This is a genomic window from Nocardioides sp. Root1257, from assembly GCF_001425175.1.
Classification (GTDB): domain Bacteria; phylum Actinomycetota; class Actinomycetes; order Propionibacteriales; family Nocardioidaceae; genus Nocardioides.
This window is the reverse complement of the sequence record NZ_LMDV01000001.1, coordinates 56337-964837: the sequence shown is the minus strand read 5'-3', so window position 1 is coordinate 964837 and position 908501 is coordinate 56337. Positions and strand designations below refer to the sequence as shown.

Genomic DNA, 908501 nt, shown 5'->3' with positions numbered 1-908501 from the left:
TGACCGCAGAGCACGGGCGCCCGATCGCACGCCCCGTCGACGGACTGACCCACCTCTTCCCCGATGCGGCGACGATCGCCGCACTGGACCCGGAGGACCTGCCGATGCCGCGCGCCCGGGGCCGCGCCCTGATCGCGCTGTGCTCGGCCCTGGCGTCCGGGGAGATCGCGCTCGACCGCGGCCCCGACCGCGACGACGTACGACGAGCGCTGCTGGCCCTGCCCGGCATCGGACCGTGGACGGCCGACTACATCGCGCTGCGCGCGCTCGGTCATCCCGACGTCTTCCTCCCGACCGACGTCGGCATCCGCGACGCGCTGGTCCGCCTCGGCCGCGACCCGGCCGACGCGGCGGCGCTCGCCGAGGCGTGGAGCCCGTGGCGCTCCTACGCCCAACTCTACCTCTGGCACACTCTCACTCCGAAGGAGCACTGAACATGTGGACCGTCATGCCATCCCCGATCGGCCCGTTGCGCATCGTCGAGCAGAACGCCGCCATCACGGCGATCGAGTTCTCACCCTTCCGCGACACAACGGGCCGCGTCCGCGGCGCGGAAGCACCGGACAACCCGGTGCTGGCTGAGGCCGTCCGGCAGCTGACGGCGTACTTCGACCGCGACCTCAAGGAGTTCGACCTGCCGCTCGGCCCGGTCGGCACCGACTTCCAGCAGCGGGTCTGGGAGCAGCTGCTCGGCGTGGGCTGGGGCGAGACCGCGTCGTACGGCGAGATCGCGCACCGCCTCGGCATGACCAACGCGGCCTCCCGCGCGGTCGGCCTCGCCAACGGCCGCAACCCGATCCCGATCGTGATCCCGTGCCACCGCATCATCGGCGCGAACGGCACCCTCACCGGGTACGCCGGCGGGCTCGAGCGCAAGCAGCTCCTGCTCAACCTCGAGGTCGACGGGCTGTTCTGAGGGCTCGCCTACTCGGCCGCAGCCCGCCGCAGCGACTCCGACAGCCGCTCGGCGGCGGCGAGCACGGCGGGAGCGTGCATCCGGCCCGGCTGACGCGAGAGCCGCTCGAGCGGGCCGGAGACGGACACCGCGGCGATGATCTTGCCGCCGGGGGAGCGCACCGGCGCGGAGACCGACGCGACGCCCTGCTCGCGCTCGCCGACCGACTGTGCCCAGCCGCGCCGGCGGATGCCGGAGAGCGCGGCGGCGGAGAACGCGGAGTTCTGCAGGCCGCGGTGCATCCGCTCCGGGTCCTCCCACGCGAGCAGCACCTGGGCGGCGGAGCCGGCGCGCATCGTCAGCTGGGACCCGACCGGGATGGTGTCGCGCAGGCCGCTGGGCCGTTCGGCGGCCGCGACGCACACGCGGTGGTCGCCCTGGCGGCGCCAGAGCTGGGCGGACTCGCCGGTGATGTCGCGCAGTCGCGCGAGCACCGGTCCGGCGGTCGCGAGCAGCCGGTCCTCGCCGGCGGCCGCGGAGAGCTCGGCGAGCCGTGGGCCCAGCACGAAGCGGCCCTGCATGTCGCGGGCGACCAGACGGTGGTGCTCGAGAGCGACGGCCAGGCGGTGCGCCGTCGGCCGGGCCAGACCGGTGCCCGAGACCAGACCCGCGAGGGTGGCCGGCCCGGACTCGAGGGCGGTGAGCACGAGGGCGGCCTTGTCGAGCACGCCCACTCCGCTGGTGTTGTCCATATGGCAATACTGGCGTCTCAGATCATGGGATGCAAGCGGTACGCTCTGTGACGTATCCACCACTGATCAACACCGAGCCGAAACCGAGGGAGTCAGTCATGGGCAAGACCCTGGCCGAGAAGGTCTGGGACGAGCACGTCGTCCGGTCCGTCGACGGAGAGCCGGACCTGCTCTTCATCGACCTGCACCTCATCCACGAGGTGACCTCCCCCCAGGCGTTCGACGGTCTCCGCCTCGCCGGCCGGCAGGTACGCCGTCCCGACCTGACCCTCGCGACCGAGGACCACAACGTCCCGACGCTCGACTGGGACAAGCCGATCGCCGACCCGGTCTCGCGCACGCAGGTCGAGACGATGCGGCGCAACGCAGAGGAGTTCGGCGTCCGCCTGCACCCGCTCGGTGACATCGAGCAGGGCATCGTCCACGTCGTCGGCCCCCAGCTGGGGCTGACCCAGCCGGGCATGACGATCGTGTGCGGCGACAGCCACACCAGCACGCACGGCGCGTTCGGCGCGATCGCGTTCGGCATCGGCACCTCCGAGGTCGAGCACGTGCTCGCCACTCAGACCCTGCCCCAGGCCAAGCCCAAGACCATGTCGGTCACCATCAACGGCAGCCTGCCCGAGGGCGTCACCGGCAAGGACATGGTCCTGGCGCTGATCACCCACGCCGGCACCGGCGGCGGCCAGGGCTACATCGTCGAGTACCGCGGCCAGGCCATCGAGGAGCTCTCGATGGAGGGCCGGATGACGGTCTGCAACATGTCGATCGAGTGGGGCGCCAAGGCCGGCATGATCGCCCCCGACCAGGTCACCTTCGACTACATCGAGGGCCGTCCCGAGGCGCCGAAGGGCGCCGACTGGGACGCCGCCGTCGAGCACTGGAAGACGCTGCGCACCGACGACGACGCGGTCTTCGACAAGGAGATCGTGCTCGAGGCGAGCACGATGACGCCGTTCGTCACGTGGGGGACCAACCCCGGCCAGGGCGTCCCGCTCGGTGCCAACGTTCCCGGTCCCGAGGACTTCGAGGACTCCCAGGACCAGATCGCCGCGGAGAACGCACTGCGCTACATGGGCCTCGAGGCCGGTACGCCGATGCGCGACATCAAGGTCGACACGGTCTTCGTGGGCTCGTGCACCAACGGCCGCATCGAGGACCTGCGCCTCGCGGCGCAGATCATCGAGGGCCACCGGGTCGCCGCGGACACGCGGATGCTCGTGGTCCCCGGCTCCGCGCGGGTACGCCTGCAGGCCGAGGCCGAGGGCCTCGACGTCGTGTTCAAGCAGGCGGGCGCCGAGTGGCGCGGCGCCGGCTGCTCGATGTGCCTGGGCATGAACCCCGACACCCTCTCCGCCGGGGAGCGCAGCGCGTCGACGTCCAACCGCAACTTCGAGGGCCGCCAGGGCAAGGGCGGTCGCACGCACCTGGTGTCCGTGCCGGTCGCCGCCGCCACTGCCATCCGCGGCACCCTCTCGTCGCCGGCCGACCTGCAGACCGTTGGGAGCAACTGACATGGAGAAGTTCACGACCCACACCGGCGTCGGTGTCCCGCTGCGGCGCAGCAACGTCGACACCGACCAGATCATCCCGGCGGAGTACCTCAAGCGCGTCACCCGCACCGGCTTCGAGGACGGGCTGTTCGCCGCATGGCGCAACGACGCGACGTTCGTGCTCAACAACGAGGCGTACGCCGGCGGCTCGGTCCTGGTGGCCGGTCCCGACTTCGGCACCGGGTCGTCGCGGGAGCACGCGGTCTGGGCGCTCCAGAACTACGGCTTCAAGGCCGTGATCTCGCCGCGCTTCGGCGACATCTTCCGGGGCAACTCCGGCAAGGCCGGCCTGGTGGCCGCCCAGGTCGACGAGAAGGTCGTGCAGCGCATCTGGGACCTGCTCGACGAGCAGCCCGGCGCGACGGTGACCGTCGACCTCGAGTCGCGCACGGTGCGCGCCGGTGAGGGCATCGATGCCATCGAGGACTCGTTCGACATCGATGACTACACGCGTTGGCGGCTGCTCGAGGGCCTCGACGACATCGGCATCACTCTGAGCCACGACGCCGACATCTCCGCGTTCGAGGCGACCCGGCCGAGCTGGAAGCCGGTGACGCAGCACGCGAGCTGACGACGTTCGCTGGTCGGTCGGCCCGTTGATGCCGAGAATCCCCAACCCTGGTTGAGGATTCTCGGCATCACGCATTTGGCGTCGGCGGGGTCCGAAGTGCCCATTTGTCGGAATGCCCCGTCGCTGAGCGGATCTGGGCGCCGAATACGCATTTCGAGAACGACGAAAAACACGCCGCAAAACGCCGCGTGGTGATTGTGGCTGCCGCCACGTTTACCTAGCGTGCATTGAAGAAAGTCGAGCATGGGCTCGACCACAGCGTTCATTGGAAGGGAAGACAGTGAACAAGTCAGAGTTCATCGAGGCACTCTCGTCTCGTTTCGACGGCAACAAGAAGGCGGCATCGCACGCCCTCGAGTCCGTGCTGGACACGATCACGCGGGAGGTGGCGAAGGGCGAGAAGGTCGCCATCACCGGCTTCGGGTCCTTCGAGAAGCGCGTGCGTGAGGCCCGCTGGGTGCGCAACCCGCAGACCGGTGCACGGATCAAGGCGAAGAAGACCGCGGTGCCGAAGTTCACCGCGGGCGCCGACCTCAAGAACGTCGTGTCCGGGGCCAAGAAGCTGCCCAAGCTGACCGTGACCGCTTCGGCTGCCACGGCCAACAAGGCCGCCGCTCCCGCGAAGAAGGCGGCCGCCGCTGCCAAGAAGGCGGCGGCTCCGGCGAAGAGGGCGGCTCCGGCCAAGAAGGCGGCTCCGGCGAAGAAGGCGGCTCCGGCGAAGAAGGCGGCTCCCGCGAAGAAGGCGCCCGCCAAGAAGGCCCCGGCGAAGAAGGCTCCGGCCAAGAAGGCGGCTCCGGCGAAGAAGGCGGCTCCCGCCAAGAAGACCGCGCCGGTCAAGAAGGCCGCAGCGAAGAAGGCACCGGCCAAGAAGGCGGCTCCGGCCAAGAAGGCCCCCGCGAAGAAGGCTCCGGCGAAGAAGGCCGCCAAGAAGGCCTGATCCGCACAGCTCTACCGCAACGGGCCGTCGTCCTCAGGGATGGCGGCCCGTTGCTGCGTCAGGAGGCGTCGTCCACGACGAGCAGGGCCAGGGTCGTGCTCGCCCCGACCCCGAGCTCGACGGCGTCGGCCAGGTCGGCCGGGTCGTCCACGTCACGACGTACGGATGACGGGGCGTCGGCCAGCTCGCGTGCCCCGGCATCGAGGTGGGCGGCGCGCGAGCCCGGCCCGAAGTGCGGGTCGAACCGGTCGTGGTCGGCGACGTAGACGGTGGTCCCGATCCCGGCGGCGTCCGGGACGAAGCTCGGCCCGTCCGCGGTCAGGGACCCGAGCACGGCATCGAGGTCGTCGGGCCGGAGGGCGGGCAGGTCGGCGCAGAGGGCGACCGGCACCAGGTCCGGCCACCGGCGCCTGGCCTCGGCCGCGGCCTGGCGCAGTGTCGCGTTGAGATCGCCCGAGACACCGTCCGGGATGGCTGCGCACCCCAAGGCGGAGAGCACGTACGAGAACTGAGCGTCGTCCGTGACCACCAGCACCTGATGGACCGATTCCGCCCGCAGGCAGGCGAGCACGGTGTCCTGGGCGAACGCCTCCGCCAGCCGGCGGCGCGCCGTCCCGTCGCCGAGCCCGGCCAGGCGCGACTTGCCGACGGCCGGGGGCTTGACCGGCACCAGGACGGCGTAGCGCGAGGGAGCGGGGTGATCGGGCATCGGGCCGATCCTGTCAGGCCGGGGGAGCGTTCGAGCGACCGGTCCGCGACGCAGACGGCGCGTCCCGTGACTGGTGTCACGAGCGAGTAGCCTGCGCACGTGGTTGTTCGGAAGCAGACCCAGAAGCGCGGCTGGGCGTGGTGGATCGCGGAGCCGATCGTCCGCACGGCGTTGGTGGCGACGACCACCCACGAGTGGATCGACGGCGAGCGGATCCCGGAGTCGGGCGGCTTCATCCTCGTGCTCAACCACGTCTCGCACGTCGACCCGCTGACGGCGGCCCACATCGTCTACGACCACGGCCGGCTGCCCCGCTACCTCGCGAAGTCGGGCCTGTTCAAGAACCGGGCGCTCGGCTACTTCCTGCGCGCCGCCGGCCAGATCCCGGTCGAGCGGATGAGCAGGAACGCCGCCGGCGCTTTCGACGCCGCCGTGGCGGCGGTCCGCCAGGGCGAGTGCGTGGTGGTCTACCCGGAGGGGACCATCACCCGGGACCCCGACGGCTGGCCGATGACCGGCAAGTCCGGCGCCGCGCGGATCGCGCTGGAGACCGGGTGCCCCGTCATCCCGGTCGGCCAGTGGGGTGCGCAGGCGATCCTCGCGCCGTACGCAAAGAAGCCCGACCTCTTCCCCCGCAAGCTCATCACCATGAAGGTGGGCACCCCCGTCGACCTGTCCGACCTCGTCGACCTGGAGCGGACCCCGGCGGTGATCCAGCAGGCCACGGACCGGATCATGGCGGCCATCACGGCGCTCGTCGAGGAGGTCCGCGGCGAGCAGGCACCGGCGGAGCGCTTCGACATGAAGAAGCAGGGCGTGCGACAGATCGGCAACCCCCACAAGGCGCAGGAGGACAACACGTGAGTGAGCGAAGCGAGCGAACAATCCAACGCAGCGTCCTCAGTGCCTCATGCGCGCACGGAGCGAAGCGAGTACGTGCATGAGTGAGCGAAGCGAGCGAACAATCCAACGCAGCGTCCTCAGTGCCTCATGCGCGCACGGAGCGAAGCGAGTACGTGCATGAGTGAAAAGGTCGCGGTCTTCGGTGCCGGTTCCTGGGGGACCGCGTTCTCGATCGTGCTGGCCGACGCCGGCAACGACGTCACCCTCTGGGCCCGTCGCGAGGAGGTCGCCGCCGCTGTCAATGAGCAGCGCGAGAACGCCGACTACCTCCCCGGCGTCGAGCTGCCGCCGGCGATCCAGGCGACCCACGACGTCGAGAAGGCGCTGCACGGCGCCGACGTCGTCGTGCTCGCGACCCCGTCGCAGTCGCTGCGGGAGAACCTCACCCAGTGGGCGCCGTACGTCGAGCCCGGGGCGACCTTCGTCTCGCTGATGAAGGGCGTCGAGCTGGGCACCCTGGAGCGGATGAGCCAGGTGATCGCCGAGATCACCGAGGCGGGCCCCGAGCGCATCGCCGTCATCAGCGGGCCCAACCTGGCGAAGGAGATCGCCCGTCGTGAGCCGGCCGCTTCGGTGGTGGCCTGCGAGGACGAGGACGTCGCCAAGATGCTGCAGGCACGCTGCCACTCGCCGGCGTTCCGCCCCTACACCAGCGTCGATGTGCTCGGCTGCGAGCTCGGCGGTGCCTACAAGAACGTGGTCGCGCTGTCGGTCGGCATGGCCGTCGGCCTCGGCTTCGGCGACAACACGACCGCCTCGCTGATCACCCGCGGCCTCGCGGAGACCGCGCGGCTCGCGATGGCGCTCGGCGCCAACCCCCTGACGCTGATGGGCCTCGCCGGGCTCGGCGACCTGGTCGCCACCTGCTCGTCGCCGCTGTCCCGCAACCGGACGTTCGGCGAGAAGCTGGGGCAGGGGATGACGACCGAGGAGATCTACGCCTCGACCCGTCAGGTCGCCGAGGGCGCGAAGTCGTGCTCGTCCCTCCTCGCCCTGGCCGAGCGCACCGGCGTGGACGCCCCGATCGCGCACCACGTCGACGCGCTCGTCGACGGCCGGATGACGGCGGCGGAGATGATGGACGCGTTCATCGCCCGCGACACGAAGGCTGAGACTGACTGATCGACGAAGTCGATCACGTCAGTCTGATGGTGGTCGAGCAAGCGACGCGACTGAGGAACGAAGTCGCGGGGAGCGTGCCGAGACCCGGTGAGGTGTGAGCCAGCCTCGTCCGGCTACCTGACCAGGTTGTCCAGCGCCCGCTCGAGGTCGGCCCAGAGGTCCTCGACGTCCTCGATGCCGACGGACAGCCGCACCAGGCCGTCCGGGATGGTGGCGGGCTCGGCCTTCCAGCGACGCCGGCGCTCCAAGGTCGACTCCACGCCGCCCAGCGAGGTCGCGTGCACCCACAGCCTGGTCTGGTGGGTGAACAGGTCGGCGGCCATCGCGCCGGAGGCGAGCACGACCGAGACGATGCCACCGAACCCGGGGTAGCGGACCTCGCTGACCGCGGGGTGGCCGAGCAGCCGGCGGACCAGCTCGGCGGCGTTCTGCTGGGCCCGCTCGACGCGCAGGTGCAGCGTGCGGATGCCGCGCGCGGCCAGCCACGCCTCGAGGGTGCCGGGTACGGCGCCGAGGAGGTCGCGCCGCCCCTTGAGGACGGCGTAGAGCTCGTCGTTGGCAGTGACTGCCGCACCCAGCAGGGCATCGCTGTGGCCGGCGAGGTACTTCGTCGCGGAGTGCACGACGATGTCGGCGCCCATCGTCAGCGGCCGCTGGTTGATCGGCGTCGCGAAGGTGTTGTCGACCACGACGTACGCACCCGCCTCGTGCGCGGCGGCACTGATCGCCGCGATGTCGGCGACCTCGAGGGCGGGGTTGGTGGGCGACTCGAACCACACGAGCGCTGCGTCCTCGACCGCTCCGACGACGGCCTCGGTGTCGGTGATGTCGACCAGCTTGGTGCGCAGCCGTCCGCGGCTCTCCAGGTCGGCCAACTCGAGCAGGGTGCCGGTGTAGGAGTGCGCCGGGGCGATCACCAGCGCGTCGTGGCCGACGAGGTCGAGCACCGTGGTGGTGGCCGCCATCCCGGTCGAGAAGGCCAGTGCCCGGCCGCCCTCCAGGGCGCCGAGCGTGTCCTCGAACGCCGTCCACGTCGGGTTGCCGTAGCGGCCGTACTCGAGGTCGCCGCCCGCGACGTACGTCGAGGCCATCACGATCGGCTGGTTCAACGGCTGGTCCGGCTCGTGGGGGGGCCGGCCGGTCGTGACGGCGATGGTGGCGGGCCGCAGGTCCTCGGTCATGCCAGCAACCTAGACGGATAAGGTCGTGCCGATGAACTCCCCGTCTGAGCGGCCATCCCGCAAGCCCCGCGTCGCCGTCGTGTTCGGAGGACGATCCAGCGAGCACGCCATCTCCTGCGTCACCGCCGGCAGCGTCCTCGCGGCGATCGACCCCGAGCAGTACGACGTGGTCCCGATCGGCATCGCCACCGACGGTCGCTGGGTGCTGGAGTCCGGTGACCCCGAGCGGCTGCGGATCGAGGGGCCGGACCGGCTCCCGGCCGTCGACGGCGATCGTGCCACCATCGCGCTGGCGCCCGAGGCGAGCTCGACCGGCCTGGTCGTGACCGAGCCGTCGCAGCCGCCACGCACCCTCGGCGACGTCGACGTGGTCTTTCCCCTGCTGCACGGGCCGTGGGGCGAGGACGGGACCATCCAGGGGATGCTCGAGATGGCCGGCGTCCGCTACGTCGGCGCCGGGGTGCTGGCCTCCGCGGTCAGCATGGACAAGGCCTACATGAAGGTCGTGCTCACCGCTGCCGGACTGCCGGTCCTCCCGTCGGTCACCGTGACGGCACGCGAGTGGGAGCAGGACCCGGACGGCTGCCGTGAGCGGGCCGCCACGCTCGGCTACCCGCAGTTCGTGAAGCCGGCCCGCGGCGGCTCGAGCTTCGGCATCTCCAAGGTGCACGACGCGGGCGAGCTCGACGACGCGATCGCCGAGGCCATCCGGTTCGACCCGAAGGTGCTCGTCGAGGTGGCCGCGGTCGATGCCCGCGAGATCGAGTGCGGGGTCCTCCAGGCGCTCGACGGCACCCCGGAGACCAGCGCTCCGGCCGAGCTGCGCGTCGGCGGCGACCACGAGTTCTACGACTTCGCGGCCAAGTACCTGCCCGGTGAGCACACCGAGATCGACATCCCGGCCGACCTGCCGGACGACATCGCCGCGGAGATCCGGGCGCTGGCCGTGCGCGCCTTCGACGCCGTGGGCTGCGAGGGCCTCGCCCGGGTCGACTTCTTCGTGCTCGCCGACGGGCGGGTCGTGGTCAACGAGATCAACACGATGCCGGGCTTCACGCCGACCTCGATGTACCCGCAGATGTGGGCGGCGTCGGGGGTCGACTACCCGGCGCTCGTGGACCGCCTGATCCGGCTGGCGCTGGCCCGCGACACCGGCCTGCGCTAGACGGCGCTAGACGCAGGCACCTAGACGCAGGGCACCTAGACGCAGGGCACCTTCTTGGTGGTGTGTGCCTTGACCAGGGGCGCCAGCTCGGCGAGCGCGCTCGCCCCCTGCTCGGGCAGGTAGTCCCGCGGGACCTCGAGACGCACCCGGGGGCGGTAGCCGTCGGCGGTGAACGTCGCGTCCCGGTCGCCGTCGACCTCGTCCGTGGGCACCAGCCAGCCGACGCCGTCGGCCACGACGCACTTCGGCACGTCGTCGAGATCGGTCGCACCGACCCCGCAGGTCAGCACGATCGCGGGATCGCCCCAGGCCGCGCCGTACGCCGCGTCGCCGTCGACCTCGACCGACTTCTCACCGGCGAGGGTGTCGGGCAGGGCCGAGACGAGCGCCCGGCAGGCGGCGTCGTCGGTCGACGACAGGTCGGGCGTCGGGATGTCCGGCGGCCCGCTGCTGCACCCCGTCGCAAGGAGCAGCAGGGCAGCGCACGCGACGACGCCCCGGGTCCGCCGGGACCCGGGGCGTCGCGAACGCGCGGTGGCCTGCACTCAGATGTGCACGACCGGGCAGGTCAGCGTGCGGGTGATGCCGTCGAGGTTCTGGACCTTGGAGACGACCAGCTTGCCGAGCTCGTCGACGTTGCGGGCCTCGGCGCGCACGATCACGTCGTACGGGCCGGTGACGTCCTCCGCGAGGGTCACGCCCTTGACCTGCGCAATGGCTGATGCCACCTCAGCAGCCTTACCGACATCGGTCTGGATCAGGATGTACGCCTGGACGACCATCGAGCTCTCCCTGGGGTTGCTGGCGAACGTGCTGGGCCAACCTACCGCGCGGTATGCGCGTGTCGGTAGGTGGCGTCGATCGTCCCACCCGGCATCTGGTGGGATGGGTGCCATGGCCGCCCCCGACCCGTTCCCGCCCGACGCCACCCTCGCCGACGCGGGGGAGTTCGGCCTGATCTCGGCGCTCGTCGCCCTGTTCCCGCAGGGCGAGCAGGTGCTGGTCGGTCCCGGCGACGACGCCGCCGTCCTGCGGGTGCGCACCGGCCACGTCGTCGTGTCGACGGACCTGATGGTCGAGGGTCGCCACTTCCGCCGGGAGTGGGCCGACGCCGTCGACGTCGGCCACCGGGCCGCCGCGCAGAACCTGTCCGACATCAACGCGATGGGCGGACGCGCCACCTCGCTCACGGTCGGTCTCGCGGCCCCGGCCGACCTGCCCGTGCAGTGGGCGCTCGACTTCGCACGCGGGTTCGCCGAGGAGTGCGCCAAGGTCGGCGCCAGCGTCGTCGGGGGAGACCTCACCCGGGCCGACCAGGTGGTGATCGCCGTGACCGTGCTCGGCGCCTGCACCGAGTCGCCGGTGCTGCGCTCGGGGGCGCGCCCGGGCGACGTGCTGGCGCTCTGCGGGCGCCAGGGCTGGGCGGCGGGTGGGCTCGCGGTGCTGGGGCGCGGCTTCCGCTCCCCGCGGGTGCTGGTCGAGGCCTACCGACGCCCGGAGCCGCCGTACGACGCGGGTCCGGCGGCCGCCGCGGCCGGTGCCACGGCACTGATCGACGTCTCCGACGGGCTGCTCGCGGAGGCCGGCCACCTCGCCGACGACTCCGGCGTCGCGATCGACGTCCACGCCTCGGCCTTCGACGTCCCCGAGCCGCTGCAGGCTGTGGGGGCCGCCCTCGGTGCCGACCCGATCCAGTTCATCCTCGGTGGGGGCGACGACCACGCCCTGCTGGCGACCTTCCCCTCGGTCGGGGCGGTGCCGGACGGCTGGGCCGTCATCGGCGCCGTCACGGAGGGCTCCGGCGTCACCGTCGACGGCGCGGCGTACGACGGACCCACCGGGTGGACGCACTTTTGAGCGGCGTCGACCAGCAACAGCGCTCCGGGCATGCGAAAGGCCCCGACCGCTGAACGGTCGGGGCCTCTCGGAAGAGCTAGGTCAGCGCGAGACCTTGCCGGCCTTGAGGCAGCCGGTGCACACGTTGAGACGCTTCGGCGTGCCGTTGACGGTCGCCCGCACGCGCTGGATGTTGGGGTCGAAGCGGCGCTTCGTGATCTTGCGCGACCACGGCCGGTTGTTGCCGAAGCCCGGCTTCTTGGCGCAGATGTCACAGACGGCAGCCACGAGGTACTCCTGAACGAATCGATGGTCTTGAGAAAGGGGGCCCGTGAACGGGCAACCGAACAAATGTATCCGACGGGCCGCCGAGGCGGAAATCGTGCGCCTGCCACTAGCCTGTGGCACTCATCTCCCCGAGGGCGACTCCCCCGAGAACGACCGAGCCCGTCCGCACCATTCTCCACGATCGAGGTCGCGATGATGGAAGTACCGATCGAGGGCCGCATCACCCTCGCCGTGGTGCTGCGCTTCGTCGACGTGGCCACCGACGCGCTGGCCCAGGCCCGCGAGGAGATCGACGCGCTCAACGTCTACCCGGTGCCCGACGGCGACACCGGCACCAACATGTACCTCACCGTCTCGGGCGCGCGCGACGCCGTGCGCGCCCTGGTCGCGCAGGATCCCGACGTCGGCCTCGGGCCCGCGCTCGACGCCTTCGGCCGCGGCGCGCTCCTCGGTGCGCGCGGCAACTCAGGGGTCATCCTCAGCGAGATGCTGCGCGCGATCGCCCGCCGGATCGTGCAGGCCGAGGCCGAGGAGCGCAGCGCGTCCGTGATGGCGGCCGCCCTGGTCGGGGCGGCGGACGCGAGCTACGCCGCGGTCGGTACGCCGGTCGAGGGCACGATCCTCACGGTCAGCCGGGCCGCCGGGGAAGCCGCCGCGAAGGTCGCCGCCGAGCCGGGGGCGCGCTCGCGCGACGTCTTCGTGGCCGCAGCCGCGGCCGCGCGCGAGGCCCTCGCTCGTACGCCGGAGCTGTTGCCCGTGCTGCGCGACGCCGGCGTCGTGGACGCCGGCGGCCGCGGGCTGAGCGTGATCCTCGATGCCGCCGAGACCGTCCTGACCGGCCGCCGGCCGGTGCCGGTGACCGCGCCGATCGGCGCGCGCCAGATCCCGGTGCCGATCCAGCCCACCGCAGGAGACCTGACCCCGGACGGCCCGGCGTACGAGGTGATGTACCTGCTCGACGCCGAGGACGCCGGGATCGGCGCGCTGCGGGAGACGCTCGCCGGGCTCGGCGACTCGCTCGTGGTCGTCGGCGGCGACGGGCTCTGGAACGTGCACGTCCACGTCGACGACGTCGGCGCCGCCATCGAGGCCGGCATCGAGGCCGGGCGACCGCACCGGGTCCGGGTCACGCACTTCGCCGAGCAGGTCGAGGCGGCCGGTGTCGGACGGGTCTCGGCCCGCTCCGGCCGTCGGGTGATCGCGGTCGCCGCGGGCCCCGGGCTCGCCGCCCTGTTCGAGGAGGCGGGCGCGGTGGTCGTCAGCGCCGGTCCCGGGCTGCGTCCGTCGACCGGCGAGCTGCTCGAGGCGATCACCGGCTGCGGTGCCGCGGAGGTCGTGGTGCTGCCCAACGACGCCGACTCCGTCCGCGTCGCCCAGATCGCCGCGCGGACCGCCGAGGCCGACCACCGCGACGCGATCCGGGTCGCCGTCATCCCCACGCACGCCCAGGTCACGGGCCTGGCGGCGATCGCGGTCCACGAGCCCGGCCGCGCGTTCGACCAGGACGTGCTCGAGATGACCGCGACCGCGCGGCACGCGCGTCAGGGGGCCGTCACGATCGCCGCGAAGCAGGCCATGACGATGGCCGGCCCGTGCGAGCCCGGCGACGTGCTGGGCGTCGTGGCCGGCGACTTCGCCGTCGTGGGGGACGACCTGTTGACCGTCGCGAGCGACGTGCTCGACCGGCTGCTCGGCGGCGGCGGCGAGCTGGTGACGATCGTCGGCGGCGCCGACGACCCCGACGGCTCGCTCGCGACCCGGTGCGCGGCGTACGTCGAGGAGCACCACCCCGCTGTCGACGTCGTGGTGTACGACGGAGGTCAGCCGCGGTACCCGCTGCTGATGTCCGCCGAGTGAGCGCCGTGGAGGTCGACGCATGATCACCCTCGACTCTCCGGTCGCCACCGTCCTCGGCGACCAGAAGAAGAAGCGCGACGCCATCGTCGAACGGCTCGGGCTGCGCACCGTGGACGACCTGCTGCACCACTTCCCGCGCCGCTACATCAAGACCGGCGAGCTCACGAAGGTCGACGAGCTCCACGAGGGCGAGCTGCTGACCGTCAGCGGTGAGCTCGGACGGCCGCGCATCAACACCTACAAGGACCGACGTACCGGGCGCCCGGCGTACCGCGTCGACACGGTCGTCCGCACCGACGGGCCGGTGCTCCGGATGTCGTTCTTCGCCAAGTCGCAGCACGTCGCGGACTGGAACGTCGGTCGCCTGCGGGAGGGCCGTCGCGGCATCTTCCTCGGCAAGGTCGGCCGGTTCCGGGACGAGTGGCAGCTCACCAACCCGCAGATGGTGCTCTTCGGCGACGGCGGCGAGGACCTCGCGGAGCTGTCGCTGGAGAGCATCCGCGCCTTCTACCCGATCTACCCGCTCACCAAGAGCGTCGACTCGTGGGACATCCAGAAGGCCGTCGCGTTCGCCCTCACGATCGTCGACGAGGTGCCCGACCTGCTCCCGGACGACGTGCGGGAGCGCTACGAGATCCTCGGCGCGCGCGACGCCCTCGACCGCATCCACGCCCCGGACACGTACGCCGACATCACCCGGGCCCAGCGCCGGTTCCGCTTCGAGGAGGCGCTCGTCACCCAGCTCGTGCTCGCGCGGCGCCGGCGCGCGGTCCTCGAGCTGGGCGCCCGGGCCCGCACGGGTGACCAGGGCGGTCTGCTCGCGGTCTTCGACGAGCGGCTGCCCTTCGAGCTGACCGCCGGCCAGCGCGACATCGGCGCGGAGATCGAGGCCGACCTGGCCGAGGCGCACCCGATGAACCGCCTGCTCCAGGGCGAGGTCGGGTCCGGCAAGACGCTCGTCGCGCTCCGCGCCATGCTGCGGGTGGTCGACTCCGGCGGCCAGGCCGCCCTGCTGGCCCCGACCGAGGTGCTCGCGCAGCAGCACCACCGCTCGATCACCGCGATGCTGGGCGACCTCGCCGCCGGCGGGATGCTCGGCGGCGCCGCCGACGCGACCAACGTCGAGCTGCTGACTGGGTCGATGACCAAGGCCCAGCGCACCGCTCCGATGTCGCGGATCGCGACGGGGGAGGCCGGGATCGTGATCGGCACGCACGCGCTGCTCGAGGACAACGTGATCTTCGACGACCTCGGCCTGGTCGTCGTCGACGAGCAGCACCGCTTCGGCGTCGAGCAGCGCGCCGCGCTCACCGACAAGGCCGGCACCCCGCCGCACGTGCTCGTGATGACCGCGACCCCGATCCCGCGGACCGTCGCGATGACCGTCTTCGGCGACCTCGAGGTCTCCACCCTCACCGAGCTGCCGGCCGGCCGGGCGCCGATCCAGACCAACGTCGTACCCCTCGCCGAGCACCCGACCTGGTTCGGCCGGGTGTGGGAGCGCGTGCGCGAGGAGGTCGAGAGGGGTCACCAGGCGTACGTCGTGTGCCCCCGCATCACCGGCGACGAGCAGGAGCAGGGCGAGACGGACCAGCTGGAGCTCGACGAGGACGGCAACACCGTCACCCCGGAGAAGCCGGCCGGCGGGCTGGCAGCCGTCGAGGAGGTCGCCGCGCAGCTCGTCGAGGGACCGCTGGCCGGGCTGCGGGTGGAGAAGCTGCACGGCAGGATGCCGCCCGAGGACAAGGACCGCGTGATGCGGGCCTTCGCCGCCGGTGACGTCGACGTGCTGGTGGCGACGACCGTCATCGAGGTCGGCGTCGACGTCGCCAACGCGACGGCGATGGTGCTGGTCGACGCCGAGCGGTTCGGCGTCTCGCAGCTGCACCAGCTGCGCGGGCGGGTCGGTCGCGGCGGTCACCCGGGTCTGTGCCTGCTGGTCTCGCGGGCCGAGCTGGGCAGCCCGGCGCGCGACCGCCTGGACGCCGTGGCCGCCACCACGGACGGCTTCGAGCTGAGCCGGGTCGACCTGGAGCAGCGTCGGGAGGGGGACGTTCTCGGCAAATCGCAGTCGGGATACCGCTCCGGGCTGCAGACTCTGCGCGTGCTTCGCGACGAGAAGACGATCGTGCAGGCCCGTGAGGCCTCGGTCACGCTCCTGGACTCCGACCCCGACCTCGCGCAGGCGCCTGCGCTCGCCACGGCGGTCACCCGCCTCGAGGAGTCGGTGCAGTCCGACTTCATGGAGAAGTCGTGACCGCGGCATGACGAGGATCATCGGGGGACAGGCCGGCGGCCGTCGGCTCGAGACGCCCCGGGGCTCGGCGACCCGACCGACCAGCGACCGGGTGCGGGAGGCGCTCTTCTCCGCGGTCGAGTCGTGGTGCGGCTCGCTGCACGGGCTCCGCTTCCTGGACCTGTACGCCGGGTCGGGGGCGGTCGGCCTCGAGGGCTGGTCGCGCGGCGCGGGCGTCGTCACGCTCGTCGAGCAGGACCGGCGGACGGCGACGCTGATCGGCGACAACGCGCGCACCATCGGCTTCGCCAAGGCCGGCGTCATCGCGGGCTCGGTCGCCGCCACGCTGCGCAAGCCGCCCAGCGCGCCCTACGACGTGGTGTTCAGCGACCCGCCGTACCCCCTCTCGGAGGAGGACGTCGCCGCCGACCTCGACGCGCTGGTGGAGCACGGCTGGCTCGTCCCCGGCGCCCTCGTCGTCGTGGAGCGGTCCGGGCGCAGCCCCGAGCCGACCTGGCCGGAGGGGTTCACGGACACCCGCGCCAAGCGCTACGGCGAGACCACCCTCTGGTACGCCGAGTTCTCCGCGGGGACCCGGTAGTTTCGACACGCCGGTCGCGGCTTCGTTCCTCAGCCGCGCGGCTCGCTCAACCACCAACATCGGAACCGCTGGCGCGGTTCCGATAGCCTCCACGCCATGACACGCGCCGTGTGCCCCGGTTCGTTCGACCCGGTGACCAACGGTCACGTCGACATCTTCCGGCGTGCCGCCGTCCTCTTCGACGAGCTGGTCGTCGCGACCGGCACGAACCCGTCGAAGTCCAGGCTCTTCGAGCCCGACGCGCGCCTGGAGATGCTGCGCGAGGTCTGCGCCGACCTGCCCAACGTCACCGTGATGGGGTTCACGGGGCTGATCGTCGACTTCTGCCGCGACATCGGGGCCCAGGCGATCGTCAAGGGGCTGCGCGGCGGCAACGACTACGAGTACGAGCTGCCGATGGCGCAGATGAACTCCCACCTGACCGGGGTGGAGACGGTCTTCGTGCCGACCAATGCCGCGCTCGGCTACGTCTCCTCCAGCCTGGTCAAGGAGGTCGCCTCCCTCGGCGGGGACGTCTCGGCGCTGGTGCCGGCCTCCGTGCACGACCGGCTGGTGGCCCGCATCGCCGCGAAGCACGCGTGAGCGAACCGGGAGCGAACCGCGAGCGAATTGGTCGCGCCCGTGACCGACCGGTACGCTTCTCGCTGATCTGTTGGTGCCTGAACCGGAAGTAGAAACCTGAGCAGCCTGGACCCGAGAGCGCCGCTCGTGCTCGACACCCGCGAGCTCGGCCGCCGCCCGGGGTCCCAGCGACAGGTGGAACGGACGGTCCCGGCACCCGCAGATCTGGGCATCGAAGTCCTTCGCGTCCCCGAAGGCACGCCGGTCGAGCTCGACCTGCGGCTGGAGGCGGTCATGGAGGGTGTGCTGGTCACGGGCACCGCCAAGGCGGAGCTCGAGGGTGAGTGCGCACGGTGCCTGGAGCCGATCTCCGAACCCACGGAGGTCACGTTCCAGGAGCTGTTCGTCTACGACGACCGGGACTACTCCTCCGAGGAGGACGACGGCGTCAGCAAGCTCGAGGGAGACCTGGTCGACCTGGAGCCCCTGCTGCGGGACGCGGTGGTGCTCGCACTACCGTTCCAGCCGCTGTGCATGGAGGACTGTCCTGGGTTGTGCGTCGAGTGTGGCGCCCGGCTGGCGGACGACCCCGACCACGCACACGAGGCAGCGATCGACCCGCGCTGGGCGGGACTCACCGCCCTGAGGCAAGATGAGCAAGACCAAGACTGACCGGCACCGCCGGTCCTGGTAGAGGAGATAACTGTGGCTGTCCCGAAGCGGAAGATGTCGCGCAGCAACACGCGCCACCGTCGCTCGGCCTGGAAGGCCGTTGCGCCCAACCTGGTGACGTGCGCGAACCCCGCCTGCGGTGCCAAGCACCTCCCGCACCGTGCGTGCGGCGAGTGCGGCCAGTACGGCGCGCGCGCCGAGCGTCGTCAGGTCCTCTGACCGGCCTCGGTCCGCTGACCAACTACGCCGCGCTGCGAGCAGCACTCGGGGATCCGGAGCTGGACCCCGAGCTGCTCGAGCGCGCGCTCACGCACCGCTCGTACGCGTACGAGAACGGTGGGCTGCCGACCAACGAGCGGCTGGAGTTCCTCGGTGACTCCGTGCTCGGCGTGGTCGTCACCGAGACGCTCTACCGGACCCACCCCGACCTCTCCGAGGGCCGGCTGGCGAAGCTGCGCGCGGCCGTCGTCAACGCCCGCGCGCTGGCCGAGGTCGGACGCACCATCGGCGTCGGCGAGCACGTCATGCTCGGCCGCGGCGAGGAGGCCACCGGTGGCCGCGAGAAGGCGTCGATCCTCTCCGACACTGTCGAGGCCGTGATCGGCGCCGTGCACCTCAGCGGCGGTGGCTTCGAGACCTCCGCGGTCGTCGTGCACCGCCTGTTCGACCCGCTGATCGAGGCGGCGTCCGCGATGGGCGCCGGCCTGGACTGGAAGACCTCGCTCCAGGAGCTCTCCGCCGAGCACGGGCTCGGCGTCCCCGAGTACGTGATCGCGGACGAGGGCCCCGACCACATGAAGACCTTCACCGCGCAGGTCCGCGTCGGCGCCAACCTCTACGGCAACGGCCTGGGCCGCTCGAAGAAGGAGGCCGAGCAGGCCGCCGCCGAGACGGCGTACGGCGAGATCGTCGCCTCCCTGACTCCGCAGGGCTGACCTCCTCCGGTGCCCGAGCTGCCCGAGGTCGAGGTCGTCCGCGCCGGCCTGGAGCGCCACGTCGTCGGCGCCACGATCACCCGTGTCGAGGTGCTGCACCCGCGCCCGGTGCGCCGGGACCCGCGCGGACCGGCCGGCTTCGCCGCCGCGCTCGCCGGCCGCCGGATCGAGGCCGCCCGGCGCCGCGGCAAGTACCTCTGGCTGCCCCTCGACAACGGCGACGCCGTCCTCGGGCACCTGGGCATGAGCGGCCAGATCCTGGTCCAGCCGCCCGACGCGCCCGACGAGCGGCACCTGCGGGTCCGGTTCGAGCTGGCCGGCTCCGACGAGGGTCGCCAGATGCGCTTCGTCGACCAGCGCATGTTCGGGGGCCTCTCGATCTCCACCGGCGGCGCCGAGCTGCCACCGGAGATCGCCCACATCGCGCGCGACCCGCTCGACCCGGAGTTCGACGACGACCTGTTCGTCCGCAAGGTCCGCACGCGGACCTCCGGCGTGAAGCGCCAGCTCCTCGACCAGAACCTGATCTCGGGCGTCGGCAACATCTACGCCGACGAGGCCCTGTGGCGCGCCCGGATCCACGGCGAGCGGCCGGGGGACCGGCTCACGGCCGGCCAGGTGCGCGAGCTGCTCGGGCACGCCCGCGACGTGATGGTCTCGGCGCTCGGCCAGGGCGGCACGTCGTTCGACGCGCTCTACGTCAACGTCAACGGCGAGTCCGGCTACTTCGACCGCTCGCTGCACGCCTACGGGCGCGAGGGGGAGCCCTGCGAGCGCTGCGGCACGCCGATGCGCCGGGTCGCGTTCATGAACCGGTCGTCGTACTTCTGCCCCGTCTGCCAGCCCGCGCCACGGAGACGGCGTGCGCCGGCCACCCAAGGTTTGCCCGTCCCAGATTGACCCCGAGAGACCGGAGTGGGACTCTTGAAGACGGCCCGCCACCGCGCGCCAACCCCCTCTTAGCCCCCGGAAGGCTCATTCATGGCCAAGGCGCTGATCGGATACATGAACAGCGACCTGCGAAGCCCCGCCCTCGCCGCCGAGAACGCTCGGCTGCGGGCCCGCGTGGGTGAGCTCGAGGCGCTCGCCGGGCGCCTGTCCGAGGAGAACGACCGGCTGGCCCAGGCCCACGCCGCCGCCCTCCTCGAGATCGAGACCTCGCACCTCCAGGAGATGCAGCCCGCCTGAGCGGCTGCAACAAAATCGGTCGCGGCTCCCCGGCCACGACGCGTAGCGTCGCGCCCTTGTGAGCACCCTCCTCAACGCCGGCGTCGAGATCGTCGCACCCCGCCGGTTCGGGGTCGGCTTCCGCTGGCTGATCGCCTCGTCGTGGGTGTCCAACCTCGGTGACGGCATCGCCCTCGCGGCCGGCCCGCTCCTGGTCGCCTCGCTGAGCCACGACCCGATCCTGGTGGCGCTGGCCGCACTGCTCCAGTGGCTGCCGCCGCTCGTCTTCGGGCTGTACGCCGGAGCGCTCGCCGACCGCCTCGACCGCCGGCTGATCATCGTCACGGTCGACCTCGCGCGCGCCGTCGTGCTCGTGCTGCTCACCCTCGCGGTCGCCACCGACGTGGTGTCGATCTGGCTGGTGCTGGTCGCCATGTTCCTGCTCGGCACCGCGGAGGTCTTCGCCGACAACACGGCTGCGACCCTGATGCCGATGCTGGTGCAGCGCGACGACCTCGCGATCGCCAACGCGCGGCTGACCACCGGGTTCATCACCGTCAACCAGCTCGCCGGCCCGCCGATCGGGGCGGCGCTCTTCGCGCTCGGCCACGCGGTGCCGTTCGCCGCCCAGGCGGTCGTCGTCGCGCTCGGCGCGGTGCTGATCTCGCGGGTCGCCCTGCCGGCCCACCGGCGGGAGCCGGCCCCGGACACCCACATCCGCCACGACATCGCGGAGGCGTTCCGCTGGGTGCGCCACCACGCCGCCGTACGCACCCTGGTGCTGACGATCTTCGTCTTCAACATCACCTTCGGCGCGGCCTGGTCGATCCTGGTCCTCTACGCCACCCAGCGGCTCGGTCTGGGCCCGATCGGCTTCGGGCTGCTGACCACCATCTCCGCGGTCGGCGGCCTCGTCGGCACCCTGTCCTACGGCTGGATCACCCGCCGCGTCAGCCTCGGCAACCTGATGCGGGTCGGGCTGGTCTTCGAGACGTTCACGATGCTGTCCCTGGCCCTCACGACGACCGCGTGGGTCGCGATGTGCATCTTCTTCGTCTTCGGCGCGCACGCGTTCATCTGGGGCACGACCTCGCTGACGATCCGGCAGCGGGCGGTGCCGACCGAGCTCCAGGGACGGGTCGGGTCGGTCAACCTGGTCGGCGTGTACGGCGGCCTCGTCATCGGGTCCGGCATCGGGGGAGTCATCGCCCAGCACTGGGGCGTCACGGCGCCCTTCTGGTTCGCCTTCGTCGGCTCGGCGGTCTTCGTGGTGCTGATCTGGGGCCAGCTCGCCCACATCGCGCACGCCGACGAGGCGGCGGCGCCCGCCACCTAGGCCCAGCGTCGGGTGATCTCGACCGCCTCGTCGAAGCGTGCCGCCTCGTCCTCGGTCTGGTGCGGGTTGGCCCGGCGGAAGGCGGTCGCCTCCGCCAGCTCCGCGGCGTACGGCGTGGCGGCCCGGGCCGCGAACTCCTCGGTGAACGGCAGCAGCACCTCGCGCAGCGCGTCGTCGGCGAGCCCGACCTGGACCAGCACGAGGACCGTGACCGCGACGTCGAGCCCGGCCCGCCCGACCCGGGCGTTGGTCCAGTCGATGAGGACCGGCCCGGACGCGGTGAGGATGACGTTGAGCGGGTGCAGGTCCAGGTGCACGAGGCACTCGCCCGGGCCGGCCCCGGGCCACGCCAGGTCGTGCAGGTCGCGGTGCAGCCCGGCCAGCAGCCCGGCGCCGTGGCTCGCGTCGACCGCTCCGATCAGCAGCGCCTCGCCGAGGGTCGGGCCGTCGACCCGGTCCATGACGAGCTCGGGGCCTGCCGCGGAGTGGACCCGGGGGAGCGGGTAGCCGAGGTCGACGAGCTGCCGCATCAGCCCGGCCTCCCGCTCGCTGCTGCGCCCGTCGCGGCTGCGGCGCAGCACGCGGTCGGGGCCGAGGGCGAAGACGTCGGCGTCGCGGCCGGTTCCGAGGAGCTCCACGAGACAGACCCTAGGGCGGGCTACTCGCCGACGCCCTCGCGGGCGAACCGGGGGAGCAGGAAGACGGCGGCGAAGGCCAGCGCGTAGCAGCCGATGGTCACCCAGAGGATCGACCGGGTCGCCTCGAACCAGCCGTCCTCGGGGATCCACTCGAGGAGGAGCGTGCCCAGCAGGGCGACGCCGAGCGCCCCCGCGAACTGCTGCACCGCGTTGAGCACGCCCGAGCCGGTGCCGACCTCCCGGTCGTCGAGGTCGGACAGGATGATGTCGAAGAGCGGGGCGAAGATCAGGCCCGAGCCGAACCCGGCCAGCAGCGTCATCGGCGCCAGGTCCCAGCCGCTGAGCGACGCGTCCGCGCCGCCGATCGTCCAGGCGAGCCAGGCCATGCCGGCCGCCGAGATGAGCAGTCCGGCATGCAGGACCCGGCGCCCGAACTTCGGCCCGAGGGCCGCTCCCGAGGCGGCGGCGCCGATCGCCATGCCGAGCGCCCAGGGCGTCATCGTCACGCCCGTCCGCAGCGGCTCGAAGCCGAGCCCGAGCTGAAGGAAGAGGTTGACGACCAGCATCGTGCCGGACATCGCGACGAAGAAGACGCCGATGAAGGTGACGCCGGCGACGTACCCGCGGTGGGTGAAGAGGGACGGCTCGATCACGGGGTGCGCGCTGCGGCGCTCGCTGAGCACGAACAGCCCGAACACGACGGCCGAGGCCGCCATCATCGCGAAGCACCACCACGGCCAGTCGTGCTCGCGGCCCTGCACCAGCGGGTAGATCAGCAGCGCCGACGCAGCGGTGAGCAGCACCGCGCCGAGCGGGTCGAGGCGGGCCTCCGGGTTGCGCGGCACGTCGGGCAGGTAGCGCCAGGCGAGGACGGCGCCGACCAGGCCGATCGGCACGTTGATCAGGAAGATCATCCGCCAGCCGGTGCCGAAGAGGTCGGCGTCGAGCAGCACGCCGGCGAGGATCGGGCCGAGGACGGCGGAGAGGCCCATGATCGGGCCGAACGGGATGAACGCCTTCTGCAGGTCCTCGGGGGCGAAGGACTGCTTCACCATCGCGAGGCCCTGGGGGATCATCACCGCACCGAAGAGGCCCTGCAGCACCCGGAAGGCGATCAGCAGGCCGGCCGTCGGGGCCAGGCCGCACAGCAGCGAGGCGACCGTGAAGCCGACCATGCCGATCACGAACATCCGCTTGCGGCCGACCAGGTCGCCGGCCCGGGCGGAGACGACCAGGCCGATCGCGAACGACATCGTGTACGCCGCGAGCACCCACTGCAGGGTGCTGGCGCTGCCGCCGAGGTCCTCGCGGATGGACGGCCCGGCGAGGTTGGCGATCGTCGCGTCGAGCAGGTCCATGACGTCGGCGATGATCACCACCGCCATCACCATCCAGCGGAAGCGGTAGCCGCGCTCGTCGTACAGGTCCGGGGTGCGAACGGTGTTCGTAGTCACGAACAGTGTTCTAAACCCGAACACTGTTCGTGTCAAGTACAGTGTTCGTCATGACGGACGGGAAGCGCGAGAAGTCCTGGCGGGCCGGGCCCGTGCGGATCCGGGTGACGCTGCCCGGTGAGCCCGGGCCGAGCTCGCCCAAGGAGCGGCTCACGGTCGAGCGGATCGTCGACGCCGCCATGGACCTGATGGCCGAGCAGGGGTACGACGCCGTGTCGATGCGCTCGCTCGCCAAGGCGCTCGACACCGGCCCCGCCTCGCTCTACGCGCACGTCGCCAGCAAGGAGGAGGTCGACCAGCTCGTCCTCGACCGGATCAGCGCCGAGCTGGTCGTCCCCGCGCCCGACCCCGGCCGCTGGGACGAGCAGCTCCGGCAGGTCATGCGCGACATGCTCGCGCTCTACCGGCGACACCCCGGATCCGCTCGCGCCGCCATCGGGATGATCCCGTCCGGGACGGGGGCGCTGCGCACGATGGAGGGCCTGCTCGCGATCTGCGACGCGGGCGGGATCTCGCCCCAGGCATCGGCCTGGTTCTGCGACCTCGCGGCGGCGTACGTCAGCGCGATCGCCGTGGAGGAGGCGATCTGGGTCCAGCGCGCCAACAGCACCCCGCCCGGCGAGGAGCCCGACCACCCCGCCATCGACGAGCAGCTGCGCGCGATGATGGAGGCGCTGCCGGCCGCGGAGTTCCCGCTGGTCACCAGCATGGCCGCGGTGATGACGGCGGGCGACGGCGACGACCGGTTCGAGTTCGGGATCGCCGTGCTGGTCGCCGGGCTGCGCGCCGTGTCGGACACCTACCGGTGATGCCACGGATCGGGGATGCCTCCGGGTAGGGTGAGCCTCGCTGAGCTTCCCCCCTAGGCCGGCTGTGCACGAGCGACGTCATAGCCTTCGTCCTCAGTCCTGAGTTGACGTCCTACTGCTGGGAGCATGCGTTGTACCTGAAGAGCCTGACCCTCAAGGGGTTCAAGTCCTTCGCCTCGGCGACCACGCTCCAGCTCGAGCCGGGCATCACCTGCATCGTCGGGCCCAACGGCTCCGGCAAGTCGAACGTCGTCGACGCCCTCGCCTGGGTGATGGGCGAGCAGGGCGCCAAGTCGCTGCGCGGCGGCAAGATGGAGGACGTCATCTTCGCCGGCACGTCGGGGCGCCCGCCGCTCGGCCGCGCCGAGGTCGTGCTGACCATCGACAACTCCGACGGCGCCCTGCCGATCGAGTACACCGAGGTCACGATCAGCCGGACGATGTTCCGCAGCGGCGGGTCCGAGTACGCCATCAACGGCAACCCGTGCCGACTGCTGGACGTCCAGGAGCTGCTCTCCGACTCCGGCATCGGCCGCGAGATGCACGTGATCGTCGGCCAGGGCCAGCTCGACACGATCCTGCACGCGACCCCCGAGGACCGCCGCGGCTTCATCGAGGAGGCCGCGGGCGTCCTCAAGCACCGCAAGCGCAAGGAGAAGGCGCTCCGCAAGCTCGACTCCACCGAGGGCAACCTGACCCGGCTCAACGACCTGCTGGTCGAGATCCGGCGCCAGCTCAAGCCGCTCGGTCGGCAGGCCGAGGTCGCCCGCCGCGCCGCGACGGTCCAGGCCGACGTGCGCGACGCCCGCGCCCGCCTGCTCGCCGACGACCTGATGACCGCGCGCGCCTCGCTCCAGCAGGAGATGGCCGACGAGTCGATCCTGGTCGCGCGCCGCGAGCAGGTCGAGGCCGAGGTCGCCCGCAGCCGCGAGCAGGAGGCGGCGCTCGAGGCAGCGCTGCGCGAGGACCTGCCGGCGCTGGCCCGGGCGCAGGAGACGTGGTTCGCGCTGTCCGGGCTGCGCGAGCGCCTCCGGGGCACCCAGTCGCTGGCGGCCGAGCGGGTCCGCAACGCCGCGGGCACCGCGGACGTCGAGGAGGCGCGCTCCGGGCGCGACCCCGAGCAGCTCGAGGCGGAGGCGGCCCAGGTCCGCGAGCAGGAGCAGCGGATCACCGCGGAGGTCGACGCCCACCGGGTGGCGCTCGAGGAGGCGGTGACCGCACGGCGTACAGCTGAGGACGCGGCCGCCGAGGAGGACCGCAAGATCGCGGCGCTCCAGCGCGCCGCCGCCGACCGTCGCGAGGGCCTCGCCCGGTTGCACGGTCAGGTCAACACGCTCCGCTCCCGCGCGACCGCCGCCGACGAGGAGGTCGGCCGCCTCAGCCTCGCCCGCGAGGAGGCCGTCGCCCGCGCCGACCGCGCCCAGCGCGACTTCACCTCGCTCGAGACCCGGGTCGCCGGCCTCGACGCCGGTGAGGAGGGCCTCGACGCCGAGCACGAGGCAGCGACCAACGCCCTCGACGACATCGAGGACCGACTGGCGAAGGCCCGCGACGAGGCGCTCCAGGCCGACCGCGACCGCACCGGCCTGGCCGCCCGCAAGGACGCCCTCGAGCTCGGCCTCAACCGCAAGGACGGCGCCGGCGCGCTGCTCGCGGCCAGCGAGGACATCTCCGGGCTGCTCGGCTCGGTGGCCGCCCTGGTCTCCGTGCGCAGCGGCTACGAGACCGCTGTCGCCCAGGCCCTCGGCTCGGCCGCGGACGCTGTGGCCGTCGCCGACGCCGACGCCGCCGTGCGCGCGATCGGGCACCTCCGGGGCGCCGACCTCGGCCGCGCCGGGATGCTCCTCGGTGGCGGCCCCGCCCAGCCCCGCGACGACTGGCCGACGCTGCCGGCGAGCGCGACGTACGCCGCCGACGTCGTGGACTGCCCCGACACCGTCCGTGCCGCCCTCACCCGGCTGCTCGTCAAGGTCGCCGTCGTCGACGACCTCGACGCCGCCCGCGCGCTCGTCGACGCGCAGCCCGACCTCACCGCGGTGACCCGCGAGGGTGACCTGATCGGCGCCCACTTCGCCTCCGGCGGCTCCAGCAGCCAGCCGAGCCTGATCGAGATCCAGGCGGCGGTCGACGAGGCTGCCGAGCAGCTCGCCGAGGCCGTCGCCGCCTCGGAGCGGCTCGGCTTCGACATGTCCCGCCTGGAGAGCGAGCGCCTCGACGCCCGCAAGCGGGTCGACGTCGCCCTGGCCAAGCTGCACGAGTCCGACGCGACCCTGGCCGCGGTCGCCGAGGAGCTGGGCCAGTACGGCTCCCAGGCGCGCGCCGCCCGCGGCGAGGCCGAGCGGCTCACCCAGGCGATCGAGAAGGCCGAGGAGGCCCGGGTCCAGGCCGTCGCCGGTCTGACCGACCTGGAGACCCGTCTCGCTGCCGCCGAGGACGCGCCCGAGGCCGAGCCCGACACGACGGCGCGCGAGCAGCTCACCGAGGCGGCCCGCGCCGCCCGGCAGGGCGAGATGGACGCTCGCCTCGCGCTGCGCACCTCGGAGGAGCGGTCCCGCGCCCTCCACGGCCGCGCCGACTCGCTCCTCCGCGCGGCGGAGAAGGAGCGCGACGCCCGCGCCCGGGCCGCCGAGCGCCGTGAGCGGATGATCCGCGAGGGCCGGGCCGCCGAGGCGGTCGGGCTCGCGGTCGCCTACGTGCTCAGCCGGCTGGAGGTCTCCGTCCACCGGGCCGCCGAGGCGCGGTCGGCGGTGGAGCAGTCCCGCAGCGGGCGCGAGCAGCAGCTGCGCGACGTCCGCGCGGCCCTGCGCGACCTCGGCAAGGAGCACGACGAGCTGGTCAACTCGGTGCACCGCGACGAGATGGCCCGCACCCAGCAGCGGATGCGCATCGACCAGCTCGAGGAGCGCGCGCTGGAGGAGCTCGGCCTCGACGGCGACGGCCTGGTCGCCGACTACGGCCCCGACCAGCTCGTGCCGTTCAGCGGCGAGGTTCCCGACGGCGAGGAGACGCCGGAGCCCACGCCGTACGTCCGCGACGAGCAGGCCAAGCGGCTGCGCACCGCAGAGCGCTCGCTGCGCGAGCTCGGCCGGGTCAACCCGCTGGCGCTCGAGGAGTTCTCGGCGATGGAGGAGCGGCACAAGTTCCTCACCGAGCAGCTCGAGGACCTCAAGCGCACCCGCAAGGACCTCCTCGACATCGTCCACGAGGTCGACCAGCGGGTCGAGCAGGTCTTCACCGAGGCGTACGCCGACGTGAGCACCGCCTTCGACGCGACCTTCTCGCGGCTGTTCCCGGGCGGCGAGGGCCGCCTGGTGCTGACGACGCCCGACGACATGCTCAACACCGGCATCGAGGTCGAGGCCCGGCCGGCCGGCAAGAAGGTCAAGCGGCTCTCGCTGCTCTCCGGTGGCGAGCGCTCGCTCGTGGCCGTGTGCTTCCTGGTCGCGCTGTTCAAGGCCCGACCGTCGCCGTTCTACATCCTCGACGAGGTCGAGGCCGCGCTCGACGACACCAACCTCGGCCGCCTGCTGGAGATCTACGAGGAGCTGCGCGAGAACTCGCAGCTGCTCGTCATCACCCACCAGAAGCGGACCATGGAGGTCGGCGACGCGCTCTACGGCGTGACCATGCGCGGCGACGGCGTCTCCGCGGTGATCAGCCAGCGGCTGCGCGAGGCCGAGTCGGCGTAGTGGGGGACAGGCCGACCCGCGCCGACTACGTCGCGTGGCGCACCGTCACGACCCGGTGGCGCGACGACGACGCCTACGGCCACCTCAACAACGCGACCTACTACGAGCTCTTCGACACCGCCGTGAACGCGCACCTCTACGAGGCGACCGGTGTTAACGTCCGCACGCTGCCCCAGATCGGCGTGGTCGCTGAGACGTCGTGCCGCTACTTCCGCGAGATCGGCTTCCCGGCGCCGATCGAGACCGGCCTCGTCGTGGACAAGGTCGGTACGTCGAGCATCATCTACCGGATCGGTCTCTTCCAGGGGCCCGGTGACGAGGCGGCCGCGGAGGGTCGCTTCGTGCACGTGTACGTCGACAACACCGACCCGGCGCGACCGTCCACGCCGATGCCCGACGTGATCCGCGCGGCGGTGGAGCCGCTCCTGCTCACGCGAGGGTGAGCAGCGCGGCACCCTTCTCGAGAGGGACACGCTCGAGCGTGATCCGGTCGCCGAGCTCGCGCCGCCAGCGCTTCACGACGTCGCGCTCCTCCGGGCGCTGGAAGTCGTCGAGCACCACGTGGGCACCGGGTGTCAGGCGCTCGGCGAACAGCGGCACCGCGGGGTAGCGCGCGTGCGGGGAGGCCGCGCTCGGCGGACCGTCGACGAAGAGCAGGTCGACCCCGGCGAGGTCCTGCCACGCGTCGCGTGCGTACCACTCGACCGAGAGACCGCCCACGGCGAGCCGCTGGAGCGGAGCGGTGCGCACCTCGGCGAGGTCGTCCACGCCGTGACGCCTCAGGAGCTCGCGGGTCTGCTCGGCGTACTCCTCCAGGTGCTCGAGCGCGATGACCTTGCCCTCGATCCCGAAGCGCCGCATCGCCAGGGCCAGGCACAGCGTCGAGAGGCCGCTGCCGCACTCCACGACGAGGCGGGGGCGGTGCCGGTCGACCAGATCGACCAGGAGGAGCAGCAGGTCGGGGGAGGCCGGCCACCCGCGGGAGGCCGGGAGCGCGTGCTCGATGTCGATCATCGCGTAGAGGTTGTGCAGCGCCTCGACCTGGCGGAAGGTGCGCTTGAGCTCGGGGACGACGGCGCCGGTGACGGCGGTGGTCACCTGGGCCAGGACCTCGTCGTCGAACGTGGCGGAGACCGGGGCGTCCTTCGCCGGCAGCGCCGAGCGGACCCCGTCGGCCGCGGTCGTGATGCGGGCCGGGATCGACTGCACGTAGACGAGGCCGGCGACGACCATCAGGCCCAGGGCGGCGAAGAGCACGGCGCTCCCGGCTCCGAGGTCGGAGAGGAGGGCGACGATCAGGACCAGGGCCAGCCAGCCGAGGCCACCGCCGAGTGCGAGCCAGCGCATGCGCATGTTGAGTTCTTCCGATCGTCGACGTGGAGGCGCCGTGGGAACCAGGTGCGGATCAACCGGGATCGTAGAACACCCGCGCGCGGCGATGCCGGACCGGCCCGACCCGTGTGGCACGGTGGGAGAACGGGTAGTCGTGTGGCTGTCTGGTTCTCTCGGGAGGTTCGCGCGTGCTCGCAATCGTGGTCGTGATGGTGCTGATCCTGGTCGTCGCCGGTCTGGTGGCGGCGTACGCCGCCTATCCGCACCGCGGCGAGCGGATGCCCGCGGCGCCCTGGCTCGGCGACGCGATGGCCAAGGCCGCCGACGCGGCTCCGGTCATCGAGGAGCAGGAGCAGAAGATCTTCGGCTTCGACGCCGAGTACGAGGACTCCGAGCGCCGCCGCTGACCGACCGGCCGTCCTCCTCTGGTTGGATTGAGCCATGAACGCGACGCTGCTCCTCATCGTCGTGATCGCCCTGGTGGCGGTCGCGCTCATCGCGGTCGTCGTCGGCCTCACCGTCTCGAGCCGGCGCAAGTCGGTGCCGCCCGCGGCGCCCGCGCCGGACGTCGTCGTCCCGCCGCCGACCGACGCCGACGTGGCGGAACCGGCGATCGAGGTGCCGGCCGAGGTCGCTCCGACGCTGGAGAAGCCCGAGGGCACGGCCTCCCGGCTGGTCCGGCTGCGGCAGCGGCTCGCGGGCTCGCAGAGCGGCCTCGGGCGCGGCCTGCTCGCCCTGCTCTCGCGCGACCGCCTGGACGAGGACACCTGGGAGTCGATCGAGGACACCCTGATCACCGCCGACGTCGGCGTCGCCCCGACCCAGGAGCTGGTCGAGAGGCTGCGCACCCGGCTGCGCGTCGAGGGCAGCTCCGAGGACCCGCGCACCGTGCTCCGCGAGGAGCTGCTCGCGCTCGTGGACGCCGGGATGGACCGGCGGCTCCAGGTGAGCGGCACGGACGGCCTGCCCGGCGTCGTGCTGGTCGTCGGGGTCAACGGCTCCGGCAAGACCACCACGGTCGGCAAGCTCTCGCGGATCCTGGTGGCCGAGGAGCGCTCCGTCGTACTGGGCGCAGCGGACACGTTCCGCGCCGCTGCCGTCGAGCAGCTGGCCACCTGGGGCGAGCGGGTCGGCGTCGACGTCGTCCGCGGTCCGGAGGGCACCGACCCCGCCAGCGTCGCCTTCGAGGCGGTCAAGGAGGGCGTGGAAACCGGCGCCGACACGGTCATCGTCGACACCGCCGGACGACTCCAGAACAAGGCCGGCCTGATGGACGAGCTCGGCAAGGTGAAGCGGGTGATCGAGAAGCAGGCACCGGTGACCGAGGTGCTGCTCGTGCTCGACGCGACGACCGGTCAGAACGGCCTCATCCAGGCCCGGGTCTTCAGCGAGGTCGCCGACGTGACGGGCATCGTGCTCACCAAGCTCGACGGCTCGGCCAAGGGCGGCATCGTCGTCCAGGTGCAGCGCGAGCTGGGCGTCCCGGTCAAGCTGGTCGGCCTCGGCGAGGGTGCCGACGACCTCGCGCCGTTCGAGCCCAGCGCGTTCGTCGACGCGCTGCTCGGCTGACACGGACCGTTCGGTCGTCCGTAACACCGAAGTAACAAACCGGCCGATCTCGTTTCCTGATCGCAACACGCGGCAACGCGGGTCGAAACCTCTGCCTCCGAAGGTGTTCGGCAATGGGGCGGGTGCCCCGAGCCGACAGTGCGGTCGTCGACGTACCCGCCCTCCCGAGATGTGATCCCTGGAGGTTCTGTGGACGGCTATTACGCCTTCATGCTGGTGGCGACAGCCCTCGTCCTGATGATGACCGTTCCTGCGCTGGCGCTCTTCTACGGCGGCATGACGCGGTCCAAGTCCGTGCTCAACATGATGATGATGTCGTACGTCGCCTTCGCGGTGACCGCCATCGTCTTCGTGCTCTGGGGCTGGTCGATGGGCTGGGGCGGTGACGGTGCCGGCAACGGCAACGGCAAGCTGATCGCCAACCCGTTCGACATGTTCGGGCTGGACGGTGTCTCGCACATCAACTACATCTACGTGGTCTTCCAGCTGACGTTCGCCGCCATCACCGTCGCGCTCATCTCGGGAGCCATCGCGGACCGCGTGAAGCTGGTGTCGTGGATCGTCTTCGTCCCCGTCTGGCTGACCGCCTGCTACTTCCCGATCGCGCACAACGTGTGGGGCGGCGGCTGGCTGGCCGGTCAGCTCGCCAAGGGCTCGACGTTCGCGCAGGACTACGCGGGTGGCACGGTCGTCCACATCAACGCCGGTGTGGCGGGCCTGGTGCTCGCGCTGGTGATCGGCAAGCGCGTCGGCTTCATGAAGGAGCCGATGAAGCCCCACAACCTGACGCTGACCATGATCGGCGCCGGCCTCCTGTGGTTCGGCTGGTACGGCTTCAACGTCGGCTCGATCGTCTTCACCCCCGACTCGCTCGCCGACCCGGACGCCTTCTCCGCCCAGTTCCAGGGCGAGACCGGTGTGACGTTCCTGAACACCACGATCGCGACCTGTGCGGCGATGCTCGCCTGGCTGCTGGTCGAGCGGATCCTCCACGGCAAGGCCACGTCACTCGGTGCGGCCTCCGGCATCGTCGCGGGCCTGGTCGCGATCACGCCCGCTTGTGGCGCGGTCAACCTGGTCGGCGCGATCGTCGTCGGCGTGGTCGCCGGTGGTGCCTGCGCCGCCGCGGTCGGCCTGAAGTTCAAGATCGGCATGGACGACTCGCTCGACGTCGTCGGCGTCCACCTGGTCGGCGGTCTCGTCGGCACCCTGCTGATCGGCCTCGTGTCGACCTCCACCGCCCCCGGCGGCGTCGACGGCCTCTTCTACGGCGGCGGGTTCTCCTCGCTCGGCGACCAGTTCCTGGCGGCCCTGTTCACGATCGTGTGGACCGGCGTCCTGACGACGATCATCGCGTTCGCCATCAAGTTCACGCTCGGCTGGCGGGTCTCGGAGGAGGCCGAGGTCGAGGGCATCGACGGCGACCAGCACGGTGAGTCGGCGTACGACCTGCACAGCGGTCTCGGCGGCGGCGGCACCACCGCCTCGTCGGTCCTCGCGAAGAGCACTGTCACCGAAGGGGTGAACGCATGAAGCTCGTGACCGCGGTGATCAAGCCGCACAAGTGGGAGGACGTGCGGGAGGCGCTCGAGACCTTCGGCGTCACCGGCATGACCGTCAGCGAGGTCAGCGGCTACGGCCGGCAGAAGGGCCACACCGAGGTCTACCGCGGTGCCGAGTACGACATCGCGCTGGTCCCGAAGATCCGCATCGAGATCGTCGTCGACGACGGCGACGCCGAGGACGTGGTCGGCATCGTGGTGAAGACCGCGCAGACCGGACGCATCGGCGACGGCAAGGTCTGGGTCAGCCCGGTCGACACGGTGGTGCGGGTCCGCACCGGCGACCGTGACTCGGCCGCCATCTGATCCCTGAGGTGTGTCCGGCCCGGCTCCTCGTCGAGGAGCCGGGCCGGTCCCGTCCTGCGGCACCACCGGTCCGGCATGATCGGACCACGCCCCGACCCCAGCCCGCCCTCCAGGAGGTCCCGTGAAGCTCATCACCGCCGTCATCAAGCCCCACAAGTGGGAGGACACGCGGGCCGCCATCGAGGCGACCGGCGTGACCGGGATGACCGTCAGCGAGGTCAGCGGCTACGGCCGGCAGAAGGGCCACACCGAGGTCTACCGCGGGGCTGAGTACGACATCGCGCTGGTGCCGAAGATCCGGATCGAGATCATCACCGGCGACGAGGACGCGGCCGCCGTGGTCGAGGCGATCTCCTCCTCCGCGCGCACGGGCAAGATCGGTGACGGCAAGGTCTGGGTGACCACGGTCGACTCGGTGCTGCGGGTGCGCACCGGGGACCAGGACGAGGCAGCACTCTGACGACCTCGGACCGGGCCCGGCGCGCCGCCGAGGCCGACGCGCTCTGCGCCGACGCCTACCTCGGGAGCGGCGGCCCGGAGGTCGGGGCCGCGCTCGTGGCCGTCGGTGGGTACGGGCGCAGCGAGCTCGCGCCGTACTCCGACCTCGACGTGGTCCTCGTCTCGGACGAGGGGGTCGACGTCCGTGCCGTGGCCGAGAAGGTCTGGTACCCGCTCTGGGACTCGGGGTCCCGTCTCGACCACTCGGTGCGCACGATGTCGGAGATGGTCGGCGCGGCCGACGCCGACCTCAAGGTCGCGCTCGGCCTGCTCGACGTGCGCCACCTCGCGGGTGACCCGAACCTCACGCTGCGGCTGCGGACGACGATGCTCGCCAACTGGCGGCGTACGGCGAAGGAGCGTCTGCCGGCGCTGCGCGAGATGGTCCGCGCGCGGCACGAGTCGGTGGGCGAGGTCGCCCACCTCTCGGTGCCCGACATCAAGGAGGCGGAGGGCGGCCTGCGCGACGCCACCGTGCTCAAGGCGCTGGTCGCCACCTGGATGGTCGACGTCCCGCACGCCGAGCTGGAGCGGGCGCGGCTCGCGATGCTCGACGTCCGCGACGCGCTGCACGACACGGCGGGACGACCGACCGACCGGATCAACCCCGAGCAGTGGAGCGACCTCGCCCACGCCCTCGAGCTCGCCGACGCCCGGGACGCGCAGATCCACGTGCGCGAGCTCGGCCGCCGCATCGCGCACCTCTCGCACCTCACCTGGCGCCGGGTCGACGCCGCCCTCGCCCGACCGGCGCCCAACGAGCGCGCGCGGCGACCCGACCTGACACCGCTGGCTCCGGGGGTGGCCCTGGCCAACGGCGAGGTGGTGCTCGACCGCTCGGCCCGACCGGCCGAGGACCCGGTCCTGCTGCTGCGCGCCGCGACGGCGGCCGCGGAGAACGACGTCGTCCTCGCCCCCGCGACCGCGGCGCGGCTGGCCCGCGAGGGCGCCCCGATGCCGACGCCCTGGCCCGCCGAGGCCCGCCAGCTGCTCGTCCGCCTGCTCGCGTCGGGCCGGGGGCTGCTGGCGGTCTGGGAGACGCTCGAGGAGACCGGTGCGCTCGGCCGGGCACTGCCCGAGTGGGACCGGATCCGGCTGCTGCCGCACGCGTCCGCGATCCACCGGTTCACCGTCGACCGGCACGTGGTCGAGACCTGCATCGAGGCCTCGCACCTGATCCGCCACGTCGCTCGTCCCGACGTGCTCATGGTCGCCGCGCTCCTGCACGACATCGGCAAGGGCAGCCTGACCGAGCACAGCATCGCGGGGGAACCGATCGCCCGCGAGATCGCGACCCGGATGGGCTTCGGGCCGGACGCGGTGGACCTGATCGCGCGGCTGGTCCGCTGGCACCTGGTGCTCGCGGAGACGGCCACCACTCGCGACCCCGACGACCCGGCGACCGTGGAGCTGATCACCCGGCGGGTCGAGACCGCCGAGGCGCTCGACCTGCTGCTCGCGCTCTCGGAGGCGGACGCGAAGGCCGCCTCGCCGAAGGCCTGGTCGGCCTGGCGCTCCGGCCTCGTCAACGACCTCGCCCGGCGGGCGCGGGCCGCGCTCGACTCGGGGGTCGCGCTCCCGCCGATCGTCACCGACGACGTCGAGATCCCGAAGGAGGTACGCCGGGGCTCGGCCGCGATCACCGTCGAGCACGACGACGACGGCACCCGCGTCACCGTCATCGCGCCCGACCGCGTCGGGCTGCTGGCCGACTTCGCCGCGATGTTCGCCCTCCAGCGCATCCCGGTCCGGGCCGCCCGCGCCTGGGCGCAGGAGCAGTACGGCGTCTCCGTGTGGGAGGTCGGCGTGCCCGACCTCGACGCTGCGGTGCTGCGGACCCGCTACGAGGCGGTCGTGGCCGGCCGCGTGGAGGCGGCCGAGCGGCTGCGCCGCGCGGCGTCGAACGACTCGCTCGAGCCGACCGTCGCCGTACGACCGGAGGCCTCGGACCACGCCACCGTCCTCGAGGTGCGCACCGGCGACCGGCCGGGCGTCGTCTACCTCGCCTGCGCCGCGCTGGCCGACCTCGACATCGCGGTGCGCTCGGCCCACGTCGACACGCTCGGCCCGCAGGCGGTGGACGTGTTCTACCTCCAGGAGGCGCACGCCGGCGTGCTCAGCGACCAGCGGGCCGCCGAGGCGGCGCACGCGGTGCGGGCCGCGCTCACCACGTCGTAGCGCTGCCCAGGCCAGGTCGGCTGAGAGCTACTTCGGCCGGGGGATCTTCACCGTGCCGCGGTGCAGGTCGACCTTCCACCGCGGGTGCTCGTCGTCGTCGTCGGGCGTGGGGAGGATCTCGGCCTGGTTCTTCTTGTCGTCGACCTCCTCGCGCGCCCGGGCGGCACCCGGGTCGAACATGCCGAGACCCGCGCCGACGCCGCCGCCGATGGCGCCCGCGTTCGGGTCGGGGTGCGACACCATGTGCGTGCCCATCCACACGATGAGGGCGAGGAGCAGCACGCTGCCGATGCAGGCCGCGACGATGAGCATGCCGCCAGCGTACGGCGTACCAGGGCCTGCCGGTTAGGCTTACGACTCAGTCTCTGACCGTCCGAGCACCCAGGACCAGCACTTGTTCGCCACACTCTCCGACCGGCTCGCCGACACCTTCAAGAACCTGCGCGGGAAAGGTCGCCTCTCCGAGGCCGACATCGACGCCACGGCGCGCGAGATCCGCATCGCGCTGCTGGAGGCGGACGTCGCCCTCCCGGTGGTCAAGGAGTTCGTCGGCGCGGTCAAGGAGCGCGCCCGCGGCGAGGAGGTCAGCGGTGCGCTGAACCCCGCCCAGCAGGTCGTCAAGATCGTCAACGACGAGCTCGTCAACATCCTCGGCGGCGAGACCCGTCGGCTGCGCTACGCCAAGACCGGGCCGACGGTCATCATGCTCGCCGGCCTCCAGGGTGCCGGCAAGACGACGCTGGCGGCCAAGCTCGCGCTGTGGCTCAAGGAGCAGGGTCGCTCGCCGATGCTCGTGGCCGCGGACCTCCAGCGACCCAACGCGGTCAACCAGCTCCAGGTCAACGGCGAGCGGGTCGGCGTCACCGTCTTCGCCCCGGAGCCCGGCAACGGCGTGGGCAACCCGGTGCAGGTGGCGCGCGACGCCGTCGCCGAGGCGAAGCGCACGCTGCACGACACGGTCATCGTCGACACGGCCGGCCGTCTGGGCGTCGACGCCGAGCTGATGAAGCAGGCCGCCGACATCCGCGACGCCGTCCAGCCCGACGAGGTGCTCTTCGTCGTCGACGCGATGATCGGCCAGGACGCCGTCTCGACCGCCCAGGCGTTCCTCGACGGGGTCGGGTACGACGGCGTCGTCCTGACGAAGCTCGACGGTGACGCCCGCGGTGGTGCGGCCCTGTCGATCGCCTCGATCACCGGGAAGCCGGTCATGTTCGCCTCCAACGGCGAGAAGATGACCGACTTCGACCTCTTCCACCCCGACCGCATGGCCTCGCGCATCCTCGACATGGGTGACGTGATGACCCTGATCGAGCAGGCCGAGAAGGCCTTCGACAGCGAGCAGGCCGCCAAGGCTGCGGCCAAGCTGACGGGCCAGGGCGGCGAGTTCACCCTCGACGACTTCCTCGAGCAGATGCAGCAGGTCCGCAAGCTCGGCTCGATGTCCAAGATCATGGGGATGCTGCCCGGGATGGGGCAGTTCCGCGACCAGCTCGAGAACTTCGACGAGCGCGAGATCGACCGCATCCAAGCCGTCATCCAGTCGATGACCCCGGCCGAGCGCGCCAACCCGAAGATGATCGACGGCTCGCGCCGCGCCCGGATCGCCAAGGGCTCCGGCCGGCAGGTCTCCGACGTCAACCAGCTCGTGGACCGCTTCTTCGAGGCCCGCAAGATGATGATGTCGATGGCCAAGGGCGGCGGCATGCCCGGGATGCCGGGCATGCCCGGCATGGGCGGGCCCAAGCGCTCCAAGACCAAGCCGCAGCAGAAGAAGGGCAAGGGCGCGAAGCGCTCCGGCAACCCGGCCAAGGCCGCCCAGGAGGCCGCCGCCGCGAAGGAGAAGGCGGCCAACCCGGGCAACCCGTTCGGCACGCCCGCCTCCGACGAGCCGGTCGACTACGAGAAGGCCGCCGCCGCGCTCAACCTGCCCAAGGACTTCTCCAAGTACCTCAAGTAGACCGTCGCGAGAGTTTCATCGGCCGGCCGATGAAACTCCTCCTTGGACGACGAAGCTTCATCGTCCAGGCGTGAGAAACGTCGGCCGGCCGATGAAGCTCTTCCGGAGGCCGGATGCAGACCCTCGTCGTCGACGGCGCCAACGTCGTCGGCAGTCGCCCGGACGGCTGGTGGAAGGACCGCGCCGGCGCGGCGCGTCGGCTGCACGAGGCGCTGCTGGTCGCGGACACGGTGTACGACGAGATCGTGCTGGTCCTCGAGGGTCAGGCGAAGGGCGGCGTGCGGGCCGGCCGTGACGGGCACGTCCGCACCGTGCACGCGAAGGGCGCCGGCGACGACACGATCGTCGAGCAGGCCCGGGTCGCGGCCGAGCGGGGTGGGCGCGTGGTCGTGGTGACCGCCGACCGGTTCCTCCAGGCGCGGGTCGGGGGAGTCGGCGCCCAGGCGCTCAGCCCGTCCTGGCTGCTCGACCAGCTCTAGCCGGTGCTCAGGACGCCGCGACCCGTGCGATGGCCAGCGACACGGCGCCGATCACCTCGGCCCGGTCGCCGAGCTCGCCGGCGACCACCCGGACGGCGGCGGCGGTGTCGGGCTGGGCGTAGCGGTCCACGGCGGCGCGCACGCCCAGCGCCAGCGAGGGAGACGTGCCGAGCGAGCCGCCGAGCAGGATCGCCTCGGGGTTGAGGCTGTTGCACAGGTCGGCGAGCGCGCGGCCTACCGAGAGCCCGGCATCGCTCAGCACCCGGCGTACGCCGGCGTCGTCGTGCGCGTCGAGGTCGAGGATGCTCTCGACCGACAGCTCCTCGTCGTACGCCGGCTGCAGCAGCGCCACCAGCCGGGGCGCCGAGACCACGGTCTCGAGGCACCCGCGGTTGCCGCAGCGGCAGACCTGGCCGTCCTCGCCGACCTGGACGTGGCCGATCTCGCCGGCGATCCCGGTCGCGCCGCGGTGCAGCCGGCCGCCGAGCACGATCCCGGCGCCGAGACCGCTGGCGACCTTCACGTAGAGGACGTCGGTCATCCCGCGCGCAGCGCCGTGGCCCAGCTCGGCCAGGGCGCCGAGGTTGGCGTCGTTGTCGGCGAACACCGGGACGTCGAGCCGGCGGTGCAGCTCCTCGCCGGGGGAGAGGTGCCGCCAGCCGGGCATGATCCCGGTGCGGATGCGGGCCGAGCGCCGGTCCAGCGGGGCCGGGACGCACATGCCGACGCCGTGCAGGTCGGTACGGCCCACACCGGCGGCGGCGAGGCCGTCCCGGACCATCCGCGCGGCCCGGTCGAGCGCGTCGATGCCGTGCTCGTCGACGTCGAGCAGGTCGGTCTCCTCGGCGAGCACCGCGCCGCCACGGTCCGCGACGGCGACCCGCACGTGCCCGTGCCCGATGTCCACGCCGGCGACCACGCCGTGCGGCGTGCTGAGGGCGACGAGGAGCGGCGGACGGCCGCTGCCGCCCTTGTGCGGTCGGCCGCGGTCGGTCGTCTCGACGACCTCGCCGCCCGCGATCAGGTCGCTGACCAGGCTGGAGATCGTGGTCCGCGAGAGCCCGGTGCCGCGGGCCAGGTCGGCACGGCTCATCGGGCCGTCGCCGGCCAGCAGGCTGGTGATCGCGCGCCGGTTGGTCTCGCGCAGCCGCTCCAACGCTCCCGTGGTGACCATCCCGGGAGCCTAGGCCCATTCATCCGGAAGATGGACAAACAAGGCGTTGCCTCTCGATCTTTACGCATTGACCCGGACGTATCCGGTTCCTAGCGTGACGAGCGTCACCCCACCCTTGATCTCGGCAAGGAGAAGGCATGTTCAACGACCCCTCTTCACGGCGGCGGGCCTCGGTGCTCGCCGCACTCGCCGGCGGCGCTCTCGCCGTCGCGCTCCTGCAACCCACGTCGCCGGCGGTAGGCGACGACACCCTGCCCTACCAGGACCCGACCCTCCCGACCGCGCAGCGCGTCGACGACCTGCTCGGCCGGATGACCCTGGCGGAGAAGATCGGCCAGATGACCCAGGCCGAGCGCATCGACGTCGACGCCGACCCGTCGCTCATCACCACGAACGCGCTCGGCAGCGTGCTCTCGGGCGGAGGCTCGGTGCCCGCGTCGAACACGCCCGAGGCCTGGGCCGACATGGTCGACCGCTACCAGCAGGCGGCGCTCGCCACCCGGCTCGGGATCCCGCTCATCTACGGCGTCGACTCCGTGCACGGCCACGGCAACCTGCTCGGCGCGACCGTCTTCCCGCACAACATCGGCCTGGGCGCGACCCGCGACCCGAAGCTGGTCGAGAAGATCGGCCAGATCACCGCCGAGGAGACCCGCGCCTCCGGTCCGCAGTGGGCCTTCGCGCCGTGCATCTGCGTGGCCCGCGACGACCGCTGGGGCCGCACCTACGAGAGCTTCGGCGAGACGGCGCGGCTCGTGAAGTCGATGGAGACCGCGATCGACGGCCTGCAGGGCAAGCCCGGCCAGCTCGACCACGCGGACCGGGTGCTCGCGACCGCCAAGCACTTCGCCGGCGACGGCCTCACGTCGTACGACGAGGCCGCGGCCGGCACCGGCGCGTACCCGATCGACCAGGGCATCGACCGCGTCACCCGCAAGGAGTTCGACCAGCTCGCGCTCTCGCCGTACGTGCCGGCGATCAAGGAGCACCACGTCGGCTCGGTCATGCCGTCCTTCTCGAGCACGGACTTCAACGGCGGCTCCACCGCCGACGCCGTGAAGATGCACGGCAACAAGCAGCTGATCACCGGCTGGCTCAAGATCCAGCAGAGGTTCAAGGGCTTCGTCATCACCGACTGGCGCGGCATCCGGCAGCTGCCGGGCGACTACCGCGCGCAGGTGAAGGCCGCGGTGCTGGCCGGCATCGACATGTACATGGAGCCGATCCAGGCGCCCAACAACCCCACCGGCTGGGACGAGTTCATCCCGACCCTGACCGACCTCGTGAACGCCGGTGAGGTCCCGATGGCGCGCATCGACGACGCCGTCTCGCGGATCCTGAAGGCCAAGTTCGACCTCGGCCTCTTCGAGCACCCGCTCACCGACCGCACCCACATCGGTGACATCGGCAGCACGGCGCACCGCGCCGTCGCTCGCCGCGCCGTCGCCGAGAGTCAGGTGCTGCTGCGCAACAAGCAGCGGACCCTCCCGCTCAAGGCCAAGGACACCGTCTACGTCGCCGGCAGCAACGCCGACAACATCGGCAACCAGGCCGGCGGCTGGACGCTCACCTGGCAGGGCGGCTCGACCAACGTGATCCCCGGGCAGACGATCCTGGACGGCATCGAGAAGGCCGCCAAGGGCGACGTCGTCTACAGCGTCGACGCGAGCAAGCGGGTCCCGCGCAAGGCGGTCGGGGTCGTGGTGGTCGGCGAGACGCCGTACGCCGAGGGCTTCGGCGACGTCGGCGGCCCGCAGTGGGCCTACGACCCGGGCGACGCCGGCCAGCCGCGCCAGAAGCAGACGATGGAGCTGAGCACGGCTGACAAGCAGGCGATCCGCACGGTCTGCGCGCGGACGGTGTCCTGCACGGTGCTGGTCGTCTCCGGCCGGCCGATCATCATCCCGCCGGCGCTGCTCACCCAGACCGACGCGCTCGTGGCGTCGTGGCTGCCGGGCAGCGAGGGCGGCGGTGTCGCCGACGTTCTCTACGGCCGCAGCCCGTTCATCGGCAAGCTGCCGGTCACCTGGCCGCGCACGGTCGCCCAGGAGCCGATCAACGTCGGCGACACGAAGTACGACCCGCTCTACCGCTACGGGTTCGGCCTCAGCACCCGGTAGTACCGTCCGGGGGCATGGCTGCTCCCGTGCTGAAGTTCTCCGGTCCGGTGCTCCCCGACGGCGAACGGCGTGAGCTGTTCGTCGTCGGGGACACCGTCACCTACGAGCCGGTCGCCGGCGCCGAGCGCGCCGTCGACGGCTGGATCGTGCCGGGGCTCGTGGACGCCCACTGCCACCTGGGGCTCGGCGAGCACGGCGCCATCAGCGACGAGGAGACCGAGCAGCAGGCGATCGAGGACCGCGACGGCGGCACCCTGCTGATCCGCGACTGCGGCTCGCCCGTCGACACCCGCTGGGTGCAGGAGCGCGACGACCTGCCCCGGCTGATCCGGGCCGGGCGCCACATCGCGCGCACCAAGCGCTACCTGCGCGGCTACGCGCACGAGGTCGAGCCCGCCGACCTCACGGCGTACGTCGCCCAGGAGGCCCGCAACGGCGACGGCTGGGTCAAGCTCGTGGGGGACTGGATCTCACGTGACGACGGAGACCTGACGCCGTCCTTCCCGGCCGCCGACTTCGCCGCCGCGATCGCCGCCGCCCACGAGCACGGCGCCCAGGTCACCGCGCACTGCTTCGGCAGCGACGTCCTCACCGGGCTGCTCGAGGCGGGCATCGACTGCATCGAGCACGGCACCGGGCTGGCCGAGGAGCACCTCGCGGTGATGGCCGAGCGTCAGGTCGCGCTGGTGCCGACCGTGATGCAGACCGAGAAGTTCCCCGAGTACGCGTGGTCGGGTCGCGAGCGGTTCCCGGCGTACTCGCGCACCATGACCGACCTTTTCGTGCACCGCCGCGACACGCTGATGGCGGCGTACGACGCCGGTGTGCCGCTCTACGCGGGCTCGGACAACGGCGGGGTGAGCCGCCACGGCAACCTGGCCGGCGAGGTGATCGGGCTGGCGGCGATGGGCCTGCCGCGGGACTACGCGCTCGGCGCCGCCTCCTGGCGCGCGCGGGAGTGGCTGGGATGGAACGCCGATCTCGCCGAGGGCGCACCGGCCGACTTCGTGGTCTACGACGCCGACCCGCTGGCCGACCTATCGGTCCTGCTGCGTCCCGCCTGCGTCGTGCTCCGCGGCGTCGTCGTCTGAGGTCGGCTTCACCAGGCGGTACTTGGCCCGGGGGAGCACCTCGAACCACCGCGGCGTCGGGCCGTCGTCCTTGACCTGGAAGCGCAGCCCCGCCATCAGCGCGTCGATCCAGCGCTCGTCCTGCCGGTGCGTCGTGGTCGCGGTCTCCTCGGTCTGGTGGCGCACCCGCAGGGCGAGCTGCCGGGCGCTGAGCGTCCGGCTGCCGGCGTACATCAGCACCTCGAGCAGCTCGACCTGCTCGGGCGGCAGGTCGACGAGCCGGTCGTCGACGACGACGATGCCGCGCGCCGGGTTGATCCGCAGCCCGCGGAACTCGATCCAGCCGCCGACGAAGCGCATGCCGATCTCGAGCATGCCCTCGCGGCCGTCCTTGCCGGAGTCCTCTTCGTCGTCGGCCTCGTCGCCGCCGAGGTCCTCGAGGGGCTGGCCGGCGGCGACCTGGCGCAGGAACTCCGAGCGTGCGGCGTCCTCGTCGGCCGCCTGCCACCCGGCCAGTGCGGGGGTGGGGCCGTCCACGATCTCGGTCGTGGGCCGCCGGGCGACCGCGGAGAGGCGGGCGCGCAGCTCGACCGGTCGGATCGGCTTGGGGACGTAGTCGTCAGCGCCGGCGTCGAAGCCGGCGAGGATGTCGGACTCCTGGGAGCGGCTGCTGATGATAACGATGTAGGTCGAGCTGAACTCGCGGATCCGGCGGGTGGCCTCGAGGCCGTCCATCTCCGGCATCGTCACGTCGATGGTGGCCAGCGCCGGCCGGTGCTCGCGCGCCAGGGCGATGCCGTCGGCGCCGTTGTCGGCCGTGACGACCGAGAACCCCGCCTGGGTCAGCACCACCTCGAGCAGCGCGGTCGTGTCCTCGTCGTCCTCGACGACGAGCGCGACCGGGCCGACGGAGCCCCCGAGTGCTGCAGACACTCGACGGAGTATCACAGCCCGAGGACGTTCTGTCAGGCGAGCGACACGCCCACCGGGTACTTCACGACCGCCCGGTTGCGGCGCACCAGCTCGGTCCCGACGACCTCGCCCGTACCCCGGTCGGTGGTGGTGCGCCAGATCTCGTTGCTCCGACGGACGAGCCCGTCGTCGCCCCGCTCGAACCGCTCGTCGCGGGCCTCGATCGAGTAGGTCACCGGCAGTGCGCGGTCGGCGCGGAGCTCGCCGCGCAGGTGCCGCTCGCCGACCCACGTGCGCAGCTGGAACGTCGTCGCGGTGTCGTTGCGGACCACGAGGTCGACGTAGTTGTAGGCGATCGAGCAGCCCACGCCCCAGGGCAGCACCCGGCCGTTGTCGGGGAACGGGTCGAAGCTGTGCTCCGACCGCTCGAGCACGGTCAGCGGCGAGTGCAGCACCATCCAGTGCAGCAGGTTCGCGAGCTGGCAGATGCCGCCGCCGACGCCGGGTGCGGGGGCGCCGTCCGAGAGCCGCATCCCCTCGATGTATCCCTTGCGGCGCGTGCAGTTGCCGACGACCTTGTTGAACGAGAACGTCTCGCCGGGCCGGAGCACCAGCCGGTCCACGCGGGCCGACGCGAGCCGGAGGTTCACGACCTTGTTGTGCTGGAGCGCCATGTCGGCACCCGTCAGCTCGCGCAGCAGCAGGGAGCCGTGCCGCTGGAGGCGCACCGGCAGGTCGTCGGGGGAGCGGTACGACGCCCACACGGTCCCGTGGAGGGGGCCGCTCAGCAGCCAGCTCGCGCGGCGCCGGGTCCGGTGCGCCAGGACGGCCGCGGGTCGCAGCCACGGCAGGCGTTGCGAGGGGGTCATGCCGGTGGGACGCCCCAGGGCGGCCCGCGGTTGTGGCGCCCGGTGGTCAGCCCTTCGGGCGCGCCGGTCGGCTCGCCCACATGATCCCGGTGACGATCAGCGTCGCGAGGCCGAAGAGCCCGAGGAGGGACGGCACCGCGATCGTGGCGATGATCCCGCCGACGAACCCGGCGACGCTCGGTGCCGGCCCGATCTGGACCCCGCCGCCTGCGGTGCACGTCACCTCGAGCGATCCGGAGCCGGGATCGAAGCGGTAGGCCGCCGTCCACTCTCCCTCGCCGAAGTCCTTGGTCATCTGGCTGGTGACCGGGCGCAGGTCGATCTCCTGGCCGGTGGCGTCGTCCACGACCACGCAGCCGGGGTCGAAGACGGCGGAGTCGCGCCACAGCAGCCGGTCGCCGTCGGTGCCCACGCCGACCTGGTGTGCGGCTCCGTCCGCAGGCAGGGACGCGTCGGTCTGGAAGAACGCGGACAGCGTCCAGACGAAGAGCCCGATGCCGGCCAGGAGGGCGGCGACGACGAGCCCGCCGCCGAGCACGAACCACCACGCGCTGGGCCGGTACTTCTGCGGGATCGGCGGCTGGCCGGGCGGGTAGCCCGACGGCACCGGGGAGGACGGCGGCGGCTGGCTCATGGGCCGACTCTGCCCGATTCCGCGGTCGATTTCCCGGTCGGGCACGCCGTCTGGCAAACTTGCTAGCTGAGTCCTGCGCGCCCGGACCCTCTCACCCGAGCGTCGCAGTGCCCATCGAAGGAACCGGTCGGTGCTTTCCCCACCTGGTCCCGGAGCCTTCATCACCACACATACTCCTGAGGAGACACCACAAACGTGGCCGTCAAGATCCGTTTGAAGCGCCTGGGCAAGGTCCGGGTCCCGCAGTACCGCATCGTCGTCGTCGACTCGCGCAAGAAGCGCGACGGCAAGGTCATCGAGGAGATCGGCAAGTACCACCCCAAGGAGGACCCGTCGTACATCGACGTCGTCTCCGACCGGGTGCAGTACTGGCTGGGTGTCGGCGCGCAGCCGTCCGACGCCGTCGCCAAGATCCTCACCATCACCGGTGACTGGCAGACCTTCAAGGGCATGTCCGGCACCGAGGGCACCCTCAAGGTGGCCGAGGCCAAGCCGAGCAAGCTGGACCTCTTCAACGAGGCTCTCAAGGATGCCGCCAGCGCGCCCAAGGGCGACGCGGTGACCAAGAAGGCCGCGAAGAAGAAGGCCGAGGAGAAGCCGGCCGAGGAGGCGCCTGCCGCCGAGGAGACCCCCGCCGAGGAGGCTCCCGCCGCGGAGACCCCGGCCGAGGAGACCCCCGCCGCCGAGGCTCCTGCCGCTGAGGCCGAGGTCGCCGAGGCCGACGCCGAGAAGACCGAGTCCTGACCGCCATGCTCGCCGAGGCGCTCGAGCACCTGGTGCGTGGTGTCGTCGAACACCCCGACGACGTGGTCGTGCGCGACAAGCAGCTGCGTCGCGGCTCGATCCTGGAGGTGCGCGTGCACCCCGACGACCTGGGCAAGGTCATCGGGCGTGGCGGGCGCACCGCGTCGGCCTTCCGCACCGTCATCTCCGCCCTGGCGGGACGGGGCGGGGCCCGGATCGACTTCGTCGACGTGGACCGTCGTCGCTAGGTCGAACGAACCGCTTGAATGGGTGTCGCCCTCCGGGGCGGCACCCATTCGGCATTTGGGCAGCAGAGCGAGAGGAAACCGTGGAGAACATCGACGTCCTGGTCGGTCGCATCGGCAAGGCGCACGGGCTGCGCGGCGACGTGACGATCAACGTCCGCACCGACGAGCCGGAGCGCCGGTTCGCGCCGGGCAGCGTGCTGGTCGTGGAGGCGCCGTCCGGGTCGGCCACGACCCTGAGGACGCTGACCGTGGCGAGCACCCGCTGGCACTCCGGGGTCCTGCTCGCCCGCTTCGAGGAGGTCCCCGACCGCACCGCCGCCGAGGCCGCCCGCGGGATCCTGCTGTACGCCACGGTCGCGGCCGACGCCTCGCCCGACGACCCTGACGAGTACTACGACCACCAGCTGGTGGGGCTCGCCGTGCACGACGTCGACGGCACGCTGCTGGGCGAGGTCACCGGGCTCGTCCACGGCGCCCAGGACCTGCTGGCGATCAGGGCGACCGACGGTCGCAGCACCCTGGTGCCGTTCGTGAAGGCACTGGTGCCCGAGGTCGACGTCGCCGGTGGCCGGGTGGTCGTCGCGGACCGGCCCGGCCTGGTCGCACCGCTTCCCGAGGACGACTGAGCCGTGCGCATCGACGTCCTCACGATCTTCCCCGACTACCTCGCCCCGCTCGGGCTCTCGCTCGCGGGCAAGGCGCGCGACAAGGGCCTGATCGACGTCCGCGTGCACGACCTGCGCGCCTGGACGACCGACCGGCACCGCACGGTCGACGACACGCCGTACGGCGGCGGCGCCGGCATGGTGATGAAGCCGGAGCCGTGGGGTGCCGCGTTCGACGAGCTGCTCGCGGACGGCGACGCGACGGTCGTCTTCACGACGCCGTCCGGCCGGCCGTTCACCCAGGCCGTCGCGCGGGAGCTGGCGACCAAGGAGCGGCTCGTCTTCGCGTGCGGTCGCTACGAGGGCATCGACCAGCGGGTGCTCGACGAGGTCGCGACCCGGGCCGAGGTCCGCGAGATCTCGCTCGGCGACTACGTGCTCAACGGGGGAGAGGTCGCGGCGCTGGCGATCACCGAGGCCGTCGTCCGGCTGGTGCCCGGCTTCATGGGCAACGCCGAGTCGCTGGTCGAGGAGTCCCACGAGGACGGGCTGCTGGAGTACCCCGTCTTCACCAAACCCGCGACCTGGCGCGACCGCGAGGTGCCGCCCGTCCTGCTGTCCGGGGACCACGGCGCGATCGCCGCGTGGCGGCGCGACCAGGCGGTCCGGCGTACGGCGGAGCGGCGGCCCGACCTCGCCCACGCCTCCGTGCTGCTCGAGGACGTCGAGATCCGTCCCGCCGAGCCCGCAGACGCGGGGGAGCTCTACGTGCTCCAGCTCGCCTGCTGGGTGGCCGAGCAGCACGACAACCCCGGCGTCCGGATCCCCGCGCTGCACGAGACCTACGACGACCTGCGCTCCTGGCTCGCCCGCGACACCGTGCTCGTCGCACGGTCGGCCGGCCGGCTCGTCGGCGCCGTACGCGCGTCCCTCGACGACGAGGAGTGGGAGATCGGCCGCCTGATGGTCGCTCCGGATCTCGCCGGCCGTGGTCTCGGCCGCACCCTCCTGGAGCGGATCGAGGCGCTCGCGCCGGGCGGGGCCACGTCGTACACGCTGTTCACGGGGGCTGGCAGCCTCCGCAACCAGCGGATCTACAAGAAGGCGGGCTACCGGCTGCGGCCCGGCGAGCCGATCCCGGGTGCGGTGCGGATGACCAAGCGGATTGGTCCGCGCTGACGCCCCTGTGGCAGACTTCCTCCTTGGTCCTACCGGTCAAACAGGGATCGCCCCGAGGAGCTCTCCGAGGGGGATCCGCTCCGACTCCTGTCACAGGGGGAGCTCGGCGCCGCCGACCAGCACGGCTGGACCTACAACTGCACCAGATCAACTCCGATCCCCGTACCGCGGCTGACCTGTGACATCTGCGAGGAGAGACACCACCATGACGAACGTCATCGCCGAACTCGGCAACTCGATCAAGCGCTCCGACCTCCCCGAATTCCGGGCCGGTGACACCGTCAAGGTGCACGTGAAGGTCGTCGAGGGCAACCGCTCCCGCATCCAGGTCTTCCAGGGTGTCGTGATCCGCATCCACGGCTCGGGCATCGGCCGCACCTTCACCGTCCGCAAGGTCTCCTTCGGCGTCGGCGTCGAGCGCACCTTCCCGCTGAACTCCCCGATCTTCGAGCAGATCGAGGTCGTGACCCGCGGCGACGTGCGCCGCGCGAAGCTCTACTACCTGCGCAACCTGCGCGGCAAGAAGGCGAAGATCAAGGAGCGCCGCGAGGCCTGAGCTCCACCGATCCTTCTCGACGACCGCGATCCCGACACCGGGGTCGCGGTCGTCGTGTGTTGGCGGCCTGCGTCTACTCTGGGGCGTGGCTTCCGACGACGACGCTGATCACGACGATGGCGAGGGCATGAGCACCACCGAAGAACCCACCGCAGACGCCTCGGCCCCCGAGCCGGCGAAGCCGGGCAAGCCGGCCAAGAAGCAGAAGAAGCACCTGCCGGTCTGGCAGGAGACGATCCTGCTCCTCGGCATCGCCCTCGTGCTCGCCATCGTGATCAAGGCGCTGTTCGTCCAGGCGTTCTACATCCCGTCGGAGTCGATGGAGCCGGGCCTGGTCAAGAACGACCGGATCCTGGTCGAGAAGCCGTCGTACTGGTTCGACGGTCCCGAGCGCGGCGACATCGTGGTGTTCAAGGACCCGGGCGGCTGGCTCAGCGGCGAGGAGGCGGCCGGGCCGACCGGCACCGTCGCCAAGACCCTCTCGAAGGTCGGCCTCTACCCGTCCGGCGGCCACCTGGTGAAGCGGGTGATCGGCGTCGAGGGCGACGTCATCAAGTGCTGCGACGACCAGGGGCGCATCTCGGTCAACGGCCAGCCGTTGAACGAGAAGGAGTACGCCCGGCTCGGCGGTGCGACCTGCTACGGCCCGATGGTCACCAACTGCAACGGCAACTGGACCGCAGGCCCGGTCCCGAAGGGCTCGATCTTCGTGATGGGCGACAACCGCAACAACTCCGCGGACTCGTCGTTCCACATGTGCCAGCCCAAGGCCACCGACTGCACCAAGAACCCGTACGTCGACGTGGACGACGTCGTCGGCAAGGTCTTCGTGCTGCTCTGGCCCAGTGACCGGTTCAAGATCATCCACCGTCCCGACACCTTCGCGGACGTCCCCGACGCCGGCTGAGGTCCACGCTGTGAGCGCCCTGCCACGCGGCTCCACGGTCCGGAGGGACGCCGGACTGTACGGCTACGAGCGCGCCCTGCGACGCCACGGCATCGAGCCGATCGCGGGCGTCGACGAGGCCGGGCGCGGTGCGTGCGCCGGGCCGCTCGTCGCCGGCGCGGCGATCCTGCCGCCGGGCAGGGCGGGGATCATCCCCGGGCTGGCCGACTCCAAGCTGCTCACCGAGAAGGCGCGCGAGCGCTGCTACGACCAGGTGGTCAAGCGGGCGCTCGCGTGGTCGGTGGTGTCGATCTCGCACGAGGAGTGCGACCGGCTCGGCATGCACGTGGCCAACGTCGAGGCGCTGCGACGGGCCGTGGCGCTGCTCGACCTGCCGCCGGCGTACGTGCTGACCGACGGGTTCCCCGTCGACGGCCTCGGCGTGCCCGGGCTGGCCGTGTGGAAGGGCGACCGGGTCGCGGCCTGCATCTCCGCGGCGTCGGTGCTTGCGAAGGTCACCCGCGACCGGATCATGACGGACCTGGACGCCGACTGGCCGGCGTACGACTTCAAGACCCACAAGGGCTACATCACCGACGTCCACACCGCCGCCCTCCTCGAGCACGGCCCGTCGCCGGTGCACCGGATGCGGTTCGTGAACGTCCGGCGTGCCGCCGGCCTGGAGCCTGTGGGCGAGGTTGCCGCGGAGATAGAGTCGGCGTCGTGAGCGCCGAGGACCTCGAGAAGTACGAGACCGAGATGGAGCTGACGCTCTATCGCGAGTACCGCGACGTGGTCGGCATCTTCAAGTACGTCGTCGAGACGGATCGCCGCTTCTACCTGTGCAACCAGGTGGACGTGAAGGCGCGCACCGAGGCCGGCGACGTCTTCTTCGAGGTGTCGATGAGCGACGCGTGGGTGTGGGACATGTACCGCCCGGCCCGCTTCGCCAAGAACGTCAAGGTGCTGACCTTCAAGGACGTCAATGTCGAGGAGCTCAGCCCGACGGAGATCGACCTCCCCAAGAGCTGAGCCACTTTCTCTCCACAGCCGCGTCCCCGACCGGCTTCTCCACAAGCGCGCCCGACCCGCGCCCCTGACGTCCCTGCCGCCAGCCACGCTGGCGCCAGGAGGTCTCGGACATGACTGGAACGGCAACGGCGGCGGCGCGGATCGCTTTGGGCAGGTACGGCGAGGACCTGGCGGCGCGCCACCTCGTCGAGCGGGGGATGGCGGTGCTCGACCGCAACTGGCGCTGCGCGGCGGGTGAGATCGACCTGGTGCTCCGCGACGGCGACGTGCTCGTCGTGTGCGAGGTCAAGACGCGCAGCTCGGTCGACCACGGCACACCCCACGAGGCGATCAGCGACGCCAAGCTCGACCGGCTGCGACGTCTCGGCACCTGCTGGCAGGAGGAGCACGGGGTGACTGTGCCCGACGTCCGCGTCGACCTGGTGGCGATCCTGCGGCCGCGGCGAGGTCCGTCGATCGTCGAGCACGTCCGGGGGGTGGGCTGATGCCGTTCGCCACCGCCCACACCGTGTCCCTGCACGGCGCCGTCGGTCACCTCATCGACGTGCAGACCGACGTCTCACCAGGACAGGCCGGGGTGACGATGGTCGGACGCGCCGACACCACCATCACGGAGGCCCGCGACCGCTGTCGGATGGCGATCATCAACAGCCACCTCGACTGGCCGGCCACGAAGCGGATCACGATCCTGCTCTCGCCCGCCGACCTGCTGAAGCGGGGCACGCACTTCGACCTCGCCGTGGCGGTCTCGGTGCTCGCGGCCGCCGGCGCGGTCCCCGGCGCGTCGATGGTGGACACGGCGTTCATCGGCGAGCTCACGCTCGACGGGAACCTCCGCCCCACCGCCGGCGCCCTGCCGATGGTGCTCGCCGCGGCCGAGCGCGGCATCCGCGCCGTCTTCGTCCCCGAGCCGCAGGCCGCCGAGGCGTCCATGGTGCCCGACATGAGCGTCCTCGGCGTCCGGTCGCTCGCCCAGGTGGTCGCGATCCTGCGGGACGAGGAGGTGCCGGAGGCGGACCCGGTGGCGCCGCTGTCCGGCGCGCGGCTGCTCTCCTGGCGGGGTCAGGAGCGCTTGGAGGAGCTCGACCTCGCGGACCTGGTCGGCATCGACGATGCGCGCTACGCGGTCGAGGTCGCGGCCGCCGGAGGCCACCACCTGCTCCTGTCCGGCCCCAAGGGCTCGGGCAAGACGAGCCTGGCCGAGCGGATCCCGGGGATCCTGCCGGATCTGACCCCCGACGAGTCGCTCGAGCTCAGCGCGATCAACTCGCTCGCCGGCACCCTCGATCCCGCCGCGGGGATGCTGGTGCGGCCGCCGTTCTCGGCTCCCCACCACGACGCGAGCAAGGCGAGCATCATCGGCGGTGGCGCCGGCGCGGTCCGTCCGGGCGAGGTGAGTCGCGCCCACTGCGGCGTGCTCTTCCTCGACGAGTTCCCGTTGTTCCGCTCCGACGTGATCGAGGCCCTGCGCCAGCCGCTCGAGAGTGGCGACGTGACGGTCGCCCGGCGCGACGAGTCGGTGACGCTACCTGCTCGGGGGATGGTCGTGCTCGCCTCGAACCCGTGCCCGTGCGGCGACTTCAGCGGCGACGTCCGGCTCAACCGGTGCACGTGCCGGGAGGTGCAGCGTCGCGACTACCGCAACAAGGTCACCGGCCCGGTCGCCGATCGCGTCGACATCGTGCGACACCTCCCGCCCCTGCGCCGACGCGACGCGCTCACGGACCTCGTCACGGCCGAATCCTCCACGCAGGTGCGGGAGCGGGTGGTCGCGGCGCGCGCCCGTCAGGCGGACCGGTATGCCGCGGAGAGCTGGCGGCTCAACGGGCACGCGCCCGGGCCGGTGCTGCGTGACCGATGGCCACTCAGCAAGGCGGGTCAGCAGGCGGTCGACGACCAGCTCTACGCCGGCCGCCTCAGCCGACGTGGCGCCACCCGGGTGCACCGCCTCGCGTGGACGGTGGCCGACCTCCGCCGCGTCGACCGACCCGGCCTCGACGAGGTGGCCGCCGCGCTCTGCCTGCGGACCGGGGACCCGATGCTCCTGTCGATGCTGGCGCGCGTGTCGTGACCGCCTCCGACGCCGAGCGCCTGGCCCGGGTCGCGCTCGGACGCCTCACGGAGCCGGGGCGGGCGACGCTGCTGGGCGCCGTGGCCGACCGGGGTGCCGTCGCCGTCCTGGACCATCTCCGGGCGGATCCGCTGGTCGCGCCCCAGGTGGCCGACGTCGACCCCGAACGCGAGCTCGAGGACGCGGCGCGGTCCGGACTCCGCTTCGTGGTCCCCGGCGACGACGAGTGGCCGGACCCGCTCGAGGACCTCGTGGGGGCGGCGCCGGTGCAGGGGCGCGGTGGCATCCCGCTCGGGTTGTGGGTCCGCGGACCGTTCCGGCTCGACGGTCTGTCGGGGTCCCTGGCCGTGGTCGGCTCCCGGTCCGCCACGACGTACGGCGACGACGTCGCGCGCGGCCTCGCCTCCCAGGTCGCCGAATCCGGTCGGCCGGTCGTGTCCGGAGCGGCATTCGGCATCGACCAGGCGGCGCACCTCGGCGCGATCGCCGTCGACCGCCCGACCATCGCGGTGCTCGCGTGCGGCGCCGACCGGGTCTACCCGCAGGCCCACCAGCAGCTGATCGACCACATCGCCCGCACCGGCGCCGTGGTGTCCGAGACGGTCCCCGGCGGAGCGCCGATGCGGGTGCGGTTCCTGGCCCGCAACCGCCTCATCGCGGCGCTGTCGGAAGGCACGGTGGTCGTCGAGGCGGCGCTGCGCAGCGGCGCGCTCAACACCGCCAACTGGGCGGGGCGTCTCAACAGGCACCTGATGGGCGTGCCCGGTCCTGTCGGCAGCGCGGCCTCGGCCGGCGTGCACCAGCTGATCCGCACCGGCGCCGCCACCCTGGTCACGTCGGGGGAAGAGGTGCTCGAGATGCTCGGCGCCGCCGGCGAGCACGTGCTGGACGTCCCCCGTGGCAAGGACCGTCCGCGCGACGGGCTGACCGAGCGGCAGCGGCTCGTCCTCGACGCCGTGCCCCTCGCACGCGGCGCCACCTCGGCGTCGATCTCCCGGGTCATCGGGCTCGGGGTGGACGCCACGCACGCCGCGCTGCTGGAGCTGGAGGTCCGCGGCATGGTCGAGGTCGACGAGGACGGCTGGCGGCTCGCCGCGCTGGCTCACGACTGAGCAGGTGGTGCGTTCCTAGAGTGGAGACGTGACGGAGCAGGTCGACGCGGTCGAGGCCGACGACGCACTGCCGGAGGCCATGGCGGGCGTGCTGGCGGCGTACGAGCGCCACCTCGCGGTCGAGCGCGACCTCACGCCGCACACGGTGCGTGCCTACCTCGCCGACGTCGCCGGCCTGCTCGACCACGCCTCCCGGCTCGGCGACACCGACGTCACCCAGCTCGACCTACGCACGCTGCGCAGCTGGCTGGCCAAGCAGCAGACGATGGGACGCTCCCGGACCACGATCGCCCGTCGGGCGACCGCGGCGCGGGTCTTCACCGCCTGGCTCACCCGCACCGGCCGGATCCCGACCGACGTCGGCGCCAGCCTCGGCTCCCCGAAGGCCCACAAGTCGCTGCCGCCGGTGCTGCGTGCCGACGAGGCCGCCGACCTGATCCGCGCGGCGACCGAGCACGCCGACGACGGCAGCCCCACGGGACTGCGCGACATCGCGATGCTCGAGCTGCTCTACGCCACCGGGATCCGGGTCGGCGAGCTGGTCGGTCTCGACGTCGACGACGTCGACCGGGAGCGCAACGTGATCCGGGTCTTCGGCAAGGGCCGCAAGGAGCGGTCGGTGCCGTTCGGGCGCCCGGCGGCCCGGGCGGTCGACTTCTGGGTGCGGCACGGCCGACCACAGCTCGCCATCCAGGGCTCAGGACCGGCGCTCTTCCTCGGCGCCCGCGGCAGGCGGATCGACCAGCGCGCGGTGCGGACGATGGTCCACCGCCGGATCGCGGACGTCCCCGGGGCCCCGGACATCGGCCCGCACGGTCTGCGGCACACGGCCGCCACCCACCTGCTCGAGGGCGGCGCCGACCTGCGCTCGGTGCAGGAGCTCCTCGGCCACGCGTCCCTGGCCACGACCCAGCTCTACACCCACGTCACCACGGACCGCCTGCGACGGGCCTACCAACAGGCACACCCCAGAGCCTGAGCGGAGGCTGCCAGCCGACGTACGGCGACCGGGCCGCCGCGGTGGTGACCGGGAGATCTCGCCACAACGGCAGCAGGCGCACCGGCCCGGCGCCGACCAGCCGGAGCGGGTCGAGGTAGGTCTCGCCCTCCAGCCAGCCCCAGTGGAGGCAGGCGCGGGGGAGGCAGTGCGAGCCAACCGGGTCGAGCCTCCCGATCGTCTGGCCGGCACGCACCTCCGCGCCGATCGTGACGCCGGCGTCGACCGGCTCGTACGTCGTCCGCGTGGCGCCGTGGTCGACCACCACCACGCCGCGCCCCGCGAGGACGCCGACCCAGGCCACCCGCCCCGGCAGCGCCGAGCGGACCAGCTGCCCGGGGGTGCCGAGCAGGTCCACGCCGCGGTGCCCGGCGCCCCACGGGTCCTCCGGCGGATCGAAGCCTCGGACCACCTCGGGCTCCGGGACCAGCGGCCAGACTCCGACCGGGTCCGGGTCGGCGGAGGCGGCCGGCAGGGGCAGCAGCAGGGCGAGCAGGAGGAGGGCGACGAGCACGGGTCGTGGTGTCATGGACCGAGCGTGCCGAGTGGGTGGGACGGTGCGCACCGCGCGGCGGATGACCTGGGGAAACAGGCGTCCGGGGCGGGCCTGTGGACGGCTCCTGGCAATTTCCCCCGGGGGCGCCCGACGGGTACTGTTCTCGGAGCAACCCGTGAGGGTTGACTTCGCACGTCCGCAGACCGCGACGGGCCCTGGCACTCCGAGGACCCGATCACCCGCGGGCGCGTCCCACGGTCCACCCGAGCGATCGGGAGGTCGGGTCGCGTGCAGGCGTCAGGGCCACCGGCACCCGTCGGCGGCACGAACTGCAAACAACGACAGAGCACGCCCCGGTCGGCCCTGGTTCAAGGACCGACGCCAACGGGCGCGGGCTCGCACAACAGGAGATTCACATGGCAGTCGTCACCATGCGCCAGCTTCTCGAGAGCGGCGTCCACTTCGGGCACCAGACCCGTCGCTGGAACCCCAAGATGAAGCGCTTCATCATGACCGAGCGCAACGGCATCTACATCATCGACCTGCAGCAGTCGCTGGCCTACATCGACCGCTCCTACGCCTTCATCAAGGACGTCGTCGCCAAGGGCGGCACCGTGATGTTCGTCGGCACGAAGAAGCAGGCCCAGGAGGCGATCGCCGAGCAGGCGACCCGCGTCGGCATGCCCTACGTCAACCAGCGTTGGCTCGGTGGCATGCTCACCAACTTCCAGACGGTGCACCAGCGGATCAACCGCCTCAAGGAGCTCGACGAGATCGACTTCGACGACGTGGCCGGCAGCAGCCGCACGAAGAAGGAGCTGCTCCAGATGCGCCGCGAGCGGGACAAGCTGAACAAGTCCCTCGGCGGTATCCGCGAGATGAGCCGTACGCCGTCCGCCGTCTGGATCGTCGACACCAACAAGGAGCACCTCGCCGTCGAGGAGGCGCGCAAGCTGCGCATCCCGATCATCGGCATCCTGGACTCCAACTGCGACCCCGACCTCGTCGACTACCCGATCCCGGGCAACGACGACGCGATCCGCGCCGTCGGCCTGCTGACCCGCGTGGTCGCCGACGCCGTCGCCGAGGGCCTCATCGCCCGCTCCGGCGCGAAGGCGTCCGAGGGCACCGAGGCCGTGGGTGCCGAGGAGCCGCTCGCCGAGTGGGAGCGGGAGCTCCTGGGTGGCGAGGCCGAGGCTGCCGCCGTCGAGGCGACCGGTGGCGACGCCGCCACGGAGGAGACCCCGGCCGCCGAGGCGACCGGTGCCGCGTCCGAGGCCGCTGAGGCGACCGAGGCCGTCGAGGCTGTCGAGGCCACCGAGGCCACCGAGGCCGTCGAGGAGGCGCCCGCCGAGGCCGCCGCCGAGACGACCGACGCCCAGGCCTGAGCACCACCCACCACACTTCGGATACTTCGAGGAAGAAGGATCATGGCTAACTTCTCCGCTGCCGACGTCAAGAAGCTCCGCGAGCTCACCGGCGCCGGCATGATGGACTGCAAGAAGGCGCTCGACGAGTCGGACGGCGACTTCGACCAGGCCGTCGAGATCCTGCGCGTCAAGGGCGCCGCCAAGGCGGCCAACCGCGCCGCCGAGCGCGAGGCCTCCGCCGGTCTCGTCGCGCACGCCCCCGGCGTGCTCGTCGAGCTCAAGTGCGAGACCGACTTCGTGGCCAAGGGCGAGGACTTCGTCGCCGCCGCCCAGCGGATCGCGGACGCCGCGTCGGAGGCCAAGCCGGCCGACGTCGAGGCGCTCCGGGCGGTCTCGCTCGGTGACCAGACCGTCGGCGACGTCGTCGACGGCCTCGCGGTCTCGATCGGCGAGAAGATCGAGCTCGGTCAGTACGTCTACTTCGACGGTGCGGTCGTGGCCTACATGCACAAGCGTGCGGCCGACCTCCCGCCGGCGGTCGGCGTGCTCGTCGCCTACGACGGTGACGCCGACGCTGCCCGTGCCGCCGCGATGCAGATCGCCGCGATGCGTCCGCAGTACCTCACCCGCGACGAGGTCCCCGCGGACGTCGTCGCGCACGAGCGCGACATCGCCGAGAAGACCTCCCGCGAGGAGGGCAAGCCCGAGCAGGCGATCGCCAAGATCACCGAGGGTCGTCTCAACGGCTTCTTCAAGGACGTCGTCCTGCTCGAGCAGCCGTCGGTCACCGAGAACAAGAAGACCGTCAAGGCCGTCATGGACGAGGCCGGCACCACCCTCAAGCGGTTCGTCCGCTTCGAGGTCGGCGCGTAAGCGGATAGGTTCACAGCAGACCAAGTCGAGGAGGCCGGTTCGATGACAGCAGCACTGCTCATCGGACCGGCCTTCTCGCACGCCCAGCACAGTCGTACCGATCTCCGAAGGAGCCGCCCGTGACCGGTTACAAGCGAGTCCTGCTCAAGCTGTCCGGCGAGGTCTTCGGCGGCGGCAAGGTGGGCGTGGACCCCGACGTCGTCCAGAAGGTCGCCCAGGAGATCGCGGCCGTGGCCGAGGCGGGCGTCCAGATCGCGGTCGTGACCGGCGGCGGCAACTTCTTCCGCGGCGCCGAGCTCCAGCAGCGCGGCATGGACCGGGTCCGTGCCGACTACATGGGCATGCTCGGCATCGTGATGAACTGCCTGGCGCTCCAGGACTTCCTGGAGAAGATGGGCGTCGAGACCCGCGTGCAGACCGCCATCACGATGGGCCAGGTCGCCGAGCCCTACATCCCGCGCCGGGCGATCCGGCACATGGAGAAGGGCCGCGTCGTCATCTTCGGTGCCGGCATGGGCATGCCCTTCTTCTCCACCGACACCGTCGCCGTCCAGCGCGCCCTGGAGAGCAAGTGCGACGTCGTGCTCGTCGCCAAGAGCGGCGTCGACGGCGTCTACACCGCCGACCCGCACGTCGACCCGACGGCCACCAAGTTCGACGAGCTGACGTACGCCGAGGCGATGGCCCGCGGCCTGCGGATCATGGACCAGACGGCGTTCGCCCTCTGCGGCGAGAACAAGCTGCCGATGGTCGTGTTCGGGATGGAGCCGGAGGGCAACATCCTGCGCGTGGTCCAGGGTGAGAAGATCGGCACGCTCGTCAGCGCAGGCTGACGGGTGACGCCTGGCAGCACAGGGACAACGAAGGAGCAGCGGTGACGATCAACGGCATCCTCAACGAGGCCGACGGCAAGATGGACAAGTCGGTCGACGCGACCCGCGAGGAGTTCTCGGCGATCCGGGCCGGTCGGGCGCAGCCGAGCATGTTCAGCAAGATCGTCGTCGACTACTACGGCTCGCCGACCCCGCTCCAGCAGCTCGCGTCGTTCACCGCCCCGGAGGCGCGGATCATCCTGATCCAGCCCTACGACGTGGGTGCGATGGGCAACATCGAGCGGGCCATCCGCGACTCCGACCTCGGCGTGAACCCGTCCAACGACGGCAAGGTGCTGCGCTGCAACTTCCCGGAGCTGACCGAGGAGCGCCGCAAGGAGTACATCAAGGTCGCGCGGGCCAAGGCCGAGGACGGCCGGGTCGCGGTGCGCAACCTGCGGCGTACGGCCAAGCAGGGCCTGGAGAAGCTCGAGAAGGACGGCGAGGTCGGCAAGGACGACGTCACCGGCGCCGAGAAGCGGCTCGACAGCATCACCAAGAAGCACACCGACGTGATCGACGAGATGCTCAAGAACAAGGAGGCCGAGCTGCTCGAGGTCTGAGCGGATCGACACCCACATGAGCGACGCCCCCACCCCGGCGAAGACCGACCACGGCCGGGCAGGTCGAGACCTGCCCGCCGCGATCACGTCTGCCCTCGTCCTGGTCGGCGCGATCCTGCTGTCGCTGCTCTTCTGGAAGACGGCGTTCATGGTGATCGTCGCGATCGCCGTCGTGGTCGCGGTCTGGGAGCTGCACCGGGGGTTCGGCGCGAAGGGCATCGACCTGCCCGAGCAGCCGCTGATGCTCGGCGGCGTCGTGATGGTCGTCGTCGCGTACTTCTGGGGCGCACCCGCCCTGGTCACGGCGACCGCGGTCGCCGCCCTCATGACGATGCTCTGGCTGCTGCGACGCGGCGTCGACGGCTACGTCCAGAACGCCACGGCGTCGGTGTTCAGCCTGATCTACGTGCCGTTCCTCGGCTCGTTCGTGGCGCTGCTGCTCGCCGAGGGCGGGGGAGTGAACGCGCACGGGATCCACGACCCGGGCGTGCAGGGCATCATCACGTTCATCGCCATCACCGTCGCCTCCGACACCGGCGGGTACGTCGCCGGAGTGCTGTTCGGCAAGCACCCGATGGCGCCGGTGATCTCGCCGAAGAAGTCCTGGGAGGGCTTCGCCGGCTCGGTCGTCTTCTGCCTCGTGGCCGGGTGGGCGCTGGTCGTCTACCTGCTCGACGGCGACTGGTGGGTCGGGATCGCCCTCGGCCTGATCGCCGTCGTGATGGCGACGCTCGGCGACCTGTGCGAGTCGGTCATCAAGCGTGACCTCGGCATCAAGGACATGAGCCAGGTGATCCCCGGCCACGGTGGTCTCATGGACCGGCTCGACTCCCTGCTCGCCACGGTCGCCCCCATCTGGCTGCTGCTCCACTACGCCGTCTTCACCTGATCCGTACGGCATGGCGCCGTCCCCCGCACCAGGAACGGCGCTTAGCATCGAACCGATGAGCGCGGAGCAGGATGTCGAGCCCACCGGGTCGGGTGAACCCGTCAGCGAGCCGACCCCGGAGCGGCAGCCGAACTGGTGGCACCGCGACCACCCGACGTTCGCGTCGCTCACCGGGTTCTTCACCGGCCTGGCCTTCGTCGTGCTCGTGCCGGGCCTGTTCATCGGGCTGCTGCACGTGCTGGTCGACGACGACACGGCGGAGGACCTGTTCCCGTTCGTGATCGTCACGCTGGCCGTGCCGATCGGACTGGTCATCGCGCCGCGCACCCGGCGGTTCGGCCTCTACATGCTGATCGGGGTGGTGGCGACCGCGCTGGTCGTCGGCGGCGTGGCGGCCCTGGTCCTCTGGTACATGATCGCCCGGGACGCCTGAGCAAGCCCGGGCGACGGGGCGACGAATCGCCCCGGACCCTCGACGGGTGGGAGAATCGACGCGATGTCCGAGCGCACCCCCCTTCCCCTGGTCTTCGACGAGCCGCGCGGTCGCAAGAAGCCGCCGCCGCACCTGGCCGACCTGACCCCCGACGAGCGGAAGGCGCGCCTCGAGGAGCTCGGGCTGCCGGGCTTCCGCGCCAAGCAGCTCTCGACGCACTACTTCGGCCGTCTGGTCGACGACCCGGCCGAGATGACCGACCTCCCCGCCGCCCAGCGCGACGAGCTGGTCGCGGGACTGCTCCCCGACCTGATGACGCCGCTGCGCACCATGGAGGCGGACCGGGGCACGACGCGCAAGACGCTGTGGAAGCTCTTCGACGGTGCCCTCGTCGAGTCGGTGCTGATGCGCTACCCGGACCGCGCCACCATGTGCGTGTCCAGCCAGGCCGGCTGCGGCATGGCCTGCCCCTTCTGCGCCACGGGCCAGGGCGGGCTGCAGCGCAACATGTCGACCGCCGAGATCGTGGAGCAGGTGGTCGCCGGTGCCCGCGCGCTCGCTCGCGGCGAGGTGCCCGGTGGCCCCGGCCGGGTGTCCAACGTGGTCTTCATGGGCATGGGCGAGCCGCTCGCCAACTACAAGGCCGTGATGGGCACCGTGCGCCGGCTCACCGACCCCACCCCCGACGGTCTGGGCATGAGTGCCCGGGGCATCACGGTGTCGACCGTCGGCCTGGTGCCGCGGATGCTCCAGCTCGCCGACGAGGGCATCCCCGTCACGCTGGCGCTCAGCCTGCACGCCCCCGACGACGAGCTGCGCAACGAGCTGGTCCCGATCAACACCCGCTTCTCGGTCGACGAGACCGTGGACGCCGCCTGGAACTACGCGAAGGTCACCAAGCGCCGCGTCTCGATCGAGTACGCGATGATGCGCGGCATCAACGACCAGGCCTGGCGAGCCGACCTGCTCGGCGACGTGCTCCAGGCACGCGGCGACTGGGGCTGGGTGCACGTCAACCTGATCCCGCTCAACCCCACGCCCGGCTCGAAGTGGACCGCGTCCGACCCGGCCGACGAGCGCGAGTTCGTGCGCCGCCTCGAGGCGAAGGGCATCCCGACCACGGTTCGCGACACCCGCGGCCGCGAGATCGACGGCGCCTGCGGACAGCTGGCCGCGACCGAGTCCTGAGACCCGGCCGCGCCAGGCGGTCTGTTACTTCTTCTTCTTCTTCGGGCGCAGGAACTTCGGCGCGGGGATCAGCAGCTCGGTGTTGCGGGCGGTCCGCACGCCGCCGCGCTTGTTCTCGCGCTCCTGGGGGTCGTTGGCGGCCAGCTCACGGGCCACCGCAGCCAGCTCGAGGGGGCTGTCGAGGTTGGCGTACGACGTCGGGGCGGCGTGGTCGAGCATCGTCGTGAAGAGCGACAGCGTCCCGTCGCGGTTGTTGGTGACCTCGATGAGACGGGCCTGCTGGGGCCAGTCGATGTGCGAGGCCGTGTTGATCTCCCAGAAGCCTCCGACGACGCGGGGCCGAGCGCCCTTCTTCTTCGCCTTCTTCTTCAGCGGGTGCGGGAGGATGTTGTTGCTGTGCGTGTGCCCGTTCACCCAGGCGATGACGTTGCGATGGCGCAACAGCTCCTTGACGACCTCGCCGCCCAGCACTCGGCGACCGGGGTCGATGGACCCCGTCAGCGTGCTGTCCATCGTCCACGACGTGTGATGGCTCGCGACGATCACGAGCCGCTTGCGCGACCTCGCGAGGACGCCGCGCAGCCAGGCCAGCTGGGTCGGGCTCAGGGAGCCCTCGTCGTCGCCGTTCTGGTTGACGGTGTCCAGCACGACGAAGCGCAGGTACTTGCCCTGGTCGAAGGTGTAGTAGCCGGTGCCCTTCGCGCGGTTCTCCTCGGTGAAGCCGTGTCCGACCGGGCCGACCGCTCCCGCCACGAGGTTGAAGTGCTCCTCGACGATCTCAGCGGTCCCGAGCTGCCGGCGGTCCGGGTCGGCGGTGACGGTGCGCGGGAGCTGGCCGGGCTTGAACAGCTTCGACGTACCGGTCGCCTTGGACTGGCTGGTCGAGTCCGGGGCCTCGTTGCCCTGCACGAGGTGGTCGTGGTTGCCCAGGGCGGAGTACCACGGGACGTTGAGGCCGGTGGCCTGGAACTCCTGGCCGGCGGCGTCGAGGAGACCCGGGACCACCTTGAACCCGTAGGTCTTGCGGTAGTTGTCGTCCGTCTTCCCGGTCGCGGTGCCGTCCGGGTGGTAGTAGTCGCTCACGTAGTAGTTCGGGTCGCTGGAGTCCATGACCCCCTCGTACTTCGTGAGGTCGCCGGAGGCCTGCCGCACGGTCCCGCCGTCGAGCAGGTCGATGTTCCACCGGACCTCGTTGCGCTGGGCGTTGTCCGCGTTGTCGCCGGTCTGCAGCACCAGGTCGAGCTTGCGCTTGGTCACCGGTCCCCGGCCGACCTTGTTGATCTGCTGCACCATCGCCTCGGCGACGTGCAGACCGAGCATCTCGTTGGGGCGGTACGCCGAGCTGCTGAAGGCCTCGGCGTTCTCGAGCCGGTTCGGTGACTCGGTGTCGCAGATGTGGATGTCGCTCATCTGGCCGAAGGCGACCAGTGCCCGTCGCCGCTTCGCCCGACCGCTCTTCGGCTCGGCGCCCAACCCGGTGCGCACGATCGTCTTCTCGCCTGCGCGGGCGACGACCGGCCGGTAGCCGCCGGCGCCGGCGCCGCCTTTGGCGAGGGTGAGCTTGCGGGTCGTGGCGCCGAGCACGGTCGTGCGCGCTCGCGCGGCCCGGACCGCAGGGCTCCCTGCGACGGCAGCGTCGGCGAGACCGAGGCCCCCGGAGGCGATGACCGCGCCGGCGGCAGCGGAGGTTCGGATGAGGTCACGGCGTGAGATCTGCACCGCGTCAATCTAGGCTTCGCTGGCCGTTCACGTCCCCGAAACAAGCAGGTTTACCGCGTCTGGGAGAGAGTCGACGAGATGGACGTGTCCCTCCATCGGGCGGCCGCGGGCGAGGGTGCGCAGGAGTGGCCAGGCCGGCAGCTCGTCGGTCCAGTACGCCGCCCCGACCAGCACCATGGGGGCCACGGCCTCCTCGGTCGCGTAGTAGTTCTCGCAGGCGTCCTGGAAGATCTCCTGGACGGTGCCGCCGAGGCCGGGGAGGAAGACGATCCCGGCGTCGCAGACCTGCAGCAGGGTCGCCTCGCGGGTCGAGTTGCGGAAGTACTTCGCGATCGCGGTCGCGAACACGTTCGGCGGCTCGTGGCCGTAGTGCCAGGTCGGGATGCCCAGCGACTCCTCGTCCGCACCGAACCGGTCGATCACGTCGAAGGCGCTCCGGACCCACGCGTCGATCGACGGGTCGTACGACGGCGCGCCGGCCAGCTCGGCGAGCGCCGCGTCGAGGTCGTCGGGACGGTCGGCGAACCGCGCGCCGAGGTTCGCGGCCTCCATCGCGCCGGGGCCGCCGCCGGTGGCGACGACGTGGTCGGTGCCGAGCGCGGCGCCGAGCCGTGCGGCGTCGGCGTACGCCGCCTCGCCCCGCTCGAGCCGGTGCCCGCCCATCACGCCGACCAGGTGCCGCCCGGAGGTCCAGGACTCGAGCGCGAGGTCGATCGCGTGGTCGTGGAGCGCGCGGGCCAACGTCGCGGCGCGGGTGCGCGGCCGGCGTGACCAGGCGTACGCCGACCCGTCGAGCGAGTCGGCGTACGGGCCGTGCCCGTAGAGCTCCACGGGGGTGTACAGCGTGGAGCGGGCCGTGTCGACCGGGACGTCCGGCTCGTCGGCCATCCACAGCTCCAGCTGGGTGACGGCCTCGACGGGCTCACCTCGGACGACTCCCGGTCTCTGCACGGCCCGACACTAGTGTCCTGAGTCAAAAGTTCGTGTGCGCTTCGCGCACACATGGCACGCACCTCACTTCGTTGCCGTCGCTCGCTGGACGGACGGGTATGGCGTCGCTCCGACGCCTTGCGATGCACACACCCTGAGCACGCCCAGTGCGCATGAACTTCCGACTCAGGACACTAGAACGCGTACGCCAGCAGCTCCGCGAACAGCTCGTCGCCGTCGACCTCGAGGCCCCGGGAGCGGAACCACGTGCACACGTTCGTGCAGTCGCGCAGGAGGAAGTCGAGACCGGCGGCGTTGCCGGCGAGGTCGACGACCTGCGGCAGGTCGATGATCACCAGACGCTCGCCCGCGGCCAGGATGTTGTAGGCCGAGAGGTCGCCGTGGACCAGGCCGTTGCCGACCAGCGTCACGAGAGCCTCGCGGAGCTGGTCGAAGTACGACGCCAGCAGCGCCGGCTCGGGCCGGGTCTGGGCGAGCCGCGGTGCGCTCTCGCCCTCGTCGTCGGTGATCCACTCCATCAGCAGCTCGACGCCGTCGATCTGCACGGGGTAGGGCACCGGCAGCCCGAGCGCCCAGCAGCGCTTGAGCGCGTCCCACTCGGAGATCGCCCACTCGCTGCTGGCGACGATCTTGCCCCAGGTGCTCTTGCGCTTGAGGGCGCGCTCGTCGCGGGAGCGCTTGACGCTGCGGCCCTCGGTGTAGGACGCGGCGCGGTGGAAGGTGCGGTGCTCGTTGCTGCGGTAGCGCTTGGCGACCATGACGACGGACTCGCCCGGGGCGTCGCTGCCGGGGACGGCGCGCTCCACCAGGAACGCGTCGGCCTCCTTGCCGGTCTTGAGGATGCCGAGCTCGGTGTCGACGGCGGCCTGCGAGGTCACCACCCAGTCGGGGCGGGGCTGCGGGCCGCGGCACAGGGGCTCGACGTCGAGCCAGGTGGACCAGCGCTGGCCGTCGCCGAGGTCGTCGTACGTCTCGAAGTCGAAGACGAAGGTGGGGTCGAGGTCAGAGATCTCGGAAGGGGTGTCGTGCGTCATCGGTGTGGGTGCTCCAGGAGAGAGAGGAAGAGTGGTCTGCGGACAGGCCAGCGACAGTCATGGACATGTCACGCTCCTCTCGGTCGGGCACCGGTCGCTCCGGACGCTCGGGCCCACTGTGGGGCATGCCCGCGAACGCGGGCAACCGATTAAATGCAGGACGCCCCGCCCGGGGGTGCGCCGGGCGGGGCGTCGTTCTGGGTGGGGCCGCGCTAGCAGACGGAGTCCGACGGCTTCGGGTTGGTGAGCCCGAGCAGCGGTCGGAACGCGAGCCCGACGTAGGTGCCGACGATCGCCATCACGCCCCACAGCCAGCCGTGCAGGCTGAAGGACGCGATGCCGCCGAAGTAGGCGCCGATGTTGCAGCCGAAGGCGATCCGCGCGCCGTACCCCATCAGCAGGCCGCCGATGACCGCGCCGACCGCGAGCCGCAGCGGGACCCGGCGGTGCAGCACGAAGGCGCCGGCCGCCGCGGACGCGATCAGCGCGCCGATGATGATGCCGAAGTCCATCACCGAGGTCTTCTCGGCGAGGATGCCGGCGTCGTACTTCGACAGGTTGGCCGGGTCCTGCCAGAAGCCCCACGACAGCACGTCCACGCCGACGAGGTCGAGGAGCTTCGAGCCCCACAGGGCGAACGCGAACGTCACGCCCCACGCGCCGCCGGAGACCCACAGGGTCGCGGCGTTCAGGGCGGCGAGGAGCAGCGCGCCGACCCACAGCGGCCAGGAGCCGCGCACGATCCGGGCCGCGCCCTCGGCGATCGGGGTCGGCTCGACGTCCGGGACGGACCGGTTGCGCGCGAGCAGGTACGTCGCGCCCACGACCAGCGCCATCAGGGCGAGGGACGCCGCCCACGCGCCGGCGTACCCGCCGAACCACTGGGTCAGCGAGACCGGCTCGTGGCTCGGGAGGTCCATCCACCAGGGGAACTGGTAGGCGCCGAGGGTGGCGCCGCCGATGAAGCCGCCGAGCGTCAGCAGGATCGCGGTGTGACCGCTGCCGATCGCGAACAGGGTGCCTGACGCGCAGGAGCCGCCGAGCTGCATGCCGACGCCGAACATGAACGAGCCGACGAAGAGACCGAAGCCGATCGGCGCGAGGGTCGGCAGCGCCGGCACGTCCTTGAAGCCGATGCCGTTGGCGAGGATCGGCGCGAAGAGCGTGCACGCGACCGCGAGCATCAGCATGTGCGCGCGGAGGGCCTTGCCCTGCCGGACCGCGACGAGCTGCCGCCACGCGGAGGTGAAGCCGAAGCGGCTGTGGAACAGGACGAACCCGAGGCCGAGGCCGAGGGCGAACAGGATCGCCGGCACCTGGCCGGAGCTGCTGTAGACGACGCCGCCGAGGACCAGGGCGGCGACCAGCCCGATGACGACGACGCGGGCTTGCGGGGGTGGTTCGGTGGTCGCGACGGGCGCGACCCGGGTGGAGCGGTGGGTGGATCGATCAGTGGTGGACATGGTGTTGCGCCTTCCGAGAGAGGTGCTGCCGAGAGTGCTGTCGAGAGTCAGCTCGCGCCGAGCGAGCCGACGGGGGTGACCGTGCCGCCGGGGAACCAGGAGACGACCGTCTCGTGGCCGGCGTGCCCGCTGCTCGCAGGCATGTAGGCCGCGCGGGAGGCGGCGTACAGGCCCAGCGGACGAGGAGCGTCGCCGCGGACGGAGCGCCAGGCGAGGTACGCCGGGCCCGTGGGGAGCTGCCCGGGGAAGTACGTCCCGAGCGTCTGGCTGAACTCCTGCGCACCCTGGTCGCGGATGTCGAAGTCGAGCGCGAGCATCGCGCCGGCCGTCGAGTCCACGACGCCGGGGCTGAGCAGCCACGGCGCGAGCCAGGTGCCGTCCGAGCGGATCGGCTGCTGGCGCAGCGGACGTGACGAGACCGCGGTGAGGTCGTGGGCCGCTGTCTCCCACCCGCCGAGGACGACCAGCGCGTTGCGGTCGCCCGGGGCGTCGTCCGGGCGGACGACCGGGACCCCGGACTCGCCGGCCAGCCCCCGCACCAGGTCGTACGCCGCGATGCTGCGCGCCGACTCGTCGTGCTCCACGGCGATCTCCTCGACGCCGCGGTCGACGAGGGTGCTCACCACGCCGCGCAAGGAGTCCGCGTCCCGGGCGGTCAGGCCGGCCGCGGGGCAGCCGGTCGGCGCCGGACCCGCGGCGAGCACGGCCGCCGTGGCCACGGCGACGCACTCGGGACCGTCGGCACCGACCCAGTCCGCCGTGTCGACGGGGTCCGTCCCCGTCTCGACGATGAACGGCAGCCGGTGCGTGGGCCCGTGGGTGACCAGCACCGTGCCGCTGCCCTCCGGGAGGTCCACGACCGCCCAGAGGCCGTCGGTGCCCGGCCGTGGCCGGGCCCGGACGAGGTCGTCCTCGCCGGTCCCGACGAGCACCGGTGGTCCGGTGCGGCCGTGCTGGTGCGTGCTGTCGACCCGGACCAGGTTGGGCCCGGGTCGGGCAGGGGCGACCGTGACCGTGAAGGTCACGTCGTCGTGGCGCAGCCGCTGCACGCTGGGGACGCCGGGTGTGCGGCTGCCGCCGAGCACCTGCTGACCGTCGGTGCGGGCCGACCAGTCCCGGACCAGCTGGTTGCCGGTCCGGTGCTGGTCGGCCGCGCCGAGCCCTGCTGCGTAAGCAGAGACCCCCACGAGGAGGCCGCCGACAACGACGGCGGCCCCCACGCGCAGAGCGTTCGTGCGTGCCTTACTTGATGTCGTCATCGGCCGTGACGAAGAGCATCGAGTGCGGCTTCGCCGGACCCCAGTCGCCGTGCGGCCAGGTCTCGCGGTCGAAGTCGATGCAGGTGTCGCCGGTCGTCTCGTCCTTGAACGACGTGTCGGTCGTGAGCTTCTGGTCGCTCCCGACGTCGACGAGGCAGACCCGGTGGTCACCGTTGAGACCGGTACGCGCCACGAAGTAGTTGGAGTACGCGATCCGCTTCACGTCCTTGGTCTCGTGGAAGTACCCGTCGTCGCCGACCGCCAGGTTGTCCAGCGCGCCCCAGTGCGGGCCGCCGGGCGCCGGCAGGATGTCGGTCACCGCCGGGCAGTCGCTCTCCGCGCCCCCGTTGACGGTCTCCTCGATCGTGTCGATGTTGCAGGTGGTGTCGGTGCCTGCGGCGAGCAGGTCCTGGATGTCCAGCTTGAGGATGTACGACGGGGACCCCAGGTCGGTGCCGCTGGGCTGGCGCCCGGCGACCGCGTGGTAGAGGTACTTGTCGTCCAGGCTGGTCTGCAGCCACCCGCCGTTGGAGCCGCCGCCGTACGGGTTGCGGCTCGGGTCGGCCTGCTTGTTGGACGTGGTGAGGTCGAAGACCTCACGCCACTGGGGCTTGGCGGCCGTGATGTCGGGGGCGTAGTAGATCGCGCCGCCCTGCATCGTCTCGGCGAACGCGCCCTTGTGGCTAGGCAGGTTGGTGACCGTGGTCTCCATCGCCGCCCGCGGCTCCTCCTGGTGCGCCACCTTGCCGACGCGCGGGCCGTCCGGCAGGAAGGACACCGCCTTCAGCTTCGGGTGGTCCTGGTCGGAGATGTCCCAGGTGCGCACCGTCGGCCGGCGCAGGTACGACGAGGGCGCCTGCACCGGGTTGAGGATGATGTTGCGCGGCTCGTTGTAGTCGCTGGTCACCAGGGTGTCGAGGTCCTCGCGTGCCTGGATGCCGTGCGGGTTGGCGCAGGTGGCGGCGGCCAGCTGCGGGATGTTGTCGCAGCGCTGCTCGGTCTCCGCGGTCTCCGGGGTCGCCGGGGCCTCGTAGACGGTCTTGCCGTTCTCGTCGAGCCGGACGAGCTCACCGGGGGAGCCGGCGAAGCCGTTGCCGATCCGGGTGGTGCCGTCGGAGTAGGTGCACGGTCCGGGCACGTCGGGACCGCCCATGTAGGTGCCGTACGCCGAGCCGTCCTTGGTCACCCAGTAGGCGTCGGGCACCGACCCGCAGAGCGTGTCCGTGGGGAGGTTGACGTGCTTGAGCTCCAGGGCGGGCAGCTTGCTGGTGTCCAGGACGTAGGTGACGTCCGTGAACAGCCCGCCGGCGAAGATGTTGTTGCCCTTGTGCCAGATGTACTGCATGTGGTGCGGCTCGTTCTCGACGAGCGGGCCGACCGTCACGGTGTTGACGACCTTGCCGTACGACGCGGAGCCCTTGGTGGCGTCCACGACGGCGAAGAAGTCGGGACCGATCTGGTCGCCCTTGCCGAGCAGGTCCGGCGTGACGACGTCGGGCAGGTTGGTCAGCTGCTTGCCGGTCCGGTCGAGCACGTTGTTGTCGCCGGCCCAGACCACGAGGTACTCGTGCCGCTTGCCGTCGTCGGGCACCCCGCCGCCGGCGCTGCCGCCGCCGAGGCCGAGGTTCGGGATGGCTTCGCCGAGGCCCAGGTCCTGGAGGGCCGTCGTCGGCACCAGGTCGGAGCGCAGGTGGTTGGTGAGCCAGTACGTCTCGCCGTCGCCGCCCAGCACCTTCGAGGTCTGGCCGACGATGTCGCTGTTGAAGAGGCCCTGCACGAGGGCGTTCAGCGCCTGGATGGCCGGGGTGGCGATGTCGACCGGCTGGCCGGGATCGTCAGCCTGGACGGGTGCGGTCTGGAGGGAGCTGAGACCGAGCGCGACCAGCGCGGCGCCCAGGGCGGACCGGCGGAGCCGGCGGCCACGGGTGGGCGCGGTGGATGGAGTGGACACAGATGTGAACCTTCCCGAGAAGCGGGTTTCCCATGAACCCGCATGTTGTCTAAGACAATCGACTAACTAGAGAAAAGTTACGTCCGCATCACCACCTCTCGCATCGTGGACGCTCAGGCGGCGACGGTCGTCGCGATCGCCAGCTCCTCGAGCCGGTCCCAGGAGTCGTCGACGTGTACGACGCTGCGGCCGCGCCGGTGCAGCAGGCTCGCGGCGATGCCCGCGCGGTAGCCCGAGCGGCAGTGCACCCAGAGCTCGCCGGCCGGGAGCTCGTCGCCGCGGCGGTCGACCTCGTGGACCGGCAGGTGCACGGCACCCGGCAGGTGGCCGGCGTCGTACTCGTCGCGCTCGCGCACGTCGACGACGACCAGCGGTCCGGTGTGCTCGCGGAAGCCGGTCCAGTCGGTACGCCGGAAGGTCGACCGCAGGGTCGACGCGGCCTCGAGGTCGTGGATGCCGGGGCCGTCGATGCCGATCGACGCCAGGTCGTGCAGCGCCGAGCCGACGTCCGCGGGGGAGTCGTAGAGGAGCACGAAGTCCTCCTCCCACGGGACGAGCCAGCCGACGTACGTCGCGAACTGGTGGGAGTACTCCACGCTCACGGAGCCGGGCAGGTGACCCCGGGCGAAGGACGCGCGCTTGCGGAGGTCGATGACCCACTGACCGGCGAGGATCGCGTCGGTCACCTCGTCGCGGGTGACCGGACGCCCGGGCCGTGGGCGGGCGCGACCGGCGCCGCTGCGGTTGAGCGGGGCCATGTGGTCGTAGTGGGCCGGGGCCGGCCCGAACCCGGCGACCAGCTCCTCGACGAACCGGTCGCGGTCGAGGAGCAGGGCCGGGTTGAGCCGCAGCTCAGCGCCGAGCGTCCCGTCGGTCTCCGTCGGCGCGCCACCGGCGCAGAAGCTGCCGAAGCCGTGGGTGGGGAGGAGGCGGGTCGCAGGGTCCAGGCGCGCCAGCGTGCGCGCGCTCGACCACTGCGCCCGGGCCAGCTCGTGGCTCAGTCGGGGGTCGACGAGGTCGGTGCGACCGACGGTGCCGTGCAGGAGGCTGCCGCCGCTGAAGACTGCTGCTGGGGAGGCGGGCGGGGTCGGGGAGACGTCCCGGACGACGAAGGACTGGTGGTGGCGGGTGTGGCCGGGCGTCGCGACGACGGTCACCTCCAGCCGGCCGACGGGGACGACGTCGCCGTCGCGGACGCCGAGCCGCTCGAACTGCACCGGCTCGTCAGCGGAGAGCAGGTAGTCCGCGCCGTGGCGGCGGGCGAGGGCCAGGGCGCCGGACACGTAGTCGTTGTGGACGTGGGTGTCGGCGACCGCGGCGATCTCGACGCCGGCCTGCTCGGCGGCGGCCTCGATCGGAGCGATGTCGCGCGGTGGGTCGACGACCAGGGCGTGCCGGCCGTCGTGGACGAGGTGGGTGTGGTTGCCCAGCTCCGGGACCTCCAACGTGCGGACCTGCATGCGCGCCTCCGTCTTAAGTACAGTGAATCAATAGAGTTATAACACAAACGACGGTGCGAGTGCCGGAAGCGCGGTCGGGTACCTTGCCCGGGTGCTCCGCTCCCGTCGTTCCCTGGCCGCTGTCGTCGTCGGTGTCGCCCTGGCGCTGACCCTCGGGGCGGCGGGTCGCACGGTGGGCGCCGACGCACGTCCCCCGGGCGCCGCGGGCATCGGCGACTCCTACTTCCCGCTCGACGGCAACGGCGGCATCGACGTGCTGTCGTACGACGTCCACGACCGCTACGGCTTCCGTCACGGCCGCCTCTCCGGTTGGACCGAGATCCGGCTGCGCGGCACCGCCGCGATCTCGAGGTTCGACCTGGACTTCCTGCTCCCCGTGAGCTCGGTGCGCGTCGACGGACGGCCGGTGCGCTACTCGCAGACCCGGCACGAGCTGGTCGTCCGGCACGGCCTGGACGAGGGCGAGACCGTCGTCGTGCAGGTCCGCTACGACGGCCGGCCGGGCCAGTACTCCTACGCGGGGGAGAGCAACTGGCTGGCCGGCCCGGACGAGGTCGTGGCGATGAACCAGCCGCACATGGCGCCCTGGTGGTTCCCCGCCAACGACCACCCGCTCGACAAGGCCCGGATCACGGTCGGCATCACCGTGCCGAAGCGCTACTCCGTCATCTCCAACGGCCGTCAGGTCCACCGCCGCACCCACGGCGGCCTGGTGACGAGCACCTGGCGTGCGGACGAGCCGATGGTGCCGTACCTGGCGTTCTTCGCCGCCGGGCAGTTCCGCGTCGCCCGCGGCGTCGACCACGGCCTGCCGTGGCTGGTCGCCGTGTCGAAGGCGCTGCCGACCGTCGCCCAGCCCGGTGCGATGCGGCTGATGCGGCAGACTCCCGCGATCACCCACTGGCTCTCGTCGCAGCTGGGCACCTACCCGTTCTCGGTGGTCGGCGGCCTCGCCACCAGCCTCGAGCCGGGCTTCGCGCTCGAGAACCAGACCCGCCCGACGTACTCACCGGCGAGCCTCGACCAGTCGACCGTGGTCCACGAGCTGTCCCACCAGTGGTTCGGCGACTCCGTGGCGGTCCACCACTGGAGCGACATCTGGCTCAACGAGGGCGCGGCGACCTTCATGGAGTGGCGCTGGTCCGAGGTCCACGCGATGTCGACGGCCGACCAGCGGATGCGCCGGATGTATGCCATGACGGACGCCGACGACGCGTTCTGGCAGGGCGAGGTCGCCGACCCGTGCCCGACCGGGACCAGGTGCGTCGACCGGATCTTCGCGACCTTCGTCTACGAGCGCGGCGGCATGACGTTCCAGGCGCTGCGCAACCGGATCGGCGAGGACGCCTTCTGGCAGCTGCTCCGGCGCTGGGTCGCCGACCACCGCGGCGGCAACGGCTCGACCGCGGAGTTCCAGGCGCTCGCCGAGGAGGTCAGCGGCCAGGACCTCGACGGGTTCTTCGACGCCTGGCTGCACTCCGAGAGCAAGCCGGCCGACACGGCCGAGAACGGCCTGGGCTGAACGAGCCGGGCTAGCTCCGCAGTCGCACCGACAGGCAGGTCACGCAGCCCTCGAGCTTCTCGAACTCGGAGATGTCGACCGCGACCACGCGCAGGCCACGCTCCTCGAAGAGCGCGCGGGTCAGTGGCGCACTGGTCGACATCAGCACGCTCGTGTTGTCGAGGACGACCACGTGCGAGCCGCCCTCCTCGGGCACCGGGAGGAAGGTGTCCCACGTGGCCGGGTCGTCGACGAGGGGTGCGAAGCCCACGACCGTGCCGTCGGGCAGCGCCGTGACCGCCGACTTGAGGTGCAGCACCTTCGCCACCGGTACGCCGAGCACCCGCGCGCCGAGCGGGGCCAGGTGGGTCGCGAGCTGGTCCGCGCCCTCGGCGTTGGTGCGTCCGCCGAGCCCCACCCAGACGGTGCGTCCGTGCTTGAGCACGTCGCCACCGTCGAGCGTCCCCGGTGACTCGATGTGCGCGATCCGGTAGCCGAGTGACCGCAGGGCCGTCTCGGTGGCGGCGGTCTCGGGCTTGCGCTCGTCGGCACCCGGGCGGCTGATGACGGCGAGGTCGTCGAGCACCACGACGGTGTCCTCGACGAAGACGGCGTCCGGGCAGTCGTCGGCTGCCGGCACCTCGATCGTCTCCCAGCCCTCGGCCCGCAGCGCTGCGACGTACTCCTCCCACTGGCGCAGGGCCAGGTCGAGGTCGACGGGGGTCCGCTCGAGGTGCGTGAGGAGGCCGTCGACCAGACGGGGGCCGGGCCGGCGGACGAGTGCGCGGGTGGTCATGCGGACCATTCCAGCAGACCTAGCCGAGCAGGGGTGCGACCGCGCGCGCCACCAGGCTCGGCATCCGGGTGAGCGACTCCTCGGCGTCGGCGAGGGTCATCGCGCGCAGGCCGGCGTTGATCCCCAGCCAGCGCAGGGGCTCGCGCTCCCAGCCGGGGGAGCGGTGGCCGACCCACGGGAGCCGGGTGAGCTCGGTGTCGCGACCCAGGACGAGGTCGCGCAGGGTGCGTCCGGCCAGGTTGGTCGTGCTCACCCCGTCGCCGACGTACCCACCGGCCCAGCCGAGCCCGGTCTCCTGGTCCAGGCCCACGGAGGCGCACCAGTCGCGCGGGATGCCGAGGGCGCCGCCCCACGCGTGGGTGACGCGGGTGCCGGCGAGCACCGGGAAGAGGTCGACCAGCGTCGCGTAGAGCCGCGCGAAGACCTTCTCGTCGCGGTCGTACTCCGGCTTGATCCGCGAGCCGAGGTGGTACGGCGCGCCCCGGCCGCCGAAGACCAGTCGGTCGTCGGCGGTGCGCTGCCCGTAGATGATGAGGTGCCGGTGGTCGGTGAACGTCTCGCGCCGGGCCAGGCCGATCTCGGCCCAGACCTCGGGCGGCAGCGGCTCGGTCGCGATGATCAGCGAGTAGACCGGCACCAGCGTGCGCCGCTCACCGGCCAGCGACGCGGTGTAGCCCTCGGTCGCGCGCAGCACCGTGCGGGCGCGGACCACTCCCTGCTCGGTGCGCGCCAGCCGGGGCTCGATCGCAGTGACCCGGGTCTGCTCGTGGATCGTCACGCCGCGGCGCTCGACCGCGGTCGCGAGACCGCGCACCAGGCGCGCGGGGTGCACGACCGCGCAGTCGGGCGTGTACGTCGCGCCGCGGGTGTGGCTGCCTCGCAGGATCGCGGTGGCCTCGCTGCGCCCGAGCAGGCGGACGTCGTCCTCGCCGCGGTCCCAGGTGCGCGCCTCGCGCACCTCGGCCTTCGCGCGCGACCACTGCGCGCGGCTGCGGGCGAGCGCGATCGTGCCGCCCTGGGCGACGTCGGCCTCGATGCTCTCGGCAGCTGCGGCGCGCACGACCTCGTCGACGGTCTCGCGCATGGCGCGGTGCTGGGCGAGGGCGGCCGTGCGGCCGGCGTACCCGGCGAGGGTGGGCAGGGAGGCGGGGAAGAGCGCCGAGCACCAGCCGCCGTTGCGTCCCGACGCGCCGAAGCCGGCGGTCTCGGCCTCGAGCACGACGATGCGCAGCCCGGGGTCGGCCTCCGCGAGGTAGTGGGCGGTCCAGAGCCCGGTGAAGCCCGCTCCGACGATGGCGACGTCGGCCTCGACGTCACCGTCGAGCGGCGACCTCGGCGTCCAGTCCGTCTCGACGGTGTCGTGCCAGAGCGAGAGCCGCTCGTAGTGCGGGTCCCTGGCCCCGATGGGGCTCAGCGCACACCCCACGAGTAGGTCTGCTTGCGCAGGCTGAGGTACATGAACGTCTCGGTCGCGACCACGCCCTCGACGGTGCGGATCCGCTCCGAGATCAGCTCGAGCAGGTGCTCGTCGGTCTCGCAGACGACCTCCACCAGCAGGTCGAAGGAGCCCGCGGTGACCACGACGTAGTCCACCTCGTCGAGCTCGGCGAGACGGTCGGCGACCGGCTCCAGTGGTCCGGACACGCGGACCCCGACCATCGCCTGGCGCGCGAAGCCGAGCTCGAGCGGGTCGGTCACCGCGACCACCTGCATGACGCCGGACTCGATCAGCCGCTGCACGCGCTGGCGGACCGCGGCCTCCGAGAGACCGACGACCTTGCCGATGGCGGCGTACGAGCGCCGGCCGTCCTGCTGGAGCTGCTCGATGATCGCCTTCGAGACGTCGTCCAACGGCTGCGTCGTCCGGCCAGGGTTCCTGCTCATGGGGGGATGGTTCCGCAGCGGACGGCTCCGGTCAAAGGTCTCGACGGGTGTCGCACGGAAATGCTCGTCGCCGGGCCTGACAAGCGATTTCGTTGCGAGGATGTTTCGTATCGACGGGATCGCTTGTCGGCAGGCCCTCAGCGTGGCACGATCCGAGGCGTCGAGCAGGTTTCGAAGGGAGTCCGCATGGTGCAGGGACCCACCGGAGGTGGGCGGGGCGGACTGTCTCGTCGCGGGTTGCTCAAGGCCGGCGGTGGTGTCGCGTTCGCGGGCGTCAGCCTCGCGGCGCTCAACCTGCCGTTCTTCGGGGTCGACCCTCGCAAGGTCAACCCGGCCGACTGCCGGGCGACCGACGTGTCGGCGTCCCAGAAGAAGCTGATCATCTCGAACTGGCCGGCGTACATCGACCCGATCAAGAAGCCGACCTCGACCCTGCGGGTCTTCGAGGACCAGACCGGCATCTCCGTCGACTACACCGACGACGTCAACGACAACAACGAGTTCTACGCCAAGGTGAAGAACCAGCTCGGGTCCTGCCAGACGATCAACCGCGACATGATCGTGCTGACCGACTGGATGGCCGCGCGGATGATCTCGCTCGGCTGGATCCAGCCTCTCGACAAGGGCAGCGTCCCGAACCTGCACGCCAACCTGATCAAGCCCCTCCAGGGCCGGCAGTGGGATCCCGACCTGACCTTCCACGCGCCGTGGCAGAGCGGCCTGACCGGGATCGCCTACAACGCGGCGAAGACCGGCGAGGTGAAGAGCTTCGAGGAGCTGCTCACCCGCCCCGAGCTCAACGGCAAGATCAGCCTGCTGAGCGAGATGCGCGACACCATGGGGTTCATGCTCAAGGTGGTCGGCGCCAACCCCAGCGACTTCACCGACGACGACTGGGCCAACGCCATCGACCGGCTGCGCGAGGTGGTCGCCTCGGGGCAGGTCCGGGCCTTCACCGGCAACGAGTACATCCAGGACCTGGCGGCCGGCAACATCGTCGCGTGCGAGGCATGGTCCGGCGACGTGATCCAGGCCCAGTTCGACAACCCGGACATCAAGTTCATCGCGCCGGAGGAGGGGCTGTCGCTCTGGAGCGACAACATGCTCGTGCCGAACCTGGCCGAGCACCAGGCCAACGCCGAGAAGTGGATCGACTACTACTACGACCCGGAGAACGCGGCCAAGCTCGCCGCCTGGGTCAACTACATCTGCCCCGTGAACGGGGCCAAGGAAGCGATGGAGAAGGTCGACCCGAGCCTCGTCGACAACGTCCTGATCTTCCCCGACGACGAGACGCTTGCCGTCACCTTCGACTTCATGCCGCTGAGCGAGAAGCAGATCACCGCCTACCAAGGAGAGTTCGACGATGTCACAGGTGGTTGAGCAGGAGCCGACGGCGACGGACTCCGAGGGGTACGACGGGCTGCGGCTGCGGCAGGTGACCAAGTCGTTCGGGTCGTTCCACGCCGTCTCGAGCCTCGACCTCGACGTACCCCGAGGATCGTTCATCGCGCTGCTGGGCCCGTCCGGCTGCGGCAAGACGACGACGCTGCGGATGGTGGCCGGCCTCGAGACGCCGACCTCGGGGTCGATCACCCTGGCCGGGCAGGACATCACCTACGCGAAGCCGTACCAGCGGCCGGTCAACACGGTCTTCCAGAGCTACGCGCTCTTCCCGCACCTCGACATCTTCGAGAACGTCGCCTTCGGGCTCCGGCGCCGCAAGCGCAAGGACGTCGACACCGCGGTGCGCGAGATGCTCGACCTGGTCGAGCTCGACTCGCAGGCCCGCAAGAAGCCGGCCCAGCTCTCCGGCGGTCAGCAGCAGCGGGTAGCGCTCGCGCGGGCGCTGATCAACAAGCCCGAGGTGCTGCTGCTCGACGAGCCCCTCGGCGCCCTGGACCTCAAGCTGCGGCGCTCGATGCAGCTGGAGATCAAGCGGATCCAGACCGAGGTCGGGCTCACCTTCGTGCACGTCACGCACGACCAGGAGGAGGCCATGACGATGGCCGACACGGTCGCCGTCATGAACGCCGGGGTCATCGAGCAGATGGGCGCTCCGGCGGACCTCTACGAGAACCCGCAGTCGACCTTCGTCGCCAACTTCCTGGGCCAGTCGAACCTGATCGAGGGCACCATCCAGAGCCGCGCCGCCGACGTCGTCACCGTCGACATGCACGGCATCGGGGTCTCGATCCCGACGGAGCGGTGTCACGCCGACGGCGACAAGGGCTGGGTCGGGATCCGGCCCGAGAAGGTCCTGATCGGCGAGCCCGGCGAGGCGCTCGACGCTCCCGGCAACACCATCCCCGGCGGTGTCGTCACCGACGTCAGCTTCGTCGGGGTGAGCACGCAGTACCTCGTCCGGATGCCGTGGGGCCAGGAGCTGGGCGTGTTCGAGCAGAACACGGGACGGCGGCGGATGTTCGCCACCGGCGAGCAGGTCGAGCTGTCCTGGCGACCTGAGTACGCGTTCCTCCTCGACTTCAGCCAGGACGCCTCGGCCGGCGCGCAGAAGGCCGACGCCGAATGAGCGAGACGGTCCGCAAGCGCGGCTCCACCGGGTACTTCCTGCTGATCCCCGGCGTGCTGTGGCTCGCCCTCTTCTTCGTCGTACCGCTCTACTCCCTGGTCGCGACCAGCCTGTTCGACCCCAGCGGGTCGGACCTCAACGGCTACGAGATGACCTACCACTGGGCCAACTACTGGGACGCGCTGCAGTCCTACTGGCAGCCGCTGGTCCGGTCCCTCGCGTACGGCGCCCTCGCGACGCTCTTCTGCCTGCTGCTGGGCTACGTGCTCGCCTACGCGATCGCCTTCAAGGCCGGGCGCTGGAAGAACCTGATGCTGGTCCTGGTGATCGCGCCGTTCTTCACCAGCTTCCTGGTGCGGACGCTGTCGTGGAAGCTGCTGCTCGCCGACGACGGGTTCATCGTCAACACCCTCCAGTTCGTGCACATCCTCGGCAGTGACGGCCGGCTGCTCGCGACGCCGGTCGCGGTGATCGCCGGCCTGACCTACAACTTCCTGCCCTTCATGGTGCTGCCGCTCTACGCCAGCATCGACAAGATCGACGGACGCCTGATCGAGGCGTCCAGCGACCTGTACGCGAACCCGTTCGTCGGGTTCTTCAAGGTCACCTGGCCCCTGTCGCTCCCGGGCGTTGTGTCCGGGACGCTGCTGACCTTCATCCCGGCGGTGGGCGACTACATCAACGCCCAGCTCCTCGGCAGCCCCAACCAGCGGATGATCGGCAGCGTGATCCAGAGCCTCTTCACCGACGCCAACGACTACCCGGCGGCGGCTGCGCTCTCGGTCATCCTGATGGTGCTGATCGTGGGCATGGTCCTGTTCTACGTACGCCGCGCAGGGACGGAGGACCTGCTGTGAGCGCGACCGCCAGCTACAAGCAGGGCAGTGCCGCCGGCCGGTGGTTCCGCGAGCACCTCGTGCTGATCCTCGGCATCGCCGTCCTGATCTACACCTTCGTGCCGATCTTCGTGGTCGTGCTGATGAGCTTCAACGACCCGAGCAGCCGGCTGATCTACCGCTTCGACGGGTTCACGCTGCACAACTGGCTGAACCCGTGCGAGCCCGAGGGCATGTGCGGCTCGCTCTGGACCAGCATCCGGATCGGCTTCCTGGCCACCCTGGGGTCCACCATCCTCGGCACCCTGATGGCCTTCGCCCTCGTGCGGCACCAGTTCGCCGGTCGCTCGGCGATGAACCTGCTGATCTTCCTGCCGATGGCCTCGCCCGAGATCGTCATGGGCTCCTCGCTGCTGGCGCTCTTCGTCGCCGCCGGCGTCGGCGGCCAGCTCGGCTTCTGGACGATCCTGATCGCGCACATCATGTTCTGCCTGTCGTTCGTGGTCGTCACCGTCCGGGCCCGACTAGCGGGTCTCGACGACAACCTCGAACAGGCGGCGATGGACCTCTATGCCACGCCGCGGCAGACCTTCTGGCGCATCACCTTCCCGCTGGTCTTCCCGGGCATCCTGGGCGCGGCGCTGCTGAGCTTCTCGCTGTCGTTCGACGACTTCATCGTCACGAACCTCAACGCGGGCAACACCACGACGTTCCCCATGTACGTCTGGGGTGTCTCCCAGCGCGGCGTGCCGATGCAGGTCAACGTCGTCGGCACGGTGATGTTCCTGATCTCCGTCGTGATCGTGGTCGGCGGCGAGGTCACCAGCCGCCGCCGCGCGGCCAAGCTCACCTGACGCCGAGAATCTCCCGCACAACGTCATACGGGCGGAGCCGATGGTGGCTCCGCCCGTATGACGTTGCTGAGGACCCGCCGCGCGTCAGAGCAGCGTCGCGGCCTTGTCGAGGACGGTGCGGAGGATCTGCTCCATCTCGTCGAAGTGGGGCTGGTCGCAGATCAGCGGCGGGGAGAGCTGGATGACCGGGTCGCCGCGGTCGTCGGCGCGGCAGTAGAGGCCCTCGTCGTAGAGCGCCTTGGAGAGGAAGCCGCGGAGCAGCTTCTCCGACTCCTCCTCGTTGAAAGTCTCCCGGGTGTCCTTGTCCTTGACGAGCTCGATGCCGTAGAAGTAGCCGTCGCCGCGGACGTCGCCGACGATCGGCAGGTCCAGGAGCCGCTCGAGGGTGGAGCGGAAGGCGCCCTCGTTGTCGCGGACGTGCTCGAGGATGTGCTCGTTCTCGAAGACGTCGAAGTTCGCCATCGCGACCGCGGTCGAGACCGGGTGGCCGCCGAAGGTGAAGCCGTGGGCGAAGGACTCGGCTCCGTGGAGGAACGGCTCCATCAGACGGTCGGAGGCGATCATCGCGCCAAGCGGGGCGTAGCCGGAGGTGATGCCCTTGGCGGAGGTGATGATGTCGGGCTGGTAGCCGTAGCGCTCCGCGCCGAACATGTAGCCGAGCCGGCCGTAGGCGCAGATGACCTCGTCGGAGACCAGCAGCACGTCGTACTCGTCGCAGATCTCGCGGACCCGCTGGAAGTAGCCGGGCGGGGGCGGGAAGCAGCCGCCGGCGTTCTGCACGGGCTCGAGGAAGACGGCGGCCACGGTCTCGGGCCCCTCGTTCTCGATCTGGACGGCGATCTGGTCGGCCGCCCAGCGGCCGAAGGCCTCGGGGTCGCTGCCGTCGAGCAGGCCGCCGGTGGTCTCGGCGGCGCGGTAGATGTTGGTGTTCGGGACCCGGAAGGTCGAGGGGACCAGCGGCTCGAACTGTGCCTTGAGTGGCGGCAGGCCGGTGATCGACAGGGCGCCCTGGGTGGTGCCGTGGTAGGCGATGGTGCGGCTCAGCACCTTGTGCTTCATCGGCTTGCCGGTGAGCTTGAAGAAGTTCTTCGCGAGCTTCCACGCCGACTCGACGGCCTCGCCGCCGCCGGTGGTGAAGAAGACCCGGTTCAGGTCGCCCGGCGCGTAGTTCGCGATCCGCTCGGCGAGCAGGATCGCGTTGGGGTGGGCGTAGGACCACAGCGGGTGGAACGCCAGCTCCTTGGCCTGTGCGGCCGCCGCGTCGGCGAGCTCGGTGCGCCCGTGGCCGAGCTGGGAGACGAAGAGCCCGCCCAGGCCGTCGAGGTAGCGCTTGCCCTGCGCGTCGTAGATGTAGGCGCCCTCACCGCGCACGATGATCGGCACGTCCGAGGTGTCGTAGGTCGAGTGGCGCGTGAAGTGCATCCACAGGTGGTCCTTGGCGGCGCGCTGAAGGTGGTCGTAGTCGTGCTGCATGTCCCCATGGTGCGTGGTGCGCCTGGCGAGAAGCAAGCGGATCCGTCGCGGCGGCGTGTGATTTCTCCGGAATCCGTTGTTGAATGGGCAACATGACTCGGTACGGCCCGCAGCTCGGACCCGATATCACCTGGCTGGAGGGTCGCTGATGGCGACGCTGTTCACCAACGGCGCCCTCTTCGACGGGCACCGGTACGTCGGTGCCGGCGAGGTGCTGGTCGCGGAAGGTCGCATCCTGTCGATCGACGGTGGTTTCGAGGATCGCTCCGCTGGCACCTCGACCACCGGGGTCGACGAGGTCGTCGACCTCCAGGGCGGCCTGCTCGCGCCGGGCTTCGTGGACGCGCACGTGCACGCGGTGCAGGGCGGTCTCGAGCGCACCCGCTGCGACCTGACCGAGGGCGAGAACCGCGACGACTACCTCCGGATCATCAGGGCGTACGCCGACGCGCACCCGGACCGGCCGTGGATCCTCGGCGGCGGCTGGGCGATGTCGGCCTTCCCGGGCGGCACGCCCACGGCCGCCGACCTGGACGCGGTCGTGCCCGACCGGCCGGTCTTCCTGCCCAACCGCGACCACCACGGTGCGTGGGCCAACAGCCGAGCGCTCGAGCTCGGCGGGATCGACCGGCACACGCCCGACCCCGCTGACGGTCGCTTCGAGCGCGACGCCGAGGGTCGACCCACGGGGACGCTGCACGAGGGCGCGATGCACGCCGTCGCGCGGCTGACGCCGCAGACCACGGACGACGAGTACTACGCCGCGCTCCTCGAGGGTCAGCGCTACCTCCACTCGTACGGCGTCACCGGGTGGCAGGACGCCATCGTCGGGGCGTACGCCGGCATGGACGACCCGGGCCCGACGTACCTGCGCGCCGCGCAGGAGGGCGACCTGTCGGCGCACGTCGTCGGTGCGCTCTGGTGGGACCGCACGCGCGGCGCCGAGCAGATCCCGGACCTGGTGGCGCGCCGCGAGGAGTACACCCACGGGCAGTTCCGGGCGACGAGCGTGAAGGTGATGCAGGACGGCGTCGCCGAGAACTTCACGGCCGCGCTCGGCCAGCCCTACCTCGACCGCTGCGGCCACGCGACGACCAACGCCGGCCACTCCTTCGTCGACCCCGAGGCGCTGCGGGAGTACGTGCGACTGCTCGATGCGACCGGCTTCCAGGTGCACGTCCACGCGATCGGCGACCGCGGCGCGCGCGAGGCGCTGGACGCCTTCGCCGGCACCGACCCCGAGCGGCGCCACCACGTCGCGCACCTGCAGCTCGTGCACCCCGACGACCTGGGCCGCTTCGCCGACCTGGGGGTCGCGGCCAACCTGCAGATGCTCTGGGCCTGCCTCGACGAGCAGATGGTCGAGCTGACGCTGCCGTTCCTGGGGGAGGAGCGGGTGGGCTGGCAGTACCCGTTCGGCGACCTCGAGCGCGCGGGCGCGCGGCTGGTCGCCGGCAGCGACTGGCCGGTGAGCAGCCCGAACCCGCTCGAGGCGATGCACGTCGCCGTCAACCGGACGGCGTACGGCGAGCCGGGGCGGGCCGGGCACGAGCGGTTCCTGCCCGAGCAGGCGATCGCGCTGGAGAGCGCGTTCGCGGCGTACACCTCGGGCTCGGCGTGGATCAACCACGTCGACAACGCCGGCGTGCTGCGGCCGGGCGCGACCGCGGACCTGGTGGTGCTGGACCGCGACCCGTTCGCGGGCTCGGCCGACGACATCGGCGGCACCCGGGTGGTGTCGACCTGGATCGACGGGACGGCCGTCCACCACGCCTGAGAGGGCCCGAAACGACGAAATCCGTGTTGCGGGGCGGCTCGCCCCTACAGATTCCGTTGTCCTGCCTCTAGGCTCGCCACCATGGCCGATCAGTCTTTCAAGAACGTCGTCAACGGGGAGCTCGTCGAGAGCGTGTCGGGGGAGACCTACGACGTCATCGACCCGACCACGGGGGAGGTGTACGCGCAGGCGCCGAAGTCCGGGGACGAGGACATCGACCGTGCGTACGCCGCGGCCGACGCCGCCTTCGAGGGCTGGGGGTACGCGACGCCGCAGGACCGCTCCAACGCGCTGCTGAAGATCGCCCAGGCGATCGAGGACCGCGTCGACGAGATCAACGCGGTCGAGTGCAAGGACACCGGCAAGCCGATCCAGCTCACCATGGACGAGGAGATGCCGTACGCCTCGGACCACTTCAAGTTCTTCGCCGGGGCCGCACGCATGCTCGAGGGCAAGGCGGCCGGCGAGTACATGGCCGACCACACGTCGTGGGTCCGGCGCGAGCCGATCGGCGTCGTCGGTCAGGTGACGCCGTGGAACTACCCGCTGCTGATGATGATCTGGAAGATCGCGCCGGCCCTCGCAGCCGGCAACACCGTCGTCCTGAAGCCCAGCGACACCACCCCGGCCAGCTCGACGCTGCTGGCCGAGCTCTGCCAGGAGTTCCTGCCGCCGGGCGTGCTCAACGTCGTGTGCGGCGACCGCGACACCGGCCGCGCGCTGGTCTCCCACAAGACCCCTCAGATGGTGGCGATCACCGGCTCGGTGCGCGCGGGCATGCAGGTCGCCGAGGCAGCCTCCCACGACCTCAAGCGCGTCCACCTCGAGCTCGGCGGCAAGGCGCCGTGCATCGTCTTCGACGACGCCGACATCGCGAAGGCGGCCGAGGGCATCGCCGGCGCCGGCCTCTTCAACGGCGGCCAGGACTGCACCGCGGCCACCCGCGTGCTCGTCCAGGCGGGCGTGCACGACGAGTTCGTCGCGGCGCTGGCCGAGGCCGCGAAGGGGATGCCGACCGGCATGCCCGACGACGAGGCGACCTACTACGGGCCCCTCAACAACGCCAACCAGCTCGCCCACGTCACCGGCATGGTCGACCGCCTCCCCGACCACGCGTCCATCCAGACCGGCGGCGCGCGCAAGGGGGACAAGGGCTACTTCTACGAGCCCACCGTCCTGTCCGGGCTGCAGCAGAAGGACGAGCAGATCCAGACCGAGATCTTCGGCCCGGTGATGACCGTGCAGAAGTTCAGCGACGAGGCCGAGGCGCTGACCTGGGCCAACGACGTCCAGTACGCGCTCGCCTCGAGCGTCTGGACCCGCGACCACGCCCGCGCGCTGCGGATGTCGCGCCGCCTCGACTTCGGCGCGGTCTGGATCAACACGCACATCCCGTTCGTGTCCGAGATGCCGCACGGCGGCTTCAAGCACTCCGGCTACGGCAAGGACCTCTCCGGCTACGGCTTCGAGGACTACACCCGCATCAAGCACGTCATGAGCTACATCGGCTGAGCGCCGCGATAGCGGCGCGCTGCCTGCGTTGTCGGCGCTCGACGGCCCGCTTCGCTCGAAGGCCGCCTTCGCACCTCCGCCTTGGCACCACACCACTCTCGCGACGCTCAACTCGATGAGGAGAAGCTAGACATGAGGATCCTGTTGGTCGGCGCCGGGGGCGTCGGGTCGGCGTTCGCCGCCATCGCGGCGCGCCGCGACTTCTTCGAGACGATCGTGGTCGCCGACTACGACGCGGCCAAGGCCGACAAGGCCGCCGCGGCCGACGCGCGGTACGTCGGCGCGCAGATCGACGCCTCGTCGGCCGAGTCGGTCGCGGCGCTGTGCCGCGAGCACGGCATCACCCACGTGATGAACGCCGTGGACCCGGTCTTCAACATGTCGATCTTCAACGGTGCGGCCGAGGCCGGCGCCGACTACCTCGACATGGCGATGTCGCTCTCGAAGCCGCACCCGGAGGCGCCGTACGAGCAGACGGGCGTGAAGCTCGGCGACGAGCAGTTCGCCGTCGCCGACGACTGGGAGGCCGCGGGACGGCTGGCGCTGGTCGGCATCGGCGTCGAGCCCGGCCTCTCCGACGTCTTCGCGCGGTACGCCGCCGACCACCTCTTCAGCGAGATCGACGAGCTCGGCACCCGCGACGGCGCCAACCTCGTCGTGACCGACGACGACGGCAACGAGATCTTCGCGCCGTCGTTCTCGATGTGGACCACGATCGAGGAGTGCCTGAACCCGCCGGTCATCTGGGAGCACGGGCGCGGCTGGTTCACGACGCCGCCGTTCTCGGAGCCGGAGGTCTTCGACTTCCCCGAGGGCATCGGCCCGGTCGAGTGCGTCAACGTGGAGCACGAGGAGGTGCTCCTGATGCCGCGCTGGGTCGACTGCAAGCGGGCGACCTTCAAGTACGGCCTGGGCGACGAGTTCATCAACATCCTCAAGGTGCTGCACACCCTCGGCCTCGACAGCACCGAGAAGGTGCGCGTCAAGGGCGTCGAGGTCAGCCCGCGCGACGTCGTCGCAGCCGTGCTGCCGGACCCTGCCACCGTCGGGCCGCGGATGAAGGGCAAGACCTGCGCCGGACTGTGGGTCACGGGCACGGGCAAGGACGGCGAGCCGCGGTCGACCTACCTCTACCACGTGGTCGACAACGAGTGGACGATGCAGGAGTACGGCCACCAGTGCGTGGTCTGGCAGACCGCCATCAACCCCGTCGTCGCCCTCGAGCTGCTCGCGCGTGGCACCTGGAGCGGTGCGGGCGTGCTCGGACCCGAGGCCTTCGACGCGGTGCCGTTCCTGGACCTGCTCACCGAGTACGGCAGCCCCTGGGGGATGAAGGAGCTCTGAGCCCGGTGTAACGCATCCGGGGCGTTCGACGCTGTCAGTGGTGAGAGGTCCCCCGATCACCCAGGAGAGCAGGCATGAAGCGCACGTCTCGATCCGCGACGCTCGTCGGCGCCGTGGTGGCCGCACTGGTCACGACCGCACTCGGAACGGTCGGCGCCCCGTCGGTCGCCAGCACCTCGGCGCCCGCTGCCACGTCGATCTCCATCAGGACCCTCCAGCCGTCCGTGGCACCGGGTGATTCCGGTGTCGTCGCCGGGAACCTGCACGTGGACGGCGCTTCCCCCGCCGGCCGACCGGTCGCCCTGGAAGCGCAGGCGACCGGTGAGCAGGGCTTCACGCCGATCGGGACGGCGACAGCGGGGGAGCAGGGAGGCGTGCGCCTGACCGTGGCGCCGGAGGTGACGACCCGTTACCGCTGGCACTACGCAGGCGCTGACGACGCCCGACCGCGCATCAGCGGCGTCGCCGTGGTCAAGGTCCGCGCACCGAACGGCCCGGGCCGCCGCCTCCCCACCAACCTCTCCGTGCGCGCGGTGCGCCCCGTGGTGACGCCGGGCGGCAAGGACGTCGTCCGCGGGACCCTCCGCGCGGGCACCACTCGCCTGCGCGGGAAGTACGTCGTGCTGCTGTCGCGCACGACCGCGCAGCAGGGCTGGCAGTACCGCAACGGGGAGCGCACCGACCGGCAGGGCCTGGTGACGTTCACCGTGCGCCCGAAGGTCCGCACGACGTACCGTCTCGCCTTCGCCGGCACGGCCAACTTCAAGCCGGTCAAGAGCGGCGTCGTGACCGTCGGGGTCCGACAGGTCGTGAGCATCGCCGCCGACCCGCAGCGGATCGACCCCGGCTCCAGCAGCACGGTCACCGGGACCGTCACCTACGCCGCCAGCCCGGTCGCCGGCGTGACCGTCGACCTGCTCAGCCGGACCGTTCGGCCGAAGGCGGCCTGGGCCGTCGCGCAGACGACGACGACCGCCGCCGACGGCACGGTGAGCTTCACGGTGACTCCTCTCACCGCCACCCGCTACCGCCTGCGTGCGCACGCCGCAGCGGACCTGCCCGGCGGGTCCAGCCGCGTGGTCGAGATCGGCGTGCGGGCGCCGAGCTCGCTGTCGATCCGCGGCCGCGACGTCCCCCAGGGCCTGGCCGTCACGGGCCAGCTCCGCGCGCAGCGACACTCCGTCAAGGGCGCACTGGTGACGCTCCAGACGTACGATTCCGGCACGGCCACCTGGACGGTCGTCGACCAGCAGCGCACGGCACGCAACGGTTCGGTCCGTTTTGTGCGGCCGAGTGCGCCTGGCACCGACTACCGTCTGGCGTACGCCGCAGGACGATTCGCCGCGAGCACCAGCGCGACGCTCACGGACTGATGAATCGGAGACCGATCTCGAGGAGCTGCGCTGGACGCCACGAACGACCGACCGCTACCGCGCGGACTCGGGACGTCGCCGTCCCGGGTCCGCGCGGTCGCGGCTGTCGAGACGGGGGACGTGGACGAGCTGGAGCTCGCTCTGGCCGCGGCACGTTCGGGGGACGAGTCCGCCTTCGCGACGGTCTGGCGCGAGCTGCATCCGCGCCTGCTCCGCTACCTCCGGGGGCGGGGCGAGGAGAACCCGGAGGACCTGGCGGCCGAGACCTGGATGCACGTCGTCCACGGGCTCTCGACGTTCGAGGGCGGGGTGGCGGAGTTCCGCGCCTGGCTGTTCACGATCGCGCGGCACCGAGCGGTCGATCGGGGCCGGGCGCGCTCGCGTACGCCGGCGCTGGTCTCGGTCCCCGACCCGGTCGAGGTCGTGCGCCACGTGCCGACGACGGCGAGCGCCGAGGACGAGGCCGCCGGCAACGACGCGACGTCGCGTGCGCTCCAGCTGGTCGCCACCCTGCCGCCCGCCCAGGCCGAGATGGTGCTGCTGCGGGTCGTGGCCGGGCTGGAGGTCGCCGACGTGGCGCGCCTGCTCGACAAGCGGCCGGGCACGGTCCGCGTCGGCGTGCACCGCGCGCTCCGGTCGTTGGCCGAGTCCCTCGGGCCGGCTCTCGGACGCACAGCGGAGGGCGGTGAGTGATGGCACCCGACGAGATGGACGAGCACGAGCTCGAGCGCGCGCTGAGTGCCCCGGGCACGGCCGCCGAGCTGGCCGACCAGGAGAAGTACGTCGCGATGTTCCGCGCCGCCCAGCCCGCCGCGGCACCCACGGTCGTCGTGCCGATGGCCCGGCGGACCGCGCGCCGGGTCGGCACGACCGCGATCCTCGCCGCGGCGGTCGCCGTGGCGACCGGTGGCGTGGCCGCGGCCTACTCCAGCAACCTCCCGGCCCCCGTCCAGCGCGCGGTGCACTCGGTGCTGGCCCCGTTGGGCGTGCCGCAGGCCGACCCTCCGAAGGAGGCACCGCCGGCGGAGCCCGAGGCCGAGCCGACGCCGGTCGTGCCGTCGCCGACACCCGTCGCGCCGCCGCACCCGCGGCCCACGCACAGCCGCCCGGCGCGGCCGTCCAGCACGCCCTCGCCGACCCCCACCGTCGACCCGTCGGCGAGCCCGACGGACGAGCCGACCTCCTCGGAGTCGCCGTCCGCCGACCCGTCGACCTCGGAGTCGGCGTCCCCGTCGGCCACACCGACGACGTCCCCGACCGCGGAGCCCACCCCGACAGCGCCGCCCGCGCCGGTGCCCGCCTCCGTCGCGATCTCGTCGGCCGGAGCCGGCCAGCAGGTGGCGCCCGGCGGCACCGCCATCGTCACCGGCACGGTGGCGGCAGCCGACGGCGCTCCGGTCCCCGGGGCGCGGGTGGTGCTCCGGACCCGGTCCAGCGTGCAGGGGTGGACCCAGGTCGCCGTCGCCCGCAGCGGCGCCGACGGCTCGGTCTCGCTCTCGACCGGCGCGATCCAGCGCAGCAGCCAGGTCCGGCTGACCTCGCAGGGCGTGCGCAGTGCGAACGTGACCCTCGTGGTGCAGCCGTCGCTCACGGCCTACACCGAGACCACCGGCGACACGGCGACGGTGACGGCGTCCGCCGCCGGCGGCCAGAGCGGCGACCAGGTCGTGCTGCTGACGCGTCGCAACGGGCAGCTGGTCCAGGAGGCCACGGGCCGCCTCGACGGCAGCGGTCGGGCCACGCTCTCGGTGGCGGCCCCGCTGGCGGACCGGAACTACGTCGTACGCCTGGTCGGCACGCAGGACCACGCCGAGGCGACCGCCCAGGTGCGGGTCAAGGCGGCCGCGGGCCCCGTGTGACGGCCCGGAGGGCGGGCTAGAAGAGGTGCGGGAGCCGCAGCTGCGGCCAGGTGACTCCGGCGAACGCCGCACGCACCGCCTCGGCCCGGGTCTGGGTCGGCGGGCGTACGACGAGCAGGCTCGTCCCGGCCCCGTCGATGCGCACGGGGATCTGCCGCACCCGGTCGCGTGGCGTCCCGACCGGCACCGTGAGCTGCAGCGCCGCGGTCCGTGAGCCGGCGGGCACCGTGGTCGAAGCCGGGCCGAGCGGGCTTCGGGCGTCCACGACGAGGTCCCGGTCGCTGGTCCGGTCGAGCCGGACGGGCAGCGTCACCGTCTGCGCGAGCAGCGGCGAGGCAGTCGTCCTGGCGGCGCCGACGCTGACGACGGGCGGCGGGTCGTCGTCGACCACGGGCACGGACACCGCCGGTCCGGCCTCGAGGCCGCGGAGCCCGTCGACGGTGATCGCGAGCCGCTTGCCGTGGTCGTCGCGGTCGTCCTGGCGGGCGTCGACGACCGTCCGGGCCGAGCGCTCGCCGACGGCGAACGGCAGCGTCCGGCCCTGCACCCGCACCGCGGTCGGCCGCGACGTCGGCCGGCTCAGGCGGACGGCGAGCGCCAGCCGGCCGCCCTCGGCGACGCGGGGTCGGGCGGTGGTGATCTCGACCTGCGGCACCGGCGGGGTGGGTGCGCCGGTGGCGTCCAGGGCGGCGAAGCAGAAGCCGCGCGCCCGCAGCCCGGCGATCTCGGTGGGCAGCGCGCGCAGCGTGGCCGGAGAGTTGGTCACGCCGTCGTGCTGGAGGACGAGGTTGGTGCGGTGCGGCCGCACCGCGGAGCCGATGCCCGCCCGGATCTGCCGCGGCGAGAGCCCGGTCCAGTCGCGGGAGTCGATGGTCCAGAGCACGGAGGTGTAGCCCATCGCCGTCAGCAGCCGGTCGACCCGCGGGTTCGTCGCGCCGTACGGCGGTCGCGCGAGGTCGGTCGGGTGCAGCCCGGCCTCGTCCATCGCCCGACGCGTCGCACGCAGCGCGTGCCGGACCTCGGGGGTGGTCTGGGTGGTCAGGTCCGTGTGTGCCCAGGTGTGGTTGCCGATCGCGAAGCCGTTGTGCTCCACCAGGCGGGCGACCTCGGGGTACGCCGCGACCCGGCTGCCGACCATGAAGAACGTGGCCGGCACATCGAGGCGCCGGAGCAGGTGCACGAGTCGCGGCGTCACCGTGGGGGACGGGCCGTCGTCGAACGTCAGCGCCACCAGCCCGCGCGAGCAGGGGACGACCCGGTCGCGGTGCCCGGGCGCGGCGGCCACGCCGGCCACCGGTGTCAGGGCAGCCACCAGCAGCGCCACCGCGAGCACCCGACGCATCGACCCCACCTCCGAGACTGTGACGCTCGGTCGATGCATCAGGTTGTCATGTGCGGCGCAGCACCCGGAACGGCAGGTCGTCGAACGCCTGCACCTCGGTGTATGCCGTGGTGTCGATGCGCTGCCCGGAGCGGAGCAGCGGGTCGGCCGCCACCACCACGCGGTCGTGGCCGTTGACCACGATCGTGTCGTCGGCGCGCACGTCCTCGCGCATCAGGCCCTCGAACGTCTCGAGCAGCGTGTCCGCGCCGGCGACGCCCACCATCCGGCCCTCGACGAGCACCGGCATCGTCGCGGTCAGGACGTACTCGTCGGTGCACACGTAGTCGACGTACGGACCGGCGACGTGCCGCAGGCCCGTCGCGAGCGGGACCTGCCACCACTCGTGGCGCGTGTAGTCGAAGACGTGGTGGCCGATCGGGACGCCGCGCTCGGCGAGCAGCCGCTGGTCCTCGCCCTGCCACCACGCGAGGTAGTGCTCGCGGTCGGAGAGCCAGTCGGGGGACGCGACGAAGCCGGCGCCGACCACCGGGTGTGCCGCGAGCGTCTCGGCGGCCAGCGGCTGGATCAGCTCGCTGACCGTCGCGGCGGTCATCACGCCCTGCTCCTCGTACGCCGTGGTGACCCGCTCGGCGATGCCCTCCAGGCAGGCGAAGAGCGCGCCGAAGTACGCCGCGACCGCGGCGGCCGACCTGGCCAGGGAGGACGCTGACGGGACCGGGACGGTCGTGGACGTGCTGCTCAAGAGGCGCTCCTCGGCATCCGGTTGCGGTCGTGGACGTCGGCCTGGGTGCGGACCACCCGCTCCAGTGTGGACTGCAGGTGCGTCCGTGCGCACTGACGCGCGGCCTCCAGGTCGCCGGCGGCGATGGTGGCGATCAGGCGGTCGTGGTGGTGGGCCGTCTGCTCGCGGACGTCCGGGTCCGCGAAGGGGATGCGCGCCAGGCTGCCGAAGTCGGCCTCGAGCCGCACCACGTCGCGCGTGACCCGCGCCGACTGGGTCAGGGCGGCAACCGAGAGCCAGAGCTCGGCGTCGGCGTGCCGCCAGGCCCCGACCGGGTCGCCCTCGGTGGGCAGCAGGCTGCGGAGCGCGGTGACCTCGTCGCCGTCGGCCCGCTCGGCGGCCAGCTCGGCGCAGCCGGCGAGGACGAGCACGTACTGCGTCGCGCGGTCCTGGAGCTCGGCGCGCGACATCGATCCGAGCCGCTCCGCGAGCGCCTCCTCGTCGGCGTCGGCGCCCGCCGCGATGAAGGTCCCGCCGCCGCGACCGCGGGAGGTGGTGACCAGGCCCTCCGCGCGCAGCCCGGTCAGGGCCTCGCGCACGGTCACCACCGCGACGCCCAGCATCGCGGCGAGCTCGGGCTCGCTGGGCAGCCGCTCACCCTCAGCGAGCACCCCGGAGCGGATCGCCTCGGTCAGCCGTTGCTCGACCTGACCCGCCCGGCCGACGTCGCCGAGGGGCGCGAAGATCGCGCCGCGCGCGCGGCTGCCGTGCCGACGGATCTCCGTCATCGCGCGCTCCTTCGCAACACAGTTGTTACCGATCGGGGTCTACCCATTTAATGACTGGTTCCATATCTTATGGGCGTCACCTGCCCGAGCAACAGCATGACCAGAGGAGCCCGATGACGGCGACGGCCATCTCGCTGCGCGGCCTGAGCAAGCACTACGACCAGGTGCGGGCCGTGGACGAGCTCGACCTCGACATCGCCGACGGTGAGTTCTTCTCGATGCTCGGCCCGTCCGGGTCGGGCAAGACGACCGTGCTCCGGCTGATCGCGGGCTTCGAGGAGCCGACCGCCGGCACGATCGTGCTGGGGGAGGACGACGTGACCAGGCGTCCGCCGTTCGCGCGCGACGTCAACACCGTCTTCCAGGACTACGCGATCTTCCCGCACATGAGCGTGCTCGAGAACGTCGAGTACGGCCTGCGCGTGAAGAAGGTCGGCCGGGCCGAGCGGCGTACCCGGGCCGAGGAGGCGCTCGCGACCGTGCGGCTCGAGTCGTACGCCGCGCGTCGCCCGCACCAGCTCTCCGGCGGCCAGCGCCAGCGGGTCGCCCTCGCGCGGGCCCTGGTCAACCGACCCAAGGTGCTGCTCCTCGACGAGCCGCTCGGAGCCCTCGACCTCAAGCTGCGCCGCGAGATGCAGATCGAGCTCAAGGAGATCCAGCGCGAGGTCGGGATCACGTTCGTGTTCGTCACCCACGACCAGGAGGAGGCGCTCACGATGAGCGACCGGGTCGCGGTCTTCAACGAGGGGCGCATCGAGCAGCTCGCGACGCCGGTCGAGCTCTACGAGCGCCCGGCCAGCGCCTTCGTCGCGGGCTTCGTCGGCACGTCCAACCTCTTCCGCGGCGAGGCGGCCCGCGAGCTCGTCGGCGCCGAGGGCGCCTTCGTGATCCGGCCCGAGAAGGTGCGCCTCGACGCCGAGGCCCCCGCCGACACCAGCGGCCTCTGCGTCGCTCCCGGTGTCGTCCGCGAGGTCGTCTACCTCGGCTCGACGACCAGCACCGTGGTCGCGCTGGACGCGGGCCCGACCGTGACGGTGTCGCACCCCAACACCGACACCTCGATCGACGCCGCGCTGGAGCGGCGTGACCAACGCGTCGTGCTCACGTGGCGTCGCGACCACCTGGTGTCCCTTGAGGAGGAGACAGCATGAGGAAGATCCGGATGACGAGGCTGGCCGCGGTGGCCTGTGCGAGCGTGCTCGCGCTGGCGGCGACGGCCTGTGGCACCAGCTCGGGTGGCGACAGTGAGGGCAAGGCAGCGAGCAAGGACCAGGGCGGCTTCACCGCGCCCGACGTCCCGATGGCCGACGCGATCGGCGACCCCGAGGGACAGGTCAACATCCTGGCCTGGCCCGGGTACGCCGAGGACGGCAGCACCGACAAGACGATCGACTGGGTGACGCCGTTCGAGAAGGAGTCCGGCTGCCAGGCCAACGTGAAGTACTTCGGCACCTCCGACGAGGCCGTGCAGCTGATGAAGACCGGCGAGTACGACGTGGTCTCGGCCTCCGGCGACGCGACCCTGCGGCTGATCGCCTCGGGCGACGTCGCCCCGGTCAACACCGACCTGCTGAAGAACTACGCGGACATCGCGCCCTTCCTCAAGGACCAGAAGTTCAACTCCGTCGACGGCCAGATGTACGGCGTACCGCACGGCTGGGGCGCGAACCTGCTGATGTGGGACAAGGCCGCCGTCAGCCCGGCACCGACCAGCTGGGGCGCGGTCTTCGAGGGTTCGTCCGACTACGCCGGCAAGGTCACGGCGTACGACTCGCCGATCTACATCGCGGACGCGGCGCTCTACCTCATGAAGACGCAGCCCGACCTGGGCATCGAGGACCCCTACGCCCTCGACGACGACCAGCTCGCCGCCGCGGTCGACCTGCTGAAGAACCAGCGCAAGAACGTCTCGGAGTACTGGTCGGACTACCTCAAGGAGGTCGCGGCCTTCAAGAGCGGCGACTCGGTCATCGGCACCACCTGGCAGGTGATCGCCTCGACCATCGGCGACTCCGTGGAGGCGATCCTCCCCGAGGAGGGCTCCACCGGCTGGTCCGACACCTGGATGATCAGCTCGAAGGCCAAGAACCCGAACTGCGGCTACCTCTGGATGGACTACATCACCAGCCCGAAGGCGCAGGCCGCGGTGGCGGAGTACTTCGGTGAGGCGCCCGCCAACACGAAGGCGTGCGACCTCACCACCGACACGTCCTTCTGCGACACGTACCACGCAACCGACGCCGACTTCGCCGCGCAGATCCACTACTGGACCACGCCGATCGAGCAGTGCCTGGACGGTCGCACGGACGTGAAGTGCACCGACTACGGCGACTGGACGACCGCCTGGACCGAGATCAAGGGCTGACGGTTGTCCCTTCTCGACCGACGCCCGGGCCTCCGGGTGGGCCTCCTCCTCACGCCATCGATGCTGTGGCTGGGGGTGGCCTACCTGGGGGCGCTGGCGGCGCTCCTCATCACCTCCCTGTGGATGCAGAACGACTTCACCGGGAACATCGAGCGGGTCTGGACGACCGAGAACTTCCAGACGCTCTTCACGGTCGACGTCTACCGGACCATCACGCTGCGCACGATCGGCATCGCGGCCCTGGTGACGCTGATCGACGCGGTGATCGCGTTCCCGATCGCGCTCTACATGGCGAAGGTCGCGTCACCGCGCGCCCAGCGGCTGCTGGTGATCGCGGTCCTGATGCCGCTGTGGGCGTCGTACCTCGTCAAGGCGTACGCCTGGCGCGGCATGTTCTCCTCCAACGGCCCGATCGCATGGGTGGTCGAGCCGTTCGGCCTGCACTCGCCGGGCTACGGGCTCTTCGCCACGACGGTGACGCTCGCCTACCTGTGGCTGCCCTACATGATCCTGCCGGTGTTCGCCGGGCTCGAGCGGGTCCCGGACTCGCTCTTCGAGGCGTCCGCCGACCTCGGCGCGGGCTCGTGGATGACGCTGCGCCGTGTGGTGCTGCCGATGGCGTTCCCGGCGTTCGTGGCCGGGTCGATCTTCACGTTCTCCCTGACCATGGGCGACTACATCGCGGTCAAGATCGTGGGCGGGACGACGCAGATGCTCGGCAACGTCGTCTACGACAACCAGGGCGCCGCCAACAACCTGCCGTTCGCGGCCGCGGTGGCGACCATCCCGATCGTGGTGATGCTCGGCTACCTGGCCGCGGCCCGCCGTACCGGCGCACTGGAGCAGCTCTGATGTTGTCGCACGGACTCCGCCGCTCGCTCACCGCCGTCACGGCAGTGGTGCTGGTGATCGTCTACATCCCGCTGGCACTGGTGCTGCTCAACTCGTTCAACACCGACAACACCTTCGGCTGGCCGCCGCCGGGGCTGACGCTGCACTGGTGGCACGTCGCCTGGGAGAGCCAGGGGGCGCGGGACGCGCTGTGGACCAGCGTCCGGGTGGCGCTCGCCGCGACCGCGCTCGCGCTCGTGCTCGGCACGCTCGCCGCGATGGGGCTGCGGCGGACCCGCTTCTTCGGGCGCAACGTCGTGTCCCTGCTGATCATCCTGCCGATCGCGCTGCCCGGCGTCGTCACGGGACTGGCGTTCCAGAACGGCTTCCGCACGATCCTCGGCATCGACCTGAGCCTCTGGACCATCGTGATCGCGCACGCGACCTTCTGCATCGTCACGGTCTTCAACAACGTGCAGGCCCGGTTCCAGCGGCTCGGGGGCAACTTCGAGCAGGCGTCGATGGACCTCGGTGCCGGCCGGTGGACGACCTTCCGGCTGGTGACCTTCCCGATGCTGCGCTCGGCGCTGCTCGCGGGCGCGCTGCTGTCCTTCGGCCTGTCCTTCGACGAGATCGTGGTGACCACCTTCACCGCGAGCCCGCAGGACCAGACGCTGCCGATCTGGATCTTCCAGAACCTGTTCCGCCCCAACCAGGCGCCGATCGTCAACGTCGTCGCGGCGGTGCTGGTGATCTTCTCGGCGATCCCGATCTACCTCGCCCAGCGGCTGTCGGGGGCGTCGACGGAGGGACTCACCGGCGCCCGATGACTTCGCCCGGCCTGGTCGGTCGTACCTGGCATGGACGCCAAGAACCTCGCTGAGCTCTACGACCTCCCGCAGCTGGAGTGGGCGCCGATCGTGGCGCGTCTCGACGCCGGCTTCACCCAGGCGCCAGGCACCGGTGGACCGGACCGGCACACCTGCTGGCTGACCACCCTGAACGCCGACGGCAGCCCGCACGTCACGGGCATCGGCGCGCTCTGGGCCGAGGGCTCCTTCTGGTTCGAGACCGGGCGTACGACGCGCAAGGGCCGCAACGTCGCCCGTGACCCGCGGTGCGCGATCAGCGTCGCGACCCATGAGTTCGACCTCGTCGTCGAGGGCGACGCCGAGCTGGTCACCGACCCCGACGTCGTCGCCGCCCGCGCCGCCGAGTGGGCGGTCGACTGGCCATGCCGCGTCGACGAGTCGGGCATCGCCCTCACCGCCGAGTTCAGCGCCCCGTCGGCAGGTCGACCGCCGTGGCACGTCTACCGGGTCGTGGCCCGCTCGATGACGGCGCTGGCCACCACCGGCGACGGTGGGGCGACGCGCTGGAGGGCGTCGTAGCGGGTCTGCGGGTTTTGGCGGTCAGCCGGTGAAACCCGCAGACACGCCGTACTCCCTGGACCGTCCGACGACCTGTCAGCCAAGACCTGTACGACGCGCCGTCCTTGGCCGGTGTGGCGCGCGGGTTTCGGCTGACCGGCATGCGGGTTTTGGCGGTCAGCCGGTGAAACCCGCAGACGCGCCGTACTCCCCGGACCGTCCGACGACCTGTCAGCCAAGACCTGTACGACGCGCCGTCCCTGGCCGGTGTGGCGTGCGGGTTTCGGCTGACCGGCATGCGGGTTTTGGCGGTCAGCCGGTGAAACCCGCAGACCCGCCGCCGCGCCCCCGCCACACCCCTGTAAACCAGGCGACGACTGTCGGCGCAGCGACATAGCCTCGACCTCGATGTCCACCACTCTCGGCCCCGACCGGACGGTCACGTCGCCGCGCCTCGACCCGCCCGAGCCGGCACGGTCCGTCGACTGGCGACGCCTGCGTACGCCGGTGGCCGTGTGCGCCCTCGTCGCGTGCGCCGTGGCCGCCCTCGGCACCTCGCTGGGCTCGCTCGTCGCGGGTCGGCTGGCCGAGGACGCGACCGGCCGGCTCGTCGGCGTCCTCGCCCTCTGCGTCGTCGGCGCCGCGGTGCTCGACACCCTTGCGCGCACGCTGTGGGCGGGCACCGTCGACCGGGCCGAGGGCCAGCTGCGCGCCGACCTGCTCGACGCCGCGATGCACCAGCCGCTCCCGGCGCTGACCGAGCAGGCCGTGGGTGAGGTGCTCGACCGGATCGACGACGACACCCACGAGGTCGGCACGCTCCTGCGCCAGAGCGGCTGGATGGCGATCCGCACGGCGTTCGCCTCCGGCCCCCTCTGGATCGTCGCGGGCATCACCTGGTGGCCGGCGTTCGTCCTCTTCCCGGTGACCGGGCTCGCCGCGCTGGCCGTCGTCCGCCCCCTGCTGCCCGAGATCTCCACCCGCAAGGTCGTGGAGGAGGCCGCGTGGACCGACCACGCCGCCGCCCTCGAGGAGGGTGTCGCGGGCCGCGACGACCTGCGCGCGAGCCTGGGGCAGGCCCACGTCCTGCGCCGGTGCACCGAGCTCGCGGCCCGCGTCCACGCGCTCTTCGACGCGGTCCTCCAGGTCGAGGCCCGGGTCACCCGCCGAGCAGGTTCCATGCTGCACGCGGTGCTCGCCGGCACCGCGTTGATCGGGGTCACGCTCGTCGTCGACGACCACCTCGACACGTCCTCGCTGGTCACGCTCTTCCTCGTCACGACGATGTTCGTCGGGCAGGTCGACCAGCTGGCCCGGCACCTCCCGGACCTCCAGGAGGGCTTCGGCGCGGTGCTGCGGCTGCGCGGCGTGCTCGGGGCCGAGCGCGAGCCCTCCGGCGGTCGGCCGGTCCCGGACGGCCCGCTCGACCTGCGGTTCTCCGACCTCCACTTCGCCTACGTCGAGGGCCGGTTCGCCCTCCAGGACGTCGACCTGCAGGTGCCGGCCGGCACCACCTGCGCGCTGGTCGGCCGCACCGGCTCGGGCAAGTCGACGCTCGCGTCGCTGCTCTCGCGGGCCGTCGAGCCGGAGCGCGGGTCGGTGCTGCTCGGCGGGGTCGACGTGCTCGACCTCGAGCTCGGCTCGCTGCGGTCCGCGGTGGGCGTGGTCACCCAGCGCACTGAGATCCTCGCAGGCACCCTGGCCGAGAACATCGCACTCTTCGAGGACGTCCCGCGCGCCCGCGTGGAGGCGGCCGTGGCCGAGCTCGGGCTCGGCGCCTGGGTCGCCGGCCTCTCCGCCGGTCTCGACACCCTCCTCGGGCCGGGCGGCACCACGCTGTCCGCGGGGGAGGAGCAGCTGGTCGCGTTCGCCCGGCTGCTGGTGCGCGACGTCGCGGTGGTCGTGCTCGACGAGGCCACCGCCCGCATGGACCCGGTGACCGAGGCCAACGTCGTGCGCGCCGCCGACCGGCTGCTCTCGGGCCGCACCGGCCTGCTGGTCGCCCACCGGCTCTCCACCACCGAGCGCGCCGAGCAGGTTGCCGTCCTCGACCACGGGCGGGTCGTGCAGCGCGGCCCGCGGGCCCGCCTGGCCGCCGAGGACGGACCGTTCCGTGCGCTGCTGACGGCCTCCGCCGAGGACGACCGCGGCATCGCCGAGGAGGTCGGCTCGACCCAGGTCGGCACGGCGCGACGGGCGGGTACGCCGCCGCCAGCCCCGGCCCTCGAACCCGTCCCCGGCCTCGGCCGGGCCACGACGTCGGCGCTCCTCGTCGAGCCCCAGTGGGGCGCGCTGAGCATCGTCATCTTCCTGGCCTCCGCGCTGTGCGGCGCGTTCGGCGCGGTCACCGGCTTCCTGTGGGGCCACGTCGTCGTCGCGCTGCAGCGCGGGGAGACCCCGACGATGCTCACCGCGGCCGTCGTGCTGTCGCTGCTCGCCTCGCCGCTCCTGCTGGCGGAGGCGATCCGGCTCTACCCGCGCTGGTGGATCGCGGTGATGCTGCGGGTGCGCACGGCCGTGCTCGTCGGCCAGACCGAGCAGCACCGGCTGCGGCGTACCCCGCCCGGCGAGGTCGTCGCCCGCACCATGGACGCCGACCGGCTCGCACGGTACGCCGACCGCTGGGTCGACTTCATGAACGGACTCGTGATCGCGGCGCTCACCGCGGTCCTCGCCCAGAGCTTCCTGGCCGGCGGCGTGCTGCTGGCCGTCATGGTCGCCTCGTCGCTGGCCTCGACCCTGGGTCGCCGCGTCGCCGGACGGTCCGCGGCCGCGTCGGCCGCGGCCCGCGCCCGGTTCGGCCGCTCGCTGGTGTCGGCGCTCGACTCGATCCGCACCGTCAAGCTGGCCGCGTCGACGCCGAGCGTGCACGCCCACCTGCGTGCCGTCGACAGCGGCCGCGTCGACGCCGCCGTGCGCGAGCACCGGGTGCAGGCCCTGCTCGACGGCGTGCCGATCGTGATGGTGCAGTGCGGCGTGGTCGCCGCCTGGGGGATCCTCGCCGCCGGCGGTTGGGGTCTCGCCACGGCGCTGCTGGTCGCGGGCGCGGTCAACGGCTTCGACTGGTTCGGCCGGGTGGCCGGTGCCGTCATCACCGAGGCACCCGGGACCCGGGCCTGGATGCAGACCACCAGCCGGCTGGCGGGCGGCGGCGACCTGATGCACCTGCCGGCCGGGGTCGACCTGGTCAGCGGTGCGGCGCCCGCCCCGGCGCCGGGCCCGCGCGACTCGTTGCGCACCCTCGAGCTGCGCGGCGTCTCCGCCGTCCACGACGACGGGACGATCGGCGTGAGCGACGTCGACCTGACCGTGGGCTCCCGTGAGCTGGTGCTGCTCCTCGGTCAGGTGGGCTCCGGCAAGTCCAGCCTGCTCTCGGCCCTGGCCGGCCTGGTGGCCTCGACCGGCGAGATCCGGTGGAACGACGAGCCGGCGTCCGACACCGAGACGTTCCTGCGGCCCGGCCGGGTCGCCCACGTCGCCCAGGTGCCGCGGGTGCTGTCGGGCACGTTCACCGACAACGTGCGGCTCGACCACGCCGACCGGGTGGTGCTGCCGGCGCTCGAGAGCGCCCGGCTGCTGCCCGACGTCGAGAGCGCGGGCGGACCCGACGCGCTGGTCGGCCACCGGGGCGTCCGGCTGTCCGGCGGCCAGGTGCAGCGGCTCGCGCTGGCCCGGGGGCTCGCGTGCGACGCCGAGCTCCTGCTGGCCGACGACGTCTCGTCCGCCCTCGACGCCGCCACCGAGATCGAGCTCTGGTCGGCCCTGCGCGACCGCGGCGCCACCGTCATCGGCGCCACCAGCAAGCGCGCCGCCCTCGCACAGGCCGACCGGGTGGTCGTCCTCGTCGAGGGCCGCGTCGCGGCCACCGGCCCGTGGTCCGAGCTGGCGCCGGCCTGGGGGCACCTGGCCGGCTAGGGCGGTGCCCTAGGCGCGCTCCATCTTGATCCACCCGGTCCAGCCGCGCTCGGCCATCAGCTCCTGGAGCCGCTCGACCATCGGGTGCGCGCTGGTCGCGAAGGCGTCGAGCAGGGCGACGAACGCGTCGTCACCGAGCGCACCGTCCTGGCGGTCCAGGTCGCCGCGCCGCGCCGACTCCTCGTTCATCTCCACCATCAGGTCGGCCACCGCGCCGAGGCGCTCGTCGTCCAGGCCGGCCTCGTTCAGCTCGTCGATCAGCAGGTAGAGGCGCAGCGTGCGCGGGTCGTCGAGCTGGGCGTTCTTCTCGGCCATGAACTCCGGGATCTGCTCCGGCCAGCGCGCGGCCATCAGGATCCACGCGTCCCGCTCGCCCTCGACCATCGCCGTCGACACCCCCGCCCCGCGGAGCCGGTCGAGGTAGGTCACGACCTCGGCCGGCACCGCGAGCGTGTCGCCGGCTGCCAGCTGGGCGATCCGGCGGCGGTGCTCCTGGAGCTCGCGCACCTTCGCGCGGAGCTCGGCGTCGATCTGGTCGACCGCCGCGCCGAACTCCGACGGTGAGGCGTCGAGCAGCTCCTGCACCCGGGCCAGCGGCACGCCGGCCTCGGCCAGGGTCCGGATCCGGATCAGGCGGACGACGTCGGCAGCGCCGTACGTCCGGTAGCCGGAGTGGTCACGCGCCGGCTCCGGCAGCAGGCCGACCTGGTGGTAGTGGCGTACGGCGCGCACCGTGACCCCGGCGTACGCCGCCAGCTGGCTGATCGTGAGCATGCGATCAGACTGCCCGAGGGCAACCGAAGAGCCGCACCGCCCACGCGCAGCAGACCACGCTGATCAGTACGCACCACCCGATCGCCCACCATGCGTCGGAGCCAGGAGCCGTGCCGTCGAGGCAGGCGCGCAGCGTCTCGATGATCGGGGTGAAGGGCTGGTGCTGCGCGACCCAGGCGAGCCCGGCCGGCATCGAGTCGGTCGGCACGAACGCGCTGGAGAGGAAGGGCAGCAGGATCAGCGGCATCGGCGCGTTGCTGGCCGCCTCGACGCTGCCGCTGACGAGCCCCAGCGCGACGCACAGCCAGGTCACCGCGAAGCCCATCAGCAGCAGGATGCCGACGGCGCCGGCCCAGCCGACGACCGACGTGTCGCTGCGGTAGCCCAGCACCAGGGCGACGGCGAGCACGACGACGAGGGCGAAGACGGTCTGCGCCATCGCGGCGAGCACGTGCGCGTTCAGCGGTGCGGACCGGGCGATCGGCAAGGTCTTGAACCGGTCGATGATCCCCTCGGTCGCGTCCTTGGCGACCAGGATCGCCGTGCTCTGGGCGACCGCCACCACGGTCATCACCAGGATGGCCGGCGTCAGGTAGTGCAGGTAGTCGGCCCGCGGGTCGGCGCTCGTGGCGCCGCCGGGCAGACCGGCACCCAGGGTGCCGCCGAACACGTAGGTGAAGAGCAGCAGGAACACCACCGGCATCGCGATGATCGTGATCGTCAGCGACGGATAGCGCACCAGGTGCCTGAGGTTGCGACGGAAGAGGGTCGCCGAGTCGTGCACGGCGTAGGTCATGGTGGACATCAGAAGGACTCCTTCGCGTCGGTGGGCTGCTCCGTCAGGGCGAGGAACACGTCGTCGAGGGTCGAGTGGCCGGCCTGCGCCTTGAGCTCGGCGGGCGTGCCCTCGGCGACCAGGCGGCCGTCGACCAGCACCCCGACGGTGTCGGCGAGCTGGTCGGCCTCCTCGAGGTACTGCGTGGTCAGGAAGATCGTCACGCCGTCGGCGAGCAGCTCGCGCACGATCTGCCACAGGTCGCGGCGGCTGCGCGGGTCGAGCCCCGTGGTCGGCTCGTCGAGGAAGATCAGCCGCGGTCGGCTGACCAGCGTCATCGCGAGGTCGAGGCGGCGCTTCATGCCCCCGGAGTACGTCGCGGCGCGCCGGTCGGCGGCGTCCGTCAGGTCGAACCCGGCCAACAGCTCGTCGACGCGAGCGGCGGCCTCGGACCGGGGGAGGTGGGCGAGGTCGGCCATCAGCCGGAGGTTCTCGCGACCGGTCAGCAGCTCGTCGATCGCCGAGAACTGGCCGGTCACGCCGATGCTGCGGCGTACGCCGTCGGGCTCTCGCGCGACGTCGTGACCGGCGACCAGGGCCGTGCCCGCGTCGGGCGCCAGCAGGGTCGACAGGATGCGGACCAGGGTGGTCTTGCCGGCGCCGTTCGGCCCGAGCAGGGCGTAGACGGTGCCGGTCGGGACGGTGAGGTCGAGGTCTCGGAGGACCGGCTGGTCGCCGTACGACCGGGCGATCCCGGTGACCTCGATGGCGGTGGTGGAGAGGTTCATGCGAGCAGCGTGCAGGGTTGACGCCGCGTCAAGGTCAAGCCCTCGATCTGACTAGATGTCACCGCTCGCGTCGTAGACCCAAGAGGTGTCCGCGGTGGCCAGTCCCTCGACCCACGAGGCGGGCGCGTTGTTCATGATCGCGCCGTAGTCCCAGTAGTCCTTCCAGAGGCAGACCCGTCCGTCGCGCACCCGGTGCACGGTCGCGAAGTCGAGCGTGAACACCTCGCCGCTCGTGAACGTCCAGGTCTCCGAGTGCTCGTACATCACGTCGTCGCCCTCGGCGACGAGCAGGCCGTCGTGGTTCTCGTACGCCGCCAGCCCGCCCCAGCCGACCCGCAGGCGCTTGGCGATGTCCTCGGGCCCGCGGGCCGCGAGCGTCGGGCCGACCGGGACGTCGAGGTAGATGCAGTCGTCGGTGACCCAGTCGGCGATGCCGGCGTAGTCGCGCTCGGACAGCGTGCGCCACAGGCCGAGCACGGCCTCCTTCGGTGTCCTGGTCACGAGGCGGCCTCGGACGCCCTCTCGACGGCCGAGGTCCCGACCGGAGTCCCGGCCCGGTCCGCCCGCAGGAACTGCCCGGTCCGCTCCCGGCCCAGCCGGGGAGTGGGCACACCGTCGGCGACGACCCGGCGGCCGCTGACGAAGACCGCCGGCACGGCCGCGTCGTTGCGGTTGACCATCCGGGACAGGTTGCCGAACTGCTCGACGGGGCTCTCGTGATAGCTCTCGAGCGCGTCGTCGAGACGCCTCGGGTCGACCACGACCAGGTCGGCACGGTCGCCGACGCGCAGCGTGCCGGCGTCGATCCGGTACCAGGAGGCGAGCTCGCCGGTCAGCCGGTGGACGGCCTGCTCGGTCGTCATGAACGGCCGCCCCGCCTGCTCGGCGTCGTGGACGTGCTTGAGGAGGCGCAGCCCGAAGTTGTAGAAGGACATGTTGCGCAGGTGCGCGCCGGCGTCGGAGAAGCCGACCTGGATGCCGGGGTCGGCCGCGAGCTTCTTGAGCACGGCGGGCCGGTGGTTGCTGATCGTCGTGCGCCAGCGGATGTCGGTGCCGTGCTCGAGCACCAGGTCGAGGAACGCGTCCACCGGGTGCTTGCCGCCGCGCTCGACGCCGACCTGCCCGAAGGACTTCCCGACGACCGAGGCGTCCGGGCAGGCGACGATCTCGGCATCGAAGAAGTCGCGGTGCCAGACACGTGGTCCGTACTTGCTCTCGTAGTCCTTGCGGAAGCGTTCGCGGTACGCCGGGTCGCGCATCAGCTCGTCGCGCGCCAGCTTCTCCTGCAGGTGCAGCGCCATCGCGCCGGAGCCGAACTCCTCGAAGATCACCAGGTCGATGCCGTCGGCGTACACCTCGAACGGCACGGGCAGGTGCTGCCAGCGGAAGTCGGCGCCGAGGCGGTTGACCATCCACGCGACCGGCCGCATCAGGTGGATCACGAACGGGATCGCCTTGATGTCGGCGGCCGAGAGCAGGCTGGTCCGCAGCGCGGGCCGCCCGAGGAGGCCGATCGAGCCGAGGGCCTGGGTCAGGATCGTGTGCGGGTGGCTGGCGTCCGGCCCGGCCTGCAGGGCGCGCCGGCGACGACGCAGGATCGAGCGCAGCCCGCGCATCTCTTTGGTCTTGGCGTACGTCGAGGGCAGCGTGCGCGAGCGGCACAGGTCGCCGTCGATCTTGTCGAAGAGCAGCTGCTGCGCCGACATGCCGACGAAGCCGGCGTCGAGCGCCTCGTCCAGCATCGACTCCATCCGGGCCTGCTCACGCCGGGTCGGACGCACCTCCTTGCGGGTGGCGCGGTCGAGCCCCATCGTCGCGGTGCGCATGTCGGAGTGCCCGATGAACGCCGCGAGGTTGGGCCCGAGAGGCAGCGACTCGAGCGCGTCGACGTACTCCTCCGCGCTCTTCCAGGTCTTGTGCTGGTCGACCGCGCGAATGACGTGCTTGCGCGGGATCGCCTCGACGCGACCGAAGAGGTCGCCCGCGTCGACGCCGCCGACGTGCACGGTCGAGAGCGAGCACGAGCCGAGCAGCAGGGTGGTCACGCCGTGCCGCACGGACTCGGGCAGCCCGGGACCGTCGAGCACCTCGATGTCGTAGTGCGTGTGGATGTCGACGAAGCCGGGCAGCACCCACTGCCCGCGCGCGTCCACCACCTCCGGGCAGCCGGTCTCGTCGAGCTCGTCGGCGGTGACGGCGACGACGCGCCCGTCCCGCACCCCGAGGTTGCGGATCGCGGACGCGGCGCCCGTGCCGTCGAACCAGCGGCCGCCCTTGATGATCGCGTCGAAGGTCATGTGACGCATGCAACAGGTTCTAGTTGACGCGCGTCAAGAGCTAGTCGAGGTAGTGCGCCGCCATGTCGTCGAGCAGGCCGATGCCGGTGGGCTCCCAGCCGAGCAGCTCGCGGGTGGCGGCGCTGGAGGCCGGCATGTCTGCGGAGAGGAACCCGGCCAGGAAGCCGAAGTGCTCGGGGGCGTCGTCGGCGGTGATCGACCGCACGGGCAGGTCGAGATGGCGCCCGATCAGCTCGGCGACATCCTTCAGCGGCACGCCCTCCTCGCCGACCGCGTGCAGCACCGAGCCGGCGGGCGCCTGCTCGATCGCGAGCCGGAAGAGTCGCGCGGCGTCCTGGCGGTGCACCGCCGGCCAGCGCTGCGCGCCGTCCCCGACGTACGCCGAGACGCCCGCCGTCCGGGCCGTCGCGACGACCGCCCGCATGAAGCCGTTGTCGCCGGCGTCGTGGACCGTCGGTGTGAGCCGAACGACGGAGGAGCGGACGCCGCGGTCGGCCAGGGACAGGGTGAGGGCCGAGTTGGCGCCCCGGGCTGCCACGTGGCCGACGTTCGCCGGCTGGTCGGCCTCGGTCGCGAGCCTGCCGGGCGCGAGCAGGCCGGTGCCGGAGGCGATCGACAGCGCCTTGCCGGATCCGGCGAGCGCGTCGCCCATCGCCTCGATCGCGGCGTGGTCGGACGCGGCGGCGCCCGCGAAGTCACCGGTGAAGGCGATGTCGTGGCGGAACGCGAGGTGGACGACGGCGTCGGCGTCGGCCGCGGACGCCCGCAGCACGTCGAGGTCGGCCAGGGAGCCGCGGACGACCTCGGCGCCGAGGCTGGCCACGGTCGCGGCCGCCTCGTCCGAGCGGGCCAGGCCGACGACCTGGTGACCGGCGGTGAGCAGCTCGGGGACGACGGCGGAGCCGACGAAGCCGGACGCTCCGGTGACGAAGACACGCATGGGAGTACCTCCAGAAGAGTGATGTCAGGATCTGTCATCAACGTAGCACGATGATGACAGGAACTGTCATCGCGTAGGATCCGCCGCATGGGTCGCTGGGAGCCGAACGCGCGCGGACGCCTCGAGGAGGCGGCGCTCGAGCTCTACCTCGAGCGCGGCTACGCGCAGACGACGGTCGCCGCGATCGCGGAGCGGGCCGGGCTGACCGAGCGCACCTTCTTCCGCCACTTCGCCGACAAGCGCGAGGTGCTCTTCGGCGGCGGCATGGTCATCGAGGACCTCCTCGTGCGCGCCGTCGCGGACGCGCCCGCCGACGCGACGCCGTACGACGTGGTCGCGACCGCGCTGCAGGAGGCGGCCGTCGTCCTCGAAGGACGGCGCGAGGTCGCGCCCCGCCGTCAGGCCGTCATCGACGCGCATCCCGAGCTGCAGGAGCGCGAGCTCGGCAAGCTGTCGTCCTGGGCGGCGTCGCTCACGCGCGCGCTCGTCGAGCGCGACGTCGAGCCGCGGCTGGCCGGCCTGGTCGCCCAGACCGGCCTCGCGGTCTTCCGGGTCGCGTTCGAGACGTGGGTCGCCGACGTCGACGCCGCGCCCCTCACCGAGGTGCTGAGCCGGTCCTTCGAGGAGCTCCGGGGAGCCGCGTCGCCTACGCCGTAGCGGAGAACGCCTCGGCGACCACGTCGAACGCCTCCTGGAGGAGCTCGTCGCTGATCGAGAGCGGCGGGAGGAAGCGGAAGACGTTGCCCCAGGTGCCGCAGGTCAGCACGACGACGCCCTGCTGGTGGCAGTGTGCCGCGACCGCCGCGGTGCGGGCCGCGTCGGGCTCGGTGGTGCCGGGCCTGCAGAGCTCGATCGCCATCATCGCGCCGCGGCCGCGGATGTCGGCGATGACGTCGTGCACCGCGGCCAGCTCGCCGAGGCGGGTCGCCATGATCGTGCCGATCTCCCGAGCGCGCTCGTCCAGCGCGCCCTCGCGCATCTCCTCGATCGCACCGAGGGCGGCCGCGCAGGCGACCGGGTTGCCGCCGTACGTGCCGCCGAGGCCGCCGACGTGGACGCTGTCCATCAGGTCGGCCCGGCCGGTGACGCCGGCGAGCGGCAGGCCGCCGGCGATGCCCTTGGCCGTCGTCACCAGGTCGGGGACGACACCCTCGTCGTCACTGGCGAACCAGTCGCCGGTGCGGCAGAAGCCGGTCTGGATCTCGTCGGCGATGAAGACGACGCCGTTGTCCCTGGCCCATGCGGCCAGCGCCGGCAGGAAGCCCGGCGCCGGCACGACGAAGCCGCCCTCGCCCTGGATCGGCTCGATGACGACGCACGCCAGGTTGGCGGCGCCGACCTGCTTCTCGATCACGTCGATCGCGCGGGCGGCGGCCTGCTCGCCGGTCAGCCCGTCGCGCAGGGGGTAGGACATCGGCGCGCGGTAGACCTCGCCGGCGAACGGACCGAAGCCGTTCTTGTACGGCATGTTCTTCGCGGTCATCGCCATCGTCAGGTTGGTGCGGCCGTGGTAGGCGTGGTCGAAGACCGCGACCGCGTCCTTGCCGGTCGCGACGCGCGCGATCTTCACCGCGTTCTCGACGGCCTCCGCGCCGGAGTTGAAGAGCGCCGACTTCTTGGCGTGGTCGCCCGGCGTGAGCTCGGCCAGGGCTGCGCACACGTCGACGTAGCCGTCGTACGGCGTGACCATGAAGCAGGTGTGCGTGAACGCCGCGACCTGCTCCTGGACGTTGCGCACGACCGCCGGCGCGGCGTTGCCGACCGAGACGACCGCGATGCCGGAGCCGAGGTCGATGAGGTGGTTGCCGTCGACGTCGACGAGGACGCCGCCGCCCGCCTCCACGATGAACACGGGAAGGGTCGTGCCGACGCCGTCGGCGACGTGGGCCTTCTTGCGATCCAGGCGCTCCTGCGAGCCGGGCCCGGGGATGGCGGTGACCAGACGGCGTTCCTGCGCGATGCTCATGACACGAGAGTAGTGCGCCAGGATGGGGTCGTGAGAGGCCAGCGCAGAGACATCGTGATCCTCGGCAGCACCGGCTCGATCGGCACCCAGGCGCTCGAGATCGTGCGGGCCAACCCGGACCGCTTCCGGGTGGTCGGCCTGACGGCCGGCGGTGGCAATCCCGGGCTGTTCGAGCAGCAGGTGGCGGAGTTCGCACCGGCGTACTCCGGGCTGGGCGAGGACGCCTCCGTCGAGGCGGCCGGGCGCGCCTGCGACGTGGTGCTCAACGGCATCACCGGCGCGGTCGGGCTGCGTCCGACGCTCGCCGCGCTCGACGCCGGCAACACCCTCGCGCTGGCCAACAAGGAGTCGCTCATCATGGGCGGCCCGCTCGTGCTCGACCGTGCCGAACCGGGCCAGATCGTGCCGGTCGACTCCGAGCACAGCGCGCTCGCCCAGTGCCTGCGCGGCGGCACCGCCGCGGAGGTACGCCGGCTGGTGCTCACCGCCAGCGGCGGGCCCTTCCGGGGCCGCACCCGCGACCAGCTCGCGGAGGTGACCGTCGCCGAGGCGCTGAACCACCCGACCTGGGACATGGGTCCCGTCGTCACCATCAACTCCGCGACCCTGGTCAACAAGGGGCTCGAGGTGATCGAGGCGCACCTGCTCTTCGGCATCCCGTTCGACCGGATCGAGGTCGTGGTCCACCCGACGAGCGTCGTGCACTCGATGGTCGAGTTCGTCGACGGCTCGACCCTCGTGCAGGCCAGTCCGCCGACCATGCTGATCCCTATCGCCCTCGGCCTCGCGTGGCCGGACCGGGTGCCCGACACCGCGCCGCCGGTGGACTGGACCCGGCCGGAGACCTGGGAGTTCTTCCCGCTCGACGACGAGGCCTTCCCGGCGGTCGCGCTGGCGCGCGCAGCGGGGGAGCGCGGCGGCACCGCGCCGGCCGTCTACAACGCGGCCAACGAGGTCTGCGTCGAGGCGTTCCGCGACGAGCGGCTCGCGTTCACCGAGATCGTGCCCACGGTTCAGGCTGTTCTCAGCACGCACGACGTACCCTCTGAGGGGGAGTCGATGACCGTCGAGGACGTCCTCGCCGCCGACGCCTGGGCGCGCAGCGCCGCCAAGGAGAGGATCGAAGGAACCCGATGACCGGCTTGTTCTACCTGTTGGGCGTGGTGATCTTCGTGGTCGCCATCCTGGCCTCGATCGGTCTCCACGAGCTCGGCCACATGATCCCCGCCAAGAAGTTCGGCGGGAAGGTGACGCAGTACTTCATCGGGTTCGGTCCGACCGTGTGGAGCAAGCGGGTCGGCGAGACGGAGTACGGCGTCAAGGCGATCCCGCTCGGCGGCTACGTCAAGATCGTCGGGATGCTCCCGCCGGGCGCCGAGGACCTCGCCGACGAGGTGACCGTCGATGCCCAGGGCAACCAGGTCGTCCGGGTCCGCAAGTCCAACACCGGGATGTTCACCCAGCTGATCTCGGACGCGCGCGCCGCCGAGTGGGAGACGATCACCCCCGAGGACTCCGACCGGCTCTTCTACAAGATGACCTGGTGGAAGAAGGTCATCGTGATGGCCGGCGGCCCCACGGTGAACATCCTCATCGCGTTCTTCATCTTCGCCGGCGTCTTCGCGACGTACGGCAACCCCGGCGAGGCCAAGCCCTACAGCGCCGAGGTCAGCGAGGTCGTCGACTGCGTGCTGCCGGCCAGCGAGGTCAACCGCAGCTGCAAGCCCACCGACCCGGTCGCGCCGGCGAAGGCGGCGGGCATCGAGAAGGGCGACACGATCGTCTCCTTCAACGGCGTGCCGTTCACGACGTGGGAGGCGATGCAGGACGTCATCCGGGCCAACGACGACGGCACCGCCACCATCGTGGTCGAGCGCGACGGCAAGGAGCTGACGCTCACCACGAACACGACCGTCACCGCCCGGCCGACGTCGGTCACCGACGACAAGCTCACCCAGGTCGGCTTCCTGGGCGTCAGCCCGACGTTCACCGGCTTCGTCACCGGCGGGCCGATCTACACGCTCGAGAAGATGGGTGGGATGACCAAGGACACGGTCGTCGCCCTCGGCACCCTGCCGCAGAAGGTCTGGGGCGTCGCCGAGGCGATCGCCGGCGTCCACCCGCGCGATCCCAACGGACCCGTCAGCATCGTCGGCGGCGGCCGGATCGCCGGCGAGACCGTCTCCCACGAGGAGTTCCCCGTGAAGGAGAAGGCGGTCTTCCTGCTGATGCTGGTCGCCGGCTTCAACTTCTTCATCGGCATGTTCAACTTCATCCCGCTGCTGCCCCTGGACGGCGGGCACATCGCCGGCGCCCTCTGGGAGGCGCTGCGCCGGGCCTGGGCCCGCCTGCGCGGCCGTCCCGACCCCGGGTACGTCGACGTCGCGAAGCTGCTCCCGATCGCGTACGTCGTGGCCAGCGTGCTGCTCGTCATGGGCAGCGTGCTGATCGTCGGCGACCTCGTCGTCCCCGTGAAGCTCCCCTCGTAGTCACGACCTAGGATCAACGACATGACCGCGATCAGCCTGGGCATGCCCGAAGCACCCCCGCCGGTGCTCGCGCCGCGCCGTACGACCCGCCAGATCAAGGTCGGCAAGGTCGGCGTCGGCAGCGAGTCGCCGGTCTCCGTGCAGTCGATGACGACGACGCTGACGTCCGACGTCAACACCACGCTGCAGCAGATCGCCGAGCTGACCGCGACCGGGTGCGACATCGTCCGGGTCGCGTGCCCCAGCCAGGACGACGCGGACGCACTCCCCGAGATCGCGAAGCACTCGCAGATCCCGGTGATCGCCGACATCCACTTCCAGCCGAAGTACGTCTTCGCCGCGATCGACGCCGGCTGCGCCGCCGTACGCGTGAACCCCGGCAACATCCGCAAGTTCGACGACCAGGTCAAGGAGATCGCACGCGCCGCGAAGGACCGCGGCACGTCGATCCGGATCGGTGTCAACGCGGGCAGCCTCGACAAGCGGATCCTCGACAAGTACGGCAAGGCCACGCCGGAGGCGCTGGTCGAGTCGGCGGTGTGGGAGGCGGGCCTCTTCGAGGAGCACGACTTCCACGACTTCAAGATCTCCGTCAAGCACAACGACCCGGTCGTGATGGTGCGCGCCTACGAGCTGCTGGCCGAGGCCGGCGACTGGCCGCTGCACCTCGGCGTGACCGAGGCGGGCCCGGCGTTCCAGGGCACGATCAAGTCGGCCACGGCGTTCGGGGCGCTGCTCTCGCAGGGCATCGGCGACACCATTCGCGTCTCGCTCTCAGCCCCGCCGGTCGAGGAGGTCAAGGTCGGCATCCAGATCCTGCAGTCGCTGAACCTGCGCCCCCGCAAGCTCGAGATCGTCTCCTGCCCGTCCTGCGGCCGCGCGCAGGTCGACGTCTACACGCTGGCCGAGCAGGTGACCGCCGGCCTCGAGGGCATGGAGGTCCCGCTGCGGGTCGCCGTCATGGGCTGCGTCGTCAACGGTCCGGGGGAGGCCCGCGAGGCCGACCTCGGCGTGGCGTCCGGCAACGGCAAGGGCCAGATCTTCGTCAAGGGCGAGGTCATCAAGACCGTCCCCGAGTCGCAGATCGTCGAGACCCTGATCGAGGAGGCCATGCGGATCGCCGAGGGCATGGAGTCCGTCGACGGCGCCGGCGCGCAGGTCACCGTTTCCTGATCACGGCGGCGCCGTACGTCGTACGCTCCGGCCATGTCTCGGCTTCTCGTCCTCAGCGACGGCTCCGGTGATCCACCCGACTCGTGCTTCCAGCCCGACGACGCCGGCAACCTCCCGACCTGCACCGACGTGGGCGGGACGTGGCACCCGGTGTACGACGACGGGATGTCCTCGGGCGACGGGGTCCCGGGAGCGTTCGTGTTCTTCTTCGTCCTGGTGGTCATGCTCGGAGTCGCCGGCACGATCTGGCGGGTGACGACCGCCCAGCGGATGGCGCGCGACGCGGGCATGAGCGAGAGCGACGCGACCGCGATGGCGCTGCTCAGCGACGACGGGCTCGAGGCGACGTACCTCGCCTCCAACCTGCGGACGCCGGCCGCGGAGCCCGACGCGGCCCTGGCGCCCCCGGTGCCGGCGACCGGCACCGCGGCCGCCCGGCTCCAGGAGCTGCGCCACCTGCGTGAGCAGGAGCTGATCACGGCCGAGGAGTACGAGGCGCGGCGCACGGCGATCATCGACTCCGTGTGAGCCCCGTGTTCTAGGCTCCACACGTGCTCACGACCCGCCACGGAGTCCGCCCCCTCGGGGCCGCGGACCTGGACGCCTTCCTGGCGCTCGCGCGCCGGGACCCGGTCGTGAACGTCTTCGCCGACTACCGCGCGACGACCACCAACCTGGAGCCGCGCTGGCTCGGCGGTGAGATGTGGGGCCGCTTCGAGTCCGGCGAGCTCGCCGCCGCCTGCCACGTCGGCGCCAACCTGGTGCCGATCGGGGCGAGCGTCGACGATGCCGCCGCCTTCGCCGAGCGCGCGCTCGCCCGCGGTCGGACCGTGTCGACCATCGTGGGTCCGCAGGACGCCGTACGCACCTTCTGGAACGGCGTCTCCAGCGCCTGGGGCCAGCCCCGCGAGGCGCGGTGGGACCAGCCGCACCTGGAGCTCGCGGCCGGCCCGCTGGTCGCGCCCGACCCGCTCGTGCGGCGCACGACGCGCGAGGACATGCACGAGCTCTACCCGGCCTGCGTGGCGATGTACACGGAGGAGGTCGGGGTCTCGCCGGAGTACGGCGGCGGCGCGGACCTCTACCGCGCTCGCGTCACCCAGCTGGTCAACCGCGGCTGGTCGTTCGCCCGCTTCGACGACACGGGCCGGCTCGTCTTCAAGGCGGAGGTGGCCTGCGCGACGCCGTACGCCGCCCAGATCCAGGGGGTCTTCGTCCCCGCCGACCGACGCGGTCTCGGCCTCGCCACCGCCGGCATGGCGGCCGTGGTGCAGCTGGTGCGTCGCGAGATCGCCCCGGTCGTGTCGCTCTACGTCAACGACTGGAACACCTCGGCCCGCGCCGTCTACGAGCGAGTGGGCTTCTACGAGACGGCGCGCTTTGCGACTGTGATGTTCTAGGGACATGGCCCTTCCCCGCAGCGTCAAGCTCCTCGCCCTCGGCTTCGCTGCCAGCGGCACCGTGCACCTGGTCAAGCCGGAGTTCTACGAGCCGATCATGCCGGGCTGGGTCCCGGCGCACCGCGAGGTCATCCTCGGCAGCGGTGTCGCCGAGCTCGTCCTCGCCGCCGGCCTCGCGACCCCCGCGACCCGTCGCGCCGCCGGCTGGGGGAGCGTCGCGCTGCTCCTCGGCGTCTGGCCGGCCAACATCAAGATGGCTGTCGACGCCACGCATTCCAGGAACACCGGCCTCAAGGTCGGCTCGTGGGTGCGCGTCCCCCTGCAGCTCCCGATGATCCGCGCCGCCCTCCGCGCCGCCCGCGGCTGAGGGTTCTCCACAGGCTGCGGCCACCCCGTTTCGCTCCGGCCCGGGTCGGGGAATGATCGGCGTCGTGAGCCGTACTCGGGCGGTCCTCACCGCCGTCGTCCTCCTGTCGGCACTCGCTCTCGGCGGGTGCACCGACGACGACCCCGAGCCCAAGTTCGGGCCGACCGAGTCGACGTCGCCTGCCTCGCCGACGTCGCCGAGCACCACGGCTGCTGCCGCGCTCAGCCCCGAGGACACCGTCCGTGCCTGGGTTGATGCTCAGAACGAGGCACTGGTCTCGGGCGACACCACCGTGATGGAAGCACTTGCGACCTCGAGCTGCCAGGGGTGCTCCGACTTCAGCAACCCGATCCGCGATGTGTTCGCGGAGGGCGGCAGCTATCGGGGAGGCAAATGGAAGGTGGACGCCGCCAAGGCGCGGAAGTCGAGCGGATCCGAAGTCACCGTCGACGTCGCGATGACGATGGAGGCCGGTCAGACGGTGCCTCGTCGCGGTGCGGATCCCATCCCATTCAGTGCGGATAGACGGATCATGCTCTTCAGGTTGGCATCCGTAGAGCCCGGTCTGAGGGTGTCGTTCGTTGGATTCGTCGAATGATCCGCTCAGCCGTCCTTGCTGGACTTGTGGTCGGATTCCTGACTGCGGCTGCCCCGCCATCGTCGGCGGGCTCCGCGTGCCAGATGGTCCACAAGGCCGAATCCGTTCGCGGTCAGATTCAGCTGGTTTGGGTAAAGACGTGCACGCCCGAGCAATCCCACGGCGGCGCAGAAGACGTCGCCGACATCACTCGAGACTCCGACTGGGACGGGGTGTGTGTGCGCACGGCCCTAACTCTGGATCAGGAACCGTCTGACTTCTGCGATCTGCCCGCTGATCCGTCGGCCGCTGCCGCACCGGAGCCGACCCCCGGCCTCGTCGCACGGGCGTTCCGCCGCCTACCCCTCCCAGCAGCCAAGCTCGTGATCCAGCCACCGAACGGGCGGACCCTGGTCAACTTCGACACGAACTTCTACACCGAGCAGGGCGAGCTCACCCGCACGGTGACGCTGCTGGGCCGGCAGGTGGAGCTGCGGATCTGGCCCTCGTCGTTCGGGTGGCGCTTCGGCGACGGGGAGACGCAGCAGAGCACGTCACCGGGGGCGGCGTACCCCGACCTGGACATCACCCACAGCTACGCCCGGACGGGTCGGGTGAGCCCGAGCGTGGACACGACGTACGCCGCGCAGTTCCGCGTCGACGGCGGGCCGTGGCGCGACGTGGCGGGGACGGTGACGATCCCGGGGAGTCCGCAGGCACTGCGCGTCGTCGAGGCGCGGCCGGTGCTCGTCGGCGGATAGCGGGGAAGATCTGGTGCACGGGGTGCGTCAGATCTTCCCGGGTGATCCGGGGACGGGGCAGGAGGGGCTGCAGGGGTGCGCGGTGCCGGTCCAGCCGGCCCTGGTCAGGATGGCGGCGAGACGGGCCGCGGTGTCGCAGGGGCGGTCGAACACCTGGCCCCAGCCGAGGCGGACGCCGCGTCGATCGGCGGCGACCAGGTCGAGGTCGCGGTCCAGGTCGCGGTCGCGCTGGGTGGCGTTGTCGTGGAAGAGCCGCCCGTCGAGCTCGAGGACGAGGGGGAGCGGGGTGTAGTCCGCGTCTCGGCGTACGCCGCCCAACGTCGAGCCGTCCGGCGCCTGCCGGGCCGGGGCGGGGAGCCCGTGAGGACGCTCGACCAACGTGAGGAAGCCGTGCTCCAGGGTCGAGCAGGTGCCGTCAGCGAGATCGGCGATCAACCCTGACAGCCATGCGCGGTCCGTGACGCGGGCTCGGCGTTCCAGCGCATCGGCAACGCGGGCGGCCGTGGTGCGCCGCGACTGGCAGACGTCGGAGAGCAGCGCGATCCGGGCCAGGCGATCCGGCCTGGCCAGCGCTACGTCGAGCGCCGCCTCCTCGGTGCGCATCCGCGGCGGGGACGCGGACCAGAGGACCTGTTCGTCGAGGTCGACGACGCGCCGCACGCGATGGCCCACCACGTCGGCCGACCGACGGGCGTGGTCGATCGCGACGTGGATCGGTCCGGCGTCGTCGTACCCCCGCCACCCCGGGCCCATCACGGCGCGCAGCGCCGACGGGCCTGCCAGGGCCGCTGGTCCGTGGCGCAGGCAGGCTGCCCAGGCTCGCTGGCGCCACGTCGGCGGGCCCGTGTGCTCGACGTACACACCGGCGTGCAGCCGCATCAGCTCGCGTCCCCGCACCATGCGCGCCACATCGTGAGGCGTCACCCCGGCGGCGACCAGCTGCGACCGCGACACCACACCGCACTGCAGGCGCATCAGCTCGGCCAGATCCATCCGTCGAGGCTGCCCGGCGTCAGAGGGAATCGGCACCCGGCGTGCGGCGGCCTGTGGAGAAGCGGTTACTGGTTCGCAGCAGCCCCGACCCCACAAGTAACCTCTCCGCATGATCATGCGGATGTCGAGCCTCTTCGTACGGACCCTGCGCGAGGACCCGGCGGACGCCGAGGTGCCGTCGCACAAGCTCCTGGTCCGCGCGGGCTACATCCGTCGCGCAGCGCCCGGCATCTACACGTGGCTGCCGCTCGGGCTGAAGGTGCTGCGCAAGGTCGAGGCCATCATCCGCGAGGAGATGGACGCCATCGGCGCGCAGGAGCTCAGCTTCCCCGCGCTGCTGCCCAAGGAGCCCTACGAGGCGACCAACCGGTGGACCGAGTACGGCGACGGGATCTTCCGCCTCAAGGACCGCAAGGGCAACGACTACCTCCTCGGCCCGACGCACGAGGAGATGTTCACCCTCGTGGTGAAGGACCTCTACGGCTCCTACAAGGACCTGCCGCTCTCGATCTACCAGATCCAGACGAAGTACCGCGACGAGGCGCGCCCCCGCGCCGGCCTGCTGCGCGGTCGCGAGTTCGTGATGAAGGACTCCTACTCCTTCGACGTCGACGACGCCGGCCTGGACGCCAGCTACCAGAAGCACCGCGACGCCTACATCCGGATCTTCGACCGGCTCGGCTTCGAGTACGTCATCGTCAAGGCGACGTCCGGCGCGATGGGCGGCTCGAAGTCCGAGGAGTTCCTCGCCAAGGCCGCCGTCGGCGAGGACACCTACGTGCGCTGCACGAAGTGCGACTACGCCGCCAACGTGGAGGCCGTCCAGGTCGCACCCCCCACGCCGCTCGCGTACGACGACGCGCCCGCCGCCCACGCGGAGCAGACGCCCCAGACGCCCACCATCGACACCCTCGTCGACCACCTCAACGAGAAGTTCCCCCGCGACGACCGGCCCTGGACGGCGGGGGACACCCTCAAGAACGTGCTCGTCATGTTCAAGCACCCCGACGGCACCCGCGAGCCGGTGGCGATCGGCCTCCCCGGTGACCGCGAGGTCGACCAGAAGCGCCTCGAGGGCCAGATGGAGCCCACCGAGGTCGAGCCCTTCGACGAGGCGGAGTTCCGCAAGCACCCGAGCCTGGTCAAGGGCTACATCGGCCCCGGCGTGCTGGGGGAGAAGAACGCGTCCGGCATCCGCTACCTCGTCGATCCCCGCATCGTCGAGGGCACCCGCTGGGTGACCGGCGCCGACGTCGACGGCAGCCACGTCATCGACCTGGTCGCGGGCCGCGACTTCACCCCCGACGGCACCATCGAGGCCGCGCAGGTCCTCGACGGCGACCCCTGCCCCAACTGCGACGGCGGGGTCCTCGAGTCCGCGCGCGGGATCGAGATGGGCCACATCTTCCAGCTCGGCCGCAAGTACGCCGACGCGCTCGACCTCAAGGTCCTCGACGAGAACGGCAAGCTCGTCACGGTCACCATGGGCTCGTACGGCATCGGCCCCTCGCGTGCGGTCGCCGCGATCGCCGAGGGGACGCTCGACGAGGTGGGGCTCTCGTGGCCCCGCGAGGTCGCACCGGCCGACGTCCACCTGGTCGCCGCCGGCAAGGACGAGCACGTGCTCGCCGCGGCCGAGCGGATCGCCCACGAGCTCGGCAGCCAGGGCATCGACGTCCTCTACGACGACCGCCTCGGCAAGATCAGCCCCGGCGTGAAGTTCAAGGACGCCGAGCTGATCGGCGTCCCGACGATCGTGGTGGTGGGCAAGGGCCTCGCGGCCGACGGGACGATCGAGGTCAAGGACCGCGCGTCCGGTGCCAGCGAGCAGGTCCACGCCGACCACCTCGTCGACCACGTGGTGAGGCTCGTCCGGCGGTGACGGCCCCGATGAGCGCCGGCATCGACGCGGTCATCTTCGACTGGGGCGGCACGCTCACCCGCTGGCACGACATCGACTTCCACGCGGAGTCGCTCGCGCTGGCGCAGGCGGTGGTGAACGCCGAGCACGACATCGAGGTCTCGCGCGCCCGGCTGCACCAGGCAGGTGACACGGTCTGGGGGCGCTCCCGCGACCACCAGCAGAGCGCGACCGTGGCCGACCTCTTCACCGAGGCCGGGCTCGAGCACGACCCCGACCTGCTGACGGCGTACTACGAGTTCTGGGAGCCGCACACCCTCACCGACCCGGAGGTGGGTCCGCTCTTCGACGCCCTGCGCACCCGCGGCGTCAAGGTCGGTGTGCTCTCCAACACGATCTGGCCGCGCGCCTGGCACGAGGGCTTCTTCCGCCGCGACGGCGTGCTCGACCGCATCGACGGCGACGTCTACACGAGCGAGATCGCGTGGACCAAGCCGTCACCCCACGCGTTCCGCGCTGCGATGGACGCGGTCGGTGCGTCGGACCCGAGCCGGTGCGTGTACGTCGGCGACCGCCTCTTCGACGACGTCTGGGGCGCCCAGAACGCCGGGCTCCGCGCCATCCACGTCCCGCACAGCGTCATCCCGTCCGCCCAGGTCGGGCACAGCGAGGGCACCCCGGACGCCGTCGTGCACGCGCTGTCCGAGATCCCGGCCCTGGTCGACGCCTGGTCCTGAGGCGGCGGAATTCTGCACTTTTGTGCAATGCAGAAACGTGAGGTTGGCGCTCTCTCGCCCCCGGGCCGCGCCGTGTTGCATGCTTTTGCAAGAGGGAGAGCCGCCAGTCCCCCCACATCCCGGCGGATCTCACTCTCGGCCGCAAGTCCAGGCCTCAGCGGTCCGCGTACTCACCCGCTCCGGGGAACATCTCGGGAGTTCCCCGGAGGGTGAGTACGCGGACCGCTGTTTCATTGAGGGCCCGCACCGCCCAGCGGCGCATCTCGTCGGTCGTCGTCGCGACCAGCCAGGCGTACGTCGTCGCGCACGACTCCTCGGTCTCCCGGGCGACCCGCGCGATCCGCGGCGACCGGTCCAGTCCAGTCGGCACGTCGTACGCCGCCTCCGCGGCGACCGGGTCGGCGCCCCGGTCGGTGATCGCGGTGGTCAGCTGGTCGCGGCGCAGCCGGTGCTCGGCGTACGCCGCGCTGATCGCCGCGAGCAAGGTCTCGTCCTGGGATGCGCGCCCGCCGAGCGTCGCCAGGACGTAGACGGCGGCGTGCTCCGCCGCGAGGGTCGTCTGGAGCGCGTCCAGGTCGTCGGCCCGGGCGTTCACAGGACCGCCAGCTGCTGCGAGACCGCTGCCGACATCGAGGCGAGCAGGCGGGCCAGCGGGCCGCTTTCCGCGCGGAGGGCGGCGTCGACCAGGAACCGCTGGAGCTGGCGCTCCGAGCGGAGCAGCCGCGCCGGGGGCGCCGTCGCGGCGACCGGGGGCGGGGCGTCGAGCGCACCGAGGTGGGCGGTGTGCAGCGCGACCAGGTCCGGGACTCGCGCGGAGATCTCGGCCGTCGCCGTGATCCTCGCCACCACCTCGTCGACCAGCGTCGAGTCCGGGTCGTCGGCACTGCCCGCTGCGGGCGAGCGGGCCTCGCCGCAGCCCGAGACCAGGGTCGCGCCGACCACGCCGGCCGCCAGCAGGACGCGACGGGAGAGCTGGGGATCCGCTGGCACGGCGTCGACCTTAGTCGCACCCTGTCGGGGTGCGGTCGATGTGGTCGGGAGCCGCTATCGTGGACGATCGACAACAGCACAAGGAGGTCGCCCCACCGTGAGCAGTGCCAACCAGGACGCCACCAGGGCCCAGATCGAGGCAGAGCTCGGCGACCCCTTGCGCGCCCTGGACCTCGACATCGAGGCCGTCGACATCACGCCGGCCGGCAAGCGCCGGATCCTGCGGATCGCCGTCGACAAGGACGGCGGGGTGACCCTCGACGAGGTCGCCGACGCGACCCGTGAGGTCAACCGGGTCCTCGACGAGTCCGACGTGATGGGCGAGCAGCCCTACACGCTCGAGGTCACCTCGCGCGGCGTGGACCGCCCGCTCACCCTGGAACGGCACTGGCGCCGCAACGCGGACCGCCTGGTGAAGGTCACCTTCACCGACGGCGAGTCGGTGACCGGCCGGATCCTCGAGGCCTCCGCGGAGTCGGCGGCCATCGACGTGAGCGGGCAGCGACGCGACGTGGCGTACGCCGACGTGAAGAAGGCACTGGTCCAGGTGGAGTTCAACCGGCGCACGCCGGACAACGACGGAGAAGAGGAGGGGGCCTGATGGACATCGACATGAGCATCCTGCGCATGCTGGAGCGGGAGAAGGAGATCTCGTTCGACGTGCTGGTGGAAGCGATCGAGCAGGCGCTTCTCACGGCGTACCACAAGACCCCGGGCGCGCAGGAGAACGCGCGCGTCGAGCTCGACCGGAAGAGCGGTCACGTCACCGTGATGGCCTCCGAGGTCGACGACGAGGGCACCGTGGTCGGCGAGTACGAGGACACGCCCGAGGGCTTCGGCCGGATCGCGGCGACGACGGCGAAGCAGATCATGCTGCAGCGCCTGCGCGACGCCGAGGACGACATCCGGTTCGGTGAGTTCGCCGGCAAGGAGGGCGACATCATCTCGGGGATCATCCAGCAGGGTCGCAACCCCGACGACGTGATGGTCGACCTCGGCAAGATCGAGGCGCTGCTGCCGGTCGGCGAGCGGGTGCCGGGGGAGCGCTACGAGCACGGCATGCGCATCAAGTGCCTGGTGGTCTCGGTCCGCAAGGGCATGCGGGGCCCGCAGGTCACCCTGTCCCGCTCGCACCCGAACCTGGTCAAGAAGCTCTTCGCCCTCGAGGTGCCCGAGATCGCCGACGGCACCGTCGAGATCGCGGCGATCGCCCGCGAGGCCGGTCACCGCACCAAGCTCGCGGTGAAGTCCGCGGCGTCGGGCGTCAACGCCAAGGGCGCCTGCATCGGCCCGATGGGCCAGCGGGTGCGGTCGGTGATGTCCGAGCTGCACGGCGAGAAGATCGACATCGTCGACTGGTCGGAGGACCCGGCCGAGATGGTCGCCCACGCCCTGTCGCCGGCCCGGGTCACCTCGGTCGAGGTGCTCGACGCGGAGGCGCGGTCGGCGCGCGTCGTCGTGCCCGACTTCCAGCTGTCGCTGGCCATCGGCAAGGAGGGCCAGAACGCCCGCCTCGCGGCCCGGCTCACCGGCTGGCGGATCGACATCCGCAGCGACGAGGCCCCGGCCGAGGACCCGACCGTCGACTGAGGGGCCTCAGGCGAGGAACGTCTCGATCGCCTTCCAGTACGCCGGGTCTTCGGACACGTCCGAGTGACCGGCGTCGGGGAAGTCGACGACGTGGGTGTCCGGTCGCAGCGCGCGGAGCAGCGCGTCGGTGCGCGCCGGCCGGACCAGCGTGTCCCGCCCGGCCCGCACCACCAGCACGTCGGCGGTGATCTCGGGGGCGATCGCGGCGGAGTCCCACCGGTCCTTGACGAGGTGCCGGACCGGGAGCCGCGGGAAGAGGTCGCCGGCGGTCGCCGCCAGGCTGTCGAACGGGGTGACCAGCACCAGGCGCTCGATCGGCCGGTGCGCGGCGACCTGCACCGCGACGCCGCTGCCGAGGCTGCGGCCGACGACGTCGACCGGAGCCTCGGGGTGCCGGTGCGCGGCGTGGTCGACGAGCGCGAACGCGTCGGCGACCAGCGCGCGCTGGCTCGGCTTCCCGCTGCTGGCGCCGTACCCGCGATACGCGACGAGATAGCTGGTGTGGTCGGGGAACCTCCGTTCGAGCTCGGGGCGCAGCCAGCCCAGGGCCTCGCCGTTGCCGCCGAAGTAGACGAGCGCGTGCTCCCGCCCGGGGTTGAGCACCCAGCCGCGCAGCTGCGCGCCGCGCACGGTCACGTCGTACGACGTGTCCTCGACCGGGATCCGGGTCTCGCCGCGCGGGTAGACCAGCCGACGGCTGATCGGTGCGAGGACGGTGGCGAGCACCGCCGCAACCTACTCCCGAATCCAGTCCACCGTCAGTGCCGGCACGAGGTGGTCGTCGTCGCCGTTGGACCAGTCGGGGAAGTCGAAGACGGCGACCATGACCTGCATCGGGTACGTCGGCGGGTCGGGGCACCGTCGGACGACCGCGCCGTCCACCGTGAAGACCGCCTCGGCGGCGTCCCAGTCGACGGCGTACGTGTGGAAGTCGGTCACGTCGATCGGGAGGCGGGGCGCCGCGAAGTCCTGGCGCAGCGCCGGGTCCCGGAACGCCTTGATGCCGACGCCGACCTCGGCCGACGGCCCGGCCCCGAGGTCCTTCCCGAACACCTCGACGACGCAGAGCTCGCCGCAGTGGAGCTGGTCCGGGTCGTCCTCGAAGCCGCTCAGCCACAGCGCCGCCATCGACCGTGGGGAGAGGGTCATCGCGCACCGGACCTCGACGCGCCCCGAGCGGGGGAGCCACCCCTCGAAGCGGGGCTGCTCCTCCCGTACCGTCTGACCCTCGCGGAACCGCTGCTGGCCGCGGGTGCTGCCCACCGGGCCGGAGACGCTGCCGGACTGGATCCCCGAGACGCGCAGCGGCGGCTGGTGGTCGTCCGGGCACCACAGACCCTGGGCCGGGGGAATGGTGAGCGTCAGCAGGCCGTTGTCCACGGTGTACGACGCGGCGCTCGCCGCGGTCGAGCTCCACACCGGCAGGTACGACGTCAGCCAGGTCGTCCTGTCGAGGTCGGCGCCGTCGAAGTCCTCCGCGAAGACGCTCACGCGATGACGGTAGGACGCGACGCCCCGGTTCGAAATAGGTGGGGCCAGCGCGGTAGGGTTGTCGTCAGTGGCGAGTGAACACATCTCTTCTGCATGCCCGGGCCCCGTCCGGACGTGCGTCGGGTGCCGGGCACGAGCCGCGAAGAGCGAGTTGTTGCGGGTGACCGCCGGCTCGGATGCAGACGGTCACGCGGCCGCCGTACCCGATCCGACAGCCACCGCACCCGGCCGGGGAGCGCACCTGCACCCCACCGCCGAGTGCTTCGAGCTCGCGGTACGCCGGAAGGCTTTCGGCCGTGCCCTTCGGGTCACGACGGGGCTCTCCAGCGCACCGGTGGGTGACTACCTCTCGCACGTACACCAACCCCGATCGACCGACAGAGACTGGAGCAGCAGCTCATGAGCACTCGATGAGTAACTCACGATGAGTTTGCACACCCCACTAACGGTCTGAACCACCCCCCAGCAGAGAACTGGACCCGGGTCTCAGGCCAGAAGGAGAAGCGTGGCTAAGACCCGAGTTCACGAACTCGCCAAGGAGTTCGGCGTCGAGAGCAAGTTCGTTCTCGAGAAGTTCAAGGAGATGGGGGAGTTCGTCAAGTCGGCGAGCTCCACCGTCGAGCTCCCCGCGGAGATGCGTTTCCGCAAGGAGTACGGCGACAAGCTGAAGGCCGAGGCCCCCGCGGCCGCCGCCCCGGCGCCCGCCAAGCCGGCCCCCAAGGCACCTGCCAAGAAGGCCGCTGCGGCCCCCGCCCCCGTCGAGGTTGTCGAGCCCGAGGCTCCGGCAGCCCCCGTCGCCGAGCCGGTGGCCGAGGCCGCCGCGGCCGCCGCGCCCGAGGCGCCGACCGCCCCGCGCCCCGGTCCGAAGAAGGCCGCCGCTCCGGAGCCGGCTCCCGAGCCGCCCGCGGCGACCGAGCCCCCGGCCGAGCCGGAGGCGCCCGCTGCCTCGGCGTCCCCGAAGGCTCCGGCCCCCCGTCCGGTGGGCAAGCCCGGCGGCACCCGCCCCGGCAACAACCCGTTCGCGTCCAGCCAGGGGATGGGCCGTCGGCCTGCCCCGGCCCGCGAGGGTGCTCCGGGCGGCGCTCCTGCCGCTCCCGGTGCCCCGGGTGGCGAGAACCGTCCGCCGCGTCCTCCGGGCGCTCGTGACGGTGGCGCGCCCGGTCGTCCGGGCATGCCGCGCCCCAACCCGGCGATGATGCCCAAGTCCCCGGCCGCCTTCGGCGGTGGCCCCGGCGGCCGTGGCCCCGGTGGTCCCGGTGGCGGTCGTGGTCCCGGTGGTCCCGGCGCCCGTGGTGGCGCTCCGGGTCGCGGTGGCGCGCCCGGTCGCGGCGCTCCGGCCGGTGCCGGCGCCGGTGCTCCGGGTCGTCCCGGTGGCTTCGGTCCCAGCGGCGGCGGTCGTCCCGGCGGTGGCCGTCCCGGTCAGCGTGGCCAGACCCAGGGTGCCTTCGGTCGCCCCGGTGGCCCGTCGCGTCGTGGTCGCAAGTCGAAGCGGGCCCGTCGTCAGGAGTTCGAGGCCATGCAGGCCCCGACGATCGGCGGCGTGCGCGTCCGCAAGGGCGACGGCGAGACCGTCAAGCTGCCGCGTGGCGCGTCCCTGACCGACTTCGCCGAGCGCATCGGCGTCGACGTGTCCTCGCTCGTGCAGATGCTGTTCTCGCTCGGCGAGATGGTGACGGCGACCGAGTCGGTCAACGACGAGACGTTCGAGCTGCTCGGTGAGGAGCTCAACTACGTCGTCCAGGTCGTCTCCCCGGAGGACGAGGACCGCGAGCTGCTCGAGTCCTTCGACCTCGAGTTCGGTGAGGACGAGGGCGACGAGGGCGACCTGGCCATCCGGCCGCCGGTCGTGACCGTCATGGGTCACGTCGACCACGGCAAGACCAAGCTCCTCGACGCGCTGCGCAACGCGAACGTCGTCGACAAGGAGGCCGGTGGCATCACCCAGCACATCGGTGCCTACCAGGTCACGGCCGAGGTGGACGGCGACGAGCGTCGCATCACCTTCATCGACACCCCGGGTCACGAGGCGTTCACCGCCATGCGTGCCCGTGGTGCGCAGGCCACCGACATCGCGATCCTCGTGGTCGCGGCCGACGACGGCGTCATGCCGCAGACGGTGGAGGCGCTCAACCACGCCAAGGCCGCCGGCGTCCCGATCGTGGTCGCGGTCAACAAGATCGACAAGCCGGAGGCGGACCCGACCAAGGTCCGTGGCCAGCTGACCGAGTACGGCCTGGTCCCCGAGGAGTACGGCGGCGACAGCATGTTCGTCGACGTCTCCGCGAAGTCCGAGCTCAACCTCGACAAGCTGCTCGAGGCCGTCATCCTGACCGCCGACGCGTCGCTCGACCTGCGGGCCAACCCGAACCAGGACGCCCAGGGTCTCGTCGTCGAGGCGCACCTGGACCGCGGTCGCGGTCCGGTCGCCACGGTGCTGGTCCAGCGCGGCACGCTGCGCGTGGGTGACTCGATCGTCGCGGGTGCCGGCTACGGCCGCGTTCGCGCGATGCTCGACGAGCACGGTGACAACATCACCGAGGCCGATCCGTCGCGTCCCGCGATGGTCCTCGGTCTCACCGCGGTCCCGGGTGCCGGTCAGACGTTCATCGTGGTCGAGGACGACCGGATGGCGCGTCAGATCGCCGAGAAGCGCGAGTCGCGCGAGCGGGCGGCCATGCAGGCCAAGCGCCGCGTGCGTCGGACGCTCGAGGACTTCATGGCCTCCATGGAGAAGGGTGCGAGCCAGGAGCTCAACCTCATCCTCAAGGGCGATGTGTCCGGTTCCGTCGAGGCTCTCGAGGACGCCCTGTCGCAGATCGACGTCGGCGACGAGGTCAGCATCCGCGTCATCGACCGCGGTGTCGGTGCGATCACCGAGACCAACGTCGACCTGGCCGCGGCCTCCGACGCCATCATCATCGGCTTCAACGTCCGGCCCCAGGGCAAGGCGACCGAGATGGCGGAGAAGGAAGGCGTGGAGATCCGGTACTACTCGGTCATCTACCAGGCCATCGAGGAGATCGAGGCGGCCCTCAAGGGCATGCTCAAGCCGGAGTTCGAGGAGTCGACCCTCGGCCAGGCGGAGATCCGTGCGATCTTCCGCTCGTCGAAGATCGGCAACATCGCGGGTTGCATGGTCACCAGCGGTGTCATCCGTCGCAACGCCAAGGTGCGGGTCCTCCGGGACAGCGCCGTGGTCGCCGACAACCTCGACCTGGCGTCGCTCAAGCGCGAGAAGGACGACGCGTCCGAGGTCCGCGAGGGCTTCGAGTGTGGTCTGGTGCTGCGCAACTTCCAGGACATCCGCGAGGGCGACATCATCGAAGCCTTCGAGATGAAGGAAATCCCCCGCAGCTGAGCAACGTCCAGACGGCGCAGTCCCCGACCGGGGACTGCGCCGTTCGGCGTCTAGGAGTAAGAAAGAGTCATGAGCAACCCACGCGTCCGCAAGATCGCCGACCGCATCCAGGTCATCGTCGCGGAGATGCTGGAACGACGGATCAAGGACCCGCGACTGGGGTTCGTCACCGTCACCGACGTCCGGGTCACCGGCGACTCGCAGCAGGCGACGATCTTCTACACCGTCCTCGACGCCACCGGTGACGACGAGGCCGCGCTGGCCGGCACCGCCGCCGCGCTCGAGTCGGCCAAGGGCCTGATCCGGTCCGAGGTCGCCAAGCAGCTCGGCACCCGTACGGCGCCGACGCTGACCTTCATCGCCGACGCGCTGCCCGAGACGGCGCGACACCTCGACGAGGTGCTCGCCCGGGCCAAGGCGGCCGACGACGAGGTCGCGGCCCGCCGGGTGGCGACGTACGCCGGCGACGAGGACCCGTACAAGAAGCCGCGCGAGGTCGCCGAGGGCGACGACCTCGATGACGACTGAGTCCGGCCTGGTCGTCGTCGACAAGTCCGGGGGCATGACGTCGCACGACGTCGTCTCCCGGGTCCGTCGGCTGGCGGGCACCCGCAAGGTCGGGCACGCGGGCACGCTCGACCCGATGGCGACCGGCGTGCTGGTCCTCGGGATCAACCGCGCCACCCGGCTGCTCGGGCACCTGATGCTGACGGAGAAGGGCTACGACGCCACGATCCGGCTCGGCGTCGCGACGACCACGGACGACGCCGAGGGCGAGGTCACTGCGACGGTCTTCGCGGCCGGGCTGGAGGAGGCGGTCGTCCGGGCGGCGGCAGCCGAGTTCGTGGGCGAGCTGCTCCAGGTGCCGACGGCGGTCTCGGCGATCAAGGTCGACGGCAAGCGCGCCTACCAGCGCGTCCGCGACGGCGAGGAGGTCGCGCTGAAGGCCCGGCCCGTCACCGTGCACGAGCTGACCGTGCGCGAGGTCCGCACGGAGGGCGAGACCGTGGACGTCGACGTCTCGGTGCGCTGCTCGAGCGGCACCTACATCCGCGCCATCGCGCGAGACCTCGGCGCCCGCCTCGGGGTCGGCGGCCACCTGACGGCGCTGCGGCGCACGGCGGTCGGTCCCTACGACCTCGCGAGCGCCCGCACGCTCGACCAGCTGGGGGAGGCCCCTCCCGGACTGCAGGGCGCCCTGATGCCGATCGCCGACGCCGCCCGAGCGGCCTTCGCCAGTCACGAGCTGGACGGCGAGCAGGCCGACGACGTACGGGTGGGAAGGGCGCTCGACGTCGACCTCGACGGGCTCACCGCGGTGTTCGCACCGGACGGCGAGTTCCTCGCACTCTACGAACCGAAGGATGGACGGGCCCGGGCAGTGGCCGTCTTCGTCTGACCCTCTCGATAGTGTGTGCGCCGTGCAGATCTGGCGCTCCCTCGACGAGGTCCCGGGTGACCTCGGTCCGACCACCGTCGTGATCGGCAACTTCGACGGCGTCCACCTCGGGCACCGTCACGTGCTCGCCCGCGCCCGCGAGCTCGCGGACGAGCGGTCGCTGCCGGTCGTGGCGGTCACCTTCGACCCGCACCCGATGGCGGTGCTGCGTCCCGAGCACGCGCCCACGACGCTGACCTCGCTGGAGGTGCGGGCCGAGCTGCTCGGCTCGGTCGGCGCCGACTACGTGCTGGCGGTGCCCTTCGACCGCGCCGTGGCGAGCTGGTCGCCCGAGGAGTTCATCGAGCGGGTGCTCGTCGACAGCCTGCACGCCGCCGCCGTCGTGGTCGGCGCGAACTTCCGCTTCGGCAGCCGCGCTGCCGGTGACGTGGCGACGCTGCGCGAGGCGGGGTCCCGCCTCGGCTTCACCGCCGAGGGCATCCCGCTCGACGGCGGACCGCAGGTGTGGTCCTCGACGTACGTCCGGATGAGCCTGGCTGCCGGAGACGTGGCCGGGGCCGCCGAGGCGCTCGGTCGGCCGTACGCCGTGCGCGGCGTCGTCGTGCAGGGCGACCAGCGCGGTCGCGGGCTCGGGTTCCCGACCGCCAACGTGCCGACCGACGCGATGACCGCGGCGCCGCCGGACGGCGTCTACGCGGGCTGGCTGCGCCGCCGCGACACGGGGGAGACCTACCCGGCGGCGATCAGCGTCGGCACCAACCCGACCTTCGACGGCGTGCGCGACCGACGCGTCGAGAGCTACGTGCTCGACCGCACCGACCTCGAGCTGTACGGCGTGGAGGTCGAGGTCAGCTTCGTCGAGCGGCTGCGCGGCATGGTGGCGTTCGACTCCGTCGAGGCGCTCGTCGAGCAGATGACGGCCGACGTCGACCGAGCCCGCGAGCTGCTGGGCTGATGGATCCCGAGCCCGCCGAGCCCCTGGCGGCTGCCGAGGCGTGGTTCCAGCGGCACGGCCTGCCCTACTTCGTGCCGACCGAGCGGGCCGCCGTACGCGCCGCGCTGCGGCCGGGCCGGACCCTGCCGCTGCTCGTCGGCGTCGGCATCCTCGCCATCGCCGCCGGCGTGGGTCTCGCGTGGTTCTCCGACGAGATCACCGCCGGACCGGGCGTGCTGCTGGCGATCGTGCTGCTCGCCGCGCTCTGGTACGCCCTGACCGCGCTGCGCGCCCGTCCGATCGTCGGCTGGGCGCTCAGTCGGACCTCGGGCAGCGTCCGGCTGCTGCTCCCCATGACCACGCGGGCGCTGCCGCTGCTGCTGCTCGCGATCACGTTCCTCTTCATCAACACCGAGATGTGGCAGGTCGGCGGCAACCTCACCGTCGGCTCGCTCTGGCTCGTGGTGCTGCTCTTCGCGACGCTGGCGGTGGGATTCCTCTTCGTCCGGCTGCCCGAGGAGGTGGACCGCGCCGACGACGACGTCGACGACGCGTTCCTGCTCCGCACCTGCGCGAAGACGCCGCTCGCCGAGGCGTGCCGGGAGCTGGTCGACGATCCGGACGCCGACCCCGCGTCGTACGCCGAGGTCACCGGCTACGAGCGCTGGAACCTGATCCTGGTGCTGATGATCGTCCAGGTCGTGCAGGTGCTGCTGCTGTCACTGTCGGTGTTCGCGTTCCTGATGCTCTTCGGGACGTTGATCATGACCGGCAACGTGATGGAGGCCTGGCAGACCGACCCGAAGTTCAACACCTCACGAGCGCTGGTCCAGGTGTCGACCTTCCTCGCGTCGTCTCCGGGCTCTACCTGACGGTGTCGACCGTGACCGACGAGACCTACCGCGAGCAGTTCTTCGGCAGCGTCGTGCGCGAGCTCGAGCGTGCCGTCGGCGTCCGGGCCGTCTACCTGGCCCTGCGCAGCCGCTAGCCGCTTCGCGTCCTACTCGGCGTCGAGGTCCTTCTCGACCAGCGCGACGATCGCGTCCAGAGCGGCCTGGTCGTCGCTGCTGACCTCGACCAGGTCGCCGGGTCCGGCGCCGAGGGTCATGATCAGCAGCGAGGAGCTGGCGTCCACCGGCTCGTCGCCGGGGATGCCGAGCAGCACCTCGACGTCGAGCTCCTCGACCGCCTCGGCGATGAGCTGGGCGGGGCGGGCGTGCAGGCCGACGGAGGATCCGACGGCGACGGTCTTGCTGGGCATGCTGTTCTCCTTGTTCGAGGTCGATGAGGTACGACGATCAGACGGTGGCGAGCTCGCGCTCGGCGGCCGGCTCCGGGTCCGTGGAGCCGATCGACTTCAGGATGATCACAGCGATCGCGCCGACGACGACGCCGGCGATGAGAGCAATGAAGTAGCCGAGGATGTTGTCGACGGCGAACAGCACGAAGATCCCGCCGTGCGGTGCGCGGACGGCGACGTGCATGGCCATCGACAGGCCGCCGGTGACGGCCGAGCCGAGCATGATCGCGGGGATCACCCGGAGCGGGTCGGCCGCGGCGAACGGGATCGCGCCCTCGGTGATGAAGCTCAGTCCGAGTGCCCAGCCCGCCTTGCCGTTCTCACGTTCCGGCGCGTTGAACAGCCCGGGTCGGAGCACGGTGGCCAGGGCCAGGGCGATCGGCGGCACCATGCCCGCGAGCATCACGGCCGCCATGATCTGCAGCTCAGGTGCATCGCTGGCCAGGGCGGCGCCGCCGACGCCTGCGGCCGCGAAGCTGTAGGCGACCTTGTTGAGCGGACCGCCCATGTCGAAGGCCATCATCAGCCCGAGGATGACGCCCAGGATGATGGCGCTGCCACCGCTGAGCGAGTTGAGCCCGTCCTCCAGCTGACCCATGAGCCAGGCGATGGGTCGCCCGAAGACCACGATCATCAGGATGCCGGCGATGACGCTGGTGAACAGCGGGATGACCAGCACCGGCATCAGGCCGCGGGCCCAGGTGGGCACCTTCCAGCCGCCGATCCAGTGGGCGATCAGACCCGCGAGCACGCCGCCGACGATGGCACCGAGGAAGCCGGTCGCCGGAGTGCCGAACTGCATCACGTCGGCGGCGAGGCCACCCATGACGAAACCGGGCGCGATCCCGGGGCGGTCGGCGATGGCGTACGCGATGTAGCCGGCGAGTGCGGGGATGAAGAACAGGAACGCCGTCTTGCCGAGCACGAAGAAGATCGCGCCGATGTAGGCCATCAGTCCCGAGTCGAAGAGTGCGTGGTCGAGATTCAGGGCTGCAGGGTCGGGGAGGTCGAAGATCGAGTTGTTCTTCACGATGTCGGCTGCGGGCCCGACGATCTCGTAGCCGCCCAGGAGGAACGAGAGCGCGATCAGCAGGCCGCCGGCGGCGACGAACGGGATCATGTAGGAGACGCCGGTCATCAGCACCCGGCGGGTGCGACCGCCCCAGCTCTCGCCGGCGCTCGACGTCGAGGTGTCGCCGCCGTCGGTGCCGGAGCCCTCGACCCGTGAGGCGTTCGGGTCGTCGGCCGCCTGGAGCGCCTCGGTGATCATCTGATCGGCCTGGTCGAAGGGGCGCTTCACGCCCGACGAGACGAGCGGCTTGCCGGCGAAGCGACCCCGGTCGCGGACGCCGACGTCGACCGCGAAGATGACCGCCTCGGCCGACGCGATGGTCTCGGAGGTGAGCGGCTTGGCGCCGGCGGAGCCCTGGGTCTCGACCTGGAGGTCGACCCCGGCGCGCTCGGCGGCGGCCTCGAGCGCCTCGGCCGCCATGTAGGTGTGTGCGATGCCGGTCGGGCACGCGGTGACCGCGACCAGGCGGCGTCGGCCGGCAGGGGCGGCGGCGGGTGCGGCGGGAGCAGCCGCCGCGGGTGCCTCGCCGACGACCCCGTTGACGAGGTCGGCGACCTCCTGGGGCGTGCTGGCCGCGCGGAGGGCGTCGGTGAACGACGCCTTGACGAGCGAGCGGGCCAGCTTGGTGAGGAGCTGCAGGTGCGTGTTGCCGCCACCCTCGGGTGCGAGGATCAGGAAGGCCAGGTCGGCCGGACCGTCCTTGGCGCCGAAGTCGACCTTCGGAGCGAGCCGGGCGAAGACGAGCGTCGGCTCGTCGACCCCGGTCGTGCGGCAGTGGGGGATCGCGATGCCGCCCGGCAGGCCGGTGGGGTTCTTGGCCTCGCGCTCGAAGGCGTCGGTGACCACTTGGTCGACGTCGGTCGCGCGTCCCGCTTGGTCGGCGATACGGGCCAGGGCCCGTATCGCGTCGTGCTTGTCGGTGCCGAGGTCGGCGTCGAGACGCACGAGATCGGCGTTGATGAGGTCGGACATGATCACTCTCCCGAGATGATGTCGAGGCTGCGTACCGAGACCAGCTCGGGTCGTACCTGGTGGGGTTGCGGGATGGTCGTTCCCGGCAGTCCGGCGGCGGCGCTGCCGTACGCGACTGCGAGCGCGAGCCGCTGTGCGGGCTCGCGGTGCTGGAGCTCTCCGAGCAGGTAGCCGAAGAGGCTGGAGTCGCCGGCCCCGACCGTGCTGACCACGGTGGTCGGCGGCGGCGTGGCGCACCAGGCGCCCTCGGCGGTCACGAGGACGGCGCCGTGCGGTCCGAGGGTCGCGAGCACGGTCTCGACCCCGGAGTCCACCAGGGACCGGGCGGCGTCCGCAGCGGCGACCGGGTCGGACTCCAGGAGGTCGGCCGAGCCGCCGGTGAAGGACGCGAGCTCCTCGCCGTTGGGCTTCATCAGGTGCGGCGCCGCACCGGGGAGGCTGTCGACCAGGGCGCGCAGCGGCGCGTCGCTCGTGTCGACGGCGATCTTGGCGTCGGTGTCGCGCAGCGCGGAGACCAGCTCGGCGTACCACTCGGGCGGCGTGCCGGGCGGGAGCGAGCCCGCGAGCACCACCCAGTCGGCCGTGGCGGCCCGGCGGCACAGCGCGTCGCCGAGCTCGTCGCGTACGGCGTGGGTCAGGTGCGGCCCGGGGCTGTTGAGCTTGGTGGTGGTGCCGTCGGGCTCGGTGATGGTGATGTTCACGCGCAGAGTGCCGTCGTGGTGGACCGGCCGGCAGTCGATGCCCGCGGCCAGGAGCTCGTGGACGAACGGGTCGTCCTTGGCGGCCGGGATCACCGCGAGCGTGGGCACGCCGGCGGCCACCGAGGCCCGCGAGATGTTGACGCCCTTGCCCCCGGCCTGCGAGATCACCGAGTCGGCACGGATCACCGCGCCGCGCTCGAGCGGTCCGCCGAGGTGCACCGTGCGGTCGTGGCTGGGGTTCGCCGTGAAGGTGACGATCACGCGATCACGACCTGCGGCCCGGCGGCCTCGAACGTCTCGCGGTCGCCGGACGCCATCCCGTCGTCGGTGACGAGCACGTCGACCTGCTCGAGCGTCGCGAACCGGATGGCCGCCTCCGCCCCGACCTTGCTGGAGTCGGTGAGGCAGACGACGAGCCGGGCGGCACCGACCATGGCGCGCTTGGCCGCCGCCTCGTCGTGGTCGGGCGTCGAGAGCCCGTGGTCGGCGGTGATGCCGTTGGTGCCGAGGAACGCGACGTCGACCCGCAGCCGCTCGAGCGCGGTGATCGTGTCGGCGCCGACGGCGGCCTGGGTCGTGCTGCGCACCCGCCCCGGCAGCAGGTGGAGGTCGATGTTCGGCTGCCCGGCCAGTCGCGCGGCGATCGGGACGGCGTGGGTCACGATCGTGAGCCGGTGGTCGCGGGGGAGGAGCTGGGCGAAGCGGCCGGTCGTCGAGCCGGCGTCCAGCAGCACGGTGCCGCCGGCGGGCGGGAGCTGCTCGAGGGCGGCCTTCGCGACCCGCTCCTTCTCGGCGGTGTTGGCCTGGTCGCGCTCGCCGAGCCCGGACTCGATCACGGCCAGCGAGCTCGCGGGCACCGCCCCGCCGTGCACGCGCCGCACCAGGCCGATCCGCTCGAGGACCGACAGGTCGCGACGCACGGTCTCCGTGGTGACGTCGAAGCGCTCCGAGATCTCGTTCACCGACAGTCGTCCGCGCTCGGTGACGAGCTGGGCCATAGCCTGCTGGCGCTCTTCGGCGTACATTGCGGTCAGCCCCCTTCGATCTTTGTATCTGTTGTTTTACGCCCGAATGTGTTGACTGTCAAGCATGCCGAGCGTTTACTTGTGAGCATGGTCACCAGCTCCCCCTCCCTGCTCCGCGGCACGCCGGTCGTCCCCGGGATCGCCCACGGACCGGCCGTCGTGGTCCGCACCGAGATCTCCGCGGACGCCATCGCAGCCTTCGACGGATCGGCGTTCGCCGACGTGGATGCCGCCCTGTCGGCGTACGACGCCGCGGCCGGCGCCGTCGCCGAGGGCTTCGTACGCCGCGCCTCCGGCGTGACCGGCGACGCGGCCAAGGTGCTGACCGCCAGCGCCGGGCTGGCCCGCGACTCGGGGCTGCGCGGCGCGGTCCGCAAGCACCTGCGGGGCGGGGACGACCTCCTCGCCTCGGTGCACGCCGGGGTCGAGCAGTTCGTCACCGTGTTCACCGGCATGGGCGGCCTGATGGCCGAGCGGGTGACCGACCTGCGCGACATCGAGCGCCGGATCACCGCCCACCTCGTGGGTGAGCCGGAGCCGGGCGTCGGGGTGCCGACGACGCCGTGCGTGCTGGTCGCCGAGGACCTCGCGCCGTCCGACACAGCCGGCCTGGACCCGGCACTCGTGCTCGCGCTCGTGACCGAGCGCGGCGGGCCGACCAGCCACACCGCGATCATCGCCCGCCAGCTCGGCATCCCCTGCGTGGTCGGCGTCGCGGGCGCGATGACGATCGCCGAGGGCACCCAGCTGCTCGTCGACGGCGCGTCGGGCGCGGTCGAGATCGACCCCCAGGACGCGGAGGCGCGGGTCGCCGCGGACGTCGAGAGCCGGGCCGCGCTGGCCGCGTGGGACGGCCCGGGCCGCACCGCCGACGGCGTGCCCGTGAAGATCCTCGCCAACGTCGCCGACGGCGCCTCGGCCCGCACGGCCGCGGACGCGCCGGTCCAGGGCGTCGGGCTCTTCCGCACCGAGCTGAGCTTCCTGAACCGCAAGGAGGAGCCCTCCGTCGACGAGCAGGCGGCCATCTACCGCGAGGTGCTCGACGCCTTCGGCGGGGAGCGGTACGTCGTGGTGCGGACGCTCGACGCCGGGTCGGACAAGCCGGTCGCCTACGCCACCCTGGACGGCGAGGAGAACCCCGCCCTCGGCGTCCGCGGACTGCGGCTCTCCTTCGACAACCCCGGGCTCATGGACCGTCAGCTCGACGCGGTCGCGCTGGCCGCGAAGGACGCCGGCACGGAGGCGTGGGTGATGGCGCCGATGGTGGCGACGGTCGCCGAGGCCGCCGACTTCGCTGCGAAGGTGCATGAGCGGGGGCTGAAGGCCGGCGTCATGGTCGAGGTCCCGAGCGCGGCGCTGCTCGCACACCGGATGCTCGAGGTGGTCGACTTCCTCTCGATCGGCACCAACGACCTGACGCAGTACACGATGGCCGCCGACCGGATGGCGACCGACCTCGCGCACCTGACCGACCCGTGGCAGCCGGCCGTCCTGCAGCTGATCGCGATCACGGCGGAGGCCGGCCGCCAGGCCGGCAAGCCGGTCGGCGTCTGCGGTGAGGCCGCGGCCGATCCGCTGCTTGCCTGCGTGCTCGTGGGCATGGGCATCACCTCGCTGTCGATGGCCGCGGCCGCGGTGCGACCCGTCGGAGCGCGGCTGGCGACGGCCACCCTGGACGCGTGCGAGGAGGCCGCCGAGGCCGCTCTCTCCGCCGCCGACCCGAACGCCGCCCGCGAGGCGGTCCGAGCGCTGCTGCTCTGATCAGACCCGCAGCCAGGCGAGGACGGCCCGCACCCGGCGGTGGTCATCCTCGTCGATGGGCAGGTCGAGCTTCGTGAAGATGCTGTTGATGTGCTTCGCGACGGCCTTCTCGGTGACGTGCAGCTGGGCGGCGATGGCCGCGTTGGAGCGACCCCCGGCCATCAGGCCGAGCACCTCCTGCTCGCGCGGCGTGAGGCGCTCCAGCGGCTCCTCGCGCTGCCGCGCCATCACGGTGGCGACGACCTCGGGGTCCAGCACCGTGCCGCCCGCGGCGACGCGTCGTACGCCGTCCACGAACTCGGCGACGTCGGAGACCCGGTCCTTGAGCAGGTAGCCGACGGCCCCGACGCCGCTGGCCAGCAGCTCACGGGCGTAGAGCTGCTCGACGTACTGCGAGAGCACCATCACCGGGAAGCCCGGCCGCGCCGCGCGGACGGCGATGGCGGCACGCAGGCCCTCGTCGGTCTGCGTCGGTGGCAGGCGTACGTCGAGGACGGCCGCCTCCGCCTCCGGGTCGAGCAGCGCCTGCTCGAGCGCGGGTGCGTTGTCGACCGCGTGGAGGATCGTGAAGCCGTTGCCCTCGAGGAGCTGGATCAGGCCGGCCCGGAGGAGGGCGTGGTCTTCGGCGAGGACAAGTCGCACGGGACCTCCAGGGTGATGATCGTCGGGCCGCCGGCCGGGCTCGAGACGCTGAGCGTGCCGTCGAAGGCGGCCAGTCGCCGCATGACCCCCAGCATGCCGGTTCCGGCGCCCGGATCGGCACCGCCACGTCCGTCGTCGCCCACGACGGCCTGCAGCAGACCGTCGTGCCAGCGCAGCGTGATCCAGCCGTTGCGCGCGCCGGAGTGCTTGCCGAGGTTGGCGAGGCACTCGGCGACGCCGAAGTAGACGGCCGACTCCACCGGGGCCGGTGGCCGTCCGGGCAGCCGCGCGTCGACCGTCACGGGGATCGCCATGTCGAGCGCGAGGGCCGCGACAGCGCCGGCCAGCCCGCGGTCGGCGAGCACCGGCGGGTGGATGCCGCGCACCACCGAGCGCAGGTCGCCGATCGCCGCCGACGTGGTCGCCCGGGCGTCGCGCACCAGCTGGCGCGCCTGCTCCGGGTCCTCGGTGTCGAACGCGGCCTCCGCCATGCCCAGGCTCATCGACAGCGCGACCAGCCGGGCCTGCGCCCCGTCGTGGAGGTCGCGCTCCAGGCGCCGCAGCTCGGCCGCCGAGTGGTCGACGAGGTCGGCGCGCGTCTCGGTCAGCTCCTGCACCCGCTGCTCGAGCTTCTCGGTGCGGCTGTAGCACAGGAGCATCCGGTCGAACCTCGCCCGTGCCTGCATCAGCGGTGGGGTCACGAACCACCAGATGAACCCGGTGACGACCCCCAGCAGCAGGATGATCACGACCAGCGAGACCGTGATGCCGACGAACGGGGCGACCAGCAGCCACAGCAGGTCGCGCCACGTCATCGGGTCGGCCAGCACCGTGCGCGCCTGGGCGAAGAAGCCCTCCGGCGGCAGTGGTCGGTACGGCGAGGGGAGGGTGACCTCGAGGGTGTCCGCGGCCATCGTCCGGTGCAGGTTCGCGATCCACCGGGTCGTCGGCACGACCCCGGCGAGGATGACCAGCCCGACCCAGACGACGACGAGCGCGCCGCCCACGACCCACAGCACGAAGAGCACGATCATCACGATCGAGAGGAAGAGCTGGGCGACGGCGTAGCCCGTCAGTCGGAGGCGCAACACGCGACCATCCTCCCCGGCAGGCCCGACCTCGCACAGGGGTGCAGGCACCACCATCGACCGGGTCCCAGCGCCCCTGACGTGCGCCGTCCGCGATCCGAGGCTGGAGGCATCCCTTCCCACCACGGAATCCCAGGAGAGACGGCCATGGGCAACCCACTCACAGCAGTACCGATGAAGGCGGCGCGCTGGAGCGCCCTCCACCCCTGGCGAGCGATCCTCGGCTGGATCGCGTTCGTCGCGTTCGCGGTCGGGCTCGCGGTCGCCATCCCCACCCACGAGGCCACCGACGCCGACTACCGCATCGGTGAGTCCGGCCGGGCGGACGCGATGGTGGCGCAGGCGCACCTCGAGCAGCCCGACACCGAGAACATCCTGATCACGGCCACCTCGGGCGCCCTCGACGCGTCCCAGGCGGAGCAGGCGGCGGCCGCCGTGGTCGCCGGAGCGAAGACCGCCGACGGCGTCGCCGACGTGGCGAAGCCGCAGTGGAACGAGGACCGCACAGCGCTCCTCGTCCCCGTCGAGCTCGCCTCGGGCGTCGACGACGCGGACGCCGTGCAGGCGGTGACCGATGGTGTCCAGGACGACTTCCCCGACCTCCAGGTGCGCCAGGCCGGCGACGTCAGCGTCGACGCGGCCATCAACGACCGGGTGGCCGAGGACCTCAGCTCGGCCGAGACGATCAGCCTGCCGGTCACCCTGGTCCTGATGGCGCTCGCCTTCGGCGCGCTCATCGCGGCCGGCATCCCCGTGCTGCTCGCCGGGACCAGCGTCGCCGCGACGATCGGCCTGCTGGCGCCGCTGTCGCACCTGGTCCCGTCGGAGCCGACGGTCTCCAGCATGATCGTGCTGATCGGCATGGCGGTCGGCGTCGACTACTCGCTCTTCTACCTCAAGCGCGAGCGCGAGGAGCGCGCCAAGGGCCACGCCACCCTGGACGCCGTCGAGATCGCGGCCCGGACGTCGGGCCACTCCATCCTGGTGTCCGGCGGTGCGGTGATCGCCTCGATGGCCGGCCTGTTCGTCGTCGGCAACGCGACCTTCAACTCGCTGGCCGTCGGCTCGATCCTGGTCGTCGCGGTCGCCGTCCTCGGCTCCATCACCGTGCTCCCGGCGCTGCTGGTCAAGCTCGGCCGCTGGGTCGACCGTCCGCGGGTGCCGCTCCTGTGGCGCCTCAACCGCCGGATCGGTCGCGGCGGGATCAGCAGCCGGCTGCTGGCCCCGGTGGTCCGCCACCCCGTGATCGCCCTCGGCCTGTCCGGTGTCGTGATCCTCGGCCTCGCCATCCCTGCGCTGGGCATGAAGACGCACTCGGGCACGCTCGACACGCTGCCCGCCTCGATCCCGCAGGTGCAGACGGTCAAGGACATCAGCAAGAGCTTCCCGGCCGACGAGGGTGCGTCGGCGCGCGTCGTCGTCCGCTCCGGCGGCGCCTCGACGCAGGAGGTCGAGGCCGCCCTCGACGAGCTGACGAAGCAGGCGGTCGCGACCGGTGACTTCGTGTCCTCGGGTCGCGGGGTCGAGACCTCGAAGGACGGCTCGACGTCCGTCATCGTCCTCGGCATGCCGTTCGACGAGACCGACCCGCGGGTGGACGACGCACTGCACGAGCTGCGCCAGGACCTGGTGCCGGCCACCCTCGACGGGCTCGGCGAGCACGCGGTCGGCGGCGGAGCGGCGGAGAGCCTCGACTTCGCCGAGCAGCAGGACGGCCGGCTGGTGCTGGTCATCGGGTTCGTGCTGCTGCTGACGATGACGATCATGGCCGTCACCTTCCGCAGCGCGCCCCTCGCGCTGATCTCGACCGGCCTCAACCTGGCGTCGATCGGTGCTGCGTTCGGCGTGATGACGCTGGTCTTCCAGCACGGCTGGGGGAGCGGGATGCTCGACTTCACCAGTCCCGGGTTCGTCATCGACTGGCTCCCGCTCTTCGTGCTGGTCGTGCTGGTCGGGCTCTCGATGGACTACCACGTCTTCGTGCTGAGCCGGATCCGCGAGCACATGGAGACCGGTCTGCCGACCCGGCTCGCGGTCGAGCGGGGCATCGCCGACACGGCGGGCGTCGTCACCAGTGCGGCGGCCGTGATGGTCTCGGTCTTCGCGATCTTCGCCACCCTGAGCATGCTCGAGATGAAGATGATGGGTGTCGGCCTCTCGGCGGCCATCCTGCTCGATGCCACGCTGATCCGCCTGGTCATGCTGCCGGCGATCCTGGTGCTGCTCGGCGACAAGGTCTGGTGGCCGTGGAAGCCGCGTCGCCCGCAGGCACGCGTCGTCCAGGAGCCGGAGCCGGCGTACGCCGCGACCCGGTGACGGCAGGGTGCGGCGAGTCTTAATACGAGTAAGTCACTCGTGTTAATGTCCGAGGATGGAAGCCTCGTCTCGGGCGACGACTCGCCGCACCCTGCTCCGCACCGCCGCCGTCGTGGGCGGTGCCCCCGCCACGCATGCGCTCGCGCCTCTCGGCCGGGCGCTTGCCGGCGCTCCGGCCATCCTCAAGCCGCTGCCGGCCGACCAGTTCGTCGACTTCGGCACCAATGCCGAGATGCGGTGGAGCTCGGTCGACCCGCGCCGCTACCTGACGCCCCAGGCGCGGCTCTTCGTCCGCAACCACACGGCGACGCCGACGATCGACGCTGCGACGTACGTCCTGAAGGTGCACGGCGACGGGCTCCGTACGCCACGCACCGCCGCCGACCCGCTCACCGTGACCCTGCGTGACCTGAAGCGGCTCCCGCGCACGACGCTGGTCAGCACCCACGAGTGCACCGGCAACGGGCGCAGCTTCTTCTCGACCCAGCAGGGCACCCCGGCCACCGGGACGGCCTGGACGCTCGGGGCCGTCGGCACCGTCCGGTGGGAGGGGGTGCGACTGCGCGACCTCCTGCACCACCTCGGTCTCGACCGCGACGCCGTCTCCGTGCAGGGGACGGGCCTCGACCCCAGCTACGTGACGGGCGGCGTCGACTACGGCCCGGTCCGGCGACCGTTCCCGGTCACCAAGGCGCTCGACGACGCCCTGCTCGCCTGGGGGATGAACGGCGAGCCGCTGCTCCCCGACCACGGCTACCCGCTGCGACTGGTGTTGCCCGGGTGGGTCGGCATCGGCAGCATCAAGTGGCTCGGCTCGCTCGAGGTGTCGACCACCGAGCTGAGCTCACCGTGGAACACCAAGTGGTACCGGATCGGGGACGAGGTCCTCAGCACCAACCCGGTCCGCTCCGCCTGGGAGCTGCCCTGGGGCGCCGAGCTCGACCGGAGGCGGCGGCTCGACCTGACCGGTCGCTCCTGGAGCGGCGCCGCGCCGGTACGCCGGGTCGAGGTGAGCGCCGACGGCGGCGCGACCTGGCAGCGGGCGAAGGTGCGACCGGCCCGCGAGCACGGCTGGAGCCAGTGGTCCTGGACCTGGTCGCGGCCCGAGTCCGGGGCCTACGAGCTCCTCGCACGGGCGACCGACGCGGCCGGACGCACCCAGCCGCTGGTGACGGCGTTCAACGACAACGGCTACTTCTTCGACGCCGTCGTGCGGCACCCGGTGACGGTCGTCTGACTCCGCCCAGACGCCGACATGGGTCGGCCCGGTGCCCCCAGCACCGGGCCGACGTCTGTCCCGCCGAGATCAGGAGGCGGGGGTCTCCTGCGCGGCGGTGCAGCTCTCGAGACGCTCGTTGGCCTTGGCCAGCCGCATCTGCTGGGCCTTCTTCGCCTCGCCGGCCTTCGACTTCTTCGCCTGGGCGTCGTGCAGGGCTGCGATGGCGGCAGACCGCTCGGAGCGGTTGTCGGCGTGCTTGACGTCCTGCCGGGCGTCGGCCACGTGCTCCTTCTGCTTCGCGAAGACGGCGGTCACGCGCGCCAGTGCGTCCTCGGCCTTCTGGACCTGCCGCTCCTGCTTCGCGCACGGGGCGGGGTCGGGCCGGTCGGCCTGGGCGGCGATCGGTGCGACACCGACGGTGAGGGCAGCGCTCGAGAGGAGGGCGACGGTCGTCGTCCGGATGCGGTGCATGTCTTCTCCTTGGTCTCGGGGCTCGTGGCCCCGTGGACAGGTCATGGAGAACATGTCGCCGGACCGGGCAGGCGTTACAGCGGCGTGCCCGTGCTCTCGGGCTTCGCCGGGTGGGTCGGCTTGGTGGGGTGGGGCTTCTTCGTCGGGTGGGGCTTCTTCGTCGGGTGGGCCGGCTTCGTGGGATGCGCGGGCTTGGTCGGGTGGGCCGGCTTCGTGGGGTTCGCCGCCTGGGTGGGGTGGGCCGGCTTCGTCGGGTGGGCGGGCTTGGTCGGATCGGCCGACTGCCCGGGCTGCGCCGGACCGGTCGACGCGCCGGGGGAACTGGTCGGTCGACCGCTCTGCTCGTGGGTCGACGGGCCCGGCCCGCCGGGCGTCGCGGCGCTCGTCGGGGTCGCGGGGGTCGTAGGGGCCGTCGGCGCCTCGGTGGGCCCGGGCGCCGGGGTGCTCGGGTGCGGCCGCACCGGAGGCTCCGGCTGCGGTGACGTCGGCCAGATCGGGTCGACCCAGCCGGCGGCGTACGAGACACCGAACCCGCCGAGGACGACGCCGGCCGCCAGCACCGCTGCCGGTACGACGACGCGCAGACGGCTCCGCGCGTGGGCCGGTCGAGGCGCCGTGCGCGAGAGGGCGGCCAGCCGGGTCACCAGCTCGTCGTCGACCAGCGGCTCGTCGACCGACGCGCGCAGGGCGCGTCGGACGTCGGAGCGGGAGGATCGGCGCGTCACGGGATGAACATGTCACAAGAGGCGTCGATCGTTACGCTCCGGGAGCCGTCGAACGGGAAGGGGGCGGGTGGCTGTGTCTCGTGCACGCAACGGACCGATCGTCTCTCGCGCCCTCGAGGGCGACGAGGGGGCGTGGCGGGAGCTCTACGCCCGGCACGGCCGCCGGCTGCGCGTCTGGCTCGCGTCCCTGCCCTCGGGCGATCCGGCGGCGTCGCCGGAGGACGTCGCCGCCGAGGCGTGGCTGACCGCCGCGAGCAAGATCGGTGAGTTCTCGGGCTCCGACGACGACTTCGCGGGCTGGTTGTTCACGATCGCCCGGCTCCACCTCAACAACCGCAGGCGTGCCGCGCAGCGCCGACGTACCGACGCGCACGAGCCCGGTTCGTCGGACGTCGAGTGGGGGATCACGGACTCCCCGGAGGGCGAGGTGGTCGGACAGGCCGAGACCAGGCGGCTGCTGGCGCTGCTCAGCCCGCGTGAGGCGGAGGTGCTGGCCTGTCTGGAGGTCGTCGGTCTCGACGTGGCGTCGACGGCCCGGGCGCTCGACATGAGCCCGACCGCGGTGCGGGTCGCGCGACACCGCGCCCTGGGCCGGCTGCGGACCCTGCTGGGAGCTCCGGAGAGCCCCTGAGCGCCGGTCCAGACCGGGTTTCGCGCCCCCGGTCCCGGGACACCCTGTGTGCGGGGCGCCCGACCGGGCGCGACACAGAGGGAGAGCACACGTCATGGGCTACGGACTCGGCATCTTCTTGCTGGCGGTGGGGCTGATCCTGGCCCTGGCCGTCACCGATCAGCTCGCCAACGTCGACCTCACGATGGTCGGCTGGATCCTGAGCGCCGCGGGCGCGCTCGTCATCGTCCTCACGGCCGCCACCACTGCCTCGCGGCGCCGCTCGACGGCCGTCACGCAGTACTCCGACGGCAGCCGCGTCGTGCAGGAGCGCAACGACCCGCCGCCGGCCGTCTGAGGCGACCGGGTCCCCGGTCTAGAGGTCCTGGACGACCCGAGGCTGCGCGTCGGGTCGTAGCCAGGTCAGCAGCCAGCGCATCTGGCGTGGGTTGCCCACCTGGGTGCAGCCCGCCGTGGGTGCCCACCGGTGTCCCGGCTTCGAGGTGTGGAAGAAGATCCCGCTTCCGCGTCCTGGGACCGGTCGTGGGCCGACCCCGGGGTGCAGCCGCACCCGGTTGTAGTCCACGACCCAGCCCGACCGCATCGAGGGCCGGTCGCCGGACGTGACCCCGGGGACCTCCAGCCAGGTGTTGTAGTTGGGCCCGGCGCTCGCCGAGACGATCGACGTCGCCCGGCGCTGTCGCCACGGCATCTCGCCGGGGTTGCTGGTCGTCGTCGTGAAGGTGACCTTGATCCGGAACACGCCGACGGGGGAGCGACCGTCGCCCTCACGGCGCTTGCCCCACCCGTGGACGCCGATCGTGGAGCGGAACTCCCGCACCTTCGTCCAGGTCCCGTCGTCGGCGCGCTCCCAGGCCTGGGTGAGCGTGCACCACACCCGGCGGCAGTACTGGTGGCTCGAGACGGTGCGCACCACCTGGGTCGTCCCGGCCGGCAGCTGTTGCGCCCACGGGGGCTCTGCGACCCGGGCGACCCGGGCTGACGGGGCGCTGGCCTGGGCGGGGAGCACGGCACACGTCGTGCCGACCAGGGCGAGCGCGACCAGGAGTCTTCCGAGGCGTTGCAGCACGCTCCGATGGTCGCACGCCCGATTGGGCTCCCGCGCCGCCTGCGCGGTAAGGTTCTGCGGTTGCCTGACAGGCAGCACCGCCGTCCAACGGCCGCGGAATGAGAGTGCCCCGGTGAACAGGCCCGGGCGCGCCGCGCAACGACTGGGCCCGCGAGGGCCGGAGAAGGAGCCCGCATGTCGATCGGTACCGACGCGGAGACCAAGAAGAAGATCGCCGCCGAGTACGCCACGTCCGAGGGTGACACCGGTTCGCCCGAGGTCCAGATCGCTCTGCTGAGCCACCGCATCAGCCACCTCACGGAGCACCTCAAGACCCACAAGCACGACCACCACAGCCGTCGTGGTCTGCTGCTGCTCGTCGGCCGTCGCCGTCGTCTGCTCAACTACCTGCAGAAGACCGAGATCGCCCGCTACCGCTCCATTGTCGAGCGCCTCGGCCTCCGCCGCTGAGCGACGCCCAGCGCGCGCCCTGGCTGCGTGGTCGTCGCTCGACGGCCGCTTCGCTCCCAGGCCGCCTTCGCTCCTCCGCCTTGCCAGGACACGCGCTGGACACCGCTCTCGAGGAGGGCAGTGTCCGGCGCGTTTCCGCATAACGGACCAACGTCGATAGTCTCGACGTCGTACGACAACTGAATCCGAGTACTACCCCCAGGAGCCGACCGCCTCGGCTGTCCCGGTCCTCGGTAGTGGCTTCCGCTGTAGCAGCGTGGGCCTCGATCGAAGACCGGCAGCAACGGCGGCTCCGTGAACAGAACAGGGAACGACCCTTGACTGAATCCACGTCCAACGAGCCCGTGATCTCTGCCGTCGAGACGGTTCTCGACAACGGCAAGTTCGGGCAGCGCACGGTGAAGTTCGAGACCGGGCTGCTGGCCCGGCAGGCCGCCGGTGCGGTGACCGCCTACCTCGACGACGACACCATGCTGCTGTCGGCCACCACGGCCGGCAAGCACCCCAAGGACCACTTCGACTTCTTCCCCCTGACGATCGACGTCGAGGAGCGGATGTACGCCGCGGGCAAGATCCCCGGCTCGTTCTTCCGCTCCGAGGGCCGGCCGGGCGAGGACGCGATCCTCACCTGCCGCCTGATCGACCGCCCGCTGCGCCCGACCTTCAAGAAGGGTCTGCGCAACGAGGTCCAGGTCGTCATCACCGTGATGGCGCTCGACCCGAACGTGCCCTACGACGTCCTCGCGATCAACGCCGCGTCGATCTCGACCCAGCTCTCCGGCCTGCCGTTCTCCGGCCCGGTCGGTGGCGTCCGCGTCGCCCTGATCGAGGGCCAGTGGGTCGCGTTCCCGACCCACAGCCAGCTCGAGGACGCCGTCTTCGACATGGTGGTGGCTGGCCGGGTCACCGAGACCGGTGACGTCGCGATCATGATGGTCGAGGCCGAGGCCACCGAGCAGACCTACACCCTGGTCCAGGGTGGCGTGCAGGCTCCGACCGAGGCGGTCGTCGCCGGCGGTCTGGACGCCGCGAAGCCGTTCATCAAGCAGCTGTGCGAGGCCCAGCAGGAGCTGGCCAACGTCGCCGCGAAGCCCGTCCAGGACTTCCCGATCTTCCTCGACTACGAGGACGACGTGTTCGCCGCCGTCGAGGCCGCCGCGAAGGCAGACCTCACCGCCGCGATGACGATCGGCGACAAGCAGGAGCGCGAGGCCAAGACCGACGAGCTCAAGGCGGCGCTGCTCGAGCAGCTCTCCGGCCAGTTCGAGGGTCGCGAGAAGGAGATCGGTGCGGCGTTCCGCTCGGTCAACAAGCAGGTCGTGCGCGAGCGCGTGCTGCGCGACAAGGTGCGCATCGACGGCCGCGGCCTCGCCGACATCCGTCCGCTGCACGCCGAGGTCGGCGTGATCCCGCGGGTGCACGGCTCCGCGCTGTTCGAGCGTGGCGAGACCCAGATCCTGGGCGTCACCACCCTCGACATGCTCAAGATGGAGCAGCAGCTCGACACGCTGTCGCCGGAGAAGCACCGGCGCTACATGCACAAGTACATCTTCCCGCCGTTCTCCACCGGCGAGACCGGCCGCGTCGGCTCCCCGAAGCGCCGCGAGGTCGGCCACGGTGCGCTCGCGCGCCGTGCGCTGCTCCCCGTGCTGCCGGACCGCGAGGAGTTCCCCTACGCGATCCGTCAGCTCTCCGAGGCCATGGGCTCCAACGGCTCCACCTCGATGGGCTCGGTCTGCGCCTCGACCCTCGCGCTGCTCCAGGCGGGTGTGCCGCTCAAGGCGTCCGTCGCGGGCATCGCGATGGGCCTCATCTCCGGCGAGGTCGACGGCGAGACGCAGTACGTCGCGCTGACCGACATCCTCGGTGCCGAGGACGCCTTCGGCGACATGGACTTCAAGGTCGCCGGCACCCGGGAGTTCGTCACCGCGCTCCAGCTCGACACCAAGCTCGACGGCATCCCGGCCGAGGTCCTCGCTGCGGCGCTGAACCAGGCCAAGGACGCCCGGATGACGATCCTCGACGTGATGGCCGAGGCCATCGACGCGCCCGAGGAGATGTCGGTCCACGCCCCGCGGATCATCACCATCAAGGTGCCCGTGGACAAGATCGGCGAGGTCATCGGCCCGAAGGGCAAGGTGATCAACCAGATCCAGGACGACACCGGTGCGTCGATCTCGATCGAGGACGACGGCACGATCTACATCGGTGCCACCAACGGCGAGGCCGCTGACGCCGCCCGGTCCGCGATCAACGCGATCGCGAACCCGACGATGCCGGAGGTCGGCGAGCGCTACCTGGGCACGGTCGTCAAGACGACCAACTTCGGTGCGTTCGTCTCGCTGATGCCGGGCAAGGACGGGCTGCTGCACATCAGCAAGCTGCGCGACCTCGCGGGCGGCAAGCGCGTCGACGCGGTCGAGGACGTCGTCTCCGTGGGCCAGAAGATCCAGGTCCAGATCGCCGAGATCGACGACCGCGGCAAGCTGTCGCTGGTCCCGTACGTCGAGAAGGACGAGGCTGGCGCCGACGACGCTGACAGCGCCGACGAAGGTGCGGAAGCCGCCGAGTGACCAACGCTTCATCGTCGACCCGCTCGAAGTCCGCTTCGGGCGGGTCGACGCCTTCTCAGACCAGGGCCCAGACCACCGCCACCCTCGTCACCGAGCGTGACGCCGCCGGCCAGGTGACCTCGCGGGTGCGTCGTACGACGCTGCGCAGCGGGCTGCGGATCATCACCGAGAAGCAGGCCGGCGTGCGTTCGGCCGCGATCGGTGTGTGGGTGGGGGTCGGCTCGCGCGACGAGTCGCCGGCGTTGCACGGCTGCTCGCACTTCCTCGAGCACCTGCTCTTCAAGGGCACCCCGGAGCGGTCCGCGCTGGACATCTCCGTGGCGCTGGACGCCGTGGGCGGGGAGTTCAACGCCTTCACCGCGAAGGAGTACACCTGCTTCCACGCGCGCGTCCTCGACGAGGACCTGCCTCTGGCCGTGGACGTGCTCGGCGACATGATCACGAGCTCGACGCTGGCGGCTGAGGACGTCGAGGCCGAGCGCGACGTCATCCTCGACGAGATCGCGATGCACGACGACGACCCCGACGACGTCGTCCACAACCTCTTCGCGACCCAGGCCTGGGGCGACACCCCGCTGGGCCGCTCGATCGCCGGCACCGAGGCGTCGATCGAGGCCCTGACGCGCGCCCAGGTCGAGCGCTTCTACCGGCGCCACTACCGGCCCGCGAACATCGTCGTCGCCGCCGCCGGCAACGTCGACCACAACGTCCTGGTCCGCCAGGTCCGCAAGGCGTTCGGCCGCAACGGCTGGCTGGACGTCGAGGAGGCCCCGGTGCCTCCGCGTCACGGAGGCCGCAAGCGGGTCCGGCCCGGCCAGATCGAGGCCACCCGCCCCTTCGAGCAGGTCAACCTGGTGCTCGGCATGGAGGGTCTGGCGCGTGACGACGACCGTCGGTTCGCGCTGGGGGTCCTCAACACGGCGCTGGGCGGCGGTACGTCGAGCCGGCTCTTCCAGGAGGTGCGCGAGCACCGCGGCCTGGCCTACTCGGTCTTCTCGTTCTCGTCCCACCACGCCGACTCCGGACTCGTGGGGGTCTCCGTGGGCTGCCTGCCCAACCGACTCGACGAGGTGCTCGCCGTGGTGCGGGACGAGCTGGCGAAGGTGGTGCACGACGGCATCACCGAGGAGGAGCTGGCCCGCGGCAAGGGTCAGCTGCGTGGCGGCCTGGTGCTCGGGCTCGAGGACTCCGCGTCGCGGATGTCCCGCATCGGCAAGGCCGAGCTGGTCCACGACGAGCTGCTCGGCATCGACGAGGTGATGCGGCGCATCGACGAGGTCACCGTCGAGCAGGTCCGCGACGTCGCCCGCGAGGTGTTCGGCCGTCCCGAGATCCTCGCGGTGGTCGGTCCCGCCTAGGGCTCCATGTCCTCGGCCTCGTCCTCGATCTCCTCGAGGAGGTCCTGCGCCCGGGCGGCCTGCGCCGCCAGCCGGAGGCTGGCGCCGGACGCCGCCGTGGTCGGGGCCTTCTCCGGCACGGGCGCTGGTGGCGCGGCGGACGGGTCGACGATCGGCGCCGACTGCGCACCCGCCACCATCTGACGCACCCTGGCGCCGACGTTGAGCGCGGCCGTCCGCAGGTCCTTGAGGGAGTCGGCGGTCATCTTCCCGAAGTAGGTGTGCTGCTTCAGCTTCGCCGGGTCGTCCTTCGAGGCGCCGCTCTTCTCCTTGACGTGGTGGGTCGAGAGCGTGCGCAGCGCCTCGACGTCGGCGTCCTTCGCGAGCGTCGCGGCATCGGTCTGGGTGATCATGCCGCCCTCGGCGAGGTGGGGGAGCGCGTCGACCATGCGGTCGGCGTACTTGCCCATCTTGAACGCGGCGTACCAGTGGTCGGCCTCGTGCCCGCCGTGCCCCTTGCCGTAGTGCTCGAAGTCCTTGAGCACGTCGCCCAGGTTGTCGGTGAACGCCTGGTACCACTCCTGGACGGGGATGATCGCCTCGACGTCGTGCCCGCGCTCGGCGCTGAGCTTCTTCTTGACCTGCATGCCCATCACGGCGTGCACCGTCGCGCCGCCGGTGCCGTAGACCTCGTTGGCGTAGAGCTGGGCCATCGAGAGCTCACCGGAGAGTCGCGAGACCAGCAGCTTGAGCCGCTCGGGGTCGGCGCCCTGCTTGCCCTGGGTGATCGACGTGCGCATCTCGGCGATCTGCGTGCGGAGCTCCTTGACCTGCAGGAGCTTGTCCTCGTAGAGCTTGTTGGCCGCACGCATCCGCAGCGCGCCCTGGAGGTAGGCCTTGTTGTCCTCGTCGTCCCACGAGGAGCCCTCGAGCTGCTTCTCCGTCAGCATCAGGTCCTCCTCGAGGTGGACCATCATGCCGACCAGCCGCTCCTCGAAGCCCTTGGCGCGCTTGCGGGCCGCGTCCAGGCGGGCCTTCTGCTCGGCCTGCTGCTTGGCATCGCTGATCCCCGAGATCGTCTGCACGACGTAGTCGTCCCAGTCGCCGTCGTCGGGCATGTAGCGGGCGACGTGGACCAAGGCCCAGATGTCCTGCTCGCGGTCGCGGGCGGCCGCGTCCTCGGCCTCGGGCTTCTCGGGGTTCTCCGACTTGACGGTGAAGGACTTCTGGTCCGCGGCGTCGGTCTTGCCGTGGATGAAGTCCATCGCGTAGACGTTGAGGTCGAAGACCGTGCCGGGGTCGAAGGTCAGGTCCATGAACTCGCGGAACGCCTCGTTGTAGGCCCGCACCCCGAGCTCGGAGTTGGCGCCGCCGGTCGACACGTCGACGTCGGAGGTGACGGTGTCGGCACCGACGGAGCCCTTGAAGTCGATCTGCTTGACGCCCGGGATCATCCGCTGCTGGGTGAGGCTGGACGCGAGCGCGGCGTTGCCCTCGAGCTGCCGGGCGCGCTCGTCGAGCTGCTTGCGGACCGCCTTCTGGGCCAGGGGCATGACGGCCTTGTGGACCTCGCCGCGGTACGACGTCAGCGCGGTCATCAGCATCAGGGAGAACTCGTGGGTGAAGCGCGGCACGACGTCGCCCGGCCACTTGTCGAAGACCAGGCACGACTTCGCCCGGAACCAGTCGGCCTCGAAGGCGCCGACCAGGATGTCGCGCAGCGGCCCCTTCGGCGAGGTCTGCTGCGCGAGGAAGCGGATGTTGACGTTGTTGCACTTCAACAGCTCGTCGAGGGTCTTCGGGTTCATGTTCATCTGGCCCGAGAGCTGTGGCTGCCGCTCGGCGTTCGCGGCGACGGGCTCGTCGCGCCCGAGCACCGGCATCGGCATCGGCGCCGCGGGCCCGACCGCCGGCTCCATCGCCGGGGCGACGTCCGCCGCCGCCGGCTCGGGGGTGGCGGTGTCCTTCTCGACCGAGGTGCTGGTCATGAGCGGTAGAGCTCCGCCATCGCGAGGCCGTAGCCCGACACCAGCTCGTCCATCGACGCCCCGGCGCAGGCCCGGGCGATGAGCGGGCTGAAGCGGGTCACGGCGTGGAAGATCATCGACAGCGGCCAGAGGACAACCTCGGTGACCAGCGGCTGGACCGAGACGGGTTGGAGATAGCGGAACACGACAGCCGAGACCGACTCGCCGAGCTCGAACCCCGTCAGCGGGAGGCTCGAGTTGACCATGTGCAGGAAGCGGGCCGTGGTCTCGACGGCGTCGGGCGCGACGTCGTACTCGAGGGCGACGATGTACTGCAGGACGGCCGGCAGGTCGTGCTCCGGGAGGAAGCACAGGTTGATGACCGCGACCTCGCCGCCGTCGGCGACCAGGGGGATCACCAGCTGCGCCGGGGCGAGGCCCTCGGCGGCGACGAGACGGTTGTCGATGTCGCCCGAGGCGAGCTCCTCACCCAGCAGGCCGAGGAGCTCGTACGCCGGGTCCTCCGCCGGATCGAGCGGTGCGGCGTCCACCGGCTACATCGACTCCATCTTGGACAGCTTCTTCTCGATCAGCTCCTGGCCCATCGGGGAGACGGCCTCCTCGCGGCTGACGTTGATCGAGCTCAGCAGCATGTAGGCGTCGAAGAGCTCCTTGTCGGACTCGCTCGCCCAGGTCATGTCGAGGCCGTTCTGGTCCTCGGCGGCGGTCTTGGTGTTGCCACCGACCGCCTTCTCCAGGAGCTGCCAGGTTCGCTGGTTGCCGTTGTCGTCGGCCCACAGCATCCGGTCGCGCATCTCCGAGGCGACGACGGCCGTGCTGGACGCCAGGCGGGCGACCTCGTTGGCCCGCTCGATCGCGGCGTTCCGGGCGTGGTGCTCGTCCGCGCCCTTCTCGCCGTCGGGGTGCTTCTTGTCCGACCGCTTGTTGGACTGGGTGGTCTTCGAGGCGGCCGACTTCTTCGCCTCACCGACGGTCTTGGTGGTGCCCTCGCCGACGATCACGTCGGCGTCGTCGCCGTTCGCGATCTTCTCGGCGATCCGGGTGCGGTTCTTGGCGTCCGAGATCTTCGCCGCGATCTTCCCGGCGGCGTACACGCCACCTGCGATGGCGGCGGCGATGCCGATGCCCCAACCGATCGGGTTGCTCACGATCAGCAGGGCGCCTGCGGCGATGCCGAGCACGCCGAGCGCGGTCTTCACGATGCCGACGCCGAGCTTGAACTTCTCGGCGCTCAGCACGGCCGGCTTCCAGGAGCTCTTGCCGCGCTCGCTGTACATCTCCTTCGAGCGGCCCCAGGCCAGGCGGCACAGCTTCTGGACGGCCTTGCCGCTGCGCCACAGGCCCTGCGCGGTCTGGAGCGAGCCGACGGCGACACCGAGGCCGCCGGCGGCAACGCCGAGCGTGGCGTTGCCGGCACCCGCCGCCATCGACTTCGCGACGTTGGCGCTGCCCGCGCTCGCCAGGTAGCCCATCTCGACGCCGCCCTTGGCCATGCTCGCGGCGCCCGTGAGGGCCTGCATGCCCTGGTTCTTGCCCTTGCGGCCGGCGAGGTTCCACATGCCGGCGTCGCCGTAGTCGGCGGCCTCCGCCGCCATGTCGTCGGCGTTGTTGAGCCCCATCATCGCGTCGGCCGTCGTCAGCAGGCCCGCCGCGCCACCGGTGAGGCCGCCGAGCATCGGGGCGGCGGCGGAGCCGAACTGCCCGGCCGCGCCCGCACCACCGACGACACCGCCGACGATGCCGCCCTTGGCGCCCTCCGCCGCGGTCGAGGGCAGGGCGCCGCCCTTGCCCTTGAACCCCGGTGGCGGCGACGGCGCGGCCGCGGGCTTGGCGGCGGCAGCGGGTGCCGGGGCCGGGGCCTGGGCGGGCTTCTTCTTGCCGAAGATGGAGTCGAAGATGCCGCGCCGCACCGTGTGGGTGGTGGCCACGCTGCGCACGATCGCCGCGTGCGCCCTCGGCGAGACGCCGGGAGCGACCGTGCGCGCGGCGCCGCCGTCCGGCTGCAGGGTGTGCGCGAGCTCGTGGGCGAGGACCTTGTCGCCCTGGGCGGTGTTGGGCGCGTAGGCGCCCTGGCCGAAGAAGATGTCCTTGCCGGTCGTGAACGCCGTCGCCGAGACCGCGCTGTTGAGCTTCGCGGACTGGGAGTCGTCGTGGATGCGCACGGACGAGAAGCTGGTGTTGAACGCGGTCTCCATGCGCCGGCGTACGTCGGCGTCGAGCGCGCGTCCGGAGCCGCGCCGGGACTCGATCGCGTCGGAGGTGCCGGAGTCGAGGGCGCCGCCCTCGTAGCCCACGACGGGGGCGCCGCTCGGCGGCGCTGCGCTGCGGCGTACCTCGCCCCGGGAGATGGTGCTGTGGTCGCAGCCCGGGCCGTGGGTGTGGGTCTCACCCTCGAGCCGGCGCAGGCGGGACAGGGCGCTGTCGGCCCTCGCATCCGCGTCGGACTCGGCGCGATCCTCGGCGTGCCCGACCATGAGCGGCACGGGTGCGACCGCGGCGCCGACGGGCTCGACGGGCGCGGGCTGCGGGGCGGGCTGCTCCACATCCGGGGTCGCGTGGCTGGGACCGGTCACGATCGGATTGTCCACCCCCCGGGCGCCCGCCGTCTGCCGAACGGCACCGCCGGATCGGATTGGCCCACTGGTCAAGACCGGGCGGGGAGACCGGCGGGTGGCCGGCGGCCGAGCTTCAGGTGCTCGCGGTGCACGGCGTCGATGACGTGGCGCATGCCGAGCGGGGCGCCTTCGGCGACGGAGGCGTAGACGGCGGTGAGGACCATGTTGCGGATGTCGCCACCGGCGAGCTCGACCGCGCCGGCGAGCCGCTCGACGTCGACGGGGTCGTCGGGGTCGGTCGTGAGGCTCTCGAGGTGGTGGGTCCACAACCGCTGGCGAGTCGGTTCGTCGGGTTCGGGGAACGCGACCATGAAGTGCAGCCGGCGGGCGAACGCCGGGTCGATGTTGCCGCGCAGGTTGCTCGCCAGCACGGTGATGCCGTCGAACTGCTCCATCCGCTGGAGCAGGTAGGCGATCTCCTGGTTGGCGTAGCGGTCCTTGGCGTCCTTCACCTCGGAGCGGGAGCCGAAGAGCGCATCTGCCTCGTCGAAGAACAGCACCGCGTTGGTGGCCTCGGCCTCGACGAAGACCCGCTCGAGGTTCTTCTCGGTCTCGCCGATGTACTTGTCCACGATCGAGGACAGGTCGACCTGGTAGAGGTCCATCCCCAGGGAGTCGGCCACCACGTGCGCGGCCAGCGTCTTGCCGGTCCCCGGTGGACCGGAGAAGAGGGCGCAGATGCCGATGCCCTTGCCCCCCTTGCCGTGCAGCGGGCCCATCGCCGTGACCTCGTCGCGGTAGCGCGCCCAGTCGAGCAGCCGCTGGACCTCGCTGAGAGCGGCCGCCGGCAGCACCAGGTCGTCGAGCGTGACCGAGGAGCCGGCGTTCGCCCGCACGCTGCGACCGCGACTCAGCTCGCGAGCCGAGTGGCGCACCCGCTCGGCGGACACGCCGTTCTCGCCGTGGAGCGTGGCGGTCGTGGTCGCGTGCCGGCCGACGATCGCGATCTGCTCGGGCGACAGCGGCATGCCGCTGACCTCGCGGCTGGCCGCCGCATCGCCCAGCACCGGCGCCCAGAGTTCCTGGCGCTCCGCGACCGAGAGGCGCGGCGCGTGCACGGTCAGGGGCAGGTCCGCCGGCCACAACGGGTCCCACGGCTCGGCGCTGACGGCGACGATCGGCACCGCCGAGCGGGCGTAGACGTCGGCGCGGGCACGCTCCGCACCCACGAGCACGACGACGCTGCCCGCCAGGCCGCCCTCCAGCAGGATCTCCAGCACCGCCTGGTCGACCGGCGTGGCCGGGTCGAGGCGAGCCAGGTCGGCGACCACGTGCGCGACCCCCAGCCGGCGACACGCGGCGGTGGCCATGGCGGCACCGGCACCGGCGCCGGGTGCGTGCACCCACACCAGCCGCTGCCCGGAGCCGAGCGCGGTCGCCACCAGCTCGGTGCCCTCGACATCGACCGGTACGGCGTCGAGCAGGAGCGTCAGCAGTCGTTGGGGCGGCAGCTCGTCGCCGGAGAGGTGGGCCACGACCCGGTCGGCCACCACCACCCGTCGGCTGAGCAGGACGTCGGTGCCCGAGGTGTCGACCAGGCCGTAGTGGACCAGTGGCGACCGCGGCCCGAGGTGGGCGCGGGCGGCGCGGACGTCGGCGGGCAGTCCGGCGACCTCGAGGGCGATGGCCACGCTCGGCCGGGCCGGGCCGGCGTCACCGGACAGCAGGCCCAGCAGCAGGTGGCCGCTGACGCTCTGGTCGGCCAGGGAGGCGACCTCGAGGATCGCGGCGTCGGTGGGGGAGAGCCCGAACTGGTGGGCGATGGTGCCCAGTGCGGCCTCGAGGTCGACGTCGGGGGTCTCCGGGGCGACCGCGGCCAGTGCGGCCTCCGCGGTGGCGGCCGACGTCCAGCCCGCGTCGGCGCGCCGCGCCACGGCGTTCGCCAACCGGACCGCGAGCGTCTCCACGTCCGTCAGGATTCCACGCCTCCCGGGTCAGCGCAGCAGAAGTACGACGCCGGCGCAGGCACACGCCCAGAGCACGCTCGTGAACGTGCCGATGATGAAGCGCTCCGCGGCACCGGTGGGCGCGCCGCCCGTCTCGGCCGCCCGCAGCTCGGGGTAGCGGCCGAGGCCCTTGAGGGCGAGCACGAGCGCGAGCCCCTCGGGCCAGCCCGCGACCAGGGTCGCGAAGATCGTCACCCGTTCGAGCGCCCCGATCCAGGTGCCACCGCGCAGGACCTGGCCGGCCCGCCTGAGCGAGTCGGCGGGGGGCTCCTGTCGATCGACCAGGTCGAAGACGAGCGCGGTCAGCGGCCCGCCGCCCGCGACGGCGAGTGCCCCGGCCAGTGCGGCCAGGGCCGTCGTCGCCCCGCTGCTCTCGACCACGACCTGCTCGGGGACGGCCGCGACCAGGAGCGCCGCGATGAGCACGGCGAGCGTCGCCGGCGCCCAGATGCGGCGTCCGGGCGCCGTCCACGCCGGCAGGCTGGTGGCCACGCCGAAGCCCAGCAGCACGAGCGTCAGGGCGCCCCAGTTCTCAGGAGTCATGGCTCTCGGGGGTCATCGGACCCTCCCTTCCCGATCAGGTGGTGCGTGAGCCCGGTGACGAGCTCGTGGGCGCGGCGGCCCTCGACGATGCCGGCGGCCTGGGCGCGCTGGCTCACGGCGGACTGGCTGATGCCCAGCCGGTCCCCGACCTCGGCGTACGACCGGCCCTCCGCGACCAGGTCGGCGACCTCCCAGCCGCGGGTGCTCCGGCGCGCCAGCACGGCCGCCCACAACCAGATCGTGGTCTCGAGCGCCCGGGCCGCCGGGTCGTCGCCGACGACCCGCGTGTGCCAGGGGCTGGTCTTGGCGGCGGTCACCGCGCTGCGCGCGTGGAGGTACGCCGGGCCGCGTCCTGCGCGGGCATGGTCGGGGAGCGGCTCCTCGACCACGCCGACCCCTACCCCGATGTTCCAGGCGTCGGCGCGCAGCAGCCGCTCGATCGTGTCGGCGACGGCGGTGCCGTCGTCGAGGACGCCCTGGAACTCGTCGCCGACGGTGCGCTCGAAGCCGACCCGGGTCGGCACGCCGGTGAGCCCGGCGAGCATCTCGGGGATCCGGTCCGGGCCGGTCCTGCTCCCGCGCTGGTCGACGGTCAGGACCACGACGGGGGTGGTCATGACTCCGAGGCTAGTTCAGGGAAAAACCTTATGCAAGACAGATGAAGGCTATTTCCTTATCGACGGCCGATGATGCCGACGACCGGCGGCGCCTTCTGGTCCACGACGGAGACCCGGAACCCGCCCTCCTGGAGCGCGGACGACGCCTTGCGCACGATGTTGGGCACCAGCTCGGGCCGGTTGGCGTCGAAGAAGAGGTAGACCGCGCCACCGGGCAGCACCCGCTCGTGCAGCAGTGCGACCTCGTCGGCGCACGAGCGGATCCAGAACAGGTTGACGTTGAACGCGAAGACCTTGTGCAGCCGCTTCACCGGCACCCGGAGGGTCGCGAGGTCGATCTGGCGCACGGTCAGGCGACCCGTCTCGACGAAGCGCGCCCCGCGGCGCTTGGTGCGGTCGACGCCGGACTCCGAGCGGTCGATCGCGAACACCTTGCCGGTCTCGAGCTTCTCGCAGATCGCCTCGGCGCCGAAACCGGGGCCGCAGCCGATCTCCAGGACGTGGTCGGCGGGCTGGACATCCATCAGGTCCACCGCCCACCGGATCCGTGGGGGGATCGTCTGTACCGACATGCCCCCCAGCCTGCCAGACGGTCGCCGCCGAGTCAGGCACCGCCGAGCCGGAAGAGAGGTCCCGGTAGGTTGGCGCCCGTGATCAAGGTGGGCGTGCTCGGCGCACGAGGACGGGTCGGCAGCGAGGTGTGCCGCGGGGTCGAGGAGGCCGACGGGCTGGAGCTCGTGGCGGCGATCGACGCCGGCGACGACATCGGCGGGCTGGTGACCGCGGGTGCCGAGGCGGTCGTCGACTTCACGCACCCCGACGCGGTGATGGACAACCTCGAGTTCTGCATCGACCACGGCATCCACGCGGTCGTCGGCACGACCGGCTTCGACGACGCCCGACTCGACACGCTGCGCGGCTGGCTGGCCGACGCCCCGGCGACCGGCGTGCTGATCGCCCCCAACTTCTCGATCGGCGCGATCCTGATGATGCGCTTCGCGGTGGCGGCAGCGCCCTACTACGAGTCGGTCGAGGTCATCGAGCTGCACCACCCGACCAAGGCTGACGCGCCCTCCGGCACGGCCCGTCGTACGGCGGAGCTGATCGCCGCCGCGCGCCGGGAGGCCGGCCTCGGCCCGGTCCCGGACGCCACGAGCACCGGCCTCGACGGCGCCCGCGGCGCCGACGTCGACGGGATCCGGGTCCACGGGCTGCGGATCCGCGGCCTGGTCGCCCACCAGGAGGTGCTGCTCGGCGGCCCGGGGGAGACCCTGACCATCCGGCACGACTCGCTCGACCGCGCGTCGTTCGTGCCGGGCGTGCTCACCGGGCTGCGCGCGATCGCCGACCACCCGGGCCTCACGGTCGGGCTCGAGCACTTCCTGGACATCGACTGAGGTTCAGGTTCCTGCATTGCAGGAACCTGCGCGTACCCCCGCGTTCCCACCTTCGTTGAGAGCGGCAAGGCTGCGGTCCACGTAGCCCTCCTCAACGACGAGAAGGACCTCTCATGCGCACGATCTCGGGACTGGCCGCCACCGCGGCCCTGGCCATCGTGGCCGTCGGCACGCACGCGGCAGGAGCCTCGGCCGCCCCTGCCTCACTGGAGACGGAGGCCGGGACCTACAAGGTCGTCGGCGTCATCACCGACGCCGACGGCACCACGCACACGCGCATGGTGCGCAGCTACGACGGGCTGCCGGTCATCGGCGGCGACCGCGTCGTGCACCGTGGCCCCGCCGGCGCCGTCCGGGGCGTGAGCCAGACCCTCGAGACCCCGCTGAACGTGGCGACCACCCCGCTGGTCGCCGCCTCGTCCGCGGCCTCGACGGCGCTCGCCAAGGCGCCCGCGACCCGTGACATCACCGGCGCCAAGGCGGACTCCTCCCGCCTGGTCGTGGACGCCACGTCCGGCACCGGCCGCCTCGCGTGGGAGGTCATCTCCGGCGGCACCCAGGACGACGGCACGCCGAGCCGGCTGGCGACGTACGTCGACGCCCGCACCGGCAAGGTGCTGTGGCGCGAGCAGCAGATCGAGACCATCGACGGCTCCGGCCAGACGCTGTGGTCGGGCACCGTGCCGCTCAGCGTCACCAAGTCGGGCACGACCTACCAGCTCAAGAACGACGGCGTGCGGGGCAACACCTACACGACCGACATGAACGGCAAGTCCGACTCCTATGGCTGCCAGCTGTTCGGGATCGGCTGCTCGGCCGGCACGCTGATCACCTCGACCAGCACCGTGTTCGGCAACGGCCTCAACAGCAACCGGGCGAGCGCCGGCGCCGACGCGCAGTACGGCAGCAACGAGACCTGGGACTTCTACAAGACCACCTTCAACCGCGACGGCATCTTCGGCACCGGCGCGGGCTCCTACAACCGGGTCCACTACGGCAAGAACTACGTCAACGCCTTCTGGGACGGCACCAAGATGACGTACGGCGACGGTGACGGCACCAACTATGGTCCGCTGGTCTCCCTCGACGTGGCCGGCCACGAGATGAGCCACGGCGTCACCGAGAACTCCGCCAACCTCACCTACTCCGGTGAGTCCGGAGGCCTCAACGAGGCCACCTCGGACATCTTCGGCACGATGGTCGAGTTCTTCGCGAACAACGCCAAGGACCCGGGTGACTACCTGATCGGCGAGCAGTTCGACCTGAAGAAGCACCTGGGCCTGCGGCGGATGGACAACCCGGCCTCCGACGGCTCCTCGCTCAACTGCTGGTCCTCGACCGCGGGCAACGCGGACGTCCACTACTCCTCGGGCATCGGCAACCACTTCTTCTACCTGCTGGCCGAGGGGTCGGGCGCGAAGACCATCAACGGGGTCTCGTACAACAGCCCGACCTGCAACGGCTCCACCGTCAGCGGCATCGGTCGCGACGACGCGGCCAAGATCTGGTACCGCGCACTGACGGTCTACATGACCTCCAGCACCGACTACCACGGTGCCCGGACGGCAAGCCTGAACGCTGCTCGCGACCTGTTCACCCAGGGCAGTGTTCAGTACAACGCGGTCGCCACGGCCTGGAGTGCTGTCGGCGTGAGCTGACCCTCTGGGAGACCGCGAGCGGGCCCGTGCCGACCTGGTCGGTGCGGGCCTTGCTGTGTCCAGGGCTCGACCCTGGATTTCGACGCGCCCGTCGCGACCTCGTTCCTCGGTCGCGGGGCTTGCTCAATCTCCCCGTCGGACGCCGTGACCGACTGCGTCGGTCACGGCTCGACGGTGACCTTGATGGCTTCGCCCTTCTTGACGATGTCGAAGGCGGAGAGCACGTCGTCGAGCGGGACGTGGCGCGTGATCAGGTCCTTGACCGGGACCTGGCCGGACGAGATGTACTCCAGCGCCCGCTTGTTGTGCTCGGGGGCCGAGCCGTTGGCGCCGTGGATGTGCAGCTGGCGGTAGTGCACCAGGTTGGAGTCGCACTTGATGAACGGGTCGTTCTTCGGCAGTCCGCCGAAGAACGAGATGCGGCCGTTGCGCGCCGCCATCGAGATGGCCTGCTCCTGGGTGACGTTCGCGGCGGTGGCGGTGATCACGACGTCCGCGCCGCGGCCTCCGGTCAGCTCCATGACCCGCTCGACGACGTCGACCTCGGCGCCGTTGATGACCTCGTCCGGCTTCACGGCGTCGGCCGACATCGCGAGCCGCTCGGCGTTGACGTCGACGAGGTAGATGGCACCGGCCTGGTGCACGCCGCGTGCGATCCGGATGTGCATGCAGCCGATCGGGCCCGCGCCGAAGACGACGACCGTGTCGCCGGCCTCGATGCCGAGCAGCTCCTGGGCGTTGATCGCGCAGGCGAACGGCTCGGCGGCCGACGCCTCGTCGTACCCGACGTTGTCGGGGATCTGGTTGAGGCCGTCGACCTTGAGGACCTGGCGGGGCACGATCATGTACTCGGCGAAGCCGCCGTCGTACTGGTAGCCGACCGAGGTCTGGTTCTGGCAGACCGCCATCCAGCCCTTGCGGCACTCGTGGCACTCGCCGCAGGGGACCGCGGCGATCACCTGGGCCCGGTCGCCGACCTGCCAGTCACTGCCGTACGTCGCGTTGACGTCGGCGCCGACCTCGACGACCTCGCCGGCGATCTCGTGGCCGATGGTGCGCGGGGGAGTGAGGTTCTGGTGGCCGTTGTGGAAGATCTTCACGTCCGTGCCGCAGGTCGAGCAGTTGCGCACGCGCAGCTTGACCTCGTCGGGCCCGCAGACGGGCTCGGGCACGTCCTCGAGGCGGACGTCCTCGGGGGCGTAGAAGCGCAGGGCCTTCATCGGTCTCTCCTCCAGGGGCTCGGTTCGACGCTCGACTGTAGCGCATTTATGTGGGGATAGGCCCGGTCATGTTGGTTTGAACCCTTGACTCGGGCAATTCCGGCGGCATATAAACACATTCAAAGATTCTGGTGACCGGCATCACAGCGCGCCGGTCCGTCGAGAGAAGGTGCGATGACCACCACGGCAGCTCCGGAGACTCCGACCCGTCAGCGGGTGAGTGCGCGGGTTCACGTCCAACGTGTCGGGACGTTCCTGTCGAACATGATCATGCCCAACATCGGCGCGATCATCGCGTGGGGCCTGATCACGGCGTTCTTCATCCCCGACGGGTGGATCCCGAACGAGAAGATCGCGACGATGGTCGGCCCGACCATCTACTACCTCCTGCCGATCCTGATCGCCTACACCGGCGGCAAGCTCGTCTACGAGACCCGCGGCGGCGTCGTGGGCGCCATGTCCGTGATGGGCGTGATCATGGCGACGAGCGACCCGATCTTCCTCGGGGACAACGGCACCGGCTCGCCGATGTTCCTGGGCGCGATGATCATGGGCCCGCTCACTGCCTGGGGCATGAAGCGCCTCGACGCACTGTGGAGCCACCGGATCAAGCCAGGCTTCGAGATGCTCGTCAACAACTTCTCGGCCGGCATCTTCGCCGGCCTGATGGCAATCGCGAGCATGTTCCTACTCGCGCCCGTGCTCCGCCAGGTCATCGAGTGGCTCGGCGACGCGGTCAACTTCCTGGTCGACCACGACTTGCTGCCCTTCACCTCGGTCTTCATCGAGCCGGCGAAGGTGCTCTTCCTCAACAACGCGATCAATCACGGCGTGCTCACCCCGCTCGGCATCCAGGAGGCCGCGGACAAGGGTCAGTCGGTGCTGTTCCTGCTCGAGGCGAACCCCGGCCCCGGTCTCGGCCTGCTGATGGCGTACACCGTCTTCGGACGCGGCATCGCCAAGGCGTCCGCGCCGGGTGCTGCGGTCATCCAGTTCTTCGGCGGCATCCACGAGGTCTACTTCCCGTACGTGCTGATGAAGCCGAAGATGATCCTCGCGACCATCGCGGGCGGCATGACGGGCGTCTTCCTGCTGACCCTCTTCGATGTCGGCCTGCGCGCCCCGGCCGCACCCGGCTCGATCATCGCGGTCTACGCCCAGACCCCGGGCGGCGACTTCGCCGGGATCACCATCGGTGTCTTCGGCGCCGCGCTTGTCTCATTCCTGGTCGGCTCGCTGCTCCTCAAGACCGACCGGTCCACGGACGAGGGCGACCTCGTCGGTGCCACCGGCGCGATGGAGGGCATGAAGGGCAAGAGCTCGGTCGCCTCCGCGATCCTCACCGGCAACGCTGTCGGCGCGGGCCGGGTCCGCTCGATCGTCTTCGCCTGCGACGCCGGCATGGGCTCCTCCGCGATGGGCGCCTCGGTGCTGCGCAAGAAGGTCCACGACGCCGGCTTCACCGACGTCACGGTCGTCAACCAGGCGATCGCCAACCTGCGCGACGACCACGACATCGTGGTGACCCACGAGGACCTCACCGATCGGGCCCGGCAGCAGACTCCGTCGGCGGTCCACGTCTCGGTCGAGAACTTCATGGCCAGCCCGAGGTACGACGAGGTCGTCGAGCTGGTCCGGGCCCGCAACGCGATCGCCGGGACGGCGCCTGCGGCGGCGACCGAGCCTGTCGCCGAGTCGGGTGACGGCGCCGGTCTGCTGGCCGAGGAGGCGATCGTCCTCGACGGTGGCGCGGCCACCCGCGACGAGGCGATCACCCGGGCCGGCGAGCTGCTGGTCGCGGCCGGGGCCGTCGACGCGTCGTACGTCGCGGCCATGCACGAGCGGGAGCGGTCGGTGTCCACGGCGATGGGCAACCTCCTCGCCATCCCGCACGGCACCAACGAGGCCAAGGGCGACGTACGGCGCACCGCGCTCTCCTTCGTGCGCTACCCGGACGGCATCGACTGGAACGGTCGCGAGGTCAAGTACGTCGTGGCGGTCGCCGCCCTCGGCAACGAGCACCTCAAGCTGATGGCTCGCCTGGCGCAGGTCTTCACCGACCCCGACCAGGTGCGCCGCCTCGACACGGCCAACTCGCCGGTCGACGTGCTCGAGGTGCTCGGGGAGGTCCAGCCCGTCTGACCTGGAGCACCTAGAGCAGACGGACCAGCGCCGCGGCCAGCGCGGCGCCGGACACCACGACGAGGAAGGGCGCCCGCAGCAGGAGCAGGACCACGGCGACCCCGAGGCCGAGGGCACGAGCATCGATCCCGAGCTCGTGCCCTCGGCTGAAGACCTGCACGGCGATCAGGGCCGAGAGCAGGGCGACCGGGATGTAGTCGGCGACCCGCTCGACCAGCGGCCGCTCCAGCACCCGAGGCGGCACGGACAGACCGGCCAGCTTGAGCAGGTAGCAGCCGACGCCCGTGATCGCCATGGCCACCCAGATCACGGCTGCTGCTCCTGCGGCTGGTCCTTCGTGAGGATCCCGGCGAGCAGGGCGACGGCGGCCGCCGCCAGGACGGGTACGCCGGCGGGCACGATCGGCACCGCCCCGAGCGCGACCGCGGCGGCGACCACGGCGACCACCTGGTTGCGTCGGCTGTGCAGCCGTGGCCAGAGCAGGGCGAGGAACGCGGCGCCCACCGCCGCGTCGAGGCCGTAGGTGCGCGGGTCCCCGATCGCGTTGCCGGCGACCGCGCCCGCGCAGGTGGCGACGTTCCAGAGCACGAAGACCGAGACGCCGGTCGTCAGGAAGCCGAGCCGTGCGGCCGGGGTCGTCTCGCGGGTCACCGACATCGCGGTCGACTCGTCGATGAGCACGTGCGCCGCGAGTGCCCGGCGCCACCCGCGCCACTGCAGCATGGGAGCGAGGCGCAGGCCGTAGAGGGTGTTGCGGGTGCCGAGCAGCATGGCGCTGAGGGCCCCGGAGATCGGCGCGCCCCCGGTGGCGATCACGCCGACCAGGGCGAACTGGCTGGCGCCGGTGAAGACCAGCAGCGACAGGGCGCAGGTCTGCGCCACCGAGAGCCCGGCGGCTACGGAGACCGCGCCGAAGCCCACGCCGTACGCGCCGGTGGCGACGCCCACGCCGAGGCTGTCGCGGATGATCGAGGAGCGCTCGCGCGGGTCGAGCGTGGCTTCGGTCACCCCGGAGAGGCTAGTGCGTCAGTGTCGCCGCACCCGGACCGGGCGCGAGTGGTGGAAGTCGTGCACGAGGACGTACGAGAGCAGCAGGCCGGCGACGGCACCCCAGGCGGCACCAGCCACCGCGGCGACCGGCATCGGGCTGAAGTGCCCGATCCACGCGCCTGAGAGGACGCCGGCGACGAGGGTGGTGAGGACGACGAGCACCCTGTGGAACTGGGGCAACGGACCGAACATGGGCAGTCCCCGATCTGGTGTGGGACTCCCATCCTGACCCTCGCGGCCGAGAAATCAAGAGGTTCAACCTGTGAGTGCGGTGTGCAGACGGACCTGCTTGACCCGGGTGCTGCCGGAGCCGTCCAGGTCGAGCTCGCGGTGGGCGCCGTCGGCCGCCCATCCGGCGTCGGTGAGGAAGGTTCGGAGGGCGTCGTCGCCGGCCGTCGACCAGAGCACGGCACGCTGGAACCGGTCGGCGACCAGGGTGTCGGCCGCGGCCTGGAGGAGCCGTGAACCGTGGCCCTTGCCGCGCTCGGCGGGGTCGATGGTGACCTCGGAGAGCTCGGCGTCGACGATCGGGTCGCAGTCGGGGTCGCCGGCGGGCGAGGTGATGGCGAAGCCGACGACGCGGTTGCGCTCCAGGGCCACGAGCACCCGGTTGCGGGCGTCACCCGGTCGCGACAGCGACGCGTGCCACGCGCCGGCGGCGGCCTCGACGTCGGTGGGGAGCGCCTCGGCCGGCAGGACGCCGGCGTACGTCTCGCGCCAGCAGCGCAGCTGCAGCTCGGCGATCGCCGGGGCGTCGTCGGACCAGGCGATGCGGACCGACACGTCACTCATGCCCGTCATCCTGTCAGCACGGGGGCTGTTACACGTCGCCGCTCGACATGCACAGATCTGTAACAAATGCTGGTAGCGTCCGGACATGTCCTTCGACGACCTCCTCGCCGACGACGGCCGCGTCGAGCCCCGCGACGAGATGCCGGACGCCTACCGCCGCACGCTGATCCGCCAGATCGCCCAGCACGCGCACTCCGAGATCATCGGGATGCAGCCGGAGGGCAACTGGATCAGCCGGGCGCCCAGCCTGCGCCGCAAGGCGATCCTGATGGCGAAGGTGCAGGACGAGGCGGGCCACGGCCTCTACCTGTACGCCGCTGCCGAGACCCTGGGCGTCGAGCGGGCCGACCTGCTCGACCAGCTGCACACCGGCCGGCAGAAGTACTCCTCGATCTTCAACTACCCGACGCTCAGCTGGGCCGACGTCGGGGCGATCGGCTGGCTGGTCGACGGCGCGGCGATCGTCAACCAGGTGCCGCTGTGCCGGTGCTCCTACGGCCCGTACGCGCGAGCCATGGTGCGGGTCTGCAAGGAGGAGTCGTTCCACCAGCGGCAGGGCTTCGAGATCCTGCACACGCTGGCGCACGGCACGCCCGAGCAGCACGCGATGGCGCAGGACGCCGTCGACCGCTACTGGTGGCCGTCGCTGATGATGTTCGGCCCGCCCGACGACAGCTCACCCAACTCCGCGCAGTCGATGGCGTGGGGGATCAAGCGGTTCTCCAACGACGACCTGCGCCGGCGCTTCGTCGACATGACGGTGCCGCAGGCCGAGATCCTCGGGCTGACGCTGCCCGACCCCGACATCCGGTGGAGCGAGGAGCGTGGGCACTACGACTTCGGCCCGATCGACTTCACCGAGCTCGGCGAGGTGATCGCCGGCAACGGCCCGTGCAACCGCGACCGGATGGCACACCGCGTCGGCGCCCACGAGGCGGGAGCCTGGGTGCGCGACGCTGCCACGGCGTACGAGGCGAAGCGGGCGGCGCGGGCGGAGGGCGCGGCGTGAGTACCGCGTGGCCGCTGTGGGAGGTGTTCGTCCGCTCGCGGCGCGGGCTCTCGCACACGCACGTCGGGTCGCTGCACGCTCCCGACGCCGAGCTGGCGCTGCGCAACGCGCGCGACGTCTACACCCGCCGCCAGGAGGGCGTCTCGCTGTGGGTGGTGCCGTCGTCCGAGATCGTCGCCTCGGACCCGGGGGAGCGCGACGCGTTCTTCGACCCGGCCGACGACAAGGTCTACCGGCACCCGACGTTCTACGACGTCCCCGAAGGAGTGGAGCACCTGTGACCTCCTTCGACTACGTGCTGGCGCTGGCCGACGACGCGCTCGTCTCGGCGCAGCGGATGGGCTGGTGGATCAGCCGCGCGCCCGAGCTCGAGGAGGACCTCGCGCTCGCCAACATCGGCCTCGACCAGCTCGGGCAGGCGCGGTCGCTGCTCTCGTACGCCGGCGTCGTCGAGGGCGCGGGTCGCTCCGAGGACGACCTGGCCTACCTGCGCGACGACCGCGACTTCCGCAACGTCTGGCTCGTGGAGCGCCCGCAGACCGACTTCGGCGTGGCGATGGCCCGCCTGCTCATCCTCTCGGCCTACCAGGGCGAGCTGTACGCCGCGCTGGCCCGCGGCACCGACCCGACGCTGGCCGCGATCGCGGCGAAGGCCGTGAAGGAGGTCGCCTACCACCGCGACCACGCGCGCCTCTGGACGCTGCGGCTGGGGGACGGCACCGACGAGTCGCACGCCCGCATGCAGGCCGCGCTCGAGGGGGAGTGGCCGCACGTCGAGGAGCTCTTCGCACCGGTCGAGGGCGCGGTGGTCGACCCGTCGACGCTGCGGGCCGCGACGCTCGCCCGGATCGAGAGCGTCGTGCACGAGGCGACGCTCTCCGTGCCCGACGTCGCGCCCGCCATCGGCGGCGGTCGACGCGGTCTGCACACCGAGCACCTCGGCCACCTGCTCGCCGACATGCAGCACCTGCACCGCTCGCACCCGGGGGCGACGTGGTGACGGCGGAGCGCTCGGCCGCGTGGAAGATCGCCGCCGATCTGCCCGACCCCGAGCTGCCGGTGGTGACCATCGCCGACCTCGGGATCCTGCGCGACGTGACCGAGGACGACCAGGGACGCGTGCACGTGCAGATCACCCCGACCTACTCCGGATGCCCCGCGATGGAGACCATCAGCACCGACCTCGTCGACGCGTTGACCTCCGCCGGCTACCAGCACGTCACCGTCGAGTTCGTGCTCGCCCCGGCGTGGACGACGGACTGGATGAGCGACGATGCGAAGGCCAAGCTCGCGGCGTACGGCGTCGCCCCGCCGGGCCCCGTCGACGGGCCGGTCGGACTGCAGCTGTCGGTGCGCTGCCCGCAGTGCGGGTCCCCGGACACCCGCGAGTCGAGCCGTTTCGGGTCGACCGCGTGCAAGTCGCTGTGGGTGTGCCGCGCCTGCCGGGAGCCGTTCGACCACTTCAAGGCGCACTAGTGGCGGCCACCTTCCACGCGCTGCGGGTCGCGGCGATCGACGAGCTGACCGACGACGCCGTCGCGCTCACCTTCGAGGTGCCGCCCGACCTCGCGGACGAGTTCGTCTACACCCCCGGCCAGCACCTCAACATCCGCGGCGGCGACGACGTACGCCGCTCGTACTCGATCTGCACCGCGCCGTCCTCCGGCCGGCTCCGGATCGGCGTGAAGCGCCTGCCCGGCGGGGCCTTCAGCGAGGGCGTGCTGTCGACGCTGTCCGTCGGTGACACGCTCGACGTGATGACGCCGGCAGGCCGGTTCACCACGGCCCTCGACCCCGCCGCGTCGCGGCACTGCGTGGTCGTGGCCGCCGGGTCGGGGATCACGCCGGTGCTCTCGATCGTGACCGCGGTCCTGGAGACCGAGCCGTCATCGTCGGTCACGCTCGTCTACGCCAACCGGACGCACCGCACGGTGATGTTCCTCGACGAGGTGCACGACCTCAAGGACCGGTTCCCGGACCGGCTCCAGATCGTGCACGTGCTGTCCCGCGAGGCCTCCGACGTCGAACTGCTGTCCGGTCGTCTCGACGGTGAGCGGCTGCGCGCGATCGCCACGGCGCTGCTGCCCGACGCTGCCTCCGCCCAGTGGTTCCTGTGCGGGCCGCAGCAGATGCTTGTCGACCTCCGCGCGGCCGTCGCCGACCTCGGGGTGCCGGACGCGCAGGTCCACAGCGAGCTCTTCCACGCCGACCCGGTCCCGCGCGCGCCGCTCGCCGACCTCGCCGGCTCCGTCGACGGCGCCGCACACGTCACCGTCCGCCTCGGGGGTCGCTCGTCGTCGTTCGACCTGCGGCCCGACGGCGACCCAGTGCTGGACGCGGCGGTCGCCGTGCGCTCCGACCTGCCGTTCGCCTGCAAGGGCGGGGTCTGTGGCACCTGTCGGGCGCGGCTGGTCACCGGCACCGTCGCGATGGACGCCAACTACGCCCTCGAGCCCGACGAGATCGAGCGCGGCTACGTGCTGACCTGCCAGGCGCACCCGACGTCGGAAGAGGTCGTGCTCGACTACGACGGCTGAGGACGGGTGAAGAACATCTGCCAGTTCATCGTCCAGGTCGCGCCGCCGTCGTACGAGAACGACTGCTGCCACGTGGGGCGGTCGGGCTGGTCGCGCAGCCACTCGAATCGGACGTCGACCGGCCGGCCGGCGATCGTGTCAGACGCCTCGAAGACACCGCGCCCACCCTCGAAGCGTCCGGTCACCGGTGTGTCGAGGACTCCCGGAGCGCGCGTCGAGCTCCACCAGATCCGCCACGTCCCGTCGGCGGGGTCGAACAGCCTCAGGGTGAAGCCGATGAACGGCGGGCCCCCGTCGGCTGGTGCCGCGACGGTCATCTCGTCGGTGTGGCCCAAGCCTGAGAGGACGGGCCCGACCTCGCTCGCTGCGTCGAACTCGACCCACTCGTCGCAGGTGGGGTCGGTGACGTCGACGAGCTTGCGGTTGCGCACCGACCAGCGGCCGAAGACGAAGTCGAAGTCGTGCTGCGAGGGGCTCATGGGCGCGACCCTAGAGGCGGCCGCCGACAGTGAGGTCAGGCCTGCTCGCGCCGTTCGTGCAGGCGCTGCTGGGCGGCCTCGAGGTACGTGAGGCACGGCGCCTCCGCCCCCGGGTGCTTCTCGGTGAGGTGGAAGATCCACCGGTCCATCGCCGCCATGTAGCCGTTGTCGCTGCCCGGCCGGTGCGTCGACCACGCGCGGTCGCCCTTGCTGGTGCAGGTCGTGCAGGCGATCTTGTAGAGGAACTGCTTGTCGCCGTCGAGATCGATCTTCACCGTGGCCAGCGGACCAGCCTCCACGGCCGCCTTCCGCTCGCGGGCTGACCTGCTCGCCACCATGTCGTGCCCCTGTCGTCGTCGGCGGTTGAGCCTACGCCCGGAGGTGAGCGGCCGATGACACACCAGGCACCGTCTGGCGGCCCGAGGTCGTGCGTGGTGTGTCGTCCGACGGCAGGAGCTCGGAGCCGTTCGGTGTCAGACTGAGGCCCGTGACCGACATCGTGGAGGCACCGGCTCCGGTGGCGCGACGGCCCGGAACCACGCGCCGTCGCACGGTCGTGGGAGTGGGTGTCCTGCTCCTGATCTGTGGATCCCTCGCCGCCGTGTGGTGGTGGACGCACCCGAGCCTGTTCGATGCCCCGGGGAACAAGGTCGGCTTCGACCGCGCGACGGTGGGGACGCCCGTGAGCGTCGGCATCACGTACCCCGGCGTACCCGAAGGCGTGGAGGACGTGACCGTCACGGACGTCGAGGCCAACCTGGCCCAGGACACATCGGGGTCGACGATCGCGTTCTCCGTCTGCGCGGCCGGCAGTCGGGACGTGATCGGTCTGGTCGAAGGAACCCCCGAGGACCTGTGCCTCGACGCACGCCCGGCGGCCGATGTGAGGCTCACCTCCGGCGACTACCTCCTGATGACCGTCACGCCCGCCCAGCCTGGCGTCGTGGACGTGACGAGCTTCGACATCAGCTATCGGTACGGCTCGCACCGGCTCTGGCAGCACGGCACCGACACCACCGGCACCCGCGTCACCGTCACCACCCCCTAGCCGCCCGGACCGCCTCGTCGCCCTGCCTCGGCTTCCGGGGTTTCGAGACAGGCGCTAGCGCGCCTTCCTCAACCACCGGCGGCGTCGACCCGGGCGCGCCTTCCTCAACCACCGGCGGCGTCGACCCGAGCGCGCCTTCCTCAACCACCGATCGACCCTCAACCAGCGGCGTCCTAGGGTCGGACCCATGAAGACTCGGAACCTCGGCAGCAGCGGGCTCAAGATCTCGGAGATCGCGTACGGCAACTGGTTGACCCACGGGTCCCAGGTGGAGGAGGACGCGGCGACGGCGTGCGTACGGCGCGCGCTGGACGAGGGGATCACGACGTTCGACACCGCCGACGCCTATGCGAACACCAAGGCCGAGACCGTCCTGGGCGAGGCGCTCAAGGGTGAGCGGCGCGAGGGTCTGGAGATCTTCACCAAGGTCTACTGGCCGACCGGGCCGGGGGCGCACAACGACCACGGGCTGTCCCGCAAGCACATCCACGAGTCGATCAACGGGAGCCTGACGCGGCTGCAGACCGACTACGTCGACCTCTACCAGGCGCACCGCTACGACCACGAGACGCCGCTCGAGGAGACGATGGAGGCGTTCGCCGACGTCGTACGGCAGGGCAAGGCCCTCTACATCGGAGTGAGCGAGTGGCGTGCGGAGGAGATCCGGGCGGCGCACGCGCTGGCCCGTGAGCTGCACATCCCGCTCGTCTCCAACCAGCCGCAGTACTCCCTGCTCTGGCGCGTCATCGAGTCCGAGGTGGTGCCGACGAGCGAGGAGCTCGGGATCGGCCAGATCGTCTGGTCGCCGATCGCCCAGGGCGTGCTGACGGGCAAGTACCTCCCCGGCCAGGCCGCACCGGAGGGGAGCCGCGCCACCGACGACAAGGGCGGCGCGAACATGATCAAGCGCTGGCTCCAGGACGACGTCCTCGAGCGTGTCCAGCAGCTGAGGCCGATCGCGGACGAGGCCGGCCTGTCGCTGGCCCAGCTCGCCGTCGCCTGGGTGCTGCAGAACGACAACGTCTCCGCGGCGATCATCGGCGCCAGTCGCCCCGAGCAGGTCAGCGACAACGTCAAGGCGTCCGGGGTGACCCTGGACGACGCGACGCTGAAGGCGATCGACGAGATCGTCGACCCGATCGTCGAGCGGGACCCGGCGAAGACGCAGTCCCCGCCGAGCCGCAGCTTCTAGGACGAGCTAGCGGTCGTAGTCCTCGGGCAGGTGCTGCCCGATGCGCACCCGCGCCTTGGGCAGCCGCATGAACTTCATCTGCATCGAGCGGGTGATGGCGTAGTAGGTCAGGCCCTTGGCGGACTGCCCGGGGAAGCGCAGGTCGTAGGCCCGGCGTAGCCGGAAGCGCAGCAGGAAGAGGTCGAGCGCAACCATCACGACGGTGCCCAGCAGCAGCGTGTTACCGATCCGGGCGAGCGAGGTGTTGCCCGAGTAGCCGAGGATCATCGTCACGAGCAGGAGCGGGATCACCAGCTCGACGAGGGAGAAGCGCGCGTCCACGAAGTCGCGGACGAAGCGGCGCTCGGGGCCCTTGTCACGGGCCGGGTAGTAGCGCTCGTCGCCGTCGCGCATCGCCTGCCGGATCGACTTGCTGGACTCCGACCGGGTCGAGCGCTGCGCGGCCGCCAGCTCCTTGCGCGTGCGGGGGGCCTTGGCGCGCGCCTTCGCGGCTGCCTCGGCCTCCTTGCGGGTCGGCGTGGGGCGGCCCTTGCCGCCGACCTTGGTGGGCTGGGTCTCGGGGGCGGACTCGGTCTTGCTGCGACGGAACAACGCGGGGCCTTCACTGGGAGGGACGATTGACCGCCAGACTACCGGCGTCGTCGTGCTGTCCTGCTTTTGCGCCCCTCACCTGTGGCCTAGGGTTGTGGCCCAGACCAGATCGTTTCGAGAGGGACTCGTCCGCATGGGACTTTGGCAGCGCTTCACCCTGATCTTCCGCTCGAAGGCCAACAAGGCCCTCGACCGTGCGGAGGACCCGCGCGAGACCCTCGACTACAGCTACCAGCGGCAGGTCGACCTGCTCGCGAAGGTACGCCGTGGCGTGGCTGACGTGGCGACCAGCCGCAAGCGCGTCGAGCTCCAGATCAACCAGCTCGAGCAGCAGTCCGCCAAGCTGCAGGACCAGGCCCAGAAGGCCATCACGATGGACCGCGAGGACCTCGCCCGTGAGGCGCTGACCCGCAAGTCCGGCCTGACCGCGCAGATCGCCGACCTCAAGACGCAGCTCCAGCAGCTGCAGGGGGAGGAGGAGAAGCTGGTCCTCGCCCAGCAGCGCCTGCAGGCCAAGGTGGAGGCGTTCCGGACCCGCAAGGAGACGATCAAGGCGACGTACACCGCCGCCGAGGCGCAGACCCGCATCAACGAGGCGATGTCGGGGATCGGCGACGAGCTCGGCGACGTGGGCGCGGCCATCCAGCGCGCGGAGGACAAGACCGCGCAGATGCAGGCCCGCGCCGGCGCCATCGACGAGCTGATCGCCTCCGGCGCGCTCGACGACGTGACCGCGACCAGCGGTGGCGACGACATCGCCCGCGAGCTCGACGCGATGAGCTCGCAGGCCGACGTCGAGGCCGAGCTCGCCGCGCTCAAGGGCGGCAGCACGCCGGCGATCGAGCCGACCGAGGGCGCCGAGGCCCTGGAGCCCGCTCCCGACAAGCAGGCGGAGAAGCAGGCCGAGGGCGACACCGCCTGACGCCTTGAGTGACCCCGGAGAATAGGGGCATGGCACGCACACGATTCGTCGGCGACGCCGGGCTCACCGCCCGGATGACGCTGGTGATGTTCCTGCTCGGTGGGCTCTTCGTCGGCCTCGTCGTCATCCTGATGTCGGTCTTCTGGAGCTACGGCGGTGTCGGGATCGGGATCCTCATCGGTCTCGGTGGCCTCGGGCTGGTGTGGTTCCAGTGGTACAAGTCCGACACCGTCGCCATGAAGGCGATGGGCGCGCGCGAGGTCAGCCCCCAGCAGGCGCCGGAGCTCCACGACATGATCGAGCGGCTCTGCGCCCTCGCCGACATGCCCAAGCCCCGGGTCGGCATCGCCGACACCCACCTGCCCAACGCCTTCGCGACCGGCCGGTCTCCCGACCGCTCGGTCGTGGTCGTCACGACCGGCATCCTCCAGATGCTGAGCGCCGAGGAGCTCGAGGGCGTCCTGGCGCACGAGCTCTCCCACGTCGCGCACCGCGACGTCCTGGTGATGACCTTCGCCTCGTCGGCGGGCATCCTCGCCGGCATGCTCACCCGGGGGGCGCAGTACGGCGCGTTCTTCGGCGGCGGGCGCCGCGACAACAACAACGGTGGACTGCCGGTCTGGCTGGTCGTGCTGATCGTCAGCCTGGTGACGTACGCCGTCAGCTTCCTGCTCCTCAAGCTGCTCTCGCGCTACCGCGAGCTGTCGGCGGACCGGTCCGGCGCCTACCTGACGATGAAGCCGGAGGCGCTCGCCTCGGCACTCCAGAAGATCACCGGCGAGATCAACACCATCCCGGACCGCGACCTGCGGGCCTCGCAGCCGATGAACGCGTTCTTCATCGCGCCGGCCGTCAAGGGCGTCTCCCTGCGCACCCTGACCTCGACGCACCCGACGCTCGAGCAGCGGCTCGAGCAGCTCGCGAGCATCCGCGCCGAGCTGAACCGCTCCGCGTGACCGGGCCGTCGTAGTGGGCTTCTGGGACGTCATCGCCGGCCGCAGCAAGCCGAAGGCACCGCAGCTCGACTCGCTCTTCCTGGTCCCGAGCGCGGCGATCACGCTGGAGACGACGCTGGGTCTGCGCCCCACGGGCGCCGGGTCGGTCTGCTACCGCGCGGCGAGCGGCAACGCGTTCGCGCAGGTGCAGGCCGACGTGGTCGAGCTCCTGAACGCCGACCCGGACGAGCCCGACGTCGGGCTCAGCCAGGACGAGTTCGGCTTCACCTGGCTGGTGGTCCACGACGACCCCGACGACGCCGAGGGGATCGGCGACCTCTGCACCGACCTGCACGCCGTCAACACCTCGCTCGAGGACCACGGGTTCGGTCCCGGCCTGCTGTGCTCGCTGATCCCGTTCGTCGGTGCCGACGGTCGCCGGGTCGGCCTGGTCTACCTCTACAAGCAGGGCACGTTCTACGCCTTCGCCCCCGTGCCCGGCGCGGAGAAGCAGCGCGACAACCTGCTCGAGATCCAGCTGAGGGACACCCTCGCCGGGGAGCTCCCGATGGAGCAGGACCTCGGCCGCTGGCTGGCCGTCTGGGGCGCCCCCGGGCTCTAGGCAGCCTGTCGGCAGGTCGACCACAGCCCACGCACAGGTCGACCCGAGGAGCGCCACAGCCCGGCTCGGCATCGTCTCCGTCGCGGGACCGCCGGTCCTGCGACGATTCGACGTCGAGAGGAAGACCGTGCGACTGCCTACCCGTCGCCGCTCGCGGATCCTGCTGGTCGGTGCCCTCGCGGTGCTGGTCGCGGTCGCGAGCACCGGTGCCTGGCTGCTCACCCGTGACAGCTCGCAGGCCGCCACCAGCACGACCGCCACCGTGTCCACCCAGACCGTGCGGGAGACCGTCTCCGCCGACGGCACCCTGGCGGCCAGCAGGACCAGCGACGAGTCGTTCGCGGTCTCCGGGACGGTGACCCGGGTCGCCGTCGCCGAGGGCGACAAGGTGCACAAGGGCGACGTGCTCGCCACCGTCGGGAAGGCGGCGCTGGTCGCGACGCGCACGGCGGCGGCGTCCTCGCTCGACGCCGCACAGACCCAGCTCGACGAGGACGAGGACGCGGGCGCCAGCGACGTCCAGGTCGCGGCCGACGAGGCCGCGGTGGTCTCGGCTCGCGCCACCCTCGCCGACGCCCGCCAGGCCGTCACCGACGCCACTCTGCGGGCCACCATCGGCGGCACCGTGACGTCCGTCGACCTCAGCAAGGGCGACACGGTGGGCTCGGGCTCCGGCTCGACCGGCGGCGCCGACACGGCCGCCGACAGCAGCAGCACCGACACGTCCACCGGGACGATCTCGATCGTCGCCACCGGCTCGTACGTCGTGGACGCGACCGTCGCGGCCGCGGACGTCGACCAGCTCAAGAAGGGGCTCCAGGTCGAGATCGCGGTCACCGGGGTCACCGACACCGTCTACGGCACCGTCTCCGAGGTCGGCCTGGTCGCCGAGACCAACGACAGCGGGGCGGCCGTCTTCCCGGTCACGATCGCCGTCACCGGCAAGCAGAAGGACCTGTACGCCGGCGTCTCCGCCACCGCGACGATCATCGTCAAGCAGCGCGACGACGTCCTCACCGTCGCCAGCCGAGCCCTGACGACCAAGGACGGCGCGACGTACGCCACCAAGGTCGACGGCGGCAAGGAGACCGAGGTCGAGGTGAAGACCGGCGAGACCTACGGCATGACCACCGAGATCCTCTCCGGTCTCGCCGAGGGCGACACGATCGTCGTGCCCGGCTTCACCCGCCCCACCGGCGGCGGCGGCGACACCGGCGAGGGCGGCCAGCAGGGCTTCCCGGGCGGCGAGATGCCCGACTTCAGCCAGATGGGCGGCAACGGCCAGCCGCAGATGACGGGTCCCGGCCAGTGAGCGAGCCGATCATCCAGCTCGACGGCATCCGCAAGACCTACCGCTCCGGCACCCTCGAGTTCGAGGCGCTCTGCGGCATCGACACCGCCATCAGCGAGGGTGAGTACGTCGCCGTCGTCGGCCCCTCGGGCTCCGGCAAGTCGACGCTGATGAACATCCTCGGCTGCCTCGACAACCCCACCGCCGGCAGCTACCTGCTCGCCGGCGAGGACGTGTCGACGATGACCGAGGCGCAGCTCGCCGAGGTCCGCAACCGGCGCATCGGCTTCGTCTTCCAGCAGTTCAACCTGCTGGCCAGCCTGCCCGCCTGGCGCAACGTCGAGCTGCCGCTCGTGTACGCCGGGGTGCCCCGTCACGTGCGACGCGAGCGTGCCGTCGCGGCCCTGACCCGGGTCGGCCTCGCCGATCGGACCGAGAACCGTCCGGGCGAGCTGTCCGGCGGACAGCAGCAGCGCGTCGCGGTCGCTCGGGCCCTGGTCACCGAGCCGGCGATGATCCTGGCCGACGAGCCGACCGGCAACCTCGACTCCCGCTCGACCGCGGACGTGCTCGACCTGCTGGACGAGCTGCACGACGCCGGTCGCACGATCGTGCTGATCACGCACGAGAAGGACGTCGCCGAGCGCGCCGGTCGCAACCTCGTGATCAGCGACGGCCAGATCACCTCGGACAACCCGACCGCGCGGGCGGGGGTGTCGGCATGAACTGGGCCGAGACCCTGCGCGCCGGCGCCGAGGCCGTCCGCGCGCACCGGATGCGATCCCTGCTCACGATGCTCGGCATCGTCATCGGCATCGCCTCGGTCATCCTCACCGTCGGCTTCGGCCAGGGCGCCCAGGACAAGGTGCGCGACCAGATCGACGCCCTCGGCAGCAACCTGCTGATCGTGTCGCCGGGCAGCAGCACCGACTCGGGTGGCATGCGCGGCGGCTTCGGCTCCGCGACCACGCTCACCCTCGACGACGCCACCGCGATCGCCGACCGCACCGCCGCCCCCGACGTCAGCCGGGTCGCCCCGACGACCTCGACCTCCACGGCCGTGACGGCCGGGGAGACCAACTGGACGACGTCGGTGGTCGGCACGACGACCGACTGGCTCGACGTACGGGCCCGCACGCTCACCTCGGGCCGGTTCTTCACCGACGACGAGCTGGCCTCGGGCGCGAAGGTGGTCGTGCTCGGGCCTGACACCGCGAGCGAGCTCTTCTCGTTCGGCAGCCCGGTCGGGCAGACGGTCTCGATCGGCGGCCAGCAGCTCACGGTCATCGGGGTCCTCGACTCCAGCGGATCCTCCGACTCGGGCAGCACCGAGGACGACCAGGCGGTCGTGCCGATCAGCACGGCCAAGGCGCTCAGCGGCTCGACCTCGGGTGCCGTGTCGACGATCTACGTCGAGGCCGCCTCGTCCGGCACGCTGAGCGCGGCGTACCAGGAGGTCCAGAGCCTGCTGGCCACCCGGCACGGCGTCACGACCGCTGAGGCCGACTTCAGCATCTCCACCCAGGAGTCGCTGGTGGAGACGGCCAACTCGACCAACAAGACGCTCACGGTGCTGCTCACCGGCATCGCCGCGATCTCCCTGCTGGTCGGCGGGGTCGGCGTCATGAACATCATGCTGGTCTCGGTCACGGAGCGGATCCGCGAGATCGGGCTGCGCAAGGCTCTCGGGGCGACCCCGAGCGTGATCGGGCGGCAGTTCCTGGTCGAGGCCTCGATGCTCGGTCTCGCGGGCGGGGTGGTCGGGATCCTCGTCGGCGTCGTCGGCTCCTGGGTGCTGCCACCCCTCATCGACCAGCCGGTGACGCTCTCCCTGCTGGCCACCGTCGCGGCGCTGCTGACCGCGCTCGCCCTGGGCGTCGGGTTCGGGGTCTACCCCGCCAGCCGCGCCGCCCGCCTGACCCCGATCGACGCCCTGCGCAGCGAATGAGCCGCGCTCCCCGCCACGAAAGGCACCCCGTGAACCTCACCCGCGTCACCCTCGCCACCGCCTCGTCTGTGCTGCTCGTCGCCACCCTCGCCGCGTGCGGCGGCGGCAGCGACGACGCCGCCACCGACACCTCCGGCGCCGCCGCGCAGGCTGGGGGAGCACCGAACGCCGCCCAGGGCGGCGCCGCGCCCGGTGCCTCCGGCACCGTCGCCGCGGTCAGCGGCAGCACCGCCCAGGTGCAGAACGACCAGAACGGCCAGGTCGCCGTCAGCTGGACGAAGTCCACGACCTTCACCCAGCAGGTCGACGCCACGCTCGCCGATGTCACCGTCGGCAGCTGCGTCATGGTGACCACCGCCGACGACGACGAGACCGCCGCCACCGTGCGGATCACCGCGGCGGCCGACGGCGACAGCTGCGGCTTCGGCGGCGGACAGCGGCCTGACGGCGCCCCGTCCGGGATGCCCACCGACATGCCCACGGACATGCCGTCCGACATGCCCTCGGGTGGTCCCGGCGGCGCGCGCGGCGGTGGGTTCGGCACCGTCGGCGAGGTCACCGCGGTGTCCTCGACCGGCTTCACCGTCAGCGCGACCCAGCCGGGCAGCGAGGACACGTCCGACGTCTCCGTCACGGTCGGCGACGACACGACGTACACGACACAGGCGAAGGCGAAGGCCACCGCGGTCGCCGTCGGCCGCTGCGTCACCGCCCGCGGCGACAGCGACGACACCGGCGCCGTCGTGGCCACGACGATCAGCGTCTCCGACCCCGTCGACGGCCAGTGCAGCACCGGCTTCGGCGGCGGCGGGATGCGCGGCCCGGAGGGCGGTGCCGCGTGAGGATCCCACGCCGCCTGATCGCCGGCGTCGCCGTGCTCGCGGTGGCGGGCGTCGGGTACGCCGGGTACGCCGCGGCCGCCGACGACCCGTCGTACCGCACCGCACGCGCGACCATCGGCGACCTTGAGGAGACCGTCGACCTGACCGGCACGGTCGAGCCGGCCGGTCGTGCCGACCTGGCGTTCGCCACGTCCGGCACGGTGGCCCGGGTGACCGTGGAGCCGGGCGAGAAGGTGACGGCCGGCCAGGTGCTCGGCCGCCTCGACGACGGGAGCCTGCGGGAGGCCGTGCAGCGGGCCCGCTCGACGCTGGCCTCGGCCCGTGCCCAGCTCGAGTCGGACATCGCGGCCCAGACCGAGGCGGTCTCGGACGCGAGCACCGGGGACACCCAGTCGCCCCAGTCCGGCGGCCAGGTGCCGCAGTCCGGCGGTCAGTCGCCGCAGGGCCAGTCGCCGCAGGGCGAGTCTCCGCAGGGCCAGTCACCCTCGGCGAGCCCGTCGACCGACCCCGATGACGACAGCGGCGTCGACCTGGACGCCCTCGCTGCGCAGCAGCAGGCGGTGCTGACCGCGCAGACGGCGGTGTCGACGTCGCTGGCGGCGGCGCAGGACGCGCTCGCGGCTCAGCAGGCGGCCTGCACCGCGACCCCCGAGGCAGCGGTCAGCCAGGAGTGCAGCGACGCGCTCACCGCCGTCCAGGCGGCGCAGCAGCAGGTCGCCACCGACCAGCAGGCGCTCCAGGACGCCCTCGAGGCGCTCGCCGACACGCTGACCGCGGCGCTGGGTGACGAGACCAGCGCCGCCGCGAACGCCGCCGTCGCGACGACGGCCGACGAGCCCGCCATCGTGCTCGTGGCGGCCACGACCGGGAGCAGCAGCGGGATGAGCGGCGGGACCGTCACCGCGGCGACGCTCGCGAAGGACCAGGCCTCGATCGACCAGGCCCGGGCCGACCTGCTCACCGCGCAGCAGGAGCTCGCGATGGCGACCGTGACCGCGCCGTTCGCAGGCAGGGTCGTCGCGGTCGACGCCGGTGCCGGGGACTCGGTCGCCGCCGGGACCGCGGTCTTCGTCCTGGTCTCCCAGGGCACCACCACCGTGCAGGTGTCCGTGTCCAGCACGCAGGTGCAGGAGCTCGAGGTCGGGCAGGTCGCCCGGGCGACCCCGGCCGGTGCCGACACCGCACTGCGGGGCGCCGTCACCCAGGTCAGCTCGGTGCCCGCCAGCGACTCGACGTACGCCGTGACGATCACGCTGCGCCGCAAGCACCTCGACATCGCCACGGGCCTGACCGCCTCCGTCGCCGTCGTGACCGGTACGGCGTCCGACGTGGTGACCGTCCCGGCCTCCGCGGTCTCCGACGGTCGGGTGACCCTGCTCGAGGACGGCGTCGCAACGCCGACCCCGGTCACGACGGGGGTCACGGGTGCGACGCGGGTCGAGATCACCGACGGTCTGGCGAAGGGCGACGAGGTCGTCCTCGCCGACCTCGACGCGGCGCTGCCGACCGGCGACACCGAGACGAACAACCGGGTGCAGCTCGGTGGTCCCGGCGGGTTCGGGGGCACGGGCGGCCCGCCGACCGGATTCCAGCGCCCGGGGCAGTGAGTCGCTGGCAGGTCGAGGGGGCGGCGTACTAACCTGCGGGCCGACGACCGGATGAGCCATTGGGGGGCCATGACCGTGACGAGCTCGGTGCAGGACCAGCTGCAGGACGGGATGCGCGTCGCCGAGATCGGGAAGTACCAGGTCCTGGTGCAGCCCCCGCGGGCCGACCTGCTCGCGATCGTCGAGATCGCGGCCCAGGTCGCCCAGACCCCGATGGCGACGATCAACCTGATCACCGACTCCGAGCAGCACCAGGTCGCCACGCACGGGTTCGACGCCTCGGTGTGCAGCCGCGAGGACTCGATGTGCAACGTCGTGCTCCACTCGGGCCGGCCGGTCGTGGTGCCGGACGCCAGCCTCGACCCGCGGTTCCGGGACAACCCGTTCGTCACCGGGGTGATCGGCAACGTCCGGTTCTACGCCACCCACCAGCTGCGGACGCCCGAGGACGTCGTGATCGGCACGCTGTGCGTCTTCGACGAGGTGCCGCGGTCCCTCACCGACGAGCAGGAGCACGCACTGGTCGGCCTCGCCGACCGGGTCGTCGACCTGCTCGAGCTGGAGCTGCGCACCCGCGAGCTCGAGCGGTCCAACGAGCAGCTCGCGGCGTTCGCGGGCCAGGTCAGCCACGACCTGCGCAACCCCCTCACGGCGGTGACGCTGTCGCTGAAGATGATGGACGAGGAGGTCGACGAGGACGCCGACCTCGCGTTCCTCGTCCAGCGCGCCATCGGCGGCGCGGACCGGATGCAGTCACTGATCAACGACCTGCTCGCCTTCGCCCGGGTCGGTGGCGAGCTCCAGCGCGTCCCGGTCGACCTGGCGGCGGTCTTCGCCGACGTGCGCGAGGACCTGCGGACCGCGCTCGAGGGCGCGACCGTCGTCGTCGGCGACCTGCCGACGGTCACCGGCGACCCCGTGCAGCTGCGCGCCGTCCTGCAGAACCTCGTCGCGAACGCGGCCAAGTTCGTGCGTCCGGGTCAGCCCGCCCACATCGAGGTCGACGGCACCCGTCTCGGCGATCGCTGGCGGATCGAGGTGTGCGACCGCGGCCCCGGCATCCCCGCGGACCAGCAGGAGCGGGTCTTCCAGCCACTCGCCCGGGTCGACGAGGACATCGAGGGCTCGGGCATCGGTCTCACCACCTGCCGGCGGATCGTCGAGGCGCACGGGGGCCGGATCGGCCTCACGGACTCGCCGTACGCCGGCACCTGCGCCTGGTTCGAGCTGCCCGACTGAGTTGAAATCGAGAGTTCTGACGCTTGAGTCGGTACTTTCTCCGGTTGAGTCGAGAGTTCTGACCCGAGCGGCGTTCAGAAGTCCCGACTCGGTCGTCACAAGTCTCGATTCAACGAGCCGGGGCGATCAGTCCTTGTGGGTCTTGCCCGGCAGGGCCAGCATCCGTTCGAGCGCGACCAGCGCGTGCTTCTCGGTCTCCGGGTCGACCTCGATCCGGTTCACGACCTGGCCCGCGACCAGCGACTCCATCGCCCACACGAAATGCGGGAGGTCGATGCGGTTCATCGTCGAGCAGTAGCAGACGGTCTTGTCGAGGAACGTGATCCGCTTGTCGGGGTGGGCCGCGGCGAGCCGCTTGACCAGGTTGAGCTCGGTGCCGATCGCCCAGCTGGAGCCGGCCGGCGCCGCCTCGATCGTGCTGATGATGAACTCCGTGGAGCCGACCAGGTCGGCCTTGAGCACGACCTCGTGCTTGCACTCCGGGTGCACCAGGATCTGGATGTCCGGGATGGTCGCGCGCAGCTCGTCGACGACCTCCTCCGAGAAGCGGCCGTGCACGGAGCAGTGGCCCTTCCAGAGGATCATCGTGGCGTCGCGCAGCTCCTCCTCGGTGAGGCCGCCGTTGGGCCGGTGCGGGTCCCAGACGACGCAGTCGTCGAGGGTGAGGCCCATCTTGAGCACGGCGGTGTTGCGGCCGAGGTGCTGGTCGGGCAGGAAGAGCACCTTCGCGTCCGGCTTCTGCTCGAACGCCCACTCCAGGGCGACCTCGGCGTTGCTCGAGGTGCAGACGACACCGCCGTTGCGGCCGCAGAACGCCTTGATGTCGGCGCTGGAGTTCATGTAGGTCACCGGGACGACGGAATCGGCGACACCCGCGGCGGTCATCGCCTCCCAGGCCATCTCGACCTGGGTGAGGCGCGCCATGTCGGCCATCGAGCAGCCGGCGGCGAGGTCGGGGAGGATCACCTGCTGCTGCGAGCCGGTGAGGATGTCGGCCGACTCGGCCATGAAGTGGACGCCGCAGAAGACGATGAACTCGGCGTCCGGCCGGGCCGCCGCGTCCCGCGCGAGCTTGAACGAGTCGCCGGTGACGTCGGCGAACTGGATGACCTCGTCGCGCTGGTAGTGGTGGCCCAGCACGAAGACCTTGTCGCCCAGCGCCGCCTTGGCGGCCAGGGCCCGCGCGACCAGGTCGGGGTCGGACGCGGCCGGCAGGTCACCGGGGCACTCGACGCCACGCTCGCTGTTGAGGTCGACGCCACGGCCGAGGGGGAGCAGCGGGAGGTCCACGGTGGTCATGTCCTGATCCTATTCTCGCGGGCTCTGCTCGTCGGACCGGGCGGTCACAGCAGCGCACCGTTGTGAACGTACGGCGAGGGCGGCTTCATCCCGCGCAGCCCGAGATATCCCTCCTGGTGCAGCTCGAGACGCGCGGCGAACCCGACGTCGAGCACCCACTGGTTGGCGCCGGTGATGTGGGCGATGGTGACCTGCTCCGGACCGTCGGCCAGGGCGGCCCACAGCAGCCGGGTCGCCGTGCGCCGGTTGGTCGCGGCGAGCAGCGCCAGCTGACCGCGCTCGTTGAGGTAGGCGTAGCCCGACCCGGTGGTCGTGTCCGACACCAGCAGCCGCCACGACCTCAGCATCAGCTCGTGGTCCGGGCCGTGGGCGGCACCGCGGGTGCCGCGGTCGAGGCTGTCCATCAGGTCGACGTCGGAGGCCCCGCCCTCGCGGACCTTCTCGACCACCGGCAGCGTCGAGCGGTCCACGGTGCCGGTCAGGTACATCTGCGGGTGCAGCTCGAACCCGGCCTGGTGGTAGACCCGGACCGCCTTCGGGTCCGAGGACGACGAGAGCATCCCGCGGGTGCACGCCCGGCCGTGGTCCATCGCGGCGGCGAGCAGCGGCTTGCCGATGCCCTGTCCCTGGCGGCCCGGCAGCACGGCGTACGTCGCGAGGCACCACATCGTCTCGCGGCGGTACGACGTCGCCATGCCGACCATCCCGGTCTCGTCCTCGGCGACCCAGCAGCCGCCGGGATCCGTCGTGACTAGGTGCAGCGTCCGCTCCATCCAGACCGCGCGGTGCGGGTCCGAGCGGCGCTCGGGCGCCGGGCCGGAGAGCCGCTGCATCCGGGTGTCGAGCTCGAAGAAGCCGTCGTCGCTCACCCGCTCGGCAGCCGGTACGTCGTCGGGGGTCATCGGTCGGATCCTCATGCCTGCCACACCGCAGACCCTAGGGAGTCCGACAGGATGGCCGCATGCGAGTTCTGGTGGCGCCCGACAAGTTCGCCGGCACGCTCACCGCGGTCGAGGCCGCTGAGGCGATCGCGACGGGCTGGCGCCGGCGGGCGCCCGGCGACGAGCTCGACCTCGCGCCGATGGCGGACGGTGGCCCGGGCTTCGTCGACGTGCTGCACGAGGCGCTCGGCGGCGAGCTGCTGGCGGTGACCGTGCGGGGTCCGCACGGCGAGCCGACCCCGGCGACACTGCTGGTCCACGACGGCACGGCGTACGTCGAGACGGCGCAGGCGTGCGGCCTGCACTTGGCCCGGGCAGAAGGGGCCGAGGCGGCCACGACGTACGGCGTCGGCGAGCTCGTCGCCGCGGCCGTCGACGCCGGCGCGACCCGGGTGGTGCTCGGCCTGGGCGGCAGCGGCACCAACGACGGGGGAGCGGGGATGCTCGCCGCCCTCGGCGCCACCGCGGACCGGCCCCTGGACGCGGGCGTCGCCGGGCTGGCTGGCATCACGTCGGTCGAGCTTCCGGCACTCGACGTCGAGCTGGTCGCCGCCACCGACGTCGACAACCCGCTGACCGGCCTGTTCGGCGCGACCAAGGTGTTCGGGCCGCAGAAGGGCATCCCCGAGGAGCGGCTGCCGGTCGTCGACGGCTGGCTGCAGGAGCTCGCGGCGGCGACCGACCGCAAGGTGGCGCTCGCGGATGGCGCCGGCGCCGCTGGCGGGCTGGGCTTCGCGGTGCTCCTCCTGGGCGGTACCCGGGAGCCCGGGATCGGGCTGGTCGCCGGCGCGCTGCGGCTCGCCGAGCGGGCGCGCGCCGCCGACCTGGTCGTGACCGGCGAGGGTGCCTTCGACTACTCCAGCCGGGGCGGCAAGGTGCCGTACGGCGTCGCCGAGATCGCCGGCGAGGCGCTGCGCCCGTGCGTGGTCCTCGCGGGGCAGGTCCACGTCGGCTCGCGCGAGATGCGCGCGCTCGGCGTCGAGTCGGCGTACTCGCTCGTCGAGGCGGCGGGCGAGGAGCGGGCCTTCGGCGACCCGGCCGGCGCGCTGGCCGACCTGGCCGAGCGCATCGCCCGCACGTGGTCGCGCTGATGTCCGGGGAATAACCGCACGTGTGCGACCATTGGAGCCAGTACCAGACTTCCTCCGACCTTGGGAGAACGCACATGACCGAGCAGGTCGAGACCACCACCGAGCGCCGCACCGACCAGATCAACCTGAGCGATGTCGCAGCCGGCAAGGTGAAGAGCCTCCTCGAGCAGGAGGGCCGCGACGACCTGTCGCTGCGCATCTCGGTGCAGCCCGGCGGCTGCTCCGGCCTCCGCTACCAGCTCTTCTTCGACGAGCGCAGCCTCGACGGCGACGTCGTCACCGACTTCGACGGCGTGTCCGTGGTCGTCGACCGGATGAGCGTCCCCTACCTCAACGGCGCGATGATCGACTTCGTCGACTCGATCGAGAAGCAGGGCTTCACGATCGACAACCCGAACGCGACCGGCTCGTGCGCGTGCGGGGACAGCTTCCACTGATCTGACGCGAAAGCCCCCGTCCGGCGCTGCCGGACGGGGGCTTTCGTACGTCGTGGGGTCAGGCGTCGCCGTAGATCGCGGCGGCCAGGCGGGCGGCGGCCGCGGGGATCTCGATCTCCGCGCGCTTGGTCTGCTCCTGCGAGAGCCGGCTCGCGGCGGCGGTGAGCGGGCCGGTCAGGGCCGCCTGGGCGGCGAGGCAGTCGGCGTTCATCTCGGCGGGCGAGGCGAGGTCGTCATAGGCCAGTCGGGGTGCGGTCATGCTTCGACGCTAGGCGCTACCGATTAGTACTCCTACGAGTACCGATCGGTAGTGTTCCGTGTCATGTCGCTGCTGATCGCCGGCTCCATCGCCACGGACCACCTGATGAGCTTCCAGGGCAAGTTCGCCGACTCCCTGGTCGTCGAGCAGCTGGACAAGATCTCGCTCTCGTTCCTCGTCGACGACCTCGAGATCCGCCGCGGCGGCGTCGCGGCCAACATGTGCTTCGGCCTGGGCCAGCTCGGCCTGAGCCCGGTGCTCGTCGGAGCAGCCGGGGAGGACTTCGCCGACTACCGCTCCTGGCTGGAGCGGCACGGCGTCAACTGCTCGCACGTGCGGATCTCGGACACCCGGCACACGGCCCGGTTCGTCTGCACCACCGACCCGACCGGCGCCCAGATCGCGTCGTTCTACCCGGGCGCGATGAGCGAGGCGCGGTTGATCGAGCTCGGGCCGGTCGTCGAGCGCGTCGGCACCCCCGACTACGTCCTGATCGGCGCCGACGACCCCGACGGCATGCTCCGGCACACCGACGAGTGCCGCCAGCGCGGCTACCCGTTCATCGCCGACCCGAGCCAGCAGCTCGCCTTCAGCGACGGCGAGCTGATCCGCAAGCTCATCGACGGTGCCGCGATCCTCTTCTCCAACGAGTACGAGTCGCACATGATCGAGCAGAAGACCGGCTGGACCGCCGACGAGGTGCTCGACCGCGTCGGCGTGCAGGTCACCACGCTCGGCAAGGACGGCGTCCGGGTCCAGGGCCGCGGCCTGCCGACCCTCGTGCTCTCCGCCGCCGCCAACGTCACCGCCGTCGAGCCGACGGGCGTCGGCGACGCCTTCCGCTCCGGCTTCCTCGCCGCGCTGGCGTGGGGCCTCGGCCACGAGCGCGCGGCCCAGGTGGGCTGCGTCCTCGCGGCGTACGTCGTGGAGACGGTCGGCACCCAGGAGTACGCGTTCACGTCTGCGCAGTTCCTGGCGCGCGTCGAGGAGTCGTACGGCGCCGACGCCGCCGCCGAGGTGCAGCCGCACCTCAAGAACCTCGGCTGACCCGGACCTTCACGCAGCACCAGCCCGGCTCCGGCTCCAGGCGCGCGGTCGCCCCCGGGCAGCCGACGCCGTCGGCGACGCCCTGGACGAAGGCCTGGTTGAGCCCGCACACGAGCGCGGTGTGCGTCTGCGCGAGCGTGTCGAACGGGCAGTTGGCCAGCAGCACGGTGTCGTCCTCGACCCGTGGCTCGAAGCCCTGGCCGGCGAGCACGCCGGTGAACGCCGGAAGGTCGTCCGAGGTGGCCGTGCCGCCGATCTCACGACCGCTCTCCGCCGCCGCGGCGTGGATCGCGTCGTCGAGCGCCCGGCCGTCGCGCGTCAGCTCGACGCCGCGCGCCAGGATGTGGCCGACCAGGTCGTACCTGCGCTCGGGGAGCGACACCGTGACCTGGGCGTCGGCGCGCCGGTAGAGCTTGCTCGGGCGCCCCGCTCCCGGTCCCGAGCGGCCACCGAGGCGGCGGAACTCCGTGGCGAGCAGGCCGGCCTCGACGAGGCGCTCGAGGTGGAACTTCGCGGTGTGCACGGGGAGGTCCAGCGCGCTCGCGGACTCCTCGCGCCCGACCGGGGCCGAGCGGCCCACGACGTACTCGTAGAGGGCCCGGCGGGTCGGGTCGGCGAGGGCGCCGACGCTGGCCGCCTGGGAGCCGAGGTCCGATCCGGGGTCCATTGACGGAAGGCTGCCACAGTTTCTAAAGTAGAACAATGACTACGTTAGAAGTCCGGCGGTCGGCCATCGACCTGCACGCCGCCGAGTGCGCCGCCGCGGACCTCCTCACCGCGCTCGGGATCGACCTCGCGGACGAGTCGACGGCCCGCACACCCGGCCGGATGGCCCGGGCGCTCGCCGAGCTCCTGACGCCGGCGCCGTTCGAGATGACGACGTTCCCCAACGACGAGGGGTACGACGAGCTGGTGCTCGTCCAGGACATCCCGGTCCAGTCGCTGTGCGAGCACCACATGCTGCCGTTCGTGGGCGTCGCGCACGTCGGCTACCTGCCGGGGGAGCGCATCCTCGGGCTCTCCAAGCTCGCCCGGACCGTCCAGCACCACGCCCGCGGCGCGCAGACCCAGGAGCGGCTCACCCAGCAGGTCGCCGAGCACCTGCGCGACGCGCTGGGTGCGCGCGGCGTCGGTGTCGTGATCGAGGCCGAGCACACGTGCATGGCGCTGCGGGGCGTGCGGGTACCAGGATCTCGAACGGTGACCTCCGCGCTCCTCGGCCGGCTCCGCGACGACGCCGCCTCGCGCGCCGAGTTCCTCTCCCTGACCCGTTCTGGAAGGTGATCCCCATGTCGTTCGTCATCGTCGGTGCAGGACTCGCGGGTGCGTCCGCGGTCGAGGAGCTCCGCGACCAGGGGTACGACGGCGACGTCGTCCTCGTCGGGGCCGAGGCGCACCTGCCCTACCACCGGCCGCCGCTGTCGAAGGAGGTGCTGCTCGGCGCCAAGGAGGCCGACGACACCGACGTCCACGACGCGGCGTGGTACGCCGAGCGCGACGTGGACGTCCGCACCGGCACGTCCGCGCGCCGGATCGACCGGGAGCGCCGGGTGGTCGAGACCGACGCGGGCGAGATCGGCTACGACCGACTGCTGCTCGCCACCGGGTCCGAGCCCCGGCGGCTCGAGGTGGCCGACACGCCGACGTCGTACCTGCGCACGCGTGACGACGCGCGCGCCCTGCGGGCCGCGCTGCTGGAGGGGCCGCGGGTGCTGGTGGTGGGCGCCGGCTGGATCGGGCTCGAGGGCGCGGCCGCGGCCCGGGCCGCCGGGTGCGAGGTCACCGTCGTCGAGCCGCAGGCGCAGCCGCTCCTCAGCGTGATGGGGGAGCAGGTCGGGGCCGCGTTCGCCGGCCTGCACCGCGAGCACGGTGTCGACCTCCGGCTCGGCACACCCTTCGACGGGACGCTGCCGGTGCCGGCCGACCTCGTGCTCGTCGCCGTCGGCGCGGAGCCGCGGCTCGACCTGGCCCGGGACGCGGGGCTCGAGGTCGACGGCGGGGTGCTCGTCGACGCGTCCCTGCGGACCTCGGACCCGCTGATCGTCGCCGCCGGCGACATCGCCGCGCACGACCACCCGGTGCTCGGGCGGCTGCGCGTGGAGCACTGGGACAACGCGATCGAGCAGGGCAAGGCCGCCGCCCGGACGATGCTGGGCGGCTCGGACCCCTACGTCCGGGCGCCGTACTTCTTCACCGACCAGTACGACCTCGGCATGGAGTACGTCGGTCACGTCCCGCGCGAGCATCTCGACAGCGTCGTCGTGCGCGGCGACCTCGCGGCCCGGCAGGCGGTGGTCTTCTGGCACGACGGCGGCCGGGTGCTCGGGGCCATGCACCTCAACGAGTGGGACGCGATCGACGAGATGCGGTCGCTGGTCGGCCAGACGGTGGACCCGGATCAGCTGAGCCGGCGTACGACGTAGCGGCCGGGCTCCTCCTCGCCGACGAACTCCTGCCCGCGCATCCGGCACCACGCCGGGATGTCGGTGCGGGCGGCGACGTCGTCGGCGAGCACGGCGACCAGGCCGCCGACCGGCACCTCGACGTACCTCTTGCCGAGCTCGATGACCGGCAGCGGGCAGAGCAGGCCGCGGCAGTCCAGGTCGAGGTCGATGCTCATGGGGGTGTTCACAGGCCCACCCGGGCCCGGATCTCGCGGACCACCCCGGGCAGCTCGGTCAGGAGGCCGTCGACGTCGGCCTCGGACGTGTCGCGGGTCAGGGAGACCCGCACGTTGCCGTGGGTGAGCACGCCCATCGCCTCGAGCACCCGGCTGGGGGTGAGCGTCGACGCGGTGCAGGCCGAGCCGCTCGCGACGCCGTACCCGCGGCGGTCCAGCTCGGTCACGAGCGCCTCGCCGTCGACGTAGAGGCACGAGAAGGTCACCAGGTGGGGCAGCCGCTCGACCGGGTCCCCGACGACCTCGACGTCGGGGATCTCGGCGGCGGCCCGGCGGATCCGGTCGACGAGCGCGCGCTGGCGCGCGCCGACCTCGGCACGCTCCTCGACCACCGCCCGGAGCGCCGCCGCCGCTGCCAGCGCCGCCGGCACGTTCTCGAACCCGCTCGACCGCTCGTCGATGCGGTCGTCGCCGGGGAACGGGTTGACCCAGCGGGCGCCCTTGCGGACCACCAGGACGCCCACGCCCGCCGGCCCGCCCCACTTGTGGGCGGAGCCCGCGAGCGCGTCCCAGCCGTGGGGGAGCGGGAGGCGCCCCATCGAGGCGCAGGCATCGACGAAGAGAGGCGCGTCGCGGTCGAGGTCCGCGACCGGTTGGAGGGTCCCGACCTCGTGGTTGGCGCTCTGCACGGCGACGACCCCCACGTCGGCAGGGACCGCCGAGGCGTCGACCCGACCGAGCCGGTCGACCGGGATCTCGACCGCGTCGCCCGCCCAGGTCGCGGCGTGCACGACCGACGAGTGCTCGACGGCGGCGTACGCCACCGGCCCGACACGCCGGAGCCCGAGGAGGCCGCGGTGCACGGCCTCGGTGCCCGAGGCGGTGAAGGTGACCTCGTCGGGTCGCACCTCCAGGCACTCCGCCACCACGGCTCTCGCGTTGTCGAGGAGCAGGCGGGCGTCGCGGCCGGGACCGTGGAGCCGGCGCGGATCGGCGTACCCCCGGTCGTACGCCGCCAGCAGGGTCTCGCGCGCCGCTGGGTGCAACGGCTCCGACGACGCCGAGTCCAGGTAGGCCGCGGCTTTTCTCACACCCCCAACCTATTGCAGGGTCTACCGGCACCCCAGCGGCTCATTGGGGGTGCGATTCAGATAGTGTTCGACCTGTCCGTGATCGTTGAGAGAGGGGCTCGTTCGTGGGTCTGCAACTCCCCAGGCGTACGGCCGGGAAGCCGGCGACCATCCGTCGCGTGGCAGCCCTAGCCGCTGTGGGTATCAGTGTCCTGGTGCTCGGTGGCTGCTCGTCGGAGACGAAGGGCGAGTGGGAGCGCTTCGCGATGCCCGACCCGGCGTCGGAGCAGGGCGAGCGCATCCTGAACCTGTGGCAGGGCGCCTGGATCGCCGCGCTGATCACCGGCGTCATCGTCTGGGGCCTGATCTTCTACGCAATCTGGCGCTTCCGCCGTCGCAGCGACGACGAGATCCCGGTGCAGACGCGCTACAACCTGCCGCTCGAGATCTTCTACACGATCGCTCCGGTCCTGATGGTCATCGTGTTCTTCGCGCACACGGTCAAGACCCAGAACTACGTCCTCGACGAGGACCGTCCCAACGACAACTGCATGGAGATCGTCGGCCAGCAGTGGTCCTGGACCTTCAACTACGGCATCGGCGAGAAGGGCGACTGCGAGGTCACCCCCAACTCGACCGAGTTCCCGTACACGTCGTACGTCCACGACTCCGGCACCGGCTCGGACATCCCGACGCTCTACCTGCCGGTGGGCGAGACCACGCGCTTCAACCTGCACTCGCCCGACGTCATCCACGACTTCGGTATCCCGGGCTTCCTCATGAAGATGGACGTCGTCCCGGGCCGGGTCAACCACTACGCGATCACGCCCACCCGCACCGGTGAGTTCGACGGCAAGTGCTACGAGCTCTGCGGCGTCTACCACTCGCGGATGCTCTTCAAGGTCAAGGTCGTGACCAAGGAGGAGTACGAGGCGCACCTGCAGCAGCTCCAGGACGAGGGAGCCACGTCCGACACGCCGCTGCTCGGCGGCGACTTTGCCAGCACCCAGGCCGGGCTCGCGTCCGGTGACGAGTCCGAGGAGGGGGCGGAGTGACCGCCACGTCCGCACAACCCACCAGCACGGTCGTCTCGACGCGCAAGCCCCTGGGGCAGATGCTCGCGACGATCCTGACGACGACCGACCACAAGCTGATCGGCAAGCTCTACCTGGGCACGTCGTTCGCCTGGTTCCTGGTCGGCGGCCTGATGGCGATGCTGATCCGCTCCGAGCTCGCCTACCCGGGCATGCAGGTCGTCAACGACGAGCTCTACAACCAGCTCTTCACCATGCACGGCACGATCATGCTGCTGCTCTTCGCGACGCCGCTGTTCTTCGGCTTCGGCAACGTGATCATGCCGCTGCAGATCGGCTCGCCGGACGTGGCGTTCCCGCGGCTGAACATGTTCAGCTACTGGCTCTTCCTCTTCGGCGGCCTGATCGCCGCCTCGGGCTTCCTCACCCCGCAGGGCGCGGCCGACTTCGGCTGGTTCGCCTACACGCCGCTCTCCGACGCCGTGCGCTCGCCCGGGGTCGGCGGTGACCTGTGGATCATGGGTCTGTGGATGGCCGGTCTCGGCACCATCCTCGGTGCCGTCAACTTCATCACCACGATCATCTGCATGCGCGCACCCGGCATGACGATGTTCCGGATGCCGATCTTCGTGTGGAACACGCTGGTCACCAGCCTGCTCGTGCTGATCGCCTTCCCGGTGCTCGCCGGCGCGCTGCTCTCCCTGGAGGCCGACCGTCAGCTCGGGGCCCACGTCTTCGACACCGCCCACGGCGGCGCGATCCTGTGGCAGCACCTGTTCTGGTTCTTCGGGCACCCCGAGGTCTACATCATCGCGCTGCCGTTCTTCGGCATCATCACCGAGATCCTCCCGGTCTTCAGCCGCAAGCCGATCTTCGGCTACGTCGGCCTGGTCGGCGCGACCCTCGGCATCGCGATCCTGTCCGTCGCCGTGTGGGCGCACCACATGTTCGTCACCGGCGCGGTCGACCTGCCGTTCTTCTCCGGCATGACGTTCCTGATCGCCATCCCGACAGGCGTGAAGTTCTTCAACTGGATCGGCACCATGTGGGGCGGGTCCATATCGTTCGACACGCCCATGCTGTGGTCGATCGGCTTCCTCACGACCTTCCTCTTCGGTGGCCTGACCGGCATCATCCTGGCCAGCCCGCCGCTGGACTTCCACGTGTCCGACTCCTACTTCGTGGTCGCGCACTTCCACTACGTCGTCTTCGGCACCGTGGTGTTCGCGATGTTCGCGGGCTTCTACTTCTGGTGGCCCAAGATGACCGGCCGGATGCTCGACGAGCGGCTCGGCAAGCTGCACTTCTGGCTGCTCTTCATCGGCTTCCACACGACCTTCCTCGTGCAGCACTGGGTCGGCGTCGAGGGCATGCCGCGTCGGTACGCCGACTACCTGCCGTCCGACGGGTTCGAGACGCTCAACCAGGTGTCCACGATCGGCGCCTTCCTGCTGGGCGCGTCGACGCTGCCGTTCCTCTACAACGTCTACGTGTCGCGCCGCGCTCCGCTGGTCAACACCGACGACCCGTGGGGCTGGGGCCGCTCGCTCGAGTGGGCCACCAGCTGCCCGCCGCCGCGCCACAACTTCGTCACCATCCCGCGGATCCGCTCGGAGTCGCCCGCGTTCGACCTGCACCACCCGGAGGTGGCGGCGATCGAGCTCGAGGAGAACGAGGCCGCGCGCGACGGAGACACCGCCGACGCCCCTGACATGGAGGGTCGCGAGGAGATGCTGCGCGACCGCAACGACGAGCCGAAGGGCGACGCCTGATGAAGTCCGAGGCCTGGGTCTTCGCGATCTGCACGATCTTCCTGGTGCTGGTGAGCCCGGCGTACTGGTTCATCACGAGCGACTGGACCGGCACCTCGGCGCTGACCATGACGACGCTGCTGACGCTGATGGTGACGCTCTACCTCGGCTTCCACGCGAAGAACATGGACCCGCGTCCGGAGGACCGCAAGGACGGCGAGATCGCCGACGGCGCCGGTGAGCTGGGCTTCTTCCCGCCGTACTCCTGGTGGCCGCTGTGGTGCTCCCTGACGCTCGGTGTGTGCGTCTTCGGGATCGCCGCCGGCGCCTGGTGGCTCTTCATCATCGGCGTGCTGCTCGGCGCGATGGCGCTGATCGGGTGGATCTTCGAGTACTACCGCGGCGTCCACGCGCACTGAGCACGACCTGATCACACACCCGGGGGCTCGCCGCCGCGCCGAATGGGCGGGGCTGGAGTCGGCGGTTACGCTGGAAGGGTCCACGCGCAGCCGTCACAGGGGGAGTTCCAGCATGTCCGACCGAGGCCTCCGCCCACTGGCGGCGACCGCGGCCCTGATCCTCGCCGGGCTCGCCCTGACCGCCTGCGACAGCAAGGACGTGCCCGGCGCCTCCGCGCTCGCGGGTGACTCCAGCGAGTCGGCGACCCCCACGGTCGCGCCGCTGCACGTGGCCCTCAACGTCAAGCGCGGCGCCACGGACGTCCCGGTCGACACCGAGCTGGCGGTGGCCGCCGACGGCGGCACCATCACGTCGGTCGACGCGTCCTCGGACGCCGGCACGCTGGCCGGCAAGGTCTCGGCCGACGGCGCGGCATGGCAGGCGACCGACCGCCTCGAGCCGGGCACGTCGTACGTCGTGCGCACGACCGCGGAGCGCGAGGATGGCAAGCAGGTCACCAAGACCGCCCGCTTCGCGACCCAGGACCTGAGCCTCGACCAGCAGACCTACCCGTCGGTGGCCCCGCTGGCCGACGAGACCGTCGGCGTCGGCATGCCGGTGATCGTCACCTTCGACGTGCCCGTGACCGACCGGGCGTCGTTCCAGAAGCACATGACTGTGACCTCGACGCCGGCCCAGCCGGGCGCGTGGCACTGGCTCAGCGACACCGAGGCGCACTGGCGCCCGAAGACCTACTGGAAGGCCGGCACCGACGTCCACGTGGACGTCGACGTCAACAGCGTCCCGGCCGGCGGCGGCATCTACGGCCAGGAGAGCCGCGAGCTCGACTTCCACGTCGGCGAGGCGCACATCTACAAGGTGAACGCGCAGACCCACCAGATGAAGGTCTTCTCCAACGGCAAGCTCCTGCGCACGCTGCCGATCACCACGGGCAAGGCCGGGTTCACGACCCGCTCGGGCACCAAGGTCATCATCGAGAAGTTCCCCAGCAAGCGGATGAACTCCGAGACCGTCGGCATCACCGGCTCCGAGGCCTACGACCTCGACAACGTGCAATGGGCGATGCGCCTGACCTACTCCGGCGAGTTCATCCACGCCGCCCCGTGGTCGGTCGGCTCCCAGGGCTACGCCAACGTCTCCCACGGCTGCACCGGCATGAGCACCGCCAACGCGAAGTGGCTCTACGACATGAGCCGGCGCGGCGACGTGGTCGAGTACACCGGCACCGACCGCCCGATGACCTTCGACAACGGCTACGGCGACTGGAACGAGTCGTTCAAGGAGTTCAAGCAGGGCTCAGCGCTCAGCTGATCCGCGTCGCTGCGGTCCGATGCGACGCGACGTCTGGCGCGACGTTTGGTCACCAACCGCAGATTCGGAGCGCTCCCACCACACGTTTGGTCACCAACCGCAGAGCTGGTGACCGAGCTTGCGAGGTCAGAAGGCGCGTGTCGAGAGCCGGCGGCGCTGCCCGATGCGACGCGACCTGGCGCGACGTTTGGTCACCAACCGCAGAGCTGGTGACCGGCGGACAGGGCTAGCGCCACTGCGCGACGAGCACGATCGCAAGCGTGGCGACCAGCACCGCGATCGCGGTGAGCGTGCCGTAGGCGCGCTCGCTGATGGGGGACAGGCCTGCGTCGACGACGCCCGGGATCCGTTGCTGGTCCATGCCGCACACTCCGTGAGGAGATCGATCCATCGAGGTTAGACCCGCGTGGCGAGGGACGACAAGCACGAACGTCGCTCGCGGGGTGGCCCGGGACGTCATACGGACGGAGCATCCGGTTGCTCCCGCCGTATGACGTCCCGTGACGAGCACGCACCAGCACGAAGGCCGCCCGACTCCTGGGGGAGTGGGGCGGCCTTCGTGGCGTACGTCGTGCTCAGTGCCTGCCGAGCGTCTCGTCCTCGACCAGGTGGTGGCCGTCGAACTGGTGGCCGTCGGCAGCGTGGCCCTCGACGCCCTCCTGGAGCTCGTGCTCGTGCTCCGCGTGGTGGTGACCCTCCTCGAGCTCCGCCACGGTGGGCTTCTGCACGTTGTCGGCGTACCACAGCGTGCGGACCCGGTGCCGGAAGCCGGCCAGGCGTCCCGCGTCGGGGGCGGGGATGCCGTTGGCGTCGGTGCCCTCCGGGCCGCCGTTGATGCTCGGGTCGCGCTCGCGCGCGGTGAGCGTGTAGGCCCGCGACTCCGGGAGCGGCAGGTGCCGCTCCGTGTAGCCGCCCTCGGGGGAGCGCATGATGATGCCGGTCTCGTAGCCGTGCAGCAGCGTCTCGTTGTCCTTGCGCTGCAGTGCGATGCACCAGCGCCTCGTGATGAGGAACGCGATCACCGGGCCGACGAAGACGGCCATCCGCAGGAAGTAGGTGATCTGGTTGATCGACGAGTGCAGCTTGATCGCGATGATGTCGTTGCCGCCGGCGATCCAGAAGAGGCCGTACATCGTCATCAGGGCGACCATCAGGGCCGTCCGGGTCGGCGCGTTGCGCGGGCGCTCCAGCAGGTGGTGCTCACGCTTGTCGCCGGTGATCCAGGCGTCGATGAAGGGCAGCAGCATCAGGATCGTGAACATCAGGAGCGGCAGCACCAGGATCGGGAGCATGACGTTCCAGCTGATCGTGTAGCCCCAGATGTGGGTCTCGAGGCCGGGCATGATGCGCAGCGCGCCGTCCGGCCAGCCCATGTACCAGTCGGGCTGGGAGCCCGCGGTCACCTTGGACGGGTCGTAGGGGCCGTACTTCCACACCGGGTTGATCGACAGCAGGCCGCCGAGCAGCGCGGTCACGCCGAACACGATGAAGAAGAAGCCACCGGCCTTGGCGGCGTACACCGGGAGCATCGGGAAGCCCACGACGTTCTTCTCGGTGCGACCGGGCCCGGGCCACTGGGTGTGCTTGTGGTAGACGAGCAGCAGCATGTGCGCCGCGATCAGGGCCAGCAGCAGGCCCGGGATCAGCAGGACGTGGATCGTGTAGAGCCGCGGGATGATCGACTCGCCCGGGAACTCGCCTCCGAAGAGGAAGAACGACATGTACGTGCCGACCACCGGGCTGGCCTTGATGAAGCCGTCCGCGGCGCGGATGCCGGTGCCGGAGAGCAGGTCGTCGGGCAGCGAGTAGCCGGTGAAGCCCTCGAGCGTGCCGAGGAGCAGCAGCAGCGAGCCGATGACCCAGTTGAGCTCACGCGGCTTGCGGTAGGCGCCGGTGAAGAAGACGCGCAGCAGGTGCACCATCATCGAGGCGACGAAGAGCATCGCCGCCCAGTGGTGCATCTGGCGCATCAGCAGACCGCCGCGTACGTCGAAGGAGATCCGCAGCGTCGAGGCGAAGGCCTCGGACATGTGGACGCCGCGCAGCTGCTCGTAGGTGCCGTTGTACTGGACCTCGCCCATGCTGGGCGTGAACCACAGCGTCAGGAAGACACCGGTCAGGAGCAGGACGACGAAGCTCCACAGCGCGATCTCGCCGAGCATGAAGGACCAGTGGTCCGGGAAGACCTTGCGCAGGTTCTTCTTCGCCATGCTGGCGATGCCGAGGCGCTCGTCGGCCCAGGTCGCGGCCGCCGCCGCCCGGCTCGGCTTCGCCGGGGTGGCTGCGGTCGTCGTGTTGCTGTTGGCGACCTTGCTGGTGTCCATGATCAGCCACGCTCCCAGAAGCTCGGTCCCACGGGTTCGTTGAAGTCGCTCTGCGCCACGAGGTAGCCCTCGTCGTCGACGGCGAGCGCGAGCTGGGGCAGCGGTCGCGCCGCCGGCCCGAAGATCACGCGGCCGGAGTCGGCGAGGTCGAACGTCGACTGGTGGCACGGGCAGAGCAGGTGGTGCGTCTTGCGCTCGTTGAGCGAGATCGGGCACCCGACGTGGGTGCAGATCTTGGAGTAGCAGACGATGCCCTCGACGGACCAGTTCTCCCGACCCTTGCCGGGGATGATCTCGTCGGGCTCCATCCGGATCAGGACGACGGCGCCCTTGGACTTGCCGACCTGCAGGGCGACGCCCTCCAGCGGCTCGCCGTCCTCGCCGCCGTTGAAGAGCGCCTCGGGCTCGGCGTTGAAGAGGTCACCGACCTCGACCTCGGCCGGCTTGATCGGGGTGCCGACGACGTCGCGGACGACGCGCATGCCCTTCTCCCACAGCGTGTGCTCGAGGCCGGAGCCGGGGAACGGCGGGTTCTCGGTGACCTGGGCGTTGGTCGGGCCGAGGTCGCGCAGGAAGACGATGGCGGGCAGGCCGAGCAGACCGACCGCGCCGAGCAGCGAGTTGCGCACCAGGGGACGCCGGCCGATGCCGGACTCCTCGAGGCCGTCGTTGAGCGCCTGGATGGTGGCCGCGCGGTCCTCGTCGGAGGACGACGCCGGGTGCCGGTACTCGACGATCTCGACGTCGGCCATCAGCTTGCGGGCCCACTGGATGATGCCGATGCCGATGCCGAGCAGGGCGCCGGCCAGGCAGAGGCCGAAGGCGACGTTCTGCGCACCGAGGTTGCCGACGGTGTCGTCCGAGTCGATCGTGAAGTACGAGACGAGCAGCAGGACCGTGCAGATCGCCGACAGGGAGAACAGCGCGGCGACCTGGCGCTCCGCGCGCTTCTCCGCCTTCGGGTCCACGTCCGTGGGACGCCACTGGTGCTCGTGGAGGCCCGGGTTCGCGAACAGGTCGTCCCGTGCTGGCAGGTTCTCGTCGACCGGCTCGTCGTGGCTGTCGACGGGGGGCGGGGTGCTCACGCGTCCACCTTCTTCTTGCTCGTGCGGGTCGTGTGCGCTGCGATCCAGACGGCCGCGCCGACCAGCAGGCCGAGGCCGACCAGCCAGGCCGCGAGGCCCTCGACGACGGGTCCGAGCCCGCCGAGACCGAAGCCGCCGTACTCGGGCATGTCACGCAGCGACACCAGGTAGGCGATCACGTCGCGCTTCTCGTCGGGCGACAGGTTGCCGTTGGAGAAGCTGTCCATCTGGCCAGGGCCGGTGAGCATGGCTTCGTAGATGTGCCGCGGGCTGGTCTCGGACAGGCTCGGGGCCTTGCCGCCGTGCGGCATCGCGCCGCCCGAGCCCTGGAAGTTGTGGCACGCCGTGCAGTTGGTGAGGAAGATCTGGCCGCCGCGGGAGATCGCGGCCTCGCGCTCCTTGTCGGAGAGCCCCTCGATGCTGTAGTCGCTCTCGTCGGGGATGGCCGGGCCGGGGCCCAGCGAGGCGACGTACGCCGCGAGGGCGGCGATCTCGTCGTCGTCGAAGGCGACGGGCTTGACCTGGTCCTGCGCGCCCGGCTGGGCCAGCGGCATCCGGCCGGTGCCGACCTGGAAGTCGACCGCGGCGGCGCCCACGCCGACCAGCGGCGGGCCGATCTGGTTGCCGTTCTCGCTGCGGATGCCCTCGCCGTTCTGGCCGTGGCAGAAGGAGCAGCTCACCAGGAAGAGGTCGCGGCCCTGGGCCACCAGCTCCTCGTTGGACGACGTGGAGTCGGCCTGGGCGGTGGTGTTGACGACGGCGGTGAAGATGCCGCCGGTCAGCAGCAGGCCCGCGATGATCACGAGCACGCTCGCCAGCGGGCCACGGCGGTGCCGCGAGAGTCGACCTGCGGATCGATTCAGGAGACGCACATTGAGTCCTTGCGTTGGTCGGTCGGCTCGGGGCTACTTGACGAGGTAGATCGTGGCGAACAGCCCGATCCACACCACGTCGACGAAGTGCCAGTAGTACGACACGACGATGGCGCTCACCGCCTGCTCGTGGGTGAACTTGCGGGCCACGAACGTGCGGCCCAGGACGAAGAGGAAGGCGATCAGACCGCCGGTCACGTGCAGGCCGTGGAAGCCGGTGGTCAGGTAGAACATCGTCCCGTAGGCCGAGTCCTGGATCGTGACGCCCTCCTTGACGAGCGAGGCGTACTCGGTGGCCTGGCCGGCGATGAAGATCGCGCCCATCACGTAGGTGAGCACGAACCACTCGCGCAGGCCCCAGCCCTTGACGTTGAAGACCGAGCCGGCGCGGCCCACCTGGCCGCGCTCGGCGGCGAAGACGCCCAGCTGGCAGGTCAGCGACGACAGCACCAGGATCGTGGTGTTCACCGAGGCGAACGGGACGTTCAGGATCGCCGTGTTGTCAGCCCACAGCTCCGGGCTGACTGCTCGGATCGTGAAGTACGACGCGAACAGGGCCGCGAAGAACATCAGCTCGCTGGAGAGCCAGATGATCGTGCCGACCGAGACCATGCTCGGCCGGTCGTGGTGCCCGTGCAGACGGGAGGCTGGGATCGCTGTTGCTGTCGCCACGACGTCATTATGTCGTGACCCGAGGGGGAGGGCACCCCGACCCCCTGCGTTTCGCCGTCATAAAGTTCACAACGTGCTGTTTCCCGCGGTCGTGACCGCTCTCGACACCGCCGAGAACCTCCCTCGGTTCACCCTCGGGACCGTCTTCACCGGCTGGTCGCTCCAGCCGGTGGCGTTCATCCTGACCGCCTGGGTGGCCGGTCTCTACATCTGGGGAGTCGTGACCCTGCACCGCCGCGGCGACCGCTGGCCGGTCGGTCGCACGATCGCCTTCGTGCCCGTCGGGATGGGCTTCTTCTACTTCGCGACGGCGTCCGGGCTCGGCACCTACGACGACACCTTGATCAGCGTGCACATGGTCCAGCACATGATCCTGTCGATGCTGGTGCCGATGGCGCTCGCGCTGGGCGCCCCGGTCACGCTCGCGCTGCGCACGCTGCCCGCCCCCCCGCGGCGCTGGCTGCTGGCAGTGCTGCACTCGCGGGTCGCGAAGGTGCTCACGTTCCCGCCGCTGACGCTCCTGCTCTACATCGTGTCGCCGTGGGCGCTCTACTTCTCCGGCTGGTACCCGGCCACCCTCGACTCGACGTACCTGCACGAGATGATGCACATCCACCTGGTCCTGGTCGGCTGCCTCTTCTTCTGGCCGATCGTCGGCGTCGACCCGATCCCCGGCAAGGTCGGCTACCCGTTCCGGATGCTGCTCGTCGTCCTCACGCTGCCGTTCCACGCCTTCCTCGGCGTCACGATCATGTCCGAGGAGGACGTCATCGGCGGCGACCACTACCGCGCCCTGCACGACGGCCCGATGGGCTCGTGGCTGCCGGCGCCGCTCGACGACCAGCACCTCGCGGGCGGCATCCTGTGGGGCTCGGGCGACCTGGTCGCCCTGATCCTCTTCGGGGTGCTGTTCACCCAGTGGGTGCGGCAGTCGATGCAGGAGGCCAAGCGGGAGGACCGCCGCCTGGACCTGCTCGAGGCGCGGGAGCAACGCGCTGCCCAGGAACGGGCGGCATCCGCACCGGGCGCCGACGGTGACCGGTAGCATCGCGGACGTGAGCGACTCGACCTCCCGGACCGAGCCCCTGCGGGTGCTCGTCTACAGCGACGACGTCAACACCCGCCAGCAGGTCATCCTGGCGCTCGGCCGTCGGCCGCACCCCGACCTGCCCGAGCTCGAGTACGTCGAGGTGGCCACGGAGCCGGTCGTCATCCAGAACATGGACTCCGGCACCATCGACCTCGCGATCCTCGACGGCGAGGCCGTGCCGGCAGGCGGCATGGGCATCGCGAAGCAGCTCAAGGACGAGATCTACCAGTGCCCGCCGGTCGTCGTGCTGACCGGGCGCCCACAGGACGCCTGGCTGGCCACCTGGTCCCGGGCCGAGGGCGCCGTCCCGCACCCGCTGGACCCGATCCAGCTGGCCGAGACCGTCGTGTCGCTGCTGCGCTCGCGCGTGCCCGCCAGCACGTGAACACCCCAACGAGCTGGCCCGAGGTCCTGGGCGCGCTCGTCGCCGGCGCGGACCTGAGCGCCGAGCAGGCCGCCTGGGCGATGGGCGAGCTGCTGTCGGGCGAGGCGACGCCCGCCCAGATCGCGGGCTTCGCCGTCGCGCTGCGCGCCAAGGGCGAGACGATCGAGGAGGTCCTCGGCCTCGTCGACGCGATGTACGCCGTGGCGACGCCGCTGACGATCCCCGGGCGTCTGCTCGACATCGTCGGCACGGGCGGGGACCGCTCGATGTCGGTCAACATCTCGACGATGGCCGCGATCGTCGCGGCCGGCGCCGGCGCGCGGGTCGTGAAGCACGGCAACCGCTCCGCGTCATCGAAGTCCGGCTCCGCCGACGTGCTCGAGCAGCTCGGCATCCGTCTCGACCTGCCGCCCGCGCGGGTCGCCGAGGTCGCCGAGCAGGCCGGCATCACGTTCTGCTTCGCAGCGACCTTCCACCCGGCGATGCGGCACGCCGCCGTTGCGCGCCGCGAGCTCGGCATCGGCACCACGTTCAACCTGCTCGGCCCGCTCACCAATCCCGCCAAGGCGGGCGCCCAGGCGATCGGCTGCGCCAACCTCGGCCAGGCGCCGGTGATGGCGGGCGTGTTCGCGGGCCGCGGCGTCGACGCGTGGGTCTTCCGGGGGGACGACGGGCTCGACGAGCTGACCACGACCGCGACCTCACGGGTCTGGCGCGTGCACGAGGGCCGGGTGACGGAGTCGACCGTCGACCCGGTCGCGCTCGGCATCGCCCGCGGGACCACCGAGGCGTTGCGTGGTGGCGACGCCGCCCACAACGCGGACGTCGTACGCCGGCTGCTCGACGGCGAGACCGGTGCGGTCCGCGACGCCGTGCTGCTCAACGCGGCCGCCGCCCTCGCGGTCCACGACACCCCGGCCGAGGACCCGCAGGCGGCGCTGGCCGCCGGCCTGGTCCGCGCGACCGAGGCCGTCGACTCCGGCGCCGCCCGGGCGACGCTCGAGCGCTGGGTCGCCGCCTCCGCGGGCTGAGCGACCCGTCGGGTCAGGTGACCCGCAGCGCCCGCACCGCCGACCTGCTGCGTGCGGCAGCCGTCGTGCCGTCGTACGTCGCGACCAGCCGGTGGTTGCCCTTCCGCAGCCCCTTGAGGGTGAGCCTCACCGTGCCGTTGCTGCGCAGCTTGCCCCTCGCGATCACCCTCTTGCCGTCGAGCACGCGGACCTGACCGGTCGGGGAGGACCACCCGGCGACCAGGACCGTGACGGTTGCGCGGACCTTCGCCCGGCGCCCCGCCCGCGCCGTGACCGAGGCGGGCACGGAGATCTTGGTCGTGGAGGTCATCCGCGCGACGGTCACGGCCGCCGTGGTCACGGTGCCGCTGTCGTAGCCGGTCCGGGTGCCGGTGACGGCGACGCTGATCGCCCGGGTGGCATCGGCCGCGACCGGGGTGTACGCGTTGGCCGTGGCGCCGCTGATCGGGCTGCCGCTGCGCAACCACTGGTAGGTGAACCGGATGCCCGAGCCCCAGGTCCCGGTGTGCACGGTCAGCCGCTGGCCGACCTTCGCCGTGCCGGTCAGGGTCGGGGCGATCGTCGGAGCCACCGCCGCCCCGGCGGTCACGACGACGGCGGCGCTGGTGACCACGGCGTCCAGGTAGCCGGTCTTGCGCCCCGTCACCTCCAGCACGATCGTCTTGCCGAGGTCGGAGTCGCGCACGGCGTACGTCAGCGAGCTCGAGCCGGCGGCCGCGCCGTCGCGCAGCCAGCGGTACGACGTCGTCACCAGCGCCTGGTCCCAGGTGGGCAGGGTGCCGACCAGCGTGGTGCCGACCTGGCCGGAGCCGTCCAGCAGCGGGGGAGTCACCGCGGACGCCGTCGGGCCGAGCACGCCGGTGATCGCGTTGCTGGTGGCGACGGTCGGGTCGTAGCCGGCACGGGCGCCGGTCGCGCGGACCGAGATGCTCTTGCCGACGTCGGCCGCGATCACCTCGTAGTCGACGCCGTCCGCCGCGGAGATCGGCGCGCCGTTGCGCAGCCACTGGTACGTCGTGACGACGTCCGGGAGGTCCCAGGTCGGTGCGGTCGCGTGCAGGAGCTCGCCCACCGTGCCGGAGCCCGTGATGACCGGGGCGGCGCTCGCCACCGGGCCGCCCTGGACGGTGACGTCGCGCCACGCGGACGACAGGACGACCGCACCGCCGGCGTCCAGGGCGGTGACCCGCCACTGCCACGCGCCTGCGGCGATCTTGGAGGTCGGGGCCCACGCCAGTGCCGCGGTCGACACGGTCTCGCGCACGGTGCCGGTGCCGGGCTCGCGCCGCTCGAACCGGTACGTCGAGGCGCCCGGCACGGCGTGCCAGGTGAAGAGGGTGTCTGCGGTCGGGGTGGCGGCACCGGCGGCCGGTAGGTCGAGGGTGGGGGCGACGCCCTGGAGGCGGTACGAGCCCCAGTCGCTCCAGGCGCCGGGATTGCCGCTGTCGTCGACCTGGCGCACCCGCCACACGTAGTCCGTGGCGGAGGGCAGCGGCGTCAACGGAGCCAGGGCGGCGACACTGACCTGCTCGTCGACGACCCGGTTGACCGACGACGCGGTGGTGTCGGCCTGCTTGTAGACCTCGACGTCGTACGCCACCGCGAACGGGGTCGTGGTCCAGCGGAGCGCCTCGGTCATCGCCACCGTGCCGGTCGGGGCGATCGGAGCCGGCCGGGGCGAGGCCTTCAGGAAGGTCCGGGTGTCGCTCCAGGGCAGGTTGCGGTCGTCCCCGTCGTACGCGCGGACCCGCCAGTAGAGCGTGCCCTCGGGGTAGAGCTGGCTGAACGCCGTGTAGGTCGGCTGGTCGACCTCGACGTCGTCGATGACGTGGTCGAAGCTGTTGGTCAGCGACACCTGGAGCTGGTAGGTGCGGGCCTCCTGGCCGGGGCGCTCACCGGTGACGGCGTGCGGCGGCGCCGCCTCGTTGGTCGTGAGGTAGTCGCGCCACGAGAAGGTGATGTCGTCGGCCGTCTCCGTGACCGGGTCCGTGACCACCTGGGCGGAGCGCTTCTCGAAGGCGTGGTTGGCCTGGAGGGGGTCCGGGGCGCAGACGCCCATGGCCTTGCACGGCCGGATGTACCAGTAGTAGGCCGTGCCGGCCTGGCTCTCCGGCAGGGTCGCGACGTTGATCCACCGGGTGCTGCCCGTCCAGGGCAGCGTCGTGGAGTCGGAGTAGCTGCCGTAGACCATGTTCTGGAAGTTCCGGTCCCGCGACACGTAGACGAGGTAGTAGGCGACGTCGGCGTCGGGCTGCCAGTCCAGGACCGGCGTGCCGGGGATGGCCGGGCAGATCCGGGCGGGCGCGTCGAGCAGGCCGTAGGAGCAGGTGCCGCCCGCGTCGAGGCTGGTCCCGCCCAGGGCGACCTGCTGACCGGTGACCGTGGGGAGGTCGGTGACCGTGAACGAGCCGAGGGTCGTGCCGGTGCCGATCAGGTGGTCGTCCTCGTCGAGCGCCTGGACGAACCACTCGTAGCTGCCCGCGGCGATCCGCTTGCTGCTGGCGTCGGTGCCCGCCGGGTAGGCGAAGTCGCCGTCGACCTGGCCGAAGGTGCCGGTCCCGGCGGTCCCGACCCACAGCCGGTACGTCGCGGCGCCGGGCATCGGCGCCCAGGACAGGGCGGGGAACCGGGCCGTGGGTCCGGCGTCCTGGTCCAACGGGGCCAGCGGAGCCGCAGCGACGGTCGGGTCGCTGCCGCTGAGGAAGAACGTCCGGGACCCACCGACGATGGTGGCGGGCGTCGTGACGTTGTCGTGGCCGACCGCCCGCACCCTCCACTCGAACGGGCCGTCGACCGGGTCCAGCTCGTCCTGGACGGTCCACGACGTCGAGAACGTCGTCTTCGTGTACTCCGCACCGGTGCTGGCGGTGACGGTCACGGCGTACTTCTCGGCGCCGGCGACCGGGTCCCAGGTCAGCGTAGGGACGTCGACCGTCGCGTGGTCGGCGGGCGCGCTGAGGTGGACCTGCTCCCTGCTGTAGACGAACCGCCGGATCGGCGAGTAGTAGCCCTGCACGTTCGCCGGCTCGTCCACGGCCTTCACCCGCCAGTACAGGGCGGTGTTGAGACCCGGTAGGCACTGGCCGGTGGTGGCGGTGCTCGGGACGAACGTCGTGTGCGAGGTGAAGCAGGTCCGGAACGTGCCGGGTGAGAACGCCGCGTCCGTGCCCACGTCGAGCCGGTACGTCGTCGCGTGCCGCACCGGGGTCCACTGGAAGTACATGTCGCCGGTGACCGCGGGGGACAGCGTGTCGGCCGGGTAGACGAGGCGCGGCGCACCGTCGGGGTCCGGCGCCGGGTTGGGGTCGACGCCGTGACCGGCGATGGTCGCCAGCGGGTCCCAGGTGCGGGTGAAGCTGTGGATCGGGACGGCCCCCCACGGCGTCGCGACCTCGAGCGGGTCGATCGCGCGCACCTGCCACCAGTAGTCGTCGACGTTGTAGGTCTTGACCGGCGAGTAGCGCGTGCCCTCCACGGTGCGCGCGTCCACGATGTTGCTGGTGCCGAACTCGTCGTCCGTGCTCACCCGGATCTCGTAGCGCAGGGCGCCCGGCACCGGGTCCCAGTCGAGCACGACGTCCTCGAGGTCCTGGCCGTCGGCGGGACTCGTGACCGTGACGCCTGCCAGGTCGCCGAGGACGAACGTGCGCGACGCCGACGGGTAGCTCAGCTGGCCCACCGCGAGGACGGCGGTCACCCGCCACGCCCAGTCGCCGCTGGCCATCGCCTTGACCGTGTAGGTCGTGGACTTCGTGGTGCCGGTGATCGTGTCGACCCAGTCGGCGTCCGGGCCGCGGTCGAACTCGACGTTGTAGCCGATCGCGCCGGGGACGGGGTCCCAGCGCAGCACCGCCGGCTCAGCCGGCTGGTCGAGCAGGTCGCCGTCGGGCGGCCCGAGCAGCGTCGGACCGGCGAGCCGGCTGCGCGAGAACTGCGCGGTCGCCCACGCACCGGTGCCGCTGCCGTCCTTCGCCCGGACCCGCCAGTACAGGTCCGACATCGGCAGCTGGCTGGTGGGCGTCGCCCGGCGGTTGACCGTCGAGATGGTCGCGCCGATCTTCGTGGCGAAGTCGTCGCGGGTCGAGACCTCGACCTCGTAGCCCGTCGCACCGGCCACGCGGTCCCAGCTCAGCACCGGGGTCGCGTCGACGACGTCGCCGGTCGTCGGCGCGAGGCCGGTCGGTGCCGGCGGCGCGGCCGCAGCGGGGGCCGGGCCGCCCAGGACGGTCAGGACCATGGTCAGGCAGATGGTCAGGCACAACAGGGGGATCGCCACCGCAGGGGCGATCCGGGCGTGCACTCCTCGAGCGAGCACGACGTTCCTCCAGCTTCCACCGGTCGAAGTCGCCCGAGCGTAGGTGGGGATGAGGGGTCGCGGCTGCCCCCGGAGGCCGAAGATGACCCGCGCCGACCACGGGGTCTGACCGTTTGGCCGACCCTGTCGGGCCAGGGGCGAGGAGCGTCAGTCGAGACCGAGCGAGAACGCCGACTCGAGGTCGTGCTTCGAGTAGGCGCGGAACGCGATGTGCGTCTCGGTCGCCTGCACCCCGGGCACCTTGTTGAGCTTGTCGGCCACCACGGACGCGACGTCGTCGTGGTCGCGGACCCGGACCAGGGCGATCAGGTCGATCTGGCCGGTCACCGAGTAGACCTCGCTGATCCCGTCGAGGGCGGCGATGGCCTCCGCGACCTCGGGGATGCGAGCGACGTCGGCCTTGACGAAGACGATGGCGGTGATCACGTCCGGACCCTATCTCGTGGGCTATCTCGTGGGCTGGTGCACCGTCGTGAGCTCGCGGCGCTCGCCGAAGGGCACCAGCGACAGCCGGGACTGGTTGACGGCGTCGTGCACGGCGAGGTGCCGGGTCGCTCCGGCGACCGGGCAGGTCCACTCCCCGTCGACGTCGACGAGGCGGATGCCGGGGGACTCCAGCCAGCGCAGCACCTTCTCGGTCTCCTCGGCGGTGGCGGCGGGCACCGGGCCGGGACCGGTGCGGACGGTCTCGGCGGAGAGTCGCAGGGACTCGACGTACGCCACGGCGTCGGCGCCGGCCGGGATCGCCCCGGCCGCGGCCAGCCGTCCGAAGCGGACGACGTGGACCTCCCACCGCCCAGCGTCGTTGCGGCGGGTGGCGACGACCTCGGGGCAGCGGGTGAGCGCGGAGAGCCGCTGGGTGCGGGCGGCTGCGCGGACGAACGCGGCCAGCCGGTCGCGGTGGTGCCCGGCCTCCTCGAAGCGCTCGTCGTCGGCGAGCGTGGCCATCCGGGCGTTGATGGCGTCGACCACCTCGTCGGGGTCGCGCAGCAGCGTGTCGCGCAGCTGGCGGACCACCGCGGCGTACGTCGCCTCGTCGACGCTGCCGTCGCACGGGGACAGGCAGCGGCCCATCTCCGCGAGCACGCACGGGCTGCGGCCGCCGCCGGGCGTGCGGGAGATCCGGTCGGAGCACTGGCGGATCGGGAAGGTGTCGTGGAGGGCAGCCAGGCACTTCTCGGCCGTCTTCTTCGAGGAGAACGGGCCGAGGTAGTCGGCGTCGTCGTCGAGCACCCGCCGCACCAGCGAGAGGCGCGGCCACGGCTCCCGGGTCAGCTTGACGAAGTGGACGCGCTCGGGGAACCGCGAGCGCCGGTTGTAGCGCGGCTTGTGCTCGGCGATCAGCCGCAGCTCGCGGACCTCCGCCTCGAGCGCGGTCGCGCACTCGATGCCGTCGACGACGGTGGCGATCCCGACCATCTCGCCCATCCGGGAGCGGGTCTCGGACGCCGTGAAGTAGGAGCGCACCCGGCTGCGCAGGTCGCGGGACGTGCCGACGTAGAGGACCCGGGCCCGGTCGTCGCGGAAGAGGTAGACGCCCGGGGCGTGCGGGAGACCCTCGGCCAGGTGCCGCTTGCGGCGCTGCGCGGTGCTGACCCGCGAGGAGAAGGTCTGGAGCTCCTCGAGGGTGTGCACCCCGACGCCGCCGAGCCGCTCCATCAGCCCGTGCAGCACGTGGACGGTCGCGCGGGCGTCCTCGAGGGCGCGGTGGTTGGGCGTCGTCGGCGAGTTGAACGCCTTGGCGAGCGAGGAGAGCTTGCAGTTGGGCGCGTCGTCGCGGGTGATCACCCGGCGGGCCAGCTTGGCGGTGTCGAGCACCTCGAACGCCGGCCACCCGCGGCCCTGCTGGTCGGCGAAGTAGCGCAGGAAGCCGACGTCGAAGGGTGCGTTGTGGGCCACCAGCACCGAGCCGGCGGCGAACTCGAGGAACGCGGGCAGGGCCGACTCGATCGGCGGCGCGTCCGAGACCATGCCGTTGGTGATCCCGGTGAGGACGGCGATGAACGCCGGGATGTCGGTGCGCGGGTTGACCAGCGTCTGGAACTCGCCGAGCACCTCGCCGCCGCGCACCTTCACGGCCCCGATCTCGGTGATCATCGAGCCGCCCTCGGCGGATCCGCCGGTCGTCTCCAGGTCGACGACGCAGAACGTGATGTCCCGCAGCGGGCGGCCCAGCTCGTCGAAGCTGCGCTGCACCTCCCAACTGCTCATGTCCGCGACGCTAGAGGCGGCCACCGACAATCCTGCGGCGGCGCGCTGGGGCCCGGCCGTAGGGTGAGCCCACCACGGAGGAGTGGGAGGAGGAGCGATGGCGGTGTCGAGGCCGGACGACGGGCAGCGCTGGCGCTGCGCCGGCTGCGGCAACCTCACCCGCTTCGACGTCACCGGGACGCGTCGTACGACGGAGTTCTGGCACTTCGACCTCGCCGGCGAGCACCGTGTGGAGGAGACCGAGGTGCGCGCCGAGTCGATCGAGCTCGTGACCTGCCGCTGGTGCGGCCGCTCCGACGCCATCGAGCTGGTCGCACGCCACGAGCCGGCGGACCTCGAGACGAGCTGACGTCCGTGGACACCACCTTCGCCGGGCTTCCCGAGCCGGTCCGCACCCGCGTCGTCGCCCAGGTGGCCGACGTGCTGCCGGACGTGCCCACGCTGCCCCCCGCCGTACGACGGGTGGCGGCGTTCGCGCCCGCGCGTCGCGCCCGGCTGGGTGCGAGTGCCATCGCCGAGGCGCTGGGCGACGACGAGGTCCGCGAGCGCGTGGCCGTGCAGGTCGCAGCCCGCCCCGACCCGGACGACGCCGACGACGTCGGTGTGGTCGCGCGCACCTGGATCACCCGCCCGGACGGCTGGGCGGACCTGGTCGCGGAGCGGCTGGCCCGGATCGAGGAGACGACCGCGGCCGGCGACGCCCGCGACCGTGAGCTGGACCGGCTGCGGCGACGGCTGACGGAGGCGGAGCACGCGGTGCGCGAGCTGCGGTCCGCGCAGCAGGAGCGCGAGGACGAGCTCCGCGCCGAGCACCAGGCCGACCACGCGACCCTGCGGCGCCGGCTCGGGGAGGCCCGGTCCGCCGAGCGCGAGTCGACCGCGCGCGCCGAGCGGGCGGAGGAGGAGCTGGCCCGGGCGCGCGCCGAGGCCGAGTCCCGTGTCGCCGCGCTCGAGAAGGAGAACCGTCAGCTGCGCGGCCAGGTCGAGCGCCGCGAGGCCGACACCGCCCAGACCCGCCGGGACGCGCGGGCCGAGCGGGACGAGGTGACGATGCGTGCCCGGCTGCTGCTGGAGTCGGTGATCGACGCCGCGACCGGGCTGCGCCGTGAGCTCGGCCTGCCCACCGTCGAGGGCTCGCCCGCCGACCGGGTCGAGGCCGAGGTCGCGGCCGCCGGCGTACGCACCCCGAGCTCGGCGGGCGCGCTGGGGGCGGCGGACCCGGGCCTCCTGGAGCAGTACCTCGCGATGCCACGGGCCCGTCTGATCGTCGACGGCTACAACGTCAGCAAGCGCGCCTGGCCCAGCTCGTCGCTCGAGGCGCAGCGCAACCGCCTGGCCGGCGGGCTCGCGGCGGTCGTGGCTCGCACCGGTGTCGAGACGACGGTCGTCTTCGACGCCGCCGAGACCGACCACCGGCCGCCGGTCGTCGCACCGCGCGGCGTACGCGTGCTCTACAGCCCGCGCGGCGTGATCGCCGACGACGTCATCCGTGAGCTGGTCGCCGTCGAGCCCACCGGCCGCGTGGTGCTGGTCGTCACCGCTGACCGCGAGGTGGCCGTCGACGTCGGCCGCGACGGTGCGCGGGTCGTCGACCCCGACGCGCTGCTGGCGCTGCTCGCGCGCTGAGGAGCCGTGCTCCAACGCTGCGCTAGCGTCGAGCGCGTGCCGAGCCCGTCAGAGGACACCAACCGGAGGATGCTGCGTGCCCGGGACGCGATGGACCGCCACTACGCCGAGCCGCTCGACGTGCCGGCGCTCGCGGCCGTCGCCCACCTGTCCGCCTCGCGGTTCTCGCGGGTGTTCAAGGACACCTTCGGTGAGACGCCGCACCGCTACCTGCAGCGGCGCCGGGTGGAGCGGGCGATGACGTTGCTGCGTCAGACCGATCGGCCGGTGACCCAGGTGGCGTGGGACGTCGGGTTCGCGAGCCTCGGCACCTTCAGCCGGACGTTCACCTCGATCGTCGGTCGCACGCCCAGCGACTTCCGCGTCCAGCACGAGCCGGTGGACGTCCCGTCGTGCTTCATCGCCGCGTGGACCAGGCCCCGGGAAGGGACAGTCGTTTCGGAGAAGCGGACCCTGTCCGGCGGGCCGTAGCGTTCCCGCCATGACCAACCACATCCAGTCCCTCCAGACCACCACCCTGCACGTGCTCGACCAGGAGGAGGCGCTCGCGTTCTACTGCGGCGTCCTCGGGTTCGAGGTGACCAACGACGTCGACATGGGCTTCATGCGCTGGCTCACGATCGCGCTGCCCTCCGACCCGGAGCACCACGTGCTGCTGACCGTCCCGGGCGCGCCCGTGCACGACGAGGCGACGGCCGCGCAGGTGCGCGACCTGCTCACCAAGGGCGCGCTCGGCGGCCTCTTCCTGACCAGCGACGACGTGCGGGCGACGTACGACGCGGTGGTCGCCGCCGGGGGCGAGATCACCCAGGAGGTCGTCGAGCAGCCCTACGGCACCGACTTCGGCGCGCGCGACCCGTTCGGCAACTCGGTCCGGGTCGCCCAGCGCTCCGCCGCCTCCAACGAGGAGATCCAGCAGGCGTACGACGCCGCGAAGGCGTGACCCGCACCGGCCACCGACACGCCACGCGTCGCTCACGGTTCGTTCATCCGCGCTCGCGAGCATGCGGACGTGCTGTGGGTCGTACTTCCGGCGCTCGACGAAGCCGACAACCTGCGGGTGCTGCTGCCCCGCCTGCTCGCCGAGGTGACGGCGTTCGACCCCCTGGGCCGGGTGCTGGTGGTCGACGACGGGTCGCGTGACGACACCAGCAAGGTCGTCATCGAGCTGATGACCGAGCACGCGGGTCTCGAGCTCGAGACGCTGCGGCACAACCTCGGCAAGGCGCCCGCGCTCCAGCGCGGCTTCCGTCGCGCCCTCGACGGTGGCGCCGACGTGGTCGCGATGATGGACGCCGACGGCCAGGACGACCCGGCCGAGCTGGGCCGCCTGCTCGCAGAGGTCGACGCCGGTGCCGACCTCGTGACCGGCGCCCGCCTGGTCCGCCGGGACCGCTTCGTCAAGCGCACCACGTCGCGCGTCTACAACCGTACGACCGCCCTGCTCTCGGGCGCGCCCGGCCGTGACTTCAACTCCGGCTACAAGGTGATGCGGGCCGCGGTCGCGGAGGACGTCTCGCCGATGCTGTACGGCGAGATGCACCGCTACCTGACCGTGATCGCCCACGGGATGGGGCACCGGGTCGCCGAGGTGCCGGTGGAGCACCACGCCCGGATGTCGGGGTCGAGCAAGTACGGCCTGGCCAGGTTCTGGCGCGGCTTCGCCGACCTGATCACGGTCCGCTTCCTGCTCAGCTACGAGAACCGGCCCTCGCACCTCTTCGGCGCGGTTGGCATGGCCAGCCTGCTGCTCGGCATGATGACCCTCGGCTACCTCACCGTGGTCAAGGCGCTCGGCGACCCGATCGGCGACCGGCCCCTGCTCATCGCCGGCGTCCTGATGGTGATGGTCGGGCTCCAGCTCACGCTCTTCGGCCTGCTCGCCGAGATGGTGGTGCACGCCCGCAACCGCGGACTGGGCCAACGCACGTGACGTCCGGCGTGCCGCGCCCGCTGCTCGCGGTGGGCGTCGTCGTGCTGGCCGTCACCACCGTGATGGTCTTCGTCGGAGGCTGGCGCACCGGGGTGTCCTGGGACGAGACCTACCACGTGCTGCGGATGCGCAACTACCTCGGACCGGGCTGGTACCTCCTCAACGGTGACCTCCTGGACGGCGAGCCCGGACCCTGGGAGGACCAGCAGTTCGTCTACGCCCCGATCACGATGGGCCTGCTGCACCTGTGGTCGCTCGGCGCCGGCACCGACGGCTCCGGGGAGGTGTCCGCCACCGCGACGGCGTACGCCGTGCGCCACCTCGGCCTCGGCCTTCTCTCGCTCGGGTGCCTGGCGTCCGTCGCCGCCCTCGCGCGGCTGGCGCTGCACCGGTGGTCGTGGGGGCTGATGGCCGCCGCGATGCTCGCGGCGATGCCCGCGTGGACCGGGCACGCGATGTTCAACGTGAAGGACGTGCCGGTCGCGACCGGCTACACGCTGACCACGCTCGGCCTGGCCGTCGTCGTGATGGCGACCGATCGACGCCACACCGTAGTCGGGGCCGCGACCCTCGTGGCCGGCATCGTGCTCGCCGCCGGCACCCGTCCGGGCATCTGGCCGGGCCTGGCCCTGGCCGCCCTCGTCGCCGCGGCGTTCCTCCCGCGCGCCCGCCGGCTGCCGGGGGTGCTCGTCATCGGCGCCGCGCTCGCGGTCGCCGTCGGGATCGTCGCGCTCGTCTACCCGGCGCCCTTCGCGACCCCGGTCGACGCCCTGTTCGGCTCGGTCCTCGAGTCCTCCCGCTTCGGCGACCGCAGCGTCAGCCGGTGGTACATCCCGGTGTTCCTGCTCGCCGAGGTGCCGACGCTCCTGCTGCTGCTCGGCGGCCTCGGAACCGTCGTCGTCGTACGCCGGCTCTGGCGGGGCCGGCAGACCGGCGACACCCGCCGGGCCGTCCTCGCGCTGGTGCTGCTCCAGGCGTTCACCCTGCCGGTGCTCTCGATCGTGCGCGGCTCCAACCTCTACAACGGCCTGCGCCAGCTGCTCTTCGCCTACCCGGCCCTGGCCGTGCTCGCGACCGTCGGCGCCGCCGTGCTGCTCGGCGCGGTGACGGGGGAGCGGCGCACCTGGCTCCGGGTCTCGGTCCCGCTGCTCGTCGGCGCCGCCGTCGTCGTCCCGGTGGTCGTGCAGGCCCAGGTCTTCCCATACAACTACACGGTCCGCACGGTGCCCGCGATGCTGCTCGCGCCGACGGTCGCCGAGCACTGGTCGGACTTCGAGCTGCCGACCGACTACTGGCGCACCAGCGTCCGCGAGCTCGCGCCCGAGGTCCCGCAGGGCGGCTGGGTGACCTGCCAGCCGAACGGAGCGGGCGACGACTTCATGCGCTGGTCGAACGACGGCCACGAGGACTGCACGACGGACCCGATCGGCCCGCTCGCGCCGTACGACGACCTGCGCAGCGGCACCTGGGCCGCGCCCGAGACGGAGTTCCTCGCCGTGATGAGCGGGGTCGACCGGATCGGTGCCAACTGCACGCGGTTCGCCGACGTCACCCGGCGGATGTGGTGGCGCACGATGACGATGTCGTACGCCGCGACGTGCGACCTCGTCACGACCGGCTACCCGGCGGGCGGTCTCACGTTCACCAGCGACGGCAACGGAGGCTCGGCGCTGCTGGGCGGCTGGAGCGGCGGCCACGTGGAGCCGGGCGTCGGGCTGTCGCGGGAATCGGCCGAGATCGGGTTCACCCTGCCGGCGTGGGCGCGCGGCGAGGACCTCGTCGTCGTGCTCGACGTCGAGGGCGGTCACGGCGTCACCCTCGACGTCGACGGGGAGTCGGTGCCGGTGACCGGCGACGACGCGACCCTGCGCGCCGCCGTCCCCGCGGGCCTCGCGGCGCGCGACGGCGAGGGGCGGCTGCTGGTCCGGGTGCGCGACGCCGACCACGACGTCCGGGTGCTCGGACTACGGCTCGAGGAGGGGGGCGTCCGATGAAGGGTCTCTACGTCTGGGCCACGCGTGCCCTGCGGTCCGTCCTCGCCGCGACCGGGCTGCTCGCCCTGCTCGACCGGGCGGCCGCCCGGTCCCGTCGCGGGCTGTGGGTGCGCTCCCTGCTCGCGGTCTACGACGCCGACGACATGTTCCGCCTCGGCGTGCCCTGGTGGACCTTCGACGCGATCGACGTCGTCGACGACTTCCTGCGCACCCGCCCGCAGGCGCGGGTCCTGGAGTGGGGCTCCGGCGCCTCCACCCTGTGGCTCGCACGCCGCGTCGCCTCCGTCGCCAGCATCGAGCACGACGCCGCCTGGGGCGGCCGGATGGCCCGGGAGCTGAGCGCGCGCGACCTCGACACCGTGCACCTGCTCGTCGTCGAGCCGCGTCGCGGCTCCGGCGGGATCACCTCGGCCAAGCCGGGCTTCGAGGGGCTCGACTTCACGGCGTACGCCGACGCGGTCGACCGCGTCGAGGGCGAGTTCGACCTGATCGTGATCGACGGCCGGGCCCGGGAGGCCTGCCTGGTGCGCGCCCTCGACCGGCTCGCCGAAGGCGGGCTGATCGTCTTCGACAACGTCGACCGCGCCCGCTACCGCGACGCGATCGAGGCGCTGGGCCCCCGGCTGCGGGTGACCTGGACCCGGGGCTTCACGCCGTCGCTGCCGTACCCGACCCGGACCGCCGTGATCGCGGTCCCGCGACGCGAGGTGCGCACATGAGCCGCGGCCGCCTCATGGACCTGCTCCGCGGGGTCTTCCTGGTCGCGGTCCTCGGGTTCGCGTTCTGGGGGCTGCACGACCGGGGCGGGGAGCTGCTCGACACGGTGCAGCGCACGTCCGTCGTCGGCCTCGTGGTGGCCGCTGCGCTCGTGCTCGCCGGGCTGCTGGTCACCAGCGTCGCGTGGCTGCGCCTGCTCGCCGGCTACGGCCACCGGATGCCGCCGGGGGAGGGTCAGCGGGTCTTCTTCGTCGGTCAGCTCGGCAAGTACATCCCCGGCTCCGTGTGGTCGATGGGCGCGCACGCCGACCTGGCGCGTGGCTTCGACGTGCCGATGCGGGTGACGGTCGGCACCTCGCTGATGTTCCTGTGGCTCAACCTCGCCACCTCGGGCCTGGTCGCCGGGCTTCTCGCCGTCTCGGGGTGGTGGCGGCCCGGGCTGCGGCTGTGGCTGGTCGTGCTCGGCCTGATCGGGTGCGTCGTCGGGCTGCTGCCCCCCGTGGTCGAGCGGATCGGCTCGCGGCTCGCGGGAGCCTCCGGCCGGCTGCGCCTCACGTGGGGCGCCGTCGGCGTCCTGGTCGGGCTGATGGCGGTCACCTGGACGTGCTACGCCGCGGCGACCATCGCGCTCGCGCCCACGCCCTCGGTCGACCTCTTCCCGGTCGCCGCCGGCGCCTTCACCGCGGCGTACGCCGTGGGCGTGCTGGTCGTGCTCGCCCCCGCGGGCATCGGCGCCCGCGAGGTCACCCTGGTCGCCCTGCTCGCGCCGGTCACGGGCGTCACCACGGCCACCGCGCTGGCCCTGCTGACCCGCGCCCTGCTCACCGGCGGCGACCTGCTCCTGGCCCTCCTCGCGTGGGCCGTCGTGCGGGCGACACGCCGGCGGGCCGTCGTCTCGGACCCCACTGTCGGTGGCGGCTGGGAGCGTTCCTGACATGAGCACGAGAATCGACTGCGACACCTGCGAGGTGCGCGGGCTGCACTGCCACGACTGCGTGGTCACGGTGCTGCTCGGCCCACCGCCCGAGCTGACCTTCGACGACGACGAGCAGCGCGCGCTCGACGTCCTGGCCGAGAGCGGGCTGGTGCCGCCGCTGCGACTGGTCCGGCCGGTCGACCCGCCGCACATGGAGTCGGCCTGATCCCTGACTCCTGATTCCTGACGCCTGTGGCCGCTGGGACGGATGTGACCTGTGTGACAGGTGGACACCCGATTCGGCAGGGCCGCGCACAAACTCCTTGTAAATTTACGGCGCGTTGCCGATGGAGAGTTTGGCGACAGTGGGGGCGCAGACTAACCTCAGTCGCTCAGGTGGCCGAGGACGTGCATCACTCAGGTGCGCGCGGCCACCGCGCTGAGTTCGGGCTCGTCGACCTGTCGGGGAGCCCGGAGCCGGGGAACCATCGGCAGCAGGTCCGCCTGCTGCCAGGGGTGAATCCCCGTGAAGGCGGCGGCACTCGGGCCGCGCCGGAGCGGGGTAGGGCAAATGTCGTGCCCGAATCCGTCAGCTCACCCGGTAGGCGTACGACGTCACAAGGAGAACGCCCGCCCGTGCAGAAGAGCCGCAAGCGACTCATCACGATCCTGTCGGGTGGCGCCATGATCGCCGCGGTCGGCTTCATGCCGACCAACCCCGCCCAGGCCGAGCCGAGCATCGACGACGTCCAGAAGCGCGTCGACACGCTCTACCACCAGGCGGAGCAGGCTCAGGAGCGCTACAACGACGCCAAGCTCGAGCTCCGCGACCTCCAGGGCGACCTGGACTCGCTGCGCGCCGATCAGAACCGCCAGGACGACGCCTTCGAGGAGGTGCGCGGCCAGGTCCAGGACTCCGTCGTGCGCCAGTACGAGGGGCAGAGCCTCTCGACCGTCGGCCAGGTCGCGCTGTCCGACGACCCGCAGTCGTTCCTCGCGCAGCTCTCGACGATGTCGGCCTTCAACGACCTCCAGTCGCAGCTGTTCGACAAGTACGCCACCGAGGCGGAGGCGCTGAGCATCCGCCAGAGCGCCACCGAGAAGCGCGCCGCCGACGTCGCCGAGACCGAGAAGGTCCTGGCGAAGGAGAAGGCGGTCGTCGACGACAAGCTCGCCGAGGCCCAGGCCGTGCTCGGCGACCTCAAGGACAAGGAGCGCGAGGAGATGCTCTCGCGCGGCGTCGTGCGCGTCCCGTCCGACGTCCCGGTCTCCGGTCGCGCGGCCGCCGCCGTCCAGTACGCGATGGCCCAGGTCGGCAAGAGCTACGTCTACGGCGCCGCCGGCCCGAGCGCCTTCGACTGCTCCGGCCTGACGATGATGGCGTGGGCCCAGGCCGGCGTCGGCCTGCCGCACTCCTCCAGCGCGCAGTACAGCACCGGCCCGCACATCGCGGAGTCCGACCTGCAGCCCGGCGACCTGGTCTTCTACTACAGCCCGATCAGCCACGTCGGCATGTACATCGGCAACGGCATGATCGTGAACGCCGAGAACCCCAGCTCCGGCGTCCGCGTCACGAGCCTGCACGCCATGCCGTACGTCGGCGCGGTGCGCCCCGGCTGAGTCCCGACCTCTTGGCCGCACCGGGCAGAATGCCCTGGTGAGCGTCACCCCAGATCAGCCGCGAAAGGCCGGTCGCCCCCTCTGGTGGGTGGCCGGCCTTTCGTTGTGCCTGCTGGTCGCCTCCGGCCTGCTCGCCTGGTCGCTCACCGACGACGACACCTACGTCGCGCCGTCGCCGCACGCCGCCCGGCCCAGCGTCGAGCCGATGCTCGCGACCACCACGCTCGCCGCGTTCGAGACGGCCGTCCGCGAGCGCGACCAGGACGCGGCCCGCGCGCTGGCGCCGGAGGACGACCCGGCGGCGGCCGACGCCCTGGCGGCGCTGGTCGCCAACGCGGACCACCTCGACGTCGGCGACTTCTCGCTGCGCTACGTCGACGACGACGGCGCACCGACCTCCGACGGGGCCTGGGACGCCGCGGTCGACGCGACCTGGCGGTTCCGGGGCTTCGACACGGTGTCCGGCCGGGCCGAGGTCGACGCGCACCTGGTCGACGACGGCGACCGGGTCGCCCTGGCCGGGTTCGGCGGGGGAGGACGGGTCTCGCCGGTCTGGCTGTCCGGCCCGGTGCAGGTGCGTCGTACGCCGTCGACGCTGGTCGTCGTCGCGGGCTCGTCGGACGCGGCCGACCGCTACGCCGCCCGCGCTGAGGCGGCCGTGCCGGTCGTGCGACGCGTGCTGCCGACCTGGCGCCGCGGCCTGGTCGTCGAGGTTCCGGCGTCCGTGGACGCGCTCGAGGCGGCACTCGGCGCCGACCAGGGCGACTACGACCAGATCGCCGCGGTGACGACGTCGGCCGACGGCTCCACCGCGCCGAGCTCGCCCGTCCACGTGTTCGTGAACCCGGACGTCTTCGGCAGCCTGCGACCCACCGGCGCCCAGGTCGTGATGAGCCACGAGGCCACGCACGTGGCGACCGGCGCCTGGGACAGCACGACGCCCCTGTGGCTCCTCGAGGGCTTCGCCGACTACGTGGCGCTGCGCGACGTCGACCTCCCGGTGGACCGGTCGGCGGCCCAGATCATCGCCGCCGTACGACGGGGCGGCGCGCCGCGGCACCTGCCCGACGAGTCGGCGTTCGGGGCCCGGACGCCGCGGCTCGGTGCGACGTACGAGAGCGCCTGGCTGGCGTGCCGCCTGATCGCGCAGGAGCGCGGGGAGCCGGCGCTGGTGGGCTTCTACCGAGCTGTCGACCGCGGCCGGCCGCTCGCCGACGCGCTGCGGTCCGAGACCGGGTTCACGGTCCCCGAGCTGACCGCCGACTGGCGCAGCGAGCTCCAGGGGCTGGCCTCGTGAGGCCGGCCCCGGACCGCCGCGTGGCGCTGGTCGTCACCGCGATCGGAGGGATCGCGTTCGTGGTGCTCGCGGTCCTGCTGGTGCCCTGGCACCCGGTGCCCGGCGGCACGCCGGACCCGGTGCCGGCCGCGTCGGTGTTCACGGCCGAGCAGATCGCTCGGGCCGAGGACTACTCGCGCTGGGCGCGGATCTGGAGCTGGAGCTCGCTCGCGGTCTCGCTCGTGGTCTCCTGCGTGCTCGGGTTCAGCCGGTGGGGTCCGCGGCTCGTCGGCCGGCTGCCCGGCTGGTGGTGGGTGCGGGTCGTGCTCGCGGTCGCGGTCGTCGTGATCGCCGGCCGGGTGATCACCCTCCCGTTCGCGGTGCTGATGCGACGCCACGTCCTCGACTACGGGCTCAGCAGGCAGGGCTGGGGCGGCTTCGCGGCCGACCTGGTGCGCACCGAGGCGGTGCAGGTGTTCGCCACGTCCGTCCTGCTGGTCGTGCTGATCGGCTGCGCCCGTCGCTGGGAGCGCGCCTGGCCCGCCGTCGCCGCGGGTCTGGCCGGCGGGCTCGTCGTGCTCGGGTCGTTCGTCTACCCGGTGCTGGTCGAGCCGATCTTCAACGACTTCACGTCGCTGCCGGACGGCCCCCTGCGCACCCAGGTGCTGGCGCTCGCTGACCAGGAGGGCGTCCCGATCCACGACGTCCTGGTCGCGGACGCCTCCCGGCGTACGACGACCCTGAACGCCTACGTGTCCGGCTTCGGCAGCACCCGGCGGGTCGTGCTCTACGACAACCTGGTCGACGACGTGCCCCGGGACGAGACGCTCTCGGTGGTCGCGCACGAGCTCGCGCACGCGAAGCACGACGACCCCCGGACCGGCACCCTGATCGGGGCCGCGGGGGCGGTGTTCGGGGTCGGCCTGCTCGCGCTGCTCGTCGGTGCGCTGGCTGGACGCGGACGTCCTCCGATGCGCGACCCCGCCGTCGTCCCGCTGGTGCTCGCGCTGGTGGCGATCGGCACGCTGCTCTCCTCGCCGGTGCAGAACGCGATCAGCCGTGAGATCGAGACGCGCGCGGACGTGGACGCCCTCGAGGTCACCCGGGACGCCCGGGCCTTCGAGGCCGTGCAGCGCGAGCTCGCGCTGCGCTCGCTCGCGGACCCGACCCCGCCGGCCGCGTCCCAGTTCTGGTTCGGCTCGCACCCGATCGGGCTGACCCGGATCGCGATCGCCCGCCAGCTCGCCCAGCGCGACTACTGAGCGACTGCCGGCCACTGGGGTGGCCGGACGTTCGGCCGACCGGCATGGCCCGAACGGACTACTCCGGTCGAGACCATCACCCGATCCCGCTCAACCACGGGGCGGAGAAGGATTCCTGTCATCGGGGCAAGCCCCGGACCGGCAGAACCGGTACCCCCACCGGCCCGGTGCGAACTTGAAGGGATTCACCATGGAGCACCTGCGCAACCTTCTCCACACCTCGCGCGCCGAGCGCGACGAGGCCGGCGCCTCCGCCGTCGAGTACGGCCTGCTCGTGGCCGGCATCGCGGCCCTCATCGTGGCCGTCGTCTTCATCTTCGGCGGCATGATCAGCGACACGTTCCAGGACACCTGTGACTCGATCTCGGGTGAGCAGGCCGCGGCGACCAACAGCGCCAGCACCGCCGACTGCACCTGATCATCGCCTGATCCATCCCAGCTTCGGCCGTGGTCCGCGACCCCCGCAACGCGGACCACGGCCGAAACACATTTCGGGACACCCTGTACTCCTGACACCCCGTCGGCAGCGAGGAGCAGCTGATGCGAGCTCATGACGAGACCGGTTCCTCCGCCGTCGAGTACGGCCTGCTCGTGGCCGGCATCGCCGCCCTGGTCGTGACGGTCGTGTTCACGCTCGGCGGCATGGTCCGCGACACCCTGTTCGACCCCGGCTGCGACAAGCTGGCCGGGCAGATCGCGTCCGCCAACGGCGGAGACGCCGACTGCGACAACTGACCCGGCCCCGCGTGGGCCGGCGGTCGGGCTAGACCCCGATCGTGTCGACGCTCGAGAGCAACCCGGTGCGCATCGCGATCACGATGGCCTGGGCGCGGTTGGCGGCTCCGAGCTTCTGGTAGATCCGGGCGACGTGCGTCTTCGCCGTCGACCGGCTGATGTAGAGCTCGCCGGCGATCTCACCGATCCCCAACCCGTCGGCGAGCAACCGCAGGATCTCGGTCTCCCGGTCCGAGAGGCGCCCCGACTCGCGGGCGGCCCGACGACCGAGGGCCTGGAGCAGACCGGCCGCTGCGAACGACCGCGGTGACACCACGGAACGGCGGGCCGCGTTGACGACGTCGGAGGAGGGGGCATCCTTGCCGACCAGTGCCGACGCACCCGCATCCATCGCAGCCAGCAGCGGCCGGTCACCGGTGTGCATCGTCAGCACGACCAGCCCGGTGCGGTCGTTGCCTCGCCGGATGGCCCGCACGATGTCGATGCCGGTGCCGTCGGGAAGCTGGAGGTCGGTCACGACAACGTCGGGGCGCAGCTCGGCGTACGTCGTCATGGCCTCCGCCACGGTGGACGCGGCACCCACGACGGCCAGGTCCGACTCACGGTCGAAGACTCCGCGCAGTCCCGCGCGGACCAGGTCGTGGTCGTCGACGAGCAGCACCGTGGTGGGGGTGGCGATCTGGCCAGTAGTAGGCGTAGTCATGCGGAGACCTTTCCGGTCTGCGACTCGGTGCCCGAGTCGAGGTCGTTGGTGCCGAGCGCACCGGGCGCTCGGACCTTCAGCACCACGCCGCCACCGGGGCGGGAGGTGAGCAGGAGCTCGGCGCCGATGAGGCGGGCGCGCTCCCGCATGATCTGCAGGCCGTGGGAGTCGGCGCGTGCGGTGCCGAGCCCGCAGCCGTCGTCGCTCACGCTCACCTCGGCGTACGGCGCCGCGACCCGGCAGGTCACCCAGATGTTGCTGCCCCCGGAGTGCCGCACGGCGTTCGTGATCGCCTCCTGGCCGATCCGGAGCAGCTCCGACTCGACCTCCGGGCGCAGCCGGGCGCCCTGCTCGTCGACGCGCACGTGGAACGCGATGCCGGTGAGGGTCTGGACGTGGCGTGCCATGTCGTCCAGTGCGGCGCCCAGGCTCTGGCCCGGCCCGGTGTCGGTGCGCAGCTCGACGAGCGCGCGGCGCAGGTCGGAGAGGACGCCGCCGAGGAACCCACGCAGCTGGTCGAGCAGCTGAGCCTGCTCGAGCGGATCGGGGTGCCCGTTGATGGCGTCGAGCAGGTAGCCGACCGAGGCCAGGTCCTGGGCGACGCCGTCGTGGATCTCGCGGGCGAGCCGACGCCGCTCGGCGACGGTCGCGGTGTTGCGGAAGCGGGTGAACAGCAGGGCGGTCTCGAGCACGACGGCCTGGTCCTCCAGGCCGCCGCCGAGGCGCTGGAGCCGCTCGCCGAGGGCGATCCGGTCCACGGTGGGGGACAGGTGGCCGGAGACGACCGCGACGACCCGGCCGTCGCTCAGCAGCGGCAGGGCGAACGAGTGGCCGGTGATGGCGGGGCGAGCCCGCGCCACGGCGCGCAGCGCCAGCTCGGCACTCGTGCCGGTCGACGCGCCGGCCACCCAGACCAGCTCGCCGTCGTTCGGCGCCTGGAGCATCAGCCCACGCGCCGGCAGGTCGGCGTCGCTCAGCGACGTGCTGAGCCGGTTGAGCAGGTCGGTGCCGAGCACCTCGGGCTCCAGGGGCGAGCCCAGGCGGTCGGAGACCGACGCGAGCTGGTGGATGAGGCCCTGCGCGGTCCGGTGCGCGGCGAGCTGGTCGGACCCGAGCAGGGTGCTGTGCAGGGCCGCGCCGATCAGGCCGAAGCCGATGCCGGTGAGCAACCAGGTGAACGTCGTGCTGGCGAGCTGGATCGTCATGGCGTCGGCGATGCAGGCGACCGTCACGAAGACCCCGAAGCCCGCGCCGAGCACGAACATCCCGGCCTGGGCGCCGCGCAGGATCGCACCGGTGACCGGCGGGATGGCGAGGACCCCGAGGATGCCCGGGCCCGAGACCTCGGCGAGGTCGCAGGTCACGGCGCAGACGAGGCCGACGGCAGCGGCGCTGACCAGCTCGACGCTGAAGATGCCGCGGACCATCCGGCGCTCGGCCGCCTGGGTAGCCGCCCAGACCAGGCCGACGGTGGCGACGCCGAGCAGGACCTCGCCCTCCTGGGACGAGACGGCCGGCGCGAGCACGGCGACCAGGCCGAAGATCCGCGCGATCCCGGCCAGGCCGCGGCGCCTGCGTTGGGCCGCCGTCAGCTCCGAGCCCACCCGTGCACTCCGTCTGCTCATTGGCCGATACCGCTGCCCATGATCGAGATGGCTGCCGGACCCATGACCGCGATGAAGAGGCACGGGAGGATGCAGAAGATCAGCGGGACCGTGATCTTGACCGGCACCTGCTGGGCCCGCTGCTCGGCGCGCTGCCGGCGGCGTACCCGCATCTCGTGCGACTGGGTGCGCAGCACCTGGGCGACCGGGATGCCGAACGCGTCCGCCTGTGCCATCGCGCCGACGAAGGAGCGGACGTCGGCGACGTTGCTGCGCTCGCTCAGGGCGCGGAGCGCGTCGCCGCGGCCCTTGCCGATCTGCATCTCGTGCAGCATCCGGTTGAACTCGTCGGCCAGCGGTCCGTCGGTGCTGCGGGCGACCTGCTGGATGGCCGCGTCGAACCCGAGGCCGGACTCGACGCAGATGGTGAGCAGGTCGATCGCATCGGGCAGCTCGCGCTGCATCAGCTCGGTGCGCTCGTACGTGCGCTGGTAGAGGTACAGGTTGGGGCCGAACCAGCCGACCGCCGCGCCGACCGCCAGGAACGCGATCCGTGTCATCGGGGCGACCTCGAGCACGAGCGAGAGCGACAGCGCGATCGTGAACCCGACGAGGGTGCAGAGCACCTTCCCTGACACCACGCGGTCGACGGTCCAGCCCGGTGGGTTGCCGGCGAGGTCCAGCTTGTGCCGCAGCCGCTCGGAGGAGTCGGCGCCGGTGAGCCGTCGCCCGATCCGCAGCGCCCGGCGGCGCATCGGCTCGAGGATCCGCTCCCCGAACGGCGGGTCGATCTCGCGGGTGAGCGAGGTCGGGGCCGGGGAGGTGATCGACTCGAGGACAGCGATCGAGCGGGCGACGCCGCCCGGCTGGACCCCTGGTCGCAGGGCCGCTGCGGTCAGGGCCAGGGCGACGGCGACGAAGCCGACCCCGAGGACGAAGAGCAGGACCATCTCAGACCTCCACCTTCACCATCTTGCTCATCCAGAACACGCCGACGGCGAGCAAGGTGCCCGCGCCGGCCAACATCGCGAACCCCATGGGGGTGGTGAAGAGCGGCATCACGTAGTCACGGTTGGTGAGCAGCAGGTAGAGCAGGAACGCCGGCGGCAGGCCGCCGAGCACCCACGCGGAGAGCTTGCCCTCCGCAGCGAGCGCGGCGACCTGGCGGCGCATGTACTCGCGCTCACGCATCGTGGCGGCCACCGTCGCGAGCAGCTCGGCGAGGTTGCCGCCGATCGGTCGCTGGATCCGGATGGCCATGACCACCCAGCCGAGGTCCTCGCTCTCCAGGCGCTCGGCGACGCCCTCGAGGGCGTCCTCGAGGTCGACACCGAGCCGGGTCTCGACGAGCGCCCGCCGGAACTCCGAGGAGATCGGCTCGATGCCCTCCTTGACGATCGTGTCTGCGGACTGGGGGAGCGACAACCCCGCCTCCAGCGCGCCGGCCATGAGCTGGAGGGCATCGGGCAGTGCGGCGTTGAAGGCCTTGCGCCGCTTGGCGCGCCGGCGGCCGAGGTAGAGCCACGGCCCGAAGACGCCGATCGCCAGGCCGATGAAGCCGACCAGGACGCTGCCGCCGGTGAGGAGCAGGCCGAGCACGGTGCTCGCGGCGGCGATGCCGGAGTGCACCAGCAGCCACTCCGGTGGACGCAGCTCGCTGCCGGCTCCCTCGAGGCGGAGGCCGATCCGCTCCTCGAGCCCACGGTTGCGCGACAGCACCCGGGTCGCCGCCTCGCGGACGGGCGCGAGCGTCTCGGTCTGGCGTGCGGGTGTCGACGAGTGCTGACCGCCGATGTAGGCGTCCACCCGCGCGGCCGCCCCGAGCGGCTTCGGCTTCGCGGGCACGAGGACGAGCAGCAGGAGCAGCACGCCGACGCCGACCGCCGCGATCCCGGCGTACATCGCCCACGCGGGCAGCTGGAGCGAGCCGCTCGCGGCTGCGGCGACCGGAGTGGGGGCGTCGGCCTTCGGAGCCGCTGCGCGCACCGTGGTGTACGCCGTGGCCGTGAGGGTGTCGGTCCCGGTGGGGAGGCTGACCGTCACGTTGCCCTCGGTGGCGGTGACGTCGTCGGGCACGGTCACCGTGACGAGCACCTGACGGCTCAGTGCGTCGGCCTCCTCGGCGAAGGCCGCGGCCAGCGCGTCGGGCTTGGAACTGATGAGCTGGCCGTTCCCGGCCGCCGCGAGGGTGGCGAGCGACGGGTCCTGCGCCTGCAGGGAGACGGCGTCGAGGAGCACGTCGGTGTCCTTCAGGGCGTCGGTCACGTCCGACAGCGGGGTCTTCGTGGTGTCGGCGCCGTCGGACAGGACGAGCAGCGAGCGCTGGCCGTCCTCGCCGGCGAGCGCGATCGCGGCCTCGATCCCCTCGAAGAGCCGGGTGCCGTGGCCGAAGTCCAGGCCGTCGACGACCGACCGCGCGTCGTCGCGGTCCAGGGTGGGGGAGAGCGGCGTCGCGACCTGGCCGTCGAAGGTGACGATGCCGACGTAGACGTCGGCCGGGACCGTGTCCAGGAAGGTCAGCGCCGCCTCGTGCGCGGCGGCCGCGCGCTCACCGCGCATCGAGTCACTGGTGTCGATGGCCAGCACCGCGGTCCGCCGTACCTTCCCGGAGCCGGCGGCCGGCTGTGCCTCGGCCGTCGCGGACGTGCCGTCGATGTCGACCGTCACGCCCTCGAGGTCGACGTCCGCGTCCGGCGGCACGGCCACCAGGACGCGCATCCGGTTGCCGGTGACCTCGACGTGCGTGACCCCGGCCCCGGAGTCGTCGGCTGCTGCTGCCGCCGGCCCCGCAACGAGCGGCCCTGCGACGCACAGCGCGGTGAGCGCGCACGCGAGTGCCGCGTGCGCAGTGCGCCGCGCGCTCCGGGGCCGGGGTGTCTGGGAGGTCGCCGTGGTCGTCACGTGGGTCACCCGACCGTCGCGAAGATCATCGGGTCGACGTGGACGTTGGACTCGCGGAGCTTGTCCAGCAGCTTCGGGCGCAGGCCGGTCGCGACGAGCCGGCCGAGGACCCGGCCGTCCGAGTCGTAGCCCTGCGAGTGGTCGAAGACGAAGATGTCCTGGAGGGTGATGACCTCGCCCTCCATCCGCTCCACCTCGGTGATGTGGGTGATCCGGCGGCTGCCGTCGCGGAAGCGGGACTGGTGCACGATCAGGTCGACCGCCGACGCGACCTGCTCGCGGATCGCCCGGATCGGCAGGTCCATGCCCGCCATCAGCACCATCGTCTCGACCCGGGAGAGCGTGTCGCGGGGGCCGTTGGAGTGCACGGTGCAGATGGAGCCGTCGTGACCGGTGTTCATCGCCTGGAGCATGTCGAGCGCGGACGCGTCGCGGACCTCGCCGACGATGATCCGGTCCGGCCGCATCCGGAGGCTGTTCTTGACCAGGTCGCGGATGCTGACGGCACCGCGGCCCTCGATGTTGGACGGCCGCGACTCCAGGCGTACGACGTGGTCCTGGTGCAGCTGCAGCTCGGCCGCGTCCTCGATGGTGACGATGCGCTCGTCGCCGGGGATGAAGGACGAGAGCACGTTGAGCGTCGTCGTCTTGCCGGCGCCGGTGCTCCCCGACACGACCACGTTGAGGCGGCCGCGCACGCACGCGTCGAGGAAGTCGCGCGCCGTACGGGTGAAGGAGCCGAAGCGGATCAGGTCCTCCGAGGTGTAGGGATCGGCGGCGAACTTCCGGATGGTGAGGATCGAGCCGTCGACCGCCAGCGGCGGCACCACGGCGTTGACGCGCGAGCCGTCGGGCAGGCGGGCGTCGACCATCGGGCTCGACTCGTCGACCCGGCGGCCGACGCGCGAGACGATCTTGTCGATCGTCCGGCGCAGGTGGCCCTCGTCGGCGAAGCGGGCCGGGACGGCGGTCAGGCGGCCCTTGCGCTCGACGAAGATGCTGTCCGGGCCGTTGACCATCACCTCGGAGACGTCCGGGTCGTTCAGGAACGGCTCGATCGGCCCGTAGCCGATGATGTCGTCGCGGATCTCCTGGGTGACCCGCAGCCGGTCGCTCGCGCTGAGCGGGCGCTCCTGGGCGCCGAGCACGTCGGCGAGGATGGTGCGCAGCTCCTGGTCGAGCTCGTCCTGGTCGAGGTCCGCCTCGTACAGCTGCGGACCGAGCGTCTTGAGGAGCTCGCCGTGCACGGTGGCCCGCACCTCGTTGAGGCGGTCGTCGTCGGCGCCGCCGGGGCGGCCACCGCGTGCGCGGGCCTCGGTCTCGACCGGGGTCGGGGCCGGGGTGGCCCGACGCTTGCCGGCGACCGGGGCGTCGCTCGTCGTCGGCTCGACCACGTCGTGGCGGGGGGCGGGTACGGCGCCGGGCTGCTGGGCCTGACGCATCGCGGCGAGCCGCTCGGCCAGAGTGCTCATGCCATCACCTCCGGAGCTTCATGCGGCGGCCGCTGCGGCGGCGGCGCGACTCGTCCTCGGCGGCCGGGAACGGCTCGCCCGGGGTGCCACCCGCGAGCTGGGTGGCGAGCCCGCGGATCGCGTTGCTCACCGCGTGCTCGGGCTGGCTGGACATGATCGGGACGCCCTGGTTCGTCGAGCGGGCGACGTCGATCGAGCTCTGCATCCGGACCTGGATCCGGCGCGCGAGGATCTCCTCGGCCTGCTGGACGGTCAGGCCGGTGTCCTCGTCGGCGTGGTTGAGCACGACGTGGTGGTGACCGGCCGCGATGGCGAGCGAGTCCAGGGTCGCCAGGCCGATCTTCACGTTCTTGAGGGTCGGCAGGTCGAGCGTCGCGACCATGACGCACTCGTCGCTCTCGTCGAGCGCGGTCAACGTGTGCTCGTCGAAGTCCGGTGCGGTGTCCACCACGATGTAGTCGAAGCCGGTCCGGAGGGTGGCCAGGATCCGCGACACGAGGAGCGCCGTGATGCGCTCGCGCACGTCGGGGTGGTTGGGCGGGGCGAGCACCATCACCGAGGCGCCGTGCCGGGTGAGCAGGCCCTCGACGAGCGGCAGGTCCACGGCCGACTCGGAGCCGATCGCGTGCTCGATGGAGTGGGTGGGCAGCAGCTGGAGGGTGATGGCGACGTCACCGAACGCGAGGTCGAGGTCGACCAGGCAGACCCGCTTGGCGCCGCCCTTGCTGAGCGCGACGGCGAGGTTGACCGCGAGGGTGGTCTTGCCGACGCCGCCCTTGGGGGAGAAGACCGTGACGATCCGTCCCGCGGCGGTCGCGCTGCCCGGTCCGCGCAGCGCGAGGTGCAGCTCCTCGGCGCGAGCCACCGAGCCCAGGAGCCCGGGGGTGTCGCCGAAGGCGACGACCTCGCGGACCCCGGAGGCCATCGCCCGGGTCAGCATCGCCGCCTCGAGACGCTCGCGGACGAGCACGAGGCTCAGCGTCGGCCGGCTGACCCGCAGGCCCTCGCACAGCAGCAGCGCCTCCTCCACCGGGATGCTCGGGCCGACCACGACGACGTACTCCGTCGGGTGCTCGTCGAGCCACCGCAGCAGCCGGTCGCCGTTGGGCACCCCGTGCGCGGACGGTTGGGCGGTGCTGGGCAGTGCGGCCAGCAACGCTGCGACAGCGCCGCTGTCCGGGTCGACGACGATAGGCATTTCGAGCTTCCCTCCGAGAATGGTGCTCTGGACTGCGTTGGATCAGGTGCTGCGGTGGCCCGCGGCCCGGCGCCGTTGCCGGTCGGGGCGGACGGTCAGAAGAGGTTGTCGGCGGTCACCGGCGGACCGGGGGCGATCGTGCTTCCGTCGGTGAGCAGGGCGAACGCCAGCTCGCCGTTGGTGACGGCGTACAGGAGCCGCTGGGCGTCCTCCTGGTCGACCGCGACCGTCAGCAGGGTCCGGGGCAGGGCCTCCGTCGTCGCCTGGCCGGCGTCGTCGGTCGTGGTCGTCGACACCGGGGTCGTCGAGCCGACGCCGATGACGGTGACGCGGTCGAGGAGCAGTCGCGTGTACGGGTCGCCCTCGGGCTCGGTGCCGTTCACGAAGATCGCGACCTGGGAGCCGGGGTTGACGAAGCCGGCGACGCGCGCCGGGTCGGTGAGGTTGACCGACATCGCCATCTGGCCCTTGGGGATCTGCAGAGCGCTCGGCGGTGCGGCATCGCTGCCGAACTTCGCCGTGACGATCTGCTCGCCCGGGTAGATCGGGACCAGCGCGACCTGCTTGCCGAGACCCTCGATGCTGGTGACGGCGTCCGGGAGGACCTGGTCGCGGGGGACGTTAGCGAGCGCGAGCTTCCCGCCCTGCGAGGCAGCGGTGATGCTCTCGCCGACCGCGATCGGGGCGTTGGCGCGCAGCACCTGGACGGTGTCGAACCGGCTCTCCGCGCGGGCGTCCGCACCGCGGACGTACAGGAACACGAGTGCCGTTCCGGCCACGGCCGCGAGGACCGCTCCGATCAGCAAGAACTTCCGATGAACCACGGTCGCCAGAACCTTCCCGAGAGAGACCGTGCTCGGTCACCCGGGCGCGGTCGAAGAACATGGGCGACGGCCTAGGCCGTCAACCCCCGCCCCCGCCGGGGTTGAAGCAGGAGCAGATTAGGGCCAGGCGACCCGATCTGTCCGAAACGAGTTCTACTGGTCTGGACCGGACCAGAGCGGCATGTCCAGACCAGTCGGCTCAGCCCAGGTAGAGGGCGGCGACCTCGTCCTTGCACTCGCGCATCACGACGTTGCGCTTGAGCTTGAGGCTCGGGGTGAGCTGGCCACCCTCCTCGGTCCACTCGTCCGCGAGGATCGTGAACTTCCGGATCGACTCGGCCTTGGAGACGGCCTTGTTGGCGTCCTCGACGGCGGCCTCGACCTCGGCGCGCAGGTCCGGGTCGTCCACCAGGTCGGCGATGTTGGCGCTCTTGCCGTGCTGCTCGGCCCACACGGGCACGGAGTCGCGGTCGAGCGTGACGAGGGCGGCGATGAACGGCTGGCCGTCGCCCACGACGATGCACTGGTCGACCAGCAGGTGGCCGCGCAGCCGGTCCTCGAGGACCGCCGGGGCGACGTTCTTGCCGCCCGCGGTCACGAGGATCTCCTTCTTGCGCCCGGTGATCCGGACGAAGCCCTCGTCGTCGACCTCGCCGAGGTCGCCGGTGTGGAACCAGCCGTCGCCCTCCATGACCTCGGCGGTCGCGGCCTCGTTGCGCCAGTAGCCAGCCATCACCTGGCCGCCGCGGAACAGCAGCTCGCCGTCGTCGGCGACGCGTACGGCGGTGCCGGGCAGCGGGCGCCCGACGGTCCCGATCTTGGTCGCGTCCGGGAGGTTGGCGCTCAGCGCGGCCGTCGTCTCGGTGAGGCCGTAGCCCTCGAGCACGACCAGGCCGATGCCGCGGTAGAAGTGGCCCAGCCGCTCGCCGAGCGGGGCGCCGCCGGACACGGCGTACAGGCACTCGCCGCCGAGGGCGGTACGCAGCTTGCCGTAGACGAGCCGGTCGAAGACGGCGTGCTTGGCGCGGACCCGCACCGGGATCTTCCCGCGCTCGATGCCGCGGGAGTAGGCGATCGCGGTCTCGGCGGCGGCGTCGAAGATCTTGCCCCGGCCGTCGGCGGTGGCCCGCTGCGAGGCGGTGTTGAAGACCTTCTCGAAGACCCGGGGGACCGCGAGGATGAAGGTGGGCTTGAACTCCGCGAGGTCGGGCAGCAGCTGCTTGATGTCGGCGGAGTGGCCGAGGCGGGTGCGCGACTTGATGCAGCCGACCTGGATGATCCGGGCGAAGACGTGCGCCAGCGGCAGGAACAGCAGCGTCGCGGCCTTCTGCTCCAGGAACAGCTTCTCCAGCTCGTCGACCGCGACGCCCAGCTCGAACATGAAGTTCCCGTGGGTGAGCATGCAGCCCTTGGGCCGTCCGGTCGTGCCGGACGTGTAGATCAGCGTCGCGACGTCGAGCGGCGTCGCCGTCGTACGGCGCTTCTCCAGCTCCTCGTCGGAGATGTCGCCGCCGAGGCGGCTCAGGGTGTCGACGGCGTTGTCGGTGATCGACCAGACGTGGTTGAGGTCCTCGAGGTCGCCGCGGATCTCGCGCACCCGGGCCAGGTGGTCGGCGGTCTCCGCGACGACGGCGCGGGCGCCCGAGTCGCCGAGGATCCACTGCACCTGCTCGGCCGAGGACGTCTCGTAGATCGGCACCGTGACCGCGCCGGCGAACCAGATGGCGTAGTCGAAGAGCGTCCACTCGTAGCGGGTCTTCGAGATCAGGGCGACCCGGTCGCCGACCTCGATGCCCGCCGCGACCAGTCCCTTCGCGACGGCGGTGACCTCGGCGAGGAACTCGGCGGCGGTGACGTCCTGCCAGGCCTGGTCGGGTCCGTCGCCGCGGCGGCTGAACTGCACGGTTGACCCCGCCTCGCGGGCGTTGACCACCACGTCGTCGGTGAGGTTGCCGGTGGTCGGGATCTCGGTCGTCATCGGGGTCGAGAACTCACGCACCGGCTGAGGTTACCGCGTGCCGCAGGACCCGGCCCATCCGGTACGCTCGCTGCCCGAAGCGCCCGACGAGCAGGGGATGGACACGATGGCCGAGCAGACGACCTCGTCGATCGTGATCGACGCAGCCCCCGCCGACATCATGGCGGTGATCGGTGACTTCGCCGCCTACCCCGAGTGGGCCAAGGGCGTCACGACGGCCGAGGTCACCGTGGACGGCGACGACGGCTGGGCCGAGCAGGTGTTCTTCGCGCTCGACGTGAGCCCGATCAAGGACGAGTACACGCTCGCCTACGAGTGGGACGGCTACGACGAGGTCACCTGGACCCTGGTCGAGGGCAAGATGCTGCGCGCCCTGGACGGCGCCTACGTGCTCGAGGACCGTGGCGACGGCTCCACCTCGGTCACCTACCGCCTCGCCCTCGACGTGTCGATCCCGCTGATCGGCATGCTCAAGCGCAAGGGCGAGAAGATCCTCATCGACACCGCGCTCAAGGGCCTGAAGAAGCGCGTGGAGTCGCTCGGCTAGTGCGCGTCCTCCTGTTCACCGGCAAAGGAGGGGTCGGGAAGTCCACCGTCGCTGCCGGCACCGCGGCCCTTGCCGCCGCGACGGGCGAGCGCACCCTCGTGCTCTCGACCGATGCCGCCCACTCGCTGGCCGACGCGTTCGGGTGCGCCCCCGGGACGATCGGCGCCGAGCCCACGGAGGTCGCCGAGAGGCTCTACGTCCAGCAGGTCGACGCCCAGCTCCGCTTCGAGCAGTCCTGGGCGGACATCCAGCGCTACCTGCTCTCGATCCTCGACGTCGCGGGGCTCGACCCGGTGGCGGCCGAGGAGCTCACCGTCATCCCCGGCGCGGAGGAGGTGCTCGCCCTCCTCGAGCTGCGGCTCCAGGCCAAGTCCGATGCCTGGGACGTGATCGTCGTCGACTGCGCGCCGACCGCCGAGACGCTGCGGCTGCTGGCGCTCCCGGAGGCACTCGGCTGGTACATGCACCGGGTGCTGCCGGTGGAGCGCCGGGTCGTCAAGGCGCTGCGCCCGGTCCTGAGCCGGGCTGCGGGTGTGCCGATGCCCGGCGACACGGTCTTCGACGCCCTCGAGCGCCTGCACGCCGAGCTGGAGGAGGTCCGCGACCTGCTCAGCGGCGTCGACGCGAGCGTACGGATCGTGCTCACCCCCGAGAACGTCGTGCTCGCCGAGGCCCGCCGGGCGTACACGACCCTGTCGCTCTTCGGCTACCGCGTCGACGGCGTCGTCGCGAACCGGGTGTTCCCGGCTGACGGCGCCGACGACTGGCGCGCGGGCTGGGTCGTCGCCCAGGACGAGGTGCTCGAGCGGGTCGCGGAGTCCTTCGCCGGGCTGCCGATCTGGCGCTCGTCGTACCGACCGGGGGAGCCTGTGGGGGTCGAGGAGCTGACCACGCTGGCGCGGGAGCTGTACGACGACGCGGACCCGTTGGCGACTACGAAGGTGCGCGGACCGTTCCGGATCAGCAGCGGCGAGCACGGTGCCGTGCTGCGGCTCTCGCTGCCCCTCGTCTCACGCGCGGAGGTCGATCTGGCGCGCAATGGCGACGATCTGGTCGTGACCGTGGGATCGTATCGTCGGCTGATCACGCTCCCGTCCGGCCTGGCGCGCTATCGCATCGCCGGGGCCCGGGTGGAGCAGGGGGAACTGCAGGTGCGGTTCGTCGAGGACCCCGTGGACAAGGCAGGAAAGGCGACATGACGCAGGACGACGGACCCTCGACGAACGACGGTGCGGGAGCGGACCCCGTGGGCACGGTGGCCGAGGAGGCCGTCAAGCTGCTCGGCGCGCTCTCGGACTGGGCCAAGGACGCGACCCCCGACCTCGAGGGCCACCTGGCCACCGGGGCCGCGGAGTGCACGTACTGCCCGATCTGCCGGACCGTGCACCTGGTGCGCGAGCTGCGACCGGAGGTCAGGGAGCAGCTCGCCACGGCGGCCACCGCCGCGCTGCAGGCCTTCACCGGGCTGCTCGCCGCGGCGAAGCCCGACGGGCGGGGCACGCCGAGCGGGGTCGAGCACATCGACCTGGACGACACCGACGACACCGGCGACTGGCCGGACGAGCCCGAAGGGGATGACCGATGAGCCTGGCCTGTGGGATCGACGTCGGCGGCACCAAGATCGCCGGCGGCGTCGTCGACGAGGACGGCACCATCGTCGAGGAGCTGCGCGTCGAGTCGCCCGCGACGGACGCCGAGGCGATCGAGGAGGCCATCGCCGGCCTCGTCACCGAGCTGCGTTCGCGCCACGAGATCGTGTCGGTCGGCGTCGGCGCTGCCGGGTACGTCGACAAGGCCCGCGCTGTGGTGCTCTTCGCGCCCAACGTCGCCTGGCGCAACGAGGACCTCAAGGGCGAGCTCGAGAAGCGCTGCGACCTCCCGGTCGTCATCGAGAACGACGCCAACGCCGCGGCCTGGGGTGAGTTCGCCTTCGGCGCCGGCCACGACGCGGAGGACCTCCTGCTCGTCACCGTCGGCACCGGTGTCGGCGGCGGCCTGGTGCTCGACGGCGAGGTCTACCGCGGCGCCAACGGCGTCGGCGCCGAGATCGGCCACATGCGCGTGGTGCCCAACGGCATCCTCTGCGGCTGCGGGAAGCACGGCTGCTTCGAGCAGTACGCCAGTGGCTCGGCCCTCGTCCGCGAGGCCCGCTCGCTCGCGATGAGCGGCGCGATGATCGCGCAGGGCATGCTCGAGCGCGCCGGCGGCGACCTCAGCAAGATCACCGGTCCGCTGATCACCGATGCGGCCCAGCACGGCGACGAGGGCGCCCGCCAGCAGCTCGCCGAGCTCGGCCGCTGGCTCGGCGAGGGCATCGCCTCCCTCACCGAGATCCTGGACCCCGGCGTCGTGGTCATCGGCGGTGGCGTCAGCGAGGCGGGCGACCTGCTCCTCGAGCCGACCCGCACCGCGTTCGCCGGCCAGCTCGTGGGCCGTGGCTTCCGCCCGATCCCGGAGATCCGCAAGGCGCGCCTGGGCAACAAGGCCGGACTGATCGGGGCAGCGGACCTCTCGCGGCGCTGATCGGACCACCCTCGGACGCCGGACGGGTGGTTTCGAGGCTCGCTCCGCTCGCACCTCAACTGGTGTCGGTGGTTGAGGAGGTTGCGCTGGCAACCGTCTCGAAACCACCACTCGAAACCACCGGCTGTGTCGTCCGTTTGGACAGACCTGGTGGTCCGCGCGGACCCTTTCGGGCCGCAGGGGGTGTGCGGGCCGGTCGCAGGTCACTAGCGTCCGGTCACCCGTGGAAGGAGACCGGTGTCCGGGAGACCGCGTTGCCTGCACCGACGGAGGGCCCGTGACCAGCGTGGCGCCGTCGCCGTCGAGGCTGCCCTCGTGCTGCCGCTCCTGTTCACGCTGATGTTCGGCATCATCGAGCTGACGATGCTGGTGCGCGACAACATCGCGGTGGCGTCGGCGGCCCGGGTCGGCGTCCGCGCCGCCACGACGACGGCGGCGGTGATGTCGGGTCCGGGTGACTGCACCTACAGGGACCTCGACGCCGCGGTCTGCGGTGTCGGGAGCAGCCCCGCGCCCGGCCTGGCCGAGCTCGCCGCCGACGCGATCCAGAGCTCCGGGTCGTCGATGAACAAGGACACGATCGACTACATCCTCGTCTACAAGGCCAACACCGCGGGCTATCCCGGCCCCGAGGGCAACACGACGATGACCTGCTCGGGCTACAGCAGCTGCGTGACGTTCAAGTGGGACGACGGCCCCGGCAAGTTCCGCTACAAGAACGGCACCTGGCCGTCCACGAGCGTCAACGCCTGCGCCGGCGAGGCCGACGCGGTCGGGGTCTACCTGCACATCACGCACAAGTTCCTGACGGGTCTCTTCCCGGCCGACGTGGCGCTCGACGACCGCGCCGTCGGGAGGTTCGAGCCCCTGCCGCCGGACAACTGCAAGTCCACGTCCCCCTTCCCGCACCCATGAGGAGCAAGGACGAGCGCGGCGTCGCCGCCATCCTCGTGACCGTCTTCGTGTCGGCGCTGCTCTTCGGCCTCTGCGCGATCACCGTCGACGTCGCCCGATGGTACGCCGAGGCGCAACGCGTCCAGAAGGCGGCCGACGTCGCCGCCTCGGCGGGCGTGATCTACATGCCGCAGGACATCGCGGCCGCCACCACGACCGCCCGGGACGTGTCGGCTCGCAACGGCTACCCGAACTCGGGCGAGAGCAGGGTGACGGTCAGGTCCGGCACCCAGCCCAGCCAGCTCGACGTCAGCGTCAGCAGCACGATCCCCAACCTCTTCGGGCAGTTCCTCGGCCTGGGGGAGACCACGATCACCCGGCACGCCGTGGCCGACTACACCGGGCCCCAGCCGATGGGCAGCCCGTGCAACACCCTCGGCAACGAGCCGGCGGGTGGCAGCATCACGTCGGGCCCGGTGGCGTCGCAGCTACAGGTTCCCGATGGCGCCGAGTGCAGCTCGACGCCGCAGTTCTGGATGAACATCAACGGTCCCAACGTCAGCAAGGCATACGGCGATCAGTACGCCGTGCGCAACTGCACGTCATCAGCTGTCTCAGGGTGCAGCAACACGACCAACGACGAGTTCGACCCGGAGGGCTACTTCTACCTGGTGCGAGTCAAGCAGGAGGCGGTCGGCTCGAACATCACGTTGCAGCTCTACGACCCTGCCTTCGTCGCCACGGGTGATAAGTGCGCCAGCGCACCGTCGAACTACACGAACATCACCAACAACAGCTGGAATCCCTTCACGACCGACGCGAAGAAGCGCTACAACACGAGCCCCACCGACGGCTTCTGCTCCGGTGACAACCTCCTGGACTCAGCAGCAGGGCCCACTGTCACCACGTTCGGGCTTCGTGCGCCGTCGGATTCCCAGAATCCGCGGACCGCACCACCGCAGCCGGGATGCACCCTGCAATTCCCCGGCTACACCTCGGACAAGGTGACTGCGAAGACGCTCAACAAGGACGACAGCACCTACAACAAGCCGCTGGCGATGGTCTTCCACCAATGGGTCACGCTGTGCTCCTTCAAGCCGACGCAGGCAGGTGACTACTACCTGCAGGTGCGCACCAACATCGCTGCGATCTCGACCGGCGCCGCCTCCCCACTGACGGGCGGCTACACGCCCTCCGGCGACTTGAGCAGCTTCGCGCTCTACAACCAGACAGGCGACAACACCGCCGTCAAGGGCGGCGGGAGCAACCGCTTCTCCGTGCGTACCTACGGCGGTCCCAGCGGCTCTGTGTCCGTCTCTGCACTCGGCAAGATGTCGATCTACGCCAATGCGACCGCCGCGTCCCAGACGTTCAACCTGATCCGGCTGATGCCGGCGGCCGCGGGACAGACGCTCGTCTTCAAGTTCTTCGACATCGGCGACGCCGACGATGCGGCCAAGTTGACGATCCTGCCGCCGAAGGAGACGCCGATCTCGCTGACGAACTGCAAGGCGAGCGGCTACCAGACGATGGCTCTGCCGACGTGCGCGATCACCATCAACAAGTGGGACGGCAAGGGCGAGACCGTCGCGGTGCCCATTCCGTCGACGTACAACTGCACCTACTCACTGGCCGGTGGTTGCTGGTTCCGGCTCAACGTCAGCTTCGCCAGCGGCAGCGTGACCGACACGACCACGTGGACGGCGTACGTCAGCGGAGACCCGGTCCGTCTGATCGAATAGCCCGGTGAGTCTCTTCATCGGCGTCGACATCGGTGGCACCAAGGTCCTCGCGACAGCCGTGTCGCGGTCCGGCCGCGTGGTCCGTACGGCGCTGCGCGAGACGCCCGGGCGGCGGGTCGAGGCACGCCTGGTCGAGGACGCGCTGACGGAGGCGGTCCAGGAGATCGCCGGCGTACGCCGCGTCGGCGCCATCGGGATCGCGGCCGCCGGCTTCGTCGACGCCCAGGGGGAGCGGGTGCGCTTCGCGCCGCACCTGCCCTGGCAGGACGAGGGGGTCCGGGCGCGCCTCGCCGAGCGCTGGAGCGCCCCGGTGGTGCTCGACAACGACGCCAACTGCGCCGCGCGCGCCGAGCTGGCGTACGGCGCGGTCGGTGAGGCCGACAGTGCCGTCATGGTCACCCTCGGCACGGGCATCGGCGGTGCCCTGATCCTCGACGGCGAGGTGCTGCGCGGCTACAACGGCATGGCGGGGGAGTTCGGCCACACCCAGGTGGTCCCGGGTGGTCGTGGGTGCGAGTGCGGCGGCACCGGCTGCTGGGAGCAGTACTGCAGCGGCAACGCCCTCAACCGGTTCGTGCGCGAGCGGGGCGTGGAGGACCTGACGGGGGCGGCCGTCACCGCGGCGGCGCGTGAGGGTGACCCGGTCGCGCTCGCGGCCTTCGCGGAGGTCGGGGAGTGGCTCGGCGTGGGGCTCGCCAACCTGGTGGCGTCGTTCGATCCCCAGGTCGTCGTGATCGGTGGGGGCGTCTCCGCGGCCGGCGACCTGCTGCTCGAGCCGGCCCGGGCGGCGCTGCGGGAGTCGCTCGTGGGCGCCGCGCACCGCACGGTGCCGCCGGTGGTGCGCGCCGCGCTCGGCCCGGAGGCCGGCGCGATCGGCGCGGCCGACCTGGCCCGTCAGACCTTCAGGAGCGCCGGTACTCGGGCACGAGCTCGACGGCGAGCTGCTCGAGGAACAGACCGACGTCGGTGACGATGCCGCGGGCCTGGGACGACCCGCGGTCCGCGAGCTTGGTGACCGTCGCCGGGTTGATGTCGACGCAGACGAGCGGGATCGACGCCGGCAGGATGTTGCCGGTCGCGACCGAGTGCAGCATGGTCGCGACCATCAGGCAGAAGCCCACGTCGTCCAGCTGCGCCCGCATCGCCCGCTGGCCCTCGATCACGTCCGTGTAGACGTCGGGGAGCGGGCCGTCGTCGCGGACCGAGCCGACCAGGACGTACTCCTTGCCCTCGGTCACCAGCGCGTGCATGATGCCGCCGGTCAGCACGCCGGCGTCCACCGCCTCGCGGATCGACCCGGCCTTGCGGATCGTGTTGATCGCCCGGATGTGGTGCTCGTGGCCGTGCTCGACGCCGCGGCCCATCGCCAGGTCGACGCCGAGGCTGGTGCCGTAGAGGGACGACTCGATGTCGTGGGTCGCCAGCGCGTTGCCGGCGAACAGCACGTCGACGTACCCCGCATTGACCATGGCGACCATCGCCGGGGCCGCGCCGGTGTGCACGACGCCGGGGCCGCCCACCCAGAGGACCTTCTTGCCGGCGGCCTTCGCCTCGCGCATGCCGTCGGCGACCTGGCGCACCAGCACGGCCTGCGGCTTCTCGGAGGAGACCTCGGACTCCATGAACCCGAACGCCTCCGCGCTCGCGTCCGGCGCGGGCACGCTGACGCGCACGCCGGCGGCGCCGGTGAGGACCAGCATGCCGGTGCGCACGTCGGACATCGGCAGCGTGAAGACCCGGGCCGGCCGGCCGTCGGCGTCGCGCTCGAGCACCAGGCCGCAGTCCATCTCGGGGTTCTCGACGTCGAGCCAGGTGCCGTCGATGCGCACCCGGGTCTCGAGGTTGGTGGTCGAGTAGAAGTGGTCGGGGAACACTCCGTCGCGGTCGGCCTCGGCGACGGTCGCCTCGCCCGGGTCGACCTGGTTGACCCCGCGGGTCTGGAGCCGCATCAGCAGCCGCTCCAGGGACTCCGCGTCGTCGGCGATCACGGTGATCACCGCATGCGACGCGTCGTCGGTCTCCCGGCCCACGTCGAAGCGGTCGATCGTGTAGTCGCCGGCGTACTCCCGGATGTCGTCCAGGACCCGCGACAGGATGCCGTGGTCCATCAGGTGGCCGGTGATCTCGACGGTCTCGCTCGCACTCACCCGACGCACACTAACGGTTGTGCGGGCGCTAGACCTGAGCGCCGTCGTCCCAGGGCTCTCGGGGCTCGCGGGGCATCTGGAAGACCAGGTAGACGAAGCCCCCGACGAAGCCGACGACCAGCAGGTAGCCGAGCCAGGTGGGGATGCTGATCTGGAGGATGAGGCAGACCAGCAGCACGACCGGCGAGCCGAAGACGCCGGCCCAGGCGAGGCCCCGGTCGGGCGCGACGGTCGGCAGCGGCGGCGGCTCCGGAGGGACGTAGCCCTCCTCCTCGTCGTCGAGGTCGTCGAGGTCCTGGACCTCGTCGTCGGGCGTGCCGAACGCCCGCGGGTCGCCGAACCGACCGCCGAACGGCGCGCCCGAGACGGGGCCCGCGGACGGAGCCGCGGGAGGGGTCACGGGCGGCTCGTCGATCTCGGCGCGCTCGCCGTAGTTGTCGACGATCGCCCGCCAGGCGAGCTCGTCGGCCGTCGGGACGGCGTCGGCCTCGGTTCCGGCGTCGAAATCGTCGTCGTGGGGGTGGTCCGGCACATGACGAGCGTATGCCCCCCTGGTGAATGGTCGCTACGCCGTGGTGACCCGGGCGATGAACTCAGCGGAACCGGTGAAGATCTGCACGGCGTCGTTGTCGAGCGTCGCGACGTGGTAGCTGTTCTCGAGCGGTACGACGGTGACGTCCCGCGAGGAGATCCGGCTGGTGATGATCGGCTGGGTCTTCTCGTCGACCACGTGGTCCTCGGTGGAGCGGAAGTAGATCATCGGCGCCGTGATCTTCGGCAGGTCAGCGGCGACCGTCGGCCACGCCTGCATCATCGAGTGGGCTGCCTTGAGCGGCGTCTTGGTGTAGCCGTGCTCCTCGACGCCCTCCTTCTTGATGTCGTTGGCGATCCCTGGGAACGACGGCACCAGGTGCTTGAGGATGGGCAGCAGCTTCACGTCGAGGCGCTTGGTGGCGATCGCGGGGTTGACCACCATCACGCCGGCCACCCGGTCCGGGTTGTCCTCGGCGAGCCGCAGCACCAGGGCGCCGCCCATCGAGAGACCGCCGACCACCACCGCGTCGTTCTCGGCGGCCAGCTTCTCGAACGCGCGCGAGATCTCGCCGTACCAGTCGGCCCACGTGGTGGTGTTCATCTCCTGCCAGGTGGTGCCGTGCCCGGGCAGTCGCGGCAGCTCGACGGCGTACCCCTTCGCGGCCAGCGACTCCGCCCACGGCGTCATCGACGCCGGCTGACCGGTGAAGCCGTGGCTGAGGAGCACGCCGATGCGGCGCCCGCCGGTGAGGTCGGGCTGGGCGGGGACGGAGTACGGCGTCGCGAGCGGGTGGATCGTCGTCATGGCGGAAGTGTGCACCACCGGACGCCTCCTGGATGCCCCTTCGTGGATGCCCTAGGCTTCGCCGGGACGACTCTCGGGCTGGGGCGGAGGTTTGCAGTGTTCTACTGGTTCCTGAAGTGGATCGCACTCGGGCCATGGCTGCGGATCATCTTCCGGCCGCGGGTCACGGGCGCCGAGAACGTGCCCCTCGAGGGCCCGGCGATCCTCGCCAGCAACCACCTGTCGTACGCCGACTGGCTGTTCATGCCCCTCACGCTGCCCCGTCGGGTCACCTTCGTCGCCAAGGCGGAGTACTTCACCTCGCCCGGCCTCAAGGGCTGGCTGCAGAAGACCTTCTTCGCGGGCTCCGGTCAGGTGCCGATCGACCGCTCCGGCGGCAACGCCTCCGAGGGCGCGATCATCTCGGCCAAGCGGCTCCTCGCCGACGGCGAGCTCTTCGGGATCTACCCCGAGGGCACCCGCTCGCACGACGGCAAGCTCTACCGGGGCAAGGTCGGCGTCGCCCGGCTCGCACTGGAGTCCAAGGTGCCGGTCATCCCGGTCGCGGTCGTCGGCACCGACGTGGTCGCACCTCCGGGCAAGACCTTCGGTCGGTTCACCCGGCCGGTGGTGCGCTTCGGCACGCCGCTGGACTTCTCGCGCTACGAGGGCATGGAGAACGACCGCTACATCCTGCGCTCGATCACCGACGAGATCATGTACGAGATCATGCGCCTCTCCGGCCAGGAGTACGTCGACATGTATGCGACCCGCGCCAAGGAGCTCTCGAAGTCCGACAAGGACGACGACAAGAGCGGCGAGTCGAAGCTCGCCTCGTGACCATCCACGACACGCACCCGTTCACGGATCCCGACCCGGACCCGGTACGCCGGCTGCGTGCCCGCCTCGGCGGCGTCGTCTCGCTGGTGACCGCCGGTGACGCCGAGGGGCGCGCCGGCCTCACCGTCTCCTCGCTCATGGTCGCCAACGGCGACCCCGCCCACGTGCTGATGCTCGTCGATCCCGACAGCGACCTGGCCGATGTCGTGGCCCGCACCGGGCGCGCCGTCGTCCAGCTGCTGTCGTGGCCGCACCGCGACCTCGCGGAGGTCTTCGCCGGCAGCGCGCCGGCGCCGGGCGGTCCGTGGCGGACCGCCGACTTCGTGGACACCCCGTGGGGTCCGCGGCTGGCCGACGCGTCGACCTGGGTCGGCCTGTCGCTGGAGTCGGTGGGCGACGTCGGCTGGTCGAGCCTGCTCACCTGTGTCGTGCAGGACGTCGCCGTGGGGGAGGACGACGCGCCGCTCGTGCACCGCCGCGGGCGCTACGTGCGCCCGGAGGCGTGAGCGCGGTGCCCGACCTCCCTGCGGACCTGCTGAGCATCGCCGACGAGCTCTACGGCCTGCCCCTGCCCGAGTTCACGCCCGCGCGGGACGCCCGGGCGAAGGAGCTCAAGGGCACGCCGCTGGCGGCTCGGGTGAAGGCGCTGAAGAAGCCGTCCACCGCGGCCTGGGTGGTCAACCTGCTGGTCCGCCGCGACACCGAGCAGGTCGAGCAGGTGCTGACCGTCGGCGCCGCGCTGCGCGAGGCCCAGGCCTCGATGTCGGCCGAGGAGCTGCGGGCGCTCAGCCGCCAGCGGCGCCAGCTCACCGCCGCCGTCACCACCGGGGCGCGGCGGATCGCTCGCGAGGAGGGCACGAAGGTCACCGAGGCGGTCGCCGACCAGGTGGAGGCGACCCTGACCGCCGCGATGGTCGACGAGCGCTGCGGGCTGGCGCTGCGCAGCGGGATGCTCACCGCCGCGCTGTCCAGCACCGGCGTGGACGCCGCGGACGTCGAGGCCGCCGTCGCCGTCCCCGAGGCCCTGAGCTTCGAAGGGGTGGGGTTCAGCGCGCCGGCGAGGCAGGCCGAGCCGCCCGCCCGGCCCGACCTGCACGTCGTACCCGACCCCGAGGCCGATGCCAAGGCGATCGCCGCGGCCGAGGAGGCCCTGGAGGCGGCCGAGGAGGCGCTCGACGAGGCCACCGCGGCCCACGGCCAGACCGTCGCGGCCGTGGAGGAGCTCGAGGCCCGCAGCCTGCAGCTCCAGGCCGAGATCGCCGAGCTGCGGAGCAGGATCGACGAGCTCGAGGCGTCCGCCGAGGAGACCGACGACGAGCTCTCCGACGCCGAGGACGCCCGCACCGAGACCGAGTCCGAGCTCACCGACGCCACCCGGGCCCGTGACTCCGCCGCCGCATCTCTGGCCAAGCTGCGGGGGTAGTCCCTGACGTTTCGGCCCGCGGTCGGGCTGATCGAGGGCGAAAACGTCAGGGACTACCCAGCCGCTACTCCGCCCAGCCCTTCGCGAGCTCGACGGCGCGGGACCAACGGGCGTGGGCGGCGTCGGCCGCGGACCGGTCGGAGGTGGGCTCGAAGCGGCGGTCGAGCGCCCAGGTGTGGCGCAGGTCCTCGGTGGACTCCCAGACGCCGACGCCGAGCCCGGCGAAGAAGGCCGCACCGAGGCCCGTGGTCTCGACGGCCTTCGGCCGCTCCACCGGTACGCCGACGGCGTCGGCCTGGAGCTGGCACAGCAGGTTGTTGGCGGCAGCGCCCCCGTCGACGCGCAGCGCGGAGAGCTGTGGCATCACGTCGAGCACGTCGCGGACCTCGAAGGCGATCGCCTCCAGCGTCGCGCGCACGATGTGCGCCCGGGTCGTGCCGCGGGTGAGGCCGACGATCAGGCCGCGCGCCTGCGGGTCCCAGTGCGGGGCCCCCAGCCCGGTGAGGGCCGGGACGAACACCACGCCGTCGCTGTCGGAGACCGTCGCCGCGACGGCCTGGCTCTCCGCGGCCGACCCGACGATCTGGATCCCGTCGCGCAGCCACTGCACGGCGGCGCCGGTCACGAAGATGGAGCCCTCGGACGCGTAGGTGATCTCGCCGTCGGGGGAGCGCCAGGCCGCCGAGGCCAGCAGCGCGTCCGAGCGCTGGATCGTGGAGCCCGTGTTGGTGAGCACGAACGACCCGGTGCCGTAGGTGCACTTCGAGTCGCCCTCGTCGAAGCAGGTCTGGCCGAACAGCGCCGACTGCTGGTCGCCCGCCAGCCCGGCGATCGGCACCGACAGACCGAGGAAGGACTTCGGGTCGCTCGCGGCGATCTCGCCCCAGTTCGGCACCAGCTCGGGCAGCGCGTCGCGCGGCACGCCGAACAGCCCGCACAGCTCGTCGGACCAGTCGCCTGCCTCGAGGTCCAGGAGCAGGGTCCGGGACGCGTTGGAGACGTCGGTGACGTGGTAGGTGCCGCGGGTCATCCGGGCGATCAGGTAGGAGTCGACGGTGCCGATCGCGTAGCGGCCCGACTCGACCAGCGCCCAGGTGTGCGGCTCGTTCTCGGCCAGCCACATCAGCTTGGTCCCGGAGAAGTACGGGTCCAGTCGCAGCCCCGTCAGCTCGCGTACCCGCTCCTCGTGGCCGTCGGCGCGCAGCCGGTTGCACAGGTCCGCCGTACGCCGGTCCTGCCAGACGATCGCGCGGCGCGGCGACCCGAGGGTCTCGCGGTCCCACAGCATCACGGTCTCGCGCTGGTTGGTGATGCCGATGGCCCGGATGGCGTCCTCGTCGGTCGCCTTCAGCGCCTCGCGCGTCGCCTCCAGGGTCGCCTGCCAGATCTCCTCGGGCGCGTGCTCGACCCAGCCCGCCTTCGGGAAGTGCTGCGCGAACTCCTGGTAGCCGCGTGCCGAGATCGTCCCGTCCTGCTCGACGACGAGGGCGGTCACGCCCGTGGTGCCGGCGTCGATCGCGAGGACGCTCATCGGTCGCCTTCCCCGCGGTCGGCCTCGGTGTCGCGGATGAACTCGAGGATGCGTACGTCGATCCAGGACCCGTCCTCCGCGACCCGCATCTCGTAGTTCTCGCTGCCGACCCAGCTCGCGAAGTCGCGGTGCCCGAGTGCGGTCGCGAGCTCCTCCAGCTCGGCCTCCAGGTCCGGGGTGATCGGCACCTTCTCCTCCTCGGTCGAGGCGGTCAGGTAGAGGTCGCTGAGGGCGAGCAGCCGCCGCAGCTCGGTGATCGGCTCCGCGTGGTCGTCGACGCGGAGGTCGACGGCGATGTCGTCGAGCCCGCCGTACCCGGCCTCGTCCTTGACGACGAGCAACGCCGCCGACTGGCGGCCGCGGGAGTCGCCGCCCGCGGCGTCACCGGCGGCGAGCGCCTCCAGCAGCCGATGGGCGAGCGGGGCCTCGGGGGAGGAGTCGAGCCAGGCCGCCTCCATCGCCTCGACCACCTCGGAGCCGGTGAGGATGTTGCCCTGGATGGCGTAGCCGTCGCCGATCACGCTGCCGGCCCAGTCGAGGCAGGCCTCGCCGGTGTGGCTGGCCGCGTTGCCGTCGACGTCGACGATGCCGACCTGGCGGTGGTCGCGCCCCTCGTCCTCCTCCAGAAGGACCTGGAGCGCCACGGACGCGGTGGCACCGTCGTCGAGGTGGGCGAGCGCGAGGCCCTTGTAGGCCACGTTCGCACTGGCCTGGGTAGCGATGGCGCCGACCCCGGCGACGGCGGCCGGCACGGCCGACCCGACGGCCAGGAACTTGGAGGCGACCGCCACGCCCCAGGACTCTCCGTCGGCGGAGCGGGCCACGATCGAGAACGTCATGGCCCGACAGTAGCGATTTCCGAGCGCCGATCCTTTAGTCTTGAAAGGACCAAAGCATGTCTCGCCTCAGGAAGAAGTAGCCGTCCATGACCGTCCGTCGCGTCGCTCTCCTCACCGCCGGTGGCCTGGCCCCGTGCCTGTCCTCGGCCGTCGGTGCCCTCATCGAGCGCTACACCGCGCTCGACCCGGAGATCGAGATCATCGCCTACCGCGACGGGTACGCCGGGCTGCTCGGCGACGACCACATCACGGTGACGCCGGAGGACCGGGAGCGCGCGCACCTGCTGCACGAGTTCGGCGGCAGCCCGATCGGCAACAGCCGGGTCAAGCTCACCAACGTCAAGGACTGCGTCAAGCGCGGCCTGGTCGCCGAGGGGCAGGACCCGCTGCACGTCGCGGCCGAGCAGCTCACCCGCGACGGCGTCGACGTGCTGCACACCATCGGCGGCGACGACACGAACACGACGGCCGCCGACCTCGCGGCGTACCTGCACGACAACGGCTACGAGCTGACCGTGGTCGGGCTCCCGAAGACGATCGACAACGACGTCGTGCCGATCCGCCAGTCGCTGGGTGCGTGGACGGCCGCGGAGCAGGGTGCGCTGTTCGCCCGCAACATCATCGCCGAGCACTCCTCCAACCCGCGGATGCTCATCGTCCACGAGGTCATGGGTCGCCACTGCGGCTGGCTGACGGCCGCGACCGCTGCGAAGTACCAGGAGTGGCTGGGCACCCAGGAGTTCGCAGGATTCGGCGACAACACCCGCCGGAGCTGGGAGATCCACGGCGTCTACGTCCCGGAGGCCGAGTTCGACATCGCGGCCGAGGCCGAGCGCCTGAAGGCGATCATGGACGAGACCGGCTGCGTCAACGTCTTCCTCTCCGAGGGCGCCGGCGTCTCGACGATCGTCGAGGAGATGCTCGCGCGCGGTGAGGAGCCGAAGCGGGACGCGTTCGGCCACGTCAAGCTCGACACCATCAACCCGGGCTCGTGGTTCGCCAAGCAGTTCGCCGGCATGGTCGGCGCCGAGAAGACCATGGTGCAGAAGAGCGGCTACTTCTCCCGCTCCGCACCGGCCAACGCGGAGGACCTGGCCCTGATCCGGGCCTGCGCGGACCTCGCCGCCGAGGCCGCACTGCGCGGCGAGAGCGGCGTCGTGGGGCAGGACGAGGAGGCCGGCGACGTGCTGCGGGTCTGCGAGTTCCCCCGGATCAAGGGCGGCAAGGCGTTCGACCCGTCCACGCCGTGGTTCCGCGACCTGCTGGACGAGATCGGCCAGCCCCAGCACTAATCGGCCAGCCCCAGCACTAGCAGTCCACGGCGCCGTGTGACCAGACTGGTCGCCATGCGCGTAGGAGTACTCACCGGAGGCGGGGACTGCCCCGGCCTGAACGCCGTCATCCGGGCCGTGGTCCGCAAGGGCGTCAAGGAGCACGGCTTCGAGTTCGTCGGCTACCGCGACGGCTGGCGCGGCCCGCTCGAGGGCGTGACGATGGAGCTCGGGATCGAGCAGTGCCGCGGCATCCTGCCCCGCGGTGGCACCATCCTCGGCTCCTCGCGGACCAACCCCTTCAAGCTGGACAACGGCGTGGAGCGGATCAAGGAGAACCTCGCCAAGGACGGCGTCGACGCGCTGGTCGCGATCGGCGGCGAGGACACCCTCGGGGTCGCCACCAAGCTCTCCGAGCTCGGCGTCGACGTCGTCGGCGTCCCGAAGACGATCGACAACGACCTGTCCGGCACCGACTTCACCTTCGGATTCGACACGGCCGTCAACATCGCCACCGAGGCGATCGACCGGCTGCACACCACCGCGGAGTCCCACCACCGGGTCCTCGTCGTCGAGGTGATGGGCCGCCACGCCGGCTGGATCGCGCTGCACGCCGGCATCGCCGGCGGCGCCAACATCGTGCTCATCCCCGAGCAGCCCTTCGACATCGAGGAGGTCTGCCGCCTGATCGAGAGCCGCTTCGAGTCGCGCTACGCGCCGATCATGGTGGTCTCGGAGGGTGCGGTCCCGCGGGAGGGCGGGGACATGACGTTGGTCTCGGGCGAGCTCGACGACTTCGGCCACGTCCGTCTCGGGGGCATCGGCGACCGGATCGCGGCCGAGATCGAGAAGCGCACCGGCAAGGAGGCCCGCGCCGTCGTGCTCGGCCACATCCAGCGGGGCGGCACGCCGACGGCGTTCGACCGCTGGCTCGCCACCCGCTTCGGGCTGCAGGCGATCGACGCGGTGGCGGACGGCGACTTCGGCACGATGATGGCGCTGCGCGGCACCGACATCGCCCGCGTGCCGCTGTCCGAGGGCACCGCCCAGCTCAAGCTCGTCAGCCCGTCGGAGTACGCCGAGGCGCAGGTCTTCTTCGGGTAGCGCGGAACCGATCCCGGGCTGGTTGCGTAAGAGTCGGTGTGACAGCAGAGGACGAGTTCGACGAGTTCGCTGTGGCGGCCTGGCCACGACTGCGGAGGTCGGCGTACCTGCTGACGGGTGACCACCACCTCGCCGAGGACCTGGCCCAGACCGCGCTGGCGCGCACCTACGCCAGCTGGCGCCGCGTCCGGCGGGCCGACGCGCTCGCGTACGCCCGCAAGGTGCTGGTCAACGCCAACATCGACCGGCTCCGGCGACGCCGGCTCTCGGAGGTCGGCGGACCGGGCGCGGACGGGCTGATCGAGTCCCACGCCTCGGGAGGACCGGGGCCGGCGATCGCCGAGGAGCGCGACGAGATCGTGCGCCTGCTGGCCGACCTCACCGAGCGCGAACGACGCGTCGTCGTGCTCCGCCACTACTTCGACATGTCCGAGGCCGAGGTCGCGCGCGAGCTGCGCGTGGCGCCCGGCACCGTGAAGAGCGCCCTGTCGCGCGCACTGCACAAGCTGCGGGTGACCGCGACCGAGCAGGACGCGCACTTCCTGAAGGAGACCCATCGATGAGCCCACGCACGATCGAGGAGCTCGAGCACGAGCTCCACCAGGACGACCACGACCGGCTCGGCGGCCCCGACCTGGCCGCCATCCGGGCCGCCGGGATGCAGCGGCGCCACCTCACCGCGCTCGGCACGGGCGTCGGGGTGCTGGCGTCGATGGTGGCGGTCGGCCTGCTGCTGAGCGGGACGCTGGGGAGCGGCGGTCGCGCCGTCGACGCCCCGGCCGCCGCCCGACCGCACGAGCTGTCCGCGCTCGCCGGACGCGCGCTGGCCGAGGTACCCGGGGCCGTCCAGGTCTCCGACTGGCAGGTCGTGGTGCCCGAGTCGGCCGGCGCCGAGCGGACCATGTCGGACCTGGACGCCGACGTCGTCGGCACCCCGGTCGACACGGGTTCGCACTACTACTCGGGAGTGACCGCCTACCGACCGACGGACTTCCCGCACTGGCTCTACTCCGGCGTCGCACACATCGAGCAGACCGACCTGGCCGACGACGACGGCAGCTACCCGGTGGGCTCGACGGAGATGGGCATCCTCGTCGACAGCGGGCCGGCGTACCTCGGCTGCGTCGGGCGCCCGGGGAAGTGCGGACCCGCGCTGCTCACCCAAGCCCCGTCGGGTTGGGAGTACGAGTGGGGGATGGGCACCGACGACTTCCTGAAGCCCGGCTCGGACATGGAGGTGTTCCTCAACGACGACTACTCGACCGGCGGTCCGGGCCAGCTGGTGCTGGCCGGCCTTCCCGGCACGGACGTCGCCCGGGTCGACCTGCTGACGACCGACGGCCGGACGGTCGCCGGCCACGTGGAGAGCGGGACCGTGGTCGAGGGCGCGACGATGATGTGGGGCACGGTGACCGGCCAGGTCGCCGCCGTCATCGCGTACGACGCCGACGGCGATGTCATCGAGAACCACGAGCTGAAGCCGTGCTCGGGCGGGGTCGACTGCGAGGTGCGTTGAGGCGCACCCCTGGTTAGACGCCGCGGGTCGGGGGCAGGGTGGACCCATGACGACCCAGACCGCCGATGCCGACGTCAACGGACCGACTCCCGACCTGAAGCGAGTCCTCGGCCCGAAGCTGCTCCTGCTCTTCATCGTCGGGGACATCCTCGGCGCCGGCATCTACGCCGTCACCGGCGAGATGGCGCTGGAGGTCGGCGGCATCGTGTGGCTGCCGTTCCTGGTGGCGTTCGCGGTCGCGACGCTCACCGCGTTCTCCTACCTCGAGCTGGTCACGAAGTACCCGCAGGCCGCCGGTGCCGCGCTCTACACGCACAAGGCGTTCGGCATCCACTTCGTCACGTTCCTCGTGGCCTTCGCGGTGATCTGCTCCGGCATCACCAGCGCCTCGACGTCGTCCAACCTGCTGGCCACCAACCTGCTCGCGGGTCTCGACGGCCTCGGCTGGCACGTCTCGCAGGGCAGCACGGCCATCACGATCGTGGCGATGGCGTTCATGGTGCTGCTCGCCGGGATCAACCTGCGCGGGGTCGGCGAGAGCGTGAAGTTCAACGTCGTCCTCACCCTGATCGAGATGGCCGCGCTCGTCATCGTGATCCTCATCGGCTTCTGGGTGATGGCCAAGGGCGACGCCGACATGGGCCGCATCGTCGTCTTCGACTCCGGGTCGGACCGCGGACTCTTCCTCGCGGTCACCGTCGCGACCGCGATCGCGTTCTTCGCGATGGTCGGCTTCGAGGACTCCGTCAACATGGTCGAGGAGACCCAGGACCCGGTGAAGATCTTCCCCAAGGTGATGCTCACGGGCCTCGGCATCGCGGTGATCTTCTACGTGCTCGTGGCGATCTCGGTGATCGCCGTGATCCCCGAGGGGCAGATCGAGTCGGTGGTCGCCGACGAGGGCAAGGTGCTGCTCTCCGTGGTGGAGATCGGCGCGCCCGGCCTGCCGATCGACAAGATCTTCCCGTTCCTCACCGTGATCGCGGTCGCGAACACCGCGCTGCTCAACATGCTGATGGCCAGCCGGCTCCTCTACGGCCTGGCCCACCAGGACGTCCTCCCGCGCTCGCTCGGCAAGGTGCTGCCCGGGCGGCGCACGCCGTACGCCGGCATCGCGTTCTCCACCGTCCTGGCACTCGGCCTCATCGTCGTCGTGACCTTCCTCGCCGACACCTCGGTGATCTCGGCGCTGTCCGGCACCACCGCGCTGCTGCTGCTCTGCGTCTTCTCGGTCGTCAACGTCGCCTGCGTGCTGCTGCGCCGCGACACGAGCGTCGAGAAGGGCTTCACGGCGCCGACCTGGGTGCCGTTCGTCGGCGCCGCCGCCTGCCTCTTCCTCGCCGGCCCGTGGGCCCGCGACCGGGAGGACTGGATCCAGTACAAGGTCGCCGGCGGCCTCCTCCTGCTCGGCATCGTGCTGTGGGCGTGCACCTGGCTGACCAACCGCGGCATCCGGGCGCAGAAGACCGGCTTCCGCGACATCGAGCACCTGGAGGACTAGCTACCTCACGTAGCGGCGGACCGAGGTGCCCGCGGAGTTGCCCGGAGCCTTGGCGATCCAGACGGTCAGCTCCCAGGTGCCCGGGGCGAGCCGAGCCCGGAGCTCGTAGCTGCTCGACGCGGTCAGCCGACTGCGGGCGATGACCGGCCCCCCGAGCGAGACGCCGATCCGGGTAGCCCGCAGCGCCACCTTCGTGCCGGGGTGCTCCGGGTCGGCCGTGCCGGTGACCAGCACCCGCTTGCCGTGGTGGGTGCGGCGGGCACGGATCGTCAGGTGGGTCGTGACCCCCAGCTCGGCGACGGTCGACACCAGCGGCGGGGACGGCGTACCGGACGACCCGTCGTTGCCGGCGTACGTGCACCGGTAGTCGATGTTCGTGCGTGGCCGGATCGCCATGGACGCCGACCCACCCGCTCCGGTCGTGGCCGCACCGATCTGCCTGAAGGGACCGTGACCGTGGGGGCGGACCTCGAAGACCAGCTGCTCCCCGACGATCCCGTCGACAGGGCTGCCGCCCCTCAGGACGCAGTAGACGACCATCCGCACCTGCCCCGGCACTCCGCTCGCGCCCCCCGCACTGAGCTGGGTCACGGTCTTCTCCGCGTCGTACGTCGTCACGTCCGCGTTCCCGAGCCGCAGCCCGTCGACGACCGACCCGCCTCCGGGCCCGCCCGGCTGGCTCGGACACTGGCCGACCCACAGGTGGGCCGTGGTCGGCCCGTCCCCGTGCTGCGCGACGAACTCGTCCAGCGTCCCGCTCCTGGACTCGTCGCCGGCCGCCCAGGTGTAGACCCGCCCGCGCGTGTCGTAGCGGGCGTAGTCGGTCGGTGGTGTGCCGGACCGGATGTAGCCCCGGGCGGTCAGCTGCCAGGCTCCGTCGGCGGTGGTCACGTCGAGCACGGTGCGGAGACCACCCGCGGTGCCGAACGTGTAGACCGTGGCGCCCGCGGTCATCAGGTCCAGCACCGAGGGACGCACGACCTCGTAGCCGGCGATCGACCCGTCGTCCGGCGACAGCTGCAGGGCGAAGCGACCGTGCGGCCACGGCGTGCGGTAGGACGGGATGCTCGGGACGGTGAAGCCCGCGTCGAGGGGCTGGGGAGCGCCGACGACCTGCTGCTGGTCGTCGCAGGCGGCCTGGACCGTCGTCACCCCGTCGGGGAGCGCGCCGTCCCACAGGTGGACGGTGGTCTCGGAGGACGGGGCTGGGACGTCGGCCGCCGTCGCCGGGGTGATGCCGAGCAGGGTCGCGACCAGCAGGGCCGTCGCCGAGATCCGTCGCACCGCGCGATCGTAGGGGCGACGCCTCGCGGTCGGCAGCAGACCGACGCGGTGTTCACGAGGCGTTCACCCCGTCTCGCGTCCGGCCGTCGAATCGGGCCGGGCGGGCGCGCCGCCGTACCCTGGAGGGGTGAGCAGCACCCTCCCCGACCTCGCCGCCCTGCACGCCCTCGGCGCGGCGCAGCAGCCGACGTACCCCGACCAGGAGGCGGTCGCGGCCAACGTCGCGCGCCTGCGCCGGATGCCGCCCCTCGTCTTCGCCGGTGAGTGCGACGACCTGAAGGCGAAGATGGCGGCGGTGTCGCGCGGCGAGTCCTTCCTGCTCCAGGGCGGCGACTGCGCGGAGACCTTCGAGGATGTCACGGCCGACAACGTGCGCAACAAGCTGCGCGTGCTGCTGCAGATGGCCGTGATCCTGACGTACGCCGGCTCCGTGCCGGTCGTGAAGCTCGGCCGGCTGGCCGGTCAGTACGCCAAGCCGCGCTCCTCGGACCTGGAGACCCGCGACGGCGTCACGCTGCCGGCCTACCGCGGCGACGTGGTCAACGGCTTCGACTTCACGCCCGAGGCGCGCATCCCCGACCCGCACCGTCTGCTCGACGCCTACAACGCGTCGGCCGCGACCCTCAACCTGGTGCGCGCCTTCGTCACCGGTGGCTACGCCGACCTGCGCCAGGTGCACACCTGGAACACCGACTTCGTGAAGTCCTCCTCGGCCGGGCAGCGCTACGAGGCGATGGCCGCGGAGATCGACAAGGCGCTCGCCTTCATGAGCGCGATCGGCGCCGACGCCGAGGAGCTGAAGCGGGTCGACTTCCACTCCAGCCACGAGGCGCTGCTGCTCGAGTACGAGCACGCGATGACCCGCATCGACTCGCGCACGGAGAAGCCCTACAACGTGTCCGGTCACTTCGTGTGGATCGGGGAGCGCACCCGGCAGCTCGACGGCGCGCACGTGGAGTACTTCCGCCACATCCAGAACCCGATCGGCTGCAAGCTGGGCCCGACGGCGACCGCCGACGACGCGATCGCCCTCGCGGGCCGGCTGAACCCGGACAACGAGGCCGGCCGGCTCACCTTCATCACCCGCTTCGGCGCCGGCAAGATCCGCGACGGCCTGCCCGAGCTGGTCGAGAAGGTCACCGCGGCCGGGGTCCAGGTCGCCTGGGTCTGCGACCCGATGCACGGCAACACGTTCGAGTCGAGCACCGGCTACAAGACGCGCCGCTTCGACGATGTCATCGACGAGGTCCAGGGCTTCTTCGACGTCCACCGCGCCCTCGGCACCTGGCCGGGCGGCGTCCTGGTCGAGATGACCGGCGACGACGTCACCGAGTGCATCGGCGGCGGCGAGGAGATCGACGAAGCCGGCCTCGCGCACCGCTACGAGTCCGTCGTCGACCCGCGCCTCAACCGGGTGCAGTCGCTCGAGCTGGCGTTCCTCGTCGCGGAGATGCTCCGGCAGGCCTGAGCGGCCAGCGGGAGAGTTTCATCGGTCAGCCGACAAAGCTCCCGCCTCGGCCGGCTGGCAGGATGGCGCGGTGATCGACCTGCGCAGTGACACCCTGACCAAGCCGACCGAGGAGATGCGGGCGGCGATGGCCCGCGCCGAGGTCGGCGACGACGTGTACGGCGAGGACCCGACCGTCGCCCGGCTCGAGGAGCGGGTCGCGGGGCTGTTCGGTCACGAGGCGGCGATGTTCACCCCGACCGGGTCGATGGCCAACGTGCTCGCCGTCCGGTCGCTGGTGTCGCCGGGCCAGGAGGTGCTGTGCGAGGCGAGCGCCCACATCGCCCGCGCCGAGCTCGGCGCGCACGCGGCGTACTCCGGCATCACGATGCGCACCTGGATCCACCCGCGCGGCCAGGTGGACCTGCCGACCGTCCGGTCGATGTTCGCCCCCGACATGGGCATGTACTTCGTGCGCACGACGGCGATCGCCGTCGAGAACACCCACAACTTCGCCGGCGGCGCGGTGCTGCCGATCGAGGACCTGCGCGACCTGCGCGAGTACGCCACCGGCGTCGGCGTCGGGGTCCACATGGACGGTGCGCGGATCTGGAACGCGCACGTCGCGACCGGCACCCCGCTGGCCGAGTACGGCGCGGTCGCGGACGTGATGGCCGTGTGCCTGTCCAAGGGCCTCGGCGCGCCGGTCGGCTCGCTGATGGTGGGCAGCGCCGACGCGATCGCCGAGGGACGTGTCTGGCGCAAGCGGATGGGCGGCGGCATGCGCCAGGTCGGGGTCCTCGCGGCGGCCGGCCTGCACGCCCTCGACCACCACGTCGAGCGGCTCGCCGACGACCATGCGCACGCCCGGCTGATCGCCGAGGCGTGCGGGGTCGACCCGGCGGGCGTCGACACCAACATCGTCGTCGTGCCGCGCACCGACGCGACGGAGTTCGTCGCAGCGGCCCGGGACGCGGGTGTGGCCGTGTCGCTCGTCGGCCCGACCGCCGTACGCCTCGTCACGCACCTCGACGTCACACGTGCCGACGCCGAGAAGGCGGCCGCCGTGCTGGGCGCGCTCTAGGACACTAGGGTCCTGCCATGGACGCCAGAGACTCGCTGGACGACGGTTCCGGCGCCGAGGACAGCATCGGGTCGGCGAAGCCGCTGAAGCCCCGCAGGCCGCGCGACCCGGAGCGCACCAAGCTGTTCCTGCTCCAGGTCATCGCCGCAGGAGCTGTCGCGACCGCGGTGGGCGCGGGGATCACGGCGTGGGAGACCCACCAGCACCGGGTCACCGACAAGGCCCTCTACTGCACGGCGTACGCCGACGACAGCTCCTCGGGTGACGCCGAGTACGACAAGCAGCAGCAGGCGCTCCGCGACGCCCTCGACTGCTAGCGAGCATGAGAGTCTCCTGAGGTTCCGACCGCGGGACCACGTCACGACGTAGCGTGCTGACGTATGACCAGTTTCAACCGGTGGTGCGTGGCCGCACTGCTCACCCTGCTGGTCATCGCGGTCCCGGCCGCGCTGCACGCACTCCCCGCCCGCGACTCCGACATCGGCGCGAGCGACCTGCTCGAGCGGGTGCGAACCGCCGAGGACCACCCCTGGTCGGGGTACGTCCAGACCCAGGGTGCACTCGCGCTGCCGGTCGCCGAAGACTTCGCCGACGTGGGCGCGCTCTTCAGCGACGACCTCCGGATGCGGGCCTGGTGGCGGGGGAGCGACGACTGGCGGGTCGACCGGCTGCTCGTCTCCGGCGAGACCGACCTGGTCCACCAGCACGGCGTGACGATCGAGTGGAGCTACGAGCGCGATCGAGCCACGATCAGCCGCGACCCCGACATCCGGCTCCCTCGCGCCGCGGACGTGGTGCCCCCGGTGCTCACCGAGCGGCTGCTGCGCGACGTCTCCTCCGACGACGTACGGCGGATCCCGGCCCGGCGGGTTGCCGGCATCTCCGCCCCGGGGCTGAGGGTCGAGCCCTCGGCTCCGCAGTCGAGCATCGACCACGTCGACCTGTGGGCCGACCCGGGCAGCGGCGTACCGCTCCGCGTCGACGTGTACGCCGAGGACGCCGACTCGCCGTCGTTCGTCACCGAGCTGCGCGACTTCTCCGCGTCCCGGCCGGCGCCGTCGACGACGACCTTCGACGGTGCCGACGGCATCGACGTCGAGCACGACGACGTGCTCGACATCGCCGACGCCGCGAACCAGTACGCGCCGCTGCGCCCACCGTCCACCGTCGGCGGGCTCGACATGTCCTCGGCCTCCGATGGCGCCGTCGGGGTGTACGGCGTCGGCATCACCCAGCTGATCGCCATCCCGCTGCGCGGGCGTGAGGCCCGCCCGCTGCGCGAGCAGCTGCGACAGACGCCCGACGTGGCGACCTCCGCCGACGACACCCTGGTGACGGCGGGGCCGGTGGGCGTGCTGCTGACCGGGGCCGCCGACGACGGCGGCTGGCTGATCACCGGAACCGTCACGGCCGAGACGCTGCGTCAGGCCGCGATCGACCTGGCTCGCGGCACGACGTACGTCGGCGAGGTCGGATGATCCGCACGGCGGGCCTGACCAAGCACTTCGGACGGATCACCGCCGTCGAGGACGTCGGCCTCGACGTGCGCGAGGGCGACATCTACGGCTTCCTGGGCGCCAACGGGTCGGGCAAGACGACGACCGTGCGGATGCTCCTGGGCCTGGTGCTGGCGACGTCCGGGACGATCGAGCTGCTCGGCCGTCCGATGCCCGCGTCGGGTCGCGACGTCCTTCCCCTGGTCGGCGCGATGGTGGAGGGACCGGCCTCCTACCCCCAGCTGTCCGGACGGACCAACCTCGCGCTCCTCGACGCGAGCGGACCTGGTGGCGACCGCGCGACCCGGGCCGGGCGGATCGACGACGCGCTCGGCCAGGTCGGGCTCGACGGGGTCGACAAGCGACCGGTGCGGGCCTACTCCCTGGGCATGCGGCAGCGCCTCGGCCTCGCCGCGGCGCTGCTGCGCCGACCGCGCCTGCTGGTGCTCGACGAGCCCACCAACGGGCTCGACCCGCAGGGCATCCGCGAGATCCGCCAGCTGCTCGTCGACCTGAACCGGGACGGGACGACGGTCTTCCTCTCGAGCCACCTGCTCGCCGAGATCGAGCAGATGTGCACCCGCGTGGGCGTCCTCGACCGGGGTCGACTGGTCCTGCAGGACCAGCTGGAGCACCTGCAACGGCCGACCGGCCGCACGGTGATCCGGACCCCGGACGTCGGAGCTGCCCGCGCGCTGCTCGACGGCCACGTCGAGCAGGAGGAGGGCGAGACGATCTGGGTGCGCGCCGACGACCCGCTGGCACTCAACGCGGCCCTGGTCGGTGCCGATGTCCGGGTCCTCGAGCTGGCCCCTGAGCGTCGCACCCTGGAGGACGTGGTGCTCGAGGCCGCCGAGCAGAGCGGCGACCGCCGATGATCGCCGTCGAGCTCCGCAAGCTGGTCCTCAGCCGGCGTACCTGGGTGACGATCCTGCTGATCGACGCGCTGCCCACCCTGGTCGGCATCCTGCTCGCGGTCACCGACATCGGCCCGCGTCCGGGCACCGGGCCGGCGTTCCTCTCCGCGGTGCTCACCGACGGCACGCTCTTCCCGCTGGCCGCGCTCGGGATCGTGCTGCCGCTCTTCCTGCCGATCGCGGTCGCCGTCACCGCGGGCGAGGCGATCGCCGGGGAGGCGCAGCAGGGCACCCTGCGCTACCTGCTCGTCCGCCCGGTCGGTCGGACCAGGCTGCTCGTCGCCAAGCTGGTGAGCGTCATGGTCTTCGTGGTGCTGACCGTCCTGGTCGTCGCGGCGACGGCGTACGTCCTGGGGGCGTTGCTCCTGGGCAGCGAGAGCGTCAGCACAGGCGCGACCAGCGTGTCCGGCACCGGGCTGTCCACCCAGGAGATGGTGCTCCGCACACTGCTCGCCCTGGCCTACGCGATGCTCTGCATGCTGGGTGTCGCGGCGATCGCGCTCTTCCTCTCCACGGTCGTGCGTGCGCCGCTGTCGGCGGCCCTCGGCACCATGGGGGTGCTGGTGGCCTCGACCCTGCTGCTGACGCTCGATGCCGCGCACGTGCTGCAGCCCTACCTGCCGACGCGCTACTGGCTCGCGTTCGTCGACCTGTTCCGCGACCCGATCCTGTGGCGCGACGTCGAGCGCGGGGTGCTGCTCCAGGCGGCGTACGTCGTCGTCTTCCTGGGCGCCGCCTGGGCCAACTTCATGACGAAGGACGTGACCGACTAGCAGACCGACGCGTCCGGCACGGTGGGTCGGCCGGTCCCGAGCTCCGCCTCGACGATCGCGATCACCGCCGCCGTCCGCGGTACGTCGGCGTGGCCCACGACCAGGTCGGGGCACACGGACTGGACGGCGAACGCGGTCGCCCCGTCCAGCGAGCCGGACTCCGGCGGCACCACGGTCTTGTCGTCCTCGGTCCACAGTGCCACCCACAACGGTCCAGCCGGCGTCTCGTCGCCGGCGTTGAGGGCCGTCAGCAGGTCGCTGTCGGTGGCCAGCTGGCGGCAGGCCGCGGGGCAGGCGGTGTCGCCGAGGCCGCTGGCGAGCGAGGCGAGCTCGGTGCCGTGGTTGGGGGAGGCGAGCGTGACGACGCGGCGCGCGTGCGAGGCGCCGCCGAGGTCGGCGACCCAGAGCCTGGCCACGACACCGCCCGCCGAGTAGCCGATCACGTCGACGGAGTCGCCGCCCGTGCGCGCGAGCGCAGTCCGCGCGGCGTCGTCGAGGACCTGGGCCTGGTCGCGGAGGTCGCCGGTGCCGTCCCCGGGCAGCCGGACGACCGTGGCATCGCGCCCGGCGGCCCGCAGTGCGTCGGCGAGGACGTCGAGAGAGGCGGTCGACCCGCCGTACCCCGGCACCAGCAGCACCGGTCCCGGGGAGCCCTGCCCGACCGGCTCGGTGCGTTCGGGCCGCGTCGCGACGACCGCGACCACGGTCGCGGCGGCGGCGACGACCACCAGGGCGGCCGTGCCGAGGACGAAGCGCCGCCGCGCGGGGGACAGGCGGCCGAGCACGCCGCTACCGCGCGACGAAGAGCAGGTCGCTGATCGCGGTGAAGTCGCGCCGGGACGATCCCTTGCCGGGCGCCGAGACCTTCACGAGGCGCAGGGTGATCGTCGTGGTGGTGACGTCCACGTCGACCGACTGCACCGACGCCGTGTCACCGAGGGTCTGCGGGACCGTGGTGCCGTCGTCGAAGACCCACTCGACCTGCTGGATGCGACGGTTGCCGTGGTACCAGTCGATGTCGCCGCCCTGCTTGGCATAGCCGTTGATCATCCCGACCGAGCGCAGCCGGGTATTGCCCGGCAGGGTCACCACGAGCTCCTCGCCGGTGCCGTCGCCGGGCATCCGCCAGCAGGTCTCGGGCACGCCGTCGAGCATGTTCGCGGCCTCGTAGTCGACCGGCTTGCCCTCGGTGTCCTGCCCGGGCCCGGCGGTCTCGGGGACCGTCACCCGGCTCTCGGCGGTCAGGCCGACCGGGGCCGCGGAGGACGACTCCTCGTCGGGGGACGGCTGCTCGGTCGCCGACGTCGCCGGCGGCGTCGGGGTCGGATCGGGGGTGCTCGTCGGCTCGTCGTCGCCCCGGGAGACCAGCCAGGTGCCGACCACCAGCACGAGCACCACCGCGACGGCGGCGGCCAGCCAGGCGCCCCAGGGGCGCGAGCGGTGTCGGTGGGTCTGCGGGGGCGGTACGACGTCGTCCTCGGTCGCCGGGGCGTCGTCGACCTCGTCGGCGAAGAGTGGGAAGCGCGCCGCCGGCGGCGGGGTCCAGGCGGGCGGCGGGGGCACGTCGTCCGGCACGGGCGGGGCGGGGCGCACGGGGGCGCGTTCGGCCGTGTCCGTGCGCCAGTCGAGATCGTCCACGGCCGGGGACGAGGCAGGTGCCGACGCCGCGGCACCCACGGGCTGCCCGCAGTTGGTGCAGTAGCGACCGATGCCCAGGGGGTGGCCGCAGTTGGCGCAGTCCGTCATCGGTCTCCTTCCGGGCGCGCGTGTCCGGGCGCAAGATTAGACGACCCGGTCACTCACACCGCGATGTGCGGGACCTCGCCCTCGATCTTGCGGCGTGGAGCGACCTCGACGATGAGCATCGCGGCGAGCACCATCAGGCCGCCGGTGATCATCCGCACCGTCGTCGACTCGCCGCCGAACCAGACCGCGAACAGCGCCGCGAAGACCGGCTCCATGCTCATCACGATGGCGGCTCGGGTGGCGCTCAGGTGGGCCTGGGCCCAGGTCTGCGCCAGCAGCGCGATGGCGGCCGGGAAGACGGCCATGTAGACGACCGAGAGCCAGTCGCGACCGTTGTCCGGCAGCACGATGCCGTGCGGGGCGCTCGCGACCAGGCAGATCACCGCAACGACGATGATCTGCAGGATCGACATCCCGATCGCGTCGGCGGCGTTGGACCAGGCGCCGAGCCCGACGATGTGCAGCGCGTAGAGCAGCGCCGCCAGGAGCGTGATCGCCTCGCCGTACCCGATCGACAGCCCGTCGAGGGTCAGCACCGCCAGTCCGCAGAAGGCGAGCAGCACGGCGACCCAGGTCATCCGGGTGATCCGGTTGTGGAGCAGCACGGCGGCGAGGAGCGGTGTCGCGACGACGTACATGCCGGTGATGAAGCCGGACACGCTGGCCGGGGTGTGCGCGAGGCCGACGGTCTGCATGATCTGCGCGACGCCGTACAGCGCGCCGAGCACGACGGCCTGGCGGCGCGCCTCGGCGGAGAGCCGCAGCAGCGCCTTCGGTGCGACCAGGAGCAGCAGCACGGCGGCGATGCCGAAGCGCAGCGCGAGGAAGTCGACCGGCGGCACCCGCTCGACCAGGTCGTGGATGAGGAAGAAGGTGCTGCCCCAGCACGCGGTGACGCCGAGCAGCGCCCCCGTCGCGAGCAGCGTCGTACGACGGGTCTCGGTCACCGGGCGGCTCGCAGGCGCTTCAACAGCGGGATGTCCGGGTCGTCCGCACCGCGCGAGCCGGGCGTCTCGAGGATGAACGGCACCCCGGCGGTCGCCGGGTGGGCGAAGAGCTCCGCGAACGCGGCGGTGCCGATGTGGCCGTCGCCGATCTTCTGGTGGCGGTCCTTGAAAGCACCCCGGACGTCCATCGAGTCGTTGGCGTGCACCAGCCGGAGCCGGCCGGGCCCGCCGATCTCGACGATCCGGTCGACGGTCGCCGTTGCTCCGCCCGGCTCGTCCAGCGGGGCGCCGGCCGCGAAGACGTGGCAGGTGTCGAGGCAGATGCCGGCCTTGGGGTGGTGGTCCAGGGCGTCGAGGTAGGGCGCCAGGTCCTCGACGCCGGCGCACAGCGACCGGCCCTGGCCCGCGGTCGGCTCCAGCAGCAGCCAGGGCGCGTCGTCGCCCTCGATGGCCTCCAGCAGCGGGAGCAGCCCCTCGCGGACCTGCTTCATCGCCTGGGTGTCGTCCGCGTCCCCGACGTAGGAGCCCGTGTGCACGACGACGCCCTCGGCACCGATCTCGGCGGCCCGCTTGAGGTTGTGGGCGACCGAGGCGACCGAGTTCTCGTAGGTCGAGGGGGTCGGGCTCCCGAGGTTGACGAGGTACGGCGCGTGGATGAAGGTCCGGGTGCCGCGCTCGGCCATCAGGTTGCGGAAGCGCGCGTCCTCGGCCGGCTTCCCGGCGCTCAGCGCCCAGCCGCGCGGGTTGCCCACGAAGACCTGGAACGTCTCGCAGCCGGCGGCGTCGGCGTTCACGACCGCACCGTCGACCAGACCCTTGCCGACGAGGACGTGGGTGCCGATCGGGTTGCGGGCAGCGGGCTCGAGCACCGGCCAAACCTACCGGCGGGCGCGGTCAGATCAGCGAGAGGGTGATGGTCGAGCCGGGCGGCACCATGTCGCCGCCGCCGGGGGACTGGGAGAACACGAAGCCCAGGCCGAGGTAGCCGGGGGCCTCCTCGGTCACGACGTTGAACCCGAGGTTCCGCAGCGTCTCGGTCGCGGCGTCGACGCCCTGGGCGCGCACCGACGGGACCTCGACGAGCTCGGGGCCCTTCGAGACGACGAAGGAGACCTCGTCGCCGCGGTGGACGGTGGTGCCGCCCGGCGGGTCCATCGAGATCACGTCGCCCTCGGCGACGTCGTCGGAGTACTCCTTGCTGGCGGTCTTGCCGGTCAGGCCGTGGGCCTTCATCCAGGCGATCGCGTCGTCGGCGCTCTTGCCGACCCAGTCCTTCAGCTTGACCGGCTGCGGCCCCTTGCTGACGACCAGGTCGACCGGGGCGCCGGGGCGCAGCGTGGTGCCGACCTTGGGAGAGCTGGCCATGACGATCCCCGCGGCGATGTCGTCGGACCACTTCTCGGTGGTCGTGCCGAAGGAGAGGTGGCCGGCGGACAGGGCGTCCTGGGCGTCGTCCTCGGTCAGGCCGCGGAGCTTCGGCACGTCGTACCGCTCCTTGCCGAGCGACAGCGTGATCGTGACCGTGCCACCGTCGAGCACCCGCGAGCCCGGGTCGGGGTCGGTGCCGACGACGCGTCCGACCGGCACGGTCTCGGAGTACGCCGGGTCGCCGACCTCGACCGTCAGCCCGGCGTCCTCGAGCGCGCTCTCGGCCGCCTTCTGGGTCATGCCGAGCACGCCCGGGGTGGACGTGTAGCGGCCGTCGAGGAACCACCACGCACCGACGCCACCGCCGATGACGAGCAGCAGCGCGACGAGCAGGAGCACCAGCCCCTTGCGGGAGCGTCGACGACCCGGTGGCGGCCCGGTCGGACGCTCCGGGGGTCGTGGCGGGGTCGAGCGCGGGGGCGCGGGGGTGTCCAGGACGCGGATCGGCGCCGTCATGTCGCCGACGTCGAGGCCCTCGAACGGGTCGGGCGCGGTGTCGTCGGGCGACGGCGCCTCCGCGGACTCGAGGCGCATCCGGACCGGGGTCAGGTCGGCCGTCAGGTCGGCGTCGTCGAGCACGCCCTCGGCGAGCGCGTGGCCGACCCGGTGCACCTGGTGCAGCAGCACCGCGGCGTCAGCAGGACGCAGCTCCCGGTCGCGGGCGGTGGCCCGGGCGACCAGCGCGTCGACGTACGCCGGGAGCCCGGGCTCGAGCGACGACGGGGGCGGGACGTCCTCGTGGACGTGCTTGTAGGCGACCTGGATCGGCGTCTCGCCCTCGTGCGGCTTGGCGCCGGTGAGCAGCTCGAAGAGCACGACACCCGCGGCGTACACATCGGCGCGCGCGTCGGCGCGGCCGCTGACCACGAGCTCGGGGGCGAGGTAGGAGACAGTGCCGATGAGCACGCCACCGGTCGCGGTGTGCTGGGTGTCGCTGCTGACCGCCTTGGCGAGCCCGAAGTCGGCGACCTTCACGCGGCCGTCGTCGGCGATGAGGACGTTCTCGGGCTTCACGTCGCGGTGCACGAGGCCGGCGCGGTGCGCGGCGGCCAGCGCGGAGAGCACCGGCTCCATCACGGCCAGTGCCCGTGCGGGCGACATCGGCGCCTCCTTGCGGATCACGTCGCGCAGGGTGTGACCGGGGATCAGCTCCATGGCCAGGAAGACGGTGCCGTCCTCGTCACCCTGGTCGTAGACGGCGACGACGTTGGGGTGCGACAGCCGTGCCGCGGCGCGGGCCTCGCGGACGAACCGCTCCGCGAACTCGTTGTCGTCGCCCAGCCCGGGGTGCATCACCTTGACCGCGACCGTGCGGTCGAGGCGGAGGTCGGTGGCCTCGTAGACACTGGCCATGCCGCCGCGGGCGATCCGCGAGCCGATCCGGTAGCGCCGGTCGAGCAGCCGACCGGTCAGGGGGTCGGGTGCAGACTCGGCGCCGCCCGTGCGGGCGTGCCGATCTCCGTGCTCGTCTCGCTGCACAGCGACCCTCCTGTGACCGGACGGGGAAGGATCCGGGGCCTCAATCGTACGGACGTCAGCCGCCGGTGGCCCGCTGGGCGGCGGTGCGGCGTGGCGCAGGCCCGGATGGAAGACTGGAGACATGGAACCGAGCACCGACCTCGCCGCCCTCGTCCCGGACTGGCTGGACTGGGCCGCCACCGCCACCGCGCTCGGTGTCACGGTCGGCAAGGTGCGCACCATGATCCGCGACCACGAGCTCGCCGCCGCCGTACCGTCGCCCGGCGCCGGGCAGCAGATCCCGGCCGACTTCATCCAGGACGGCCAGGTCGTCAAGGGCCTCCCGGGCCTGCTGACGATCCTCCACGACGGACGCTACGACGACCGCGAGTGCATCGCCTGGCTGTTCACCGACGACGACTACCCGGGGCGCCCGATCGACGCGCTGCGCGAGAACCGCGGGTCCGAGGTCAAGCGGCGAGCACAGGCGATGTCGCTGTAGGTCGTCGAGGGCTGGTGGGAACGGCCGGGTAGTTCTCGGCTCCGGCTCCACGGTTGGTGACCAAACGGCGGAGACGGACCGAGCGGATCTGCGGTTGGTGACCAAACGTCGGAGCTGGTTCCGACGGGTCTGCGGTTGGTGACCAAACGTCGGAGCTGGGTTCGCCGGGTCTGCGGTTGGTGACCAAACGTCGGAGCTGGATCCTGCAAGTCTGCGGTTGGTGACCAAACGTCGGAGCCGGATCCTGCGGGTCTGCGGTTGGTGGTTGGTGACCAAACGTCGSAGCCGGATCCTGCGGGTCTGCGGTTGGTGACCAAACGTCGCAGCCGGATCCTGCGGGTCTGCGGTTGGTGACCAAACCTCGGGTCAGACGGCCCGCTGGGTCGCGGACGCCGCGAGCCCGCGAAGCACCTCGGTCGCGTGCTGGTCGAGGCCGGCGCGGTCGAGGGAGCGTACGGCGCGGGTGGCCAGCTCGTCGATGACCGCCTCGACCTGGGCGTGCGCGCCGCTGGCGTCGATGATCCGGCGCAGCTCGGCGACCTCGTCGGCCGACAGCGCGGTGCCGAGCGAGCGATCGAGGAGCGCGGCGTCGGCGGGGGAGGCGGCGTCGAGCGCGAGCGCGACCAGGACGGTGCGCTTGCCCTCGATGAGGTCGTCCCCGGCGGGCTTGCCGGTGGTGGCGGGGTCGCCGAAGACGCCGAGCAGGTCGTCGCGCAGCTGGAACGCCTCGCCCAGCGGCAGCCCGAACTCGCTCAGCGCCTGCGTGGTCGACGCCGAGGCGCCGGCGAGCGCGGCGCCGATGTGCAGCGGCCGCTCGATGGAGTACTTGGCCGACTTGTAGCGGAGGACGGTCATCGCGGCGTCGACGTCGGCGCGGCCCCGGGCCTGCACGGAGACGTCGAGGAACTGGCCGGCGATCACCTCGGACCGGCACCGGTCGAAGACCTCGAGCGCCGGCGCCACCTCGACGATCGGCAGGCCGCAGCGCCGCAGCAGCTCGTCGGCCCAGCTCAGCAGCAGGTCGCCCAGGAGGATCGCCGCCGCGGCGCCGTACTGCTCCTGGTCGCCGCGCCAGCCGGCCGACCGGTGCTCGGCCTCGAAGGTGCGGTGCGTGGCGGGTCGGCCCCGCCGGGTGTCGGAGGCGTCCATCAGGTCGTCGTGCACGAGCGCGCTCGCGTGCAGCAGCTCGAGCGAGGCGCAGGCCCGGACCAGGGCGTCCTCGTCGGCGGCCGCGGGCGCGACCGCGCGATGGCCCCAGTAGCAGAACGACGCCCGGAAGCGCTTGCCGCCGCGGACCGACGTCCGCGCCTCGGCGACCAGTCGGTCGGCGTCGCTGCCGAGCGGGGCCAGGAGCGCGGCCTGCTCGTCGATGAAGGCGTCGAGGGCCACCTGGACGCGGTCGCGGAACCCGGCGCTGTCCCACCCGTTCGCCGTCACCCGCACGAGACTAGCCAGTGGACGCCGATGCCTGGCGGGCGGTCCCCGTCCTTAGACTGTTGCGTATGGCGAACACGCAGGCACCTCGGATCGGCGACCTGGTCCGAGCCGGGGAGCGGTCGTTCTCCTTCGAGTTCTTCCCGCCCAAGGACGAGGCCGGCGAGGAGCAGCTCTGGCAGGCGATCCGCGAGCTGGAGCCCTACCGACCCACGTTCGTCTCCGTGACGTACGGCGCCGGCGGCTCGACGCGCGACACGACGGTCCGCATCACGGGCCGGATCGCGGCGGAGACGTCGATGACCGCCATGGGCCACCTCACCTGCGTCGGACACACCCGCGAGGAGCTCGAGGGCGTGCTCGACTCGTACGCCGAGGTCGGCATCGGCAACGTCCTCGTGCTGCGGGGCGACCCGCAGGAGGGCCCGCAGGCGCCCTGGACCCCCACCGACGGCGGCTTCACCTACGCCCAGGAGCTCGTCGAGCTCGCCCGCGGGCGCGGTGACTTCAGCGTCGGCGTTGCGGCCTTCCCGGAGCGGCACCCCGCCTCCGAGACCCTCGACCAGGACGCCGACGTCCTGGTGGCCAAGGCGCGCGCCGGTGCGGAGTTCGCGATCACCCAGATGTTCTTCCGTGCCGAGGACTACTTCGCGCTGGTCGAGCGGGTCCGCGCGCGTGGCGTCGACCTGCCGATCCTGCCGGGCATCATGCCGATCCTGAACCTCGGCAACATCCGCCGCCAGGGCGAGATGATCGGCACCGAGGTGCCGGCATCGGTGGTCGAGCGGATCAGCGCTCACGAGGGCGACCCGGCGGCGATGCGCGCCGCCGGCATCGCGCTGGCCGCCGAGCTCTGCGAGGAGCTCCTCGACGGGGGCGCACCTGGTCTGCACTTCTACACGCTCAACCGCTCCAAGGCGACGCGCGAGATCTTCTCCGCGCTCAACATGAGCGTCTGACCTCAGGCTAGGCGGGCTGGGCGGGGCCGACCTCCGCCGCCACCAGCGCGGCGGACAGCCCCACGAACGGCAGCCCCGCGCCCGGGGTGGCGTGTGCGCCCGCGACGTACACCCCCGCGACCGGCGTACGCGGGCCGAGCCGTCGGCGTACCGTCGCGCGGCCCTGCCAGAGCACCCCCAGCGGGGAGCCGCCCCACCGCTCGACCTGCTCGCGTGGGCTGAGGTCGACCCGTTCGACCACCTGGGCTCGGACGTCGATCCGGTGTCGTGCGAGCGCGCGCAGGAGGTCCTCGGAGAGCCGCCCGCGCCCGTGCACGGTCAGCGTCGAGGCGCCAGACGGCGCCCGCCCGCCGGTGCGCACCACGAGCATGGGGTCGCCGTGCAGCACCAGCTCGTGGGGCAGCTCGGGTGCCTCGCCCGACAGGCCGAGGTGGGCGACGACGGGTGGGATCGCGGGCATGGTCCGCACGACGTGCTCGGCGAGCGCCGGCAGCCGACGGGGGTCGATCGCACACACCACGACGTCGGCGTCGAGCGTGCCCGCGGTGGTGGAGACGGCGACGACCCGGCCCTCGCGCACCACCAGGTCGAGCGCCTCGGTGCCCGTTAGCGTCGTCACCTTGCGGGTCGCCAGCCGCTCGGTCAGCGCGGCGCCGAGGCGGGCCATGCCGCCCTCGACGGTCCAGGCGCCGAAGCGCTGCTCGACGTACGCCGTCGACCCCGCCCAGGCGGGGACGTTGCGCAGCTCGTGGCCCTCGGCCACGAACGGGTGCCCCGCCACGAGGCGCAACCGCTCGTCCTTGAAGGTCCGCCGCAGCCGCCTGTGCAGCGTCTCGCGGCTGTCGAGCCGGGCGGCCACGTCCCGCGGCAGGTCCTCGGGCGTCCAGGGGTTCTCGAGGTAGCCGTGCCGCAGCACGTCCCAGTCGTCGGTGAACGACGCGACGTGGTCGACCCACCGCTGGCCGAGCCCGCGACCGAGCTCCTCGAACGCGGCGAGCTGGGCCGATCGGCCGCTCGGCACACGCACCGACGAGCCGTCCTCGAAGCGGTGCTCGCGGACCACGTCCAGCGCCACCAGGTCCAGCTCCCGCTCGAGCGGTCGGCCCGACTTGCGGAAGAGGTCGCGCACCACCGCCGGCAGCAGCGTGTACGTCGGGCCCGCGTCCCAGGCGAACTCGCCTGCCGTGATCTCCGACAGGGGCCCGCCCAGCGTGGGGGAGCGCTCCACCAGGGTGACCGCGTGCCCGAGCTTGGCGAGCCGGACCGCAGCGGCGAGACCACCGAAGCCGCCACCGACGACCACCACCTGCGCCACGCGTGCCGCCTCAGGCCTCGGCGTCGATGACGTGCGCCAGCGACTCGGGGTCACGACCCACGACCGTGGTGCCGTCGGCCGCCGTGATGATCGGTCGCTGCAGGGCGCGGGGGTGCGCCACCAGCGCGGCCAGCCATTCGACGCGGTGCGCGGCGTCCTTCGGCAGGTCGATCCCGGCTTCCGCGGTCTCCTTCGGGCGCGCGACGTCCCACGGCTCGAGTCCGAGGCGTTCGACGACAGCGCCCAGCTCGTCGGCGGTCGGAGGCTCGTCGAGATAGCGACGCACGGTGTACTCGACGCCCGCCCGGTCGAGCTCGGCGACGGCGGAGCGGCACTTCGAGCAGGCCGGGTTGAGCCAGATCTCCATCACTCGACCTCGATCTCGGCGGCCCCGGTCATCGCGGCGAGCTCGTCGTACGTCGTGGAGAAGACAGCGGCCGGGTGCCCGGCGGCGGCCCAGACGACCTCGTGGCGGCGCAGCCAGGGGTCGAGGTAGGTCGGCACCGCGACCGGGTGACCGATGGGCGAGACGCCGCCGATGACCTGGCCGGTGTGCTCGCGCACGAAGTCCGGCGTGGCCCGCTTGAGTTTGCTCACACCGAGCGACGACGCGACCTTCGCGGTGTCGACGCGGTGGGCGCCTGAGGTCAGAATGAGCACCGGCGCCGTGTCGGCGTCGAAGAGCAGACTGTTCGCGATCGCACCGACCTCGCACCCCAGCGCCTCGGCCGCGAGTGCCGCGGTGTGCACCGAGTCGGGCAGGATGACGACCTCACCGGTGCCGCCACGTCGCGCGTGGTCGTCGCGGAAGCGGGTGATCGACGGGTGTTCGGTGTTCATGGTCGAGACCCTAGGGCAGCGTGCCTGCCCCGGGTGCTGGGCCGGTGACGAGGAGGAGACGTATGACGCAGGACCGGCCGACCTCGGTGGTGGTGGCGGTGCGGCTCACCGGGGCCCTCGTCGCGCTCTCGGGGATCACGGCGCTGCTGAGCGTCGTGTTCAAGGACGAGCTGATGGACGCGTGGCGGTCCGGACGCGACGACGCGGGCTCCGTGCAGGCGCCGGCGATCGTGCCGGTCGCCGTGGTGATGCTCGTCGTCTTCGCGCTGGTCGCCCTGGTGCTCCTCCAGTTCTTCCGGTCCGGGCACGGCTGGGCGCGGGTCGCCCTGACGGTCACCGTCGTGGTGATGGCGATCAGCACGCTGGCCACCCTGCGCATCGGTCCGCCGACCCTCTTCGTGGTGCTGTCGGTCCTCGGCGTCCTGATCCAGCTGGGCGTCGTCGCGGCGCTCTGGCACCGTGACACCGCGGCGTACCTGCGCGCCCACGAGATCGCCGAGGACCTGCACACCGGCTCTTGACGCGCTGTCGGCGCCCGGGTGTACCGTGAGCCGTGTTCGAACAGATGTTCGAACACGGCTCGGCGGGGGCGACCTCGACCCCCGTCTCCGCCGGGCCGGCGCTACCCGGAGGTGCTCGATGAACCCGTACGCCCTGCCCGCGACCACCCACTCCTACCTCGCCCGCGCGGCCGAGTCCCTGAGCGAGGCCGTCGCGGCCACGGAGGCGTCGACGCGCTACGCCTGCGCCCACGTGGCCGCGCTGCGGGCGGCCGCCGCACTGCTGTCGGCCCGGGCCCGACCGGCCGCCGGTCGCACCCGGCGGCCGCAGAAGAACGCCTGGGTGCTGCTCACCGAGGTCGCCCCCGAGCTCGGCGAGTGGGCGACGTTCTTCGCCGGCGGCGCGGCCAAGCGCGCCGCCGCCGAGGCCGGCTCGAGCCGCGCGGTGGCCGACCGCGAGGCCGACGACCTGGTCCGCGACGCGGACCGGTTCCTGGCCGTCGTCGAGCGCTCGCTCGGCCTGGTGCCGCACCTGCCCCTGGAGATCCAGGCACCGGCGGTGCGTGCCGGCTGACTCCGGGGCGCGGCACTCTAGGGTTGGGCCATGACCGAACGACCCAGCGAACGTCGCAGCGCGGCCCGCACCTCGGTGGTCTGGGACGCAGTCCGGCCGCACGTCCAGGCCGGCGCTGACGTGCTCGACATCGGCGGCGGCACCGGCGGCTTCGCGGTCCGCGTCGCCGAGCTCGGCGCCCAGGTGACCGTCGTGGACCCGAGCCCGGACGCACTGGCGTCGCTGGCCCGCCGGGCCCGCGAGCTCGCCGTCGAGGTCTCGGCGGTGCAGGGCGACCTGTCCACCCTGCTCGACGTCGCCGGTCCCGCCAGCGCCGACCTGGTCCTGTGCCACGGGGTGCTCGAGGTCGTCGACGACCCCGCTGCCGCGCTCGCGACCATCCGCGAGGTGCTGCGCCCCGGCGGTGTGCTCAGCCTGCTCGTCGCGCAGCGGCACGCGGCGGTGGTCGCGCGGGCGATGGCCGGGCACTTCGCCCAGGCCCTGACCCTGCTCGACGCCGGCCCGGGGGAGCGCGACGGTCGCGCCGGGCACCGCTTCACGGCGACCGAGGCAACGGCGCTCGTGGAGGACGCCGGCTTCACGGTCGCGTCCGTCCACGGCGTCCGGGTGTTCGCCGACCTCGTTCCGGGCTCGTTGCTCGACCTCGAGCCCGGTGCCACTGCCGCGTTGGTGGAGCTCGAGCGAGCGGTCTCCGGCCGTGCCGAGTACCTGCCGCTGGCCGCTCAGCTGCACCTCCTCGCGCGCTGATCTGGGGCCGTCCGGGGCCGCTGCGGCGACGGTGTCCGGATTGTTAGGTGGGGAAATTCGCCATCCCGCCTACCGAGATGCCCGGGCGCTGCCTAGACTTGCCAGTGCCGGAGAAGATCTGTCCGGCGATGACCCATGGGGAGGTGCGGTGCCACTCTCGGAAGAGGAGCTCCGACTGCTCGAGCAGATGGAGCGCGCCCTCGTCGAAGAGGACCCCAAGTTCGCTTCGACGCTGCGCGGTACGGCGTTCCGCCGCTCCGCCCGTCGCCGGGCCGTCATCGCCGGGGTCTGCTTCGCCATCGGGGTCGCGGTCCTGATGACGGGCGCCGTCGCGCGCATCACGGTGCTCGGCATCGCCGGCTTCGTCGTGATGCTCGGCTCCGCCACCGTCGCCCTCGCCTCGTTGCGCGGCCAGCACGGTCCCGCCGCGGCCGCTGACCCGCGGGCCAGCCACCCCAGCCGTGGCGGCTTCACCGTCATCGACGGTGGCCGGCGCAGCAAGCGCTCGCGTTCCGCCTCCCACGGCTCCTTCATGGACCGGATGAACGACCGGTGGCACCGCCGGCGCGAGAGCGGCGGCTTCTAGGGCGCATCGCCCGCCCAGACTCCCCGCCCGATCACCCTGTGCGACCCGGCCGTGCTCGTTCGGCCGGGTCGTTCTCGTCTGGCCCCGTCGAGGTAGTCCCTGACGGAACGGTCGGCCAGCGGCCGCGGACCCCGCCGTTCCGTCAGGGACTATCCCGACGGTGCGGCTAGGACACCTGGTCGACGACCCCGCCGTACCGCGCCTCGAAGGTGCCGGGGGCGGTACGGCGTCGCCGTGACGACAGCATGGTCCGCGGCCACCAGGTGGCGCGGCGACGGGCGGAGCGGGGCGCACCGCCGAAGAGCGCGGCCACGCAGGTCTCGCCGTCGGCCCGCAGGCGCACCGGGTCGAGGCTCGCTCCCGAGCGCGAGTAGCGGTCCAGCTCCACGGTGTGCACGAGGCGGTCGAGGGCGCTGACCGCCTCCGGTGCGATCGCGGGGCCGTGCGCGGGACGCTCGACGGTGTCGGGCCCGACGGGGGCGCCGAGGTGCTCGACGAGCACCGCCCGGGTCGCGCGCGGCGACCGGTCGCGTGGCCACGGGACCCCGAGGTCGACGGCGGTGTCGCGCAGCTCGGCCCAGATCGGTTCGGCGCCGCCCGCGGAGAGCCGGCGCTCGCGCCGGCGGGAGCGCAGCGTGCGGGGCAGCAGTGCGCCGCCGGCGACGAGGAGCAGGGCAGCCAGCACGCCGAGCGTCGGGATCCACGGGACGGACGAGCCGCCGCCGCCCTGCTGGTCGGCCGCGGCGGCAGCGGACTCGCTGTCGCGCGGCCGGTTCGGCTGGGTGATCGCCGTGGAGCTCTGGGCGGCGGACGGCACGTCGGTCGGCGTCTCGTCCTCACCGGAGCCGGGCACCGTGTAGGGCGGCACGTCCTCGGCGCGACCGGCTGGCGTCGGCTCGAACCGCACCCAGCCGGCACCGTCGAAGTAGAGCTCCGGCCAGGCGTGCATGTCCTTGCTGGAGTAGACCCACTGGTCGGGGCCGTCCGGGGTGGGGTGCAGGAAGCCGATCGCGACCCGTGCCGGGATCCCGAGCTGCCGGGCCATGACGGCCATCGCCGAGGCGAACTGCTCGCAGTAGCCGACCCGGCCGCCGGGGCCGTCGGAGAGGAAGTCGACGAGTGCGTCGCTGCCGTTGCCGTCCGGGCCCTCTGCCAGGGAGTAGGTGAAGCCGCCGTCCTCGCGGAACCAGTTCTGGAGCGCCACAGCCTCCTCGTACGGCGTCTTCGCGCCGTCAGTGACCTGGACCGCGAGGTCGTGCACGATCGGGGGCAGGTCGTCGGGGAGGTCGGTGAAGATGTCGCTGACCTTGCCGGTCGGCGGACCCGCGTCGGCGAGCCGCTCCGAGCTGAGCTCGAGGTCCACGGACGTCATCGAGTAGTCGAGCGACGCGGTGCTCAGGTCGTCGTCGCCGGCGATGAAGTCCATCGTCTTGTCGTCGTAGCGCCAGTTGCCGTCCGCGACGACCCGGCTGACCGGAGGCAGGGTCGGCAGCCACCGCGAGTCGAAGGTCGGGAGCACCGAGATGTCCCAGGGGTACTCCTTGCGCCCCACGTCCGCCGACACGCCCGCCGGAGGCGGCATCAGGCCGTCGGCCATGTGCTCGGCAGGCACGTCGCGGTTGCCGGGGCTCCACTCGGCGTCGCTGAAGCGGGTCAGCGTCAGGATCCGGAGGTACGACGGGTCGGGGTCGTTCGTCGTCGCCCGGACCAGCGGGATGTCGTTGCCCTGCTTGAGGTCGCGGACCAGGTCGGCCGTCGGGTTCTCGACGCGGATGTCGTCTCCGCCGCCCTGGCCCGGCCCGAAGTCGAAGAGGTGCAGACCGGTCGCCGGGATCAGCACCGGGACCAGGACGGCGAGCGCCGTGGCGGCGCCACCGACGAGCCCGGCGGTGCCGCGCACGGTGTTGACGCCGGCCGACCAGGCGATCGGGTCACCGGTCTCCTGGTCGAGGCCGAGCGGGCGACCCCAGCGCGAGACCTGGTCGCCCTCCTGGAGGAAGAGGAGGGCGAGGTAGCCCGCCGCCGTACCGGCGAAGACCCACCAGCTGACGCTGTCGCCGACCATCCCGACCGGGACGGTGAAGACCGCCAGCAACGGCAGGCCGGCCAGGGACGCGCGGTGCAGCGTGCAGGCGAGCAGGTCGACCAGCAGCAGGCAGGCGAGGCCGCCGACGATCAGCAGCGGGTCGACCGGGGGTGCCTCGGTCGGCACCGGGGCGGCGAAGTCCTGGGAGCTGGTGACGGCGTCGCGGAAGGCGTCGGTGAGCTCGGTGAACGCGCCGCCGACGGGCAGCGGTGAGCCCGTGAGCAGCAGGCTGGTGAGGATCCCGGTGATCGCGAGCTGGAAGAGCACGACGACCGGTGCCGGCCAGCGCCACCACCGGGCCGCGGTGCCGGTGCCGGCGACCACGACGGCGAGCAGCAGCAGCGGGTTGATGAAGCTGCCGGGCGCGACGGTCAGGTCGCGCCACGACGACATGGCGAGCCAGGTCGTGCCGGCGGCCACGCCGGCGAAGAGGAGGTTGGCGCCGAGGTGGCCCCGGGAGCGGTTCATGCCGTGACCTCGCGCTCGGATCCGTGCGCCCCCTGGGACCTCGAGCTCTGGGCGCTGGTGTGGGCGAGCTCCTGCCAGACCGCCTCGAGGCGGTCGCGGGGACGCAGCGCGGCGGCGCGCCAGCCCTGCTGGCCCAGGAGTCGGGTCGTGTCGTCGGACGGGGCGGCGCCGATCCAGGCGCCGACGTCGACGGCCACGGCCACGGCGGAGCCGGCGTGGTGCTGCATCCGGCGCAGCACCGGCAGGTCGGTGGCCTCGACGGCGCCGAAGACGGCCACGGTCAGGCCGCCGTGCGCGCCCTCGCCGAGCCAGCTGGTCTCCAGCCGCGGCTGGCCGACCGGCTGGACGACCGCCAGGGACTCGAGCAGGGGACCGGTGTTGAGGTCGGCACCGCGCACGTGCCAGGCGCTCCCGGACTCCTCGCCGGTGGCGGTGACCAGGCGGACCGCGAAGCCGCGGTGGGTCAGGTGGACCGCGATCGAGGCGGCTGCCGAGACGGCGGCCTCGAGGGAGGAGGCGATGCCCTGGCCGCGGTGGGCGAGCGCACGGTTGTCGAGGAAGAGCGTCGCCCGCGACTGCCAGGGCTGCTCCTCACGCCGCACCATCAGCTCGCCGAGCTTGGCCGAGCTGCGCCAGTGGACGCGGCGCAGGTCGTCGCCCTGGCGGTACTCACGGACGGTGACGTCCTCGGCACTTCCGGTCGCGAAGGCTCGGGGCCGGTTGTCGCCCGACCCGGTCCAGGCGCCGCCGAGGGGGATGTGGGCGAGCGGCACGGTGCGCGGCGTCACCGTGAGCGGGACCGTGGTGCGGAACGTGCGGCCCAGCTCGACCAGCCCGAAGGGGTCGCTGACGCGGACCGACATCGGCCCGATCTCGAAGCGACCGCGGACGTCGGAGCGCACCTGGTAGCTGACCGAGTGCCGCCACCCCTGGCTGATGCCCTCGAGCACGAACCGGGGGCGGGTCCCGAGGACGTAGGGCACCTGGTCCTCGAGCAGGAGGACGCCGTTGGGCGCGATGCCGTCGTTCGCAAGCGTCAGGGTCACCCGGGCCGGCTGCCCGGCTGCGACGAGCTGCGGGGTCACCGTGCGCACCAGCGTCAGCCGGTAGCGGTTGCGCGCGAGCAGCGCGACGGTGATCAGGGTGAGGGCGAGCAGCAGCACGCCGACCCGCGCCAGCGTCGACTGGTCGAGGATGATCGAGCAGACGACGGCGGTGATGCCGGCGGTCAGGAACGCCCGTCCGCGGACGGTGAGCCCGGCCAAGGCCTCTCTCATGGGGTCCGGCCCTCGCTCACGTCAGCGGGCGTCGGGGACCGGCACCGAGGCGACGATCGCGTCGAGGATCGTCGTCGTCGATCGACCGCTCATGGCGGCCTCGACGCTCGGCAGGAGGCGGTGGGCGAGCACCGGCCGGGCCAGCCGGTGCACGTCGTCGGGCAGCACGTAGTCGCGCCCGTCCATCGCAGCGACGGCCTTGGCGGCGCGCACCAGGTGCAGGGTCGCGCGGGGCGAGGCGCCCAGCGAGAGCTCCTCCGAGCGCCGGGTGGCGGCGTTGATCGCGACGGCGTAGCGCTGTACCGCGGGGGAGACGTGGACCTGGTTGACGATCCCGATCAGCTTGCGGACCTCGGCGGCGTCCGTGACCGGCTCGAGGTCGTCGAGCGGGTTGGCTCCGGTGTGCGAGTCCAGCATCGCGATCTCGGCCGCCTCGACCGGGTAGCCGACCGACACCCGGGCCATGAAGCGGTCCCGCTGGGCCTCGGGGAGGGCGTAGGTGCCCTCCATCTCGATCGGGTTCTGCGTCGCGATCACCATGAACGGCTGCTCGAGGTGGTACGTCGTGTTGTCGACGGTGACCTGGCGCTCCTCCATGCACTCGAGCAGCGCGGACTGCGTCTTGGGCGAGGCCCGGTTGATCTCGTCGCCGACGACGATGTTGGCGAACACGCCGCCGGGGCGGAACTCGAACTCGCGGGTGTTCTGGTTGAAGACCGAGACGCCGGTGACGTCGGACGGCAGCAGGTCCGGGGTGAACTGGATCCGGCGCACCGAGGAGTCGATGCTCCGCGCCAGCGCCTTGCTGAGCATGGTCTTGCCCACGCCCGGCACGTCCTCGATCAGGAGGTGCCCCTCGGCGAGCAGCACGGTCAGCGCGGAGGAGACCACGTCGGGCTTGCCCTCGATGACCCGCTCGATGTTGGTCCGGACCCGGCCCACCACCCGCGCCAGCGTCTCGAGATCGGCCCCGCCGGTCGCTACCCCACCCACTGAACTGTCCACGTCGTCCCTTCCCCGTCGCCCGACCGGTCCCGTTGCCGGCCGCTGCTTGATCCCACCGTAAGTCGTGGAGGGAAACCTACGTGGCCCGGAGGCCACACGCATCTGACTCCGGCCGATCCCATCTGGTTGCACGCTCGGACGACCAGCTCGGTTCACCCGGACCTCGTGGCTCCTCCACCCAACGGTTCCTCCACGAACCGCTCCACCACGCCCCACCACGGCGCCGTTCCTCCCCACCGGCGCTCCACCGGTGCCGCCCCCGGGTCGTCGTACCGCCTCTGACCTGCGCAAACCCGCCGCGGCGGCGATCGGCGCGCGGGGAGCGGGTGCCCGCCCCGGGGCGCGATTCCCGCGCAATTGCGCAGGAAGACACGCGTGATGTGGTTGACGGTGGTGGATTGTGGAGTAATGTGGGGCGCAGTGGAGGAAGGGTCCGTGGGGCCAGGGGAGTGAGGTGCTGGATGTTCTTCATGGGCACCTACACCCCGAAGCTCGACGACAAGGGCCGGCTGTTCCTCCCCGCCAAGTTCAGGGACCGACTCTCGGAGGGGCTCGTGGTCACGCAGGGACAGGAGAACTGCCTCGTCGTGTGGCCGACGGACGTCTTCATGGAGGAGGCCCGGCGGGCCCAGGCCACGCCGATGACGGTGCGCGGCGCGCGTGACTACGCCCGCATCCTCTTCGCCGGGGCCGACGAGGGGTCGCTGGACAAGCAGGGCCGGATCGGCATCCCCGCGACGCTGCGGGAGTACGCCGACCTGGAGCGCGACGTCGTGGTCATCGGAGTGATGGACCGGATCGAGATCTGGGACCCCGCCCGCTGGCGCGAGTACTCCACCGGGGCGCAGGAGAAGTTCGCCGAGCTCGACGAGCAGCCCGCCTCACCGAACTGACCGCACCTCCGCACCACTCCGCACCACCGAACTACACAGCGATCCGCAGGACGAGGTCTCGAGCCCGCTCCCGCCGCCATCTGGGGCACCTTCCCCGGTTCCAGATGGCCCCTTCTTCCCCATGCAAGGGAGCACGGGAGCGGGCAGGGACCTGGTCAGGCGGATCGCAGCACCACTCCAGATGTCTTCCCCAGCACCACCACATCGAGGGTCGAGAAGCAATGAGCATCGCGCCAGCGGCACCGTCGCCGCACCCCACCCGGCCGGACCTCCGGCATGCCGGCACCGAGCCGGCGACCCGGGTGCGGCACCAGGCCCGCGACGCCGCGACCCTGATGGCCTTCTCGGCCGCCACCTCGGTCGGAGTAGCGGTGGTCTTCCTGCTCTTCGCAGTCGCGGCGCGTCAGGCCTGACATGCCGAGCCCCTCACACGTCCCGGTCCTCTTGGACCGGGTCGTCGCTCTTCTGGCGCCCGCGCTCGACCGCCCGGGCTCCGTCCTGGTCGATGCGACGCTCGGCCTCGGCGGCCACAGCGAGGCCGTGCTCTCGCGCATCGACGCCACCCGGGTGATCGGCATCGACCGCGACCCGCAGGCACTCGAGATGGCGACCCGGCGGCTCGCGCCTTACGGCGACCGCTTCACCGGCGTCCACGCCGTCTACGACGAGATCGAGGACGTGCTCGACGACCTCGGGCTGCCGGCGGTCGACGGGGTGCTCTTCGACCTCGGCGTCTCCTCGATGCAGCTCGACGTCCGCGAGCGCGGCTTCGCGTACGCCGAGGACGCACCGCTCGACATGCGCATGGACGGCACCGTCGGGATCACGGCCGCGGAGGTGCTCAACACCTACGACGCCGCCGACCTGACCCGGATCCTGCGGGAGTACGGCGAGGAGAAGTTCGCCCGCAAGATCGCGGCCGCGATCGTGCGCGAGCGCGCCACCGAGCCGTTCGCGAGGTCGGGACGCCTGGTCGAGCTGCTGTACGCCGAGATCCCGGCGCCGGCACGGCGTACTGGCGGGCACCCGGCCAAGCGCACCTTCCAGGCGCTGCGCATGGAGGTCAACGACGAGCTCGCCGTGCTCCGCCGGGCGATGCCCGCGTCGATCGACGCGATCAACGTCGGCGGCCGCGTGGTCGTCGAGTCCTACCACTCGCTCGAGGACCGGCTGGTCAAGCAGGCGTTCGTCGCCGCGACCCGCAGCGACGTCCCGGTCGACATGCCGTTCGTGCCGGAGGGGCACGAGCCGGCGCTGCGCCTGGTCACCCGGGGCAGCGAGAAGGCAAGCGCGGAGGAGATCTCCGAGAACCCACGGGCCGCCTCGGTGCGGCTCCGTGTGATCGAGCGAGTGCGAGACAGGGGAGCAGCATGAGCACACCGGCATTCCAGGTCAGGTCCCGGATCCCGCGGTTCGCCGAGGACGCGATCGAGCGGGCCCGCCTGACGGTCGTCCCGAACCGGCGTACGACGACCTCCCGCGCGCCGTTCCTGGCGTTGGTGTCGATGGTGCTGCTCGGCGGCGTCGTCGGCCTCCTCCTCTTCAACACCTCGATGCAGCAGGCGTCGTTCGCCACCACCGCCCTCGAGCAGCAGTCCACCCGGCTGGCCGCCCGGGAGCAGGGGCTCGCGATGGACCTCGACCGCCTGCGGGACCCGCAGCGGATCGCCGCCGCCGCTCAGCGCCTCGGCATGGTGCAGGCCTGCAGCCCGGCCTTCCTCCAGCTCGGCACCGGCAAGGTCACCGGCGCACCCTGCGCCGACTCGACGCCGCTGCGCATCTACGAGCGGGCACCGGTCAAGCCGGCCTCGCTGAACCCCAAGCCGATCATCAAGCACGTGCCCGCGCCGCCCAGCACGACGAACAGCACGGCGAACGGCACCACGGCGAACTCGTCCGGCGACACGGCCACCGCCAACGCGGGTCGGGCGGCCGGAGACGGTAAGAAGAAGAACCAGTAGTTCACACCAGCCCCATCCGCCACCTCTCCGACCGACCCGTCCGACCGAACCGACCGAGGAGCGAGCCGTTGCCCGCCACCCCCTCGCCCCGCGGCACCCGACGCGGCTCACCGCAGCTGCGGCTGCGTGTCGGGTTCGTGGTGATCGCGATGCTGCTGTCGGTCTTCGGCGCACGGCTCGTGCAGCTCCAGGGTCTCGACCCCAACTCGTACGCCCAGATGGCGGCCGCCGAGGGCCTGCGGACCATCGACCTGCCCGCCGCGCGCGGTGACATCCTCGACCGCAACGGCGAGCCGCTCGCGGACTCCGTCGACGGGCTGATGATCATCGCGGACCCACGCCTCACGGCGCCGCACGCGGCCGACCTCGCGGCCTTCCTCTACAAGAAGCTCGACATCGACTACGCCGACACCCTCGCCAAGCTGCGCGAGCACGAGGTGGACGGGACGGAGATCCGCTTCGAGTACATCGCGCGCCGGGTGCCGTCGACGATCGCGACCGAGGTCCTCGCGGAGGCCGACAAGCGCGGCTACAAGGGCCTGACCACCGAGCGTGACCCGCTGCGCGACTACCCCGCGGGCGACGTCGGCTCCAACCTCGTGGGCTTCATGGGCACCGACGAGCCGCTCGCCGGCTTCGAGCGCACCTTCAACAAGCAGCTGTCCGGCACCGACGGGTCGGCGCGCTACGAGGTGGGCGGCGGCAACCGGATCCCGCTCGGCGAGAGCACCCAGACCGCCCCGGTGGACGGGCAGGACCTCAAGACCACGATCGACCTCGACCTGCAGTGGTACACGCAACGGGTGCTGCGCCAGACCGTCGAGGACGCCGGGGCCGAGTCCGGGTTCGCGATCGTGATGGACACCCGCAGCGGCGGGCTCCTCGCGGTCGCCGACGACCCGACGTACGACGCCAACGACCCGACCGACTCCCCGAAGGCCGACCTCGGCTCGCGCGCCCTCCAGGACGTCTACGAGCCCGGCTCGGTGGAGAAGGTGCTGACGGTCAGCTCGCTGATCGACCTCGGCCTGGTCTCGCCGCGCACCAAGATCGTGGTGCCGCCGCAGCTCAACCGCGAGGACCGCACGATCCACGACTGGTTCCCGCACGGCACGATCCCGCTGACCCTCGCCGGCGTGATCGCCAAGTCCTCCAACATCGGCACCGTCCTGGCCGCCGACAAGTTCAAGCAGGGCCAGCTCGACGCCTACCTGCGCCAGTTCGGGCTCGGCCAGCGCACCGACATCGGGGTGCGCGGCGAGACGCCCGGCCTGCTGCCGCCCGGTAACACCTGGACCCACCAGACGCAGGACCGCATCGCCTTCGGCCAGTCGCTCTCGGTCAACGGGGTGCAGATGGCCGCGGCCGTCAACACGATCGCGAACGGCGGCGTGCGGATCTCGCCGAACGTCATCGAGGGCTCCGCCACCACCGACGACGGCAAGGTCGTCGGCACCGACCACACCACCCGCAAGCGGGTCGTGAGCGCCAAGGCGGCCCGCGAGACGATGCTGATGATGGAGCGGGTCATCGACCCCGACGTCGGCGTCGCCCCCGGTGCGGCCGTCCCCGGCTACCGGGTCGCCGGCAAGACCGGCACGGCCCAGCGGGTGGGCGCCGAGTGCGGCTGCTACGACGGCACCGACACCGTCTCGTTCGCGGGCTTCGCCCCGGCCGACAACCCGCGCTTCACGATCTACGTGGTCGTCCAGAACCCCGCCACCGGCGGTGGCGGCTCGGTCGCAGGCCCGGCGTTCGCGAAGATCATGAGCTACGCGCTGCGCCGCTACGCGGTCCCGCCGACCGGCACCCAGCCCTCCCGGCTCCCGGTCGACTGGTGAGCGCCGCACAACGATAGGTTCACGTGGTGAGCGACTCCACCCGGCCCCGGCACCCGCTGCGGACGCCGCTCGAGACACTCGCGCAGTGGCTCCGGGCGGACGTCATCGGCGCCGCTGACGGCGACGTCACGGGCGTCTCGCTGTCCTCGCAGCGGATCCGGCCGGGTGACCTGTACGCCGCGCTGCCGGGCGCCCGCGCTCACGGCATGGACTTCGTCGCCGCCGCGCTCGACGCGGGTGCCGTGGCCGTCCTGACCGACCCCGCCGGGGCGGAGACCGCGGTGGACGTGCCCGTCCTGGTCGTCGACCACCCCCGCGCCGTGCTCGGCCGCCTCGCCGCCCGCGTGTACGGCGAGCCGGCGACCGGGATGCGGATGATCGGCGTCACCGGGACCCAGGGCAAGACCACCACGACCCGGCTCGCCGAGAGCGGGCTCGAGCAGGCCGGCGTCCGCGCCGCCGTCATCGGGACCGTCGGCACCCGGGTGGCCGGCGAGGACGTGAAGACGACCCTGACGACCCCGGAGGCGCCGGACCTCCACGGGCTGTTCGCGATGATGCGCGAGCGCGACGTGGCCGTGTGCGCGATGGAGGTCTCCAGCCACGCCCTGGTGATGGGCCGGGTCGACGGCGTCGTGTTCGACGTCGCCGTCTTCCTCAACCTCGGCCGCGACCACCTCGACTTCCACCGCGACGTGGACGACTACTTCGACGCCAAGGCCTCGCTCTTCACCCCCGAGCGCGCCCGGGTCGGTCTCACCAACGTCGACGACGAGCACGGCCGCCTGCTGATGGAGCGGGCGACGATCCCGATGAGGACGTTCTCCGCGCAGGGCGCCGACGCCGACTGGCGTGCCTCCGACGTAGAGCTGACGGCCGAGGGCTCGACGTTCGTGATCACCACCCCCACGGGGGCCCGGATCAGTGCCGGGTGCCCGCTGCCCGGCGACTTCAACGTGTCCAACACGCTGGCCGCGGTCGCCGCCGCCGGCGAGGCGGGCCTGGACACTGCCGCCGTGGCCGCCGGCATCGCGGCCGGCGGGGGAGTCCCCGGTCGCCTCGAGCGGGTGGACGCCGGCCAGGAGTTCGTGGTCGTCGTCGACTACGCCCACAAGCCCGACGCGGTCGCCGCGGCCATCCAGACTCTGCGCCCGCTGACCGAGGGACAGGTGATCGTGGTGCTCGGCGCCGGCGGTGACCGGGACCCGGGCAAGCGCCCGATCATGGCCGAGATCGCCGCCCGGCTGGCCGACGTCCTCGTCGTCACCGACGACAACCCGCGCACCGAGGACCCGGCCGACATCCGCGCGGCGATGCTCGCCGGCATCACCCATCCGGCGGCGGACGTCGTGGAGATCGGGGACCGGCGCGCGGCCATCCACGAGGCGCTGCGGCGCGCGGCCCCCGGCGACATCGTGCTGGTCGCCGGCAAGGGACACGAGACAGGGCAGGAGATCAACGGCGTGGTGCACCCCTTCGACGACCGCGAGGTCGTGCGCGAGGCGCTCACATGATGGCGATGACCCTGCGGGAGATCGCGGACGTCGTGGGCGGCACGGTCGCCGATGGGGCCGCCGAGGTCGTGGTGACCGGACCGGCGTACGTCGACACCCGCGCGGCCGTCGACGGCGGCCTGTTCGTCGCGGTGGTCGGCGAGCGGGTCGACGGCCACGACTACGCGGAGGGGGCGCACGCCGTGCTGGGCAGCCGCCCCACGACCGCTCCGACGGTCGTGGTCGCGGACCCCGTCGTCGCGCTCGGTCGTCTCGCGCGCCACGTCGTCGACCGGCTCGACCTCACCGTGCTCGCGCTGACCGGCTCGCAGGGCAAGACCGGCACCAAGGACTACCTGGCCCAGGTGCTGGCCGCCGCCGGTCCGACGGTGGCGACGGCGGGCAACCACAACAACGAGATCGGCGTCCCCCTGACCGTGCTGGCCGCCGACGCCTCGACCCGTCACCTCGTGGTCGAGATGGGAGCCCGCGGCGTCGGACACATCGCGTACCTCTGCGAGATCGCGCCGCCGCACGTCGCGGCCGTGATCAACGTCGGGACCGCGCACATCGGCGAGTTCGGCTCTCGCGAGGCGATCGCGCAGGCCAAGGGCGAGATCGTCGAGGCGCTGCCCGCCGACGGCACGGCCGTCCTGAACGCCGCCGACCCGCTGGTCGCGGCCATGGCGCCGCGCACGAACGCCCGCGTGCTCACCTTCTCCGCGGGTGGCGACGTGGCCGCCAGGGCCGTCGAGGTCGACGACCTCGACCGGCCCTCGTTCGAGCTCGGCCACGCCGGGGAGTGGCACCCGGTCGCGCTGCGCCACTCCGGCGCCCACCAGGTCGAGAACGCGCTGGCCGCCGCCGCGATGGCGATCGCCGTCGGGATGCCGCTGGCCGAGATCGCCACCGCGCTGAGCGCCGCCGGGGGCTCCTCGCCACACCGGATGGCGCTGCACGAGCGCGCCGACGGCCTCGTCGTGATCGACGACTCCTACAACGCCAACCCCGCCTCGACCACGGCCGCGCTGGAGGCCCTCGCGGTGATCGGACGGCGGCGCGGACGTCGTACCGTCGCGGTCCTCGGCGAGATGCGCGAGCTCGGCGAGAGCGCGCACGCCGGGCACGTGGAGGTCGGCGAGGCCGCCACCCGGCTCGGCATCGACGTGGTCGTCGTGGTCGGCGAGGCCGCCTCCGGGATCGCAGACGGGCACGGTGAGGCGATCCTCACGGCGGGGCGTGACGAGGCACTGGCCTGGGTACGCGAGAATGTCGCGGCCGGGGACGTCGTCCTCGTCAAGGCGTCGAACGGCGTCGCGTTGTGGGTGATCGCGGAGCAGCTGCTCGCCCAAGAACCGGAGGGAGGGACCAGCACGCCATGAGAGCGATTCTCTTCGGGGGCGGCCTGGCCCTGCTCATCTCGCTGCTCGGCACCCGCGGCGCGATCAGCCTCTTCACGAGGTGGGGCTACGGCCAGGAGATCCGCGACGACGGACCCACCACCCACCACACCAAGCGCGGCACGCCCACGATGGGCGGGGTCGTCATCATCCTGGCGACCGTCGGGGGCTACTTCTCTGCCTTGCTGATCACCGGAACCCCGCCATCGGCGTCCGCGCTGCTGCTGCTCTTCCTCTTCGTCGGCATGGGGCTGGTCGGCTTCCTCGACGACTACATCAAGATCTCCAAGCAGCGCAGCCTGGGCCTGCGCAGCAAGGCGAAGATGATCGGCCAGACCCTGGTCGCCCTGATCTTCGGTGCGCTCGCACTGTCGCCGTGGCTCGAGGACGAGAACGGCGTCACGCCGGCCTCCGAGAAGATCTCGTTCCTGCGCGACATCAGCTGGCTCGCCCTGCCCACGGTGCTGGCCGTGCTGCTGTTCTGGCTGATCATCGTCGGCACCAGCAACGGCGTGAACCTCGCCGACGGCCTCGACGGGCTCGCCGCAGGCGCCTCCACCATGGTGTTCGCGGCGTACATGATCGTGAACATCTGGCAGAGCAACCAGTTCTGTGGCGCCGACCCGACGACGCCGCTCTGCTACGACGTCCGAGATCCGCTCGACCTCGCGATCGTCTCCGCCGCGCTCACGGGCGCGTGCTTCGGCTTCCTGTGGTGGAACGCCTCGCCGGCCGCGATCTTCATGGGCGACACCGGCTCGCTCTCGCTGGGCGCGGCGCTGGCGGGGCTCGCGATCCTGACCCGCACCGAGCTGCTCCTCGTGGTGCTGGGCGGACTGTTCGTCCTCGAGACCGTCTCGGTCATCATCCAGGTCGGCACCTTCAAGGTCACCAAGCGGCTGACCGGCACCGGCCGCCGGGTCTTCCGGATGACGCCGATCCACCACCACTTCGAGATGCTCGGCTGGGAGCAGATCACTGTGGTGATCCGCTTCTGGATCATCACCGGGCTCTGCGTCGCGGGTGGGCTCGGCATCTTCTACGCCGAGTGGGTGGCGAGGCTGTAGTGGACGCCAGCAACCTCGGGCGCCACGACTCCTGGGAGGGGGTCCGCGCGGTCGTCGCGGGCCTCGGCGTGTCCGGGTTCGCGGCCGCCGACAACCTCAACCACCTCGGCGCGAGCGTCGTCGCACTCGACGAGTCCGAGGCCGGCGACCGACCCGAGAAGGCCGAGCTCCTCGAGGTGCTGGGCGCCGACGTACGCCTCGGCGAGGGCGCGACCGCCACGCTGCCCGACGGCGTCGACGTGCTGGTCACCTCGCCCGGCTGGAAGCCGACCGCGCCGCTGCTCGCGCAGGCGACCGCACGCGGGATCCCGGTCTGGGGCGAGGTCGAGCTCGCCTGGCGGCTGCGCGACCCCGAGCACGACACCCCGTGGCTCTGCGTGACCGGCACCAACGGCAAGACGACGACCGTGCAGATGCTCGACTCGATCCTGCGCGCTGCAGGCCTGCGCAGCATCGCGGTCGGCAACGTGGGGCTCCCGATCGTCGAGGCCGTGATGGACCCGGAGCCCTACGACGTGCTCGCCGTCGAGCTCTCGAGCTTCCAGCTCCACTACACCGACTCGATGAGCGCCCAGTCCGCGGCTGTGCTCAACGTCGCTGAGGACCACCTCGACTGGTACTCGTCCATGGCCGACTACGCGGCCGACAAGGGCCGCATCTACGAGCGGGTGCAGCGCGCCTGCGTCTACAACGTCGCCGACCCCGAGACGGAGCGACTGGTCCGCGAGGCCGATGTCGTCGAGGGCGCGCGAGCGGTGGGCTTCACGCTCGGCATGCCCAGCGTCGGGATGGTCGGCCTGGTCGAGGACATCCTCGCCGACCGCGCGTTCATCGAGCAGCGCGACAGCAGCGCCGCCGAGCTGTGCACGATCTCCGACCTCGCACTCAACAATCCAGGAGGGGCCGCACCCCACGTCGTGGCGAACGCCCTCGCCGCGGCAGCCCTGGCGCGCTCGCACGGCGTCTCGCAGGCCGCCGTGCGCGACGGGTTGCGGGCGTTCCGTCCCGACGGCCACCGGATCGCGGTCGTGGGGGAGCGCGACGGCGTCACCTGGGTCGACGACTCCAAGGCCACCAACCCGCACGCCGCGCAGTCCTCGCTGCTCGCCTACGACTCGGTCGTCTGGGTGGCCGGCGGCCTCGCCAAGGGCGCCCGCTTCGACGAGCTGGTGCAGACGGCCGGACGCCGCCTGCGGGCCGCGATCCTGATCGGTCGCGACCGCGACGTCATCGCCGACGCGCTTTCGCGACACGCCCCCGATGTGCCCGTCATCGTGGTCGGCGGCGACGAGACTGAGCCTGTAGATGGTGGGCATGCCATGGCGCGTGTCGTGGAGGCCGCGGCCGAGTTGGCCCGACCCGGCGACACGGTCCTGCTGGCTCCCGGATGCGCGTCCATGGACATGTTCACCAACTACGCCGAGCGCGGCGACGCGTTCGCGGACGCCGTACGACGCAGGCTGTAACGCCCAGGCAGGAGGGGAGCGCGATGACCACCGCGAGCCCCGACGACGACCTGACCGCCCGCCGCGGCCCGTCGGTCCTGAGCTGGTCCCGCTCGGCCCGTGAGGCGCTGGATCGCCCGCTCACGGCGTACTACCTGCTGCTCGGCGCCTCCGCGCTGCTGCTCACCATCGGCCTGATCATGGTGCTCAGCGCCTCGAGCGTGTACTCCTACCAGCAGAACGACGGCAACTCGTACGCCGTCGTCACCCGCCAGCTGATGTGGGTCGCGATCGGCATCCCGTGCGCCTGGGTCGCCTCGCGGCTGCCGCTGGGCGTCGTGCGCCGGTTCGCCTGGCCGGCCCTGCTCGTGGCGATCGTGCTGCTCGCCCTGGTGCGCGTGCCGGGCCTCGGCGTCGAGGTCAACGGCAACCAGAACTGGCTCGGCCTCGGCCCCTTCGTGATCCAGCCGGCCGAGATCGCCAAGCTCGCGATCGTGCTGTGGGCCGCGCACATCTACGCCCGCAAGGAGAAGCGGCTCGGCAACCTGCACGAGCTGATCTTCCCGGTGGTGCTCGGCATCGGCGTGGTGATCCTGCTCGTCATGCTCGGCAAGGACCTCGGCACCGCGCTGGTGCTCTTCGCCATCCTGCTCGCGATGCTCTGGGTCGTCGGTGCGCCCGCCCGGCTGTTCACGATCTCGATCCTGGTCAGCGGCGTGATCGCGCTCTACCTGGCGACCACCAGCCAGCACCGGCTCGACCGGCTCACCACCTTCACCGACCCCTTCAAGGACTTCCACCACACCGGCTGGCAGCCCGCGCACGGCCTCTACGCGCTCGCCTCCGGCGGGTGGTTCGGCGAGGGCATCGGCGCCAGCCGCGAGAAGTGGGGCACCCTGCCCGAGGCCCACACCGACTTCATCTTCGCGGTGCTCGGCGAGGAGCTCGGGCTGGTCGGCACGCTGCTCGTGATCGGCCTCTTCCTCACGATCGCGTACGCCGCGGTCCGGGTCGCCAGCCACACCGCCGACCCGTTCGTGCGCTACCTGACCTTCGGCATCGTCGTGTGGCTGCTCGGCCAGATGATCATCAACGTCGGCATGGTCCTCGCGCTGCTCCCGGTCATCGGCATCCCGCTCCCGCTCGTCTCCTACGGCGGCTCCGCACTGGTGCCGTCCCTGGTCGCCCTCGGGCTGCTGATCGGGTTCGCGCGCCGTGAGCCGGAGGCGGCCCGGGCACTGGCCCAACGCAAGAAGGCCCGGTCGGCCGGTCTCTCGGCCGGTCGCGCCTCTCACTAGGGCCGTACATAAACTTGGCCGTGATGCGCGTTCTCCTCGCCGGCGGTGGCACCGCCGGCCACACCTCGCCCCTGCTCGCCACCGCCGACGCGATCCGTCGGCTCGCACCCGACCTCGGCATCGAGGTCGAGATCACCTGTCTCGGCACGCCCCGCGGGCTCGAGAACAGGGTGGTCCCGGAGGCGGGCTACCCGCTCGAGCTGATCCCGCCGGTCCCACTGCCGCGCAAGCCCAACGCCGACCTCGTCAAGGTGCCGGTCCGGCTGCGCGCGGCCGTGAAGGAGACGCTCGCGGTCTTCGACCGGGTCCGTCCCGACGTCGTCGTGGGGTACGGCGGCTACGTCTCGATGCCGGCCTACCTCGCCGCCCGGCGGCGCAAGCTGCCGCTGCTCGTCCACGAGCAGAACGCCGTGCCCGGCCTCGCCAACAAGGTCGGCGCCCGGGTGGCGCAGCGGGTCGCCGTGAGCTTCCCGGACACCCCGCTGCCGAAGGCGGAGTACGTCGGCCTCCCGATCCGCACCATGATCTCCGGCCTCGATCGCGCCGCCCTGCGCGCGGAGGCCCGGGCGTTCTTCGGCCTGGACCCGGACCGGCCGACCCTGCTGGTCACCGGCGGTTCCCAGGGCGCGCGCAAGCTTAACCAGTCCGTCTCCGGTGCCGCCGCCGCGCTCGCCGCGGCCGGCGTGCAGGTGCTCCACGTCGTCGGCCCGCAGGGCGAGGCGTCGCCCGAAGCCGCCGGCGAGGTGCCCTACGTCGTCGTGAACTTCGTCGACCGGATGGACCTCGCCTACGCCGCCGCCGACCTGGTGGTCTGCCGGGCCGGTGCCTCGAGCGTCACCGAGGCGGCGGCGGTCGGCCTGCCGGCCGTCTTCGTGCCGCTGCCGATCGGCAACGGCGAGCAGGTGCGCAACGCCGCCCCCGTCGTCGACGCCGGAGGCGGCCTGCTGGTCGCCGACGCGGACGTGAGCCCCGAGTGGATCGCCGGCACCGTCCCCGCGCTCGCCACCGACCCGGACCGGCTCGCGGCGATGAGCGCCGCGGCCTCCGCACTGGTGCCCCGCGACGCCGACGAGAAGCTCGCGCGCATGGTGTTCGAGGCCCGCCGATGAAGGTGCCGGTCCCCGCCGAGATCCTCCCGGTCGACCGGCTCGGCCGCGTCCACCTCGTCGGCATCGGCGGAGCCGGCCTGTCCGGCATCGCCCGGATCATGCTGGCCCGGGGCGTCTCCGTCAGCGGCAGCGACGGCACCGACTCGCCGACGCTGCAGGCGCTGCGCGAGCTCGGGGCGACCGTGCACCTCGGGCACGCCGCCGAGCAGGTCCGCGACGTCGACACTGTCGTCGTGTCCACCGCCGTGCGCGAGGACAACCCGGAGTACGCCGAGGCGGTGCGCCAGGGCCTGCGCATCCTGCCCCGCTCGGCCGCGCTCGCCGCGCTGATGGCCGACCGCCGGGTCGTGGCCGTCGCCGGCACCCACGGCAAGACGACCACGACGTCGCTGCTCACGATCGCGTTGCAGGCCGCGGGCGCGGACCCGACGTACGCCATCGGCGGCGACCTGGCCGCGACGGGCGTCAACGCGGCCGCCGGGTCGGGCGACCTGTTCGTGGCCGAGGCCGACGAGAGCGACGGCGCCTTCCTGCACTACGCGCCGTACGCCGCCATCGTGACCAACGTCGAGGCCGACCACCTCGACAACTGGGGGACCGAGGAGGCCTACGTCGCGGCGTTCGACGAGTTCGCCGACACCCTCGACCCCGAGGGCTTCCTGGTCTGCGTCGGCGACGACCCCGGCGCCGCCGCGCTTGCCGAGCGGCATCGCGCGGCCGGGCGCCGCGTCGTGACCGTCTCCGCCCGCGAGCCGGGCGCGCTGGCCGACGTGACGCTCTGGTCGCCGGGGGAGCACTACCTCGCCGACGCGCTGGCCGCGCTGGCCGCCGGGCGCGAGCTGGGCTTCGACGAGCAGGACCTGGTCCGCGGGCTGGCGTCCTACACCGGCACCAAGCGCCGGATGGAGCGCAAGGGCGAGGCCGGCGGGGTGCGCGTCTACGACAGCTACGCCCACCACCCGACCGAGATCGCCGGCGACCTGGCGGCCGCCCGCGCGGTCGCGGGGAGCGGGCGGGTCGTCGTCGCGTTCCAGCCGCACCTGGTGTCGCGGACCCGGATCTTCGGCGAGGCGATGGGGGTGGCGCTCGGAGCGGCCGACGAGGTCGTGGTGCTCGACGTCTACCTGGCCCGCGAGGACGCCGACCCGGCCGTGACCGGCGCGCTGGTCGCGGGCGCGGTGCCGCTCCCCGCCGACCGGGTGGCGTTCGTGCCGGGCTTCGACGACGTCGCCGGCGAGCTGGTCTCACGGGCGCGCCCCGGCGACCTGGTGCTGACCCTCGGCGCCGGCACCGTCACCGAGATCGCGCCCCGGGTCCTGGAGCTGCTCGGTGGCTAGGCGGACCACGAGGCCGACCGGGGGGCCGACCGGGGGACCGACCGGAGGGCCGGGCGACCCGGACGCGACCCAGGGCTTCGACGCGCTCGCTGTCGACGACGACGTCCCGGAGGCGGACCCGGCGCTGCTGCGCAGCCGTCGCCGCTTCGCGCGCCGTCAGTGGACCCGTCGGTGGCTCGCCTGGAAGCCGGTCCTCGCGGTCGTCCTGCTCGTCGCCCTGCTGGTCGGCGTGCTGTGGCTGGTGTTCTTCTCCTCCTACCTCGCGGTGCAGGGCGTCCGGGTCGCCGGCGTGCAGCAGCTGAGCGCGGCCGAGGTCGAGCGCGCGGCCGCCGTACCCGAGGGGGACCCGCTGGCGCGGGTCGACCTGGAGCGGATCCGCACCCGCGTCGAGTCGCTGGCCACCGTGAAGTCCGCCGACGTGACCCGCGAGTGGCCGGACACCGTGCTGATCACCGTCGTCGAGCGCGAGCCGGTGGCCGTGGTCGAGATCGGCGGCAAGCTGCGCGGGCTCGACGAGGACGGCGTGGTCTTCCGCGACTACGCGCGGGCGCCGGCCGACCTGCCGCGCCTGCAGACCTCCGCCGACACCGGCGCCGAGGCGCTGCGCGAGGGCGCCCTCGTGGTCGCCTCCCTGCCGCACGACCTCTCCGCCAAGGTCGACCACGTCGACGTGCAGACCGTCGACGAGATCACCCTCGAGCTCCGCGACGGCCGCGAGGTGGAGTGGGGGAGCTCGGAGCAGTCGGACCAGAAGGCCGAGGTCCTGGCCAAGCTCCTCACCGCCGTCCAGGCCCAGCACTACGACGTCTCCGTCCCGGGCCAGCCGACCAGCAAGCAGTAGAGCCCGATTTCTGCGACAAGTCGCGGGCGCGCGGGCGTGTCGCCACGGTTCGGCGTACGCCGGTGCCTACTGTCGTGACCACGGCGAGGTTGACATAACTATAACCCTCAGGCTGAGGGTCAGAGTTCATCAACACGCCGGACCAGCTTCCCCGTCCGGACCGGACATCCGCACCCAGCAGCGAAAGGCGAGATCGCCGTGGCAGCAGCACAGAACTACCTGGCCATCATCAAGGTCGTCGGTATCGGTGGTGGTGGTGTCAACGCCGTCAACCGGATGATCGAGGTCGGGCTCAAGGGCGTCGAGTTCATCGCGATCAACACCGACGCGCAGGCCCTCCTGATGAGCGACGCCGACGTGAAGCTCGACATCGGCCGCGAGCTCACCCGCGGCCTCGGCGCCGGCGCCAACCCCGAGGTGGGTGCGCGCGCCGCCGAGGACCACTCGGACGAGATCGAAGAGGTCATCAAGGGCGCCGACATGGTCTTCGTGACCGCGGGCGAGGGCGGCGGCACCGGCACCGGCGGCGCGCCGATCGTGGCCCGCATCGCCCGGTCGCTCGGTGCGCTCACCATCGGCGTCGTGACCCGGCCGTTCGCGTTCGAGGGTCGCCGTCGCGCCAACTCCGCCGAGGAGGGCATCGCGCAGCTGCGCGAGGAGGTCGACACCCTCATCGTGATCCCCAACGACCGGCTGCTCTCGATCAGCGACCGCAACGTGTCGGTCCTCGACGCGTTCAAGCAGGCCGACCAGGTGCTGCTGCAGGGTGTCTCCGGCATCACCGACCTGATCACCACCCCCGGCCTGATCAACCTCGACTTCGCCGACGTGAAGTCGGTCATGGCGAACGCCGGCTCGGCGCTGATGGGCATCGGGTCGGCCCGTGGCGACGACCGGTCGGTCGCCGCCGCGGAGATGGCGGTCTCGAGCCCGCTGCTCGAGGCGAGCATCGACGGCGCGCACGGCGTGCTGCTCTCGATCGCCGGTGGCTCGGACCTCGGCCTCTTCGAGATCAACGAGGCCGCCGCGCTGGTCGCGGACGCGGTGCACCCCGAGGCCAACATCATCTTCGGCGCCACCATCGACGACGCCCTCGGTGACGAGGTCCGGGTCACGGTGATCGCGGCGGGCTTCGACGGCGGGATGCCCAAGCGCCGCGACGAGGGGAACGTGCTGCGGCGTACGCCGGCGCAGGAGTCGAAGCAGGCCTCCGCCCCCGTCGAGGAGAGGACGCCGGTCCCGGCGGCCGCGCCGTCCTCGCCCGCCCCCCAGGCTGCTCAGCCGTCCGCACCCCGGCCGGCGCCGACCCCGGTGCAGTTCGACGACGACGACCTGGACATCCCCGACTTCCTGAAGTGACCTTCCTCTTCCACGACACCGTGCCGGTGACCACCGGCACGGTGTCGGTCGCGTTCACGGAGCGACGCCTGGACCTGGGCGACCACGCCGAGCCGGCGGTTCGCGAGGCGGCCCTGGCCGAGATCGCGGCCGAGACCGGCGCGACGCCGTACCTCATGCACCAGGTGCACGGGACCGCCGTGCACGTCCCCGACGGCGCGGACGCGGCGTTCCCCGACGCCGACGCGCTGGTGACCGGCGCGGCCGGGCTGGCACTGCTCGCCCGCGCCGCCGACTGCGTGCCGGTGCTGCTCGTCGCCGAGTCCGGTGAGGTCGGTGCGGTCCACGCCGGGCGCGAGGGCGTACGCCGGGGCGTGGTGCCGGCCGCGCTCCGCCGGCTCGACGAGCTGGGCGCCACCGGCGTGCGCGCGTGGGTCGGTCCGCACATCTGCGGCGCCTGCTACGAGGTCCCCGAGGCGATGCGGGCCGAGGTCGCGGCCGAGGTCCCCGCCACGGCGGCCACCACCAGCTGGGGCACCCCGTCGCTCGACCTCGGGGCCGGCGTCCGGTCCCAGCTCGAGGCCGCGGGCGTCGCCGTCGTCGAGGTCGGTGCCTGCACCCGCGAGGACGAGGCGCTGCACTCCTTCCGGCGCGACGGCGCGGCCGCCGGACGTCTCGCCGGCGTCGTGTGGAGGACCGCATGACCAATCCCTCGGCGCGCCGCGACGAGCTCGCCACCAACCTCGAGACGGTTCGTGGCCGGATCGACGGCGCGTGCGTCGAGGCCGGTCGATCGCCGGACGACGTACGCCTCGTGGTCGTGACCAAGTTCTTCCCGGCCTCCGACGTCCGGCTGCTCGCCGACCTCGGCGTCACCGACGTGGGGGAGAACCGCCACCAGGAGGCCGAGGCCAAGGCCGCCGAGTGCGCCGACCTCGGCCTCACCTGGCACTTCATCGGGGGTCTCCAGAGCAACAAGGCGGCCGCCGTGGCGGCCTACGCCGACGTCGTCGAGTCCGTGGACCGCGCGAAGCTGGTCACCGGTCTGAGCAGGGGAGCGCACGCGCGCTCGCACGAGGTCGACGTGCTGCTCCAGGTCAGCCTGGACCCACCCGGCCGCGAGGGCCGTGCCGGTGCCGACCCGAGCGACCTGCCGGCTCTCGCCGCCGCGGTCGAGGACGCCGGGATGCTCCGGCTGCGCGGCCTGATGGCGGTCGCGCCGCTCGGGGAGGACCCCCGACCGGCCTTCGAGCGGCTCGCCGAGATCCACCGCGACCTCCTCGCCGAGCACCCCGGAGCCACCTGGGTGTCGGCCGGGATGAGCGGCGACCTGGAGCACGCGATCCACGCCGGCGCGACACACGTGCGTGTCGGCTCCGCGGTCCTCGGTTCGAGGCCGCAGTTCAAGTAGGGTCCCAAACACCAAGAGTGCGTCCCTGCAAGGGGCGCGGAGTACCGGAGGACATCAGTCATGAGCGGCGGAATGCGCAGGATCGGCGAGTACCTCGGCCTGCTCGAGGACACCGGCCGGTACGACGACGAGTACGGCGCCTACGAGGGCGAGTACGACACCCAGGAGACCATGCCGGTCTCCGCGCGGCCCGCGAAGCGCGAGAGCCGTCCCGCCCCCGTCTCGGACCTGTCCGAGCGGCGGCGTACGACGCCCGGACCGACCTCCGTGGTCGCCGAGCTCTCCCGCATCACGACGCTGCACCCGCGCACCTACAACGAGGCGCGCACGGTCGGCGAGAACTTCCGTGAGGGCACCCCGGTGATCATGAACCTGTCGGACATGGACGACACTGATGCCAAGCGTCTGGTGGACTTCGCCGCGGGTCTCGTCTTTGCGACTCGTGGCACCATCGAGCGCATCACCAACAAGGTCTTCCTGCTCTCACCGCCGAACGTCTCGGTCGCCGCCGAGGACAAGCAGCGCATCGTCGAGGGCGGGTTCTTCAACCAGAGCTGAGGGAACGTGCACGCAGTCGGGGTGGTCGTCGAGATCGTCCTGTGGTTCTTCATCGCGCTGCTGTGGATCCGGTTCGTCGTCGACTGGGTGCAGATCTTTGCCCGGTCGTGGACACCGCGGGGCGTGCTGCTGGTGCTGCTGGAGGTCGTCTACTCGATCACCGATCCGCCGATCAAGGCGCTGCGCCGGGTGATCCCGCCGCTCCGGATCGGGAGCGTCACCCTCGACCTCAGCTTCCTGATCGTGATGATTGGTGCTTATGTACTGCTCCAGGTCAACAGGCAGACTCTCCTCTGACCCGGGGATGCGCAGTGCTGGATGTCTCGGTAGCCAGCAGGGGCGCTATTGTTCGACGGACAGTAACTCTGACGAGAATGAATGGGTGAGGTCATGCCGCTGACGCCTGAGGACGTGAGCAACAAGCGCTTTACTCCCGTCCGGCTCCGCGAGGGCTACGACATGGGTGAGGTCGATCAGTTCCTCGACGAGGTGGAGGCTGAGCTCGCGCGGCTCACGAAGGAGAACGACGACCTCAGGTCGAAGCTCTCCGCCGCGCAGTCGGGCGCCCCGGTGCCCGCCGCGCCGGAGCCCGTGGTCGAGAAGACCCCCGAGCCCGAGCCGGCCCCGGTGCCCGTCGCGGCACCCGCGCCGGCCGTTGCGGCCAGCCCGGTCGAGACGATCCGGGTCGAGACGGTCCCCGAGGCGTCCAACGCCGCGGCCCGCCTCCTGGAGATCGCGACGCGCAACGCCGACGAGCTGGTCGAGGACGCGAAGAACGAGGCCGACAAGATCATCGCCGAGGCCCGGACCAAGTCCGAGCGTCTCGACGTGGAGTCCCGTACCAAGGCCGACCGGCTCGAGGCCGACGCCCGCACCCGCGCGCAGATGCTCGACTCGGAGACCGCCGAGCGTCGCCGGCAGATGTTCGGCGACCTCGAGAAGGAGCGCGACAAGCTCAACGGCGAGGTCGAGAACCTCCGCTCGTTCGAGCGCGAGTACCGCTCCCGGCTGAAGAGCTACTTCAGCCAGCAGCTGGAGTCGCTCAACACCGGTTCGGAGTCCCAGGGCCCGAGCGGCGACGAGTCGTCGCCCGCGCCGAAGCGGCTGCGGTCGATCCTGGGCGAGGACGACGCCTGATCCACGCGTGAGCTGAGCGCGACGACACCGGTCGGCCCCTGCGGGGGTCGACCGGTGTCGTGCTTTACGGTGCGGCGGATTGGAGGGGTTACCACCGAGCGGCTACCCTCCCTGCACCCACTGTGGGCGAACCACAGGAGCCCGCACGGCCGAGGAGGCCCGCTCATGGCACGCTCGACGAGGAAGTCGATCACCGGACAGGCGAAGGCAGCAGCACGCACCGTGATGTCGCGGCGGGCGCCGGCCAAGAAGGCATCGGCCTCGGGCACCTCGGCTCCGGCCAAGAAGGCGGCTCCCGCGAAGAAGGCGGCCCCGGCGAAGAAGGCGGCTCCCGCGAAGAAGGCGGCCCCGGCCAAGAAGGCGGCCCCGGCCACGAAGGCGGCCCCGGCCAAGAAGGCGGCACCGGCCAAGAAGGCGGCACCCGCGAAGAAGGCGGCCCCCGCGAAGAAGGCAGCTCCCGCGAAGAAGGCGGCCCCGGCCAAGAAGGCGGGACCGGCCAAGAAGGCGGGACCGGCCAAGAAGGCGGCCCCGGCCAAGAAGGCGGCCCCGGCCAAGAAGGCGGCCCCCGCGAAGAAGGCGGCCCCGGCCAAGAAGGCGGCCCCCGCGAAGAAGGCGGCCCCGGCCAAGAAGGCGGCCCCCGCGAAGAAGGCGGCACCGGCCAAGAAGGCGGCACCCGCGAAGAAGACCGCTCCCGTGAAGAAGGTGGCCCCAGTGAAGAAGGCGGCTCCCGCCAAGAAGACGACCCCGGCGCCCGCTCGCGCCACGAAGGCGCCGGCCCCGGCCCCCGCCACGAAGGCCCCCGCCAAGAAGGCGACTGCCAGGAAGGCCACCGCCAGCAAGCTGGTCGTCCAGCCGGGCGAGTCGGCGTGGACCAAGGCCGAGCTCAAGGAGGTGCTGGACGAGCTGCACGAGCAGCGCACGCACAGCCTCGAGATCGTCGAGGGCCTCGACAGCGAGCTCAACGGCCTGATGCGGGACTCCGGCGACGGTGCCGGCCAGGACCAGGCCGACGTCGGCGCGAGCAGCTTCGAGCGCGACCACGAGCTCACGGTCCTCAACAGCGAGCGTGACAAGCTCGCCCAGATCGAACGTGCCCTCGCCCGCATCGACGACGGCACCTACGGGGTGTGTGAGTCGTGCGGCAACCCCATCGGCAAGATGCGGCTGATGGCCTTCCCGCGTGCCACACTGTGCATGACATGCAAGCAGCGCGAGGAGCGTCGCTGACCGGCGACCACGAGGTAGACCCACCCGTCCGACCCCGCGGCTCGCGTGGCCGCCTCCTGCTGGTCTTCGGGCTGGTCGCGGCGATCATGTACGCCGTCGACGTGGTCTCCAAGATCGTCGCGGTGGACCGCCTGACGGACCGTCCCGACGTCAAGATCATCGGCGACCTCCTGGTCCTGCACCTGGTGCGCAACCCGGGCGCGGCCTTCAGCACCGGCACGGCGTACACCGAGGTCTTCACGTGCCTCGCCATCGCCGCGGTCGTGGTGATCTGCTACCTCGCCCGCCGCATCGGCAGCCTCGGCTGGGCGTTCGCGCTCGGCTTCCTCCTGGCCGGCGTCGCCGGCAACCTGACCGACCGGCTCGTGCGCGAGCCCGGGCCGCTGCGCGGCCACGTCATCGACTTCTTCATGCTGCCGCACTGGCCGGTCTTCAACGTGGCCGACATCTGCATCGACATCGCCGCAGGGCTGATCCTGATCCAGGTCTTCCGCGGGGTCCGCCTCGACGGCACGCGCACGGCGAGCCAGGACGAGCCCGCCGAGGACGAGGCGCCGGGGGAGGTCGCATGAGCGACCAGGCCGACCACCGGGTGCTGACGATCCCCGAGGGGCTCGCGGGGGAGCGCGTCGACGCGGCCATGGCCCGCCTCTTCGGACTCTCGCGCACGCGGGCCGCCGACCTGATCGCCGCCGGCAACGTCGAGGTCGACGGAGCCGCCGTCGCGAAGAGCGACCGGGTCCTGCCGGGGGCCGTGCTCGACGTACGGATCCCCGTCGAGGTCGACCCGCTCGAGGTCGTGCCCGAGGTCGTCGAGGGCATCAGGATCATCCACGACGACGACGCGATCGTGGTGATCGACAAGCCGGTGGGCGTCGCGGTGCACCCCTCGCCCGGCTGGTCCGGACCGACGGTCGTCGGTCACCTGGCCGGCGCCGGCTTCCGGATCTCCACCAGCGGGGCGTCCGAGCGCCAGGGGATCGTGCAGCGCCTCGACGTGGGCACGTCCGGTGTGATGGTCATCTGCAAGTCGGAGCACGCCTACTCGGTGCTCAAGAACGCCTTCCGGCACCGCACGGTCGACAAGGTCTACCACGCGCTCGTCCAGGGGCACCCGGACCCGCTCGAGGGCACCATCGACGCCCCGATCGGGCGGCACCCGAAGGCCGACTACAAGTTCGCGGTGATGGCCGACGGCCGGCACAGCGTCACGCACTACGAGACGCTCGAGGCGCACCGGTTCGCGAGCCTGCTCGAGGTCCACCTCGAGACCGGCCGCACCCACCAGATCCGGGTGCACATGGCCGCGCTCAAGCACCCCTGCGTCGGCGACCTCACGTACGGCGCCGACCCGTCGCTCGCGAAGCGGGTCGGGCTCGAGCGGCAGTGGCTGCACGCGATGCGCCTGGGCTTCGAGCACCCCGACACCGGGGACTACGTCGAGTACGAGTCCGAGTACCCGGAGGACCTCGCGCACGCGCTCGAGGTGGTCCGGGATGCCCACTGAGCTGAGCCTGCGACCGGCCACCGAGGCCGACGCGGACGCCGTCGTGGCGGTGCACCTGGCGTCCCGCGCCGCGGCCGCGATGCCGCCCGGCGTCCACGCCGAGCACGAGGTGCGTGCCTGGCTGGGCGCCCGGGTCGCCGAGGACGAGGTCTGGGTCGCCGAGGCTGACGGTCGCGTCGTCGCCTACGCCCGCCTGACGCCCACTTGGCTCGACGACCTGTACGTCGACCCGGCGTACGCCGGTCGGGGAGTGGGCTCCGCACTGCTCGACCTGGCCAAGTCGCTGCGGCCCGACGGCTTCTGCCTGTGGGTCTTCGAGGTGAACGCGCCCGCCCGGGCGTTCTACGCCCACCACGGACTGGTGGAGCTGGAGAGCACCGACGGCTCCGCCAACGAGGAGCGCGCGCCCGACGTACGGATGGCGTGGCCGGGGGCCCGGCCGCTCGCCTTCCTGCGCGGGCTGATCGACGAGGTCGACGAGCAGCTCGGCGACCTGCTCGCCCGGAGGGTCGCGCTGACCGCCGCGGTCCAGGACATCAAGCACGACACGACCCGTGACCCGGTACGGGAACGCGAGATCGCGGAGGCGCTGGCGCTGCGGGCGCCCGCGCTGGGGGTCGAGCGGCTGGAGCGGATCGTGCACACGATCATCACCGAGAGCCTGGACACCGCTCCCATTTCCGACTAGCGCAGGCGTCGCACCTGACGTATGCGTCGTCTCTCGATGAGTACAGCGACACGTACGTCAGGTACGACGCGCTGCCTGGTTTGTCGGTGGTCAATGACATGCTCGGCAGGTCCCGACGTGGCGGGGATGGGGCGTTAGAGTGATCTCCTTCCCCCACCACGGTGCCCACGACCCCCTTCGTGGCTCTGGTGACGTATGCCCGCAACCGCCGATGCACCGAGGAGTGGCCCGCGCCGATGGCTTCAGGCTCCCAGGACTCGTTCGTCCACCTCCACGTCCACACCGAGTACTCCATGCTCGACGGAGCCGCTCGGCTCGGTGCGCTGGCCGAGCGCACCGCGGAGCTGGGGATGCCTGCCATCGCCATGACCGACCACGGCAACGTGTTCGGCGCCTACGAGTTCTACAAGAAGGCGAAGGGCGCCGGGGTTAAGCCGATCATCGGCATCGAGGCCTACTTCGCGCCCAACATCTCGCGCTTCGAGCGCAAGGGCGTCAACTTCTACGGTGGCGGGCCCGACGACGTCTCCAACCGTGGTGCCTACACCCACATGACGCTGCTCTCGGAGTCCACCGAGGGCATGCACAACCTCTTCCGGCTCTCGACCGGCGCCTGGCGCGACGGCTTCTTCAAGCACCCGCGCATGGACCGCGAGCTGCTGTCGCAGCACGGCAAGGGGATCATCGGCACGACCGGCTGCCCGTCGGGCGAGGTCCAGGTCCACCTGCGTCACGGCGCCTACGAGGCGGCCCGCCAGACCGCGGCCGACTTCCAGGACATCCTCGGCAAGGACAACTACTTCCTCGAGCTGATGGACCACGGTCTCGACATCGAGACCCGGGTCCGCGACGGGCTGCTGCGCCTCGCCAAGGACCTGCAGATCCCGCTGCTCGCGACCAACGACTCCCACTACGTCAACCGGGAGGACGCGAAGAGCCAGGAGCACCTGCTCTGCATCAACTCCGGCTCGACGATGGACATCCCGGCCGGCGACGGCCCGGGCCAGCGGTTCGCGTTCAACGGCGACGGCTACTACATCAAGTCCGCGCAGGAGATGCGGGCGCTGTGGGCCGACAAGTACGACCTGCGCGAGGCCTGCGACAACACCCTGCTGATCGCCGAGCGGTGCGACGTCTCGTTCACCGAGGGCAACGGCACCTTCATGCCGCGCTTCCCTTGCCCGCCGGGGGAGAACGAGGACTCCTGGCTGGTCAAGGAGGTCGAGAAGGGGCTGCAGTTCCGCTACCCGGGCGGCATCCCCGACGACGTGCGCAAGCAGGCCGAGTTCGAGGTCGGCGTCATCACCTCGATGGGCTTCCCGGGCTACTTCCTGGTCGTCGCCGACTTCATCAACTGGGCCAAGGACAACGGCATCCGGGTCGGTCCGGGCCGCGGCTCCGGTGCCGGCTCGATGGTCGCCTACGCGATGCGCATCACCGACCTGGACCCGCTCCAGCACGGACTGATCTTCGAGCGGTTCCTCAACCCCGACCGCGTCTCGATGCCCGACTTCGACATCGACTTCGACGAGCGTCGTCGCGGCGAGGTGATCCGCTACGTCACCGAGAAGTACGGCGACGACCGGGTCTCGATGATCGTCACCTACGGCACGATCAAGGCCAAGCAGGCCGTCAAGGACTCCTCCCGCATCCTCGGCTACCCGTTCGCGATGGGCGACCGGATCACCAAGGCGATGCCCGCCGCGGTGATGGGCAAGGACGTCCCGCTCCAGGAGATCTTCAACCCCGAGCACAAGCGGTTCGGCGAGGGCGGCGAGTTCCGGTCGCTCTACGACGCCGACAACGACGTCAAGCGCGTCGTCGACACCGCCATCGGCATCGAGGGCCTCAAGCGTCAGTGGGGCGTGCACGCCGCCGGCGTGATCATGTCCAGCGAGCCGCTGCTCGACATCATCCCGATGCTCAAGCGGCCCGCCGACGGCGCGATGATCACGCAGTTCGACTACCCCACGTGTGAGGGCCTCGGCCTGATCAAGATGGACTTCCTCGGGCTGCGCAACCTGACCGTCCTCGACGACGCGGTCAAGAACATCGAGGCCAACCGCGGCGAGACGGTCGTCCTCGAGGACCTGGAGCTGACCGACCCCGCGACCTACGCGCTGCTGCAGCGCGGCGACACCCTCGGCGTCTTCCAGCTCGACGGCGGCCCGATGCGTGCGCTGCTGCGCAGCATGCGCCCCGACGAGTTCGAGGACATCTCCGCGGTCGGTGCGCTCTACCGGCCCGGCCCGATGGGCGCCGACTCCCACAACAAGTACGCCCGCCGCAAGACCGGCCGCGAGCCGGTCGAGGCGATCCACCCCGAGCTGGCGGAGCCGCTCGAGGACATCCTGGGTGAGACCTACGGTCTGATCGTCTACCAGGAGCAGGTCATGGCGATCGCCCAGAAGCTCGCGGGCTACAGCCTGGGCCAGGCCGACATCCTGCGTCGCGCGATGGGCAAGAAGAAGAAGGAGGAGCTGGACAAGCAGTTCGCCGGCTTCTCCGCGGGCATGCAGGAGCGCGGCTACTCGATGGCCGCGGTCAAGACGCTGTGGGACATCCTGCTGCCGTTCTCGGACTACGCGTTCAACAAGGCGCACTCCGCGGCGTACGGCCTGGTCTCATACTGGACCGCCTACCTCAAGGCCAACTACCCGGCCGAGTACATGGCGGCGCTGCTGACGTCGGTCAAGGACGACAAGGACAAGTCCGCGATCTACCTCAACGAGTGCCGCCGGATGAAGATCCAGGTGCTGCCGCCGGACGTCAACGAGTCGTCGCACAACTTCACCCCGGTCGGCCCCGACATCCGCTTCGGCCTGACCGCGATCCGCAACGTCGGCGCCAACGTCGTCGACGGCGTCGTCAGCGGGCGCGAGGAGAAGGGGCGCTACGAGGACTTCAACGACTTCCTCGACAAGGTGCCCGCGCAGGTCTGCAACAAGCGGGTCATCGAGTCGCTGATCAAGGCCGGCGCGTTCGACGACATGAAGCACCGCCGCCGCGCGCTGGTCGCGATCCACGAGACCGCCGTCGACCAGTACGTCGACATCAAGCGCAACGAGGCGATCGGCCAGGACTCGCTCTTCGGCGGGATCGACGACGACAGCGGCTTCGGCGTCTCGGTGGCGATCCCCGACCTCGACGAGTGGGACAAGATGACGCTGCTGGGCCACGAGCGGGAGATGCTCGGCCTCTACGTCTCCGACCACCCGCTGCTCGGCCTCGAGCACCTGCTCGCCAACAGCTCGGACTGCACCGTCGGCCAGCTGATGCTCGACGAGGACCGCGCCGACGGCAGCCCGATCCAGATCACCGGGCTGGTGACCGGCGTGCAGCGCAAGATCACCAAGCGCGGCGACGCCTGGGGCATGGTCACCGTCGAGGACCTCGACGGTGCCATCGAGGTGCTGCTCTTCCCGAGCGCCTGGCAGCTGTCGGGCCACATGATCTCCGAGGACGCGATCATCACGGTCAAGGGCCGGCTCTCGAGGAGCAAGGACCAGCCCGAGATCATGGGCCAGGAGGTCAGCCTCCCGGACCTCTCCGACGGCCCGTCCGGCCCGGTCGTCATCAAGCTGCCGCAGACCCGGGTCAACGCCGACACCGTCGATCACCTCAAGGACGTCCTGAAGACCCACCCGGGCGTGACCGAGGTGCACCTCAAGGTGCTGATGCGGGAGAAGACCCTGGTGATGCGGATCGGCGACCACCACCGGGTGACGCCGAGCCCCGCGCTCTTCGCCGACCTCAAGCAGCTCCTCGGCCCGGGGTGCCTGACCGGATGACGACGTCGATCGATCGCCGGCTGGTCGCGCAGCTCGGCCTCGTCGTCGCGGGCTTCGCGGTCGTCGGGGTGCTGGCCGGTGTGGTGTGGCAGTGGCTCTGGACCCCGACCATGGGTGTCGCCTACAGCCACACCTGGACCGCTGCCGACGCGATCGGGCTCCAGCAGGAGTTCTCCGGCACCGGGTGGTACGTCGCCGTCGGTGTCGTCGCCGGGCTCGTCGCGGGTGTCGCGACCGCGCTGCTCGCGGTCCGGGTGCCCCTGCTGACGCTCGCCGCCGTGGTGGTCGGCTCGGTGCTGGCCGCCTGGCTGATGCTGGTCGTCGGCACGGCGCTGGGCCCGGCGGACCAGGACGCCGTCGCCGCCACCGCGGCCGACGGCACGAAGATCCCGATGGCGCTGGCCGTCACCGGGCGCAGCCCCTGGATCGCCCTGCCGTCGGGGGCGCTGATCGGGGTCGTGCTCGTCTTCGTCGGCATCCCGCTGCGATCCGGTGGAGCCGCACCCGAGCAGACGCCTGCCGAGACCGGCGCTGCTGGATAGGCTGCGCGGGTGCCGTACGACACCCCCACCGGTCCGCCGCCCTCCGAGCCCCCTCACCAGGGCCCCGTCGAGTACCTCGACAGCAGGGGCGGCGACGGGCTGACGCCTGCCCCGCGCGCCGGCAACGGACGGCGTACCGCCGTGGTCGCGGTCGCCACGACCGTCGGCGTCGCCGTCGTGGGCGGGGCCGCGTGGGCGGCCTGGTCGTTCTTCTCGACCGGCGCCCAGCCGGCCGAGGCGCTGCCGGCATCGACCCTCGCCTACGCCAGCATCGACCTGGACCCGAGCGGCGGCCAGAAGATCGAGGCGCTGCGCACGTTGAAGAAGTTCCCCGCGTTCGAGGACAACGTCGGGCTCGACACCGACGACGACGTGCGCGAGTGGATCTTCGACCAGATCCAGGGGGAGTCCGACTGCGCCGGCCTCGACTACGGCGACGACATCGAGCCCTGGCTGGGTGACCGGTTCGCGGTGGCCGCCGTCGACGCGGGCGGTGACACGCCGGCCCCGGTCTTCGTGGTCCAGGTCTCCGACGAGGACGCCGCCGACGCAGGGCTGAAGAAGCTCCGCGAGTGCGGCAGCGGCAGCACGGACGACGGCGCCTGGGCGATCTCCGACGGCTGGGCCCTGGTCGGCGAGGACCAGAAGACGGTCGACGCGATCGCCGCCGATGCGGCCGACTCCCCGCTGGCCGACGACGACGACTTCCAGCAGTGGACCGACGCGGCCGGCGACGACGGGATCATCTCGATGTACGCCGCGCCCGCGGCCGGCAAGGCCCTGGCAGACGGGCTGCAGGGCCTGTCCGGTCTCCCGCTCGACGGGGTCGACGACCTCGGCGGCGGCGCGGCCGGCCCGCAGGAGATGACGGACGCGCTGAAGGACTTCAAGGGAGCGGCGGCCACCGTCCGCTTCGACGACGGCGGCCTCGAGCTCGAGGTCGCCGCCGACCCGGCGGCCACCGGCAAGGCTGTCACCGCGGGCGACCACGGCGGGGACGCGATCTCGACGCTGCCCGACGACACCGCCGCGGCCATCGGGCTGAGCTTCCAGGAGGGCTGGCTGACCGACATCGTCGACCAGGTCTCCCAGGCCTCGGGGGAGTCGGCCGACGACCTCCTGGCCGAGGCGGGCGAGCAGCTCGGCCTGGACCTGCCACAGGACGCCGAGACGCTGGTGGGTGAGTCGCTGACGCTCGCGGTCGACGCCGACTTCGACCCGGATTCGCTGTTCTCGAGCGCCGGGGTCGACGACACCGGGGCCACCGGGGTCGGCGTCAAGGTGCTGGGCAACGCCGACGACATCGAGGGGGTCCTCGACAAGCTGAGCACCGCTGCGGCCGGGGCCGACGGTGGGGTGCTCGACAGCGACTCCGGCGACGGGGTCGTGGCGGTGGGTCCGGACGCCGACTACCGCAAGGTCCTGCTCGAGGACGGCGGGCTGGGGGACAGCGACCGGTTCACGAAGGTCGTCGAGCACGCCGACGACGCCGCGGCGGTCGTCTACGTGAACTTCGACGCCATCGGCGGCTGGCTGGCGGACTCCGGCGTCCTGGACGACGAGGTCGGCGACAACCTGGACCCGCTCGGTGCGCTCGGGATGAGCGCCTGGGTCGAGGACGACGTGGCCCACGCCGTCCTCAAGGTCACGACCGACTAGCGTCCGATCGCGGCGACGATCGCGCCGGTGACCTCGACCAGGTCGGCCGGCGCGATCTCGAGGTCGAGCCCGCGGCGACCCGCGGAGACGTAGACCGTGCCGTACGCCGAGGCGGTCTCGTCGAGCACCGTCGGGTGCCGACGCCGCTGGCCGACCGGGGAGATCCCACCGGCGACGTACCCGGTGGCCCGCTCGGCCGCAGCCAGGTCGCCCATCGCGGCCTTGCTGCCGCCGACGGCGCGGGCCAGCGCCTTGAGGTCGAGCTGGCCGGAGACCGGCACGATGCCGACGGTCAACGCACCATCGACGCTCGCCATCAGCGTCTTGAAGACCCGCGCCGGGTCGACGCCCAGGGCCTCCGCCGCCTCGAGACCGTAGGACTCCGCCCGCGGGTCGTGGTGGTACTCGTGCAGGGTGAAGGCGATCCCCGCAGCGGTCAGGGCGACGGTCGCGGGCGTGCCACCCGCCGACTTCTTCTTCGCCATGACGCCCTCAGTTCGGCGACCAGCGCGTGCGGGCCACCTCGGTGGCCGGCAGCGACGGGATGACGTTCATGGCGCGCAGCTCGGAGCGCAGCAGGTCGGTGAGCAGGACGAGCCGCTCGGTCGCGTCCTCGGCCTCGAGCAGCGACTGGCGCTCCGACATCGGCAGCGGCGCGACGGCGGCCAGCGTCCAGGAGAGGTACGTCGGGTCGCGGGGGAGCGCGCCGTCGTACGGGTCGCTGCGGAGGTCGGCAAGCGCCACCCGGTAGGCGGTGAAGGCGGCCCGAGCGCGCTCCAGCACCTCCTCGGGCACCGGGGCGGAGACGTCGGGCCGGTCGATGACGTGACCGACGGGGAAGGTCCCCGTGGTGTCGAGGCGCTGGAGCTCGATCCGCTCCATGCCGACGGCGACCACGTCGAAGGTGCCGTCGGGGTGGCTCTCGATCTCGGTGAGCTGCATCCGGCAGCCGACCCGGTACAGCGACTGCGCGCCGTGGTCGCCGACCTCGTAGCCCTCCCGGATGCCCACGGAGCCGAACGCGCGCTCGACCGGGTCCTCGACCCGCAGCAGGTGGTGCACCAGCGCCCGGTAGCGGTCCTCGAAGACCTTCAGCGGCACGCTCAGGCCGGGGAAGAGCACCGCGTTCAGCGGGAACATCGGGAGCGTGTCGTCCACGCCTCCAACGTAGTCGGTCCTCGCGACGGTGGTTTCGAGGCTCGCTGGCGCTCGCACCTCAACCACCGTGTCGGTCCTGAGTCTCGAAACCACCACGGCCCGCCGTCCAGCCCCTGTCGGCGATCCGCCGCAACAGGCGCGCGCTCGTAGAATCGCCCCATGATCCAGCGCATCGACCTGCGAGGAGCCGACCGCACCACGGTCGACTACCGGGCAGCCGTGCCCCGTGCCGACTTCGACGTCGAGGCGGCGGTGCCGGCGGTGCATGCGATCTGCGAGGCGGTCCGGACCCGCGGGCTGGACGCCATCCGTGAGTACGGCGAGCGGTTCGACGGGGTCACCGTCGAGGACATCCGGGTCGCGCCGGCCGCGCTCGAGACCGCCCTGGCGGAGCTCGACCCCGCGATCCGCGCCGGCCTGGAGGAGTCCATCCGCCGCCTGCGCGCGACCTGCGCCAACGAGCTGGAGACCGACGCCGTCACCGACCTCGGGCCGGGGGCCCGGGTGACCCACCGCAAGGTGCCGGTCGACCGGGTCGGCCTCTACGTGCCCGGCGGGCTGGCGCCGCTCGTGTCGAGCGTGCTGATGAACGTCGTGCCCGCGCAGACCGCCGGCGTGCGGTCGATCGCGCTCTCGAGCCCGCCGCAGAAGGAGTTCGGCGGTGCCGTGCACCCGACGATCCTGGCAGCGTGCGCGCTGCTCGGCGTCGAGGAGGTGTACGCCGTCGGCGGCGCCCAGGCGATCGCCATGCTCGCGTACGGCGTGGGGCCGTGCGCCAAGGTCGACCTGGTCACCGGACCGGGCAACATCTACACGGTCACCGCCAAGCGGCTCCTCAAGGGCCAGGTGGGCATCGACTCCGAGGCCGGCCCGACCGAGATCGCGATCCTCGCCGACGACACCGCCGACGCGGCGTACGTCGCCGCCGACCTGGTCAGCCAGGCCGAGCACGACCCGCTCGCCGCGGCCGTGCTGGTCACCCCGTCCGAGCGTCTCGCGGCCGACGTCGAGGCCGAGCTCGACAAGCAGGTCTCCGCCACCAAGCACGTCGACCGGATCCGCACCAGCCTCGCCGGCAACCAGTCCGGCATCGTGCTCGTCGACGACCTGGAGCAGGGCCTCGACGTCGTCAACGCCTACGCCGCGGAGCACCTCGAGATCCACACGGCCGACGCCTCGGCGTACGCCGCCCGGGTGCGCAACGCCGGCGCGATCTTCGTCGGGCAGTACGCCCCGGTGAGCCTCGGCGACTACTGCGCGGGCTCCAACCACGTGCTGCCCACGGCCGGCTGCGCCTGCCACAGCAGCGGGCTCTCGGTGCGCGCGTTCACCAAGTCGGTGCACGTCGTCGACTACAGCCGCGACGCGCTGGCCGAGGTCGCCGACCACGTCGTGACGCTCGCGAACGCCGAGGACCTGCCGGGTCACGGCGCCGCGGTCTCCGTGCGGTTCCAGTCATGACCTGGCCGCCGCTCCGCGAGGAGCTGCGGGGGATCGAGCCGTACGGCGCCCCGCAGCTGGACGTGCCCGTCCAGCTCAACGTCAACGAGAACCCCTACGGCCCGTCGCTCGCCTGCGCCGCCGACATCGCGACCGCCGTCGCCGGCGCCGCGACGACGCTCAACCGCTACCCCGACCGCGAGTTCGTCGAGCTGCGCACGGCGCTGGCGGCGTACCTCTCGACCGACACGCCGCACGGCGTCACTGCCGAGCAGGTGTGGGCGGCCAACGGCTCCAACGAGGTGATGCTCCAGCTGCTGCAGGCCTTCGGGGGTCCGGGCCGGGTCGCGCTGAGCTTCGCGCCGACGTACTCGATGTATCCCGAGTACGCCCGCGACACCGTCACCGAGTGGGTCGTCGGGCACCGTGAGAGCGACTTCTCCCTCGACCTCGACCGGGCCCGCGACCTGGTCAAGGAGCGGCAGCCGAGCGTGGTGCTGCTGCCGAGCCCCAACAACCCGACCGGCACGGCCCTGCCCCCGGAGGCCGTCGCCATGCTCTGCGAGGCCGCCCAGGACGGGATCGTCGTCGTCGACGAGGCGTACGGCGAGTTCCGGCGCACCGGCGTGCCGAGCGCGGTCGAGCTGCTGCCCGAGCACCGCAACCTGGTGGTGAGCCGGACCATGAGCAAGGCGTTCGCCGCCGCCGGGCTGCGCCTCGGCTACCTCGCTGCGGACCCGGCGATCTGCGACGCCATCCGGGTCGTCCGGCTGCCCTACCACCTCTCGGCGGTCACCCAGGCGGCCGCGCTCGCGGCGCTGCGGCACGCGCCCGAGCTGCTCGGCAAGGTCGACGAGCTGCGCGCCGAGCGCGACGCCACGGTCGACTGGCTGCGGGCACAGGGGCTACAGGTCGCCGACTCCGACGCCAATTTCGCGTTGTTCGGGACCTTCGCCGACCGTCATGCTGTCTGGCAGGGGCTGCTCGACCGGGGCGTGCTGATCCGCGAGACCGGCCCGGACGGGTGGCTGCGGGTGTCGATCGGCACCGCAGACGAGATGATGGCGTTCAAGCAGGCACTGACCGAGGTCATGGAAGAGGAACAGCGATGAGCCGTACCGCACGCGTCGAGCGGCAGACCAGCGAGTCCAAGGTGCTCGTCGAGGTCGACCTCGACGGCACCGGTCGCCACGACATCTCGACCGGCATCGGCTTCTACGACCACATGCTGACCGCGTTCGCGCGGCACAGCCTGGTCGACCTCACCGTGCAGTCCGAGGGCGACCACTGGATCGACGCCCACCACACGACCGAGGACACCGCGATCGCCCTCGGCCAGGCGCTGCGCCAGGCGCTCGGCGACAAGCTGGGCATCCGCCGCTTCGGCGACGCGACCGTGCCGCTCGACGAGGCGCTCGTGCAGGCTGTCGTCGACGTCTCCGGACGCCCGTACTGCGTCCACACCGGCGAGCCCGAGGGGCAGCAGTACGTCCAGCTGGGCGGCTCGACGCCCGCCTACCTCGGCTCCCTCACGCAGCACGTCTTCGAGTCGATCGCCTTCCACGGCCACTTCGCCCTGCACGTGCGCGTGCTCGCCGGCCGCGAGCCGCACCACATCGTGGAGACCCAGTTCAAGGCGTTCGCGCGGGCCTTCCGCGACGCCGTCGCGCTCGACCCGCGCGAGACGGGCATCCCCAGCACCAAGGGCGCTCTGTGACCCAACCGAACGTCGTGGTTCTCGACTACGGGTCGGGCAACCTCCGCTCCGCCGTGCGCGCGGTCGAGCGGGCCGGCGCCGACGTGACCCTCACCGGTGACTTCGAGACGGCGCTGAACGCCGACGGGCTGCTGGTCCCCGGCGTCGGCGCGTACGCCGCCTGCATGGCCGGCCTGCGCGCCATCAAGGGCGAGCGGATCATCGGCCGCCGGCTGGCGGGCGGGCGGCCGGTGCTCGGCATCTGCGTCGGCATGCAGGTGCTCTTCGAGCGCGGGGTCGAGCACGGCGTCGAGACCGAGGGCTGCGACGAGTGGCCGGGCGTCGTCGAGCGGATCCAGGCGCCCGTCGTGCCGCACATGGGCTGGAACACCGTCGACGTCCCGGCCGGCACGTCGCTCTTCGACGGCATCCAGGACGAGCGCTTCTACTTCGTGCACTCGTACGCCGTGCGCGACTGGACTCTCGAGACCAACGACCGGACCCGGGCGCCCCTCGTGACCTGGTCGACGCACGGCGGCGACCGGTTCGTGGCGGCCGTCGAGAACGGCCCGCTCTCCGCGACCCAGTTCCACCCCGAGAAGTCCGGCGACGCGGGCGCCGCGCTGCTGCGCAACTGGGTGCGGTCGCTGTCGTGAGGCCGGCATGAGCAAGGAGCGCGCGCAGCGCCGGGCCGAGCGCGAGCGGCTGGCGGCGATCGAGGCGACGGCACGGGCCGCCGAGCAGGAGCGCCGGGCGCGCCGCGACGCCCGGGTCGCCACGCTCAGTCGCTGGGTCCCGAAGCGGCGTACCCGGCCGAGCGGCGTGATCGCGGCGCGCCACCGCACCCGCACCCGGATGCTCGTGGTCTCGGTGCTGGCGCTCAACGTGCTGGTCTGGATCGCCTCCGGTGACTGGGCGGCCCGCTTCCTCGCCCTCGCGCTGAGCGTGCTGATCGCGCCCATCCTCATCATCCTGATGACCAGCTGACCCCGTCCGAGTAGAGAAGAAGACATGTCTGACCACCTCGAGCTCCTGCCCGCCGTCGACATCACCGAGGGCCGGGCGGTCCAGCTCGCCCAGGGCGTCGCCGGCTCCGAGCGCGTGTACGGCGACCCGGTGGCCGCCGCGATGCGCTGGCAGGACGCCGGGGCCGAGTGGCTGCACCTGGTCGACCTCGACGCGGCGTTCGGCCGCGGCACCAACCGCGAGCTCCAGGCCGAGATCGTCGGCGCCCTCGACATCCAGGTCGAGATGAGCGGCGGCATCCGCGACGACGAGTCCCTCGAGGCGGCGCTGGCCACGGGCTGCCGCCGGGTCAACATCGGCACCGCCGCCCTCGAGCAGCCGGAGTGGTGCGCGAAGGTGATCGCCGAGCACGGCGACCGGATCGCGATCGGCCTCGACGTACGCGGTCGGACGCTGGCCGCCCGCGGCTGGACCAAGGACGGCGGCGACCTCTACGAGACCCTGACCCGGCTCGACGCCGAGGGCTGCGCTCGCTACGTCGTCACCGACGTCAACAAGGACGGCATGCTCGCCGGCCCCAACCTCCAGCTGCTCCGCGACGTCTGCGCCGTGACCTCCGCACCGGTCGTCGCCTCGGGCGGCGTCACCACCCTCGACGACATCCGGGCGCTGATGGACCTGGTCCCCGAGGGTGTCGAGGGCGCGATCGCCGGCACCGCGCTCTACGAGGGGAAGTTCACCCTCGAGGACGCGCTCGCACTCACCCGGGGAACCCGATGACCCTCGCCGTACGCGTGATCCCGTGCCTGGACGTCGACGGCGGCCGGGTCGTGAAGGGCATCAACTTCCAGGAGCTCCGCGACGCCGGCGACCCCGTGGAGCTCGCGAAGGTGTACGACGCGGAGGGCGCCGACGAGCTGACCTTCCTCGACATCTCGGCCTCCCACGAGGGTCGCGCCACGACGATGGAGATCGTCTCCGCGACCGCCGAGCAGGTCTTCATCCCGCTGACCGTCGGCGGGGGAGTGAGCAGCGTGGAGGACGTGGACCGGCTGCTCCGCGCCGGCGCCGACAAGGTCGCGGTCAACACCGCTGCGATCCACCGGCCGGAGCTGGTCGCCGAGATCGCCGACCGGTTCGGCAACCAGGTGCTGGTGCTCTCCGTCGACGCCAGGCGGGCGTCCGGGACCGCCTCGGGCTTCGAGGTCACCACGCACGGCGGGCGGAAGTCCGCGGGGCTCGACGCGATCGAGTGGGCCGTGCGCGCCGCCGAGCTGGGAGCGGGCGAGATCCTGCTGAACGCGATGGACGCAGACGGCACCCAGGACGGCTTCGACCTGGAGCTGATCCGCGCCGTACGCCGCGAGGTCACGATCCCGGTGATCGCGTCCGGCGGTGCGGGCACGACCGAGCACTTCGCCCCGGCCGTGGAGGCCGGCGCCGACGCCGTGCTCGCCGCGACGGTCTTCCACTTCGGGACCCTGCGGATCGCCGACGTCAAGCAGTCGCTCGCGGCCTCCGGTCACCCGGTGCGCTGACGGCTCAGAGCCCTCCGCCGCCTCCGGCGCCGGCATCCCCGCCGCTGCCGCCGGACCCGTCGTAGTTCCCGGCGCGGCCGTGCGCGATGGTCGAGGCCCGGTTGACCCGGCCGCCGAGCCCGTCCGCGCGCGGCCAGAACGCGTAGACGACCATGACGGCGACGAAGATCCCGATGACGATCAAGACGATCATGGTTGCCTCCAGCGATGGGTCGGTGTCGGCAGCGTACGCCTGTCAGGGCAGCGGGAGCGTGTAGATCCTGCGCACGTCGGGGTGGGTGACGACCAGCTCGTCGCCCACGATCGCCGCGCCGACGTTCTCGCTGGTGGCATGGGCGTCGTCCAGGGTGACCGTGTCGGTCAGCGTGCCGGTCGCCGCGTCGATGACGTAGACGGTCGGCCCGGACTGCCCGACGACGTACACCGTGTCGTCGGTGGCGACCACCGCGTCGGCGTCGGGGACGTCGTCGACCTCCGCGACCTGCTCCAGTGTGCGTACGTCGAGGGCCACCGCCTTGCCGCTGAGCGTGCAGGCGACCCACACCCGGCCACCGGCCTCGGCCACGCCCTGGGGCCCGACGCAGCCCGTCAGCGGGACCGTGCGGGCGCGGCCGTCGCTGACCAGGCTCAGCGCGCTGCCGCCGAAGCTCGTCACCCACACCCCGCTGGTACCGGCCGTGACCAGGCGCGGCTCGCTGTCGACGGCGAGCGCCTTCAGCTGCTTGCCGTCGAGCGTCAGCGGCACCACCCGGTCGTGCGCCTGGTCGACCACCCACAAGGTCTCGCCGTCCCACGCGATGCCCTCCGGCTCGCTGCCGGCCGGGCGCAGCCGGACGGTCTGGTCGACCGTCCCGCTGGACGGATTGATCCGCACCACCGTGCCGTCGCGGATGACCGTGACCCACACGCCGGTGGGCGTCCCGACGAGCCGCAGCGGGGCGTCGCCCACCGCGATGCGGTCGTCGTCAACCGCGCGGACCGTGCCCTCGTCGACCAGCACTGTCCAGGGCTCGCCGTCCACGTCGGCGACGCCCACCGGGCCCGCGTCGAGCTCGGTCGTCGCGACCCGCGGGGCGGTCGGCCCGGCGGCGGGCTCGTCCGGGTCGTCCGACCCCGAGCAGGCGCCCAGCACCGCCAGCGAGGCGGCCAGCGCGGCCACGAGAGCGAGTCTCATGACCTGACGGTACGACGGGTCAGGCGCCGAGGTCCGCCGATCGGACCGCGGCGACCGCCTCGTCCGGACCCTCGAAGACCAGGCCCGAGGTCGCGTCCCGGCCGAAGAGGAAGAGGATCAGCTCGACCACGTCGCCCGTGATCGTGACCGGGTCGGTGCCCTTCTTGGCGACCGCCGTGTCGCCGGTGTCGGCGCGTCGTACGACGGTCGGGCGGGGGAGCTTGCGACCGAAGAACGACAGCCCCTTGGTCAGCTGGGCCCAGAGCGCGTCGACGTCGGCCGGGTCGAGCTCGCGCGGTGCCCAGTCCGGCTGGGCGCGCCGCAGGTCCTCGTGGTGCACGACGTACTCGAAGGTGTTCGCGGCCCGGTCGACCGGGCCAAGCACGAAGAAGCCGCCGGGTGAGCGGAGGCGGGCGACGAGCGCGTCGTACTCCTGCTTCTCGTAGCCCCTGCTCGCCCGGGCCGTGAAGCCGGCGAACGGCGACATCACGATGCCGGCGGCGCCGAGCGGGCGGCGCTCGCGCACCAGCAGGTGGACCACCAGGTCCCGGGCCGTCCAGCCGGTGCACTCGGTGGGGGAACCGGGGCCGACCTCGACGGCGAGGTCGCAGAGGGCGGCACGTTCCCGGCGGGCGAGGGAGTCGGTCACGCGCGAAAATATATGGGACGCCCGGTGTCGGTGGGTGGGAATAGCCTGACCGGAGGGCGGGGTTCCCCGCTGGCACCCGCCGGACGACAGGGTGGGACGACGGGGCAGGACGACGACGGGCGGGCATGAGCGAGCAGCGCAGCAGGCGGGGCACCTCGATCGAGGGGTTCCGCGTCCTCGGGGTGGCGATCCGTCGCGAGCCCTGGATCTTCACCCTCTCCACCATCGGCAGCGTGCTCTTCGGCGCGCTCACGGTGGCCGACGCGTGGGTGCTCGGCTGGTCGACCGACCACGTCGTGCTGCCCGCGTTCGAGGACGGTGAGATCGGCGCCGACCTGATGATCGCGGTCTTCGCCCTCTTCCTCGGGGTCGCGCTGCTGCGTGCGGTCGGGATCGTGGCCCGCCGGCTGGGCGCCGGCGTCATGCAGTACCGCATGCAGGCGCACACCCGCCGCGCGGTGACGCGCCAGTACCTCGCCCTGCCGATGGAGTGGCACCACCGGCACCCCACGGGCCAGCTGCTCTCCAACGCCAACTCCGACGTCGAGGCCGCGTGGGGACCGATCGCGCCGCTGCCGATGGCGGTCGGCGTGCTCGCGATGATGGTGATCGCGGTGGCGCAGATGTTCTTCGCGGACGTCGTGATGGCCCTGGTCGGGCTGCTCGTCTTCCCGGCGGTGGTCCTCGCCAACCTGGCCTACCAGCGACTCGCGTCCCCGCTGATGACCAAGGCGCAGCAGCTGCGTGCCGAGCTGAGCGAGGTCGCGCACGAGTCCTTCGACGGCGCGATGGTCGTCAAGACCCTCGGCCGCGAGGCCGAGGAGACCGCTCGGTTCGCCGAGAAGGCCCACCTGCTCCGTGACGTCAACATCCGCGCCGGCCGGATCCGTGCGGCGTTCGACCCCACGCTCGCGGCGCTGCCCAACCTCGGCGTCCTCATCGTCCTGGTCGTCGGCGTGGAGCGGGTGCTCCACGGCGCCACGGCCCCCGGCGACGTCGTGACCGTGGCCTACCTGCTCACGATCGTCTCGTTCCCGATCCGCGCGATCGGGTGGCTGCTCGGCGAGTTCCCGCGCAGCGTCGTCGGCTACCACCGGGTGCGCACCGTGCTGCGGGCCACCGGCGAGATGCCGTACGGCGACCGCCCCGCCGACCGGACCCTGGTCGCCGGCGCGCGGCTGGAGGTCGACGGGCTCGGCTACCGCTACGACCCCGACCAGCCGCTGATCGAGGGCGTGTCGTTCACCGTCGAGCCGGGCCGCACGGTGGCGCTGGTCGGCGCCACGGCCTCGGGCAAGAGCACCCTGACGACGCTGATGTCGCGCCTCGTGGATCCCGACGAGGGTCGCCTGGTCCTCGACGGCACCGACCTGCGCGACTTCGCCCGCGGCGAGCTGGCCGAGGTGGTGGCGCTGGTGCCGCAGTCGGCGTTCCTCTTCGATGACACCGTCCGCGGCAACGTGGCGCTCGGTGCCCCGGTGACCGACGACGAGGTGTGGGCGGCGCTGCGGGCCGCCCAGGCCGACGGGTTCGTCGCGGCTCTTCCCGAGGGGCTGGACAGCCGCCTCGGCGAGCGCGGCACGTCGCTCTCCGGCGGGCAGCGGCAGCGGATCTCGCTGGCCCGGGCCCTGGTCCGCCGGCCGCGCCTCCTGGTCCTCGACGACGCCACGTCCGCGGTCGACCCGGAGGTCGAGGCGCGCATCCTCGAGGCGTTGCGCAGCCCCGGCGACGGCGACCACGGCACGAGCCTCGTCGTCGTCGCCTACCGCAAGGCCACCATCGGGCTCGCCGACGAGGTGGTCCACCTCGACGAGGGCCGGATCGCCGACCGGGGTACGCACGCCGAGCTGTTGGAACGCAGCCCGGCGTACGCCCGCCTCGTCAACGCGTACGAGACCGATGCCGAGCTGGTGGAGGAGCGAGCATGAGCACCACCACCACCACCACCGACACGGCCGGCACCACGGGGATGGACACCGGCGAGGACATCGGTGCGATGGACACGATCCGTCGCGGGGTGGCGGTCTCGCCCGAGCTGGTCGATGGACTCGGCTGGACGATCGCGCTGGCCTTCGTGGCCGCGAGCGGGCAGGTCGTGGTGCCGATCGCCGTGCAGCAGACCCTCGACCGCGGCATCAACGGCGCCGGCGGCCCCGACGTCTCGTTCACGGTGGTGATGGCGCTGGTCGCGGCGGCCGCGATCATCCTCGCGAGCGGCGCGTCGTACCTGATGACGGCGAGGCTCTTCACGACCTCCGAGCGCGGTCTCGCCACGCTGCGCGTCAAGGCCTTCCGGCACGTGCACGACCTGCCGGTCCTGACCCAGAACACCGAGCGCCGCGGCGCCCTCGTCTCCCGGGTCACCAGCGACGTCGACCAGGTCAGCCAGTTCCTCGTCTTCGGCGGCCTGCTGCTGATCGTGAGCGTCGGGCAGGTGGTCATCGCCACCGTCGTCATGCTGATCTACAGCTGGCAGCTCGCCGTGATCGTGTGGCTGTGCTTCGCGCCGCTCTTCCTCTCGATCCGCTACTTCCAGCGCAAGCTCTCCGCGGCCTACGGCGTCGTGCGCCGCCAGGTGGGCGTGATGCTCTCCGCGATCTCCGAGCCGGTCGTCGGGGCAGCGGTCGTGAAGTCCTACGCGATCGAGGACCGCACCCAGGAGCGGATCGACGAGGCGATCGAGGAGTACAAGGCGGCCAGCACCCGCGCCCAGCAGTTCACGGTCGTCTCGTTCTCGCTCGGTGGCATCTCGGCCGGCCTGGCCAACGCCGCCGTACTGGTCTTCGGCATCCAGATCGGCCTGCACGGCGGTGGGTTCGGGCAGGACCTCACGGCCGGCAAGGTGCTCGCGTTCGCGTTCCTGGTCACCCTGTTCGTCGGCCCCGTGCAGATGGGCACCCAGATCTTCACCGACGCCCAGAACGCCCTCGTGAGCTGGCGCCGGGTCATCGGGATCCTCGAGACCCCGGCCGACCTGGTCGACCCGGGGGAGGACGGGCAGGTGCTCCCGCGCGGCCCGATCGACGTGTCCCTGCGCGAGGTCGGGTTCGCCTACCCGGGTGGCCCTCCGGTGCTGCGCGAGATCGACCTGGACATCCCGGCCGGCACCCGCGTGGCCGTGGTCGGCGAGACCGGCTCCGGCAAGTCGACGATCGCGAAGCTGCTGACCCGGCTGATGGACCCGTCGAGCGGCGCGGTGCTGCTCGACGGCATCGACGTGCGCGACATCGCGCAGGAGTCGCTGCGGCGCAGCGTCGTGCTGGTGCCGCAGGAGGGCTTCCTCTTCGACGACACCCTGACCAGCAACGTGCAGTACGGGCGCCTCGACGCCACGCCCGACGAGATCCGGGCGAGCGCGGACGAGCTCGGGCTCGGCGACTGGCTGGCGGGGCTGCCGGCCGGGCTCGACACGCAGGTCGGCCAGCGCGGCGAGTCGCTCTCGGCCGGCGAGCGTCAGCTCGTCGCGCTGCTGCGTGCGCAGCTCGCCGACCCCGACCTGCTGGTGCTCGACGAGGCCACCAGCTCCGTCGACCCGGCCCTCGAGATGCGGATCGGCCGCGCCCTCGAGCGGCTGATGAGCGGACGCACCAGCGTCACCATCGCGCACCGGCTCTCGACGGCCGAGAGCGCCGACGAGGTGGTGGTCGTCGACCACGGCCGGATCGTCCAGCGCGGCCCGCACGCCGTGCTCGTCCAGCAGGAGGGCTCGGTCTACGCGGGGCTGCACGCGAGCTGGGTGTCGCAACAGGGTTCCAGCCGCTGACCCGGTGGTTTCGAGGCTCGCTTCGCTCGCACCTCCACCATCGAGCCGGTGGTTGAGGTGCGAAGGCGCCCTGGAGCCTGAGCCTCGAAACCACCCCCACGCGATACTGGGACCGTGAGCAGCCCGTTGGACCCCCAGATCGCCGCCCGGCTCAAGCGCACCGCGGAGGGCCTGGTGCCCGCCGTGGTGCAGCAGCACGACACCGGCGAGGTGCTGATGCTCGGCTGGATGGACGACGAGGCGCTGGCCCGCACGCTCAGCACCGGGCGGGCGACGTACTGGAGCCGCTCGCGCCGGGAGTACTGGGTCAAGGGGGAGACCTCGGGTCACCTGCAGTGGGTCAAGGAGGTCCGCCTCGACTGCGACGGCGACACGCTGCTGGTCAAGGTCGACCAGGTGGGCGTCGCTTGCCACACCGGCGACCGCACCTGCTTCGACGCCGACCTGCTGCTGGCCGATGGCTGAGCAGCCCGCCGGTCGGCGCCGCACGTTCGGCCCGGTGGTCCTCCTCGGGCTGGCGGCCGGCACCCTGACGGCCGTCGCCGGTGAGCAGCCGGCCGTCGAGGCCTCGGGCAAGGCGGCGACGGCGGTGAGCAGCCGCCTGGTCACCTTCGACGCCCACCTCCCGCTGGTCACCGCGCTGGGCCTGGTCGTCCTCGCGTGCTGGGGGGTGGTGCTCGTGACCCGGGGCCGCGTCCGGCGCGCGGTGGCGGCGCTGGGCACGCTGGCGGCTGCCGGCGCCCTGGTGGCCGCGCTCGCGGCGTACTCCCAGGTCCCGGCGCAGTTCCGCGACGAGCTCGCGCTCGTGGGGGTGCGCAGCGCCGACCTGAGCCACACGGTCTGGTACTGGGTGGCCGTGCTCGGTTCGCTGCTGTCGATCGTCGCCGGAGGGCTCGCCGTGGCGTGGGCGCCGTCGTGGCCCGAGATGGGCGCCCGCTACGACGCACCCGGCAGCGCGCCCGCGCCGCCCGTCGTACCGCCGGAGGAGCAGAGCAGCCTCGACCTCTGGAAGGCGATGGACGAGGGTCGCGACCCGACTGCCTAGAATGCTGTCTGCATTACCCACCAGGACCAGCCCCGCGCACGAGGAGCCCCATGTCTGACAACCACGGCAACACCCCTGCGGCCTGGACGTTCGTGACCGTCGCGATGCTGGGCTTCGTGGTCGGTGCCGCCGGGATGCTGTTCGACCCGATCAACTGGACCATCTTCTGGGTCGGTGTCGGCCTCGCCGTCGCATCGCTGGTGATCTTCGCGGTGATGGCCAAGCTCGGCTACCACGAGTCCGGCCACTGACGAGCTCGCGGTGACCACCACGGCAGCACCGGTCGCCGCGGAGGTCCGACCGCGCCGGCGCCGGATGCGCGCGCCGGTGCTGGTCATCGGTGGTCTCGCGGTCGCGAGCCTGGCGCTGCGGTTGCGCGACCCGCACGAGCACGGCTCGTGGGGCCTGTGCCCCAGCGCGGCGATGGGTGTCTACTGCCCGGGGTGCGGCGGCCTGCGGGCGGTCAACGACCTCACCCACGGCGACCTGTACGGCGCCGCCTCGAGCAACCTGGCCTTCGTGGTCGCGCTGCCGTTCATCGTGCTCGGCCTGGCGCTCTGGACGGCCGGCCGCTGGCGCGGCCGGCCGTACCAGGTGCCGATGAGCGTGATCCGGCCGGTCGCCTACACGGGGCTGGCGCTGCTCCTGGTGTTCACGGTGCTGCGCAACTTGCCGTTCGGCTCCTGGCTGGCGCCCTGACCCACGGGCTTCGGGCGTCGCTCAGACGTCCGCGGTGTAGCTGATGTCGATCGCCCCGGTGGCGACCAGGATCCAGTAGATGACGCCGAAGGCGATCCCGACGATGCCGAGGATGAAGCCCCACTTGGCGAGCCCCTCGCCCGTCTTGGCGCCCTGCGACTCGCGGACGTCCTTCTTGCCGAGGACACCGAAGACGACGCCGAGGATGCCGAAGATGAAGCAGCCCCAGAAGCACGGCAGCACGGCGAGGATGCCGAGCACCAGGCTGGCGATGGACATGCCGGACCGCTTCGGTGGCATCCCGCCGTACGGCGGGACGGGTGCGCCGTACTGCGGCGGCGGGGGAGGTGGTTCGGAGTAGCTCACAAGGGTTCCTTCGTTCGGCGGCCGGACCGTCTCACCGGCCGTGTTCAGCGGACACTACCCAGCGACGCGGCCTCCATGCCGCGTGAAACACTGGTGGCATGTCCGTGCTCGACGAGATCGTGTCCGGCGTGCGACTCGACCTCGCCGAGCGGGAGGCGACGACGACGCTCGCCGACCTGCGCGCCGCCCTGGCCGACGTCGATCCGCCGCGCGACCCGATGCCGCACTTCCGCGGGCCGGGCTCCAGCGTCATCGCCGAGGTCAAGCGGCGCAGCCCGAGCAAGGGCGACCTCGCCGACATCCCGGACCCCGCCGATCTCGCTCGCCAGTACGCCGCAGGGGGCGCGGCCGCCATCAGCGTGCTCACCGAGCGGCGCCGCTTCGGCGGCAGCCTCGATGACCTGCGCGCGGTGCGCGCCGCCGTCGACACCCCGATCCTGCGCAAGGACTTCATCGTCACCAGCTACCAGCTCGTCGAGGCGCGCGCCGCGGGTGCCGACCTGGCCCTGCTCATCGTCGCGGCGCTCGACGACGACACCCTGCGCCGCCTGCACGACGAGGCGCGCGAGCTCGGCCTCACCGTGCTCGTGGAGGTGCACGACGAGCCGGAGACCGAGCGGGCCGTCGACCTCGGTGCGGAGCTGGTCGGCGTCAACGCCCGCAACCTGAAGACGCTCGAGATCCACGACGACACGTTCGGCAGGCTCGCGCCGCTCATCCCCGACGACCGCGTCAAGGTCGCCGAGAGCGGCATCTTCGGCCCCGCAGACGTCGAGCGCTTCGTCGGAGAGGGCGCCCGTGCGGTCCTCGTCGGCGAGGCACTGGTGAAGGACGGCGACCCGCAGGCCGCGGTCGCCGCGATGACAGGAGTGACGACATGACGACCCATCCGGAACGGACCACGACGTTCGACGCGGATGAGCAGGGCTGGTTCGGCGGTCCCGCGGGGTTCGGCGGTCGATTCATGCCCGAGGCGCTGGTCGCCGCGTTGGACGAGCTGACGGTGGCGTGGCAGGAGGCGATGGCCGACCCGACGTTCGTCGCCGAGTTCGAGGCGATCCTGCGCGACTACGCCGGGATCCCCAGCCCGCTCTACTTCGCCGAGCGGCTCAGCGACAAGGTCGGCGCCCGGATCCTGCTCAAGCGCGAGGACCTCAACCACACCGGCGCCCACAAGATCCGCAACGTGCTCGGCCAGGCGCTGCTCACCAAGCGGATGGGCAAGTCGCGGGTGATCGCCGAGACCGGCGCCGGGCAGCACGGCGTCGCGAGCGCGACGGCCGCGGCGTACTTCGGGCTCGACTGCACCGTCTACATGGGCTCGGTCGACACCCGGCGCCAGGCGCTCAACGTCGCCCGGATGAACCTCCTGGGCGCCAAGGTCGTGGCCGTCGACTCCGGCAGCGCGACGCTCAAGGACGCGATCAACGAGGCACTGCGCGACTGGGTCGCGAGCGTCGACCACACGGCGTACCTCTTCGGCACCGCCGCCGGCCCGCACCCGTTCCCGACGATGGTCCGCGAGTTCTGCCGCGGCATCGGCGACGAGGCGCGGGCGCAGAGCATCGAGCAGTACGGCGGGCTGCCGGACGTGATCGCCGCCTGCGTGGGCGGCGGCTCCAACGCGATCGGCCTCTTCACCGCGTTCCTCGACGACCCCGACGTGGCGATCTACGGCTTCGAGGCCGGGGGAGACGGCTACGAGACCGGCCGGCACGCCGCGACCATCCGGGCCGGCGAGCGCGGCGTGCTCCACGGCGCCCGCACCTTCGTGCTCCAGGACGAGGACGGCCAGACCATCGAGTCGCACTCGATCTCGGCCGGGCTCGACTACCCGGGCGTCGGCCCCCAGCACTCCTACCTGGCGGACATCGGCCGTGCGACGTACGAGCCGGTGACCGACGCGGAGGCGATGGACGCGATGGCGCTGCTCGCGCGCACCGAGGGCATCATCCCGGCCATCGAGTCGGCGCACGCCCTCGCGGGTGCGCTGCGGATCGCGCCGGAGCACCAGGGCCAGACGATCCTGGTCAATCTCTCCGGTCGCGGCGACAAGGACATGGGCACCGCGCTCGAGTACTTCAAGCTCGGCGAGCCCGACGAGACCGAAGGACAGGCGTGAGCACCAGCACCGCGTTCGACGAGGCCAGGGCCGAGGACCGGGCGGCGCTGGTCGGCTACCTGCCCGCAGGCTTCCCCGACGTCGCGGGCAGCATCGAGGCGCTGCGCACCATGGTCGACGCGGGGTGCGACGTGATCGAGGTCGGGCTGCCCTACAGCGACCCGGTCATGGACGGGCCGATCATCCAGCGGGCGGTCCAGCAGGCGCTCGACACCGGCTTCCGGGTCGACGACGTCTTCCGGGTGGTGGAGGCCGTCGCGGCGACCGGGACGCCCACGCTGGTGATGACCAGCTGGAACCCGATCGAGCGACGCGGTGTCGACCGCTTCGCCCAGCAGGTCCAGGACGCCGGGGGCGCGGGCCTGATCACTCCCGACATCACCCCCGACTTCGCCGAGGAGTGGATCGCCGCGGCGGACGCCCGCGACCTCGACAAGGTCTTCCTGGTGTCCCCGTCGAGCACCGACGAGCGGATCGCGATGACGACGAGCCACTGCCGCGGCTTCGTGTACGCCACGGGCATCATGGGCGTCACCGGCACCAAGCAGGCGACGGCCGAGGGGGTGGCCCCCCTGATCGCGCGGACCAAGGCGACCACCGACCTCCCCGTCGGCGTGGGGGTCGGTGTCAGCACCCGTGCCCAGGCCGCCGACCTGTCGGCCCACGCCGACGCGGTGATCGTCGGCTCCGCGTTCGTGCGCACGCTGCTCGACCACTCCGACGACACCGGCGCCGGCCTGCGCGCCCTGGCGAGGCTGACCGAGGACCTCGCCGCCGGGGTACGGCGTGCGTAGTCGGGTCGCCGTCGTCCTCACCGCCCTGCTGCTCCCGCTCGCCGCGTGCGGCAGCAGCGAGCCCACGGGGCCGAGCGGGCTGCACGGCAACGAGCTGGACCCGCCGTTCGAGGTGTCGGCGACGCCGCTCACCGACACCGACGGGCAGCCGTTCTCGCTGACGAAGGACACCGACAAGCCGCTGACGATGGTGTTCTACGGCTACACGCACTGCCCGGACATCTGCCAGACGGTGATGTCCAACCTCGCCTCCGCGATGACCCGCCTCGACGACCAGGACCGCGAGCGGGTCGACGTGGTCTTCGTGACCACCGACCCCGCGCGGGACACCCAGGACGTGCTGAAGAAGTACCTCAGCCACTTCGACCCCGGCTTCATCGGGCTGACCGGCGACCTCGACACCATCGTGTCGGTCGCCCAGCCGATGGGCGTCGGGATCACCCAGGGCGAGAAGCTCCCGTCCGGCGGGTACGACGTCACCCACGGCACGACCATCACCGGCATCGACGCCGACGACGAGGGCACGGTCTACTGGAGCGAGGAGACCTCCTCCGCCGACTTCGCCGCCGACATCCACCACCTGCTCGACGCGGACTGACACGAGGACCATGAACACCCCACAGAATTGCGAGTTTCCCCCGCTCCGCTCCTCCATCTCACGATTCTGCGGGGACCCCGTATGAGCCCACTGCTGACCACCCTCTCGATCCCGAGCCCGTCGTCGGGCGTCTGGTACCTCGGGCCGTTCCCGCTGCGCGGCTACGCGCTGGCGATCATCCTCGGCATCGTCGCCGCGATCTGGATCGGGGAGCGGCGCTGGGTCGCCCGCGGCGGCCAGGCGGGCGACATCCAGGACATCGCGATCTGGGCGGTGCCGTTCGGCCTCGTCGGCGGCCGGCTCTACCACGTGATGACCGACCACGACCTCTACTTCGGGGCGGGCATGCACCCGATCGAGGCGCTCTACGTGTGGCGCGGCGGCCTCGGGGTCTGGGGTGCGATCGGGCTCGGTGCCGTCGGCGCGGTGATCGGCGCCAAGCGCAAGGGCATCAAGCTGCTGCCGGTCCTCGACGCGATGGCACCCGGCGTCCTGGTCGCACAGGCGCTCGGTCGCTGGGGCAACTGGTTCAACCAGGAGCTCTTCGGCAAGCCCACCGACCTGCCCTGGGCGCTGTCCGTCAGCGACAGCACGGCGGTCGACGCCGGCTACCCGCCGGGCACGACCTTCCACCCGACGTTCCTCTACGAGAGCCTCTGGTGCCTCGCGGCGTTCGCGATCCTGATCTGGGCGGACCGCAGGTTCCGGCTCGGCCACGGCCGGGTCGTGGCGCTCTACATCATGATCTACACGCTCGGTCGCAGCTGGATCGAGATGCTGCGCATCGACAACGTGGAGCTCAAGGACGTCGGCGGCTTCCGGTTCAACGTCTGGACCTCGCTGGTGCTCTTCGTGGCGGCCCTGATCTGGTTCGTGATCAGCGCCCGACGCCAGCCCGGCCGCGAGGAGCAGGTGTACGCCGACGGCCGCGGACCGCTCGCGCAGGACCCCGAGGATTCGACCGCGGACAGGGGTCCGGAACACCCCTAGAGCGGTGTTAACCTGTCCTTTCTGCCAGGGCCAATGTCGTCCCCTGCCCGCAGAATCTGCTTCGCTGATCCGCTGGTGCCGGCCCGACAACGTCGTGGGGCAGGCCCGGCGCTGAGACGACGGGAGAATGCCCGGTGCACTCTTCGCACGCATTCCCGCCGCCCCAAGGGCTGTACGACCCCCGCCACGAGCACGACGCCTGCGGTGTCGCGTTCGTCGCGACGCTCACCGGCGTCGCGAGCCACGACATCGTGGCGAAGGCGCTGACCGCACTCCGCAACCTCGACCACCGCGGCGCCGCCGGCGCCGAGGTCAACTCCGGCGACGGTGCCGGCATCCTGCTGCAGGTCCCGGACGCGTTCCTGCGCGCCGTCGTGGACTTCGAGCTCCCCGGACAGCACGCGTACGCCGTCGGCACGGCGTTCCTGCCCGGCGACCCCGAGGAGGTCACCAAGACCCGCAGCCGGATCGAGGAGATCGCCGCCGAGGAGGGCCTGACCGTCCTCGGCTGGCGCGACGTCCCGGTCCAGCCGGCCGGTCTCGGCCAGATGGCGCTCGGCGTGATGCCGACCTTCGCCCAGCTCTTCGTCGCGGGCAAGGGCACTCGGGTCACCGGGATGGCGCTGGAGCGGCTCGCCTTCTGCCTGCGCAAGCGCGCCGAGCGCGAGACCGACGTCTACTTCCCGTCGCTGTCGTCGCGCACCCTGGCCTACAAGGGCATGCTCACCACGGACCAGCTCGACAAGTTCTTCCCCGACCTGGTCGACGAGCGGATCGCCTCGGCCCTCGCGGTCGTGCACTCGCGGTTCTCGACGAACACGTTCCCGAGCTGGCCGCTGGCCCACCCCTTCCGGTTCATCGCCCACAACGGTGAGATCAACACGGTCATGGGCAACCGGAACTGGATGCGCGCCCGCGAGGCGCTGCTCGGCTCCGACGTGATCCCGGGCGACCTGGACCGGCTGTTCCCGATCTGCACCCCCGGTGCGTCCGACTCCGCGTCGTTCGACGAGGTGCTCGAGCTGCTGCACATGGGTGGCCGCTCGCTGCCGCACTCGGTGCTGATGATGATCCCCGAGGCGTGGGAGAACCACGCCGAGATGGACGCCAAGCGGCGTGCCTTCTACGAGTTCCACTCCGCCGTGATGGAGCCCTGGGACGGCCCGGCGTGCGTCGTCTTCACCGACGGCTCGCAGATCGGCGCGGTCCTCGACCGCAACGGCCTCCGGCCGTCGCGCTACTGGGTCACCGACGACGGTCTCGTCGTGCTGGCCTCCGAGGTCGGCGTGCTCGACCTCGACCCCGCCTCGATCGTCCGCAAGGGCCGCCTCCAGCCGGGCCGGATGTTCCTCGTCGACACCGACGAGCACCGGATCATCGAGGACGAGGAGATCAAGACGGAGCTCGCCTCGGAGCACCCCTACGACGAGTGGCTGCACGCCGGCCTGATCAACCTCGCCGACGTGACCGAGCGCGAGCACATCATCCACACGCACGCCTCGGTGACCCGCCGCCAGCAGGTCTTCGGCTACACCGAGGAGGAGCTGCGGGTCATCCTGACGCCGATGGCCAACGGCGGCGGCGAGCCGCTGGGCTCGATGGGCACCGACACGCCGCTGGCGTCGCTGAGCGAGAAGCCCCGGCTGCTGTTCGACTACTTCAGCCAGCTCTTCGCCCAGGTCACCAACCCGCCGCTCGACGCGATCCGCGAGGAGCTGGTCACCTCGCTGGCCGGCACCATCGGGCCGGAGTACAACCTGCTCGAGCCGGCGCCGGCGTCCTGTCGCATGGTCGTCCTGCCGTTCCCGGTCATCTCCAACGACGACCTGGCCAAGATCCGGCACATCAACCGCGACGGCGACATGCCCGGCTTCATCACCCACGTCTCGCGCGGGCTCTACCCCGTCGAGGGCGGGGGAGCCGCGATGGCCGAGCGGATCGACGAGATCTGCGCGGAGGTGTCCGCGGCGATCGCCGACGGCGCCCGCGTCATCGTGCTGTCCGACCGCCACTCCACCGCCGAGCACGCGCCGATCCCGTCGCTGCTGCTCACCGGCGCGGTGCACCACCACCTGGTGCGCGAGAAGACCCGCACCCAGGTCGGGCTCCTGGTCGAGGCCGGCGACGTCCGCGAGGTGCACCACGTCGCGCTGCTCGTCGGGTACGGCGCGGCCGCGGTCAACCCCTACCTGGCGATGGAGTCGGTGGAGGACCTGGCCCGCGAGGGCTACTACGTCTCCGCCGAGCCGGAGCAGGCCGTCAAGAACCTGATCAAGGCGCTCGGCAAGGGCGTCCTCAAGGTGATGTCCAAGATGGGCGTCTCCACGGTCGCGTCCTACACCGGTGCGCAGATCTTCGAGGCGGTCGGGCTGTCGCAGGCGGTCGTCGACCGCTACTTCACCGGCACCACCTCCAAGCTCGGCGGCATCGAGCTCGACACGATCGCCGAGGAAGTCGCTCGCCGGCACGCCACGGCGTACCCGCGCGGCGGCATCCTGCCCGCGCACCGCGAGCTCGAGATCGGCGGCGAGTACCAGTGGCGTCGCGAGGGCGAGCCGCACCTGTTCGACCCGGAGACGGTCTTCCGGCTGCAGCACTCCACCCGCAGCGGCCGCTACGACATCTTCAAGCAGTACACGGCGCGCGTGGACGAGCAGTCCGAGCGGCTGATGACGCTGCGCGGGCTCTTCCGCTTCAAGGACGCCGACGGCTCCGGTCGTCAGCCGATCCCGATCGAGCAGGTCGAGCCGGTCTCCGAGATCGTGAAGCGGTTCTCGACCGGCGCGATGTCGTACGGCTCGATCAGCAAGGAGGCGCACGAGACCCTCGCGATCGCCATGAACCGGCTGGGCGCCAAGTCCAACACCGGTGAGGGCGGCGAGGACCCCGACCGCCTCTACGACCCGGAGCGTCGCAGCTCGATCAAGCAGGTCGCGTCGGGCCGCTTCGGCGTGACGTCGGAGTACCTCACCAACGCCGACGACATCCAGATCAAGATGGCGCAGGGCGCGAAGCCCGGCGAGGGCGGGCAGCTGCCCGGCAACAAGGTCTACCCGTGGGTGGCCAAGACCCGGCACTCGACGCCGGGTGTCGGCCTGATCAGCCCGCCGCCGCACCACGACATCTACTCGATCGAGGACCTGGCGCAGCTGATCCACGACCTCAAGAACGCCAACCCCGCGGCCCGCGTGCACGTCAAGCTGGTCTCCGAGGTGGGAGTCGGCACGGTCGCAGCGGGCGTCTCGAAGGCGCACGCCGACGTCGTCCTGATCTCCGGGCACGACGGCGGCACCGGCGCGGCGCCGCTGACCTCGCTCAAGCACGCCGGCGGTCCCTGGGAGCTCGGCCTCGCCGAGACCCAGCAGACGCTGCTCCTCAACGGGCTGCGCGACCGGATCGTCGTGCAGACCGACGGGCAGCTCAAGACCGGCCGTGACGTTGTCATCGCCGCCCTCCTCGGCGCCGAGGAGTTCGGCTTCGCCTCGGCACCGCTGGTCGTGTCGGGCTGCATCATGATGCGGGTCTGCCACCTCGACACCTGCCCGGTGGGCGTCGCGACCCAGAACCCGGTGCTGCGCGAGCGCTACTCCGGCAAGGCCGAGTACGTCGTGAACTTCTTCGAGTTCATCGCCGAGGAGGTGCGCGAGATCCTGGCCGAGCTGGGCTTCCGCACCATCGAGGAGGCGATCGGGCAGGTCGCGACCCTCGACGTCCGCGAGGCCGTCGACCACTGGAAGGCGTCCGGGCTCGACCTGACGCCGGTGCTGCACCAGCCGGACCGCTCGGCGTTCCCCGACCAGGACCTCTACCGCACCAAGTCGCAGGACCACGGTCTCGAGAAGTCGCTCGACGTCACGGAGCTGGTGCCGCTGGCCCAGCCCGCGATCGAGAGCGGGGAGCCGGTCCGCGCCCAGGTCGCGATCCGCAACGTCAACCGCACCGTCGGCACGATCCTCGGCCACGAGGTCACCAAGAAGTACGGCGGCGAGGGCCTGCCCGACGGCACGATCGACATCACGTTCACCGGGTCGGCCGGGCAGTCGTTCGGCGCGTTCGTCCCGCGAGGTATCACCCTGCGGCTCGAGGGCGACGCCAACGACTACGTCGGCAAGGGGCTCTCGGGCGGGCGCATCGTCGTACGCCCGGACCGCGCGGCGACGTTCAACAGCGACGAGCAGATCATCGCCGGCAACACGATCGCGTACGGCGCCACCTCGGGCCAGATCTTCCTGCGCGGCGGAGTCGGCGAGCGGTTCGCCGTGCGCAACTCCGGCGCCTGGCTGGTCAACGAGGGCGTGGGCGACCACGGCTGCGAGTACATGACCGGCGGCCGGGTCGTCGTCCTGGGCAAGACCGGGCGCAACTTCGCCGCGGGCATGTCCGGTGGCATCGCCTGGGTGCTCGACCTCAAGCCGCAGCGCGTCAACACCGAGCTCGTCGAGCTCGGCCCGGTCGTCGGGGACGCCGCGGTGGAGCTCGAGCAGCTGGTGCGCAGCCACCTCGAGGAGACCGGCTCAGTCGTCGCCGAGCAGCTGCTGGCCGACTGGGAGACGTCGCTGACCCGCTTCACCGAGGTGATGCCGGGTGACTACCGCAAGTCGCTCGAGGCGAAGGCCAAGGCTGAGGCCGACGGCCTCGACGAGAACGAGACCGCCCACGCGATGATGGAGGCGCTCCATGGCTGACCCCCGCGGATTCCTGAAGGACGGCCGGGAGGTCGCCGAGCGGCGCCCGGTCGAGGAGCGCATCCAGGACTGGAACGAGGTCTACCCCGGCAGCGCCGGGCGCGCCCTGCTCCCGATCATCACCCAGCAGGCCGGGCGCTGCATGGACTGCGGCATCCCGTTCTGCCACCAGGGCTGCCCGCTCGGCAACATCATCCCGGAGTGGAACGACCTGGTCTGGCGCGACGACTGGGAGGGCGCGATCGAGCGCCTGCACGCGACCAACAACTTCCCGGAGTTCACCGGTCGCCTGTGCCCGGCCCCGTGCGAGACCGCCTGCGTCCTGGGCATCAACCAGGACCCGGTGACGATCAAGAACGTCGAGGTCTCGATCATCGACAAGGCGTGGGAGTCCGGCCTGGTCCGGCCCCAGCCGCCGGAGTGGCTCTCGGGCCGCACGGTCGCCGTGATCGGCTCGGGTCCCGCCGGACTCGCCGCCGCCCAGCAGCTCACCCGTGCGGGTCACACCGTCGCGGTCTACGAGCGGGCGGACAAGATCGGCGGCCTGCTGCGCTACGGCATCCCCGAGTTCAAGATGGAGAAGAAGCACCTCGACAAGCGTCTCGAGCAGATGCGTCGCGAGGGCACCGTCTTCCGGGCCGGCGTCGACGTCGGCTCCGCGCTCGGCGCCGACAAGCTCAAGGAGCGCTACGACGCCGTCGTGCTCGCCATGGGCGCCACCGACCCCCGCGACCTGGGCATCACCGGGCGCGAGCTCGGCGGCATCCACCAGGCGATGGAGTTCCTCCCGCAGGCCAACCGGGTCGCCCTCGGCGAGGAGGTCGAGGACCAGATCCTGGCCACCGACAAGCACGTGGTGATCATCGGCGGCGGAGACACGGGCGCGGACTGCCTCGGCACCTCGACCCGCCAGGGCGCGGCGTCGATCACGCAGCTGGAGATCATGCCCGAGCCGCCGGAGTCGCGCCCGGCCGGTCAGCCCTGGCCGACGTACCCGATGACGTTCCGGGTCTCCTCGGCGCACGAGGAGGCGGGGGAGCGGGTCTACGCCGTCTCGACCAAGGAGTTCCTCGGCGACGAGGACGGCAACATCCGGGCGCTCAAGCTCGTCGACGTGGTGTTCGAAGGTGGCAAGCTCACCGAGATCGAGGGCACCGAGCGCGAGATCCCGGCCCAGCTGGTGCTCTTCGCGATGGGCTTCCTCGGTCCCGAGAAGCCGGGCCTGGTCGAGCAGCTCGGCGTCGACCTCGACGAGCGCGGCAACGTCAAGCGCGACCTCGGCTACCAGTCCTCGGTGCCCGGCGTGTTCGTCGCCGGCGACGCGGGCCGCGGCCAGTCGCTGATCGTGTGGGCGATCGCCGAGGGCCGCGCCGCGGCCGCCGCGGTGGACACCTACCTCACCGGGTCGACGACGCTGCCGTCGCCGATCAAGCCGACCGAGCGCCCGCTGGTCGTCTGAGCACCTGCCCGAGCACGGCCGAGTCGGCGCTGTCTCGCCCGGGTCTAGGGTGAAGCAGCGCCGACTCGGCGATTTCACGGCCCGGCCGACGGGAGTTTGGTCTTTGAAAGGTCAAAGTGGCGGTAAGGTGAGACACGTGCGTAGAGCCAAGATCGTCTGCACCCTCGGCCCGGCGACCTCGTCGCCCCGTCGGATCCGCGAGCTCGTGTACGCCGGGATGGATGTCGCCCGGCTGAACATGAGCCACGGGTCCCACGAGGACCACGCGGAGGCGTACCGCCTCGTGCGGGAGGCCTCCGACGCGAGCGGCCACGGCGTCGGGATCTTCGCCGACCTGCAGGGCCCCAAGATCCGGCTCGAGACGTTCCCCGACGGCCCGGTGCAGCTGCGCCGCGGCCAGGAGTGGGTCATCACGACCCGCGACGTGGCGGGCGACGACAAGATCTGCGGCACGACGTACAAGGGGCTGCCCGGCGACGTGAACGTCGGCGACCCGCTGCTGATCGACGACGGCAAGATCCGGCTCCGGGTGACCGGCGTCGTCGACGGCACCGACGTGCACACCGAGGTCCTGGTCGGCGGCAAGGTCTCCAACAACAAGGGGATCAACCTGCCGGGCGTCGCCGTCTCCGTGCCGGCGCTGTCGGAGAAGGACATCGAGGACCTGCGGTTCGCGCTGCACCTCACCGTCGACTTCATCGCGCTCAGCTTCGTGCGCGACGCCAAGGACGCCGACGACGTCCGCAAGATCATGGACGAGGAGGGCATCCACGTCCCGGTCATCGCCAAGATCGAGAAGCCGCAGGCGATCGAGAACCTCGACGAGGTCATCGACGCCTTCGACGGCTTCATGGTCGCGCGCGGTGACCTCGCGGTGGAGTGCCCGCTCGAGGACGTGCCGTTCCTGCAGAAGCAGATCGTGCGCAAGGCCCGCCTGCACGCCAAGCCGGTGATCGTCGCGACCCAGATGCTCGAGTCGATGATCTCCAGCCCCGCGCCGACCCGCGCCGAGGCCTCCGACGTCGCCAACGCGGTCCTCGACGGCGCCGACGCGGTGATGCTGTCCGGCGAGACCAGCGTGGGGGAGTTCCCCGTGCACACCGTGGAGACGATGGCGCGGATCATCACCTCCACCGAGGAGCACGCGATCCGCAACAGCGAGGGCGCCGGCGTCTTCGCCAAGATCGACTGGGACCCGCACACCCGCTCCGGTGTGATCGCCAAGGCGGCCGAGGAGGTCGCCGAGCGGGTCGACGCCAAGTACGTCGTCGCGTTCACCACCAGCGGCGACTCGGCGCGCCGGATGTCGCGGCTGCGCGGCCCGATCCCGGTCCTGGCCTTCACGCCCGTGCCGGCCGTCCGCTCCCAGCTGGCGCTGAGCTGGGGCGTGGAGACGTTCCTGACCCAGATGGTCGAGCACACCGACGAGATGGTCCGTCAGGTCGACGACCAGCTGCTCCAGATCGGCCGGGTGACCGAGGGCGACCTCGTCGTGATCATCGCCGGCGCGCCGCCCGGCATCCCCGGCTCCACCAACGCGCTCCGCATCCACCGGATGGGTGACGCCATCAACGAGGTCGCTCCGGCGTACAAGCGCCAGCACTGACGCGGACGTCATGCGGACGGAGCATCCGTCTGCTCCGTCCGTATGACGTCACGCTGTGACGAGCGTCAGATGACGGCCTTCTGGCCGCCGAACTCCTTGCGACCCCAGACCGCCCAGACGATGGCGGTGATGATCGAGAAGAGGATCGCGCAGACGATCCACACGACCTTGGCGATGGTGCTCGCCCCGGAGCGAACCACCTCGATGATCACCCAGATGGCCGCGATCAGGCCGATGATGCCGATGATTGTTCCCATGACCACTCCTTTGGTGTGTTCTGACGGGTGACCGTACCCCGCCCCGAGCCGGTATAGGGCCCGCCCCGCGGAGTGCTCCAGACCGTCGACGACGCATCGAGGCCTCGCGTCGTCAGGACGTGAGGCCGATCAGCTCATCGAGCCGCGCGACGGAGGCCTTCGAACGAGGAGGGCGTCCGCCGCGCCACTCCCGGAGAGCCGCACGACTGATGCCCGTCCGTCGGCTGACCTCGGACAGGGTGTGCTGGGCCAGGAGCTCGAGGGCAATCTCGCGCGTCGGGTCGTCGTACACGCCTCGACGGTCGCCCATGGCACCGACATCGATGCATCCGTGGGTGCCCCGGGTGGGATTCGAACCCACACTGGATGGTGTTTGAGACCACTCTCTCTGCCGTTGGAGTACCGGGGCCCGCGGCGCGAGAAACCCTAACGGACAGCGGGCGCGACGCCGGCCTTGGCTAAAGTCGATCGAACTACTACAGTTTCGAGCACGCGGGTGCTCGGGCAGTGGAGGTCGACATGTGGAAGCCGTGGCAGCAGGCCAGTGGATGGGGCCACGCCAGCAACGAACGAGCCATCGGCAACGCCCGGTCGGCTGCGACCCTGCTCAGTCGCCGGCGCGTGGAGCGCGAGGAGGTCGAGCTCTTCCTGCGCGACCGGGCGACGCGACCGGTGCCGCTGCCGGGGGTCGCGCCGGGGGTCGCACCGCGTCCAGCCTGACGGGTGCGCGGCGTACGACGGCGCGCGGGCGGATAACCTGCTGCCGTGACGCAGCCGACCGACCAGCCGACCCCGGGTGCTGCCGCCCGCCGGGTCGTCATCGCCGAGGACGAGGTCCTCATCCGGATGGACCTCGCCGAGATGCTCTCCGACGAGGGGTACGACGTCGTCGGCCAGGCCGGTGACGGGGCGAAGGCGGTCGAGCTGGCCGAGGAGCTCCGCCCGGACCTGGTCATCCTCGACGTGAAGATGCCGGTGCTCGACGGCATCGCCGCCGCCGAGCGGATCGCCGGGCAGCGGATCGCGCCGGTCGTCATCCTGACGGCGTTCTCGCAGCGCGACCTCGTCGAGCGCGCGCGCGACGCCGGTGCCATGGCCTACCTGGTCAAGCCCTTCAGCCAGACCGACCTGGTGCCGGCGATCGAGATGGCCGTGAGCCGGTTCGCCGAGCTCTCGATGCTCGAGTCCGAGGTCGCCGACCTGACCGAGCGCCTGGAGACCCGCAAGGCGGTCGAGCGGGCCAAGAACGTGCTCCAGGACCAGCTCAAGCTCTCCGAGCCCGACGCGTTCCGGTGGATCCAGAAGACCGCGATGGATCTACGTCTGTCGATGCGGCAGGTCGCCGAGGGCGTCATCGCGCACGGCCCCGGCATCGCCGGCTGAGGCGAGACGTTTCCGGTAGATCACGCTTCGGTAAAGGCTGCGCGTGTGCCGCGCCGGGAAGTCGGAGGACTGGCGCTTCACTCGCCGTTCACCCCTAGACTGCCGTCCGAACCCAGCCGGGTTCTGGATGGGAGGACCGAGTTGAAGTCTCGACACGTCGTCCGTGAGCGGACCGTGCGCAGGGGGGTAGCGGGACTCATTCTCGCGCTCCTGCTCGCGCCGGTGCTCGCGCTGATTTCCTCGGGTCCGGCCAGCGCCGTCGACACGCTGTGCCTCCCGGGGCCTGACAAGGCCTGCATCGCCGGCACCATCCGCACCGAGGACGGGCCCCTCGCCGACGTGAAGCTGACCGTCACCGACGAGGCGGGCACCGCCACCGAGGTGACCACCAGCGAGACCGGCAAGTGGAACGTCCAGGTCGAGAAGGAGGGTCCGTACGTCGTCAAGGTCGACGAGTCGACGCTCCCCAAGGACCTGGTCGTCGACACCGGTGAGGTCACCGTCGCGGCGAAGTTCGGCGTCACCAAGCCCGCGCTGCTCACGATCCGCACGGCTGACTACAGCGCCTCGACGAGCAAGTTCGACGAGCTCGTCCAGAGCACGGTCAACGGCCTGCGGCTGGGCCTGCTGCTCGCGCTCGCCTCGGTCGGCCTGTCGCTCATCTACGGCACCACCGGCCTCTCCAACTTCGCGCACGCGGAGCAGGTGACGCTCGGCGGCATGCTCGGCTACCTGCTCATCAACCAGCACGGGCTCGGTCTGTGGATCGGCGGCCTGGTCGTGGTGATCCTGTGCGCGTTCACGGGGTGGTTCCAGGACCGGGTGCTGTGGCAACCACTACGACGCCGCGGCCTGGGCCTGACCCAGATGATGATCGTGACGATCGGTCTCTCCCTGGCGCTCCAGTACGTGTACCAGTACACGGTCGGTGCCCGCACCGTCCGCGTGCTGCAGGACAACCCGTCGGTGCGCGAGTTCGGGCCGGTCACGATCACCAACCAGTCGATCGTCGCGATGGTGATCTCGGTGATCGTGCTGGCGGGCGTCGGGTACGCCCTGCTCCGCACCCGGATCGGTCGCGCCACTCGCGCCGTCTCCGACAACCCGGCGCTCGCGTCGGCGTCGGGCATCGACACCGACCGGGTGATCCGCCTGGTGTGGACGGTCGCGATGGGCCTCGCCGGTCTCTCCGGTCTCCTCTACGCGCTGGTCACCAACGGCATCAAGTGGGACTCCGGTCTCCAGATCCTGCTGCTGCTCTTCGCGGCGGTCACCCTCGGTGGCCTCGGCACCGCGTTCGGCGCCCTCATCGGCGCCATCATCATCGGCCTGGTCGTGGAGCTGTCGCCGGTCCTGGGCATGCCCGGTGACTTCAAGTACGCGACCGCGCTGCTGATCTTGATCCTGCTCCTGCTCGTGCGACCGCAAGGTCTGCTCGGCAAGCCGCAGCGGGTCGGGTAAGGGGAGGACTGAAGACCATGGACACCATCCAGTTCATCCTCAACGGCATGATGCGCGAGGCGCTGTCGCCGCAGACGGCGGCGGTCGCGATCGCGGTCATCGGACTCAACATCCACTTCGGCTTCACCGGCCTGCTCAACATGGGCCAGTCGGGCTTCATGCTGCTCGGCGCCTACGGCTTCGCGATCTCGATCTCCAACGGCCTGCCGATGATCCTCGGCATCCTGTTCGGGTTCGGCGCCGCGTTCATCTTCGCGCTGGTGCTCGGTGCACCCACCCTGAAGCTGCGCGGTGACTACCTGGCGATCGTGACGATCTCGGCCGCCGAGATCATCAGGTACGTCGGCAGGTCGGCGCTGCTCGTCGACTTCACCGGCTCGGCCCAGGGCATCCCGGGCAGCCAGTACACGACCGGCTTCCGGAACCTGTCCTTCTTCGGCACCGGCTCCTTCACGCTGATCCCGTTCAACTACACCGACGTCGCCGACGGCGCCGCCTGGGTGCGGATCATCGGCTGGATCGTCGCCATCGCGGTCATCGTCCTGATCGTGATGCGCTTCCGCAGCGGCAACGCCTTCAAGGGGCTCCTGCAGTCGGCCGGCATGGCGGGACTCCTCGTGTTCGGTGTGCTGCTGCTCTTCTTCCTCTTCCCGGTGCCCTACCAGAGCACCGGCGTCAGCGGCTGGTGGGTGCGGTTCGTCGCCTGGGGCCTGGCGCTGCTCTGCACGCTGGTCGTCTTCCTCCTGGTCCGCAGCCCGTGGGGCCGACTGCTCCGCGGCATCCGCGAGGACGAGGACGCGATCCGCTCGCTGGGCAAGAACGTCTTCTCCATCAAGATGCAGGCGCTGATCATCGGCGGTCTGTTCGGAGCGCTCGGCGGCATGGTCTACGTGCTGTCGTCGAGCGTGCAGCCCGACTCCATGGGCCGCTCGCTGACGTTCTTCTGCTACACCGCGCTGCTGCTCGGTGGTGCGGCGACGATCTTCGGCCCCGTGCTCGGCTCGGTGCTGTTCTTCGCGGGCCGGATCGGCATCAAGTACACGGCCGCGGCGTACGTCCCCGACAGCATCATGAGCAACCAGCAGACCGAGCAGTTCTCGTACATCGTCGTCGGTGTCGCGCTGATGCTGATCGTGATCTTCCGACCACAAGGCATCCTGGGCAACAAGAGGGAGCTGCGATTCAATGTCTGAGCAGATGGCCGACCCCAAGGTCGACACCGGACTCGCGGACCCGGCTGCCCGCCGGGCGCTGACCTCGGGCTTCGACGCCGTGCCCGGCGCCGGCAAGCCCGACCCGATCCTGGTCGTCGACAACATCGTGCGCCAGTTCGGCGGCATGACCGCCGTCGACGTGCAGCACCTCGAGGTGCAGCGCGGCCTGATCACGGCGCTGATCGGGCCGAACGGCGCCGGCAAGACGACGTTCTTCAACCTGATCACCGGGTTCGACAAGCCGACCACGGCCGGCAAGGGCGCGCACTGGGCCTTCGACGGCCGCACGCTCGACAAGACGTCGGCCTCCAGCGTCGCGCAGGCCGGCATGGTCCGGACCTTCCAGCTCACCAAGGCGCTCAGCGCCATGACGGTGATCGACAACATGATGCTCGGCGCGCAGAACCAGGCGGGGGAGAACCTCCTCAAGTCGATGTTCCGCGGCACCTGGGCCAAGCAGGAGAAGGAGATCGAGGCCAAGGCCGACGAGCTCCTCGCCCGCTTCAAGCTGTTCGAGAAGAAGAACGACTACGCGGGCAGCCTCTCCGGCGGCCAGCGCAAGCTCCTCGAGATGGCGCGGGCGCTGATGAGCGACCCGAAGATGATCATGCTCGACGAGCCGATGGCCGGCGTGAACCCCGCGCTGACCCAGTCGCTGCTCGGCCACATCCAGAACCTGCGCGACGAGGGCATGACCGTGCTCTTCGTCGAGCACGACATGCACGTCGTACGCCACATCTCCGACTGGGTCGCAGTGATGGCCGAGGGCCGGCTGGTCGCCGAGGGCGCCGCCGACACGGTGATGTCGGACCCGGCCGTGATCGACGCCTACCTGGGCGCGCATCACGACACCGACCTGGGTGACGACGCGCTGCTGACGGACGAGGCGCTGGAGGAGATCGCCGAAGAGGTGGCCGCCGAGGACGCCGAACGCGAGGCCGAGGAAGAGGCGGAGGGACTGCGATGACCGAGCAGCAGCACGGTGGGACCGCCACCGAGACCCGGAAGGCGGTCGTCGAGGCGAAGGACGTCGTCGCCGGCTACATCCCCGGGGTCAACATCCTCAACGGGTGCAGCCTGGTCGCCTACCCGGGCGAGATGATCGGCATCATCGGCCCGAACGGCGCCGGCAAGTCGACGCTGCTCAAGGCGATGTTCGGCCTGGTCAAGGTGCACTCCGGTTCGGTGACGCTGGGTGATCGCGACATCACCAACCTGCGCACCAACCAGCTGGTGGAGATGGGGGTCGGGTTCGTCCCGCAGACCAACAACGTCTTCCCCTCGCTGAGCATCGAGGAGAACCTCCGGATGGGCCTCTTCCTGCGGCCCAAGAAGATCCGCGAGCGCCTCGACGCCATGTGGGACCTCTTCCCGGTGCTGCACGACCGGCGCAACCAGAGCGCGGGCGCCCTGTCCGGCGGGGAGCGTCAGTCGCTGGCCATGGCCCGGGCGCTGATGATGGAGCCGTCCGTGCTGCTGCTCGACGAGCCGTCGGCGGGCCTGTCACCGGTGCGCCAGGACGAGACCTTCCTGCGCACCCGCCGGATCAACAAGACCGGTGTCTGCGTCGTGATGGTCGAGCAGAACGCCCGTCGCTGCCTGCAGATCTGCGACCGCGGCTACGTGCTCGACCAGGGCCGGGACGCCTACAGCGGCACCGGCCGCGAGCTCGCGAACGACCCCAAGGTCATCGAGCTCTACCTCGGCACCCTCGCCAAGGACGTGGACGAGGAGCGCGAGGGGCACTAGCAGCACCCTGACCTGCCAGCGGCCCACCCGGGTGCTTCTCGGGTGGGCCGTGGTCGTTCCGGCGCAGGTGCGCGGGAACGGCGGGCCGGGCGGCCCCACAGCATGGCGGCCGCACCGCCCAGCTCGACCACCAGGACATGACGAAGGGCCCCGGACCGTGAGGTCCGGGGCCCTTCGCGTGCTACGGGGTGATCAGTCGATCACCCGTGGATCACTTGGAGCCCTCCACCGTGGTGGTGAGCTCGTTCTTGTTGTCGGCGTTGTACTTGTAGATGCCGACGAAGGCCGACGACGGGTCGTTCTCGTCGTCGATCGGACCGATGCCCGAAGGACCGGTGTACTTGATCTCCGAGCCGTCCTCGAGGAGGGCGACGCAGTCGGCGTAGGAGGTGCACTCCTCGCCGTCGGTGGCACCGGACACGGCCGCCAGGTTCTTCTGCACGGTGGCGGAGTCGGTCGCCCCACCCTTGACCGCGGCCAGCGCGGCGAGGATGGTCGCGTCGTAGGACTCGGCGCCGTACGAGAAGTCCTTCAGCGGAGCGCCCTCGCCGACCTCGGCCCAGCCACTGAGCCGGTCCTTGAAGGTGGCGTCCGGGTCGGCGCCCGGGATGGTGCCCTGGGCGCCGGTGAGGGTGCCCTTCGCGAAGTCCTTGCTGTAGTCCGACACGTTGCCGTCGGTCAGGTAGACCTTCGACATGTCCCAGCCCTGCGACTTGAGCTCGGGGATGATCGACTTCGTCTCGTCGAAGGCGAGCACGACGATCGCGTCCGGCTTGGAGGCGAGCACCCCGCTGACCTCGGCCGAGAACGTCGTCTGACCGGCCGGGAACTCGTCGCCGTCGCCCTTGCAGCCGTAGCTGCAGGAACCGCCGGCGGCCTTGACCGTCTCCTCGACGACGTTGCGCAGGCCGGTGCCGTAGGTGTCGTTGAACACCAGGAAGCCGACCTTCGTGTAGCCGTCGGTGGTGATCAGGGTGCCGAGCGCGTTGCCCTGGACGCCGTCCGGCGGAGCGGTACGGAAGTACCACGGCGAGTAGCCGCTGAGGTCGACCGCGGTGTTGGCCGGCGAGATCTCGGTGATCTTGTTGTCGGCGAAGGTGTCGACGACGTTCAGCGAGACGCTGGACGACGCGGCGCCGATGACGACGGACGGCTTGCTGGCGACCAGCGTGCCCGCCGAAGCGGTGGAGACCGACATGTCGGTCGAGTCACCGGAGTCCTGGACGTCGTGGCAGGCCTTGGCGCCGTTGACGCCGCCGGCCGCGTTGATGTCCGAGACAGCCAGGCCGACGCCCGCGATCTCCGGCGGACCGAGGAAGGCGAGGTTACCGGTCAGCGGCAGGATGCCACCGACGCGGAACGTGTCGGCGCTGGTCGCGCCGGCGTCGCACTTGTCGTTGGTGAACGAGTCCGCTGCCGGAGCCGACTCGGAGGCCGAGGGGCTGTCGCTCGCCTTCGGAGCGCTGTCGCCCTCCGAGTCGGAGCCGCAAGCGGTCAGGGCGAGGCCGAGGACGGCTGTGCCCGCCATCAGCCGGACCCAGTTGGTCGTGGTTCGATTCACGGGGTGAACCTTTCTGTCGCGTTGATGCACTACACCGCGCCCGCCCCTCCCGAGAAGATTGGGCATAGCCATGCCACCGTAGGTCTGGCCACAGGGCGGGGTGTCGTACGGCACCCTGTCGTTAGCGAACCGTTACGTCAATGCTGCACGGTCAGTGAATCGCGCCTACGAGCGCCACCAGGAGCGGTGCGACGAGCAGCGCGGGGAGCAGGTCGGCGACCGGGATCTCCCGCACCCGGAGCAGGCGCAGGGCGACCCCCACGAGCAGCAGCCCGCCGGTGGCGGTGATCGCGGCGAGGTGCGCGTCGGGGAGCACGTCGCCCAGGGCCAGGCCGAGCAGCGTGAGGCTGCCCTGGACGGTGACGATCGTGATCGCGCTGGCGGCGACGCCCCAGCCGAACGAGGCCGCGAACGCGATGGCCGCGAAGCCGTCGAGCGCGGCCTTGAGGAAGAGCTGCTCGGCACCGTTGCCCAGCCCGTCGTTGATCGAGCCGAGGATGGTGAGCGGACCGGTGCAGAAGATCAGCGAGGAGACCACGAAGCCCTCGATGAAGCGGTGCCGCTCGGCGGTGCTGGCGCCACCGGCGAGCCGGCCCTGGAGCCAGCCGCCGAAGGCCTCGACGCGGGACTCCAGCCCGAGCAGCGAGCCGACGATCCCGCCGATGAGGAGTGAGCCCAGCACGATCAGCATGGGTGCGCTGTCGCCGACGAAGTCCGCCAGGTCGTCGTCGAGGACGGCCATCGCCGAGGTGCCGGCGATCAGGAGCGTCACCAGGCCCAGGGAGTCGGTCACCACGTCGCGGGTGCGCACCGGCAACCGGTTGCCGAGGAGGACCCCGATGACACTGCCGATCAGGACGGTGGCGACGTTCACGGCGGTGCCGATGCCGGGGATCACGGGACTCCTCTGGTGGCTTTCTTGCAGGGCTCTGTGCCGGGCTCCTCTGACAGGACGCGATCGCTGAGCGTAGTCTCTCCCGGTGGAGTCGCGTTCGGGGGACACGGAGGCGCGACAGACCTGTGGAAGGTCGGAATAGAGGCATGGTGCGATGAACCGCTCCCTGGTGTCGCTCCGCTCGGTGACCCTCGAGGACGCGCCCCATCTCGCAGAGGTGTGGACCGACGTCATCCGCCGGGTCGGGCCTGAGGACCAGGCGGCCGACATGGAGGCCGTGGTCGTCGAGGTGCTGGCGTCCGACAACCAGCGCATCGTGGTGGCCGAGTACGACGGCAAGTTCGCCGGCGCCGTCCACCTCGAGCACACGACGATGTCCGCGCTCAACCGCGAGCCGGTCGTGCGCGCGCTCTCGCCGCACGTGCTCGCGCCCTTTCGGCGCCACGGCGTCGGCACCGCTCTCATGGAGGCCGCGGTCAGCTGGGCCGAGGACCTCGGGATCCAGCACGTCGCCACCGCGGCGGTCGCCGGGTCGCGCGACGCCAACCGCTTCATGGCCCGCATCGCGCTCGGCCCGTACGCCGTCCTGCGGGTCGCCACCACGCACGCGGTGCGCAGCCGGCTGAGCGTGCACCGGCGCCCGACCACGGCCCCCAACGGCCGGCAGCTCACCCAGGTGCTGGCCGCGCGACGCTCCCTGCGCCGCAACCGGGCCGGCGTCGAGGGCTGACCGGCAGGCTCAGTCGGCGAACCGCTCCCGCGGGAGCAGCGCGCAGGTGATCCGCGAGGTGCAGACCCGCTTGCCGCGCTCGTCGGTGATCACGACCTCGTAGGTCGCGGTGGTGCGGCCCAGGTGGATCGCGGTCGCCGTACCCGTGACCGTGCCGGACGTCGCCGAGCGGTGGTGGGTCGCGTTGATCTCGATGCCCACCGACAGCTTGTCGGGGTGCGCGTGCACCGCGGAGCCCACCGACCCGAGCGTCTCGGCGAGCACGACGGAGGCGCCGCCGTGCAGCAGGCCGTAGGGCTGGGTGTTGCCCTCCACCGGCATCGTGCCGACGACCTTCTCGGCGGAGATCTCGACGAGCTCGATGCCCATCTTCTCGTTCAGCCCGCCCATGCCCTCGGGCATCGCGGCGATGTAGTCGTCCACGGACAGCTGCTCGTCACTCATGTCGCCATCCTGCCTGTCCGTGGTCCTCGATAGAGTCGGCGGGTGCCTCGCCTCCTGCTCCTCGACGGTCACTCGCTCGCCTACCGTGCGTTCTTCGCGCTGCCGGTCGAGAACTTCTCGACGACGACCGGACAGCACACCAACGCGGTCTACGGCTTCACCTCGATGCTGATCAACGTGCTCCGCGACGAGCAGCCCACCCACGTCGGCGTCGCCTTCGACGTCTCCCGCCAGACCTTCCGGCTCGCGGAGTACTCCGAGTACAAGGCGGGGCGCAACAAGACGCCGACCGAGTTCAGCAGCCAGCTCCCGATCATCGAGCAGGTCCTCGACGCCTTCGGGATCACCTTCTTGAAGAAGGACGGCTACGAGGCCGACGACATCATCGCGACGCTGACCACCCAGGCGCTGGTCTCGGGCATGGAGGTGCTCATCCTCACCGGCGACCGCGACTCCATCCAGCTGGTTACCGACGACTCGACGGTGCTCTACCCGATGCGCGGGGTCTCCGACCTGGCCCGGATGACGCCCGCCTGGGTCCAGGACAAGTACGGCGTCCCACCGCACCGCTACCCCGAGATCGCCGCGCTGGTGGGGGAGACCTCCGACAACCTCCCCGGCGTGCCGGGCGTCGGGGTGGGCTTCGCCGCCAAGTGGATCAACCAGTACGACGGCCTCGACAACGTCATCACCCACGCCGACGAGATCACCGGCAAGAAGGGCGAGGCGCTGCGCGCGCACCTCGGCGACGTCATCCGCAACCGGCAGCTCAATGCCCTGGTCCGCGACCTCGACCTCGACAAGGGGCCGGGCGACCTGGTGCTCGAGACCTGGGACCGGCAGACCGCGCTCACCCTCTTCGACGACCTCGAGTTCCGCGGCGAGCTGCGCCAGCGCACCATCGACACGCTCGGTCCCGAGGACGACCCGGTCGAGGAGGGCGGCTTCGAGCTCGCCGGCCGCCGACTCGCCGCCGGTGAGGTCGCGGGCTTCCTGGCCGAGCTCGGCAGCCAGCACGTGGGTGTGCACGTGCGCGGCACCTGGGGCTCGGGCACCGGTGCGGTGGAGGGCCTCGCGGTGGCCGACGTGAGCGGGCTCGCGGCCTACGTCGACGTCGCGACCCTCACGCCCGACGACGACGCCGCGCTGGCCGCCTGGCTGGCGGACCCGGCCCGGCCCAAGGTGCTGCACGACGCGAAGGGTCCCCAGCACGCGATCACCGCCCAGGGCTGGCGGCTGGAGGGCCTGGTCAGCGACACCGCGCTCGCGGCCTACCTGGTGCAGCCCGACCAGCGCTCCTACAACCTCGGGGACCTCACCCTGCGCTACCTGCGTCGCGAGCTGCGCACCGAGAGCGAGCCCGACCAGGCGATGCTCTTCGACGACCCGGTCGACGGCGGCGGGGACGAGGTCGCCGACACGGCGATGCTGCACGCGCGCGCGGTCATCGACCTCGCCGAGGCGCTCGACGGCGAGGTCGAGGCCGCCGGCGGCACCCAGCTGCTCGCTGAGGTGGAGCTCCCGCTGGTCCACCTGCTGGGCGAGCTCGAGCACACCGGCATCGCGGTCGACGTCGAGCACCTCGAGAGCCTCGAGAGCCACTTCGCGGCCGAGGTGCGGTCCGCGGCCGAGGACGCCTATGCGGTGATCGGCAAGGAGATCAACCTGGGCTCGCCCAAGCAGCTGCAGGTGGTGCTCTTCGACGAGCTCGACATGCCGAAGACCAAGCGCACCAAGACCGGCTACACGACCGACGCCGACGCCCTGCAGGCGCTCTACGTGAAGACCGAGCACCCGTTCCTGCTCCACCTGCTGCGGCACCGTGACGTGATCCGCCTGCGTCAGACGATCGAGGGCCTGCTGAAGACGGTGCAGCCCGACGGTCGCATCCACACGACCTTCAACCAGACCATCGCCGCGACCGGCCGGCTGTCCAGCACGGACCCCAACCTGCAGAACATCCCGATCCGCACCGAGGAGGGCCGCCGGATCCGGGAGGCCTTCGTGGTCGGGCCGGGCTTCGAGTCGCTGATGACCGCCGACTACAGCCAGATCGAGATGCGGATCATGGCGCACCTCTCGGAGGACGCCCTGCTGATCGAGGCGTTCCGGTCGGGACGCGACTTCCACTCCATCACCGCCGCCCGGGTCTTCGACGTGCCGGCGGACGACGTCACCGTCGAGATGCGCGCCAAGATCAAGGCGATGAACTACGGCCTCGCCTACGGCCTGTCCGCCTTCGGCCTCGGCCAGCAGCTCGGCATCGAGCCCAGCGAGGCCCGGGGGCTCATGGACGAGTACTTCGAGACGTTCGGGGGCATCCGCGACTACCTCGGCGGGGTGGTGGACGAGGCCCGCAGGTCCGGGTTCACCGAGACGATCAAGGGGCGGCGCCGCTACCTGCCCGACCTCAACAGCGACAACCGGCAGCGCCGGGAGGCGGCCGACCGGATGGCGCTCAACGCGCCTATCCAGGGGTCGGCGGCCGACCTGATCAAGGTCGCGATGCTCGCCGTGCAGCGCGAGATCGAGTCCGCCGGGCTCCGCTCCCGGATGCTGCTGCAGGTGCACGACGAGCTCGTGTTCGAGGTGGCGACGGGGGAGCGGGAGGCTCTCGAGACCCTGGTGCGCCAGCAGATGGGCGCGGCGGCCGACCTCGCCGTGCCGCTCGACGTGTCGGTGGGCTTCGGCAGCAGCTGGCACGAGGCCGCTCACTGAGCGGGTAGCGGCTCCGGTGCCGGCGCTGGTCGACGCACCACGACCAGGCTGATGCAGAGCAGGGCGACGAAGAGCACGGCGTCGGTGACGATCACCGTGGTCAGCAGGCCGCGCAGCGTCGACGTGGTGAGCCCGATCGCGACGATGGCCACCAGGGCGGCCCACACGAGGTAGACGGAGCGCTGCCCCTGCCGGGCGAGCACCGAGTAGACGAGCAGCTGGAGCATCGCGAGCAGCGTGCCGAGGATCGCGAAGATCCACAGGTTCTCCGCGATCTCGTCGTAGCTGTCGCCGCCCACGAAGATCAGGGCGAGGTCGGGGACGACGGCAGCGCCGAGGCTGACGACCACGCCGAGGCCGGCGATCAGGGCCAGGCTCGCGGTGAGCGCGCGGCGCCGCCCGTCCTCGGTCGCCATCGACGGGAACGCGATGACCACGATGAACTGCGGCAGGAAGAGCACGGCCTTGGTGAGGATCAGCCCGCCGGCGTACAGGCCGGCGTCGTGCTCGGGCAGGACGTTGCGGGCCAGCACGATGTCGACGTTCGACAGCGCGAAGAACGCCAGCAGCACCTGCGAGTTGTGGAAGGTCTCGATCATCACGCGCCGGAAGCCGTGGTCCTCGCTCTGCACCCCCGGGTCGCGGGGCCGGCGGAGCACCCACCAGCCGGCGACGACCGGTGCGCAGGCGGCGATGCCGATGCCGAGGAGCGCGGCGAACTCGGTCGGTCGCCAGGCGATCAGGGCGGTGCCGACGATGAGCCGCGGCACCCCGCTCAGGACGTAGAGCACCGACAGCGCGGCCCAGCGTCGCTCGCCCTGGAGGATCCCGGCCTGGCCGCCCATGATCGTGAACGGCACCGAGACGATCGAGACCAGCGCCGCCGTGGCCAGGCTGTCGAGGCGCAGGATCTGGTTGAGGAGCGGCGTCAGCACCAGCAGCAGCACGCCGAGGGCGGCGGCAGCGCGGTAGGTGACGCCGAGGATCGTGCGCTCGATCTGCCCCACGTGACCGGGCTCCGCGGCGATCCGTCGGGCCGCCGTCGCCTGGAGCCCGAGCTGCAGCACCGAGACCACGAGGAGCGTCGCCATCAGGCCCGCGAACGCGCCGTAGGACTTGGGTCCGAGGACGCGCGCGGCGATCATCGTGAACGCGTAGGTCGCGACGTTCATGACGCCCATCGCGATCGCGATCGACCCGCCACCGGCCAGCAGTGACCGGATCCGGGACGGGGCGGTGCTCACGGGAGGGAAGCGTATGCGACCGACCCCGGCGACCACCTCGCACCCTAGACTCGCCGCCGTGAATGTCGCCCTGGCCGTCGTGCGCTCGATGCGCCCCCGTCAGTGGGTCAAGAACGTGCTGGTCGTCGCGGCCCCGCTGGCCGCGGGTGACATCGGCCAGCCGGGCGTGCTCGGTGCGACGCTCATCGCCTTCGTCTCCTTCTGCCTGGCGTCCTCGGCGGTCTACCTGGTCAACGACTGCGTCGACCGCGAGGCCGACCGGGTCCACCCGCGCAAGCGGTTCCGCCCGATCGCAGCCGGCCAGCTCTCCGTGGGTCTCGCCGTCGCCGTCGCGATCTGCCTCGTGGTCGTCGCCGCAGCCCTGTCGTACGTCGCGAGCTGGGAGCTCCTGGTCCTGCTGCTCGCGTACGTCGCGATCCAGGTCCTCTACTCGGCCTGGCTGAAGCACGAGCCCGTCATCGACCTCATGCTCGTCGCCGCGGGGTTCCTGATGCGCGCGGTCGCGGGCGGTCTCGCCGCCTCGATCGAGATCTCCGACTGGTTCCTGCTGGTCGCCGGGTTCGGCTCGCTCTTCATGGTCGCCGGCAAGCGCTACTCCGAGCTGCACACGCTCGGCAGCGAGGCCGGCACCCGCCGCTCGCTTGTGCGCTACACCGCGTCGTACCTGCGCTTCGTCTGGAGCACGGCCGCCGGGGTCACCATCGCGGGCTACAGCCTCTGGGCGTTCAGCAACTCGGGAGGCGGCGCGCTGCCGTGGCTCGAGCTGTCGATCATCCCGTTCGTGGGCGCGCTGCTGCGCTATGCCGTCGACATCGATGCCGGGACGGCCGCCGAGCCGGAGGACATCGTCTGGCGCGACCGGGTCCTCCAGGGCATCGGCGTGCTCTGGCTGGTGGTCCTGACCCTGGGCATCCTCGATGTCTGAGCAGCCCGAGGTCCTCAGCGGCTGGGGGCGTACGGCGCCCACCGCCGGCCGGGTCCGTCGCAACGCCGGGCCGGACGCGGTCGCCGACCTGCTGCGGGGAGCCGGACCCCGCGGCCTGATCGCCCGCGGCCTCGGGCGCTCGTACGGCGACGCCGCCCAGAACGCCGGCGGTGTCGTGCTGGACCCGCTCCCGGCCGTGATCGACGAGCCGGCGGCCGACGGCTCCGTCCGGGTCTCGGCGGGCACCAGCCTGCACGACCTGATGCGCTTCCTGCTGCCCCGCGGCCGGTTCGTGCCAGTGACGCCGGGCACCCGCTACGTGACGGTCGGCGGCGCCATCGGCTGCGACGTCCACGGCAAGAGCCACCACGTCACCGGCAGCTTCGGGGACCAGGTGGTCTCGCTCGACCTGGTGCTGCCGGACGGCACGGCGCGCACCGTCGGCCCCGACCGGGACCCCGAGCTCTACTGGGCGACCGTCGGGGGGATGGGCCTGACCGGCGTCATCGTGTCCGCCGTGCTGCGGACGATCCCGGTCGAGACCGGCTACCTCGACGTCACCACGCAACGGCTGTCCGACCTCGACGCCGTGCTCGCCGAGATGGCCGGCTCGGACGACGACTTCACCTACTCCGTGGCCTGGATCGACACCGAGGCCCGTGGCGGGGCGCTCGGCCGCTCGGTCCTGTCGCGCGGGGAGCACGCCACCCGCGAGCAGCTCTCCGGTCCCGCCGCCGTACAACCGCTGGCCGTGCCGGCCCCGCCGCGCCTGGCCGTGCCGTTCGCGCCCCCGTTCGGGCTGGTGACCCGCTCGACGGTCCGGGTGTTCAACGAGGCGTGGTTCCGCAAGGCGCCACGGTTCCGCGAGGGCGAGATCCAGAGCATCTCGGCGTTCTTCCACCCGCTCGACGGGGTGGCGCACTGGAACCGCCTCTACGGCCCGCACGGGTTCCTGCAGTACCAGTTCGTGGTCCCCGAGGACCGCGCCGACGTCGTACGACGGATCCTGGAGCAGGTCTCAGGGGATCGGCACACGACCTTCCTGGCAGTGCTGAAGCGCTTCGGCCCGGGCGGCTCCGGGTGGCTGTCCTTCCCGAGCGCCGGCTGGACGCTCGCGGTCGACGCGCCCGCCGGGCCGGGCCTGATCGGCCTCCTCGACCGCCTCGACGAGCAGGTGGCCGCCGCCGGCGGCCGGATCTACCTCGCGAAGGACGCGCGGGTGCGTCCGGAGCTGATGACGACGATGTACCCGCGCCTCCCCGAGTTCCGCGAGCTCCGGGAGCGCCTCGACCCGGACCGCCGACTCCAGTCCGACCTCTCCCGACGCCTCGACCTCTGACGAAAGCCACTCCATGATCAACGCACTCGGCCAGCCCCAGACCGTCCTCCTGCTCGGCGGCACCAGCGACATCGCGCTGGCCCTGGCCCGCGCCTGGGCCCGCCACGGCTCGCCCGAGGTGGTCCTGGCGGCCCGCCCCGGCGAGCGGCGCGACCGTGCCGTCGCCGAGCTCGGCCAGCTCGGGCTGGCGGTCGAGGCCGTCGACTTCGAGGCGACGGACACGGCCGGCCACCCCGCGCTGATCGAGTCGATCGCCGCCACCCGCGACATCGACGTCGCGGTCGTCGCGTTCGGCGTCCTCGGCGACGAGGAGCGGTCCTGGCAGGACCACGACACGGCGGTGCACCTCGCGGAGGTCAACTACGTGGCGCCGGTGAGCGTCGGCGTCTGCCTCTCCCAGGTGATGCGCCGACAGGGCCACGGCGTGATCGTGGCGCTCTCGTCGGTCGCCGGCGAGCGGGTGCGCCGCTCGAACTTCGCCTACGGCGCCTCCAAGGCGGGCATGGACGGTTTCTTCCTCGGCCTCGGGGAGGCGCTGCGCGGCAGCGGCGCCCGCGTGCTCGTCGTCCGCCCCGGCTTCGTGCACACGAAGATGACCGAGGGGCGCGACGCCGCCTCGCTCTCCGTCACTGCCGAGCAGGTGGCCGACGCGGTGACGACGGCGGTCGCGAAGGGCGACGACCTGATCTGGGTGCCCAAGGCGATGCGGGGCGTGATGTCCGGCCTGCGCCACGTGCCGCGGCCGCTCTTCCGCAAGCTCCCGATCTGAGTGCCGGTGCGCGCGCTCCGAGCGGTGCCGGCGGCCTGGGCGTGCGCCCTCGCCCTGCTGATGCTCGGTCCCGCGCTCGGACGGGGCTTCGTGCTCACCTTCGACATGGTGTGGGTGCCCGACCTCGCCGTCCGCAGTGACTTCCTGGGCCTCGGCCCGGCCCTGCCCCGCGCGGTGCCGTCGGACCTCGTCGTCGCGCTCCTGGACCAGGTGCTGCCCGGCATGCTGCTCCAGAAGGTCGTGCTCCTCGGCGCGCTGGTGGCCGGCGGCCTCGGCATCGCCCGCCTGGTCGGGCGCTCGGTCCTCGCGCAGCTGGTCGCCATCAGCGTCTACGTCTGGAGCCCGTACGTCGTGGAGCGGCTCTGGCTCGGGCACTGGCCCGTGCTGCTGTGCTGGGCGGCGCTGCCGTGGCTGGTCCGCGAGGGCGTCCGGCACCGCGACGACGGGCGGATCGGCGCCGCGCTGCCGTTCCTGCTGCTGATCGGCAGCCTGAGCGCCAACGCCGGCCTGATGTCGGCGGTCACGCTCCTCGCGGTGGGGCTCACGGCGCGCCGCGGCCCCGCCGTACGGCTGGTGCTGCTCGTCGCCGCGGCCAACGCGCCCTGGGTCGTGGCCGGGCTGCTCCACACGGGCAGCGCGACGACCGCGGCGACCGGAGTCTTCGCGCTGCGGGGCGAGGGCTCGCTGCCGGCGCCGCTGGCCGCCCTGTCGTCGGGCGGGATCTGGAACGCGGCGGTCGTGCCGGGCAGCCGCGAGACGGTCCTCGCGTGGGTGTCGTTGCTGGTGCTGCTCGCGCTCGCGGCCGCCGGGGTGCGCTCGGCCTGGCGCCGGCTCGGCGGGCGTACGGCGTGGGCGCTGCTGGCGCTCTGGGGGACCGGCATCGGGCTCGCGGTGTGGTCGTGGGCGGCCCCGGGATCGCTCGGCTGGTTCGCGGCCCACGTCCCCGGCGGCGGTCTCCTCCGCGACGGGTCCCGCGCCCTGGCGCTCGCCGCGCCGCTGACGGCCGTGATGGTCGCCGCCGGGGCGGAGCGCGTGGCCGAGCGGGCCCGGGTCGCGGCCGGCGAGGTGGCCGTCCGGGTCCTGGTGGGCGTCGGTGCCGCGCTCTTCCCGCTCGCGATGCTGCCCGACGCGGCCTGGGGGATCTCGGGCGAGCTGGCCCCGGCGACGTACCCCGACGAGTACGCGCAGGTCCGCGAGCTCCTGGCGCAGCCTCCGCCCGGCGACCTGCTGGTCCTGCCGTTCACCAGCTATCGCGCGCCGGAGTGGAACCACGGGCGCCGGGTGCTCGACCCCCTGCCGCGCTACCTCCAGCCCAACTACGTCGTGAGCGACGAGCTCGCCGTCGACGGCCGCATCCTCCCCGGCGAGGATCCGCGGACGCCGGAGGTCCTCGACGCCCTGGCGGAGCCGGACGCGGAGTCCCGTGCGCGGGAGCTCGAGGCCCTCGGCATCGGGATGGTGGCCCGGGAGCTGGACGTCCCCTCGACGCCGGAGTACGACGCGCCGGTCGCCGGGCGCACCCTCTTCCACGGCACGCAGCTCGAGCTGGTCGCGCTGGCCGCACCTGTCGACCGGGAGACGACGTCAGGCTCACGAGCGGTGGTCGCCGTGGCGTGGACGGCCTTCGCCTCGGTGGCTCTGGTGGGCGGGTGGAACGTGTTTCACATCATCTGGCGCGCAAACACCCGAAAGCGCCGTCGGAGGTGATAAGTTCTGCGCCGAACAGGGAGGAAACACGTGCAGACATTTCTCATCGGCGGCATCAGCCTGCTGGTCGGCGGCGGTATGGCCGGCGCGGCCATCTTCGGCCTCGTCGACTCCCAGACCAAGGTCCCGAGCAAGTCGCCCGCGAGTGTGACGAACCCGGTGCTCAACTACGGCGAGAGCCAGTAGCACCGTCGGGCGCTCGGTCGCCCATCAGCTTCAGACGACGTCCTGGTCATTGACCAGGACGTTCTGTCGTGCCGACGCGACGACGTGGGCGAAGGCCGCCTGTGAGTGTTCCCAGGTGAAGCCGTAGGCGTGCTCGAGGGCGGCCTTGGCCAGCACCTGTCGGCCGTGGTCGTCGCGGAGCAGCGCCCCCAGCGCGGCGCTCAGCTCGTCGGGTGTGTCCACGAGCACCCCGGTCACCCCGTCCACGATCGACTCGCGCGTGCCTCCGGCGCTCCGGTAGGCGACCGTGGGCGTGCGGTGCGCCGCGGCCTCGCCGACCACGAGGCCCCATCCCTCCTTGAGCGAGGGGAGCGCCATCAGCCACGACTCCTCGTAGATCTCCTGCTTGCGCAGCTCGCTCACGTGGCCCTCGAAGACGACCGTCCCGCGATCGACCAGGTCGGCGGCGTACGTGCGCAGCTCGGTCTCCCACCAGCCGTCTCCGACGATCCGCAGCCGCAGGTCGGGGAACTCGGCCACGAGCGCGCGCGCCGCGTCGACGGCGTGCTCGACCTGCTTGTGCGGCACGAGCCGGCCGACCACGCAGATGGAGGGGTACGCCGTCTTGCCGGTGTGCGTCGAGACCACCGGATCGGTCCCGTTGTGCACGACCGCCACGCGTGGCCCGGTGACGCCCAGCTCGCGCAGCTCGGAGCGCGTGGCGCGGGAGACGACGACGTACTGCCGCCCGCGGTAGAGCCACGGCGCGAACCGGCTCTCGATCCACCAGCCGACCTTGCCGAACAGGCCGGGGTAGACGACCGGCCACTGCTCGCGGTGCACGTGGTGGACCAGCACGATCACCGGCTTGCTCGTGGCGAGGGCGGTGAAGAAGGGCAGCCCGTTCTGCACGTCGACGACGACGTCGACCCGGCCGAGCCGTCGCCGCAGCAGCGCCCAGACGCCGAGCAGGTAGACCGAGAGCTTCGAGCCGCGGCGCACGTAGCGGATCCCGTCGACGATCTCGTCGGGGGCCGCGCCGGCGTAGGCGACGGTGAAGATCGTGACCCGGCAGCCGCGCGCGACGAGGCCTGCGGCCATCTTCTCCAGGTAGCGCTCGGCGCCGCCGCCCTCGGGGTTCGCGCCGTCCCGCCAGCTGAAGAACGCGACGTGGCAGTCACGCAGCAGGGCGTCCTGGGTGGGCGGCACCCGCCGAGGTTACCCGTCGGTCGGTCCTGCGGTGTGACCTCCGTTATTGTTCGCGCATGCCCAGCCCGACGACGAGTCCGTACGCGACCCCGTCTCCGGATCGGGCGGGCGGGAGCAGGGCGTCGGCGAGTCCTGAGTGGCGCGCCGACCTGCGCCGGTCGGTGCGCCTGATGGCGGATTTCCGGCAGGAGCAGGCCGACCCTGCCCGCTTCTACTCCGCCCTCGCGGCCGACTCGGTGGGCCAGCTCTCGGGCTACCTGGACCTCGCGGGCAGCAGCGTGCTGGACGTCGGGGGCGGGCCGGGCTACTTCCGGGACGCCTTCCAGGCCGCGGGCGCGACGTACTGGGCCCTGGACGCCGACGTCGGTGAGCTGTCGGGTCTCGGCTCGATCCCGCACGGCACCGTGCTCGGCGACGGGATGAACCTGCCGTTCCGCGACGGCGCGGTCGACCTCTGCTACTCCTCGAACGTGCTCGAGCACGTCTCGCGGCCGTGGGAGATGGCCGACGAGATGCTGCGCGTGACGAGACCCGGCGGCATCGCCTTCATCTCCTACACGGTCTGGTACGGCCCCTGGGGCGGTCACGAGACCTCGCCGTGGCACTACCTCGGCGGCGCCAGCGCGCGTCGGCGGTACGCCGCCCGGCACGGCCACGAGCCGAAGAACAAGTACGGCGAGTCGCTCTTCCCGGTCACCGTGCGCGACGGCCTCGCGTGGGCCCGCCGGCAGCAGGCGGGGGTCGTGCTCGACGCGATCCCGCGCTACAACCCGGCGTGGTCCTACGGCCTGACGCGCGTGCCCGGCGTACGCGAGCTGGCGACCTGGAACCTCGTGATCGTGGTGCGCAAGGCGTGAGCGACCGGGACGACGCCCCAGCGAGGGGGCTGGCGACGTCACGTCTGCGGATGGCTGGGTATCTCGCCATCCTGACGGCGTTCGCGTTCTCCCAGTCCGCTGGACGGACGGTCGCGGACACCAAGTTCGACCTCGTCACGAACCCCCTCAAGTTCCTCGGCAACGGGCTCCGGCTCTGGGATCCGTCCGCCGCGTTCGGCCAGATCCAGAACCAGGCCTACGGGTACGCGTGGCCGATGGGGCCGTTCTTCCTGATCGGTCACGCGCTCGAGCTCCCGCCGTGGGTGATCCAGCGACTGTGGTGGAGCCTCCTGCTGTGCCTCGCGTTCGTCGGGATCGTCCGACTGGCCCAGCGACTGGGGGTCGGGTCACCGCTGACCCAGGTCCTCGCGGCGTTCGCGTTCGTGCTCACCCCGCGGATCTCGACGCTTCTCGGCGGTACGTCCGTCGAGGTCTGGCCGATGGCGCTGGCCCCGTGGGTGCTCATCCCGCTCGTGGTCGGCACCCAACGGGGGAGCGTGCGCCGCGCCGCTGCGGCGAGCGCACTCGTCGTCGCCTGCTGCGGCGGCGTCAACGCCATCGCGGTCGCCGCGGTGCTGCCCCTGGGCGTGATCTGGATCCTGACCCGGACGGGCGGACCCCGGAAGTGGCGGCTGCTGGGCTGGTGGACGCTCTTCACGGCCCTGGCCACGCTCTGGTGGTGGGGACCGCTGCTCTTCCTGGCCCGCTACAGCGTGCCGTTCCTCGACTACATCGAGAACGCGACGATCACCACCGTGCCGACCGACCTGGTCCGCACGGTCGTGGGCACGTCGGACTGGGTCGGCTACTTCGCCGGCATCGACTTCCCGGCCGGCCAGCAGCTGGTGACGACACCGTTCCTCCTGCTCCAGGCGGCCGCCGTGGCGGCCTTCGGGCTGGTCGGGGTCGCGCTGCGGTCGAACCCCCACCAACGCTTCCTCGCCTGGGGGGTGCTGGTAGGCGTGGTCCTGGTCGGGTTCGGCTACGCGGGGGACCTGTCCGGCTTCCTCGCGGCGGACCGCAGGGAGTGGCTCGACGGCACGCTCGCCCCGCTGCGCAACCTGCACAAGTTCGACGTGGTGCTGCGCGTCCCGCTCGTGCTCGGCCTCGCCCACGTGCTCACAGTGCTGCCGGCGCTCGCCCGCGACCGCGTGTCGACGGCGGGATCGTGGATGCTCCGGGTCGCCGCCGTGCTGGCGATCGCCTCCCTCGTCCTGCCCTGGGCCCAGGACCGGACAGCACCACGCCAGGGCGTCACCGAGGTACCGGACTACTGGTACGCCGCGGCTGACTACCTGCACGAGCACGACGACGGGACGGTCGCGCTCGTGGTGCCGGCCTCGGCGTTCGGGGTCTACGCCTGGGGCAACGTGCACGACGACATCCTCCAAGGACTGGCGAGCAGCCCGTGGGCCGTCCGCAACGTCATCCCGCTGGCGCAGCCGGGCAACGTCGTCTTCCTCGATGCGATCACCCGTGTCCTCGAGTCCGGGCACCCCAGCGACAGCCTGGCCCCCTTCCTCGCGGAGAACGGGGTCGGCTCCCTGGTCGTGCGCAACGACCTGGACCGCCTCGACGCACGAGCGCCCGACCCGGCGTACATCAAGAGCGTGCTGGCCGGCTCGTCCGGGATCCGGCTCGCGGCGTCGTTCGGTCCCGAGGTGGGGCAGAAGGCGTACGACTACGCGCCGGGCAGCGACGTCCGGGTGGTGAACGGCAACGGGATCGCCGCGGTCCAGCACGCCGTCGAGATCTACACCGTCGACGACGCTGCGGCGGCCACCGTCACGAAGGACCCGGGCGTGCTGCTCGGCGACCCGGGCACCGGCGTCGACGTCGGCATGCAGCAGATCGGTCCCGGGCCGCGGGTGCTGGCCGAGGACGCCCCCGGTGACCTGGGTGGTCAGGTCCTGACCGACGGCAACCAGCGGCGCGAGACGAACTTCGCGGCCGTCCGCTCGAACGTGTCCAGCACGATGGAGCCCGACTCGCCGTACCGTCTCAACGGCCCCGAGCACACGCACCGCTTCCTGCGCGATCCCGAGCGCTGGCAGACCACCGTCGGCTGGACCGGTGCCGTCTCGTCCGTCACGTCGAGCACGTCGCAGGCCGACGCCAACGCCCAGCCCCCGATCGAGATCGGCGCCGACCCGGCTGCTGCGCTCGACGGCGACCCGGCCACGGAGTGGCGATCGGCTCGGCACCTGGACCCGACGGGACAGTGGTGGGCCGCCACGTTCGCAGCCGTACGTGTCGTGCCGAGCGTGACCGTCCAGATCGGACGCAGCTCGGCCCCGGTGGGCGAGCTGAGGATCAGCAGCGGCGACCAGGAGCGCACCGTGCCGGCCCCGGCGCCGGGCAAGGCACGCACGTACGCACTGGACTTCACGCGCGTGCGGACCCTCCGGATCACGGCGGCCGGGGACGACCTGGCGCTCCCTGGCTCGTTCGCGCTCGGCGAGGTCCGGGGGCTCGGCACGAGCCAGCGCTACCTGGATCTGCCGGTCCCCGATCCCCGCTTCCCGCTCGACGCGATCGTGGCCACGCGCGACGTCGACCGCGCGACCTGTGTGGAGTCCGCCGGAGCCGTCAACTGCGACCCCAGTCTCTACTCACCCGGCGAGGACGGCGACACCCTGGCCCGACGCTGGTACCAGCCCTACGCCTCGACGTACCAGCTCACCGGCACCGTCTCCCTGCGCCGGACCGTCGACGCCAGCGTGCTGCTCACCTCCGGCGTCGAGGTCACCAGCGACCAGGCGATCAACGACGTCGCGTCCAGCCCGGTGGCGCTTGCTGACGGCGACCCCAGCACGACCTGGATCGCTCAGAGCACCGACGAGGTGCTCGACCTGCAGCTGCCGAGACCGACTCGCCTCGACACGCTGCACCTGGACGTGAACCCCGCCGCCCCTGCGGCGCTGCCGACGGCCCTGCTGGTCTCGACCGGGACGAAGCAGCGCGTCGTCCGGGTCGACGACGAGGGCGACGTCGATCTCCCGAGATGGCGCACGGACCAGATCGAGATCAAGGTCGTGGACGTGGAGCGGGGCTACACCGCAGTCGGCGGCCAGTTCCTCCAGATGCCCGCCGGTATCTCCGAGCTCGAGCTCAACGGCGAGCCGCTCAACCGCAATGCGGGGGTGTCGCGTGACCTGCCGTGCGGCATCGGACCCCAGGTGTTCGTGGGCGGCCAGACGCGGGACACGTCGTTCCGGGCGAGCTCGAAGACGCTGATCCACGGCGGCAGCGTGCCGCTCCAGGTCTGCGGCAGCCCCGACGTCTCGCTTCCGATCCAGTCGACCTCGCTCCGGGCGCTGCCCACGCCCGTCTTCCGGGCGGACTCGGTGACGCTGGTCCACGGGCAGCTGGCCGACGTCGGCGTGCTCGGCGAGGAGGACGCGCCCGTCAGCGCGGTCCCGGTCGAGCGTGATGACCGGGGTGCGCCCGAGGCCGTCGAGCTGCCCTCCCGCGCCGGCCAGACCCTGCTGACGCTGCCGCAGAACATCAACGACGGCTGGACGGCCTCGCTCGACGGCACCGAGCTGACGAGCGTGCGCGTCGACGGCTGGAAGCAGGGGTGGATGGTGCCGGCCGGAGCGGCGGCCACGGTCCAGTTCCACTTCTCCCCGGGCACGCCGTTCGTCGTGCTGCTCGGGATCGGGCTCCTGGCCGCGCTCAGCGTGGTGCTCGTCTGGGCGTGGCCCCGCCGCGGGGACCATGCCCGGAGCGACCCACCGCGCACGGAGCTGCCGCCGCTGACGACCGGGCGCGCCGGGATCGTCGACGTCGTCGTCGTGGTCGCCGCCGGCGGGCTCCTGGCGGGCTGGCTGGGCCTGGCCGGTGCGGCGGCCGCCGTCGTCCTGGGTCGGTTCGTGCGCCGCTTCGCCGCCTGGCCGTGGCTGGCCGGACTGACCCTCGTCATGGCGGGGCTGGCGCTCGGCTGGGATCGTCTGACGCAGCAGTCCTGGGTCGTCACGTGGAGCCAGGCGTGGACCCTGGCGGCCGTGTGCATGCTCGTCGCAGCGGTTGCCCGCTCCACCCGGTCGACCGACGGCGACGTCAGTCCGCTGGAGTGATCTCGCCGACGGCGAGATCACGCAGGCAGACGTCCTCAGCGCCCAACGGCAGCGTCAGCGAGATGCCGTTGTAGGCGTCCGCGGCGGGGCCGGGAAGGAGCACCTCGTGGCTCCCGGCCGCCAAGGAGATCTTGTTGTCGCGGTCCGCGACGGTGATCACTGCATCGGTGTCCGCCGGCGAGGTGTAGCGCAGCCGGACGTACCAGGCAGGACCGATGACGGGGCCGTCCAGCAGCCAGGTCGACCGGCCCGCCCCGGCGTGTCCGAAGCAGCCGTCGTCGCCGGGCCCCCGCGCCTGTCTGCGGGTGACGTCGAGGTCGGCGACCCGCAGGTTGCCGGTGTCGTCGACCACCCACACCTCGTCGGTGGCGATGTCGCGAAGATCCAGCTCGCGGCCGAGCATCGCGAACATGTGCTCGTAGTCGTTCGTGGGGTAGGCGAGGGGGGCCCACAGCCAGGTCGGGACGGTGCGGTTGAGGAGGGGCCGGTCCGGCTGCTCGGCGAGCGCCGCGTCCAGGTTCGAGAAGTAGCGCTCCGGGCTGGTCGTGGTGAGGTTGCGGAGCGGGTAGCGCGCCGTGCTCACGGTTGCGAGGGCGACGAAGGCCAGACAGCCCACCAGGACCCAGGACCGGCTCGTCGGGGTCCAGGGAGCCTCCTCGCGGGGCTCGGACGACTCGCGGGCGCCGAGAAGGGGCAGGAATGCCAGGCCGATCGCCAGCGGCCAGGTCAACGCCGACTCGGTCTGGAACCGCAGGTCGAGAGCGATCTCGTCGCCGAAGTAGATGGCGCGACTGATCGAGACCAGCGCGACGTTCGCCAGCAGCGTCGTCAGCGGGATCAACCAGGCCCGCAGCCCGCGTCGGCGCGTGAGCGCCGATGACACCATGACCACCAGCACGACCAGCCACGAGAGGGCGAGCATGACCTGCGTGGGATCGGTCTCGCTCTGGGTGACCTCGGAGACGTGCCAGCGCAACGGGCCTCCGGTGGCGGCGCTGCCGAAGGCGGTGCCCACCAGGTCGTGCAGCACGCCGAACAGGGGACGGTTGGTCACGCTGCGGGCGTCGAAGTTCGCCGCCCAGGCGACATAGACGACCAGGTAGGCACCGACGAAGGCCCCCTGGGCGACCATCGCCCGCCAGTAGCGCGACACGAGCTCCCTGAGCCGCACCGGCAGCGGGCCCGAGGTGAAGTACAGCAGCGCGAGGAGCCATAGCATCGGCAGACCCAGGAGGGTGCGCTCGACGAACAGCAGGCCGAGGGCGAGCCAGGCCAGGGTCGCGACGAGCTGACGGACCCGGGGGGCGCGGAGGTACTCGACCCAGGCCGTCGTGGCGAGCACGAGCGCGATCAGCATCGGCACCTGGTTGACCGCCGCAGCCCACCACATCGTGGCCGGCAGGAGGAACGGTGTGAACAGGGCGACCGTCAACGGCACCAGCGTCGGCCACGACCGGCCGAACAGCCGGAGGAAGAGCCGCGCCGTGACCGCGCCGTACACGAGGAAGCCGAGAAGGATCTCGGCGGCGGGCCAGGCGAACTCCGTGGGGTCGATCGCGGCGTTGACCCAGGTGAGCAGGTGCCCCGCCGGCATCAGGTGGCCGTTGTAGGGCTCGACGAGGTACGCCGCGGTCAGCGGGGTCTCGACGGCCCGCTGGATGAAGTACAGGTCGTCGTAGAAGAACCAGACTCCCTGGAGCTGCCAGCCGCGGAACACGGTCGCGGCGACGACCAGCAGCGCGGCGGCGAGCACGACCCTGCGGCCGCTGTCGAGGCGGACCCGGGGAGCCCGACGGCCACCGGGAGGCGTCACGGCGCCCTCACCTGACCGAGGCCCCCTCGGGCTTGGCGCCGACGTCCATGCGCGCGAAGAACCGGAGGTTCTTCCATCGCATGATCCGCCTCTCGAAGAGGTAGTAGGAGGCGGTCGCCAGCGCGATCGTGATGGTCAGGGTCAGCGCGGCCACGGTGATGAAGCGGCCGGTGAAGACCTCGATGTCGAGGACGGCGAAGACGGCGTTGAGTACGAGCATGTGGATGGCGAAGATGCCGTAGGAAATCTCGCCCAGCCAGAAGACCACCGGACCGCTGAGCTGAGTACGCACCCAGCCGTCGCGCTCCGGTCCGAAGACGAGGGGGAGCAGGTAGAGAGCTCCCGCCACCGTGTAGAGGACGACCTTGGCGCCGGCCTCCCATCCGCCCGGGGTGATCAGCGTGCGCGGCCCGGCGAGCGGTGAGCACGCGATCGCGAAGACCGCCGTGGCCAGGATCCAGCACCCGGGGAGGTCGCGCGCGACCCGCTGGAGCAGGTGGTCACGCGGCTCGACGGCGAGGCTGGCCGAGATGGCGGCGTACGCCATCCCCACCATGAACCAGGGCAGGTAGCCCGGCAGCCACTGGGCGTAGTGGCCCTCGGAGCCCTCGACCTGGGCGAAACCGGCCTGCCAGCAGACGCCGACGACGCCCAGCGCGACGCAAAACCACACCACGGTGCGGACGTCCAGCCGGTGTCCGCGTCCCGGGCGCCACGTCATCAGCAAGCACAGCAGCGGCAGCACGAGGTAGAACGCCACCTCGGTGCACAGGCTCCACATCTGCGTCAACGAGCTGGGCAGCAGGGTCGGCCGGTAGAGCTGGGTGAAGGTCAGGTTGGCGAGCCAGTCCTTCCACCCCAGGTCGGCGTTCTCGGGATCCAGCGTCAGCGCCACGATGACGACGACCCAGTAGAGCGGCAGGATGCGGAGCGCGCGCTTCCAGAGGTAGTGCCGGGTCGACGGAGCCGGGCGACCGAGCGCCGCGGTCAGGAACCACGGGCGGCTGAGCAGGAAGCCGGACAGGACGAAGAAGATCGTGACCCCGAAGTCCAGCCGGGCGAGCGCCGCGCCGACCCAGCCGTGGTTGATCTGACCGGTGTTGAACGCGGAGTGGGTCAGCACGACCATGACCGCGCCGATCGCACGTACGGCGTTCAGCGTGGGGAACGTCCGGTCCGCGAAGGTCATGGTGTCGTCCTGTCGGTGGCGTCGGGCAGCCGGCTCGGCTCGGGGCGACCGACTGTCACATCATTCGTGCACAACGATGCGCCCGGGGCCAAACCGCCGATCTCGACCTCGTCGAAGGCGTCGGCACCCTCGACGTAGAGCGCGTGGACGCCGGGCTTCACGGTGGTGTCGTGGACGACGTCGCCGGTGGTGACGCGCACCCGGCTCTCCTGGTTGGCCAGGTATCCGATGCGCACCCACCAGCCGCCGTACGCGACCGGACCGTCGAGTCTGATCCGGATCGGAGCCTGCTGGACGAGGTAGCCACATCCGGCACGAGGACCGTCGACGGCCTTGCGGGTCGGCGGGAGGGCGACCGGGACGATCGCAGCGGAGTCGTCGACGATCAGGAGGGTGTCGGTGGCGACCGAGGTGAACGCCATCGCCGACTCCTGTGCCATCACGTGGCTCATCAGGTTCTCGGGGTAGCGCAGTCCGTTGGTCACGAAGTCGGGGACCGGCCGATCGACGAGCGGGATCGGGCTCGGCGCCGCGTGCAGCTCCGGGACGAGACGGTCGAACCAGCGCTCGGCCTGGGTGTCGGACTGCCAGTGGTCGGTGTAGCCGAACACCGACCACGCCCCGAGCCCGGCCATCACGGCACAGGCCACTGCGACGCGTCGTGGGTGGTCCAGGAACTCGCTGGCGCTGCGCCGCTCTGAGGGCTCCGTCGCGCCGAGGATCGGCATCGTCATGCACGCGAGGGCGATCGCCGAGACCGCCGCGAGCTCGCCCTGGTAGCGGTAGTCGAGGCTGAGGAGGTCGCCCGCGACCCGGACTCGCGTGAACAGGGTGAGCAGCACGTCGACGGCGAGGAAGAACGCCGGGAGCCAGAGCGCCCGGAGCGTCCGCGTGCGGTGCTTGCGGATCTCCCAGATCAGGATGAGCAGGAGCGCGAGCGATGCGTAGACGACGGCGTCGCCGGGCCAGGCGATCGATCCGGGTTGCGCCGGGACGTGCCACCAATGGATCGGGCCGCCCATGATGCCGGGGATGAACGCCTCCATTACCATGCGGCGGATGACGAGGAGGGTCGGGTAGCCCAACGTCTCGCCGCCGGTGAACTCGCGGCCGACGAGCCAGTAGAGGACGACGTACGCCGCACCGGTGGCGCCGTACATCCCGAATCCCCGGACGCGACCGCGCAGCGCCGTCCGGATGCGCTCGGAGGGCGCCTGGCCCTCGGCGAAGTAGCACAGCGTGACGATCCCGAGGACGGCGTACACGAGGGCGGTCTTCTCGTTGAACGTGATGCCCGCCAGGATCCACGCGTTGGCGGCCACGGCGTGGCGGAACCGCCTCGTGCGGAGATAGGTGATGTGAGAGGCGAGTCCGAAGAACAGCGCCACCTGCAGCGGCAGGAGGTTGATCGCAGCCGCCCACCAGATCGTGCCCTCGATCGAGATCGCGGAGCTGAGGAACACGACGAGCGGGGGGAGGATGCCCGGTCGGAGACCGAACATCGTGCGCAGCAGGTGTAGGAGACCGAGGCTGCTCGCCGCCTGGAGCACCAGCAGCTCGGTGGCGGGCAGGGCCCAGCTCCACGGCGCGACGGACTGGTTGAACCAGCTGAGATACATCGCGGACGGCATCACGTGCCCGAAGTACGAGTCGAGGGCGACGAGCGGCGACAGGCCCTCGGTCTCCATCCGGGAGATGAAGTTGAAGTCGTCGATGTGCAGGTAGCCGCCGTAGATCGCCCACGCGCGGTATCCGAGCTGGACCACGATCATGGCCAGGGCCGCGCCCAGGACCCAGGTCTCGCGCGACCGCCCCCGGCTCGCCACGCGGTCGCTGCTCTCGACCGTGGTCGTGCTCATGAACCGGCGCTCGTGGACTCGCCCGGCGCGACAGAGCCCAGGGCGAGCTCGTCGACGCACCAGTCCGGGTCGTCCGGGTAGCTGTTGATGCGGACGCTGCTGAACGTGCCGGCCGCCTGCAGCCACAGGCGGTGGTCGCCGGCCGGCAGGTCGACCTCGTGGACCTCGGTCCCGGCCACGATCCGGGCGGAGGTGTCGTCGGGGCTGCTGTAGTCCATCGCGATCCACCATCCGTCACCGATGACCGGCCCGTCGAGCGGAATCGTGACCGGTCCGCCGAGCATGGCCCAGCCGTCGCATCCCTTGGTGGACCGCGCGGGTGGCTTCATCTGGCGAGCCGGCTGCAGCACCGCCTCGGCGAGCCGGCCCTCACCGTCGAAGACGTACAGGTCGTCGAGCGAGCTGCGCGGGAACGAGGTCTGGTCGGACCACGGGCGGAACAGGTGGGAGTAGGTGTTCTCCGGGTAGCGGAACGACCACAGCAAGGTCTGGGGCACGCCGGCATTCGCGAGGGGGACCGGTTGTTGCGCCCGGTCCAGGCTGCTCCGCACGTTGTCGAAGTAGGCACGCGAGGGGTTGTTGTCCTGCCACAGGTCGACGTAGCGCACGGTGGACACCACGGCGAGGACGACCACGACGCCCGTGATCGCACCGACGAAGAGACGGCCGTCATAGGTACGCGCCACACCGTCGCGGGGCTCGTTGACCTCGACCGCGCCCAGCAGCGGTAGGAAGGCGAGACCGAGGCAGATGACAGCGATCGCGGCGGACTCGGTCTGGTAACGGTACTCGCGGCCGATCTCGGGCCCGACGATGTTGGCTCGCGCCGAGGCGAGGAGGATGACGTTGGCGAGCAGGGTGAACCCGAGCGGCGCCCACGCGCGGCGACTGCGGGTCCGGGTGTAGAAGGCATAGAAGATCGCGCCGCCGAGCGCGACCCACGACGCGAGCATCACCAGGTCCGAGGGGTTCGCGAACGAGCCGACGTCGAGGGGCTGCCAGCTCAGTGGCCCACCGATGAGGCCGGGGGCCAGCGCGACGCCGACCAGGTTCCAGGCGACCGGCGCCCAGGGCACGTTGTTGGCCTCGCCCGGGGAGAAGTTGAGTCCCCACGTGACGTAGGCGGCGGCGTACGCGGCGACCACGCCGCCCTGGACGAGGATCCCGATGCGGTACCGCGTCCAGAGGGAGCGCAACCGTGCGGGGGTGGCGCCCGTGGAGAACCAGCAGAGCGCGATGATCGCGTAGAGCCCGAAGAGCAGCAGCGTCTTCTCGTAGAACAGCAGGCCGAAGCCGGTCCACGCGAGGGTCGCGACGAGGTGTCGGGTCCTCCGGGTGCGCAGGTAGGCGAGGTGGGAGGTGAGACCGAACGCCAGTGCGATCTGCAGCGGGAGCTGGTTGATGCCGGCTGCGAACCAGACCCCGGCCGGCACCGTGAAGATCCAGAAGAGATAGCCGGCGAGAAGGACGAGCACGAACGGACGCCGACCGAACATGGAGATCAGCAGCCGGAACATGCCGATCGAGGCGACACCCTGCGCCAGGAGCAGCACGAGGGCCCACGGCCACCACTCGTAGGGGGCCCAGTCGGTCAGCAACCGGGCCACGGCGAAGCCGCCGGGCATCAGGTGACCGGCGTACGACTCGGTGAGGTAGCCGAGGTCGAACGGCTGGTTGAGGGCGCGTGACATGAAGGCCAGGTCGTCGAAGTAGAACCACGAGCCCGACAGCGCCCAGCCGCGGAACCCGAGCTGCGCGGCGATCATGAGCCCACCGAGGAGCACGAATCGGGTGGGCCTCAGCACGCCCGGGAGTGTGTCATACGACGGGTGCAAAGATTCCATCACGGAATGTGACGGTCACCTCACGTCTACCCGCCAGTACTGCTACGGTGCGCTGAACCTAACGGATGCTTGGGAGGCGAAGTGAAGCGCAAGGTGTTCGGGCTGGTCCTGCTCGGGCTCGCGGCTTTCATGTTGGTGGTCGGCGTTCTGACCACCGTGTGGGCCCCAGGGCAGCTGAAGAAGCTGCCGCTCGACGTCAACACCACGACCCACCTGGACGGCGTCGTGAAGAAGCTCGACCCCGCCACCGGTGAGCTCGTCGAGAACCCGGTCAAGGTCCAGAGCATCTCGAAGGTCGACTCGGATGCCTCCGATGACTCCACCGCGGTGTGGGTGAGCACGGCCTGCGTGGTGATCGACATCGACAACGCACCCGACTGCGTCGACGGCGACGACCCGCGCCTCGTGAGCGCGACCACCGACGTGTTCGCGACCGACCGGGTGACGGCCGAGGCGGTCCCCGACTTCAAGGGCCTCCCGGATGACGCCGTCCCGCACTCGGGTCTCGTCAACAAGTGGCCCTTCGACACGCAGAAGAAGGACTACACCTACTGGGACGGCACCGTCGGCAAGGCGCTCCCGGCGATCTATGACCGCGAGGACACGTTCCAGGGCGTCGACTGCTACGTCTTCAAGATCTCCATCGCCGACGCCCCGATCGAGATCGCCGAGGGCATCAACGGCACCTACGACCAGCAGATCGAGATCTGGGTCGAGCCGACGACCGGCGCGATCCAGCAGCAGAAGCAGGACCAGCAGCGCTACCTCGACGACGGCACGCCCGTCCTCGACCTCAAGGTGGGCTTCACCGAGGAGCAGCAGAAGACCTTCGCGGACGACGCGAAGTCCAACCTCTCCGGGCTGCGCCTCCTGCTCTTCTGGGTGCCGCTGATCGGCTTCGTCGTCGGCGGGCTCTGCCTGGTCGCCGGCGTCCTGGTCCTGCTGTCCAACCGCCGCAGCGGAGGCGGCGGCAACGGCGCGTCCCGCCGCGAGATGGCCGACGCCCACAGGTGACGGCGACCTCCCTGCACTGAGGCAGCTGCACTGACGCACGCGGCACCGGGCTCGGCCCGGTGCCGCGTGCGTCGTCAGCCCAGCCGAGCCCCGAAGATCGCGGTGCCCGGCGTGAGCCGGCCGCGTACGCCGGACCAGCCGCCCCAGACCCGGTCGTGGCCGTCCGGCCACTCGGGCTCGAGCAGGTCGGTGATCACGAAGCCGCAGCGGGCGAGCAGCGCCACCCAGTCACCGAGGGTGCGGTGGTGCTCGACGTACGACACGACCCCGGTCGCGTCGTCGACCTCGACGTACGGCGTGCGGTCCCAGTAGGACTGGCTCGCGGTGAGGCCCTCCTCGCCCGGGTCGTCCGGGAACATCCAGCGGGTCGGGTGCGTGATCGAGAAGGCGTAGCGCCCGCCCGGTCGCAGCACCCGCGCCGTCTCCGCGACGGCGCTCTCGAGGTCGCTCACGAACTGGAGCGCGCCGAACGACGAGAAGACGACGTCGAAGGAGCTGTCGGCGAAGGGGAGCGCGGTCGCGGTGCCGAGCACCGAGGGCACGCTGAGCCCCGTCTCCACGTCGATGCGTCGCGAGTGCTGGAGCTGACGGAAGGAGAGGTCGAGGCCGTAGGCACGCCCGCCCCGGCTGCGGACCCAGCGCGAGCACTGCCCGGCGCCGGAGCCGACCTCGAGGACGTCACGTCCCGCGACGTCGCCGAGGATCCCGGCCTGGGCCTCGGTGAAGCCCTCGGGGCCCCAGACGAAGCCCGCGTCGCCGAGGAACTCGCCGTGCGTGGACTGGTACTCGTCGGCGTACCGGTCCCAGTCGGGCCCGTTGGCCCGCCGGGACTCCTCCTCCGAGACCGGTCGTCGTTCCACCCGGACGGGGGGATGGTTCTCCACGTTGCGGAGCGTAGTCCCCCCGTCCGAGCACCCGGGGAGCGAACTAGCTGCGCACGCTCGTCGACCGGTTCCGGCGTACGTCGCCCGGACCGCTCTGCGGATCGATCGGGTCGCTGCCGACCTGCACCTCGCGCCCGTCGCTGATGCCACCGTCGTCGGTGTCCCAGTCGCAGGGGTTGGTCCGGTAGCGGGGCTCGACGCCGTCCTTCAGGCCGTCCCTGTCGGTGTCGGCCTTCTTCGGGTTGGTGTGGCAGCGCGGGTACGACGCCGCCGGCCGCAGCACCTCGCGACCGTCACCCAGCCCGTCGCGGTCGGTGTCCTTCCGGGTCGGCCTGGTGTGCGTCTTCCGGACCTCCCGCCCGTCGGTGAGCCCGTCGCGGTCGGTGTCCTTCCGGGTCGGCCTGGTGTGCGTCTTCCGGACCTCCCGCCCGTCGGTGAGCCCGTCGCGGTCGGTGTCCTTCCGCCTCGGGTCCGTGTGGAGACGGATCGCCTCGGTGCCGTCCTTGAGGCCATCCTTGTCGGTGTCCGCGACGGTCGGCTTGGTGTGCGTGCCCGAGACCTCGCGGCCGTCCACGAGTCCGTCGCCGTCGGTGTCGGCCACCGTCGGGTCGGTGCCGTAGTCCGGCTCGGCCGTGTTGGCCAGGCCGTCGCCGTCCAGGTCGGTCGCGCTCGGCTGGCCGGCGCCCGTGCCGCCGCCACCGCGGTTCGGGTCGGTGTCCGCGGCGACCTCGTCGCCGTCGTCCACGCCGTCGCCGTCCGTGTCGGCCTTGGCCGGGTCGGTCGGCTCGTTGCCGTAGCCGTCGTTGGCGGAGCCGGAGGTCTCCTCGTCGTCGCTCAGGCCATCGCCGTCGCTGTCGAGCGAGCCGGCGCCGCAGGCGACGCCACCCGCAGGTGCGGTGGCCGCGGCCCGCAGCGGGAAGAGATCGGCGTCGAGCACGGTCGTGCCGGCATCCGCGCTCCCGAGACTGGCGACGACGTGCAGCACGCTCGCGGACGCCGACGCCCGGGTCCCGTCGGCACGCTGGACGACGTCGGACGGCTGGCCGACGCTCAGCTCGACGTGCAGGAGCGGGTTGTCGGGCGAGGTGAGGTCGACGGGGCTGCCGTCGACCGGGAGCGTCTGCTCCTGCCCGGCGAGGCTCACCGTCACGGCGGGCGCGTTCCAGCTGACCTTCGCCCCGCCGTCGCGACCGCTGGCGGTCGCCTTCAGTGTGGGTGCGTCGGTCACGGCCACCCGGAGCTGACCGTCGAGCAGCCGGAGGTCGGCGGCGCTGCCGCGTGCCGTCGAGACGACCGAGCGCTTGCCCTGACCGGTCAAGGCCGTGCTCTGGCTGGTCGACGCCGTGCCGTTCAGGGCGAGCAGGCTGCCCACCTGGGGCGCCGGCTCGGTCGCGACGTCGGCCGTCGAGACCGTCGACGTGGTGAGCGGTGCGCCCGGTGCCGGACAGCTGTGGGCGCCAGTCCACCGGGCGTTGGCCGAGGCGGTCGACACCCCGAGGCCCAGGACGCCCGGCACGGATCCGTCGATCGACCGGTCCGCGGTCGGCTGCGTGTGGTCCGGCGCCGCGGTCTGCGAGACCGACGTGAGGATCGCGCCGAGGTCCTGCTGGGCGAGGGCCAGCCCGAGGTTGGTCGCGGCGGCCGACGTACGCGGGCTGCCGCCGGTGACGGAGCCGGTGGAGGCGCCGACCGAGCTCTCGGCCAGCGTCGTCACCCCCGGGACGCCGAGGGCGGACAGGTGCAGGATCTCCGCCGACGTGGTCGCACGGACCTCGGTCGGGGGAGCGGGAGCGGCTGCGGCGGCCGGCGTACCGGTCGCCGAGATGGAGTACAGCGCGATCGTGCTGAGCCCGACGCCGATGGCGAGGGGTGGGTGGATTCTCATCGGACCTCCGAGGGGCCGAGAGGGGACCGGAGCGCCCATGTCCCGGACCCTGCCTCGATCGCGCCCGGGAGCACAGGCGCTCGACGAGATCCGAGTTGCTCCGGCGCGAACCGCTACCGTGGTGCGGCGGCCCGCTCACCTCGACCGTACCCACACTCGGGGGTGCCATGTCACCCCCCTGGGCGCCCCGGTCGGGAGCGGGGAACCGTCGGTTGGACGTACGTCGCGGCCCGCGCGTAGTCTTGAGGGTGCGCTGAAGGTCTGCCGATGCCCCATACGGAGCGGACATTCGCTCGCTGACTCTCTCCGAGCTGGTGAAATCGATCTTCGACGTGCCCGCACGACTCCATCCATCCAAGGACACACCTTCCTTATGACGAGCACCCTTCCCGACCTCGACTTCCCGCAGGTCGCGGTCAACGACATCGGCTCCGAGGCGGACTTCCTCGCCGCGATCGATGCGACCATCAAGTACTTCAACGACGGCGACATCGTCGAGGGCACCATCGTCAAGGTGGACCGCGACGAGGTCCTCCTCGACATCGGCTACAAGACCGAGGGCGTCATCCCCTCGCGCGAGCTGTCGATCAAGCACGACGTCGACCCCAACGAGGTCGTTTCCGTGGGCGACAAGGTCGAGGCCCTGGTCCTCCAGAAGGAGGACAAGGAAGGCCGTCTGATCCTGTCCAAGAAGCGCGCTCAGTACGAGCGTGCCTGGGGCACCATCGAGCAGGTCAAGGAAGAGGACGGCGTCGTCGAAGGCACCGTCATCGAGGTCGTCAAGGGCGGTCTCATCCTCGACATCGGTCTGCGCGGCTTCCTGCCCGCCTCCCTCGTCGAGATGCGTCGCGTCCGCGACCTGCAGCCGTACGTCGGCCAGACCCTCGAGGCGAAGATCATCGAGCTCGACAAGAACCGCAACAACGTGGTCCTGTCGCGCCGTGCCTGGCTCGAGCAGACCCAGTCCGAGGTGCGCCACGGCTTCCTGACCCAGCTCCAGAAGGGCCAGATCCGCAAGGGTGTCGTCTCCTCGATCGTCAACTTCGGTGCGTTCGTGGACCTCGGCGGCGTCGACGGTCTCGTCCACGTCTCGGAGCTGTCCTGGAAGCACATCGACCACCCGTCCGAGGTCGTCGCCGTCGGCGACGAGGTCACCGTCGAGGTCCTCGACGTCGACATGGACCGCGAGCGTGTCTCCCTGTCGCTGAAGGCGACGCAGGAGGACCCGTGGCAGCACTTCGCCCGGACCCACCAGATCGGCCAGATCGTCCCGGGCAAGGTCACCAAGCTCGTCCCGTTCGGCGCGTTCGTCCGCGTCGAGGAGGGCATCGAGGGCCTGGTGCACATCTCCGAGCTCGCCGAGCGTCACGTCGAGATCCCCGAGCAGGTCGTCCAGGTCAACGACGACGTCATGGTCAAGATCATCGACATCGACCTCGAGCGTCGCCGGATCTCGCTGTCGCTCAAGCAGGCCAACGAGACCGCCGCCGCGGGTGACGTCGAGGACTTCGACCCCACCCTCTACGGCATGGCTGCCACCTACGACGAGCAGGGCAACTACGTCTACCCCGAGGGCTTCGACCCCGAGACGGGCGAGTGGCTCGAGGGCTTCGACGAGCAGCGCGCGGTCTGGGAGGACCAGTACGCCAAGGCGCACGCCCGCTGGGAGGCGCACGTCAAGCAGCAGGCCGAGGCCAAGGTCGCCGAGGCCGAGGCCGGCGAGGCCACGTCGTACTCCTCCTCCGCCGAGGCGGACGAGGACGTCGACGCCGGTGGCTCGCTCGCCAGCGACGAGGCGCTGCAGGCGCTCCGCGAGAAGCTGACCGGCGGCGCTTCCTGAGTCACGCGTCAGCCAGCTGAACGAACGAAGGCCCGGTCACCGTCAGGTGACCGGGCCTTCGTGCGTGCGGACGTGCGTGCGGAGGTGTGGGTTTCAGCGGGCACCGAAGGACAGGAAGCGCGTGTCCTCGAAGTGCGAGACCGGCGGGCGCTGCGGCCCCCGGCCGTCACGGACGATCAGGTAGACGCTCGCAACGCTGAGCGCCACCACGACTAGCAGCAGGATCATCAGGAAGGTCATGGCAGTAATACTGCGCCTATCGAGATCCTGCCACGAGTGGCAGAAAAGCCACTCTCCGTTGATTTTCTGCCAGATCGGGTGTTTGCTGTCCGGGTGAAGAAGGTCGCGGTGATCGTGCAGGAGGGCGCCGAGCCCTTTGGGCTGGGCTCCCTGGTGGAGGTGTGGGGGGAGCCCTACCACCCCGAGGACGACAACCCCGTCTTCGACTTCCAGGTCTGTACGCCGCGTCCGGGCCGGCTGCGTGGCCGCTCCGACTACGACCTCGTGGTGGAGCGCGGGCTCGAGGCCCTCGACGATGCCGACCTGGTGTGCCTCGCGCCGAAGTACGACTTCCTCGACCACGACCCGTTGGTGCTCGAGGCGATCCGGGAGGCCGATGCCCGCGACGCGACCATCTACGCGCACTGCTCCGGCGTCTTCGAGATCGGTGCGGCCGGTCTGCTCGAAGGGCGCGAGTGCACGACGCACTGGCGCTACACCGACCTGCTGGCATCGACCTACCCCGGGGCGAAGGTCAGCCCGGACGTCCTCTACTGCCACGACGGCAACATCCTGACCGGCGCCGGCGCCGCGGCGGGCATCGACGCCTCGCTGCACCTGATGCGCGACCACTTCGGCGCCAAGGTGGCGGCGACGACGGCCCGGCGCATCGTCGTGCCTCCGCACCGCGACGGGGGCCAGGCGCAGTTCATCGCGAACGCCGTGCCGGACTGTGATGCCGAGACGCTGGGACCGTTGCTGCAGTGGATCGTCGCCAACCTCGGTGAGGACCTAGGCGTCGAGACGTTGGCGCGCCGCAACCACATGTCGGCGCGCACGTTCGCGCGCCGGTTCCGGGCAGAGACCGGCACGACGCCGCACTCCTGGGTCACCCGCCAGCGGGTGCAGGCCGCCGAGGAGCTCCTCGAGCGCACCGACCACTCCATCGACTGGATCGCCGACGAGGTCGGCTTCGGCAACGCGGCGACGCTGCGGCACCACTTCGCACGGGTGCGGGGGCTGAGCCCGCAGCAGTACCGGCGCCGATTCGCTGGCTGAGGCACGCCGCGAGAGGTAGTCTCGCCGGACTCGCAGCGCTCGGGGGAGTGGATGAGGCGTCGTACGGGGGCCGGCCGCGTGGCCGTGCTGGCGCTGGCGTGCGCCGTGGGCGGCCTGCCGCCGGTCGCCGCGACCGCGACGCCCGCACCGGTGCGGATCCTGATCGTCGGCGACTCCGTCGCGCAGGGCTCATCGGGCGACTGGACCTGGCGCTACCGGCTGTGGCAGGAGCTCCAGCGGGACGGCGTCGACGTCGACTTCGTGGGGCCGCGCTCCGACCTGGTGGACATCGTGACCTCGGAGCTCGGGTCGCAGGCCTACGCAGACCCCGACTTCGACCATGACCACGCGGCCCGCTGGGGGATGGCGATGTGGCTCCCCGACGTGTCGATGACCGACCTGGTCACCGAGTACGACCCGGACGTCGTGGTCGAGGCCCGGGGATTCAACGACCTCGCCTACAAGCTGAACGCCGACGGACTGACCGAGGTGCTGACTGACGAGATCGCGGAGGCACGTGCCGTCGACCCGGGGATCGACTTCGTCGTCGAGCAGCTGCCGCAGACGTGGATCAACCATGTCCCGGACTACAACGCCGGCCTGCCAGGAGTCGCCGCCACCCTCGACGACGAGGACTCGAGGGTCGTGGTCGCCGAGACCGGTGACGGCTTCACGGAGTTCACCGACACCTGGGACTCCGCCCATCTCGCGGCGACCGGGGAGGTCAAGGTGGCGTCGGGCGTCGCGGACGCCCTGGCCGAGCTCGGGATCGGCGACGGCGCGGGCACACCTCCGGTCGTGCGCAACGGGCACTGGGGGAGCGCCACGCTCGCGGTCGCGTCCGCTGACCGGAGCGCCGAGCTGAGCTGGGCCGGTCCGCCCGGCGCCGCCGCGGAGTACGTGTGGCTGCGGAACGTGACGGCCGGCGATGACTGGGTCCGCCTGCCCTACCCCGTCGTCGGCACGTCCTGGGTGGCCGGAGGACTGGTGGCGGGACATCGCTACGCGTTCCGGCTGCAGGCCGTCAAGGGCACCGCCGTCGCGGACGACTACTCCAACGTCGTCGAGGTGGTCCCCACCGCTCCTCCGGAGCCGGCCGCACCGCCGGCCGGACCGCCCGCCCCGGTGGTCGCGACACCCGGACCTCAGCAGCTCACCGTCGAGTGGCCGGACGTCGCACGGGCCACGTCGTACGACGTCACCTGGACGAGCGACGTGCCGGGTGAGGACGGGACCATGAACGTCGCCTCGGGACCGGTGGTACTCGGCGGGCTGGCGGCAGGGCGGGCGTACCGGATCTCCGTGGTCGCGCGCAATGCCGCCGGGGTGAGCGCCGCGGCCGTCGGGCGAGGCGTGCCCGCACCGCCGTCGATGTCGGGCCGCCCGACGGGCCTGGTCGTCACGCCCGGCTCGCACCGGCTGAACGTGACCTGGACGCCGGTGCCCGGCGCGACGGCGTACGACGTGAGCTGGACGGGTCGCAGGCTCGGCATGCACGGTGCGACGACCGTCGAGCGCCCGTCCGTTGCGATCACCTACGTCCTGGCGGGGGAGAGCTACGACATCACGGTCACCGCCCGCAACGCGGACGGCCCGGGGTTGGCCGCGACGACCGTCGGCGTGCCGCAGGGTCCGCGGGTCCTGGCCCCGGCCCGGTTGCGCGCGGTGCAGATCGCGCCACACCGGGCCCAGCTGACCTGGCGGCACCGCAGTGCCGCGTCGTCGTACGACGTGCAGGTCCGGCGAGCCGGGCGGTGGACCCCGGTGCGGAACGTGGTGGCGCTGACGACGACGGTCGGCCGGCTGCCGCGGGGCGCGGCCTCGTTCCGGGTGCGGTCCTGGCACCAGCTCGTCCCCGGCCCGTGGTCGCCTGCAGTGCGGGTCCGGATGCGCTAGCCGGGAACTCTGGGTCGGCTGCGGACATGATCGGGTGTGCGAGGAGGCGTCGTGGCGACCGAGGGTGACGAGCTGGCCCTGGTGGCCGGCCTGCGCGCGGACGACCCGGATGCGCTCGCGACGCTCTTCGACCGCTACGCCGACCGGATCTACAACCACTGCTTCCGCGCGACGGGGGACTGGGCCGAGGCCGAGGATGCGACGGCCACGGTCTTCCTCGAGGTCTGGCGGCACCGGGCCCGGGTGGAGGCGTTCGACGGGTCCGCGCTCCCGTGGCTGTACGGCGTCGCCACCAACGTCTGCCGCAACCTGACCCGCTCCGGGCGCCGGCGACAGCGAGCGCTCGCCGCGCTGCCGGCACCGGCCGCCGGGCCGGACCTCGCCGATCGGGTCGTCGACCGGATCGCGTCGTCCGCCCGGATGGAGGCGGTGCTGGGCGCGATCCGCGAGCTGCCGCGGCGCGAGCAGGAGGTGCTCGCGCTGGTCGTCTGGTCGGGGCTGTCCTACGAGCAGGCCGCAGCAGCGCTCGACGTCCCGGTCGGGACCGTGCGGTCCCGGCTCTCCCGGGCGCGGGCCCGGCTCGGCGTCGCTACCCGGGAGGACCCCGATGACTGACGACCTCACCCCTCCGCCCGACGAGGCCCTGCCCGACCAGGCGCGGGCCCGGATCCGCGCCGAGCTCCTGGCCGCCGCCCAAGCCGAGCCAGGCCGTCGTCCGTGGGCGGTGCCGCTCGTGGCGGCGGCCTCGGTGCTCGTCGTGGTCGGTCTCGGCGCCTGGGTGGTCCGCGCGGGCCGGGACGACGACGGACCGCCCGTCGTCGCGCCGTCGTCGGACGCCACGCTCCACGGTCCCGACTGGACCATGGGCTGGCCCGACGACCCGATCCCCAGCGAGCCGTCGGGCAAGGCGACGTTGGACTTGTCGACGTGCGTCGACCCGATCGGGCGGGTGCTGTCCGGCGCGCACCGGGTCGCGACGTTCCCGTCCGGCGCCGCAGGTGGCGAGACGACGGTCTGGGCGACGGGGGAGAGGTTCGCCCTCTGCGACGAGCGTGCCGGCACGACGACCGTCCTCGCGCCGGGAACGCTGCCGCCCGAGGAGCACGCGTCGACGTACGACGTCACGAGCATCGCGCTGCCGACGGCCCAGGGGTCCGAGCTCGTGCTGGTGGCGGGCGGCGCCGTGCCGGACGGCGCGCTGGCGTTCGACGTCGAGTACACGTTCCCGGACGGTCATGTCGAGCGCGCCACGAGGGCGACCGGCGACGACGGCCGGACCTGGTGGCGGATGGTCCACGCAGCGCCCGGCGACGGCGTGGGCGGACCGATCGAGGTCACCGTCTCCTACTCCGGAGCCCGGCACACCTACGAGGTGAGCCCCAGGTCGGCGGCGAGCTGACCGCTCACCTGCCGGAAGTGCGCGTCGTAGTCGAGGATGCCGCGGTGCATGTGGCCGAAGAGCTCGAGGCTCGTGTGGCCGAAGACCGTCGACCACGCCATCAGCCAGCGCACCAGGTGGGCGGCGTCGACGGGCCCGTCGAGGAACTCCTGGATCGGGACGAGGGCTGCCTTCTCGGCCGGGCTGACGGGCGTCGTCGTGATGGTGCTGACGCCGGCATGCTCGGCGGCCTGGGCCAGGGCAAGGAAGGCGCCGCTCACGCGGATCGCCGGCGTGACGGTGTCGTCGGGGGCGACGTAGCCGGGGACGGGGGAGCCGTAGAGGAGCGCGTACTCGTGCGGGTTGGCGCGCGCCCAGTCGCGGATGGCGTGGCAGATGGCGGCGAAGCGGGCGGCCAGGTCGGCGCGGTCCGCGACCGATGACTCCGCGGCCTCGACGGCGTCGCCCAGCTCGTCGTACGTCTCGATGATGAGCGCGGTCAGCAGCTCGTCGCGGCTGGGGAAGTAGCGGTAGACCGCGGACGAGACCATCCCGACGTCACGGGCGATCTGCCGCACCGACAGGGCGGCCGGTCCGACCTCGGCGAGCTGGGCGCGGGCACGGTCGAGGATCGCGCGGGTCTGCTCGGCGCGGTTCTCGGCGCGGGACTTCGGAGCCATGGGTCCATCCTGACACATTCGAGAGCAGTGCTCTTGCTTTTGGGGCCAGCGCGTGCCACTGTTGTCTTAACAGAGAGCAGTGCTCTCGCTTCGACCTTCAGGAGGAACCATGTCCGAGCTCCACGTCGTCGTCGGCGCCGGCCCCGTCGGCCGCGCCACCGCCCTCGAGCTGGTCAAGGCCGGTCACGAGGTGCTGCTGGTCAGTCGCTCGGGGAGTGGTCCGGACCTCGCCGGCGTACGCCGGGAGGCCGCCGATGCAGCGGACGCCGACCGCCTCGCCGACCTCGCCGACGGTGCGGTCGCGATCTACAACTGCGTGAACCCGGCCGACTACACGGTGTGGCCGACCTTCTGGCCACCCGTCGCGGAGGCGTTCCTCGTCGCTGCCGAGCGCACCGGCGCCCTGCTCGTGACCGCGTCGTGCCTCTACGGCTACGGCCCGGTCGACGTGCCGATGGTCGAGAGCCTCCCGGATGCTGCGACCACGAAGAAGGCCCGGATCCGGGCCGGCATGTGGGCCGAGGCGAAGGCCCGCCACGAGGCCGGCCGGATCCGCGCGGTCGAGGTGCGCGGCTCCGACTACATGGGTCCCGGCGTGACGGTCGAGGCCGGGCACGTCGCCCGGGTCGCCCCCGCGGCGCTGGCCGGGAAGACCGTGCGGGTGATGGGACGCCCCGACGTGCCGCACTCGTTCACCGACGTCCGGGACATGGCACGGGCGCTGGTCGCCGTGGCCGGGGCGCCGCAGACCTGGGGCCGGGTCTGGCACGCGCCGACCAACGCCCCCGTCACCCAGGCGCAGGCCGTCGCCGACGTCTGCCGGGCTGCCGGTCGGGCGCCCGTGAAGGTCAAGGGCTTCCCGAGGGGAACTCTGGCGCTCAGTGGTCTGGTGGTGCCGATCATGCGTGAGCTGCGGGAGACCGAGTACCAGTTCCAGCGGCCCTACGTGCTCGACTCGAGCGCGATCGAGCGCGAGCTCGGGCTGACCCCGACCCCCTGGGACGAGGTCTGCCGGGCCACGGCCCTCAACGCGGACCCCGCCCTGGCTCAGGCGGCGACGGTCTCGAGCCCGCTGCGGACCAGGTCGGCGTAGCGCCCACCCCGGAGCAGCAGCTCCTCGTGGGTGCCGACCTCGACGACGCGGCCCTGGGCGAGCACCGCGATCTGGTCGGCGTTGCGGACCGTCGACAGCCGGTGGGCGATGGTGATCGTCGTGCGCCCCTCGGCCAGCTCGTCGAGCGCCGCCTGCACGTCCCGCTCGGTCTCGTTGTCGAGCGCGCTGGTCGCCTCGTCGAGCACCAGGATGCGCGGGTTGCGCAGCAGGGTGCGGGCGATCGCGAGGCGCTGCTTCTCGCCGCCGGAGAACCGGTGGCCGCGCGAGCCGACCATCGTGTCGTAGCCCTGCGGGAGCGCGGCGACGACGTCGTGGATGCGCGCCGCCCGGCAGGCGGCCTCGATCTCGGCGTCGGTCGCGCCCGGCCGGGCGTGCAGCAGGTTGTCCTTGACGCTGGCGTGCAGCAGGTAGGTCTCCTGGGTGACCACGCCGACGGCCGCCGAGAGGTCCTCGAGCGTCAGGTCGCGTACGTCGACCCCGTCGATCCGGACCGCACCTGCGGTCGGGTCGTGCAGGCGGGCGACCAGGGACGCGAGCGTGGTCTTGCCGCTGCCGGTCTCGCCCACCAGGGCGAGGGAGCCGCCGACCGGCACGGTCAGGTCGATGTCGTGCAGCACCGGGGCGGCGCCGTACCCGAAGCCGACGTGGTCGAAGCGGACCTCGCCCCGGACCCGGTCGAGCCGCACCGGGTCGGTCGGGTCGTCGATCTCGACGGGGAGGTCCTGGTACTCGAAGATCCGGCTGAAGAGCGCGAGCGAGGCGGTGACGTCGGCCTGGACGCCGAGCAGGCCCATCAGTGGCCGGAAGAGCGCGCTCTGCAGGGCGACGAACGCGACCAGGGTGCCGATCGTCATCCCGCCCGAGGTCGCGGGGAGCCCGGCAGCGAGGTAGAGCGCGGCGGGTACGGCGGCGAAGACGATGTTCATCGTCGCCATCAGCCAGCGGCCGGCCAGCTGGGAGCGGACCTCCAGGTCGACCAGGTCGGCCGAGGTCTGCTCGAAGCGGCGCGCGAGCGTGGGCGCGGCGCCGAGGGTCTTGGTGAGCTGGATGCCGCTGATGGACAGCCCCTCCTCGACCTGCACGTGCAGGTCGGCGAGCTTGGCCTGGCGGGCCGCGGTCACGGCGTAGCGCAGCTGCGCGACCTTCCGGGTGAGCAGCACGGCCGGGGGCAGCACGACGAGCGTGATGAGCGCGAGCTGCCAGCTCAGCGCCAGCATCGCGATGACGGTGCCGACCACGGTGGTCAGGTTGGACGCGATGGAGGTGGCCGTCGAGGTGACGACGGACTGCATGCTGCCGATGTCGTTGACGACCCGCGACTGGATCTCGCCGCCGCGCGTGCGGGTGAAGAAGCCGACGGACTGGCGCTGGAGGTGGCCGAACAGGTCCGCGCGCAGGCGGTGCATGACGCGCTGGCCGACGGTGGTCGACTGCCAGGACTGCACGACGCCGATCGCGGAGGTCGCGACGGCGATGCCGACCATGAGCAGGACGCAGGTGACCAGCAGGGACACGTCCTGCTGGGGGATCGCGACGTCGATGACGTGCTTGACCAGGAACGGCTGGGCCAGTGCGACGACCGAGCTGACGACGATCAGGCCGACCACGAGGAGCAGTCGGGCGCGGTGCGGCGCGAACAGGCGGCCGATCCGGCGCAGGGAGACGGGGGAGTCGGAGAGCTGCGCCTTGTCGGCGGCTCGGGACTCGGGGCTGGTGGCCAAGGAACGTGATGGTGGGCGGCCTCCGCGGCCGCGGCTCATGGGCTCCGCCATGCGCTCACCTCTCTCAGGGTGGAAGTCAGGTCATATGCTGAGGTTACCTCATGGTGAGGGAACAACGGCATTGGCTAGGATGTTCCCGTGCACCACCACCGCGATCACGACCGGGAGCCCGGCGGCGAGTCGACCAGCGACCTGCTGATGATGGCGGCGCGCTCGTTGCGCCGCTCGTTCGGCGAGTCGATGGCGGCGTACGACGTGACGCCGAGCCAGGCCCGGGCGCTCCGGGTGGTGGCCGAGCACGGGTCGGTCCGGCTCTCGGTGCTGGCCGAGGCGCTGCGGATCGCGCCCCGCTCGGCGACCGAGGTCGTGGACGCGCTCGAGGAACGGTCGCTCGTCGCGCGCGAGTCGGACCCGGCCGACCGGCGGGCGACCTGTGTGGTGCCGACCGAGGCCGGCGCCCGGCTCGGTGAGGTGCTCGACGAGGCGCGGCGCTCAGCGACCGAGCAGCGCCTGTCGGTGCTCAGCCAGGAGGACCGGGCCGAGCTGGCCCGGATCCTCCGGCTCGTCGTTGATCAGGACTAGCGTCGATCAGGAGTAGCGGTGGCTCTTCGCCGCGTGCCCGGCCTCACGGGTGCAGGTCCGCCCGTTCATCGAGCGGTGCCCGCAGAGGCCGTCGGTCTCGGTCTCGGCGGCGGGCGCCCCGGCCGCCTTGCTCGCCTTCTGCGCGGGCTCCGGCGCGACCGGGACGGGCTTGGGTCGGGCCTGCGGCTGACCACCCCGGGCGGCAGCGGCTCGTGCGTACTTGGCCTCGCGCATCGCGCGCAGCTCGTCGGTCTTGCTCATGCTTCGCTCACGGGGACCAACCTAGGCGATGGCACCGACAGCGGCTCACAACGTGGTGATCAACCCGCCGTCGATCACGAAGTCGCTGCCGGTGATGTTCGCCGCACGGTCGCTCGCGAGGAAGGCCGTCAGGTCGGCGATCTCCCCGGGCCGGGTGAACCGGCCCGTCGCCGCGGCCGCCGCCTGACGCCGTACGACGTCCGCCGCGTCGGTGCCGCTCGCGCCGCCGACCGTCGCCGCGACCCCGCTGCTGCCCAGCCACAGGTCGGTCTCGACCGGGCCCGGACTGATGGTGTTGACCCGGATGGCCGGGCCGAGCTCCTTGGAGAGGGACTTGCACAGGTTGGTCAGCGCGCCCTTGGCTGCGCTGTAGCCGATGACCCCCGGGTCGGGGAGGAAGGCGTTGACCGAGCTGATCGTCACGATGCTCGCGCCCGGACGCCCGGTGAGGTGGGGGATCGCGGCGCGCATGGTGCGCACGGCCGCGAGGAAGTTGATCGTCAGGTCCCAGTCCCACTCCTCGTCGGTGAGGGCCAGGAAGCCCTCCAGGCGCGGTCGTACGGCGCCGACGTTGTTGACCAGGATGTCGAGGCTGCCCAGCGTCCCCACCGCCGACTCGACGAGCGCGGCGGGGCCGTCGGGCGTCGTGAGGTCGACGGAGACCGGGTGCACGTCGCCGGCGGCCGCCAGCTCGTCGAGCTCGGGACTGCCCTTGAGGGCGCCTGCGACGACCCGGACACCCTCCGCGGAGAGTGCCCGGGTGATGGCGAGCCCGATGCCGCGGCTCGCCCCCGTGACGACGGCGGTCCGACCCGTCAGACCCAGGTCCATCGTCAGAGACCCTGGTCCTTCAGCCACGACAGCGACTTGTCGGCGACGTCGCGCCAGCCGTGGTCGATCGTCAGGGAGTGCGCCCGGTCCGGGAACTCGAAGATCTCGGTGACCGCCTCGCTGTGCCGGTACTGCTTGAGCGTCGACTTGGTGACGGCCTCGGGGACGGTGTTGTCCTTGCCGCCCATGATCAGCAGCAGCGGGCCGCGACCGGAGTTGTCGGTGGCGACCTTGGCGGGGGAGTGCGGGTTGAAGTTGGCCGCAGCGGCCTCGAAGAGCGGCTTGCCCGGCGCGGGGATCGCCCACTGCTCGAAGAGGCTGTCGGACTCCTCCGGCGGGATCGCGTTGCCGAACGCGAAGCGGAACTGCTCCGCCGTCAGCGACACCGCGCGGTGCTTGTTGGCCGGGTTCTTGAACACCGGGAGCGTCGCCTTGAGGGCGGACAGCGGCAGCGGCAGCACGCCCTTGATCTGGGCGGCGTCGATGGCGACCGCGGCCGCGGCCAGGTCCTCGCCGAGGAGCCGCTGGGCGATCATGCCGCCGAAGGAGTGGCCGACCAGGATCGGCTTCTCCGGGAGGCCGGCGATCACCTCGGCGAAGTGGGCGACCACGTCGTCGATGCCGTGGTCGGCGATCTCGTCGGGGTTCGCGCGGGCGGCCTCGACCGTGTCCGGGTCGCCGGGCCAGCCGGGTGCGGAGGCGGCGTACCCGGCCTCGGTGAACAGCTCGATCCAGCTGTCCCAGGACCGCGCGTGCAGCCAGAGACCGTGGATGAAGAGGACGGGTGCGCTCATCGGTTTTCCCTCCCGTGACGGGGGTAGACCGACCGGTCTACCCACTCAGGGCATAACGTAGGGCCGATCGAGCGGGAGTGGCAAGGGGGTGCGGCGATGGGCGAGACGCGACCGTCCGCGGCCCGCCAGCGGATCCTCGAGACGGCCGACCGGCTGTTCTACGACGAGGGCATCCACGCCGTCGGGATCCAGCGGATCATCGCCGAGGCGTCGGTCACCCGGGTCACCCTCTACCGGCACTTCCCGTCGAAGGACGACCTCGTCGCGGCGTACCTCGACCGCCGCTCGGCCTGGGACCACGACCAGGTCGACGGCGTCATCGCTGCGTACGCCGACGACCCGCGCGCCGCGCTCACCGAGCTCGCGGCCGTCCTGACCCGCGACGACTTCGGTGGCGTCAGCCGCGGCTGCCCCTTCATCAACGCGTCGGCGGAGTTCACCGGCACGCACATCTCGCGCGTCTACGCCCGCGAGATCCGCACCTGGGTGACGGCCCGGTTCGAGGAACTGCTGCGGCGCCTCGACCACCGGACCCCGCGCGCCACCGCCCAGCAGCTGATGATGGTGCGCACCGGCGCCGTCGTGTCCGGCGCGCTCGACGGCAACGACCACCTCAGCGAGGACTTCCTGTCCTGCTGGGAGGAGCTGATCGACGCGGGGTTGGGCCAGAGCGCCATCGGCGACCCGGTCGGTCGGATGACACACCGTCAGTCGTAGATCACCGCACGTCCCTCGGTCCGCAGCGTGGCGAGGCCGTCGCGCATGGCCTGCAGCCGCTCCGGCGGGTGGCCGACCCAGTCGGTGACCTCGCCGACAACGCGCAGCGGGTCGCGGCTGCGGTAGGAGCGGGTGGGGTTGCCGGGGTGCTTCTTGTCGGTCACGTTCGGGTCGTCCTCGAACTCGCCGCACGGCTCGACGACGTACACCCGTCCGGGGCCGTCACCGGCGGCCATCTCCGCGCCCCAGACGGCGGCGTCGAGGGTGGCGGTGAAGTAGATGTGGTTCATCAGGCGGCCGACCTCGAAGTTCGACTCGCGACCCGCGACGAGCAGGTCGCCGACGGCGAGGTCCGCCTTCGTGCCGTGGAGGTAGACGCCGTCCTGGAACACCTCGAAGGGGACCGGCTCGCGCACCCGGCGAAGCCTAGCCTCAGCGGGCGACCGGGTAGCGCAGGTGCAGCACCCGGTCGCCCTGGATGACGACGCTCGGGTCCTGGAGCAGGTGCTGGGAGTCGACGGCGCCGAAGTAGCGCTTGCCGGAGCCGAAGACCACCGGCACGACGTCCATGGCGACCTCGTCGACCAGCCCGAGCGCGAGGGCCTGACCGCCGACCGCGCCCGCGCAGACCGCGACGATGCGATCGCCGGCCCGGCGCTTGGCCTCCTGGATCGCGGCCGCGACGTCGTCGAAGAACGGTACGTCGGCCTCGGGGTGCCAGCCGTCCGGCTTCGGCCGGTGCGACACCACGACCAGGTGGTCGCCGGCCGGAGGGCTCGCATCCCACCCGTTGGTCAGGTCGAAGAGGTGCCGGCCCTGGACGGTCGCGCCGATGCCCTCCCACAGCGACCGGACGTAGTCGACGGACTGTCGGCTGATCCGGAAGGGGCCGTGCGCCTCGCCCTCGGCCTCCACGATCGGGGTGTCCCCGTTGAAGTACCAGTCGAAGAGCGGTCCCACCTCGTCGTGCTCGTCGGCGATGAAGCCGTCGACCGACACCACTGCGTGCATGATCACCGTTGCCATGCCTGCTTCGACCACCCGTACGGGCGGGAATCATCGCAACGGGCGCGCGCCGGGGGCGGGACGTGGCACGATCCGCTCCATGGGAGACATGAGACGGTCGTCACTCGTCGCGATCGCGGTCGCAGCACTCGCCGCGGGCGCGCTCACCGCGACCTCGACGGGAGCCGCCAACGCTGACCCGACGCCGTTCGCACTGCGGGGGAGCGTCAACCAGCTCTACGTGCTGGGCGCGACGCCGGGCGTCACGATGGAGCTGGTCGACAGCGGCAACGCGGTCGTCGGCACCGGCACCGTCGACACGGCGGGCAGCCTGGCCTGGCGCGAGCTGGACAAGGGCAGCTACACGGTGCGTACGACGAGCGGCCCCGCCGAGTCGGAGGTCGCGACGGTCACCGACTACGACGACCCGGCCCCGGCGCAGTCGTTCTACGCCGGCCAGACGCTGCCGGCGGGCTTCAGCTACATCCAGACCCGCGACGGCACGACGCTCTCGGCCAACGTCGTCCTCCCCTCCGGCGCCGGCCCCTACCCGACGGTCGTCGAGTACTCGGGCTACGACCCCAGCAACCCGGCCAACACCCGGATGGCGCAGATCTACACCGCGCTGGGCTACGCCTACGTGGGCGTCAACATCCGCGGCACCGGCTGCTCGGGCGGCTCGTTCCGGGCCTTCGAGGCGATCCAGAGCCTGGACGGCTACGACGTGATCGAGACGATCGCGGCCCAGTCGTGGGCGAAGTTCCACGAGGTCGGCATGGTCGGCATCTCCTACCCGGGCATCGAGCAGCTGTACGTCGCGCAGACCCAGCCGCCGCACCTGTCCGCGATCTCGCCGCTGTCGGTCATCGACGACACCTACCAGGGCACGCTCTACCCGGGCGGCATCCTCAACACCGGCTTCGCGGTCCCGTGGGCCACCGAGCGGGACGAGCAGGCGGAGCCGTACGGCCAGGGCTGGGAGCGCGGACGCGTCGACGGCGGGGACACGACCTGCGAGGCCAACCAGGCGGTGCGCCTGCAGAACCCCGACCTGCTCGCCCTGATCAACGACAACCCCTTCTACACGAAGGCGGTCGGCGACCCGATCTCGCCGATGCTGTTCGTGAAGAAGATCAACGTGCCGGTCTTCCTGGCCGGCGCGTGGCAGGACGAGCAGACCGGCGGCCACTTCCCGTCGATGCTCGACGACTTCACCGGCACGCCCCATCTCTACGCGACGATGGTCAACGGCTCGCACACCGAGTCGCTGAGCCTCGGCGTGCTCGACCGGTACGCCGACTTCCTCGACCTGTACGTCGCTCGCCGCACGCCGACCGGCGCCAAGGCGTTCGTGGGACCGCTCGTCTCGAGCTCGATCACGGGCGTGAAGGGGCTCCAGATGCCGCAGGGCCTGGACTACTCCGGCCTCAGCTACCAGCAGGCGCTGGCGAAGTTCCAGGCGCAGAAGCCGATCCGGATCCTCTTCGAGGAGGGCGCCGTCGCCGGTCATTCCGGGGCGCCGCTGCCGCGCTTCGAGAAGTCCTTCCCGTCGTGGCCGATCAAGAGGGCCAAGGCGACGGCGTGGTTCCTCACCCCGGGCGGCAAGCTCGCGGCGAAGCCGACGACGCTGGCGCCGAAGAAGGCTCGCGTGCGCAGCTACAGCGCCGACCCGTCGGCGCTGCCTCCGACGACGTACACCGGATCGAGCAGCGGCATCTGGGCCGCGCACCCGGCGTACCACTGGAAGCAGATCCCGCAGGGCAAGGGCCTCAGCTGGATCACGCCGCCGCTGAAGCGGACGGCCGTCGCGATCGGCACGGGCTCGGTCGACCTGTGGGTCCGCACCCCGCGCGCCCACGACACGGACCTCGAGGTCACCCTGAGCGAGGTGCGGCCCAACGGCAAGGAGGTCTACGTGCAGTCGGGCTGGCTCCGGGCGAGCCACCGCAAGCTGGCCGTGGCGAAGTCGACGCCGATCTCACCGGTGCACACCAACCGGGAGGCCGACGCGCGGCCGCTGTCGAGCAAGCGGTTCACCCGGGTGCGGGTCGAGCTGTTCCCGTTCGCGCAGCCCTTCCGCAAGGGCTCGCGGATCCGGATCACCCTCGACGCCCCGGGCAACTCCCGCCCGCTGTGGGCCTTCGACACGATCTCGCACGGCGAGCGGGTCCAGGTCGCCACCGACCGGGCGCACCGGTCGCGGATCGTGCTGCCGCTCGTCGCCGGCATCGACGTGCCCAAGAGCGCGCCGGCCTGCGGCTCGCTGCGCAGCCAGCCGTGCCGGACGTACAGGGGGTAGCGGCCCTCGGGCAGGATGAGTCCCATGCGAGTGGGACTCACCGGAGGCATCGCCTCGGGCAAGAGCACGGTGTCCGCGATCCTGGCCGAGCTGGGTGCCGTCGTCATCGACGGCGACAAGCTCGCGCGTGAGGTGGTCGAGAAGGGGACGCCCGGGCTCGCCCAGGTCGTCGAGGCCTTCGGCCCGGAGATCCTGACCCCGGACGGCGACATGGACCGCGCCGCCGTCGGCCGGATCGTGTTCAACGACGAGGCCAGGCGCAAGGTGCTCGAGGGGATCGTGCACCCGCTCGTCTTCGAGAGGTACGCCGCGCTCGAGGCCTCCGCACCGCAGGACGGGCTCGTCATCCACGACATCCCGCTGCTCGCGGAGTCCGGCCGGGCAGACACGTTTGACGCGGTCATCGTGGTCGAGACCCCGGCGGAGGTGCAGGTCGAGCGGATGCTGCGCGACCGCGGCTGGACCCGGGAGGACGCCGAGTCGCGGATCGCCGCCCAGGCCACCCCCGCGCAGCGCCGCGAGATCGCCACCCACCTGATCGTCAACACCGGCACCCGCGACGAGCTGCGCGCGCGGGTGGAGGAGGTCTTTGCGGAGCTGTCGGGGTAGTCCCTGACGATTCGGTCCCGTCTCAGAGGATTCCGGGGCCAGAACGTCAGGGACTATCCGCCGGGTCTGCGGTTGGTGACCAAACGGTGAAAACGGCGGCCCCGAAATGGTCTCGACCCCGCCCGAGTGATCGGACGGGGTCGAGCGGCTGGTTGCCGTCAGGCAGCCAGGTCGGGGTCGCCGAGGCGGCGCAGCTTCTGGAGCGCCTCGCGCTCCAGCTGCCGGACCCGCTCGGCGGAGATGCCGTGCTTCAGACCGATGTCGGCGAGCTTGTGCTGCCGACCGTCGACCAAGCCGTAGCGCGAGCGGATGATGTCCGCGGCGCGGTCGTCGAGCTGGCCGACCAGCGAGTTGAGCCGCTCGCGCGACTCCACGTCGAGGACGGTCAGGTCGGGACCCGGCGAGGTCTCCTGCGCCATCAGGTCACCCAGCGAGGTGTCGCCGTCCTCGTCGATCGGCGAGTCCAGGCTGACGTGCTCGCGGCCCCAGGCCATCAGGTCGAGGACGCGGTCGATGCTCATGCCGAGCTCGTTCGCGATCTCCTGCGGGTCGGGGTCCCGGCCCAGCTGGCGCTCGAGCGTACGGCGGGCGCCGCCGACCTGGTTGAGCTCCTCGACGACGTGCACGGGGAGGCGTACGACGCGAGCCTGCTGCGCGATGCCGCGGGTGATCGCCTGCCGCACCCACCAGGTGGCGTACGTCGAGAACTTGTAGCCCTTGGTGTAGTCGAACTTCTCGACCGCACGGATCAGGCCGGTGTTGCCCTCCTGGATCAGGTCGAGCATCGGCATCTGGGCCCGGCCGTACTTGCGGGCGATCGAGACGACCAGCCGCAGGTTGGCGGTGATGAACGTCTGGACGGCCTTCTGGCCCTCCTCGGCGAGCCACTCGAGCTCCTCCTGGGAGGCCGACATCGGGGCGCCGCCCTTCTTGCGACCGACGCGGCCCTCGGCGAGCAGGTGCTCGGCCATCAGGCCGACCTCGATCGCCTTGGAGAGCTCGACCTCGGACTCGGCGTCCAGCAGGGGGTTGCGGGCGATCTCGTCGAGGTAGAGGCCGACGCTGTCGCGGCCCTCGATCTCGCGCGTTCGGCCCGGCGCGGTACGTGTAGCCATGGGACGCCCTCCTTCCGTCGGTGACGACGCCACTGCGTCCTCACACGTCTTCAACAACGTCCACGGTGTCCGCTGGATTCCCGCTGCAAACGTGGACCCTTCACCCCTGACGACGTGCGAGAGGCCTCAGGAGTTGCGTCGGCGACGTACTCTCAGGGACTTCTCAGGGGCGAGCTGAGGGTTCAGCCCCGGCCAGGCCCATCCGGTCGAGGATCCAGGCGAGCGTGAACGCCCGGTCGTGCCACGACTTGTAACGCCCGGAGACGCCGCCGTGACCGGCCGACATCTCGGTCCGGAGCAGGAAGTCCCGACGCCCGACGGCCGTCGCGCGCAGCCGCGCGATCCACTTCGCGGGCTCCACGTAGAGGACCCGGGTGTCGTTGAGTGAGGTCTCGGCGAGGATCGGGGGGTAGTCCACCGCCGCGACGTTGTCGTAGGGCGCGTACGACGCCATGTAGTCGAAGACCGCCGGGTCGTCCTCGGGGTTGCCCCACTCGTCGTACTCCGTGACGGTGAGCGGCAGGGTGGCGTCGAGCATGGTGGTGAGCGCATCCACGAACGGCACCTGCGCGACGATGCCCGCGAACTGCTCGGGCGCCTGGTTGGCGACCGCGCCCATCAGCAGGCCGCCGGCGCTGCCGCCCTCGGCCACCAGGGTGTCCGCGGTGGTCCAGCCGGCCTCGACGAGGTGGCGGGCGCAGGCGACGAAGTCGGAGAACGTGTGCTGCTTGGCGAAGAGCTTGCCGTCGTCGTACCAGTGCCGCCCCATCTCGCCGCCGCCGCGCACGTGCGCGATCGCGAACGCCGCGCCGCGGTCGAGCATCGCGAGCCGCGCGATCGAGAAGTAGGGGTCCATCGACGCCTCGTAGGCGCCGTACCCGTAGAGCAGCGTCGGCACCGGGCCGGTCCGCCCGCGACGGGCCACGATCGAGATCGGCACCCGCGCGCCGTCCTCGGCGGTCGCCCAGAGCCGGTGCTCCTCGTAGTCGGCGGCGTCGTACCCGCCCAGCACCGGCGTACGCCGTAGCAGCGTGAGCTCGCGGCTGCGCACGTCGTAGTCGTAGACCGACGGCGGCACCGCCATCGTCGTGTAGCCCAGCCGCACGGTGGGCTGGTGGAAGCCCGGGTTGCCCGCCGAGCCGACGGTGTAGATCTCGTGGTCGAACTCGACGAGGTAGTCGTCCGCGACGCCCTCGTCGTGGAGCTCGAGGATGCGCAGCTGGGTCAGCCCCTCGCTGCGCTGGTGCACGACGAGGTGGCCGGCGAACGCGTCCACGTCCTCGAGGCGTACGGCGGGGTCGTGCGCGATGAGCGGCCGCCAGCCCGCCGCCGGGGTGGGTGCGACGGGCGCGGTGGCCAGCTCGAAGTCGGGGCCGGTGTGGTTGTGCATCACCAGGAACAGGTCCTCGCCGGCGATCACGGCGTGGTCCAGGGAGTACTCGAGCCCCTCGACCCGCTCGGAGAAGACCCGCCAGCCGGCGTCGGGGTCGTCGGCGTCGAGGAACCGGTACTCGCTCGTCGTCTTCGAGCCCGACGCGATCACCAGGAAGCGGTCCGTGCGGGTGCGCCCCACGCCGACCCAGAAGCGGCCGTCGGTCTCGTGGTGGACCAGCTCGTCCTCCTCCTGGGTGGTCCCGAGCCGGTGCCGCCAGATCTTGTCGGCACGCCAGGAGTCGTCGAGGGTCGTGTAGTAGAAGTTCTCGCTCGCGCGGTCCCAGGTGGCGCCGCCGATCACGCCCACGATCTCGTCGGCGTGCAGCTCGCCGGTCGCGAGGTCCTTGACCCGGATCGTGTACCGCTCGTCGCCGACGACGTCGGTGGAGTAGGCCAGCAGCGTCGTGTCGGGGCTGACGGACGAGCCGCCGAGCGAGAAGAACTCGTGCCCCTCGGCGAGGGCGTCGAGGTCGAGCAGCACCTGCTCGCCGGGCAGCGCGGGCTGGTCGGGGGTGGTGTCCTCAGCGGGCCTCGGGGGAGTCCAGTCGTCCTGGTCCGTGACCGGGACGCGGCAGCTCGCGCCGTACTCCTTGCCCTCGAAGGAGCGCCCGTAGTACCAGAAGCCGCGGTTGCGCGTGGGCACCGACAGGTCGGTCTCGCGGGTGCGCGCCTTGATGCCGTCGAAGATCGCCTGCCGCAGGTCGGCGAGGTGGGCGGTCTGCTCCTGGGTGAACTCGTTCTCGGCCTCGAGGTAGGCCGTGACCTCGGGCGACTCCTTGTCGCGCAACCACTCGTAGTCGTCGGTGCGGGTGTGGCCGTGGATCTCGGTGCTGGTGGTGCGCTTCTCGGCGACGGGGGGTTGCATGTCGCGACGATAGCGTCGGGGCGTGCACGCCCCCTCGAGCAGGCAGACCATCGACCTGAACGCCGACCTCGGCGAGGAGGTCACCGACGACGCCGCGCTGCTCGCCGTCGTCACCAGCGCCAACGTGGCGTGCGGCTACCACGCCGGCAGCGCCGCGATCATGCGCGCGGTCTGCGAGGAGGCCGCGCGGCTCGGGGTCTCGGTCGGCGCGCAGGTGTCGTACGACGACCGGGAGCACTTCGGGCGGGTGCGGCGCGACGTGACGTACGACGTGCTCCGCGAGCAGGTCGCCGACCAGGTCGGCACCCTGGCCGAGATCGCAGCGGCGGCGGGTACGACGGTGCGCTACCTCAAGCCGCACGGCGCGCTCTACCACCGCGTCCTCGAGGACGAGGAGCAGGCGCGGGCGGTGCTCGACGGCTCGGTGCTCGACGGGGGAGGCCCCCTCCCGGTGCTGGGGATGCCCGGCCGGCTGCTCGCCCTGGCGGCGGAGGCCGGTCGCACGACCTTGCTCGAGGGCTTCCCGGACCGCGGCTACACGCCCGACGGCCGGCTGGTCCCGCGCTCGGAGTCCGGCGCCCTGGTCACCGAGGAGGGCGCGATCGTGGCGCAGGCCCTCGCGCTGGCCGGGACCGTCGACTCGCTCTGCCTGCACGGGGACAGTCCGGGCGCGGTCGCCCACGCCGCCGCCGTACGTCGGGCCCTGGTCGGCGCTGGTCTGGAACTGCAGGGGCTGTAGCGGGGAAACCGCTCAGCGCCCGACCCGCACGCCCGATCATGACCGGGTGACCATGACGCTCCGCCGCGCACTGACCGCGGCCGCCATCGCCCCCGTCCTCCTCGCTCTCGGCGCCTGCAGCGGATCCGTCTCGGTCGGAGGCGGGGGCTACGACCCCGCCGACGTCGCGGACCAGGTGCAGAAGGCCCAGCAGGACGTGACCCCGGACCTCGATGTCTCCGACGCGAGCTGCCCCGACGACTCCGACCCGGAGAAGGGTGCGTCGATCGAGTGCACCGTCACGATCGAGGGGGTGGAGGCGCCGTACACGGTCACCTTCACCACGGTCACCGACGACGACGTGAAGTTCGACATCGCGCCCGCGCAGGCGATCATCTCGACCGACAAGGTCGTCGACTACCTCCTGCAGCAGGCGACCGACCAGGGCCTGGCCGACGCGGAGGCCGACTGCGGCGACGACGCCGTGATCGTGCAGGACCCCGACACCACCTTCGGCTGCACGCTCCTCTTCGGCGACGACAGCCAGGACGTCACGCTCCGGGTCAAGGACCTGGACGGCACCGTCTCCCTCGAGTCCTGATCCACAGGTCTGCCCACAGGTCTGGACCGCGGTCTGTGGAGAGTCGGCTCCTGTTGTGGATGAGCGACCCCGACCTGTGGACGAGCCTGTAGGACCGCCGGAATCTTCGCGCGACCCCTTGCGGGGTGTGACGCGGACCACGTAGAACTCTCCTCACCAGATCACCGGCAACGGGGGTCTGGGGATCGGACAGGAACCACGATCCGCACCGCGGGGCAACCCACGGCGCCGGCCCGGTGACGGGGACGGCGGGATGGTGGCGAGAGCCCGGTCGACCGGACGTCACCGAGCCGGTCGAAGCGAAGGGCCCCTGGTGCTCATACCACCGGGGGCCCTTCATCCATTTCATGGTGGACGCGACCCGGTCCACGCGCAACGCCGTCCGCGTGACGTCTGTGTGAACTGCACCAGACTGGCCTCATGCACCTGCACCCTGTCGGCCGCTCCGCGGTCCTCGCGGAGGTTCGCGACGCCGTCCAGGCCCTCGACCTCGCGACCTGGGCGCGATCGACCGGCGTCGACGCGGGTGAGGTGGTGCCCGCGGCCCGGACGGTGCTCTTCGACGGGGTCGCCGACCCGGCGGCCCTCCGCGACCTGCTCGCCGGCTGGAGTCCCTCGGGCCGACCACCCGAGGGGGAGCGGGTCGAGGTGCCCGTGGTGTACGACGGGCCCGACCTGGGTTTCGTGGCCGACGCCTGGGGGACCGACGTGGCCGGCGTGGTCACCCGCCACTCCGAGGTGGAGTACGTCGCCGCGTTCTGCGGTTTCGCTCCCGGCTTCTCCTACCTGTCGGGACTGCCGGCGGACCTCGCCGTACCCCGGCTGGAGGCGCCGCGTGCGCGGGTCGAGCCCGGCTCGGTCGGCCTCGCCGGCACGTGGTGCGGCGTCTACCCGACCGCGTCGCCCGGCGGCTGGCGGCTCCTCGGCCGCACCGCGGTGACGCTGTGGGACCCGACCCGTGACCGGCCGGCGCTGCTGGCGCCCGGCACCCGAGTGCGGTTCGTCCCGCGATGACCGCCCTCCACGTGCTCGCCACCGGCCCGCTGGTGACCGTCCAGGACCGCGGCCGCCACGGCCTCGCTCACCTCGGGGTCGCCCGGGCGGGCGCCCTCGACGCCCCCGCCGCCGCGCTCGCCAACCGGCTCGCCGGCAACGACGCCGACGCGGCCGTGCTCGAGGCCGTCCTCGGTGGACTGGAGCTGCGTGCCGAGGACGGCGGATGCTGGGTCGCGGTCACGGGCGCCGGCCGGGACCACGCCCGGGCCGAGTGGCTCGCCGCCGGCGCCACGCTCCGCGTCGAGACACCCACCAGCGGGGTCTGCAGCTACGTCGCCGTGGCTGGCGGCATCGCCGTGCCGCCTGTGCTGGGCTCGCGGTCCACCGACACCCTGGCCTGGGTCGGCCCGCCGCGGGTCGAGGCCGGGACCGTGCTTCCGGTGGGAGAGCCGCACGGCCAGCCGCGACCGCTGGACGCACCTCGACCGCCGCGCCGCGGTCCGCTGCGGGTGCGGGTCGGGCCGCGCGCTGACTGGTTCGCCGACGACGCGATCGAGCGGCTCTGCGCCACGTCGTACGCCGTGGCCGCCGACTCCAACCGGATCGGGCTGCGCCTCGACGGGCCGTCGATCCCGCGGATCCGCACCGACGAGCTGCCCAGCGAGGGGATGGTGCTCGGCGCGGTGCAGGTGCCGCCGGACGGGGTGCCGATCGTGTTCCTGGCCGATCACCCACCGACCGGGGGCTACCCGGTACTGGCCGTCGTCGAGGAGGACGACCTGTGGCAGTGCGCGCAGCTCCGGCCGGGCGAGGCGGTCCGGTTCACTCCTGCTCGTCCGGGCCCTGCTCGCCGGGACTCTGCTCTCCAGCTTCGGGCGGGGTCCACGGACTGAGCTCCGGGTCGTCCTCGGCATAGCTGCGTACCGGCCCGGCCGGGCTCGCCGCGGTCTCGAACCGCACGGTCACGACGCCGCGACCCGAGCCCCACACCCAGCCGCGGCCCATCTCGGCGTGCTCGACGTCCATGCCCGGCGCCCAGGCCCGTCGCGAGTGGTGCGGCACCTCGACCTCGGGCAGCTCGTCGTCCTCCTCGGCCGTCTCGCCGAAGAGGTCCTCCTGCACCCAGTCGGCGAGCCCGGAGACGCCGACGCCGAGCAGGCGTACGCCGCCGGAGGTGTCCAGGTCGGCGAGCAGGCCGCGCGCCAGCCGGGCGATCGTGGCGGCGGTGTCGGTGGGGGAGGCGAGGGTCGAGGACCGGCTCAGCGTCGTGAAGTCGTGCATCCGCACCTTGATCGTCACGGTGCGCCCGGACAGACCGCTCTTGCGCAGCCGGCGGGCGACGTCGGCCGCCTGCCGGGTCAGCAGGTGCTCCATCAGGCTGCGGTCGGTGAGGTCGTGGTCGTAGGTCCCCTCGACGCTCACCGACTTGGCCTCGCGCTCGGCCACGACCGGCCGGTCGTCCTGGGCCCGGGCGAGGCTGTGCAGCCAGTGGCCGCTGGCCTTGCCGAGGAGTCGGACCAGCTCGTCCTCGCTGAGCATCTCGAGCTCCGCGACCGTGTGCACGCCGGCCCGACGCAGTCGCTCCGCGGTGGCCGGACCGACCCCGGGGATCACGGTGACGCTCATCGGGCGCAGGAGGTCCTGCTCGGTGCCGGGCGGGACGACGACCAGCCCGTCGGGCTTGTCAAGGTCACTGGCGACCTTCGCGATGAACTTCGATGTGCCGATCCCGACGGACGCGGTCAGCCCGCCGGTCACCTCGGTGATCCGGGTCCGCAGCTCCTCGGCGAACGCCGTGACCGATGGCAGGGACAGGTCCGTGAGTCCGGGGTGCGCGACGACGTCGGCGGCGGCCAGGTCGACGAACGCCTCGTCGAGCGAGAGCGGCTCGACGAGCGGCGAGATCGAGCGCAGCACGCCCATCACCTGGTCGCTGGTCGAGCGGTAGGCGTGGAAGCGCCCGGAGAGGAACGCCGCGTGCGGGCAGCGCGCCCGGGCCTCGCGGGTCGACATGGCGGAGCGGACGCCGTAGCGGCGCGCCTCGTAGGACGCCGTCGACACCACGCCACGACCGCCGACACCGCCGACGACGACCGGTTTGCCGCGCAGGGACGGCTTGTCCCGCTGCTCGACCGCCGCGAAGAACGCGTCGAGGTCGAGGTGCAGCACCGACGCCACCGCTCGCACAGCCGCAACCTATCGCGGGCCGCCGACGGCACCGGGACGGGCCACCTACCGCCCACAGGCGCCTCTCTGAACGAGATCTCCACAGCCCGCCGTCCGGGTCGCCCCCGATGTCGGACGACCCGGGGACCGTCGAGGCATGACCGCAGACCAGACCAGCCCCACGACCACCCTCACCGCCCGCACGCCCGAGGACGTGCTCGCCGTCGTGCCCGTCGTCCTCGGCTTCGAGCCGACGGAGTCGATGGTGATGCTCACCTTCGGCAGCGACCCGCCCTTCCACGCCCGCGTCGACCTGCCCGAGGACGCGTGCGATCTCGCGGAGATGGCGGCGATGCTGGCCGCACCGGCCGGCGAGCACCGGGCTCCGCTGGCGTTCCTCGTCGCCTACAGCGAGCGCGACCGGTTCGCCGACCGGGCCGTGGAGGCGACGGCACGCGCGCTGCGACGCGCAGGCGTCGAGGTGATCGACGCGCTGCGCACCGACGGCAGCCGGTGGTGGCCGGTGCCCAGCCGGCCGGGCCTGCCCCTCGACGGCACGCCCTACGACCTGTCCGCGCACCCCTTCGCTGCGCAGGCGGTCTACGACGGCCGGGTCGTGCACGCCTCCCGCGACCGGCTGGCCGAGACGATCGCCCCCGACCCCGTGCTCGTCGGGCGGGTGGTGCCCGCGCTGGCGGCGCTGACCGGCGACCCGCCGCCGGCGCTCGACGAGGGGACGTGGGTGCGCGACCTCGTGGTGGGCCACGTCGCGTCCCGGACCGTGCCCAGCGACGACGAGGTGGCGCGGCTGCTGCGCGGGATGCTCGACGTCCGGGTCCGCGACGCCGCCTGGTCGCCGCTGCGGCGCGACCTGGCCAGGGAGCACGTCGAGCTCTGGACGGACGTCGTTCGCCGTGCGCCCGACCCACTGGTCCCGGCACCGGCCGCGCTGCTGGCCTTCGCCTCCTGGCAGGCCGGCCAGGGCGCGCTGGCGTGGTGCGCCGTGGATCGCTGCATCGAGGTCGACCCGGGCTACTCGCTCGCCGGCCTGGTCGCCGAGCTGCTGACTCGGGCGGTCCCACCCGACACGTGGGAGGGGGAGTTCGACTGGACGGTGGGCCTGGGGCGTTGACGCCGCACCTAGGGTGCAGACATGGGCGAAGAGGTGGATGCTCAGGAGTTCTCCCGCGCTGACCGCACGCGCCACCGGGAGAAGGTGCGTCGCAACCTCGACGTCTTCGCCCGGATGCTGCGCGAGGCGCGCTTCGACACCGACGACCCGATGACCGGGCTGGAGGTCGAGCTCAACCTCATCGACGACGCCGGCGACCCGGCGCTCAAGAACGCGGAGGCGTTGGAGGCGATCGCCTCGCCGGACTTCCAGACCGAGCTCGGTCAGTTCAACATCGAGATCAACGGCGCCCCGGCCAAGCTCCGCGAGGGTGGGCTGACGACGTTCGAGGAGAGCCTGCGCCGCAGTCTCAACGACGCCGAGGAGAAGTCCGCGGCGATCGGCGCCCACATGGTGATGATCGGCATCCTGCCGACGCTCGCCGACGGGCACATGGGGCTCGACAGCCTGAGCGCCAACCCGCGATACAAGCTGCTCAGCGAGCAGATCCTCAACGCTCGGGGCGAGGACATCACGATCGCGATCGACGGGGTCGAGCGGCTGCGCACCACCTCTGACTCGATCGTGCCGGAGGCGGCCTGCACCAGCACCCAGTTCCACGTGCAGACCTCGCCGGACCAGTTCGCGGCGTACTGGAACGCCTCCCAGGCGATCGCCGCGGTCCAGGTGGCGGTGGGCGCGAACGCGCCGTACCTGCTGGGCAAGGAGCTGTGGCGCGAGACCCGGATCCCGCTGTTCGAGCAGGCGACCGACACCCGCAGCGAGGAGCTGAAGGCGCAGGGCGTGCGGCCCCGGGTGTGGTTCGGCGAGCGCTGGATCACCTCGGTGTTCGACCTGTTCGAGGAGAACGTCCGGTTCTTCCCCGCGCTGCTGCCGGTGACCGACGACGAGGACCCGCTGACGGTGCTCGAGGAGGGCGGCACGCCGAACCTCTCCGAGCTGCGGCTGCACAACGGCACGATCTACCGATGGAACCGACCGGTCTACGACGTCGCCGGGGGAGTGCCGCACCTGCGCGTCGAGAACCGGCTCCTGGCCGCCGGGCCGACGGTCGCCGACACGATCGCCAACGCGGCGTTCTACTTCGGCCTGGTCCGGGCACTCGCCGAGAGCGAGCGGCCGCTGTGGTCGCAGATGTCGTTCAGCGCGGCGGAGGAGAACTTCCACGTCGCCGCTCGGCAGGGCATCGACGCCCAGATCTACTGGCCGGGCGTCGGGCAGGTGCGGGCGACGGAGCTGGTGCTGCGCCGGCTGCTGCCGATGGCCCGCGAGGGACTCGCGTCCTGGGGTGCGTCGCAGGAGGAGTCGGACCGGCTGCTCGGCATCATCGAGCAGCGCTGCCTGCTCGGCACCAACGGTGCCGAGTGGTTCGTCCAGCGGGTCAAGGCCGAGGGCGGTCGCGACCGCTACGACGCGCTGCGGGCCGCGCTGCTCGACTACCGCGAGCGGATGCACACCAACGAGCCGTCGCACACCTGGGACTGAGCCGCCGGGGTCACCGGTCGCGCAGCCGCTTCCACTCCCGCCGTACGCCGGTCCGCGGGTCGAACCAGCCCTTGCGGGTGACGACCACCAGTGTCAGGTCCACCCCCGCCTCGGCTGCTGCCGCGCGGGCCGAGGCGAGCCACGCCAGGTCCACGTCGCCGACCTCGAGCGGGCCGGAACGGGTCAGCCACAGCATCGGGACCGCACCCGAGACGGGGGCGTGCCGGCGCGCGATGTGCACCAGCGCCGCCACGACGTCGGCGCGCAGGGCGTGGTCGAGCTCGTCGTCCGGCCCGACAGCGAAGACGTCCTCGCGACCACCGGGCCAGCCGACGTGCAGCAGCGGAGGGTGGAGCCGGCGGCGCTCTCGCGCGGCGTGGTCGGCGACCGCCCGCCGCAGCACCAGGTGCAGCGGGCGGGGCAGTGGCTCGTGGATCCCGTCGATCGTCCTCGCCTCCTCTCCGGGGACAGCCTCGCCCGACCCGGACCCACCGTGCCGACGTCCTCCACAGGCTGCCGCCCGGGCGCCGATCGGTTACGGTGCCCGTGGGCGCTCGGAGCCCGCTCGCACACCACCTGGGAGGTCCGATGGGAACCGTCGTCGTGGGGTACGTCCCCAAGCCGGAGGGCGACGCCGCGCTCCGCACCGCGATCGCCGAGGCGAAGCTGCGGTCCGCGAGCCTGGTCGTGGTGAACTCCCAGCGCGGCGGGTCCGAGTTCGACCAGGACGCCTCCACCCAGGCCGATCGCGAGATGGCGACGGTCCGCACGATCCTCGAGGGCACCGAGGTGCCCTACGAGATCCGCCAGCTGGTCCGCGGCTTCGAGCCCGCGGAGGACCTGATCAGCATCGCCGAGTCCCATGACGCCGAGCTCATCGTGATCGGCCTGCGCCGCCGGTCGCCGGTCGGCAAGCTGATCCTCGGCAGCAACGCGCAGCGCATCCTGCTCGACGCCCACTGCCCGGTGCTCGCGGTCAAGGCCGACTGATCGCGGCCGCCTGCGCCGGCACTGGTCCAGACACCCTGACCAGACCAGTGCGGCGGGTGCAATGACCAGAATTGGGTAGACGCCCCGCGGTCGCCCGCGGTGCGCGACCCGCGCTCCCTACCTTGCTGTCACCAGGGGGACGTGCCCGAGGCGACACCCGTACCAGTGGCCTCGGTGATGCGCCCCCCTCCGACCGGGGGAAGGGCAGCACCATGGCGCGAGCGGGAGCACTGATCGGCGGCGACGACGCCGCACGGTCCGTCGGCGACGTCGACGGCCTGGTCACACTCGGCGCGGTCTCTCCGGGCCAGCAGCTCGTCTCGCAGCAGTTCGGACGGGCGGAGCGTCAGCAGCCCCGTGCCGGCCACGGTGAGCGGACGACGATCAGGGTCGGGCTCGCCGATCCCGAGTGCCTCGCCGACTCGGTCGAGCAGGGATCGTGGGTCGCGATCTTCGTGTCCGAGGACCCCGAACCGCACCTGGCGGGCGGATCGACCCGCAAGCTGCCGCCCCTCACCCGGATCCTGCTGCCCAAGGTCCAGGTGCTGGGCGTCGGTGAGCCGATCGCCGACGCGGGGGCCGCGGAGCGGGCGCGTCGGGTGCAGCTGATGATCGCCGTGACGCAGACGGAGGCCGAGAAGGTCATCTGCGGCTCGCGCACCGGCGACCTGACCTTCGCCCTGCGCAGCGACCGCAGCCAGACCGTCAGCCGGCCGGTCGCGAGCGGGCAGGTGGACGCGCCGGAGCTCTACGGCAGCGCGTCCTGAGCGCAAGCGATCAGGAGTGCGTCCGCGCGCTCCTGATGACTCGGAGGTCGGACGTCATACGGACGGAGCATCCGCTTGCTCCAGGCGTATGACGTCCGGCAGGTCTGCGGCAAGATGGCGGCATGGCCACCATCCACATCACCGGTGACGAGCACGCCGACCAGGTGCTGACCGACGACCCGTTCGCGTTGCTGGTCGGGATGATGCTCGACCAGCAGTACCCGATGGAGCACGCGTTCCGCGGGCCGGCGAAGGTGCTCGACCGGTTCGGGACGCTCGAGCCGGCGCGGATCGCCGCGGCGGACCCGGAGGCGTTCACGGCGCTGTGCTCGACGCCGCCGGCGATCCACCGGTTCCCGGGCTCGATGACGGCGCGGCTCCAGGAGCTCGCGCGGATCGTCGAGGACGAGTACGACGGGCACGCCGAGCGGATCTGGACCGAGGCCGCCGACGGCCGCGACCTCCTGAGGCGGATGCAGGCGCTGCCGGGCTTCGGCAAGCAGAAGGCCCAGATCTTCGTGGCCCTGCTGGCCAAGCAGCTCGACGTACGCCCGGACGGGTGGGAGGCGGTCGTGGGTGCGTACGCCGAGGACGGCTACCGCTCGGTGGCCGACGTCGTCGACGGTGCGAGCCTGCAGAAGGTGCGCGACTTCAAGAAGGAGAAGAAGGCCGCGGCGAAGGCCGCCGCTGCCGGCTGACGTCAGGCCTCGGTCGCTGCCTCGCGCTTGAGCAGCTCCGCCGCGTTGCGGAGCGAGATGATGTCGCCGACGAGCCGGTGCATCTGGGCCTGGCACTCCTGGATCGCGGGCGCATCGGGCTCGTCCACCGCGCGCAGGCGGTCCTGGACCGCCGACGCGTGCTCGAGTGCTGCCGCCGCCGACAAGTCGAGGAGCTCGACTACCCCCATGGAATCCTCCGGTGAAGTTCCGTCCGAGGCTCCATTGAGACACGGACGACCGAGAAGTGGCGAGCATCTTCGCGCCACGAGCCCCGACTTACCTCATCTGGGGGACGCCGCCGCTCGTGGCCGTGAATTATGGTCAGTGAACGTCGGTTTGAACATCGGGCCCAGTGGGTGCCCGGCTCATCGCTGAAGCCCTGGAGGTCGCACCACCGTGAGTTCGTCGCCCATCCTGACCCTCTCGCCGGGGTTGCCCTTCGCGCTGGCCGCCGAGCTGCTCACGGAGATCGAGGCCGTCCTCGAGAGGTACGGCGCGCAGCGGATCCGGATCGACCCGGCCTCGTGGGCGACCGCGGTCCTGGCCGAGCTGCCGGTGGCGTCGAGCCCGATCGTCGACGTGGAGCCCGCAGGCGAGGTGGAGCCCGCCGGCGTGGTGGAGGCGGGCGTCGGCTCGCACTCCTGAGGGCGCCACACCCGACGAACCGGGTGGGGATTGCCCGAACCCCTAGGGGTGCGTGGCAGAATGAGGACTGCGGCTCTTGACGTCTCCGGGACGGGCCGCGCCCTAGATCTGTTTTGACCGTCGTTGACGAGAGGTGTTCGTGTCCTCGAACGCGCGCAAGCTGCTCCCCGCCGAAGTGCTGACCCACCCGGCCGTCGTTGCCCTCATCGAGCGGGGTGCGCCCACCGGCTCGCTGACGCCCGAGGAGGTCCGTCAGGCCAGTGAGGACGCGGCCGTCGAGCCCCGTCACCTCAAGGCGCTGCTCGGTCACCTGAGCTCGCTCGGCATCTCCGTGCACCTGCCGGTCGCCACGACCCGTGCCGTCGCGGCGACGTCGACGCGCAAGACGACGACCGCCAAGGCGACCAAGGCGGCGCCCGCCAAGAAGGCCGCCGCCGCTCCGGCTCCGGCCAAGAAGGCGGCTCCGGCCAAGAAGGCTGCGGCGAAGAAGGCAGCGGCCGGCGACGGCGAGGCCGCCGAGGTGGTCACCGAGGTCGTGGTCGGCCCCGACGGCAAGAAGGTCCTCCCCGACCTCCCGGACGAGCAGTTCGAGAAGGACGTCGCCGCCGACCCCTCCATCAAGGAGGACGAGGAGGAGGCCACGGCCACCTCGTCGTTCGTGGTCTCTGCCGCCGACGAGACCGACGAGCCGGCGCAGCAGGTCATGGTCGCCGGTGCGACCGCCGACCCGGTCAAGGACTACCTCAAGCAGATCGGCAAGGTCCCGCTCCTCAACGCGGAGATGGAGGTCGAGCTCGCCAAGCGGATCGAGGCCGGCCTCTTCGCGGAGGAGAAGCTCGCCAAGGGCTCCAAGATGAGCGGCAAGCTCGAGGAGGAGTTCGAGTGGATCGCCGAGGACGGCAAGCGGGCCAAGAACCACCTGCTCGAGGCCAACCTCCGCCTCGTCGTCTCGCTCGCCAAGCGCTACACCGGTCGCGGCATGCTCTTCCTGGACCTGATCCAGGAGGGCAACCTCGGCCTCATCCGCGCGGTCGAGAAGTTCGACTACACCAAGGGCTACAAGTTCTCGACGTACGCCACCTGGTGGATCCGTCAGGCGATCACCCGCGCGATGGCCGACCAGGCCCGCACCATCCGCATCCCGGTGCACATGGTCGAGGTCATCAACAAGCTGGCCCGCGTGCAGCGCCAGATGCTCCAGGACCTGGGCCGCGAGCCCACCCCGGAGGAGCTCGCCAAGGAGCTCGACATGACCCCCGAGAAGGTCATCGAGGTCCAGAAGTACGGCCGCGAGCCCATCTCGCTGCACACCCCGCTCGGTGAGGACGGCGACTCCGAGTTCGGCGACCTGATCGAGGACTCCGAGGCGATCGTCCCGGCCGACGCGGTGTCGTTCACGCTCCTCCAGGAGCAGCTGCACGCCGTCCTCGACACGCTCTCCGAGCGCGAGGCGGGCGTCGTCAGCATGCGCTTCGGCCTGACCGACGGCCAGCCGAAGACGCTCGACGAGATCGGCAAGGTCTACGGCGTGACCCGCGAGCGGATCCGCCAGATCGAGTCGAAGACGATGTCGAAGCTCCGGCACCCGTCGCGCTCCCAGGTGCTGCGCGACTACCTCGACTGAGCCACCGAGACTCGGTACGACGATGACGGGCCGTGCTGCGCAACTGCGCAGCACGGCCCGTTTCGCGTCCCGGCTGTACGGCGAGCAGGCCCGCGGCGCCTACGACGCCTACGTGCGGCGCGCGCCGTTCGCGCGGCTCCGGTTCGCACCCGGGCGCGACGACCCGTACCCGATCTACGAGCAGATCCGGGCGAGCGGCCCGTTCGTCGTGACGCGGCTCGGCAACCTCGCGACCGCCGACCACGGGCTCTGCAAGGAGGTGCTGCGCGGCCGCCGGTTCGGCGTGCAGCCCGAGGGCGAGGACCCGCCGCCCGACTTCGACCTGTCCTTCCTCGACCGCAACCCGCCCGACCACACCCGGCTGCGCCGGCTGGTCGCGCCGGCGTTCAGCCCGCGCCGGATGAGCGGCTTCCGGGCCTCCATCGAGAAGACCGTCGGGCGGCTGCTGGACGACGCGGCGGCGTCGGGGGAGTTCGACCTCGTGACGGCGCTCGCGTCGCCCCTGCCGATCACCGTGATCAGCGACCTCCTCGGCATCCCCGATGCCGACCACGCCACCTTCACCCGCTACGGCATGGCCCTCGGGAGCGCGCTGTCGGGCCTGCGGTCGCTGCGGCACGCCCAGGAGGTGATGACCGCCGGGCGGGACCTGGAGCTGATGTTCGACGACCTCTTCGAGCTGCGGCGGCGCGAGCCGGGGGACGACCTCATCAGCGCCCTGGTGGCCGCCGAGGGCGACCAGGTCACGGCCGAGGAGCTGGCGCCGCTCTGCACGCTCCTGCTCATCGCCGGCTTCGAGACCACCGTCAACCTCGTGGGCAACGCCGTGAACGCCCTGCTCGAGCACCCCGACCAGTGGGAGCTGCTGGTCGCCGACCCGGGCCGAGCCGGGGCTGCGGTCCAGGAGACGCTGCGCTTCGACCCTCCGGTGCAGCGCACCGCACGCGTCTCCTGGGACGACGTCGAGCTCGGCGGCCGGGCGATCCCGCGCGGGCAGTGGGTCAACGTCCTCCTCGGTGGCGCCAACCGGGACCCGGCCGTCTTCCGCGACCCCGACCGATTCGACATCGCCCGCACCGACGGCGCCGACCACCTGGCCTTCTCGAGCGGCATCCACCACTGCATCGGCCGACCGCTCGCCGAGCTGGAGGCGGGCGTCGCCCTCCAGCAGCTGGCCGAGCGGATGCCGGGGCTGCGCCGCGCGGGCGTCGTACGGCGTCGCAACGCCACCCTGATCCGGGGACCGTTGAGCCTTCCGGTGACCCGGGGAAGCGCTTCATCTTTCAATCGCTAGGATCACGAGCCATGACGGGTCGCGCGGTCCAGCTGCGGCGAGCCGCCCGCTTCACCACGAAGCTGTACGTCGGCCAGGCCCGCGCGATCGTCGACACGCGCGTGCGCCGCAACGAGTTCGCCCGTCTCAGTGCCGTCGGCGACCGCGACCCGTACCCGATCTACGAGCGGATCCGCGCGGCGGGGCCGTTCGTGACGACCCCGACCGGCCACCTCGCGTCGGCCGACCACGCGATCTGCAAGCAGGTGCTGCGGGACCGCCGCTTCGGCGTCGAGCCGGAGGGCGCGCCCCGACCCGAGCCGGCGTTCGACCGCTCGCTGCTGACGCGGAACCCGCCGGACCACACCCGGCTGCGCCGGCTGATGGCGCCCGCGCTCAGCGCCCGCCGGCTCGCCGACTTCACGGGCATGCTCGAGGACACCGTCGGCCGGCTGCTCGACGACGCGGGCAGGTCCGGGACGTTCGACGTGATGCCGGCGCTCGCGGAGCCCCTGCCGGTCGCGGTGATCAACCGGCTGCTGGGCATCCCGGACGAGGACGGCGCGGTGCTCGCGTCGTACGGCGAGACGCTCGGCGGAGCGGCCGCGGGGTTCCGCTCGCCGCGGCACGCGCGGGACGTGATGGTGGCCGCCCGGGCGATGGTCCGGCTGTTCGAGGACGTCATCGAGCGTCGTCGCGCCGAGCCCGGTGACGACCTGATCAGCGCGCTCCTCGCCGCGGAGGGGGAGGGTGAGATGGACCTGCGCCCCGTCGAGCTGGTGCCGATGTGCCGGATGCTGCTGATCGCGGGCTTCGAGACGACGGTCAACCTGCTCGGCAACGCCGTCAACGCACTGCTCGACCACCCCGACCAGTGGTCGGCGCTGGTGGCGAGCCCGGCGCTCGCGGGCGCCGTGGTGCAGGAGTCGCTGCGGTTCGACTCGCCCGTCCAGCGCACCGGCCGGATCTCGTTCGACGACACCGAGATCGCGGGGCAGCCGATCCGGCGCGGCCAGTGGGTCAACGTGCTGATCGGCGGCGCCAACCGCGATCCTCGGGTCTTCCACGAGCCCGACACCTTCGACATCGGCCGCAGCGACGTCTTCGACCACCTCGCGTTCTCGAGCGGCATCCACCGCTGTGTGGGCCGGCCGATCGCCGAGCTCGAGGGGTCGGTGGTGCTCCGCATGCTCGCCGAGCGGATGCCCGGGCTGCGCCGCGCGGGGCCGGTGCGGATGCGCACCATGCCGCTGGTCCGCGGCCCGCTGAGCCTCCCGGTCCACGTCGGCTGATTGCAACCATCGGGGCCGTCGGGGAGTCTGAAGGGCATGAAGCTCGGGACCCCAGCCCTCGCACTCCTCACGGCCGCCCTCGGCGCCACCCTCGTCGCGGGACCCGTGTACGCCGACCAGGCGCGCTACCCCGACCCCGCAGACGCGACGGCCTCGTTGACCGACATCCGTGCGGTCGCCGTCCAGCACGGGCCGAAGCGGCTGACGGTGAAGGTCCGGTTCACCGACCTCCGGGCGCGCTCGACCGGCGGGCCCTCGGGTCTGAGCATCGGCATCGACACGGATGCCACGTTGCGGGGGCCGGAGTTCCGGCTCACCACCGGTCTCCAGTCCGGGACCGACTACCAGCTCGTCGCGGTGGAGGGCGGGGACGTCATCGGCGACCCGTTGACCTGCGCCCACAAGGTGCGACTCGACTTCGCCGGCGACCGGCTCGCGTTCGCCGCCACCCGTGCCTGCCTCGGCCACCCCGACAGCGTGCGGGTCGCGGTCCTGATGCGCGACGAGTTCGACTCCTCGCACCCGGTCACCGACTGGCTCGGCGCGCCGCGGTCCTACACCGACTGGATCGCCAGCTCCTGACCGGCGGGCTCAGACGTCGAGCGGCGTCCCGCGCTCCAGCCAGCGCAGCCGCGACCGTACCTCGGCCGGGGCCGCGTCGAGCACCTCGTGCAGCGCGGCCTCCTGCTCGGAGAAGTGGCTCCAGCCCTCGAAGTGCACCGGCAGCGCGGCTCGCGGACCCACCAGCCCGATGAGCTCCAGGGCGTCGCGTCCCGACATCGAGTAGCGCAGCGGCCCGGTGAGTCCGAACCGCACCGCGCCGAGGTGCACGACCATGAGGTCGACGTCGAGCCGGGTGGCGACCTCGCGGACGCCGTCGTACAGCACGGTGTCTCCGGTGATCCAGGTGACGGCGGGGTCGCCGGCCCACCGCAGCGCGAAGCCGACGACCTCGCCGGCGATCGGCCGGCTCAGCGGTGGCCCGTGCCGGCAGGGGGTGGCGGTGATCGTGAGGTCGGGCAGGCCGGGCGAGCTGACCGTCGTCGACGACCACGCCGCGAGGCCGCGGGTGTTCGCCGCGGCCAGCCGCCGCGCTCCTGATGGCGTCGTGACCACCGACCGGGCACCCGGGAGCAGAGCCCGGCCGGCGTCGTCGAGGTTGTCGGCGTGGTGGTCGTGGCTGAGCAGGACCAGGTCGAGGGCCGGCAGCGCCTCGGCCGGTACGGCGGGTCCGGTCGTCTTGACCGACGACGTACCCCAGCCGAAGCCGTAGCGACGACCGGGCGGGTCGAAGGTCGGGTCGCTGAGGATCCGCCACCCGTGCGCCTCGACCAGCAGCGTCGGGCCCCCGATGTGGGTGAGGCGCACGGGCACGACTCAGCCCTCGGCTGCGTGCGCTGCGGCGGTCGCGTGCACGACGGCCCACGAGAGCGCCAGGTCGGCGACCTCCTCCCAGCCGGGTTCACCACAGGTCCAGTGCGAGCGACCCGGGAACTCGTGGTACTCCGTGAGCGCCGTCGACTTCTTCTGCCAGTGCTTGGCGTTCGACTTGTTCACCGCGGGCGGCATGATGTGGTCGGCGCCGCCGGCGATGAAGAGCAGGGGCGCGCGCTCGTCGTTGCCGTAGTCGACCCAGGTCTCCTGCTTGCCGGGCTTGAAGTTCGCGATCACGCCGTAGTCCCACACGAACGAGCCCGGGGCGGCGATGTGGTAGCGGTCGTAGACCTTGTCGGACTCCTCCTTGCTCAACGTGTTGGTGAACGCGTAGTGGAACTCGTCGGGGGTGAACCCGGCGGCGCGGTGCCGGTTGGCGGGGTTCTTGAGCACGGGGAAGAGCGACTTCGCCTGCGACGGGGGGCTGACCCGCACCCCCTCGGTCGGTGCGGAGTCGATGACCACCCCGGCGCAGCCGAGGCCGCGGTCGAGCAGCAGCTGGGTGAGTGTGCCCCCGAAGGAGTGGCCTATGATGATGGGCGGCTGGTCGAGCGCGGTGATCATCTCGGTGATGTGGTCGATGATCGCGGGTACCTTCTGGTGCGCGATCACGTCGGGGTTCTCGCGCAGGGCCTCGACCTCGATCTCGAAGCCGGGGTACGCCGGGGTCAGCACCGTGTAGCCCTGCTTCTCGAAGTGCGCGACCCAGCCCTCCCAGCTGCGCGGGGTCATCCATAGGCCGTGGACCAGGACGATCGTGTCGGGGGTGCCAGGGGTGGGTTCAGCGGTCATGGGGGTGCTCCTTGGGGTGAGGATCAGCGGTTGAGGAACTCGAGGAGATCGGCGTGCAGCCGATCGCGGGCGGTGTCGGGCAGCGCGTGGCTCGCACCCTCGTAGACCTTGAGGACGGCGCCGTCGATGAGCTCGGCCGAGCGCTTGCCACCGACCTCGAACGGCACGATCTGGTCGTCGTCGCCATGGATGACCAGCGTGGGGACGTCCACCTGGGCCAGGTCGGGCCGGAAGTCGGTGGCGGAGAAGGCGGCGATGCACTCGTAGGCACCGCGGTGTCCGCACGCCATGCTCTGCAGCCAGAACGCGTCCCGGAAGCCCTGGGCCACGTCGCCCCGCCGGTTGTGGCCGAAGAAGGGACCGTCGGCGAGGTCGCGGTAGAGCTGGGAGCGGTTGGCCCGCTCGCCGGCCCGGATCCCGTCGAAGACGTCGATGGGCAGGCCCTCGGGGTTGTCATCGGTCTGCAGCATCAGCGGCGGCACGGCGCTGACGAGGACCAGGCCGGCGACCCGTCCGGTGCCGTGCCTGCCGATGTAGTGGACGATCTCGCCGCCTCCCGTGGAGTGGCCGACGAGCGTGATGCCGGTGAGGCCGAGGCTCTCGACCAGGCAGGCGAGGTCGTCGGCGTACGTGTCCATCTCGTTGCCGTGCCAGGTCTGGCTGGAGCGGCCGTGGCCGCGCCGGTCGTGGGCGATGGCGCGGAAGCCGTGCTCGGCGAGGAACAGTGCCGTGGCCTCCCACGCGTCCGCGTTCAGGGGCCAGCCGTGGCTGAGGATGACGGGCGGGCCGTCCGTGCCCCAGTCCTTGTAGAAGATCTGCGAGCCGTCGTCGGTCGTCACGTGGGGCATCGATGCCTCCTGGGTCGGTGGGTTCGCCCCAGCGTCGGTCCGCCGGCCGGCCCCGCGGACCACGTGCGACACGTAGTCGTGACTACGTGGCCTGCCCCAACCGGTCGGCGAGCTGGCGGCGCGAGGAGATCGCGAGCTTCTGGAAGACCTTGCGGAGGTGGTAGTCGACGGTGTTCGGGCTGAGGAACATCGTTGCCCCGATCTCCGCGTTGGTCCGGCCCGCGGCCGCGAGCTCGGCGACCGTGCGCTCCTGCGGCGTCAGCAGCGGGAGGTGCCCATCGGTCGCGGCGCGAGCAGGCTCACCCGCAGCCTCGAGCTCGCGGCAGCCCCGTTCGACGAACGGGGCTGCGCCGGTGCCGGCGAAGACCTCGGCGGCGGCGTGCAGCTGAGCCCGGGCGTCCTTGCGCCGCTTGCGACGCCGCAGCCACTCGCCGTACGTCAGGTGGGCGCGGCCGAGATCGACCTCCGCCCGGGTGCCGGCCAGGAGGGCGAGCGCCTCCGCGAAGTGCGGCTCCGCCTCGGCGTCCTCGCACACCAGGGCCCGGGTGCGCGCCGCGACGCCTCGCGCCCAGGGTGACCCGTTGACCCGGGCCCGGCTCTCGAGCTGGTCGGCGACCTCCTGGGCCTCGGCCGCGTGACCGCTGCGTACGGCGGCCTCCGCGAAGTCGGGCCACATCATCTGGGTGACGTGGAAGAACGGGTCGTCGACGAACGGCTTGAGCTTCGTGTACGCCGCGTCATACTGCCCGTCGGCGAGGTCGACGGTCGCCAGCGCCGCCATGGCGCTGCCCTGCACGCCGCCGAAGCCCATGGCGTGGATCATCTCGGTGAGCGCGAGCACCTGGTCGCGGGTCGCCGTCGACCAGGCGAGGACCGCCACGTTGACGACGTGCTCGGCGTCGTAGCCGATGGCGCGACGCAGCTCGCGGACCTGCTCCATGTAGCGGACCGCCCGTCGGGGGGTGCCGCCCACCGTCTCCGTCAGCGACAGCACCCACAGGGCGTTGTCGACCTGCTGGAGCGAGCCGGCATCCCGGGCGGCCGCGGCCCACCGCTCCAGGAAGCGGTGCCGCGCCTCGAGGTCCCACAGCGCCGTCGTCAGCGCGATGCTGGAGTGGCCGAAGGCGAGCATGTCCTCGGCGTCCATCGCGTCGAAGGCGGCCACGGCGTCCCGCATGGCCGGGACCGCCTCGTCGTACGACCGCAGGACGAGCGCGCTGAGGGCCCGCAGGATCGTGGCCGCAGCGCCCTCCCGTACGTCGGCGCCCCGCCCGAGCCGCTCGCCGAAGTCGGTCCAGGCGACACCGACGGTCAGGCGCTCGCTGGGCAGCGCGCACTCCCACGCCTTCAGCAGCGCCCGTTGCTCGAGGTCGTCGGCCTCGCCATGGAAGAGCGCCGCCGCGTCGAGCAGGGTCGCGCACCCGTGGACGACCGAGGGATCCGCGGTGAAGAGGGCGTGCTCGGCCCCCAGCATGGCGAGGCGACCGCGGGAGACCGGGTCGAGCGCGTCCTCGTCGATCTCGTCGATCAGGGTCTTGGCCAGCTGGGCGGTCCCGGCGGCCAGGGCCGCCTCGGCCGCGCTCACCAGGCGCGCGTACTTGCGGGGGCCGGGCGGGGTCAGGGCGGAGGCCTGCACGAGGACCCGTGCCCGGGACGCGTAGCCGCCGCGCTCGGCGGCGAGATCGGCGACGTCCTCGAGACGCTGGGCGACGACCTCGTCGGTGCCGAGGGTCGCCTTGGCGGCGTGCCACGCCCCGAGCTCGGTGAGCCCCGTCTTGTCGGCGATCGCCGCGAGTGCGCGGTGCACGCGGCGCCGGTCCCTGCCGTGGGCGGCGTTGTACGACGCCGAGCGGACCAGCGGGTGCCGGAACCGCACCGTCCGGCCGAGCTCGACCAGGCCGGCTGCCTCGGCGCCGTCGGCGGCCTCGGGGGAGAGCGAGAGCTCGTGCGCCGCCGACGAGATGAGGTCGAGGTCGCCGGTCGAGTCGGCGGCCGCCACCAGCAGCCAGAGCCGCACGTCCTCGCCGAGCAGCCGGACCTGGCGCAGGTAGAAGGACTCGAGGTGCCGCCCGATCGGTACTGGCTCCTCGCCGAGGCTCGACTCGGTCAGCTGACCCACGGTGAGCTCGTCGGCGAGGTCGACGAGGGCGAGCGGGTTGCCGCCGGTGGCGGTGGCGACCTGGATGGCGACAGCGGGATCGATCTCCTCGGACAGGGACCGGGTCAGCAGCCGGATCGCGGCGTCGGCGGGCAGCCCGGCCAGCCGCAGCGAGTCGACGCCGGCCATCTGGGCGGCGTACTCCGGCAGGTCACGGCCGGCGAAGAGCAGCGCGGCCGACTCCGCCTCGAGGCGCCGCCCGACGAACGCGAGGGCATCGAGCGACTCGGGGTCGAGCAGGTGCGCGTCGTCGACGACCGCGACGACCGGCACGGACTGACCGACCATGCCCAGCAGCCCCAGCACGCTGAGGCCGACCAGGAACCGGTCCGGCGGTGCCCCGCTCACCGCACCGGACGCGACCCGGAGCGCCTGCTGGTAGCGCTCGGGCAGCTCCGCGAGGTGGTCGCGCAACGGCAGGACCAGGCGCTGGATGGCAGCGAACGGCATCGTCGACTCGGCCTCGTAGCCGTCGACGCTCACGAGGAGCACGCCGGTGAGACCGGTCGTGGCGGCCGTCAGCAGCGACGTCTTGCCGATGCCCGGGTCCCCGGCGATCGACAGCGAGCCACCCCGGCCGTTGCGGGCGTTGCCGACGACGATCGCGACACGGCGCAGCTCGTCATCCCTTCCGAGCAGGGTGTGGTCGGCGACTACGTGGGTCACGTGGTCCACCCCCGAGCGCGTGGCGCGCAGCATCGGCAGGGTCCGATCCGACCCAGGAGGCTCCCATGAGACCCACACTCTTCGCCCGTCTTGCCGCCGTCACCGCCCTGGTGGTCACGGCGTCGCTCGCCGCGCCGGCCGCCCACGCCAGCCTGCCCGCGCCCACCGCGAGCGAGCGCGCTGCCACGAAGCCCACGATCGTGCTCGTCCACGGTGCCTTCGCCGACTCCAGCGGCTGGGCCGACGTGTCCGCGCGGCTGACCGCACGGGGCTTCGACGTCATCGCGTTCTCGAACCCGCTGCGCGGGCCGGTCGCGGACGGCGAGTACCTGCGCCAGTTCCTGTCGACCATCCCGGGCAAGGTCGTGCTCGTCGGCCACTCGTACGGCGGAGCCGTGATCACCAACGCCTCGACCGGCAACCCGCACGTCAAGGCGCTCGTGTACGTCGCGGCGTACGCGCCGGACGAGGGCGAGAGCGTCGCCGCGGCCAACGAGCTCGGCGGCGGTCACACGGTGGTCACCGACCACCTCGTCCTGCGGCCCTACCCCGGCGCACCCGAGGGCGACGCCGACGCCTACATCGACCCGGCCTGGTTCCATCGCCTCTTCGCCCAGGACCTGCCCCGGTCGACCACCGCGTTCATGGCCGCGACCCAGCGACCCGGGGCGCTGAGCGCCCTGGTGTCGCCGTCGGGCGAGCCGGGCTGGAGGACGATCCCGAGCTGGTACCTGGTCGCCAGGCAGGACCGGATCATCCCGCCGCATGCCGAGCGCCGGATGGCGAAGCGGGCGGGCGCGAGGACCGTCGTGATCAACAGCTCGCACGTGGCGATGATGAGCCACCCGAAGGAGGTCACCGCGCTGATCCGCAAGGCGGCCCGCTGACGGTCCGAGACTCGACGGCAGGTCCATGCCGGGAACGCTAGGCGCGTGGGAGCGTTCCCGGTATCGGACGACTGACTGAGATCCCTACGTCGGATCCGGCACGACGTCCCGCAGCTGGCCCCGCGACGTGACGCCCAGCTTGGGGAAGGCGTTGTAGAGGTGCGTCGACACCGTGCGAGGCGACAGGTAGAGCGTGGCGGCGATCTCCGGGTTCGTCTTGCCGGACGCGGCGAGCCGGACGACCTCCCGCTCCTGGCCGGTGAGGTCGGCCCACGCCGACGCCTCGGGAGCCCCCGTCGCCACGCCCGCGGCCCGGAGCTCGGACCGGGCCATCTCCGCCCAGGCCCGCGTCCCCAACCGGGTGAAGGTGTCGAGCGCCGACTGGAGCTGGAGTCGTGCCTCGGTCTGGCGGTGCCGACGCCGCAGCCACGCGCCGTACTCCAGCTGCGCGTTGGCCAGCTCGAAGGGCCACTGGCCGGCCGCCGGGTCCTCGACGGCCCGGCGGTGCCAGGGCTCGGCGTCCTCGCCGGCCGCCAGCGCGCGGGCCCGGGCGAGCTCGAGCCGGTGGTAGGGGCGCGGGTCGACGAGGACGCGCTCCGCGACGGCGAGCACCCGCGCGAGCTCGTCGGTGGCGCCGGCACGGACGGCGGTGGCCGCGTAGTAGCCGAGTTCGCGATAGCAGATGTGCCGGTGCCGGGGCTCGCCGTCGTCGTGGAAGATCCAGCGCACCTCGTGCCACGCCCCCTGGACGTCCTGCGCGGCGAGGCGGAGCCAGGACAGGGTGACGCGCACCGTGACCTCCAGCGCGAGCGCCTCGCCGACCGGGATCTCCAGCAGCACCCGGTCGCACAGCTCGCGCGCCCGCTCGACGTCGCCCCGGATGGCGGCGGCGCGGGCCTGGAGCTCGTAGCCGTCGACGATGGCGTAGAGCTGGTTGCGCGCCTCGCCGATGTCGAGCACCAGTCGGCCGGCTTGGTCGACGGCGTCGTAGTCGCCGACGGTGAACTTCACCAGCGCGAGCGCGATCAGCGTCTGGGTCATGGCGCCGGGGGCGTCGGCCCGTCGCATCAGTTCGATCGACCGGTTCAGCCGCTCGGTGGCCAGCGCCGGCTCGTCGAGCAGCCAGCCGGCGGCGCCGAGGAGCATCTCGTGGGTCGCGCTGACCTCGAGCGGGTAGTCGGGGACCGGTGCGTCCCGCACGAGCTCGACGATGCCGGGTGGTCGCGACGTCGGGTCGATCTGGAGGCGGATCCAGGCCTGCGCCGCCGGGACGATCGCCGGGAAGTCGGCCTGGGCGCTCTCCTGGGCGCGCTCGAGGGCACCCAGCCACTCGGCGACCTCGGCGACGTCCCAGCCGGCCCGGTAGGTCAGGACGGCCAGCGTCGTCAGGGAGCTCCATCCCCAGAACGGCGCGGCCTCGACCAGCTCGCCGAGCACCTCGGTCAGGGCGCGGCGCGCCGCGCTCGACTCCTGGGTCTGGGCGAGCGCGTACGCCGCGATGTGGCCGGCGCGCACCCGGATCTCCGGGTCGTCGGTCTCGGTGCGCAGCTGCGTCCCGATGCGTGCCGTCCAGGCGAAGTCGCCCGCCCACGAGTTGATCTGCGCGGCCTGCAGCAGGCGTTCCTCGCGGTCGGCGCGGTCGACGCTGAGCTCGGCCGCCCGCGCCATCATCCGGGCCGACTCCGCGCTGGCGCCGCGGCGCTGCGCCAGGTCCGAGGCGACGACGAGCGCGGCCGCGACGTCCGCGTCAGGCACCAGGGTCGCCTCGGCGCGGTGCCAGGCGCTGCGCTCGGGGTCGTCGTACGACGAGGCCAGGCGGGCGTGCGCCGAGAGCCGCGCGGACGTCGACGCGGACGAGAGAGCCGCCGCGCGCACCAGCGGGTGGCGGAACCGCACGACGTGGTCGACGACGCTGACCAGTCCGGCATCCTCGGCCGGTGCCAGGTCGTCGAGCAGCCTGTCCGGTTCGACGATCCGGCCCAGCACCCGGAGGTCGCCGTCCCCGGTCGAGGCGAGCAGCAGGACGTCCCGGGTGGCGGCCGGCAGCAGGGCCACCTGCTCGCCGAAGGCCGCCTCGACGCTGGACGGCACCGCGTCGAACGATCCGTCCGACGTCGCGGCCCGCCCTAGCTCGAGCAGCGCCAGTGGGTTGCCGGCAGCGCGGTCGATCACGGACGGGAGGGTGAGGGCGTCGATCAGCAGCCCGGCCTGCCGCAGCAGGAACCGGGCGTCCCGATCGCTCAGCGGTGGCAGGACGACCTGCGGATGACCGAGCAGGGGATCGGGCGCGGTGGTGCCACGAGCGGAGGCGATGACGGAGACGTCGGACCCGGCGATGCGGTGCGCCACGAAGCCGAGGACCGAGAGCGAGCTGTCGTCGCACCACTGGGCGTCGTCGACGATCACGACGACCGGCCGCTCCTCGGCCAGCTCCTCCAACCAGCCCAGCACGGCAAGGCGGAGCCGGAGCGGGTCGACGGCTCCGGTCGTGCCCGGCAGCACGAGGTCGAGCACGTCCTCGGCACCCGGCGCCCTCGAGAGCAGGTCGACGAGCACGCCGAAGGCCAGGTGCCGCTCGCTGGCGTGACAGGTCAGCGAGAGCACCAGGCGTCCCTCCGCGGCCTCGGCCCGGGCCAGGACCGTCAGCACCGAGGTCTTGCCCGCTCCGGGGATGCCGGTGACGACCGCGGTGCGGTGGCTCTGGTCGAGCAGGTCGCGCAGGGTCGCGAGCGTCTCGTCCCGTCCGACGAGGCCGTCCCGCGCTCCCGACCACGCGCCGGGCTCCTGTCCGTCCACACGCACAGGCTAGGGCGGTTCAGGCCCCGAGGTCCTCGAGTGCGCGCAGGGCGGCGCGGTGCCCGCACATCCCGTGCACACCCGGGCCGGGCGGCGTCGACGCGGAGCAGAGGTAGGCGCCGGAGACGGCGGTCGCATAGGGATCGGCCAACCGTGGCCGTGCCACGAGCTGGCGCACCGTCGTCGCCCCGGCGGCGATGTCGCCGCCGACGTAGTTCGCGTTGTACGTCGCGAAGCCGGCCGGGTCGGTCACGTGGGTGGCGATGATCCGCTCGCGTACGCCGGGGGCGAACCGCTCGAGCTGGGCGAGAACCGCCTCGGTCGCGTCGCCGGCGTACCCGTGCGGCACGTGCGCGTAGGCCCAGACCGGGTGGACGTCGCCGGCCGAGCGGGTCGGGTCGGCGAGGTACTGCTGCCCGACCAGGACGTAGGGCCGTTGCGGCATCCGCCCGCGCGCGACCTCCGCCTCGGCGCTCGCGATCTGCGCGAAGGTCCCGCCCAGGTGCACGGTGCCGGCGCGACGACAGGCCTCGGCCGTCCACGGGATGCCGCCCTCGACGGCGAGGTCGAGCTTGTACGCCGAGTAGCCGTACCGCCACCGCGGCGCGTCGAGGCCGGCGATCTCGGCGAAGGCGGTGGGGGTGGTGTCGAACATCCGGATCCGGCTCGGCGGCAGCTCGGCCAGGGACGCGACGGACACGCCGGTCTCGATCGTCCCGCCGAGCGAGCGGAGCAGGCTCGCGAGGGCGTCGGTGATCGCGCGCGAGCCGCCCTCGGCGACCGGCCACCCGTGCCGGTGCCCGGCGGTGATCAGCATCGCGCCGACGGCCGAGGTCAGCGGTCGGTCGAGGGGGCGGCTGATGTGGGCCGCACAGCCGCCGAAGAGGGCCCGCGCCGCCTCCGTGCGGAAGCGCCGCGCGAGGACGGTGGCCGGCAGTCCGGCGCGCAGCCCGAAGCGGGCCAGCGTGACAGGGTGCGACGGCAGGTGCGGGATCGGCCCGAGCGCCTCGGCGGCGACGTCGTCGTACCTCTCGACCAGGGGGCCGAACACCCCACGCCACCGGTCTCCGTCGGCTCCGAGACCCGCGGCGGTCTCGTCCACGGACCCGCGGAGCACCCCCGCCGTGCCGTCGTCGAGCGGGTGCCCGACGTCGACCTCGGGCCAGCGCCAGACCAGCCCGTGCTCGGCCAGCGGCAACGAGGAGAAGAACGGCGAGCCGACGCCGAAGGGGTGGATCGCCGAGCAGACGTCGTGCAGCACACCCGGCACGGTGAGCTCGTCGGTGCGGGTGCCGCCGCCGATCGTGTCGCGCGCCTCGAGCACGGTGACCGAGAGCCCGCGCTGGGCGAGCGTGACGGCGGCCGCGAGCCCGTTGGGGCCCGAGCCGACGACGACTGCGTCGGGTGCGCTCATGTCGCCGACTCTGCCCTACGCCCGGTGGAGGTGACGTGCACGGGCAGGTCCGTGTCGCACGGCTGCCGCTCGCACATGTCGGCGACGAGCACGTAGCCGCGCTCGAGCTCACCCGAGGCCGCGTCGACGAGCCGATACTCCTGGCGCTGCCGGTGGATCGGCTGCGCCTCCAGCAGCACGACGCGCACCTCGCCGTCCTCGAACCCGCAGCGCTCCTGGAGCGCGGCGACCAGCCGCTCGTCGTGGAGGTGGCCGTCGCCGAAGTTCCAGCCCAGCACCGCACCTGCGACCAGCTCGCCCTCGATGACCCGGTAGTCACGCTCGTCGCGGTCGCTCAGCGCCCGCGGGATCAGCGAGAAGAGCGCTCGCCCGTGGCTGTGTATCGCCCGGAACGCGTAGCCGATGAACTGCGGGATCTCGGCCTCCTCGGGGCCGTAGATCCTCTCGAGCTGCTGGTGGGGGAGCAGGGAGGCCTTCACCGTGCCCGCGTCGAGCTTGGCGAGGCCCGACTCGGTGAAGCACCAGTACGACGTGTCCCAGTTGCCGGCGTAGTAGCGCATCCCCGGCAGGAAGGACACCCGCCGCGGCGAGAGGTTGCCGGCGGCGACGGTGCCGACGACGACCGCCATCAGCAGGACGATCGGCCACCAGGTCGTCACGTCGGCCGGTCCGATCCCGGCGTCGTGGACGAAGAGCGTGAGGATCCCGTAGATCATGAAGACGTTCCACTCCAGCGGCACGCCCATCGGGAAGCTCGTCAGGATCTGGAGGTGGAAGCAGATCATCACGGTCGCGGCGACCGCGGTCACCCAGCCGCCGTGCGAGAGGAAGAGGACGAGCGGCACGGTGTACTCCACCGCCGTGCCGACGTGCGCCAGCGCGTACGCGATCCAGGACGGCCGCAGGTCGTCGGGGAAGTCGCGGTGGAAGCGGCGCTTGAGCCGGCGGGAGCGGAGGACCGGGCTGTTGCTCATCATCGCCTGCACGACGTAGGGGAAGTGCTTGTTGAGCTTCGAGGTCGCCGCGCCCCACCAGATCGCGAGCATCACCAGCTTGGCGGCCACGACGACGTCGGCGCCGACGAGGAGGAAGGTGACGGTGAGCGTGCCGTACACCTCGGCGCGTGCCGCCAGGAAGATCGTCTTGTCCCGAAGCCCGGTCACCGCCAGTGCGACCAGCACGGCCGCGACGCGCTCGCGCTCGACGACCGGCCCGGGGGAGAGCAGCGCCCCCACGGTGGTGAGCAGCAGGGCGGCGTACAGCGCGACGTCGGCGGGCGTACGACGGGTGCCGTGCGTGAGGGGCACCCGGCCCGGCCACGGGGGCATCCGGATGGTGCCCGGCCGCAGCCAGTAGAGGAAGGAGCCGAGCGGCGGCATCATCCGCAGGTTGAGCGGGCCGAAGCCGCAGCCGAGGCCGAGCACCTCGAAGAGCAGGGTCCAGAGGACGACCTTCTGGAACGCGCCGGTCGCCGTCAGCTCGTCGATGCCGGGCGTCAGCAGGGCGAAGGCGGCGCCGCCGGCGACGTACAGGCCGATCTTGACGACGTACATCAGGAAGACGACGTCGGGGGTGCCGAAGCCGATCTCGGCGACGTGCCGGGCCATCGGCCGCATCCGGTCGGCGCGGGTGCCCGCGCGCCAGGCGTCGTCGACCTCGGGGAGGTTCGGTTGCAGGAATCCCATGCCCGGACGCTAGGAGTGATCGGCGTCACCCGGCATCCGGCCGTGAGCACCGACTTCAGGCGGCGCGTTGTGCCGTCAGCACAAGACGCGGCGACCGAGGAGGTGGCAGGCGAGCAGCGCGACCTCGACATCGAGCCGGCCGTCGTCGAGCGGGCGACCCCGGGCCTCCTCGGCGCGGCGCTGCCGGTAGAGCACCGTGTTGCGGTGCAGGGACAGCTCGGCCGCTGCGGCGGTGTGGCTGCCCTGGTGGGCGAGCAGCACCCGCACCGTGTCGCGGAGCCGGGCGTGCTGGTCGTCGTCGGTCGCGAGCCCACCCAGGACGCCGTGCACCCACGCGGCCAGGTCGCCGACGTCGGTGCGCAGCAGTGCGACCAGCCCGGCGTCGGCGTACGTCGTGACCGGCGTGCTGGCCCGCTCGTCGGCGCCGAGGGCGACCGCCCGGGCGGCCAGCGCCTGCCGGTGGGTCGCCCGGAAGCCGTCGAGACCGGTGCCCGGCTCGCCGACGGCGAGGCGTACGTCGGGGGAGGCAGCGGTGACGGCCCGCGCGTCGCCACCGCGCGGCACGGGCAGCCACGCCCACACCGTCGTCGCGTCGGCGGGGACCACCAGCGGGTCGCGGAGGCAGCCCAGGTCGCCGGCGACCCGGCGTACCTCGCGGCCGAGCCGGTCGAGCGCCCCCGGACCGGGGTCGGACCAGCCGACCAGGCCGAGGTGGCGCTGGCCGAGCTCGTAGCCGAGCAGCCGCTCGGCCTGCCCGACCTCGAGGGCGTCGCCGGCCAGCACCGTCGTCACCTGCGCGGCGAGCGCCGCGGACCTGCTCTGCAGCCACCGGCGGCGCTCGTCCTGGTGGGCCTGGACGACGTGCTCGGAGATGCCGTCGATGTAGGCGAAGGTCGCCGCCGAGAACTCCACGGTCGCCGCGACGATCGCGGCCGGGTCGTCGGTGTCGCGCGCGAACGCCTCGATCATCAGCTGCTGGCACTCCGCCTGCCCGAGCCGGTAGGCGCGCAGCAGCGCGCTGACGGGTACGCCGCGCTGCGCGAGCCGCCGGGCGTACTCCAGGGCGCTCGCGGGCGGCTCCTGCGGCTGCCGCTCGCCCGCGGAGAAGCGCTGCATGGCGATCCGGATGTTGTCCTCGACGCTGACCCGCAGCAGCGCCGCGAGCGCGGGATCGCCGTCGAGCTCGGGGATCTCGTGCAGCATCCGGGTGACCAGGTGGTCGGCGAGCCCCTCCATCTCCCCGGTCAGGGCCGCGGCGGTACGCGAGACGAGGTCGTCCACGGCCGGGGGCACCCGCGGACAGTAGCCCCCGTCAGCCCGCCGCGACCAGCACCACGGAGCCGACGCACATCGCGAGGCCGAGGGCCTGGGCGCGATGGACGTGCTCGCGCAGGAAGAGAACGGCGAGGAGGACCGTGAACCCGGGGTAGAGCGAGGTGATGACGGCCGCGACCGTCAGGTAGCCGTGGTGGGTGGCGACCAGGAACAGCCAGGTGGCGAGGGTCCCGAGCAGGCCGCTGATCACGCCGCCGAGGGCGTGCGGGTCGCGGGGCACCCAGGGCTGGCGCAGGGCGACCGCCACCGCGACGATCGCGACGCCGGCGACCAGCTGGTTGAGTGCCAGCGGCAGCAGGCCGGCGTCCTCCGGAATCTGGGCGAGGGCGGCGAAGAGGGTGCCGAAGCCGAGTCCGGCGAGGATCCCGTCGAGCAGGCCCGGCCCCACCAGCGAGCCGCCCTCGGGCTCCCGGGACACGAACCAGATGGCCGGGAAGGCGAGGGCGACGCCGAGCAGCACCACCGCGCCCGGGCGCTCTCCCGTGGCCAGGCCCACGACGACCGGGACGACGACGGCGCCGACCCCCGAGACGGGGGAGACGACGCCCATCCGCCCGGCCGCGAGCCCGCGGTAGAGGAACGCCGTACCGAAGCCGTTGCCGACGCCCGCCAGCAGCGCCCACGCCAGGTCGGTCGAGGTGGGCTCGCCGCCGGCCACCAGGGCGATCGCGAGCACGACCAGCCCGCCGCCGAGCTGCGCCATCAGCGCGACCGACCAGGCGCTCACCCGCTTGGAGAAGACGCCCCCGGAGAAGTCGGCGAGGCCGTACGACGCCGCCGCGAACAGCGACAGGAGGATGCTCACGTCACGACCACCCCGGCGACCCAGACGACGGTCGCTGCGACGGCGGCCACGAGCTCCACGACGATGCTCAGGCCCACCGCCTTGAGGGAGTGGACGGTCGAGGGCCAGGCCTGGGCACTGCCGACGCGGAGCAGCTCGGCGAGGTAGATGCCGAGCACGAAGCCGAGGAACAGCCCGATGACCGGCACCACGAAGAAGCCGACCACACCGAGGACGACCCCCACCGCCTGGGTCGAGGCGGGGATCCCGGCGACCTGGAGACGGCGGCCGGGGACGACGTACTTGACCACGGCGCCGGCCACGACGAGCGCGGTGGCGACGGCGAAGACCGTCCAGGCGGCCGCGCCGCCCTCGGCCCACGCCCAGACCAGGACGCCGGCGACCACGAGCACCGAGCCCGGCAGCACCGGGACCAGGATGCCGACCAGGCCGACCGCCACGAGGAGGGCGGCGATCAGGGTGGTCGCGGTCACGGGAGCACCCTACAAATGCGTCGCGGCCCCGGACACAGGGTCCGGGGCCGCGAAAGACGGTTTGAGTCGGTCAGCGCTCCTCGTCGGTGGCGCTGGAAGGATTGGTGGACAGCTTGTGCGTCTCGTCGACGACGTTGGCGGCGATCTCCTTGAGCTTGTCTCCGTGCTCGCGGGCGTGGTGGGCGCAGAAGAGCAGCTCACCACCCGACTGGAGCTCCACACGGAGGTAGGCCTGGGCGCCGCAACGGTCGCAACGGTCCACCGCGCTCAGCGCGGCGGTGTTGGGGGCAAGTGCAGTAGTCACATCGGCCTCTTTTCTCGTCCTGCCTCGGTGTCATGCTCAACGTAGCGACCGGGTCCAAGATTCCCGACCTGGTCTGGTTGCCGCGTGGTGCCCGACACGTCATCCAATCATGCTGTGTCTTCCCTCATCGGCAGAATTCCATGCCTTGAAAGGCTGTCGATGAGGAGATTTCGCTTGCTGAGTGTGACGTTCGGGGTCGGCCTCACGTTGCGGATCCGACCTCCCGAGTGCCGATCGTGTCCACATCGTGACGTCGCCACCCGGGATGGAGCTGGTTGATGCGGGGAGTGCTGCTGGGTGTGACGGTGCTGCTCGGGGAAGTGCTGACCACGCTAGACCCGCTCCCCGCAGGCGTGCCTTCATCACTGCCCGGCGTGTCGCAGGTAGATTCGGAGCGGACGTAACAAGCAGATTTCCCACCCCGATCCCACGCCCGATCCCGACGCGCAGGAGCCCCACGATCGACAACACGTACAACGCCGCGCACCTCCTCGTCCTCGAGGGACTGGAGGCGGTGCGCAAGCGGCCCGGGATGTACATCGGCTCGACCGACACGCGTGGTCTCATGCACTGCCTCTGGGAGATCATCGACAACGGCGTGGACGAGGCCCTCGCGGGCGCCGCGCAGCGCGTCGAGGTGACCCTGCACCCGGACGGGTCCGCGGAGGTCCACGACGACGGGCGCGGCATCCCGACCGACAAGGAGCCCAAGACCGGGCTCCCGGGCGTCGAGGTGGTCGCCACCAAGCTGCACGCCGGCGGCAAGTTCGGCGGCGGCTCGTACGTCGCCACCGGCGGTCTGCACGGCGTGGGTCTCTCCGTCGTCAACGCGCTGTCGGCGCGGATGGACATCGACGTCCAGCGGTCGCCGTCCGAGCAGGGGCTCTCGTTCCGCCACGGTGCGCCGGGCGTCTTCACCGGTGCCGGGCCGGACGCGGCGTTCGAGCCGAAGTCGGGCCTGACCCGCAAGGGCGGCCGGGTCGCGAAGGGGAAGTCGGGCACCCGGATCACCTTCTGGCCGGACCGCCGGATCTTCACCAAGGACGCCGAGTTCGTCTTCGAGGACCTGATCGGGCGGGCCCGGCAGACGTCGTTCATCGTCCCCGGGCTCGAGATCGTGATCCGCGACCTGCGCGGGGAGACGCCGCGTGAGGAGAAGTTCCGCCACGACGGCGGCATCGCGGAGTTCGCCGACTTCCTGGCCCCCGACGAGCCGGTCACCGACATCATCCGGCTCCAGGGCTCCGACACCTTCACCGAGACCGTGCCGATGCTCGACGCCCAGGGCCACATGACCCCGCAGGACGTCGACCGCGAGCTGCACGTGGACGTCGCCGTCCGCTGGGGCACCGCCTACGACACCGTGCTGCGCTCCTTCGTCAACGTGATCGCCACGCCCAAGGGCGGCACCCACGTCAGCGGCTTCGAGTCCGCGATGACCAAGACCTTCAACGACGCGATGAAGGCGTCGAAGGTGCTCAAGGTCAACGACGACGACGTCATCAAGGACGACGTCCTCGAGGGGCTCACCGCGGTGGTCACGGTGCGGCTGGCGGAGCCGCAGTTCGAGGGGCAGACCAAGGAGATCCTCGGCACCCCGGCCGCGCGGACCGTCGTACGCCGGGTGGTGTCGGCCGAGCTCAAGCAGTTCCTCACCTCCACCAAGCGCGCCGAGAAGGCCCAGGCCAAGCTGGTCATGGAGAAGGTCGCCGCCGCGGCCAAGACCCGCCTCGCGGCGCGCCAGCACAAGGAGACGCAGCGCCGCAAGAACGCGCTCGAGTCCTCGGCGCTGCCCTCCAAGCTGGCCGACTGCCGCGCGGCCGACAACGACAAGACCGAGCTGTTCATCGTCGAGGGTGACTCGGCGCTCGGCACGGCCAAGCTGGCGCGCAACTCGGAGTTCCAGGCGCTGCTGCCGATCCGCGGCAAGATCCTGAACGTCCAGAAGGCGTCCGTCGGCGACATGCTGAAGAACACCGAGTGCGCCTCGATCATCCAGGTCGTCGGCGCGGGCTCGGGTCGCACCTTCGAGCTCGAGGCGCGGCGCTACGGCCGGATCATCTTCATGGCCGACGCCGACTCCGACGGTGCCCACATCCGGTGCCTGCTGGCGACGCTCTTCTTCAAGTACATGCCCGACCTGATCGCCGACGGCCGCGTCTACACCGCCGTGCCGCCGCTGCACCGCATCGAGATCTCCAACCCGAAGAAGGGCATGGAGAAGTACGTCTACACGTACTCCGACGACGAGCTGCAGCGGAAGCTGGCCGACCTGAAGAAGAAGAACGTGCGCTGGAAGGACCCGGTGCAGCGCTACAAGGGCCTCGGCGAGATGGACGCCGACCAGCTGGCCGAGACCACCATGGACCCGCGGCACCGCACCCTGCGCCGCCTCACCGTCGACGACGCCGAGAGCGCCTCGGGGATCTTCGAGCTGCTGATGGGCTCCGACGTCGCCCCGCGCAAGGAGTTCATCGTGCAGGGCGCCTACGAGGTGGACGCAGAGGCGCTCGACGCCTGAGGTGGCCTGAGCGTCGTACCTGGCAGGAATGTCCCGACTCGGGCGACTCGGGAGCACAGAGGTCAGGTACGACGTGGCGCGCGACGAGACGGGCCAGGTCAGCCCTCGGGGTGCTTCTGCTCCTGGTCGCGGAGCACCAGGCTCGAGGTGAAGATGTAGAGCGGCTCCCGGTCGCCCCAGGCGGGCACGACGCCGACGAAGTCGTAGCTCTGGTTGGTGGTGAGCTCGATCATCGTCGCCTCGACGTAGTGGTGCTCGGGGGCGCGGCCGGCGGAGCCCCGGTAGTGGGCGCGTCCGACCGAGACCATGTCCGAGTGCGTGAGCACGTTGTAGTCCGCCACGGGGAGCCCTATCGGCCGGGCCGGGCCAACCCTGAGGGGGTCGCGCGCCCGGGAGCGGATCACGGAGTGTCCACAGGCGCACGACCCGGCTCGGGGAGGCTCAGCGGCAGGAGACCCGCGGGTTCCAGTCGTCGAAGAGGCCCGCGGGGTTGTGCTTCCACGCCCACAGGTGCAGCTCGAAGAAGGGCGGCAGGCCGTAGCGGTTGTCGGCGCGCTGGAGCTCGAAGGAGCGGCCGAAGAGCTGCGGTCGCCCGGTCGGGTGGTGCGCCCGCCAGTCGGCCCGGAACACGACGTACTCCACCGCGACCAGGCGCTTGCCGTGGCGGGTCGGCTCGTAGACGAGCGCCTCGGGGTGGTTGGCGCGCACCGTGCCGTCGCCGACGAGGTCGCCGTTGACGAGGTGGACGCCCATGCCGCCGGCCGGGTCGTCGATGCACGCGATGCCGGCGGCGTCGCGCAGCAGCGCGTAGCCGGCGGCCCTCGCCGGGCCGGGGTGGCGGTACGCCGCGGTGTGGTGGCGCACGTGCGCCACCTGGGTGCTGAGCTGGGAGCCGCCCTCGGGGGCGGGCACGGTGGCGGGGGCGGGCCCCGCGAGGGTGATGAGACCGCAGGCCGAGACGATCGTGGCCAGCAGGGTACGGGTCCTCAAGGACCTCGGATGCGTTGACATGTGAGCTTCTCCGTCGATGGGGGATGGGGTGGGGTGATGGCAGGGGGCAGCACGCCGCCGCCCGATGCGGGGGACTGGCGGCGACGTGCCGTCAGGGGAGGGTCAGGCGCCCTCGGTGACCTCGAAGACCTCGTCGGCGACGAGTCCGTGGGCCTCGCGGTGGACCGTGCTGGCCGCGTCCGCGCTGGGCGCCTCGACGAGGCAGAAGATCTTCCCCTGCGACTCGTCGACCCAGTAGCGCAGGTAGCTCACGTCGTGAGCACCCTGCGTCTTCAGGTCCTGCTTGTGGGCGTGCGCGACGTCCTCGAGCGACACTCCGCCGCTGATGTGGTGGACGTCCATGTAGAGCGGCATCGGCCGCCTCCTCTCGTTCGGTTCTGACCGGACGAGGCTCCCGCGCGGGGGCGGGTCGGCGAATCGGTGAGGTGCCCCCATCTTCGGGGCGGACCTCCCTATCTACTCAGGCGGTGAGGACCCCCAGGCGCTCCGCCTCGGCGGTCGCGGCCGCGCGGTTGGGTACGCCGAGCTTCCCCAGCACCGCCGACACGTGGTGGTCGACGGTCTTGGGGCTGATGTAGAGCCGCTCGGCGATCTCGTTGTTGGTCAGGCCGGCCGCGAGCAGCTCCAGGACGTCGTGCTGACGCTGCGTGAGGCCGAGGGGATGGTCGCGGGTCGCCGCCCGGGGACCGGCCGGGACCGCGCGCAGGCCCGCGGTGCGCATCCGGCGGCGCACCAGGCCGGCGGCGGCGACCGCCCCGAGATCCTCGAACCGCGTCAGCGCGTCCCGCAGCGACTCCTCGTCGCCGGCGTCGACGAGCGCCAGCGCCGCGTGATGGCCGCAGCCGAGCGCGTCCCAGCCCGTCGCGTCGGCCGGGAGGAGGGCGGGTTGCTCGCCGCCGGTGATCCGCCGCTCCCACCAGGACACCGTGGCGTCCTCCCACGGCAGCCGGGGCAGCACCCGGGCGCGCGCGGCTGCGAGCTCGGCGGCGGCACCCTCGAGGTCGTCGGCCAGCCAGCGCGCCTCGGCGCGCGCGACCCGCACCAGGACGACGTACGGCGGGTCGTCCAGGTCGTCCGCGGCGTCGAGCGCGCAGTCGAGCAGCTTCTCCGCGTCGTCGTGGCCCTGCCGGGCCCGGAGCAGGCCGAGCGTCGTCAGCGAGGTGAGGTGGTTGGCGGGGGAGGCCGGCGTCGTGAGCACCTGCTCGGCGAGCCGCTCGGCCTCGGCCCAGTCGCCGAGGTCGAGGAGCGCCAGCGAGCGCCGGCCGCGCAGGCAGGTGGAGTACGTCGTGATGTCGCGCTCGTCGCAGTAGGCCAGCCCGTCGTCGTACCAGGTCTGACCGTCGGCGTAGCGGTGCTCGACCTCGAAGAGCTCGTACGCCGAGGCGTAGACCGTCGCGACCTGCTTCTCGAGCCGCTCGGCGGTCGCGAGGTCCAGGGCGGAGCGCATCAGTGGCTCCCAGCTGCGCCCGTCGCCGGCCGCGCGCTGGGCCAGCCAGACCCGGGCGGTGACCAGGGCGTCGAGCGCGCCGGTCTGCTCGGCGATGTCCGCCGCGCGGGTCAGCTGGTCGCCCCGGGCGGCGTCGTCGGGCACGTCGTCGGCCTGCATCAGGTAGGCCCAGGCGAGCTCCGGGGTCGGGCCCAGCGGCTCGAGGACCTGCACCGCAGCCGCGGCGGCGTCGCTGGAGGCCCGCCCCTGGCACAGCCGCCAGCGCACCGACGACAGCCAGCTCAGTGTGGAGCCCTCGCGCAGGCTGTCGCCCACCTCGCGCCAGATCAGGAGCGCCTCGGTGCGGGCCCAGGCCGCCTCCTCCCAGCGGTCGACGAAGGTGTCCTCGTGGCCGAGCGCGTCCAGGAGCCCGGCCCGCTCGCGGCGGCTCAGCCCCTCGCCGTGCTGCAGGGCCCGGGCGTACTGCGCGGCGGCCTCGCGGTGCGCGCCCAGCGCGGCGGCCCGCTCGGCGGCCGGGACCGCGTGCCGGAGCACCGCAGCGGCGTCGCCCGCCGCCTCGGCGTGGTGGGCGAGGCGGGCGTCGTCGTCGCACCCCGATGCGACCAGGGCGGCGAGCACGGCGCCGTGGGCGGGCCGGCGGCGGTGGCCGGCGAGGCTGGCCTCGATCGCCAGGCGCGCGATCTCGTGGCGGAAGCGCAGCCCGCCGACCCCGTCGCCGACGACGATCCCGCAGCCCACGAGCTGGTCGAGCTCGGCCGCGGTCACACGGGCCGCTGCCGTGAGGACGTCGGCGTCGAACCGGGAGCCGAGGACGGCCGCGACCTCGAGCGCCGCACGGGCCGGGGCATCGAGCGCGGCCGCCCGGGCCAGCACCACGTCGCGCACCGAGGCGGGCACGTCGGTGCCCGCCTGGAGCACCTCGGTGACGAGGAAGGGGTTGCCGCCGGTGAGCCGGTAGAGCCGGTCGGCGTCGACGGCGGCGCCCTCGGCGAGGCGGCGTACGGCGTCGCGGGTCAGCGTCGGGAGGTCGAGGCGTCGGGTCGGGCGCTGGGTGACGAGGTCGCCGAGGGCGACCCGCAGCGGGTCACCCGGGTCGAGGGCGTCGTCGCGGTAGGTCGCGATCACCAGCAGCGCGTCCTGACCCACGCGCCGGGCCAGGAAGCGGAGCAGGTCGAGCGTCGCCTCGTCGGCCCAGTGGACGTCCTCGACCGACACCACGACGAGCCGGCCGGAACGGGTCGCGTCGCGCAGCTGCGTCAGCAGGCCGGCGAAAAGGTCCTCGCGGTGACCCGACGCGGGCACCGTGGACGCGCCCAGCGAGGCGGACACCTCGAGGAAGGGCGCCAGCGGTCGGGGCACGAACTGCCCGTCGCACGCGCCGGCGTACCAGCTCGTGCCGCCCGGCTCGGCCTGCAGCTCGGTGCGCAGCACGTCGAGCAATGTCGACTTGCCGACCCCGGCCTCGCCCGCGACCAGCACGAGGCGGCCGGTGCCGGCGCGGGCCTCGGCGGCGTACTGGCGCAACGCGGTCAGCGCGGAGGCGCGCTCGATGAGCTCCACCCCGACAGTCTGCGCTGCCAGGTGCCCGGCCGCACGGTCATTTCGGACCACGGCTGCCGGTGGGTGGGGTCAGTACTTCTGCTCGAGCAGCCCGGTGTCGACGTCGTAGATGAAGCCGCCGACCTCGACGGTGTCGGGGACGAGGGGGTGGGAGCGCACCTTCTGGACGTCCTCACCGAGGGCGGCGATCTGGTCGGCGATCACCGGGAAGGGCTGCCAGGAGGCGTCCATGCCGGCGGAGGCGCCCACCCGCTCGCGCAGCTCGGCCTCGGTGCTGCTGGCGACGGCGCAGCGGGTGTGGGGGACCACCAGGACCCGCTCCACCTTGAGGAGGTGGACGCCGAGGACGAGGGCCTCGAGGGCCTGCGGCGTGACGCGGCCACCGGGGTTGCGGAAGATCTTCGCGTCGCCGGCCTTGAGCCCGAGCATCCGCAGCGGGTCGATGCGCGAGTCCATGCAGGTGACGATGGCGACGCCGGCGTGCGCGACGCCGTCGAAGCCGGCCAGGTCGAAGGAGGCCGCGAACTCGCGGTTGGCGTCCAGCAGGTCGTCGAAGCTCACGCCCGGCACGATAGCCAACCCCTCAACCGGCGGAGCGGAGCAGGTCGCCGGTCGAGATGGCCCGCGTCGGTGCCAGCCGGAAGAGCACCAGGGCGAGCACGCCGGCGACGAGTGCGCACACCGCCGCTCCGGTGAAGACCGTCTGCTCCTGGGCGATGCCGGCGACCTTGAGCAGCCGGCTGAACTCCGAGCAGCGGCTCGCCCCGTCGCAGACGTCGCGCACGGACGGTACGTCGGCCTGCTCGGCGTAGTAGCGCCGGAGCCCGATGGTGGTGAGCGCGGAGATGCCCACGAGCATCCCGACCATCCGGGAGACCACGACGAAGGCGCTGGCCAGGCCGTGCACGTCGTCGTCGGTGCTGGCCAGGACGGCGGCGTTCACCGGGGCGAGCGCGACCCCGAAGCCGAGCCCGCCGATCACCAGCGGCAGCGTCGCGACCGGGCTGTCGAGCGAGTCCAGGCCCCAGGTGGCCATCCAGAGGAAGCCGGTCGCGGCCAGCACCATCCCGCCGGCCGTGACGACGCCGGCCGGTGCCCGGTGCGTGAGGTAGCCACCGATCACGGCGCCGACCGGCAGCGCGACCAGGAAGCGCACCAGCACCAGGGCCGCCATCAGCTGGGAGCCGGGGTAGACGGTCGTGCGGGCGAAGAGCGGGATGTCGATCAGGGCCGCGATCAGGGCCGCGCCGATGAAGAAGCTGACCAGCATCGCGCCCCACGCCGGCGTACGCCGCAGCGCGCCGGCCGGCACCAGCGGCTGGTCGGTCCGGCGCAGGTGCAGCACGAAGGCGACGGCGGCGAGCGCGGCGCCGACGAGGTACCAGAGGCCCTGGTCGGAGAACACCTGCACCTTGGGGTCCGCCGTGGCGAACGCGAGGATCACCCCGGCGAGCGCGAGCGCGAGCAGGACGGCCCCGAGTGCGTCGGCCTCCCGCACGGTGCGGACCCAGTCGGGGACGTCGAGGAGCGGGCGGCGCGCCGTGCAGCACCGGACGACGAGCAGCACGAAGGCGCCGATCGCGACCAGGCCGATCGGGGTGAGCCAGCGGCCGTCCCCGGCGTACGGGATGAAGAGCTGGCCGTAGGTCAGGTCGCGCATCAGCTGGCTGGGCTGCACGAAGACGAGCACGCCGGCGACCAGGGCGACCAGCGCCAGCCCGAGGCCGATCCAGTCGAAGGTGCGCGCCGGTGGTTTCGAGGCTCGCTCCGCTCGAACCTCGACCACCGCGATGCTCCTGATGGCGGCCGCCAGGACCAGGCCGACGACGAGGTTGACCAGGAAGATCACCCGCCAGTCGGCGACGGCCAGCACGAGGGCGCCGAAGAGCGGGCCCAGCACGCTGCCGATCTCCTGGACCGCGGAGACCAGGCCGAGGGGGACCCCGCGGCGCTGGGCGGGGTAGAGATCGGCGACCAGGGCGAGGGTCGCCGGGACCAGGCCGCCGCCGCCGACGCCCTGGAGGAACCGGCCGGTGACCATGCTCGGCATGTCGTAGGCGAGCGCGGTGACCAGGGAGCCGAGCGCGAAGACGAGGAGCGCGGCGACCAGCACCGGGACCCGGCCGCGGAGGTCGGCGATGCGTCCGATGAGGGGGAGCATCGCGACGTAGCCGAGCAGGAAGCCCGACACGATCGGCGCGGCGCGCTGGAGCTGGTCGACCGGGATGCCGGCGCTGGCCATCATGTCCGGCAGGGCCAGGACGACGACGTACGTGTCCGCGGCCGCGAAGGCCACCGCCACCGCTGCGAGGGCCAGCAGCACCCGCGGCGAGCGCGTCATGGCGCCTTGATGTCCTTGTCGGTCCCGTAGTCCTCGAAGGTCACGGTGTAGGTCATCGACTCGGAGTTCTTGTAGAACACGCCGGTGAGCTTCGCGCTGCGCAGCTCGTCGTCGTCGGTGATCGTGTAGGTGACGTCGAAGTCGCCCGAGGCGGTCGGGATGATGTTCTTCATCGTGTCGGCGCCGACGGTCCCGGAGTACTCGGTCAGCACCTCCTTGTTGTCCGCCCCGCCGCGCACGCTGTCGCCCTGCTCGACGTCGGTGGTGGCCGGCAGGAGCGAGGAGAAGCCGGTGTCCGGGCTCATCAGCCGGGCCGGGTCCGGGGCGCCGTAGTCGGCGGGGTCGATGTCCTGCCAGCCCGTCGTCAGCGGGATCTGGGCGTAGACCTTGTCGTCGACCGCGATCACCGGCACCTGGAAGGCCTGGCCGGACAGGACGACGGTGATGGTGCCGTCGAACGCGGGGGCGTGGGTGCCGACGCCCTCGGCGGTCTCGACGCCGGTGACGCCGTCGGGCAGGTCCTTGGTGTCGAGGGTGAGCGAGACGCCGCTGGTCTCGTCGAGGTTCGTCTTGGCGGCGGCGAACACCTCGTCCGGGGTGGCATCGGATCCGCCGCCGTCGTCGCTGCCGCTGCCGCTGCAGGCGGTCAGGGAGGACGCGGTGAGGAGTCCGGCGACGACGGAGAAGGCCAGGCGGTGCCGAGAGATCACGGGGTCACCCTTCCACACGGACCCGCGCAGCGACCGGACCGGCGCAGGCGACGATCGGCTGGCTGGCGGGGGTGCCGGAGCCGTCGCGGCGGCCGGTGGCCTCGGGCAGGTCGATGGGGGAGCCGCTGGCCGCAGCCGCCCGCGCCGGCGCCGTACCGACCCAGGCGAAGACGAGGGTGTCCTCACCCTTGAGGAACCGGTGGCACCGCACGCCGCCCGTGGCGCGGCCCTTGGCGGGGTACTCCGAGAACGGCGCGACCTTGAGCGCGCCGGCGTCGGTGCCCTCCAGAGCGGTGGACGAGCCGGACGCCGTGACCACGACCGAGCCCTCCGGGGCGTCCGGGTCGACGGCGCCGAACCAGGCCACCCGCTCGCCGCTGGCCACCCGGACGCCGGCGATGCCGCCGCCGGTGCGGCCCTGGGGGCGTACGGCGTCGGCGCCGAAGTGCAGGAGCTGCGCGTCGGAGGTGACGAAGCAGAGGGTCTCCCGACCGGTGGCCAGCTCGACCGCGCCCACGACCTCGTCGCCGTCGGCGAGCCGGATCACCTCCCAGTCGTCGCGGCCGAGGACCTCCGGGTTGACCCGCTTGACGGTGCCCTGACGGGTGCCGAGCGCCAGGCCGGGGCCCTCGGTGGCGAGCGTGCACAGCGCGAGCAGCCGCTCGCCGGGCTCGAGCGGGAGGATCTCGCTGACCGGGAGGCCGCCTGCGAGGTGCGGGTCGTTGGCGGTGTCCGGCAGCTGCGGCAGCTCGAGCACGCCGATCTTCACCAGCCGCCCGGTGCTGGTCAGGCCGCCGATCTCGCCCCGCGCCGTCGCCCGCACCGACGAGACGACCACGTCGTGGTTGCTCCGGCCGCCGCCCTGGCCCGGCTGCTCGGCGTTGGCGCTGCGCGCGAGCAGGCCGGACGAGGAGAGGTAGACGAAGCACGGGTCGTCGGCGACCTCGAGGGCGACCGCGGTGGCGGTGACGGCGGTGCCGGCCGACTCGAGCAGCACGGTGCGGCGCGGCGTGCCGTAGGTCTTGGCGACCTCGGCGAGCTCGTCGGAGACGACCTTGCGGAGCAGCTTGTCATCGCCCAGGATCGCGTCGAGCTCGTCGATGGTGCGCTGCAGCTCGTCGCGCTCCTTGTCGAGCTCGAGCTTGGAGAACTTCGTGAGCCGGCGCAGCGGCATGTCGAGGATGTAGTCGGCCTGGACCTCGCTCAGGTCGAAGACCGTCATCAGCCGCTCCTTGGCGGCGGCGGCGTTGTCGCTGGAGCGGATCAGCTGGATGACCTCGTCGATGTCGAGGATCGCGAGCAGCAGGCCCTCGACCAGGTGCAGCCGGTCGGCGGCCTTGGTGCGCCGGAACACCGAGCGCCGGCGTACGACGTCGAAGCGGTGCTCCAGGAAGACCTCGAGCATCTCCTTGAGCGCCAGCGTGCGCGGCTGCCCGTCGACCAGGGCCACGGCGTTGATGCCGAAGGAGTCCTCCATCGGCGTCTGCTTGTAGAGCTGCTCGAGCAGCGCCTCGGGCACGAAGCCGTTCTTGACCTCGATCACCAGGCGCAGCCCGTTGGTGCGGTCGGTGAGGTCCTTGATGTCGGAGATGCCCTGGAGCTTCTTGCTCTGGACCAGCAGCTTGATGCGCTCGATGACCTTCTCGGTGCCGACGCCGTACGGCAGCTCGGTGACGACGATGCCCTTGCGCCGGTTGGTGATCGCCTCGACGCGGGCGGTCGCGCGCATCCGGAAGGACCCGCGGCCGGTCTCGTAGGCGTCGCGGATGCCCTCGAGACCGACGATCTTGCCGCCGGTCGGCAGGTCGGGTCCCGGGATGAAGCGCATCAGGTCGTCGACGGTGGCCTTCGGGTGCGTGATGAGGTGCCGCAGCGCCTGCACGACCTCGACCAGGTTGTGCGGGGCGCAGTTGGTCGCCATGCCGACCGCGATGCCGGTGGTGCCGTTCACGACCAGGTTGGGGATCGCCGCCGGCAGCACGGCCGGCTCGAACTCGCGGCTGTCGTAGTTGGGCTTGAAGTCGACGGTGTCCTCGTCGATCGAGGCGGTCATCGCGACGGCGGCCGGGGCCATCCGGGCCTCGGTGTAGCGCATCGCGGCGGGGGAGTCGTCCGGCGAGCCGAAGTTGCCGTGCCCGTCGATGAACGGCACCCGCATCGACCAGGGCTGCGCCATCCGCACCATGGCGTCGTAGATCGCGCCGTCGCCGTGCGGGTGCAGGCGACCCATGACCTCACCGACGACACGGGCGCTCTTCACGTGCCCGCGGTCGGGCCGCAGGCCCATGTCGTTCATCGTGTAGAGGATCCGGCGCTGCACCGGCTTCAGCCCGTCTCGGGCGTCCGGGAGCGCCCGGGAGTAGATGACGGAGTAGGCGTACTCGAGGAACGACGTCTCCATCTCGTGCTTGATGTCGGTGTCGAGGATGTGCTCCTCGAAATCGTCCGGGAGGTCCTGCTTCGTCTTGCCGCGCGCCATGGGGGGATTCTTTCAACTGCCACCCACGGAAACGTCAGGGGCACGCCGGGTTCATGTGTCCACGCTAGATTTCACGCGTGACCGTCACCCCTGCACCCATGCACTGGGAGGCGGACGTCCTCCTCCGCGACGGGCGCACCGCGCACATCCGCCCGATCCACGCGGACGACCGCGAGGTCTTCGTCGAGTTCTACTCCCGGGTCTCCGACCAGTCGAAGTACTACCGCTTCTTCTCCCCGATGCCGCGGCTCTCCGATCGCGACGTCGACCGGTTCACGAACGTCGACAACGTGGACCGGGTCGCCCTGGTGCTCACCCTCCAGGGCCAGATCATCGCCGTCGGCCGCTACGACGTGATCAAGCCGGGCGAGGCCGAGGTGGCGTTCCTGGTCGAGGACAGCCACCAGGGCCGCGGCATCGGGCAGCTGCTGCTCGAGCACCTCTCCCAGGCCGGCCGCGAGCGCGGCGTCGAGCGGTTCGTCGCCGAGGTGCTGCCCGACAACACCCGGATGATCCAGACCTTCCGCGACGCCGGCTACCGCGTGGCGAGCGAGTACGACGAGGGTGTGCTGCAGCTCGAGTTCTCGATCGACCCCACCGACACCGCCATCGGGCTGATGTCGGCGCGCGAGCACAAGGCCGAGTCCGCTTCGATCGAGAAGTTCTTCAACCCGCGCTCGGTCGCGGTCATCGGCGCCAGCCGGCGCCAGGAGACGATCGGCCAGGCGCTCGTGCGCAACCTGATCACCGGCGACTTCAGCGGGCGCGTGTACGCCGTCAACCCGACGTCGCACGCCGTGTCGGGGCTCCCGACGTACAAGTCCGTCACGGAGATCCCCGACGACGTCGACGTCGCCGTCGTGGCGGTCCCCGCCGAGCACGTCCAGGACGTGGTGCTCGACTGCGCCGCCAAGGGGGTGCACGGGCTGATCGTGGTCTCGTCGGGCTTCGCCGAGACCGGCGAGGAGGGCCGGGTCCGGCAGCGCAAGCTGGTCGGCCTCTCGCGCTCCTACGGGCTGCGCCTGATCGGCCCGAACTGCCTCGGCATCATCAACACCGACGCCAAGGTCTCGCTCAACGCGTCGCTGTCGCCGCTGATGCCGCCGCGCGGCCGCGCCGGCTTCTTCTGCCAGTCCGGCGCGCTCGGCACCGCGATCCTGGAGAAGGTCTACAACCGCGGGCTCGGCCTCTCCACCTTCGTCAGCGCGGGCAACCGCGCCGACGTCTCGGGCAACGACCTCCTGCAGTACTGGGAGGAGGACGACTCCACCGAGGTCGTGCTGCTCTACCTCGAGTCGATCGGCAACCCGCGCAAGTTCTCGCGCATCGCCCGCCGGGTCTCGCTGCGCAAGCCGATCATCGCGGTGCGCTCCGGACGGACCACGCAGGGCGTGCCGATGGGCCACGCGGTCCGCAAGATCGCCGCGCCCGCCGCGGCCGTCGACGCGATGTTCCGCCAGGCCGGCGTCATCCAGGTCGACACGCTCGACGAGATGTTCGACGTCGCCCAGCTGCTCGCCCACCAGCCGCTCCCGCGTGGGCGCCGGGTCGCGATCGTCGGCAACTCCGACGCGCTCGGCCTGCTCGCCGCCGACGCGGCCGCCGCGGTCGGGCTGGTCGTCAACAAGTCCATCGCGCTCGGCACCGACGCCGGCGCGGAGGACTTCGAGGACGCCCTCGACGCCGCGATCGACGACCCCGAGATCGACTCGGTGGTCGCCGTCTACGTGCCGCCGATCAACGTCTCCGGCGAGGGCGTCGCCAACGTCCTCGCCGCGGTGGGGGAGCAGTCCGACAAGCCCCTGGTCTCCTCGTTCCTCGGCGCCGAGGGCGTGCCGGAGCTGCTCCGGGTCCCCGACGTCGCCGGCTCGACCGCGGGCCGAGGCTCCGTGCCGTCGTACCCCGGCGTGGAGTCCGCGGTGCGTGCGCTCGCCCACGTAGTCGACTACGCGGTGTGGCTGCGCACGCCCGACGGGGAGCCCGTCGACCCGAGCGCCGTCGACTCCGCCGCGGCCAAGCGGCTGGTCGGCCGGATCCTCTCCGAGCACCCCGAGGGCACCGACCTCGACCTCGACTCGCTGACCGAGCTGCTGGCGACGTACGACGTGGAGCTGTGGCAGACCCGCGACGTCGCGAGCCGCGACGAGGCGATCGCCGCGGGCGAGGCCCTCGGCTGGGACGTGGTGCTCAAGGCGACGGCCGAGCACCTGCGCGAGCGTCCCGACCAGGCCCACGTCTGGCGCAACATCGACGACGCCGACGAGATGGCCGACGCGTGGGACACGCTCGGGACCCTGATCGGCGAGCCGGAGCGCGCCGGCTTCGTGGTGCAGAAGAACGCGCCGCCGGGAGTGCCGGTCGCCATCCGCACCATCGAGGACCCGCTGTTCGGTCCGGTCGTGTCGTTCGGGATCGCAGGCCCGCTGACCGAGCTGCTGGCCGACCGCTCCTACCGGATCCCGCCCCTCGGAGGTCGCGACGCCGCGTCGATGGTGCGGGAGATCAAGTCGTCGCCGATGCTCTTCGGCTACCGCGGCAGCGAGGCGGTCGACGTGGCCGAGGTGGAGCGGCTCATCCAGCGGGTCGCCCAGCTGCAGAACGACGTGCCCCAGGTCAGCGCGCTCGAGCTCTCGCTCGTGCTCGCCGGCGCCGACCGGGCCACGGTGCTGACCGCCGCGGCCCGTGTGGACCCGGTGGTGGACCCGCGGTCGGACTGGTTCGTGCGCCGCCTGTCGCAGCCCGCTGGGGACACGCTTCCTTCGTGACCTGGACCGCGTGACAGACTGCAGGCATGCGCAGCACCAGGACCACTGAGGGTCACGATCGCGCCGTCGAGCTCCGCGACGCGATCGACCGCACCGGCTACTACCCCGACGTCGTCGCCGAGGGCGTCGAGAGCGCGGTGGCCGGCGAGGAGGTCGTCTCCTTCTTCGTGCACCACGAGCCGACCTTCGACCGTGATGAGGTGCGCCGGCACCTGTCCGTGGCGGTGCTGACGCCGAGCCGGCTGATCCTCGCGCACACCGACGAGCACGAGGGCGACGACCTGCTCCCGGAGCCCTACACGTCCACCTCCACCGAGGCGATCCGGCTCAGCTCGGTCCGCTCGGTGGTCGTGACCAGGATGGTGGCCAACCCGACCTCGGGTCCGCGGCCGCCGGCCGAGGCCGTGATGACGATCGGCTGGGGCGGCGTCAGCCGCGTCGACCTCGAGCCGGCGGGGTGCAACGACCCGCAGTGCGACGCCGACCACGGCTACACCGGGGTGCTCGCCTCCGACGACTTCTCGCTGCGGGTGTCCGCGGCGGCCGACGGCACCGACGCCGTCGCCGGGCTGCTGACCTTCGCCGAGTCGCTCTCGGCCCGCACGCACACGCGCTGATCGACGTCGGCGTGGAGGGGTTCCTCGAGCCTGCCTACGGCTCGCGCTCGCTCGGTGACGTGGTCCCGGCCGTCGCGTCGGCGCTCGGCCTGCCCGTCGGTGACGCGCCGACCGGGCTGGACCTGCCCGCGGCCCCGGCGTACGTCGTCTTCCTGGTCGACGGGCTCGGGGCCCGCCTGCTGGAGCGCTACGCCCACGCCGCGCCGTACCTCGCCTCGCTGCTCGAGCACAGCCCGCCCGGCACGGCCGGCGTACCGTCGACGACGGCGACCAGCCTGACGTCGTTCGGCACCGGGCTGCCGCCGGGATCGCACGGGCTGGTGGGCTTCACCTCCCGGGTGCCCGGCACCGACAAGCTGCTCAACGCCCTGATGTGGGACAAGGACGTCGACCCGGTGGAGTGGCAGCCCCACGACACCTCGTTCTCCCGGCTGCGCCGCCTCGGCGCCAGTGTCACGGTCGTCAACAAGCGCGAGTTCCGGGGGAGCGGGCTGACGGTCGCGGCGCACCGTGGCGCGGAGTACGTCGGCGCGGACCGGGTCGGCGAGCGGATCGCGGCCGCGGTCGCCGCGTCCGTCGAGCGGGCGTCGCTCACCTACCTCTACGACGGGGACCTCGACTGGACCGGGCACCGCTACGGCGTCGCCTCCAGCCCGTGGCTCCAGCAGCTGTCGATGGTCGACGCCGAGGCCGAGCAGCTGCGCGAGGCGCTGCCGACCTCCGTGCGGCTCCTGGTCGTCGCCGACCACGGCATGATCGACTCGCCCGCGGAGCACCGCGTCGACGTGGACGACCGCACCGAGCTGCGTGACGGGGTCGCCCTGGTCGGCGGCGAGGCGCGGTTCCGCCACCTCTACTGCCAGCGGGGCGCCGTCGACGACGTGGTCGCGACCTGGCGTGACGTGCTCGGGGACCGGGCCACCGTGCTCGCGCGCCACGACGCGATCGCGCGCGGCTGGTTCGGGCCGGTGCTGACGAGCGTGCTGCCCCGCCTCGGCGACGTGGTCGTCGCCTGCCACGGGGAGACCGCGATCCTCTCGACCCGTGACTTCCCCTACGAGGCGACGCTCGTCGGGCTGCACGGGTCGCTGACGCCGGACGAGATGCTGATCCCCCTGCTGGTGGACTGAGCCTCGTCGGCGGGGCCGCACCGCCGCTGTGGCAGCATCGGCGCGTGCGTTCGCCCTTCCGTCGTCAGCCGTCCGCTCCGTCGCCCGCCCCGCCGGTCGTGGAGCCGGTCGAGGAGCCGGTGGCGGAGCCGGTCGTGGAGCCGGTCGGGACCGCCGAGGTCCAGGAGCAGGTGCGCAACCGGCGCGCGCTGCGGCACAAGCGCTCCTCCCGCGTCGAGGTCGAGCCGCCCGTGTGGTTCATGGGCCAGGTCGTCTCGGCGATGTCGACCCGGATCGGGGCGTTCACCTACCTCGTCGGCGGCGTCGTCGACGACTGCTCGTCGATCGGCCGCTACTGCTCGATCGCCGCCGGCGTGCGCATCGGCGAGGCCGACCACCCGGTCGACTGGCTCGGCACGTCGCCGTTCCAGTACGACGGCACCCGGTTCGGCTGGCACCCGACGGCGGAGAGCTACCAGGTCAGTGCGATCGACTCGGGTCCGTCCGGCAGCTTCTGGCGCGACCCGGTCGTGATCGGCAACGACGTGTGGATCGGCGCCGGCGCCGTCGTGCGCCGTGGCGTCACGATCCACGACGGCGCCATCGTCGCCGCGGGGGCGGTCGTGGTGGGCGACGTCGCGCCGTACACGATCGTGGGCGGGGTGCCCGCCAAGCCGATCCGCCGACGCTTCGACGATGCCACCATCGCCGAGCTGCTCGAGCTGCGGTGGTGGCGGTTCACCCCGCAGCAGCTGGACGGCATCGCGTTCCACGACCCCGCACGAGCACTCGTGCAGCTGCGCGAGCGCGTGCCGTCGCTGGAGCCCTACGAGGCCGATACCACCGTCCTGACGGGCTAGGGGTCAGCCCAGGCTCATGCTCGGTTCGCCGTTGACGAGTCCGGTGCCGGCGATCCGACAGGTCCCGCCTCGTGGAGCGCCGCCGTTCCAGGCCTGGCGCACGCAGCTGCGGGTGGCGAGCTGGCCCCAGTAGTTCGGGTGGATCGACTCCTGGATGTAGTAGGGACTGTCCTCGCAGCAGGTGCTGACCGTGCGGATCTGGTTGATCCACTCGGTCTGGTCGACGGCTCCGGGTGTCAGCCAGCTGGCGATGCCCTTCTCCTCGTACAGGCCGACCGTGTTCTCGCAGAGCCGGCGGCCGTTGAACGCCGACGACAGGTCGAGCGTGCGGATGTTGCCCAGCCCCGAGTCGGCGGCCGCCCCCGTGACGGCGCCGTTGATCGTGGGCAGGGCGGTGTCGTTGGCCCAGTCGGCATCGCCGTTCCAGAAGCCGCAGCCGCCGGTGAACTGTCGCGAGTAGCCGCTCTCGGCGTAGCGGATGCCGTTGCCTCGCGGGATCGGGCTCGGATAGGTCTGCGCGAGCAGGGTCCACTGGCTGTCGGCGTACCCGGCGTTGCGCATCGCCGCCGCGACGTTCCGGAACGCGCCGGCGATCCGGGCGCGGACGGCGGCGACGTTGGCGGACGTGAAGTTGGCGGTGACCGACCCGTCGTCGCGGCAGTAGTCCTTGGCCCAGGTCGGCGAGGTCAGGAAGTCGACGACGCAGGACTGGACGACGTCGGCGAACTGGAAGTCGTTGCCGCCGATGCTGACCACGACCATGCCGACGTGGTGACCGGCGGCGAACTGCTGCAGCATCGCGGCCTGGCCCTGGTGACCGGCCCCGTCGTCGTAGAAGTCGAGACCGGGCTTGAAGTCGTCACCGTTGGTCGTGGCGGTCTCGGCGCCCGAGCAGGCCAGGTTGAGGCCGTTGACCCCGCCACCGATGTAGGCCTCCGCCGACTGGCTGCGGTGGCAGCGCTCGATCGACTCGTGGTCGCCGGCGTCGTGGTACGCCGAGGGCCCGAGCGCGTCCGCGCGCGCACTGTCGTCGTTGCTGCTGCCGGCCCAGCGGCCGGCCTCGCCGCTGATGTAGGAGTCGCCGAGCGTGACCACCCACGGTGCGCCCGCACCGGGGCCGTCGGCCCCGGCCGGCGGCGGCAGCGCCACCAGCAGTCCGGCCACGGCGGTGGCGACGACGGTCAGGGCACCCGAGAGGCGTGTTCGCAGCACGCCTCGACGCTAGGTGTGGCCGCGGCGCCCGGGTAGCGGGGAAACCCTCGTCGGCGGCTCAGCGGGCCGGAAGCGCGCAGAACTCGTTGCCGGAGGGGTCCAGGTAGGAGCGCCACGGCAGGTCGCCCCACGTGGTGTGCAGCCGGCGGCCGCCGTGCTCGACGATGGCGGCCTCGACCTCGTCGGGGTCCTCACCCGACTCGAGGCGGACGTCGAGGTGCCAGCGGTTCTTGGTCGCGCCCTTGGGCGAGGACTCGGGGCACAGCTCGAGGAGTGGGCCGCGCAGCGACGGGTGCCGCAGCGACTGGGGCGCCGGGCCCTCGACCTCGGTCCAGCCGGTCAGCCAGGCCCAGAAGTCCGCGTCCCGCGCGGGGTCGGCCGAGTCGAGGGGCAGGGCCGCGATCGGTCCGGTGTCGGCGTACGCCGCCCGCTCCTCCATCACGCAGCAGGGGTTGCCCTCCGGGTCGGCGAGGACCACCCAGGGCACCTCGCCCTGGCCGACGTCGAGGTGGCGGGCGCCGAGCCCGATGAGCCGCTCGACCTCCGCGTCCTGCCGCGCTCCGCCCAGCAGGTCGAGGTGGAGCCGCGCCGGCACGGTGACCGGCTCCGCGACGCGCTGGAAGCACAGGTCGAGTACGGGTCCACCGTCGACGGCGAGCCGGGTCTCGTAGCCCTCCGGCTCGTCGGTCAGCTGCTCGCCGCCGACGACCGCCTCCCAGAACCGGCCCAGGCGCCCGGGGTCCTGCGCATCGATCACGACGTTCTCGAGGTACACGCGGCCAGGGTAGTGGGCGCCGTGGAGTCACCCGAAGGGCAACGGCTCCGGGGCCAGGCTGACCGCCTTCGCGCGTGCGGCGGTGAGCCGGCGGCGGTGGTGCTGGCGGCAGAGCACCTCGTAGGCGACCTCGGCCGGCGGGCCGCTGCGGTCCTCGACGTCGCCGACGACGATGACCTCGCCCTCGGTGACCATGATCCCGTCCTCGGTGCGCGCGTTGTGGGTGGCGCGCTTGCCGCACCAGCACAGCGCCTCGACCTGGAGGACGTTGACGCGGTCGGCCAGCTCGATCAGCCGCAGGCTGCCCTCGAAGAGCTGGGTGCGGAAGTCGGTGAGGATGCCGAAGGCGAAGACGTCGATCTGGAGCTCGTCGACGATCTTGGCGAGCTGGTCGATCTGGTCGCGCGTGTAGAACTGCGCCTCGTCACAGATGAGGTAGTCGACCCGACCGCCCTGGGTCAGCGCCGTGACGACGTAGCGCCAGAAGTCGAACTCCGGGTTGACCTCGAGGGCCTCGTGGGTCAGGCCGAGCCGGCTCGACAGCTGCGCCTCGCCTGCTCGGTCGTGGGTCGTGAAGATCCGTCCGACCCGGCCGCGCGCGGCGTGGTTGTGGTTCGTCTGGAGCGCCAGCGTGCTCTTGCCGGAGTCCATGGTGCCGGTGAAGAAGTGCAGTTCAGCCACGGGTCGGGATCCTTTCATGGACCCGGCATGATGACTCGCATGGCATCCCCGTTGATCTCCGCGACCGAGCTGCACGACCGGATCGGGGAGGTGACCGTGCTCGACGTCCGCTACCGGACGGGCGGGCCGGGCGGCCGGGGCGAGTACGAGCGTGGACACATCCCGCGGGCGTCGTACGTCGACCTCGACGCCGACCTGGCGGCCCCGCCGGGCGCCGGTGGCCGGCACCCGCTGCCGGCCGTCGAGGACTTCGAGGCGGCGATGCGGCGGGCCGGTGTGCGCGACGACCGGCCCGTGGTCGTCTACGACGACTGGTCGGGCCTGGCCGCCGGACGGGCGTGGTGGCTGCTGCGCCACCACGGGCACGGCGACGTCCGGGTCCTCGACGGGGCGTACGCCGGGTGGCTCGCCGCCGGGGGAGCCGTGCACACCGGCACGGTGCTGCCGGGCCGTGGCGACTTCACCGCCCGGCCGGGCTCGATGCCCGTGGTGGAGGCCGACGACCTGCTCGGCGTGCCGGTCCTCGTCGACGCGCGCGCCCCGGAGCGCTACCGCGGCGAGACCGAGCCGATCGACGCGGTCGCGGGCCACATCCCCGGAGCCGTCAACGTGCCGACCTCGACCAACCTGGCGGCAGACGGTCGCTTCCGCAGTGCCGACGAGCTGCGCGCGCTGTACGCCGCAGCGGGGGTCGATGGCAGCGAGGACGTCGCCGTCTACTGCGGGTCCGGCGTGACCGCCGCCCACGACGTGCTCGCGCTGGAGGTGGCGGGGATCAGCGCCGCGCTCTACCCGGGCAGCTGGTCGGGGTGGATCACTGACCCGGAGCGGCCGACCGCCTAGATCGTCGGTTGACACAGGAGACATCGGCTAGTTGCTCGCGCCGGTGCGTGGTGTGTCAACCGATGCTCGCGGTCGGCGGCAAATTCACTCGGCGCCAGGGCCGGACCCAGATTGACTGCCTCCATGCCCGCCTTCGAGGATCCCGCCCGCGACGCGAGGCGCGGGCTGCCCCTCGAAGGTTGGTCACCGTTCGAGGAGGACCTGCTGCTGCGTGCTGTACGCGTGGACCTTGTGCGTCGCACCGCGGCCACGGTCGCCGCGCAGCGCGCCTAGACCTTGTCGCCGCCGCCGAACATGATCTCGTCCCAGCTCGGGACCGAGGCCCGGCCACGCTTCTTGGCCGGCTTGCGGACCTCGGGCTCGGGCTCGGGCTCGGCGGCTGCCGCGTCGGCGGCCTCCTCACGGAGCTCGGCCTCCTCGGCGACCACGGTCTCGTCGGTGGGCGGCTCGGTGTCGAGGAACGCCTCGACGGGCTGGTCGGTGACGAGGTCGATCGCGTCGTCGCCCAGGGGGAGCTCGACGTCGACGGGGGCGACGAGCCGGCGCTCGCGGGCGGCCTGGAGGTCGTCGGGTCGGGCCGGAGCGGCCTCGGCGGCGGGGATCGCGACGCCGACGAGCCAGCGGGCGTCCTCGTTGTCGAGCGTGACGTAGTTGCCCGGGGCGTCGAAGGTGAGCTCGGCGGTGCCGCTGCGGGCGGGGTTGTCGAACCCGGCGGTCAGCGACCAGCGACCGTCCTCCCGGCGCCACGCGTCCCACGCGACGGTCTCGGGGTCGACGTTGTGGGAGCGGAGGTGCGCGGTGACGGCGTCACCCAGGGTGCGGGCGCCGGTCACCTGGCCGGCGTCGCTGCGGCGTACCGACGAGCGCTGGGCACGCTCCGCGACGTGCTGGCGCTCGGCGAGCACGGGGGCCGCGAACGCCATGATCTTGTCGACGGACGTCTGGGCGGCCTGCGCCACGGCCTCGGGCGTCTCGCCGGAGCGGATCCGGGCCTGGATGTCTCGAGGGCGGAGTGCGCTCTCCATCGTCTTCTCCGTTCCTCGGCTGGCAGGTGGAGCCGTCGGTGCTGTCGGGAGCACGGTCGCGCGCAGTCGATCGTCGATCGCGAGCACGTGCTCGGCACCCTCCTCGTCCACCAGGCGCAGCTGCGTGCCGTCCTCGCTCAGGCCGGTGAGCCGGAGGTACGCCGTGGCAGGTGCCGTCCCCGGTCCTGGGTCGGACCGGTGCGTCTGGTGCTGGATGGGTGCGGTCATCGGTGCGGCGAGCCTACGCCAGCGGAGCACGCCGACGGCGGAGCAGCGCCGCGCGCCTCGAGGTCACTCCAGTCACATCCGCACCACGTGGCGTGGGAAACCCGCACGACCGGGGACGCCCGCGCCGTACTAACGTCCGGCTGTGGCCACCACCGACCCCTCGACGACCCAGGTCGTGCTCGACCTGGCGGGCATCTTCGTGTTCGCGATCTCCGGCGCGCTGGTCGCCGTGCGCAAGGGACTCGACGTCTTCGGCGTCCTCGTCCTGGCCGGCACGACGGGCCTGGGCGGCGGCTTCCTGCGCGACGTCCTGATCGACGCCACCCCGCCGGCGGCGCTGCAGGACTGGCGCTACCTCCTGGTCCCGCTGGTCGCCGGGCTGATGGCGTTCGTCTACCACCCGGCGCTGGGCCGGATGGAGCGCTCCGTCAACGTGCTCGACGCCTTCGGGCTCGGTCTCTTCTGCGTCACCGGTGCCCTCAAGGCGCTCGACTACGGGCTCGGGGTCGCGCCGGCGGCGCTGATGGGGATGGTCACGGGCATCGGCGGCGGCATGCTGCGCGACCTGCTCGCGGGTCGGGTGCCCGCGGTCTTCCGCGGCGAGCTCTACGCCACCCCCGCGCTGGCCGGGTCGATCGTCGTCGTCGCGCTCGCGCACACCGACCTCAGCTACTGGACCGTCGCGCTGCTCGGCGGCGGTCTCTGCACGGTCTGGCGGCTGGTCGCGATCTGGCGGCACTGGCAGGCACCCGTGCCCACCGGCCCCGCGAGCGTCTGACCCGGGTCAGTCGCCGAGGACGCGGCGTAGGTAGGGGTTGGCGAAGACCCGGTCAGGGTCCAGCTGGTCGCGCAGGGCGAGGAACTCCTCGAAGCGCGTGTACGTCGGGGCCAGGTCGGCCGCCGTCCGGGTGTGCACCTTGCCCCAGTGCGGCCGCCCGTCGTGGGCGCGCAGGATCGGCTCGAGCAGGGCGAAGTACTCGAGGTGGTCGGCGTCGCGGTGGGTGTGGAACGCGAGGTACATCGACCGGCGGTCGCCCGAGGTCGACATCGGGATGCCGTCCGCCGGCGTCACCCGGATCTCGACCGGGAAGGTGATCTTGATGTCGGAGGCGTCCAGCGCCGCCCGCGCCTCCGCCAGCACGGTGAGGCCGGCCTCCAGCGGTACGGCGTACTCCATCTCGCGGAAGACGACGGTGCGCGGCGAGACGAAGACCTTGTGCGCGATGTCGCTGTAGGTGCGGGCCGACAGCAGCCGGCTCGAGACCTGGTTGAAGCGGGGGATGATCGCCGGCACCCGGTTGGTGACGTGGTTGAGGGCGCCGAAGAGCGTGTTGGACAGGAACTCGTCGTCCCACCAGGAGCGCCAGCGCGACAGCGGCTCGACCTCGTCGACGGCGGCGTCGAGGCGGTCGTTGGTCTTCACCAGCATCCGGTCGGTGTGCGGGAACCAGTAGGTGTCGACGTGGTGGTGGTCGGCGATGTGCTCGTCGAAGCCGGCGACGTACTCGTCCCAGCCCATCGGCGTCTCGTTGGCCTCGAGCACGAAGAGCGGCTCGACGCGGAACGTGATCGTCGTCAGCACGCCGAGGGCGCCGAGGCCCAGGCGGGCGAACTCCAGCAGCTCGGGGTTCTCGGTCTCGGTCGCGGTGACGACCTCACCGGTGCCGGTGACCATCGTCAGCCCGCAGATCTGGGCGGACAGCGACGACGCGACGCCGCCGGTCCCGTGGGTGCCGGTCGAGGTCGCGCCGGCGAGGGTCTGCTCGGCGATGTCGCCCATGTTGTGCAGGCTCAGGCCGAGCGTCTCGAGGCCCTCGTTGAGGTCCTGGAGGCGGGTGCCGGCGAGCGCGGTGACCGTCAGCGCCTCGCGGTCGACCGCGAGGATCCCGCCGAGCCGGGTCGGCCGGAGCATGGTGTGCTCGGGCGCGGAGATGGCGGTGAACGAGTGCCCGGTGCCGACCATCTTCACGGTCGTGCCCTCGGTGCGGGCCCGTTCGACGGCCGCGACGATCGCGGCGGTGTCGGCCGGCTCCTCCACGCGCTGCGGCCGCGCCCACTCGATGCCCGACCAGTTCGTCCAGGTAGTCACGCGGGGATCGTAGTCACGCCCGGAGCAGCGCCGTACGCCGGTGCTGGGCGAACTCGGCACGCAGCTCGGCGTCCCGCTCGGGCGTCAACGGGACGTAGCCGTCGCGGGTGCGCTCGAAGACCGGATCGGCGCCGCTCCACTGGAGTCGCTTGAGGGCCGGCTTGTCGACCTTGCGGGTCGCCGTGACCGGGAGGTCGCGCGTGATCCGCAGCAGTCCGGGCGCCCACTTGGTGCCGAGGTCGGTCTGCTCCTCGAGGAAGCCCGCGAAGGCCGGGACGTCGAAGGCCTCGGGGTCGCCGGACACCTGGAGCGTCGCCATCACCCGGTCGCCGGTGCGCGGGTCGGGCACGGCGTACACCGCGGCGACGGCGACCTCGGGGTGCCGCGCGAGGATCCGTTCGACGGGAGCCGCGGCGAAGTTCTCGGAGTCGACCCGCAGCCAGTCGGCGGAGCGGCCCGCGAACCAGAACCAGCCGTCCTCGTCGGTGTAGGCGAGGTCGCCGCTCCAGTAGTCGTCACCACGGATCTTCTCGGCGCTGGCCTCGGGGTTGGCGTAGTAGCCCTCGAAGCGTGCCGCCGCCCCGACCGCCACGATCTCGCCGATCGCCTCGTCGGCGTTGAGCATCCGGCCGTCGGTGGAGAAGCGCGCGGGCGGGCAGACGCGGCCATCGGCGCCGCGCACCTCGACCGGTGTCGCCTCGGCCGGCAGCCCGAGCGCACCCTCCGGGGTACCGGGCACGCGTCGGATCGAGCACGTGCCCTCGGACGAGCCGTACGACTCGACGAGCGGGCACCCGTAGCGTCGTTCGAACTCGGCCCGGTCACGCGCCGAGGCCTCGGTCCCGAAGCCGCTCCGCAGCCTGTTGTCCCGCTCCTCGGGGCGCTCCGGCTGGGCCAGCACGTAGGACAGCGAACGGCCGACGTAGTTGAAGTACGTCGCCCCGAACCGGCGGACGTCGTCGAGGAAGCCGGACGCCGAGAACCGCCGCCGGAGGGCGAACGTCGCGCCGTGCACCAGGCACGGACCCCACGACGCCATCAGCGCGTTGCCGTGGAACATCGGCATGGCGTTGTAGGCGACGTCGTCGCGCGCCAGCTGGAGCGGGGTGACCTGGCACAGCAGCGCGAAGCGGCCGGTCGAGCACACGACCGCCTTCGGCGTGCCGGTGGACCCGGAGGTGAAGAGGAGCAGCAGCAGGGTCGCCGGGTCCTCGGCCGTCTCGCTCGCCGTCACCGGTGCTCCCGCGTGCCGGGCGAGCAGGTCGTCGTACGACGGCTGCCCGACGACCAGCACCTGACGGGCCCCGTGGTCGATGCCGTCCAGCAGCGGCAGGTACGCCGGCTCCGTCAGGATCGTGTCGCAGTCGGTCGTCCGGATGTCTGCGGCCAGCTCGGCGCCGCGACGGGTGGGGTTGATGCCGACCACCGTCGCGCCGGAGAGGCCGGCAGCCGCGACCAGGAAGAGGTACTCGGGCGTGTTGTCCATCAGCACACCCACGTGCCACGGACGACCGTCCGGCGGCCGGATGTCGCCCAGGGCGGCGGCCCGGACCGCCGACGCTGCCACCAGGTCTTGCCAGGACCAGCGATCCTCCTCGAACAGCAGCGCCTGCCGTCGTCGTCGGCGCGTGCGAGCAGCAGGCCTGCGAGGGTGGGGATCACCCGGCGGACGGTACCTCCGCGGTGGAACGAGTTCTAGATCTGGGCAGGGTCTGGGCGGCGAGGGCCGCCACCAGCCCCGCGCCGGCGGAGACGAGGTACGCCGCGGACGCGCCCTGGTGGTCGACCACCAGCCCGCTGAGCGTGGCCCCCGGCGCGACCCCGGCGACGAGGCCGGTCTGCATGATCGCCATGCCCTCGGTGAGGCGGCCTGGCGGCACGACCGACTCGGTCAGCGACATCGCGCCGATCAGGGTCGGGGCGATGGCGAAGCCGGCGACGAACAGCACGACGCCCATCACCGGGATGGACCCGATGAAGTGGAGCGGCACCATCGCGCACGCCATCGCCAGCGCACCCCAGCGGACCCGCAGCGCCGGGCCGCGGCGCCAGTGGATCGCGCCGGTGATGGCGCCGGCCGCGAGGCTGCCGAACGCCCAGAGCGCGAGCAGCACGCCGGACGCCGCCTTGCGCCCGTGCTCCTCCGCGAACGCCACGGTCGTCACCTCGGCGGCGCCGAAGAGCACCCCGAGGGCCGCGCAGACGACGGCGAGCGGCACGACGGAGCGCCAGGGCATCGGCGGCCGCGGGCCGTCGGAGCTGTCCCGCGGGTGCGGCCGGGGTGCGGTCGCGCGCTGCGCGCTGAGGAAGAGCGTGCCGCCGACGCACGCGACGACGGCGACCAGGATGCCCGCCGCCGGGTGCCACGTCGTCGCCAGCACGGCGACGAGGATCGGGCCGATCATGAAGACGGCCTCGTCCAGCACGGCCTCGAGCGCGAACGCCGTCTGCACGTCGGCCGGCCGGTCCAGGACGTGGGACCACCGCGCCCGCACCGAGGAGCCGACCTGCGGGAGGAAGGCGCCGCCGACGGCCGCGAAGACGTAGGTCCAGACGACCGGCCAGTCCGCCTGCACCGACGCGACCAGCAGCGCCGTCGCGACGCCGAAGGCGATGCTCGCCGTGGCCAGCACCCGCCCCTGGCCGAGCCGGTCGAGCAGCCGCCCCTGCAGGATCGCGAAGCCGGCGTTCGCCAGCATGTACGCCGCGGAGATCGCCCCGGCCACGCCGTACGACCCGGTCGCGGCGGAGACCAGCAGCACGATGCCCAGGCCGATCATCGAGATCGGCAGCCGCGCCACCAGGCCGGTCATCGAGAAGAGGAGTGCGCCGGGCTTCGCGAGGATCCGGCGGTACGACGTGAGCATCAGCCGTGACGGTATCGGTGGCCGTCGACCGCCGACGAATCATTGCGACACCCTTCCTAGGATGGCTGGCATGAGTCCCGACACCAGCCCGTACGACGCCGTCCTGCTGGTGTCGTTCGGCGGCCCGGAGAAGCCCGAGGACGTCGTGCCGTTCCTGGAGAACGTCACCCGCGGGCGGGGCATCCCGCGCGAGCGCCTCGAGGAGGTCGGTCAGCACTACTACGAGTTCGGGGGCCGCTCGCCGATCAACGACCAGAACCGGGCCTTCCTCGCCGCCCTGCGCGACGACCTCGCCGGTGCCGGCATCGACCTGCCCGTCTACTGGGGCAACCGCAACTGGGACCCCTACCTGACCGACACGGTCCGGCAGATGGCGGCCGACGGGGTCACCCGGGTCGCCTGCTTCGTGACCAGTGCCTACTCGTCGTACTCCTCCTGCCGGCAGTACCGCGAGAACCTCTTCGACGCGGTCGACGCCCTTCCTGTCGAGCAGGGGGACGGGGCGCCGGTGCTCGACAAGCTGCGCCACTACTTCAACCACCCGGGCTTCGTGGAGCCGGCCGTCGACGCGACGCTGGCCGCGCTGGCCGACCTGCCCGACGACGTGCGCGACACGGCCCACCTCGCGTTCGTCACGCACTCGATCCCCGACGCCATGAACGACGGCAGCGGACCCGAGGGAGGCGCGTACGCCGACCAGCACCGCAGCGTCATGCTCGAGGTCGTCGAGCGGGTCCGCGAGGAGACCGGCCGCCGCCACCCGCACGAGCTCGTCTACTGCTCGCGGTCGGGATCGCCGCAGACCCCCTGGCTCGAGCCGGACGTCAACGACCACCTCGAGCAGCTGCACGAGACCGGTGCCTCGGCGGTGGTGATGGTGCCGATCGGCTTCGTCTCCGACCACATGGAGGTCATCTACGACCTGGACACCGAGGCGATGGCGACGGCCGAGAAGCTCGGCCTCCCGGCCAGCCGGGCCGCCACCGCCGGCATCGACCCGCGCTTCGTCGCGGCGGTGCGCGACCTGCTCCTCGAGCGCGCCGCCGTCGAGCGCGGCGAGGCGGTCGACCGGGCGGCCGTCGGCTCGCTGCCGGCCTGCTGGGACCGCTGCGCCGTGGGCTGCTGCCCCAACCCGCGCGCCGACCGGCCCGCCCTGGCCGGCGCCTGATGGCCGGCAACCAGGAGCTCGTCGACCTGGCCCTCTCCGCCGCCCGCGCCGCCGCCGAGCTGGTGCGCGAGCGCGCCCGGGGCCACGTCACCGTCGCGGCCACCAAGTCCAGTGACGTCGACGTCGTCACCGAGGCCGACCGGGCCAGCGAGGCGCTGATCCGCGAGCACATCCGGTCTGCCCGTCCCGAGGATGGCTTCCTCGGCGAGGAGGGCGACGACGTCGCGAGCAGCACCGGGGTGCGCTGGATCGTCGACCCCATCGACGGCACCGTGAACTTCCTCTACGGCATCCCGCAGTACGCCGTGTCGATCGCGGCCGAGCTCGACGGCGAGGTCGTCGCCGGGGTGGTCCTCGACGTGCAGGCCGGCACCGAGTACGTCGGCCGGCTCGCCGACGCCTCGGGCCCGGAGTCGGCCACCCGCGACGGCGTACCCGTGGCGGTGCGCGGGCCGGCCCCGATGGCGCAACGGCTCATCGCGACCGGCTTCTCCTACGACCGGCGGGTGCGCGTCCTCCAGGCCGAGGCCGTCACCCGGCTGCTGCCGCTGGTGCGCGACGTACGCCGACTCGGGTCGTGCGCCCTGGACCTGTGCCTGGTCGCCGACGGTCGCCTGGACGGGTACGTCGAGGAGGGCGTCAACCTCTGGGACCACGCCGCCGCAGGCCTGATCGCCCGGATCGCCGGAGCCCGGACGCATGTGCTGCCGGGCATCGGGGGACTGGACCTCCTGGTGTGCGGTCCCGCACACGGTTTCGACGAGCTGCTGACGGTCGTCACGAGCACCGGCTTCTCACCCGAAACGGGGGAATAGCGGGCCGTCACCGGATGTTCACGCTCGGCGACGCCATCCCGGTGTGCCTTTTTGAACGTTCATGGTGCACAATCTCGGCGCCGAGCAGACGACGAATGACGATGAGACGAAGACGTACGAGGCGTACCGCCCAGACGCCTCGCAGAGTGGAGTGACGAATGGCGACCGACTACGACGCACCGCGCAAGACCGAAGAAGACCAGTCCGAGGAGAGCATCGAGGAGCTCAAGGCTCGGCGCCACGACAAGAACTCGGGCAAGGTCGACGAGGACGAGACCGAGGCCGCAGAGTCCTTCGAGCTCCCCGGCGCCGACCTCTCCCACGAGGAGCTGGCCGTCGAGGTGAAGCCCAAGCAGGAGGACGAGTTCACCTGCATGAGCTGCTTCCTGGTGCACCACCGCAGCCAGCTGGCTGACCCGAAGAAGATGATCTGCTTCGACTGCGCCTGAGCGCAGCACGACGTCAGAAGGCCGCAACCCCCTGGGTTGCGGCCTTCTGCTGTTCGAGGGGTCGGACTACTTGCCGTCCTGGGCCAGCTGGCCGGGCAGGTGCCCCGTCGAGCGCACGTAGTAGGACGTCGCCCGGCGCTGGGCCAGCATCCGGGCCAGGCCGACGGCCATGCCGCTGACGAGGGCCCACGAGACGGCCTCCCAGACGTCGACGTCGGGGTCCGCGGGGTTCTCCGGCGGGTTCTTGCCGGTCGCGACCGTCCACGTCTTGTCGATCGCCTTCTTCGCGACCGCCGCCGCCATCAGGGCGGAGGCCACCGAGAACGCGCTCCACACCTTGGATCCACCTTCAGCCATGGCCGAACACTACCCAGGTGGGTCAGTCCCGAAGCGAGCGGATCAGGCCGACCGCGTCATCGCGGCGAGCGCTTCGGCGAGCTCCTCCGGATGGCGCGTGGCGACCAGCCAGTACGGCGCGGGATCCGCGGGGTCGGTGATCTCCACCCGGACGGCGCGCTTGAGGTAGGGACGCAGCAGCAGGAAGGCGCGGGCGTCGGCGCCGGGGCCGGCCAGGTGGCGGGCGGCACCCGCGTCGAGGGGCGTGGCCGTGCCGACGTACGTCGCCGCGATGTGGGCGCGTCCGGCCCGGAACGTGTCGCCGTCCACCTCGACCCGCACGGCGCCGTACGCCCCGAGGCCGGCGCACAGCAGCGCCATCGCGATGGCGGTGATCACCCAGGCTCCGGCGGCCGGCAGCGCCACGACGACGGCCAGCCACAGGGTGGCGACCAGCATGGTGCCCTGGACCCACCAGCGCAGCGGTACGCCGAGCCGCTCGCGGTAGCCGGTGCTGACAGGACTCACAGGCGGAATCCTGTCATTGGGGACCGCGGCGCCGGCCGGTAGGGTCCGCCCACGTGGAGGACAGCGTGGACGAAAGCGTGGGCGAAAGCGTGGACGGCAGCCAGCTCGAGGTGCTCGTGCAGCGCCTGGACCCCGACCTGCCGCTCCCGTCGTACGCCCACCCCGGCGACGCGGGCGCGGACCTGCTGACGACCGTCGACGTGACGCTGGCGCCGGGGGAGCGGGCGATGGTGCCGACCGGCATCGCGATCGCACTGCCGGCGGGGTTCGTCGCCCTGGTGCACCCGCGCTCCGGCCTCGCTGCGCGGCACGGGTTGTCGATCGTGAACACCCCGGGCACCGTCGACGCGGGCTACCGCGGCGAGATCAAGGTGATGCTGATCAACCACGACCCGCGCGAGCCGATCGAGCTGCGTCGCGGCGACCGCATCGCGCAGCTGGTGATCCAGCGCTTCGAGCGAGCGGCGTTCGTCGACGTGGCGGGCCTCCCCGAGTCGGTGCGTGGCGCCGGGGGTTACGGTTCTACCGGAGGGTTTTCGTCACCAGTGAGCATCAGTGAGTAGGTCCGCGTGAAGTTCCGCCGCAAGTCCAGCGAGCCGTCCGGCGCGCCCGTCGACGAGGACGTCGACCAGGCGATCGGCGGGGCGGCCCCGGGAGAGCCGGACCAGTCCGCCGCCACCGGGCCGTGGGACGTCGACGACCTCCCCGACGACGGCATCGAGCGCGTCGACCTCGGGTCGCTGCTGCTGGCCAACGTCGACGGCCTCGAGATCCGCCTCCAGGTCGACGAGTCCACCAACGAGGTCCAGTCCGTGGTGCTCGCGGGCGCCGAGGGTGCGGTCGAGCTGCGCGCCTTCGCCGCCCCGCGCAACGGTGACCTGTGGTCGGAGATCCGGCCCCGGATCGCCGCGGAGTACGCCCAGCGCGGCGGCACCGCCTCCGAGCGCGAGGGCTTCTACGGCACCGAGCTGGTCTGCCAGCTCACGGTCCGCGGCGAGGACGGTCGCACGGCCACCCAGCCCTCCCGCGTGGTCGGCATCAACGGCGGCCGGTGGATGCTGCGCGCGACGCTGCTCGGTCGCGCCGCCCTCGAGCCCGACCAGGTCGGGCCCTGGGACGAGGCGATCGCCACGACCGCCGTACGCCGTGGCGCGGTCGCGATGCCGTCGGGCGCCGACCTGCCGCTGACCCTGCCGCCCGCCGACCAGCTCACCCGCCCGGGGGCGTAGTCCCATGGGCGAGAAGACCAGGCTGCGGCGCACCATCAGCCGGTGGGCGAACTCGACCGACCAGGACGAGCGCGACCTGCGCCGTACGCACCGCGGCGACGACTGCGAGCAGATCGGCGCCGCGCCCGACCGCGAGCGCGTGCGGCTCCGCGGCACCCTGCGGACCGTCACGCTGCGGCCCCGTGGCGGCGTCCCTGCCCTCGAGGCCGAGCTGAGCGACGGCACCGGCTCGATCACCATCGTCTGGCTGGGCCGGCGCCGGATCACCGGCATCGCACCCGGCCGCTCCCTGTCGGTCGTCGGCCGGATCGGGCAGCAGGACGGCGAGCGGATCCTCTACAACCCGCGCTACGAGCTCATCCCGTGACCGACCAGCCGTTCGATCGGCCGGTCGACGAGCCGGTCGAGGAGCCGGTCGCGGAGCACGACGGGGTCGAGACGGTCGAGGCGGTGGTCCGGGCCCAGATGTCCAAGGCGCTCGGAGGCCGGCGCGGCATGCTCGAGGCCGCGGTGCCGACGATCGTCTTCACGGTGCTCTGGCTGACGACCAAGGACCTCCGGACGGCGCTCACCGTGAGCATCGGCTCGGCCCTGGTGCTGCTCGCGCTGCGGATGGTGCAGCGCTCCAGCGTGCAGTTCGTCCTCAACGCGCTCTTCGGCATCGGCATCGGTGCGCTGTTCGTGCGGATCTCGGCGAGCCGCGGCGGCAGCGCCGACGACCAGGCGCTCGCCTACTTCCTGCCGGGCATCATCTACAACGCCGGCTACTCCGTGCTGCTGGCGTTCACCTGCCTCATCGGCTGGCCGCTGGTCGGCTTCATGGTCGGCAGCGTCACCGGCGACGCGACCGCGTGGCACCGGGACCGGCAGGTGGCGCGGCTCTGCTCGCTGCTGACCTGGCTGCTCGCCGTACCCTGCGCGCTCCGGGTGATCGTGCAGGCGCCGATCTGGTTCGCCGGCAAGTCGGGCGCGATCCACGCCGACTCGGCCGTCGCCGCGCTCGGCATCCTCAAGATCGCGATGGGCTGGCCGCTCCAGCTCGCCGCCCTCGGGGCGATGGTGTGGGTGCTGTCGCGCAACCACACGCCGGTGGAGTCCACGCAGCCCGCGTCCTGATCGGCACCCGGCAGGCGACTAGCCTCCGTGGGCCGAGGGCGCGAGCAGGCGCTCCAGGTTCTCCTCGACGTCGGCCGGGACGACGAACAGCAGCTCGTCCCCGGCCTCGACCGGCTGCTCCTCGTTGGGCACGTAGACCTGCCCGTCGCGCAGGATCGTGACCAGCGCGCAGTTCTCGGGGAACGGGATCAGGCCGGCCGGCTTCCCGACGTACGGCGAGTCCGCGGGCAGCGTCATCTCGACGAGGTTGGCGTTGCCCTGGCGGAAGGTGAAGAGCCGCACCAGGTCGCCGACGGTCACGGCCTCCTCGACCAGCGCCGACATGATCCGCGGGGTCGACACGTTGACGTCGACGCCCCAGGCCTCGGTGAAGAGCCACTCGTTGTTGGGGTGGTTGACCCGGCCGACCGTGCGCGGGACGCCGAACTCGGTCTTGGCGAGCAGCGACGTCACGAGGTTGACCTTGTCGTCACCGGTCGCGGCGATCACGACGTCGCAGCGGTCCAGGCGCGCCTCCTCGAGCGAGGAGAGCTCGCACGAGTCGGCGAGCAGCCACTCGGCGTCGGGGACCCGCTCGGGCTTGATGGAGTCGGGGTTCTTGTCGATCAGCAGGACCTGGTGACCGTTGTGGATCAGCTCGCGGGCGATGGACCGGCCGACGGCCCCGGCTCCGGCGATGGCGACTCGCATGACGTCCTCAGCTCTCGTCCGGGCCGGTCTCGATGACCTGGTAGGCGTCGGCGGCGTGCTCCTCGCGCATCGCGACGTGGAGGATGTCGCCCTCCTGGATCACGCTGTCCCGGGTCGGGAGCATGCCTTCGCCGAGACGGTCGATCCAGGCGATCCGGCTCTTCGACTGCATCTGGAAGTCGACGGTGCGGTGCCCGATCCACGACTCGGGGGCGGGGATCTGGTCGACCCGGATGGTGCCCGACGGGTCGCGGAAGTCCGGCTCGGCACCGGCCGGCAGCAACCGGCGCAGCACCTGGTCGGCCGTCCACTTGACCGTGGCGACCGTCGTGATGCCGAGACGCTGGTAGACCTCGGCGCGGCCGGGGTCGTAGATGCGGGCGACGACCTGCTGGATCCCGAACGTCTCGCGCGCGACCCGCGCGGCGATGATGTTGGAGTTGTCACCGCTGGACACGGCGGCGAACGCGTCGGCGCGCCGGATCCCGGCCTTCTCGAGGACCTCCTGGTCGAAGCCCTGGCCGGTCACCTTGTCGCCGTTGAACCCCGGGCCGACGCGTCGGAACGCGTCCGGGTCGGAGTCGATGATCGACACGGTGTGGTTGCGGTCCTCGAGGCTGCGGGCCAGCGTGGAGCCGACCCGCCCGCAACCCATGATCACGACATGCACGACGCAGACGCTACAACGTCGGGCGGTCGGTACGGCGCGGATGCCCCCCGCGTCACATGGTGGGTCTAGCCTTTCGGCTCGTGAGTATCGGCGACGTGTCGAAGCGGGTGCTGCTCGGCCGCAAGCTGCGCAGCTCGCAGCTGGGCGAGACCCTGCTGCCCAAGCGCATCGCCCTGCCCGTCTTCGCGAGCGACGCGCTGTCGTCCGTCGCGTACGCGCCCGACGAGATCTTCATCATGCTCTCCCTGGCCGGGGCCTCGGCCTACGTCTGGTCGTGGAAGATCGGCATCGCCGTCGCGGTCGTCATGACCGCGGTGGTCGCGTCCTACCGCCAGACCGTGCACGCCTACCCCAGCGGTGGCGGCGACTACGAGGTCGCGACGGTCAACCTGGGCTCGAAGGCCGGTACGACGGTCGCCAGCGCCCTCCTGGTCGACTACGTGCTCACCGTGGCGGTGTCGATCTCGTCGGGCGCGCAGTACGCCGCGTCCGCGGTCGGGCCGCTCAACGGGCACGAGGCGAACTTCGCGACGGCGCTCGTGATCGTCCTGGCGGCGCTCAACCTCCGTGGCATCCGGGAGTCGGGGACGTTCTTCGCGATCCCGACGTACCTCTTCATGGTCGCGATCCTCGGCATGTGCGCCTACGGCCTGGTCGAGCTCGCGCAGGGCACCCTGCCCCAGGTGGAGAGCGCCGAGCTCGACATGACCGCGGCGCCCGGCTACGGCGACTCGATGACGACGTTCGCCCTCATCTTCCTGCTCGCCCGAGCCTTCTCCTCGGGGTGTGCCGCGCTGACCGGTGTCGAGGCGATCTCCAACGGGGTCCCGGCGTTCCGCCGTCCGAAGAGCAAGAACGCCGCGACCACGCTCCTGCTGCTGGGCCTGATCGCCATCTCGATGATGCTGAGCGTCATCGTGCTGGCGAAGCAGATGGGCCTGCAGTTCGTCGACCCGTCCGACTTCGACCGGCTGACCCTGAACGGGGAGCCGCTGCCGGCGAACTACGACCAGCACACCGCCATCTCGCAGATCGCCGACGCGATCTTCGCCGACTTCCGGCCCGGCTTCTACCTGGTCGTGACGGTCACCGGCGTGATCCTGGTGCTCGCCGCCAACACGGCGTTCAACGGCTTCCCGGTGCTCGGCTCGATCCTGGCGAAGGACGGCTACGCGCCGCGGGCGCTCGGCTCGCGCGGCGACCGGCTCGCCTACAGCAACGGCATCCTCTTCCTCGCGATCATGGCGATCATCCTGATCCAGGTCTTCAACGCCGAGCCGACCCGGCTGATCCAGCTCTACATCGTTGGCGTGTTCGTGTCCTTCAACCTGAGCCAGCTCGGGATGATCCGGCACTGGACCCGGCACCTGAAGACCGAGCGGGACGCCGGCGAACGGCGCCGGATGTACCGCTCGCGGACCATCAACGCGGTCGGTCTCACCTTCACGGCGGTCGTCCTGGTGATCGTGCTGATCACGAAGTTCTTCGCGGGCGCCTGGATCACGATCCTCGCGATGATCGTGTTCTACCTGCTGATGCGCGGCATCCACAGCCACTACGAGAGCGTCAACGAGGAGCTGGAGGCCGACGACGAGGACAAGATGATGCCCTCGCGCGTGCACGCCATCGTCCTGGTGTCCAAGCTCCACAAGCCGACGCTGCGCGCCCTCGCGTTCGCGAAGGCGACCCGGCCCAACGTCCTCGAGGGCGTCTACGTCTCGGTCGACGCCGAGGCGACCAACCGGCTCCTCGAGGAGTGGGACGAGCGCAACATCGACGTGCCGCTCAAGGTCCTGCACTCGCCGTACCGCGAGCTGGTCCGGCCGATCGTCGACTACGCCCTGGAGATCCGGAAGGCCAACCCACGCGGCGTGGTCGCGGTCTACATCCCGGAGTACGTCGTCGGCCGGTGGTGGGAGCAGCTGCTGCACAACCAGACGGCGCTCCGCCTCAAGGGCCGGCTGCTCTTCGCGCCCGGCGTGATGGTCACCTCGGTGCCCTACCAGCTGCGGTCGTCCGAGATCGTGCGCGAGCGCGAGGAGCGCGAGGGCGCCTGGGTGCGGCCGACCGAGCTGCGGATGGGCAACGTCCCGAGTCGGTCGAAGAACGACCGCCAGATCCCGAAATGACGCCCCGTCAGCGGCCGGGTCAGCGCCGCGGCCGCCAGCGGCCGCGGGCCAGGCAGCCGAAGGGTTCCTCGCGCGTCGGTGCGCGGTTCGAGGCGGTCGTCGGTCCCGTCGCGCACGGTGGGCACTGCGTCGTACGCCTGGACCCGCCGGAGGCGCGCGTGGTCTTCGTGCGGCACGCGATCCCGGGCGAGCGGGTCGTCCTCGAGATCACCGAGGGCACCGACGGCGACCGGTTCTGGCGCGGCGACGCCGTCGAGGTGCTGGAGCCCTCCCCGGACCGGGTGACCCCGCCCTGCCCGTACGCCGGACCCGGCCTCTGCGGGGGCTGCGACTTCCAGCACGTCGCGCTGCCCGCCCAGCGCGCGCTCAAGACGGCGGTCGTGCGCGAGCAGCTGTCCCGGCTGGCCGGCCTGACCTGGGACGGCGAGGTCGAGGCGGTGCCTGGCGACCAGGACGGCCTGCACTGGCGCACCCGACAGCGCTACGTCGAGCTGCCGGACGGCGGCCGGGCCATGCGGAAGCACCGTTCGCACGAGCTGGTGCCCGTCGACACGTGCCTGCTCGAGGCGCCGACGGCGTCGGACCACACCGCGCTCGGCCGCCACTTCGCGGTCGCCGACGAGGGCTTCTGGCAGGTGCACCCGGGCGCGCCCGACGTGCTGGTGACGACGGTGATGGAGATGCTCGCGCCGCGACCGGGGGAGCGCTGCCTCGACCTGTACGCCGGCGTCGGGCTCTTCAGCGCGTTCCTGCTCGCGGCCGTGGGGGACCGCGGCCGGGTGGTCGCGGTCGAGGGCGACCGGACCGCGTCGGCGCTGTCGACGGACAACTGCCCCGGCCTCGAGGTCACCGCCGGCGACGTCGGCGAGGTCCTCACCTCGTCGTACGACGAGCCGTTCGACCTGGTCGTGCTGGACCCGCCCCGCGAGGGTGCGCGCCGGGCCGTCGTCGAGCAGGTCGTCGACCGGGCGCCGCGCGCGATCGCGTACGTCGCCTGCGACCCGGCCGCGCTGGCCCGCGACCTCGCGACCTTCGCCGAGCACGGCTACGTGCTGAAGGCGTTGCGCGGCTTCGACCTCTTCCCGATGACGCACCACGTCGAGTGCGTGGCGCTGCTGGAGAAGAGCTGAGGAGCTCGCTCGTCAGGCCCAGCGGAACCGGTCGACCACCCGCTCCGCGCGCGGCACCCGTACCAGGGCCGCGAGCAGACCCGACCCGACCGCAGCGCCGACGACGTTGAAGAGCAGGTCGTTGACGTCCGCCACGTGGCCGCCGCCCAGGAGGCCCGCGGTCAGCCACTGCGTGAGCTCGATGCCGAGGCTGAGCAGCGCCGCCACCGCGAGCACGCGCCACCACGGCCAGCCGGGAAGCGCGAGCGCCAGGAGCACACCGAGCGGGACGAACACGCAGACGTTCATCACGGCGTCGCCCACCTCGTAGCCCGCGATCGGCGTGAGTGTGAGGTAGGCGTCCCACGGCGCCTCGTTCGCGGGCTTGTCCAGGTAGATGGGGAAGACCGTGTTCGCGACGACGCCGGCGACGTACACGCAGAGTGCCACGGCCACCGCTGCTCGAGGCACGGAGAGCAGACCGCGCCGCACCAGGTGCCACACGAGGACCGCCAGGACGAGCGCAGCGAGCGGGACCACCACCGGAAGGACCGGGACCTCAGCGAACAACGGGTGCGACTCCCTCTCTCGAGACGGCCGCCGAACGCATCCGCCGAGATCCGATGCTCGCCCAGGGACGGACCCGTGCACCTCGTCCGCAGGTACCGGACCGCCAGCCGCAGGTACCGGAGTCGCTGGGCGCAGCTGGAAGCCCTGGGACGTCAGTGACCGGCGATCGCGGTGATCATCTCCGCCAGCTCGGCGTGGGTGGGCAGATCGGTGGCGCCGTACGCGATGAGCACCGTCACCCGCGCCCCGTCGCGCCAGGCGACGTAGTCGCGCTGCTGTACGACGCCGTCGCGCTCCACCTCGGCGTGCACCGCGCCGAAGTCCTCGCCGACGCTGGGAAGGTCCGCGATCGTGGAGACGGTCAGCTCGGTGCCCTCGGTCGTCCAGGTGGTGCAGGTCGCCGCAGCCTCCGCCCACGCAGCCATCCGCTCCGCCGACGCGGACTCGTCGGAGGAGACGAAGGAGTGCTGGATGACGAACGGGCCGGCAAAGTCCGCGGTGAAGCGCTGGGTGGCGAAGCTGCTCAGCGCGGGAGGTTCGAGGACGACGCCGCACATCTCGGGGACGCCGAGGGTCTGCTCGCCGGTCGCATACCGCCACCCAGCCGGTAGCCGGCTTTCGTCGAGGATGGCGTCGGCCGCCTCGCCTCCGCTCACCGCGTCCTCCGTCGGCTCCGTCGTCGGGGTCGGGGGCGTTCCCGTCGGGCTCGCAGCCGGCGCCGGATCCGTGCCCGTGGTGCTGCCGGCGTCGCCGCAGGCTGCGCTCGCGAGCAGCACGGTCAGCAGCACGGCGGCCCCCTTCGTCATCGTCCTCATCCTGCTGCTCATGGTCCCTCATCGATCTGCTGGTTCACAGCGTCGCGGATCGCGTCCTGCCCGGCCTGGGTGGGGTGGAAGCTGGACGGGTTGGGTCCGGTGTTCCCCCAGTCCCAGTGCAGCGACAGGTCGTGGATCCACGGGGCGTCGGTGCCGATCTCGTGGCCCGCATACGCGTCGCGGATATCCACGAACTCGATCCCGGCATCTGCCTGGGCGATCGAGTCGCGGATCGCTTGGTCGGCCATGTCGCTCATGTTGTTGAGGAAGCGCCGCTCAGCCGCGGTGATCGGCGACGACAGGGACAGGCTGTGGTTGCCGTCGACGTCGAACAGGTGCGGATAGCCGACCACGATGACCCGGGCGTCCGGGCCTGCCCGCTCGCGCATGTCGCGATACATGTCGACCAGCTGGCCGGCCTCGACGGCGATCCGCTGCCGTAGCTCGGCGAGGTACCTGTCATTCGCGCAGCCGTGGAACACGCAGTGGCTCAGCACGTCGGCGAACCCGAAGTCGTTGCCGCCCATGCTGATGGTGATCAGCGAGGTGTCCTGGGTGATCAGGTCGCGTTGTGCCTGCTCACCCGCGTTCGTCTGGTTCGGGCCGAAGTAGTCCTCGACGACGCCGCCGGAGCAGGCACCGAAGCTGAACCCTCCGGCGAAGTCCCCGCCGTTGTAGACCTGTTGGCCGTAGGCGTTGCCGCTGCGGTGGCACCTGTTGGTGTCCACGTCGGTACCGGGCTGGTAGTCGTCGGCACCCTCGCCGGACGAGTAGGAGTCGCCGAGTGCGACGTAGTCACCCGACTCGGCGATCCCGCGTGGCGTCAGGGGGTCCGGCGCGTACGTCGAGGTCGTCGCGCTCGGTGCGGTGTCGGGGCCGGTGGGGGAGCCCCCGGTCGGATCGTTGCTGGAGGCGCGCGGTTCTGTCGAGGCCTGGTCGCCACAGTGAGCGCCCGCGGCGAGCGAGCAGTACACCCCATTGACAGCGCCCTGGGCTCGGTCCAGCGTCCCGGGACCGAGCGCCAGCAGCGTGCCGATGAGGGCAGTGATGACAACGCCGAGGCCGATGTACTCGACCGTGCTCTGTCCGTCGTCGCCACGACCCGATCTCTGGCGTTTGAGCATGCTCGGCAGCCTCGCCGAGTTCCCGCCGAAGGGACAGGGCCGCTGGGCCCAGATATGGGCCCAGGTCGCCGGTCCCACGAGCGTTCGACCTGTTCACCGCCCTTGAGTTGGAGCGCGCTCCAGGTCGTACGTTCGAGGACATGACCTCCTCCTCGAAGACCTGGTTCATCACCGGCGCGTCCCGCGGCTTCGGCCGGGAGTGGTCGATCGCCGCCCTGGAGCGCGGTGACCGCGTCGCGGCCACGGCCCGCGACACCACCACCGTCGACGACCTCGTCGAGAAGTACGGCGACCGCCTCCTCCCGCTCCAGCTCGACGTGACCGACCGCGAGGCCGACTTCGCCGCCGTACGGCAGGCGCACGAGCACTTCGGCCGGCTGGACGTCGTCGTCAACAACGCCGGCTACGGCCACTTCGGCTTCGTCGAGGAGCTCACCGAGCAGGAGTTCCGCGACCAGATGGAGACGAACGTCTTCGGCGCCATGTGGGTCACCCAGGCGGCGCTGCCGTTCCTGCGCGAGCAGGGCTCCGGCCACATCCTCCAGGTGTCGTCCATCGGCGGCATCTCCGCCTTCCCGCTGGTCGGGGCCTACCACGCGTCGAAGTGGGCACTGGAGGGCTTCTCGCAGGCGCTCTCGCAGGAGGTCGCGGGCTTCGGCATCCACGTCACCCTGATCGAGCCCGGCGGCTTCGCCACCGACTGGGGCGGGTCGTCCTCGAAGCGCTCCGCGGAGCTCCCGGCGTACGCCGAGCTGCACGAGCAGACCGTCGAGGCCCGCAAGAAGCGCGTCGGCACTCCCGGCGACCCCACCGCCTCCGCCGCCGCCGTCCTCGCGATCGTCGACGCCGACGAGCCGCCGCTGCGCGCCTTCCTCGGCAGCGCCCCCCTCGGCATCGCCAAGGCCGACTACGAGTCGCGCCTCGCGACCTGGGAGAAGTGGCAGCACAACGCGGAGCTTGCCCAGGGGTGAGTCGCGCTCGTCGTTCGTCTCGGCATCGTGTATCTTGATATCAAGAGATATCGCTTCGACGATCCCGCCTCCGGACGGGGACCGAGTTAGGGCAGCCTTCCTTTTGCGGCGCTCGCGTGCGGCGGCAGGATGGTCGGAGCAGCCGAGACGACGACGAGACATCAGGAGATGACTGCTGTGGCCAGTCAGGACAGCTTCGGTGCCAAGAGCACCTTGGACGTGGACGGCAAGTCCTACGAGATCTTCCGCCTCGACGCGGTCGAGGGCGAGGGCCTGGACGTCCAGAGCCTGCCGTTCTCGCTGAAGGTGCTGCTGGAGAACCTGCTCCGCACCGAGGACGGCGCGGACATCACCGCCGATGACATCAAGGCGATCGCCGGCTGGGACGCGGACGCCGACCCCAGCAAGGAGATCCAGTTCACGCCGGCACGCGTGATCATGCAGGACTTCACCGGGGTCCCGTGCGTCGTCGACCTCGCCACCATGCGTGAGGCGATGGCCGACCTCGGCGGCGACCCGTCCAAGATCAACCCGCTCGCGCCCGCCGAGATGGTCATCGACCACTCCGTGATCGCCGACGTCTTCGGCACCCCCGAGGCGTTCGAGCGCAACGTCGAGATCGAGTACGAGCGCAACCGCGAGCGCTACCAGTTCCTGCGGTGGGGCCAGGGCGCCTTCGACGACTTCAAGGTCGTTCCGCCGGGCACCGGCATCGTCCACCAGGTCAACATCGAGCACCTCGCCCGCACGATCTTCACCCGCGAGGTCCCTTCGACAGGCTCAGGACAAGCGGCCGTGACGCAGGCCTACCCCGACACCTGCGTCGGCACCGACTCCCACACCACGATGGTCAACGGCATCGGCGTGGTCGGCTGGGGCGTCGGCGGCATCGAGGCCGAGGCCGCGATGCTCGGCCAGCCCGTGTCGATGCTGATCCCGCGCGTCGTCGGCTTCAAGCTCAACGGCGACCTGCCCGAGGGCTCGACGGCCACCGACCTCGTCCTCACGATCACCGAGATGCTGCGCAAGCACGGCGTCGTCGGCAAGTTCGTCGAGTTCTACGGCCCCGGCGTCTCCGCTCTGCCGCTGGCCAACCGCGCCACGATCGGCAACATGAGCCCGGAGTTCGGCTCGACCATCGCGGTCTTCCCGATCGACGAGGAGACCACGAAGTACCTCGAGCTCACCGGCCGCAGCAAGGAGCAGCTCGCGCTGGTCGAGGCGTACGCCAAGGAGCAGGGGCTCTGGCACGACCCCGACGCCGAGCCGCGCTTCTCCGAGAAGCTCGAGCTCGACCTCGCGACCGTCGTCCCGTCCATCGCCGGCCCGAAGCGCCCCCAGGACCGCGTCGAGCTGGCCGATGCGAAGGCCGGCTTCCGGTCCGCGCTCAAGGACTACGTCGACACCGCAGGTGACGAGAACGGGTACGACGAGGCCGTGGCCGAGTCCTTCCCCGCCTCCGACCCGCCGTCCAACGGCCACGGCGAGGCCGCCCCGGTGCACTTCTCGGCCGCCGCGTCCGCCGACGGCAAGCGCCCGAGCGACCCGGTCGAGGTCACCCTCGAGGACGGCACGAAGTTCACCCTCGACCACGGCGCCGTCACGATCGCGGCGATCACGTCGTGCACCAACACGTCCAACCCGTCGGTGATGATCGGCGCGGCGCTGCTCGCCAAGAAGGCCGTCGAGAAGGGCCTGACCCGCAAGCCGTGGGTCAAGACGACGCTGGCCCCCGGCTCCAAGGTGGTCTCCGACTACTACGAGAAGTCCGGCCTCACGCCGTACCTCGACAAGCTCGGCTTCAACCTGGTCGGCTACGGCTGCACCACCTGCATCGGCAACTCCGGCCCGCTGATCCCCGAGGTCTCGGCCGCCGTCAACGAGAAGGACCTCGCGGTCGTCTCGGTGCTGTCGGGCAACCGCAACTTCGAGGGCCGGATCAACCCGGACGTGAAGATGAACTACCTCGCGTCCCCGCCGCTGGTCGTCGCGTACGCGCTCGCCGGCTCGATGGACCTCGACCTGTTCACGGACCCGCTGGGCCAGGACCAGGACGGCAACGACGTCTTCATGAAGGACATCTGGCCGTCGCCGTCCGAGGTCGAGGAGACCATCCGGCAGGCGATCACGTCCGACATGTTCGACGAGAGCTACCAGGACGTCTTCGCCGGCGACGAGGCGTGGCAGTCGCTGCCCACCCCGGAGGGCAAGACCTTCGAGTGGGACCAGGAGTCGACGTACGTCCGCAAGCCCCCGTACTTCGACGGCATGCCCGAGACCCCCGAGCCGGTCACGGACATCGAGGGCGCCCGGGTGCTGCTCAAGCTGGGTGACTCGGTGACCACCGACCACATCAGCCCGGCCGGTGCGATCAAGAAGGACTCGCCCGCGGGCACGTACCTGGCTGAGCACGGTGTCGAGAACCGCGACTTCAACTCCTACGGCTCGCGGCGCGGCAACCACGAGGTGATGATCCGCGGCACGTTCGCGAACATCCGCCTGCGCAACCAGATCGCTCCCGGCACCGAGGGCGGCTTCACGCGCGACTTCACCCAGGACGACGCGCCCGTCACGACCGTGTTCGAGGCGTCGGAGAACTACATCGCCCAGGGCATCCCGCTCGTCGTGCTGTGCGGCAAGGAGTACGGCTCTGGCTCGTCGCGCGACTGGGCCGCCAAGGGCACCTCGCTGCTCGGCGTCAAGGCGGTCATCGCCGAGTCGTACGAGCGGATCCACCGCTCGAACCTGATCGGCATGGGCGTCATCCCGCTCCAGTTCCCGGAGGGCGAGAACGCCGAGTCGCTGGGCCTGACCGGTGAGGAGACCTTCTCGATCTCCGGCATCACCGAGCTCAACGAGGGCCGGACGCCGAAGACCGTCAAGGTCACGGCAGCCCCCGCTGATGGGCAGAGCGTGTCGTTCGACGCGGTCGTCCGCATCGACACCCCCGGCGAGGCGAACTACTACCGCAACGGCGGCATCATGCAGTACGTCCTGCGCAACCTGCGCAAGGCCTGATCAGCCCCGTACGCCGGCCCGCCAGACCACGTCTGGCGGGCCGGTGTCATTTCAGGACCCCTCCTTCTCCGGCGGTGGTGGCGTGGGTAGTGGTGTGATCACCTCTCGGAGGAACCCATGACGACGCTGCACGACCGCCTGGCCGACCTGGCCGAGGACGCCCCGCCGGGCGGTCCCGCGCCCGACCTGTGGGACCGCGGTCGTCGCTGGCACCGCCGGCGGCGGGCGGGGAACGCGGTCGTCGCGACCGTGGTGGTCGTGCTCCTCGGGGTTCTGGGCACGGTGACCTGGCAGCGGTCCGCCGGCGAGCCCGTGCCGGCCGGTCCCACGGGTGAGGTCCGGCTGCCGAACCGGTTTCTACGAACCGAGTCGATGGCTCCCGACGACGCACGACGAGGGGCCGCTCGGACGCGTGGTGGCGGTCGTCGGGTCCGAGGGCGGCCTGGTCGGGGTGTCGGCGTCGACCGGGGAGTACCGGCGGCTCGACCTGCCGGGCTGGTCGGAGCTCGACGACCCGATGGGCTCGAGCGACATCGCCGTCTCGGCGGACGGGCGCTGGGTCGGCTACTGGTACGTCGACGACGGCCGGGTGCAGGGAGTCGCCGCCTACGACGTCGAGACCGACGAGGTGACCCGACGCGACGTCACCACGGAGTTCGGCCTGTCGCCGAACGGGATGGTCTGGGTGGGGGACCGCCTGTGGTTCTCCGCCTACGCCTTCCTCGACGCCAGCGCGAGCTCGGCGCGCGGTGGGAGCACGACGGTCTGGTCACCGGAGGATGACGAGGCCCAGGACCTCCCGCTCGACCGAAGCCCGTCGTTCGGCAACGAGAGCGCGACCCCGACGAGCGTCGTGGAGCCCAACGGGAACGGCGTCGACCTCTACACCGCGGACGGTGCGCGACCGCGATCGCTGCGCATCGACCGGTCCTTCACCGGCCGGGCGGTCGTCAGCGCGGACGAGCAGCGGCTGGCCGTCGTCCTCGATCCCACGCCCAGCTCCTTCGACGGGTCCAAGCACGGTCTCGTCGTGCTCACACCGGACGGTCACGGGGGCACGGTCGGGCGACGGGTGCCGGGCGTGCGCACCAACGAGGTGCTCGCGTGGCGCGACGACCGTCACCTCGTCGTGTCGACCTACGGGCACGCGGCGTACCAGCTCGTGGACGTCGGCACCGGCCGGACGGCCGACTTCATCACCCCGGGGTCGTCGTGGGTGCCGGGCATGCACCTGGCCGCCGACGGCTGGTCGGCGCCCGTGTACGACGCGCCCGCACCACCGACGCCGATGGATCCCCGGCTCGTCGTGGGAGCCGCGGCCGCGGTCGTCGTCCTCGGTCTCGGCGCGCTCGTGCTCTGGAGGCGACGTGTCCGGGCCTGACTCCTTCGAGGAGTACGTCGCGGCCCGCCGCGGCGCGCTGCTGCGCACGGCGTACCTGCTGACCGGCTCGCACGAGGACGCGGAGGACCTGGTGCAGGTCGCGCTGATCAAGGCGGTGCCGCACTGGGGGCGGATCGCCGACCACCCGGAGCCGTACGTGCGCACGATCCTGGCCCGCGAGAGCGTGAGCCGGTGGCGGCGGCGCCGATGGCGCGAGGTGCACACCGACCGGGTGCCCGACACCGCCGTCACCGAGCCGGTCCACGACCGCCTGGAGCTCCAGCAGGCCCTGGCCAGGCTCGCGCCGCGGCAGCGTGCGGTGATCGTGCTCCGCTACTACGAGGACCTCACCGAGGCCGAGACCGCCCGGGTGCTCGGCATCTCGGTCGGGACCGTGAAGTCCCAGGCCCGCGACGCCCTGGCCCGGCTGCGATTGGAGTCTCTCGATACCGTCTCCCCATGATCGTCGCCATGAGCATCTCGCCCGGCACCGCCGATGAGACCGGGAGCGTCTCCGAGGCGGTGGCCGCCGCGGTGCGCGTCGTCAAGGAGTCCGGGCTGCCCTACGAGCTGAACTCGATGTTCACCAACATCGAGGGGGAGTGGGACGAGGTGATGGCCGTCGTGAAGCAGGCCGTCGACGTCGTCACCGCGGTCTCGCCGCGGGTCGGGCTGGTGCTCAAGGCCGACATCCGGCCCGGCTGGGACGGGCAGCTCACGGCGAAGGTCGAGCGCGTGGAGAGGCTCTTGGAGGGCTGATGTCCGACATCCCGCCACCGCCGTCGTACCCACCCCCGCCGCCGTCGTACCCGCCACCGGGGCAGCCGCCGACCGACGAGCCCACGCTGCTCTCGTCGTCCGGCCCCGAGCCGCAGCGGTCCCGGCGCGGGCCGGTGATCGCGCTCGCCGCCGTCGCAGTGGCGATCGTCGTCGCGCTGGCCGTCGCCGTACCGCTGCTCGTGGACGAGGACGAGCCGGTGCCGAGCGACCTCAGCGCCGTGAAGTCCTACCAGGGGCTGTCGAACGACCACACCCAGGACGACGTCGACTACCCGCAGAGCCCGCCCGTGGGCGGCGAGCACGCCCCGGAGTGGCTGGACTGCGGGACGTACGACGAGCCGGTCCGGGAGGAGAACGCGGTCCACGACCTCGAGCACGGGACGGTCTGGATCAGCTACGACCCCGACCTCGGCGACGACGACGTCGCGACGCTGGCCGACGCGCTGCCGCAGAACGGCATCATGGCGCCGTACCCGGGCCTGACCGCGCCGGTCGTCGTCACCGTGTGGGGCGAGCAGCTGGCGCTGGACGGCGCGGACGACCCGCGGCTCGCGCTCTTCATCCGGACGTACGGCGGTGGGGAGACCGCGCCGGAGCCGATGGCGTCGTGCGCGGGCGGGCTGCAGGACCCCGAGGGCGGCGCGCCCGGGACCGACGTCTGACGATCACACCTGCCGGCGCTCCGCGGTCAGCTGGACCTCGGCGTCGGTGAAGCCGACCGAGCGGTAGATCCGGATCGCGTGGTAGTCCGGGTCGGCCACGGTCACCAGCGTCGTCGCGCCGAGCCGCTGGAAGGCATCGGTGCCGGCGGCGTGCACGAGCGTGCCGGCCACGCCGCGGCCCCGGGCCTCGGGATGGGTCTGCACCTCCTGGAAGCGCGCGACCCGGTCGCCGGCTCGCACGATGCCCATCGTGGCGACCAGCCGGCCGTCGTCGAACGCGCCGTACCAGGCGCTGGCGCCGTGCTCGGTCAGCCGGCGCTCGGCCGCCGCCTTGATCCGGGTGAAGTCGCCGAAGCCGTCAGCCCCGCCGTCGTGGCAGGCGAGGTCGAGGGAGACCCGCTGGGCCCAGTCGGCGTCCCCGGCCAGGGGTCGGACCTGGGTGCTCGTGTTGGGGCGCGGCGGCGGCTGCACGGTCGTCGCGGTCAGCACGGTGGCGGACTCGACGCTGTAGCCCGCGTCGGCGAACGGCGCCAGCTCGCCCGGCTGCCCGTCGGGGGCGTCGATCCCGAACGCACGATGGCCGATCCCCGGCAGCTCGCGCTCGAAGAGCTGCTCGACGAGCCCGAGGTCGCGGCGCAGCGGCGGTCGGCGCAGGAGCAGGAAGTTGCCCCAGCGGTAGCCGGGGTTGTCGGCGGTGCGCACGACGACGTACGTCGGGCGGTGCTCCACGGTGCTGCCCGACAGCGCGAGGATCGCGAGGTCGGTGCGCCAGCCTCGGGACAGGACTTCCATGGGCGGACGGTAGCGGCCCGATGACACCATGGGCCCATGGATTCGGTGACGTTGGAGTTTCGAACCGGACACGACGAGGTCGTCCTCGACCTCACCGACGACTGTCGCGACTTCGTCGCGCACCGCGGCGACGGACTGCTCAACGTCTTCGTCCCGCACGCGACCGCGGGCATCGCGATCATCGAGACCGGTGCCGGCAGCGACGACGACCTGCTGGCGGCGCTCGGCGACCTGCTGCCCGCCGACGACCGGTGGCGGCACCGGCACGGCAGTCGTGGCCACGGCCGCTCGCACGTGATGCCGGCGATCGTGCCGCCGCACGCCACCGTCCCGGTCCTCGACGGCCGGATGGCGCTCGGCACCTGGCAGAGCGTCTGCCTGGTCGACCTCAACGTGGACAACGACGCGCGTCAGGTCCGGCTCTCGTTCGTCGCCGGCTGATGTCGGACGCCGAGCTCGCCGTGGCGGCCGCAGAGGCCGGCGCGGCGGTGGTCCGCGCCCACTACGGCGCCGAGGTCGAGCGCTACGCCAAGTCGCCCACCGACTTCGCGACGACCGCCGACATCGAGGCCGAGCGAGCGATCGTCGCCTTCTTGCGCGAGGCACGACCGGACGACGCGGTCCTCGGGGAGGAGAGCGGCCTCACCGGCGCGGCCGCCCGGCGGACCTGGCTGGTCGACCCGCTGTGCGGGACGCTGAACTTCGCCGTCACCACGCCACTCATCGCCACCAACGTCGCACTCCGGGTCGGCGACCGCATCGAGGCCGCGGCGTCGGCGGACCCGATCGCCCGTGAGGTGTTCTGGACCGACGGCGTGGGCGCCTGGTGCCGTACCCCCGTCGGCGACGCCCCGCTGTACCCGTCGCCCGACTCGGCCCTCGTCGAGGTCAACCTCGACGCCGTCCACCCGGACCCCGGCCGGTTCCGGCCGGCCGTCCTGCTCGGGCACCCGGACTTCCGCGCGCGGTACGGCGGGCGGGTGCTCTCGACGACGCTGGCGCTGGCGTGGGTGGCTGCGGGCCGGCGGGCGGCGTACGTCACCGACGGTCGCTTCACGGACAACGTGCACTTCGCGGCCGGCATCGCGATCTGCGGCGCAGCGGGCTGCGTCGTCACGGACCTGCGTGGGGAGGCCGTGGACTCGCCTGGCGGGAGCGGGCTCCTCGTTGCGGCGGACCGCGAGACGCACGACCACCTGCTCGGGCTGTGCGCGAACTCGTCTGAGGGGATCGGGAAACAACAGGTGTGAGCACACCGAACCCACCGCCCCGCTCCGAGCCGCCCGCGTTCGCCGAGATCTACGACCGGTACGCCGACGACGTCCACCGCTACCTGCGCCGGCGCCTCGGCGGCGACGTCGCCGACGACCTGACGGCCGACACCTTCGTCGCCGCCTTCCGGTCCTGGTCGCGGTTCGACCCGACGGCGGAGAGCGCCCGGCCGTGGCTGTTCGGCATCGCCAGCAACCTGGCGGCCAAGCACCGGCGCAGCGAGGTCCGCGGCCTGCGCGCCTACGCCCGCTCGGGCGTGGACCCGGTCGCCAGCTCGTGGGCGGAGGCAGCCGACGACCGCGTCAGCGCGCAGGCGATGAACCGCGAGCTCGCGACCGCGCTCTCCGAGCTGTCCGCCGGCGAGCGCGACGTGCTGCTGCTCGTCGCGTGGGCGGAGCTGAGCTACGCCGAGGTCGCCGCCGCCCTGCACCTCCCGGTCGGCACCGTCCGGTCCCGGCTCAACCGGGCGCGCCGCAAGGTGCGCACCACCCTGTCACCCGGCACCGAGCGCGTCGCCGTACGCCCGCTGACCGCCCTCGAGGCACGTGGAGGAAACCATGGATGACCTGACCCTCGTACGAGAGTTCCGCGCCGACGCGCCCCTCGGAGCCCCGAGCGCCGTCCGCGACGCCGTCCTGGCTGCGACGACTCCGCGCGCCCGCCGGTTCGGCCCGCTGCCGACCGCCCTCGCGGCGGCCGCCGCGGTCGCCGTCGGCGCCGTCGGCGTCCTGGCGCTGCAGGCCGGGCCGGCCGCCTCGCCGAGCGCCGCCGCCGTCCTCGGCCGCGCGGCGACCGCCGTCGCCGCGGACCAGGTGCCCCGCCCGCGCGACGACCAGTGGGTCTTCGAGACGGTGTACGGCGGCGCCACCGACGGCGGACCGTTCGCGATGGTCCCGGGGGAGGGCTGGACCCGCTTCGACGGCACGCAGTACGCCGACGCGCCCTCCGACCACCCGCGTGCCCTGCACGTGCAGCACCTCCAGGACGACCCGTCGGTCCCGTCGCCCGCGGAGTGGTACGACGCCGCGGCGCGGCTGCCCCACGAGCCCGCGGCGCTGCTCGCGGCGCTGCGCGCCGGCGGACTCGCCGATGTCGACGGCGGGACCGAGGCGGTGCGCGACTTCGAGGCGGTCGTCGAGGCACTCGGCCAGCCGGTGCTGCCGGCCACGGCCCGCGCCGACCTGTTCGACGCACTGGCGACCGTCCCCGGCGTCACGATCGACGCCGACGCCGAGCCCGACCTCCTCGGCGACCCGGTGCTGGCCGTGACGCTCGACCGGGCGCCGGACGCGAGCGGGCTGCTCAGCCGCCGCGAGCTGCTGCTCGACCCCGACACCTATGCCTACCGCGGCGTGCGCGTCACGGCCCTCGAGGGCGGCCGGATCGGCGGCGCCAAGGGGCTCGACGTCACGGCGGGCCAGACCTGGTACGAGGACACGGTCGCCGACGCCGTCGTCGTCGACCGGCCCGGCCAGCGCCACTGAGCCGGACCGACAGAGGCTACGGGAGCAGCAGCATCGCGTCGCCGAACTCGTGCCAGAGGTACGCCGGCGCCCCGGGCCCGTCCAGGTCCGCGTAGCCCCGGTCCACCAGCGTGCGGCCGGCCACGGCGGCGAGCAGGTGCAGGTGACTCGCCTCGGGCTCGTGCAGCCCGGTGAGCAGCCCGTCGACCACCCGGGCCGGGCGGGACGGGTCCAGCACCAGCGAGGTCCAGCCGGCGCTGGGCACGACCTGGAGGGGCCCGACAGGACCGCCGGCCGCGGCCGACTCGAGGGCGCGCACCACGGTCGTCCCGACGGCCACCACCCGACGACCGGCCGCCCGCGTCGAGCCGACGAGCCGGGCGGTGGCCGCCGGAACGGCGTACTCCTCCGGCTGGGGAGGCTCGTGCTTCTCCTGGCTCGCGACGCCGGTGTGCAGCACCACCGGAGCGATCACCACGCCGCTCGCCATCAGCGAGACGAGCAGCCGCTCGGTGAGCGGTCGGCCGGCGCTGGGCATCTCGGCGCTGCCGGGATGCCGGGCGTACGCGTTCTGGAGTGCGTCGAGGGGCCACTCGCCGTGCACGTAGCGGTAGTGGATCGGCCGGCCCCACCGCGTGAGGTAGTCGACGCGGTCGACCGCCGGCGACGCGACCGCCCGCCAGAGCCGGGCCTGCCCTGCGGGGTGTGGCGCGACGATGCGGAGCGAGACCCCGCCCGGCAGCTCGAGACGCTCACCCGGCACCGGTGTCGCCGGCCCGCTGTTGTCGGGCTGCCGGAGCTCGACGACCCAGCTGCCGTCGTCGAGGCCGGTAGAGACGTGGACGACCCACCGCTCACCGACGATCGCCGACGGAAGGGTGCCGCTGGTGTTGACCACGAGCAGGTCGCCGGGGCGCAGGTGCTCGCCGAGGTGGCGCACGGTCGTGTGTGTCGTCGTCTGCGACGTCACCACGGCCAGTCGTACGTCGTCGCGTGCCAGGCCGCGGGCCTCCGGTGGGACCGCTGCCTCGCGGATCATGCTCGCACCGCCGGCTCCAGGTCGGCCGCGCGGTGCCGGCCGCTCTTGTGGTCCCCGAGGACCAGGGCCATCAGGTGCGGCACGACCGACGCGGGGTCCGGCCGGTCGCCGATGTCCTCGCCCGGGAAGGCCGCCTGGTGCATCGCCGTCCGCAGGTCGCCCGGGTCGACGGCGTACACGCGCACGTCGGGCTCCTCCGCGGCCAGCACCCGGCTCGCGTGGTCCAGCGCGGCCTTGCTGGAGCCGTACCCGCCCCAGGTCTCGTAGGCCTCGACGGACGCGTCCGAGGTGACGTTGAGGATCCGTCCGCGCCGGGTGCGCAGCTGGGGGAGCAGCAGGCCGGCCAGGGCGATCGGGGCCACGACGTTGACGTCGAAGGTGCGCAGGTAGGTCTCCGGCTGGAGGTCGGCCAGCGCAGGGAGCGGGCTCGCACCCAGCGTGCTGGCGTTGTTGACGAGCAGGTCGGCCCCGCCGAGGTCCGCCGCCGAGGCGGCCAGCGCGCCGCGGTGCCACGAGTCCGTGACGTCGCCGGGCACGGCGAGGTGCGGTCCGCCGGGCAGGCCGTCGACGGCGTCGCCCAGTCGTACGGCGTCGCGCGCATCGCCCACGACGGACCAGCCGGTCCGGGCGAGTGCGTGCGCGAACGCGAGGCCGAGCCCCTGTGAGGCTCCGGTAATGACGGCGACAGGCATGAGTGGTGTCTCCTAGGGTCGGGCTTGTCCGTATCTCCCCACGAGGGTGCAAGTTGAAGTGAACTTCAAGTCAAGGCCTGCGACGTCAGAAGACTCGGCCGAGGTGCTCCGCGTGGTGGAGGCGGCGTTCGGCCCGGAGGAGGGGCCGGTGGTCGCGCGGCTCGTCACCGCGCTCGACGAGTCGGGCAGCACCCGCGCGAGCCTCGTGGTCGAGGTCGACGCCCAGGTCGTCGGGCACGTGCAGCTCAGCCGCTCGTGGGTCGATGCACGGGAGGCACTCGTCGACGTGCTGGTGCTGAGCCCGCTGTCGGTGGACCCCGCCCACCAGGGCCGCGGCATCGGGGCGGCGCTGCTGGACGCAGCGCGCGCCGAGGCCGAGCGGCTCGGCGCACCTGCGCTCTTCCTCGAGGGCGACCCCGGCTACTACGGCGGTCGCGGCTGGTCGGCCGGCGGCCCGCTGGGATTCACGCCACCGTCCGCGCGCATCCCGGCCCCGGCGTTCCAGGTGGTCCTGCTGTCGTCGTACGAGCCCTGGATGACCGGTGCGCTGGTCTACTGCGAGCCCTTCTGGAGCCTCGACTGCGTGGGTCTGCGCGACCCGTTGCTGGCCCAGCTCGGCGGCTGAGCGTCACCTGCCGCGCGGGATCCCCACCCTGGGCCACGCGCGCAGGCGGCTGACGGGCCTAGCGTCGGACGATGGGCGTTCGACACGGGTCAGAGAGCTTCTTCATCGAGGGCGAGGGGCTGGTCAACACGCAGCTCGGCGGTCGGCACGGCGAGCAGCCGGACCCGATCACCGAGCCCGCGGCGCCGGCGGCCGCCGCCCGACGCGCCGGGACGGCACCGCCGTTCCGGTTCTCGCGGGTCGGACCGCGAGGTCGCGCGCTGCCCGAGCCGCTGGCCCTCGATCTCGCGGACGCGATGACGCGGGGAGGTGGCGGCCGCGGCGACATCCCGGCCGGCTACACCTACCTCGGCCAGTTCATCGACCACGACCTGACCATGGACGCCACCGACGTCGCGCTGGGTGAGGACATCACCCCCGCCGAGCTGCTGCAGGGCCGGTCGCCGACGCTCGACCTCGACTCGCTGTACGGCGCCGGGCCCGCTGACAGCGTCTCGGCGCGGTTCTACGAGGCCGACGGCGTCCACCTCAGGACGGGGACGACGCTCCGGGTCGGTCCGGACCGCGAGAAGGTCGGGCACGACCTGCCGCGCGTCGGGACGGGTGCGGCCCGGGCGCGCCGGCGGGCGCTGATCCCCGACCCGCGCAACGATGAGAACCTGATCGTCGCCCAGACCCACGTCGCGATGATCCGGTTCCACAACCGGGTCGTCGACAAGCTCCCCGCCTCGCTGCCGCCGGCGCAGCGCTTCCGCCAGGCCCGGCGGGCGGTCACGCTGCACTACCACTGGCTGATCCGGCACGACTACCTGCCGCGCATCGTCGACCCGGCCGTCGTGGAGGACGTGTTCACCCACGGGCGCAAGCTGGTCCAGCCGGACGCCGCCCCGACCGAGATGCCCACCATGCCCGTGGAGTTCTCCGTCGCCGCGTTCCGGCTCGGCCACAGCATGGTCCGACCCGTCTACGACTGGAACCGCCGGTTCCCGCAGGGGGTCGGCTTCCTGGACTACATGTTCCAGTTCTCGGGCCTCGGCGGCGACCTCGGTGGCGAGGACCGGCTGCTGAGCAACTGGCTCGCCGACTGGCGCCGGATGTACGACTTCGCCGCCGGGGACCGACCGGGCCTCGCGCCGCCGGCCGCCGTCAACATGGCCCAGCGCATCGACACCCTGCTCACCGACCCGCTGAAGAACCTGCCCCCGAGCACGTTCGGCGGTGCGGCCGGGATCCCGTTCGACGACCGGAGGCGCAACCTGGCCTTCCGCAACCTGACGCGCGGGTCGATGCTCCGGCTCGCGAGCGGCCAGCAGATGGTCGAGCGGCTGCGCGCGGCGGGGGTGTCCGTCCAGCCGCTGAGCCGGCGCCAGATCCTCCAGGGCAACGGGGGAGCGAGCGTCGGCGGGCTGTCCGAGCGGAAGAAGGACGCCCTGGTCGCCCACACGCCGCTGTGGTTCTACCTCCTCCGGGAGGCCGAGACCGGGGACGGACGGCTGCGGCGCGTCGGCGCCCGGATCGTCGCCGAGACGTTCCACCGGTCGATGGAGGGCAGCCGTTTCTCCCTGCTCCGCAGCCCCGGCTTCCACCCGGCCCACGGGCGCGGGGACGTGTTCGAGATGACCGACCTGCTGTTCTTCGCCTTCGCCGGCAAGAAGGCCGGGATCAACCCCCTCGGCGGCGCCTGACGCCCGACGAACCGGGACACCACGACCTACCGGCTGGGCGCCGGGACGTGTGAGATCGTGTCCCGGTTGCGTTGACACGGGGGAGTGAACAGTGAGGCGTTGGCGGTACCGGCCGCTCCAGGCGGCTGCGGTCGCGGCGCTCGCTGCGCTGATGACGGCGTGCGCGGCGTTCGCGCCGCTGTACTACCGGGCGATGCAGCAGGCGCTCACCGACATCACGCTCTCCGGCGCGACCGTGATCGACACCAGCGTCCAGCTGTCGATGACGCCCGGGGACGAGTTCTACGACGCCGGCCCGCTGCCCCAGCCGGAGCAGCTCGCGGACCAGCTCCCCGCGGCGTACCGCTCCGACTTCCACGAGCCGATTCTCGGCTACGCGGCGAACGCGGGGGTGCTGCCCGGCGGGCTGACCGACCCGTACGGCGACCTGATCTGGCGCAGCGGCCAGTGCGACCACCTCTCGTTCACCGACGGCGCGTGTCCGGCCGGTCCCGGCGAGATCGCCGTCAGCGCGGCGGACGTGAAGACCTTCGGCCTCGATGTCGGCTCGTCGGTCCGCATCGCCGGCGGCACGAACCAGAACGGCTCCTCGAGCGTGGCACGCCTGAAGGTCGTCGGCGTGTACGAGCAGCAGGTCAGCGACTACTGGTTCGGGCAGTCCTTGACCGGTCGATCCGGGGTCGTGATCTCGACCGGTGCGCCCGCGCCGCCGCAGCACGACGTCTGGATCACCTCCCGCGACAGCTTCGACAACGCCCTGGTCGACGCCCGGTCCTCGAGCGCGGGCTACCTCATCGACGACGACGCCGTCGGGGTCGACGAGCTCCTGGCGCTCGGCCCGGCGGTCGACGACCTGGCGCACCGTCGACCCGACGTCGGAGTGACGCCGGTCAAGGTGGTCTCCGGCCTCCCGGATCTCGCGCACGGCGTCCAGGAGCAGATCGACCAGTCCCGGGTGACGGTGCCGCTGCTGATGGCACAGCTGTGCCTGCTCGCGATCGTCGTGCTGTGGCTGGTGCTGCTCGCCATCACCGAGCAGCGTCGCCCGGAGGTCGCCCTCGCCCGGCTGCGTGGCCGGGGCCGCCGGGGCGCGCGGCGGCTCCTGCTCGACGAGCTGCTCCCGATCACGCTGCTCGCCGTGGTGCCCGGTGCGCTGCTAGCGGTGCTCGCCGCCTGGGTCGTCCCGAAGGTGCTGCTGCCCGGGTCGGTGCGGTTCGAGCTCGGCTGGCCGTTCCTGGCCGCGCTGCTCGCCTCGGCGGTGGTGCTCACCGGGGTGACGGTGGTCGCCGTCACCCGGGTCGCCCGTGAACCGGTCGAGCGGCTGCTGCGGCGGGTGCCGCCCCGCAGCACCGGGTGGGCCCTGGGTGCGACGGACGCCATCGTCATCGCCGGTGCCGGCGGCATCGTCGTCGTCTTCGCGACCGGCGGGCTGGACGGTCCGATCGCCCTGGCTGCCCCCGGGCTGCTGGCCATCGTCGTCGGACTGGTGCTGGCCCACCTGACCACCCCGACGGCCGCGCTCTACGGCCGGCGCCAGCTGCGTCGGGGCCGGGTCCGTGTCGGGGTCAGCATGCTCGACGCCGCCCGGAGCCCCGCCACCCGGCGGATCATCGCGATCGTCACCCTCGCCTCGGCGCTGGCGGTGTTCTCGGCCGACGCCCTGATCGTCGGCCAGCGCAACCGGGCCACCGCCGCGGCCCAGCAGGCCGGTGCGCCGCGGGTGCTCGACGTGGACAGCAACGACCTCGCCGACATCCGCGCCGTCCTCGCCGACATCGACCCGGAGGGCGACGAGCTCACCCCCGTCGTGCGGGTGCACCCGCCCGGAGACGACGCCCCGGACACGCTGGCGGTCATCGCGTCGTCGTTCCGCAAGATCGCCCTCTTCCCCGGTGGCGGACCCTCCGACGCCCTCTGGGACAAGCTGGCCCCGCCGGACGCGGAGCCGATCGACATCACCGGGACCGAGCTCGACATCGATGCCGACGACTCCACGCTGACGTCGAAGCGGGTCGACAACAAGCTCACCCCCGTGACCCTCGGGCTCGACCTGGTCAACCAGTCCGGCGAGACGCTGCACACGACCCTGGGCACGTTCGCATCCGCGAGCGCACACCGGCACTTCCACCACCTGGTGAGCTGCTCGGAGGGCTGCCACGTCACGGGCGTGTGGACCAGCACCCTGCCCGGGGCGACCATCGAGGGCGCGGTCACGCTGCGCAACCTCACCGCACGGTCCGACACCTCGCCGGCACAGGTCGTGCCGCTCGGGCCCGCCGAGCAGTGGACCAAGTTCTACACGCGGGAGACCGGCCACGTCTCGCCGAGCTCGACGACGCCCGACGAGCTGACGGTGACCTTCCAGGGCCAGGGCGTGTCGCCCATGACCATGCAGCAGCGCTGGCTGCCGACCGTCGTACCGGCGCTCGTCGCCGGGCCGCTCCCGCCGGGCGGCAGCGGCAACCAGTTCACGCTCACCGGCCTGGACGGCGGAGTGCAGCCCGCTGCCAAGGTCGGGTCCCTCGACCGGGTGCCCGCCTCCGAGCCCAACACCTTCGTCACGGACCTCGAGTCGCTCCAGCGCGGACGGTCGGTGCTCGCGACCGACCGGGTCCAGGTCTGGTTCGGTGACGACGACCCGGCGCTGCTCGACCAGGTCACCGACGCCCTGTCCGACCGCGGCATCGCCGTCGCGCAGACCACGACCCTGCGTGACATCAAGCGCTCGTACGACGAGTCCGCGGCCGCCTGGAGCCTCCAGCTGGCCGCCCTGGTCGGCACCGTGGCGCTGCTGATCGCCCTGCTCGTGCTGGTCGTCAGCGCCGTCAGCGGCTGGCGGTTCCGCACCCGCGACTTCGCGGCGCTGCGGATGAGCGGCGTACCGATCCGCTCGATCCGCTCGGTCGCCGTGGCCGCCCAGTTCCCGGCGGTGCTGGTGGGCGTGACCGCGGGTGCCCTGTCGGGACTCTTCGGTGCCCAGCTGGCGATGCCGATCGTGCCGCTCTTCGCCTCCGCCCCCGAGGTCTCCACCCTCGACCTCAGCGCGGCGTGGGGTGCCGTCGTGCTGGCGGTCGTGCTGTCGCTCGTCGTGCTCGGGGCCGGCAGCGTCATCATCGGTCGCGCGCTGGCGTCGCGCGCCGAGCTCCGACGACTCCGGGAGACCCTGTGACCACTCCGGGAGAGACGGTGAAGACGACGGCGACGCCCCGGGCGACGACGGGGCTGCGGGTCAGCACCCAGCGGCTGGTGCACATCTACCGGTCCGAGGGCCACGAGGTGGCCGCGCTCTCCGGTGTCGACCTCGAGGTGGGCGCGGGCGAGATGGTCGGCCTGCTCGGGCCGTCCGGGGCCGGCAAGTCGACGCTGCTCAGCCTCCTCGCCGGGGTGTTCCGGCCGAGCGCCGGCAAGGTCTTCGTCGGCCAGACCGAGCTGTCCGCGGCCAGCCCGAACCGGCTCGACGAGATGCGCGCGCTCGAGGTGTCACTGATGCTCCAGGGCGCCGGCCGCAACCTGCTGCCGTACTTCACCCCGCTCGAGAACGTCGAGTTCGCGCAGGGTGCCGCCCGCCGCGCGGGCAAGGAGCTCCCGGACCCGGCCGAGGTGCTCGCGGCCGTCGGCCTGGTCGCCGAGGCGGGGCGACCGCTGGGCGAGCTGAGCCCCGGGCACCTCCAGCTCGCGGCGCTCGCGGTCGCGATGGCCCCGCGGCCCGGCCTGCTGCTCGCCGACGAGCCCACCAGCCAGCTCGAGCACAGCGCCCGCGACCTCGTGCTGGAGCGGATGTCGCTGCTCAACCGCGAGCTCGGCACGACGGTCGTGCTGGTCACCCACGACCCTGACGTCGCCGCGTTCCTGCCGCGCACCATCACGATCCGCGACGGCCGGGTCGGTGGCGAGGGCCGCAGCGGCGAGGAGTACGCCGTGGTCACGCCCGACGGCTTCCTACCGCTGCCGCTGCACGTGCGGGAGAACCTGCTGCCCGGCACGCTGGTCCGCTTCCACCTCGGGGAGGACGGCACCTACACGCTGGTCCAGGAAGCGAGGGACGCCGATGGATGAGCTGATCGTGCGCGGCGTCGAGGTCCGGTACGGCGACCTCGTGGCCGTCCAGCCGGTCGACCTGATGCTCCAGCCCGGTCAGCTGCTCGCGGTCACGGGACCGTCGGGTGCCGGCAAGTCCTCGCTGCTGTGGGCGCTGGGCGCGGCGCTGCGCCCGAGCGCCGGGACCGTGCAGCTGGCCGGGGACGAGCTGACGGACCGGGAGCAGGCCGCCCGGGCGGGGGTCGTGATCGTGCCGCAGGGCAACGGGCTCGCCTCGTCGCTCACCGCGGCGGAGAACGTCCTGGTACCGCTGCTCTCGGCCGGCGTGCCCGCCGACGAGGCCGCACGCCGTACCGCTGACGCCCTGACCCTGGTCGGGCTCGAGGAGAGCGGCAACCACCTGATCGAGGAGCTCTCCGGCGGCCAGCAGCAGCGGGTGGCGCTGGCGCGGGCGTTCGGCGCGCAGGCCCGGCTGCTGCTCGCGGACGAGCCGACGAGTGACCTCGACGCCGCCAACCGGGAGCGGATGGTGGCCGCGCTGCGCGGCGACGCCGTGCGCGGCGCGATCGTCGTGATGGCGACCCACGACCCGGAGGCGGCCGAGCAGGCCGACGGCGAGCTGCACCTCGACGAGGGCGTCGCCACCTGGGTCCGGCCGCTCGGCTAGACGGCCCAGCCCTTCCAAGTCAGCTCCCAGTCGGCCTCAAGAGGCCGCCGTCAGAGTCGTCCCACCAGACCACCTCTGACAGCCCTCCTGATGGGAGCACCACCGTGTCACGCATCCTGCACCGCCTCGGCTACAGCACCGCGGCGCACCCCTGGCGGACGATCTCCGCCTGGCTCGTGGTCGTCGTCGTGGCCTTCGGGCTCTCGGGAGCCTTCGGCGGCACGTTCCACGACGACTACGACATCCCGGCCGCCCAGGCCCAGAACGGCATCGAGCAGCTGCGCGACCACGTGCCGCACGGCGGCGGCGCGACCGCACAGGTCGTCGTGCACGACTCGTCCGGCACGCCCCTCCAGGCGGCCGACCTCGACGCCCTCGTCCAGCGCCTCGGCAACCTCGACCACGCGACGTCCGTGAGCGAGCCGCGCCTCTCCGGCGACGCCGACACCGCGCTCGTCACCGTGGCGTACGACGTGCCGGTCACCGACCCCGACCTGGTCGGCGCGAAGGGCTACGACCCGCTCGTGGACGCCATCGACCCACTCCGCGACGCCGGCCTGCAGGCCGAGCTGGGCGGGGAGCTGCCGGGCGGCGCCGAGTCCCAGATGAAGGGCACCGGCGAGCTCGCCGGCGTGATCGCGGCGCTCGTACTGCTGATCGTGGCCTTCGGCTCCGTCGTCGCCGCGGGTCTGCCGCTCGCGGTCGCCCTGACGGGCCTCGCGGTCGGCTCCGCAGGGGTCACCCTGCTCGCCGGCGTGATGGACGTCAGCACCGCCGCCCCGACGGTCGCGACCATGGTCGGCCTCGGCGTCGGCATCGACTACGCCCTGCTGCTCGTCACCCGGCACGTGGAGTTCCTCGGCCAGGGCCTCGACAAGCGCGAGGCGGCCGGCCGGGCGATGGCCACCGCCGGACGCTCCGTCGTCTTCGCCTCGGCCACGGTCCTGATCTCCCTCATGGGGCTCCGCTTCGGCGGCCTGCCGGTCTACTCGACCTTCGGCTACGCGACGGCCATCGCCGTGATCTCCGTGCTCGCCGCGGCGCTCACCCTGGTGCCCGCGCTCTGCGGCCTCGCCGGCCAGCGGCTGATGCCGCGCAAGGTCCGCAAGAACCGGGCCGCGAGCACCAAGAAGCCCCTCACCGCCCGCTGGGCCGCGGGGGTGTCCAAGCGCCCGGTCGCCGCCGCGCTCGCCGCCCTCACCTTCCTGCTGCTGCTCGCCGCCCCCACCCTGGGCATGCGCACCTGGCCGCAGGACGGCAGCAGCAACAGCACGGAGACCTCGCAGCGCCGGGCGTACGACCTGATCGCCGACGAGTACGGCGCCGGCGCGAACGGGCCGTTCACGCTGGTGGTCGACACGACGAAGGCCGACCCGCAGGCCGTCGCCGACCAGGTGGCCGCCGAGCCGGGCGTCGTCGGGGTCACCACCCCGGTCACGACGCCGGACGGCGCGATCGGCGTCTTCGAGGCGCAGCCGGCGTACGGACCCGCTGACCAGCGCACCTCCGACCTCGTCGCCACCCTGCGGGACGACCTCCCGGCCGGCGTCGAGGTGACGGGCCTGACCCCGCTGTTCGCCGACCTCTCCGGGATGCTCTCCGGCAAGATCTGGACGGTCGTCGGTTTCGTGGTCGCGGTCTCGGTGCTGCTGCTCGCGATGATGTTCCGCTCGGTCGTCGTCCCGGTGAAGGCGGCCGTGATGAACCTGCTGTCCATCGGTGCGGCGTACGGCGTCCTCACCCTCGCCTTCCAGCACGGCTGGGGCGGAAGCCTGCTCGGCCTCGACCACCCGGTCGCGGTGTCGAGCTGGATCCCGATCCTGATGTTCGCGATCCTCTTCGGGCTCTCGATGGACTACGAGGTGTTCCTGCTCTCGCGGATCCGTGAGGACTGGCTGCGCACCGGCGACGCCCGCGGCAGTGTGGAGCGTGGCCTCGCCTCGACCGGACGGGTGATCAGCTCGGCCGCCGCGATCATGGTCGTCGTCTTCCTCGGGTTCTCCACCGAGGCAGACACCGTCGTCAAGCAGCTCGGCTTCGGCATGGCCGTCGCCATCGTCCTGGATGCCACCGTGGTCCGGATGGTCCTGGTCCCCGCGACCATGACCCTGCTCGGCAAGTGGAACTGGTGGCTGCCGGCCTGGCTGGACCGCCTGCTCCCGACGATCGACGCCGAGAAGGACGACGCCGAGCTCTGGGCGGAGCTGGACGAGGTCGACGGCCTCGACGAGAAGGTCGAGGCCTGAGATGACCACGACCCACCCCACCTGGCCGCGGCAGCTGCGGCTGCCCGGCCAGGTGGCGGCCCCGGACGGGCCGATCGACATGCGGATGATGTACGTGATGCACCACGCCTTCCGGCGCGACCTCGACCTCTTCTCGGCGGCGGTGCGCAACACGCCCGCCACCGAGTGGTCCACCTGGGTGCTGCTGGCGGAGCGGTGGGAGCTGTTCGCCGAGGCGCTGCACGAGCACCACACCATCGAGGACGAGGGGGTGTGGCCCGTCCTCCAGCAGCTCGGCTCCGAGGAGGACGTCGCCACCCTCGCTGCCATGGAGGCCGAGCACGGCGAGATCGACCCGCTGCTCGAGGGCTGTGCGGCCGGCTTCCGCCGGCTCGCCCAGTCGGGACGTCAGCACGCGGACGAGGACGCCCGGGCCGCCCTCGCCGTCCGGGTGTGTGCGGCTCGCGAGTCGTTGCGTCGGCACCTCGCCCACGAGGAGACCGAGGCGATCGCGATCATCCAGCGGCTGCTCACGGCCGAGGACTGGGACCGCATCGAGGAGGAGCACGTCGGGAAGCCGAAGCTCGGCAAGGTCGTCCGGCTGGTGCCGTGGGCGGCGTACGGCGTGCCCCGAGAGGCGCTCGAGCGGGTGTTCAGCCAGCCCGGTGGCGGCGGCTTCCGACTGATCTGGCGGCTGACCCGGCGCGGCTTCGCGCGCCGGCACGCACGGACCTTCCGGTTCGCCTGAAGCTCACCTGACGCTCACCTGGCCGCGTCGAGCAGCTCCCGCTGCTCGGCGGTCAGGTCGAGGTCGACGGCAGCCAGCGTCTCGTCGAGCTGGGCCACCGAGGACGCACCGACCAGCGGCACCACCGGCAGCTCGCCGCCGATGAGCCACGACAGCACCACCTGGTTGCGGGTCGCGCCCGTCTGGCGGGCGACCTCGTCCAGCGCCGCCAGGCGGGGTGGGGTGCCGGCGTGGTCGTAGCGGGAGCTCATCGGCTTGTCGTCGCGAACGTACCCGCCGCCCAGCAGCGGCGAGTACGCGACCAGGTGCAGACCGGCGTCGCGCACCAGGCTGGTGATCTCGGGGCTCGCCACGCCGGCGTCACCCTCCGGCGCCCGCAGCGCCGGCTGGTCGGTGCGCGGCTGGAGGTAGGAGTGCGAGTACTGCAGCACGTCGTACGACGGGAGGCCAGCGGCAGCGGCCAGGGTGCGCGCCCGCTCGACCCGCCAGGCCCAGTGGTTGCTGGCGCCCAGGAGCCCGACGGTGCCCGCCGCGGCGAGCTGCCCGAAGGCCTCGACCTGCTCCTCCAGCGGTACGGCGAGGTCCTGGACGTGCGCGTAATAGAGGTCGAGGCGCTCCAGGCCCATCCGCTCCAGGCTCCGCTCGGCCGACTCCCGGATGGTCGCCGCGGTCAGCGGCTCCATGCCCTTCGAGAAGTCGTGGCCCGGCTCCAGCGGACGGCCGCCGACCTTGGTGGCGATGACGAGGTCGTCGCCGAGCCCGCGGTCCTTGCGCCAGCGGCCGAGCAGCTCCTCGCTCTGGCCGCCCATGTCACCGCCGACCCAGAACGCGTAGTTGTTGGCGGTGTCCAGGAACGTCCCGCCCGCGTCGACGAAGCGGTCGAGGATCGCGAACGACGTCTCCTCGTCGGTGCGGCTGCCCATCAGCATCGCCCCGAGGGCGATCACGCTGACCTTCAGCCTGCGGTCTGGGTCGGTACCGATCTCGCGATAGCGCATCCCGTCATCCTGGTCGTTCGAGCGCACTCCAGGTCAAGGCCCCGGCGGACGTCGATGGTGGGATCTGCCGACCGGTGGTCTCGCCGTTGGTGACGGTCTCGTCTGCTCCGGAGTCGACGTTTGGTCACCAACCGCAGATCGGGAGCCCTCGCATCGCACGTTTGGACACCAACCGCAGATCGGGAGCCCTCCCATCGCACGTTTGGTCACCAACCGCAGAAGCGGAGGCCGCCTGCTCCACGACGAACCCCAGCCCGAGGGCAGCGCCCTCAGAAGCCGAAGCGCTCCCGCTCCCGCTCGACCCAGGCCCGGGCGAGCGGGACGCCCCAACGCCCGCAGAGCTCGACCGCCCGGTCGGCGTGACGGGTGGCGAGGTCGTCGTCGCCCACGGCGTGCGCCGCCATCGCCAGGAACATGTCGACCGGGCCCACGGTGCTCCCGGACCCGGCGCACGCGGCCTGGCCCTCCAGAGCGACGAGCCGCCCGTAGACGGTGGCCGCGAGCGCCCGGTCGCCCAGGTGGCAGGCGCTCTCGGCGATCATGCTCCAGGCCATCGGGGAGTACCAGGTGTCGGCCGCGATCGCGTCGTCGATGTGCTCGCGCTGGCTGGTGAGATAGTCGCGGGCCTCGTCGAGTCGGCCGGTGCGGCACAGCATCGTGAGCATGGGCGCGGCCGCCGCGACGTACCCGCCCGGCGGCATCGAGCGCAGCGCCTCGAGGATCAGCTCCTCGCCGTCGCGCCAGAGCACCTGCATCATCAGCGCGCCGCTGATCGACTCCGACGAGCCGGGGATGGTGATGACCTTGCCGAGCTCGACCATGTCGTCGACGAACGTGTCGACCACGTCCGCCTGCCCGCGCATCGCAGCCCACGAGACCTGCAGCGACTTGAGCACCAGCTGGGCGTAGAGGTGCCGGATCCGGTCGGCCTCCGCCAGTCCCTCGGCCAGGCACTCGTCCAGCACGGCGACCTCGCCCAGGTCGCCGGCCGCCTGACCGCGCATGGCCAGCGCCGCCACGAGCGCGACCCGGTCGCCCAGCCCGCGAGCGATGTCGGTGGCCTCCGTCGTCATCGTCAGGCGCTGGCGGGCGGTGACGCCCCGCACGATCGCGATCGCCCCCTTCACCAGCGCCTGCTGCACCAGCACGGGGTCGCCCAGCCGGCGGGCCATCGCGACGGCCTCCTCGACGAGCGCCTCCCGCTCCTGCGGCGTCGTGCCGTAGTAGATCTCGCCGGCGAGCGACAGCATCACCCGGCAACGCCGGGCGTCGTCGCCGGGTGGGAGCCCGTCCAGGGCCTGGCGCAGCGCGTCGACCACCACCTCGTCGACGTCGCCCCCCGAGGCCGTCCACAGCGCACCGGTGCTGGTCATCACGCCGGCCCGGATCAGCAGGTCCAGCTCGCCGGCCTCCTCGGCCACCTCGATCGCCTCGTGCGCGACCTCGCGCAGCTCCAGCCACCGCCCGGCGCGACGCAGGACGTCGGCGAGGTCGGCGAGCACCTCGAACCGGTCGGCCGCGGTCGACGCGGGGTCGTCGTCCTGGGCGCCGAGCGCGTGCTCCAGCATCTCCAGCGCCTCGACGTACGCGAAGACGGCGGTCGCCGAGCGCGCGGCCGCCTGCGCCGCCGGCCACGCCTTCGCGAGGTGGCGCGGGCCGGCCGCCAACCAGTGCCGCGCGACCTCGGTCTCACGACCGGCGCGTCCGCTGAGCGCCTCGGCGGTGCGGGCGTGGATCCGGGCCTGCCGCGACTGCGGGAGCCCGTTGCGCACGGTGTCGCGCACCAGGGCGTGGTTGAACCGGAAGCGGTCCACGCCGTCCTCAGCGACCAGGCCCGCCTCGATCGCGGGGTCGAGCCCGTCCAGGGCACCGTCCTCGTCGGTGTCGGCGACGACCGCGAGCGTCGAGAGGTCGAAGATCCGCCCGACGACGCTGGCCGTCTGCAGCAGGTCCTGCGTCGCGGTGCTCAGGTGGGCGAGCCGGCGCGAGAGGACCTCGTGGACCGCGGCCGGCGGGCGGCCCTCGGCCACGAGCGCGGCGACGTCGCCGTCGCGGGTGAGTCGGGCGTACTCCACCAGGAAGAAGGGGTTGCCCTCGGTGAGCTGCCGGAGGGTGTCGGCGTCCGCGTCGGTGGGCTCGGCCTGCGCGACCTGGGAGAAGACCTGCGCCGCAGCCTGGGTCGAGATGCCGCGCAGCTGGAAGCGCAGAGCGTGCTTGCGCGCCAGGGCCTCGGCCACCTCGGCGAGCGCGCCGGTCGGCGCGGGGTACTCGCGCCACGTCGCCAGCACCAGCAGCCGCGCGGGGCTCTCCGCCGCCACCGCCTCGGTGAGCAGGCGGAGCACCCGCAGGCTCGACGTGTCGGCCCAGTGCAGGTCGTCGAGCACCAGCAGCAGCGGCGCCTGCTCGGCGGCGGTGATCACCGTCTGCACGACCGTCTCCCACGCCCGGAACGCCGCGGAGCCGTCCTCGCCCTCGGCGGTCGACGGCAGCGCCGAGCCGAGCCGCTCCAGGACGGTCGCCCAGGGCCAGAGGGCGGGTGCGCCGTCGTCCTGCGAGCAGCGGCCCCAGGCGATCGTGACGCCCTGCTGGTCGGCGTACGTCGCCAGCTCGATGGCGAGCCGGCTCTTGCCGATCCCGGGCTCGCCCGTCAGCGCGACGAAGGCGAGCGAGCCGGTGCCGGCGACCACCTGGTCGACGAGCCCGGTGAGCGCCGTGAGCTCGTCGTCGCGGCCGGCGAGCGACCAGGGCCAGAGCGACGGGAACGGCAGCGGGGCGTGCCCGGTGGTCGAGCCTGTCGAGACCCCCGCAGCCGGAGGAGCAACGGAGGCCGGGGAGGCAGCCGGAGCAGGAGCCGCAGGCTCGGCCACCGCGATCGTGTCCTGGCGCAGCACCGCGGTCTGCACGGCGCGGAGCTCGGGACCGGGCTCGAGGCCGAGCTCCTCGTCCAGGACGTCGCGGACCTCGCGCAGCACGGCGAGGGCGTCGGCCTGGCGACCGGACCCGGCCAGCGCGAGGGCGCGCAGCGCCCAGGCACGCTCGCGCAACGGGTGCGCCCGGGTGAGGGCGTCGAGCTCCGCCGCCACGGTGGCGTGCAGGCCGAGGAGGATGCCGAGGGCCGCGCGGTCCTCGGTCGCCAGCACCCGGAGCTCCTCGAGCCGGGCCCGCTCGGCGACCGCCGCGGGGACCTCGCCGAGCTCGGCGAAGGGCACGCCGCGCCACAGGCCGAGCGCCTCCTCGAGCGAGTCGTGAAGGGTGCCGAGGCCGCCGGCGTCGGGGGAGCCGGGCGGCAGGGCGCGGCCGCGGCACAGCGCGTCGGCAAGCGGGGCGACCAGCGTGTGGGCCGAGGCCACGGCGTTCTCGAAGGCGACCGTGTCGAGGTCGTCGTCCGGCAGGCGCAGCGCGTAGCCCGGCTGCTCGGTCACCAGCAGGGTGCCGCCGCCCCGGGTGGTGCGGTCCGGCTCCAGTGCCCGCCGGAGCCCGGCGACGTAGCCCTGCATCGTGCCGGCGACACCCCGCGGCGGGGTGCCGTCCCAGACCAGGTCGGCGAGGGTGTCGACGGCGACCGCACGACCGCGGTGCAGCGCGAGCGCGGCGAGCAGGGCCCGCTGCTTCGGGCCGCCGAGACCCACCGGACCCTCGGGTGTGGACGCCACCGTCGTGCCCAGGACGCCGATCCGCATGAGCGCAGGATAGGGGCCCTCAGCGCAGGGTGTCCGCTGATCCCAGGCGCCATACCGCAAGTCCGTGAAGGCCCTGTCGCCTGGCCAGGACCACGCGCGCCGCGTAGGAGCGCCGGTCCGACCACCAGAGCCGGGTACCGCCGTCGAGGCGGGCCGTCCACTCGCCCTGCCGGGCGTCCCAGCGCGGGCGGGCACCGTCGCGCGCAGCCAGCCGCCGGGCCTGGGCGACCGTCACCGTCCGCCCGGTGCCACGACGCGGCCAGGTGTAGCCGTAGCCCGCGACGCCGAGGTCGACCTTCTCGGCGGGCACGACACGCAGGAGCGTCGTCAGCGACCGCCGCTGCCACGGCAGCCCGCCGACGGGCCCGGGACCGGACCAGGTCGGGCCGTGCTGGTCGTAGGTCATCAGCTTGATGACGTCGACGGCGCCCCCGAGCCCCGCGAGGTCGTAGCCTCCGCCGCGGTAGCCGGCGGACGAGGTGGACGCGCTGACGTCGACCGTCACGGTCCGCTCGGCCGGCATCGCCTCCTGGAGCGACCGCACGAGCGCGACCAGCCCGTCGGCGTCCGCTGCCCGCACCCGCTCCAGGTCGACGTTGACGCCGTCCCACCCACCGGCCCCGACGTACGACGCCAGGCGGCTCGCCACCGCCTCGATCCGGTCCGGCCGGGAGAGCAGTCGGTGCGCTGCTCGTGGGTCGAAGTCGCCGAGCCGGTTGCTGTAGTTGCCGACCAGCAGCTCCGCGGTCAGGCCGTGGTGGTGCGCGGCGGCGGCAAGCCGGCGGGCCCCGTCGGTGGGCCGCGTGACGCCGGTGCCGCGGGCGGTGATCGAGACGCCGGCGACGCTGACCGTGCTCAACCCCGCGGCGTTGCGGCTCACGAGGGACGTCGGGCTGCCGTCCAGGGCCCATCCGGTGACGGACAGGCCCGCGGGCTCGGCGTGGGCGGGCGCTGCCGGCGGGAGCACGGTCAGGCTGCCGACGGCGGCCAGGACCAGGGCGAGGGCTCGCTTCACGGGGTCTCCGTCCGCGGGATCTGCTCGCCGGCCTCGACGGCGAACGGGAGCGTGTTCGCCGCCGGCGGCAGCGGACAGGTGGCGAAGTCGGTGTAGGCGCAGGGCATGTTGATCGCCCGGTTCAGGTCGAGCTCCACGGCCCCGTCCGGGGCGGGTGGCGCCGTGAGGAGCTGGCGGTTCGCCGGGTAGGTCGTCACCCCCGATGTCGCGTCGCGGAAGAGGATCCACAGGCAGCCGTCGTCCTCCGGCCACGCGACCAGGCGGTGCTCGGCGCCGGCGTACGTGAAGACGACCTCGTCGTCGACGAAGCGGGCCGGCAGCACCCAGGCGGGGTCCGGCGGGTAGCAGGGAGTGCCCCGGTAGGCATTCAGGTTCGGGGAGTCCGCGTGCCGGGGCCGGACGATCGGGCGGCCGTCGCGATCCGCCACCTGGGCGACCGCGTCCCCGAAGGTGACCGTCAGTCCGTCCTCGTCGAGCGGCCCGAGCAGGTGGCTCCCGGGCCCGAGGACGACGCCGTCGACCTCGAGCGACTCGCCGGCGTCCAGCCGCACCGTGGCGCCGCTCCCGTCACCGGACCACGCGCCGGGGACGTCGTCGAACCGCTCCGGCGCGTCGGACAGCCAGTGGATGGCCGTGATCGCCAGCCAGCCGCGGGGGTCCCGCAGCCGCATCTCGCGCTCGTCGTGCCAGGAATGCCACTCGACCTCGAACCGGCTCACCCCTGCATCGTCGCACTGGCTAGCGTGGCGGGGTGCACCGGTTCGCCAGCGTCCTCCTCGTCGACCCGCGCGGCTGGCTGCTCCTCCAGGAGCGCGACGAGCACCCGGTGATCGACCCGGAGAAGTGGGGCCTGCCGGGCGGGCACGTCGAGGACGGCGAGGAGTACGAGCCCGCGGCCTACCGCGAGCTCGAGGAGGAGACCGGGATCCGGATGCCGCCCGGCTCGCTCCGCCTGTGGCGTGAGACCCGGGTCTTCCACGAGGCGTACGGCACCCTCGACACCACGCAGGTCTACGTCGCCCGCGTGGACCTGACCGACGCCGACGTCGTCGTGGGGGAGGGCCGCCGGATCGTCTTCGTCGAGCCCACGGCTGCCCGCGGGCTCGACCTGACGACCTCGGCGACGACGGTGGTCCCGGAGTTCCTCGACTCGCCGGAATACCAGGCGCTGCTGCGCACGACCGACGAGGGCTGATGGGCGGACTCGACCCCGGCGCCTTCGCGCTGGTCTTCACCGCTGTCCTGCTGGGGTCGACCGTGCAGGCGGTCGTCGGGCTCGGCATCGGCCTGATCGCCGCCCCCGTCATCACCCTGGTCGCACCCGAGCTGATGCCGGGCGTGCTGATCGCCCTGGCGTTCGTGCTCCCGTGCGTGACGCTGGTCCACGACCACGAGGACATCGACTGGCACGGCCTGAACTGGTCGTTGCCCTCGCGGCTGGTCGGCACGGCGGGTGGGGTCTGGGTCGTGGCGACCTTCACGGCCGACCAGCTCGGTGCCTTCATCGGGGCGATCGTGCTGCTCGCGGTCACGGTGACGTGGCGCGCCGTCACGGTGCCGGTCAACCGGGGCACGCTGAGCGCAGCCGGGTTCGTCGGCGGGGTCACGGGCACGGCGACGTCGATCGGCGGCCCGCCCTTCGCGCTGCTCTACCAGCACCGGCCGCCGCCCCAGATCCGCTCGACCATGGCGGTCTACTTCCTGGTCGGCGCCGCGATCAGCCTGGTCGGGCTGGGCCTCTCCGGCGACCTCGAGGCACACCAGCTCGCGGTCGCGGGAGTGCTGCTCCCGGCGGTCGGGCTGGGGGTGCTGCTCGGAGCCCCGCTGCGCCGGGTCCTGCCCGCGCACCGGGTCCGGCCCGCCGTGCTCCTGGTCTCGGCGGCCTCGGCCCTGGTGCTGGTGGTCCGTTCACTGCTCTGATGTCCCGATGAACGCACCCAGGAGCGAGCTCACCGTCATCACGGTCCCCGGCCCCGGAGCGGAGGACGTCGTCGTCGGCGGTCCCGGTCCCGACGAGGGCGCGGTCTTCACCGGGACCGAGGACGGCAGCATCTTCCGGATCAGCCACGACGGCGCGAGCATCGAGCGGGTCGCCCACACCGTCGGACGCCCGCTCGGCATCGAGATCGACCTCGACGGCCGCCTCCTGGTCTGCGACGCCCACCTCGGGGTGCTGCGGGTCGACCCGCGCTCCGGTGCCGTCGAGTCCGTCGTGCACGACATCGAGAACACGCCGATGGCCTTCTGCAACAACGCCGCGATCGCGAGCGACGGCACCGTCTGGTTCAGCGACTCCTCCACGAAGTACGGCATCGAGCGGTGGAAGGACGACTTCGTCCAGGACACCCGCACCGGCCGGCTCGCCCGGCTCGGCACCGACGGGACGGTCGAGGTGGTGCTCGAGGGACTGGCGTTCGCCAACGGCGTCGCGCTCAGTGCCGACGAGTCGTACATCGCGGTCGCCGAGACCGGCGCTCGCACGGTCGTCCGCTGGTGGCTCACGGGACCCCGGGCCGGCACCCGGGACCTGCTGGCCTCCGACCTGCCGGGCTACCCCGACAACATCGCGCGAGGGAGCGACGGGTTGATCTGGATCTCCATCGCGAGCCCGACGGACCCGGTCGTCGAGCGCCTCCAGCGCGCCCCGCTCGCGGTGCGCAAGCTCGTCACCAGGATCCCGGAGCGCCTCCAGCCGGCGCCGAAGAAGACCGTCCGGGCACAGGCGTACGACGACGCCGGCACGCTCGTCCACGACATCGACGTGGCGAGCTCGAGCTACCACATGGTCACCGGCGTCCGGGAGCACGACGGGCGTCTCTGGCTCGGCAGCCTGCACGAGCCCGCGGTCGCGGTGATCGACCTCTGACCGAAACCATCCCCACGCACGCCGCCACGTACACTCGCCGGTTATGGGCATCCTCGAGTCGATCACGTCACCGCGCGACCTGGGTGACCTCTCCGACGCCCAGCTCGACCAGCTCGCGAGCGAGATCCGCGACTTCCTGATCGCGACCTGCGCCCGCACCGGCGGCCACATCGGCCCCAACCTCGGCGTCGTCGAGCTGACCATGGCGATCCACCGCACGTTCGACTCCCCGCGCGACCGGGTGGTCTTCGACACCGGGCACCAGGCCTACGTGCACAAGCTGCTCACCGGCCGCAAGGCCGGCTTCGAGAAGCTCCGCCAGGAGGGCGGCGTCAGCGGCTACCCGAGCCAGGAGGAGTCCGAGCACGACATCGTCGAGAACTCCCACGCCTCCACCGCGCTCAGCTACGCCGACGGCCTCGCGAAGGCGTTCACGATCCGGGGCGAGGACCGCCACGTCGTCGCCGTGATCGGCGACGGCGCACTCACCGGCGGCATGGCCTGGGAGGCGCTCAACAACATCGCGATCGCCAAGGACAGCCGCCTCGTCATGGTGGTCAACGACAACGGCCGGTCCTACACGCCGACCATCGGCGGCCTGGCGACCGCGCTCACCGGGCTGCGCACCAACCCGCGCTACGAGCACGTGCTCGACCTGGTCAAGCGCCGCCTCAACGCCGTGCCCGGAGTCGGCCCGGCGACGTACGACGCACTGCACGCCATGAAGAAGGGCGTCAAGGACGCCCTCGCGCCCCAGGGGCTCTTCGAGGACCTCGGCCTCAAGTACGTCGGGCCGGTCGACGGCCACGACCGCGCCGCGGTCGAGCACGCGCTCGCCCAGGCGAAGCGGTTCAACGGTCCAGTCATCGTGCACGCGCTCACCCGCAAGGGCTACGGCTACGACCCGGCCGAGCGGCACGAGGCCGACCAGTTCCACGGACCGGGCCCGTTCGACGTGCAGACCGGCGCCGAGAAGCCCAAGGGCAAGATCTGGACCGACTACTTCTCCGACGCGATCGTCGAGATCGGGCAGCGCCGGCCCGACGTCGTCGGCATCACCGCCGCGATGATGCACCCCGTGGGACTCGACCAGTTCCAGGCCCAGTTCCCGGAGCGCACCTTCGACGTCGGCATCGCCGAGCAGCATGCCGCGACCTCCGCGGCCGGCCTCGCGATGGGCGGCCTGCACCCCGTCTTCGCCGTCTACGCGACCTTCCTCAACCGGGCCTTCGACCAGGTGCTGATGGACGTCGCGCTGCACCGCTGCGGCGTCACGTTCGTGCTCGACCGCTCCGGGGTGACGGGCGACGACGGGGCCAGCCACAACGGCATGTGGGACATGTCCATCCTCCAGGTCGTGCCCGGGCTGCGGCTGGCGGCGCCCCGCGACGCCGCCCGGCTGGCCGAGCTGCTCAACGAGGCCGTCGAGGTCGAGGACGCGCCGACGGTCGTCCGCTACCCGAAGGGTCCGCCGCCTGCCGACATCGAGGCGGTCGGCAAGGCCGGCGGCTGCGACGTGCTGGTCCGCAGCGGCACCAAGGACGTGCTCGTCGTCGCGGTCGGCGCGATGGCGACCACCGCTGTCGACGTGGCCGAGCGCCTGGTCGCGCAGGGCATCGGCGTCACCGTCGTCGACCCGCGCTGGGTCAAGCCGGTCGACCCGGCGATCATCGATCTGGCCCGCGAGCACCGGCTCGTGGTGAGCATCGAGGACAACGGCGAGACCGGCGGCTGCGGCGCGGTGCTGCTGCAGACCCTGAACGCCGCCGGGGTGCACACCCCGTTCCGGCTGCACGGCATCCCGCAGGAGTTCCTGAGCCACGCGAAGCGCGACGTCATCCTGGAGCGCATCGGCCTCACCCCGCAGGCGATCGCGCTGGCGGTCGTCGAGGAGCTGGCCGACATCGGGGGGATCGGTGTGGGAGACATGACCTCGCTCTCGGACGGTCGTTCTTCCCTCGATGTCGAGCACACGCAGTAGCCCACGGACCCTCACGGTCCTGCTGGCGCTCGGCCTGACGCTGGGCATGACGGGGGCCGCACTCAGCGGCTGCTCCGGTGACGACGAGCCGGGGGAGACCACCTCCTCCGCACCGACCGACGTCGCCGGTGCGATCGGGGACGCGCTCGACGTCCGCGCCGCCGCCGTACGCCGCGGGGACCAGGAGCGCTTCACGCGCACCCTCGGCGGGGGACGGGCCTTCCGTGCGCAGCAGCAGACCTGGTACGCCAACCTGACCCAGCTGCCGCTCGAGCGGTTCCGCTACCGCTTCGACCCGGCCAGCCTGGTGCGCGACGGTGACGGCTACTGGGTGACGGTCGACGAGGTGATGCAGCTCGACGGGTACGACGCGGCCCCGGTCCGCGCGCCCGACCGGTTCCGCTTCGAGGCGGGGCGGTCCGGACGGATGCGGCTCACGTCCGTGACCGACGACGACTGGGAGACCGCGCACCGGGTCCAGCAGCAGCCGTGGGACCTCGGCCCGGTCGAGGTGCGGTCGGGGGCTGGCGTGCTCGGCGTCTTCGACGCGGGCACGGTCGGGGCGGCCGGCCCGCTGCTGACGTCGATCGAGTCCGGCATCGGGGACGTGTCGGCGTGGGTGCCCTACGAGTGGTCCCGGTCCGTGGTCGTCTACGCGCTCTCGGCGCCCACCTTCCTGGACGGCCTCGAGGACGTGCCCGGCGACGACCCGGGAGACCTCGACGCCGTCTCGTTCCCCGTCGGCGACGGCACCCGCTTCGTCCTCAATCCGCGCGTGGTCGACGACCCCGGACCCGATCGCGACCGGCTGGTGCGCCACGAGCTCACCCACGTCGCCGTCGGCACCCACGACGACACCGCCCCCGTCTGGCTGTCCGAGGGGCTCGCCGAGTGGGTCTCGGTGCGACCGCTGGCTCCCGAGGACCGGCGCCTGCCCGACGCCGCCCTGACGGCGGCCGAGAGGGGCGTGCCCGACCTCCCCGACGACGAGACGTTCAACGACGACGACTCCCAGGCGCACTACGGCATCTCCTGGTGGGCGGTGGAGTACGTCGCCGACTCGTACGGCGACCAGGCGCCCTGGCTGCTGCTCGACGCCCTCGCGGCGCCCGGGGCCGACCCCGACCAGGTGCTGCGCGACGAGTTCGCGACCAGCACCCACGACCTGGCCGAGCAGGCCGACAAGCTGATCCTGGCGACCTACGTCGCGCCGACCGCGACACCCACCCCCACCCCCACCCCCACCCCGACGCCGACGCCGACGCCGGGCGAGACCCCGTCTGCCTGAGCAGCCTGGTTTCGCCACGCCGGTCGGAGGACAGTGTGGGGACATGAACGTGCTGCGCACCAAGTCCGTCGAGCAGTCCCTCGAGGACACCGAGGACGTCGAGTTCAAGCTCAAGAAGGGGCTGACCGCCCTCGACCTCACGGTCTTCGGCATCGGGGTGGTCATCGGTGCCGGCATCTTCACGCTGACCGGCAAGGTGGCCAGCCAGTACGCCGGTCCGGGCGTCGTGTTCTCGTTCCTGCTCGCCGCGATCTGCTGCGCTCTGGCGGCGCTCTGCTACGCCGAGTTCGCGTCGACGGTGCCGGTCGCCGGGTCGGCGTACACGTTCTCCTACGCGACGCTGGGCGAGATGATCGCCTGGATCATCGGCTGGGACCTGATCCTCGAGCTGATGCTCGGCGCCTCCGTCGTCGCGCAGGGCTGGAGCACCTACCTGGTCACGTTCCTGGACGAGATCGGCATCACCTGGCCCGCGTCGGTGGGGCCGGCGGACTCCGCCCACTTCGAGTGGGGTCACTTCAACCTGGCGGCCGTCCTGCTGGTGGCGGTGCTGACGACGCTGATCGCGATCGGCATCAAGGAGTCGCTGCGGGTCAACCTCGCCCTCGTGGCGGTCAAGCTCTTCATCGTCCTGTTCGTGATCATCGCCGGTCTCTTCTACGTGTCCGGCGCGAACTACGACCCGTTCATCCCGCCGGCCGCGGACCCGATCGAGGCGAGCGGTCTCACCCAGCCGCTGCTCCAGTGGATCTTCGGGATCGAGCCGCAGACGTTCGGCGTCCTGGGGATCATCTCCGCGGCATCGGTGGTCTTCTTCGCCTACATCGGCTTCGACGTGGTCGCGACGACGGCCGAGGAGGCCAACAACCCGCAGAAGGACCTGCCCAAGGGCATCCTGGGCTCGCTGGCGATCTGCACCGTCCTCTACATGGCGGTCGCGCTCGTCATCACCGGGATGGTGCCCTACGACAAGATCGACCCGGACGCCGCGCTCGCCACCGCCTTCACCTCGGTCGGGAAGGACGGCTTCGCGACGCTGATCGCCGCCGGTGCCGTCGCGGGCCTGACCACGGTGGTGATGACGCTGCTGATCGGCGCCGTCCGGGTGCTCTTCGCGATGAGCCGCGACGGTCTGCTGCCGACCGCCTTCGCGCACACGAACCCGAAGACGGGTACGCCGGTCCGGATCACGCTGACGATCGGCGCCACAGTCGCCGTCATCGCCGGGTTCACCCCGATCGACAAGCTCGAGGAGATGGTGAACATCGGGACGCTCACCGCGTTCATGCTCGTCTCGATCGCGGTGCCGATCCTCCGGCGCACCCGCCCGGACCTCGACCGCCCCTTCAAGGTGCCGTTCAGCCCCTACGTGCCGATCCTGGCGGCGCTGGTCTGCTTCTACCTGATGCTCAACCTGACCGTCGAGACCTGGCTGCGGTTCCTGGTCTGGATGGTGCTCGGCTTCGTCATCTACTTCGGCTACGGGCACCGCCACAGCCGGGTCCGGCAGGCGGAGAAGACCGCCGCCTAGACCCGGCCGGGCGCTCAGCCCTCCTTGCGGGCGACGATCTGGCCCAGCACGCCGTACCCGACACACAGGTGCACGAACGAGACGACGCCCGCGACGCTGCTGCCGAAGAGGCCGAACGTCGGGACGACGATCGGGCCCCAGCTCTCGGCGATCAGCGGCCAGAAACGGGCCTTGCCGTGCCACCGGCCGGCGATCGCGATCCGGATGCCGATGAAGAACATCCCGAGCATCGACAGCGGCCAGAACATGTCGAGCATCGCCCAGCCGGGCTGGTCGAGGTTGCTGGCGCCGATGCCGTCGGCGACGGTCGAGCCGATCGCGAAGAACAGCAGCCCGGCCTCGAAGCGGATGAAGAAACGCGCCAGGCGGCCGTCGCCGAGCGCCTTGGTCGCGAAGAGCACCGTCAGCAGGCCGAGCAGGCCGAGCTGGAAGGTGCCCGAGGTCAGGGACGACATCGCCTCCTCGAACGCGCCGGAGGGGTCGGTCCCGAGGACCAGGCTGTTGATGCCCCAGGCGACGGCGCCGATCGTGATCAGCATGCCGCGCTTGTAGAAGGGCCGAGCGTGGGGGCGGGTCGGGGCGGTGGTGGCCGCTGGACGGCGTACGTCGGAGCGGGCCGGCGCGGGGGTGTGCTCGATGGTCATCGTGTTCTCCTGAGGTGGGGGCGGCCTCGGTGCCGCCGATGACCGGAACACTCCCGGGGCCGGCGCCCTGGGCGGCAGGGAGCGGCGTCCCGCGTCGGGTCCTCCGCGGGTGTCCCGTGCACACGGGACACCGAACCCGGGACGGCGGGACGCGCCGCGCTCGATACTGCGGGGGTGAGCGCTCCAGCAGACCGGGCACCCGGCCGCGTGCCGGCTGTCGTCGTGTCGACGCTCGCGCTGCTGATGGTGGTCGCCAGCCTGTGGCTGGACCTGGTCAACGACGCCGCAGACCGGGACCGGGCGACGATGGGCTGGGGCAGCCTCTCGGCGCTCGTGGGCGCGATCGCGGTCGCGACGGCGGTCCCGGTGATCTGGCGGTACCCGCGGCACCCGGTGGCCTGGGTGATCGCGGCGACCGGCCTCTTCTGGAGCTTCGACGGGCTGTGCGAGTCGTGGTCGGCGTACGGCCTGGCCCACACGCCGCCGCTGCCGCTGACCGGCTTCGCGGTCTGGATCGTGGCGCAGGTCGGGGCGTTCCTGCTGGTCGGGCTGCCGCTCGTGCTGCTGCTCTACCCGACCGGCCGGCTGATGGCCGGGCGCTGGCGGGTCGTGAGCGTCGCGGTCATCGTGATGGCGTGTGCCCTGCCCGTGCTGCTGCTCTTCGCGCCGACCTCGGCGCTCAACGCCGAGGAGTTCCAGCTGCCGATCGACACCGGGGCGCCGGAGGTGCCGATCCCCGGTGACCTGTTCGTCCAGCTGCTGACCGTCGGCCGGGTGCTGACCCTGCTGTCGCTGCCGCTCGCGGTTGTCGTGCTCTTCGCCCGCCAGCGGCACGCGTCCGGCCGCGAGCGGATGCAGCTGCGCTGGCTGCTGTGGGCGGCCGTCATGTGCCTGGTCGTCTCCGGGATCGCGATCGTGCTGCACAACGGCTGGATCGTCACGGTCGCGCTGATGCTGGCCCTGGGGCTCACGGGCGCCTCGATCGCCATCGGCATCCTCGACCCCGAGGTCCGCGACGTCGACGCCCTGATGGGCGGCACCGTCGTGTGGGCGTCGGTGGCCGGCACGGTGATCGTGCTCGACCTGGTCCTCGTCGCCACCCTCGACCGGCTGCTCGGCGACCGGCTCGACGAGCGCGACGCCACCCTGCTGCTCCTCCTGATCGCGGTCACGATCTACGCACCCGTGCGTTCCCGCCTGACGACGGTGGTGCACCGGCTTCTGGTCGGTCGCCGAGGGGACCGCTACACCGTCGTCACGGACCTGGCCGCCCGACTCGAGGAGTCGGGCGACGTCCGCACCCAGCTCCCGCCGCTCGCGACGGCCGTGGCCACGGCGTTCAAGCTCGACTACGTGCGCGTCGAGGTGTTCGGCCACGGCGGCGGCACCATCGCCGCGACGTACGGCGAGCGCCCGCGCGACGTCCGCGAGGTGCCCATCCGGTACGGCGAGGAGGAGGTCGGGCTGCTCCAGCTACCCGCTCGCGGGGTGCGCTCGATGCTGTCGAAGCGCGACCAGGCGCTGCTCGTCGACATCGTGCGCCAGGCCGCGATGGCGGTCCGCAGCGCGCGGCTGGCCGACGACCTCCAGCGGTCGCGGGAGCAGCTGGTGCTCGCCCGCGAGGACGACCGCCGTCGGATCCGGCGCGACCTGCACGACGGGCTCGGTCCGGTGCTCGGCGGCGTCGCCATGCGCCTCGACGCGGCGGGCAACGCCCTCGACCGGGACCCCGGGACGACGCGCCGGCTGGTCGCGCAGTCGCGTCAGGACATCACCGATGCGCTGGCCGACGTACGCCGGCTGGTGCACGGTCTGCGACCGCCCGCGCTCGACGACCTCGGCCTGCTGGCGGCGCTCGACCAGCAGGCCGAGCGGATGAGCACGGCCGACCTGGCCGTCAGCGTGGCCGCCGAGGACCTGCCGCCGCTCTCGGCCGCGGTCGAGGTGGCGGCCTACCGGATCGCCTCCGAGGCCCTCACCAACGCGGCCCGGCACGCCGGGGCCAGGCACGCGGCGGTCCGGCTCGCCGGCAGCCCCGGATCGCTGCTCGTGGAGATCGGCGACGACGGTGCCGGGATCGGTCCTGACGTCGTGGCCGGCGTCGGGCTACGGTCGATCCGGGAGCGGGCCGAGGAGCTCGGCGGCCGCACCGAGATCGTGTGCCCGCCCGCCGGAGGGACCCGGGTGCGGGCCTGGCTGCCGGTCACCGTCGACCCCGAGGAGCACCGATGACACCCACCGTCAGCGGCCCGGTCCGGGTGCTGATCGCCGACGACCACCCGGTCTTCCGCGACGGCCTCGCCTCGCTGCTGGGCACCCAGCCGGACGTCACGGTCGTCGCCACGGCCGCCGACGGCGTGGAGGCGGTGGCGTTGGCGGCGGAGCACCAGCCCGACGTGGTCGTCATGGACCTGCAGATGCCGGAGATGAACGGCATCGACGCCACCCGCCGGCTGGCGGAGACGCAGCCCGACGTGCGGGTGCTGGTGTTCACGATGGGGGAGGAGGACGGCACCGTCCTCGCTGCGATGCGCGCCGGTGCCCGCGGCTACCTGGTGAAGGGCGCCAGCCAGGAGGAGGTGGCCCGGGCGATCTCGACGGTGCACGCCGGCGGCCTGGTGTTCGGCGCCTCCCTGGCGCTGCGGATCGCGGACCTGCTGTCCGGCTCGGCGACGCCGGACCGGTCGGCGTTCCCGCAGCTCACCGAGCGCGAGGTCGAGATCCTCGACCTGATCGCGGCGGGTCGGAACAACAGCCAGATCGCGTCGGCGCTCTACCTGGCGCCGAAGACGGTGCGCAACAACGTCTCCAACATCCTGGCGAAGCTGCAGGCCACCGACCGGGCCGAGGCGATCATCCGGGCCCGCGACGCCGGGCTGGGTGGCACCTAGCTGACTTCGTGCCACCCGGCCGGCAGCGGAAGGTCGTCGTTGAGACAGTCCTGGTCGTCGCTGCCGTCGCGCTGGATCTGGGTCCAGCCGTCCTTGTCGCAGTTGTAGGGCATCGGCCGGTTGCCGAGCGGGTCCCAGTGGACGCCGGCGGGCAGCGGCTCGTCGAGCGGGTAGCAGGCGTTGCCGGCCGGCGCCTCGCCGTCGGAGCACTGCCACTCGTCGCCCATCGGGTTCAAGGCGTACAGGAAGCCGAGGACCACGACGGGGATGAGCGCCACTGTGCCGAGGACCAGCAGCGGGACGAGGAGGCGAGGCGCCCAGAGCCGCCAGCCCGTGGGCTCGGGCACGCCCTCCGGTCCGGGACGGGGGTACGGCGTCGTCATGCGACCTCCTTCCACGGGTCGTGGTCGGCGAGGATCCGGTCGACGCGGGCCTGGTCGATCCGGGAGGCGACGTACTGGCTCTCCTGGGCGTCGCGGACGCACTTGGCGAGCGAGAAGGAGGAGGTCGTGAGGAAGAGGGTGCCGAGGGCCAGGAAGGCCTTGGGCCACGGGTCGGCGGGGAGGTAGAAGATCGCGACCAGCATGGTCAGCAGCGCGAGGCCGAAGGCCGCGGCCGACTGGGCGAAGAAGGCGGTGGTGTTCTTGGATGCGGGTGTCGGTGAGGTCATGGCCCGAGTTTCGTCGCGACGCTCACGACGTGGCATCGGTACCCGTACTCAGTTCCTGCGAGACTGCCAGGCGTGAGCTCGTGGACGTCTCCCGCCTCGATCGCGATCAAGGACCGGATGTTCCGCGCGCTCGCCGTGCTGCGCTGGGTCCTGCTGCTCAACACGGTGGCACTCAGCATCTACCGGGCCGACAGCTTCCAGCGCCCGGTCGCGGGTGCAGCCTGCGTCGTGGCGATGGTGCTCTGGACGGGCTTCACCACGTGGGCGTACGCCGAGCCGCGGCGGCGTACCTTCCGGCTGCTCGCCGCCGACCTGGCGCTCGCGATCGCCATGCTGCTCGTGACGCCGCTGGTCAAGGGTGACGGCTTCAGCGCCAGCCTGCCCGGCTACTGGGTGATGGGAGCGCTGTTCGCGTGGGCCGTCCACTACCGCGCGCTCGGCGGCCTGGTCGCCGGCACCCTGCTCGCGGCGGCCGACCTCTCCCAGCGCCAGGACATCGGTCAGTCCGACTACGGCAACGCCTTCCTGCTCATCGTCGGCGGCCTGATCGTCGGCTTCATGTGCGACTCGCTGCAGCAGATGGCGACCGAGCGCGACGTCGCCGAGCGCTCCGCCGCGATGGCGGCCGAGCGCGCTCGCCTCGCCCGGGTGGTGCACGACGGCGTGCTGCAGGTGCTCGCCCTGGTGCAGCGCCGGGGGCGCGAGCTGGGCGGCGAGGCCGCTGAGCTCGGCCGGCTGGCGGGGGAGCAGGAGCGGGTGCTGCGCGAGCTGATCCGCGCCCAGGAGGCGGTGACCACGGTCCACGGCGACGAGATCGTCGACCTCGCCTCCGAGCTGGCTCGGCTGGAGCGCGGCGAGACCGTCACCGTCGCGACGCCCGGCACGGCGGTCGAGCTGCCGGCGGCCACGGCGTACGAGGTCGTCGCCGTCGCGCGCGCCTGCCTCGACAACGTCCGGCGTCACGTCTGCGAGGACGCCCCGGCGTGGGTGCTCCTGCAGGCGTTCCCCGACCGGGTCGAGCTGTCGGTGCGCGACGACGGCCCCGGCATCCCGGCCGGCCGGCTCGAGGAGGCGGCTGCCCAGGGTCGGCTCGGCGTGAGCGAGTCGATCCGCGGCCGGATCGCGGACCTGGGCGGCACCTCGGAGCTGGTCACCGGGCCGTTCGGCACCGAGTGGGAGTTCGCGATCCCGCGACCTGTCCTAGGGTCGTCGGCATGAGTGAGGAGCCCGCCGCCCCGATCCGGGTGATGGTGGTCGACGACCACCCGATGTGGCGCGACGCCGTCGAGCGCGACCTGGCCGCCGCTGGACTCGACGTGGTCGCCGTGGCCGCGGACGGCCGGTCGGCGCTCGCGAGGTTCCCGGCCGCCCGGCCGCAGGTCGTGGTGCTCGACCTCCAGATCCCGGCCCCGGACGGGGTCGAGGTCACCACGGAGATGGTCCGCCAGGACCCGGAGGTCCGGGTGCTCATCCTCTCCGCCTCCGGCGAGCACACCGACGTCCTCGCCGCGGTGAAGGCGGGCGCGACCGGCTACCTGGTGAAGTCGGCCTCGCGCGAGGAGCTGCTCGACGCCGTACGACGGGTGGCCGCCGGCGACCCGGTCTTCACCCCCGGCCTGGCCGGGCTGGTGCTGGGGGAGTTCCAGCGCATCTCCGACGACCCGTCGCCCGACCCCGACGACCCGCGGCTGACCGACCGCGAGACCGAGGTGCTGAAGATGGTCGCCAAGGGGATGTCCTACCGGCAGATCGCCGACCGGCTCGTGCTCTCCCACCGCACGGTGCAGAACCACGTGCAGAACACCCTCGGCAAGCTGCAGATGCACAACAGGGTCGAGCTCACCCGCTACGCCATCGAGCGGGGGCTCGACGTCGAGTAGCGACGGACGCCGGACGGACGAGGCCAGGCGGCGGTGAGGCACACGACCCGCGCCCGTCGCCACCTGGCAGCATGACGCCATGCAACCCGTCCACCTGTGGATCAGATCCGAGACCCGTGGCACCGAGCGGCGCGCGCCGGTCGTGCCCGCCGACGTGCCGCTGTTGCTCGACGGCGGCTTCGAGGTGACCGTCGAGGAGTCGCGCCAGCGGATCTTCCCGATCGACGAGTACGCCGCGGCCGGGGCGCTGGTCGCGGACGAGGGTTCGTGGACCACCGCGCCCCACGACGCGTACGTCCTCGGCATCAAGGAGCTCCCCGAGGAGCCGGACTCGCTGGGTCACCGGCACATCTACTTCGCGCACGCCTTCAAGGGCCAGGACGACGCGCGCGAGACCCTGGAGCGCTTCCGCCGCGGCGGGGGTCGGCTGTTCGACATCGAGTACCTCGTCGACGAGAACAACCGGCGGGTCGTCGCGTTCGGCCACTGGGCGGGGTACGTCGGTGCCGCCCTCGGCGTACTGCACCTGGCGGGCACGCTGACCCCGCCGCTCGCCCCGATGGCCAAGCACGAGCTGGACGAGGAGCTGAAGCGGGCCGGGAAGGCCGGGGTCGACCAGCTCCTGGCGCTCGTCACGGGTGCCCGCGGCCGCTCCGGCCGCGGTGCGCAGCAGGCGCTGCTGACCGCCGGCCTGGCAACGACGCGGTGGGACCGCAAGGAGACGCAGGACCTGCACAAGCAGGCGCTGCTCGGCCACGACATGCTGGTCAACTGCGTCGTCACGCACACCCCGACGACGCCGTTCGTGGAGCAGGCAGACCTGGAGCACGAGCGCCGGTTGCGGGTGCTCGCGGACGTGACCTGCGACGTGACCGGTCCCACCAACATGCTCCCGGTCAACACCGAGATCACCACGTGGGAGGAGCCGGTCCGGCGGCTGCACGACGGCGCCCCGGGTGAGGGGAGCGCGCCGCTGGACGTCATCGCGATCGACAACCTGCCCTCGCTCCTGCCCCGCGAGGCGAGCGAGGGCTTCAGCGCCGACCTGACCCCGCACCTGCTCGGGCTCGCCGAGGAGGGCGGGCCGACGGCGCCCTGGGGTGCAGCCGGTCAGGCCTTCGACCAGGCGATCGAGGAGCTGGAGGCGCCGGCCGGCTCCTGACCCAGGAGGCGGTCTTCGTCAGCGCAGCACCGACCTGCGGACGACGAGCCCGGGGATGAGTGCGGGCACGCGGCCGGCGTAGTCGTCGTACGCCGAGCCGAACGTGCGGCGGAGGTCGCGCTCCTCGAAGTGGACCCCCAGCAGGATGTAGCCGGTGGCCGCGGCGGCGAAGAGCAGGTGCGGCGCGGTCATCTGTGGGGTGACCCAGAACGCCACCAGCAGCCCGGTCATCAGCGGGTGCCGCACGACGGCGTACAGCCCGTCGACCTTGAGCTCCTCCGGTCCCGCGTTGCGTGGACGCGTCCAGCCGGCCTGGCGCAGCCCGGTGAGCTCGAGCTGGTCGATCGCGTTGGTCGAGACGACGGCCAGCAGCCACCCGGCGGCGTAGAGCGACCACAGCAGGACCGCGGCCACGCCGTCGACGTGCCACACCTCTCCGTCCCAGGGCTGCCAGAGTGCGAGCAGCAGCACCAGGCAGACGTCGGTGGCCAGGACGAAGGTCGTGCGCTCGAGCCGTTCGGGGACCCAGCGACCCAGCCACGCCTTCACCGGCCGGCGCGCCATCACCGAGTGCTGGACGGCGAAGAGCAGCAGCAGGGCCAGGTCGACCGCGATCGCCGGGCCGGTCGCGATCCGGACCGGCCCGTCGACGGTCCGGGGCACGACCACGCCGGCGAGGAAGACGATGGTCCACAGCATCACGGCCTGGAACCCCAGCCAGCCGAGGGCGGACAGGAGCAGGTCAGGGGTACGTCGTCGCATGCCCGCCATCGTGGCGACGCACCGGCGGCGGCACAGGCGTGGAACTACCTCACTTGGCTGGCCTCACGTGGCCGCCTGGGTGGCGACGTACCACGCCGCGACCTGGGCGCGGGACCGGAAGCCGAGCCGCAGCCGGATCCGCTCGAGGTGCGACTCCACCGACCGGTCGCTGATGGTCAGCCGCTCGGCGATCTCCAGGTTGGTCAGGCCGTCGGCGACCAGGGCGGCGACCTCCCGCTGCCGGGCGGTGAGCCCGGTCGGCACGTCGTGGCGCACCGCCGGGAGCCCGAGGAAGCGGCGCACCTCCGTCACGACGGCACCGGCGTCGCCGATCGCGGGCAGGTGGGAGCGGCCCTCGAGCTCCACGAACCGCGCGTCCGGGATCTCCTCGGCCAGCACCCGGCCCTGGGCGATCGGCGCGGCCCGGTCGCCCCGCCGGTGCAGCACCAGCGTGGGCGCCTGGATCCGCGGCAGTGCGGCGCCCACGTCGAGCTCGTAGGCCAGGCCGAGCAGCGCGACGGCGGTCTCCGGCGAGGACGAGGCGCGCTGGTAGTCGGCGACCCCGCGCCGGGTGCCGGCGTCCGCCTCGGGCGCGAAGAGGTCGGTGAGCAGGTCGGACCCCAGCCCCCAGCTGGCGCCGATCAGGCCGAGCACGTGGTGCCTGCTCTCCTCGTCGCCGATCTCCGTCCCGGTGGCCCAGCCGCCGTACAGCACGAGCCGGGAGACCGTCTCGGGGTGGTCGGCCGCCCACTGCGCGGCGACGACGGCGCCCATCGAGAACCCGAAGAGGTCGAGCTGCTCGGCGCCCACGGCCTCGACGACGGCCGCGATCGTGGCCAGCTCGAGCTCGAGGGTGCGCGGGCCGTCGTACGGGTCGGAGAGCCCGCACCCCGGCCGGTCGTAGCGCACGAGCGTGCGGCCCTGGGCCAGCGACTCGTAGAAGCGGCGGTCGGCGGGGACCGCCCAGCCCAGCTCGAGGTGGGTGAGCCATCCCGGCACCACCATCAGGTGGGGACCGCTGCCCGTGGCCGCGAAGGCGACCCGGCCGCCGTCCGGCAGCGTCGCGCTCCCGAGCTCCTGACGCTGCGCGGTCACCCGACCATTGAACAGCACCGGTCGCTCAGGCAGCGGGCGGCAGCGCCTCCGAGACGGTCCATCCGGCACGCCGGGCCACCGCGACGGCGCTGAGCTGGGAACTGACCTCCAGCTTGGCGAGGATCGACTTGACCTGGGTCCGGACGGTCGCCTCGGCGACCACGTCCTCGCGCGCGATCTCGATGGGGCCGTGACCCGCGATCAGCTTGCTCATCACCTCGGACTCGCGGCCGCTCAGCAGCCGCAGCCGGTCGCGCGTCGTCCAGTACTCGTCGCCCGCGGCCGCCCGGGCAGCACCCTGCAGCCGGTCGACCAGCGCCGGGCAGAGCGGCGGCTCACCGTCGAGCACCCGTCGCAGCATCCGGCGGAGGACGTCGAGGTCGTCGGTCATCGACAGCACCCCGGCCGCACCGGCCAGGAGGCACCGACCCCAGTGGACCGGGTCCTCGTCGACCTCGACGGCACTCAGGACGATGGTCGTCACCCCGGCAGCACTCAGCCCCGACACGAGCTCGATGTGGTCGACCAGCGGGCCGGGCCGCGACGCCACGACGGCGACGTGCGGCCGTGCGTTGCGGATTGCCGAGACGGTGGCCGCCACGGAGGTCCGCCGGGAGGTGCGCACCGCGCGGACCCGGTACTCGCCCCAGAGGCCGACGTCGAGGGCGTCGGCGACAGCCGTGTGCTCCTCGATGATCACGACGCGGGGGCGCCGGCCGGTCGCGGTGGAGGTGGAGACGGACGTGCTCGCGTTGGTGTCCATGGGAACCCGATTTCCTGTGGGACGTGCCCGCGGCTGTGCGGGTTGTCGATTCAGGAGCGGCGGGCCGTTCGTGAAGTACGTCGAATCGTCCGAAAATTGGGGAAGTGCCTGGCCGCGCACCGGGGTGACGTGCTGACATGGACCATGTCCCACCACGATCTCTCCTGGCTCGCGGCACGCAGCTACGTCAGCGACGGTGGCCTGGAGACCGACCTGATCTTCCACCACGGCGTCGACCTGCCGGAGTTCGCGTCGTTCCCGCTCGTCGAGGACGACCGGGGCCGGGCGCTGCTGCGGGACTACTACGACGGCTACGCCGCGATCGCCCGGCGGGCGGGGGCCGGTCTGACGATGGAGTCGCCGACCTGGCGCGCCAACCCCGACTGGGGTGCCGCCGTCGGCTACGACCGCACGGCGCTCGACCGGGTCAACCGGGCCAGCATCGAGCTGCTGCACCAGCTGCGGGACTCGTACGACGACCTCGACGACGTCCGGGTGATCGGTGCGATCGGGCCGCGCGGCGACGGGTACGTCGCGGGGGAGCGGGCCGACCCCGACGAGGCGGCCGACTACCACCGCGGGCAGGTCGAGGCCTTCGCGGACGCTGGTGCCGACGTGGTGGCGGCGTACACCCTCACCGGCCCGGAGGAGGGCATCGGCATCGCGCGGGCGGCGCGGGCGGCGGGCGTGCCGGTCTGGGTCGGGTTCACCGTCGAGACCGACGGCCGTCTGCCCGACGGCACCACGCTCGCCGAGGCGGTCGCGCGGGTGGAGGAGCACGAGGCGGCCGATGGCTACGTCGTCAACTGCGCCCATCCCACCCACATCGCCCCCGGCCTCGACGGCGGCGACTGGCTGAGCCGGATCGTCCAGGTCAACCCGAACGCCTCGACCCAGACCCACGCCGAGCTGGACGCCGCCGAGGAGCTCGACGAGGGAGACCTGGCGCTCCTCGCCACGTCGTACGACGGCCTCCGGCCGCTGCTGCCGGGGCTGCGTGTCGTGGGCGGTTGCTGCGGCACCGACGCGCGGCACGTCGCCGCGCTCTGGGGGGTCTGACCTCAGACGGGAGTCTGACCTCAGACCACGCGCACCGGCGTACGCCGGGTCGTGAAGGACCAGACCCGGTCGGCGAGCTCACGGCTCAGCCGGAGGCACCCGTGCGACTGTGCCAGGTCGGTGCCGAGGATCCAGTCCGGGTGGATCTGGTGGCCGTTCGACTTGTAGAGCGGGATCCGGTGGAACCCGATGCCACAGGGCGCGAACCGCACGAAGTCGTCGAGCCACAGTCGGCCGCTGTAGTCCTGGTTGCGATGGATCCGCCCCGCGCGGCCGCAGTAGGAGCCGGTGGCGTGGGAGCCGCGGTGGAGGACCCGGGTGTTGTCGACCATGCCGCCCTGCGCGACGACAGAGCCGCGCGGGCCGACGAGCCACACCCAGTTCTGCTGCTGCGAGACGACGATCCGGCGGCCGGTCCCGGAGTGCCTCGGCACCGGGCGCTGGTCGCAGCGGGGCGCGTCCTCGGCGCTCAGCCGGATCCGGGTACGCCGGTCGAGCGTGCCGCTCTGCCGGATCCCGATCCTGGACTGGAACCTGGTGGTCGCCGCGCGGGTGTGCGTGTCGACGGTGCCGTCGGCGCGGCCCGCGTCGCAGCCGAGGACGTTGAGCCGGCGTTGAGCCTTCGTGACCGGTGTCGCCTCGACCCCCCGCTCGACCCCGTGGGCGGGGACTGCGGGCATCAGGACGACCGCGGCCGCCAGGCCGACGAGGACGGTCCGCAATGCATGCACCGATCCATCCTCCCCTACGGTGTCCCCAACCAGATTTCGGGCTGAGGGAGGTGCCGGAGATGCAGGGTGCGTCCGAGAGCGCCGACTCGTGGCTCCTCACGCTCCAGCACTCGCCGATCGGGATGGCGATGGTCGGTCTCGACGGCCGGCTGCTGATGGTCAACCACGCGATGTCCGAGATGCTCGGCTACGACGTCGAGCAGCTCACCCAGCGGGGCTTCCAGGAGCTCACCCACCCCGACGACCTGGACGCCGACCTCGCGCTCTTCGAGCAGGCGCTCGCCGGCGAGCTGGACTCGTACCGCCTGCGCAAGCGCTACCTGCACGCCGCGGGCCACGTGGTGTGGGGCGACCTCTCGGTGGCCCTGGTGCGGGGGCACGACGGCGCGCCGCTGCACTTCATCTCCCAGATCCTCGACGTCACGGCCGTGGAGCGGGAGCGGCAGTCGCTCGAGGCGGTCTTCGAGACCGTGGGCGTCGGGCTGCTGCTCATCGGGCGCGACGGCCGCTACGAGCGGATGAACCGCCGGCACCAGGAGACGATGCACCTGCCGTTCCCCGACGGGCACGAAGGCACGGCCGGCCAGCTCGGGCACGTCTACCACCCCGACGGCCACACGCTCATGGCCCGGGAGGAGATGCCCTCCTACCGCGCCACGCAGGGCGAGGAGTTCGACGACTACACCTACTGGGTCGGCGACGACCCGCTCACCCGCCGGGCGTTCTCGACGTCGGCGCGCCAGGTCCGGGGTCCGTCGGGGGAGCGGCTCGGTGCCGCGCTCGCCTACCAGGAGATCACCGAGCTGATGCGCGCGATGAAGGTCAAGGACGAGTTCGTGTCCTCGGTGTCCCACGAGCTGCGGACCCCGCTGACCTCGGTGCTCGGCTACCTCGAGCTGCTCCGTGACAACGCCGGCCTCGCCGACGACGTACGAGCCCAGGTGCAGGTCGTCCAGCGCAACGCGCTGCGGCTGCAGGCGCTCGTCTCCGACCTGCTCCAGGTCGGCCAGGTGTCGGAGGGCAGCCTGCGCCTCCAGCACGCCGACGCCGACCTGGCCGCGCTCGTCCACGACGCCGCCGCGGCGGCTCGAGCCGGCGCGGGCACGCGGGGCGTCACGATCGCCGTCGAGGCCCCCGACCGCCTGGTGGCCCAGGTGGACGAGCAGCGCGTGCGCCAGGTGCTGGACAACCTGCTCTCGAACGCCGTGAAGTACACCGGCGGCGACGGCGCGGTCTCGGTGGTGCTCCGTGAGGAGGCGGACGCCGTCCTGGTCGAGGTGAGCGACACCGGGATCGGGATTCCGCCCGACGAGGTCGACCAGGTCTTCGGGCGCTTCTTCCGCGGCGCCGGCGCACTCGACCGGCACATCCCCGGCACCGGTCTGGGGCTCGACATCGTCAGCTCGATCGTGGCCGCCCACGGCGGCGAGGTCTCGCTGGAGAGCGAGCTCGGACGGGGCAGCACGTTCCGGGTCGTGCTGCCCCGCTCACCCGGCTAGGGACGTGCCCCTAGTGGAACGTGCCGAGACCCTCGCGCTCGAGGAGCATCGTCAGCCCGCCGTTCCAGAAGGAGAAGCCGGCGCCGGTGATCATCGCGAGGTCGAGGTCCTCGGCCGCCACGACGACACCCTCGTCGAGCATCCGGCGAGCCTCGTCGGCAAGGCCGGTGAGCACGCGGGTGCGCACCTCGGCCGGCTCGAGCACGACCGGCTGTGACGGCTTCTCGAGCAGCGCCTCGACCTCGGGGTCGATGCCGCCGTCGGGGCCGTAGTACGACGTCTTCCGCGCCGCCACCACGCGCTCGAGCGCGGGGGAGACGTAGAAACGGTCGGGGAACGCGCCGTGCAGCGTCTCGTTGTTGTGCAGCGCGATGGCCGGGCCGACCAACGACAGGAGCATGAACGGCGGCATCGGGGCCACGCCCGCGAACGCCGCGTCCGCCACGGTCACCGGGGTGCCCTCGTCGACGATCCGGCCGACCTCGCCCATGAAGCGGCCGAGGAGCCGGTTCACGATGAAGGACGGGCTGTCGTTGACCAGGATCGTGGTCTTCTTCAGCGCCTTGCCGGTGCCGAACGCCGTCGCCAGCGTCGCGTCGTCGGTCCGCTCGCCCTTGACGATCTCGAGCAGCGGCATCACCGCGACCGGGTTGAAGAAGTGGAAGCCGACCACCCGCTCGGGGTGCTCGAGGTCGGCGGCCATCTCCGTGATCGACAGCGACGACGTGTTGGTCGCGAGGACGCACTCGGCGGAGACGACCTTCTCGACGTCCGCGAAGACCGACTTCTTGACCGCCATCTCCTCGAAGACGGCCTCGATCACGAAGTCGGCGTCGCCGAAGACCTCGGCCTTGTCGATCGCGCCGCTGACCAGCGCCTTGTGACGGTTGGCCTTGTCGTTGTTGATCCGGCCCTTGGCGAGCAGCTTGTCGATCTCGGCGTGCACGTAGCCCACGCCCTTGTCGACCCGCTCCTGGTCGAGGTCGGTCAGGACGACCGGCACCTCGAGGCGGCGTACGAAGAGCAGCGCCAGCTGCGAGGCCATCAGGCCCGCGCCGACGATGCCGACCTTGGTGACGGGCCGCGCCAGCGACCGGTCCGGGGCACCGGCGGGGCGCTTGGCCCGCTTCTGCACCAGGTCGAACGCGTACAGCGACGCGAGCAGCTCGGGCGTGCGCGACATCGCCTCCAGGGCGTCGTCCTCACGGGCGAAGCCGGCGTCGCGGTCGCCGTCACGGGCCGCGTCGACGAGCTCGACGGCCTTCAGGGCGGCCGGGCTCGCACCGCCGGTCCGGGCCGCCACGACGCCGCGGGCGCGCTCGACCGCCGCGTCCCACGCCGCGCCTCGGTCGACCTCGGTGCGCTCGACGACGATCTCGCCGCGCAGCACCGCGTCGGCCCAGAGCAGCGACTGCTCGAGGTAGTCGGCACCGGAGAAGACCGCGTCGGCCAGACCGAGCTCGTACGCCGCGGCGCCGCCCAGCGTCTTGCCGTTGTTGAGCGGGTTCTCGATCAGCACCGTCACGGCCGCGTCGGCGCCCAGCAGGTTGGGCACCAGGAACGCGCCGCCCCAGCCGGGCACCAGCCCGAGCATGACCTCGGGCAGGCCGAGCGCGGGAGCACTGTCCATCACGGTGCGGTAGGTGCAGTGCAGCGCGACCTCGAGGCCGCCGCCGAGGGCGAGGCCGTTGATGAAGCCGAAGGACGGCTTGCCGCCGTCCTGGAGCTTGCGGAAGACCGCGTGGCCGAGCTCCGCCACGACACGGACGGCGCTCTGCCCATCATTCGGGGTGCCACCGCCCTGGATGGAGGTGAGGTCGGCGCCGGCGGCCAGGATGAACGGCTTGCCGGTGACGCCGATGGCGGTGATCGCGTCGTCCGCGACCGCGGCGTCGATCGCCTCGTTGAGGGCGAGCAGCGAGCGCGGGCCGAACGTGTTCGGCTTGGTGTGGTCCTCGCCGTTGTCGAGCGTGATCAGGCCGAGCACGGCGCCGCTGGGCAGCGTCACCTTGCGCAGGTGGGCCTGGGTCACGCGCTCGGCGTCGGAGGAGATCTCCTGGGCGCGCTCGAGGAGCTTGTCGATCGTCATGTCAGGCCGCCTGTCCGGTGTAGTGCGGGTTCTCCCAGATGACCGTGCCGCCCATGCCGATGCCGATGCACATGGTCGTCAGCCCGTAGCGGACCTCGGGCCGCTCCTCGAACTGCCGGGCGAGCTGGGTCATCAGGCGAACGCCGGAGGACGCGAGGGGGTGGCCCATCGCGATGGCCCCGCCGTACGGGTTGACGCGCGCGTCGTCGTCGGCGATGCCGAAGTGCTCGAGGAACGCGAGCACCTGCACGGCGAACGCCTCGTTGACCTCGAACGCCTCGATGTCGTCGATCGTGAGACCGGCCTGCTTGAGGGCCTTCTCCGTCGCCGGGATCGGGCCGGCACCCATGACCTCGGGCTCGACGCCCACGAACGAGTAGGCGACCAGGCGCATCCGCACCGGCAGCCCGAGCTCGCGGGCCGTCTCCTCGTCGGCGAGCAGCGCCGCGGTGGCACCGTCGTTGATGCCCGCCGCGTTGCCGGCGGTGACCTTGCCGTGCGCGCGGAACGGCGTCTTCAGGCCGGCCAGCGTCTCCATGGTCGTGCCCGGTCGCATCGGCTCGTCGGTCGAGGCCAGGCCCCAGCCCAGCTCGGCCGACTTGGTCGCGACCGGCACCAGGTCGGGCTGGATCTCGCCGGCGTCGTACGCCGCGGCCGTCTTGTCCTGGGAGCGGACGGCGTAGGCGTCGACGCGCTCCTTGGTGATCGAGGGGTAGCGGTCGTGCAGGTTCTCGGCCGTCTTGCCCATCACGAGCGCGTCCGGGTTGACGATCCGCTCGGACAGGATGCGCGGGTTCGGGTCGACGCCCTCGCCCATGGGGTGGCGGCCCATGTGCTCGACGCCGCCAGCGATGGCGACGTCGTACGCACCGAAGGCGATGCCGGAGGCGGTCGTGGTGACGGCGGTCATCGCGCCGGCGCACATCCGGTCGATCGCGAAGCCGGGCACGCTCTGCGGCAGGCCCGCGAGCAGCGCGGCGGTGCGGCCGATGGTCAGGCCCTGGTCGCCGATCTGCGTCGTGGCGGCCACGGCCACCTCGTCGACGCGCTCGGGCGGCAGCGAGGGGTTGCGGCGCAGGAGCTCGCGGATGCACTTGATGACGAGGTCGTCGGCACGGGTCTCGGCGTACTGGCCGTTGGCCTTGCCGACGCCGAACGGGGTGCGGACGCCGTCGACGAAGACGACCTCTCGCAGCTGGCGGGCTGATGCCATCTCTGGGGTTCTCCTCGGGGATGAGAGTGCTCGGTGCCGGCTAGGTTACCCCACGGTAACAAGCGGAAACGCAGGCGGCCGAAGAGTCCAGCCGCGACTCGTGACATACCTCGCGCTTGCGACCGGGCGCAGGCGGAATGAGCGACGGGACCACTACGGTTGTGCCCACGGACCGACGGGAGGTCGGGCCGCCGCAACGAGGAGGTTCCGTGGGCAAGCGTGAGCGCTTGGTGCACATCGTCGACGAGGTGCCGGAGCTCGAGGCGATCCGAGACGCGGGCGGTGACCTCACGATGGTCCTCGTGCTCGACGGGTTCCTCGATGCCGGCAGCGCGGCGGCGCGCGCGGCCCAGCACCTCACCGACCTGTCGGACGGTCCCGTCGTCGCGACCTTCGACGTCGACCAGTTCCACGACTACCGCGCCCGGCGTCCTTCGATGACCTTCGTGCGCGACCACTACGCGGCGTACGACGCACCGCGACTGCTGGTCCGGCTGCTCCACGACGCCGGCGGCTCGCCGTACCTGCTGCTGCAGGGCCCCGAGCCCGACAACCGGTGGGAGGCGTTCTGCGGAGCGGTGCGGGAGGTCGTCGAGACCCTCGGCGTCACCCGGGTCGTCGGCATCGGCTCGGTCCCGATGGCGGTGCCGCACACCCGCCCGATCGCCCTCACGCCGCACGCCAACGACCCGGCCCTGCTGACCGGGACCAGCCCGTGGCGCGGCGAGCTGCGGATCCCGAGCAGCGCCCAGGCCCTGCTGGAGATCCGGCTGGGGGAGTGGGGTCACGAGGCGATGGGCTTCGTGGCGCACGTCCCGCACTACCTCGCCCAGATGGACTTCCCGCTGGCCGCGGCCGTGCTGCTCGAGCAGGTGGAGATCGCCGGTCGTCTCACGATCGACCTGTCCGGCCTGCGGGCCGAGGCCGAGGACACGGAGGCCGAGATCGCGACGTACCTGACCGCCAACCAGGAGGTCGCCGACGTCGTGGCCGCGCTGGAGCGCCAGTACGACGCCTTCGAGCGCGCCGAGGAGGACGGGGCGAGCCTGCTCGCCCCCGACCAGCCGCTGCCCACCGGCGAGGAGATCGGCCGGCAGTTCGAGCAGTTCCTGGCCGGGCTCGACGGACCGGAGGAGCCCGGCGGTCCCGACCAGGAGCGTGGCTGAGGTGCCCCGCGACGCCGACGAGCTGCTCACCCTGCTCGACCTGGAGCGGATCGACGACGACCTCTTCCGCGGTGCCCAGATGCCGACCAGCCGGCCGATGGTCTTCGGCGGCCAGGTCGCGGCCCAGTCGCTGGTGGCCGCGTCGCGCACCGTCCCGGACGAGTACGTCGCGCACTCGCTGCACTCGTACTTCCTCCAGCCGGGCGACCCGAGCACGCCGACGATCTACGACGTCGAGAACCTCCGCGACGGCCGCTCCTTCGTCACCCGCCGGGTCATCGCCCAGCAGCACGGTCGGCCCATCTACGCGCAGACCGTGAACTTCCAGAAGGACGAGGCGGGCTACGAGCACGAGGAGTCCATGCCCGACGTGCCCGGCCCCGACGACGCGTCGGTGCGTCCGGTCAGCCGGAAGGCGCAGGAGGAGCTGCACGCCGACCAGTGGAACGTCGCCGACATCCGGTTCGTCGGCTCCTCGGCCTCCGGGCTGGATGAGGACCCGCTCCACCCCGGCCGGCAGCGAGTCTGGCTGCGCGTGTCCTCGCCACTGCCCGACGACCAGTTCTTCCACCGGGCCGCCTTCACCTACCTCTCCGACATGACGCTCATCGGCGCGGCGATGGCGCCGCACGGCATCAGCTTCGGCCGCGGCGATGCGTTCGTCGCCTCGCTCGACCACGCGATCTGGTTCCACCGGCCATTCCGGGCCGACGAGTGGTGGCTCTACGACCAGGTCTCGCCGTCGGCCTCCGGCGGCCGGGGCCTGGTGCTCGCCCGCGTGTTCACCCAGAGCGGTGAGCTCGTCGCGTCGGTGGCCCAGGAGGCCGTGCTGCGTCCCCGGAAGGCGGACCGATGAACCCCACCGAGGAGCTCGTGGACCTGCTCGACCTCGAGCGGCTCGACGGCGATCTCTTCCGCGGCAAGCAGCCGGAGTCGGCGCGCGCTCGCGTGTACGGCGGACAGGTCGCCGCGCAGGCGCTGATGGCCGGCATCCGCACGGTGCCGACCGACTTCGCGGTGCACTCGCTGCACTCGTACTTCCTCCTCGGCGGCGACTACTCCGTGCCGATCGTCTACGACGTGGAGCGGATCCGCGACGGTCGCTCGTTCATGACCCGCCGGGTCGTGGCCCGTCAGCACGGGCGGCCGATCTACTACCAGACGCTGAACTTCCAGCTGCCCGAGGAGGGCTTCGATCACCAGGACGCGATGCCGGAGGTCGGCGCGCCGGAGACCGGCTTCGACCTGGTCGAGGTCATGCGCCGCGGTGGCAACGCCGAGGCCGACGCGCTCGGCAAGGAGTGGGGCGCCCTGGACGTCCGCTGGCTCGGCAACACCCGCTTCGGCCTCGAGCCCGACGACGGGCACGTGTCCCAGGCCCGGATGTGGGTCCGCCTGCGCGAGGGGCTGCCGGACGACCCGGCCGTCCACGTCGCCGCGTTCACCTACGCCAGCGACGTGAGCCTGCTCGGCTCGACGCTGTCGGTGCACGACGTCAACCCGTCCAAGACCCAGATGGCCTCGCTCGACCACACGCTGTGGTTCCACCGGCCCTTCCGGGCCGACGAGTGGTGGCTCTACGACCAGTGGTCGCCCTCGGCGCAGGGCGCTCGTGGCCTGGCCTTCGGCCGGATCTTCACCGCCGACGGCACGCTCGTCGTCACCGCCGCGCAGGAGGGCCTGATCCGCCCGCGACGACCCGGCTCGGAAGGTCCCGGCGCGAAGGAGTGACGGCGCCGGCCGCTCAGAGCTCCTGGACGGCCTTGAGCACCAGTGCGGCGCCGATCACGATGACGACCACCGCCAGCAGGACGGCGTTGTGGCGCACCAGCCACGCCTCGACCCGCTGCAGCGGCGGCTGCGCGCGGTCGCCGAGGACGAGGAACGCCAGGATCGGTACGGCGACCGAGACCGACGCGACGGCGATGAAGAGGACTGCGGCGAGGACGAGACCGGCCGCCTCGAGGTCGGACGCCCCGGCGTACAGCCCGGCCGCGAACGCGAGCATCAGGTGCTTGGGGTTCGCGACCGCCAGGGTGAGCGCCAGTCGGAACGACCTCCTCGGCGTCGTGGTGCGCAGCGACTCCATCCAGGCGGGGGTCCCCGCGTCGGCGGCGCGGCCCAGCCACTTGCGCACGCCGAGCCCGATGAGCAGCAGGCCGAGGACGAGCCTTACGACGATCGCCCAGGTCGGTGTCTCACCCTGCTCGAGCACGCTCGCCAGCACCGTCGCGGCCAGGACCATGACGGTCATCCCGGCCAGCCAGCCGCCCAGGTAGGCGGAGCCGGTGGCGCGCGGGCGCGGCGCGGCCAGCACCAGGATCGCCGGGATCACCGGGATGGGTGAGGCCGCGATGCCGGCCGCCAGCGGCAGCATCTGGGCGAGGACAGACATGGCCAGACACTAGGGCTCGCCGGGGGTGGCGGTGGGCATGATGACCACGTGACCGTCCACGAGCTGTCCCGCGCCGACGCGCGCCGGGTCGCGGTGCGAGCCCAGCTGCTGGCAGCGGCGAGACCCACGGACCTCGTCGACGTGGTCCGGCACCTCACCGTGCTGCAGGCCGAGCCGACGAGCGCGATCGCACCGAGCGCCGACCTGGTGCTGTGGAGCCGCCTCGGTCCGTCGTACGACCCCGCCGAGCTGCGCGACGCGCTCGACGAGCAGCGACTCATCGAGCACCAGGGCTTCATCCGGCCGGCGGAGGACATGGCGCTCTTCCGTGCCGAGATGGCGCAGTGGCCGGGGAGCGGTGACCTCACGGACTGGCAGGTCGGCCGCGCCGCGTGGGTCGCGGCCAACGACGGCTGCCGCCGCGACCTGCTGGAGCGGCTCCGTGGCGACGGGCCGCTGCCGGCGAGCGAGCTGCCCGACACCTGCGAGGTGCCGTGGCAGTCCTCGGGCTGGAACAACGCCCGCAACGTCCGGATGCTGCTCCAGCTGATGGTCGCGCGGGGTGAGGTCGCCAGCGCCGGGCGCCGGGGACGCGAGCAGCTCTGGGACCTGGCCGAGCGGATCTACCCCGACGACCCCGTGCCCGACGCCGAGGAGGCGCGCCGGACCCTGGACGCGCGGCGGCTGACAGCACTCGGGATCGCGCGCGCCAAGGCCGCGTCCTCGCCGGGGGAGCAGCACGACGTGGGCGAGGCGGGGGAGGCCGCCGTCATCGAGGGTGTCCGCGGCACCTGGCGCGTGGACCCGGCGTACCTCGATGCCGGCCCGGAGCCCAGCCGCGCCGCGCTGCTGTCGCCGTTCGACCGCCTCGTCCAGGACCGCAAGCGGCTCACCGAGGTCTTCGAGTTCGACTACCTCCTGGAGATGTACAAGCCGGCGGCCCAGCGCCGGTGGGGCTACTACGCGCTCCCCGTCCTGTACGGCGACCGCCTGGTCGGCAAGCTCGACGCGACCGCCGACCGGGCGGAGGGGGCGCTCGTCGTCACCGCCGTCCACCAGGACGAGCCCTTCGCGCCGGACGTCGCCGAGGCCGTCGACGCCGAGATCGCGTCGCTCGCGGAATGGCTCGGTCTGGAACTGGTCTAGTCAAAAGGTGGACTACCGCCCGAACCTGCCGATGGTGACCTCATGAGCAGGGACATGGAGCAGGGCGCCACCGGTCGGCTGAGCGCCCAGGAGCTGGCACTGGAATCCGTGCCGATGGTCGAGTGGATCGTCGGACAGGTCGTGGCGCGGGTGCCCCGGTCGGTCCAGCGCGACGACCTGCAGTCGGCCGGCCTCGTCGCCCTGACCGAGGCCGCCCGGGCCTACGAGCCCGAGGTCGACGGTGCCTTCGAGGTGTACGCCGCCGCCCGCGTGCGCAGTGCCCTGCTCGACGTCGTCATCGCCTCGCAGACCGAGTCCGTCGAGGCCCGGATGCCGGTCGACCCGACCGTGCCCCCCGAGCCCGCCGACGTGGAGGACCGGATGGTCGGACTGCGCGAGGCCGTGGGCGAGCTCTCCGAGCGTCACCGCCAGGTGGTCGGCCACTACTTCCTCGACGAGGCCCCGGTCTCGGGCATCGCCGAGGAGCTCGGCATGGCCGAGGCCCAGGTGGTGCAGCTCCGCACCGAGGCCCTGATGCTGCTGCGCGACGCCCTCGCGGCGAGCACTGACGAGACCGTCGAGCCGCTGCAGCGTGACTCCGCGCGCCGGGCGATGTACGCCGCGCTCGCGAGCCGCCGCAACCTCGTGCGGGCCAGCTCGATGCCGGACACCCGGCAGCTGCGCCTCGAGGCCTGAGCACCCGGCTCGACGTCAGAGGTCGAAGACGAGCAGCGTGCTGCTCGCGGTCGCGACCAACGCGCCCGAGCCGTCGGTGACGGTGGCCTCGGTGAACCCGACCCGCGACCCGGCCTTGACGACCGTGCCCGTGGCGGTGAGGAGGCCGCTGCCGGCGCGCACCGCCTTGAGGTAGCTGACCTTGATCTCGACCGACGTGTAGCCCTTGCCCTGCGGCAGTGTCGTGTGCAGCGCGCAGCCGGCCGCCGAGTCGAGCAGCGTGCAGACCAGTCCGCCGTGCACGGCGCCGATCGGGTTGTAGACCGACTCGTCGGGCGTGCAGGTGAAGACCGCCCGGCCGAGCTCGGCCTCGACCAGCTCGAACTGCATCGTCGCCGCGATCGGCGGCGCGGGCAGCTCGCCCTTCATCACGGCCTGCATGTAGTCGAGGCCGGGCATCGAGAGTCCCTGGAGCGTCCCCGGACCGGGGTCCTCCCAGGTGACGGTGCGGGTGCGGGTCATGCGGTGAACCTCCGGTAGCGCTTCGGTCGGCGGGGATCGTCGGCGGCGACGGCGTGCTTGTCGCCCCAGGCCAGCAGAGCATCGAGCACCGACAGCAGGTCCTGGCCGGACTCCGTGAGGTGGTAGTCGAAGCGCTCGGGCCGCTCCTGGTACGCCGTACGCCCGATCACGCCGGCGGCCTCCAACGCCTTGAGGCGGGCCGCGATCCGGTCGCGCGGAGCGCCGGTGCCGCGGACGATGTCGCCGAAGCGGGTGCTGCCCATCGCGATCTCGCGGACCACCAGGAGGGCCCAGCGCTCGCCGACCAGCTCGAGGGACGCGGCGACCGGGCACGGCCGACCGGGCAGCTCGGCTAGTGGAACGGGGCTCATGGGTGTAGCGTCCCGCGAGTGAGTTTGGAAGTCAAACCCTCTGTCAACGGCGCGGTCGCGACCCGGTCGCTCGCCCCGATCGCGCTCGGCACCGCCCTGGTGCTGGTCACCTACGTGACGCCGATGGCGACGATCCCGCGCACCGCGGCCGACCTCGGCGCGGGACCGGTCGCCCGGGCCTGGATCCTCAGCTCGATGTCGGTCGGCCTGGCGGCGGCCCTGCTCGCCGCGGGCGTGCTCGGGGATGCCTACGGCCGGCGCCGGGTGTACGCCGCGGGACTCGGGGCGATCGGGGTCGGTGCGCTCGTGTGCGCCGTCGCCCAGGAGCCCGTGCTCTTCGTGGCCGCCCGGGTGGTGGAGGGCGTCGGGGGAGCGGCCGTCCTGGCCTGCGGCCTGGCTGTGCTCGCGCACGACTTCGCCCCGGGCCCGGCCCGCGTGCACGCCACCTCGATCTGGGGCGCGAGCGTCGGGCTCGGCATCACGGCCGGGGCGATCCTCTCCGCGGCCCTGGACATCGGGTCCGGCTGGCGCGAGACGTACGCCGTGGTCGGGCTGGCCGCGCTGGTCCTGCTCTGGCCGAGCCTGAGCCGGATCGGGGAGTCGTCGGCGGTGGAGCCGCGCCGGATCGACGTACCGGGCCTGGTGCTGCTGGTCGCCGCCATGACGCTGCTCGTGTCGGCACTGACCCAGGGCCGCAACGGCATCGACGCGCCGACGGTCGTGCTGGCCGTGCTCGCGGCGGTCGCCGCCCTGGGCTTCGGCGTCGTCGAGCGCCGCGTGCGGCAGCCGCTGGTCGAGCCCGACCTGCTGCGTGCTCCGCGCTTCCGCGCCGCGACGCTGGGCTCACTCACCTTGGGGCTCGGGATCATCGGGATGTCGTCGTTCGTGCCGACCGTCGCCCAGCTCGGGCTCGGCGCCAGCCTCTGGACCGCGAGCCTGCTGGTCGTCGTGTGGTCGGGCACGAGCGTGGTCACGTCGTACCTGATCCGACACCTGCGCCGCCCTCTCGAGGGACCGCGCCCGATCGCCGCGCTGCTGGTCGTGGTCGCCGTCGGGCAGCTGACCGGCTACGGCCTGGACGCGGGGTCGAACGTGTGGCGCCTCGCCGTGCCGATGTTCGTCGCCGGCCTCGCGACCGGTGTCCTCAACGCCCTGCTCGGTCGCGAGGCGGTCGCGAGCGTGCCGCCCGACCGCGCCGCGATGGGCAGCGGCGCCAACAACACCGCGCGCTACCTCGGTGCCGCCTGCGGCATCACGCTCTTCGTCGTCGTGGCGACCCACGCGGGAGCCGACCTGCTCGCCGGGTGGAACGTCGCCGTCCTGGTGGCTGCCGGCCTCAGCCTGCTCGGCGCGGCGGTCATCGTTGCGACCGGGCGGGTGCGGGCATGATGGAGAGGTGACCGACTACAACGCGAAGATCATCGAGGAGTTCCGGGCCAACCACGGCCGGGTCGGAGGCAACTTCGAGGGCGCTCCGCTGCTGCTCCTCCACTCCACCGGAGCCAGGAGCGGCCAGGAGCGGGTCAGTCCGATGATGTACCTCGCCGACGGCGACCGCTACCTCGTCTTCGCGTCCAAGGCCGGCGCCCCCGACAACCCGGACTGGTACCACAACCTCAAGGCCAACCCGGACGCCACGATCGAGGTCGGCGACGACACCCTCGACGTACGCGCAGAGGAGCTGCCGCGCACCGAGCGCGACGAGAAGTACGCCGAGCAGGCCGCGCTCTACCCCGGCTTCGCCGACTACGAGAAGAAGACCGACCGAGTCATCCCGGTCCTCGCGCTCACCCGTCGCTGACGACCCACCACGTTGAATCGAGACTTCTGACCGTTGAATCGAGACTTCGGACCGTTGAGTCGGGACTTCTGGATCGCGTCCCCGGGCCACGGTCCCGATTCGACCGTCAGAACTCTCGATTGAAGCGTCAGAACCCTCGACTCGACCGTCGTGGGGGGTGAGGTGCCGGATGAGGGCACTCTCATCCGGGGCTCATCACCACCACATGAGGCGTCGTCAGGCTCGGTGCATGAAGACCATCGCAGCCACCGCCGCCCTGATCGCCGCCGTCCCGCTCGCCGTCCTCGGCGCCGCTCCCGCCCACGCGGGTGCCGACCGCGAGGTGATCCGCCACGGGTCGTGCTCCGCGAGCACCGACTGGAAGATCAAGGCCAAGGCCGACGACGGCCGCATCGAGGTCGAGTCCGAGGTCGACAGCAACCGCAGCGGCCAGACCTGGCACTGGGTCCTGCGGCACGACGGCAACCTCGTCGACCGCGGCCGTTCGATGACCGCCGGGCGCAGCGGCTCGTTCGACGTCGAGCGCAAGGCACGCAACTCCGCAGGCGCCGACGCGTTCACGTTCCGTGCCGTGAACCGCGTCAGCGGCGAGGTCTGCGTGGCGCGCGTCAGGTTCTGACGGTCCGGCCCGCCAGGTGCGGGGCGCCGGACTTCGGGTTGCTGAGCGAGAAGGCGTAGCCATCGTCGGTCGGTCGCGAGCCGAAGGCGACCGAGCCGGGCAGCAGGATCGGCTTCTTGAAGGCCACGTCGACGCGGACGCGGTCGGGCAGCCGGTTCTCGAGCGCCCCGACGCAGCGGGCCATCGACCACATGCCGTGCGCGATCTGCCGTGGGAAGCCGAACGCCTTCGCGGTCAGGCCGTAGAGGTGGATCGGGTTGCGGTCGCCGGAGACGCCGGCGTACGACCGGCCGAGGTCGCCGGGGAGCTTCCAGACCGTGCCGCTCGGGGGCGCGTCGGGGTACGACGGACCACTCGGCGCACCCTCGTCCCCGGCGCCCCGGCGCAGGAACGTCGAGGTCTCCTCCCACACCAGCTCGCCGGCCGAGTGCACCGTGGTGAGCATGTCGAAGACCTGACCCTTGGCGTGCGCGCGCAGGTCGGCGGGCCGCGCGGTGACCTGGAGCTGCTCGGTCAGTGAGATCGGGCGGTGCTGGGTGATCGAGTTCTCGAGGTGCACGGTGCCGATCGCGGGGAACGGGAACGACCCGTCGGCCATGATCTGCAGGTGCAGCCCGAACGCCAGCAGGTGCGGGTAGGGCAGGGGCAGGACGTCCTTGCGCGGGAAGCCGCACAGCGTGGCGTACGACGCGACGTGCCGCGGGTCGAGGGGTACGTCGTGGCGGACGAGCGACAGCTCGGGCAGCTCGCCGGACGGTCGGATCTTCGGCAGGGCGGCCTTGATCAGGACGGGGATCATCAGGCGCCCAGCATCATCTGGCCGCAGACGCGGACCACGTTGCCGTTGACGGCCGTGGAGCCGGGGCTGGCGTACCAGGCGATCGTCTCGGCGACGTCGACCGGCAGCCCGCCCTGGGCGAGCGCGTTGAGGCGCTGGCCGACCTCGCGCGTCGCGAACGGCACGGCCGCGGTCATCTGGGTGATGATGAAGCCGGGCGCGACGGCGTTGATCGTGATGCCGTCGCGCAGCTCGTCGGCGAGCGAGTCGACGAGCCCGATGACACCGGCCTTGGAGGCCGCGTAGTTGGTCTGGCCGACGTTGCCGGCGATCCCCGCGATCGAGGCGACGCCGATGATCGAGCCGCCCCTGTTGACGACGCCCTGGTCGAGGAGCTCGCGGGTGATCCGCTCGGGGGCGGTCAGGTTGACGGCGATGACCTGCTCGAAGCGGTCACCCATGTCGGCAGACGCGGCCATGTTGGCGAGCTTGCGGTCACGGGTGATACCGGCGTTGTGCACCACGACGTCGACGCCACCGTGCTGCGTCTTCAGGTGGTGCGCGATCCGCTGCGGCGCGTCCTTCGCGGTGATGTCGAGCACGAGGTGGTCGCCGTCGAGCTCGCGCATCACACCCTGGAGCTCGCTGGCAGCCTGGGGCACGTCGATGCCGACGACGGTCGCGCCGTCGCGGTGCAGCACCCGGGCGATCTGCTCGCCGATGCCGCGGCTCGCGCCGGTGACCACGGCGACCTTGCCGTCGAGCGGGCGGGTCCAGTCGGTGACCTTGCCCGGCTTCGCGGCGCCGTGGGCACCGATCCGGACGACCTGGCCGGAGACGTACGCCGACTTGGGGGAGAGCAGGAACGCCAGCGTGCTGGCGACCGAGCCCTCGGCGCCGTCGGCGACGTACACGAGCTGCACGGTGCCGCCGCGACCGATCTCCTTGCCGAGGCTGCGGGTGAAGCCCTCGAGCGCACGCTGCGCGACCCGCTCGGCGCCGTCGACCAGCTCGGGCGGCGTACCGATCACGACGACCCGCGGGCACCGGTCCAGGCTGCGGAGCAGCGGGGTGCAGAAGTCGCGCAGCGCGACCAGCTGGTCCGACGACGTGAGGCCGGTGGCGTCGAAGACCAGGCCCTTGTACGTCGTGCCGTCGCCGGGGGCCTCGCCCGCAGGCGTCTCCACACCGGCGATGCCGAGGGTGTCGAGGATGCCGACCAACGACTCGGCCAAGCGGCCGCGGCCGCCGACGGCGACCGTGCCGTCGACGAGCGGCGCGCCCTCGGCGTACCGCTCGAGCCGGGTGGGCTGCGGCAGGCCGAGCAGCTTCGTGATCTGCTTGCCGATCGTGGACGCGGTGAAGTCCTGGTAGCGGTCGCTCATGGTGCTAGGTAACTCCTCGTGTAACTCGGTGTCCACATTTCGTGATCTGCCCCTCATAGCCTTCTCTCCGGGCGGGCCGCGATCAAGGATGGGCGCATGGCAGTCGAGACTTCAGGCAGCACCCGCCGCGTCGCCGTGATCGGCGGCAACCGGATCCCGTTCGCCCGCTCCAACACCGTGTACGCCGACGCGTCCAACCAGGACATGCTCACGGCCGCGATCGACGGGCTGGTCGCCCGCTTCGGCCTCGAGAGGGCGCGCGTCGGCGAGGTGGTCGCGGGCGCCGTGCTCAAGCACGCCCGCGACTTCAACCTGGCCCGCGAGTCCGTGCTGGGCTCGCGGCTGGCGCCCGAGACGCCGGCGACCGACATCCAGCAGGCCTGCGGCACCGGCCTGCAGGCGGCCATCCAGGTCGCCAACAAGATCGCGCTCGGCCAGATCGACGTCGGGATCGCCGGGGGCACCGACACCACGTCCGACGCGCCCGTCGCGATCAGCGACCGGCTGCGCAAGAAGCTGATGAAGGTCAACGCCGCACGTGACACCGTCGGGAAGGTGAAGGCGCTCGGCGCCATCCGGCCCGGCGACATCGGCCTGGAGATCCCGCAGAACGGGGAGCCGCGCACCGGTCTGTCGATGGGCGAGCACGCCGCGCTCACCGCCCTGGAGTGGCAGGTCACCCGCGAGGAGCAGGACGAGCTCGCGGCCCTGTCGCACCAGCACCTGGCGGCGGCGTACGACCGGGGGTTCCTCGACGACCAGATCACGCCCTTCCGTGGCGTCGAGCGTGACCAGAACCTGCGCGCGGACTCCACGGTCGAGAAGCTGGCCAAGCTCAAGCCGGTCTTCGGTCGTGGTGAGGCCGCGACCATGACCGCCGGCAACTCGACGCCGCTCACCGACGGCGCGTCCGTCGTCCTGCTGGCCAGCGACGAGTGGGCCGAGGCGCACGGGCACCCCGCGCTGGCCTACCTCGTCGACTCCGAGACCGCGGCGGTCGACTACGTCCACGGCGGCGAGGGCCTGCTGATGGCGCCGGCGTACGCCGTCCCGCGGATGCTGGCCCGCCACGGCCTGACGCTCCAGGACTTCGACTTCTACGAGATCCACGAGGCGTTCGCCTCGCAGGTGCTCTCGACGCTCAAGGCGTGGGAGGACCCGGTGTTCTGCAAGGAGCGGCTCGGCCTCGACGCACCGCTCGGCGCGATCGACCGCTCACGGCTCAACGTGAACGGGTCGTCGCTCGCGGCGGGTCACCCGTTCGCCGCCACCGGCGGCCGGATCATCAACGTCGCCGCGAAGCTGCTCGCCGAGAAGGGCTCCGGGAGGGCGCTGATCTCGGTCTGCGCGGCCGGCGGTCAGGGTGTCGTAGCGATCCTGGAGCGGTAGGTCGCTCGTCGGACGCCATCATGGTGTGGTGACGACGTACGGCGTGATCCGCGAGTGGTCCTCCGAAGAAGGCTGGGGTGTCATCGACTCCGACGCGACCCCGGGCGGATGCTGGGTGCACTTCTCAGCGGTCCGTGTCGCCGGCTTCCGTACGTTCACTGCGGGCTCGGCGGTCGAGTTCACCTACGTCGCCGCGCCCCAGACGCCGTTCGACTTCCGCGCCGAGGCGGCGTGGCCGACGGGCGAGGAGCCTGTCGACGACGCGATCGTGGTCCGCGGACCGTCGGCGGCGTACGAGTCACACCTGAGCCTGCGCTTCGATGAGCCCGACTGAGCCGTCCGCGCGGTCGTCAGCGGGTGGCGAGCGCCAGCGCGGTGTGCACCATGAAGTCGCAGACCTGCTCGGGGGAGATGGTGCCGACGGTGGGGATGCCGGGGGCGGCCTCCTTCACCAGGATGCCGACCCGGGCGAGCTGGAGCGCGCCGAGGCCGCTCGCGTAGAGCGTGTTGGCGAGCAGCACCGGGTCCTCGACCCGGAACACGCCCGCCTCGACGCCGTGCTCGAGCACCTGGGTGAGCACCGCCAGGCACCCGGAGATCCCCCGGCCGAGCCGGAAGAGCGCGCTCTCCGACATCTCGTCGAGCAGGTCGGGGCCGGTACGCCGCATGATCGTCTGCGCGCAGTCGACGAACGCCGGGTGCGCGACGCCGTACGCCACGAACGCCGTGACCAGCGCGCTCAGCTGCTGCTCGGCGTCGTCGCTGGTCTCGATCGCGGCGGCGAGGTCGTCGCGGAGCTCGTCGAGGTAGCCGACCAGGGTGAGCGCGAACAGCTCCTCCTTGCCGGTGAAGTGCCGGTAGACGATCGCCCGGTTGATCCCGACCGCCTTGGCGATGTCCTCGATCTGGGCGTCCCGCACGCCGCGCTTGTCGAAGAGGCCCCGGGTCGCCGCGATGATGTCCTTCTCGCGGGCCCGGCGCCGCGCCGCCGCCGCCGTACGCCGGCCGTCGGTCTCGGGAGCACTCGTCATGGCTCCAATTTACAACCGTGCAACTGGGAGTTGCACGGGTGTGACGGATTCGAGGCGTGTCGTCGGGTCGGCGACCTCCGGGACCGACGTTTGGTCACCAAGCGTGCATGGGAGCGCGACCACTCTGCGCTTGGTGACCAAACGTCGCGGACGGAGGCCGCGATCAGGCCCGCATCAGGCCCGGATCAGGCCGTGGCCCGGCGCCCGCGAAGCAGGTAGGCCAGCGGACCGAACGGCTGCACGGCGAACGACAGGACCCACAGCGCCTTGCGGCCGCGGACCTCGCTGGCGGGGCGGCGGGCCAGGTCGCGCAGGGCGACGGCGGTCAGCACCACCTCGACGGCACCGCCGGCGATGATCGCCTTCTGCTGGGTGGGCGTCAGGTCGCTCCACTTCTTCTTCTCGCGGCTCACGTCCCAAGCCTACGAGAGGTACCCACGCACGGTCTCGATCGTGTCGATCTCGCTGACCGGCTTGTCGTCGCGGTAGCGCACGACCCGGGCGAAGCGCAGGGCCACGCCGCCGGGGTAGCGGGTCGATCGCTGGACGCCGTCGAAGGCGATCTCCACGACCTGCTCCGGACGGACCTCGACTGCGTAGTGCGCGCGGATCTCCGACGGTGTCACCGCGAGCTCGGTGAAGCGCACGGTCTGCCAGGCGAGCATCTCGTCGGTCATGCCCTTGAACGTCTTGCCGAGCATGACGAAGCCGTCCCCCGACGCGTCGCGGGCGCCGAGGTGGATGTTGGAGAGCCAGCCCTCGCGGCGACCCGAGCCCCACTCGACGCCGAGCACGACCAGGTCGAGGGTGTGGACGGGCTTCACCTTCACCCAGGCGGCGCCCCGGCGGCCGGCGTCGTACGGCGCGGTCAACGACTTCACGACGACGCCCTCGTGGCCGGAGCCCAGGGTGTCCGCCAGGAAGGCGTCCGCGTCGGGCACCGAGGCAGTCACCAGCCGCGGCACCCGGTGCTCCGCCGGCACCAGCCGCTCGAGCGCCTCCGCGCGCTCGGCCGCCGGCGCATCGAGGAGGTCGACGCCGTCGAGGTGCAGGACGTCGAAGAAGTACGGCGTGACCACGACCCCGTCCGCCATCGCCGTCCGCGACGCCGTCTCCTGGAACGGCCGCGGCCGCCCGTCGTCGGCCAGGGCCAGCGCCTCGCCGTCGAGCACGAACGACGTCGCCGGCAGCGACCGCGCCACCTCGACCACCTCGGGCAGCCGGGCCGTGATGTCCTCGAGCGACCGGGTCGCGACGAGCACCTCGTCACCGGAGCGGTGCACCTGGATCCGGATGCCGTCGAGCTTCACGTCGACGGCCACCTCCGCTCCGCTGCCCGCCTTGGCCAGCGCCTCGCCGACGGACGGCGCGCTCGACGCCAGCATCGGCACCACGGGCCGGCCGACCTCCAGCCCCACGGCAGCCAGGGCTTCGACCCCCGAGAACGCGGCCGCGGCCACCGCCACCGTCGAGCCGCCCAGCATCGCGGCCCGTCGGACGGCGGGCAGCGGCACCTCGGCCGCGACGGCCAGCGCCTCCTGCACGAGCGAGTCCAGCGCCCCCTGGCGCACGGCGCCGGTCACGACGCCGCGCAGCCACGTCTGCTCCTCGGCGGTCGCCCGGCCGAACAGCTCGTCCACCGCCGAGGACCGCGCCGCCTGCGAGCCTGACCCCGACAGCGCCGCGATCGTCTCGAACGCCTCGTGCACCTCGGCCACCGTCAGCGACGGCGTCGGGGCTGGAGCGGGCAGGGACGACAGCCCGCGCCAGCCCAGCCCGGTGCGCCGCTGCCGCAAGGAACCGCCGACGTACGCCGTCACGGTCTCGACCTCGTCAGCGGACGCCACCCTCAGCAGAGCGGCGATCGCCTCCACCTTGGCCTTGCGGGAGCGGGTGGCGGCGACCGTCGCGGAGGTGGCGACCACGTCGGCGAGCAGCATGCGCCCATTCAAGCCCAGCGCACCGACACTAGGGTGCCAGCGTGGGACGCAAGCAGTGGCTGCTCGTCGAGGCCGAGCGCCGGTGGGACGCCGCCCGGCTGCGTCGCACGGCGGGCCGGACGCCGGAGAACTTCCGGATCGACGTCTACCTCGGCCACGGCGGTCCCGGCGGCGTCGTCGTCCGCGGGCGCGTGCTCGACAACGCGCCGCCCACCCCGGCCATGGAGGGCGAGGGACTGGGCGCGTCGCTGCGTCGCAGCCTCAGCCAGTTCGTGACCGACGAGCTCCCCGGCGTACCCCTCCGGGTCACCGTCGGCGACGCGAGCGTCGAGGCCAGCACCGACGACGAGGGCTACTTCCACGCCGAGCTGCGGCCGAGCGCCCTCACCGACCCCTGGCAGGACGGCTCGGTCGAGCTGGCGGGGGACTACCGCGGCATCACCGAGCACCGTGAGGCCGTCCGCGTGCGGGTTCCTGGCCCGGACGCGCGGTTCGGGGTGGTCTCCGACGTCGACGACACCATCCTCGAGACGGGTGTGCAGCGGGTGGGGCAGATGCTGCGGCAGACGTTCACCGGCTCGGCGCTGACGCGCACGCCGTTCCCCGGCGCCGCCGAGCTCTACCGGGACCTCGCCGCGCCCGCCAACCCGGTCTTCTACGTCTCGTCCAGCCCGTGGAACCTCTACTCGTTCCTGGTCGGCTTCCTGCGGCACCGCGACTTCCCGCTCGGCCCGCTGCTGCTGCGCGACCTGATCGGCAACCGCTCCGGCCGGGCCCGCAAGCACGAGCGGATCGCGGAGATCCTCGACCTGCACGCGCACCTGCCGTTCGTGCTGATCGGCGACTCCGGCGAGAAGGACCCGGAGGTGTACGCCGACATCGTGCGCGACCACCCCGGCCGGGTGCTGGCGGTCTACATCCGCGAGGTCCGCCTCGACCCGGGCGACGGGCGCGTGGAGGCCGTCAGCGACACCTGGGACCACGACGTCCCGTTCGTGTTGGCGGCCGACAGCGACGCCGTACGACGCCATGCCGAGGGGCTGGGCCTGCTGTGACCGACCGTCGCCTGCTGCTCGCCGTGGACGCACCGTCGCTGCTGCACCGCCACCACCACGCCCGAGTCGAGTCCCAGCTGCACGACCGCGGCGGACGTCCCGCCTGGGCGCTGCACGGGATGCTGCGGCAGATCCTGGAGGCGATCGACCAGTTCGCACCCGACGCCGTGCTCTTCGGGCTCGACGACCGGACGTCGTCGGTGCGCGAGCAGGCCTACCCGGCGTACAAGGCCGGCCGCGCCGAGAAGGACCCGCAGCTGGTCGACCAGCTCGACCGCGCCGGTGCCCTGCTCGACGCCCTCGGGCTCCTCACGGTCACCCCGGAGGGGCTGGAGGCCGACGACGTCAACGCGTCCGCGGCCGCCTGGGCGGAGCGCTCGGGATGGCGGTGCGTGCTGATCACCTCCGACCGGGACGTGTTCGCGCACATCAGCGAGCACACCCACGTGCTCCGCCTGATCAACGGCGGGATCTCCGGGTCCCCGCTGCTCAACCCGGCCCGCCTGCACGCGATGTACGGCGTCGCGGCCGAGCACTACCTCGAGTACGCCGCGCTGCGGGGTGACGCCAGCGACAACCTCCCGGGCGTGCCCGGCATCGGCGAGAAGTCCGCGGCGATCCTGCTCTCCCAGATGGGCTCGATGCGCGCGGTGTGGGCCGACATCGACCACTGCGACGGCGCCACCCTGGTGGCCACCCTCGACTCCTGGTGCGAGGAGGAGGGCCGGCGCCGGATGGGCGCGACCATGCTGAAGCGGCTGGCGACCCCGGAGGCCCGGCAGCGCTTCGAGTTCAACCTGTCGATGATGTCGGGCCGCACCGACCTCGACCTGGGCCTGACCCCGGACGTGCCCGGCAGCCCCGGCCTGCTCCCGCTCGAGCCCGACCGGGTCGCGCGGGTGGTCGGCCACCTCGGCGTACCGGCCACGACCGACCTGGCCCTGCGGGTGCTGACCGAGCCTCCCGCGTCATTCGGCTGACGCCGCTGCGGTGAGCCGCTCGGCCAGCACCTCGAGCGCGGCCCGCACCTCGTCGCCCTCGTCGATCCGGAAGGCTCCGGGCAGCATCGCCAGCTGCTCGGCGTACATCACGACGTTGCGTGTCGAGCCGACGAGCCGGGTCGTGTGGGCGTCGACCTCCTCCAGCCGGCCCATGGTCCGCGGGATCGACGCCGCGACCCGAGCGATCGGCGCGTCGACGGTGACGCGCACCGGGTGCTGCCAGCCGCTCGCGAGGTTCTCCTCCAGGGAGGCGACCGGGTCCAGGTCTGCGGGCGGCTCGAAGGTCTCGGCCAGCACCTCGACCGAGCCCACGCGGTCGATCCGGTAGGTGCGGACGGCGTCGGCGGTGACGGACCGGCAGAGGAGGTACCAACGTCCGTAGCGCACGACCACCGCCCACGGCTCGGCCTCCAGGTCGCGCTCGTTGCCGGCCTCGGTGCGGTAGCCGAGCCGGACGCGACGTCGCGCGGCGCACGCCTCGACCAGCGCGACCGTGGTCGCGGGTTCGGGCCGGGACGGGTCGCGGTGGGGGACGGGAGCCGCCGTACGGCGGACCGCCTCCGCCTGGGCGGCCACCGACCGCGGGAGCGCAGCGAGCAGCTTGCCGAGTGCTCGGCCCACCGGACCCTCGGCGTCGGCCGCGTCGTGCTGACCGTCCAGCGCGGCCATCACCAGGCCGAGTGCCTCGTCGGACCCGAAGCGCAGCGGCGGCGGTCGTACGCCGCGGCCGAGGCGGTAGCCGCCGTCGGGGCCGCGGATCGACTCGACCGGGATGTCCGCCTGACGCAGGATCTCGACGTACCGACGGGCTGCGCGCGCCGTCACGCCGAGCCGGCGGCCGAGGCGCTCCGCGGTGATTCCGGGGGAGTCCTGCAATGCCTCGAGCGCGAGCAGCGCTCGGGAGGTCGGGCTGAGATCGGGCACCGGATCGCTCCTGATCAGGAAGTGGAACGTCCACATTGCCACCTACGGTCGCCCCATGACCACTCTCACCGACCGTCCGCAGACCGCCCTCCTCGTCATCGACGTCCAGAACGACGTCGTGGCCGAGGCCCACGACCGCGACCGCGTCGTCGCCACCATCGCCACGCTCGTCGAGCGGGCCCGCGAGCAGCAGCTGCCGGTCGTCTGGGTCCAGCACTCGCACCCCGAGGGCATGCCCCGGGGCAGCGACGGGTGGAAGTACGTGCCCGAGCTCGTCATCGGCGCGGAGGAGCCGGTCGTGCACAAGCTGTACGGCGACTCCTTCGAGGACACCGACCTCGAGGACGTCCTCGGTCGGCTCGGTGTCGGCCGCCTCGTCGTGGCGGGTGCGCAGACCGACATGTGCATCCGCTCGACGCTGCACGGGGCGCTCGCGCGCGGCTACGACGCCACCCTCGTCGCGGATGCGCACACGACCGAGGACCTGAGCGAGTACGGCGCGCCGACCCCCGACCTGGTGATCGCCCACACCAATCTCTACTGGGCCGACCAGCGCGCGCCCGGACGCACCGCCGGGACCGTCACCGCCGCCGAGGCGTTCACCGCCCCGGCGGGCTGAGGGTCAGGAGCTGACGCCGGCGACGGCGGCCTCGATCAGCGCGACGACCGCGTCGGGCTGGGAGACCATCGGCACGTGGCTGGAGGCGACCTCGACGGTCGTGGCGCCCATCCGCGCCGCGAACTGGCGCTCGGCGTCCGGCGGGATCGCCTCGTCGTTGGTCGCCACCAGGTACCAGCTGGGCAGCGCCTTCCACGCCGGCACGCCCATCACGTCGCCGAACGCCGACAGCGAGATCGGCTGCTGCACGGCGTGCATCACCTTGGCCCGCGCCGGCTCGACGTCGGCGGCGAAGTGCCCGACGAAGTCGTCCTCGCGCAGCCAGGCGTAGCCGAGCGCGTCGACGTCGAGGTTGGCCAGGGCCGGCGACGGCGGGCCGCTCTCGACCAGCGCGCCGATCGACTCGCCCTCGTCGAGCCCGAAGGCCGCGATGTAGACGAGCGCGACGACGTTCGGGGCGTCCTCGTTGAGGGCGGTCATGATCTGGCCGCCGTACGAGTGCCCGACGACGACGGTCGGCCCGCTCTGCCGGTTGAGCACCTGGCGGAGGCGGTCGACGTCGGCGGCGAGGGAGGACTCGGGGAACTGCGGGGCGGTCACGCCGTACCCGCGCTCGTGGAGCGTGCTGATGACGGAGCTCCAGCAGGAGCCGTCGGCCCAGGCGCCGTGCACCAGGACGATGTGGGGGAGATCGCTCATGCTGGGACGCTAGCGGCGATGGTCGCGCTCCCACCAGTGTCCGAACGGGTTGTTCTCGGACCGTTCACGAGGCGGGTGGTGCCGGGTCGTCCCACCCCTCGGGGCGAGAACGCCCGTCGGGGTGCGTGGGGGAGAATCGCTGCGTGGCAGTGGATCTCGTGGGCCGGAGCGAGCTGCTCGACGAGATCTGGCGCCTCCTGCGCGAGGGGCCCCGGGTCGTCTGCATCACCGGTGAGCCCGGCGTCGGCAAGTCATCGGTGCTGGGCGAGGTCGCTGCTCGCGCACGCGCGGACAGCTGGTCGGTCCTCGCCGCCCGTGGCCGGCCGAGCGAGCGGTCGCTCTCCTACGCCGGGGCCGTCGACCTGCTCCGGACCGACGAGCTGGAGCTCGACCCCGGGCTGCGCTCGCGAGCCGAGGAGCTGGTCGAGACGCTGGTGGGTCGCGGCGACGAACGGGTGACCGACGCGCTCTCGTTGCGGCTCGACATCGCCGCCTGGCTGCGCGACCTGGCCGGCCGGGCGCCGGTGCTCGTGCTCGTCGACGACCAGCAGTGGCTCGACGACAGCTCGTGGTCGGTGCTCTCGTTCGTCGCCAACCGACTGGCCGGCAGCCGGGTGTCGTTCCTGGTCGCCACGCGCGACGCCGCAGGCGCCGAGGGGCTCGAGGACCTGCCGGCGCTGGCGATCGCGCCGCTCGACCTCGACGGCTCGATGACGCTGCTCGAGGGCCTGGGCATCCGGCTCGACCCGGTCGTGCGCACTGTCATCGTCGAGCGGGCACAGGGCAACCCGCTCGCGCTGCGCGAGTTCGCCCGCACCACCGGCTCGTCGCTGACGCCGTCCGGGTCGTCCGACCCGCTCGACGTACCGCCCCGGGTGGAGGCCGCGTTCGCCGCCGAGCTGCCCGGACTGCCCCCGTCGACGCGCGCCGCGCTGCTCCTGGCCGCGGCCGGGGCGTCCGACATCGGCGTGCTCGAACGGGTCCTGGGAGTCGACGGGGTCGGCGACCTCGAGCCCGCCGAGGCCGTCGGGCTCGTGAGCGTCGTCGACGGCCACGTGCGCTTTCGCCACCCGCTCGTCCGGTCGACGATCTACACCCGGGCGTCGGCTCGCGAGCGGGTCAGGGCACACCGGGACCTCGCCGACGCGTACGTCGACGACCCTGCCCGACGCGTGTGGCACCGGGCCGGCGCCAGCCTGCGCGCGGACGAGGGGATCGCAGGTGAGCTGATGGCGACGGCCTTCGACGCGCGGGACCGCGGCGCGCACTCCGAGGCCGCGCGCGCGATGCTGCGCGCCGCCGAGCTGAGCCCCAGCAGGGTCGACCGGGAGTCGCGGATGCTCGAGGCCCTGATGATGCTCGGTCACACCGGTCACGTCGCCCGGCTCCAGGCGATCTCCGAGCGGATCCGGGAGGAGAGCGACGACCCGACGGTGCGCGCCCGCGCCGCCCACCAGGCGGCGTACGCGATGGCGCAGACCATGCGGCAGAGCGCCGCGCTGGACGCGCTCGAGGGCTCGCTGGAGGAGATGCTCTCGGCCGATGCCGACGCGGGCTGGGCGGCGCTGACCACCTTGGCGTCGCTGTCCTACCAGACCGGGAAGGGGTCCGAGCGCGTCCGCGGGTGGTACGACCGCTTCGCCCGGGAGGCGCCCGCCACCCCGGGGCCGATGGTCGAGATGACGCGCGCGGCGAGGACCTGGATCGAGGTCGCGCTGGCCCCGTTGTCGCGGCCACCCGAGCTCGTCGCCCGGGTGCGGGACACCCCGCCGCTCGACCTGGAGATCCCGATGGACCTCCTGGCCGCGCAGGAGGTGATGCTCGGCGCTGCCGCCTGGTTGCTGGACGAGACAGAGGTCGCGAGCCGGCGGCTGGAGAAGGGGGCCGCCCTGATGCGGCGCTCGATCGGGCCGGTCAACCTGGCGCAGACGCTGATGGCCCTGGGGCAGGTGCAGTTCGACCGGGGTGCCTTCGCCGAGGCGGCCGACACCGCTCGGGAGCTGATCGACCTGGCGGAGGCGAGAAGCCTGGTCTTCTACCGCCTGGTCGGACGTGAGCTGCTCGCGCGCGTGACGGCCGTGGTGGGCAGTCCGGAGGCCGCCCGGGTCGAGGCGGAGGCGATCCTGCGGGCCCTCGACGTCGACGAGTGTGCCGCCCTCGAGGCCAACCTGATCGTGACGCTCGCCCGTGCGGCCTTCGCCGCGGGCGACCTCGCGGGCAGCGCCCGGCACGCGCGGGCTCTCTTCCGTGCCGACGGTCGACCGCTGCACCCGCACGTCTGCCTGCGGGCGCTGGGCGAAGTGGCGCAGGTGGCGGTCCGCGCGGGCGAGCGGGACGCCGTCGCCGTGATCGTGGAGCGCGCTCGCGCCCGGCTCGAGGGCACGGCTGACGTGCGCTTCGAGCTGATCCTCCAGCGCGCCCTCGCGGCACTCGCCGAGGGTGACGAGGCCGAGGCGTTCCACGCGATGGCCACCAGTCACCCGCAGGCGGCCACCTGGCCGTTCGAGCTCGCCCATGCCGAGCTCGGCTACGGCACCTGGTTGCGCCGGCAGCGCCGGCCGGCGCAGGCCCGCGACCACCTGGCGACCGCCCGTGACGCCTACGCCCGACTCGGTGTCCACGCCTGGGCGGCCGTCGCCGAGGCCGAGCTGCGCGCCGCCGGTGTGGCCCAGGCGGAGGCGGCACCGGCGAGCCTGGACGACCTCACCCCGCAGGAGCGCCAGATCGTGCTGCTCGCCGGTCGGGGCCTGACCAACCGCGAGATCGGCAAACAGCTCTTCCTGTCACCCCGGACGGTCTCGACGCATCTCTACCACGCATTCCCGAAGCTCGGGGTGACCTCCCGGGCCCAGCTGCGCGGCCTTCTCGACCCGTCGGGCGACTGACGGCGCGCAAGTACGTCACGTGACGGATGCGGCGTACGACGTGCGCGGCGCAGGCTCGTCGCATGACCGACATCAAGCCCGTCCTCGAGCCGGCCGCCCAGGAGTTCGTCGAGGCGACTGCGGACCCGCCGTACCTCTTCGACCTCTCCATCGAGGAGGGCCGCAAGACCGTCGACTCCGTCCAGGACGGCGACGTCCCGGCGCCGGCGGTGGACACCGAGGAGCTCACGATCCCCGGCGGTCCGACCGGCGAGGTCTCGATCACGATCTACCGCCCGGCCGGGTCCGTCGGGCCGCTGCCGGTGATCCTCTTCACCCACGGTGCCGGGTGGGTCTTCGGCGACGCGCACACGCACGACCGCCTCGTGCGCGAGCTGACCACCCGGGCCGAGGCCGCGACCGTGTTCACCAACTACGACCGCTCGCCCGAGGCGAAGTACCCCGTCGCCATCGAGCAGGTCTACAACGCGCTCGAGTGGATCGGCGAGCACGGCGCCGAGTACGACCTCGACCCGGGCCGGATCGCCGTCGCAGGCGACTCTGTCGGCGGCAACATGTCCGCCGCCGTGACGATCATGGCCAAGCAGCGTGGCGGTCCGCGGCTCGCCGCGCAGCTGCTCTACTACCCCGTCACGGACGCGTCCTTCGACACCGGCTCCTACCACCAGTTCCAGACCGACTACTGGCTGCGACGCGACGCCATGCAGTGGTTCTGGGATCAGTACACGAGCGACGCCGAGGACCGCGCGCAGATCACGGCATCGCCGCTGCGTGCGAGCACCGAGGAGCTGGCGGGGCTGCCGCCCGCCCTCGTGATCGTCGCCGAGGCCGACGTGCTGCGCGACGAGGGGGAGGCGTACGCCGCGAAGCTGCGTGCGGCCGGCGTGCCGGTCACGGCCGTGCGCTACCAGGGGATCATCCACGACTTCGTGATGGTCAACGCCCTGCGCGACACCCACGCGGCCAAGGCCGCCACCGCTCAGGGAGCCGACTTCCTGCGCGCCGCCCTGTACGACCAGTGACCACTCACCAGGAGCTCTCCATGCCCAAGCCCACCATCGTCCTCGTCCACGGGGCGTTCGCCGACGCCTCCAGCTTCGCCGCGCTCGTGCCCGAACTGCTCGCCGACGGACTCGCCGTCCGGGTGCCCGCCGTACCCAACCGGAGCCTGGCCGGCGACGCGGAGTACATCGCATCCGTGGTCTCCCACATCGACGGACCCGTCCTGCTCGTCGGCCACTCGTACGGCGGCGCGGTGATCACCGTCGCCGGGACGGCCGACAACGTCGTCGGTCTCGTCTACCTCGCCGGCTACGCCCTCGACGAGGGGGAGAGCCTCGGCGAGCTGCAGGGCGGCTTCCCCGACTCCCCGCTGGCCGAGGCGCTCGTCTACACGCCCTTCCCGCAGCCGGGCGGCGAGGACGGCACCGACGTCTCGGTCGACATCGAGAGGTTCCCGGAGATCTTCGCCGCCGACGTCGACCCCGACCTGGCCAGGATCCTCGCAGTCTCGCAGCGTCCGCTGGCGGGCGCCGCCTTCGGCGAGCCGGCGTCGGCCGCCGCGTGGAAGACGAAGCCGGCGTGGGGGATCGTGTCCTCCTCGGACCGCACCATCAACCCCGACGTCGAGCGCTTCGGCTACCAGCGCGCCGGCATGACGACCGTGGAGATCGACTCCTCGCACCTCGTGATGCTGGCGCACCCGAAGGAGGTGGCGGACGTGATCCGCACCGCCATCGAGTCGATCGGGTCGTAGCGGCTCCGTGAACGGGCACGACGGCCGCTGGCCGCGGTTGCTGGTCGACGACTGGACCGACACCAGGGACACCCTGCACCGCTGGGTGCAGGTCGTGGGCAGGATCCGACTGGCGCTCTCGCCGTTCGAGAACCACTGGTGGCACGTCCCGCTCTACGTCAACGCGATCGGGCTGACGACCTCGCTGATGCCGGCGGGTGGGCGCGGGGTCGAGATCCAGTTCGACTTCGTCGACCACCGCCTCCTGCTCGACTGCACCGACGGCCGCCGTCGGACCGTCGAGCTCACGCGCCGGTCGGTCGCGGACTTCCACGCGGAGGTCCGCGCCCGGCTGGGGGAGCTCGACCTGCACGTGCCGATCGGCGCCGCCCCGGTCGAGGTCGAGGACGCCACACCCTTCGCGGACGACGAGCACCACGCGTCGTACGACCCGGACGCGGCGCACCTCTTCTGGCTCTCCCTGGTCAAGGCGCACGGCGTCCTGTCCGAGTTCCGCGGGGAGTTCCGCGGCAAGGGCAGCCCCGTCCACTTCTTCTGGGGGGCCTTCGACCTGGCCGTGACCCGCTTCTCCGGCCGACCCGCGGCACGACACCCCGGCGGCGTGCCCAACTGCCCCGACCGGGTGATGTGGGAGGCCTACTGCGCCGAGGTCTCCAGCGCCGGCTTCTGGCCCGGAGGCAGCCCCGAGGGGAGCTTCTACTCCTACGCCTACCCCGAGCCGCCCGGCTTCCGGTCGGCCGCGGCCGGACCCGCCGGGGCGGCGTACGACGAGCGCCTCGGGGAGTTCCTGCTGCCCTACCACCTGGTCCGGGAGTCCTCCGAGCCCGACCGGCTGGTCCTGGAGTTCCTGCGCTCGACCTACGACGCCGCCGCGCGGCTGGGGGAGTGGCCCGACGAGGTCACCAACCCGGCGGCAGGCTGGTGAAGTCGGGCTCGCGACCCTCGGCGAACGCGGTCAGCGCCTCCAGGTTCGCGGGGCCGCCCATCAGCTCGGCGAAGGCGGCGTTCTCGCGGTCGCGGGCGGCGCGGATCTCGGTGCGCACCGGCTCGGTCATGGTCCGCTTCACCGCGATCAGCGAGGAGATCGGGCGGGCGGCGAGCACCTCGGCGTGCCGGCGCGCCTCGCGCAGCAGGTCGTCGGGCTCGCACACCCGCCACACCAGGCCCATCGCCTTCGCCTCGGCGGCCGAGACCCACTCGGCGGACAGCAGCATCCAGGCAGCGTCCTGGCGCCCGACCAGCTGCGGGAAGAGGTACGACGAGGCCGCCTCCGGCGCGACGCCGAGGCTGGTGAACGGGCACTTCAGGCGCGCGGTCGTCGACATGAACGCGAGGTCGGCGTAGCCCAGGATCGTCGCGCCGATGCCGAGGCCGACCCCGTTGACCGCGCAGACGAGCGGCTTCGGGAAGGCGACGAGCGCGTCGAGGAGGCCGAGGAAGCCGTGCTTGCCGGGCACGAAGTCCGGGTCGGTGGCCCGCGCGTGCATCTCGAGCAGGTCGGTGCCGGCGCTGAACGCCCGGCCGTTGCCGGTCAGCAGCAGCACCGCGACGTCCGGGTCGTCGGCCGCGGCCAGCAGGGCCTCGGCGGTCGCGTCGTAGAGCGCCTCGTTGAAGGCGTTGAGCGCGTCGGGCCGGTCGAGGGTGAGGGTGCGGACCCGGTTGCGGTCCTCGATCTGGAGCGTCATGGCGCCCAGACTAGAACGTGTTCCACTGTCCGGGGCTCCGGCTATCGTCGGGGTCGTGGCGGACGGACAGGTGCGGGAGTGGCGACCCGACTGGCCGTGCTCGGTCGGTGCCGCCCTCGGTGGGCTGCGCCGCGGTGGCGGCGACCCGACGTACAAGGTCGTCGGCGACCGGCACTGGCGCGGCATCCGTACGCCGCAGGGGCCGGTCACCCTCGCCCTCGAGCCGCGGTCGGCCGACGGCGTCGTGCGCGCCGAGGCCTGGGGCCCGGGCGCCGACTGGGTCCTCGACTCGGTCCCGGCGCTGCTCGGTGCTGAGGACGACCTGACCGGGTTCGAGAGGCGCACGCCCGAGGTCCAGGAGGCGTGGCGCCGCTTCGGCCAGTGGCGGATCGGCCGCAGCGGACTGGTGATGGAGGCCCTGACGCCCGCGATCATCGAGCAGAAGGTGACCGGCCAGGAGGCCTTCGCCGGGTTCCGGATGCTCGTGCACCGCTACGGCGAGCGCGCTCCCGGCCCCGGCGTGGACCTCAAGCTGTGGGTGCAGCCGTCGGCCGACACCATCCGCCAGGTCCCGTCGTGGGAGTGGCTGCGGATGCACGTCGACCCCGCGCGCTCGCGCGCCCTCGTCACTGCTGCCCGCGTCGCCGACGCGCTCGAGCGCACCGTCGGCCTGCCCGGCGACGAGGTCGAGCGCCGGCTGACCTCGCTGCCGGGGATCGGCGTCTGGACGGCGGCCGAGGTGCGGCAGCGCGCCCACGGCGATGCCGACGCCGTCTCGTTCGGCGACTACCACGTCGCCCAGGACATCGGCTGGGCCGTCGCCGGACGTGACTTCGACGACGACGAGCTGGCGGCCTACCTCGAGCCGTGGCGCCCGCACCGCAACCGGGTCGTCACCCTGCTGCTCCTTGGCGGCCGCAAGCGCCCGCGCCACGGCGCCCGGATGGCGCCGCGGACGCACCTCCCCGCGAGCGTCACGCGGCGGTGACCTCGCGCCGAGCGGCTACCGTGCCTCGCATGCCCATCAAGCTCGAGAACGTCGGCATCGCCGTCCGCGACCTGGAGGCGACGATCGCCTTCTTCACCGACCTCGGGCTCACCCTGCTCGGCACCGACACGGTGAGCGGGGAGTGGGCCGACACGGCGGTCGGCCTGGACGGCAACCACGCGAAGATCGCGATGCTCCAGACACCGGACGGCCAGGGTCGTCTGGAGCTCTTCGAGTACCTCCACCCCGATGCGATCGAGACCGAGCCGACGCTGCCCCACGAGATCGGGATGCACCGGGTGGCGTTCTCCGTCGACGACATCGACGAGGCGCTCGAGATCGCGGCGCGGCACGGGTGCCATCCGCTGCGCGGGGTGGCGACGTACGAGGACGTCTACAAGCTCACCTACCTCCGCGGCCCCAGCGGCATCCTCGTGATGCTGGCCCAGGAGCTGAACAAGGGCTGACCGTCGGGCGGTCCGAGCGGGTCCACGTCACCAAGATCGGGTAATCGCCCCCTCCGCGCGGTCGTGACGAGCGGTGCCGGGTACTGGTGGGGCATCCGCTCCCAGCGGAGGATTCGGGGGCTCACCATGTCAGTGAGGCACGTGCTCACGATGTCGGTCGTCGTCGCGGCGGCGACGGCCTCGGCGCTGGCGGTCACCGGTGCGCCACCGGGCGACGCGAGATCCTCGACGGGTCGACTGTTCGTGGTCCAGGCCGTGCCGGGGACGACGTACGACGTCTCCCTGGACGGCGAGCAGGAGCAGTCCGGCGTCGAGACGGGCACCGTCGTCGGTCCGCTCGAGCTGAGAGCCGGCCAGCACGAGGTGCGGTTCGATCCCGACGACGGCCAGCCGCTGACCGCGACCGTGAGCGTCCGGGCCGGGTCGAGCAAGGACCTGGTGCTGCACCTGCCGGCCGATCCCGGAGGTGCTCCGGTGGCCGACACCTACGGCGTGTCCACCAAGCCGGTCGCACCCGACATGGCCCGGGTCCTGGTCGCCCACACCGCGACCGTGCCGCCGGCCGACGTCCGGGTCGACGGGAAGGTGGTCTTCGAGGACATCGCCAACGGGGAGTTCGCCCAGGCCGACGTACCAGCGGGTCCGCACGAGGCGGCGATCCTTCCGGCCGGCACGACCGGCGACCCGATCCTCGGTCCGCTCGACGTCGACCTCCCGGCAGGGACGGTCACCATGGTCTACGCGGTCGGCTCGCCAACCAACGGTTCGATGAACGTGATCTCACACCGTGCCGAGGTGCCGACGAGCGCGGCGGGTTCACTGCGTGCGATCCACACCGGCTCCGCGGGCCTCGTGCGCTCGTGGCGGGTCGCTGCGTTCGGGCGATGAGTCGTGACCGCGTCTCCCCACCGGCCGCGGTGGTCCTGGTCGCCGGTCTCCTTCTCGTGCTCCTCGGGTGCGCCACGGGCGGTGCCCGCGAGGGACACCGGGCCGATCCGTCGACGCACCCTGACGCCCGCTCGGTGGACACGGGTGCAGCGCGACGAGCAGGGCCGCCCGACCCGGAGCGTCCCGTGAGCGTGCGGCTGCCCAGCGGGATCTGGGTGCCCGTCGCCGCGGCCGGCGTCGGCAACGGCGGTGTCCTCGGGGTGCCGGAGGACGTCGACCGCGCCGGCTGGTGGCGCGGCGGCGCCCGCCTGGGCGACCCCTTCGGGGCGACCCTGATCGCCGGTCACGTGGACTCGACCGACCAGGGACTCGGAGCCTTCGCCGAGCTCCTGGGCGTGCGCCCTGGTCAGCAGGTGCGGGTCCGCTCGAAGCACCTGGAGCAGGTCTTCACGATCCGGTCACGGCGGCTCGTCCCCGGCCGCGAGTTGCGCGACGTCCCGCAGGTCTTCTCGGTCCGCGGCGAACGGCGGTTGACGCTGGTCACCTGCGCGCCGCCGTACGAGCCCAGCCGTGGCGGGTACCAGAACCTCGCAGTCGTGACCGCCACTCCCGTGGGCGACGCCGAGAGGAGGAGGCGATGAGGCCGAGCTCGAGGTCCCTGCCGCCCGGCCGACCGCCGCGCCGCCCCACGCCGCCCGGAACCGGTCCGCCACGTCGGGCTCCGCACCGCGTTCCGGTGCGGGCGGCCGGGCCGACGCAGGGCGCGGTGCCGGATCCGCTCCCGCCACCGGAACCCGTTGCCGAGGCACCGGCGCCCGGTCGCAACCGCCGACGCCTGCTCCTCGCCGCACTCGCCGTCGTCGGCGTCGCGGTCCTGGTGGTGGAGGGCATCGCCCTGGCCCGCACGATCGGGTCGCAGGAGTCCGCCCGCCGCGACGTCGCCACGCCCCTGCAGGCGCCGGCGGACCTTCCGGTCGAGGGCTCGCTCGTCCTGAGCAGGATCCGCGCGGACGGCACCGTCGAGGTCACCCAGTGGATCCGCAGCACCGAGGACATCACCGAGCTGTCGGTCGCGGCGCCCGATGTCGGCGTCGGCGCTGACGGGGTCAGCGTCACCGGTGCGCGCCTCGTCGCGGCCGACGGCACCTCGCTCGCCGACGACCTGACGGTGACGGCGGAGCCACGCGTCGTCGGGCTCGAGAGCCCGACGACGATGGTGCGGGCGACGTACGTTCTGCGGGGCGCGGCGGAGCAGAGTGGGACGGTCCGAGGACGGGTGCTCGCGCGTGCCGTGGCTCTGGACCTGAGCTTCCCCGCGCAGGCCGGGCCCACGGTCGTCGTCGTCGCGGCGGCCGGCGACGGCGTGGTCCGCAACCTCGCCTGCGCCAACGCGCAGTCGTCCGTCGCGCTGCTCAGGCCGTGCGGGACCCCCGACGGCACGCGCTGGCGGGTACGACTCCCGCCAGCGGGTCGCGGTGATGTCGTCGCCGCCCAGGTCGACGTCTCCTGAAGCGCCCCGGGGATCGGCGACGGAAGCCCGCACGTTCCCAAAGTCTGGGGTGTACCTCGCCCGGCGAGGGGTGGATGATCGACACATCAGTGGCGTAGCCCTCGCCCCCACCTATCGAGAGCGACATCGAGGTCTGCGGGTATGGACGGGTTCCGACCCGACCACGGCCCCCTGTCTGCTGCGGTCGACCTGAGGGCGTGGAGCGGAGCCGACGTGGTGCCGTCGGTCGACGTGCACTTCTTCTGGCTCGGCTCCTGGACGATCGTCCGGGTCGTGGGCGAGATGGACATCCAGGCGCGAGAGCTCATCGACCGTCGGCTCGACGGCGAGGTCGGTCACCTCGTGTTCGAGCTCGACGGAGTCACGTTCATGGACGCCTGCGGCCTCGGGGTCCTGCTCGACCGGCTCCGCCGAGCGAGGGAGGCGGACGGCGTCGTGTACCTCGTCGCCCCGTCGGCGCCGGTCCTCCGCCTGCTCGAGCTGACGGACTCGGCGCGGCTCTTCCCGCCGATCGTCGCCGCCGACCGGGCCGTGGCCTTCCTGCAGGCCGCCGATCCCTGGACCGTCTTCTGATGCCCGTCGGGACGCGCCTGCGTACGTGCGACCGGTCGGGAGTGTCGTGATCTTCGACCCTCGGGGCCACCGCTCTTCCGGCGCAGCGTGTTCGACCTGTTGCGGTCCTACCTTCGCGACGGCTACAGCGCGCCCGGGAAACCCTGCTGGCGCCAGGCCTCGTACGCCGCGACCGCGGCGGAGTTCGACAGGTTCAGGGACCGGCGGCCGGGCACCATCGGGATCCGGACCCGCTCCGTGACCCGCGGGTGGGCGAGCACCTCCGCGGACAGGCCCGTCGGCTCGGGTCCGAAGAGCAGCACGTCGGCGGGCTGGAAGGCGATGTCGGTGTGCCACCGGGTCGCGTGGGCGGTGAAGGCGAAGACCCGCGACGACGCCAGGGGTCCGCCCAGCGCGGTGTCGAGGTCGGGGTGCACCACCACCGACGCGAGGTCGTGGTAGTCCAGGCCCGCGCGCTTGAGCTTCGGCTCGGACAGCTCGAAGCCCAGCGGCTCGACCAGGTGCAGGGTGGCGCCGGTGCCGGCGACCATCCGGATCGCGTTCCCGGTGTTGGGCGGGATGCGGGGCTCGAGGAACATCACGTGGAACACGCGTCGACCCCCCTACAGAAGCGGCCGCAGCGGCGCGAGGATCATCTCGGTGAACTTGCGGTGCAGGTCGCGGGCGGCCCACTCGCTCGCGGTCAGCTCGAGGCAGTTCGACTCGTCGGCGGCGTAGATCCGCTCCATGGTGGCCGCGAAGTCCGCATCGATGACCTCGACGTTGATCTCGTAGTTGCCCTGGAGGCTGAGCCGGTCGACGTTGGCGGTCCCGATGGTCGACCAGGTGCTGTCGATCGTGGACGTCTTGGCGTGCACCATCGCGTCGCGGAAGCGGAAGATCCGCACCCCGGCGTCCAGGAGCTGGGAGAAGTAGCCGCGCGAGATCCAGTCGGCCACGATGTGGTTGGACTTCAGCGGCAGCAGGAGACGGACGTCGACCCCGCGGAGCGCGGCAGCCTTCATCGCATCGACGAAGTCCTGGTCGGGGCAGAAGTAGGCGTGCGTCATCCAGACCCGTTGCGAGGCCCGGTTGATCGCCTCGATGTACATCGAGCGGATCGGGAACATCCACAGCCGCGGCACGTTGCGGTGGAAGCGGATCCGGGTCTCCCAGGTCGACGCCGTCTCCAGCAGCAGCGGCCGCTCGGACACGCCGATCCGGCGGCGGCGGTTGAGGTTCCAGAAGTCCGCGAACGCGCGCTTGAGGTCCCACACGCCCGGACCCGTGATCCGCACGTGGGTGTCGCGCCACTCGGTCGCGTACGCCGTCCCGATGTTGTAGCCGCCGACGAACCCGACGGCGTCGTCGACGACCAGGATCTTGCGGTGGTCGCGCCCGTAGCGGGCGAAGTCGTAGAACTTCCAGCCGGCCGGGTAGAGCGGGTAGCGCAGCACCTTCATCGTCGGCGGGAAGCGCTTGAAGCGCGGCGACACCACGATGTTCGCGAACCCGTCGTAGATGCAGTAGACCTCGACGCCCCGGTCGGCAGCGGCAGCGAGCGCGGCCTTGAACCTCTCGCCGACCTCGTCGCCCTTCCAGATGTAGGTCTCGAAGAGGATCTGCTTCTGCGCGCCGTCGATGGCGGCGAGCATCGCGTCGTACAGGTCCTGCCCGAAGGTGTACGGCGTCAGCGTGCCGTCCCCGACGGGGACCTCGACCGGCGGCGTGACGGGGAATGGCTTGGGCTTCTTGCCGCGCCGGCGGTAGGAGTCCACTAGCGACATCCCGATGGCGAGCGCCATCTGGATGCCGAACAGCGTGAGCAGCGTGCGACGAAGCACCCGGAGCAGTCGCTCGAAGGCCCCGCTGGAGTTGCTCACGCGGCCAATCTAGCGACCCGGCAGCTAGGCCCCGACGGCGGCGCTCAGCCGCTCGAGGGAGAACTCGGTCACGCGGACCAGCGCCTGCTTCACCGACTCGCGGCGCCGGGCGTCGATCCGGATCACCGGCGTCCCGGGGGAGAGGGCGAGCGCGGCGGCCACGTCCTCGAGCGGGTACTGCGCTGCGTCCTCGAACTGGTTGACCGCGACGATGAACGGCAGGCCCCGCTGCTCGAAGTAGTCGAGCGGCGAGAACGCCTCGTCGAGGCGCTCGGTGTCGACCAGCACGATGGCCCCGATCGCGCCGAGGCACAGGTCGTCCCACATGAACCAGAAGCGGCGCTGGCCCGGCGTACCGAAGAGGTAGAGGACGAGGTCCTCGCCCAGCGTGATGCGCCCGAAGTCCATCGCCACCGTGGTGGTGCCCTTGCGGGGGACCGCGGCGAGGTCGTCGATGCCCTCGGACTGGTTGGTCACCAGCGCCTCGGTGCGCAGCGGCATGATCTCGGAGACCGTGCCCACGAGGGTGGTCTTGCCGACGCCGAAGCCGCCGGCAACGACGATCTTCGTCGAGGCCGCGGTGCGCGGGTCGCTAGAGCGTGCGGAGTCCACGGAGCGTCCTTTCGATCAGGTCCCGACGTTCGGCGTACGTCGAGTCCTCTTGGATGGTCGTCTGCACCCGGACCTGGCCGAGCTCGACGAGGTCGGCCAGCAGCACCCGGACGACGCCGATGGGCATTGCGACGAGTGCGGCGACCTCGGCCACGGAGCGGCGGTCGCAGACCTCGAGGATGCGGGTGAGGTGCGCCTCGACCGGGCCGGCGCTGGCCGAGCCGAGGCGGCGCAGGGTCGCCTCGACGGGCAGCTCGACGCGCGGCTTGGTGCGCCCGGCCGTGAGGGTGAAGGGCCGCACCCGCACCGCGGCCGACGCGTCGACGGGATCGCCGGGCGGAGTCTCGGTGGCCATCGCGTCACCCCGGGGTGTCACTCAGGACGCGGGCCCGGGCCTGGACCATCTGGCCGACCCGGTCGACCAGCAGCGCCATCTCGTAGCCGACCTGCCCGATGTCGGCGGAGTCCTGGGTCAGCACGGCGAGGTGCGACCCGTCGCCGACGCTCATCAGCAGCAGGTACCCCTGCTCCATCTCGACGACCGTCTGCAGCACGGCACCGCCGTCGAAGAGGCGGGAGGCTCCCACCGCCAGGCTGGCGAGCCCGGAGGAGACCGCGGCGACCTGCTCGGCCCGGTCCTCCGGGATGCCGGAGCTGGCGGCCATCAGCAGGCCGTCGGCGGAGACCAGGATCGCGTGGGCGGCTGCCGGGACCTCCTCGACGAACCGGGTCACCACCCAGTCCAGCTCGCGCGTCGCGCTCGTGGAGGTGGCTACGGAGGGGGAGTACATGTTCATGCGGGGTCGCCTTGCCTCTCGGACAGATCGGCCTGCTCGGACGGGTCGGTGGACTGCTGGAGGCTCTGGTCGGCGCGGCCGCGGGAGACGCCCGCCGCGTGCGCAGCCAGCCGGGCGCGGATCGCCTCGGGGTCGCGGACGACGGGCGGGGCGGCCGCGGTCACGCCACCGGGGACCAGGCGCTGGCCGGGTCGACGGACGGGCAGGCCGGATGCGCCGACGGCGTCGCTCGGCGGCTCGGCGACCCGGTGCGCCGCCTCCCAGCCGGCCTCGACCTCGGTCGAGGCCCAGCCCTGGGAGTGGCTGCCGGAGCTGCTGAACCAGTTCGATTGCAGGGTCGCGAAGATCGGGGACTCCTCGGTGCCGATGGGTTCGCCTGTGGGCAGGGGCTCGCGCAGGGGCTCGCGCTGGGGCTCGCGCTGGGGCACGAGCGTCGGGACGACGGCGACGGGTGCGACAGGCGCGACGACGACCGGCTCGGGCTCGGGCTCCGGTTCGGGCTCGGGCTCGGGTGCCGGCTCGGGGACGACCACGACCGGCGCGGGCTCCGGCTCGGGGTCCGGCTCGGGCTGCGGAGCGACGGGGTCGCTCACCCGGCCGGGCTGGCGCTGGGGCAGCCGGGTCAGCGCGTCGATGGCCGCGAGGTAGCGGGTCGTCGACTGCTCCTCGGTGGTCTCGGTGCTGACCGCCTCGGGCCGGGGGACCGGCGCGAGGGTGGCGGCCGCGGCGACGGCCGGCCCCTTGTCGTACGTCGCCGCGGCGGTCGGTGCGGGCGCCTCGGCGGGTGCCCAGGACGCCGGGGCGGGAGCCGGGTCGCCGAGGGACACCTGGGTGCCCGGGAGGAGGGTGTCCGGCAGCACCACGCGGGCGGTCACGCCGCCGCGCTCGTTGAGCTCGAGCCGCACCTGGATGCCCCGGCGACGGGCCAGGCGGCTGACCACCAGGAGTCCCATCCGGCGCGCGGTCTCGGCGTTGACCTGGCCGCCGGAGGCGAGCTCGGCGTTGAGCCGGGTGAGGTCCCCGGTCGCGACGCCGAGGCCAGCGTCGGCGATCTCCACCTCGACGCCGGAGGTGGTCCGGATCGCCTCGACCATCACGGCCGCGGTCGGCGGCGAGTAGTTGAGGGCGTTGTCGACGAGCTCGGTGAGCAGGTGGACCACGTCGGGCGCGGCTGCGCCGGCCAGCCGGATGCTGGGCGTGGAGAGGATCTGCACCCGCTGGTAGTCGCGGACACCCGCGATCGCCGCCTGGAGGAGATCGGCGATGGTGAGGTCCGCGCCGTCTGCGCCGGGGGTCGGGGCGTCGGCGAGGACCATCAGGCTCTCCGCCGTACGACGCATGCGGGACGCGAGGTGGTCGAGCTTGAAGAGGCTCTCCAGCCGGCGCGGGTCCTCCTCGTCGCGCTCGAGGTCCTCGATCAGGCCGAGCTGCTGGTTGATGAGGGTGGTGTTGCGCCGGGAGAGGGTCGCGAACATCTCGCCCACCTGGGTGCGCAGCTCCGCCTCTCCGGAGGCGAGGGTGATGGCCTGGCGGTGCATCTCGTCGAAGGCGCGGGCCAGCTGGCCCATCTCCTCCTCCGTGGTGACGTCGATCGGCGTGATGTCGTCGACCTGGGCGCCGGAGCGGATCCTCTCGACGGTCTCGGGCAGCTCCACCTGCGCCACCTGCAGCGCGCCGTCGCGCACGCGGCGGATCGGCCGGACCAGGGTCCGGGCCACCATGAGCGCGAGGAGCACGGCGACCAGGAGGGCGGTGCCGGTGACCGCGGCGCTCGCGATCGCGAGGTTGCGCGCACTCCTGGCCGCCGCGGTCAGGTCGCCGTCGATGTCGGCGAGCAGCTGGGTGGTCAGCTGGTCGTAGGGCTTGTACGCCGTCCGGTCGCCCATCTCGGTGCCGCCGGTCCGGACGGAGCCGAAGCGCTGGGCGTTGCCGCTGGTCAGCGCGGACACCTGGGTCTGGGTCGAGCCCAGCGCGGCGCCGAGCCGGTCGATGGCGGACGCCTCCGTGCCCAGCTCCGCGGCCAGGTCGGCGGGGCTGGCGAGCGAGCCGCCGTCGTACGCGACCTGGAACTGCTGCATCGACAGCGAGAGCCGGCCGTCGAGCGCATGCGTGACGACGGGCAGCAGCGGCTCGGGCTGGGCCTGCTCGTTGACGATCTGGGAGATCAGCTGGGTGATGCCGCGGTGCAGCTGGCGCACCTGCGAGACCGACTGGCCGACGCTCACGTAGGCCTCGCCGTTCCGCAGCTGCTGGCTGAGGTCGAGGATCGACTGCACCTGCTCCTGCTGGGCGTCGGTGAGGTCGGCGTCGGCGGCGGCCTGCTCGAACTCCTTCGCCGCCGCGTCCACCTCCTTGACCGCGGCGTCCCGCTTCGGGTCGACGGCGCTGGTCTTGCGGCGGGCGACGACGGCGGCGTCCTCGGCGGCGTCGAGGTAGTCGACCGCGGGCGGCAGCACGGTCACCTGGCTCGCCGCGGCGGCGTGGTCGGCACTGGTGCCGAGCTCCTTGTGCACGCGCAGCGTGCCGAAGGTCGCCGCGAAGAGCAGCGGCACGGCAATGACGAGCACGAGCTTGCGGCGCAGGGGCCACCCGGACACGTGCAGGAACTTTCGTGACATCGACATCCCCTTGGTCACGAGGCGATGATCTGAGCGCCTACCTTCGGGCATCGGCGGACGCCTCCGGCATCGGCCAGACGGTCAGGAGATGGCCCAGGTGGGCTATGCCTCCGCTCTCCCTGGGGGCTGTCGGTGGCGCCGTCTAGGCTCGACAGCATGCGACCAGTGACCGATCTCGAGCGCCGGGTGGCGCCCTTCAAGGTCGTCTCGGACTACCAGCCCTCCGGCGACCAGCCCGCCGCGATCGAGGAGATCACCAAGCGGGTCAACGGCGGCGTCCAGGACGTCGTGCTGCTCGGCGCGACCGGCACCGGCAAGACCGCGACCGTGGCCTGGGTGGCCGAGCAGGTGCAGCGGCCGATGCTGGTGCTCCAGCCCAACAAGACGCTCGCCGCGCAGTTCGCCAACGAGCTGCGCCAGCTCTTCCCGGACAACGCGGTCGAGTACTTCGTGTCCTACTACGACTACTACCAGCCCGAGGCCTACGTCCCGCAGACGGACACCTACATCGAGAAGGACTCCTCGATCAACGAGGAGGTGGAGCGGCTGCGGCACTCCGCCACCAACAGCCTGCTCACCCGGCGCGACGTCATCGTGGTCAGCACGGTGTCCTGCATCTACGGCCTCGGCACCCCGCAGGAGTACGTGGACCGGATGCTGCGCTTGCGGGTCGGCGAGGAGCGCGACCGCGACTCGATCCTGCGCCAGCTCGTCGAGATCCAGTACACGCGCAACGACATGTCCTTCACGCGCGGCACCTTCCGGGTCCGCGGCGACACCCTCGAGATCTTCCCGGTCTACGAGGAGCACGCGGTGCGCATCGAGTTCTTCGGTGACGAGATCGAGCGGCTGATGACGCTGCACGCGGTCACCGGAGAGGTGCTGACCGAGGACAAGGAGCTCTACGTCTTCCCGGCGACCCACTACGTCGCCGGCCCGGAGCGCATGGAGCGCGCCATCCAGGGCATCGAGCTCGAGCTCGAGGACCAGCTCGGCGCCTTCGAGCGCCAGGGCAAGCTGCTGGAGGCGCAGCGGCTGCGGATGCGCACGACGTACGACGTCGAGATGATGCGGCAGGTCGGCTCCTGCTCGGGCATCGAGAACTACTCGATGCACATGGACGGCCGCACCCGCGGCTCGGCGCCCAACTGCCTGCTCGACTACTTCCCCGAGGACTACCTCGTCGTCATCGACGAGTCCCACGTCGCGGTGCCGCAGATCGGCGGCATGTACGAGGGCGACATGTCGCGCAAGCGCAACCTGGTCGACCACGGCTTCCGGCTGCCGAGCGCGATGGACAACCGGCCGCTGCGCTGGGAGGAGTTCCTCGACCGGGTCGGCCAGACGATCTACCTGTCGGCCACGCCGGGCAACTACGAGCTCGACAAGGTCACCGTCAACGGCGGGCAGCCCGACGTCGTCGAGCAGATCATCCGGCCGACCGGGCTGATCGACCCCGAGGTCGTCATCAAGCCGACCAAGGGCCAGATCGACGACCTGATCCACGAGATCCGCACCCGCGCCGAGAAGGACGAGCGGGTCCTCGTCACCACGCTCACCAAGAAGATGTCCGAGGACCTCACCGACTACCTCCTCGACGCCGGCATCCGGACCCGCTACCTGCACTCCGAGGTCGACACCCTGCGCCGCATCGAGCTGCTCCGGGAGCTCCGGATGGGGGAGTACGACGTGCTCGTCGGCATCAACCTGCTCCGCGAGGGCCTCGACCTGCCGGAGGTGTCGCTGGTCGCGATCCTCGACGCCGACAAGGAGGGCTTCCTGCGCTCCGACAAGTCGCTGATCCAGACGATCGGTCGCGCGGCCCGCAACGTGTCGGGCCAGGTGCACATGTACGCCGACAAGATCACCCCCTCGATGGAGCTCGCGATCGAGGAGACCAACCGGCGTCGCGAGAAGCAGGTGGCCTACAACAAGGCCGCCGGCGTCGACCCGCAGCCGCTGCGCAAGAAGATCGCCGACATCACCGAGATGCTCGCCCGCGAGGACGAGAACACCCAGGAGCTGCTCCAGACCTGGGCGGGCACGGCCGCGAAGGGCCGCGCCGGCGGGGTGAAGGCGCGCCAGCCCGTCCCGGGCCTCTCCAAGGCCGCGGCCGGCCAGCACGCCCCGGACATCTCCGGGATGCCGAGCTCCGACCTCGCCCAGCTCATCCAGGAGCTCACCGACCAGATGAAGAACGCCGCCGCCGAGCTCCAGTTCGAGGTCGCCGCCCGGATGCGCGACGAGATCTCGGACCTCAAGAAGGAATTGAGGCAGATGATGGAGGCCACCCGATGAGCGCCGCCCTGGCGGCGCGCTCGCTGCGTTCTCGTCGCTCGCAGGCCAAACCCGGGCCAGCTTCGCTCCTCCGCCTTGCGATCACACCACCAGGACGACGCTCACCCTCGGGAGGATGAGATGACTACTGCCAAGACCGTTCAAGTCACCTTCGACTGCGCCGACCCCCGGGCGCTCTCGCTGTTCTGGAACGCGACCCTCGGCTACGAGTTCCCGGCGCCGCCGCCCGGCTTCGACTCCTGGGACGCGTTCTCGGAGACGCTGCCGGAAGAGAAGCGCAACATGGCCTCCGCGTCCCAGGACCCTGCGGGCGTCGGGCCGCGGCTGTTCTTCCAGCAGGTGCCCGAGGACAAGATCGTGAAGAACCGCGTCCACCTCGACGTGCGGGCCGCACCCGGGCTCGAGGGGGACGACCGGATGGCCGCCCTGGAGGCCGAGTGCGAGCGGCTGGTCGCGCTCGGCGCCACCCGCCTCGAGCGCTCCGAGCCCGCTCCGCCCATGAGCGGCGGATTCATCGTGATGCAGGACCCCGAGGGCAACGAGTTCTGCCTCGACTGAGGCCTCTGTAACGCAGCCGACGCTGCGGACGCTTTCACCCTCGAGACCGGTGTGGCCACGGGGGTGCACACCGGCTCCTGACTCGAGGGAGACGACGATGCGTCGGTTCATGGTTCGGGCGGCCGGCGCCGCTGTAGCCGTGCTGGTGACCGCTGGGGTGGTGACGGTGCCGAGCAGCACCGAGGCGGCCACACCTCACCGCGCGGTGTATGCGCGTGCCGCGGCGGTCACGCTGAAGGCGCCGGCGCGCGTCGACAAGGGCAATCGGCTCGTCCTCACCGGCACGGTCCGCAACCGGGCCGTCGGGACCCCGGTCGTGGTGCAGCGGATGCTCCGCTACGTCGGCGAGTGGCAGAACGTCGGGAGGACCAAGGTCGGCAAGCGCGGCGCCGTCCGTTTCGTCGACGTCCCCCACCGCGCCGGTGACCGCTACTACCGGCTCGTGGTGCCCACCAAGCACTCGCGGGTGCAGAGCAGGGCGGTGCTCGTCACCGTCTGGGAGTGGATCGACCTGAGCGAGCTCCCTTTCCACGAGCGCGTCGCCACCTTCCAGCGCCAGACGGTGTACGACCAGAGCGCCGAACGGCACGAGGACGGGATCCTGGCCGACCGGGTGGTCGACAGCGGCTACATGGAGTGGGAGGTCCGCGACACCCGCGGCGCGTGCACGCGTGTGCAGGCCCGCCTCACCGCCTCCGGCATCGATCTCGCGCACGGCCGCCTGGTGGTGGACGGCGTGGTCGTCGCCGCCGCCGAGTTCCTGGACGGGGGCGGTGAGATCGGGGTGTCGAAGGACATCTCGGGCGCGGACCTCCTCCGGTTCGAGTGGGACAAGCAGGCCGGCAGCTCCACGTCGCCGGCGATGATCGACTCGAGCATCTACTGCCCGTTCTGACGACCGAGACCCGGGCCGGGGCAGCGGGTGGAGCAGCCCTAGCATTGACGGAGTGAACCAGCCGACCACGATCACGCCGCGCGCGTGGTCGGTCTGGCTGGTCGGGCTGCTGATCTACTTCGTGGCGGTCTTCCACCGCTCGTCGCTCGCGGTCGCCGGTCTCGCGGCCACGGAGCGCTTCGACATCTCAGCCGCCCAGCTGGCGACGTTCACGACGCTCCAGCTGCTCGTGTACGCCGGCATGCAGATCCCGGTCGGCCTGCTGGTGGACCGGTTCGGCTCCCGCAGCATCCTGCTGTGCGGCCTGACCCTGATGACGCTCGCGCAGGGCGGCTTCGCGCTGGCCGACAGCTACTCCGCGGCGCTGGTTGCCCGGGTGTTCGTCGGCATGGGCGACGCGATGACCTTCATCTGCGTGCTGCGTCTGGTGGCCACCTGGTTCCCGACCCGCCGGATCCCGTTCTTCACCCAGCTGACCGGCACCCTGGGTCAGCTCGGCGCCGTGCTGGCCGCGGTGCCGATGACCTGGGCGCTGGGCCACCTCGGGTGGACGAAGGCCTACCTCGTCGCCGCCTCGCTCGGTCTCGCGCTCGCGGTGGTCGTGCTCCTGGTCCTGCACGACAGCCCGTCCCGTCGTCACCTGCGCGGCCCGGCGATGTCGTTCGCAGCCGTGCGGCACAGCCTGGCGTCCTCGTGGGCGCACCCCGGGACCCGGCTCGGGTTCTGGATGCACTTCTCGACCCAGTTCAGCGCGACGGCGCTCAGCCTGCTGTGGGGCTACCCGTTCTTCGTCAAGGGCGAGCACCAGTCGTCGGCCACGGCCGGTGCGCTGCTGACCGTGATGGTGCTCGCGGTGATGGCCGCCGGACCGACGCTCGGCTGGCTGGTCGGGGCGCACCCGTGGCACCGCTCGACGATGGTGCTCACCATCGTGTCCGCCATCGTCACGGCCTGGACGATCGTGCTCGCCTGGCCCGGGCACGCGCCGACCTGGATGCTGTTCGTGCTCGTCGTCGTGGTCGGCATCGGTGGCCCCGCCTCGATGATCGGCTTCGACGTCGGCCGCACGTCCAACCCCAACGAGCGGCTGGCCAGCGCGAGCGGGATCATCAACCAGGGCGGCTTCGCGGCGAGCCTCGTGCTGGTCATCGTGATCGGCGTCGTCCTGGACTGGCGCACGCCGGGCAGCAGCACCGACTACACGCCGTCGGCGTTCCGCTGGGCGATGAGCACCCAGTACGTCATCTGGGCGATCGGCCTGGTCCAGGTGGTCCGCTACCGCGTGAAGACCCGGCGCGTGGTCGACCGCGACGAGCTCGAGGGGATCGCCATCCGGTCTAGTCCAGCCGTGTAACGTCAGCGGCCCCGGCGGCGCTGTGGTGGTTGCCAGGCGTCGATCGCCGGCGTACGACGACGAACGGAGACTCGGAACCATGAAGCTCAGCCCCAAGATCACCGTCCTCGCCCTCGGGGCGGTCCTCACAGCAGGACTGGTCGCCCCGGCCACCGCCAGCAGTGCTCCGGCGGAGCGCAAGGCTGCGTTCAAGGTGACCCTGAAGGCCAGCAGCACCAAGGCCATCGCCGGCAAGCCGCTCATCATCGCCGGCAAGGTGCGGCCCGCTGCGAAGGGCACCACGGTCGTCCTGCAGAAGAAGCTGGCCGGCAGGAAGTGGGTCGTCGAGAAGCGCCTCAAGACGAGCAAGAAGGGCGCCTTCACCTACACCGACAAGCCCAACCAGCTGGGTGTGCGGCAGTACCGCGCCGTGGTCCCGAAGGCGGGCAAGGTGGCGGCCGGCATGAGCAAGCCGGTGAAGGTGACCGTCTACCAGTGGCGCTCGCTCACCACGATCCAGCCCCGCACCGCCGTGGGCACCCAGCGGGTCTTCGACGCCAAGATCGCCGGCAAGGCCTACCCGGACTCCTACGGTCCGTCGGGCTCCGCCTTCCAGGGCAGCGCCGACTGGAACCTGGACCCCACCTGCACCACCCTGCGGGTGCGCTTCGGCAACGGGGACAACAGCGACGAGGGCGCGACCGCGAACCTCACCCTGACGGGCGACGCTGAGTCGCTCTTCAGCGGCTCCTTCGGTCTCACCCAGTCGCAGGCCAAGACGTTCGACGTCCGGAAGGTCTTCCGGCTGGCCTACTCCTGGACGTCGACCGTCGCGGGCAGTGACCTCCCGGCGCCCGGCGCGCAGCCGCTGCTCGCCACGCCCGAGCTGCTCTGCGCCTCCTGAGGCACGCGTCACCTCCCGCCGGAGGTCGGGTTTCGCCCGGCCTCCGGCGGGCTACGTTCCGGGCATGACGACCATCGACCTGGGCCGGCCCGTACAGGGTGACGTCGTGGAGCTGATCCTCGACGACCACCGACGCTTCGAGACGCTGCTGCGCGACCTGCGCGACAGCAGCTCGGACCGCGACGCCGTACGCCGCGCCTTCGCCACCCTGCACGTCGCGCACGCCGAGGCGGAGGAGAAGTACGTCTACCCGAAGCTGCGCCGCAAGCACGCGGTCGGCGAGCACGAGGCCGAGCACGGGGTGGAGGAGCACGCCGAGGGCAACGAGGCGCTGCTCGCCGTGCTCGAGCTGAAGGGCACCGACACCCAGGCCTTCGACGACGCGGTCGAGGAGCTCGCGAAGGTGGTCAACCACCACCTGACCGAGGAGGAGCTGACCATCCTCAACCCGGCCCGGGACGAGGTCGGGCCGCAGGCGCGCGCCGACCTGGGGGAGCAGTTCGCGACCGAGCGGAACGCCCAGATCGACGCCGACTGCGGCACCCTCACCAACGTGCGCCGGATCGTCGCGGCGGCCCGCCAGGAGGGCCTGCTCGACGAGGACGGGGACGACGACGAAGAATGAGCCCGTGGACGTCGAGGAGCTGCAGGCCTACTGCCTCGCGAAGCCGGGTGCCTGGCCCGACTTCCCCTGGGAGCACGAGCATCCGGTGATCAAGGTCGGCGAGGGGGAGCGCGGCAAGATCTTCGCCTTCCTCGGCGCCACGGGGGTCGGCGTCAAGGGCGGCCCCTCCCGCGAGGTCGCCGACGAGTGGCTCGACCGCTTCCCCGGGGACGCGACCGTGATGCGCTACATCGGCCGCTCGGGCTGGAACGACCTGTCGTTCGGCGGTGCGATCCCCGACGACGAGCTGCTCGAGGCCGTCGACGAGTCCTACCGGCTGGTCGTCGCGAAGCTCCCGAAGAAGGACCGCCCTGCTACTCCGGACGCTGACGGACCACCGCGAGGCTGACGAGGCGGGCGACGACCAGGGCGACGTAGAAGACGCCGGCGACCATCTCGACCATCGCGAGCGACCGGGCGTGGGCCTGGACGGGCACGACGTCGGAGAGGCCGACGCTGGTCAGGGTCGTGAACGACAGGAAGAGCAGCTCGAACCAGGTCCGGTCCCCGGTGCCCACGGCCCCGATGAACGAGTCCGGCCAGATGACCTGGGCCGCGACGTAGACGTACGCGAAGCCCCAGGCGACCACCGTGAACGCCGCGCCGGTCGCGAACAGCTCGTCGCGGGTGACCCGGTCGTCGTGGAAGAGGTAGCGCAGCATCGCGTACGAGACGTAGAAGTAGAACGGCGCGTGGAAGAGCGCCGAGGCCAGCACGACGCCGTCGACGTCCGGCTGCACGGCCTCGACGACCGTGAGGATCATCGCGGGCCCGCCGAGCAGGACCGCGACCCAGGTGAGCGCCGGGGTCCGGCGTACGGCGGCGAGCGCGGCCAGCACGATCGCGAGCTGGACGACGCCGAAGACCGAGCGGCCGAGCGCGGTCTGGTCGAAGAAGGGGTAGGCGAGCACCGCGAGCAGCTGGCCCGCGAGCAGGATCGCCGAGGGGTGCGCGAGGACGGCGTGGAGCCGCTGGCGGATGCTCACTCCGACGCCCGGTCGTCGGGGGTCCAGGGCTGGCCGAGCTCCTTTGCGCGCTTCTTCTCCAGGCGGCGCTCGTGGCTGGCGACGATGTCGCGCTTGCGGGAGACGGTCTTCGCCACGTTGATCCCGGTGCCGAGCGCGACGAAGGCCGGCCACGGGAAGTGGCCCGGGCCGGTGGTGAGGAACCAGATCACCGTGCAGATGAGGGTGGCGAACAGGAACCCGAAGACGGCCTCGCGCCGGTCCGAGCGGTACTTCTCCACCGCGCGGTCGTGGATCTCGGTCGGCGTCGCCTCCGCCAGCCCGGCCCGGGCCGGGGTGGGGGTCGCGGTCGACACCAGGTCGGCCACGAGGGGCGCGAGCTCGCCGAGGGTGCGGGTCTGCAGCGCCTGCCCGCTCCGTTCGTCGAACTCCTCGCGGTCCAGGCGACCGTCGGCGTACGCCTCGGTCAGCGCCTGCTGCACGACCGCCCGGTCCTGGTCCGAGGCCCGCATGGACTGGAACTGCGCGTCGCGAGGGTCGCGGCTGAACGACGACCAGAACTCCCTGTCCACGCGGTCATCGTAGGTGGCGGGCTCGTCGCGCCTCGGACCCCAGCACCGGTCCAGCCCACGTTTCGGGGGCGTTACCTCCGGGGATGTACGTCGTTGACGCATGGGAGGAACAAGTTCTAGCAGGGAGCGCTGGGACTTGGGTTTGCCCGGAATGAGAACACGTTCTATTCTGCGGTGGCTGTCTAGACCAGTTGGGGAGGTGCACGGTGGCGTTCTCCGCTGCGTCGATCGTGCGAGGCCCCGGTGAGCTGGCCGCCATGGTCATCGACGTCGCCAAGCGCACTTTCACCACCCGCTTCCAGCTCCGCGAGTTCATCGAGCAGGCCTGGTTCATCACCAGCGTCACGCTGATGCCGACCATCCTGGTCTCGATCCCGTTCGGCGCGGTCATCTCGCTCCAGGTGGGCAACCTGACCGGCCAGCTCGGTGCCCAGTCCTTCGCGGGCGCGACCGCGGTCCTCGCGGTGGTCCGCGAAGCGGCCCCGATCGCCGCGGCCCTCATCATCGCCGGCGCCGCCGGCTCGGCGATCTGCTCCGACCTCGGCGCACGCAAGATCCGCGAGGAGATCGACGCGATGGAGGTGCTCGGGGTCGACCCGATCGCCCGCCTGGTGGTGCCGCGCGTGCTCGCCACGATGTTCGTCGCGTTCATGATCATCGGAATCGTGATCGGCGCCGGCATCGGAGGCGGCTACTTCTTCACCGTGATCATCCAGGGCGGCTCCGCCGGCGCCTTCCTGTCGTCGTTCACCGCCCTGGCCAGCATCAACGACCTCTACATCGCGATCGTGAAGGCCGTCGTCTTCGGCGGCATGGCCGCGATCGTCGGCGCCTACAAGGGCCTGAACGCCGGCGGCGGGCCCAGCGGTGTCGGCCGGGCCGTCAACGAGTCGGTGATCGTCGCGTTCATGCTGCTGTTCTTCATCAACGCCGTCATCACCGCGATCTACTTCCAAGTCGTCCCCCCGGCAGGTCTCTGACATGGCGACCATCGGCGCGCTCAGCAGCTCGTTCGTCAAGGGACGGCGCGACTGGCTCGAGCACTACGGCGACCAGCTCCTCTTCTACGTCAAGGCGCTGCTGTGGGTGCCGCGCGCGATCAAGCGCTACCCGCGCGAGATCACCAGCACCCTGGCCGAGGTCACCTTCGGCGCGGGTGGTCTGACCCTGATCGCGGGCTCCGCGGGCGTCATCGCATTCCTGGCGTTCTTCGCCGGGACCGAGGTCGGCATCCAGGGCTACGCCTCGCTGAGCCAGATCGGGGTCGCGAAGTTCAGCGCCTTCATCTCGGCGTACTTCAACACCCGCGAGGTCGCCCCGCTGATCTCCTCGATCGCGCTGGCGGCGACGGTCGGCTGCGGCTACACCGCCCGGCTCGGCGCGATGCGGATCTCGGAGGAGATCGACGCGCTCGAGGTGATGGGGATCCCGTCGCTCCCGTTCCTGGTGACCACCCGGATGATCGCCGCGTTCATCGCCGTCATCCCGCTGTACGTCGTCGCGCTGAGCGCGTCGTACCTCTCGCCGCGGCTGATCACGACCTACATCTACGGGCAGTCGCCGGGCACCTACGACCACTACTTCCTGCAGTTCCTGCCGCCCATCGACATGCTGTGGTCGTTCTTCAAGCTGCTGTTCCTGGCGACCGCGGTGATCCTGATCCACTGCTACTACGGCTACACGGCCTCCGGGGGCCCGGCCGGCGTCGGCACCGCCGTGGGCCGCGCGATCCGCACCAGCATCGTCACGATCGTGGTCGCCGACTTCTTCCTGAGCTTCGCGATCTGGGGCTCGACCACCACGGTGAGGATCACCGGGTAGATGTTGGTCAACGTCTACCACGACAGCCCGGCGGAGCACCGTCGGCTGATGCTCGCGGGCGTCGTCTTCATCACGGCCGTCGGGCTGCTGATCGGGCTGTCGATCGCGATCTACCAGAAGACCTTCGAGCGGGACACGACCATCACCATCAAGGCCGACCGCGCCGGCCTCCAGCTCGCGAAGTTCGGCGACGTCCGGCTCAACGGAGCGCTGGTCGGCCAGGTCCGCAAGATCGACCAGGACGGCAAGGAGGCGGTCATCACCGTCGCCCTCCAGCCCGACGAGGCCAAGCAGATCCCCGAGAACGTCAGCGTCCAGATCATGCCGACCACCCTCTTCGGGCAGAAGTTCATCTCCCTGGTCCGGCCCGACGACCCGTCGACCAGGTCGCTGTCCGACGGCGACGTCATCCCGGCGAGCCGGGTCGAGACCAACGTCGAGCTGAGCCGGATCCTGGCCAACCTGTTCCCGCTGCTGCGCGCCGTCCGTCCGGCCGACCTCAACGCCACCCTCAACGCGCTGGCGACGGCGCTGGGCGGTCGCGGTGAGCAGCTCGGCCAGACCATGGACGAGCTGGACTCCTACCTCGGCGAGATCAGCGACCACCTGCCCACGCTGCGCGAGGACCTGGTCAAGCTCGCCGACGTCGCCCACACCTACGACCTGGCCGCTCCCGACCTGCTCGCCGTGCTGCGCAACGTGACGACGACCGGGCAGACCATCATCGACAACAAGGCCCAGCTGGGCACCTTCTTCTCCGACCTCCAGGGCGTCGCGGACACCTCGACCCGGATCCTCGGCGACAACGAGGCCAACCTGATCCGCGTCGGTCAGGTCACCGAGCCGGTGCTCAAGCTGCTCGCCGTCTACTCGCCCGAGTTCCCGTGCCTGATCAAGGGGGCCGCGAAGTACGCGCCGCGGCTGGCGAAGACCTTCGAGGGCAACCAGGTCAAGCAGTACATCGAGTTCGGCACGCCGCAGTACCGCGCCTACGACCAGCGCGACCGCCCGACGTACGGCGAGGTCGGCCACGGCCCGTGGTGCCTCGGCCTGCCGAACCCCAAGGTCCCGGCGCCCCCGATCGCGCTCGACCAGGGCAGCGACATGGACGAGCACCCGCCCACCTCTCCGCTGCCCGGCCTCAACCGGGTCGGCGCCGACTACTCCGGGAGCACCGGCGAGCAGCAGATCCTGAACGCGATGCTCGCCCAGCGGACCGGCGCCGACGCCCAGCAGTACGGCGCGCTCGGCTCGCTGATGTACGGCCCGCTGGTGCGCGAATCGGCTGGTGCTGCGCGATGAGCTCACGCAACGCCACCACCATCTCGGCCGCCATCAAGCTCGGCATCTTCACGATCATCTCGCTGCTCGTGACCGGGCTGCTCGCGGCGATCATGGGCAACGTCGGCTTCGGGTCGGGCACGACCTTCAAGGCCGTGTTCTCCAGCGCCTCGATGCTCCAGAAGGGCGACGACGTCCGGGTCGCGGGCGTCAGCGTCGGCGAGGTCAAGAAGGTCGAGCACTACCACCGCGACCAGGCGCTGGTGACGTTCCGGGTCAAGTCCGACGTCCCTCTCACGACGGCCTCGCGGGCTGAGATCCGCTTCCTCAACCTGGTCGGCGACCGCTACCTCGCGCTCGAGGAGGGCTCGGACGCCGACGCGAAACCGCTGTCGGACGACGGGACGATCCCGATCGGCCAGACCAAGCCCGCCCTGGACCTGACCGTGCTCTTCAACGGGTTCCAGCCGCTCTTCCAGGCGCTCAACCCGAAGCAGGTCAACGACCTCAGCATGAACCTGGTCCAGGTCCTCCAGGGCGAGGGCGGCACCGTGCAGGGGCTGCTCGCGAAGACGGCGTCGCTCACCAACACCCTCGCGGACCGCGACGAGCTGATCGGGCGCGTCGTCGACAACCTCAGCGAGACCCTGACGACGGTGGACAGCCGGCACCAGCAGCTCAACGACCTGGTCATCGGGCTGAAGAACTGGATGACCGACCTCGCCCGGGACCGCTCGACCATCGGGTCGTCGCTGCAGAACATCTCCGACCTCACCGTGGTGGTCGCCGACCTGCTCCGGCAGGGACGCCCGCTGATCAAGTCCGACGTCGCCAAGCTGCGCAAGCTCGCCGCCCTGCTGAACGAGAAGGAGTCGCGCAAGCAGGTCATCGAGATGCTCGACCGGCTGCCCGAGTCGATGACCGACCAGACCCGGACCGGCACCTACGGCAGCTGGTACAACTACTACATCTGCGGCTTCAGCGGTCGCATCACGCTGCCGGCCGGCCTCGGTGAGCTCCCCGGCGTCAAGCAGCTGATGAGCGAGCTGAACCACCTCGACTTCCGCTCGACGGCGCCGCGCTGCAACGGAGCGACCACGCCATGACGACCGCCAGGCGCTACAGCGAGGCACGGGTCCTGCGACTCGGCGCGATCACCCTGGTGGTGATGGCGCTGATCATGGCCGCCGCCTTCAACCTCGGGAAGTTCCCCGGGTTCCGCGGCACGACCTACCACGCCGAGTTCAAGGACGCGAGCGGCCTGCACGTCGGCAACATGGTCCAGGTCGGCGGCATCCGGGTCGGCCGGGTCCAGGACGTCGAGCTCAAGGACAGCCACACGGTGATCGTGACCTTCGACGTCGACAACGGCGTCGAGTTCGGCACCGACACGAGCGCCTCGGTCGAAGTGCTCAGCCTGCTCGGCGAGAAGTACCTCGAGCTGCAGCCCGCCGGTCCCGGCCAGCTCTCGTCCGACGACGTGATCCCGGTCGACCGCACCCAGTCGGCGTACGACATCGTCGGCGTGTTCAGCGACCTGACCACCACGACCGAGCGGATCGACACCGACCAGCTCTCGAAGGCGCTCAACGTCGTCGCCGACACGACCGACAAGGCGGCGCCGGAGATCGAGCAGAGCTTCCGCGGCATCGCCCGGCTCTCGCAGTCGGTCGCCTCGCGCGACGACCAGATCCAGGCCCTGCTCAAGGGCTCGCAGAGCGTGAGCAAGGTGCTGGCGGCCCGCAGCGAGGACCTGGTGTCGCTGATGAAGAACAGCGACCTCGTCTTCCAGGAGGTGCAGCGCCGCAAGCAGGCCGTGCACCTGCTGCTGGTCAACGCCCGCGACCTGGCCACCCAGCTGCGCGGCGTCGCGGAGGACAACAAGGCCCAGATGGGACCGGCGCTCAAGGAGGTCGACGACCTGCTCTCGCTGCTCAACTCCAAGGACAAGCAGCTGAAGGCGACGCTCGGCGCGCTCGGGCCGTACGTCGACATCCTGAGCAACATCATCGGCACCGGCCCGTGGTTCGACGCCTACGCCTCCAACCTGCTCGCCATCCCCACCGGCGAGTTCGTCCCGACCCGCGGGGAGGGCTGACATGGTCCCCAACACGCTCGTCGGCCGGGTCCTCGGCGTCGTCCTCGCGCTCTGCCTGGCCCTCGCCGCCTACTTCTTCGCGATCCGCGACACCACGGAGACGAAGACGGTGACCGCCCACTTCCCGCGCGCGGTGAGCATCTACCAGGGCAGCGACGTGCGGATCCTCGGCGTCAACGTCGGCCGGGTCACCGCGGTGACCCCCGAGGGCAACTCGGTCCGCGTCGACATGGAGTACGACGCCAAGTACTCCGTGCCCGCGGACGCCAAGGCCGTCATCGTGACCCCGACGCTGGTCGCCGACCGGTTCGTCCAGCTCACCCCGGCGTACGACAAGGGCGACGAGCTGATGGCCGACGGCGCCGACATCGCGCTGCCGGAGACGGCCGTGCCGGTCGAGCTGGACCGGATCTACGCCAGCCTGCGCGACCTGTCGGAGGCGCTCGGGCCCAACGGCGTCAACAAGGACGGCACCCTCGACCACGTGCTCGCCGCGGGCGCCCACGCCCTCGACGGCAAGGGCGAGCTCGGCAACCAGATGCTCACCCAGCTCGCGGCCGCGGCCCAGACCTTCGGCGATGGGAGTGGCCCGCTCTTCGACACTGTGACCCAGCTCGCCCAGCTCACGACGACGCTCGCGGAGAACGACAAGTTCGTGCGCGCGTTCGTGCGCGACCTCGCCGGCGTGTCCTCGCAGCTCGCCGACGAGCGCACCGAGATCCGCCAGTCGCTCGCCGCCGTCGCGGACGCCGTCGGCACCGTCAAGGGGTTCGTCCACGACAACCGTCAGGCGCTGGTGACCGATGTCGAGAAGCTGACCCGGGTGATGCAGACGATCAACTCCGAGAAGGACAGCATCGACACCGCCCTCCGGGTCGCACCCACGGCGATCGGCAACCTCAGCCTCGCCTACAACTCGCAGACCGGGACGATCGGCTCGCGGATCGGCGTCAGCGGCAACCTCTGGGACGCCGACGGCTTCCTGTGCTCGGTGGTCCAGCAGGCCGACCTGCCGGCGAAGAGCGCCGACCTCGCGTGCGCGCTCTTCAAGCAGCTGCTCGAGCCGGTCGAGGACCAGCTCCCGACGATCCCGCCGTCCCAGCGCAGCAGCGGGTCCGCCGCCAACCGGAGCGCCACCGGCGACGAGGCCAACAGCGTCCAGCAGCGGTACGGCGAGTCCGGCGGCTCGCTCTCGCACCTGATGGGTGGGGCGTCATGACCAGGAGCAGGATGCTTCGCGCGCTCGTCCTCGTGGTCGCGCTCACGGTGACGGCGACCGGCTGCAAGTTCGACGGCGCCTACGACCTGCCGCTGCCCGGCTCGCCGGTCTCCGACGACAACTCGTTCCAGATCACCGCCGACTTCGCCGACATCCTCAACGTCGTCCCGAAGTCGCCGGTGATGGTCGACGACGTCACCGTCGGTGAGGTCACCGACGTGGAGCGGGTCGGCTGGCACGCGCGGGTCACCATGCGCGTCAAGAACAACGTCGAGCTGCCCGACAACGCGGTCGCCGACATCCGCCAGGTCAGCCTGCTGGGGGAGAAGTACGTGTCCCTCGAGCCGCCGACCCACGAGGCGGCGACCGGTCGGCTCTCCGACGGCGACACGATCGACCTCGCCGACACCGGTCGCAACCCCGAGGTCGAGGAGGTGCTCGGCGCCCTGTCGTTCCTGCTGAGCGGAGGCGGTGTCGCCCAGCTCGGCACCATCACCAACGAGCTCAACCAGGTGATGGACGGGCGCACCGACCGGCTGCGGCACCTGCTGGGCTCGCTCGAGGACGTCGTCGGCACGATCGACGACCAGAAGGCCGACATCATCAACGCGATGGAGTCGATCGCGCACCTGACCGAGACGCTCAACGCCGAGAAGAAGTCGATCACCGGTGCGCTCGACGTGGCCGGCCCCGCCGTCGCCGTGCTCGCCGACCAGCACGACGAGCTGATCGCGATGCTCGGCTCCCTCGACAAGCTCGGCAAGGTCGGCACGCGGGTGATCGGGGCGAGCAAGGACGACATCCTCGCCTCGCTCGACCACCTCCAGCCGATCCTGGCCAAGCTGCACGCGGCCGGCGACTCGCTGGCGCCCGGCCTCAACCTGCTGGTGAGCTTCCCGTTCCCGAAGGAGGCCAGCGACATCGTCAAGGGCGATTACGCGAACACGTCGATCCGCGCCGACATCAACCTCGAGAACATCATCCCGAACGGCGGCGACGGCGGCGGCGTCCCGGGCCTGCCGAACCCGGGGGAGGTGCTCACCCAGGTCGAGAAGTGCCTGCGCAGCGGCGACCTCACCAGCAAGGCCTGCCTCGCGGTGCTCGACTCCGTGAACCTGCTCAAGCAGCTCCGCGCCGACTGCAAGAAGCCGGCCTACCAGGACAACCCCGTCTGCAAGCTCGTCAACGTGGTCCCCGGCGGCGACGGCGACACCCCGGGGCTCCCCGGGCTGCCCGGGATACCGGGCCTGCCAGGCCTCGGCGACCTGCTCGGCCGCAGCCTGCCCGACGCGCTCACCAGCGGCGACCCGTCGCCGACCCCGGGACCGACCGCGCTCTACGGAGGCACCTCATGAGCCGCGGCGTACGGATCAGGATCGGCGCGTTCCTCGTGCTCAGCGCGGTCGGCATCGTCTACATCGCCGGCACCTACCTCGGCCTGGTCGACCGGGTGCTCGGCCGCGGGATCACGGTGCACGCCACGCTGCCCTCCTCGGGGGGCCTGTTCGAGGGCAGCGAGGTCACCTACCGCGGCGTCAAGGTCGGCAAGGTCTCGAAGATGCAGGCCACGGCCGAGGGCATCACCCTCGACCTGGCCCTCGAGGACGGCACCAAGCTGCCGGCTGACTCGCCGATGTTCGTCCACAACCTCTCGGCCGTCGGTGAGCAGTACCTCGACTTCGAGCCGCCCGACGACAAGGGGCCGTACGTCGAGGCCGGGGGCACCCTGCACGGCACGGCGGACTCGCTGCCGGTCGACGAGGGCGACCTCCTGGTCGAGCTCAACCAGTTCGTGAGCTCCGTGGACAAGGACAACCTGACGACCGTGGTCCGCGAGCTCGGCACGATGTTCGACGACACCGGCGTCCCGCTGCAGCGCCTCCTCGACAACGGCAGCACGTTCGTCCGCGAGGCGTCCGCCCACACCGACCAGACGATCGCGCTGCTCGACCAGGGCAAGAAGGTGCTGACCACCCAGCAGGGCGAGAAGGAGAACATCCGCTCCCTGTCGAGCAACCTGCACGCGCTGACCGACGCGCTCGCCGCGAGCGACGACGACCTCGAGACCGTCCTCGACGGCACTCCCGGCACCGCCCGGGAGCTCGATGCGATGCTCAAGGACCTCGAGCCCACGCTCCCCGTGCTGCTGGGCAGCGCGGTGAGCGTCAACCAGGTCGTGGTCTCGCACCTCGACGGCGTCGAGCAGCTGCTGGTGACCTACCCGCGCACCATCTCGGCCGGCTTCACCGGCACGCCCGGTGACGGCTACGGCCACGTCAACCTGCAGTTCGCCAGCCAGCCGCCCTGCACCCAGGGCTACAAGCCACGCAGCCAGTGGCGGCAGCCCAACGACCTGAGCGACGCCCCGATCTTCCCGGCGCACTGCACCGCCGGGCCGCCGTACGCGATGCGCGGCGCCAACTACTCGCCCGGCACGGCGGGCAACCCGTCGCCGGGTCGGCTCTACCGCTCGTCGTACGACCCGGAGACCGGCTTCGTGCAGGGTGCGGTGGACCGACAGGGCAACCCGGTACGGTTCCTCGATCAGGGGAACCTGTCGATCCTGGGAGATGACGCGTGGAAATGGCTCCTGGTGGGTCCGGTGAGCGAGTGAGGCGCCTGCACCTCGGCCTGTACGTGCTGGCGCTGCTGCTCGGCTGCGCCGTCGTGTTCGGCGGCGTGCTCGTCCAGCGGGAGCACGCGGACCGGCAGCGCGCGGCCGCGGAGCAGGAGCGGTACGGCGACGTGCTCGCCGCGGCGCGCAAGGAGATCGAGGCCTTCGTCAACATCGACTACCAGGACGCGCAGGCGAGCATCGACGCCGTCGCCGCGGGAGCGACGGGTGACTTCGCCAAGCAGTACGACACCAGCACGAAGGACGTCGTGAAGATCCTGACCCAGGCGAAGTCGGTGATGGAGGGCAAGGTGCTCTGGGCCGGCGTCGTCGACGCCGACAAGGACAGCGCGTCGGTCATCGTCGCCACGACCGGCACCGTCGCCAACACCTCGACCGGCAACAAGCCGGTCGCCCGGCAGTTCCGGATCAAGCTCGACCTGGTCCGTGAGGACGACGCCTGGAAGACCAGCAACGTGGAGTTCGTCGGATGAGCGCCCCGCGCAAGGGTCAGTCCCGCCCCGGCACCGGCCGCCCCCGCAAGATCGCGGGGCGGGCCCCGGAGGCCACTCCGGTGGTTGAGGAAGGACGAAGTCCTGTCTCGAAACCACGGGAGCCCGAGACCAAGGGTGGTTTCGAGACAGGCGCTGGCGCGCCTTCCTCAACCACCGAGGACGCCGCCCCGGAGACCACTCCGGTGGTTGAGGAAGGACGAAGTCCTGTCTCGAAACCACCGCGGCGACGTGCGGTCTACATCCTGATCGCGGTGATCGCGGTGCTCGCCCTGGTGGGCATCGGCGAGATCGTCTACCTGGCCCGCGACCCCGAGCCGACGGTGTCGGCCTCGCGTCCCGTCGTCACCGGCGACCTGAGCCACCGCGCCGCCGTCGAGGCGGCGGCCCGGTCGACCGAGCAGATCCTCTCGACGTCGTACCAGGACTACGACGGCCAGGTCGACAAGGCGACCGAGAAGATGACCGACACGTTCGCGAAGGAGTACCGCGAGACGGCTGAGGGCATCAAGGACGACTTCATCGCCCAGCAGACGAAGCTCCAGGTCAAGGCGGTCGCCCAGGGCGTCGTCCAGGCCTCGTCGGCGCAGGTCCAGGCGCTGCTCTTCCTCAACCAGTACGTCGAGAAGAAGCAGGACGGCCAGCCGAAGACGTCCTACGCGCAGTACCGCGCGCTGGTGACCGTGGTGCACACGGACCAGGGGTGGCTGGTCTCGAACATCGAGACCCGATGATCGGGTAGGGTCCGGCGAAACTAGAACAAGTTATAGTTGAGCCGGCCGCCCGAGAGGAGAAGGATCCCCGTCGTGCCTCCTTCTGAGAACGTGGACACCGACCTCCTGATCATCGGCGCCGGCCCGACCGGCCTCTTCTCGGCGTACTACGCCGGGTTCCGCGGGATGCGCGTCGCCGTCGTCGACTCGCTGCCCGAGCTGGGCGGCCAGATCACGGCGATGTACCCGGAGAAGCAGATCCTCGACGTCGCCGGCTTCCCGTCGGTCAAGGGCCGCGAGCTGGTCGAGGGCCTGGTCGAGCAGGCCGCGCTCTCCGAGCCGACCTACCTGCTCGAGCGCACCGCCTCGACCCTGGTCGAGGACGAGGACGGTGTGACCGTCGGCCTCGAGGACGGCACCACGGTGCGCGCCAAGGTCGTGCTGATCACCGCCGGCATCGGCAAGTTCAGCCCCCGGCCGCTGCCGGCCGGCGAGGGCTGGCTGGGCCGCGGTCTCGAGTTCTTCGTGCCGAGCTTCCAGCCGTACGTCGGCAAGGACGTCGTCATCGTCGGCGGCGGTGACAGCGCGTTCGACTGGGCGCTGCACCTGGAGCCGGTCGCGAGGTCGATCACGCTGGTCCACCGGCGCGACGCGTTCCGCGCGCACGAGCGCACCGTCGAGGCCGTGAAGGCCTCGCCCAAGGTGGACATCGTCACCAAGGCGGAGGTCTCGGCGATCCACGGCAACGGGACCGTCGAGTCGATCGACATCACCGTCGACGGCGAGCTGACCACCCGCCCCACCCAGGCGGTCGTCGCCGCGCTCGGCTTCATCGCCGACCTCGGCCCGATCCAGCAGTGGGGGGTCGAGGTGCAGAAGCGCCACGTGGTCGTCGACTCCTCGATGCGCACCAACCTGCGCCGGGTCTTCGCCGCAGGTGACATCACCGAGTACCCCGGCAAGGTCCGGCTCATCGCCGTCGGCTTCGGCGAGGCCGCGACCGCCGTCAACAACGCGGCCGTCGTGATCGACCCGACCGCGCACGTGTTCCCCGGTCACTCCAGTGAAGGAAGCTGAGGCAGCCATGAAGATCAAGATCGACTTCGACCTCTGTGAGTCCAACGCCCTCTGCGAGGCGATGGCTCCCGACGTGTTCGAGCTGGACGACGACGACTTCCTCCAGCTCAAGACGGAGGAGACGACCCCCGAGAACATCGACGCCGTCAAGCGCGCCGTGGCCGCCTGCCCGCGCGCTGCGATCTCCCTGGAGGACTGAGCTCACCTATGACGAACCCGACCACCTCTCTCGACGGCAAGGTCGCGATCGTGACCGGGGCCGGCGCCGGACTCGGCCGCGCCGAGGCCCTCGCGCTGGCCGACGCCGGCGCCCGCGTCGTGCTCAACGACCTGCCCGGCGGCGCCGAGGGCACCGCCGAGGAGATCCGCTCGCGCGGCGGCGAGGCCAGCATCGTCGCCGGTGACGTGGGGGAGCGGGCCACCGCCGACGCCATGATGGCCGCGGCCGTCGACGGCTTCGGCCGCCTCGACGTCGTCGTCAACAACGCCGGCATCACCCGCGACCGGATGCTCTTCAACATGTCCGACGAGGAGTGGGACCAGGTGATCCACATCCACCTGCGCGGACACTTCCTGCTCTCCCGCAACGCGGCGTCGTACTGGCGCACGCAGGCGAAGGAGTCCGGCCCCGTCGGCGCCAGCGTCGTCAACACCGCCTCCGAGGCGTTCCTGTCGGGCCCGCCCGGGCAGGCCAACTACGGTGCGGCCAAGGCCGGCATCGCCGCGCTCACGGTCTCCACCGCGCGCTCGATGGCGAGCAGCGGCGTCCGCGCCAACGCGATCTGCCCCCGGGCGCGCACCGCGATGACCGCCCAGGTCTTCGGCGAGGACCAGTCCGGCATGGACGTCGACCCCTACTCGCCCGAGCACGTCGCGCCGGTGGTCGCCTACCTCGCCTCCGACGCCGCGGCCAACATCACCGGCCAGGTCTTCGTCGTGTACGGCGGCATGGTGGCCCTCGTCGCGGCCCCGGTCGTCGAGGAACGCTTCGACAAGGCCGGCGACCTCTGGACCGCTGACGACCTCGACAAGCAGATCGGCGGCTACTTCACTGACCGCGACCCCGCCCATGGCTTCGCCGCCGACTCGATCATGAAGCTGAGGGCCTGAGGCATGAGCTCTGGGAACGGCCGTCTGGACGGCAAGGTCGCCATCGTCACCGGCGGCGCGATGGGTCAGGGCGAGGCGATCGTCCGCCACTTCGTCGCCGAGGGCGCCAAGGTCGTCATCGCCGACATCGCGAAGGAGCCCGGTCAGGCCCTGGCCGACGAGCTGGGCGCGGGGACGCACTTCGCCGACCACGACGTCAGCGACCAGGCCTCCTGGGAGCGCGTCGTCGAGGACACGAACGAGCGCTTCGGCCCAGTGAACGTGCTCGCCAACAACGCCGGCCTGCTCCGGTTCGGCGACATCGAGCGGATGCCCGTCGACGAGATCGAGCTGCTCTGGCGGGTCAACCAGCTCGGCTGCTTCCTGGGCATGCAGGCGGTCACCCGCACGATGCGCAAGAACGGCGGCGGCTCGATCATCAACGCCTCGTCGGTCGAGGGCCTCGCCGGGATGGCCAGCTGCACGGCGTACGCCGCGACGAAGTGGGCGATCCGCGGCATGACCAAGTGCGCTGCGATGGAGCTCGGCCCCAAGGGGATCCGGGTGAACTCCATCCACCCGGGCATGATCGACACCCCCATGACCCGCGTCCACGGCGGTGACGCGGCGATGGAGTTCGGTGCCTCCCGCGTGCCGCTGCGCCGGGTCGGCTACCCGGAGGACATCGCCCCGCTCTACGTCTTCCTCGCCAGCGACGAGTCGTCCTACATCAACGGCGCCGAGATCTCGATCGACGGCGGCGTCACCTCGACCCACGCCTTCGGGGGCTGAGCGATGGCCAACCAGCGCGGCCAGGTCGTCATGTCCGACGACGAGATCGCCGAGTTCCTCCAGCAGCAGCGCTCCTCGACGCTCGCGACCTACGGGCCGCAGGGCCAGATCCACCTGGTCGGCATGTGGTACGCCGTGATGGACGGCCAGATCTGGTTCGAGACCAAGAAGAAGGCGCAGAAGACCGTCAACGTGCGCCGCGACCCGCGCTGCTCGTTCCTCGTGGAGGCCGGTCACACCTACGACCAGCTGCGCGGCGTCGCGATCGAGGGCCAGGCGGTGGTCATCGAGGACGAGGACGTCGTGTGGGACGTCTGCGTCAACATCTTCGAGCGCTACAACGCGCCGTACACCGAGGAGATGAAGCCGTTCGTGGAGTTCATGGCCAAGAACCGCGCAGCCATCCGCCTCGACCCCGAGCGCACTCGCTCCTGGGACCACCGCAAGCTCGGCCTGCCCGAGATGGAGCTCGGCGGCTCGACCGCGCCGTACGTCGGGTAGCGGCGCCGCGGAGTCGCTCAGGTCGGCGGGCGGCCCGCCGATGGGCCGCGGGTGAGCCCCGCAGAGACCGTCGTGACCACCGCGGGCGTCGTGGTCCTGCTGGCGGTCGTGGCCCCCTTCACCAGGTCGCGCGAGCGCGACGAGGCGCTGCCGCTGTCGAGCGGGCCCGCCTACCTCCTGTACGCGTTGATCGGCGTCAACCTGGGCGTCCTCACGATCGGGGTCGCGGTGGCGGCAACGGCCACCTTCTTCGGGTGAGTCCGGCCGCCCTGGGCGCTGACTAGGATCGTGCGCGAAGAGCGCGCGAAGGAGGAGGGATGCCGAGCTCAGGCGCCGACTGGTTCGTCCAGCTGCTGATCTTCGTCCTGATCGCCTACCCGATCGTCGGCGGCCTGGCGTTCCTCGTCTCGAGCTTCTACTACCACGTCTTCTCGGAGCGCCGCGATCGTCCGCGCTACCTGGAGCACGGCGAGCCCTTCGTCACGATCCTGGTCCCGGCGCACAACGAGGAGGCGTCGATCGAGAGCACCGTGCGCTACCTCGAGACGATGCTCAACTACCCGTCGGACAAGTACGAGATCATCGTCGTCGACGACGCCTCCACCGACCGGACCGCCGAGATCCTGGCCTCTCTGCAGGGTGAGTACCCGGACCTGCGGGTCGTCTCGATCGTGAAGAACAGGGGCAAGGCGCAAGGCTTCAACGTCGCGCTGGCGTTCGCGCGCGGCGACTTCCTCCTCTCGAACGACGCGGACACCAGGCCCAACCCCGACGCGCTGTGGCAGTACCTGAGCTACTTCGAGCGCGAGGGCGGGCAGAACGTCGGGGCGGTCACCGGCAACATGCTGGCGGCGAACCGCACGACGCTCACCGCGGAGGCGCAACAGAACGAGCTGAACTCGATCATCGGGCTGATCAAGCGCTCGCAGATGTCGTACGGCGGGCTCTTCGCGTTCTCGGGGGCCAACACGATGTACCGCAGGCAGGCCGTGCTCGACGTCGGCGGCTGGCACGCGGAGCAGCCGACCGAGGACATCGCGATCGCGTGGGACATGCAGAGCGCCGGCTGGCGGGCGCTGTTCGCGGCGCACATCCGCTTCTTCCTCGACGTGCCGGAGCAGACCCGATCGCTAGTCAAGCAGCGGCGTCGCTGGTCGTCGGGAGGCATCTACGTCCTCGTGTCCAAGGGGCCGGCACTGCTGCGGCACCCGATCCGGCGCTGGCGGATGATGCCGATCGTGCTGGACTACAGCTTCAGCGTCTTCTGGAGCTTCCTCTACTGGATCAGCATGGCGCTCTTCCTGCTGACCCAGCTCCTCATGGCCGTGACGCAGAACTGGGAGCGGTTCTGGCACAACTGGTACATGGTCGGCATCTTCGTGGCCCTCCAGATGGTCATCGGGCTCGTCCAGCTGAGCGCCGCGTCGTACTACAACGACGGTGGCCGGACCCTGAAGTACATCCTCTTCGCGCCGGCATACATGCTCGTCTACTGGATGGTGAACACCTGGACCGTCGTGGTCGAGTTCGTGCCGACGGTCCGCAAGGTCTGGGAGCGCCGCGACGGCGGCTCGTGGAAGTCGCCGGAGCGCTCCGACAGCCTGCAGGGCACCCGCGAGGTGCACGGGAGGGAGCCGTCATGACGGACCGCCCCTCCTACGTCGTCCACGAGGTCTCGGAGAAGGACGTCACGGTCGAGTGGTTCTTCGGCCGCGGTCACGTCCGCACCAAGGTCTTCCAGGCGGTCTGGGTTCTGGTGAGCTGGTTCTTCGTCGTCCTCCCGGTCTTTATCACGGCCTCGTCGCTGCTGCACCGCGACGACGAGGGCGGGTGGTGGAGCTACCAGGAGGGCTTCGACATGTGGGACCGGACGGTGTTCCTGCTCGAGATCCTCTTCCTCGCCTTCGTCCTCATCTTCCTCGGCCTGCACCTCCTCGACCGCGTGTCGGCGCAGACACGCAACAGCCGTCGCGAGTACGACGAGCAGCGCCTCGCCCTGCGCCTCGAGATCGCCGAGACCTGGTACTCCGACAAGTACGGCCCGCAGGCCGACCGGGTGCTCCAGCGAGCGGTGCAGATCCAGCCCTACGGCGACATCGAGACCTACGAGCTGCGGGGCCTCTACCGGGCCAACGGGGTCGACTGATGCCGCTCTCGCCCGCCGACCAGGCGCTCGTCGCCGACATGAAGCAGCGCGAGCTGCACGTCAAGAGCAGGCAGCGCGCCGCCGACGCCATCCGGTTCGAGGTGCGCCGCTACCGGGCGGTGCTGACGGTGCTGGCGGCCCTCGGCGGTGGGGTCGTGGGTGCACTGATCTTCTTCGCGGTCGACAGCACGCTGCCGCGGCGACCGGACTGGTGGCGACCGCTGGCCGTCAACGTCGTCCTCGGTGCGATCATCGGCGTGCAGCTCGGCCGCAGCCTGCTGGGGACGGCGTGGGGACGGCGACGGCTGGCCCGCTACGAGGCGGGCCGACGGGCCAGGTTCACCAGCGAGCTGCACGCGGGCCGGCGCTGGCAGTCGTTCTACTACGAGGACGAGGACATCTCGCCGTACGTCCCGCAGATCCTCTACTTCATCGAGAGCGAGCAGCGCTTCGACTCGGTGCAGGCAGCGCTCGCCTTCGCGAAGGCGAACCGCCAGGACAGCACGACCTTCGCCGAGCGCGCCCGTGAGACCTTCGCCAAGGTCGCTGCGGCCACCAATGTCGTGGCCGTGTCGACCGTCGACGAGTCCGGTGCGGCGGCGAGCCGCGTGATGCGCTTCGTCCGGTCCGACCGGCCCGAGGTCTGGTACATCACGACGGCGCCCGAGGGCACCAAGGTCCACGCGCTCGACCGCGGGCGGATCGCGGTGCTCGCCGGGACGATGGAGTCGGGGGAGACGATCAGCAGCAACCGGGTCCGGGTCAGGCGGGTGCCGTCCGGCTTCGCCGAGGTCGCGGACCTGTACCGCGCGCAGGTGCCCGGCTATGTGGACGGGCTCACCGACGAGGAGCAGCAGCGCGAGCTGGTCTACGAGCTCACCCTGCTGTCGGCCAAGGTCGACACCTGGCTCGAGCGAGAGGTCGTCGAGTTCGAGGCGTAGCTCAGTCGCGGAGCAGGAGCTTGACCGCGACCTCGATCTGCTGGCCGGTCTCGGCGGCCGTCGAGCGCCCGGTGACCCAGCCGACGAGGGCGGAGAGCCAGACGTCGCCGATGACGCGCGCGATCTGGACGTCGTCCTCGGTGAGGGTGTCGTGACCCTCGGGGTACATCGCGCGGGTGAGCATCGTGGTCAGCAGCATGCCGACCTGGTGGATCTCCGCGGCGACGGAGGCGTCGGCGAACATGAACGCCCGGGTCAGGGCCTCGGTCAGCTTCGGGTCGCTCTGCATGCCGCGCGTGGTGCGCTTGAGCGTGTAGATCACCCGGTCCGCGGCGGTGTCACCCTCGACGGGCCGGTCGCGCAGCGCGGTCTCGGAGCGCTCGAACTCGCGCTGGAGGGCGGAGACGAGCAGGTGGATCTTGGACGGGAAGTAGCGGTAGAGCGTGCCGAGGGCGACGTCGGCCTGCTCGGCGACCCCACGCATCTGGACGGCGTCGAAGCCGCCCTCCGAGGCCAGCGCGATCGTGGCGTCGAGGATCCGCTTGCGACGATCGCGCTGCGCGGCCGAGCCGAGATCTTCGACTGCCAGCGAGTTGGCGCTGCTCACACGGACTCCCATGCAGGTTGACGTTCGGAACGACGTTGGTCCGCAGAGTCTAGAGAACCCCCGAGAGTCCCGTTGATTACGACCACTAGGCTAACTGTTCGTGGTCTAAAATAGGAACACGTTCCAGTTGGGCCGTTGAAACCGCTGAGGGCATCGTGTCCGAGTTGTTGAGAGATTGAGGTGCGGATGCGAGTCGCATTGCTGTCGTATCGAAGCAAGCCGCACTGCGGGGGACAGGGCATCTACATCCGCCACCTCAGCCGCGAGCTGGTCAACCTCGGCCACTCGGTCGAGGTGTTCTCGGGTCAGCCCTACCCCGACCTCGACCCGGGCGTCGAGCTGACCAAGCTGCCCAGCCTGGACCTCTACCGCGAGCCCGATCCCTTCCGGCTGCCCACGCTCAAGGAGTTCCGCGACCGCATCGACGTCGAGGAGTTCGCGACGATGTGCGCGGCCGGGTTCCCCGAGCCGAAGACGTTCAGCCTGCGCGCCGTCCGCGCCCTCAAGGACCGGGTCGACGACTTCGACGTCGTCCACGACAACCAGGTGCTCGGCTACGGCATGCTCGAGATCGAGAAGCTCGGGCTCCCGCTGCTGACCACGCTGCACCACCCGATCAGCTACGACCGCCGCATCGACATCGCCGCGACCCGGAACCCGTGGCGCAAGCTCACGCTCCGGCGCTGGTACGGCTTCGTGAAGATGCAGGCCGCCGTCGCGCGCCAGGCCCGCAAGATCCTCACCCCGTCCGAGACCTCGAAGCGCGACATCGCGAAGGACTTCGGCGTGGACCCGGCCCGGATGCAGGTCATCCTGCTCGGCGTCGACGACGCGTTCGTGCCCCCGACCAAGCCTCGGGTGCCGGGCCGGATCATGGCGATGGCCAGCGCCGATGCCCCGATGAAGGGCATCGCCACGCTGCTCGAGGCCTTCGCCAAGCTGCGCACCGAGCGTGACCTCGAGCTCTTCCTGGTCACCAAGCCCAAGGCCGGCGGCCGCACCGAGAAGCTCATCGACAAGCTCTCGATCGGGGACCACGTGCACTTCGTGCACGGCGTCAGCGACGCGGAGCTCGTCGAGCTGATGGGCAGCGCCGAGCTGGCCTGCGTGCCGTCGCTCTACGAGGGGTTCTCGCTCCCCACCGCGGAGCTGATGGCCTGCGCCACGCCGCTGATCGCGTCCGACGCGGGCGCGATCCCGGAGGTCGTCGGCCCCGACGGCCTGTGCGCCGACCTGGTCACGCCGGGCGACGTCGGCGAGCTCGAGGCCGCGATCGCGGCCCTGCTCGACGACCCCGAGCGCCAGGCGCGGTACGGCGCCGCCGGCCGTCAGCGGGTCGAGGAGCTGTTCAGCTGGCGAGCGGTGGCCGCGAAGGTCGCCGTCGCGTACGAGGAAGTGATCGCCCAATATCGGGCAGAGAACCGGCGTGAGCAGGAGGAGAGTTAAGTGCTGACCGTTGACTTCGACCGGCTGGGCCTGCAGCCCGGCGAGCGGGTGCTCGACATGGGTGCCGGCGGTGGCCGGCACGCGTTCGAGATGTACCGGCGCGGCGCCGACGTCGTCGCGTTCGACATGGACGCGGACGAGCTCGCCAACGTGCTCGAGGTCTTCGGTGCGATGAAGGAGCAGGGCGAGGTCCCGGCGGGGGCCTCCGCCGACATCAAGCAGGGCGACGCGCTCCAGCTCCCGTTCGCCGACGGCGAGTTCGACCGCATCGTGGCGGCCGAGGTGCTGGAGCACATCCACGCCGACGTCGACGCGATCACCGAGCTGGTCCGGGTCCTGCGCCCCGGCGGCACCCTGGCGATCTCGGTCCCGCGCTGGCTGCCCGAGGTCATCAACTGGAAGCTCTCGGACGACTACCACAACGCCCCGGGCGGCCACATCCGGATCTACACCGACCACGAGCTGGTCGACAAGGTCACCAAGGCCGGCCGCTACAACGACGGCACGCCCGGCAGCGCGATGATCTTCGAGGGCAAGGACTACGCCCACGGCCTGCACGCGCCGTACTGGTGGATCAAGTGCGCGGTCGGCGTCACCAACGACGACAACTTCTTCGCGCGGACCTACCACAAGCTCCTGGTCTGGGAGATCATGAAGCAGCCCAAGACGCTGGAGTACGCCGGCAAGGTCCTCGACCCGCTGATCGGCAAGAGCATGGTCCTGTACTTCCGCAAGCCGGACGTCGCATGACGGACCCCCTCGCGCAGCTCCCGTACGTCGACGGCATCCTCACCGCCGAGCAGGTCGCGGCGACAGCGGCGTCGATCGTCGCCATGCAGGAGCCGTGCGGGGCCGTGCCGTGGAGCGTCGGCGAGCACGTCGACATGTGGAACCACGTCGAGGCCGCCATGGCGATGCTCGTCGGGGGCGAGGTCGAGGCCGCCGAGCGTGCCTACGCCTGGATGCCGACGATGCAGCGCGCCGACGGCTCGTTCCCGATGAAGATCGTGGACGGCGAGCCCGAGGACGAGCGCGGCGACGTCAACATGACGGCCTACCTCGCGGTCGGCATCTGGCACCACTGGCTGGTGCGCCGCGATATCGCGTTCGTCCAGCGCTTCTGGCCCACGGTGCGCTCCGCGCTCGACTGGGTCGTGTCGCTGCAGACCTCGTGGGGCGGCATCCACTGGACCCCGGTCGACGACTTCTGCCTGCTGACCGGCTCGTCCAGCATCTACCAGTCGCTGCGCGCGGGCGTCGCGCTCGCCGACCTGCTCGACGACCCCCAGCCCGAGTGGGAGCTCGTCGGCGGCCGCCTCGGCCACGCCGTACGCGAGCACCGCGACCTCTTCGAGGACAAGTCGGCGCACTCGATGGACTGGTACTACCCGGTCCTCGGCGGCGCGGTCCGCGGCCGGGACGCCTTCGAGCTGCTCGAGAGCCGCTGGGACGAGTTCGTCCGGCCGGGGCTCGGCATCCTCTGCGTCGACACGAACCCGTGGGTGACCGGCGCCGAGACCTGCGAGCTCGCGATGGCGCTCGACACGCTCGGCGACCACCGCCGGGCGCTGACGCTGATCCAGGACATGCAGCACCTGCGCGAGGACGACGGTCGCTACTGGACCGGCTGGGTCTACGGCGACGAGGCGGAGGTCGTGCCCGAGGGCGAGCCGCGCAACGTCTACTGGCCGGTCGAGTACACGTCGTACACCGCCGCTGCGGTGATCCTGGCGATCGACGCCCTCGGCGAGGTCGCCGGGCACAGCACGGCCGGCTCCGGCATCATGCGCGGCACCTCGTTGGCGCCGCACTTCGCCGAGCTCGGCCTCGAGTGCGGCTGCCCCTCAGCCGACAGCGTCCCCAGCGTCCCCTGAGGTCCGGCGCAGCACCCGCATCGAGCCCAGGGCCTCCACCTCGGTGAAGGCGCCGCTCTCGAGCGCGCGCAGGAAGACGTGGTACGGCGGCTGCCCGCCGTCGGCCGGGTCCGGGAAGACGTCGTGGATGACGAGCAGCCCGTCCGGCATCAGCCAGTGCGCCCACCCCGTGTAGTCGTTCTGCGCGTGCTCCTCGGCGTGCCCGCCGTCGATGAAGAGCAGCGACAGGGGAGTGCGCCAGTGCGCCGCGACCGTGGTGCTCCTGCCGACCACCGCGACGACCTGGTCCTCCAGGCCGGCGAGCGCGATGTTGCGGCGGAAGACCGGGAGGGTGTCCATCAGTCCGAGCTCCGGGTCGACCAGGGACGCGTCGTGGTGCTCCCACCCGGCCTGGTTCTCCTCCGAGCCGCGGTGGTGGTCGACGGTGAAGAGCGTCCCGCCGACCTCGCGCGCGGCGGCGCCGATGTAGATCGCGGACTTGCCGCAGTAGGTGCCGACCTCGAGCGCCGGCCCGTGGGGGAGCCGCGCGCGGGCGTGGCGGTGCAGCAGCTGGCCCTCGTCCTCGGGCATGAAGCCCTTGGCGGCCAGTGCGTGCTGGACGAGGTCGGCGGGCATCGCGTCGGTCACGGGGTGACCCTAGGGCACGCTCGACGCCGCCTCTTCGAGGCCCCGGGCCAACGCGTCGACGGCGGCGACCAGCTGCTCGTCGGTCGGCGGCCGCCCCGACTTCCGCTGCGGCCCGACGTCGAGGACCGCCGCCAGGCGCAGCTCGTACTCGCCCACGACGACGTGCACCACCCGGGTGCGCAGCGGGTCGGACCTGGTCGCCGGGATGTCGATGACGTACGCCGGACCGGGGTCGGTCGACAGCTCTTCGACCGCCGTGCCCTTCGGGTAGCGGTGGGCGATGTGCTGCTCGAGGACCTTCTGCGCGGCGGCTGCGTCCGGCGCCACCCGGACCTCGAGCACCGCGAAGGTCGAGGTCGTCTGGGCGCTGCCCGTGCGCAGCGTGCCGGAGCGCTCACAGCTGTTGACCGCCGCGTTGGACCAGGGGTCGTGCCGGATCACGGACGTGTCGACGACGACCGGCTCGGGCAGCGGCGCCTCGAGTGCCTCGAACTCCGTGTCGCCGAGCACGCGGCAGGCCTCGACGTACGGCGTGCCCCCGACCGTGCCGCTGACACGGTCGGTGGTCGGCACCGGCCCGGAGACGGCGGTCCCGTCGGCGAGGTGCTGGTCGACGATGCGGAGCACCTGCTTCATCAGCCCGACCTGACGGGCGACGCCTGCCTCGGTCAGGGGCCGGGGGGAGGCCAGCCCGCCGTCGGTGGCGTAGCGGACCTCGACGATGAGGTCGTCCGCGGTGACGAGGAACGAGCGCTCGTCCGGCACGTAGAGCAGGCGCCCCTGGGTCCCCTGGACGCGAACGGCAGCGGCCGGTCGTTTCGTCGGTCCTCGCCCCGTGCTCCGGAGCAGTGTCGTCAGCCGACGCTGGACGAGCGCCGCGGAGGGGAACTGGGACACGACCACGTCGAGCTGGTGGCCCGCGACGTCGTCGAACCAGTGGGTGCAGCGGGTGGTGAGACCGCCGTACGCGAAGACGCTCGCGCCCCTGAGCTCAGCGGTCGTCGGCGTGCGGTCGAGGTACTGCTGACGGACGTAGCCCTGCGCCCCCGACGGCCCGAAGACCCGCGCCACGTCGGCGGGCGCGACCAGCCGGCAGGCGTAGACGAACGGCTGGTCCCACACGGTCACACCCGTGTCCGCCGGCGCCGCCGACGTGGACGGGCTCGAGGTCGGGGTCGGAGTCGGGGTCGGGGTCGGGGTCGGGGAGGCTTCGCCGAACGCAGGGCTCGGGGTGTCCTGCGGGGCGTCGGTGCCTCCCGACTGGGACATGACGCCGCCGACCGCGATGCCGACCGCGATGACCACCAAGGTGACGAGGACGATCAGCTCGTCACGACGACCCCGGTCACTCACGGACAGGAGATGCCCCGCTGGATGCGTGGGCAAACGGTGGCCCGTCCGGTTACGATCTAGAACGCGTTCTAGATTTCGAGGAGCCTGCGAACGCGGCTCTCAACCACCGCACGGGAGAAGAATGTCGATCGGGATCTCCGACGAGCACGTCGAGCTGGCTGCGAGCCTGCGCAAGTGGGCGGCCGACCTCCGGGGCCGCGAGCTCGCCCGTCAGGCCGAGACCGACGCCGACGCCACGTTCGGCGACGTCTGGGCGGCGTCGCTGGAGATGGGGATCGCCACGATCGCGGTCCCCGAGGGCGCGGGCGGCGGTGGCGGCACGGTGCTCGACCTGGCGGTCGCCCTCGAGGCGTGCGCGCACGAGCTGGTGCCCGGGCCGCTGCTCGGCCCTGCGGTGGCCTCGCTCGTCGTCCCCGACCTTCCGGCGGACGCGGTCGTCGCCGTCGGTCTCACCGACGTGGTGTGGGACGTCCCCTCGGCCACGCACTTCCTCCTCACCGACCCGTCCGGCGGCTGGTCGCTCTACCCACGGGACGCGGTCGAGGCGTCCTCGTCGGTGGGGCTGGACCTGAGCCGCCGGTACGGGTCGGTGCGGGTGGTCGACCGGGCGGCCGGCGTCGCCGTACCCGACCTGACCGACGGCCTGCTCCGGCGTACGACGGTCACGCTGGCGGCCGCGGAGGCGGCCGGCGTCGCGCGGTGGTGCCTGGCCACGGCGGTCGAGTACGCGAAGGTGCGCGAGCAGTTCGGCCAGAAGATCGGCGCCTTCCAGGCGATCAAGCACCTGTGCGCGGAGATGCTCGAGACGGCCGAGGCAGTGACCGCAGCCGCCTGGGACGTCGCGTGCGTGTGCGCGGCAGATCCGGAGGAGCGCGACGACGAGCAGTGGGCGTTCGCCGTCGACGTCGCCGCGGCGGTCGTCTTCGACGGTGCGGTGGAGGTCGCGAAGTCCTGCATCCAGGTGCTCGGCGGCATCGGGTTCACCTTCGAGCACGACGCCCACCTCTACCTCCGCCGGGCGCTGGGCCTGCGGGCGCTGGTCGGCGACAGTGACGCCGCCGCCGAGCGGCTCACCGCGGCCGCCGTCGCCGGCACCCGGCGCCGGGTCCACCTCGACCTGGACGGACGCGACGAGGCGATCCGCGACGAGATCCGCGCGACGGTCGAGCGGATCGCGGCCCTGCCGGCTGACGAGCGCCGCGCCGCGTTCGTCGAGACCGGCTACCTGACGCCGCACTGGCCGTCGCCGTACGGGCTGGGGGCGGACGCCGTCACCCAGGTCGTCCTCGACCAGGAGCTCGCCCGGGCCGAGCTGACCCGGCCCGACATCGTGATCGCCGGCTGGGCGGTTCCGACGATCCTGGAGCACGGCACCGACGCGCAGCGGGAGCGGTTCGTGCGGCCGTCGCTGCTCGCCGACATCACCTGGTGCCAACTCTTCTCAGAGCCCGGTGCCGGGTCGGACCTCGCGTCCCTGCGCACCAAGGCGACCAAGGTCGACGGTGGCTGGCGGCTGACCGGCCAGAAGGTCTGGAACTCCGTCGCCGAGCGCGCCGACTGGGGCATCTGCCTGGCGCGCACCAACCCGGACGTCCCGAAGCACAAGGGGATCAGCTACTTCCTCGTCGACATGAAGAACAGCGACGGCATCGACGTGCGGCCGCTGCGCGAGATCACCGGCAAGGCGCTCTTCAACGAGGTCTTCCTCGACGACGTCTTCGTGCCGGACGACCTGGTGGTCGGTGAGGTGGACGACGGCTGGAAGCTCGCCCGCACGACGCTCGCCAACGAGCGGGTCGCGATGGCGACCGCGCGTCTCTCGAAGAGCACCGAGCGCGCCATCGAGCTGGCGACGGGCGCCAGCGCGGCGCAGCGGGTGGCGGTCGGCCACTCGATCGCGCTCGCCACGGTCTGCGCGCTGCTGGGCGTGCGGGGCACGATGCGCTCGCTCGCCGGCCAGGGACCCGGCGCGGAGTCGAGCGTGGCCAAGCTCCTCGGCGTACGCAACCGCCAGGACGGTGCCGAGCTGGTCGTCGCGCTGCACGGCGACGCGGTGCTGCTCGACGCTGCCGACGACGTCCGCGCCGACGTGTGGGAGATGCTCAACACGCGCTGCCTGTCGATCGCCGGCGGGACCACCCAGATCCTGCGCAACGTCGCGGGGGAGCGGATCCTCGGCCTGCCGCGCTGACCCGCTCCACCCCTGCGGACGAGTTCGGACCGAAACGCCGGACACCGCGTCGCTCTGCGCCTAGGGTCACGAGGCCGCGTCGATACCGATCTCCGGAGTTCCCATGCCCCGCCCGCTCGTCCGTGTGTCCCGCGCCGCCGTCGTCCTCGCGTTCGTCGCGCCCGTGCTGGCGCTCCTGCCGGCCGCCACCGTCGCGGCGGACGCGGCCGGCGTGACACCCACGGTCGCGGACGGCCCGCACCTCTACGCCTCGACGTACCTCTACACCGGCACCCAGCAGACGTTCACCGTGCCCGAGGGCGTCAGCGCGGTGCAGGTCAAGGCCGTGGGCGCGGCGGGCGGCGACGCCGGGGGCTCGCCGGGCGGTCGAGGTGCCGAGGTGACCGGCACGCTCGCCGTGACGACCGGGCAGACGCTCTACCTGTGGGTGGGCGGCCAAGGCGGCAGCAGCGGCCTCTCCGGAGCGCGGGGCTGGAACGGCGGCGGCCGGGGCGGTCAGTCCGACACCGCCGGCGGTGGTGGCGGCGGCGCGTCCGACGTGCGCACCTGCCCGGCCGCGGTCCAGGGCTGTGACTCGATCTCGTCGCGTGTGCTCGTCGCGGCGGGCGGCGGTGGCGCCGGCGCCGGAGGCACCATCCCCGGCGGCGACGCGGGCCAGGCGGGCAGCTCTCCCAGCGGCCCCCGCGGCACCGCAGGTGGCGGCGGAGCAGGCACGGCGTCCGCAGGCGGCGCCGGCGGCGTGGCCGCCCCCTCCGACTCCTCGGAGTACGCCGGCTACGGCGAGGCCGGCACGCTGACGACCGGCGGTGACTCGATCCGCATCGGTGGCTACATCTCCTACGCGGGCGGCGGCGGTGGCGGCGGCGGCGTGTACGGCGGCGGCGGGGGCGCGCTGCTCCGGTTCTACGGCGGCGGCGGTGGCGGCGGCTCCAGCCTGGTGCCCGCCGGCGGGGCCGCCACGGTCTCCGACCGCGGCACCGCGGCATCGATCACGGTCTCCTACGACCTCGGCCCCGTCACGGAGATGCGCGTGCGCGCGGCCGACGGCGTGCTCGTCGCCACCGGTGCGGACACGCGGGTGCTCACCGCGACCGCACGCACCGAGGGCGGCGCCCGGATCCCGGGTCTCGACGTCGACTTCAGCAGCACCGACCCCGGGCAGTCGTTCGGGCCGGTCACCGACAACGCGGACGGCACCTACTCGGTGACCCTCCGGTCGTCGACCACTGTCGGCACCGCGACCGTCACCGCGACGGCGGCCGGCAGCACGTCCGCGAACGACGTCCTGGGCACCCTCGACGTCGCGACCGAGGGCTACACCGTCTCGGTGGCCACGGTCGCGAAGACGCTCGTGGCGACGGCGCACGACACGGCGACGGTGACCGCGACGGCCGAGTCGACGAGCGGCAAGAAGCTCACTGGGCTGTCGGTCTCGTTCGTGAGCACCGACGCCGGGCAGTCCTTCGGCACGGTGAGCGCAGGGGGAGGCGGGACGTACTCGGCGACCCTGACCGGGTCGGCCACGCCGGGCACCGCGACCGTGACCCCGGTCGTGACGGGTGCCGGCGCTCCGACGCTCACGGGCACCTCGGTCGCGACCGAGGGCTACACCGTCTCGATCGCCACGGTGACGAAAACGCTCGTGGCGACGGGCCACGACTCGGCCACGGTGACCGCGACGGCCGAGTCGACGAGCGGCAAGAAGCTCACCGGCCTGTCGGTCTCGTTCGCCAGCACCGACGCCGGGCAGTCCTTCGGCACGGTGAGCGCCGGCGCAGGCGGGACGTACTCCGCGACCCTGACCGGGTCGGCCACGCCCGGCACCGCCACCGTGACCCCGGTCGTGACCGGTGCCGGGGCTCCGACGCTCACGGGCACCTCGGTCGCGACCGAGGGCTACACGGTCGTGGTCGGCAGCCCGGTGCGGTCCCTGGTGGCGACGGGCTGGGACGTGCTCACGATGACCGCCCAGGTCGAGACCGCGAGCGGCCGGGCGCTCCCGGGCCTCGACCTGTCCTTCGGCACCACCGACCCCGAGCAGGCGGTGGGACCGGTGACCGACCACGGCGACGGCGCCTACTCCGCCGTCCTGACCGGCTCGACGGACGTCGGGAGCGCGACCGTGACGGCGATCGTCACCGGCGCCGGCAGCCCGGTGGTGACGAACGCGACGGTGGTGACGGAGGGCTACTCCATCACCGTCCTGCCCATGGCGGAGCACCTGACCGCGACCGGCACGGCGACGCGGGTGGTGATGGCCCGCGCGCAGACGGCGAGCGGCCAGCCCGTCCCAGACCTGGACGTGCTGTTCTCGAGCACCGACGGCGGACACCGCTTCGGCTCCGTGAGCGACCGTGGCGACGGGACCTACTCGGCGCGGCTGACCGGCTCCACGACGGCGGGCACCGCGTCGATATCGGCCCGGGTGATCGGCGCCGGCTCGCCGGCGACCGTGCCGGCCGACCTCGTGTCGGACGCCTACCTGGCGCCCGGCCTCACAGCGACCGTGAGCGCCGCGACGCCCGCCCGCAACGGGTGGTACCGCTCGCCGGTCACCGTCACGTTCGCCTGCACCGGGACCATGCTGCCGACCACCGCCTGCCCGGCCGCGACCGTGCTGAGCGGCAACGGTGCCCGCCAGGTCGTGACCCGGTCGGTCACGGACTCCCTCGGTGCGACCGGGTCGGCCACCAGCGCCCCCGTCAGCATCGACCTGACGAAGCCGACGGTGAAGGTCACCGGGGCCAAGAACGGCAAGGCGTACGCCAAGGCGCCCAGGCTGACGTGCAAGGCCACCGACGCGCTCTCCGGCGTCGCGTCCTGCGCGATCACCACCAAGAAGTCCCGGTCCGCGAAGGGCACGCTCGTGCGCTGGACCGCCGTCGCCCTCGACAGGGCCGGCAACAGCGCCTCGGTGAAGGGCAGCTACACGATCCGGAAGCCCGCCCGCCGCCGATGACGACGCACTCCCGACCCGTCCGCCTCCTCGATCCCGGAGCCCCGATGTCTCGCACCTCCCGCCTCTGCCCGCAGCGACTCCGGCGTACGGCGCTGGCGCTCGCGCTGGTCGCGCCGGCTCTTGCGCTCATCGCCGCTCCCAGCACCGCGGCAGCCCCGACGTACCTCCCGGCGGAGAAGGCGGTCGCGAGCACCGTGCTCTTCAGCTACGTGGGCGGGGAGCAGACCTTCGTCGTCCCGGACGGCGTCTACCAGATCGACGTCGACGCGGTCGGTGCCCCGGGTGCGACGTCCGTGGGCGGCCGGGGAGCGAGGGTCACCGCCACGCTGTCCGTCGAGCCCGGCGACGTCTTCTACGTCCGTGTCGGCGGTGGTGGCGGCAGCGGCTGGGGCGGCTGGAACGGCGGCGGCACCCCGGTGGCCGGCTCCAACGGCAGCGCCGGCGGTGGCGGCGGTGCCACCGACCTGCGCACCTGCGGCGCCTCGGACACCGGCTGCTCGCAGCTCGGCTCGCGGGTCGTGGTCGCTGGCGGTGGCGGTGGGGCCGGCGGCATCTCCGGAGGCGGCGACGTCGCGGCCGGCGATGCCGGGGCCGCGGCACCGGACTACGCCGGCGTCCGTGGACCCGCAGGGGGCGGCGGCGCTGGCACCGCGAGCGCAGGTGGCGCGGGCGGCGTCGACGCGTCGTACGCCAACGGCGGCCGCGGCAACGGGAACGCCGGCACGTACGGCACCGGCGGCTCGTCCCGCTACACCGGGACGACGTTCCGCGGCGCAGGCGGCGGAGGCGGCGGCCTCTACGGCGGCGGCAGTGGCGGCACCAACCAGTACTACGGCGCCGGCGGTGGCGGTGGGTCGAGCCTGGTCCCGGCCGGCGGGGCGCTCGCCCTCGCCGAGCGCACCGTGGGCTCGCAGCTGAAGATCAGCTACGACGCCGGGCCGGTGACCGACGTCAGCGTCGACGTCGCCGACGACACGATCGTCGCGACCGGCGCGGACTCGACGACCGTGAGCGCCACCGCGAGCCTCGAGGACGGGACGAAGGTCTCGGGCCTCGAGGTGGTGTTCGACAGCACCGACCCGAGCCAGTCCTTCGGACCGGTGACCGACCACGGCGACGGCACCTACTCCGCAACCCTCATGGGATCCACGACCGCGGGCGCGGCCACCGTCACCGCGACCGCGAAGGGCAGCACCGGCGTGTACGACGTGTCCGGGTCCGCCGGGGTGACGACCGAGGGCTACGTCCTCAACGTCGGCGCCGTGACCGGCAAGCTGGTGGCCACCGGTGCCGACTCGCTGACCGTGAGCGCGACGGCCGAGAGCGCCAGCGGCACGCCGCTGAGCGGCCTGCCGGTCACCTTCCAGAGCAGCGACCCCGGCCAGTCGTTCGGCACCGTGACCGACCACGGCGACGGGAGCTACTCGGCGACGCTCAGCGGATCGACGACGGTCGGCACGGCCACCATCACGCCGTCGGCGACCGGCACCCCGACGGTCGCGACGGGTGGGGTCGAGACCGAGGGCTACACGGTCACGGTGAAGCCCGTGACGACCAAGCTCGTCGCGACCGGGCTGGACTCGGTACCGGTGACGGCGACGGCGAAGTCGACCAGCGGGGTGCTGCTGCCCGGCCTCGACGTGTCCTTCGGGAGCAGTGACGCAGGCCAGTCCTTCGGACCCGTCACGGACGCGGGCGACGGGACGTACGTCGCCACCCTCTCCGGCTCGACGACCATCGGCTCGGCGAACCTGGGCGTCACGGTCACCGGCGCGGGAGCGCCGACCCTCGTCGGTGCCTCGGTCGCGACCGAGGGCTACTCCGTCACCCTGCGCCCCATCGACGACGCGATCCTCGGCACCGGCACGGCGACCGTGCCTGTCACCGCCCTGGCACGCAGCGCGAGCCGGGCGCCGATGCCCGGGCTGACGGTGTCGTTCGTGAGCACGGACCCGGGCCAGTCGTTCGGCACTGTCACCGACAACGGGGACGGGACCTACTCCGCGACGCTGACGGGCTCGACCACCCCCGGGGTCTCCGGCCTCCGCGCCGTGGTGACCGGTGCCGGGTCGCCCAGCACGCCGGAGGTCGAGCTGGTCACCGACCGCTACGACACGCCGAGCATCACCGCGACGCTCGCTCCGTCCTCGTCCGTCCGGAACGGGTGGTTCCGGACGCCGGTGACGGTGACGTTCGCGTGTGCCGGCACCCTGCCGCTCACCGCGTCCTGCCCGGCGCCCGTCCTGCTGAGCACCGACGGGCGCGACCAGACGGTCTCCCGGACCGTGACCGACACCTTCGGCTCGACCGGGTCGGTGACGAGCGGGGCCGTGAACATCGACGCGACCCGCCCCGGCGTGATCGTGACCGGTGCCCGCAGCGGCGCGACGTACAAGAGCCCCCGCAAGCTGGTCTGCAAGGGCACCGACGCGCTCTCCGGGCTCGCGTCCTGCAAGGTCACCACCAAGAAGCAGAAGTCGAAGAAGCGCACGCTGGTGCGGTGGACGGCGACCGCGGTCGACCGGGCGGGCAACACCGCCACCTCGACGGGGAGCTACACGATCAAGGCGAAGGTGAAGAAGCGCCGCTGACCGGTCAGACGTCGAGCGTCAGCCGGAGGTCGACGGTGTCGCCGACGTCGACCTCCTCGGCCCGTCGTACGGCGAGCTTCAGCGGCACGATGTAGCCGCCGTCCTTCGGCCAGAGCGAGGTGGTCCAGCTCGAGCCGCCGAGGTGCACGGTCACCGGGATCATGCCCCAGCCGTAGGTGACGGCCGCGGCGACGTCCTCGATCTGCGCCGCGTCCTCCTCGGGCACCCACACGAAGTGGTGCGGCGCCGGCCCGCGCCAGTGCCAGACGTCTCCGGAGAACTCCAGGTCCATGTGCCTACTCCTGCTGGGGGTCGTCGACAGGCCCGCCGCCGAATCCGATCTCGTTGCCGTCGGGGTCGCGGAAGATCGCCTTGCGGACGCCGTTGTCGTAGATCTCGCGGTGGTCGGGCTCGAGCCCGCGCTCGGCCGCGCCGGCCAGGAAGCCGTCGAGGTCGCCGAGGAAGCCGGTGACGAGGGCGTGACCGGCGTGCTCGGGCTCGAGGACGACGTAGACGTAGCGGTGCTCGGCCAGCTCCCACACGCTCTCGGTCTCGTGGGCCTGGAACGCGGCCGGCCTGCCGAGCAGGTGCTCCATCCAGGCGACGCCGCGGTCGTAGTCGGTGACCGGGATGCCGGCGAACAGGTCCACGTCCACGCTCAGTCCTCCGGGACGCCCACCAGGGCCGCCGAGCGCTCCCACAGCCCGTCGATGAGCACCTGGTCGTGTGCCTGCTTGTTCTCGCGCCCGTCGATGTCGAAGCGGCTGAAGTAGCGCCCGTCGATCTCGGGGTCCGCGCCGCGCTCCGCGAGGGCGATCAGCGGGGCCGCGCCGTCCGGGACGCTGATCGTCGCGAACCGCTTGAGCGGGGTGCGGTAGGCCAGTCCGACCAGCCAGGAGTCGCGGCCGAACGAGCTGCCCACCGGCCCCGGGTGCACGGCGACCGAGACGATGCCGTCCCCGGACCAGCGCTGGGAGATCCCGCGGGTGACGAGGATGTTCATCAGCTTCCCGGTGCCGTAGGCGAGGAACTCGATCGCGCGGCGGTGCTCGTAGTCCAGGTCGTCCAGCACGACCTTCCCGGCCAGGTTGCCGATGCTCGACGTGTTGACGACCAACGAGGACCCGGCCGCCTGGAGCCGGGGGCGCAGCAGGTGGGTGAGCAGGAACGGCGCCAGGTGGTTGACCTGGAAGTTCGGCTCGTGGCCGTCGTGGGTCCGCTTCGAGGGGGCGAACGTGCCGCCGGCGTTGTTCATCAGCACGTCGAGCGACCCGATGCGCTCGCCGACCTGGTCCGCGAGCCGGCGCACGTCGTCGAGCCGCGAGAAGTCGGCGACGAGCGGCTCGGTGCCCACCGCCTCGGCGACGGGCCGGAGCTTGTCCGCCGAGCGCCCGGTGACGTGGACCGTGGCGCCGCGGGCGGCGAGCACCCGCGCGGTCTCCGCCCCGATGCCGTCGGAGGCGCCCGTCACCAGCACCGTGCGGCCGGCCATCGTCTGCTCGTCGCTCATGCCCCGAGCCTAGGCGGGCTCACAGCCAGCGCCGCACGCGCCGCGTGTAGTCGTCGTACGCCGTCTCGAACCGCTCGTGCAGGAACCGCTCCTCGGGCCGGATGGCGCCCCACCGGACGAGCAGCACGGCAGCGGGGAAGAGGACGAGCGCCCAGAACGACGGCACCAGCAGCGCGACGGCGACGTAGAGGGCGAGCAGGCCCACGTAGAGCGGGTTGCGGGAGAGCCGGTAGGGACCCTCCTCGATCATCGACTGCGTCGCTTGGCCCGGCAGCAGCCCGGTCTCGTGCCGGGCGAAGAGCCAGAGCGACCATCCGTTCCAGACGACGAAGGCGATCGCCAGCGCCCAGCCGAGCGGCACCCGCCAACCGCCGAGGTCGACCGGGTCGCCCCACTGCGCGGTGGCCACCCAGCCGGCGAGCAGCGGCGCCCCGATCGCGACCGGCGGCCACAGCCGGAACGAGACGGTGTCCATGGCCCCATTGTGAGGTCAGCGGCGGCTGGAGCCGTCCTGCAACATCTCGGGACAGTGTCCGCCGGGCTTCGTGGCCAGCTCGAAGTGCCAGATCTCGTTGGCGAACACCTGGCAGAGCCCGTAGTCGGAGCCGTGCCGGCCCAGCCAGTACGCACCGTCGGTCGGACCGACGTCGACCGCGTCTCCGGTGACGTGTGCTGAGGTGCGCGGGCTGGCGACGTAGCGGCGGGCCTCGGCCTCGCTCCCGTACCGGGTGACGGCCTGGGCGAAGAGGCGTCGCTGGTGTGCCTTGCTGCGCCACCCGCTGGTGACGACCAGCTCGATGCCGTCGTCCTGCGCATCCCGGGCGGCGTCCTGGAGCGCGGCGAGCAGGTCGTGGTCGAGCTTGCTGACCGTGCGCCGGTCGGTGTCGATCGGTCCGCTCGGCGGCCGGTCGTCGGCGAACCCGCCGTCCGCAGGGATCCCGCAGCCGGCGAGGGTGACGAGGAGCGCGAGGGCGGTCAGCGGACGGGCGAGGTGAGGGGGCACGTCAGGGACCGTAGGCAGCCCACCGGGGTGCGGACCTCCGTCGCAGGTGCCGAACCTCTGTCCGCAGGGTCAGAGCGGGTCAGACGGAGGCGGTGGCGCGCTCGCGGCGCCAGCCGTTCCAGTGCCAGTGCAGGTAGCGGTCGATGGCGCGTACGACGTGGGCGGACCGGATGGAGGGGAAGACGTCGAAGGCGTGCTGGGTGCCCGGAAGCTCCGCGTAGGTGACCGTGGCGCCGGAGACCTCGCGCAGCCGGTTGACGAACAGGCGAGCCTGGTCGACGGCGACGAGCGAGTCGTGGGCGCCGTGGATCACGAAGAAGTCCGGGGCGTCCTTCCCGACGCGGAGCAGGGGAGTGCCGGCCTCGAAGACGTCGGGGGCCTCGGCCCAGCGGCGGCGTACGACGCGGGGCGCGAGGAACCGGTCGCGCATCTGCTCCGCGCTGCGCAGCCCGGTGGAGCCGGCGAAGTCGTAGACGCCGTAGTGCGGCACGGCCACGGCCACACTGGTGTCGGCGTCCTCGAAGCCGGGCTGGAGGTCGGGGTCGTTCGCGGTGACGGCGGCCAGCGCGGTGAGGTGCCCGCCGGCCGAGCCGCCGGTGATCGCGATGTAGTCGGGGTCGCCGCCGTACTCGGCGATGTGGTCGCGGATCCACGCGATCGCGCGCTTGACGTCGACGACCTGGGCCGGGAACGGGTCACGCGGCGCGAGTCGGTAGTTGATCGCCACGCAGATCCAGCCCTTGGCGGCGAGGTGCTGCATGAGCGGGATGCCCTGCTGGTCCTTGTTGCCGATCGTCCAGGCGCCACCGTGCACCTGCAGGAGCACGGGAGCGCGCCCGTCGGTGCCGGCGGCGGGCCGGTAGACGTCGAGCAGCCCGCGCTTGCCGTGCTCGGGTGCGTACGCGACGTTCTTGTCGACCACGACGTCGACGTTGCGCATCCGGAACGGGTTGACCAGTCGCCGCCAGGGCGTCGCGAGCTCGGCCGGGGTCGGCTTGGCGTCCAGCTGCTCGACGTAGTCGACGCCGAGGCCCTCGACCAGGGCGGCCTCCACCTTCGCGCTGGACCGCCGGGCCTGGTCGACCAGGAAGGCCTGCCCGGCGAGGTTGAGCCCGGCGAGGGCCAGGCCCAGGCGACGCCGCGGCCGACGGCGCTCTGCCGTTCGTCTGGAAACGTGGACGGCCGTGTCGGCGGCGGTCAGGGCCATCAGGTGCGGGGCGAGCTCGGTGGTCAGCCAGCCGGCGAAGAACGACGGGATGCTCGCCTGGTAGCCGGGCACCGGCCGGATCGCGTTGACGGTCAGAGCGGCGGTCACGAGCTGACGGCGGAGGAACCCCATGCCGACAAATGTAGAGGGGGAGTCGACTCGCGCGTCGCCGGGTATGAGACGACCGTCACCCGTTGCCGTGCGGCAGCCGTGTCGTTAGAACTAGAACACGTTGCATGGGGAGTCGGAGGGGTGCACGCATGGATCGGTTGTCGGGGCTCGACGCGAGCTTCCTTTACCTGGAGACGCCCGCGCAGCTGATGCACGTCTGTGGGGTGATCGTGCTCGACCCCAGCACCATGCCGGGCGGCTACGGGTTCGGCGCGTTCCGCGACGAGGTCGACCGCCGGGTCCGCGACGTCCCGGAGTTCACCCGGCGGCTCCGCAAGGTGCCGCTCGGGCTCGACCACCCGATCTGGGTCCACGACCGGCACTTCGACATCGACCGCCACGTGCACCGGCTCGCGCTGCCCTCACCGGGCGGCCGTGCCGAGCTGGCCGAGCTGACCGGCCACCTCGCCGGACTTCCGCTGGACCGCTCGCGGCCGCTGTGGGAGATGTGGGTGATCGAGGGGTACGACGACGACAAGGTCGTCGTGTTCATGAAGATGCACCACGCGACCGTCGACGGCGTGTCCGGCTCCAACCTGCTCTTCCACCTGTGCAGCCTCGAGGCGGACCAGCCCCCGATCGCGGAGCCCGAGTCGCACGACCGCGGTCACGAGCCGGGCCAGGGCGAGCTCTTCGGCCGCGCGCTGGTCACGACCTTCACGCGACCGCTCAACGCCGTACGCCTGGTGACGCCGTCAGCGCAGCTGGTCACCAAGACCGTCGGCCGGGCCCGCGCCGGTACGGCGATGGCGGCGCCGTTCTCGGCCCCGCGGACGTCGTTCAACGGAACCATCACCGGTCACCGGGTGATCGGGCTGGCCGACATGGACCTCGAGGACATCCGCCAGGTCAAGAACGCCACCGGCACCACGGTCAACGACGTCGTGCTCGCCGTCGCGGGCGGTGCGCTGCGCTCCTACCTCCTCGACCGCGACGAGCTCCCGTCGAGCTCGCTGCTCGCGACCGTGCCGGTCTCCGTGCGCGACGAGTCGCAGCGGTCGGGTGGTGCCAACAAGGTCTCGGCGCTCTTCGCCAAGCTGGGGACGGATACCGAGGACCCGCTCGAGCGCCTGCAGGACATGGCCGAGCGCAACAAGAACGCCAAGGAGCACCACCAGGCCATCAGCGCCGACTCGCTGCAGGACTGGGCGGAGTTCGCGGCGCCGCGGACCTTCGGGCTCGCCGTGCGCGCGTACGCCGGCCTGAAGCTGCCCGAGAAGCACCCGGTCGTCCACAACCTGGTCATCTCCAACGTCCCGGGCCCGCCGGTGCCGCTCTACTTCATGGGCGCCCGCATCGAGGGGCTCTACCCACTGGGACCGGTCTTCCACGGCGCCGGGCTGAACGTCACCGTGGCCTCCAACAACGGCCAGGTGCACGTCGGGATCATCGCCTGCCGCGAGTCGCTGCCCGACGTCGACGACCTGGTCGCGCGGTTCCCCGTGGAGCTGGCCGCGCTGAAGGCGGCCGTGGGCCAGCAGAAGCGGCCGACGTCGATCAAGCAGGCACGCAAGAAGAAGGCGGCCTCCGGCGGCTGAAGTCGCGACGCCGCGCGTTGACCGTGGTCACCGCCTCGAGGAACGCCGGCACGAACCGCTCCGACTGCAGCACGCACGCGGCGTGCCCGGCCTCGATGTCGTGGATCGTCGCGCCGGGGATGCGACGGGCGAGCGCGAGCTGGTGCCGCGGCGGCAGCACGTGGTCCTGCCGGGTGAGGACGACCGCGGTCGGCACGTCGATGCGGGACAGCCACGGCCGCGAGTGGTGGCGACCCAGGGCCGCGACGGCCTGACCGACGGCCCACGGGCTGGTGCTGCGGAACTCGGCGAAGGCCCACTCGTGCACGTCGTCGGGCTGCAGGTCGAGCGCGCGGGCCGCCGTACGCGCGGCGCGGACCGCGACCCGGGAGCGGGACAGGCCGCGGGTACCGAGCATCGCGATCTCCATGCTCTCGTGGAACGCCCGCTCGGCGACGGAGGCGCGGAACCGGTCGGTCGTGGCGCACAGCACGAGACCCGCCACCCGCTCGGGGTGCTGGCGCCAGACCCGCTGGGCGATGATCGAGCCCATCGAGTAGCCGGCGACGATGACCTCCTCGAGCCCCAGCACGTCGACCAGGGCGGCGACGTCATCGGCGCAGTCGGCGAGCGAGAACTTCTCGGACTGGATCCCGCGTCCGTGCCAGCGCTGGTCGAGCGTGACCACCCGGAAGCGCCGCGACAGCGGCTCGATCGCCGGGAACCAGGTGAGCAGGCCCGTGCACCCGACCGCGTGCAGCAGCACGACGGTGGGGGAGTCCGGGCTCGGGCCCGGGGTGTCGGTCACGTACGTCGTGCCCCGGCCCGGCAGCTCGACCGTCCGGCCCTCGGGGATCCGCACGTACGGCACGTAGATCTTGCGGGCGAGCGTGGCCCTCAGGAGCGTCCGGGGAGTCGGTGGTCGCACAGATCCTCACTCTCGACGTTCGGGTCCGGCTAGAGTAGAACAGGTTACAGTTTCGCATTCCGTTCGTACCCGAGACGGTCGTAGGAGATGTACGTGACGCAGGATCTGCATTCGACGGCAGAGGCGATCGAGGCGGTGGGTTCGGTCGTGCGCGACGCGCTCGACCGTGCGGGCGACGACCCCGGCGAGACCTGGCAGGCGCTCGCGGGCGCGGGCCTGCTCGCGCTGCCGGTGCCGGAGGAGCACGGCGGCGAGGGCCTCGGGCTGGCCGAGGTGGCCGTGCTGCTGCGCGAGACCGGTCGACGCGCCGTCCAGCTCCCGGTCTGGGAGACGCTCTGCTGCGGCGTCCTGACCCTCGCGGCCGCCGGGTCGCCCGACCAGCAGGCGGCGCTCCTGCCCGGGGTGGCCTCGGGCGAGACCGTGCTGACGCCCGCAGTGCGCGACTTCGGCCCGGCCACGTCGTACGCCGACGGAACGGTCAGCGGCCGCAAGATCGGCGTGACGTACGCCGACCGCGCCACCCGGCTGCTCGTAACGGCCCGCGACGGCGACCGCGACGTGGTGGCGCTGGTGGACCCGTCCGGTGCGGGCGTCCAGCTGCTCGAGACGATGTCGAGCTTCGGCACCCCCCAGCACACCGTGGTCCTGGACGGCGCCGCCGCCGAGCTCCTGACGGGCGACGACGCCGCGCGGGTGCTGCTCGACCTCGGGGTCGCCGGTCAGTGCCTCACGGCGGCCGGCCTGGCCGCCGGCGCGCGGGACCTCACGGCGACGTACATCAAGGGGCGCACGCAGTTCGGTCGCACCCTCGCGGAGTTCCAGGCGGTCGCGATGCAGATCGCCGACGTCTACATCGCGTCGCGCACCCTCGACCTCGCTGCCGACAACGCCGCGTGGCGGATCACGAACGGCATCGACGCCGCCGACGACCTCGCGGTCGCGGCGTACTGGGTCTGCCACGAGGCGCCCGCCCTGATGCGCACCTGCCACCACCTGCACGGCGGCATGGGCGTCGACATCACCTACCCGATGTCGCGCTACTTCTCCTGGGTCACCGACCTCGTGCACGCGCTCGGGGTCCAGGCCGAGGACGTGCAGGTCGAGGACCCGACGACCAAGAACCTCGAACTCACGGAGGCACAGCGGGCGCTGAAGGCCGAGCTCCGCGCGTACTTCACCGGGCTCGCCGACGGCAACGAGCACCGCGACATGGCGCTGGACCGGCACGGCGAGACCTACCAGCGCGTGGTGCGCCAGATGGGCGACGACGGCTGGATGGGGGTCGGCTGGCCGAAGGAGTACGGCGGCCACGGGCTCGGCGAGATCGAGCAGACGATCTTCGCCAACGAGGCGCAGCGCGCCGACGTGCACCTGCCGGCCGTGACCCTGCAGACGGTCGGGCCGACGCTGATCAAGTACGGCACCGAGAAGCAGAAGGACCTCTTCCTGAAGCGGATCCTGGCGGGCGACGTGCACTTCGCGATCGGCTACAGCGAGCCCGACGCCGGCACCGACCTCGCCTCGCTGCGGACCACGGCGAAGCGCGACGGCGACCACTACGTCGTCAACGGGCAGAAGCTCTGGACCACCGGTGGGCACCAGGCGGACTATCTCTGGCTCGCCGTCCGCACCGACCCGGACGCCCCGAAGCACAAGGGCATCTCGATCCTGATCGTCGACACGTCCGACCCGGGCTACTCGTTCACGCCGATCATCACCGCCGACCGCTCGCACCACGTCAACGCGACGTACTTCAACGACGTGCGGGTCCCGGTCGACATGCTGGTCGGCGAGGAGAACCAGGGCTGGAAGCTGATCACCACCCAGCTCAACCACGAGCGCGTGATGCTCGGCCCCGCCGGCCGCCTCGAAGGACTGCGCGACCGGGTCGCGGAGTGGGCCACGAAGGCCGGCGTCATCGACCGGCCCGACGTACGCCGGGTGATGGGCGAGGTGACCGCGGTCTTCCGGGTCAACGAGCTGCTCAACTGGGAGGTCGCCCGCGCTGCCGCGGTGGGCGAGATCTCCGTCGGCGACGCCTCGTCGTCCAAGGTCTTCGCGGCCGACCAGGTCCAGCACCTCGCCGCCGACCTGGTCGACATCGTGCACCGCTACGGCGACCCCTCGGACAAGGAGACCGGCGACCTGATGACCTACCTGGACGGACAGGCCAAGCGCAACCTCGTGCTCACCTTCGGTGGGGGCGTGCAGGAGGTGCAGCGCGAGCTGATCGCGATGTTCGGCATGGGCCTCCCGCGAGTCCCTCGATGAGCGCGGCCGAGGTGGAGGGCGCGCACGAGCGCATCATGGCCGAGGCCGAGCGCATCAAGGCGCTCGGCGAGGCCTCGGAGTCGATGGCGCCGTACGAGGTCAACCAGCCGACGATCGGCACCTGGCTCGACGCGATGGGCTACGAGAACCCGCGCTTCCGCAACGGCGAGGCGCCGCCGTCGATGGCACAGGTCTGGACGATGCCGGGCCTCGGTCGCCGCCGGCCGTCCGACGACCCGCTGAGCCGGATGATGGAGGTGCTCACCGAGGAGGGCTACACGGCCGTCCTGGGCACCAACTGCGAGCAGACCTACGAGCGCTACCTGCGCGTCGGCGAGGAGCTCCGGGTCACCACGGCGCTGGACTCGGTCGCCGGCCCGAAGAGCACCGCGATGGGCGTCGGCTACTTCGTGACCTCGCGCAACACCTGGTACGTGCGCCATGAAGACGGACAGAGCGAGGTGGTCGCCACGATGCTCTTCCGGGTCCTGAAGTTCATCCCTCGCGACAAGGGGGAGAAGGCATGACCGCCGGCGTCATCCGGCCGATGATGGGCCGGGACTCCCAGTTCTTCTGGGACGGCACCGCGATCGGCGAGCTCCGCATCCAGCAGTGCAACGCCTGCGGGGCGCTGCGCTTCCCGCCGGGCCCCACCTGCGTCGAGTGTGGGAAGTTCGACCGCGGCCACATCGTTGCCGCCGGCACCGGAACGGTCTTCTCGTACGTCGTGCACCGCTACCCCCCGGTCCCCGGCAAGGAGCTGCCGATCGTGATCGCGCTGGTCGACCTCGACGAGGGCGTGCGGATGGTCGGCGAGGTCGTGGACGCTGTGTCGGACTCCGGGGTGGACGCCGAGATCGAGATCGGGATGCGCCTGCGGGTGGGCTACCGCCGCATCGACGACGACCTGACCCTGCCGATCTGGAGGCGAGCATGAAGACCTTGGAAGCGGGCCAGCAGATCCCGGAGTGGAGCCTGCCGATGACCCCGACCACGATCGTGAGCACCGCGATCGCGACCCGGGACTGGCAGGACGTCCACCACGACCGCGATGTCGCCCAGGCGGCCGGGTCCAAGGACATCTTCATGAACATCCTGACCAGCAACGGGCTGGTGGAGAAGTACGTGGTGGACTGGGCCGGGCCCGACACCGAGCTGAAGGGCATCGCGATCCGTCTCGGCGCGCCCGCGCACCCGTACGACACGCTGACGTTCCGTGGCGAGGTCGAGTCGGTCGAGGACGGCATCGCGACGATCAAGGTCGTCGGCTCGGTCTCGCTCGGCGACCACGTGACCGGCACCGTCCGGGTGGCGCTGTGAGCCTCTACCGCAAGGCGGCGATCGCCGGCATCGGCGCGACCGAGTTCTCCAAGGCCTCCGGGCGCTCCGAGCTCCAGCTGTCCGTCGAGGCGGTGCAGCACGCACTCGCTGACTGCGGGCTGACGGTCGACGACGTCGACGGCCTGACGACGTTCACGATGGACACCTCCTCGGAGATCGCGGTCGCCCGCGAGCTCGGGATGAAGGAGATGCGGTTCTTCAGCCGCATCAACTACGGAGGGGGCGCGGCCTGCGCGACCGTCCAGCAGGCCGCGATGGCGGTCGCGACCGGGGTGGCCGACGTCGTCGTCTGCTACCGCGGCTTCAACGAGCGCTCCGAGTCGCGCTTCGGCCAGTTCTCCGTCGCCGCGGCGACCCAGGTCAACACCAACGGCCTCGACAACGCCTGGTCCTACCCGATGGGCCTGGGCACGCCGGCCGCGACGGTGGCGATGCAGGCGACCCGCTACATGCACGAGTACGGCGCGACCTCGCGCGACTTCGGGGCCGTGGCCGTCGCCGACCGGCGGCACGCGGCGACCAACCCGAACGCGTTCTTCTACGGCAAGCCGATCACCATCGAGGACCACCAGGCCTCCCGGATGATCGTCGACCCGCTGCACCTGCTCGACTGCTGCCAGGAGTCCGACGGCGCGCAGGCGCTCGTCGTCGTGTCGGCCGAGCGGGCGCGCGACCTGAAGCAGACCCCGGCGTACATCTCAGCGGCCGCGCAGGGCAGCGGTGCCGACCAGTTCGTGATGACGTCGTACTACCGCGACGACATCGGCATCCCCGAGATGGGCGTCGTCGGGCGCGAGCTGTGGCGCCAATCCGGGCTCGGCCCCGACGACATGCGGATGGGCATCCTCTACGACCACTTCACGCCGTACGTGCTGATGCAGCTCGAGGAGCTCGGCTTCTGCGGCCGCGGCGAGGCGCCGGGGTTCGTGGCCGACGGCCGCATCGAGGTCGACGGCGCGTTCCCGCTCAACACCCACGGCGGGCAGCTCGGCGAGGCCTACATCCACGGCATGAACGGCATCGCCGAGGGCGTCCGTCAGGTCCGCGGCACGTCGGTCAACCCGGTCGACGGCGTCGAGCACCTCGTCGTCACCGCCGGCACCGGCGTCCCCACCAGCGGGCTCATCCTCTCCGCCTGACGGTTGAATCGAGAGTTGTGACGGTCGAGTCGAGAGTTGTGACGCGCGAGTCGAGAGTTCTGGTCACCAGCGTCGACTCGTGTACGCCGGAGTGAGGGCTGCGCGCAGCTCCCTGAGCCATCGCTCGAGCCCCTCGCCGGTGAAGTCACCCTCGCGTACGACGACCACGGTCCAGCCGTGGTCGGTGAGCCACTGCCGCCGCTTGCGATCATGCTCCCGCTGCTGCTCGGAGGAGTGCGCGTCGTGGCCGTCGTACTCGACGCACACCCGGAGGCGACGGTAGGCGAGGTCGAGCCGGTACGTCGGTGCACCGTCGACCTCGATCCAGACCTGCGGCTCCGGATGGGGCAGCTCGGCGTCCGCGATCGCCAGGAAGCACCACGCCTCGCGCTGGGACTCGAAGCGGGTGTCCACGAGTGCCACGAGTTCGCGGAGCTGGACGACGCCGCGCCTTCGTCGGTACCGAGAGAGCGCCCGGACGTAGTCATGACGGGTGTGGTGGTGTGCCCGAGCGATCATGCAGAGCGCTGCGAACGCCTCTCGGCGGCGCAGACAGCAGCCGAGATCCAGCGCGGTGCGGAGCGGGGTGGTGACGCAGACTCCACCGATCCGCATCTGGTCCTCGGGCCGGAGATCCCGGGTGCGGCCGGCGATCCCGCCCAGCGTTGTCGGTGCGCTCCATCTCAGTGCGCAGGTCTCGACGGGCGGGATGCCGTCGAGCTCGCCGTACGCGTGCATGTCGACGCCGTGCAGCCACGCGGCGGTCCGGTCGACGATCACGTGACCCTCCGGCGTTGCCTTGGCAGCCGCGACGGCGCGGAGCTCGAGCGTGTCGTCGAGTCGGGCTGCGACGAAGACACCGCGCAGGATCCTGCGCACGTCTCCGTCACGTTGCCCGCGCCGCAGGTCAGTGGCAGCCAGGCCGAGTCCGGCGAGCTCGGCGCGGGTGAAGGGCACATCCGGCCAGTGCGTCATCCTCCGACGATGATCGGGCCGGGCAGCGTCGGCCTCGGCCCCGACCAGTGGCTGTGGACGACGGGCGGATCAGGTCCGCTGTGGGCACGAAGTGGCCCATCCCGGGACAAGAAGTCCCGACTCGACGGTCACAACTCTCGATTCAAACGTCAGAAGTCTCGATTCAACTTCTCGGCGAAGAAGGAGAGGACGCGGTCGACGCCCTCCTGCTGGCGGTGCTCGGTGAGGGTCGAGTGGCCCTTGCCGTCGAACTCGACGCGGAGGAAGGCGTCGCCGATCTCGGCGGTGAGGGTGTCGAAGCGGGTGCCGACTGCGACGTCGTCGCGGTAGCGCAGGCCGAGGACCTGGCAGCCGCCGGCCGCGCGGGCACGGACGTCGGCGAGGTCGGCGGGGGAGAGGTTCAGGTCGGCGGCGCGCTTCCTGCCCACCGGGAAGGGCAGCGACGGCTGGGCGAGCACCGGGGCGACGACGGACGTGTCGACCATCATCGCCAGCGCGAAGCCGCCGGTGAAGCACATGCCGAGCGCCCCGACGCCCGGGCCGCCGAGCTCCGCGTGCAGGTCCCGCGCGAGGGCGCGCAGCCAGCCCGCGACCGGCGAGGTCTGCCCGGTCGCCATCGTGGTGAACTCCCGGCTCACGCAGACCTTCGGGAAGACCTGGCCGACGTACCCGAGCGACATCAGCCGCTCGGGCGTGCCGAAGAGGTGCGGCAGCACGACGGTGTAGCCGGCGTCGACGACCTCCTCGGCGAACGCGATCACGTCGGGGGTGATGCCGGGGATCTCGTGGATGACGATGACGCCGGGGCCGCTGCCCTTGCGGTACGTCGGGTGGGTGACCCCGTCGGCGGCGTACGAGGACTGCGTCCAGCTGTCGAGGAGAGCCATGCCCGGAGTATCGCTAGGTTCGGGGCATGGTGGAAGCACGCGTCCAGGCGTCGGTCTGATGCCCCGGCTCCACGCCCTCGAGCTGGTGCCGGACGAGGCCGGCCGGGAGGTCGTGCGCCGTGACTGGCAGGCGCTGCACGACGCGGGGCTGCCCTCGCAGCTCGACCACCAGAGCGCGACCAACACGCCGCACGTGACGGTGGTGTCGGCGCCGGTCCTGCCCGAGAGCGCCGTCGACGTGGCCCGGGTCCGGCTGGGCACGATGCTGCCGGTGCGTGCGCGGACGGCGGGCCTGGTGCTGCTCGGTGGGCGACGCGTCACCGTGGCCAGGGTGCTCGACATCGAGGACGACGTCGTACGCCGGGTGCTCGCCGTGCGCGTGCAGGTCCCGGACCGTCAGCACGTCGGCTGGCTCCCGCACGTGACCCTGGCCCGCCGTCTGGACCGAGGGTCCGCGCAGCGGGCGGTCGACGTGCTCGGTCACGAGGACGTGCAGCTCTCGCTCACCGAGCTGCGCCGCTGGGACCCCGAGCTCGGCGCCGTCACCTGGCTCGCGGGTCACTGAGGACCGGCTTCGGCCGACCGGGCAGCAGGAACGACAGCCCGACCGCCAGGACCGTGAAGCCGATCGCCCACCAGAAGGCGATGTCGAACGCGTCCGCGACGCCGGCGAGGTCGGTGGCACCCGACGCGCTGCTGGTCAGGATGACCGCGAGCACGGCCACGCCGAACGAGCCGCCGAGCTGCATCGCGACCCGCGTGATGATGCTGGCGTGCGGGATCTCGTCCCGCTCCAGACCGACGTACGCGCCCGTCATCAGGGGGATGGTGACGGCGCCGAAGCCGAGCCCGCGAATGAAGAGAGCGCCCATCAGGAACGTCTCGCTCGTGGTCGGGGTGACGAAGGCGAAGGGCACGGTCGCCAGCGCGAGCACCGCGAAGCCGCCCACGGCGACCCAGCGACCGCCGAGGGAGTCGGTGAGGCGACCGGCGAGGGTCCGCGAGGCGAGCGCGCCGACGCCCTGGGCGATCAGGAACAGCCCGGCGCCGAGCGCGTCCTCGCCGCGGACCTCCTGCCAGTAGAGCGGCAGGAGCAGCATCGAGCCGTAGAGGCCGAGGCCCGCGAGGAACAGCAGCACCGTCGACGACGTCAGTGCCCGGTGCCGGAAGAGGCGTACGTCGACGAGGGCGCGGTCGCCGGCCCGCACGGACCAGACGGCGAACGCCCCGAGCAGGACGAGGCCGGCAAGCAGGGGCCCCAGCACGTCCGAGCGCCCGAAGCCGCCCTCGCCGCCGACGTTCGAGAGACCGTAGATGACGCCGACGACGCCGGGGGAGATCAGCAGCATCCCGACGGTGTCGAGGCGCACCGGGCGGACCGTGTCGCGGTCCGCCGGCAGCAGGCGGACCGCCAGGACGAACCCGACGATGCAGAGCGGGACGTTGACGAGGAAGAGCCACTCCCACGAGAGGTAGTTGAGGATCAGGCCGCCGATGACCGGGCCGAGGATCGGGCCGAGCGCCGCCGGCAGGCTGACCGCGGCCATCAGGCGGCCGACGTTCTGGCCGTGCGCCGCCTGCATCAGGATCGTCGTCATCAGCGGCATCATCACGCCGCCGCCGAGGCCCTGGACGACGCGGAACGCGATCAGGCTCTCGACGTTCCAGGCGAACGCGCACAGCACGGAGCCCAGCAGGAAGAGCGTCAGCGCGACCAGCCACAGGCGCTTGGCGCCGAGCCGGCTCTGCGCCCACCCGGAGATCGGGATCGCGACGAACATCGCGAGCAGGTACGCCGTGCTCACCCACTGGATCGTGCTGACGGAGGCGTCGAGCGCGCTGCCGAGCTCGTGGATCGCGACGCTCACGATGGTGGTGTCGAGGATGACGGCGACGGCTCCGGTGATCACGGCCGCGGCGATCCGCTTGAGCTGGGGGTCGAGCGCGGTGCCGGTCGGCGCGACGGACGTCTGCTGGGTCATGGTGCTCCGATTATTAGATACGCGGGTGTCTCTTGTGGCGCCAGCGTAGATCCGCGCGATAAGATACGCAAGTGGATCTTGAGAGCGAGACGCCCGCACGCCGCCGTCGCGGCGCCGAGCTGGAGGACGCCCTCCTCCAGGCGACCTGGGAGGAGCTCGCCGAGGTCGGGTACGGCGCCCTCACCATCGATGCCGTCGCGCAGCGCGCGGGGACCAGCAGGACGGTCGTCTACCGGCGCTGGGCGACCAAGCGGGAGCTGGCCGAGGCGACGGTCGTGTTCATCAGCGACCGCAACCGGATCGAGCCGCCCGACACCGGCAGCCTGCGAGAGGACCTCCTCGCGCTGCTGCGCGACACCAACGACAAGCGCGTCGGGCTGATGGGCCTCTTCGTCGTCTACCTCGGCGGCTACTACCAGGAGACCGGCACGACGCCGTACCAGCTGAGGCGCCTGGTCCTGGACGACGGCCCGACGTCGCTGGACCTGATCTTCGACCGGGCGGTCGAGCGCGGTGAGGTCGAGCGGGACCGGCTCACCCCGCGCGTGACGAGCGTCGTCTCCGACCTCTTCCGCCACGAGGCGATGATGCGGCTCGGCCCTGTGCCCGACGACGTCCTCGTCTCGATCGTCGACGAGGTCTTCCTGCCGCTGGCGACCGGGCCGATGAGTTCGGGCCGATGAGTTCGGGCTGACCCCCGGATCACAGGAGACGAGGCAGCAACACGTGCTGCCACTCTCCTGGAGGACTCATGCTCGACGCTCGACACCGTCGGTGGGTCATCGTGCTCACCTCCCTCGGCTCCTTCATGGCCGCCATCGACACGCTGGTGGTCTCCACGGCGATCCCGACGATCCGAGGTGACCTCGGCGCCTCGTTGACCGAGCTCGAGTGGACGGTCAACGCCTACAACCTCAGCCTCGCGGTGCTTCTCGTGCCGGCCGCCGTCATCGGCGACCGATTCGGTCGGGCCCGCTGCTACGCCCTCGGCATCGCGCTGTTCGCGCTGGCCTCGATCGGGTGCGCGCTCTCGACCGGCCCCGAGCTGCTCATCGCCATGCGCGCAGTGCAGGGCGCCGGTGGTGCGCTGGTCCTCACCCTCGGGCTGGCGCTGCTGACGGGCGCCTTCCCGGCCGAGCGGCGCGGCGAGGCGGTCGGCCTCTACAGCGCCGTGACCGGCATCGCCGTCGCCTGCGGCCCGCTGCTCGGCGGGCTGGTACTCGGCGGCCTCGACTGGCAGTGGATCTTCTGGGTCAACGTGCCCATCGGGTTGCTCGCGGCGCCGCTCGCGCTCCGCTACGTGCCGGAGGTCCGGGTCCCCGACAGCACCCTCGACGTACCCGGTGTCACCCTGCTCGGCGCGGGCTGCTTCGCGCTCGTGTGGGCCATGGTCCGCAGCGCCGGCGAGGGCTGGGGAGCCCCGGAGGTCGTCACGATGATCGCAGTCGGTCTGGGTCTGCTCGGGTCGTTCGTGCTCTGGGAGCGTCGCGCGCCGCGGCCGCTGGTCCCGGCAGCGCTCCTGGCCCGGCGCGGCTTCGTCGCCGGCAACGTCGCCGCGTTCCTCACCCTGGCGTCCCTGTTCTCGGCCGTCTTCTTCTACGGCCAGCTGCTCCAGTTCGGCTTCGGCGACAGCGCGCTCGAGGCGGGTCTGCGGCTGATGGCGTGGACCGGCACCTTCATCGTCGTCGCCCCGGCCGCCGGCGCGCTCGCCGACCGGATCGGGGAGCGCCCGCTGCTCGTCACCGGCCTCAGCATCCAGGCGCTCGCGATGCTGTGGTTCGCGGGCACGGTCACGGCGGGCGGGGACTACCTCGACGCGCTCGGGCCGTTCGTCGTCGGAGGCATCGGCGTCTCGCTGGCGGTGCCCTGCGGCCAGAGCGCCGTGGTCGCCGCGGTCGAGGACCGCGACGTCGGGACGGCATCCGGGATCAACAGCACGATGCGCGAGCTCGGGGGCGTCTTCGGCGTCTCGCTCACCGTGGCCGTCTTCGGTGCGTACGGCGGCTACGCCTCGCCGCAGCAGTTCGTCGACGGGTTCGTGCCGGCGCTGGTCACCGCCGCCGGGCTCTCGGCGGCCGGTGCCCTCGTCGGGCTGGCGCTGCCCGCGCGACGACGCGTCGTCGTCCCGGCCGTGGCGGTGGCGTCGTGAGCCGGGTCGTGGTCCGGTACCGGGTGCGGCCGGAGTGCGCCGAGGAGAACCTGCGCCTGGTGCGGGCGGTCTTCGCCGAGCTGGCCGAGATCCGTCCCGACGGGTTCGCCTACCAGTCGGCCGTGCTGGACGACGGTGTGACGTTCGTGCACCAGGTCGACGGCGACAGCACCGTGCTGCGGGAGCTCCCGGCGTTCCAGCGCTTCGCCTGGACCGTCGGCGAGCGGTGCGAGGATCCTCCTGTCCAGAGCGCCGCGCACGTCGTGGGCGCCTACGACGGGAGGACGTCGTGACCGAGATCAGGGCGAGCGACCCCGCGACGTTCGACGCCCTCGTCGCACCGCTGCGCTCCGGCCTGCTGCTGCACTGCTACCGGATGCTCGCGTCGGCGCACGACGCGGAGGACGCCGTGCAGGAGACCCTGGTCCGCGCCTGGCGCAGCATCGACCGGTTCGAGGGTCGCAGCGCGCTCAACACCTGGCTGGTGACGATCGCGACCAACGTGTGCCTGCGGGAGATCGAGCGGCGGGGCCGCCGGTTCCGACCCGTCGACCTGTCGCCGGCGGGCGACCCGGCGTTGGGGATCTCCCCGCCTCTCACCGAGACCGTGTGGCTCGGGCCGCTCCCCGGGGCCGGGCTCACCTGGGAGTCGTCGCCGACCGACGCCGTCTACGAGCAGAAGGAGTCGGTCGAGCTGGCCTTCGTCGCTGCCCTGCAGCAGCTGCCGCCCCTCCAGCGCGCGGTCCTGGTGATGCGCGACGTGCTCGCGATGCCCGCGGCCGAGGTCGCCGGCTCGCTCGAGACGTCGACGGCGGCCGTCAACAGCGCACTGCAACGGGCCCGGTCGACGATGAGCGACCGGTTGCCCGACCGCAGCCAGCAGCGCGTGCTGCGCGACCTCGGCGACGACCGGGTCCAGGCCGCGGTCGCCGCCTTCGTGGCCGCCTGGGAGCGCGCCGACGTCGACGCGGTCGTGGCGCTGCTGGCCGACGACGTCGTCATGTCGATGCCGCCCTTCGGCGAGTGGTTCGCGGGCCGCAGCGCGGTGACCGAGTTCATCGCCAGTGCGCCGCTGCGCCCCGGGCGACGGTGGTCGTGCCGGGCCACGACGGCCAACGGTCAGCCCGCGGTCGAGAAGTACGTCTGGGACGAGGAGGTGGGGGCGTTCCTGGCCCACAGCGTCTCGATCCTGTCGTTCACCGACGACGGCCTGATCGTCGGCTTCGACGCCTTCCTCGACCCGTCGCTGATGTCGGGAGGCCCGCGCTAGCGTCGCCGTACGCCGCGGATCGGCGGCGCCGTCGTCGGGTCCTCCGGCCAGGCGTGCTTGGGGTAGCGCCCGCGCAGCTCGGCGCGCACCTGGGGGTAGCCGCTCGTCCAGAACGACGTCAGGTCGGCGGTGACCGCGGCCGGGCGGCGCGCGGGGGAGAGCAGGTGGAGGAGCAGCGGCACCCGACCGTCGGCGAGCAGGGGTGCCGCGGTCCAGCCGAACACCTCCTGGAGGCGTACGGCGAGCACGGGCTGGTCGCCCGCGTAGTCGACCCGGACGCTGGACCCACTGGGCACCCGCACGCGCTCGGGGGCGAGGTCGTCGAGCCGCCCGGCCTCGGGCCAGGGCAGCAGCCGGCGCAGGGCGGCGAGCACGTCGATCCGTCGCAGGTCGCGGGTGCCCCGGATCCGGGCGAGCTCCGGGCCGAGCCAGGCCTCGAGGTCCGCGAGCAGGGCGTCGTCGGAGACGTCCGGCCACGGCGCACCCAACGCGCGGTGCAGGAAGGCCAGCCGCTCGCGGAGCGCGGACGCGGCCTCGGACCAGGGGAGGGCGGCGAGTCCCTGCTGCCGCAGCCCCTCCCGGACCGCCGTCGCCACCAGGGCGGGCGACGGGTCGGCGATCGTCGCCGACGACAGCTCGATCGCGCCGAGGGAGACGGTGCGGCGCGCCGCCACGCGGTCTCCCGACCACTCGACCTGCTCGGCCTCCTGCCACCAGGCCGACGCGGCCTCCAGGGCGAGGTCCTCCGACAACGGAGCCGCTGAGCGGATCGTGGCGTCGCGAGCGCCCGGTCGTCGGTCCGCGTCCGCGACCGCAAGCCACGGCACCCCGGCGAGGCCCGACCCGGCGGGGACGACAGCGCCGGTACCCGAGGTCATCAGGTACGACGTGCCACCGGGCCGCAGCCGAGCGATCCGGCCCGGGTGCGCGAGTGCGACCACGAGGCCCACGGCGACGTCGTCGGAGAGGTCGGCCCCGCCGTCGACGGGACGTCGGGAGCCGCGCAGCGTCGCCTCGAGGCGCTTGGTCGCAGCGGTCCACGCGGCCTTCTCCGGCCCGCCACGCCTCAGGGCGCGCAGCGCGGCGACGAGGTCGGAGCCCGGAGCGCGGACGTCCTCGGAGAGGAGTGCGACCACCTCCGCGGCCCGCCGGGAGCCGACGGCCTCGGCGCCGTCGAGCAGCGCCCTGGCCAGGCGCGGGTCGGTGCCGATCCGCGCGATCTCGCGGCCGCGCTCGGTGACCGAGCCGTCGTCGGCCAGCGCGCCGAGCCCCGCGAGGGTGGTGCGTGCGGCGTCCATCGCGGCCGCCGGGGGCTGGTCCAGCAGGGCGAGCCCGGCGGGGTCGGGACTGCCCCAGGTCGCGATCTCCAGGGCGAACGACGTCAGGTCGGCCGTGGCGATCTCGGGCTCGGGGTGCGCGGAGAGGTGGGCGTGCTCCGCCTGCGACCAGCACCGGTAGGCGGCGCCCGGAGCCTCGCGGCCCGCGCGGCCCGCCCGCTGCTCGGCCGCCGCCCGGCTGACACCCACGGTGACCAGGCCGGCGAGCCCGCGCCGGTGGTCCGTGCGCGGCTGGCGGGACAGCCCGGCATCCACGACGGCGCGCACGCCCGGGACCGTGAGGGAGGACTCGGCGACGGCCGTCGAGACCACGACCCGGCGCCGGTCGCCCGGCGTCAGCGCCAGGTCCTGCTCGCGGTGGGGCAGCCGCCCGTGCAGGGGACGTACGTCGGCATCGATCCCGGCGAGCCGTGCCGCGACGCCGGAGACCTCCGCGACGCCGGGCAGGAACGCCAGCACGTCGCCCGGCTGCTCGGCCAGTGCCCGACGTACACAGGCAGCGACGTGGTCGAGGAACTGCCGTGTCGGGCCGCGGTCGTCGGCGCGGCGTACGCCGGGCGGGAGCGGGCACCAGACCTCGACGACCGGATGGAGCGAGCCGGGGACCGCGACGACCGGGGCGCCACCCAGCAGTGCCGCCGTGCGCTCGGCCTCGACCGTGGCCGACATCGCGACCAGGTGCAGGTCGGGGCGCAGGTGGGCGCGCACCTCGACGAGCATGGCCAGGGTCAGGTCGGAGTCGAGCTGCCGCTCGTGGACCTCGTCGAGCACCACGGCGGAGACGCCAGGCAGGTCGGCGTCACGCTGCAGCCGACGGAGCAGGACGCCGGTGGTGACGAACTCGATCCGGGTGCGGGGCCCGACCTGCCGGTCCCCGCGGACCGAGTAGCCGACCGTCTCGCCCACGGGCTCGCCGAGCAGCCCGGCCAGTCGCCGAGCGGCCGCGCGCACGGCGATCCGCCGCGGCTGGGTGACGACGACCGTCCCGTCGACCAGGGCCGCGACCGCGGGCGGGACCAGCGTCGTCTTGCCGGTGCCGGGAGGTGCCTGCACGACCGCGGTGCCGGCGGCACGCAGCGCCGCCACGATGTCACCGAGGCCGTCGCGGACCGGGAGCGACGGGGGATCCGCGAGCAGTCGCTGGATCGGGTCGTCAGGCACAGAGACAGTGTGGGGGACGGTCCGAGAGGTCAGTAGGGTCGGACCCATGCCCGACCTGCCCGTCCTGGACGCGGAGGAGCAGCGCGTGCTCGGCAGCCTGCTCGAGAAGCAGGTGACCGTGCCCGCGTCGTACCCGCTGTCGCTCAACGCGCTCCGCACCGCCTGCAACCAGAGCAACAGCCGCGACCCCGTGACCGACTACGACGAGCACACCGTCGAGCAGGCCGGTCGGCGGCTCAAGGACCGGGGGCTGCTGCGCATCGTGTGGTCCGACACGGGCCGCCGGACGTTGAAGTACCACCAGACGCTCGACGAGGTGCTCGGCCTGGCCGACGACGAGCGGGCGCTGCTGACCGTGCTGCTGCTGCGCGGGCCGCAGGCACCGGGGGAGCTGCGGAGCCGCACGGAGCGGCTGCACGCCTTTGCCGACCGCGACGCCGCCGCGGACGTCCTGCGCCGGATGGCCGAGCGCGGACTGGTCCGGGAGCTGCCGCGACGCGGTGGCGACCGGGACAACCGGTGGATGCACCTGCTCGGTGCCGAGCCCGCCGCCGAGACTCCCGCGCCGACCGTCGACGTGCTCGTCGGTGGCGCCGAGGCCCGCGACGACCGGGTGCGCACGTCGTACGACGCCGTGGCCGCGTCGTACGCCGACCACCTCGTCAACGAGGTGAGCGGGCTGCCGTTCGAACGGTGGCTGCTGGACCGGGTCGCCGCGCACGCCGACGGGGGACCCGTGGTCGAGGTCGGCTGCGGACCGGGCCACATCACGGCCTACCTCGCCGACGCGGGAGCGGACGCCACCGGCATCGACCTCTCGGCGGGCATGGTCGCCCAGGCGCGTGAGCGCTATCCGGACGGCTCGTACGAGGTCGGCGACCTGCGCCGGCTGATGCGCCCGACCAGCGCGCCCGGCTGGTCGGCCGTGCTGGCGTGGTACTCGCTCATCCACCTGGCAGCCGCGGAGCTTCCCGCTGCCGTCGACTCGCTGGTGCGCCCGCTCGCGCCCGGGGGCTGGCTGGTCGTGGCGGTGCACGCCGGGACCGAGGTGCGCCACCACGACGAGTGGTTCGACGTCCCGGTCGAGCTCGACTTCGTCTACCACGAGCCGGAGCAGGTCGTCGGCCTCGTGCGGACCGCCGGCCTCGAGGACGTGGAGTGGTACCGCCGCGGCCCGGTCGAGTCGCGCGGCGAGACCTCGCAGCGCCTGTACGTCGTGGCCCGGAAGCCGTCGTGACGACGATCGTCGTCCTGGTCGTCGCGGCGCTGGTGGTCGTCGTGACCCTCACGCCGTACGCCTTCCCCCGCACGGTGAGCGACCGGGAGGCACGTGCGGACGGGCGCCCGATCATCTACTGGCGCCCGGGTTGCTCCTACTGCCTGCGACTGCGCTTCGCCCTGGGGCCGCTCGGGCGGCGCGCGGTGTGGGTGAACATCCACCGCGACGAGGACGCCGCCGCGCGGGTCCGCTCGGTCAACGGCGGCAACGAGACCGTGCCCACCGTCTTCGTCGATGACGGCCACCGCACCAACCCGCCCCCGTCGTGGGTGCGGGAGCGGCTCAACCGCTGACGTCGGCGAGGTTCGGCAGGTAGGGGAGCAGCACCGGCAGCTGGTCCTCCGGGGCAGTGATGCCGAGCGCCGCCTGTGCGAGGTTGTGGCGGACGGCATCGACGGGGTGCGCCGCCAGATCGTCGAGCAGCTCGAGCTCGTCGGCGCGGATCAGCGGTCCGACCTCCGCGGCCGCGCGGACGCCCGCCGGGCCGGCATCGGACGCGACGACGTCGAGCAGGGCGTCCAGCAGCTCACGCCGTACGTCGTCGGTGACATCCGCGGCAGGGAGGTGACCGACCCCGGCCGTGGCGGCGATCCGCAGGTAGCCGTCGGACCGCAGACCCCGCAGCACCGCCGGAACCCGGTGGGAGACAGGGATGAGGGACGGGTGCAGCAGGACGTTGGCGAGTGCCTGCTGGTCCGACCAGTCGTCGACGACGCCCGCGATCCTCGTGACGTCGGCGTCCGCGGGCAGTGCCCCGACCGCGGTCTGGAGCGTGTCGAGGTCCGAGGCGGTCAGCACGTCGCCGACAGGATCGCTGCTCATCGCTCACCGACCGGCTTCAGGTGCGGGTACGCGCGCTTCATCGCCTCGCGGACGGACTTGGGCGGGACGGCGTTGCCATCGGCGTCCTCGACCTCCCACTCGTCGTCCCACTTGTCGAGCTTCCAGCCGTTGTCCTTCATCACCTTCTTCATCGCCGGCTTCCCCACGAGCTCCTTCCAGGCGGTCAGCTGCTCCTGCATCTTCTGGAAGTCGTGGGTCTGCTTCGGCTTGACCTGGCCCGTCTCGTCGACCCCGTCGACGAGCTGCTGGCCGGTCACGTTCTTGGGCACACCCCAGCCGTTGACCGGGAAGTTGATCGGCATGTCCTTGGAGAGGTGGTGCAGGAACTGCTGGAACTGCACGACGCTGGGGTGGTAGTGGCCGCTCTTGTTGGACAGCCAGTCGATCTTGCCGTCGGTCACCTGCATCTCGCCGGCCATCGACACGTTGGCGCCACCGAGCAGGCTCGAGTGGTGGAACTTGCCGATCTTGTGCGAGGCCATGTGGATGTCGTTGCCCATCCCCACGACGAAGATCTCGGCGCCGAGCCCGGAGTGGAAGGTCGAGCTCATCGCAGTGTCGACCGGCGTCTTCTTGTCGTCGTTGCGGAAGAGCCGGTTGCCGCCGACCAGCACCAGGCTCCGCTCCTGGGCCGACTCGTCGTCGTACTCGACCAGGCGGCTGCTGATGTCGCCGAGGTCGCCCTCCTCGGTCACCGGGAGCTCCTGGCGGCGTGCCTTCTCGAGCAGGTTGGCATGCATCTTCTTGGCCATCTCGAGTGCGGTGTCGACGTCTCCGACCTGGCGGATCGGGTGGTTCTTGGGGGCCGGGGCGATGGCCTGCTTGAACTCGTCGGGGTCGTTCACGTCGATGCAGTCGAGGTCGTCGGCGATCCAGTACCAGGTCTTGATGTCCCGCGCGAGCTCACCGGCCGCACCCTTGAGGTCCGAGCGCTGGACGGTCCGCTCGTGCGTGTAGTCCGTGCTGAGCTTGGCGATCAACCACGCACGGTGCTTGCGGACGGCTGGGGTGTCCTTCGGCGCCGACGACTTCGGGACCTCCGGCGCGCTCTGCTCCTTCTGCTCCGGGCCGTCCACGATGTTCTGGTAGTCGATCTCGTCGTCGTCGGACTCGTAGTCGCTCTCGTCGTCGGCCTCGAGGATGGCGTCGAGGTCGTCCTGCGTGCCGTACTTGATGTTGTTGTAGGGCCCGGAGTCCTTGTCGTCGTCCTCGACGAGGGCGTCGAGGTCCTCCTGGGTGCTGTAGTCGATGTTGTTGTAGGGGCCGGAGTCCTTGTCGTCGTCCTCGTCGAGCTGGAACATGCCGGGCTGGCTGTAGTTGGCGGTGCCGCCGGTGTTCTCGGTGCCGCCGTACTTCGCGTAGTCGACGTTGTTGTAGGGGCCGGAGTCCTTGTCCTCGTCCTCGTCGAGCTGGAACATGCCCGGCTGGCTGTAGTTGGCAGTGCCGCCGGTGGTGGAGGTGTCGGTGGTCTCGGTGCCGCCGTACTTCGCGTAGTCGACGTTGTTGTACGGCCCGGAGTCCTTGTCGTCCTCGAACAGCGTGGCGCCGGTCGAGTTGTAGCTGTAGTTCTCCGTGTACGGCGCCTTGTCGTCGTCGGGCACCGGTGCCCCGAACTCGACGTAGCCGGGGGGCAACGGCTTCGGCGCAGTGCTCGTCGGCGCAGTGCTCGTCGGCGCAGTGCCCGTGGACGACGTGCTCGGTGTCGTGGTCACGCCCCGGCCGCGCCCGATGACGGGACCGCCGGTCTTCGGCGAGCCACCCTTCTCGCCGGGCGTCCACTTCTGGAGCGTCGTCAACGGCGGCGGCTGGGGCGTGCGGTTGGCGCCGATCGTGATCGAGGACCGCTGCGGCTTCGGCGCGTGGGCGTCCGAGCGGTGGCGCCCGATCACCGGCAGCGGGACCGGACTGGGCGGAGGTGCGCTGGTCTGCTTCGGGCTCGTCGAGTCCTTCTTCTCGGCCTTCGACGACGACTTCTTCTTGGACGTGAACGCCTTGAGGAAACCCCTGGCCATCAGACTCCTCCCACCGGACTGTCGGTGCCAGGATTCCACAGCTGGAGCGTCCGGAAGTGCCGTTCGGGCAAGGTGTCCCGGTGGTCTGATCAGGCGCTGTCAGGCGGTCGTGAGCACCACGTCGCCGAGCACCGGCGCGCCGTCGCGCTCGCCGCCCGCGACCGTCGCCGACCCGATGATCCGGCCGTCCTCGCGCCACCCACGCACCCGGATGGTCTCGCCGGGGAACACCACACCGGCGAACTTCACGCCGAAGCCCGCGACCTGGCCGGAGTCGCCGCCGAGGAGCTGGTCGGTGAGGGTGCGCAGCACGATGCCGTAGGAGCAGAGCCCGTGCAGGATCGGCGCCGGGAAGCCGGCGGCCTGCGCGAAGCCCGGATCGGCGTGCAGCGGGTTGCGGTCGCCGCAGAGGCGGTAGAGCAGCGCCTGGGTGGGCGTCACGTCGTACGTCGTGTCCGTGTCCGGCTCACGGTCCGGGATCTCGACCGGGGTGGACGAGCCGCGGTCGCCGCCCCAGCCGCCCTCGCCCTTGACGAAGATCGACGAGCGGGTGGTCCACAGTCGCTCACCGGACGGCGCGGTCGCGACGCCCTCCTGCCAGATCACCGCGGCCTTGCCCTTGTCCCAGATCTCGCTGGTCCGGGTCGTGACCGTCGCCGAGCCCGAGGTCGGCACCGGACCGGCGAGCTCGATCGACTGCGAGCCGTGCACGACCTGCGCGAGGTTGATGTCGCAGCCGGGCAGGTCGAGAGGCGGCGGGTCGGAGGCGTGGAAGGTCGGGGCGACGACGCCGAACGACGGCAGCACCTGCAGCCCGGCGGTCTCCAGCGTGTAGGAGAGGTCGGTCGCGCCGAGTGCGAGGTGGTAGAGCAGCACGTCGCTCTCGGACCACGTGAAGTCCAGCGAGCCGAGCTCGGCGCCGATCGCGACGGACGGGTCGATCGGCATGTCAGGACTCCTCGGAGATGGTCTCGGCGGCGAGGTAGCCGAACGTCAGGGCGGGACCGATGGTGGCGCCGGGGCCGGCGTACGTGCGGCCCATGACGGCGGACGAGACGTTGCCCGCGGCGTACAGGCCGGGGATCGGTGACCCGTCGGCGCGCAGCACGCGCGCCTTCTCGTCGGTGACGAGCCCGCCCTTGGTGCCGAGGTCGCCGGGCACGATCTTCACCGCGTAGAACGGTCCCTGGTCGATGGTGTGCAGCGACGGGTTCGGCTTGACCGTGGGGTCCGAGTAGTACTTGTCGTAGCCGCTCTCGCCGCGGTGGTAGTCCTCGTCGACACCGGTCTTCGCGAAGCCGTTGAAGCGCTCGACGGTCGCCGTCAGCGCCTCGGCGGGCACGTCGATCTCGGCGGCCAGCGCCTCGAGCGAGTCGGCCTTCCTGACGGTGCCGTTCTTGTACCAGCGGCCGGGGAACGGCTGGCGCGGCGAGAGCCCGGCGAAGAGGTAGCGGTTGCGGTAGCGCTGGTCGATGACCATCCAGGCCGGCACGTGACCGATGCCGGTCGCCTCGCCCCGGTAGATCTCGTGCACGGCCTCGACGTACGGCAGCGCCTCGTTCATGAACCGCTTGCCGGCCTGGTTGACGATGATCGAGCCGGGCAGGTTGCGCTCGGCGAGGCAGAACCACGGGCCGGACGGCAGCGGGATCGTCGGGCCCCACCACGAGTCGTCCATCAGGTCGATGTCGGCGCCGGCCGCGATGCCGGCCAGCACCCCGCCGCCGGTGTTGAACTGCGAGCCGGTGGTCCAGTCGACCGAGGTCGGCTGCGGCTGGTACTTCTCACGCATCTCGAGGTTCTTCTCGAAGCCGCCGCTGCCCAGGATCACGCCGCGCCGCGCGCGGACGACGGACTCGACCCCGTCGTGGAGCACCCGGACGCCGACGACGCGTCCGTCCTCGATGACGAGGTCGGTGAGCTCGGTCTCGTAATGGACCGGGACGTCGGCGTCGATCAGGCCCTTGCGGAGGCCGATCACGATCGCGTTGCCCATCGCGTACATCTTGCGGCCGAGCATCAGGCTGACGAGCCGCTTGACCAGCACCTTCGCCATCGTCAGCGGGCCCTTGATCGTGCGCAGGCCGAGGCTGATCTTGCGGTAGTCGGCCTGGGTGACGATCAGGTTCGCCGGCGCCTTCGTGTACGGCGGGTGCAGGTGCGAGAGCTCGTCGCCGAGGAACCGCGCGTCCAGGGGGATCGGCTCCGACGAGCGGCCCGCGAGGCGGCCGCCGGGCGCCTCCGGGTGGTAGTCGGCGTACTGCGGCACCCAGGTGAAGCGGACCGGGGTCTGCTCCTTGATGAAGTCCATGACCTCGGGTCCGCGGTCGAGGTAGGTGTCGCGCCGGATCTTCGGGACGACGTCGCCGACGATCGAGTCGAGGTACTGCTTCGACAGCTCGAGGTCGTCGCCCTGGCCGGCCGCCTTGAGCGCGTAGTTGTTGGGGATCCAGACGCCGCCGCCGCTCCGCGCGGTCGAGCCGCCGAAGTACGCACTCTTCTCGATCAGCACGGTCTCGAGGCCGCGGTCCTTCGCCGCGAGCGCCGCGGTCATGCCGGCGCCGCCTGCGCCGACCACCACGACGTCGACGGCCTCGGGGAGGGGGGTCGTCATGGCGAGAAACTGTAACAGGTTCTACTGTTGGTCCCGTGACCAACCAGGACGCCATCGGGGCCGCGGTCGAGCGGCTGTCCCAGGCACAGGCGAGCCGGGTGCCGTGCGCGCCGGTGCGCGACCTCATCGGCACCGACGACCTCCCGGCGGCGTACGCCGTCCAGCAGGGCCTGGTGCAGGCGCGCCTCGCCGGGGGAGCACGGGTGGTGGGCCGCAAGATCGGCGCCACCTCCGAGGCGGTGCAGCAACAGCTCGGCGTCGACCAGCCCGACTTCGGCTACCTGCTCGACGACATGGACGTCAGCAGCGACGACCCCATCAGCATGCGCACCCTGCTGCAGCCGCGGGTCGAGGGCGAGGTCGCGTTCCGGCTCCGCCGTGACATCGACGACGCGGAGATCACGATCGACGTGGTGCGCGACGCGGTCGAGGTCGCGCTGCCGGCGCTGGAGATCGTGGACTCCCGCATCGCCGACTGGGCGATCGGCTTCACCGACACGGTGGCGGACAACGCGTCGAGCGGGCTGTTCGTGGTCGGCACGGACGGCCGCACGCTCGACGAGCTCGAGCCCCGCGACGTGACGATGTCGCTCACGATCAACGGCGAGGAGCGCTCCGCCGGCAACGGCGCCGCCTGCCTCGGCGACCCGCTCGAGGCACTGCGCTGGCTGGCCGTCCAGGCTCAGCGGTACGGCGAGCCGCTGCGTGCGGGCCAGCTGATCCTGTCCGGGGCCCTGGGGCCCTTCGTACCGTTCGTCCCGGGGGACCGGGTCGTCGCGACCATCAGCGGCTTCGCGCCGCTCAGCGTCACCTTCGAGGAGTGAGCGTGAGCCAGAAATTGACCGCTGCCATCGTCGGGCCGGGCAACATCGGCACCGACCTGATGTACAAGCTGCTCCGGAGTGAGGTGATCGAGCCGCGCTGGATGATCGGCGTCGACCCGTCGTCTGAGGGGCTCAAGCTGGCCGCCGCGCAGGGGCTCGAGTCGACGCACGAGGGGGTCGACTGGCTGCTGAAGCAGGACACGCTGCCCGACCTGATCTTCGAGGCCACCTCGGCGTACGTGCACCGCGAGTACGCGCCGCGCTACGAGGAGGCGGGGATCCGGGCGATCGACCTGACGCCGGCCGCGGTCGGGCCGGCCGTGATCCCGCCGGTCAACGGCGAGGAGCACGTCGCCGCGATGAACGTCAACATGATCACCTGCGGCGGCCAGGCCACGATCCCGATGGTCGCCGCGGTGTCCCGCGCAGCAGCGGTGTCGTACGCCGAGATCGTCGCGTCGGTGTCGTCGATGTCGGCCGGTCCGGGCACGCGCGCCAACATCGACGAGTTCACCCGCACCACCTCGGCCGGGGTCGAGACGATCGGCGGAGCCGAGCGGGGCAAGGCGATCATCATCCTCAACCCCGCCGAGCCGCCGATGATCATGCGCGACACCATCTACTGCGCGGTCGCGCCCGACGCCGACCGCGACGCCATCGTCGCCAGCATCTTCGCGATGGAGAAGGCGGTGCAGGAGTACGTGCCGGGGTACCGGCTGCTCCAGGAGCCGCAGATCGACGAGCCGTCGGCCGCGACCCAGGGCCAGACCAAGGTCTCCGTCTTCGTCGAGGTGGAGGGTGCGGGCGACTTCCTGCCGCCGTACGCCGGCAACCTCGACATCATGACCGCCGCGGCCACGCAGGTCGGACAGAACATCGCCCGCTCGATCCTGGGGAGCAACGCATGAGCGACATCAACACGCTGACCCGCACCTGGACCGACACGGACCCGGCCAGCGGCCTCGACCTGCGGCTCACCGACACCTGCCTGCGCGACGGGTCGCACCACAAGCGGCACCAGTTCACCGCGCAGGAGGTGCACGACATCGTCGAGGCCCTGGACGACTCGGGCGTCCCGGTGATCGAGGTGACCCACGGCGACGGGCTGGGCGGCTCGTCGTTCAACTACGGGTTCTCGAGGACGCCCGAGCAGGAGCTCATCAAGATCGCGGCCGAGACCGCGAAGCGCGCCAAGATCGCGTTCCTGATGCTCCCGGGCGTCGGCACCAAGGACGACATCCGCGCGGCGCAGGACAACGGCGGCCAGATCTGCCGGATCGCGACGCACTGCACCGAGGCCGACACCTCGATCCAGCACTTCGGCCTCGCGCGCGAGCTCGGCCTGGAGACCGTCGGCTTCCTGATGATGAGCCACACCCAGCCGCCCGAGGTCCTCGCCAAGCAGGCTCGGATCATGGTCGACGCCGGCAACCAGTGCGTGTACGTCGTGGACTCGGCCGGCGCGCTCGTCATGGAGCAGACCGCCGACCGGGTCGCCGCCGTCGTCGCCGAGATCGGCGACGAGGCGACCGTCGGCTTCCACGGCCACGAGAACCTCGGTCTCGGCGTCTCCAACACCGTCATCGCCGCCCGCGCCGGCGCCACCCAGATCGACGGGTCCGTGCGCCGCTTCGGCGCGGGTGCCGGCAACACGCCCCTCGAGGCGTTCGTCGGCGTGTGCGACAAGCTCGGCTGGAAGACCGGCATCGACTTCCTCACCATCGTCGACGCGTCCGAGGACGTCATCAAGCCGGCGATGCCGGAGGAGTGCCAGCTCGACCGGATGACGCTGATGATGGGGTACGCCGGGGTCTACTCGTCGTTCCTCAAGCACGCCGGCAACGCGGCCGACCGCTACGGAGTCTCGGGCGCGAAGATCCTGCTCGAGGCCGGTCGCCGCAAGCTGATCGGCGGCCAGGAGGACCAGCTCATCGACATCGCGCTGATGCTCAAGGCCGAGCAGGACAAGGCGGCAGCCAACTCGTAGCCCGCGTCCGCGTCGCGCACAATGAGGCGATGCACTCGGGACTGACCAGGATCACCGTCCTCGCGACGGCACTCGCGGCCGTCGTCGGGTCGACCACCGCGGTCTCCGCCACGCCTGCCGCCCACGTCCTGCGGGTGGGTCCGGACCGCGCGCTGGAGACGCCGAGCGCCGCGGCGGCGGTGGCGCGGGACGGCGACACGGTGCTGATCGACGCCGGCACGTACGTCGGGGACGTCGCCGTGTGGACCCAGGACGACCTGACGCTGCGCGGTGTCGGGGGCCGGGCGCACCTGCGCGCCGACGGCCGCAGCGCCCAGGACAAGGCGATCTGGGTCGTGGCGGGGGACCGGACGACCATCGACCGGATCGAGTTCAGCGGCGCCGTCGTACCCGACGGCAACGGAGCGGGCATCCGCCAGGAGGGTGACGGGCTGACCGTCTCGCGCAGCTGGTTCCACGACAACCAGGACGGGATCCTCACCAGCGACTCGCCCACGAGCTCCATCGTGATCCGGCGGTCGCGCTTCTTCCGCAACGGCGCCGGCGACGGTTACACGCACAACCTCTACGTCGGCCGGGTGCGCGCGCTCACGGTCACCGGCAGCTACCTCTGGGGCGCCCGGGTCGGCCACGAGCTCAAGTCCCGGGCCGCTCGCAACACGGTCGTCGGCAACCTCCTGGACGACCGCGGCGCAGCCGCCAGCTACTCGATCGACCTGCCCAACGGCGGCGCGACGCTGGTCGCGGGGAACGTGATCGTCCAAGGGCGTCGCTCGCCCAACTCGACCCTGGTCTCGTACGGCGCCGAGGGCCTCACGCACCGGTCCCGCCGGGTGCTGGTCGTCAACAACACGTTCGTCAACCACCGGTCCTCCGGCACCTTCGTCCACCTCGCGGCCGGGAGCCGTGCCGCACTGCGCAACAACCTGCTGGTCGGACCCGGTGTCCTGACCGACCTCGCGACAGCCTCGACCCGGGCCGACCGGCGGGTGGGTCCGCAGACCTTCGTCGACCCGTCCGCCGACGACTACCGGCTGAGGCCGTCGTCGCCGGCGATCGATCGCGGCGTCCGCGTGCCGGCGCGATGGCGACCGCGGTGGCAGTACGTGCACCCCGCCGGGCAGGTGCGCCGGCCCAGCGTCGGGCCGATCGACCTCGGTGCCTACGAGTACCGCTGACCTGTCGTGCAGGCGCCGAGCCGTTCGTAGCACTGGTGAGAGGCTGCCACCCGGCGCCGTACGACCAAGGAGATGAGCAGATGCCGCACCACGAGCCGGTCGCCCGCCGGATGTTCGACCTCACCGAGCCGATCTGCCTGGTCAACTTCTTCTCCGACGAGCCCAACGAGGCGATGGCCGAGCTCGGGTTCCGCGGCTACTGGGACGGCTACTTCGCCGGCCGCTCCGCGCCGCTCGGGCGCGTCCCGGCCGAGGTGGTCGACGCGGCCTTCTACAACTTCGGCGAAGGGGAGGTGGCACGGCACCTCCCGAAGGTGTGGGACACGACCACTCCCGAGGCGGCGCACGCCGCCCGCCAGCGGGGCTGCGTCGCCGCGCTGCGGCGGATCCTGGGCGACCTCGTCGAGACGCCGGGGCTCGCACGCGCCGCCGAGCTGCTCACGGTGGCCTCGGTCAGCGCGCCGGTCCACGGCCGGGTGATGTACGCCGGCCTCCGCTCGCTGCCGGTGCCCGAGGAGCCCCTGACCCGCCTGTGGCACGCGGCCAACATGCTGCGCGAGCACCGCGGCGACGGCCACATCGTGGCGCTGGTGTCCGAGCGGGTCGGCGGCCTCGAGGCCCACGTCCTCGCCTCCCTCGACATGGGCATCCACCCGGCCGAGTCGTTCGGCCGGATCCACCACCTCCCGGCCGCCCGGCTCGCCGCGCTGATGGCAGGCGTACGCGACCGCGGGCTGGTCGACGCCGATGGCTACCTCACCGACGCCGGCCGGGCGACCAAGGCCCGCATCGAGGCGCTGACCGACGTGCTCGCGGAGGCGCCGTACGACGGCCTGACGCCGGATGAGCTCGACGAGCTGGTCGCGGCGCTGGAGCCCATCGCCAGCCGGCTGAACGAGACGGGTTCGCAGTAGGTGCCTGGCCCATGCGCGGATTGCGGCATATGCCGACGCCTTGCCTCTGAGCGCGGTCCTACGCGCGCTCGTGCCCCGGGACGTCATACCAATCGAGGCATAGGGACCACGATCCGTATGACCTCCGTGTGCCCGAGGAAGTCGGAATCCCGTGATCTGCATGAGCGGGCACTCGCGTCGCGGTAGATGAGGACGCTTCTCGCTGGCCGGAACGCCCGGAGTGCCAGGAACGTCTCATGTGCGTGAGGCTTCCGAACACTCGCCAAGCTCGAATCGCGTGTGCTTGCCTCGTGACGTCCGTCGCCGTTGGGGGTTGTTCGGGTCATGGTCCCCGGGCCTCGGCCGACTGCGAGGCTCAGGTGCGAGTGGACGGCGTCCTCTACACGTCGGTTGGTCCCACCCACCGGCAGGCGAGCAGGTACGCATCGGCGGAGAAGGCCGAGTGCCATGACACGGGGCGGGACCCGGGCGGATCGGTGTTTGCCGATGATCCGGAACGCTTGGATACCTGGGCGTTCGACGGGTACCCGCCAACGAAGGTGCTCGGCGTGCGGTGGTACGGCAACGACCTCGGTGTGTTCATCGCCGACGCCGTCCCTGCCGAGGAACGGGAGCGAATCCACGAGGACCTCGCCAACAGCGGGTAGGAGCGCCCACTCATCGGCATGGTCGGACGCTCGGGTCGCGGCAGATGAGTGCGTCTCCGACTTGGAACCGCTAGGCCGGCGCTCCTCCGCGCGGTCGTGCCCCGGGACGTCATACGAATCGAGGCATAGAGACCACGATCCGTATGACGTCCGTGGGCGGGACCGAGGAGAAAGGGCAGGCGATCCTCGGACTGAGCGCCGGGATCGATCGGCTCGAGGAGCTCCGGCTGAGGGTGCTTGCCGCGGCGGACGACGTGGCGATAGACGGGGGTGCCCGGGACGTGGCCGCGTGGTGGGCGCACCACGGTCGTCGCGACCCGGCCGAGTGTCGCCGCCGGCTCCGGCTGGCTCGCTCGCTCGGCGACCACACCGGCACGGCGGTGGCGCTGCGCAGCGGCGACGTCAACCTCGACCAGGCGACCGTGGTGGTGGGCGCGATCGAGTCGCTGCCCGACCAGGTCGGCCCCGGCGTTCGGCAGGCGGCCGAGGCGCGGCTGGTGGGCGAGGCATCGACGTTCGGGCCCCGCCAGCTGCGGATCCTGGGGCGCCGGGTGCTGGACGTCGTCGCCCCGGAGGTGGGGGAGCGGCTCGAGGAGCAACTACTGGTCCGGGAGGCCGAGCGCGCCGCGCGGCGGACGTTCCTGCACACCAGGCGCAACGGCGACGGCACGACCGACATCCGGGCTCGGGTCGCCGACTCCGTCTGCGACCGCCTGATGACCTACCTCGACGCGTTCGCGTCACCGCGCCGGACGGCCGCCGACGACCGCCGGCCCCACAATCAGCGACTGGGCGCCGCCTTCGGGGCCTTCCTGGAGTCCGTCGACCCGGACCGGCTGCCGCTGCACGGCGGCGACGCCACCACGGTGCTCGTCACCGTCGACCTCGAGACGCTTCGCGGCGCGGGCGGTGTCGCGTACGTCGGCGACGAGCCGCTGCCCGCCTCCGAAGCGCGGCGACTCGCGTGCACCGCCGGGATCGTGCCTGCGGTCCTGGGCGGGCAGAGCCAGGTGCTCGACGTGGGACGTCGGCGCCGCCTCTTCAGTCCCGCGCAGCGCAAGGCGCTCGCCGTCCAGCACCCGACCTGTGGCGCCGAGGGGTGCGGCATCCCCGCAGCCTGGTGCGAGGCACACCATGCCGGCGCCCCCTGGACGAGGGGAGGACGCACCGACCTCGCGGAAGGCGTGCTGCTGTGCTCGTTCCACCACCACCGCGCACACGACGCGCGCCACGACGTGGAGTGGGCGGCCGGCGGCGCCCGCTTCCACCGGCGCCCCTAGGCCTGCGAGCGCCGGTAGGAGGAAAGCCGTTCGACTCCTCAGCCGCGGTCGGCCATGCTCCGTGTCGTGGCCAGTGCACCCCAGGGGTTCGAGTACCGCGTGCTGGGCGACACCGTCGTCATCAGCCACCACGGACGACGAGCAACCACCCTCCGCGGTGCGACCGCCCGGCGGTTCCTGGTCGATGTCGAGGCGGGCGATCCCCAGGAGCTGATGGCTCGCGCGACGGGGAACTACAAGCGCGGCAACGAGCGCACGGCCAAGAGCCACCCCCGCAACCACGGACGCTGACGCTGACGCGGTCGGGGGTCGATTCTCCGGACCGTGGCGCTAGTAGTCGCCCTTGATGACGAAGAACGAGCCGCGGATGGTGCCGGCGAGCTTGGACTTCTGGCGTGCGAACTTGAAGCGGTCCGCGAGCTCCTCGGGCACCTCCATGCCGTCGGACAGCTTGAAGCCGACCGCGCGCTTGCCGCCGTCCTCGACGGTGTAGAGCACGTTGATCGCCAGGCCGGACTCGTAGAACACGTAGGACCAACGGACGCCGTCGACCTCGAAGGCCGTGGCCTCGAGAGGCGTGGAGGCGATGTGGAGGTCGCGCTCCTCGGCGAGGACGCGGTGCACGTGCTCGACGACCTCGCTGGCCTCGGCGGCGGGCTCGACCGTGAAGACGTGGTCGTACTTGTTCTTGAAGTAGCGCGCCTCGTTGGCCCGGAGCCCGGCCAGGGCGTCCGCGACCGGAGACGACTCCAGCCCCGTGGTGGACACGTCCACGAAGTCGACGACGTAGCTCATGGCTCCACCGTAGTGCGCCCGACGCTAGCGGGCAGCGCGACGGTACGGCGCGGGCCAGAGCTCGCCGGCGTCGACATCGAGCTCGTACGCCGCGCGCAGCGGCCAGTGCGGGTCGCGGAGCAGCTCGCGGCCCAGCAGGACGACGTCGGCGGAGCCGTCGGCGATGATCTCCTCCGCCTGCTTCGGCTCGGTGATCAGGCCGACCGCACCGGAGGGGATGCCGGCCTCGGTGCGGATCCGGCGCGCGAACGGGACCTGGTAGCCGGGTCCGACCTCGATCCGGACGGGGGCGTTGCCGCCGCTCGAGGTGTCGACGAGGTCGACGCCGGCGTCGCGCAGCAGGCCGGCAAGTCGGACGGTGTCGTCGTCGCTCCAGCCGCCCTCGACCCAGTCCGTCGCCGACAGGCGCACGACGAGCGGCACCCCGTCGTCGACACGCGAGCGCACCTCGCGCACGACCTCCAGGACCAGTCGGACCCGGTGGTCGAAGGAGCCGCCGTACTCGTCGGTGCGCTGGTTCGACAGCGGGGAGAGGAACTCGTGCAGCAGGTAGCCGTGCGCGGCGTGCACCTCCAGCACGTCGAAGCCGGCGGCGACGGCGCGCACGGCGGCATCACCGAAGGCCGTCACGACGCGGGCGATGCCGACGGCGTCGAGCGGCTCCGGGTCGTCGTGGAGACCGGGGTACGGCTCGGGCGAGGGGCCGACCGGGCGCCAGCCACCGTCGTCCTCAGCGACCGCGCCGCGCTCGGCGGTGAAGCCGGAGTACGTCGATGCCTTGCGGCCCGCGTGCGCGAGCTGGATGCCGGCCGTCGCGCCCTGGCCGTGGACGAACTCGACGATCCGCGACCATGCCGCCTGCTGCTCGTCGTTCCACAGCCCTGCGTCCTCGGGCGAGATCCGGCCCTCGGGCGCGACGGCGGTCGCCTCGGTGAAGACCAGGCCGGCCCCGCCGCGGGCGAACGAGCCCAGGTGCACGAGGTGCCAGTCGTTCGGCACGCCGTCGACGGCGGAGTACTGGCACATGGGTGCCACCCACGCCCGGTTGCGGATGGTCACGTCGCGGAGGGTGATGGGGGAGAAGAGCGCAGTCACGAGGGTGGCAACCCGGATCGGGGCCGGCTGATTCCGTGTGGCTGATTCCGTACCGTTGCCGGGGTGACGACCTGGACGCGCCGTGCCGTGCTCGGTGCCGGCGCCCTCGGCGCCCTGTCGGCGTGCTCGTCCGGCGGCGGCCCGGCGCCCGCCCCCACCCCGACGACGGCTCCGACGCCGTCTCCCACGGCGAGCGCCACGGCGACGACCACGCCGAGCGGCAAGGTCCCGTGGGCACAGCTGGAACGCTCGGTGCAGGGAGCACTCGCACGACCGCAGGACCCGACGTACGACCAGGTGCGGCTGCTGCAGAACCCGCGGTACGACGGCCAGCGACCGCTCGCCGTCCTGTCCGTCGCCGACGCGGACGACGTCGCCACCGCGCTGCGGTTCGCCCAGGACCACGACGTCCCGGTCGCGATCCGGTCGGGCGGCCACAGCTACCCGGGCTGGTCAGGTGGTGGGTCGCCGCGCGCCCTGGTCATCGACTGCCGGCCCCTGTCGGACGTCCGCCTCGACGGCACCACGGCGACGATCGGCGCCGGTGCGACCCTCGCCCCGGTCTACGACACCATCGGTGGCGCCGGCCGGGCGATCGCCGGCGGATCGTGCGCCACGGTCGGGGTCGGGGGCCTGACGCTCGGTGGCGGCGTCGGCGTCCTGACCCGCGCCCTGGGGCTGACCTGCGACGCGGTGCGCGCGATGACCGTCGTAACCGCCGACGGCACGGTCCGCACGGCCAGCGCCGACGAGGAGCCCGACCTCTACTGGGCGCTCCGCGGCGGCGGCGGGGGACACGTCGGCGTCGTGACGTCCTTCGACTTCGCGACCGTCGCCGCGCCGACGATCAGCACCGTCTACCTCGAGTGGCCGTTCTCGGCCGCCGCCGACGTGATCGCCGCCTGGCAGGGCTGGGCGCCCTCGGCCGACCACCGGCTGTGGTCCACGCTCAAGGCACTCGGCGGCCAGGCGCACCCGGGGGAGCCGACCGTGCTGCTCTCCGGCACCTGGACCGGCCCGATCGCGGCGTTCGACGGCCAGCTCGCCGGCCTGCTCGACCACGCCCCGGCGCCGAGCGTCCGCTCGACCCACACCCGCAGCTACCGCGACCAGATGGCGGCCTTCGCAGGCTCGGGCGCCCGCGAGTCCTTCGGCGCCACCTCCCACGTGGCGTACGACGCGCTCGACGCCGCCGGGATCCACGACCTGCTCGACCAGGTGCAGGCGGCCCAAGCCTCCGGCCAGTCGTCGGGCCTGAAGGAGGCGGGCATCTCGATGGACGCCCTCGGGGGCAAGGTCCGCGACCTCGCGCCCGACGACACCGCCTTCGTGCACCGCGACGCGCTCGCGACCGTTCAGTACACCGCGACCTTCCCGCCCGGCTCGGGGAAGCGTGCCGACGCCTACGTCCGTGGCTTCCGCGCGGCGATGGTGCCGCACTGGGGCGAGCACGCCTACGTCAACTACGCCGACCCGACGATCACCGACTACCAGGCCGCGTACTTCGGCGCGAACGCCGACCGGCTGGCGCAGGCGCGGGCGACGTACGACCCGGACGGCTTCTTCACCCAGCCGCAGGACTTCTGAGCCTGCGGCTGGGACCGGCGTCAGCCGAAGGCGTGACGGAAGTGGACCAGGGTCCAGAGGCGGGAGTGCTGCCGGGGCTGCTGGGACGACTCGACCGGGCTGGTCTCGGTGGTGGCCCGCCTGCTCCGCTGGAGCTCGCGGCCGGCGTACAGGTCCTGGGCCTCGCGGAGCTTCTGGTCGACGAGCAGGTGGGCGATCGTTGCGTGTGAATCCATGATGTACATGACGGCTCCTGGTGGATCTGGATCGGATGGGTGACTTGCGATGCATCGATCCTGGGCCGAAGCCGACGACTTATCTGTTCGCCCGCTGACACCCGGAGCGTCCGGTGCCCGACGCTCGCGGGCGTCAGTCGCCGCAGCGGCGCTCGAGCGCGGGGAGGTCGATGACCTCGATCCGCGACCGGCTCAGCGTGACCACGTGGAGGGCCACGAGCCGCTGCAGCACCTGGTTGACCGACGGCCTGCTCGCCCCCACGAGATCCGCGAGCTGGGTCTGGCTCAACGGGATCGCGACGGTGCCGTCCTGGGGTCCGTAGGACCGGCCGAGCTCGAGGAGGCGTCGGTAGACCCGACGATCGAGGCTCTCGTAGAGGGTCTCGAGGAGCCTGCGGCTGAGCAGGTCGATCCGGTCGGCGAGCACGGTCGACACGACCCGCTCGATCGCCGGGTTGCGCGTGCACAGGGCGTCGAAGGCGGTGGCCGCGATCGCGAGGGTGCGACTCGGCTCCAGGGCGGTGACGGTCGCGGTACGTCGGCGGTCGGCGCGCAACAGGGCGAGCTCCCCGAAGTAGTCGCCGGGTGACAGGATCGTGAACGTGGCTGTGGCACCGGTCGCGAGACCTCCCTGCACCGCCAGGTGCCCCTGATCCACCAGGTGCAACGAGTCAGCCGGGTCTCCCTCGTGGCAGAGCACCTCGTTCCGGGCGAATGCCCGAGGGCGGGCCACGGCGAGGAACGCCTCGCGATCCTCGGCCCGCAGCGGATCCAGCAGCCGCCACATCCTGAGAGTGAAGCACAGGATCACGCGGTCGTGGAGCCGTCGACCCCCGACACCGCGAACGCGCGCACCGGGCGGCTGAACCCCCGCAGCTCCCGCGTCCCGACGTCGAGACCGACCACGGTCGGTCCGCCAGCCGCGTGGACCCGCTCGGTGGTGAGGATCTCCCACGGTCCGGCGTCCGAGCACAGCCGGGCCGCCAGGTTGGTCACGGTGCCGATGGCCGCGTAGTCGAAGCGTCCCTCGAAGCCGATCCGACCCAGGGTGGCATAGCCCTGCGCGATGCCGATGCCCAGCGCGAGGTCGTGGCCCTGGCGGGACCACCGTTCGGCGAGGCTCGTCACCCGTGCCCGCATCGCGACGCTCATCCGGATGGCGCGCAGGGCGCCGTCCTCGCAGCTGATCGGGTCGTTGAAGAAGACCATCAGCCCGTCGCCGGTGAAGCGCTCCAGGGTGCCCTCGAAGCGGAAGATCAGGTCGCCGAGCGCCGCGTGGTAGTCCGCGAGCACCCCCATCACCTCCTCCGGCTCGCTCGCCTCGGCGAACGGCGTGAAGCCGCGCAGGTCGCAGAACACCACGACGATCTCCCGGCGGTGGCTCTCCAGGAAGGACTCGTCGCCGGAGTCGACGATCAGCTCGGCGAGCTGGGGGGACAGGAACCGGCGCAGCCGGCCCATCCGCTCCAGCTGCGCGACCTGGCTCTCGACCCGCCGCTCCAGCTCCCGGTTCCAGCTGGTGAGCTCGCTCGCCTGGCGGCGGATCGTGTCCTGGTAGCGCTTGATGCGGGCCAACGAGGCGACGCGGGCCAGCAGCTCGTTGCGGTCGATCGGCTTGGTGAGGAAGTCGTCAGCACCGACCTGGAGCGCCTGCACCTTCTGCTCGTCGCCGCTCGCGGTGATCATGACGACCGGGAGATAGGCAGTCTCCGGGCGCTCCCGGATCCGCTCGCAGACCTCGTAGCCGTCCATTCCCGGCATGACGATGTCGAGCAGCACCAGGTCCGGAGCTCGCTCGGCGATCGCTTCCAGCGCCTCCTCACCCGAGGACGCTGTCGGTACGTCGTACCCGAGCGGGGTGAGGATCGCGTCGAGGAGCCGGACGTTGGCGGGCTGGTCGTCCACCACGAGCACCCGGGTGGGCGGGGCGTGCACCGTCATCTCACGCTCCCGGGCCGCAGGAAGTGCTCCACCTGGTGGGGCAGGTCGCGGACGCTGATCGGCTTCGCGACGTACCCGTCGAAGCCGCAGGCGAGGGCGCGCTCGCGGTCGTCGTCCATCGCGAAGGCGGTCACGGCCACCACCGGCACCGTGCGGATGCTCTCGACGGCCCGGAGCCTCCGCAGCGCCTCGCTGCCGTCGATGCCGGGGAGCTGCAGGTCCATGAGGATGAGGTCCGGCTCGATCTCGGTGGCCAGGCGCACCCCGTCCTCGCCGGTCGTCGCGCCGGTGACCTCGAACCCGAAGTGGGTCAGCACGTCTCGCACGAGCTTCAGGTTCCGGGGGTTGTCCTCGACGACGAGGATCCGTCTGCCGCTCATCGCGCCACCCGCTCCAGCGCGTCCAGCAGCGCGTCCCGGCTGACCGGCTTGACGAGGTAGGCGGCGGCGCCCAGTGCCGCCCCCCGCTGGCGCTCGTCGACGATCGACACGACGATGACCGGGATGTCGCGCGTCCCGGGATCCTCCTGGAGTGCGGTGAGCACCTCCCACCCGTCCATGGCTGGGAGCCGGATGTCCAGCAGCACCGCGGCCGGCTGTCGCGTGCGCACCGCCTCCAGGCCCGCGACACCGTCGCGCGCGGCGGTCACGCGTACCGACGCCCCGTCCAGGAAGGCGGTGAAGAGGTCGAGCGAAGGCCGGTCGTCCTCGATGACCACGACCTCGCGGACGCCGGGCACCTGCTCCCCGACGGTCTCACTCCCGGCCGTTCGCGACGGCAGGGAGAACGCGAAGGTGCTGCCGACGCCGACCTCGCTCTCCAGCCACATCCGCCCACCGAGGAGCTCGACGATCCGTCGCGACAGGGTCAGACCGAGCCCGGTCCCCTCCTCGCGGGAGGCCCCTCTGCCGCCCTGCTGGAAGGACTCGAAGATCCGCTCGCGGTCCTCCTCGGGAACGCCGATCCCTGTGTCGACCACCTGCACCTCGACCTCGGTCGCCGTCCGGCGCGCCCCGACCGCCACCGTCCCGCCCTCGCCGGTGAACTTGACCGCGTTGGTGACCAGGTTGAGGACCACCTGCTTGAGCCGCAGCCGGTCTGAGTAGACCGGGCCGAGATCGGGATCGGCCTCGACGCGCAGCGCGATGCCACCGCTGCCTGCGCGCTCGCGGAGCATCGCGGCCGCGTCGTCGAGGAGCGCGCCCAGCTCGAACGACGAGTACTCGAGCTCCATCCGGCCGGCCTCGACCTTCGAGAGGTCCAGGATCTCGTTCAACAGCTCGAGCAGGTGCCTCCCGGAGTCGTGGATGTCGCGCAGGTACTCCTCCTGCCGTTCGTTGATCTCGCCGAACATCCGCTCGAGCAGCACCTCGGAGAACCCCAGGACGGCGTTGAGCGGGGTCCGCAGCTCGTGCGACATGCTCGCCAGGAACTCGGACTTGTGGCGGCTCGCCATCTCCAGCTCGAGGCTCTGCTCCTTCAGCTCGCGGAACAGCTGGGCGTTGAGGAGGGCGAGCGCCGACTGGCTGGCGAAGGTCTCCAGGAGGTCGACGACGTCCGGCGAGAAGTCGCCGGTGCGCTTGCGTCGCACGATGAGTGACCCGACGATCGTGTCCTCGCGCAGGAGCGGGACGGCCACGAGGGACAGCCAGCCGGCGTCGCGGAGAATCCGCAGGTGCGGATCGAGGTCGGCGGCGCCGAGGTCGGGGACGACGACCGGGCGTCGTTCGCGGGCGGCCCGGCCGACGAGCGTGGTGTCGAGGTCGATCCGGACCGACCGCAGCTGCTCGACGACCTCGGGCGCCGTGCGGTAGACGCTGCGCACGAAGAACCGCCGCTCCCGCTCGACGTACTCCATGATCGAGCCTCCGTCGGTGTCGGAGAGCGCGACCGCGTGCTCGGCGATCGTGTCGAGCACCTTCTCGAGGTCGAGGTTCGAGCTGACCGCCTCGCCCACGGCGCTGAGGGCCTCGAGCTCGTCGACCTTGCGGGCGAGCTCGGCGCTCCGCGCCTCGAGCTGCTGGACGAGCATGACGCCGTTGACTGCGATCGCTGCCTGGCCGGCGAAGGCGCTGACGATGGCCATCTCCCGGTCGTCGAAGGGGCGGACGTCGTTGCGCCAGACGTTCAACGCCCCGACGACCTGGCCGTCGACGACCAGCGGCGCTGCGACCACGGTCCGGAAGCCGGCTGTCTGCTGGAGGTCGTGGCGGCCGTAGTCAGGGTCGGCCAGCACGTCCTCGATCTGCAGCGTCCGACGCTCCAGTCCGACCCGCCCCGTGAGGGTCGCCCGGTCCCGCGAGATCGGGCGTTCGGTCAGCAGACGCCGGGACTCCTCGGAGAGGCCGACCGTCTCCATCAGCCGGTAGACGCCGTCCTCCAGGAGGTACAGGTGGGCCGCCTCGGAGCGACAGAGCCGCCGAGCGCTCTCGACGATGGTCGACAGCACCGCATCCGGGTCGGCGCCCGAGCGTCCCAGCGCCTCGAGCACCCCGGACGTCGCTTCGAACTGGTCCTTCAGGGCGGCGTAGTCCCCGCGGAGCTGCTCGTGCTCCGCGGCTCCGACTGTTCTCCCGACAGTGAACGGTGCAGGTTCGACCACGGGCGGTCCCTCCTTGCGGACGGGTGCCCCCGACCGCGCAGACCAGTCTCCTCGTCACCTCGAACCGCGGCAACCGCCGAAAATGGGGAGCCGCTGCCCGGCCTGGTGAGAGGGTCGGGACATGCAGGATCCGAAGGACACGCTCATCGAGTACCTCCAGTCGGCCCGCGACGCACTCGTCTGGAAGGTCGAGGGCCTCAGCGAGTACGACGCGCGCCGGCCGCTCACCCCGACCGGCACCAACCTGCTCGGGCTGGTCAAGCACCTCGCGAGCGTGGAGTACGGCTACTTCGGCGACACGTTCGGGCGCCCGAGCGGCGTCGCACTGCCCTGGCACGCGGGTGACGCGGACCCCAACGCCGACCTATACCTGACGGCGGACGAGAGCCGGGAGTGGGTGCTCGACTTCTACCGGGCCGCCCAGGAGCACGCCGCCGTCACCTTCGCCGAGCTCGCCCTCGACGCGGAGGGCCACGTGCCCTGGTGGCCGGCCGAGGACACCGTCACCCTGCACCAGGTGCTCGTGCACATGGTCGGCGAGACCCAGCGACACGCCGGGCACGCCGACATCCTGCGGGAGACGATCGACGGTGCGGCCGGACGCCGACCCGAGGACGGGAACATGGACGTCGGCTACGACTGGCCGGCGCACGTCGCCCGGGTCGAGGAGGCCGCGCGGGCGGCCGCTCGCACCTGGGACCAGACGTAATCCAACGTTCACGCGCTCCCGGCGGTTCCACCTCGACCAAAACGAGAACGTGTTCTAGTATCGAGATGTCCCACCACGACAGGAGATCTCGATGTCCCAGGCTGTTCTCGACGGCGTCCGCGACCTGCTTCCCGGCATCCGGGAGCGAGCGGACGAGGCCGAGCGTCTCCGCGTCGTCCCCGAGGCCTCGATCAAGGAGCTGGAGGAGGTCGGGTTCTTCCGGCTGCTGCAGCCGAAGAGGTTCGACGGCCACGAGTCGGACCCGGTCGACTTCTACACGGCGGTCCGCGAGATCGCCGGCGCGTGCGGCTCGACCGGCTGGGTCTCCAGCGTGGTCGGCGTGCACCCGTGGCAGGTGGCGCTCTTCTCCGACGAGGCCCAGCAGGCCGTGTGGGGCGACGACACCACGACCCGCCTGAGCTCGTCGTACGCCCCGACCGGCAAGGCGCAGCTCACCGAGGGCGGCTACACGCTCTCCGGCAAGTGGAGCTTCTCGTCCGGCTGCGACCACTGCTCGTGGGTGCTGCTCGGCGGGCTGGTGTTCAACGACGAGAACCAGGTCGTCGACTTCAAGACCTTCATGGTGCCGCGCGAGAACTACACGATCAACGACGTGTGGCACATGGTCGGACTGTCCGGCACCGGCTCGAACGACATCGTGGTCGAGGACGTCTTCGTGCCCGACGCCTTCACGCTGTCGATGGGCGACACCGGCCGCTGCTTCGGCCCGGGTCAGGAGCAGAACACCTCCGACCTCTACAGGCTGCCGTTCCACTCGATCTTCACCGGCACGATCACGACGCCGATCATCGGCATGGCCGCCGGGGCGTACGCCGAGCACGTGGACATGCAGCAGAAGCGCGTGCGCGCGGCGTACCTCGGCGAGAAGGCGTCGCTGGACCCCTTCGCCGCCGTCCGGATCGCGAAGGCCTCCTCGGAGATCGACGCCGCCTGGGCGCTGCTGGTCAACAACATCCGCGAGGAGCAGGCGCACGTCGCCAAGGGCGAGAAGATCCCGCTCGGGCTGCGGCTGAAGGTCCGTCGCGACCAGGTGCTCGGCACCCAGCGCGCGATCGACGCGATCGACTCGCTCTTCGAGGCCTCCGGCGGCCGGGCGCTGGCGCAGGGCACCTACCTCCAGCGCGCCTGGCGCGACGCCCACGCCGGCCGGGTGCACGCGGCCAACGACCCCGAGCGCGCCCTGCAGATGTACGGCGCGCACGAGTTCGGCCACAAGGTCGACCCGGGGATGTACTGAGGTGAGCCTCTCCAAGGAGTCGGTCCAGCACTCGGCCAAGGCCGGGGACCTGACCCTCAACTACTACGAGGCCGGCTCGCCGACCGACGTCGGCGGCGGACTGCCGCTCGTGATGCTGCACGGTGGCGGCCCGGGCGCGTCCGCGTGGTCGAACTTCGGCAGCGCGCTGCCGCACTTCGCTTCGTCGTTCCGCACCCTGCTGGTCGACCAGCCCGGCTTCGGCGGGTCGGACAAGCCGCCGGTGGTGGGCAACTACTACCGGCACTCGGCCGACTACGTCGTCCAGCTGCTCGACGAGCTCGGCATCGATCGCATCCACCTGCTCGGCAACAGCCTCGGCGGCGGTACGGCGATGCGCCTGGCGCTCAGCTACCCCGATCGCGTCGGCCGGCTGATCCTGATGGGCCCGGGCGGGCTCTCGCTCAACCTCTTCCACGCCGACCCGACCGAGGGCGTGCAGCGCCTGATGGACTTCGGGGCCGACCCGACGCCCGAGCGCCTGCGGGCCTTCATCTCGTGCATGGTGGTCAACCAGAAGCTGGTCACCGACGAGCTGGTCGCCGAGCGGTTCGCCGACGCGACCGCGCCCGGCGCCCAGGACGCGATGCGGTCGATGGGGATGTCCTTCTGGAACCCCGAGACCGCCGAGGACGGCATGCTCTGGCGCGAGGCCCACCGCCTGCGCAAGCACACGCTGCTCACCTGGGGCCGCGAGGACCGGGTCAACCCCCTCGACGGCGCGATGGTCGCCCTCAAGCTGATCCCGAAGGCGTCGCTGCATGTCTTCCCGAACTGTGGGCACTGGGCACAGATCGAGGCGGCCGAGGAGTTCGCCGAGATCTCCACGGCGTTCCTGGCCCGACACGTAGAGCGTTCGAAGGAGGGCTGATGACGATCGACATCAAGTCCATGGGCTACGTCCGCGTGGCCAGCACCGACCTCGACCAGTGGACGACGTTCGCCGGCAAGGTCCTCGGCCTCGCCGCGGGCCGCGGGCCCGACCCGACCCACCAGTACTGGCGCATCGACGAGGTCTCCGCGCGCCTCGTCGTCTACCCCTCCGACGTCGACCAGCTCGGTTGCGTCGGCTGGGAGCTGGCCGACCACCGCGCGCTGCAGGAGGCGCGCGAGCACCTGCAGAAGGCCGGCGTCGAGTTCGAGGAGGGCACCCCGGAGGAGCTCGCGGAGCGCCGGGTGCAGGAGCTGGTCCGCTTCTCGGATCCCTTCGACAACGTCTTCGAGCTCTTCCACGGCATCAGCTACGAGTCGCGGCCCGTGGTCACGCCGTACGCCGCGACGTTCGTGACGGGCGACCAGGGGATGGGCCACATCGTGCTGCCGGTGACCGACGACGTGGAGGCGCTGCGCTTCTACGCCGACGTGCTCGGCTTCCGGCTGCGCGACTCGATGAGCATGCCGGGGGAGTTCGTCGGCAAGGAGCCCGGATCGAAGGTCTGGCTGCGGTTCCTGGGCGTGAACCCGCGGCACCACTCGCTGGCGTTCCTGCCGATGCCCAACCCGTCCAAGTGCGTGCACATCATGCTCGAGGTCGACGAGCTCGACCACGTGGGTCGCGCGCTCGAGCGGGTGCGCAAGCACAAGGCGCCGCTGTCGGCGACGCTCGGGCGGCACATGAACGACGAGATGATCTCGTTCTACGTGAAGTCGCCCGGCGGCTTCGACATCGAGTTCGGCACGGAGGGCCTCACCGTCGACGACGCGCGCTGGGTGGCACGTGAGTCGACCGCGGTGTCCTACTGGGGCCACGACTTCGGCGCCGGCGCCCAGTGATCTCGGCGCCAGTGAAAGACTGGTCTGCATGAGCTCGGACCCCAGTCCTGAGATCCCCGAGGGGATGAGCCCGGATGCCCGGGAGACCTGGCCGAGCCCGGAGCTGATCATCTCGTGGCTCGGCGACCAGGAGGTCGACTTCGAGTTCCGCCCCGGTGAGGACCTCCCGGTCCACGACGACCCCGAGGCGGTGTACGCCGCGCGCCGCTTCCGCGACGTGCTGGGACGCTTCGCGTCGGGGGTCACCGTGGTGACCGCGATCAGCAGCGACGAGCCGGTCGGCCTCACGTGCCAGTCCTTCTCGAGCGTGTCGCTCGACCCGCCCCTGGTGCTCTTCGTGCCCGCCAAGACGTCGCGGGCGTGGCCGCTGATCCAGCGCTCGGGGCGCTTCTGCGTCAACCTGCTCGCCGCCGACCAGGCCGACGTGTCGAACACGATGGCCAGCCGGGGCACCGACAAGTTCGCCGACGTGAAGTGGACGCCCGCCCCGCAGACCGGCTCGCCGATGCTCGAGGGCGCGCTCGCGCACCTCGACTGCGCGATCCACGCCGTGCACGAGGCCGGCGACCACTACGTCGTCATCGGCCGGGTCCTCGACCTGGTCACCGACGACGACGGCGACGACGACCTCGAGCCGCTGCTGTTCTACCGCGGCAAGTACCGGACGACCGACCAGCCCTAGGGCGTCCACTCCCGGCCGAACCAGCGACTGACCCGCTCGGCGCCGAACGTCTCCTTGTCGTGGGCGAGGTCGGTGGAGGGACCCTGCAGGGTGCCGACCGGCGGCTGGCCGCTGACGAAGGTGACGTCCACCTTGGCCACCTGCTCCTCGCCCATCTCGAGGTAGCAGATCCCGCGACCGTCGTACGTCGCGCTGCTCGCCTCGCCGCGGGCGCGGGCGACCAGCTGGGCGGCGACGACGGTCGCCTGTCCCTCGGCGAACACGCCGGCCTTGGGTGTCCCGACGCTGGTGACGTCGCCGACGGCGTACACGTCCTCGAAGCGGGTCCGCAGGGTGAGCGGGTCGACGGGGATCCAGCCGTCCACGGCCAGGCCGGACTCGACGACGACGCCGGGGGCGCGGTGGGTCGGCACGGCCAGGAGCAGGTCGAACGGGATCGCGGAGCCGTCGTCGAGGACCGCGCTGCCGGGCTCGACCGAGCGGACCAGCCGGCCCGGGTGCCAGGCGATGCCGCGACGCTCGAACTCGGCGAGCAGCACGGCAGACGCCTCCGGCGAGGGCGGGATCGGGACGCCCAGGGGCATCACCAGCGACACGGTGGAGCGGTCGAGCAGCCCACGCGCCCGCAGGTGGTCGTGGAGCAGCAGCGCCGTCTCGCTCGGTGCCGGCGGGCACTTGAAGGGCGTCGAGGTGACGGCCACGACGACGTTGCCGCCGGGGAACGTGTCGAGCACGTCGTGCAGGCCGAAGGCGCCGGCGACGGTGTAGAACTCGTGGCCGTGCTCGACCAGGCCGGGGGTGGCGTCGGGGTGGAGGTCGGCGCCGAGGGCGATGACGAGGACGTCGCAGTCCAGGGGACCCGCGTCGGTCTCGACCCGCCGGGTCTCCGGGTCGATGGCGCGGACGGTGGTGGCGACGAAGCGGACGCCGTCCGGCGCGAGGTCGGTGTAGCGGTGGAGCACGTGGTCGGCGGTGGTCCGGCCGAACATCACGTCGAGCTTGGAGAAGCCGAAGACGAATCCCTCCGCCCGGTCGACCAGGGTGACCTCGACGGTGTCACCCGCCTCGTTCGCGAGGATGGTCGCCAGCTCGAGCCCGCCGAAGCCGGCTCCCAGGATCAGGACGCGCATGGCCGCAACCTAGCGGGCCGGGGCGTCGACCGTCCGGTCTGGATCAGCCAGGGGTCGAGCAGTCGTCAGATCTGGGTACGGCGCGGGTTCGCGACGGCGCCGTCGAAGGCGCGCTTGTCGGAGCTGCTGGGCTGGGCGGCGATGGGCTGCGTCATGACAGGAACGCTAGTGAGCGGTCTCCTACGCCCGATCAACACCTCGCCCACACTCCCTCAACAGGGTGACAACACCGAGTCCCAGGAGTGATCAGCAGTCCCAGGAGTCACAGAGCAGGCGGAGCGGGGACGTTCACCGTCGGCACTCCGCCGCCCACGCGGGCGATGACCGCGAGCGACGCCACGTCGGTCGGGTTCGACTCCCGGTGCACGGTCCAGGCGGGCACGTGCACGAAGTCACCGGGGCCGGCGTCGACGTAGCCCTCGAAGCCCTCGAACTCGATCCGGAGCACGCCGCGGACGACGTACAGGCTCGACTCGTTGCGCTCGTGGTGGTGCCAGCCGGACACCGCGCCCGGCTCGGTGGTGACCTGCCCGGCCCACAGCAGCGGCAGCTCGAAGGCGCGCTCGCGCGACATGCCGGCGGTCGGGTCGGCGCCCTCGAGGTCGGCCGGGGTGAAGACCCGGACGGGGCGCGGAAGCTCGGTGCTCATGTCTCGTCCTCTGTCTGGCCGTCCTCTGTCTGGTCGTCCCACGCCACGGCGCTGATCCGCCAGCCCCCGTCGGTCCGGACGAGCTGGATCGACTTGCGGCCGCGTCCGGTCGCCTGTACGCCGCTCTCGACCCACTCCTTGGCGTAGGAGCACCAGCGCTGCGCGATGCCGCCCCAGACCTCGGTGGTGCTCTCGACCTCCCACTCGCGGAAGTCCGCGAGTCGTCCGCCGGTCAGCAGCGCGCGGCGCGGCTCGATGAAGGCGTCGACGTCGTACGCCGCCGGCCCTGCGGCCGCGGAGACGATGACCGTCTCGGGCAGCAGCACGCCGCGCAGCGCCTCGAGCCGGGCGTCGACCTCGGACTCGGTCCCGGAGGTGAAGGCGTCGAAGAAGGTCGCGACGACGGCGTCGATCTCGTCCCGGTCGGCGGTCATGGCCTCAGCGTGCCATGTCAGAGGGACAGAGCCGCCCGGTGCTCGAGCGACGAGCCGAAGAGCTGGCCGAGGGCGTGGGCGCGCTTGAAGACCAGGTGGGCGTCGTGCTCCCAGGTGATCGCGATGCCGCCGTGCAGCTGCACGGTCTCGGCAGCGAGGCGGGCGACGGCGTCGGAGCAGTAGGCCTTCGCGACGTGCGTGAGCTCATCGGCGTCGACGGCCCGCGTCGCGACGGCGTACGACGCGGCCCAGGACGCGGAGCGGGTCATCTCGGTCAGCACGAGCATGTCGGCCATCCGGTGCTTGAGGGCCTGGAAGGAGCCGATCGGGCGGCCGAACTGCACGCGCTCCTTGCTGTACGAGACCGTCATGTCGAGCGCCCGGGCCGCGAGCCCGGAGGCGAGCGCCGCGCAGCCGACGGCGCCGACCTGGCGGGCGCGGTCGCGAGCCGCGCGGCCGTCGCCGATCCGGGTCCGGGTGCCACCTGCCACGGTGGCCAGCCGGATCGTCTGGTCCATGGTCGGCGTCCAGGTGGTCTCGGCACCGGTCACCTCGAAGAGGCCCTCGTCGTCGGCCGCGACCACGACCGTGGCGAGGTCGCCGTAGAGGACGGGGGAGTCGCCGTCGACGAAGGCGGCGACCTCACCGGCCGCGAGGCGGGGCAGCAGCCGCGCCTTGGCGTCCTCGTCCGCGCCGGCCAGCAGCGCCTCGGACGTGACCAGGGAGCCGAGCAGCGGCGACGGGACCAGCGACCGGCCGATCTCCTCGAGGGCGACCAGCGACTCGAAGAGCGAGAAGCCCGCGCCGTCGTACTCCTCCGGGATGCCGAGCGCCGGCACGCCGATCTGCTCGCAGAGCGTCGCCCAGAGCGCCTCGTCGTACGTCTCGACGCGGGCGTCGCCGCGCTTGTCGAGCAGGGCTCGGACGGTCGCGGCCAGCTCCTGCTGCTCCTCGGTGAGGGCGAACTCCATCAGCTCGCCCCCAGCTGCTGCAGGATCCGGGCGCGGTGGAAGTCCGGGGTGCCCCAGGCGGTGACCAGGGCGCGGATCTTCGTCAGCCACAGGCTGAGGTCGAACTCCTGCGTGTAGCCGATCGCCCCGTGCACCTGGAGACCGGTGCGGGAGGCGAGGTACGCCGCGTCGCCGGCGGCCACCTTGGCCGCGGAGACGTCGACTGCGCCCAGGGCCGCGCCGTGGACCAGCGGCCGGGCGAAGTCGAGGGCGATGCGGACGTCGGCCAGCGCGTGCTTGATCGCCTGGTACGACCCGATCTCACGGCCGAACTGCTTGCGCTGCTTCACGTAGGTCACCGAGTCGGCCAGCACGCGCTCGCCTGCGCCGAGCAGCTGGGCGGAGACGGCCAGCACCGCCCGGTCGAAGGCGGTCCTGTCGGTCGGCGAAGGTGTCTCGACCTCGAACAGCCGCCGGGTCCGGTCGACGGACACGCGCATCGGTCCGACGTACGGGACGTCAGCGACGTCGGCGTCGAGGGCGTAGGGCACGTGCGGAGGTACGGCGACGGTGGCGATGCCCTCGTCGCGGGCCAGGTAGGCGATGGACTCGACGTAGGGCCCGGGGACCGCGTGGTAGCCCAGGCGCTCGAACGCGAGGACCAGGAACACGGGCTCGTCAGCCAGCGAGGTCACGCCCATCTCGGCCAGCCGGCCCCAGAGCTTCACGCCCGGCTCGTGATCGCCGTCGGCCCAGGCGCGGGCGACCGCGACCGTGTCCGCGTTCGACAGCAGGGCGTCCAGGGCAGCGGCGAAGTCCTTCTCGTCGCCGTCGTGCTCGAACTTCACTTCTCCTCCTTGGTCGGACGCAGCTCCCGCGGCAGGCCGAGGATCCGCTCGGCCACGATGTTGCGCTGGATCTCGTTGGTGCCGGCGTAGATCGGGCCGGAGAGCGAGAACGTGTAGCCGTCCAGCCAGCGCGACGCCACCTCGGCCTCGGGGCCGAGCAGGTCGAGCGCGGTCTCGTGGAGGGCGATGTCGAGCTCGGACCAGAAGACCTTGTTGACCGAGCCGGCCGCCCCCATGTCGCCGCCGGCGGCGAGCCGAGTGACCGTGCCCCACGTGTAGAGCCGGTAGGCCTGCGCCCCGATCCAGGCGTCGACGACCGCGTCGGCAGTCGCCGCCGGGGGCTGCGGGGTGCTGCGGTAGAGGTCCACGAGGCGGTCGGCGGCCGCGCAGAACCGTCCGGGGGAGCGCAGCGACAGGCCGCGCTCGTTGCCGGCCGTGCTCATCGCGACCCGCCACCCGTCGCCGGGGGCGCCCAGCACGTCGCTGTCGGGCACGAACACGTCCTCGAAGAACACCTCGGCGAAGCCGGCCTCACCGTCGAGCTGGGCGATCGGGCGAACGGTGATGCCGTTGGCGTCGAGCGGGAAGAGGAAGTACGTCAGGCCGTGGTGCCGAGCCGCGTCGGGGTCGGACCGGAAGAGCCCGAAGCCCCAGTGCGCGAAGGCCGCGCGCGAGGACCAGGTCTTCTGCCCGTTCAGGACCCAGCCGCCGCGCTCGTCGTCGCGGGCCGCCGTCGAGCGCAGCGAGGCCAGGTCGGAGCCTGCCTCGGGCTCGGACCAGCACTGCGCCCAGATCCGCTCGCCGGTCGCCATCGTGGGCAGGAAGCGGTCCTGCTGCTCGGGGGTGCCGTGGTCGAAGATGATCGGCGCGAGCAGGAAGATCCCGTTCTGCGAGACCCGGCCGGGCGCGCCGGCCCGGTAGTACTCCTCCTCGAAGACCACCCACTCGACGAGCGACGCCTCGCGGCCGGAGTACGCCGTCGGCCAGGACACGACCGACCAGCGGGCGTCGGAGAGCCGCCGCTCCCACTCCTGGTGGGCGACGAAGCCGTCGGCGGTGTCCATCGACGGCAGCGGCTCGGCCGGCACGTTGGCCGTCAGCCACTCCCGCGCCTCGGCCTGGAAGGCCAGCTCGGACTCGGACAGGGTCAGGTCCACGGGGTCTCCTCTCGGGTGCGGGGGTATCGAGACGGTTGCTGCGCAACCTCCTCAACCACCGCGCAGCTCCGTCTTCAGCACCTTGCCGGACAGGTTGCGCGGCAGCGCGTCGACGATCTCGACGTGGCGCGGGACCTTGAAGTTCGCGAGCCGCTCCTTGGCGAAGGCGATCACGTCGTCCGGTGACGCGCTGTGCCCTTCCCGGGCCACGACGTACGCCTTGCCGACCTCGCCCATCCGCTCGTCGGGGATGCCGACGACGGCGACGTCCGCGACGCCGTCCATCCGGGCGAGGGTCTGCTCGACCTCGGCGGGGTAGACGTTGAAGCCGCCGGAGATGTACATGTCCTTGAGCCGGTCCGTGATCGACAGGTTGCCTGCGTCGTCGAGGACCCCGACGTCGCCGGTGTGCAGCCAGCCGTCGGCGTCGATCGCCTCGGCCGTGGCCGCCTCGTCGTCGAGGTAGCCGAGCATCACGTACTCGCCGCGGACCAGGAGCTCGCCCGCCCCCGAGTCGGAGGGGGCGTCGATCGAGATCTCCATCCCGGGGACCGCGCGGCCGCAGGTGGTGGCGACGGTCTCGGCCGAGTCGCCCTCGCGGCACATGGTCACGACGACGGCCTCGGTCATCCCGAACGCGGTGACGACCTGGTCGATCGCCAGGTCGTTGCGCATCCGCTCGATCAGCACGACCGGGACGACGGCGGCGCCGGTCACCGCGAGCCGCAGCGAGGACAGGTCGTGGTCGGCGCGGCCGGGGGCGTTGAGCAGCGACGTGAAGATCGTCGGCGCGCCCGGCAGCACCGAGATCCGCTCCGTCTCGATCAACGACATCGTCGCGTCGAGGTCGAAGGTCGCGACGGGGTAGAGCGTGGCGCCGGTGAGCAGCCCGGTGACGATGCCGACCTTGTAACCGAAGGAGTGGAAGAACGGGTTGACCACCAGGTAGCGGTCCTGGCCGTTGACCCCGCCGAGCTCGCCCCAGGCGCGCGCCACCCCGACGGTCTGCCGGTGCGCGGACATCGCGCCCTTCGGCTTCCCGGTGGTGCCGGAGGTGAAGAGGATGTCGGCGACGTCGTCGGGGGAGACGGACTCCGCGATCCGGTCGACCTGCTCGGTCGTCACCGCTCCCATGTCCAGGTCGGCCAGGTCCTTCAGGTCCACGACCAGGGCCACCGACGCGAGGTCGCTGGCCGCGCGGAGGTCGGCGACCTGGGTGCGCCCGAGGAACCCGTCCTCCACGACCACGATCCGGGCAGTGGTGCGGTCGACGAGCTCGGCCACCTCGTGGCCGGTGTAGCGCGAGTTGGCGGGCACCAGCGTGCCGCCGGCGTACGACGTCGCCAGCGCGGCCACCACCCAGCTGATGCTGTTGGGCGCCCAGACCACCACCCGGTCGCCGGGCTCGAGCCCGGCTGCGACGTACCCGCGCGCCGCGCGCCGGACCCGGCGCAGCAGCTCGAGGTAGGAGACGGTCGCGTCGCCCTCGACGTACGCGGGGTGGTCACCGAAGCGGTCCGCCGCCTCGCCGAGCGCGGCCGGGATGGTGCTCGCCACAGGGCCTCCTCTACCAACCAAGCAGTTGCTTGGTAGGCTATCACCTGTGGACCTGACCTACTCCGCGGAGGACCAGGCGTTCCGCGCCGAGGTGCGCGCCTGGCTGGAGGAGCACCTGACCGGCGAGTGGGCCGCACTGCGCGGGCTCGGCGGGGCCGGGCGCGACCACGAGGCGCACGACGAGCGGGTCGCGTGGAACCGGCTGCTCGCCGAGCACGGCTGGACCTGCGTCGGCTGGCCCACCGAGTACGGCGGCCGCGGGCTGAGCCTGACGCAGCAGGTGATCTTCCACGAGGAGTACGCCAAGGCGGACGCGCCGGTGCGCGTCAACCACCTCGGCGAGGAGCTGCTCGGCCCGACCCTGATGGCCTTCGGGACCGACGAGCAGAAGGCCCGCTTCCTGCCGAGGATCGTGGCGGTCGAGGAGCTCTGGGCGCAGGGCTACTCCGAGCCGAACGCCGGGTCCGACCTGGCCAACGTGCAGACCAGGGCCCGTCTCGACGGCAACCAGTGGGTGGTCGACGGGCAGAAGGTGTGGACGTCCAACGCCCACTTCAGCCAGTGGGCCTTCGTCGTGTGCCGCACCGAGCCGGGCTCCGAGCGGCACCGCGGGCTCTCCTTCCTGCTGGTCCCGCTCGACCAGGACGGCGTCGACGTACGCCCGATCGAGCAGCTGACCGGGGGCTCGGAGTTCAACGAGGTCTTCTTCACCGGGGCGCGCACCGGCGCCGACCTCGTCGTGGGCGAGCCGGGCGACGGCTGGAAGGTCGCGATGGCGCTCCTCGGCTTCGAGCGCGGCGTCTCCGTCCTCGCCCAGGTCGTCGGCTTCTCCCGCGAGCTCGACGGCGTCGTCGCGCTGGCCGAGGGCAACGGTGCGATCGACGAGCCGGTGCTCCGCGACCGGCTGGCCGGACTCAAGGTCGAGCTCGAGGTGATGCGCCGCCAGGCGATGCGCGGCCTGTCCTCCGACGATGCAGCGGGCCCGTCGGTCTTCAAGCTGGCGTGGGCCACCTGGCACAAGAAGCTCGGCGCGGTCGCGATGGACGTCCTCGGACCGGCCGGTCTCACGACCGCCACCGGTGCGGGCTACGACCTGGACCGCTGGCAGCGGCTCTTCCTCTTCTCGCTGGCCGACACGATCTACGCCGGCAGCGACGAGGTGCAGCGCAACATCCTCGCCGAGCGCGTGCTCGGCCTACCCCGAGAGGCACGCGGATGACCGCCACGAGACCCGAGCAGCCCACCCCCGACTACGTCCCGGGTCACGACCTGCTCGCCGGGAAGGTCGTCGTGGTGACCGCGGCCGCGGGTGCGGGCATCGGCGCCGCCGTCGTACGCCGTGCGCTGGAGGAGGGCGCGAAGGCCGTGGTCTTCAGCGACACCCATGCCCGTCGGCTGGCCGAGGCCGAGGAGGCGCTCGCGGCCGAGTTCGGGGCCGACCGGGTGCGCCAGCTGGTCTGCGACGTCACCGACGAGGACCAGGTGACCGCCCTGCTGGATGCGGCCGACGAGTTCGGCGGCGTCGACGTGATGATCAACAACGCGGGCCTCGGCGGCACCGCGAGCATCCTCGAGATGACCGACGAGCAGTGGCTCAAGGTCCTCGACATCACGCTCAACGGGACGTTCCGCTGCGTCCGGGCCGCCGGGCAGCGGTTCGTCGCCTCCGGCACGAAGGGCGTGATCGTCAACAACGCCTCCGTGATCGGCTGGCGTGCCCAGGAGGGTCAGGCGCACTACGCGGCGGCCAAGGCGGGCGTGATGGCGCTGACCCGCTGCGCCGCCCTCGACCTGGCCCCGTACGGCATCCGCGTCAACGCGGTGTCGCCCAGCCTCGCGATGCACCCGTTCCTGGCGAAGGTGACCTCCGACGAGCTGCTGCACGAGCTCAAGCAGCGGGAGGCGTTCGGTCGCGCGGCCGAACCGTGGGAGGTTGCCAACGTGATGGTCTTCCTGGCGAGCGGCTACTCGTCGTACCTGACCGGCGAGGTGGTCTCGGTGAGCAGTCAGCATGCCTGAGCCGGAGGGATCGCGGAGGGACGAGCTGCTCGAGATCGCGGCCGGGCTCTTCGCCGAGAAGGGCTTCAAGAACACGACGGTGCGCGACATCGCCGACTCCGCCGGGATCCTGTCGGGCAGCCTCTACCACCACTTCGACTCCAAGGAGTCGATGGTCGACGAGATCCTGCGGACGTTCCAGGAGGAGCTCTTCGGCCAGTACGACGAGATCCTGGCGAGCGACGCGGACCCGCTGGCCCAGCTCGAGCAGGCGGTGCTCGTGTCGTTCGAGGCGATCGACAAGCACCGCAACGAGGTCGCGATCTTCCAGAACGAGGCGGCCTACCTGCTCACGTTCGACCGCTTCTCCTACCTCGCCGACCGCAACCAGCAGTCTCGCGAGGTCTGGCTGACGCTGCTCCAGAACGGCATCGACGCCGGGGTCCTGCGCACGGACCTCGACCTCGAGCTCACCTACCGCTTCATCCGCGACACCGTCTGGGTCGCCGTGTCCTGGTACCGCCCCGGCGGCCGCCGCACGCACACCGAGATCGCGCGCCAGTACCTGTCCATCCTGCTCGAAGGGATCCACACATGAGCGAGCGCAGCGAGCGAAGAGTCCAAGGCTGCCTGACACGTGCCTCATGGGCGCACGGAGCGAAGCGAGTACGTCCATGAGTGAAGCGTTCATCGTCGACGCGGTTCGCACGCCCGTGGGCAAGCGCGGGGGAGCGCTGGCGGAGGTGCACTCGGCCGACCTCGCCGCACACACGCTGTCCGCCTTGGTGCGTCGTACGGGTGTGGACCCGGGCGCCGTGGACGACGTGATCCTCGGCTGCTGCGACACGATCGGCTCCCAGGCCGGTGACGTGGCCCGGACGGCGTGGCTGGTGGCCGGGCTGCCCGACCACGTGCCCGGAGTGACGATCGACCGCCAGTGCGGCTCGTCGCAGCAGGCGGTGCACTTCGCGGCCCAGGGCGTCCTGTCCGGCACCCAGGACCTGGTCGTGGCCGGCGGCGTGCAGAACATGAGCGCGATCCCGATCTCCGCCGCGATGCTCGTCGGCCAGCAGTACGGCTTCTCGACGCCGTTCGCCGAGTCGCCCGGCTGGCAGGCGCGGTACGGCGACCAGGAGGTCAGCCAGTTCCGCTCGGCCGAGATGATCGCCGAGAAGTGGGGCATCTCCCGCGAGGACATGGAGTCCTTCGCGCTCGCCTCGCACGAGCGGGCGCGCGCAGCGATCGCCGAGGGCCGGTTCAAGCACGAGATCGAGCCGGTGACGCTGCCGGACGGGACCGTCTTCGACACCGATCAGTGCCCGCGGGAGACCTCGCTGGAGAAGATGGCCGGCCTGCATCCGCTCGCCCCGGGTGGTCGCATCACCGCCGCGGTCTCCTCGCAGATCTGCGACGCGTCCGCCGCGATGCTGATCGCCTCCGAGCAGGCGGTCGCCGACCACGGCCTCACCCCGCGGGCCCGGATCCACCACCTCTCCGTGCGTGGCGACGACCCGGTCTGGATGCTCACCGGCCCGATCCGCGCGACCAAGCACGCGCTGGAGAAGACCGGGCTCTCCATCGACGACATCGACCTCTTCGAGTGCAACGAGGCGTTCGCCTCCGTCGTGCTCGCGTGGATGAAGGAGACCGGGGCGCCGCACGACAAGGTCAACGTCAACGGCGGCGGCATCGCGCTCGGTCACCCGATCGGCGCCACCGGCGTACGCCTGATGACGACGATGCTGGCCGAGCTCGAGCGCACCGGCGGCCGCTACGCCCTGCAGACCATGTGCGAGGGCGGCGGCCAGGCCAACGTGACCGTGATCGAGCGGCTCTGACGGCTAGTTGAGGATGCGCATCGTCGACGGCACCCCGCCGCCGCGGTGCACGTCCTCGACGAGCTCCTGCAGCGCGGTGAGGGCGACGTTCTGCGACATCGGGCCGTAGGACACGCGCGCGACGCCGAGCTCCTGGAGCCGGGCGAGGGACGGTACACCGGGGATGCCGATCATGGTCAGCCGCTGCGGGCCGAAGGCCTCGACCAGGGTGGACACCTGCGCCTCGTCGAGCCTGGCCGGCACGAAGACGACCGGCGCGCCGGCGTCGAGGAACGCCTTGCCGCGCTCGACCGCGTCGGCGAGCACCTCGGCCTGGTCGCGGTCGCGACCCTTGACGAACGCGTCGGTGCGGGCGTTGAGCACGAACTCGACGCCCTCCTGCTCGGCCGCCTTCATGATCTTCTCGACGTTGCCGGCGGCCTCGGCGAGCGGGCGCATCTGGTCCTCGATGTTCGCGCCGACGATGCCGAGCCCGATCGCCCGACGCACGGTCTCGGCGGGGTCGCCGTACCCGCCCTCGAGGTCCGCGGTGACCGGCAGGTCGGTGGAGGCGGCGATCCGGCCGGCGGCCTCCAGCATCAGGTCGACCGGGATCTGCTCACCGTCCGGGTAGCCGTAGGACGCGGCGATCGAGTGGCTGGCCGTCGCCAGGGCGGTCGTGCCGTCGACGTCGCCGACGACCTTGGCGCTGATCACGTCCCACACGTTCACCACGGTGAGCAGCTCGGGCGCCTGGTGCAGACGGAGGAGGGTGGATGCCTTGTCTCGGGTCTTGTCGTCAGCCATGACCCCAGCCTAGGACCCGGACCAGCACCCGGCTCCAGGCGTCAGCGGAACGCGAGCCAGAGCCCGCCGACGAGCGGGATCACGCCGAGCAGCAGCCAGGGGGAGACCAGCTTCTTCTGGTGGATCGCCCGGAAGGCCATCACGGCGAGCACGCCGAAGGCGGCGGCGACCACGTTGAGGCCGATCCGCGCGTCGGTGCGGTCGTCGTCGACGTACATGGCCGCGATCACGAGTCCCGCCGACAGGTGCGCGATCGTCGTGGCCGTCAGCACGGACAGCACCCACTTCTGGACGGGCTCGAGGCTCATCGTCCCCGACCCGGTGTTGCGGACGACCTCGCGACGCGGGTTGTCCGGGTCCATCAGGTGGCGGGGGCGCTTCTTGGGCTTCGCCTCGGACTCGCTCACGACACCATTGTCGCCCGCTGGTCGCGGCGGGCGAAGATCAGGGTCGCCAGCAGCACGACGTACGCCGCGACCGCGAGCAGCCCGAACGCGATCGTGATCGTGGAGCTGAGGTCCCAGAGGGAGTCGCTCTGACCGAAGACCTGGGTCAGCAGGGAGAGCTGGCTGTCCTCGGTGTCGCCGAAGTCGGGGCAGAACGCGCCGAAGCCGAAGAGCCCGATCCAGGTGAGCAGCTGCGCCCAGGCCTGCACGGGCGTGAGGGCGCGGGGTCGGCCGTCCTGGGTGTAGGCCAGGATCGTCGAGAGGGTCAGCGCGATGAGCACCACCGGCACGACGGAGACCAGGAAGATCAGGAAGAACCAGCCGCCGACGCCGAAGACGATGCGGCCGATCCACACCCACATCACGAGCAGCAGGTTGAGCGGGATCATCCAGAGCAATGTCGCACGTCCCAGTTTCGTCACAGCGGAACCGTAGGGGATCGGTCATGCTGAGGGGGTGGAGTTGCGCAAGGTCGACGGCGCGGACGCGGACGGCGTACGCCGACTCGTCGAGGTCACCAACGCGGCGCGGTCGGTCGACTCGCCCTGGCTGCACCCGCTCACCGAGCACGAGTGCGTGGGCGAGCTCCGGCACGGCTGGGACGGCGACCCGGCGGTGGGCTTCCTGGCGAGCGTCGACGGCGTCGACGTGGGTGCCGCGCGCTACGAGGTGTCGTCCTACGACAACGAGCACCTCGCCTGGGTGCTGGTGGAGGTGGCGCCGGCGCTGCGACGTCGGGGGCACGGCAGTGCGCTGCTGGAGGCCATGATCGCGCGGGCCCGGGCCGAGGGACGCACGACCCTGGGCACCGCCGCCTGGGACGCACCCGGGCCGGCGGCCTTCGCGGCGGTGCACGGCTTCTCGCAGCGCTCCGTCGAGGTGCACCGGCGCCAGCACGTGGAGGGGCCGCCGTCCCTGGCCGTCCCGGAGACCCCGGGCTACGAGCTGGTCCGGTGGCCGTCCCGCACGCCGGCGCGCGACCTGCCGGCACTGGCCGAGCTGACCGCGGCGATCAACGACGCGCCGACCGACGACCTGGACGTCGAGGACGAGGAGTTCCCGCCGGAGCGGATCGCGGCGTACGAGGGGGCCTGGGCGGCGCGTGGGCACCGGCTCTACCGCCTGGTCGCGCGCCAGCGGGGGAGCGGCGCGCTCGCCGGGCAGACGGTGGTCGCCGTCGACGGCGAGCGGCCGGCCTGGGCCGAGCAGCACGACACGTCGGTGGTCGCCGCGCACCGCGGTCACCGGCTGGGCCTCGCGCTCAAGCTCGAGATGCTCCGCTGGCTGGCCGAGGCGGAGCCGCAGGTGCGAGAGATCGACACCTGGAACGCCGAGTCGAACGATCACATGATCGACGTCAACGAGGCGCTCGGCTACCGGGTGCTGGGCCGGGTGCTCGACTACCAGCGGTCGCTCTAGAGGACGTACGACGCAGCGCGGCGCAGCTCCTCGGCGGCGCCGGTGACGATGCGGTCGATCAGCTCCTGGCAGGTCGGCAGGTCGTCGATGAGGCCGACGACCTGGCCGCTGGCGAGCACGCCCGCGTCGGTGTCGCCCTCGACGAGGCCGGCCTTGAGCATCGTCGGGGTGTTGGCGGCGAGCGCCATCTGGCCGAGGGTGCGACCCTGCGCCTTCTTCATGGCGCGGCCGTCCTTGAGCAGCGCCGCCCACGACATGCCGGAGTCCTTCTTGAACTCCAGGGTCCGGCGCATCGTCGGGCCCATCCGCTTGATCGCGCTGGTGCCCTCGAGCTGCTCGACGAGGTCGGTGCGCAGCATCCGGTGCGGCATGCCGTCCACCTTCGCGGTGACGACGGTGTCGGTCAGGCCGCGCTCGAGGTAGAGCTGCTTGACGGCGTCGGGCACGGCCGAGTCCTGGGTCAGCAGGAAGCGGGTGCCCATGCCGACCCCGGCGGCGCCGTACGACAGCGCGGCGGCGAGGCCACGGCCGTCGAAGAAGCCGCCGGCAGCGACCACGGGGATGTCGCTCTGTGCGTTCCTGAGGGCGTCGAGGACGGTCGGCAGCAGCAGCGTCGTCGGCACCGGGCCGGTGTGGCCGCCGCCCTCGCCGCCCTGCACCATCACGGCGTCCGCGCCCCACGAGGCGACCTTCACGGCGTGCTTGGCCGCTCCGATCGACGGCATCACGACGATGTCGTGCTCCTTGAGCTTGGCGATCAGCTCCGGCTTCGGGGCGAGGGCGAACGACGCCACCTTCACGCCGTACTCGATCAGCAGCTGGCAGCGGGCCGGGGCGTCGGCGGCGTCGGCGCGCAGGTTGACGCCGAAGGGCTGGTCGGTGCGGCCCTTGACCTCGACGATCGCCTTCTCGAGCTCCTCGAAGGTCATCGTGGCGCTCGCGAGGATGCCCAGGCCGCCGGCGTTGGCGGTGCCCGTCACCAGGCGGGGCCCGGAGACCCAGCCCATCCCCGTCTGCACCACGGGGTGGCGGACACCCGTCAGCTCGGTGAACGGGGTGCTGATCAGCTGGTCGATCATCACGGTGCCTCTTCCTGGGGGACCTCCTTGAACCGCAGGCCCTTCGGGTCGAGCACCTCGCGGATCAGGATCAGCTCTTCCGTCGTGGGCTCACGAGTGGTCGGTACGTCGGTGGGAACGTCGAGCTCGAACCCGGTGGCCTCGCGGACCTGGTCGACGGTGACGCCCGGGTGCACGCTGAGCAGCCGGATCGAGTCGTCGGGGCCCTTGACGTCGAACACGCCCAGGTTGCTGACGATCCGGTGGATGTCGTTGTAGCGGGCCGCGGCCGGGCCGGTCTCCTTGGCCAGCTTGGGGCCGACCCCGGAGACGATGTCGACCCGCTCCACGAAGACCCGGGTCGAATGCTTCGGCACCCAGTACGACGTGCGGTTGTTGACCGTGTTGCCGGGCGCGCCGCGGGAGCCGAGCAGCTGCCGCTTGGGCTGCGCCCAGTCGCCGATGGCGGAGATGTTCTGGTTGCCGTGCCGGTCGACCTGGGTGGCGCCCATCATCACGTGCCGCTTGCCGTAGGCGACGACGTCGAAGACCTTGCGGAACGGGATCCAGCCCTCGACGACGTCGGCCTTCGCGAAGAGCGGCGGGACGCCCGCGAGGAAGAGCGACTCCCCGTCGGAGATCACAAGGTCGGGGTTGCTGGTCAGCTTGGCCAGCCGCACGCCGAGCATCGGGAGCAGCCCCATCGGGCTGCCGAAGATCTCGCCGTCGTCCTTGAACGCGTCCGCGATCGCCGCGGCGCACACGTCGGCACGGGTCACGTCGTCGCTCACTTGGCCTCCTCCGCAAAGGACCGGACGGCCGCTTGGTACGCAGCCTCGTCGCCCTCGAGGAACCGGGCGCGGAAGGCCGCCCAGTCGTCGTCGCTGCCGGACGCTGCAGCGGCGTACGTCCGCTGGAACCGCTCGTCCCGCTCGTAGTCGGGCGTGCAGGTCGTGAAGTGCGCGCCGTTCGGCGTCTCGACGACGCCGCTGACCATCATCCGGCTGAGCAGCAGCCGCTGGACCGGTGTGTCGACCGTGAGGCCGGCGGTGTCGACGACCTGCTCGACGCTCAGGTAGCAGCGGTCGGCGGCCATGGCGAAGAGGTCGTCGAAGTAGGGGTCCGGTCCGAGGTACGTCGCGTTGCCGTGCTGGTCGGCGCGGTTGAGGTGGACCAGGGCCACGTCGAGGTGCAGGGCGGGTACGGCGACCAGCTCCTCACCGCTCTGCCCGTCGGGTCCGGCGTACGGACTCGTGACGGTCTTGATCCAGGGCTGGTTGACCAGCACGTCGGAGCCGAGGCCGGCCCGCATCGGCAGGAACGGGAGCCGCTGGGCCGCCGCGCGCAGTCCCGTCTGGAACATCCCCTCGTCGAGCTCGACGAGCTCGGGGATCGTGCCCTCCTGGCGAGCCTTCTGGAAGCTGGGCTCCAGCGGCACCGAGTCGAGGCTGACGAACGCGTAGACGAGCTTGCGGATCTTGCCGGCCCGGGCGAGAAGCCCGACGTCGGCGCCGCCCCAGCTGACGATCGTCAGGTCCTTCAGCTCGCTGCGCAGGATCGCGCGGACCAGTGCCATCGGCTTGCGCCGCGGGCCCCATCCGCCGATGCCGATCGTCATGCCGTCCTGCAGCTCGCCGACGACGTCGTCGATGCTCATCCGCTTGTCGCGGGGTCCCTTGGTCACTTCTTTGCCTTGTCCGTTCCCGCGAAGGTGTCGCGCAGCTCGTCACTGACACCGGCGAGGTTGAGCTCCATGGTGAAGCCCTGCTCGAACCGGTAGCTCTTGTTGACGTCGACCGGGTCGATGCCGTTGAGGCACTCCTTGGCGGCTCGGATGACCCGGGTGTCGTGGGCCGCGATCTCGCCCGCGACCTTCAGCGCCGCGTCGTCGAGCTCGTCCCGCGGGACCACCTCGAGGACCGAGCCGAACTGCACGAGGTCGGCCGCCTTGATGGTGCGCGCGGTGAAGTAGAGCGTGCGCATCATGTGCTGCGGCACCAGCCGGGCCATGTGAGTGGCGGCGCCGAGCGCGCCCTGCTTGACCTCGGGCACGCCGAAGTAGGCGTCGTCGCTGGCCACGACGCAGTCGGAGTTGCCGACCAGGCCGACGCCGCCGCCGAGGCAGAAGCCGTTGACGGCCGCGACCACGGGGACGGCGCACTCGTAGACCGCCTTGAACGCCGCGAAGCAGCCCTTGTTGGCGCCGATCAGGGCGTCGAACCCGGTCGTGTGCTGCATCTCCTTGATGTCGACGCCGGCGTTGAACCCGCGGCCCTCGGCGCGCAGCACGACGACGTGCGTGTCCAGGTCGGCACTCGCCTCGTCGAGGGCCGCGGCGACGTCGTACCAGCCCTGCACGGTCAGCGCGTTGACCGGCGGGCTGCTCATCGTCACCACCCGGATGCCGTCGGGGCGGACTTCGGAAGTGAGGGGCACGGACTCTCCTAACCAAGCAAGTGCTTGGTAGGGTACCAGCATGACGTTGGCGGTTGACCTCTCCGGACGCGTCGCGCTCGTCACGGGCGGGACGCGCGGCATCGGTCTCGGCATCACCCGGACCCTGGTCGCGGCCGGGGCCACCGTCGTGACCTGCTCGCGGTCCGAGAGCGAGCCGGTGCCGGGCACGACGCACCGCGTCTGCGACGTGCGCGACCCCGAGGCGGTGCAGGCGCTGGTGGCCTCGCTCGTGTCGTCTCTCGGGCGGCTCGACATCCTCGTCAACAACGCCGGGGGAGCCCCCGCCACGGATGCGGCGACCGCGTCGCCGCGATTCCACGACAAGATCGTCGGGCTCAACCTGCTCGCCCCGCTGCTGTGCGCGCAGGCCGCCAACGCGGTGATGCAGCAGCAGGAGAGCGGCGGCACGATCGTGAACATCTCGTCCGTCTCGGCCCACCGGCCGGCGCCGACGATCGCGGCGTACGGCGCGGCGAAGGCCGGACTCGACTCGCTCACCACCTCGCTGGCGATGGAGTGGGCGCCTCGGGTGCGCGTCAACGCGGTCGACGTGGGCCTCTGCCGTACCGAGCAGACCGACGACCACTACGGCGACGACGCGTCGGTCGTCGCGATCGAGGGGACCATCCCGCTGGGTCGGATGGCCCGTCCGGAGGAGGTCGGCAACGTCGTGGCCTTCCTGGCCAGCGACCTCGCGTCGTACGTCTCGGGGGCGACCGTCGCCTGCCACGGCGGGGGAGAGCCGCCCGCCTTCCTGATCGTCCAGAAGGGACTCTGATGACCAACCTCCTCGAAGGCCGCGTCGCGATCGTCACCGGCGCGGGCCGCGGGATCGGGCGCGCGCACGCGCTCGAGCTGGCGCGCCACGGCGCGGCCGTGGTCGTGAACGACTTCGGCGTCTCGCTCTCCGGCCAGAGCGATGCAGCAGAGGGGACCAGCGAGACGCCGGCCGAGTCGGTGGTCGCCGAGATCGAGGCGGCGGGTGGTCGTGCGGTCGTCAACGGCGCCGACGTCGCCGACTTCGAGCAGGCCGCCGCGATGGTGCAGCAGGCGATCGACACCTTCGGCGGGCTCGACATCCTGGTCAACAACGCCGGCTTCGTCCGCGACCGGATGCTCGTCAACACCGCCGAGGAGGAGTGGGACGCGGTGATCCGGGTGCACCTCAAGGGTCACTTCGCGCCGCTCCGGCACGCCGGGGCCTACTGGCGCGCCGAGGCGAAGGAGGGCCGCCAGCGCGCGGCGCGGGTCATCAACACCTCGTCGGGCGCCGGCCTCCAGGGCTCGGTCGGCCAGACGACGTACTCCGCCGCCAAGGCCGGCATCGCGGGCATGACGCTCGTCGCCGCCCAGGAGATGGGGCGGTACGGCGTGACCGTCAACGCGATCGCCCCCGTCGCGCGCACCCGGATGACCGAGGGTGCCTTCGACACCTCGGCCATGGCGCTGCCCGAGGACAACTCGCCCATCGTCGCCTGGCTCGCCTCGGTCGAGGCCGGCGACGTCACCGGCCGCGTCATCGAGATCGACGGCGGTCAGGTCACCGTCGAGATCGGCTGGCGCCACGGACCCGCGCTCGACCTCGGCCGCAGGTGGGAGGCGGCCGAGGTCGGGCCGGCCCTCCGCGACCTGCTCGCCGCCGGCCCGGACCCGGAGCCGGTGTACGGCGCCTGAGCGTCGGGCTGGGCCCAGCTCAACGCATCAGATGCGCTCGATGACCGTCCCGGTGGCCATCGCGCCGCCCGCGCACATCGAGATCAGCGCGGTGGACTGGTCGCGGCGCTCGAGCTCGTGCAGGGCGGTGGTGATCAGCCGGGTGCCGGTGGAGCCGACGGGGTGGCCGAGGGCGATCGCGCCGCCGTTGACGTTCACGCGGTCCAGGTCGACGTGGTGCTGGCCGGCCCAGGAGAGCACGACGGAGGCGAACGCCTCGTTGACCTCGAAGAGGTCGAAGTCGGAGATCGCCATGCCGGTCCGGTCGAGCACCTTCTGGGTCGCCTCGATGGGGCCGTCGAGGTGGTAGTACGGGTCGGAGCCGACCAGGCAGTGCGACACGATCCGGGCCCGCGGCTTGAGGCCGAGGGCGGCGGCGCGGTCGGAGTCCATGATGAGCACGGCGGACGCGCCGTCGCTGATCTGCGACGAGGTGCCGGCGGTGTGGAGCCCGTCCGGCAGCACGGTCTTCAGGCCGGCGAGGCCCTCGAGGGTGGTGTCGCGCAGTCCCTGGTCGGTGTCGACGACCCGGGTCTCGCCGGTGAGGTTGCCCTCGGCGTCGAGCACGGGCGCCGTGATCGCCGCGATCTCGCGCTTGAAGCGGCCCTCGTCGACGGCGACGCGCGCCTTCTGCTGGGACGCGAGGCCGAAGGCCTCGAGGTCGGCCCGGGTCAGGCCGCGGTTGCGGGCGATGCGGTCGGCAGCCTCGAACTGGTTGGGCATGTCGATCGACCAGTCGTCGGGTCGCGGGTCGCCCGTGCCCGGCGGCACGTTGGCACCCAGCGGGATGCGCGACATCGCCTCGACGCCGGCGGCGATCCCGATCTCGATCGTGCCGGCGGTGATCATGTCGTTGACCAGGTGCGCGGCCTGCTGGCCGGAGCCGCACTGGGCGTCGACCATCGTGCCCGCCGTGTGCTGGGCCAGCCCGGCGTGCAGCCACGCGCGGCGCACCATGCCGTTGGACTGCTCGCCCGCCTGGGTCACGCAGCCGGCGACGACCTGGTCGACGAGGTCGGAGTCGAGGCCGGAGCGGGCCAGCACCTCGCTCATGGCATGGCCGATCAGCACGGCGGGGTGCACACCGGCGAGCCAACCCTTCCTCTTGCCGAGGGGAGTGCGGACGGCGTCGATGATCACGGGGGTGCCCATGGGACAAAACTAGAACACGTTCTTATCCGCGACAACCTTCCGCTGCGTACCTTCGGTATGTATTGTCCATCACTAGAACGTGTTCCAGCCAGCCTCGAGGGAGCTCCCGTGACAGCAACCGACGTCCTGCCCGATGGATTCGACTTCACCGATCCGGATGTGAACCAGGCGGCCATCCCGCACGATGCGTTCCGCGCGGCGCGGCAGCACGCCCCGATCCAGTGGGTGAAGCAGGAGCCGACCTGGACGACCGGCTTCGCCCCGGAGGGCCAGGCCGGCTACTACGCGATCACTCGCCACGAGGACGTCTCGGCGATCTCGAAGGACAGCAAGAACTGGTCGACCGCCGAGAACGGCGCGATCATCCGGTTCCCCAACGAGATGGCCCGCGAGATGATCGAGATGCAGCGGGTGATCCTGATCAACCAGGACCCGCCGGAGCACACGCAGACCCGGGCCATCATCTCCCGTGGCTTCACGCCGCGATCGATCGCCGAGCTCGAGGACACCATGGTGTCGCGGGGCAAGGAGATCGTGGAGGCGGCGGTTGCGCGCGGGACGGGCAACTTCGTCGAGGAGGTCGCCGCGGAGCTGCCGCTCCAGGCCATCGCGGACCTCATCGGCGTACCCCAGGAGGACCGGCACAAGCTCTTCGACTGGTCCAACCAGATGCTCGCCGGCGAGGACCCGGACTACGCCGGCAACAACGACATCGCGGCCGCCGAGATCCTCGGCTACGCGATGATGCTGGCCGCCGACCGGAAGGCGAACCCGCGCGACGACCTGATCACCAAGCTGATCGAGGCCCACAAGGGCGAGCGCGGCCTGACCGACGACGAGTTCGGCTACTTCGTCATCCTGCTGGCGGTCGCCGGCAACGAGACCACCCGCAACGCCATCTCGCACGGCATGAACGCGTTCTTCGACAACCCCGAGCAGTGGGAGATCTGGAAGCGCGACCGGCCTGCGACCATGGTCGACGAGGTCGTCCGCTGGGCGACGCCCGTCAGCGTCTTCCAGCGCACCGCGCTCAACGACGTCGTGGTCAGCGGTCACCAGTTCACGAAGGGTGAGCGGGCGGCGCTGTTCTACGCGAGCGCCAACTTCGACGAGACGGTCTTCGAGGACCCGTTCACGTTCAACATCCTGCGTGACCCCAACCCGCAGCTCGGGTTCGGTGGCCACGGTGCGCACTACTGCCTGGGTGCCAACCTGGCCCGCCAGGAGATCCGGGTGATCTTCGACGCCATCGCCGACTACGCGCCGGACATCTCCAAGCTGGCCGACCCGTCCCGGTTGCGCCACTCGTGGGTCAACGGCCTCAAGGACCTGCAGGTCAAGTACGCCTAGGGCGTCGTACGACGATCAGGCGGCCCGCTCGGTGAGAACCAGCGGGCCGTCGATCGTGATGGCCACGGTGTGCTCCATGTGGGCGCCGCGCGAGCCGTCCTTGCTGCGCAGCGTCCAGCCGTCGGGGTCGGTGAAGATCTCGTCGGTGGTGTGCAGGAACCACGGCTCGATCGCGATCACCAGGCCGGGCCGGAGCTTCAGGCCACGGGCGGGGCGTCCGTCGTTGGGCACGTGCGGCTCGCCGTGCATCGTGCGACCGACGCCGTGGCCGCCGAACTGCAGGTTGACGCCGAGGCCCGCAGCGCGGGCCACCTCGCCGATGGCGGCGGAGATGTCGCCGAGCCGGTTGCCGGAGACCGCCTGCGCGATGCCTGCCTCGAGGGCGCGACCGGTGGTCTCGATCAGGTCCAGGTCCTCCTGGCGCGGCGTGCCGACGACGACGCTGAGCGCCGAGTCCGAGACCCAGCCGTCGACGTTCGCGGCGAAGTCGACGGAGAGCAGGTCGCCGTCCTGGAGGACGTAGTCGTGGGGGAGGCCGTGCAGGACCGCGTCGTTGACCGACGTGCACAGGACCTTGCCGAACGGGGACGCCCCGAACGACGGGTGGTAGTCGATGTAGCAGGACTCGGCGCCGCGGTCGCGGATCATCTGGTGGGCGAGCGCGTCGAGCTCCAGCAGGTTGACCCCGACGTCGGCCTTCGCAGCAAGCGCGGTGATCACGTCGGCGACGAAGCGACCGGCCGGTCGCATCTGCTCGATCTGGGCGGGGGTGCGGAGCTCGATCATGCGGTCGACCTTATCGGCGCCTCCGTAGGGTGACCGAATGGACGCAGACACGGGCGCAGACATCGGGTTGGTGCTCGGCACCATGTACTTCGGCACTCGCACCGACGAGGCGACGTCGTTCGCGCTGCTGGACCGGTACGTCGAGGCCGGCGGCCGGGTGCTGGACACGGCGAACTGCTACTCGTTCTGGACCTCGCCCACCGGGCACGGCGGCCAGAGCGAGGCTCTCCTCGGCCGATGGCTGGCGGCGAACCCGGGTCTGCGGGACGAGCTGGTGCTCGCGACCAAGGTGGGCGTCGAGCCCACCGACGACGGCGGGATCGAGGGGCTAGCCGCGACCGTGATCGAGCGGGAGGCGGCCCGGAGCCTGGAGCGCCTCGGTGTCGACGCCGTCGACCTCTACTGGGCGCACGGCGAGGACCGCTCGACCGACCTCGAGGAGACCGTCGCGGCGTTCGGGGCGCTGGTCGAGCGGGGCGTCGTACGCCGGCTCGGCGTGTCCAACCACCCGACCTGGCGCGTGGAGCGGGGCCGCGCCATCGCCGACCGGCTGGGCGTCGAGCCGTGGACCGCCCTGCAGCTGACCACGTCGTACGTCGAGCCGCGGCCGGGTGCGCAGGTGCCGGGCAAGGACCACCGCTTCGGGTTCGTGAGCGACGAGACCGTCGACTACCTCGACAGCCACCCCGAGCTGGACCTGTGGGTCTACAGCCCGCTGGTGCAGGGCAGCTTCGACCGCGCCGACCGGCCGTTCCCCGACGCCTACGACCACCCGGGCACGACGGCGCGGCTGGCGACGCTGGCCCGGGTCGCCGAGGCGCGCGGGGTGCCGCGGTCGCAGGTCGTGCTCGCCTGGATGCTGGCGCGGGGCTGGAAGCCGATCGTCGGCGTCAGCAGCGTCGAGCAGCTCGACTCCGCGCTCGCGTCGGTCCGCCTGGTCTCGGATCAGCTGGTGTCGGATCAGCTGGGAGCAGATCTGCTGGGAGCGGATTCGCTTCCCTGACGGCCCGAGCCGCCGCAGGCTCGGAGCATGACCCAGACCCCCTCGATCGCCGGCCTCACCGCGGCCGACCGGCTCCTGCACCAGCGGATCATCGTCCTCGGCCAGCAGGTCGACGACGACATCGCCAACAAGCTCTGCGCTGAGCTCCTGCTGCTCTCCGCCGAGGACCCGAAGCGCGACATCGCGCTCTACATCAACTCGCCGGGCGGCAGCGTGAGCGCCGGGCTGGCCATCTACGACGTGATGCGGCTGATCCCCAACGACGTCAGCACGCTCGCGATGGGACTGGCCGCCAGCATGGGGCAGTTCCTGCTGTCGGCGGGTACGCCGGGCAAGCGCTACGCCCTCCCGCACTCCCGGATCCTGATGCACCAGGGCTCGGCGGGGATCGGCGGCTCCGCGGTCGACGTACAGATCCAGGCCGAGAACCTCGAGCACACCAAGAACGTGATGATCGGCCTGATCGCCGAGCACACCGGCCAGCCCGTCGACGTCGTCGAGCGGGACTCGCTCCGGGACCGGTGGTTCACCGCCGATCAGGCGCGCGACTACGGCTTCGTCGACCGGGTGCTGACCGACGTCGGCGCCGTGACGCCGGCGCGTGCGGCGTCGAGCTTCGGGATGGTCCGCGCATGAGCGAGCGAAGCGAGCGAGTCAATCAGTGCAGCGCCCACGGAGCCTCGTGCGCGCACGGAGCGAAGCGAGTACGCGGATGAGTCAGTACACGATCCCGAGCGTGATCGAGAAGACGCACCGCGGCGAGCGGGCCGTCGACATCTTCAGCCGGCTGCTGACCGAGCGCATCGTCTACATCGGCACGGAGATCGACGACGGCGTGGCCAACGTCGTGATCGCCCAGCTGCTGCACCTGGAGTCGGACAACCCGGACGCCCCGATCGACATCTACCTCAACTCCCCGGGCGGGTCGATGACCTCGATGCTGGCGATCTACGACGCGATGGAGTTCGTCCGACCCGAGGTCGGGACCAAGTGCGTCGGCCAGGCCGCGTCGACGGCAGCGGTCCTGCTGGCCGCCGGGGCGCCCGGCCAGCGGATGATCCTGCCCCGGGCCCGGGTGGTGCTCCACCAACCGTCGGGCGGCGGTCAGGGCGCGCTGCCCGACCTCGCCGTGGCCGCGAAGGAGCTCGCCCGGGCGCGCGTCGAGATGGAGGAGATCCTGTCGACGCACACCGGGCGGTCGACGGAGCAGGTGCGGGAGGACACCGAGCGCGATCTGGTGCTGTCGGCCGAGGAGGCGGTGGCGTACGGCGTCGTCGACGTAGTCCTCGGGAGCCGGAAGAAAGCCGTGGTCTAGGAGGTTGGGCCGGGCATGACCTCTCTCGCCGACCGCGCGATCGCGGCCCTCCGCAGCAACCACGACACGCTCGCAGCCCTGGTGCCGACCCTGTCCGAGGAACAGCTCGCCGGGCCCAGCGGCGCCTCGGAGTGGACCGTCGCCCAAGCCCTGTCGCACCTCGGCAGCGGCGCCGAGATCACCCGCCAGCCGATCGCGACCGCCGCGGGGGAGCAGGTCGACGTCGAGGACAACCAGACCATCTGGGCACGCTGGGACGGCTCCACCCCGGCCGAGCAGGCCGCCGGGTTCGTCGAGCACGACGCGGCGTACGTCGCGACGGTCGAGGCACTGACGCCCGAGCAGCGCGAGAGCCTGGTGATCGACCTCGGCTTCCTGCCGAAGCCGGTGCCGCTCGTGGTCGCCCTCGGTATGCGCCTCAACGAGGTCGCCAACCACGCCTGGGACGTGCGGGTCGGTGTCGACCCGGCCGCGACCGTGGAGGCCGAGTCGGCCGAGCTGCTGCTCGAGCTCTTCACCGGGCCGCTGTCGTTCCTGCTCGGCTTCTCCGCCAAGGCCGACCAGGTCGAGCAGGAGGTCCGGCTGGCGATCCCCGGCGGGGGCATCGAGATCACCGACGCCGTCACCGTGACGGCCGACCTGGCCGACCCCACCGCGACCTTCGACGGTCCGGCCGAGGCCGTCGCGCGACTGCTGACGGGTCGCCTGCGCGCGCCGTACGACGCCGGCGTCAGCGTGACCGGCAACGTCACGCTCGACGAGCTGCGGAAGGTCTTCCCGGGCTACTGACGGCCGACGTTTGGTCACCAACCGCAGGCGGGAGCGTTCCCACCGTGCGCTTGGTGACCAAACGACGAGCGGCGGAGCCAGCGGCGCGTCAGGCCGCCAGTGCGACCGGGCCGGAGATCCGGCCGGTGGCGAGCCGACGGCTGACCCGCGTCGTGAGGTCGACGAGGCGCAGGCCGAGTGCGCCGGCGACCGCGCCGAGGACCTCCGAGCTCGGCTCCTTGAGCCCGCGCTCGACCTCGGAGAGGTACTGCGTCGAGACGCCCGCGTCGGTGGCGACGTCGGCGAGCGTGCGCTCGGCCGTACGCCGCTCCTCGCGCAGCTCGTGCCCGACGGCCTCGCGCCAGAGCGGCTCGGGGTCGGACTTCTTGTCCGGGAATGCGACGACGTCACCCATGTCCCGACCGTAGTGCGGTAACGGGCCCACCGGGAGCGCCGTTCGCCACGGGCGAACGATCCCGCGTCGGGTCAGGCCCAGAAGTCGAGCGGCTCGACCGCCGGCTGGTCCGCGACGGTGTCCAGGAGGCACCCGGCGGAGTGCGCGTAGCCCGTCGTGGTCGCGGCCAGCAGCGCCTCGGCGCCCTGGTCGGCCGAGAAGTCGTGGGGGACGACGAGGAGGCACAGCGTCAGCCGCTGGGACGTGCGCAGCAGCACGAGGTGGGTGTCGTCCCGCGGCACGGCGTCGAGCTCCACGTGCCCGCCGCGCACCGCCACGCGTCGCGGCGTCGCGTCCCAGTCGGGCGGGGAGTAGACGGCGTGCTGGACGCGTCCGAGCGCGTGCGGGAAGTGATCCGCGAGGTCGGCGAGCTCGACCGCCAGGTCGCGGCTGCGTGGCCACCACCCGCCGTCGAGCGTGTCCAGCCCGGTGCGATCGCTCATCCGTAGGCGCAGGGACCCGCGGGTGGAGGGGACGGGTTCGTACGACGTCGACATGACGTGCGCCTCTCGACCGGTCGGGGCCTCCGGTCGGAGGTGTCCGTCGTGGTCCGTTCCCTGCACCCTACGCGGGTGGCGTCAGTTGCTCGGCTTCTCCGAGCCCACGACCCACATCGCGAAGAACTGCGAGCCGCCGCCGTACGCGTGACCCAGCGCCTTGCGGGCGCCGTCGACCTGGTGCTCGCCCGCCGCGCCGCGGACCTGGAGCGCCGCCTCGCCGAAGCGGAGCATGCCGGACGCGCCGATCGGGTTGGAGGAGAGCACGCCGCCCGAGCAGTTGACGGGCAGTACGCCGTCCATGGCCGTGCCGCCGGACTCGGTGAGCCGCCAGCCGCCGCCGTTCTCGTCGGCGAAGCCGAGCGACTCGAGCCACATCGGCTCGAACCACGAGAACGGCACGTAGATCTCGGCCATGTCGATCTCGTCGATCGGGCTGGTGATGCCGGCCTGCTTCCACAGGGCTGCGGCGGCGTCGCGGGACGCCTGGGGGTTGACCTGGTCGCGCTCGGCGGCCGTGGTCGCCTCGGACCGCATCACGGTGCCGTGGATCCAGGCCGGGTTCGGCGAGGCCGCGGCGACGTCCTCGGACACGATCACCAGCGCGCAGGCGCCGTCGGAGGACGGGCACGTCTCGTCGTACCGGATCGGGTCCCAGAGCATCTGCGAGGCGAGCACGGACTCGACGGTGGTGCCCTCGTTGTGCAGGTGGGCGTAGGGGTTCTTCAGCGCGTTGTTGCGGTCCTTCGCCGCCACGATCGCGCCGACGTGGGTCGGGGCGTCCGAGCGCCGGATGTAGGAGCGGACGTGCGGCGCGAAGTAGCCGCCCGCGCCCGCGTGCACCGGCATGTTGAACGGCAGCGGCACCGACAGCGCCCACATCGCGTTGGACTCCGACTGCTTCTCGTAGGCGACCGTGAGCACTTTCTTGTGCACGCCGGCCTGGACGAGGGAGGCGGCCACGATGGCGGTCGAGCCGCCGACCGAGCCGGCGGTGTGCACTCGCAGGAGCGGCTTTCCGGCGGCGCCGAGCGCCTCCGCCAGGAACAGCTCGGGCATCATCACGCCCTCGAAGAGGTCGGGCGCCTTGCCGACGACGATCGCGTCGATCTCGTCGAGGGTCATGCCGGCGTCCTCGAGCGCGCGGTCGATCGCCTCACGGCACAGGCCGGCCATCGAGACGTCGAGTCGCTTGGCACGGTGGTGGGTCTGGCCGACGCCGACCACCGCGGCGGGCTGCTTGGCCATCAGTTGGTCCCTTCAGTTGTCGAGCCCAGGACGCACAGGAGGTTCTGCTGCAGGGCAGGACCGGACGTCGCGTGGGCCACGCCCTTGCTCACCTCACTCGACCAGATCCGCGAGGCGACCTCGCCGATCCGGATGCCGCCGGCGGAGAACATCGGGTTGCTCGTCAGCGCACCTCCCGACGGGTTGATGCGTACGTCGTCGGCGAGGCCGAGCTCGCGGCGCAGGACCAACTCCTGGTGGCTGAACGGCGCGTGCAGCTCCGCCACCTCGACCCCGGACAGGTCGACAGCCGCGGCGGCGCGCTCGGCCGAGGGCGAGCGGGTCAGGTCGCGGGTGCCCATGCCCATCGGGTCGATGTAGTGCGCGAGCCCGCTGATCCAGGCCGGCGTCTCGCGGACGTCGCGGGCCCGGTCGCCTGCGGCCAGCACGATCGCGGCCGCGCCGTCGGTGACGGGGGAGCAGTCGTGCTTGCGCAGCGGGTCGGCGTACATCGGCCGGGCGAGCAGCTCCTCGACCGACGAGCCGCCCTTGCGGATCGACCAGTCGTTCTTCTCCGCGTCGGTGAGCGACCGGTTGGCCACCTCGGCCATCGCCGTCTCGTCCCAGACGCCGGCGTCGATCCCGGCGCGGGCCTGGAGGCCGGCCAGCGACACGGTGTCGGGCCACAGCGGCGTCATCGTGTACGGCTCCAGCTGGAGGCCCAGGGTCCGGCGCAGGACGCCGGCCGAGGCCTTGCCGAAGGCGTAGACGAGCGCGGTGTCGACCTCACCGGTCTGGATCTTGAGCCAGGCCTCGTACATGGCCCAGGCGAGATCCATCTCGACGTGCGACTCGTTGACGGGCGGGATCACGCCGATCGCGTCGACCGCCGACACGAACGAGAACGACCGGCCGGCCAGGTAGTCGGACGAGCCCGAGCACCAGAAGCCGATGTCGCGGCGGGTCCAGCCCGTCTGCTCGTAGCACTCCGCGAGGAGGGGTACGAGCATCTCCACGCAGGTCGGTGACCCGTCGAACTCGGGCATCTGTCGCTGGGCGAACCCGACGACTGCAACGTCTCTCATCTCAGCCTCTCGTTCCCGGTCAGAGGTGGTGCCGGTAGGTGTCGTAGTCCGCGTCCGGGTCGCCGGTCGGCTCGAAGTGGTCGATGTTCTCCAGGGAGTAGGTCCACTCGGCCTCGGGCTTCCACACCGCCTTGACGCGCATGCCCATCCGGACCTCCGCGGCGTCGACGCCCAGGATCAGGTGGAGGACGGCGATGTCGGCGCCGTCGAGCAGCACGTACGCCGACACGTACGGCGGGGTGATCTTCTGGCCGAGGAACGGCACGTTGACGATGCAGAACGTCGTGATGGTGCCGGTCTGCGAGACCTCCACCTCCTCCGCCGTCGGCGTCCCGTCGGACGGGCAGGCGCTGCGCGGCGGCACGTAGACCTTCTGGCAGGTGGGGCAGCGCTGGCCGACGATGCGGCCCTCGTTGAGGCCGCGGTAGAAGGCGGACTCCTCGGGGCTCGCTGCGTACAGGTAGTCAAGCGAGACCGGGACGATCACGCCGGTGACGGGGTCCACGGTCTGGAGCGTGGTGGTCGCCGCCGGCTCCCCGATCTCCGGTTCGAACACGATGTCGGTGATCGCGCCGACGCGCTCCTCGGCGAAGCGCACCCGCACCCGCATGCCGGTCGACACCTCGTCGGGCGACGAGACGTCGAGCGCGTGCAGGAACGGCCGGGTGGCGCCGTCGAGGGTCACCAGGGCGAAGGCGAAGGGGCGGTCGAACGGCTGGTCCTTGACCGGCTCCGGCACCCAGACCCAGGACGTGACCGTCCCGCCCGGGCCGACCTCGACGAACTCGGTCGTCGGCTCGTGGGTGACCGGGTCGAACTCCAGCGGGGGTACGACGACCTCACCCGCCGAGGTCCGGCCGCCGACGACGACGCCGTCGCGGAGCCCGGTGAGGAAGCGACCCACGACGGGGCCGGTGGAGCGGGTGTAGTCGAACGCTACGGTGACCGGTGCTGACAGTGTTCGTGTCATGGTCCGAAACTAGAACACGTTCTACACTTCGGCAAGAGCGTGCCCACGGCGGGCGTCGGCGGTGAGACGACAGGAGAGACGTGATGAAGCTCGGACTGCAGCTCGGCTACTGGGGAGCCCAGCCCCCGCAGGGCGTCGGAGAGCTGGTCGCCGCCGCCGAGGAGGCGGGGTTCGATGCCATCTTCACCGCCGAGGCGTGGGGGAGCGACGCGTTCACCCCGCTGGCCTGGTGGGGGCGCGAGACCGAGCGCATCAAGCTGGGCACCTCGATCGTGCAGATGTCCGGCCGGACGCCGACGTCGATCGCGATGCACCTGATGACGCTCGACCACCTGTCGAACGGTCGCGTCATCCTCGGCATGGGCGTCAGCGGTCCGCAGGTCGTCGAGGGCTGGTACGGCCAGCCGTTCGGCAAGCCGCTCGCCCGTACCCGCGAGGTCGTGGACATCATCCGCAAGGTGCTGGCCCGCGAGGACAAGGTCACCAACGACGGTCCGCACTACCCGCTGCCGTTCCGCGGCGAGAACTCCGTCGGGCTGGGCAAGCCGCTCAAGCCGATCGTGCACCCGCTCCGCGCGGACGTGCCGATCTGGCTGGGCGCCGAGGGTCCGAAGAACGTCGCCCAGACCGCCGAGATCGCCGACGGCTGGATCCCGATCTTCTACACCCCTAAGTCGGCCGGCATGTACCAGCCGTGGCTCGACGAGGGCTTCGCCCGGCCCGGCGCCCGGCGCACCCGGGACGACTTCGAGATCGCCGCGACCTGCCACCTCCAGGTCGTCGCCAACGCGGAGGAGAAGCAGTTCATCCTCGACGCGATCAAGCCGTCGGTCTCGCTCTACATGGGCGGGATGGGCGCGCAGGAGGCCAACTTCCACAACCAGGTCTTCGTGCGGATGGGCTACGAGGACCTGGCCGCGGAGGTGCAGCGGCTCTACCTCAGCGGCGAGAAGGACAAGGCGACCGCCCTGATCCCCGACGAGCTGGTCGACGACATGCACATCGTCGGCACCGCCGGCGAGGTCAAGGAGAAGGTCGCCCAGTGGGAGGAGACCGGTGTGACCACGCTGCTGCTCAGTGCCCGGTCCGCGGACGAGATCCGGTCGGTGGCCGAGCTGCTGGCGTGACCCGCATGACAGAGTTGCCTGCGTGAGCACCACGTACGGCGTCGTCGGAGTCGGATCCATCGCGGAAGCCATCGTCGTCGGGCTGTGCGAGGGCCTCGACGACCCGCCGGAGGTGGTCCTGTCGCCCCGCAGCGCCGCACGCTCGGCCGCGCTGGCCGAGCGGTTCGCCACGGTGCGGGTCGCCGGTGACAACCAGGCCGTCCTCGACGAGTCCGACGTGGTCGTCGTCTGCCTGCTCCCCGGCAACGCCGCCGAGGTGCTCTCCGGTCTGGCCTTCCGTGCCGACCAGGCGGTCGTGAGCGCGGTCGCCGGCCTGTCGGTCGAGCGCTTGGCCGAGGTCGTCGCGCCGGCGACCGACCTCGCGCGCAGCATCCCGCTGCCCGCGGTGGCGACGCGCGGCAGCATGACGCCGGTGCACCCGGCGACGGCGGCGGTCGCCGGGCTCTTCGACCGCCTCGGCGGCAGCCTGGCGATCGACGACGAGCTCGCCTACGAGTCCGTCGCCGCGGCGTCCGCGACGGTCGCCGCGCACTTCCGCTACCTCGGCACGATCGCCGACTGGCTCACGGCCCACGGCATCGCCGGTCCCGAGGCGCGCCGCTACGTGGCCGACACCTTCGCCGCGCTCTCGGGAGAGCTCGGCCAGCCCGGTGCCGACTTCGCGGCCCTGGCCGACGCACACGCGACCCCGGGCGGCCTCAACGAGCAGTTCGCGCGCGACCTCGGCGAGGCCGGGGTCTACGACGAGGTGCGCGTGGGCCTCGACGCGGTCCTCGCCAGGATTGCCCCGAACTGAAACACGTTCTAGTCTCGGGCGCATGACTGACGCTCTGCCTGCCAACGACATGCGAGTCGGGACCCACAACGGCCACCTGATGGTGTCCGCCCTCAAGCGGCACCGGGACAAGCCGGTCATGTACCTCGGTGACACCACGATCACCGGCGGCCAGGCCGCCGAGCGGATGAGCCAGTACGCCCAGGCCTTCGAGGCGCTCGGCGCCGGCCGCGGCACGGCGGGGGCGCTGCTCGCGCTCAACCGCCCCGAGGTGCTGTTCATCCTCGGCGCCGGCCAGACCCAGGGGCACCGGCGCTCCTCGCTGCACCCGCTGGGCTCGCTCGACGACCACGCCTACGTCATCAACGACGCGGAGATCACCAGCATCACGATCGACCCGGTGCCGATGTTCGTCGAGCGCGCGCTCGGCCTGCTGGAGAAGTGCCCGAAGCTCGAGAAGGTGCTGACGATCGGGCCCGTGCCCGAGGAGCTCAGCCACGTCGGCCACGACCTCAACGCCGCGGCTGCGTCGTTCGACCCGCTGCCCCTCGAGGCGGTCACCCTCGACCCGGACCACATCGTGTCGATCACCTACACCGGCGGTACGACGGGCAAGCCCAAGGGCGTCATCGGCCTGTCGCGGCAGATGAACACGATGACCCAGATCCAGATGTCGGAGTGGGAGTGGCCCGAGTCGCCGCGCTTCCTCATGTGCACCCCGCTGTCGCACGCCGGCGCGGCCTTCTTCGTCCCGACCGTGCTCAAGGGCGGCTGCCTCTACGTGCTCGCGAAGTTCGACCCGGCCGAGGTGCTGAGGACGATCGAGGAGCAGAGGATCACGGCCACGATGCTGGTGCCGTCGATGCTCTACGCGCTCATGGACCACCCGGACAGCAAGACCCGTGACCTGTCGTCGCTGGAGACCGTCTACTACGGCGCCTCGGCGATCAACCCGGTGCGCCTCAAGGAGGCGATCGAGCGCTTCGGCCCGATCTTCGCGCAGTACTACGGGCAGTCCGAGGCCCCGATGGCGATCACCTACCTGTCCAAGGAGGACCACGTCACCGGCGACGACCGCCGGCTCGCGTCCTGCGGGCGCCCGTCGGCGTTCATCCGCACCGCCCTCCTCGACGAGGACGGCAAGCAGGTGCCGGTGGGGGAGCCGGGTGAGATCTGCGTCGCGGGTCCGCTGCTCGCCGGCGGCTACTGGAACCTGCCCGACGAGACCGCCGAGACGTTCCGCGACGGCTGGATGCACACCGGCGACGTGGCCCGCGAGGACGAGGACGGCTTCTGGTACATCGTCGACCGGACCAAGGACATGATCGTCACCGGCGGCTTCAACGTCTTCCCGCGCGAGGTCGAGGACGTGGTCGCCGAGCACCCGGCGATCGCCCAGGTCGGTGTGATCGGGACCCCGCACGAGAAGTTCGGCGAGGCCGTCACCGCGATCGTCGTGCTCCGCTCGGACGCGCCGCGCGACGACGAGTCGATCGCCACGATGACCGCCGAGATCCAGGCGATGGTCAAGGCCCGCAAGGGCTCGGTGCAGTCGCCCAAGCAGGTGATCGTCGCCGAGTCACTGCCGCTGACCGGGCTCGGCAAGCCCGACAAGAAGGCCCTCCGTGCCCAGTTCTGGACCGGTGACCGCGCGGTCGGCTGAGCGCCGGCGTACGTAGTTGCGGACGGCGGTGTCGGCCGCGAGCGAGCCTGCCAGCAGGATGATCGCGACGATGCCGTCCATCCACCAGTGGTTGCCGGTCGCCGAGACGACGAGCATCGTCAGGACCACGTGCGGCAGGAAGAGCCAGCGCCAGCGGCTGGTGCTCGCCGCGATGATGCCGAACGAGACGACCGCGGCCCAGGCCACGTGGATCGACGGCATCGCGGCGAACTGGTCGGAGACCCCGGTGGTCGGGTCGACGGCGTAGACCGACATGCCGAACTGGCGGCCCATGTCGACGTACCCGAGGTCGGGCAGGAAGCGCGGAGGCGCGACCCGGATGAAGCGGATCACCAGGCACCAGGCGGTGATCAGGGCGAGCCCGTTGCGCCAGTGCGGGTACTTGTCGCGGTGCCGGACGAAGAGCCAGACCAGGAACGCGATCAGCGCCGGCACGTGGACGGTCGCGTAGTACCAGGTCGTCAGGTCGGCCAGGCGCTCGTGGGCGAGCACGTACTTCTGAAGGGTCAGCTCGGACGGCAGGTGCAGCCAGTCCTGGAACGTCGCGATGTCATGTGCCCGGGCGATGGCGCCGTGGGTGGCCGTGATCGGGAGCATCCGGGCGAGGCGCCAGAGCGCGTAGAGCGAGGCGATCAGGGCGAACTCGGCGGCCGCCGGCTCGACGTGCGGGCTCAGCCGGTTGGGCCGCAAGCGGAACGCGAGCCAGACCAGGCCGCTGAGCAGGGCAGCGATCGCTGCTTGATCCCAGGTCGGCCACGGCACCCGGAGATTCTGTCAGGCGACGTCGAAGACGCGGCCGGAACCCAGGATCATGTCGGCGAACCGGTCGCCGATCAGCAGGTGGGTCGCCGCGTCGGGGTGCAGGTCGTCGGGCAGCGGGTGCTCGGCCGCGTCCGCCTCGCCGTACAGCGCGAGGCCGTCGAGGTAGTGCAGGTGCGGGTCGCTGGCGCTCCGCTCGGCCACGATGCGCGCGAGCTCCCGGCGTACGACGCGCAGGGTCAGCTTGCCGAAGATCCGCTCGGCAGGGTCGCCGTAGGCCGCGAACCGGATGCCGCCGTCCGGTCCGGTGACCGGCAGCAGCGGCCCCGGCGTGTCCTCGTGGATGGCGCACCAGATCGGTGACACGACGAGCAGCGGCGTGGTCGGGTGGCCGTCGCGGATCGTGTCGAGGAAGCCGTGCATCCCGGCGGTGAACGCCCGCAGGCGCATCACGTCGGCGTTGACCAGGTTGATCCCCATCTTGACGCTGATCAGGTCGGCCGGGAGGTCGCGCATCGTGCGGCCCACGAACGGGTCCAGGAGGGCGCTGCCACCGAGGCCCAGGTTGAGCAGGTCGACGCCGCCGAGGCCGGCTGCCCGGGCCGGCCACGTGGTGGTCGGGCTGCCCGCCTCCGACCCGGCGCTGATCGAGCTGCCGTGGTGCAGCCACACCGGCCGCCCGCGGTCCGGCAGGGGCTCGACCGGGGCGTCGGTGCGCAGCTCGACCAGGACGGTGGTCTCCCCGTGCGGCAGCCAGATCTCGACATCCTTCGGCTCCGTCGAGAGTCCCTCGAAGCGGAGGGTGCCGGGCTCGCCGGGACGTTCCTCGAAGGTGCCCCTGGCCATGTCGATGACGACTGCGCGACCGCCCGGCACGCTGCCCTGGCCCGTCAGCCGCCCGTCGACGAGGAGGTCGTAGACCCCGTCGGGGAGCGGAGGTACGCCGACGTACACGCGCTTCGTGGGCAGCGTGTCCAGCTCGATCGTGGTCGCGGCCGTCCGCAGGGCCAGGCGTACGCCGGAGGGCTGGCTCTCGGCCATCAGCAGCTGCGGCTCCGGCACCTGGGCGCGCGCCCAGGTTGGCAGCCGGTGGGGGAGCAGGCCGTTCTCGGTGGCCTCCAGCTCGACGGCGCCACGCACCAGGTCGGGGGTGATCGGGGTCGGAGTCAGCGGCATGGGGCCACCCTGGTGCCTTGCCCTTTGTTTCGAAAATGACGCGGGCAGTTTCGAAAACAAGGAGATTATGGAAAACGTTATCGACAACGATTGACACGACCTGTGACGAGTGACACCTTTCCGGTCATGTGTGACGTGCGTCGCACCCGGCGTACGCCGAATGGAAGGGTTTCCGTATGAGGTCGAAGTCTCGCAGCGCGGCGCTCGCCGTGCTCTGTGCCGGCGTCTTGGCGTTCGCTGCCTGTGGCAGCGACGACTCGTCGGAGGGGAGCGGTGGCACCACCACGATCACCTGGTGGCACAACTCCAACAACGAGCCCGGCATGGGCTACTACGAACAGGTGGCCAAGGACTTCGAGTCCGACCACCCGGGCGTGAAGATCGAGATCAGCGCCATGGCGCACGAGGACATGGTCGACAAGCTCGACGCGGCGTTCCAGAGCGGGGACATCCCCGACATCTACATGGAGCGCGGCGGCGGCGAGCTGGCGGACCACGTCGACGCGGGCATGGTCCGCGACCTCTCGGACGACGCCTCGGACGAGATCGACAAGATCGGCGGCTCCGTCGGGGGCTGGCAGATCGACGGCAAGACGTACGCCCTGCCGTTCTCGCTCGGCGTGGTCGGCGTCTGGTACAACACCGAGCTGTTCGACCAGGCCGGCATCACCGCACCGCCGACCACGATGGACGAGTGGTACGACGACATCGCCAAGATCAAGGACGCCGGCATCACGCCGATCTCCGTCGGCGCCGGTGACAAGTGGCCGGCCGCGCACTACTGGTACTACACCGCGCTGCGGTCGTGCCCCGAGGACGTCCTGAAGGACGCCGTCACCAGCCTCGACTTCTCCGACCCGTGCTTCGTGAAGGCCGGCGAGGTCGTCGAGGACCTGCTGGCGACCGACCCCTTCAACAAGGGCTTCCTGACCACCAAGGCGCAGGAGGGTGCGACGTCCGCGTCCGGCCTCCTGGCCACCGGCAAGGTCGCCATGGAGATGCAGGGGCACTGGGAGCCCGGCGTCATGCAGGGCCTGACCGACGACGGCAAGGGCCTGGGCGAGAAGACCGGCTGGTTCCCCTTCCCGGCGGTCGAGGACGGCCAGGGCGACCCGGCCGACGCCCTCGGCGGCGGCGACGCGTGGGCGGTGTCCGAGGACGCCCCCGACGAGGCGGTCGACTTCGTGAAGTACCTGCTCTCCGACAAGGTCCAGCAGGGCTTCGCGTCCAACGACATGGGTCTGCCGACCAACCCGGCGGCCAACGACTCGGTCTCCGATTCGGCGCTCGCCGGTGTCCTCAAGGCCCGCGACGACGCGCCGTTCGTCCAGCTCTACTTCGACACGGCCTTCGGTGCCTCCGTCGGTGGCGCGATGAACGACGAGATCGCCCTGCTGTTCGCCGGTGACGCGTCCCCGCAGGACGTCGTCGACGCGACCCAGCAGGCCGCCGACGCCGAGCAGTGACAGGAGCAGTGAGCTGAGCGTGACCGACGAGGACGTCGCACTCTCCACGACGTCCACACCTCTCGGAGGGGCCACCCGGCGCGACCAGCGCCGGGTGGCCTCCCGGCCCCTCGGGTCGGGCTGGCGGCAGCGACTGGAGATCGCCTTCTTCGTCACGCCCGCGTTGGCGCTGATGGCCGTCTTCGTCGTCTGGCCGATCGTCTCGGCGGTCCGGATGTCGTTCTACCGGTGGAAGGGCTTCGGCCCGATGGACGACTTCATCGGGATCGACAACTACCGCTACGTGCTCAGCGACGACGTCTTCACCGGCGCGGTGACGCACAACTTCATCATCGTGTTCGCCTCGATCCTGATCCAGCTCCCGCTCGGCCTGGCGGTCGCGCTGCTGCTCAACCGCCGGATCCACGGCCAGGGGCTGCTGCGCACGATCGTCTTCGTCCCGTACGTGCTGGCCGAGGTGATCGCGGGCGTCGTCTGGTACCAGCTGCTCCAGCCCGAGTCCGGCGTCATCGACGGGTTGATCTCGGCGGTCGGGCTGACCCCACCGGAGCAGGGCTTCCTCGGCACGCCGGGCCTGGCGCTCGGCACGGTGTTCGTGGTGCTCACCTGGAAGTACCTCGGGCTGGCGATCCTGCTCTTCCTGGCCGGGCTCCAGGGTGTGCCGCACGACCTCTTCGAGGCCGCCCAGCTCGACGGCGCGAGCTGGTGGCAGGTGCAGCGCCGGATCGCGATCCCGCTGCTGGGCCCGACCATCCGGACCTGGTGCTTCCTGTCGATGATCGGCTCGCTGCAGCTCTTCGACATGGTCTGGATCCTGACCGGTGGCGGCCCGGCCAACGCGACGACCACGATGGCGACGTACCTGATCAACCAGGGCACCGGCCGTCACAACTACGGCATCGCCGGTGCGGCGTCCGTGATCCTGTTCGTGATCGGCTTCCTGATGGCGTTGATCTACCAGGTGTTCGTGCTGCGGCGCGACACGACCGTGGAGAGGTGAGTCGGCCATGATCCGACGCGCGAGGCCCTTCGGCTCAGGCGGACCGCTGGTCTACCTGCTCGCCCTGGTGGCCGTCATCATCACGCTGGGCCCGGTCGTGTACGGCGCCCTCGGCGGCTTCCGCAGCAACGAGCAGCTGGCCAGCGACCCGTCCGGTCTGCCGGACCCCTGGGTCTTCTCCAACTACACCGCCGTCCTGAGCAACGAGGCGTTCTGGCGCTACGCGCTGAACTCGACGATCGTCGCCCTGGTCACGACGTTCGTGGCCGTGCTCTTCGGCGTGATGGCGGCGTACCCGCTCGCCCGCTACCAGTTCAAGGGCCGCGAGCCGCTCTTCATGGTCTTCGTGCTGGGGCTGCTCTTCCCCGCGGCCGTGGCCATCATCCCGCTCTTCATCCTGGTCTCCCGCAACCTGCACCTCGCCAACACCTGGTGGGGCGTCGCGCTGCCGCAGGCCGCGTTCGCGCTGCCGATCACCGTGGTGATCCTGCGGCCGTTCCTGATGGCGATCCCGCGTGAGCTGGAGGAGGCTGCGCTGATCGACGGCGCGTCGCGGGTCGGGATCTTCTGGCGACTGGTGGTGCCGCTCTCGATGCCGGCGCTGGTCACGGTCGGCGTGCTGGCGTTCGTCGCGTCGTGGAACGCCTACCTGCTGCCCCTGCTCCTGCTGCAGGACGACATGCGTACGCTGCCGCTCGGTGTCGCGGACTACTCGAGCGAGCACTCGTCCGACACCGCAGGCGTGCTCGCGTTCACGACGCTGGCGATGATCCCCGCCCTCATCCTCTTCCTGGCGATGCAGCGCCGGATCGTCAGCGGTCTGCAGGGCGCGGTGAAGGGATGACGGGCGACGTGGAGGAGAGCACCGTGAGCGGTCGGAGCGGGTCCCTGGGCAACGGCCGGGTCACCATGCAGCAGGTCGCGGCCGAGGCCGGGGTCTCGGTGTCGACCGTCTCCAAGGTGATGAACGGCCGCTACGGCGTGTCCAGCCAGACGTTCGACCACGTCACCGCCGTGATCAACCGCCTCGGCTACGAGACCAGCCTGGTGGCGCGGAGCCTGCGCAACGCCCGGACCAACGTGATCGGCGTGCTGGTCGCGGACTTCGAGCCGTTCAGCACCGAGGTGCTCAAGGGTGCGGCCGACGCGATCCGGGGGACCGGCTACGAGCTGGTCGCGTACTCGGCCGGCGGCCGCTTCGACGAGCACGTCGGATGGGAGCGGCGCTACCTCTCGCGCGTGATGGGGACCCTCGTGGACGGAGCCGTGCTGGTGACGCCGACGGTCACCGACGTCCAGTACGACGGTCCCGTCGTCGCGGTCGACCCGCACACCGGTCGCTCGAGCCTGCCGACCGTCGCGGCCGACAACCTGCAGGGCGCCCGGATGGGCGTCGACCACCTGCTCAGCCTCGGCCACCGCCGTGTCGGCATGGTGACGGGGCGTGCCGACCTGGTCTCTGCCCAGCTCCGCGAGCGCGGCTACCGCGAGGCGCACGCGGCGGCCGGCGTACCGGTCGACGAGTCGCTCCTGGCGGACGGCGCGTTCGACCCGGAGCAGGCCCGCGAGGCCGCCCGGACGCTGCTGCGGCTGCCCACCCCGCCGACCGCGATCTTCGCCGCCAACGACATCTCGGCCCTCGCGACCCTCGAGGTCGCGGCCGAGATGGGCGTCGAGGTGCCCGGCAGCCTGTCCGTCGTCGGCTTCGACAACATCCCCGAGTCGGCGCTCGCGCACCCGCCGCTGACGACCGTCCAGCAGCCGATGCGCCAGATGGGGCACGACGCGATCGCGATGCTCGTCGCGCTGATCGCCGGCGAGCAGGTGGACGACACACACGTGACCCTCGAGACCACGCTGGTGCTCCGGCGTACGACCGCGACCCTGGGAGATGCATCGTGACCGAGCTGTGGCGTGACCCGACGGCACCGGTGGAGGCGCGGGTCGCCGACCTGGTCGACCGGATGACGGTCGAGGAGAAGGTCGCCCAGCTCGGCTCCATCTGGTGGCTCGAGCCCGGCGCGGGCGGGATGGCGCCGATGCTCAGCGAGAGCGTCGGTCAGATGCCGCCGTGGGAGGAGGTCGCCGCGGGCGGTCTCGGGCAGCTGACGCGCACGTTCGGCACCGCGCCGCTCGAGCCGGCCGAGGGGATGCGGATCCTGGCCCAGCGGCAGCGCGACGTGATGGCGGGCAACCGCTTCGGCATCCCGGCGCAGGCGCACGAGGAGGTGCTCACCGGCCTTGCCGTGTGGGGTGCCACCATCTATCCCGCGCCGCTGTCGTGGGCCGCGTCGTTCGACCCCGAGCTCGTCGAGCGGATGGCGGCGCAGATCGCGGGCTCCATGCGTGCGCTCGGCGTCCACCAGGGCCTGGCGCCGGTGCTCGACGTCGTGCGCGACCACCGATGGGGCCGTGTCGAGGAGACCCTGGGCGAGGACCCGTTCCTCGTCGGGCTGGTCGGGAGCGCCTACGTGCGCGGCCTCGAGCAGGGCGGCACCGTCGCGACCCTCAAGCACTTCCTCGGCTACTCCGCGTCCCGGGCGGCCCGCAACCTCGCACCGGTCTCCATCGGGCCGCGCGAGCTGGCCGACGTGATCCTGCCGCCGTTCGAGATGGCGCTGCGCGCCGGTGCGCGATCGGTGATGAACTCCTACACCGACCTCGACGGCGTCCCGGTCGCCGCCGACCCGCGGCTGCTCTCCGGCCTGCTGCGTGACGAGCTGGGCTTCGCCGGCACCGTCACGGCCGACTACTTCTCGATCGCCTTCCTGCAGTCGCTGCACGGCGTCGCCGCGTCGCCGGGCGAGGCCGCGGCGCTCGCGCTCGAGGCGGGGATCGACGTCGAGCTGCCGTCGCTGGACACGTACGGCGCGCCGCTGCTCGCCGCCATCGCGGACGGGGTCGTGGACGAGAAGATCATCGACCGCGCGCTGTCGCGGGTGCTCCAGCAGAAGTGCGAGCTCGGCCTGCTGGACCCGGGCTGGGCGCCCCTGGAGCCAGCCGACGTCGACCTCGACGCCCCCGAGTCGCGGGCGGTGGCGCTCGAGCTCGCCCGCAGGTCGGTCGTGCTGCTCGCCAACGACGGCAGCCTGCCGCTCGCGTCCGGCGCGACGGTCGCGGTCGTCGGGCCTCGGGCGGACACCCCGGAGGCGATGCTCGGCTGCTACTCCTTCCCGATGCACGTGCTGGTGCACCACCCGGAGGCGGAGACCGGCGTCGAGATCCGCACCGTGCGCGAGGCGCTCGCCGACACCTTCGACGTCACCTACGCCCTGGGCTGCCCGGTGCTGGGCGGGGAGGACGCCGACATCGAGGCGGCCGTCGCCGTCGCCGCCGGCGCCGAGGTCTGCGTGGTGGTGCTCGGCGACCAGGCCGGGCTCTTCGGCAAGGGCACCTCGGGCGAAGGCTGCGACGTTGCCGACCTGACCCTCCCCGGCCGCCAGGAGGAGCTGCTCGAGGCGCTGCTCGGCACCGGCACCCCGGTCGTCGCCGTGCTGCTGGTCGGGCGTCCCTACGACCTCAGCCGGCAGGTCGACCGGCTCGCCGGACTCGTGTGTGGGTTCTTCCCGGGCGAGGAGGGCGCGCAGGCGATCGCCGACGTGCTCAGCGGCCGCGTCAACCCGTCGGGCCGGCTCCCCGTGAGCTTCCCGGGCGCCGGCGCGACCCACCCGTCGACGTACCTCGCCTCGCCGCTGGGCCGCCGCAACGACGTCAGCGTGGTCGACCCGACGCCCCTCTTCGGGTTCGGGCACGGACTGTCGTACGCCGGCGCCACCTGGGGCGCTGCGTCCGCGTCGTCGGGCTCACGGTGGGAGACCGACGGCACCTGCGAGCTCGTGGTGCAGCTCGCGAACGAGGCCGACCGGGACGTGTCGGAGGTGGTGCAGGTCTACCTGCACGACCGGTCGGCCTCGGTGGTGCGTCCGGTGCAGCGCCTTGTCGGCGCGGCCCGGGTCGACCTCGCCCCGGGACAGGCGGCGCGGGTCTGCTTCTCGCTGTCGGCCGACCTGACGGCGTTCACCGGCCGCGACCTGGTCCGCATCGTCGAGCCGGGCGAGGTGGAGCTGTGGGTCGGGGCGTCCAGCACGGACATCCGCGAGGTGGTGCCGCTCGAGCTGGTCGGGGCGAGCCGGGTGGTCGGCGTCGACCGGGCGCTCGAGCCCACGGTCACCGTCGAGCCTGCCTGATGCACGTCGACCTGCCGCTCGCCGAGGCGCGGGCCTACCGGCCGCACCTCGCCGTACCCGACGACCTGGAGGAGTTCTGGGCGGGCACGCTCGCCCGGATCGGCACGGCGGCGCCGACCCTGACCCGGGTCGACTCCGGGCTCGTCGCCGTGGAGACGTACGACGTGACGCTGGCCGGCTTCGACGGCGACCCGGTCCGGGCCTGGTTGCACCTGCCCGCCGCCGCGCTGCGCACCGGTCCGCTGCCGGGGGTGGTCCAGTACCAGGGCTACAACGGCGGGCGCGGGCTGCCGCACGAGCACGTCTTCTGGGCGTGCGCCGGCTACGCGCACCTCGTGGTCGACACACGCGGGCAGGGGAGCGGCTGGACGACCGGCGCGACCGGCGACCCGGCCGGCTCCGGCGCCGCGCAGCCCGGCTTCCTCACCCGCGGGATCGAGGACCCGCACACCTACTACTACCGGCGCGTCTACGCGGACGCCGTGGCCGCGCTCGAGGTGCTGCGCGGTCACCACCTGGTCGACCCATCTCGGGTGGCCGTGGCGGGAGGGAGCCAGGGCGGCGGGATCTCGACCTCCGTCGCTGCCCTGGCTCCCTCCTCCGTGGCGGCCGTGCTGTGCGACGTGCCGTTCCTCTGCGACTTCCGCCGGGCCGTCTCCGTGTCGCCGGCCGAGCCGTACGGCGAGCTGGTCCGCTACCTCGCCGCGCACCGTGACCGCGTGGAGCAGACCTTCGCGACGCTGTCGTACGTCGACGCCGCCGTCCTCGGCCGGCTCGCCACCGCACCCGCGCTCTGGTCGGTCGCCCTGATGGACCTCACCTGCCCGCCGTCGACGGTCTTCGCGGCGTACAACTGGTACGCCGGCGAGAAGGAGATCGAGGTCTACGAGTTCAACGACCACGAGGGTGGCGATGCCTTCCAGCGGTCCCGCCAGCTGGCGTGGCTGGCGGCGGTGCTGGGGCGGTAGTCGCCGGCTCCGGGGCCGACGTTTGGTCACCAACCGCAGATCGGCCGCACACGTTTGGTCACCAAGCGCAGACCGGGAACGCTCCCACGTGCGCTTGGGGACCAAACGTCGTCCCGGGAGGGCCGAGGGCTCAGCGCCCCTGGAACTGCGGCGTCCGCTTCTCGGCGAAGGCGCGCGGGCCTTCCTTGGCGTCCTCGGAGGCGAAGACGGCCTTGCCGACGACGGCGTCGTCGGCCCAGCAGTCCTCCTCGTGCTTGCCCTCGGAGTCGCGGACGGTCTTGAGGATGGCCTGGACGGCGAGCGGGCCGTTGGCGCAGATCAGGTCGGCGATCTCGTGCGCCTTCGCGAGCGCCTCGCCGTCGGGGACGACGTGGCCGATCAGGCCGATCTCCTTGGCCTCCGGTGCCTTGACCAGACGGCCGGTCAGGAGCAGGTCGAGGGCGACGGTGTAGGGGATCTGCCGGGGGAGGCGTACGGCGGAGCCGCCCATCGGGTAGAGGCTCCACTTCGCCTCGGCGACGCCGAACCGGGCGGACTCGCCGGCGATCCGGATGTCGGTGCCCTGGAGGATCTCGGTGCCGCCGGCGACGGCCGGGCCCTCGACCGCGGCGATCAGCGGCTTGGTCAGCCGGAAGCCCTTGAGCAGGCCCTTGATGACGCGGGGGTCGAAGCCGGACTTGAAGCTCTCGTCGGGCGAGCGCTTGGTCGCCGCCTTGAGGTCCATGCCCGCGCAGAAGAAGCCACCGGCGCCGGTGAGGATGCAGACCCGGATCTCCGGGTCGGAGTTCACCCGGTCCCAGGCCTCCTCCATGATCGCCATCATCTCGCCGGAGAGGGCGTTGCGCGCCTCCGGCCGGTTCATGGTGACGATCAGCTTGTGGCCGTCCTGCTCGACGAGGCAGTGCGGAGCGGACGAGGTCCCGGAGTCGGTGGCAGCGTCGGTCATGGGCGGAGCCTAGCCAAGAACAAGAACGTGTTCTAGTCTCGCGGCGTGGCTCACAACATCGCTGATCTCTTCGAACACGCCGTCGACGCCGCGCCCGACAACGCCGCCCTGAAGTTCGGCGACCGGGTCGTGACCTACGCCGAGCTGGAGGCCGATGCCAACCGGCTGGCGCACTACCTGAGCGCACAGGGGGTGGGACCGGGCGACCACGTGGCGATCTACGCGAAGAACAGCATCGAGCACGTCGTCGCGATGCTGGCGATCGTCAAGATCCGCGCCGTGATGATCAACGTCAACTACCGCTACGTCGAGGGCGAGCTCAACTACCTCTTCGAGAATGCCGACGTGGTCGCGGTCATCCACGAGCGCTCCTACGCGCCGCTGGTCGCGGCGATCTGGGACAACCACGAGAAGCTGAAGGTCGCGGTCGTCGTCGACGACTCGCTCGACCCGTCGGACGCGTCCGACTTCTCGTCGTACGGCGGCGTCCACTACGACGACGCGATCGCCGGCCAGAGCGCCGAGCGCGACTTCGGGGAGCGCAGCGGCGACGACATCCACATCATCTACACCGGCGGCACCACCGGCTTCCCGAAGGGCGTCATGTGGCGCCAGGAGGACTGGTGGCGCGTGCTCGGCGGCGGCACCGACTTCTACACCGGCGACCTGCTCGAGGAGTTCAGCCAGTCCGGCCAGGCGACCGACCCGCGGATGGCGACGTTCCCCCTCAGCCCGCTCATGCACGGCGGCGCGCAGTCCGGTCTGCTCATGCACCTCTTCGCCGGCCACCTGACGATCCTCGAGGCGAAGTTCGACCCGGTGCGGACCTGGGAGATCATCGAGGCCGACAAGATCCAGCTGATCTTCATGACCGGCGACGCCATGGCCCGCCCGCTCATCGAGGCCTACGAGGCCAAGGCCGAGAGCGGCACGCCGTACGACGCCTCGAACCTGTTCGCGATCTCCAGCAGTGCGGCGATCTTCAGCCCGCCGGTGAAGGCGCGCTGGATGGCGGCCTTCCCGAACTCCGTCTTCACCGACTCGGTCGGCGCGACCGAGACCGGCTTCCAGGGGATGGGCATGGCGGACGCCAACAACATCTCCACCGACGGCCCCGTCGTCGGGCTCGCCGCGAGCGGCGTCGTGCTCGACGAGAACAACCAGCTGCTCGACCCCGACACCGACATCGGCAAGGTCGGCCGGCTCGGGCGCGGCGGCTCGGTGCCGCTCGGCTACTACAAGGACGAGGCCAAGTCGGCAGCGACCTTCCTGGTCATCGACGGCGAGCGCTACTCGGTGCCGGGCGACTTCGCGCGGATCGAGGAGGGCCACCGGGTCACGCTGCTCGGTCGCGGCTCCAACTGCGTCAACACCGGCGGCGAGAAGGTCTACCCCGAGGAGGTCGAGATGGCGATCAAGGGCCACCCGGCCGTGTACGACGTGCTCGTGGTCGGCATCCCGGACGAGAAGTACGGGCAGGCCGTGGCCGCCGTCGTCGAGCTGCGCGAGGGGGAGTCCCTCGAGCTGGAGGAGCTGCGCAGCTACCTGCGCGCGCACCTGTCCGGCTACAAGCTGCCGCGCACCCTCACCCTCGTCGACCAGGTGCCGCGCAACGCCGCCGGCAAGGCGCAGTACCCCGCGGCCAAGGAGCTCGCGCTCGCGGGCTTCGCCGCGAAGGCTGCGACCGTCGACCCCACCCGCGTCTGACGCGTTCCTCTCGGCCTCGGAAAGGCAGACATGCGTACCCCCCTGTGTGACGAGTTCGGGATCGAGTACCCGATCTTCGCGTTCACCCCGTCCGAGCACGTCGCGGCCGCCGTGTCGCGAGCGGGCGGGCTCGGCGTCCTCGGCTGCGTGCGGTTCAACGACACCGAGGAGCTCGAGCGGGTCCTGACCTGGCTCGACGACAACACCGACGGCAAGCCGTACGGCGTCGACATCGTGATGCCGATGAAGATCCCGACGGAGGGCACCTCGGTCGACCTGGGCGCGATGATCCCCGAGGAGCACAAGAAGTTCGTCGACGAGACGCTGCTCAAGCTCGGCGTACCCCCGCTCCCGGAGGGCGAGGGCCGCGAGGGCGTGCTCGGCTGGCTGCATTCGGTCGCCCGCTCGCACCTCGACGTGGCGCTGCAGCACCGACCGGTGCTGATCGCGAACGCGCTCGGCTCGCCGCCGGTCGACGTGATCGAGAAGTGCCACGAGCACGGCATCAAGGTCGCCGCGCTCGCCGGTGCCGCGAAGCACGCGCTCTCGCACGTGCGCAACGGCGTCGACATCATCGTCGCCCAGGGCTACGAGGCCGGCGGCCACACCGGCGAGGTCGCCAGCATGGTGCTCCAGCCGGACATCGTCGACGCCGTCGGTCCCGACGTCCCGGTCCTCGGCGCCGGTGGCATCGGCTCGGGGCGCCAGATCGCGGCCTCGCTCGCGCTCGGCTCGCAGGGCGCCTGGATGGGCTCGGTCTGGCTCGGCACCACCGAGTACCAGCTCATGGGCGCCGCGAACTCCGAGGCGTGGACGACGGCCTTCACCCGGGCGACGTCCTCCGACACCGTCCGCACCCGGGTCTACACCGGCAAGCCCGCCCGGCTGCTCAAGACCAAGTGGACCGAGGCCTGGAACGAGGAGGGCGCGCCCGCCCCGCTGCCGATGCCCCTCCAGAACCTCCTGGTCGCCGAGGCCCACAACCGGATCAGTGCCGCCAACGACCCGGACGTGATCTCGATGCCGATCGGGCAGATCGTCGGCCGGATGAACGAGGTCCGTCCCGTCGCCGACGTGATGGCCGACCTGGTCGCCGAGTTCGAGGCGACCGTGGCGCGGCTGGACTCGATCCGCTAGGTCGCTGCAAGCGTTCTGCTGACTTCCCTCAAGACGGCGTTCCCGGTTCCGATCTACTCCAGTGCGGTGGCACCATCGAAGGTGCACGCGTCGTGAGTAGTGGGGGGTGACGCGATGTTCAAGGGACTGCTGCAAGGCGTCACGAAGGTGCTGGTCGTCACGGTCGCCGCGTTCTGCGTGCTGGTCCAGGTCGGCAACGTCGACCACGCGGTCCACCGCATCACCGAGCGGGCGGCGTTGAGCTCGGTCGGCGAGTAGGGGCGACCTCGTACGGTCGGAGCATGAGCTCTCGACCGACCGTCGCACTGCTGGGCACCGGGACGATGGGCGCCGGCATGGCGCGCAACCTGGCCGCCGCCGGACTCCCGTTGCGCGTCTGGAACCGATCACCCGAGCGAGCGGCGCCGCTCGCCGATGTCGCGACCGTCGCGCAGACCGCTGCGGAGGCGGTCGACGGCGCCGACGTCGTCGTGACCATGACGTACGACGGACCCTCCGTCGAGGCGGCGATCGACGCCGCCCGCGGCGGACTGGCGCCCGGCACGGTCTGGGTGCAGGCGGCGACCGTCGGTGTCGAGGCCACGGAACAGCTCGTCGCGCTGGCGAGGGAACTCGACCTGGTGTTCGTCGACGCGCCGGTCCTCGGCACCAAGAAGCCCGCCGAGGACGGGACGCTCGTCGTGCTCGCCTCCGGGCCGGACTCCGCGCAGCCCGTGCTCGCCCCGGTCTTCGACGCCATCGGGAGCCGGACCCTGTGGGTGGGGCCGGCCGGCGCCGGGACCCGGCTCAAGCTGGTGGCGAACGGCTGGGTGCTCACCGTGCTGGAGGGAGTGGCCGACTCGATGGCGCTCGCGCGGGACCTCGGGCTGGACCCGCAGCTGTTCCTCGAAGCCGTCCGGGGCGGCGCGATGGATGCGCCCTACGTGCAGCTCAAGGGGTCGGCGATGCTGGCCGACGAGATGGCGCCGTCGTTCGCGCTGTCCGGTGCGCTGAAGGACGCCGAGCTGGTGCTCGCGGCCGCCGCCGAGGCCGGCACCGACCTCGCCGCCCTGCCCGGGATCCGGGACCACCTCCGGCGTGCCGTCGACGACGGTCACGGCGACCTCGACATGGCCGCGACCTGGAAGGCCCACTGAGCGCGGCTCCCGCGCGGCCGGTCAGCGCAGGTCGGGGTGTGCCCGGCCGGCGATGAGCGGCAGGTCCAGGTAGGTCTTGATGCCGGGCTCCGCGGCCACGACGTACGGGATCGAGTTCACGCAGTGGAAGGCCGTGGCGGTCACGCCGGGGTTGCGCACGAGACCCTCCTCGACGGTGTCGGGCTGCCAGCCCTTGATGGTGACGAAGCAGCTCGGGTCGCCCTGCACCTCGACCTCGAACCGCTCGCCCTCGGGACCGAAGGTCCACGCGGGCTCCAGGTGCTCCTCGCCCATCAGCCAGTTGACCGCGATGTGCACGACGACGGTCTCCCCGACGTACGCCTGCCAGATGAAGCGCTGGCCGGCGACGAGCCCGGGCTCGATGACCCCGATCGGGGTCTCGATCGGCTGGGTCGCGACCGCCACCTCCTGGGACGTGCGGATCTCGGCGTCCGGGGAGAAGCCGAGCGTGTCGAGGCACATCCGGATCGCCTGGATGAAGCCGCCTGACAGCAGCCCGAGCATCGGACCGCCCATGGCCTCGTCGGGCTGCCCGCCGAACATCATGATGTGGCGGACGACGTCGGGCGCGTTGTAGGTGCGGATGTCGGAGAACTCCTCGCCGCGGACGTAGGTCACCGCCGAGGACAGCGCGGAGAACATCAGCGGGTGCAGCTCGGTGATGCCACCCGGGTTGATGCCGGTGCCGTGCAGGGTGGTGCCGCCCTCGAGGCAGGCGGCCGCGAGCGGCGCACCGTCCTTCTCGGTCGGGTAGAACCAGCCGACCGGGGTGACGACGTTCTTGCCGGAGCGCAGCAGCGCGGCGACCTCGTCGCGGTTCGGGATCAGCGGCGAGTAGAGGACGCAGTCGGCGTCCATCGCGAGGATCTCGTCCATGCTGCTGGTCGCGGCGACGCCGAGCGGCTCGATCCCGAGGATCTCGCCGACGTCGACGCCGTTCTTGCTCTCGGAGTGCACCCAGCACCCGGCGAGCTCGAGGTCGGGGTGGAGCAGGATGCCTTCGATGGCGGCCTTGCCGACGCTGCCGGTGGCCCACTGGATGACGCGCACGAGCGCCACTGTGGCAACTAGAACGTGTTCTTGTCTACAGCGAGGTCATCACGCCGACCGACTCGGGCGCGAACCGCGGGAAGACCTTCGCCGTCGACGCCCCGAAGCGCTGGGAGACGATCTCGGCCAGCACGCTGCGGTAGTCGGTCGTCACCAGCAGGTCGGCGTCGTCACCGGTGCCCAGCCCGGGCCAGCTGCCGTAGTAGCGCCCGCCCTTCACCCCGGCGCCGGCGACGAACATGACGTTGCCGTAGCCGTGGTCGAGCCCGCCGCTGGCGTTCTCGACGACCCGGCGGCCGAACTCGCTGATGGTCACCAGCGTGACCTTCCCGGCCTGGTCGCCCAGGTCGCCGAAGAACGCGGCGATCGCGCCCGCGAGCGCGCGCGCGTTGTTGACCATCCAGCCCTGCTCGGCGGAGCCCATCCCGGAGTGCATGTCCCAGTCACCGTGGTCGACGGTGACCACCTCGATGCCGACGTCGCCGCGGATGGCGCGGGCGACCTCGGCCAGCGCGCGGCCGAGATCGGTCGCGGGGTAGCTCGCGCTGTTGTCGGCGGCCGCCTCGGCGGGGCCGAACTCGTCGACGGCGGCGTACGTCGACCGCATCCCGCGCGCCAGCACCGAGCGGTCGTGGTCCCACAGGGTGCGCAGCGAGCGCCGGCGCCGGCCGCCGTCGCCGTCCTCCTCGCCGGGGAGCCGGACGTCGTCGACCTTGCCGGCCGACATGGTCGCGGCCGGCCCGTACAGCGAGGTCGGGGTCACGCCACCGGCGAGGTTGAACCCCTGGAGCGGCGAGCTGCCCGGGGTCGTGCCGATCAGCCGGTTCAGCCAGCCGCTGCGGGCGGACGAGCCGGGATCGGCGTCCTCGACGGCCTCCATCGCCGCGAAGTGGGAGCGGTTGGGAGCCGGGAGGCCGGTGGCGTGCACCGCGGCCAGCGAGCCGGCGTCCCACAGCGGCAGCAGGGGCGCGAGCTCCGGGTGCAGTCCGAAGGTCGCGTCCCGCGCGAGCAGCCGCTCGGCCGGGACGGCGATCCCCGGTCGGGACCGGTAGTACGCCGGGTCCGCGTGCGGCACGACCAGGGACAGCCCGTCGGCGGCGCCGCGGAGCGAGACCACCACCAGCACGGCGGGCGCCGAGGTCGCGGCCGAGGCGGACGTGGTGATCGCCGCCGAGCCGACGAACGTGGTCGCGCCGGCGAGCGCGACAGCGCCCGAGAAGAGGCCGCGCCGGGAGACGGCTGCGAACTCGGCGCAGCGGGCGTCCGTCGTCGGGAGGGAGGTCTGGGGAGTCTGAGGGTTCACGGTCATCACCGGGTCAGATGTGCGGGGGAGTCGAGCAGGACGCTGAGCAGGCGGTACATGCCCCACTGGACGAGCCCGTGGTCGGCCGTGATCCGCTCGTGCGGCCTGCACCCGGTCGCCTCGCAGCAGGCCTTGAGGAGCCGCGGCGTCGCGCGTCGGTGCAGGATCCGCTGCGACATGGAGTCCACGAGGGCGTCGAACCGGACCGTCTTCCGGGGCAGCCAGGCCGCGGGCTTGCGGTAGTGAGCGCCGTCGCTCGGCCACCAGCCGCCGGCGAGGCTGCGGTGCACGGACATCGAGGCGATCAGGCGGGCGGGCGACGCCCACGAGAGGTTGTCGATCGGCTGGCCGTCGGGTCGCGGCCAGGCGAAGGGCATCACGCCCATGCCGGCGACCTGCCACAGCAGCTGGTTGGCGGCGTACCCGTCTCCCTTCTTGCCGGCCGGAGGCCGGCTGACCCGGACGCCGAGCGCGCGGTAGGTCGCGACCAGGTCCTCGCCGGGGTCGCGCACCTTGGCGCCGACCGCACGCTGGAAGTCACGGGTGCCGATCAGGGCCCGGAGCACCGGACGGATGTCGGTGTCGTGCTGGAGATAGACCCGCGCCAGCCGGTTGACCAGGGCCGGTGACGGGTCGTCGCGGATGAACTTCACCGCGAGCCTGCGGGCCACGTGGCGGGCCGTCGCCGGGTGGTGCGCGAGGTAGTGGAGGTAGTCGCGGGTGACCTCGCGGCCGTCGGCGCGCTTGTTGGGGTGCCGGAACCCCATCACCTTCACCCGGCCCCGGGCGTGCCGTTCCTTGTCGTACTCGGCCTTGAAGGTGTCCCACATGTCGACCGTCCACCCGGTCAGGATGCGGGCCGAGGCCTTGACGTCCCGCTCGTCGTAGGCGCCGCGCCCGACGGTGTGCAGCTCGAGGAGCTCGCGGCCGAGGTTCTCGTTGGGGAACTGCTTGGTCGAGCTGACGTTGTCGAGGCTGATCAGCATCGCGGGGTGCGTGATGACGGCCGGCAGCAGCTGGTCGAAGCGGCCCAGGGCGTGCTTGCGGATCGTGTCGCCGAAGCGGACCCGCCACGTGAAGGCGGCGTCTCCGTTGACCGGCACGTTGAAGTGGTGCTCCCAGAGCTCGGTCATGACCTCGTGCAGCTGGTGCCGGGACTGCATGCGGCGCAGGAGCACCCAGCGCTGGTAGTCGGCCATCACCTCCCAGCCGCCCTCGATCTCCTTGATCTGCCGACGCCACAGGTCGGTCGGCCCGCGGTCGAGGCTGGGCCACCATCCACGGAGGTGATCGGCCCCGCGGTCCGGGACCGACCCGGGGGACAGCTGGCGCTCGAACCACTCACGGCCGCCGCCTGCCTGGCGTACGTCGCGGGCCAGCTCGGGCGTCACGCCGTACGAGAAGCGGCCGACGAGGTGCCGGTCGTGGGCGTTGAGCACAGGCATGGGTCGGGGGTCTCCATGTCGTCGCGGGGGCGCGGCGCCCTCCCGAGCAGGAGCGCGGACCGCAGGCTCGGGCCAGCCTAGGTGGTCGGCGGCGCCTTGTGATCCCCCCTCGCGGAATGTCGCCTGCCCGGGCACGCCGCTACGATGCTCTCGTCCAGCCCATCACCCGTGAGGACCTGACGCACCGCCCATGGACGGCTCTCAAAGTCCCCAGCTCTTCCCTGATCACATCCGGCCCCGGCCAGACGGGGGAGAGCACACATGACCGCGTGGCTGCTGCTCCTCGCAGCGCTCCTGCTGATCCTCGCCTGCGGCGTCTTCGTCGCCGCCGAGTTCTCGTTCGTGACGGTCGACCGCCTCAAGGTCGACCAGGCGGCCGCGGCCGGTGACACCGGCGCGCGCGGCGTCCAGCAGGCGCTCCGGTCGCTGTCGACGCAGCTCTCCGGCGCGCAGGTGGGCATCACGATCACCAACCTGGCCATCGGCTACCTCGCCGAGCCGGCGATCTCGGACCTGATCGACGGTCCGCTGGAGAGCGCCGGGGTGCCCGCGGGCGCGATCACGCCGGTCGCCGTCGGCATCGGCCTGGCGCTCGGCACGATCCTGACGATGATCTTCGGCGAGCTGGTCCCCAAGAACCTCGCGCTCGCGAAGCCGATGGAGGTCGCGCGAGCGACCCAGCGCTTCCAGCGCACCTTCACCGCTGTGATGCGGGGCCCGATCCGGGTGCTGAACGGCTCGGCGAACGCGTTCGTGCGACGCATCGGGATCGAGCCCCAGGAGGAGCTCCGGTCGGCACGCAGCTCGACCGAGCTCGCCTCCCTGGTCCAGCGCTCCGCGACCCTCGGCACGCTGGACGTCGAGACCGCGGAGCTGATGGAGCGCTCGGTCGAGTTCGGTGCCCGCACGGCCGGCGAGATCATGACGCCCCGGGTGCGGTCCTCGAGCCTCGGCCTCAACGACCGCGCGACCGGCCTCATCGAGTTGACCCGGCAGACCGGGCACTCCCGCTTCCCGGTGCTCGACGGGGACGAGAACATCGTCGGCACCGTGCACGTCAAGCACGCCGTCGCCCTGCCCGTGGGGGAGCGCGCGACGACCAAGGTCCGGCACCTGATGGCCAAGCCGATCATCGTGCCCGACTCGCTGCGCCTCGACCCGCTGCTCGCGCTGCTGCGCAAGGACGGCTTCCAGCTCGCGGTGGTCATGGACGAGTACGGCGGCTTCGCGGGCATCGTGACCCTCGAGGACGTCGTCGAGGAGATCGTCGGTGACATCTCCGACGAGCACGACCGGCTCAGCGCCAACGCGCACCGGCTGCGCGACGGCGGCTGGTCGGTGTCCGGCCTGCTCCGGCCCGACGAGGTCGAGGACCTGACGGGCATCGAGCTGCCCGACCACGAGGACTACGACACGATCGGTGGCCTCGTGATGCGCTCCCTGGGGCGGGTGCCGCAGATCGGCGACCTGGCCGAGATCGCCGTGCCCGACCGCTCCGACCCCGACGAGCCGCGTGACCAGCTGGCGGTCCTCACCGTCGAGCGGATGGACGGCCTGCGGATCGACCGGCTCACGCTGCGCGTGCTGGACGGGGAGGTTGAGCGATGAACAGCGCCACCGCAGTCGTGCTGGCGGTCGTCCTGCTGCTCGGCAACGCCTTCTTCGTCGCCGCGGAGTTCGCGCTCGTGTCGGCCCGTCGTACCCAGCTCGAGCCTCGCGCCGAGGCGGGGTCCAGGATGGCGAGGACGACCATCAAGGCGATGGAGAACATCTCCCTCGTCATCGGCGTCAACCAGCTCGGCATCACCGTGTGCTCGCTGGTGCTCGGTGCCGTCGGCGAGCCCGCCGTCGCCCACCTGCTGGAGCCGCTGCTGCACGCCGTCCACGTGCCGGAGGACCTGCTCCACCCGATCTCGTTCGTGATCGCGCTGACCGTCGTCGTCTACCTGCACGTCGTGCTCGGGGAGATGATCCCCAAGAACATCGCGCTGGCCGGGCCGGACCGCGCAGCCCTCGTGCTCGGACCGCCGATCTGGGGCATCGTGACCGTGCTGCGCCCGATCGTCGTGGTCATCAACGCCGTGGCCTCCGTCGTGCTCCGGCTGCTCGGGGCCAGGCTGACCGACGAGGTGAGCTCGACCTTCACCCGCGAGGAGGTCGCCGCTCTCGTCGAGGAGTCCCACGGCGAGGGTCTCCTCGAGGCCGACGAGTACGGCCGGCTGGCAGGCGCGCTGGGCTTCACCGAGAAGACCGTGGCGGCGGTGCTGATGGCGCCCGAGTCGCTCACCACCGTTCGCCGGGGGACCTCGGTCGCCGACGTCGAGGCCGTGTGCGCCTCGACCGGCTACAGCCGCTTCCCCGTGGAGGCCGACGACGGGGAGCTGGTGGGCTACCTGCACATCAAGGACGTGCTCGAGACCGACCCGGCCCGCCGTACGCGCGCCGTCGACGACAAGTGGATCCGGCCGTTCGCACCGGTCACCGCCGAGGCCCCGCTGCACGACGCGCTGGAGACGCTCCAGCGCCGCGGCGCGCACATGGCGCGCGTCGTCGACGCGAGTGGCACGACCCTCGGCCTGGCCACGCTGGAGGACGTCATCGAGGAGCTGGTCGGCGAGATCCGCGACGCGGCGCACCTCGACGAGCCGGTCTGATCCGAACGCCGCTCCGCCGTCAGGGCGGCGAATCGGGACCGCCGCGTCGCGACGGTTAAGGTGTGCTCGGCAATCACCCTGGGGAGAAGCGCAGGCACACGTGGGAGACGACTCGACGCGCAACCGCGTGTGGACGCTGCCCAACCTGCTCAGCATGCTGCGGCTGGCGGGCGTCCCGCTGTTCCTGTGGCTGGTGCTCGGCCCCGAGGCGGACCTGCTGGCCCTCGGCGTCCTGATGCTCTCGGGGATCACGGACTTCCTCGACGGCTACCTCGCGCGCAAGCTCGGGCAGACGTCGGTGCTCGGGCAGGTCCTCGATCCGGTCGCCGACCGCCTCTACATCCTGGCCGTGGTCATCGGCCTCGCACTGCGCGACATCATCCCGTGGTGGGCGGCGCTGTCGCTGCCGCTGCGCGACCTCCTGCTCTGGGGCCTGGTGCCGCTCTTGCGCACCCGCGGCTACAGCGCCCTGCCGGTGCACTTCCTCGGCAAGGCCGCGACGTTCAACCTGCTCTACGCCTTCCCGCTGCTGCTGCTCGGCGACGGCGAGGGCACGGTCGCCACCCTCGCCGAGGTCTTCGGCTGGGCGTTCGCGCTGTGGGGCATCGGCCTCTACTGGTGGGCCGGCATCCTCTACGCCTGGCAGGTCCGGACGCTGCTGCGCACGACCGAGCGGCGACGGGCGGAGCCCGATGCCTGAGACGTCCACGACCGACCGGACCCGGACCCCGCTCCTGAACCTGATCACCCAGGAGTCGATGGACCAGGACTACCAGCACGTCGCGGAGCAGCGCGCAGCCGCCGGGACCACGGGCGACCAGGCTGCTGCGCGGGCGTCCGGGCGCCGCGGCCACTGGGTCGCCACGGCCGTGGTCGGCGTCTTCGGGCTGCTCGTGACGGTCGCCGCGGTCCAGACCTCGGAACGCTCCGGCGTCACCAGCGCCAGCCGCGACTCGCTGCTGCGCCAGATCGACCAGCGCCGCGACCAAGCCGCCGACCTGCAGCAGCGGATCGTGCGCCTGCGCGAGCTCAACATCGGGCTCCAGGGCGCGCTCACCGACGTCGACGACGACGAGCGGAGCACGACCAGTCGGACGCAGCGACTCGCCGGCGCGGCGGGCTTCGGCCCGGTCAGCGGTCCCGGCCTCGTGATCGCCGTCGACGACGCGCCCGACGGTGAGGCGGTGCGCGACGAGGACCTCGCCCTGCTCGTCAACGGGCTCTGGGAGGCCGGCGCGGAGGCGATCTCGATCAACGGGAAGCGGTTGACGACGCGGTCGGGCCTGCGCAACTCCGGCGCGGCAATCAACCTCAACGGCCCGCCGCCGCTCTCCCCGCCGTACGTCGTCTCGGCGATCGGCGACACCCGCACGCTGCAGGCCGACCTGATCGACACCTCGACCGGGCTCGCCTTCAGCAACACCGCCGACGCACTGGGCTTCCCGGTGACGATGAAGGTCGACGACGACCTCACCCTGCCCGCCGCCCAGCTGCGGGCGCCGCGGCACGCGGTCAAGGGCACCGCCGAGCAGAACCGTCGACCCGACGGGAAGGAGAACGCGCCGTGATCGCAGCACTCGGGTTGCTTGTCGGCATCGTGCTGGGGGTCATCTTCCAGCCGGACGTGCCGCTCTGGCTGGAGCCGTACCTCCCGATCGCCGTCGTGGCCGCCCTCGACGCCGTCTTCGGCGCGCTGCGCGCCTACCTGGACGGGATCTTCGACGACAAGGTCTTCGTCGTGTCGTTCATCAGCAACGTGGTGATCGCCGCCGGGATCGTGTTCATGGGCGACAAGCTCGGGGTCGGCGGCCAGCTCTCGACCGGCGTCATCGTCGTCCTCGGCATCCGGATCTTCTCCAACGTGGCCGCGATCCGAAGGCACATCTTCCATGCCTGAGAGCTCCATGCCTGACAACGAGCCGGAGACCGTCGAGGAGAAGGCGCCCGAGCCGCAGCCGACCGGGCGTGACCGCCTGCGCCGGGCGATGCTCCGCCCCTCGCGCGGGCAGCTGGTCGTCGCCGTGCTGCTCGCACTGGTGGGGTACGCCGCCGTCACCCAGGTGCGGTTCACCAACGTCGACGACACCTACGCCGGCTACCGCGAGCAGGACCTGATCGACGTGCTCAACGGCCTGGCCACCCAGACCCAGCGCGCGGAGTCCGAGATCGCGCGCCTCGAGCGCACCCGGGACGACCTGCGATCGAGCACGGGCGCCCGCGAGGCGGCGCTCGCCCAGGCCGAGGAGCAGGCCAACAACCTGGCCATCATGGCCGGCCTGGTGCCCGTGACGGGTCCGGGCATCCGCGTGACGGTCACGGAGACCGACGGCACCGTCGACGTCGACACGGTGGTCGACCTGATCCAGGAGCTGCGCACCGCCGGCGCCGAGGCCATCCAGGTCAACGGCGAGGTCCGGGTGGTCGCGCAGACGGCTTTCGAGGACGCCGACGGCGGCATCGAGGTCGGGGGAGAGCTGGTCACCTCGCCGTACGTCTTCGACGTGATCGGCGAGCCGGGCACCCTGCACGGCGCGGTGGACTTCCCCAAGGGGCCGCAGGACCAGTTCGAGGACCAGGGCGCGACCGTCGACATCGACGAGCTCGCGTCGCTCGACATCGAGGCCGTGGTGACGCCGCGGAAGCCTGACTACGCCCAGCCCGACTCGTCGCAGTAACCTCTCGCTGGCGCACCCGCACCCGACCCGAGGAGACCCCGTGTACCCCGACGACCTGAAGTACACCAGCGAGCACGAGTGGGTCCGCGAGCCGGGGGAGCACGCCGGTTCGGTCCGCATCGGCATCACCGAGTACGCCCAGGACGCGCTCGGCGACATCGTCTACGTGTCGCTGCCCGAGGTGGGCGCGAGCGTCGAGGCCGGCTCGACCTGCGGCGAGCTCGAGTCCACGAAGTCGGTCAGCGACATCTACGCGCCGGTCTCCGGCGAGGTGGTCGCCCGCAACGAGACGCTCGACGCGACGCCGGAGCTCGTCAACACCGACCCGTACGGCGGCGGCTGGCTCTTCGAGGTCGTGCCGAGCGGTGCGGCGGCACCCGAGGGCCTGATGGACGCGGCGACGTACCAGGCCTCGCTCGACGGCTGAGCCGGGCGCCGTTCCCAGCCCCGTCCCAGCCCCGCCCGGACCCCAGGACAAGGCCGCGCGTCCCCTTGATCGGGCCGCACGGACTGATAGGTTCGGGGCAACCGTCAACCTCAACCGGCCCTTGAGGGTTGGCCCATCGACGAAGGACTGACCGATGCCGTTCTGCACAGTCTGTGGCACGCAGAACCCCGACGACGCGCGCTTCTGCGCCCAGTGCGGCAACCGGCTCCCGGCGGCGTCGCCGGCGGCCGACGGTGACCCCTCGGGAGAGTCGACGGCGACCATCAGCATCACCGCCGCGGCCGACAAGGCCGAGACGTCCGACCGTCAGCTCAACCCGGTCGACGCGGCAGCGGTGGACGCGCTGCCCTCCGGGCACGCCCTGCTCGTCGTACAGCGCGGTCCGGGCTCGGGCAGCCGGTTCCTGCTCGACCAGGACGTCATCAGCGCGGGTCGGCACCCGGAGAGCGAGATCTTCCTCGACGACGTGACGGTCTCGCGCCGCCACGCCGAGTTCCACCGGCAGGGCGACTCGTTCACGGTGAGCGACGTGGGCAGCCTCAACGGCACCTACGTCAACCGTGACCGGATCGACCGGGTCCGGCTCAACGACGGGGACGAGGTGCAGATCGGCAAGTTCCGGCTGGTCTTCTTCTCGGGGCACACGGACGGGTGAGCACCGTCGCTGGCGCTGCGGCGGGCTCGGCGCCGCGGGCCCGGATGAACATCGGAGAGGTCCTCGACCGGCTCCGCCCGGACTTCCCTGGCATCACCATCCCCAAGATCCGCTTCCTCGAGGACAAGGGGCTGATCAAGCCCGAGCGGACCGCCGCCGGCTACCGGAAGTTCTCGGTCGAGGACGTCGAGCGGCTCCGCTACGTGCTGCGCATGCAGCGCGACCACTACCTGCCGCTGCGGGTGATCGGGGAGCACCTGGACGCGATCGACCGCGGGCTGGAGCCGCCGCCGATCGAGCCGGTGGTGCCGACCGTCCCGCAGGTGGCGCTGGCCGCGGACGGCATGCCGAGCCCCGAGTCGTTCCTGCGGCGTGACAACGTCCGCCTGTCGCGCCGTGAGCTGCTGAAGATCGCCGAGGTCTCCGAGGAGCTGCTCGGCGAGCTGGAGCAGTACGCCCTCGTGACGCCCTCGCGGACCGGTCACTACGACACCGATGCCCTGGTCATCGCCCAGACCGCGCGCGAGCTGGCCGACTTCGGGTTCGAGCCGCGGCACCTGCGCGCCTTCAAGACCTCGGCCGATCGCGAGGTGGGGCTGGTCGAGCAGGTCGTGGCGCCCCACAAGCGCGGCCGCGACGCGGCGGCCAAGGCCCGTGCCGAGGAGACCGTCAGCGAGATCGCCGCGCTCTCGGTGCGCCTGCACGCCACCCTGGTCAAGGCCGGTCTACGCACGTCCTGAGCGGCGCCCCGACGAGCTCACCGCCCCGGAGTAGGGTGAACGCGTGCGCGAAGTCGATGTCTTGGGAGTCAGGGTCGAGATGCCCTCCAACCAGCCGATCGTGCTGTTGCGGGAGGTGTCGGGTGACCGCTACCTGCCCATCTGGATCGGCGCCGTCGAGGCGACCGCGATCGCCTTCGCCCAGCAGGGCGTCGTCCCGCCGCGGCCGCTGACGCACGACCTGATGAAGGACGTGCTCGAGGCCACCGGCAACGAGCTGACCGAGGTCCAGATCACCGAGGTCAAGGACGGCGTCTTCTTCGCCAACCTGGTCTTCGGCTCCGGCGCCGAGGTGAGCGCCCGCCCCTCGGACTCGATCGCCCTGGCCCTGCGCACCGGCACCCGGATCGTCTGCGCGGACGACGTCCTCGACGAGGCCGGTCTCGCCGTGCCCGCCGAGCAGGAGGACGAGGTCGAGAAGTTCCGCGAGTTCCTCGACCAGGTGACGCCCGAGGACTTCGAGTCGCCCCAGGGCTGAGCGGAGTGTCGTGCGGGTTTCACCGGCTGGCCGCCAAAACCCGCACACCTGTCAGCCAAGACCCGCGGGACGCGCCGACCTGGTGCGGCGCGTCGTGCGGGTTTCACCGGCTGACCGCCGAAACCCGCACGGCCAGCCCTGACCCTCAACCTGAGGTTGAGGGTTCCGACACGCCGACAGCGTCTTTGACGGGTGGTCGGTCGCGGCCTACCTTGAACTGTCTCTGTTGTAACTCCACCGCTGTGACGCCCGCTTCTCAGGCCGATCGGCACCTTCCCCGGAGAGTTACGATCGACGGAGTAGCCCTCGGAGGACCGCGTGAAAGAGAACGAGCAGCAGCACGACGCTGACACGGCGCATGCTGCCCAGGAGGCCGAGGAGCAGGGCCTGCTCTTCACCGACGACGTCTCTCCGTTGCCCAGTGACACCGGCTACCGCGGTCCGACCGCGTGCAATGCCGCCGGCATCACCTACCGCCAGCTCGACTACTGGGCCCGCACCGGCCTGATCGAGCCCACCGTGCGCGGCGCCAAGGGCTCCGGGTCGCAGCGGCTCTACTCGTTCCAGGACATCCTGCTGCTCAAGGTCGTCAAGCGCCTGCTCGACGCCGGCATCTCCCTGCAGCAGATCCGTACGGCGGTCCAGCACCTGCGCGAGCGGGGCACCGACGACCTCACCCGGGTCACCCTGATGAGCGACGGGGTCTCGGTCTACGAGTGCACGAACAACGAAGAGATCATCGACCTCCTCCAGGGCGGTCAGGGCGTGTTCGGCATCGCCATCGGCGGCGTCTGGAACGAGATCGAGGGCACCCTCGCCGAGCTGCCCTCCGAGCGCACCGCCGAGGTCGAGGCCGAGCCGCTCGCCGGTGACGAGCTCGCTGCCCGCCGCGCGGCCCGCAAGACCGGGTAGTGGTTTCGAGACAGTTGCTGCGCAACTTCCTCAACCACCGTTTGACCTGAACATCGGCCCGTCGCCCTCGTGGCGGCGGGCCGATGTCGTGTTTGCGGGTGCGGGCCCGGTAGATTGGGCGGTGCTGACACTCCTGCACGGGAGAGTCCCCGGATCTCGTGGGTCATCGCGAGGGGCGGGGCGCCGAAGGGGCAATTCCTCCCCGGAACCTCTCAGGCCACCGGACCGTGCGGGTCAGGCACTCTGAAGCGCCAACGGCGGTGCGACAGAGGGGGAGGCACCCGAACGATCTTCGAGGAGCCCACCAGATGTCAGACCACCTCTCGCTCACCGAGCTCGACGGCGCGCTGCCGTTCGTCGAGCGCCACATCGGGCTCCGCGACGTCGACGTCGCGTCGATGCTCGAGCGCCTGGGCTTCGACTCGCTCGACGCGCTGATGGACGCCGCCGTCCCCGGCGCGATCCGGGTCGCCGAGTCGCTCGACCTGCCGTCCCCGCTGAGCGAGGAGGCGGCCGCCCGCGAGCTGCGCGCGATCGCGCACGCCAACCGGCCCGGCGAGGCGATGATCGGTCTCGGCTACCACGCGACGATCACGCCGCCGGTGATCCGGCGCAACGTGCTCGAGGACCCGAGCTGGTACACCGCTTACACGCCGTACCAGCCGGAGATCTCGCAGGGCCGCCTCGAGGCGCTGCTCAACTTCCAGACCGTGATCGGCGACCTCACCGGCCTGCCGACCGCGAACGCGTCGCTGCTCGACGAGGGCACGGCCGCCGCCGAGGCGATGACGCTCGTACGCCGCGGCAACCGCAAGGCCTCGGGTCCGTTCGTCATCGACGCGGACGCGCTGCCGCAGACCATCGACGTGGTCCGCACCCGCGCCGAGGCGATGAGCATCGACGTGGTGGTCGCCGACCTGGCCGACGGTCTCCCGGACGGTGAGCTGTGCGGCGTCCTGGTGCAGTACCCCGGGGCCTCCGGCCGTGTGCTGGACCCGCGTGCGGTCATCGCGCAGGCCCACGAGCGTGACGCCCTCGCGGTGGTCGCTGCCGACCTGCTCGCCCTGACCGTCCTCGAGGCGCCGGGTGTCCTGGGTGCCGACGTCGTGGTCGGCTCCAGCCAGCGCTTCGGCGTCCCCCTCTTCTACGGTGGCCCGCACGCCGGCTACATGGCCGTGGCCGCCGGGCTCGAGCGGCACCTCCCGGGCCGGCTCGTCGGCGTCTCCGTCGACGCGGAGGGCCGCCCGGCGTACCGGCTGGCGCTGCAGACCCGCGAGCAGCACATCCGGCGCGACAAGGCGACCTCCAACATCTGCACCGCGCAGGTGCTGCTGGCGGTCGTGGCGTCGATGTACGCCGTCTACCACGGCCCCGAGGGCCTGCGCTCGATCGCGACCCGCACGCACCGGTACGCCGCCGTGCTCGCTGCCGCTCTCGCCGAGGGCGGGGTCGTGGTCCGGCACGAGGGCTTCTTCGACACCCTGACCGTGCCGGTCCCGGGGCGCGCGGCCGAGGTCGTCGCCTCCGCCCGCACCTACGGCCTCCAGCTCCGGCTGGTCGACGCCGACACCGTCGGCATCACCACCTCCGAGCTGACCACCCGCTCGACGATCAGCAGCGTGCTGAAGGCGTTCGGGATCTCGGGTGTCGACCTCGACGCGGTCGACACCGCCACGGCCGACGCGCTGCCCGAGGCGCTGCGGCGCAGCACGCCGTACCTCACGCACGAGGTGTTCAGCAGCCACCACAGCGAGACCGCGATGCTGCGCTACCTGCGCAAGCTGTCGGCGCGCGACTACGCGCTCGACCGCGGCATGATCCCGCTCGGCTCCTGCACGATGAAGCTCAACGCGACCACTGAGATGGAGCCGGTGTCGCTGCCGGGCTTCGCCGACCTGCACCCGTTCGCCCCGGCCGAGGACGCCGCCGGCTACCGCCAGCTGGTCAACGACCTCGAGGGCTGGCTGGCGGAGGTGACCGGCTACGACCGGGTCTCGATCCAGCCCAACGCCGGCTCGCAGGGCGAGCTCGCCGGCCTGCTGGCGATCCGCGGCTTCCACCGGGCCAACGGCGACGCGCACCGCGACGTCTGCCTGATCCCGAGCTCGGCACACGGCACCAACGCGGCGTCCGCGGTGATGGCGGGCATGAAGGTCGTCGTCGTGAAGTCCGGCGAGGGCGGCGAGGTCGACCTCGCCGACCTGCGCGCCCAGTGCGAGAAGCACGCCGACGACCTGGCCGCGATCATGGTGACCTACCCGTCGACGCACGGCGCCTACGAGGACACCATCACCGAGCTCTGCCAGATCGTGCACGACCACGGCGGGCAGGTGTACGTCGACGGTGCCAACCTCAACGCGCTGCTGGGCTTCGCGAAGCCCGGCGAGTTCGGCGGCGACGTCTCGCACCTCAACCTGCACAAGACCTTCTGCATCCCGCACGGTGGCGGCGGTCCGGGCGTCGGTCCGGTCGCGGTGCGCGCGCACCTGGCGCCGTACCTGCCCTCGCACGCGATGCACCCCGAGCAGGACAAGCGCGACGGCATCGGGCCGATCAGCGCGGCGCCGTACGGCTCGGCGGGCATCCTGCCGATCTCCTGGGCCTACATCCGGCTGATGGGCGCCGCGGGCCTCACCCGCGCGACCGCGGTCGCGGTGCTGTCGGCCAACTACATCGCCACCCGGCTCGGCGAGGCCTACCCGGTGCTCTACCGCGGCCACGGCGGGCTGGTCGCCCACGAGTGCATCCTCGACCTGCGCGGACTGACCAAGGAGACCGGCGTGACCGTCGACGACGTCGCGAAGCGGCTGGTCGACTACGGCTTCCACGCGCCGACGATGTCGTTCCCGGTGGCCGGCACGCTGATGGTCGAGCCGACCGAGTCCGAGGACCTCGGCGAGATCGACCGGTTCATCGACGCGATGATCGCCATCCGCGCCGAGATCGATCAGGTCGCAGCAGGGGAGTGGACCGCCGAGGAGTCGCCGCTGCGCGGCGCTCCGCACACCTCGCGCGCGTTGGTGGGCAAGTGGAAGCGTGCCTACTCCCGCGAGCTTGCGGTCTTCCCGACCGGCATCGACCCGGACAAGTACTGGCCGCCGGTGGCCCGCATCGACCAGGCGTACGGCGACCGCAACCTGGTCTGCGCCTGCCCGCCGCTGGAAGCCTTCGCGGAGTGAGCGTCGCGGACCTCACCGCTCGGCGGCTGCTGGGCCGACTCGCACACGCCCAGTCGGCCGGGAGGCTCCCGTCGGTCGTCGGCGGGCTGGTCCGCGATGGCGAGCCGGTCTGGTTCGGGACGTACGGCGGCCCGGCGGTGCCCGGGCACGACCCGCACGACGTGCAGTACCGGATCGGGTCGATCACCAAGACGATGACCGCCGTGCTCGTGCTGCAGCTGGTGCGTGACGGCCGGATCGCGCTCGACGACCCGGCCTCGGTGGTGCTCGGTGACGTCGGAACCGGCGGCATCGGGTATGGCGACCGCACGCTGCGCACGCTGCTCGCGCACAGCTCCGGGATGCAGTCCGAGCCGGTCGGGTCGTGGTGGGAGCGGTCCGCCGGTCTCTCGTTCGACGAGCTGACGTCGCTCAACGACGGCACCCGTGGCGTCTTCGGCCCGGGGGAGCGGTTCCACTACTCCAACCTGGGCTACGCGCTGCTCGGCGAGCTCGTCGCCCGGCTGCTCGGCACCACCTGGTGGGAGGCCGTGCAGCAGCGGATCCTCGCGCCGCTCGGCATGCGCCGCACGTCGTACCTCCCCGAGGGTGCGTCCGCCCAGGGCCAGTCGGTGCACCCGTACGACGGGACGTTGCTCGCCGAGCCGGCGACCGACACGGGCGCGATGGCGCCGGCCGGTCAGGTCTGGGCGACCATCCAGGACCTCGTGACGTACGCCGCCTTCCTCGGCCAGGGCCACCCGGAGGTGCTGTCGATCGCCGAGCTCGACCGGGCCTACGTGCCACAGTCGGGCTCGCCCGAGGACGGCCTGAAGTCCGTGCACGGCCTGGGCTTCCAGGTGTTCGCGGGTGGCTCCGGGACGCTCGCCGGGCACACCGGCTCGATGCCCGGTTTCATCGCCACGGTTCTCGTCGACCGCAAGCGCCGCACCGGCGGGGCCGTCCTCGCCAACGCGACGACCGGCTACTCGCCGGCCGCTCTCGTGATGGAGCTGCTCGACGAGCTCGAGAGCCAGGAGCCGACGCTGGCCGAGCCGTGGCGCCCGTCAGCCGGCGTACCGCCCGAGCTCGCCGGGGTCCCCGGCGTCTGGCACTGGGGCAACACGCCCCAGGTCGCCGAGATGGTCGGCGACCGTCTCCACATCTCCAAGCCGGGCGGCGTGGCGCCGCACGTCTTCGAGGTGCGCGACGGCCGGGTGGTCGGGGTGTCGGGCTACCACGCCGGCGAGGAGCTGCACGTCGTACGCCGTGCGGACGGCAGCGTCGGACACCTCGAGGTCGCGACGTTCATCTACACGCGGACGCCGTACGACCCGGAGGCGCCGATCCCGGGTGGTCACCCGGGCTGACGGCGCTCAGCCCAGTCGCGCCAGCTGGTGTCGGAAGTAGCCCGGGTAGCCCACGATGACCTGGCTGTCGGCGCTGTCCTCGCTGTCGTCGCCGGCCCCGCCCTGGTCGCGGGGGTCGAGCTTGATGTTGCGGACGACACCGCGGTCGGCGATCCCCGAGTTGCGCTCGTTGCCGATCTCCGCGGCCCACCGGATCGTCCTGCTGTGCACCTTGATGGTGCGCGTGCCGTGGGCCGGTACGGTGCGCCCGCCGCCACTGCGACGCGACGACCACGCCCACATGACGCGCTTGTCGTTGTGGTTGGTGACCGTGACCCGGCCGGGCTTGCCCGGCACCTTGCGTACCGTCACCGGCTTCGTCGGCAGCATCGTCACGGTCAGGACAGCCGGGGTCAGACGGGTCGTGTTGCAGACGAAGTAGTCGATCTCGAAGGGCTTCGAGAGCCGGCTGCGGGTCGCGATGACCGCCATGTCGCCGGCCGATCCGAACAGCCCGCCGGCGTCGGCCGCGAGCACGGGCGGGATGTCGCCGGCACCGACGACCCCGGACAGGTCGAGGCTCGGGAGCCGGCACAGCTGGAGCTGGGATCCGTCCGGGTCCCCGGGATCGACGTCGTTGGACAGCACGTCCACGATCGCCATGCCGTGCGGATAGATCGCGATGGCGTCGTTGGTCACCACGGGTGCGTCCGGGTCGGGCGCGGTCGCCTGGGCGGCGTGGGCCGGTGCGATGGCGGCGGCAGTGAGGACGACGGCGAGCACGGCCGCCGCAGGCACGGAGCGGCGGTTCATCGGCTGAGCGCGGCGTACCAGCTGCCGGTCCGGAGCTCCGGGTGCTTCGGCGGCGGCGGGAGCTCGGTGCCGGGGCGCAGGCGGATGTCGCGGACGACGCCCATGTCGGCGATGCCCGGGGAGCCGAGCAGCGAGGACTTGCCGCCGCTGGTCCCGATCAGGGCCAGCCAGACGATCTTGTGGCGGCGGACCGGCACGGTGCGGGTGGCGCCGGCGGGGATCCGGACCCGGGCGTCGGGACGCGCGGCGTGCGGGTCGCCGTACCAGAAGCTGATCGACGCGGTGTTCTTGTTGGTCACGCTCAGCCGGCCGGGCTTGCCGGCGATCTTGTGCACCACGACGGGCGCGACCGGAAGGATCGTGACGGTCAGGTGGGCGGGTACCAGGTGGGTGTGGTCGCAGACGTAGTAGTCGATGACGTGGGTGCCGTGCGCCCGCGGGGTCGAGACGACGGCGAGGTCGCCGGGATCGCCGATCCCGGCCGATCCCTCGTCCAGCGCCATGACCGTGGGGATCTTGGTGCCCGCCAGGTCGGGCGAGGGGAAGCGGCACAGCGCCAGGTCGTCGCCGGACGGCGAGGAGTCGTTGGCGAGGACGTTGAGCTCGGCACTCTGACCCGGGTAGATCGAGACCGTGTCGTCCACGACGACGGGGAGTGGCGGCTCGTCGGCGTACGACGGAGCGCTGCCGAGGAGGGTGACGCCGAGGAGGGCGGCCGCGAGGCCGCCGGTGATCCGGACGAGGGCGCTGGTGCGCATGGGACTCCGTTCCCGAGGTGCAGTGGTCGCGGAGAGGCTATGGCAGCAACGCCCTCGCCCGAGGGGTTTTCGCTCAGTCGACGATGGACGTCTTCGTCACCTTCAGGTTGAACGCGAAGGCGCTGTCGCAGGTGAGCCGGCCGGTGCGGCCGTCGTAGCTGACGGTGAGGACCGGCTCGAGCAGCCGGTGGGTGCCGGCCGAGACGATCCGGAGCCCGGCGTCCTCGACGACCTCCTTGACCTTCTTGACCTCGCCGGTCGGCCTGGCGAGGCCCTTGATGACGATCCTGGTGCCGTCGATCCGAGCGGCCGCACGCACCTTGGTGCCGACGACGAACGGCTTGGCGGCCTCGCGCGACGCGCCGGCCTCCCCGGCCCGCCCGTCGTTGACCAGCACCTCGAGGAAGTTGCCGTAGGTCTTGTTCTGGTAGAGGTTCGCGCGGACCGGGGTCCGGCCCGCCGAGCCGGTGCACTCGAGCACCTTGCCGACCTCGCGTGAGGTGCCGGGCTGCATCGGGTCGGGCTTCGGGTCGAGGGTCTGGGCGCTGCCCGGTGCCGTGCCCAGCCCGATGAGGGCGGAGGTCGCGGCGACGGCCAGGGCGCCCGTGATGAGCTGGGTTCGCATGACTTTTCGCTTTCCGTGTGGGTGGTTGATCGAACACACGGGATACGCCCGGCCCCCTCGTCCGGTTGCATGCGACAGCGAGCTTTTCCCTACTGGGCCTGGGAGACGCTCGACATGTTGAAGTCGGGGACCCGCAACGCCGGCGTCGCCGTACGGGAGAAGTAGTCGTCGCCCCACTCGCGGCTGAAGCTCGGGACGGTCGCCGACGCGTGCGTGAACCGGCGGAGCAGGTCGACCGGGCTGTCGTTGAACCGGAAGTTGTTCACGACGCCGGTGATCTCGCCGCCCTCGACCAGGTAGACGCCGTCGCGGGTGAGCCCCGTGAGCAGCAGGGACTGCGGGTCCACCTCGCGGATGTACCAGAGGCACGTCAGCAGCAGGCCGCGCTCGGTGCCGGCCACCAGGTCCGCCTCGGTCCCGCTGCCGCTGTCGACCGAGAGCACCAGGTTGTCGATGCCCGGGGTCACCGGCAGCTCCGTCATCGCCGCGGAGTGCCGCGTCTGGAGCAGGGCGGTGAGCTCGCCGTCGCGGATCCAGTCGGTCCGGGAGAGGGGCAGGCCGTTGTCGAAGACCGAGGACTCGTTGCCCGACCGCGAGGCCACCGTGAACGGCGCGCACTGGAGCCCGTCGTACGCCGGGTCGGAGAAGAGGTTCACCCCGGTCGAGGCGATCTGCTCACCGACGCGGGTGCCTCCGCCGCGCCGGCTGTAGACCGACTGCCCCTCGTGGGCGACCCGCGCCCCGGCGTACCAGTAGGCGTCGATCATCAGGTCGGCGACGGCGCTCGGCGGGAGGATCGTGTCGTAGCGGCCGGCCGGCAGGTCGACGCGCCGCTTCGCCCAGCCGATCCGACGGGCCAGCTCGGCGTCGAACGCGAGCGGGTCCACGTCGGTGAAGTCGCGCGTCGCGCCGCCGACCCACGCGCTCGTCGAGAGGTCGGTCGGCTTGCCGGTGCAGCCGTAGTGGCCGGTGGGCTGCACGTGACGCAGCCGCAGCCCGGTGGTCGAGCCGAGGTACGTCGTCGTCATCTCGTGGTTGACGAAGCCGTAGAGCACGCGGTCGTCCCCGGCGGCCCGGCCGAAGGCCTCGCCCAGGGCCGGCGCCAGCGCGTCGTACACGTGGATGTCCGTCGGGACCGGGGCGTCGTCCCAGTCCGGCGACGTGGCGTCGCGGACCAGGTCGGCGGCGTCCTCGGCGGGGGAGGCGGCCCGGGCGGCGGCATCGGCTGCCTGGACGAGCGTCGTGACGCCCGCCTGGTCGGTCGCCGTCCCGGTGACCGAGCCTGTCGACACCCCGTCGGCACTGCGGATGAACGCGATGACGGTGACGTGGAGTCCGTGCATCACGCCGTTGGTCGTCAGGGTGTTGTTGGCCCAGCGCAGGTTGGCGCTCGTCTTGTCGTGGACGATCACGACGCAGTCGTCGGCGATCGAGGTCGCGAGCGCGTGCTCCACGAAGGACTGGGGCGTCACCGGGGTCGTCATCAGTTGCCTCCCTCGGCGACGGTGTTGAGGATGCGGACGCCGCGGAAGAGCGCCGTCGGGCAGCCGTGGCTGACCGACGCCACCTGCCCGGGTTGGGCCTTGCCGCAGTTGAACGCGCCGCCCAGGACCCAGGTGTCCGGCCCGCCGACCGCCTCCATCGAGCGCCAGAAGTCGGTCGTGGTGGCCTGGTACGCCGCGTCGCGGACCTGCCCGACCAGCTCGCCGTCCCGGATCGTGTAGAAGCGCTGCCCGGTGAACTGGAAGTTGAAGCGCTGCATGTCGATGCTCCACGACTTGTCACCCACGACGTACAGCCCGCGCTCGACGCGGCCGATCAGCTCCTCGGTGCCCGGACCGTCGGGCCCGGCCTGGAGCGACACGTTGGCCATCCGCTGGATGGGGATGTGACCCGGGGAGTCGGCATAGGCACAGCCGTTGGAGCGATGATCGTTCAGCTCGGGGTGCATGGCGCCCATCGAGCGGTCCAGCTGGTAGCCGCGGAAGACGCCGTCCTTGACGATGTCCCAGCTCTGCGTGGCGACGCCCTCGTCGTCGTACCCGATCGTGGCGAGCCCGTGCGGCTGGGTGCGGTCGCCGGTGACGTGCATGACGGGGGAGCCGTACTGGAGCGTGCCGAGCTGGTCGGGGGTCGCGAACGAGGTGCCGGCGTAGTTGGCCTCGTAGCCGAGCGCGCGGTCGAGCTCGGTGGCGTGGCCGATCGACTCGTGGATGGTGAGCCAGAGGTTGGACGGGTGGATGACGAGGTCGTAGGTGCCGGCCTCGACGCTGGGCGCCTTGAGCTTCTCGGCGAGCAGCTCCGGCACCTCCTCGATCTCGCTGTCCCAGTCCCAGGCGTCCGGTCCGCCCGCGAGGTACTCCCAGCCACGGCCGACCGGCGGGGCGATGCTCGCCATCGAGTCGAACGTGTCGGCCCCGGACCCCATCGCCTCGAAGCCCGGCGCCAGCCGGACCCGCTGCTGGGTGGTGCGGGTGCCGAGGAGGTCGGCGTAGTACTTGCACTCGTGCACCTGCAGCAGGTGGGCGGAGGCGTGCTCGACGGCCGCGCCGGTGCGGAGGCGCGTCGCCCAGTCGACGAGGACCGCGGCCTTCTCGGCGACGGACACCTCGAACGGGTCGATCTCGTAGGCGGAGACCCAGGTGACGTCGTCGTACGTCGGCTCCGGCGCGAGCTCGACCGGGCGGCGGGTCATCCCGGCCGACACCTGCGCCACCGCGACGGCGGTCTCGGCGACCCGGACGGCCTCGTCGACGCTGAGCACGACTCCGGCGGCGAAGCCCCAGGCGCCGCCGTGGACGACCCGGACCGCGAAGCCGAGGTCCTCCGTGTCGCTGGCGCCCTGGAGGACGCCGTCGCGGACCGTCAGCTCCTGGTAGCGCACCCGCTCGAACCGGAAGTCGGCATGGCTGGCGCCGAGCTCGGCTGCCCGAGCGAGCGCCGCGTCTCCGAGGCCGCGGTAGGGGAGTGAGGTGAACGTCGGATCAACCACGCGATCGCCCATGCGTCGAACCTATCGGATGGGGTACCGGCCCGACATGACCGACAACGGAGACCAGAAGAAGCTCGTCGACCTGCTGGACGACATGCCGATCGCGATGCTCACGACGTACGGCGCCGAGGGTGCGCGCAGCGTGCCGATGGCCCGTCAGGAGGTGGAGCCGACGGCCCGGATGTGGTTCATCTCGGCGCGTGACACCCTCCACACGCGGGCGATCCAGCAGAACCCGTCGGTGTCGCTGACCTTCTCCGCCCGCGACGCGTGGGTGGCGGTGAGCGGCAAGGCGGCGGTCGTGGACGACGAGGCCAAGCTGCAGGAGCTCTGGAACACGTTCGCGGAGGCCTGGCTGCCAGGCGGGCCCGAGGACCCGAACGCGGTCCTGATCAGGGTCGACGTGGAGCACGGCGAGTACTGGGACACGCCGGGCGGCACGGTGGCCTCGCTGATCAGCTTCGCGAAGACCAAGCTCACGGGTGACACGTACGACGCCGACCACGGTCGCGTGGACGTCTGAGCATCACGCGCGGGCGCGGACCGTCCACGCGGAACCACGGATCGTGAACGGGGTCGGCAGGACGAGCTCGGCGCACCGCGACCGCAGGGCCTCGAGACGGGACTCGTCGAGGGACCGGAGGTAGTCGCCGAGCGGTCCGACGCCGTTCGTGTACGGGTGCCACCAGGTGTCGAAGTCGTCGAACACGACGTCCACGCTGAGCACCGTCGACTCGACGTCACGCAGCCCCGCCTCGGCGCAGAGCTCCTCGAGGTGTCCCTCCCGGGCGCCGGCGAGGCCGGCCTCGTCGACGACGTCGGGGTCGAGCTCGGTCGCGGCCTGCCAGCAGGTGCTGAGCGGGCTGCGCCCGCCGTCGTGGTCCCACACGCAGGCGGCGACGACGCCACCCGGCCGGGTCACCCGGGCCATCTCACGCAGCCCGGCGACCGGGTCGGACATGAAGTGCACGACCAGCTCGGCGAGCGTGGCGTCGAAGGCGTCGTCGGGGAACGGCAGGTCCTCGGCCGACGCGGCGCGCACGTCGACGTCGGGCAACCGAGCGCGTAGGGCCGCCACGAACGGCGGCGACGGATCCACCGCGGCCACCGCGTCGGCTCCGAGCCGGTCGACCAGCTGGGTGGTGAGGGCGCCGGGTCCGCTGCCGACGTCGAGCGCCGTCTGCCCGGCCCGGAGGCCGGCGTACTCGGCGAACGCGACCGCGAGCGGCTCGGAGAAGCGCCCCATGAACCGGGCGTAGACGTCGGCCGGGACGGCGAAGCTCATGGGGTGACGCTAGTCCTCGCGCCCCGAATGCTCCATCCACACCGTCGCGGGGCCACCGTCGACCTGCGGTGCCTCGCGGCGCACCTCGACGAAGCCCTGACGTGCGTAGAAGGCGGCGGCGCGGTCGTTGCCGTCGACGTACTCGAGCGTGACGGTCGCTCCGTCGGCGAGCCCGACCAGTGCCCGCAGGAGCGCCGACCCGGCGCCGGTGCCCTGCGCGGCCGGGACGACGTAGAGCTTCCAGATCGTCGGCGGGTCCCGATGCAGGTCGATGTTGCCGACGCCGACGACCTGTCCATCCAGGACCGCGACCAGCGTCGAGGTCGTCGTGAGGCTGCGCAGGACCGCCTCGTCGGACCACCACGTCGCAAGACCGTGAGCGACGAAGTCGGGACCGGCGAAGGAGTACGTCGACGGCCAGGTGAGCTCGCCGACGGCGCGGATGGCGGGGACGTCATCGCGGGTCGCGCCGCGGACCTCGAGTGTCACCGGCTGACCGAGACTGCGGAGCCGTGCCGCGACTTCGTGACGAGGAGCTGGGTGGGGATGCGGTCGCGCATCTCGGCGACGTGGCTGACGACGCCCACCACCCGCCCGCCGTCGCGCAGCGAGTCGAGGGTGTCCATGACGTCGTCGAGGGTGTCGGAGTCGAGCGCGCCGAAGCCCTCGTCGACGAACAGGGTGTCGAGATCGGCACCGCCGGCCTCCTGGGTGACCACGTCGGCGAGACCGAGCGCGAGCGCCAGCGAGACGACGAACGTCTCGCCCCCGGAGAGGGTCGCCGGGTCCCGGGCCTCGCCGGACCAGTCGTCGCGGACCAGCAGGCTGAGCCCGCCCCGGGTCTCGCCGGCGCCGCGGCGTCCGGTGTGCTCGAGGGTGTAGCGCTGGTCGCTCATCCGGTCGAGCCGCTCGTTGGCGGCGGCCACGACCTGGGCGAGGCGGTAGGCGAGGACGTAGGCCGAGAGCCGCATCTGCAGCCGGTTGTCGGCGGACTTGCCCTCGACGAACGAGGAGAGCCGGGTGACGGTCTCGAGGTCGTCGTGCAGGGGTCGCCACGCGGCCACCGCGCGGTCGAGGTCGCGGACCAGCTCGGTCAGGCGCGTCGCCCGCAGCGAGGAGGCGGCCTCGCGGGCCCGGGCGTCGCCGAGTCGCTGCAGGGCCTGGTCGTGCGCCGACACGAGGGCGGGCAGGTCGGGCAGCGGCAGCGCGTCCTCGTCGTCGGTGCCCGGCTCGTCGAGGACGGCCGCCACCGCCGCCAGCCGGCGCTCGTGGTCGGCAACCTGCCGGGCCAGGTCGTCGTACGCGCGCCGCTCCAACGCCGCGCCGAGGGCATCCTCGGCCCGGTCGAAGCCCGCCTCCGCTGCCGCCGCGCCGGAGGCGCACTCAGCCTCGACCAGGGCGATGTCGGCGGCGGCCAGGCCGTCGAGCGCGGCGAGCCCGGAGCGGGCCGCTCGCTCGTGCGCGGCGTACGTCGTCGTGAGCGTCTCGTCGTGGTCCGCGAGGTCGGCCTCGAGTGCCTGGGCCTCGGCGGCGAGCGCGGTCAGCGACGCGTCGACGGCGCCCGCCTCGGTGGCGATCTCCCGGGGGACGATGCCGACGCGCTCGGTCGCGGTGGCCAGCTCGGCGGCCAGGGTGCGTTGCTCGACGTCGCGCAGGTGCTCGGTCGCCGCCGCGTCGTCAGCCAGCTTCTGTGCAGCGCGTTCGGCGAGCTCGTCGGGTGCGCCGTCGGCGGCGGCGGCCTTGTGGGGGTGGTCGCACGAGCCGCAGACGGGGCACGAGCCCCCGACCACCAGGCCGCCGGCCATCTCCGCGGCCATGCCGTGCAGTCGCGCCTCGCGTACGTCGAGGGCGCGGGAGCGGGCCTGCAGGGTCGCCTCGCGCGCCGCGCCGTGCGCGGCCTGCGCTGTGGCGAGCTGCTCGGTGACGGTGACGACCCGGGCCTGGGCGTCCACGAGGGCCTGCTCCGCGGCCGCGGTGAGGCGGGTCCGGCGGGCCACGAGGGTCTGCTCCTCGGTGCGCAGGGCGGCCAGCCGGGCGACGCGGGGCTGGAGCGCGCGGGCCCGTGCGGCGCCCTCGACGGCCGTCTGGAGCGCCTGCTCGAGCTGGTCGCGATCGGCGACCTCGAGCCGGGCGACGACGGTGTGCGCCGCGGAGCGCGTGCGCTGGGCCCGCACCGCCACCTGGTGCAGCGGCACGACGGCCGCCGCCCGGCGTGCGGCGTCCAGGCGCTGCTGAGCCTCGACGTGTGCCTCGGCCAGGTCGGCGAGGCGCTCGCGCTCGAGGACCGCGGCCGTACGGCGTGCGTGACGCTCGTTCCGGGCGTTGGCCACGTCGAGCTCACGGCGCCTCGTGGCCTCGACCTCCGCGGCCAGCACGGCCGCGGCGGCGGTCTCGGCGCGGGCGCGCTCCTCGGCGCCGTGCAGCGTCCGGGCCCACTGCTCCGGGAGCTCCTCCGGTGCGGCGGAGCCGGTCGTCTCGCTGACCCGGCTGACCAGGTCGGCGACGGTCTCGCGGGCGGCGTCGGCGCGCTTGCGCAGGTCGAGCCGCCGGTCGCGCAGCCAGCGCTCGACGTCCTCGAACCGGCCGGTCCGGAAGAGCTGCTGGAGCAGGCGGTGCCGTTCGTCGGAGCGGGCGCGCAGGAAGGCCTGGAAGCGGCCCTGCGGGAGCATGGCGACCTGGGTGAACTGGGCGACGTTCATGCCCAGCAGGCGTGAGACCAGGTGCCCGGTCTCGTCGAGCCTGGTGGAGTGCGTGACCCAGGTGCCGTTGACCCGCTCCGCGATGGTGACCGACGCCTGCTCCGTCGTGGTGCCGTCGCCGCGCTTCTTGGCGCGCTCCCACGACGGCGAGCGGGTGATCCGGAAGCGCCGCCCGGACAGCGTCGCCTCCAGCACCACCTGGGGCCGGGTGCCCGGGGCGGCCAGGTCGGAGCGCAGCCGCTTGGCGGTGTTGCGGTCGCCCGGGACGTCGCCGTACAGCGCGAAGCAGACGGCGTCGAGCACGCTGGTCTTGCCGGCGCCGGTCGGACCGGAGAGCAGGAAGAGGCCGGCCGCCGAGAGGTGGTCGAAGTCGACGTCGATCGTGTCCGCGAACGGCCCGAAGGCGGTGGCCTGGAGGTGGTGGAGCCTCACCAGAGGCCCTCCGCGCCGTGGGCGGAGACGAGGACGTCGACCTCGGGGTCCTCGCAGCACGCGTCGCACGCCGCCTGGAGCAGCGCAGTCTCGTCGTCGGTCGCCGGGGCGCCGCGGAGCTCCGCGACGAAGTCGAGGGCGATGTCGTGGTCGGAGCGGCCCTGCGGGCGCGCCAGGGGTACGGCGGCCGACGTGCCGCCGGTGGGCTCGAACCCGATCACCAGCGTGTGCGGGAAGCGGGCGCGCAGCCGCTCCATCGCCTGGAGGGGGCGTACGTCGTCGGTGAGCGTCGCCTGCACCCAGGACTTCTGGTGCTTGCCGTAGCGGGGCTCCTGGAGGAGCTCGTCGAGGGTGCCACGGATCCGCGCCAGCTTGCGAGGGACCGGTGCGTCGACGAACTCGGCGGTGGTCGGGCCGTCGGCGCCGAGCTCGACGAGCCACGAGCCCTTGCGCTGGTCGGCCTCGGAGAAGGAGTAGGCGAGCGGCGAGCCGGAGTAGCGGACCGCGTCGGTGAGGGTGTGGCGCCCGTGGAGGTGGCCGAGCGCGGTGTAGTCGACGCCGGTGAACGTGCTGGTCGGCACCATCGAGACGCCGCCGACGCTGATGTCGCGCTCGGACTCGCTGGGCTGGGCGCCGGCGACGAACGCGTGGGCCAGCACGACGGACCGGGTGCCCGTCGGTCGACCACCGAGGTCGGCGCGCACGCGCCGCATCGCCTCGTCGAGCGCCGCCTCGTGGGAGCGGGCGGGCAGTCGCCAGGGCTCGCGGAGCGTGTCGGGGTCGAGGTAGGGGATGCCGTAGACGGCGACGGCACCGTGCTCGTCGCCGAGCAGCACCGGCGTGCCGACGCCCGCCGCGTCGGTGCGGATGAACACGCCGGAGGCGTCGATCAGCCGCGAGCTGAAGCCGAGGCGCTGCGCCGAGTCGTGGTTGCCGCTGGTGAGCACGACCTGGGCTCGGCTGGCCGCCAGCCGGGCGAGCGTCTCGTCGGCCAGCCGGACGGCGTCGACCTGGGGGAGCGCCCGGTCGTAGACGTCGCCGGCGACGACCACCAGGTCGACCCGCTCGCGCTCGACGACCTCCAGCAGGTGGTCGACGTACGCCGCCTGGTGCGTGAGCATGTCCTCGCGGTGGAACGACCGGCCCAGGTGCCAGTCGGACGTGTGGAGGATGCGCATGCGACCACGCTAGGAGGCCGCACCGACACTGCCTCGGCCCCACGCCGGGCGGCGGCTCCCCGGGCGCGACGTTTGGTCACCAACCGCAGATCTCGGGCGCCGGATCTGCGGTTTGGTCACCAATCGAGGGCTTGAAGTGGCCGCATCGGCGCTGCCTCGGCCCCAGGCCTGGCGGTGGCTTCCCGGGCGCGACGTTTGGTCACCAACCGCAGATCTCGAGCGCAGGATCTGCGGTTTGGTCACCAATCGAGGGCTCGAAGTGGCCGCATCGGCGCTGCCTCGGCCCCACGCCGGGCGGTGGCTTCCCGGGCGCGACGTTTGGTCACCAACCGCAGATCTCGAGCGCTGGATCTGCGGTTTGGTCACCAATCGAGGGCTCGGTGCCCGAAATCAGGCGTACCGAACGCACCGATCGGCCCGCGTGAACCCGTAGAGCGCCAGCCCGGACTCCTGGGCCAGCCGCACGGAGAGCGACGTGGGCGCGCCGACGGCGACGAGAGAGCCGACACCGGCCGCGATGGCCTTCTGGACGAGCTCGAACCCGGCCCGGCCGCTCACGACCAGGCACGCCTCGGCCGGGGACGAGCCGGCCAGCACCCGGGCGCCGGTGACCTTGTCGACGGCGTTGTGCCGACCGACGTCCTCCCGCACCACCAGCAGCTCACCGGAGGACGTCGCCAGGGCGGCGGCATGCACCCCGCCGGTCCGCTCGAAGACGCTCTGCCGCTCGCGGACCAGGTCCGGCAGCCGGCGTACGACCTCGGACGACGGCAGCGCACCCGGCCAGCGACCGGAGGCGGGCGCGGCGAGCGCCTCGGTGATGCTGTCCTTGCCGCACACCCCGCACGCGGACGAGCCTGAGGACTGCCCGACGTGCCGGTGCCCGGGGTCGCGGAGCGGGGGCGCGGAGAGCGTCACCGTGACGACGTTGAACTCCTCCTCCGGCGCCAGCGTGACGTCGGTGCAGTAGGCGACCCCGTGGATGGCCGCACCGGACGCGAGGCCCTCGTGCACCAGCCACCCGGCGGCGAGCTCGAAGTCGTGGCCGGGGGTCCGCATCGTCACCCAGACGCGGCGCGCGGGCGCCCCCGGCCAGGCGAGCCGGATCTCCAGCGGCTCCTCGGTGGCGAGCCGGTCCTCGCGGGCGCGCTCGCCGGAGGACGTGACCTCGTGCACGCGCGTCCGGACGCTCGGTCCGGGGCGACGGGCACGGTCGGTCGTCATGACGCGTCGAAGGCCGTGCGGATGGCTAGCTTGCGGGCGAGGTCGTCCGCGCAGTCGCTGAGGCGGCGCCGTACGGAGAGGTCGAGCGAGTCGTCGGCGGCCATCGCGAGAGCCCGCTCCAGCGTCGACCCCGTCAGCGAGGTGACCGGGAAGAAGAACTCGGTCGCGTCGGCCAGCACCCACCCGCTCCGCACCGCCACCGTCGCAGGCAGCTCGTCGAAGTAGCGGTCGACGTAGGCCGCCGTCAGCTCCTCCTGGCCACCGCGCCACATCCCCAGGCCGGCGGCCTCGAGCTCGTAGTTGGGTACGTCGAGGCGCCCGGTGAAGACGTCCCACGCCAGGGCCTTCGCCTCGGCCGTCGGCAGGGACACCGCGGCGCGCATGTGCGCGACCCGCGACTCGCCGGTGGGCTCGGCGTCGAGCGCGGCCCTCAGCTCGTCGGCGTCCGTGGCGCCGAGGGCGGCGAGCCGCCCGAGCACCCGCCACCGCAGGTCGAGGTCGAGGTCGATGCCGGTCGGCGTCGCCGCCAGCCAGCCGCGCAGCTCGGCGGGGTCGCTCGCCGTCGAGACCGCCATCCGGAAGGCCGAGAGCTGGAACTCCGAGCCCACCTCGGTCGACCCCAGCTTGCCGAGCGCAGCGGCGTGCACGCGCTCCAGGGAGCCCGCGGGAGCGAGCGGCAGCACGTCGCCGTACAGCCACGGCGCGAGCCGGCGCTTGCTGTCCTCGGTCGACTCGACCGGGGCGCTCGCGACCACCAGGTCGACGACGGCGGCGGGGGAGAGGGCACCGTTGTGGAAGGCGCTGCGCACGTTGTTCCAGATGCCGGCCCGCAGTCCGGGGTCGTCGACGCTCGGCAGCAGGTCCGCCAGCGCGTCGGCGCTCTCGGTGTCGACCTCCACGACCGCCCAGGTGTCCTCGAACGGGTCGAGCACGAGCGCCTCGCCCTTCAGGTCGTACGACGTCTCCGGGTCGCCGAGCGTCACCGACTCGGTGCTCCACTCACCGTCGGTTGCGACGGCCACCCGGAAGGTGTGCGACCGGTCGGCGGGGTGGTCGGCGGGCGGGGTGCGCCGGATGACCCCGGCCGAGCGGTCCAGCACGATCCGGTCCGGCCCCGCCGTGCGCAGCCAGTTGGTCGTGAACGCCGACAGGTCGCCCGCCCCGGCGCGCTCCCACGACTCGAAGAGGTCGTGCATGGTCGCGTTGCCGAAGCGGTGCCGCGTGAAGTGGTCGATCACCCCCGCGAAGAAGACCTCGTCGCCCATGGTCGCGTTGAGCTGCTTGAGGATGCTCGAGCCCTTGGCGTAGGAGATGCCGTCGAAGTCCTGGAGCGCGGCGCTCGCGTCCTTGGCCCCGTTGCCGGCGACCGGGTGCGTGCTCGGCCGCTGGTCGGCGCTGAGGCCCCACTGGCGACGTGCGTAGGCGTTGTCGACCCACGCGTCGGCGTACTCGGTCACGTCCGCCGTCACCCGGTTGCCCATGTACTCCGCGAAGGACTCGTTGAGCCACAGGTCGTCCCACCACTGCGGCGTGACGATGTTGCCGAACCACTGATGCGCCATCTCGTGCGCCACCGTGGTCGCCCGCTGGATGCGCATCCCGCGCGTCACCCGGCTGGTGAAGACGAGCGGGTCGCGGAAGGTGACGCAGCCCGGGTTCTCCATCGCGCCGGCGTTGAACTCGGGCACGAACATCTGGTCGTACTTGCCGAACGGGTAGCGGATCCCGAAGAGCCGGTGGAACTCGTCGAAGCACTGCTTGGTCATCGTGAACAGCTCGTCCGCGTCGGCCTCGAGGGCGCTCGCCATGGACCTCCGCACGCCGAGGCCCAGCGGGATGCCGTCGTGCTCGTCCGTGAGGCGGAAGTACGGGCCGGCTACCAGCGTCACGAAGTACGTCGACAGCGGCTGGCTGCGCTCGAACTCCCACGTGCCGGCTTCCGGGTTGCTGCCCGGGGCGTTGGCGACCACGGTCCAGTCCTCGGGTGCCCGCACGTGCAGCGTGTACGGCGCCTTCAGGTCGGGCTGGTCGAAGCACGCGAAGACGGTCGGCGCGGCGTCCATGAACATCATCCCGTAGACGTACGTGCGGCCGTCCGCCGGATCCGTGCTCCGGTGCAGTCCCTCGCCGTCGTTGCGGAAGGGCATCACGGCGTCCACGACGAGCTCGTTGTCCCCGGTGACCGTCTCGATCGGCAGCCGGCCGCGCACGAGGAGGTCGGGGTCGACGGTCGCGCCGTTGAGCCGGATCTCGTTGACCCGCACCGGCTTGAGGTCGAGGAAGGTCGGGCCGCCCTGGCTCGTGAACCGGATCGTGGTCACCGACCCGAACGTCTTCTCGTCGCTGGCCAGGTCGAGGCGCAGTTCGTAGTCCTGGATGTCGAGGAGCTGGCGGCGGGCGAGCGCCTCGGTGCGCTGGAGGCTCTGGTACGGGCTGGTCACGCCGTCACCCTATGTCGGGCCTATCGTGACTCCATGAGCCAGGCATCGAGCGGCGCGAAGGACGATCTCCTCGCCCTGATCCGGGACTCGGTGATCGGCGAGGACCACGTGATGGAGACGCCGTACGGCGCCCGTCGGGTCACGTACGCCGACTACACGGCCTCGGGCCGGGCGCTGGGCTTCATCGAGGACTTCATCCGCGACCAGGTGCTGCCCAGCTATGCCAACACGCACACGGAGTCCAGCGGCACCGGCCTGCAGACGACGCGGCTGCGCGAGGAGGCGCGGGAGATCGTGCACGCCGCGGTCGGTGGCGACGGGGACACGGTCGTGCTGTTCGCGGGCTCCGGCTGCACCGGCGCGATCGCCAAGCTGATCGGCGTCCTCGGCCTGCGCGTGCCCTCCGTGCTCGACGACGCGCACGCGCTGACCGAGCACATCCCGCCGGCGCAGCGACCGGTCGTCTTCATCGGCCCCTACGAGCACCACTCCAACGAGATCCCCTGGCGCGAGTCGATCGCCGACGTCGTCACGATCCGGCAGGACGCCGACGGGGGCGTCGACCAGGACGACCTGCGCGAGCAGCTCGAGAAGTACGCCGAGCGACCGCTCAAGATCGGCTCGTTCTCGGCCGCCTCCAACGTCACCGGCATCGTCTCCGACACGGCCGCCATCGCGACGCTCCTGCACGAGCACGGCGCGCTGAGCTTCTGGGACTTCGCCGCGGCCGCGCCGTACGTCTCCATCGAGATGCAGGCCGCGGCCGGGCGGCCGCTCTCCTACAAGGACGCGGTGTTCATCTCGCCGCACAAGTTCATCGGCGGGCCGTCCACGCCCGGTGTGCTCGCCGCGCGACGCGACCTGTTCCACAACCGGGTGCCCGACGTCCCGGGCGGCGGCACGGTCGCGTACGTCAACGACGACGACCACCGCTACCTCGACGACGTCACCCACCGCGAGGAGGGCGGCACGCCGGCGATCATCGAGTCGATCCGCGCCGGCCTGGTCTTCCAGCTCAAGGAGGCGGTCGGGGTCGACACGATCCGCGAGCAGGAGGAGCGGCACCTACGCCGCGCGGTCGAGGCCTGGCGTGACGAGCCCGGCATCGAGCTGCTCGGCAACCTCGACGCCGACCGGCTCTCGATCGTGTCGTTCATCCTGCGCTCGCCGTCCGGGCGCTACCTGCACCACAACTACGTGGTCGCGCTGCTCAACGACCTCTTCGGCATCCAGTCGCGCGGCGGCTGCTCCTGCGCCGGCCCGTACGGCCACCGCCTGCTCGGCATCGACCTCGAGCGCTCCCACGAGTTCGAGCGCGAGATCACCGGCGGCTGCGAGGGCATCAAGCCCGGCTGGGTGCGGATCAACTTCAACTACTTCGTCTCCGACGCCGTCGTCGACTACCTGATCGAGGCGGTCCGGGTCACCGCCCGCGACGGCTGGAGGCTGATGGGCGACTACCGCTTCGAGCCGACCTCCGGACTCTGGCGGCACCGCGACGGCGTCGTCACCCCGCCCCTGTCGCTCCACGACGTCTCGTACGCCGGCGGCCGGGTCTCGACGCCCAGCAACCAGGCGACCGGGGGAGAGGAGCTGCTGGCCGAGCACCTCCGCGACGGCATCGCGCTCCTCGCTGCCACCGAGGGTCCGGACCTGTCCGGGCACCCCGGCAACGTCAGCGCCGACTTCGAGCACCTGCGGTGGTTCGACCTGCCGGCCTCCGCGCTCGACTGACGTCAGCCGCGGGCGACCCAGTCGGAGACGCTGAGCTGACCACGCTTGTCGACGGGCGCCACGTCGCGCTCGTGGGCGAGCGACGAGATCGCCGCGAAGCGCAGCGCGCCGTAGTTGCCGCCTGCGAGGCAGCGGCTGGGGAACCGCAGCGTGATGACCGGGTGGCCGGCCGCGCTCCAGGCGTCGCCGAGCCGGACCCGGCACCGGATCTTCTGCTTGCTGCTGCCCGGGTCGGTGAACGCCTTGCGGAGCAGGTAGTTCTTCGTCCCTCCGGTGGCGCGGAACTTGCTGATCACGCGGACGCCGGTGCCGCCGCGCGGGTCGATGCTCACGGTGAGGTTGCCGTCGCGGGTCGCGTCCTCGACCTCGATCGCCGCCACCACCTGCCGGTCGAGGTTCTGGACGCTGACGCTGAGGATGTCGAGCGTCTTGATGCCGACGTCACCCTGCGGGTCGCTGACGCTGAGCGTCTGGGCCGAGGCCGGCTCGGCGCCGAGGAGGACGACGCCCAGCGGGGCGACCAGGACGGTGGCGAGCGCGGCCGCGAGAGAACGCTTCATGCCCCGGAGGTTGTCACTCCGGCGTCGTCGCGAAACCTCGCCGTACGGCGGCGTCGTCGTACTGGACGAACGCCTTCGACCCCAGCACCGGGGCGATGTGCTCGGTCACCACGGCGACGTGGGCGGGGTGCTTGCCGTACACGCGCCACGCCTCCTCGGAGTCGAAGCGCATGTGGAAGCGGAGCGTGGCGTTGCCGTCGGTGAGGCCGGCGTCGCGCACCACCTCGGCCTCGACGAGGCCGTGGATCTGTCCGGGCAGGGCCAGCAGCCCGCTGAGGATCGCCTCGACCTGGTCGTCGGTGGTGCCGAGGGCGAGGGTCAGGTGGCCGACGTGGTTGAACATCAGTGCAGCTCCAGGAGGGATCCGTGGCCCGCGATCCGGTCGTCGATGCCGTTGACGCGGAAGGCGTGCCACATGGTGGCGAGGTTGATGGCGATGACGGGCTTGCCGAGCTCCTTCTCGAGCTCGGCGGCGACGGCGATGCACTCGAGGTTGGTGCCGCACTGGATCAGCGCGTCGACGTCGGGACCGTCGACGGACAGGAACGCCTCGCGCAGCGTCTCGGGCGTCTCGTCCGCGATCGAGGTCGCCGAGGCGGAGCAGAGCCCGGTGATCGCGGCGACGTCGTACCCCAGCTCGGTGAAGTAGGCGACGACCTGCTCGTCGCCGACCGGCTGGTACGGCGTGACGATGCCGATCCGCTGCGCGCCGAAGGCCTTGAGGGCCTCGCCCGCGGCGGTCGCGCCGGTGGTCACCTCGAGCCCGGTCATCTCGCGCACGCCCTGCTCGAAGGCGGCGTTGCCCTGCACGCCGCCCCAGAACGTCTCGGCCGACATGCCCATCACGATGTAGTCGGGCTCGCAGGTCATCACGGTCTCGAGCGCGCTCGGCAGCGCCTCGTTCAGGCACTCGCGGAACGCCTGGAAGGCATTGGCCGAGTGCAGCGCGGGCGCCTTGATCATGATCCGGCCGGTGTGCCAGGAGCAGTCCTGGGGGCGGAGGTGGTGGAACTCGCGCTCCACCGAGGTGTTGGTCGAGGGCAGCACCAGGGCGAACCGCCGCCCCTTCGTGATCGTGGCCATGGGAGAAAGATAGACGATATATTCCACCGCGTGAGCCGCTTCGTCCCGCTCGACCTCGCCGCCTCCCCGCGCGACAACCTCTACGCCTTCGGCAAGACCTGGGGCACGTTCGGCGAGGACCCACTGGTCTCGACGTTCCACGGCGCGATGTACGCCTCGATCGGCACCCGGCGCCTGCAGCCGCTGTTCGGGTACGCCGGCACCGGCATCACCAAGGTCCGGTTCGTCGGGGAGGGGGCGGCCGAGCGTCTCCAGATGCGCGGCAAGGAGACCGGCTTCTTCTACGACCTCCGGTCGGGCGAGGTGATCGAGACCTGGGACAACCCGTTCACGGGGGAGAGGGTCGAGGTCTTCCCGTTCCTCAACGACCGGATCGGCGGCGAGCTCACCCTCGAGATGCCGACGCTGTACGTCGGGGACGCGGAGGAGCACGGCGTCGCCATGAACGAGAACGTCGAGGCTGGCGCCGACGGCACCCTGCCCTTCCTCCTGCCGTGGGCGGTGTACGGCGACGAGGTGCTGCTCGAGTGGGACTACGCGCACGAGTACCCCAACCCCGTCACCCCGTCGGGCTGGCCCCGGTCCTCGACCGGGGAGCAGATCAACCCCTCGGAGCACTTCGTGATCTACACGTCCCGGCGCGAGCTCGAGGACCGCGACCTCGCCTCGGCCCACTTCCGCGCCGGCTTCTCCCGCGTCTCGCCGTTCTGGCCCTGGATGCGGATGGGCGGCTCGGACCTGGAGGGCGGCGTGATGACCGGCCGCCTCCACAGCCGCAAGACGATCCGCGGGCTCGACGACGTACCTCCCGCGATCCGCGCCTACACGGAGAAGAACCACCCGACGTACTTCGAGGCTCCGACGGACTGGGACGTCTCCGGCCCGATCCTGTCGTCGTGGGAGGCCTACGCCCGCGCCACGCCGCCGGAGGCCTGAGGCCTCGGCCTTTGAGGGGTGAGCAGGCACTCGGCTGTGTCCTCTGGGGGTTGCGCCGGACAGCGGCAGCACTAGCGTGGGCTCGTGGCGCACGACGCTGGCGTGGACACCGGGACGGTCACCGACTTCCTGGACCGTCTCGCCGCCCGGACCCCGACGCCGGCGGGCGGTTCGGTCGCGGCCCAGTGCACCGCCCAGGCCGCGGCGCTCGTGGCCATGGTGGCGCGCTACTGCGAGGCGCCGGAGCTGGTCGAGCGGGCCGAGCTGCTCATGGCCCGGGCGCGGCAGCTGGTCGTCGAGGACGAGCGGGCCTTCGGTGCCGTGGCCGACGCGTGGGCACTGCCCCGCGGGGCGTCGTACGACGAGGAGCGGACCGCGGCCATCGGTGCAGCGCTCCTGGGGGCGTCCGAACCACAGGCGCAGGTCGTCGAGGCCGCGATCGAGGTGCTGGTGCTGATCGACCTGCTGCGGCCTGCCGCCAGGGCCGGGCTGCGGTCCGACCTGGTCGCCGCCGGCGAGGTGGCCCGGGCCGGGTCCGCGATCGCGCGGATGAACGTCGAGTCCAACCTGCGTGCGCTGCCGGACTCGGAGGCCCGCTCACGACTACTGCGCCGCATGGGCGTCGCGAAGGGGAGTGCCTGAGTGCTGTCGGACATCGAGATCGCGAACGCCGCGGAGCTGCTCCCCATCACCCAGGTCGCCCAGGAGGAGCTGGGCATCGACGCCGTCCACCTGGTGCCGTACGGCCACCACAAGGCGAAGGTCGACCTGGGGTACCTCCAGTCCCTCGCGGACCGCCCGCTCGGCAAGCTGATCCTGATGACGGCGATGTCGCCGACACCGGCGGGCGAGGGCAAGACGACCACCACGGTCGGGCTGGCCGACGCCCTGCGGGGGCTCGGGTTGAAGGCGATGGCCTGTCTGCGCGAGCCGTCGATGGGTCCGGTGTTCGGCATGAAGGGCGGCGCGGCCGGCGGCGGCTGGGCCCAGGTGGTGCCGATGACCGACATCAACCTGCACTTCACCGGCGACTTCGCGGCGATCGCAGCCGCCAACAACCTGCTGGCGGCCCTGGTGGACAACCACATCCATCATGGCAACGCACTCGGCATCGACGCTCGCTCGGTGGACTGGAAGCGGGTCCTCGACCTCAACGACCGGGCGCTTCGCGACGTGGTGGTCGGGCTCGGCGGCCCCGCTAACGGCTACCCGCGCGAGGAGGGCTTCGACATCGTCGTGGCCTCGGAGCTGATGGCGATCTTCTGCCTGACCGAGTCCTGGGCCGACCTCAAGAGCCGGATAGGCGACATCGTGGTCGGCTACACCCGCGAGAAGACGCCGATCACGGCCCGGGAGCTCGACGCCCACGGCGCGATGGCCGTGCTGCTGCGCGACGCGATCGCGCCCAACCTGGTGCAGACACTGGAGCACACCCCGGCGTTCGTTCACGGTGGGCCGTTCGCGAACATCGCGCACGGCTGCAGCTCGGTCGTCGCGACCCGGGCGGCGCTGCGGTTGACCGACTACGTCGTGACGGAGGCCGGGTTCGGGGCCGACCTGGGGGCAGAGAAGTTCGTCGACATCAAGTGCCGCAAGTCCGGTCTCCGTCCGGATGCCGCGGTGGTCGTGGCCACGGTGCGGGCGCTCAAGTTCCACGGCGGGGTGGACGTGCCCGACCTCGGTCGAGAGGACCTGGGAGCCGTGGAGCGCGGCATCGAGAACCTCTCCCGGCACCTGCACAACGTCCGTGAGGTGTTCGGGATCCCCTGCGTCGTGGCGCTGAACCGCTTCCCGACCGACACGGACGCCGAGGTCGCCGCGGTGGTCGAGCTGGTCGACGAGCTGGGGGTCCGGACCCACCCGGCCACCCACTTCGCCGAGGGCGGCGCCGGCGCGACCGACCTGGCGAAGGGCGTGCTCGACCTGCTCGACGACGCCGGTCCGTCGACGTTCTCGTTCACCTACCCCGACACGCTCCCGCTCAGGGAGAAGGCGGAGACGCTTGCCCACCGGCTCTACGGAGCCACCAGCGTGACGTGGGACGGCAAGGCCAGGCGGCGGCTCGACCGTCTCGAGGCCGACGGGTACGGCGGGCTGCCGGTGTGCGTCGCCAAGACGCAGTACTCGTTCTCGACCGACGCCACGCTGCGCGGAGCCCCGACCGGCCACGACCTGCACGTGCGCGAGGTGCGGCTCTCCGCGGGCGCGGGCTTCGTGGTCCTGGTGTGCGGCGACGTCATGACGATGCCCGGGCTGCCGGCCACCCCGGCTGCCTCCCGGATCGACCTTCTCGACGACGGGACCATCGTCGGCCTGTCCTGACCGTGCTCGGTCACCGCGGCGCTCAGAGCCGCACGAGCATCTTCCCGGTGTTGTCGCCGCGGTGGAGGCCGAGGAACGCGTCGACTGCGTTGTCGATGCCGTCCACGACGGTCTCGCGCCAGGTGAGTGAGCCGTCGGCGACCCAGGCGCCGGCGCGGCGGTAGAACTCCGAGGTGGCGTCGCCGTGGTCGGTGACGATGAAGCCGCGCAGGGTGAGGCGCTTGCTGATCAGCATCATCATGTTGCGCGGGCCGGCGGGCGCACCGTCGGCGTTGTAGTCGGCGATCATCCCGCACTCGGCGATCCGCCCGTGGTCGGCCATCGCGAAGATCGCGGCCTCGAGGTGCTCGCCGCCGACGTTGTCGAAGTAGACGTTCACCGGGCCGTGCTCGCGCAGCTGCCGGCCGATGGGGGCGTCCTTGTAGTTGAGGGCGACGTCGAAGCCCAGCTCGGTCAGCCACTCGCACTTCTCGGCCGAGCCGGCGGAGCCGATCACCTTCGCGGCGCCGAGCTGCTTGGCGATCTGTCCCGCCGCGGAGCCGACAGCGCCGGCGGCGCCGGAGATGAAGACCGTGTCGCCCTCCTCGACCGGGGCGATCCGGGTCAGGCCGACGTACGCCGTCATGCCCGGCATGCCGAGCGCTCCGAGGTACGCCGAGGCAGGGACCTGGGAGACGTCGACCTTGCGGACGGCCTTCGCGGAGAGCAGCGCGTGCGTGCGCCAGCCGGCCTGGTGGAGCACGGTGTCGCCGACCTCGAGGCCGTCCGCACCGGACGCGATGACCTCACCGACGGCGCCACCGTCCATGACCGCATCGAGGGCGAACGGCGGCACGTAGGACTTCACGTCGTTCATGCGCCCGCGCATGTAGGGGTCGACCGACATGGAGGTGTTGCGCACCAGCACCTCGCCGGGCCCGGGGTCGGCCAGCTCGACGTCGACGGTGCGGAAGTCGGCGGGCGTGGGCCAGCCCTGCGGTCGGGCTGCCAGGTGGATCTCGCGGGCGGTGGTGGTCATGGGGCGATCCTTCCAGCCTGCGGACATGGCGACGGGCCCCGGTCCGTGTTCCGGGGCCCGTCGGTTGGGGGGGTGCCGTGTGGACTCAGCCCTGGAGGGCCAGGGCGAACTCGACCTTGCCGGCGGTGTCGACCGCGGCGTCGAGGATCTTGTCGTCGAGGAGGAGCGCGGCCGACTCGTCCAGGTAGACGGTCGCTCCGCCCTGCTCGACGACCTGGTCGCCCGGTTCGCCCTGGGCGGCCGCGGTGACCTCGAAGGACGGCTCGGGGGTCGGCGCGGACGTGATCCGCAGGCCGGCCTCCTCGCTGAGTCCCGGCTGGGTGGTGATCTCGTTGACGATGGCAGTGGCGTTTTCGGTGAGGGTGAGCATGCTCGCCTTTCCGATGGCTGTTGCTGGTCCAGACCACCGTCCCGGATTCCCGGTCCCCAGACAAGTCCCCAGGTCAGCCACGGCGTGTCGGCGTTCTGGCACGCTGTGCCCCATGACCACCGAGGGAGCCGAGCGCCGAGTCGACCTGACCAAGATGGGCGAGGGCCGCTACAAGGCCACCAACGTCCGTGGGGGAGTGCTGCCGGTCGGCTCCGGGGACGACCCCGACTTCACGCCGGTCGAGCTGCTGCTGGCCGCGCTGGCCGGCTGTGGCGCGATCGACATCGACCTGATCACCGGGAAGCGGGCCGGGGCGACGTCGTTCGACGTCGTGGCCGAGGGCACCAAGATCCGTGACGACCAGGGCAACCGGCTCGTCGACCTCCGCGTCACCTTCGACGTCCGGTTCCCCGAGGGGGAGGCCGGCGACCGGGCCCGCGAGGTGATGCCGAGCGCGATGGAGAAGACGCGCGACCGGCTCTGCACCGTCGGACGCACCATCAAGGTCGGCGCCGACATCACCTACGGCGAGGCCTGATGGGCGGCAAGGACGGTCGCTGGGTCGCGGACCAGCGCCAGGACGGTCGACGCTTCGTCGTCACGGGCGGCAGCGGCGGCCTCGGGCTCGAGACCGCTCGCGTGCTGGCGGCGAACGGCGCGGAGGTGGTGCTCGCCGTACGCAACGAGGCCAAGGGGGAGGCGGCCGCAGCCACGCTCACCGGCAAGGTCGAGGTACGCCGGCTCGACGTCGCCGACCTGGCCTCGGTGCGCGAGTTCGCCGCCGAGATCGGCCCGGTCGACGTGCTGATCAACAACGCCGGCGTGCTGGCCGTGCCCTACGCGCTGACCGTCGACGGCTTCGAGATCCAGCTGGCCACCAACCACCTCGGCCACTTCGCCCTCGCCAACCTGATGCTGCCGCAGATCAGCGACCGGGTGGTGGCGATCTCGTCCGACAGCCACCGGCTGGCGAAGCTCGACCTGACGGACCTGAATTGGGAACGCCGCCCCTACAAGGGGTTCACGGCGTACACGACCTCCAAGCTCGCCAACCTGCTCTTCATGGCGGAGCTGCAGCGGCGGCTCACCGCGGCCGGCTCGACGGTCCGCTCGGTGGCCGCGCACCCGGGCTCTACGGCGACGTCGATCACCGGCAACACCGGCAACGCGCTCAAGACCTGGGTCGGCTCCTGGGGACACAAGGTCGCCGGGATGTCGGTCGAGAAGGGCGCGCTGAGCTCGCTCTACGCCGCCACCATGGACATCCCGGGCAACAGCTTCATCGGCCCCGACGGCTTCAAGGAGATGAGCGGCTGGCCGACCGGGGTCGCCCGCAGCCGGGCGGCCGTCGACCCCGACCTGGCTCGCGGGCTGTGGGAGCGGTCCGAGGAGATGACCGGGGTCCGGTTCCCGCTGTAGGCAGGGTCTAGCCGACCGTCACCTTGGTGATGTCGACGGGCGTGTTCGGGTGTCCGTCACCGTCGCCGAAGGCGTTGTCGGTGCCGGCGTCGGCGACTTTCTGGACGACCTTGATGCTGGCGTCGTCGATCGTCCCGAAGACCGTGTAGGCGGGGTCGAGCTGCGTGTCGCCGTACACGACGAAGAACTGGGAGCCGTTGGTGTTCGGCCCGGCGTTCGCCATGGCGAGCGTGCCGGCCGGGTAGGTCTCGCTGCCGGAGAGCTCGTCGTTGAACGAGTAGCCGGGGCCGCCGGAGCCGGAGCCGGTCGGGTCGCCGCACTGCAGGACCGCGATGCCGCTCGTGGTCAGCCGGTGGCAGCTCGTGGAGTCGAAGTAGCCCTGCTTCGCCAGGGAGACGAACGAGTGGACGGTGCACGGCGCGGCGTCGGCGTCCAACTCGGCCTTGATGTCACCCGCGCTCGTCGCGATCGTGACCGCGACCTGGCCGGACTCGGTGGCCTCCGCCGACGGCGGGTCGACCTCCTTCGAGGCGCCACGCCCGTCGTCGGTGTAGGTGCACTTGGTGGTCGCGGTCGTCGGAGCGGTGTCCGAGGCGGTGTCGCCGTCCGAGTCGCTGCCGCAGCCGGCGAGGGTGAGGGCGGCGATGATCGCGAGGCCGGCGGCACCGGCGTAGTGGCGGGAGCGCATGGCGAGATCGTAGGGCCCCTCGGTCGCGGCTCAGCTATTGCGCCCGCGCGCGGCCACCGGCCACGGGACGAGCGCGGAGCCGTCGTCGGCCCAGAGGGTGTCCGCGAGGTTGACCGCCGCGCACACGTGGTTGGGCACGACGTCGACCTGGCTGCCCAGCTCAGGCAGCGGCGTACCCCCGAGGTCGACGACCGCGTGGTGCTCCGAGAGCTGGACGACGCGCGCTTCGGGGTGGTCGAGCAGGCGGCCCCAGCCGGTGGCGTACGGCGCCCGGTCTGCACCGAGCGCCTTGCTGCCGCTGTCGAGGACCAGGTGCCCGCCGGCGTGGCTGACGACCGTGGCCCGGCAGGTGAGCGCGATCGACTCCGGGGACACCACGTCGAGCTCCCACTGCTGGGCGTCGCCGAAGAGGTAGACGCCGGGGCGCACCTCGGTAATGGCGTCGGTGTGGGTGTGCGCGAGGGTCGGCGTCGAGCCGCCGCTCACGACGTCGGGCTCGAGGCCGGCGTCGCGGAACGAGGCCACCGCGACGGCCAGTGCGGCCGCCTCGTCCGCGGCCGCCGACGCCTTGGCGTCGGGGGAGTAGCCGTGCCCGGGGAAGGTGAAGACGCCCCGGACCGGCAGTCCCGCCTCAGCGGCCGCTGCCGCGACCTGACCGGCCTCGGCGGGAGCGGCGCCGGTGCGGTGCTGCCCGGAGTCCACCTCGACCAGGACGGCGGTGCCGGTTCCGGTGAGGAGCCGGCCGGCGCGCCGCGCCGACGCGACGGAGTCGATCCCGATCGCGAGGTCGGCGCGCTCGGCGAGGTCGCGCACCCGCCGGGCCGCCTGGTCGGAGAGCCAGAGCGGGTAGGCGATGAAGACGTCCTCGACGCCGTGGTCGACGAAGACCTCGGCCTCGCCGATCGTGGCGACGGTCAGGCCGATGGCGCCGGCCTCGAGCTGGAGGCGGGCGATGTCGGGGCTCTTGTGGGTCTTGGCGTGCGGCCGCAGCGCGACCCCGGCGGCTGCGGCGCGTTCGGCGGCCGTCGTGATGTTGCGGCGCACCCGCGCCACATCGACCCGGAGGTACGGCGTGGCCGGCCCCGCGTCGTGCCCGCTCACATCTCCTCGTGCGTGTCCGGGTCGCCGCCGAAGAGCCGACCGTCCTCTCGTCCGAGCGCGGTGATCGCGGCCATCTCGGCGTCGGCGAGCTCGAAGCCGAACACGTCGAGGTTGGCGCGCTGCCGCTCCGGAGTGGCCGACTTCGGGATCGGCACCGAGCCGAGCTGCACCTGCCAGCGCAGGATCACCTGGCCCGGCGTGACGCCGTGCGCCTCGGCCGCGTCGGCGACGGCGGGCTCGGCGAACGGGGCCTGCCGCTTGCCCAGCGGGCTCCAGGACTCGGTCCGGATCCCGCGGCCCTCGTTGACCTCGCGCATCTCCACCTGCGGGAAGTAGGGGTGCAGCTCGATCTGGTTGACGACCGGCGTCACCCCGGTCTCGCCGATGATCCGGTCCAGGTGGGCGGCGGTGAAGTTGGAGACGCCGATGCTGCGAACCAGCCCCTGCTCGCGCAGGTCCACCAGGGCGCGCCAGGCCTCGACGTACTTGTCGACGCGCGGGTTCGGCCAGTGGATGAGGTGGAGGTCGAGGTAGTCGAGGCCGAGCCGCTCGAGCGAGCCGTGGACGCTGGCCACGGCGTCGTCGTACCCGTGGTCGCGGCCGGGGATCTTGCTCGCGACGTACAGCTCCTCGCGGGGGAGGCCGCTGGCGCGGACCGCGTCGCCGACCTCCTTCTCGTTGCCGTAGTTGACCGCGGTGTCGAGCAGCCGGTAGCCCGCCTCGATCGCCGACACGATCGTCGCGACCGCCTCGTCGTCCTTGAGCGGGTAGGTGCCGAAGCCGATCGCCGGGAGGGCGCTGCCGTCGTTGAGCGTGTACGTCGGGATGGACATGACCTCAACGTACCGATCAGGGTTTCGCCTCATGGCCGGGGAGTCCGTCCGTGCGACGGTCCTCCTTCATCTCGGCCTCGAAGAGGTGGCGACGGCCGCCGACCAGCTCGTCACGCGCCGCCCGCTCGAGGTCGCGGAAGAGCGCGTAGTAGCCGGCGTCGTACTCCTCCACGACCTGGAAGCTCCACCGGCCCCCCAGGATGTTGCGCCCGACCAGCTCGCGCTCGATCCGGTCGGCGAGCTCGGTGTGACCCGCCTCCCGCAGCTGGTCGACGGCCTCGCCGAGGGTGAGGTCGGCGGTGCCGCAGCGTCGGTGGAACGCGTAGAGCAGCCCCCGCGCCTCCTCGACCACCTCGAGGGCTTCGGACAGCTTGCCGAGCGACTCCACGGTCGCGTCGTCGACGCCCTCGGGTCGCTGGTGCTCCTGGTCGGGTCCGCTCATGGCGTTCGCGTACCCACGCCGGCACCCGCTCACGCCCGTCCGGCAGGCTGGTGGGGTGAGCGCGTCCGACGTCCTGTCCTCGATCTGGGACGACGTCACCGGGACGCAGGCCGCGCTGGGCGAGGGCGGCGTGCTGGCCACCGCGGCGGTCGCGCTGCTGCTGGTGATCACGCCGTGGACCTGGCCGCTCTGCCGGCACGTCGTGACCATCGCCCACGAGGGCGCGCACGGCCTGGTCGCGCTGCTCACCGGCCGCTCCCTGCACGGGATCCGACTGCACTCCGACACCTCCGGCCTCACCGTCTCGCGCGGCAAGCCCCGCGGGCCGGGGATGGTCGCGACGGCGTTCGCGGGGTACGCCGGGCCGGCGCTGCTCGGACTGGGCGCGGCGTACCTGCTCGGGCGCCAGCACGCCCTCGCAGTGCTGTGGCTCGCGGTCCTGCTGCTCGCCCTGCTGCTCCTGCAGATCCGCAACTTCTTCGGCCTCTACGTCGTCGCGTTGGCCGGCGTCGCCGTCGTCGCCGTGAGCTGGTGGGGGAGCGGGCAGGTGCAGTCGGTGGCGGCGTACGTCGGCACCTGGTTCCTGCTGTTCGCGGCGCCCCGGCCGGTGGTCGAGGTGCAGCTGATGAGGCGTCGCGGCCAGGCGCGCACGTCCGACCCGGACATGCTCGCGCGGCTCACCGGCGTGCCCGGCATCGTCTGGGTCACCGTCCTGCTCGCGGTGACCGTCGGGTGCCTGGTGATCGGCGGGCGCTGGTTGTGGCCCGCCGCGTAGTGTCGACGACGTGCGCATCGGCATCCACTACGCCAACTTCACCCACCCCGACTGGGACACCCGCCTCGCCTCGCGACTGACGGAGACCGCCAAGGTCGCCGACCAGGGCGGCGCCGCGATGTTCACGGTCATGGACCACTACTTCCAGATGGAGCCGCTCGGTGGTCCGCCCGAGCCGATGCTCGAGGGCTACACGACCCTCGGCTACCTCGCCGCCGTCACCGAGAACGTGCGGCTGAGCCTGCTCGTCACCGGCACGACGTACCGGCACCCGGGCCTGCTCGCCAAGATCGTCACCACCCTCGACGTGCTGTCGGGAGGGCGCGCGATGCTCGGCATCGGCGCAGCCTGGTACGACCGCGAGCACCTCGGTCTCGGCGTGCCGTTCCCGTCGACCAGCGAGCGGTTCGAGCGCCTGGAGGAGACCCTCCAGATCGTGCGGCAGATGTGGAGCGACGACAACGGCGCCTACGACGGCCGGCACTACCAGCTCGCCGAGACCTTCTGCGTGCCACCGCCGGTCCAGCAGCCGCACCCGCCGATCCTGATCGGCGGTGGGGGAGAGCGCAAGACGCTGCGCCTGGTCGCGCAGTACGCCGATCTCTGCAACATCTTCCGCGAGGGCACCGAGGAGACCGGCCGCAAGCTCGACGTCCTGCGCCGTCACTGCGACGACGTCGGCCGCGACTACGACGAGATCCAGAAGACGATGGTCAACGGCATCGGCGGCGCCGACCCGGTTGCCGACCCGGACGCCTTCGTCGCCGAGATGGCCGGCTACGCCGACCTCGGCATCGAGCTGGTCACCCTGATGCCGCCCACCGAGGACCCGGTCGGCTGGACGACGGCCGTCTGTGAGGGTGTGCTGCCGCGCCTCGCCGAGCTCTGACCTGATCCCTCGGCCGACCTCGTCGCTCGCCTCCGGGCGCGACGTTTGGTCACCAAGCGCAGGGTGGGAGCGATCCCATGCACGCTTGGTGACCAAACGTGGGACGCGGAGGGCCCGGCCGGACCCTGGAGGTCAGAGCACGACGGTGCCGTACATCTCTCCGAGCGGGTCGGAGATGAGTTCCAGACGAGTTCCGTCCGGATCCCGGAAGTAGATCGAGCTGCCCGACTCGGCGAGGTACTCGACCCCGGCATCGTCCAGCTTCGCCCTCAGCTGCTCCCAGCGCGACGGCTCGACGGAGATGCAGACGTGGTGCAGGCCGCCGAGCACCTCGGCGTACGGGCCGACGTCGAGGCCGGGGAAGTCGAAGAAGGCGAGCAGGTTGCCGTTGCCGATGTCGAAGAAGAAGTGGTTGGAGCCGGGGTAGTCGCGGTTCTCGAAGATCTCGGTCATCGGGAACTCCAGGAGCCCCTGGTAGAACCGCACCGTCCGTTCGACGTCCGCGCACACGATCGCGAAGTGGTGCAGCCCGCGCGCCGACGATGCCGGCCGGCTGGCCTCGGGGGAGAGGTACGTCGTGCGGATCCGCTCCCGCTCGGCGGCGATGTGATCGAGATCAACGTCGGTCATGGCAAGGACGGTACTGCTTCTCGCCGTACGTTGGCCGCGTGACCGCCGCCCAGCTCGCGAACCAGTTCCGCCATCACTTCGGCCATCGCCAGCACCTGTACGGCGTGCTCCTGGACGAGCTCGCCGACGACCTCGAGGCCGGGGGACCGACCGCGGCGATCTGCGCCGAGCACCTCGACGCGCCGCGAGGCGACGCCGTCCAGCTGCGGCTGCTGGCCGGCATCTTCCGGATCGTGCTCCGAGGAGAGGCGCCCCGGCTGGAGCCGTTCTACCCGTCGCTCGGCGGCCAGGCCGACCCGGAGCAGGCGTGGCCGGAGGTGCGCCCGGCGCTCGGGCAGCACGTCGCCGAGCTGCAGCGAGCACTCGACCTGGCGCCGCAGACCAACGAGGTCGGCCGCTCGGCGTGCCTGGCCGTCGGCCTGTTCGAGGCGGTGCGCCGGACCGGGCTGCGTCGGGTGCGGCTCCTCGAGCCGGGCGCGTCCGCGGGCCTGAACCTGCTGGTCGACCGCTACCGGATGGTCGGACCCGGGTGGAGCTGGGGCCCGGCGGACAGCGAGCTCGTGCTCGACACCCAGGCATCCGGCGTGCGTCCGGAGGAGCTCACCATCGTCGAGCGGCGCGGCTGCGACCTGGCCCCGGTCGATGCGAGCAGCGCCGACGGGGCGACGTACCTGACCTCGTTCGTCTGGCCCTTCGACCTGGCCCGGCACGCGAGGCTGGCGGCCGCGCTCGAGATCGCGCGACGCCATCCGGTGACCGTCGACCGCGCCCCGGCGTCGGCCTGGCTGGCCGAGCAGCTGGCGCAGCCTGCGGACGACGGCGTCCTCACCGTGGTCTGGCAGTCGATCACCGAGCAGTACTGGCCGCTCTCCGAGCAGCAGGCGGTGGCCGCGACGATCGACCAGGGGAGAGCGCGCATGCCGCTGGTGCACGTCGCGATGGAGGGCGTTCCGCCCAAGCAGATGGCGGGCTCCTACGACATCGCCGAACACGGACCCAGCACCACGGTCGACGGCGATCTCGTGGCGCGCTCGCACCACCACGGCCCGCCCGTCCTCCTGAGGTGACGACCGAGGCGATGCGCGACGTGACGGCGGCGGCTAGGGAGCGTCCGGTACGTCGGCGAAGGTGTCGGGTCGGTGCAGCCAGGCGGCGTGGTCGCGGGGGAGCATGACGGCGAAGACCTTGCCGACCACCAGGTCCTGCGAGAAGAACTCGTCGCCCGGCGTGCACGCGGAGTCGTCCGTCGCGCACATGTGATAGCTCGAGTCGGCCGACTCGTACCGGTTGTCGCCCATCACGAAGAGGTCGCCGTCCGGCACCGGACCGGCGGTCCAGTGGCACGCCTCGGCCCCGCCGGGACCCTCCGGACCGCGACAGGTCGTGGTGTCCGGGTCGTTCACGTAGTCGTCCTCGTCGAGCGGCTGGCCGTTGACCGAGATCCGGCCCTGGTCGTCGCAGCAGACGATCGTGTCGCCGGCGACGCCGATGACGCGCTTCACGAGATGACCGCCGGCGGGGTAGAGGCCGATCTTCGACAAGGTCGTCGCCACCGGACCCACGGGACCCGAGTCCTCGGCCGGCAGCCAGTCGCCCGGGTCCTCGAAGACGACGACGTCACCGCGCTCCGGCCCTCCGGACCAGTACGACGGCTTCTCGACCAGGATCCGGTCGTCCTTCACCAGGCCGGGCACCATCGACGGCGACGGGATGTAGAACGCCTGGATGAAGAAGGTCTTCAGCACGATGGCCACCAGGATGGCGATCAGGAGCAGCACCAGCGTCTCCACGAGGATCGACCGGTGCTTGCGCTTGGGTCGTGGCGTGGCAGCGTCCCCCGAGTTCGTCACACGCGGAGCCTAGGGGTGCGCGAGGCGATTCCCGTGTATGTACCTAGACAGGTACGTAACCATATGGGTACATTCAACGCATGGACGCAGTACTGCGAGCGGTGGCCGATCCCAGTCGGCGCACCATGCTCGAGATGCTGCGGTCGCACCCTGCCAGTGCGGGGGAGCTCGCGGACGCGCTCCCGATCGCGAGACCCGGCGTGTCGCGGCACCTGCGGGTGCTGCGCGAGGCCGGTCTCGTCGAGGTGCGGGAGGACGCGCAACGGCGGATCTACAGCCTCCGACCGGAGGCGCTCATCGAGGTCGACGAGTGGCTGGGGGACTACCGCGCCCTCTGGCAGCAGCGGCTCGACGCGCTCCACACCGAGGTCGCACGAGGGAAGAGGTCGCAGGGATGAACGTCATCGGCACGATGCGAGCGCTGGATGCGGATCGGGGAGCGGTCCGGGTCGAGGACGTCTATGACACCGGCATCGCCGACCTCTGGTCGGCGTGCACAGAGCCGGACAGGCTGGCCCGGTGGATCGGGGAGATCTCCGGAGACCTGCGCGTGGGTGGTGCGATCCAGGTGAGCTTCGTGAGCAGCTGGACGGGTCCTGGTCGGATCGAGGCGTGCGAGGCGCCGCACCACCTGCTGCTCACGATGCTGCCCGGCACGGACGAGGAGGGCCAGATCGAGGCCTGGCTGAGCGAGGAGGACGGCCGCACGAGACTGGTCGTCGAGGAGCGTGGCCTGCCGCTCGACCGGATGTACTTCCACGGCGCCGGCTGGCAGGCGCACGTCGAGGACCTTGCTCGGTCCCTGGTGGGGGACAGCTCGATCTGGAAGCAGCGCTGGGACGAGCTCACCCCGGCGTACCGCGAGATGGAGGTCCGCTGATGTCGGACCGGATCCGTTTGAGCGGCGTCACCGTGAACGCGCCCGATGCTCTTGCTCTCGGTGCGTTCTACGCGGAGCTGACCGGCGGAGAGGTCAGGGGGAGTGCCCACTGGGCGCTCGTCGAGGGGCCCGATGCCTCGATCGGCTTCCAGCAGGTCGACGACTTCCGGGCGACCACCTGGCCGTCCGGTGATGTCCCGATGCAGCTGCACCTGGAGTTCTTCGTCGACGACCTCCAGGCGACCGGCGCCCGCGCCGTGGCCGCCGGCGCGACGCTGCTCGACGTCCAGCCGAACGCGGACCACTGCCTCGTGTACGCCGACCCGGTCGGTCACCCGTTCTGTCTCTCGATGTGGGAGACCCCAGCGGTGTGACTCTGGGAGGCTGAGCCATGCGCACCCTGACGTACGCCATGAACGTGAGCGTGGACGGCTACGTCGCCGCGCCCGGCGACGACCTCGGCTGGGGCGTGCCGAGCGACGAGCTGTTCCAGTGGTGGAGCGACCGCCTGGAGACGACCGCCCTGGCCCTGTACGGACGCAGGCTGTGGGAGGCGATGAGCTCCCACTGGCCGACCGCCGACCAGCAGCCGGACGTCTCACCGCAGCACGTCGAGTTCGCCCGTCGGTGGCGCGACATGTCCAAGGTCGTGTTCTCCTCGACGACCAGCGCGGTCGACTGGAACGCGCGTCTCGTCAGCGGCGACCCGGTCGCCGAGATCGCCCGGCTGAAGGCCGACGGTGAAGGTCGCATGGACATCGGTGGCGCAACGCTCGCCGCCGCGGCCATGAGGGCCGGACTCGTCGACGAGTACGTCGTCGTCACCCACCCGGTCCTCGTCGGCACGGGCGCTCCGTTCTTCACGCACCTCGACGCCTGGGTGCCCCTGGACCTGATCGAGACGCGTCAGTTTCACGACGGAGTGGTGCTCGCCCGCTATCGGGTCGGGGAGCCCTGAAACCTTCATATATTGACATAATGTCAGTTATCGGCGATCTATCCACGCTCAGAAACGCTCCAGAAGGGGTGCGCGCGCGGTTCTTCGTCCCCTACGGTCCCAGGGTGTCGTCCACCTCGCTGAGTGCCGTCGAGATCGCCGAGCTGCGTCGTCAGGTCGCCGCACAGCGCACCGCGTTGCCGCAGATGTACGCCGCGGTCGACTTCGACGCGCGTCCTGAGCGGTTCACCGTGGACCCTGGCGTCGAGTCACAGCTCGGCGCCGGGCTCGAGCCGCAGCGACGACGTCTCCTGGAGAACGACGAGCAGGTTGCCGTCATCGAGGCGTTCACGATGCTCGGCGATGCCGTCGCCGACGCGTACGCCGCGCTGCTCCCGGAGATCGGCTTCCAGCGTCTCGTCGAGATGCTCGACGAGGCCTGCGACCACGGCATCGATGCTGTGGCGGACGCACCGGGCGAGCTGGCCGCGCTGATCACCGACATGGAACGTGTTCCTGAGTGGCTCGACATGGAGCTGGTCGAGCTCGGTGCCCGGCTGGACCGCAACCTCAGCGCGCACGTCAGCCCGTACGCCATCCGCGGCGCGTTCGTCGCGACGTTCATGAATGCCTATGCAGCCCTGCCGATGGCGATGACCGGCGCGCTCGGCGAGGACATGGCCGCCAACCGGATCAAGGAGACGGCCACCTTCTTCACCTGCACGGTCCTGCCCGGCGCGCTGGAGCGGCACGGGCCGGGCTTCAAGGCCGCCGCCAAGGTGCGGCTGATGCACTCCATGGTCCGCTTCAACGTGCTGCGCCGCGGCAAGTGGGACTCCCGTGTGTACGGCGTGCCGATCCCCCAGGTCGACCAGATGCCGGCGGGCCTGCTCACGATCTTCGTGCTGGCGCTGAACGTCGTCCGGTCCGGACGCACCGAGTTCACCCGCGAGGAGCAGGCGCGCGTCGAGCTCTCGCGCTACCGGTGCTTCCTGCTGGGGCTCCCGGAGCAGCTGCTCCCGGGGACGCCGCGCGGCATCATCGACGCGCTCGGCACCCGGCAGGCCACGCTCCGCAAGGCGTACGACGACGACACCTGCGGCGCTCTGCTGCGGGCCACGATGAAGGCCTACCTCGAGCCCGACCACGGCCTGCGCAGCCGGGTGCACGACCGCTTCGAGCGCAGCTTCTCGAAGGCGTTCTTCGTCAAACGGTTCCTCGAGGGCGACGACGCTCGCGCCGCAGAGATGGGCGTGGCGCTGAGCCGCGCCGACCGCGTCCGGGCGGTCGCGGTGGCCGTGCTGGTCGGCGGGCAGGTGCTCGCCTACCGGCTCGCGCAACGCGCGCCCGGCCTGGGTGCGGTCACCGACCGCAGGCTGGTCGCCAAGCTCGACCGCACCCTCGGTCGACTCGGTCACGCCGACTTCAGCTCCGACGCCGCGGCGTACCGCCCGGTCACGCCCTGAGACGTCCAGCGCGCGGTCACCGGGTCCGCGGTTGGTGACCAAACGTGGGGTGGGAGCGCTCCATCTGCGGTTGGTGACCAAACGTCGCAGCCGGACTAGCGTGGCGGCCGATGGCCCACCCGCGCATGTTCGACGAGGACGACCCGGTCCTCGCACGCCTGCGCGAGATCACGCTGGCGCTCCCGGACGCCGCCGAGAAGGTCTCCCACGGGATTCCGGCGTTCTACACGACCAAGGTGTTCGCCTACTACGGCGGCAGCGTCAAAGTCGGTGACGGCTACGAGCGGCACAGCGCCTCGGTCCTGGTGCTGGCCGATCCCGTCGAGCGCCAGGCGCTGCTCGACGCCCCGCACGGCTACCTCCCCATGTACCTCGGCGTCTCCGGGTGGGTCGGCCTCGACCTGGCCGCGGAGACCGACTGGACGGAGGTCGCCGAGCTCGTGGAGACGTCCTACCGCCTCACCGCCGGCGTACGCCGCGTCCGCCGTCTCGACCAGGATCGTTGAGACTCAGGCCCCGACGTACGCCGCCAGGTGCTGGCCGGTGAGCGTCGAGCGGTCGGCGACCAGTTCGGCGGGCGTGCCCTCGAAGACGATCCGGCCGCCGTCGTTGCCGGCGCCGGGCCCCAGGTCGATGATCCAGTCGGCGTGCGCCATCACGGCCTGGTGGTGCTCGATGACGATCACGGACTTGCCGGAGTCGACGAGCCGGTCGAGCAGGCCGAGGAGATGGTCGACGTCGGCGAGGTGCAGGCCGGTGGTCGGCTCGTCGAGGACGTAGATCCCACCCTTCTCCCCCATGTTCATGGCCAGCTTGAGCCGCTGTCGCTCGCCGCCCGAGAGGGCCGTGAGCGGCTGGCCGAGCTTCAGGTAGCCCAGGCCGACGTCCTCCAGGCGCTGCAGGATCGCCGCCGCCGCGGGAGTCTTGGCGTCGCCGGAGGCGAAGAACGCGTGGGCCTCCGCGACGGGCAGGTCGAGCACCTCGGCGATGTTGAGCCCGCCGAAGCGCAGCTCCAGCACGGCCGCCTGGAAGCGCTTGCCTCCGCAGTCCTCGCACGGCGTCGCCACGGTCTCCATGAAGCTGAGCTCGGTGTAGATCATCCCGTTGCCCTTGCAGGTCGGGCAGGCACCCTCGGAGTTGGCCGAGAACAGGGCCGGCTTGACGCCGTTGGCCTTGGCGAACGCCTTGCGGATCGGCTCGAGCAGGCCCGTGTACGTCGCCGGGTTCGACCGCCGCGATCCCCGGATCGCCCCCTGGTCGACGTAGACGACGCCCTCGTCGGCCGAGATGGAGCCGTGGATCAGTGACGACTTGCCCGAGCCCGCGACACCCGTGACCACGCACAGCACACCGAGGGGCACGTCGACGTCGACGTCGCGCAGGTTGTGCTCGGCGGCGCCACGGATCTCCAGCTGCCCCGACGGCGTGCGTACGTCGTCCTTGAGCCGCGCCCGGTGGCCGAGGTGCTGCCCGGTCAGGGTGTCGGAGGACTTCAGCTCCTCGACCGTGCCCTCGAAGCAGATCGTGCCTCCGCCCGTGCCGGCGCCAGGCCCCAGGTCGACGACGTGGTCGGCGATCACGATCGTCTCGGGCTTGTGCTCGACGACCAGCACGGTGTTGCCCTTGTCGCGCAGGTCCAGCAGGAGCTTGTTCATCCGCGCGATGTCGTGCGGGTGCAGGCCGACCGTGGGCTCGTCGAAGACGTAGGTGACGTCGGTGAGCGCCGACCCGAGCGCGCGCACCATCTTGGTCCGCTGCGCCTCTCCCCCGGACAGCGTCCCGGACGGCCGGTCCAGCGACAGGTAGCCGAGACCGATCTCGACGAACGAGTCGAAGAGGTGCAGCAGGCTCTCGACCAGCGGGGCGACGCCCGGCTCGTCGATCTCCCGCGCCCAGGCCGCCGCGTCGGTGATCTGCATGGCGCACACGTCCGCGATGCTGACGCCGTCGATCGTCGACGACCTGGCCGACTCGTTGAGGCGGGTGCCGTCGCACTCGGGGCAGGTCTTGAACACGGCGGCCCGCTCGACGAACGCCCGGATGTGCGGCTGCAGGGAGTCGACGTCCTTGCTGAACATCGACTTGCGGATCTTCGGGATCAGCCCGTCGTAGCTGACGTTGATCCCCTTGGCCTTGATCTTGGTCGTCTGCTTGTAGAGCAGGTCCTGGCGCTCCTTCTCCGAGTAGTCCGCGATCGGCTTCGTCGGGTCGAAGAAGCCGGACTCGATGTAGGTCGCGACCATCCAGCCGTCGGCGGTGTAGCCGGGCACCAGGATCGCGCCGTCGACCAGCGACTTCGACTCGTCGATGATCACGGACAGGTCGAGGTCGGAGATCGTGCCGCGGCCCTCGCACTCGGCGCACATCCCGCCGAGGTAGACCGCGTCCTGGACGATCTTCTTCTCGCCCTTCGGGCCGGTCATCACGCCGCTGGCCCTGGTCGTGGGGATGTTGAAGGAGAACGCGGTCGGCCCACCGATGTACGGCGTACCGAGCCGGCTGAAGAGCGACCGCAGCATCGCGTTGGCATCGGTGACGGTGCCGAGCGTCGAGCGCGGGTTGGCGCCGAGCCGCTCCTGGTCGACCAGGATCGCGGTCGACAGGCCCTCGAGCGCGTCGACGTCGGGGCGGGGCAGGCTCGGCATGAACCCCTGGACGAAGGTGGAGTAGGTCTCGTCGATCAACCGCCGGGACTCCGCCGCGATGGTGCCGAACACCAGCGAGCTCTTGCCCGAGCCCGACACCCCGGTGAACGCCGTGAGCCGACGCTTCGGGATCTCGACGCTGACGTCCTTGAGGTTGTTGACCCTCGCGCCGGTCACCCGGATCAGGTCGTGGCTGTCGGCCTCGTGCATGCGGCTGGTGGCTCCTGCTCTCTCAGTCCTCGGGTAGGGCGGCGAACGCCTTCTTGGTGTCCTTGTACCAGCCCATCCCCTTGATCGGGTGCTTCCAGCGGCCGCGCATGTCGTTGTTGGCGGGGACGTGGGCCTCGTCGCCGGCGGCGACCATGTCCTTGAGGTGCTGGTCCTGCTGGTTGATGACGTCGTCGGCCTTCTCGCCCTGGAACGCCTGGTCGCAGGGACCGCCCATCTGCTGGCAGGTCATCGTCTTCATCTCAGGCCACCGCCCGGATCCGCACGGTGTTGCCGGCGGGGTCGCGGAACGCGCAGTCGCGCAGCCCGTAGGGCTGGTCCATCGGCTCCTGCACGACCTCGGCGCCGCTCGCCTGGACCGCGTCGAAGGTCCCGTCGACGTCGTCGCTGGCCAGCAGGATCCAGCCGTACGTGCCCTTGGCCATCATGTCGCCGATCATCTGCCGCTCGTCGTCGGTGATGCCGGGGTCGACCGCGGGCGGCCCGAGCAGGATCGAGGTCCCGGGCTGGCCGACGGGCCCGACGGTGATCCAGCGCATCGTGCCGGAGCCCACGTCGGTGCGCACCTCGAAGCCGAGGACGTCGCGGTAGAACGCCACGGAGGCGTCGGGGTCCTCGTGCGGGAGGACGGTGGTGTGGATGGTGAGGTTCATGACGATCACGCTAGGTGCGGATCGACCGCGGGCGCTTCTCCATTCCTGATCGATCTGGCCCGGACCGGCCTGCTGACCTGCTTCACGACGCACGTGGGGACGCCCCGCATCTCGCGTGCGGCCTGTTTGTAGCTGCTCGGCGACATCCCCACCAGCTCGGAGAACCGGGTGCTGAACGTCCCCAGCGACTGGCAGCCCACCTCGAAGCAGACCTCCGTGACGCTGAGGTCGCCACGCCGGAGCAGTGCCATCGCCCGCTCGATGCGGCGCGTCATCAGGTACGAGTACGGCGACTCGCCGTACGCGCGCTTGAACTCGCGGCTGAGATGACCCGCCGACAGGTTGACGCCACGGGCCAGTGCCTCGACGTCGAGCGGCTGCGCGTACTCGCGGTCCATCCGGTCCCGGACCCGACGCAGCAGGACCAGGTCGCGCCGGCGCTGCTCATCGGCGGGATTGGTCACCCGGGTGATTTTGCCACGGACCAGTGGCCCGGACGGGCTAGGAGCGCCTCCCCAGGTTGGGGCATTCGCGTCCGATCCACCGCGCGAACACCGCTCGGTGCTTAAGTTCGAAGGTGCGCGAGCCGATGCTCCGGACATGCCGGTGGAATCCCACCGGATCCTGGAAGCCTGGATCGGCCGGGCCTGCTGGGGGGCAGCAGCGAGACGCACCGGGGGGAGGTAGCGCCATGTGGGACACCGTCCAGACGAACGCCGTGCACCTCTCGCACGACATGCCGTGCGCCCAGTGCGGCCACGCTCCGCACACCTACCTCGCGTGCGGGGACAGCTGCGACTGCGTGCCGGCGACCATGCCGGGCCGCGCCGTCGCCTGACCCGAACCGGCTCAGCCGATCGGGTCCACCGTCGCGACCCGGGTCAGCAGCGGCCGCTCGGGGTCGTCGACGACCTCGCCCGCGTTCCACCACAGCCGCAGGCCTGCGGGCGCCAGCTCGAGGACCGCGAGGTTGTTGTCGTACCAGGGTCCCTCGGTGACCGACCACCGGATCGGCTCGCGCGGCACCCGTCCGGCGAGCGAGAGCAGCCGACCGACCTTGCCCGTCGCGCGCCTCGCCGCCAGCGCCGTGAAGCCGCGCATCCCTCTCGGCAGCGGGTTGCGGATCGGTGAGCAGACGGCCTGCAGGATCCGGCTGGCCACCTGACCGTCTCGCGGCCACGCCTCCGCGACGTAGCTGTGGTGCACGTCGCCGGACAGGAACGTGATCGTGCGCGGCGCCCGGCCACGGCGACCGGCGGCCACCTCCAGGACGAGGCCGGCGACGTCGCGGAAGCCGCGCTCGAAGGCGCCCCAGTGCTCCAGGTCGGCGCGCTTGCGAGCCCACTCCCCCAGGCTGCGGCCGGGGCCACCCCAGGCGCCCTCGGCGATCGCCTCGCCGAAGGACTCGATGTGGTGCAGGCCGGGCGCCAGCAGGTACGGCAGCGACGTGCCGACCAGCAGGTGGTCGACGTCGCCCTGGAGCTGGGCGTCGAGCCACAGCATCTCGCCGTCGTCGAGCATCGACCGGCGCTCGGGCTCGAGCACCCGGGCGGCGCGTGAGTCGACCACCACGAGCCGCGCCTGGGTGTCGAAGTCGCGGGAGTAGCTCCACCGGTAGGTCTCGGGGTGCTGGTCCGCTCGGTCCGCCAGTGCGTCGACCGCGTCGCTCACGTCGAGCTCCCCCGGCCCGTCGTACGCCGTGATCCGCTTCCAGAGCTCGTCTGCCGCCCGCTCCTCGGGGCCGAGGTTGCCGAGGTGCTGGTGCACCCAGTACGACGCCAGGCCGCCGACGATCCGGTCGTGCCACCACGAGGTGGCCTCCATGTCCTGGCGCCAGGTCCAGCTGGTGTTCCAGTCGTCGCGGATGTCGTGGTCGTCGAAGATCATCGCCGTCGGCAGCGTCGAGAGCAGCCAGCGGTTGGCCGGGTCGGTCCACGCGAGCCGGTAGAGGTGGGCGTACTCCTCGTAGTCCTTGAGCTCGAACCACGGCGGCTGCTCCGGGTCGCGGCGCTGCTGGATGAACGCGCGCATCTCGTCGCTCGTCTCGTCGGCGTAGACCTGGTCGCCGAGGAAGAGCGCCAGGTCCGGCCACCGCTCCCCCGGGTCCTCCGAGCCGCTCTCGGTGATGCCGGCCATGTAGAGCGCGTAGGCGCGCATCGCGTCGACCCCGAACTGCTCGGTGCCGGCCTCGTCGTGGTCCACGCTGACGCGGCAGGAGCCGAAGGCCACCCGCAGCGGCTTGCCCGGCTGGAGCGTGCTGATCACCGACGGCGGGAAGTCGGCGAAGTCCGGGTCGGCGGACGGCCAGACCTGCACGTCGTCGACGCGGACGACGTACGGCGTCCGGCTGCCGGGCGGGAGCCCGGTCAGCTCGACGAGCGCGTAGTGGCGGCCGTGCACGCCGAAGGTCCGGGCCGCGGCGCGGTGCTCTCCGGCGACCACCGTGACCTCGCTCGCCTCGGCGGTCTCGACCCAGACGGTCGCCGTCGCGTCGTCGACGTAGCGCAGCAGTGGTCCCAGGATCAGCGTCGTCACGACGAGCACCTACCCGCCTGCGAGGCGGGCCAAGCGCGTGTCGCCCCCTGGTCGGGCCATCGAGCGCGATTGGCTCTAGGATTCCGCACATGGCGACCCCCGAGCGACGTACCGCCCCCGGCACCCCTGTTGTCCACTCCGGCGCCCCGGTCGCGTCCGGCCCGGTGCCCGTGATGGCGCCGCTCGGCTGGCTGCTGATCCTGGTCTCGGGCATCGGCCTGATCCTGGCCAGCTGGCTGCTCTACGGCACCACGGCCGAGGGCATGTGGGCCGGCTACCGCGACGGCGTCATCGGTACGACGGTGCTGCTCTGCGCGATGGCTCTCAACTCGTCGCTGCCGGCGAAGCCGTTCCTCGGCATCTGCGGCGTCGCCGGGATCCTGCTCATCCTCTTCGCCGTCTTCCTCGACGACGCCACCGCCGTCTTCGTCAGCGAGCTGGTCGCCGGCATCGGCATCCTGGTCGGCGTCGGGCTGTACACCTCGGGTCGCCGCGACTGACGCTCCCTGACCTCGCTCAGGGCTCGACGAGCACCTTGATCGCCCGCCGCTCGTCCATCGCGCGGTAGCCCTCGGCGACGTCGTCCAGCGACACCGTCAGGTCGAAGACGAGGCCCGGGTCGATCCCGCCTGCGAGCACGCGCTCGAGCAGCTCGGGGATGTACTTGCGCGTCGGCGCCATGCCGCCCGCGAGCCCGATGTTGCCGCGGAACATCCGCCGCAGCGGCAGCTCGACGCCGTGCGGCACTCCGACGAAGCCCACGGTCGAGCCGGGTCGGGCGATCTTGAAGGCGGTCTGCATGGACTGGTCCGTGCCGACGCACTCGAGCACCGCGTCGGCGCCGACCCCGTCGGTGAGCTCCAGCACGGCGTCCACACCGGCCTGGTCGCGCTCGGCGATGACGTCGGTCGCGCCGAACGCGCGGGCGATCGCCTGCCGCGGCTCGTGGCGTGACATGGCGACGACCCGCTCGGCGCCCTGCAGCGACGCGGCCAGCACGCCGAACAGCCCGACGGCACCGTCGCCGACCACGACCGCCGTGCTGCCGGGCCGGACGCCGGCCGAGACCGCGGCGTGCCAGCCCGTCGGGAACACGTCGGCGAGGGTCAGCAGCGACGGGATCATCGAGGCGTCGGGCATGCCGTCGGTCTTCACGAGGCTGCCCTCGGCCTGGCTCACCAGGGTGTACTCGGCCTGGCCGCTCTCGGTGAAGCCGAGGTTGACGCAGCCCGACTGCGCACCGGCGCGGCAGTGCGCGCAGGTGTTGTCGCAGTGGTCGAACGGCACGATCACGAAGTCCCCCGGCCGGAACGACGTCACGTCCGCGCCGACCTCCTCGACGACCCCGACGCACTCGTGGCCGATCGTGTCGCCGGGCGTGATCTCGTTCTCACCGCGGTACGGCCACAGGTCCGATCCGCAGATGCAGCCTGCGACGATCCTCACGACGGCGTCGGTCGGTGCCGAGATCGTCGGGTCGGGAACGTCGGAGACGCGGATGTCTCGGGTACCGTGGATCGTCGTCGCGCGCATGCCGCCCATCCTCTCAGCAGGCCGGAGCCGGAGCAGCGGCGCTCCCCCGACACCCCGGGACCCGCGCGTTGTTGCGTTATCTCATATGTGAGTTACCGTGGACGACATGACTGAGGCCACCACGACCGAGGGCTACAAGAACCGCATCGGCAACCTGATCCGGGACGCGCGCAAGCACCGCGGGCTCACCCAGCACCAGCTGGCCGACCTGCTCAACACCAGCCAGAGCGCGGTCAACCGGATCGAGAAGGGGCACCAGAACCTCTCCCTCGAGATGCTCGCCCGCATCGGCGCGGCACTCGACTCCGAGATCGTCGCCGTCGGCGCCGGACCGACCCACCTGCGGGTGACGGGCCCGACCACGCTGTCGGGCGAGATCGACGTCAAGACCTCCAAGAACGCCGGCGTCGCGCTGCTCTGCGCGTCGCTGCTCAACCGGGGTCGCACCACGCTGCGCAAGGTCGCGCGCATCGAGGAGGTCAACCGCCTCCTCGAGGTGCTGACCAGCATGGGCGTCCAGGCGCGGTGGCTCAACGACGACAACGACCTCGAGATCATCCCGCCGCGCGACCTCGACCTCCGCAACATCGACGAGACCGCGGCGCGCCGTACCCGCTCGATCATCATGTTCCTCGGCCCGCTGCTGCACCAGGTCGACACGTTCGAGCTGCCCTACGCCGGCGGCTGCGACCTCGGCACCCGCACCGTCGAGCCGCACATGGCGGCGCTGCGACCGTTCGGTCTCGAGGTGAAGGCGACCGACGGCAGCTACCACGCGCAGGTCAACCGGGCCATCGAGCCGGGCCGCCCGATCGTGCTCACCGAGCGCGGCGACACCGTCACCGAGAACGCCCTGATGGCGGCCGCGCTGCACCCGGGCCTGACCGTGATCCGCAACGCGTCGTCCAACTACATGGTCCAGGACCTCTGCTTCTACCTGCAGCGGCTCGGCGTCTCCGTCGAGGGCATCGGCACCACCACGCTGCGCGTGACGGGTCTCGCGGAGATCGACGTCGACGTCGACTACGCGCCCAGCGAGGACCCGATCGAGGCGATGTCGCTGGTCGCCGCGGCGATCGTGACCAAGTCGCAGATCACCATCCGTCGGGTGCCGATCGAGTTCATGGAGATCGAGCTCGCGCTGCTCGAGGAGATGGGTCTGAGCTACGACCGCTCCGAGGAGTACGTGGCCCTCAACGGCCACACCCGCCTGGTCGACATCACCACGAAGCCCTCCGAGCTGCACGCGCCGCTGGACAAGATCCACCCGATGCCGTTCCCCGGCCTCAACATCGACAACCTCCCGTTCTTCGCGGTCATCGCGGCGGTCGCCGAGGGCCAGACCCTCCTGCACGACTGGGTCTACGAGAACCGGGCGATCTACCTGACCGACCTCAACAAGCTCGGCGCCCGCGTCAAGCTGCTCGACCCGCACCGGGTGATGATCGAGGGTCCGACCAGCTTCAGCGGCACCGAGCTGGTCTGCCCGCCGGCGCTGCGCCCGGCCGTGGTGATCCTGCTGGCGATGCTGGCCTCGAAGGGCACCTCCGTGCTGCGGTCGACGTACGTCATCCACCGGGGCTACGAGGACCTCGCCGAGCGGCTCAACCAGCTCGGCGCCAACATCGAGACGTTCCGGGACATCTGAGCCGCCCCTGGCCCGAGCTTCGGCCTCCGCGGCCGTCGTTTGGTCACCAAGCGCAGGTGGGAGCGTTCCCGGCCTGCGCTTGGTGACCAAACGTCGCGGCCGGGGCGGCGAGGGTCAGTCGAAGAGCGTCTCGACCCAGGCCCGGGCGGGCGGCTTCGTGACGGGCGGGGCGGTCATGTCGGGGGTGATCCTCGGCATCGGCGCGGTGTGCTGGCCGACGTGCCGGTGCCAGTCGCTCTCGGCCTCGATGAGCGCGCCCAGGTCGGGACGCGCGAGGAAGACCCCGTGGCCGTCGGGACAGGCGCTGACCGCGCCCTCGCCGAGGGACGAGCTGATGGCGCGTGTCTCCATCTCCGCGCCGCACCGTGGGCAGGTCAAGGTCTCCATGCACCGACGCTACCGCTCCGGTGGTGAGTGCGCGCGGACCCTCGCCGGTCCGCGATACTGCTCGTCGTGACGTCGCCGGTGGACACTCCGCGGACCGGGTTCGCCTACCTCGACCGGGTGCTCGAGGACCCGGGCTCGGTGCTTGCCTTCGCGCACCGCGGCGGTGCCTACCACCCGGAGATCGAGGGCCTGGAGAACACCCTGGCCGCGTTCCGGCACGCGGTCGGCCTCGGCTACACCTACCTCGAGACCGACGTGCACGTGACCCGCGACGGAGTGCTGCTCGCGTTCCACGACTCGGTGCTCGACCGGGTGACCGATCGTCGTGGCGAGATCGCCGCCCTCAGTCTCGCCGAGGTGCGGGAGGCCCGGGTGGGAGGGCGCGAGTCCGTGCCGACCCTCGCCGAGCTCTTCGACGCGTTCCCCGACGCCCGCTTCAACATCGACCTCAAGTCCGATGGCGCCGTCCCGGCGCTGGCCGACTTCATCGCCGCACGCGAGGCGTGGGACCGGGTCCTGGTCGGCTCGTTCTCGCGACGGCGTACGGCGCTGTTCCGGCAGCTCACCGACGGCCGGGTGCCCACCAGCGCGACGCTCGGCCAGATCGCCGCGTTCCGGTTCGTGCCGGTCGCGTGGCTGGCGGCCCGGCTCGCGGGCACCGGTGGCGCGGCCCTGCAGGTCCCGCACCGCCGCAACCGTCTGTTGGTGGTCACGCCCGGGCTGGTCCGGCGCGTGCACGCCTCCGGACGGCAGGTGCACGTCTGGACGATCGACGACGCCGACGAGATGCGCGTCCTGCTGGACCGGGGCGTCGACGGACTCTTCACCGACCGCACCGACATACTCAGGGCGGTCCTCGTCCAGCGTGGCCAGTGGAGGGAGTCGTCATGACGGCAGCCGAGCTCGACCCGGACGCCCGGGTGCGCGAGCAGAAGGCCTGGTACTGGTACGACTGGGCCAACAGCGCCTTCGTCACCACCACCGCCGCCGTGCTCTTCGCGCCGTACCTGACCTCGGTCGCCGAGAAGGCTGCCTGCGGCTACGTCACCGATGAGGACAAGCACATCAAGTGCACCCAGGACCTGCACGTCCTCGGGCTCGACGTCTCCGCCGGATCGTTGGTCTTCTACCTCGTCACGGCCGCGACCATCCTCTCCGCGATCGTGCTGCCGATCGTCGGCGCGATCGCCGACCGCAGCGCGAGCAAGCCGCGCCTGCTCGGCGGGTTCGCCTGGGCGGGCAGCGCGATGGCGATGCTGATGTTCTTCGTCGCCGGCTCGAACTGGCAGCTCGGCGCCGTGCTGCTCGTCTTCGCCACGCTCTTCCTGGGCGCCAGCCTGGTGGTCTACGACTCGATCCTGGTCGACATCGCCGACCCCGACGAGCGCGACACCGTCTCGTCGAAGGGCTGGGCCCTCGGCTACCTCGGCGGCGGCCTGCTGCTGGCCGTGAACTTCGTGCTGCTCACGGTGATGAGCGACCACACCGAGATGGCGGTGCGGATCAGCCTGCTCAGCGCCGGCGTCTGGTGGGCCGTCTTCACGATCATCCCGGTCCGCGGCATCCGCTCGCGCCCGCCGGTCAACCCGGTCGCGGAGCCCGGCGGTCTGGTGCAGGCCAGCTTCGGCCAGCTGTGGCACACGCTGAAGGACCTGCGCGGCTACCCGGTCACGCTCACGTTCCTGCTCGCCTACCTCTTCTACAACGACGGCATCCAGACGGTGATCTACGCCGCCTCGGTGTACGGCGAGAAGCAGCTCGGCTTCGAGAAGAGCACCGTGCTGATGGCGTTCCTCGTCGTCCAGTTCGTCGGCATCGCCGGCGCGCTCGGCTTCGGGCGGATCGCGAACCGGATCGGCGCGTTCAAGGTCATCAAGACCGGACTCTTCATCTGGCTGGTCGTGGTGGTGGTCGGGTGGCTGATCCCCAACGACAACCTCCTGCTGTTCCTGCTGCTCGCCGTGGCGATCGGGGTCGTGCTGGGTGGCACCCAGGCGCTCTCGCGCTCGTTCTACAGCCAGCTCATCCCCCGGGGCCGCGAGGCGGAGTACTTCTCGCTCTACCAGGCCTGCGAGCGCGGCACGAGCTGGATCGGCACGCTGATCTTCGGCCTCGTCCACCAGTGGACCGACTCCTACCGACCGGCGCTCCTGGCGCTCATGGTGCTGTTCGTCCTCGGCATCGCCCTGCTGATGCGGGTCGACCCGCGCCGTGGCATCCAGGAGGCCGGCAACGACCTGCCGGCCGTGGTCTGACGTCGCGTCCGAGGAGCACCTGAGAAGTTCCTGTGAGTGGGGTCATACCGCCCGATTCCCGGAATCTTGTCCATACCTCTACCGTTGAACGGATTGAGACTTGAACCAGTGGGGTACATCCCCGCTGAGGCCTGCGACTCGTGCGCCGGCCGGTCAGTCTCGGACATGCATCATTCGGGGGACAAGATTCGGGAGGTGGCTCATGGCAGAGCGCACACTGCGTGGAGCGCGGCTCGGGGGCCAAAGCTTTGAGGACGAGCGCGGCATCGAGTTCGCGGCGCGTCAGCAGGTTGGTTTCCGTTGTGCCCAGGGGCACGAGTTCGAGGTCACGATGTCGGTCGAGGCCGACGTCCCGGCCGTGTGGGAGTGCCCGCGCTGCGGCGCCGAGGCGATGAACGTGTCCGGCATCCTGCCCGAGGTGAAGGCCGAGAAGCCGGCCCGCACCCACTGGGACATGCTGCTGGAGCGGCGTTCGGAGAAGGAGCTCGAGGACATCCTCAAGGAGCGTCTCGAGCTGCTCCGCGGCGGCGAGATCGGCCCGGCGCACCTGCACCGCGCCAACCAGAAGAAGCGTCGCGCCTCGGCCTGACGCTAGTCGTCGTCGACGACCTCGCCCCGGATGACGGGCCCCTCGGTGGGTCCGGGTCCGGGGCGTCGTACGTCCACGGCACCCATCACCAGCCGCCGGGCGACCGCCGCGGCGAGCAGCCGCCGGAAGAGCGGTCGGGTGAAGGGCAGGATCAGCAGGATCCCGAACGCGTCGGTGATGAAGCCCGGCGCGAGCATCAGCGTCCCGCCCACGATGATCAGCGCGCCGTCGGCGATCTCGGAGGCGGGCGGACGACCGCTTGCGAGGGCGTCGCGGAAGGCGCGCCAGGCCCGCGCCCCCTCGTGGCGGATCAGCCAGGTCCCGAGGATCGCGTCGAGCACCAGCAGTGCGATCGTCCAGCCGGCGCCGATCACCTGGCCGATCTGCACGAGCACGTAGATCTCGGCCAGGGGGACGACGACGAAGGCGACGAAGAGCGCCGCCTGGACCATCCGTCGCCGTCGGGTCATCGCCTCCCCCTCATCGGCGCAGCGCCGTACGCACGCGCTCGGCGCGCTCGCGCAGTCCCCAGGCGGTGATCCGGCGCAGCGACTCGGTGGCCACGGAGCCGCTCATCTTGGAGTCGCCGCGGACCCGCTCGACGAACTCGATCGGCACCTCGCGGACCGTCAGCCCGGCGGCGAGGGTGCGCGCGACCATGTCGGTCTGGAAGACGTAGCCGGTCGACTGGACGGTCTCGAGGTCGATCTTCTCGAGCGTCGTACGCCGGAACAGCCGGTAGCCCGCCGTCGCGTCGCGCACCCGGACGCCGAGCAGCAGGCGCACGTAGAGGTTGCCTCCGCGGGAGAGCAGCTCGCGGCGCAGCGGCCAGTTGACCACCGCTCCCCCGGGCACCCAGCGCGAGCCGATCACCAGGTCGGCGCCGTCGCGCAGCGCGGCGAGGAGCCGGTCCAGCTGCTCGGGCTGGTGGGACCCGTCGGCGTCCATCTCGCCGATCACGTCGTAGCCCGCGTCCAGGGCGACCCGGAAGCCGTGCAGGTAGGCCGCCCCCAGGCCCTCCTTGCTGGTGCGGTGCACCACGCGGACAGCGGGGTCGGCGGCGGCGAGCCCGTCGGCGACGTCGCCCGTGCCGTCCGGCGACCCGTCGTCGACCACGAGGACGTCGATCGCGGGCTGCGCGGCCCGCAGACGGCCGACGATCCAGGCGAGGTTGTCGGCCTCGTTGTACGTCGGGATGACGACGACCACGCGGCCCAGGCCGTCGACGTGGTGGGGTCCAGCTGCGCTCATCGGTTCCTGCTCAGTGCGTCGGGCTCAACGTCGCTCTCGTCGGCCTCCTGTCGGGCGAGACCACGACGATACGGGACCAGCGCGAGGAGCAGACCGAGACCCGCCAGCAGCACGCACAGCCGCCCCGACCACGGCCCGATCCGCACGGCCGGGGTGATCGCGGTGTCCAGCCCGACGGTCTCCACGAGCGCCGCCTGGGTGCGGGGCTCGGCCCGCGCGACCACGCTGCCGTCCGGCGCGATGACGCCCGACACGCCGTTCGTCGAGGCGACCGCCAGCCAGCGGCCCGTCTCGACGGCGCGGAGCCGGGTGATCGCGAACTGCTGGTCGATCTGGTCGGTGTGGATGAAGGTCGCGTTGCTGGTCTGCACGGTCAGCAGCTGGGCGCCGCGGTCGACCTGGCCGTAGATCGCGTCGTCGTACGCGACGTCGAAGCAGATGGAGTCCGCGACCTCGACCCCCGCGATGCTCAGCGGGTCGAGGCGCGTGCCCGAGACCATGTCGCGGCCCACCATCGTGAGGCGACCGATCTGGAGGTTGTCGAGGTACTTCCGGAAGGGGATGTACTCGCCGAAGACCACCGGGTGGTGCTTCGTGTACCGCTCCCCCGCGCCGGTGACCGGGTCCCAGACGATGCCCTGGTTGAGGACGTGCTGGGGGCCGGCGTCCACGATGGCGCCCACCAGGATCGGGACGCCGATCGCGGAGCTGGCCGCCAGGATGCCCGCGTTGGTCTGCTGGTCGCGGAACGGGTCCACGGCCGTCGAGTTCTCGGGCCACAGCACGAAGTCCGGCTTCGGCTCCTTGCCCGCGGCCACGTCGTCGGCCAGCCGCGTGGTCACGTCGACCTGGTTCTGGGTCACCTGGCGGAAGTCGTAGAGGATGTCGTCCCCGTTGCCGGGCACGTCGCCCTGGACGACCGCGACGGTGGCCTCGCCCTCGGGGTGCGGCGACCACGACACCGCGAGCGGCAGCACGAGACCAGCCAGGGCCAGGGCGGCCAGCGCGCCCACGGCGACGAGCCGGGTGCTTCCGTGCTCGACGACCGCCCACGCCAGCAGGGTGCCGCTGAGGGCGAGCACGAGGCTCGCGCCGACCGTCCCGATCCAGGGCAGCGCATCGGCCAGCGGCGTGTCGGCGACGGCGAAAGCGAGGCGTCCCCACGGCATCCCGCTGAACGGCCAGGTGCTGTACCAGAGCTCCGTGGTCACCCATGCGGCCGCGACCCAGAGCGGCCAGAGGCGGTGCCGCTGCAGGAGGCAGGAGGCCGCGCCGAGCACGGCGTAGAAGAGCGACTGCCACAGCGAGAGCCCGACCCAGGCGTCGTACCCGACGGCTCGCATCCAGAAGAGCAGCACGAACTGGAAGCCGACCCCGAACGCCCAGCCGACGAGAAGGGCCGAGCGGATCCGCAGGCCGCGGGTGGTGAGGACGAACCCGGCGACCGCGAACGGGATGACGATCGGCACGGCGACCGGCTCGAACGCGAGGGACAGCCCGACGCCGCTCGCGACGGCCACCAGGATCCGGAGCAGCACGGGACAGACGATACCGATGCCCCGGAAGGATCCCGCGCCCTTCGGACCAGTCCGACCTCGACCGGCTGCCGGGGCCGCGGCTGTTGTCTAGGGGACACGGGTCCCTTCCGCGTCCGCTCTCGCGGGAGCGGACCGACCTCCGCGAACAAGGACCGAGGCGTGGTTGGCACCCCACCCTCGGACCCGGCCACTCGGACGGCGGTCCGCCGTCCACGATCTGCATGAACGGACGGCACACCTTGGCCGCGAAACTCGCCCGCTGTCAACCGCCTGATGACCTGCACAGACGCGCGAATCTGCAGGTCAGGAGCGGAGTCTGACGCTCGAGATCGCCTCGAAATTTCACCGAGGTGCGGCGTGTCGCGCCGACACGCCGACCAGTCGGAGGGCTAGACCGGCGTACTCCGCCGCCAGGGCGTCCGGGTCGAGATCGCCGGCGGGCGTCCACCAGCGCGCGACGCCGCTGCACATCTCCAGCAGCGCTCGGCGTACGACGGCGGTGGAGCCGACCTCGAAGGCTCCGGTGGCGACGCCCTCGTCGAGGGTGTCCTGCCACAGGCCCTCGTAGCGGTCCCGGAGGCCGACCACCTCGTCGCGTGCTGCCGTCGAGAGTGCGTTGACCTCGTCGTCGACGACACGGGTGCGCTCGGGCGCGCTCGCGTGCGTGCGCACGTGCAGCTCGACGAGCGCGACCAGCCGCGCCTGGGGGTCGGCCAGGGTGGCGGCCGCCTCGGCGGCGTCGAGCAGCTCGGTGAGGCTGCCGCGCATGATGGCGACGAGCAGCTCCTCCTTGGTGCCCATGTAGTGGTAGAGCGAGGCGGAGGAGAGTCCGGCGGCGTCGGCGAGCTGCCGGATGCCGGTGCCGTGGTAGCCGCGCTCGGCGAAGAGCGCGAGGGCAGCGGCCTGGACCCGCTCCACCGTGGGCTGCGCCACCGCTTGACCCCTCTCGTCGCCGCGTTCTACGGTCGCCCATGATGCCCGATCGATCGATCGATCGGTAGCCCCGATGCGAAGGAGTCCTCCGGTGGAGGTCGTCGAGTACAGCCGGGACGGTGCGATCGCACTGCTCCACCTCAACCGGCCCGAGCGCCTGAACGCCGTCACCGCCGCGCTCACCGACCAGCTCGGTGCGGCGCTGACCCGTGCGGCCGAGGAGGACGCGCGCGTGGTGGTGCTGGCCGGCCGCGGTCGGGCGTTCTGCGCCGGCCACGACCTGAAGGAGCCGGAGCCCGTCGAGACCCCGGTGCAGACCCGGCGGCGCCTGGAGGCGATCCAGGAGGTCACCCGGCTCACCCGTCGGTTCCCCGGCCCGGTGGTCGCCGCGGTGCACGGCTACGCGCTGGGCGCCGGCTGCGAGTTCGCGCTCGCCTGCGACGTGGTGGTGGCCAGCGAGGACGCCCAGTTCGGCTTCCCGGAGGTCGGTGTCGGTCTGAGCGTGACCGGTGGCATCTCCCGGCTGCTGCCGATGCTGGTCGGGTGGGCCAAGGCCAAGGAGCTGCTCCTGCTCGGCGACCGGGTGACCGGCGCCGAGGCGGCGGCGCTCGGGATGGTCGCGCGCGCCGTACCCGCCGGCGAGCACGAGACCGTGGCCCTCGAGCTGGCCCAGCGCTTCGTGGAGCGTCCGCCGCTCGCGCTGAGTCTCGCCAAGCAGGTGCTCGACCACGGCCTGGATGCCACGCTGGAGGAGGCGATGGTCCGCGAGGTCGACCACGCCGTCCTGACCTCCCTGTCCGGGGAGGGCGCGGCACCCAAGGAGGCCTTCACCCGTGGCTGAGCAGTCCCTCGTCGACCTCCTGCTGGCCGCCGCCGAGCGGTGGCCCGAGCGGCCCGCGTGGACGTTCGTGGCCGCGGACGGCACCGAGCAGACGCTCACCTTCTCTACGGTTGGTGACCAAACGTCGCGCCTCGCCCAGGCGCTGCGCGAGCGTGGGGTGCAGCCGGGAGACCGGGTGGCGGTGATGCTCGACAACCAGCCCGAGCTCCCGCTGGTCTGGTTCGCGCTGATGCGCCTGGGCGCGGCGATGGTCCCGCTGAACGTCCGCTACCGCACCGCCGACGCCGGCCACGTCGTCGCCGACGCGGGCGCCCGGCTGGCCGTCACGTCGCCGTCGTACGCCGGGCTCCTGGAGCCGCTCGTCGAGGTCGTGGACGTGGCGGACCTGAATCCGGCGGGGCCCTGGGAGCAGGGGCCGGTGGATCCCGCGGCTCCGGTGAACGTGCAGTACACCTCCGGCACCACCGGGCACCCGAAGGGCTGTGTGCTCACCCACCGCTACTGGACCACCCTCGCGACGTCGATGGTCGAGGAGTTCCCGCACCTGCGCGCCGACGACGTGATGCTGACGGCGCAGCCGTTCTTCTACCTCGACCCGCAGTGGAACGTCGTGTCCGCGCTGCTGGCCGGCGCCCACCTGGTCGCGCTGGACGGCTTCCACCCGTCGACGTTCTGGTCGCAGGTGCGCGCGCACGACGTCACCTACTTCTACTGCCTGGCCGCGATGCCGACGCTCCTGCTCAAGATGCCGGCCGACGACCTGGACCGGGCCCACCGGGTGCGCGCCGTCCAGTGCTCGGCGATCCCACCCGCCCTGCACGCGGATCTCGAGGCCCGCTGGGGCGTCCCGTGGTTCGAGGCGTTCGGCATGACCGAGACCGGCGCCGACATCCGGGTCTCCCCCGACGACCACGACGAGCTGGTCGGCTCCGGCTGCCTCGGCCGGCCGGCCGCGCACCGCGAGGTGCGCATCGACGACGACGGGCAGATGTGGCTGCGCGGCCCCGGGATGATGGAGGGCTACCTCGGACAGCCGGACCCCTTCGTGGACGGGTGGTTCCCGACCGGCGACCTGGCGCGGCTCGACGACCAGGGACGCGTCTACCTCGCCGGTCGCCTCAAGGACATGATCCGCCGCAGCGGCGAGAACATCGCAGCACGCGAGGTCGAGGACGTGCTGCTCACCCACCCCGCGGTCCGGCTCGCTGCCGTCCTCGGCGTACCCGACGAGATCCGCGGCGAGGAGGTCAAGGCGTACGTCGTGGCGCCGGGTGCCTCCTCGGACGAGCTCACCGCGTGGTGTGTCGAGCGGCTCGCCGCGTTCAAGGTGCCCAGCCAGTGGGAGTTCCGCGACGACCTGCCACTGACGGCGTCGCAGCGGGTCGAGAAGGCCGCCCTGAAGGCGGGGCGAGCATGAAGGCGGACCTGCTGCTGACCAACGCGCGGGTGCGCACCCTGGCCGGCGACGCCGTCGCTCCTGCGGTCGCGATCTGGCGCGACCGCATCGTGGCGCTGGAGGACGTGCCGGCGCACCGGACCATCGATCTCGGCGGTGCCGTCGTGACCCCGGGCTTCCACGACGCCCACAACCACATGGCGTGGTACGGCCTGTCGCTCGACGAGGTCGACCTCCGGGTGCCCACCCTCGAGGCGTTGTACGACGCCGTAGCGGCCCGTGCGACGACCTCCCCCGAGGGCGCCTGGATCATCGGCGCCGGCTACGACGAGAACAAGCTCGGCGCCCACCCCGACCGCGACGTGCTCGACCGGGTCGCGCCGGGGCGTCGGGTCTGGCTCAAGCACACGTCCGGGCACATGTGCGTCGCCAACGGCGCACTGCTCGCCGACCTGGGCATCGCCGACGCGCCCGTCGACGTCCCCGGCGGGCTCGTGGTGGTCGACGCCGCCGGTCGCCCGACCGGGCTGCTCCAGGAGCAGGCCCAGCAGCTCCTGAACCGCCTGGTCCTCCCCTACCCCGTCGACGCGCTGGTCGACGCGATCGAGCGGGCCGGACGGGTCTACCTGTCGCAAGGCATCACCAGCGTGGTCGAGGCCGGTGTCGGTGGCGGCTGGATCGGCAAGAGCCCCGTCGAGGTGGCCGCCTACCAGCGGGCACGCGACCTCGGCCGGCTGCCGGTCCGGGTCGAGCTCATGGTCGCCTCCGACGTGCTGCACCCCGTGACCGCGCACGCGTCCGACGGCATCGACATCGGCCTGGACCTCGGCATCCGCACCGGTCTCGGTGACGACCGGCTGCGGATCGGGCCGGTGAAGATCTTCAGCGACGGCTCCCTGATCGGGCACACCTGCTCGATGACCGAGGACTTCGCGGACACCCCGGGCGAGCGTGGCTACCTCCAGGACGACGCTGGTGCCCTGCGCGCGCGGATCCTGGACGCGCACCGGTCCGGCTGGCGGGTGGCCGCGCACGCGATCGGTGACGCGGCGATCGACCTCGTCCTGGACGCGGTCGAGGAGGCGCAGCGGCGCTGTCCACGGCCCGACGTACGACACCGGATCGAGCACTTCGGCGTCTCCCGGCCCGACCAGGTCGCCCGCGCCGCGGCGCTGGGGGTCGTCCCGGTGCCCCAGGGCCGCTTCGTCGGCGAGATCGGCGACGGGATGCTGCGCGCGCTCGGCCCGGAGCGCGCGGGGTGGGCCTACCGCTACCGCTCGTTGTTGGACGCCGGCATCACGCCGCCGGGCAGCTCGGACCGTCCGGTCGTCGAGGGCGCTCCGCTGCGCGGGATGCACGACATGGTCAACCGGCTGACGGACGGCGGACAGCCGTGCGGTGCGGAGGAGGCGATCTCCGGGCTCGAGGCGCTCACGGCGTACACGTTGGGCTCGGCGTACGCCTCCCACGCGGAGCGGGATCGCGGCACGATCGAGGTCGGCAAGTACGCCGACCTGGCCGTGCTCTCGGACGACCCGGCGACCGTCGGGCCGACGGCGATCCGCGACATCGAGGTCCTGTCGACCGTGCTGGCCGGACAGGTGGTGTGGGAGCGGTGACCCTCGTCGAGGCGACAACCCTGAGCCCCCAGCAGCGCGGCATCGTGCGGGCGATCTACGAGGACGCCTTCCCGGACGAGCTGCAGGCACCGTTCGACGACCTCTTCGTCGACCGGATGCTGGTGCTGCTCGACGAGGACGGGCCGGCCGGCTTCGCCCTGGTGCGCGACCTGGCCGAGACGCCGTGGACGTTCCTGCGCTACTACGCCGTCGGGCGTCGGGGCCGCGGCACCGGGTCGGCGATGTGGCGCGAGGTGACCGACCGGCTCGCGGCCGAGGGCCGCACCCGCCTCGTCTGGGACGTCGAGGACCCGGACGAGGCCGGCCTCTCTCCCGAGCTCGTCGACGAGCACCGCCGGCGGATCGTCTTCTACGAGCGCCTCGGCGGTCGGCTGCACCCGGTGCGCGACTACCTGCCTCCGCACGACGACGGCCATGCCCCGCAGCTGCTGCTGATGGACGCCCCGCTCGCCGACGAGCCCGAGCCGCCGCTGCGCTCGCTCGTCGAGACGGTCTACCTGCGCCGGTACGGCGTGCCCCCGGGTCACGCCGTTGTGCGCCGGACGTTACTTGCCAGCAATCTGATCTGACGGGAAAACATGCGGCCAGGCGTTTGCAGCGCCGCAATATCTCCGTCTACCCTCGGTGCATGAGCATCGAGACGAGCATCGCCTCCCTGGTCGAGGACCAGACCGGTCAGCCCTACCCCTACCGGCAGGTCGAGCTCGTCGAGCCGGACTGGACCCGCTTCCCCGGGTGGCGCGACGTCACCGCCGAGGAGTGGGCGTCGGTGCAGTGGCAGCGGTCGCACTGCGTCAAGAACGTCAAGCAGCTGCGTGAGCTCCTGGGCGACCTGGTCGACGAGCGCTTCTACGCCGACCTCGAGCGCGACCAGGCCGAGCGGGCGACGATGTCGATGCTCGTGCCGCCGCAGATGATGAACACGATGGTGCCGCACGAGACGGTGGCCGGTCCGGGCTCGCTGACCGAGGCGTTCTACGCCGACCCGGTCCGGCACTACATGATCCCGGTCTTCTCCGACCGACGCACCGACTGGCCCTCGCACCCGCACGCCACCCGCGACTCGCTGCACGAGCACGACATGTGGGTGGCCGAGGGCCTCACGCACCGCTACCCGACCAAGGTGCTCGCCGAGCTGCTCCCGACCTGCCCCCAGTACTGCGGGCACTGCACGCGGATGGACCTCGTCGGCAACTCGACCGCCACCGTCGACAAGCTGAAGTTCGTCGGCAAGCCGGTCGACCGTCTCGGCTCGATGCTCGACTACCTGCGTCGTACGCCGCAGGTGCGCGACGTCGTCGTCTCCGGTGGCGACGTGGCGAACATGCCGTGGCCGCGGCTCGAGGACTTCCTCACCCAGCTGCTCGAGATCGAGAACATCCGCGACATCCGGCTCGCCACCAAGGCGCTCGTCGGGCTCCCCCAGCACTGGCTGCAGGACGACGTCCGCGCCGGCGTCGAGCGGGTCGCGACCGTCGCCCGCTCGCGCGGGGTGTCGCTGGCGATCCACACGCACGCCAACCACGCCAACTCGATCACCCCGATGGTGGCGGCCGCGTCGAAGGCGATGCTGGAGGCCGGCGTACGCGACGTGCGCAACCAGGGCGTGCTGCTCAACGGCGTCAACGCCGACCCGCACGCGCTGCTCGACCTGTGCTTCCGCCTGCTCGATGGCGCGCAGATCATGCCGTACTACTTCTACATGTGCGACCTGATCCCCTACTCGGAGCACTGGCGGGTCTCGGTCGCCGACGCGCAGCGGCTGCAGCACCACATCATGGGCTACCTGCCCGGCTTCGCCACGCCGCGGATCGTCTGCGACGTGCCGTTCGTCGGCAAGCGCTGGGTGCACCAGCTGGCCGACTACGACACCGAGCGCGGCGTCTCCTACTGGACGAAGAACTACCGGACGTCCATCGAGGCCACGTCCGCCGATGCCCTCACCAAGACCTACGAGTACTACGACCCGATCCACACCCTGCCGGAGTCCGGCCAGGCGTGGTGGGCCGAGCACGGCGACCTGGACGCCTCCGCGCTCCGGGCTGCCGAGGTGGCCGAGGCGTCCCGGCGTACGGCGGCGCTGCAGGCCTGGTGACGGCGGCCTGACCGCTCCCGCTCCGACGTTTGGTCACCAAGCACAGACCGGGAACGCTCCCACCCTGGGTTGGTGACCAAACGTCGTCGCCGGAGGGCGCAGGTCAGGTGACGGAGCGGTTCTCGTACGGCGTCGACAGCACGATCGTCGTCCGCGTGGAGACGTTGGCCGCGGCCCGGATCCGCGCGAGCAGGTCCTCGAGCGCGGTCGGCGTCGCGACCCGCACCTTGAGGATGTAGGACTCGTCGCCGGCGACCGACCAGCAGGACTCGATCTCGGGGATGCCGCGCACCCGCTCCGGCGAGTCGTCGGGCTGGGACGGGTCGATCGGACGGATCGAGATGAACGCCGTCAGCGGGAGCCCGAGCTGCTCGTGGTCGATGCTCGCGCCGTACCCACGGATCAGCCCGCGGCCCTCGAGCCGCTTGACGCGCTGATGGACCGCTGACGTCGAAAGTCCGGTGGCCTTCCCCAGATCGGTGAAGGACATTCTTCCGTCGTTGGCGAGGAGCTCGAGGATCTTGCGGTCCGTTGCTTCGAGTTCCGACTGGCTCACGGCGCACAGACTAGCCGCGATCCCGTGATTGGATGCGTTCGTGACCGACTCGCAACCCGGCCGTCTCATGCTGCTCGACAGCGCCTCGATGTACTTCCGGGCGTTCTTCGGCGTTCCGGAGATCAAGGCGCCCGACGGTACGCCGGTGAACGCCGTGCGCGGGTTCCTCGACTTCATCTCCCGGCTGGTCGGCGACTACCGGCCCACCGACCTGGTCTGCTGCTGGGACAACGACTGGCGGCCGCAGTGGCGGGTCGACCTGCTGCCGTCGTACAAGGCGCACCGGGTGGTCGCCGAGAAGCAGGGGGCACCCGACATCGAGGAGGTGCCCGACCCGCTCCAGGTGCAGGTGCCGATCATCCTCGACGTGCTGGAGGCGTTCGGGCTCTGCGTGGTGGGCGCCGACGGCTACGAGGCCGACGACGTGATCGGCTCCTTCGCCAGCCAGGCGCGCCAGCCGGTCGACATCGTCACCGGCGACCGCGACCTCTTCCAGCTCGTCGACGACTCGGCCGACGTCCGGGTCCTCTACATCGCCCGCGGTGTCGGCAACCACGAGCGGGTGACCAACGACTGGGTGCGCACCAAGTACGCGATCGATGCGCACCAGTACGCCGACTTCGCCACCTTGCGCGGCGACGCCTCCGACGGCCTGCCGGGCGTCGCCGGCGTCGGCGAGAAGACCGCCGCGACCCTGCTCCAGCGCTTCGGCGACATGGACGGCATCGTCGCGGCGGCCCATGACCCGGACGGCGACATGGGTCCCGGGCCGCGCGGCAAGATCAAGGCCGCCGCCGACTACCTCGCCGTCGCACCGCAGGTCGTCGCCGTTGCCCGCGACATCGACCTGGGCTCCCCCGCCACCCGGCTCCCGTCCGAGCCGGTCGACCTCCAGCGGGTCGCCGAGCTCGGCACCAAGTGGGGCATCGAGAGCCCGGTGCAGCGCCTGACCGAGGTGCTCTGCGGCTGACCGTCTGCGACGTTTGGTCACCAAGCGCAGAGTGGGAGCGCGTCCATCCACGGTTGGTGACCAAACGTCGAGCTTCGGGCCGCCCGTACGGTGGAGACCATGACTCGAATCGCGATCGTCGGGGGCCACGGACAGGTGGCCCAGCACCTCATCCACGACCTGCGCCGCTCGGACCACGACCCCGTCGCACTGGTCCGCACTGAGGCCTACCGTGCGGAGCTGGAGGCCAAGGGCGCCGAGGTCAGGCTGCTCGACATCGAGCAGCAGGACGCGGCGGCGTTCGCCTCGGCGTTCGAGCGCTGCGAGGCTGTCGTGTTCGCTGCCGGTGGAGGACCGGACGGCAACATCGAGCGCAAGCGCACCGTCGACCTCGAGGGCTCGCTGAAGTCGATCGAGGGCGCCCGCCTGGCGGGCATCCGGCGCTTCGTGCAGATCTCCGCGATCGGCGTGGACGACCCGCTGCCGGAGGACACCGGCGACGTCTGGCGGGCGTACGTCGAGGCGAAGCGCGACGCGGACGCCGCCCTACGCGACAGCGACCTGGACTGGACGATCCTGCGCCCGGGCCGGCTCACCGACGACCCGGCGACCGGGCTGGTGACCCTCGGCCCCGACGTACCCCGGGGTGACGTCACGCGGGCCGACGTCGCCGCGGTGGTCGCCGCGGCCCTCGACACCGACCGCACGATCGGGCAGCAGTGGGCGCTGACGAACGGCGCCACCCCGATAGCCGAGGCTCTCTCCTAGGGCTCGTCGTCGGCCAGCGAGTCGTAGGCCACGACGCCGCGCCGTAGCGCTCCGATGGCCTGGCGGGCCGTGTCCCGGAGCGCGCTGTCTCCGGCGGCGCCCGCGACCTGCCCCGCCAGGTCGATGAGCTGCTTCATCCAGCGGACGAAGTCGCCCGCGGCGAGGTCGCTGGCGACCAGTACGTCGTCGAGGTCGTCGCCCTCGGCCCACCGGTAGGAGACCCACACGAAGCCGAGGTCGGGCGAGCGCAGGAAGTCCAGCTTGTGGTCGCGCTCGAGGGCGTCGAGGCTCCCCCACAGCTTCACCATCTCGCCGATCACCTCGCGCACCCGGCCTCCGGGCAGCCGCGGCGAGGAGGCGTCGTCGGGACGTCGCGCCTCGAAGACGAGCACCGACAGGGCGGCGGCGAGCTCGGACGGCGAGAGGCCGTCCCACAGCCCGAGCCGGATCGACTCGGCCGCCACCAGGTCCATGTCGGAGTAGAGCCGCATCAGGTGCTTGCCCCGCTCGGTGATCGTGTCGCCCTCGAGGTAGTCCAGCGCGGTGAGCACGTCGCAGACCCGGTCGAACTGCCGGGCGACCGTGTTGGTGCGCTGCTCAACCCGGCGCCGCAGCGTCTGCGCGTCCCGGTCGAGCTTCACCCAGCGCTCCGCCCAGCGTGCGTGGTCCTCGCGGTCGGGGCAGTCGTGGCAGGGGTGGGCGCGCAGCTGGTCGCGCAGGCGGCTGACCTCGTCGTCCGCATGGTTGCGGGTCTGGTCGCGGCCGCGCTGCTTCACCAGCCGCGGCGGCGCCAGGTCGTGCGTGCGCGACTTGAGCGCCGAGGCGAGGTCGCGGCGCATCTGCGGGTTGCGGCCGTTGAAGTTCTTGGGGATCTTGACCTTCCCCATCGCCTCCACGGGCGCCGGGAAGTCGATCATCGCGAGCCGGCGCGCCTGACGGTCCGAGGTGACGACGTACGGTCGCGGCCCCTCGGGCGACCAGCCCGGGTCGACGACGACGGCCCAGCCGGCGAACTTCCCCGTCGGCACCATGATCACGTCGCCCGGCTTCAACTCCTTCAGCGACGCGGCGGCCTCCTCGCGGAGGTCGGCCTTGCGGGCCTTGCTGGCGCCCTTCTCGACGTCGCTGATGCGCTGCCGAAGGGCGGCGTACTCCATGAAGTCGCCGCGGTCGCAGGCCGCCGCCTCGCGGTAGCCGTCGAGGGCGTCCTCGGCCTTGCGCAGCTGTCGCGCGAGGCCGACGACGGCCTTGTCGGCCTGGAACTGCGCGAACGACTGCTCGAGCAGCTCCCGCGACCGGGTGCGGCCGAACTGGTGCACGAGGTTGACCGCCATGTTGTACGACGGCCGGAACGACGAGCGCAGTGGATAGGTGCGTGTGGAGGCGAGGCCGGCCAGCTCACGAGGGTTCATGCCGGGCTGCCAGAGGACGACGCCGTGGCCCTCGACGTCGAGGCCGCGACGGCCCGCGCGGCCGGTGAGCTGGGTGTACTCCCCCGGCGTGATGGCGGCGTGGGTCTCGCCGTTCCACTTGTCGAGCTTCTCGATGACCACCGTGCGAGCGGGCATGTTGATGCCGAGCGCCAGGGTCTCGGTCGCGAAGACCACCTTGCACAGGCCGCGGACGTAGAGCTCCTCCACGCACTGCTTGAACGCGGGCAGCATGCCGGCGTGGTGCGCGGCGACACCGCGGGTCAGTCCGTCGAGGAAGTCGTGGTAGCCCAGGACCTGGAGGTCGTCGGCGGGCAGGTGTCGGCAGGACGCCTCCACGAACGCGAAGATCTCGTCGCGCTCCTCCGGCTTGGTCAGCCGGATCCCGGCGTTGAGGCACTGCGTGACCGCCGCGTCGCACCCGACCCGGCTGAAGACGAAGACGATCGCGGGCAGCAGGCCCTCGCGGTCGAGGCGGTCGATCACGTCGACCCGGCTGGGGATCCACACCCGGCGGCCGTTGCCGACCTGACGCTGCCCGGGCTTCGACCGGCCGCGCGGCGTACGACGGTCCTTGATGCGGCTGCTGGCCCAGTCGTCGCGGGCGACCTTGAGCAGCTCGTCGTTGACCGGTGCGCCCTCCTTGACGAAGCCGGCGGCGGCGTCGACGTCCGAGGAGGCGAAGAGGTCGAGGAGGCGCTTGCCGACCATCACGTGCTGGTAGAGCGGGACCGGTCGCCGTTCCTCGACGATCACGGTGGTGTCGCCGCGGACCGTCTCGAGCCACTCGCCGAACTCCTCGGCGTTGGAGACCGTGGCCGACAGGGAGACCAGTGCGACCGACTCCGGGAGGTGGATGATCACCTCCTCCCAGACCGCACCGCGGGCGCGGTCGGCGAGGTAGTGCACCTCGTCCATGACGACGAAGCCGAGGCCGAGCAGGGTCCGCGAGCCGGCGTACAGCATGTTGCGCAGCACCTCGGTGGTCATCACCACGATCGGTGCCTCGCCGTTGACGACGTTGTCGCCGGTCAGCAGGCCGACCTTGTCGGGGCCGTAGCGGGCGACCAGGTCGGCGTACTTCTGGTTCGAGAGCGCCTTGATCGGCGTGGTGAAGAACGCCTTGCGTCCGGTCTCGAGCGCCAGGTGCACCGCGAACTCGCCGACGATCGTCTTGCCGGACCCGGTCGGCGCGGCGACCAGCACGCTGCGGCCCTCCTCGATCGCCTCGCAGCCGCGTCGCTGGAAGTCGTCGAGCGGGAAGTCGTACAGGCCAGCGAAGTCACGTACGACGGGGTGCTGACGCTGCTTGCGGTAGCTGGAGTACCGCTCGGACGGCGAGAGGTCCTGGTCGTCCGCGGTGCTCATGCGCCCAAACCTACGCGAGGACCGTCAGCGCTCCCGGCGCACACTCCACCGTCAGCGGCAGGGCGCCGAAACGCTCGCCGTCGGCGTACGAGACGATGCCCGGCGCCGCCACCGTCACCGAGCGGACGCGGTGGTGCTCGTACGCCGGGTGCGTGGTGTGGGTGCCCTTGAAGAGCTTGGGATAGGTGCGGACCAGGGCGGGCTTGCTCATCGGCTTGATGATCACCACGTCCAGCAGCCCGTCGTCGAGCAGCGCGCCCTCGGTGATGCGCAGGCCGCCGCCGAAGGACGGCCCGTTGCCGACCGAGACCATCATCGCCTCGAGCGAGAGCGGTACGCCGTCCAGGTCGAGCGTGTACGGCAACGGCTCGAAGGTGCGCAGCTCGGCGAGGGTGGCGATGTTGTAGCGCATCTGGCCCTTGGGCCAGGTCATGCTGTTGGCGCGCTCGTTGACGACGGCGTCGAACCCGGCGCACAGCACGGTGGTGAAGTACTTGGCGCCGCTGCGGGCCAGGTCCACCGTCCGGCGCTGTCCGGCCAGGATCCGCTCGACGGCGGCGCGGGGGTCCTTGCGGGGCAGGTCGAAGTAGCGGGCGACGTCGTTGCCGGTGCCGGCCGGGACGACGCCCAGCGCGGTGCTGCTGCCGGCGAGCGCCTGGACGCCGAGGTGGACCATGCCGTCTCCGCCGACGATGACGAGCGTCTCGACCCCGTCGGCCACGCACTGGCGCGCGAGGTCCTGTGCCTCGTCCGCGTCGCGGCCGGCCAGGCTGCGGGGGGTGATGCCGGCCTCCGCGAAGCGGGCCAGCGCCGCGTCGCGCGCCTTCGCTCCCCTGCCCTTGCCGGACGTGGGATTGGTCAGCAGCGCGATCTCGCCCGTGGTGCCGGTCACGGGCGAACAGTAGCGATCGCCGGCCTCCGGGGGCGACGTTTGGTCACCAACCGTGGGTGGGAGCGCTCCGGCTCTGTGCTTGGTGACCAAACGTGCAGCGGACAGTCAGCGTCCGGAATCGCCGATCCGGAGCAGGACGGCGTATCGATCGGCGGAGGCGCCGACCGCGCGGGCCAGGCGGGCGAAGGCGTCGAGGACCAGGTCGGCGGTGAAGAACGTGCCCGGGACCGCCAGCGCGAGGCGGCCCTCGCGGCGGACCAGGTGGACCTCGCCGTTGCGCCAGGCCTGGTGGGCGCGCGTACGCACGTCGTCCGGCGCGATCGGCGTCGGGTAGGCCTCGTCGACCGCGACCAGGTCGCACGCCACGGGGTCGACGCCGTCGCTCACGAGCTCGCCGCGGACGGCGTACCCGGTGCGCAGGCCGGCTTGCGCCGACCAGGTCACCGCGGCCACTCCCAGCCAGTCGGGAAGGTCGAAGGGATCCACGGGTGCGAAGGCCTCGCTCACAGTGGTGACGCCTCGTCGGGCGACAGCCCGGCGTTGGGACGGGCCTCCTCCTTGCGGCGGTCATGGACCCGCGCCAGCACCTCGGAGATGAAGTAGAGGACGACCATCGGCACCGCCATGATCGTCATCGTGAACGGGTCCGTGGAGGGTGTCGCGACGGCCGCGAACACGAAGATGCCGACGATGATCCAGGGGCGGTACTGCGCGAGCGTCTTGCCCTTCACGACGCCAGCGCGGTTGAGCATCACCACGAAGACCGGGATCTCGAACGCGAGCCCGAAGACGAGCAGGGTCCGGGTGAAGAACTGCAGGTACTCGTTGAAGTCGATGATGTTGGTGATGACGTCGGGGTTGAGCCCGATGAGCACCTCGAGGCCCTTCGGGAGGGTCAGCCAGCCGAGGACCAGACCGACCAGGAAGAGCGGCGCGGCGACGGCGACGAAGACGCGCGTCCAGCGCTTCTCGCTCGGGTGCAGCCCGGGCACGATGAACGCCCAGATCTGGTAGAGCCAGACCGGGCACGTGATGATCAGCGCGGCGAAGCCGCAGAGCTTCAGGTAGAGCATCAGACCGCCACCGGCGCCCTGGGTCGACGTGATGCTCTTGGTGCTCTCCGGGAGGTTCTCCCTCGCCTCCTTGTACGGCCCGTACACGAAGTCGAAGAGCTGGTCGAAGAAGAAGAGCGAGACGCCGAAGACGACAAGGAACGTGAGCGCGACCTTCAGGACGCGTGCGCGGAGCTCTCGGAAGTGGTCCGAGAGCGCCATCCGGCCGTCGTCGCCCACCGGGTGGACGGGCTTGCCGGAGAAGAGCCGATAGATACCTCGTAGCGCCACGGGCGTGCGGGGTCTCCGGCCTCAGCCGTTGTTCTTGTCGGCCTGGCGGTCCTCGACGGGGGGCTGGACCGGCGCGGCGGGAGGCGTCGGGGGCAGCTCGGTCGCAGCCGGCGGCACGGGCGGGGTCGACTTCTCGTCGTCCTCGTCATCGCGCAGGCCCTTGGTCTCGGCCTTGAAGATGCGCAGCGCCTGGCCGGTCCCGCGGGCCAGGTCGGGCAGCTTCGCGGCACCGAAGACGAGGATGACGATTGCCAGGATGACGAGCCACTCGGCTCCCTGGGGCAATCCGATCATGGGGTTGAGCATCGTGACCTCATCTGTTGGTTGCGGGCGTCGTCCATGCTACGCCCTGACTGTGTCTGATCGTCCGTCAGCCGTAGAGGCTGAGAGCATCTCGCGCGGCGGCGGCGTACGACTCGGCGTACGACGCCGGGCTGAGCACCCGGGCGTGCGGCGCCAGCCGGAGCAGCAGCCGCTCCAGCCACCGCTCGTTGGCCACCACGAGGTCGACCTCGAGCCGGCCGCCGCGCCGCCGGCGTACGGCGTGGACCGGGTAGTACTCCACGACCCAGCGTGCCGCCGGGTCGAGCTCGATGGTGGCCAAGGTGGTCTCCGGCGACTGCGGGAAGAACCCGTCCTTGCCCAGGTCGCGGGGCGGCTCGGGGTCGGACTCGATCGGGCTGTCGAGCACGGTCGCCTGCGCGATCCGATCCAGCCGGAACAGCCGGGGCGCCTCGGCGCTGTGGCACCAGGCGTCCAGGTAGGTGAAGCCGTGCGCAGTGACGATCCCCCGGGGGTCGACGACCCGCTCGGACTGCTCGTCGCGCGACGGCACGTAGTAGCTCAGCCGGACCTGCCGGTGCCGTGCGGCCGCCTGCCGCAGGTCGGCCTCCAGACGGACCACGTCGGGCCCCCCAGGCGTGTCGCCGGGATCGATCTGGACCGTCCCGGTGCCGTGCGCGGCCGCAGCCTCGAGCTTGCCGAGCGCCCGGTCGACGATCTCCCGGGTCTCCTCGCCCGCACTGCCACGGAGGGCGCGGAGCGCCACGATGATCGCGGTGGCCTCGGTGGGGGTCAGCCGCAGCGGACGGGCCAGGTAGTCGGCGTTGGTGATCCGGATGACGCCGTCGCCGCCCGGCTCCTCCAGCGCGTCGAGGTCGACGTCGATCAGGTCGTCCGGGTAGCCGCCCGGGAGGCCGCACATCAGCAGCACGTTGAGGTCGGCGAGCACCTGCTCGGCAGGCACGCCGAGGGCGTGCGCCGCGTCCTCGAGGCGTACGGCACCGCGCGCGTGCAGGAACGGCACCAGGGTGAGGAGGCGGGCGACCTGGTCCTTGGCGCCGGTGGGCTGCATGCTCATGCGCGTACTCGCTTCGCTCCGTGCGCGCACGAGGCACATCCTGCGCTGTGTAGGACCGTTCGCTCGCTGCGCTCGCTCACGACGCGACCTCCGCCCCGGCCACGATCGCCTGCAGCCGGCTGACGACCTCGGCGCGCAGCTCCACGGGCGACTCGACGTAGACGGCAGCGCCGTACCCGAGCAGCTCGTCGGCGACGCCGGTCCCGCCGCGGCTGATCCGGACCCGGTCCCACGGCGTCCGGGTGTCGGGGCCGCTGACGTCGTGCTCGACGGACACCGCGTCGGCGCGCAGCGCGATCCCGGCGTCTCGGCGTACGAGCAGCACCGCCTCCCCCGACGACGGGGCGGGGGCCAGGCGTACGGCGGTCGCACGGACGTCGGTGCCCGGCGGGACGTCGTACGAGCCGGGCGCGCCCTTCTTGCGGGCCTCGCCCTCGACGCGGGAGAGCCGGAAGACGCGCTCCTCGCCGCGGTCGGTGTCCAGGCCGACGACGTACCAGCGGCCCGAGTAGCGGACGACGCCCCACGGCTGCAGGTGGCGGGTCGTGGTCCGGGGTGCCCCCGGACGGCGGTAGTCGAACTCGACCGGCGTGCGCTCCTGGGTCGCCTCCCAGAACACGTCGAACGACGGCTCGTCGGCCGAGAGCCGCGGCTCGGCGATGTCGAGCGCCGACTCGTCGACCTCGACCCCGAGAGCGGTCAGCTTGCGGACCGCCTCCGTCGTCGCGTCCGCGAGCCGGGCGTGCTGCCAGACCCGTGTCGCGAGGCCGATCACCGCCGCCTCGTCGGGCGTCAGCGCGATGTCGGGCAGCGCGAGCCGGTCGGCGCGGACCCGGTAGCCGGGCTCGTCGTCGAAGTAGGCGTCCATGTTGCCGACCTCGATGGGGACGCCGAGGCTGCGCAGCTCCTCCTTGTCACGCTCGAACATCTTCTCGAAGGCGTCGGTGGAGGCGTCCGGGTAGAGGATCTCGCGGATCCGGTCCTTGCTGACGTAGTGCCGCTGGACCAGCAGCATGATCAGCAGGTTCAGCAGGCGCTCGCTCTTCCTGCCCGTGGTGCTGCTCATGCCGCTGATCCTTCCCGATGGATCAGGATGCAGCCAGGATGTCGACCACGAAGTACAGCGTGTCGGTGCCCTTGATGCCAGCCTGGCTGTTGCCCTGGGTGCCGTAGCCGTCAGCGGGCGGGATCGCGAGGATCATCCGGCTGCCGACCGTGGCGCCGACGAGCGTCTTGTCCCAGCCGGGCACGACCTGGCCGACGCCGATCGCGAAGGACGCGGGCGTCTTGCTGTAGCTCTCGTCGAAGGGCTTGGCGCCCTTGTAGACCTGGCCGAGGTAGTTGACGGTGATCGTCTGGCCCTTCTTGACGACGTCGCCGTCGCCGACGATCAGCGGCGCGGACTGCAGCTTGCCGCTGGGCTTCGGCGTACCGCTGAAGTCGAGCGCGGTCACCTTGTCACCGTCGGTGGTGAGGCCGGGCGCCCACGACGGGGCGGCCTTGTCCTTGCCCTGCGGGGCGTCGAGCACGGTGGTGCTGTCCATGATGTCGACGATGATCAGGACGTTGTCCTTGTTGCCGATGCCCATGTCGGTGTTGCCGCTCTCGCCGAACGCGTCCGCGGCGGTGGCCGTCACGGCGACGCGCGAGCCGACGGTCTGGTCGAGGATCGCGTCCTTGAAGACCGGGTTCAGGTCGCTGCTCGCCGGGATCGTCTGGGTCTGACCCTCGTCGTAGGTGCTGTAGGCCTGCTTCTGCGTCGTACCGTTGCCGATCCAGATGTGGATGACCACCTGGTCGCCGTCAGCGATCTTGTCGCCGTCGCCCTTGGTGACGACCTCGCTGTCGGTCTTGCTCACGTCGAGCTTGCCGTTCCACTCGACCTTCGGGGCCTTGCCGACATCGCCGGTGATGGTGATGCCGTGCAGCGCGCCGCCGGAGCTCGAGCCGCCGTCGGAGCCGTCGGAGCCGCTGTCGGAGCCGCAGGCGACGAGCGAAGCCCCCAGCACGAGCGGGAGGAGCAGGACCGGGAGGCGTCGGAGACGTCGTGACACAGGGTTCAACCTTCGGTTCGGGTGCAGGACTTCGGTGCTGGCCGCTCGATGTGAACCGGCAGCGCCGACACACTAGCCCTCGACCCTGAGCGGAGCCTGACTGCCGGGTGTCCGTGGTCCACCGTTTGGTCACCAAGCGCAGATCCGCTGGGCGGGGACCCACCGTTTGGTCACCAACGGTGGATCCAGGAGCTCACATCCCGTCGATGAGCCGCTGGACCCGCTCGTCGTACGCGCGGAACGGGTCCTTGCACAGCACCGTCCGCTGCGCCTGGTCGTTGAGCTTCAGGTGCACCCAGTCGACCGTGAAGTCCCGACGTCGTTCCTGGGCGCGGCGGATGAACTCACCACGCAGGCGCGCGCGGGTGGTCTGCGGCGGCACGGACTTGGCCTCGAAGATCTTGAGGTCGGTCGTGACCCGGGCCACGAGACCACGCTTCTCGAGGAGGTAGTAGAGGCCGCGGTTGCGGTGGATGTCGTGGTAGGCCAGGTCGAGCTGGGCGACGCGGGGGTGCGCGAGAGGGAGACCGTGGCGGGAGCGGTACTGCTCGATCAGCTTCCACTTGATCACCCAGTCGATCTCGCGGTCGACGAGGCCCAGGTCGTCGGACTCCACAGCCTTGAGGCCGCGCTCCCAGAGGTCCAGGGCGGCCTCGATCACCGGCGTGCTGATCTCGCGACGGTCGACGAAGTCCCGCGCCTTGGAGAGGTACTCCTGCTGGATGTCGAGCGCGCTCGCCTCGCGGCCGTTTGCCAGCCGCACCTTCCGGCGGCCGGTCACGTCGTGCGAGATCTCCCGGATCGCCCGGATGGGGTTCTCCATCGTGAGATCGCGCATCACCACGCCCTCCTCGATCATCCGGAGGACCAGGTCGCAGCTCGCGACCTTCAGCATGGTGGTCGTCTCGCTCATGTTGGAGTCCCCGACGATCACGTGCAGGCGCCGGTACTTCTCGGCGTCGGCGTGCGGCTCGTCGCGGGTGTTGATGATCGGACGGCTCCGGGTCGTGGCGCTGCTGACGCCCTCCCAGATGTGCTCGGCGCGCTGGGAGACGCTGAAGTTCGCACCTCGCGGGGTCTGCGTGATCTTGCCGGCGCCCACGATGATCTGCCGGGTGACGAGGAACGGGATCAGTACGTCGGCGAGTCGGGAGAACTCGCCGGCCCGGCTGACCAGGTAGTTCTCGTGGCAGCCGTAGGAGTTGCCGGCGGAGTCGGTGTTGTTCTTGAACAGGTAGATCTCGCCGGCGATGCCCTCGTCGTGCAGCCGCTGCTCGGCGTCGAGGAGCAGCCCTTCGAGGACCCGCTCCCCGGCCTTGTCGTGGGTGACCAGCTCGACGATGTCGTCGCACTCGGGGGTGGCGTACTCCGGGTGGCTGCCCACGTCGAGGTAGAGCCGAGCGCCGTTGCGCAGGAAGACGTTGCTGCTGCGGCCCCAGCTGACGACCTTGCGGAAGAGGTAGCGCGCCACCTCGTCCGGGCTCAGACGGCGCTGGCCCTTGAACGTGCACGTCACGCCGTACTCGTTCTCGATCCCGAAGATCCGCCGGTCCACGTGGTCAGCCTAGGCGCCGACTGGGCATTCGCAGGGATGTGACGCGGATTCATTGGCGTTGCTTGGCCGACGTTTGGTCACCAACCGCGTGCTCGCGGCCGCCTCAGGCCGATCCGGACCAGTCGATGAGGCCGCTGATCCGCTCCCAGCGGTTCATGATGCGTGCCCGCCCGACCTCGGAGTACATCGAGTTGCCGACCAACCGCTTCCAGCGTCGTACCCGATCGAGATCATGCGGGCGCTCCAGGGCGTCGTCGAGCTCGTGCATCAGGACGGCGGAGTGGTTGAGCAGGTCGTCGAGCCCGAATCCCTTGCGCACGTAGCCGGCGCCGGACAGGCCCCGTTCGCGGCGCAGATCGGTCTTGTGCTGCTCCTTGCGCCGATGGTGCGCACCGTCGTACTCGTGGATGAAGGGTGTGCCGGTCACCAGCAGGTCGACGCGGCCGAGGAACAGGCCGTCGGCATCGGCGACCTCCACCTGCGGCTCGACCGGGACTTCCATCTCCAGGTGGAACTGCTGCAGGACGGTCTCTCCTGCCGACTCGCTCCTGCCAGTGCGGCGCCGCCACGCCTCGCGCAGCATGCGTACGCCGGGGCGGCCCGAGCCCAGGACGGCCTCCATGCGATCTTCGTCGATGTGCCCGAGCCGGAGCGCGGACTCGAGCAAGATCATCATGTCGAGCAGCCCGAGGTCGCGGGCGGCGCGGAGCAGGATCTCCTCGGGTTGGTCGACCGGGAGCCCGATGTGACCGACCGGCTCGGACGGCCGTACCAGCCGGGAGCAGATGAGCCCGGGGCGCCGAGGACGCAGCCCGTTGCCCGAGACGGCGGCGAAGACCGGCACCTGCTCCGGCAGCCGGGGTAGCTGCCACCCCAGCAGCCGGGCGCCTGTGACGTGGGTGAAGAGCGCGCCCTTCGGGAGCACGAGCTGGTAGGCCCGGAGATCGCGCTCGAACTCCTGGTCCGTGCTCAGGCCCTCACGCCTCCAGACGCCCAGGCCGTGGCTGACCCGCCGCTGCGTGACAAGCCTGATCTCGCCGCGGAACGGCTCCGAGTCATCTGGGTCGTCGGTACGGTCTTTCATGCCGGTAAATCTGCGCCGTGAACGTGATCCAGGAAAGTGCCGATTTCAGGCCTGTGGATGAGCGCTCCGGGTGCCTGTCGACGCGCCGGTCAGGTCGCGCGACGTTTGGTCACCAACCGGTGATGGGAGCGCTCCACATCTGCGCTTGGTGACCAAACGTGGGGAACGGGACGATCAGGCGGGCGGCGCGATCGGTGCGTCGGGACCGGGGTCGTCGGTGACAGGAGCGGCATCGCCACCGGCGGGGGTGGCGGGTCCGCGGTCGCCGAGGAGCTCCTCGAGGCGCGTGGCGCGCAGCCGGACGAACTTGCGCGGCTGGCTGCGGGTGCGGTCGAGGATGGCCACCTCGAGGTCCTCGGTCGCGATGACCCGGTCCTCAGCGTCGGTGTGGCCCAGGGCCGCGACGGCGAGGCGGACGGCGTCGGCGAGCGAGCCGGCGTCGGCGTACCGCTCCTTGAGGTAGGTGCTCACCACGTCGGCCGCGCCACCCATCACGGCGTACCCGTGCTCGTCGGCGACCTGGCCGTCGTACGTCAGCCGGTACAGCTGGTCGTCGGCGGCCGCGTCGCCGATCTCGGCGACGAAGAGCTCGACCTCGTACGGCTTCTCGCCGCCACTGGAGAAGATCGTGCCGAGCGTCTGGGCGTAGGCGTTCGCCAGTCCCCGGCCGGTGACGTCGCGGCGGTCGTAGGAGTAGCCGCGCATGTCGGCGAGGCGTACGCCGGCGATGCGCAGGTTCTCGAACTCGTTGTAGCGACCCACCGCGGCGAAGGCGATCCGGTCGTAGATCTCGGAGACCTTGTGCAGCGCCTGCGAGGGGTTCTCGGTCGCGAAGAGCACGCCGTCGGCGTACTGCACCGCCACGACGGACCGGCCCCGGCCGATGCCCTTGCGGGCGAAGTCGGCCCGGTCCTTCATCAGCTGCTCGGGCGAGACGTAAAAGGGCATGCTCATCGCGCGCCACCCCCGTTCAGCGGTGCGGGCGGCCCGTCGGGTCGCGCCATCCGTCCGGCGATCACCCGGTCGGCGATCGCGGCCACCTCGTCGTCGGCCATCCGACGCCCGCCGTCGGCGGTCATCACCTGGACGACCGGGAAGATCCGGCGGGCGACGTCGGGCCCACCGGTCGCGGAGTCGTCGTCGGCCGCGTCGTACAGCGCCTCGATCAACGCCTCGACCGTCTGCTCGGCCGTGAGGTCGTCGCGGTAGAGCTTCTTGAGCGCGCCGCGGGCGAACAGCGAGCCGGAGCCGACCGAGTGGAACGCGGTCTCCTCGTAGCGGCCGCCCGTCACGTCGTAGCTGAAGATCCGACCCTGCTCGGCCGAGACGTCGTAGCCGGCGAAGAGGGGTACGACGGACAGCCCCTGCATCGCCATCCCGAGGTTGCCGCGGATCAGCGCCGACAGCCGGTTGGCCTTGCCGTCCATCGAGAGCGTGCTGCCCTCGATCTTCTCGTAGTGCTCCAGCTCGGTCTGGAAGAGCCGCACCATCTCCACGGCCAGGCCGGCGGTGCCGGCGATGCCGACGGCCGAGAACTCGTCAGCCGGGAAGACCTTCTGGATGTCGCGCTGGGCGATGATGTTGCCCATCGTCGCGCGCCGGTCACCGGCCATCACGACCCCGCCGGGGAAGGTCGCGGAGACGATCGTGGTGCCGTGCGGCGCGAGGTCCGCGGCGTGGCCCGGCGGCACCGTACGACGGCCCGGCAGCAGGTCGGGAGCCTGGCTGGCGAGGAAGTCGGCGAAGGACGAGGTGCCCGGCTGCAGGTACGCCGCCGGGAGGCGCGGGTCGCCCAAGGCCTACTCCCCGCCCTTCTGGATGAAGGACTTCACGAAGTCCTCGGCGTTGGTCTCGAGCACGTCGTCGATCTCGTCGAGGAGGTCGTCCACGTCGCTGTCGAGCGCCTCCTTGCGCTCGGCGACATCGGTCTCCGGGGCGGTCTCGACCGCCTCCTCGGTCTCCGAGGACTTCCGCGGCTGCTTCTGCTCCTGTGCCATGTCTCGACCCTATCCACTCAGCGGGTGAGAGCGGTGAACAAGGCCTCCGCCGTCTCACTTCGGTCCAGCAGCTCGCCCACGTGCGCCCTGCTGCCGCGCAGCGGGTCGATCGTCGGGACCCGCTGCAGCGACTCCCGGCCGGGGAGGTCGAAGATCACGGAGTCCCACGACGCGGCCGCGACGTGCTCGGCGTACTTCTCCAGGCACCGGCCGCGGAAGTACGCGCGGGTGTCCTCGGGCGGGTCGTGCATGGCGTCCTCGACGGCGGCATCGGTCAGCAGCCGCTCGATCCGGCCCCCGGCCACGAGCCGGTGGTACAGGCCCTTCTCCGGGCGGATGTCGGAGTACTGGAGGTCGATGAGCTGGAGCTTGGCATCGCTCCAGTCGAGCCCGTCGCGCTGGCGGTACTGCTCGAGGAGGTTGAGCTTCGCGACCCAGTCGAGCTCGCGAGAGAGCGACATCGGGTCGTTCTCGAGCCGGTCGAGCACCGACTCCCAGCGGGCGAGCACGTCGACCGTCTGCTCGTCGGCGTCGGCGCCGTACCGGTCCTCGACGTACTTCCTCGCCAGGTCGAGGTACTCGAGCTGGAGCTGGATCGCGGTCAGCTCGCGCCCGTCGGTCAGGCGCACCCGGTGCTGGAGCGTCGGGTCGTGCGAGATGGCCCTCAGGCCCGCCACCGGTCCGTCGACGGTCAGGTCGGTCGAGATGAACCGGTCCTCGATCATCGCGAGCACCAGCGAGGTCGTGCCGACCTTGAGGTAGGTCGAGATCTCCGACAGGTTGGCGTCGCCGATGATCACGTGCAGGCGGCGGTACTTCTCGGGGTCGGCGTGCGGCTCGTCGCGGGTGTTGATGATCGGCCGCTTGAGCGTGGTCTCGAGACCCACCTCGACCTCGAAGAAGTCGGCGCGCTGGCTGAGCTGGAAGCCGTCCTCCCGACCGTCCTGGCCGATCCCGACCCGGCCCGCGCCGGTGATCACCTGGCGGCTCACGAAGAACGGCGTGAGGTGGCGGACGATGTCGCCGAACGGCGTCGAGCGCCGCATCAGGTAGTTCTCGTGGGCGCCGTACGACGCGCCCTTGTTGTCCGTGTTGTTCTTGTAGAGCACGATCGGCGTGCCGCCCGGCAGCTGGCCGGCGCGGCGGGCCGCGTCGAGCATCACCAGCTCGCCCGCCTTGTCCCAGCGGACGGCGTCGAGCGGCGTGGTCACCTCGGGGCTGGAGTACTCCGGGTGCGCGTGGTCGACGTACAGCCGCGCGCCGTTGGTGAGGATGACGTTGGCCAGACCGAGGTCCTCGTCGGTGAGCTGGGTCGGGTCGGCGACCTGTCGCGACATGTCGAAGCCGCGCGCGTCGCGCAGCGGGGACTCCTCCTCGAAGTCCCACCGGGCCCGACGGGCCTTCACCGTCGCCGACGCGTAGGCGTTGACGACCTGCGAGGAGGCGACCATGGGGTTGGCCAGGGGCTGGCCCTGCACGGCGATGCCGTACTCGACCTCGTTGCCCATGACGCGGCGGACGCTCATGTGTCGAGCGTACGCGAGCCGAGCAGGCCGTAGCCTCGGGTCATGGGCTGGTGGACCGATCGTGTCGTGCCGCGCCTCGTCGACCGGGCGCTGTCGACGAGTGACGTGATGGAGCTGCGCACCGCGGCCTGCGCCGGGCTGGCGGGCCGCGTCCTCGAGATCGGCTTCGGCAGCGGCCTCAACGTCGGCCTCTACCCGGTCGCGGTCACGAGCGTCGACGCGGTCGAGCCCTCCGACCTGGGCTGGGAGCTCTCGGCAGCCCGACGCCGCTCGGCGAGCCTGCCGATCGCCCGCGTGGGCCTGGACGGACAACGGCTCGAGGCCGAGGACGCGGCGTACGACGCCGTCCTCTCGACGTTCACGCTCTGCACGATCCCCGACGTGGAGCGGGCGCTGGCGGAGGTACGTCGGGTGCTGCGGCCCGGCGGCACGCTGCACTTCCTCGAGCACGGGCTCTCCCCCGAGCCCGGGGTGGCGCGGTGGCAGCGGCGGCTGGACCCGGTGCAGGGACGCGTCGCCGGCGGGTGCCACCTGAGTCGCGACATCCCCGGCCTCGTCTCGACCGTGCTCCGGGTCGGGTCCGTCGAGGCGGCGTACCTGCCCGGCCCGAAGGCGGCCAGGCCGTGGGGCTACGGGTTCGTCGGAGTGGCGTCGTGACGGGTGCGGCCGACCGGGCGACTGCGGCTGCGGACGCGCTCGGAGTGGCGTACGCCGTGACCGAGCACGGGCCGGTGCGCTCGCTCGCCGAGGCCGCGGCGGCCCGCGGGGTCGAGCCGCGCCAGATCGTGAAGACGATGGTGGTGCGGGTCAGCGACGGCGACTTCCGGTTCGTGCTGGTGCCCGGGGACCGCGAGATCGCCTGGCCGAAGCTGCGGTCCCTGCTCGGGGTCAACCGGATCTCGATGCCGAGTGCGGAGACGGCGTACGACGTGACCGGCTACGTGCGCGGCACGATCACGCCGCTGGGCAGCGCCACTCCCCTGCCGGTTGTCGCCGATGCTGCCGTGACCGGCCGGATCAGCATCGGCGGCGGGGCTCCCGGTGTGGCGCTCACCGTCGACGCGGGCGCGCTGCTGGACGCGCTCGACGCGACGATCGCCGACGTCACCGAGCCCGCCTAGCGGTCAGTAGCGGGAGTCGTCGTACGCGCGGCGGGTCATCCGCCAGCTCACCGAGGCGGCGAGCAGCCCGATCAGCAGCACTAGCATCCACAGCATGAGGTGACCGTGCCCGGCGTCCGGGCCAGGTAAACGCCGGGTGAACGGTCACATGCCGGGGCCGCCGCCAGCCGTGGTGTCGCGGTTGATCAGCGCCTGGGCGGTGGCCCAGCCGCGGTTCGTCTCGGCGCCTGGATCCGGGCGCCCCCGCCTGCCCGTCGCCCGGCCGCTCGCCCACCATGCGATGGCGAACAGGACGACCGCGACCACTCCTGCGATGAGCCAGAACATCATGGTTCCTCCCGAGTGCTGCTCCGCGCCGTACGAGAACTGCTACAGATACTGACCCGTGTTGGACACTGTGTCGATCGACCGGCCCGGCTCGGTGCCCTGCTTGCCGGTGATGAGCGTGCGGATGAAGACGATCCGCTCGCCCTTCTTGCCGGAGATGCGGGCCCAGTCGTCGGGGTTGGTCGTGTTGGGCAGGTCCTCGTTCTCCTTGAACTCGTCCACGCACGCCTGGAGCAGGTGCGAGACCCGGAGGCCCTTCTGGTCGTGGTCGAGGAGGTCCTTGATCGCCATCTTCTTGGCGCGGTCGACGATGTTCTGGATCATCGCGCCCGAGTTGAAGTCCTTGAAGTACAGGACCTCCTTGTCGCCGTTCGCGTAGGTGACCTCGAGGAAGCGGTTCTCCTCGGTCTCGGTGTACATCCGCTCGACGGTCGCCCGGATCATCCCGGCGACGCAGGCGTCCTTGTCGCCACCGAACTCGGCGAGGTCGTCGGCGTGCAGCGGCAGCGTCGCCGTGAGGTACTTGCTGAAGATGTCGCGGGCGGACTCCGCGTCGGGGCGCTCGATCTTGATCTTCACGTCGAGGCGGCCGGGCCGCAGGATCGCCGGGTCGATCATGTCCTCGCGGTTGGAGGCACCGATCACCAGGACGTTCTCGAGGAGCTCGACGCCGTCGATCTCGCTGAGCAGCTGGGGGACGATGGTGTTCTCGACGTCCGAGGAGACACCGGAGCCGCGGGTGCGGAAGAGCGAGTCCATCTCGTCGAAGAACACGATGACCGGCGTACCCTCGCTGGCCTTCTCACGAGCCCGCTGGAAGACCAGGCGGATGTGCCGCTCGGTCTCGCCGACGTACTTGTTGAGCAGCTCGGGGCCCTTGATGTTCAGGAAGTAGGACTTCCCCTCCTGGCCCGTCTTGGCGGCGACCTTCTTGGCGAGCGAGTTGGCGACCGCCTTGGCGATCAGTGTCTTGCCGCAGCCGGGAGGGCCGTAGAGCAGCACGCCCTTGGGCGGCTTGAGCTCGTGCTCCTTGAACAGCTCGGGGTGCAGGTAGGGCAGCTCGACGGCGTCGCGGATCTGCTCGATCTGGCCGAACAGGCCACCGATCGACTCGTACGCGATGTCCGGGACCTCCTCGAGGACGAGCTCCTCGACCTCGGACTTCGGGACCTTCTCGTAGACGTAGCCGGAACGGGCGTCGAGCAGCAGCGAGTCGCCGGCGCGGATCGTCTGGGTGCGCAGCGGCTCGGCCAGGCGGACGACGCGCTCCTCGTCGGCGTTCGCGATGACCAGGACGCGGTCGCCGTCGGCGAGCAGCTCCTTGAACATCACGACCTCGCCGACCTTCTCGAACTCGAGGGCGGCGACGACGTTGAGCGCCTCGTTGAGCATGACCTCCTGGCCACGCTGGAGCGTGTCGAGGTCGACGCTCGGGCTCACGTTGACCCGCAGCTTGCGGCCACCGGTGAAGACGTCGATGGAGTCGTCCTCGTTGCGGCTCAGGAAGGTGCCGAAGCCGGCGGGCGGCTGTGCCAGCCGGTCGACCTCCTCCTTGAGCTTCATGATCTGGTCGCGGGCCTCGCGCAGGGTCTGGGCCAGACGCTCGTTCTGGGAGGTCAGCCCGGCGAGGGACCGCTGCGCGTCGGCGAGCCGCAGCTCCAGGCCGCGCGAGCCCGACGGGCTCTCGCTCAGTCGCAGGCGGAGATCGGAGACCTCGGCCTCCAGGAACCGGACCTGCTCAGCGAGCTCCGCGGGGGAACGACCGCCCGCGCTGGAAACGCCTTCGGATGTCGACATCAGCGCCACCTCCTGTGTCATCGACCCTACCCGCGGCAATGGCCGTCCGGCGTAGTCATTTCGCGGAGTTGGTCACGTTTTGGACGCGACTCGGCGTTGGCGGGGTCGGTCCGCGTCCACCGTTTGGTCACCAAGCGCAGAAATCTCGGCGGAACTCTGCGGTTGGTGACCAAACGTCGGAGCCGGTGACCTACTCGACAGGCTCGTCCGGGACGTCGGCAGGACGCGGACCGGTGTAGTCGACGCCGTACGCGCCCGGAGCCGGCCGACGCTTCTTCATCGGTGCCTTCTCCCCCGGCGCCATCCGGCGGGCGGTGACGAGGAAGGCGGTGTGCCCGATCATCTTGTGGCCGGGCCGCACCGCGAGACCCTCGACGTGCCAGTCGCGCACGAGCGACTCCCAGGCCTGCGGCTCCGTGAACCCGCCGTGCACGCGCACGGTCTCCACGAACCGCGACAGCTGGGTGGTCGTGGCGACGTATGCGCAGACGATGCCGCCGGGCCAGAGCGCGTCGGCGGCGGCGTCCAGGCACTCCCACGGCGCGAGCATGTCGAGGATGATCCGGTCGGCGCGCTCGCCGGATGCCGGGAGCGCCTCGGCGAGGTCGCCGACGGTCAGCTGCCACGCCGGGTGGGTCTCGCCCTCCGGCGCGCCGAAGAACTGCTCGACATTGCGGCGGGCGACGTCGGCGAACTCCTCGCGGCGCTCGTACGACGACACGCGACCGAACGGGCCTACCGCGCGCAGCAGCGAGCAGGTCAGGGCACCCGACCCGACACCGGCCTCGACGACGTGCGCGCCCGGGAAGATGTCCGCGAACGCGACGATCTGCGCGGCGTCCTTCGGGTAGACGACGGCAGCCCCGCGCGGCATCGAGACCACGAACTCGGAGAGCAGCGGACGGAACACGAGATACTCGCCGCCCGAGGTCGAGGTGATCGTGAATCCCTCTTCGCGGCCGATCAGGTCGTCGTGCGACATCCCGCCGCGGTTGGTGTGGAACGTCTTCCCGGGCTCCAGGCAGATGTTGTGGCGCCGGCCCTTGCCGTCCAGCAGCCGTACCCACTCCCCGGCTCGCAGTGGGCCGCGGTGCACCCCGGACCACGCCTGGGTGGCTACGTCGGGGGCGGAGTCGGCAGGGTCGGCTGCCGAGCTGGCGTCGGGGGTGTCGGACACCCCCGGAACACTAGTGGCCGCCCTGCTGGAAGGCCCTATCGACATCGGCGGTGGTGAGAACCCCGAGGACGGAGCCGTCCTCCTCGACCAGGAGGTACTCGGCGGCAGGGTGGCGGGTGATCGCCATGACCAGGTCCTCACCGGCGATCTCGGCAGGAAGACGGAGCCCGTCGTCGAGCGAGCGGGCGACCGCCGACGTCGCGATCCACGGCCTGCGCTCCTCCGGCGTGGCGTCGAGCGCCGCCTCGCTGACGATGCCGACCGGCTCGCCGGCGGAGGTGACCGTGATCAGGCTTCCGGCCTCGGCCTCCTGCGCACGACGTACGGCCTCTGCGAGCGGCAGGTCGCCGGGGACGGCGAGGGTACGGCGCGCCAGGGTCCGCGCGACCAGGTGCGGCAGCCGGCTTCGGATCCGGGCCGAGGACATCGCAGCCGTGGCGCCGGACCACAGGAAGGCGGCAACGATGACCGCCAGGCCGAAGTCGAGGATGCTCGGGTCGACGCCCGTGAGGCGAGACTGGACCAGGGGGTAGCCGATCGCCGCGACCGCGGTCACCCGACCGCCCCATCCGGCGACGATGGTGCCGCGGTGGACGTTGCCGGAGAACTTCCAGACGGCCGACTTGAGGACCCGCCCGCCGTCGAGGGGCAGGCCGGGAACGAGGTTGAGGAGCCCGACGAGGAGGTTGGCGCCGGCGAGCCCCTCGACCGCGACCAGGAGCAGGCCGTCGGGCGTGACGAACCAGAGACCCAGCGCCACCACGCCCACGGCCAGGGACGTGAGCGGTCCGACGACAGCGATCAGGAACTCCTGGCGCGGCTTGCGGGCCTCCCCCTCGATCGACGTCATGCCGCCGAGGAAGTGGAGGGTGATGTCGCCGACGGGGAAGCCCAGGCGGCGGGCCATCAGGGCGTGCGACGCCTCGTGGAGCAGGACGGACAGGTAGAGGATCACCGCGAAGGCGAAGCCGGCGACGTACTTCCACGCCCCGATCCCGGGCGACGACGCCTCGATCCGCGGCGAGACGATCACGGCGATCAGCCCGGCGACGACGAACCAGGACGACGAGACCAGGACGTCGCTGCCCGCGATGGTGCCGATCTTGAAGGTGCCCGACGGCCGGGGACGGGCGGGCGAGTCGGGCACGCAGCGAGGCTAGCCGAGGGAGCGTCGGCGGGCTCGCCTAGGGTGACGGCGTGGGTGTGGAGCAGGAGTCGCCGGCGATCCGGGTGTCGACGCCCGTCGACGGCGTCGACGTCCTCGGTGCGCTGTCGCCGAGTCGGGCCGGCGACTTCATGAGCTGTCCCCTGCTGTACCGGTTCCGCACCATCGACAAGCTCCCGGAGCCGTTCTCGCCCGACGCGGTCCGCGGCACCGTGATCCACAAGGTGCTCGAAGACCTCTTCGACCTTCCGGCGATCGAGCGCACCCCGCAACGCGCCGACGAGATGCTGGTCCCGGCATGGGAGGCGCTCGTCGAGCAGGAGCCCGACCTGCGCGAGATGCTCGGTGCCGACGACGGTCCGGAGATCACGGCCTGGCTGGCGAACTGCCGCACCGTGCTGTCGCGCTACTTCTCGCTCGAGGACCCGAGCCGGCTCGAACCGGCGGAGCGCGAGCTGTACGTCGAGGCGCTGCTCGACTCCAAGCTGCTGCTCCGCGGCTTCGTCGACCGCATCGACGTCGCTCCCGACGGCTCGATCCGGGTGGTCGACTACAAGTCGGGCAACGCGCCGTCGGAGATGTTCGAGGCCAAGGCGCTCTTCCAGATGAAGTTCTACGCCCTGGTCATCTGGAAGACCCGCGGCGTGGTGCCCGCGATGCTGCAGCTCGTCTACCTCGGCAACGCCCAGATCCTCCGCTACGTCCCCGAGGAGCGGGACCTGCTCGCCACCCAGCGCAAGGTCGAGGCCGTCTGGCAGGCCGTCCGACTGGCCGAGGAGTCCGGGGACTGGCGCCCCAACAAGAGCCGGCTCTGCTCCTGGTGCGCGCACCAAGCCATCTGCCCGGCCTGGGGCGGCACTCCCCCGCCGCTGCCAGCGCGGGCCGAGCCGGTCGACCTCGAGGGGCCGGATCTGCCCGACTGACGCGTCGGCCGCGCGCCGTTTGGTCACCAAGCGCAGGGTGGGAGCGATCCCGTCTGCGCTTGGTGACCAAACGGCGGGGACGGCCAGGACGCAGTCAGCGGTGGTACGCCGACCAGACCTCGGCCAGGTCGACGCCCACGAGCGACTCCGCGAAGACGCGACGCTCCCCGGCGAGGACGGGGACGTGGTTCTCGACGACGAGCACGAGGCACCCGGCGCTCTCGGCCGACTTGGCGCCGGTGTTGGAGTCCTCGACCGCGAGGCAGTCGCCGGGTGCGAGGCCGAGTGCGGCGGCGGCGGTCAGGTAGGGCTCGGGGTGCGGCTTGCCGAACTCCACGACGTCCCCGGTGACGATGACGCGGAAGGTCTCGGGCGGCAGCTGCGCGAGGATCGGCGCGACGAACCGCTGGTAGGACATGGTGACCAGCGCGCACGGCGTACCCGCCGCCGACAGCCGCTCGAGCATCTCGCGCGCGCCCGGGCGCCACGGGACGTCCTGCTCGACCCGCGCCACGACCCCGTCGAGGAGCTCCTCGACGATCTGCTCGGCGGACGGCTCGATGCCCATGTGCTCACGGATGTAGCGGCCGGAGTCGAGGAGGTCGTTGCCCACCAGGTTGAGCGCGTGCGCGTGACTCCAGGTGCCGCCGTGCCGCTCGGCGATCTCGAACTCGGTGTCGATCCAGTACGGCTCGGTGTCCACCAGGGTGCCGTCCATGTCCCAGAGGACGGCACGCGGCGCCGAAACGTCAGTCATCCGGGTCGTAGCCCAGGTTCGGGGACAGCCACTTCTCGGCCTCGGCGAGGCTCCAGCCCTTGCGCTCGGCGTACGCCGACACCTGGTCGCGCCCGATGCGACCGACCACGAAGTACTGCGATTGCGGGTGGCTGAAGTACCACCCGGACACCGACGCGCCGGGCCACATCGCCATCGACTCGGTGAGGGCGATGCCGGTGGTGGCCTCGACGTCGAGGAGCTCCCAGAGGGTCGCCTTCTCGGTGTGGTCGGGGCAGGCGGGGTAGCCGGGGGCGGGCCGGATGCCCGAGTACTTCTCGGCGATCAGGTCCTCGTTCGAGAGCTGCTCGGCCTCGACGTGGCCCCAGAACTCGGTGCGCACGCGCTGGTGCAGCCGCTCGGCGAACGCCTCGGCGAGCCGGTCCGCGAGCGACTCGATCAGGATCGCGTTGTAGTCGTCGAGCTCGTCGCGGAACTTCTGCACCCGCTCCGGCAGCCCGATGCCCGCGGTCACCGCGAACCCGCCGACGTGGTCGGCGAGCCCGGTCGACACCGGCGCCACGTAGTCGGCCAGCGACCGGTTGGGCACGCCCTCCCGGTGCTCGCCCTGCTGGCGCAGGTGGTGCAGCACGGCGCGGACGTCGGTGCGGTCCTCGGAGGTGTAGAGGACCGTGTCGTCACCGTCCCCGGCGGCCGGGAAGAACCCGTAGACGGCGCGGGCGGTCAGCCAGTCCTCGGCGATGATCTGGTCGAGCATCGCCTGCGCGTCGTCGTACAGCTTGCGCGCCGCCTCGCCGCTCGCCGGGTTGTTGAGGATGTCGGGGAACTTGCCCTTCATCTCCCAGGCGTTGAAGAACGGCTGCCAGTCGATGTAGTCGCGCAGGTCGGCGATCGGGTAGCCGTCGAGCACGTGCACCCCGGGCTCGCGCGGCACCGGCGGGACGTACGCCGACCAGTCGACCGGCGTGGCCCGCTGCTGCGCCTCGTCGTACGAGATCAGCTTGCGGTCGCTCTTGGCGGCGTGGCGGGTGCGGAGGGAGTCGTAGTCCTCCTTGACGTCCGCCATCAGCTTGGCGCGCCGGTCGTCGTGCAGCAGGGCGGCAGCAGTCGGCACCGAGCGGGACGCGTCCTTCACCCAGACGACCGGGCCGTCGTACTTCGGGTCGACCTTCACTGCGGTGTGCGCCCGCGACGTGGTGGCGCCGCCGATCAGCAGCGGGATCGTCAGGCCCTGGCGCTGCATCTCCGACGCGAGGTTGACCATCTCGTCGAGCGACGGGGTGATCAGGCCGGACAGCCCGATGATGTCGGCCGAGTGCTCCTGCGCGGCGTCGAGGATCTTCTGCGCGGGCACCATCACGCCGAGGTCGATGACCTCGTAGTTGTTGCACTGGAGCACCACACCGACGATGTTCTTGCCGATGTCGTGGACGTCGCCCTTGACCGTGGCCATCACGATCGTGCCGTTGGTCTCCTTGACGGTCGCGAGCTCGGGGTTGTCGAGCTTCTCCTGCTCGATGAAGGGGATCAGGTAGGCGACGGCCTTCTTCATCACGCGCGCCGACTTCACGACCTGGGGCAGGAACATCTTGCCCGCGCCGAACAGGTCGCCGACGACGTCCATCCCGGACATCAGCGGACCCTCGATCACCTCGATCGGCCGGCCCCCGCGGGCGGCGATCTCCTCTCGGAGCTCCTCGGTGTCGGCCTCGACGTGGGCGTCCAGGCCCTTCACCAGCGCGTGCGTGATCCGCTCGCCGACGGGCAGGGAGCGCCACTCCTCGGCGGCGGCCTCGACGACCTCGCCCTCCTTGTTGTGCTCCTCGGCGATCTCGAGGAGCCGCTCCGCGGCGTCGGGGCGCCGGTTGAGCACGACGTCCTCGATCCGATCGCGCAGCTCGGGCTCGACCTCCGAGTACGGGATCAAGGCACCCGCGTTGACGATGCCCATGTCGAGCCCGGCCTCGATCGCATGGAAGAGGAAGACGGCGTGGATCGCCTCACGCACCGGGTTGTTGCCCCGGAAGGAGAAGCTGACGTTGGAGATGCCGCCGCTGACCTTGGCACCCGGAAGGTTCTGCTTGATCCAGCGGGTGGCCTCGATGAAGTCGAGGCCGTACGACGCGTGCTCCTCGATGCCGGTCGCGACCGCGAAGACGTTGGGGTCGAAGATGATGTCCTCGGCCGGGAAGCCGACCTCGTCGACGAGGAGTCGGTAGGCCCGCTCGCAGATCGCCTTGCGGCGCTCGAGGTTGTCGGCCTGGCCGTCCTCGTCGAAGGCCATCACGACCGCGGCGGCGCCGTACTTGCGCACCAGGCGGGCCTGCTCGAGGAACTTCTCCTCGCCCTCCTTCATGGAGATCGAGTTGACGATCGCCTTGCCCTGGACGTTCTTCAGGCCGGCCTCGATCACCTCGAACTTGGAGGAGTCGATCATGACCGGGACCCTGCTGATGTCGGGCTCGCTGGCGATCAGACGGGTGAAGCGGTCCATGGCCGCGACCCCGTCGATCATGCCCTCGTCCATGTTGACGTCGATGACCTGGGCGCCGTTCTCGACCTGCTGCGCCGCGATGCTCAGGCCGGTGTCGTAGTCACCGGCCTTGATCAGGTTGCGGAACTTGGCGGAGCCGGTGATGTTGGTGCGCTCCCCCACGTTCACGAAGAGGCTGGAGTCGTCGATCGTGAACGGCTCGAGACCCGAGAGGTGCATGCCCGGGACCGGTTCGGCGGGCGTACGGCGTGCCTTGGCGTCGACCGCCCGCGCGATGGCGGCGATGTGGGCCGGGGTGGTGCCGCAGCAGCCGCCGACGATGTTGACGAAGCCGCTGTCGGCGAACTCGGCGATGATCGCCGACGTCTCCTCCGGCGCCTCGTCGTACTCGCCGAAGGCGTTGGGCAGCCCGGCGTTCGGGTAGCACGAGACGAAGGTGTCGGCGAGGCGCGAGAGCTCGGCGATGTAGGGGCGCATCTCCTTGGCGCCGAGGGCGCAGTTGAGGCCGACCGCGAGCGGCTGCACGTGCCGCACCGAGTCCCAGAACGCCTCGGTGACCTGGCCCGACAGGGTGCGGCCGGAGGCGTCGGTGATGGTGCCGGAGATGATGACCGGCCAGCGGCGCCCGTGCTCCTCGAAGAGCGTCTCGACGGCGAAGATCGCGGCCTTCGCGTTGAGGGTGTCGAAGATGGTCTCGATCATCAGCAGGTCCGCGCCGCCGTCGACCAGGCCGCGGGCGGCCTCGAGGTACGCCGCGACGAGGTCGTCGTAGGTGACGTTGCGCGCGCCCGGGTCGTTGACGTCCGGCGAGATGGAGGCGGTCCGGGTGGTCGGGCCGAGAGCGCCGGCGACGTACCGCGGCCGCTCGGGGGTGCCGACGGCGTCCGCCTCACGACGGGCGAGGCGCGCCGACTCGAGGTTGAGCTCGTACGCGAACTCCTCCAGCCCGTAGTCGGCGAGCGAGATCGAGTTGGCGTTGAACGTGTTGGTCTCGATGATCTCGGCGCCGGACTCGAGGTACTCCCGGTGGATGCCGGCGATGATCTCGGGCTGGGTGAGCGTGAGTAGGTCGTTGTTGCCGATCAGGTCGCTCGGCCAGTCCGCGAACCGCTCGCCGCGGTAGCCGGCCTCGTCGGGGCGATCGCGCTGGATCGCCGTGCCCATCGCTCCGTCGAGCACCATGATCCGGGACTCGAGCGCGCGGGTGAGCTCCGCGGTCGCATCGGGTCGCAGCTCGGCTGACGGGGACTGCCCAGACGGCACGGGATCTCCTCTCGGACCGCGCGCTGCGGTCCAGGGGTCAAGCCTAGGAACCCGGTCCACACCTTGGAACGGATTCCCAGATCGTGACACCGAGCGTCCGGGCGGCAGAAATCCGCGAGCGGACTACGCTGGAGGAGTGATCGAACTCGAGGACGTGTCGGGCCTGGTGAATCCGATCGTCATCGCGGCGTTCGAGGGCTGGAACGACGCTGCCGACGCCGCCTCCTCCACCATCGACCACCTGATGAAGGTGTGGCACGCCCGCGTCGTCGGCGCGATCGACCCGGAGGACTACTACGACTTCCAGGTGAACCGCCCGAGCGTCGGTGTCGACGTCAACGGGCACCGCCGGGTCACCTGGCCGAGCACGCAGATCGCGATCGCGTCGCCGCCGACGCTCGACCGCGACATCATCCTGGTCCGCGGGATCGAGCCCAACATGCGCTGGCGCCGGTTCTGCGCGGAGCTGCTCGCGGCCTGCGACGAGCTGGGCGCGGAGCTGGTGGTCACCCTCGGGGCGCTGCTGGCCGACACGCCGCACACCCGGCCGATCCCGGTGACCGGCACCGCGACCGAGGCCGAGCTGGTCGACCGGCTCAAGCTCGAGGAGTCGACGTACGAGGGCCCCACGGGCATCGTCGGCGTCTTCCAGGACGCCTGCGTGCAGCTCGACATCCCGGCCGTGTCGTACTGGGCCGCAGTTCCCCACTACGTCGCGCAGCCGCCGTGCCCGAAGGCGACGCTGGCCCTGGTCGGCCAGCTGGAGGACCTGCTCGAGGCGAGCATCCCGCTCGAGGACCTGCCCGAGGACGCCCGGGCCTGGGAGCGCGGCGTCGACGAGCTGGCCGAGGAGGACGAGGACGTCGCCGACTACGTGCGCTCGCTCGAGGAGACCCGGGACACCACCGAGCTCCCCGAGGCCTCCGGAGAGGCGATCGCCCGTGAGTTCGAGCGGTATCTCAAGCGTCGGCAGGACGACGACTAGCGGCTCGGCGCGCGCGACGTTTGGTCACCAAGCACAGAGTGGGAGCGATCCCGTCTGCGCTTGGTGACCAAACGTGTGCCGGACAGCCACCGTCCGAATTACAGGTCGGATCAGAGGGCGAGGCCGAGGGCGGCGTCGAGGACCGCCAGGATCTGTACGGCGGCGTCGGGGTCGGAGGTGTCGGCGAGGCCGTCGGTACCGAGGGTGGAGGCCACCCAGCGGTCCACCGCAGCGACGGCGGTCGGGGCGTCCAGGTCCTGGGCCAGCGCGGCGAGGACCTCGGCGACGACCGGAGCCGCCGGTGCGCCCGCGCCGAGGGACAGAGCGCGGCGCCAGCGGTCGAGGTCGTCGACCGCGGTCCAGAGCTCGTCGTCGACCCACTCCCAGTCGGAGCGGTAGTGGTGCCGCATCAGCGCGAGGCGGATCGCCATCGGGTCGACGTCGCTGTTGCGCAGCGCGGACACGAAGACCAGGTTGCCGCGCGACTTCGACATCTTCTCGCCGTCGTAGCCGACCATCCCGCCGTGGCTGTAGACCTGCGCGAACGCCGTGCCGGGTACGGCGACCTGGGCATGCCCCGCACACATCTCGTGGTGCGGGAAGACCAGGTCGCTGCCGCCACCCTGCACGTCGAAGGCGCCGCCGAGGTGCTCCTGGGCGATCGCCGTGCACTCGACGTGCCAGCCGGGACGACCGGGACCCCACGGGCTGGGCCACGACGGCTCGCCCTCGCGTTCACCGCGCCACACGACGCAGTCGAGCGGGTCCTTCTTGCCGGGCCGGTCCGGGTCTCCGCCGCGGTTGGGGTAGAACTCGAGCATCTTCTCGCGGGTCCAGCCCGACTCGGCGCCGAACGCCGGGTCGGCGGTCACCGAGAAGTAGAGGTCGTCCTCGACCCGGTAGACCGAGCCGGCCTCCTCGAGGCGGCGGATCAGCTCGACCACCAGCGGGATCGACTCGACCGCACCGATGTAGTGGGCGGGCGGGAGGACCCGCAGCGCTGTCATGTCCTGGCGGAACAGCTCGGTCTCGCGCTCGGCGAGCTCCACCCAGTCGACGTGCACCTTCTCGGCGCGCTCCAGCAGGGGGTCGTCGACGTCGGTGACGTTCTGGACGTAGGTGACCTCGTGCCCGGCGTTGCGCCACGCACGGTTGAGCAGGTCGAAGGCGACGTAGGTGTTCGCGTGCCCCAGGTGGGTGGCGTCGTACGGCGTGATGCCGCAGACGTACATGCGCGCCGCTCCGTCCGGGGTGGTCGTGACCAGCCCACCCGACGGCGTGTCGTGCACCGCCACCGGCGGGCCTGCCACCGGCAGGGTCGGGATGTCCGGAGAAGCCCACGCTCGCATGTCGGGAAGCCTAGCGACTGAGGATCAGAAGGGCGGCCACGGGATGGCCGGCCACTCGCCACGCGGCGCCGGGAGGACGGCGCGCTCGGCCAGCCGCGCCGTACGCCGGTGCAGCGCGTCGATCTCGAAGTCCGTCAGGTGCTGGGCCAGGGCGTCGCCGAGCGGGCCGCGCAGCGCGGTGCGCACCCGCTCGACCCCGGCGAGCTCCTCGGCCGACAGCGGCTCCCCCAGCCAGCCCCACAGGACGGTCCGGAGCTTGTGCTCGGCGTGGAACGTGACGCCGTGGTCCACGCCGTACCGGTGCCCGTCGGTCATCTCGAGCACGTGACCGCCCTTGCGGTCCGCGTTGTTGACGAGGATGTCGAAGACGGCCATCCGGCGCAGCGGCTCGGTGTCCTCGTGGATCAGGGAGACCGGCTGGTCCTGCCCGTCGATGCCGTCGAACACGTGCCGCCAGCCGTCCGGCACCTCGCCCTCACGCACGAGGGTCACCGCGACCTGCTCCTGGTCGGGCTCCTGCCAGCGCTGCACCATGCCCGGGCCGTGCGGGCCGTCGCGCAGCCACGTCTCGGGCACGACGTTCCAGCCCGTGGCCTCGGAGACCAGGTACGCCGCGCGCTCCCGGTCCGCGAGGGTGCCGTCGGGGAAGTCCCACAGCGGCCGCTCGCCGGAGACCGGCTTGTAGACGACCTGCACGCCGCCGATGTCGCCGAGGAACGTCGCATTGGACGCGGGCATGATCCGGCCGCGCAGCTCCAGCTCTGCGCCGACCAGGTCGGGCACCGGCTCCGCCGTCACGCCGGCCTCACGGGTCCCGGCGCCGGAAGCCGTTCGCCCGCACGCACAGGTGGCCGTCGGGGTCGACGGGGCCGCCGCAGAACGGGCAGTCCGGTCGCCCGGCACCGAGCACCTGCTCGGCGCGCTTCACGAACGCCCGGGCGGTGCCGGCGGGGATCCGGACCAGGAACACCTCGTCCGGCTCGGGCTCCTCGAAGTCCTCGTCGTCGAGGTCGGCGACCTGCTCGGGGGTGATGACCGCGGCCTCGCTGTAGGGGAAGACCTCGATCACGAGCCGCTCGTCGGACGAGTCCCACGACAGCGTCATCGTGCCGGCGCGGAACTCCTCCTCGATCGGCTGCTCCAGCGGGTCGGAGTCGTCGAGCCCGAGCGGCGCCATCGCGGGGATCGCGGGGTCGCCGTGGGTGCTCGCGAGGACCTCGTCGAGCAGCTCGTCGATGCGCTCCGCGAGCGCCTGCACCTGCTGCTTCTCGAGCGCCACGCTCACCAGCCGTGCGCCGGCGCGCGCCTGGAGGAAGAACGTGCGCTGTCCGGGAGGGCCGACGGTGCCGGCCACGAAGCGCTCGGGCGGGTCGAATCCGTGGACGAGTGGAGCCATGCGATCACCCTAGGCGGTGGCCGAAGGGCCGGCGCCCCCGCCAACCGCTGCGTCGTCGGTACGTCGGCCGCGGGCCTTCTTGGCGGCCGGTTTGGGGGCCAGCCACGACAGGTCGCCCGAGTGGGTGTTGGTAGCGAGCACGTAGGGCCGGGCGGCGGTGTAGCGGATGATCGAGACCGACGCCGGGTCGACGTTCAGGCGCTGGAAGAGGTCCAGGTGCATGCCGAGCGCGTCCGCCAGGATCGACTTGATCAGGTCGCCGTGGCTGACGGCCACCCACACCGAGCCGGCTCCGTGCTCGGCCTCGAGCGCCGCGTCGCGCCGGCGTACGGCGGAGACCGCCCGCGCCTGCATCTCCACCATCGACTCGCCGCCCGGGAACGTCACCGCGGACGGCTGCGACTGCACCGTCGGCCAGAGCTTGTCCTTGGCCAGCTCTTTGAGCGGCCGGCCCTGCCACTCGCCGTAGTCGGCCTCGGAGAGCCCCCGCTCGGTGACCGGCTTCAACGTCGCGGCCTGCGCCGCGAGGATCGCCTTCGTGGTCTGGCGGCAGCGCTCCAGCGGGCTGGTCACGGCGGCTACCAGCGGGACGACCGCGAGCCGCTCACCGGTGCGCGCCGCCTGTGCCGCACCGACCTCGTCGAGCCGGACGCCCGGCGTCCGGCCGGCCAGCACCCCGGACGCGTTCGCCGTCGTACGCCCGTGCCGGACCAGGATCACCGTTGCCATGTCGGCGACTGTAGTGGGGCTAGCGTGGCCCCGTGATCGTGGACTGCGCCCTCTACCGCGAGGGCACCCGTACCGACGACGACGCCCACTGGCGAGACCTCGCGGCCAAGGCCACCGGTGACGACGACTTCGTCTGGATCGGGCTCCACGACCCGTCGCCGGACGAGATGCACGACGTTGCCGAGGCCTTCGACCTGCACCCGCTGGCGGTCGAGGACGCCGTGCAGCCGCACCAGCGGCCGAAGCTGGAGCGGTTCGGCGACATGGTCTTCCTGGTGATCAAGACGCTCTGGTACGTCGACGCGGAGGACGCCGTCGAGACCGGTGAGATCGCCATGTTCGTGGGCGCAGGCTTTGTGGTCACCGTCCGCCACGGGCAGGGCAACGAGCTGCACTCGGCCCGCTCGGAGCTCGAGCACAGCCGTCAGGTCCTCAGCCACGGCCCGGGCGGGGTGCTGTACGCCGTGATCGACCGGGTCGTCGACGAGTACCTCGACGTCGCCGACGAGCTCGTCATCGACGTCGACGAGATCGAGACGTCGGTCTTCTCCGCCGACCGCACCAACGACTCCGCGCGCATCTACGTGCTCAAGCGCGAGATCGCCGAGGTACGGCGCGCCGTGCTGCCCCTGCGTGAGCCCGTCGCCAGGCTGGCGAGCGGCGACATCCCGGCCGTGCCGGAGGAGGCGACGCCGTTCTTCCGCGACGTCGCGGACCACCTGGCCCGAGCGGCTGAGACCGTGGACGCGCTGGACGCCCTGCTGTCGACGGCGTTCGACGCCCACCTGGCGCAGATCTCGGTGCAGCAGAACGACGACATGCGCAAGATCTCGGCCGGCGCCGCGCTGATCGTCGTCCCGACCCTGATCGCCGGCGTCTACGGCATGAACTTCCGGCACATGCCCGAGCTCGACTGGACCTACGGGTACCCGTTCGCGCTGCTGCTCATGGCGGCCGCGGCGGGCGGGCTGTGGGTGCTGTTCAAGCGTTCGGGTTGGCTGTAGCCCCGATCGCCTAGGCCGCGATGACGCCCGTCGCGACCAGGATCAGGGTGCCCGCGCCGAGGGCGATCCGGTAGATCACGAACGGCGTGAAGGAGTGCGTGCTGACGAAGCGCAGCAGCCACGCGATCGCGGCGTACCCGACGACGAAGGAGACGACCGTCGCCAGGATGGTCGGGCCCCAGCCGTAGAGGTTGTCGCCGTTGGGCACGTCCTTGAGCTCGAAGACGCCGGCGCCGATGACCGCCGGGATGGCGAGCAGGAACGCGTAGCGCGTGGCCGTCTCGCGCTCGTAGCCGAGGAAGCGGCCCATCGACAGGGTGGCGCCGGACCGGGAGACGCCCGGGATCAGCGCGAGTGCCTGGGCGAGGCCCATCAGCACCGCGTCCCGCAGGCCGAGCTGCTTGAGCGTCTTCTCGGTGCCGCCGACGCGGTCGGCGATCCCGAGCACGATGCCGCCGACGATGAGCGTCGTCCCGATGATCCAGAGGCTGCGGAAGTCGCTCTCGATGACGTCCTTGAGCGCGACGCCGAGCACGACGATGGGCAGCGAGCCCAGGATGATGAACCAGCCCATCCGGGCGTCCAGCTGGCCGCGGTACTCCGGTCGGAACAGCGACTTCACCCAGGTGACGGCGATCCGCCAGATGTCGCGCCAGAAGAAGATGAGCACGGCCAGCTCGGTGCCGATCTGGATGACTGCGGTGAACGCGGCACCCGGGTCGCCCCAGCCGAAGACCTCGGGGAGGATCCGGAGGTGGGCGCTGCTCGAGATCGGCAGGAACTCGGTCAGGCCCTGGATGACGCCGAGGACCACTGCCTGGAGATAGTCGACCACGTCGCGGAATCCTACGGGCGTCCATGTGGCGTGCCGGGGCCGCCCCGCGTGGGCGCTCCGACTAATTTGTCCGCATGCAGCAGCGGCGAGTCGGCGCGACCGGCCTGACAGTGTCCCGGCTCGGCCTGGGCACGATGACGTGGGGACGCGACACCGACGAGCACGAGGCGCGCGACCAGCTGATCGCGTTCGCCGAGGCCGGCGGCACCCTGGTGGACACGGCAGCCGGCTACGGCAACGGCGCCTCCGAGGAGCTCGTCGGATCCCTCATCGGCGACGTGGTCTCGCGGGACGAGGTCGTGCTCGCCACCAAGGCCGGGATCAGCGCCCGCAACGGCGGCCGGACCTACGACACCTCACGCGGTCACCTGCTCGCGACGCTGGACGCCTCCCTGCGCCGACTCGGTGTCGAGCACGTCGACCTGTGGCAGGTGCACATCTGGTCCGACGACACCCCGCTCGAGGAGACGCTGGCCGCGCTGGACCAGGCGGTCACCAGCGGACGCGCGTCGTACGTCGGCGTCTCGAACTACACCGGCTGGCAGACCGCCCAGGCCGCGACCTGGCAGCGCGCCGTACCGGGTCGTACGCCGCTGGCGAGCACCCAGGTCGAGTACTCGCTGCTCAACCGGGCGGTCGAGCACGAGGTCCTGCCGGCCGCGGCGGCGCTCGGCCTCGGCGTACTGCCGTGGTCGCCGCTGGGGCGGGGCGTGCTGACCGGCAAGTACCGGTCGGGGACGCCGTCGGACTCGCGGGCCGCGTCGACCCACTTCTCCAACTTCGTCGGTCCGTACCTCGACGAGCGGGGCGCCGGCATCGTCGAGGCCGTCGCCCGCGCCGCCGACGGCCTCGGCCTCTCGGCGCTCGAGGTGGCCCTCACGTGGGTGCGCGACCGACCCGGCGTCACCGCGCCGATCGTCGGCGCGCGCACCGCTGCCCAGCTGCGCGGGGCGCTCGGCGTCGAGGAGCTGAGCCTGCCCCCCGAGATCATCGCCGCCCTGGACGACGTGTCAGCAGACTGAGGGGAGCCCATCGATGAGCCGTGCGTTGCGCCGACCGCCCGCTCCGGGGGTGGAGTGGGAGTTCGACAAGGTGACGTTCTCGCGGGAGTACTCGCGCAACGTCGTCCGCAAGCTGCTCGTCGAGCGCGCCGAGCACGGCGGATGGGAGCTCGACCGGGTCCGGATCGGCCCCGACGGCACCCGCCGGGTGGTGCTGCGCCGCAAGATCATCCGCCAGACGCGGCCGGACTTCTACTACATCTGACACTCGCCGGCTTCGCCGTTTGGTCACCAACCGTGCATGGGAGCGTTCCCGCTCTGCGCTTGGTGACCAAACGTCGCAGCCGGAGGGCCGAGCGGAGGCCTCGGCAGGCCCCTCAGACGTCGTCGAGGAACCGGTCGAAGACCCGCGCACCGAACTCGAGGGCGTCGACGGGGACGCGCTCGTCGACGCCGTGGAAGAGCGCCGTGAAGTCCAGGTCGGCGGGCAGGCGCAGCGGCGCGAAGCCGTAGGACCGCATCCCGAGCTTGCGGAAGTGCTTGGCGTCGGTGCCGCCGCTCATCAGGTACGGCGCGACGATCGCCTCGTCGTCCTCGGCGAGGATCGAGCGGGTCATCGCGTCGACCAGGGCGCCGTCGTACGGCGTCTCCCAGGGCGGCTGGTTGGAGACGTACTCGATCGAGATGTCGTCGCCGACCAGCTCGGCCAGCGTCGCGAAGAACTCGTCCTCGTAGCCCGGCAGGAAGCGGCCGTCGACGTGCGCGGTGGCCTCGGTCGGGATGACGTTGACCTTGTAGCCGGCGCCGAGCATCGTCGGGTTGCAGGTGTTGCGGATGACGGCGCCCATCATCCGGGCCGCTCCCCCGAACTCCTCCACCAGCGCCTCGGCGTTCTCGGGGGTCGCCTCGGTGCCGGCCAGCTCGCCGATCGAGGCGAGCAGGGTCCGCATCGCCGGGGTGAGCCGCACCGGCCAGTCGTGCGCACCGATCCGGGCGACGGCGCCCGCCAGCGACGTGACGGCGTTCTCGTGGTTGATCATCGAGCCGTGGCCGGCGCGGCCGCGGGCGGTGAGCCGCATCCAGGCCATCCCCTTCTCGGCCGCCTCGATCAGGTACACGCGCCGGCCGCGCACGGTCGCGCTGAAGCCGCCGACCTCGCCGACGGCCTCGGTGCAGCCCTCGAGCTCCTCGGCGTGCCGCTCGACCAGCACCTCGGCGCCGAGGTGGCCGCCGGCCTCCTCGTCGGCGGTGAAGCACAGCGTGATCGGCCGCTCGGGGATGCGACCCGACCGCTGCCGCGCGCGTACGACGGACAACAGCATCGCGTCGAAGTCCTTCATGTCGACGGCGCCCCGTCCCCACACGTAGCCGTCCTGGACCTCGCCGGAGAACGGGTCCACCTGCCAGTCCTCGGCGGCGGCCGGTACGACGTCGAGGTGGCCGTGCAGCAGCAGCCCGCCCCGGTCCGAGGAGGCGTCGGAGCCGGAGCCGCCCCACTGCGCCACGACCGAGGTCCGGCCGGCCTCGGACTCGTAGAGCCGCGACTCGATCCCGACCTCGTCGAGCAGCGTGGCGACGTACTCGGCCGCCTTCCGCTCCCCCGGGCCCTCGTCGCTGCCGTAGTTCGAGGTGTCGATCCGGATCAGGTCGCGGCAGAGCTCGACGACCTCGCCGGCAGGGTCCACACGCGTGTCCGTCATGGCCCCAGCATGTCACCGGCACGAGGGGGGTGCCGATGCGGGAGTTCGGCCGACCCTTTGCTAATCTTCCACCGCACTCGTCCGGGTGGCGGAATTGGCAGACGCGCTAGCTTGAGGTGCTAGTGCCCGTATTAGGGCGTGGGGGTTCAAGTCCCCCCTCGGACACTGGAAAGGCCCCGGCTCCACGGGGCCTTTTCTTCATTTCCGGCACGATCACGACGAATCACAGCCATGTCATTTAACCAACGCACTCGGGCGTGTCGCTTGACAATTTGCGTCACATCGTTCCCACGAGGGCTCTTTTGTCCCTAGACTCCCACCCGTGTCGCTCCGGTCCCGCCTGCGTGCGCCGCTGATCGCTGCTACATCGGCAGCCCTGGTCGGCGGCCTGCTGGCGTTCGCCCCCGCGGCCGTCGCGGCGCCGAAGCACGCGGTGCCGAAGCACCACCAGCCGAAGCACGCGACGCCGAAGCACGATCGGGCGAGCGGCAAGGCGGCGATGCTGGCGCGGGAGAACCGGGCCGCCGCCGACGGTCTGACGAAGTCGCGCGCGGTGTTCGCGCGCAGCTCCTACCTGTGCGTGGGCTACAAGGCGTGCGGGCAGGCCGGCATGGGCTCGGGCGGGTACGCCGCGGTCAGCAACAAGATGTACTGGCGGATGTACTCCGGCCACAACTGCACCAACTACGCCGCCTACCGCATGGTCGCCAGCGGGCTCCCCAACCAGCGGCCCTGGTCCGGCGGCGGCAACGCGACGTACTGGGGCACCTCGGTCCCCTCCCTGACCGACCGCACGCCCGCCGTCGGCGCGGTCGCCTGGTGGAAGGCCAACACGGGCCCCGCCGGCTCGGCCGGGCACGTCGCGTACGTCGAGAAGGTCGTCTCCGCCGACGAGATCATCATCTCGCAGGACAGCTGGGGCGGTGACTTCTCCTGGGCCGTCGTCACCAGGGCGAGCGGCAACTGGCCCAGCGGCTTCGTGCACTTCAACGACCTCAAGCTGGTCAACAAGGCTGCCCCCGTTGTCTCCGGCATCGCCAAGGTCGGCGCCGTCCTGAAGGCCACCGCCGGCACCTGGAACCCGACCGACGCCAAGGTCAGCTACCAGTGGTACGCCAACGGCGTCGCCATCCCGAGCGCCACCAAGTCGACGCTGACCCTCGACGGCAGCCTCCTCGGGCGGACGATCAAGGTCCGCACGACCGCGGCCAAGGCCGGCTACTCGACGAAGGCGGCCGCCACCTCCGTGGCGACCCCGGCGGTCCTCCCCGGCGTGCTCTCGAGCACCACGGCGCCGTCGATCAGCGGCAAGCTGCAGGTCACGGCGACGCTGTCCCTCTCCCAGGGCGCCTGGAACGTCACTCCGGACAGCACGACCGTGCAGTGGTACGCCGACGGCCAGCCGATCAGCGGCGCGGTCGGCTCGACCCTCAAGCTCGCCCCCGAGCTCGCCGGGCGCGCGATCTCCGCGACGATCACCGCCAACCGGGCCTACTACGACCCCGTCACCGTCTCGACCCCCGTCACCGCCGCCGTCGCCCCCGGCAACATCAAGACCCTCCGGACCCCGTCGACCAGCGGCGTCACGAGGCCGGGCCAGGTGCTGACCGTGGACCCGGGCGCCTACCGGCCGAGCGACGCGAGTGTCGCGATCCAGTGGCTGCGCAACGGTCAGCCGGTCCTCAACGCGACCGGCCCGACGTACCAGCTCACGGCGGCCGACCTGGGCGCCCGCATGTCGACCAGCATCACGATCAGCCGCGCGGGCTACACGACGACCACGAAGGCGACCCCGGCGACCGCGCTCGTGCGCTCGACGCCGCGGCTCAAGGTCCAGCAGCTGCGGGGCAAGCACGCCGTCCGGCTGACGATCACGGTGAGCGCGCCGTACGTCAGCCAGGTCGACGGGACGGTCCTGGTCCGGCTGCAGGGCGGCTTCCGCCAGGCGGTCGTGCTCCACCACGGCGTGGCGCGGGTGCGGATCACCGGGATGGCGAAGGCCAAGCGCGTGCTGAGCCTCGTCTACCGAGGCAGCCGGACCGTCGAGCCCGGTGCGCGCAAGGGCATCGTCCGCACCCCCTGATCCCGGCGAGCGCGCCGAGGATCAGGACACCGGGTCGTACCCGCAGGCGTCCTGGGTCTTCACCGGCGTGCCGTCCGCGTCCGGAGCGGCGGAGTGCTTCTTCCTCGGCGCGAGCGCCTTGTCGACGACGGACTGCATCCAGGCGTAGTCCGGGTCGCCCGAGAAGAACTTGTCCGAGGACACGAACGCCATCGACTTCAGCGGCCGCTCCTTGACCTTCATGGCCAGGTCGACGAAGGCGGGCATCAGCTCGCGCGGTACGTCGGTCCGCAGGATCTCCTTGCCGGCCGAGGCGAGCGCCTGGTAGCGCCGCAGCACGGTGAGCGGATCCGCGGCCTCGACGAGCGCGTCCACCATGCACCGCTGGCGCAGCATCCGCTTGTAGTCGTCGGAGCCCCAGCGGCCGCGCGAGTACCAGAGGGCGTGGAACCCGTCGAGGTGCTGGTCGGGGCCCGGCTCGAGGTAGCCGGTCGGCGGGATGCCCGCGTCGGTGTTGCCGTTGATCGCGATCGGCTCGTTGATGTTGACCGTGACTCCGCCGATCGCGTCGACGAGCTGCTGGAAGCCCAGCAGGTTGATCAGCACGTAGTAGTCGACGTGGGTGCCGAGGCTGCCGGCGACCGCCTGCTTCACGGCGTCCGCGCCCTCGTTCTCGGACTTGCCGAGGATGTGCGGGTAGAGCGCCGGCACCTGGCTGTAGACCGCGTTGAGCATCCAGTTGCCGGGGTCCGAGCCGTCCGGGCTCCGGAAGCCGTCGGGGAAGGCGTCGTGCAGCGGGCTGCCGTCGGGGAACTGCGCGTTCATCATGTTGCGGGGCAGGCTGAACATCACCGACTTGCCGGTCTTGGTGTTCATGCTCAGCAGGATCACCGAGTCGGTGCGGATACCGGTCCGCCCGACTCCCCCGTCACCGCCCAGGAGCAGCACGTTGACCTGCTGCCGCCCGCCCCACGGGTCCTCCTCGGTGACGTCGTCGGGCGCGGTCGCGGTGTTCTCACCGTCGAAGACGCTGTTGACGAGGTCGGCCTGGCTGTGAGCGATCCGCACGGCCTGGACGGCGGGGATGCTGCCGAGGATGCAGAGCAGGGCCACGACGATCACGCCCAGGCCCTTCTCGATGATCGGCATGGGGATCGGGCGGACCATCAGGTAGGTCGTCGCGACGACGAAGATCCAGACCGCCAGCAGCGCGACGAACCCGACCTGAGCGACCTGGAGCCTGGCGGGGTCGAACGCGAGGTCGGCCGCGTGGTGCAGGTCGCCGAAGTAGTACGCCGTCAGGGCGACACCGGCCAGGAACGGGACCAGGACGGCGTACCCGAGCCGGCGGCCGGTCCACAGGTAGCCGGCGCCCGGCAGGGCCGCGCCCAGCACGGTGATGCCGAGGGCGCCGCCGAGGGTCTTGGCCCGCCGGAACTCGCGCTCGCGCGCGGCCCGGTGCTTGCCGGAACGGTCGGTGGGCAGGGGCATGGGAGGTCCCACGGTCACCGCCATGCGCACCCCTCCGGTCGTTTCCCGGGGAGAAGATACCAACGAGCGGGAGCGTTCCCGCGCATCATCGGCTCAGACGGGGACGCCTCCGGCGACGGCGTACGACGTCCCCCGCGGGTCCCGCGTCCAGAGGACCCCGTCGCCCGCACTCGCACCCTCGGCCGCGAGCTCCCGCTTGAGCACCTTGTTGGTGGCCGTGCTGGGCAGGTCGGCGGCGATCCGCACGTAGCGGGGCCAGGCCTTCGCCGACAGGTCGGGCTGCTGGCCGAGGAACTCCTCGAGCTCGGCGGGCGAGAGCGTGGCGTCGTCCTGGAGCACGATCGCCGCCATCACCTGGTCGCCGACGTGCTCGTCGGGCACGGCGTACACGGCGATCCGGTTGACCGACGGCAGCCGGAGGAAGATCCGCTCGATCGGTGCGGCAGCGAGGTTCTCGCCGTCGACCCGCATCCAGTCCGCGGTCCGCCCGGCGAGGTAGATCCAGCCGTCGGCGTCGCGGTAGGCGAGGTCGCCGGACCAGTACATCCCGTGCCGCATCCGCTCGTCGTTGGCGCTCTGGTCGTTGTAGTAGCCGTTGAAGTAGCCGGCGCCCTGGGTGTTGACCAGCTCCCCCGTCGCCTCGTCCGCGTTGGTGAGTGCGCCGTGCTCGTCGAAGACGGCGACGGCACACTCCGTGACGGTCTCGGAGTCGTAGATCGCCACCCCGTCGAACCCCTTGCCGATCGACCCCAGCGGCGTGCCGGGCTCACGGGTGATGATCACGGCCAGCTCCGTGGAGCCGAACCCGTCCCAGACGGCGCAGCCGAAGCGGCGGCTGAACTCGTCGATGTCGCGGTCGCTCGCCTCGTTGCCGAAGGCCACCCGCAGGGTGTTGTCGGCGTCGTCGGGCAGCTCGGGCGTGGCGAGCACGTAGGCGAGCGGCTTGCCGACGTAGTTCATGTACGTGACGCCGTACCGGCGGACGTCCTCGAGGAACCGGGATGCGCTGAACTTCGCCGGCACGATCGTGGCGCCGGCGCACACCGCGGGGCTCCAGCCGGCCACGACGGCGTTCGAGTGGAAGAGCGGCATCGCGACGTAGCAGACGTCGTCCGCGCCGAGCTCGAAGCGGCCCTGCAGGTTGAGCCCGGAGAAGAGCACCATGAGGTGGTTGACCTGCACGGCCTTGGGGTCGCCGCTGGTCCCGGAGGTGAAGATCATCATGAACGTGTCCATGGCCTCGACCTCGCGGTACGGCGTGAGCGGACCCGCCTCGGCCACCAGTGAGGTCCACTCGGGCGTCGAGGTGTCGAGCACCCGGACCCCGCTGAGGTCCAGCCCGTCGAGGAGCGGCCGGTGCTCGGCGTCGGTGACGAGGAGCTGGCAGTCGGCCCGCCGGATGTCCTTGAGCAGCCCCTCCCCACGCCGGGTGTTGTTGATCCCGCAGAGCGTGTATCCGCCCAGGCCGGCGGCCGCCATCATCCGCAGCATGTCGGGGGTGTTCCCCAGCAGGCTGGCGATGTGCATCGGCCGCTCGGCGTCGGCGGCGCCGAGCAGTGCGGACGCGACGGCGGACGCGTCAGCGACGTGCTCGCGCCAGGTCCAGCTCTCCTCGCCGTACCGCACCGCCGTGTTGTCGTCCTCCGCGCGCTCGCGCAGCAGCTGCTGGACCGTCTCGGCCACGTCGCCTCCCTCTCCCAAGTTGACACGTGTCAAACTAGGCGACCGTGGGCTAACCTGCAACACGTTCTAGTGACCCCGATCACCCGGAGCCATCATGCCAAGCCACTACGCCAGCCTGTCCCGCGACGAGCTCGCGACCCTGGTGCCCGAGCTGCTCCTGATCGGGCAGCTGATCGACCGCTCCGGCATGGCGTGGTGCATCTCGGCGTGGGGACGCGAGGAGATGGCCCAGGTCGCGATCGAGGAGTGGGCGGGCTCCAGCCCGATCTACACCCGCCGGATGCAGAGGGCGCTGGGCTACGAGGGCACCGACATCGTCACGATCTTCAAGGGCCTCCAGCTCGACATCGGCGCTCCCCCGCAGTTCATGGACTTCCGGTACGACGTGCAGGACCGCTGGCACGGGACCTTCCACCTCGACCACTGCGGCGCGCTGATGGACGTCGAGCCGATGGGCGAGTCCTACGTGCGCTCGATGTGCCACGACATCGAGGACCCCACCTTCGACGCGACCGCGGTCGCGACCAACCCGAAGGCCCAGGTGCGGCCCGTCCACCGTCCGCCGCGGGCCCCCGCGGACCGGCACCCGCACTGCGCGTGGACGGTGATCATCGACGAGTCACACCCGCCGGTCTCCCCGCTGGCGCCGTACTACGTCATCGAGCGGACCCGCGCTGCGGTCGTCGAGCTCGACCCGATCGACCCCGGCGACGAGGGCGCCGCGGACTACGCCGGCGACCTCGTGTCCGACGTCGACTTCGGCGCGTTCTCCCACTCGGCGCTGGTCCGGATCGCCGACGAGGTCTGCCTGCAGATGCACCTGCTCAACCTCTCCTTCGTGCACGCCGTGCGCACGCGCTCGAGCGACGAGGCGCAGGCGACCGACATCGCCACCAAGCAGCTCATCGGCATCGCCGGCATCGCGAGCGAGCGGATCCACCGGGCGCTCGGCCTGCCCGACACCGCCGAGGGCGCACTGCGCGCCCTGGAGCTGCACCCGCTGCTCAACCCGGCGGCGTACGTCGCGGCCTCGGTCGACGGCTACGAGCTGACGGTCGAGCCGTCCGATGCCACGGCCGACGGTGCCTGGATCGCGTTCTGCGGGCCGCACGAGACCCGGCCGCTGCAGGCAGCCGTCCGCGCGGTCGACCCGCACCTCGACGTCGACGTCTCCGGCAGCGCCGAGGCGTGGACCGCGACCCTGGTCCGGCGCGACGAGCCCGCCCCGGAGGCCGGCGAGGTCGCCGTCACCCGCTTCAGCACCGGCGCGTCGTTCGCGTTCGAGCCGCGGACATCGATCCCGATCACCGTCATCTGACGGATGCAACCCGCCCGTCGCCTCGTCATACTGGGCGGGTGCCCATCACCCGCGGTTTCCTCGGCAAGCGCCGTGGCCCCGAGCGCGCCGACCGCCTGCCTCCGGGGCAGTACGACACCGGCAGCTCCTGGCCCACCCTGACGGCAGAGGCCACGCCGAACCTCGACGTCGAGAAGTGGACGATGTCGGTCGACGGCCTGGTCGAGACGCCCCGCACCTGGTCCTGGCGCGAGCTGCACGCGCTGCCCGGCTCGACGTACTTCGGTGACATCCACTGCGTGACGACCTGGTCGAAGTTCGACGTCACGTTCGCGGGCGTCAGCGTCGACACGCTGCTGGAGGCGGCCGGGCCGCTGCCCGAGGCGGCGTACGTGATGGCGCACTCGACGACCGGCTACACCACCAACCTGCCGCTCGCCGACCTGACCGGCGGCAAGGCGTGGGTCGTCTGGGACTACGACGGCAAGCCGCTCCCCCGTGGCCACGGCGGCCCGGTGCGACTGCTCGTGCCGCACCTCTACTTCTGGAAGTCCGCGAAGTGGGTCACCCGCCTCGAGCTGATGGACCGGGACCGGCCGGGCTTCTGGGAGCAGAACGGCTACCACGACCGCGGCGACCCGTGGCTCGAGCAGCGCTACCAGGGCGACCCGTAGTGGCCGCCCCCGCGGGCGACTGGACGACCGGGACCATCATCGAGCTCGACCACCCCACCGAGCGGCTGGTCCGCCTGCGCTTCCACGTCGAGGACCGCGTCGACCACCTGCCCGGGCAGCACTACGTCGTCCGGCTCCGCGCCCCGGACGACTACACGGCCCAGCGCTCCTACTCGATCGCCTCCGACCCCGACGACCCGCTGCTCGAGCTGATGGTCGAGTGCCTGCCCGACGGCGAGGTCTCCGGGTTCCTGCACGACGTCGCCGAGGTCGGCGACACCCTCGAGCTGCGTGGCCCGATCGGCGGGTGGTTCGTCTGGGAGGGCGACGTTCCGGCCGTCTGCGTGGCCGGCGGCTCCGGTGTGGTGCCGGTCGTCGCGATGACCCGCTACGCACGACGGCTCGGCCTGCAGGACAAGCTCAAGGTCGTCGTCGTGGCGCGGACCTGGGAGGACCTGCCGTACGCCGCGGAGCTGCAGCGGTACGGCGCCTTCATCGCGCTCACCCGCGAGAACCTGGGCGGCCGGGTCGCCGCCCCGCCGTACCCGGACGAGCTCCGCGACCTGGTCGCGGGCGCCGAGCGCGGCTACATCTGCGGGTCCGTCGGGTTCGCGTCCTACGCCACTCGCCTGCTCGAGGACGCGGGGCTCGCGAGCGACACGATCCGCGTCGAGCAGTTCGGCGAGACCGGCTGAGCCGAGGACACCCCTAGGATCTACGCATGCTCATCCTGGGAATCATCCTCTTCGGCATGCTCATCGGTGCCGGTGCACAGCTCATCCTCGGTCGCGACGGCGGCGGCATCGACTGGACGATGGCGATCGTCGCGGGCCTGGTCGGCTCCTTCGTCGGCGGTCTGCTGATCAGCCTCCTCTCCGGCGACGGCATCGAGCTGCGCGCGAGCGGCATCATCGGCTCCCTGGTCGGTGCGCTGGTCATCACCGCTGCCTGGCGCTGGTACGCCGCGCGCAAGACCGCTTGAGACTCCGCCTGTGAGCGAGGCGTTCGGGCACTTCCGCGTCGGCTTCGTCACCGGCGCGACGCCGGACAAGTGGGCGCGCACCTGGCGTGAGCGCTTCGCCCGCGACCCCCTCGAGCTGGTCCCGGTGTCCGAGGACGAGCAGGAGGAGCGGATCCGGGAGGGCACCCTCGACATGACGCTGGTGCGCCTGCCGATCGATCGCGACGGGCTGCACTGCATCCCGTTGTACGAGGAGCTCCCGGTCGCGGTGATGGGTGCCGAGCACCTGCTGACCCTGACCGACGAGGTCACGACCGCCGACCTCGCCGACGAGCAGCTCGTGCTCCCGGAGCGGTCCGGCTGGGCCCCCACCGCCGACCAGCTCGCGTGGCCGGACATGAGCATGAAGGACGCGGTGGAGGTCGTCGCGAGCGGCACCGGCGTCGTGGTCGTCCCGATGTCGATCGCCCGGCTGCACCACCGCAAGGACGTCACCTACCGCGTGGTCACGGACCTGCCGGGCAGCACCATCGGGCTGTCGTGGCTCATCGACAACGAGGACCCCTGGGTCCAGCGGTTCATCGGGATCGTGCGCGGCCGCTCGGAGCGCAGCTCTCGGGGGTGAGTCTCCTCACGGGTGTCCCCTGCGGTGAGATGGGTAGGCGTACCTGGTGACCACTCTGCAACGCCGTCCGTCTCCACCCTCCGAACCCTCGCAGCACCCGGCGCTCGACCAACCCGTCGTCGAGGCGGCCGCCCGACCCGGCGGCCTCGACCGCATCGTCTTCGGCGTCACCGCCGCGATCGCGATCGCCTTCCTCGTGTGGGGCTTCGTGAGCACGAGCAGCCTGGCGAGCGCGTCGGACAGCGCCCTCACCTGGGTCATGGAGGACACCGGCTGGCTCTTCGTGCTCACCGCGAGCGCCATCGTCGTCTTCGTCATCTGGCTCGCCGCGAGCCGGTACGGCGACATCCCGCTCGGCCGCGACGACGAGGAGCCGGAGTTCAGGACCGTCTCCTGGGTCGCGATGATGTTCAGCGCCGGCATGGGGATCGGCCTGATGTTCTACGGCGTCGGCGAACCGATCAGCCACTTCACCACGGCTCCTCCCGGCACTGGTGAGGCCGGCTCCGTCCAGACCGCGATGGCCACCACGCTCTTCCACTGGACGCTGCACCCCTGGGCCATCTACGCGGTCGTCGGTCTCGCGATCGCCTACGGCACCTACCGCAAGGGCCGGGTGCAGCTGATCTCCGCCGCGTTCGAGCCGCTGCTCGGCAAGCGCGCGAACGGCGGCTGGGGACGGGTCATCGACATGCTGGCGATCTTCGCCACCCTCTTCGGCTCCGCGGCCTCGCTCGGCCTCGGTGCCCTGCAGATCGGCACCGGCCTCACGATCGTCACCTCGATCGGCACCGTCGGCAACGCCGTCCTGATCGCGATCATCGCCGTCCTGACGGTCGCCTTCATCCTGTCGGCCGTCTCGGGAGTCGCCCGCGGCATCCAGTGGCTGTCGAACATCAACATGGTGCTCGCCCTGGCCCTCGCGCTCTTCATCTTCATCGGCGGGCCGACCGTCTTCATGCTCAACCTGGTGCCCACCTCGCTCGGCAGCTACTTCGCCGACCTCCCGATGATGTCCGCGCGGACCGCGGCCGAGGGTGACGACGTCAACGCGTGGCTCGAGTCGTGGACGATCTTCTACTGGGCCTGGTGGGTGTCGTGGACGCCGTTCGTCGGCATGTTCATCGCCCGGATCTCGCGGGGCCGGACGATCCGTCAGTTCGTCACCGGCGTCCTGCTCGTGCCGAGCGTCGTGAGCCTCGTCTGGTTCTGCATCTTCGGTGGCGCCGCGATCAAGCTCCAGCAGACCGGCACCGACATCGCCGGGGCCGGCGGCGGCAAGATCGAGTCGCAGCTCTTCAACACGCTCGACGCCTATCCGCTGGCCACCGTGACGACGATCATCGTGATGGTCCTGGTCGCGATCTTCTTCGTCTCCGGCGCCGACGCCGCGTCCATCGTGATGGGCACGCTGTCGGAGCGCGGCAGCCAGGAGCCGCGCCGTCGTACGGTCGTCTTCTGGGGCGTCGCCACCGGCTCGGTGGCCGCCGTGATGCTGCTCGTCGGAGGGTCGAACGCCCTCAACGGACTTCAGTCGATCACGATCGTCGCGGCCCTCCCGTTCGTGGTCGTGATGCTCGCGCTGTGCGTGTCCCTCATGAAGGACCTCCGCAGCGACCCGCTGATGGTGCGCCGCAAGTACGCCGCGGAGGCCGTCGAGCAGGCGGTCGTCACCGGCGTCACCGCACACGGTGACGACTTCGTGATCGCGGTGGAGAACGACCCCGAGAACTCCGCCGACTGGTCGACCGCCGCCGTCACCAGCTTGTCGACAGCGGACGACCCTCGGTGAAGCCCGCGGTGCTCTGAACGCCGACGACGGCCCGCTCGTGGAGCTCCGCGAGCGTGGCCGCGCCGGCGTACGTGCAGGCGGATCGGACGCCGGAGCAGATCTCGTCGACGAGGTCCTCCACGCCCGGGCGCGCGGGGTCGAGGTACATCCGTGACGACGAGATGCCCTCCTCGTAGAGGCCCTTGCGGGCCCGGTCGTAGGCCGACTCGGTGCTGGTCCGGTTGGCGACCGCCCGGGCCGAGGCCATGCCGAAGGAGACCTTGAAGGCGCGGCCGTCGGCGTCGTGCATCAGGTCGCCCGGCGACTCGTGCGTGCCCGCGAACCAGGAGCCGACCATGACCGCGGACGCGCCGGCCGCGAGGGCGAGCGCGACGTCGCGCGGGTGCCGCACCCCGCCGTCGGCCCAGACGTGCTTGCCCAGTTCCCGCGCGGCGGCCGCGCACTCGAGCACCGCCGAGAACTGCGGTCGCCCGACGCCGGTCATCATCCGCGTGGTGCACATGGCCCCCGGCCCGACCCCGACCTTCACGATGTCGGCGCCGGCCCCGATCAGCGCGCGGGTGCCGTCGGCGTCGACGACGTTGCCCGCCACGACGGGCACCTGCGGGTCGAGCGCGCGGACGGCGGCGAGGGCCTCGAGCATCCGGTCCTGGTGGCCGTGCGCGGTGTCGACGACGAGGCAGTCGACGCCGGCCTCGAGCAGCTCCTTGGCCTTGAGCGCGACGTCGCCGTTCACGCCGACCGCCGCGGCGATGCGCAGTCCCCCGGTGGCGTCGACGGCCGGTCGGTAGAGGGTGGCGCGCAGGGCGCCGGTGCGGGTCAGCACGCCGACCAGGGCCCCGTCGCTGTCGACGGCGACCGCCATCGGCGCGTGCGCCGCGTGCAGGGCGTCGAACGCTGCCCGCGGGTCGGCGTCCGCCGCGAGGCGCACCGCGATCGGCTGCATCACCTGCTGCACCTGGGCGAACCGGTCCACCTCGACGCAGTCGGCCTCGGACACGATGCCGACGGGCCGGCCCTCGTCGACGACGACCGCGGCGCGGTGAGCGCGCTTGGGGATCAGCGACAGCGCCTCGGCCACCGTTTGGTGGGGGGCCAGCTCGATCGGGGTGTCGAAGACCAGGTCGCGGCTCTTCACGAAGGAGACCACGTCGGCGACCACGGAGGCCGGGATGTCCTGCGGGATCACGGCGAGGCCGCCGCGACGGGCGATGGTCTCGGCCATCCGCTTGCCCGCGATCGCGGTCATGTTCGCGACGACCAGCGGGAGCGTGGCGCCGGTGCCGTCGGTGGTGGCCAGGTCGACGTCGTACCGGCTGGCGATCGCGGAGTGCCGCGGGACCATGAACACGTCGTCGTACGTCAGGTCGTGGCCGGGGGCAGTGGAATCGAGGAACCGCACGTCGGTGCAGTCTACGGCGATCTCGAGGGTGTGGCTCCTTGTCCGGCGCCGTCGCGAGCGGGGCTTCGCGCCGATCCCGGCAAGGCGGAGGTGCGAAGGCGGGACGGAGTCCCGTCGAGTCGCCTCCAACGCCGCCGGATCGGATGCGAAGGTCCGCGTAGCAGGCGCATCCGGACGAGGAGCCGCGCCCTAGGGTGATCCCCATGCCGTTCGTGGAGCCTGGTCGACCGTCGGACCTGATCGAGGAGACCCACCGCCTCTTCCGCGACACGTACGGCGGCGAGGCGACCGCGATCGCACGGGCGCCCGGGCGGGTGAACCTGATCGGCGAGCACACCGACTACAACGGGGGCCTCGTGCTCCCGGTGGCCCTCCCGCACGCCACCTATGCGGCCGTCGCTGCGCGCGATGACCGCGTGCTGCGGATCGCGAGCGGGGACGACGGCGAGCCCTGGACCGGGAGCATCGACGAGGTCGGACCGGGTGCGGTCGACGGCTGGGCGGCGTACGTCGGCGGCGTGCTGTGGGCGCTGCGCGAGGACGGCATCGAGCTGCCCGGCATGGACGTCGTCGTGCACGGCACGGTGCCGCTCGGAGCCGGGCTCTCGAGCTCGGCTGCGCTCGAGTGCTCGGTCGCGCTGGCGGCCTGCGGTCTCGTGGGGCTGCCCGTCGACGACGCGCTCCGGCACCGGCTCGTGGCCGCCTGCATCCGGGCCGAGACCGAGGTCGCAGGCGCCCCGACCGGCGGGATGGACCAGTCGATCTCGCTCCTCGCCGTGGCCGAGGCGGCGCTGCTGATCGACTTCGGTGACGACACCTCCCAGCCGGTGCCCCTGCACCTGCCCGAGGCCGGTCTGACGCTGCTCGTCACCGACACCCGGGTCGAGCACGCGCTGGTCGACGGCGGGTACGCCGCCCGCCGAGCAGACTGCGAGGCGGCGGCCGCGGCGCTCGGCGTACGAACGCTGCGCGAGGCGACCCTCGACTCGGTCGCCGGGATCGAGGACGAGCGGGTGCGCCGCCGCGCCACCCACATCGTCACGGAGATCGCCCGGGTCCGCGACGTCGTCGCGGCGGTGTCGACGGCCGACTGGGCTGCGGTCGGGCGCGCGTTCGGCGCCTCCCACGCCTCGATGCGCGACGACTTCGAGATCTCCTGTCCCGAGCTCGACCTGACCGTGGTCACCGCGGTCGAGGCCGGCGCCGTGGGCGCCCGGATGACCGGCGGCGGCTTCGGCGGCTCCGCGGTCTCCCTGGTGCCCACCGAGCGCGTCGATGCCGTCGTCCGAGCCGTCGACACCGCCTTCGCCGCAGCCGGTTTCCGGCCGCCGCAGCACCTGGTCGCCGAGCCCAGCCGGGCCGCCGCGGTGGTCGACTGACTCGCACGTTTGGTCACCAAGCACAGGGTGGGAGCGCTCCGACGTGCGCTTGGTGACCAAACGTGGGGCGCGGAGCCCCCAGCCAGCGTGCTTGAATCCCAGGCATGACCGACAAGTCACCGCTCGACAAGGTCCAGGATGCCGTGCGCGACGCGCTGGCCGATCCCTCAGCTGCGGCGGTGAAGGCCGCCGAGCAGGCGCGTGGTGTCGTCGCGCTCGGGTTCCTGGCCGTCGGACAGGCCGCGCAGTCCGTGGGTGAGCGGCTGATGCGCTCCCCCGCGCCGGCGCCCACGCCGCCATCGGCGCCGGGGCCTGCCATCACGCCGCGGGAGCAGCAGCCGACGCCCGCCGACGTGGCCAAGGTCGCGAAGAAGGCGCCGGCCAAGAAGGCTCCTGCGAAGAAGGCGCCGCCCAAGAAGTCGGCCACCCCGAGCGCCAAGCTGCCGCCCAAGAAGGCACCCGCGACGAAGGCGACCCCGCCGGCCGGGTCGGAGGCCTGACGGACCCCCGTTTGCCCGACCCGGCGCTGGTGGTGCTGGTCGGGCCGTCCGGAGCCGGGAAGTCCACCTGGGCGTCGGCCCGCTACCGCGCCGACGAGGTGGTCTCCTCGGACGCCCTCCGCGGCGTCGTCGGCAGCGGTCCGCACGACCTCGATGCCTCGGGTGACGCGTTCGACCTGCTCGAGCGGATCGTCGCCGCCCGGGTCGGGCGTGGCCTGACGACCGTCGTCGACACGCTCGGCCTCGACGACGCGCGTCGTACGGCGTGGCTCGGGCTCGCCCGGGCGGCAGGCCTGCCCGCGGTGGTCGTGCTCCTCACGACCCCGCCGGAGCTCTGCCGCGAGCGCAACCGCGCGCGGGACCGTCCGGTCCCGGCGCAGGTCATCGCCGGGCAGATCCGGAAAGCCGGCGCGATCGGCACCGCCCTCGACCTCGAGGGCTGGGACGAGGTCCACCGCGTCTCCGGTGCCGGTCGTGCAGCTGAGGGAGCGCCGGAACGCACGCCGAGCAGCACGACCGGACCGCAGGAGGAGCGACGCAGCGCGCAGGGCCTGCGGTTCGTGCTCCAGGTCAGCCGGTTCCCCTGGGGCGAGGACCCGGCGACCTGGCTGGCGGGGATCGCGACGGCGGCCGACCGCGCCGGGTTCGCCGGCCTCGCGGTCATGGACCACCTCATCCAGATCCCCCAGGTCGGCCGCGCCTGGGAGCCGATCCCCGAGCCGTGGGTGACCCTCGGCCTCCTCGCGGGTCTCGACACCGGGCTCGACCTGGGCACGCTCGTCACCCCCATCACGTTCCGACCGCCGGGCATCACCGCGAAGGCCGCGGCCACGCTCGACGCGCTCACCGGCGGCCGTGCCTTCGTCGGTCTCGGCGCGGGCTGGTGGGAGCGCGAGCACGCGGCGTACGGCCTGCCCTTCCCGCCACCGCGCGAGCGGCTCGACGAGGTCGAGCGCGCGATCCCCGTCATGCGGGCCCTGTGGGCGCCCGGCACGAAGGCGGCGGGCGACCTGCCCGAGACGACCTGCTACCCACGACCCGAGCACGACATCCCGATCGTCCTGGGCGGCTCCGGCGCCCGGACCCTGCGGATCGCGCGCCGACTGGCCGACGCGGTCAACGTGCGCCCCGACCAGGTCGACCGTGCCGTCGCGGCGCTGGCGGGCACCAGCGTCCGGGTCACGGTGCTCGATCTGCCGACCATCGGCCGGGACCGCGACGACACCTGGGCCCGCGTCGAGCGGCTTCGCGGCAGCACGAGCGCGTCGACGTACGCCGCCCGGACGCACGCCGGCACCCCGGCGGAGCAGCGCGACCGCTACGGCGCACTCGCCGATCGGGGCGTCGACACGGTCTTCCTGGCCCTCGCCGACCTGGAGGGACCCGAGGACGTCGACCGCGTTGCGAGCCTGACTACTTGAGCTCCGCGCTCGTGAGGCCGAGGACCCGCCGGGCGACGATGAGCTGCTGGATCTGCTGGGTGCCCTCGAAGATGTCCAGGATCTTCGAGTCGCGCGCCCACTTCTCGAGCAGCTCGGACTCGCTGTAGCCCAGCGACCCCGCGAGCTGCACGCACGAGAGCGTGATGTCGGAGCCGACCCGGCCGGCCTTCGCCTTGGCCATCGAGGCCTCCAGCGAGTTCGGCTGCCGGTTGTCGGCCATCCACGCCGCCTGGAGCATGAGCAGGTACGCCGCCTCCCAGTCCGCCTCCATCTGGAGCAGCTTCGCGGCTGCCGCCGACTGGGTGAGGGCCGGACGGTCGTAGTCGACCTCGACCCCCGCCTGCGAGAGCAGCTCGCGGGTGAGGTCGAGCGAGGCCCGCGCGCAGCCGACCGCCATCGAGGCGACCAGCGGCCGGGTGTTGTCGAAGGTCGCCATCGCGCCGGCGAAGCCCTGCTTGGTGTCGATCTCGGGCGAGCCGAGGAGGTTCTCGGCAGGGACGCGGCAGTCCTCGAACCGGATGGTCGCCGTGTCGGACGCCTTGATGCCGAGCTTGTGCTCGAGGCGCTCGACGCTCATGCCCGGCGTCCCCTTCGGCACCACGAAGGACTTGATCGCGGCCCGGCCCAGCGACTTGTCGAGCGTCGCCCAGACCACGATCGCGTCGGCGCGGTCTCCGGACGTCACGAAGATCTTCTCGCCGTTGATGACGTAGTGATCGCCATCGAGCACGGCGGTCGTCGAGATGTTGGCGGAGTCGGAGCCGGTGCCGGGCTCGGTGATCGCCATCCCGGCCCAGACGCCCTCGAACCGCGCCTGCTGCTCCGCGTCGGCCACCGACGCGATCGCCGAGTTGCCGAGGCCCTGGCGCGGCATGGAGAGCAGCAGACCCACGTCACCCCAGCACATCTCGGCGATCGACATCACCGACGCCAGGTTGGTGCCGTTCTTGACCCCGCCGGCATCGTCGACCTTCTCGTCGCGCTTCACGCCGGCAGCACCCGCGCCCTCGCTCGCGCCGGACTCCGAGAGCCCGTCGATCATCGCGGCGAGCATGTCGAGCTCCTTGGGGTAGGCGTGCTCGGCCTTGTCGTACTTGCGCGAGATCGGCCGCAGCATGTTCATCGCGACCTGGTGGGCCTGCCCGACCAGCGGCCGGAACTTCTTCGGGTCGTCCAAGTTGATGGCCATCAGATGAGCACCGTGCCTTCCATGACGCCGATGGACCGGAGGTCGCGGTACCAACGCTCCACCGGGTGCTCCTTGACGAAGCCGTGACCGCCGAGCAGCTGGACGCCGTCCAGCCCGATCTGCATGCCCTTGTCGGCGCACAGCTGCCGGGCGAGCGCGACGTCCCGGGCGATGTCCTTGCCGGCGGCCGCGCGCGACGCCGCCTTCCAGGTCAGCAACCGCATCGCCTGGAGCTCGATCGCGATGTTGGCGACCATGAAGGCGACCGACTGCCGGTGGGCGACCGGCTCCCCGAACGCCTCCCGCTCCTTCACGTACGGCGTCACGTAGTCGAGCACCGCCTGCCCGACGCCGACGCCGAGGGCGCACCAGGCCAGGCGGGAGAGCCGCACGCACTCGGCGTACGTCGTGCCGTCGGTCGTGCCGAGGACGGCGTCCTCCGGGACGGCGACGCCGTCCAGGTGCAGGCGGGCGAGCCCGGCCGCGCGGACGCCCATCGCGGGGTCCGCCTCGACCTGGAGGCCGGCCGCCCCGGCCTCGACGAGGAAGAGCACGGGGGCGCCGTCGAGGGAGGCGCCGACCACGAACAGCTCCGCGTCCGCTCCGCGCGGCACCGCCGACTTCAGGCCGTTGAGCACGAACCCGTCGTCGGTGCGGACCGCGGTCGTGGCGGGCGCGAGGACGTCGAAGAGCACGGTCGGCTCGGTCAGCGCGATGGCCGCGGCCGGCACGTCGTCGGACGTGAAGGCGGGCAGGTAGGTCTGTTGCTGTGCCTCGCTCCCCCAGAGCCCGAGGGCGGTGGCGACCGAGCCGGGCGCCAGGGACGCCACGGCGAGCCCGAGGTCGCCGTGCGCGAGGGCCTCGGCGACCAGGGCCCCGGCGACCGCCGAGCGCTCCTCGGTGATCCCGCCGAGCTCCTCGGGCAGGCCGAGGATCGGCAGCCCGACCTCGAGGCCGGCCTTGAGCACGACCTCGGGAGCGACGCAGGTCTCGTCGGCCTCGGCGGCCGCCGGGCGCAGCACCTCGGCGGCCAGCTCGGTGACCACGTCGACGAGCATCTGCTCGTCCTCGCTCGGCGTGAGGTCGAAGACCCCGGGGCGGGTGGCGGTGACCGGCCGGGACCCGGGACTCCCCTGCGCCCCGGCCCGGGCGAAGGTCCGCCCGGCTCGGGTGATGGTCCTGAAGCCACCGCGGGTGGCCGTGTAGACGGCGGTCTCGGTCTGCTTGCGGAGCCCGAGACGGTCGAGCACGTCGCTCTGCGCGAGGCGGCTGAGCGCGGCGACGGCGTACCCGATCGGGTCGCGCGTCTCCGTGGCGGCGATGCCGTGCCGGCCGCCCGGGCGGAGGCTGGTGAGGAGGGACATGATGCAAATGTAACTCGGAGTTACAACGAGCGCTACGACGCGGTCCGTGGGTCGGGTCACACGCTGGCTACGCTCCTCCTCATGCCCGACCAGTCCGACCAGCCCCTCGCCCCCCACGGCCCGCTCCCGACCGGAGGCACGGTGCGCCCGATGACCCGGTGGGGCACGCCCGTGATGCACCGCCCCCAGGCGCAGGTCCGGACGTACGACGACGCGCTGCGCGCCCTGGCCGCCGACATGGTCGCCACGATGTACGCCGCGGACGGCGTCGGCCTGGCCGCCTGCCAGATCGGCGAGGACGTCGCGATGTTCGTCTTCGACTGCCCCGACGCCGACGGCCGTCGTACGGTCGGCGTCGTCTGCAACCCCGTCCTCACCCTCCCCGAGGGCAAGGACCGCAACCTCGATGCCGACGACGAGGGCTGCCTGTCCTTCCCGGGCGCCTTCATCGAGTGCGCCCGTCCCGACTTCGCCTCGGTCAGCGGCACCGGTCTCGACGGCGAGCTCGTGGAGTTCTCCGGCGACGGGCTGCTGGCCAGGTGCCTGCAGCACGAGACCGACCACACCCTCGGCACCGTGTTCGGCGACCGCATCCCGACCAAGCTCCGCAAGAAGCTCCAGAAGGCGCACGACAAGGTGGCCGCGGACTTCCCGCCCGAGTGGCCGGCCGGCTGAGCCGCGGCGTACGCTTCTCGACGTCGGCGCAGGACCCGGACTGACGGAGGTGAGTGCAGTGCATAGCGACAGTTGCCGCTCCCCCTCCCGCACCCGCACGAACTCTGAGGTCCCGCCATGTCTGACCGCAGCTTCAAGCCGATCCGCTCGCTGACGGACCGCGTCCGCCGCCCCGGCGTACGACGCGCCTCGGCCACGCCGGGTGCCTCGCTGGCCGTCGAACGCATCGGCAACCGCGACAGCATGGTCGACAGCGCCGTCTACGTCGCCGGCGACCGGGTCGACTCGCCCACCACGCTCGCAGAGTCCTACCGCTCCCTGCGGGATCACGAGGACGCCGTGGCGTGGATCGGCCTCTACCGTCCCGACCACCACGAGCTGGGCTCGATCGCCGACGAGTTCGACCTGCACGAGCTGGCCATCGAGGACGCGATCGTCGCGCACCAGCGGCCCAAGCTGGAGCGCTACGACGACACCCTCTTCGTCGTGCTGCGCGCGGCGCACTACGACGACGCGCGCGAGGAGGTGGACTTCGGCGAGGTGCACGTCTTCGTCGGCGCCGACTTCGTGATCACCGTCCGGCACAGCGAGTCGCCGGACCTCTCCGCCGTACGCCGCCGCCTCGAGAGCAACCCCGACCTGCTGGCGCTCGGCCCCGAGGCGATCCTCTACGCCATCCTCGACCGGATCGTCGACGGCTACGCGCCGGTCGTGGCGGGGCTCGGCAACGACATCGACGAGATCGAGACCGAGGTCTTCGGCAGTGACCCGCAGGTGTCGCGGCGCATCTACGAGCTGTCCCGCGAGGTGATCGAGTTCCAGCGCGCCACCCGGCCGCTGCTCGCCGTGCTCACGAACCTGACCGCCGGCTTCGAGAAGTACGGGACCGACCCCGAGCTCCAGCGCTACCTGCGCGACGTCGAGGACCACCTCATCCAGGTGATCGAGCAGGTCGACGGCTTCCGCCAGCTGCTCCGCGACATCCTGACCGTGAACGCGACCCTGGTCGCCCAGCGGCAGAACGAGGAGATGCGCGCCCTGTCCGAGGCCAGCATCGACCAGAACGACGACGTGAAGCGGATCTCGGCCTGGGCGGCCATCCTCTTCGCCCCGACCCTGGTCGGCACGGTCTACGGCATGAACTTCGACCACATGCCGGAGCTGCACTGGGCCTACGGCTACCCGATCGCTCTGGTGATGATGCTGCTGGTGAGCGTGACGCTGTGGGGTGTCTTCAAGCTGCGTCGCTGGATCTGAGCGGCCTCCGGCTCGCAGGTTTGGTCACCAACCGTGCATGGGAGCGTTCCCGGTCTGCGCTTGGTGACCAAACCGCGGAGCCGGAGGCTCAGCGCCGGGCGGTGATGTAGCACGCCACGGCGGTGGCGGCGGCGACGTTGAGAGAGTCGATGCCCTCGCGCATCGGGATGACGGCGCGGCGGTCGGCGGACCGCTCCCAGCGGGGCGAGAGGCCGTGGCCTTCGGAGCCGAGCACCAGCGCGACGCGATCGACGCCGGCGACGGCGTCCTCGATCGCGGTCGCGTCGTCGGCCAGCGTCAGCGCGACGGTCGTGAAGCCGGCGGCCGACAGCGAGGGCAGGGCGTCGTACCAGTCCGGCAGCCGGGTCCACGGGGTGCTGAAGACCGCGCCCATGCCGACCTTGATCGCGCGCCGGTAGAGCGGGTCGGCGCACCGTGGCGCCAGGAGCACGGCGTCGAAGCCGAAGGCCGCACCGGAGCGGAAGATCGCGCCGACGTTGGTGTGGTCGACCAGGTCCTCCAGGACCAGCACCGACCGGGCGCCGGCAAGGACGGCGTCGACGGCCGGCAGAGGATTGCGGGCGAACGACGCCAACGCGCCACGGTGCACGTGGAAGCCGGTCACCCGCTCGGCGGCGGACTCGGTCATCACGTAGCAGGGCGCGTCGGTGGTCGCCAGGACGTCGGCGAGCCCGTCGACCCAGCGCTCGGCCATCAGGAAGGACCGCGGCGCGAAGCCGGCCTCGACCGCGCGCCGCACCACCTTCTCGCCCTCGGCCAGGAAGAGGCCGTGCTCCGCCTCGAGGTGCTTGCGCAGCTCGACGTCGCGCAGGTCGCGATAGTCCCCCAGCCGCGGGTCGGCCGGGTCGTCGACCGCGAGGATCGTCGCCATCAGGACCCGACGGCCCCGGAGTAGACCTCGGGGTGGGCGACCGCCACGACCTCGCCGACCACGATGATCGCGGGCGGACGTACGTCGTGGGCGACGAGCTCGTCGGCGAGCGTGCCGAGCGTCGCGAGGACCGTGCGCTCCCCCGGCATCGTGCCGTCGCAGACGACGCCGACCGGCGTCGTGGCCGGCCGTCCGCCGGCGACCAGCGCCGCCGCGATCGCGGGTGCGTTCTCCACGGCCATCATCAGCACGACGGTGCCCGCGAGCTGACCGAGTGCCGGCCAGTTCACCAGCGACTCGGGGTGGCCCGGTGGCAGGTGGCCGGAGACCACCGTGAACTCGTGGGTGATGCCGCGATGGGTCACCGGGATGCCCGCCACGGCCGGGACCGACACCGAGCTCGACAGCCCCGGGATGACAGTCACCGGCACCCCCGCCTCGCGGCAGGCGATCACCTCCTCGTAGCCGCGCCCGAAGACGAAGTTGTCGCCGCCCTTGAACCGCACCACCCGCTTGCCCGCCAGCGCACCCTCGACGATCAGCCGGTTGATCTCCGCCTGCTGCGCGGAGCGGCCTCGCGGCAGCTTGGCGACGTCCACCAGCTCGACGTCGGCGGGCAGCTCGCCGAGGAGCTCGCGCGGAGCGAGCCGGTCGGCCACGACCAGGTCCGCCTCCATCAGTGCCTTGCGCCCCGCGACCGAGATCAGCTCCGGATCGCCCGGCCCACCGCCGACCAGCACCACGCCGGGGGTCCGGTCCCGTTCGTGCCGGGCGACGATCGTGCCCTCGCGCAGACCCTCCAGGATCTCGTCGCGTACGGCGGCGGAGCGACGCGGCTCGCGCTGACCCAGCACCGCGACGGTGACCCCCGCGTGCCGGCCGACGGCCGGGGTCCAGGCGGTCGCCCGGGTCGCGTCGTCCGACCGGACGCAGAAGATCCGCCGCGCCTCGGCGGCGGCGGAGATCTCCTCGTTGACGTCGTGGTCGGCCGTCGCGGCGATGACGTACCACGTCTCGTCGAGGTCGGCGGCGACGAAGCCGCGCTCGTGCCAGGTGATCTCACCGGCCCCGACCATGCCCTCGATCGCCGGCGTGATCTCCGGCGAGACCACGTGGACATCGGCCCCGACCGCGATCAGCTGCGGCACCCGCCGCTGGGCGACGTGGCCGCCGCCCACCACGACCACGCGACGACCCGTCAGCCGCAGTCCGGAGGGGTAGAGGGGGAAGTCGTCCATCGCACCATCATCCCGGCACGCCGCCCCCGACCCATGACGCGGGTTCATCCACCGGACTACGTTGGGCTCGTTCCGCGGATTCCCCTACGTGAGGAGCACCATGACTCTCGACCGCCCGGTCACCCCCAACCCCTACGACCTGCTCCCGTCCGTGCCGTCGTTCACCGTGACGAGCACCGACGTGTCCGATGGCGACCCGCTGAAGGACGACCAGGTCGCGGACGCCGGCAACACCTCCCCCCAGCTGTCCTGGGACGGCGCTCCGGAAGGCACCAAGAGCTACACGGTCACCTGCTTCGACCCCGACGCGCCGACCCCGAGCGGGTTCTGGCACTGGGTCCTCGTGGACCTGCCGGCCGACGTGACCTCGCTCGACGCGGGCGCCGGCGCCGAGGGAGCGACGCTGCCCGGGAACGCGTTCATGTGCCGCAACGACGGCGGGTCGAAGGCGTTCATGGGCGCCGCTCCCCCGCCGGGTGACCAGGTGCACCGCTACTTCTTCGTGGTGCACGCGGTGAAGGAGGAGTCCCTCGGCGTCGACTCCGACGCCTCGGCGGCCGTCGTCTCGTTCAACCTGGCGTTCAAGACCGCCGGTCGCGCCCTCATTCACGGCACCTACCAGCACTGAGGGGTCCGGACCGGCTCGACCGGAACCGTGAGGGCGGGAGCCACGTCCCACCGCCATGACGGGTCGGGCAGGGAGCGCGCTGCTGGTCGTTGCGATCGCCCTGGGGCTTCTGTCGGGCTGCACCGACGGCCCGGCACCGGCGTCGAACGCACCAGCCGTGGCTGTCCCCGCACCGCCGCCAGGGACCCGTTGGCAGGGCATCAACGAGGTCGTGGTCGCCGTGCCCCGGACCTGGGCGACGTCGACCGAGCCCTGCCAGCCGGCCGCGCCGGACACGGTCTGGTTGACCAGCGATGCCACTCCGCCGGTGCCGTGCCCACTGGTCCGTGCCCGCGGATCGGTCCTGCACGTCGACAGCGCCGACCTGGGCCCATTGCGGCTCCGGACCGAGGTGCGCGGCGTCGAGCTGCGGCACGGCGGCGTCCGCTGCCGGGCCGGCGCGAGTGGGCCCTGCACGCTCGACTTCGCCGTCCCGAGCCTCGCCGCGTCGTTCCACCTCTTCTACCTCGGGCCGTCGCCGTCGGCGTTCGTCAGGCGGATGATGCGCTCGCTGACGGTCCTGCCGCCCGGGCTCACCACGGTGCCCGTCATCCCGTACGGCGCCGAGGTCACCGACGCGATGGATCTTCTCGGCACGGCCGGCCTCAGGGGCCGGTCACCCCAGGTCGACTTCCCCCACTACGTGACGGGCACCCGGCCACAGGCAGGACTGCTCGCCCGGGACGGTGACGCCGTCCGGCTCACCATCGGCGACGGCTGAGCCGGACGGGTGGAGCTCAGCGCCCGGAGGCTTCGCGGAGCAGCTGCTCGAACGGCGTGGGCTCGGCGAGCTCGTCCTCGACCGTGCGGCGGCCCGCCAGGACGTGCGAGGTGGCGCTGTCCACCGGGCTGACCTTGCCCATCAGCAGCGCAAGCTCCCCGGCGGCCCGGGTGACCCGCCGGTCCAGGTCGGTGCCGGCGAAGTCCTCGCTCGCGGCGAAGACGCCCGTCGGCACGACGACCGCGTGCAGGTAGGCGAAGAGCGGTCGCAGCGCGTGCTCGAGCACCAGCGAGTGCCGGGCGGTGCCGGCGGTCGCGGCGACCAGCACCGGCTTGCCGTCGAGCACCCCGGTCTCCAGCACGTCGAAGAACGACTTGAAGAGCCCGGAGTACGACGCGGAGAAGACCGGCGTCACCACGACCAGCCCGTCGGCCGCGCGTACGGCGTCCTGGGCCGCGGCCAGCTCGGCACCGGGGAACCCGGTGAGCAGCTGGTCGGTGACCTGGTGGGCCAGGTCGCGCAGCTCGACATGGGTGACCTCGACGTCCTCGAGCGCCTCGACCGTCGCGGCGGTGAGCCGGTCGGCGAGCAGCCGCGTGGACGACGGGACGCTCAGCCCCGCGCTGATCACCACGAGCTTCGTCATGCCGTCACCTCCTCGGTGTGCTGGGCGTCCTCGGCACGGTGGCCGGTCGCGCTGTCGGCCTCGGCGTAGACCGTCGAGTCGTGGGCGCCACCGGCGGCCGCGACGCGGGACGCGTGGGTGGGCGCGTCCGGGACGTGGGCCGGTCGACCCTCGGCCATCCCGGCACGCAGGTCGGGGAGGATCTCCCCGAGCAGGTCGAGCTGCTCCAGCACCGTCTTCAGCGGCAGGCCGGCGTGGTCGACCAGGAAGAGCTGGCGCTGGTAGTGGCCGACGTAGTCACGGAAGCCGAGCGTCCGCTCGAGCACCTGCTGCGGCGACCCGACCGTCAGCGGCGTGGCCTCGGTGAAGTCCTCCAGGGAGGGGCCGTGACCGTAGACCGGGGCGTTGTCGAAGTACGGGCGGAACTCGTCGACCGCGTCCTGGCTGTTCTTCCGCATGAAGAACTGCCCACCCAGGCCCACGATGGCCTGGTCGGCGGTGCCGTGGCCGTAGTGCTCGAAGCGGCGCCGGTAGAGGTCGACCATCTGCTTCGTGTGCCCGGCCGGCCAGAAGATGTGGTTGTGGAAGAACCCGTCGCCGTAGTACGCCGCCTGCTCGGCGATCTCGGTGCTGCGGATCGAGCCGTGCCAGACGAACGGCGAGACGCCGTCGAGCGGGCGCGGGGTCGAGGTGTAGCCCTGGAGCGGCGTACGGAAGCGGCCCTCCCAGTTGACGACGTCCTCGTCCCAGAGGCGGCGCAGCAGCGCGTAGTTCTCGACGGCCAGGTTGATGCCGTCGCGGATGTCCTTGCCGAACCACGGGTAGACCGGGCCGGTGTTGCCGCGACCCATCATCAGGTCGACGCGACCATCGGTGAGGTGCTGGATCTTCGCGTAGTCCTCCGCGATGAGGACAGGGTCGGTCGTCGTGATGAGCGTGGTCGCGGTCGACAGGATGATGTTCTCCGTCTTCGCGCCGATGTAGGCCAGCGTCGCGGTCGGGTTCGACGCGATGAACGGCGGGTTGTGGTGCTCGCCGGTGGCGAAGACGTCGAGCCCGATCTCCTCGGCCTTCTTCGCGATCTCGACGGTCGCCTTGATCCGCTCGTGCTCGGTCGGCGTCCGGCCCGTGGTGGGGTCCGCCGTGACGTCGCCGACGGTGAAGATGCCGAACTGCATGTCCGCTCACTCCTGAAGGTAGGTGGGTCGTTCGGTAATTGAATTCCGAACTATCCCCACAACGAGGGACGCTGCCCAGGTATTCCTGCCACCATCCTCGCGTGAAGCCACGCCGGAAGCCTCCCGCACCCAGCGTCCCGTGGTGGGTCCCCGTCCTCATCCTGGCGCTCACGATCGGCCAGCTCGCGGTGGCCGAGTGGGCGCCCGGGATCGAGCGGTTCGCCGACAAGGCGTTCGGCGCCCGACTCATCGCCTACCCCGCGATGATGCTGCTGGTGCCGGCGATCTGGTGGGTCGTCGTCAAGCGCCGGCGACCGGAGGCGCCAGCGCCGTACGGCGCGTTCTCGCTCATCATGCTGGGCTTCCTGGTCGACGTGACCGGCAACAGCCTCGACCTCTACGACTCGGTGACGTGGTGGGACGACATGAACCACTTCGTGAACTGGTTCTTCCTGCTCAGCGGCATCGGCCTGCTGATCGCCCGACCGGTGCGCCCGACCTGGGCGCAGGTGCTGCTGATCACCGGGCTGGGCGCGCTGCTGGCGATCGGGTGGGAGCTCGGCGAGTGGTACACGTTCATCCGACACGGCACCGAGCTCGACACGGCGTACGAGGACACCCTGGGCGACGAGACCCTCGGCACCCTGGGGGCGCTGTGCGCCGGGCTGCTGGTCGCCTTCCGCCTGCGGCATTCGGACACGGTTCGGTAACGAGGCCGCAGTCCGCAGCCTCCGGGTTGCGGCCGGCCTGACAGGTTCCTGCAACTCGTTATCAGATTTTTGCGGTCCTCGTCGCGGTACATTGCCGTCATGACGCGACGACTGGCCGAGGTGGCCGCCCGGGCGGGCGTGAGCGAGGCGACGGTCAGCCGGGTGCTGAACAGCAAGCCCGGCGTCTCGGCGGCCACCCGCGAGACCGTGCTGACCGCGCTCGACGTGCTCGGCTACGAGCGCCCGACCAAGCTGCGCGGCGAGCGCGCGCGGCTGGTCGGCCTGGTCCTGCCCGAGCTGTCCAACCCGATCTTCCCGGCGCTCGCCGAGGTCGTCGGGGCGCTGCTCTCCCAGAACGGGCTCACGCCGGTGCTCTGCACCCAGATCAACGAGGCCGGAGCCGAGGCCGGGTACGTCGACATGCTGCTCGAGCAGCAGCAGGTCGCCGGCATCATCTTCGCCGGTGGCCTCTACAGCCAGGCCGACGCCGACCACGAGCACTACGACCGGCTCGCGCGGCGCAAGCTCCCGGTCGTCCTGATCAACGCCGGGATCGAGCGCCTGCCCTTCCCCAGCATCGTCTGCGACGACGCCAGCGCCATGGAGCAGTCCCTGGAGCACCTGCGCTCGCTCGGCCACGAGCGCATCGGCCTCGTCCTCGGACCGCGCGACCACGAGCCGTCGCTGCGCAAGCTCGCCGCGGCGCGCGCCCACCTGGACCTCGCCGAGGACCTAGTGGGGCACAGCCAGTTCTCGCTGCAGAGCGGCCAGGCGACGGCGAGCACCCTGGTCGGCCGCGGCGCCACGGCACTCGTCTGCGCGAGCGACCCGCTCGCCCTCGGGGCGATCCGGGCCGTCCGCCGCGCTGGGCTCCGGGTGCCCGAGGACGTCTCGGTGATCGGCTACGACGACTCGGCGTTCATGTCGTCCGTCGAGCCGCCGCTGACGACCGTGCGCCAGCCGATCGAGGCGATGGGCCGGGCCGCGGTCGCGGCGCTGCTGACCCAGCTCCGCGGCGAGGAGGCGCCCGCGGACGAGCTGCTCTTCGAGCCCGAGCTCGTCGTCCGGCGCTCCACCCGGCCTGCAAGCGCGCTCGCCGTTGCTGCAAGATCTGGAAACTAATTACGTACTGTCAGGTTCTTGCAGTGCTCTGCAAGCCCTCCTAGCGTTCCCGGCGCCGTCACCCCTGTGACGAGCACCACTACCGGGAACGAGGACCTGACGCGTGAGCACCGACCTGCGTCCCACCACCGCAGCGTCCGACCCCGGGACCCCGGCCGCGGACTGGTGGCGAACCGCGGCGATCTACCAGGTCTACCCGCGCAGCTTCGCCGACGCGAACGGCGACGGCACCGGCGACCTCGCCGGCGTCCGCAGCCGGCTGCCCTACCTCGCCGAGCTCGGCGTGGACGCCATCTGGTTCACCCCCTGGTACCCCTCGCCGATGGCCGACGGCGGGTACGACGTCGCCGACTACCGCGCCATCGACCCGTCGTTCGGCGACCTCGCGGAGGCAGAGGGCCTGATCCGGGATGCGCTGGACCTCGGCATCCGCACCATCGTCGACGTGGTCCCCAACCACGTGTCCGACCAGCACGCCTGGTTCCAGGCGGCGGTCGCGGCCGGTCCGGGCTCGCCCGAGCGGGAGCGGTTCTGGTTCCGCGACGGGCTCGGCGCGGACGGTGAGCTGCTCCCGAACGGCTGGGTGTCGGAGTTCGGCGGACCGGCGTGGACCCGGCTGACCACGCCCGACGGGACGCCGGAGCAGTGGTACCTGCACCTCTTCGCCCCCGGCCAGCCCGATCTCAACTGGGGCCACCCCGACGTGGTCCGCGAGCACGAGGAGATCCTGCGGTTCTGGTTCGACCGCGGCGTCGCAGGGATCCGCATCGACTCCGCCGCCCTGCTCGCCAAGGACGCCACGCTGCCCGAGGTGCGACCGGACCTGGACCCCGGCGAGCACCCGTACGTCGACCGCGAGGACCTCCAGGGCATCTACCGCGCGTGGCGCCGGGTCGCCGAGTCCTACGGCCCCGACCGGGTGCTGATCGGCGAGATCTGGCTCCCCGACGCCGAGCGCTTCGCGCGGTACCTCCGCCCGGGGGTCCTGCACTCGGCCTTCAACTTCGACTACCTGGCCTCGCCGTGGGAGGCGGCCGCGCTGCGCCGCTCGATCGAGCAGACGCTCGCGGTGCACGAGAGCGTGGGCGCGCCGGCGACGTGGGTGCTCTCGAACCACGACGTGACCCGGCCGGTGACTCGCTACGGCCGCGCCGACACGTCGTTCGCGTTCGAGGCCAAGCGGTTCGGCACCCCGACCGACCTCGCGCTCGGTCACCGGCGGGCCCGCGCCGCGGCCCTCCTCGCGATGGCGCTGCCGGGCGCCTTCTACCTCTTCCAGGGCGAGGAGCTCGGGCTCCCCGAGGTCGAGGACCTCCCGCTGGACCGGATCGACGACCCGATGCACGCCCGCTCGGGTGGCGTCGATCCCGGCCGGGACGGCTGTCGCGTGCCGTTCCCGTGGTCGGGGTCGGCGGCGCCGTACGGCTTCAGCGACGTCGCGGGTGAGCCCTGGCTCCCCCAGCCTGACACCTGGGCGGGGCTGACCGCCGCCGCCGAGGCCGACGACCCGGACTCGATGCTCGAGCTCTACCGGGCCGCGCTCCGGATCCGCCACGACGACCCCGACCTGGGCGCCGGGAGCCTGACCTGGCTGGACCTCGGTGCCGAGGTGATCGCCTTCCGCCGGGGCGACCGCTTCGCCTCGGTCACCAACTTCTCGGGCGGTCCGGTCGACCTGCCGTCCTCCGTGCAGACCTGGCTCGCCAGCGTGCCGCTGGAAGGAGGACGCCTGCCCACCGACGCCACGGCCTGGCTCGATCTCGGGTGAGCCAGACCCCCGGCAGCACCAGCCACGCACCACCTCCACCACCGCTCCACCACCACCATCAAGGAGTTCTCCCATGAGGAACCACCGACGGCGCGGCCTGACCGCGCTGGCGACCATCGCCTCCCTCGCGAGCGTCTCCCTCCTCGCCGCCGCCTGCGGCAGCGACGAGGACACCAAGAGCGACGGCAAGACCACGATCACGGTCGAGGGCTGGCGGCCCGGCGACGAGCAGGGCACCATCGACGCCGTCAAGAAGCAGGCCGACGCCTTCATGAAGGACCACCCCGACATCGTCGTGAAGCCGATCGAGTGGGAGTGGAACGCCGAGACGTTCTCGACGCAGCTCGCGGGCAACCAGCTGCCGACCACGTTCCGGGTCCCGTTCACCGACACCAAGGGCCTCGCCGAGCGGCAGCAGATCGCCGACGTGACGCAGTACGTCAACGAGCTGCCGTACGCCGAGGACTTCAACCCGAGCGTCCTCGCGGCCGCCCAGGGCACGGACGGCAAGATCTACGGGCTCCCGACCGACGTGTACGGCGTCGGGCTGCACTACAACCGCGACCTCTTCGAGCAGGCCGGTCTCGACCCGGACTCGCCCCCGACCACGTGGGACGAGGTCCGCAGCGACGCGCAGGCGATCGCCGACAAGACCGGCAAGGCCGGCTACGCCCAGATGAGCACCAACAACACGGGCGGCTGGATGCTCACCACGCTGACCTACGCGCTCGGAGGCCGGATGGAGTCGGACGACGGCGCCACCGCGACCATCGACAACGATGCCACCGCCCAGGGCCTGCAGATGCTGCACGACATGCGCTGGACCGACGAGTCGATGGGCAAGAACACCAACTACGAGTGGGCGCCGATCAACGAGGCGTTCGCCGCCGGCAAGGTCGGCATGTACATGTCGGGCTCCGACGTCTACAACGCACTGGTGACCACCAACCAGGTCGACCCGGACTCCTACGGCCTGGCCGTGCTCCCGCTGTCCGACTCGCCGGATGCCGGCATCCTCGGTGGTGGGTCGGTGGCCGCGGTCTCCGCGAAGGCCACGCCCGCCGAGCAGGAGGCCGCCGTGCAGTGGAACGACTTCTACCGCGAGGCGAAGAACTACGACCCCGACCGGGCCGTGGCCGACGCCGAGGTCCTCAAGGCCAGCGACCAGCCGATCGGTACGCCGACCCTGCCGATCTTCGACGAGACGACGTGGCAGTCCGTGCAGGACGCGATCAAGCCCTACGTGAACGTCCCGCTCGACCAGATGACGTCGTTCACCGACGGTGTCTTCGACCAGACCCTGGTGCCGGAGCCGCCGGCCCACACCCAGGAGGTCTACGGGATCCTCGACTCGGTCGTGCAGAAGGTGCTCACCGACGAGAACGCGGACATCGACTCGCTGCTCTCGGACGCCAACGACCAGGCCCAGGCACTGCTGGGCTGACCGGTCCGGGCCGGCCGGCACCCCTCCTCGACGGTGCCGGCCGGCCCTCATCTCCGTACCTCGCCCGACTCCGGACAAGTTCCCTGGAAGGGACCATGACCGCGCTCCTCGCCCGACTCCCTCGCCTGCCTGAGCGGCTCGGGAGGTCCCTGGGCCCCCTCGTCTTCCTGCTGCCCATGCTCCTGGTCTTCGGCCTCTTCTCGTGGTGGCCGATCGTCCGCTCGTTCGTGATGAGCGTCCAGCAGACCAACATGGTCACGCCGGCCACCTACGTCGGCCTCGACAACTTCCGCGCCGTGCTGGACGACCCGCTGCTCACGACCGCCGTCCAGAACACGGCCTGGTTCGCCGTACTGGCCCTCGTCATCGGCTACCCGGTGCCGCTGATCCTGGCGGTGGTGATGAGCGACGTACGCCGGGCCCGCGGTCTCTACTCGCTGCTCGCCTACCTGCCGGTCGTCGTACCGCCCGCCGTCGCCGTGCTCCTGTGGCGGTTCTTCTACGACGCCGAGCCGACGGGCGTCTTCAACACGATCCTCGGCTGGTTCGGGCTCGGCCCGGTGCCGTGGCTGGAGGACGCGAGCTGGGCGATGCCGTCGCTGGTCCTCGAGGCGACCTGGGCGGCCGCCGGCGGGACCGTGATCATCTACCTCGCGGCCCTCGTCTCCGTGCCCCCCGAGCTGTACGACGCCGCGGAGGCCGACGGCGCCGGCATCCTCGCGAAGGTCTGGCACGTCACGCTCCCGCACCTGCGCAGCATCATGCTGATCACCCTGATCCTGCAGATCATCGGCACCTCGCAGGTCTTCCTCGAGCCCTACCTCTTCACCGACGGCGGCCCTGACAACGCGACGCTCACGGTGCTGCTGCTGGTCTACAACTACGCCTTCGCCAACACCACCGGCGGGGACTACGGGAAGGCGACCGCGCTGAGCCTGATGCTCGCCGCGGCGCTCGCCCTGATGTCCGTCGTCTACTTCCGCGTCACGAGGAGCTGGTCCGAGTGAGCACGCTGGTGCAGCACACCCCCGACGTCCAGCCGGAGCCCGAGCCGGAGCTCTCCGGGCCGCTCCCGCGTCGGCGACGCCGTCGCCGGGCAGCGGGCGAGACCCGCACCATCACCTCGGCGTTCGAGCGCCGTCGCCCCGGGGTCCGGATCGGCCGCACGATCGTCAACGGCGGTCTCCTGGTCTTCCTGCTGATCGCGTGCCTCGGCCCGATCCTGTGGCTGGCCAAGTCCGCGATCACGCCGACCCAGGACACCCTGCGCTACCCGCTCGCGCTGTGGCCGCACGGCACCGACTGGGAGAACCTGCGCACCGCGTGGGTCGAGATCGACCTCAAGCTCTACTTCTGGAACACCGTCGTCATCGCGATCGGGTCGTGGGCCGTCCAGATGCTCGTCGCGGTCACCGGCGGCTACGCGCTCGCGATCCTGCGGCCGCGCGGCAGCCGGATCCTCTACGGCCTCGTGCTCGCGACCATGTTCGTGCCCGCCGTCGTGCTGCTCGTCCCGCTCTACCTGACGGTGCTCGACCTCCCGTTCACGCACTGGAACCTCGTGAACACCTACTGGGGGGCCTTCCTCCCGGCCGGAGCGAGCGCGTTCAACGTGGCCCTGGTCAAGCGCTTCTTCGACAACCTGCCACGCGAGGTCATCGACGCCGCCCGGGTGGACGGCTGCGGCGACTTCCGGCTCTTCTGGCACATCGTGCTGCCGATGTCGCGCCCGGTCCTCGGCGTCGTCTCGGTCTTCGCCGTCCTGGCCGCCTGGAAGGACTTCGTCTGGCCGCTCGTGGTGCTGCCCGACCCCGCCAAGCAGCCGCTCTCGGTCCGGCTGCCCCGGCTCGCCGCGGTCACCGAGCTCGACGTGGTCCTCGCCGCCCTGCTGATCTCCTGCGCGCTGCCGATCGCGTTCTTCCTGGTCTTCCAGCGGCTGTTCCTGCGCGGCGGGCTGGAGGGTGCGGTCAAGGGCTGACGGCGCCCGCTGGCACCCGGCAGCCCCACACGTTTGGTCACCAACCGTGCATGGGAGCGCTCCCGGTCTGCGCTTGGTGACCAAACGTCGGGCCCCGGGGCCGCGAGTCAGCGCTGCTGCGGCTTCCAGAACGGGTTGGGCAGACGGGCGACCAGGACGCCGACCTTGTCGATGCGGTGCTCCGGGTTGCCGAGGCTGTCGGTCCAGTAGTTGCCGCGGGCGTGGTCCTCGGGCGTCGCACAGGTCGAGATGGTGATGTACGCACGCGTCGCCTTCTGGCCGGGGTGCCCGGGGACCTCCGCGCGCTGGGCGCGGAGCGACTTCGCCGAGCGGAACGACACCCAGCGGGTCTTCTTGACAACGTACACGTAGCGCCAGCGGCGTACGTCCACGATCACCTTGTCGCCGCGGTGCAGCGACGGCGTGTGCCGGAAGACGCCGCCGTGGGAGGTCCGGTGGGCCGCGACCTGGTAATTGCCGATCCCGCCCGGGCCGGTGCCGCCCTGCGGTCCGTTCGACGCCGCGGCGATCCCGCGGTTCTGGATCCGGGTGCCCGGCGCGTCGTCGGTCTTCCCGCGGTAGGCGATGACCGGCAGTCGGTGGATGCCGACGGCCCGGATGGTCAGCCTGGCGTCTCGCGGGGTGCCGTCGCTCGGGACGGCCTTCGTGGCCGCGGCCGACGTGTCGGCAGAGGCCGGCACGGCGGGGGCGACGGCCAGCGCGGAGGCGATGACGGCGACGGCGCCGATCCCCATCCTGGTCGTGCGGTGCAAGGAAGTGAGGGTGAGATCCATGGGGCACTCGTACCCACGGACGCCCCGCCCCAGACCTTCGATTCGGTCGGTCGGGGCGCTATGCCCGGAGCACCTTCTCCATCGCCTTGCCGCGAGCGAGCTCGTCGACGAGCTTGTCGAGGTAGCGGACCTGCTGCATCAACGGGTCCTCGATCTCCTCGACCCGGATGCCGCACACGACGCCCGTGATGAGCGAGACGTTCGGGTTGAGGGTCGCGTCGGCGAAGAAGTCCTCGAAGGTCGTGTCGTCGTCGAGATGCCGCTGGAGCGCCTCCTCGTCGAAGCCGGTCAGCCACTCGATGACCTGGTCGAGCTCGGCCTTCGTGCGGCCCTTCCGCTCGACCTTGGCCACGTAGTGGGGGTAGACCGAGGCGACGCTGGTCGTGAAGATCCGGTGCACGGGCACCAACCTAGGCCGTGTCCTGGGCGAGGGGTGCCTTCAAGGACGCGCGTACGGCGTACCGCTCCCCCGCGACGTCGACCTCGAACGACCCGGATGCGAGCCAGTCGGACGTGACGGGCCCGTCGTGTCGGAGGTAGCCGAGTGCGACGCAGGCGCCGACGGTCTCGCCCCAGGCGGCGCTGGTGACCTGCCCGATCGGTGTGCCGTCGCGCAGCAGCAGCTCGCCGCCCCACAGCATCGGGTCCGGTGAGTCGACCACCAGCGACACCAGCCGGCGCCGGGGTCCGCCGTCGGCGAGCTCCGCGCGGTGGGCCTCGAGCGCGGCCCGGCCGAGGAAGTCCTTCGTGCCCGAGCGCGCCGTCGCGAAGACCAGGCCGGCCTCCACCGGGCCGTAGTCGGGCGTGAGCTCCCGGCCGAAGGCGCGGTAGCCCTTCTCCAGGCGGAGCGACTCGATCGCGTAGTAGCCGGCGTCGCGGGCGCCGCCCAGCGTGACGGCGTCGTGGACGGTGCCGGCATCGGCCACCGCCACCATCAGCTCCCAACCGAGCTCGCCGACGTAGGTCATCCGGGTCGCGCGCACGTCGACCCCGGCGATCCGCACCTCGCGCGAGGTGGCGAACGGGAAGCCCGGCTCTGACCAGTCGTCGTCCGAGAGCGCGGAGAGCAGCGCCCGGGAGCGCGGCCCCATCACGCCGAGTACGGCGTACGCGTCGGTGACGTCCTGCGCCGGCACGCCGTGGCGCGCGAGCCAGTCCAGGTCGCGCACGGTCGTCGCCGAGCTCGAGACCAGCAGGAAGGACTCCGGCCCGGTGCGAGTGACGGTGAGGTCGGCCTCGTAGGTGCCGCGGGCGTTGAGGAACGGTGTGTAGACGCAGTGGCCGACGGGCACCTCCACGTCGGCGGCGCACACCCACTGCAGAAGCTCGAGCGCGTCCGGGCCGGCGACGACGTACTTCGAGAACGAGGTCTGGTCGAAGACCGCCACGTCCTCGCGGGTCGCACGCTGCTCGGCCGCCGACCAGGCGAGCCACGACGGCTTGCCCCACGCGTAGTCCAGCGTGGCCCCGGGCGGACCGAAGACGTTGGGCCGCTCCCAGCCCATCCGGGTGCCGAAGAGGGCGCCGGCTGCGGCGACCCGGTCGTGGACGGGCGAGGTGCGCTGCGGGCGGCCGGACTCGAGCTCCCGGTTGGGCCAGGGCACGGCGTAGTGCAGGCCCAGCACCTCGGACACCCGCGAGCGCAGCCAGCCGTTGTCGGCGTGCAGGGGCGCGAACCGGCGTACGTCGACCGCGACCAGGTCGTCCTGCGGCTCGCCCGCCACGATCCACTCCGCCAGCGCCCGCCCCGCGCCGCCGGCGGAGGCGATGCCGACCGAGTTGAAGCCGGCGCCGACGAAGAAGCCGCGCAGCCCGGGGGCCTCCCCGAGGAGGAACTGGTTGTCGGGCGTGAACGACTCCGGGCCGTTGTAGAACTTCCGGATCCCGGTCTCCTCGAGCGCAGGGATCCGCCGCAGCGCCTCGTCCATCAGCACCGAGAAGTGCTCCCAGTCCTCGGGGAGCAGCTGGAACTCGAACGGGTAGGGCAGGTCGTCGGGCGAGCGCCACGGCTTCGCCTCGGGCTCGAATCCGCCGACGACGAGGCCGCCGGTCTCCTCCTTGAAGTACGTCCAGCCGTCGGGGTCGCGCATGATCGGCAGGTCCGGGTGCACGCCCTCGATCGCCTCGGTCACGACGTAGAAGTGCTCGGCCGAGTGCAGCGGGACCGGGACGTCCACCAGGTCGCCGAGCCCCTTGGCCCACTGGCCGGCGCAGTTGACGACCACCTCGGCCTCCACGGCCCCCCGGTCGGTGACGACGCCGGTGACCCGGCGCCCGGACGCGCCCTCGTCGACGGTGAAGTCCGTGACGCGCACCCGCTCGGCGATCCGCGCACCCCGCATCCGGGCGCCCTTCGCGAGCGACTGGGTCACGTCGGACGGGTTGACCTTGCCGTCGCCCGGCAGCCAGATCGCGCCCAGCAGGTCGTCGACCCGCATGGCGGGCCAGAGCTCCTGCGCCCGCTCCGGCGAGACCAGCTCGCAGTCCATGTCGTAGGCGACCGCATTGGCCGCCGTACGCCGGAGCTGGACCATCCGGTCCTCGGTGCGCGCGACGATGACCCCGCCGACGTTGCGGTAGCCGGTCGCCAGCCCGGTCTCCGCCTCGAGCGACTCGTAGAGCTCGGCGGAGTACTGCACCAGCCGGGTCCCGCTCTCCGACGCCCGCAACGGCCCCACCAGGCCCGCCGCGTGCCAGGTCGTGCCGCACGACAGCGTGCCCTGCTCGAGCAGCAGCACGTCGGTCCAGCCGAGGCGGGTCAGGTGGTAGGCGACCGACGTCCCGATCACTCCACCGCCGACGATGACCACCTGGGCGCGGGACGGAAGGTCAGTCACGGGTGACATCCTCCAGGAGCCGTGGGAGGTCCGGGCCACGGAAGGTGGCGACGGCCTTCTCGAACCGGTCCATCCCCCAGCCGTGGAAGTCGTAGTCGATCGGGCTGGCGGCGGCCTGGATGAAGCCCCAGAGGGACCAGCCGTACTCGCTGCAGAGCATCTGCAGCCGGACCCGCGCGAGGTCGGCCCGGGTCGGCGCACCGACGTACGCCTCCGTGTAGGCCTCCACCTGCTCCGGCGTGAGGTTGCACTCCGTCGCGGTGTTGCCGAGCTCGAAGTAGCCGTCGTTGTTGCCCGAGTACTCGTAGTCGATCAGGTGGACCTGCTCACCGTCGTCGATGAAGTTGGCGGCGAGCAGGTCGTTGTTGCACGGCACGGTCGGGCCCTGGCGGACGCCGAGCGCCCGCCGTACGTCGTCCCACGCGGCGGCATGGTCGCCGTACGTCGGCGGCAGGGCGTAGCCGCGGTCCCGGACGGTGGCGAGGTAGGCCGCCTGCCGGGCGAACATGTCGAAGTCCCCGCGGAAGCGAGGCCCGGCGTGCAGCCGACGGGTGGCCTCGGCCGCCCGCCTCAGCACGCCGGCGTCGGCGAAGTCGGCGTCCTGGAGCGCACGACCGGGCAGGAACGAGATGACCAGCATCGACAGGTCGGGTCGGTACTCCACCACCTCGGCCCCGACACCCGCGTCGGCCGCGGCGCCGGTGTTGAACGCCTCCGCGTCCCGGTCGATGCCGAGCAGCGAGGCGTCGCCCTGCGACCAGCGCACGACCACGTCGAGGCCGGCGTCGTCGGTGACGTGGAAGTTGGTGTTGGTGAGGCCGCCCGGCAGGTCATGGACACGCCAGGACCGCCCCGCCAGGCAGGCGAGGCGGTCCAGCGGAGGGGCGTCAGCCACGCAGGACGGTCACTCTCCGAAGGAGTCGATGACGGCCTGGTCGATGGTGACCTTCGGACCGGTGAACCACCGCTTCGCGGAGGCGTGCCACCAGATCGTCAGCAGGACCAGCGCACCGATCGTGAGGATCGGCGCGTAGTTGACGAACTTCCAGGAGAAGTCGTCGTTCCACGGCACCGCGAGCGGGGTGAACGGCAGCACGAAGTAGATCGAGATGATCACGATCTCGGCGACCGCGACCAGGTTCATCCACTTGTACTTCGACCCGTTGTTCCAGGTGCCGGCCTCGAAGGCGTCGCCCATCTTCCAGCGCAGGAAGATCGGGATGGCGAAGGCGAGGTAGAGCCCGATGACGGCCACCGACACCACGGCGTAGAACGCCGTCGGGACGATGATCGGGGCGTCCGGGGTGCCGATGTTGACCTCGATGAGGGCCGGCAGCGTGATCGCCACGCCGACGACCGCCACCGCGATGACGGCGTTGATCGGCACCCGGTTGGCGGCGACCTTCGACCACAGGCGAGAGCCCGGGATCGCGCCGTCCCGGCTGAACGCGAACGTCATCCGTGAGGCGCTGGTGAGGCACGCGGTCGCACAGAAGAGCTGGCCGGCGGTGGAGATGACCAGGATCATGATGTGCCAGCGCTCCGGTAGCGCCTGCCCGAAGATCACGTCGGCGCCGTTGAGACCGGAGTTGATGCCCGCGGTGACACCGTCCGGGTCCTGCACGGCGTAGAGGAACGCGAGCAGCAGGATCCAGCCACCGATGGCCGAGTAGAAGATCGAGCGCCAGATGCCCTTCGCGGCGCCCGTGCTGGCCGCGTTGGTCTCCTCGGAGAGGTGGGCGGAGGCGTCGAAGCCGGTGATCGTGTACTGCGTCAGCAGGAAGCCGAGGGGCAGCACCAGGAACCAGAACGTCGTGCCGCCCGTCGACCCGTCGGCGTAGCCCGAGTTGTTGATGCGCTCGGTCCAGACGAAGGACGAGCTCGCGTGCTGCTCGGGGACGAGGATCAGGATCAGGATGACGGCGGCCGCACCGGCGACGTGCCACCACACGGAGATGTTGTTGATCATCGCCAGCAGGTGCGCGCCGAACGCGTTCAGCAGCACGGCCATGACCATGATCAGCACGAACAGGATGAAGACCCTCTTCAGGCTGTAGTCGCCGGCCCAGCTGTCGCTCATCGTGCTCAGCGTGATGTCGAGGAACGTCGCGGCGCCGTACGCCACCGAGGCGGTGACCGCGATCAGGCCGATCAGGTTCAGCCAGCCGGTGAAGAAGCCGGCAGCGGGTCCGCCGAGCTTCGAGGCCCACCAGTAGATGCCGCCCGAGGTCGGGTACGCCGAGACCAGCTCGGACATGGTGAAGCCGATGATCAGGATGAAGATCGAGATGATCGGCCAGCCCCACGAGATGGCGATCGGGCCACCGTTGCTCCAGCCCTGGCCGAACGTCGTGAAGCAGCCGGCGAGGATCGAGATGATCGAGAACGAGATGGCGAAGTTGGAGAAGCCGGACCACGAGCGGTTGAGCTCCTGCTTGTACCCGAGTCGAGCGAGGTGCTTCTCGTCGTCGGTCAGCTCCGGGTTCGAGTGAGCCGGGATCGGCTCGTGTGCTTCGGGCATCGGACAACCTTCCGGGCGATCGTGCGAATGTGAACCGGACGCTAGACCCGCGCCGTTCTGGGTGTCCATAGGCTTGCGTAAAATTGGTATGAACTCAGACCATTGACGTCATTGACACCCGCGTTCCGACGATCCAAGGATTGAGCCCATGACGGCGCCCGCCCCACCCTCGGTGGAGCACCCCCTCCCCCAGGCGGTGCTGCGGCCGGTGCGCGGGCACCACGCCTTCGAGGCCTGCGTGGAGCAGCTCGGCACGGCGATCCGCCTCGGTGTCTACCCACTCGGCACCACGCTCCCGGCCGAGCGCGACCTGGCGGCGCGCCTGGAGGTGTCGCGCGCGACGCTGCGTGAGGCGATGGCGGCGCTGCGCGAGGCCGGCCTGGTCGAGACCAGGCGGGGGCGCGGCGGCGGCACCGTCGTCACCCTGAAGGCGAAGTCGCCCAGCGCCCGGGCCGCCGCGCGGCTCGACGTGAGCCAGCGCCGGGACTGGCTCGACGCCCTCGACTACCGACGCATCGTGGAGCCCGGCGCTGCCTGGCTCGCCGCCCGGGCGGACCTCTCCGCCGTACGCCGTGAGGAGCTGGAGCGCGCGCACGCGGACGTCGCGGTCGCGAAGCGTCCCGCCGCGCACCGACAGGCCGACTCGCGCTTCCATCTCACCGTCGCCTCCCTCGCGGACTCGCCGCGGGTGATCGAGGCGGTCACCTCGGTGCAGTCGACGCTGCACGAGATGCTGCTGGCGATCCCGGTGCTCGAGGCCAACATCGGGCACTCGGACCGCCAGCACGCGGCCCTGGTCAAGGCGATCCTCGGCGGTGACCCCGACCGGGCCCGCAGGGTGATGGAAGAGCACTGCGACGACACGGCCGCGCTCCTGCGCGGACTCGTGGGATAGCCCCTCCCAGACATGACCGAGGAAAGGACGCACCGCGTGCGCAACAGCCGGCACCTGACGATGGAGCACCTGCTCGCCCGGATCCAGGAGGGCGAGATCGACACCGTCGTGGTCGCCTTCACCGACATGCAGGGACGGCTCCAGGGCAAGCGGCTGCACGCGCGCTACTTCGCCGACGTCGTCGTCCCGCACGGCACCGAGGGCTGCAACTACCTGCTCGCCGTCGACGTCGACATGAACACCGTCGGCGGCTACGCCATCTCCTCGTGGGAGCAGGGGTACGGCGACATGGAGTTCGTCATCGACGACCGCACCATCCGGGTGCTGACCCACCTGCCCGCCACTGCGATGGTGCAGTGCGACCTGGTCTGGCCCCCCGACGAGTCAGGCAGGCACGCGCCCGTGGTGCAGTCGCCGCGGGCGATCCTCCAGAAGCAGCTCGACCGCTGCGCCGAGCAGGGCTGGGTCGCACTGGCGGGCACCGAGCTGGAGTTCATCGCGTTCGACACGACCTACGAGGCGGCCCACGACTCGGCGTACCGCGAGCTGACGCCGGTCAACCAGTACAACGTCGACTACTCCATCCTCGGCACCAGCCGCGTCGAGCCGCTGCTGCGGGCGATCCGCAACACCATGTACGACGCGGGTCTGGACGTCGAGGGCGCCAAGGGCGAGTGCAACTTCGGGCAGCACGAGATCGGGTTCCTCTACGCCGACGCGCTGACCACCGCCGACAACCACGTCGTCTACAAGACCGTCGCGAAGGAGATCGCCGCCCAGCAGGGCAGGTCGATCACGTTCATGGCGAAGTACAACGAGCGCGAGGGCAGCTCCTGCCACATCCACCTCTCCCTGCGCGGTGAGGACGGCGACCTGGTCTTCTGGAAGGACGGCGCGCGGACGCCGCTCTACGACCACTTCATCGCTGGGGTGCTCGCGACGATCGCGGACTTCACGCTGCTCTTCGCGCCCAACGTCAACTCCTACAAGCGCTTCGCGGACGGCTCGTTCGCTCCCACGACGATCGCGTGGGGCCTGGACAACCGGACCTGCGCCGTACGCCTCGTCGGGCACGGCGCCGGCGCGCGGATGGAGAACCGAGTGCCCGGCGCCGACGCGAACCCCTACCTCGCGCTGGCCGCGATGCTCGCCGGCGGGCTCTACGGCATCGAGCACAAGCTGGCGCTGGAGGACGAGCTGGTCGGCAACGCCTACTCGTCGGGCCGACCGAAGGTCCCGGCGACGCTGGCCGCCGCCCGGGAGGCCTTCGCCGGCTCCGAGATCGCCCGGGGCACCCTGGGCGACGACGTCGTCGACCACTACGCCAACATGGCCGACGTCGAGCTGGCGGCGTTCAACGCCGCCGTCACCGACTGGGAGCTGTTCCGCGGATTCGAGAGGCTGTAAGTGAGCGACCTGCACACCGTCATCAACCCGGCGACCGCGAAGCCGGTGATCGACGTGCCGCTGGCCTCGCTGGCCGACGCGGACTACGCGATCGAGCGCGCGCACGCGGCGTTCCCCGCCTGGAAGGCGCTCGCGCCCGGTGAGCGGGCTGCGCTGCTGCGCCGCTTCGCCGCGGTCGTCGACGCGCACATCGACGAGCTCGCCGAGCTCGAGGTGCGCAACGCCGGCCACACCTGGGGCAACGCGCGCTGGGAGGCCGGCAACGTCCGCGACTGCCTCAACTACTACGCGGGCGCGCCCGAGCGCCTCTTCGGGCGCCAGATCCCGGTCGCGGGCGGCGTGGACGTCACCTTCCATGAGCCGCTCGGCGTGGTCGGCATCATCGTGCCCTGGAACTTCCCGATGCCTATCGCCGGCTGGGGGTTCGCGCCCGCGCTGGCGGCCGGCAACACGGTCGTGCTCAAGCCGGCGGAGCTGACACCGCTCACCGCGATCCGCCTCGGCGAGCTCGCGCTCGAGGCCGGGCTGCCCGCGGACGTGCTGACGGTCGTCCCCGGCAAGGGCTCGGTGGTCGGGGCTCGCTTCGTGACGCACGAGCTGGTGCGCAAGGTCTGCTTCACCGGGTCCACCGAGGTCGGCAAGGGCATCATGCGCGGCTGCGCCGACCAGGTGAAGCGGGTGACGCTGGAGCTCGGCGGCAAGAGCGCCAACATCGTCTTCGCCGACGCCGACATCGCGGCCGCGGCGGCCAGCGCGCCGTACGCCGTCTTCGACAACGCGGGCCAGGACTGCTGCGCCCGCTCGCGGATCCTGGTCGAGCGGTCGGCGTACGACGAGTTCCTCTCGCACCTCGAGCCGGCCGTCCTCGGGATGCGGGTGCTCGACCCGAGTGACGAGTCCTCGGAGATGGGCCCGTTGATCTCCTCGCAGCAGCAGGCCACGGTGCGTGGCTACCTCGACGAGGTGGACGTCGCGTTCGCCGGCACGACGCCCGGCGGCGACGGGTTCTGGGTGCCGCCGTCGGTGGTCACCGTCGAGGACCCGGCGGCCCGGATCTGGCGCGAGGAGGTCTTCGGACCGGTCGTCGCCGTGATGCCGTTCGACGACGAGGCCGACGCGGTCGCCAAGGCCAACGACACCGAGTACGGCCTCTCCGGCTCGATCTACACCAACGACCTGGGTCGTGGCCTGCGGGTTGCCCGCGCCGTCGACGCCGGCAACCTCAGCGTCAACTCCCACTCCTCAGTGCGCTACTGGACGCCGTTCGGCGGCTACAAGCAGTCCGGCCTCGGCCGGGAGCTCGGTCCGGACGCCCCCATGGCGTTCACCGAGGAGAAGAACGTCTTCATCGCCCACTGATCCACCTCCGGTGGTCGAGCTTGTCGAGACCCCGTACGACGAAAGGCAGCATCAACTCATGGCAGGACGCATCCAGGACCGGGTCGCGGTCGTCACGGGCGGTTGCTCGGGCATCGGCCTGGCGACGGTCCAGCGCTTCGTCGCCGAGGGCGCGAAGGTCGTCATCGGCGACCTCAACGACGAGCGCGGCGCGGAGATCGTGGCCGAGCTCGGCGGACCGGAGGTCGCGACGTACGTCCACGTCGACGTCACCGACAAGGACCAGGTCGACGCGCTGTTCAAGACGGCGAAGGACACCTACGGGTCGGTCGACATCGCGTTCAACAACGCCGGCATCAGTCCGCCGGAGGACGACTCGATCCTGGACACCGACCTCGACGCCTGGCGCAAGGTCCAGGAGGTCAACCTGACCAGCGTCTACCTGTGCTGCAAGGCGGCGATCCCCTACATGCTCGAGCAGGGCCGGGGCTCGATCATCAACACGGCGTCGTTCGTGGCCGTCATGGGTGCGGCGACGTCGCAGATCTCGTACTCCGCGTCCAAGGGAGGCGTGCTGTCGATGAGCCGCGAGCTCGGCGTCCAGTTCGCCCGTCAGGGGGTGCGGGTCAACGCGCTGTGCCCCGGCCCGGTCAACACCCCGCTGCTGCAGGAGCTCTTCGCCAAGGACGAGGAGCGGGCCGCCCGCCGCCTGGTGCACGTCCCGATGGGTCGCTTCGGCGAGCCGGAGGAGATGGCGTCCGCGGTGCTGTTCCTCGCCTCCGACGACTCCTCGTTCATGACCGCCAACACCTTCCTCGTCGACGGCGGCATCTCCGGGGCCTACGTCACTCCTCTATGAGCGCTCCCGTCATCGGGCTGAGCACCTACCGCGAGGACGCCGCGTGGGGGGTGTGGCGCCAGCACGCCGACCTGCTGCCGACCCAGTACGCCGCCGCCGTCGAGGCGACCGGCGGCGTACCGGTGCTGCTGCCGCCGCTGGCCCAGACCGGCGCGGCCGACGCCGTGGTCGCCCGGCTCGACGGGCTGGTGATCAGCGGCGGTGCCGACGTCGACCCAGGCCGCTACGCCGACGCTGCGCACCCCCGGACCGCCGCCTGGCGTCCGGACCGGGACGCGTGGGAGGTGGCGCTGCTCGACGCCGCCGAGGCCGTCGGGCTGCCGGTGCTCGGCGTCTGCCGGGGCATGCAGGTGATGGCCGTGCGCGCCGGAGGCGTCCTCGACCAGCACGTGCCCGACCTGGTCGGGCACGAGGACCACTCCCCCGGCGGCGACGCGTTCGGCGAGGTCGAGGTCGTCACGGAGCCGGGCACCCGGGTCGCCGGGCTGGTCGGCGAACGGCTGCGCGTGAACTGCCACCACCACCAGTCCGTGCGCACCCATCCGGGGTACGACGCGGTCGCGCACGCGGCCGACGGCACCCTGGAGGCGATGGAGTCGGCCGGTGACCGGTTCAGCGTGGGCGTGCAGTGGCACCCGGAGACCGCGGCCGACGTCGGCCTCCTGGCCGGGCTGGTGCGTGCGGCCGCGACGTACGCTGCGGAGCGATGACCCTCGTCAGTGCGCACCGGTGCCTCACCCCGGTTGACATCGAGGCCGCGATCGCGCTCGGCGCCGACTACGTCGAGATCGACGTGCAGCGCTGCGCCGACGGCTCGCTGGTCCTCCACCACGACCCCGTCGAGGTCACACCACCGGGCACGCTCGGGTACGCCGAGGCGCTGGACCTGCTTGCCGGCCGCACCCGGCTGCACCTCGACCTCAAGGTCCAGGGCGGCGAGGTGCCGATCGTGGCGCAGGCCGTCGATCGTCTCGGCACCGACGCGCTGCTCGTCACGACGCTCGACGACGACGGTGTACGCGCCGTCCGGGACTGGGCCGACGCCGAGGGCCACGACCTGCTCGTCGGGCTCTCGCTCGGCCGGGGACTGCGGGACATCCCGGTGCTGCACGCGATCCGGGTGCGGCTCACCGAGCTGTTCCCCGCCGTCCGCTACCGCCGGTCCGGGGCCAACCTCGCGGTCGCGCACCACTGGCTCGCGCGCCTGCACGTGCGCAGGTTCGCGCGCCGCCACGGGTTCCCGCTCCTGGTGTGGACCGTCGACACCGAGGACTCGCTGCGCTACTGGCTGCGACCCGGCCGGGCCTGGCTGGTGACGACCAACGAGCCGGAGGTCGCCCTGCGTCTGCGGGCTGACAGAATTCAGCCATGACGACCGGTGTCTTCGACGACCTCGTCCCCGACGTCCTGGGCGAGCCCTACCTGGCCGAGACCATCTCGCTCCCGCCCGACGAGGAGGGACCCGTCGTCGCGACCCTCGTCGTACGCCGGGCGGCGCAGCCGACCACCAAGGCTGTGCTCTACGTCCACGGGTTCTGCGACTACTTCTTCCAGACGGCGTACGCCGAGTGGTGGAACGAGCGTGGCTACGACTTCTACGCGGTCGACCTGCGCAAGTACGGCCGGTCGCTGCGGCCGCACCAGACGCCCAACTACGTGACCGACCTGCGCGACCACTTCGCCGACATCGACGCGTCGTTCCACCGGGTCGTCGAGCGCGACGGGCACGACCACGTCGTCATCAGTGCGCACTCGACCGGCGGCCTGATCGCGTCGCTGTGGGCCAACGAGCGGCAGCCCGCGATCGCCGCGATGGTCCTGAACTCGCCGTGGCTCGACATGCAGGGCGGGCGCCTCATCCAGGGCGTCGGGACGTCGGTCGTCAAGCAGATCGGAGCCCGCCAGCCGGCCCGGCTCATCCCGCGCACCGTCGGGGGCCACTACGGCCGCAGCCTGCACGTCGAGCACGACGGCGAGTGGCTCTTCAACACCGACTGGAAGCCGCTCGACTCCTTCCCGGTCTCCTTCGGCTGGCTGCGCGCGATCCGGCTCGGTCACGAGGAGCTGCACCGCGGACTCGACGTCGGCTGCCCGGTGCTCGTCCTCTCCTCCGCCGGCACCCGGTGGCCCAAGGAGATGGGCCCCGACGCCCACGGCTTCGACATCGTCCTGGAGGTCCCCCAGATCCGGCAGTGGGCCACCGCCATCGGCAGCCACGTCACGTACGTCGCCATCGAGGGCGCCCGCCACGACGTCGTGCTGTCGCTGCCGGAGCCTCGCGCGAAGGCGTACGCCGAGCTCGACCGGTGGCTGTCGACGTACGTCGAGTGAGCGGTTCGCCTGCGCCCGAGGGCCGCGCCGGGTGAGGATCTGCGTCATGTCTCGGACCCTCGTGCGCGCGTGCGCCGCCAGCGCCCTGGTGGTGCTGCTCGCTCCCCTCTCCCCGGCGTCGGCCGAGAAGTGGGCTGCGCGGGACGCGCGCGGCGATGTCGAGGGCTACACCTACGTCGGGGCGGCGAGCGAGGACGAGTGCCCGACGGTCACCGACTTCGACGCACCCGATGACGCGAACGACGACATCGTCCGCCTGTCCGCACGGCACACGAGGACGTCGATCATCGTGAGCACCGTCTTCCGCGACCTCGACCCCGCGTCGGAGCAGATGCTGTCCGTGCACCTGAAGACCGCCGACCGGGGGTGGTTCGTCGACGTCAACCGCTCCGAAGTCCGACCGGGGAGGTTCAGGACCTTCGTCTTCATGTCACGGGAGCCGAAGCTCCCCGACCTCGACCAAGAAGACCTCGACCCTCCCGCATGCGGAACGTTCGGCTTCATCACGACGGACGTGGGCTGCAAGGGTCGACACTTCTCGGTCGACTTCGATCGCAACGTCATCCAGGTGGAGCTGCCGCGGTCGTGCCTGCACGACCCGCGATGGGTCCGGGTCGGTGCCGGCGCCAACGGGTTCGAGAACCTCGAGCCGCCGGCCGACCAGCCGGACCTGATCACCTTCAACGGCTACAGCGACTCGTGGGGTCCCGAAGCCGGCACCGGCACCGGATGGCTGCCGCCGTTCGGTCCGCGCATCCACCTCCGTCCCGGCGTCGTCAGCTGAACGGCTGACCGTCGAAGGTCTCGCGGGTGACGAACTCCTCGACGGTGTTGCGCCGCAGCCTGGTCAGCTCCTTGACCGGCTTGCCGATCGGGAGCACCGCCGCGACGGCGTACTCGTCCGGGATGCCGAGCAGGCCGCGCACGGCCGGCTCCTCGGCCACGGCCATCGTGGTGATGGTCCCGCCGAAGCCCTCGTTGCGGGCGGCGAGCAGGATGTTCCAGACCATCGGGTAGACGGACGCACCGCTGATCACGCCGACCCGGTCGAGGTCCTGGTCGGTGGACGCCACGACGCCGAGGTCGACGCAGACGACCAGGACGGCGCCGGCGGTGAGGACGGGCTTCGTGAACTGCTCCGGGACGTCGGTCGCCGCGATCTCGTCCGGCGTGGGGACCGGCGGCTCCAGGCTGTTCCACGGGCTCTGGCCGGCCTTGATCTGTGCGACGTAGCGGCGCACCGCGGGCCTGTTCAGCTCGGCCAGTCGCTCCCGCGTCTGCTCGTCGCGGACGACGATGATCCGCACCCCCTGCCGGTTGCCGCCGCTCGGCGCGAACCGGGCGTGGTCGAGGATCCGGTGCAGGATCTCGTCGGGCAGCGGGTCGTCGGTGAACTCCCGGACGGCCGGGGTCGTGCGCATCACGTCGTACAGGTCCATGGGTCGAGCCTGTCACGCGCGCGGTCACCCGGCGACCGCTAGCGTGCAGCCCATGAACCCAGTGATCGGACTCGCCCTCGGACGGATCGCGGTCGGCTCCGCGGCGCTCGCCAACCCGCACGCGGCCGCGAAGATCTTCCAGCTCGACCCGGTCTCCAACCCGCAGGTGCCGTACGTGACACGACTCTTCGGCTCCCGGGAGATCGCGCTCGGTGTGGCGACGCTGGTGACGCGCGGCAGGGCGCAGAAGGGCCTCATCGGGCTCGGCATCCTCGTCGACGCCGCCGACGCGGGCACCGGCTACCTCGCGATGCAGGACGGCTCGGTCTCTCGCAAGACCGGGATGACGCTGATCGCCCCGGCCGTCGGCGCGGTCGGCTCCGGGCTGATCGGCCTCCTCAGGCGCTCACCCCGCGCCTGATCGCAGCCGGCGACCCGGGCGTCGGGAACCACCACCACACCACCGCCGACTGCCCCAGGGTCCACGTCGAGTTGCACACCCAGTAGACGAGCAGCGCCACCGGGACGGCGCCGGCGAAGACCAGCAGGCTGACCGCCGAGATCGCCGGCATCAGCTGGTGCACGCGGGCCACGGCCGTCGGCGCGTCCGCCAGCACCGTGTTGGGCGCGACCAGGTAGCGCTGCGTGACGTACGACAGACCGGCCGCGAGCCCGGCCAGGCCGGCGACCACCGCGAGGTGCGTCAGGCCGCCACCCAGGTAGCCGCGCCCGGCGAGCGGGATGCCGAGGACGGTCGCGGCGCCGAGGGACGCGACCAGCCCGGAGTGCATCGCCCCCACCGGTACGCCGCCGGCGACGGTGCCGACCAGGTGGTAGAGCGCCACCCAGACCGGCAGCTGGGCCAGCATCGGCAGGCAGCCCCACGGCGAGAGCCGGTGCTCGGCGGCGATGCGGCGACGCTCGTCCGCGAGCTGCTGGAGGCTGGCGCGGTCCGTGCGGCCTCGGTACCGCTCGGTCAGGGCCTGCAGCTGGGGTCGGGCGCGCGCCGCGGCGTGCGCCTGGCGTACGCCGTGGACCGTGACGGGCAGCAGGGCCACCCGCACGACGACGACCACGGCTGCGACGCAGAGCACCCAGGTGGCGCCCCCGGACGGGTCGGCACCGAGGGCGGTGAGTCCGGCGTGGGTGGTGGCGATGACGGCGGCGAGGGCATGGGACAGCGGATCGAGGACGGACATGGCAGAGCTCCTGGAGGTCGGGAAGTGGGACGGGGCCTGGCTCGCGGGGTGCGCGAGAGTCAGGCCAGTCCAGGAGCACGTGGACGGAGCGGGTGGTGGACCGGGTCGGTGACCCGGCCGGCGAGCACGGGCGCAGGTCCGGTGGCAGCGACGGCAGCCACGGGGCGCAGCTGCCCGACGGCGTACACCTGCCGCGTCGAGAGCACCAGCAGGGTCGCCAGCGCGGCGGCCACCAGCGCCACGCCGACGCCGGGCGACGCCGGGAGGGTGGTGCCCAGCACCGCTCCGGCCACGGCCGCGAGCAGCACGAGGAGTCGTGTCGTCACGTCCCGCGCCCAGGTCACGCCGCGATGCTACTCGCGACGAGGTCAGCTGAGGAGGAAGACGCCCAGGGCGACGGTGCCGACGACGACGATGGCGATCCGGAGCCCGACCGGGGGCAGCCGGCGGCCGACGGTCGCACCGATCTGGCCGCCGATGACCGACCCGATGCCGATGATGAGCACGACCCACCAGTCGACGTCGGCCACGATGGCGAAGATCAGGCCGGCGACGGCGTTCACGACGGCGGCCAGGATGTTCTTGATCCCGTTGAGCCGCTGCAGCGACTCGTCGACGCCCGTGCCGAGCACCGCCATCAGCAGCACGCCCTGGGCGGCGCCGAAGTAGCCGCCGTAGACGCCGGTGGTGAGCACGCCCGGCCAGACCCACCAGGTGCCGTGGTAGGGCATCCCGCCCGTCGCCTCGTGCCGGCGCGCGACCCAGGCGGAGATCCGGGGCTGGCAGACCACCAGCACCAGCCCGAGCACGATCAGCACCGGCACGATCGCCGTGAACGCGTCCGCAGGAAGCACCAGCAGCAGGACCGCCCCCGCCGTACCGCCGAGGAGGGAGGCGACGCTCAGCCGCAGCACCCGGGAGCGCTGCCCGGCCAGCTCGCGGCGGTAGCCGATCGCGCCCGACACCGAGCCGGGCACGAGGCCGATGGTGTTGGAGACGTTGGCGGTGACCGGAGGGATGCCGAACGCGAGCAGGGTCGGGAAGGTGATCAGAGTGCCGGAGCCCACGACCGTGTTGATGGTTCCGGCCGCGATCCCGGCGAGCAGGATCGCGACGATCTCGAAGACGCTCACGAAGCAGGCGGCTCCTCCGGCGGCGCCGGGGGCACCTCACCGGGGTCGACAGCGGGGTCGGTCTCCGTGGGAGCGGCGGCGGCGCGCGGGTTGGCCGCCTGGGCCGCCTCCGCGATCGCCGCCTCCACCGCGGCGTTGGCCTTCCTGAGCTCGCTGTCGTGGAGTGCGCCGCTGCCGCCGACCTCGGCGCGCTCGGTGCTGCCCAGGTCGACCCGCGTCTTGGAGCCGGACGAGTGCTGCGGGATGCCGGCGAGGTCGGTCATCGTCGACCCCAGCCCCTCGAGCGCCTTGCCGATCTCGCTCGGGACGATCCAGAGCTTGTTGGCGCCGCCCTCGGCGATCTTCGGCATCATCTGCAGGTACTGGTAGGCCAGCAGCGACTGGTCGGGGTTGCCGTCGTGGATCGCCTGGAAGACGGTCTGGATGGCCTGGCCCTCACCCTGGGCCCGCAGGATCGACGACTCGCGGTCGGCCTGGGCGCGCAGGATCTGCGACTCCCGGTCGCCTTCCGCGTTCAGGATCGCGGACTGCTTGTTGCCCTCCGCGGTCAGGATCGCGGACTGGCGCTGACCCTCGGCGGTGAGGATCGACGCCCGCTTGTCGCGGTCGGCGCGCATCTGCTTCTCCATCGCGTCCTTGATGGAGGGCGGCGGGTCGATCCCCTTGATCTCGACGCGGTTGACGCGGATGCCCCACTTGCCCGTCGCCTCGTCGAGCACGCCGCGCAGCCCGGTGTTGATCTCCTCGCGGCTGGTCAGCGTCTGCTCGAGGTCCATGCCACCGACGATGTTGCGCAGCGTGGTCATCGTGAGCTGCTCGACGGCCTGGATGTAGTTGGCGATCTCGTACGTCGCGGCGATCGGGTCGGTCACCTGGAACCAGATGACGGTGTCGATCGACACCACCAGGTTGTCCTCGGTGATGACGGGCTGGGGCGGGAAGCTGACGACCTGCTCACGCAGGTCGATCACGTAGCGCACCTTGTCGATGAAGGGCACCACGATGTTGAGGCCGGCGGGCAGCGTCTTGAGGTACTTGCCGAACCGCTCGACGACGCCCGCGCGGGCCTGCGGGATGATTCGGACGGTCTTGGCCAGCAGCACCACCACGAACAACAGCAGCAGCGCCAGCAGGATCAGGATGGCGAGTGGCAAGACGGACTCCTTGGCTTGTCGCGGACTAGCTGTCGAGCTCGGGGATCGGATGGACGTACGCCGTCGCACCGCGGATCTCGAAGACCTCCACGGTCTCGCCGACCTCGATGGTGACGTTCTCGTCGTACGGCGCGGCGCTCCACGTCTCTCCGGCCAGCCTCATCTGGCCGACGACGAGCCCGGTCATCCGCTGCGTGACGGTGCCGCGCTGGCCGACCAGCTTCTTGGTGCCGAGGACGAGGTCGGGGCCCTGGTGCAGCCGGGCGACCAGCGACGGACGCACCAGCGCGAGCATCGCGATCGCGGTGGCGCCGGCGACGAGGATCTGCACGCCGACGCCGGCACCGAGCGCCGCGGAGACGGCTCCCGCGCCCGCGCCGACGGCGAGCATCATGAGGACCAGGTCGAGGCTCATCAGCTCGGCGATGCCGAGGAACGCCGCGATCCCGAGCCAGACCGCCCACGCGTGTCCGCTCAGCCAGTCCATGCTTCGACCCTACCTGTGCCGGGTTCGTCGCCGAGCGTTCCAGCGACCGTCCTCGTGGTTGAGCACGAGGGGCATCCCGAACGTCGACGAGAGGTTGGCCGCGGTCACGACCTCCTCGATCGGGCCGGCCGACACGATCTCTCCACGACGCAGCAGCAGTGCGTGCGTGAAGCCGGGCGGGATCTCCTCCACGTGGTGGGAGACCAGCACCGTCGCGGGCGAGTCCGGGTCGGCCGCCAGGACCGACAGGGTCGAGACCAGGTCCTCGCGCCCGCCGAGGTCGAGACCGGCCGCGGGCTCGTCGAGCAGCAGCAGCTCCGGGTCGGCCATCAGGGCGCGCGCGATCTGGACCCGCTTGCGCTCCCCCTCACTGAGGGTGCCGAAGGTGCGGTCGACGAGGTGGATGACACCCACCTCGGTGAGCAGGTCGGTCGCACGCCGGTGGTCGAGGTCGTCGTACGCCTCGCGCCAGCGCCCCACCACGCCGTACGACGCCGAGACGACGACGTCGTGGACGCGCTCGGCGCGCGGGATCCGCTCGGCGATCGCGGCGCTGGTGATGCCGATCCGGGGCCGCAGCTCGAAGACGTCGACGGATCCGAGCACCTCGTCGAGGATGCCGGCGCGGCCCTCGGTCGGGTGCACCTGAGCGCCTGCGACCTGCAGCAGCGTGGTCTTGCCGGCGCCGTTGGGGCCGAGGATCACCCACCGCTCGTCGTCGTGGACCTGCCACGAGACGCGGTTGAGCAAGGTCGCCTGTCCCCGCCGGATCGTCACGTCGGTGAAGTCCAGGACGGCGGTCATGGCGCACACCTTAGCGAGTGCTCGGTGAGCGGCTTTCAGGCGTATCCTCACCCGCCGTGACCACTCAGCTCCCTGCCTCCGCGCGCCTCGCCTGGTGGGGTACGGCGTGGCTGCGCGGCCATGTCGTCACCGACCTGGTGGTCGACGCCGTGCTGGGCGACGACGCGACCCATGCCGTCGCCGGCCTGCCGGGAGCGGCGGGCACGGAGACCCTGGTCGCGGCCCTGGGCCGGCTCCGAGCAGAGGGCGCGACCTCGCTCGGTGCGGCGTTCCCCGCCGAGGGGGACCCGGTCGGCCTGGGCGGTCCCGGTGCGTTCAACGCGGACGCCCTCGAGGCCGGGGAGGCCGTCGTGGTCGCGGGCGCCGAGCTGGGGCTCGTGCCGTGGCGCACGGGTGCGGCGATCACCTGGACCGCGCACCCCGCAGCGCGCCGGCAGCTGCCGGACGTCGGTGAGGCCGACCGCGCGCTGCGCGCCGCCCTCGTCGATTCCGCGAACGACCTGGCCCGGCTCGACGTCGCCCGCTGGCGTCCCGAGGTCGCCGACGAGCTCCTCAACCTGCGGCACCGCTCGCCGGTCGTCGCGCCCGAGGGCACGCCGTCGCGCTGCGTCGAGCTCGCCGCCCGGGCGCTCCAGGCGCTCGGCATCGCCGAGCTCGCACTGGAGGACGACGGGGGCGCCGTGAGCGCCTCCGAGATCGCGGCCCGCGAGGCGGCGCTGCGTCCGCTGGCCCGGGCCGGGCGTCGGGCGCTGGTCGCCGCCTGCTCCCCCGAGGTCTGGCCCGACTAGCTCTCCCGACCAGTTAGGACGAGGCCCAGACGCCCAGCACGTTGCCGGCCGGGTCGGTGAAGTGGAAGCGGCGTCCGCCGGGGAACTCGTACGGCCCCTCGACGACCGCTCCCCCGGCCTCCCGGACCGCGGCGAGGGTGACGTCGAGGTCGTCGGAGTACAGGAGCACCAGCGGACCGCCACCGGACGCCTCCGTCGTGCCGTTCAGCCCGCCGACCTCGCCGTCGCCGTCGGCGGCCCGGATGCCGGCGTAGTCCGGCCCGTAGTCGTTGAAGCCCCAGCCGAACGCCTGCTCGTAGAAGGCACGGCTCTCGGCGAGCGAGCCGCCGACGTTGAGCTCCACGTAGTCGATCGCGTGATGGATGTTGGTCATGCCCCGAATGTAGGACGGGTCACCGACACCGGGCCGAGCAGCGATAGCGTTGCCGACTGATGACTGACGCGCGCCCAGGCGAGAAGCCGGAGACCCTGCTCATCACGCTGTCGGGCAAGGACCGACCGGGCGTGACCTCCTCGATGTTCACCGCCCTCTCCGGAGCCGGGGTCGAGGTGCTCGACCTCGAGCAGATCGTGCTCCGCGGCCGGCTGATCCTGGGCATCCTGGTCACCGCCCCGCGCAATGCCAAGAAGGTCCGGGCCGCGATCGACGAGACCGCCGAGGCCCTGGGCATGAGCGTCGACATCGACCGCGGGGTCGGCGACAACAAGTCCCGCGCCGAGGGCCGCTCCCACGTGACGATCATCGGCTCGCCCCTCCGCGCGTCTGCGATGGCAGCGGTCGCCGGCCGGATCGCCGACGCCGGAGCCAACATCGACCGGATCGAGCGGATGGCGCGCTATCCGGTCACCGCGATCGACCTGCACGTCTCGGGCGCCGACACGGACGCGCTGCGCACCGTGCTCGCCGGCGAGGCCGCGACCCACGGCATCGACATCGCCGTCCAACGCGCCAACCTGCTGCGTCGCGGGACCCGCCTGATCGTGATGGACGTCGACTCGACCCTGATCCAGGGCGAGGTGATCGAGATGCTCGCCGCGCACGCCGGCTACGAGGCGGAGGTCGCCGCCGTCACCGCCGCGGCCATGGGCGGCGAGCTGGACTTCGAGGAGTCGCTGCGCTCCCGCGTGGCACTCCTCGCCGGGGTGCCCGCCAGCGCGCTCGACGAGGTGTATGCCGCCATCGTGCTGGCGCCCGGCGCCCGCACCCTCGTGCGCACCCTGCGTCGGCTGGGCTACCGCTTCGCGCTGGTGTCGGGCGGCTTCAGCCAGCTCGTCGACCGGCTGGCCGTCGACCTCGGCATCCACTTCTCCCGCGCCAACGAGCTCGAGATCGTCGACGGGGTGCTGACCGGCCGGATCGTCGGGCCCGTCGTCGACCGGGCCGGCAAGGCGGCCGCGCTGCGCGAGTTCGCCGCCGAGATCGGCGTCTCCGAGGAGGCGACGATCGCCATCGGCGACGGTGCCAACGACCTCGACATGCTCAACGCGGCCGGCCTGGGCATCGCCTACAACGCCAAGCCGATGGTCCGCGACGCCGCCGACACCTCGGTCAACGTGCCCTACCTCGACACGATCATGTACCTGCTCGGCATCTCGCGGGAGGAGATCGTCGCCGCCGACGCCGAGGCCGGGTTCGTGACGCCGGCGCCGCCGGTCTGACGCCGTTTGGTCACCAACCGCAGATCCGGGGCACTCCCGCTCCGTCGTTTGGTCACCAACCGCAGGTCGGGAGCGCTCCCGCACGTCGTTTGGTCACCAACCGCGGATCTGGCGGCCGGGGGTCAGGCCCGGCCGACGCGGAACGCCTCGAGCCGGGCGGTGCCCTCGCCGAGGTCCGCCCAGGCGCCGTCGTAGGAGAACACCGCGACGGCGCTCGTCGGGAAGTCGCCGACCATCGACGCGGAGACCTCCGGGTCGCCGCTGCCGTCGTCCAGCACCTGGGCGAGCACCGCCATCGTCGGGTTGTGCCCGATCACCACGAGCCGCTCGACCTCGGTATCGACCAGGCGGATGAGGTCGAGGGCGGTCTCGGGGCCGGCGGCGTACAGCCCGCGGTCCAGCTCCGGCGACAGCGACCAGCCGGCGCCGGCGGCGACCGAGGCCCAGGTCTCCTGGGTCCGCAGTGCCGCCGAGACGAGCGCGTGGTCGGGCGTGATGCCCTGCTCGGCCAGCCAAGCGCCGGCCGCGGCGCCGTCGTGGCGGCCGCGCTCGGCCAGGGGCCGTTCGAAGTCGCTCGGGCCGGCCTGCTCCGCCTTCGCGTGCCGCATCACCACCAGCTGGCGGGACACGTCAGGCACCCATCGCGTGCAGACCGCCGTCCACGTGGATGATCTCGCCGGTGGTGGCGGGGAAGAAGTCGGACAGCAGCGCGCACACGGCCCGCGCCGTCGGCGCGTGGTCGGTGTTGTCCCAGCCGAGCGGCGCCCGGTCGCTCCACATCGACTCGAGGTCCTCGAAGCCCGGGATCGCCTTCGCCGCCAGCGTCTTCAGCGGCCCGGCCGAGACCAGGTTGGAGCGGATGCCGTGCGGCCCGAGGTCGCGAGCCAGGTAGCGGGACGTGGACTCGAGCGCCGCCTTGGCCACGCCCATCCAGTCGTACGCCGGCCACGCCACGGTCGCGTCGAAGGTCAGCCCGACGATCGAGCCGCCCGGGCCCATCAGCGGGCGGGTCGCCTCGGCGAGCGACTTGAGGGAGTACGCCGAGACCTGCACCGCCTGCGCCACGTCGGGCCACGGACCGGTCAGGAACCGGCCGCCGAGCAGGGTCTCCGGGTTGCCGTAGGCGATCGAGTGCACGACGCCGTCGAGGCCGTCGACGTGCTCGCGCACCTGCGCCTCGAGCCCGGCGAGGTGGTCCTCGTCGGTCACGTCGAGCTCGAGCACCGGCGGCTCGACCGGCAGCCGCTTCGCGATCCGGCGGGTGATGCCGAGCGCCCGGCCGAAGTTGGAGATGAGCACGGTCGCGCCCTGCTCCTGCGCCACCTTCGCGGTCGCGAAGCCGATGGAGCTGTCCATCGTCACGCCTGCGACCAGGATGCGCTTGCCGTCGAGAATGCCTGCCATCGGTCAGTGCCCCATTCCGAGTCCACCGTCGACCGGGATCACTGCCCCGGTGACGTACGCCGCGCCGGGGCCGGTCAGCCACAGCACTGTCTCCGCGATCTCGTCGACCGCGCCGTACCGCCCCAGCGGCACCTGCGCGAGGATCGCGGCCTTCTGCTCATCGGTGAGCACCCCGGTCATGTCGGTCTCGATGAAGCCGGGCGCCACCACGTTCGCCGTGATCGACCGCGAGCCGAGCTCCCGGGCGATCGAGCGCGCCATGCCGACCAGCCCCGACTTCGACGCCGCGTAGTTGACCTGCCCGGCCGACCCGGTCAGGCCGACGACCGAGGAGATGAAGACGATCCGGCCACGGCGCAGCCGCAGCATCCCCTTCGAGGCCCGCTTGGCCAGCCGGAAGGAACCGGTCAGGTTGGTGTCGAGCACCGACGACCAGTCGTCGTCGGACATCCGCAGCAGCAGCGTGTCGGCGGTGATGCCGGCGTTGGCGACCAGCACCTCGACCGGACCGTGCGCCTCCTCGATCTGTGCGAAGGCCGCGTCGACCTGCGCCGCGTCGGTGATGTCGCACCGGACGTCGAGCGCGCCGTCGGGCGCGCCGCCGCTGCGCGTCGTGACGGCGACCCGGTCGCCGTTCGCGACGAAGGCCTCCGCGATCGCGCGGCCGATGCCGCGGTTGCCGCCGGTGACCAGGACCGACCTGGGCTCGTCTGCTTCGCTCACGTCACGGACGCTATCGACTACCCCGGAGTAGCCCTAAACACGTTCGCCAGGACCTAGTCGTCCTCGAGCCGGAAGCCGACCTTGAGACCGACCTGGAAGTGCTCCACCTGGCCGTCCTTGACCTGGCCGCGGACCTGGGTCATCTCGAACCAGTCCAGGTGACGCAGGGTCTTCCCGGCCCGCTCGACGGCATTGCGGATGGCGGCGTCGATGCCGTCCGGCGAGGTGCCGACGATCTCGGTGACGCGGTAGGTGCGGTTCGTCATGATGACCTCCGATGCTGGCCCAGGGGTACGCCTGGGACGCCGACTCTAGCGACGTACAGTGGGAGGCATGGCCCGGGACCTGCGCAGACGGCAGGACGAGGCGGTCCGCATCACCACGGCCGCGTCGAACCGCAGCGACGACATCGCCGCCCGGCAGAAGCGCTACCTCATCTCGATGACGCTGCGCTCGCTCTGCTTCGTCGGCGCGATCATCGCCGCGCTCGCCCACGTGGGCTGGCTGTGGCCGATCCTGATCGCCGGCGCGCTGATCCTCCCGTACATCGCGGTCGTGATGGCGAACGCCGTGATGACCAAGAACGACGGCGTCGACCTGCTGGACGGGCGCTACGTCCGGGAGCTCACCGCAGGCCCCGAACGCCGTCGGAGCGACGACACGTCGGGTGAGGACACCCCTCATCCTTGACTTCACCCGACTGGGTGACAGAATCCACCGCGAGCCGGGTCTCCCCCGTCCTGGCTCGCTGTGGTGCCGGACGGCTTCCCCCGTGGCTGTCTGGCACCACTTCACATTTCAGACATCTCGAGGCTCGAGGAGCACGCCGTGACCGACGCCGACACCTGCTCGGCCAAGGGCTGCCAGCAGCCGGCCATCTGGGAGCTGCTCTGGAACAACCCCAAGCTGCACACGCCTGAGCGCCGCAAGATCTGGCTGGCCTGCGACGAGCACAAGCAGTCGCTCTCCGACTTCCTGGGCGCGCGTCAGTTCCTCAAGGACGTCGTCGCGCACTAGCCGCCGATGGCGGACATCGGCCGGTCGGGCTGCAGGAACGTCGGGTCGTCGATCCCGTGCCCGGCGCGCTTGCCCCGCATCGCGACCACCCAGCGCTCGGCGATCTCGGCGTCGTCGGCCCCGCTCCGGAGGGCGCCACGGAGATCGGACTCCTCCCGCGCGAAGAGGCAGTTGCGGATCTGGCCGTCCGCGGTGAGCCGGACCCGGTCGCAGTCACCGCAGAAGGGCCGCGTCACCGAGGCGATGACCCCGACCGTCCCGGGGCCGCCGTCGACCTGGAAGAGCTCCGCGGGGGCGCTCCCCCGAGGCTCCTCGGCCGGCTTGAGCACGAACTCGGACTCGAGGGCGACGAGGATCTCGTCCGCGGTCACCATGCCCTCGCGCGACCACCCGTGCTGGGCGTCCAGCGGCATCTGCTCGATGAACCGCAGCTCGTAGCCGTGGTCCAGCGCCCAGCGCAGCAGCTCGGGTGCCTGGTCGTCGTTGACGCCCCGCATCAGCACCGCGTTGATCTTGATCGGGCCGAGTCCGGCGGCGTGCGCGGCCTCGAGGCCGGCGACGACGTCGTGGAGGCGGTCGCGACGGGTGATCTCGTGGAAGGTCTCCGGCCGGATGCTGTCGAGGCTGACGTTGACCCGGTCCAGGCCCGCAGCCGCGAGGGCGTCCGCCATCCGGGAGAGACCGAGCGCGTTGGTCGTCAGCGAGGTCTCGACGCCCAGCTCGTGGGTACGCCGGACGATGTCGACCAGGCCGCGGCGTACGAGCGGCTCACCACCCGTGAAGCGGACCTCCCGGATGCCGAGCCGCTGGACCCCGATCCGGACCAGCCGGACGATCTCGTCCTCGGTGAGCACGGACTCGTCCGGCAGCCAGTCGAGCCCCTCCGCAGGCATGCAGTAGCTGCAGCGCAGGTTGCACCGGTCGGTCAGCGAGACCCGCAGGTCCGTCGCCACCCGGCCGAAGCGATCCTCGAGGCGCTGTGTCGTCACCACCACAGTCTAGTGACGACGCCTGAGGCCGGGGCGGGAGCACGCCCGGGCGGCGACTAGCCTCGACCCGTGCGGTCGTGGCGGTTCCTCATCAGTCGACGGTGGCTGCTCTTCGCAGTCGTCGTCGTGCTGCTGTGCTACGCGGCGTGGTGGCTCGGCCAGTGGCAGTTCCACCGCCTCGACGACCGCAAGGCCAGCAATGCCGTGATCCGCGCCAACGAGGACCGCGCGCCCTCCCCCGTCGCCGACGTGCTTGCGCCGGGGCGACCGGTCCCGGACGACGACGAGTGGCGCCAGGTCACCGCGACCGGCACCTACGACACCGACAACACCGTCATCGTGCGCTACCGCACCCGCGACGGCGCGTCCGGCATCGACGTGGTCGTCCCCCTGGTCACGACCGACGGCGCCACGCTGCTCGTCGACCGCGGGTGGATGGCGGCCGACAACGAGGGCGCCAGCCCCGACGACGTACCCGCTCCGCCGGATGGCGAGACCACGGTCGAGGGCTGGGTGCGCGCCGACGCCGACGGGGACGCCGCCAAGGTCGCCGACCACTCCACCCGGGCGATCTCGAGCGCGACGATCGGCGCCGCGATCGACCGCGAGCTCTACGGCGGGTTCGTGGTCCTGGACACCGAGGACGGGCAGGCCGCCGACGGCCTGGAGCCGGTCGAGCTCCCCGAGCTCAACAACGGGCCGCACTTCTTCTACGGGCTCCAGTGGTGGTTCTTCGGGCTGCTCGCGCTCTTCGGGTTCGGCTACCTGGCCTGGGACGAGTGGCGCTCCCAGGGGCGCGCCGAGCCGTCGGCGCGCGAGGGAGCCCTGTCGGCGCGCAAGACGAAGCAGGCCGCCAAGAACTCCCACAAGCAGGCCGTGAAGGCGGCCTACCAGAAGGCGTACGCCGAGGAGCGCGCCGCCCGCGAGGCCCATCGTGAGGCTCAGAGGGCGCGCAACGCGCCCCCGTCGACGGGCAGCATCACGCCCGACACGAACGACGCGGCCGGCGACAGCACGAAGGCCGCGACCCGGCCGAACTCCTCCGGCTCCCCGTAGCGGCGCAACGGGATCGAGGCGACGGCCGCGGTCCGCGCGGCCTCGGCGTCGCCGCCCGCCGCGTCCAGCTCCGCGACACGGTCGGTCGCCACGCGACCGGGCAGCAGGCCGTTGACCCGCACGCCGTCCGGGCCGAGCTCGTCGGCCAGCGTCTTGGCGACCATCGCGAGGCCGGGCCGGAGCCCGTTGGAGATGGCCATGTCGGCGAGCGGGGCGCGCACGCTCGACGACAGGACGAAGGCCAGCGACCCGCCGTGCGGGACGGCCCGACCGAGCTCCCGGCCGAGGCGCACGGCCCCCAGGAAGACCGACTCGAACGCCGCGGTCCACTGGTCGTCGGTGATCGCGGTGACCGCCCCCTTCGGCGGACCGCCGACACTCACCAGCGCGCCGTCCAGCCGGCCCCAGCGCTCGGTGGCGGCAGCGACCAGCCGGGACGGCGTGGCCGGGTCCGCGTTGTCGGCGACGACCGTGGCAGCCGCGTCGCCGAGGGCGGTCCGCGCGTCCTCGAGGCTCTCCGCGCTGCGGCCCGACAGCACCACGCGCGCACCCTCGGCCACCAGGGCGTCCGCGGTCGCGCGGCCCAGCCCACGGGCGCCTCCGGTGACGATGAAGACGCGGTCGGTGAGCTCCAGGTCCATGCCGAGCAGGCTAGACGGTCGCCGGCGGGAGGTCGGCGACGAACTGGGTGCGGTAGAGGTCGGCGTACAGGCCACCCTCGGCGAGCAGGGACGCGTGGGTCCCGCGCTGCACGATCCGGCCGCCGTCGACGACCAGGATCTGGTCGGCCTCGCGGACCGTCGAGAGCCGGTGGGCGATGACCAGCGACGTGCGGCCCTCGAGCGCGGCGTCCAGGGCGCGCTGCACCGCCACCTCCGACTCGCTGTCGAGGTGTGCCGTCGCCTCGTCCAGCACCACGATCGACGGCGCCTTCAGCAGCAGCCGGGCGATCGCGAGCCGCTGGCGCTCGCCGCCCGACAGCCGGTAGCCGCGGTCCCCCACGACCGTGTCGAGCCCGTCCGGGAGGCCACGGACCATGGTCGCGATCTGCCCCGCCTCCAGGGCCGCCCAGATGTCGGGGTCGGTGGCGCCCGGTCGCGCGTAGAGCAGGTTGGCCCGGATCGTGTCGTGGAACATGTGCGCGTCCTGGGTCACGTAGCCGACGACGTCCTCCAGCGACTCCAGCGTCACGTCTCGTACGTCGTGCCCGCCGACCCGTACGACGCCGTCGTCGGCGTCGTAGAGGCGGGCGACCAGGTGGGTGATCGTGGTCTTGCCCGCGCCCGAGGGTCCGACGAGCGCCACCATCTGCCCCGGCTCGGCCACGAACCCGATGTCGGTGAGCACCGGCCCGCCCTCACGCGACTCCTTGCGAGCCACCGTCTCCAGGGACGCCAGCGAGACGTCGTCGGGGCGTGGGTAGCTGAACGCGACGTGGTCGAACTCCAGCCGGGCGGCCGAGCGCGGCAGGACGACCGCGTCCGGCTTCTCCTCGATCAGCGCCGGGAGGTCGAGCACCTCGAAGACGCGCTCGAAGCTGACCAGCGCCGTCATCACGTCGATCCGCACGTTGGAGAGGCTCTGGAGCGGCCCCAGCAGGCGCAGCAGCAGGGTCGCGAGGGCGATCAGCGTGCCGACCGTCAGAGCGTTGTCGACGGCGAGGTGGCCGCCCACGCCGTACACGAGCGCGGTCGCGAGCGCCGGCACCGCCATCATCGACGCGGCGAAGATCCGGGTGAGCAGCGAGATGCGGATGCCGAGGTCGCGCACGTGGGCCGCCTTCCGGGCGAAGACCTCGTCCTCCTCGTGACGCCGGCCGAAGAGCTTGAGCAGCATCGCGCCACCGACGTTGAACCGCTCGGTCATGGCGTTGCCCATGTCGGCGTTGCCGTCCATCTGCATGCGGGTCAGGCCCGCGAGCCGCCCGCTGACCCAGCGCGACACCAGCAGCATCAGCGGGAAGATCGCCAGGCAGAGCAGGGTCACCTCCCAGCTGAGCGCCAGCATCGCGATGCCGACGACCACGACCGAGATGGTGCTCGCGACGGTGCTGGACAGTGTCGAGGTGAAGGCGCGCTGGGCGCCGATGACGTCGTTGTTGAGCCGTGAGACCAGGGCGCCGGTCTGGGTGCGGGTGAAGAACGCGAGCGACTGCCGCTGCACGTGCCCGAAGACGCGCGTCCGCAGGTCGAAGATGAGACCCTCGCCGATCCGCGAGGACAGCCAGCCCTCCCCGACGGAGAGCACCGCGCCGAGGAGCGCCACCCCGGCCATCGCGAGCGCGAGCAGCGTCACCAGCTGCGCGTCACCGCCGACGATGCCGTCGTCGATGATGTGCTTGGCCAGCAGCGGCGAGACGACGACCAGGCAGCTGTCGATCACGGTCAGCACGAGGAAGACCGTGATCAGCCGCCGGTGCGGCCGCGCGAACCCGACGACGCGGCGCACGGTCCCCCGCTCGATCCGGTTGTGGACGATGCTGCGGTCGGACCGTAGGTGCCGCCACGCGGCCGCCGAGCCCTGCATCCCCGACATCGTTTCCTCCCTAGCCGATCCCTAGCCGAGCAGTGAGACGAGCTCCCGGAAGCGGCGCGTCTGCGCCTCGCGCTCCAGGCGGCGCTGCTCGTCGAGGCTGCGGTCCGCCGCCCCCTGGAGCAGTGCCTTGGTCTCTCGCACCGCGCCGACCATCGGCGCGGTCAGGGCCGCCGCCAGGTCGGCCACGGTCGCGTCCAGCTCGGCGGCCGGTACGGCGGTGAGCGCCAGACCGATGTCCACCGCCTCCGCCGCGCCGACCATCCGGGCCGTGGCACAGATCTCCAGCGCCCTGGCATAGCCAACGCTCTCGACGAGCGGCTTTGTTCCGGTCAGGTCGGGCACCAGACCGAGCGCCGACTCCTTCATGCAGAACTGTGCGTCCTCCGCGACGACGCGCAGGTCGCAGGAGAGCGCGAGCTGGAAGCCGGCTCCGATGGCGTAGCCGTGCACCGCGGCGATCGACACGAACCGCGGGTCGCGCAGGAAGGTGAACCCGCGCTGGAACCCGTCGATCGCGGCCGACACCTCGTCGTCGGACTGGCCCATCAGCGCGACGACCGACCCCTCGCCGGCGGTGCTCGGGTCGAGCATGCTGCGGTCGAGGCCCGCCGAGAACGCCGCGCCGGACCCCTTCACCACGACGACGCGTACGTCGTCGGGCAGCTCGTCCCCGATCGCGGCGAGCGCGTGCCACATCGTCGGTGTCTGCGCGTTGCGCACCTCGGGCCGGTGCAGGGTGATGGTGGCGACCGGACCGGTCACGTCGTACAGCAGTCCGGCGTCCTCGAGCGTCTTGGCGTCCATGCCCCGAACACTAGAGGGGGCCACCGTCAGGCCAACGACACCAGGTCGGCGTAGTCCTCGTTCCAGAGGTCCTCGTCACCATCGGGCAGCAGCAGCACCCGGTCGGGCTCGAGGGCGCGGACGGCGCCCTCGTCGTGGGTGACCAGGATGATCGCGCCCTCGTAGGTGCGGATCGCGGCCAGCACCTCCTCGCGGGAGGCGGGGTCGAGGTTGTTGGTGGGCTCGTCGAGGAGCAGCACGTTGGCGCTGGAGACGACGAGGCTGGCCAGGGCCAGGCGGGTCTTCTCGCCGCCCGAGAGCACCTTGGCCGGCTTGTGCGCGTCCTCGCCGGAGAAGAGGAACGAGCCGAGCACCGAGCGGGCCTCGGTGTCGGTGAGCTGCGGCGCCGCGCTCTGCATGTTCTCGAGCACGGTGCGGTTGACGTCCAGCGTCTCGTGCTCCTGGGCGTAGTAGCCGATCTTCAGGCCGTGCCCCGGCACGACGGAGCCGGTGTCCGGCTGGTCGACGCCGGCCAGGATCCGCAGCATGGTCGTCTTGCCCGCGCCGTTGAGGCCCAGGATGACCACGCGGGAGCCCTTGTCGATCGCGAGGTCGACGTCGATGAAGACCTCCAGCGAGCCGTAGGACTTGGACAGCTCCTCGGCCGTGAGCGGGGTCTTGCCGCAGGGCGCCGGTGCCGGGAACTTGATCCGGGCGACCTTGTCGGCCGCCCGCTCCCCCTCGAGCCCGGCCATCATCTTCTCGGCGCGCTTGAGCATCGACTGCGCGGCGGTGGCCTTGCTGGCCTTCGCGCGCATCTTGTTGGCCTGGTCGGTGAGCGTCTTCGCCTTGGTCTCGGCGTTGGCCCGCTCCCGCTTGCGGCGCTTCTCGTCGGTCTCGCGCTGCGTGAGGTAGGCCTTCCAGCCCATGTTGTAGACGTCGATCTCGCCGCGGTTGGCGTCCAGGTGGAGCACCTTGTTGACCGTCTGCTCCAGCAGCGCGTTGTCGTGGCTGATCACGATCAGCCCGCCCTTGTGCGCCTTGAGGAACTCGCGGAGCCAGACGATCGAGTCCGCGTCGAGGTGGTTGGTGGGCTCGTCGAGGAGCAGCGTCTCGGCACCCGAGAAGAGGATGCGGGCGAGCTCGACCCGACGGCGCTGACCGCCGGAGAGGGTCTTGAGCTGCTGGGTGAGGATCCGCTCCTCGATCCCGAGGCTGCTGGCGATGGTCGCCGCCTCGGACTCGGCGGCGTACCCGCCACCGGCGTGCAGCTCGGCGTCGGCACGCTCGTAGCGCCGCATCGCCTTCTCGCGGACGGCCGGGTCGTCACTGCCCATGTCGGTCTCGGCCTGGCGGAGCCGGCGTACGACGTCGTCGAGACCGCGCGCGGAGAGGATCCGGTCGCGGGCCAGCACCTCGGGGTCGCCGATGCGCGGGTCCTGCGGGAGGTAGCCCACCTCACCGGTCGCCTGCACGCTGCCGGCGGCCGGCAGCGCCTCGCCGGCGAGGATCTTGGTGAGCGTAGTCTTGCCGGCACCGTTGCGACCGACGAGGCCGACCTTGTCGCCGGCGGCGACCCGGAAGCTGACGTCCTCCATGAGCAGGCGTGCTCCGGCACGGACTTCGAGCTTGTGGGCGGTGATCATGAGGTCTCAAGCGTAGTTGTGGGTACGGTCCAACCGGGCATCGGCGACGGTGTCCCGGATCACGTCGGCCCGGCACGTCAGGAGTGGTGATGCGGTTCAACCCGAAGGCCCGGCTGGACACCAGCCGGATGGGCGACGCGGGTCGCTCGGGTGCGGGCAGGAGCGGCGGGGGCGGCGGCATCCCGATCCCCGGTGGCGCCGCCGGGGGTGGCATCGGGACGCTGATCATCATCGTGATCGTGGTCGCCGCGAGCATGCTGCTCGGCGGTGGCTCCGACGGCGGCGGCCAGGCCACCGACACCGGTCGCTACCAGGGGAAGTGCGAGAGCGGCAAGGACGCCAACGACAGCACCGACTGCGCACGCGTGGCGATCGAGAACTCGCTCTCCGACTACTGGTCCGACACGCTGCCCGACCAGTCCGGCACGGCCTTCGAGCCCGAGCGCAAGATCGAGACCTTCACCGACGGCATCTCCACCGGCTGCGGGTCCGCCTCCGCGGCGGTCGGCCCCTTCTACTGCCCGGTCGACCGGACGATCTACCTCGACACGACCTTCTACGACGAGGTGCTGGAGCGCCAGCTCGGCGGCCCGGACGGCGGCTTCGTCGAGGCCTACGTGCTCGCGCACGAGTATGGCCACCACATCCAGAACCTGCTCGGCACCATGGGCAAGGTGAAGACCCAGCAGGGCGCGAAGAGCGACGCCGTACGCCTCGAGCTGCAGGCCGACTGCTACGCCGGCATGTGGGCGAAGTCCGCGACCGCCACCCAGGACACCCGGGGCAACACGCTCTTCTCGGAGCTGACCGACGCCGACATCCAGCAGGCGATCGACGCCGCCACGGCGGTCGGCGACGACCGGATCCAGCAGCAGTCCGGCGGCGACGTCGACCCGGAGTCCTGGACCCATGGCTCGGCCAAGTCACGAGTCAAGTGGTTCATGACTGGTTACACCGAGGGGACCCTCGACGCCTGCGACACGTTCGCCGCCGGAGCTCTCTGACGTCGTGTGGGTCCTGCTCGCGCTGGTGCTGATCTTCGTGGTGCCCGTCGTGGTGCTGCTGATCGTCCGGGGGCGGGACGACTGACCCGCCCGGGGACGACGTTTGGTCACCAACCGCAGGTTCTCGGACGCCGGAAGCGACGTTTGGTCACCAACCGCGGTCCCCGTGCCCGCGCAACTCAGCCCTCGACGAGCGCCTCGATGTGCGGGAACTGCCGCTGGAGGGCGCGCAGGTGCGGGGCGACGGCGGGGTGCCGGAACTTCCCCGCCAGCGCACCCTCCCCCGGGGCGGCGCGGCCCAGCGCCCACTCGGCGCGGTTGAGCACGGTGTAGACGGTGGTCACCCGCGCGCCGAGGGTGACCTCCTCGCGGGTGGCCAGCCCGTCGGGCAGGCCGAGCAGGTAGGCGTCGACGAGCGGCTCGAGCTCCTCGCGGGCACTGAGCGCGAAGTAGCCGAGGTCGGCACCGACCGCGCCGGTGCCGAGCGTCGACCAGTCGATGGCGACCACGTCATCGTCGGCACGCCCCAGGAGGTTGGCGGGTACGGCGTCGCCGTGCTGCGGCACCTGGACCAGGGCGTCGACCGCGGCCAGCAGCTCGACCCGTCGCTGCCACAGGTGGTCGGCGACGTCGGCCACGGTGGTCCGGGCCAGGGTCGGCCAGCCGCCGTAACGCTCCACGCGGGCGATCCGGTCACGCAGCTGGTTGCGCGCCAGCCACGGGGCGGCAGCGAGGTGCGACCCAGCGAACCGGCCGAGAGCGTGGGCGCAGAAGAGCCCGCTGCTGGACGCGTCCTCGACCCACTCCTGGGTGATGGTGATGCCGTCCTCGTCCTCCTCGACGGCGCCGAGCCCCGCCGAGCGCAGACCCGGTGTCTCGACGACGGTCGCGGCGGTGATGACGTCGGCGGCGCGCCGCCAGTAGGCGAAGTGCCGCGGGTTGGTCAGCTCGACTGGGTCGTCGGCGGCCGGCCGCGCCACCCGCTTGACCACCACGGGCTGGTCGCCGAGGACCGTCCTCCAGACGCCAACCGTCGAGGCACCACTGCCGCCGGGCAGCGGGTGCCACCCGGGTTCGGGCTGCCACATGCTCAGCAAACTAGTGGATGTCACGCCTGCGGAAGGCCAGCTGGCCCGCGACACTCAGGGCGACGGCGATCGCGGCGACGCCGGCGACCGCTGCCCAGTCGACATCCTGGGCGGGGACCAGGGCCAGATGCTCGAACGGCGACAGGTCCTGCGCCCACTGGGGGATCTTGAGCAGGTCGCCGAAGAGCATCACCACGGCCGCGAGCACGAGCGGCAGCCAGGCGAGCACCATCAGCCGGGGCGAGACGCCGTACAGGAGCCGCGCGACACCGCTGAGGACCAGGACAGCGGGCGCGTACTGCAGGGGCGGCAGCGAGAGGTGCCAGAGCTCGTCGGAGCTCCCGGTGACCAGCGAGTAGCCGACCGCGAGGCCGACGCCGGACGCGAGCAGCGCCAGTGCGGTGCCCGCGACCGTCATCACGACATGGGCGAGCAGCCACCGGCTGCGGGGCAGCGCGGTCGCCAGCACCACCTCGAGGTGCCCGCCGTCCTCCTCTCCGCGGGGTCGCAGGGTGGAGGAGATCGCGAACCCGCCGACGATCAGGGCCAGCATGACCATCGAGGTCGCGTAGAACGCCTGGACCAGGTCCGTGCTGCCCTGGAGGAACACCTGCTGCGACGTCTCGGAGTCTCCGATCAGGTCCTCGACGTCGTTGCCCATCGAGCCGTAGACGAGACCGAGCGCGAGCATCCCCGCCGCCCAGCTCAGGATCGGCGCCCGCTGCAGCCGCCAGGCCAGCCCGTACCCGCCGGAGAGGTACGCCGGAGCGCGCGCCGGCCCGGGGCGCGCCGCGAACACGCCGGAGCCGTAGCCACGTCGGTCGAACAGACGCCACGCGAGCGTCGCGGCGACCGCCGTGCCTCCGAGGAGGAGCAGCGCCGGCCACCAGCGGAGCCCCGAGAACGGGTGCATCGCCTGGTACCAGCCGATGGGCGACAGCCAGCTCGCGAGACCGTTCCCGACGTCGCCGACCGCGCGGAGGACGTAGGACACGGCGATCACGATCCCTGCGACTCCGTACATCGCTCGCGTGCTCGTGACCAGCTGCGCGGCGACGAGCGCAGTGGCCGAGAAGAACCAGCCCGCCGACGTCAGGCCCACGCCGGTCGCGACCGAGTCCGCTGCGGCCAGCCCGTAGAGCACGAGCGAGCCGGCCACCAGGACGCCGAGGACCACGTTCGCGACGAAGGCGTTGAGCAAGGCCGCCGCGGAGGGCGCGAGCCGGCCCACCGCCGTGGCGCGGAGCAGCTCGTCGCGCCCGGTCTCCTCCTCCGCACGGGTGTGCCGGCCGACCAGGAACATGCTCATCAGCCCGGCCACGACGGCACCGAAGGCCGACGCCTGCCAGAAGACCTGGCCACCGGTGGTGTTCAGCGCCCGCGCCGGGCCGGCCATCGCGATGAACGCGGCGTTGCTCGCCATGCTGGCGGCCGCCCGGTCGAACTCCTCCTGGGTCGCGTAGAGGCCGTCGACGCTGACCGCCTGGCTGACGTAGAGCAGCATCGTGCCGAGGCCCCACCACAGCACCATCCACCTGTCGCGCCGCAGGAACAGCCTGAGGAACGCCGGCCACCCGGTCATTCCGTTGCCTCGACCGGGTCCCCGTAGTGACGGAGGAAGAGCTCCTCCAGCGTCGGCGGCTGGCTGGCGAGGGTCCGCACCCCGGCGCTCAGCAGCGTCGACAGCGCGGCGTCGAGCTGCGCGGTGTCGACCTGGAACCGGACCCGCTCGCCCTCGACGACGAGGTCGTGCACGCCGGGCACGGCGGCCAGCCCGGCGGCCGGGCGCTCGAGCTCGGCGCTGACCGACGTACGAGTGAGATGCCGGAGGTCGGCCAGGCTGCCGGACTCGACGACCTTGCCGGCGCGGATGATGCTGACGCGGTCGGCGAGCTCCTCGACCTCGGCGAGGATGTGGCTGCTCAGCAGGACGGCGTGGCCACGGTCGCGGAACGCGTCGACGTAGCGCTGGAAGACCGACTCCATCAGCGGGTCGAGCCCCGACGTCGGCTCGTCGAGGACGAGCAGCTCGACGTCGGAGGCGAGCGCGGCCACCAGCGCGACCTTCTGGCGGTTGCCCTTGGAGTAGGCCCGGCCCTTCTTCGTCGGGTCCAGCTCGAACGCCTCGATGAGCTCGGCGCGCCGCGCCTCGTCGATGCCACCCCGGAGCCGCCCGAGCAGGTCGATCACCTCGCCACCGGTCAGGTTGGGCCACAGGTTCACGTCGCCAGGCACGTAGGCGAGCCGGCGGTGCAGTGCGGCGGCCTCGCGCCACGGGTCCCCGCCGAAGAGCCGCGCCTCGCCCCCGTCCTTGCGCAGCAGGCCGAGCAGCACCCGGATCGTGGTCGACTTGCCGGCGCCGTTCGGACCCAGGAAGCCGTGCACCTCGCCCGGGCCGACCGCGAGGTCCAGGCCGTCGAGCGCCCGGAAGCTCCCGAACCGCTTGACCAGCCCGCGGATGTCGATGACGTGCTCATCGGTCACGGTCCGAATCTAGGGCAACTTCTCGCGGCCGGCGCACGTCTCCCCCATGACTGCCCGGGACGGCCGGGCCACGCATCCACGAAGGACGGACATGACCTCTCGGGTACTCACCGCCGCACTGACCGTCGGACTGACCGCCGCCCTGCTGGGCGGGTCGTCCACGAGCATCTCCTCGTCGGCCGCCGCCCGCCAGGCGGTTCCGCGCACCCACCTGACCCTGCAGGTCACCGGGTGCGAAGGCTGCGAGATCGGGCTCACGCAAGCGCTGAACGGTCGCCGGAAGGTGTGGCAGGCAAAGGGCCGTACCGTGCGGAACGGCTCGGCGTCGTGGAACATCCCGACCAGCCGCACCCACGGCCTCAGCATCACCGTGCTCGCCCCGTGGGACGGAGGTGCCGGCTACGTCCCCACCGTGGCGTTCCGGTACGCCGGCGAGCGTGTGGGCGACGAGGTGACCAACGCGACCGCCCGGGGCAAGCGGAGGGCCTCGGCGTGCTGGGCCGGCACCGGGTCGGACGCGGTGACCCTGCCGATCACGGTCGTGCACGCCCACTCGACGAACCCGCCGGGCGACCCGATCCGGACGCCGCGCGCCTTCACCTCGGTGACCCAGCGCTGGGAGACGCCGATGGAGCGCGCCTGGCACGGCATCTCCGGCACCCAGGACGCGACCTACTGCGGCTAGGGCGTGGCGCCCTAGGCGTTCACGACCTCGACCTGCGCGCACTGCGCGTCGGCGACGGCCTGCTCCAGCACCCCGCGCCGCGGGTCCGGTACGGCGAGCCACGGGTCGACCGTGACCAGGCCGCGCAGGCGCGGGTCGGCGAGCACCTCCTCGACCGCGCCCCGGTCACCCCCGGTGACGAGCGGACCGGTCAGCCCGGCCAGGATCCGCGCCGCGTGCTCGGCCGCCGCCTCGTAGGCCTGGCGTGCCTGGTTGTCGCGCCGGCGGGCGAAGCGCTGCTGGCTCTGGCCGCCGGCCTTCGTCCGCCCCTGGACGTGCCGCTGCCCGACCTTGCTGTCCGTAGTGGTCGGCCCGCTCAGCCGGGCGATGGCGAAGCCGCCCTTGCGCACCAGCAGGACGCCCCAGTCGTCAGGGGGCGGCATCTCGTCCCGGAAGGCGGCCGGGTCGGGCGCGCCGGCGTACGGCCGACCGAACGGCAACCGAGCCTGGAACGTCGAGCCGTCGAGGGCCACGCCGCTCAGGGCGCCGTCGACCACCTGCAGCCCGGTCTCACCGTGCCGGTCCCGGAAGTTCGCCACCCACCGCTCGCACCGGTCGGCGGGAACGAGGACGGGCATGCGGAGACGCTAGCCGAGTCCGGAGGGAGCCGACGGGGCACCCGGGCCGTCCCACCGCCATGAAGACGCTCGTGCTCGCCGCCGTGCTGCCCCTCCTCGTCGCGTGCGGCAGCGAGGAGCGGAGCTCGCCGCCGCGCGAGCCGGCAGCGCCGCCGCTCTCGCTGCCGCCGGCCTCCGGTGACCAGCCCGCCCCGATCGTCGCCCGCGCGGACGGAGCGCCCGCGCACGACGCCTGGCAGGGGTCGTTCTGCTCGGAGACGATGTGCGCGGACATGATCGCCCCGCCCTGGGACGAGCTGCCGGTGCTCGGGGCGGCGTCCGACGTGGAGGCGGGGTTCGCGGAGCCCGGCGACTGGACCGTCACGCTCGGCAGCGACGACCGACGCTGCGCGACCTACCCCGTGCAGCTGGTGCCGACCGGCACGAGCACCTTCCGGCTGGTTCCGACCGGCCCCGCCGGCGAGTACCGCCTCGACGTCTTCATCTACCCGGACTCGGGCGGAGACACGTCGGGGTCGTTCCGGTGGACCACGCCGGAGGCGTCAGCGCCCACCGCGTGGGTGCACCTGCACCAGAACTCAGAGCACTCGGGCGGGATGGGCACCGTCCAGGTCGTGCTCGACGACGCCGCGGTCGACGGCGACGTGCACGGCACCGTCACGGTCGGCGGCGCCGACGCCAGAGAGACGTTCCGGCTCAGCCCGTCCGACCAGGGCTGCCACGGCGACCGGTACGTCACCCTCGCGCCCGTGGGCTCCCCCGACCGCCGGGTCGGCGGCCTCGGCGCCGGCCCGTACGACGTCCAGGTGGACGTCGTGGTCGATGGTGTCCACCACCGCGCGCACGCCACGTCGGCCCCGGATGCCGAGGACACGACGCTGGTGTTCGAGCCGATCCTGCCAACGTAGTACCTCGAGGCGTTCGTGGTCACGCCTCAGGTTTCGAGCCGCCCGTCACGCCCTCGCAGGCTCGGACGTGGGGCTCCCTCGACCTCTTCGGGTTCTGCCCGCTTCGCGGTCAGACCTCAGACGTTGAAGCCGAGCGCGCGCAGCTGCTCGCGGCCGTCGGGGGTGATCTTGTCGGGACCCCACGGCGGCATCCAGACCCAGTTGATCAGGACGTCGTTGACGAGGCCCTCGAGGGCGCCGTTGGTCTGGTCCTGGATGACGTCGGTCAGCGGGCAGGCCGCGGAGGTCAGCGTCATGTCGAGGACGACGTTGGTGCCCTCGTCGATGTGCACGCCGTAGACCAGGCCGAGGTCGACGACGTTGATGCCGAGCTCGGGGTCGACGACGTCCTTCATCGCCTCGGTCACGTCGTCCACCGACACGGTCGAGGTGCCCACGCCCCCGGTCGCCTCCGGCACGTCGGGCAGGTCGCTGTGGTCGATCGGCTGGGTGTCAGACATCGGAGTCCTCCTGGGCTCGGACGAGGGCGTCCTGGAAGGCCATCCAGGACAGGAGTGCGCACTTGATGCGGGCGGTCAGCTTGGCGGCGCCGGCGAAGGCGATGGCGTCCTCGAGGACGTCCTCGTCGGGCTCCACCTGGCCCTTGCCGCGCATCATCTCGAGGAACGCGGCGTGGATCGGCTCGGTCTCGGCGACCGTCTTGCCGATCAGCAGGTCGCTCATCACCGACGCGGACGCCGAGGAGATCGAGCAACCCTGGTTGTCGTAGGAGATGTCCCGCACGACATCGCCCTCCAGGTGCAGGCGCAGGGTGACCTCGTCGCCGCACGTGGGGTTGACGTGGTGGACCTCCGCCTCGAACGGCTCACGCAGCCCGGCGTTCAGCCGACGCTTCGCGTGGTCGAGGATGATGTCCTGGTAGAGGCTGTCGAGTTCGGTGCTCATCTATCAACCCAACTTGAAGTACGAGCGGGTGTATTCCAGGCCCTCGACGAGCGCGTCGATCTCGGCCGGGGTCGTGTAGAGGTACGACGACATCCGGGTCGAGCTCTGCACGCCGAACCGCGCGTGCGCGGGCTTCGCGCAGTGGTGGCCGGCGCGCACGGCGATGCCGCGCGAGTCCAGCACCTGGGCCACGTCGTGCGGGTGCACGCCGTCGAGCTCGAACGAGATCGCGCCGCCGCGGGACGCCGCGTCGAGCGGGCCGAGGACCGTGAGGCCGGGCACGGTGGCCAGGCCCTCCAGCGCGTACGCCGTGATCGTCTGCTCGTGGCGGTGGATCGCGTCCATCCCGACGTGCGACAGGTACTCGACCGCGGCACCGAGACCGACGGCCTCGACGATCGGCGGGGTGCCCGCCTCGAAGCGGTGCGGCGCCTTGGCGTACGTCGAGCGCGCCATCGTCACCGTCTCGATCATCTCGCCGCCGCCGTGGAACGGCGGGAGCGCGTTGAGCAGCTCCTCGCGTCCCCACAGCACGCCGATGCCGGTCGGGCCGACGACCTTGTGGCCGGTGAAGACCAGGAAGTCGCAGCCGGTCGCGGCGACATCGACGGGCAGCTGGGGCGCCGCCTGGGAGGCGTCGATGACCGAGTAGGCCCCGAACGCCTTCGCGCGGGCCACCAGGTCGGTCACCGGGTTGATCGTGCCGAGCATGTTGGAGACCCAGGTGAAGGCCACCACCTTGGTGTGCTCGTCGATCAGCGCGTCGGCGTTCGACAGGTCGAGCTGCCCGTCGTCGGTCAGCCCGAACCAGCGCAGCTCGGCGCCCGAGCGCTCGCAGGCCAGCTGCCACGACACGATGTTGGAGTGGTGCTCCATCTCGGTGATCACGACGTTGTCGCCGGGGCCGAGGTCGATCGTGCGCGCCAGCAGGTTCAGCGCCTCGGTGGCGTTCTTGGTGAAGACCACCTCGTCGCGCGACGGCGCGTTCAGGAACGTCGCGACCTTGTCGCGCGCGCCCTCGAACGCCTCGGTCGACTCCGCTCCCAGCGTGTGCATGGCCCGGGCGACGTTGGCGTTGTGCCGCTCCAAGTGGTCGACCATCGTGTCGATGACGACCTGCGGCTTCTGCGAGGTGTTGGCGCTGTCGAGGTAGACCAGCGGCAGGCCGCCCGCGACGGTGCGGCCCAGGATCGGGAAGTCGGCACGGATCACCTCCAGCTCAGGGAGGAGGCCGGCCAGCTGCGTCGTGGTCATGTCAGACCGCCGCGCTCAGGTACTTCTCGTAGCCGTTGGCCTCGAGCTCTTCCGCCAGCTCGGCGCCGCCGGACTCGGCGACCTTGCCGTCGACGAAGACGTGCACGAAGTCGGGCTCGATGTAGCGCAGGATCCGCGTGTAGTGCGTGATCAGCAGGACGCCCTTGCCCTCCTGGGCGCGGAACCGGTTCACGCCCTCGGAGACGACCTTGAGGGCGTCGATGTCGAGGCCGGAGTCGGTCTCGTCGAGGATCGCGACCTTCGGGTTGAGCAGCTCGAGCTGGGCGATCTCGTGCCGCTTCTTCTCACCGCCGGAGAAGCCCTCGTTGACCGAGCGCGTGCCGAAGGTCGGGTCCAGGTTGAGCTGCTCGAGCGCCGCGTTGACGTCCTTGACCCAGGTCCGGAGCTTCGGGGCCTCGCCGTCGAGCGCCGTCTTCGCCGTCCGCAGGAAGTTGGACACCGAGACGCCCGGGACCTCGACGGGGTACTGCATGGCCAGGAACAGCCCGGCCCGCGCCCGCTCGTCGACGGTCATCGCCAGCACGTCGTCGCCGTCGAGGGTGACGGTGCCGCCGGTGATCGTGTACTTCGGGTGGCCGGCGATCGAGTACGCCAGGGTCGACTTGCCCGACCCGTTCGGCCCCATGATCGCGTGGGTCTCGCCGTCCTTGATGGTCAGCGTGACGCCCTTGAGGATCTCCTTGGGACCGTCCTCGGTGTCCACGGACACCTGCAGGTCCTTGATGACGAGCTCGCTCATGAGGGGGTGACTCCGTTCAGGGTGGTGGTGGTGTCGATGAAGATCTGGTCGTCGCGGACCTCGATCGGGAAGGTCGCGACGGGTTCGGTGGCCGGGAGCCCGGTGGGCTTGCCGGTCCGGAGGTCGAAGCGCGAGCCATGCAGCCAGCACTCGACCGTGCAGTCGGCGACCTCGCCCTCGCTCAGGGCGACAGCCGCGTGGGAGCAGAGGTCCTGGAGCGCGAAGAACTCGTCGCCGTCGCGTGCGACCGCCACGTCGTACGCGCCGATCGTGACGCCCAGCGCCTCGTCGGTGGGTACGTCGGCCAGCGCACAGGCCCGCTCGAAGGCCATCAGTCGGCCTCGCGAAGCACGTTCTTGGCCAGCTCGGCCTCGACCGTCTCCAGCAGCTGGGCCTCGATCGAGGGGATGCCGACCTTGCGGATCAGGTCGTTGAAGAAGCCGTGCACGACCAGGCGGCGCGACTCCTTCTCCGAGACGCCGCGCGAGCGGAGGTAGAACAGCTGCTCGTCGTCGAACCGGGCCGTCGCCGACGCGTGGCCCGCGCCCTCGATCTCGCCGGTCTCGATCTCCAGGTTGGGCACCGAGTCCGCCTGGCAGCCGTCGGAGAGGACCAGGTTGCGGTTCTCCTCGTAGGTCTCGATGCCCTCGGCGACCTTGCGGATCAGCACGTTGCCGATCCAGACCGTGTGCGCGCCCTGGCCCTGCAGCGCGCCCTTGTAGAGCACGTGGCTCTTGGTCTTCGGTGCCGTGTGGTCGGCGAAGAGCCGGTGCTCCAGGTGCTGGCCCTCGTCGGCGAAGTACAGGCCGAGGAGCTCGGCCGAGCCGCCGGGGCCGGCGTACTCGACGTTGGCGTGCATCCGCACCAGGTCGCCGCCGAACGAGATCGAGGTGTGCTTCACGGTGGCGTCGCGGCCGACCTGGATCGCGTCGCGGCCGAGGTGGACGGCGTCGTCGTCCCAGTCCTGCAGGGACAGCACGTTGACGGTCGAGGCGTCGCCGGCGAGCACGGTGGTGATGGCCGAGTAGCGAGCCGATCCCGTGTGCACGACGGCCACGGTCGCCTGGGCGTGCCGGCCGACCCGGACCAGCAACCGGCCCCAGACCAGGTCGTCGACCGAGTCGCCGTGCAGGCGCAGCACGATGGGCTCGGCGATCTCGGCCTCGGCCGGGACGTCGAGCAGCATCGCGCTACCGGCGTGGGCGGCGGCCAGCGCGGACGGGCGGTCGTTGGGCGCGAGCTCCCCGATCTCACGCGCCTGCTCGGCGGTGATCTCGGTGAGCGTGACGCCGTCGGGCAGCGTGGTGTCCCAGGTCAGGTGCGCGTCGGACGCGTCGCCGTCGAGGATCCCGAGCAGCCGCTTGAGCGGCGTGAAGCGCCAGATCTCCTCGCGCCCGGTCGGCACCGGGTGGTCGGCCAGGTCGTACGACGGGGGCGGGTTCAGGTGGCTGAACAGCGGCCCCTGCTCGACAGCGGACTCCACGCTCTCGCGGGCAGTGTCGGTCACAGTCACTACAGATAACTCTCTACGTGCGTCGGGTCGTGCGGAGCAAGGGTGTCGGCCTCAGCCGACAGCACCCTCCATTTGCAGCTCGATGAGCCGGTTGAGCTCGAGGGCGTACTCCATCGGCAGCTCCTTGGCGATCGGCTCGATGAAGCCGCGGACGATCATGGCCATGGCCTCGTCCTGCTCCATGCCGCGCGACATCAGGTAGAAGAGCTGGTCGTCGGAGACCTTCGAGACCGAGGCCTCGTGACCCATCGAGACGTCGTCCTCGCGGATGTCGACGTACGGGTAGGTGTCGGAGCGGCTGATCTGGTCGACCAGCAGCGCGTCGCAGAGCACGTTGGACTTCGAGCCGTGCGCGCCCTCGTTGACCTGGATCAGGCCGCGGTACGACGTCCGGCCACCGCCGCGCGCCACCGACTTCGACAGGATCGAGGACGAGGTGTTCGGCGCCGCGTGCACCATCTTGGCGCCGGCGTCCTGGTGCTGGCCCTCGCCCGCGAACGCGATGGAGAGCGTCTCGCCCTTGGCGTGCTCGCCCATCAGGTAGACGGCGGGGTACTTCATCGTCACCTTCGAGCCGATGTTGCCGTCGACCCACTCCATCGTCGCGCCGGCCTCGCAGGTCGCGCGCTTGGTGACGAGGTTGTAGACGTTGTTGGACCAGTTCTGGATGGTCGTGTAGCGGCAGCGGCCGCCCTTCTTCACGATGATCTCGACGACCGCCGAGTGCAGCGAGTCGGACGAGTAGATCGGCGCGGTGCAGCCCTCGACGTAGTGCACGTAGGCGCCCTCGTCGACGATGATCAGGGTCCGCTCGAACTGGCCCATGTTCTCGGTGTTGATCCGGAAGTAGGCCTGCAGCGGGATGTCCACGTGGACGCCCGGCGGGACGTAGATGAAGGAGCCGCCCGACCACACGGCGGTGTTGAGCGCGGCGAACTTGTTGTCGCCGACCGGGATCACGGTGCCGAAGTACTCCTGGAAGAGCTCCGGCTGCTCCTTGAGCGCCGTGTCGGTGTCCAGGAAGAGCACGCCCTGGGCCTCGAGGTCCTCGCGGATCGAGTGGTAGACGACCTCGGACTCGTACTGCGCCGCGACGCCGGCGACCAGGCGCTGCTTCTCCGCCTCCGGGATGCCGAGCTTGTCGTAGGTGTTCTTGATGTCCTCGGGCAGGTCCTCCCACGAGGCGGCCTGCTTCTCGCTCGAGCGCACGAAGTACTTGATGTTGTCGAAGTCGATCCCCGACAGGTCCGAGCCCCAGTTCGGCATCGGCTTGCGACCGAAGAGCTTGAGGCCCTTCAGGCGCAGGTCGAGCATCCACTGCGGCTCGCTCTTCTTGCCGGAGATGTCGCGGACGACGTCCTCGTTGAGGCCGCGCTTCGCGGTCGCGCCGGCCTCGTCGGAGTCGACCCATCCGAAGTCGTAGCGCCCGATGCCCTCGAGCTCGGGGTTGCGCTCGTCGATGGTGGTCATCAGCTGACCCGCTCCTTCGTGTCGATGGGTGTGCTCTTCGTGCTGCTGGTCTTCGTGGTGCCGGTCTTCGAGGTGCTGGGGATGCAGGTGGTGCAGACCCCGTCGCCGTGGGCGATCGTGGCCAGCCGCTGCACGTGGCTGCCGAGGACCAGGCTGATCGCCTCGGTCTCGGCCTCGCACAGCTGCGGGAACTCATGAGCGACGTGGGCGACCGGGCAGTGCTGCTGGCACAGCTGCTCCCCGACCGGGCTGTCGCGAACCGTCGCGGCGTACCCCTCGTCGGTGAACACCTGAGCAAGGACCTCGGCCGGCCCCAGCTCGGGGTGCTCCGCCCGGATCCCCTCGAACCTCTCCCGGACGAACGCCACCCGACGGGTCGCGAATTCCCGGACCGCCTCGTCGCCGCCGGTCTCCGCCAGGAACCGGAGCGCCTGCGCCGCGAGGTCGTCGTACTGCTGGTCGAAGCCGTCGCGACCCGACTCGGTGAGCGCGAACGCCTTGGCCGGTCGGCCGCGGCCGCGAGCGGCCTGGCTGCGCGGCTCACGCGCCTCCACGAGACCCTCCTCGACCAGCTGGTCGAGGTGCCGACGTACGGCGGCCGGGGTGAGGTCGAGCCGCTCGGCGAGCGCCGCGGCGGTCGACGGCCCGTTGTCGAGGATCGACCGCGCGACGCGCTGACGCGTCGGCTGGTCGTGCACCTCGGTGAATTCCACAACGTCAGTGTGCCTTTATTGTTTTGACCTCTTCAAGGAAGGCTGCCCTTACCTGCCCTCGCGGCAGGCGGAGGGCGTGAGCCGGGACACACCGAGCCCCTCCCTACACTGACGGGCGTGCCCGACGCCTCCCCTGCCGTGTCTGTCGACGGCCTGGTGATGAGGTACGGCGACAAGGTCGCCGTCGACGGTCTCTCCCTGACCGTCGAGCGCAACACGATCACCGCCGTGCTGGGCCCCAACGGCGCCGGCAAGACGACCACGCTCGAGACCTGCGAGGGCTACCGACGCCCGCAGCAGGGCACGGTGCGCGTGCTCGGCCTCGACCCGGTGCAGCAGCGACGCGACCTGCTCCCCCGGATCGGCGTGATGCTCCAGGGCGGCGGCGCCTGGAGCGGCGTGCGCGCGATGGAGATGCTCGAGCACGTCGCCCGTCTACACGCCCACCCCCTCGACACCGCCGTGCTCGCCGAGCGCCTCGGCCTCGGCGACTGCGGCCGGACGCCGTACCGCCGCCTCTCCGGCGGCCAGCAGCAGCGCCTCGGCCTGGCGATGGCGATCGTCGGTCGGCCCGAGATCGTCTTCGTCGACGAGCCGACCGCCGGCATGGACCCGCAGGCGCGCCGGACGACGTGGGAGCTGCTGGACGAGCTGCGCCGGTCCGGCGTGACCGTCGTCCTGACCACGCATTACCTGGAGGAGGCCGAGCAGCTGGCCGACCAGGTGCACATCATCGACCGCGGGCGGCTGATCGCCTCCGGCACGCCGGAGGAGCTCACGCGCGGCTCGTCCGCCACCGTCCGGCTGGTCGTCGACAAGGAGCTCCCGACGGCGGCCGAGGCGGGTCTCCGGGCATCGATCGACACGTGGAGCGCCGAGCACGGGGTAGGCGTCCGGTCGATCAGCTTCGGCTCCCGGACCCTCGAGGACGTCTTCCTCGAGCTCACCGGTCGGGAGCTGGACGATGAGTGAGCTCGACTTCGCACCACGCCCCGGTGCCGCTCCGCTGCACCGGCAGGTGCTCGCGCAGTCCCGGATGGAGGCGCGGCTGATGCTGCGCAACGGCGAGCAGCTGCTGCTCGCCGTGGTCATCCCGGTCCTGGTGCTCTTCGGCGCCGTCACCGCCGGCGAGCACCTCAACCTGGACCTGCCGTCGTCGCGACCGCTGGTCGACATCTTCACGCCGGGCGTGATCGCGCTGGCGGTCATGTCGACGTCGTTCACCTCGCTGGCGATCGCCACCGGGTTCGAGCGCCGCTACGGCGTGATCAAGCGGCTGGGCAGCTCGCCGCTCCCCCGCTCCGGGCTGCTCGCCGGCAAGATCGGCGCGCTGCTGCTCGTCCAGCTCCTCCAGGTGTTCATCATCGGCGGGGTCGGACAGCTGCTCGGCTGGACCCCGGAGCCGGGCGTGCTCGGCGTCGGCCTCGCGATCCTCCTCGGCACCGCGGCGTTCGCGGCGCTCGGCCTCTTCGTCGCTGGCGCGCTGCGTGCCGAGGCGACGCTCGCCGCGGCCAACCTGATCTACCTGCTGCTGATGACCGGCGGCGGCGTCGTGCTGCCGCTGACGGCGTACGGCGACGCGCGACCCTTCCTGCAGTGGCTGCCGTCCGCCGCGCTCGGTGAGGCGATGCGCACCGGGTTCATCGACGGCGGGGTGGCCTGGCGTGACCTCGGCGTGCTGCTCGTCTGGGCCGTGTTCGGCACGGTCCTCACCGCCAAGACCTTCAAGTGGGAGTGATGGAGCGTCTCAACTACCGGCTGAGGCACCTCGACGACTGGCTGCGCGGCTGCGCCTGGGCGTCGATCGTCGCCAACATCGGCATCGTCGTCACCGGAGGCGTCGTCCGGCTGACCGGCTCCGGCCTCGGCTGCCCGACCTGGCCGGAGTGCCACGCGGGCTCGTTCACCCCGCACGGCGCGTACAACTTCCACTCAGCCATCGAGTTCGGCAACCGGATGCTGACCTATGTGCTGGTCGCCATCGCGATCGGCACGTTCATCGCTGCCTGGCAGTCGGGACGCCGCGACCTGCGGCGGCTCGCGCTGATCATGGCGCTCGGCATCCCGGCCCAGGCGATCGTCGGGGGCATCTCGGTGCTCACCCACCTCAACCCGTGGGTCGTCTCGTTCCACCTGCTCTGCTCGATGGCGATCATCGGCGTCGCGGTGCTCTTCCGCTGGCGGCTCGACCGCCCCGCCCCCGGGGTACGCCCCCGCGGAGCGGTGCTGACGCTGGCCTGGTCGACGTTCGCGGCCGCCTGGGCGGTGCTCTACGTCGGCACCGTCGTGACCGGCTCCGGCCCGCACGCGGGCGACGCGGACGCCAAGCGCAACGGCCTCGACCCGCTCCAGATGAGCCAGGTCCACGCCGACCTGGTGTTCCTGCTCGTCGGCCTCACCGTCGGCCTGCTGCTCGCCGTGATCGCAGCCCAGCGGCCGGCGGCGACGCGGCGCGCGGTGGTCGTGCTCCTCGTCGTGGAGCTGGCGCAGGGGCTGATCGGGTTCGTGCAGTACTTCACCGACCTGCCGGTCGTGCTCGTCGGGTTCCACATGCTCGGCGCCGCGATCATCTCCGCGACCGTGACCCACGCGCTGCTCGAGGTCCTCGAGGGAGAGTGACGCCTGGCGGGCGGGTGGCCGTCGTGTACCCCCGTGACGCGACGGCCACCGCCCACTGCACAGACGCGACGGGTCCCGGTTTGGTTGCGTCGAGGTCCGGCGGGACGCGTCGAGCGGTAGGAAAGCTGCGACGAGCGGTCGTTCAGCGCGACAGCAGCGGGTCGATCGCGACGGCGACGAAGAGCAGCGACAGGTAGAGGTTCGAGGTGTGGAACAGCTGCATCGGCTGGATCACCGCGAGGCTCTCGGTGCCCTTCGCCCGGCCCCACATCCGGTGCGCCTGCACGAGGAACACGGCGCCGAGCACGGCGGCGGCGGCCGGGTAGAAGAGGCTGGTGTCGGCGACCGGCCACAGCAGCAGCGAGGTCGCGACCATCACCCAGCTGTAGATCACGATCTGGCGACCGACCTCGGCGGCGGGCTTCACCACCGGCAGCATCGGCACGTCGACGTTGGCGTAGTCCTCGCGGTAGCGCAGCGCCAGCGCCCAGGTGTGCGGCGGCGTCCAGAAGAAGACGACCAGGAACAGCACGACCGGGATCCAGGACAGCGAGCCGGTGACGGCGGTCCAGCCGATCAGGGTCGGGAAGCAGCCGGCGATGCCGCCCCACACGATGTTCTGGGTCGTCCGCCGCTTCAGCAGCATCGTGTAGCCGAACACGTAGAACGCGATGGCGGTGACCGACAGCAGTGCCGAGAGCGGGTTGACCCAGGCGTAGAGCACGACGGTCGACAGGATCCCGAGCACGAAGCCGAAGACGAGCGCGGCCCGCGGCGACACGATGTGGCGCGGCAGCGCCCGACGGCGCGTGCGGCGCATCTGCTCGTCGATGTCGCGGTCGTAGACGCAGTTGAAGACCGAGGCCGAGCCCGCCGAGAAGGTGCCGCCGACGACGGTCGCGACGACGAGCCCGAGGTCCGGGACACCCCGGGCGGCGTAGAACATCACCGGCACCGTGGTCAGCAGCAGGAGCTCGATGACGCGCGGCTTCGTCAGCCCGACGTACGCCGCGACGACGTCCTTGAAGGTCGCCCGCTCGGCTTCCGGCTGCTGGGCAGCAGAGGCCGACTGGTCGACGTACGTCACGGGGAACCTCGAGCGGGACTGCGGGGACCGGGAAACGGTCACTGGACGGGTGCGAGTCTATCGCCAGAGGTGAGTAGGCTCGTCATTGGCTGATCCACCCGAAAGGAACCTCGTGAGCAACCCCCCTGCCCTGGACTGGACCGACCTCGATCGGAAGGCGGTGGACACGGCCCGGGTGCTGGCCATGGATGCGGTGCAGAAGGTCGGCAACGGCCACCCCGGCACCGCCATGAGCCTCGCCCCGGCTGCGTACCTCCTGTTCCAGAAGGTGATGCGGCACGACCCGGCCGATCCTCGCTGGATCGCGCGTGACCGCTTCGTGCTCTCCTGCGGACACTCGAGCATCACCCTCTACACGCAGCTCTTCCTCGGTGGCTTCGGCCTCGAGCTCGAGGACCTGCAGGCGCTGCGCACCTGGGGCTCCAAGACCCCGGGCCACCCCGAGCTCCACCACACCGCCGGCGTGGAGGTGACGACCGGTCCGCTGGGCCAGGGAGTCGCGAACGCCGTCGGCATGGCGATGGAGGCCCGTCGCGTGCACGGGCTGCTCGACCCCGACGCGGCCCCCGGCAAGAGCCTCTTCGACCACCACGTCTACGTGCTGTGCTCCGACGGCGACCTCCAGGAGGGCGTCAGCGGCGAGGCCAGCTCGATCGCCGGCACCCAGGAGCTCGGCAACCTGACGGTCATCTACGACCGCAACCGGATCTCGATCGAGGGCAACACCGACATCGCCTTCACCGAGGACGTCGCGGCCCGCTACGAGGCCTACGGCTGGGACGTCCAGGTCGTCGACTGGACCAACGGCGGCAAGAAGTACGTCGAGGACGTGCCGGCGCTCTACGACGCCATCACCGCCGCCGGCAAGGTGACGGACAAGCCGTCGCTCATCGTGCTCGACACGATCATCGCGTGGCCCGCGCCCAACGCCCAGGGCACCGAGAAGGCGCACGGCAGCGCCCTCGGCGACGCCGAGGTCGCGGCCACCAAGGAGGTCCTCGGCTGGGACCCGGCCCTCACCTTCCAGGTGCCGGCCGACGTCCTCGAGCACACCCGCAAGCTGAGCGAGCGCGGCGCCGCCTGGGGTGCGGACTGGGACGAGCAGTACGCCGCCTGGACGGACGCCCATCCCGACAAGGCCACGCTGCTGCACCGCCTCAAGGCCCGCACCCTCCCCGAGGGGCTCGAGGACGCGCTGCCGACCTTCGAGGCCAGCGCCAAGGGCGTCGCTACCCGGGTCGCTTCCAGCGACGTGATCAACGCGGTCGCCGGCCTGATGCCGGAGCTGTGGGGCGGCTCGGCCGACCTCGCCGGCTCCAACAACACGACCATCAAGGGGGCGCCGTCGTTCCTGCCGGCCGACCGCGGCGTCGAGGAGTGGAAGGCCGACCCCTACCAGGGCCGCGTGCTCCACTTCGGCATCCGCGAGCACGGCATGGGCGCGATCATGAACGGCATCGCGGCCGACGCGCTGACCCGCGTCTTCGGCGGCACGTTCCTGACCTTCTCCGACTACATGCGCGGAGCGGTGCGCGTGGCCGCGCTGAGCCAGCTGCCGGTCACCTACGTCTGGACGCACGACTCCATCGGCCTCGGCGAGGACGGACCGACCCACCAGCCGATCGAGCACCTCGCCGCCCTGCGCGCGATGCCCGGCCTCGACGTCGTACGCCCGGCGGACGCCAACGAGACCGCCGCGGCCTGGTTCACGATCCTCGGCCACACCGACCGGCCGGCCGCTCTCGCGCTGACCCGGCAGAACGTGCCGGTCTTCCCGCGCGGGACCGAGGGCTTCGCCGAGACCAGCGAGGTGCACCGCGGCGGCTACGTGCTGCTCGATGCCGAGGGCGGCGCTCCCGACGTGGTCCTGATCGCGACCGGCTCCGAGGTCCAGCTCGCCGTCGAGGCGCGCACCCAGCTCGCCGAGAAGGGCGTTCAGGCCCGAGTCGTGTCGATGCCGTGCCTGGAGTGGTTCGAGGACCAGGACCAGTCCTACCGCGACACCGTGATCCCGCCGATCGTCAAGGCGCGGGTCTCGGTGGAGGCCGGCGTGAAGCAGGGCTGGCGCGAGTACGTCGGCGACCACGGCCGGATCGTGTCGATCGACCACTACGGCGCCTCGGCAGACTTCGCCCGGATCTACCAGGAGTTCGGCGTGACGGCGGAGGCCGTCGTCGCAGCCGCGCACGACTCGATCGCGGCGGCCACCAGCTAGTCCGTGCTCGACCCACCATCTGTGACCCAGAGAGGAAATCCCATGAGTGACCGCCTGAAGGCCCTGTCGGACGCGGGGGTGTCGATCTGGCTCGACGACCTGTCGCGTGAGCGGATCGAGACCGGCAACCTGGCCGAGCTGATCGAGAAGAAGTCCGTGGTCGGCGTGACCACCAACCCGACGATCTTCGCGGCGGCCATCGCCAACGGGGAGCGGTACGACGAGCAGGTCGGCCAGCTGGTCGACAAGGGCGAGTCGGTGGACCGGGTGATCTTCGAGCTCACCACCGAGGACGTCCGCAACGCGTGCGACATCTTCACCCCGCTGGCGGGCGAGGAGTCCGCCGACGGTCGCGTCTCGATCGAGGTCGAGCCGACCCTGGCCAACGACACCGAGCGCACCATCGCCTCGGCACGTGCCCTCTGGTCCGCGGTGGACCGCTCCAACGTGCTGATCAAGATCCCCGCCACCAAGGAGGGGCTGCCGGCCATCACCGCGGCGATCGCCGAGGGCATCAGCGTCAACGTGACCCTGATCTTCGGCAAGGTCCGCTACCAGGAGGTCATGGACGCCTACCTGTCCGGCCTCGAGGCGGCGCGGGACGCGGGCCTGGACCTCAGCCGGATCCAGTCGGTCGCGTCCTTCTTCGTGTCCCGGGTGGACACCGAGGTCGACGCCCGGCTCGACAAGATCGGCTCGGACGAGGCGGCCGCACTCAAGGGCAAGGCCGCCGTCGCCAACGCGCGGATCGCGTACGCGGCGTACGAGGAGGTCATCGCGAGCGACCGCTGGAAGCAACTCGAGGCCGCCGGCGCCAACCCGCAGCGTCCGCTGTGGGCCTCCACCGGCGTCAAGAACCCCGACTACTCCGACACCATGTACGTCGCCGACCTCGTCGTCGCCGACACGGTGAACACGATGCCGGAGAAGACCATGGACGCGTTCGCCGACCACGGCGAGCTCCAGGGTGACCAGGTCTCCGGCAAGGCCACCGAGGCGCAGCAGGTCTTCGACCGGCTCGCCGCGGTGGGCATCGACTTCGAGGACGTGCTCGTCGTGCTCGAGACCGAGGGCGTCGACAAGTTCAAGAAGTCGTGGGCCGAGCTCGTCGAGACGGTCGAGGGCCAGATGGCGGCGGCCGCCAAGTGACGGACGCGCCGGTCGACCCGACCTCGACCGCGGCGTGGGCCGAGCTGTCCCGGCTCGCCGCGGACTTCCAGCCCGACCTGCGTGCCTGGTTCGCGCAGGACCCCGGCCGGGTCGACCGGCTCACCTTCGACGCGGGCGACCTGCACGTCGACCTGTCGAAGTCGCTGCTCGACGACGCGGTCCTGGCCGCGCTCCTCGCGCTGGCCGACGAGGTCGGGCTGGCGGCCCGGCGCGACGCGATGCTGCGCGGAGAGCACATCAACGTCACCGAGGACCGGGCAGTGCTGCACACCGCGCTCCGGCTCCCGGCCGATGCCTCGTTGACCGTCGACGGTCAGGACGTCGTCGCCGACGTCCACGACGTCCTCCAGCGCGTCTACGACTTCGCCGACCGGGTCCGCAGCGGCGCCTGGACAGGCGTCACCGGAGAGCGGATCCGCACGGTCGTCAACATCGGCATCGGCGGCTCCGACCTCGGACCGGTGATGGCCTACGAGGCGCTGGCGGAGTATCGCCAGGAGGGCCTCGAGTGCCGCTTCATCAGCAACATCGACCCCACCGACGCCGCCACGACCCTGGCGGGCCTCGACCCGGCGACGACGCTCTTCATCGTCGCCAGCAAGACGTTCGGGACCCTCGAGACGCTCACGAATGCCCGGCTGTGCAAGGCCTGGCTGCTCGACGGCCTGGCGTCGTACGACGCAGCCGACGCCGTCGCCAAGCACTTCGTGGCCGTGTCGACCGCGCTCGACAAGGTCGCCGACTTCGGGATCGACCCGGCCAACGCGTTCGGCTTCTGGGACTGGGTCGGCGGCCGCTACTCCGTCGACTCGGCGATCGGCACGTCGCTCGTCGTGGCGATCGGGCCGGAGCGCTTCGCCGACTTCCTGTCCGGCTTCCACACGATGGACGAGCACTTCCGCACGGCCGAGCCGGCCCGCAACGTGCCGCTGCTGATGGGGCTGCTCAACGTCTGGTACACCAACTTCCTCGGTGCCGAGAGCCACGCCGTGCTGCCCTACGCACAGTTGATGCACCGGTTCCCGGCGTACCTCCAGCAGCTGACGATGGAGTCCAACGGCAAGGGCGTCCGGTGGGACGGCAGCCCCGTGTCGACGGAGACCGGTGAGATCTTCTGGGGCGAGCCCGGCACCAACGGGCAGCACGCCTTCTACCAGCTGATCCACCAGGGCACCCGGCTGATCCCGGCCGACTTCATCGCCTTCGTCAACCCGGCCTACCCGCTGGTCGACCACCAGGACGGGCAGAGCACCGACGTGCACCAGCTGTTCCTGGCGAACTTCCTGGCCCAGACCCGGGCCCTCGCGTTCGGGAAGACCGCCGACGAGGTGCGTGCCGAGGGCACCGCGGAAGCCGTCGTGCCGGCGCGGGTCTTCACCGGCAACCGGCCGACCACCTCGATCATGGCGCCGTCGCTCACCCCGTCGACGCTCGGCCAGCTCGTCGCCCTCTACGAGCACATCACGTTCACCCAGGGCGTCGTCTGGGGCATCGACAGCTTCGACCAGTGGGGCGTCGAGCTCGGCAAGCAGCTCGCCCAGCAGGTCGCGGCCGCTGTCGCCGGTGACACCGCCGCCGCCGGCGCGCAAGACGCATCCACCCAGGCCCTGCTCGCCTACTACTGGAGGCACCGCACCTCATGACGTACGAGAACCCGCTCCGCGACACCCGCGACCGCCGGCTGCCGCGGATCGCCGGACCGAGCGGCATGGTGCTCTTCGGGGTGACCGGAGACCTGTCGCGCAAGAAGGTCATGCCCGCGATCTACGACCTGGCCAACCGCGGCCTGCTGCCGCCCGGCTTCAGCCTCACCGGCTTCGCCCGGCGCGACTGGGCCGACCAGGACTTCGCCCAGATCGTGCACGACTCCGTGAAGGCGCACGCGCGCACGGAGTTCCGCGAGGAGGTCTGGAAGCAGCTCGCCGAGGGCTTCCGGTTCGTGCCCGGCAACTTCGACGACGACCACGCCTTCGACCAGCTGCGTCGAACCATCGAGGAGCTCGACGAGGTCCGCGGCACGGGGGGCAACCACGCGTTCTACCTGGCCATCCCGCCGGGCTTCTTCGGCACGGTCGTCGGCCAGCTCCAGGAGCACGGCCTGGCCACGCCGAAGGAGGGGTCGTGGCGCCGGGTCGTCGTGGAGAAGCCGTTCGGCCACGACCTCGAGTCGGCCCGGGAGCTCAACGCGACGCTGGCGGAGGTCTTCCCCTCGGGCTCGATCTTCCGCATCGACCACTACCTGGGCAAGGAGACGGTCCAGAACATCCTGGCGATGCGCTTCGCCAACGAGATGTTCGAGCCGATCTGGAACTCCAACTACGTCGACCACGTGCAGATCACCATGGCCGAGGACATCGGGATCGGCGGCCGGGCCGGCTACTACGACGGCATCGGCGCGGCCCGCGACGTCATCCAGAACCACCTGCTGCAGCTGATGAGCCTGGTCGCCATGGAGGAGCCCACCAGCTTCTCCGCCGACAACCTGCGCATCGAGAAGGAGAAGGTGCTCTCCAGCATCACCCTCCCCCGCCGCCTCGACCTCACCACGGCCCGCGGGCAGTACGCCGCCGGGTGGGCGGGCGGCGAGAAGGTGTCGGGCTTCCTCGACGAGGAGGGCATCAAGAAGACCTCCACCACCGAGACCTTCGCGGCGGTCACGCTCAACGTCGAGAACCGGCGCTGGGCCGGCGTGCCGTTCTACCTGCGCACCGGCAAGCGCCTCGGCCGCCGGGTCACCGAGGTCGCGGTGGTGTTCAAGAAGGCGCCGCACCTGCCGTTCGCGGAGTCGGCGACGGAGGAGCTGGGCAAGAACGCGCTGGTCATCCGGGTGCAGCCCGACGAGGGCATCACGCTGCGCTTCGGCTCCAAGGTGCCGGGCACCCAGATGGAGATCCGCGACGTCAACATGGACTTCGTCTACGGCGGCGCCTTCACCGAGTCCTCGCCGGAGGCCTACGAGCGGCTGATCCTCGACGTCCTGCTGGGCGACCCGCCGCTCTTCCCGCGGCACGAGGAGGTCGAGCTGTCCTGGAAGATCCTGGACCCGATCCTGGAGCACTGGGCGAAGCAGGACGCGTCCGGCAAGAGCAAGCCCGAGCAGTACGAGTCGGGAGGCTGGGGGCCGGAGTCGGCGAACGCCATGCTGGCCCGCGACGGACGCGTCTGGAGGCGACCCTGAAATGACCCCACCCCACGAAACTGCGGCTCTCCCCCGCTTCGCTCCTCCGACCCACACTTTCGAGGGGACCCCGGAATGATCGAGCTCATCGACACCAACTCGGCCGAGATCGCGGCGGAGTTCCTGCGGGCCCGCACCCGCGCCGGCAGCCCCGCGATGGGCATGGTGATGACCCTGGTCATCGTCGTCGACGAGGACGACGCCGAGGGCGCGATGAAGGCGGCGCGAGCCGCCTCCCACGAGCACCCGGCCCGGGTCCTCGGCGTGATCCTCGGCAACGGACGCGGCGCCGCCCAGGTCAACGCCCAGGTCGGCACCGGCTCCGGCTGGACCGGCGAGACCGCGCTGATCCGGCTCAGCGGCGAGGTCGTCAAGCACCCCGAGTCGGTGGTGCTCCCGCTGCTGCTGCCCGACTCCCCGGTCGCCGTGTGGTGGCCGAACCACCCGCCGGAGGACCCGGCCAGCGACCCGCTCGGACAGCTGGCGCAGCGTCGGGTCACCGACGCCGCCGCCGCCTCGCGTGGCAAGACCAAGGCGATCCACCAGCAGTGCTCGGCGTACACGAAGGGCAACACCGACCTCGCCTGGACCCGGATCACGCTGTGGCGGGCGCTGCTCGCGGCTGCGCTCGACCAGCAGCCGCTCAAGGTCACCCGCGCCTCCGTCACGGCCGAGCGGATCAGTCCCAGCGCCGACCTGCTGGCCGCGTGGCTGGCGGACCGGCTCAAGGTCGAGGTGGATCGCAAGAACTCGGCGGGCCCGGGCATCACCGAGGTGGTGATGGAGACGAAGGAGGGTCCGATCCGGATCAGCCGCACCGACGGCAAGCTCGCGACCTTCTCCTCGCCCGACCGACCGGACCGTCCGGTGGCGCTCAAGCGCCGCGAGCTCCCGGAGCTGCTGGCCGAGGAGCTGCGCCGGCTCGACGAGGACGACGTGTACGCCGAGACCGCCAAGCGGCTGCTGAAGATGGGGAGCACCAGCTCGTGACCACCGAACCACGCGTCGAGGTCCACGACGCCTCCACGACCCTCGCGACCGCCGTCGCCGGCGAGCTGCTGAGCCGCCTCGCCGACGCCCAGGCGGCAGGCGGGGTCCCGCAGATCGCGCTGACCGGCGGCACCATCGCGGAGGACATCCATCGCGAGATCGCGCGGCTCTCCCCCGGGTCGGAGGTCGACTGGTCGCAGGTCGTCATCTGGTGGGGCGACGAGCGCTTCGTCGCGCCCGACTCCGACGACCGCAACAGCGGGCAGGCGCAGGCGGCCTTCCTCGACGCCGTCGGGGCCGACCCCGCGCGGGTCCACCCGATGCCCTCGACCGCCGACGCCGCCGACGTCGACGCCGGCGCGACGGCGTACGCCGCGACGCTGCGCGAGCACGGCGCCGGTGAGTTCGACATCGTGATGCTGGGCATCGGGCCCGATGGACACATCGCGTCGCTCTTCCCGGGCTTCCCGCAGCTCGACTCCGACCAGATCGCGGTCGGCGTCACCGGCTCCCCGAAGCCTCCGCCGGAGCGCATCAGCCTCACCTTCGCGGCCCTCAACCGCGCCCGGTCGGTCTGGTTCCTCGTCAGCGGCGCGGGCAAGGCGTCCGCCGTTGCCTCCGCACTCGGCGGCGCCGACCTCCACGAGATCCCTGCCGCCGGCGTCACGGGGCGCGAGGAGACGATCTGGTTCCTGGACCGTGAGGCCGCGTCACAGCTGTAGTGAGCTCCGTCGTGACTGCCGGCCGTTTCGTCGTCTCCCCCGTCCTCCCGGCTCTAGTGACCGGGTGACTCCCGGCGCGCTCCCCGCATCCGTGGACCTCTGCTCGCTCGAGCCGGGGACGCACCTGTGCGCGTTCCCCACGGACGAGCAGCAGTCCGCGCAGATCGCGACGACCTTCGTCGAGCGGGCCCTCAGCGACGGCGACCGCCTGCTGTACGTCGCGAGCGACGAGCAGGCGCAGGCGATGCTGCGCAGCCTGCCTCCTCACCTCGACGCCGCCGCAGCCCTGGCAGCCGGGCAGCTGCAGGTGCGCTCGTTCGCCGAGGCCTACGGACGAGGACCCACCGACCTGGGCGCGGTCGCCGACGGGTTCCGCGCCGCGGCGGCGCAGACCCGCAAGGACGGGTTCCCCGGGCTGCGGGTGGCGGCCCACATGGACGAGCTCGCGGCGCTGCTCGGCTCCGTCGAGGAGACCGTTCGCTGGGAGCGGCTGTCGACCGACCTCCAGCGCGAGATCGGCGTCAGCTCCGTGTGCCTCTACCGTGCCGACCGGCTCAGCGGCGACGCGGGAGCGTCGCTCGCCGGCGAGCACGCCGGTGCCTCACCCGAGCGCGCCGAGCGGTCCCTCGCCCAGTTCCTCGCCGTCGACGAGCCGTGGGGACTGCGCGTCAGCGGTGAGGTCGACCTCTCCAACCGCGACCAGCTGCGACGCGCGGTGCTGTCGCGAGCGGGGGTGGTGCCGCGCCTGCACCTCGACCTCCGAGCCCTGACGTTCACTGACGTCGGCTCCCTGTCGGCGCTCCGCGCGACCGCGGCGAGCCTGCCCGCCGACGGGTGGCTGCTCCTGGACGGTGCCTCGAACGCCGTACGCCGCACGCTCGAGATCTGCGATCTCGGGCACGAGCGGATGCGGGTCCAGCCATGACGATGACGGGTGCGACCCACACCGGGCTCTTCTACGACGGCGACCAGCAGTACGCCGAGTCCGTCGGCGGCTTCCTCCGCGACGGCCTCGAGCAGGGCCAACCCGGCCTGCTCATCGGCTCCCCGCACCGTCTGGACCTGGTCCGGGCGGCCCTCGGCTCCGACGCGGACCAGGTCAGGTTCCTCGACGAGGCCGACGTCTACGCCCCGCAGTGGAACGCCTACCGGGTGCAGCTCGACTTCATCTCCCAGCAGCGGGGCGCCCGCGCGCGGGTCGTCTCGGAGCAGGACCTGGCGAGCCGCGTGCCGGCCGAGCTGGTCGACTACCGCCGGATCGAGGCCGCGATCAACGTGCTCTTCGCGGACACGCCCGTCGACGTGCTCTGCCCGTACGACGCAGGCGCGCTCCCGGCCGACCTCCTCGAGATCGGGCTCGACACCCACGGCTCGGTGCAGGGCACCGTGCCCGTCGTACCCGGCCCGCGGTCCGAGGACCCGATGGGGCTGCTGGCCGACCTCGCGCAGGTCGCGCCGCCACCACCGGGGGCCACCACGCTCGATCTCTCGTCTCCGTCGGAGGTGGCGCTCGCGCGCCGTCTGGTGCACTCGCGGGGCGCGGAGGCCGGGCTCGCGCCCGACCTCGTCGACGACCTGGCGCTGGCCGTGACCGAGGTGCTGACCAACGCCCTGATCCACGGGACGCCACCGGCTCGCCTGCACGTGTACGACGACGGGCCGACCTGGGTGTGCCACGTGCACGACGGCGGCCGGGGGCTGGCCGACCCGCTCTCGGGGATGCTGCCGCCGTCCGAGCCCGCGGACCACGGCCACGGGCTGTGGCTGGCCCGGCAGCTGTGCACGGCGGTCGACGTCGGCACCGACGCGACCGGGACGCACGTGCGGCTGCACGCGAAGCGTCCGGCCTGAATCGCTAGAAGATGATGTCGCCGGACTTGCGTCGGCTGCGGAGCAGGTTGAGGGCCTCGTCGAGGATGTCCTCGGCCTCCTTGTCGGAGCGACGCTCCTTCACGTAGGCCAGGTGCGTCTTGTAGGGCTCGATCTTCGGCGCCGGCGGCGGGTTGTCCGAGTCCAGGCTCGCCGGCAGGCCGCACTTGGGGCAGTCCCACGAGTCCGGGATCTGAGCCTCGGTCGAGAACGGCACGACCGAACGGTGCTCTCGTGCGCAGAAGTACGTCACGGTCTGACGCGGTGCGGCATCGCCGCGCTCCGCCTCGCCCATGGGGCCAGCCCCGACCCGACTTCCGCGAATCGCGTTTCCTCCACCAGCCACCGGTGTAATCCCCTTCGAGTCTCCGAGACGTCAGAACAATGCGGTCAGTACACGAGCTCAGTACGCGAGCAGGAGCCCCAGCGCCACGACACAGGCGAACCAGATGGCGCCGATGCCGATCGTCAGTCGGTCGAGGTTCCGCTCCGCGACGGACGAGCCGCCCAGGGAGCTGGAGACGCCGCCACCGAACATGTCGGACATACCGCCTCCGCGCCCCTTGTGCAGCAGGACGAGGAGGATCATCAGGGCGCTGGTGATCATGAGCACGATGGTGAAGAGAAGTTCCACAGTCGCAGAGCCTACGTCAGGTCGGGCACGATCAGAGGACCGGCATGTCGTAGAAGCGGCAGATGCCGCCGAACTCGTCGGTCTGCAGGCTCGCGCCGCCGACCAGGCAGCCGTCGACGTCGGTCTGGACCATGATGCCGCCGACGTTCGACGCCTTCACCGAGCCGCCGTACAGCACGCGCACGGAGTCGGCGGCGCCGTCACCGTGGATCTCCCGGATCCGCGCCCGGATCGCAGCGCAGACCTCTTGGGCGTCCTCAGGGGTCGCGACCTCGCCGGTCCCGATCGCCCAGACCGGCTCGTAGGCCACGACCAGTCCCGCGACCTGCTCGGCGGTGAAGCCCTCGAGCGAGCCGTCGACCTGGGTCAGGCAGTGCGGGACGTGCTCGCCGGCCTGACGGATGTCGAGGCCCTCGCCGACGCACACGATCGGCACCATGCCGGCGGCGAGCGCCTTGTGGGCCTTGGCGTTGACGATGGCGTCGGTCTCGGCGTGGTACTGGCGGCGCTCGCTGTGGCCGACCACGACGTAGGAGCAGCCGAGCTTGGCCAGCATGGCGGCCGAGATCTCGCCCGTGTAGGCGCCCGAGTCGTGGGTGGAGACGTCCTGGGCGCCGTACCTGATCTGCAGGCGGTCGCCGTCGACGAGCGTCTGCACCGACCGGAGGTCGGTGAACGGCGGCACCACGACGACCTCGGCACGGCTGTAGTCGTGCTTCTTGTCGGCCAGCGTCACCGCGAGCTTCTGCACCAGGACGATGGCCTCCTGGTGGTTGAGGTTCATCTTCCAGTTCCCCGCCATCAGCGGGGTGCGGTTCTTCGCCATGCTGCTCAGTCCTCCAGGACCTGGATGCCGGGGAGCGTCTTGCCCTCGAGGTACTCGAGGCTCGCGCCGCCGCCGGTGGAGATGTGTCCGAACGCGACCTCGTCGAAGCCGAGCGTGCGTACGGCGGCGGCGGAGTCGCCACCGCCGACCACCGAGAGGCCGTCGACCTTCGTCAGCGCCTCCGCCACCGCGCGGGTGCCGGCGGCGAACGCGTCGACCTCGAACACGCCCATCGGGCCGTTCCAGAAGACGGTGCGGGCATCGGCCAGTGCCGCCGCGAACGCGGCTCCCGAGTCGGGACCGATGTCGAGCCCGAGGGCGTCGGCCGGGATCTCGTCGGCGGGCACGACCCGGGGCTCCGGCGTGCGGTCCCCCGACGGGAACGCGGTGTCGACCACGATGTCGGTCGGCAGCAGGATCTCCACGCCCGACTGCTGCGCCCGCTCCAGGTAGGCGCGGCAGACGTCGAGCTGGTCGTCCTCCAGCAGGCTCTTGCCGACCTCGTGGCCCTGGGCCTTGAGGAAGGTGAAGACCATGCCGCCGCCGATCAGCAGCTTGTCGGCCTTCCCCAGCAGGTTGTCGATCACGCCGAGCTTGTCCGAGACCTTCGAGCCGCCGAGCACCACGACGTACGGGCGCTCCGGGTCCTTGGTGAGGCGGCGCAGCACGCCGATCTCGGTCGAGACGAGCTGGCCCATCGCGTGCGGGAGCCGCTGCGCGACGTCGTAGACCGACGCCTGCTTGCGGTGCACGACGCCGAAGCCGTCGGACACGAACGCGTCCGCCAGGGCGGCGAGCTGGTCGGCGAACTCTCCTCGCTCGGTCTCGTCCTTGCTGGTCTCGCCCGGGTTGAACCGGACGTTCTCCAGCACGGCGACCTGGCCGTCGGCGAGGCCGGCGACCGTGGCCCGGGCACTCTCCCCCACGGTGTCGGTCGCGAACGCGACGTCCTGCCCGAGCAGCTCGCCGAGGCGGGCCGCGACGGGACGCAGCGAGTACCGGTCCTCCGGCGCGCCCTTCGGCCGCCCGAGGTGGGCGGTGACGACCACCCGGGCGCCGGCCTCGGCCAGCTCCCGGATGGTCGGCACGCTGGCCCGGATCCGCCCGTCGTCGGTGATGGTCGTGCCGTCGAGCGGGACGTTCAGGTCCGAGCGGACCAGGACGCGCTTGCCGGCAACGTCGCCGAGTCCTGCGTAGTCCGCCACGGTCAGAGGGTCTCGCCGACGTACGCGATCAGGTCCGCGAGCCGGTTGGAGTAGCCCCACTCGTTGTCGTACCAGCCGAGCACCTTGACCTGGTTGCCGATCACCTTGGTGAGCGGCGCGTCGAAGATGCAGGACGCCGGGTCGGTGACGATGTCCGTCGAGACCAGCGGGTCCGTCGAGTAGCGCAGGAACTTGCCGTCGGCCGCGGCCTTGACGATCTCGTTGACCTCGTCGACCGACGTCTCGCGCGACGCCTCGAAGGTCAGGTCGGTGGCCGAGCCGGTCGGGACCGGGACGCGCATCGCGTAGCCGTCGAGCTTGCCCTTGAGCTCCGGGAGCACCAGGCCGATCGCCTTCGCGGCGCCGGTGGAGGTCGGCACCATGTTGAGGGCGGCCGCGCGCGCACGGCGCGGGTCCTTGTGGATGTTGTCCTGGAGGTTCTGGTCCGCGGTGTACGCGTGGATCGTCGTCATCAGGCCCTTGTTGATGCCCAGGCCGTCGTGCAGGGCCTTGGCCATCGGCGCCAGGCAGTTGGTCGTGCACGAGGCGTTGGAGATGACCGTGTGCGACGCGGCGTCGTAGGTGTCGTGGTTGACGCCCATCACGATGGTGACGTCCTCGTTCGAGGCCGGCGCGGAGATGATGACCTTCTTGGCGCCGCCGTTGTCGACGTGGGCGCGCGCCTTGGTGGCGTCGGTGAAGAAGCCGGTCGACTCGACGACGACGTCGACACCGTGGTCGCCCCACTTGATGGCAGCGGGGTCGCGCTCGGCGAACGCCGTGATGACCTGGTCGCCGACCGTGATCTGGCCGTCGGCGGCGCTGACGTCCGCGTCCAGGCGACCCAGGATCGAGTCGAACTTGAGGAGCGGCGCGAGGGACGAGGTGGCGGTCAGGTCGTTGACGGCGACGATCTCGATGTCGAGGCCCGAGGCCCGGACGGCGCGGAAGAAGTTGCGGCCGATCCGGCCGAACCCGTTGATACCTACACGAACAGTCACTGGTTGCTCCTGCTAGTCGATCACGGAGTGCAAGGGGACGACGTCGACCCTATCGTCTGGGTCGACAGGTCCAGCGTGCCCGTCCGGCGTACGTGCCAGTAACTGCCGAAGGTCCCGGGATCAGCCTTCGTCGGCCAGCATCTCCGGCGTCAGCGACGCCTCGGTGTCGGGGATCCCGAGCTCCTCGGCGCGCTTGTCGGCCATGGCCAGCAGCCGCCGGATCCGGCCGGCGATCGCGTCCTTGGTCAAGACCGGGTCGTGCAGCTGGCCGAGCTCCTCGAGGGAGGCCTGCTTGTGCTCGAGCCGGAGCTGGCCGGCGAGCTTGAGGTGGTCGGGAACCTCCTCACCGAGGATCTCCATGGCACGGTCGACGCGGGCGCCGGCCGCGACCGCGGCCCGGGCCGAGCGACGCAGGTTGGCGTCGTCGAAGTTCGCGAGCCGGTTGGCGGTCGCGCGCACCTCGCGGCGCATCCGACGCTCCTCCCAGGCCATCAGCGACTCGTGGGCACCGAGGCGGGTGAGCAGCTGGCCGATGGCGTCGCCGTCGCGGATCACGACCCGGTCGACGCCGCGCACCTCACGCGCCTTGGCGTGGATCCCGAGGCGACGGGCGACCCCGACCAGCGCCAGGGCGGCCTCGGGTCCGGGGCAGGTCACCTCGAGGGCCGACGACCGACCCGGCTCGGTCAGGGAGCCGTGGGCGAGGAACGCACCACGCCAGGCCGCGACCGCGTCGCAGCCACCACCCGACACGACGGCCGGCGGGAGCCCGCGGACGGGGCGACCGCGCTGGTCGAGCAGGCCGGTCTGGCGCGCGAGCGCCTCGCCGTCGCGGACGACACGGACGATGTAGCGGCTGCCCTTGCGGATGCCGTTGCCCTGCACCATGACGACGTCGGACTGGTGGCCGTAGACCTCGGCGATGTTGGTGCGCAGCCGCCGCGCAGCGGCGCCGGTGTCGAACTCGGCCTCGACCACGATGCGCCCGCTGACGATGTGCAGACCGCCCGCGAACCGGAGCATCGAGGCGACCTCCGCCTTGCGGCAGCAGGTCTTGGTGACCGGGGTGCTCGACAGCTCTGCTTTCACCTGTGCCGTCATCGCCATGGCCCGATCCTGCCACGCGAGTCAACGACCCTCGACCACGACCCTGAGGTCACCGACCGGTCATGATCGCGGTGTACGCCGCAGCCAGCCGTTGCGGGTCGTGGTGGGGGCTCCCGTCGTGGAGAGCGACGTCCGCCAGGTGCAGCGCGGCGCCGTACGACGCGACCGCGGCATGCAGGTCGCCGGCGTCGTCGCCGACGCTGTCCAGGTCGGCGAGCACGGTGTGGATGCGCAGGTCAGGCGCGTGCTCCATCAGCGCGGCCAGGTGGTCGAAGGGGCCGAAGCCGTCGGTCTCGCCGGCCTCGTCGGCGAGGTTGAGCACCACGACCACCCGCGCGTCGGTGTGCACCAGCGCGTCGCGGAGCTGCGGCACCATCAGGTGGGGCATCACCGAGGTGAACCACGAGCCCGGCCCGAGCACGACCCAGTCGGCCGCGCCCACGGCCGCGATCGCCTCCGGACAGGGCTCGGGGTCCGGCGGGTCGAGCGCGATCGAGACGATCTCCCCCGCCGTCGTGGCGACCTCGACCTGGCCGCTGACCGTCGAGGCCGCCGCCGGGTCGGCGGCATCCAGGCCACGCACCTGGGCGGTGATGTCGAGCGGGGTCAGCGCCATCGGCAGCACCCGCCCGCTCGTGCCGAGCAGCCGCCCGACCCAGTCGAGGGCGGCCACCGGGTCGCCGAGCTGCTCCCACAGCCCCACGATCAGCAGGTTGCCGATGACGTGCCCGTTCATCTCCCCGTGACCGGCGAACCGGTGCTGGAGCACGCGTGCCCAGGTGTCGCCCCACTGGTGCTCGCCGCACAGCGCCGCGAGCGCCATCCGCAGGTCGCCCGGTGGGAGCACGCCGAACTCCGAGCGCAGCCGGCCGGACGAGCCGCCGTTGTCGGCGATGGTGACCACGGCGGTCAGGTCGTCGATCACGAGGTCGGCGACCAGGAGCCGCAGCGCGTGCAGGGACGCCGAGAGCCCGTGGCCGCCACCGAAGGCGACGACGGACTGCGCCCGATCGCTCGCAGACATCACCGGCGCGGTCACTCGCGCCCGAGGTCGCGGTGGGTCGGGCGGGCCTCGAAGCCCGAGGCACCGAGCCGTCGGGTGATCTCCTCCGTCATGGCCACGCTGCGGTGCTTGCCCCCGGTGCACCCGATCGCGACGGTCATGAAGCGCTTGCCCTCGCGCAGGTAGCCCGCCGCGACACCCTCGAGCACCGGCACGTAGCCGTCCAGGAACTCGGCCGCTCCCGGCTGGGACATGACGTAGTCGGCCACCTCGACGTCCTTGCCGGTGCCGTTGCGCAGCTCCGGGATCCAGAAGGGGTTGGGCAGGAAGCGCATGTCGGCGACGAAGTCGGCGTCCACCGGGATGCCGTACTTGAAGCCGAAGCTGGTGACGGTCACCTTGAGCCGCCGGGTGTCCGGGGTCCCGAACGCGTCGGCGATCCGGTCGGTGAGCTGGTGCACGTTGAGCGCGGTGGTGTCGATGACCAGGTCCGCGTCGCTGCGCAGCTCGGCCAGCACCTCCCGCTCGCGGTGCAGTCCGTCGAGCAGCCGACCGGTGCCCTGCAGCGGGTGCGGCCGTCGGGCCGCCTCCTGGCGGCGTACGAGGACGTCGTCGGTGGCCTCGAGGAAGACGAGGGTCGCGTGCCGGCCGGTCGCCCCCTGCGCCAGGTTGGCCTGGAGCGTCTCGAAGAAGGAGCCGGACCGCACGTCGACGACCACCGCGACCGGCTGCTCGATGCCGCGGCTCTCGTCGACGAGCCGGACCACGTCGCGCAGCAGGCTCGGCGGCATGTTGTCGACGACGTAGTAGCCGAGGTCCTCGAGCTCCTTGGCGGCGGTGCTGCGCCCGGCACCGGTCATGCCGGTCACGACGACGAGCTCGCCGTGCTGCTCCTCGGACATCAGGACTCCTCGATCTCGCCGGTCGCGGTGTTGACGCTGATGATGCTGGGTCCAGTCTGACCGTTGGAGCCGCTGCTCTGCTGGGCAACGGCATCCTTGATCGCCGTCGCGGTCCGCTCGCCGATGCCCGGCACCAGGGCGATCTCCTCGACCGTCGCCGCCCGCAGCTTCTTCAGGGACCCGAAGTGCTTGAGCAGGGTCTTGCGTCGCACCTCGCCGAGGCCGGGTACGCCGTCGAGGAGGCTCTCGACCATGGTCTTGGACCGGCGCGAGCGGTGGTGCGTGATGGCGAAGCGGTGCGCCTCGTCGCGGATGCGCTGGAGGAGGTAGAGGCCCTCGCTGGACCGCGCCAGGATCACCGGGTCCTCCTGGCCGGGCAGCCAGACCTCCTCGAGCCGCTTGGCCAGGCCGCACACCGGGATGTCGACGATGCCGAGCTCGCTCAGGGCGCGCTGGGCCGCGGCGACCTGCGGCGGACCGCCGTCGACGACGACCAGCCCGGGGGCGTACGCGAACTTCCGCGGCCGGCCGGTCTCGGGGTCGACGAGCATCGGACCGTTCTCGGTCACCCGCTCGGTGCTGGTGGCCTGCTCGTCGAGCAGTCGCCGGAACCGTCGGGTGATGACCTCGTCCATCGACGCGACGTCGTTCTGGCCGTCGACACCCCGGATCACGAACCGTCGGTACTCGCTCTTGCGCGACAGCCCGTCCTCGAACACCACCATCGAGGCGACCACCTCGGTGCCCTGGAGGTTGGAGACGTCGTAGCACTCGATGCGCAGCGGCACCTCGTCGAGGCCGAGCGCCTCCTGGATCTCCTCGAGCGCCCGGTTGCGCGTGGTCAGGTCGCTGGCCCGCTTGGTCTTGTGGAGCGCGAGCGCCTGCGACGCGTTCTGCGCGACCGTCTCCTGGAGCGCCCGCTTGTCGCCGCGCTGCGGCACCCGGATCGCGACCTTCGAGCCGCGCAGGTCGCCCAGCAGCGTCTCGTACGTCGTCGCGTCCGGTGGCAGCGCCGGCACCAGGATCTCGCGCGGGATCTCGTCGGGGGTGGCCCCGGCGTACAGCTGGAGCAGGAAGTCGTCGACCAGCTTGTCGGTGCCGCCCTCGTCGACGCGGTCGGCGACCCAGCCCCGCTGGCCGCGGATCCGGCCGCCGCGCACGTAGAAGATCTGCACCGCGACCTCGAGCGGGTCCTCGGCGAGCGCGATCACGTCGGCGTCGGTGCCGTCGCCCAGCACGACCGCCTGCTTCTCCAGCGCCTTGTGCAGCGCGCCGAGGTCGTCGCGGAGACGGGCCGCCTTCTCGAAGTCGAGCGCGTCCGAGGCGGCGTACATCTCCTTCTCGACGCGCTTCACGAACGCCGTGGTCTGGCCGCCCATGAAGTCGCAGAAGTCCTCGACGATCTCGCGGTGCTCCTCGGCGCTCACGTTGCCGACGCAGGGCGCCGCGCACTTGTCGATGTAGCCGAGCAGGCACGGCCGCCCGATCTGGCTGGACCGCTTGAAGACCCCGTTGCTGCACGAGCGCATGGGGAAGACCCGCAGCAGCAGGTCGACGGTCTCGCGGATCGCCCAGGCGTGGCCGTAGGGCCCGAAGTAGCGGGTCCCCTTGCGCTTCGCGCCGCGGCCGACCATCACCCGCGGGAACTCGTCGCCGACCGTCACCGCCAGCCACGGGTAGGACTTGTCGTCGCGGTACTTCACGTTGAAGCGCGGGTCGAACTCCTTGATCCAGGAGTACTCCAGCTGCAACGCCTCGACCTCGGTCTTCACGGTGGTCCACTCGACGCTCGCGGCGGTCGTCACCATCGTGGCCGTGCGCGGGTGCAGGTTGCCGACGTCCTGGAAGTACGACGACAGCCGCGGCCGGAGGCTCTTCGCCTTGCCGACGTAGATGACCCGGCCCTTGGGGTCCCGGAACCGGTAGACACCCGGGAGCGTCGGGATCGACCCAGGTTCGGGGCGGTAGGACGCAGGGTTTCGCACGTCGCCAACCCTACGGTCCGGCACCGACAACTTCTTTGTCGCGTGGTTGACTCTACTTACATGCGATGTCGTGACCGGTACGGGTATGAGCTCACCTCCTCCCCCGACGCCGCCCGCACCTACCAGCGCGGGGTCGAGGACCTGCTGCGGCTGCGCAGCGGCGCCGAGCGGTCCGTGGCGGCCGCGATCACCCTGGACCCGACGTTCGCCCTCGGTCACGCCACGCTCGCGCTGCTCGGCCACGAGATGTGCGCGGCCGTCGACGTGCGGGCCCGGATCGACGACGCGGTCGCGCTCGCGCCGCGGGCGACCGAGCGCGAGCGCAGCCACGTGCACGCCGTCGCCGGCCACCTGAAGGGCGACTCGCGGCCCCTGGTGGCGCATCTCGAGGCCTACCCGCGCGACGCGGTGCTGCTCTCCACCGCCGTGCCCACGATCGCCTTCGCGGGCGTCACCGAGGTGCCGGCCGAGGCCTGGCACATCGTCGAGCAGGCCGCCCCGGCGTACGGCGACGACTGGTGGTTCACGGGCCTGCTCGCCTTCATCCGGCAGGAGCAGGGTCGCTTCGACGAGGCCATGGACCTCTCCTGCCGGTCCCTGCAGGTCGAGCCCACCGCCGGGCACTCCGCGCACGCGCGGGCGCACGCGCACTACGAGACCGGCGACCACGACGCCGGCCTGGCCTGGATGGACGACTGGGTGCGCGGCGACGGTGCCGACACCGACAGCCTCAGCCACTTCTCGTGGCACGCGGCCCTGCACGAGCTCTCGCTCGGTGACCTCGACGCCGTACGCCGTCGCTACGAGTCGCAGCTCCGTCCGGGCGGCGCCCTCGGCTGCCGCGCCCTGGTCGACACGGGCTCGCTGCTCTTCCGGTGGGCGCTGACCCCCGACGCGCACGACGTCCCCGACATGCGGGCGGTCGGGACGGCGACGCCGGACGCGACCCTGAGTCGGCCGGCCACGCCGTTCCTCGCGATGCACACCGCGGTCTTCCACCTGGCGCTCGACGACGCCGCGGCACTCGGCGACCTCGAGGCCTGGGCCTCGACCCACCAGCACCCCACCCACCGCGAGGTCGTGGCGCCGCTCGCGCGGGCGCTGCGCGCGATGACCACCGGACGGTGCTCGGCCGCCGCCGACCAGCTCGCGGCGCTGAGCACGCAGACCTGGCGCCTGGGCGGCTCCGACGCCCAGCGCGAGATCATCGAGGAGGCCCGGATCTCCGCCCTGCTGCGGTCCGGACGGCTCGACGAGGCCCGCGTCCTGCTCGATGCCCGCCTCGACCGTCGCGAGTCGCCCCGCGACCGTCAGTGGCGGCGGGCCACCGCCCCGACCACGGCGGGCGTCAGCTCAGGCTGATCGCGTCACCCTGCACCGAGATCGGGACCTCGTCGAGAGGTGCCGTCGCCGGTCCGTTCTGCACGGAGCCGTCGGCGATCGAGAAGGTGCTGCCGTGGCACGCACAGTTGATGGTCCCGCCGTCGACGCTGGAGACCACGCAGCCCTGGTGGGTGCACACGGCCGTGAAGCACTTGAACTCCCCCGCCGACGGCTGGGTCACCACGACCTTCTGGTCCGCGAAGATCGTGCCGCCGCCCTTCGGCACGTCGCCGGTGCTCGTCAGCGCATCGGCGGTTGGGCTCGCCGGGGTCGCCGAGTCCGACGGCTCGGCGCTCGCCGTGGGGCTGGTCGTGGGCGTCTCGGGGGCCGGGTCTGTCGCCGTGCTGCCCTCGCTGCCGTCACTCGACCCGCACGCGGCCAGCAGGGGCACGCCGACCCCGACCACTGCCGCGCCCGCGAGGGTGCGGCGTCGCGTGATCCCGCGGTCCGCCATCGCTCAGGCCGTCGAGATCGTGTCGCCGGAGACCTTGATCGAGACCTCCGCCAGGCCGGAGGTCGCCGGCCCGTTGACGACCGAGCCGTCGGCGTCGGAGAACTTGCTCCCGTGGCACAGGCAGTCGATCGTGCCGTCGGTGACCTGCGAGACCAGGCAGGACTGGTGGGTGCACACGGCGGAGAACGCCTTGAAGTCGCCCTCCGTCGGCTGGGTCACGACGATCTTCTGGTCGCCGAACACCTTGCCGCCGCCGACCGGCACCTCCGAGGTCGTGCCGAGCTCCTCGCCCGCGGCCGGCGCCTCGGTGGCCGTGTCGCCGGAGTCGCTGCCGGCGCAGGCCGCCAGCAGCGGCGCCCCGATGCCCATCGCGGCCGCTCCGGTCAACGTCTTGCGGCGGGTGATCCGGTCGGTGCTCACAGTGGTCCTCTCGGCAGGCCGTCGTTGAAGTTTCACCCTAGCCAGGGACGCCAGCCCAGACTGTGGCCTGGCGATGAGAGTTCTGTGAGAACTAGCTGGCCTTCCGCTTCGCCGCGGCCGACTTCCTGGCCGCTGTCTTCTTGGCGGGCGCCTTCTTCCCGGCGACGGGCTTCGTCGCCGGAGCCTTCTTCGCGGTGGCCTTCCGGGCGGGCTGCTTGGCCTCGCGACCCTCGAGCAGCGGCGCTAGGAACTGGCCCGTGTAGCTGGCCGGCGTCGCTGCGACCGCCTCCGGCGTGCCCTCGGCCACCACGGTGCCGCCGCGCGAGCCGCCCTCGGGTCCCATGTCGACGAGCCAGTCGGCGGTCTTGATGACGTCGAGGTTGTGCTCGATCACCAGGACGGTGTTGCCCTGGTCGACCAGGCGGCCGAGCACGAGCAGCAGCTTGCGGATGTCCTCGAAGTGCAGGCCGGTCGTGGGCTCGTCGAGGACGTAGACCGTCCGCCCGGTGGAGCGCTTCTGGAGCTCCGAGGAGAGCTTGACGCGCTGCGCCTCGCCGCCCGACAGCGTCGTCGCGGGCTGGCCGAGCCGCACGTAGCCGAGGCCGACCTCGACCAGCGTCTTCATGTGGCGCGCGATGGCCGGCACCGCGGCGAAGAAGTCGGCAGCCTCCTCGATCGGCATGTCGAGGACCTCGGCGATGGTCTTGCCCTTGTAGTGCACCTCGAGCGTCTCGCGGTTGTAGCGGGCGCCGTGGCAGACCTCGCACGGGACGTAGACGTCCGGCAGGAAGTTCATCTCGATCTTGATCGTCCCGTCGCCGGCGCACGCCTCGCAGCGGCCGCCCTTGACGTTGAACGAGAACCGGCCCTGCAGGTAGCCGCGCATCTTCGCCTCGGGCGTCGACGCGAACAGCTTGCGGATGTGGTCGAAGACGCCGGTGTAGGTCGCCGGGTTGGAGCGCGGGGTCCGCCCGATCGGCGACTGGTCGACGTGGATCACCTTGTCGACGTGCTCGAGGCCGGTGATCTTCTGGTGCCGGCCGGGCACGGCGCGAGCGTTGTAGATCTGCTTGGCGAGCGACGTGTAGAGGATGTCGTTGACCAGCGTCGACTTGCCGGAGCCGGACACCCCCGTCACGGCGACGAACAGCCCGAGCGGGAACGCGACGTCGACGTTCTGCAGGTTGTGCTCGCGGGCGCCGTGCACCGTGAGCTCGCGGCCCTTCGTGCGCGGGCGGCGTACGGCGGGGACCGGGATCTCGCGGCGACCGGACAGGTACTGCCCGGTCATCGAGTCGGGGTGCGTCAGCAGGTCGGCGACGTTGCCGCTGTGCACGACCTGACCGCCGTGCTCGCCGGCGCCGGGGCCGATGTCGACGACCCAGTCGGCGACCCGGATGGTGTCCTCGTCGTGCTCGACGACGATCAACGTGTTGCCGAGGTCCTTGAGCCGGACCAGGGTCTCGATCAGCCGGTGGTTGTCGCGCTGGTGGAGCCCGATCGAGGGCTCGTCGAGCACGTAGAGGACGCCCACGAGGCCGGCACCGATCTGGGTGGCCAGCCGGATCCGCTGGGCCTCGCCTCCGGACAGCGACCCGGAGGGCCGGTCCAGGGAGAGGTAGTCGAGGCCGACGTCGAGCAGGAAGTTGAGGCGCTCCTGGATCTCCTTGAGCACCCGCTCGCCGATCTGCCGCTCACGCGCGGTCAGGTCGAGCGTGCGCAGGTAGTCGGCGGTCTCGTTGATCGGCATCCGGCAGACCTCGGCGATGTTCTTGCCGCCGTCCTGGATCGAGCCGCCCAGGGTCACCGACATCGACACCGGCTTGAGCCGGCTGCCGCCGCAGGCCGGGCACGGGACCTCGCGCATGAAGCCCTCGAACCGCTCTCGGCTCGTGTCGGACTCGGCCTCCCGGTGCCGACGCTCGATGTAGGGCCGGACGCCCTCGAACTCGGCGTAGTAGGTACGCTGGCGCCCGTAGCGGTTGCGGGTGACGACGTGGACCTTGGTCGAGTGGCCGTCGAGGATCGACTTCTGCTGCTTGGTGGTGAGCTGCTCCCACGGCGTGTTGAGGTCGAAGCCGAGCTCCTCGCCCAGAGCGCCCATCAGCCGCAGGAAGTAGTCGGCGACGTGGGCCTGGCTCCACGGCTGGATGGCGCCCTCGCCCAGCGTCGCGGTCGCGTCGGGGACGACCAGCTCGGGGTCGACCTCCATCCGGGTGCCGAGGCCGGAGCACTGCGGACACGCGCCGAACGGCGAGTTGAAGGAGAACGACCGCGGCTCGAGCTCGTCGGTGTCGATCGGGTGCTCGTTGGGGCACGCCATCTTCTCGCTGAAGCGCAGCTCCCGGCCCGGGTCCTTGGCGTCGAGGTCCACGAAGTCGAAGAGGACCAGCCCACCGGCCAGCTGCAGCGCGGTCTCCACCGAGTCGGTGAGCCGCCGCTTCGAGGACTCCTTGACCGCCAGCCGGTCGACGACGACCTCGATGGTGTGCTTCTTCTGCTTGTCCAGCTTCGGCGGCTCGTCGAGCGGGTAGGTCTCGCCGTTGACGCGGGCCCGCGAGAAGCCCTGGGTCTGGAGCTGCTTGAAGAGCTCGATGTACTCGCCCTTGCGGCCGCGGATCACGGGCGCGAGCACCTGGAACCGGCGGCCGTCCTCCAGGGAGAGGATCTTGTCGACGATCTGCTGCGGGGTCTGCCGCTCGATGGGCGCGCCGCAGGTGGGGCAGTGCGGGCGACCGGCCCGCGCGTACAGGAGCCGCAGGTAGTCGTAGACCTCGGTGATGGTGCCGACGGTCGAGCGGGGGTTCTTCGACGTCGACTTCTGGTCGATCGAGACGGCCGGTGATAGGCCTTCGATGAAGTCGACGTCGGGCTTGTCCATCTGCCCCAGGAACTGGCGCGCGTAGGCCGACAGCGACTCGACGTAGCGCCGCTGGCCCTCGGCGAAGATCGTGTCGAACGCGAGCGACGACTTGCCCGAGCCGGAGAGCCCGGTGAAGACGATCAGCGAGTCGCGGGGAAGGTCGATCGACACGTCCTTGAGGTTGTGCTCGCGCGCTCCTCGGATGATGAGCTGATCCGCCACTGAGTGTCCCCTCGCTTCGAACAGGTGTTCGCCATCGTAACCGGCGCAGACAAGGCACAACCAGTCAGGACGCGCCGGTGTTCCCCACGATCTCACGCACCGCCGACAGTCCCTCCCGCGCCCGGAGTCGGGCGGCGGTCGGGCAGGATGGGGCCATGTCCGAGCCGAACCGCCAGGCCATCGTCGAGGAGCTCCTCCCGGAGGCGACCCGACAGCTGATCCGCAGCGCCGACTCCCTCACCGACGAGGAGTACGCCGCCCCCAGCGGGCTCCCCGGCTGGACCCGCGGCCACGTGCTCGCGCACCTCGCGTTGAACGCCGAGGGCCTCGCCGCGGCGCTGCGCGGGATCCTCGAGGGCACGCGGACGACGATGTACGCGTCCCAGGAGGCTCGCGACGGCGACATCGAGGCCCTCGCGGCCGAGGGACCGTCGGAGATCCGCACCCGGCTGCTCGGCGCCACGACCGAGCTCGCCGACGCGCTCGACGCACTGCCCGAGGACCAGTGGGACACCACCTTCGACCGCACCCCGGGAGGCCGGACGAACGTCGCCGACGACGTGCCCCGGATGCGGCTCCAGGAGGTCGAGATCCACCACGCGGACCTGGCGGCCAGCTACTCGTACGACGGCTGGACGCCCGCCTTCGCCACGATCCTCCTGGACGGGATGAGACCCCGCGACGAGGCGGCCGGTGCCTTCCAGGTCCGCGCGAGCGACCTCGGCCGCACCTGGGCGTTCGGCGACGGCGGCCCGACCGTCACCGGCACGGGCGGCGCGCTCGGCTGGTGGCTGACCGGCCGCGGCACCGGCGAGGGACTGACAAGTGACAGCGGCACCCTGCCGCAGATCGGAGCATGGTGACCATGACGTACACCGGCGAGGTGCGGCCCGGCGGGGACGCGGACGTCCGCGAGCTCGCGGGCCTGACCATCACCAAGGTGGCGGTCGACGAGAAGATGTCGAACAACTGCTACCTGCTCCGGTGCCACGACACCGGCGAGCAGGTCCTGATCGACGCGGCCGCCGCGCCGGAGGTGCTGCTGCCGCTCATCGGCCCGGCGGGGCTCACCTCCGTCGTCACGACCCACCAGCACTGGGACCACCACCGGGCGCTCGCCGCGGTCGTCGAGGCCACCGGCGCCGACGTCCTCGTGGGCGCGCCGGACGCCGCAGCCGTGACCGAGCAGACCGACGTACCCGTCACCCGCGAGCTCGCGCAGGGCGACACGGTGGCCGTCGGCACCTGCACGCTCGAGGTGATCGCGATCGCCGGCCACACGCCCGGATCGGTCGCCCTGGTCTACCGCGACCCGTCGGGGCACCCGCACCTCTTCACCGGGGACAGCCTCTTCCCGGGCGGGGTCGGCAACACGTTCGGCGACAAGGACGCCTTCGCCCAGCTCATCGACGAGGTCGAGACCAAGGTCTTCGGCACGCTGCCCGACGACACCTGGTTCTACCCCGGCCACGGCGACGACTCCACGCTCGGTGCCGAGCGGGCGTCGCTGCCGGAGTGGCGCGAGCGCGGCTGGTAGCGACGTCGGGGCCGACGTCAGGCGACCTGCGGCCAGCCACCCTCGGGACGCCGCGACTCGTCGACGGGCGGGGCCGCGGTGCGGGTGACCGGGAGCCCCGGGTTGTAGATCGGCGGCAGGTGGCTGAACTGGCTCAGGTCGACGTCGGCGACGACCGGGGTCTCGGGGGTCTCCCAGCCGGAGAGGTCGAACTGCAGGTCGTCGGTGCGCGGCACGGCGTCCAGGTCGAGGAACTCCGCGATCGGCATCGCGCCGGGTCCGGTCTCGCTGTTGAGGTCGGCGAAGACCATCATCGCGGCCCAGTCGGGGGCGGTGCCGGCGTCGAGGTGGCGGCGCAGGCGACGCTCGGCGACGTCGGCGTCGATCGCCAGGACGAGCCGGTCGGCGCCGAAGCGGTCGATCCAGATCCACATCGTGCGCGCGGTGATCCCGCGCTCGGCGGCGGTGCCGAGGACCCGGGCGATGGTCGCCTCCGGGAGCGGGTGGGCGGCAAGGGCGCGTTCCACGTCCAGCTTCGTGACCCGGTCGGGGCAGGCCCGGAGCTGCGCGTCGCGCCGCTCGAGGTCGCGCGGCCGCACCGTCTCGGCGTGGGGACGGGTCGGCAGAGCGGTGATCGCCCACACGGCGGCGATCACAGTGATCAAGCACAGTCCGAGAAACATGGCGAGTCCTCAAGTGGTCAGTGGCTGTCCGTTGCTGCCAGAACTTCCCTGAAGAGTTCAGACTCACGCCTCCACGGACCAAAAGATCCGGGTGACTAGACCAGAAATTCTTGCGGGAAACCTGAGGGTTCACACGCACAGGTCGGTCGTCGTCAGTGGTAGGTGACCTTGACCGTGTCGGTCACCGGGACCGACTGGCACCCGAGGCGGATCCCCTCCGCGAGGTCGTCGTCGTCGAGGACGTCGTTGTGGAGCATCTTGACCTCGCCCTCCAGCAGCCGGATGGCGCAGGCCGAGCACTCCCCCTCGCGGCAGGAGTACGGCGCCTTGACCCCCTTCGCCTCCAGGTGGTCGAGCAGCTTGGTGCCCGGGGCCCAGTCGTCGAAGGAGTAGTTCTCGCCGTCGAGCTCGACCTCCAGCTTCACCAGACCCTCGGGGCCGGGGTCGGTCGGCTCGGCCTCGGTCACGTCGTCGGGGTCGCTCTCGGCGTCCTCGATCTCGTGCTCGGCGACCTCCTTGTCGTGCAGGTCGCCGAACGGGTTGCCGCCCAGGGAGATGAACTTCTCCTGGTGCCGTCGCTCCCGCGGGAACTCGAGCTCCTTCAGTGCGGCGATCGTCAGCTTCATGAACGGCGCGGGGCCGCAGACGAACGCGTCGTACGAGGTGTACGCCGACGCGAAGGCCCGCATCTGCTCCTGGCTCGGCAGGCCCTGGACGGACTCCAGCCAGTGCACGACCTGCAGCCGGTCCGGGTGCGCGGCCGCGAGCTCGGTCAGCTCGCGGGCGAAGATCACCGAGGACTCGTCGCGGTTGGCGTAGAACAGGACGATCCGGCCGGTGCCCTGCTCGAGCGCGGTCCGGGTGATGGAGATGACCGGCGTGATGCCGCTGCCCCCGGCGAGGAGCAGAAGGTCGGCGCTCAGCGACGCCGGCGTGAAGATGCCGCTCGGGGGCAGCACGTGCATCGTGTCGCCCTCGCGCAGGTTGTCGCAGACCCAGTTCGACGCGTAGCCGTCGGCGGTGCGCTTCACGGTGATCGTCAGCGGTCCACCGCCGACCGGGCTGCTGGACAGCGAGTAGCAGCGCGCCGCCACGCCCGTCCGGTCGCTCGGCACGGCCAGGGTCAGGAACTGTCCCGGCCTGTAGGCGAACTGCTCCTCGGCACCGGCGGGGACCTCGAAGGAGATGGAGTGCGCGTCAGTGGTCTCCTCGACCACGTCCACGACCTTCAGCTCGAAGGCGTCGTCCGACATGTGGTTAGTAACCGTCCTCGGCTCCGATGGGGATCTGCCCGTCGCGCGCCGCAGCCTCGATGCTGGACACGAGCCGCGGGCAGCTGTCCTTCACGTCGCGTGCGCCGGTACGGCGCGCGAGCGCGGTGCAGTGCCCGCGCGCCTCGGTCGTCCACTGGATCGACGTGTGGTGGTCGCTGTTCTTCTTGACGCCCACGCGGGCCAGGCAGTCCAGGCACTCGACCTCGACCAGTCGGGCGGCCGTGTAGAGGCGCTGGTCCTCGATCGTGTCGGCGCTGGTGGGGATAAAGGAGGCCATGGCTCAGGTGCCCGACATCATCTGCGGGGTCTCGACACCCTCGCCGGCGGAGTCCTCGGCCGCCTTCTTGCGCAGGTTCTCCGCGACCTCGTCCTGCCAGTACTCGTTGGCCTTGGTGGTGTCGACCTCGAACTCGAACCGGTCCACCATCTCCGGCTGGATGTCGTCCTGGTCGACGTAGAACTGCTCGTACCACCGGCGCAGCTGGTAGACGGGGCCGTCCTCCTCGCAGAGCAGCGGGTTCTGGACCGGCACCTTGTTCTTCCAGATGTGCACGTCCTGCAGGAAGCCGCTGCCGAACATCTCGGCGTACTTCTTCGCGATGAAGTCGGTGGTCTTCTCGTCGAGCCCCTCGGGCTTCTTGACGACGATGCCGTACTGCAGCCGGAAGGAGTCCGGTCCGGTCGGCACGTGGCAGTTGACCAGCACGACCTCGGTGTTGAAGCCCTTGTAGTCGGTGTCGAGCCAGTTGATCATGTACGACGGTCCGTAGTAGGTCGCCTCGGACTTGAGGAAGAGCTCGGCGTCGCCGTACCCCTCGGTCTTGTCGGGGCGGCCCTTCGACTCCATGAACTGCGTCGCGAGGGTGCCCTCGAAGACGTTGCGGAAGCTGGTCGGGAACGCGAAGTGCACGTAGTAGAAGTGCGCCATGTCGACGACGTTGTCGATCAGCTCGCGGCAGTGCGATCCCTCGATCTCCTCGGAGACCCACACCCAGTCGGTGTACTCGCCCTCGGCGAGACCGGGCAGCTGCGGCGGCAGGATGTCGTAGTCGGCCTTCGAGCCCTCGGTGTCGTGCCAGATCAGCAGCTGGTCGTTGACGATCGCCGTCTCGTAGCGCTGGGTGCGCGCCCGCAGCGGCACGCGCCGCGCGTACGGGATCGCCTTGCACTTGCCGTCGCCGCCCCAGCGCCAGTCGTGGAAGGGGCACGCGATCTCGTCGCCCTTCACCTCGCCCTGGGTGAGGTCGCCGCCCATGTGGCGGCAGTAGCCGTCGAGGACGTTCAGCTCGCCCTGGGTGTCGGCCCAGACGACCAGCTGCCCGCCGAACGCGCCGACCCGGTGCGGCTTGCCGTCGCGGAACGAGTCGGCCAGACCGATGCAGTGCCACCCGCGCGCGAAGCGCTCGGGCGGGGTGCCGTGGTCGAGGGCGCGGACGTCACTCATGGCAAGCCTCCAGACATGTGGACCAAAACAAGAACAGGTTATAGTTTTTGATCCCGGGATACCAGCGGACCCACGTCACACGAAGCACCCGACGAAAGCAGAGTCCCCTATGCACATCGCCCTCACACCCGAGCAAGAGCAGCTGCGGGAGGAGCTCCGCGAGTACTTCGCGGCCCTCGTGACTCCGGAGGTGAAGGCCGGGCTCGCGTCGGCGACCGGCGAGTTCGGAGACGACGTGGTCTACAAGAAGGTGATCCGTCAGCTCGGCACCGACGGGTGGCTGGGCATCGGCTGGCCGACGGAGTACGGCGGGCAGGCCCGCTCGATGGTCGACCAGCTGATCTTCACCGACGCGGCCGCCGTCGCCGGCGTCCCGATCCCCTACCTGACGCTCAACACCGTCGGGCCGACGATCATGCGCTACGGCAGCGACGAGCAGAAGGAGTACTTCCTCCCCCGCATCCTGAAGGGCGACCTGCACTTCTCGATCGGCTACTCCGAGCCCGGCTCCGGCACCGACCTCGCCTCGCTCAAGACCCGCGCCGTCCGCGAGGGCGACGAGTGGGTGATCAACGGGCAGAAGATGTGGACGTCGCTGATCCAGTACGCCGACTGGCTCTGGCTCGCCTGCCGCACCGACCCCGACCTGCCCCGCCACAAGGGCCTCTCGATGATCCTGGTGCCGGCCGACTCCGCAGGCTTCTCGTACACCCCCGTCCACACGGTGGCCGGCGTGAGCACCAGCGCGACGTACTACGAGGACGTCCGCGTGCCGGCCAGCAACCTGGTGGGCGAGCTCAACGGCGGCTGGTCCCTGATGACCAACCAGCTCAACCACGAGCGGGTCGCGCTCACCTCGGCCGCGCCCCTGACCTACTCGATCGACATGGTCCGGCGCTGGGCGCAGGAGACCAAGAACCCCGACGGCCAGCGGGTGATCGACTCCGAATGGGTCCAGATCGCGCTCGGGCGGGCGCACGCGCGCACCGAGGCGCTGCGGCTGATCAACTGGAAGCTCGCCGCCGACGCCGACGCCGGCGTCGCGCTCTCCCCCGCCGAGGCCTCGGCCACCAAGATCTACGGCTCCGAGCTGGCCACCGAGGTCTACCGGGTGCTGATGGAGATCGTCGGCCCCAACGCCGGGCTCACCGGCGCCTCCGAGGGCGCGGTGCTCGCGGGCCGTCTCGAGCGGTTCTACCGCTCTGCTCTCGTCATGACGTTCGGCGGCGGCACCAACGAGATCCAGCGCGACATCATCGGGTACGTCGGCCTCGGCCTCCCCGCAGCGAAGCGATAGGACGAGAGGCAGACATGGACTTCCAGTTCACGCAGGAGCAGGACGAGGCCGCCGAGCTGGCGGCCGGGATCCTCAAGGACCGCGCCACCAACGAGCGGCTCAAGGCCGTCGAGGCGGGCGGCGACCGGTTCGGCCGCGAGCTCTGGGCGGAGCTCGGGTCGGCCGGGCTGCTCGGCCTCGCCCTCCCCGAGGAGTACGACGGCGCCGGGCTCGGCCTCGTCGAGCTCAGCCGCGTGCTGGTCGAGGTCGGGCGCACCGTCGCGCCCGTGCCGCTGGCTGCGCACGGCCCGGCCTCGCGGTTGATCGCGGAGCTCGGCTCGGACGCCCAGAGGCAGCAGTGGCTGCCGGGTGCCGCGTCCGGCGCCAACGTCCTCACCGCGGCCGTCGCCGAGGAGCGCTCCTACTCCCCCGCACGCCCCACGACCGTCGCGACGCCGGACGGCTCGTCGTACGTGCTCACCGGCAGCAAGGCGATCGTGCCGGCCGGTCCGTACGCCGACGCGTTCCTGGTGCCGGCGGAGACCCCGTCCGGGGTGGGCGTCTTCCTCGTCGAGCCCGGTGACGCCGGGGTCACCGTGGTGGCGCAGAGGTTCTCGGACGGCGACTCGGTCGCACGCCTCGACCTCGACGGCGCGGTCCTGGCAGCCGACCGCCTGGTCGGTGCCGCGGACGGCGCGGCCGACCGCCGCCTGCGGCAGCTGCTGCTGCTCGCCGGCTCGGCCGAGCAGCTGGGCATCACCGAGGGCGCGCTCGCTCTCACCTCGGCGTACGCGAAGACACGCGAGCAGTTCGGTCGCCCGATCGGCACCTTCCAGGCCGTCTCGCAGCGGCTTGCGGACGGCTACATCGACGTGCTCGGCCAGCGGCTCACGCTCTGGCAGGCCGCCTGGCGGCTCGACGAGGGACTGCCCGCCGACAGCGAGGTCGCGATCGCGAAGCTGTGGGCGGCCGACGCCGGCCACCGGCTCGCGCACACGGCGGTCCACGTGCACGGCGGCGTGGGCATCGACCTGGACGGCGAGACGCACCGTTACTTCACCTCGGCCAAGCGCTTCGAGTTCCTGCACGGCGGTGCCACCGAGCAGGCGCTGAACGTCGGCCGGATCCTGGCGGCCGAGCCGGCGTGAGCACGCCCACGGTCCGCGAGCAGCTGCTCGCGCGCACCGGCGACCCCTCCCCCGGGCTGCTGTTCGAGGACGAGTCCTGGACCTGGGCCGAGGTGGTGCACGAGTCGAGCGTGCGGGCCGCCGTCCTGGCGACCCTGCTACCCGACGGCGAGCCGCCGCACGTCGGCGTGCTGCTCGAGAACGTCCCCGAGTTCGCGTTCGTGCTCGGCGGCGCGGCCCTCAGCGGCCAGGTCGTCGTCGGCCTGAACCCGACCCGACGAGGCGCGGCGCTCGCGGCCGACGTACGCCGCGCCGACGTGCAGGTCGTCGTCACCGACGCCGCCCACGCGGACCTGCTCGCCGACGTCGACGTGCCCGTGCTGCCGATCGAGTCGCCGGACTGGGCGGCGTTGCTCGACGAGCACGCCGCCGCGGAGATCCCCGCGGCCGCGGTCGGGCCCGACGACCTGATGATGCTGATCTTCACCTCGGGGACGTCGGGCGACCCCAAGGCCGTCAACGTGACCCAGGCGAAGGTCGCCTACCCGGGGCAGTTCCTCTCCGAGCGGTTCGGGCTCTCCCCCGCCGACGTGGCCTACCTGTCGATGCCGATGTTCCACTCCAACGCGATCATGGCGGGCTGGGGGCCGGCGCTCGCGGCCGGCTCGACGATCGCCCTGGCGCGGCGCTTCTCGGCGTCCGGGTTCCTCCCCGACGTACGCCGGCACGGTGCGACGTACGCCAACTACGTCGGCAAGCCGCTCACCTACATCATGGCGACGCCGGAACGGCCCGACGACGCAGACAACTCCCTGCGGCTGGTGTTCGGCAACGAGGCCAACGACCGCGACATCGCGGGCTTCGGTGAGCGCTTCGGCTGCGTCGTCGTCGACTCCTACTCCTCGACCGAGAACGCGGTGATCGTGCAGCGCGTGCCCGAGATGCCGCCCGGCTCGCTCGGCCGCCCCGTCGAGGGCGTCAAGGTGCTCGACCCCGAAACGATGGCCGAGGTGCCGGACGCGGAGTTCGGGCCGGCGGGTGAGCTGCTCAACGCCGAGGCAGCGACCGGCGAGCTGGTCAACACCGCGGGAGCGGGCGCCTTCGCCGGCTACTACAAGGACCCGGGTGCCGAGGCCGAGCGGATGCGCGGCGGGATGTACTGGTCGGGCGACCTCGCCTACCGCGACGTCGACGGCTTCGTCTACTTCGCCGGCCGCACGGCCGACTGGCTGCGGGTCGACGGCGAGAACCTCGGTGCCGCGACAATCGAGCGGATCCTGCTGCGGCACCCGGCCGTCGACGAGGCGGCCGTGTACGCCGTGCCGGACGAGGCCGTCGGCGACCAGGTGATGGCCGCCCTCGTGGTCCGCGGCGATCTCGACCCCGCCGGGTTCGAGGCGTTCCTGGACGAGCAGGCCGACCTCTCCCCCAAGGCACGACCCCGCTACGTCCGGGTCCTCACGACCCTGCCGCGCACCGCCACCAACAAGGTCCTCAAGCGCGAGCTCGCGGCCGAGGGCCCGGTCGCCGGTGACGGCGTGCTGTGGACCCGCGAGGCCCGCGGGACGTCGTACTCCTGACCCGTCAGGGCGCAGGCGACGGCTCGGTGTCGTCGTCGGTGAACGGCGTACCGCCGCCGAAGGAGTCGGAGACCGCGGCGGCGTCCAGGACGCGGTACGGCGCGGGCGAGCTGGCGGCCCGGGTCCGCAGCGCGTCCACCGGCACCGGACCACCGGACGCGACGACGACCAGGTTGCCGAGCCGCTTGGCCCGCAGCGTCGCCGGCTCGGCCGTGAGCAGCACGGACGGGAACGCGGTCCGGATCGCCGCGACCGCCCGGCGCGTCCAGCCGAACGGCGCCCGGTCCGTCAGGTTGAAGGCCACGACTCCCGTCGGTCCGACCACGCGCAGCAGGTCGGCGGCGTACACCGTCGTGACGAGCTCGCCGGGCACCCGGGCGTCGGCGAACGCGTCGACCACCACGAGCTCCGCGAACCCGTCCCGCAGTGCCGCGAGACCCGTCCGTCCGTCGATGTCCCGCACCTTGATCCCGCTGCCCCGCGGCAGCGGCAGGTCGCGCCGGACCAGCTCGGTCACCGACGCCGCCGGCTCGAGCACGACCTGGGCGGAGCGTGGCCGGGTCGCGGCGACGTACCGCGGCAGCGTCATCGCGGCCCCACCGACGTGCACCACCCGCAGCGGCTGGCCCGCCGGAGCGACCGCGTCGACGACGTCGGCCAGGCGACGCACGTAGTCGAAGACGAGCCGGGTCGGGTCGTCGAGGTCGACGTGGGACTGGTCCATGCCCGACATCCGGAGCACGAAGGAGCCGGGCCGGTCGCCCGTCACGATCTCCACGTCATCGGCCACACCGCGAGCCTCCCACGGGACTTCCGGCCCCCGGGTGGAGGCCGCCCGTCCCTGCCGACCGGCTTCCGGCGCCAGCACCGTTGACCCATGACGTACGACGGCACGAACTACCCCATCACCGACCACGGCATCTGGTTCTGGGTCCTCTTCCTCACGGTGGTGATCACCGCCACCGTCACCCTCATGGGGCTGTTCATCCTGGCCGTCGCGCGCGACGGCGAGACGGTGCGCTCCGACGACGACTGATCGAGGGCGCTCGACCTGCGCTCGCGTCGAGTCCATCTCCACGGCGAGCCTGGGCTGCGTGTTGGTCGCTGCAGTGCTCCGTGACTAGGCGCGTGCGAACTGCGTAGACGCGCTCGGAGGTCACCGGCTCTATCCCTGGACTCGCCCGGTCTCGTACGCCCACATCGCGACCTCGACACGGTTGCGGGCGCCGAGCTTGTTCATCAGCGCGCCGACATGGGTTTTCACGGTGCTCAGGGTGATGTGCAGCTCGTCGGCGATCTCTGCGTTGGTGCGACCTCGGGCGACGGTGAGGAGCACCTCTTCCTCGCGTTCGGTGAGCGGCTCGATCGGCTGGGCCGGCGGGGAGGCTCGCTCCAGGCGAACCAGGGTCGTGAGCAGGCGGCGGGTGATGTCGGGTGAGATGAGCGCGTCGCCGTTCGCGGCTGCGTGGATCGCCTGGACCAGCAGCTCGGGTCCGGCGTCCTTGAGGAGGAAGCCTCGGGCGCCGGCCTTGAGGGCACCATGGACGTACTCGTCGAGATCGAAGGTCGTGATGATCACGATGGCCAGGGGGTCCTCGACGCCGGGGCCGGCGAGTTGGCGAGTGGCCTCGACGCCGTCGATGCCGGGCATCCGAATGTCGAAGAGGCAGACGTCGGGACGCAGCTCGCGTGCCACGGCCACCGCCTCCAGACCGTCCGTTGCCTCGCCGACGACCTCGATCCCGGGCTGCGCGTTGAGGATCATGGTGAGCCCGGTGCGGACCAGGAGCTGGTCGTCGGCGACCACCACCCGGATGGTCACCGTGGCACCTCCCGCAGGAGCGTGGCCTCGACGGTCCAGCCCCCGACCGGGTCCGGCCCGGCCTGACAGGCGCCGCCGAGCAGCTTGGCTCGTTCGGCCATCCCGATCAGGCCGTAGCCCACGGTGCTTGCGGGGCGCACTGGTTCTCCGTCGTCGTGCACACGCAACCGTACGACGCCCACGTCACCGATGACCTCGACAGTGACGGCCGTGGCATTCAGCGAATGCCTGAGCGCGTTGGTGACCGACTCCTGACAGATCCGGTAGATCGCCACCTCCACCGGTTGCGGCAGGCCAGTGAGGTCGCCATCGCGGTGCACCTGAACGACGGGGTTCATCCGGGTCAGCTCGTCCAGATCGCTAATGCCCCGTTGCGGCGCGTAGTCCGCCTCCTCGCCCTCGCGGAGCACCCGGACCATCGTGCGCATCTCGTGCAGGGTCCGCGACGCCTCCGCCGCGATGACAGCGAGCGCCTCGACCGCCAGTGCCGGGTCGGCCGCGCCCACCGCCCGCCCCGCCTGAGCCTGGATCGCGATGGCCGACACGTGGTGCGCGACGGTGTCGTGCAGCTCGCGGGCGAGCTCACCGCGCTCGAGCGCCCGGACCTGCTGCACCTCGCGCTGGTGCGCCACCGCGCGGTATCGCATCGCGGCTCCGAGCGCGAACGAAGCGACCAGCACGGTGGCGCCACCGATCGCGTCCCCGAGCTTCTCGGTGGTCGCGAGACCCAGGCCGGCCGGCACCGCGATGACCGCCGTACCGATCAGCGCCTCGCGGCCGGAAGCCCAGCGGTACAGGTTGTAGGGCAACAGCAGGAGGAAGGCCATGGAGTTGAGCCCGACCTCGGCGACGTCGGTGACGAAGGTCGGGATCTGCAGCACGAGCGCGCCGCCGAAGCCGATCGCGGTCACCAGCAGCGGATGCGTACGCCGCCAGAGCAGGGCCGGGATCACCAGGAGCGCGACCACCGCGGCCAAGGGGCGCCACGACATGTCGGAGCGGAAGATCGCCTCACCCGCTGCCGCTACCAGCAAGCCTCCGACCAGGGCCCAGTCCCACCACGCCCGCGCCGGCGGGTCCGGGGCACGGGGCTCGGCAAGGACCGAGCGGAAGAAGGTGGTGGGCACCTCGCCAGCCTAGAGAGCGGGGACGCTCGTCGTACGGGGCACAAGCACGAGTCGTTTCTCGTCCTTTCGGACGAGGAGCCGACCGTTCCTGGGCCCGATGTGGATCGCGCGCCGCCTCGCCACGGTGGAGGCATGTCGAATCTCCTCTACCGGCTCGGCCGGTCTGCTGCCACCCGGCCCTGGACCTTCATCGGCGCCTGGGTAGTCCTCTCGCTCGTCGTCATCGCCTCGTCCGCTGCCTTCGGGCGTCAGCTCGAGGAGAGCTTCGAGGCACCCGGCCTCGACTCCTACCAAGCTGCGCAGCTGCTCGCCGAGACCCAGGCCGACCCGGGCGGGGTCACCGCCCAGGTCGTGCTCGAGGGCCAGGACGCTGCGGCGCAGCTGGCGCCGGCGGAGGCCGCTCTCGCGGAGCTCCCGAAGGTGCTGGGTACGACGAGCAGCGTCGCGCCCGCAGGGGACATCGCCATCGTGCGCGTGCAGTATCCGGCCGTCGGACAGCTCGACAAGTCCGACCTGGACAACCTCAAGGGTGCCTTGGCTGACGTGCGGGACGACTCGTCCCTGACGGTGGAGGCGGGAGGCGATCTGTACTTCGCCTTCGAGGAAGCGCCCGCCGGGCTCGGCGAGGTCGCGGGGATCGCCGTCGCGATGATCGTCCTGCTGATCGCCTTCGGCACCTTCGTCGCCATGGGGCTGCCGATCGCGATGGCGTTGTTCGGTCTGGTCGTCGGCGCCACCTCGATGACGCTGGTGACCTACCTGATCGACATCCCGGCTTGGGCACCGCAGCTCGCGGCCATGGTCGGGCTCGGCGTCGGTATCGACTACGCGCTCTTCCTGGTCACCCGGCACCGCGAGAACCTGGCCCAGGGGATGCCGGTCGAGGAAGCCGTCGGCCGAGCCCTGGCAACGGCAGGACAGGCGGTGCTGTTCGCCGGCGGCACGGTCGTCGTGGCGATCCTCGGGTTGCTCGTCGCGGGGATCCCGTTCGTGACCGGGGGCGGGATCGCGATCTCGGTGATGGTGCTCGTGATGGTGCTTGCTTCGGTCACCCTGCTGCCGGCACTGCTCGGGCTGGCGGGGCACCGGATCAACGGACGCCGGCGCACTGCCCACCGGCCGAGCACCGGCTGGTACCGGTGGGGCGCTCACGTGACCCGCAACGCGACGGCCTACCTCGTCGCAGGAGCGGTCCTGATGATCGCCCTGGCTGCACCCGTCCTCGCACTGAACCTGGGCACTCCTGACGACGGGACCAAGCCCGAGTCGAGGACCGAACGCCGGGCCTACGACCTGATCGCCGACGGGTTCGGCCCCGGGGCCAATGGGCCTCTGGTCATCGCGGTCGACATCTCCCAGGGCGGATCCGTCGTGGCTCCCCTGGCGGCGGCGATCGCAGCCGACCCAGGCATCGCCTCGGTCGACGACCCGACCATCGATCTCGCCGCAGGCGTGGCGACCATCGTGGCGCTACCGACCACCTCGCCCCAGGACGAAGCCACCCAGGAGACCGTCGCGAGGCTCCGCAGCGAGGTCTTCCCGACGGTGCTCGACGGCACTGCAACGACCGCCCACGTCGGCGGGCAGACCGCCACCTTCGCCGACCTCGGTGACCGGGTGCAGGAGCGGATGCCGCGCTTTGTGGTTGCCGTGCTGCTGCTGTCGTTCCTCTTGCTCGCGGTGCTGTTCCGCTCGGTGCTCGTGCCACTGAAGGCGGTCGTGCTCAACCTGCTGAGCGTCGGTGCGGCGTACGGCGTGCTCGTCATGGTCTTCCAGTGGGGCTGGTCGGCCGAGCTCATCGGCGTGGAGTCGACGGTGCCGATCGTGTCGTTCATCCCGCTGTTCATGTTCGCGATCTTGTTCGGGCTCTCCATGGACTACGAGGTCTTCCTGCTGTCGCGGGTGCGCGAGGAGTACCGCCGACACGGTGACAACACCCGGGCGGTCATCGCCGGGATCGCCGGCACCGGGCGCACCATCACCGCAGCCGCGCTGATCATGGTGGCGGTCTTCTCGGGATTCGTCCTGGGCAGTGACCCGGTGGTGAAGATGATGGGAGTCGGACTCGCCACGGCGATCTTCCTCGACGCGACCGTCGTACGCATGGTGCTCGTCCCGGCCACCATGAAGCTCCTCGGCGACGCGAACTGGTGGCTGCCGGGCTGGCTGGACCGGCTGTTGCCGCAGCTGGACTCCGCGCCGGTGGAGACACCGGCGGGGGTAGCGATCGCCCCACCGCCGCAGGCTTCCTAGGGCAGGTGGGCTGAGCCGCGCGAGGCGGGTGTGTCATGCCGCCGCTAATGCACCTCGCGTTTCACGCGATCAGGATCCAGCGTCCGTCGTCGACCTGCCGAAAGGCGGGATGTCGGAGCCCCGCCAGCGGGGGCGCGGTCGACTGATAGGTGTGCCCTGTCGGGGTGGTGATCTCGATGGTGTGGTCGTCGGGGCCGGGACGGGGTTCGTGGTGCCAGCCGGGGGCTTGCTTCGCGTAGTTGCAGGACTCGCAGAGACCCTGACCGCTGGTGGCGGTGGTGGGACCGCCATCGGCGGCCGCGGTGACGTGGTCGGCGTGGCGGATGGGGGCGTTGCACCAGGGGCTCCGGCACCACTGGTCGCGGTGGCGCAAGAACGCGGCGAGCCGGGTCGGGAAGCGGCGGTGGTGCGAGTCCATGGCGACGAGCTGCCCGGCGGCGGGGGCGGCGTAGAGGCGGCGGACCCAGGTGCGAGTGCCGGCGTCGAGGTTGCGGAGCACGAGCTCGCGGGCCAGGTCGGCGGGGATGGGTCCGTGGTCGAGGAGGGCCGCCGCGTCGTGGGCGCCCGCGAGCAGAGCCCGGTCGGTCATGACCAGCCCGACCGAAACCGGGACGACCGGCCGCCCGTCCGCGCTGGACGGGCGACCGGTGAGGCGGGTGACGAGCGTGTCGGCCATGACCTGCCCGCGGCTGCGGGGATCGCCGCCGGCGCGGGCGGTGTCGGCCCGGTCGCGGAGCGCGGCGTACGCCGCGACGCCCTCCGCGACCGGAAGGAGCGCGGTGAGGTAGACCATCGTGTCGGGGGCAGGACGCATCGTGACCCGGCGCTCGGTCTCGGCGCGGCGGCGTCGTTCGGCAACCGCAGCGGGATCCAGACGGGCGACGAGGGTGCGGACCTCGCCGAGCACGGCCCGGTCGGACAACGCGCTCAACGCGTCGGCGTCCTGGGCGAGCGCGCGGTCGATCGCGAGGCGGTCCTCGCGGGACACGCACGCGGTCTCGCGGGCGATGGTGACGACCCGCCACTCCGTGACCAGTCCGCGACGGAACGCCTCCATGGTGTGCGGCAGCTCGGGTGCGATGCGGGCCAGGGAGAGGTGCAGGCGGCCGCGGTGCGGCGACTCTCGGCGGGCCAGTGCGACCTCCTCCGCCACCCCGCGCCCCTGGGCGCTGTCGGCGTCGAGGGCCGCGGCCAGGCGCAGCTGACGGGCCTGGGCGGCGCAGACCAGCTCCTCGAGCGCCCGGATCTCGTCGACCTGTCCGGCCCGGTCCGGGCTCAGCGCGGACTCAGCGAGCACGACTGTCACCGACCGCAGCAGCGGTGCGCCGAGTGACTCGTCGAGATCGAACATGCGTTCGATTATACGCCACGAACGGGCCCGTGACAAGGCACATCCCTCCGGCATCGTGCCCATCGCATTGCTCTCGCCTCCCCCGCAGCGGGTGACCCCCGGTCCGGTGCGGAGCCGCTAGGTTCGCGCCATGGGACGGCTCCGTCTGGGCGACCTCGGCCGCGCGCTGCTGGCGCTCGTCGGCGCGACGGTCGGCCTGGTGGTGGCGTCGTGGGTGGTCCCGGGCTTCGACATCGGGTCCTGGGAGGAGGCCGTCGTCGTCGCGGTGCTGATTGCCGCGTGCGGGGTCGTGCTCCGGTTCCTGCTGGTCCGGGGAGCCGTCCTGCTCGGGTGGCTCGGCGCCGTGCTGGCCGGCCTGTTCGGCCAGGCGCTGGCGGTGTGGGTCGTCGTCTACCTGCCCCAGGGCGGCGGGGCCGCGGACCTTGGCTGGGCGCTGCTCGCGTCGTGGATCGTCGCGGCGGTCTCCACCCTGCTCGTGTGGGTGGGCACCGCCGGCACCAACGACGCCGTCACGGCCTCGCTCCTGCGCCGCGCGCACCGCAAGCGGGTCACGCTCGACGACCCCGACGTGCCCGGGGTCGTCTTCATCCAGGCCGACGGGGTGCCCTACCCCGTCCTCGACTGGTGCGTCCGGGCCGGCACCCTGCCCACCCTGTCGCGCTGGGTCCGCTCCGGCACCCACCGCCAGGCCGAGTGGCGGCCGAAGCTCCCGGCGACGACGCCGGCCAGCCAGATGGGCATCCTGCACGGCACCATCGAGGGCATCCCGGCCTTCCGGTGGCTCGACCGCCCCAGCGGCAAGGTGTACGTCGCCAACCGGCCCGCCGACGCCGCACTGATCGAGGCCTCCCACTCCGACGGGCGCGGCCTGCTGGCCGACGACGGGGTGTCGGTCAGCAACCTCTTCACGGGCGACGCGACCACGGCGTACGCGACCATGAGCGCGATCGGCCGCGGCAACGAGACGCGCGAGTCCCGCCGGACCGTGTCGGAGTACCTCGCCCGTCCCAACGGCTTCACCCGGAGCATGTCCCGTGCACTGAGCGAGATCGTGCGGGAGCGGTTCCAGGCGACCCGGGCCAAGCGCCGCGACATCCGACCCCGCGTCCACCGTGGCTGGGCGTTCGCCGGGGAGCGGGCCGCGCTGAGCGGCGTGATCCGCGACCTCAACACGACGCTGGTCGCCGACGCGATGCTGAAGGGCCGGCGCAGCATCTACGTCGACTACGTCGACTACGACGCGGTGGCCCACCACGCGGGGATCCTCCAGCCCGAGTCACTGGACGCCCTGGCCGGCATCGACGCCGTGCTCGCCCAGATCGAGGCGGTGGCCGAGGTGGCCCCGCGGAATTACCACATCGTCGTGCTCTCGGACCACGGCCAGTCGCAGGGCGCCATCTTCGCGGACCGGTACGGCGAGGACCTCGCCGCGCTCGTCGCCCGCCTCGCCGACACCGCCGCGATCGCATCGGTCGAGAACGCCGAGGGCAGCGGCGCGCTCAACTCCATGGTCGCCGGCAACGCGTCCCACGACTCCGTCGTCGGGCGGGCGCTCGAGCGGGCCTCCGACCGCATCACCGCCGACACGTTCGAGACGCGCGAGCCCGACGCGCGCAAGCCCGACGAGCAGTTCCTCGTCTTCGGGTCCGGCAACCTGGGACTCATCTACGTGACCGGCGAGCAGCGGCGCCTGACCCTCGACGAGATCACCGCGCGCTACCCCGGCCTCGTGGCCGGGCTGGTGGCGCACCCGGGCATCGGGTTCACCGTCGTCCACACCGTGGAGCACGGACCGGTGGCCCTCGGCCCCGGCGGCGAGCACCACGTGCGCGACAGCGTCGTCGTAGGCGTCGATCCCCTGGCGAGGTTCGGGCCCCACGCACCGCAGTTCGTGCTCCGCGCGGCCACGATGCCGGAGGCACCGGACATCTACGTGAACAGCCTGATCGACGAGATGGACGAGGTCGCGGCCTTCGAGGGCCTGGTCGCGTGCCACGGCGGGCTCGGCGGCTGGCAGGACCGCGGCATGATCGTGCACCCGGTCGACTTCGAGATGCCTGAGGAGATGGTCGTGGGAGCAGATGCCCTGCACCGCGTGCTGGTCGGCTGGCTGGAGCAGGTCGGGCACCGGAAGGACCTCCGTGGCTGAGCTCGCGCCGCGGGCGCGCTTCTTCGTCAAGGGCAGCAACCTGACCCGACGCCCGATCGCCGTCATCCTGCTCGTGCTCGGCGTCGTCGTCGCGCTCGCGAGCGTGCGAGCCGCCGAGCACCGCGGCGTCCTCGACGACGCGGTCCGGCACGTCGCCGACGACCTGCCGCGCTGGGTGACCGCGCTCTTCGACGCGACCTACACGCTCGGCGCGGTCTACGTCGTCGTCGTGGCGGTGGCGGTCGTGCTCACGCTCCCCCGCCGCGGTGTCCTCCCGCTCACGCTGGTGGTCGCCCTGGGCGTGGCCATCGGCGGCACGTTCGTCGCGTCCTGGCTCGCCGGCGCCGGCCTGCCGGAGCTGGACCCGGGACCGGTGCGGTCCGGGTCGCCCCACGGCTTCCCGACCATCCGGGTCGCCATGGTCACGGCCGCGCTGCTCGCGCTGCGTCCCTGGGTCGTCTTCGCCTACCGGCGCCTTCACGTCGCCATCGTCGTGCTGCAGTGCTTCGCCGCCTGGGCGATCGGCATCGCCGGGCCCACCGACGTGATGGGTGCGCTGGCGCTCGGCATCACCGGCGCCGGGGCCGCGCTGGTGCTCTTCGGCTCCCCGGGCGGCCACCCCGACCTGCGCCGGGTCGACGCCAGCCTCGAGGCGCTCGGGCTCGACGTCACCGGGCTCCGGTTCGCCGAGCGCCAGCCGTGGGGCGCTCG

898 protein-coding genes, 2 tRNA genes, 2 pseudogenes and 2 riboswitches (2 of these 904 cut by a window edge) are annotated in these 908501 nt (G+C 71.8%); of the genes and pseudogenes, 518 read left to right on the top strand and 384 right to left on the bottom strand.

The genetic code is table 11. From position 1 onward, the window contains the following. Together ASC77_RS04715 and ASC77_RS04710 are read left to right on the top strand one after the other, a co-directional pair. Positions 1-434: the end of a DNA-3-methyladenine glycosylase 2 gene (locus ASC77_RS04715; RefSeq protein ID WP_056149268.1), read on the top strand. 1072 nt of this gene lie to the left of the window's left edge; only the last 434 of its 1506 coding nucleotides appear in the window; its start codon lies off the left edge, out of view; the stop codon is at positions 432-434. 14 nt (positions 435-448) lie between these two features. Next, the gene (locus tag ASC77_RS04710) at positions 449-916 is read left to right on the top strand and encodes a methylated-DNA--[protein]-cysteine S-methyltransferase (protein WP_321163687.1); all 468 of its coding nucleotides are present in this window, start codon (positions 449-451) and stop codon (positions 914-916) included. 8 nt (positions 917-924) lie between these two features. Here ASC77_RS04710 and ASC77_RS04705 read toward each other — a convergent pair whose 3' ends face one another. Then, positions 925-1647: an IclR family transcriptional regulator gene (locus ASC77_RS04705; protein ID WP_056149264.1), complete on the bottom strand. Its 723-nt coding sequence runs from the start codon at positions 1645-1647 to the stop codon at positions 925-927. A 98-nt stretch (positions 1648-1745) separates the two neighbouring features. Here ASC77_RS04705 and leuC point away from each other — a divergent pair, with 98 nt between their 5' ends. The 3 genes from leuC (at position 1746) to ASC77_RS04690 (ending at position 4708) form a co-directional block, all read left to right on the top strand. Further along, positions 1746-3161, top strand: a complete 1416-nt coding sequence (gene leuC / locus ASC77_RS04700; RefSeq protein ID WP_056149263.1) for a 3-isopropylmalate dehydratase large subunit — start codon at positions 1746-1748, stop codon at positions 3159-3161. A gap of 1 nt (position 3162) precedes the next feature. After that, on the top strand, positions 3163-3771 hold the full coding sequence (gene leuD / locus ASC77_RS04695) for a 3-isopropylmalate dehydratase small subunit (protein WP_056149261.1): 609 nt from the start codon (positions 3163-3165) through the stop codon (positions 3769-3771). Between the two features lie 280 nt (positions 3772-4051). Beyond that, positions 4052-4708 carry an HU family DNA-binding protein gene (locus ASC77_RS04690; protein ID WP_056149259.1) on the top strand — a complete coding sequence of 219 codons (657 nt, stop codon included), beginning with the start codon at positions 4052-4054 and terminating at the stop codon, positions 4706-4708. Positions 4709-4766: 58 nt separating this feature from the next. Here ASC77_RS04690 and cofC read toward each other — a convergent pair whose 3' ends face one another. Beyond that, positions 4767-5417, bottom strand: coding sequence for a 2-phospho-L-lactate guanylyltransferase (cofC, locus tag ASC77_RS04685; RefSeq protein WP_056149257.1), 651 nt, complete (start codon positions 5415-5417; stop codon positions 4767-4769). Between the two features lie 99 nt (positions 5418-5516). Between cofC and ASC77_RS04680 the strand changes: the two genes are divergently transcribed. Both ASC77_RS04680 and ASC77_RS04675 read left to right on the top strand, forming a co-directional pair. Then, positions 5517-6281 carry a lysophospholipid acyltransferase family protein gene (locus ASC77_RS04680; protein WP_056149255.1) on the top strand — a complete coding sequence of 255 codons (765 nt, stop codon included), beginning with the start codon at positions 5517-5519 and terminating at the stop codon, positions 6279-6281. A 156-nt stretch (positions 6282-6437) separates the two neighbouring features. After that, the gene (locus ASC77_RS04675) at positions 6438-7442 is read left to right on the top strand and encodes an NAD(P)H-dependent glycerol-3-phosphate dehydrogenase (protein WP_056149254.1); all 1005 of its coding nucleotides are present in this window, start codon (positions 6438-6440) and stop codon (positions 7440-7442) included. 113 nt (positions 7443-7555) lie between these two features. Here ASC77_RS04675 and ASC77_RS04670 read toward each other — a convergent pair whose 3' ends face one another. Beyond that, positions 7556-8623, bottom strand: a complete 1068-nt coding sequence (locus ASC77_RS04670) for a trans-sulfuration enzyme family protein (protein WP_056149252.1) — start codon at positions 8621-8623, stop codon at positions 7556-7558. Between the two features lie 31 nt (positions 8624-8654). Between ASC77_RS04670 and ASC77_RS04665 the strand changes: the two genes are divergently transcribed. Continuing rightward, on the top strand, positions 8655-9788 hold the full coding sequence (locus tag ASC77_RS04665) for a D-alanine--D-alanine ligase family protein (RefSeq protein ID WP_056149250.1): 1134 nt from the start codon (positions 8655-8657) through the stop codon (positions 9786-9788). Between the two features lie 35 nt (positions 9789-9823). Here ASC77_RS04665 and ASC77_RS04660 read toward each other — a convergent pair whose 3' ends face one another. Both ASC77_RS04660 and ASC77_RS04655 read right to left on the bottom strand, forming a co-directional pair. Beyond that, positions 9824-10333, bottom strand: a complete 510-nt coding sequence (locus ASC77_RS04660; protein WP_056149248.1) for a DUF3515 domain-containing protein — start codon at positions 10331-10333, stop codon at positions 9824-9826. Further along, positions 10334-10570, bottom strand: a complete 237-nt coding sequence (locus ASC77_RS04655) for an Lrp/AsnC family transcriptional regulator (protein WP_056149245.1) — start codon at positions 10568-10570, stop codon at positions 10334-10336. A gap of 112 nt (positions 10571-10682) precedes the next feature. On the opposite strand from ASC77_RS04655, the gene ASC77_RS04650 reads away from it, so the two are divergent. Then, positions 10683-11645, top strand: coding sequence for a thiamine-phosphate kinase (locus ASC77_RS04650; protein WP_056149911.1), 963 nt, complete (start codon positions 10683-10685; stop codon positions 11643-11645). 81 nt (positions 11646-11726) lie between these two features. Here the strand turns inward: ASC77_RS04650 and rpmB are convergent, their stop codons facing one another. Beyond that, the gene (rpmB, locus tag ASC77_RS04645; protein WP_028645381.1) at positions 11727-11912 is read right to left on the bottom strand and encodes a 50S ribosomal protein L28; all 186 of its coding nucleotides are present in this window, start codon (positions 11910-11912) and stop codon (positions 11727-11729) included. Between the two features lie 195 nt (positions 11913-12107). Here rpmB and ASC77_RS04640 point away from each other — a divergent pair, with 195 nt between their 5' ends. From ASC77_RS04640 to ASC77_RS04595, 10 genes are all read left to right on the top strand, one after another. Then, positions 12108-13769, top strand: a complete 1662-nt coding sequence (locus tag ASC77_RS04640) for a DAK2 domain-containing protein (RefSeq protein WP_082574506.1) — start codon at positions 12108-12110, stop codon at positions 13767-13769. Between the two features lie 19 nt (positions 13770-13788). Then, on the top strand, positions 13789-16026 hold the full coding sequence (locus ASC77_RS04635; RefSeq protein WP_056149242.1) for an ATP-dependent DNA helicase RecG: 2238 nt from the start codon (positions 13789-13791) through the stop codon (positions 16024-16026). Positions 16027-16033: 7 nt separating this feature from the next. Beyond that, entirely contained in the window at positions 16034-16606 is a 573-nt protein-coding gene (rsmD, locus tag ASC77_RS04630) for a 16S rRNA (guanine(966)-N(2))-methyltransferase RsmD (RefSeq protein ID WP_056149241.1), read from the top strand. Positions 16607-16702: 96 nt separating this feature from the next. Beyond that, on the top strand, positions 16703-17188 hold the full coding sequence (gene coaD, locus ASC77_RS04625) for a pantetheine-phosphate adenylyltransferase (RefSeq protein WP_056149239.1): 486 nt from the start codon (positions 16703-16705) through the stop codon (positions 17186-17188). Positions 17189-17314: 126 nt separating this feature from the next. Then, positions 17315-17839, top strand: coding sequence for a YceD family protein (locus ASC77_RS04620; RefSeq protein WP_056149236.1), 525 nt, complete (start codon positions 17315-17317; stop codon positions 17837-17839). Positions 17840-17872: 33 nt separating this feature from the next. Beyond that, complete coding sequence (rpmF, locus tag ASC77_RS04615; protein ID WP_056149233.1) at positions 17873-18058, top strand: 50S ribosomal protein L32; 186 nt, start codon at positions 17873-17875, stop codon at positions 18056-18058. Further along, positions 18055-18774, top strand: coding sequence for a ribonuclease III (gene rnc / locus ASC77_RS04610; RefSeq protein ID WP_056149908.1), 720 nt, complete (start codon positions 18055-18057; stop codon positions 18772-18774). The genes rpmF and rnc overlap by 4 nt, the downstream gene beginning before the upstream one ends. Positions 18775-18783: 9 nt before the next feature. Then, positions 18784-19674, top strand: a complete 891-nt coding sequence (gene mutM, locus ASC77_RS04605; RefSeq protein ID WP_056149231.1) for a bifunctional DNA-formamidopyrimidine glycosylase/DNA-(apurinic or apyrimidinic site) lyase — start codon at positions 18784-18786, stop codon at positions 19672-19674. Between the two features lie 81 nt (positions 19675-19755). Then, positions 19756-19962: a hypothetical protein gene (locus ASC77_RS04600; RefSeq protein ID WP_056149229.1), complete on the top strand. Its 207-nt coding sequence runs from the start codon at positions 19756-19758 to the stop codon at positions 19960-19962. A 58-nt stretch (positions 19963-20020) separates the two neighbouring features. After that, entirely contained in the window at positions 20021-21277 is a 1257-nt protein-coding gene (locus tag ASC77_RS04595; protein WP_056149227.1) for an MFS transporter, read from the top strand. Here ASC77_RS04595 and ASC77_RS04590 read toward each other — a convergent pair. Together ASC77_RS04590 and ASC77_RS04585 are read right to left on the bottom strand one after the other, a co-directional pair. Continuing rightward, a complete protein-coding gene (locus ASC77_RS04590; protein ID WP_056149225.1) occupies positions 21274-21915 on the bottom strand; it encodes a phosphotransferase in 642 nt (213 codons plus the stop codon). The two genes, ASC77_RS04595 and ASC77_RS04590, sit on opposite strands and share 4 nt — an antisense overlap. Positions 21916-21935: 20 nt before the next feature. Next, positions 21936-23369 (bottom strand): DHA2 family efflux MFS transporter permease subunit, encoded by a 1434-nt coding sequence (locus tag ASC77_RS04585; protein ID WP_235547445.1) that lies wholly within the window; start codon positions 23367-23369, stop codon positions 21936-21938. A 50-nt stretch (positions 23370-23419) separates the two neighbouring features. Here ASC77_RS04585 and ASC77_RS04580 point away from each other — a divergent pair, with 50 nt between their 5' ends. The 3 genes from ASC77_RS04580 to ASC77_RS04570 all read left to right on the top strand — a co-directional run bounded on the left by ASC77_RS04580 (position 23420) and on the right by ASC77_RS04570 (position 28310). Beyond that, a complete protein-coding gene (locus tag ASC77_RS04580; protein WP_156390911.1) occupies positions 23420-24178 on the top strand; it encodes a TetR/AcrR family transcriptional regulator in 759 nt (252 codons plus the stop codon). A gap of 131 nt (positions 24179-24309) precedes the next feature. Continuing rightward, on the top strand, positions 24310-27867 hold the full coding sequence (gene smc, locus ASC77_RS04575) for a chromosome segregation protein SMC (protein ID WP_056149221.1): 3558 nt from the start codon (positions 24310-24312) through the stop codon (positions 27865-27867). Beyond that, positions 27867-28310, top strand: a complete 444-nt coding sequence (locus ASC77_RS04570; protein WP_056149219.1) for an acyl-CoA thioesterase — start codon at positions 27867-27869, stop codon at positions 28308-28310. Before smc ends, ASC77_RS04570 begins: the two co-directional genes overlap by 1 nt. Here ASC77_RS04570 and ASC77_RS04565 read toward each other — a convergent pair. Then, complete coding sequence (locus tag ASC77_RS04565) at positions 28297-29220, bottom strand: O-methyltransferase (RefSeq protein ID WP_156390910.1); 924 nt, start codon at positions 29218-29220, stop codon at positions 28297-28299. The genes ASC77_RS04570 and ASC77_RS04565 overlap by 14 nt on opposite strands. 167 nt (positions 29221-29387) lie before the next feature. On the opposite strand from ASC77_RS04565, the gene ASC77_RS04560 reads away from it, so the two are divergent. The 6 genes from ASC77_RS04560 (at position 29388) to ASC77_RS04535 (ending at position 35312) form a co-directional block, all read left to right on the top strand. Then, on the top strand, positions 29388-29606 hold the full coding sequence (locus ASC77_RS04560) for a hypothetical protein (protein ID WP_056149214.1): 219 nt from the start codon (positions 29388-29390) through the stop codon (positions 29604-29606). Between the two features lie 34 nt (positions 29607-29640). Then, complete coding sequence (gene ftsY / locus ASC77_RS04555) at positions 29641-30768, top strand: signal recognition particle-docking protein FtsY (protein WP_056149212.1); 1128 nt, start codon at positions 29641-29643, stop codon at positions 30766-30768. 189 nt (positions 30769-30957) lie between these two features. Then, positions 30958-32301 carry an ammonium transporter gene (locus ASC77_RS04550; protein WP_200944886.1) on the top strand — a complete coding sequence of 448 codons (1344 nt, stop codon included), beginning with the start codon at positions 30958-30960 and terminating at the stop codon, positions 32299-32301. Further along, positions 32298-32636, top strand: coding sequence for a P-II family nitrogen regulator (locus ASC77_RS04545; protein WP_056149210.1), 339 nt, complete (start codon positions 32298-32300; stop codon positions 32634-32636). The genes ASC77_RS04550 and ASC77_RS04545 overlap by 4 nt, the downstream gene beginning before the upstream one ends. 121 nt (positions 32637-32757) lie before the next feature. Beyond that, positions 32758-33096, top strand: coding sequence for a P-II family nitrogen regulator (locus ASC77_RS04540; RefSeq protein WP_056149208.1), 339 nt, complete (start codon positions 32758-32760; stop codon positions 33094-33096). Beyond that, positions 33093-35312 carry a [protein-PII] uridylyltransferase gene (locus ASC77_RS04535; RefSeq protein WP_082574443.1) on the top strand — a complete coding sequence of 740 codons (2220 nt, stop codon included), beginning with the start codon at positions 33093-33095 and terminating at the stop codon, positions 35310-35312. Before ASC77_RS04540 ends, ASC77_RS04535 begins: the two co-directional genes overlap by 4 nt. Before the next feature lie 27 nt (positions 35313-35339). On the opposite strand, the gene ASC77_RS04530 is transcribed toward ASC77_RS04535, so the two are convergent. Beyond that, positions 35340-35624, bottom strand: coding sequence for a hypothetical protein (locus tag ASC77_RS04530; RefSeq protein ID WP_056149204.1), 285 nt, complete (start codon positions 35622-35624; stop codon positions 35340-35342). An 82-nt stretch (positions 35625-35706) separates the two neighbouring features. Here ASC77_RS04530 and ffh point away from each other — a divergent pair, with 82 nt between their 5' ends. Together ffh and ASC77_RS04520 are read left to right on the top strand one after the other, a co-directional pair. Beyond that, positions 35707-37272 (top strand): signal recognition particle protein, encoded by a 1566-nt coding sequence (ffh, locus tag ASC77_RS04525; RefSeq protein WP_056149202.1) that lies wholly within the window; start codon positions 35707-35709, stop codon positions 37270-37272. 113 nt (positions 37273-37385) lie between these two features. Further along, on the top strand, positions 37386-37751 hold the full coding sequence (locus ASC77_RS04520; RefSeq protein ID WP_056149200.1) for an NYN domain-containing protein: 366 nt from the start codon (positions 37386-37388) through the stop codon (positions 37749-37751). 7 nt (positions 37752-37758) lie between these two features. Here ASC77_RS04520 and ASC77_RS04515 read toward each other — a convergent pair whose 3' ends face one another. After that, positions 37759-38925, bottom strand: coding sequence for an ROK family transcriptional regulator (locus tag ASC77_RS04515; RefSeq protein WP_056149198.1), 1167 nt, complete (start codon positions 38923-38925; stop codon positions 37759-37761). A gap of 137 nt (positions 38926-39062) precedes the next feature. On the opposite strand from ASC77_RS04515, the gene ASC77_RS04510 reads away from it, so the two are divergent. Further along, a complete protein-coding gene (locus tag ASC77_RS04510; RefSeq protein ID WP_056149196.1) occupies positions 39063-41045 on the top strand; it encodes a glycoside hydrolase family 3 protein in 1983 nt (660 codons plus the stop codon). 14 nt (positions 41046-41059) lie between these two features. Beyond that, a complete protein-coding gene (locus tag ASC77_RS04505) occupies positions 41060-42136 on the top strand; it encodes an amidohydrolase family protein (protein WP_056149194.1) in 1077 nt (358 codons plus the stop codon). On the opposite strand, the gene ASC77_RS04500 is transcribed toward ASC77_RS04505, so the two are convergent. The 3 genes from ASC77_RS04500 to ASC77_RS04490 are packed head-to-tail and all read right to left on the bottom strand — an operon-like array spanning position 42083 to position 44530. Further along, positions 42083-43048 (bottom strand): response regulator transcription factor, encoded by a 966-nt coding sequence (locus ASC77_RS04500; protein WP_056149192.1) that lies wholly within the window; start codon positions 43046-43048, stop codon positions 42083-42085. The two genes, ASC77_RS04505 and ASC77_RS04500, sit on opposite strands and share 54 nt — an antisense overlap. Before the next feature lie 32 nt (positions 43049-43080). Then, positions 43081-43896, bottom strand: a complete 816-nt coding sequence (locus tag ASC77_RS04495) for a VanW family protein (protein ID WP_056149190.1) — start codon at positions 43894-43896, stop codon at positions 43081-43083. Between the two features lie 46 nt (positions 43897-43942). Next, a complete protein-coding gene (locus ASC77_RS04490) occupies positions 43943-44530 on the bottom strand; it encodes a hypothetical protein (RefSeq protein ID WP_056149188.1) in 588 nt (195 codons plus the stop codon). A gap of 195 nt (positions 44531-44725) precedes the next feature. Here ASC77_RS04490 and rpsP point away from each other — a divergent pair, with 195 nt between their 5' ends. The 13 genes and pseudogenes from rpsP to ASC77_RS04430 all read left to right on the top strand — a co-directional run bounded on the left by rpsP (position 44726) and on the right by ASC77_RS04430 (position 53942). Beyond that, on the top strand, positions 44726-45274 hold the full coding sequence (gene rpsP, locus ASC77_RS04485; protein ID WP_056149186.1) for a 30S ribosomal protein S16: 549 nt from the start codon (positions 44726-44728) through the stop codon (positions 45272-45274). A gap of 5 nt (positions 45275-45279) precedes the next feature. After that, positions 45280-45522, top strand: a complete 243-nt coding sequence (locus ASC77_RS04480) for an RNA-binding protein (protein WP_056149185.1) — start codon at positions 45280-45282, stop codon at positions 45520-45522. A gap of 80 nt (positions 45523-45602) precedes the next feature. Further along, on the top strand, positions 45603-46148 hold the full coding sequence (rimM, locus tag ASC77_RS04475; RefSeq protein ID WP_200944885.1) for a ribosome maturation factor RimM: 546 nt from the start codon (positions 45603-45605) through the stop codon (positions 46146-46148). A gap of 3 nt (positions 46149-46151) precedes the next feature. Next, a pseudogene (trmD, locus tag ASC77_RS27365) lies at positions 46152-46823 on the top strand (tRNA (guanosine(37)-N1)-methyltransferase TrmD); the annotation flags it as partial. A gap of 12 nt (positions 46824-46835) precedes the next feature. Then, the gene (locus ASC77_RS27360) at positions 46836-47306 is read left to right on the top strand and encodes a GNAT family N-acetyltransferase (protein WP_235547490.1); all 471 of its coding nucleotides are present in this window, start codon (positions 46836-46838) and stop codon (positions 47304-47306) included. A 205-nt stretch (positions 47307-47511) separates the two neighbouring features. After that, positions 47512-47862 (top strand): 50S ribosomal protein L19, encoded by a 351-nt coding sequence (gene rplS / locus ASC77_RS04465; RefSeq protein ID WP_056149180.1) that lies wholly within the window; start codon positions 47512-47514, stop codon positions 47860-47862. Between the two features lie 127 nt (positions 47863-47989). After that, positions 47990-48769 carry a signal peptidase I gene (lepB, locus tag ASC77_RS04460; protein WP_082574441.1) on the top strand — a complete coding sequence of 260 codons (780 nt, stop codon included), beginning with the start codon at positions 47990-47992 and terminating at the stop codon, positions 48767-48769. 10 nt (positions 48770-48779) lie between these two features. Further along, positions 48780-49475, top strand: a complete 696-nt coding sequence (locus ASC77_RS04455) for a ribonuclease HII (RefSeq protein ID WP_056149178.1) — start codon at positions 48780-48782, stop codon at positions 49473-49475. Beyond that, on the top strand, positions 49472-49780 hold the full coding sequence (locus ASC77_RS04450; RefSeq protein WP_056149176.1) for a DUF2469 domain-containing protein: 309 nt from the start codon (positions 49472-49474) through the stop codon (positions 49778-49780). Before ASC77_RS04455 ends, ASC77_RS04450 begins: the two co-directional genes overlap by 4 nt. A 110-nt stretch (positions 49781-49890) precedes the next feature. After that, complete coding sequence (locus ASC77_RS04445) at positions 49891-50265, top strand: YraN family protein (RefSeq protein WP_056149173.1); 375 nt, start codon at positions 49891-49893, stop codon at positions 50263-50265. Further along, positions 50265-51851, top strand: coding sequence for a YifB family Mg chelatase-like AAA ATPase (locus tag ASC77_RS04440; RefSeq protein ID WP_056149171.1), 1587 nt, complete (start codon positions 50265-50267; stop codon positions 51849-51851). The genes ASC77_RS04445 and ASC77_RS04440 overlap by 1 nt, the downstream gene beginning before the upstream one ends. Continuing rightward, positions 51848-52963: a DNA-processing protein DprA gene (gene dprA / locus ASC77_RS04435; protein WP_056149169.1), complete on the top strand. Its 1116-nt coding sequence runs from the start codon at positions 51848-51850 to the stop codon at positions 52961-52963. Before ASC77_RS04440 ends, dprA begins: the two co-directional genes overlap by 4 nt. Before the next feature lie 79 nt (positions 52964-53042). Beyond that, positions 53043-53942, top strand: coding sequence for a tyrosine recombinase XerC (locus ASC77_RS04430; protein WP_056149894.1), 900 nt, complete (start codon positions 53043-53045; stop codon positions 53940-53942). On the opposite strand, the gene ASC77_RS04425 is transcribed toward ASC77_RS04430, so the two are convergent. Then, on the bottom strand, positions 53890-54489 hold the full coding sequence (locus tag ASC77_RS04425; protein WP_082574440.1) for a M23 family metallopeptidase: 600 nt from the start codon (positions 54487-54489) through the stop codon (positions 53890-53892). The genes ASC77_RS04430 and ASC77_RS04425 overlap by 53 nt on opposite strands. A 383-nt stretch (positions 54490-54872) precedes the next feature. Between ASC77_RS04425 and rpsB the strand changes: the two genes are divergently transcribed. The 7 genes from rpsB to rlmN all read left to right on the top strand — a co-directional run bounded on the left by rpsB (position 54873) and on the right by rlmN (position 60644). Continuing rightward, positions 54873-55844 (top strand): 30S ribosomal protein S2, encoded by a 972-nt coding sequence (gene rpsB, locus ASC77_RS04420; RefSeq protein ID WP_056149167.1) that lies wholly within the window; start codon positions 54873-54875, stop codon positions 55842-55844. 42 nt (positions 55845-55886) lie between these two features. Continuing rightward, positions 55887-56699: a translation elongation factor Ts gene (gene tsf / locus ASC77_RS04415; RefSeq protein WP_056149165.1), complete on the top strand. Its 813-nt coding sequence runs from the start codon at positions 55887-55889 to the stop codon at positions 56697-56699. A 119-nt stretch (positions 56700-56818) separates the two neighbouring features. Beyond that, the gene (gene pyrH, locus ASC77_RS04410) at positions 56819-57532 is read left to right on the top strand and encodes a UMP kinase (protein ID WP_056149163.1); all 714 of its coding nucleotides are present in this window, start codon (positions 56819-56821) and stop codon (positions 57530-57532) included. Positions 57533-57579: 47 nt separating this feature from the next. Beyond that, positions 57580-58134: a ribosome recycling factor gene (gene frr, locus ASC77_RS04405; protein ID WP_200944913.1), complete on the top strand. Its 555-nt coding sequence runs from the start codon at positions 57580-57582 to the stop codon at positions 58132-58134. A gap of 16 nt (positions 58135-58150) precedes the next feature. Then, positions 58151-59023 carry a phosphatidate cytidylyltransferase gene (locus tag ASC77_RS04400; RefSeq protein WP_056149161.1) on the top strand — a complete coding sequence of 291 codons (873 nt, stop codon included), beginning with the start codon at positions 58151-58153 and terminating at the stop codon, positions 59021-59023. A gap of 55 nt (positions 59024-59078) precedes the next feature. Beyond that, positions 59079-59456 carry a hypothetical protein gene (locus tag ASC77_RS04395; protein WP_200944884.1) on the top strand — a complete coding sequence of 126 codons (378 nt, stop codon included), beginning with the start codon at positions 59079-59081 and terminating at the stop codon, positions 59454-59456. Positions 59457-59519: 63 nt separating this feature from the next. Next, the gene (rlmN, locus tag ASC77_RS04390; protein ID WP_056149159.1) at positions 59520-60644 is read left to right on the top strand and encodes a 23S rRNA (adenine(2503)-C(2))-methyltransferase RlmN; all 1125 of its coding nucleotides are present in this window, start codon (positions 59520-59522) and stop codon (positions 60642-60644) included. 24 nt (positions 60645-60668) lie between these two features. On the opposite strand, the gene ASC77_RS04385 is transcribed toward rlmN, so the two are convergent. From ASC77_RS04385 to ASC77_RS04355, 7 genes are all read right to left on the bottom strand, one after another. Continuing rightward, entirely contained in the window at positions 60669-62363 is a 1695-nt protein-coding gene (locus ASC77_RS04385; protein WP_056149157.1) for a TIGR03767 family metallophosphoesterase, read from the bottom strand. A 27-nt stretch (positions 62364-62390) separates the two neighbouring features. Continuing rightward, positions 62391-63314 (bottom strand): LOG family protein, encoded by a 924-nt coding sequence (locus tag ASC77_RS04380; protein ID WP_235547444.1) that lies wholly within the window; start codon positions 63312-63314, stop codon positions 62391-62393. A gap of 173 nt (positions 63315-63487) precedes the next feature. After that, the gene (locus ASC77_RS04375) at positions 63488-64348 is read right to left on the bottom strand and encodes a serine protein kinase RIO (RefSeq protein ID WP_056149155.1); all 861 of its coding nucleotides are present in this window, start codon (positions 64346-64348) and stop codon (positions 63488-63490) included. Between the two features lie 212 nt (positions 64349-64560). Beyond that, positions 64561-65811, bottom strand: coding sequence for a YeeE/YedE family protein (locus ASC77_RS04370; protein WP_056149153.1), 1251 nt, complete (start codon positions 65809-65811; stop codon positions 64561-64563). Between the two features lie 47 nt (positions 65812-65858). After that, entirely contained in the window at positions 65859-67031 is a 1173-nt protein-coding gene (locus ASC77_RS04365) for a hypothetical protein (protein ID WP_056149151.1), read from the bottom strand. Positions 67032-67053: 22 nt separating this feature from the next. Then, positions 67054-69021: a hypothetical protein gene (locus ASC77_RS04360; RefSeq protein WP_056149148.1), complete on the bottom strand. Its 1968-nt coding sequence runs from the start codon at positions 69019-69021 to the stop codon at positions 67054-67056. A 113-nt stretch (positions 69022-69134) separates the two neighbouring features. Beyond that, a complete protein-coding gene (locus ASC77_RS04355; protein WP_056149146.1) occupies positions 69135-70481 on the bottom strand; it encodes an MBL fold metallo-hydrolase in 1347 nt (448 codons plus the stop codon). A 91-nt stretch (positions 70482-70572) separates the two neighbouring features. On the opposite strand from ASC77_RS04355, the gene ASC77_RS04350 reads away from it, so the two are divergent. Beyond that, the gene (locus ASC77_RS04350; RefSeq protein ID WP_082574438.1) at positions 70573-72003 is read left to right on the top strand and encodes a M1 family metallopeptidase; all 1431 of its coding nucleotides are present in this window, start codon (positions 70573-70575) and stop codon (positions 72001-72003) included. A gap of 10 nt (positions 72004-72013) precedes the next feature. On the opposite strand, the gene ddaH is transcribed toward ASC77_RS04350, so the two are convergent. Genes ddaH through ASC77_RS04335 form a run of 3 tightly spaced genes read right to left on the bottom strand, consistent with a single transcriptional unit; the run spans position 72014 to position 74629 of the window. Next, complete coding sequence (gene ddaH, locus ASC77_RS04345; RefSeq protein WP_056149886.1) at positions 72014-72778, bottom strand: dimethylargininase; 765 nt, start codon at positions 72776-72778, stop codon at positions 72014-72016. A gap of 19 nt (positions 72779-72797) precedes the next feature. After that, positions 72798-74204, bottom strand: coding sequence for an NAD(P)/FAD-dependent oxidoreductase (locus ASC77_RS04340; RefSeq protein ID WP_082574437.1), 1407 nt, complete (start codon positions 74202-74204; stop codon positions 72798-72800). Continuing rightward, a complete protein-coding gene (locus ASC77_RS04335; protein WP_414813160.1) occupies positions 74189-74629 on the bottom strand; it encodes an Lrp/AsnC family transcriptional regulator in 441 nt (146 codons plus the stop codon). Before ASC77_RS04335 ends, ASC77_RS04340 begins: the two co-directional genes overlap by 16 nt. Before the next feature lie 219 nt (positions 74630-74848). Here ASC77_RS04335 and ASC77_RS04330 point away from each other — a divergent pair, with 219 nt between their 5' ends. The 4 genes from ASC77_RS04330 to ASC77_RS04315 are packed head-to-tail and all read left to right on the top strand — an operon-like array spanning position 74849 to position 78885. Beyond that, positions 74849-76045 carry a spermidine/putrescine ABC transporter substrate-binding protein gene (locus ASC77_RS04330; RefSeq protein WP_056149141.1) on the top strand — a complete coding sequence of 399 codons (1197 nt, stop codon included), beginning with the start codon at positions 74849-74851 and terminating at the stop codon, positions 76043-76045. After that, on the top strand, positions 76029-77195 hold the full coding sequence (locus ASC77_RS04325; RefSeq protein ID WP_056149139.1) for an ABC transporter ATP-binding protein: 1167 nt from the start codon (positions 76029-76031) through the stop codon (positions 77193-77195). The genes ASC77_RS04330 and ASC77_RS04325 overlap by 17 nt, the downstream gene beginning before the upstream one ends. Continuing rightward, complete coding sequence (locus ASC77_RS04320) at positions 77192-78052, top strand: ABC transporter permease (protein ID WP_056149137.1); 861 nt, start codon at positions 77192-77194, stop codon at positions 78050-78052. The genes ASC77_RS04325 and ASC77_RS04320 overlap by 4 nt, the downstream gene beginning before the upstream one ends. Further along, a complete protein-coding gene (locus ASC77_RS04315) occupies positions 78049-78885 on the top strand; it encodes an ABC transporter permease (protein WP_056149135.1) in 837 nt (278 codons plus the stop codon). The genes ASC77_RS04320 and ASC77_RS04315 overlap by 4 nt, the downstream gene beginning before the upstream one ends. Positions 78886-78969: 84 nt before the next feature. Here ASC77_RS04315 and ASC77_RS04310 read toward each other — a convergent pair whose 3' ends face one another. Continuing rightward, complete coding sequence (locus ASC77_RS04310) at positions 78970-80358, bottom strand: aspartate aminotransferase family protein (RefSeq protein ID WP_056149133.1); 1389 nt, start codon at positions 80356-80358, stop codon at positions 78970-78972. 148 nt (positions 80359-80506) lie between these two features. Between ASC77_RS04310 and ASC77_RS04305 the strand changes: the two genes are divergently transcribed. The 6 genes from ASC77_RS04305 (at position 80507) to ASC77_RS04280 (ending at position 88223) form a co-directional block, all read left to right on the top strand. Continuing rightward, a complete protein-coding gene (locus ASC77_RS04305) occupies positions 80507-82135 on the top strand; it encodes an amidohydrolase (protein WP_056149131.1) in 1629 nt (542 codons plus the stop codon). Between the two features lie 81 nt (positions 82136-82216). Then, positions 82217-83647, top strand: coding sequence for a gamma-aminobutyraldehyde dehydrogenase (locus ASC77_RS04300; protein WP_056149130.1), 1431 nt, complete (start codon positions 82217-82219; stop codon positions 83645-83647). A 132-nt stretch (positions 83648-83779) separates the two neighbouring features. Then, positions 83780-84991 (top strand): saccharopine dehydrogenase family protein, encoded by a 1212-nt coding sequence (locus tag ASC77_RS04295; RefSeq protein ID WP_056149128.1) that lies wholly within the window; start codon positions 83780-83782, stop codon positions 84989-84991. 74 nt (positions 84992-85065) lie between these two features. Beyond that, a complete protein-coding gene (locus tag ASC77_RS04290; protein WP_056149126.1) occupies positions 85066-86364 on the top strand; it encodes a hypothetical protein in 1299 nt (432 codons plus the stop codon). Between the two features lie 120 nt (positions 86365-86484). Continuing rightward, positions 86485-87057, top strand: a complete 573-nt coding sequence (locus tag ASC77_RS04285; RefSeq protein WP_056149124.1) for an RNA polymerase sigma factor — start codon at positions 86485-86487, stop codon at positions 87055-87057. Beyond that, on the top strand, positions 87057-88223 hold the full coding sequence (locus tag ASC77_RS04280) for a hypothetical protein (RefSeq protein WP_056149122.1): 1167 nt from the start codon (positions 87057-87059) through the stop codon (positions 88221-88223). Before ASC77_RS04285 ends, ASC77_RS04280 begins: the two co-directional genes overlap by 1 nt. 16 nt (positions 88224-88239) lie before the next feature. On the opposite strand, the gene ASC77_RS04275 is transcribed toward ASC77_RS04280, so the two are convergent. Genes ASC77_RS04275 through ASC77_RS04265 form a run of 3 tightly spaced genes read right to left on the bottom strand, consistent with a single transcriptional unit; the run spans position 88240 to position 91077 of the window. Next, positions 88240-89565 carry a polysaccharide deacetylase family protein gene (locus tag ASC77_RS04275; protein WP_056793381.1) on the bottom strand — a complete coding sequence of 442 codons (1326 nt, stop codon included), beginning with the start codon at positions 89563-89565 and terminating at the stop codon, positions 88240-88242. 46 nt (positions 89566-89611) lie between these two features. Continuing rightward, positions 89612-90310 carry a cache domain-containing protein gene (locus tag ASC77_RS04270; RefSeq protein ID WP_056149119.1) on the bottom strand — a complete coding sequence of 233 codons (699 nt, stop codon included), beginning with the start codon at positions 90308-90310 and terminating at the stop codon, positions 89612-89614. After that, on the bottom strand, positions 90307-91077 hold the full coding sequence (locus tag ASC77_RS04265) for a FadR/GntR family transcriptional regulator (RefSeq protein WP_056149117.1): 771 nt from the start codon (positions 91075-91077) through the stop codon (positions 90307-90309). The genes ASC77_RS04270 and ASC77_RS04265 overlap by 4 nt, the downstream gene beginning before the upstream one ends. 113 nt (positions 91078-91190) lie before the next feature. Between ASC77_RS04265 and ASC77_RS04260 the strand changes: the two genes are divergently transcribed. From ASC77_RS04260 to ASC77_RS04235, 6 genes are all read left to right on the top strand, one after another. Then, positions 91191-92228 carry an ABC transporter ATP-binding protein gene (locus tag ASC77_RS04260; RefSeq protein ID WP_156390908.1) on the top strand — a complete coding sequence of 346 codons (1038 nt, stop codon included), beginning with the start codon at positions 91191-91193 and terminating at the stop codon, positions 92226-92228. After that, entirely contained in the window at positions 92225-93442 is a 1218-nt protein-coding gene (locus ASC77_RS04255; protein WP_056149113.1) for an ABC transporter substrate-binding protein, read from the top strand. The genes ASC77_RS04260 and ASC77_RS04255 overlap by 4 nt, the downstream gene beginning before the upstream one ends. 36 nt (positions 93443-93478) lie before the next feature. Continuing rightward, positions 93479-94294 (top strand): ABC transporter permease, encoded by an 816-nt coding sequence (locus ASC77_RS04250; RefSeq protein WP_235565250.1) that lies wholly within the window; start codon positions 93479-93481, stop codon positions 94292-94294. Continuing rightward, positions 94294-95103 carry an ABC transporter permease gene (locus ASC77_RS04245; protein WP_056149109.1) on the top strand — a complete coding sequence of 270 codons (810 nt, stop codon included), beginning with the start codon at positions 94294-94296 and terminating at the stop codon, positions 95101-95103. Before ASC77_RS04250 ends, ASC77_RS04245 begins: the two co-directional genes overlap by 1 nt. A 30-nt stretch (positions 95104-95133) precedes the next feature. Continuing rightward, a complete protein-coding gene (locus tag ASC77_RS04240; protein ID WP_056149107.1) occupies positions 95134-95664 on the top strand; it encodes a pyridoxamine 5'-phosphate oxidase family protein in 531 nt (176 codons plus the stop codon). A gap of 387 nt (positions 95665-96051) precedes the next feature. Next, entirely contained in the window at positions 96052-99558 is a 3507-nt protein-coding gene (locus ASC77_RS04235) for an ATP-binding cassette domain-containing protein (protein WP_056149105.1), read from the top strand. A 9-nt stretch (positions 99559-99567) separates the two neighbouring features. Here the strand turns inward: ASC77_RS04235 and ASC77_RS04230 are convergent, their stop codons facing one another. Genes ASC77_RS04230 through ASC77_RS04205 form a run of 6 tightly spaced genes read right to left on the bottom strand, consistent with a single transcriptional unit; the run spans position 99568 to position 105132 of the window. Further along, positions 99568-100332 carry a MerR family transcriptional regulator gene (locus tag ASC77_RS04230; protein WP_056149103.1) on the bottom strand — a complete coding sequence of 255 codons (765 nt, stop codon included), beginning with the start codon at positions 100330-100332 and terminating at the stop codon, positions 99568-99570. 4 nt (positions 100333-100336) lie between these two features. Beyond that, a complete protein-coding gene (locus ASC77_RS04225; protein ID WP_082574435.1) occupies positions 100337-101137 on the bottom strand; it encodes an ABC transporter permease in 801 nt (266 codons plus the stop codon). Then, a complete protein-coding gene (locus ASC77_RS04220; RefSeq protein ID WP_056149101.1) occupies positions 101137-101895 on the bottom strand; it encodes an ABC transporter ATP-binding protein in 759 nt (252 codons plus the stop codon). The genes ASC77_RS04225 and ASC77_RS04220 overlap by 1 nt, the downstream gene beginning before the upstream one ends. 51 nt (positions 101896-101946) lie before the next feature. After that, positions 101947-102396, bottom strand: coding sequence for a nuclear transport factor 2 family protein (locus tag ASC77_RS04215; protein WP_056149099.1), 450 nt, complete (start codon positions 102394-102396; stop codon positions 101947-101949). Continuing rightward, positions 102393-104192, bottom strand: a complete 1800-nt coding sequence (locus ASC77_RS04210; protein WP_056149097.1) for an N-acyl-D-amino-acid deacylase family protein — start codon at positions 104190-104192, stop codon at positions 102393-102395. Before ASC77_RS04210 ends, ASC77_RS04215 begins: the two co-directional genes overlap by 4 nt. A 40-nt stretch (positions 104193-104232) precedes the next feature. After that, entirely contained in the window at positions 104233-105132 is a 900-nt protein-coding gene (locus ASC77_RS04205) for an SDR family oxidoreductase (protein ID WP_056149095.1), read from the bottom strand. An 87-nt stretch (positions 105133-105219) separates the two neighbouring features. Between ASC77_RS04205 and ASC77_RS04200 the strand changes: the two genes are divergently transcribed. After that, entirely contained in the window at positions 105220-105789 is a 570-nt protein-coding gene (locus tag ASC77_RS04200; RefSeq protein ID WP_056149093.1) for a TetR/AcrR family transcriptional regulator, read from the top strand. Here ASC77_RS04200 and gabT read toward each other — a convergent pair. Beyond that, the gene (gene gabT, locus ASC77_RS04195; RefSeq protein WP_056149092.1) at positions 105779-107098 is read right to left on the bottom strand and encodes a 4-aminobutyrate--2-oxoglutarate transaminase; all 1320 of its coding nucleotides are present in this window, start codon (positions 107096-107098) and stop codon (positions 105779-105781) included. The genes ASC77_RS04200 and gabT overlap by 11 nt on opposite strands. Positions 107099-107128: 30 nt before the next feature. Here gabT and ASC77_RS04190 point away from each other — a divergent pair, with 30 nt between their 5' ends. The 8 genes from ASC77_RS04190 (at position 107129) to ASC77_RS04155 (ending at position 113865) form a co-directional block, all read left to right on the top strand. Beyond that, complete coding sequence (locus tag ASC77_RS04190; RefSeq protein ID WP_235547443.1) at positions 107129-108235, top strand: 1-deoxy-D-xylulose-5-phosphate reductoisomerase; 1107 nt, start codon at positions 107129-107131, stop codon at positions 108233-108235. Next, a complete protein-coding gene (locus ASC77_RS04185; RefSeq protein WP_056149090.1) occupies positions 108232-109587 on the top strand; it encodes a M50 family metallopeptidase in 1356 nt (451 codons plus the stop codon). Before ASC77_RS04190 ends, ASC77_RS04185 begins: the two co-directional genes overlap by 4 nt. Positions 109588-109608: 21 nt before the next feature. Continuing rightward, a complete protein-coding gene (ispG, locus tag ASC77_RS04180; RefSeq protein ID WP_056149089.1) occupies positions 109609-110760 on the top strand; it encodes a flavodoxin-dependent (E)-4-hydroxy-3-methylbut-2-enyl-diphosphate synthase in 1152 nt (383 codons plus the stop codon). A gap of 33 nt (positions 110761-110793) precedes the next feature. Beyond that, positions 110794-111288, top strand: a complete 495-nt coding sequence (locus tag ASC77_RS04175; RefSeq protein ID WP_056149087.1) for an SHOCT domain-containing protein — start codon at positions 110794-110796, stop codon at positions 111286-111288. A gap of 23 nt (positions 111289-111311) precedes the next feature. Next, positions 111312-112160 (top strand): GNAT family N-acetyltransferase, encoded by an 849-nt coding sequence (locus ASC77_RS04170; protein ID WP_056149084.1) that lies wholly within the window; start codon positions 111312-111314, stop codon positions 112158-112160. A gap of 4 nt (positions 112161-112164) precedes the next feature. Beyond that, a complete protein-coding gene (locus tag ASC77_RS04165; protein WP_056149082.1) occupies positions 112165-112527 on the top strand; it encodes a hypothetical protein in 363 nt (120 codons plus the stop codon). Between the two features lie 52 nt (positions 112528-112579). Next, on the top strand, positions 112580-113125 hold the full coding sequence (locus ASC77_RS04160) for a DUF6318 family protein (RefSeq protein WP_056149080.1): 546 nt from the start codon (positions 112580-112582) through the stop codon (positions 113123-113125). Between the two features lie 362 nt (positions 113126-113487). Next, positions 113488-113865: a hypothetical protein gene (locus ASC77_RS04155; RefSeq protein WP_056149079.1), complete on the top strand. Its 378-nt coding sequence runs from the start codon at positions 113488-113490 to the stop codon at positions 113863-113865. Positions 113866-113892: 27 nt separating this feature from the next. Here ASC77_RS04155 and ASC77_RS04150 read toward each other — a convergent pair whose 3' ends face one another. Then, the gene (locus ASC77_RS04150) at positions 113893-114858 is read right to left on the bottom strand and encodes a type IV toxin-antitoxin system AbiEi family antitoxin domain-containing protein (protein ID WP_056149077.1); all 966 of its coding nucleotides are present in this window, start codon (positions 114856-114858) and stop codon (positions 113893-113895) included. Positions 114859-114967: 109 nt separating this feature from the next. Between ASC77_RS04150 and ASC77_RS04145 the strand changes: the two genes are divergently transcribed. Beyond that, positions 114968-116740 (top strand): proline--tRNA ligase, encoded by a 1773-nt coding sequence (locus ASC77_RS04145; protein ID WP_056149075.1) that lies wholly within the window; start codon positions 114968-114970, stop codon positions 116738-116740. Beyond that, a complete protein-coding gene (locus ASC77_RS04140) occupies positions 116737-117456 on the top strand; it encodes an HAD family hydrolase (protein WP_235547442.1) in 720 nt (239 codons plus the stop codon). The genes ASC77_RS04145 and ASC77_RS04140 overlap by 4 nt, the downstream gene beginning before the upstream one ends. Before the next feature lie 154 nt (positions 117457-117610). Here ASC77_RS04140 and ASC77_RS26465 read toward each other — a convergent pair whose 3' ends face one another. Further along, positions 117611-118051, bottom strand: coding sequence for a ferritin-like domain-containing protein (locus ASC77_RS26465; protein WP_056149074.1), 441 nt, complete (start codon positions 118049-118051; stop codon positions 117611-117613). Beyond that, on the bottom strand, positions 118048-118446 hold the full coding sequence (locus ASC77_RS26460; RefSeq protein ID WP_056149071.1) for a hypothetical protein: 399 nt from the start codon (positions 118444-118446) through the stop codon (positions 118048-118050). Before ASC77_RS26460 ends, ASC77_RS26465 begins: the two co-directional genes overlap by 4 nt. A 97-nt stretch (positions 118447-118543) precedes the next feature. On the opposite strand from ASC77_RS26460, the gene rimP reads away from it, so the two are divergent. Then, complete coding sequence (gene rimP / locus ASC77_RS04125; RefSeq protein ID WP_056149069.1) at positions 118544-119047, top strand: ribosome maturation factor RimP; 504 nt, start codon at positions 118544-118546, stop codon at positions 119045-119047. Next, entirely contained in the window at positions 119047-120036 is a 990-nt protein-coding gene (nusA, locus tag ASC77_RS04120; RefSeq protein WP_056149067.1) for a transcription termination factor NusA, read from the top strand. Before rimP ends, nusA begins: the two co-directional genes overlap by 1 nt. A 6-nt stretch (positions 120037-120042) precedes the next feature. Here nusA and ASC77_RS04115 read toward each other — a convergent pair whose 3' ends face one another. Beyond that, positions 120043-120762 (bottom strand): alpha/beta hydrolase, encoded by a 720-nt coding sequence (locus ASC77_RS04115; protein WP_056149064.1) that lies wholly within the window; start codon positions 120760-120762, stop codon positions 120043-120045. 9 nt (positions 120763-120771) lie between these two features. Beyond that, positions 120772-121527, bottom strand: coding sequence for a glycoside hydrolase family 16 protein (locus tag ASC77_RS04110; protein ID WP_056149062.1), 756 nt, complete (start codon positions 121525-121527; stop codon positions 120772-120774). A gap of 67 nt (positions 121528-121594) precedes the next feature. Between ASC77_RS04110 and ASC77_RS25985 the strand changes: the two genes are divergently transcribed. From ASC77_RS25985 to ASC77_RS04085, 6 genes are all read left to right on the top strand, one after another. Further along, entirely contained in the window at positions 121595-121930 is a 336-nt protein-coding gene (locus tag ASC77_RS25985) for a YlxR family protein (RefSeq protein ID WP_200944883.1), read from the top strand. Between the two features lie 102 nt (positions 121931-122032). Then, complete coding sequence (gene infB, locus ASC77_RS04105; RefSeq protein ID WP_056149060.1) at positions 122033-124885, top strand: translation initiation factor IF-2; 2853 nt, start codon at positions 122033-122035, stop codon at positions 124883-124885. 69 nt (positions 124886-124954) lie between these two features. After that, positions 124955-125413, top strand: coding sequence for a 30S ribosome-binding factor RbfA (gene rbfA / locus ASC77_RS04100; protein WP_056149058.1), 459 nt, complete (start codon positions 124955-124957; stop codon positions 125411-125413). Continuing rightward, positions 125403-126284, top strand: coding sequence for a tRNA pseudouridine(55) synthase TruB (gene truB, locus ASC77_RS04095; protein WP_056149056.1), 882 nt, complete (start codon positions 125403-125405; stop codon positions 126282-126284). Before rbfA ends, truB begins: the two co-directional genes overlap by 11 nt. A 22-nt stretch (positions 126285-126306) precedes the next feature. Beyond that, complete coding sequence (locus ASC77_RS04090) at positions 126307-127239, top strand: bifunctional riboflavin kinase/FAD synthetase (protein WP_056149874.1); 933 nt, start codon at positions 126307-126309, stop codon at positions 127237-127239. Next, a complete protein-coding gene (locus ASC77_RS04085; protein WP_200944882.1) occupies positions 127239-128090 on the top strand; it encodes a hypothetical protein in 852 nt (283 codons plus the stop codon). Before ASC77_RS04090 ends, ASC77_RS04085 begins: the two co-directional genes overlap by 1 nt. A gap of 128 nt (positions 128091-128218) precedes the next feature. On the opposite strand, the gene ASC77_RS04080 is transcribed toward ASC77_RS04085, so the two are convergent. The 4 genes from ASC77_RS04080 to ASC77_RS04065 are packed head-to-tail and all read right to left on the bottom strand — an operon-like array spanning position 128219 to position 132261. Continuing rightward, positions 128219-128479, bottom strand: a complete 261-nt coding sequence (locus ASC77_RS04080) for an HPr family phosphocarrier protein (RefSeq protein WP_056149054.1) — start codon at positions 128477-128479, stop codon at positions 128219-128221. Between the two features lie 37 nt (positions 128480-128516). Then, a complete protein-coding gene (locus ASC77_RS04075) occupies positions 128517-130565 on the bottom strand; it encodes a fructose-specific PTS transporter subunit EIIC (protein ID WP_200944911.1) in 2049 nt (682 codons plus the stop codon). Then, a complete protein-coding gene (locus ASC77_RS04070) occupies positions 130565-131524 on the bottom strand; it encodes a 1-phosphofructokinase family hexose kinase (RefSeq protein WP_056149050.1) in 960 nt (319 codons plus the stop codon). The genes ASC77_RS04075 and ASC77_RS04070 overlap by 1 nt, the downstream gene beginning before the upstream one ends. Next, positions 131521-132261, bottom strand: a complete 741-nt coding sequence (locus tag ASC77_RS04065; protein ID WP_414813157.1) for a DeoR/GlpR family DNA-binding transcription regulator — start codon at positions 132259-132261, stop codon at positions 131521-131523. Before ASC77_RS04065 ends, ASC77_RS04070 begins: the two co-directional genes overlap by 4 nt. A gap of 114 nt (positions 132262-132375) precedes the next feature. On the opposite strand from ASC77_RS04065, the gene ptsP reads away from it, so the two are divergent. After that, a complete protein-coding gene (ptsP, locus tag ASC77_RS04060; RefSeq protein WP_056149045.1) occupies positions 132376-134049 on the top strand; it encodes a phosphoenolpyruvate--protein phosphotransferase in 1674 nt (557 codons plus the stop codon). Here the strand turns inward: ptsP and ASC77_RS04055 are convergent, their stop codons facing one another. Together ASC77_RS04055 and ASC77_RS04050 are read right to left on the bottom strand one after the other, a co-directional pair. Beyond that, on the bottom strand, positions 134050-134691 hold the full coding sequence (locus tag ASC77_RS04055; protein ID WP_056149044.1) for a LuxR C-terminal-related transcriptional regulator: 642 nt from the start codon (positions 134689-134691) through the stop codon (positions 134050-134052). It abuts the gene before it with no gap. Then, a complete protein-coding gene (locus tag ASC77_RS04050; protein WP_056149042.1) occupies positions 134643-135782 on the bottom strand; it encodes a sensor histidine kinase in 1140 nt (379 codons plus the stop codon). Before ASC77_RS04050 ends, ASC77_RS04055 begins: the two co-directional genes overlap by 49 nt. A gap of 144 nt (positions 135783-135926) precedes the next feature. Here ASC77_RS04050 and ASC77_RS04045 point away from each other — a divergent pair, with 144 nt between their 5' ends. After that, a complete protein-coding gene (locus ASC77_RS04045; RefSeq protein WP_056149040.1) occupies positions 135927-138095 on the top strand; it encodes an MMPL family transporter in 2169 nt (722 codons plus the stop codon). A gap of 55 nt (positions 138096-138150) precedes the next feature. Next, positions 138151-139332, top strand: coding sequence for a sulfite oxidase (locus ASC77_RS04040; RefSeq protein WP_056149038.1), 1182 nt, complete (start codon positions 138151-138153; stop codon positions 139330-139332). A 69-nt stretch (positions 139333-139401) separates the two neighbouring features. Here the strand turns inward: ASC77_RS04040 and ASC77_RS04035 are convergent, their stop codons facing one another. Then, complete coding sequence (locus ASC77_RS04035; RefSeq protein WP_056149037.1) at positions 139402-139785, bottom strand: hypothetical protein; 384 nt, start codon at positions 139783-139785, stop codon at positions 139402-139404. Positions 139786-139859: 74 nt separating this feature from the next. Then, positions 139860-140510 (bottom strand): hypothetical protein, encoded by a 651-nt coding sequence (locus ASC77_RS04030; protein ID WP_056149035.1) that lies wholly within the window; start codon positions 140508-140510, stop codon positions 139860-139862. Positions 140511-140583: 73 nt separating this feature from the next. On the opposite strand from ASC77_RS04030, the gene ASC77_RS04025 reads away from it, so the two are divergent. Further along, positions 140584-141141 (top strand): RNA polymerase sigma factor, encoded by a 558-nt coding sequence (locus tag ASC77_RS04025; RefSeq protein ID WP_056149033.1) that lies wholly within the window; start codon positions 140584-140586, stop codon positions 141139-141141. Positions 141142-141235: 94 nt separating this feature from the next. Beyond that, positions 141236-141478, top strand: coding sequence for a DUF6458 family protein (locus ASC77_RS04020; RefSeq protein ID WP_056149031.1), 243 nt, complete (start codon positions 141236-141238; stop codon positions 141476-141478). 18 nt (positions 141479-141496) lie between these two features. On the opposite strand, the gene ASC77_RS04015 is transcribed toward ASC77_RS04020, so the two are convergent. Further along, positions 141497-142210: a L,D-transpeptidase family protein gene (locus ASC77_RS04015; protein WP_235547440.1), complete on the bottom strand. Its 714-nt coding sequence runs from the start codon at positions 142208-142210 to the stop codon at positions 141497-141499. Positions 142211-142384: 174 nt separating this feature from the next. On the opposite strand from ASC77_RS04015, the gene rpsO reads away from it, so the two are divergent. The 3 genes from rpsO (at position 142385) to ASC77_RS04000 (ending at position 146591) form a co-directional block, all read left to right on the top strand. Then, positions 142385-142660 carry a 30S ribosomal protein S15 gene (rpsO, locus tag ASC77_RS04010; protein ID WP_056149027.1) on the top strand — a complete coding sequence of 92 codons (276 nt, stop codon included), beginning with the start codon at positions 142385-142387 and terminating at the stop codon, positions 142658-142660. Between the two features lie 317 nt (positions 142661-142977). Beyond that, positions 142978-145233 (top strand): polyribonucleotide nucleotidyltransferase, encoded by a 2256-nt coding sequence (locus ASC77_RS04005; RefSeq protein ID WP_414813156.1) that lies wholly within the window; start codon positions 142978-142980, stop codon positions 145231-145233. Then, on the top strand, positions 145230-146591 hold the full coding sequence (locus ASC77_RS04000) for a M16 family metallopeptidase (protein WP_056149023.1): 1362 nt from the start codon (positions 145230-145232) through the stop codon (positions 146589-146591). The genes ASC77_RS04005 and ASC77_RS04000 overlap by 4 nt, the downstream gene beginning before the upstream one ends. On the opposite strand, the gene ASC77_RS03995 is transcribed toward ASC77_RS04000, so the two are convergent. From ASC77_RS03995 to ASC77_RS03965, 7 genes are all read right to left on the bottom strand, one after another. Next, entirely contained in the window at positions 146588-148558 is a 1971-nt protein-coding gene (locus ASC77_RS03995) for a hypothetical protein (protein WP_056149020.1), read from the bottom strand. The genes ASC77_RS04000 and ASC77_RS03995 overlap by 4 nt on opposite strands. Further along, positions 148555-149088: a hypothetical protein gene (locus tag ASC77_RS03990; protein WP_056149018.1), complete on the bottom strand. Its 534-nt coding sequence runs from the start codon at positions 149086-149088 to the stop codon at positions 148555-148557. Before ASC77_RS03990 ends, ASC77_RS03995 begins: the two co-directional genes overlap by 4 nt. A 3-nt stretch (positions 149089-149091) precedes the next feature. Continuing rightward, a complete protein-coding gene (locus ASC77_RS03985; RefSeq protein ID WP_156390907.1) occupies positions 149092-151131 on the bottom strand; it encodes a DUF4157 domain-containing protein in 2040 nt (679 codons plus the stop codon). Positions 151132-151202: 71 nt separating this feature from the next. Next, the gene (locus tag ASC77_RS03980; RefSeq protein WP_056149015.1) at positions 151203-153080 is read right to left on the bottom strand and encodes an ATP-binding protein; all 1878 of its coding nucleotides are present in this window, start codon (positions 153078-153080) and stop codon (positions 151203-151205) included. A gap of 27 nt (positions 153081-153107) precedes the next feature. After that, positions 153108-153662 (bottom strand): hypothetical protein, encoded by a 555-nt coding sequence (locus ASC77_RS03975; protein ID WP_056149013.1) that lies wholly within the window; start codon positions 153660-153662, stop codon positions 153108-153110. Next, positions 153659-154279: a SatD family protein gene (locus tag ASC77_RS03970; protein WP_235547439.1), complete on the bottom strand. Its 621-nt coding sequence runs from the start codon at positions 154277-154279 to the stop codon at positions 153659-153661. The genes ASC77_RS03975 and ASC77_RS03970 overlap by 4 nt, the downstream gene beginning before the upstream one ends. Positions 154280-154335: 56 nt before the next feature. Continuing rightward, positions 154336-154851 carry a class I SAM-dependent methyltransferase gene (locus ASC77_RS03965; RefSeq protein WP_056149011.1) on the bottom strand — a complete coding sequence of 172 codons (516 nt, stop codon included), beginning with the start codon at positions 154849-154851 and terminating at the stop codon, positions 154336-154338. A 78-nt stretch (positions 154852-154929) separates the two neighbouring features. Here ASC77_RS03965 and dapB point away from each other — a divergent pair, with 78 nt between their 5' ends. Together dapB and ASC77_RS03955 are read left to right on the top strand one after the other, a co-directional pair. Beyond that, on the top strand, positions 154930-155676 hold the full coding sequence (dapB, locus tag ASC77_RS03960) for a 4-hydroxy-tetrahydrodipicolinate reductase (protein ID WP_056149009.1): 747 nt from the start codon (positions 154930-154932) through the stop codon (positions 155674-155676). Positions 155677-155789: 113 nt separating this feature from the next. Continuing rightward, positions 155790-157334: a M4 family metallopeptidase gene (locus tag ASC77_RS03955; protein WP_056149007.1), complete on the top strand. Its 1545-nt coding sequence runs from the start codon at positions 155790-155792 to the stop codon at positions 157332-157334. Between the two features lie 161 nt (positions 157335-157495). On the opposite strand, the gene ASC77_RS03950 is transcribed toward ASC77_RS03955, so the two are convergent. Continuing rightward, positions 157496-158554, bottom strand: coding sequence for a zinc-dependent dehydrogenase (locus ASC77_RS03950; protein WP_056149006.1), 1059 nt, complete (start codon positions 158552-158554; stop codon positions 157496-157498). 174 nt (positions 158555-158728) lie between these two features. On the opposite strand from ASC77_RS03950, the gene ASC77_RS03945 reads away from it, so the two are divergent. Beyond that, positions 158729-160696 (top strand): PTS mannitol transporter subunit IICBA, encoded by a 1968-nt coding sequence (locus tag ASC77_RS03945; RefSeq protein ID WP_056149003.1) that lies wholly within the window; start codon positions 158729-158731, stop codon positions 160694-160696. A 10-nt stretch (positions 160697-160706) separates the two neighbouring features. Here the strand turns inward: ASC77_RS03945 and ASC77_RS03940 are convergent, their stop codons facing one another. From ASC77_RS03940 to ASC77_RS03925, 4 genes are all read right to left on the bottom strand, one after another. Then, positions 160707-161006 (bottom strand): AzlD domain-containing protein, encoded by a 300-nt coding sequence (locus ASC77_RS03940; protein ID WP_200944881.1) that lies wholly within the window; start codon positions 161004-161006, stop codon positions 160707-160709. After that, positions 161003-161704, bottom strand: coding sequence for an AzlC family ABC transporter permease (locus ASC77_RS03935; protein WP_056149000.1), 702 nt, complete (start codon positions 161702-161704; stop codon positions 161003-161005). The genes ASC77_RS03940 and ASC77_RS03935 overlap by 4 nt, the downstream gene beginning before the upstream one ends. An 18-nt stretch (positions 161705-161722) precedes the next feature. Further along, entirely contained in the window at positions 161723-161926 is a 204-nt protein-coding gene (locus ASC77_RS03930) for a hypothetical protein (RefSeq protein ID WP_156390906.1), read from the bottom strand. A gap of 75 nt (positions 161927-162001) precedes the next feature. Next, entirely contained in the window at positions 162002-162538 is a 537-nt protein-coding gene (locus tag ASC77_RS03925) for a GNAT family N-acetyltransferase (RefSeq protein ID WP_056148996.1), read from the bottom strand. Between the two features lie 85 nt (positions 162539-162623). On the opposite strand from ASC77_RS03925, the gene paaA reads away from it, so the two are divergent. The 5 genes from paaA to paaE are packed head-to-tail and all read left to right on the top strand — an operon-like array spanning position 162624 to position 166084. Next, entirely contained in the window at positions 162624-163547 is a 924-nt protein-coding gene (gene paaA, locus ASC77_RS03920; RefSeq protein ID WP_056148994.1) for a 1,2-phenylacetyl-CoA epoxidase subunit PaaA, read from the top strand. After that, complete coding sequence (gene paaB, locus ASC77_RS03915; RefSeq protein WP_056148992.1) at positions 163544-163828, top strand: 1,2-phenylacetyl-CoA epoxidase subunit PaaB; 285 nt, start codon at positions 163544-163546, stop codon at positions 163826-163828. The genes paaA and paaB overlap by 4 nt, the downstream gene beginning before the upstream one ends. Then, positions 163825-164547, top strand: coding sequence for a 1,2-phenylacetyl-CoA epoxidase subunit PaaC (gene paaC / locus ASC77_RS03910; RefSeq protein ID WP_056148990.1), 723 nt, complete (start codon positions 163825-163827; stop codon positions 164545-164547). Before paaB ends, paaC begins: the two co-directional genes overlap by 4 nt. Further along, the gene (gene paaD, locus ASC77_RS03905; protein WP_200944880.1) at positions 164544-165023 is read left to right on the top strand and encodes a 1,2-phenylacetyl-CoA epoxidase subunit PaaD; all 480 of its coding nucleotides are present in this window, start codon (positions 164544-164546) and stop codon (positions 165021-165023) included. Before paaC ends, paaD begins: the two co-directional genes overlap by 4 nt. Next, a complete protein-coding gene (gene paaE / locus ASC77_RS03900; RefSeq protein WP_056148986.1) occupies positions 165023-166084 on the top strand; it encodes a 1,2-phenylacetyl-CoA epoxidase subunit PaaE in 1062 nt (353 codons plus the stop codon). Before paaD ends, paaE begins: the two co-directional genes overlap by 1 nt. Here the strand turns inward: paaE and ASC77_RS03895 are convergent. Together ASC77_RS03895 and ASC77_RS03890 are read right to left on the bottom strand one after the other, a co-directional pair. Beyond that, positions 166072-166563: a hypothetical protein gene (locus ASC77_RS03895; RefSeq protein ID WP_056148984.1), complete on the bottom strand. Its 492-nt coding sequence runs from the start codon at positions 166561-166563 to the stop codon at positions 166072-166074. The two genes, paaE and ASC77_RS03895, sit on opposite strands and share 13 nt — an antisense overlap. Positions 166564-166598: 35 nt before the next feature. Beyond that, on the bottom strand, positions 166599-166901 hold the full coding sequence (locus ASC77_RS03890) for a hypothetical protein (protein ID WP_056148982.1): 303 nt from the start codon (positions 166899-166901) through the stop codon (positions 166599-166601). 149 nt (positions 166902-167050) lie between these two features. On the opposite strand from ASC77_RS03890, the gene ASC77_RS03885 reads away from it, so the two are divergent. Further along, complete coding sequence (locus ASC77_RS03885) at positions 167051-167611, top strand: hypothetical protein (protein WP_056148979.1); 561 nt, start codon at positions 167051-167053, stop codon at positions 167609-167611. Here ASC77_RS03885 and ASC77_RS26455 read toward each other — a convergent pair. Then, positions 167598-167759, bottom strand: coding sequence for a hypothetical protein (locus ASC77_RS26455; protein WP_156390904.1), 162 nt, complete (start codon positions 167757-167759; stop codon positions 167598-167600). The genes ASC77_RS03885 and ASC77_RS26455 overlap by 14 nt on opposite strands. Before the next feature lie 39 nt (positions 167760-167798). Here ASC77_RS26455 and ASC77_RS03880 point away from each other — a divergent pair, with 39 nt between their 5' ends. Further along, on the top strand, positions 167799-168803 hold the full coding sequence (locus tag ASC77_RS03880; RefSeq protein WP_056148976.1) for an aldo/keto reductase family protein: 1005 nt from the start codon (positions 167799-167801) through the stop codon (positions 168801-168803). A gap of 6 nt (positions 168804-168809) precedes the next feature. On the opposite strand, the gene ASC77_RS03875 is transcribed toward ASC77_RS03880, so the two are convergent. Next, positions 168810-169394, bottom strand: coding sequence for a DUF3043 domain-containing protein (locus ASC77_RS03875; RefSeq protein WP_056148975.1), 585 nt, complete (start codon positions 169392-169394; stop codon positions 168810-168812). Positions 169395-169527: 133 nt separating this feature from the next. On the opposite strand from ASC77_RS03875, the gene ASC77_RS03870 reads away from it, so the two are divergent. The 9 genes from ASC77_RS03870 to ASC77_RS03830 all read left to right on the top strand — a co-directional run bounded on the left by ASC77_RS03870 (position 169528) and on the right by ASC77_RS03830 (position 178800). Then, positions 169528-170316, top strand: coding sequence for a PspA/IM30 family protein (locus ASC77_RS03870; RefSeq protein WP_056148973.1), 789 nt, complete (start codon positions 169528-169530; stop codon positions 170314-170316). 29 nt (positions 170317-170345) lie between these two features. After that, a complete protein-coding gene (gene htpX, locus ASC77_RS03865) occupies positions 170346-171272 on the top strand; it encodes a zinc metalloprotease HtpX (RefSeq protein ID WP_056148971.1) in 927 nt (308 codons plus the stop codon). Positions 171273-171285: 13 nt separating this feature from the next. Beyond that, positions 171286-171873: a PspA-associated protein PspAB gene (gene pspAB, locus ASC77_RS03860; protein ID WP_056148969.1), complete on the top strand. Its 588-nt coding sequence runs from the start codon at positions 171286-171288 to the stop codon at positions 171871-171873. 127 nt (positions 171874-172000) lie between these two features. After that, positions 172001-173185: an efflux RND transporter periplasmic adaptor subunit gene (locus ASC77_RS03855; protein WP_056148968.1), complete on the top strand. Its 1185-nt coding sequence runs from the start codon at positions 172001-172003 to the stop codon at positions 173183-173185. Next, on the top strand, positions 173182-173889 hold the full coding sequence (locus ASC77_RS03850) for an ABC transporter ATP-binding protein (RefSeq protein ID WP_056148966.1): 708 nt from the start codon (positions 173182-173184) through the stop codon (positions 173887-173889). The genes ASC77_RS03855 and ASC77_RS03850 overlap by 4 nt, the downstream gene beginning before the upstream one ends. Further along, positions 173886-175112, top strand: a complete 1227-nt coding sequence (locus ASC77_RS03845) for an ABC transporter permease (protein WP_056148964.1) — start codon at positions 173886-173888, stop codon at positions 175110-175112. The genes ASC77_RS03850 and ASC77_RS03845 overlap by 4 nt, the downstream gene beginning before the upstream one ends. Positions 175113-175141: 29 nt before the next feature. Further along, a complete protein-coding gene (locus ASC77_RS03840) occupies positions 175142-175954 on the top strand; it encodes a DUF5666 domain-containing protein (RefSeq protein WP_082574426.1) in 813 nt (270 codons plus the stop codon). Beyond that, the gene (locus ASC77_RS03835; RefSeq protein WP_056148961.1) at positions 175951-177561 is read left to right on the top strand and encodes an efflux RND transporter periplasmic adaptor subunit; all 1611 of its coding nucleotides are present in this window, start codon (positions 175951-175953) and stop codon (positions 177559-177561) included. Before ASC77_RS03840 ends, ASC77_RS03835 begins: the two co-directional genes overlap by 4 nt. A gap of 69 nt (positions 177562-177630) precedes the next feature. Beyond that, positions 177631-178800 (top strand): sensor histidine kinase, encoded by a 1170-nt coding sequence (locus ASC77_RS03830; RefSeq protein ID WP_056148959.1) that lies wholly within the window; start codon positions 177631-177633, stop codon positions 178798-178800. 126 nt (positions 178801-178926) lie between these two features. On the opposite strand, the gene nadA is transcribed toward ASC77_RS03830, so the two are convergent. Beyond that, positions 178927-180099 carry a quinolinate synthase NadA gene (gene nadA / locus ASC77_RS03825; protein ID WP_056148956.1) on the bottom strand — a complete coding sequence of 391 codons (1173 nt, stop codon included), beginning with the start codon at positions 180097-180099 and terminating at the stop codon, positions 178927-178929. A gap of 44 nt (positions 180100-180143) precedes the next feature. After that, complete coding sequence (locus tag ASC77_RS03820) at positions 180144-181001, bottom strand: GNAT family N-acetyltransferase (protein ID WP_235547436.1); 858 nt, start codon at positions 180999-181001, stop codon at positions 180144-180146. Between the two features lie 59 nt (positions 181002-181060). On the opposite strand from ASC77_RS03820, the gene ASC77_RS03815 reads away from it, so the two are divergent. Both ASC77_RS03815 and erpA read left to right on the top strand, forming a co-directional pair. Then, positions 181061-182131 carry a glycerate kinase gene (locus tag ASC77_RS03815; RefSeq protein WP_056148954.1) on the top strand — a complete coding sequence of 357 codons (1071 nt, stop codon included), beginning with the start codon at positions 181061-181063 and terminating at the stop codon, positions 182129-182131. 74 nt (positions 182132-182205) lie between these two features. Beyond that, positions 182206-182568, top strand: coding sequence for an iron-sulfur cluster insertion protein ErpA (gene erpA / locus ASC77_RS03810; protein ID WP_056148953.1), 363 nt, complete (start codon positions 182206-182208; stop codon positions 182566-182568). 58 nt (positions 182569-182626) lie between these two features. Here the strand turns inward: erpA and ASC77_RS03805 are convergent, their stop codons facing one another. Further along, entirely contained in the window at positions 182627-182827 is a 201-nt protein-coding gene (locus ASC77_RS03805) for a hypothetical protein (RefSeq protein ID WP_056148952.1), read from the bottom strand. A gap of 63 nt (positions 182828-182890) precedes the next feature. Between ASC77_RS03805 and ASC77_RS03800 the strand changes: the two genes are divergently transcribed. After that, a complete protein-coding gene (locus ASC77_RS03800; protein ID WP_056148950.1) occupies positions 182891-183874 on the top strand; it encodes a carbohydrate kinase family protein in 984 nt (327 codons plus the stop codon). On the opposite strand, the gene ASC77_RS03795 is transcribed toward ASC77_RS03800, so the two are convergent. Continuing rightward, positions 183858-184541 carry a helix-turn-helix transcriptional regulator gene (locus ASC77_RS03795; RefSeq protein WP_056148948.1) on the bottom strand — a complete coding sequence of 228 codons (684 nt, stop codon included), beginning with the start codon at positions 184539-184541 and terminating at the stop codon, positions 183858-183860. The genes ASC77_RS03800 and ASC77_RS03795 overlap by 17 nt on opposite strands. 35 nt (positions 184542-184576) lie before the next feature. Here ASC77_RS03795 and folE point away from each other — a divergent pair, with 35 nt between their 5' ends. Both folE and ASC77_RS03785 read left to right on the top strand, forming a co-directional pair. Next, entirely contained in the window at positions 184577-185158 is a 582-nt protein-coding gene (folE, locus tag ASC77_RS03790; RefSeq protein WP_056148946.1) for a GTP cyclohydrolase I FolE, read from the top strand. A gap of 5 nt (positions 185159-185163) precedes the next feature. Next, positions 185164-186297, top strand: coding sequence for an NAD(P)/FAD-dependent oxidoreductase (locus tag ASC77_RS03785; RefSeq protein ID WP_056148944.1), 1134 nt, complete (start codon positions 185164-185166; stop codon positions 186295-186297). Here ASC77_RS03785 and ASC77_RS03780 read toward each other — a convergent pair. Both ASC77_RS03780 and ASC77_RS03775 read right to left on the bottom strand, forming a co-directional pair. Continuing rightward, positions 186273-186494 (bottom strand): sulfurtransferase TusA family protein, encoded by a 222-nt coding sequence (locus ASC77_RS03780; RefSeq protein ID WP_056148942.1) that lies wholly within the window; start codon positions 186492-186494, stop codon positions 186273-186275. The genes ASC77_RS03785 and ASC77_RS03780 overlap by 25 nt on opposite strands. An 8-nt stretch (positions 186495-186502) precedes the next feature. Beyond that, on the bottom strand, positions 186503-187585 hold the full coding sequence (locus ASC77_RS03775) for a cysteine desulfurase family protein (RefSeq protein WP_056148940.1): 1083 nt from the start codon (positions 187583-187585) through the stop codon (positions 186503-186505). A gap of 176 nt (positions 187586-187761) precedes the next feature. Between ASC77_RS03775 and coxB the strand changes: the two genes are divergently transcribed. The 4 genes from coxB (at position 187762) to ASC77_RS03755 (ending at position 192080) form a co-directional block, all read left to right on the top strand. Beyond that, on the top strand, positions 187762-188619 hold the full coding sequence (coxB, locus tag ASC77_RS03770) for a cytochrome c oxidase subunit II (RefSeq protein ID WP_235547435.1): 858 nt from the start codon (positions 187762-187764) through the stop codon (positions 188617-188619). Between the two features lie 59 nt (positions 188620-188678). After that, positions 188679-190370 carry a cytochrome c oxidase subunit I gene (gene ctaD / locus ASC77_RS03765; protein WP_414813159.1) on the top strand — a complete coding sequence of 564 codons (1692 nt, stop codon included), beginning with the start codon at positions 188679-188681 and terminating at the stop codon, positions 190368-190370. After that, positions 190370-190768, top strand: a complete 399-nt coding sequence (locus ASC77_RS03760; RefSeq protein ID WP_056148934.1) for a cytochrome c oxidase subunit 4 — start codon at positions 190370-190372, stop codon at positions 190766-190768. Before ctaD ends, ASC77_RS03760 begins: the two co-directional genes overlap by 1 nt. A gap of 112 nt (positions 190769-190880) precedes the next feature. Next, positions 190881-192080 (top strand): L,D-transpeptidase, encoded by a 1200-nt coding sequence (locus ASC77_RS03755; protein ID WP_056148932.1) that lies wholly within the window; start codon positions 190881-190883, stop codon positions 192078-192080. Positions 192081-192306: 226 nt separating this feature from the next. Here ASC77_RS03755 and ASC77_RS27685 read toward each other — a convergent pair whose 3' ends face one another. The 5 genes from ASC77_RS27685 to ASC77_RS03735 form a co-directional block, all read right to left on the bottom strand. Further along, on the bottom strand, positions 192307-192441 hold the full coding sequence (locus tag ASC77_RS27685; protein ID WP_268788394.1) for a hypothetical protein: 135 nt from the start codon (positions 192439-192441) through the stop codon (positions 192307-192309). 214 nt (positions 192442-192655) lie between these two features. After that, positions 192656-194404, bottom strand: coding sequence for a cytochrome b (locus ASC77_RS03750; protein WP_056148930.1), 1749 nt, complete (start codon positions 194402-194404; stop codon positions 192656-192658). 2 nt (positions 194405-194406) lie between these two features. Then, the gene (locus tag ASC77_RS03745) at positions 194407-195489 is read right to left on the bottom strand and encodes a Rieske (2Fe-2S) protein (protein WP_082574421.1); all 1083 of its coding nucleotides are present in this window, start codon (positions 195487-195489) and stop codon (positions 194407-194409) included. Further along, complete coding sequence (locus tag ASC77_RS03740) at positions 195486-196361, bottom strand: c-type cytochrome (RefSeq protein WP_056148929.1); 876 nt, start codon at positions 196359-196361, stop codon at positions 195486-195488. The genes ASC77_RS03745 and ASC77_RS03740 overlap by 4 nt, the downstream gene beginning before the upstream one ends. Before the next feature lie 33 nt (positions 196362-196394). Then, positions 196395-197000 (bottom strand): heme-copper oxidase subunit III, encoded by a 606-nt coding sequence (locus tag ASC77_RS03735; protein ID WP_268788398.1) that lies wholly within the window; start codon positions 196998-197000, stop codon positions 196395-196397. Positions 197001-197106: 106 nt separating this feature from the next. Here ASC77_RS03735 and ASC77_RS03730 point away from each other — a divergent pair, with 106 nt between their 5' ends. Genes ASC77_RS03730 through trpD form a run of 3 tightly spaced genes read left to right on the top strand, consistent with a single transcriptional unit; the run spans position 197107 to position 199539 of the window. Further along, on the top strand, positions 197107-198078 hold the full coding sequence (locus ASC77_RS03730) for a cytochrome c oxidase assembly protein (RefSeq protein ID WP_235547434.1): 972 nt from the start codon (positions 197107-197109) through the stop codon (positions 198076-198078). Between the two features lie 10 nt (positions 198079-198088). Then, positions 198089-198508, top strand: coding sequence for a response regulator transcription factor (locus ASC77_RS03725; protein WP_200944879.1), 420 nt, complete (start codon positions 198089-198091; stop codon positions 198506-198508). Beyond that, positions 198505-199539 carry an anthranilate phosphoribosyltransferase gene (trpD, locus tag ASC77_RS03720; protein WP_056148923.1) on the top strand — a complete coding sequence of 345 codons (1035 nt, stop codon included), beginning with the start codon at positions 198505-198507 and terminating at the stop codon, positions 199537-199539. The genes ASC77_RS03725 and trpD overlap by 4 nt, the downstream gene beginning before the upstream one ends. A gap of 13 nt (positions 199540-199552) precedes the next feature. Here the strand turns inward: trpD and ASC77_RS03715 are convergent, their stop codons facing one another. The 3 genes from ASC77_RS03715 to ASC77_RS03705 form a co-directional block, all read right to left on the bottom strand. Continuing rightward, positions 199553-203854, bottom strand: a complete 4302-nt coding sequence (locus ASC77_RS03715) for an Ig-like domain repeat protein (protein WP_156390902.1) — start codon at positions 203852-203854, stop codon at positions 199553-199555. A 147-nt stretch (positions 203855-204001) separates the two neighbouring features. Beyond that, a complete protein-coding gene (locus tag ASC77_RS03710; RefSeq protein ID WP_056148919.1) occupies positions 204002-204280 on the bottom strand; it encodes an Lrp/AsnC family transcriptional regulator in 279 nt (92 codons plus the stop codon). A gap of 21 nt (positions 204281-204301) precedes the next feature. Next, positions 204302-206065, bottom strand: a complete 1764-nt coding sequence (locus ASC77_RS03705) for a DEDD exonuclease domain-containing protein (protein WP_056148917.1) — start codon at positions 206063-206065, stop codon at positions 204302-204304. Between the two features lie 97 nt (positions 206066-206162). Here ASC77_RS03705 and ASC77_RS03700 point away from each other — a divergent pair, with 97 nt between their 5' ends. From ASC77_RS03700 to ASC77_RS03635, 14 genes are all read left to right on the top strand, one after another. Then, positions 206163-206414 carry a hypothetical protein gene (locus ASC77_RS03700; protein ID WP_056148914.1) on the top strand — a complete coding sequence of 84 codons (252 nt, stop codon included), beginning with the start codon at positions 206163-206165 and terminating at the stop codon, positions 206412-206414. 5 nt (positions 206415-206419) lie between these two features. Next, positions 206420-207691: an NYN domain-containing protein gene (locus ASC77_RS03695; protein ID WP_056148911.1), complete on the top strand. Its 1272-nt coding sequence runs from the start codon at positions 206420-206422 to the stop codon at positions 207689-207691. A 36-nt stretch (positions 207692-207727) separates the two neighbouring features. Beyond that, positions 207728-208162 (top strand): helix-turn-helix domain-containing protein, encoded by a 435-nt coding sequence (locus ASC77_RS03690; RefSeq protein ID WP_235547433.1) that lies wholly within the window; start codon positions 207728-207730, stop codon positions 208160-208162. A gap of 10 nt (positions 208163-208172) precedes the next feature. Then, positions 208173-208634 carry a VOC family protein gene (locus ASC77_RS03685; protein ID WP_056148908.1) on the top strand — a complete coding sequence of 154 codons (462 nt, stop codon included), beginning with the start codon at positions 208173-208175 and terminating at the stop codon, positions 208632-208634. A 69-nt stretch (positions 208635-208703) separates the two neighbouring features. Next, complete coding sequence (locus ASC77_RS03680; protein WP_056148907.1) at positions 208704-209624, top strand: glycosyltransferase family 2 protein; 921 nt, start codon at positions 208704-208706, stop codon at positions 209622-209624. An 8-nt stretch (positions 209625-209632) separates the two neighbouring features. Continuing rightward, a complete protein-coding gene (locus ASC77_RS03675) occupies positions 209633-211618 on the top strand; it encodes a hypothetical protein (RefSeq protein WP_156390901.1) in 1986 nt (661 codons plus the stop codon). Continuing rightward, positions 211615-212337, top strand: coding sequence for a class I SAM-dependent methyltransferase (locus ASC77_RS03670; protein ID WP_056148903.1), 723 nt, complete (start codon positions 211615-211617; stop codon positions 212335-212337). The genes ASC77_RS03675 and ASC77_RS03670 overlap by 4 nt, the downstream gene beginning before the upstream one ends. After that, positions 212334-213269 carry a lysylphosphatidylglycerol synthase domain-containing protein gene (locus ASC77_RS03665; protein ID WP_056148901.1) on the top strand — a complete coding sequence of 312 codons (936 nt, stop codon included), beginning with the start codon at positions 212334-212336 and terminating at the stop codon, positions 213267-213269. Before ASC77_RS03670 ends, ASC77_RS03665 begins: the two co-directional genes overlap by 4 nt. Position 213270: 1 nt before the next feature. After that, positions 213271-213477 carry a hypothetical protein gene (locus tag ASC77_RS03660; protein WP_056148899.1) on the top strand — a complete coding sequence of 69 codons (207 nt, stop codon included), beginning with the start codon at positions 213271-213273 and terminating at the stop codon, positions 213475-213477. A gap of 216 nt (positions 213478-213693) precedes the next feature. After that, a riboswitch (cyclic di-AMP (ydaO/yuaA leader) is annotated at positions 213694-213875 on the top strand. A gap of 12 nt (positions 213876-213887) precedes the next feature. After that, positions 213888-214871, top strand: a complete 984-nt coding sequence (locus tag ASC77_RS03655) for a C40 family peptidase (RefSeq protein WP_056148897.1) — start codon at positions 213888-213890, stop codon at positions 214869-214871. Positions 214872-214908: 37 nt separating this feature from the next. After that, entirely contained in the window at positions 214909-216168 is a 1260-nt protein-coding gene (locus tag ASC77_RS03650; RefSeq protein WP_156390900.1) for a hypothetical protein, read from the top strand. Then, the gene (locus tag ASC77_RS03645) at positions 216165-217409 is read left to right on the top strand and encodes a M48 family metallopeptidase (protein WP_056148894.1); all 1245 of its coding nucleotides are present in this window, start codon (positions 216165-216167) and stop codon (positions 217407-217409) included. The genes ASC77_RS03650 and ASC77_RS03645 overlap by 4 nt, the downstream gene beginning before the upstream one ends. Positions 217410-217599: 190 nt before the next feature. After that, the gene (locus ASC77_RS03640) at positions 217600-217827 is read left to right on the top strand and encodes a Flp family type IVb pilin (protein WP_056148893.1); all 228 of its coding nucleotides are present in this window, start codon (positions 217600-217602) and stop codon (positions 217825-217827) included. 122 nt (positions 217828-217949) lie between these two features. Beyond that, a complete protein-coding gene (locus tag ASC77_RS03635) occupies positions 217950-218144 on the top strand; it encodes a Flp family type IVb pilin (protein WP_056148892.1) in 195 nt (64 codons plus the stop codon). A gap of 28 nt (positions 218145-218172) precedes the next feature. On the opposite strand, the gene ASC77_RS03630 is transcribed toward ASC77_RS03635, so the two are convergent. The 8 genes from ASC77_RS03630 to ASC77_RS03595 all read right to left on the bottom strand — a co-directional run bounded on the left by ASC77_RS03630 (position 218173) and on the right by ASC77_RS03595 (position 228845). Continuing rightward, positions 218173-218847, bottom strand: coding sequence for a response regulator transcription factor (locus ASC77_RS03630; RefSeq protein ID WP_056148891.1), 675 nt, complete (start codon positions 218845-218847; stop codon positions 218173-218175). Further along, positions 218844-220472, bottom strand: coding sequence for a sensor histidine kinase (locus tag ASC77_RS03625; protein WP_156390899.1), 1629 nt, complete (start codon positions 220470-220472; stop codon positions 218844-218846). Before ASC77_RS03625 ends, ASC77_RS03630 begins: the two co-directional genes overlap by 4 nt. Beyond that, entirely contained in the window at positions 220469-221401 is a 933-nt protein-coding gene (locus ASC77_RS03620) for a type II secretion system F family protein (protein ID WP_056148887.1), read from the bottom strand. The genes ASC77_RS03625 and ASC77_RS03620 overlap by 4 nt, the downstream gene beginning before the upstream one ends. A 1-nt stretch (position 221402) precedes the next feature. After that, complete coding sequence (locus ASC77_RS03615; RefSeq protein WP_156390898.1) at positions 221403-223352, bottom strand: type II secretion system F family protein; 1950 nt, start codon at positions 223350-223352, stop codon at positions 221403-221405. 5 nt (positions 223353-223357) lie between these two features. Then, the gene (locus ASC77_RS03610) at positions 223358-224824 is read right to left on the bottom strand and encodes a CpaF family protein (RefSeq protein ID WP_056148883.1); all 1467 of its coding nucleotides are present in this window, start codon (positions 224822-224824) and stop codon (positions 223358-223360) included. Positions 224825-224828: 4 nt separating this feature from the next. Continuing rightward, complete coding sequence (locus ASC77_RS03605) at positions 224829-226022, bottom strand: AAA family ATPase (protein WP_056148881.1); 1194 nt, start codon at positions 226020-226022, stop codon at positions 224829-224831. Positions 226023-226117: 95 nt separating this feature from the next. Beyond that, positions 226118-226846, bottom strand: coding sequence for a Flp pilus assembly protein CpaB (gene cpaB, locus ASC77_RS03600; RefSeq protein ID WP_162249786.1), 729 nt, complete (start codon positions 226844-226846; stop codon positions 226118-226120). Between the two features lie 199 nt (positions 226847-227045). Beyond that, positions 227046-228845 carry an AMP-dependent synthetase/ligase gene (locus tag ASC77_RS03595; RefSeq protein WP_056148877.1) on the bottom strand — a complete coding sequence of 600 codons (1800 nt, stop codon included), beginning with the start codon at positions 228843-228845 and terminating at the stop codon, positions 227046-227048. A gap of 16 nt (positions 228846-228861) precedes the next feature. Between ASC77_RS03595 and ASC77_RS03590 the strand changes: the two genes are divergently transcribed. From ASC77_RS03590 to ASC77_RS03560, 7 genes are all read left to right on the top strand, one after another. Further along, complete coding sequence (locus ASC77_RS03590; RefSeq protein WP_235547432.1) at positions 228862-229371, top strand: SRPBCC family protein; 510 nt, start codon at positions 228862-228864, stop codon at positions 229369-229371. Beyond that, positions 229371-230570 (top strand): ArsA family ATPase, encoded by a 1200-nt coding sequence (locus tag ASC77_RS03585; RefSeq protein ID WP_056148876.1) that lies wholly within the window; start codon positions 229371-229373, stop codon positions 230568-230570. Before ASC77_RS03590 ends, ASC77_RS03585 begins: the two co-directional genes overlap by 1 nt. Then, a complete protein-coding gene (locus ASC77_RS03580) occupies positions 230567-230956 on the top strand; it encodes a hypothetical protein (protein ID WP_056148874.1) in 390 nt (129 codons plus the stop codon). Before ASC77_RS03585 ends, ASC77_RS03580 begins: the two co-directional genes overlap by 4 nt. Continuing rightward, entirely contained in the window at positions 230953-231894 is a 942-nt protein-coding gene (locus ASC77_RS03575) for an ROK family glucokinase (RefSeq protein ID WP_056148872.1), read from the top strand. The genes ASC77_RS03580 and ASC77_RS03575 overlap by 4 nt, the downstream gene beginning before the upstream one ends. A 237-nt stretch (positions 231895-232131) precedes the next feature. After that, positions 232132-232809 (top strand): TadE/TadG family type IV pilus assembly protein, encoded by a 678-nt coding sequence (locus ASC77_RS03570; RefSeq protein ID WP_082574418.1) that lies wholly within the window; start codon positions 232132-232134, stop codon positions 232807-232809. Then, positions 232806-234530, top strand: a complete 1725-nt coding sequence (locus ASC77_RS03565; protein ID WP_056148868.1) for a TadE/TadG family type IV pilus assembly protein — start codon at positions 232806-232808, stop codon at positions 234528-234530. The genes ASC77_RS03570 and ASC77_RS03565 overlap by 4 nt, the downstream gene beginning before the upstream one ends. Positions 234531-234534: 4 nt before the next feature. Next, positions 234535-235500 (top strand): ROK family protein, encoded by a 966-nt coding sequence (locus tag ASC77_RS03560; protein WP_056148866.1) that lies wholly within the window; start codon positions 234535-234537, stop codon positions 235498-235500. Here ASC77_RS03560 and ASC77_RS03555 read toward each other — a convergent pair. Genes ASC77_RS03555 through ASC77_RS03545 form a run of 3 tightly spaced genes read right to left on the bottom strand, consistent with a single transcriptional unit; the run spans position 235433 to position 238016 of the window. Then, positions 235433-236677, bottom strand: coding sequence for a TIGR00300 family protein (locus ASC77_RS03555; protein WP_156390897.1), 1245 nt, complete (start codon positions 236675-236677; stop codon positions 235433-235435). The two genes, ASC77_RS03560 and ASC77_RS03555, sit on opposite strands and share 68 nt — an antisense overlap. A 28-nt stretch (positions 236678-236705) precedes the next feature. Further along, positions 236706-237209, bottom strand: coding sequence for a hypothetical protein (locus ASC77_RS03550; RefSeq protein WP_056148864.1), 504 nt, complete (start codon positions 237207-237209; stop codon positions 236706-236708). A gap of 33 nt (positions 237210-237242) precedes the next feature. Beyond that, positions 237243-238016, bottom strand: coding sequence for an alpha/beta hydrolase (locus ASC77_RS03545; RefSeq protein WP_056148862.1), 774 nt, complete (start codon positions 238014-238016; stop codon positions 237243-237245). A gap of 96 nt (positions 238017-238112) precedes the next feature. On the opposite strand from ASC77_RS03545, the gene ASC77_RS03540 reads away from it, so the two are divergent. From ASC77_RS03540 to ASC77_RS03530, 3 genes are read left to right on the top strand one after another with little or no spacing between them, the layout of a single operon-like run. Continuing rightward, positions 238113-238835 (top strand): lysophospholipid acyltransferase family protein, encoded by a 723-nt coding sequence (locus tag ASC77_RS03540; RefSeq protein WP_056148860.1) that lies wholly within the window; start codon positions 238113-238115, stop codon positions 238833-238835. Continuing rightward, positions 238832-239341, top strand: a complete 510-nt coding sequence (locus ASC77_RS03535; protein ID WP_056148858.1) for a flavin reductase family protein — start codon at positions 238832-238834, stop codon at positions 239339-239341. The genes ASC77_RS03540 and ASC77_RS03535 overlap by 4 nt, the downstream gene beginning before the upstream one ends. Positions 239342-239346: 5 nt before the next feature. Beyond that, on the top strand, positions 239347-240258 hold the full coding sequence (locus ASC77_RS03530; RefSeq protein ID WP_056149855.1) for a hypothetical protein: 912 nt from the start codon (positions 239347-239349) through the stop codon (positions 240256-240258). Between the two features lie 64 nt (positions 240259-240322). On the opposite strand, the gene glpK is transcribed toward ASC77_RS03530, so the two are convergent. Continuing rightward, positions 240323-241789, bottom strand: coding sequence for a glycerol kinase GlpK (gene glpK / locus ASC77_RS03525; protein ID WP_056148856.1), 1467 nt, complete (start codon positions 241787-241789; stop codon positions 240323-240325). Continuing rightward, positions 241786-242628 (bottom strand): DUF1028 domain-containing protein, encoded by an 843-nt coding sequence (locus ASC77_RS03520; RefSeq protein ID WP_056148854.1) that lies wholly within the window; start codon positions 242626-242628, stop codon positions 241786-241788. Before ASC77_RS03520 ends, glpK begins: the two co-directional genes overlap by 4 nt. A gap of 86 nt (positions 242629-242714) precedes the next feature. Here ASC77_RS03520 and ASC77_RS03515 point away from each other — a divergent pair, with 86 nt between their 5' ends. The 5 genes from ASC77_RS03515 to ASC77_RS03495 are packed head-to-tail and all read left to right on the top strand — an operon-like array spanning position 242715 to position 248020. Continuing rightward, positions 242715-243920, top strand: coding sequence for a pyrophosphate--fructose-6-phosphate 1-phosphotransferase (locus ASC77_RS03515; protein ID WP_056148851.1), 1206 nt, complete (start codon positions 242715-242717; stop codon positions 243918-243920). Between the two features lie 54 nt (positions 243921-243974). Beyond that, complete coding sequence (locus ASC77_RS03510; RefSeq protein WP_056148850.1) at positions 243975-245003, top strand: 6-phosphofructokinase; 1029 nt, start codon at positions 243975-243977, stop codon at positions 245001-245003. A gap of 38 nt (positions 245004-245041) precedes the next feature. Continuing rightward, positions 245042-245566 (top strand): SigE family RNA polymerase sigma factor, encoded by a 525-nt coding sequence (locus tag ASC77_RS03505; RefSeq protein ID WP_056148848.1) that lies wholly within the window; start codon positions 245042-245044, stop codon positions 245564-245566. Then, positions 245563-246519 carry a hypothetical protein gene (locus ASC77_RS03500; protein ID WP_056148846.1) on the top strand — a complete coding sequence of 319 codons (957 nt, stop codon included), beginning with the start codon at positions 245563-245565 and terminating at the stop codon, positions 246517-246519. The genes ASC77_RS03505 and ASC77_RS03500 overlap by 4 nt, the downstream gene beginning before the upstream one ends. A gap of 46 nt (positions 246520-246565) precedes the next feature. Further along, the gene (locus tag ASC77_RS03495; RefSeq protein WP_056148844.1) at positions 246566-248020 is read left to right on the top strand and encodes an APC family permease; all 1455 of its coding nucleotides are present in this window, start codon (positions 246566-246568) and stop codon (positions 248018-248020) included. Here ASC77_RS03495 and ASC77_RS03490 read toward each other — a convergent pair whose 3' ends face one another. After that, a complete protein-coding gene (locus ASC77_RS03490) occupies positions 248021-249304 on the bottom strand; it encodes a hypothetical protein (protein WP_056148842.1) in 1284 nt (427 codons plus the stop codon). It lies immediately after the preceding gene. A 127-nt stretch (positions 249305-249431) separates the two neighbouring features. Between ASC77_RS03490 and ASC77_RS03485 the strand changes: the two genes are divergently transcribed. The 6 genes from ASC77_RS03485 to ASC77_RS03460 all read left to right on the top strand — a co-directional run bounded on the left by ASC77_RS03485 (position 249432) and on the right by ASC77_RS03460 (position 255021). Then, the gene (locus ASC77_RS03485; protein ID WP_056148840.1) at positions 249432-250772 is read left to right on the top strand and encodes a class II 3-deoxy-7-phosphoheptulonate synthase; all 1341 of its coding nucleotides are present in this window, start codon (positions 249432-249434) and stop codon (positions 250770-250772) included. 70 nt (positions 250773-250842) lie between these two features. Next, a complete protein-coding gene (locus ASC77_RS03480) occupies positions 250843-251835 on the top strand; it encodes a threonine aldolase family protein (protein WP_056148837.1) in 993 nt (330 codons plus the stop codon). 17 nt (positions 251836-251852) lie between these two features. After that, positions 251853-252152: a hypothetical protein gene (locus ASC77_RS03475; RefSeq protein WP_056148836.1), complete on the top strand. Its 300-nt coding sequence runs from the start codon at positions 251853-251855 to the stop codon at positions 252150-252152. A gap of 63 nt (positions 252153-252215) precedes the next feature. Then, positions 252216-253313 carry a hypothetical protein gene (locus ASC77_RS03470; RefSeq protein ID WP_056148834.1) on the top strand — a complete coding sequence of 366 codons (1098 nt, stop codon included), beginning with the start codon at positions 252216-252218 and terminating at the stop codon, positions 253311-253313. Beyond that, complete coding sequence (locus ASC77_RS03465) at positions 253310-254209, top strand: ABC transporter ATP-binding protein (RefSeq protein WP_056148833.1); 900 nt, start codon at positions 253310-253312, stop codon at positions 254207-254209. The genes ASC77_RS03470 and ASC77_RS03465 overlap by 4 nt, the downstream gene beginning before the upstream one ends. Beyond that, positions 254206-255021 carry an ABC transporter permease gene (locus tag ASC77_RS03460; RefSeq protein WP_056148831.1) on the top strand — a complete coding sequence of 272 codons (816 nt, stop codon included), beginning with the start codon at positions 254206-254208 and terminating at the stop codon, positions 255019-255021. Before ASC77_RS03465 ends, ASC77_RS03460 begins: the two co-directional genes overlap by 4 nt. On the opposite strand, the gene ASC77_RS03455 is transcribed toward ASC77_RS03460, so the two are convergent. The 5 genes from ASC77_RS03455 to pknB are packed head-to-tail and all read right to left on the bottom strand — an operon-like array spanning position 255018 to position 260621. After that, positions 255018-255806, bottom strand: coding sequence for a lipase family alpha/beta hydrolase (locus ASC77_RS03455; RefSeq protein ID WP_056148830.1), 789 nt, complete (start codon positions 255804-255806; stop codon positions 255018-255020). The two genes, ASC77_RS03460 and ASC77_RS03455, sit on opposite strands and share 4 nt — an antisense overlap. A gap of 4 nt (positions 255807-255810) precedes the next feature. Beyond that, the gene (locus tag ASC77_RS03450) at positions 255811-256767 is read right to left on the bottom strand and encodes an NADase-type glycan-binding domain-containing protein (protein WP_056148828.1); all 957 of its coding nucleotides are present in this window, start codon (positions 256765-256767) and stop codon (positions 255811-255813) included. Between the two features lie 53 nt (positions 256768-256820). After that, entirely contained in the window at positions 256821-257714 is an 894-nt protein-coding gene (locus ASC77_RS03445) for a DMT family transporter (protein WP_056148826.1), read from the bottom strand. Beyond that, entirely contained in the window at positions 257711-258583 is an 873-nt protein-coding gene (locus ASC77_RS03440; RefSeq protein WP_056148823.1) for a deoxyribonuclease IV, read from the bottom strand. The genes ASC77_RS03445 and ASC77_RS03440 overlap by 4 nt, the downstream gene beginning before the upstream one ends. Positions 258584-258608: 25 nt before the next feature. After that, positions 258609-260621: a Stk1 family PASTA domain-containing Ser/Thr kinase gene (gene pknB / locus ASC77_RS03435; RefSeq protein ID WP_056148822.1), complete on the bottom strand. Its 2013-nt coding sequence runs from the start codon at positions 260619-260621 to the stop codon at positions 258609-258611. 121 nt (positions 260622-260742) lie between these two features. On the opposite strand from pknB, the gene ASC77_RS03430 reads away from it, so the two are divergent. Beyond that, entirely contained in the window at positions 260743-261102 is a 360-nt protein-coding gene (locus ASC77_RS03430; protein WP_056148820.1) for an Rv2175c family DNA-binding protein, read from the top strand. A gap of 366 nt (positions 261103-261468) precedes the next feature. Here the strand turns inward: ASC77_RS03430 and ASC77_RS03425 are convergent, their stop codons facing one another. Beyond that, positions 261469-262539: a polyprenyl synthetase family protein gene (locus ASC77_RS03425; RefSeq protein ID WP_156390896.1), complete on the bottom strand. Its 1071-nt coding sequence runs from the start codon at positions 262537-262539 to the stop codon at positions 261469-261471. A gap of 65 nt (positions 262540-262604) precedes the next feature. On the opposite strand from ASC77_RS03425, the gene metF reads away from it, so the two are divergent. Next, a complete protein-coding gene (metF, locus tag ASC77_RS03420) occupies positions 262605-263495 on the top strand; it encodes a methylenetetrahydrofolate reductase [NAD(P)H] (protein WP_056148816.1) in 891 nt (296 codons plus the stop codon). 7 nt (positions 263496-263502) lie between these two features. Here the strand turns inward: metF and ASC77_RS03415 are convergent, their stop codons facing one another. Genes ASC77_RS03415 through ASC77_RS03405 form a run of 3 tightly spaced genes read right to left on the bottom strand, consistent with a single transcriptional unit; the run spans position 263503 to position 265650 of the window. After that, complete coding sequence (locus ASC77_RS03415; protein ID WP_056148813.1) at positions 263503-264810, bottom strand: phytoene desaturase family protein; 1308 nt, start codon at positions 264808-264810, stop codon at positions 263503-263505. Positions 264811-264820: 10 nt separating this feature from the next. After that, positions 264821-265177: an ArsC/Spx/MgsR family protein gene (locus tag ASC77_RS03410; protein ID WP_056148811.1), complete on the bottom strand. Its 357-nt coding sequence runs from the start codon at positions 265175-265177 to the stop codon at positions 264821-264823. After that, positions 265177-265650: a YbaK/EbsC family protein gene (locus tag ASC77_RS03405; protein WP_056148810.1), complete on the bottom strand. Its 474-nt coding sequence runs from the start codon at positions 265648-265650 to the stop codon at positions 265177-265179. Before ASC77_RS03405 ends, ASC77_RS03410 begins: the two co-directional genes overlap by 1 nt. Positions 265651-265712: 62 nt before the next feature. Here ASC77_RS03405 and ASC77_RS03400 point away from each other — a divergent pair, with 62 nt between their 5' ends. From ASC77_RS03400 to ASC77_RS03385, 4 genes are all read left to right on the top strand, one after another. Beyond that, positions 265713-266171 carry a hypothetical protein gene (locus tag ASC77_RS03400; RefSeq protein WP_056148809.1) on the top strand — a complete coding sequence of 153 codons (459 nt, stop codon included), beginning with the start codon at positions 265713-265715 and terminating at the stop codon, positions 266169-266171. 118 nt (positions 266172-266289) lie between these two features. Further along, positions 266290-266724: an SAV_6107 family HEPN domain-containing protein gene (locus tag ASC77_RS03395; RefSeq protein ID WP_056148807.1), complete on the top strand. Its 435-nt coding sequence runs from the start codon at positions 266290-266292 to the stop codon at positions 266722-266724. A gap of 30 nt (positions 266725-266754) precedes the next feature. Beyond that, a complete protein-coding gene (locus ASC77_RS03390) occupies positions 266755-267471 on the top strand; it encodes a methyltransferase domain-containing protein (RefSeq protein ID WP_056148805.1) in 717 nt (238 codons plus the stop codon). 148 nt (positions 267472-267619) lie between these two features. Beyond that, complete coding sequence (locus tag ASC77_RS03385; RefSeq protein WP_056148803.1) at positions 267620-268057, top strand: DUF3040 domain-containing protein; 438 nt, start codon at positions 267620-267622, stop codon at positions 268055-268057. Between the two features lie 166 nt (positions 268058-268223). Here ASC77_RS03385 and ASC77_RS03380 read toward each other — a convergent pair whose 3' ends face one another. From ASC77_RS03380 to ASC77_RS03370, 3 genes are read right to left on the bottom strand one after another with little or no spacing between them, the layout of a single operon-like run. Further along, a complete protein-coding gene (locus tag ASC77_RS03380; protein WP_056148802.1) occupies positions 268224-270611 on the bottom strand; it encodes a transglutaminaseTgpA domain-containing protein in 2388 nt (795 codons plus the stop codon). After that, complete coding sequence (locus ASC77_RS03375) at positions 270608-271888, bottom strand: DUF58 domain-containing protein (RefSeq protein ID WP_056148800.1); 1281 nt, start codon at positions 271886-271888, stop codon at positions 270608-270610. The genes ASC77_RS03380 and ASC77_RS03375 overlap by 4 nt, the downstream gene beginning before the upstream one ends. Before the next feature lie 21 nt (positions 271889-271909). Then, positions 271910-272893, bottom strand: coding sequence for an AAA family ATPase (locus ASC77_RS03370; RefSeq protein ID WP_414813155.1), 984 nt, complete (start codon positions 272891-272893; stop codon positions 271910-271912). Positions 272894-273354: 461 nt separating this feature from the next. Here ASC77_RS03370 and mraZ point away from each other — a divergent pair, with 461 nt between their 5' ends. From mraZ to ASC77_RS03235, 26 genes are all read left to right on the top strand, one after another. After that, positions 273355-273786: a division/cell wall cluster transcriptional repressor MraZ gene (gene mraZ / locus ASC77_RS03365; protein ID WP_056148798.1), complete on the top strand. Its 432-nt coding sequence runs from the start codon at positions 273355-273357 to the stop codon at positions 273784-273786. A gap of 221 nt (positions 273787-274007) precedes the next feature. Beyond that, entirely contained in the window at positions 274008-274199 is a 192-nt protein-coding gene (locus tag ASC77_RS03360) for a hypothetical protein (RefSeq protein WP_056148797.1), read from the top strand. Position 274200: 1 nt separating this feature from the next. Beyond that, positions 274201-275160: a 16S rRNA (cytosine(1402)-N(4))-methyltransferase RsmH gene (gene rsmH / locus ASC77_RS03355; RefSeq protein WP_056148795.1), complete on the top strand. Its 960-nt coding sequence runs from the start codon at positions 274201-274203 to the stop codon at positions 275158-275160. Next, a complete protein-coding gene (locus ASC77_RS03350; RefSeq protein ID WP_056148793.1) occupies positions 275157-275747 on the top strand; it encodes a hypothetical protein in 591 nt (196 codons plus the stop codon). Before rsmH ends, ASC77_RS03350 begins: the two co-directional genes overlap by 4 nt. A 68-nt stretch (positions 275748-275815) precedes the next feature. Then, positions 275816-277588 carry a peptidoglycan D,D-transpeptidase FtsI family protein gene (locus ASC77_RS03345; protein ID WP_235547431.1) on the top strand — a complete coding sequence of 591 codons (1773 nt, stop codon included), beginning with the start codon at positions 275816-275818 and terminating at the stop codon, positions 277586-277588. A 56-nt stretch (positions 277589-277644) separates the two neighbouring features. Then, a complete protein-coding gene (locus ASC77_RS03340) occupies positions 277645-279102 on the top strand; it encodes a UDP-N-acetylmuramoyl-L-alanyl-D-glutamate--2,6-diaminopimelate ligase (protein WP_056149851.1) in 1458 nt (485 codons plus the stop codon). Next, a complete protein-coding gene (locus tag ASC77_RS03335) occupies positions 279099-280463 on the top strand; it encodes a UDP-N-acetylmuramoyl-tripeptide--D-alanyl-D-alanine ligase (protein WP_056148792.1) in 1365 nt (454 codons plus the stop codon). Before ASC77_RS03340 ends, ASC77_RS03335 begins: the two co-directional genes overlap by 4 nt. Beyond that, positions 280460-281548: a phospho-N-acetylmuramoyl-pentapeptide-transferase gene (mraY, locus tag ASC77_RS03330; protein WP_056148790.1), complete on the top strand. Its 1089-nt coding sequence runs from the start codon at positions 280460-280462 to the stop codon at positions 281546-281548. Before ASC77_RS03335 ends, mraY begins: the two co-directional genes overlap by 4 nt. Then, positions 281548-283014: a UDP-N-acetylmuramoyl-L-alanine--D-glutamate ligase gene (gene murD / locus ASC77_RS03325; RefSeq protein ID WP_056148789.1), complete on the top strand. Its 1467-nt coding sequence runs from the start codon at positions 281548-281550 to the stop codon at positions 283012-283014. The genes mraY and murD overlap by 1 nt, the downstream gene beginning before the upstream one ends. 23 nt (positions 283015-283037) lie before the next feature. After that, positions 283038-284291 carry a putative lipid II flippase FtsW gene (gene ftsW, locus ASC77_RS03320; protein ID WP_056148787.1) on the top strand — a complete coding sequence of 418 codons (1254 nt, stop codon included), beginning with the start codon at positions 283038-283040 and terminating at the stop codon, positions 284289-284291. A gap of 23 nt (positions 284292-284314) precedes the next feature. After that, entirely contained in the window at positions 284315-285400 is a 1086-nt protein-coding gene (gene murG / locus ASC77_RS03315) for an undecaprenyldiphospho-muramoylpentapeptide beta-N-acetylglucosaminyltransferase (protein WP_056149847.1), read from the top strand. Further along, positions 285397-286737, top strand: a complete 1341-nt coding sequence (murC, locus tag ASC77_RS03310; protein WP_056148784.1) for a UDP-N-acetylmuramate--L-alanine ligase — start codon at positions 285397-285399, stop codon at positions 286735-286737. Before murG ends, murC begins: the two co-directional genes overlap by 4 nt. Further along, positions 286730-287578, top strand: a complete 849-nt coding sequence (locus tag ASC77_RS03305; protein WP_082574415.1) for a cell division protein FtsQ/DivIB — start codon at positions 286730-286732, stop codon at positions 287576-287578. The genes murC and ASC77_RS03305 overlap by 8 nt, the downstream gene beginning before the upstream one ends. A gap of 198 nt (positions 287579-287776) precedes the next feature. Then, on the top strand, positions 287777-288937 hold the full coding sequence (gene ftsZ / locus ASC77_RS03300) for a cell division protein FtsZ (RefSeq protein ID WP_056148782.1): 1161 nt from the start codon (positions 287777-287779) through the stop codon (positions 288935-288937). Beyond that, positions 288934-289620 (top strand): polyphenol oxidase family protein, encoded by a 687-nt coding sequence (locus ASC77_RS03295; RefSeq protein ID WP_056148780.1) that lies wholly within the window; start codon positions 288934-288936, stop codon positions 289618-289620. Before ftsZ ends, ASC77_RS03295 begins: the two co-directional genes overlap by 4 nt. After that, positions 289617-290327, top strand: coding sequence for a YggS family pyridoxal phosphate-dependent enzyme (locus ASC77_RS03290; RefSeq protein ID WP_056149841.1), 711 nt, complete (start codon positions 289617-289619; stop codon positions 290325-290327). The genes ASC77_RS03295 and ASC77_RS03290 overlap by 4 nt, the downstream gene beginning before the upstream one ends. A 60-nt stretch (positions 290328-290387) precedes the next feature. Beyond that, complete coding sequence (locus ASC77_RS03285; RefSeq protein ID WP_056148779.1) at positions 290388-290885, top strand: cell division protein SepF; 498 nt, start codon at positions 290388-290390, stop codon at positions 290883-290885. A gap of 6 nt (positions 290886-290891) precedes the next feature. Continuing rightward, the gene (locus ASC77_RS03280; RefSeq protein ID WP_056148777.1) at positions 290892-291182 is read left to right on the top strand and encodes a YggT family protein; all 291 of its coding nucleotides are present in this window, start codon (positions 290892-290894) and stop codon (positions 291180-291182) included. 93 nt (positions 291183-291275) lie between these two features. Continuing rightward, the gene (locus tag ASC77_RS03275) at positions 291276-292022 is read left to right on the top strand and encodes a DivIVA domain-containing protein (protein WP_082574497.1); all 747 of its coding nucleotides are present in this window, start codon (positions 291276-291278) and stop codon (positions 292020-292022) included. A 165-nt stretch (positions 292023-292187) separates the two neighbouring features. Then, the gene (locus ASC77_RS27105; RefSeq protein WP_235547425.1) at positions 292188-293249 is read left to right on the top strand and encodes a TraR/DksA family transcriptional regulator; all 1062 of its coding nucleotides are present in this window, start codon (positions 292188-292190) and stop codon (positions 293247-293249) included. Then, a complete protein-coding gene (lspA, locus tag ASC77_RS03260; RefSeq protein ID WP_056148774.1) occupies positions 293222-293821 on the top strand; it encodes a signal peptidase II in 600 nt (199 codons plus the stop codon). Before ASC77_RS27105 ends, lspA begins: the two co-directional genes overlap by 28 nt. Continuing rightward, entirely contained in the window at positions 293818-294756 is a 939-nt protein-coding gene (locus ASC77_RS03255; RefSeq protein WP_056148772.1) for an RluA family pseudouridine synthase, read from the top strand. The genes lspA and ASC77_RS03255 overlap by 4 nt, the downstream gene beginning before the upstream one ends. Continuing rightward, positions 294746-295444 carry a GNAT family N-acetyltransferase gene (locus ASC77_RS25975; protein ID WP_082574414.1) on the top strand — a complete coding sequence of 233 codons (699 nt, stop codon included), beginning with the start codon at positions 294746-294748 and terminating at the stop codon, positions 295442-295444. Before ASC77_RS03255 ends, ASC77_RS25975 begins: the two co-directional genes overlap by 11 nt. 236 nt (positions 295445-295680) lie before the next feature. Next, entirely contained in the window at positions 295681-299235 is a 3555-nt protein-coding gene (gene dnaE / locus ASC77_RS03245; protein ID WP_056148770.1) for a DNA polymerase III subunit alpha, read from the top strand. After that, positions 299232-299777, top strand: coding sequence for a hypothetical protein (locus ASC77_RS03240; RefSeq protein ID WP_056148769.1), 546 nt, complete (start codon positions 299232-299234; stop codon positions 299775-299777). Before dnaE ends, ASC77_RS03240 begins: the two co-directional genes overlap by 4 nt. A gap of 9 nt (positions 299778-299786) precedes the next feature. Beyond that, a complete protein-coding gene (locus tag ASC77_RS03235; protein ID WP_056148767.1) occupies positions 299787-301436 on the top strand; it encodes a DUF3352 domain-containing protein in 1650 nt (549 codons plus the stop codon). On the opposite strand, the gene ybaK is transcribed toward ASC77_RS03235, so the two are convergent. Both ybaK and ASC77_RS03225 read right to left on the bottom strand, forming a co-directional pair. Continuing rightward, a complete protein-coding gene (ybaK, locus tag ASC77_RS03230; protein ID WP_056148766.1) occupies positions 301433-301921 on the bottom strand; it encodes a Cys-tRNA(Pro) deacylase in 489 nt (162 codons plus the stop codon). The two genes, ASC77_RS03235 and ybaK, sit on opposite strands and share 4 nt — an antisense overlap. 7 nt (positions 301922-301928) lie before the next feature. Beyond that, positions 301929-302594 (bottom strand): LON peptidase substrate-binding domain-containing protein, encoded by a 666-nt coding sequence (locus tag ASC77_RS03225; protein ID WP_056148765.1) that lies wholly within the window; start codon positions 302592-302594, stop codon positions 301929-301931. A gap of 159 nt (positions 302595-302753) precedes the next feature. On the opposite strand from ASC77_RS03225, the gene hisD reads away from it, so the two are divergent. Genes hisD through hisF form a run of 7 tightly spaced genes read left to right on the top strand, consistent with a single transcriptional unit; the run spans position 302754 to position 308234 of the window. Then, positions 302754-304055, top strand: coding sequence for a histidinol dehydrogenase (gene hisD, locus ASC77_RS03220; RefSeq protein ID WP_056148763.1), 1302 nt, complete (start codon positions 302754-302756; stop codon positions 304053-304055). Continuing rightward, complete coding sequence (locus ASC77_RS03215) at positions 304052-305146, top strand: histidinol-phosphate transaminase (RefSeq protein WP_056148762.1); 1095 nt, start codon at positions 304052-304054, stop codon at positions 305144-305146. Before hisD ends, ASC77_RS03215 begins: the two co-directional genes overlap by 4 nt. Then, complete coding sequence (gene hisB / locus ASC77_RS03210; RefSeq protein WP_056148760.1) at positions 305143-305751, top strand: imidazoleglycerol-phosphate dehydratase HisB; 609 nt, start codon at positions 305143-305145, stop codon at positions 305749-305751. Before ASC77_RS03215 ends, hisB begins: the two co-directional genes overlap by 4 nt. Continuing rightward, positions 305748-306386, top strand: coding sequence for an imidazole glycerol phosphate synthase subunit HisH (gene hisH, locus ASC77_RS03205; RefSeq protein WP_056148757.1), 639 nt, complete (start codon positions 305748-305750; stop codon positions 306384-306386). The genes hisB and hisH overlap by 4 nt, the downstream gene beginning before the upstream one ends. A 7-nt stretch (positions 306387-306393) precedes the next feature. After that, complete coding sequence (locus ASC77_RS03200) at positions 306394-306717, top strand: hypothetical protein (protein ID WP_056148755.1); 324 nt, start codon at positions 306394-306396, stop codon at positions 306715-306717. Positions 306718-306741: 24 nt separating this feature from the next. Next, complete coding sequence (gene priA, locus ASC77_RS03195) at positions 306742-307476, top strand: bifunctional 1-(5-phosphoribosyl)-5-((5-phosphoribosylamino)methylideneamino)imidazole-4-carboxamide isomerase/phosphoribosylanthranilate isomerase PriA (RefSeq protein WP_056148753.1); 735 nt, start codon at positions 306742-306744, stop codon at positions 307474-307476. Continuing rightward, positions 307473-308234: an imidazole glycerol phosphate synthase subunit HisF gene (hisF, locus tag ASC77_RS03190; RefSeq protein ID WP_056148751.1), complete on the top strand. Its 762-nt coding sequence runs from the start codon at positions 307473-307475 to the stop codon at positions 308232-308234. The genes priA and hisF overlap by 4 nt, the downstream gene beginning before the upstream one ends. Before the next feature lie 4 nt (positions 308235-308238). On the opposite strand, the gene ASC77_RS03185 is transcribed toward hisF, so the two are convergent. The 3 genes from ASC77_RS03185 to ASC77_RS03175 are packed head-to-tail and all read right to left on the bottom strand — an operon-like array spanning position 308239 to position 310057. Further along, a complete protein-coding gene (locus tag ASC77_RS03185; RefSeq protein WP_056148749.1) occupies positions 308239-308427 on the bottom strand; it encodes a hypothetical protein in 189 nt (62 codons plus the stop codon). 42 nt (positions 308428-308469) lie between these two features. After that, on the bottom strand, positions 308470-309408 hold the full coding sequence (locus ASC77_RS03180; RefSeq protein WP_156390895.1) for a hypothetical protein: 939 nt from the start codon (positions 309406-309408) through the stop codon (positions 308470-308472). Between the two features lie 19 nt (positions 309409-309427). After that, a complete protein-coding gene (locus ASC77_RS03175; RefSeq protein WP_056148745.1) occupies positions 309428-310057 on the bottom strand; it encodes a TIGR03085 family metal-binding protein in 630 nt (209 codons plus the stop codon). 125 nt (positions 310058-310182) lie between these two features. Between ASC77_RS03175 and ASC77_RS03170 the strand changes: the two genes are divergently transcribed. The 6 genes from ASC77_RS03170 (at position 310183) to ASC77_RS03145 (ending at position 315564) form a co-directional block, all read left to right on the top strand. Next, a complete protein-coding gene (locus tag ASC77_RS03170) occupies positions 310183-311985 on the top strand; it encodes an ABC transporter ATP-binding protein (RefSeq protein ID WP_056148743.1) in 1803 nt (600 codons plus the stop codon). Continuing rightward, positions 311982-313820: an ABC transporter ATP-binding protein gene (locus ASC77_RS03165; protein WP_082574413.1), complete on the top strand. Its 1839-nt coding sequence runs from the start codon at positions 311982-311984 to the stop codon at positions 313818-313820. The genes ASC77_RS03170 and ASC77_RS03165 overlap by 4 nt, the downstream gene beginning before the upstream one ends. Positions 313821-313934: 114 nt before the next feature. Continuing rightward, positions 313935-314285 (top strand): phosphoribosyl-AMP cyclohydrolase, encoded by a 351-nt coding sequence (gene hisI, locus ASC77_RS03160; RefSeq protein ID WP_056148742.1) that lies wholly within the window; start codon positions 313935-313937, stop codon positions 314283-314285. Then, positions 314278-314865 (top strand): Trp biosynthesis-associated membrane protein, encoded by a 588-nt coding sequence (locus ASC77_RS03155; protein ID WP_056148741.1) that lies wholly within the window; start codon positions 314278-314280, stop codon positions 314863-314865. Before hisI ends, ASC77_RS03155 begins: the two co-directional genes overlap by 8 nt. A 50-nt stretch (positions 314866-314915) precedes the next feature. Then, on the top strand, positions 314916-315116 hold the full coding sequence (locus ASC77_RS03150) for an HGxxPAAW family protein (protein WP_056148740.1): 201 nt from the start codon (positions 314916-314918) through the stop codon (positions 315114-315116). Positions 315117-315126: 10 nt separating this feature from the next. Continuing rightward, on the top strand, positions 315127-315564 hold the full coding sequence (locus tag ASC77_RS03145; RefSeq protein WP_056148739.1) for a DUF2752 domain-containing protein: 438 nt from the start codon (positions 315127-315129) through the stop codon (positions 315562-315564). Between the two features lie 21 nt (positions 315565-315585). Here ASC77_RS03145 and ASC77_RS03140 read toward each other — a convergent pair whose 3' ends face one another. Continuing rightward, positions 315586-315930 carry a DUF4190 domain-containing protein gene (locus ASC77_RS03140; protein ID WP_082574412.1) on the bottom strand — a complete coding sequence of 115 codons (345 nt, stop codon included), beginning with the start codon at positions 315928-315930 and terminating at the stop codon, positions 315586-315588. 98 nt (positions 315931-316028) lie between these two features. On the opposite strand from ASC77_RS03140, the gene trpC reads away from it, so the two are divergent. From trpC to pyk, 8 genes are all read left to right on the top strand, one after another. Continuing rightward, a complete protein-coding gene (gene trpC, locus ASC77_RS03135; RefSeq protein WP_056148735.1) occupies positions 316029-316811 on the top strand; it encodes an indole-3-glycerol phosphate synthase TrpC in 783 nt (260 codons plus the stop codon). Beyond that, positions 316808-318052 (top strand): tryptophan synthase subunit beta, encoded by a 1245-nt coding sequence (gene trpB / locus ASC77_RS03130; protein WP_056148733.1) that lies wholly within the window; start codon positions 316808-316810, stop codon positions 318050-318052. Before trpC ends, trpB begins: the two co-directional genes overlap by 4 nt. Next, complete coding sequence (gene trpA / locus ASC77_RS03125) at positions 318049-318846, top strand: tryptophan synthase subunit alpha (protein WP_056148731.1); 798 nt, start codon at positions 318049-318051, stop codon at positions 318844-318846. The genes trpB and trpA overlap by 4 nt, the downstream gene beginning before the upstream one ends. After that, on the top strand, positions 318839-319444 hold the full coding sequence (locus ASC77_RS03120; RefSeq protein ID WP_056148728.1) for an SCO family protein: 606 nt from the start codon (positions 318839-318841) through the stop codon (positions 319442-319444). The genes trpA and ASC77_RS03120 overlap by 8 nt, the downstream gene beginning before the upstream one ends. Before the next feature lie 81 nt (positions 319445-319525). After that, positions 319526-320434, top strand: coding sequence for a prolipoprotein diacylglyceryl transferase (lgt, locus tag ASC77_RS03115; protein WP_056148726.1), 909 nt, complete (start codon positions 319526-319528; stop codon positions 320432-320434). 134 nt (positions 320435-320568) lie between these two features. After that, positions 320569-325119, top strand: coding sequence for a glutamate synthase large subunit (gene gltB / locus ASC77_RS03110; protein WP_056148724.1), 4551 nt, complete (start codon positions 320569-320571; stop codon positions 325117-325119). Beyond that, positions 325112-326578, top strand: a complete 1467-nt coding sequence (locus ASC77_RS03105) for a glutamate synthase subunit beta (RefSeq protein WP_056148722.1) — start codon at positions 325112-325114, stop codon at positions 326576-326578. The genes gltB and ASC77_RS03105 overlap by 8 nt, the downstream gene beginning before the upstream one ends. A gap of 136 nt (positions 326579-326714) precedes the next feature. Beyond that, positions 326715-328184, top strand: a complete 1470-nt coding sequence (gene pyk / locus ASC77_RS03100; protein WP_056148721.1) for a pyruvate kinase — start codon at positions 326715-326717, stop codon at positions 328182-328184. Positions 328185-328249: 65 nt separating this feature from the next. On the opposite strand, the gene ASC77_RS03095 is transcribed toward pyk, so the two are convergent. The 3 genes from ASC77_RS03095 to ASC77_RS03085 form a co-directional block, all read right to left on the bottom strand. Further along, positions 328250-328441, bottom strand: a complete 192-nt coding sequence (locus ASC77_RS03095; RefSeq protein ID WP_056148719.1) for a PLDc N-terminal domain-containing protein — start codon at positions 328439-328441, stop codon at positions 328250-328252. Between the two features lie 112 nt (positions 328442-328553). Next, on the bottom strand, positions 328554-328733 hold the full coding sequence (locus tag ASC77_RS03090) for a hypothetical protein (RefSeq protein ID WP_156390894.1): 180 nt from the start codon (positions 328731-328733) through the stop codon (positions 328554-328556). A gap of 44 nt (positions 328734-328777) precedes the next feature. Continuing rightward, positions 328778-328850 (bottom strand) — tRNA-Leu (locus ASC77_RS03085). Between the two features lie 110 nt (positions 328851-328960). On the opposite strand from ASC77_RS03085, the gene ASC77_RS03080 reads away from it, so the two are divergent. The 6 genes from ASC77_RS03080 to ASC77_RS03055 all read left to right on the top strand — a co-directional run bounded on the left by ASC77_RS03080 (position 328961) and on the right by ASC77_RS03055 (position 334248). Continuing rightward, entirely contained in the window at positions 328961-329161 is a 201-nt protein-coding gene (locus ASC77_RS03080) for a hypothetical protein (RefSeq protein WP_156390893.1), read from the top strand. A gap of 45 nt (positions 329162-329206) precedes the next feature. Next, a complete protein-coding gene (locus ASC77_RS03075) occupies positions 329207-329824 on the top strand; it encodes an ANTAR domain-containing response regulator (RefSeq protein WP_056148715.1) in 618 nt (205 codons plus the stop codon). Between the two features lie 174 nt (positions 329825-329998). Further along, positions 329999-331285 carry a branched-chain amino acid ABC transporter permease gene (locus ASC77_RS03070; protein WP_200944878.1) on the top strand — a complete coding sequence of 429 codons (1287 nt, stop codon included), beginning with the start codon at positions 329999-330001 and terminating at the stop codon, positions 331283-331285. A gap of 17 nt (positions 331286-331302) precedes the next feature. After that, on the top strand, positions 331303-332478 hold the full coding sequence (locus tag ASC77_RS27100; RefSeq protein WP_056148711.1) for a branched-chain amino acid ABC transporter permease: 1176 nt from the start codon (positions 331303-331305) through the stop codon (positions 332476-332478). Then, a complete protein-coding gene (locus ASC77_RS03060) occupies positions 332471-333466 on the top strand; it encodes an ABC transporter ATP-binding protein (protein ID WP_082574411.1) in 996 nt (331 codons plus the stop codon). Before ASC77_RS27100 ends, ASC77_RS03060 begins: the two co-directional genes overlap by 8 nt. Beyond that, positions 333463-334248, top strand: a complete 786-nt coding sequence (locus ASC77_RS03055; RefSeq protein WP_056148707.1) for an ABC transporter ATP-binding protein — start codon at positions 333463-333465, stop codon at positions 334246-334248. Before ASC77_RS03060 ends, ASC77_RS03055 begins: the two co-directional genes overlap by 4 nt. 211 nt (positions 334249-334459) lie before the next feature. Here the strand turns inward: ASC77_RS03055 and ASC77_RS03050 are convergent, their stop codons facing one another. Together ASC77_RS03050 and ASC77_RS03045 are read right to left on the bottom strand one after the other, a co-directional pair. After that, complete coding sequence (locus ASC77_RS03050; RefSeq protein ID WP_200944877.1) at positions 334460-335809, bottom strand: ABC transporter substrate-binding protein; 1350 nt, start codon at positions 335807-335809, stop codon at positions 334460-334462. 151 nt (positions 335810-335960) lie between these two features. After that, positions 335961-336707 (bottom strand): DUF554 domain-containing protein, encoded by a 747-nt coding sequence (locus ASC77_RS03045; protein ID WP_200944876.1) that lies wholly within the window; start codon positions 336705-336707, stop codon positions 335961-335963. A 151-nt stretch (positions 336708-336858) separates the two neighbouring features. Between ASC77_RS03045 and ASC77_RS03040 the strand changes: the two genes are divergently transcribed. Next, positions 336859-337434 (top strand): GNAT family N-acetyltransferase, encoded by a 576-nt coding sequence (locus tag ASC77_RS03040; protein ID WP_056148705.1) that lies wholly within the window; start codon positions 336859-336861, stop codon positions 337432-337434. A gap of 9 nt (positions 337435-337443) precedes the next feature. Here ASC77_RS03040 and ASC77_RS03035 read toward each other — a convergent pair whose 3' ends face one another. Then, positions 337444-337878, bottom strand: a complete 435-nt coding sequence (locus tag ASC77_RS03035; protein WP_056148703.1) for a PaaI family thioesterase — start codon at positions 337876-337878, stop codon at positions 337444-337446. A gap of 42 nt (positions 337879-337920) precedes the next feature. On the opposite strand from ASC77_RS03035, the gene polA reads away from it, so the two are divergent. Then, positions 337921-340596, top strand: a complete 2676-nt coding sequence (polA, locus tag ASC77_RS03030) for a DNA polymerase I (protein ID WP_056148701.1) — start codon at positions 337921-337923, stop codon at positions 340594-340596. Here polA and ASC77_RS03025 read toward each other — a convergent pair. Beyond that, positions 340590-341840: a lipopolysaccharide biosynthesis protein gene (locus tag ASC77_RS03025; protein ID WP_235547422.1), complete on the bottom strand. Its 1251-nt coding sequence runs from the start codon at positions 341838-341840 to the stop codon at positions 340590-340592. The two genes, polA and ASC77_RS03025, sit on opposite strands and share 7 nt — an antisense overlap. On the opposite strand from ASC77_RS03025, the gene ASC77_RS03020 reads away from it, so the two are divergent. The 5 genes from ASC77_RS03020 to ASC77_RS26440 are packed head-to-tail and all read left to right on the top strand — an operon-like array spanning position 341767 to position 346766. After that, positions 341767-342765, top strand: a complete 999-nt coding sequence (locus tag ASC77_RS03020; RefSeq protein ID WP_321163686.1) for a decaprenyl-phosphate phosphoribosyltransferase — start codon at positions 341767-341769, stop codon at positions 342763-342765. The two genes, ASC77_RS03025 and ASC77_RS03020, sit on opposite strands and share 74 nt — an antisense overlap. Further along, a complete protein-coding gene (locus ASC77_RS03015; RefSeq protein ID WP_056148696.1) occupies positions 342758-344104 on the top strand; it encodes an FAD-binding oxidoreductase in 1347 nt (448 codons plus the stop codon). Before ASC77_RS03020 ends, ASC77_RS03015 begins: the two co-directional genes overlap by 8 nt. Positions 344105-344117: 13 nt before the next feature. Then, entirely contained in the window at positions 344118-344873 is a 756-nt protein-coding gene (locus tag ASC77_RS03010; protein ID WP_056148694.1) for a decaprenylphospho-beta-D-erythro-pentofuranosid-2-ulose 2-reductase, read from the top strand. Between the two features lie 6 nt (positions 344874-344879). Continuing rightward, positions 344880-346580 carry a hypothetical protein gene (locus ASC77_RS03005; protein ID WP_156390892.1) on the top strand — a complete coding sequence of 567 codons (1701 nt, stop codon included), beginning with the start codon at positions 344880-344882 and terminating at the stop codon, positions 346578-346580. A gap of 30 nt (positions 346581-346610) precedes the next feature. Then, on the top strand, positions 346611-346766 hold the full coding sequence (locus ASC77_RS26440; RefSeq protein ID WP_156390891.1) for a hypothetical protein: 156 nt from the start codon (positions 346611-346613) through the stop codon (positions 346764-346766). Positions 346767-346796: 30 nt separating this feature from the next. Here the strand turns inward: ASC77_RS26440 and ASC77_RS03000 are convergent, their stop codons facing one another. After that, complete coding sequence (locus tag ASC77_RS03000; RefSeq protein ID WP_056148691.1) at positions 346797-347954, bottom strand: glycosyltransferase family 4 protein; 1158 nt, start codon at positions 347952-347954, stop codon at positions 346797-346799. A 170-nt stretch (positions 347955-348124) separates the two neighbouring features. Between ASC77_RS03000 and ASC77_RS02995 the strand changes: the two genes are divergently transcribed. Next, positions 348125-348811 (top strand): class I SAM-dependent methyltransferase, encoded by a 687-nt coding sequence (locus tag ASC77_RS02995; RefSeq protein ID WP_056149833.1) that lies wholly within the window; start codon positions 348125-348127, stop codon positions 348809-348811. A gap of 50 nt (positions 348812-348861) precedes the next feature. After that, complete coding sequence (locus tag ASC77_RS02990; RefSeq protein ID WP_056148689.1) at positions 348862-352911, top strand: alpha-(1->3)-arabinofuranosyltransferase domain-containing protein; 4050 nt, start codon at positions 348862-348864, stop codon at positions 352909-352911. Here ASC77_RS02990 and ASC77_RS02985 read toward each other — a convergent pair. From ASC77_RS02985 to ASC77_RS02970, 4 genes are read right to left on the bottom strand one after another with little or no spacing between them, the layout of a single operon-like run. Then, positions 352895-354724: a hypothetical protein gene (locus ASC77_RS02985; protein ID WP_156390890.1), complete on the bottom strand. Its 1830-nt coding sequence runs from the start codon at positions 354722-354724 to the stop codon at positions 352895-352897. The genes ASC77_RS02990 and ASC77_RS02985 overlap by 17 nt on opposite strands. Positions 354725-354731: 7 nt before the next feature. Beyond that, positions 354732-355913: an acyltransferase family protein gene (locus ASC77_RS02980; protein ID WP_056148684.1), complete on the bottom strand. Its 1182-nt coding sequence runs from the start codon at positions 355911-355913 to the stop codon at positions 354732-354734. Beyond that, positions 355910-357772 carry a hypothetical protein gene (locus tag ASC77_RS02975; RefSeq protein WP_056148681.1) on the bottom strand — a complete coding sequence of 621 codons (1863 nt, stop codon included), beginning with the start codon at positions 357770-357772 and terminating at the stop codon, positions 355910-355912. The genes ASC77_RS02980 and ASC77_RS02975 overlap by 4 nt, the downstream gene beginning before the upstream one ends. Further along, the gene (locus ASC77_RS02970) at positions 357769-359577 is read right to left on the bottom strand and encodes a hypothetical protein (RefSeq protein ID WP_156390889.1); all 1809 of its coding nucleotides are present in this window, start codon (positions 359575-359577) and stop codon (positions 357769-357771) included. Before ASC77_RS02970 ends, ASC77_RS02975 begins: the two co-directional genes overlap by 4 nt. 120 nt (positions 359578-359697) lie before the next feature. Here ASC77_RS02970 and ASC77_RS02965 point away from each other — a divergent pair, with 120 nt between their 5' ends. Beyond that, complete coding sequence (locus tag ASC77_RS02965; protein ID WP_056148675.1) at positions 359698-360630, top strand: DUF3068 domain-containing protein; 933 nt, start codon at positions 359698-359700, stop codon at positions 360628-360630. A gap of 74 nt (positions 360631-360704) precedes the next feature. Here the strand turns inward: ASC77_RS02965 and ASC77_RS02960 are convergent, their stop codons facing one another. Together ASC77_RS02960 and ASC77_RS02955 are read right to left on the bottom strand one after the other, a co-directional pair. After that, positions 360705-361514 carry a class I SAM-dependent methyltransferase gene (locus ASC77_RS02960; RefSeq protein WP_056148672.1) on the bottom strand — a complete coding sequence of 270 codons (810 nt, stop codon included), beginning with the start codon at positions 361512-361514 and terminating at the stop codon, positions 360705-360707. 43 nt (positions 361515-361557) lie between these two features. Continuing rightward, positions 361558-363399 carry a hypothetical protein gene (locus ASC77_RS02955; protein WP_056148669.1) on the bottom strand — a complete coding sequence of 614 codons (1842 nt, stop codon included), beginning with the start codon at positions 363397-363399 and terminating at the stop codon, positions 361558-361560. Between the two features lie 373 nt (positions 363400-363772). On the opposite strand from ASC77_RS02955, the gene rpsA reads away from it, so the two are divergent. Continuing rightward, the gene (rpsA, locus tag ASC77_RS02950; protein ID WP_056148667.1) at positions 363773-365239 is read left to right on the top strand and encodes a 30S ribosomal protein S1; all 1467 of its coding nucleotides are present in this window, start codon (positions 363773-363775) and stop codon (positions 365237-365239) included. Positions 365240-365332: 93 nt separating this feature from the next. Here rpsA and ASC77_RS26435 read toward each other — a convergent pair whose 3' ends face one another. Then, entirely contained in the window at positions 365333-365479 is a 147-nt protein-coding gene (locus ASC77_RS26435; RefSeq protein ID WP_156390888.1) for a hypothetical protein, read from the bottom strand. 93 nt (positions 365480-365572) lie between these two features. Here ASC77_RS26435 and ASC77_RS02945 point away from each other — a divergent pair, with 93 nt between their 5' ends. The 4 genes from ASC77_RS02945 to ASC77_RS02930 are packed head-to-tail and all read left to right on the top strand — an operon-like array spanning position 365573 to position 369812. Beyond that, positions 365573-366517 carry a GlxA family transcriptional regulator gene (locus ASC77_RS02945; RefSeq protein ID WP_056148664.1) on the top strand — a complete coding sequence of 315 codons (945 nt, stop codon included), beginning with the start codon at positions 365573-365575 and terminating at the stop codon, positions 366515-366517. Between the two features lie 51 nt (positions 366518-366568). Beyond that, positions 366569-368413: a hypothetical protein gene (locus ASC77_RS02940; protein WP_156390887.1), complete on the top strand. Its 1845-nt coding sequence runs from the start codon at positions 366569-366571 to the stop codon at positions 368411-368413. 51 nt (positions 368414-368464) lie between these two features. After that, positions 368465-369028 carry an RNA polymerase sigma factor gene (locus tag ASC77_RS02935; RefSeq protein ID WP_162249785.1) on the top strand — a complete coding sequence of 188 codons (564 nt, stop codon included), beginning with the start codon at positions 368465-368467 and terminating at the stop codon, positions 369026-369028. Then, entirely contained in the window at positions 369021-369812 is a 792-nt protein-coding gene (locus ASC77_RS02930; RefSeq protein ID WP_056148658.1) for a hypothetical protein, read from the top strand. Before ASC77_RS02935 ends, ASC77_RS02930 begins: the two co-directional genes overlap by 8 nt. Here ASC77_RS02930 and ASC77_RS02925 read toward each other — a convergent pair. Continuing rightward, positions 369779-370471 carry a TetR/AcrR family transcriptional regulator gene (locus ASC77_RS02925; protein ID WP_056148654.1) on the bottom strand — a complete coding sequence of 231 codons (693 nt, stop codon included), beginning with the start codon at positions 370469-370471 and terminating at the stop codon, positions 369779-369781. The two genes, ASC77_RS02930 and ASC77_RS02925, sit on opposite strands and share 34 nt — an antisense overlap. Before the next feature lie 109 nt (positions 370472-370580). On the opposite strand from ASC77_RS02925, the gene ASC77_RS02920 reads away from it, so the two are divergent. Next, positions 370581-371564, top strand: a complete 984-nt coding sequence (locus ASC77_RS02920) for an NAD-dependent epimerase/dehydratase family protein (RefSeq protein WP_056148651.1) — start codon at positions 370581-370583, stop codon at positions 371562-371564. Here ASC77_RS02920 and ASC77_RS02915 read toward each other — a convergent pair. Further along, on the bottom strand, positions 371519-373306 hold the full coding sequence (locus ASC77_RS02915; protein ID WP_321163685.1) for an ABC transporter ATP-binding protein: 1788 nt from the start codon (positions 373304-373306) through the stop codon (positions 371519-371521). The two genes, ASC77_RS02920 and ASC77_RS02915, sit on opposite strands and share 46 nt — an antisense overlap. 138 nt (positions 373307-373444) lie before the next feature. On the opposite strand from ASC77_RS02915, the gene ASC77_RS02910 reads away from it, so the two are divergent. After that, positions 373445-373888: a MarR family winged helix-turn-helix transcriptional regulator gene (locus ASC77_RS02910; protein WP_235547418.1), complete on the top strand. Its 444-nt coding sequence runs from the start codon at positions 373445-373447 to the stop codon at positions 373886-373888. Between the two features lie 6 nt (positions 373889-373894). Here the strand turns inward: ASC77_RS02910 and ASC77_RS02905 are convergent, their stop codons facing one another. Genes ASC77_RS02905 through ASC77_RS02895 form a run of 3 tightly spaced genes read right to left on the bottom strand, consistent with a single transcriptional unit; the run spans position 373895 to position 375774 of the window. Further along, the gene (locus ASC77_RS02905) at positions 373895-374149 is read right to left on the bottom strand and encodes a hypothetical protein (RefSeq protein WP_056148650.1); all 255 of its coding nucleotides are present in this window, start codon (positions 374147-374149) and stop codon (positions 373895-373897) included. A 45-nt stretch (positions 374150-374194) separates the two neighbouring features. Further along, positions 374195-374980, bottom strand: a complete 786-nt coding sequence (locus ASC77_RS02900; protein ID WP_056148647.1) for an SDR family NAD(P)-dependent oxidoreductase — start codon at positions 374978-374980, stop codon at positions 374195-374197. A 2-nt stretch (positions 374981-374982) separates the two neighbouring features. Beyond that, the gene (locus ASC77_RS02895; protein ID WP_056148645.1) at positions 374983-375774 is read right to left on the bottom strand and encodes an alpha/beta hydrolase; all 792 of its coding nucleotides are present in this window, start codon (positions 375772-375774) and stop codon (positions 374983-374985) included. Between the two features lie 96 nt (positions 375775-375870). On the opposite strand from ASC77_RS02895, the gene ASC77_RS02890 reads away from it, so the two are divergent. After that, on the top strand, positions 375871-376491 hold the full coding sequence (locus tag ASC77_RS02890) for a TetR/AcrR family transcriptional regulator (RefSeq protein WP_056148643.1): 621 nt from the start codon (positions 375871-375873) through the stop codon (positions 376489-376491). Here ASC77_RS02890 and arr read toward each other — a convergent pair. Together arr and ASC77_RS02880 are read right to left on the bottom strand one after the other, a co-directional pair. Next, positions 376482-376907 carry an NAD(+)--rifampin ADP-ribosyltransferase gene (gene arr / locus ASC77_RS02885; protein ID WP_056148641.1) on the bottom strand — a complete coding sequence of 142 codons (426 nt, stop codon included), beginning with the start codon at positions 376905-376907 and terminating at the stop codon, positions 376482-376484. The two genes, ASC77_RS02890 and arr, sit on opposite strands and share 10 nt — an antisense overlap. 16 nt (positions 376908-376923) lie before the next feature. After that, positions 376924-377517, bottom strand: a complete 594-nt coding sequence (locus ASC77_RS02880) for a dihydrofolate reductase family protein (protein WP_056148639.1) — start codon at positions 377515-377517, stop codon at positions 376924-376926. An 88-nt stretch (positions 377518-377605) separates the two neighbouring features. On the opposite strand from ASC77_RS02880, the gene ASC77_RS02875 reads away from it, so the two are divergent. Both ASC77_RS02875 and coaE read left to right on the top strand, forming a co-directional pair. Beyond that, a complete protein-coding gene (locus tag ASC77_RS02875) occupies positions 377606-379795 on the top strand; it encodes a CocE/NonD family hydrolase (protein ID WP_056148637.1) in 2190 nt (729 codons plus the stop codon). 24 nt (positions 379796-379819) lie between these two features. Then, the gene (gene coaE, locus ASC77_RS02870; RefSeq protein WP_056148634.1) at positions 379820-380404 is read left to right on the top strand and encodes a dephospho-CoA kinase; all 585 of its coding nucleotides are present in this window, start codon (positions 379820-379822) and stop codon (positions 380402-380404) included. 158 nt (positions 380405-380562) lie between these two features. On the opposite strand, the gene ASC77_RS02865 is transcribed toward coaE, so the two are convergent. After that, positions 380563-381519, bottom strand: a complete 957-nt coding sequence (locus ASC77_RS02865; protein ID WP_056148631.1) for an RNA polymerase sigma factor RpoD/SigA — start codon at positions 381517-381519, stop codon at positions 380563-380565. A gap of 163 nt (positions 381520-381682) precedes the next feature. Next, positions 381683-383818: a S9 family peptidase gene (locus tag ASC77_RS02860; protein ID WP_056149824.1), complete on the bottom strand. Its 2136-nt coding sequence runs from the start codon at positions 383816-383818 to the stop codon at positions 381683-381685. Positions 383819-383840: 22 nt separating this feature from the next. Between ASC77_RS02860 and ASC77_RS02855 the strand changes: the two genes are divergently transcribed. From ASC77_RS02855 to ASC77_RS02840, 4 genes are all read left to right on the top strand, one after another. After that, positions 383841-384557 carry a 5-oxoprolinase subunit PxpA gene (locus ASC77_RS02855; protein ID WP_082574406.1) on the top strand — a complete coding sequence of 239 codons (717 nt, stop codon included), beginning with the start codon at positions 383841-383843 and terminating at the stop codon, positions 384555-384557. 52 nt (positions 384558-384609) lie between these two features. Continuing rightward, complete coding sequence (locus ASC77_RS02850) at positions 384610-385137, top strand: DUF4333 domain-containing protein (RefSeq protein WP_056148628.1); 528 nt, start codon at positions 384610-384612, stop codon at positions 385135-385137. Positions 385138-385557: 420 nt separating this feature from the next. Then, complete coding sequence (locus ASC77_RS02845) at positions 385558-386151, top strand: 5-oxoprolinase subunit B family protein (protein ID WP_056148624.1); 594 nt, start codon at positions 385558-385560, stop codon at positions 386149-386151. Continuing rightward, positions 386148-387026 carry a biotin-dependent carboxyltransferase family protein gene (locus ASC77_RS02840; RefSeq protein WP_056148621.1) on the top strand — a complete coding sequence of 293 codons (879 nt, stop codon included), beginning with the start codon at positions 386148-386150 and terminating at the stop codon, positions 387024-387026. Before ASC77_RS02845 ends, ASC77_RS02840 begins: the two co-directional genes overlap by 4 nt. Here the strand turns inward: ASC77_RS02840 and ASC77_RS02835 are convergent. Then, the gene (locus tag ASC77_RS02835; protein ID WP_056148619.1) at positions 386956-388320 is read right to left on the bottom strand and encodes a DNA polymerase IV; all 1365 of its coding nucleotides are present in this window, start codon (positions 388318-388320) and stop codon (positions 386956-386958) included. The genes ASC77_RS02840 and ASC77_RS02835 overlap by 71 nt on opposite strands. A gap of 136 nt (positions 388321-388456) precedes the next feature. Between ASC77_RS02835 and ASC77_RS02830 the strand changes: the two genes are divergently transcribed. Continuing rightward, positions 388457-389431, top strand: coding sequence for a DUF4192 domain-containing protein (locus tag ASC77_RS02830; RefSeq protein WP_056148617.1), 975 nt, complete (start codon positions 388457-388459; stop codon positions 389429-389431). 21 nt (positions 389432-389452) lie between these two features. Next, positions 389453-390916 carry a hypothetical protein gene (locus ASC77_RS02825; RefSeq protein ID WP_056148615.1) on the top strand — a complete coding sequence of 488 codons (1464 nt, stop codon included), beginning with the start codon at positions 389453-389455 and terminating at the stop codon, positions 390914-390916. A gap of 10 nt (positions 390917-390926) precedes the next feature. Here ASC77_RS02825 and ASC77_RS02820 read toward each other — a convergent pair whose 3' ends face one another. Continuing rightward, a complete protein-coding gene (locus ASC77_RS02820; protein WP_235547416.1) occupies positions 390927-391319 on the bottom strand; it encodes a hypothetical protein in 393 nt (130 codons plus the stop codon). A gap of 185 nt (positions 391320-391504) precedes the next feature. On the opposite strand from ASC77_RS02820, the gene ASC77_RS02815 reads away from it, so the two are divergent. The 3 genes from ASC77_RS02815 to ASC77_RS02805 all read left to right on the top strand — a co-directional run bounded on the left by ASC77_RS02815 (position 391505) and on the right by ASC77_RS02805 (position 393371). Further along, entirely contained in the window at positions 391505-391906 is a 402-nt protein-coding gene (locus tag ASC77_RS02815) for a universal stress protein (protein ID WP_056148609.1), read from the top strand. A 212-nt stretch (positions 391907-392118) separates the two neighbouring features. Further along, a complete protein-coding gene (locus ASC77_RS02810; protein ID WP_056148606.1) occupies positions 392119-392673 on the top strand; it encodes an RcpC/CpaB family pilus assembly protein in 555 nt (184 codons plus the stop codon). A 122-nt stretch (positions 392674-392795) separates the two neighbouring features. Then, positions 392796-393371, top strand: a complete 576-nt coding sequence (locus ASC77_RS02805; RefSeq protein WP_056148603.1) for an HhH-GPD-type base excision DNA repair protein — start codon at positions 392796-392798, stop codon at positions 393369-393371. Between the two features lie 2 nt (positions 393372-393373). Here the strand turns inward: ASC77_RS02805 and ASC77_RS02800 are convergent, their stop codons facing one another. Continuing rightward, positions 393374-393580: a hypothetical protein gene (locus ASC77_RS02800; RefSeq protein WP_056148599.1), complete on the bottom strand. Its 207-nt coding sequence runs from the start codon at positions 393578-393580 to the stop codon at positions 393374-393376. Between the two features lie 208 nt (positions 393581-393788). Between ASC77_RS02800 and ASC77_RS02795 the strand changes: the two genes are divergently transcribed. From ASC77_RS02795 to ASC77_RS02775, 5 genes are all read left to right on the top strand, one after another. Next, positions 393789-394037 carry a hypothetical protein gene (locus tag ASC77_RS02795; RefSeq protein WP_056148597.1) on the top strand — a complete coding sequence of 83 codons (249 nt, stop codon included), beginning with the start codon at positions 393789-393791 and terminating at the stop codon, positions 394035-394037. A gap of 133 nt (positions 394038-394170) precedes the next feature. Further along, positions 394171-395661 (top strand): RNA polymerase sigma factor, encoded by a 1491-nt coding sequence (locus ASC77_RS02790; protein ID WP_056148594.1) that lies wholly within the window; start codon positions 394171-394173, stop codon positions 395659-395661. 22 nt (positions 395662-395683) lie between these two features. Beyond that, a complete protein-coding gene (locus tag ASC77_RS02785) occupies positions 395684-396955 on the top strand; it encodes a cytochrome P450 (protein ID WP_056148591.1) in 1272 nt (423 codons plus the stop codon). An 11-nt stretch (positions 396956-396966) separates the two neighbouring features. Beyond that, on the top strand, positions 396967-398226 hold the full coding sequence (locus tag ASC77_RS02780; RefSeq protein WP_082574405.1) for a cytochrome P450: 1260 nt from the start codon (positions 396967-396969) through the stop codon (positions 398224-398226). A gap of 36 nt (positions 398227-398262) precedes the next feature. Further along, complete coding sequence (locus tag ASC77_RS02775; protein WP_056148589.1) at positions 398263-398808, top strand: hypothetical protein; 546 nt, start codon at positions 398263-398265, stop codon at positions 398806-398808. A gap of 9 nt (positions 398809-398817) precedes the next feature. On the opposite strand, the gene ASC77_RS02770 is transcribed toward ASC77_RS02775, so the two are convergent. From ASC77_RS02770 to ASC77_RS02755, 4 genes are all read right to left on the bottom strand, one after another. Further along, entirely contained in the window at positions 398818-399600 is a 783-nt protein-coding gene (locus ASC77_RS02770) for an MBL fold metallo-hydrolase (protein ID WP_200944873.1), read from the bottom strand. A 3-nt stretch (positions 399601-399603) separates the two neighbouring features. Then, positions 399604-400452, bottom strand: coding sequence for an alpha/beta hydrolase (locus tag ASC77_RS02765; protein ID WP_056148587.1), 849 nt, complete (start codon positions 400450-400452; stop codon positions 399604-399606). A 23-nt stretch (positions 400453-400475) separates the two neighbouring features. Continuing rightward, positions 400476-401300 (bottom strand): alpha/beta fold hydrolase, encoded by an 825-nt coding sequence (locus tag ASC77_RS02760; RefSeq protein ID WP_056149815.1) that lies wholly within the window; start codon positions 401298-401300, stop codon positions 400476-400478. Between the two features lie 82 nt (positions 401301-401382). Continuing rightward, positions 401383-404124, bottom strand: a complete 2742-nt coding sequence (locus ASC77_RS02755) for an AAA family ATPase (RefSeq protein ID WP_200944872.1) — start codon at positions 404122-404124, stop codon at positions 401383-401385. 65 nt (positions 404125-404189) lie between these two features. Between ASC77_RS02755 and ASC77_RS02750 the strand changes: the two genes are divergently transcribed. Then, positions 404190-405011: an alpha/beta fold hydrolase gene (locus ASC77_RS02750; RefSeq protein ID WP_056148580.1), complete on the top strand. Its 822-nt coding sequence runs from the start codon at positions 404190-404192 to the stop codon at positions 405009-405011. Between the two features lie 84 nt (positions 405012-405095). Here ASC77_RS02750 and ASC77_RS02745 read toward each other — a convergent pair whose 3' ends face one another. The 7 genes from ASC77_RS02745 to ASC77_RS02715 form a co-directional block, all read right to left on the bottom strand. Continuing rightward, on the bottom strand, positions 405096-407807 hold the full coding sequence (locus tag ASC77_RS02745) for a helix-turn-helix transcriptional regulator (RefSeq protein ID WP_056148577.1): 2712 nt from the start codon (positions 407805-407807) through the stop codon (positions 405096-405098). A 19-nt stretch (positions 407808-407826) separates the two neighbouring features. After that, positions 407827-409221: a phytoene desaturase family protein gene (locus ASC77_RS02740; protein ID WP_056148575.1), complete on the bottom strand. Its 1395-nt coding sequence runs from the start codon at positions 409219-409221 to the stop codon at positions 407827-407829. Beyond that, the gene (locus tag ASC77_RS02735) at positions 409218-410906 is read right to left on the bottom strand and encodes a DUF3556 domain-containing protein (protein ID WP_056148572.1); all 1689 of its coding nucleotides are present in this window, start codon (positions 410904-410906) and stop codon (positions 409218-409220) included. The genes ASC77_RS02740 and ASC77_RS02735 overlap by 4 nt, the downstream gene beginning before the upstream one ends. 75 nt (positions 410907-410981) lie before the next feature. After that, a complete protein-coding gene (locus ASC77_RS02730; protein ID WP_156390884.1) occupies positions 410982-412199 on the bottom strand; it encodes a PucR family transcriptional regulator in 1218 nt (405 codons plus the stop codon). Positions 412200-412218: 19 nt separating this feature from the next. Beyond that, a complete protein-coding gene (locus ASC77_RS02725) occupies positions 412219-413046 on the bottom strand; it encodes a DMT family transporter (RefSeq protein WP_056148567.1) in 828 nt (275 codons plus the stop codon). Continuing rightward, positions 413043-413519, bottom strand: coding sequence for a DUF456 domain-containing protein (locus tag ASC77_RS02720; RefSeq protein ID WP_200944871.1), 477 nt, complete (start codon positions 413517-413519; stop codon positions 413043-413045). The genes ASC77_RS02725 and ASC77_RS02720 overlap by 4 nt, the downstream gene beginning before the upstream one ends. Positions 413520-413589: 70 nt before the next feature. After that, positions 413590-413823 carry a hypothetical protein gene (locus tag ASC77_RS02715; RefSeq protein ID WP_056148564.1) on the bottom strand — a complete coding sequence of 78 codons (234 nt, stop codon included), beginning with the start codon at positions 413821-413823 and terminating at the stop codon, positions 413590-413592. 436 nt (positions 413824-414259) lie between these two features. Here ASC77_RS02715 and ASC77_RS02710 point away from each other — a divergent pair, with 436 nt between their 5' ends. Next, positions 414260-416344: a DNA gyrase/topoisomerase IV subunit B gene (locus ASC77_RS02710; RefSeq protein WP_056149806.1), complete on the top strand. Its 2085-nt coding sequence runs from the start codon at positions 414260-414262 to the stop codon at positions 416342-416344. A gap of 98 nt (positions 416345-416442) precedes the next feature. On the opposite strand, the gene ASC77_RS02705 is transcribed toward ASC77_RS02710, so the two are convergent. The 8 genes from ASC77_RS02705 to ASC77_RS02670 form a co-directional block, all read right to left on the bottom strand. Then, the gene (locus ASC77_RS02705; protein WP_056148561.1) at positions 416443-416685 is read right to left on the bottom strand and encodes a hypothetical protein; all 243 of its coding nucleotides are present in this window, start codon (positions 416683-416685) and stop codon (positions 416443-416445) included. 100 nt (positions 416686-416785) lie between these two features. Then, positions 416786-417334 carry a hypothetical protein gene (locus ASC77_RS02700; protein WP_056148558.1) on the bottom strand — a complete coding sequence of 183 codons (549 nt, stop codon included), beginning with the start codon at positions 417332-417334 and terminating at the stop codon, positions 416786-416788. A gap of 123 nt (positions 417335-417457) precedes the next feature. Next, on the bottom strand, positions 417458-417709 hold the full coding sequence (locus tag ASC77_RS02695; protein WP_056148555.1) for a DUF4242 domain-containing protein: 252 nt from the start codon (positions 417707-417709) through the stop codon (positions 417458-417460). A gap of 106 nt (positions 417710-417815) precedes the next feature. Continuing rightward, positions 417816-420362, bottom strand: coding sequence for an AAA family ATPase (locus ASC77_RS02690; RefSeq protein WP_056148552.1), 2547 nt, complete (start codon positions 420360-420362; stop codon positions 417816-417818). A 69-nt stretch (positions 420363-420431) separates the two neighbouring features. Then, positions 420432-420923, bottom strand: coding sequence for a beta-class carbonic anhydrase (locus ASC77_RS02685; RefSeq protein WP_200944870.1), 492 nt, complete (start codon positions 420921-420923; stop codon positions 420432-420434). Positions 420924-420945: 22 nt separating this feature from the next. Beyond that, positions 420946-422703 carry an MFS transporter gene (locus ASC77_RS02680; RefSeq protein WP_056148547.1) on the bottom strand — a complete coding sequence of 586 codons (1758 nt, stop codon included), beginning with the start codon at positions 422701-422703 and terminating at the stop codon, positions 420946-420948. Beyond that, positions 422700-423413 (bottom strand): LppX_LprAFG lipoprotein, encoded by a 714-nt coding sequence (locus ASC77_RS02675; RefSeq protein ID WP_162249784.1) that lies wholly within the window; start codon positions 423411-423413, stop codon positions 422700-422702. The genes ASC77_RS02680 and ASC77_RS02675 overlap by 4 nt, the downstream gene beginning before the upstream one ends. A 4-nt stretch (positions 423414-423417) precedes the next feature. Continuing rightward, positions 423418-425892 carry a DNA topoisomerase (ATP-hydrolyzing) subunit A gene (locus ASC77_RS02670; RefSeq protein ID WP_056148541.1) on the bottom strand — a complete coding sequence of 825 codons (2475 nt, stop codon included), beginning with the start codon at positions 425890-425892 and terminating at the stop codon, positions 423418-423420. A gap of 77 nt (positions 425893-425969) precedes the next feature. On the opposite strand from ASC77_RS02670, the gene ASC77_RS02665 reads away from it, so the two are divergent. From ASC77_RS02665 to ASC77_RS02650, 4 genes are read left to right on the top strand one after another with little or no spacing between them, the layout of a single operon-like run. After that, complete coding sequence (locus ASC77_RS02665) at positions 425970-428657, top strand: bifunctional GNAT family N-acetyltransferase/acetate--CoA ligase family protein (protein ID WP_235547414.1); 2688 nt, start codon at positions 425970-425972, stop codon at positions 428655-428657. A gap of 26 nt (positions 428658-428683) precedes the next feature. Further along, positions 428684-429274 carry a DUF5998 family protein gene (locus ASC77_RS02660; protein WP_056148536.1) on the top strand — a complete coding sequence of 197 codons (591 nt, stop codon included), beginning with the start codon at positions 428684-428686 and terminating at the stop codon, positions 429272-429274. 11 nt (positions 429275-429285) lie between these two features. Then, positions 429286-430404 carry an alkaline phosphatase family protein gene (locus tag ASC77_RS02655; RefSeq protein WP_056148534.1) on the top strand — a complete coding sequence of 373 codons (1119 nt, stop codon included), beginning with the start codon at positions 429286-429288 and terminating at the stop codon, positions 430402-430404. A gap of 44 nt (positions 430405-430448) precedes the next feature. After that, positions 430449-431243 carry a CatB-related O-acetyltransferase gene (locus tag ASC77_RS02650; RefSeq protein WP_156390883.1) on the top strand — a complete coding sequence of 265 codons (795 nt, stop codon included), beginning with the start codon at positions 430449-430451 and terminating at the stop codon, positions 431241-431243. Between the two features lie 3 nt (positions 431244-431246). Here the strand turns inward: ASC77_RS02650 and ASC77_RS02645 are convergent, their stop codons facing one another. Genes ASC77_RS02645 through ASC77_RS02635 form a run of 3 tightly spaced genes read right to left on the bottom strand, consistent with a single transcriptional unit; the run spans position 431247 to position 433911 of the window. Next, entirely contained in the window at positions 431247-432455 is a 1209-nt protein-coding gene (locus ASC77_RS02645; protein ID WP_235547412.1) for a hypothetical protein, read from the bottom strand. 58 nt (positions 432456-432513) lie between these two features. Beyond that, on the bottom strand, positions 432514-433230 hold the full coding sequence (locus ASC77_RS02640; protein WP_056148529.1) for a VOC family protein: 717 nt from the start codon (positions 433228-433230) through the stop codon (positions 432514-432516). A gap of 27 nt (positions 433231-433257) precedes the next feature. Then, on the bottom strand, positions 433258-433911 hold the full coding sequence (locus ASC77_RS02635) for a thymidine kinase (RefSeq protein WP_056148527.1): 654 nt from the start codon (positions 433909-433911) through the stop codon (positions 433258-433260). Positions 433912-433950: 39 nt separating this feature from the next. On the opposite strand from ASC77_RS02635, the gene ASC77_RS02630 reads away from it, so the two are divergent. Both ASC77_RS02630 and ASC77_RS26430 read left to right on the top strand, forming a co-directional pair. Further along, positions 433951-434754, top strand: coding sequence for a sulfurtransferase (locus ASC77_RS02630; protein WP_056148525.1), 804 nt, complete (start codon positions 433951-433953; stop codon positions 434752-434754). Positions 434755-434877: 123 nt separating this feature from the next. After that, positions 434878-435027 (top strand): hypothetical protein, encoded by a 150-nt coding sequence (locus ASC77_RS26430; RefSeq protein ID WP_156390882.1) that lies wholly within the window; start codon positions 434878-434880, stop codon positions 435025-435027. Here ASC77_RS26430 and sepH read toward each other — a convergent pair. Next, positions 435024-436007 carry a septation protein SepH gene (sepH, locus tag ASC77_RS02625; protein WP_056148522.1) on the bottom strand — a complete coding sequence of 328 codons (984 nt, stop codon included), beginning with the start codon at positions 436005-436007 and terminating at the stop codon, positions 435024-435026. The genes ASC77_RS26430 and sepH overlap by 4 nt on opposite strands. Before the next feature lie 142 nt (positions 436008-436149). Between sepH and ASC77_RS02620 the strand changes: the two genes are divergently transcribed. Next, positions 436150-436785 (top strand): trimeric intracellular cation channel family protein, encoded by a 636-nt coding sequence (locus tag ASC77_RS02620; protein ID WP_056148519.1) that lies wholly within the window; start codon positions 436150-436152, stop codon positions 436783-436785. 6 nt (positions 436786-436791) lie between these two features. Here the strand turns inward: ASC77_RS02620 and ASC77_RS02615 are convergent, their stop codons facing one another. From ASC77_RS02615 to ASC77_RS02605, 4 genes and pseudogenes are all read right to left on the bottom strand, one after another. Then, the gene (locus ASC77_RS02615) at positions 436792-438096 is read right to left on the bottom strand and encodes a D-arabinono-1,4-lactone oxidase (RefSeq protein ID WP_056148517.1); all 1305 of its coding nucleotides are present in this window, start codon (positions 438094-438096) and stop codon (positions 436792-436794) included. Positions 438097-438109: 13 nt separating this feature from the next. After that, positions 438110-438688, bottom strand: a complete 579-nt coding sequence (locus ASC77_RS27680; RefSeq protein ID WP_414813158.1) for an AMP-binding enzyme — start codon at positions 438686-438688, stop codon at positions 438110-438112. Continuing rightward, positions 438662-439714: pseudogene (locus tag ASC77_RS02610) on the bottom strand (AMP-binding protein); the annotation flags it as partial. The pseudogene ASC77_RS02610 and the gene ASC77_RS27680, both read right to left, overlap by 27 nt. 40 nt (positions 439715-439754) lie before the next feature. Continuing rightward, the gene (locus ASC77_RS02605; protein ID WP_056148515.1) at positions 439755-440963 is read right to left on the bottom strand and encodes an MFS transporter; all 1209 of its coding nucleotides are present in this window, start codon (positions 440961-440963) and stop codon (positions 439755-439757) included. 70 nt (positions 440964-441033) lie between these two features. Here ASC77_RS02605 and ASC77_RS02600 point away from each other — a divergent pair, with 70 nt between their 5' ends. The 3 genes from ASC77_RS02600 to ASC77_RS02590 all read left to right on the top strand — a co-directional run bounded on the left by ASC77_RS02600 (position 441034) and on the right by ASC77_RS02590 (position 443395). Continuing rightward, on the top strand, positions 441034-442131 hold the full coding sequence (locus tag ASC77_RS02600) for a ferrochelatase (RefSeq protein ID WP_056148512.1): 1098 nt from the start codon (positions 441034-441036) through the stop codon (positions 442129-442131). Then, positions 442131-442946: an inositol monophosphatase family protein gene (locus ASC77_RS02595; RefSeq protein WP_056148508.1), complete on the top strand. Its 816-nt coding sequence runs from the start codon at positions 442131-442133 to the stop codon at positions 442944-442946. Before ASC77_RS02600 ends, ASC77_RS02595 begins: the two co-directional genes overlap by 1 nt. A 158-nt stretch (positions 442947-443104) precedes the next feature. Then, positions 443105-443395, top strand: coding sequence for a DUF4193 domain-containing protein (locus ASC77_RS02590; protein WP_056148505.1), 291 nt, complete (start codon positions 443105-443107; stop codon positions 443393-443395). A 66-nt stretch (positions 443396-443461) separates the two neighbouring features. Here the strand turns inward: ASC77_RS02590 and ASC77_RS02585 are convergent, their stop codons facing one another. Both ASC77_RS02585 and ASC77_RS02580 read right to left on the bottom strand, forming a co-directional pair. Continuing rightward, positions 443462-443752, bottom strand: a complete 291-nt coding sequence (locus ASC77_RS02585; RefSeq protein WP_056148502.1) for a DUF4235 domain-containing protein — start codon at positions 443750-443752, stop codon at positions 443462-443464. Between the two features lie 42 nt (positions 443753-443794). Continuing rightward, the gene (locus ASC77_RS02580; protein ID WP_056148499.1) at positions 443795-444259 is read right to left on the bottom strand and encodes a DUF3093 domain-containing protein; all 465 of its coding nucleotides are present in this window, start codon (positions 444257-444259) and stop codon (positions 443795-443797) included. Positions 444260-444336: 77 nt separating this feature from the next. On the opposite strand from ASC77_RS02580, the gene dut reads away from it, so the two are divergent. Genes dut through ASC77_RS02560 form a run of 4 tightly spaced genes read left to right on the top strand, consistent with a single transcriptional unit; the run spans position 444337 to position 446604 of the window. Continuing rightward, positions 444337-444822, top strand: coding sequence for a dUTP diphosphatase (gene dut / locus ASC77_RS02575; RefSeq protein ID WP_156390881.1), 486 nt, complete (start codon positions 444337-444339; stop codon positions 444820-444822). Between the two features lie 6 nt (positions 444823-444828). Further along, a complete protein-coding gene (locus tag ASC77_RS02570; RefSeq protein ID WP_056148494.1) occupies positions 444829-445488 on the top strand; it encodes a DUF3710 domain-containing protein in 660 nt (219 codons plus the stop codon). A gap of 4 nt (positions 445489-445492) precedes the next feature. Beyond that, a complete protein-coding gene (locus ASC77_RS02565) occupies positions 445493-445855 on the top strand; it encodes an OB-fold nucleic acid binding domain-containing protein (protein WP_056148492.1) in 363 nt (120 codons plus the stop codon). Further along, positions 445852-446604, top strand: coding sequence for a DUF3159 domain-containing protein (locus tag ASC77_RS02560; protein ID WP_235547408.1), 753 nt, complete (start codon positions 445852-445854; stop codon positions 446602-446604). Before ASC77_RS02565 ends, ASC77_RS02560 begins: the two co-directional genes overlap by 4 nt. 18 nt (positions 446605-446622) lie before the next feature. On the opposite strand, the gene ASC77_RS02555 is transcribed toward ASC77_RS02560, so the two are convergent. Continuing rightward, positions 446623-447294 (bottom strand): potassium channel family protein, encoded by a 672-nt coding sequence (locus ASC77_RS02555; protein ID WP_056148489.1) that lies wholly within the window; start codon positions 447292-447294, stop codon positions 446623-446625. 7 nt (positions 447295-447301) lie between these two features. Continuing rightward, entirely contained in the window at positions 447302-447964 is a 663-nt protein-coding gene (locus ASC77_RS02550) for a potassium channel family protein (RefSeq protein WP_056148487.1), read from the bottom strand. Positions 447965-448020: 56 nt separating this feature from the next. On the opposite strand from ASC77_RS02550, the gene ASC77_RS02545 reads away from it, so the two are divergent. Both ASC77_RS02545 and ASC77_RS02540 read left to right on the top strand, forming a co-directional pair. Further along, positions 448021-450093 carry an APC family permease gene (locus ASC77_RS02545; protein ID WP_056148485.1) on the top strand — a complete coding sequence of 691 codons (2073 nt, stop codon included), beginning with the start codon at positions 448021-448023 and terminating at the stop codon, positions 450091-450093. Further along, positions 450090-451223, top strand: coding sequence for a class I SAM-dependent RNA methyltransferase (locus ASC77_RS02540; RefSeq protein ID WP_056148483.1), 1134 nt, complete (start codon positions 450090-450092; stop codon positions 451221-451223). The genes ASC77_RS02545 and ASC77_RS02540 overlap by 4 nt, the downstream gene beginning before the upstream one ends. A 12-nt stretch (positions 451224-451235) precedes the next feature. Here the strand turns inward: ASC77_RS02540 and ASC77_RS27095 are convergent, their stop codons facing one another. From ASC77_RS27095 to ASC77_RS02525, 3 genes are all read right to left on the bottom strand, one after another. Next, the gene (locus ASC77_RS27095; protein WP_056148481.1) at positions 451236-451772 is read right to left on the bottom strand and encodes a VanZ family protein; all 537 of its coding nucleotides are present in this window, start codon (positions 451770-451772) and stop codon (positions 451236-451238) included. A 152-nt stretch (positions 451773-451924) separates the two neighbouring features. Next, positions 451925-452578, bottom strand: coding sequence for a hypothetical protein (locus tag ASC77_RS27090; RefSeq protein ID WP_056148479.1), 654 nt, complete (start codon positions 452576-452578; stop codon positions 451925-451927). A 17-nt stretch (positions 452579-452595) separates the two neighbouring features. Continuing rightward, positions 452596-453711: an SGNH/GDSL hydrolase family protein gene (locus ASC77_RS02525; protein WP_056148476.1), complete on the bottom strand. Its 1116-nt coding sequence runs from the start codon at positions 453709-453711 to the stop codon at positions 452596-452598. A gap of 140 nt (positions 453712-453851) precedes the next feature. Here ASC77_RS02525 and ASC77_RS02520 point away from each other — a divergent pair, with 140 nt between their 5' ends. The 6 genes from ASC77_RS02520 to ASC77_RS02495 all read left to right on the top strand — a co-directional run bounded on the left by ASC77_RS02520 (position 453852) and on the right by ASC77_RS02495 (position 460523). Beyond that, positions 453852-454682, top strand: coding sequence for an SDR family oxidoreductase (locus tag ASC77_RS02520; protein ID WP_056148474.1), 831 nt, complete (start codon positions 453852-453854; stop codon positions 454680-454682). A gap of 168 nt (positions 454683-454850) precedes the next feature. Then, complete coding sequence (locus ASC77_RS02515) at positions 454851-457700, top strand: aconitate hydratase (protein WP_056148471.1); 2850 nt, start codon at positions 454851-454853, stop codon at positions 457698-457700. A 412-nt stretch (positions 457701-458112) separates the two neighbouring features. Then, positions 458113-459081 carry a hypothetical protein gene (locus tag ASC77_RS02510; RefSeq protein WP_056148470.1) on the top strand — a complete coding sequence of 323 codons (969 nt, stop codon included), beginning with the start codon at positions 458113-458115 and terminating at the stop codon, positions 459079-459081. Further along, positions 459068-459544 (top strand): SigE family RNA polymerase sigma factor, encoded by a 477-nt coding sequence (locus tag ASC77_RS02505; RefSeq protein WP_056148467.1) that lies wholly within the window; start codon positions 459068-459070, stop codon positions 459542-459544. The genes ASC77_RS02510 and ASC77_RS02505 overlap by 14 nt, the downstream gene beginning before the upstream one ends. Continuing rightward, positions 459541-459840, top strand: coding sequence for an MTH1187 family thiamine-binding protein (locus ASC77_RS02500; protein ID WP_056148464.1), 300 nt, complete (start codon positions 459541-459543; stop codon positions 459838-459840). The genes ASC77_RS02505 and ASC77_RS02500 overlap by 4 nt, the downstream gene beginning before the upstream one ends. Then, a complete protein-coding gene (locus ASC77_RS02495; protein WP_056148461.1) occupies positions 459840-460523 on the top strand; it encodes a DUF3105 domain-containing protein in 684 nt (227 codons plus the stop codon). The genes ASC77_RS02500 and ASC77_RS02495 overlap by 1 nt, the downstream gene beginning before the upstream one ends. 3 nt (positions 460524-460526) lie before the next feature. On the opposite strand, the gene ASC77_RS02490 is transcribed toward ASC77_RS02495, so the two are convergent. Further along, the gene (locus ASC77_RS02490) at positions 460527-461315 is read right to left on the bottom strand and encodes a GNAT family N-acetyltransferase (RefSeq protein ID WP_056148459.1); all 789 of its coding nucleotides are present in this window, start codon (positions 461313-461315) and stop codon (positions 460527-460529) included. 36 nt (positions 461316-461351) lie between these two features. On the opposite strand from ASC77_RS02490, the gene ASC77_RS02485 reads away from it, so the two are divergent. Genes ASC77_RS02485 through ASC77_RS02470 form a run of 4 tightly spaced genes read left to right on the top strand, consistent with a single transcriptional unit; the run spans position 461352 to position 464071 of the window. Further along, positions 461352-461756: a secondary thiamine-phosphate synthase enzyme YjbQ gene (locus ASC77_RS02485; RefSeq protein ID WP_056148455.1), complete on the top strand. Its 405-nt coding sequence runs from the start codon at positions 461352-461354 to the stop codon at positions 461754-461756. Beyond that, positions 461756-462565, top strand: a complete 810-nt coding sequence (locus ASC77_RS02480) for an inositol monophosphatase family protein (RefSeq protein WP_056148453.1) — start codon at positions 461756-461758, stop codon at positions 462563-462565. Before ASC77_RS02485 ends, ASC77_RS02480 begins: the two co-directional genes overlap by 1 nt. After that, a complete protein-coding gene (locus tag ASC77_RS02475) occupies positions 462562-463152 on the top strand; it encodes an RNA polymerase sigma factor (protein ID WP_082574398.1) in 591 nt (196 codons plus the stop codon). Before ASC77_RS02480 ends, ASC77_RS02475 begins: the two co-directional genes overlap by 4 nt. Next, positions 463145-464071 (top strand): CU044_5270 family protein, encoded by a 927-nt coding sequence (locus ASC77_RS02470; protein WP_056148450.1) that lies wholly within the window; start codon positions 463145-463147, stop codon positions 464069-464071. The genes ASC77_RS02475 and ASC77_RS02470 overlap by 8 nt, the downstream gene beginning before the upstream one ends. Before the next feature lie 16 nt (positions 464072-464087). Here the strand turns inward: ASC77_RS02470 and ASC77_RS02465 are convergent, their stop codons facing one another. Together ASC77_RS02465 and ASC77_RS02460 are read right to left on the bottom strand one after the other, a co-directional pair. Beyond that, the gene (locus ASC77_RS02465) at positions 464088-465089 is read right to left on the bottom strand and encodes an S-adenosylmethionine:tRNA ribosyltransferase-isomerase (protein WP_056148447.1); all 1002 of its coding nucleotides are present in this window, start codon (positions 465087-465089) and stop codon (positions 464088-464090) included. Then, entirely contained in the window at positions 465086-465781 is a 696-nt protein-coding gene (locus ASC77_RS02460; protein ID WP_056148445.1) for an SDR family NAD(P)-dependent oxidoreductase, read from the bottom strand. The genes ASC77_RS02465 and ASC77_RS02460 overlap by 4 nt, the downstream gene beginning before the upstream one ends. A 46-nt stretch (positions 465782-465827) precedes the next feature. Between ASC77_RS02460 and ASC77_RS02455 the strand changes: the two genes are divergently transcribed. The 7 genes from ASC77_RS02455 to ASC77_RS02425 all read left to right on the top strand — a co-directional run bounded on the left by ASC77_RS02455 (position 465828) and on the right by ASC77_RS02425 (position 475769). Further along, on the top strand, positions 465828-466406 hold the full coding sequence (locus ASC77_RS02455; protein ID WP_321163684.1) for an N-acetyltransferase: 579 nt from the start codon (positions 465828-465830) through the stop codon (positions 466404-466406). A gap of 71 nt (positions 466407-466477) precedes the next feature. Continuing rightward, positions 466478-468091 carry a peroxidase family protein gene (locus ASC77_RS02450; RefSeq protein ID WP_156390880.1) on the top strand — a complete coding sequence of 538 codons (1614 nt, stop codon included), beginning with the start codon at positions 466478-466480 and terminating at the stop codon, positions 468089-468091. Positions 468092-468182: 91 nt separating this feature from the next. Beyond that, a complete protein-coding gene (locus ASC77_RS02445) occupies positions 468183-471260 on the top strand; it encodes an FtsX-like permease family protein (protein WP_056148436.1) in 3078 nt (1025 codons plus the stop codon). After that, positions 471257-472147 carry an ABC transporter ATP-binding protein gene (locus ASC77_RS02440; RefSeq protein ID WP_235547402.1) on the top strand — a complete coding sequence of 297 codons (891 nt, stop codon included), beginning with the start codon at positions 471257-471259 and terminating at the stop codon, positions 472145-472147. Before ASC77_RS02445 ends, ASC77_RS02440 begins: the two co-directional genes overlap by 4 nt. After that, on the top strand, positions 472140-472796 hold the full coding sequence (locus ASC77_RS02435; RefSeq protein ID WP_056148430.1) for an ABC transporter ATP-binding protein: 657 nt from the start codon (positions 472140-472142) through the stop codon (positions 472794-472796). The genes ASC77_RS02440 and ASC77_RS02435 overlap by 8 nt, the downstream gene beginning before the upstream one ends. Positions 472797-472900: 104 nt before the next feature. After that, complete coding sequence (locus tag ASC77_RS02430; protein ID WP_056148427.1) at positions 472901-475042, top strand: MMPL family transporter; 2142 nt, start codon at positions 472901-472903, stop codon at positions 475040-475042. Position 475043: 1 nt separating this feature from the next. Next, on the top strand, positions 475044-475769 hold the full coding sequence (locus ASC77_RS02425) for a hemerythrin domain-containing protein (protein WP_056148425.1): 726 nt from the start codon (positions 475044-475046) through the stop codon (positions 475767-475769). Between the two features lie 14 nt (positions 475770-475783). On the opposite strand, the gene ASC77_RS02420 is transcribed toward ASC77_RS02425, so the two are convergent. The 4 genes from ASC77_RS02420 to ASC77_RS02405 all read right to left on the bottom strand — a co-directional run bounded on the left by ASC77_RS02420 (position 475784) and on the right by ASC77_RS02405 (position 482181). Next, positions 475784-476767 (bottom strand): aldo/keto reductase, encoded by a 984-nt coding sequence (locus ASC77_RS02420; protein WP_056149792.1) that lies wholly within the window; start codon positions 476765-476767, stop codon positions 475784-475786. Between the two features lie 269 nt (positions 476768-477036). After that, positions 477037-480447: a BTAD domain-containing putative transcriptional regulator gene (locus ASC77_RS02415; protein WP_056148422.1), complete on the bottom strand. Its 3411-nt coding sequence runs from the start codon at positions 480445-480447 to the stop codon at positions 477037-477039. A 19-nt stretch (positions 480448-480466) separates the two neighbouring features. Further along, the gene (locus tag ASC77_RS02410) at positions 480467-481462 is read right to left on the bottom strand and encodes a glycosyl hydrolase family 18 protein (RefSeq protein ID WP_056148418.1); all 996 of its coding nucleotides are present in this window, start codon (positions 481460-481462) and stop codon (positions 480467-480469) included. Further along, positions 481459-482181, bottom strand: a complete 723-nt coding sequence (locus ASC77_RS02405; protein WP_056148415.1) for a DUF1684 domain-containing protein — start codon at positions 482179-482181, stop codon at positions 481459-481461. The genes ASC77_RS02410 and ASC77_RS02405 overlap by 4 nt, the downstream gene beginning before the upstream one ends. A gap of 32 nt (positions 482182-482213) precedes the next feature. Here ASC77_RS02405 and ASC77_RS02400 point away from each other — a divergent pair, with 32 nt between their 5' ends. From ASC77_RS02400 to ASC77_RS02375, 6 genes are read left to right on the top strand one after another with little or no spacing between them, the layout of a single operon-like run. Beyond that, a complete protein-coding gene (locus ASC77_RS02400; protein ID WP_056148411.1) occupies positions 482214-482657 on the top strand; it encodes an NUDIX domain-containing protein in 444 nt (147 codons plus the stop codon). Then, positions 482657-483382 carry a sulfite exporter TauE/SafE family protein gene (locus ASC77_RS02395; RefSeq protein WP_056148408.1) on the top strand — a complete coding sequence of 242 codons (726 nt, stop codon included), beginning with the start codon at positions 482657-482659 and terminating at the stop codon, positions 483380-483382. The genes ASC77_RS02400 and ASC77_RS02395 overlap by 1 nt, the downstream gene beginning before the upstream one ends. Positions 483383-483389: 7 nt before the next feature. After that, a complete protein-coding gene (locus ASC77_RS02390; RefSeq protein ID WP_056148403.1) occupies positions 483390-484328 on the top strand; it encodes an SMP-30/gluconolactonase/LRE family protein in 939 nt (312 codons plus the stop codon). Positions 484329-484371: 43 nt separating this feature from the next. Continuing rightward, positions 484372-486309, top strand: a complete 1938-nt coding sequence (dxs, locus tag ASC77_RS02385; protein ID WP_056148400.1) for a 1-deoxy-D-xylulose-5-phosphate synthase — start codon at positions 484372-484374, stop codon at positions 486307-486309. Then, positions 486290-487597 (top strand): hypothetical protein, encoded by a 1308-nt coding sequence (locus tag ASC77_RS02380; RefSeq protein ID WP_056148397.1) that lies wholly within the window; start codon positions 486290-486292, stop codon positions 487595-487597. The genes dxs and ASC77_RS02380 overlap by 20 nt, the downstream gene beginning before the upstream one ends. A 43-nt stretch (positions 487598-487640) precedes the next feature. Next, positions 487641-489128: an amino acid permease gene (locus ASC77_RS02375; RefSeq protein ID WP_056148394.1), complete on the top strand. Its 1488-nt coding sequence runs from the start codon at positions 487641-487643 to the stop codon at positions 489126-489128. A gap of 14 nt (positions 489129-489142) precedes the next feature. Here the strand turns inward: ASC77_RS02375 and ASC77_RS26425 are convergent, their stop codons facing one another. Next, positions 489143-489772 carry a hypothetical protein gene (locus ASC77_RS26425; protein ID WP_056148390.1) on the bottom strand — a complete coding sequence of 210 codons (630 nt, stop codon included), beginning with the start codon at positions 489770-489772 and terminating at the stop codon, positions 489143-489145. Between the two features lie 174 nt (positions 489773-489946). On the opposite strand from ASC77_RS26425, the gene ASC77_RS02365 reads away from it, so the two are divergent. Together ASC77_RS02365 and ASC77_RS02360 are read left to right on the top strand one after the other, a co-directional pair. Then, positions 489947-492004 carry a sensor histidine kinase gene (locus tag ASC77_RS02365; protein WP_156390878.1) on the top strand — a complete coding sequence of 686 codons (2058 nt, stop codon included), beginning with the start codon at positions 489947-489949 and terminating at the stop codon, positions 492002-492004. Next, positions 492001-492663, top strand: coding sequence for a response regulator (locus ASC77_RS02360; protein ID WP_056148383.1), 663 nt, complete (start codon positions 492001-492003; stop codon positions 492661-492663). Before ASC77_RS02365 ends, ASC77_RS02360 begins: the two co-directional genes overlap by 4 nt. Here the strand turns inward: ASC77_RS02360 and ASC77_RS02355 are convergent. Both ASC77_RS02355 and ASC77_RS02350 read right to left on the bottom strand, forming a co-directional pair. Then, positions 492660-493046, bottom strand: a complete 387-nt coding sequence (locus tag ASC77_RS02355; RefSeq protein WP_056148380.1) for a hypothetical protein — start codon at positions 493044-493046, stop codon at positions 492660-492662. The genes ASC77_RS02360 and ASC77_RS02355 overlap by 4 nt on opposite strands. Then, on the bottom strand, positions 493043-493333 hold the full coding sequence (locus ASC77_RS02350; protein WP_056148377.1) for a YiaA/YiaB family inner membrane protein: 291 nt from the start codon (positions 493331-493333) through the stop codon (positions 493043-493045). Before ASC77_RS02350 ends, ASC77_RS02355 begins: the two co-directional genes overlap by 4 nt. Positions 493334-493405: 72 nt before the next feature. Here ASC77_RS02350 and macS point away from each other — a divergent pair, with 72 nt between their 5' ends. From macS to ASC77_RS02335, 3 genes are all read left to right on the top strand, one after another. After that, complete coding sequence (gene macS, locus ASC77_RS02345; RefSeq protein ID WP_235547400.1) at positions 493406-494551, top strand: MacS family sensor histidine kinase; 1146 nt, start codon at positions 493406-493408, stop codon at positions 494549-494551. Next, positions 494548-495213 (top strand): response regulator transcription factor, encoded by a 666-nt coding sequence (locus tag ASC77_RS02340; protein ID WP_056148374.1) that lies wholly within the window; start codon positions 494548-494550, stop codon positions 495211-495213. Before macS ends, ASC77_RS02340 begins: the two co-directional genes overlap by 4 nt. Positions 495214-495292: 79 nt before the next feature. Beyond that, positions 495293-496375, top strand: coding sequence for a saccharopine dehydrogenase (locus tag ASC77_RS02335; RefSeq protein ID WP_056148371.1), 1083 nt, complete (start codon positions 495293-495295; stop codon positions 496373-496375). A gap of 18 nt (positions 496376-496393) precedes the next feature. On the opposite strand, the gene ASC77_RS02330 is transcribed toward ASC77_RS02335, so the two are convergent. From ASC77_RS02330 to ASC77_RS02320, 3 genes are all read right to left on the bottom strand, one after another. Then, a complete protein-coding gene (locus tag ASC77_RS02330; RefSeq protein WP_056148367.1) occupies positions 496394-497137 on the bottom strand; it encodes a methyltransferase family protein in 744 nt (247 codons plus the stop codon). 63 nt (positions 497138-497200) lie between these two features. Beyond that, positions 497201-498232 carry an alpha/beta fold hydrolase gene (locus tag ASC77_RS02325; RefSeq protein ID WP_056148363.1) on the bottom strand — a complete coding sequence of 344 codons (1032 nt, stop codon included), beginning with the start codon at positions 498230-498232 and terminating at the stop codon, positions 497201-497203. Positions 498233-498257: 25 nt separating this feature from the next. Next, a complete protein-coding gene (locus tag ASC77_RS02320; RefSeq protein WP_056148358.1) occupies positions 498258-498995 on the bottom strand; it encodes a response regulator transcription factor in 738 nt (245 codons plus the stop codon). A gap of 144 nt (positions 498996-499139) precedes the next feature. Here ASC77_RS02320 and ASC77_RS02315 point away from each other — a divergent pair, with 144 nt between their 5' ends. After that, positions 499140-500054 (top strand): homocysteine S-methyltransferase family protein, encoded by a 915-nt coding sequence (locus tag ASC77_RS02315; RefSeq protein WP_056148355.1) that lies wholly within the window; start codon positions 499140-499142, stop codon positions 500052-500054. A 20-nt stretch (positions 500055-500074) separates the two neighbouring features. Here the strand turns inward: ASC77_RS02315 and ASC77_RS02310 are convergent, their stop codons facing one another. Then, a complete protein-coding gene (locus tag ASC77_RS02310; RefSeq protein ID WP_235547398.1) occupies positions 500075-500785 on the bottom strand; it encodes a L,D-transpeptidase family protein in 711 nt (236 codons plus the stop codon). A 59-nt stretch (positions 500786-500844) separates the two neighbouring features. Between ASC77_RS02310 and ASC77_RS02305 the strand changes: the two genes are divergently transcribed. After that, a complete protein-coding gene (locus ASC77_RS02305; RefSeq protein WP_056148352.1) occupies positions 500845-502284 on the top strand; it encodes a PAS domain-containing sensor histidine kinase in 1440 nt (479 codons plus the stop codon). A gap of 10 nt (positions 502285-502294) precedes the next feature. Here ASC77_RS02305 and ASC77_RS02300 read toward each other — a convergent pair whose 3' ends face one another. After that, on the bottom strand, positions 502295-504373 hold the full coding sequence (locus ASC77_RS02300) for a 3-hydroxyacyl-CoA dehydrogenase NAD-binding domain-containing protein (protein ID WP_056148349.1): 2079 nt from the start codon (positions 504371-504373) through the stop codon (positions 502295-502297). Position 504374: 1 nt separating this feature from the next. Then, positions 504375-505586 carry a thiolase family protein gene (locus ASC77_RS02295; protein WP_056148346.1) on the bottom strand — a complete coding sequence of 404 codons (1212 nt, stop codon included), beginning with the start codon at positions 505584-505586 and terminating at the stop codon, positions 504375-504377. A 209-nt stretch (positions 505587-505795) separates the two neighbouring features. Between ASC77_RS02295 and ASC77_RS02290 the strand changes: the two genes are divergently transcribed. From ASC77_RS02290 to ASC77_RS02280, 3 genes are read left to right on the top strand one after another with little or no spacing between them, the layout of a single operon-like run. Next, positions 505796-506752, top strand: coding sequence for a PAC2 family protein (locus ASC77_RS02290; RefSeq protein ID WP_235547396.1), 957 nt, complete (start codon positions 505796-505798; stop codon positions 506750-506752). Continuing rightward, on the top strand, positions 506745-507608 hold the full coding sequence (locus tag ASC77_RS02285; protein WP_321163683.1) for an acyl-CoA thioesterase II: 864 nt from the start codon (positions 506745-506747) through the stop codon (positions 507606-507608). The genes ASC77_RS02290 and ASC77_RS02285 overlap by 8 nt, the downstream gene beginning before the upstream one ends. Beyond that, positions 507605-508483, top strand: a complete 879-nt coding sequence (locus ASC77_RS02280) for an acyl-CoA thioesterase (protein ID WP_056148341.1) — start codon at positions 507605-507607, stop codon at positions 508481-508483. The genes ASC77_RS02285 and ASC77_RS02280 overlap by 4 nt, the downstream gene beginning before the upstream one ends. Before the next feature lie 13 nt (positions 508484-508496). Here the strand turns inward: ASC77_RS02280 and ASC77_RS02275 are convergent, their stop codons facing one another. After that, entirely contained in the window at positions 508497-509147 is a 651-nt protein-coding gene (locus ASC77_RS02275) for a GAP family protein (protein ID WP_056148337.1), read from the bottom strand. Positions 509148-509195: 48 nt separating this feature from the next. On the opposite strand from ASC77_RS02275, the gene ASC77_RS02270 reads away from it, so the two are divergent. Together ASC77_RS02270 and ASC77_RS02265 are read left to right on the top strand one after the other, a co-directional pair. Beyond that, a complete protein-coding gene (locus tag ASC77_RS02270; protein WP_056148335.1) occupies positions 509196-510293 on the top strand; it encodes a DNA glycosylase AlkZ-like family protein in 1098 nt (365 codons plus the stop codon). A gap of 42 nt (positions 510294-510335) precedes the next feature. Next, positions 510336-510989, top strand: a complete 654-nt coding sequence (locus tag ASC77_RS02265) for a sigma-70 family RNA polymerase sigma factor (RefSeq protein WP_082574393.1) — start codon at positions 510336-510338, stop codon at positions 510987-510989. A 15-nt stretch (positions 510990-511004) separates the two neighbouring features. On the opposite strand, the gene ASC77_RS02260 is transcribed toward ASC77_RS02265, so the two are convergent. Together ASC77_RS02260 and ASC77_RS02255 are read right to left on the bottom strand one after the other, a co-directional pair. After that, positions 511005-511490 carry a PaaI family thioesterase gene (locus tag ASC77_RS02260; RefSeq protein ID WP_056148328.1) on the bottom strand — a complete coding sequence of 162 codons (486 nt, stop codon included), beginning with the start codon at positions 511488-511490 and terminating at the stop codon, positions 511005-511007. Then, positions 511487-511861 carry a winged helix-turn-helix transcriptional regulator gene (locus ASC77_RS02255; RefSeq protein ID WP_056148326.1) on the bottom strand — a complete coding sequence of 125 codons (375 nt, stop codon included), beginning with the start codon at positions 511859-511861 and terminating at the stop codon, positions 511487-511489. Before ASC77_RS02255 ends, ASC77_RS02260 begins: the two co-directional genes overlap by 4 nt. 18 nt (positions 511862-511879) lie before the next feature. Between ASC77_RS02255 and ASC77_RS02250 the strand changes: the two genes are divergently transcribed. The 3 genes from ASC77_RS02250 (at position 511880) to ASC77_RS02240 (ending at position 514281) form a co-directional block, all read left to right on the top strand. After that, positions 511880-513250, top strand: a complete 1371-nt coding sequence (locus ASC77_RS02250) for an MFS transporter (RefSeq protein WP_156390877.1) — start codon at positions 511880-511882, stop codon at positions 513248-513250. Between the two features lie 7 nt (positions 513251-513257). Then, entirely contained in the window at positions 513258-513662 is a 405-nt protein-coding gene (locus tag ASC77_RS02245; protein ID WP_056148321.1) for a nitroreductase family deazaflavin-dependent oxidoreductase, read from the top strand. Positions 513663-513891: 229 nt separating this feature from the next. Further along, the gene (locus ASC77_RS02240; RefSeq protein ID WP_056148319.1) at positions 513892-514281 is read left to right on the top strand and encodes a hypothetical protein; all 390 of its coding nucleotides are present in this window, start codon (positions 513892-513894) and stop codon (positions 514279-514281) included. On the opposite strand, the gene ASC77_RS02235 is transcribed toward ASC77_RS02240, so the two are convergent. Next, the gene (locus tag ASC77_RS02235; protein ID WP_056148314.1) at positions 514271-515080 is read right to left on the bottom strand and encodes a MaoC family dehydratase; all 810 of its coding nucleotides are present in this window, start codon (positions 515078-515080) and stop codon (positions 514271-514273) included. The genes ASC77_RS02240 and ASC77_RS02235 overlap by 11 nt on opposite strands. Beyond that, positions 515080-516444, bottom strand: a complete 1365-nt coding sequence (locus ASC77_RS02230) for a 3-oxoacyl-ACP reductase (RefSeq protein ID WP_056148311.1) — start codon at positions 516442-516444, stop codon at positions 515080-515082. The genes ASC77_RS02235 and ASC77_RS02230 overlap by 1 nt, the downstream gene beginning before the upstream one ends. Positions 516445-516540: 96 nt before the next feature. Between ASC77_RS02230 and ASC77_RS02225 the strand changes: the two genes are divergently transcribed. Together ASC77_RS02225 and ASC77_RS25960 are read left to right on the top strand one after the other, a co-directional pair. Beyond that, positions 516541-517833 carry an acetyl-CoA C-acetyltransferase gene (locus tag ASC77_RS02225; RefSeq protein WP_056148308.1) on the top strand — a complete coding sequence of 431 codons (1293 nt, stop codon included), beginning with the start codon at positions 516541-516543 and terminating at the stop codon, positions 517831-517833. A gap of 28 nt (positions 517834-517861) precedes the next feature. Continuing rightward, positions 517862-518167 carry a cold-shock protein gene (locus ASC77_RS25960; RefSeq protein WP_082574488.1) on the top strand — a complete coding sequence of 102 codons (306 nt, stop codon included), beginning with the start codon at positions 517862-517864 and terminating at the stop codon, positions 518165-518167. Positions 518168-518183: 16 nt separating this feature from the next. On the opposite strand, the gene ASC77_RS02215 is transcribed toward ASC77_RS25960, so the two are convergent. From ASC77_RS02215 to ASC77_RS02205, 3 genes are all read right to left on the bottom strand, one after another. Continuing rightward, complete coding sequence (locus tag ASC77_RS02215; RefSeq protein ID WP_056148305.1) at positions 518184-518864, bottom strand: TetR/AcrR family transcriptional regulator; 681 nt, start codon at positions 518862-518864, stop codon at positions 518184-518186. Positions 518865-519049: 185 nt separating this feature from the next. Continuing rightward, positions 519050-519277 carry a PLD nuclease N-terminal domain-containing protein gene (locus tag ASC77_RS02210; protein ID WP_056148304.1) on the bottom strand — a complete coding sequence of 76 codons (228 nt, stop codon included), beginning with the start codon at positions 519275-519277 and terminating at the stop codon, positions 519050-519052. Between the two features lie 9 nt (positions 519278-519286). Next, the gene (locus tag ASC77_RS02205) at positions 519287-520804 is read right to left on the bottom strand and encodes an ATP-dependent DNA ligase (protein WP_056148300.1); all 1518 of its coding nucleotides are present in this window, start codon (positions 520802-520804) and stop codon (positions 519287-519289) included. Positions 520805-520845: 41 nt separating this feature from the next. Between ASC77_RS02205 and ASC77_RS02200 the strand changes: the two genes are divergently transcribed. Continuing rightward, entirely contained in the window at positions 520846-521859 is a 1014-nt protein-coding gene (locus ASC77_RS02200; protein WP_056148297.1) for an App1 family protein, read from the top strand. Then, the gene (locus ASC77_RS02195; RefSeq protein WP_082574487.1) at positions 521856-522839 is read left to right on the top strand and encodes a 5'-3' exonuclease; all 984 of its coding nucleotides are present in this window, start codon (positions 521856-521858) and stop codon (positions 522837-522839) included. The genes ASC77_RS02200 and ASC77_RS02195 overlap by 4 nt, the downstream gene beginning before the upstream one ends. On the opposite strand, the gene ASC77_RS02190 is transcribed toward ASC77_RS02195, so the two are convergent. Then, complete coding sequence (locus ASC77_RS02190) at positions 522828-523784, bottom strand: helix-turn-helix transcriptional regulator (protein ID WP_056149778.1); 957 nt, start codon at positions 523782-523784, stop codon at positions 522828-522830. The two genes, ASC77_RS02195 and ASC77_RS02190, sit on opposite strands and share 12 nt — an antisense overlap. 55 nt (positions 523785-523839) lie before the next feature. On the opposite strand from ASC77_RS02190, the gene ASC77_RS02185 reads away from it, so the two are divergent. Next, on the top strand, positions 523840-524403 hold the full coding sequence (locus ASC77_RS02185) for a cysteine hydrolase family protein (protein WP_056148295.1): 564 nt from the start codon (positions 523840-523842) through the stop codon (positions 524401-524403). A gap of 3 nt (positions 524404-524406) precedes the next feature. Here the strand turns inward: ASC77_RS02185 and ASC77_RS02180 are convergent, their stop codons facing one another. Then, positions 524407-525102: an alpha/beta fold hydrolase gene (locus ASC77_RS02180; RefSeq protein WP_056148292.1), complete on the bottom strand. Its 696-nt coding sequence runs from the start codon at positions 525100-525102 to the stop codon at positions 524407-524409. Positions 525103-525245: 143 nt separating this feature from the next. Between ASC77_RS02180 and ASC77_RS02175 the strand changes: the two genes are divergently transcribed. From ASC77_RS02175 to ASC77_RS02160, 4 genes are all read left to right on the top strand, one after another. Beyond that, on the top strand, positions 525246-527987 hold the full coding sequence (locus tag ASC77_RS02175; protein WP_162249783.1) for a helix-turn-helix transcriptional regulator: 2742 nt from the start codon (positions 525246-525248) through the stop codon (positions 527985-527987). Positions 527988-528049: 62 nt separating this feature from the next. Then, complete coding sequence (locus ASC77_RS02170) at positions 528050-529009, top strand: alpha/beta hydrolase (protein ID WP_056148286.1); 960 nt, start codon at positions 528050-528052, stop codon at positions 529007-529009. 20 nt (positions 529010-529029) lie between these two features. Then, positions 529030-529743 (top strand): alpha/beta hydrolase, encoded by a 714-nt coding sequence (locus ASC77_RS02165; RefSeq protein WP_056149775.1) that lies wholly within the window; start codon positions 529030-529032, stop codon positions 529741-529743. Positions 529744-529750: 7 nt separating this feature from the next. Next, positions 529751-530668 carry a DUF5996 family protein gene (locus ASC77_RS02160; protein WP_056148282.1) on the top strand — a complete coding sequence of 306 codons (918 nt, stop codon included), beginning with the start codon at positions 529751-529753 and terminating at the stop codon, positions 530666-530668. Here the strand turns inward: ASC77_RS02160 and ASC77_RS02155 are convergent. Further along, the gene (locus tag ASC77_RS02155; RefSeq protein ID WP_056148280.1) at positions 530643-531428 is read right to left on the bottom strand and encodes an enoyl-CoA hydratase/isomerase family protein; all 786 of its coding nucleotides are present in this window, start codon (positions 531426-531428) and stop codon (positions 530643-530645) included. The two genes, ASC77_RS02160 and ASC77_RS02155, sit on opposite strands and share 26 nt — an antisense overlap. A 55-nt stretch (positions 531429-531483) precedes the next feature. On the opposite strand from ASC77_RS02155, the gene ASC77_RS02150 reads away from it, so the two are divergent. The 6 genes from ASC77_RS02150 to ASC77_RS02125 all read left to right on the top strand — a co-directional run bounded on the left by ASC77_RS02150 (position 531484) and on the right by ASC77_RS02125 (position 535854). Further along, the gene (locus ASC77_RS02150) at positions 531484-532416 is read left to right on the top strand and encodes a DNA-3-methyladenine glycosylase family protein (protein ID WP_056148278.1); all 933 of its coding nucleotides are present in this window, start codon (positions 531484-531486) and stop codon (positions 532414-532416) included. 29 nt (positions 532417-532445) lie between these two features. Further along, entirely contained in the window at positions 532446-532883 is a 438-nt protein-coding gene (locus ASC77_RS02145; protein WP_056148275.1) for a VOC family protein, read from the top strand. Positions 532884-533009: 126 nt separating this feature from the next. Further along, the gene (locus ASC77_RS02140; protein ID WP_082574391.1) at positions 533010-533771 is read left to right on the top strand and encodes a DUF4397 domain-containing protein; all 762 of its coding nucleotides are present in this window, start codon (positions 533010-533012) and stop codon (positions 533769-533771) included. Continuing rightward, on the top strand, positions 533768-534412 hold the full coding sequence (locus ASC77_RS02135) for a class F sortase (RefSeq protein ID WP_082574390.1): 645 nt from the start codon (positions 533768-533770) through the stop codon (positions 534410-534412). The genes ASC77_RS02140 and ASC77_RS02135 overlap by 4 nt, the downstream gene beginning before the upstream one ends. 125 nt (positions 534413-534537) lie before the next feature. Next, complete coding sequence (locus ASC77_RS02130) at positions 534538-535281, top strand: hypothetical protein (RefSeq protein WP_156390876.1); 744 nt, start codon at positions 534538-534540, stop codon at positions 535279-535281. 141 nt (positions 535282-535422) lie between these two features. Continuing rightward, positions 535423-535854, top strand: coding sequence for an STAS domain-containing protein (locus ASC77_RS02125; protein WP_056148266.1), 432 nt, complete (start codon positions 535423-535425; stop codon positions 535852-535854). 122 nt (positions 535855-535976) lie between these two features. Here ASC77_RS02125 and ASC77_RS02120 read toward each other — a convergent pair whose 3' ends face one another. From ASC77_RS02120 to ASC77_RS02095, 6 genes are read right to left on the bottom strand one after another with little or no spacing between them, the layout of a single operon-like run. Next, positions 535977-536444, bottom strand: a complete 468-nt coding sequence (locus ASC77_RS02120; protein WP_056148262.1) for a tRNA (cytidine(34)-2'-O)-methyltransferase — start codon at positions 536442-536444, stop codon at positions 535977-535979. Between the two features lie 12 nt (positions 536445-536456). Continuing rightward, positions 536457-537716: a phospholipase D-like domain-containing protein gene (locus tag ASC77_RS02115; protein WP_056148259.1), complete on the bottom strand. Its 1260-nt coding sequence runs from the start codon at positions 537714-537716 to the stop codon at positions 536457-536459. Positions 537717-537740: 24 nt separating this feature from the next. After that, positions 537741-538328 (bottom strand): GTP-binding protein, encoded by a 588-nt coding sequence (locus ASC77_RS02110; RefSeq protein WP_056148256.1) that lies wholly within the window; start codon positions 538326-538328, stop codon positions 537741-537743. After that, positions 538309-538683 carry a DUF742 domain-containing protein gene (locus ASC77_RS02105; protein WP_056148253.1) on the bottom strand — a complete coding sequence of 125 codons (375 nt, stop codon included), beginning with the start codon at positions 538681-538683 and terminating at the stop codon, positions 538309-538311. Before ASC77_RS02105 ends, ASC77_RS02110 begins: the two co-directional genes overlap by 20 nt. Positions 538684-538687: 4 nt before the next feature. Next, positions 538688-539119, bottom strand: a complete 432-nt coding sequence (locus tag ASC77_RS02100) for a roadblock/LC7 domain-containing protein (RefSeq protein ID WP_056148245.1) — start codon at positions 539117-539119, stop codon at positions 538688-538690. 2 nt (positions 539120-539121) lie between these two features. Further along, the gene (locus tag ASC77_RS02095; protein WP_156390875.1) at positions 539122-541743 is read right to left on the bottom strand and encodes an ATP-binding protein; all 2622 of its coding nucleotides are present in this window, start codon (positions 541741-541743) and stop codon (positions 539122-539124) included. Between the two features lie 156 nt (positions 541744-541899). Between ASC77_RS02095 and uvrB the strand changes: the two genes are divergently transcribed. The 7 genes from uvrB (at position 541900) to ASC77_RS02060 (ending at position 548744) form a co-directional block, all read left to right on the top strand. Continuing rightward, positions 541900-544041 carry an excinuclease ABC subunit UvrB gene (uvrB, locus tag ASC77_RS02090; RefSeq protein WP_056148236.1) on the top strand — a complete coding sequence of 714 codons (2142 nt, stop codon included), beginning with the start codon at positions 541900-541902 and terminating at the stop codon, positions 544039-544041. Between the two features lie 120 nt (positions 544042-544161). Beyond that, positions 544162-544599 carry a VOC family protein gene (locus tag ASC77_RS02085; protein ID WP_056148232.1) on the top strand — a complete coding sequence of 146 codons (438 nt, stop codon included), beginning with the start codon at positions 544162-544164 and terminating at the stop codon, positions 544597-544599. A gap of 97 nt (positions 544600-544696) precedes the next feature. Further along, the gene (locus ASC77_RS02080; RefSeq protein ID WP_156390874.1) at positions 544697-545494 is read left to right on the top strand and encodes a hypothetical protein; all 798 of its coding nucleotides are present in this window, start codon (positions 544697-544699) and stop codon (positions 545492-545494) included. A 52-nt stretch (positions 545495-545546) separates the two neighbouring features. After that, positions 545547-546848 (top strand): MFS transporter, encoded by a 1302-nt coding sequence (locus ASC77_RS02075; RefSeq protein ID WP_235547395.1) that lies wholly within the window; start codon positions 545547-545549, stop codon positions 546846-546848. A gap of 79 nt (positions 546849-546927) precedes the next feature. After that, positions 546928-547731, top strand: coding sequence for a hypothetical protein (locus tag ASC77_RS02070; protein ID WP_056148228.1), 804 nt, complete (start codon positions 546928-546930; stop codon positions 547729-547731). A gap of 64 nt (positions 547732-547795) precedes the next feature. Further along, on the top strand, positions 547796-548356 hold the full coding sequence (locus ASC77_RS02065) for a hemerythrin domain-containing protein (protein WP_056148224.1): 561 nt from the start codon (positions 547796-547798) through the stop codon (positions 548354-548356). Between the two features lie 4 nt (positions 548357-548360). Beyond that, positions 548361-548744, top strand: a complete 384-nt coding sequence (locus ASC77_RS02060) for an MmcQ/YjbR family DNA-binding protein (protein WP_056148221.1) — start codon at positions 548361-548363, stop codon at positions 548742-548744. Here ASC77_RS02060 and ASC77_RS02055 read toward each other — a convergent pair. Next, positions 548710-549381 (bottom strand): potassium channel family protein, encoded by a 672-nt coding sequence (locus ASC77_RS02055; protein ID WP_056148218.1) that lies wholly within the window; start codon positions 549379-549381, stop codon positions 548710-548712. The genes ASC77_RS02060 and ASC77_RS02055 overlap by 35 nt on opposite strands. Further along, entirely contained in the window at positions 549378-549932 is a 555-nt protein-coding gene (locus ASC77_RS02050) for a DUF1707 domain-containing protein (protein WP_056148216.1), read from the bottom strand. The genes ASC77_RS02055 and ASC77_RS02050 overlap by 4 nt, the downstream gene beginning before the upstream one ends. 257 nt (positions 549933-550189) lie before the next feature. Here ASC77_RS02050 and ASC77_RS02045 point away from each other — a divergent pair, with 257 nt between their 5' ends. The 19 genes from ASC77_RS02045 to ASC77_RS01955 all read left to right on the top strand — a co-directional run bounded on the left by ASC77_RS02045 (position 550190) and on the right by ASC77_RS01955 (position 566736). Then, positions 550190-550912: an MlaE family ABC transporter permease gene (locus ASC77_RS02045; RefSeq protein WP_056149768.1), complete on the top strand. Its 723-nt coding sequence runs from the start codon at positions 550190-550192 to the stop codon at positions 550910-550912. 1 nt (position 550913) lies between these two features. After that, positions 550914-551753, top strand: a complete 840-nt coding sequence (locus ASC77_RS02040) for an MlaE family ABC transporter permease (protein ID WP_056148214.1) — start codon at positions 550914-550916, stop codon at positions 551751-551753. Continuing rightward, entirely contained in the window at positions 551754-553055 is a 1302-nt protein-coding gene (locus tag ASC77_RS02035) for an MCE family protein (protein ID WP_056148211.1), read from the top strand. Continuing rightward, positions 553052-554140, top strand: coding sequence for an MCE family protein (locus tag ASC77_RS02030; RefSeq protein ID WP_056148208.1), 1089 nt, complete (start codon positions 553052-553054; stop codon positions 554138-554140). The genes ASC77_RS02035 and ASC77_RS02030 overlap by 4 nt, the downstream gene beginning before the upstream one ends. Further along, complete coding sequence (locus tag ASC77_RS02025; protein WP_056148206.1) at positions 554137-555132, top strand: MCE family protein; 996 nt, start codon at positions 554137-554139, stop codon at positions 555130-555132. The genes ASC77_RS02030 and ASC77_RS02025 overlap by 4 nt, the downstream gene beginning before the upstream one ends. A 1-nt stretch (position 555133) precedes the next feature. Continuing rightward, positions 555134-556351: an MCE family protein gene (locus tag ASC77_RS02020; protein ID WP_056148203.1), complete on the top strand. Its 1218-nt coding sequence runs from the start codon at positions 555134-555136 to the stop codon at positions 556349-556351. Next, entirely contained in the window at positions 556348-557706 is a 1359-nt protein-coding gene (locus ASC77_RS02015) for an MCE family protein (protein ID WP_056148201.1), read from the top strand. The genes ASC77_RS02020 and ASC77_RS02015 overlap by 4 nt, the downstream gene beginning before the upstream one ends. Beyond that, positions 557703-558965: an MlaD family protein gene (locus ASC77_RS02010; protein WP_056148198.1), complete on the top strand. Its 1263-nt coding sequence runs from the start codon at positions 557703-557705 to the stop codon at positions 558963-558965. Before ASC77_RS02015 ends, ASC77_RS02010 begins: the two co-directional genes overlap by 4 nt. After that, the gene (locus ASC77_RS02005) at positions 558962-559459 is read left to right on the top strand and encodes a hypothetical protein (protein ID WP_056148195.1); all 498 of its coding nucleotides are present in this window, start codon (positions 558962-558964) and stop codon (positions 559457-559459) included. Before ASC77_RS02010 ends, ASC77_RS02005 begins: the two co-directional genes overlap by 4 nt. Before the next feature lie 272 nt (positions 559460-559731). Continuing rightward, positions 559732-560211 carry a hypothetical protein gene (locus ASC77_RS02000; protein WP_056148192.1) on the top strand — a complete coding sequence of 160 codons (480 nt, stop codon included), beginning with the start codon at positions 559732-559734 and terminating at the stop codon, positions 560209-560211. A gap of 72 nt (positions 560212-560283) precedes the next feature. Beyond that, positions 560284-561267 (top strand): NAD(P)/FAD-dependent oxidoreductase, encoded by a 984-nt coding sequence (locus tag ASC77_RS01995; RefSeq protein ID WP_056148189.1) that lies wholly within the window; start codon positions 560284-560286, stop codon positions 561265-561267. 7 nt (positions 561268-561274) lie between these two features. Further along, positions 561275-561466 carry a ferredoxin gene (locus ASC77_RS01990; protein ID WP_056148186.1) on the top strand — a complete coding sequence of 64 codons (192 nt, stop codon included), beginning with the start codon at positions 561275-561277 and terminating at the stop codon, positions 561464-561466. An 8-nt stretch (positions 561467-561474) separates the two neighbouring features. After that, positions 561475-562377 (top strand): 3-oxoacyl-ACP reductase, encoded by a 903-nt coding sequence (locus ASC77_RS01985; RefSeq protein WP_056148183.1) that lies wholly within the window; start codon positions 561475-561477, stop codon positions 562375-562377. 3 nt (positions 562378-562380) lie between these two features. Continuing rightward, a complete protein-coding gene (locus ASC77_RS01980) occupies positions 562381-563148 on the top strand; it encodes an SDR family NAD(P)-dependent oxidoreductase (protein WP_056148180.1) in 768 nt (255 codons plus the stop codon). 3 nt (positions 563149-563151) lie between these two features. Then, positions 563152-563649: a pyridoxamine 5'-phosphate oxidase family protein gene (locus ASC77_RS01975; RefSeq protein WP_056148177.1), complete on the top strand. Its 498-nt coding sequence runs from the start codon at positions 563152-563154 to the stop codon at positions 563647-563649. A 51-nt stretch (positions 563650-563700) separates the two neighbouring features. Further along, on the top strand, positions 563701-563907 hold the full coding sequence (locus ASC77_RS01970; RefSeq protein ID WP_056148174.1) for a hypothetical protein: 207 nt from the start codon (positions 563701-563703) through the stop codon (positions 563905-563907). A gap of 59 nt (positions 563908-563966) precedes the next feature. Beyond that, on the top strand, positions 563967-565292 hold the full coding sequence (locus ASC77_RS01965; protein WP_056148171.1) for a glycosyltransferase: 1326 nt from the start codon (positions 563967-563969) through the stop codon (positions 565290-565292). After that, positions 565289-565795 (top strand): hypothetical protein, encoded by a 507-nt coding sequence (locus ASC77_RS01960; RefSeq protein ID WP_056148168.1) that lies wholly within the window; start codon positions 565289-565291, stop codon positions 565793-565795. Before ASC77_RS01965 ends, ASC77_RS01960 begins: the two co-directional genes overlap by 4 nt. Beyond that, a complete protein-coding gene (locus ASC77_RS01955; protein ID WP_056148165.1) occupies positions 565795-566736 on the top strand; it encodes a pyridoxamine 5'-phosphate oxidase family protein in 942 nt (313 codons plus the stop codon). The genes ASC77_RS01960 and ASC77_RS01955 overlap by 1 nt, the downstream gene beginning before the upstream one ends. Position 566737: 1 nt before the next feature. On the opposite strand, the gene ASC77_RS01950 is transcribed toward ASC77_RS01955, so the two are convergent. Beyond that, positions 566738-567355: a TetR family transcriptional regulator gene (locus ASC77_RS01950; RefSeq protein WP_056148162.1), complete on the bottom strand. Its 618-nt coding sequence runs from the start codon at positions 567353-567355 to the stop codon at positions 566738-566740. 174 nt (positions 567356-567529) lie between these two features. Here ASC77_RS01950 and ASC77_RS01945 point away from each other — a divergent pair, with 174 nt between their 5' ends. The 3 genes from ASC77_RS01945 to ASC77_RS01935 are packed head-to-tail and all read left to right on the top strand — an operon-like array spanning position 567530 to position 570663. Further along, positions 567530-568789, top strand: coding sequence for a glycosyltransferase family 4 protein (locus ASC77_RS01945; protein ID WP_056148159.1), 1260 nt, complete (start codon positions 567530-567532; stop codon positions 568787-568789). Continuing rightward, entirely contained in the window at positions 568790-569539 is a 750-nt protein-coding gene (locus tag ASC77_RS01940; RefSeq protein WP_056148156.1) for a class I SAM-dependent methyltransferase, read from the top strand. Continuing rightward, the gene (locus ASC77_RS01935) at positions 569536-570663 is read left to right on the top strand and encodes a hypothetical protein (RefSeq protein ID WP_056148153.1); all 1128 of its coding nucleotides are present in this window, start codon (positions 569536-569538) and stop codon (positions 570661-570663) included. Before ASC77_RS01940 ends, ASC77_RS01935 begins: the two co-directional genes overlap by 4 nt. Here ASC77_RS01935 and ASC77_RS01930 read toward each other — a convergent pair. Both ASC77_RS01930 and ASC77_RS01925 read right to left on the bottom strand, forming a co-directional pair. Further along, positions 570634-571290 carry a class I SAM-dependent methyltransferase gene (locus ASC77_RS01930; protein ID WP_235547394.1) on the bottom strand — a complete coding sequence of 219 codons (657 nt, stop codon included), beginning with the start codon at positions 571288-571290 and terminating at the stop codon, positions 570634-570636. The two genes, ASC77_RS01935 and ASC77_RS01930, sit on opposite strands and share 30 nt — an antisense overlap. 9 nt (positions 571291-571299) lie before the next feature. Further along, a complete protein-coding gene (locus ASC77_RS01925) occupies positions 571300-572643 on the bottom strand; it encodes a hypothetical protein (protein WP_056148149.1) in 1344 nt (447 codons plus the stop codon). A gap of 121 nt (positions 572644-572764) precedes the next feature. Here ASC77_RS01925 and ASC77_RS01920 point away from each other — a divergent pair, with 121 nt between their 5' ends. The 3 genes from ASC77_RS01920 (at position 572765) to ASC77_RS01910 (ending at position 580384) form a co-directional block, all read left to right on the top strand. Beyond that, a complete protein-coding gene (locus ASC77_RS01920) occupies positions 572765-574834 on the top strand; it encodes an acyl-CoA dehydrogenase (RefSeq protein WP_056148146.1) in 2070 nt (689 codons plus the stop codon). Between the two features lie 103 nt (positions 574835-574937). Continuing rightward, positions 574938-577793 (top strand): invasin domain 3-containing protein, encoded by a 2856-nt coding sequence (locus tag ASC77_RS01915; RefSeq protein ID WP_056148143.1) that lies wholly within the window; start codon positions 574938-574940, stop codon positions 577791-577793. A gap of 44 nt (positions 577794-577837) precedes the next feature. Further along, the gene (locus ASC77_RS01910) at positions 577838-580384 is read left to right on the top strand and encodes an invasin domain 3-containing protein (RefSeq protein ID WP_162249782.1); all 2547 of its coding nucleotides are present in this window, start codon (positions 577838-577840) and stop codon (positions 580382-580384) included. A 4-nt stretch (positions 580385-580388) separates the two neighbouring features. On the opposite strand, the gene ASC77_RS01905 is transcribed toward ASC77_RS01910, so the two are convergent. From ASC77_RS01905 to ASC77_RS01880, 6 genes are all read right to left on the bottom strand, one after another. Then, positions 580389-580676: a DUF1905 domain-containing protein gene (locus tag ASC77_RS01905; RefSeq protein ID WP_056148136.1), complete on the bottom strand. Its 288-nt coding sequence runs from the start codon at positions 580674-580676 to the stop codon at positions 580389-580391. A gap of 4 nt (positions 580677-580680) precedes the next feature. After that, the gene (locus tag ASC77_RS01900) at positions 580681-581040 is read right to left on the bottom strand and encodes a VOC family protein (RefSeq protein ID WP_056148133.1); all 360 of its coding nucleotides are present in this window, start codon (positions 581038-581040) and stop codon (positions 580681-580683) included. Between the two features lie 2 nt (positions 581041-581042). Then, positions 581043-581894 (bottom strand): SDR family NAD(P)-dependent oxidoreductase, encoded by an 852-nt coding sequence (locus ASC77_RS01895; RefSeq protein ID WP_056148130.1) that lies wholly within the window; start codon positions 581892-581894, stop codon positions 581043-581045. 19 nt (positions 581895-581913) lie between these two features. Further along, complete coding sequence (locus ASC77_RS01890; protein WP_056148127.1) at positions 581914-582369, bottom strand: methyltransferase family protein; 456 nt, start codon at positions 582367-582369, stop codon at positions 581914-581916. A gap of 15 nt (positions 582370-582384) precedes the next feature. Next, positions 582385-582897, bottom strand: coding sequence for a M15 family metallopeptidase (locus tag ASC77_RS01885; RefSeq protein ID WP_056148124.1), 513 nt, complete (start codon positions 582895-582897; stop codon positions 582385-582387). A 79-nt stretch (positions 582898-582976) separates the two neighbouring features. After that, positions 582977-584236 (bottom strand): alpha/beta hydrolase, encoded by a 1260-nt coding sequence (locus ASC77_RS01880; protein WP_056148121.1) that lies wholly within the window; start codon positions 584234-584236, stop codon positions 582977-582979. Positions 584237-584364: 128 nt separating this feature from the next. On the opposite strand from ASC77_RS01880, the gene ASC77_RS01875 reads away from it, so the two are divergent. Then, complete coding sequence (locus ASC77_RS01875; protein WP_056148119.1) at positions 584365-585813, top strand: WS/DGAT/MGAT family O-acyltransferase; 1449 nt, start codon at positions 584365-584367, stop codon at positions 585811-585813. On the opposite strand, the gene ASC77_RS01870 is transcribed toward ASC77_RS01875, so the two are convergent. Next, positions 585773-586720, bottom strand: a complete 948-nt coding sequence (locus ASC77_RS01870; RefSeq protein WP_082574388.1) for an alpha/beta fold hydrolase — start codon at positions 586718-586720, stop codon at positions 585773-585775. The genes ASC77_RS01875 and ASC77_RS01870 overlap by 41 nt on opposite strands. A 93-nt stretch (positions 586721-586813) precedes the next feature. Between ASC77_RS01870 and ASC77_RS01865 the strand changes: the two genes are divergently transcribed. Genes ASC77_RS01865 through ASC77_RS01845 form a run of 5 tightly spaced genes read left to right on the top strand, consistent with a single transcriptional unit; the run spans position 586814 to position 591471 of the window. Next, entirely contained in the window at positions 586814-588991 is a 2178-nt protein-coding gene (locus ASC77_RS01865; protein WP_414813154.1) for an acyl-CoA dehydrogenase, read from the top strand. Next, the gene (locus ASC77_RS27085) at positions 588988-589518 is read left to right on the top strand and encodes an FAS1-like dehydratase domain-containing protein (RefSeq protein ID WP_056148115.1); all 531 of its coding nucleotides are present in this window, start codon (positions 588988-588990) and stop codon (positions 589516-589518) included. Before ASC77_RS01865 ends, ASC77_RS27085 begins: the two co-directional genes overlap by 4 nt. Continuing rightward, positions 589515-589928 (top strand): Zn-ribbon domain-containing OB-fold protein, encoded by a 414-nt coding sequence (locus tag ASC77_RS27080; protein ID WP_056148113.1) that lies wholly within the window; start codon positions 589515-589517, stop codon positions 589926-589928. The genes ASC77_RS27085 and ASC77_RS27080 overlap by 4 nt, the downstream gene beginning before the upstream one ends. Further along, positions 589925-590311, top strand: a complete 387-nt coding sequence (locus ASC77_RS01850) for a MaoC family dehydratase (protein WP_056148111.1) — start codon at positions 589925-589927, stop codon at positions 590309-590311. Before ASC77_RS27080 ends, ASC77_RS01850 begins: the two co-directional genes overlap by 4 nt. After that, on the top strand, positions 590308-591471 hold the full coding sequence (locus ASC77_RS01845; RefSeq protein WP_056148110.1) for a lipid-transfer protein: 1164 nt from the start codon (positions 590308-590310) through the stop codon (positions 591469-591471). Before ASC77_RS01850 ends, ASC77_RS01845 begins: the two co-directional genes overlap by 4 nt. Before the next feature lie 63 nt (positions 591472-591534). Here the strand turns inward: ASC77_RS01845 and ASC77_RS01840 are convergent, their stop codons facing one another. Both ASC77_RS01840 and ASC77_RS01835 read right to left on the bottom strand, forming a co-directional pair. Continuing rightward, on the bottom strand, positions 591535-592446 hold the full coding sequence (locus tag ASC77_RS01840; RefSeq protein ID WP_056148107.1) for a type IV toxin-antitoxin system AbiEi family antitoxin domain-containing protein: 912 nt from the start codon (positions 592444-592446) through the stop codon (positions 591535-591537). Positions 592447-592595: 149 nt separating this feature from the next. After that, a complete protein-coding gene (locus ASC77_RS01835; RefSeq protein ID WP_056148104.1) occupies positions 592596-593333 on the bottom strand; it encodes a dienelactone hydrolase family protein in 738 nt (245 codons plus the stop codon). A gap of 58 nt (positions 593334-593391) precedes the next feature. On the opposite strand from ASC77_RS01835, the gene ASC77_RS01830 reads away from it, so the two are divergent. After that, positions 593392-593898, top strand: coding sequence for a 2'-5' RNA ligase family protein (locus ASC77_RS01830; RefSeq protein ID WP_056148100.1), 507 nt, complete (start codon positions 593392-593394; stop codon positions 593896-593898). Here the strand turns inward: ASC77_RS01830 and ASC77_RS01825 are convergent. Next, a complete protein-coding gene (locus ASC77_RS01825) occupies positions 593876-595315 on the bottom strand; it encodes an MDR family MFS transporter (RefSeq protein ID WP_056148097.1) in 1440 nt (479 codons plus the stop codon). The two genes, ASC77_RS01830 and ASC77_RS01825, sit on opposite strands and share 23 nt — an antisense overlap. A gap of 71 nt (positions 595316-595386) precedes the next feature. On the opposite strand from ASC77_RS01825, the gene ASC77_RS01820 reads away from it, so the two are divergent. The 4 genes from ASC77_RS01820 (at position 595387) to ASC77_RS01805 (ending at position 598734) form a co-directional block, all read left to right on the top strand. Further along, positions 595387-595998 (top strand): TetR/AcrR family transcriptional regulator, encoded by a 612-nt coding sequence (locus tag ASC77_RS01820; protein ID WP_056148094.1) that lies wholly within the window; start codon positions 595387-595389, stop codon positions 595996-595998. A 68-nt stretch (positions 595999-596066) separates the two neighbouring features. Further along, positions 596067-597464, top strand: a complete 1398-nt coding sequence (locus tag ASC77_RS01815) for an MFS transporter (protein ID WP_056148091.1) — start codon at positions 596067-596069, stop codon at positions 597462-597464. After that, positions 597461-597757 (top strand): hypothetical protein, encoded by a 297-nt coding sequence (locus tag ASC77_RS01810; protein ID WP_056148087.1) that lies wholly within the window; start codon positions 597461-597463, stop codon positions 597755-597757. Before ASC77_RS01815 ends, ASC77_RS01810 begins: the two co-directional genes overlap by 4 nt. Continuing rightward, positions 597754-598734 carry an RNA polymerase subunit sigma-70 gene (locus ASC77_RS01805; protein ID WP_056148084.1) on the top strand — a complete coding sequence of 327 codons (981 nt, stop codon included), beginning with the start codon at positions 597754-597756 and terminating at the stop codon, positions 598732-598734. The genes ASC77_RS01810 and ASC77_RS01805 overlap by 4 nt, the downstream gene beginning before the upstream one ends. Here the strand turns inward: ASC77_RS01805 and hrpB are convergent. Continuing rightward, entirely contained in the window at positions 598731-601280 is a 2550-nt protein-coding gene (gene hrpB / locus ASC77_RS01800) for an ATP-dependent helicase HrpB (RefSeq protein WP_200944869.1), read from the bottom strand. The genes ASC77_RS01805 and hrpB overlap by 4 nt on opposite strands. On the opposite strand from hrpB, the gene ASC77_RS01795 reads away from it, so the two are divergent. Further along, complete coding sequence (locus ASC77_RS01795; RefSeq protein WP_200944868.1) at positions 601279-602469, top strand: DUF480 domain-containing protein; 1191 nt, start codon at positions 601279-601281, stop codon at positions 602467-602469. The genes hrpB and ASC77_RS01795 overlap by 2 nt on opposite strands. Next, positions 602466-602804, top strand: coding sequence for a glutaredoxin domain-containing protein (locus ASC77_RS01790; RefSeq protein WP_200944867.1), 339 nt, complete (start codon positions 602466-602468; stop codon positions 602802-602804). Before ASC77_RS01795 ends, ASC77_RS01790 begins: the two co-directional genes overlap by 4 nt. Here ASC77_RS01790 and ASC77_RS01785 read toward each other — a convergent pair. The 4 genes from ASC77_RS01785 to kstD all read right to left on the bottom strand — a co-directional run bounded on the left by ASC77_RS01785 (position 602794) and on the right by kstD (position 607980). Continuing rightward, entirely contained in the window at positions 602794-603333 is a 540-nt protein-coding gene (locus ASC77_RS01785) for a hypothetical protein (protein ID WP_056148081.1), read from the bottom strand. The genes ASC77_RS01790 and ASC77_RS01785 overlap by 11 nt on opposite strands. After that, positions 603330-605366 (bottom strand): hypothetical protein, encoded by a 2037-nt coding sequence (locus ASC77_RS01780; protein ID WP_056148078.1) that lies wholly within the window; start codon positions 605364-605366, stop codon positions 603330-603332. Before ASC77_RS01780 ends, ASC77_RS01785 begins: the two co-directional genes overlap by 4 nt. Positions 605367-605465: 99 nt before the next feature. Further along, positions 605466-606314 carry a MaoC family dehydratase gene (locus ASC77_RS01775; RefSeq protein ID WP_056148075.1) on the bottom strand — a complete coding sequence of 283 codons (849 nt, stop codon included), beginning with the start codon at positions 606312-606314 and terminating at the stop codon, positions 605466-605468. 1 nt (position 606315) lies between these two features. Further along, a complete protein-coding gene (gene kstD, locus ASC77_RS01770) occupies positions 606316-607980 on the bottom strand; it encodes a 3-oxosteroid 1-dehydrogenase (protein ID WP_056148071.1) in 1665 nt (554 codons plus the stop codon). Positions 607981-608015: 35 nt separating this feature from the next. On the opposite strand from kstD, the gene ASC77_RS01765 reads away from it, so the two are divergent. The 8 genes from ASC77_RS01765 to ASC77_RS01730 all read left to right on the top strand — a co-directional run bounded on the left by ASC77_RS01765 (position 608016) and on the right by ASC77_RS01730 (position 615101). Beyond that, a complete protein-coding gene (locus tag ASC77_RS01765) occupies positions 608016-608804 on the top strand; it encodes a 2-keto-4-pentenoate hydratase (RefSeq protein WP_056148069.1) in 789 nt (262 codons plus the stop codon). 2 nt (positions 608805-608806) lie between these two features. After that, entirely contained in the window at positions 608807-609712 is a 906-nt protein-coding gene (locus tag ASC77_RS01760; protein WP_056148067.1) for an acetaldehyde dehydrogenase (acetylating), read from the top strand. Next, positions 609709-610791 carry a 4-hydroxy-2-oxovalerate aldolase gene (gene dmpG, locus ASC77_RS01755; RefSeq protein WP_056148064.1) on the top strand — a complete coding sequence of 361 codons (1083 nt, stop codon included), beginning with the start codon at positions 609709-609711 and terminating at the stop codon, positions 610789-610791. Before ASC77_RS01760 ends, dmpG begins: the two co-directional genes overlap by 4 nt. A gap of 29 nt (positions 610792-610820) precedes the next feature. Next, positions 610821-611969, top strand: a complete 1149-nt coding sequence (locus ASC77_RS01750; RefSeq protein ID WP_056148061.1) for a right-handed parallel beta-helix repeat-containing protein — start codon at positions 610821-610823, stop codon at positions 611967-611969. 80 nt (positions 611970-612049) lie between these two features. Next, a complete protein-coding gene (locus tag ASC77_RS01745) occupies positions 612050-612883 on the top strand; it encodes an SCO6745 family protein (protein WP_056148059.1) in 834 nt (277 codons plus the stop codon). A gap of 236 nt (positions 612884-613119) precedes the next feature. Beyond that, positions 613120-613530, top strand: a complete 411-nt coding sequence (locus ASC77_RS01740) for a DUF6281 family protein (RefSeq protein ID WP_268788389.1) — start codon at positions 613120-613122, stop codon at positions 613528-613530. 143 nt (positions 613531-613673) lie between these two features. Further along, entirely contained in the window at positions 613674-614810 is a 1137-nt protein-coding gene (locus tag ASC77_RS01735) for a DUF222 domain-containing protein (RefSeq protein WP_056148051.1), read from the top strand. Positions 614811-614876: 66 nt separating this feature from the next. Beyond that, positions 614877-615101 (top strand): hypothetical protein, encoded by a 225-nt coding sequence (locus tag ASC77_RS01730; RefSeq protein ID WP_235547392.1) that lies wholly within the window; start codon positions 614877-614879, stop codon positions 615099-615101. Positions 615102-615140: 39 nt separating this feature from the next. Here the strand turns inward: ASC77_RS01730 and ASC77_RS01725 are convergent, their stop codons facing one another. Together ASC77_RS01725 and ASC77_RS01720 are read right to left on the bottom strand one after the other, a co-directional pair. Beyond that, positions 615141-615605 (bottom strand): hypothetical protein, encoded by a 465-nt coding sequence (locus tag ASC77_RS01725; RefSeq protein WP_056148046.1) that lies wholly within the window; start codon positions 615603-615605, stop codon positions 615141-615143. Between the two features lie 24 nt (positions 615606-615629). Beyond that, complete coding sequence (locus ASC77_RS01720) at positions 615630-616700, bottom strand: NADH:flavin oxidoreductase/NADH oxidase (RefSeq protein WP_056148043.1); 1071 nt, start codon at positions 616698-616700, stop codon at positions 615630-615632. Between the two features lie 63 nt (positions 616701-616763). On the opposite strand from ASC77_RS01720, the gene ASC77_RS01715 reads away from it, so the two are divergent. Then, entirely contained in the window at positions 616764-618287 is a 1524-nt protein-coding gene (locus tag ASC77_RS01715; RefSeq protein ID WP_056148040.1) for an FAD-binding oxidoreductase, read from the top strand. A gap of 20 nt (positions 618288-618307) precedes the next feature. Here ASC77_RS01715 and ASC77_RS01710 read toward each other — a convergent pair whose 3' ends face one another. From ASC77_RS01710 to ASC77_RS01690, 5 genes are all read right to left on the bottom strand, one after another. Beyond that, positions 618308-618502, bottom strand: a complete 195-nt coding sequence (locus ASC77_RS01710) for a hypothetical protein (RefSeq protein ID WP_156390873.1) — start codon at positions 618500-618502, stop codon at positions 618308-618310. A 133-nt stretch (positions 618503-618635) separates the two neighbouring features. Next, positions 618636-619289 carry a Crp/Fnr family transcriptional regulator gene (locus ASC77_RS01705; RefSeq protein WP_056148034.1) on the bottom strand — a complete coding sequence of 218 codons (654 nt, stop codon included), beginning with the start codon at positions 619287-619289 and terminating at the stop codon, positions 618636-618638. A gap of 20 nt (positions 619290-619309) precedes the next feature. Then, complete coding sequence (locus ASC77_RS01700) at positions 619310-620443, bottom strand: response regulator (protein WP_056148032.1); 1134 nt, start codon at positions 620441-620443, stop codon at positions 619310-619312. Further along, entirely contained in the window at positions 620440-620823 is a 384-nt protein-coding gene (locus tag ASC77_RS01695; protein ID WP_056148029.1) for a response regulator, read from the bottom strand. Before ASC77_RS01695 ends, ASC77_RS01700 begins: the two co-directional genes overlap by 4 nt. After that, positions 620820-623045 carry a GAF domain-containing protein gene (locus tag ASC77_RS01690; protein WP_056148028.1) on the bottom strand — a complete coding sequence of 742 codons (2226 nt, stop codon included), beginning with the start codon at positions 623043-623045 and terminating at the stop codon, positions 620820-620822. Before ASC77_RS01690 ends, ASC77_RS01695 begins: the two co-directional genes overlap by 4 nt. Before the next feature lie 121 nt (positions 623046-623166). Between ASC77_RS01690 and ASC77_RS01685 the strand changes: the two genes are divergently transcribed. From ASC77_RS01685 to ASC77_RS01665, 5 genes are all read left to right on the top strand, one after another. Then, positions 623167-623754: a DinB family protein gene (locus ASC77_RS01685; RefSeq protein ID WP_056148024.1), complete on the top strand. Its 588-nt coding sequence runs from the start codon at positions 623167-623169 to the stop codon at positions 623752-623754. A 91-nt stretch (positions 623755-623845) separates the two neighbouring features. After that, the gene (gene hsaA / locus ASC77_RS01680; protein WP_056148021.1) at positions 623846-625012 is read left to right on the top strand and encodes a 3-hydroxy-9,10-secoandrosta-1,3,5(10)-triene-9,17-dione monooxygenase oxygenase subunit; all 1167 of its coding nucleotides are present in this window, start codon (positions 623846-623848) and stop codon (positions 625010-625012) included. A 1-nt stretch (position 625013) separates the two neighbouring features. Next, a complete protein-coding gene (gene hsaD / locus ASC77_RS01675) occupies positions 625014-625901 on the top strand; it encodes a 4,5:9,10-diseco-3-hydroxy-5,9,17-trioxoandrosta-1(10),2-diene-4-oate hydrolase (protein WP_056148018.1) in 888 nt (295 codons plus the stop codon). Beyond that, entirely contained in the window at positions 625901-626803 is a 903-nt protein-coding gene (gene hsaC, locus ASC77_RS01670) for an iron-dependent extradiol dioxygenase HsaC (protein WP_156390872.1), read from the top strand. The genes hsaD and hsaC overlap by 1 nt, the downstream gene beginning before the upstream one ends. A gap of 28 nt (positions 626804-626831) precedes the next feature. Further along, complete coding sequence (locus tag ASC77_RS01665; protein ID WP_235547391.1) at positions 626832-627485, top strand: flavin reductase family protein; 654 nt, start codon at positions 626832-626834, stop codon at positions 627483-627485. Here the strand turns inward: ASC77_RS01665 and ASC77_RS01660 are convergent. From ASC77_RS01660 to ASC77_RS01630, 7 genes are all read right to left on the bottom strand, one after another. Beyond that, positions 627482-628615: an NAD(P)/FAD-dependent oxidoreductase gene (locus tag ASC77_RS01660; RefSeq protein WP_056148015.1), complete on the bottom strand. Its 1134-nt coding sequence runs from the start codon at positions 628613-628615 to the stop codon at positions 627482-627484. The genes ASC77_RS01665 and ASC77_RS01660 overlap by 4 nt on opposite strands. A gap of 262 nt (positions 628616-628877) precedes the next feature. Then, complete coding sequence (locus ASC77_RS01655; protein ID WP_056148012.1) at positions 628878-629264, bottom strand: cupin domain-containing protein; 387 nt, start codon at positions 629262-629264, stop codon at positions 628878-628880. Next, positions 629261-629698 carry a DUF4440 domain-containing protein gene (locus ASC77_RS01650; protein WP_056148009.1) on the bottom strand — a complete coding sequence of 146 codons (438 nt, stop codon included), beginning with the start codon at positions 629696-629698 and terminating at the stop codon, positions 629261-629263. The genes ASC77_RS01655 and ASC77_RS01650 overlap by 4 nt, the downstream gene beginning before the upstream one ends. A gap of 17 nt (positions 629699-629715) precedes the next feature. Continuing rightward, entirely contained in the window at positions 629716-630669 is a 954-nt protein-coding gene (locus ASC77_RS01645) for an acyl-CoA dehydrogenase family protein (RefSeq protein WP_056148006.1), read from the bottom strand. Further along, the gene (locus ASC77_RS01640) at positions 630669-631496 is read right to left on the bottom strand and encodes an acyl-CoA dehydrogenase family protein (RefSeq protein WP_056148004.1); all 828 of its coding nucleotides are present in this window, start codon (positions 631494-631496) and stop codon (positions 630669-630671) included. The genes ASC77_RS01645 and ASC77_RS01640 overlap by 1 nt, the downstream gene beginning before the upstream one ends. Continuing rightward, positions 631493-632653 carry an acyl-CoA dehydrogenase family protein gene (locus ASC77_RS01635; protein WP_056147996.1) on the bottom strand — a complete coding sequence of 387 codons (1161 nt, stop codon included), beginning with the start codon at positions 632651-632653 and terminating at the stop codon, positions 631493-631495. The genes ASC77_RS01640 and ASC77_RS01635 overlap by 4 nt, the downstream gene beginning before the upstream one ends. 51 nt (positions 632654-632704) lie before the next feature. Next, entirely contained in the window at positions 632705-634210 is a 1506-nt protein-coding gene (locus ASC77_RS01630) for a FadD3 family acyl-CoA ligase (RefSeq protein ID WP_056147993.1), read from the bottom strand. A gap of 46 nt (positions 634211-634256) precedes the next feature. Between ASC77_RS01630 and ASC77_RS01625 the strand changes: the two genes are divergently transcribed. The 4 genes from ASC77_RS01625 to ASC77_RS01610 all read left to right on the top strand — a co-directional run bounded on the left by ASC77_RS01625 (position 634257) and on the right by ASC77_RS01610 (position 638046). Next, the gene (locus ASC77_RS01625) at positions 634257-635429 is read left to right on the top strand and encodes an acyl-CoA dehydrogenase family protein (RefSeq protein WP_056147989.1); all 1173 of its coding nucleotides are present in this window, start codon (positions 634257-634259) and stop codon (positions 635427-635429) included. Then, complete coding sequence (locus ASC77_RS01620) at positions 635426-636229, top strand: SDR family oxidoreductase (RefSeq protein WP_056147987.1); 804 nt, start codon at positions 635426-635428, stop codon at positions 636227-636229. The genes ASC77_RS01625 and ASC77_RS01620 overlap by 4 nt, the downstream gene beginning before the upstream one ends. Next, entirely contained in the window at positions 636222-636806 is a 585-nt protein-coding gene (locus ASC77_RS01615; RefSeq protein ID WP_056147984.1) for a TetR/AcrR family transcriptional regulator, read from the top strand. Before ASC77_RS01620 ends, ASC77_RS01615 begins: the two co-directional genes overlap by 8 nt. 76 nt (positions 636807-636882) lie before the next feature. Beyond that, positions 636883-638046, top strand: a complete 1164-nt coding sequence (locus ASC77_RS01610) for an acetyl-CoA C-acetyltransferase (RefSeq protein ID WP_056147981.1) — start codon at positions 636883-636885, stop codon at positions 638044-638046. Between the two features lie 3 nt (positions 638047-638049). Here the strand turns inward: ASC77_RS01610 and ASC77_RS01605 are convergent, their stop codons facing one another. From ASC77_RS01605 to ASC77_RS01595, 3 genes are read right to left on the bottom strand one after another with little or no spacing between them, the layout of a single operon-like run. Further along, positions 638050-638832, bottom strand: coding sequence for an isocitrate lyase/PEP mutase family protein (locus ASC77_RS01605; RefSeq protein ID WP_056147978.1), 783 nt, complete (start codon positions 638830-638832; stop codon positions 638050-638052). 41 nt (positions 638833-638873) lie between these two features. Then, on the bottom strand, positions 638874-639239 hold the full coding sequence (locus ASC77_RS01600; RefSeq protein ID WP_235547390.1) for a hypothetical protein: 366 nt from the start codon (positions 639237-639239) through the stop codon (positions 638874-638876). Further along, positions 639236-639700 (bottom strand): hypothetical protein, encoded by a 465-nt coding sequence (locus ASC77_RS01595; protein WP_156390871.1) that lies wholly within the window; start codon positions 639698-639700, stop codon positions 639236-639238. Before ASC77_RS01595 ends, ASC77_RS01600 begins: the two co-directional genes overlap by 4 nt. A gap of 34 nt (positions 639701-639734) precedes the next feature. On the opposite strand from ASC77_RS01595, the gene ASC77_RS01590 reads away from it, so the two are divergent. Beyond that, entirely contained in the window at positions 639735-640697 is a 963-nt protein-coding gene (locus ASC77_RS01590; RefSeq protein WP_056147972.1) for a GNAT family N-acetyltransferase, read from the top strand. On the opposite strand, the gene ASC77_RS01585 is transcribed toward ASC77_RS01590, so the two are convergent. From ASC77_RS01585 to ASC77_RS01570, 4 genes are read right to left on the bottom strand one after another with little or no spacing between them, the layout of a single operon-like run. Next, positions 640694-641776 (bottom strand): NAD(P)H-dependent flavin oxidoreductase, encoded by a 1083-nt coding sequence (locus ASC77_RS01585; protein ID WP_056147970.1) that lies wholly within the window; start codon positions 641774-641776, stop codon positions 640694-640696. The genes ASC77_RS01590 and ASC77_RS01585 overlap by 4 nt on opposite strands. After that, the gene (locus ASC77_RS01580; protein WP_156390870.1) at positions 641776-642546 is read right to left on the bottom strand and encodes a CoA-transferase subunit beta; all 771 of its coding nucleotides are present in this window, start codon (positions 642544-642546) and stop codon (positions 641776-641778) included. The genes ASC77_RS01585 and ASC77_RS01580 overlap by 1 nt, the downstream gene beginning before the upstream one ends. Next, positions 642543-643439, bottom strand: coding sequence for a CoA transferase subunit A (locus ASC77_RS01575; protein ID WP_200944865.1), 897 nt, complete (start codon positions 643437-643439; stop codon positions 642543-642545). Before ASC77_RS01575 ends, ASC77_RS01580 begins: the two co-directional genes overlap by 4 nt. Further along, positions 643436-644191, bottom strand: a complete 756-nt coding sequence (locus tag ASC77_RS01570) for an enoyl-CoA hydratase family protein (protein ID WP_056147966.1) — start codon at positions 644189-644191, stop codon at positions 643436-643438. Before ASC77_RS01570 ends, ASC77_RS01575 begins: the two co-directional genes overlap by 4 nt. Positions 644192-644231: 40 nt before the next feature. Here ASC77_RS01570 and ASC77_RS01565 point away from each other — a divergent pair, with 40 nt between their 5' ends. Then, on the top strand, positions 644232-644990 hold the full coding sequence (locus ASC77_RS01565; RefSeq protein WP_056147963.1) for an SDR family oxidoreductase: 759 nt from the start codon (positions 644232-644234) through the stop codon (positions 644988-644990). Continuing rightward, the gene (locus ASC77_RS01560) at positions 644990-645886 is read left to right on the top strand and encodes an SDR family oxidoreductase (RefSeq protein WP_056147961.1); all 897 of its coding nucleotides are present in this window, start codon (positions 644990-644992) and stop codon (positions 645884-645886) included. The genes ASC77_RS01565 and ASC77_RS01560 overlap by 1 nt, the downstream gene beginning before the upstream one ends. 27 nt (positions 645887-645913) lie before the next feature. Here ASC77_RS01560 and ASC77_RS01555 read toward each other — a convergent pair whose 3' ends face one another. After that, positions 645914-647077 (bottom strand): steroid 3-ketoacyl-CoA thiolase, encoded by a 1164-nt coding sequence (locus ASC77_RS01555; protein ID WP_056147958.1) that lies wholly within the window; start codon positions 647075-647077, stop codon positions 645914-645916. Between the two features lie 108 nt (positions 647078-647185). Here ASC77_RS01555 and ASC77_RS01550 point away from each other — a divergent pair, with 108 nt between their 5' ends. Next, entirely contained in the window at positions 647186-648427 is a 1242-nt protein-coding gene (locus tag ASC77_RS01550) for a cytochrome P450 (protein ID WP_056147955.1), read from the top strand. A gap of 15 nt (positions 648428-648442) precedes the next feature. On the opposite strand, the gene map is transcribed toward ASC77_RS01550, so the two are convergent. Continuing rightward, entirely contained in the window at positions 648443-649213 is a 771-nt protein-coding gene (map, locus tag ASC77_RS01545) for a type I methionyl aminopeptidase (RefSeq protein ID WP_056147952.1), read from the bottom strand. A gap of 37 nt (positions 649214-649250) precedes the next feature. On the opposite strand from map, the gene ASC77_RS01540 reads away from it, so the two are divergent. The 4 genes from ASC77_RS01540 to ASC77_RS01525 all read left to right on the top strand — a co-directional run bounded on the left by ASC77_RS01540 (position 649251) and on the right by ASC77_RS01525 (position 652320). Then, complete coding sequence (locus ASC77_RS01540; protein WP_056147950.1) at positions 649251-650216, top strand: aldo/keto reductase; 966 nt, start codon at positions 649251-649253, stop codon at positions 650214-650216. 27 nt (positions 650217-650243) lie between these two features. Beyond that, positions 650244-650852 (top strand): ClpP family protease, encoded by a 609-nt coding sequence (locus ASC77_RS01535; protein ID WP_056147948.1) that lies wholly within the window; start codon positions 650244-650246, stop codon positions 650850-650852. A 76-nt stretch (positions 650853-650928) separates the two neighbouring features. Beyond that, entirely contained in the window at positions 650929-651531 is a 603-nt protein-coding gene (locus ASC77_RS01530) for a ClpP family protease (RefSeq protein ID WP_056147946.1), read from the top strand. Positions 651532-651546: 15 nt separating this feature from the next. Further along, positions 651547-652320: a maleylpyruvate isomerase family mycothiol-dependent enzyme gene (locus tag ASC77_RS01525; RefSeq protein ID WP_056147945.1), complete on the top strand. Its 774-nt coding sequence runs from the start codon at positions 651547-651549 to the stop codon at positions 652318-652320. A gap of 88 nt (positions 652321-652408) precedes the next feature. On the opposite strand, the gene ASC77_RS01520 is transcribed toward ASC77_RS01525, so the two are convergent. From ASC77_RS01520 to ASC77_RS01500, 5 genes are all read right to left on the bottom strand, one after another. Next, entirely contained in the window at positions 652409-652714 is a 306-nt protein-coding gene (locus ASC77_RS01520) for a helix-turn-helix domain-containing protein (protein WP_056147943.1), read from the bottom strand. Positions 652715-652785: 71 nt separating this feature from the next. Beyond that, entirely contained in the window at positions 652786-653196 is a 411-nt protein-coding gene (locus ASC77_RS01515; protein ID WP_156390868.1) for a DUF5994 family protein, read from the bottom strand. Between the two features lie 135 nt (positions 653197-653331). Continuing rightward, the gene (locus ASC77_RS01510; protein ID WP_056147938.1) at positions 653332-654498 is read right to left on the bottom strand and encodes a thiolase domain-containing protein; all 1167 of its coding nucleotides are present in this window, start codon (positions 654496-654498) and stop codon (positions 653332-653334) included. Beyond that, positions 654498-655562, bottom strand: coding sequence for a thiolase domain-containing protein (locus ASC77_RS01505; protein WP_056147935.1), 1065 nt, complete (start codon positions 655560-655562; stop codon positions 654498-654500). The genes ASC77_RS01510 and ASC77_RS01505 overlap by 1 nt, the downstream gene beginning before the upstream one ends. A 19-nt stretch (positions 655563-655581) precedes the next feature. Further along, positions 655582-656532, bottom strand: a complete 951-nt coding sequence (locus ASC77_RS01500; protein ID WP_056147934.1) for a Zn-ribbon domain-containing OB-fold protein — start codon at positions 656530-656532, stop codon at positions 655582-655584. Positions 656533-656615: 83 nt separating this feature from the next. Here ASC77_RS01500 and ASC77_RS01495 point away from each other — a divergent pair, with 83 nt between their 5' ends. Genes ASC77_RS01495 through fadD8 form a run of 3 tightly spaced genes read left to right on the top strand, consistent with a single transcriptional unit; the run spans position 656616 to position 660097 of the window. Continuing rightward, a complete protein-coding gene (locus tag ASC77_RS01495; RefSeq protein ID WP_056147931.1) occupies positions 656616-657659 on the top strand; it encodes an LLM class F420-dependent oxidoreductase in 1044 nt (347 codons plus the stop codon). Positions 657660-657681: 22 nt separating this feature from the next. Then, the gene (locus tag ASC77_RS01490; protein ID WP_056147929.1) at positions 657682-658455 is read left to right on the top strand and encodes an NAD(P)-binding domain-containing protein; all 774 of its coding nucleotides are present in this window, start codon (positions 657682-657684) and stop codon (positions 658453-658455) included. Positions 658456-658477: 22 nt separating this feature from the next. Continuing rightward, entirely contained in the window at positions 658478-660097 is a 1620-nt protein-coding gene (fadD8, locus tag ASC77_RS01485) for a fatty-acid--CoA ligase FadD8 (protein ID WP_056147926.1), read from the top strand. Here the strand turns inward: fadD8 and ASC77_RS01480 are convergent. Then, positions 660014-660880 carry a phosphatase PAP2 family protein gene (locus ASC77_RS01480; protein WP_082574384.1) on the bottom strand — a complete coding sequence of 289 codons (867 nt, stop codon included), beginning with the start codon at positions 660878-660880 and terminating at the stop codon, positions 660014-660016. The two genes, fadD8 and ASC77_RS01480, sit on opposite strands and share 84 nt — an antisense overlap. A gap of 12 nt (positions 660881-660892) precedes the next feature. Beyond that, positions 660893-662053: a GDSL-type esterase/lipase family protein gene (locus ASC77_RS01475; protein WP_056147922.1), complete on the bottom strand. Its 1161-nt coding sequence runs from the start codon at positions 662051-662053 to the stop codon at positions 660893-660895. A gap of 176 nt (positions 662054-662229) precedes the next feature. Between ASC77_RS01475 and ASC77_RS01470 the strand changes: the two genes are divergently transcribed. Genes ASC77_RS01470 through ASC77_RS01445 form a run of 6 tightly spaced genes read left to right on the top strand, consistent with a single transcriptional unit; the run spans position 662230 to position 669674 of the window. Next, positions 662230-663519 (top strand): ABC transporter substrate-binding protein, encoded by a 1290-nt coding sequence (locus ASC77_RS01470; protein WP_056147918.1) that lies wholly within the window; start codon positions 662230-662232, stop codon positions 663517-663519. Positions 663520-663538: 19 nt separating this feature from the next. Next, on the top strand, positions 663539-664519 hold the full coding sequence (locus ASC77_RS01465; protein WP_056147916.1) for a carbohydrate ABC transporter permease: 981 nt from the start codon (positions 663539-663541) through the stop codon (positions 664517-664519). A 7-nt stretch (positions 664520-664526) separates the two neighbouring features. Further along, the gene (locus ASC77_RS01460) at positions 664527-665363 is read left to right on the top strand and encodes a carbohydrate ABC transporter permease (protein WP_056147913.1); all 837 of its coding nucleotides are present in this window, start codon (positions 664527-664529) and stop codon (positions 665361-665363) included. A 23-nt stretch (positions 665364-665386) separates the two neighbouring features. Continuing rightward, entirely contained in the window at positions 665387-666421 is a 1035-nt protein-coding gene (locus tag ASC77_RS01455; RefSeq protein WP_235547389.1) for a LacI family DNA-binding transcriptional regulator, read from the top strand. Then, complete coding sequence (locus tag ASC77_RS01450) at positions 666418-668706, top strand: glycoside hydrolase family 3 N-terminal domain-containing protein (protein ID WP_200944863.1); 2289 nt, start codon at positions 666418-666420, stop codon at positions 668704-668706. The genes ASC77_RS01455 and ASC77_RS01450 overlap by 4 nt, the downstream gene beginning before the upstream one ends. Further along, a complete protein-coding gene (locus tag ASC77_RS01445; RefSeq protein ID WP_056147910.1) occupies positions 668706-669674 on the top strand; it encodes an acetylxylan esterase in 969 nt (322 codons plus the stop codon). The genes ASC77_RS01450 and ASC77_RS01445 overlap by 1 nt, the downstream gene beginning before the upstream one ends. A 130-nt stretch (positions 669675-669804) precedes the next feature. On the opposite strand, the gene ASC77_RS01440 is transcribed toward ASC77_RS01445, so the two are convergent. Next, positions 669805-670620 carry a crotonase/enoyl-CoA hydratase family protein gene (locus tag ASC77_RS01440; protein ID WP_056147908.1) on the bottom strand — a complete coding sequence of 272 codons (816 nt, stop codon included), beginning with the start codon at positions 670618-670620 and terminating at the stop codon, positions 669805-669807. Between the two features lie 45 nt (positions 670621-670665). Between ASC77_RS01440 and ASC77_RS01435 the strand changes: the two genes are divergently transcribed. From ASC77_RS01435 to ASC77_RS01425, 4 genes are all read left to right on the top strand, one after another. Beyond that, on the top strand, positions 670666-672327 hold the full coding sequence (locus ASC77_RS01435; protein WP_056147906.1) for an acyl-CoA synthetase: 1662 nt from the start codon (positions 670666-670668) through the stop codon (positions 672325-672327). Between the two features lie 30 nt (positions 672328-672357). Next, entirely contained in the window at positions 672358-673464 is a 1107-nt protein-coding gene (locus ASC77_RS01430) for an NAD(P)H-dependent flavin oxidoreductase (protein WP_056147903.1), read from the top strand. 114 nt (positions 673465-673578) lie between these two features. Beyond that, a complete protein-coding gene (locus ASC77_RS26420; protein WP_156390867.1) occupies positions 673579-673722 on the top strand; it encodes a hypothetical protein in 144 nt (47 codons plus the stop codon). A 23-nt stretch (positions 673723-673745) separates the two neighbouring features. Then, complete coding sequence (locus tag ASC77_RS01425; RefSeq protein ID WP_056147900.1) at positions 673746-674600, top strand: NAD(P)-dependent oxidoreductase; 855 nt, start codon at positions 673746-673748, stop codon at positions 674598-674600. Between the two features lie 21 nt (positions 674601-674621). Here the strand turns inward: ASC77_RS01425 and ASC77_RS01420 are convergent, their stop codons facing one another. From ASC77_RS01420 to ASC77_RS01410, 3 genes are read right to left on the bottom strand one after another with little or no spacing between them, the layout of a single operon-like run. Then, positions 674622-675671, bottom strand: a complete 1050-nt coding sequence (locus ASC77_RS01420; RefSeq protein ID WP_200944862.1) for a dihydrodipicolinate reductase — start codon at positions 675669-675671, stop codon at positions 674622-674624. 34 nt (positions 675672-675705) lie between these two features. Next, complete coding sequence (locus ASC77_RS01415; protein ID WP_162249781.1) at positions 675706-676974, bottom strand: DUF1501 domain-containing protein; 1269 nt, start codon at positions 676972-676974, stop codon at positions 675706-675708. 5 nt (positions 676975-676979) lie between these two features. Further along, the gene (locus ASC77_RS01410) at positions 676980-678419 is read right to left on the bottom strand and encodes a DUF1800 domain-containing protein (protein WP_082574383.1); all 1440 of its coding nucleotides are present in this window, start codon (positions 678417-678419) and stop codon (positions 676980-676982) included. A gap of 261 nt (positions 678420-678680) precedes the next feature. Between ASC77_RS01410 and ASC77_RS01405 the strand changes: the two genes are divergently transcribed. From ASC77_RS01405 to ASC77_RS01345, 13 genes are all read left to right on the top strand, one after another. Then, positions 678681-680027 carry a hemolysin family protein gene (locus tag ASC77_RS01405; RefSeq protein WP_056147888.1) on the top strand — a complete coding sequence of 449 codons (1347 nt, stop codon included), beginning with the start codon at positions 678681-678683 and terminating at the stop codon, positions 680025-680027. After that, the gene (locus ASC77_RS01400) at positions 680024-681073 is read left to right on the top strand and encodes a hemolysin family protein (RefSeq protein ID WP_056147885.1); all 1050 of its coding nucleotides are present in this window, start codon (positions 680024-680026) and stop codon (positions 681071-681073) included. The genes ASC77_RS01405 and ASC77_RS01400 overlap by 4 nt, the downstream gene beginning before the upstream one ends. A gap of 100 nt (positions 681074-681173) precedes the next feature. Beyond that, entirely contained in the window at positions 681174-681773 is a 600-nt protein-coding gene (locus ASC77_RS01395) for a CDP-alcohol phosphatidyltransferase family protein (RefSeq protein ID WP_056147882.1), read from the top strand. Next, on the top strand, positions 681766-682641 hold the full coding sequence (locus ASC77_RS01390) for a DUF881 domain-containing protein (RefSeq protein WP_056147880.1): 876 nt from the start codon (positions 681766-681768) through the stop codon (positions 682639-682641). The genes ASC77_RS01395 and ASC77_RS01390 overlap by 8 nt, the downstream gene beginning before the upstream one ends. After that, positions 682638-682970: a small basic family protein gene (locus ASC77_RS01385; protein ID WP_056147878.1), complete on the top strand. Its 333-nt coding sequence runs from the start codon at positions 682638-682640 to the stop codon at positions 682968-682970. The genes ASC77_RS01390 and ASC77_RS01385 overlap by 4 nt, the downstream gene beginning before the upstream one ends. 7 nt (positions 682971-682977) lie before the next feature. Next, complete coding sequence (locus ASC77_RS01380; protein WP_056147875.1) at positions 682978-683748, top strand: DUF881 domain-containing protein; 771 nt, start codon at positions 682978-682980, stop codon at positions 683746-683748. 40 nt (positions 683749-683788) lie between these two features. Continuing rightward, entirely contained in the window at positions 683789-684175 is a 387-nt protein-coding gene (gcvH, locus tag ASC77_RS01375; protein WP_056147871.1) for a glycine cleavage system protein GcvH, read from the top strand. 154 nt (positions 684176-684329) lie between these two features. Beyond that, positions 684330-684851, top strand: a complete 522-nt coding sequence (locus ASC77_RS01370; protein ID WP_056147866.1) for an FHA domain-containing protein — start codon at positions 684330-684332, stop codon at positions 684849-684851. Then, positions 684848-685591: a MerR family transcriptional regulator gene (locus ASC77_RS01365; protein WP_235547388.1), complete on the top strand. Its 744-nt coding sequence runs from the start codon at positions 684848-684850 to the stop codon at positions 685589-685591. Before ASC77_RS01370 ends, ASC77_RS01365 begins: the two co-directional genes overlap by 4 nt. Before the next feature lie 43 nt (positions 685592-685634). Further along, on the top strand, positions 685635-686108 hold the full coding sequence (locus ASC77_RS01360; RefSeq protein WP_082574382.1) for a bifunctional nuclease family protein: 474 nt from the start codon (positions 685635-685637) through the stop codon (positions 686106-686108). Between the two features lie 318 nt (positions 686109-686426). Beyond that, entirely contained in the window at positions 686427-687020 is a 594-nt protein-coding gene (locus ASC77_RS01355) for a MerR family transcriptional regulator (RefSeq protein WP_056147859.1), read from the top strand. 128 nt (positions 687021-687148) lie between these two features. Next, positions 687149-687258, top strand: a riboswitch (glycine riboswitch). Positions 687259-687328: 70 nt separating this feature from the next. Beyond that, the gene (gcvP, locus tag ASC77_RS01350; RefSeq protein WP_056147856.1) at positions 687329-690199 is read left to right on the top strand and encodes an aminomethyl-transferring glycine dehydrogenase; all 2871 of its coding nucleotides are present in this window, start codon (positions 687329-687331) and stop codon (positions 690197-690199) included. Beyond that, entirely contained in the window at positions 690196-691548 is a 1353-nt protein-coding gene (locus ASC77_RS01345; protein ID WP_082574381.1) for a serine hydrolase domain-containing protein, read from the top strand. Before gcvP ends, ASC77_RS01345 begins: the two co-directional genes overlap by 4 nt. A gap of 6 nt (positions 691549-691554) precedes the next feature. On the opposite strand, the gene ASC77_RS01340 is transcribed toward ASC77_RS01345, so the two are convergent. The 5 genes from ASC77_RS01340 to ASC77_RS01320 form a co-directional block, all read right to left on the bottom strand. Then, on the bottom strand, positions 691555-692340 hold the full coding sequence (locus ASC77_RS01340; protein ID WP_056147854.1) for a hypothetical protein: 786 nt from the start codon (positions 692338-692340) through the stop codon (positions 691555-691557). Beyond that, entirely contained in the window at positions 692337-693098 is a 762-nt protein-coding gene (locus tag ASC77_RS01335) for an Ig-like domain-containing protein (protein ID WP_056147852.1), read from the bottom strand. Before ASC77_RS01335 ends, ASC77_RS01340 begins: the two co-directional genes overlap by 4 nt. Before the next feature lie 73 nt (positions 693099-693171). Then, a complete protein-coding gene (locus tag ASC77_RS01330) occupies positions 693172-693723 on the bottom strand; it encodes a hypothetical protein (RefSeq protein ID WP_056147849.1) in 552 nt (183 codons plus the stop codon). Between the two features lie 89 nt (positions 693724-693812). After that, on the bottom strand, positions 693813-695207 hold the full coding sequence (locus tag ASC77_RS01325) for a metallopeptidase TldD-related protein (RefSeq protein WP_056147845.1): 1395 nt from the start codon (positions 695205-695207) through the stop codon (positions 693813-693815). After that, positions 695207-696727, bottom strand: a complete 1521-nt coding sequence (locus tag ASC77_RS01320; RefSeq protein ID WP_056147841.1) for a TldD/PmbA family protein — start codon at positions 696725-696727, stop codon at positions 695207-695209. The genes ASC77_RS01325 and ASC77_RS01320 overlap by 1 nt, the downstream gene beginning before the upstream one ends. A 34-nt stretch (positions 696728-696761) precedes the next feature. On the opposite strand from ASC77_RS01320, the gene ASC77_RS01315 reads away from it, so the two are divergent. After that, the gene (locus tag ASC77_RS01315; protein WP_162249780.1) at positions 696762-697238 is read left to right on the top strand and encodes a pyridoxamine 5'-phosphate oxidase family protein; all 477 of its coding nucleotides are present in this window, start codon (positions 696762-696764) and stop codon (positions 697236-697238) included. A gap of 3 nt (positions 697239-697241) precedes the next feature. On the opposite strand, the gene ASC77_RS01310 is transcribed toward ASC77_RS01315, so the two are convergent. From ASC77_RS01310 to pepN, 6 genes are all read right to left on the bottom strand, one after another. Then, a complete protein-coding gene (locus tag ASC77_RS01310; protein ID WP_056147835.1) occupies positions 697242-698000 on the bottom strand; it encodes a class I SAM-dependent methyltransferase in 759 nt (252 codons plus the stop codon). A 9-nt stretch (positions 698001-698009) separates the two neighbouring features. Next, a complete protein-coding gene (locus ASC77_RS01305) occupies positions 698010-698489 on the bottom strand; it encodes a GNAT family N-acetyltransferase (protein ID WP_056147831.1) in 480 nt (159 codons plus the stop codon). Further along, positions 698486-701131, bottom strand: a complete 2646-nt coding sequence (locus ASC77_RS01300; RefSeq protein WP_056147828.1) for an AAA family ATPase — start codon at positions 701129-701131, stop codon at positions 698486-698488. The genes ASC77_RS01305 and ASC77_RS01300 overlap by 4 nt, the downstream gene beginning before the upstream one ends. Further along, complete coding sequence (locus ASC77_RS01295) at positions 701128-702309, bottom strand: exonuclease SbcCD subunit D (protein ID WP_056147825.1); 1182 nt, start codon at positions 702307-702309, stop codon at positions 701128-701130. Before ASC77_RS01295 ends, ASC77_RS01300 begins: the two co-directional genes overlap by 4 nt. A gap of 390 nt (positions 702310-702699) precedes the next feature. After that, complete coding sequence (locus tag ASC77_RS01290; RefSeq protein ID WP_056147822.1) at positions 702700-703533, bottom strand: formate dehydrogenase accessory sulfurtransferase FdhD; 834 nt, start codon at positions 703531-703533, stop codon at positions 702700-702702. Beyond that, positions 703530-705974: an aminopeptidase N gene (gene pepN, locus ASC77_RS01285; protein ID WP_056147820.1), complete on the bottom strand. Its 2445-nt coding sequence runs from the start codon at positions 705972-705974 to the stop codon at positions 703530-703532. The genes ASC77_RS01290 and pepN overlap by 4 nt, the downstream gene beginning before the upstream one ends. A 33-nt stretch (positions 705975-706007) precedes the next feature. Here pepN and ASC77_RS01280 point away from each other — a divergent pair, with 33 nt between their 5' ends. Then, the gene (locus ASC77_RS01280; protein ID WP_056147817.1) at positions 706008-707708 is read left to right on the top strand and encodes an aminotransferase class V-fold PLP-dependent enzyme; all 1701 of its coding nucleotides are present in this window, start codon (positions 706008-706010) and stop codon (positions 707706-707708) included. A gap of 2 nt (positions 707709-707710) precedes the next feature. Here ASC77_RS01280 and ASC77_RS01275 read toward each other — a convergent pair whose 3' ends face one another. The 3 genes from ASC77_RS01275 to ASC77_RS01265 are packed head-to-tail and all read right to left on the bottom strand — an operon-like array spanning position 707711 to position 709351. Further along, complete coding sequence (locus ASC77_RS01275) at positions 707711-708268, bottom strand: hypothetical protein (RefSeq protein WP_056147814.1); 558 nt, start codon at positions 708266-708268, stop codon at positions 707711-707713. Between the two features lie 13 nt (positions 708269-708281). Beyond that, positions 708282-708611 carry a Dabb family protein gene (locus ASC77_RS01270; RefSeq protein ID WP_056147810.1) on the bottom strand — a complete coding sequence of 110 codons (330 nt, stop codon included), beginning with the start codon at positions 708609-708611 and terminating at the stop codon, positions 708282-708284. Beyond that, positions 708611-709351: an arylmalonate decarboxylase gene (locus tag ASC77_RS01265; protein WP_056147807.1), complete on the bottom strand. Its 741-nt coding sequence runs from the start codon at positions 709349-709351 to the stop codon at positions 708611-708613. Before ASC77_RS01265 ends, ASC77_RS01270 begins: the two co-directional genes overlap by 1 nt. Before the next feature lie 30 nt (positions 709352-709381). Here ASC77_RS01265 and ASC77_RS01260 point away from each other — a divergent pair, with 30 nt between their 5' ends. From ASC77_RS01260 to ASC77_RS01250, 3 genes are all read left to right on the top strand, one after another. Continuing rightward, positions 709382-710287, top strand: coding sequence for a DUF1838 family protein (locus ASC77_RS01260; RefSeq protein ID WP_056147805.1), 906 nt, complete (start codon positions 709382-709384; stop codon positions 710285-710287). Between the two features lie 84 nt (positions 710288-710371). After that, positions 710372-710929 (top strand): cyclodeaminase/cyclohydrolase family protein, encoded by a 558-nt coding sequence (locus ASC77_RS01255; RefSeq protein ID WP_056147801.1) that lies wholly within the window; start codon positions 710372-710374, stop codon positions 710927-710929. Then, complete coding sequence (locus tag ASC77_RS01250; RefSeq protein ID WP_056147799.1) at positions 710930-712609, top strand: formate--tetrahydrofolate ligase; 1680 nt, start codon at positions 710930-710932, stop codon at positions 712607-712609. A 22-nt stretch (positions 712610-712631) separates the two neighbouring features. Here ASC77_RS01250 and ASC77_RS01245 read toward each other — a convergent pair whose 3' ends face one another. After that, complete coding sequence (locus tag ASC77_RS01245; protein ID WP_056147796.1) at positions 712632-713627, bottom strand: NADP-dependent oxidoreductase; 996 nt, start codon at positions 713625-713627, stop codon at positions 712632-712634. Positions 713628-713712: 85 nt separating this feature from the next. Further along, entirely contained in the window at positions 713713-713997 is a 285-nt protein-coding gene (locus ASC77_RS01240) for a hypothetical protein (RefSeq protein WP_056147793.1), read from the bottom strand. A 112-nt stretch (positions 713998-714109) separates the two neighbouring features. Between ASC77_RS01240 and ASC77_RS01235 the strand changes: the two genes are divergently transcribed. Further along, positions 714110-714535: an OsmC family protein gene (locus tag ASC77_RS01235; RefSeq protein ID WP_056147789.1), complete on the top strand. Its 426-nt coding sequence runs from the start codon at positions 714110-714112 to the stop codon at positions 714533-714535. Beyond that, positions 714535-715416 (top strand): oxidoreductase, encoded by an 882-nt coding sequence (locus ASC77_RS01230; protein ID WP_056147785.1) that lies wholly within the window; start codon positions 714535-714537, stop codon positions 715414-715416. Before ASC77_RS01235 ends, ASC77_RS01230 begins: the two co-directional genes overlap by 1 nt. Before the next feature lie 7 nt (positions 715417-715423). Here ASC77_RS01230 and ASC77_RS01225 read toward each other — a convergent pair whose 3' ends face one another. The 4 genes from ASC77_RS01225 to ASC77_RS01210 are packed head-to-tail and all read right to left on the bottom strand — an operon-like array spanning position 715424 to position 718480. After that, on the bottom strand, positions 715424-716104 hold the full coding sequence (locus tag ASC77_RS01225) for a peptidylprolyl isomerase (RefSeq protein WP_056147782.1): 681 nt from the start codon (positions 716102-716104) through the stop codon (positions 715424-715426). A gap of 30 nt (positions 716105-716134) precedes the next feature. After that, complete coding sequence (locus tag ASC77_RS01220) at positions 716135-717205, bottom strand: alanine racemase (protein ID WP_056147779.1); 1071 nt, start codon at positions 717203-717205, stop codon at positions 716135-716137. Further along, entirely contained in the window at positions 717202-718038 is an 837-nt protein-coding gene (locus ASC77_RS01215; protein WP_082574379.1) for an aldo/keto reductase, read from the bottom strand. Before ASC77_RS01215 ends, ASC77_RS01220 begins: the two co-directional genes overlap by 4 nt. Before the next feature lie 16 nt (positions 718039-718054). After that, a complete protein-coding gene (locus tag ASC77_RS01210) occupies positions 718055-718480 on the bottom strand; it encodes a hypothetical protein (RefSeq protein WP_056147772.1) in 426 nt (141 codons plus the stop codon). A 55-nt stretch (positions 718481-718535) separates the two neighbouring features. On the opposite strand from ASC77_RS01210, the gene ASC77_RS01205 reads away from it, so the two are divergent. After that, on the top strand, positions 718536-719255 hold the full coding sequence (locus tag ASC77_RS01205; RefSeq protein WP_235547386.1) for a M50 family metallopeptidase: 720 nt from the start codon (positions 718536-718538) through the stop codon (positions 719253-719255). Between the two features lie 10 nt (positions 719256-719265). Continuing rightward, positions 719266-720144, top strand: coding sequence for an LLM class F420-dependent oxidoreductase (locus tag ASC77_RS01200; RefSeq protein WP_056147769.1), 879 nt, complete (start codon positions 719266-719268; stop codon positions 720142-720144). Positions 720145-720276: 132 nt separating this feature from the next. Here the strand turns inward: ASC77_RS01200 and ASC77_RS01195 are convergent, their stop codons facing one another. Next, positions 720277-720774 (bottom strand): VOC family protein, encoded by a 498-nt coding sequence (locus ASC77_RS01195; protein WP_056147767.1) that lies wholly within the window; start codon positions 720772-720774, stop codon positions 720277-720279. Positions 720775-720812: 38 nt separating this feature from the next. Between ASC77_RS01195 and ASC77_RS01190 the strand changes: the two genes are divergently transcribed. Further along, entirely contained in the window at positions 720813-721841 is a 1029-nt protein-coding gene (locus tag ASC77_RS01190; RefSeq protein ID WP_056147763.1) for a DUF2332 domain-containing protein, read from the top strand. Between the two features lie 33 nt (positions 721842-721874). Here the strand turns inward: ASC77_RS01190 and lepB (ASC77_RS01185) are convergent, their stop codons facing one another. Beyond that, positions 721875-722624, bottom strand: coding sequence for a signal peptidase I (gene lepB, locus ASC77_RS01185; protein ID WP_056147759.1), 750 nt, complete (start codon positions 722622-722624; stop codon positions 721875-721877). An 80-nt stretch (positions 722625-722704) separates the two neighbouring features. Here lepB (ASC77_RS01185) and ASC77_RS01180 point away from each other — a divergent pair, with 80 nt between their 5' ends. The 6 genes from ASC77_RS01180 (at position 722705) to ASC77_RS01155 (ending at position 726413) form a co-directional block, all read left to right on the top strand. Next, positions 722705-723022 carry an ArsR/SmtB family transcription factor gene (locus ASC77_RS01180; RefSeq protein ID WP_056147757.1) on the top strand — a complete coding sequence of 106 codons (318 nt, stop codon included), beginning with the start codon at positions 722705-722707 and terminating at the stop codon, positions 723020-723022. Beyond that, on the top strand, positions 723019-723504 hold the full coding sequence (locus ASC77_RS01175) for an SRPBCC family protein (RefSeq protein WP_056147754.1): 486 nt from the start codon (positions 723019-723021) through the stop codon (positions 723502-723504). The genes ASC77_RS01180 and ASC77_RS01175 overlap by 4 nt, the downstream gene beginning before the upstream one ends. Then, positions 723504-723878, top strand: coding sequence for a VOC family protein (locus tag ASC77_RS01170; RefSeq protein WP_056147751.1), 375 nt, complete (start codon positions 723504-723506; stop codon positions 723876-723878). Before ASC77_RS01175 ends, ASC77_RS01170 begins: the two co-directional genes overlap by 1 nt. Positions 723879-723895: 17 nt before the next feature. Beyond that, positions 723896-724462, top strand: a complete 567-nt coding sequence (locus ASC77_RS01165) for a dihydrofolate reductase family protein (RefSeq protein ID WP_056147748.1) — start codon at positions 723896-723898, stop codon at positions 724460-724462. A 104-nt stretch (positions 724463-724566) separates the two neighbouring features. Then, a complete protein-coding gene (locus ASC77_RS01160; protein ID WP_200944861.1) occupies positions 724567-725907 on the top strand; it encodes an oxygenase MpaB family protein in 1341 nt (446 codons plus the stop codon). A gap of 110 nt (positions 725908-726017) precedes the next feature. Next, positions 726018-726413: an MmcQ/YjbR family DNA-binding protein gene (locus tag ASC77_RS01155; protein WP_056147745.1), complete on the top strand. Its 396-nt coding sequence runs from the start codon at positions 726018-726020 to the stop codon at positions 726411-726413. 3 nt (positions 726414-726416) lie between these two features. Here ASC77_RS01155 and ASC77_RS01150 read toward each other — a convergent pair whose 3' ends face one another. The 4 genes from ASC77_RS01150 to ASC77_RS01135 are packed head-to-tail and all read right to left on the bottom strand — an operon-like array spanning position 726417 to position 729897. Next, positions 726417-728762, bottom strand: a complete 2346-nt coding sequence (locus ASC77_RS01150; RefSeq protein ID WP_056147742.1) for an ATP-binding cassette domain-containing protein — start codon at positions 728760-728762, stop codon at positions 726417-726419. Between the two features lie 22 nt (positions 728763-728784). Next, positions 728785-729021: a hypothetical protein gene (locus tag ASC77_RS01145; RefSeq protein WP_056147739.1), complete on the bottom strand. Its 237-nt coding sequence runs from the start codon at positions 729019-729021 to the stop codon at positions 728785-728787. 1 nt (position 729022) lies between these two features. Further along, positions 729023-729433 (bottom strand): VOC family protein, encoded by a 411-nt coding sequence (locus tag ASC77_RS01140; RefSeq protein WP_056149732.1) that lies wholly within the window; start codon positions 729431-729433, stop codon positions 729023-729025. 5 nt (positions 729434-729438) lie between these two features. Further along, positions 729439-729897: a helix-turn-helix transcriptional regulator gene (locus ASC77_RS01135; RefSeq protein WP_235547383.1), complete on the bottom strand. Its 459-nt coding sequence runs from the start codon at positions 729895-729897 to the stop codon at positions 729439-729441. Between the two features lie 227 nt (positions 729898-730124). Here ASC77_RS01135 and ASC77_RS27075 point away from each other — a divergent pair, with 227 nt between their 5' ends. Then, positions 730125-730271 carry a hypothetical protein gene (locus ASC77_RS27075; RefSeq protein WP_200944860.1) on the top strand — a complete coding sequence of 49 codons (147 nt, stop codon included), beginning with the start codon at positions 730125-730127 and terminating at the stop codon, positions 730269-730271. 11 nt (positions 730272-730282) lie between these two features. Here ASC77_RS27075 and ASC77_RS01130 read toward each other — a convergent pair whose 3' ends face one another. Then, the gene (locus ASC77_RS01130; RefSeq protein ID WP_056149728.1) at positions 730283-731968 is read right to left on the bottom strand and encodes an alkaline phosphatase D family protein; all 1686 of its coding nucleotides are present in this window, start codon (positions 731966-731968) and stop codon (positions 730283-730285) included. Between the two features lie 89 nt (positions 731969-732057). Between ASC77_RS01130 and ASC77_RS01125 the strand changes: the two genes are divergently transcribed. After that, positions 732058-732468 carry a hypothetical protein gene (locus ASC77_RS01125; RefSeq protein WP_056147735.1) on the top strand — a complete coding sequence of 137 codons (411 nt, stop codon included), beginning with the start codon at positions 732058-732060 and terminating at the stop codon, positions 732466-732468. A gap of 16 nt (positions 732469-732484) precedes the next feature. Here ASC77_RS01125 and ASC77_RS01120 read toward each other — a convergent pair whose 3' ends face one another. Next, the gene (locus ASC77_RS01120) at positions 732485-733501 is read right to left on the bottom strand and encodes a zinc-dependent alcohol dehydrogenase family protein (protein ID WP_056147733.1); all 1017 of its coding nucleotides are present in this window, start codon (positions 733499-733501) and stop codon (positions 732485-732487) included. Between the two features lie 97 nt (positions 733502-733598). On the opposite strand from ASC77_RS01120, the gene ASC77_RS01115 reads away from it, so the two are divergent. Further along, positions 733599-735149: a UDP-N-acetylglucosamine 1-carboxyvinyltransferase gene (locus ASC77_RS01115; protein ID WP_414813153.1), complete on the top strand. Its 1551-nt coding sequence runs from the start codon at positions 733599-733601 to the stop codon at positions 735147-735149. A 114-nt stretch (positions 735150-735263) separates the two neighbouring features. Here the strand turns inward: ASC77_RS01115 and ASC77_RS01110 are convergent, their stop codons facing one another. Beyond that, positions 735264-735536: a zf-TFIIB domain-containing protein gene (locus tag ASC77_RS01110; RefSeq protein WP_082574375.1), complete on the bottom strand. Its 273-nt coding sequence runs from the start codon at positions 735534-735536 to the stop codon at positions 735264-735266. Positions 735537-735602: 66 nt separating this feature from the next. Between ASC77_RS01110 and ASC77_RS01105 the strand changes: the two genes are divergently transcribed. From ASC77_RS01105 to ASC77_RS01095, 3 genes are all read left to right on the top strand, one after another. After that, positions 735603-736427: a glycerophosphodiester phosphodiesterase gene (locus ASC77_RS01105; protein WP_082574479.1), complete on the top strand. Its 825-nt coding sequence runs from the start codon at positions 735603-735605 to the stop codon at positions 736425-736427. Continuing rightward, the gene (locus ASC77_RS01100) at positions 736424-737791 is read left to right on the top strand and encodes an MFS transporter (RefSeq protein WP_056147729.1); all 1368 of its coding nucleotides are present in this window, start codon (positions 736424-736426) and stop codon (positions 737789-737791) included. The genes ASC77_RS01105 and ASC77_RS01100 overlap by 4 nt, the downstream gene beginning before the upstream one ends. Before the next feature lie 202 nt (positions 737792-737993). Next, on the top strand, positions 737994-738380 hold the full coding sequence (locus tag ASC77_RS01095) for an RNA polymerase-binding protein RbpA (protein ID WP_056147727.1): 387 nt from the start codon (positions 737994-737996) through the stop codon (positions 738378-738380). 2 nt (positions 738381-738382) lie between these two features. On the opposite strand, the gene ASC77_RS01090 is transcribed toward ASC77_RS01095, so the two are convergent. The 4 genes from ASC77_RS01090 to ASC77_RS01075 all read right to left on the bottom strand — a co-directional run bounded on the left by ASC77_RS01090 (position 738383) and on the right by ASC77_RS01075 (position 742102). Next, a complete protein-coding gene (locus ASC77_RS01090) occupies positions 738383-738850 on the bottom strand; it encodes an FxsA family protein (RefSeq protein ID WP_056147724.1) in 468 nt (155 codons plus the stop codon). Between the two features lie 10 nt (positions 738851-738860). Continuing rightward, positions 738861-739631 carry a polyprenol monophosphomannose synthase gene (locus ASC77_RS01085; protein ID WP_056147722.1) on the bottom strand — a complete coding sequence of 257 codons (771 nt, stop codon included), beginning with the start codon at positions 739629-739631 and terminating at the stop codon, positions 738861-738863. Continuing rightward, on the bottom strand, positions 739628-741169 hold the full coding sequence (lnt, locus tag ASC77_RS01080; protein ID WP_156390866.1) for an apolipoprotein N-acyltransferase: 1542 nt from the start codon (positions 741167-741169) through the stop codon (positions 739628-739630). The genes ASC77_RS01085 and lnt overlap by 4 nt, the downstream gene beginning before the upstream one ends. 342 nt (positions 741170-741511) lie before the next feature. Further along, positions 741512-742102, bottom strand: coding sequence for a TetR/AcrR family transcriptional regulator (locus ASC77_RS01075; RefSeq protein WP_056147716.1), 591 nt, complete (start codon positions 742100-742102; stop codon positions 741512-741514). Between the two features lie 91 nt (positions 742103-742193). On the opposite strand from ASC77_RS01075, the gene ASC77_RS01070 reads away from it, so the two are divergent. The 5 genes from ASC77_RS01070 to ASC77_RS01050 are packed head-to-tail and all read left to right on the top strand — an operon-like array spanning position 742194 to position 748074. Then, positions 742194-742943, top strand: coding sequence for an enoyl-CoA hydratase/isomerase family protein (locus ASC77_RS01070; protein ID WP_156390865.1), 750 nt, complete (start codon positions 742194-742196; stop codon positions 742941-742943). Further along, the gene (locus tag ASC77_RS01065; protein ID WP_056147710.1) at positions 742936-744360 is read left to right on the top strand and encodes an AMP-binding protein; all 1425 of its coding nucleotides are present in this window, start codon (positions 742936-742938) and stop codon (positions 744358-744360) included. The genes ASC77_RS01070 and ASC77_RS01065 overlap by 8 nt, the downstream gene beginning before the upstream one ends. After that, positions 744357-745958: an amidohydrolase gene (locus ASC77_RS01060; RefSeq protein ID WP_056147708.1), complete on the top strand. Its 1602-nt coding sequence runs from the start codon at positions 744357-744359 to the stop codon at positions 745956-745958. The genes ASC77_RS01065 and ASC77_RS01060 overlap by 4 nt, the downstream gene beginning before the upstream one ends. Then, complete coding sequence (locus ASC77_RS01055; RefSeq protein WP_162249779.1) at positions 745955-746548, top strand: GNAT family N-acetyltransferase; 594 nt, start codon at positions 745955-745957, stop codon at positions 746546-746548. Before ASC77_RS01060 ends, ASC77_RS01055 begins: the two co-directional genes overlap by 4 nt. Before the next feature lie 59 nt (positions 746549-746607). Continuing rightward, the gene (locus ASC77_RS01050; protein WP_056147704.1) at positions 746608-748074 is read left to right on the top strand and encodes a KamA family radical SAM protein; all 1467 of its coding nucleotides are present in this window, start codon (positions 746608-746610) and stop codon (positions 748072-748074) included. 103 nt (positions 748075-748177) lie between these two features. On the opposite strand, the gene ASC77_RS01045 is transcribed toward ASC77_RS01050, so the two are convergent. Further along, the gene (locus ASC77_RS01045) at positions 748178-748630 is read right to left on the bottom strand and encodes an Lrp/AsnC family transcriptional regulator (protein WP_082574374.1); all 453 of its coding nucleotides are present in this window, start codon (positions 748628-748630) and stop codon (positions 748178-748180) included. Positions 748631-748697: 67 nt separating this feature from the next. On the opposite strand from ASC77_RS01045, the gene ASC77_RS01040 reads away from it, so the two are divergent. Next, positions 748698-749600: a 5'-3' exonuclease gene (locus ASC77_RS01040; RefSeq protein ID WP_056149722.1), complete on the top strand. Its 903-nt coding sequence runs from the start codon at positions 748698-748700 to the stop codon at positions 749598-749600. 99 nt (positions 749601-749699) lie between these two features. After that, positions 749700-750347, top strand: a complete 648-nt coding sequence (locus ASC77_RS01035; protein WP_056149721.1) for an SDR family oxidoreductase — start codon at positions 749700-749702, stop codon at positions 750345-750347. Here the strand turns inward: ASC77_RS01035 and ASC77_RS01030 are convergent. The 14 genes from ASC77_RS01030 to dop form a co-directional block, all read right to left on the bottom strand. Continuing rightward, complete coding sequence (locus ASC77_RS01030; protein ID WP_056147699.1) at positions 750344-753145, bottom strand: DEAD/DEAH box helicase; 2802 nt, start codon at positions 753143-753145, stop codon at positions 750344-750346. The two genes, ASC77_RS01035 and ASC77_RS01030, sit on opposite strands and share 4 nt — an antisense overlap. A gap of 10 nt (positions 753146-753155) precedes the next feature. After that, positions 753156-754037 (bottom strand): diacylglycerol/lipid kinase family protein, encoded by an 882-nt coding sequence (locus ASC77_RS01025; RefSeq protein ID WP_056147695.1) that lies wholly within the window; start codon positions 754035-754037, stop codon positions 753156-753158. Between the two features lie 105 nt (positions 754038-754142). After that, positions 754143-754544 (bottom strand): hypothetical protein, encoded by a 402-nt coding sequence (locus ASC77_RS01020; RefSeq protein WP_056147691.1) that lies wholly within the window; start codon positions 754542-754544, stop codon positions 754143-754145. Further along, positions 754541-755380 (bottom strand): twin-arginine translocase subunit TatC, encoded by an 840-nt coding sequence (gene tatC, locus ASC77_RS01015; RefSeq protein ID WP_056147689.1) that lies wholly within the window; start codon positions 755378-755380, stop codon positions 754541-754543. Before tatC ends, ASC77_RS01020 begins: the two co-directional genes overlap by 4 nt. A 21-nt stretch (positions 755381-755401) precedes the next feature. After that, a complete protein-coding gene (gene tatA / locus ASC77_RS01010) occupies positions 755402-755674 on the bottom strand; it encodes a twin-arginine translocase TatA/TatE family subunit (RefSeq protein ID WP_235547379.1) in 273 nt (90 codons plus the stop codon). A 76-nt stretch (positions 755675-755750) separates the two neighbouring features. Continuing rightward, complete coding sequence (locus ASC77_RS01005) at positions 755751-756740, bottom strand: helix-turn-helix transcriptional regulator (RefSeq protein ID WP_056147682.1); 990 nt, start codon at positions 756738-756740, stop codon at positions 755751-755753. A 76-nt stretch (positions 756741-756816) separates the two neighbouring features. Next, positions 756817-757806 carry a helix-turn-helix transcriptional regulator gene (locus ASC77_RS01000; protein WP_056147679.1) on the bottom strand — a complete coding sequence of 330 codons (990 nt, stop codon included), beginning with the start codon at positions 757804-757806 and terminating at the stop codon, positions 756817-756819. A gap of 22 nt (positions 757807-757828) precedes the next feature. Further along, positions 757829-758794, bottom strand: coding sequence for an FKBP-type peptidyl-prolyl cis-trans isomerase (locus ASC77_RS00995; protein WP_056147677.1), 966 nt, complete (start codon positions 758792-758794; stop codon positions 757829-757831). 193 nt (positions 758795-758987) lie between these two features. Next, entirely contained in the window at positions 758988-760349 is a 1362-nt protein-coding gene (pafA, locus tag ASC77_RS00990; RefSeq protein ID WP_056147673.1) for a Pup--protein ligase, read from the bottom strand. A gap of 103 nt (positions 760350-760452) precedes the next feature. Continuing rightward, a complete protein-coding gene (locus ASC77_RS00985; RefSeq protein WP_056147671.1) occupies positions 760453-761433 on the bottom strand; it encodes a hypothetical protein in 981 nt (326 codons plus the stop codon). 174 nt (positions 761434-761607) lie between these two features. Next, positions 761608-762387 carry a proteasome subunit alpha gene (prcA, locus tag ASC77_RS00980; protein WP_056147668.1) on the bottom strand — a complete coding sequence of 260 codons (780 nt, stop codon included), beginning with the start codon at positions 762385-762387 and terminating at the stop codon, positions 761608-761610. Next, positions 762384-763229 (bottom strand): proteasome subunit beta, encoded by an 846-nt coding sequence (prcB, locus tag ASC77_RS00975; RefSeq protein ID WP_056147666.1) that lies wholly within the window; start codon positions 763227-763229, stop codon positions 762384-762386. The genes prcA and prcB overlap by 4 nt, the downstream gene beginning before the upstream one ends. A gap of 3 nt (positions 763230-763232) precedes the next feature. After that, a complete protein-coding gene (locus tag ASC77_RS00970; RefSeq protein ID WP_056147662.1) occupies positions 763233-763430 on the bottom strand; it encodes a ubiquitin-like protein Pup in 198 nt (65 codons plus the stop codon). Positions 763431-763447: 17 nt separating this feature from the next. Beyond that, complete coding sequence (dop, locus tag ASC77_RS00965) at positions 763448-764956, bottom strand: depupylase/deamidase Dop (protein ID WP_056147659.1); 1509 nt, start codon at positions 764954-764956, stop codon at positions 763448-763450. A 42-nt stretch (positions 764957-764998) separates the two neighbouring features. Here dop and ASC77_RS00960 point away from each other — a divergent pair, with 42 nt between their 5' ends. Both ASC77_RS00960 and ASC77_RS00955 read left to right on the top strand, forming a co-directional pair. Further along, positions 764999-765613: a class I SAM-dependent methyltransferase gene (locus tag ASC77_RS00960; RefSeq protein ID WP_056147655.1), complete on the top strand. Its 615-nt coding sequence runs from the start codon at positions 764999-765001 to the stop codon at positions 765611-765613. Next, positions 765610-766077: an aminoacyl-tRNA deacylase gene (locus tag ASC77_RS00955; protein ID WP_156390864.1), complete on the top strand. Its 468-nt coding sequence runs from the start codon at positions 765610-765612 to the stop codon at positions 766075-766077. The genes ASC77_RS00960 and ASC77_RS00955 overlap by 4 nt, the downstream gene beginning before the upstream one ends. A gap of 144 nt (positions 766078-766221) precedes the next feature. On the opposite strand, the gene ASC77_RS00950 is transcribed toward ASC77_RS00955, so the two are convergent. The 4 genes from ASC77_RS00950 to ASC77_RS00935 all read right to left on the bottom strand — a co-directional run bounded on the left by ASC77_RS00950 (position 766222) and on the right by ASC77_RS00935 (position 770525). Beyond that, positions 766222-766407, bottom strand: coding sequence for a hypothetical protein (locus tag ASC77_RS00950; protein ID WP_156390863.1), 186 nt, complete (start codon positions 766405-766407; stop codon positions 766222-766224). 39 nt (positions 766408-766446) lie between these two features. Further along, positions 766447-768201, bottom strand: coding sequence for a proteasome ATPase (arc, locus tag ASC77_RS00945; RefSeq protein ID WP_056149719.1), 1755 nt, complete (start codon positions 768199-768201; stop codon positions 766447-766449). 190 nt (positions 768202-768391) lie between these two features. Next, positions 768392-769297 (bottom strand): tRNA (adenine-N1)-methyltransferase, encoded by a 906-nt coding sequence (locus ASC77_RS00940; RefSeq protein WP_056149718.1) that lies wholly within the window; start codon positions 769295-769297, stop codon positions 768392-768394. Positions 769298-769388: 91 nt separating this feature from the next. After that, a complete protein-coding gene (locus ASC77_RS00935) occupies positions 769389-770525 on the bottom strand; it encodes a site-2 protease family protein (RefSeq protein WP_056147647.1) in 1137 nt (378 codons plus the stop codon). 50 nt (positions 770526-770575) lie between these two features. Here ASC77_RS00935 and ASC77_RS00930 point away from each other — a divergent pair, with 50 nt between their 5' ends. Next, positions 770576-771466: a RecB family exonuclease gene (locus ASC77_RS00930; RefSeq protein ID WP_235547378.1), complete on the top strand. Its 891-nt coding sequence runs from the start codon at positions 770576-770578 to the stop codon at positions 771464-771466. A 94-nt stretch (positions 771467-771560) separates the two neighbouring features. Here ASC77_RS00930 and ASC77_RS00925 read toward each other — a convergent pair whose 3' ends face one another. Next, a complete protein-coding gene (locus ASC77_RS00925) occupies positions 771561-772223 on the bottom strand; it encodes an HAD family hydrolase (RefSeq protein ID WP_056147644.1) in 663 nt (220 codons plus the stop codon). Then, complete coding sequence (gene metH, locus ASC77_RS00920; protein ID WP_200944903.1) at positions 772216-775878, bottom strand: methionine synthase; 3663 nt, start codon at positions 775876-775878, stop codon at positions 772216-772218. The genes ASC77_RS00925 and metH overlap by 8 nt, the downstream gene beginning before the upstream one ends. Before the next feature lie 217 nt (positions 775879-776095). On the opposite strand from metH, the gene ASC77_RS00915 reads away from it, so the two are divergent. Beyond that, on the top strand, positions 776096-776944 hold the full coding sequence (locus ASC77_RS00915; RefSeq protein ID WP_056147638.1) for a PAC2 family protein: 849 nt from the start codon (positions 776096-776098) through the stop codon (positions 776942-776944). A gap of 110 nt (positions 776945-777054) precedes the next feature. Here ASC77_RS00915 and mshC read toward each other — a convergent pair whose 3' ends face one another. From mshC to ASC77_RS00895, 4 genes are read right to left on the bottom strand one after another with little or no spacing between them, the layout of a single operon-like run. Continuing rightward, on the bottom strand, positions 777055-778293 hold the full coding sequence (gene mshC, locus ASC77_RS00910; protein ID WP_056147634.1) for a cysteine--1-D-myo-inosityl 2-amino-2-deoxy-alpha-D-glucopyranoside ligase: 1239 nt from the start codon (positions 778291-778293) through the stop codon (positions 777055-777057). Positions 778294-778317: 24 nt separating this feature from the next. Further along, positions 778318-779091 (bottom strand): SCO1664 family protein, encoded by a 774-nt coding sequence (locus tag ASC77_RS00905; RefSeq protein ID WP_082574372.1) that lies wholly within the window; start codon positions 779089-779091, stop codon positions 778318-778320. Positions 779092-779098: 7 nt separating this feature from the next. Then, on the bottom strand, positions 779099-779689 hold the full coding sequence (locus ASC77_RS00900; RefSeq protein ID WP_056147632.1) for a DUF3090 domain-containing protein: 591 nt from the start codon (positions 779687-779689) through the stop codon (positions 779099-779101). A 9-nt stretch (positions 779690-779698) separates the two neighbouring features. Next, the gene (locus tag ASC77_RS00895; protein ID WP_056147629.1) at positions 779699-780418 is read right to left on the bottom strand and encodes a histidine phosphatase family protein; all 720 of its coding nucleotides are present in this window, start codon (positions 780416-780418) and stop codon (positions 779699-779701) included. A gap of 32 nt (positions 780419-780450) precedes the next feature. On the opposite strand from ASC77_RS00895, the gene corA (ASC77_RS00890) reads away from it, so the two are divergent. Continuing rightward, entirely contained in the window at positions 780451-781422 is a 972-nt protein-coding gene (corA, locus tag ASC77_RS00890) for a magnesium/cobalt transporter CorA (protein WP_056147626.1), read from the top strand. 10 nt (positions 781423-781432) lie between these two features. Here the strand turns inward: corA (ASC77_RS00890) and ASC77_RS00885 are convergent, their stop codons facing one another. Beyond that, positions 781433-782257 carry an undecaprenyl-diphosphate phosphatase gene (locus ASC77_RS00885; RefSeq protein WP_056147623.1) on the bottom strand — a complete coding sequence of 275 codons (825 nt, stop codon included), beginning with the start codon at positions 782255-782257 and terminating at the stop codon, positions 781433-781435. A 74-nt stretch (positions 782258-782331) separates the two neighbouring features. On the opposite strand from ASC77_RS00885, the gene ASC77_RS00880 reads away from it, so the two are divergent. Together ASC77_RS00880 and ASC77_RS00875 are read left to right on the top strand one after the other, a co-directional pair. Then, positions 782332-783279, top strand: coding sequence for an aldo/keto reductase (locus tag ASC77_RS00880; RefSeq protein ID WP_056147620.1), 948 nt, complete (start codon positions 782332-782334; stop codon positions 783277-783279). Positions 783280-783292: 13 nt separating this feature from the next. Further along, positions 783293-783523 (top strand): DUF5703 family protein, encoded by a 231-nt coding sequence (locus tag ASC77_RS00875; RefSeq protein WP_056147619.1) that lies wholly within the window; start codon positions 783293-783295, stop codon positions 783521-783523. A 112-nt stretch (positions 783524-783635) separates the two neighbouring features. On the opposite strand, the gene ASC77_RS00870 is transcribed toward ASC77_RS00875, so the two are convergent. Next, positions 783636-784958, bottom strand: coding sequence for a M20/M25/M40 family metallo-hydrolase (locus tag ASC77_RS00870; protein WP_056147616.1), 1323 nt, complete (start codon positions 784956-784958; stop codon positions 783636-783638). 79 nt (positions 784959-785037) lie between these two features. On the opposite strand from ASC77_RS00870, the gene ASC77_RS00865 reads away from it, so the two are divergent. Together ASC77_RS00865 and ASC77_RS00860 are read left to right on the top strand one after the other, a co-directional pair. Continuing rightward, positions 785038-785123, top strand: a tRNA-Leu gene (locus ASC77_RS00865). A gap of 157 nt (positions 785124-785280) precedes the next feature. Then, positions 785281-787041 carry a CHAP domain-containing protein gene (locus ASC77_RS00860; protein WP_056147614.1) on the top strand — a complete coding sequence of 587 codons (1761 nt, stop codon included), beginning with the start codon at positions 785281-785283 and terminating at the stop codon, positions 787039-787041. A gap of 21 nt (positions 787042-787062) precedes the next feature. Here the strand turns inward: ASC77_RS00860 and ASC77_RS00855 are convergent, their stop codons facing one another. Together ASC77_RS00855 and fadD1 are read right to left on the bottom strand one after the other, a co-directional pair. Continuing rightward, positions 787063-788511 carry an LCP family protein gene (locus ASC77_RS00855; RefSeq protein ID WP_156390861.1) on the bottom strand — a complete coding sequence of 483 codons (1449 nt, stop codon included), beginning with the start codon at positions 788509-788511 and terminating at the stop codon, positions 787063-787065. A gap of 93 nt (positions 788512-788604) precedes the next feature. Beyond that, the gene (gene fadD1, locus ASC77_RS00850) at positions 788605-790194 is read right to left on the bottom strand and encodes a fatty-acid--CoA ligase FadD1 (protein ID WP_056147609.1); all 1590 of its coding nucleotides are present in this window, start codon (positions 790192-790194) and stop codon (positions 788605-788607) included. Between the two features lie 94 nt (positions 790195-790288). On the opposite strand from fadD1, the gene ASC77_RS00845 reads away from it, so the two are divergent. Genes ASC77_RS00845 through ASC77_RS00820 form a run of 6 tightly spaced genes read left to right on the top strand, consistent with a single transcriptional unit; the run spans position 790289 to position 795543 of the window. Next, positions 790289-791512 (top strand): hypothetical protein, encoded by a 1224-nt coding sequence (locus ASC77_RS00845; protein WP_056147606.1) that lies wholly within the window; start codon positions 790289-790291, stop codon positions 791510-791512. Between the two features lie 38 nt (positions 791513-791550). After that, positions 791551-792165: a sulfite oxidase-like oxidoreductase gene (locus ASC77_RS00840; protein ID WP_056147603.1), complete on the top strand. Its 615-nt coding sequence runs from the start codon at positions 791551-791553 to the stop codon at positions 792163-792165. Further along, positions 792165-792860, top strand: coding sequence for an FAD-binding oxidoreductase (locus tag ASC77_RS00835; RefSeq protein WP_235547375.1), 696 nt, complete (start codon positions 792165-792167; stop codon positions 792858-792860). The genes ASC77_RS00840 and ASC77_RS00835 overlap by 1 nt, the downstream gene beginning before the upstream one ends. A 26-nt stretch (positions 792861-792886) precedes the next feature. Then, on the top strand, positions 792887-793147 hold the full coding sequence (locus ASC77_RS00830) for a GlsB/YeaQ/YmgE family stress response membrane protein (RefSeq protein WP_056147602.1): 261 nt from the start codon (positions 792887-792889) through the stop codon (positions 793145-793147). A gap of 10 nt (positions 793148-793157) precedes the next feature. Next, positions 793158-793751 (top strand): LysR family substrate-binding domain-containing protein, encoded by a 594-nt coding sequence (locus ASC77_RS00825; protein WP_056147600.1) that lies wholly within the window; start codon positions 793158-793160, stop codon positions 793749-793751. Positions 793752-793797: 46 nt separating this feature from the next. Beyond that, complete coding sequence (locus ASC77_RS00820; RefSeq protein ID WP_235547373.1) at positions 793798-795543, top strand: BCCT family transporter; 1746 nt, start codon at positions 793798-793800, stop codon at positions 795541-795543. Here ASC77_RS00820 and ASC77_RS00815 read toward each other — a convergent pair. Further along, positions 795509-796945, bottom strand: coding sequence for a GuaB1 family IMP dehydrogenase-related protein (locus tag ASC77_RS00815; protein ID WP_056147596.1), 1437 nt, complete (start codon positions 796943-796945; stop codon positions 795509-795511). The two genes, ASC77_RS00820 and ASC77_RS00815, sit on opposite strands and share 35 nt — an antisense overlap. Positions 796946-797148: 203 nt before the next feature. On the opposite strand from ASC77_RS00815, the gene galK reads away from it, so the two are divergent. The 3 genes from galK to ASC77_RS00800 all read left to right on the top strand — a co-directional run bounded on the left by galK (position 797149) and on the right by ASC77_RS00800 (position 800245). Continuing rightward, positions 797149-798324: a galactokinase gene (gene galK / locus ASC77_RS00810; protein WP_056147595.1), complete on the top strand. Its 1176-nt coding sequence runs from the start codon at positions 797149-797151 to the stop codon at positions 798322-798324. A 104-nt stretch (positions 798325-798428) separates the two neighbouring features. Further along, positions 798429-798824, top strand: coding sequence for a hypothetical protein (locus ASC77_RS00805; RefSeq protein ID WP_056147592.1), 396 nt, complete (start codon positions 798429-798431; stop codon positions 798822-798824). Between the two features lie 11 nt (positions 798825-798835). Further along, the gene (locus tag ASC77_RS00800) at positions 798836-800245 is read left to right on the top strand and encodes an LLM class flavin-dependent oxidoreductase (protein WP_235547371.1); all 1410 of its coding nucleotides are present in this window, start codon (positions 798836-798838) and stop codon (positions 800243-800245) included. Here the strand turns inward: ASC77_RS00800 and ASC77_RS00795 are convergent. Both ASC77_RS00795 and ASC77_RS00790 read right to left on the bottom strand, forming a co-directional pair. Continuing rightward, positions 800238-801455: an acyl-CoA dehydrogenase family protein gene (locus ASC77_RS00795; RefSeq protein ID WP_056147586.1), complete on the bottom strand. Its 1218-nt coding sequence runs from the start codon at positions 801453-801455 to the stop codon at positions 800238-800240. The genes ASC77_RS00800 and ASC77_RS00795 overlap by 8 nt on opposite strands. Beyond that, entirely contained in the window at positions 801455-802819 is a 1365-nt protein-coding gene (locus tag ASC77_RS00790) for an acyl-CoA dehydrogenase family protein (protein ID WP_082574371.1), read from the bottom strand. Before ASC77_RS00790 ends, ASC77_RS00795 begins: the two co-directional genes overlap by 1 nt. An 81-nt stretch (positions 802820-802900) precedes the next feature. Between ASC77_RS00790 and def the strand changes: the two genes are divergently transcribed. Together def and corA (ASC77_RS00780) are read left to right on the top strand one after the other, a co-directional pair. Then, positions 802901-803494: a peptide deformylase gene (def, locus tag ASC77_RS00785; RefSeq protein ID WP_056147584.1), complete on the top strand. Its 594-nt coding sequence runs from the start codon at positions 802901-802903 to the stop codon at positions 803492-803494. A 117-nt stretch (positions 803495-803611) separates the two neighbouring features. After that, a complete protein-coding gene (corA, locus tag ASC77_RS00780) occupies positions 803612-804751 on the top strand; it encodes a magnesium/cobalt transporter CorA (RefSeq protein ID WP_156390860.1) in 1140 nt (379 codons plus the stop codon). A gap of 88 nt (positions 804752-804839) precedes the next feature. On the opposite strand, the gene ASC77_RS00775 is transcribed toward corA (ASC77_RS00780), so the two are convergent. Next, positions 804840-805643 (bottom strand): TrmH family RNA methyltransferase, encoded by an 804-nt coding sequence (locus ASC77_RS00775; protein ID WP_056147582.1) that lies wholly within the window; start codon positions 805641-805643, stop codon positions 804840-804842. After that, positions 805643-806881 carry a uroporphyrinogen-III C-methyltransferase gene (gene cobA, locus ASC77_RS00770; RefSeq protein WP_056147579.1) on the bottom strand — a complete coding sequence of 413 codons (1239 nt, stop codon included), beginning with the start codon at positions 806879-806881 and terminating at the stop codon, positions 805643-805645. The genes ASC77_RS00775 and cobA overlap by 1 nt, the downstream gene beginning before the upstream one ends. A gap of 100 nt (positions 806882-806981) precedes the next feature. On the opposite strand from cobA, the gene ASC77_RS00765 reads away from it, so the two are divergent. Beyond that, on the top strand, positions 806982-807509 hold the full coding sequence (locus ASC77_RS00765) for a YbhB/YbcL family Raf kinase inhibitor-like protein (RefSeq protein ID WP_056147576.1): 528 nt from the start codon (positions 806982-806984) through the stop codon (positions 807507-807509). 157 nt (positions 807510-807666) lie between these two features. Next, entirely contained in the window at positions 807667-808269 is a 603-nt protein-coding gene (locus tag ASC77_RS00760) for a hypothetical protein (protein WP_156390859.1), read from the top strand. Positions 808270-808285: 16 nt separating this feature from the next. Here the strand turns inward: ASC77_RS00760 and ASC77_RS00755 are convergent, their stop codons facing one another. Together ASC77_RS00755 and ASC77_RS00750 are read right to left on the bottom strand one after the other, a co-directional pair. Then, positions 808286-808915: an FMN reductase gene (locus ASC77_RS00755; protein ID WP_056147571.1), complete on the bottom strand. Its 630-nt coding sequence runs from the start codon at positions 808913-808915 to the stop codon at positions 808286-808288. Continuing rightward, entirely contained in the window at positions 808912-810072 is a 1161-nt protein-coding gene (locus ASC77_RS00750) for an LLM class flavin-dependent oxidoreductase (protein ID WP_056147568.1), read from the bottom strand. Before ASC77_RS00750 ends, ASC77_RS00755 begins: the two co-directional genes overlap by 4 nt. A 101-nt stretch (positions 810073-810173) precedes the next feature. Between ASC77_RS00750 and ASC77_RS00745 the strand changes: the two genes are divergently transcribed. From ASC77_RS00745 to ASC77_RS00720, 6 genes are all read left to right on the top strand, one after another. Next, positions 810174-810782, top strand: coding sequence for a hypothetical protein (locus ASC77_RS00745; protein ID WP_056147565.1), 609 nt, complete (start codon positions 810174-810176; stop codon positions 810780-810782). A gap of 99 nt (positions 810783-810881) precedes the next feature. After that, positions 810882-811904, top strand: coding sequence for a LacI family DNA-binding transcriptional regulator (locus tag ASC77_RS00740; protein WP_056147563.1), 1023 nt, complete (start codon positions 810882-810884; stop codon positions 811902-811904). A 103-nt stretch (positions 811905-812007) separates the two neighbouring features. Beyond that, positions 812008-813672 carry an alpha-amylase family glycosyl hydrolase gene (locus ASC77_RS00735; protein ID WP_056147560.1) on the top strand — a complete coding sequence of 555 codons (1665 nt, stop codon included), beginning with the start codon at positions 812008-812010 and terminating at the stop codon, positions 813670-813672. Between the two features lie 73 nt (positions 813673-813745). Next, a complete protein-coding gene (locus ASC77_RS00730) occupies positions 813746-815116 on the top strand; it encodes an ABC transporter substrate-binding protein (protein ID WP_056147558.1) in 1371 nt (456 codons plus the stop codon). A gap of 95 nt (positions 815117-815211) precedes the next feature. Next, positions 815212-816123 carry a carbohydrate ABC transporter permease gene (locus tag ASC77_RS00725; RefSeq protein ID WP_082574370.1) on the top strand — a complete coding sequence of 304 codons (912 nt, stop codon included), beginning with the start codon at positions 815212-815214 and terminating at the stop codon, positions 816121-816123. Further along, on the top strand, positions 816120-817094 hold the full coding sequence (locus ASC77_RS00720; protein WP_235547369.1) for a carbohydrate ABC transporter permease: 975 nt from the start codon (positions 816120-816122) through the stop codon (positions 817092-817094). Before ASC77_RS00725 ends, ASC77_RS00720 begins: the two co-directional genes overlap by 4 nt. A gap of 107 nt (positions 817095-817201) precedes the next feature. Here the strand turns inward: ASC77_RS00720 and ASC77_RS00715 are convergent, their stop codons facing one another. The 5 genes from ASC77_RS00715 to ASC77_RS00695 are packed head-to-tail and all read right to left on the bottom strand — an operon-like array spanning position 817202 to position 823246. Continuing rightward, positions 817202-817888 (bottom strand): class E sortase, encoded by a 687-nt coding sequence (locus tag ASC77_RS00715; RefSeq protein WP_082574368.1) that lies wholly within the window; start codon positions 817886-817888, stop codon positions 817202-817204. Positions 817889-817946: 58 nt separating this feature from the next. After that, complete coding sequence (locus tag ASC77_RS00710; protein WP_056149701.1) at positions 817947-818288, bottom strand: DUF2200 domain-containing protein; 342 nt, start codon at positions 818286-818288, stop codon at positions 817947-817949. A 10-nt stretch (positions 818289-818298) separates the two neighbouring features. After that, complete coding sequence (locus tag ASC77_RS00705) at positions 818299-820725, bottom strand: GcvT family protein (RefSeq protein WP_235547368.1); 2427 nt, start codon at positions 820723-820725, stop codon at positions 818299-818301. Beyond that, on the bottom strand, positions 820718-821620 hold the full coding sequence (locus ASC77_RS00700; RefSeq protein WP_056149699.1) for a phosphotransferase: 903 nt from the start codon (positions 821618-821620) through the stop codon (positions 820718-820720). Before ASC77_RS00700 ends, ASC77_RS00705 begins: the two co-directional genes overlap by 8 nt. 9 nt (positions 821621-821629) lie before the next feature. Next, on the bottom strand, positions 821630-823246 hold the full coding sequence (locus tag ASC77_RS00695; protein WP_056147553.1) for an amino acid permease: 1617 nt from the start codon (positions 823244-823246) through the stop codon (positions 821630-821632). Between the two features lie 148 nt (positions 823247-823394). Between ASC77_RS00695 and ASC77_RS00690 the strand changes: the two genes are divergently transcribed. Genes ASC77_RS00690 through ASC77_RS00655 form a run of 8 tightly spaced genes read left to right on the top strand, consistent with a single transcriptional unit; the run spans position 823395 to position 830860 of the window. Continuing rightward, positions 823395-824141: a FadR/GntR family transcriptional regulator gene (locus tag ASC77_RS00690; protein WP_056147550.1), complete on the top strand. Its 747-nt coding sequence runs from the start codon at positions 823395-823397 to the stop codon at positions 824139-824141. Between the two features lie 36 nt (positions 824142-824177). Continuing rightward, positions 824178-825548: a glutamine synthetase family protein gene (locus tag ASC77_RS00685; RefSeq protein ID WP_321163682.1), complete on the top strand. Its 1371-nt coding sequence runs from the start codon at positions 824178-824180 to the stop codon at positions 825546-825548. Next, positions 825549-826907 carry an aldehyde dehydrogenase family protein gene (locus ASC77_RS00680; RefSeq protein WP_082574367.1) on the top strand — a complete coding sequence of 453 codons (1359 nt, stop codon included), beginning with the start codon at positions 825549-825551 and terminating at the stop codon, positions 826905-826907. 58 nt (positions 826908-826965) lie between these two features. Beyond that, positions 826966-827745, top strand: a complete 780-nt coding sequence (locus ASC77_RS00675) for a 3-oxoacyl-ACP reductase (RefSeq protein WP_056147544.1) — start codon at positions 826966-826968, stop codon at positions 827743-827745. Next, positions 827742-828455, top strand: a complete 714-nt coding sequence (locus ASC77_RS00670) for a gamma-glutamyl-gamma-aminobutyrate hydrolase family protein (protein ID WP_056147542.1) — start codon at positions 827742-827744, stop codon at positions 828453-828455. The genes ASC77_RS00675 and ASC77_RS00670 overlap by 4 nt, the downstream gene beginning before the upstream one ends. Then, positions 828452-829117 carry a glycerophosphodiester phosphodiesterase gene (locus tag ASC77_RS27070; protein ID WP_056147538.1) on the top strand — a complete coding sequence of 222 codons (666 nt, stop codon included), beginning with the start codon at positions 828452-828454 and terminating at the stop codon, positions 829115-829117. Before ASC77_RS00670 ends, ASC77_RS27070 begins: the two co-directional genes overlap by 4 nt. Beyond that, the gene (locus ASC77_RS00660) at positions 829114-830076 is read left to right on the top strand and encodes an alpha/beta hydrolase (RefSeq protein WP_056147535.1); all 963 of its coding nucleotides are present in this window, start codon (positions 829114-829116) and stop codon (positions 830074-830076) included. Before ASC77_RS27070 ends, ASC77_RS00660 begins: the two co-directional genes overlap by 4 nt. A 46-nt stretch (positions 830077-830122) precedes the next feature. Further along, the gene (locus tag ASC77_RS00655) at positions 830123-830860 is read left to right on the top strand and encodes a hypothetical protein (RefSeq protein ID WP_056147532.1); all 738 of its coding nucleotides are present in this window, start codon (positions 830123-830125) and stop codon (positions 830858-830860) included. Here the strand turns inward: ASC77_RS00655 and ASC77_RS00650 are convergent. Next, positions 830853-831515, bottom strand: coding sequence for a nitroreductase family protein (locus tag ASC77_RS00650; protein WP_056147530.1), 663 nt, complete (start codon positions 831513-831515; stop codon positions 830853-830855). The genes ASC77_RS00655 and ASC77_RS00650 overlap by 8 nt on opposite strands. 52 nt (positions 831516-831567) lie before the next feature. Here ASC77_RS00650 and ASC77_RS00645 point away from each other — a divergent pair, with 52 nt between their 5' ends. Continuing rightward, a complete protein-coding gene (locus tag ASC77_RS00645; protein ID WP_162249778.1) occupies positions 831568-831936 on the top strand; it encodes a DUF4267 domain-containing protein in 369 nt (122 codons plus the stop codon). On the opposite strand, the gene yidC is transcribed toward ASC77_RS00645, so the two are convergent. The 6 genes from yidC to ASC77_RS00615 are packed head-to-tail and all read right to left on the bottom strand — an operon-like array spanning position 831914 to position 836292. Further along, positions 831914-832714: a membrane protein insertase YidC gene (gene yidC / locus ASC77_RS00640; protein ID WP_056147526.1), complete on the bottom strand. Its 801-nt coding sequence runs from the start codon at positions 832712-832714 to the stop codon at positions 831914-831916. The genes ASC77_RS00645 and yidC overlap by 23 nt on opposite strands. 59 nt (positions 832715-832773) lie before the next feature. Continuing rightward, positions 832774-833058 (bottom strand): hypothetical protein, encoded by a 285-nt coding sequence (locus ASC77_RS00635; protein WP_156390857.1) that lies wholly within the window; start codon positions 833056-833058, stop codon positions 832774-832776. 24 nt (positions 833059-833082) lie between these two features. Next, positions 833083-833847: a sulfite exporter TauE/SafE family protein gene (locus ASC77_RS00630; RefSeq protein WP_056147520.1), complete on the bottom strand. Its 765-nt coding sequence runs from the start codon at positions 833845-833847 to the stop codon at positions 833083-833085. Continuing rightward, positions 833844-835001, bottom strand: a complete 1158-nt coding sequence (locus ASC77_RS00625) for an SPFH domain-containing protein (protein ID WP_056147519.1) — start codon at positions 834999-835001, stop codon at positions 833844-833846. The genes ASC77_RS00630 and ASC77_RS00625 overlap by 4 nt, the downstream gene beginning before the upstream one ends. Before the next feature lie 25 nt (positions 835002-835026). Beyond that, a complete protein-coding gene (locus ASC77_RS00620) occupies positions 835027-835488 on the bottom strand; it encodes an NfeD family protein (protein WP_056147516.1) in 462 nt (153 codons plus the stop codon). 9 nt (positions 835489-835497) lie between these two features. Then, positions 835498-836292, bottom strand: a complete 795-nt coding sequence (locus tag ASC77_RS00615) for an ABC transporter ATP-binding protein (protein ID WP_056147513.1) — start codon at positions 836290-836292, stop codon at positions 835498-835500. Positions 836293-836348: 56 nt separating this feature from the next. On the opposite strand from ASC77_RS00615, the gene ASC77_RS00610 reads away from it, so the two are divergent. Then, positions 836349-837080, top strand: coding sequence for a hypothetical protein (locus tag ASC77_RS00610; RefSeq protein ID WP_056147510.1), 732 nt, complete (start codon positions 836349-836351; stop codon positions 837078-837080). Between the two features lie 13 nt (positions 837081-837093). Here ASC77_RS00610 and ASC77_RS00605 read toward each other — a convergent pair whose 3' ends face one another. Next, positions 837094-837453 carry a VOC family protein gene (locus ASC77_RS00605; protein ID WP_056147506.1) on the bottom strand — a complete coding sequence of 120 codons (360 nt, stop codon included), beginning with the start codon at positions 837451-837453 and terminating at the stop codon, positions 837094-837096. Between the two features lie 59 nt (positions 837454-837512). Here ASC77_RS00605 and serB point away from each other — a divergent pair, with 59 nt between their 5' ends. Continuing rightward, a complete protein-coding gene (serB, locus tag ASC77_RS00600) occupies positions 837513-838739 on the top strand; it encodes a phosphoserine phosphatase SerB (protein WP_056147503.1) in 1227 nt (408 codons plus the stop codon). A 122-nt stretch (positions 838740-838861) separates the two neighbouring features. Here serB and ASC77_RS00595 read toward each other — a convergent pair whose 3' ends face one another. From ASC77_RS00595 to ASC77_RS00580, 4 genes are read right to left on the bottom strand one after another with little or no spacing between them, the layout of a single operon-like run. Then, a complete protein-coding gene (locus ASC77_RS00595; RefSeq protein WP_235547367.1) occupies positions 838862-839368 on the bottom strand; it encodes a SixA phosphatase family protein in 507 nt (168 codons plus the stop codon). A gap of 1 nt (position 839369) precedes the next feature. Next, positions 839370-840143, bottom strand: a complete 774-nt coding sequence (gene fabI, locus ASC77_RS00590; protein WP_056147500.1) for an enoyl-ACP reductase FabI — start codon at positions 840141-840143, stop codon at positions 839370-839372. Between the two features lie 3 nt (positions 840144-840146). Beyond that, positions 840147-840866 (bottom strand): 3-oxoacyl-ACP reductase FabG, encoded by a 720-nt coding sequence (gene fabG, locus ASC77_RS00585; protein ID WP_056147497.1) that lies wholly within the window; start codon positions 840864-840866, stop codon positions 840147-840149. A gap of 53 nt (positions 840867-840919) precedes the next feature. Beyond that, entirely contained in the window at positions 840920-841132 is a 213-nt protein-coding gene (locus tag ASC77_RS00580; protein WP_056147495.1) for a dodecin, read from the bottom strand. Positions 841133-841199: 67 nt separating this feature from the next. Between ASC77_RS00580 and ASC77_RS00575 the strand changes: the two genes are divergently transcribed. Both ASC77_RS00575 and ASC77_RS00570 read left to right on the top strand, forming a co-directional pair. Next, positions 841200-841556 (top strand): DUF3099 domain-containing protein, encoded by a 357-nt coding sequence (locus ASC77_RS00575; RefSeq protein ID WP_056147493.1) that lies wholly within the window; start codon positions 841200-841202, stop codon positions 841554-841556. Positions 841557-841694: 138 nt separating this feature from the next. Then, positions 841695-841883, top strand: a complete 189-nt coding sequence (locus ASC77_RS00570) for a hypothetical protein (protein WP_056147491.1) — start codon at positions 841695-841697, stop codon at positions 841881-841883. Here the strand turns inward: ASC77_RS00570 and moaA are convergent. Then, on the bottom strand, positions 841880-842875 hold the full coding sequence (gene moaA / locus ASC77_RS00565; protein ID WP_056147489.1) for a GTP 3',8-cyclase MoaA: 996 nt from the start codon (positions 842873-842875) through the stop codon (positions 841880-841882). The two genes, ASC77_RS00570 and moaA, sit on opposite strands and share 4 nt — an antisense overlap. A gap of 66 nt (positions 842876-842941) precedes the next feature. Between moaA and ASC77_RS00560 the strand changes: the two genes are divergently transcribed. Then, entirely contained in the window at positions 842942-843928 is a 987-nt protein-coding gene (locus tag ASC77_RS00560; protein WP_082574366.1) for an SURF1 family protein, read from the top strand. Here the strand turns inward: ASC77_RS00560 and ASC77_RS00555 are convergent. The 4 genes from ASC77_RS00555 to ASC77_RS00540 are packed head-to-tail and all read right to left on the bottom strand — an operon-like array spanning position 843814 to position 848892. After that, complete coding sequence (locus tag ASC77_RS00555) at positions 843814-844569, bottom strand: SDR family oxidoreductase (protein ID WP_056147487.1); 756 nt, start codon at positions 844567-844569, stop codon at positions 843814-843816. The two genes, ASC77_RS00560 and ASC77_RS00555, sit on opposite strands and share 115 nt — an antisense overlap. A gap of 10 nt (positions 844570-844579) precedes the next feature. Further along, positions 844580-846463, bottom strand: a complete 1884-nt coding sequence (locus ASC77_RS00550; RefSeq protein ID WP_082574365.1) for an ABC transporter ATP-binding protein — start codon at positions 846461-846463, stop codon at positions 844580-844582. A gap of 21 nt (positions 846464-846484) precedes the next feature. Beyond that, complete coding sequence (locus ASC77_RS00545; protein ID WP_056147479.1) at positions 846485-847267, bottom strand: enoyl-CoA hydratase/isomerase family protein; 783 nt, start codon at positions 847265-847267, stop codon at positions 846485-846487. A 26-nt stretch (positions 847268-847293) separates the two neighbouring features. Continuing rightward, a complete protein-coding gene (locus ASC77_RS00540) occupies positions 847294-848892 on the bottom strand; it encodes an ABC-F family ATP-binding cassette domain-containing protein (RefSeq protein WP_056147476.1) in 1599 nt (532 codons plus the stop codon). A gap of 89 nt (positions 848893-848981) precedes the next feature. Here ASC77_RS00540 and ASC77_RS00535 point away from each other — a divergent pair, with 89 nt between their 5' ends. Further along, positions 848982-849896, top strand: coding sequence for a neutral zinc metallopeptidase (locus ASC77_RS00535; RefSeq protein WP_056147474.1), 915 nt, complete (start codon positions 848982-848984; stop codon positions 849894-849896). 179 nt (positions 849897-850075) lie between these two features. Here the strand turns inward: ASC77_RS00535 and ASC77_RS00530 are convergent, their stop codons facing one another. From ASC77_RS00530 to ASC77_RS00520, 3 genes are read right to left on the bottom strand one after another with little or no spacing between them, the layout of a single operon-like run. Further along, complete coding sequence (locus tag ASC77_RS00530; protein WP_056147470.1) at positions 850076-850984, bottom strand: phosphotransferase; 909 nt, start codon at positions 850982-850984, stop codon at positions 850076-850078. 10 nt (positions 850985-850994) lie between these two features. Beyond that, complete coding sequence (locus ASC77_RS00525; protein WP_056147467.1) at positions 850995-852566, bottom strand: ABC transporter permease; 1572 nt, start codon at positions 852564-852566, stop codon at positions 850995-850997. Continuing rightward, positions 852563-853468: an ABC transporter ATP-binding protein gene (locus tag ASC77_RS00520; protein WP_056147464.1), complete on the bottom strand. Its 906-nt coding sequence runs from the start codon at positions 853466-853468 to the stop codon at positions 852563-852565. Before ASC77_RS00520 ends, ASC77_RS00525 begins: the two co-directional genes overlap by 4 nt. Before the next feature lie 91 nt (positions 853469-853559). On the opposite strand from ASC77_RS00520, the gene ASC77_RS00515 reads away from it, so the two are divergent. After that, the gene (locus ASC77_RS00515) at positions 853560-854153 is read left to right on the top strand and encodes a hypothetical protein (RefSeq protein ID WP_056147461.1); all 594 of its coding nucleotides are present in this window, start codon (positions 853560-853562) and stop codon (positions 854151-854153) included. Between the two features lie 11 nt (positions 854154-854164). Here ASC77_RS00515 and ASC77_RS00510 read toward each other — a convergent pair whose 3' ends face one another. Then, positions 854165-854770, bottom strand: coding sequence for an acVLRF1 family peptidyl-tRNA hydrolase (locus ASC77_RS00510; protein WP_056147455.1), 606 nt, complete (start codon positions 854768-854770; stop codon positions 854165-854167). 59 nt (positions 854771-854829) lie between these two features. Between ASC77_RS00510 and ASC77_RS00505 the strand changes: the two genes are divergently transcribed. Further along, on the top strand, positions 854830-855678 hold the full coding sequence (locus tag ASC77_RS00505) for a hypothetical protein (protein WP_056147453.1): 849 nt from the start codon (positions 854830-854832) through the stop codon (positions 855676-855678). A 116-nt stretch (positions 855679-855794) separates the two neighbouring features. Here ASC77_RS00505 and ASC77_RS00500 read toward each other — a convergent pair whose 3' ends face one another. From ASC77_RS00500 to ASC77_RS00465, 8 genes are read right to left on the bottom strand one after another with little or no spacing between them, the layout of a single operon-like run. After that, a complete protein-coding gene (locus ASC77_RS00500; RefSeq protein WP_056147450.1) occupies positions 855795-856178 on the bottom strand; it encodes a metal-sulfur cluster assembly factor in 384 nt (127 codons plus the stop codon). Next, a complete protein-coding gene (gene sufU, locus ASC77_RS00495; protein WP_056147447.1) occupies positions 856171-856623 on the bottom strand; it encodes a Fe-S cluster assembly sulfur transfer protein SufU in 453 nt (150 codons plus the stop codon). The genes ASC77_RS00500 and sufU overlap by 8 nt, the downstream gene beginning before the upstream one ends. A 3-nt stretch (positions 856624-856626) precedes the next feature. Beyond that, complete coding sequence (locus ASC77_RS00490; RefSeq protein WP_056147445.1) at positions 856627-857877, bottom strand: cysteine desulfurase; 1251 nt, start codon at positions 857875-857877, stop codon at positions 856627-856629. Position 857878: 1 nt separating this feature from the next. Beyond that, complete coding sequence (sufC, locus tag ASC77_RS00485; protein WP_056147442.1) at positions 857879-858637, bottom strand: Fe-S cluster assembly ATPase SufC; 759 nt, start codon at positions 858635-858637, stop codon at positions 857879-857881. Further along, on the bottom strand, positions 858634-858969 hold the full coding sequence (locus ASC77_RS00480) for a non-heme iron oxygenase ferredoxin subunit (RefSeq protein ID WP_056147440.1): 336 nt from the start codon (positions 858967-858969) through the stop codon (positions 858634-858636). The genes sufC and ASC77_RS00480 overlap by 4 nt, the downstream gene beginning before the upstream one ends. Next, positions 858969-860150, bottom strand: coding sequence for a Fe-S cluster assembly protein SufD (gene sufD / locus ASC77_RS00475; RefSeq protein ID WP_056147437.1), 1182 nt, complete (start codon positions 860148-860150; stop codon positions 858969-858971). Before sufD ends, ASC77_RS00480 begins: the two co-directional genes overlap by 1 nt. A gap of 51 nt (positions 860151-860201) precedes the next feature. Continuing rightward, the gene (gene sufB, locus ASC77_RS00470) at positions 860202-861620 is read right to left on the bottom strand and encodes a Fe-S cluster assembly protein SufB (RefSeq protein WP_056147433.1); all 1419 of its coding nucleotides are present in this window, start codon (positions 861618-861620) and stop codon (positions 860202-860204) included. Beyond that, entirely contained in the window at positions 861620-862333 is a 714-nt protein-coding gene (locus ASC77_RS00465; RefSeq protein ID WP_056147432.1) for a helix-turn-helix transcriptional regulator, read from the bottom strand. The genes sufB and ASC77_RS00465 overlap by 1 nt, the downstream gene beginning before the upstream one ends. Before the next feature lie 159 nt (positions 862334-862492). Here ASC77_RS00465 and ASC77_RS00460 point away from each other — a divergent pair, with 159 nt between their 5' ends. From ASC77_RS00460 to ASC77_RS00450, 3 genes are read left to right on the top strand one after another with little or no spacing between them, the layout of a single operon-like run. Further along, positions 862493-863305 (top strand): ABC transporter ATP-binding protein, encoded by an 813-nt coding sequence (locus ASC77_RS00460; RefSeq protein ID WP_056149694.1) that lies wholly within the window; start codon positions 862493-862495, stop codon positions 863303-863305. After that, on the top strand, positions 863298-864071 hold the full coding sequence (locus ASC77_RS00455) for an ABC transporter permease (RefSeq protein WP_056147429.1): 774 nt from the start codon (positions 863298-863300) through the stop codon (positions 864069-864071). Before ASC77_RS00460 ends, ASC77_RS00455 begins: the two co-directional genes overlap by 8 nt. Beyond that, positions 864071-864952 (top strand): COX15/CtaA family protein, encoded by an 882-nt coding sequence (locus ASC77_RS00450; RefSeq protein ID WP_056147428.1) that lies wholly within the window; start codon positions 864071-864073, stop codon positions 864950-864952. The genes ASC77_RS00455 and ASC77_RS00450 overlap by 1 nt, the downstream gene beginning before the upstream one ends. Before the next feature lie 142 nt (positions 864953-865094). On the opposite strand, the gene ASC77_RS00445 is transcribed toward ASC77_RS00450, so the two are convergent. Continuing rightward, a complete protein-coding gene (locus ASC77_RS00445; protein WP_056147426.1) occupies positions 865095-866039 on the bottom strand; it encodes a heme o synthase in 945 nt (314 codons plus the stop codon). Positions 866040-866223: 184 nt separating this feature from the next. On the opposite strand from ASC77_RS00445, the gene tkt reads away from it, so the two are divergent. The 8 genes from tkt to ASC77_RS00405 all read left to right on the top strand — a co-directional run bounded on the left by tkt (position 866224) and on the right by ASC77_RS00405 (position 876165). Next, a complete protein-coding gene (gene tkt, locus ASC77_RS00440) occupies positions 866224-868254 on the top strand; it encodes a transketolase (protein ID WP_235547475.1) in 2031 nt (676 codons plus the stop codon). Between the two features lie 42 nt (positions 868255-868296). Continuing rightward, positions 868297-869403, top strand: a complete 1107-nt coding sequence (tal, locus tag ASC77_RS00435) for a transaldolase (protein ID WP_056147421.1) — start codon at positions 868297-868299, stop codon at positions 869401-869403. Beyond that, the gene (gene pgi / locus ASC77_RS00430) at positions 869400-871067 is read left to right on the top strand and encodes a glucose-6-phosphate isomerase (protein WP_056147418.1); all 1668 of its coding nucleotides are present in this window, start codon (positions 869400-869402) and stop codon (positions 871065-871067) included. The genes tal and pgi overlap by 4 nt, the downstream gene beginning before the upstream one ends. Next, on the top strand, positions 871064-872602 hold the full coding sequence (gene zwf / locus ASC77_RS00425) for a glucose-6-phosphate dehydrogenase (RefSeq protein ID WP_056147415.1): 1539 nt from the start codon (positions 871064-871066) through the stop codon (positions 872600-872602). Before pgi ends, zwf begins: the two co-directional genes overlap by 4 nt. A gap of 75 nt (positions 872603-872677) precedes the next feature. Beyond that, positions 872678-873592 (top strand): glucose-6-phosphate dehydrogenase assembly protein OpcA, encoded by a 915-nt coding sequence (locus ASC77_RS00420; RefSeq protein WP_056147413.1) that lies wholly within the window; start codon positions 872678-872680, stop codon positions 873590-873592. Then, positions 873589-874314 (top strand): 6-phosphogluconolactonase, encoded by a 726-nt coding sequence (gene pgl / locus ASC77_RS00415; RefSeq protein ID WP_056147410.1) that lies wholly within the window; start codon positions 873589-873591, stop codon positions 874312-874314. Before ASC77_RS00420 ends, pgl begins: the two co-directional genes overlap by 4 nt. 64 nt (positions 874315-874378) lie before the next feature. Then, complete coding sequence (locus tag ASC77_RS00410) at positions 874379-875239, top strand: MEDS domain-containing protein (RefSeq protein WP_162249777.1); 861 nt, start codon at positions 874379-874381, stop codon at positions 875237-875239. Beyond that, the gene (locus tag ASC77_RS00405; protein ID WP_056147404.1) at positions 875236-876165 is read left to right on the top strand and encodes a sensor histidine kinase; all 930 of its coding nucleotides are present in this window, start codon (positions 875236-875238) and stop codon (positions 876163-876165) included. The genes ASC77_RS00410 and ASC77_RS00405 overlap by 4 nt, the downstream gene beginning before the upstream one ends. A gap of 4 nt (positions 876166-876169) precedes the next feature. Here the strand turns inward: ASC77_RS00405 and ASC77_RS00400 are convergent, their stop codons facing one another. From ASC77_RS00400 to uvrC, 9 genes are all read right to left on the bottom strand, one after another. Beyond that, a complete protein-coding gene (locus ASC77_RS00400) occupies positions 876170-876529 on the bottom strand; it encodes an RNA polymerase-binding protein RbpA (protein WP_082574363.1) in 360 nt (119 codons plus the stop codon). 57 nt (positions 876530-876586) lie between these two features. Further along, positions 876587-876817 (bottom strand): preprotein translocase subunit SecG, encoded by a 231-nt coding sequence (gene secG / locus ASC77_RS00395; protein ID WP_056147399.1) that lies wholly within the window; start codon positions 876815-876817, stop codon positions 876587-876589. A 31-nt stretch (positions 876818-876848) separates the two neighbouring features. Then, entirely contained in the window at positions 876849-877643 is a 795-nt protein-coding gene (tpiA, locus tag ASC77_RS00390; RefSeq protein WP_056147398.1) for a triose-phosphate isomerase, read from the bottom strand. A 5-nt stretch (positions 877644-877648) separates the two neighbouring features. Further along, on the bottom strand, positions 877649-878848 hold the full coding sequence (locus tag ASC77_RS00385) for a phosphoglycerate kinase (RefSeq protein ID WP_156390856.1): 1200 nt from the start codon (positions 878846-878848) through the stop codon (positions 877649-877651). A gap of 2 nt (positions 878849-878850) precedes the next feature. Continuing rightward, positions 878851-879849, bottom strand: a complete 999-nt coding sequence (gap, locus tag ASC77_RS00380) for a type I glyceraldehyde-3-phosphate dehydrogenase (protein ID WP_056147396.1) — start codon at positions 879847-879849, stop codon at positions 878851-878853. 120 nt (positions 879850-879969) lie between these two features. Next, entirely contained in the window at positions 879970-880956 is a 987-nt protein-coding gene (gene whiA, locus ASC77_RS00375) for a DNA-binding protein WhiA (RefSeq protein WP_056147394.1), read from the bottom strand. Between the two features lie 49 nt (positions 880957-881005). Beyond that, complete coding sequence (locus ASC77_RS00370) at positions 881006-881980, bottom strand: gluconeogenesis factor YvcK family protein (RefSeq protein ID WP_056149690.1); 975 nt, start codon at positions 881978-881980, stop codon at positions 881006-881008. A gap of 11 nt (positions 881981-881991) precedes the next feature. Next, a complete protein-coding gene (rapZ, locus tag ASC77_RS00365; protein ID WP_056147391.1) occupies positions 881992-882861 on the bottom strand; it encodes an RNase adapter RapZ in 870 nt (289 codons plus the stop codon). Further along, the gene (gene uvrC, locus ASC77_RS00360; RefSeq protein WP_056147388.1) at positions 882861-884846 is read right to left on the bottom strand and encodes an excinuclease ABC subunit UvrC; all 1986 of its coding nucleotides are present in this window, start codon (positions 884844-884846) and stop codon (positions 882861-882863) included. The genes rapZ and uvrC overlap by 1 nt, the downstream gene beginning before the upstream one ends. A gap of 60 nt (positions 884847-884906) precedes the next feature. Here uvrC and ASC77_RS00355 point away from each other — a divergent pair, with 60 nt between their 5' ends. Further along, on the top strand, positions 884907-886208 hold the full coding sequence (locus tag ASC77_RS00355) for a hypothetical protein (protein ID WP_056147386.1): 1302 nt from the start codon (positions 884907-884909) through the stop codon (positions 886206-886208). Here ASC77_RS00355 and ASC77_RS00350 read toward each other — a convergent pair. The 3 genes from ASC77_RS00350 to uvrA form a co-directional block, all read right to left on the bottom strand. Next, complete coding sequence (locus tag ASC77_RS00350; RefSeq protein ID WP_056147383.1) at positions 886195-886683, bottom strand: Rieske (2Fe-2S) protein; 489 nt, start codon at positions 886681-886683, stop codon at positions 886195-886197. The two genes, ASC77_RS00355 and ASC77_RS00350, sit on opposite strands and share 14 nt — an antisense overlap. Before the next feature lie 3 nt (positions 886684-886686). Then, the gene (locus ASC77_RS00345) at positions 886687-887103 is read right to left on the bottom strand and encodes a Rieske (2Fe-2S) protein (protein ID WP_056147380.1); all 417 of its coding nucleotides are present in this window, start codon (positions 887101-887103) and stop codon (positions 886687-886689) included. Positions 887104-887194: 91 nt separating this feature from the next. After that, positions 887195-890188, bottom strand: coding sequence for an excinuclease ABC subunit UvrA (uvrA, locus tag ASC77_RS00340; RefSeq protein WP_056147376.1), 2994 nt, complete (start codon positions 890186-890188; stop codon positions 887195-887197). 155 nt (positions 890189-890343) lie between these two features. Here uvrA and ASC77_RS00335 point away from each other — a divergent pair, with 155 nt between their 5' ends. Both ASC77_RS00335 and ASC77_RS00330 read left to right on the top strand, forming a co-directional pair. Further along, positions 890344-891051, top strand: coding sequence for a maleylpyruvate isomerase N-terminal domain-containing protein (locus tag ASC77_RS00335; protein WP_056147375.1), 708 nt, complete (start codon positions 890344-890346; stop codon positions 891049-891051). A 2-nt stretch (positions 891052-891053) separates the two neighbouring features. Further along, the gene (locus ASC77_RS00330) at positions 891054-891725 is read left to right on the top strand and encodes an MBL fold metallo-hydrolase (RefSeq protein ID WP_056147374.1); all 672 of its coding nucleotides are present in this window, start codon (positions 891054-891056) and stop codon (positions 891723-891725) included. 17 nt (positions 891726-891742) lie between these two features. On the opposite strand, the gene ASC77_RS00325 is transcribed toward ASC77_RS00330, so the two are convergent. The 4 genes from ASC77_RS00325 to ASC77_RS00310 form a co-directional block, all read right to left on the bottom strand. After that, on the bottom strand, positions 891743-892369 hold the full coding sequence (locus tag ASC77_RS00325; protein WP_156390855.1) for a hypothetical protein: 627 nt from the start codon (positions 892367-892369) through the stop codon (positions 891743-891745). 170 nt (positions 892370-892539) lie between these two features. Beyond that, positions 892540-893640 carry a ferredoxin--NADP reductase gene (locus tag ASC77_RS00320; RefSeq protein WP_056147368.1) on the bottom strand — a complete coding sequence of 367 codons (1101 nt, stop codon included), beginning with the start codon at positions 893638-893640 and terminating at the stop codon, positions 892540-892542. A 4-nt stretch (positions 893641-893644) separates the two neighbouring features. Continuing rightward, positions 893645-893938: a hypothetical protein gene (locus ASC77_RS00315; RefSeq protein ID WP_056147364.1), complete on the bottom strand. Its 294-nt coding sequence runs from the start codon at positions 893936-893938 to the stop codon at positions 893645-893647. Between the two features lie 3 nt (positions 893939-893941). Beyond that, the gene (locus tag ASC77_RS00310) at positions 893942-895105 is read right to left on the bottom strand and encodes a Rieske 2Fe-2S domain-containing protein (RefSeq protein WP_056147361.1); all 1164 of its coding nucleotides are present in this window, start codon (positions 895103-895105) and stop codon (positions 893942-893944) included. 109 nt (positions 895106-895214) lie between these two features. On the opposite strand from ASC77_RS00310, the gene ASC77_RS00305 reads away from it, so the two are divergent. Genes ASC77_RS00305 through ASC77_RS00295 form a run of 3 tightly spaced genes read left to right on the top strand, consistent with a single transcriptional unit; the run spans position 895215 to position 899088 of the window. Beyond that, positions 895215-896402, top strand: a complete 1188-nt coding sequence (locus ASC77_RS00305) for an acyl-CoA dehydrogenase family protein (RefSeq protein ID WP_056147358.1) — start codon at positions 895215-895217, stop codon at positions 896400-896402. Between the two features lie 14 nt (positions 896403-896416). Then, entirely contained in the window at positions 896417-897529 is a 1113-nt protein-coding gene (locus ASC77_RS00300) for an acyl-CoA dehydrogenase family protein (protein WP_056147353.1), read from the top strand. After that, the gene (locus ASC77_RS00295) at positions 897526-899088 is read left to right on the top strand and encodes a long-chain-fatty-acid--CoA ligase (protein ID WP_056147350.1); all 1563 of its coding nucleotides are present in this window, start codon (positions 897526-897528) and stop codon (positions 899086-899088) included. Before ASC77_RS00300 ends, ASC77_RS00295 begins: the two co-directional genes overlap by 4 nt. Positions 899089-899092: 4 nt before the next feature. Here ASC77_RS00295 and ASC77_RS00290 read toward each other — a convergent pair whose 3' ends face one another. After that, positions 899093-899878, bottom strand: coding sequence for a spermidine synthase (locus ASC77_RS00290; protein WP_235547365.1), 786 nt, complete (start codon positions 899876-899878; stop codon positions 899093-899095). Between the two features lie 87 nt (positions 899879-899965). Here ASC77_RS00290 and ASC77_RS26410 point away from each other — a divergent pair, with 87 nt between their 5' ends. Further along, entirely contained in the window at positions 899966-900124 is a 159-nt protein-coding gene (locus ASC77_RS26410; RefSeq protein ID WP_156390854.1) for a hypothetical protein, read from the top strand. A 129-nt stretch (positions 900125-900253) separates the two neighbouring features. On the opposite strand, the gene ASC77_RS00285 is transcribed toward ASC77_RS26410, so the two are convergent. Continuing rightward, positions 900254-900910 (bottom strand): response regulator, encoded by a 657-nt coding sequence (locus tag ASC77_RS00285; RefSeq protein ID WP_056147347.1) that lies wholly within the window; start codon positions 900908-900910, stop codon positions 900254-900256. Further along, the gene (locus ASC77_RS00280; RefSeq protein ID WP_235547364.1) at positions 900907-901878 is read right to left on the bottom strand and encodes a sensor histidine kinase; all 972 of its coding nucleotides are present in this window, start codon (positions 901876-901878) and stop codon (positions 900907-900909) included. The genes ASC77_RS00285 and ASC77_RS00280 overlap by 4 nt, the downstream gene beginning before the upstream one ends. A 291-nt stretch (positions 901879-902169) precedes the next feature. On the opposite strand from ASC77_RS00280, the gene ASC77_RS00275 reads away from it, so the two are divergent. After that, the gene (locus ASC77_RS00275) at positions 902170-904290 is read left to right on the top strand and encodes an MMPL family transporter (protein WP_056147341.1); all 2121 of its coding nucleotides are present in this window, start codon (positions 902170-902172) and stop codon (positions 904288-904290) included. Positions 904291-904351: 61 nt separating this feature from the next. Here ASC77_RS00275 and ASC77_RS00270 read toward each other — a convergent pair whose 3' ends face one another. Beyond that, positions 904352-905641 carry an HNH endonuclease gene (locus ASC77_RS00270; protein ID WP_056147338.1) on the bottom strand — a complete coding sequence of 430 codons (1290 nt, stop codon included), beginning with the start codon at positions 905639-905641 and terminating at the stop codon, positions 904352-904354. A gap of 130 nt (positions 905642-905771) precedes the next feature. Between ASC77_RS00270 and ASC77_RS00265 the strand changes: the two genes are divergently transcribed. Both ASC77_RS00265 and ASC77_RS00260 read left to right on the top strand, forming a co-directional pair. Next, positions 905772-907790 carry an alkaline phosphatase family protein gene (locus ASC77_RS00265; protein WP_056147335.1) on the top strand — a complete coding sequence of 673 codons (2019 nt, stop codon included), beginning with the start codon at positions 905772-905774 and terminating at the stop codon, positions 907788-907790. Beyond that, positions 907783-908501, top strand: partial view of a lysylphosphatidylglycerol synthase domain-containing protein gene (locus ASC77_RS00260; RefSeq protein WP_056147331.1) — the beginning only. The gene runs 1627 nt beyond the window's last position; 719 of the gene's 2346 nt are visible here — the first part of the coding sequence; its start codon is at positions 907783-907785; its stop codon lies off the right edge, out of view. The genes ASC77_RS00265 and ASC77_RS00260 overlap by 8 nt, the downstream gene beginning before the upstream one ends.

Bases quoted from the DNA above. Each gene is read 5' to 3' on its own strand.
- ASC77_RS04710 (WP_321163687.1), top strand. From the start codon at position 449: ATGCCATCCCCGATCGGCCCGTTGCGCATCGTCGAGCAGAACGCCGCC.
- ASC77_RS04705 (WP_056149264.1), bottom strand. From the start codon at position 1,647: ATGGACAACACCAGCGGAGTGGGCGTGCTCGACAAGGCCGCCCTCGTG.
- leuC (WP_056149263.1), top strand. From the start codon at position 1,746: ATGGGCAAGACCCTGGCCGAGAAGGTCTGGGACGAGCACGTCGTCCGG.
- leuD (WP_056149261.1), top strand. From the start codon at position 3,163: ATGGAGAAGTTCACGACCCACACCGGCGTCGGTGTCCCGCTGCGGCGC.
- cofC (WP_056149257.1), bottom strand. From the start codon at position 5,417: ATGCCCGATCACCCCGCTCCCTCGCGCTACGCCGTCCTGGTGCCGGTC.
- ASC77_RS04675 (WP_056149254.1), top strand. From the start codon at position 6,438: ATGAGTGAAAAGGTCGCGGTCTTCGGTGCCGGTTCCTGGGGGACCGCG.
- ASC77_RS04670 (WP_056149252.1), bottom strand. From the start codon at position 8,623: ATGACCGAGGACCTGCGGCCCGCCACCATCGCCGTCACGACCGGCCGG.
- ASC77_RS04665 (WP_056149250.1), top strand. From the start codon at position 8,655: ATGAACTCCCCGTCTGAGCGGCCATCCCGCAAGCCCCGCGTCGCCGTC.
- ASC77_RS04655 (WP_056149245.1), bottom strand. From the start codon at position 10,570: ATGGTCGTCCAGGCGTACATCCTGATCCAGACCGATGTCGGTAAGGCT.
- ASC77_RS04650 (WP_056149911.1), top strand. From the start codon at position 10,683: ATGGCCGCCCCCGACCCGTTCCCGCCCGACGCCACCCTCGCCGACGCG.
- ASC77_RS04640 (WP_082574506.1), top strand. From the start codon at position 12,108: ATGGAAGTACCGATCGAGGGCCGCATCACCCTCGCCGTGGTGCTGCGC.
- ASC77_RS04635 (WP_056149242.1), top strand. From the start codon at position 13,789: ATGATCACCCTCGACTCTCCGGTCGCCACCGTCCTCGGCGACCAGAAG.
- rsmD (WP_056149241.1), top strand. From the start codon at position 16,034: ATGACGAGGATCATCGGGGGACAGGCCGGCGGCCGTCGGCTCGAGACG.
- coaD (WP_056149239.1), top strand. From the start codon at position 16,703: ATGACACGCGCCGTGTGCCCCGGTTCGTTCGACCCGGTGACCAACGGT.
- ASC77_RS04600 (WP_056149229.1), top strand. From the start codon at position 19,756: ATGGCCAAGGCGCTGATCGGATACATGAACAGCGACCTGCGAAGCCCC.
- ASC77_RS04580 (WP_156390911.1), top strand. From the start codon at position 23,420: ATGACGGACGGGAAGCGCGAGAAGTCCTGGCGGGCCGGGCCCGTGCGG.
- ASC77_RS04565 (WP_156390910.1), bottom strand. From the start codon at position 29,220: ATGCGCATGCGCTGGCTCGCACTCGGCGGTGGCCTCGGCTGGCTGGCC.
- ftsY (WP_056149212.1), top strand. From the start codon at position 29,641: ATGAACGCGACGCTGCTCCTCATCGTCGTGATCGCCCTGGTGGCGGTC.
- ASC77_RS04545 (WP_056149210.1), top strand. From the start codon at position 32,298: ATGAAGCTCGTGACCGCGGTGATCAAGCCGCACAAGTGGGAGGACGTG.
- ASC77_RS04530 (WP_056149204.1), bottom strand. From the start codon at position 35,624: ATGCTCATCGTCGCGGCCTGCATCGGCAGCGTGCTGCTCCTCGCCCTC.
- ASC77_RS04520 (WP_056149200.1), top strand. From the start codon at position 37,386: ATGCAGACCCTCGTCGTCGACGGCGCCAACGTCGTCGGCAGTCGCCCG.
- ASC77_RS04515 (WP_056149198.1), bottom strand. From the start codon at position 38,925: ATGGTCACCACGGGAGCGTTGGAGCGGCTGCGCGAGACCAACCGGCGC.
- ASC77_RS04510 (WP_056149196.1), top strand. From the start codon at position 39,063: ATGTTCAACGACCCCTCTTCACGGCGGCGGGCCTCGGTGCTCGCCGCA.
- ASC77_RS04505 (WP_056149194.1), top strand. From the start codon at position 41,060: ATGGCTGCTCCCGTGCTGAAGTTCTCCGGTCCGGTGCTCCCCGACGGC.
- ASC77_RS04495 (WP_056149190.1), bottom strand. From the start codon at position 43,896: ATGACCCCCTCGCAACGCCTGCCGTGGCTGCGACCCGCGGCCGTCCTG.
- ASC77_RS04490 (WP_056149188.1), bottom strand. From the start codon at position 44,530: ATGAGCCAGCCGCCGCCGTCCTCCCCGGTGCCGTCGGGCTACCCGCCC.
- ASC77_RS04480 (WP_056149185.1), top strand. From the start codon at position 45,280: ATGCTCGCCGAGGCGCTCGAGCACCTGGTGCGTGGTGTCGTCGAACAC.
- rplS (WP_056149180.1), top strand. From the start codon at position 47,512: ATGACGAACGTCATCGCCGAACTCGGCAACTCGATCAAGCGCTCCGAC.
- lepB (WP_082574441.1), top strand. From the start codon at position 47,990: ATGAGCACCACCGAAGAACCCACCGCAGACGCCTCGGCCCCCGAGCCG.
- ASC77_RS04445 (WP_056149173.1), top strand. From the start codon at position 49,891: ATGACTGGAACGGCAACGGCGGCGGCGCGGATCGCTTTGGGCAGGTAC.
- ASC77_RS04440 (WP_056149171.1), top strand. From the start codon at position 50,265: ATGCCGTTCGCCACCGCCCACACCGTGTCCCTGCACGGCGCCGTCGGT.
- ASC77_RS04430 (WP_056149894.1), top strand. From the start codon at position 53,043: ATGGCGGGCGTGCTGGCGGCGTACGAGCGCCACCTCGCGGTCGAGCGC.
- ASC77_RS04425 (WP_082574440.1), bottom strand. From the start codon at position 54,489: ATGACACCACGACCCGTGCTCGTCGCCCTCCTCCTGCTCGCCCTGCTG.
- rpsB (WP_056149167.1), top strand. From the start codon at position 54,873: ATGGCAGTCGTCACCATGCGCCAGCTTCTCGAGAGCGGCGTCCACTTC.
- tsf (WP_056149165.1), top strand. From the start codon at position 55,887: ATGGCTAACTTCTCCGCTGCCGACGTCAAGAAGCTCCGCGAGCTCACC.
- ASC77_RS04400 (WP_056149161.1), top strand. From the start codon at position 58,151: ATGAGCGACGCCCCCACCCCGGCGAAGACCGACCACGGCCGGGCAGGT.
- ASC77_RS04395 (WP_200944884.1), top strand. From the start codon at position 59,079: ATGAGCGCGGAGCAGGATGTCGAGCCCACCGGGTCGGGTGAACCCGTC.
- rlmN (WP_056149159.1), top strand. From the start codon at position 59,520: ATGTCCGAGCGCACCCCCCTTCCCCTGGTCTTCGACGAGCCGCGCGGT.
- ASC77_RS04375 (WP_056149155.1), bottom strand. From the start codon at position 64,348: ATGACGCACGACACCCCTTCCGAGATCTCTGACCTCGACCCCACCTTC.
- ASC77_RS04370 (WP_056149153.1), bottom strand. From the start codon at position 65,811: ATGTCCACCACTGATCGATCCACCCACCGCTCCACCCGGGTCGCGCCC.
- ASC77_RS04355 (WP_056149146.1), bottom strand. From the start codon at position 70,481: ATGCAGGTCCGCACGTTGGAGGTCCCGGAGCTGGGCAACCACACCCAC.
- ddaH (WP_056149886.1), bottom strand. From the start codon at position 72,778: ATGACCACCCGCGCACTCGTCCGCCGGCCCGGCCCCCGTCTGGTCGAC.
- ASC77_RS04330 (WP_056149141.1), top strand. From the start codon at position 74,849: ATGGTGCAGGGACCCACCGGAGGTGGGCGGGGCGGACTGTCTCGTCGC.
- ASC77_RS04325 (WP_056149139.1), top strand. From the start codon at position 76,029: ATGTCACAGGTGGTTGAGCAGGAGCCGACGGCGACGGACTCCGAGGGG.
- ASC77_RS04320 (WP_056149137.1), top strand. From the start codon at position 77,192: ATGAGCGAGACGGTCCGCAAGCGCGGCTCCACCGGGTACTTCCTGCTG.
- ASC77_RS04310 (WP_056149133.1), bottom strand. From the start codon at position 80,358: ATGCAGCACGACTACGACCACCTTCAGCGCGCCGCCAAGGACCACCTG.
- ASC77_RS04305 (WP_056149131.1), top strand. From the start codon at position 80,507: ATGGCGACGCTGTTCACCAACGGCGCCCTCTTCGACGGGCACCGGTAC.
- ASC77_RS04300 (WP_056149130.1), top strand. From the start codon at position 82,217: ATGGCCGATCAGTCTTTCAAGAACGTCGTCAACGGGGAGCTCGTCGAG.
- ASC77_RS04295 (WP_056149128.1), top strand. From the start codon at position 83,780: ATGAGGATCCTGTTGGTCGGCGCCGGGGGCGTCGGGTCGGCGTTCGCC.
- ASC77_RS04290 (WP_056149126.1), top strand. From the start codon at position 85,066: ATGAAGCGCACGTCTCGATCCGCGACGCTCGTCGGCGCCGTGGTGGCC.
- ASC77_RS04280 (WP_056149122.1), top strand. From the start codon at position 87,057: ATGGCACCCGACGAGATGGACGAGCACGAGCTCGAGCGCGCGCTGAGT.
- ASC77_RS04275 (WP_056793381.1), bottom strand. From the start codon at position 89,565: ATGCGTCGGGTGCTCGCGGTGGCGCTGCTGGTGGCTGCCCTGACACCG.
- ASC77_RS04265 (WP_056149117.1), bottom strand. From the start codon at position 91,077: ATGACGGAGATCCGTCGGCACGGCAGCCGCGCGCGCGGCGCGATCTTC.
- ASC77_RS04260 (WP_156390908.1), top strand. From the start codon at position 91,191: ATGACGGCGACGGCCATCTCGCTGCGCGGCCTGAGCAAGCACTACGAC.
- ASC77_RS04255 (WP_056149113.1), top strand. From the start codon at position 92,225: ATGAGGAAGATCCGGATGACGAGGCTGGCCGCGGTGGCCTGTGCGAGC.
- ASC77_RS04245 (WP_056149109.1), top strand. From the start codon at position 94,294: ATGTTGTCGCACGGACTCCGCCGCTCGCTCACCGCCGTCACGGCAGTG.
- ASC77_RS04240 (WP_056149107.1), top strand. From the start codon at position 95,134: ATGGACGCCAAGAACCTCGCTGAGCTCTACGACCTCCCGCAGCTGGAG.
- ASC77_RS04235 (WP_056149105.1), top strand. From the start codon at position 96,052: ATGTCCACCACTCTCGGCCCCGACCGGACGGTCACGTCGCCGCGCCTC.
- ASC77_RS04230 (WP_056149103.1), bottom strand. From the start codon at position 100,332: ATGCTCACGATCAGCCAGCTGGCGGCGTACGCCGGGGTCACGGTGCGC.
- ASC77_RS04225 (WP_082574435.1), bottom strand. From the start codon at position 101,137: ATGTCCACCATGACCTACGCCGTGCACGACTCGGCGACCCTCTTCCGT.
- ASC77_RS04220 (WP_056149101.1), bottom strand. From the start codon at position 101,895: ATGAACCTCTCCACCACCGCCATCGAGGTCACCGGGATCGCCCGGTCG.
- ASC77_RS04210 (WP_056149097.1), bottom strand. From the start codon at position 104,192: ATGACCTTCGACGCGATCATCAAGGGCGGCCGCTGGTTCGACGGCACG.
- ASC77_RS04205 (WP_056149095.1), bottom strand. From the start codon at position 105,132: ATGCGTGTCTTCGTCACCGGAGCGTCCGGCTTCGTCGGCTCCGCCGTC.
- ASC77_RS04200 (WP_056149093.1), top strand. From the start codon at position 105,220: ATGGGTCGCTGGGAGCCGAACGCGCGCGGACGCCTCGAGGAGGCGGCG.
- gabT (WP_056149092.1), bottom strand. From the start codon at position 107,098: ATGAGCATCGCGCAGGAACGCCGTCTGGTCACCGCCATCCCCGGGCCC.
- ASC77_RS04185 (WP_056149090.1), top strand. From the start codon at position 108,232: ATGACCGGCTTGTTCTACCTGTTGGGCGTGGTGATCTTCGTGGTCGCC.
- ispG (WP_056149089.1), top strand. From the start codon at position 109,609: ATGACCGCGATCAGCCTGGGCATGCCCGAAGCACCCCCGCCGGTGCTC.
- ASC77_RS04175 (WP_056149087.1), top strand. From the start codon at position 110,794: ATGTCTCGGCTTCTCGTCCTCAGCGACGGCTCCGGTGATCCACCCGAC.
- ASC77_RS04165 (WP_056149082.1), top strand. From the start codon at position 112,165: ATGGCCCTTCCCCGCAGCGTCAAGCTCCTCGCCCTCGGCTTCGCTGCC.
- ASC77_RS04160 (WP_056149080.1), top strand. From the start codon at position 112,580: ATGATCGGCGTCGTGAGCCGTACTCGGGCGGTCCTCACCGCCGTCGTC.
- ASC77_RS04150 (WP_056149077.1), bottom strand. From the start codon at position 114,858: ATGGATCTGGCCGAGCTGATGCGCCTGCAGTGCGGTGTGGTGTCGCGG.
- ASC77_RS04145 (WP_056149075.1), top strand. From the start codon at position 114,968: ATGATCATGCGGATGTCGAGCCTCTTCGTACGGACCCTGCGCGAGGAC.
- nusA (WP_056149067.1), top strand. From the start codon at position 119,047: ATGGACATCGACATGAGCATCCTGCGCATGCTGGAGCGGGAGAAGGAG.
- rbfA (WP_056149058.1), top strand. From the start codon at position 124,955: ATGAGCAACCCACGCGTCCGCAAGATCGCCGACCGCATCCAGGTCATC.
- truB (WP_056149056.1), top strand. From the start codon at position 125,403: ATGACGACTGAGTCCGGCCTGGTCGTCGTCGACAAGTCCGGGGGCATG.
- ASC77_RS04085 (WP_200944882.1), top strand. From the start codon at position 127,239: ATGGATCCCGAGCCCGCCGAGCCCCTGGCGGCTGCCGAGGCGTGGTTC.
- ASC77_RS04080 (WP_056149054.1), bottom strand. From the start codon at position 128,479: ATGCCCAGCAAGACCGTCGCCGTCGGATCCTCCGTCGGCCTGCACGCC.
- ASC77_RS04065 (WP_414813157.1), bottom strand. From the start codon at position 132,261: ATGGCCCAGCTCGTCACCGAGCGCGGACGACTGTCGGTGAACGAGATC.
- ptsP (WP_056149045.1), top strand. From the start codon at position 132,376: ATGGTCACCAGCTCCCCCTCCCTGCTCCGCGGCACGCCGGTCGTCCCC.
- ASC77_RS04045 (WP_056149040.1), top strand. From the start codon at position 135,927: ATGGGCAACCCACTCACAGCAGTACCGATGAAGGCGGCGCGCTGGAGC.
- ASC77_RS04040 (WP_056149038.1), top strand. From the start codon at position 138,151: ATGGAAGCCTCGTCTCGGGCGACGACTCGCCGCACCCTGCTCCGCACC.
- ASC77_RS04035 (WP_056149037.1), bottom strand. From the start codon at position 139,785: ATGCACCGCATCCGGACGACGACCGTCGCCCTCCTCTCGAGCGCTGCC.
- ASC77_RS04020 (WP_056149031.1), top strand. From the start codon at position 141,236: ATGGGCTACGGACTCGGCATCTTCTTGCTGGCGGTGGGGCTGATCCTG.
- rpsO (WP_056149027.1), top strand. From the start codon at position 142,385: ATGTCGATCGGTACCGACGCGGAGACCAAGAAGAAGATCGCCGCCGAG.
- ASC77_RS03995 (WP_056149020.1), bottom strand. From the start codon at position 148,558: ATGACCAGCACCTCGGTCGAGAAGGACACCGCCACCCCCGAGCCGGCG.
- ASC77_RS03975 (WP_056149013.1), bottom strand. From the start codon at position 153,662: ATGACTCCTGAGAACTGGGGCGCCCTGACGCTCGTGCTGCTGGGCTTC.
- ASC77_RS03970 (WP_235547439.1), bottom strand. From the start codon at position 154,279: ATGACCACCCCCGTCGTGGTCCTGACCGTCGACCAGCGCGGGAGCAGG.
- ASC77_RS03965 (WP_056149011.1), bottom strand. From the start codon at position 154,851: ATGTCGGTACAGACGATCCCCCCACGGATCCGGTGGGCGGTGGACCTG.
- ASC77_RS03955 (WP_056149007.1), top strand. From the start codon at position 155,790: ATGCGCACGATCTCGGGACTGGCCGCCACCGCGGCCCTGGCCATCGTG.
- ASC77_RS03950 (WP_056149006.1), bottom strand. From the start codon at position 158,554: ATGAAGGCCCTGCGCTTCTACGCCCCCGAGGACGTCCGCCTCGAGGAC.
- ASC77_RS03945 (WP_056149003.1), top strand. From the start codon at position 158,729: ATGACCACCACGGCAGCTCCGGAGACTCCGACCCGTCAGCGGGTGAGT.
- ASC77_RS03925 (WP_056148996.1), bottom strand. From the start codon at position 162,538: ATGAGTGACGTGTCGGTCCGCATCGCCTGGTCCGACGACGCCCCGGCG.
- paaA (WP_056148994.1), top strand. From the start codon at position 162,624: ATGTCCTTCGACGACCTCCTCGCCGACGACGGCCGCGTCGAGCCCCGC.
- ASC77_RS03895 (WP_056148984.1), bottom strand. From the start codon at position 166,563: ATGAGCCCCTCGCAGCACGACTTCGACTTCGTCTTCGGCCGCTGGTCG.
- ASC77_RS03890 (WP_056148982.1), bottom strand. From the start codon at position 166,901: ATGGTGGCGAGCAGGTCAGCCCGCGAGCGGAAGGCGGCCGTGGAGGCT.
- ASC77_RS03880 (WP_056148976.1), top strand. From the start codon at position 167,799: ATGAAGACTCGGAACCTCGGCAGCAGCGGGCTCAAGATCTCGGAGATC.
- ASC77_RS03870 (WP_056148973.1), top strand. From the start codon at position 169,528: ATGGGACTTTGGCAGCGCTTCACCCTGATCTTCCGCTCGAAGGCCAAC.
- htpX (WP_056148971.1), top strand. From the start codon at position 170,346: ATGGCACGCACACGATTCGTCGGCGACGCCGGGCTCACCGCCCGGATG.
- ASC77_RS03845 (WP_056148964.1), top strand. From the start codon at position 173,886: ATGAACTGGGCCGAGACCCTGCGCGCCGGCGCCGAGGCCGTCCGCGCG.
- ASC77_RS03830 (WP_056148959.1), top strand. From the start codon at position 177,631: ATGACCGTGACGAGCTCGGTGCAGGACCAGCTGCAGGACGGGATGCGC.
- nadA (WP_056148956.1), bottom strand. From the start codon at position 180,099: ATGACCACCGTGGACCTCCCGCTGCTCCCCCTCGGCCGTGGCGTCGAC.
- ASC77_RS03820 (WP_235547436.1), bottom strand. From the start codon at position 181,001: ATGACCCCCGACGACGTACCGGCTGCCGAGCGGGTGAGCGACGACGGC.
- ASC77_RS03815 (WP_056148954.1), top strand. From the start codon at position 181,061: ATGCGAGTTCTGGTGGCGCCCGACAAGTTCGCCGGCACGCTCACCGCG.
- erpA (WP_056148953.1), top strand. From the start codon at position 182,206: ATGACCGAGCAGGTCGAGACCACCACCGAGCGCCGCACCGACCAGATC.
- ASC77_RS03805 (WP_056148952.1), bottom strand. From the start codon at position 182,827: ATGACCGCACCCCGACTGGCCTATGACGACCTCGCCTCGCCCGCCGAG.
- ASC77_RS03800 (WP_056148950.1), top strand. From the start codon at position 182,891: ATGTCGCTGCTGATCGCCGGCTCCATCGCCACGGACCACCTGATGAGC.
- ASC77_RS03795 (WP_056148948.1), bottom strand. From the start codon at position 184,541: ATGGACCCCGGATCGGACCTCGGCTCCCAGGCGGCCAGCGTCGGCGCC.
- folE (WP_056148946.1), top strand. From the start codon at position 184,577: ATGACTACGTTAGAAGTCCGGCGGTCGGCCATCGACCTGCACGCCGCC.
- ASC77_RS03785 (WP_056148944.1), top strand. From the start codon at position 185,164: ATGTCGTTCGTCATCGTCGGTGCAGGACTCGCGGGTGCGTCCGCGGTC.
- ASC77_RS03780 (WP_056148942.1), bottom strand. From the start codon at position 186,494: ATGAGCATCGACCTCGACCTGGACTGCCGCGGCCTGCTCTGCCCGCTG.
- ctaD (WP_414813159.1), top strand. From the start codon at position 188,679: ATGCTCGCGACGATCCTGACGACGACCGACCACAAGCTGATCGGCAAG.
- ASC77_RS03760 (WP_056148934.1), top strand. From the start codon at position 190,370: ATGAAGTCCGAGGCCTGGGTCTTCGCGATCTGCACGATCTTCCTGGTG.
- ASC77_RS03755 (WP_056148932.1), top strand. From the start codon at position 190,881: ATGTCCGACCGAGGCCTCCGCCCACTGGCGGCGACCGCGGCCCTGATC.
- ASC77_RS27685 (WP_268788394.1), bottom strand. From the start codon at position 192,441: ATGGACCAGCAACGGATCCCGGGCGTCGTCGACGCAGGCCTGTCCCCC.
- ASC77_RS03750 (WP_056148930.1), bottom strand. From the start codon at position 194,404: ATGGACACCAGCAAGGTCGCCAACAGCAACACGACGACCGCAGCCACC.
- ASC77_RS03705 (WP_056148917.1), bottom strand. From the start codon at position 206,065: ATGAGCAGTTGGGAGGTGCAGCGCAGCTTCGACGAGCTGGGCCGCCCG.
- ASC77_RS03700 (WP_056148914.1), top strand. From the start codon at position 206,163: ATGGCGGTGTCGAGGCCGGACGACGGGCAGCGCTGGCGCTGCGCCGGC.
- ASC77_RS03685 (WP_056148908.1), top strand. From the start codon at position 208,173: ATGACCAACCACATCCAGTCCCTCCAGACCACCACCCTGCACGTGCTC.
- ASC77_RS03670 (WP_056148903.1), top strand. From the start codon at position 211,615: ATGAAGGGTCTCTACGTCTGGGCCACGCGTGCCCTGCGGTCCGTCCTC.
- ASC77_RS03665 (WP_056148901.1), top strand. From the start codon at position 212,334: ATGAGCCGCGGCCGCCTCATGGACCTGCTCCGCGGGGTCTTCCTGGTC.
- ASC77_RS03660 (WP_056148899.1), top strand. From the start codon at position 213,271: ATGAGCACGAGAATCGACTGCGACACCTGCGAGGTGCGCGGGCTGCAC.
- ASC77_RS03640 (WP_056148893.1), top strand. From the start codon at position 217,600: ATGGAGCACCTGCGCAACCTTCTCCACACCTCGCGCGCCGAGCGCGAC.
- ASC77_RS03635 (WP_056148892.1), top strand. From the start codon at position 217,950: ATGCGAGCTCATGACGAGACCGGTTCCTCCGCCGTCGAGTACGGCCTG.
- ASC77_RS03630 (WP_056148891.1), bottom strand. From the start codon at position 218,847: ATGACTACGCCTACTACTGGCCAGATCGCCACCCCCACCACGGTGCTG.
- ASC77_RS03625 (WP_156390899.1), bottom strand. From the start codon at position 220,472: ATGAGCAGACGGAGTGCACGGGTGGGCTCGGAGCTGACGGCGGCCCAA.
- ASC77_RS03620 (WP_056148887.1), bottom strand. From the start codon at position 221,401: ATGGTCCTGCTCTTCGTCCTCGGGGTCGGCTTCGTCGCCGTCGCCCTG.
- ASC77_RS03610 (WP_056148883.1), bottom strand. From the start codon at position 224,824: ATGAGCACTCTGGCCGAGCGGCTCGCCGCGATGCGTCAGGCCCAGCAG.
- ASC77_RS03605 (WP_056148881.1), bottom strand. From the start codon at position 226,022: ATGCCTATCGTCGTCGACCCGGACAGCGGCGCTGTCGCAGCGTTGCTG.
- ASC77_RS03580 (WP_056148874.1), top strand. From the start codon at position 230,567: ATGACGCAGGACGACGGACCCTCGACGAACGACGGTGCGGGAGCGGAC.
- ASC77_RS03575 (WP_056148872.1), top strand. From the start codon at position 230,953: ATGAGCCTGGCCTGTGGGATCGACGTCGGCGGCACCAAGATCGCCGGC.
- ASC77_RS03565 (WP_056148868.1), top strand. From the start codon at position 232,806: ATGAGGAGCAAGGACGAGCGCGGCGTCGCCGCCATCCTCGTGACCGTC.
- ASC77_RS03545 (WP_056148862.1), bottom strand. From the start codon at position 238,016: ATGACGACGATCCACCCGCTCGCGACGCCGTACTCCGTCCCCGCCCAG.
- glpK (WP_056148856.1), bottom strand. From the start codon at position 241,789: ATGAGCGTCCTCGCGATCGACGCCGGCACCACGGGCGTGACCGCCCTC.
- ASC77_RS03520 (WP_056148854.1), bottom strand. From the start codon at position 242,628: ATGACGTTCTCGATCGTGGCCCGCTCCGCCGACGGAGAGTCCTGGGGC.
- ASC77_RS03515 (WP_056148851.1), top strand. From the start codon at position 242,715: ATGACCGTCCGTCGCGTCGCTCTCCTCACCGCCGGTGGCCTGGCCCCG.
- ASC77_RS03510 (WP_056148850.1), top strand. From the start codon at position 243,975: ATGCGCGTAGGAGTACTCACCGGAGGCGGGGACTGCCCCGGCCTGAAC.
- ASC77_RS03500 (WP_056148846.1), top strand. From the start codon at position 245,563: ATGAGCCCACGCACGATCGAGGAGCTCGAGCACGAGCTCCACCAGGAC.
- ASC77_RS03495 (WP_056148844.1), top strand. From the start codon at position 246,566: ATGACGACCCAGACCGCCGATGCCGACGTCAACGGACCGACTCCCGAC.
- ASC77_RS03475 (WP_056148836.1), top strand. From the start codon at position 251,853: ATGGACGCCAGAGACTCGCTGGACGACGGTTCCGGCGCCGAGGACAGC.
- ASC77_RS03470 (WP_056148834.1), top strand. From the start codon at position 252,216: ATGACCAGTTTCAACCGGTGGTGCGTGGCCGCACTGCTCACCCTGCTG.
- ASC77_RS03465 (WP_056148833.1), top strand. From the start codon at position 253,310: ATGATCCGCACGGCGGGCCTGACCAAGCACTTCGGACGGATCACCGCC.
- ASC77_RS03460 (WP_056148831.1), top strand. From the start codon at position 254,206: ATGATCGCCGTCGAGCTCCGCAAGCTGGTCCTCAGCCGGCGTACCTGG.
- ASC77_RS03450 (WP_056148828.1), bottom strand. From the start codon at position 256,767: ATGACGGACTGCGCCAACTGCGGCCACCCCCTGGGCATCGGTCGCTAC.
- ASC77_RS03430 (WP_056148820.1), top strand. From the start codon at position 260,743: ATGGAACCGAGCACCGACCTCGCCGCCCTCGTCCCGGACTGGCTGGAC.
- metF (WP_056148816.1), top strand. From the start codon at position 262,605: ATGGCGAACACGCAGGCACCTCGGATCGGCGACCTGGTCCGAGCCGGG.
- ASC77_RS03410 (WP_056148811.1), bottom strand. From the start codon at position 265,177: ATGGAGATCTGGCTCAACCCGGCCTGCTCGAAGTGCCGCTCCGCCGTC.
- ASC77_RS03405 (WP_056148810.1), bottom strand. From the start codon at position 265,650: ATGAACACCGAACACCCGTCGATCACCCGCTTCCGCGACGACCACGCG.
- ASC77_RS03400 (WP_056148809.1), top strand. From the start codon at position 265,713: ATGACGCAGGACCGGCCGACCTCGGTGGTGGTGGCGGTGCGGCTCACC.
- ASC77_RS03395 (WP_056148807.1), top strand. From the start codon at position 266,290: ATGAACCCGTACGCCCTGCCCGCGACCACCCACTCCTACCTCGCCCGC.
- ASC77_RS03390 (WP_056148805.1), top strand. From the start codon at position 266,755: ATGACCGAACGACCCAGCGAACGTCGCAGCGCGGCCCGCACCTCGGTG.
- ASC77_RS03380 (WP_056148802.1), bottom strand. From the start codon at position 270,611: ATGAACCGCTCCCGGGGCCACCTCGGCGCCAACCTCCTCTTCGCCGGC.
- ASC77_RS03375 (WP_056148800.1), bottom strand. From the start codon at position 271,888: ATGAGAGAGGCCTTGGCCGGGCTCACCGTCCGCGGACGGGCGTTCCTG.
- mraZ (WP_056148798.1), top strand. From the start codon at position 273,355: ATGTTCTTCATGGGCACCTACACCCCGAAGCTCGACGACAAGGGCCGG.
- ASC77_RS03360 (WP_056148797.1), top strand. From the start codon at position 274,008: ATGAGCATCGCGCCAGCGGCACCGTCGCCGCACCCCACCCGGCCGGAC.
- rsmH (WP_056148795.1), top strand. From the start codon at position 274,201: ATGCCGAGCCCCTCACACGTCCCGGTCCTCTTGGACCGGGTCGTCGCT.
- ASC77_RS03350 (WP_056148793.1), top strand. From the start codon at position 275,157: ATGAGCACACCGGCATTCCAGGTCAGGTCCCGGATCCCGCGGTTCGCC.
- ASC77_RS03335 (WP_056148792.1), top strand. From the start codon at position 279,099: ATGATGGCGATGACCCTGCGGGAGATCGCGGACGTCGTGGGCGGCACG.
- mraY (WP_056148790.1), top strand. From the start codon at position 280,460: ATGAGAGCGATTCTCTTCGGGGGCGGCCTGGCCCTGCTCATCTCGCTG.
- ftsW (WP_056148787.1), top strand. From the start codon at position 283,038: ATGACCACCGCGAGCCCCGACGACGACCTGACCGCCCGCCGCGGCCCG.
- murG (WP_056149847.1), top strand. From the start codon at position 284,315: ATGCGCGTTCTCCTCGCCGGCGGTGGCACCGCCGGCCACACCTCGCCC.
- murC (WP_056148784.1), top strand. From the start codon at position 285,397: ATGAAGGTGCCGGTCCCCGCCGAGATCCTCCCGGTCGACCGGCTCGGC.
- ASC77_RS03290 (WP_056149841.1), top strand. From the start codon at position 289,617: ATGACCAATCCCTCGGCGCGCCGCGACGAGCTCGCCACCAACCTCGAG.
- ASC77_RS03285 (WP_056148779.1), top strand. From the start codon at position 290,388: ATGAGCGGCGGAATGCGCAGGATCGGCGAGTACCTCGGCCTGCTCGAG.
- ASC77_RS03275 (WP_082574497.1), top strand. From the start codon at position 291,276: ATGCCGCTGACGCCTGAGGACGTGAGCAACAAGCGCTTTACTCCCGTC.
- ASC77_RS27105 (WP_235547425.1), top strand. From the start codon at position 292,188: ATGGCACGCTCGACGAGGAAGTCGATCACCGGACAGGCGAAGGCAGCA.
- lspA (WP_056148774.1), top strand. From the start codon at position 293,222: ATGCAAGCAGCGCGAGGAGCGTCGCTGACCGGCGACCACGAGGTAGAC.
- ASC77_RS03255 (WP_056148772.1), top strand. From the start codon at position 293,818: ATGAGCGACCAGGCCGACCACCGGGTGCTGACGATCCCCGAGGGGCTC.
- ASC77_RS25975 (WP_082574414.1), top strand. From the start codon at position 294,746: ATGCCCACTGAGCTGAGCCTGCGACCGGCCACCGAGGCCGACGCGGAC.
- dnaE (WP_056148770.1), top strand. From the start codon at position 295,681: ATGGCTTCAGGCTCCCAGGACTCGTTCGTCCACCTCCACGTCCACACC.
- ASC77_RS03240 (WP_056148769.1), top strand. From the start codon at position 299,232: ATGACGACGTCGATCGATCGCCGGCTGGTCGCGCAGCTCGGCCTCGTC.
- ybaK (WP_056148766.1), bottom strand. From the start codon at position 301,921: ATGGCGAAGAAGAAGTCGGCGGGTGGCACGCCCGCGACCGTCGCCCTG.
- hisD (WP_056148763.1), top strand. From the start codon at position 302,754: ATGATCCAGCGCATCGACCTGCGAGGAGCCGACCGCACCACGGTCGAC.
- ASC77_RS03215 (WP_056148762.1), top strand. From the start codon at position 304,052: ATGACCTGGCCGCCGCTCCGCGAGGAGCTGCGGGGGATCGAGCCGTAC.
- hisB (WP_056148760.1), top strand. From the start codon at position 305,143: ATGAGCCGTACCGCACGCGTCGAGCGGCAGACCAGCGAGTCCAAGGTG.
- ASC77_RS03200 (WP_056148755.1), top strand. From the start codon at position 306,394: ATGAGCAAGGAGCGCGCGCAGCGCCGGGCCGAGCGCGAGCGGCTGGCG.
- priA (WP_056148753.1), top strand. From the start codon at position 306,742: ATGTCTGACCACCTCGAGCTCCTGCCCGCCGTCGACATCACCGAGGGC.
- hisF (WP_056148751.1), top strand. From the start codon at position 307,473: ATGACCCTCGCCGTACGCGTGATCCCGTGCCTGGACGTCGACGGCGGC.
- ASC77_RS03185 (WP_056148749.1), bottom strand. From the start codon at position 308,427: ATGATCGTCTTGATCGTCATCGGGATCTTCGTCGCCGTCATGGTCGTC.
- ASC77_RS03180 (WP_156390895.1), bottom strand. From the start codon at position 309,408: ATGAGACTCGCTCTCGTGGCCGCGCTGGCCGCCTCGCTGGCGGTGCTG.
- ASC77_RS03170 (WP_056148743.1), top strand. From the start codon at position 310,183: ATGAGCGAGCAGCGCAGCAGGCGGGGCACCTCGATCGAGGGGTTCCGC.
- ASC77_RS03165 (WP_082574413.1), top strand. From the start codon at position 311,982: ATGAGCACCACCACCACCACCACCGACACGGCCGGCACCACGGGGATG.
- ASC77_RS03155 (WP_056148741.1), top strand. From the start codon at position 314,278: ATGGCTGAGCAGCCCGCCGGTCGGCGCCGCACGTTCGGCCCGGTGGTC.
- ASC77_RS03150 (WP_056148740.1), top strand. From the start codon at position 314,916: ATGTCTGACAACCACGGCAACACCCCTGCGGCCTGGACGTTCGTGACC.
- trpC (WP_056148735.1), top strand. From the start codon at position 316,029: ATGTCCGTGCTCGACGAGATCGTGTCCGGCGTGCGACTCGACCTCGCC.
- trpB (WP_056148733.1), top strand. From the start codon at position 316,808: ATGACGACCCATCCGGAACGGACCACGACGTTCGACGCGGATGAGCAG.
- lgt (WP_056148726.1), top strand. From the start codon at position 319,526: ATGAGCCCACTGCTGACCACCCTCTCGATCCCGAGCCCGTCGTCGGGC.
- ASC77_RS03105 (WP_056148722.1), top strand. From the start codon at position 325,112: ATGGCTGACCCCCGCGGATTCCTGAAGGACGGCCGGGAGGTCGCCGAG.
- ASC77_RS03095 (WP_056148719.1), bottom strand. From the start codon at position 328,441: ATGGGAACAATCATCGGCATCATCGGCCTGATCGCGGCCATCTGGGTG.
- ASC77_RS03080 (WP_156390893.1), top strand. From the start codon at position 328,961: ATGTGGAAGCCGTGGCAGCAGGCCAGTGGATGGGGCCACGCCAGCAAC.
- ASC77_RS27100 (WP_056148711.1), top strand. From the start codon at position 331,303: ATGGACACCATCCAGTTCATCCTCAACGGCATGATGCGCGAGGCGCTG.
- ASC77_RS03060 (WP_082574411.1), top strand. From the start codon at position 332,471: ATGTCTGAGCAGATGGCCGACCCCAAGGTCGACACCGGACTCGCGGAC.
- ASC77_RS03055 (WP_056148707.1), top strand. From the start codon at position 333,463: ATGACCGAGCAGCAGCACGGTGGGACCGCCACCGAGACCCGGAAGGCG.
- ASC77_RS03040 (WP_056148705.1), top strand. From the start codon at position 336,859: ATGAACCGCTCCCTGGTGTCGCTCCGCTCGGTGACCCTCGAGGACGCG.
- ASC77_RS03035 (WP_056148703.1), bottom strand. From the start codon at position 337,878: ATGAGTGACGAGCAGCTGTCCGTGGACGACTACATCGCCGCGATGCCC.
- ASC77_RS03020 (WP_321163686.1), top strand. From the start codon at position 341,767: ATGACGCCCATCGCGATCGCGATCGACCCGCCACCGGCCAGCAGTGAC.
- ASC77_RS03015 (WP_056148696.1), top strand. From the start codon at position 342,758: ATGTCTGAGCAGCCCGAGGTCCTCAGCGGCTGGGGGCGTACGGCGCCC.
- ASC77_RS03010 (WP_056148694.1), top strand. From the start codon at position 344,118: ATGATCAACGCACTCGGCCAGCCCCAGACCGTCCTCCTGCTCGGCGGC.
- ASC77_RS02995 (WP_056149833.1), top strand. From the start codon at position 348,125: ATGGCGGATTTCCGGCAGGAGCAGGCCGACCCTGCCCGCTTCTACTCC.
- ASC77_RS02990 (WP_056148689.1), top strand. From the start codon at position 348,862: ATGGCTGGGTATCTCGCCATCCTGACGGCGTTCGCGTTCTCCCAGTCC.
- ASC77_RS02980 (WP_056148684.1), bottom strand. From the start codon at position 355,913: ATGACCTTCGCGGACCGGACGTTCCCCACGCTGAACGCCGTACGTGCG.
- ASC77_RS02975 (WP_056148681.1), bottom strand. From the start codon at position 357,772: ATGAGCACGACCACGGTCGAGAGCAGCGACCGCGTGGCGAGCCGGGGG.
- ASC77_RS02955 (WP_056148669.1), bottom strand. From the start codon at position 363,399: ATGAGAATCCACCCACCCCTCGCCATCGGCGTCGGGCTCAGCACGATC.
- rpsA (WP_056148667.1), top strand. From the start codon at position 363,773: ATGACGAGCACCCTTCCCGACCTCGACTTCCCGCAGGTCGCGGTCAAC.
- ASC77_RS26435 (WP_156390888.1), bottom strand. From the start codon at position 365,479: ATGACCTTCCTGATGATCCTGCTGCTAGTCGTGGTGGCGCTCAGCGTT.
- ASC77_RS02940 (WP_156390887.1), top strand. From the start codon at position 366,569: ATGAGGCGTCGTACGGGGGCCGGCCGCGTGGCCGTGCTGGCGCTGGCG.
- ASC77_RS02930 (WP_056148658.1), top strand. From the start codon at position 369,021: ATGACTGACGACCTCACCCCTCCGCCCGACGAGGCCCTGCCCGACCAG.
- ASC77_RS02925 (WP_056148654.1), bottom strand. From the start codon at position 370,471: ATGGCTCCGAAGTCCCGCGCCGAGAACCGCGCCGAGCAGACCCGCGCG.
- ASC77_RS02920 (WP_056148651.1), top strand. From the start codon at position 370,581: ATGTCCGAGCTCCACGTCGTCGTCGGCGCCGGCCCCGTCGGCCGCGCC.
- ASC77_RS02905 (WP_056148650.1), bottom strand. From the start codon at position 374,149: ATGAGCAAGACCGACGAGCTGCGCGCGATGCGCGAGGCCAAGTACGCA.
- ASC77_RS02900 (WP_056148647.1), bottom strand. From the start codon at position 374,980: ATGGACCTGGGTCTGACGGGTCGGACCGCCGTCGTCACGGGGGCGAGC.
- ASC77_RS02895 (WP_056148645.1), bottom strand. From the start codon at position 375,774: ATGAGCGCACCCGTCCTCTTCATCCACGGTCTCTGGCTGCACGCGCGG.
- ASC77_RS02890 (WP_056148643.1), top strand. From the start codon at position 375,871: ATGGGCGAGACGCGACCGTCCGCGGCCCGCCAGCGGATCCTCGAGACG.
- ASC77_RS02880 (WP_056148639.1), bottom strand. From the start codon at position 377,517: ATGGCAACGGTGATCATGCACGCAGTGGTGTCGGTCGACGGCTTCATC.
- ASC77_RS02875 (WP_056148637.1), top strand. From the start codon at position 377,606: ATGAGACGGTCGTCACTCGTCGCGATCGCGGTCGCAGCACTCGCCGCG.
- coaE (WP_056148634.1), top strand. From the start codon at position 379,820: ATGCGAGTGGGACTCACCGGAGGCATCGCCTCGGGCAAGAGCACGGTG.
- ASC77_RS02865 (WP_056148631.1), bottom strand. From the start codon at position 381,519: ATGGCTACACGTACCGCGCCGGGCCGAACGCGCGAGATCGAGGGCCGC.
- ASC77_RS02860 (WP_056149824.1), bottom strand. From the start codon at position 383,818: ATGCAACCCCCCGTCGCCGAGAAGCGCACCACCAGCACCGAGATCCAC.
- ASC77_RS02850 (WP_056148628.1), top strand. From the start codon at position 384,610: ATGACGCTCCGCCGCGCACTGACCGCGGCCGCCATCGCCCCCGTCCTC.
- ASC77_RS02845 (WP_056148624.1), top strand. From the start codon at position 385,558: ATGCACCTGCACCCTGTCGGCCGCTCCGCGGTCCTCGCGGAGGTTCGC.
- ASC77_RS02840 (WP_056148621.1), top strand. From the start codon at position 386,148: ATGACCGCCCTCCACGTGCTCGCCACCGGCCCGCTGGTGACCGTCCAG.
- ASC77_RS02830 (WP_056148617.1), top strand. From the start codon at position 388,457: ATGACCGCAGACCAGACCAGCCCCACGACCACCCTCACCGCCCGCACG.
- ASC77_RS02825 (WP_056148615.1), top strand. From the start codon at position 389,453: ATGGGCGAAGAGGTGGATGCTCAGGAGTTCTCCCGCGCTGACCGCACG.
- ASC77_RS02815 (WP_056148609.1), top strand. From the start codon at position 391,505: ATGGGAACCGTCGTCGTGGGGTACGTCCCCAAGCCGGAGGGCGACGCC.
- ASC77_RS02810 (WP_056148606.1), top strand. From the start codon at position 392,119: ATGGCGCGAGCGGGAGCACTGATCGGCGGCGACGACGCCGCACGGTCC.
- ASC77_RS02805 (WP_056148603.1), top strand. From the start codon at position 392,796: ATGGCCACCATCCACATCACCGGTGACGAGCACGCCGACCAGGTGCTG.
- ASC77_RS02800 (WP_056148599.1), bottom strand. From the start codon at position 393,580: ATGGGGGTAGTCGAGCTCCTCGACTTGTCGGCGGCGGCAGCACTCGAG.
- ASC77_RS02785 (WP_056148591.1), top strand. From the start codon at position 395,684: ATGACGGGCCGTGCTGCGCAACTGCGCAGCACGGCCCGTTTCGCGTCC.
- ASC77_RS02780 (WP_082574405.1), top strand. From the start codon at position 396,967: ATGACGGGTCGCGCGGTCCAGCTGCGGCGAGCCGCCCGCTTCACCACG.
- ASC77_RS02775 (WP_056148589.1), top strand. From the start codon at position 398,263: ATGAAGCTCGGGACCCCAGCCCTCGCACTCCTCACGGCCGCCCTCGGC.
- ASC77_RS02765 (WP_056148587.1), bottom strand. From the start codon at position 400,452: ATGACCGCTGAACCCACCCCTGGCACCCCCGACACGATCGTCCTGGTC.
- ASC77_RS02760 (WP_056149815.1), bottom strand. From the start codon at position 401,300: ATGCCCCACGTGACGACCGACGACGGCTCGCAGATCTTCTACAAGGAC.
- ASC77_RS02750 (WP_056148580.1), top strand. From the start codon at position 404,190: ATGAGACCCACACTCTTCGCCCGTCTTGCCGCCGTCACCGCCCTGGTG.
- ASC77_RS02740 (WP_056148575.1), bottom strand. From the start codon at position 409,221: ATGAGCGCACCCGACGCAGTCGTCGTCGGCTCGGGCCCCAACGGGCTC.
- ASC77_RS02735 (WP_056148572.1), bottom strand. From the start codon at position 410,906: ATGGGATTCCTGCAACCGAACCTCCCCGAGGTCGACGACGCCTGGCGC.
- ASC77_RS02695 (WP_056148555.1), bottom strand. From the start codon at position 417,709: ATGCCGCTCTACATGGACGTCCACCACATCAGCGGCGGAGTGTCGCTC.
- ASC77_RS02680 (WP_056148547.1), bottom strand. From the start codon at position 422,703: ATGACGCGCTCGCCGCGGGTGCTGCTGGCCCTCGCAGCGGTGGCGGTG.
- ASC77_RS02670 (WP_056148541.1), bottom strand. From the start codon at position 425,892: ATGGCGCGCGGCAAGACGAAGCAGGACCTCCCGGACGATTTCGAGGAG.
- ASC77_RS02660 (WP_056148536.1), top strand. From the start codon at position 428,684: ATGCGCAGCACCAGGACCACTGAGGGTCACGATCGCGCCGTCGAGCTC.
- ASC77_RS02630 (WP_056148525.1), top strand. From the start codon at position 433,951: ATGGCATCCCCGTTGATCTCCGCGACCGAGCTGCACGACCGGATCGGG.
- ASC77_RS26430 (WP_156390882.1), top strand. From the start codon at position 434,878: ATGCCCGCCTTCGAGGATCCCGCCCGCGACGCGAGGCGCGGGCTGCCC.
- sepH (WP_056148522.1), bottom strand. From the start codon at position 436,007: ATGACCGCACCCATCCAGCACCAGACGCACCGGTCCGACCCAGGACCG.
- ASC77_RS02605 (WP_056148515.1), bottom strand. From the start codon at position 440,963: ATGCTCACGTCGTACCGCCGGATCCTCGCGAAGCCCGGCGCACTCCTC.
- ASC77_RS02600 (WP_056148512.1), top strand. From the start codon at position 441,034: ATGAGTCCCGACACCAGCCCGTACGACGCCGTCCTGCTGGTGTCGTTC.
- ASC77_RS02595 (WP_056148508.1), top strand. From the start codon at position 442,131: ATGGCCGGCAACCAGGAGCTCGTCGACCTGGCCCTCTCCGCCGCCCGC.
- ASC77_RS02590 (WP_056148505.1), top strand. From the start codon at position 443,105: ATGGCGACCGACTACGACGCACCGCGCAAGACCGAAGAAGACCAGTCC.
- ASC77_RS02585 (WP_056148502.1), bottom strand. From the start codon at position 443,752: ATGGCTGAAGGTGGATCCAAGGTGTGGAGCGCGTTCTCGGTGGCCTCC.
- ASC77_RS02565 (WP_056148492.1), top strand. From the start codon at position 445,493: ATGGGCGAGAAGACCAGGCTGCGGCGCACCATCAGCCGGTGGGCGAAC.
- ASC77_RS02555 (WP_056148489.1), bottom strand. From the start codon at position 447,294: ATGCGAGTCGCCATCGCCGGAGCCGGGGCCGTCGGCCGGTCCATCGCC.
- ASC77_RS02545 (WP_056148485.1), top strand. From the start codon at position 448,021: ATGGTGGGTCTAGCCTTTCGGCTCGTGAGTATCGGCGACGTGTCGAAG.
- ASC77_RS02540 (WP_056148483.1), top strand. From the start codon at position 450,090: ATGACGCCCCGTCAGCGGCCGGGTCAGCGCCGCGGCCGCCAGCGGCCG.
- ASC77_RS27090 (WP_056148479.1), bottom strand. From the start codon at position 452,578: ATGACGAAGGGGGCCGCCGTGCTGCTGACCGTGCTGCTCGCGAGCGCA.
- ASC77_RS02525 (WP_056148476.1), bottom strand. From the start codon at position 453,711: ATGCTCAAACGCCAGAGATCGGGTCGTGGCGACGACGGACAGAGCACG.
- ASC77_RS02520 (WP_056148474.1), top strand. From the start codon at position 453,852: ATGACCTCCTCCTCGAAGACCTGGTTCATCACCGGCGCGTCCCGCGGC.
- ASC77_RS02515 (WP_056148471.1), top strand. From the start codon at position 454,851: ATGACTGCTGTGGCCAGTCAGGACAGCTTCGGTGCCAAGAGCACCTTG.
- ASC77_RS02500 (WP_056148464.1), top strand. From the start codon at position 459,541: ATGATCGTCGCCATGAGCATCTCGCCCGGCACCGCCGATGAGACCGGG.
- ASC77_RS02495 (WP_056148461.1), top strand. From the start codon at position 459,840: ATGTCCGACATCCCGCCACCGCCGTCGTACCCACCCCCGCCGCCGTCG.
- ASC77_RS02490 (WP_056148459.1), bottom strand. From the start codon at position 461,315: ATGGAAGTCCTGTCCCGAGGCTGGCGCACCGACCTCGCGATCCTCGCG.
- ASC77_RS02485 (WP_056148455.1), top strand. From the start codon at position 461,352: ATGGATTCGGTGACGTTGGAGTTTCGAACCGGACACGACGAGGTCGTC.
- ASC77_RS02480 (WP_056148453.1), top strand. From the start codon at position 461,756: ATGTCGGACGCCGAGCTCGCCGTGGCGGCCGCAGAGGCCGGCGCGGCG.
- ASC77_RS02470 (WP_056148450.1), top strand. From the start codon at position 463,145: ATGGATGACCTGACCCTCGTACGAGAGTTCCGCGCCGACGCGCCCCTC.
- ASC77_RS02465 (WP_056148447.1), bottom strand. From the start codon at position 465,089: ATGATCCGCGAGGCAGCGGTCCCACCGGAGGCCCGCGGCCTGGCACGC.
- ASC77_RS02460 (WP_056148445.1), bottom strand. From the start codon at position 465,781: ATGCCTGTCGCCGTCATTACCGGAGCCTCACAGGGGCTCGGCCTCGCG.
- ASC77_RS02450 (WP_156390880.1), top strand. From the start codon at position 466,478: ATGGGCGTTCGACACGGGTCAGAGAGCTTCTTCATCGAGGGCGAGGGG.
- ASC77_RS02435 (WP_056148430.1), top strand. From the start codon at position 472,140: ATGGATGAGCTGATCGTGCGCGGCGTCGAGGTCCGGTACGGCGACCTC.
- ASC77_RS02425 (WP_056148425.1), top strand. From the start codon at position 475,044: ATGACCACGACCCACCCCACCTGGCCGCGGCAGCTGCGGCTGCCCGGC.
- ASC77_RS02420 (WP_056149792.1), bottom strand. From the start codon at position 476,767: ATGCGCTATCGCGAGATCGGTACCGACCCAGACCGCAGGCTGAAGGTC.
- ASC77_RS02415 (WP_056148422.1), bottom strand. From the start codon at position 480,447: ATGCGGATCGGCGTCCTGGGCACGACGGTGGCGTCCACACCCGAGGGT.
- ASC77_RS02395 (WP_056148408.1), top strand. From the start codon at position 482,657: ATGGGCGGACTCGACCCCGGCGCCTTCGCGCTGGTCTTCACCGCTGTC.
- ASC77_RS02390 (WP_056148403.1), top strand. From the start codon at position 483,390: ATGAACGCACCCAGGAGCGAGCTCACCGTCATCACGGTCCCCGGCCCC.
- dxs (WP_056148400.1), top strand. From the start codon at position 484,372: ATGGGCATCCTCGAGTCGATCACGTCACCGCGCGACCTGGGTGACCTC.
- ASC77_RS02380 (WP_056148397.1), top strand. From the start codon at position 486,290: ATGTCGAGCACACGCAGTAGCCCACGGACCCTCACGGTCCTGCTGGCG.
- ASC77_RS02375 (WP_056148394.1), top strand. From the start codon at position 487,641: ATGAACGTGCTGCGCACCAAGTCCGTCGAGCAGTCCCTCGAGGACACC.
- ASC77_RS26425 (WP_056148390.1), bottom strand. From the start codon at position 489,772: ATGACCATCGAGCACACCCCCGCGCCGGCCCGCTCCGACGTACGCCGT.
- ASC77_RS02360 (WP_056148383.1), top strand. From the start codon at position 492,001: ATGACACCCACCGTCAGCGGCCCGGTCCGGGTGCTGATCGCCGACGAC.
- ASC77_RS02355 (WP_056148380.1), bottom strand. From the start codon at position 493,046: ATGACGACGCCGTACCCCCGTCCCGGACCGGAGGGCGTGCCCGAGCCC.
- ASC77_RS02350 (WP_056148377.1), bottom strand. From the start codon at position 493,333: ATGACCTCACCGACACCCGCATCCAAGAACACCACCGCCTTCTTCGCC.
- ASC77_RS02340 (WP_056148374.1), top strand. From the start codon at position 494,548: ATGAGTGAGGAGCCCGCCGCCCCGATCCGGGTGATGGTGGTCGACGAC.
- ASC77_RS02335 (WP_056148371.1), top strand. From the start codon at position 495,293: ATGCAACCCGTCCACCTGTGGATCAGATCCGAGACCCGTGGCACCGAG.
- ASC77_RS02330 (WP_056148367.1), bottom strand. From the start codon at position 497,137: ATGCGACGACGTACCCCTGACCTGCTCCTGTCCGCCCTCGGCTGGCTG.
- ASC77_RS02320 (WP_056148358.1), bottom strand. From the start codon at position 498,995: ATGGACACCAACGCGAGCACGTCCGTCTCCACCTCCACCGCGACCGGC.
- ASC77_RS02315 (WP_056148355.1), top strand. From the start codon at position 499,140: ATGTCCCACCACGATCTCTCCTGGCTCGCGGCACGCAGCTACGTCAGC.
- ASC77_RS02305 (WP_056148352.1), top strand. From the start codon at position 500,845: ATGCAGGGTGCGTCCGAGAGCGCCGACTCGTGGCTCCTCACGCTCCAG.
- ASC77_RS02300 (WP_056148349.1), bottom strand. From the start codon at position 504,373: ATGACGATCGACAAGCTCCTCGAGCGCGCCCAGGAGATCTCCTCCGAC.
- ASC77_RS02295 (WP_056148346.1), bottom strand. From the start codon at position 505,586: ATGGCATCAGCCCGCCAGCTGCGAGAGGTCGTCTTCGTCGACGGCGTC.
- ASC77_RS02280 (WP_056148341.1), top strand. From the start codon at position 507,605: ATGAACCCCACCGAGGAGCTCGTGGACCTGCTCGACCTCGAGCGGCTC.
- ASC77_RS02275 (WP_056148337.1), bottom strand. From the start codon at position 509,147: ATGTCTGTCCTCGCCCAGATGCTGCCGCTGGCGGCCGGCATCGCGGCC.
- ASC77_RS02265 (WP_082574393.1), top strand. From the start codon at position 510,336: ATGAGCAGGGACATGGAGCAGGGCGCCACCGGTCGGCTGAGCGCCCAG.
- ASC77_RS02260 (WP_056148328.1), bottom strand. From the start codon at position 511,490: ATGACCCGCACCCGCACCGTCACCTGGGAGGACCCCGGTCCGGGGACG.
- ASC77_RS02255 (WP_056148326.1), bottom strand. From the start codon at position 511,861: ATGAGCCCCGTTCCACTAGCCGAGCTGCCCGGTCGGCCGTGCCCGGTC.
- ASC77_RS02240 (WP_056148319.1), top strand. From the start codon at position 513,892: ATGAAGACCATCGCAGCCACCGCCGCCCTGATCGCCGCCGTCCCGCTC.
- ASC77_RS02235 (WP_056148314.1), bottom strand. From the start codon at position 515,080: ATGATCCCCGTCCTGATCAAGGCCGCCCTGCCGAAGATCCGACCGTCC.
- ASC77_RS02230 (WP_056148311.1), bottom strand. From the start codon at position 516,444: ATGAGCGACCGCTACCAGGACTTCACCGCGTCCACGATCGGCAAGCAG.
- ASC77_RS02225 (WP_056148308.1), top strand. From the start codon at position 516,541: ATGGCAGTCGAGACTTCAGGCAGCACCCGCCGCGTCGCCGTGATCGGC.
- ASC77_RS02215 (WP_056148305.1), bottom strand. From the start codon at position 518,864: ATGACGAGTGCTCCCGAGACCGACGGCCGGCGTACGGCGGCGGCGGCG.
- ASC77_RS02205 (WP_056148300.1), bottom strand. From the start codon at position 520,804: ATGCTGCTCGCCGACGTGGTCGCCACCTCCGCGACGGTCGCCGCCACC.
- ASC77_RS02185 (WP_056148295.1), top strand. From the start codon at position 523,840: ATGACCACTCTCACCGACCGTCCGCAGACCGCCCTCCTCGTCATCGAC.
- ASC77_RS02180 (WP_056148292.1), bottom strand. From the start codon at position 525,102: ATGAGCGATCTCCCCCACATCGTCCTGGTGCACGGCGCCTGGGCCGAC.
- ASC77_RS02170 (WP_056148286.1), top strand. From the start codon at position 528,050: ATGACCGACATCAAGCCCGTCCTCGAGCCGGCCGCCCAGGAGTTCGTC.
- ASC77_RS02165 (WP_056149775.1), top strand. From the start codon at position 529,030: ATGCCCAAGCCCACCATCGTCCTCGTCCACGGGGCGTTCGCCGACGCC.
- ASC77_RS02155 (WP_056148280.1), bottom strand. From the start codon at position 531,428: ATGACGCTCCAGATCGAGGACCGCAACCGGGTCCGCACCCTCACCCTC.
- ASC77_RS02145 (WP_056148275.1), top strand. From the start codon at position 532,446: ATGCCCATCAAGCTCGAGAACGTCGGCATCGCCGTCCGCGACCTGGAG.
- ASC77_RS02140 (WP_082574391.1), top strand. From the start codon at position 533,010: ATGTCAGTGAGGCACGTGCTCACGATGTCGGTCGTCGTCGCGGCGGCG.
- ASC77_RS02135 (WP_082574390.1), top strand. From the start codon at position 533,768: ATGAGTCGTGACCGCGTCTCCCCACCGGCCGCGGTGGTCCTGGTCGCC.
- ASC77_RS02125 (WP_056148266.1), top strand. From the start codon at position 535,423: ATGGACGGGTTCCGACCCGACCACGGCCCCCTGTCTGCTGCGGTCGAC.
- ASC77_RS02105 (WP_056148253.1), bottom strand. From the start codon at position 538,683: ATGGCCACCGAGACTCCGCCCGGCGATCCCGTCGACGCGTCGGCCGCG.
- ASC77_RS02100 (WP_056148245.1), bottom strand. From the start codon at position 539,119: ATGTACTCCCCCTCCGTAGCCACCTCCACGAGCGCGACGCGCGAGCTG.
- ASC77_RS02095 (WP_156390875.1), bottom strand. From the start codon at position 541,743: ATGTCACGAAAGTTCCTGCACGTGTCCGGGTGGCCCCTGCGCCGCAAG.
- uvrB (WP_056148236.1), top strand. From the start codon at position 541,900: ATGCGACCAGTGACCGATCTCGAGCGCCGGGTGGCGCCCTTCAAGGTC.
- ASC77_RS02085 (WP_056148232.1), top strand. From the start codon at position 544,162: ATGACTACTGCCAAGACCGTTCAAGTCACCTTCGACTGCGCCGACCCC.
- ASC77_RS02080 (WP_156390874.1), top strand. From the start codon at position 544,697: ATGCGTCGGTTCATGGTTCGGGCGGCCGGCGCCGCTGTAGCCGTGCTG.
- ASC77_RS02070 (WP_056148228.1), top strand. From the start codon at position 546,928: ATGAAGCTCAGCCCCAAGATCACCGTCCTCGCCCTCGGGGCGGTCCTC.
- ASC77_RS02065 (WP_056148224.1), top strand. From the start codon at position 547,796: ATGACGACCATCGACCTGGGCCGGCCCGTACAGGGTGACGTCGTGGAG.
- ASC77_RS02045 (WP_056149768.1), top strand. From the start codon at position 550,190: ATGGTCATCGACGTCGCCAAGCGCACTTTCACCACCCGCTTCCAGCTC.
- ASC77_RS02040 (WP_056148214.1), top strand. From the start codon at position 550,914: ATGGCGACCATCGGCGCGCTCAGCAGCTCGTTCGTCAAGGGACGGCGC.
- ASC77_RS02035 (WP_056148211.1), top strand. From the start codon at position 551,754: ATGTTGGTCAACGTCTACCACGACAGCCCGGCGGAGCACCGTCGGCTG.
- ASC77_RS02030 (WP_056148208.1), top strand. From the start codon at position 553,052: ATGAGCTCACGCAACGCCACCACCATCTCGGCCGCCATCAAGCTCGGC.
- ASC77_RS02025 (WP_056148206.1), top strand. From the start codon at position 554,137: ATGACGACCGCCAGGCGCTACAGCGAGGCACGGGTCCTGCGACTCGGC.
- ASC77_RS02020 (WP_056148203.1), top strand. From the start codon at position 555,134: ATGGTCCCCAACACGCTCGTCGGCCGGGTCCTCGGCGTCGTCCTCGCG.
- ASC77_RS02015 (WP_056148201.1), top strand. From the start codon at position 556,348: ATGACCAGGAGCAGGATGCTTCGCGCGCTCGTCCTCGTGGTCGCGCTC.
- ASC77_RS02010 (WP_056148198.1), top strand. From the start codon at position 557,703: ATGAGCCGCGGCGTACGGATCAGGATCGGCGCGTTCCTCGTGCTCAGC.
- ASC77_RS01990 (WP_056148186.1), top strand. From the start codon at position 561,275: ATGAAGATCAAGATCGACTTCGACCTCTGTGAGTCCAACGCCCTCTGC.
- ASC77_RS01985 (WP_056148183.1), top strand. From the start codon at position 561,475: ATGACGAACCCGACCACCTCTCTCGACGGCAAGGTCGCGATCGTGACC.
- ASC77_RS01980 (WP_056148180.1), top strand. From the start codon at position 562,381: ATGAGCTCTGGGAACGGCCGTCTGGACGGCAAGGTCGCCATCGTCACC.
- ASC77_RS01975 (WP_056148177.1), top strand. From the start codon at position 563,152: ATGGCCAACCAGCGCGGCCAGGTCGTCATGTCCGACGACGAGATCGCC.
- ASC77_RS01965 (WP_056148171.1), top strand. From the start codon at position 563,967: ATGCCGAGCTCAGGCGCCGACTGGTTCGTCCAGCTGCTGATCTTCGTC.
- ASC77_RS01960 (WP_056148168.1), top strand. From the start codon at position 565,289: ATGACGGACCGCCCCTCCTACGTCGTCCACGAGGTCTCGGAGAAGGAC.
- ASC77_RS01955 (WP_056148165.1), top strand. From the start codon at position 565,795: ATGCCGCTCTCGCCCGCCGACCAGGCGCTCGTCGCCGACATGAAGCAG.
- ASC77_RS01950 (WP_056148162.1), bottom strand. From the start codon at position 567,355: ATGGGAGTCCGTGTGAGCAGCGCCAACTCGCTGGCAGTCGAAGATCTC.
- ASC77_RS01945 (WP_056148159.1), top strand. From the start codon at position 567,530: ATGCGAGTCGCATTGCTGTCGTATCGAAGCAAGCCGCACTGCGGGGGA.
- ASC77_RS01935 (WP_056148153.1), top strand. From the start codon at position 569,536: ATGACGGACCCCCTCGCGCAGCTCCCGTACGTCGACGGCATCCTCACC.
- ASC77_RS01920 (WP_056148146.1), top strand. From the start codon at position 572,765: ATGTCGATCGGGATCTCCGACGAGCACGTCGAGCTGGCTGCGAGCCTG.
- ASC77_RS01915 (WP_056148143.1), top strand. From the start codon at position 574,938: ATGCCCCGCCCGCTCGTCCGTGTGTCCCGCGCCGCCGTCGTCCTCGCG.
- ASC77_RS01910 (WP_162249782.1), top strand. From the start codon at position 577,838: ATGTCTCGCACCTCCCGCCTCTGCCCGCAGCGACTCCGGCGTACGGCG.
- ASC77_RS01905 (WP_056148136.1), bottom strand. From the start codon at position 580,676: ATGGACCTGGAGTTCTCCGGAGACGTCTGGCACTGGCGCGGGCCGGCG.
- ASC77_RS01895 (WP_056148130.1), bottom strand. From the start codon at position 581,894: ATGAGCGACGAGCAGACGATGGCCGGCCGCACGGTGCTGGTGACGGGC.
- ASC77_RS01890 (WP_056148127.1), bottom strand. From the start codon at position 582,369: ATGGACACCGTCTCGTTCCGGCTGTGGCCGCCGGTCGCGATCGGGGCG.
- ASC77_RS01880 (WP_056148121.1), bottom strand. From the start codon at position 584,236: ATGGGGTTCCTCCGCCGTCAGCTCGTGACCGCCGCTCTGACCGTCAAC.
- ASC77_RS01875 (WP_056148119.1), top strand. From the start codon at position 584,365: ATGGATCGGTTGTCGGGGCTCGACGCGAGCTTCCTTTACCTGGAGACG.
- ASC77_RS27085 (WP_056148115.1), top strand. From the start codon at position 588,988: ATGAGCGCGGCCGAGGTGGAGGGCGCGCACGAGCGCATCATGGCCGAG.
- ASC77_RS27080 (WP_056148113.1), top strand. From the start codon at position 589,515: ATGACCGCCGGCGTCATCCGGCCGATGATGGGCCGGGACTCCCAGTTC.
- ASC77_RS01850 (WP_056148111.1), top strand. From the start codon at position 589,925: ATGAAGACCTTGGAAGCGGGCCAGCAGATCCCGGAGTGGAGCCTGCCG.
- ASC77_RS01840 (WP_056148107.1), bottom strand. From the start codon at position 592,446: ATGACGCACTGGCCGGATGTGCCCTTCACCCGCGCCGAGCTCGCCGGA.
- ASC77_RS01835 (WP_056148104.1), bottom strand. From the start codon at position 593,333: ATGGCTCTCCTCGACAGCTGGACGCAGTCCTCGTACGCCGCCGACGGG.
- ASC77_RS01830 (WP_056148100.1), top strand. From the start codon at position 593,392: ATGCCCCGGCTCCACGCCCTCGAGCTGGTGCCGGACGAGGCCGGCCGG.
- ASC77_RS01825 (WP_056148097.1), bottom strand. From the start codon at position 595,315: ATGACCCAGCAGACGTCCGTCGCGCCGACCGGCACCGCGCTCGACCCC.
- ASC77_RS01815 (WP_056148091.1), top strand. From the start codon at position 596,067: ATGCTCGACGCTCGACACCGTCGGTGGGTCATCGTGCTCACCTCCCTC.
- ASC77_RS01795 (WP_200944868.1), top strand. From the start codon at position 601,279: ATGCCCGACCTGCCCGTCCTGGACGCGGAGGAGCAGCGCGTGCTCGGC.
- hrpB (WP_200944869.1), bottom strand. From the start codon at position 601,280: ATGGGTCCGACCCTACTGACCTCTCGGACCGTCCCCCACACTGTCTCT.
- ASC77_RS01785 (WP_056148081.1), bottom strand. From the start codon at position 603,333: ATGAGCAGCGATCCTGTCGGCGACGTGCTGACCGCCTCGGACCTCGAC.
- ASC77_RS01780 (WP_056148078.1), bottom strand. From the start codon at position 605,366: ATGGCCAGGGGTTTCCTCAAGGCGTTCACGTCCAAGAAGAAGTCGTCG.
- ASC77_RS01775 (WP_056148075.1), bottom strand. From the start codon at position 606,314: ATGCCGATCGACCCGTCCGTCGCGATCGGCGCCGAGCTCGGCTCGCTG.
- kstD (WP_056148071.1), bottom strand. From the start codon at position 607,980: ATGACGACCCCCCTCCCCGAGGCCGTCGACGTCGTGGTGGTCGGCGCA.
- dmpG (WP_056148064.1), top strand. From the start codon at position 609,709: ATGAGCGACATCAACACGCTGACCCGCACCTGGACCGACACGGACCCG.
- ASC77_RS01750 (WP_056148061.1), top strand. From the start codon at position 610,821: ATGCACTCGGGACTGACCAGGATCACCGTCCTCGCGACGGCACTCGCG.
- ASC77_RS01745 (WP_056148059.1), top strand. From the start codon at position 612,050: ATGCCGCACCACGAGCCGGTCGCCCGCCGGATGTTCGACCTCACCGAG.
- ASC77_RS01740 (WP_268788389.1), top strand. From the start codon at position 613,120: ATGTGCGTGAGGCTTCCGAACACTCGCCAAGCTCGAATCGCGTGTGCT.
- ASC77_RS01735 (WP_056148051.1), top strand. From the start codon at position 613,674: ATGACGTCCGTGGGCGGGACCGAGGAGAAAGGGCAGGCGATCCTCGGA.
- ASC77_RS01725 (WP_056148046.1), bottom strand. From the start codon at position 615,605: ATGAGCTACGTCGTCGACTTCGTGGACGTGTCCACCACGGGGCTGGAG.
- ASC77_RS01710 (WP_156390873.1), bottom strand. From the start codon at position 618,502: ATGGATTCACACGCAACGATCGCCCACCTGCTCGTCGACCAGAAGCTC.
- ASC77_RS01705 (WP_056148034.1), bottom strand. From the start codon at position 619,289: ATGTGGCGGCTGCTGGATCCGCTGCGGGCCGAGGATCGCGAGGCGTTC.
- ASC77_RS01700 (WP_056148032.1), bottom strand. From the start codon at position 620,443: ATGACGGTGCACGCCCCGCCCACCCGGGTGCTCGTGGTGGACGACCAG.
- ASC77_RS01695 (WP_056148029.1), bottom strand. From the start codon at position 620,823: ATGAGCGGCAGACGGATCCTCGTCGTCGAGGACAACCCCCGGAACCTG.
- ASC77_RS01685 (WP_056148024.1), top strand. From the start codon at position 623,167: ATGCAGGATCCGAAGGACACGCTCATCGAGTACCTCCAGTCGGCCCGC.
- hsaA (WP_056148021.1), top strand. From the start codon at position 623,846: ATGTCCCAGGCTGTTCTCGACGGCGTCCGCGACCTGCTTCCCGGCATC.
- hsaC (WP_156390872.1), top strand. From the start codon at position 625,901: ATGACGATCGACATCAAGTCCATGGGCTACGTCCGCGTGGCCAGCACC.
- ASC77_RS01665 (WP_235547391.1), top strand. From the start codon at position 626,832: ATGAGCTCGGACCCCAGTCCTGAGATCCCCGAGGGGATGAGCCCGGAT.
- ASC77_RS01660 (WP_056148015.1), bottom strand. From the start codon at position 628,615: ATGCGCGTCCTGATCCTGGGAGCCGGCTTCGGCGGGCTCGAGCTGGCG.
- ASC77_RS01655 (WP_056148012.1), bottom strand. From the start codon at position 629,264: ATGAGCACCGAGCTTCCGCGCCCCGTCCGGGTCTTCACCCCGGCCGAC.
- ASC77_RS01650 (WP_056148009.1), bottom strand. From the start codon at position 629,698: ATGACCGCCGACCGGGACGAGATCGACGCCGTCGTCGCGACCTTCTTC.
- ASC77_RS01645 (WP_056148006.1), bottom strand. From the start codon at position 630,669: ATGGAGTTCGCCCTCACCGAGGAGCAGCAGGAGCTGGCCGCGACCGTC.
- ASC77_RS01620 (WP_056147987.1), top strand. From the start codon at position 635,426: ATGACCGCCACGAGACCCGAGCAGCCCACCCCCGACTACGTCCCGGGT.
- ASC77_RS01615 (WP_056147984.1), top strand. From the start codon at position 636,222: ATGCCTGAGCCGGAGGGATCGCGGAGGGACGAGCTGCTCGAGATCGCG.
- ASC77_RS01610 (WP_056147981.1), top strand. From the start codon at position 636,883: ATGAGTGAAGCGTTCATCGTCGACGCGGTTCGCACGCCCGTGGGCAAG.
- ASC77_RS01605 (WP_056147978.1), bottom strand. From the start codon at position 638,832: ATGGCTGACGACAAGACCCGAGACAAGGCATCCACCCTCCTCCGTCTG.
- ASC77_RS01585 (WP_056147970.1), bottom strand. From the start codon at position 641,776: ATGATCGACCAGCTGATCAGCACCCCGTTCACCGAGCTGACGGGTGTC.
- ASC77_RS01565 (WP_056147963.1), top strand. From the start codon at position 644,232: ATGACGTTGGCGGTTGACCTCTCCGGACGCGTCGCGCTCGTCACGGGC.
- ASC77_RS01560 (WP_056147961.1), top strand. From the start codon at position 644,990: ATGACCAACCTCCTCGAAGGCCGCGTCGCGATCGTCACCGGCGCGGGC.
- ASC77_RS01555 (WP_056147958.1), bottom strand. From the start codon at position 647,077: ATGGGCACCCCCGTGATCATCGACGCCGTCCGCACTCCCCTCGGCAAG.
- map (WP_056147952.1), bottom strand. From the start codon at position 649,213: ATGATCGAGCTCCGCACCCCCGCCCAGATCGAGCAGATGCGACCGGCC.
- ASC77_RS01540 (WP_056147950.1), top strand. From the start codon at position 649,251: ATGGACGCAGACACGGGCGCAGACATCGGGTTGGTGCTCGGCACCATG.
- ASC77_RS01535 (WP_056147948.1), top strand. From the start codon at position 650,244: ATGACCCAGACCCCCTCGATCGCCGGCCTCACCGCGGCCGACCGGCTC.
- ASC77_RS01530 (WP_056147946.1), top strand. From the start codon at position 650,929: ATGAGTCAGTACACGATCCCGAGCGTGATCGAGAAGACGCACCGCGGC.
- ASC77_RS01525 (WP_056147945.1), top strand. From the start codon at position 651,547: ATGACCTCTCTCGCCGACCGCGCGATCGCGGCCCTCCGCAGCAACCAC.
- ASC77_RS01520 (WP_056147943.1), bottom strand. From the start codon at position 652,714: ATGGGTGACGTCGTCGCATTCCCGGACAAGAAGTCCGACCCCGAGCCG.
- ASC77_RS01515 (WP_156390868.1), bottom strand. From the start codon at position 653,196: ATGAGCGATCGCACCGGGCTGGACACGCTCGACGGCGGGTGGTGGCCA.
- ASC77_RS01510 (WP_056147938.1), bottom strand. From the start codon at position 654,498: ATGGCCAAGCAGCCCGCCGCGGTGGTCGGCGTCGGCCAGACCCACCAC.
- ASC77_RS01505 (WP_056147935.1), bottom strand. From the start codon at position 655,562: ATGAGAGACGTTGCAGTCGTCGGGTTCGCCCAGCGACAGATGCCCGAG.
- ASC77_RS01500 (WP_056147934.1), bottom strand. From the start codon at position 656,532: ATGACACGAACACTGTCAGCACCGGTCACCGTAGCGTTCGACTACACC.
- ASC77_RS01495 (WP_056147931.1), top strand. From the start codon at position 656,616: ATGAAGCTCGGACTGCAGCTCGGCTACTGGGGAGCCCAGCCCCCGCAG.
- fadD8 (WP_056147926.1), top strand. From the start codon at position 658,478: ATGACTGACGCTCTGCCTGCCAACGACATGCGAGTCGGGACCCACAAC.
- ASC77_RS01475 (WP_056147922.1), bottom strand. From the start codon at position 662,053: ATGCCGCTGACTCCGACCCCGATCACCCCCGACCTGGTGCGTGGCGCC.
- ASC77_RS01470 (WP_056147918.1), top strand. From the start codon at position 662,230: ATGAGGTCGAAGTCTCGCAGCGCGGCGCTCGCCGTGCTCTGTGCCGGC.
- ASC77_RS01460 (WP_056147913.1), top strand. From the start codon at position 664,527: ATGATCCGACGCGCGAGGCCCTTCGGCTCAGGCGGACCGCTGGTCTAC.
- ASC77_RS01445 (WP_056147910.1), top strand. From the start codon at position 668,706: ATGCACGTCGACCTGCCGCTCGCCGAGGCGCGGGCCTACCGGCCGCAC.
- ASC77_RS01440 (WP_056147908.1), bottom strand. From the start codon at position 670,620: ATGACCGACGCTGCCACCGACTCCGGGACCTCGTCCGCTCCGCACTGC.
- ASC77_RS01430 (WP_056147903.1), top strand. From the start codon at position 672,358: ATGCGTACCCCCCTGTGTGACGAGTTCGGGATCGAGTACCCGATCTTC.
- ASC77_RS26420 (WP_156390867.1), top strand. From the start codon at position 673,579: ATGTTCAAGGGACTGCTGCAAGGCGTCACGAAGGTGCTGGTCGTCACG.
- ASC77_RS01425 (WP_056147900.1), top strand. From the start codon at position 673,746: ATGAGCTCTCGACCGACCGTCGCACTGCTGGGCACCGGGACGATGGGC.
- ASC77_RS01410 (WP_082574383.1), bottom strand. From the start codon at position 678,419: ATGCCTGTGCTCAACGCCCACGACCGGCACCTCGTCGGCCGCTTCTCG.
- ASC77_RS01405 (WP_056147888.1), top strand. From the start codon at position 678,681: ATGACCGCGTGGCTGCTGCTCCTCGCAGCGCTCCTGCTGATCCTCGCC.
- ASC77_RS01400 (WP_056147885.1), top strand. From the start codon at position 680,024: ATGAACAGCGCCACCGCAGTCGTGCTGGCGGTCGTCCTGCTGCTCGGC.
- ASC77_RS01390 (WP_056147880.1), top strand. From the start codon at position 681,766: ATGCCTGAGACGTCCACGACCGACCGGACCCGGACCCCGCTCCTGAAC.
- ASC77_RS01380 (WP_056147875.1), top strand. From the start codon at position 682,978: ATGCCTGACAACGAGCCGGAGACCGTCGAGGAGAAGGCGCCCGAGCCG.
- ASC77_RS01370 (WP_056147866.1), top strand. From the start codon at position 684,330: ATGCCGTTCTGCACAGTCTGTGGCACGCAGAACCCCGACGACGCGCGC.
- gcvP (WP_056147856.1), top strand. From the start codon at position 687,329: ATGTCAGACCACCTCTCGCTCACCGAGCTCGACGGCGCGCTGCCGTTC.
- ASC77_RS01340 (WP_056147854.1), bottom strand. From the start codon at position 692,340: ATGAACCGCCGCTCCGTGCCTGCGGCGGCCGTGCTCGCCGTCGTCCTC.
- ASC77_RS01335 (WP_056147852.1), bottom strand. From the start codon at position 693,098: ATGCGCACCAGCGCCCTCGTCCGGATCACCGGCGGCCTCGCGGCCGCC.
- ASC77_RS01330 (WP_056147849.1), bottom strand. From the start codon at position 693,723: ATGCGAACCCAGCTCATCACGGGCGCCCTGGCCGTCGCCGCGACCTCC.
- ASC77_RS01325 (WP_056147845.1), bottom strand. From the start codon at position 695,207: ATGACGACCCCGGTGACGCCCCAGTCCTTCGTGGAGCACGCGCTCGCG.
- ASC77_RS01320 (WP_056147841.1), bottom strand. From the start codon at position 696,727: ATGGGCGATCGCGTGGTTGATCCGACGTTCACCTCACTCCCCTACCGC.
- ASC77_RS01315 (WP_162249780.1), top strand. From the start codon at position 696,762: ATGACCGACAACGGAGACCAGAAGAAGCTCGTCGACCTGCTGGACGAC.
- ASC77_RS01310 (WP_056147835.1), bottom strand. From the start codon at position 698,000: ATGAGCTTCGCCGTCCCGGCCGACGTCTACGCCCGGTTCATGGGGCGC.
- ASC77_RS01295 (WP_056147825.1), bottom strand. From the start codon at position 702,309: ATGCGCATCCTCCACACGTCCGACTGGCACCTGGGCCGGTCGTTCCAC.
- ASC77_RS01290 (WP_056147822.1), bottom strand. From the start codon at position 703,533: ATGACGACCGACCGTGCCCGTCGCCCCGGACCGAGCGTCCGGACGCGC.
- ASC77_RS01280 (WP_056147817.1), top strand. From the start codon at position 706,008: ATGAGCCAGGCATCGAGCGGCGCGAAGGACGATCTCCTCGCCCTGATC.
- ASC77_RS01275 (WP_056147814.1), bottom strand. From the start codon at position 708,268: ATGAAGCGTTCTCTCGCGGCCGCGCTCGCCACCGTCCTGGTCGCCCCG.
- ASC77_RS01270 (WP_056147810.1), bottom strand. From the start codon at position 708,611: ATGTTCAACCACGTCGGCCACCTGACCCTCGCCCTCGGCACCACCGAC.
- ASC77_RS01265 (WP_056147807.1), bottom strand. From the start codon at position 709,351: ATGGCCACGATCACGAAGGGGCGGCGGTTCGCCCTGGTGCTGCCCTCG.
- ASC77_RS01245 (WP_056147796.1), bottom strand. From the start codon at position 713,627: ATGACCACCACCGCCCGCGAGATCCACCTGGCAGCCCGACCGCAGGGC.
- ASC77_RS01240 (WP_056147793.1), bottom strand. From the start codon at position 713,997: ATGCTCACCCTCACCGAAAACGCCACTGCCATCGTCAACGAGATCACC.
- ASC77_RS01235 (WP_056147789.1), top strand. From the start codon at position 714,110: ATGACCACCGAGGGAGCCGAGCGCCGAGTCGACCTGACCAAGATGGGC.
- ASC77_RS01230 (WP_056147785.1), top strand. From the start codon at position 714,535: ATGGGCGGCAAGGACGGTCGCTGGGTCGCGGACCAGCGCCAGGACGGT.
- ASC77_RS01225 (WP_056147782.1), bottom strand. From the start codon at position 716,104: ATGCGCTCCCGCCACTACGCCGGTGCCGCCGGCCTCGCGATCATCGCC.
- ASC77_RS01215 (WP_082574379.1), bottom strand. From the start codon at position 718,038: ATGTCCATCCCGACGTACACGCTCAACGACGGCAGCGCCCTCCCGGCG.
- ASC77_RS01210 (WP_056147772.1), bottom strand. From the start codon at position 718,480: ATGAGCGGACCCGACCAGGAGCACCAGCGACCCGAGGGCGTCGACGAC.
- ASC77_RS01195 (WP_056147767.1), bottom strand. From the start codon at position 720,774: ATGACCGACGTTGATCTCGATCACATCGCCGCCGAGCGGGAGCGGATC.
- ASC77_RS01180 (WP_056147757.1), top strand. From the start codon at position 722,705: ATGGACGCAGTACTGCGAGCGGTGGCCGATCCCAGTCGGCGCACCATG.
- ASC77_RS01175 (WP_056147754.1), top strand. From the start codon at position 723,019: ATGAACGTCATCGGCACGATGCGAGCGCTGGATGCGGATCGGGGAGCG.
- ASC77_RS01170 (WP_056147751.1), top strand. From the start codon at position 723,504: ATGTCGGACCGGATCCGTTTGAGCGGCGTCACCGTGAACGCGCCCGAT.
- ASC77_RS01165 (WP_056147748.1), top strand. From the start codon at position 723,896: ATGCGCACCCTGACGTACGCCATGAACGTGAGCGTGGACGGCTACGTC.
- ASC77_RS01155 (WP_056147745.1), top strand. From the start codon at position 726,018: ATGGCCCACCCGCGCATGTTCGACGAGGACGACCCGGTCCTCGCACGC.
- ASC77_RS01150 (WP_056147742.1), bottom strand. From the start codon at position 728,762: ATGCACGAGGCCGACAGCCACGACCTGATCCGGGTGACCGGCGCGAGG.
- ASC77_RS01145 (WP_056147739.1), bottom strand. From the start codon at position 729,021: ATGAAGACGATGACCTGCCAGCAGATGGGCGGTCCCTGCGACCAGGCG.
- ASC77_RS01140 (WP_056149732.1), bottom strand. From the start codon at position 729,433: ATGAACCTCACCATCCACACCACCGTCCTCCCGCACGAGGACCCCGAC.
- ASC77_RS27075 (WP_200944860.1), top strand. From the start codon at position 730,125: ATGTGGGACACCGTCCAGACGAACGCCGTGCACCTCTCGCACGACATG.
- ASC77_RS01125 (WP_056147735.1), top strand. From the start codon at position 732,058: ATGGCGACCCCCGAGCGACGTACCGCCCCCGGCACCCCTGTTGTCCAC.
- ASC77_RS01120 (WP_056147733.1), bottom strand. From the start codon at position 733,501: ATGCGCGCGACGACGATCCACGGTACCCGAGACATCCGCGTCTCCGAC.
- ASC77_RS01110 (WP_082574375.1), bottom strand. From the start codon at position 735,536: ATGGAGACCTTGACCTGCCCACGGTGCGGCGCGGAGATGGAGACACGC.
- ASC77_RS01100 (WP_056147729.1), top strand. From the start codon at position 736,424: ATGACGGCAGCCGAGCTCGACCCGGACGCCCGGGTGCGCGAGCAGAAG.
- ASC77_RS01095 (WP_056147727.1), top strand. From the start codon at position 737,994: ATGGCAGAGCGCACACTGCGTGGAGCGCGGCTCGGGGGCCAAAGCTTT.
- ASC77_RS01090 (WP_056147724.1), bottom strand. From the start codon at position 738,850: ATGACCCGACGGCGACGGATGGTCCAGGCGGCGCTCTTCGTCGCCTTC.
- ASC77_RS01085 (WP_056147722.1), bottom strand. From the start codon at position 739,631: ATGAGCGCAGCTGGACCCCACCACGTCGACGGCCTGGGCCGCGTGGTC.
- ASC77_RS01060 (WP_056147708.1), top strand. From the start codon at position 744,357: ATGAAGGCGGACCTGCTGCTGACCAACGCGCGGGTGCGCACCCTGGCC.
- ASC77_RS01050 (WP_056147704.1), top strand. From the start codon at position 746,608: ATGAGCATCGAGACGAGCATCGCCTCCCTGGTCGAGGACCAGACCGGT.
- ASC77_RS01040 (WP_056149722.1), top strand. From the start codon at position 748,698: ATGCTGCTCGACAGCGCCTCGATGTACTTCCGGGCGTTCTTCGGCGTT.
- ASC77_RS01035 (WP_056149721.1), top strand. From the start codon at position 749,700: ATGACTCGAATCGCGATCGTCGGGGGCCACGGACAGGTGGCCCAGCAC.
- ASC77_RS01030 (WP_056147699.1), bottom strand. From the start codon at position 753,145: ATGAGCACCGCGGACGACCAGGACCTCTCGCCGTCCGAGCGGTACTCC.
- tatA (WP_235547379.1), bottom strand. From the start codon at position 755,674: ATGATCGGATTGCCCCAGGGAGCCGAGTGGCTCGTCATCCTGGCAATC.
- ASC77_RS01005 (WP_056147682.1), bottom strand. From the start codon at position 756,740: ATGAGCATGCAGCCCACCGGCGCCAAGGACCAGGTCGCCCGCCTCCTC.
- ASC77_RS01000 (WP_056147679.1), bottom strand. From the start codon at position 757,806: ATGAGCAGCACCACGGGCAGGAAGAGCGAGCGCCTGCTGAACCTGCTG.
- ASC77_RS00985 (WP_056147671.1), bottom strand. From the start codon at position 761,433: ATGAAAGACCGTACCGACGACCCAGATGACTCGGAGCCGTTCCGCGGC.
- prcA (WP_056147668.1), bottom strand. From the start codon at position 762,387: ATGAGCATGCCCTTTTACGTCTCGCCCGAGCAGCTGATGAAGGACCGG.
- ASC77_RS00970 (WP_056147662.1), bottom strand. From the start codon at position 763,430: ATGGCACAGGAGCAGAAGCAGCCGCGGAAGTCCTCGGAGACCGAGGAG.
- dop (WP_056147659.1), bottom strand. From the start codon at position 764,956: ATGAGCGTCCGCCGCGTCATGGGCAACGAGGTCGAGTACGGCATCGCC.
- ASC77_RS00960 (WP_056147655.1), top strand. From the start codon at position 764,999: ATGGGCTGGTGGACCGATCGTGTCGTGCCGCGCCTCGTCGACCGGGCG.
- ASC77_RS00950 (WP_156390863.1), bottom strand. From the start codon at position 766,407: ATGATGTTCTGGCTCATCGCAGGAGTGGTCGCGGTCGTCCTGTTCGCC.
- arc (WP_056149719.1), bottom strand. From the start codon at position 768,201: ATGTCGACATCCGAAGGCGTTTCCAGCGCGGGCGGTCGTTCCCCCGCG.
- ASC77_RS00925 (WP_056147644.1), bottom strand. From the start codon at position 772,223: ATGACTGACGTTTCGGCGCCGCGTGCCGTCCTCTGGGACATGGACGGC.
- metH (WP_200944903.1), bottom strand. From the start codon at position 775,878: ATGGTGCTCGACGGAGCGATGGGCACGGCGATCCAGCGCGATCGCCCC.
- mshC (WP_056147634.1), bottom strand. From the start codon at position 778,293: ATGCGAGCGTGGGCTTCTCCGGACATCCCGACCCTGCCGGTGGCAGGC.
- ASC77_RS00900 (WP_056147632.1), bottom strand. From the start codon at position 779,689: ATGGCTCCACTCGTCCACGGATTCGACCCGCCCGAGCGCTTCGTGGCC.
- ASC77_RS00895 (WP_056147629.1), bottom strand. From the start codon at position 780,418: ATGGCAACGGTGATCCTGGTCCGGCACGGGCGTACGACGGCGAACGCG.
- ASC77_RS00880 (WP_056147620.1), top strand. From the start codon at position 782,332: ATGCAGCAGCGGCGAGTCGGCGCGACCGGCCTGACAGTGTCCCGGCTC.
- ASC77_RS00875 (WP_056147619.1), top strand. From the start codon at position 783,293: ATGAGCCGTGCGTTGCGCCGACCGCCCGCTCCGGGGGTGGAGTGGGAG.
- ASC77_RS00870 (WP_056147616.1), bottom strand. From the start codon at position 784,958: ATGACGGACACGCGTGTGGACCCTGCCGGCGAGGTCGTCGAGCTCTGC.
- ASC77_RS00855 (WP_156390861.1), bottom strand. From the start codon at position 788,511: ATGCCCCTGCCCACCGACCGTTCCGGCAAGCACCGGGCCGCGCGCGAG.
- ASC77_RS00845 (WP_056147606.1), top strand. From the start codon at position 790,289: ATGCCAAGCCACTACGCCAGCCTGTCCCGCGACGAGCTCGCGACCCTG.
- ASC77_RS00830 (WP_056147602.1), top strand. From the start codon at position 792,887: ATGCTCATCCTGGGAATCATCCTCTTCGGCATGCTCATCGGTGCCGGT.
- galK (WP_056147595.1), top strand. From the start codon at position 797,149: ATGCCGTTCGTGGAGCCTGGTCGACCGTCGGACCTGATCGAGGAGACC.
- ASC77_RS00805 (WP_056147592.1), top strand. From the start codon at position 798,429: ATGACCGACAAGTCACCGCTCGACAAGGTCCAGGATGCCGTGCGCGAC.
- ASC77_RS00795 (WP_056147586.1), bottom strand. From the start codon at position 801,455: ATGGCCATCAACTTGGACGACCCGAAGAAGTTCCGGCCGCTGGTCGGG.
- ASC77_RS00790 (WP_082574371.1), bottom strand. From the start codon at position 802,819: ATGTCCCTCCTCACCAGCCTCCGCCCGGGCGGCCGGCACGGCATCGCC.
- def (WP_056147584.1), top strand. From the start codon at position 802,901: ATGCCCGACCAGTCCGACCAGCCCCTCGCCCCCCACGGCCCGCTCCCG.
- corA (WP_156390860.1), top strand. From the start codon at position 803,612: ATGTCTGACCGCAGCTTCAAGCCGATCCGCTCGCTGACGGACCGCGTC.
- ASC77_RS00775 (WP_056147582.1), bottom strand. From the start codon at position 805,643: ATGGCGACGATCCTCGCGGTCGACGACCCGGCCGACCCGCGGCTGGGG.
- cobA (WP_056147579.1), bottom strand. From the start codon at position 806,881: ATGGACGACTTCCCCCTCTACCCCTCCGGACTGCGGCTGACGGGTCGT.
- ASC77_RS00765 (WP_056147576.1), top strand. From the start codon at position 806,982: ATGACTCTCGACCGCCCGGTCACCCCCAACCCCTACGACCTGCTCCCG.
- ASC77_RS00755 (WP_056147571.1), bottom strand. From the start codon at position 808,915: ATGACGAAGCTCGTGGTGATCAGCGCGGGGCTGAGCGTCCCGTCGTCC.
- ASC77_RS00750 (WP_056147568.1), bottom strand. From the start codon at position 810,072: ATGCAGTTCGGCATCTTCACCGTCGGCGACGTCACGGCGGACCCCACC.
- ASC77_RS00740 (WP_056147563.1), top strand. From the start codon at position 810,882: ATGACGCGACGACTGGCCGAGGTGGCCGCCCGGGCGGGCGTGAGCGAG.
- ASC77_RS00730 (WP_056147558.1), top strand. From the start codon at position 813,746: ATGAGGAACCACCGACGGCGCGGCCTGACCGCGCTGGCGACCATCGCC.
- ASC77_RS00725 (WP_082574370.1), top strand. From the start codon at position 815,212: ATGACCGCGCTCCTCGCCCGACTCCCTCGCCTGCCTGAGCGGCTCGGG.
- ASC77_RS00715 (WP_082574368.1), bottom strand. From the start codon at position 817,888: ATGGATCTCACCCTCACTTCCTTGCACCGCACGACCAGGATGGGGATC.
- ASC77_RS00695 (WP_056147553.1), bottom strand. From the start codon at position 823,246: ATGCCCGAAGCACACGAGCCGATCCCGGCTCACTCGAACCCGGAGCTG.
- ASC77_RS00690 (WP_056147550.1), top strand. From the start codon at position 823,395: ATGACGGCGCCCGCCCCACCCTCGGTGGAGCACCCCCTCCCCCAGGCG.
- ASC77_RS00675 (WP_056147544.1), top strand. From the start codon at position 826,966: ATGGCAGGACGCATCCAGGACCGGGTCGCGGTCGTCACGGGCGGTTGC.
- ASC77_RS00670 (WP_056147542.1), top strand. From the start codon at position 827,742: ATGAGCGCTCCCGTCATCGGGCTGAGCACCTACCGCGAGGACGCCGCG.
- ASC77_RS27070 (WP_056147538.1), top strand. From the start codon at position 828,452: ATGACCCTCGTCAGTGCGCACCGGTGCCTCACCCCGGTTGACATCGAG.
- ASC77_RS00660 (WP_056147535.1), top strand. From the start codon at position 829,114: ATGACGACCGGTGTCTTCGACGACCTCGTCCCCGACGTCCTGGGCGAG.
- ASC77_RS00655 (WP_056147532.1), top strand. From the start codon at position 830,123: ATGTCTCGGACCCTCGTGCGCGCGTGCGCCGCCAGCGCCCTGGTGGTG.
- ASC77_RS00650 (WP_056147530.1), bottom strand. From the start codon at position 831,515: ATGGACCTGTACGACGTGATGCGCACGACCCCGGCCGTCCGGGAGTTC.
- ASC77_RS00645 (WP_162249778.1), top strand. From the start codon at position 831,568: ATGAACCCAGTGATCGGACTCGCCCTCGGACGGATCGCGGTCGGCTCC.
- yidC (WP_056147526.1), bottom strand. From the start codon at position 832,714: ATGTCCGTCCTCGATCCGCTGTCCCATGCCCTCGCCGCCGTCATCGCC.
- ASC77_RS00620 (WP_056147516.1), bottom strand. From the start codon at position 835,488: ATGGACTGGCTGAGCGGACACGCGTGGGCGGTCTGGCTCGGGATCGCG.
- ASC77_RS00615 (WP_056147513.1), bottom strand. From the start codon at position 836,292: ATGACCGCCGTCCTGGACTTCACCGACGTGACGATCCGGCGGGGACAG.
- ASC77_RS00605 (WP_056147506.1), bottom strand. From the start codon at position 837,453: ATGACCAACATCCATCACGCGATCGACTACGTGGAGCTCAACGTCGGC.
- serB (WP_056147503.1), top strand. From the start codon at position 837,513: ATGACTGACGCGCGCCCAGGCGAGAAGCCGGAGACCCTGCTCATCACG.
- fabI (WP_056147500.1), bottom strand. From the start codon at position 840,143: ATGGCAGGCATTCTCGACGGCAAGCGCATCCTGGTCGCAGGCGTGACG.
- ASC77_RS00580 (WP_056147495.1), bottom strand. From the start codon at position 841,132: ATGACGAACCGCACCTACCGCGTCACCGAGATCGTCGGCACCTCGCCG.
- ASC77_RS00575 (WP_056147493.1), top strand. From the start codon at position 841,200: ATGGCCCGGGACCTGCGCAGACGGCAGGACGAGGCGGTCCGCATCACC.
- ASC77_RS00555 (WP_056147487.1), bottom strand. From the start codon at position 844,569: ATGGACCTGGAGCTCACCGACCGCGTCTTCATCGTCACCGGAGGCGCC.
- ASC77_RS00550 (WP_082574365.1), bottom strand. From the start codon at position 846,463: ATGTCGGGGATGCAGGGCTCGGCGGCCGCGTGGCGGCACCTACGGTCC.
- ASC77_RS00545 (WP_056147479.1), bottom strand. From the start codon at position 847,267: ATGGACGCCAAGACGCTCGAGGACGCCGGACTGCTGTACGACGTGACC.
- ASC77_RS00540 (WP_056147476.1), bottom strand. From the start codon at position 848,892: ATGATCACCGCCCACAAGCTCGAAGTCCGTGCCGGAGCACGCCTGCTC.
- ASC77_RS00535 (WP_056147474.1), top strand. From the start codon at position 848,982: ATGCGGTTCAACCCGAAGGCCCGGCTGGACACCAGCCGGATGGGCGAC.
- ASC77_RS00530 (WP_056147470.1), bottom strand. From the start codon at position 850,984: ATGTGGCAGCCCGAACCCGGGTGGCACCCGCTGCCCGGCGGCAGTGGT.
- ASC77_RS00525 (WP_056147467.1), bottom strand. From the start codon at position 852,566: ATGACCGGGTGGCCGGCGTTCCTCAGGCTGTTCCTGCGGCGCGACAGG.
- ASC77_RS00515 (WP_056147461.1), top strand. From the start codon at position 853,560: ATGACCTCTCGGGTACTCACCGCCGCACTGACCGTCGGACTGACCGCC.
- ASC77_RS00510 (WP_056147455.1), bottom strand. From the start codon at position 854,770: ATGCCCGTCCTCGTTCCCGCCGACCGGTGCGAGCGGTGGGTGGCGAAC.
- ASC77_RS00505 (WP_056147453.1), top strand. From the start codon at position 854,830: ATGAAGACGCTCGTGCTCGCCGCCGTGCTGCCCCTCCTCGTCGCGTGC.
- ASC77_RS00500 (WP_056147450.1), bottom strand. From the start codon at position 856,178: ATGTCTGACACCCAGCCGATCGACCACAGCGACCTGCCCGACGTGCCG.
- sufU (WP_056147447.1), bottom strand. From the start codon at position 856,623: ATGAGCACCGAACTCGACAGCCTCTACCAGGACATCATCCTCGACCAC.
- ASC77_RS00490 (WP_056147445.1), bottom strand. From the start codon at position 857,877: ATGACCACGACGCAGCTGGCCGGCCTCCTCCCTGAGCTGGAGGTGATC.
- sufC (WP_056147442.1), bottom strand. From the start codon at position 858,637: ATGAGCGAGCTCGTCATCAAGGACCTGCAGGTGTCCGTGGACACCGAG.
- ASC77_RS00480 (WP_056147440.1), bottom strand. From the start codon at position 858,969: ATGGCCTTCGAGCGGGCCTGTGCGCTGGCCGACGTACCCACCGACGAG.
- sufB (WP_056147433.1), bottom strand. From the start codon at position 861,620: ATGACCACCATCGACGAGCGCAACCCCGAGCTCGAGGGCATCGGGCGC.
- ASC77_RS00460 (WP_056149694.1), top strand. From the start codon at position 862,493: ATGAGGTACGGCGACAAGGTCGCCGTCGACGGTCTCTCCCTGACCGTC.
- ASC77_RS00455 (WP_056147429.1), top strand. From the start codon at position 863,298: ATGAGTGAGCTCGACTTCGCACCACGCCCCGGTGCCGCTCCGCTGCAC.
- ASC77_RS00450 (WP_056147428.1), top strand. From the start codon at position 864,071: ATGGAGCGTCTCAACTACCGGCTGAGGCACCTCGACGACTGGCTGCGC.
- tkt (WP_235547475.1), top strand. From the start codon at position 866,224: ATGGATGCGGTGCAGAAGGTCGGCAACGGCCACCCCGGCACCGCCATG.
- tal (WP_056147421.1), top strand. From the start codon at position 868,297: ATGAGTGACCGCCTGAAGGCCCTGTCGGACGCGGGGGTGTCGATCTGG.
- zwf (WP_056147415.1), top strand. From the start codon at position 871,064: ATGACGTACGAGAACCCGCTCCGCGACACCCGCGACCGCCGGCTGCCG.
- ASC77_RS00420 (WP_056147413.1), top strand. From the start codon at position 872,678: ATGATCGAGCTCATCGACACCAACTCGGCCGAGATCGCGGCGGAGTTC.
- ASC77_RS00405 (WP_056147404.1), top strand. From the start codon at position 875,236: ATGACGATGACGGGTGCGACCCACACCGGGCTCTTCTACGACGGCGAC.
- tpiA (WP_056147398.1), bottom strand. From the start codon at position 877,643: ATGGCGAAGAACCGCACCCCGCTGATGGCGGGGAACTGGAAGATGAAC.
- whiA (WP_056147394.1), bottom strand. From the start codon at position 880,956: ATGGCGATGACGGCACAGGTGAAAGCAGAGCTGTCGAGCACCCCGGTC.
- ASC77_RS00370 (WP_056149690.1), bottom strand. From the start codon at position 881,980: ATGTCTGCGAGCGATCGGGCGCAGTCCGTCGTCGCCTTCGGTGGCGGC.
- rapZ (WP_056147391.1), bottom strand. From the start codon at position 882,861: ATGTCCGAGGAGCAGCACGGCGAGCTCGTCGTCGTGACCGGCATGACC.
- ASC77_RS00355 (WP_056147386.1), top strand. From the start codon at position 884,907: ATGCGATGTCGTGACCGGTACGGGTATGAGCTCACCTCCTCCCCCGAC.
- ASC77_RS00350 (WP_056147383.1), bottom strand. From the start codon at position 886,683: ATGGCGGACCGCGGGATCACGCGACGCCGCACCCTCGCGGGCGCGGCA.
- ASC77_RS00335 (WP_056147375.1), top strand. From the start codon at position 890,344: ATGTCCGAGCCGAACCGCCAGGCCATCGTCGAGGAGCTCCTCCCGGAG.
- ASC77_RS00330 (WP_056147374.1), top strand. From the start codon at position 891,054: ATGACGTACACCGGCGAGGTGCGGCCCGGCGGGGACGCGGACGTCCGC.
- ASC77_RS00320 (WP_056147368.1), bottom strand. From the start codon at position 893,640: ATGTCGGACGACGCCTTCGAGCTGAAGGTCGTGGACGTGGTCGAGGAG.
- ASC77_RS00315 (WP_056147364.1), bottom strand. From the start codon at position 893,938: ATGGCCTCCTTTATCCCCACCAGCGCCGACACGATCGAGGACCAGCGC.
- ASC77_RS00310 (WP_056147361.1), bottom strand. From the start codon at position 895,105: ATGAGTGACGTCCGCGCCCTCGACCACGGCACCCCGCCCGAGCGCTTC.
- ASC77_RS00305 (WP_056147358.1), top strand. From the start codon at position 895,215: ATGCACATCGCCCTCACACCCGAGCAAGAGCAGCTGCGGGAGGAGCTC.
- ASC77_RS00300 (WP_056147353.1), top strand. From the start codon at position 896,417: ATGGACTTCCAGTTCACGCAGGAGCAGGACGAGGCCGCCGAGCTGGCG.
- ASC77_RS26410 (WP_156390854.1), top strand. From the start codon at position 899,966: ATGACGTACGACGGCACGAACTACCCCATCACCGACCACGGCATCTGG.
- ASC77_RS00275 (WP_056147341.1), top strand. From the start codon at position 902,170: ATGTCGAATCTCCTCTACCGGCTCGGCCGGTCTGCTGCCACCCGGCCC.
- ASC77_RS00270 (WP_056147338.1), bottom strand. From the start codon at position 905,641: ATGTTCGATCTCGACGAGTCACTCGGCGCACCGCTGCTGCGGTCGGTG.
- ASC77_RS00265 (WP_056147335.1), top strand. From the start codon at position 905,772: ATGGGACGGCTCCGTCTGGGCGACCTCGGCCGCGCGCTGCTGGCGCTC.